This is a genomic window from Paenibacillus sp. FSL E2-0178 (assembly GCF_038593005.1).
Taxonomy (GTDB): domain Bacteria; phylum Bacillota; class Bacilli; order Paenibacillales; family Paenibacillaceae; genus Paenibacillus_AQ; species Paenibacillus_AQ phytohabitans.
In genome coordinates this window covers 4,378,922-5,301,667 of sequence record NZ_CP151953.1, presented here as the reverse complement: position 1 = coordinate 5,301,667, position 922,746 = coordinate 4,378,922, and the positions used below count along the sequence as shown (strand labels likewise).

Genomic DNA, 922,746 nt, shown 5'->3' with positions numbered 1-922,746 from the left:
GCTTGTGCCAACATTGCTTGTGCAGCCTGAGCAAGGATGTTGTTCTTAGTTTGGGACATCATTTCTTTGGCCATGTCAACATCACGAATACGGGATTCAGCGGCAGTCAAGTTTTCAGAAGCTGTTCCCAAGTTATTGATAGTGTGTTCCAGACGGTTTTGTACAGCACCCAATTTAGCACGTTCGCTTGATACCAGGGAAGTAGCTTTGTCCAGAACAGCAATTGCTTTTGAAGCATCTTCACGAGTAGCAATATTCAGAGCAGCTTCTGATTTAATATCGTTGGAACCATTAGTAACAGCGTTATCTTTTGTGAAACCAGCTTGTCCAGCGTTTCCAGTGATGCCAAGCGCAGATGCACGAACATCATTGATTTGCAGGGACATGGATTGACCTGTATTCGCACCAATTTGGAACTTCGTAGTGAAGCCTACTCCTTGTGCCCCAGCGCCAACTACTTGTTGAACATTAGCAATTGCTGCAGCACTAGTAACTCCTAGTCCAGCTGCAGGGCCAGCACCCAACTTGATATCTTTTCCTGTTTCGGAAAGGAATTGGATTTTGTTATCCTTCGACAAGGATGCCGTGATTTTGCTGTCCACTCCAGCTGATTGCAGAGCCGCATTCAGATCTTTAACCAGGCTATCCATAGCGGCTTTAGCTACGTTAGGATCAGCATTTAAAGTATCATAGGTTTTTGCAGTGGTACCCGAGTTAAGGTTGACTGTAACTTCGCTTTCAGAGCCAACAGTGAATTTCAACGTTGCTCCTACTGCAAGGGTAACGTCAGCAGCAGTAAGCGAAGCCCCCCCCTGAAGTCCGGCACGTTCTACAGTTGATGGATCACCCTTAAGAGTTTTACCTATTTGTGCTGCGCTTAGTCCCAGGCCTCCTGCAGCCCCGGTGAATTTCAGCTCACTTGAAGTGCCTGAGGATTTAGCAGTAAATTCTAGTTTATCACCTGCGCCTACTTTAATATCTACCAAATCAGACAATTTAACTCCACCAGAGGTAACTGATTCTAATGCTGTCTTCAATGCAGCAGCATTAGTTGCAGCAGCAGCACCAGTAGAGCCAACCTTAATTTTCGAAAGATCGAACGTTTGGTTGTCAACAGTAATAGTTGCTCCGGCAGTGAGCGTTATAGCACCACCCGCAATTGCTGTACTTGCTACGGCTTTCGCACTTGTAGCTTGAGTTAACTTAGCAGCATCGCTGGAGCCAATACCACCGTTCAGCAGTTTTTGAGTATTGAACTCAGTTGTGTTACCGATACGGTTGATTTCAGAAGTCAGCTGGTTCATTTCGTCTTGCAGTGCTTGACGGTCAGAATCAGTGTTTGTTCCGTTCGCAGATTGGTTAGCGATTTCGCGTTGACGTTGCAGAATGGAGTGAGTTTCGTTCAGTGCGCCTTCAGCTGTCTGAATCAAAGAGATACCGTCTTGAGCGTTACGGGAAGCTTGATCCAAACCGCGGATTTGGCCGCGCATTTTTTCGGAGATTGCCAGACCAGCTGCGTCATCACCAGCACGGTTGATGCGAAGACCGGAAGACAATTTCTCAATATTTTTGCTAGTGTTAGCTGTGTTGATAGACAATTGGCGGTGAGTGTTCAACGCCGGAATATTGTGGTTAATAATCATTTGATATTTCCTCCCTGAAATTAAGTTAGTTCCACATCCATGTGGTAAACGCCGAACCATTAAGGTCGGCCGCCCTGCCGGATCAGCGTCTAAATTATATATCGTCAGAGAACATCGGGTTGTTTATAGCTCGCGGGACTTTTTTTTAGATATCAGAAAAGTAATTCAGCTCTTAGTAGTAATAAAACCATATTATGCTTTAGCTTAACTTCCTCACTTCACATATACCGATAGTTAAACTATTTAGAATAATCTTCTCTTTTCCGATAAATATAATTATCGCAACTTTCCACAAAGCATGATCACATAGAATTTGGGGGTAGGAACATTTGGAAACGCAGATTTTTAATATTAAACCGCATGCAGATATTGAATTAAATTTCGATAGAGAAGAATTAGATTATTATGTAACGCTACCGGCCGAAGGTATAACTGAAGTAACTGGTCTAATATTAACAATTCCAGGATTCGGCGGTCTTGCTAATTCAACCTATCAATTAGAGAAATTAAATCCTTATCTTGCTGAGAAATATAATTGTATTGTTGTCTCCTTAAACTATTTTGGTATTTATCGGGGACTTGAGACAATAATGGATGATCAATTTTTGATTAATATGAAGGAGATTTACGGAGTACCAGCTACTTACTGGAGCGACATTTCATCTGATAATGATTTCTATGTGAAGGTAGGAACACTATTAGAAAGTAAAGGCCTTTCCCAGTTAGACCCCCGGTGTCAAGCTTTAAAGAGCACTGGGCGAAACGAGTATCAGTCTTTTGGTTTCTTGCCTGCTCTGGATTGTCTCACTGTACTTGGAGATGTTCTCAGAAGATACCCTAAAATAAATAAGAGTAAAATTATTGCTTACGGTTCTTCCTATGGCGGTTATATAGCAATGCTTTGTGGCAAGTTTGCGCCTAATATGTTCTCAGTCATAATTGATAACTCCGGTTTTTCACGCACCCAAATGAAACATGTAGCAAGTAGAGAAATATTAGAACAAGATTATGTTGTTACTCTTAACTACAACAATAAAGTGTATACACTTCCGTATGCATACAACAATCCCTGGACTATTCTGGATGAGACTTCTCCCTACTATTTCGGAGATTCCCATAAGCAGATTCGGAATCTGTTAACTAGAGAGCACAGGGTTGCTTCGAAAACACGTTATTATATTTTTCATTGTGAAGAAGATCAAATCGCCTCAGTAGACGACAAAGATAAAGTGGCAACACTATTATCCAACTACAATTACACCTACTATAAACGAATCGGTATAAATGATCTTGATGGTGTGCTATTTAAAAAATATACGCATGCTATGAATGCCTCTTTACGAAAACTCTTTGACTACGTTGCTGAGCAGGATGAAGAATATGGACTAATGAAAGAACAGGGTGTGAACGAGTTTTCAAATAATAAAGTGAATACAATGAATTGCGGTAGCAAAAATTATGTTTTTAGTTTTAAAGAAAACTTCACCTTAAATGTAAATATTACAGAAAATATAAAAACCGATTATAATTTAATACATGCGTTTCAGTTAATGAGAGATGTTTTGAATATTTGCGATTCAATTGACGAAGGGTTTGACTTTATTATTGCTAAGATATCGGACAAAAACTATTATGAGGCCGCTATAGTTATGCAAGACATACTAGATGCGCACACTTCAATAACTTCGCAAATAGATACATTCTCTAGATTCCTAAAAGAAAACAATTTACATGTAGTTGATACACAGTTCAAAGACAGCCTTCTTGAAACAGTTGTTCATTTCAACAACGATTCATGGGAATTATTAGAGAAACAAATCTCGCACCAGGTTGTACCTCAATTTTTATTATGGAAGAATGAGTTGAATACCGTCTTCACCCCTTATATAAAACATTAGTTTGAGATAAATGAGATTGCCTAAAAAATAAACCCAGTATTTAAAATCACTGGGTTTTTCTCTATCTTCACCTGGTTTCTTTGTTTTAAATCCACTTTTTATCCATCTGATGTTAATAATCCAATATTCATCCTAACTACACTCATTTCCTCATGAGACCTAAACAAATATTCCGCAATAACCTCCATAAGCTCAAAATCATTCTCGTTGTCTATATCTAATACTGCTGTATCCGTCATTCTAATCACATCACATCGGCCCTCGAATATTCCTTTGCCGCTTTTGAGAAATGAAGGTGTATAGGCATACAGAGAGGCATTCATATCAAATATCTCCGGCGCCTGCTGCCTAGCGTCAAAGGATGAGTCAATGACCCTTACATAACCCTCCGGAGATTGTTTCACCATATTGAAATAGGGATTGCGTCTGGAATCAGTTACAGAGAAAACTACATCAGCAGCACATCCAGCCTTCTTATCTATCAAGGATTGCAGATCGCCGACCGTTCTTAACGGTGAAGTGATATCCAGATCAACTACCATATCGTAGTTCGCCCCGTTTCTCCCCTGCATGATTTCAAAACTATTCTGAATTACAGCTATTTTAGGTGTGTAGTCTTGTCCCAAGGAGGGATCTCTATCGATAAAATTGACTTGAAGCTTCAGATTCTGTCCAATTAAACTCATCAAATCTTTACTGTCCGTATTTACAACGATATCACAGTCTATATGAGAGTTCTGTTTCATGAATAAATCAATTACTGAAGCCGTATAAAACACTAACGGGTAACCCAAAAAGTTTTTCAGGTTTTTGTTCTTGATCCCTTTTGAGCCTGCTCTTCCGCAAATCGTAAATAATATTCTCATTTACAAGCTCCCGTCTTTGGCAATCTTCAAAGTCAGCATAGCCGTCTCAATATCGTTCGGATTATTGATCTTACCTTCTATAACATCAAAAAAAGCGGATATTTCCTTGAGTTGATAATCATTTCTCGACTCTGCAAAAGAGATCGTTTCATTTCGTTTAAGATAAGTTATTCTGCTGTTGGCAATGTCTGCGATAACAGTATCTTCATAAGTAAATAGCTGCAGTTCTCTAATGGTCTGGATCCCGAAATAGTCCAAATGAACCTCCGCCATCATATCTTTGTACTTAGCAATATATACTGACAAATCATCACTATCTATTTCGAGATGCGAAACCTTCCCCCTGAAATTTTCTACTCTGTCGGGACGTCCAAACAAATACACGATATAATCCCACTCATGGATAAGATCGATTGAGACACCCCCGCCTTCATCTGCATGTGCACTATAAGTGTTCCTATAATCTACTCCAGCCCTCCAATGGGGCAAATAGCTGGAACAAATCGCTCGCACGCTATAAACTTTACTTAAATCGACCTCGTTTTTCACATACTGTATGACATCAGTATATCTTAACGGGCAGGCAATGTAATAAATGCCCCTTTCATTAAGCATTAACTCTTGAACTGGGACGGCAGAATCACTGAAAACCGGCTTTTCAATGAACATATGTTTAGTTTTGGAAAGGTAGCTCTTTACGGTGTCAAAGTGCAAAAATGTAGGGTTTGTTACAAAGATTACATCGTAATCATCAGGCACTTCAGAATAATCTGTGTACACATGGGTAATGATGGATCTGATATCTTCTCTTATCTCCTTGTTGGTAACTCTTCTGATCAAATCAATAGAGTAAGAAATTCTTCTCTCTTGAAGAACTTTCACAATATTAAACAGATGCCTTGTCCCAATAGACCCAAGTCCAATCATTGCAATCTTATAATGAATCTTCATACTAAGCCTCGATTTCGTCGATTAGATTTAGAATAACCTTGTCCTTAGAAAAATTATATAAAGGCTCTTCTCCCTTTTCAATGGCTGCAAAAAAAGATACAATCTCCTCAAAGTATGCATTTTCAACTACAAATTTACTGTATTGTTCCAGTTGATCCACGGTTTCATATAACTGAATCCTTTTTTCTTCTTTGCGCTCAAAATCATATACTCTGATTCCTTCAGCCGACCCATCCCACTGTAAAAAAAGCTCTTCGCCAAAAAGTTCAAAGTTTCTTACCGCTTTTCTTGAGACCACATCTACCGCAAGCATTCCTTTATGCCCGTTTACATGATCAACCATCACCATATAATTATCGTTATAATCAATATCTAATGAGCTGATTTTACTCTTCATGACATGGACCTTGCTGATGGCTCCGAAGACATCTGTTAGCCACGGAAGCTCAATAGCAAAAATCTCCCTGCAGCCGTTGGAACGTTTGTTTCCTACAAAATAATCTTTATAATTCTCCCAAGGGTGCCAGTCAGGTAAATATTGACCAATATGGTAAGTGTAATTCAAGAGACAATCGCTTTCTTTAACCAGTTGTTTAATCCTTCTCACCTCTTGCCGGTACAAAAACGTAGATGACAGGAATAAAATTTTATTATTCTCTCGAGCAAGCAATGTGTTCTCATCATATTCATCGGTCACTAGGTTTAATTCGGTAAAAACATGTAAGTTCTTTTCAAGACAACTGCCTATTATGCCACTATGAGATAGCGGTGAAGTACAAATAAACGCACAATCAACTGGGGTTCTCAAAAGCAGTTCATCCACGTTTGTAAATGTCTCAATGCCATATTCTTCTTCACTAGTCTTCCTGCGTCCCTCGCTGAAATCAATTCCAAATATCTGATACTGATCATTGTATTTTTTGATTAGCCGAATTCTTCTTTTTCCCATCGAACCTAGTCCGATGACTACAATATTCATAACAAAGCACCTCGCAATAATAGTTAGTTCAATTTATTAACTCATAAATCTATCACATTCAATAACAAAAGCCATGCTGCGGTTAATACCACGCCATGGCTCATACTCTGTGCCCGTTGAAATAAGTACTTTTTGTCTCCATGTCTATTACAACAATGAGTTTTATTTCTGCGGCCCGCGCAGCCGGTCAATCAACGCATTGAGATCAGATTGCACAGGTGCAGATGATTCACGGTTAGTTTCCTGGATAGACAGATATACTTCTTTGCGGAAAATATCGACATGTTTCGGTGCAGATATGCCAATTTTCACAATATCTCCTTCTACAGACAAGACCGTCAGTTCAATCTGATCCTGAATGATAATGGACTCACCTTTTTTACGGGACAGTACGAGCATTTCATCCACCATCCTTTCCGTCGATTACCGGCTGTTCCTGAAATAAACTATGCTTCGTATGATAGGGAGCCTTATGCAGTACCACTTGTTTACCTTTCAGTTCCTCCGGGTTCAGAACAATAGGTGCCAGTAGGTTAATCGTGGACTCTTCTACCTTTTCTTTGAGGGTAATTATGCATCTTACAATCACCTGCGAAGCAATCCCCAGTTCCTCAGCTTCAGCACTCGGAAGTTCAAACTCATAGTCCGGATAGAAAGCAAACGGATCTCCTAACAGAAATGAGAGATTCTTATTTTCGATGGACTGCAGTACCCAGAATGCTGAATCCTCCATAGCAACCAATGCGAAATTAGTATCCTCTTCAAAACCGGGGATTCCTTTGGAGAAATGATACAATTGTTCCTCATGTACTTCAAGTTTTCCCCAAGACAGTGTCTCAATAATCAAATTATTCACTCCTCAAACAGTTTTGCTGTGCAAAACCAGGTTATTTACTTTGGCGGTCATTTCACCTGTATTTAATATGATACATAAACAGCAGAAAAGCTATAGAAGCGCTCTCTGGCACATCTATAGCTCTGAAGCTACATCTGAACATTCACTTCTGGCGGAATATACTGCACCGAAGCATACTGTTGCATATAAATATTTAGCTTGCCCCGTGTGTATTCGGTCTCCGGACGGTGTCTCTCCACTTGAATATCAACTTGTGCTGCCCGAAATCTTATTTCAGGAGCCCTTGTGTCAAAATAAATATCAACATTGTCATAGGACGCTGGCCCTAGAGGCTCGGGGAATGAGTTGGGCTCGGTATCTGTACCGTAGATTTCAGCAATTGTATTCCCAGCTTTAAAAAACTCAGCCATCCGATTCCCTTGCTCAACTTTCCGGGCCAGACCTTGAAGATATAGCTGTTGAATACCTGAATAAATTCTTTTATTCATATCCAGCACACTTCCGCCATTATAAGCAGCGCGTGCCCGGCTCTGATCAATTGTAAGCTCCGGACGTGACGACTGAATGCTTAACTCTCCAGGTGTAGTTGTGATGTTAACTTCAGCCTTTGGTTGAGTGATGGAGAACGTGCCGGGATCAGCGTCAATACCAATCAGAGCAGGTGTCTGTCGAATTTGCAGGATAGGCTGCAACAACGGGCATCACCTCCGTTATCTAATGAAATCTACTAAAGTTGTAGAGATAATCTTAGCACCCACAGAAAGTGAAGCATTATAAATATTCTCTTGAATCTTGGATTTCATAATGAGCTCTTCGTAATCTGCATCCTCGGTCTTAGCCTGAAGGTCGGTCAGATTTATGTTTAAATCACTCAGACGATCCTGCATTAATTCTACACGGTTAGTCTTAGCGCCTATTTCAGAGCGGGCTGATAAAATGGTCTCTACGCGAGTATCAATTTTATCAAGTTGTCCGGAAACTGCTGTAATGTTACCCGATTTCAAGCCTTCAGAAATATTATTGATAATAGAAAACAGATTGTCTGCTTCCCCCGTATGACCAAATACATCATTACCTGTCATATTGATAGGCATTTGTACACCTTCACCTACAATATACTGAATTTGTCCGGAATCTGTCGTGACTTCCTTAGTGGTATCGTAAGTTCCATCGGCACTCTTAGCAAATTCATATGGCTTGACATCATATTTCTCACCATTAAATACGTATTTACCGTTTAATTTGCTGTTCGCAATGTCCACCAGTTGTTCTTTAAGCTGCAATACCTCTTCGTTGATGCTGTCCAGAGCTGATTGAGGGTTGCTTCCTGTCGCAGCCTTCACTGTAAGCTCTCGCAAACGTTGGACAACATCCCCCGCCTGTCCTAATACAGTGTCATTGTAATCAAGCCAAGATAAAGCACTGTCTACATTCTTCGTATACTGTTCATTCGAGGACAACTCGGCACGGTAACGCAAGGAATATGTGATACCTACCGGATCATCGGAGGGCTTGTTGATTTTGCGGCCGCTCGCCAGTTGAAGCTGCGTATCATTCATAGTACGTGCATTACGGTTCAGGTTAAGCAGCAGCTGTGAGCTCATCATATTGGAGGTGACTCTAAGCATTGTTTGTTCCTCCTTTATCTGCCGACTGTGCCGGTAGAATTAATCAATTTGTCCAGCAACTCATCATAGGTTGTCATGAAACGTGCAGCAGCGCTATAGGCATGCTGGAATACCAGCATGTTGGACATTTCCTCATCCAAAGAAACTCCGCTTACAGACTGCCGTCGGGAATTCACTTGGTCCACCAGATAATCGGCGTTGCTCGCTTGACGCGTGGCTTCTTGGGATTGAATTCCTAATTGCCCAACCATTGAGCTAAGGTAGGATCCTACAGTACCTGATTTGAGGCCATCTGCTGTAGTGAATGTGCTGTTATCCTTCATATTGCTGAACAAAAGAGCCAATGTATTATTCCCTTTAACGACAGACACATTTCCGGCACTGTCTGTAGTGGTGCGAAGAGAAGTCGCAAACAGTGTAGGATCAGCAGCGATTTCGGGATTAAGTTTAAGATTGCCTGCTGTGATCGCCTCACCAGCCACAGAAGCTGTAAAGAACGGCCGGCCTGAGCTTCCATTCATTGCATACCCCAGTTGATGCAGTCCATTCAAGCCTTTGACTGTAGTTTTCAAATCACCTGTCAATGGAATAGGCACTGCGCTCCCTGCTGGAAGAGAGGTTTTGGTTCCGTCGGCATTAATGATTTCAGAATCCTTGAGCACCGTAGTTCCTGCGGGCAGAGTAGAACCTGACGGAATGGTAACCTGCACCTCTCCATTAGCGATTGTGTTGGCCATAGCATCCAGTTGTTTCCTGTAATCAGCCACATAGGTTCTACTGGAAAAGATCATTCCATAAGCTTCGCCAGCCTTCAGATCACCAGAAGCATAGGCAGTATTGAGAAAGGCGCTGTCTACAGCCGCAGTAACCGTTGCTCCTTGAACTAATTGCTGTGTGCCCAGTGATATGTTATACCCGGCATCGGTATCCAGAACCGTGATATTTGCTATCTTGGACAGCTTGTCCGTCATTAAATCACGCTGATCCCGCAGATCATTGGCCTGGTCTCCCATACCTTCTATTTTGGAGATAGATTGATTCAAGTCAGCGATAGAGCTGAGGTAGCTCTGTATTTCTTTTCCTTTGACATCAACGTTGGTGCTGAGATCCCGATCCAGATTGCTTAACTGTGTACTCATATAGTTCATGGCATCAGTTAGTGACTGTGCAGTCTGTACTACAATCTTGCGGGCTGTTGGATCTTCCGGGTTCTTGCTGAGATCCGACCAGGATTTCCAGAAGTTATCAAGCACTGTACGGATACCAGTATCTGAAGGCTCATTAACGATGGCTTCCAGCTTATCCAGTGTATCTGATTGGATGCTCCAGTTGCCGCTGGCGGAACTCTCTCCACGGTACTGATCGTCCAGAAACATCTCACGGATCCGCTCGATGGAAGTGAATTCCACACCGGTACCCATTTGTCCCGGCAGTGTTGAGTTATTGAGACCATAGGCCTCAATAGGTATAGCCGCCTTCATGTTCACACGCTGGCGGGTATAACCTTCCGTATTGGCGTTGGCAATGTTGTGGCCGGTTGTATTGAGCGCAGCAGTCTGGGTAAACAGGCTTCGTCTTGCTGTTTCTATCGAGTGAAATGTGGATGTCATGCTACTTGTTCCTCCCTTGTGATTGCTGCGGTGGAAGAGGCCATGAGGATAAACGGGTTATCCGCGGGCATCAAAAAGGCCCGGCCGAGTCACACTGCTGCCCTTGTCGGACGGATGATGGTATGTCATTTCCTGATTTGGTCTTCCGACAAGCAAATCCAGGGAATAATCTATAAAGGTAAGCGACTGCTCAATCAGCTTCTGGTTCAGCTCATTGGCTAGTTTCAATTGCTGCAATGTGCCGGAAAGCTTCTGCTGGATATGCAGCAGGCGCGATTTGTCCTCAGGATCAAATACAAGGCGGGACAGCTCGGTAAGATTCAGATTCAGATTGGAACGGATTCCAACCCCCTGCAGAAAAGTAAATGCCGCTTCCGCACGCTTCTCTTCCAGCTGTCCGATTACCTTCATAAGCTTGGACTCACGGTTCAGGATGTCGATGAGACCCTCCACCTTGTTGTCCATGATGGTCTGTTTCTTGACAGCGGCCAAATCCAGCATTTGCACATGCGCTTCGTCCAGCCGCTCTAGCAATTCTAATAATGTCGTAAGTGCCATGGGTGTGTTCACCTAATTCTCGGAGGATTGCTTAAAGTAGGGGGCGAGTGTCTCTGCGAGCTTAGCTGCGTCAACCTGGTAGGTACCTGCGGATACTTGCTGTTTCAGGCTTTCGATCTTGTTCGCACGTTCAGCGTCAATCTTGCCGCTTTTCTGTGCCTGGAGCAGCTTAATGGCTTCATCCGAAATCGATACCTCATCCTTGCGTGTGCTCTTCTTCATTTGTTCCTGCCTTTGCGATTCCGCACTCCGTTGATACGGGTTCATCGCGTTAATTCGTCCGGTCTCGTTAATTTTCATAACTTCCACCTTCCTTCTGATATAAAAAAGCCGATAATCTTTACTAAGTTTATCGGCCTTTGTTGAAACATTCTTTATAGCTGCAAACGTTTTTTTGCAGATTTTATTAGTTGCGGAACTTGTCCACGGCGCGGTAAGCGGCATCTGAAGCCTTTTTGGTACTGCTTTTGTCTACAGTTTCCTTGGCAGCATTTGCCAGATCCTTGGTCAAACGGCTGCGGCAGCTATCGCACATATGCCCGTCCCGGATCAAGGTCCCGCAGACTTCGCAAGGGTACATCATGTTAGGTGCGTTCGCTATGGAAATCCGGCCCTCACGAATAAAACGGGTGATTTCCTTAATGGAGATCTCCGTGGCATCGGACAGTTCCTGAATATTAGTGCCTCTATTTTTGCGCAGGTAGTCTACACAGATTTCATATTCATGCTCTAAATCTTTGATACAAGGCTGGCACAGGTTCATTAAATTCTTAACATATAGCCGGCCGCATCTTGGACAATTATCTACATTCATTTCTACCGCGGCTCCCTTCCTTACATTCTGCACAGCTTATAAATATCTTATGCTAATAAGATTACATGATAGCTGAAGTTCCGTCTATGATTAGTATCGGTTATGGAGCAGGTTTAATTTAATTTCCGAACGGCCGAAACCGCTAAGAACGTGCCCATGTCAGACTGTATATCTCCGCCGCATAGCCCAAATCACCAATGAGCCGGTGAAGTGCTTCAGCGCAGGCCCTCATCGTGCTCCCTGTGGTGTAAATATCATCGATAATTATAATCTGGAGAGGACGATTCTGCAGCCGGCTTGCCCTTGACTCCAAGTGTCCGCCCAGCCTTTGCAGAAGCTTCTGCTCTGTATTCCCGGTAAAAACCTGCTTCATATCGGCCAGCCGTTCACTTCTGCTTTTGAAGCTCTGTTTGCCGGTATGCCGGGTACGAATCAGCAGCGGAAGCTGCGGAATTCCCCTCCGTAGAGATAATACATCTGCCAGTTGCTCCGCCTGATTAAACCCTCTTTCAGCCAGGCGGGCTGAGCTTACAGGCACAGGGACCAGCAAATCGGCTTGCCATAGGGCCGGGTGAATAAGAAGATAGTTTGGCTTTGCTGCTGCAAAAGGTCTGCGGGAAGAATTACTTTGTAGAGTAGCGGTTTGTTGTTGTTCACTCTGCTCTTGTTGGAGTATGGCATATGCCTTGTCCAGCATTAGGCCCAGTATAGAGGCCAAGCGTTCATTCCCTCTGTATTTATACTGACCCAGCAGCTCGCGCATCTCACTTGTATAGGCCACCGCGCTGCGGTTGCAGCGGATCGGTACAGGCTCGCGGCTGCGGCTGCAATCCGGACAACCGACATGGCGACCGCAGGTCTGGCACCGGGGACAGCGGATCCACGGGATCCCTGTATGGCAGCTTACGCAAATTCCGGGCAGCCCGGATGAAGGACGGCCTCTTTTACCACAGAACAGACATTGAGGCAGGGACGGAGCGATTAATAATCGGGCTTTTTTTATCCAAGACATTATGGAATTCATCTATAACCTCCTTCTTAAGGCTAAATGCAGGAAATTATGAATAAAAGAGTGTATGTAGCGTCTTATCTCACAGGTATCCCTGCCTATGGGCAATCGCGTTCATGCTGCGAATCTGTGAAATGGCTCTGCGCTGTGACTTGCTCCACTCTGCGGAAGCGAATACGACGTGGCCGTCCGGATCATCTTTGGAGCGTCCTGCCCGGCCTGCCATCTGCACCAAAGCTGCCTCGTCAAACAGACTGCTGTCCGCATCCAGAATAAACACATCACTGCGCGGAACCGTAACTCCCCGCTCCAGAATTGTCGTCGTTACCAGAAGCGATATCGCACAGTTACGGAATTCCAGCACCTTCTCTGCTCTATCCGGATCTTTGGACGAGGTTCCTTCCATAGCTAGTCCGGGGAAAAGCCGCCGGAGAAGCTTCAACAGTCCTGCGATATGGGCAATCCTTGAGACAAAGAGAAAAATCTGTGCTTTGCGGGCAAGAGATCTTTGTAAGGCGCGGATCAGACTTCTAGGGAGTCTCCCCTGCTTCAGACAACGGTGGAGCGGCGGCATATGTAAATGCACTGGGACCGGCAAGGGATGGCCGTGAAAGCGGACGGGCACCCTCGCATGCGGCAGTTTTCCTGAACGGGCGAGGCGCTGTAATTCTGCCGGTGGTGTGGCTGAGAGAAAAATGAAGGATCCGGAGGGCTTACAAACCTGCCCGGCAGCGTAGGCCAGCATTGGATCATTATGATAGGGAAAAGCATCGAGTTCATCGATGATGACCAGGTCAAAAGCTTGATTGAACCGCAGCAGCTGATGGGTTGTTGCCAGCGTTATGTTGCTCGCGCTCCAGCGGTCCTCGCTGCCTCCATACAGCACGGCGGGGGTATCCGCCGGGAAGGCCTTGGCCAGGCGCGGCGCCAGCTCCAGCACGACGTCGCGCCGCGGCGTTGCGATCAGCGCCCGGCCTCCGGCTGCGAGCGCCGCCTCCAGGAGCGGGAACGTAATCTCCGTCTTTCCCGCTCCCGTCACTGCCCAGAGCAGGAACCGCTCTGGGCCTCTTAGGGCGGAGCGCTCCCGCGGCTCCGCCAGGAACCCCAGCGCAGCGGCGGCCGCAGCCGCCTGCGCTGCGCTAAGCCCCCACCGGCGTGCCGCTACGGTGGGGGAGACGCCTGCCGTGCAGCGCACGGCAGGCAGCGGCGCGCTGCGCAGCAGCAGCGCGCAAGCCCGGCTGCGCCCGAGTGCGAGGCAGGCCTCGCAATAGGCGCAGCCGGCAAGGCCGCACGCGGCGCAGGCCGTGCGGCCCGTGGGTACGCTGCCGCAGCGCAGGCAGCGTGATGCCCCGCGGCGGGTGGCAGCGCCGCGCCGGGGCAGGTGCAGCTGCGGCAGGCGGAGCGCCGCAGCGTACAAGAGGCGGCCGGTGAACACGGGGAACCGGCCAACAGTCAGGCGCGGGCGGACACCGCGCCCGGCAACTGCCTCGCTCACCCGTCCCAACGCATGCACGCTCTGCTTCATCTTCCTCCCCCACCCCAGCACTCCCCCACCTTGCTCCCGGCTACCTATTCGCTCCGTCTCTTTCCCTCTCTGCTTCGCCTGACTCACCCACCCCAGCACTCCCCCGCCTTGCTCCCGGTTATTATAAGCAACTGCAGCCTCAATTCTTATCCGCCCCTGCAGATGCGCCAGCTGCACTGCAGCAGACCAATTTCCTGCCAGGTCAGGCAGCCGCTCTGCCACCAGTGCTTCTGCTTCGCCCTGCAGCAGAGAACGGCCGGCAAGCGCTCCTGCCAACTGATTAGCCGCCGCCGCTAATGCAGCGAGGTCATCCCAGCCGTACAAGCTAACCTTAGGCATTACAGGCTGAGCATAGTTCCCGACACGTGCAGTCTCCTTCAGACCTCCTTCCGTCCAGCCCAGTATGGATTCTGAAGCGATGCCCCTTTCTGTCAGCCACTCCTCTTCCCGCAGACCTCCCTCCTCCTGTTCTTGCCTGATCTCAGCCTTCAAGCAATTGGCGACATACCTTTTCCAGTCCTCCTTCTTCCATAGCGTCATGGCCGGTGAAGCTCTGAAGCCCTTCCTCAGCTTCACCCCCCAGCCTAACGGGAGCGATGGTGACAGCAGCACCAGACTGTCCGCTTGCCCGCCGCCCCAGCCTTCACCTCCCATTCCCTCACCCTTCCACCATAACCTGTCCACAGCCATGTTTAGCGATATTCTGATCTCCCAAGCGGCATTGCGCTCTACCGCATATACTGCTACTCTCATCAAATCCTTCCCTCTCTCCTTCAAAGTGGCACATCACCGAGACCATAGATTACGATTCCCCCGAATCCACACTTAATTAATTGAACTTTTTATTTTTCTATTCCGCGATAGCCATGACTACAGCAAACGTTTGAACTCCGGCCACTGTCAGGTTTGGATTTAGCTGTACTTGAACAGCAGACAGCCTAACTGCAGTTACTGCAACTATTTATTGCTGTAACAGCCTATCTCTCCACTGAAGTGTATTTCGTACAACTATAATCCGGGAAAACCGCAGTTTGGCCTCATGTCCGCAATAATAAATGTACGAAGTGCAGCTATCTCCAGATATCCTGTCTAAATCTGAATAATAGCTGCACGAAATACAACTAAAGCAGCTGACCTTAAGTTTGGTGTCCGGCTGAACCACTAAGCAATCCGTGTTTGCTCATCAAACACAAAAAAGCACACTCCCCCATCACTGGAGAGTGTGCTTCACCCGTTGCCGACATATTTAATTATCATTCGCCATGCTTCGATCCGTATCCCCTGCTTCCCGGCAGCCGCATCATCTTCAGCGGAAAAGGCTGCTCCTGTGTCCGCAGATCCAGTACGTTTTCCTTCCGGTGTTCCGCTTCGCCAAGAGTGTTGTAGTGCGGCATTACCGGGGCGAACCTGATAGACGAGCCGCTGCAGTCTAACCTTGAGGCAACCGCCAGCGTTCCATCCAAGGAACCATCATCCATCAAAGTGACATACAGCGGTCTGCCCATCCAAAAAGCATAAACTGCGAGCATTCGGATATACCATTCCACAACAGCTTCATGATTGCGGGTGATCAGAATATAATGAAGCCGCTTTCCAGGCCGCATTGCCTCCCGGCTCTCTTCCCTGCGATGCAGAATATGAACAAGGGCTGCTGCGGATGCATAGATAGACACAATCGAGATTAACTGGGCGATCATGGAGATGCACCTCCCTCTTATACCGACACTATATGCCGGTGATAAAGGGACGGTGACAGCCCAGCCTGCCGGGACAGCTGACCCGGTTATTTTGACTCTATATATATCGCAAAGCACAGAATTTCCGCCTTCCTGCAAGAAGACAGATTAAAGCTTCCGGTTTCGGGTACATATTTAAATCAGCATTTTGCAAAATTCGAATATCATGCGGACTGAAACAATACTTTGACTGCAGCTAGACGGCTGCAATCAAGTTATGTACCGTTTTATAAGGATCATTAGGATTCTCCAAAACGCTCAGTTAAAAGTTTACGTGTGAATTATAATGTTACCCAGCCATATTTGATCGAATTGATAACAGCCTGCGTGCGGTCGTCGACTTCCATCTTTTGCAGAATGCTGCTGACATGGTTTTTGACGGTTTTTTCGCTGATAAAAAGGTATTCCCCAATCATCTTGTTGCTCTTGCCTTCAGCCATAAGGCGCAGCACTTCTGCTTCGCGGCGGGTCAGCGGATTGTTGTCGCCTGCAACAAATTTCACGCCTGCTTCCTTAACCGGAGTCTCGGCCATGGCACCTGTCTCGTTAAGATACGTCATGCGGCGCAGCTGATTGATCAGCTTGCCGGTTACCTTGGGATGAATGAAGGCATGGCCTTCACATACAGAGCGGATCGCATTAATAAGCGACTCTGCCTCCATATCCTTCAGCAAATATCCATTAGCACCCTTGCGCAGGGTTTCGAAGACGTAACTTTCGTCATCATGGATCGAGAGGATAATCACTTTAACATCCGGGAACATTTCCCGCAGCTTCTGTGTAGCCTCCACACCGTTCTCAATAGGCATATTAATATCCATCAGCACGATATCCGGCTTGTTGATATTGCAGAATTCAAGCACCTGGATGCCGTCACCGCACTCACCTATGACTTCAATGTCGTCCTCCATATTCAAAATACGTTTAAGCCCTTCACGAAACAACTGATGATCATCCGCCAAAAGAACCTTTATGGGCGATTTTCCAGAATTCTGGTTTTCCATCACATTACTCCTTCCCTTTGTCCACATTCGTCGGAATGTGAATTATGATTGTTGTGCCCTGGTTCTCTGCTGACTGTATTTCCACTCTACCTTCCAGCAATTCCACACGTTCACGCATTCCCACCAGCCCAAAGCTTTCACGGTTGGCTTGCTCACTGATCTTTTTCACATTGAAGCCTAAGCCATTGTCTTTCACTACGATCTTAATTAACTGTGCCTGATACGTAATTTCCACCAGAACATAACTTGGATAGGCATGCTTCGCCGCGTTGGACAAAGCTTCCTGAACAAGACGGTAGACTGCAGCCTCCATCGCTGAAGACAGCCGGTGCTCTTTCCCCCTTGTTTCAAAAGAAGTGCGGATCTTCGTCTTCTCCTCATAATCATGCACGTATTTCCGGAGTGTCGGAATCAGTCCTAAATCATCGAGGGCCATCGGACGGAGATTAAAAATCACTTTACGCATTTCTTCCAGGCTGTACCTTACCTGTCCCTTTAAGTCTATTACTTCGGCTTGTACCAGCCCAAATTCCTGCTTTACCAGCATTCTTTCTACAATTTCCGTCCTTAGGACTAGATTTGCCAGCATTTGAGCAGGACCATCGTGAATTTCCCGGGCAATTCTCTTCCGTTCTTCTTCCTGGGCCTGGATTATCTTGAGTCCAACCATTTGCGTGTTTTTCGCAGATTCGACAATTCTCGTCACTTGTCCTAGTTCTCCAGACAGATATTCCAGGACAACGCTCATTTGCGAACCAATCGATTCGGCCCGTTCCACAGAATTTTCGACACTCCGAGCCCGCATTTGCAGCTCATCCCGTCTACTCCGCAGGTAGGCTTCCCTCTCCCTCGTCATCATCAGCTCTAACTGAAGCTCCGTCGCTTTCTCGTAAGCAACCCGGATATCCTTCTCCGTGTAGCGGACAAAGTCCCGGCTGACCTCGGTCAGCCGGATACGGGAGCGGTGGTACTGCAGCTCCAGCTTGTCTACCTTTTGCAATGTTTCATCCGTTTCTTCCATAACCCGCTGCAGTTCTTTGGTGAGTGCAGCAAGCTCATCACGTGCAACCTGCAATATTTCAAAAATCTGATACTTGCTGCTCTCCATCACGTCGATGGTATTCTTAATGACGCGATCAATCGCATCGGCTTGAAATTCCACGGATGCTTGCCCCATTTCTATCGGATCGTATTAAAGGCTTTCCTTTATACTAACATATCACGATTCGATAGTTACGGTCTTCGTTATCTGTTCCCATTTTACAGTGAGTCCTAGCTGTTCTGTCACGAGTCTAAGCGGTACTAAAGTCCTGCCATTCAGGATTAAAGGCGCTACATCAGCACTCTGGCGTTTCCCGTTAAGCAGGAATTCCTTCTTGTTTACCGTCAGATCCAGTGCTTTCGCTCCGCGAAGCACCATGATCTTCTTGGTATTCTGATCCCATATGGCATTCCCGCCAAAGGCATCAAGCACATATTTAATCGGCACATACGTGCTGCCATCCTTTACAATCGGCGCAACATCGATCGCCTGCTTTGTGCCGTTTACAAGCATCGACTTGGCTCCGATACTCATGGACGCCGTTCCCTTAGGCAATCCGGCTTCACTGGACAGCGAAGGCATAACGAAGGAAATATTATCAAAGGCTACCGTACCTGTTTTAGCCCGCTCGTCCTGGCCTTCCTCTACATTTACCACGTAAAGTCTCTTTAGGGAAGCTGGGAATTTAATCCCTGAACCGGAAAGATCAATATTGAGGTTCTTCCAGCCATTCCAGTCGATCACTTTGGCCAGATCAATATACGCTGTTGCCCCGCTGGCATCCGTTACCTCTGCACGCAGCCAGTTAAGACTCATATCCCCCATCACGTCTACGGACATAGACGTTGCCGTTGCCGGAATACTCTTGCCTGTTGTCCCGTTGAATTGGGCATAAGCATACATTTTACCGGTGCCAGCCGTCATGTCATAGCTAAGCGACAATACCTTCGAGCCAGCCCGTTCCGCACTGCCCGGGACAACTGCTGCAGTTCCCGTTACCCCTGCCGCGTTGGTTGTGAAGGCAACTGGATACGTGGCATTTTCGAAATTCTCCCAAGCCGTTGACGCCGCTGCAGAGAACACAACAGCTGTGCTGAAGCCGTCATAACGGGCAATGGCATAACCGGTTGTTACTCCCGGATCCACGGATTCGACAGTAAGCTTACCGTCACCTACATTCCCTTTAAAGCCGATAAACTCCCATTTCAGCGATGCAGCCGGAACGGCAATCGTTGCCCCGCTCTTCGACACCGCATTAACTGGAACAGATACGGAGGCCCCCGCTATAAGCGGCGCAGTAGTTGTGCTTGAAGTCAGACTTGTCAGGTCATCTCCGCCCAGAACGGTTACCTTGATCTCTGCACTGGCCGAACCGCTGGTTGCTTTCAGGTTAACAGTTCCCGCTTTGACTGCGGTTGCTTCCCCTGCATTCACCGTAACACTGCCACCGCTGGAGCTCCAGGCAGGATTAGCTGCAGCTACATCAATTGGATTGTAGTAAGTATCATAGCCTTTTAGAGAATACGTAGCCTTTTGTCCGATTAACAATACAGAACTGCCGCTGATCTTAATTCCTTTCACTTCACCTTGTGGAGCAGAAGTATATACACCAAGGCCGTTAACGATGCTGCGCTGCTCTGTGCCGTATTCTGTATTAAAGGTAAGGGTAGTGGAGGTTTCTGCAAGCGGACGGTCTACCATCGTCGTAGAGCCCCCTCCGTCCAGGTTAATCCCTTTCCAGACACCGATATTGGTCATGAACGATTGCAGCTCCGTCAGAGACAGTCCTGCACTATTGTTATTTTTCTCGGCTGCAATGACATACACATACCGTCCATCCTCTGAATAACCCAGAGCTGTGCGGGCACGATACCCGCCGATGCTGCTGGTGGAGCGGGAGAAGGTCGCCGCTTTCCCGTTATTAACGAGAATGGTATGCCCCCCTATCATCATCTGCAGTGTGGATGGATCAAGCTCCTGCTGAGTAGTTTTGGAACGAAGCGTGTAGACACTGCTTAGCTTCTGGCCTACAACCAGATGAGCTTTTACAAATTGGGCTGCAAGCCCGTGAGTCCGCAGAATGTACGCCCCTTTAGGCACGGTTATCGGCAAGGCAGCATCAGGGGAAATCTGGGTAACGATATCATTCTCCACCAGTACCTCTGTAGGCGTCGTAGAGCTGTTCTTAGGCCGCTCCAGCGCTATCCAGGCATCTGTGTAGATATAGGCGGCATTGGCATGACTGTAGGTAGAACTGCCGCCCTCAGGGTTATAGGCCCCTTTATTGATGCCGGATAACGGAAACTGTGAACCATCCTCAGCAGTCAGCATGCCTTCGAATGTATATTCATCAATAACCGGCTTACGGTCTTTGGTCACAGCAAAAGCATACATTCCATCAAGCTGTGAAGGTGTAGATACTACAACCCCGCCTGATACTTGACCACCGATCGGTGCACCTTCCCCGCCGGTATTGAAGTAATCCCCGTTAACTGCGGCCACTGCTCCGGTTTCTGCCGCCATTCCTCCGGTACTTTGCCGCGTAGTCAGATTACCGCCTTTGCCCGTCATTACATCTACAGACACATAAGGGTTATTCAGATCGACCCGAACCACGTCAGCCAGACCTGTTACACTTTTGCCGGACCGCACGGTCGTAAATTTATATTTCATCATCATCGCACCTGAAGTAATGACTTCTTCGCTCAGCTTTGTCACTGAGAAGGAGGCTGTAGCAGCTTGCGCTACTGAAACGGAGCCTAAACTGAATAAGGAAGGCCCAGTGCTTCCAATAACCGGCATGATCCACAATACGCCTGCTAACGAGGCAGCAACCCACTTTTTAGAAGTTAGACTTTTGTTTCCCCGTACCAACTCGCTATTCTTTTTCCCCATGAAAACTTCATTCATTTCAGTATAACTCTCCCATCTTATTTACTCTTAATGTATAAAAAAATATCTCTATCAATAGTTCCTGCTATTCCATTACATCTTTAATAGACTGGTTTTAGGCTAAAAAGTTGCGGAAATTGGCAGATTCCAACTCTATTTGAACCGGGGAAGCACCACATTTCTATCCATAAAAAAAGCATCCGGCCAAGGCCGGACGCTCACAGAACAAATATGACTACTTTATTCGGTTTACAAAAACCCTGCCATCGAAAGCATGCGCTGCAGCATCACTGCAGCTTGGGCGCGGGTAGCATTGCCCTGCGGCTGAAATTCGGTGGGTGTCATACCGAGAATAATTCCCTGCTGGACCGCTTTGGCTACAAATTCAGCGCTTTGATTCTGAATCTTAGCCTTATCCTTAAAAACAGATAATGCTGCGGAAGAGGTTCCATTCAACGTAATCGGCTTTCCGGAATACTCCATAGCCCGAATAATCATGATTGCCAGCTGTTCGCGGGTAATATTATCATTCGGACGGAAGGTAGCATCCGTATTGCCGGTGATAATTCCGGCTTTAGCCGCAGCCCCGATATAATCACCGGTTTGTGTGGAAGGCTGCACATCTCTGAACCGCTGCGCCGTCTCACGGTCACCCAGCAGTCCCAGCCCCCGGCTGAGCATGACAGCAAATTCGGCCCGTGTAATTTTTTGCTCCGGCTTAAAGCTGCTGCCATAACTGCTGTCGATAATATTTTTAGCAGCCAGCAGTGAGACTATCGAATTACTCCAATGTTTGCTCATGTCACTGAACGTCCGGGTGGAGAGAAATGTTCCAACCACCTGATTGCCGACTGTATTCGCCCGAATCACAGTACTGCTTCCAGCCGTACTGATTTTGGTAGGCAGATAGGTAGCATCATAATAAGCAAGATCCAGCCTGGCTGCTGAAACCTGATTACTGTTTAGTGTAGCAGTTGTACGTGCAGCATACTCAGCCGCTACGCTGAGTGCGCTGGCATTGGCATAGTTGCTGCTGACAGAAGCGGTCAGTCGGATATCTGTTAAGCCCGTAATAGCCTGCAATCCTTGCGATTGCAGCTTTTGCTCAAATGGCGTAAATGTGCCTGTCGGTACTTTTTCTATCCTTAATATAAGTGAAATATTGCTGCTGTCTGCCACCAGGTTTGCCGCAAGGCTATTCATATCGACGTTATTCAAAGGCAAGGTATAGAGATTATCTCCAAATCGTATAACCATTGCAGCTTTCTTATCCCGGTTCACTGCATTTAGAAGCGGCTTCAGCGGCAAGGTTACGTAAGCTGCCATTTCTGTAGAAGGCACTTCAAAGGCAAGCACGGAAGCTCCCAGCTTGTACAGGTAATCATAGCTTGCTGTCAAACGGTCCGCAGTTAATGTATATCTTTTGACGGACTGGCTATATACAGAACGGTCATCTGCAACCGTTGCCGAATCACTTTTGAGCAGCGGATATTCCTGGCCGAATTCGCTGGCAGCAAGTGTCCCCAGATATGAAGGGCGGCTGGAACTACCCGAAGAGGTTCCTGTCCCGTTGTAGACTGAGAGCGCAGTGAATGAAGGCAGCGGAATTCCGCTGGCATCCGTTATCGCACCGGATCCGGCCATATACGACAGATCCACAACTTGCCCTATTTTAACTATGGTGGACAACGTCAGCTTCAGGACATTTCCGGAGACATAATAGGACTGAACACCAACACTACTGCCATCAACCCGGACTCCAAACTGATTCGTATAGAGTGAGGCAGAAGATGCTTGCATATTCTTACTAAAGGTTACCGTAATCTCATCCCCTGAGATAGTAGCCGAACTAATGTCGGGTACAGAGGTTCCCGTACTTCCGGATACCGATACTGCCTGCAAATTAAGATAGGCTGCACGGTTACCGTTCAGGTCGCTGAGACCGGCACTACCCGGTACATACGAAAGGGTAGTATATTGATTAAGTGCAAGCGTACTCTGGAGCGTAAGTGTGACCTGAGTTCCGCTCACCGAAATGCCGGTTACATAATTGGGAGTGCTGGTACTGCCCACAAGAACAGAGAACTGACTGTTTAGCGGCAACGCAGATGAGGATATTCCTTCATTATAAGTCAGTACTATTTTATTCCCTGTTCCAACAGCATTCTGGAAGACCGGTGCAGTGGTATCACTGGTATTCCGGATATAGAAATCGTTAAAATTAGCAATGCTCTGGCCGTACTGATCCTGAAGCGGATAGGAGCCGGCGTAGTATGAGACTCGTATAGTCTGTCCGTTGGATGCAGCATTACTTAGGCCAAGGACAACGGAGCTGCCGCTAGAGCTGATGCTGCTCACTCCAAGGGAACCACCATCCGCATAGACATAGAATTGGCTATAGGCATTGGCAGAGACCGGCTTTAGGCTATCATTGAAATTCAGTGTCACTGTTTTGCCGGATAAAACTCCATCCCTTGGTGTAGGCAAGGCAGATTGAATTGAATTCGTAACCTGTTGTGATGTAAATGTGCCGGCTGAGTTGCCGTGGCTATCCTGAATCGTACGCAAGCCGCCTGAATAGCTTATCTTCACGACTTGTCCAACAGCTATTCCTGTAGAAAGGGTAATGTATACACTGTCTCCTTGAACATACAGACTTTCTATTGTGCGCTTCTCCTCATTTACCGTCGCTGTGAAGCTTGAATAGAGGAGAGCTACCCCCGAATTAAGCGTTTCGTTATATTTCAGACGGATCGTACGGTTGTTATCCAGTTGTGCCGACACGAGTGCAGGAGCAGTGGTATCCATTACCTCCGTCTGAAAGCTCCATGACGTCTTGCCGCTTATTCCGTCATATACCAGACCTGCAGTATTTGCGTCTGTAAATACGCCTTTGGCGATATCCACATAATACGTTGTTGCTGGATCTAGAGCAGCTACGGGGTTGATAATAAATTCTTTGGCTGAAGCCCCATTGCTCACGTTAACGGGAACTTTGGTACCATTGCTCTTATAAAGCGTCACACCGTCTATAATAGTGCTGTTGTAGAGTGCATCTCGGTTAAAAGTGATTGTCATCGCTTTACTTACCCCTACAGATTCACTCCTGTCAGAAGGCGACAAGGCGGCAGCAGCAAGACCTGAGAGCGGGGTGGTCGTAAAAGTCCAAGTATAAGGACCCGAGGCCGGAAACACATTTCCGTCCCGGTCATAAAAAGCCCCTTGAGGGATCGTTACCGTGTAAGTCGTTCCGCTTAACAAAGGTGAATCATTCGTCGCTGGTGTGAACGCAATAGACTTCTCCCCGCCACCAACTACAGAGGTTGAGTTCACATTAATCCATCTGGTTCTGGAATCATCGGCTGTACCGGGCGAGACTGTAATGTATCCGGATCCCGGCATCATAGGACGGTCAAAGTTCAGCCTGAACACTTCAGTTGTAGGTACATTCACTGCACCCTTATCCGGAACTGTAGTTATATTCTTCGCCTCTCCGCCTATTGTAGAGAAACTCCAGACATTTCCGCTGGAGATCCCGGCAAAGGTTCGATTATCGTCTGCTTTGAATGCATATGAATCGATAAGTATATAATAATTGCTACCCGCTGCTATTTTATTCGCGGCTATTGTCAGCTTCACTGTTGTCGAGGAAGCATCACTTTGCACATCTACACCAGGAACATCATCCCATATTTTAAATTCCTGAACGATGTCATTGTTGAAAGAAGACATTAACCGGACAGTTCCTCCGCCCTTCAACAGCTTTTTATTCAATTTGAAGCTTAATTGGGTTAACCCGGCAGCATCTACTCTGCTGTTATTCGCTGGTGTAAGCTCACTTGCTGCTATTGAGGTATCATTCTCAGGCGCTGTGACAAACGACCAGCTGGTGGCTGCAGACCCGTTACCTTCATTGTCTTTGAACAATCCTTGAGGGATCGATGCCGTGTATTTCGTATTGGGAGCAAGCTTCTTGTCTCCACCCCACTTAATATCATAAGCATTGGAGGGGCCCACCAGTCCATAACTGCCAACAGGAATCTTCACAAATTCAGCCTTTGTATCGCTAGTTATAATTGAGATTTCTCCAATTTGCGGACTTACCTGTCGATCGAAGCTCAGTCTGAGATTCGCAGCCGTGTTCACATAAGTGGCTCCTGCCGAAGGTGATACCGTAATGCCGAATTCAGCGGCTGCATACACTGCCTGGTTTGTGAATCCGCTCAGGGGCTGCCATGTTCCCATCATCATGCTGCCTGATAGAATAATTGCTGTCCAGATTGAAATTTTCCTTTTCATGCCGTGATAGACTCCTCTCAAGCCATACTTTCGTCTTTTCGTATATTCTTATATTCGGTTAAAGGGCTTCCAAAGTTTAGAAAAGTGCTTGTCCGAATCTGTGAATGCTCAACATGTCCATGAACAAAAATAACCCGCAAAGGCTGCTCCATTGGCCGGAGATTCGCCTTGCGGGTTTCTAATAAACATTTATTCGTCTGAAATTATGACTCTATATTAAATCCCTGCCTGGGCTTTCAACATATCTGCTTTGTCCACACGTTCCCAAGGAAGGTCAATATCTGTACGGCCAAAATGTCCATACGCTGCGGTCTGTCTATAAATAGGCTTACGCAAATCCAGCATGGAGATGATGCCTGCCGGACGAAGATCGAAGTTGCTGCTGATAAGATTCGCCAGCTTCTCTTCACTGATCTTGCCTGTTCCGTATGTATCTACATTGATCGAGACAGGATTAGCTACACCAATCGCATAAGCCAGTTGAATTTCACATTTGTCAGCAAGGCCCGCAGCAACCAGATTCTTCGCTACATAACGTGCAGCATAAGCAGCAGAGCGGTCTACTTTGGTTGGATCCTTACCGGAGAATGCACCGCCGCCATGACGCGCATACCCGCCATATGTATCAACGATGATTTTGCGCCCGGTCAGACCGGCGTCACCCTGAGGACCACCAATCACAAAGCGGCCTGTCGGATTAATGAAATACTTAGTGGCTTCATCCAGTAGCTCAGCCGGGACAACAGGCAGAATAACATGCTCTTTAATGTCTGCCTGAATTTGTTCAAGAGAAATTTCTTCCGCATGCTGCGTGGAAACAACGATCGTATCTACACGAACCGGTTTCTCATCCTGATATTCAATTGTTACCTGAGTTTTGCCATCCGGGCGCAGATACTCAAGAGTTCCATTCTTACGAACCTCCGCCAAGCGACGGGCAATCCGGTGCGACAAAGCAATCGGAAGCGGCATAAGTTCTGGTGTTTCATTAGTAGCAAAACCAAACATCAAACCTTGGTCACCCGCACCAATGTTAGCCGTTTCTTCAGCTACAAGGGCAGGATCCCGATTCTCCAGAGCTGCATTTACCCCTTGGGCGATGTCAGCAGACTGCTCATTTAATGAACTAAGCACTGCACAAGTGTTAAAATCAAAACCATATTTTGCACGGGTATAGCCGATTTCCTTAATCGTATTACGTACAATTGCCGGGATATCCACATATTCTGATTTGGTGCTGATCTCCCCGATAACAAGCACGAGGCCTGTTGCTACGGCTACCTCGCAGGCTACCCGGGCATTTGGATCGTTAGCAAGAAATGCATCGAGTACCGCATCGGATATCTGGTCACAGATTTTATCCGGATGTCCCTCTGTTACAGACTCAGAAGTAAACAAATGACGACCTTTAATAGACATGTACAACTACCTCCCATATTGTTAGTCTGACACTGTATAAGGGGGCACCTTAGTAATTAACAGGCCAAAAATATTAAGTAGAATAATAAAGACTGATAAGCCGGTTTATTCAAAAAATGAACCTTTTCCGCATGGAAAAGGTCTAAGGCTTTCCTCAAAAGTCATATTATCTTATTTACCGGTTGCTGTCAATTGAAGGCAGCTTATGTGAAAAGAGACTGCTCCGCCTGTTTGATCAACCTCTTTGTAATTTCCCCGCCTACAGATCCATTATCTCTGGAAGTAAGGTGTCCCAGATACGGAGTACCACCGGTTGCACCGGCCCCGCCCGTCATTCCCAGCTCAGAAGCAAATTCCGTATCCATGCCACCGCCATATGATGCTCCATATAATCCAAATTCAGAAGCGATCTCATATTGCATTTGTTTCAGCATTGCCCGGCTCTCTGGTACAACTGTACGATTAGTGCGTGCCATGTTACAGCACCTCCTGTGAATTTTTTAAGATTACAGGTAGTATTGTGTGCGAATTCCAGAGGCCTCAGTCCGCTCAATGTTTGTCAGCTGTGGGAATGAGTTCCGGGTGTATGTTCAAGCATATTACAGGGCATTCTTAATATAAGAAGGAAAACATTCATTTAGTGCTTACCAATGCGATGTGCAAATGCTTATTTCAATGTGTATGAACCGCGGACCATAACAACAAGACCTAATGTCTGACCGTTCTGCACCGTGATTCCACGTCCATCCCTTGGGAAAGATAACAGGTGATTCGTTGGAGCAGCCGCGCCGTTTGCCAGATCTACACCATCTGTCAGATCAGCAACACCGTTAGCATCCTGGGAATAAATAATCGCCTTACCTGCGCGGACAATAAATTCTGCACCTGCACCAGCAATTAGAGTCTGTCCGGGTTTTACATCAACGATTTCGCTGGCATTCCCAGCAGTTCCGGTATTTCCGGTACCTTGAGTTGGCGCAGGTGTCGGAGCTGCAGTTGCGGCAGGCGCATTCGTTGCAGTTGCACTTGGAGCTTGCGTTGGTGTAGTAATGGTCCCACCTTGCAAGACTTTTTGAATCTGTTGATCTACATAACTCTTGGTGACAACAGGATCATCTGCTGTGCCTGGCTGTGAACCTACACCGGCACCTTCAGCTGTAATATTAAGCATCGAACCTGCCCATAGGCCACCAGCTAACAGTACCGCAGACATCGAGACTTTCCAAACCGTTTTCAACTAAATTCCTCCTCCACTCGGGATAATGGCTATAAAAAAAGAATAGCCTCCGAAGAGGCTATTCTTTGCTTCGGTAATCGGAGATTACTTAGCGTCTACTTCTGTTTCAGTAGTGATTTTGTTACCAGAAGTATCTTCAATATTTGCAGCTTTATCTACTGTAACCTTAACAGTATTGATGTTATTAGCGTTAAGATCCAAGTTTTTCAAAGTAGATTTCACTGTAAATGTTACATAGTACTTACCAGCATCGTTACCTGCACCAGCAGTTACAGCATTTGCAGTGTACAGGGAATCAGAAGCAGTGGTAGCTACGCCATTAATAGTAAATACGAAGTCTGCTGTATCAACAGTACCGCTCTTCACGTCCTCAGAGAAGCTGAGTACGAGTACAGAAGTATCACCGGTCGATACAGTTGCTGCAGTCAGCTTAGGTGCTACACCATCTGTCAAGGCGAAGTCTCTACTGAATGCCAACGCTCCATTACCAGCAGCATCTGTGATACCAGCAGCTACAAATGTGAATACTTTGCTTTCGCTGATAGATGTCTTTGGAATGTGGATATTTACATCTGCAGTAAGTGGTGCTGAAGAGTTAGTACCTGTAGTATTAGTGAGTACGATGTAAGCAGTGCTTGGCAGTGCTTTGTCGCCATAAGTGTAGCTGTTAAGGTCACGAAGACTTGCAACGTTCAGACCTTTATCATCTTTAACACTTACAGTGATCACTACTTCAGTAGCAGCAGCTTCAGTGTAAGTAACACCAGTAACGCTAGGTCTGTCAGCATCTGTAGAAGTTGCAGTTTCTACAGTAACAGTAATACTAGCCGCTACAAATTTATTGCTGGAAAGGGAATCATCTTTAACCAAAGTAGCAGGCAGACGAAGTGTATAATTACCACTCAATCCAGCAACTGCAGGATAGATCACTTTCGCACCATCAATTTTTGCACCAGTAGTGAAGTCAGCAGTAGCCAGTTGACCAGTTGACTCATTGATTAGAGTAGGAGCACCTGTCAATTCCTTAACATTTTCAGAGAAGGTTACAACCAGACCTTTACCACTAGTGTAAACAGCGCTGACCACTGTAGGAGCAACAGTATCCTTAGTGATTGTAATTGGCTGAGTCAATGCAGTACCCAAGGTGTTACCCAGAGTATCCTTAACTGATGCGCCAAATACTAGTGATCCAGTGAATGTACCAGAGTCAGGAACTTTAAATCCAGCAGGAACCTGCAATCTGATTGTATCACTATCTTTAGATGTAACTACAGATAGTGTACCTTGGCTTTCACCATATACGTTCAACAAACGAACATTTGCAACAAAGGATTGATAGTTCACTTTCTTGTTGAACTTGATATCAATATATTTGTCGCTAACTGGTGTTACGCTAGCAATAGTTGGAGCAGCAGTATCAGAAGTTACTGCTACAGTTGTTTTAATTGGGTTAGGGTTTGCTACGTTTCCTGCATAGTCAGTAACATTCAACAGGGAAACATCATAAGACGAGCCACTGTTCAATGTTCCAGTAGTCAATGTGATAGTGTCGTAAGTATCGTTAGATACAGTTGCAGTAGCTGCAGCGCCATTCACATAAGCAATGATACCGGACTTTTTCACAGGCTCACTTACTTTTACTGTAACTGTATTAGTTGTAGTCTTAGCAACTGCAGTTGCACTTACAACTGTAGGAGCAACAACATCAGCAACAGTAATCAAGTTAGTGAAAGTAGGGAATTTAGTTCCAGCAGAAGTCTTAATAGCATCAGTCACTACAATCGAGTACTGACCTTTCAAGAACTCTGTACCTGGGAATGTGATTGTCGCTTCAGTACTTCCAGCATTCAAAGTAACGTGAGCGCCATTAACGGTTACGTTATTGGTACCAGTTACAGTTACTACTTTAAGCACGTCTGCAATAACAGCATCTTCAGAAATCAAAGATTCTGCATCAATAGTACGGTTGAATTTAACAACCAGTTGCTTAGCATTTGGAGCTTCTACGGATACAACCTTAGGAGCAGCCAAAGTTACTTTTGCAGTGTAGTCTTTTTCAAGGTGCTTGAAGTTGATTGTTGTTTCAACGCCTTCTACAAGAGCAGTTGTCAATTCAACAGTCTGAGTTGTTTTGTCAGAGAATGTTACTACAACACTTGTTGGGCTTGTTGCTTCAGCAGAAGCTACAGTCAATGTAGGTTTCACGGACAATTGATCAACTGCATAAGCTGTTTCTACTACCAAAGAGCGGGTAGCGTTAGCTTTGAAGTTAGTTGTTTGAGCAACCAGACCAGCGTTGATAACTGCTTGAGCATAGCCCTTAGCCCATACAGAAGCGGAGTTATCAGTTGTTGTAGGTTGTTCCAGTTTCAAAGCGCGGAACAATACAGCCGCTACTTCTTCAACTGTTACTTTACCGTTGTAGTCGAAAAGACCTTTAACAGTATCTTTACCTTGCATCAAGTTAGCTGCAGTAACAGCTTCGATGTAAGGAACAGCCCAGTTAGTAGCTGTGTAGCCTTTGTCTTTGTAAGACAACTTGCCAGATACTTCAGTAAGACCGAACAATTTAGTAACGATCTTAGCGAATTCTGCACGAGTCAGATCTTTTTCAAGGTGAGCCTGACCATCTGGGTACCCATTGAGAATACCTTTAGCTGCCAGAGCGTCGAATGCCTGTTGTGGAGTTGCTTGTGCTGTTTCACCAAATGCTACAGAGGCAAACATCGAGAATGCCATTGCTGTAGATAATGCTACGGATAAAATTTTCTTCATAACCTTTTTTTCTCCTCCTTGGACGTTCATGAACTGAGATTTTTCTTTAGTTGGGTAGCTCATGTCACTCATTAGCCGATGCACCCCCTTTCCCGAGTTGAGCATATTAAGTATAAATAATGTCTGTGACGGGTATCACAGAAACTTGTAAACAGGTTCAAGGCAGACTAATACTAGATTCCTAATTCTACCTAAGTATTATACAATGTGCCTCTAGTCACGTAAAGCTAATTTTTCCATCCAGCCGTGTACCTTCATTCCTTGGTGGCCATTAGGTAATTGCCTTGTGTAAGTGACTCTACACCTTAAACGCAATAGTTTCGAGAAAGTTGCGCTTTGTTCAAAAAAACTTTTTTCTTTTTGTATCCCCGGCCCCGTTCCAATAGAAGAACCATATGTATGTTCTACTAACTATTGTTAATGTTGGGTGGCTACGGGAATCAGTATAGCATAGACGCTTTCCAAACGTCATTAAGCAATATTTGTTAAGTTAATAAACATAATCTGCCTTTTTCAAACTCTAAAACATCTTTACTCTGGCATAATAAAAAGCGCCGTTTCCGGCGCTCTTTTTTATGGCATATGAACTAGCGGATCTTCATTGATAGTTGAATCAATTCCTGACGCTTCTCAGGGCTGGCATTTACATTCTCATACATTGCATCGATCGCCCCACGGTTCTCGCGGTAGCTCTTCTCATGTTTGATCGTAGTGTGCGACCAATCAATCAAAGCATTCTCGGCAATAACGAGGTCATTATATGCATCATGGAACCCAGTAGACTGTACAAGCTCTTCCATCAGTTCCTGTGTAATCTCCTGTAGTGCACGTTTGGCGGCAATTTCCTTCTCCAGGATTTTGGCTCTATTCTCAAACATATTCTTTGCTTTCGTGTAATCCAGCTGTGCTTTTGATAAAATCGGTTTCATCGATGGCTTTCACCTTTCAGAAAATATTATTTTCTAAGTTATTGTAACGTAAATCGGTGCAGATTACAAAAGTTAATGTGCACCGTATGTAATTAAATTACAATAAAACAGGTCCGCGAACAGTTTTTCGCGGACCTGCTGTTCAAGTAGTCACATTAGTTGAAGGTTTTCGGGAAGATGCTGGTGCTCTTCTGCAGTAGTGCTACAGCAATTTTACCGGCTTCTGCTCTTGTAAGCTTGCCCTTTGGATTGAAATTATATACAGGCTTAGCTTGACCAGTAATCGTTGTTGCATTGCCCTCCATAATCTTCGCTTTCGATACGGCCTCAATGGCAGGCCTGGAATAGAAGTCCATACTGCCGGAGTCAACGAATGACTTCCCTAGGCTGGTTAACAATTTGGCATCGTTAGCAGACATTTTCAGCTTAAGGGCTCTGGCGATCATTACCGCTGCCTGCTCACGGGTCAGCGACTGGTCAGGACCGAAGAATCCGTCACTAAGACCGGTAATAATTCCTGCTCTCGCTGCTGTCTCGATATAATTGTAACTCCACGTTGTTGTCTTCGCTTCAGGCACGACATCGAAGAAGGTTTGCTGATCCGTATAGGATAACGGAATGCTCAATCCCTTAACCAGCAGGCTGGCAAATTCCCCTCTTGTCGTTGTATCATCCGCTCCGAAGGCATCCGCACGCAGATTGCTCATAATTCCTTTGGAGAACAATCCGTTAAGCACGTTGCGTGCCCAAGGATGGTTAGTGATATCCAGGTATCCTCGGCGCAGCTTCATTACTGTATAATACCCGAATTCATCGAAATTAACGGTAATAGTATGTGCTTTGTTATTCACTTCGCCCCCGACATTCTCCCAGGCCCCCGCATCGGTGTACCGGAAGACCGTAATTGTCGTCCCTACCTCGTCCACTATGCTTGGACTGAATGAAAGGGTTAATTTCCCCCGCTGGGAAGGAAGTATTTTGCGTGCAAGATCAATCTGCGTAAATTTACCTTCAATAGAATACGGGGCAAGTCCGTTCGTTGCCGGGCTCGATGCTGTTTCGCCTAAGCCCCCGCTGAGCCAGTATATATCTGATACTCTTGTGAAATTATTAGTTTCTGCTGTTGACGTGAATCGCAGGGTAAGCTCCTGCGGAATCGTGAGAACAGGAGTAATATCATTAGTTACTCTCGTCCCGTCAATGGTGCTGCCGTAATCGTTCTTGCGCTCAACAACACCATCTCTTGGATCAGCGATACCGAACAGCAACTTGGTGTCAGGATAATATTTTGCCGCGCCTGCGCTAGTATATCCTTTCATGAGCGTTCCCTTAGGGAAGGTCAGAGACAATGCATTATTAAAGACAGTATACTTGGTTGCTACCTTCTCAGCCATGTATTGTGTATCAATCTGCACTGCACTGGCGTAGTAGACATTCACAGTTTCGTTCAGCGTTGAATCTTTACCAACGATCTGGATTTTAACTGCATTGGACTTATCGGCTTTGAGGCCTACATAGTCGAACGTGAAGCGGTTTGGAAGATCAGAGCGGCGGATCGCTTCTTCCTTGCCGATTAGTACCTTGGTCGCGCCTTCCGCTTCAATATCGAAACGGACAAAGTTCTTGTTCACAATAATCTGATCGCCAACTGTAGCCACAGGAGAGAGAATGCGGTATGGAACCTGCTCCCGGGCAATCTCCAGCCGCTGTGTGGTGCGCGCTCCGGTGTTGTTGATCAGCTCCAAGTTATAAATATGGCTGTCAGACGTGCTCTCGAACGGAATATCACGCAGCCGTAGCAGGAAGTCACTGCTGGTACCGTTATAGTCATAGATTAACTTAGCATTGGCTGTATTCTCGGGATATCCTCTCGTGATAACCTCTTCTATATCAGTTAGCATCAAAGGTTGCGTAACAGATGAGAATACCAGTTCAGAGCCCCTGTACAGATTCAGGATTGTGGCTCCGCCACCCCGCAGAACAAGATCGTATTTATTCTCACCGGTAACGTATTTCTCGTCTTTAAAGGTAAAGGCAGAAGAATAAGCCAGGATCTTGTTGCTCTCATCCTCATTGGTATGAGAGGTTTTCGTGAAAGTCGGCCGTGTATCTCCACCTAATGTTGGATGAAACTGCTTCAGGTCTGATACGTTTTTGTCCAGAATATAAATGCGCAATTCCTTCGTTACTTTACGGGAGTTGTTGCCCGACTTCGAAACCCCGGTGAGCACAATTTTGTTCTCCCCGTAAACTAACGGTCCTGTTGAGGTTACAGGAAGTGGAAGATTAAATGTACGATGATCATTGTCGACTTTAAATCCAAGCGGGGTCCAGCCCGTAGCAGTACTTTCGCTATCCGTACCATTAACCTGCAATTGGGCACTGTCAATATTTTCAAACCCGAAGTATTCACCCTTTAAGACAAGATTAGGGTTTGATTTCGAATCTACGGTATACGTATCACCATCATTTAAATTGTTAACATAGATATAGTTCTTGGAAATATAAGATACGGCGGCATTAAAGAAAGACTTAGAAGTACCATAGCGGAACTGCACGGTCTGCTGACCGACAGGGAAATCTGTAATATGATAGATCCGCTCAGTGTTAAGCAGCGTTGATGGAGCACCTACGATTGGTGAAAGCTCAGTAACATTGCTTAAAGGCAGATAAGATACCATAAGCTTCGCTGTTTGTGGACTGACATTGGATTTGACCAAAATATAAAAGTTATTCTTCTCAACCTCCTGCCCGTTCAGCGGAAGCTTTGTGGTGATATCGCCCGAGCCGGCGTAATCTTTCAAATAGTACATTTCCTGAATAACTGTTTCATTCGGCAGGTAAGTGAACTTATAATCACGGGACATACTATAGTCATCATAATCCACGCTGAGTGAAATCTTGTTGAGGCTTGGATTTACATTTACAGGAACTTTATTTCCTGTTGTAGTGAATTGCGCGAGCCAGTACGCCGGAGTAATCCCGTCAACGCCTGGAATCTGAATTGCGTTTGTAATTGTAACAGGAAGTTCAATTTCTGTAGCAGTTGCCCCCTTGTCCAGCTTGAAAGATACATGTGTTGCATCAAATGGATTTTTGCCGTAAGGAACAAGAATTTCACCTGAGAGATTAGCTGTTGTCACATCTGCAGTTGTCAAAGTTGGATTACTATCATTAAGAAGGCTTTCTGTCTGTGTAGCATGAATAATATTCAACTTGGCAAAAGGCTGTGATTTATCAAAATAATATACTATCCGCTCAAGTGTGATACTGTCGGAGGCATTGCGGACAACGATTTGCAGCTTCCTTTCACCCGGCATAAGTGTCAGAGCAGGAGTGAAGAAGGTTCCGTCTTCCAACAAAGACGTTTGCAGCGGTGTCCCCCCATCAAGTGAAATACTTACTTTGGTTGCATTGGCAGCCTTTCCTTGCAATGTTATGGAAGAGGACGGCACTACAACCTTAGTTCCTTCATTCAGGTCAAGTGCAGAAGGGCCTCCAAGTACCTTGAGTGAGGTTACATATGGAATATTAGTGTACAGGACATAAAAAGACACGGAGCGCGTCAAGTTACCCTGCAGTCCTGAGAATGTAATCTTGTTATATCCGTTAAATAATGTGATTCCGCTTGTAACAAACCGGTTATCTGGACTACTGGTATCTGTGGTAACAACGCCTGAGGTCTGGCGGTTAACATCTGTTTCCCACTTCTTTGAGTCCGGATTCTGTGTTAGCTGTTCCACAACCACTCTCATCGTAGAACCGGTAACCTGCGAATAAGAACCGGTAACAACCAGATTGGCATTGCTTGTCTGCAAAACTTTGCTGCGGTCAATTACACCATTAGTAGATGTGGAATTGCCGGTTGCATTGGGGTCCAGAGATACCGTCTGACGCAGAGTAGCATCGTCCGGACTGAAGAACAGCGTAGAGTCCGCGGACACCTTCGAATTATAGCTGCCTGGAAACATAGAAACGATCAGTGCCGCCAGCAGCAGCCAAACGAATGGTCTCTTAAAGCGTAACATGTGTATATCTCTCCTTTGAGTTTATGTTCTGATAAGCCTCACTTTGTACTTTATCGGTTAGTAGAAGGTATATTCTTAGGGAATACAGCAAAAAACTCATCCCAAAAAGGATGAGTTTTGCTAACTTAAGGAAAAATCAATAAATGCGTGTCAATTATAGTCTAAGATTTAGAACTGCGCTCAGGATCCAGCTTCATGCGCATTCTTAGGATTAAGTCAATGACCGGGCGTTTGGTTTTGCTGATCACACCAGTGATCTCTGCACCAATCTGCAGGAAGAAGAGCATAATGCAGATTACCACGAACGTAACCCAGTTGGCTTCATACAGCGAAGCGGATGTCTGGATGACAGCCAGAATTCCGAAGAAGGCGGCGATGCCATAAATAATCAATACGGTCTGGCGGTGGCTGAAGCCAAGTTCACGCAGGCAGTGATGAAGATGGCCTTTGTCCGGTGCAAAGATTGGCTTCTTCTGCAGCTTGCGCCGTACGATGGCAAAGAATGTATCCGATAAAGGAACCCCGATAATCAGGAGTGGTGTGATAAACGACACCACCGCAATCTGCTTGAATCCGAGCAGCGCGAGCAGCGCCAGGCAGAAGCCCAGGAACAGCGAGCCTGTATCACCCATGAAGATTTTGGCGGGATGAAAGTTAAAGAACAGAAAACCGAGTATACTGCCCAGAAGCAGTAAGCACAGCAGAGCAACCATGGTATTGCCCATCAGGAAGGCCATTACAGCAATGGTGGCAATCGCGATACCGGATACACCGGCTGCAAGCCCGTCCAGTCCGTCGATCAGATTCACGGCATTCGTGACGCCGACAATCCAGAAGATTGTAAGAGGGATGGCAATCCAGCTCTCCAGTGAAGAATAGCTATTATGAAAAGGAATGTTTACGAAATCAACAGTAATTCCAAACCCGAAAACGACGATGCAGGCTGCGGCAATTTGGCCCAGCAGCTTCACCTTGGCTGATAGCTCGAACCGGTCATCGAGACCGCCGATCAGCACAATCAGACCGCCGCCACAGAGCAGCGCTTTGATGAAGTTAGCCTCCCGCGGAGTGAAGTCATACGGAATAATCGGTAATACGGCAAGCAGGCCTAACACAAACGCCAGAAATATGCCGAGTCCGCCAAGGCGGGGCATGATCTTCGTATGCACTTTACGGGCATTAGGCACATCTGTCGCACCGATCTTAATAGCAAATTTCTTAACGAGCGGCGTCAAAAGCAGTGCAAGTCCCATGCACACAATAAATCCGGCGATGTATATGATTAACATTTGTTCAGTCGACCCCCATTTCTCTACCGCATTGAATTATACGCTGAACCAAAAACAAATTCCAATACCGTTTTTAGGCTGTTACACGGATTTTTTCAGTAAATATCCTCAAATTACTGGTCTTTTGTCACTTTATCTTTCTCTCGTACCACTTTTACTGCGAATTTCGGCAGCGCAAGCATTCTTTTGTAACGTGTAGGTTCCTTAATCAGCCGGTATAACCATTCTGCCCTCAATTTCTGGAAGGCTTTGGGGGCACGGCGGCTTTTGCCGGAGATTACATCGAAGCTCCCGCCGACGCCCATCATGACCGGAATCTGGAGCCGGGACTTATATTTAGCAATCCATGGCTCCTGGCTGTCTGCCCCTCTGGCAACGAAAAGCAGGTCAGGCTTAGTTTCGAGAATTCCGGCGATTATCTGCTCATCCTCATCCGGACCAAAGAACCCGTCATGATAACCTGCGATGACAATGCCGGGATATCCAGTTTGTAACCTAGAAGTCGTCTCGCGAATCACCTCGGGGGTTGAGCCCAGCAAATATACTCTCCAGTTGTAGCTTTCACCCTGGCGCAATAATTCATGTAAAAGATCAAAACCCGCTACACGCTCAGCGACTGGCTCTTTGCAGTAATCCGCTGCCCACACTACACCAGTCCCGTCGGGAACTACAAGCTCTGCTGATTTCATAATCTCCATATACGACGGATTCTCAAGGGCCGCCATGACCATGATCGGGTTAGCGGTAATGACCTGGTGGGGAACACGATTATGAACCGCCTCCGTCAAATAAGAAACCGTTGTCTTCATATCAACTTTGGATACTCGAATGCCGAAAATTGGCACTGTTGGTATCGCGCTATCTGCTTTCACTTGTCACTCATCCTTTACGGCGGAAATATTGGGCAACTTGCCGGGCCGGAGCCTCAGCTTCTTCAACCAGTGAAGCAATCAGCGGTTCACGCTCACGCTTCCATGCCTCTCCCGATTTCAGCAGCTCCAGAAGTCCCGCTGCAACCATATCACCTTCCAGCGCAGCTGTCGAACCTACCGGCCGGCAACCGATCCGTTCAAGGAAATGGTCGATCTTCGGATCATAGGAGACCCCCATCAGCGGAACCCGTCTTCCGGCAGCATAGATCAGGCTGTGGAGCCGCATGCCAATCAGCGCCTGACACTGTCCTACTTCACGCAGCATCTGCTGCGGATGGAGCGCATCCTCGCAAATACTGACGGTTCCCCCATGCTCCTCTACACCTTGTCCCAGCTTCTGCATGACATAACGTGAAGCCTCATTGTCCGCAGAATGATGAAAGGGCAGAAAACGTAAGTGAAGCGGCAGCTCTGCTGATACCTTCACCAGACCTTCAGCCAATGCATCCAGCTCTTTGCGCGACTGCTCCCAGAAACGTACGGAGATGCCCACGGTATAAAGCTCTGTCTGCAGATTAGAGATATCTGAATCATGGACATACGCATTGCCGCTACTCGGCTCATGCGTTTCTGTACGTATATCCTCCGGTAGCGTAAGGCCCATAACCGGGTCAGGGACGACATCTATCGTGCCCTTATCCAGACCCATAGACTGCAGCAGCAGGCGGGACTGCTCGTCCCGTACGGATACATAAGCACATTTACGGAAAATTGATTTGATCAGCGGATGAAACAGCTTGCGGTTCACCGGGCCTATCCCTTGGGCATAGATAAAGGTTGGCTTGCCCATCCACTGGGCCAGCTTAATGATGGCCAGATAGTACGGAATAGTCTTGCTGCTTGTTACATCCTGCAGCAGACTGCCCCCGCCGCTTATCAGCCCGGCACTCTCTGATATTGTCTTCCGGACTTCCCCCAGCTTCATCCGGTGCACGGATTCGACGCCGTAAGCAGCGGTTGTCCATTCCGGATCAATGGAGAGCACCACGGGCGTCAGCGTTATTCCAGCAGCCTCGGACTGCTTACGGAGTGCGTTCAGAATGGACTGCAGAACCGCCTCGTCTCCGCTGTTGCGGAATCCGTAATAACCCGAGATTATAATTTTTTGAGCAGCGGCGACCATCGTTTCCAACACCCTTCCGCGATCTGCCATACCCCTATAGCGATAATGCCGATGATAAGACCGAGTCCCAGACCCAGAAGTCCGCGGACCAGCGAGATCAGAACCGGCGAATGAATATGGGCAAAGGTATCTACCATGGACAACTGGCCGATAACCGCAATAATCATAATAAAAGCAGCATTCCGGTATTTATAGGCCATGAAAGCGCCAAGGATAAAGAGCGGATGTGCCAGCAGGAACTCTTTGTTACGCGGTCTTACTCCGACAGTATTCTCCAGGAAGGTGCGGAACGACATCTCGAGCGAGCTTACACTGCCGCTGTTGCCTGTACGGCTTAAATAGTACATCCCCAGAATACCCAGTACACCGGCTGCAATTACCATTGCAAGCGTGATCGGCGTCCGCAGCAGCTTGCCGGTCTTGTTGAAGGCAAACTCCCCACGGTACAAAAGCACATACAGCGCTGTGAGCCCAATTGGTGCTAAATGCAGCAGACTTACGCCGCGGAACTGATTGAGCACCAGGGCATAGGTGACATTATTCAAGAGCGCAATTACAAAGGGTACTGCACTAAACGAGATCAGCGCTGTTTTGACGTAAAGAACCAGACTATGTGTCAGCCTGCGGCGCGGGCCCATCACAGCAAAGGTCAAGGCATTGGGACGCAACGGCGGTCCCATTTCATTAATCTTGCGGATAGCCAGCACCATAGCCACGGTAGGCGCACTTATAGCCACTGCAAGTGCAAGTGCCTGTTCAAATAACGCAGGCTTCAGGACCATGAGTCCTGCACTGCCCAGCAGCCCCAGCACCCATGCAGGCAGTGTAAGCCAAGGAACAAAGTAGGAAACCAGGAGGGCAACCATGGCTACAGCCCCGATTACAGCAATTAATTTGAAATAACGCTGGAAAGAGGAATCCACCACATCAAACGCAGTAGCTTGTCCCATTTCAAAACCGTTAGCTTCAATTTTTGCAACCGCACCATCAGGCCCGCTTAGGCTGGTAACCAGATTGTCGAGCGTATCGGTAACCTGTGCCTTGGATGTATCCCGTGACGGAATCGTATTAAGATAGATCATCCGGATGTTACGGTCTTTCGTAGCAAGTGCAAAGCGGTCGGCAATCACTTCTGTGGACAGGCCGGAATCAGCCTCACTGAGCGAGTACAGCCGCGTCACGTTATAGTCCAGCAGATAGGCCAGTTTGGAGAAGCCTTTTTGCTGTACCTTAATATTCTCAATGGCTGCAATCCCCATCCCGCGTTCCTTCAGCAGATCAGCGAATGCTGTGATACTGGCCAGATCGGCATCATCGGAGTAGCCTTTAACAGACTCGCCTTCGAAAAGCAGACGTTTGACGCCAAGCTCCGCGTAACGGTCCAGCAGACTCTTAACGGCTTCCTGATTATACGCCAGCGAATCTACAAGGCGCGGCACAATATTGAAGCCTTTCTCATGCAGCATCTCCAGTGTAGTCGGATCCGGCTGCAGCGGCTTGAGCGTTGCATTCTCCAGGGGAGTTTTGATAATCAGGCCCTGTTGTCCGCGGTAGGTCCAATCTTCTGTTGCAATATCCAAGCCGGCAAATGCCTCCCGGATGATCGGTGAGAGCGTTCCACTGTTCTTCGCACTGGTGAAGAGGACATATGTATAGTTCTCATTCTCAGGAATTACAGTATCGGTCAGATTAGCGATATCAGCCGCTCCCCACAGCATCAGGCGCCGGGCCTTGCGGAAATCCTCCAAAGTGCTTTCGTATATTGCCATACTCTGAACACCGGCAGACTTCAGCCGGTCGAGCTGCTCGGAGATATAATCCTGCGGATTCCCCCGGTAGCTGGCTACTTCGACCAGATCGCGGTAATCAAAGACAAATTCAACCGTTTTGGAAGACTTCTCCGTCTGAAGACGGTCATACACAACCGGGAGAGCAGCAAGCAGGCCAATCACCACGATAATCCACAACCATTTGCGCGAAGCTATATTCCAGCGTTGCCATTTCTGTTGCACCAAAAGTACCTCCTCTTTCACTTTAAAGCTAAGTGCCATTCTGTCATAATAAGCTCAAACACTCTTGCAGTGGTCAAATTTAAGCGGAAACGGATGTCCCTATACCAGGAGCAGCTCCGTTTCCGCAGGCATGTTCTATATTTAGTATTATTTCCCGTCTACACGGGCCATAACCTGATTAGTCAATTCATCCACTTTGTCTTTGGAATTCTGAAGCGATTCGCCAACGACGGCAAAATAAACCTTGATCTTCGGCTCGGTGCCGGAAGGACGCAGGCAGAACCATGAGCCGTCAGAGAGCAGATATTTCAGCACATTCTCCTTAGGCAGACCGTTCAGGCCGAGTGAATAGTCGAGCACCTCTGTAACTGAGGCTCCGGCAATTTCATGCGGCGGGCTGGTGCGCCAGTCATTCATGATTCCCTGAATCTGTGCTACACCGTCTTTACCTTTAAGGGTGCGCGATTCGAGACTTTCGAGGAAGTAGCCGAATTGTGCATACAGCTCCTGAAGCACATCGTACAGCGTCTTACCCTGGGCTTTGTAATAAGCCCCCGCTTCAGCGATCAGCATCGCAGCCAGGACAGCATCCTTGTCACGGGCGTAGTTGCCGGCCAGGTAACCATAGCTCTCTTCATATCCGAAAAGAAAAGTGTATTCGCCGGACTGCTCGAATTGGTTCATCTTCTCGCCGATATATTTGAATCCTGTCAGCGTGTTGAACACGGTAGCGCCGTAATGGCTGGCTACAGCCGCTCCCATCTCACTGGTCACAATAGTTTTAACTACTGCACCATTGCTTGGCAGCTTGCCCTGCTCCTGCAGGCGGCTCAAATAATAATGAATCATGAGGGCGCCCGACTGATTACCGGACAAGACCACAAACTTGCCTTCATTGTCCCGCACAACTGCGCCCATACGGTCTGCATCGGGGTCCGTACCAATTAACAGATCAGCATTCAGTTCTTCACCCAGCTTCATAGCCAAGGTGAAGGCTTCACGCTCTTCCGGGTTCGGCGATTTCACCGTGGAGAATTCTGAATCCGGCTGTTCCTGCTCGGGCACCACATGTACCTGGGTGAAACCGATCTTCTCAAGTACACGGCGGACCGGAAGATTGCCTGTCCCATGCAGCGGTGTGTAGACAATCGAGAAATCACGGCCTAGCGTAGAAGCAATCTCTTCACGGCCGACACTGACTGCGGCTACTGTATCCGTAAACGCTTCATCCTCAGCTTCACCCAGCCAGTGCAGCAAGCCTGCACTCTCTGCGGCTTCACGGGAAATACGCTTTACGCCGTTAAAGGAGTCCACTTCCAAAATATTAGCAATTACCTTCTCCGCTTCGTCAGGCACCAGCTGTCCGCCCTCTGCGTTATACACTTTGTACCCGTTGTACTCAGGCGGATTATGACTTGCAGTAATTACAATGCCTCCTGAGGCCTTCAGATGGCGGACTGCAAAGGACAGCTGCGGTGTGGATCGCAAGGAAGGGAACAGATGCGTCTCAATTCCGTTGCCGGCCAGCACAAGTGCAGCTTCCAGCGTGAATTCCGGCGAAAAGCGGCGGGAATCGTGGGCAATGACCACGGAAGGACGTCCTTCTCCTGTATGCTGTCCCAGAATATAATTAGCGAAGCCCTGTGTCGCTCTGCCTACGGTATATCGGTTAATCCGGTTGCTGCCGGCGCCGATCACTCCGCGCAAACCGCCTGTCCCGAATTCAAGGTCTCTATAGAAACGTTCTTCCAGTTCCTTCGGCTCATCCGCAAGAGCCTTCAGCTCTGCCTTGGTGCTCTCGTCAACGGAAGGGTCCTGCAGCCAGCGTGTTAAGGTTTCTGCGGCCTTTGGGCTTAATCCAGTCATGTGAATCTCTCCTTCTCCATCTATAATTTATAATTTTATAACAGGAACTAGCTGAGTGCGAACATAATTTCCCCGGAAGCTACAATCTTGCCTTCCACTTTAGCGGTAGCTTGGCCTTTGCCGATGCTGCCTTTGAGCCGGGTAATCTCCACCTCAAGCACAAGGGTATCGCCAGGTACGACCTGGCCGCGGAAACGGAAGCCGTCGAGGCCGGCCAGGAAGCCGATTTTACCACGGTTTGCTTCCAGCCCCAGAATAGCTACTGCGCCCACCTGAGCCAGCGCTTCCGTGATTAGCACACCCGGCATTACCGGATATCCCGGAAAATGTCCGGTGAAAAACGGTTCATTCACCGTCACATTTTTGATGCCGACAGCCCGTTTGCCCATTTCTATTTCAGTGATTTTGTCCACCAGCAGAAATGGGGGCCGGTGGGGTATGATTTCTTGAATTTGATTGATATCCAGCATGATCAGCAAAGCTCCCTTCGGATGTAACCGCGTCTATAAAACCTCCGCCTACAGCAGCGCTTTTGTTTTATTCTTCACCGCCCTGCATAAATATGGGCAGCTTCGGCAAAAACTATAACTATCCTTCACCACCTGCAGCAGTGGAGGTTGAGATAAGGGGCTTTCTCCACCGCACGCGGCAGCATGGCGGAGAGGGCCCTTTTTGGCGCTCTTAGGGCACGCCATCATTATACATTTTTCAGTATAAAAAAGAAAACTCCCCTGTACAACAAGGGAGCTTCCGAAATCCTGTATTCAGGAATTATTTATGGTGCAAACACCAAATCATATACATGCTTCCAGGTGCTCCACAGGAGCACATCGCTAAATTCTTTTTTGCCGAGAATCACGTAACCGACGACCAGGCCGCCTCCAAGCGCGGCAACAAGCAGCAGGGGAATCAGGAACCACTGGATAATGGTCCATGCCGAAATCCCGCGCCGCCTTACCGGCTGCTGCTGTTGTTCTTCTTCCGGTTTGTTGACCTTCTCACGACTCATTCCGTCACCTCACGCGCGCATGTTATTAGCCAGGCCCAGCATCTGGTCACTGGAGGACAACGCCCGGGCAGCAAGCTGATAGGTGCGCTGAATCTGCATCATCTCGGTCATTTCCTTACTTAGATCCACGTTGGATGACTCCAGATATCCGGTACGTACGCCCACATCCTTCGCTTCACCTGCGGCTCTTTGCACAAACGCCTGCTGTGCAGTCACACCATCGGCAAGCGTATAGAAGTTGCCGTCCACAGCTTGCAGAGCATTCTTGCTCAGCGGCTCTACAATCATAAGTGTGCCCGCTATAATAGCAGGATCATTCTCACCGGTCTTGGTAAGTACCCGGCCGCTCTCGTCAATAGCAGCACTCACATTGGCTGGCACTGTGAGCGGATTCCCGTCTGTGTTCAGCACAGGGTTACCGGTATTATCTACAAGCATCATATTGTCAGGATTCGCGGTATCCGGGATGAAATGGAAATCACCTTGACGGGTATACGCAGTCGCTCCGTTGACCTGAACTCCGAACAATCCATTACCCTGAAGCGCCAAATCCGTTGGATTCCCCGTTTCCTGGAGAGTTCCCTCTTCCCAGTTGCTTGTAACCGAAGGCACACGGACCCCAAAGCCGATATTGAAGCCCAGAGGCATACTGCGGCCAGGCTGGTCATAGTCCTTGGATTGCTGCTGCACACGTGTGAGCACGTCCTCGAAAGAGCCTTCTTTGCTCTTATAGCCGTTTGTGTTCATATTGGCAATGTTATCCGCTATGATATCCAGCCGCTGCTGCAGGCTGGACATAGACACAGCGGCACCGATTGTCGAGTTGTTCACAGATCTAACCTCCCAAAAGCTTAATAACTAAGAAGAAACCGGTTCACTTCATCAGTGCACCTGCAGTCTATACTCTGCCGACATCATTAACAGCCTTCTGCAGGCTGCTGTCATAAAACTGGATTACCTTCTGATTCGCTTCATAAGCCCGGTAGGCGGCATTCATATCCACCGTTACCTGAGTGGCATCCACATTAGAGTTCTCGAGATACCCTTGACGCACCTGCAAATTATCGGTTGCATTAGAGTAACGGATTTCAGCGGCCTCCGCATCATCGGCATGAAAAACGCCGTTCCCGTCACGTACCAGCTCCTGCGGCCTAGTAATTACACTGATCCCGATCCGGGTTCCTGAAGGCAGTCCGGTCGCATTGTTAATCAAGTTACCCTGCCCGTCCACTTTAAGGCTATCCTCAGGGCCTGTCAATCTCAGCGGATTACCGTTACTGTCCAATACGCTGAATCCCCCGGAGCTAAGCACCTCTCCAGTAGGTCCTACCGTAAAACTTCCGTTTCGTGTATATAAATTGTTACCTTCATTATCCTGTACTGTAAAGAAGGCCTGCGGACGGTAAGTTACCTCGCCGTCAGGACTAATGTATTTGCCTGAGCCGTCAAAAGCAAGATAAGCGCCCGCATTATCCGGGTCCTCTACCTGCAAATCGGTGGACAGCGCGAAATCTGCGTTTTTGCCGCTTTCGATAAGGTCACCCTGCAAATACTGGGAAACAGACTGTTCGGCAAAAACCCCTGTGTTAAGCCGGCCGACAGGCTTCGTAACGCCACCGCTCATCGCCGAGATCAGCACATCGGGAAATGCATGACTGACGCTGTCGACCTGCTTGTACCCCGTAGTATTCAAATTGGCAATGTTCTGTGTCGCTGTATCATGTCTGCGCTGCTGCGTTACCATTCCTGCAGCCGCCGTATATAATCCTCTTAGCATGAGGTCAGTCCCTTCCTGAATCTGCTGTTAACTTATTATCGGCAGACTAGAACTTTTTCTTAACAACCTTGTCCAAATGGTCAAGCATAATTCCCGTCCCCTTAACAACACAGTGCATCGGATCTTCGGCAACCCAGACCGGAACATGCAGCTGTTCAGAGAGCAGCTCGTCCAATCCGTTAAGGAGTGCACCGCCGCCGGTCAACACGACTCCGCGGTCAATAATATCTGCCGACAGCTCCGGCGGTGTACGCTCCAGCACCGACTTGGCCGCAGCCACAATAGCGGAAACCGGATCCCACAGCGCTTCCTTCACCTCACCGGATGTTATGGTCAGTGTCTGGGGAAGTCCGCTTACCATGTCACGTCCGCGTATATCCAGCTCAGCCTTCATGCCGCCCGGGCGGACGGACCCGATAGTAACCTTGATATCCTCAGCTGTACGTTCACCGATCAGGAGTTTATATTTCTGTTTGATATATCTTAAAATGGCCTCGTCGAACTTGTCCCCTGCGACCTTAATCGAAGAGGCGGTAACAACGTCGCCCATGGACAATACGGCTACATCCGTTGTTCCCCCGCCAATATCGACGACCATATTTCCGCTTGGCTGATAAATATCCATCCCTGCTCCGATTGCCGCAGCTTTGGGTTCTTCTTCCATGAAAACTTCCTTGGCTCCGCTGCGTTCCGCTGCTTCACGGATTGACTTCTGTTCGACGGACGTAATATTCGTAGGCGCGCAAATCAAAATACGGGGCCTTGAATACCAGGTCCGGCCCCCGACGCGGTCGATAAAATATTTCAGCATCATTTCTGTAATCGCAAAATCGGCAATGACTCCATCACGGAGCGGACGAATTGTAGTTATGTTTCCAGGTGTGCGCCCAACCATCCGGCGTGCCTGTTCACCAACCGCAAGGACTCTCTTCGTATCACTTTCAAGTGTGACCACGGAAGGTTCATCCAGAACGACTCCCCTTCCCTTGACATGAATGAGCACATTGGCCGTGCCGAGATCGATTCCGATATCCTTGCTAAGCATAATGAAAGAGCCCCCAAAGTGTTATTTTAAATGAGAATAGTTAGATAGTACCAAATTTAAAAATACCATACTTTAGGGGGTGTACACAATGTAGTAAAGCTGAATTATTACTTAAAATTCCGAAAATCTTATGGCTTTGATGCTACGGCTACCTCACGCTTTTTGCCTGTTGTTTTCTTATATTTGATTTTTGTGGCTTCTCCCCCCCGAAGATGACGGATTGATTTGTGATATTCGAGAATGTGCTTCACCTGATCGGCCAGATCCGGATTGATTTCCGGCAGCCGTTCGGTTAAATCTTTATGCACTGTGCTTTTTGAAACGCCAAATTCCTTGGCTATGGTCCGGACCGTGTGCCTGGTTTCCACGATGCAGCGTCCGATTTTGATCGTACGTTCCTTGATGTAATCGTGCACGCTCCCGCCTCCCAACTGTGGATAGTTTGGTACATTATATGAGGGGCGGGCCTATATATTCGCGCTTTCAAGACATGACAAGCTCCGGAAGGCCCATTTTATTTCTCGGACAACCTATTTATGTGCCGTTTGCAGTTCCATTCTCTAGATAGAACCTGCCCCGCCGTCCATTTCGGGTAGAAAAATAAAAAAACAGGAGGCTTTCGCCCCCTGCGGAAATTTCGGCTCAGCGCTGTGGAAGCAGATCCGAAGGATTCACAATCTTGCCGTCCTCGTGCACTTCAAAGTGCACATGGTTGCCGAGACCTTTCTCCAATTCGTTCTGTCCCGCTGTTGCCAGCGTATCGCCCTGCTTCACTTCATCGCCCTGCTTGACTTTGGTATCGCTGAGACTCTGGTAAACTGTCTTCAGATCACCCGGAGATGTAACCTCGATCACTTTACCGAGTACTGCCACATCTTCGACCCTGGTGACTTCACCGCTGAGAGCTGCCTTAACGTCAAACGTCTTGTTGTCCTCGCGGGCAATATCGATCCCGGTGTTGGTAATAAAGGTGTTATTGTACTGCACCATCGCCGCCACATGATTTTCTTCTGTGCCGTTTTCATCATAGTACGGTTTGACCACTTCGACTTCACTTGGGCTCGCTACCGGCCAAGCCAGGCTTTCTGCTGAAGCTACGACTTCCAGGGCTTCCGGATCACCGGTCAGGGCTCCGGTTTCATTCCCGGCAACACCTTCCTGTGAAACGACCGCGGCGGTGTCCGGATTCAGCGGCTTCTGGCCGGCATCCTGATAGACCCACACCAAGGTTAGTATAATTGCCGCTGCTGCCGTGTAGACTGCCGGGAATACCCACCGTTTGGATAACAGTCTGGTCCATGAAGAAGGCTTAGCGCCTGAATCTCCCTGCTTGTTTTTGAGAGATTCATCATGGTTTGTTTTGTTTTTGTCTTGTTCATTCATATGGTTATCACCTCAGTAACCAGTGTTACCGGGCGCTTCGCTTTTATACGTATCTTGCAAGTTATTTTTTCAGAAGAGTTGAGATTCCCGTAAAAGAGACCCCGCTGTAATAGTGTTTGAGAATCTGCGTGGCTGTACTTCCCTGCTTCGCCATACCGTTCGCCCCCCATTGGCTCATGCCGACACCATGGCCGTTTCCATAGGTTGTGATCAGCACCTTCCCGTCCTTCCGCTTCCAGGTGAACTGGCTCGAACGAAGTCCCAGCTTCTCTCTTACCTCCCGGCCTGTGAACACAGTCCCTCCGATAGAGATCTTCTTGATCCGGTGTCCTGCAGTCAGCGAGATCACTTCTGCGGGCAGTCCGGCCGAAGATGAAGAGACTTGCAAGGCCTTGCCTGAGGCCGCCAGATTCGCCGCAGCGGGAAGCTCCCTGGCCGTAAGCCCCAGCTTGCTGCGGAGCTCCGAATTGCTGAAGGTATAGGTGACCGCGAGGTTCGGGGTAATCTCCCGCTCCCAGGGGCTGGCTACACTGCGCAAATAGGGAACCTCAGCATTCCAGTAATCCTCGGAGTTCTCCGTATACCCTCCGCTGGAGGCAAAAAAGGATGCCGTAATCGGCTGCCCTTTATAGGTCATGATGATCCCGCGCGTCTCCAGGACCGCGCGGCGGAGCTTCGCCAGTCCGGCGCGCTTGCTGCCGGACGCAAAGTCCCGTTCCAGCACGGCCTGCGAGATGTAAGCCTGATGGCTTACCGTATCGCTCACAGCCGCTTCAGGAACGGGCACCCCGCTGTGGTCGCCGGCCAGCAGGCGGCGGGCAATGAATGTGCGGGCGGCAACGGCCTGGGCCTTGAGCGCTTCGAGCTCAAAGTCCGCCGGCATCTCCGCCGCCAGCACGCCGCTGACGTATTCCTCCAGCGGCAGGGTCTCGATTTGTCCGCTCTGCGACAAATAGACGGAGACCTCCGGCTGCGGCGCTTCCGCAGCAGCCGTTCCCGGCGGTGCCGGCGCGGCCGTGGCCTGCGGTACGGCCGGAGGTGCTGGCTGTTGTCCGCCTCCGCGCAGCGGGACAACAGCCAGCGGCAGCAGCAGCGCCGCCAGCAGCGGCGCTGCGAGCCAGGCGGCGGGGGCCAGCCGCCTGATCCGGGGCGCCCCGCGCCGCGCACGCGCTACACTGCGCGGGCGCTTCAGGATGCGCCGCAGCAATCTTAACTCTTTCATCTCTATGGCTCCTTCCATAAGCACCGGTGATTCTTATAGATATGAATTTCCGGCACCTGCTAGAACGTGATTCTGAGAGAAAGAGAGTTGCCCGGGAGCGCAGCAAAAAGGGACCAGCCGCTTATTCGCGGGCTGGTCCCTTTAGATTAAAATTTGCTATTATACCCAGGACGGCTGAATCTGAAAGCGCGGTTTGACCTCATCGCTCTTGAAGGATTCACTTCTTGCCGGTTCCGGCTTAAGTACTTCTTCCTTCACAGCTGCAGTTGCAGCCGCTGATTCTTCCATGGAAATACGCCATATGTCCGCACCAAGACCCGACAGCTTCTCGGCCAGATGCACATAACCACGGTCAATATGATGAGTTCCGCTAACCTCTGTAGTGCCTTCAGCCACCAGGCCCGCCAAAATAAGCGCAGCGCCTGCACGCAGATCCGTAGCACATACCTTGGCACCGACAAGACGGGCATTACCGGTAACGATGGCGGAACGGCCTTCAATCTTAATCTCAGCATTCATGTTATGGAATTCATCCACATGCATGAACCGGTTCTCAAAAACAGTCTCTGTAACTACAGAGGTACCTTCGGAACGCAGCAATAATGCCATCATCTGCGACTGCATATCGGTAGGGAACCCAGGGTAAGGCAACGTCTTGAGATCCACAGCCTTCAGCGGCTTGTCGCTGATGACACGGACACCGTTCTCGTCTGGAATAACCGTAACGCCCATCTCTTCCATCTTGGCAATAACCGGGCCCAGATGATCAGCAATAGCGCCTTCCACATATACATCGCCGCCCGTAATCGCTGCAGCTGCCATATAGGTTCCAGCCTCAATACGGTCCGGAATGACATGATGTCTTACCCCATGCATACGTTCAACACCTTCGATCCGGATCACTCCGGTGCCTGCACCGCGCACAATACCGCCCATGCCGTTCAGGTAGTTCGCAAGATCAACAATCTCCGGCTCTTTCGCGGCATTCTCGATTACAGTAATGCCTTCGGCAAGTGCCGCAGCCATCATTATATTTTCGGTTGCACCTACGCTGGCCACATCCAGATAAATCTTGGCTCCGCGCAGCCTTCCGTTACTTTTCGCATCAATGTAGCCCTGGCCCAGACTGATCTCGGCACCCAGTGCTTCAAACCCCTTCAAATGCTGGTCAATCGGCCGAGTCCCGATGGCACAACCGCCAGGCAAGGAAATACGTGTATGCCCCATACGGGACAAAAGTGGACCCATTACCAGGAAAGAAGCCCGCATTTTGCGCACCCATTCATAAGGCGCTTCGCAGGAAGTAATATTTGTGGCATCAACCTCAATGATATCGTTCTGGTATGTAATACCTGCACCCAGAGATTCCAGCACTTTGCTAATCGTGATTACATCGTCTAGCGGAGGTGCGTCCACAATGACGCTAACTCCTTCTTCTGCCAATAGAGAGGCGGCTATGATCGGTAGTACGGAATTTTTTGCGCCGCTAACTTTCACGCTCCCGGTCAATCTGTTGCCACCGCGGACGATAAATTTGCTCATTTCGGTTTCCCTCCGCGTCCATTATTTCTGAAATTAATTTGAGTTTGAAATTCGTCAGTTAAAATATTGAATATTCCGTCACTGCGCCTAATGTGCAGACGCATTCCTTAAACTTCAGTGTTGACATAATAAAACCTTATTATTCGACACTTTTTTCACTGCATTGGCCTATGACAGATATAACCAAACCAACCGTCATTAAAACATCCGGGCGATAAGTCCGCTCCAGCCCAGATAATCCAGCAGAAATCCGGCCACGAAATGGCCGAGGACAATGGCCAGCAGCAAATGCAGCAACCTGCCCTGAGGACTCTTGGGATATCTTATGACCAGATCGAGCTTTAGGTTCTGAAGTGCCCACCAGGATAATGCGACACAGACTAGAGAAACTACCATCGAAATTAAACTGCTGCTGCCGATCGCACTTGACAATTCAGCGGATAAGCTTGTGTTCATCATTAGCCCCCCGTGTAAGGTTACTCGGAAATCGACTCTTATATCATACTTGCGCAGGGGAAAAGAATCCAGTACTTTTACGAATTTTTAAACAATTGGCGTATTATCTGCCTAAGTGTTTACGATATGTTCATACTCTGCTAGATTCAGTTAAGCAAAAAAGCAGTCAAGCCCTGGGCTTGACCGCTTCTCTGCTACTGTTGTCCTTTTCCGGTCGAAACTTTGATCCGCGTTACAGCGCGCTGCAAGGCCAGCTCAGCACGGCGGTGATCAATTTCATCTTGCTTGCTTTGCAGCTTAAGACGGCGCTCAGCCCGTTCCTTAGCCGCTTCAGCGCGCTCCACATCAATATCTTTGGGCAGCTCAGCACTTTCAGCCAGCACCGTTACCTTATCTTTGTGCACTTCAACGAAACCGCCATGAACGGCGATAGACACCGTTACGCCGTCTGCTTTGACGCTAAGCGGAGCAACCTGAAGCGGAGTTACCAGCGGAATATGTCCCGGCAAAATGCCCAGTGCACCATTCACGCCACGTACCGTCAAGCTATTCACTTGCTTGGAGTAGACCAGATGCTCCGGAGTGACAATTTCGAGCAAAAAGGTATTCACTTCCATTCCTCCTCAAAGCTTTACAGAATAAAGCTCACTACCCGGCTCATGCCGAGATTACAACGTTTTGGCTTTTTCCACTGCTTCTTCAATCGTACCTACGAACAGGAACGCCACTTCCGGAAGATCGTCATGCTTGCCTTCCAGGATTTCTTTGAAGCTGCGTACTGTTTCTTTGATCGGCACGTATTTGCCTTTGAAGCCTGTGAACTGTTCAGCTACATGGAAAGGCTGGGACAGGAAGCGCTCAACCTTACGGGCGCGGGACACAATGACCTTATCCTCTTCACTCAGCTCATCCATACCCAGGATTGCAATGATATCCTGAAGCTCAGTATAACGCTGCAGCAGCTGCTTAACGCCTTGTGCCACGTTATAATGCTCTTCTCCGACGATTTCAGGTGCCAGCATACGCGAGCTTGAAGCCAGAGGGTCAACCGCAGGGAAAATCCCTTTTTCGGAGATTTTACGCTCAAGGTTGGTAGTCGCATCCAAGTGGGCAAACGCAGTAGCCGGTGCAGGGTCTGTATAGTCATCCGCAGGCACGTAGATCGCCTGGATTGAAGTAACAGAACCTTTCTTAGTGGACGTAATACGTTCCTGCAGCTGACCCATTTCTGTAGCCAGTGTAGGCTGGTAACCTACCGCAGAAGGCATACGGCCGAGAAGGGCCGATACTTCGGAACCCGCTTGGGTGAAGCGGAATATATTATCGATAAAGAGCAGCGTATCGCGGCCTTCAACATCACGGAAATATTCCGCCATGGTCAGACCGGTCAGAGCTACGCGCAGACGCGCGCCCGGCGGCTCATTCATTTGTCCGAATACCATCGCCGTTTTCTTGATAACGCCGGAATCCGTCATTTCATGATACAGGTCATTACCTTCACGGGTACGCTCGCCAACACCTGCGAATACGGAGATACCGCCGTGTTCCTGTGCGATGTTGTTGATCAGTTCCTGGATGGTTACAGTTTTACCTACGCCGGCACCGCCGAACAGGCCGATCTTACCGCCCTTGGCGTAAGGGGCAAGCAAGTCGATAACCTTAATGCCGGTTTCCAGAACTTCTGCCTGAGTGGACAATTCATCGAATGTAGGAGCCAGACGGTGAATCGGGTTTCTTGCAGCTACCACTTCAGCACCGTTATCGATTGGATTACCAAGCACGTTAAATACGCGGCCGAGTGTTGCTTCACCAACAGGAACCGAGATCGGTCCTCCCTGGTCAATGGCATCAATACCGCGTACCAGTCCATCTGTGGAAGACATGGCGATACAACGCACCAGGTTATCTCCAAGATGATTGGAAACTTCAAGAGTCAGATCCATGTTACGGCCATCGCTCAGAGTCCCAACAATTTTGATAGCGTTGAATATCTCGGGCAGCTGGCCGCGTTCAAATTCAATATCGACAACCGGACCCATAATGCTCACAACGCGTCCTTTGTTCATCTTCATTTCCCTCCTCGAAAGCTGTTACATATGTAGAAACGGTCCATTACCCTTTACAGGCATCATCCGTTTCTGCGGATAAATACAAGGCAGGGCCAAGCCCGGAGGCATGGACCCACTCATATTAAGACTGCGCGTTCGCACCAGCCACGATCTCGGTAATTTCCTGCGTAATTGCCGCCTGACGGGCGCGGTTGTACGTAAGTCTTAGTTCTCCGATCATTTTTGACGCGTTCTTCGTTGCACTGCCCATAGCTGTCATCTTAGCTCCCAGCTCACTGGCCTTGCCGTTCAGAAGAGCACCGTAGATTAAAGTTTCGGCGTATTTAGGAAGCAGAACTTCCAGCACGCCTTCAGGAGAAGGTTCGTATTCATAGGCAGCTGTCGCTCCGTGATGCTCGCCTTTTCCTACACCATCCATAGGCAGAAGTCTGTCTACAGTCGGAACCTGGCTGATCGCATTGATAAACTGGTTGTAGCAAATGTACAGCTCATCGTAGACGCCTGTCTCAAACTGGTTTACCGCCGAATAAGCAATCGACTTGATGTCAGCAAACTTCGGGGTATCGGACAGCTCGGTGATTTCCTCTACAATGGGGTACTCACGGCGGCGCAAAAAGTCACGGCCCTTGCGGCCGATAACAAACAGCGCATACTCATCCTTGGACTTATGCCGCTCTGCGATCAGCATCGTTACTTTACGCAGAATGTTGGCATTGTAGCCACCCGCAAGACCTCTATCTGAGGTGATGATCAAATACCCTGTTTTTTTGACAGGCCGGCTGACCAGCATCGGATGCTGAACATCCTGCGTACCGGCAGCAATACTCGAGACCACCTCTTTAAGCTTCTCTGAGTAAGGACGCGCAGCTTCCGCTTTCTCCTGCGCTTTGCGCAGCTTGGAGGCGGCGACCATCTCCATCGCTTTGGTGATCTGTCTGGTGTTCTGAACGCTCTTAATTTGACGTTTAATATCGCGCATGCTTCTTGCCATGATTTCACCACCTTAGAGCTTTGGCGTAGCCAAAGCTAACATCGTAAGCATAAGCTGAGCTTTGGCACAGCCAAAGCTGACTTCGTAAGCATAACTGAGCAAACTCTATATATTAGCTTGTAGCAAAGCCTCTTTTGAATTTCTCGATCGTTTCTTTGAGCGCTGCCTCGTTGTCTGCTGTCAGATCCTTGGTATCCGTAATGGATTGCAGGATTTCAGTTGCACTGCTGTCGATATACGCCAGGAATTCCTTCTCAAAACGCTTCACGTCTTTGACAGGAATATCATCCAGGTGTCCTTTGACAGCGGTGTACAGACTGAGCACTTGGTGCTCAACATTAAGCGGCTGGTTTACGCCTTGTTTCAGAATCTCCATCATACGTGCACCGCGGTTCAAACGGGCTTGCGTAGATTTATCCAGATCGGAACCGAACTGGGAGAAGGCCTGAAGCTCACGGTATTGAGCCAAATCCAGACGCAGGGAACCGGCAACCTTCTTCATGGCTTTGATCTGCGCGGAACCCCCTACACGGGATACGGAGATACCGACGTTGATCGCCGGACGCTGACCGGAGTTGAACAGATCGGATTCAAGGAAGATTTGACCATCGGTAATCGAGATTACGTTCGTAGGAATGTAAGCCGATACGTCAGAAGCCTGTGTTTCGATGAAAGGAAGGGCGGTTAATGAACCTCCACCAAGCGCATCACTGAGCTTAGCCGCACGTTCCAGCAGACGGGAGTGCAAGTAGAATACGTCACCCGGGAATGCTTCACGGCCCGGTGGACGGCGGAGCAGCAAGGACAATTCGCGGTAAGCCGAAGCCTGCTTCGAAAGGTCATCATAAATAACAAGAACATGCTCGCCTTTATACATAAAGTATTCGCCCATTGCGCAGCCTGCGTATGGAGCAATATAGAGCAGCGGAGAAGGCTCGGAAGCCGACGCGGTTACAACAATAGTATATTCCAGCGCGCCGTGACGGCGGAGGGTTTCTACTACCTGTGCTACTGTAGATTGTTTTTGACCAATTGCAACATAGATACATTTCATGCCGTTGCCTTTTTGGTTGATGATCGCATCAATGGCGATCGCGGTCTTACCGGTTTGACGGTCACCAATGATCAGTTCGCGTTGTCCGCGGCCGATTGGTACCATGGCATCGATCGCTTTCAGACCTGTCTGCATCGGTTCATGAACCGATTTACGGTCGATAACGCCTGGTGCATTATGTTCTACAGGACGGAATTCAGTCGTTGCAATTGGACCTTTGCCGTCAAGCGGCTGACCCAGTGCATTAACTACACGGCCCAGCATGGCTTCCCCAACCGGAACCTGCATAATTTGTCCTGTACGTTTGACTTGATCGCCTTCACGAATGGCTGTATATTCACCCAGGATAACAACACCGACGTTGCTTTCTTCCAGGTTAAGCGCCATGCCTACTACACCGTTGGAGAACTCCAGCAGTTCCCCTGCCATTGCGTTTTCCAGACCGTAGACACGGGCGATACCGTCTCCGACTTGAATGACGGTGCCAATTTCGGCCACTTCGATATCGGCTTTATATTGCTCAATTTGATTTTTGATCAAAGTGCTGATCTCTTCAGGTCTGATGCCCAATATCCTCACCCCTATCTTCTTTGCTTATCATTAAAAGATTTCTCAAGACGCTCCAGCTTGCCGGATAGACTGCCGTCATACAGCGTATCGCCGATGATAACCTTCAGTCCGCCTAGCAGGCTCTTATCCACCACATTGGTAACACGAATCTTGCGGTTTGTAAGCTGGCTGAACTCTGCCGCTACACTATCCTGTTCCTCTTGATTCAGAGAATAGGCGGAGTAGACAGTAGCATCGCCAATGCCAAGGGCGTCCCCTTCTATCTTGACGTACGTGGCCAGCAGTTCTGCGAAAATATCGGTTCTGCCCCGCTCTACCAGCAGTTCTACCATGTTCATTACCGCTTCCGAGACTTTACCTTTAAGCGCCCCGCGCAGCACATTCAGCTTGTCGGATTGCGAGATGCGCGGTGCCAGAATAAACTGTTTCACCTCTGCATCATAATGAAGCACTTCGACTACTAACCTAAGCTGGGCTTCCACTTCAAGTGTAATGCCTTCATCCACTGCTGCACTGTACAAGGCTTTGGCATAGCGTTTGGCAACTACCGTTTCGCGGCTCATGGTCGGCCTCCTACCTCTTTGAGGTATTGATCAACGAGTTGTTCCTGTTCGCCGTCAGCCTTAACTTCTTTTTCAAGCAGCTTGGATGCAATGCGGACCGATGCTGTACCCAGCTCGCTGCGCAAAGCTTCCACAGCCTTGTTCTTCTCGCTCTCAATATCACGGACCGCTTCGTCCTTAAGGCGGGTAGCTTCAGCTTTAGCCTGATCCAGAAGCTTGTCAACCTGATTGTTGCTTGTAACCTGGGACTGCTGAATGATAGCCTGCGCCTCTTGGCGTGCCTGCTGCAGAGCCTGCTTCTGTTCTTCTACGTAAGCGACCGCCTGTTCTCTGGTCTTGGCTGCTTCATCCATTTGCTGCAGCACCATTTCGCGGCGCTTCTCCATAATTCCGAACAGCTTGCTGAATGCAAATTTGCTGAGCAGGAAATACAGGATCCCAAAGGCGATAATGGAAAACAATATATTTGTCCAAACGATAGTCACTGAGGTCACTCCTTTCCGTTACCGCGGCATGCGGACATATACAAAAGTAAGGCGCGGATGGCACTTGCCCTCCCCGCCAAACCGTAAAAACGGTTTATTAAGTAAACATGATCAGGAATGCGATAACTGTAGCGGCCAAAGGAATAACTTCCACGATACCTACACCGATAAACATTGTTGTCTGCAGTGCGTTACGTGCTTCCGGTTGACGAGCGATGGACTCAACTGTTTTGCTGACGATCATACCGTTACCAAGACCTGCACCGAGTGCGCCTAAACCAACCGCGATTGCTGCTGCCAAAAATTCCATTTGTAAATATCCTCCTTTAATTTCGGTTCTTTTTGTAATGACTTAATGATATAAAAATCTCCCGCGAAGAGTATTCCGGCGGCTGCCGCTATCCTCACGGCAGTTCATTAATGTGCTTCTTCCTCGTGGATCGTCATCTGCGCGATGTACACCATCGTCAGAATCGTAAAGATAAACGCCTGAAGCGCACCAACAAAGATACTGAAGCCCTGCCAGACTGCCAGGAACGGGATACTGAATATCCCCAGCTTCAGAATTACGGTGATCAGAACCTCGCCGGCAAAAATATTAGCAAATAGACGAATGGCAAGCGCCACCGGCTTCGCCAGGTTCTCAATGATGTTAAGCGGCAAGAAGATCGGGAACGGCTCAATATAGTGTTTGAAATAATGTTTGCCATTCAGCTTGATTCCCAAATAGTTCATTAGTACAAACACGACAATCGCCAGCCCGGCGGTTACATTGATATCTGCAGTCGGCGATTTATACCACAGAATCTCTACATGCTCGCCATGTGTCAGGTTTTTGGTTGCTTCGATAACATGTCCAAAAATGTGAACCGGCTCATGGGCTTCTGTAATGAAGGAAAACGGCAGACCAAGGAGATTGGAGACGAAGATAAACAATATCAGCGTCAATCCCAGTGATATGTAAGGCTTCCCTTTCTTCAAATCCATGGCGCTGCTGATCAGTCCCTGTACAAATTCAACGACCCACTCCATGAAATTCTGAAGCTTTGATGGGTTCTCAACAGACAGGTTGCGGACGGACAGCATGACCAGAGCGAACACGATCACCGAACTGATCACCAGCATCAGTACCGCTGACAAGTCAATCGGTATTCCGCCAACATAGATTAAAGGCATTTCGTGCATAGTATCATCCCCCTTTCTCTTTAATATGGCTACAGCTTATTCTTGATTCCTAAATATATCCCCACGGGAATAGATAGAAGCTGGGGGATGAACAGGCCGGCAATCGTTGCCTCCAGCGAGAAATGCTCGATTTTGACCGAAAACATGGTGACCAGAATAGCGAAACTGATTCTTGTAGCGAAACCAAGGCTGAAAGAACTTTTCTGTTTATCCGCAACCGCCTGTGTCACCCTTCTTACTTTGAGGGCAAGATAACGAAAGTTAACGAGTCCTGCCAGCAAGCCCAGCGACATGCCCAGAGTAACTGCACGGGTCTCATGATGAAGAGCCCATCCCATTAACAGGCCTGCCATAATGATTACTGTCACCCTGGTAACGGTATTGATTACGGGAGTCATATTATCCATTTTGCTCCCCCAGAAATTTTTTGATTAGCAAAGCAACATTCACAACCCCGAGAACCATCCCGGCAATTGTTCCGATGGCCAGCCAAAGCTTAGGTCCGTCCATCAGGTTCTGCAGCCACCTTGCCACAAAAAAACCTATAACAATGTAAGCGGCAAGCAAGCTGCCTGCACCCCCGAGAACCAAAGCAATACGTCCCAGGCCGGCCTCGTTCTTTCGTTCCTTCATAGGCTACAATCCCAACTAATTTTACTGAATATCCAGACTCTTTGTCAATTCACCGAAAATTGCTCAAAAGTGCTTGAAAACATGAAAATAATCACAGCAAAACATACCAAAACCATATAAACCGTACAGTTTCACTGTATGCTGCTTTTATTTACTTTAGTATATTAGTTGTCGTGCCATCATTTATTATTTGTGAACATTCTGTGAAACTCTTCCGGACGTTCTTTAACAGCTCCGAAATGGTGCAAAATCGCATTGACAATTCTCTCGGAGGCTTTGCCGTCTCCATACGGGTTGGCGGCCCGGCTCATGGACTGATACAGATTCTGATCGGTCAATAGAGCATGTGTCCGTTGATACACCTTCTCCTCGTCCGTCCCCACAAGCTCCAATGTTCCGGCCTCGATCCCTTCCGGGCGCTCGGTTGTATCACGCAGCACAAGCACGGGAACTCCAAAGGAGGGAGCTTCCTCCTGCAGGCCGCCGGAATCGGTCAATATCAGGTGGGTATGCGGATAAAAATTATGCAGGTCAACGACATCCAGCGGATCAATCAGCTTAATTCTAGGGTGTCCGCCGAGGATCTCATGCGCCGGTTCCTTCACTGCAGGACTCGGGTGCACAGGATACACAATGGCTACATCTTCAAATTCATCAGCGATTCTTTTGACAGCACGGAAAATATGACGGTGCGGTTCGCCTTGGGATTCTCTGCGGTGCGCCGTCATCAAAATAAGTCTTTTTCCTGAAGCAAAATCCAGTACAGGATGCCGGTAGTCCGGCTGTACGGTATATTGAAACACATCAGTTACAGTGTTGCCTGTGATATAAATACTTGATTCTTTTTTGTTCTCGTGTCTCAGGTTGCCGGCTGACCAATCGGTCGGGGCAAAGTGCAGATCGGCAAGCACGCCGGTCAGCTGACGGTTCATTTCCTCCGGATAAGGCGAAAGCTTGTTCCATGTCCGAAGACCTGCTTCCACATGCCCAACCTGAATTTGCTGCAGGAAAGAGGCATAGCTGGCCAGGAAAGTGGTCAGTGTATCCCCGTGTACAAGCACCAGATCAGGCTTGACCTCGCGAAGCACTGGCTCTAGTCCTTCAAGCACCCGGATAGTAATCTCATTAAGGGTCTGCCGGTCCTTCATTACGTCCAGATCATAATCCGGCGTAATTTTGAATACCTCCAGCACCTGATCAAGCAGTTCACGGTGCTGGGCAGTTACACAGACAATGGATTCAATCTGCTCAGGGTGCCTGTTCAGTTCCAGAACCAGAGGCGCCATCTTGATCGCCTCGGGGCGCACTCCGAAAATCGTCATTACTTTAATTTTGGACATAACCCCTACCCTCTCTTCTGAAGACTACAGAAATTGTGTTTGTTCTATTAATACCTCAAGGGTATTATTACTTGGTTCCATACAGTCTGTCGCCGGCATCTCCGAGGCCTGGGACAATATAACCATGCTCATTCAGATGATCATCAAGTGCGGCTACATAGATGTCCACATCCGGATGTGCAGCCTGAACCGCAGCGACGCCTTCAGGAGCAGCAATCAGGTTCATCATCTTGATCTGGGTGCATCCGCGGTTCTTAAGCGAGGTAATGGCCGCAATGGCTGAACCGCCTGTAGCCAGCATCGGATCGATTACGATCAGCTCGCGTTCCTGTACATCTGTAGGAAGCTTAATGTAGTATTCAACCGGCTGCAGTGTTTCCGGATCACGGAATAGCCCGACATGTCCTACCTTCGCCGCCGGAAGCAGCTTCAGGACACCTTCCAGCATACCAAGACCGGCGCGCAGAATCGGAATTAGTCCCAGCATTCTTCCTGAGATCACTTTGCTCTGCGTTTCAGCCACCGGCGTCTGCACCGTAATGGTCTCAAGCGGAATATCACGTGTAATCTCATAGGCCATAAGTGTTGCTACTTCATCGACATGCTCTCTGAATTCTTTCGTGTTGGTCCGCACATCGCGAATAAATGTTAGTTTGTGCTGAATCAATGGATGATCGCAAATCACCAATTTTCCCATTTTGTCCCTCCGGTAATTGTAAGTCTTATTTATAGCCAGAGTAAGCGCTTTGCTTCCCGCGTGGCTAAATCTTGTCTATTATATCATCACCAAGGCCGCTTTTCACCTACAGAAGGGGAAAACCGCCTGCAAAGGCAGTCTCCGCAAATTTCATAGCTGCACGGAAAGTTTAGGAAATTCCCCCAAGCCTCTGGATATAAAACAAAACTTAGTTTGTGCCATTAGGCACTTTTAATACTATTCACATTTCTTTCACTACTTTTATTGAAAATTCCATGAACTTTCATGATTATTACATGATAATTCATACCATTTTCTTCCTATAAATTGTGAACATTATGCAACAGAAACTGGATGTAACAGACAGGAAGCCATACATATCAAAAAAAGCCTTTGCGGAATCCGGTGGAACCGGACCCGCAAAGGCAGAATAAGCAGCGTAATATTAGTACTGCAAACCAGGATAGATCGGATACTTTTCAGTAAGCTCGGCCACCTCACGTGCAGCCTGGGTCAAATTAGCGTCATCTTTCGGATTCTTCAGCACATTGGCAATAATCCGGCCGATCGTTACCATAGCCGGCTCGTCCATACCGCGTGATGTAACAGCAGGTGTACCGATCCGGATACCGCTTGTTACAAACGGACTGGTAGGATCGAACGGAATCGCATTCTTGTTGACTGTAATTCCGATGGAATCAAGCACCTTCTCCGCATCCTTGCCGGTAATGCTCAGATTACGGGTATCCAGCAACATCAGGTGGTTATCCGTACCGCCGGAAACAATATTAACGCCTTCGCCGATCAGCGTATCTGCCAGAACCTTGGCATTCTTCACTACATTCTCGGCGTAGGTCTTGAACGATGGCTGCAATGCTTCACCGAATGAAACGGCTTTGGACGCAATGACATGCATGAGCGGTCCGCCTTGGGAACCCGGGAAGACCGCTTTATCAATAGCAGCAGCCCATGGCTGTCTGCACAGAATCATCCCTCCGCGTGGACCGCGCAAGGTTTTGTGCGTAGTTGTTGTAACGAAATGGGCATGAGGAACCGGACTCGGGTGAACACCGGCTGCAACCAATCCGGCAATGTGGGCCATATCGACCATAAATAGAGCACCCACATCATTTGCAATGGAAGCGAGAGCGGCAAAATCGATAGTCCGCGGATACGCACTGGCTCCGGCTACGATCATTTTGGGGCGGTGTTTGAAGGCAGCTTTACGCACTTCGTCATAATCAATCAGGAAAGTATCCTCCTGTACGCCATAAGCCACAAAGTTATACAGGATACCGGAAGCATTAACCGGGCTGCCGTGGGTCAAATGGCCGCCATGCGCCAGATTCATACCCAGTACGGTATCGCCAGGATTAAGCGCGGCAAGGTAAACGGCCATATTGGCCTGTGCACCGGAATGCGGCTGCACATTGACATGCTCGGCACCAAACAGCTGCTTGGCACGGTCACGGGCCAAGTTCTCCACGATATCCACATCTTCACAGCCGCCATAATAACGTTTGCCGGGATAACCTTCGGCGTATTTGTTCGTAAGCACGGAGCCCATGGCTTCCATTACGGCTTCGCTTACAATATTCTCTGAAGCAATGAGTTCAATGTTTGCACGCTGACGGCTCAGTTCCAAGCCCATCGCTTCCAGTACTGCCGGGTCACTCTTACGTAGTTGTTCCATGTTTCTTATTTCCTCCCTGTTACTCTAATTTATGTGGTGTTAAGACGATACCAGTTATATACGCTGCTCTCAGTCACAATTCGCGGAGCCGTTTGTCTCCGGCGTGCGGTACACTGCCCGTTCGCCGCCGATCAGCGGCGGTCTGCTCCATGCTGCGTTCACCCGGGCTGCCCCGATATAGCGCAGGCTTGGCCGGAAAGGTACGGCTACGCGGCGGAGGTGCATGCCAATTAGCGTCTCCCCGATATCAATACCGGCGTGTGCCTCTATCGTCTCGGCCAGCACCGGATCTGTCATAGAGCGGTAAGCGGCCGCAGCCATGGAACCTCCGGCTCCCGGAACCGGCACAGCCGAAACCTCCCTAAGCCCAAGCGATTCCAGCAAAGAACGTTCCATCACCAGCGAACGGTTCAGATGCTCGCAGCATTGGTACACGGGATGAAAGCCAAATTCAGCAGCGACCTGCGTAATTCCCTGCAGCAGCAGCTGTGCAACCTCAAGCGCACCTCCGGTGCCGATCCGCACACCCGCCACTTCACTGGTGCTTGCTCCAACCACCAGGATTTTACCGGGACCAAGCTTCCCTGCTTCCGCCAGTTCGCGGACTACCGCCGCTGCTGCGGCGTCCAGGGTCAGCTCTGCGCTGCCCGCTTGTTGCCCGGCTGCTGAAGGCGCACCGGACGCGCGCTCTTCCCATAGATCCTGCTTCCGGACTTCGTCCATCTTACCGCCCCCTTCAAGCGTTGATAATGCCTCAAATCCCACTACAGATACGACATTTAAACAAAAAAGAGCAGTCCGCAGATTTAGCTGCGGATGTGCTCTTTTGCCCAGGCGACCGGCCGTTTATTCCAGGTGCTCCATCGTGGTTTGATCCACACTTGTCGCCAGTTACACCGGAACCGGATAATATTTATTTCATCTTAAGGGATAAGCGGCGAAAAATCAACCACCTTCACAGCCGGCGTAAGGATTCCAGCTTATCCAGCAAACTGTACAGTGCAGTCCGGATCTCAGCAGCCGTCAGCTCATAATCTTCACGGGAGCCGCCGAACGGATCACTGATATCGAAGCTCGGAATCCGTTGCCGGATCTCAATAATCCGCTGCAAATCAGCGGCGCTCGGCTCTCCGCCCAGCGAAATAGTGAGTTCGGCATCTGCATACAGGCTATCCAGCTCACGGATATCGGCGTTCACAGACTCTTGCGTATGCACATATTCCTTAAGTGTATAAGTCTTGTTAACTGCGTCAGGGAAATATTGCAGCAAATGCCGCTTATGCCCTCCGGTCAGAGTAAGCACCAGATCAGCCCAGGAGACAGCCTCTCCAGTCAATTGCGAGGATACTATACGATCTTCAATGCCTTCATCCTGCAGGATTCCGGCAGCATGCCTGGATATGGAAGTACCTGAAATGGCGGAAACTCCGGCAGACCGCACCTCCACATCGATCCCCCGCTCTCCCGCCAGCTTCCGCAGAAGACCTTCAGCCATAGGGCTGCGGCAGGTATTTCCTGTGCAGACGAATAAAATATGCAGCATACTTTCCACCTCCGGTAAAAATATAATTTCGGATTAATCCACAACTTCCGAATGAACTGAACAATGAAATGTTCTATTTATTTGTATTTCCGTTATTGTATCAGAAGATGAACAGCAAGCCAAACGCCAGAAGTATAGCTCCGCCCAGTGCTTCACCGTAATCCCCGAGCCCGCGGCTTACTCTCCTGCCCAGCAGCAGTCCGGTAATTGACATCATGCCGCCGCAGACACCGAAGGCCAGCACTGTAATAGCTATGCTATTCACAAACATTCCCAGTGAAACCCCGACCGAAAAGGAATCTACACTTACACTGAGCGAGATCAGCAGCATCCCCCATACCGTCCGGTGATCGACCGCCCGGCTCCCGCCGTCACCCTTGCGGAATGAATTCAGAATCATATGTCCGCCCAGCAGTACAAGCAGCCCCCCGGCGGCATAGGTGGTTACCTGACCCAGCAGATAGCCGACATAGCTGCCTGTGAACAAGCCGAGCAGCGGCATCAGCACATGAAAAAAAGCAATGAGCAGACTGAGCTGCAGCACATGCAGCAGACGGATACCCTTCATCCCGATCCCTACCCCGAGCGAGAACGCATCCATTCCAAGCGCAACTGCCATAATGGCCACTGTTACGAGCTGGCCCCAGCCCTCATATATTCCGCCTATGCCCATGAATATACCCCCAAAGTCCGTAAGTTCTTGTACAACAACGATATGCGGACAAGATGGTATTCATGACTATAAGGCGGATAGCAGAGCCGGGAAGAGGCTGTTAATCGGCGTCGATCACCGCTTCACCGGCGGCTTTCATCAGCCGGTTCATTATGGCAGCGCCGAGGCCCGTGACCGGGCAGGCCTCGGCCAGAATGTAGGTCGCTCCCGCTTCATCGAAGCGCCGCAAGGCGGCATACAGGGAGCGGGCCGCTTCCTCCGGCGAGGCTAACGAGCCGAGAGAAACAACGCAGGCGGCCGGGTCGGCGGGATACAGGGCCCTATGCTCCTCGAAGAGGAGCAGGCCCGTGATCCCGCCCTCCCGCTGCGCCGCCTGCAGCAGGCTTGCGGCGGTCTCCGCCACGCGCTGCGGGGAGGAGCCGCGTACGATGCCAAGCGCGCCGCGCGGGGCATAGTGCGTGTACTTCATGCCCGGCGCGCGCGGCGCCGGGCCGCTCTCGGCGGCTTGCGCAGCAGCGCCGCCCGTCCCGCCGCCGCTCACCTGCGGCGGCGGAGCCGGGGACTGGCCGCCGGAATGTCCGGCGGCAGCGTCCGCCAGGGCCGGTGCCGGGGCTGGGGCCACAGCCCCGGCACCCGCCACCGCCGCGAGCTGCTCGGCGGTGATGCCCCCGGGACGGAGCACCGCTACCGTCCCGTCCGGCTGCACCTGCACCACGGTCGACTCCAGGCCGACCCCGGCCGCGCCGCCGTCCAGAACCCCGCCGATATATCCGGCGAGGTCTTCCATCACATGGGCGGCCAGCGTAGGACTCGGCCGCCCGGAGCGGTTGGCGCTGGGCGCGGCAACCGGGCATTCCGCGGCGCGCAGCAGCGCCAGCGCCACCGGATGACCCGGCATGCGCACGCCGACCGTATCCAGCCCTGCCGTAACCAGCGGCGAGAGGACGCCGGGCCGGACCGGCAGCACCAGCGTCAAGGGGCCGGGCCAGAAGGCATCCATCAGCGCCGAGGCGACCGGATGCACTCCTATGACCAGGCCCTCCAGCTCTTCCCGCCGGGCTATATGCACGATCAGCGGGTTGTCGGAGGGGCGGCCTTTGGCCGCGAATACCGCTTCTACTGCCGGGGTATTCCGGGCATCCGCCCCCAACCCGTAGACCGTTTCAGTCGGAAAAGCAACGGTGCCCCCGCTCCGCAGCATAGCTGCTGCAGCAGCGATTGCCTCCCTGTCACTCTCTGCTGATGGAACAGAGGGTATGTCCTGCCCCGCAGCAGGTCCGGGTCCGGTAATCCCGGACGTCAAACTCCAATAAAGAGTTGCATCTATATTGCCGCTCCGGCGCTGAACCGCAAACGAAGAATCCTTAGGCTCTGTCATTTCATCACAAGCTTTCCTGTTTAATCACTTCACACTTCAATACTGCATCGTCCGGAAAAAGCCAAAAACGGCTCCACCAGGTGGAGCCGCAGCCACTTCCGCTCAAGTTCTGCATTTATCGTACCATATCCGGCAGGAAAACTGTAGATTTCGTAAACCGCCATTCCGCAAATTCCCGGAAGCTTAGGCGAACAATCCGCAGATCCAGCTCCACAAATTCTGCAGCAGCTCCCATACGAAGAACTTCACCTTCGGCGCTTCTGCATCAGCGTCCGTACCACCGTCCCCGCCGGCCGAAGCCGTAATACCGGAAGCAGTCTTATCAACCCCGCCATCCGCCGTTTTCACCTTGGCTCCGTCTCCGGAAGCTTTAGCGGAGACCGCCGAAGCCTTCTTGGCTGCAGCGGGTTCCGCAGCTGCCGCATCACCGGAGCCGGCATCAATGAAGCAGAGCGGCGGAAACAGCACACACCACCAGTTCTGACCTTTGCCTGCGCCAAGCGTGACCCGCAGCGCTTCATATTCCCCGGCAGGATAGACCCGTCCGCCATACATTTTCGTCGGGAAAGGTACGGTGCCCAGTTCGACTTTATAGCTATAATCAATTCCCCGCCGCGCAAGCTCTCCGCCCACCAGGTCATTCAGTTCCGGGAGATGACTCTGAATCAGCGCCCGCGCCTGCTCCAGACTCTGGGGATCCTCCAGTCCGGCCACCCACTGGTTAATCTGCTCCACCACCTGGTCGCGGATCTGGCGTTTGACCAGCTGATCTCCCGCACCATCCGAATTCGCCAGAATACGCAGACGGATCGACTCCTGCGGAATAGATACCTCCGCTACGGCAGCATCGCTTTTTTGCCCTTCCCAGGCCATCATCAATATCATAAAAAAACAAATTAAAATGGCAGTATACTTGAATGTAATCCGCAGGGAATCCCTTTTATCCAGCTGATCGTTATTCATCTTGCGCAGCCCCTCTCCCTCTGAAACTCTTATGTTCCCAGTATGTCCGGGAATGAGAGACTGCAAACCTAGTAATCTATGATTTTAAGAATAAAGTAGTCTCATCCTTCAGCTTGGGCAGCGGAAGCGGCAGATCATCCTCCACATCCTGCCCGTAGAGCCGCACACTCATGGCAATCCCCATACAGGCCATGTTAATCAGAATCGAGGTTCCCCCATAGCTGATAAACGGAAGCGTAATCCCCGTCAACGGCATCAGCCCGGTCATTGCCCCGATATTCTCCAGAATCTGATAGAGCAGCATAGCTACGATTCCGACAATCAGGAGCGGGCCGCCGCGGTCCCTGCATTCCAGGGCAATCACAATTAATCTGTGGATGAGGATAAAAAAGAGCATCAGCAGCGCCGCTGCACCCAGAAAGCCGAATTCTTCGCCGATCTGCACAAAAATCGATTCAGAATACAGATAAGGCACCCGGTCACTTTGCACCGTGCCGCCCTGCAGATAACCCTCGCCGCTGAGTCCGCCCGAGGCAATCGCCGTCTTGGCATTCTTGGTCTGATAGCTCGCATCGCTGCTTGCCAGATCCGGTACCAGCCAGGGGTCAAAGCGCCTGACGAAGTGATCCCGGCCCAGCGTCTGCTCTATGAAGCTTACCGTCTGCTCATGATAGTGGACATAGCACAGAATGAAGCCCAGCACCGATCCCGCCAGAATAACCATCCCGATCAGCGCATGTGAGAATTTAATGTTTCCGATCCACAAAAGCCCAAGCAGAATCACGATATAGCTGAGCGCATTGCCCAGATCATTCTGGATGATGACCAGCGCGAACGGCGCCAGGGCGATTAGGCTAAGCGGCACCACGTCACGCCAGAAGCGCAGCGGATTTCTTTGTTTGCGGACAAGTACAGTGGTCAGAAAAAGAATCAGGATCAGCTTAAACAGCTCCGCTGGCTGGAGGCTTAATTCACCGATGCCGATCCAGCCCTGGGCGCCATTTTTTACCTTGCCGAAAAAGCTGACCAGCAGCAGAATACCGATCCCAAGGATGTAAATATAGAGTCCATACCGGACCAGAAGGCGGTAATCAAACAGGGTAAGCAGAAAAAAAGCAACAAAACCCAGCACATAATACTGAATCATCCGTATGTGTGTGCCATCCAGGTCAACTCTCCCGTGAGTCACGCTGTATATCGAGAAAATACTGACACACATCAGCAAGAGCAAAATCAATACGATGGAGCCGTCAATCCGTCTGATTCTCTGTAACATCGGAATACTCCTTAACCTACGCGGATTATGGACCGGCCTGCTGTAGTATACCCAGGGAACCGAATCCACTAATTTCCATTGTAAGACAAGTGGGGGCGTAAATACAATTTATGTGATCGTTGCCAGCCGGGGAATAGCATCAGCTTTAAACTAATGAGGCGACAACCATTCTGGTTAATCACTTGCCGAAGGCTTGGAGTGATCCAATTGCCTCACTTACAGGATATGCGGTAGCTTAATTGCACTTTGTACAGCTAAAACGTCTGACTTTCAACCAATTATCCGTTTAGTTGTATTTCGTACACCTAATTCCTCCATATAGCTGGGTTCTCGGCGATTCGGGCAGATTTAGTTGTACAGATTACAGTTATACGGTGCGACCATACCCTTTTCGCTGTTTTTAATTGTACAGAATACAACTATCACTGAATTCCCCCTTGAAACTGAACACATCCATCGCTGCATGCTTGAGAATCAACTCACTTCTTAAGTTCTGATGTTGTACTAGCGTACAGACAAACAAAATGCCGGAACCCTTCCTTTTCGAAGAGCCCCGGCATGCGGATTACCTCTGATTGAATCAGAGATATTATAGTATACAGTTAGCCTTGCTTGACCGGAGAAGAATAGATTGTAGGACTCGGCAAATCCTCCTCTACCTCTTGACCATGCAGGCGTACGCTCATTACCAGACCGATACTGGCCATGTTGATCAGGAGTGAGGTCCCCCCGAAGCTGATGAACGGCAGCGTAATCCCGGTCAGCGGCATCAGGCCGATGAAGGCACCGATATTCTCAAAAATCTGATACAGCATCATCGCGACAATGCCGACAATCAGGAACGGCCCGCCCCTGTCCTTGCACTCCAGTGCAATCAGAATCATTCGGTGAATCAGGATAAAGTAGAGCAGCAGCACCAGCGCCGATCCGACAAAGCCAAACTCCTCGGCAATCTGTACAAAAATCGAATCAGAATACGTATACGGCACACGATCCGTCTGTACCGAGCTGCCCTCCATATAGCCTTCGCCGCTCATACCGCCGGAGGCTATGGCGATTTTGGCGTTTTTGGTATGATAGCTTGCCTTGGCCGTCGCTTCTTCCGGTACCAGCCACGGATCAAAGCGCTCTACCCAGTGGGAACGGCCGATATCTGTCAGGAAATCCTTGATTTCATCATGGTAATGAATGTAGCTCATGATTCCGGCAGCCGCGCTTCCGCCAATAATTAACAGCCCGATCAGCGCGTGCGTGAACTTGATATTGCCGATCCAGAGGAGGCCAACCAGAATCACGATATAGGAGAGCGCATTCCCAAGGTCATTCTGGCTTAATACGATCAAAAACGGTAATAGGCTCATTAGACCCAGCGGCACGACATCGCGCCAGAACAGCAGCTTATTCTTATTCTTGCGGACCAGCACCGCAGCCAGAAACAGGATCAGAATCAGCTTAAACAGCTCGGCGGGCTGGAGACTGAAGCTCCCGAATTTAATCCAGCCCTGCGCGCCGTTCTGTTCTGTACCGATAAAGCTGACCAGCACCAGAATCCCAATGCCTGTAACGTAAACATATAGCGCATATTTGACAAGCAGACGATAATCCACGAAGGTGAGCCCAATGAAGGCGATGAAGCCCAGGATATAATATTTGATCATTTTGATATGCGATCCGTCCAGCTTGTCGCGCCCGTGGGTAACGCTGTATATGGAGAAAATGCTGACTACCATCAGCAGCACAAGAATGACCAGGATGACGCCGTCTATCTTCTTAATCTTCTGAAGCATATTCTGTCTCCTTACTCAGTACTGGTTCCTCTTGTCTCCTGGCCGCAGCCGCATACAGAGGTCCCGTCATTTCTATTGTAAAGGAAGGGGCAGCATAAATACAATTTCACCGTTTGGCGGTTTCTGCCTACTGGCAGCTGCATCCAGGATGGGGACGCTAGCGGGCGATCCCCAGCACATGCCGGGGAATCCCGGCGAGATCCTCGATCGTGATGATCTCGTTCCAGTGGCCGGCCGCCCGCAGCAGCTCAGCTACCTGCCCGGCCTGTCCCTGGCCGAGCTCGAAGCCGACCAGGCGCGGCGGAGCCGGGAGCAGCGGCAGCTGTTCCATCATGCGGCGGTAGGGATCAAGCCCGTCCCCGCCGCCGTCCAGTGCCGTGCGCGGCTCATGGTCGCGCACCTCGCGCTGCAGCCCGGCGATGTCGCCGCCGGGAATATACGGCGGGTTGGAGACGAGAATATCCGTCTCCATCCCCGCGAACGGCTCGAGCAGATCGCCGAGCCGCAGGTCAACGGACGTGCCGAGCCGCTGCGCATTGCGCCCGGCCACGGCCAGCGCGCCGGGCGAGATGTCGCCGGCGCAGACCCGCCACGCCGGCGCTTCCGCCGCCAGCGTGACGGAGATCGCTCCGCTGCCGGCGCCGATGTCGACGGCGGTCAGCGGACGCACGGCGCGCGGGCGCGCCGCCTCACTGCCCGCGGCTCTCTCCCCCGCAGGCCCGCCAGCTTCTTGCGCGGCTTCGCCCCGCACAGGCCCCGCCGCCTCACTACCCGCGGCTCTCTCCCCCGCGGGTCCGCCGGCTTCTTGCGCGGCTTCGCCTCGCACCGCAACCGTCCCGTCTGGCCACAGCTCCGCGCCGTAGCGCAGAATCGCCTCGACGAGCAGCTCCGTCTCCGGGCGCGGAATCAGCACATCGGGCGTAACCTCGAAGGCGCGGCCGTAGAATTCCTGCTCGCCTATGATGTACTGCACCGGTTCACCCGCTGCCCGGCGGGTGACCAGCGTTTCCCACTGCGCCTTGACCGCTGGCGGGAATGGATCAGCCAGCGCCATATAATATGCCGCTCCGGACAAGCCCAGCACATGCTCCAGCAGCAGCTGGCTGCTGCGCTGCGGCTCATTGCATCCGTGCCCGGCCAAAAAAGAAGAAGCCTCCGCAAAGGCTTCCCGGATGCTTTGCAATTCCGACATGACGTAAGAGTCGTGTTTCAAAGCATTATTCTCCTTTTTCCATCAATTCCGCTTGTTCCGCAATAGACAGTGCCGAGATGATCTCGGTGATATCCCCGTTCATGACCTGCTCCAGACGGTGCAGGGTAAGGCCGATCCGGTGATCCGTTACACGGCTCTGCGGGAAGTTGTAGGTACGGATACGCTCACTGCGGTCCCCGGTTCCTACTTTGCTCTTCCGTTCCCCGGAGTACTTGGCTTCTTCTTCCTGACGCTTCAGATCCGAGATACGGGCACGCAGCACCTGCAGCGCCTTCTCCTTATTGGAGTTCTGGGACTTGCCGTCCTGACAGGTAGCTACGATACCGGTAGGTACATGGGTTACACGCACCGCAGACTTGGTCGTATTAACGGACTGTCCGCCCGCGCCGCTGGAACAGAAGGTGTCGACACGGATGTCCTTATCATGAATTTCAATTTCGAATTCTTCCGCTTCCGGCATAACCGCAACGGTAGAAGTTGAAGTATGAATACGTCCGCCGGATTCGGTTGTAGGAATACGCTGCACACGATGCGCACCGCTTTCGAACTTCATTTTGCTGTAAGCGCCGCGGCCGTTGATCAGGAAGATAACTTCCTTGAATCCGCCGAGATCGTTCGTGTTAACATCCATCAGCTCTACGCGCCAGCCCTGGGTATCGGCATAACGGGTATACATCCGGTACAGGTCAGAGGCAAACAAGGCTGCTTCGTCCCCGCCGGCTGCGCCGCGGATTTCCACAATTACATTCTTATCATCATTAGGGTCTTTGGGGAGCAGGAGCAGACGGATCTTCTCCTCCAGAACCACCTGTCGCGATGACAGGTCGTCGATCTCCATCTTGACCATTTCCTTCATTTCATCATCAAGCTTCTCAGCCTGCATCATCTTGGCGGCTTCGAGCTCTTCCATTACATTTTTATATTCGCTATACGCCTCAAAGGCGGGCTGCAAGTCGGATTGTTCTTTGGAATAGTCCCTCAGTTTCTTACTGTCGTTTGCAACATCCGGGTCACAAAGCAGTTCACTGAGTTTCTCATAGCGGTCCGCCAGGGATTGCAATCGGTCCAACAAGGGAATTCACCTCTCCTGATTCAAATTCTTCGGTTATACATACTTAACATTGTCGATACAACATAAATAGATATACGACTTTATATTATACCACCACTCCAGCCAATTGGCTACAGTACAAAGCGCGGAATCAGGAAATCTTTTGAATCCTGAGCTGCGCCACCTTATGATGTAAAAGCTGCAGCCAAGTTATGCATCAGGCGCTTGTCCTGATTACAAAATAACCCGGTACTGAATAAATATCTGATGCCGCTCCCGGCCTCATTCCCATGGATATTAATAGTTGGAAAAACGTATCTTAATTTCGGTGTTTTGCAGCGTTAAAGGGAATTAATTGGATAAACGTCATTAAATTTCAGGCGTTTCCTCGAAAGTGATCTATTTGCTGAATATTAAGTGCTGTTTTTCCAACTACTTCCTGGCAAGGATCACTCTGTTCATAAGCAAGTGGAGATTATCCAACTGCTTTTCCGCCGCAGGCGGCAGGCGGTAGCGAAGACCAGACGGTAGACCAGACCGCAGACGCTCGCCGTCCGCCACTGTCCCAGCCGAACCCCTGTTCATCGTACCCCCGGCTTCTGAAGCCGCCTTTTCGGGTTTTCCACAAATAGGAGCTGACCCTTATCCTTATCCTTATCCTTATTCAAAAAGAAACCATTCAGCAAGTAATAAACTCTACTCTGAATGGCCTCTCTGCCCTACACTATAAATGGTCTATACGTTAAATGGTCTATACGTTGAAGCGGAAATGCATAACGTCGCCGTCCTGCACCAGATATTCCTTGCCTTCCAGACGCAGCTGGCCGCGCTCTTTGGCACCGTTCATCGAGCCTGCTGCTACCAGATCCGTATAAGCTACTACTTCAGCGCGGATGAATCCGCGTTCGAAGTCCGTATGAATAACTCCGGCCGCTCCAGGTGCTTTGGTGCCTTTGCGGATAGTCCACGCACGGACTTCCTGCACGCCCGCTGTGAAATAGGTGTAGAGTCCGAGCAGTCTGTATGCCGCTTTGATCAGGCGGTTAAGCCCGGATTCCTGCAGACCCAGCTCTTCCAGGAACATCGCCTTGTCTTCGCCTTCCAGCTCGGCAATCTCAGCCTCCACCTTGGCACTGATCGGCACTACTTCAGCATTCTCAGCCGCTGCGAATTCGCGTACCTGCTTAACATACGGGTTCTCTTCAGCAGTCGCCACTTCATCCTCGCCCACGTTCGCCGCATACAGCACCGGCTTCAGGGTCAGCAGGTGAAGATCCCGCACGATCAGACGCTCGTCATCGGATAATTCCAGGCTGCGCGCAGGCTGATCCAGATAAAGAGCTTCCTTAACGCGCTCCAGTACTTCTACTTCCTGAGCGAATTTCTTGTCGCCGCCCTTGATGTTTTTGCGGGAACGCTCGATCTTCTTCTCGACGCTTTCGAGGTCAGCCAGAATCAGTTCCAGGTTGATCGTCTGGATGTCGCTGATCGGATTTACCTTGCCGTCAACATGGGTTACGTTCTCATCGACGAAGCAGCGGACCACATGAACAATAGCATCCACTTCCCGGATATGAGCCAGGAACTTGTTGCCCAGACCTTCGCCCTTGCTCGCACCGCGCACGAGTCCGGCAATATCTACGAATTCAAAAGCGGTCGGAACCGTCTTGTGCGGCTGCACCAGCTCGACCAGCTTATTCAGACGTTCGTCCGGTACTTCCACGACACCCACGTTAGGGTCAATGGTGCAGAAAGGATAGTTGGCGGATTCCGCCCCCGCTTGTGTTATAGCATTAAATAATGTCGATTTCCCAACATTGGGAAGTCCAACGATTCCAGCTTTCAAAGCCATTTATATGACAACTCCTATTTTCGGTTGAATTGATCACCGCATGAATTACCGTACTGATCTAAACCATTATATATTAGAACAAAACCTCCAGCAACAGCGGATGTCAAGGGAACGCCACCCCATAATGCGGAGCTTTAGCCTCGATGATTAATCAAATACTTTTGGGGGACCCAAAAACATGTAAATAATGTAAAAAACTCACAACACCATTCACCGCTATTTCCCGGCCCTGCACCTACAAAGTCTTCGACATCGTAATATCCGTAACCAGGAAGCCCATTTTTTTGTACAGCTCAAAAGCACGGTCATTCTGGCCAAAGACATGCAGTCCGATCCGGGTCACATTCATCTTCCGGGCTTCTTCATCTAATGCAGCCAGTGCCTGCTTGCCGTACCCCTTACTCTGGAAAGGTTCGAAAATATAAAAGTCATAGATGAACGCCTCCCGGATTCCCCGGTTCTCGTTCACATTAAACCAGATGTACCCGGCCTCAGCTCCACTCTCAGCCTCTACTATAGAATAGAGATAAGCTCCCTCTGTGTAGAGTCCTTTGGGCAGGAAACGTGTCATTTCTTCCTGGGACAATTTCATGGCGGTCTCAGCATCCCAGGCTCCGGCCTTTATTTTGTCCTCTGCGTAATCACGGGTGGATTGTCTTAAGAAAAATTGAAAAGTCGATTCGTCCATTTGGACCAGTTTAATCATTGTTTTTTAGCCCTTCCTTTAATTCCATATTCATAGGCTTGCTTCTAGCGCCGTATAAGACGCGGGGTACCGCGCAGGGAAGCAAGATCCGGCGCACCGATGCCGAACATGACCGTGCGCAGCTCCAGTTCAACCTGTGCCAGCGCCTGGTCCAGTGCCTCCTCGGAGCTGACGGCCGGACCCAGCAGATTCCGCCCGAAGCCGGCCAGATCGGCCCCAAGCGCCAGCGCCTTGGCGGCATCCACACCATGCTTCAGCCCGCCGCTGCCGATCAGCGCGCCGCGGGGCGAGATGGCCCGCACCTCTCCGATGCATTCCGCCGTGGGAATCCCCCAGTCCGCGAAGGCCTCCGCAGCCGCGCGCCGTACCGGGTCCGTACTGCGGAACTTCTCCACCTGGCTCCAGGATGTGCCGCCCGCACCTGCAACGTCGATAAAGGCAGCACCGGCATTATACAGCAGGGCTGCGGTTTCTCCGTCAATGCCCCAGCCTACCTCTTTGACACCTACCGGTATCTCAAGGTTACGGCATAACGCCTCTATCCGCTTCAGCAGGGAAGCGAACCCGGTGTCTCCCTCCGGCTGGAATACCTCCTGCAGCCCGTTCAGATGCAGAACCAGCCAGTCTGCCCCGGCAATCTCTACCGCGCGGCGGCACTCTTCTACACCGAAGCCGTAGGAGAGCTGTACCGCCCCGACATTGGCTATAACCGGAATCGTGGGAGCCTTATCGCGCACATGAAAAGAAGCCGCCAGCTCTGCGCGCTCTACAGCGGCGCGGACAGAACCCACGCCGAGGGCCCAGCCCCGGCGCTCGGCCGCTTCGGCGAGCCGGGCGTTAATGTGCCCGGTCGCCTCGCTCCCACCGGTCATGGAGCTGATCAGCAGCGGTGTCCGCAGCTCGCGGCCGAGAAATTCCGTACCGAGCCTGATCTCCTCAAAGTCCAGCTCCGGCAGTGCGTTATGGCGGAACCTGTACTGCTCGAAGCCGGTTGTAATTCCGCTGCCGGCAACGTCTTCATTCAGGCAGAGCCGCACATGCTCAATCTTGCGTTCCCCGGTTCTGGAGTCAGGCAGCAGAGATTTATGTCCCTCAGTGCCTGCTGCCCGCAATGCTGACCCGTACTCTGTGCCCGGCTGCTGTTCCGGACTTCGCGGCACACCGTCCTGCGGCATATGATTCATGCTGTCTTCCTCCGTTCTACCCTGTATTCATATATGTCCGGTAGCGTGAGACGCTACTTATAGGCTTCTTAAGCACAAGTACATTTCATTATAGCACAACACCGCCCGGCAGTTGACACGGGCGGATTCCTTCTGTCTTTTATTGACTCCCGGCAATATACTCCCCCACCAGCCTTCCGGACAAGGATACAACCGGCGTCCCTCCTCCGGGATGTGTAGTTCCGCCGACGTACCAGAGCCCCTTAACGTCCCTGGAGCGGTTCCCCGGGCGGGAGAAGGTCTGCCGCGCTGAATTGGAGGATATCCCGTAAATGGCCCCCCGGTGGGCGAGAGTATCCTCAGCGATATCCCGGGGGGTATAACGCTGCAGGACATCCGCTTGGGATAACCCTGTAATTCCATGGCCCTCCAGCACGGACAGCACACGTTCCCCGTAAGCAGCGGTTTCTTCGTTCCAGTCACAGGCAGGGCTCAGATACGGCGCATTGGCCAGTATAAAAAGATTGCTGCCGCCCGGCGGCGCCAGCTCAGGCTCGGAATAACCCGAGTGGCATACATAGACCGCAGGCTGCTGCGGAGGACGTTTATGCTCAAAGATATCCTTGAATTCCTGTTCATAATTCTCAGGGAAAAAAACCGTATGATGCAGCAGGGTATCATATCTGCGCGGCACTCCCGCCAGTGTCACCAGCCCGGACAAGGACGGCTCGTAGGCTTCAATCTTGCGGTCTGTCATGCCCGGACGGTTCTCTTCGGGCAGCAGCATACGGTTGATGCTCAGCACATCACCGCCGGCTATAACAGTCTTGGCCGGATAGAACCCTTGAGCCGTATCCACCCCTTCCACAGCGCCGGAAACTACCGAAATCCCCGTAACCTCGGTGCCTGTAACCAGCTGTACGCCCAGCTCCCGGGCAAGTGTAGTTAAGCCTTTGACCAGCTCATAGGTCCCGCCCCTGACACCGTAGACCCCTTCCCTGATCTCCAGATGTCCAAGCATCGCAAATATCGAAGGCGCACGATACGGCGAGGAACCGACATATGTGGCATAACGTCCCAGCATAGCCAAGGTGTTCGGATGACTGAAATAACGGAGCAGCAGGCCATGAAGATTAAGAAAAGGCCTGACGCGCAGCAGGTCCCGTACAAGAGACAGCGATAATTTGTCCCGCCAGGACAGCAGCAGCCTGTTCAGGAACTGCTGCCCGCTGAGCTCGTATAGACGCGAGGCTTCGGCCAGAAAGTCTGGATAGCGCACAGCATCTTCAGGACTATAAGACGCAATTTGCTCCTGCATAGCCCCGATATTGCGGGAGAAATCAACGATTGAGCCGTCAGTAAATACATTGCGGGTTCGCGGCTCCAGTTCATACAGCCGGACATACTCCTCCATGCGGGTCCCGGCAAGCTCATACAACGAACGGAAGACATGCGGCATCGTAATGGTGCTCGGGCCACGGTCGAACATGTATCCTCCCGCTTCGACACGCTGCAGCTTGCCGCCCGGCTGCTGCTGCCGTTCCAGCACGGTTACTTCCCAGCCTTTGACGGCCAGTGTTACCGCACAGGACAGCCCTCCGAATCCGGCACCTATAATCACAGCCTTCGGTTTCATAAATAACGCCTACCTTTCCATTCGTAGCCCCCGCGGGACCGGCTTCCGCGCCAGGATGCCACGGCAATTAAGGATAAGCAGAGTATACCGGCCGGCAAAAGCAAACAGAACCAGACCGGCTGCCTGCCTGCCGCATCACTGGTCCGCTTGATGGCGATACCGGCCAGCCCTGCAACAGCCGGCATAACCGCAGATGAAGGCTGCCCGGTCATGCAATAGTATAAGACTGCCGCAACCGGCAGCATATAGAGCGATAAATACATCGTAAGCACAGCCAGCAGAAGCACGGGGCTGCGGCCGATACCGGCATAGATATTCTTGCGGTAGCCGTTCCACACTTCCCTGGCATTGTGATACATCCGCATTGAAGCATGACCGGTGATATCTGCGAGGGTCACCGGTTCTCCAGCACGCTTCACCGCACGGGCCAGCGCCATATCATCGACCAGTTCACCACGGATCGATTCATGCCCGCCGCAGCGGGCATAAGTATCCCGGTGGATCAGGATGAAGCCCCCATGTGCCGCAACAAAACGCGGGTCTCTTGAACCGCGGACGAGCGGAACCGGCAGGTGGCAGATGATCGTGAAGACCATCAGGGGAACCACCAGCCGCTCCAGCCATGTGCCGGTAACCTGGCGGGGGAATCCTGTGACCATGCCGCCGCCTTGAGCTTCGGCCGCAGTGAAGGCCGCCTCCAGAGCCAGCGGCTGCAACCGGACATCCGCATCCAGAAACAGCAGCCAGTCACCCTCTGCAGCCTCCGCCAGCTGGGCACAGGCATGGGATTTGCCCAGCCAGCCTTCCGGCAGCTCCCGTCCCCGCATAACACATGCCCTGTCTCCAAGGATTGCAGCGGCAATCGCTCCTGTGCCGTCTGCCGAGGAATCATCCAGCACTCTTACTTCCACTTCCCTTCCGCTGGTGCTGCAAGCCAGCACAGAGGATAGGCAGTCCGCAATATTATCCGCTTCATTCCGTGCGGGGATCAGCACGGACAGGCGCCGTACTGCTGATGCTGCCGATACCGGATGTACTTCTGAAGCCCCTCGGCTAATTCCCGCGCCCAGCTTGGGAAGCTGCGCTGCATTCCACACCGCAAACAGCAGCTGGAGCAGCAGCACAACCGATATGATCTGTAAGACCGTGATCATCGGCTCCCCCTGCCCGGCCTCAGCATGTCAAGCCATTCATTGGTGGATCTTCCCCTCTTCAGAAGCGGCCTGAATTCCTCCGGCATGTAACCTTTATGATTAAGAATCTGATTGCGGTGTGCCTCCAGTTGTTCGCCAAGCGCAGCCTCCAGGCTGCGGGCAATGTCTGAGCGGTCCATATCGGCCCAAGGGAGCAGCTGCGGGGTTCCGGCGAGCAGTGTCGCTTCCGGTTTGGTATGGAGGAACAGGCCATGATATAGCGTTACCGGCACTACCGCAGTCAGCGGACTGAGACGCAGCACCAGTGCCGCCCCCTCTTTCAGGCTCAGCGGACGATGCTCCAGCGGCAGAATCTCACCTTCCGGATACATCCAGACGCTCTCTCCCGCCTGCAGCAGTCCCGCTGTATAACGCAATGAAGCCCGCAAGTCTCCCGTACTGCCGGAGTTAATGGAGTAGGCGCCAAGCTTCCGGAAGAAGGCATATTTGCGCAGCTGCTCCTCTTCCATCATGAAGTAGTGCCTGCTTCCCGCCAATTTCCCTGCCGCGTGATAGGCGAGCAGGCCATCCCACCAGGAACTGTGATTCATCAGATAGAGAATACCTCTGCCTTCGGCCGCTGCAGGCTGCAAATCCCCGCATATTCCGATGGAATGGAAATGCCTGCGCAGCAGATAAAATGAATTATAGCGGTAGAACAAGCGGTCAAAGCTTCCCGACTTGACGGCTTCCAGCATAACGCAAGCTCCCTTCCGCCAGAGCAGTGCCTAATCCGGCAATCACTGCACAGGCCGGCAGACCCTCTGTAAGACTGATAAGACCGAACAGAATTAGAATCGCCTGATACAGACGGGTACCGCGGCGGGCCGCCAGGCAGGTAACCGGCACAGCCGGCAGCAGCATGGACAAGGCAGCGCCGGCAATCAGCCAGCCCCCGAAATTGCTCCAGGGGACTTGGTAGAAGCCGCCAACTCCCTCCCAGTGCCAGAAGTTCCTGGCATGGGCAACGGGATCAAGCACCAGATCCAGAAGCACCGTCCAGAAGCCGACCTGAACAGCCCGCAGCAGCAGCAGGCGCAAGCCGCGCTGCCCGAAATCATAGCTGATAAGTACGGCATTGCAGACGACAGCGATCCATGCGAAGCCCAGCGTAACCGGCACGCCAAACAATAAAGGTCCGAGCACCGTAGAGTAGTGATACTCACCGAACAACCGGCCTGAATGAACGCCGACCCATTCGACAGCCATTCCTCCCATCCAGATCAGGCCTGCAGCACGCCACATGGAAAGTTTACGGCGGCGTTCAACAGATATGACTGACCAGTCAGACATGAAGGGCCAAGCCTGCCCGGAGGATAATAAATGCGCGGCATATGCACCATAAAAGACTAGAAACAAACCATTGGAAAAGCTCAGACTTTCCGGAATCCCAAACCAGATCAGCAGCAGAGCGCCGACTCCATACCAGATCCAAAATAGGGTTCTGATCATGATTACACCACCACGGTTGTGATACCGGTATAGCGCACTACCGTACGCCTGAACAGCTTGAGCTTGGCTTCATCGCTGACATAAGACCGCTTGTGGAATACGTCATAGCCGTCTGCCTCTACGGCATCAAGAATGGCGGCATAGAAGGCGGCAGCGAGTTCAATTGACATGCCGCTCTCCCAGGGATACGTATGCACATTCTCCAGGCCCTTTTCAAACCAGTGCAGCGCCTCCGCCCTAAGCTCCTGAAGCACAGCGATAAACGGCTCATTAACCTCTCCGGCTTCCAGCTCCTGCTGGCTGTAACCCTGTCGCTCCATAACCTCAAGCGGTACATATCTCCGCCCTCTCCGCAGGTCCTCGCCTACATCACGGATAATATTCACCAGCTGCATGCCTATACCCAGCGATATCCCTGCGGCCCGTGCCGCTTCATTCTGATCATCCCGCAGAACGGGCAGCAGCATTTCCCCTACGGTCCCCGCTACAAGATAGCAGTAGCTCTTCAGCTGCTCCATCGTTTCGTACCGGGTGAAGGAGAGATCTCTGATCTGGCCTTCCATCTGCAGGTGAAAAGGCTCACGCTGAAGCTGCGGGAAGCTGCTGAACAGCCAGCGCAGCGCCGGCCAGATGAAATGTCCGTCCGCCTCCTCCAGATCCCTGAAATGCGCCTTCAGTTCATGAATACTGTACGGTGAGCTGTCAGGCTCATCCACACTGTCATCAATAATCCGGCAGAAGGCATAAATAACATGCACTGCCTCACGCCTGGGACTTGGCAGAAAATTAAAAGCCTTATAAAAGGAAGTAGACCCTTTCTTCATCAGTTCTTCACATTGCTGCAATATCCTTTCATTCATGACCGCTCATCTCCTTTATCAGTTCTTGAACTGCCAGCCTGGCTCCCTGCATCACAATCGGCACACCGCCGCCGGGATGGACGGATGCTCCTGCGGCATACAGGCCTTGGAGCGGATACGGCTTCGGTTGAGGCCGGAATACACCGGATTGGCTTAACATCGGGGCTATTCCGAAGCTCCCGCCCCCGTACATCCCTTCCTTACGGGCATCCGCCGGCGTTCTTAGCCTGCGCCAGACTATACTGGCGGTAAGCCCCGGGAATCCGCGCTTCTCGGCATCCCTTAGCACCTTGACGGCCAGTGCTTCGGCGATATCATCCCAATCCTTATCCGGTGCTGCCGGAACAGGGACAAGGAAATACAGTATACTTTCTCCGGGAGGAGCGGCACTGTCGTCCAGCACTACCGGGTTGAACACGTAATATGAAGAATCAGCAGGGATCTGCCCGCGGTCAAACACCTCATGGAGACTGCTATCCAGACTGTCCGGCAAGAAGAACTGGTGAACCTGAGACTGCGGCCAGCGCTTGGATACAGCTGCATAGATGAGCAGGCAGCCTGAGGAAGGTGTGAAGCTGCCGCGCCGGATCAGTTTATCAGTAGCGCCGCTTGTCTTATTTGTAGTTCCGGCCAGATTCTTGTCCCGCTTGAACAACCCGGATGGCAGCAGCTTCTCAATATGCGGGAAATCACCGTTGTACAGCACGGCATCATAGGTTATCTGCCGGCCTTGAACAACAACCCCGCGGCATCTCCCCCCTTCTACCATCAGGGAATCAACTTCTGTACTGGTATGAATCTGTACTCCGCGGCCCTCCAGCTCCCGGGCAATAATCTGCGGCAGGGTGCCATATCCCCCCTTCAGCATCCAGATGCCGAAGGCATGCTCCGCGTAGGGAAGCATCGTATAGATTCCCGGTGTGCGGAAGGGGGCTCCGCCGATATACAGGCTCTGCAGGGAGAAGGCATCCCTTAGCTCCTCATGCCTGAAATATTGCCCCACAGCAGAGCGCAGACTTCGGTACGCCTGCAGACGGACCATCAGCGACACATTGGCCGGGCTGAAAAATTCGCGCCCGTTCTTATAGCCTCTCTCCAGAAACGAAGCCCTGCCCTTTGGATACAAGTGTGACATATCTTCCATAAACCGCAGGAAGCCCTTACCTTCTCCGGGATACAGCCGGTCAATCTCCTCTTCCTGCTCTGCGGCCCCCGCGAATTTGGTCAGCACGCGCCCGCTCCTGAAGTGAACCCGGTAAAGCGGATCACAGCGCAGCAGCTCCAGACTTCCGCGCGGCAGCCCGCCTTCCTCCAGAATATCCAGAAGCATCTCCGGCAGCAGCACAATGGTAGGCCCGCGGTCAATCCGGTAGCCGCCTTGTTCTTCAAAGGCAACACGCCCGCCCACCTGCTCTGCGCGCTCGTACATTACAACCTCATGCCCCTGCCGGGTAAGCAGCAGCGCTGCGGTCAGCCCGCCGATTCCGCTGCCCACAACGGCTACGCGGCTCATAGCGGAACCCCCGCGCCCGCGCCGGGAGCGCCGGCCGGCACGGTGAAGCTGCCCCGCAGGGCCTGGTCGTGCTCCCGCAGCAGCCGCGCACTGATCTTCGCCGACTCGAAGATCGTCGGCAAGCCGCTGCCCGGATGGGTTCCGCCTCCGACCAGCCAGATGCCGCGCACCTCCTCGAAGGTGTTGTGCGGCCGCAAATGCATCATCTGCCCCAGATTATGGGCCAGATTAAAGGTTGCGCCGTTATATACATTCAGCTTGTTCTGCCAGTCCAGCGGAGAGAAGAATAAGCTCTCTTCCACCCGCCCGGTTATTCCCGCAAGCTGGGGAATCTGCTCCAGGCGCTCCATCATCTGCGCTTCAACTTCCGCACTCGCCTGCTGCCAGTTGACCTCTGCGCTCAGATTAGGCACCGGCAGCAGCACATAGAGTGAAGACTTGCCCGGCGGCGCCAGCGTCTTATCGATAACCGACGGATTATGGACGTATATGGAGGGGTCTTCGGATAATACCCCAAGCTTAGTAATTTCTTCGACATTACGCCGGTAATCGGCGGAGAAATGAACCGAATGATGACCAAGGTCCACCTCCCCATCGATACCCAGATACAGCATGGCTGTTGAACAGGAGTATCTTTTCCGGGCAACCTTGCGGGGGGTGTATTTCTTCAGAATGCCGGGCTCGAACAGCTGCGTCATCGCTGAGCCGAAGTCGGCCCCGATCACAACGTAATCCGCTTCCACCCGCTCCCCGTTCTCCAGCAGCAATCCTGCCGCATGCCCGTTCTTGACCACTATGCGCTTCACTCCGCTGGAGGTGTGCACATGCCCGCCATGCTCCTGAATCACCTCAGACATCGCCTGAAGGACACGGTTAATTCCGCCTATCGGATGGTACAAGCCGTAACGGTGCTCCATATAGGACAGGATCGTGAACGTACCGGGACATTCCCAGGGCGACATCCCCAGATATTTAGCCTGAAAGGTAAACGAGAACCGCAGCCGTTCATCATCGAAATACCGGGACAGCCGGTTGTATACATTATCTGCGGCGTTCAGCTTAGGCAACGCGTGCAGTACATCTCTTTTCATATAGTCACCCAGGGATTGAAACGGACGCTGCAGCAGCGGAATGACTCGCTCCAGCTTGTCGGCTTCATCGGCCATAAACCGGCGGTAGCCGCTCCCGTTGCCGGGAAACAATCGCTCAATCTCTCCGGCAGTCTGCTCCTGGTCCGTAGAAGGTGTAAATACGGTATCTCCGAAATGCAGTGAATATAGCGGATCAAGCGGCTTCAAGGACACGTAATCATGCACGGAACGTCCTGCCAGGGCGAACAGCTCCTCCAGCAGATGCGGCATCATCAAAAAGGTAGCCCCCCGGTCAAAACGGTAGCTGCCCAGCTTGAGCTCTCCCGATCTTCCGCCAACTGTATCCTGCTTCTCATAGAGATCCACTGCGTAGCCTTCGGCGGCCAGCAGCATAGCTGCAGCCAGCCCGCCTGGTCCAGCGCCTATTATTGCAACTTTCGCGGTACGTTTGGGTCCAGTCAAGCGCCTTCCTCCTTATAGCTGTCTGTCTTGAGGCAGATAACTCTTTTCAAACATTATACAAAAACTATACAAGTATGATACAAATATCATACATACTTTGCAGCGCCATGTAAATATCAGCAATCCGACTTCCAATAATTAGAGTTCGCAGCCTGTAAAAGCAAAAAAGAACCGGCCGGCCCTCAAGGGGTACCGATCGGTTCTAAAAGCTACATTCTATGCTTCATTCGGGCAAACTCCCGGTCAAACCAGGCTTGCCACTGCTCCGGGGGCTCATCCAGTTTATAGGTCGCCCTGGTGGCCCCAGGACCGGCCGTTTCATATCCTTTGCCGCCGACAATAAATTGCAGCTCCGGGTGCATGCTAGCGAGCCGTCCAAGCAAATCTTCACAGTACGGCACAAGCTCTTCATCCGTAACGGACAGACAGACTGCCCCGATCCGGCCTTGCTTCTCCAGCATATCCATAACACCTTCCTCCGGCGTATTGGCCCCCAGGTAAATGACCTCAACCCCGTTCTTACGCAGGAAAAGCGAGAACAGCAGCAGCCCTATCTGATGATGCTCTCCCGCCGGACAAAAGGCGAGCACCTTCGGCAAATGCGCATAAACGGGAAACACATGAAAAAACTGGGACAGCCGGTTAGAGATCATATGCGTCATATAATGCTCCTGGGCTACCGTTGCCGTCCCTTCTTCCCAGGCATCGCCAACCTTGACCAGCACCGGCACAAGCACCTGATATACCATAGCCTCATAGCCGTACAATGAGAACCCGAAATCGATCAATGCATCCGCCCGCTCGCCCTGGATTTCGTGCAGGGCTGTATAGATCTGCTGCTTCATTTTGTCAATGGCATCTCTGGGGTCGCCGCCCGCCGCGTTCAGACGTTCATCCAGATGTTTCTGCTTACGCATCTTCAGCATCCGCACGGCATGGGAAATACTGATGCCCTGCTTGTCCGTCTGTTCCTTCAACCAGCGAAGGTCCTCGATATTCTCCTGGCTGTACAGCCTGTAGCCCGATTCGGTACGTTCCGGAACAACAGCCTGGTACCTGTTCTCCCATGCCCGCAGAGTGACCGAAGGAATATCGAGCATTTCGACGACCTGTTTGATGGAATACACGATGTATCTCACACTCTTTTCCTATTTACACTGAATACTTCTGAAGATTCAAACCTTATACAAATTATTTACACTCATTATACATTTGCTTCTACTGTATGTCATTAGAACTTGTATAACCCTGCTTTACAGGAACGATACGGTATAAATCCGGTGATTTTAGCAAAAATAGATCTTTCAGATGATTTTGCAGCCAACTGCTTCACTTCTCCTCAGCGGGCGTTAATAGGTAGTTACAATGCCGGCGCCAAGACCTAAGGACTCTGGCTCCGCAGCACCCAGGAGGATCATCCCATGAATCAAGGCAGCCGCTCCATTACGCCCGAACAGTCGCAGCTAATTATAGCTTCCGGTGCGATTACGTCACCCCGCAAGCGGAAACCACAGTTTATTCTGCGACGCCGCTCCAAGATACTGATTGCCGTCATCCTTCTTTTGGTATGGTTAGCCGGGGTAATGATCTACCAGACCCATAAACCGCTGCCTCCCGGGATTTCCGTGGAGAGTCCTGCGTATAAGGTGGAGAATGTAGCCTTCTGGCACGACTTGACCTATCAGGACAGCAGCGGGGCCGAAGCAAGAGAAGAACAGATTCTCCCGAGAATTCTGCAGATTATTGGAGAAGCCAGAGAATTCCTTGTAATCGACCTGTTCCTGTTCAATGACTATACCCACACCGACCAGCAGTTCCCTGCAGTCAGCCAGGAGCTTACTGATAAGCTTATCGCCCAGAAAGCAGCCTATCCCGGGATGGAGATCGCCTTCATTACCGATGAGGTGAATACCAATTACAGCTCTGCGCCCAATCATCTGCTGGAAGAGATGAAAGCCGCCGGAATCAAGGTTATTATGACGGATGTGGATACGCTGCGTGACTCGACCCCGGCCTACTCCGCTGTATGGCGGACCTTCATTCAGTGGTTCGGACAATCCGGCAAGGGCTGGATTCCCAATCTTATGGCCAGCGGAGGACCCGATATTACCGCGCGTTCGTATCTGAAACTGCTCAATGTCAAAGCCAATCACCGCAAAGTGGTGCTCAGTGAGAACACCGCGCTGATCTCTTCGGGGAATGTGCATGACGCCAGCGCCTATCACTCTAACATTGCCTTGGAGGTGCAGGGTCCCATTCTGGCTGACATTCTGCAGAGTGAGCAGGCTGCCGCGAACCTCTCGGGAGCGGGCCCATTGCTGAGCAGGACACCGGACTTCAAGCAGCAAGCCCTCCCCGCCAGGGAGCCGCAGCTCGAGGTCCGCTATTTGACCGAAGGCAAGGTGTACAGGTACGCTCTGGATGATATCAAGGCAGCAGGGCAGGGGGATGTCATCTGGATGGGTATGTTCTATCTGGCGGACGACGGAATTATTGATGCCCTGCTGGCGGCTGACGCACGCGGCGCAGAAGTAAGGCTGCTGCTGGATCCCAATCAGAATGCCTTCGGACGGGACAAAATCGGTATCCCAAACCGCCCGGTTGCGATGGAGCTGAACCGGAAGTCTAAGGGGAATATCGCAATCCGCTGGTACAATACGGGCAAGGAGCAGTATCACAGCAAGCTGTTGTTCATCGCCAAGGCAGCCGGCAACTCCATCGTTCTGGGCGGATCAACGAATTTCACGGCCCGTAATCTGGACGACTATAATCTGGAGAATAACCTTTGGGTATCCGTGCCGCAGGGGCAGCCGCTATATGCTGAAATGGAGAGCTACTTCAACCGTTTGTGGAATAACGAGGGAGCCGAGTACAGCCTGCCGCTGAAGGAATATCAGAGTGAGATTACGTGGATTAAGTATCTCCTCTACCGGATGCAGACCCGCCTCGGGCTCACTACCTTCTGAATATGCCCAAGCAGAAACCTGTAAATTCTTCTATTGGGACAAATAAATATCACCCTAATGGGGAATCAGCTGGAGCTTATGCGGTGTGCGCGACCTGTGCAGCTAATGTAGATTTAAGGCCAACTCTTATTGCTCCATTCGGGCGACTTCTGGGGTAGCCCCTGTAAATTCAGGTGCACTAATGCTCCTCATTTGCTCCTTTGGCCGCATCTGCGGGAATTAGAGGGATTTTTCCCTTTAATTTTCCTAAATCGCCCTCTTTTGGTGGAATTAGATGGATTTTTCCCTTTAATTCACCCATATCGCCCACTTTCGGCGGAATTAGAGGGATTTTTCCCTTTAAATTCCCCACACTGCCCACTTCCAGAGGATTCAGAGTGATTCCTGGAATATCATAAGTCCCTAAATAAGAAAAAGACCGCCGGAGAGCAGCAGCTCCATCCGGCGGTCTTTTCAGCTATTCTCCTTACTACAACAGCGGAGACATCAGGCGGGCTGCCGATTCCAGCAGCCGCTCCAGCAGCCTTTTATCCATGAAGGTCTCATGGACAATCTGCCGTGTGGAGAGCAGGTCACGCTCGAAGTCTGCGACAATGCGCGAGACACTCTCGGTCTGCAGCAGCAGCGCATTCACCTCGAAGTTCAGGTGGAAGCTGCGCATATCCATGTTGGCCGTGCCGATGGTAGCAATCTCCCCATCCGCAATCAGCAGCTTCGAGTGGATGAAGCCCTTCTCATATTCATAAATCTTCACCCCGGATTCCAGCAGTGCCGGGAAGTAGGAATGCGAAGCCAGGAACGGAATCCACTTATCCGGCTTGGCCGGGAACAGCAGACGGACATCCAGACCCGACATCGCCGCCACACGCAGCGCGGTCAGGATATCCTCATCGGGGATGAAGTAGGGGCTGGCGATCCAGACTGACTTTTCCGCCGAGGCAATCATGGAGAAGAAGATATTCTTGAGTGCACGCCGCTCGTTATCCGGTCCGCTGGCAATAATCTGGACCGCTCCGTCGCCGGTCGTGAAGCGCAGCTGCGGGGAGAGGTAATCCTGCTCCAATATTTTCTCACCGGTGGTGTGCATCCAGTCCTGCAGGAAGATAATCTGCATCGTCCGCACCGCTTCACCTCTCAGCAGCATATGCGTATCCCGCCAGAAGCCGTAAGTCTTACTGCGGCTCAAATATTCATCGCCAACATTAAGTCCGCCCATGAATCCGACATCGCCGTCGATGACTACAATTTTGCGGTGATTCCGGTAATTCACCCGGCTGGAGAAAAAGGAGGTTGAGTTGCCATAGGCAGCCACCTGAACGCCGGCATCACTGAGCTCCTTAAGGAAGGCCTTGGACAGCTGAATGCTTCCGACCGCATCATACATAAACCGGACAGCTACGCCCGCCCGGGCTTTCTCGATCAGAATCTGCTGTATGCGTGTCCCAATATGATCCGCCCGGAAAATATAGTATTCCATATGGATATGATGCTGGGCCTGACGCAGCTCGAGCAGCAGGGTCCCGAAGGTTTCTTCACCGTTGGTCAGGATACGCGTCTCTGAATTGAAGGAAATCGGCGTACGTCCCAGTCTCTGCGACAATCCCAGCAGCTTTTGGCGCCCGGGACTGAACACTGACCAATCCTGGTGCATGCGCAGCGCGTCATTCTCAATCCGTTCATAGGCCATCAGGTCGCGCTGGGCCTTCTTATCGTATTTGCGCCGTTTGAACACATTCTGTCCGAACAGAAAATAGAAAACGAGTCCCAGCACCGGAATCAAGGCCAGCAGCAGAATCCAGGACATTGTGGTAGAAGGGTTACGGTTCTCCATGAAGATACCCAGCCCGATAGAGATAACCGTCAATGTGGAGAAAATACTGATGATCGTTCCGGCCGTACTGCCAAAAATACCAAATCCAAAGTAATAAAAAGCCAGCATAGCCCCTATGATGACTAAAGCCTGCAGTCCTCTTCTCATATGCAACCTACCTTCTCGTTCTACCGTTCATCACTAAACTGACACATTTATATATTACATGAAGACACCGTTTCTTCCTACTGGAATCCTATACGAAACTTAAATTGCAACAATACTGTAACCTCTTCGCAGGAAGCTGAACCTGCCGCAGCAACAAATAAGGCGCCCTTCCACTTCGGAAGGACGCCTTGATTATTCAGCTGTTTAGACCATTGCCGCCGCACTGCTCTCCAGCGAAGCCTTCCAGGCACGCAGCATATGCAGATCCTGCGGCAGGAATTCCTCCAGCATGTGGCTGAGTCCAAGATATAGCGGGCTGTCAGTCGCTGCGTTCAGCCGTTCACAGAACTGCGGTGTCCATTTCAGCAGATGCTCTTCGAGGAAGTTCTCCTGGATCTCCAGAAGCTCCATTGCACTGCGGATGGAGAAGCTGTTGTACAGCATCCGTTCATGCAGGACTGCCATGAATTCCAGTTCAATGGCGATATGGTCGTCAGCTTCCCCGCTGCATTTCTTGAACACAATGCCTGCCGAAGCATACACATCGGAAAGTACGTTACAGAATTCTTCTTCACGGCCGAGCTGGGCTGCTTCCCGGGCCACAAAAGTACTGGCAGCACGCTCATTCATCAGCCGCTTATATTCGAGCTTCTCTTTCTCACAGATGGCCGGCAGCATTGCTGGCTCCTGGCTGCACAGGTAACGCTTCAGTTCACGTCCGCCTTCGGTCATTTCTGCAGCAATACTCATCTCACGGTTGCGGCTCCACTGGGCGACCAGTGAGAGCGATGGTTTTCTTCCGTAGAAATCAACCAGAAGCTGATATATTAATCCCCGACTCTCCAGCCAGCGGCTACAAACCTCCGGCACGACAAGTGATGGAACTGTAGGTATAGTCATTTTGCAAATCCTCCCTATTGGTTTGCCGGACGCCGGGGCTTCCTTAAGGTCGCCGCCTGAACTTTCCGGTATCATAGCTGTGTTCTTCGCAAAAGTGAAAGGTTATAAAGTTTGAATCTTCCGCACCTAAATTATATCGAAATTGTTAAGCGCTTTCGGTGAGCATTCTATGACCATTCCCTGAAATTGTCGTACTTTTGTCAAAATTAGGCTGCGTCTTTCATCTTTCGTCACATATTATTTAGGTTGTCCGTTTCTTATGCTGTATGCATTCCCTCCTCTTCCATAATTGCGGATTGGGCCAGCTGAAGCCGTACACATTGACGCAGAGGAATGAAGTCTTTAAAATTTAAAATAAAACTCAACAGGTGAAGGAGTAGTGCCATGGAGCCGCTGACCGATCCTTTTGGACGGATACATGATTACATCCGCATTTCGGTTACAGACCGCTGCAACCTGCGCTGTATTTATTGTATGCCTGCGGAAGGAATGCAATTCCAGCCGCAGGACGAGATTATGAGTTATGAGGAAATTACCGCTGTAGTGGAAGCACTTGCGCCGCTGGGTCTGCGGAAGGTCCGGCTGACCGGCGGAGAACCGCTGGTCCGTAAGGATCTGGAGAAGCTGGTATCCATGATCTCCGCTATACCCGGTATTGAAGATATATCGTTAACTACGAATGGTCTGATGCTTCCGGCCAAAGCCGCAGCCCTGAAGCAGGCGGGCTTGTCACGGGTGAACATCAGCCTGGACTCCCTTCGGCAGGAACGGTTCTCCATGATCACCCGCGGCGGCGATGTCGCCAAAGTGCTGAAGGGGATTGAAGCCGCCGAAGCGGCCGGCCTGTCGCCGATCAAGCTGAATGTCGTGCTGATGAAGGGTATTAATGATGATGAGATCAAGGACTTCATCGCCCTGACGCTGAACAGCCCGCTGAATGTACGTTTCATCGAATATATGCCGATCGGCAGCGCAAGCGATGCCTGGCGGCAGACCTATCTCCCGCTAGAAACGGTAGTGGAAGCCTGCAATGAAGCAGGCTGGACTACCGAGGAAGCCGATATGCCTTCCGGGAATGGCCCCTCCCAGAACCGGCGTGTCACCGGGGCAAAAGGAACCTTCGGACTGATCCATCCGGTAAGCGAGCACTTCTGCGATAACTGCAACCGGCTGCGCCTCACCGCCGACGGCAACATCAAAGCCTGCCTTTACTGGGAGGATGAATATAATGTGCGGCCACTGATAAGTGATCCTGCTGCGGTGCAGGCTCTTTTCCGCCAGGCGCTCGGCAACAAGCCGCATAATCATGAAATGGCGCTGGCCCTGGAGCGTAAAGCGCAGAGCCATACGCCTACCGCCCGCCGCATGTCACAGATCGGCGGCTAACCGCAGGGCGGCATTACCGGTTGAACAAATAAACGGCTGAGATTCCCCGGAGGGGTTCTCAGCCGTTTTGCATGAATATTCAAAGGGAATGCTTTTCCTCAATCCTCAGCCGAGTTTAGTGATATCCGAAATCGATATCTCAAAATCCACGGATAAGGTTCCCCGGATCACATTACGCTCACAGTCTATTTTGGCGGATAGGTCCACACCCTGCATGGTCACGTCATCGCCTTTATAACGTCTGCGGGCCAGATAATAGGTTGCCAGCTCGCGGCGGAACTGAGCATAATTTTCGTTATGAATCAATTTGTTATGCTCACCAAAGACACTGTAAATTTTCCGGTAGGGAATATAGCCCGCAAATCTCTGCAGAATATGATCTACGTTCCACTTGTAACGATTGGCCGATTCAATAATTTTGAATAGTGCCGTAAAGATCTCATTTTCCCGGGTAGAAATGTACTCTACGTACTCATCCAGCACTTCGATTTGTCCATCCAACAAGCGATAGAGATAAGTATTGGCCGTTCCCCATTCCTGGTATTGGGCGATAATCCTCCTTGCTTCCTCAGTGTCTTCCCTTATCCAGCTATAATTCATATACAGGGGCACAATCTCAAGCGCAGATCTATAATCCCCGCACGCTTCAAATGCAGAGGCACGAAGCAGCTGGGCGTATAAAATATATGCATATAATGGTCTTTTGTGTACCTGTCCATTATTTGTCGTACGGCCTGACTCTCTATGTAGCTCATACAGATGAGAAGCAATCCTCACCATTTCATCCGCTAATTCCATTACCTTTTGCCATTCATGTAATGAGAAATACGTATTAGCCAACTGATGTAAAGCATCTAATTGATTGACCTCGTCCAGTCTGCCCACATAACCTTCACATAAAGTAGCTGCAATTAAATTTTTGTGTTGATCATCGCTGAGACCTATTAAGAACAACCGATATTGACAGAGCGCCAGACGCTCGGAATGCTGGTATTTCTCGCTGGCTCCCACATTTTCATAGATTAATGCTGCCGCCTGCCAGCTCTTTTGCTCAAATAATTCCTCGGCGACCTCAAACAGCAGCGGTACATAGAGAAGATTATCCAGCAAATTCTGTACAATCCGCTCAATACAGTCCAGACGTGACAGCGCCGCACATTGCAGCAGGAACGGCCTCAGCCGCCGCCAGGTTGGTGCCGAATCATACAGACATTCATCCACATACTTACTGTAAAAGTAGTCCTCGGGAAGTCCCATCCCGCGTGTAACACGGATCAGATGATTCATCGCCAAGGCCTGCTGACCCTTCATCACCCGGCTGAGTGTACCGGAATGTATGCCGCTGATGATAGCAAATTGATTAATGGACAGGTTATGCCTGAAGAGATACGCTGCTATTTCGTCCCGGATTTTGACTGTATGCTCCACAGTATTTATCACCCTTTTCACACGCTTATCCATAGAATATTAGATCTAACTACTCTGTTGTTTCACTTCATCTGTTCAGTTACTGCTAAGCAGGCGGCCTTTTCTTCATCCGGTAGGTATTATCATAAGAATTAAGCAGTTCATCCAGCACTACGGATTGCCGTATTACCTTAGGATGACCAAAACCGCCATATTGGACTTGCAACTTATGTAGCTTGCTTCTAGCTCTCTCAATACGAATTCTGACACTTGCCGGACTATACATGGAAATCCCGCCTCCTTATGCAATATTATAGATATTTATGTAAAATAATAAAATGTTAGTCTGAACGCATTACCTGTTAACGTGGTTACATGGGCGCTAATTAAATCATGGGTTGTCCATAAAAAAGACGTCCCTGGAATATCAGGAACGCCTTGTCCGGATTAATAAGAATTAGGATAGCGATCAAACATAAATACTAAAAAGTAATCGATTAAATCTAATTATACCTTTTAAACAAAGAGGCTGTTATCAGTCACCAGCTCCGTGCGAATTAACTTGAATTAAAACTTGTGTATTCACAACACCGCTATCGACAGTACCAACAGGTAAAATAATCAGAGCGGCTAAACTACACGAAGCTAACAGCATAATGAGTTTTCTTCTCATTTTCATCCATCACCTTTCTAATCAGAAGTTTGTATTGTTCCTTCTCTTCCTTTTCCGCCTCATGCCGATGTTGTTCAAATAAATCAACACATTTCATTACTATACTCTCACTATTTATTTTAGTGGATGATTCCAAACTTAGCAGTATGAGTTTAACCCCTCCACTTCGATTATTATCTAAATAATAAGTCGCCAATTCAATAAGAAATCTAGCATATTGGTCAGCTATAACTTGTGGATTGTGAGTACCAAGTTCTTTAAGATCTGTTTTATTCAACACATAGTTAGAAAACCTGTCGAGAACATGATCAACATTCCAAAGATAGCGATTTGCCGATTGAATAATTCTATATAGAGCCATAAATATCTCATTGGATTGGGTTGAAATATACTCGACATATTCCGGTATTACCTCTTGTTGACCTGCCAACAGCCGATAGAGATAAGTATTAGCCTGGCCCCATTCTTTAAATTGAGCTAAAATTTTCCGAGTTTCCTCGCTATCTTCCCTTATCCAGCTTCCATCAATATAGAGTTTAATAAGGTTCAGTGCATTATCGTAGTCTTCCCACTCAACACAAGCGCATGAACGCATAAGATGGGAATACAGAATATAATAGTATACAGGATAAATAGCTTTCTTCTCAGGAACGTTGGTGCGCTTCGAATGCCCCAGGTAATCATACTGAATCGTAGCAAGTCGAAGAAGTTCCTGAGCTAATTCGTCCACCTTTTTCCACTGACGGAGTGAATAATAAACAACCACCAGTTGCTTCAACGCATCCAGCTGGTCCGCCTCATCCAAACGCGGGATGTAGCTCTCAAACAGAGTAGCAGCGCGCAGGTTCGTGCTCTGATCATCTCCAAGTGCAATCTGGAACAGGCGGTATTGGCACATAGCCAACCGTTCGGAGTACTGGTATTTCTCGCTGGCGCTTACATTCTCGTAGAGCAGTGCTGCCCCCGGCCAATACCCCTGCTGAAACAATCCTTCGGCTACTTCGAACAACATGGGAACATAGGTCAGATTATCAAGCAGATTATGTACAAGAAGCTCGATACAGTCCATGCGCCCAAGCTCTGCACACTTTACAATAAAAGGCCGAAGCCGCCGCCAGGTCGGTGCCGAATGATAGAAGCATTCATCTACATATAAACTGTAAAAATAGTCCTCGCGTACCCCCATCCCTGCAGTAATTAACTCCAGATGGCTCATGGCAATCGGCTGATGACCATTAATAATCCGGCTTAATGTCCCGGAATTAATGCCGGATCTTATGGCAAACTGATTGATGGACAGCTCATGCTTTGATAAATAATCCACTAGCTGATCTCGAATCGTGGCTGCAGGCTCCAAGGAAACACCACCCTTCCGAATCCCATAATTTAGAATTTTGTGTTTATATCTGTATAGTAGGCGATTATATTCCAAGGGTCAATAGACTAGATTCAGATAAATTATGAATGTGTGAAGTTTTCGAAACAGTTTGGCAACCCGGTTGCCGAATCCGGTTCTGCATGGCTAAATTGGCGTTAAAAGCTCCGCCACAGCTGTATTCCCATGTAGACGGCGATCGCCCAGATCAATAGTGCTGAAGCGGTATTCAGCCTCTTAATCACCTTACCGGAGGCATCCATCCTGCCGAGCAGGCGGCCCGCAGCGGCAAGACCCAGGAACCAGATCCAGGAGACGGCCACCGTAGCCGCCGCGAAAGCCCAGCGCACCATACCGTCATATTGCAGCGAGCTTGTACCGATGACGCCCACCGTATCCAGCAGCGCATGCGGATTCAAGAGGGAAACGGACAGTGCATACAGCATCTGTCCCTTCGGAGAGAGGCGCCCCGCCTCTTCCTGCGCCGGAGAAGAGCGCCAGATTCTCCAGCCCATGAAGCAGAGAAACAGGATTCCCGCACTGTATATAAGGGGCGTGACCCAGTCCAGCGATAGAATGACCAGAGAAATACCGCCTACTGCTGCGGTTATAAGCAGCGTATCGCATGCCGCTGCCGTCAGAACTACAGGCAGCACACTGCGGAATCTCGCGTGCTGTGCCCCTTGATTGAATACGAATATATTCTGCACGCCCAGCGGCAGAATAAGCCCGAAGGCCAGAATGATTCCATGTACAATGGCTTCCGTCATAACTTCTTCCTCCTTCATATAAGCTGTGATGCTGCCGGATGGACAAGCCTCCACAGCTTCTTGCTTCTTCCCGGTTAACGCATTCTGATCGTACTCTGGTGCAGAGGCTGCCGTAACCATCCAAGTTGTCCGTCTCATACCCAGCCAAGCTTAATAGACGACTATGAACCATGGTACACTCAAGGAAAGAAACCACAAAAGAGGAGCCCGTCCCTTGACACATCAGCATCCGCCAGATCATCCAGACTTAAGCACTGCCGGTTCTTCCGGTCACCCTGAAGCTCCCGCACCTGCCGCTCTTGAAAAGGAGCCGGACGGCTCACTCCCTGTCCTTCAAGGCACATGGAAGCCGGACCCGGCTTCCCCGCTGCCGCTTCATAGTCAGATATCCTCCTACTTCCTCGCCAAGATCAGCAGCGGGGCCTGGCCTCCCGGGATGCGGCTGGCTCCGCAGCGTGAGCTCTGCCGCATGCTCGGTGTTAACCGCAGCACGGTGGTCACGGCGCTGGGCCAGCTTACAGCGCTGGGCCTGATTGAGGGCAGACGCGGCGGCGGGACCGTAGTTGTAGCGGATACACGTTCCGCCATCCGGCCCGCCGGCGGTTCAGATACGGTCACGGCTCCGGCAGCAATGGAGCGGACGGGCAACTGGAATGATTATGTGGAGGAGGGGATTCACTATCCCAACCTGCCTACCGTACAGGATATCAACCGGCTCGAATATGAGCCGGGTCTGATCCGCCTCGGCACCGGTGAGCCTGCGCCGGAGCTGCTGCCCGGGGCGGCGATGAACCAGGTGCTGGCCGGGCTCGCGCAGCGCATTCTTCCACCGCTCTCTTATGAGGAACCGCTCGGCAATCCGGCGCTGCGGGCTGCGGTAAGCCGGATGCTGGCCCGAAGCGGCATTGCAGCCGACCCCGCCTCCATTCTTATCACCTCCGGGGCACTTCAGGGACTCCAGCTTATTGCTCTGGGCCTTCTGCCGCGCGGCTCATCGATCCTGCTGGAGAAGCCGTCCTATCTGTATTCGATTCATGCCTTTCAGTCTGCTGGGGTGAAATTCAGCGGGCTGCCCATGGACGGACGCGGGCTGATCCCGGAGCATCTTACAGCTGAGGCTGTCCGCAGCAAGGCGGCGATGCTCTACAGTATCCCTTCCTTTCACAATCCCACCGGAATTCTGATGGATGCCGGGCGGCGCCGGGAGCTCATGCAGGTCACAGGCAGCCTGGGGCTGCCTATTCTGGAGGATGGTGCCTATCAGGAGCTGTGGCTGGATGCACCGCCTCCGCTGCCGCTGAAGGCGCTGGACCGCGAGGGCAGAGTGCTGCATCTGGGCACCCTGTCCAAGGCAGCCAGCCCCGGCCTGCGCATAGGCTGGATTGTCGGCCCGGAGCCGGTGGTCCGGCGGCTGGCAGATATCAAAATGCAGAGTGATTACGGCGCAAGCTCCCTGTCACAGCTGGCTGCCGCCAGTTGGCTTGAGGACGGCTATCATGAGGAGCATCTGCAGGTGCTGCGCGGCAGACTCCGGGAGCGCCGTGATCTTGTGCTGGAGCTGCTGCAGCTTCATTGTGCCGGACTGGCAGCCTGGAATGTACCGGCAGGCGGATTCTACATCTGGCTGTCCCTCCTGCATCCTGTGCCTCCGCGCAAGCTGTTCACTGCAGCCCTGCGCGCCGGATTGCTGCTGAATACAGGCGATCTGTACGACCGCAGTGACCGCGGGCACCTCAGACTGTCCTACGCTTATGCTTCTCCGGCAGAACTGGAGCGCGGAATTGCCCTGCTGGCAAATTTAATCAGGGAAGCTCCATGAATAACACGAATAGCCGGATAACAAATAGCGCATAACAAATGACAAAAATAATTATTTGTCATTTGTTATACGCTATGTTATGCTTCTTGCACAGGAAGGGGAAGTTACCCGTGAATAAATCAAGCTCTTTTTTGAGCAAAACAGAAATCCTTAATGCCGCTGAACAAACCCTGCGCAAATACGGGCCGGACAAGGCTTCAGTCACTGATGTAGCGAAGCTGCTGGGCGTAAGTCATGGAACCCTTTACCGGCATTTCCCCAGCAAAGCTGCGTTGCGGGAGGCGGTAACGGAACGGTGGCTGGAGGAGATGATTGTAGCTCCGCTAACTGAAATTGCCGCGATACCCACAACCAATGCCTTGGGGCAGCTTAGAGATTATATCGCTAAGCTCGTAGAGCTTAAGCAGCATCATGCTTCACAGGACAGCGAGATGTTCAAAATGTATGCAGCCGTTACTGAAGAATCGGCAGCACTTGTTGAAGTCCACATCCGGAAGCTTCTCGATCACATTGACCTTCTCATTGCCCAGGGCATGGAACAAGGTCTTATATCACGGAGTATCCCGGCGGCGGTACAGGCACGTTCAGTCCTCTATGGCACCGCACGCTTTCACCATCCGGCGCACGCCTATGAGTGGCGCAGCCCGGGCATCATGCAGGAATTCGCCCAGCTCTGGACACTGCTGGAAAGAGGATTATCCGAACATTAAATTCAAGGAGGAACTACTAATGACACAACCATTGCAAGGCAAGGTGGCTATTGTTACCGGATCATCGAGAGGAATCGGGCGGAGTGTCGCTGAGCGGCTGGCGGAGCAGGGCGCTTCCGTTATCATCAACTATTCGAGCAGTCCCGCCCAGGCAGATGACGTAGTGACGGCCATTCGGGCGGGCGGCGGAACAGCCGCTGCCCTGCAGGCAGACATCAGCAAGCCTGCCCAGATTGAACAGCTATTCAAGGAGACCAAGGCGCTCTATGGAAAGATCGATATCGTGGTCAATAATGCGGGGATTATGATGAACTCCCTGATCGGAGAAGCTACTGAGGAGCAATTCGACAAGCAGTTCGCCATCAACGTCAAGGGCACCTACTTCTCCTGCCAGCAGGCCTTCTATCACCTCGAACAGGGCGGGCGGATTATTAATTTCTCCACTTCCGTCAACGGCCAGATGTTCCCGGCCTACAGTATTTATGCCGGCACCAAAGGTGCGGTTGAGCAATTCACCCGCCAGCTTGCCAAGGAGTTCGGCAGCAAAGGCATCACCATCAATGCGGTGGCACCAGGACCAGTAGCCACAGAATTGTTCCTGGAGGGCAAATCAGAGGCCGTACTGGAAGGGCTGAAGAAGGGCAATGCCTTCGGACGTCTGGGCCAGCCGGAGGATATTGCCGGCGTGGTCAGCTTCCTGGCCGGAGAAGGCTCCGGGTGGATTACCGGCCAGACCCTCCGCGTCAATGGCGGATTCATCTGACTTGCAGAGGTATACGTACGACTGAAGCCGTCCCCTCACCGGGACGGCTTGTTATCTGTATGCTGCCTTCGTGAAGTTCAACGATTTTCTTCACCAGCGGCAGTCCCAGCCCGCTTCCGCCGCCCCCGCTGACGCTTCTGGATTTGTCCACTTTATAGAAGCGTTCGAAGATCCGCGGCAGCTCCTCTTCGGCAATGCCGATTCCGCTGTCCTTCACCTCCACTTCAATCTGCTCCTCTGAGATGCGCAAGGAGACGGTAATCCGTCCGCCCCGCGGGGTGAACTTGATGCTGTTATGCAGCAGGTTGGTCCACACCTGGCTGAGCAGGTCTTTTACCGCAACCACGGTGGTTTCTGCAAGATCTGCCTCTACCTCAATATCCTTGCCCAGCCACTGCGGCTCTGAAGCCAGGATCATCTCCTGCAGCTGCTTATCCAGCCTGTAGGGCTTCCGCTCGAACGGGAAGCTCTCTGCCTCCAGTGCCGACAGCTTCAGCAGATTGTCGCTCAGGCCGGACAGGCGGCGGCTCTCCGCTTCAATGATATCCAGGTAATGCTTCCTGCTCTCGGTACTGAGGCTGTCATCCTGCAGAGCTGCGGCGAACCCGCGGATGGAGGTCAGCGGCGACTGGATCTCATGCGATACGTTAGAGATGAAGTCCTGGCGCATCGTCTCCATCCGGCTCAGCTCAGTGGCCATTTCGTTAATCCCCTCTACAATACCGCCAAACTGCCGGTACTGGCCGCTGTTCTCCAGTTCGATTTTGAAATCACCTTTGGAAATCTGCCGCATCGCCGTCAGGATCGGCACATAGAATCTCTGGTCCTGCCCGCGGGTAGCGAAAGCGATGGCGCCAGCCACGCAGAAGAAGATAATCACCTGCATGCCCATAATAAACAGATGATAGCCGTATTCGGAGAAGGACCAGCCGAAATGCCGGACCAGCAGCCTTGAGCCGAAATAGCTTCCGTTCCAGGAGATAAAGAGCATCGTCAATATGCCGGCTATAGGCGCAATCACATTGATTTTCTTCCATACTTTTCTGATTCTGTCCAGCATGCTTATCCCTCCAGCCGGTAGCCAAGGCCCCGGATCGTGCGGATGGCGAACCCGAATTTATCCCGGGGAAACCGCTCGCGCAGACGGCCCACATGCACATCCAGCGTCCGCTCATTCCCTTCAAAATCATAACCCCAGATCTCTTCAATCAGCCGGTCGCGTGTCAGTGTCTGACCCGGATAACTGGCCAGCTTGAACAGCAATTCAAATTCCTTAAGCGGCAGCGTAATATCGCCATGCTCGGATACAACCTCATATGTTCTGCGGTTCATCCGCAGGCTCCCTACGGTAACGCTCTGGGCGGCAGAAATTTGGTACCGCTTCAGCAGCGCCTTCACTCTGGCGATCAGTACGGGCGGCTCGAACGGCTTGACCAGATAGTCGTCTGTACCGAGCTCGAAGCCTTTGACAATCTGTGAGGTTTCACCTTTAGCTGTCAGCATCAGGATCGGGAAGTCATACTGCTTGCGCAGCTCCCGGCACAGCTCCCAGCCGTCCATATTCGGCATCATGACATCAATAATCGCCAGATCGGCCGGGGTCTCTTCGAGCAGCCGCAGCGCCTCCAGCCCATCGGAGGCACTCAGCACTTCTTCCATGCCTTCAGCTCTCAGAAAGACTCCCACCAATTCGCGGATGTGCGGATCGTCGTCCACTACCAGTATTTTGGCCATTTCCTGTAGAACCCTCCTCTATCACACTGCCCTGAAGCTCCGGCGTATTCATCTGCAGCTGCTGCTCGGCAAATTCACGGTACAGCTCATGATCCCGCAGCAGCTCTTCATGTGTTCCCTTGCCGGTTATCCGGCCCTTCTCCATAAATATAATCTGGTCCGCATTGACGACTGTAGCCAGTCTGTGGGCAATGACAATCGTGGTCCTGCCCTGCATCAGATTGCCCAGTGCCTTCTGTACAACGGCTTCCGACTGACTGTCCAGACTGGACGTTGCCTCATCGAGCATGAGAATCTTCGGATCGCGCAGCAGCGCTCTGGCAATGGCGATCCGCTGCCGCTGTCCGCCGGACAGCTTCACTCCGCGTTCGCCGACGTCCGTATTGTACCCATCCGGAAGCTCTGCAATGAAGCCGTCAGCGTATGCCATGGCCGCAGCACGCTGCAGCTCCTCCTTACTGATCTCGCGGTCCAGTCCATATCCCAGATTCTCGGCAATCGTTCCGGCCAGCAGCGGACTTTCCTGTGAGACATACCCGATCCGCTTACGCCAGGATTTCAGGGAGAACATCGATACCGGCTTGCCGCCCATCCGGATAACACCGCTCTGCGGCTCATAGAATCGTTCCAGCAGCGAGAACAGCGTCGTTTTACCGCCGCCGCTTGGACCGACAATCGCTGTCACCTGGCCCGGCAGCATCGTGAAGCTTATCTTGTTCAGCACTTTCTCGCCCGTTTTGTATCCGAAGCTGAGGTCTTCCACATCGATTGGGCCTTCCACGCTGCCAGCCTCTTCTACACCTTCATACACTTCTTCCTCTGCCGCAAGCGTCTCGATAATCCGCTCCGAGGCACCTTTGGCCTTCTGAAGCTGCGTGAAGAATTGAGTCAGCTGGGTCAGCGGCATAATAATCTGGATCAGATACAGAATGAAGGCCACCAGCTCACCGGCGGTCAGAACCCCCGAGGACACCTGCATTCCGCCATAGCCGATAATTACCACAAGCAGCATCATGAAGACGAAGGAGACCAGCGGGCTGATCATCGCGCTGATTTTGCCCTCACGGATGCCGAAGGACAGCAGGTTCATAATTCCGCTTCGTCCGGCTTCATATTCCTTCTGCTCGGCTCCTGAGGATTTAACCAGCCGGATTTCAGACAATACACCGCTAAGTGTGGCGGTGAAGGAGGCTGTCTCATCTTGTGTGCCTTTTGATATTTTGTACATCTGCCGGCCCAGCGGTACCAGAATCAGCGCGGACAGCGGGAGGACGGTGAACAGTACCAGCGTCATTTTCCAGTTCAGGAAGAGCAGGACAGAGATTGAACCGACAATGGAGATCACGCCGGTAAAGAGGCTGGCCAGATGCTCCGAGATCAGTGTCTTGAGAATTCCCGTATCATTGGTCATCCGGCTGACACTTTCACCTGTCCGGTTCTCATTGTAATAGGACACAGGCAGCACAAGGAATTTGCGCCACAGCCGGTCCCTAAGTCCGGCGACAATCTTCTGCCCGACCGCATTCAGCAGATATATCGAGACGCCGCCGGCAAGGGTCTGTGCGATGAAAGCTCCGGCAATTCCGGCAATCTGCAGCTTGCTGATCGAAGCCAGCGAGAAGCCGTCGACCAGGTTCTTCGTGAACATTGGAATAACAAGACCCACGAGGGTCGAAATCATACTGAGGCCCAGAGCCAGTGCCAGCAGCATGTAGGAGGGTTTGGTTTCGTGCAGCAGCTTCAGGAACGGTTTCATCGCGGCTCCCTGCTTCTGCGGTGCTTGAGTGTTCTTCATGGTTAATCCCCTTTTCCGGCGGATAGATGTCAGGAACAGCTGATGTCCCGCTTCCGCCTTCCAACCTAGAATAACTGTGCTTTGTAAACTGAAATTAAACTGTTAAATTTCCATTGATTTGTAATTCCCTATATAAGTTGGTTTGTATCCCTTTTCAACAAATGTTACAGTGATAGAAGCGGCAACTTCTGCCGTTCTAAGGATTCAAGGCATCTGGCGGGAAAGGAGTGCAAAGTTTGCGGGAGAACCTCGATAAGCAGCTGTCTTTCACCTCTCTTAAATGGTTCAACTTCTTCGTATATGGAACGGTCGTCCTGTTCACCAGCTTCTTTCCGCTATATCTTCAGATCATGGGAATGAATAAGCTGGAGATCGGGAGCCTGATGTCGGTAGGTGCGCTCGTCTCTATTATTGCCAATCCCTTCTGGGGTATCTGGAGTGACCGTTATCAGAATATCCGGCGGATTGTCCTGGTCATGCTGACCGGCACGCTGGTCTTGTCCCAGCTAGTCTTTCAGGCGAATACATACGAGATGATATATATATCTATTCTGTTCTTCTACTTCTTCCAGGGGCCGCTGTTCGCCCAGAGCAATACCATGATCCTCAGCTATATCGACGGTACCAGCCAGCGGTTTAGCTCATACCGGCTCTGGGGATCGTTAGGCTGGGCGTTTACTGCCATACTGGCCGGACCCGTGATTGAATGGGCCGGTGTTTCCGTGCTGTCTTATCTCTTTGCAGCACTGCTGTGCGCGGCGATGATTGCACTGATCGCTATGCCGAAGCTTGATCATTCGATCGGAATCGCCCCCTTGCCATTCAGGGGACTGCGTCAGATCTTCTATAACCCGTTCTTCCTCTGCTTCATCCTCTTCGGCATTCTGGTCTCTATCCCGAATACGATGAATAATACCTTTGTGTCACTGTACATCACAGAGCTGGGGGGAAGCAAGACCATGATTGGGCTGGCGGTGTTCCTCTCTTCCATTCTGGAGATGGGAGTGCTGCTCTTGTGCAACTACATTCTTAAACGTAAAATCTCTGTACTGCTGGCCTCTCTCACGTTCGTCAGCGCCCTGTTCTTCCTGCGCTGGTGGATGATGGCCGATGCGACCACTCCACTACAGGTTGCCCTCATTCAGGTGCTGCACTGCATTACCTTCGGCGGATTCTTCTATGTCGGCACCCAGCTTACTATGCTGCTTGTTCCAAGGGCTTACCGGTCCTCGGGACAAGCACTCTACACGCTTACGTGGAGCGGAATATCCGGCATCCTCGGCGGCGTGCTCGGCGGCTGGATGTATCAGAATCTCGGAGTGCAGACGATGTATCAGTCCGGTGCGCTCCTCGCCCTGTTCGGCACCATCGGCTTCGGCCTGATGTGGCTCTTCTTCATCCGCGGCGGCTACCGGCCTCCGGCTGATCCCGAAGACGGGGCGGCTGAGGAGTAGCGGCGGGACCGAGGTGGGCTGGACCGTTCGATTCACAGCACACAGCAAACAGGCTTGGCTTCCCGGACGGGAGGCCAAGCCTGTATTCATTCATGGAGAGTCTAGCCTTGCTTGGGCTGGAAAGAGCTCTTCAGGGAAACCACCAGATTGAATACCAGATGCTCCGGTGATGAATATTTGCTGTCTACATTAAAGTAACCATGGCGGAAGAATTGGAACTTGTCCTGCGGCACGCTGTCCTTCAGGCCCGGTTCGACGAAGCCCTGGATGATCTCGATCGATTTCGGGTTAAGCTGATCCAGGAACGTAGGCTCCGGCTTGCTCTCAGCAGCTTCCAGTCCTTCGATTTCGGCTTCGGTCTCAGCCTCTTCGGCGGAGATCAGCGGCTCATAGAGGCGGAATTCCGCCGGTACCGCCTGGCTCGCATCGACCCAGTGCAGCGTTCCCTTGACCTTGCGTCCGGTGAATCCGCTGCCGCTCTTCGTTTCAGGATCATAGGTGCAGTGCAGCTCAATAACTTCTCCGTTCTCATCCTTGATGAACTCGTTGCACTTGATGAAGTAAGCATTCTTGAGCCGCACCTCGTTGCCGGGGAACAGGCGGAAATACTTATTCGGCGGAACCTCCATGAAGTCATCGCGTTCAATATAGATTTCACGGGAGAACGGAATCTGGCGGTTACCCATTTCCGGGTTCTCCACATTGTTCTCAATCTCGAAATACTCGGTTTCGCCCTCAGGATAATTCGTAATAACTACCTTCAGCGGCCGCAGCACAGCCATGGTCCGGGGTACCGTCAGCTTGAGGTCTTCACGGATGAAATGCTCCAGCATCTGCAGGTCTACGAGGCCCTGGCTCTTGGAAATGCCGGTCTCATGCACGAAGCTGCGGATCGCTTCCGGGGTATACCCGCGGCGGCGCAGTCCAGATATCGTCGGCATGCGGGGATCATCCCAGCCGTCGACATGGCCTTCATCCACCAGCAGCTTCAGCTTGCGCTTACTGGTAACGGTCTGGGCCAGATTAAGGCGCCCGAATTCATATTGATGCGGCGCAGCCGGCATCTCGCATTCTGCTACAACCCAGTCATAGAACGGGCGCTGATCCTCGAACTCCAGCGAACAGAGGGAGTGGGTAACATGCTCGATCGCATCTTCGAGCGGATGCGCGAAGGTATACATCGGGTAGATGCACCATTCATCGCCTGTATTGTGGTGATGAGAGTGAGAAATTCGGTAAATGACCGGATCGCGCAAATTGATATTCGGAGAGGACATATCGATTTTGGCGCGCAGCACCTTCTCGCCGTCCTTGAATTCGCCTGCCCGCATGCGGTGGAACAAGTCCAGGTTCTCATCGATACCACGTTCACGGTAAGGACTGTTCTGTCCCGGCTCCGTCAGCGTTCCCCGGAATTCACGGATCTGCTCTGCCGTGAGATCATCGACATAAGCTTTGCCCTTCTTGATCAGCAGTTCGGCCCGCTCATACATCTCCCCGAAATAATCCGAGGCGAAACGCAGCTCTTCCCATTCGTATCCGAGCCACTTCACATCTTCCTGAATGGAGTTCACATACTCCGTGTCTTCCTTGACCGGATTGGTGTCATCGAATCTCAGATGGGTCTTGCCGCCGAATTCATCAGCCAGTGTAAAGTTAATCCAGATCGCCTTGGCATGTCCGATATGTAAATAACCGTTCGGCTCCGGCGGAAAGCGGGTGACCACTTCCTTAACCTTGCCCGAGCGGAGATCTTCGGTAATGACGTTCTTAATGAAATTGGAGGGTGTACCCTGGTTCTCCACAATGATCAACCTTTCGTTCTGTATTATTACTACTTCCTTGTATAAACATGTTTCCTATTAATATACCCGTTAGGCAGGGAATGTTCAATAAAAGTTAAACAGAAACGGCATTCCTGTCCCTGATGTACAACGTATCTGTCCCGGTGAAGCTAAGGCGCCAATAAGATCCCGCAGCGATAAAACTGCATCTTTGACTTCTCTCCCGGCGATAGAGTAGCATGGATCATATAGGATTACCGAGAAGAGGAGGGTACCCATGAAACCGATCAAACTGCCCAAAGAGCAGCGGGAATTGATCACCGAGAACATCCGCGCATACTTCGAAGCCGAACGCGGGGAAACGATTGGCCATCTGGCAGCAGATAATCTGCTGGAGTTCTTCCTGAACGAGCTTGGGCCGGCTGTCTACAACGGGGCACTGAGTGACTGCCGGACACTGGCCTCACAGCGCATGCAGGCGCTGGAGGAAGATATCTACGCTCTGGAGTGGAAAAAGCGTTAGGGCAGAAGCTTATACCTTACGCCGCAGAGGGGGAAGCCGCATGTTTAATTATGTCATTGATGAAGAGCTGAAGCTGAAGCTGCTTATGCCTGAGCATGCCCGCCATATGTACGCCCTGGTCGAGCGCTCGCGCCATCGGCTCAGGCAGTGGCTGCCTTGGGTGGACGGCGTAGCCGAGCAGGCCCACCTGACGACTTTCATCAAGAATGCCGTGAAGCAGGGCAGTGACAATGGCGGCTTCACGGCCGGACTGTGGGTCCGGGAGGAATTGGCCGGGATCATCGGGTATCACGAGATTGACTGGCATAACCGGTCTGTCGGTATCGGCTACTGGCTGGGTGAAGGCTATGAAGGCAACGGCTACATGACCAGCGCCTGCCGGGTATTCGTGGATTATGCCCTGCTGGAGCTGGAGCTCAACCGTGTAGAAATCCGCTGCGCCACGGGTAACACGGCAAGCAGGGCCATTCCCGAGCGGCTCGGATTCATCTTCGAAGGCGTGATCCGCGAGGCGGAGAAGCTGCCCGCAGGTTATGTGAACCACGCAGTCTACGGTCTGCTGCGCAGCGAATGGAAGCTGCTGGGCTGACAGCAAGGCAGCATCAGGCATCAGGCAGCATGTTATTATGCACATTTATACACAGCATAAGCCAGAACCCCCGGAGGCATAACATAAGCCCCGGGGGTTCTGGCGTACCGTCTTCCATGTTATTGCTCCGGTCTAATTCTCCGCTGCCGCAAGCCAGCCCCGGAATTTGTCCCGGATGCCGGCCGTGAGGCTGTCCAGCCCGGCTAGCTCGGCTAGTCCGGTCTTATCCTTGCGCCCGTGCTCCATTGAGTACAGCACCTGCTTCACAGGGAAACTTCCCGCTCCGCTCTCCCGCTTAATAATCCGGTCACCGGATGCAATCCTGCCTTCACGCAGCACGCGGAAATAGAACCCGCTGTAACCGGTAGACAGCACCCGCGCAGGCATATCCGCCGGTCCATGCTTCTGCGAGAGCTTGAAGCAGGGGAAGCGCGGCTGGCTTACCTGGAGCAGTGCCGTACCAATCTCAAAGACATCCCCGATGCACACCTCGGTCTCCAGAAGTCCGCTCACTGTGATATTCTCACCGAATGCGGAGTAGTCCAGCTTCCGTCCAAGCAGCTCTTCCCAGTAGGCATAATGCTCAACCGGATAGACGCAGACGGCCTTGTCGGGGCCCCCGTGGTTTACCAGATCCGCTTGCCCGTCCCCGTCGAAGCCTTCAGCATGAAGCTCCAGCGGGCCGGTGACCGGCAGCTTGTAGATCCCCGTTTCCAGCGGTTTGCCGCGGTAATCCACGGTCTTCGGCTTGCCTACATTAAGTGAGACGACTTCCATCTTCATTCCTCCTAGTCCAGCATGCAGCTCATGAATACCTCATCTACATATCGTCCGCCCAGATAGAACTCCTCCCGCAGCCGTCCCTCCTCCTCGAATCCGCATTTGCGGTAGAACGAGAGGGCCGGTGTATTGCAGGAGAGCACACGCAGGCGCAGCTTACGGATTCCATTCTCTGCGGCATGGCGCTTGATCTCTGCGATCAGCCGGCTGCCTACACCCAGGCGCTGGAAGCGCGGATGTACGGCAATATTAACCTCGCATACATGGCGGTTGCTCTCCATTCCGCTGGGACAGCCGAAGCCGACATACCCGCATAGCTCCCCGTCCTGCAAGGCTACAAGCTGGGAGCCGGGCGGTGCATGCAGCAGATAATCCTCCCGGGAGCGCCACATCAGCGGACCGGGTGTTGTCTCCTCTGTCCAGATCATATTATCGAGAATGATCAGCTCACGGGCATCCCTGATTTCAGAGGGACGGATGGTGAAAGCCGAATCCCTGTTTAGTTGTTGCATAGCTTCTACACCCCTTGCCTTGCTAAGCAGATAATAAAAGGATTAGTTACAGCGCAGCCGTTTATGCAGCATTACCCCGGAGCTTCACGCTCCCGCGGTTAACGTAGGCATGGACCGCGAAGAATCCCACGGACAGAACTGCCATCCCGCAGGCCAGCCAGCCTGTCGGCGCAAGGCCGCCTCTGTCGAATTGAATCCCCATCAGATACGGGCCGATAACCCGGCCGACCGCGCCGATACCGCCGCTAAGCCCGAGATAGAAGGGCGCACTGCGCTGGGCATGCTCCGAGATGAAGGATGGCATGGCCGGAGAGATCAGCATCTCACCCTGTGTAGCCAGCACCATCGCCAGCAGCATGCCCGGGTAGCTCGGCATGAACAGTATAACCGCATACCCGCCCAGATAGAATACGGCGCTTGCGGTCATCTGCGCAGTAGAAGTCCCTGCGAACCAGCGTTTGATCAGACTGACCAGCGGCTGCGCGGCAAAGATAAGTACGCCGTTCAGCGTCCAGAGGAAGCCGTATAACTGCTTCGACCAGCCCTCTGAAATAATAAACGGCGATACTCCGGTATTCCAGATCGAATTGCCGATCAGCAGAAACATCGAACCAATAGCCATGTACAGATAAATCCGCGTATGCCTCAGCAGCTTCCAGCCTGACGCTTCGCCCTGCGGGTGTTTCTTCTGTATTGTCTCATGGGATGGCGACGGTGCTGTCCCCACCCTGCGCAGATAAACAAAGAAGAATCCGGCAAACACCGCCGAAGTCACACCGTTCAGCACAAAGCTCAGCATATAATTGCCCAGGAATCCGCTCAGTGCGGTACCCAGTGCTACCCCGATATTGTTCGAGACATAGACGATATTGAACAGCTCTCCGCGCTGCTCCGCGAACCGGAAGCCGATAAAGGCCTGAATAGCCGGGAGAGACAGGGAGTTGAACAAACCCATCAGGCCCATAACTATAATGAATATACTCCAGCTGCCGCTTGCCCACGGAAGAGCAAACAGGGTCAGCGCGTTCATGGCCAGTGCTCCGACTATCAGGCGGTTTACCCCTACCTTGTGATACAAAGATCCGCCCAGCAATTGCCCGGCAATCCCCCCGAGGGATTGGACCAGCAGAACAATTCCCGCATCTTTCATACTGCGTCCCAGCTCATCAAATACATACATCGTAACCAGCGGCCACATTAGCGCACTGCCGGTTGCATTAATGAGACTGGCAATCAAGAACACTTTGACTTCCTTCGGATAGGCCTGCAAAAATCTCATAACTTGTCTTTCATCCCCTGTAACATAGGTGTCATTAATCCATCCAGTATCATCTGAAAATAGGATGAAGGGCAAGTTCTCGCGTTAATGCTTTATCGCATAGCACCATTGAATTTTCTGCTGCGAAATTCCAAACCACTTCCCGCCTGCCGTGCTATTTATATTCTATAACCGCAGCTTCTGCACGTAAAGAAAATAGGTGGATATGACCTGATTCGTTCCCCGCAGGCCGGGGTAATAGTGCATATGAAACACTCCCTATTTATTCGCCGTGAATCCGATTTCGTTCCCCCGAGTCGGATATGCACGGCGAATTTTGTTTTGCCCTGAAGTTATTCCAGGCAGAGCCGGGCTAACAAAAAACACTCCCTGTCTCTCTGCGATTCCCAAAAAACAGGGTGCCGAGAAGCCAGGAAGTGCTGGGGCCAAACTATTAAACATGCCGGTCATTACCAGCGGATTTTGAATTAAGCGTGTTTCTTCACACCTGCAGCGGAGATTCCTTCAACAGCCGTTACAGCTGCCGGCTCCTTACGCAGGTAAGCCATCCAGTAAGCCGCTGCGACGAAGATCGCGCCGCCCGTAAGATTGCCCAGCCATACCGGGGCAAAGTTGGCGAAGTACTGCGCCCACGTGAAATGTCCTTCGAAGATGGCAGCAGGGATAAGGAACATGTTAGCTACAACGTGCTGGAAGCCGATGGCTACAAACGCCATTGTCGGGAACCAGATACCGAGGATTTTGCCGCTGAAATTATCTGCTCCATAGGAGAGCCACACTGCCAGCGCCACGAGCCAGTTACAGCCGATCCCGGAGATAAAGGCCTGCAGGAAGGTCGCATCAATCTTGTGCTCAGCCATACTCACCAGCTTCTCCAGATACACCCCGTCCGATGTAAGGCCAACGACATGACCGAAGAAGTAAGCAACGAACAAGGCACCTGCCAGGTTGCTGAGCGTAATCAGCACCAGGTTCTTAATCACTTCCCAGAACGAAATCTTCTTCGCAATAAAAGCAAGCGGCACCGCCATCATGTTGCCTGTCAGCAGCTCGCCTCCGGCAAGCAGCACCAGTATCAGCCCTACCGGGAATACCGCAGCTCCGATGAAGTTAGCGATGGACCCCCACTCGGCAGGCGCACCGGCAATGACACGAATATCCAGCAAAAATCCGAGCGCGATAAACGCTCCTCCCAGGAAACCAAGAATAAGTACAGTGCTCAGCGGATTGTGCGCTTTCTTGACTCCGTTCTCTACCGTTACTTCGGCGATCCCCTGCGGTTTGTTATAAGCCATGATTCCTATCCCCTTCTAATTACTTAAAATTTGTTCCTTTATGCCATTGTAACGTGATCACAATCACATTAACGTGATAAAAATCACTCTCAGAAAACCTAAGTGAAAGTTTTCACTGACATGTCAAATTTACCATAAAAGGTTAGGCGGCGGAATATTTTTCTCATTCGGACCCGGAATTAATAGTTAAAACCACAAAAAAAGGAGCCCTTAACGGGCCCCGGCGAAATCTGGGGGTTTAGACATGCACTGGTTCTTTAACGGCAACTGTCTTGGGCAGTGCCTGAAGTCCTGCAGTGTTCAGGAAGTTCCAAGGCTTGTTGTAATGCGGCTGGAAGAAGAAATCAATGAAGGCCAGCTGGTCCACGGTCATTTTATTCTGAATACATACCGATACGGTATTGATCGACTGCGTCAGATCCATCTTGGACATAATCTGTGCCCCAAGAATGCGGCGGGTCGCACGTTCGAATACGACTTTTACCTGAACCTGCTCGAATGTCGGCATAAACTCCGGACGGTAGTTGTCAATCAGCATTACACTTTCAGCATCCATACCTTCGGCTTTGGCGGCATCCTCGGTAAGTCCGGTTCCGGCAATATTGTCTTCATAAATCTTGATGCCTGATGTTCCCTGCGTGCCCATGTAAGGGATCGTATTCGAGACCAGATTGCGGGCTACCAGTGTCCCCATGCGTACAGCGTTCGTGGCGAGCGGGATATAGGCATGTTTACCGGTCGGGTTGTAATGAATCGCACAGCTGTCACCAGCGGCATATACATCCGGCAGGCTGGTCTGCATGTAATCGTTGACCATAATCGCACCGTTCGGAAGCATATCGACTTGACCCTTGAGCAGCTCTGTATTCGGACGGAATCCGATGCAGAGAATGACCAGATCGGTTTCATGCTCTCCCTTGCTCGTAATGACCTTAGTCACTTTGCCGTTCTCTCCGGCGAATGCTGCAACCTTCTCACCAAGCGCAAGCTTGATGCCATGCTCTTCAAGTGATTGTTGAATCGGAGCCGTGAATTCTTCATCGAGATATTTACTCAGAATGCGGTCTTCCCCGTCGATCAGGGTAACTTCCTTGCCGTTCATCTGAAAAGCTTCAACCAGCTCAACGCCGATATATCCGGCTCCCACTACTGTAATTCTTTTCACCTTCTGCGCTTGTTCAATAATGGTGTTGGAGTGATTATAATTCTTCGAGAGCAGAATCCCCTCCAGCTCTATACCTTCCAGCTTAGGCACAATCGGCCATGAGCCTGTTGTCATAATCAGCTTGTCGTACGTATCTTCAAATTCTTCGCCTGTAGCGAGGTTGCGGGCCTTCAATGTTCGGCGGGCGGTATCCACATTCGTCACTTCATGGCGCATCTTCGTTTGCACACCCAGTGCTGCAAGCTGTTCCGGGGAAGAATAGAACAATCCCTGCGGGTCCTTGACGACTCCCCCTACGTAAAGCGCAATGCCGCAAGACAAGAACGATATGTTATCGTTGCGCTCGTAAACCGTAATCTGGGCATCCGGGTACAGCTGTGCGGTATTAACAATTGCGGCGGTTCCGGCGTGTGTACATCCAATGACTGCTACTTTCATGATTTCTTCCTCCTCCAATTTACAAGCCTTTTTCTCTGTGGTTGTGATTAATTTCACTTTATATACTGATTATATTGTGATATTTATCACATTACAAGCACTTTTGTGATTTTTCTCACATTGTTCACAATTTCAATTTTTAATTATCTGCACGGGTTTCTTTTCTTCTTGCATTAGTTTCCCCCGCCAGTAGGACATTATGTCTGTCAGCAGCAGGAAGCAGCAGGAAGCAGCAGGAAGCAGCGTTAGGGTGTGGAACTGCATAAATTCTAATCTTTGCAGCAAAAAAAGCCCCACTTCACCGCAAACCTTCTGCGGAACAAGTGAGGCTCTATCTAATGGATGGATGCTGCCGCCTGTATGCGGCCAAAAAAAGTTTTATTCCAAACCGGAAATCACACCATCTTCATCGACCAGCAGCCCTTCTGCGGCCGGTTTGGCGGGAAGGCCCGGCATCGTGACAATGTTCCCTGTGATGACTACTGCAAAACCTGCGCCAAGAGACAATGTAATGTCCCGGACACCCATGGTGAAGCCTTCCGGTGCTCCAAGCAGCCTCGGCTGATCCGAGAAGGAATATGGCGTTTTGGCCATACAGACCTGAAGCTGGTGCAGGCCCAGCCTGTCAATAACAGCCAGACTGCGTTTGGCTGCCGGAGAGAAGGCCACTTCTGCGCCATGGTAGATTTCGGTGACGATTTTATTGATTTTGGACGGGATGTCCAGGTTGTCTTCATACAGCGGCGCAAACTTTACGGCCTCTTCCCGGTCCAGCAGCTTCTTCAGCTCCTGCGCCAGTTCCTGCCCGCCTGCGCTTCCTTCAGCCCACACCTTGGATACCGCAGCGGGCACCCCCAGCCGGCGGCAGGCCTCCAGCACATCGTTAATCTCCGCCGGGGCATCCCCTTCAAAGTGATTGAGGGCAACGAGTACAGGCACACCGAATTTACCGAGATTCTCAATATGGCGCTCCATATTGGACAATCCGGAGAGCAGCGCCGCCCGGTTGCCGGCATACAGCTCTTCTTTGCGGACGCCTCCGTTATATTTCAGTGATTTCACTGTAACCACCAGTACTGCGGCAGAAGGGGTCAGGCCGGCCTGGCGGCATTTGATATCCATGAACTTCTCGGCACCAAGATCTGCGCCAAAGCCCGCTTCAGTCACTACCACGTCTCCCAGCTTCAGAGCGTAGCGGGTTCCGATTACACTGCTGCAGCCGTGGGCAATATTAGCGAAGGGTCCGCCATGCACAATCACGGGCGTGCCTTCAAGCGTCTGCACCAGATTAGGCTTGACCGATTCCTTGAGCAGTGCAGTCATCGCCTCAACGGCTCCGATGTCCTTCGCGGTTATTGGCTGTCCCAGTTGGTCATATCCAACCAGCATCCGGCTCAGCCGTTTCTTCAGATCCGCGAGGTCATTGCAGAGGCACAGCACAGCCATAATCTCAGACGCCGTCGTGATCTGGAAGCCGCTCTCCCGTACCGTCCCGTTGCCGTCGCCAAGTCCAGTCACAATATTCCGCAGGCTGCGGTCATTCATATCCATCACACGTTTCCATACTATCCGCTGCGGGTCCAGGTTCAAGGCGTTGCCCTGAAAAATATGATTATCGATCATCGCGGAGAGCAGGTTGTGCGCGGAGGTCACCGCGTGGATATCCCCGGTGAAATGCAGATTAATCTCGTCTGCCGGAACAATCTGCGCCTTGCCTCCGCCGGTTGCGCCGCCCTTCATGCCCAGGCAGGGTCCAAGCGAAGGTTCACGCAATGCCGCCACCGTCTTGATCCCCGCCGCATTCAGCGCCTGGGATAATCCGATAGTCGTCAAGGTTTTGCCTTCACCCGCCGGTGTAGGGTTAACTGCCGTAACCAGGACGAGCTTGCCGTCCGGTTTGTGCTTCAGTTCCGCCCACAGGGACGGCGATAGTTTGCTTTTATATTTACCGTACAACTCCAGATGCTCTTCATTGATCCCTGCTGCCGATGCTACCTCTGTTATTAACCTCATGCCTTTATGAAACCCTCCTGCCGTTATTATCCTGCATCCCATATTTCTTTATGCAATCTCCGTAGATGAGTGAAACATTCCTCTTCAAAGGATACAGTGTCTCTGAAAAGATTCAAGGATAATTTTCATACGGGGGGATACTTCCGTCTCTAGAAGCCAAGCAGAAACGGCTTGCTCATATAAAAAACTCCCGTACAGGGTGCGCGTGCACCCCAATCCGGGAGCGGACTATTTTGTGACAGCTATCCTTACTTACTTCAGCAGCGATTCAATAAGGTCCTTCATGCTCTCCGGTGATTCCTTCGGCTCCACACGCGCCACCACATTGCCGCTGCGGTCCACCAGAAACTTCGTGAAGTTCCACTGGATATCGCTGCTCTCCCCGTCACCCGGCTGCTGGCCCTTCAAATATTGGAACAGCAGGCTTGCCTCCGGCCCATTCACATCTACCTTGGCAAACACCGGGAAAGTAACGCCGTAATTGATCTGGCAGAAGGCTTCCGCTTCCTCACTTGTACCCGGCTCCTGGCCGGCAAACTGGTTGCAGGGGAACCCCAGCACAACAAGCCCTTGATCTCCGTATTGTTCATACAGCTTCTGCAATTCTCCGTATTGCGGGGTAAGCCCGCACTTGCTGGCCGTATTGGCGATCAGCAGCACCTTGCCCTCATAGTCCTTAAACGGCACTTCTGTACCCGAAGGTGTGACTCCGGCAAAACTATAGATCGACATCCTGCTTCGCTTCCTTTCGGCTGTATATTCGTATTTACCCTGGCGGCTTATAGAGTCCATGCCCTTATGGAGCTTATGCCTCACTACGGGCATTCCTCTTTATTTTATCCTATTGGCAGCGTGATACAAAATTTCAGGCTCTGATTGCGGTGCGGGTGGCAGCTGCAGGAATAATCGTTAAGTGAGCAACCCACTTTGGGGCCACATTGTACTCGGTTTTCAAGTACATTGGGCTCGTTTACCTTCGCAGTGACACATTGTACTCGGTTTTTCGCATACATTGGGCTCGTTTACCTTTACAGTGACACATTGTACTCGGTTTTTCGCATACATTGGGCTTGTTTACCTGCGCAGACAGCCCACTTTGGGCGGTTTCAGGTACATTTAGGCGCTTCATCTTCTTTCCAACGGGCCCAGGAAAGCTACTCCCTTCGCGTCAGCCCGCAGGCTTCAGCAATGAGCCGAAGTGATGTCAGCTTATCCTCAAAGCTGTGAATATGCGATGAAATCATCAGCTCCCCGCATTGATATTCATCTGCCAGCGCCTGCAATTGCTCCCTCACTTCTCCGGGCGAGCCTACGACCATCCGCCTACGGTTATCCTTAATGGAGAACCTGTCATAAGGTGTATATGTATAATTCATAGCAGTTTCTACAGAAGGAGTGGCGGTGGAGAGATGCTCTTTCTCCAGCAGCACCAGCGACAGATCCATGCTGGCGGCCAGGCGGTCCGCTTCCTCAGAGGTCCCGGCACAGACGGCAAAAACTGCCACCAGCGATTGTGGCGTTGCAGCAGCACGGGATGGGGCGAAGCTATCCGCATACTCCCGCACCGCTTCCGCTCCCCCGTTCCCGTTGATAAACTGGGCGAAGGCATATCCGGTCCCCAGCCGGGCGGAGAGCCCCGCACTGGAACTGCTTGAACCCAGCAGCCAGATTTCCGGCGCTGTACTCACGGCAGGTGTAGCCTGAAGTCCGGCATAGGGGTGCGGAGGTTCGGCAGCCCCAGTCTCATCAGACTCATGCAGATAAGCAATGAGTTCCTTAAGCTGCTGCTCATAACGGTCTATATCCTCAGGATTCACGCGGTTATCCTGCAGCGCCCTGGCGGACAGCGCACCGCCGCCTGCTGCTCTGCCCACACCCAGATCGATCCGCCCGGGATACAAGGCCTCCAGGACGCGGAAGTTCTCGGCGACCTTGTAAGCACTGTAATGCGGGAGCAGCACAGCTCCTGAGCCGATGCGGATCTCCGAAGTTACAGCAGCCAGATGAGCCATCAGCACCTCCGGACTGGAGCCGGCCAGTCCGGGCGCCGCGTGATGCTCTGCAACCCAGAAGCGGTGATACCCGAGTCGCTCAGCTTCGCGGGCCAGCAATACTGTCTGGGCCAGTGCCTCCGCAGGCGTGCTCCCTTCAGACACCGGCGATTGATCCAGAATGCTTAATTTCATATAGGATCAGCTCCAAGGGTTGGATTTTGTCTTCGGCTTTAAATATATCTTGGAGTTTTGCGGCAGTAATAATCATATTCCTGCCCGAATACAAGTCTTAGATGTTTCTCTTCCTGCAGTATCAACAGGTGAATAGCTAGAACGTTAAGCACCAGAATAATCAGGGTCAAGGAATTGGGATACATCAAATACAAACCCGCGAACATAAGATCAAAGCCGACAAAAGCAACGTTCCGGCTATATCTATACACCCCCCTGGTGATAAGCTTAGTCGTTGCAGACTTATCTATCCCGACTCTCCATGAGGTACGCATTGATGTCATAGCAAGAATGAACACTGCACACCCTACACTAACTATACCCACACCGGCGAAGTTAACAACCGGAAGATTATAATGGCGGCCGGTAAAATCGACAATATAAGATTCAGCTAATGACATAGAGAACCATGTAGCCCCCCAAATGAATGTAGTTATTTTAACTAATCGTTCTGTTACTTTTATTCCGGAGCTTTTCTTGCCTTTGGCCAGCACATTGGCCTTAATGCTGTTCTTTCTGTACAGAATCACAAGCTTTAACACATAAGAAAACAGGAAAATACAGAATACAATCAGGGATAAAATATTAAGAGTATCCATTATAAATTCACTCCTTTTAACATATGAATAGTTGCTCATATATTAAATTAATTGTATCCCCTAACCATTTACTTGTCAAAAGTCTTCTACGCAGACGAAAAAGGCGGTCCCGTTACCGTCACGGAACCACCAAAGCTGAAGCAGGACAGCTGTTAAGCCGCTGGTGTTCATTATTTAAGAATATGCTTGCTGCTTCTTAATTCTGCACCATCTTTACCAGCATATGCGCCAGCCGGTGGCGCTCTTCCTTGTTTCCGGCCTTCCACAGTTCCAGCAGCAGCTTCTCCTCACTGTTGCGGGGCTCTTCGTACGCCGCCAGATAATCGGCGATTTTCTCGGCAGCCACAGCCAGCTGCTCATCGCTGAGCCCGATTTTCTGCGCCAGTTGGATGCGCTTTCCCAAGTAGCTTTTGAAATCCTCGAAATTGTTCAGGATCAATTCCTTCTGCCCCGGCTCAATCCGGTCCAGCGCATCGTTCACCCGGTGCATCGTCACACTTCCGTCCTTGCTCACCACATGATTATGTTCAGACATTCAGAACACCTCCCATTTATTAGTGTGCGGTTTCCCACTAATTAACCAGAGGCCCCGTAGGTGAACCAAACGAAGCCCGCCGAAGGATATAGGAGGAGTGATCATCATCCCGTGGACACACCGCTTTCCTGCGCAGCAGACAGAAACCTGTCAGCACTGTCATGGCCCGGGCTGCTAGTGACGCGGACTGAGAATCGCTTATTCGGGCAGAACAGCCGTATTTGCAGATCAAGCGGACTCACAATCCCTTATATGTCCGCAGATCCTCATTTCAGGCAAAAATACATAAGATAACGGAATCTCAGTCCGCTTCGGCGCCAATATGATGATTAACGGAGAAATAAGCGCTTCTCAGTCCGCTTGCGTCAGGTTCAGCAACCCAACTATATAAACCGCAATGCAGCAACAACCCTACAAGCTACCGTTCAGCTGCTGTGTGGGACTGAATGAATACATCAATTCCATAAACTTGATTCGTTGCCGGCAGAATGGAGACTCTTAGGAAGCACTGTAGGCGTAAATGTTGTACGTTCTGCAACTTTGATGTCTTGATAGCAGGGTGTTCGGGCGGATTGTTGTATAAAATACAAGAATAATCCTGCTAAGCCGCTTGAACACAATGAAATCCTGCCTTTTATACAACATTTCTGGATTTGCGCCGATAGAATGAGGGAAATGTTGTATTTTGGGCAGGATTTTATGAATCGAGAAATTCCAACGACAACTACGGTAACCACGGCAAATACTCAAATACGTAAATGTAGCAACTGCGGCAACAGCAGACGCCCGGAGGTCCAACTATTCACAGGGTGAAGGATAGACTTAGAATAAATCACAAAAAGACCCCGTGAACCACGGGGCCGGCTGTACATCGATTTCACATTAATTCGACACCGGAACGGCATCATAATATTCTTCGAGGGTAATCCCTCTCTCCGATACGGACGCGGCGATCTCCTTGCCTACATACCGGACATGCCAAGGCTCATAAATATATCCGGTGATCGCCTGCTTACCTTCGAGGAACCGGATAATATATCCGTACTCAGCGGCATGATCTGCAAGCCATTCTGCTTCCTTCGTACCGGCAAAGCAGCTTTCGGCCGCACATTTGCCGTCACTGCCGGACAGGTCAATCGCCAGACCCGTCTGATGCTCGCTGTGTCCGGGCAACGCACTGTAGGTGCGGGCTTTCTCTTCTCCGTCCCGGGCTACATAGTTATTGAACAGCCTTCTCTGGGTCGCTTCCGAACGGTAGCCGGATACGCCGGCCAGATAAATACCGTCCTTCTTCGCCCCGGCAAACATCTCCTCCAGCGCCGTGGCAGCTTCACGCCGCAGCATCCGCTTCTCGATCTTCTCCGAGAAAATAAAAGGCACATCAGGATAGACCAGATCGGCCGGCTTATATTTATCAGGCAGTCTGTACTGCTTATTAACCATAACCGCGATGCTCTCTGGTTCGGCGGCAACCATCTCTGCATCACCATTACTGCCGGAATCCGTAGCTGCCGGCTTATCCGTAGGGGCAGGCTTGTCCGTTGGTTCCGGAGTCCCGGCCGCATTATTCTCCCCGCTCGTTGAATCCGCAGGCGTCGGTGTAGGCTCAGTCCCCGTATTGTTGCCGGAGCCCTGCTCCTGGCCGTCCGGCTCTGCGCTTGGCAGTGCCGAAGTCTCCGGCGCCGTACCCGGCCCGGCCCCGAGATCGGTACCTGTATTTATATTTGTTCCGTCTTCCCGGGAAGCGGACGGGCTAGTATACTTCCCGATTCCCCAGCCGACAGCAATGACAACGATGAACAAGATGACAATCTTGGTGGTTCTGGACATATGCGGTTTCGTTCCTCCTAGAAGTTCTGTATTCTTTCTAAAGCTTAGTTACATTATTAGACAGGCTGAAGGGCCGAAATGTTTCAGTCCGGGCTGATAAATGTGCAGCAGCCCCTAAAACAAATATTACCATAGAACAATTAGCCGATACGCTAACTGCCCTATGGTAACAAGTTTCACTTATGAATGTAAAGCGCCTTTATCTGGATGAGCCGCGTCCGCCGCGTGAACCGCCGCCGGAGCCGCCACTGCGTCCGCCGCGCGATGAGGTTCCGCCGCTGCTGCGTCCGCCCGAGCTAAATCCGCCTTTGCCGCCCTTGGAGCCGCCGCCGCTATAACCTCCGCGTGAGCCGCCGCCTTTGGTAGCGGGCGCGCCTGAGCCGCCGCCTTCATTGCTGCGGGCTACATGCGCCCGGAATTTCGGGCTCGACTTCGCGCCGCCCGGGTTGTACCCGGCACCTGAGCCGCCACCCTTCGAAACACCATAGCTGAATTCGCCGGCATCCGCGCCTCTGGATACATTGGTGCTGTAGCCGCTGCTCGGGCCGCCGCTTCTGGCGCCGCCGCCCTTATTGCCGCCGCGTCCGCCTGCGGCATTCGCTCCAGCCGCATAACCCGGAGCCGGGCTGCTGTCGCCGCCGCCGCTGGCGAAGGCGCCGTAGCCGCCGCCCGGTCTTGGCTTCGCCGCGCTCTTGCCGGCGGAGTCGCCGCCCCGCGGAGCCGCAGCCGCGCTGTACGCGCTGCGCTTGCCGCCACCGCCGCCCGCCGCGTTCTTACGGCTGCGGCTCCCGCCTTCCGCAGGCGCGCCCCAGCCGCCTGCTTCCTTGCCGCCTGCCGCTTCCTTACGGCTGCGGCTTCCGCCTTCCGCAGGCGCACCCCAGCCGCCTGCTTCCTTGCCGCCGCGTCCGCGTCCGCCCGGACGCCCTGCGCCTGCGGCTTCCGCGCGCGGAGCACCGCCGCTGCGGCCCTGCCCGCGGCCGCCGCGACCAGCGCGCGCCGCTTCAGGCGCTGCGCTCTGCCGCCCGCCGCGCGGCGAGCCGCCGCCTTGCACAGAGGTGAATTCGCCAACGCCGAATTCATCCTTCTCGTACCGGCGGCGGTCCAGCCGCTGGGAAATGCCGTGCTCGATCAGTTCGAGCCCGGCGCGTTCGCGCGGCGAAGAGAACGTGATCGCAAGGCCTTTGCCTCCGGCGCGGCCCGTGCGGCCGATCCGGTGAATATAGCTGTCCGCATCCAGCGGAAGATCGTAGTTGAAGATGTGGGTAATGCCCTCCACATCAAGCCCGCGGGCTGCCACATCCGTAGCAACCAGCAGCTGCAGCTTGGCATCGCGGAACCGCTTCATGACCGCTTCGCGTTTGCCCTGCGACAAGTCGCCGTGCAATTCGTCGCAGTCATACCCGGCCGCCTGCAGTGCTTCGTTCAGCTTGATGGCCCGGCGTTTGGTCCGGCAGAAGATGATCGCCAGGTACGGGCGGTCCCGCTCGATCAGGGAGATCAGCGCTTCTTCCTTATTGCGGTCAGAGCATTCCACTACCTGCTGGCGGATATTGTCCAGCGGTATTGGAGAGCCGCTCTTGATAATGATATCAAGCGGTTCTTTCATATAATTCGCAGCCAGTCGTTTGATCGGGTCCGGCATTGTTGCAGAGAACAACATTGTCTGGCGGCGGTAAGGCACAGCCGTAATGATCGTCTCTACATCCTCCAGGAAGCCCATGTGCAGCATCTGGTCCGCTTCATCCAGCACCAGCATCTTCACGCCGCCTAAGTCCAGCGTCTCCCGGCGCAGGTGATCCAGCAGCCGTCCCGGCGTTCCGATAATGAGATGTCTGCCGCCTTCCAGCTTGCGGAGCTGTTTCTCCACATCCTGTCCGCCATAGACTGCCAGAATCTTCACTCCCGTATGGCGCGCCAGCTTGCGCGCTTCTTCGGTAATCTGCAGCGCAAGTTCACGCGTCGGCGCAAGAATAAGCGCCTGCGGATAAGCCGCCTCTACCCGGATCTTGTCCATAATCGGCAGCAGGAAGGCCAGTGTCTTCCCTGTTCCCGTCTTGGCACGGGCGATAACATCGAGACCCTCTACCAGCGGCGGAATCGCCTCTTCCTGCACCGGCGTCGGCTTCACGATTCCCTGCCCCTTGAGCAGATCGTTTAGTACTTCTGAAACTCCTAATTCTTTAAAACCCGGCAATTGCTCCACCTCACTATTTTCCCTAAGTTTTCACTTCATAACTTATATTCATCCATTTATCGGAGTAATGTACGCATTCACAAGGCTTGGCCTGCGGCATAAGCCCGTTATCAGGCGGCAACGGCTGCACCGTCCTGCATAGTGTGCTGTGCCAGGACAGCCAGTCCAGATATCGCTCTCAGGTATCCGTATCAAACAAAAGCGGAAGAACCCCGTTGCCGGAGCCCTTCCGTTCCACTGGCCCGCAAGGCTGCAGTCGAAGTTCGGTTTCTGGGGCAGCAGCGATCCACCGGACATTCAGACGGCACTCCATTTGCGTTCCATTACACTTTAATTTTGGGCAAGTTATCTTTATATATTGTACTTGATTTCGCGCCGCTTGTGTGCATCTGCGGAAGAATAATTATTTCCCGGGACTTATCCCGCTAGAATCTTCCTGATTTGAATATCGAGAACAGCAGCCATATAATCATCAGCATAGCGATGACGGAGCCGATCTCCACGATGGGGAAATCCCAGAGCAGCGAAGGCTCACCGCGCAGAGAGGAAGCAACAATCAGACCGGCCATAATAATGCTGAAGGCCAGCAGTACGATACTGAAGGAGAGCCGGTTGCCGACCCGGCTGAACTTGTGCTCCAGATTCTGGAGCTCAGGTACCCCAATCTCCACCTTGAGCTTCCCCTTGCTGAGCAGCGCGGAGAGCTGCCGGGCCTGGGCAGGAAGCTCCACCAGACTCTCGGCAAGATCGGCTACTCCGCCGAGCAGCTTGCGCTGCAGCCGGCTTCCGCTGAACCGCTGCTTCACCAGCTGCCTGCCGAACGGCTCGGCCATCTGCACTATGCTGAAGGCCGGGTCGAGGCTGGCGACCATGCCCTCCAGCGTCAGCATCGTCTTGCCCAGCATCGCGAGATCCGGCGGAATAACCAGCCGGTGCTTGCGGGCAATGCCGAACAGATCATTCAGCGCCTTGCCGATGCTGACCTGCTTAAACGGGATATCATAATACTGCTCCCGCAGCCGGTCCATATCATCATGCAGCGCCATCCGGTCGGCATCCTCCGGAATCACACCCAGCCGCAGAATGGCCCGTACCATCGAATCGGTGTTCTTGCGCATCAGTGCGATCACGAGTGCGGACAGCCCGTCCTTCATTTCCTCGCTCAGCCGACCGACCATCCCGAAATCAATCAGAGCCAGCTTGCCGTCCTCCAGCACCATGACATTGCCCGGATGCGGATCGGCATGAAAGAAGCCATGGATGAAAATCTGGTTCAGCATCATCTCTACAAGCTGCTGGGCAATAGTCTTGAGCTTGACGCCCTTGTTCAGCAGCTCATCCCTGCGGTTCAGCGTAATTCCGTCCACGTATTCCATCGTCAGCACCCGTGTCGAGCTGAAATCCCAATAGATGGCCGGTATATATACATTATCCTGGGCAGTCAGATGCCCGGCTATACGTTCGGCATTGCGCCCTTCCTGGGCATAATCAAGCTCGGCCATCAGGGCGCGGGAGAACTCCTCGACCATCCGGGTTAATCCGTATTGCTTGGCCCAGTCCATCTTCCGCTCAGCCAGGACGCTTAGATCCAGCAGAATTTCAAGATCCCGGCTCATGGTCCGCATGACGCCGGGACGCTGAATCTTGACCGCTACACTCTGGCCGCCGTGCAGCACCGCCCGGTGCACCTGACCGATGGAAGCCGCAGCAAGCGGATTGTTCTCGAAGTACTCAAAGACCGCATCCATATGCTGATCGAGTTCCTGCTCGATAATATTGCGGGCCGTCTCGGCCGAGAACGGCGGCACATTGTCCTGCAGCTTAATAAGCTCCTGTATAATTGAATCCGGCAGCAGATCGGAACGTGTACTGGCGAGCTGGCCCAATTTGACAAACGTTGGCCCCAGATCCTCCAGCACCCGGCGGATCCGCTCCCCGAGTGTTACGCTTTCGTGAACCTCCTGCGTAATAATCCGGCGCGGAAGGGACAGGAGATGATAGAGGCCCAGTTCCTCCACCATATAGCCGAAGCCATGACGCATCAGCGCCATGGCTATTGCCCGGTAACGGCCGGCATGTCTTATGCGGACTGCCATTTATTCCGTATGCGTTTCCGGCACGACATCCTCCTGGGTGCGGGGAGCCGTATTGCCCTCCAGCTCGGCCACGCGGCGTTCAAGCACAGCAATGCGCGATTCCAGTCCGGCAATGTCTCCTTGAACAGGCACCTTGAGCTCCTTCAGCACCTTCTGAACCTGCTCATGTACAGCTGCTTTGAAGGTACCGCGTTCTTCTTCACCGCGCTCCACCAGCCGGTCAACCAGTGCCTTGGATTCCGATGGCGCAAGCTCGCCCCGCTTGACGAGTTCATCTACGACCTTTTCAACCTTTTCCTTGCTGACAATGGTGAGGCCCACTCCTAAAGAGATTGCTTTCTTGAACAAATCACTCATGGTACTTCCCTCCCAAAGATTCCAGTTATGGTTAGAGTATACCCCTTAGCGGGCCAATTCACAAAATAACCCCACAAAGTGGGGCCAAATCTTCGATGATTACTCAGGTACTTTGCGGGGACCCCAAAATATATACTGTCTTTCACAAAAGTCCGGGGTTATCTCGGAATCCGTGCCGCCCAGGTGGCTGCGCGCAGAATCAGCTGGCGGACTGCCGGATGACGGAACGAAGGCTCATGATGGCCGGGCATAAGGTAGACAACCCGTCCCTGACCGTAGCTGTGGCACCAGGCCGCAGGCAGCATTTCCCCGTCCGCTTCATATTCAAGCAGAATCTTCTTATCGGTGAAGGGGTCGAACTCGAAACGGTACGGCTCTTCATCGAGCTGGAAATCCTCAATGCCTTCGGTGATATCATGTTCCCGCACCTTGAAATTCAGCGGTGCATAGGGAGGATGTCCGGTGAATCTGCCGCCGATCAGATGTGCCAGCTCATACCGCTTCGCCAGCGAAACACCGGTATGCAGGACAATCAGGCCGCCGCCGCCGCTTACATAACTCAGCAAACCCGCCGTCTGCTGGGGAGATACGGTTTCGTTCCATAATTCGTTATATGCAATGCAGAGATCATATCCTGCCAAATGTTCGCTTAACAGCAGCTTTTTATTCTCCGAGCACTGTACGGTCAGAAGATCATTCAGAATCTCGCTGACCTGCTTGTCTACGCCTTGCAGCGGGTGAAACCGTGGGTGGGTATAATCGCCAAGTAACAGGCATTTTCTCTTATCCATGGGTCTCCTCCTCCTTATTTCTTTATCTTTGTAGTTGAACGTTGCCTATTATTCTAAGGAAAACAGCTCCCGATGTCCATAAAACGGGCTGCTTTTATAGTAAGAATACGCTAATCCGGGTTGTCCAAAAAGAATTCCCGTCCTGTACCGGACGGGAATTCCTGCTCTGGGTGCCTGTGCAGCCCGGCCTGGTGCTACCGGTTACCGGGAAGCCGCGATATAACGGCCCAGCTCTACGAACATGCTGCCCATCCGTTCATGCTCCGGCATAATGATCCGCTTCACGCCCTCTTCCTTGAGGGCTTCAGAGGTAAGCCGGCCGACAGATACAGCCAGCACCTTATCCTCCAAAGCCTGAACGAGTTCTTCCAGCCTGCCCTGCTCCCGCGCATACTGCGCCAGGAAACGGAATTGCGGAGCACTTGTGAAGGCTACCGCGTTCACCCGGCCTTCTGTAATATCCGCCAGCAGCAGGGCCAGCGCTCCCGGCTCCGGCTGCGTGTACCGGTACGGCTGCACCCAGCTGACCTCTGCTCCCGCCTGCTCCAGCCACTGGACCAGATGCGGGGCAGACTCTCCGTGCAGCTGCAGTCTGACCCGCTTGCCCTGCAAATCCCAATCCTGCAAACCGCGGATCAGCCCTTTGGTGCTGCCGTCATCGTCGCGCACCACGGGCTCCAGCCCCCGCTTCTTCAAGGCATTGACTGTCTTATAGCCGCGCGCAGCAATAGGTGAAGCGGAGAGAACTTCCAGGAAGCGGTCCGCAAGCTCCAGCTTCGCGGCCATCTCGAACAATGCGTCGATTCCCATTCCGGTCGTCAGAACTGCCAGGTCCGGCGGCTGGTCTGTCCAGGCCGTCAGCCCGTCACGCAGTGCAGCATCATCGAGAAATGACGTCCCCTGGGCGGGACGGTGCAGCGCAGTCCCACCCATATTCTGTATCAGCTTGGCCATTTCTTCCGCCTTGCGCGGACCCGCCAGGGCAATGGTAATGCCCTTCAATTGCTCTGCCATGAATGCTTCTCTCCTTCGTCACCCCATATTATTGCTTATCAGTATACTTGCAAAAGGAGGTAAAAGGGAAGACCGCAGCGCACTTTCTGCTTCAGGAATTCCGCTGGTCTCCGGAACTACCGCTACTCTGCCGGACGGTATCCGCTGCACCCGGAGCCGGATTTCCCGGATATAATTTAAATTTGCCGACCAGCCGCTGCAGTTCATCGGCAAGATGGCTCAGATCTGCCGAGGAAGAAGCGATCTCTTCCACCGATGCCAGCTGCTGCTGGGCAGCAGCGGAGATAGTTTCGGTATTGCCTGCCGCCTCCTGGGTGATCCCTCGGATCTCTCCGATGGCCTTCTCCATACTATCCGCTTCTGCCGTCAGCGTATGCACTGCCCCATTCATCGCCTCAATCTTCTCCGCCGCCCCTTTAACCGCCCTGCGGATCCGTGAGAAGGAGCGTCCGGTCGTATCGACCGCCATAATGCCTTCGGATACCCGGTTCTTCGCATACTCCATGGTAGCTGTAGCCTGGATCATCTCTGCATTAATTGAAGTAATCTGTTCGGAGATCATTCTTGCCGACTTCTCTGATTCTTCAGCCAGCTTGCGCACCTCTGAGGCGACAACCGCGAAGCCGCGGCCCTGCTCGCCTGCTCTGGCCGCTTCAATGGAAGCATTCAGCGCCAGCAGGTTGGTCTGCCGCGAGATCCCGGTAATTACACCGACAATCCCCTGGATCTGTCCGGTCCGCTCGTTAAGCTTATCAATGACCCCGCCCAGCTCCTCTACCGTTTCATGAATCCCGTTGATCTTATCGACTACGCTGATTACAGATTCATTCCCCTCTGAAGCAGAGAGCGAGGTCTTGTCCATCATCGCAGATACCTGCTCCATGAATCCGGAAATATGCTCTACCTCGCTTGTAGTGGCAGCCGTACTTATCATTCCTTTATTGACACTGTTAACCTGGCGCTCTGTTCCGGCCGCTACCTCCTGGATCGCTATCGTAACATGCTCTATCGCTTTGGTAGTCTGCTCAGCCCCCGCTGTCAGTTCCTCGGCGGATGAGGAGACATTGTCGGTCATCTCCTGCACACCGGTAATCATCTGCCGCAGATTGCCGACCATCAGGCGGAAATTCTCAGCCAGCAGGCCAATCTCATCTCTGCGGAAGTCCCCGATATCCTGTGACAAGTCGCCCCCGGCGATTAGCTCTGTCGCTCTGCGCAGCCGCATCAGCGGCTTCAGGATCGACGAGACATTGAAGTAGATAAGCACCAGCGCCAGCAATACAGAAACAGAGATTACAATTAATACCGTCTCCCGGATATCACTCGTCGCACGGGTAATCTCATTCTTACTGATGGTTCCCCCGATTCTCCAGCCGGTCAGCTCATTCACCATGAAGGTCATCTTCTTGGAGGAATCCTTATAGTCATAATCGAAGCTGCCGCTCTCACTTTCGAACATTTGCTTCACGAAATCAAGTGAGGACTCCTCGCCAATAGCTTCGGTCGGGTGAACCAGGAATTTCTTGCTGCTGTCGATAATCAGAATATAACCTTCTTCGCCTACCTTGATATCTGTCAGATCAGCCAGCGAAGACAGGTTCAGATCCAGACCCACTACCCCGTTCCCGCCTTCCAGCACTGCTGAAATTGCAATAGCCGACTCATTATTCACGGTCTGGAATACCGGTGAGATCACAATCCCGCTGCCATGCTTAAGCGCATTGATATAAGCGTTCTCCTTGCGCGGGTCATAGCCGTCCGGCAGCTGGATATCGGCCGCACGGATACCCTTGCCTTTACTGGTTCCGGCATAAATATCAAGCACATCGGAATGCAGTTTGGCATACTCCTTAAGTCTGGCCTCCAGTGCAGGCGCCCCCGCCCCCGCCGCTTCATTGTTAATAGAATCCGCCGTGAGCTGCGCAGCGAAGTAGTTAATATCATCAATTTTGGATTGAATGTTTGCATCGATAATTTCGTTAACCGCCACTACACTTTCCGTGGCATTTTGGGTGAGCTGCTCCCCGACTTTACTGCTGGCCGATTGATAGGTCTGCCAGCCTATAATGATGCTGGGTACAAGCAAAACAAGCAAATATGTAAGAATTAGCTTCGTGCGGATGGTCAGACGCGCCTTTTTATTCATATGATGGGCTCACTCTCTCTTTCTTTATGGGTCTTAAGCACGATAAATCTGCAGCCTCAATATATAATTAAATATCGCCCCTGGAAATCCTCTTTTCTCCGGGAATTCATTATAATTCTCCTATGTTGCTTAATAATTTTCATATATACACAGCAAAAAACCGTTTTTATGAAAACGGTCTTTTGTTATATTTATTCAGTTTGGTGTGCAGCAGCCTTCCAACCGGACAGCCTGGCTTCTAGTGCGAATTCTTATTCCGGCAGGCTGGACATACGCCTCCAAATACAACATGTGTATGGGTGATGGAATAACCTGTATCCTCCGCCACCGTATCGATCCACGCCTGCGGAACCTGACTCATCACTTCATCCACTGCGCCGCAGATTTCACAGATAATATGCTGATGGTCGTCCAGACGGGCATCATATCTGCTGGCCGCCTCTCCGAGCTTCAGTTCACGAATCATTTGTTTATCCGAAAGATACCGCAGCGAATTATAGACAGTCCCATAGGCCAGGTTATGCCCCTGCTCTACAAGACGGTTCATTACTTCCGCAGCAGTAGGATGGTCATGGGAATTACGGACGATATCATACACGGCCTGACGTTGAGAGGTTAAATTCAGCGTTCTCATCTTTATCATCCTCTAACTTGTTTTTAGATCAAGTATAAGTCCTAGTGCCGGAAGCGTCAATCCGGGCGGGACTCTATTTGATCATTCCCGAGTATTTCACATCCACATCCGCCTTAACCTGAAATTTCAGCCGGGGATACAGACTCTCCCACACCGCCATTTCTGTGTCATTATTCCAGTGCCGGGCCCCGTAATGCAGCCCCCAGCCCATAGGGTCCATCCCGCTGTCCCGGATTTTGATCAGCAATGCTGTAACTGCCTTGCTGAGTTCCGCTGCACCTGACTCCCCGATCTCCTTCAGCATGTGGTGAGTTACCATATCCTCTGTACTATTTTCCTCCAGAATTGCCCGGATCTTAATGTTGTACCGGATGTACGGGTTATCCTCCTGCTGCGTCACAATCCGGTAGCTGGAGGAGCTGCTCTCTGTGTAGTACTGGTACATCCCGCCGCCTAAGTGAGCCGGAAAGTTCGTCCGCAGATTGGACCGGGACAGCAGATTGAACAGTCTGGTCTCGTCCGGCGTGAGAACAAGCTTGATTTTTTTCTTATCCAGCAGAGCAATCTTATCGATCAGGAACTGCTCTTCCCCCTGCGCTTCAATAATAGGCAGAATAGGATCAATGCCATTCTCATAAATGCTCCGCATCAGCTGATAGGAATACACACTGGAGATAAATGGCGACTCCGTACCCTGTCCGCTCATCGCCAGAATCAGCGAGTTGGACGGGATTCGCTCGGACGGCGGCTTCACCTGCAATACTTCCAGCGCCCCCGGCCTTCCAACGGCAAAATTCAGGATCAGCTGGATATCTCTGCGCCGCACCGCCCAGTCCGTCACATGCCGGATGTCTTTGGCAGCGATTTGCTCACCCAGGATCAGTGACTTGCAGTGGACATAGTCCAGCTCCTTCTCCACTTTGGACTTCATCCTGCGCAGTGCCTCGGAGATACTCTCCGATTCCTCGGTGAGGATCTGCATCTTCTCGTCGATCTTGGTCACATCCCCTTGAGGAATGGCCAGCTTCAGGCTAACCTTGAATGTCCCTTCCACCTTGCCAGGGTCAATCCCGATCGCGACCACAAATATTCTCCGGTCGATATCTTTGAAATTGCAGCCTGTCACTGTCATGCACACCAGCAACAACAGGAGGAAGACTGCACCCTTTTTGGTTCTCATGCCCTCCGCCTCCTTACAATCCAGTAGCACCAGAACAGCAGGAGAATCAGCAGCAGCTCCCCGTACCAGCGGATATGCAGCAGGAATACTCCAAGCATATTAAGGTCGTATTGATCCATACGCATAAGGGCGAGGGCTCCGGCAGCAAATAGGACCAGAATGACGATCTCCTGACGCAGTTTTTTCTTAGGCTTCTTAGCTGTGGAGGGCAACAGGCTGAGCAGCAGCTCTTTGCCGACATGCCACTGGATGATAGCACTGACCAGAGATAACGTAATGTAGGCGAAATAGAAGATATACAGCATGCGTTCGATCAGGAAAGCTTCGATGCGGATGCTGTCCGCCGTTGTAAACCACGTGTACACATGCCGTTCGATGCCAACGGTCCCGTGATATCCGATCGGCACAAAAAAGCATATGGCAAGCACCAGAAAACCTTCCAGACTTAGAATCCATATATGCTTGAGCTTCAGTCCATGAAATACCCGGTTGAACACCGCCAGATTGATATAACCGCTGAAGGTAAACGTTGCCGCTGCAATACTGTTCATATCCGGGGCATGCAGGGAATGCGTCATCACCTGCAGCACGGCATCCCAGCTGAAGTCCGGATTAATAATCGCCTTGACTGTTGTATACAGAATTAAAGGCAGGGTAATCCCCAGCGTAACCTCCAGCCCGTAGAGCAATGACAGCGAGTCTATCCGGGAACACAGGCAGACAACGGCCAGGAAGCCGAATAATATTGCATACGGCCCTGTATCCGGGCTGATAAAACGCAGCGTAATGTCCACAAAGGACAGCAGAATCAGCGCCCCGGCCATATACCAGAGAACCGCATACACAAAAATCAGCGGAGCAGCCAGCAGCTTAGGCAAGGCCGACCCGAAGATTTCCGGCAGTCCCTGTCCGGGGAATTTATTGATAACTTTGGTGAACAAGTAGATAAACAGGGTGCCCGTAGCCACCGCAACCAGAATGGAGGACTGCGCCCCGTCAAAGCGGGCATCGATCAGCTCCCGGGGGGCGAAATTAATGATGTTGATCAGGGTATTCATGAGAAAAAGACAATAGAAATAGCGGCTCTTAGCCATCACTCCCCACCGCTTTTCTTCCTCAGGGTCGTTCCCAGCGTATCGAGGAAAAACAACTTGAAATACGGCTGGCCGAAGCTGCGCTGGCTGCATAAATACATGGTGAAGCCCACCAGGCAGATGACAACACCGACGAGACCGAGTACTGCCGCAGCTACGACGAAGAAATATTTCAGCACACGGATAGAGAAGCTCATCATATTCAGCGGAATCAGGAAATTGGATATCGCCACAACGGAGACCAGAATAATCATAATGTTGCCGATCAGTCCTGCCGCAGTAGCGGCTTGGCCCAGTATCAGACCGCCAACCGTAGTGGCCGTCGGACCAATAGCCCGGGGCAGCCGCAAGCTCGCTTCGGTCAGAAATTCCATCATAATCATCATCAGAATGACCTCGACAAAAGAAGGATAAGGCACTGTAGCACGGCTTCCCCCGATCAGCAGGGCAATCTGCACACGCACAATCTCCGGATTATAGGAGGTGAAGGCAATGTACAGGGCAGGCAGCCACAGCGTCATGGCCACACCGAGAATGCGCAGCAGCTTTAAGAAACGTCCAACAAAGGGAAGATGGATTTTATCATCCATAGCTGTGAAGAAGTCATTGAATATAGACGGGAGCACAATGGCATATCCGGTAGTGTCCAGCATTACAGCAACCTTGCCTTCAGCCAAATTGAACACCACCCGGTCCGGGCGCTCAGTAACGATCGTTTTGGGGAAAATGCGCAGCTTGTCGCTGCTGATATATTTCTCCAGCTCACCGGCAGCCTGCAGAACATCCAGCTTAAGAGAGTCCAGCTTCTCTTTTAATTCGGCCAGAACATTGTGGTTCACTCTGCTCTCGTCATAGAGTATAGCCACCTTGGTCTTGGACACGTTGCCGATGATGGTGAACTCCATCTTCAGTGACGAGGACTGATAACGCCGCCGGATCAGGTTCAGATTAACCGCCAGACTCTCGCCCAGCGCATCTGACGGGCCTTGGCTGATACTCTCGGTTATCGTTTCTTTAACACCGCTAACCTCAGCCTTGAGCGCATCGAAGAAGCAGAGCCGGCCGGCCTGGCCTATACAGGCATAACCGCTAAGCAGAAGGTCCAGCGCACGCGTCCCCTCTGTAACTTCCTCACTTCCGGGGTAATCCGCAATGTAGCTATAGTAAGCTGCCGGATCGCCCATCTCGTAGAACGGTGCAACCACATTCCGGCTGATGGTCTGTCCATCCGTAACACTCTTGATATACAGCAGGCTGACCTCTCCAGAGGGAACGGCCATGATCTTGTCCTCCAGGTCACCGAAACCGCTCAGCTGTCCCCTGATCCATTCCAGGGTCACTCCCTGCTTATGCAATTGTCCTGACATGGATCATTCTCCCTCCAGGCCCGAATCACCGGGGACTTCCCCTTATTTTGGCACTGTCGCCCTCTTTTCATGCACCTTCTGCCGGGCTACGGCGTTTCTTTTGCCGGAAGTGTGGTAATAAATGAAATGAATACTGACTAATGGAGGGATCAACTCATGAATTCACAGGATCACCGCTCGCAAGGTCTTCCGCAATTTCCGGAATCCTTATGGAGGGGCAGCACGGAGCTGCCCTCTTTTCCGGAGCTTGCGGAAGATCATGTCACAGACGTAGCCATTGTCGGAGCAGGCATTACGGGTATTACGACAGCTTATTTGCTGTCCAAGGCGGGATATAAGGTCACTCTGCTCGAAGCAGGGGAGATCCTCGGCGGTACCACCGGCTTCACCAGCGCCAAAATCTCCGCCCAGCACGGCATGATCTACAGCGATCTGTTGAAGCACTTTGGGGAAGAACAGGCCCGGCTCTATTTCCAGTCAAACAGTGAAGCGCTGGAGTGGATGATAGCTACGGCGGAAGAACTGGGGCTGTCCTGCGGGTTGACGCGGGAACCTGCGTATCTGTATGCCGATATGGGAGATGAGAAGACGCTCAAGCAGCTGGCCGCTGAATTCGAGGCCTACAGCAAGCTTGGATTGCCCGGAGAATGGCTGGATCAGGTTTCGCTGCCACTCAGAGCCGGCGGTGCGATCAAGCTGCCCGGACAAGCCCGTTTTCATCCGCTGGAGTACCTGAAAGGGCTGCTGCAGGTCGTGCTGGACAAGGGCGGCACGGTATACGAGCATACGATGATTGGTGAAAGGGTCGATACGGACGGGCATCTCACCCTCTATACCGAAGGGGAGAAGTTCAAAATTAAATGCCGCCATGCCGTATCCGCTTCCCATTTCCCATTCTATGATGGAGGCTCTCTCTATTTCTCACGGCTGCACGCGGAGCGGTCCTATTGCCTGGCTATTGAGCCGGAAGCTGATTATGAGGGCGGCATGTACCTGAGTGCCAGTGAACCTACCCGCTCGCTGCGCGCGGTGGAATGGGGCGGGCAGAAGCTGGTTATCGTCGGCGGGAATAACCATAAGACCGGACAGGGCATCTGCACCTTCGGCCACTATGAGAATCTGGAGAAGTTTGCGGGAGAACTGCTCGGCATCCGCAGCATTCCCTTCCGCTGGTCGGCGCAGGATCTGATCACCCTGGACCGGGTTCCCTACATCGGCAAGCGGGCAGAGGATGAAGAAATCTATATTGCCACCGGCTTCGGCAAATGGGGCATGACCAGCGGAACGCTGGCTGCGCGCCTGATTGCGGACGGAATTGCAGGCAGCAGCAACCCTTATAAGGAGCTGTACGATCCGTCACGCTTCAAGGCTAATCCGGGCATCAAAAATTTCATTGTACAGAACTTCTCGGTCGCCAAAGAGCTTGTAGCCGGAAAAGTGGAGATTATCCATAAAAAAACAGACGAGCTTGCGCCGGACGAAGGGGCCGTTGTTTTCCATGACGGCAAACGGGTTGGCGGCTACCGCGACCCTGAGGGCAAGCTGCATCTCGTGGACAGAACCTGCACACATATGGGCTGTGAATGCGAATGGAATGACGGGGAACGCTCCTGGGATTGCCCGTGCCACGGCTCCCGCTTCTCTTATGAGGGCGATGTGCTCGAAGGACCGGCAACAGTGCCGCTTAAGAACCTCACAGCCAAGCTGTGAGCCTGCTTCATATACAGCAGTGTGCAGAGACATTCCAATTAGAATGGACTGTCTTGTCCCTCTCCGCCTGTTCCGGCGTGATTGTCTCTGTCCGCTCAGGTATAATAGCCTTATGTTCATCCAATATATAGAATTTCCTATCTTAAGGAGCGTGACGACAGGTTATGGATTTAAGAGGAACCAGTATTGTAATTACAGGTGCAGGTAAAGGAATCGGCAAAGCACTCGCGATGGCACTCGCTAAAGAAGGCGCCAACCTGGGGCTTATCTCCCGAACTTCAGCAGATCTGGAGGCATTGAAATCGGCATTGACTGAGGTATATGACATCAAGGTCAGCATTGCTGTAGCTGATATCGCGGTGCGTGAGGAAGCAGAGCGGGCGGTTGTCGCCCTGCAGAATGACCTGGGCCCGTTCGATGCGCTTATCAACAATGCCGGGATTGCCCAGTTTGGCACCTTCCTGGAGATGGACCCTGCTGACTGGGAGCGCCATATGCAGATCAATCTGTTCGGCACTTATTATGTAACCCGCGCGGCACTGCCTGCTATGATTGAACGTTCCAGCGGTAACATCATCAATATCTCTTCCACGGCAGGAGAACGCGGCTTCGCTACAGGCTCAGCCTATTGTGCTTCCAAATTCGCTCTGATGGGTATGACGGAAGCGCTGGCGATGGAGGTCCGCAAGCATAATATCCGTGTCGTGGCACTGACCCCCAGCACCGTCAACACAGGTCTGGCCACCGGTGCCGGCCTGAAGATCGGCGATGAAGACCGGATGATGCAGCCCGAGGATGTGGCCGAGCTGACACTCGCTGCCTTGAAGCTTCCAGACCGCGTCTTCCTGAAGACTGCTGGCATCTGGACGACCAATCCGCAATAACAATGGCAGATTACACCCACACCCTATGAGGAGGACTTGGCATGCTGGTAGTAACCAACACGATTAAGATCAAAGAAGGACATGGCGAAGCACTGGCCTCGCGTTTCGGGGCAGATAATGGGGTGCAGAGCATGCCCGGATTTATCCGCATGGAGGTCTGGCAGGGCGCGCCCAAAGAAGGCGTGGAGGAACTGAAGATCTGTACTGTCTGGGAGAGCGAGGAAGCGCTGAGCGGCTGGACGTCCAGCCCCGCCTTCCGCGATTCGCACCGCGGGGCCGGCCGGAATGAAGCCATTGTCGGCGCCTCACTCGACAAGTATGAGCTGATACTCAGCCGAAATCCCGGTAACTGAATCTAGCCGTTACGCATATACACAACAGGGATGCCCCGCAGCCTTTAAGGCTTGACGGGGCATCCCTGTTATTGCTTCTGTAGTTCACAATCCGGTTATTCGCGGCCCGCTGCCGGAGACTCGCTCACGTCCTGATGCTTGCCCGGCCAGAAGGCCCGGCGGCCCAGAAGCACGGTGATGGCCGGAACCAGGAACGGCCGGACCACGAAGGTATCGAGCAGCACGCCAATCGCGGTGATGATGCCGAATTGCACCAGCACCTGAATCGGCAGACTTGCCAATACGGCGAACGTACCTGCCAGAATGAGTCCGGCAGAGGTGATTACCGATCCGGTTTCGTTCACGCCTTCGGCGATGGCCTGCTTCAGCGGCATCACTTTACGCTTTTTCCAGATATTCGAGATCATGAAGATGTTATAATCCTCGCCCAGCGCTACCAGGAAGACGAAGGAATAGAGCGGAATTGCGCCTTGAATTGCATCTGCACCGAGCAGATAATGAATAATTATCCAGCCCAGACCGAGTGCCGAGAAGAAGGAGAGAATTACTGTAGCCACCAGATAAATGGTCGCTACTACAGATCGGAGATAGATCAGCAGGAGCACTGTAATCATCCCGATAACCACGGGTATAATCAGGTCGGTATCCCGTTCCCCAAGCTCCTTGGTATCATGCTGGGTGGCGGTCTGTCCGCTAATCCATACCTTATCCTGCGCGTTCTCAATTCCCGACTCCGCCAGTGCCTGCTCTACCGTAGCCTGAAGCGCCGGAATGTGATTCATTGCCTCGATGGAATACGGATTGGCCTTGAATTCAATATCATATGCAGTGATGTTCTTATTGACGGCCCCCTGCTGCGGATCAGACACCACGTCCACATAGGACAGGCCGCTCAGGATGACCTTCAGATCTTCTCCGCCGCTCAGGCCCTCTGTATCCACCATCAGCTTGGCTGGTGCCAGCTCTCCGGGAGAGAACTGCTTGCCGATCAGGTCGAACCCTTCACGCGATTCCATATCTTTCGGGAAGGAGGACAGGATATCATAGGTGAATTTAATTCCGCTGGAGAACGAGGCGAGAATGCCCAATACCACCACGGTTACTCCTACGATCGCCCATGGCCGGGAAATGACAAGATGCCCGATTCCTTTTTTGGACGAACGCTTCGGCTCCGGTACCGGCTTCCCCTTGGCCTTGGCCCGCTCAATCTCCATTTGCGGAGTGCGCGGAACAAACGGGAAGAACGAGGTTCGCCCGAATATAGCCAATAGTGCCGGAACCAGCGTCAGACTGGCAATCCCCATAATCAGAATGGAGACACTGAACGGAACCGCAAAGCGGTGGTACGCCCCGTATTTGGCCAGCAGCAGCGCGAAGAGCGCAAGCACAACTGTGAATCCGCTCATGGCGATCGCTCCGGAGGAATGGGTGATTGCACTCAGCAGTGCACGCCCCTTATTCTCCTCAACCTTCAGCATCTGGCGGAACCGGGAAATCATAAACAGACAGTAGTCTGTCCCCGCCCCGAAGAGCAGCACCGTCATAATAGATACGGCCTGCGAATCCACCGTAATCCAGCCTTCCTCTGCCATCTTGCCGAGCAGCGGACTGGTCACGCCATAAGCAAAGCCCACGCCAATGAGCGGTATCAATGCCAGAATCGGCGATCGGTAGATCAGGAGCAGGAAGACCAGCACCAGAATTACCGTTGCAATCAGCAGAGAAACGTCGGCATTCTTGAACAGGCCTGTGGCATCTACCGATATCCCGACAGGGCCGGTAACCCGCAGGCTTAAGTCGCCGCTGGCTGGCTTTACTGAAGAAGGGTCTGTTCCTGTTTCAGTACTTACCAGCTTCTTCATCTCAGTCAGCGATTCCCCGAGCTGGTCACTGTCTGCCTTCTTGTCAAACAGCACCGGTGTGACGAGTGTGCTTCTATCCTCCGACAGTGAAGCCTGCAGCGCCTGCGGCGGCAGCTGTCCAAGCGGCGGAACAAAGTTCTGATGCGCGAGCGGCTGCTGTTCAAGCTTGGAGTATACAGCAGTTATATGTAAGAGATCATCCTCTGTTAAGCCGCCTTCACGATGCCATACCAGCAAGGCCGGTACGCCGCTTCCGGCAGGGAATTCTGCCTCTGCAAGGGCTGCTGCGCGGACAGATTGCGAATCCTCCGGCAGGTTGGGCGCGTTATTGACAACCTGCGAGTTCACTGAAGGCCAGATCATAGTCAAAGCCCCTACAACTGCAATCCACACCAGAAGGGTAATCCATTTTGTTTTGCCTCCTGCTACCCATTTACCGTAGCCTGACATTCCTTTCATCCTCTCTCCCATCCGCAGGCCTAAAATGAGCCGCGGGTCATTTTTACTATCCTTATCATATATACCCTAAAAATTTAAATCAAACCTTTTTTATGTTAACAAAGCTGAAAGGGGTTCTATTCTGTTCCCCGGCAAAACAAACAGGCCCGCAAATCGCCATAAGCGATATGCGGACCCTCGTATATTGGATTCCCTACCTCTACGCTTCTACAGTTTCCCTGTTAAACGCTAAAGCTGATGAATGTTTAAGATTTCTTGAGCTCTCCGGTTCCATTAATCCAGAAAACTCCAGTACTGATCTGCTACTTTTTTTTCTGCTTATCAGCGATATATAAAAGTATTCCTATGATAGCCAGCAAAAAAAGATATAAAGAATCATCACCGCTAACTAAGCGTACTCCAAATAGGGAAGACACACCAACCAATAAATAAAAAACAGAAATTGTAATTATCATGTAAATGTAGACCATTTACTCTCCCCATGTCTTATGTACGGGGGCAAATCACAATTCATTGCTGCTCCAGTACATATTATTTTTTAATAAGTGAAATTAAAACGATCAGTAAAATCTTCTATTGCTGCTCCCGAAAAGTCTACACTAAAAAAATTTAAAATAGCCAATGCTGCTCCGGGAATTAGTTTATGAGCATAACCGAGTGCTACAGAACCCGTTTGTCCGGCGTATGATTTTGCTACCCTTATTTCCTGCTTTAAATATCCATCTTGTGATTGATCTCCAGTCGAAATAATATTGATCTCTACTGCATCCCCATCATTTTCTTGTTTTTGAGTTTTATTTGTATATTGGAATAATTGTGGATCTGATCTCCAATTATGAACGCTATAAGGTGCTCCGTAAGGTGTGGCCTGGCTCTGCCAAGCCATTCCAAGCGTGTCTGTAAAACAGAAAGTAGGTGCTTTTGCCCAATTATACTGTGCATATATATTATAGCTATTTTCGGAGCTATTAGGTGAACTGTTTTTTGTTGCAAATCCATATAAAGAAAAATTGCCTTCTTGGACAGACCTTGTGGAAAATTGATTAGAAGAAACTACTTTCCCCTCTTCATCTATAATGGTTTTTACAGGATTCAATTTTTCAGCCTTAATTTTTATGCCGCCATCACTGACAATCTGCTTTTTTAAAGCTAAGGATATAAAACTGGTTTCTTCAGTCGTAAACCCCATTTGCCCAAGATAATCATTAAGCTCAGATTCGGAAAGCGTATTTGTATTCTCTAAAGGGGCTATATACTCTGGCTCTGCAACAACGTTATCAGATGCGAAAACAGGAAACGAGAAAAGAAGCATCAAAGCAAAAGATAAAAAGAAGGCAGAAGCTTTTTTCATAAATAAACCTCCATTGGTAATTTTCAGCAGCCGGCCTACCGCTGTATATATTACCATTTTTTCACTTTAATCTCTCGCTTAATTATTACAATTATTTTAATTTTTTTAAAAAAATAATAAATTTTAATATTTATAACACCTCTCACCACGAAGAGATAGCGAGAAAAGATTCTTATTTTTGAGAACGATGTCAACGCTGACTTTTAATACGGTAGTCCATCTTCACCTAGAAACAAGAGAGCAATAACGGTGCATATAGAAAACAATCCAAAGATTAAGGGGTACTAGGTAACGCTTAATAGACCCACGTCCATAGTGTCCCCACATAACAGGACAGTCCTGCAAAGCCCTTAAGCGATTAGCGAGATTAACCAAAAAAATAAAGCCCCTATATCCTCAGCAGAGTTGCTGTGACATTAGGGCTTTATGAGCCTATTACTTATTTTGGAAGGTGATTCACCCTACATCCGGCAGATCATCCCCGGAGAACTGGCTGTTGTAGAGGTCGGCGTAGAAGCCGCCTGCTTCGAGTAGCTCCAGATGGGTGCCCTTCTCAATCACGCTGCCCTGATTCATAACCAGAATCAGATCCGCATCACGGATGGTGGACAGGCGGTGAGCGATGACGAAGCTGGTTCTGCCGTTCATCAGCGTATTCATAGCCTTCTGGATCTGCACCTCCGTGCGGGTATCGACGCTGCTGGTGGCTTCATCCAGAATCAGGATTGAAGGATCGGCCAGAATTGCCCGGGCAATAGTAAGCAGCTGCTTTTGTCCTTGGGAGATGTTCGAGGCTTCCTCGTTCAGTATCGTGTTATAGCCCAGCGGCAGCGTGCGGATGAAGTGGTCGGCATGAGCAGCCTTCGCTGCCCGGACCACATCAGCCTCCGTAGCACCTTCCCGGCCGTAAGCGATATTGTCACGGATGGTGCCGTTGAACAGCCAGGTATCCTGGAGCACCATACCGAATTTGCTGCGCAGCTCGCTGCGCTTCATATTGGTGATGTTGACACCATCGATCACAATTTCCCCGCCGCTGATCTCATAGAAGCGCATCAGCAGGTTGATCAGGGTCGTTTTACCGGCTCCGGTCGGACCTACGATTGCAATAGTCTGTCCCGGGCTGACCTCGATATTCATGTCTTCAATGAGGATAGCATCCTCTTTGTAGCCGAACTTCACGTGGCGGAATTCCACGGAGCCCTCTTCTGCATCCGCTGGACGTTTCGCAAGTGAAGTCCCCACTTCTGGAACTTCCTCTTCTTCATCCAGCAGTTCAAATACACGTTCCGCCGAAGCGATGGTGGACTGGATGATGTTGGCGATATTGGCTGTCTGCGTAATCGGCATAGTGAACTGGCGCGAATACTGGATGAAGGCCTGGATGTCCCCGACATCAATCGCTTTTTTGGTTACGAAGATCCCGCCGACCACACAGACCAGCACATAACCAAGGTTCCCGATAAACATCATCAGCGGCATAATAATCCCGGAGATGAACTGGGATCTCCAGCCGGAATTGTACAGGTCATCATTAATTTTGTTGAAGTCCTTCAAAGAGTTCTTCTCGCGTCCGAACGCTTTGATAATACGGTGTCCGGTATACATTTCCTCAACATGGCCGTTCAGCTGTCCCAGCGACTTCTGCTGGCCGATGAAATAGGTCTGTGAGCGTTTGGTGATCAGCATAATGACCACGAAGCTCAGCGGCAGCGTTACTATGGTAATCAACGTCAGCCACGGGCTGATGGTCAGCATCATTACGATGACACCAATAATCGTCACAACGGACGTAATAAGCTGGGTCAAGCTCTGCTGCAGGGTAGTACTGATATTGTCCACATCATTGGTCGCCCGGCTTAATATTTCCCCGTGTGTCCGGGAATCGAAATACTTCAGTGGCAGCCGTTCAAGCTTGCTGTTGATCTGCTCACGCATATCATATACGACCTTCTGCGCCACACCGGCCATTACATACTGCTGTATATAACTGAACAGTGAGCTTAACAGATACAGTCCGGCCAGGAGAATCAGAATATCATTAATATAGCCAAAATCAATCTCCGCTCCAGCTACACCCATCAGCTTGCCATAGGCGCCTTCAAACAATTTGGTGGTAGCTCTACCCATTACTTTAGGGCTGAAAATGCTGAATATGGTACTGGCAATTGCCATCACAAACACAATAATCAGCTGAACCTGGCGCGGGCGCAAATACCGGGTCAGGCGCCGCAGCGTTCCCTTGAAATCCTTGGCTTTCTCGGCCGGCATTCTCATGCCCGGACCGCCGGGACCTCCGCCCGGTCCGAAGCCGCCACCTGAACGCCGGGGCGGTTTCATGTCTCTATTCTGCTCACTCATGCTATTTCCTCCTCTGACAACTGCGAGGATACGATCTCGCGGTACACCTCATTGTTATCCAGCAGCTCACGGTGTGTGCCCATTCCGACAATCTCGCCGTCATCCAGTACGATAATCCGGTCTGCATCCATAACCGTACTGACACGCTGTGCGACAATAAGGACTGTAGATTCTGTAGTCTCCCCCTTCAGGGCAGCACGCAGCTTGGCATCGGTCTTGAAGTCAAGCGCCGAGAAGCTGTCATCGAACAGATACACTTCCGGTTTCCGTACCAGTGCACGGGCAATGGACAAACGCTGTTTCTGGCCGCCGGAGACATTGCCCCCGCCCTGGGAGATTTCCGAATTGAAACCGTCCTTCATAGCCGTTACGAAATCATAGGCCTGGGCCACTTTAGCAGCATGAATGATTTCTTCATCTGTAGCATCCTCTTTACCGTAACGGATATTCTCGTTGATGGTACCGGTGAACAGCACGGCTTTTTGCGGGATATAACCAATCTTGCTCCGCAGATCCTCCTGCGTCATCTGGCGAACATCCACTCCATCGACGCGGATCGCACCTTCAATAGCATCATAGAATCTTGGAATCATGCTTAGCAGCGTTGATTTACCTGACCCGGTTCCCCCGATAATAGCTGTAATCTCGCCGGGGCGTGCACTGAAGGTAATTCCGGACAGCGCAGGCTGTTCAGCTCCCGGGTAAGAGAAGGATACGTTGTCGAACTCCACAAAACCGTGCATTCCGTCACGGCCGTCCGCATGGGTAGCTGTAGCCGTAGTCTTCAGGTCTGCGGTTGTCGGATCCGTAATTTCAGGCTGCATATCGAGGACTTCATTGATACGCAGTGCAGAGGCAGAGGCTCTTGGAATCAGGACAAACATCATCGAAACCATGATGAGGGAGAACATAATCTGCATTGCATATTGAATGAAGGCCATTAGTGAACCTACCTGAAGATCGCCGTCGCCAATCCGGATTCCACCATAATAGAGGATAGCGATCATGGAGAAGTTCATCACGATCATCATCAGCGGCATCAGTCCGGCCATAACCTTATTCACCTTGATTGCAGTATCCGTCAGATCTGCATTGGCCAGGCTAAACCGCTTATTCTCATGATCAATCCGGTTGAACGAGCGGATTACGCGGATACCGGTCAAATGCTCACGCAGCACAAGGTTTAATTTATCCAGCTTGATCTGGATGGCTTTAAACAGCGGAAGCCCCTTCATTCCAATGAAGAAGATCGCTCCAACCAGCAGCGGAATCACCACTACAAAGATCAGCGAGAGCTTGGCATCCTCGGACACCGCCATAATGATCCCGCCGATCATCATCATCGGAGCACCAATCATCATGCGAAGCATCATAGTTAATACGGTCTGGACTTGTGTAATATCGTTGGTAGTACGTGTAATTAATGAAGCCGTACCCAGCTTGTCGAATTCATGCAGCGTGAAGTTCTCGACATGGTTGAACATCCGTGACCGGGTGTTCTTACCGAAGCCGGCTGCAACCTTAGCCGACAGATAGCTGGCAATAATGGAGCAGACTGCACCGCCGGCCGCTACCAGCAGCATGAAGCCGCCGATTCTCCAGATATAAGGCTGATCGCCATCTACAATCCCCTTGTCAATAATGTCACTCATCAGGGTCGGGAGATACAAATCCCCCATGGACTGCAGGAATACGAGAATCAGTACTGCGGCTATCGCCAGTCGGAAGGGTCTCAAATGCTTTAGTAATTTAATCAAGTTTCTCATCTCCGTTCATTTGTAACCGGTCTAGATTAGGCGGAGGATTGTCTTTCATGAAGGCATGTACTTTAAGCAGCAGCTCTGCCAGCTGGTCAGACTCTTCCTCACCCAGATACTCCACCATTTTGTTAAGCGTGGTGTCCATGTGCTTCTTGGCCTTGCGGGTAATAATTTTCCCCTGTTCCGTCAACTTGATGCGTACCACTCTCCGGTCGGAGGCGTCGGCTTGCCGTTCCACCATCTGCTTAGCCTCCAGACTGTTGATCAGCTGTGTGACCGTGGGCGGAGTCAGCCCCAGAAAGCGGCTGATTTCAGAAACCTTGAGTCCTACATCAGATGAATGGGACGCCCGTGCAATACATATCAATAAAGTCATCTCACTTGGCTTATGACCCTCCACGGAATGATGCAGGTGGCCTTTGCGCAGCTTCCGGAGTGCGGAGAAAAGCTTGTGTCCGACTGAATTTTCATCTTCTCTATTTATCCCAATGTTCCCACCTCTTTTTTAGTTAGGTATACAAATAATTAAACACTATATTAATTAGGCTACCTAATTATATTTTCCGGGCAAACCTTTGTCAATTCCTGAATACGCTATCAATTATTACAGATTGAAGAACGCAGTATAACGGATCATTGTACTTTTTTTCACATAATCATGCACAAATGCTCCCTCGACACGGTTGGCCGGGGAGTGATCCTCAGATAAGGTAATGATAAAGCTAAATAACGCCAAAACGCGGGCTCTCATGATCAGTTATTTCGTCGCGCTGTCTTACCTCCCGTAGCAGCTCCCTGTAAGCGGTCTGCTGGGTGTCGGATGAGGCGTCTCTGTTCAATTCGAACAGGGTCACACAATTAATGAAGTCCTTGCCGCTATTCAGCCTGACGGTTAGCCGCAGACATTGAATAATATAGTCAATTCCTTTGGAGTACTGTTTACGGGAGATATAATACATGGCTATCTGGTAATAGAGGCGGTACACACGGTCTACATTAATCGGGTCCTGAAATTGTTCAAAACGCAGCATCTCCCTGGAAAAGCGTGACAGCACAGCGTCTGCTGAGAATCTGAAACGGTTGGCCGACTCCAGAATAATGACCATGCCGGATAGAATTTCACCGGGATGCTCTGCCAAAAAAGCTATATATGCCGGCAGCACCGAAGTATTGCCCATTAATATCTCAAGGGTAAAGCTATTGGCTACAGCAAACAGCCGGAAGCTATCCACGGCACTGCGCCCTTCATCATCAAGCAGCTCAAACCATCCCAGATCCGCATAACCGGCGGTGTATTTCTTGGCCTGCTCATATTCCCCACGCTTAGTAAGCGCCGAAGCCTTCATTAGATAGCCATGGCCATAATAGACTACCAGCGGGCGTTCCGCCTGGAAAGCCTCCACCCGTTTCCCCTTGCTTCTGCGCAGCTCCTCGCGGTAGATTCCATGGGCTAATGCCCTTAGCTCATCGGCAAATTTCTCTACATCCTTCCAGCGGTGCAGGGCAAAGCATACCTTCGCCAGCTTAAGCAGCCCGTCGAGCTGCATGTCCTCGGGAAGCAGACCGCGGAACGGCTCAAAGCAGATTACAGCGCGCAGCTTCTGTTCCATATCCACATCAGGCGTAGACTGCAGGGATTTGAAAATACGGTACTGGCTGATGGCCAGCCGTTCTGAGTAGCTATCCGGCTCATTCTCTACAATAAGCCTGTAGAACACGACCGATTCCTGTGTCTTGCCGCTGCAGAACAGCCTCTCCGCAACCGTATAGATGATATCCAGCGGCCTGGGGTATTCCATAATTCTGCCTAACACTTCATCAATACACTGCCGCTTGCCAATTTCGGCACAGCGGACCAAAAAAGGCTCCACACGGCGGCGGGAAATTCTGTCCTCACTAAAGCACTCTTCCACATATAGCGGATACAGCCAGCCCTCCGGGAATCCGAATGCCCGCGTCATCGCATCCAGTTGTCCCAGAGAAATCGGCTTGGACGGATTGCCATGAAGGATCGCACTGAGACTGCCGCGGTTGAGTCCGGATATTTTGGCAAATGAGGCAAGATTATGGCCCGAGCGGGACAAATTTTTCTCAATTTCCGTTCGTAGCGTTGTCAGTTTCGCCTCCACCCGGCACCTCCTCAAGGATTCACTTGTAACCCTTCTATTTATTGCCATTATAGGTGATGACTATTGAAAGCACAACAAAACGGCCCCACATAGTGAGACCTCAACATCCAGACGCTTACTGGAGTTATTGTATAATTTAGACTACTGCTGCAAGGCTGCTTTATTTCTGATCCGCTGGTTTTTGGTGTTCTTGGTGTACCCTGCTGCCCCGTTCTTGCGGCTGCGCAGACTCTCCATCATCAGATTCTGGGCCAGTACGATATATCCGTCCAGCCGCTGACTGAGCTCCAGAACCGCATGATCACTCAGACTCCGCTCCTGGGCCACCTCCAGCAATTCACTTCTTAAGTTTTCTATAGTAAGAAACAGCTCATCTTCTCTATAATCCCTGTTCTGGTTATCGGGGGAATTCTGGTAAAGGTTCACGGTTACTCACCTTCTCTCTATCAACTTCTCCCTTATCATAATTCATGATGCCAAAAAACATATTTTGAAAAAAAAGAAAAAAATGTCGTTTACAGTTCCCCGAGCACTTTCATCGCAAAGGCAATCCACTCCCGCGCTGCGAAGGACAGATAACGGTCTCGGCGCCAGATCATCCCCAGCTGCCAGGGTATCACAGGCTCGGTCAGGGGGATGACAGCGATCCGTGAACGGTCCATATCCCGGCATATGGTCTCCGGCAGCAGCGCAATGCCCATTCCGGCAGCTACCATCCGGCTGATCAGATCCCACTGCGAGCTCTCATAGACCACCTTAGGCTGGAAGCCTGCTTTGACACATTCCGAAATAATCCGGTCATGCAGGGCGAAGTCCTCCCGGAACAGCACGAATTCCTCTTCTGCCAGCTCTTTCAGCGGCACATTCTGCGCCCCGTCCAGACGGTGTCCTGCGGGAACCAGCAATTGCAGCTTCTCCTCCACAAAGGTGAAGCAGTGAAACTTGGCTCTGTTGACAGGCAGGACAATCGCCCCGATATCAAGCAGGCCGGACTCCACATCATCCTCTACCTTTTTGGCGCCGTCTTCATGCAGCCTTATCGTCACCTCCGGGTAACGGCGGTGAAATTCCCCGATGACAGCAGGGAAGAAACTGGCTCCTACCATAGGAGGCAGCCCAATGCGGATATGCCCCTGCTTCAGATTGCGCAGACTGTCCAGCTCCGAGGAGAGGCTCGTGAAGGACTCTACAATATTCTGCGCCTTAACCAGCAGAAGCTCGCCGGCATCGGTCAGACGGATGCTTTTGCCCTCCCGGTAAAATAGATCCGCCCCCAGTTCAATCTCCAGATTGCGGATCATCTTGCTGATTGTGGGCTGGGTAATATACAGCGATTCCGCCGCTCTGGAGAAGCTGTTCAGCCTGGCCGCCTGCACGAAATACTCCAGCTGTCTGATGTCCATACCGGTAACCTCCATGTATAGATAAAAGGAATGTGAGATATTCAATCTATTCATTGTACCTATGAAAGAAAAGGATGTAAACTTTCAGTAAGACGAAAGGAAGTAATCGCTATGAAAAAGATCGCCTTAGGCTTACTGCAGGTAGCCGGACTTACCGTCTTCTCCCTGCTGGTGAATACATTAACCTCACTACTGCATATTCCGCTTCCCGGAAGCATTATCGGGATGATTCTCTTATTTCTGCTGCTGGAGTCCGGTGTGATCCGGCTGAACTGGGTAGAGGTTGGCGCCTCGTGGCTGCTTGCCGAGCTGCTGCTGTTCTTCATCCCTTCCGCTATAGGTGTTATGAAATACTCGAAGCTGCTCGAGGCAGACGGTCTGCAGGTGCTGGCGGTTGTGCTCGTAGGTACGTTTGCTGTAATGGCCGGCTCCGGGGTACTCACGGGTGCTATTTATAGAATAAAGGAGCGTAGAAGCTCATGATAACCGGATTATTATTTCTTGGACTCACCATCGCTGTCTACCTTCTGGCCAAACGCATCTATGCCTCCAGCGGCAAAATGTACACTTCACCGCTGATTATTACACCGCTGCTGATCATCGCCTTCCTGCTGATGACGGGCAGCTCCTATGAATCTTACAATGCGGGAGGCAAATGGCTATCGGACCTGCTTCAACCGGCGACTATCGCCTTTGCGATCCCACTCCATAAAAATTTCAAGGTACTCAAAAAGCACGCCGCCGAAATTGCGGCAGGCGTGCTGTCAGGAACGGTTATTGCCGTGATCTCATCCATGCTGCTGGCCAAATGGCTGCATCTTAGCGGTGATCTGGCAACCAGTCTGGTGCCTCGCTCGGTGACCACACCGATCGCCATGAGCATCTCGCAAAGCATCGGCGGCGTTCCCAGCATTACAGCGGTCTTCGTCATTCTGACCGGTGTAATGGGAACGATGATGGGACCGTCCGTGCTCCGCCTTTTCCGCATTGACAATGAAATTGCGCGCGGGGTATCGCTGGGAACCGCAGCGCATGGTACAGGCACGTCCAAAGCCTTCGAGCTGAGTTCGCTGACCGGCACCATCTCCAGTATCGCGATGATTCTGACGGCGCTGTTCTCTATCGGGCTTGCGCCGGCACTAATCGCTGTTTTCCTCCACTAGGCCGTCCCGGCTTGGGCCATAGACCGGCAGCAAACGGCGAAAGCCATGCTGCCGGTCTTTTTTCTACATAGTAACCGTACAAGCCTACAGCTTCACCGGCACTCCGCTCTGTGCGGAGTCATAAGCTGCGCAGGTCACCTTCAAGGTCTTATATCCGTCCTCATAATCGCTGAGAATGCGGGAACGGTCTCCGGTCCGTACAGCATGCAGGAACGCTTCGCTCTCCACCGCGTAAGGATTACCTGTATTCTTGAATTCCTTGCTGTCCCCGCTGCGGACTTCCAGCAGACGTTCCGGGTTCCAGTCGAGCATTCCGTTATCATTATAGAAGCTGATGCCCGCTTTACCCACTTCTCCAGGCAGCACGCAGGTGTTGGAGATGCTGGCAATGATGCCGCTCTCCAGCTTCAGGGACACTGTACCCACATCAGACACGGTCACCCCTTGATGCTTCTCGTGCATAATCCGGTTGCCGAACATCCCATAGACTTCGGTTACCTCACCGGCCAGATAACGCAGCAGGTCAACGATATGCGTCGTCTGCTCCGTGAATTGTCCGCCGGACTGCTCCTGGTTGCGCCACCAGGCCACGCCCGGCATCCCGCCCATCCATTCTCCGACGATCATCCCTACCTTGTCCGAACTTAGCGATTGCTTCAGCCGCTGGATATTCTCCTGATACCGGAAATGATAGCCGACGGAGGTCAGCAGCTGATGCTCCTTAATATCCTGCAGCAGGCTGGCCGGAATGGCCGTGCTTGAGCCCAGCGGCTTCTCGACAAAGAAGGGGATATCTCTTCGGATCAGCGCCCGTTCAATCGCCCCGTGGGACTGTGGAGGTACACAGATGTAGACGGCATCCAGCTTGTGGGCATCCAGCATCTCGATAATATCCCCATATCCCTCGGCTCCGTAAGGGCGGGCCATTTCCTCACCCTTTGGCTTGCTGCTGCCGCAGACTGCCTTCAGTGATACATCCTCCATCCCTGCCAGCAAATCCGCATGCACCTTGGAGAACCACCCTGTTCCGACTATTCCGATATTTAGCGTCATGTCCTTACCTCCTGTTGTCTGATGAATGCCTTTTCATTCGATTATACCCGCTTATGCCATGACAAAGTAGTCCCGCCACTCCTCGGGGAGCAGCTGCCGGTAAGAATTCTGGAGAAAACGGTCATCCGCCAGCACAATAATGCCGCTGTCGTTCTCGCTGCGGATCAGCCGGCCCCCTGCCTGCTGCACCTTGCACATGCCAGGGTAGACATAGGCGTAATCGAACCCGTTCTTCCCCTGTGCCTGAAAGTAGCCTCGCAGCAGATTGCGCTCCAGCCCCACCTGCGGCAGGCCGACCCCGACCACCATTACACCATTCAGCCGGTCGCCCGGCAAATCCACCCCTTCGGAGAAAATGCCGCCCAGCACGGCAAAGCCGAGCAGGGTATCCGGATTGTCCGGGCGGAACGCCGCGAGGAAGTTCTCCCGCTCCGTCTCGCTCATCCCGCTGCCCTGCAGCAGGGTAGCGACTTCCGGGTATTTCTCAGTGAACACTTCATATACATTCTTCAAATAGAGATAAGAGGGGAAGAAGACCAGGTAATTGCCTTTCCTTGAGACCATCCCTTTCAGTGCATCGCTAAGCGGCTGTAAGGAGGCGTCCCGGTCATGGTAGCGGGTGGATACCGGAAGCACAGATACCTGCCACTGCTCTTTATGAAAAGGAGAGGACAGGCTCAGGCTGTAGTCCTCCTCATCTGCGCCGATCATATCCCTGTAGTAGGAGAGCGGCGAGAGTGTCGCCGAGAACAGGATCTGGCTGCGGAAGCTCTTGGCCATCTGCTGCAGCAAATGCGACGGATCGAGATTGAACAGCTTCAGGTACACATCACCGCTGCGCACTTCCGCGTAGGTAATGTAGCGCTCATCATAGGTCTTGAACGTACGCAGCATTCCCTGCACCGCATAGAACGTATCCAGCAGGCTGCCGGCTTCCCCCTCCTCCGCCGGAGTAATCAGCGAGGAAGAATGCAGCAGCTCCAGCTCGGCTTCGGAAGCGAACAGCTCAAGCAGCTCCGGCAGCTCCCCGGGATACGCCGTCCATTCTCCCGCCCCCTTGTCCCCGCAGCTCTTCCGCAGCGCAATGAAGAAGGCATTTACGGCCTTCGCGGCACTGCTTAGCCGCGGATTCACCGTTTTGTATTGCCGCTGAAGTGCCAGGAACGGCGCCTTGGTAAGCGAGGCGGAGTACATCTCCCGCCCCCGGTCCACCAGATTATGTGCTTCATCCACGAGCAGCACCGTTTTTTTCTTCCGCTCCTCGGACATCCGCTTCAGGCTGATCCGGGGGTCATAGATATAATTATAATCGCAGATGACAATGTCGCTGGCGTAGGCGGCATCCAGGGAGAATTCGAACGGGCAGACCTCATGCTTCCGGGCATAAGCGGCAATCGTCTCGCGCGTCATCAGCGTTTCGTGCTCCAGCATATCGAGCATGGCGGCATTGATCCGGTCATAGTATCCTTCGGCAAAGGGGCAGGAATCCGCGCCGCAGCTTCCATCCTCACGGAAACACGCCTTCTCCTTGGCCGTAAGCGTAATCACATGCAGATGCAGCCCCCGGCTGTTCAGCATCATCACCGCCTCCTGTGCCGCAATCCGTGTAACCGTCTTGGCGGTCAGATAGAAGATGCCGGACACCTTGCCCTCTCCTAGGGCTTTGATTGCCGGGAACAGGGTAGACATCGTTTTGCCGATGCCTGTGGGTGCCTGCGCGAAGAGCTTGGCCCCCTCTGCAATCGAAGTGTAGACTGCAGCAGCGAAATGACGCTGGCCTGGCCGGTAACCCGAGAAAGGAAACGACAAGCTATGGATGCTCTCTCCCTTCTTCGCCTGGTAGCGGACCATCATTTCAGCATACGGCGCATACTTGGCTACCGTCTCTTCAGCAAAGGCTGTCAGCTCTTCGCGGGTCATTTCCCGGTATAGGCTGTACTGCTCCTCACTTCCCCGCTGCACATAGGTTAACTTAACCTGTATTGCCGGGAGATCCAGATCCTGCGTGAGGATATAGGCATACATGAAAGCCTGCGCCCAGTGTACCTCACGTCCTTCCAAGGCAGAATCCGGCGTTCCGGCAATGGATTTGATCTCCTCCACAGTCAGGCTGCCGTCCCCGGCTGCAAGCAGGCCGTCGCAGCGCCCGTCGATGATGAACAGCAGATCCCCATGCGGAATCTCCGTTTTTAAATACACCTCTTTGCGGTCCGCTTCCTTATATTGCTTCTGAATCAGCTGATGGCTGCGCGTACCCTCCACCATAGCCGCACCGCTGCGGAATCCCGGCTCCAGACTGCCGCTGCTGAAGGCATACTCGACCAGTGCCCTCACGGATAAAGCGATTTCTGCATAGCTCATCATGCATCACCTCCATTAATTCCCGGTTTGTTCTTTTGGCTCAGACGTCATTTTCGTCCTTTATCACGTGTATAAACCTGCCTGAGGGCGTTACCGGACCTTGGATTCATTCAGGATTGATTTTACGCTTTCCCCAAAGGGTATACGGCGGTTTCTGATTTTTGACATTCCTTGCCTGGCGCTGCATAATAGGCTTTATTGATAATGGAATTCTTTTGTCCTCATGCTGCTGTTTCCTCCCAGCCGGGAAACATGTTTATTCTTAAGAAAGAAGGCGAAGCTGTGTCATCCGTAACGATCAAACGATGGTTGCTCAAGCCATTTGTGTTCTTCTCGATTATTTTCGTCCTTAAAAGCCTTTTAGCCTGGGGTGTCATTTTTGAAGACCTGCAGTTCTGGAAATCGGTACTGACGGAGATCCCTTTTGTCTGGGCACTTTTCTTCCTGATTGAGCGTTTTGCCTCCAAACGGAAACTCGGATATTACATGACGGTTAATCTGCTGGTTACCGCCATCTTTTTTGCCGCTATTATGTACTTCAAATATTACGGGGTTATTGTCACTTACCATGCGGCAGAGCAGGTGAACCAGGTCACTGCGGTGCGCAACAGCGTATTCTCACTCATGGACCCTTATTATCTGCTGATCTTCACCGACATTATCGTCCTTGGCTTCTACTTCTTCATTAACAAGAACGGACGCAACTACAAGAAGGATAAAATTAACCGCCACAACGGAAGAATGCTGCATGTCGTCCTGTTCGCAGTTTCACTCGGACTCTGCCTGTTCAATATTCTTCCCAACAAAGCAAGCATGAATGAAATTAAGAAGGCCCAGGAAATGGGTATCCTTAATTATGAAGCATATACTATCTTTGCTCAAGATAAACCAGAGCTTGTGAATGCCAGCGAGATTACACAGGATACCATTAATCAGCTCAAAGGCATCGATCCTTCTGCGGTATCCCCGTATGCCGGGGCTGCCAAGGGCAAGAATCTGATTATTATTCAGCTGGAATCCTTCCAGAACTTCCTGCTCGGTCTGAAGGTGGACGGCCAGGAAATCACACCTAACCTGAACCGCCTGATGGAGGACAGCCTGTATTTCAACAACTTCTATCAGATGGTCGGCCAGGGCAACACTTCAGACGCAGAATTCGTAGTCAATTCGTCCTTCTACATTCCACCGCAAGGCGCAGCTACAATGTCTTATGTGGATAAGGAAGTGCCAAGTCTGCCGCGTCTGCTGCAGGCCAGCGGGTACCAGTCAGCCACCTTCCATACCAATGATGTGGAATTCTGGAACCGCGGCGAGCTGTACAGCTCACTGGGCTGGGATCATTATTACGATCACAAATTCTTCGGGGACGAGGATACCTTCTTCTTCGGCGCTTCCGATGAAGTGCTCTACCGCAAAACTTCAGAGAAGCTGAAAGAAATGAGCGATGAAGGACAGCCGTTCTATGCACAGGTAATTTCAATGTCTGCCCACCATCCGTTCACCATCCCTGCAGAAAAGTATAAAATGAAGCTGCCTGAACGTTATGAAGGCACTTTCGTCGGAGATTATATCCGGTCGCAGAACTATGCCGACTATGCCTTCGGACAATTCGTCGATGAGCTGAAGGCGGACGGAATATGGGATAACAGCCTGATCATGGTCTACGGAGACCACATGGGACTGCCCATCTACTCGCTTGATCATGACGACAAGGAATTGATGAAGGAAATCTACGGTTATGATTACGCCTATGCAAATATGCTGAATATTCCGCTGCTCGTGCACGGCGAGGGATTGGCGCCGCAGACACTTGAGCAGGTGGGCGGAGAAGTGGATATTATGCCTACTGCTGCCAGCCTGCTGGGCGTATCGATGGATAACAATATTCATTTCGGCCAGGATTTGCTCAGCCAGTCTTACAATCTGCTGCCTCAGCGGTATTACCTGCCTACCGGCTCGTTTATCGCCAGCTCCGGGCTGCTCATTCCCGGCAACAGCTTTGAGGATAATACACAATATCTGCTTGCGAGTGGCGGCCATACGCCTGCCGGTACAGAGGATGAATACACCCGTGCCTTACGGCTGCGCCAGTTATCGGACAGCTATGTTACACAGCTGCCGGACAAAGAACCGGCTGAAGAATAGTTCTGAGCCTATCGTAGAACATACAGAAATAAGCCAGCCTCCCGAAACTTTGGGGGCTGGCTTATTTTATATACTTCATGGCTGCTATCACTGTTCAAGGATTATCGTTCCTGCTTCTCAAGCAGCAAATAATAGTGTGCGAAATTCTCCAGCTCTTCTGGCTCAAGTATGGATAAGTGCTCCTCCAGCAGCAGCATCGACCGGCGCTGCGCTTCTTCCAGAACCCCTTGTCCCTTAGCCGTAATCGTCACGATTACCGCCCGGCGGTCGTTCTCATCGGGAACGCGCGCAATCAGCTCCAGCAGCTCCAGACGGTCCAGCATTACCGTGACCGCACTGGATTTCACCTCCATTTTATCGGCCAGATGAATAACCCGTGCCTGTTTCTCCTGAGCGATCATATGCAACAGTCCGAATTGCGGAACCGTTAACCCTATTTCCTTATGCAGAGACATCTGCGACATAATTTTGCGCTGCACCTTCCACATGGATATGCCCACACGTTCGATTAACGGATTGATATCTTGCGTCATCCCTTCAGCTCCCAGTCCGTCTGTCTTATTCCAAGCGTACCATTATCTTGGCTATAGATTCAATGTTTTTCGTTTACATAAATCATCATTCTCCGACACAAAAATACTTTATTCTGGCTAATGCCTTGGCAGCAGCGATGCGCTATAATCGTAGCAGTGATAAGAACTCACTTAATATACTTAGAGTCAGGGCTGGTGATCATTTTTATGAAATTGGCAACAAAATTAACTTGGATGATGCTGATTGTACTGCTTCTGGTCGGATCATCCATTGGCTTCTTCGGCTATAATGCTGCTTACAAGCAAATCGATGAAGCCGCAGGAATTGAACTGGTAGGCTGTGCCAATATAACTACCGGCCTTATTGATCCCGCCGATATAGCTGCTCTGGCTGCAGGCGATACGAGCAAGTTAAGCGCCATTGAAGACCGCATAGGCTGGATTAATGAACATAAACCTATTTTTAAAGAAGCGTTCATCCTCTCGCTCGACGGCAAAGTGCTAGCCGCTGACGCCCGGTTCAAAGAACGAGGTTATAAAGCAGGAGACCCCTTCTATTTCTCCGATGAAGATAAAGAAATGATTACCACCATGAAGCATTCCGCATACTCCAAAGTATATACATATCAAGGAACCTCGCTTAAAACCGGCTACGGCCCCATTTATCAGGACCATGACCCTACCAAACCAATCATTGCTTTGATGGCTATTAACTTTGACGGCCCGCTGATTCAGACACGGACAATGGAAATTATTACTCAGCCCTTCATTATCGGGAGCTCGATTCTGATTGTGGCCATAATTGCCGCATATCTGATGATTCGCCGCATGGTGAACCCGCTCACCAAACTGTCCGCTTCCGTAAACACTGTAGCCAAAGGTGATCTTAGCCGGGAACCTCTACTCTTCAAGAGCAGAGATGAGATCGGGAAGCTGTCGAGCGATTTCAATGACATGACCCTGAATCTGCGCAATCTGATTACACAGGTTAATGATACCTCGATGCTGGTCGCCTCCTCCTCCCAGGAGCTCTCTGCCAGCGCGCAGGAGACCAACCGCGCCGGGGAACACAGCGTCAATGTTACCCTCGAATTGGCAGACGGTGCACATACGCAATTGCAGAATCTCGAAGGCAGCTACAAAGCCGTACAGGAAATGTCGCATTTCATTACCGAAATTGCCGACAATGCGGATAGCGCAATGAACAATGCCGCCGTTAACGCCCAGAAAGCCCGGACAGGCCGGGAATCTATGGATTTGACCACTTCCCAGATGGGGATTGTGAGCGGAAGCATCTCCGATCTTTCCGGCATTATTCAAACGCTTGGCAGCCATTCCAAGGAGATCGAGAATATTGTCGGTACGATTGCCAGTATTGCCGAAGAAACGAATCTGTTATCCCTGAATGCAGCCATTGAAGCGGCGCGTGCCGGGGAAGAGGGCCGGGGATTCGCCGTTGTGGCAGGCTCTGTCCGCAAGCTGGCTGAACGTTCGGCGAGGTCTGCCGGCCAGATCGGTGAACTGGTCAGTCTGATTGTGAATCAGATGGACAAAGCCGGAGATACCATGAAACGTTCCACGGAAGAGATGCACCAAGGCAAAGAGATGATCATCGCTGCCGGACATTCCTTCTCAGAGATCGAGACCTCCGTCTCCGATATGTCTTCGCAGAGCCAGCAGATCTCGGCAACCGTCCGTGAGCTGGCGCTGATCTCCGATGGACTTGTAACTGCAATTCAGAAGATTGTAGCCGTCTCTAATCAGACAGCTGAAGGTGCAGAGACCTTATCGGCCTCTTCGCAGGAACAGCTTGCCGCCATGGAGGAAGTAGAATCTTCCGCAGCATTCCTCTCCTCCCTCGCCGAGAAGCTGCAGGTATTGGTCGAGAACTTTAAAATAGCCTCATAAAGCGGGGCCTGGTTTCGCGAATTGCGCAGGTACTATCCGGTGACCCACGGCATATAAATTCTCCTCTTTCAAAAAAAGGCTGTCCCGAACGTGGAATGATCCACGGCCGGGACAGCCTTTTATTTCGAATGAATCTGCATGCATTATGCCGTATTCTCTATGAACCATTGGCCCAGTTCATTGACCGGCATCGGCCGGCCGTAGTAGAAGCCCTGCATCACTCTGCAGCCCAGGGATTGCAGCAATTCAATCTGCTCTGTAGTCTCCACGCCTTCGGCAACAACCTCCATATTGAGATTGCTGGCTATGGCAATGATATTACTGATAATAGCTTTCTTGGAGTGCATCTTGCTCTTACGGATGAATACCTGATCAATCTTCAGTGTATTGACCGGGATCTCATCCAGATTCCCCAGCGAAGAGAAGCCTGTCCCGAAATCATCCAGCGAGACTCTTACTCCGAGATTCCGCAGCTTGGAGAGCTGGGCAACCGTTTCTTCCATGTTGTTCATCGCAATGGACTCTGTAATCTCAAGCTCAAGGAAATGCGGCTCCAGGCCAGCACGCGACAGCGCTTCTTCCACCACATCGTACAGACTGCCGTTCTCAAACATCCGGGCCGACATGTTGATCGAAACCGCTACATTCGCCACCTTCGCCTTATGCCAGAGCATGTTCTGTCCGCATACATCATGCAGCATCCAGTAGGTAATCGGCACAATCAGACCCGTCTCCTCGGCAATCGGAATGAATTCAGCCGGAGAGATAATTCCGTGCTCCGGATGTCTCCAGCGCAGCAGCGCTTCAAGACCTACGGTAACATTCATGAATGAATCCCACTTGGGCTGGTAGACAACCATGAACTCCGAGCGGGCCAGCGCCTTGCGCAGATCCTTCTCCAGCGACATCCGCCGTACCTGATGACGGTTCATTTCCAGATCGAACACACTGAACTTGTTCTTGCCCGAGTCCTTGGAGGTATACAGCGCTGTATCTGCAGCCTTCATTAGCGCCGAACGGTCCGTTCCATGGGCGGGAGTCATGCTGATCCCTACGCTGGCCGTTACATACAGTTCATTGCCTTCAATGCTATAAGACTTCTTAAGCTCCTGCAGAATATGCTGCGCTTCTTCCTCCGCTGCTCCAATCGTACAATCAGGCAGGGCAATTAGGAATTCATCGCCGCCCAGCCGGAAGACCTTGCCCTTCCCGCCTACACAACGGGTCAGCCGTTCGGATACTTCCCGCAGCAGCAGGTCGCCGATATCATGTCCGAGCGTATCATTAATGGATTTGAAGCGGTCCAGGTCGACGAAGAACACGGCTCCCGAGATCCCTCCGAAGAAATCATCCTTGAAATAACGCTCCAGTCCATGCCGGTTCGGCAGTTCAGTAAGCGGATCATGGTACGCCATACGCTCCAGCACATGCCTGTCCAGAAAAACAGCTCCGCCGGAGAGTGCCAGCATAAACAGGGTAACCAGCGAAATGCCTGTCAGCAGAATAACATCTGCCTCCATGAGTACAGGTTTCGTGCCCAGCCAGTTGTCATACTGCAGATGGCTTGTTGTCAGACTGGTATAATGCATTCCGGTAACCGCAAGGGCGATGAACAGCGCTGAATACAGCTTCCAGCGGCTAAAGCCTCTATAATCCTTGAATTTGCGAAACATAAATACTCCGATGTAGGAGGCCAGCAGAGCAATCAGAACGGACAAGGCCTGGTCCTTAATTTCGTAATGAACCTTTGCCTCCATCTCCATGGAGGACATTCCGATATAATGCATGATTGAGATGCCGCCGCCCAGTATTACACCCCCAATAAGAAACCGCCACATTCTCTGGCGGGAAGCCGTCGCTATCTGGAGTGCCGCATAACAGGACAACATACTGACGAGCAGGGACAGAACGGCTGTACCCGGATGGTAGCTGACCTTGAAAGGGAGATGGCTGGCCATAATGCCTACAAAATGCATGGCCCAGATTCCGCTTCCCAGCACGCAGGCACCAGAGAGCAGCCAAAGACGCCTGACCCGGCCAGTGGAATGGGAAACCTGCGAAATCAGATTAAGCGCAGAGTATGCCGCAGTTGCAGCAAGCGCAAAAGATAGTAAAACAATCCAAATATTATAGTGGATTCCCATTTGATCCATAGTTGACCTCTTCACCGGTTTTATTATCATCGTCATTTGCAGTGTTAATCTCAAGTTAAAAATCAATATACGAATAGTAGATAAATGGAAGAGTGCATAGAGATTATAGGCGATCCCTGAAATATAACTTTAGCTGTATTTTACCTTGTATTTGGCAGACTGTCTAAGTAAATACTGGAACTTAGACCCTTTTTTTAATGTCGGCAAAAAATGTCCATATTTGGCGTCAGCCCCCCGCGCGGAGGGTTGGAAGCGGGCTGCTGCCTGAATCCTCCGGCAGGAAGGCCCGGTGCCATATCCAGGCATTTGCAGCTGCCAGAATTACCAGATAGATGTATATTCCCGCGGGAATTAAGGTGAACACATAATGTATCCCGGCCAGTCCCGCCAGAACAAACAACTGCACAAAAGCACTGCCGGTGAATTCCTTCCGCCGCGCTGCCTCATACTTCTCCGAGAACGGCAGCGCCCTGGGGAACAGAAGAAAGCACAGCACCGAATACAGTAGCAACGCAAGCAATACAGCGGCCATATCAGCAATAATCCTGGACCCGAACAAGCCTATGAACACGGCTGCCTCCAGAGTAAACAAAGGCACCAGCAGCTTAAGCACCACTGCCTTCAGCATCCCGCGGTATACCATAGCTGTTCCCGGCAAGGGGATTACTTTATAGATCCATGCGCCTTTGTAGCTGGTGGAGTAGCGGAGCATTTGTACCGCCGTCATCATCAGGAGAGCACTGTAATAGATAAACAGAAACGATCTGGAGCCTCTGATGGCTTCCAGGTCCCCGCTCCACACCTGATTGAAGATAAAGATAAAGGGCAGCACGAGGGACAAGCCTACAGTTGGATATACCCTAAGCTTGAATTCGCGCTCATGCTTCATCATCGACCAGGTGAAACGGAAGAACATCGCCTCTACCTTGTTGCGGCATGTTATCTCTGACAGCCTGCGGGCTATCCGCCCGGTGCCCTGCCCTGAAGCTCCTTGTTCAGCCAGCTTCTGGAGACTGCGTTCAAACAGCGGCATCAGCCGGATATATGCTGCAAACAACACGACTGGAGCTGCGAGAGCGAGTACGGCCAGGATAGTTAGATGCCTGCCTTCCGCTCCCCCAACCAGCAGCTCAAACGGAGCCCCGAACCAGACGGGAGGCAGCGCGAAGTGCCACCAGGCAGGAGTGAAATTCAGGCCGAACTCTGTGATATTGAACAGGCGCGATACGAGCTGAGCACCGACAGTTACGCCAACGGACAGAATAATCTGTACATAATTGATGATGTCCTTAAGCTTTTCACCGTCAAAAAACCTTAAAATCAGCAGATAGACCAGCGCAGTAAACACCAGAATGAAGCCGTCCATCAGGATGATCTCCGCAGCATACAGGAAGAAGAACAGCGCTCCGTGCCGGAATAACGAGAACAGAAGCGAGGGACCGGTGAATGTCAGTGTTAACGTGAGCAGATAGATCAGAATATGTATGCTTTTGGCCATGTTTAGCGTCCGGCGGTCCACCGGCTTGGAGAAGAGAATGTTTTTGTCCCGCAAATCCAGCATGACTGTCGAGAAATCCGATATCAGCGTCGTTGTGATCATGAACATCACTATGCTGAACATCAGGCTCATGGTCAGAATATAATTGTCTGCAGGTGCAACCAGCGCGATCAGCATCAGCCCGAGCAGCAGATACAGCCACTGTACCCGGAACGGAGAGCCTTCCATATTCAGCTTGGGTTCCTGCGTTCCCGAGAATATCGTTGGTGTCCGCCGGCCGTCCATCGTGAGCTTAACCTGAAGAATGCGGCGCAGTACGGCATAATCGGCTCCGAGCGCCTTAAATATCCATTGCATCCGGTCCAGCAGCTTCAATACAAAGAAATCACGCATGCGGCGCACCCTCTCCAATCACAGCAACGAACTCACTGGCGATATCCCTGTACTTGTCAAATCCGGTCAGCTGATTGAAAATCTCCTCAAGCGAGCCCTCCCGGCTCTGCTCCCGCAGCTGTGCGAAGGTTCCGTCCGCAACGATATCGCCCCCGTCCAGCAGAATAATCCGGCTGCTGATCTTCTCCACCACGTCCATAATATGCGAGGAATAAAAGATTGTTTTGCCCCTGGCCGCAAGTGTTGCAAAAATCTCCTTCACCACCATTACACTGTTGGCATCCAGACCGCTGAGCGGCTCGTCCAGGAACAGAATATCCGGATCATGCAGCATGCTGGCAATCAGCAGCACCTTCTGCTTCATCCCTTTGGAGTAGGAGGCAATCCGCATATCGTAGGCCTTATTCAGGTTCAGCAGTCCCATCAGCTTCTCCGCCTTGAGCTCAGCATCCGCCTTCTTCATGCCATACAGCTCTCCGATAAACGTAAGATATTCCCGGGCTGACAGGCTGTCATACAGCTCTGCCACCTCCGGCACATAGCCGATTCTTCTTTTGTAGGCCGTGTCCCCGTCTGAGATATCTCTGCCAAAAATACGCACCGCCCCGCTATAGCCCTCCACAAGCCCCAGCATGATTTTGACCGTGGTACTTTTGCCGGCGCCATTGGGTCCGATGTATCCGATAATCTGTCCCCGGTATACCTCCAGGTCAATTCCCCGCAGCACCATTCTGTCACTGTAATTCATCCATAGTCCTTCAATTGAAATGACCGGTTCTTCTGTATTACCCACTACCCTCTCTCCCTTCGGCATGCACATCCATCATCTTCAAATTATGTTTTAGCTGTTGTCCCTATTTTAGCAAATTTTAACACCTGTTACCTATGAGTTATCGCAACAAGTGCAGTGTAGGGGTAAACGCCAAATAACCCCACAAAGTGGGGCTTAAGCTTCGACGATGATACAGATACTTTGCGGGGATCCCAAACATATCAATTCTTATATTTCTCTAGGAGCGGCCCCTGGCCGCCCTTAGAGAAAATATCATTTACCGGGCCAACAGATTGTAGATCACCTGTGCCGCCTCGGCCCGTGTGGAGAATTCCAAAGGATGAATTCTGCCGTTGTCACCTTCTACTACACCGCGCTGCACCAGAGCCTGTAGGGCTTCTTGTGCGTAGCCGGCAACCTGCGGCGCATCGCTGTAGGTGGAGAGCGCCAGATCTGTCGTGGATTCCGGCAGCTGACCCAGAACATTCAGCGCACGGTACAGCAGGGTGAACAGCTCCTGCCGTGTAATCCGGTTATCCGGCTTGAACTGGTTATCCCCGGAGCCCGTAGCAATTCCCAGACTCTTGGCAGCAGCCAGATAGCCGGAATAATAGGCTGTCCCTGCATCTGTAAAGTTGGCTGCTCCGCTGCTGTCCGGTGCTATTCCGTAGGCTTTGAGCAGCAGGACAATGAATTGCCCTCTGGTTACTAAGGCGTTCGGACTGTAGCTGCTATTATCCGTGCCGGAAGTAATCCCTCTGGCTGCCAGGAAGCTAACAGCATTGTTGTACCAGGCTGTATCAGCAATGTCAGCAAATACGACTTTATTGTAGGCAATAATATATTGCGAGAAATGGGTGGTTACAAATTCAACTGCTCCGGCAGCTGCCTTGTACTTGCCCTGAACAACATCCAGGCCGCCTTCCTTGTTGATGTTATATACGATAATAGAATGTGCCTGTTCACCCGCCAGCGGGGTATAAGGAAGACTAATGTGCACCTTCCCGCCGCCGAAGACAGACACCTCCCTATCTCCTGCCCGTACAGTCAGATCATACACCGGTCTGTCTCCGAGTACTGACTTGCCTTCCTCAGTTAAAGACACCTTGGCAATTCTAATGAGGATGGCTCCGCTATCCTCAGCAGCACTGATGCTGGCTACAGCAGTAGAATCGAACGTAATCTGCCCGACGTTCAGAATATTAATCTTAAGACCGGCATTCGTGCCAGAGGCTGCTTCATTAAATGCACTTCGTGGAATGCTGAGTTCCGCTGTCTTGGTATTGGCATCTGCGGCAACGCTGATTTCCAGGACAGCCTTCTTGCCTGCGGCTTCGGCAGCCTTGGCACTGTTCACAAGGCCTGCAACGGCTTCGGCAGAAATAGAAGCTGTTGTTACGCCTGTAGCTGTATCCGTTGTAGCAGTGGCGGCCGCCACTACAGTTACGGTATCCCCGGATGTCGTAGCGGATGGGGATGGGGCCGGACTGGCACTTGGTACCGGCACAACAGAAGTTCCGCCGCCATTGTTCCCGCTTCCGCTATTGGAACCGGTTGCCGGTGCATATACCGGTACGACAACACTGGTATCCGGACTTGCCTTATAGCCGAGCTTAGCCGCAGCTCTGACATTATAGGTTCCGGCGGACAGGCCCGTAATTTCCTTGTCCGGGGCAGGTGTGTACGCAGAGGCCGTGGACAGCTTATACTCCAGCGCTGTGGTGGTGCCTGTAATGGCTCCGTTCTTATTCTCGGATGAGGTTGGGGCAACGCCTTTAAGGCCGGTTGGGGCTGCCTGTTCCTGAATATTGCCCGGAACAACCACTTTTGCTACCGGACTGGCGGTGTAGCCTTCTTTTGCCGGATATCTCAGATCGTACACTCCCGGGATTAAGCCCGTGGTTTCTCCCTCTCCCGCATAGACATAGGCTGTAACCGTGGACAGCTTGATCTGTAATTTACCGGTAGTTCCTGTAATCTTCCCGTCCTTGTTCTCCCAGGTTGTCGGCTTCACTCCCGTAAGTCCGGCAGGTGCCGCCTGTCTCTCCGTGAAGGCAGGAACTGTAATATTCGCCTCAGGGCTTGCCGGAATCTCTTTCTGGGCAATATATCTCACCTGATAGATTCCGGGTGTGAGATCCACTGGAGGTGCATCCTTGGCATACGTATATTCTGTTACCGTTGCCAGCTTGTACTCCAGCGATTGCAGCTCCTCAGTACTCAGCGCCCCTCTTGCACCGCTGATCTGCCCGTCCCTATTCGCTGCCGATGTCGGCGGGAGTCCCTTCAACCCTGCCGGGGCTGCCTGCTCTCCGGGCAGCGGCACAACAACCTCTACTGCTTCTCCCGCAGCATAAGGTATAACAGTGGTTCCTGCCGGTTTAATGATAGGTCCCTGCGAACCCGTAGTCGCTTTATACCGTACCAGGTAAGTCCCCGGAACCAGGCCCGAAATGGTCTCACCTGCGGCCGGCTGATATTCATAGACCGAATCCTGTACAGTCTTGTACTTGTATTCCAGCTGGTCATTGGCCCCTCTGATGGTGCCGTCTGCACTGCCATACAGCCCAGCAGGCACAGCCTCTAATCTGGAGTACAGCGTGTTTAAAGCCTGGATTGCATTAGTATATCTGGCACCGTCAGAATATCCGCTGCTTACATACCCCGGTTGAATATTCGTCCAGGAGTACATCAGCTCCACATGCCCAAGAATAGGGGCGCTTTCTCCGGCAGCATCTTTGTTGTTCTTGTTGTAAGTAAAGAGGTACGGCACTTGAAGCCGGTCACCCGTGACCGTCTCGTTCAGATCATTCACATAGCTGATCACAGAAGGCTTCGCTGCCTGATTATTCTCTGTCTTGATATTGGTAAGGTAGGTATTAACCAGATCAACGTACAGATGGGCATACGGATGATTGCTCGTTCTGATTTGCAGCTCATTGTTATTATGAGGGTTGGCCCGCCCGCTTGTTCCGGTGTTATTGCCGGACTCCGCTACCGTCAGACCCGCATCAAGCTTCGTATCAAAGAAATAGATCTTGCTTATGTTATGAGCTATCGCCTGTTCATTAATATATTTGATGATGGCCTGGGTATTCGGGCACCACGAGCCCCCGAATAGCAGTGCATAGTTCCCGTCACTGGCCAAAATCTGCTGCAGCTGATGATAGGTTACATGCTCCAGCACAAGGTCCTTATCCTCCGGAGTAAAAATAATATTCCCGTTGTTCTCTCCGGCATAGTTGCGGTTGAACGCTGTTTTAATATACTCGGACTCATTAATCACACTATAGGCGGAGGCTGCTTCAAACACCTGACGCACAGAGGCCTTATAATCATTGACCTTGGCTGAGTCAAGCTGGCCGTCTGTCAGGAATTGCTCCCAGGACTTTCCGTCCTTCAGGTAAGAAACAACAGGCGCGCTGTTGCCCTGCGCATCCTTATGATCCTTGTTGTACAAGAACAGGAATGGGGAATCAATCTTGTTGGCAGTAACCGTCTCGCCGGCCGTATTCACATAACTGACATTGTGCTGCGGGTCTGCCTTGTCATACAGCGAAAGATTCTTCAAATACTTATTGACCAGATCCACATATTTATAGGCATACGGATTATTGCTGTCTGCAATATCAAGAGTGGCCCCGTCCAGCCTGGTATCAAAATTATAGATCACAGGCACATCAATGCCGGATTCCTTGGCAACCTCATTGATAAATCCGATATCCGCCTGTGTGTTCCCGCTCCAGGTGCCGCCAACCAGCACGGCATAGGTACCCTCGCTCTCAAACAGATTGGCGATATCTTCATATGTAGCAGTCTTATATACATGATTCCGGTCATTCAGCTTTGGATAATTCTCATAAAAATAATTATATGTGCTGACTGCTCCAGCGCCGCCAGCTGGCAGAACCGGCTCTGCCGCCGCCTTGCCGGGGATACCCGGCAAGACAAGGAGTGCGGCCGCCAGCAGCGGAGCGAGAATTTTATTAAGTTTTTGCTGTGTTTTCATTAGTTGCACCTCAACTTTATCTTTTTTCTGTACTTTGCATACCAGCCTGCCCGTCAGTTAGTAAGACGCGAAAATCTTAAGGGCAAACTTCCTCTACAGCAGCCGGGGCAGGAGCAGGATTGCTCACAGCAGGCGCCGGGGCAGAGGTATCAGCAGCTTGAGATGCGGAATTGCCGGAGGCTTGCGATGAGGATGTGCTGGCAGCCGGGGCTGAGGCCGGGGCGCTTGCACTCGCTTTGACCACCTCGGTTGTAGAGAACGTCACCTTCTTCGGAGCGGGCTGTTCGGTGGCCTGAGCAGGCGCTGGAACGGCCGGGGCCGGGGCGGCCGTTTTAACTGGTGCGGCAGATGGTTGCACAGTCTCAGACTTCGGCGCGGCTGTGGCTTTGGGAGCCGCAGCCGTTTGGGCTTGGGCAGCTACAGCAGCTGCTGCCGTCTTGGCTGTAGCCTGCGGCTGCGTCTCTTTAGCCGCAGGAGCAGCAGTCGCCTTGGCTTCAGCTTGGACAACCTCTGCCGTCCCGGTGGATGCTGCCGCAACCGTCTTGCCGGCCTCAGGTGCGGAATTCACCGAAGCCGGTGCGGCAGAAGCTGCTGCCGTGTCTGCAACAACCGGCGCTGCTGCCGTCTCAGCTGTGTCTGTTGAAGCAGCAGCAGCTTCAGGCTTAACAGTCTCTGCTGCAGGGGCTGCAGCAGTATCAGCTGGCGCCGGGGTCTCCACAGGGGCCGCGGCAATGCCTGCAGCAGCTGCAGCTTCCACAACTACCGGTGTTGCAGCTGCTTCAGCCTTGTTGTCCTGCTTGGCTGATACTGCCGCATATGTCAGTACTGAGAACACTACGGCTGCAGTAATTACGGATATAGTAAGCTTTTTCATAGAGGTAACCCTTCCTTTCACTTCGCCCTAGGCAGTTTTTGGGGAACTCAATTACTCATCACAAAAAGACTCAACAAGACACACTGCTCGCGTGCTCATTGAATCTCTGGCGGTCCAGTCGATTCTTCTTACGAATTGCTCTCCTTACAGCAGCGGTATCCCATCCCCCCTATAGAATCAAAAAAGAGACTCAACAAAACGCATGGTTATGCGCTTCTGTTGAATCTCTGGCAGTCCAGTCGATTCCTGAATGACTTGCGGATAAGTTCCATATTATTCATACTGACATCCCTTGTCAATTAAAATTTTATTTATCCTATTTGTTTTATCGGATTAAATAAAATTAACATATTTATACATTGACAATCATAAAATTTGTCTATACATTTGATCTCATTATTCGCATCAAAAAACTAGGCTTAGGAGGTCTATAACGGGAATGAACAACATCGACAACAATCTATTATCAGCCATTGAGACAAACTGGTATGGCTTCGTGGTTTCTATTTTTGTGTTTGGCATCCTGTATTTCCTGGCACGCAAACGGGTCGGCTTCGGCACTCGGGTCCTGGTCGGGCTCGGAATCGGGCTGCTGGCCGGAATATTTTTTCAATATTTCGAATTCGAAACCAATGCCATTACGACCTTCGGCAGTATTTATGTCAGTCTGATCCGCATGCTCGTTGTGCCGCTCGTATTCATTCTGGTATTAAACAGCATCTCCTCGTTAACCAACCTTGAATACCTGCGCAAGATCGGAATCAAGACCTTCGCCTGGTTCCTCGGAACAACCGGAATTGCCTCTGTTATCGGACTATCGGTAGCTCTGCTTTTCAATCCGGGCAAAGGGATCCAACAAGCTGTGCCGGAGGGCTTCACCGCCCGTGAAATCCCTACATTCTCACAGGTTATCCTTGATCTTGTGCCTTCTAATCCTGTAAATGAAGCAGCTACAGGTAAGGTTGTGCCGCTGCTTATTTTTGCCATCTTCCTGGCGGTGGCCATTATCAAAATCGGCTCCAAAAAGCCGGAGGCCGTTAAGCCTGTACGCGATCTTATCGAATCCCTGACCCTGGTGCTGCACCAGGTGGTCAAATTTGTAATCCGGTTAACGCCTTACGGCGTGTTCGCGCTGATTGCCGGAATTACGGCACGATATGGCTGGGAGACCCTTCAGGAGCTGGGCAGTGTCATTGTAACCTCTTATGTCGCATTGATTCTGCACTTTGTGCTGGTCTTTGGCGGACTCGTGCTGCTCGTGGTCAAAGTAAATCCGATCCGCTTCTTCCGTAAGGTCTACCCGACGCTAACCGTTGCATTCACCACCAGAAGCAGCTATGCTACACTTCCTGTGAATCTTGAGGTTATCACGAAACGTCTGCATGTCTCCCCGCGGATTGCCAGCTTCGTTGCTCCGCTTGGCGCCTCTGTCAACTTCAACGGATGCGGGGGCGTATGGCCTGCTATTGTGGCAGTGTTCACGGCTCAGGTCTATGGAATTCAGCTTACCGGAACCGATTATGTCACACTGGTGCTGGTCAGTATCATCTCCTCCATCGGGGTAGCAGGAGTACCCGGACCGGCTGTAATCTCAACAACCGTCGTATTAACGGCACTCGGCCTGCCGCTGGAGGGGATAGCCATTGTTGCAGGAGTAGAAGCGCTTATCGATATGGGACGTACCGCTGTCAATGCTACCGGGACTGCCGTTACTGCCCTGCTGGTCGCCAACTCTGAAGGTGAATTCGACCGCGAAGCCTTTAACCGGGGCGATAACGAGGATGAAATTCTTCTTAACGTAATTTAATTACGATATATGCGGTATGCTTAATTGTACTTTGTACAACTAAATCGTCTGATTTACAAACGGTTATCGGTTTAGTTGTACTTCGTACAATTAAACTGCCGTGTGCAGCTTGATTCTCACCATTCGCGCAGATTTAGTTGTACAGACTACAGTTATTAGATGCACGCCTGCCTTTTCGCTGTTTTTAATTGCACATTATACAACTATCACTGAGTCTCCACTTGGAACTGAATACATACATCGCTGCCTTGTTGAATGAATTCACTTCCTTAGTGCTGATATTGCACTAGAGCATAAAGACATACAGAAACGGATACCGCCCATGGGACGGTATCCGTTTCTCTTTGAAAGAATATTTTATTCATGAAGGGAGCTTATTATCTCCTGTGACGGCTACACCAGGCTGATTCTTTCCCGTTTCCGGGCAGATTCCAGGCAGCTCTCAATCAGCTTCATATTATGCACCGGGTCCTCTTCGGCGATCCAGGGCTTGCCGCTGAAGACTGCAGTGGCGAAATGATCCGCCTGCTGCACGTAAGGATTGGCTCCGAAGGCTTCCACCTGCCGGGGCTCTCCGCTGCTGCCATACACGAAGAACTGTGCATCGTCGAACCTGGCGTTGAACGGCATCGGGATTTCGATCCGGCCTTCTGTACCAAGCACCTCCAGCAGCTGGCGGTTATACGCCCACATGCCGCAATCGAAGATCAGGCTCCTGCCGCCGGGGAACTCCACCAGACCGGAGGCCATCATGTCTACATTATCATGCTCCGGTGAGAAGAGCGCCTGCACAGTTACGGCCTCCGGCTCTGTACCGAACAGCAGCCGCGCCGCTGTGAGCGGGTAGCAGCCGACATCATAGAGCGAGCCGCCTCCCCAGGCAGACTTGAAGCGGATATTGGAAGTATCCGTTGCATCGTTATAGGTAAACGTGCCGCGGATGGAGCGCAGCTCCCCGATCTCGCCGCCCGCTATGATCTCCTGAAGCTCAGTGATCCGCGGATGATGGCGGTACATATAAGCCTCCGCCAAGTGAACTCCCGCCTTCCGGCAAGCCTCCACCATCCCGGCTGCCTCGCGGCTGTCCAGGGCAATCGGCTTCTCGCACAGGACATGCTTGCCTGCCTCTGCCGCGCGGATCACCCATTCATAGTGCAGATGATTCGGAAGCGGAATATAGACCGCATCGACATCCGGATCGGCCAGCAGTTCTTCATAGCTGCCATAAGCCTTCTCAATACCGAACTCTGCCGCAGCAGCGCTGCTCTTCTCAAGCCCCCGGCTGGCAATCGCCGTAATCACTCCGGTCTCTGACTCCTGGATGGCCGGCATGACCGATCCTGTGGCGATCTGCGCGCAGCCCATAATTCCCCAACGAAGCTTCTGTGTCATAGTTATACACCTTCCTTATATAAGTTCTTCCGCGTATACCCTATAAACACAATATCATAGAATCGGGTATATCTCTAAGCAGGCCATATGGAGACCCATATAACAGCTATACCCAGCACTATGATTCTTGCCGCGCTCATGAGCATGAAATTCTTGACGGACAGAATGAAGGTCGTACCTTTATGCTGCTCCTGCTGGAAGCGCGCGATATTGCGGCGCAGCGGAATCAGTGTCAGCAGGAGCAGAAGCACCAGTACCGGATGAATGCCAAGCAGGACCAGCACGATCAGATCCACAAAAGAAACATAGTAGAGCAGCTTGAACAGCAGCAGCGCATTTTTGCGTCCGATATACACAGGCAGCGTATACCTGCGGTTATCCATATCATCCTCAATGTCGCAGATGTTGTTAGCCAGCATGATACCGGCAATCCCGAGGATGGCCGGCACCGAGAACCAGAACAGATACAGCACCTCAAGGAAATTAATGTGCAGACTGATCCAGTTGCCCTGAAGCAGGAGGGTCACCACCGCCTGATCCGAGTGAATGTAGGCCGAGATGAAGATAATGACGAAACCCATGAACAGGCCAGAGAACAGTTCCCCCAGCGGCATCCGCGAAATCGGAATCGGCCCGAAGGAATACAGGATGCCGATCAGGAAGGACAATCCGCCGAGCAGAAATACAATCAGTCCCGTCTGGGAGACCAGAGCGATCCCGCCGCCCGCCGCAAGTACAAGAAGAATGACGATCGTCGCCACCACCGTGCTTTCCTTCAGCTTGTAATGGACGACGGGATTATGGGTTTCGTACCCGTAGCCGTGGGTTTTTGCCGCTTTTTTGTAATCATAATAGTTGTTGATCGCCGTTGTTGCCATATCGAAGCTGAGGAGCGATACAAACATCAGCGCGAAGCGCAGGATATAGAAGTCCTCGAACCGGTATAAGGCATAGAGTGTCCCCAGCAGCAGCGGCAGCATACTGGCTACCTTCGTAGGCAGCTCGACAAACTTGAAGAAAATTTTTAGATTCACGGCCAATCATCCTTATCTGTTAGATGCGCACTGTTACTTTGCAGAGGTTGTAACCGTCACCGGTGACCATTCGGCGATTACCGTCTGCCCGTGTGCGGATACGCTGCCCTCCGGTGTCAGATCCTTCTCGGTCATAATGCCCAGTGCAATAGTGAAGCTGTTGAATTTAACCGGCACATTCTGCTCGCGGCGCACCTCTTGACCGTTCACAAAGAATACAGCCTCGTTTTTGCCCCGGTGGTAGGTAATTTTGTAAGTATTGAATTCACGCGCCTTGAAGCCGGTGTCCTCTGTGAAAATGCAGAAGTATTTGGTTCCCCCGGTCTCGGGTACTGTTACACCCGGAAACGGCAGAATTCCATACACACTGGCATATTTATCGTTACCGGCGAAGAAATCGAGCGCGGCGCCTGTTGTGAAATCTAGTAAATTCAGCGAAACATAGCCGTCATACAGATCACCCGGCGCTGTCCCCTGCGTACGGGCACGGATCTGCAGCTCGAAGCTGATCTCCCCCTCTTCAGGCACTTCTACCGGCTGGGCCGAATAATACATATGCTTGGCATTATCAAGAATCTGCACATGGTCGTTCTGGCGGCTCAGCTGAGCCCGCACATACAGATATCCATTACGTACAATCACTACAGCTTCCGGTTCACGGTAAGCCCAGAACGAGCCGTCAGGCAGCGTGAAGCCTCCGGTTCTCCAGACCTTACCCTCAGTCAGAATGGTATGAAAATCTCCGATTACGGTTTGTTTGACCTCAGCCGGTTGCACTTCCTCACTAATTGGTTTGTTCTTGTCCATGGGTTCTCCCGCTTTCTGTAATGTAGTAAATTCCGGTTTCAGACCAGTCCCTGAATGAGCAGTGCCACCGCCATGATCATCCCGCAGCGCACAGAGGCCCGCTGTGAGGCGCCCATGAGCGGTAGATAAGCGGCGGATGCATTCTGCGGCTGCAGGTTGCGGTAGACATGCACCGGTGCAATGGCCGTCAGCAAGGCGAGCAGCGCATACACCGGCAGTACATCAAGCAGTACACAAACAATAAGGGATGCATATGAGGTATAGAGCAGTACATGAGAGAAAATCAATGCTCTGCGTTCGCCCCATACTACAACAAGCGTACGCTTGCCGGCCTGCTGGTCAGCTCTCCAGTGCAGGAAGTGATGGTTGAACAGCAGCAGCGTTGTCAGAAGCCCGATCGGCAGAGACAACAGGACAGGCTTCAGGCTGAATTCACCAGTCTGAACGAAATAGGCGCCCAGAACAGGCATCAATCCGAACGCAAGGAAGATCGCAAGCTCACTGTAGCCCTTGCCGCGGTAGCCGAAGCGCAGCGGCGGCGCGACATAGAAATAAGCGATCAGCGCACCGCCGGCGACAAACCACAGAATCTCCCAGCCGCTGTACAAGCTAAGCAGCAAGCCGCAGATAACTGCAACGGCCAGCAGACCCCAGGTCAGGAGCGCAAACAGCGACTCCCGCATGATGCCTCCGGACAGGAAACCGGAATTCGTAGAGATGGCCTCAGGTGTATTATGCGCCTCCGTGTCGGTTCCGTTGCGGAAGTCCCACAAATCATTCACCATATTGGAGAATAAGTGCGCCGCAGCTGCTCCGACAAAGGTTATAACAAACAAAAACGGATGGAATACTCCCTGCCATACATATGCCCCGACCGTTCCCAGGACAACCGGTATGAGCATAACGGGAATAACTCCAAACCGTGAGGCTTTCTTAAAAATCGTCCATTTTTCCATCATGCCAAGGATTATCTCCTTCAATTATTATTTGATAATAATTATCATTAAATTATTATACATCAAATTTCGACACTTTGGGGAGATTTACGCTGCAAAATATTCCCTAATCGTGGTACACTATTATAGATGGTACTTATTTCCTATTAAGTCTTAAATATTAAAGGGGAGCATCATGAAACTCCGCAAAAAAATATTTATCTTCATTGGCTTGGTTGCCGTGCTCGGGATAGGCGCTACCTACCTGCTTCTTCACATGATTCTGCTTAACCGTTTCGAGAAGCTGGACGAGGCGCAGCTGCAGCGCAACTTGACCAAAGCTGTGGCTTCCTATAATGAAGAACTGCAGGACATGAAGACCGGACTTCTCAATTACTCCGTGTGGGATGAAACCTACAGATTCATGGAATCTGTAAGAAATACCGGCCCGGCCTTATCCGGCGGTACTGCCCCCACCCCCAGCAGCTTTGACCAGACCACCTATGAAATCAACCGCTTCGATATGATCGCCCTGCTGGATTTGAACGGCAGTCCAATATATGGCGGCTCCTACGATCTGGCATTAGGAAGTGTTACCCCCCTGACACAGGAACAGCTCACTCTTTTCAAGCTGATCCACAGCCGTCTGCCTGCTTTCACCGGAACCGAAGAGAGCAGGAGCGGCGTTGTTATTCTGGATAAGGGTCCTATGCTGATCACACTCACGCCCATTGCCGGCAGCAGCAGTGACAAGCCGGTGATTGGCACGGCCGTTGCCGGAAGAATGCTGCACCCGGAAGAGATTTCGCATATCTGGAAGGACACCCTCTCCACTATTCAAGTGTCCCGCGTTACCTCTGCGCTGCTTGCGGAGAGCGGAGGCCAGCCGACCTGGACCCATCCGGTCTCAGACGGCATGATGTCGATTCATACGGCGGTGAATGATCTGTTCGGTGATCCGGGCCTGATCATCTCCCTGAAGGAGCCCCGGCAGCTCTACAATAGCGGACTGAAGTCCATAGGCACCTTCCGCATGCTCTATTTCATCTCCATGCTGCTGCTGCTTGCCGCAAGCATGCTCTTCGTCAACCGGTTCATTCTGGACCGGATGTCATCGCTGGTAAGAAATATCCGTGCTATCGGCAGCAGCAAGGATCTGTCTATCCGGATTCCCAGCACTGGACGGGATGAATTCGGCGAAGTGGAGGTTGAATTCAACCGGATGATCGATTCACTGGAACAGGTTCAGAACGAGCTGCGGCAGCAATCCCTGCTGGACCCGTTGACCCAGCTGCCTAACCGCTCACTCTTTTTTGCCAAGCTGAATGAAGCCATCGCCGCGGCCAAAGGACTCAACCGGCAGATTGCCCTGGTATTTATAGATCTGGATCATTTCAAGACGGTGAACGACACTCTGGGCCATGATTTCGGGGATGCTATCCTGAAGGAGACGGCCTTCCGGATCTCACAGGTTGTCGGCAAACACGATGTGGTCTCCCGGCTTGGCGGGGATGAATTCACCATTCTGCTCTCCGATGTCCCCGATGCCGGGAGCATTCATACGCAGCTGTCACGGATTCAGGAGGCTCTCTCTATGCCCCACCATATTAAAGGGCATCTTCTATATAATACGGCCAGTATCGGCATCAGCATTTATCCGCAGAACGGTGAAGATGCCGATTATCTGGTCAAACAGGCCGATCTGGCCATGTTCCATGTCAAGGAGACAGGCCGCAATAACATCTTTCTGTATTCAGAGGATCTTGAGGCAGGGATCCGGCGCAAGAAGGTCCTGGCCCAGCAGCTGCTCTCTGCCGCAGTGGCGAACGAGTTCGAGGTGCATTATCAGCCTATCCTTGGTGCAGGCACTTTACAGGTATCGAAGGTGGAGGCGCTGCTGCGCTGGACCAGTCCGAGCTACGGAAGCATCTCACCGGCCGAGTTCATCCCGCTGGCGGAGAGCAGCGGCTCGATTGTCGGCATTGGCGGCTGGGTACTGCGGCAGGTCTGCTCCGATATGCGTGAATTCCGCAGCCGGGGGCTGGAGGTTACCGCTGCGGTTAATATCTCTGCCCTGCAGCTGATGCAGCCCGGCCTCCTTGAACTGCTGCTCGATCTGCTTCATGAATATGAACTGCCTGCTTCGAGTCTGGAGCTGGAGATCACAGAGAGCGTTCTGGTCTCAGGGGACAGCATCTTCCGGTCACTGCAGCAGCTTAGAGCCCACGGCTTCCGGATCTCGCTTGATGATTTCGGCACAGGCTTCTCTTCCTTAAGCTATCTGCGCCGCTTCCCTGTCGATGTCATTAAGATTGACCGTTCCTTCGTTTCCGAGATGTCTCCAGCCCCGCCGGGTGATGTGCTCGTCAAGGCGATTATTGAGCTAAGCCATAACCTCGGGCTGCGGGTCGTCTCCGAAGGCATAGAGCATCAGGAGCAGTTCGACATGCTGCGCGCGCTGGGCAGTGACGAGCTGCAGGGATACTATATCAGCAGACCTCTCCAGGTCACGGCACTTTATTCTTTTTTAGCGCAGAAAAATTACTTTCCGGAGTCAAAATAAGCAGTAATTTTATAGGCAAGCTACCGGGTATATGATATGATAGGCAAGCTGATAACAGCACCCGCTCCGGGTGCTGTTATCCTATGCGAACAATTATGAAAATTGGAGGCTTTAATTGTTATGTCAGCGCAACCGCAAACAACTCAATCCGTCAAAATTGTCACCGCCGACCCCAGCGCCATCGGCTTGTTCGGATTGGCTATCGTCACCTTGGTCGCTTCTTCACAAAAGCTCGAAATTACAACAGGTCTAAGCTACGCTATTCCATGGGCTATCTTCCTCGGAGCCTTCGCCCAGCTGTTCGCATCCATTCAGGATGCCAAGCACAACAACACCTTTGGCATGACCGCTTTTGGTGCCTATGCATTCTTCTGGTTCGGCATGGGCGCAAGCTGGCTGATCAAGCTCGGGGTATTCGGTACGGTGCTGGCAGAAGGCGTTGATCCCAAGCAGCTCGGATTTGTTTTTGTAGGATATCTCGTGTTCACCCTGTTCATGACGCTCGGCGCCGTTGAAGCGAACCGCGTCCTGCTGGTCATCTTCATTCTCATTGACTTCCTGTTCCTCGGCCTCTCTATGGATGCCTTCGGAGTCGCTGCAGAATTCTTCCACAAGCTGGCTGCCGTTGCGGAAATGGCTATCGGAATTGTATCGCTCTACGGCTGCGGCGCATCTGTGCTCAATGCTCATTTCGGACGTACTTTCCTGCCGATCGGCGCACCGCTGGGCATCTTCAAGAAATAATTACAGGTTCAGGCTCAAGCTACTTGGGCTCCAATCTTTAGAGCAACGGATAAATACTTGCTGCCTTCGGGGCAGAAGGTGTTTATCCGTTTTGAATTTACACGGCTGTTTGTTAGGTTTTTCCTTGCGCAAAGACGATAAAAATGACATGCTATAGAAACACCTACGACATATCTCGACATTTTTCTGCGGTGCAGGAACCGCTTTTTATGAATAGCAAATCTACTGCTTTAATCTTTCGGGTATCGGAGGCAATCCATGGCTTTCATTAATAAAAAGCCTTTAACGATTATTGTCGGCTTCTTAGTCGTCCTGCAGCTCTCGCTGTTCTATTATTATTCCTTGTCCGTGAACCGGGAATACAGGGCTGAGAAGGCTGATCTGTCCTCACAGGCAGTCATGCTGACCTCAAATATTGAGGAGAGAGTGGCAATTGTCAAAGGCGTAAGTTCCTTTATTCAAACGGTCGGCTTCGATGCTGATCCCGCACTCATTAATAACTATCTGGTAACGGCACACAACAACAACTCAAGCCATGTCACGAACATTATGATCGCTCCTGACGGTCTTATCCGCTACCTCTACCCTCTTGAAGGCAACACAGCGATTCTGGGCAAAAGCCTGCTGCTGGATGCCTCCCTGGCCTCCCCCGGCATGATCCAAGAAACGATACGCTCCCGCGGCATTACGGTAGACGGGCCCCGTACATTAGCCCAAGGCGGCTATGGAATGGTAATCCGGCAAGCAATTTACAAAGACAACTCTTTCGAGGGCATCGTCTCGGTTACAGTGAAGATTGATAACATTGTGAACCAGCTTGCACTCGAGGACAGCAATATATATGTTACAGCCGAGGACCACACGTTCCTCTTTGGCAATGAATCGCATGCCGATGACCTGCAGCTTACCGTTCCTGTTCAGGCCTATAATCAGCATTGGCTGATGGGGATATCCCTGCCCTCCTATAAGAAATGGCAGGTGTTCCGCAGCGTGCTATGGATCGATATTGCCTTCCTGCTTGTAATTGCTTTCATTCTCTACGTTTTCTGGCATCAGAGCCGGTTTAACCGTGAGCTGGAGCGTGTAGTCAGTCTCCGGACCCGTGATCTGAGCATCTCCAAGCGTTTATACGAGAAGCTCGCGCATTACGACAGTCTGACGGACATTCCGAACCGGCGTTATTTCATGGATGAATTCGAGCGGCTGCTGCAATGCTCTGACCCGACTCAGACTTATACCTTATTCTTTTTCGACTTGAACCGGTTTAAGGAAATCAATGATACACTTGGGCACTCTACAGGGGATCAGGTGATTAAGACACTGGCCGGCCGGCTGAAATCCGGTGAGCTGCCCTTCAAGCTGTTCGCGCGTACCGGCGGAGATGAATTCGTCATGATCTTCCCTGACCTGCCGCGTGAGCAAATCCCCGTGATTGCCGAACAGATCAGCTTATTAATCTCGCAGACGCTGCTGATCTCCGGAGCACATCTCAGCTTGTCCACCAGCATCGGCATCTCCCTGTACCCGGAGCATTCGAAGAATAAAGATGATCTGCTCAAATTCGCGGATATGTCCATGTACCAGGCCAAGACACAGGAAGACGCCAACTTCTTCATCTTCGACTGGGAGCTGCGCGAGAAGCTGGAGCAGAAGACGATGATCGCTAAGTATTTGCATTCTGCACTGGAGCGGGAAGAATTCGTGCTGTATTATCAGCCGCAGATCAATGCCGTCACAGGTAAAATGATCGGTATGGAGGCGCTGATCCGCTGGAACCATCCCGAGAAGGGTCTGATCGGGCCCGGCACCTTCATCGCCGCCGTGGAAGAGGCCGGTCTGATGATCCAGCTCACCGACTGGGTGCTGCGCGAGGTATGCCGCCAGCTCTGCGAGTGGCGGAACCTGGGAATGCCGCTGCTGCGGACATCGATTAATATCTCCAACAGCTGGTTCTACAACCGCAATCTGATCGAGAATCTGCTCTCTGTGCTTGACCAGTACGGACTGGATACCGATATGCTGGAATTCGAGATTACAGAGAGCACCGCACTGCTGGAAGAACACTATCCGCTGCTGCAGCAGATGCGCGATCACGGAATCATCGTTTCCATTGACGATTTCGGCACGAAATATTCCTCACTGAATTACCTGAAGCATTTTCCCGTGAACAAAATCAAAATTGACCGGACCTTCATCACCGGTATCGGTGTCAGTTCCATTGACGAGACCATTATCAAATCCATCGTCTTCGTCGCCTCGCAGCTTGGCTATGACCTGATTGCCGAAGGGGTCGAGACGCCGGAGCAGCTCGCCTTCCTGGTGAAGCATGATTGTCCGCATATTCAGGGATTCCTGTTCTTCCCTCCGCTGCCTGCCGACGAAATCCGCAAGCTGGCTTCATAAACGGGGGATCGTTATAATAAAAGGTAAGACTGAAGTTAACCCGAAAGGATTATGAGAACATGAATGGATTAACTACCGGCGAAATTGCCGGAACCGTTATATTTGCGCTGATCCTGGCCATCCTTGCCTACCGCATTATCCGCGGAATGCCGAAGATGGCCGGAGATATTACAGCTTTCCGCAAACGCACACTCGTCTGGACCCAGGTGGCACTGGTACTTACGGTCCTCCAGTTGAACTTCAAAGCAGGAGACTGGCGTTTCGGAATTATTCTTGGACTGATTGTGCTCTTCACCGGAAGCATCTGGCTGTCCGCCCGCCGTTATGATAACGCCCGTCTGGCTGAGTCCGCAGCAGAGCCGCAGGACAGCACCAGAGAATAACACATTAATCTTTCAAGTGGAAACGGATACCGTCCTTTTGAAGGACGGTATCCGTTTCAGCGAGAAATAGAAGGATAATTTATAGCGTGTAACATATAAATTCTTATATTTGAATTTGAAGCTCCCGCATGGGGGCTTTTTTTAGGAGGAGTTGCTGTGGGCAGTACAAAAGCATTGGGCATCTACGGCTTCCGCTTCAGTGAGCCGGACCGGCTGCCGCTGCTGAATCTCTTTGCAGCCGGGCATTCGGTTGAGCTGAGCCCGGATTATCACTGGAACGGCCTGGAGCGCAGTGATGGTCCGCTGCTGCTCTTCCAGTACACCGTTTCGGGAAGCGGGATCTATGAGCTTGACGGGGAGAGCTTCAGCATCGGCCCCGGACAGGCCTTCATGGCTGAGATTCCCGGCAGCCACCGGTATTATTATCCCGGCGGTACGGAGCCGTGGGAGTTCTATTTCCTGCTCTTCCGGCCGGAGCCGCTGCTGCCGCTCTGGAATGATATCAAGTCCAGAATCGGGGCAACCCCGGCCTTGGATTCCGGCAGCCCGCCGGTCCGCATGCTGCGCGATATCGTCCGTGAAGCCCACTCCGGACGGATTACCGATCCTTACTCGGCTTCCTCGCTGCTGCATCAATTCATGATGGAACTCGGCAGGCATACCTCCGGCGGCCCGCGCGACGCGGCCGGATGGCCGCCGGCCATCCGCGAATGTGTCCGGTTCATCGAGGAGAATTACAGCTCCATGATCGGCCAGGAGCAGCTTGCCGGGAAGCTGGGCCTCTCGAAATTCCATTTGCTGCGGACCTTCAGCAAGGCAGTGGGTGTTACCCCCAATGACTATTTGAACCGGGTCCGCATTGAGCATGCCGTGGAGCTGCTGAGAACAACAGACTGCAGCATCGAAGCCATTGCGGGTCAGGTCGGCTATTCCTCCGGCAGTTACTTCATTAAGGTATTCCATAAGCTTACCGGGCAGACACCGGGTGCCTTCCGTTCAGGGAACGCCAGCCTGAACTACAGCCGCCTGTTCTTCAGCTGACCCTTGAAAGTGTTACCTTTTCCGCACCCCGTAAAGGATCAGACCGACCAGGAGCAGCAGGATTGGAAAGCCGGTGAGCAGCAGCTCAAGCATCGTCAGAATCCCTTTTTCGTCGTCTACCAGCAAAATATGTTCATCCTGCAACCTTATCCCTGCCTTTATCCAAAAAATTGAAAATCCTCACCTGTATGCTGTATTCGCCGGGCAGGCATACTTTACCTCCGTACAACCATACTAATGACATTCTATGGATACTGATGGAGGGTCAACGAATGGGTAAAAAATTAAATCTGCTGATGTTCAGCGGAGAATATGACAAAGCCATGGCGGGGCTGATTCTGGCGAATGCCGCAAGGGATATTGAGGTGGAGGTTACGATGTTCTTCTCATTCTGGGGGCTGTTCCTCATCCGGGACCCGGAGACAATGACGCTGGAGGACAAGAGTATCTACGAGAAGCTGATGGATGTTATCACACCCAAAGGGCCGGAGCAGCTGCCGCTCTCGCGGATGAATTTCAGCGGCCTAGGCAAGCTGATGCTGGAGGAGATGATTGAGGATCAGGGGGCGCCGAAGCTGATTCATTTCCTGAAGGGGGCGCGCAAAAAGAACATCAAGTTCTATGCCTGCAAGCTCTCGGTGGAAATTATGGGCTTCAAGCCGGAGGAGCTGCTGCCTGAGGTGGAGATTATCGACGCTGCGGCATACCTGAAGGACGCACTGGAGAGCGATATTCAGCTTTTCATCTAAGCAGTATTGTGATCCGGCATGGGCTTTAACCTAATTCCGGGCGCGGGCATATACTGAGGGCAAGCGGAAACGGATTTGCCCGTCTTTATATCAGGACGGTACCGCCATCCCTCCAAGGACGGTCCCCTTCCGTATCCGCGACAACAGATTCATTGTCTGGAGGGATTATCCGTGCTGAGTATCCGCCACGCCGTTGCAGCAGAGGCGCCGTCTTCACTGCAGGAGCATTTCGCGGCTTTTCGCGAGCATATCATAGGAAACCGTCATATGATTACTACCCCGTACGGCCGCCAGCCGCTGCTGTATGCCGACTGGACGGCCAGCGGCCGGCTGTACGAGCCGATTGAGCGGAGAATACAGGAGAGCTTCGGCCCCTATGTCAGCAATCCGCATACTGATTCCAATACCACAGGGCTAACGATGACCCTGGCTTATAATGAAGCCCGGCAGATCATCCGGCAGCATGTGAATGCAGGTCCCGGAGATGCGCTGCTCTTCTGCGGCAACGGCACTACCGGAGCGGTGAACAAGCTGCAGCGGATCATGGGCCTTAAGCTGCCGGAATGGCTGCAGCAGAACTACGTCTGCCCGCCGGAGGAACGCCCGGTTATCTTCGTGAGTCATATGGAGCATCATTCCAATCTGCTGCCCTGGCAGGAGGGCATCGGCGATGTGGTCACCGTTCCATCCGGGCCGGGCGGGCAGGTTGACCTTAAGCAGTTAGAGGAGCTCCTGCTGCGCTACCGGAACCGCCGCTTCAAAATCGGCTCCTTCACAGCCTGCTCCAATGTCACCGGCATCCAGACACCCTACCATCAGCTGGCCGCCGTCATGCACCGGCATGGCGGAATTTGCTTTGTCGATTTTGCCGCGAGCGCACCTTACGAACGGATCGACATGCATCCTGCATCTCCGCAGGAGAAGCTGGATGCCATCTTCTTCTCTCCGCACAAATTCCTCGGCGGCCCCGGAACCGGCGGAGTGCTGCTGTTTGATGCCGCACTTAGCACCGGCAGCGTGCCGGATGAACCCGGCGGAGGCACCGTGGTATGGGTCAACCGCTGGGGCGGGCGCCGCTATATTGCTGATGTAGAGGTACGCGAGGACGGAGGCACCCCCGGTTCCCTGCAGGCTATCCGCACAGCGCTGTGCATCAGACTGAAGGATCAGATGAACGGACCCGGGCAATATATGGTGGTCCGGGAGCAGGAGCTATGCCGGAAGCTGCTCGCGGAGCTTGCGCAGATTCCAGGCTGCTCCGTACTGGCAGGCGCGCAGACTGAGCGCCACGGGATTATCTCCTTCACGCTGAAGGAGATCCACTACAACCTCGCCGTCCGCCTGCTGAATGACCGCTTCGGCATTCAAGCACGCGGAGGCTGCTCCTGCGCCGGCCCGTACGGCCATCAGCTGCTCGGGCTGGACCCTGCGGATTCGCAGGCGTTCATCCAGGCGATCCACGCCGGCGACCAGTCACTGAAGCCGGGCTGGGTCCGCCTGTCCCTGCACCCGGTCATGACGGACCGGGAGGTGGAGCATATGGCCTTCGCCGTCCGTTCCATCGTCAGCCGCATCGGCGAATGGAGCAGCGATTACCGCTATAATTCTGCCACCAACAGCTGGCTTCACACCGGGGATACAGGAGAGCCCGGGGGCGAGATCCGCGAATTATTCTCTCTGTAGCGGTTTACTGCTTGATTCCCGTTCCCGGGCCAGCCGGGCGAATCTGGACTCGATCGCCTTAACCCCCCAGAGCGACACTCCGATAAACAGCAGCACGTAGACAATCTCTCCCGGATGACGAATGAACCGGTCCACATCATTGCCGATGTAAGAGACGGCGAATACCATAATGGCTTTGCCGGCGCACAGGGCAATCAGATAGGAGCGAAGACGCATGGCGGCAAGCCCGGCAGCCATATTAATGACTACGAATGGCCCTACCGGAAACAGACTGAGCAGAAAAACATAGCTGAACCCGCTCTGGCGGACCCAGGTCATGCTTTTGGCGACCTTGGGCCGCTCCGCCCATTTACGCAGGTAGCGGTGGCTGCCGATTTTACGGATAATCAGGAAGGTAGTTACACAGCCGGCTACAAGACCGATCCAGGAATAGAGGAATCCGAGCCATAAGCCGTATACCGCCCCGTTAAGCCCCACAATCGCAATGGTCGGCAGCGGCGGCACGAATGATTTCATGAAGGTAAGTCCAACTCCGGGCAGCGGCCCGAGCGAGCGGTACTGCTCCAGCAGAGTCCGCAGCCGCTCCTCGGTCAGCCATGACATTATATCTAAAAAGAACATTTCCTCAGCTCTCCTCATTACATTCTGGAATAGTTGCCGTTATAAATAGCATTGAGTTTCAATTATACAATACTTCTGTCCGCCTGACGCCAAAACGTCAACTGACTAGACAAGCATAAGCTGCCGGAGATATGATGAAATCAACTAGTAACAGAGTCGGCGTGAACCTGGATATACTCTTATCTTGTCGAACCAACAGCCAGCCCGAAGTGAGGTCTTCATGAAACCATTTGATTATAGTCTGCTGGCCAAAAGAGCGCTCGCCCTGCTGTGCATCTGCCTGCTTGCCGCATCCGCACTGGTGCCGCTCCTGGGCGCCTCTTCTTCCAAATGCTCCAGCCGGCAGAACGGTTATATAGATTTGTCCGCATGTACCTTTGATGATTCCTCTGTCTTCCCGCTGGACGGTGAATGGGAGTTCTATTGGCAACAGCTGCTGGACCCGCAAGACACACTCTCCGGTACCGCGAAGGCTCCGGCTTATATGGCTGTACCCGGAGCCTGGGGTCCGGGCACTGAGACTACCGGGTTCTCCCGTTACGGATATGCCACCTACCGCCTGCTGCTCCAGCTTCCGCCGGAGGTTCCTGCCTTTGCCCTTAAGGTGAACAATATCCGTAATGCCAGCCAGGTATTCGTGAATGGCGAGCTGCTGGGAGAAAGCGGACTTCCGGGGGTATCCCTTCAGAGCACGGAACCGCGCAACAACCCTTATTCCTTTACTTTCAGTGCCAAGCACAATCAGGCTGAAATCCTTATTCACACCTCCAACTTCACCTATGCGAACGGCGGCATTGCCGAATCCATCCGGATCGGCACACCTTCATCCATAGGGGCCATAGACCAGCGGAACAGTACCTACGATATTTTGCTAGTGGCCGGTTTTGCTTTTATCAGCTTCTACTTTCTGGGACAGGGATTCCAGCGCAAAGAGGACAACTCTTCACTGCAGCTGGCTATGTATTGCTTCACCATCGCTCTTTATATGCTGACACACAGCGAGAAGCTGTTGTTCCAATACCTTCCTTCCATTTCCTATGAAGCCTTCAGCAAATTACAGGTCATGTCCGGCGTAATCGGGTTCTACTTCGTATCCAGCTATACTTATTCCCTGTTTCCCGCACTCTATTCCCGGCTCTTCCGGCGGATCACCTTCGTATATTCGCTCGGCTTCTGCATTATTGTACTGATGAGTACGATCCTTATTTACTCACGGATCGCAAGTATACTGCTGGTCTTCAGCTTCATTTCGGTCTGCTATACCTTCTATGTTATGGCCAAGGCAACCTGGCGGCGTGAGATCGGCTCCTATTATTTGCTGATCGGTGTGATTGCGGCGATTATGTTCACCTTCTCCCTGGCGGGCAATCTGTTCCTGGGCACGGGACTTTATGCCATTCCGCCGGTATCCGGCCCGATCTTCATCCTTGCCGAGGGCCTCTTCCTGTCTGCACGCCATGCGTATGCCTATCAGACGATCAAGCAGCTCTCCCTTCAGCTCGAACGCAAGGACCGGGACAAGGATGAGTTCCTGCTCAAGACTTCAATTGAGCTGCGTACACCGCTGAATGCTATCATCAATATCTCACTGTCTATGTATGAGGGTGCCGGCGGGCCGCTAACCCCTTCACAGCGTGAGGATATGCGGCTGATCCTCGGAACCGGAAGACGGCTGGCCTTCCTGGTCAGGGATATCCTTGATTATGAACAGATCAAGCGGCAGCGCATCACCCTGCACTGGGGTGCTGTTGATATTCAGGGCGTTGCAGAAATTGTAATTGAAGTCTTCCAGTTTCTGAATAAGAACGGCGAGATCCGCATCAAGAACCGCATTCCGCCAGGGGCGTTCCTGGTCCAGGCGGATGAGCAGCGGCTGATGCAGATCCTCTACAACCTGATGGACAATGCGCTGAAATTCACCGATCGCGGCAGCGTGATTATTGAGGCCGTTCAGCTGAATGATTCCATATCGGTAACGGTCACCGATACCGGCCGGGGCATTCCCCGGGAACAGCTGGAGAGCATCTTCCGTGATTATGAGCAGGTTAACGAAGCCGATTCGCTGGAGACTGGCGGACTGGGTCTGGGTCTGGCCATTACCCGTAAGCTTGTGGAACTGCATGGGGGAAGGATCACCGTGTCCTCCACGCTTGGCCGCGGAAGCAGCTTCACCTTCACACTCCCCGCCGGGCAGGCTGACGCTGCCGTAACGGAGGAGCCGGAAGACCGCCAGCTGCTGCTTACGCCGGTGCAGGCGCCTCCGGAGGCTGTGGATGAGGAATGGAAGTACAGAACCACTCCGGTAACGCACTCCACCGGACAGGCAGGCCCCTATGCTCCCCGCATTCTGATTGTGGATGACGATTATGCCAATCTGAAGGCGCTGACCAACCTGCTGTCACTGGAGAATTATACGATCTCCAGTATGGGCAGCGGCAAGGACGCACTGGCCCTGCTTGCAGAGGACCGTGATTTCGACCTCTGCATCATCGATGTCATGATGCCGGGAATGTCGGGCCTTGAGCTGTGCAGGAGGATCCGCCAGACTTACACGCCGCTGGATCTGCCGATCCTGATGGCCACAGCCGGGCAGCAGCTTCACTTCAATGAGGCGGCCTTCCGTGCCGGAGCTAACGACTTCATCCATAAGCCTTATGCCTGGAGCGATCTCAAGGGACGCGTCAATACCCTGGTTCAGCTGAGACGATCGGTATCCGACCGGCTAAGTTCGGAGATCGCTATGCTGCGCGCGCAGATCAAACCGCATTTTCTCTACAATGCCATTAATACGATTATCTGGATGAGCACACGCGACAATGAGAAAACCCGGCATTTGCTGTACGATTTGAGCCATTTTCTGCGCGGCAGCTTCGATTTCAGCAATCAGGAAACGGCGATTCCGTTTGAGAAGGAGCTTGAACTGATTGAGGCTTATCTGTCACTGGAGCAGGCCCGTTTCGGGAAGCGGCTGAATGCCCAATATAATATTGAAGTCAGTGAATTTTCATTGCCGCCGCTGATTGTGCAGCCGATCGTGGAGAATGCCGTCCGCCACGGACTGATGGAGAAGATTGATGGAGGGACCGTAATCCTCTCCACCAGACAGGAGGGTAATGCCATCCTAATCACCGTCACCGATAACGGTAAGGGAATGAGCGATGAGCAGCTCTCCTCCTGGATGAACGAGGGCTACCGTTCTCCACATGGAGAAGGCACCGGAATCGGCCTGCGGAATATCAACCGCCGGCTGCTGACACAGTTCGGCTATCCGCTTGTTATTACACGCGGGAGCAACGGGGGCATCGAGGTACTTATAACAATCCCATGGAAGGATGAGGTCTCCTGAGTATATCTGTAATGGTTATTGATGACGAATGGCCGGCGCTGGAGCAGATGCGTGAGCTGCTGCTTCAGTGTGACGGCATTTCCTCTGTTCTTGTGTATGATAATCCGCGCGAAGCTTTTACGGCTGCCGTAGAACATAAGCCCGACATTCTATTTCTGGACATCCAGATGCCTGAGCTGTCCGGCTTGGCTTTTGCCGAGAAGCTGCTGCCCTTCTCACCGGACACGGATATCGTATTCGTGACAGCGTACCGGAATTATGCCGTTGAAGCCTTTGAGCTGTCGGCGGTGGATTATCTGCTGAAGCCCGTAGACCCCCCGCGCCTGCTCAAGACGTGGAACAAGATACTCTCCAAGCGTATGCTGCCCGGCGCCACCGGGACAAGAAGTGCGGAAACGGCCTTCCGGCTTCTTGGCGGTTATGAGCTGACGGGTCCGCAGGGCGCCGTGAAATGGAGCACTCATAAGGCAGAGGAACTATTCGCCTATCTATGGATTCACAGACAGGGCAGCGTAAGTGTAATTCTGAATGATGTGTTTCCGCAATGGAACTATGAGAAGGGCAAGCAGTATCTGCACACCACTGTCTATCAGATCCGCAAAACCTTAAAGAAAGCTGCGCTGGGGGACAGTATTGAGCTGACCTTCGACAGGGAAAACTACCGGCTGGAATCCAGGGGGATCGAAGGCGATACCGAAAGATTCATGGAGGCAGCCACGCTTGCACTGCAGAACAATCAGCCGGAGGAGATGCGGGATGCTGCCGCCCAGTACACAGGGGATCTGCTGCAATCGCTGGACAGCCTCTGGGTGTATTCCTCCCGCGACAAATACCGCCGGATCTATCTTAAGCTGCTGGAGCAGCTTGCCCTGGAGCTGATACGGTACGGACGTCATTATGAAGCTGAAGATTACGCCGTACGCCTGGCCGAGCTGGAGCCGCTGGATGAGAGTTATGCCCTGCAATTGATCTCCATTTATTATGAAATCGGCAAGCCTCTGAGGGCGCAGCGAAAATTCACCCAATTCAGGGACTCCTACAAAGCCGAGACGGGTGATGACCTGCCGGAATGGTTCATGGAGGTCTACCAGCGCCTGGGTAAATAAATGCTGAAGTATGTTCCATAGATAAAAGCACACTAAAAAGCAGCTCCGGCTTCCTTCCTCCTGCCCGGGCTGCTTTTTAGCGCAAATATGTATATTTTGTGCTCATCTATTCGATATTTTATGTCATAGTTCGACGTTTATCAGCGTTTTATCAGTGACAATTGTTACCATTGTTCTTACACAGGTTGATTCAGGCACAGGATGCATGATTAGAGCTACGGAGGTTGAAGAATGAATACATGGACCGGATTCAAAAAAGTTGTCAAAACTACTCGATTGCTGCCGCTTATGATGTCGATGATTCGTGAGGTTACTGTAGATAATACGGCTCCTGCGATGTCCGTAGAAGTTACCACGGATAAAAGCGCCTATTTACCCGGTGATGAAGTAACCGTGCAAGTCCTTTTGCGGGATTTCGCTCCCAATGATCATGGCTACAGCTATTTCAATTTCATTGTGCAATATGACAGTCAGGTATTCGACAACGCTGAATACACACAGCAGTCTGTCTATACGGATGCAAGCTATACTCCCGGCGATGAAGTGAATAATATCTTTCAGTTCAATTTCCAGAACCCGGTTGACGGGAGCATCTATCTCGGAATGAACACCACTATGCGCGGAATCGATATTCAGGTCGAAGCGGCCAATAAACTAAGCTGCATTCCGGCTGTAGACCAGACGCTGGTAACCTTCAAGCTGCGGGTCAGAGAACAGACGCTTGCATCCTCCTCGACCATCAGCCTTGCTAATGAATTCACCAGAATCCGAACCTCCGAAGCAGGCAACAGCTTTTATCTATACTCGCCCGATGTTACCGAGATCACTCCCGCCCCTGTTGAAATTACCCGCTCTCCGTCCGTATCTGTCTTCTCATCCCCGGAGTCAACCAACCGTCTGGCGTAGCGGAGTCCCCCTCAAATCCAGATTCAGCTTCATATACACTGCAGATTGGCAGCCGTCTCTCCTTCCTGTACTATAGCTGTATACATACTCAGGAAGCAGGTGGATTGTTATGCTGCATTCAGACCTTATAGATTTACGGGCAACAACCCTGGAAGATCTCGACTTTGTCCTGGATGCCGAAAGGGCTGAGCCGAACCGCCGGTTCATCGGCCAGTGGAGCAGGGATCAGCACACAGCAGCTTTGGATGATGGAGATATTATGCACCTGATTGTTCAGGACCGCGCCGGGGAACGGGCCGGCTACGTAATCCTTACGGGAATTCACGACCGTAACCTCACGGTCTGTATCAAGCGGATTGTCATTCAGACCAAGGGCTGCGGCTATGGAACAATGACGCTGAAGCTGCTGAGCGACTGGGTCTTCACCCGTACAGATACTCACCGGCTATGGCTGGACGTCAAAGATTATAACTCCAGAGCACAGCATGTGTATGAAGGGGCCGGCTTTAAACTGGAAGGCACCTTGCGCGAGTGTGTACGGACTGAGGAAGGCTTCGAATCGCTGCAGGTCATGTCTATCCTGCGGCATGAATACAGATACGAATAGTTACAGCAGAACAGCCGGTCATCCCATGTTCAGGAGTGATCCGGCTGTCTTGATTTTAGAATGCCGGAACTACCGCCACGATAATATTGGCAAAAAGCCGCGATCCTAAGATCGCAGCCCTCTATCCGTATTGCTGATTTACGTATGGGTTTCAATCGGAGCCGCCGGCTTGCTGCCGCCAAAGATCAGCGTCGTCACATGCTTGCGCGCATCTGCTGTAAGCAGCAGCAGCTCTACCGGTTCTCCGGCCGGCTCCCTGCGGATAAATCGGACCTTCGCCCCGTCCAGATCCTCGAAGATGCCGGTAACCGTATATCCCTGCAGCAGGAGGCTGTCAATCGCCTGCCGCTCTTGGTCGAACTCGTCGAATGCCGACATCTCAGATCACTCCTCCGCTGATTTCCGCCTGGGCCGGACGGGGCGCTTCCGCCTCGAAACGCTTGCGGTGCAAATATTTGCCCGCACCAGCTATACCGACGAACGCCTTGTCGCGGATAACGAATTCTCCGCGGCTGAGCACAGACACCGGCTCCCCCTTAACCTGCATACCTTCAAAAGCATTATAATCCACATTCATATGATGAGTCTCAGCGGAAAGCGTTCTTTCTACAACAGGATCGAAGATGACGATATCTGCGTCACTGCCTACAGCGATTGTGCCTTTTTGCGGGAACAGGCCGAACAGCTTGGCACTGGAGGTGGAGATAATATCCACGAACTTGTTAAGTGAAATGCGGCCCTTCTGCACACCTTCAGAGTAGAGTACGCTGAACCGGTCTTCGATGGTTGGCCCGCCGTTCGGAATCTTCGAGAAATCACCCAGCCCCAGATCCTTCTGTCCCTTGAAGTTAAAAGAGCACTGATCAGAACCTATCGTCTGCAGCGTGCCGCTCCACAGCGCATCCCATAATACGTCCTGATTCCACTGCTCGCGCAGCGGAGGAGACCAGACATACTTCGCACCCTCGAAGTCCGGCTTCTCAAGCGCTGACTGGTCCAGCACCAGATACTGCGGGCAGGTCTCACCGTAGACGCGCAGCCCTTTCTTGCGGGCTTCCGCGATCTTCCAGGCGGCTTCGGCGCAGGTCACATGCACTACATAGAGCTGCGAATCCGTCAGCCCGGTTAAATACGCCGCCCGGCCGGTGGCCTCGCCCTCCAGCTCGGGAGGACGGGTCAGCGCGTGATAGATCGGATCGGTGTTGCCGGCAGCCAGCGCCTGATCCACCAGATACTCGATCACATCGCCGTTCTCGGCATGCACCATAACGAGTGCGCCTTCACGCTTGGCCGCCTGCAGCGTCTTGTACAGCACACCGTCATCAGCCTGGAAGGTGTTCTTGTAGGCCATGAACACCTTCAGCGAAGTGATACCTTCCTTCTCAATAATCTGCGGCAGCTCGCCAAGCACCTTGTCATTCAGCTCCGACACCATGAGGTGGAAGCTGTAGTCAATAACTGCCTTATCCTGCGACTTGTCATGCCAGGTATCTACCGCCTGCTGCAGCGGCTGGCCCTTGGTGGTCAGGCAGAAGTCGATAACCGTTGTGGTTCCGCCATAGGCGGCGGCCATCGTGCCGGTCTCAAAATCGTCAGCAGTGACGGTACCGCCAAAAGGCATATCCAGATGCGTATGCGGGTCAATCCCCCCCGGAAATACGTAACAGCCGGAAGCGTCGACAATCTCGGCTCCCGGCGCTTCAAGGTTCAGGCCAATTCCGGTGATGATCCCATCTTCAATCAGGACATCCCCTGTATAAGTATCCGCTGCTGTGACGATAATGCCGTTCTTGATGATCTTCTTCATCTTAACCCACCTCCACTTCCGAATAAGAACCGTTTAATCCGCTAATGACCTGATTACGCTGATTCCAGGTCATCGGGGCAACTCCGCTATCCAGTGCAACCATATCAATCGCACCGTCTGCCGGGCAGACGATGGAACATAAATTACAGCCTACGCAGTCTTCCTCACGCACCTGCAGAATCGCCTTGCCTTCAGCATTCGTAAGCATGTCGATACATTGATGCGAAGCGTCCTCGCAGGCGATATGGCATTTATTGCAGTTGATGCAGTTATCCTCGTTAATCCGCGCAACCACTTTATAGTTGAGGTCGAGATCGCCCCAGTTGGAATACTTGGGCACCGACTTGCCGACCAGCTCCATCACTGAAGCCAGGCCCTTCTCATCCAGGTAATTATTCAGGCCGTCGATCATCTCCTCCACAATCCGGAAGCCATGATGCATAACCGCCGTACAGACCTGAATGCCGGTGGAGCCCATCAGCATGAACTCTACGACATCCTGCCAGGTGGAGATGCCGCCGATTCCGGAAATCGGAACACCGACTGCGCGGTCACGCGCACATTCCGCCACCATGCTGAGGGCAATCGGCTTCACTGCCGGACCGCAGTAGCCGCCGTGCGCACCCTGGCCGCCGACATTCGGGATCGTGTTCCAGCTGTGAATATCCACCCCGGCCAGGCTGTTGATCGTATTGATCAGGCTGATCGCATCCGCGCCGCCTTTGACGGCATGCCGGGCTACGACCGTAATGTCGGTGATATTCGGCGTCAGCTTCACAATGACCGGTGTTGTCGCCACTTCCTTGACCCAGGTGGTCTGCGCCTGCACCAGATCGGGCTGCTGGCCGGAAGCTGCGCCCATTCCGCGCTCGGCCATCCCGTGCGGACAGCCGAAGTTGAGTTCAAGGCCGTCTACGCCGACCGCTTCGACGCGCTTGACGATTTCATGCCATTTCTCCTGCTTGGGCTCAACCATCAGCGAAGCGATAATCGTATTGTTCGGGAATCTCTTCTTCGTCTCATAGATTTCCTTGAGGTTAACCTCCAGCGGACGGTCGGTAATGAGCTCGATATTGTTGAAGCCCGCTACACGCTGCCCGCCAAAATGAACGGCGGCAAACCGCGAGGAGGTGTTAATGACCGGCTCGCCCAGCGTTTTCCACACCGCGCCGCCCCAGCCTGCTTCGAATGCGCGCTGCACCTGATAACCTGTATTGGTAGGCGGCGCAGAGGCCAGCCAGAACGGATTCGGTGACTTGATTCCTGCAAAATCAATACTGAGATCTGCCATTGATATTCCCTCCCTGTCTTATGAAATCTATACCGCAGAGCCAACCACACTGTCCTGATGGCCCGACATTTGCTTCACAATCGCATAGGCGGCATCCTTGCCCTGCTGGGCGGCGGAGACAACCATCGCTTCACCTGCACCGGAGCCGAAGACGATATCACCGGCAGCATAGATCTGCGGATCAGAGGTACGCCCGGTTGCCCCGTCAATCTTCACTACACCCCGGTGATGCTCCAGGCCCAGCGCTTCAATGAGGTCAATCCGCCGCTTCTGCCCGATCGCCACTACGACCGCGTCCACGGGCAGGATGAATTCGGAGCCCTCCACCGGCATCGGAGTAAGGCGGCCGTCCGGACCGGTCTCGCCCGTCAGCTTCATCTGCACGCATTCCAGCCCGGTTACATTACCAAGCTCGTCCCCGACAATCCGCTTCGGCAGGGTCAGCCAGCTGAACTCCACGCCTTCCTGCTTGGCGAATTCATATTCGAAGTCATAGGCCGTCATCTCCGTACGGGTCCGGCGGTAGACCATCTTCACGTTCGCTGCGCCAAGCCGCACAGAGCAGGTAGCCGCATCGATCGCCGTGTTGCCTGCGCCAATGACAGCAACGCGCCGGCCCATCAGCTCCAGGGTAGGAATCCCGGTCTTCGTGGTTTCCACCAGCTCTATTGCATCATAGACACCGGATAGCTTCTCGCCCTCGATGCCCAGCGGAGGGACATAGCCCATGCCTGCAGCCAGCACAATAGCGTCATACCCGGCCTTCAGCTCTTCAACAGAGATATCCACTCCGACCTTCATTCCGGTGCGGATCTCTACACCCAGCTTCTCTACCTGCTCTACTTCCCACAGGGAGATAGACTGCGGCAGCCGGAAAGATACGATCCCATGCGTATCGAGGCCTCCTGCCAGCTGCTTCGCTTCATAGATCACCACCTGGAAGCCTTCCCGCGCCAGCTCTCTGGCTGCAGACAGCCCTGCCGGTCCTCCGCCGATCACGGCGGCTTTTTTACCGTTGGGGACACCTGCCTTGAATAATTGAACTCCGCTGCTGATCGCCCAGTCAGTAGCGTAACGCTGCAGCAGGCCAATCTGAATCGGCGCCGAAGCGTCATTCAGGACACAGGCGCCTTCGCACAGCTCTTCGGTAGGGCATACGCGGGCGCAGCTGGCGCCTACCGGGTTGGAATCCATAATCGTCTGCGCCGAACCCTTCAGGTTATCGGTGGCGATTCTTTTGATGAAGGAAGGGATATTAATGCTGGTCGGACAGGCCTTGATACAAGGGGCATCATAACAATACAGACAGCGGTTGGATTCCTCGATTGCACCTTTGCGGGTAAGTCCCGGCTCAGCCTCGGCAAAATTGCGCATGAACATATCAGGTGTGAACGTTAACGGTGAAGCCTGCTCCATCGGTTATCCCTCCTTCTGTATGATAGCTTCCGCTTTCGAATCAGGTTTGTGTTATATAATATAACATTATTACGATGATTGCCTTAATATTTTACTTACTTATCAGGATTATTGTAGTAAAATGAACTCTAAGCCAACATCAACACCGATTCATATTCAATATTGAGTCATATTTCCTGACATTCTATATTCAAACTATAGTCAATTCGATTTTTCGTTACATTAGACACATTGTCTAATTTCAAAAGTCTATTTTTTACCTGTGAGAATGTGCTGAGAATGGAGAAGCCGCGCAGGCGGGCTGCAAGGCATACGTTCAACGAGGGGGAAGCTTATGGATTGGGAACTTGTATTTACGATCCGCGATGCACTGAAGAGACCGCTGTTTGCGGAAGCCGAGCTGATTGGAGGAAGAAACGGCCTGAACCGGGCGGTCCGCTGGGTGCATGTGCTGGAGAGCGCAAGCTTCGACAGCCTGATTCACGGAGAAGAGATGATTCTGACCACCGGGATGAGTGCAAGCACTGATTTAGCCGCTTCTTTATCTTTTATGCAGAATTTGATCGATAAGAACGCCGCCTGTTTGTGCATTGAGCTTGGAGCGTATTTCAGCTCGATTCCGCAGGAAATGATTGATCTGGCCAACCATCACGACTTCCCGCTGATACAGTTTACCCGCACTGTACGTTTTGTCGATATCACACTCGATCTGCATTCCCTCATCATCAACCGCCATCACCGCATGCTGCAGGAGTTGGAGAGCATCTCCCGCGAATTTCACCGTCTGACGCTGACCTCCCAGGGGACCCTTAAGGTATTACAGTTACTATGCAAAAGCACCCGCACACAGATTGTCTATATGCAGCTTCAGGGTAAACCCCTGTTCTTCCCGGCCCTGCCGCCCGAGGAGCAGCAGCCGCTGCTGAGTTTCTTCGAGGCCTTCAGTGAAGAAATGGAGGGCGTTCAACCGGATGCCGCACCGCATATCCGTGAGTATGGCCATAAGACCATTGCCCTGAAGCCAGTCGGAGCCTTGGACCAGACCTGGGCCTATATCCTGATGGTCTGCAATCACAAGCCGCAGGAATTCGACTGCCTGCTGCTGGATTCCGCCTCCCTGTCAATCGCCCAGGAGCTGCTGCGCACGCGGTATATGGAGGAACGCAAGCTTTTCTCCGAGAATCTGTGGGTGGATGAGCTCGTTAGCGGCCGCGGCCAGGAGGATAACCGGATCAAAGGGCTGGTCGGACCCGACTTCAACGTGGTTAACGAGCTGCCGTACCGCGTATGCCTGATCGAGATTGAGAACCCGCGTGACGTCAAATGGAACAGCTCGGAGAATGACTGGGAATCGATCACCTTCCATCTCTCGCTCATTCTGCGCTCGATCTTCGAGAAGTACTCCCTGCGCCCGCTGATTACGCTGAAGAATAACCGGCTGACTGTCATTGCGCTGGATATCCAGTCCAAGCTGCCCGGCAAGCTGCGTCTGCAGCAGGCGCTCGATTCCCTGCAGCATATCCGCTCGGATGAGAAGCTGAAGGACCTGCAGCTCGTTACCGGAGTCAGCAAGTCCCACAGAGGTCTGAAACATGCCCATGCCGGATACCAGGAAGCCGTACAAGCGCTGTCTCTCTATTCTTGTTACCAGAAGTCCATTCTGTTCTATGAAGAGCTTGGCGTCTTCCAGCTGCTGCTGAGCCTGAACGACGGCAAGACGCTGGAGAATTTCATCCGCAGCTATCTCGGCCCGCTGATCGACCACGATGAGGCCAAGGGCAGCGAGCTGATGCTGACACTGCGCGTCTACCTCGACCATGACGGCTCGAAGCAGATTGCCGCGCGGAATCTGTTCATTGTACGGCAATCTCTCTACTACCGGCTGGACAAAATCACCGAGCTGCTCGGCGAGGACTTCATGCTTCCGGAGAACCGGATCTCCATTCAGGTGGCCCTGCGGGCTTACCAGTTCCTGTACCCGGAGAAGTTCAGTCTGCCCAGCTCCCGTTCAGCACAGCTTTGAAGGTGTCGACAATGAACTGAATGTCCTCATCGGTAGAGGATAAAGGAGGAGCGAACGTGAGGACATTATTGAAGCCCGCCACCGTATCCCCGTTCTTGCCGATGATCAGCCCCTTGGATTTGCATTCCGCGATAATACCCTTGACGATGCTGAGGTCAGCAGGCTGTTTGGTGGCTTTATCCGCTACCAGCTCGATGCCAATCACCAGCCCGAAGCTGCGGATATCGCCTACCAGTTTGTGATCCAGAAGACTAGCAAATTCATCGGCCAGCCGCTTGCCCAGAATGGCGGCGCGCTCCACCAGATTCTCCTGCTCCAGAATCTCCAGGTTGCGCAGCGCGAGCGCACAGGCAGCCGGATTGCCGCCGAAGGTATTCACATGGCGGAAGTGCCCATAGTCGTCGCTGTTATCCTTGAAGGCCTCATAGATCTCCTTGCGTACCGCTGTGGCCGACAAAGGCAGGTAGGCACTCGTCAGCCCCTTAGCCATCGTGACAATATCCGGCTTGATTCCAAAGTTGTGGTGGCCGAACTTACGGCCGGACCGTCCGAAGCCGCAGATCACCTCATCGATGATCAGCAGCACGCCGTGGGTGTTGCAAATCTCCTGCACCCGGTCCAGGTAGACCTGATGCGGCACAATGACGCCGCCGCCGGTAATGACCGGCTCCATAATCACCGCCGCGACCGACTCCACACCCTCCCAGATGATCATGTCCTCAATAGCCTGCGCACACTGGAGGTTAAACGCTTCTTCCGTCATGCCTTCAGGACGGCGGTAGCTGTCAGGCGGAGCCACATGCAGGAATCCGCCGCCCAGCGGTTCATATTTGTATTTGCGCTGCGCCTGGCCGGTCGCCGACAGGGAGCCCATCGAGCTTCCGTGATATCCGCGGTAGCGGGCAATGAATTTATGGCGGTAATGCTGGCCGGTCTGCTGCTGGTACTGGCGGGCGATTTTGAAGGCGGCTTCATTGGCTTCCGAGCCGCTGTTGGAGAAGAAGATGACATAATCGTCCTCCAGCCATTCGTTCAGCTTCTCCGCCAGGGCAATCGCCGGCATATGACTCTGTGTCAGCGGGAAATAAGGCAGGGTAAGCAGCTGATTGTACGCCGCTTCCGCCAGCTCCTTGCGCCCGTATCCAACATTCACACACCATAGCCCGGACATCCCGTCCAGAAATTTGTTGCCATCAATATCGGTAACCCATGAACCGCTTGCGGATGCGGCTATCATTGGCGGGTTCTTCTCACTGTAAGGTGTAATATTATGCCATAAATACTGCTGATCCTTCTTGAGCAACTGCTCGCTTTCTTTGCCCAGGCTCTGCACGGCACTCTCTCCTCTCGGAAATCCCATTTGATATTTCAACTAATCAACTAATAACGCGCAGTGACCATTTTCTTGCGGGTGTAGAATTCAACACCGTCGCGGCCATTGGCATGCAGATCGCCATAGAACGACTTCTTATAGCCCGAGAACGGGAAGAATGCCATCGGGGCCGGTACGCCCAGATTAACCCCCAGCATCCCGGCATCGATCTCTTCGCGGAATTCGCGGATCGCCTTGGCGCTGTCGGTATAGATACAGGCCCCATTGGCAAAAGGCGACTCATTCGTGACGGCTATCGCCTCGGCCAAATCCTTAACACGCACTACAGACAGCAGGGGCGCGAAGATTTCATCACGCCAGATCGTCATGCCCGTCTGCACATGGTCAAAGATCGTCGGGCCGATGAAATAGCCGCTGCCAGCAGCAGCCGCATCCTTCCGACCGTCCCGCACCAGTTCAGCCTTCTCGGCAAGCCCTGTCTCGATGTAGGCAATCGTCCGGTCCTTGTTCGACTGCCGGATGACCGGCCCCAGGAACACGCCGTCTTCCTTGCCGTCCCCGATCTTCAGTCCGTCGGCCGCCTCCTTCAGACGGTTCACCAGTTCGTCCGCGATTGTCTCATGCACCGCGACCACCGAGCAGGCCATACAGCGCTCACCAGCCGAGCCGAAGGCTGCGGAAATGATATTCTTCACCGCATTGTCCAGATCCGCATCGGGCAGCACAATCGAATGATTCTTGGCTCCGGCCAGCGCCTGTACCCGCTTGCCGTGCGCCGTACCCTGCTTATATACATATTCCGCCACCGGCTGTGAGCCGACGAAGGAAATTGCCTTCACCTCTTCATGCTCCAGCAGACCATTCACCACCTCATGCGCTCCATGCACGACATTCAGCACACCCGGAGGGAAGCCCGACTCTGCGAACAGCTCCGCCAGCCGGTTCACCAGCAGCGGTGTACGCTCGGAGGGCTTCAGCACAAAGGTATTGCCGCAGGCAATCGCCAGCGGAAACATCCAGCAGGGCACCATCATCGGGAAGTTGAAGGGGGCGATGCCGCCGATTACCCCCAGCGGGTAGCGGTACATCCCGGACTCCACGCCCGTGGCGATATCCGGCAGCTGGCTGCCCATCATCAGTGTGGGAATGCCTGCGGCAAATTCCACGCATTCGATGCCGCGCTGCACCTCGCCCAGCGCTTCCTCCAGGCTTTTGCCGTTCTCCAGCGTGATCAGCTCCGCCAGCTCATTCCAGTGCCGCACCAGCAGCTGCTGGTACTGGAAGAAATAGCGCGCCCGGCGCGGTACAGCTACTCTTTTCCACGATGCATAGGCCTCTGAAGCTGCCTGTACGGCAACGTTCAGCTCAGCACGGCTGGAGATCGGCACATAAGCAATCACTTCGCCCGTTGCCGGATTGAATACCTCCTCTTCCTGCCCGGATGAGGATTCCACCCAAGCCCCATTCACATAGTTCTTCACTTTACCGGCCTGCCCCACGAGCAGAGACATAGTCTGCACCTCTTTCCATATTCTGGGCTGTTTATTATAATAGATGACCGCCGTGCCCGGGCGGCCATCTATTAAAGCTATATAAGCTGAACTTAAGAATGATGCCCTGCTGATTCTCAAACTCACTATATATAGGAAGGAAGTTGGTTATTTTGCCGCCATCTCGACAATTTCGTTCGTATAGGCTGCATTCACATCAGATGCCGTCTTGATGACACCGAACTTGAGCGCAATATCAGCTGTCTGCTGGAATGCCGCCGCATCCGTATAACCCATCTTGGAAGCATCGAAGCCCTCCGGCTGAATCAGCTTGGCAACTTCAGTCATCATCGTCAGCTGATGCTCGCGGGACGTGCTGCCTTCTTCCGCAAGCTTCATTACACTGTCAACAGCCGCTTCAGGATCGGCAATCGCATCTGCCCAGCCTTTGAGGGAAGCACGGACGAATTTGGCTGCCGTTTCCTTATTGGCATCCAGCCACTCCTTGTTGGCGAACAGGTTGTCTTCGAGCATCGCCACACCCTCGTCATTCATGTCGATTACGCTCAGATCCTCTGCCTTGATCCCCGATTCCAGCACCACCTGATATTCGTTGTAGGTCATAGCTGAAGCTGCATCAATCTCACCGCCGAGGAACTGGTCCATGGTGAAGCCCTGCTTGGTGAAGTTCAGATCCTTGTTAGAATCCAGTTTGTATTTATCAAAGAGGGCCAGAATTTCGAACTCGTTACCGCCCATCCAGTTGCCGACCTTCTTACCCTTCAGGTCAGCCGGTGTAGCGATACCCGCATCCTTCTTGGATACCAGCACCAGACCGCTCTTCTGGAAGATCTGGGCGATCTGCACCAGCGGCATTTCCTGCTCCTGGCTGGTCAGCAGACTCGCTACCCAGTCTACGCCGATATCCGCCGAACCGCCGGCCACCTGCTGCTCCGGCACGATATCCGGACCGCCGGGCAGAATCTCAACATTCAGCCCTTCTTCGGCATAGTAACCTTTGTCCTGGGCTAAGAAGTAGCCGGCGAACTGCGCCTGCGGAACCCACTTGAGCTGCAGCTTCACGGTAACCGGATCAGCCGCCGGTTCTGTGGTTGCCGCCGCTTCCGGTGAAGCCGCAGCCGTATTGCCCGCTGTCGCCTCTGCCGCAGGAGCATTATTGTTGTTGCCGCCGCAGCCTGCCAGCAGTGAAATCATCATAATAACCGCCGCCATCATTAACCCGCCACGAAATTTGCTTTTTTTACCATTCATCTCAGCAACTCCCCCTACCAAATTGAGTTTTGTAATCCGGCCAAACACAGCATGGTTGCCATCGTGATGCTCTATGCATACGGTCATGCGTTGACAGCTTCTCTATATCCCGTCAGCGCAGAAGCCGGATGTAACAGGTACAGGGTGTTACAGGGTGTTACAGGGTGCTACAAGCATTACAGTTGTTACGCACGCTGGGAGGGATGCCACTTGATGAATGCCTTCTCCAGCCGTTCAACAACCAGGTAAAAGATGACTCCGGCAATGGCTGCCAGCACAATGCAGGACCAGCCCAGCGGCATTTTGGCCACCTTGATGGAGTTGGAGAGCAGATAGCCGAGTCCCCGCGAGGAGAAGAAGAACTCCCCGACAATGGCTCCGATCATACTCGCCGTAGCGTTGATCTTCAGCGCGGTGAATACATAGGGCAGGCTGTTCTGAATCCGCAGATAGCGGAATACTGCCGGTTTGCCCGCTGCATAGGAATGCATCAGATCAAGGGCCAGCGGATCAACAGCCGCCATGCCCTTGTAGGCATTGATGGCCATGGCCGCCATCGTGGTCGCGGTAACAATAGCGGCCCGCGACCCGATGCCGTCACCGAACCACAGGTTCATGATCGGGGCAAGCGCCACGATCGGCACGGCATTCAGCGCAGCAACCATTGTCAGGCTGCCCCCGCCCCAGCGGGGCCAGGCCGTTGCGGCCAGTGCAATGAGGAAGCCGCAGGCTGAACCGATCAGCATGCCAAGGACGGCTTCAGTGAGGGTATATCCGGTGTAAGAGAGCAGCAGGCTGAAGTTGTCCCGCATAGCTTCCGCTATGGCCGAGGGCAGCGGCAGCTGATATTTCTTCAAATCGAAGATTCGGTGAAACACTTGATATTCCCACAACACCAGGAATATCACCCCGGCCAGGAGGGGAAGGATGATTCCGGGATTCAGCCGCCGCAAGGGACGGCGGGGATTCTTTTGCCTCCCTGGTTCTGATGAAATTCCGTTGTTAGATGCCGGGATTGAAGCAGGACCCGCCTCCGCTCCGGCAGAAGTAATGAATGGGATATCGCCTACAGAATTGCTTGCCATCAGCGGTTCCCTCCTTTGGGACGGAATTCCGGCTGCCAAGGCGCCACCAGACGTTCGGCCAGGCTCATCAGCCAGTAGCTTGCCATGCCGAGCAGGGCGCCGACCAGTACGGTGGACCAGAACATATACGTATGGGAAGGGCCATAGTAGAGATTGCGGAGCATAATTACACCGATGCCATGCTGCGCACCCATCAGCTCAACGAGAATAGCGCCCGTTACAGCCAGCGGTGCAGCAATCTTCAGGCCGCTGAACAGACCCGGCAGCGCTGCGGGGAAACGCAGCTTCCAATAGACTGCCCAAGGCTTAGCGGCATAGGAATGCATCAGCTCCAGTGCAGATAGATCCACACTGCGCAGTCCGCGCAGCATATTAAGTGCCACCGGGAAAAAGGTGATATATCCGGATATAATAATCCGCGACACCTGCTCATCGCGTACAATACCATAGATAATCGGCGCCAGGCCAAGGATTGGAATCATCTGCGAAGCAATGGCATAGGGGAAGGCAAGCTGTTCTATTGTCTTCGACAGGCTCATCAGCACTGCCAGAATGACCCCGGCCAGCGCTCCGATCAGAAATCCGACACCGGCGTTGCCGAAGGTGGCTCCGCCCTCTTTCAGGAGCGTCCCGCTATACTTCCAGAGGGTTGCCGCCACTTCATGGACATAAGGCAGCTTGGACTGGGCCAGCGGCGTCTTCGCTACGTTCAGCAGCCACCATGAGACAGCCTCCCAGACCACCAGCAAACCAAAGATCCAGACGAACAGCGGCAGCACGCGCTCCCGCATAAACGCACTGTTCTGCTTCATGCCTACACCCCTTCAAAGCTGTCGCGGATGCGGGCGATCAGTTCAAAAAACTCAGGACTGTTTCTCATCTCCGCCGTCCGCGGGCGCGGCAGCGGAATATCAACAATCGCAGACAATCTTCCCGGATGCGGGGATAGCACGAATACTCTGTCTGACAGGAAGATGGATTCAGGGATGCTGTGAGTGACGAATACAATCGTGCTCTGGACCTTGCTCCAGACGGAGAGAAGCTCTTCATTCAGGCGTTCGCGGGTAAATTCGTCCAGCGCAGAGAAGGGTTCATCCATGAGCAGAATTTCCGGCTCCATCGAGAGCGCTCTGGCGATGGCTACGCGCTGCTGCATCCCTCCGCTCAGCTGCCAGGGATATTTATCAGCAAACCCCTGCAATCCCACGAGATCCAGCAGTTCCAGCGCTTTATCCTCGCGGACCGATTTCTTAACGCCCATCAGCTCCAGCGGCAGCGTAATATTATGTTTGACCTTCCGCCAGTCATACAGCACCGGACTCTGAAAAACAATCCCATACTTTTGTGCCAGCCGCGCTTCCTTCGCCGTCTTTCCGGCCACCATGATATTTCCAGCTGTTGGTGTTATAAGATCTGCCATCAGTCTCAGCAGTGTGGTTTTACCGCATCCGGAAGGTCCCAGCAGGGACACGAACTCTCCTTTGGCAATATCAAGGCTTACCTGATGCAGCGCAAGCACGTCAGCCGTTTCCGTCTTATAACGCATCTCAACGCTCTCCAGCTGTATTTCAGGAATTTTCGTCGCTACTAATGACATTTCCAGCTCCCCCTTCATCCCTGAATCTATTATATGTTAAATAACATAACACATATGTTGTGAAAAAACGCCTTTTTCTTGTTACATGTTCGATTAACTAACATCTTACACTTTGCTCTGCAGACCCACATTAGACAAATCGTAAAATGGACGCTGAGAAATTCCGTCATTTTGTCCAGGAGCCCGTTTACATTGTTAATAATCTAGAATTGTGCCGATAAAGTTAGTATGTATTCTCACCCTCTGTTGCCGGATTCCTCCCAACTGTTATCTATGCAGATGTGTGATATCATTTAACTATATCTACTCTTCTATAGGAGACCTTTAGCCAATGTTCAAAGCCTATTCCTACACATGGAGGCGCTACCCATGGAATCCATGATTTCCAACTATATAGTCATCGTCTCTATCTCAGGTGTGCTGAGCGCATTGCTGGCGCTGTTTGCCTATTATAGGAAGACAGATTTTTCCGGTCTAAAAGCTTTCATTGTTAGCTCAGCTGCTTCGGCGATATATACCTTCGGGTTCGCGCTGGAGCTCTCCGGCAGCACCATGCAGGAAATTGCGTTGTGGGTTAAGGTGGAGTACCTCGGTTTGCCCTATATCGCCCCCTCCAGCATGCTAATGATTATGCACTTCGTAGGTCTGGAGCGGCTGATTTCCAAAAAACTGCTGACCGTCCTGTATTCGGTCCCCGTGATCTCTACCGTGCTCGTATGGACCAACGAGTCCCATCACCTGTTCTATCAATCCATGCATTTCCGGGAAGGTGCCCCTACACCGCTGATCGATATCGTCATGGGACCCTGGTATATTGTGCAAGGCAGTCTGACCTTCGGCTGCATGCTGGCCGGCATGTGCCTTATTCTCTGGCGCTGGAACCGGATGAAGCGGGTGTACCTCCGGCAGATGGTGATTATTTTCATCGGGCAGTTCCTGCCCGCGCTGGGCGCATTCCTCTACCTGATGGATGCGACTCCGTATGGAATGGACCCCGTGCCCGTAATTATGAGTGTAACGTCCACCCTGTATATATGGGCTATTCTCTCCCGGGGCATGCTTACCGCCGCACCCATTGCCCGCGAGAATCTGTTCGAGAGCATGCGGGACGGCGTGCTGGTCATGGACCTCTCGGACAAGCTTGTCGATTACAACCGGGCCGCAGCCGAGATGCTGCAGGATCTCGATGCCTCCGCAATCGGCAGGCCGCTGGCCCAGCTGTTCCTTCCCGCCGGCAAGGAAGCTGTCGATTATGTGATGAATTCCAATCCCGGGGACAGCGAGGAGCAGGAGCTCGTCTGGAATATGGGGGAGGATGTCCGTTTTTACCAGATCCGCTCCTCCCCTGTGCAGAAGCATGACGGGCATCTGGCCGGACGGATGATTATGCTGATCGATGTCACTGAACGGACACTGCTCCAGGAGAAGCTCCTGCAGCTGGCCACCATCGACAGCCTTACCGGTATATATAACCGGACGCATTTCATGGAACTGAGCCGGGGCTTGCTGGAGGAAGCGGCCGAACGCTCCGCCCCCTTTTCGATCATCCTGCTGGATATCGATTTCTTCAAAAGCATCAATGACCGGTACGGACACCAATATGGCGATATGGCATTGCAGCATGTAGTGGGTGTATGCAGCCGGCATGTGCGGGAAGAGGATATCTTCGGACGTTATGGAGGCGAGGAATTCGTCTTATGTCTGCCGGATACTCCCTTGAAGCAGGCGGCGGTCATCTCGGAGAAGATCCGCGGGGATATCGAGCGCAGCGCATTCTACACGCTGTCCGGGTCCATTAATGTAACGGCAAGCTTCGGCGTAGTGGAAGCCTTCCGCAGTAATATATCGCTGGAGGAGCTGCTCTCCGAAGCCGATCATGCACTTTACACCTCCAAGCGGAACGGCCGCAATGCCGTTCATCTGTCCAGCGGCTCTGCGATCACGCATTTCAAGCCGGTATAATTTCATAACAATACAACTACCCCCATGCCCGGACAGAATCCTGAGCACGGGGGTAGTGTTGTTTTTGGGAAAATTCTTATCGGGTACCAAAGGGGATGTAATGCCGTGGATAAGTTAACAGAAATATTAGAGGCCCAGCATGTGGGTTTGAAATCCTCCATCATGAACGACAGATTCGTACTATCCGTTTAGGGACTAGTCTCGGCTTCGGCTGCGGAGTATCACCTTGCGCCCTCCAGGAAATATTCCACGCTCCGCAATAAACCCGGCGGCAGCTCTTCCAGCTGAAGATACGTCTTCAGCTCCAGCAGCACCCGCTCGCGGTTATCCCCGAAGACATCCACAATCCGGGCAAGACGTTCCCAAGGTACCAGGTCTGCACGGAACTCCTGTTCCGTCATTGGTACTCCATGTGATTCTACAAGCACATTCGCCTTATAGCCGTAGATAAGCTCCAGCAGCTTGAGGAAACCGGTACTGCTGACGGCGCGGCCCGCCATATACGGACGGTCCCAGGGCATCTCCCAGGAAAAGAACTTTATCTTCTATAACATGCAGGACGCAGGAATCGGCTGAATGATCACCGCCCACATGGCTTAGCTCACAAGTGACCCCGCCCAGATCTACAGTAATGCTTCCGCTAAATATAATATCAGGTGTACCCACGGTGATTACCCGCGGGGAGCCATATTCCAGACGGATATGCGTTACACTCTCCTCACTGATTGTCCCCTCCTGCACAAGGCCTTCCAGCTCTTCATCACTTCCGCTCAGCCCTGCGAGCCGGTTAAGTACCCGCGCCGTTTCTTCATGCGCAATCACAGGGATGCTCCAGGCTGTCATCCCGAAGGTGTGGTCCCAATGCCAGTGCGTCAAGGCCAGCAGATCCGGCTGACGCCAGCCCCTTCTTGCCAGCTCTTCCCGGAACAGCTCCGCATGGGCGGGGGAATTCCCCGCATCCATCAGCAGTGTCCGGCGTGAGCCGGAGACGGCCGCCAGGATCGGGCGGTCCGTGTCATGCTCCGCATGCATGATAAGAATATGCGGACTTAGCTCCTGAAACTTATGTTCCATACACAACTTCCTTTCCATTGCTATACCTTAAAGGGTAGGGTAAGCAGAATAAAAGGCATTCTGCCGGAGTATATCCTCTTCCTCTTTTGGTGATAACAGCACCATTGGCAGTTTTTCATTCACGGTATTCTGTTCCAAATCCTCTCTTCATGTTGCCTGAGTTTCAGCTTTTAATCAAATGCCCTTGTTTGCCTTGACGGGTTTTCAGTTTAATAAGAGATAGCCAGTGTCGAAACTGGCATAGAGCAGACTGATACAAGGAGGGCGTTCTATGATTAAGATCGGGCTTACCGGCTTCGGAGACCATGAGGAGCTGTATGGCAAAATCAAACCTGCCGACCGGCTTCCTGCGTATAGCGCTTATTTTTCCATTGTGGAGATCGACAGTTCTTTCTATGCCGTGCAGCCGGTCAAGAATTATGTGAAGTGGGTTAACCAGACGCCGGAGCAGTTCAAGTTCATTGTGAAGGCTTACCAGGGGATGACCGGACATCTCCGTGATAAAAAAAATTATTACGATACGCCGGAGGAGATGTACCGCGCCTTCCATACCTCCATTGCCCCTGTGCGTTCGGCAGGCAAGCTGGCCATGACGTTGTTCCAGTTCCCGCCCTGGTTCGACTGCACCAAGGATAATGTGGAATTCCTGCGTGAGGCTAAGGAAAGAATGCTGGATGTGCCCTCCGCCATCGAGTTCCGCAACGATTCCTGGTACAGTCCTGAGCTGCGCAGCAGAACCCTGCAGTTCCTGGAGCAGGAGGGCTGGATTCATACTATAGCCGATGAGCCGCAGGCTGGTTCAGGTTCGATCCCGATTGTGCCGGTCGCAACTACGCCAGACATCACCTATGTACGGCTGCACGGCCGCAATACCGGAGGCTGGAATCAGAGCAGTCATCCCGATTGGCGCAAGCTGCGCTATCTGTACCGTTACAGCACCGAAGAACTGGTGGAATGGAAAGACCGTCTGCTTACACTTACGCAGAGCAGCCGTGATATCTACGTTGTCTTTAATAATAATTCCGCCGGTGATGCTACCCCCAATGCGCAGGAGCTGCAGTCCCTGCTTGGGATTGACGGCGGTTTGGCCCCGCGCCAGCTGGACTTATTCACCTGAGGTTCGGAGGTCTACATAAATCTCTTCTACTCCTTGCTGAAGCAACAGACTCAAGAATTATTCCATTCGTTTCACAACCCTTAAGGAGGCTAACCAGGAATGAAGAGAAACCATACCATGATGCAATTTTTTGAATGGCATGTTGCCGCAGACGGAGAACACTGGAAACGCCTTGCCCAAATGGCCCCTGACCTGAAGGCGGCGGGAATTGATTCCGTATGGGTCCCTCCCGTAACCAAGGCGGTCTCTCCGGAAGATACCGGTTATGGAGTCTATGATCTATATGATCTGGGCGAATTTGATCAAAAGGGTGCCGTGCGCACGAAATACGGAACCAAGCAGGAACTGATCGACGCGATTGCCGAATGTCTGAAGAACGGCATCGCGGTCTACGTGGATCTGGTCATGAACCATAAGGCCGGGGCGGATGAGACCGAGGTGTTTGAGGTCATTGAGGTCGATCCTAACGACCGCAATAAGGATATCTCCCAGCCGTTTGAGATTGAAGGCTGGACCAAGTTTGATTTTCCGGGGCGCGGGGATGAGTACTCCAGCTTCAAATGGAACCACACCCACTTCAACGGCACCGATTTCGATGCCAAGGCAAGCCGGAACGGCGTATTCCGGATCGATGGGACGAACAAAGGCTGGAATCAGAATGTGGATGACGAATTCGGCAATTACGACTATCTGATGTTCGCCAACATCGATTACAGCAATGAAGATGTGAAGAACGAAATGCTGAACTGGGGCAAATGGCTGGTCGACACCCTGCAGTGCAGCGGCTACCGCCTGGATGCCATTAAGCATATCAACCATGAATTCATTAAAGAATTTGCGGCGGAGATGAAAAAGAAACGCGGCGAAGACTTCTACATTGTCGGCGAATTCTGGAACTCCAATCTGGAAGCCTGCCGCGAATTCCTGAACACCGTTGACTATCAGATCGACCTGTTCGATGTATCGCTGCATTACAAGCTCTACTCGGCTGCGCTTGCGGGCAGGGACTTCGATCTGACGCATATCTTCGACGATACGCTGGTCCAGACGCATCCGGCCAATGCCGTCACCTTCGTCGACAACCATGACTCCCAGCCGCATGAGGCGCTGGAATCCTGGGTCGGCGACTGGTTCAAGCAGAGCGCCTATGCCCTGATTCTGCTGCGGAGAGACGGATATCCCGTTGTCTTCTACGGCGATTATTACGGTATCGGCGGCCCGGCACCGGTGGAGGGCAAGAAGGACGCCATCGATCCTCTGCTCTGCGCCCGTTACAACAAGGCCTACGGCGACCAGGATGATTACTTCGACCATCCCAACACCATCGGCTGGGTGCGGCGCGGCGTTCCGGAGATCGAAGGCTCCGGCTGCGCCGTAGTGATCTCGAACGGAGACAACGGAGAGAAGCGGATGTTCGCCGGCGAAGCGCGCGGCGGGGAAGTATGGGAGGATCTGACCGGCAACCGCCAGGAGACTGTCACCATCGGAGAAGACGGCTGGGCAGTATTCCCGGTGAATGGCGGAAGCGTCTCGGTCTGGGCTCTGCCCGATCCGGAGCCGGAGGACGATTGCGTGAAAGAGTGAGCATTGGACTCCGGACGGCGGTGGACTGGCGAGGATAGTCGGCGGGCGGGCGATGGCAGACGAGGATAGTCGGGGGCGGGCAACGGGCAGCCGAGGATAGTCGGGCGGCGGGCGATGGCAGACCAGGACAGGCGGCGGGCGACGGACGAGGACTGGCGGGGCGGGCGAGGGGCTGACGAGGACTGGCGGTGAAATCAGGGGCACTTTTGCTCCTCATTTCCTCCTTTGGTCAACGTCCGGGTGTGATTAGAGGGATTTATCCCTTTAATTTCACCATACAGCCCACTTTCAGCGGAATTAGAGGGATTTATCCCTTTGATTTCATCATACAGCCCACTTTCAGCGGAATTAGAGGGATTTATCCCTTTGATTTCATCATACAGCCCACTTTCAGCGGAATTAGAGGGATTTATCCCTTTAATTTCCCCATACAGCTGACTTTCAGCGGAATTAGAGGGATTTTTCCCTTTGATTTCACCGTGCTGCCGACTTCTGGGGGATTCGGTGGAGTTCCTGATACAAGAACAAATTTGTCCTTCAACCGGATTGGCTCCAAGCTCCAAAGAAACGTAACCAGGACATCATGCACGTTCTATACACTACAGATGGATATCATAATTTTCTAAATAACAATAAAAGAGGCGACTCCCTGCCATACGGCAGCGAAATCGCCTCTTTGCTCCGTGCAACCAGCCATTCGCCACCTCAGCCAGCCATTCGCCACCTCAGCCAGCCATTCGCCACCTCAGCCAGCCAATTAGCAGCCTCATCCAGCCTCCACCGGCTAACGAATGACGGTTGACTTCTCCCCGTCTGCCCAGACGCCGGAATCACTGTTTAAAATACGGTCGATCGGATACACCTTCCACACAGCTGTCACTACGGCAGAGCACAGCACTGCCTTGGTCAGGTCGCCCGGAATGAACGGCCACATACCTGCAGTTAACGCCTTGGCCAGCGAGTCCATGCCGGTTGAGTGGGCCAGCCACCATACGCCGCCAGGATAGACAAGCAGCGCACCAAATATAAAGTTAGCCGCAAGCAGCTTCACGAAAGTATATTTATCCTGCTTAATACGCTGGGCGAAGAAGCCGATCAGCCAGGCTACGAACGGCCAGGAGAATATATAGCCTGCGGTCGGGCCAACCAGCACCGCGAGTCCGCCGCTTCCGCCCATCACCGGGAAGCCCGCAGCAGCAAGTCCGATCACGATCAGTACGGCGAGCGTGCCATAGCGTGCCCCCAGAATAGAACCGGCCAGCATGACAGCCAGGGTCTGCATTGTAATAGGTACAGTAGAAAAAGGCAGAGAGATCTTTAAATAACTCAGAGCGATCATAACTGCGGCGAATAGTGCACTGAATATCAGGCCGCGGGTCGTCCATTTCTTCATTGCCGGGAGTACCCCCTTTTTTTAGGATCACTATATCATCCCCCTCCGGATACATCAATCCTCAAATCTTTGTTATAATGGGGAGCGATTGTTGACTAGAGCTGTAAGGAAAGCGGGCATGAGGATGATCAGGGCGCATAATTTGACCTTGTCTTTACGGGATGGCCAGCACAAGCGCCCGGTTCTGCAAGGGATTAGTATCCATATTGGACGGGGAGAATGGGTTGCGCTCACAGGAGCCAACGGCTGCGGCAAAACATCGCTGGTCCGCACCTTCAACGGGCTGATTCCCCCGTCAGGAGGCAGTCTGTCCGTCGCCGGGCTGGATCTGCGCTCGCCTCAGAACCGCGCGGACGTGAAGCAGCAGGTCCAGCTTGTATTTCAGAATCCCGAGGCACAGACGGTGGGCTCTACGCCCTTCGAGGACATCGCTTTCGGGCTGGAAAACCGCGGGCTGGACCGGAATCTGATGGTTACGCGAATCCATGATATTCTGCAGCAGGTAGGACTGGCCCACAAAGCAGAAGCAGATGTCGCCAGTCTATCCGGCGGAGAACGCCAGCGCCTGGCTGTCGGCTGCTGCCTTGCCCTGGAAGCAGGCATGATCATCTTCGATGAGGCCACTTCTATGCTGGACCCGGCGGGAAGGCAGGATATTCTAGAGCTGGCCCGGCAGTTATGGAGGAGCGGCACAACCGTGCTCTGGGTCACGCAGCGGATGGAGGAACTGGCCGAGAGCCAGCGCATTGCCGTTATGGGCGATGGCCGGCTGCTCTATGACGGTGATCCGCGCACCCTGTTCTACGCCTCCGGCCTGCCGGATGCGCTCGGATGGGTTCCATCGCCCGTGGTCCGCATCGGGAGACTGCTGCAGAGACAGAACTGGCCGCTTCATCTGCTCCCGCTGACCGAGCCGCAGCTGGAGGCGATGCTATGAGGATTCGGGCAGAGCATCTCTCCTTCCATTACGACGGCAAGTACGCCGTGCAGGATATCTCCCTGAATATCCCTTCAGGCACATTGACCTTGCTCTGCGGAGTTAACGGAAGCGGCAAGTCCACTCTGCTGCGCCTGCTCGCCGGGCTGGAGCATCCGGCATCCGGCAATATCATTCATGAGGATACGATGCCTGCGGACCGCAAGGCCGGGGAGGCTGTCGCTATGGTATTTCAGCAGCCGGAGACCCAGTTGTTCGCAGACAGCGTCCATAAGGATATCGAATACGGCCTGACGCAGCGCGGTGTGCCTAAGGTGCAGCGGGACGGCATCATCCGCAGCGCCCTCGCGCGGACCGGGCTGCCTTATGATGAGTTCGCCGGACGTTCCCCTTTTCTGCTTAGCGGAGGCGAGAAGCGGCGGGTCTGTATTGCCGGAGCCATAGCCTCCCGGCCCGGGCTTCTCATTCTCGATGAGCCGACCGCAGGACTGGACCCGCTGGCGGCACAGTCGCTACTGGAAATGGTGCAGGAGCTGCGGCAGAGCGGCCTGACTCTGATCATCGGCACCCATGATCTGGACAGCTTTCTGCCGGTTGCCGACGGGGTGATCGTGATGAAGCAGGGCGCGGCCCATTATGATGGCCCTGCTGCGGCACTGACAGCGGACCCCGGACTGCTGCGAGCTGCCGGACTTACGCCTCCGGCTTATGCCTCGCTAGGCCGCAGGCTTGTAGAACGCGGCTGGCTTGAAGCATTACCGGACAATCTGGAGGAGCTGCTCGCCGGACTGGATAAGCAGCCTCTGCCCGTTCCGCAGGAAGTCAGCACTCCTGCGGCCGCCCACAAGGAGCCCAGCGAAGGGAGAAGAAGCGAGACGGGATCTCCACCGGCAAGCGGAGCCGCACCGGGTCTATCTGCCGCCACACCAAGCCCGGCAAGCGAGGCCTTGGCTTCAATGATTCCTCAGACACTTTACGGGGAGCCCGCAACATCTGGCCACTTATCAATCAAACAAGCCCCTGGCCGGTTACGCTGGCAGGGACTGGATCCCCGGGTCAAATGGCTGGGGATGATTATCGGATCACTGACCGTGCTGGGGATGGACACCTCCCTCCCACTGCTGCTGGCTGCAAGCCTGCTGGCCGGACTCACGGTTTCGGCCGGAATTTCCTGGCGGAGGGTCTTCCGTTTCTTCCGCCCGTTCCTCCTCATGTTCCTGTTCCTCTGGCTGCTGTCCGGGCTCAGCTGGAACTCGCCCGGCTTCAGCATCGGCCCGCTCAGCTTCAGTTCTGCGGGACTTCAGCGCGGAGGAATCAGCGTGCTGCGGTTTCTGCTGCTGATCGTCCTCGGATTCCTGTTCACGGAGACCACTACCGGCGCTCCGCTGCGTGAAGGGCTGGAATGGGGAATTGCTCCGCTGAGACATCTTGGAATCCGGACCCGCAACTGGTCGCTGGCTGTGTCCGTGACGCTGCAGTTCGTGCCCTGGATTCTCGGCAAGCTGACACAGCTGCAGCTGGCACTGAGCTCGCGCGGCAGACGGGCCCGCGGACTGGCACGCTGGTCCCCGCGGCAGATTGCCCTGATCATCGTGCCCCTGATCATCCTTGTCCTGGGCATGGGCGACGAGCTGGCTACAGCCGTTGAATCGCGCGGGTATGATCCCGCCAAGCAGCGGACTCCTGTCTATCAGCTGGCCTGGAACAAGCGCGATACATGGGTTGCACTAGGTATCCTGACGGCAGCAGGCCTGCTGTGGTGGCTTTCCCGGATCAGCTAAGTGTATAGCTGAGCATGTATTCTGTATTCGGACTGCCGGCTTCTATTCCCGGATCGTTAATGGTCCAGGTGCCTGCAATATCCAGCTCCCGGCAGGCCAGCTCGAAATTGCAGGCGGCAATGCCGATATCAATCCGCTGCATCTGGAACCCGAGCTTATTGCCGCTATAATTAGGCGTATGCTCCAAGTAGAAATGCAGCTGCTGCCGGTCTGGAGACAAGACAAGTCTCCAGGGCTGCTTGTTGGAGGCTGACGGGCCGATCCGGACCATCTCGATGGGGACGGCCAGCTTCCCGGCGGCTTCCGGTGTCAGCCGTTTGCTGAAATCACCGTCACAGAAGAGCTCCTGCCAAGGCTTCTTATTGTCGGCTCTGACCACATACCGCATCGTGGTATCCAGCAGCCGCTGCTTCTCCCGCGCGTAGCCGAGCGGCGTAATGCAGGGAATAATCTCCCCTTCGGCAAGCTCCAGCTCACGGGTAAAGGATTTGCGGTTAAAGGTTCCGCCAATCCAGCAAGTTCCAAGACCCAGCCCGGTCGCAAAAAGAATCAGCTTCTGGAAGGTATATCCGAACTCCAGCAGTGCCAGCTTCCCGTTACGCACGGAGCCTACCAGATAAGCCTGCGGATTCACAATGATCCCGTAAGCGCCCAGCTTCATGCCCTTGCCTTCCCCCGCCCCGCCTTTGGCCCAGATCCATTCAATCCCTGATATCCCGCCAAAAGGACCGCGCAAATTCTCTTCCTTATCCAGATACTCCATAATGGAGGCATGGGCTGCTGTATCAATTGGTGTGGTCTCATAAGTCCGCACAGACTTGCGTTTCTCCATAATTTCCATTACTGCATTCCCCATAACAGCCGCCTCCTCAAATTATCCCGCAACCCTGCCCTGCCTTGCCTTGCCTTGCCCTGACCTGAACTGCACAGTCCTTACTGGCTGGCTCAGCCTCCTTGTTACAGCTTCAAGCCCAAAAAAGAAGGCTCCGCTAAGAACAGGAGCCCTCCCAAAATGATCTATACTCTATAGTTGCCTGTTCTGCGGTCCGGTTGCTGGTAAAATTAGTATCCCCCATTTCAGGAGAATCGTCCAGCTCTTATTCCTTATCCTCCGGACCCGGATGGCGGGAAACCAGTCTCACCAGATCGAGGGTTAAAAGGTAGAGGGTAAGCGATGCAGGATAGGCCAGATACCGCGGCTCCCACTGCGGCCCGAATTTCTCCTTATACCGCCGCAGGCCGGAGAATCCGTACCAGTGGCCGCCGCGTTCAAAGACCATGCGGGCCACCTTCTCCTCGCGCAGCGCTCCGGTATTCCGGCCGGCACCAGGCTGCGGGGCATGACCCAGATTAAAGCTGCGGAACCCCCGCGACTTCGCCCACTCCAGCAGACACAGGAACAAGTAATCCATAGTCCCGTTTGGGGTATCCTTGCGGTAGCGCGTGAGATCAATGGACACGGTCTTGTGTCCGTCATAGCCCGGGGCAACGGAGGCAAAAGCCATGAGTTGCCCGTCAGCTCCGCGCAGCAGCGCCAGCGGAGCGAGCTGCAGATACGGCTTGCTGAACCAGCCCAGCGAAAACCCTTTTTCCAGGCGCCCGTCCAGCCATTCCTCCGACAGCGCCCGGAGCTCCTGCAGCAGGTCTGCAGAATGCGCGGGCTCGGCAATCTCAAAGACATAGCCCTCACGTTCAAACCGGCTTGCCACACCGGGCAGATCGGCATTGCGGGGGCCGCTGGCCTTGAAGTTCTCAAGCGGCACCAACGCTTCCTCGCCCAGCTTGAAGAACCGGTAGCCTTGGCTCTGATACACCGGGAGGTAGGCTGATGTAGCCTGGTAGAACACTACGGCGAGTCCATACAAATCCGCCGCCTGGCGGAACTCGCTGATTGCGTCATTGACCAGGCCCACCGGACCCAGCGGATCACCCAGTACCACCAGCTTGTCCCTTACTCTGGCAAAAGCGAATAACACTCTGCCCTCCCGGGCCCAGTAGAAGCTTTTGTCGCCCAGAAACAGCATATGGCTTAAGGCATTGCCCCAGCCTTCCGCCAGAAACTGCTCCAGCCGCGCCATATCCTTATCCGCGAAGAGCTCATCGGCCTTGCGCTGCGGCCGGAGAGCAACAAGCATAGTCAGCAGCAGCCAGGAGAAGATCAGTCCGCCAATAGCTGTAACCGCCACATTGCTGTGCTGCCGCAGCCATTCCGGCCGGATTCCGGGCGGAAGATGCTTCAGGAAACCGTGATGCGAATAGCTCCCCAGCCCATAATAACCGAGTGCTATAACTGAAGTCAGAGCCAGCCACCATACGGTGCTCCTGGTACTGAGCGGTACACTAATCCGGTAGAACCGGGTCCGCGAGATCCAGAGGATCAGGCCTACCAGCAACAGGAACAGCGCCTCTTCGTAATCGAATCCTTTCGTAAAAGCAAATACCGCACCGCCGAAGAGCAGCAGACTCGTCCAGACGTACGCCCTGTAGACACGCAGGGAAATTCCCCGCGACAGCAGGATTAGCATGAAGCCGATCAGCACGGACAGATGATGGGAAATCTGCATCACCGGCAGGGACAAGAGATTCTCCGTGATCCGCAGCCGGTAGAGCAGTTCAGGTGTAGCTGCGGACAGCAGCAGAATCAGGCCGCTGGCCAGCACCAGCTTGCCGAGTGCCCAGACCCCCAGGTCGCTGAGGAAGGTGTATTGGCCGGGCCAGCCCCATATTCTCTGCCATACGGTAACGGGAGTTTCGACTCTGTCTCCGCTGTGTTCAGTTCCCTTCTTACCCGGCAGCCCGATCTCAAGCGCCGCCAGCACCAGTCCGATCAGCCAGGGCACAATGTAATAGAATAGTCTGTAGATGACGAGCACAGCCATGGCCTGATCGCTCCGTATTCCCAGCTGGGTAAGTCCAAGCAGGGCAATCAGGTCGAAGGCACCGATGCCTCCGGGAGCCATACTTAGAATGCCGGCAATGGCGGCAACGACATAAATACTGAAGACCGTAACAAACGGAGCACCGCCGAGCAGCTGACCGGCAATCATCCAGAAGGTCAGTCCGGCAAAGGCCCACTCCAGGAAGGAAGCTCCGACAGAAGCCGCTACCGTCAGCCAGGAGGTCCTGCCCTGCCCCCGGTTAATCCACTTGGCGAATAGTGAGGAACGCTGGAGAATCACAAAAAACGGCAAATAAAGTGCCATTCCCCACACCGCGAATACCAGCCAGCGATGTTCATGCAGAAGGGCATCCGCCGGAAGGATTCCGGTAAGGGTGCACCAGGAGAGCAGCGACAGCCCGGTTATCATCAGCGGTGACAGAAATACGATAGCCGGTGCCAGCACGGACGAGGGCACACCGCTCTTTTTGTAGAGCAGCGTCCGGAGGCCCGCGCCAGCCAGCCCGGCAAAGCCGATCAGGTTATTGAACGTATTCGCGATCCAGGCGTAGCGGAAGGTGCTTAAGTAGCTGGTCTGCAAGCGGAAATGCCCGCGGATTAAATAATCATAAGTGCTCATGACTGCAACGGAGAGCAGGGAAATGCCCAGCATCTGCAGAATGGCCGGCGCGGGGACTGCTTTTAATTCATGAATGATCATCCCCAAATGAATCTGCTTCAGCTCATTCTGCCCTTCCCAATAGACAAGACCGATGATCAGCAGCGGAACAAGCGCCCTTACCGCCTTAATCCGGTAGATGGATAGAAGCAGCCTCACGAATCTGAAGCGTTCCAATCTTTGTTTCATTGAATGCATGACTTTGAATGCATGACTTCACCTGCCCTTACTGCTGAACTCACCCTTGGCTAAACAATATTCAGCATTTTCCATAAAACCTATTATAGCAATATCAGCAGCAGATGACCCGTATAACGGTTGTATGTTCATCAGAGTTAGACAGCCGGCAAAGTGTAAATCACTGCAGAGTCCGCAGTAACCGGAGAATAGCTTGAGCTGCAGCGGCGGAAAACCGAAGGTTGATTGATCCTGGGATACAAAAAATAGGCACCCGGACTGCGATCAGTCCGGATGCCTATTTCTTGCTGCACAAGGGTTGTCATACCGCAATAGAGAACCAGTCACCACGGCAATGGCGGTCCTCTTCTCAGGCATGCTGGTTAGCCGGGGTTATACCCGAATGTCAAATCTGCCTTCGCTATCTGTAGTTGCGGTCGCGATTTCCTGCGCAGATGCCGCTGCCAGCTTGCTGCTGTCAGCAGGCTTCTCCGGCGGTGCAGCTGCGCTTCCAGCTGAAGAGGCGCTGCTGGCACTCTGTGACTTTTGGGCAATTTGCGCTTCGATCTGCTTGATCTGCTGCTCAAGCTGTTTGGTCTTGGTTTCCTTAGTCTTCTCGTCGTCCTTGCTGGAGCTTACCTTCTCAAGATCAGCTTCCAGCTTCGCCTTCTGCTTCTCAAGCGCAGCTGTATCCGTTGCACTGGAGGACGTATACGTGGTAGATGTTGAAGCGGATACGGATGAAATATTCATACTTGTCCCTCCTTTCACCTATCCAATATATCTCTTTCACCCAAGTACAACGTTAAAATGCGCTGAAAGTTTGCTGAATGTCTGTTACCCTACGACTTGCCCGGCTTCCGGTTAACCAGTGTTACGCTCAGCAGGATGATAACCAGTCCGGCAAGGGTATTGGCATAGACCGGCTCATGCAGGAAGATGGCTCCCCACATCAGGCCGAATACAGGGACGAGAAATGTGACGCTGACGGTCTTGACCGGGCCGATGCTGGCGATCAGGCGGAAGTACAGCAGGTAAGCCACCGAGGTACAGATCAGCGACAAACCAAGTACGGAGTATACCGCAGCGGCCGAGGGCAGATGATCCGGGGCAAAAATAACCGCCAGCGGCAGCAGCACCACGCTTGCACCCAGCTGTTGTCCGGCAGCAAGCGCCAGCGGAGTGAGGCCGAAGCCTACACGTGAAGCATATAATCCTCCAAATGCATAGCACAATGCGGCGCAGAGCGAGTACCCTACTGACAAGAGAACTGTACTTGTGAGCGGTACCGGACTCCAGCCGACCAGAACAGCTACGCCAATTAGACCAATGATCAGGCCGGCCGACTTGGCCAGGCCCGGCTTCTCCTGCCGGGTTCCCCAGGCGGCCAGGGCCGCAAACATCGGGGTCGTGGCATTCAGGATTGCCGCCAGCGAAGCACTCAGATGCAGCTCAGCCATGCAGATTAGGGTGAACGGAAGTGCGGCATTAATGGCACCGAGCAGCAGGAACTGCTGCCAGTGCTTCAGGATGCCCAGCTTGCGCCGGGTCACAAACGCATAGAACAGCAGGGCTGCTCCGGCAAGCGTAACACGCAGCTCGGTCGTGAAGACCGGCCCCAATTCAGGAGAGGCGATCCGCATGAACAGGAAGGAGGCTCCCCAGGCAAAGGCAAGCAGCAGCAGGGTCGTGAGATCCTTGCGGCTCATGGCTTGTCCGCCCTTTTGCAGAGCAGCAGGTAAGATAAAATGGACAGGATGCCTGCTCCCGCGATGACCAGCGCCATCGGCACAGCAGAGTCACTGCCGCCAAGTCCGACTAACGGAGCCGCACAGCTGCCCAGCAGCAAGGGAAGCAGACCCAGGAGTGCAGAGGCGCTGCCTGCGGTTTCTCCCTGATCCTGCATGGCAAGCGAGAAGCTGGTTGTACTCACCAGACCCACACTGGAGACCACGGCGAACAGGCAGACCAGAATCGGTAGCAGTCCGCCTCCGGCAAGGAGGGTAACCAGCAGCAGGACACCGCCGAAAGTACAGAGCAGAAGTCCGCTAATCAGCAGCTTGCGCTCCCCTACTCTTGCGGACAACCGGCCGGCAATCTGCCCGGAGATAATAATGCCGAGCCCGTTAACAGCGAAGATCAGGCTGTACATTTGCGGGGATACCCCGTAAATAATCTGCAATACGAAGGAAGAACCGGAAATATAAGCGAACATGGCTGCTGTAACGAAACCCTGGGAGAGGGCATAGCCCATAAACTTGGCATTGCCGAGCAGGATACGGAAGGTGAGCAGCGTTCCTTTGAGCCCGCTTTTGATCCGGCGTTCTTTGGGCAAGGTCTCCGGCAGACGCAGCAGAATGATGGCCGCAAAGAGCAGTCCGAACACAAACAAAACTACAAACACACCCTGCCAGGTCGTTACTCTCAGCAGCTGTCCCCCGATGACAGGAGCGAAGATCGGCCCCAGCCCGTTGACAATCATCAGCAGCGAGAAGAACTTGGTTAATTCCGAGCCGCTGTAGATATCACGGACCGCCGCCCGGGAGATGACCACGCCTACTGATCCGGCCAGGCCCTGGATGAAACGCAGAAACACCAGCAGGCCGATAGAAGGACTGAACGCACAGAGCAGTGAAGAAACCGCATAAATCACCATACCGATAAAGAGCGGAACACGGCGTCCATGCACATCGCTGAGCGGTCCGGCCACCAGCTGGCCCGAGGCCAGCCCCATCAGGAAGAAGGTCAGGCTGAGCTGCACCATAGCCGGACTGGTGGCGAAATGGGTGCTAAGCGCAGGCAGAGCCGGCAGATACATATCAATCGACAGAGGGCCAATCGTGGCGATGGCTCCCAGAATGACCGCCAGCTGCAGCCGCTGTTTCTTCGAAGGCCCGCCCTCCGCAAGGCTTGAAATATGGTTTTGCTTAATCATAAATAGTGACGCAACCTTTCTTATGGTACCTCTTTAAAAGACGGCAAATCCGTTTTTGCTCAGGTCCGTTTTTTATTCTTCATACTACCCGATCACAACCTGAATGTTCAATGCTTTTGTGCATTAACGGGGAATAGAACGGGGGAGCAAATATATCTTGGACCTATAACCTATATATCGCAAAGAACCGCCTGCAGGAGCCGGCCGGCCGATCATATCACTGATCAGCTGCCCCCGCAGGCGGTTGTCTGTATAGTTATATCATTCTCCGGAAGCTGTGAGTCCGGCTAGCCAGTCCCTGGCCGCTTCAGCTTCGGCGGTGCTCAGGCGGTGTCCCTGATTGCCCCAGTGCGAGGTGACTTCGGCTCCCGCGCCGCTCAGCAGGGATTCCAGCTCACGTGTCTCTTCGGAGCGGATGATCGGATCATTGGTTCCTGCCCCGATAAAGACCGGAACCCCCTGCAGCGACGGAATCGCAAGGCCGCGCAGCGGCACCATCGGATGCAGCAGCACTGCCGCGCGGAAGATGCCTCCGTAATGGAAGAGCAGGCTGCCGGCGATGTTCGCACCGTTGGAGTAGCCTACTGCAACCAGATTGCCGGTATCAAATCCGTACTTCGCTGCAGCCTCGTCCAGGAACTGCTTCACCTCATGGGTGCGGAAGATCAGATCCTCCTCGTCGAATATTCCTTCAGCCAGCCGCCGGAAAAAGCGCGGCATGCCATTCTCGAGTACATTCCCGCGGATGCCCAGCACCGAAGCGCCGGGAGCCAGCAGCCCGGCCAGCGGCAGCAGGTCATGCTCGTTGCCGCCTGTGCCGTGGAATAATACCAGCGTCGGCTGAGTAACATCCGTACCTTGATGGAATACATGCGTCATATTCATTTCTGATTCACCCCGATTTCGCGGATTTCAAATAGGCTCAAGTTATCTTCTATCGCCGCACGCTGCGGTTCAAACCATGCCGGAAGCATCAGCTTCTGTCCCAGCGCGTCCGGTGCTTCATCACGGGCAAAGCCGGGAGGATCGGTCGCAATCTCGAACAGGATTCCGCCTTCTTCACGGAAGTAGATGGCATTGAAGTACTGGCGGTCCTGCACCGGAGTCGGCTGGTAGCCGTGGCTCTGTACGCGGCGGCCCCATTCCAGCTGCTCGGCATCATCTTTGGCGCGCCAGGCGATGTGGTGGACGGTACCTGTGCCGCCAGCCCCCTGCGGAACCGGAGTAGCCTTCAGATCGATGATATTCCCGATATCACCGGCAGCTCTGTACCGGATGTAGCCGTCACCTTCAGCAATCCGCTCCATTCCCAGCGTACGGGAGAGAGTGTCTGCTGTTTTGTCCGGGGCAGCGCTGTAGAGAACAGCACCTCCGAAGCCTTTGATCGCATGTTCTACAGGTACTCCGGCGAAGGACCAGGTGCTCAAGGAACCCTCTTCACGTTCCACCAGCTCAATCCGCAAACCGTCGAAGTCCGCGAAGGAGAGATAAGACTCGCCGATCCGGCTTACCTTGGTAACCGGAATCTGATAAGCGGCCAGCCGCTGCTCCCAGAACCCGATGGAGCCTGCCGGCACAGCATAAGTGGTTACGCCAACCTGACCGCCGCCGATTCTGCCCTTGCGTCCGGTAGACCAGGGGAAGAAGGTAATAATGGTGCCCGGTGCACCCTGCTCATTGCCGAAGTAGAGATGATAGACGTCGGGTGCGTCGAAGTTGATGGTTTTTTTGACAAGGCGCAGTCCGAGAATTCCGGCATAGAAATCAGCGTTACGCTGAGCATCTCCTACAAAAGCGGTGATATGATGAATTCCTGAAGTTTGCATAGTCATGATTATTACCTCCTGAAATTGGGTGTGTTGTACAATCTGTTCTTTTGTAAAATGAGGATGCTATCTTGACGTCCGCCCTGGGCAGCCGCCCGCTGTCTGTGGAGCAGGCCGCCTGGCGTACCGGCTATTATTTAAAGAAAAGTGCATCAAGTGAAATCGAACCCGGACCCGCCAGAGCCACCCCGACCGCAACCACCAGTACCGTTAATGGAAACTCGATCCCGTTAGCCGTAGACCAGAACCCGTTAGGAGCATGGACTTTGACAATTGCGCCAAGCATGGTTGCGGCAATCAGCACAGCAGCTACCGGAGTCAGCAGACCGAGTGTGAAAAGCAGTCCTCCGACCAGCTCCATCAGTCCTGCCAGCACCGCCATACGTACGCCGGGCTTAATGCCGATCGACTCCATCCAGCCGCCTGTACCTTTGGGGCCGTAGCCGCCGAACCAGCCGAACAGCTTCTGTGCACCATGCCCGATAAACGCTACACCAATTACCAATCTCATCAACAATAAACCTACACTAACCATTTTAAACACTCTCCATTCTCTCAATTTTAATTATCTTAACGTTAAGATATTAGGTAAAAATTTTTGGTCCTGCTGATCTATATATAATTTGCCCGCCATTCGGGGACTTGGCATTTTCATTGAATACCAATTCATTATTACACTGTTAAATTTATGGACTGCCTGATCTTCAATGCTCATCTTGCTGCTAAAGCTAAGCTAACAGTCAGCTATCGAGTTCCAGCCGGCTGTTCAGAAACCCGCTGTGCTATTCCCGGTCTTCTATACACCCTTGCCCAGCTTCTTCAGCAGTTGAGTGGCCTGAGCCTTCTCTTCACTATCCAGCCCGCCCATCAGGCTGTGTATGGAACTGACATGACGGGGGAAAATATCATCGAACAGCTCGCGTCCCGCTTCCGTAATCTCGGCATAAGTCACACGGCGGTCGTCCTCGCATGGAACGCGCTTCAGTAGTCCGCGCTTCTCCAGCTTATCAATGTTGTAGGTGATGCTGCCGCTGGTGACAAGAATCTTCTCGCCAATCTGCTGCAGTGGAATCCGCGTTCTATGATACAGGACTTCCAGCACCATGAACTCCGCCGATGCCAGCCCGTGGCTCTTCATATCCTTCACCGCCTGATCCATCAGGCTCTTGTAAGCCTTGGACAGAACAACGAATAATTTCAGTGACGCCGCCTGCTCCTGATCGATGGTACTGTCAGCTGCTGTGTTTGTTGTGCCGCTTGTGCCTATTGTCTCCTTATTGCCGCTCATAATGTGCACCTCCTGTCGTGTTTGCGTTTATCTTTAAGTTAATTATCTTTAAGTTAAGATAAATATACAGCATGACGATTTCATTGTCAACTGATTAGGGGAAGATTTTTTAAATACCAGATTGTATATGGTGACTATATAGGAAGTTGTGTGAAAATACTCAGGGATTACCGGGGGATTACTGAGGGAAGGGATTGATGGAGTAACTGGGGGTGCGCTGGGGGTGCGCTGGGGGAGTATTGATTGGAGTGCTGAGGGAGTACTGAGGGAGTATTGATTGGAGTGCTGTTGGAGTGCTGGTGGAGTGCTGGGGGAGTGCTGGGGGAGTACTGTTGGAGTGCTGATGTAAGTATAAAGCGAGGTACTGAGGGAGGCTTAGGGGATTAATTTTCGATTAATAGCTTTCGTTCTCCCACCAGACGTCTTGGTTGATCTCCGAATTGCTGGTTGTCTAGAATGAGGCTATCGCTCAAATTTTAACTGTAGTTTGTACAACTAAAACGACCTATTTCTGCGCAGGAGCAGTTTTAATTGCACTTTGTACACTTATAAAACGTTACTATGCCGTATAAGAGCAGTTTTCCTAATTATAATTGTACGGAATACAGTTATCCTTGCTGATGTGGATTTTCGCCGTCTTTTAACTGCACGAAATACAATTATCCGCTATGCGCTCCGCATTGCCTTCCCCAGATAACCCTCTGGCGCAATGGTCTGTCCCACATGCCACGTGCATTTAAAAGTTCCATCGGTAAAGTCTGTTGTATTTCATACAATTGATTTCCAGATTCCTGCTCAAAGCCGCCGATTCCACAGTATTCTGCTGTACATAGTGCAATAGGGAATAGAAACCAGGCCTGAGCTTAGGATGATTCAATTACAGTTAGATTAAACATCTGTTTCGGAAATTCCTTCAGATCAATCTAGATACAGCTTGAGTTCACTTAGTAAAGAAAGATTACAGCAAGGACTCGGTTTGACCTCACTCCCAAAACGGCGTATCCTTTTGGGTGCGAATGTAAGGAAGCAGTTCATTACATATAAAGGAGGCAACACCTGGATGGATTCAACGGAACTACCGGAATGGGATGCCCATGGCTGCGATAATGCGGAAGGGAATTCTGCTGAAGTGGGTACAGCTGAGCAGGATTTAGCAGAGCGGGATTCTGCGGAACGGGGTACAGCAGTGCGGGATGGAGCGGTGCGGGATTCAGGCGTGCAGGATGCAGCAGTGCGGGATTCAGGCGTGCAGGATTCAGCGGTGCGGGATTCAGCGGTGCGGGACGCGTCCGGCAATGCTGCCCGGCTTATTCCGCCGGGCGCTAACGTGCTGATCGTGACCGCTGTCGCAGCCGAGCGGGATGCCGTCCTGCGCGGCCTGCAGGGCAGCCGCAGGTTCCATGTCATCGCAGCGGGCGCCGGCACCGCTGCGGCTGCGGCGGGCACCGCCGCCGCTCTGGCAGCCGGCTCCTACGGCTGCGTCATCAGCGCCGGGATCGGCGGCGGCTTCCCCGGCCGTGCACCCGTAGGCTCGCTGGTCGTCGCCAGCGAGATGCTTGACGCGGCCCTCGGCGCAGAGACGCCGGAGGGCTTCCGCAGCGCTGCCGAACTTGGCTTCGGCAGCGTGTCCGTGCCTGCGCCGGGCGGCACGGTCCAGGCCCTTGCGGCCGCGCTGGCAGCGGCCGGGCTTGCGGTAAGCACGGGCACCGTGCTTACCGTGTCGACCGCGACCGGCACCGCCGGGACGGCCGCGGAGCTTGCCGCGCGCCATCCGCAGGCGGCGGCGGAAGCGATGGAAGGCCACGGGGTCGCCGTGGCCGCACAGGCTTTGGGGATCGCAGCGCTGGAGCTGCGCGCGATCTCGAACCCGGTCGGCCCGCGCGACCGGGCCGCGTGGAAGATCAAAGAAGCCCTGGACGCCCTCACAGCGGCAGCGGCTATTCTACTGGAGGTGCTGTAATGACAACCGAACTTCATATTGCTTTTTCTCCATGTCCTAACGATACCTTCGTATTTCATGCCTGGGCGCACGGGCTGGTACCGGATGCACCCAAGCTGGAGGTAACCTTTGCCGATATCGATATCACCAACGGACTCGCGGCAGACGGCGCCGGTCCGGAAGTGCTTAAAATCTCCTACGCCGCGCTTCCCTGGGTGCTGGATAAGTACAAGCTGCTGCCTTGCGGCGGTGCGCTTGGACGGGGCTGCGGTCCGCTCGTACTGACTCGCAAAGGTGCAGGTGCCATCAAACATCCGCGTCAGCTATCCGGCCGCAGAATAGCCGTGCCAAGCGAGCGCTCCACCGCCTACCTGCTCTTCCGGCTATGGGCTGCGCAGCAGGTGCCGGACGGCCCGGCCGAGATCGTCGTCATGCCCTTCGATGAAATCATGCCTGCTGTACAGAATGGCACGATTGATGCCGGGCTGGTCATTCATGAAGCCCGCTTCACCTACCCGTCCTATAATCTTAACCTGCTGACTGACCTCGGCAGCTGGTGGGAAAGCGACACCGGCCTGCCTATTCCGCTCGGCGCGATCATCGCCCGTCGGGATCTGGACCACGAGTCCATTACCGGCTGGATCCGCAGCTCTTTGCAGTATGCCTGGGATCATCCCCTGGACTGCCAGGAATATGTCCTGAGCCACGCCCAGGAGCTCTCCCCGGAAGTAGCCAAATCTCATATTGATCTTTACGTCAACGAGTTCACGATGAACCTGGGCGAGGACGGCTACGCGGCAATCTCTGCCCTGCTGACCCGCGCCGCTGCTGAGGGTCTTGTGCCTGCCATTGATCCGGAACTGCTGCTCTAGCTTGGACCATCTATGATGAAGAACAAACAAAACTCCTAAGGAGGCTGATTCCTATGATTCCTGCAGGCAACAGCAAGCCTAATATTGACCGCTTCTTGGGATATCAGGACGAATACGACCGTTACCGGCCTGAAGCGCCGCCGCTGGTTATTGAGCTGTTGAGTAATTACCTGGGCCGCCGTCCGTCCGCGGTGGCTGATATAGGCTGTGGCACCGGTCTGTCCACCTTCCTGTGGAAAGACGCCGCCGACTCCGTAACCGGAGTGGAGCCTAACCCGGATATGCTGGGCAAAGCGCAGGAGAAGCTGGACCGCCTGCACAGCGGGACTGAATCCGTATCCTTTGTCCAAGGCTACTCCAATCAGCTTCCCTTCGCCTCAGAGGGCGTCGACATCATCACCTGCTCGCAGTCATTCCACTGGATGGACCCGGCCAGCACACTTCAGGAAATCTCCCGCTGCCTGAGTCCCGGCGGAGTGTTCGCTGCCTATGACTGCGATTGGCCTCTGGTACTGAACCCCGCTATTGAAGCCCGTTACAATGGGCTGATCGCCACTTCGGATGACCTGCTCGCCGGGCTTCAGCCCGATGCCGAACAGGCCCGTAAATGGGATAAGGAAGGACATCTCGGCCGGATCAAAGCCAGCGGATGTTTCACTTACGCACGAGAAATTGTTTTTCACAACACAGAAGCCTGCGATGCAGAGCGCTATATCGGCCTTGCCCTCAGCCAAGGCGGAATGCAATCGGTTCTGAAGCTTAGCCCGGCCTCTCTTGAGCAAGATATTGCTGAGTTCTCGGCAGAGGTTAAGAACTACTTCCGAGGCCGGACATTGCAGGTGCTGATTAGCTACCGGATGCGGATCGGCGTGAAATAGAAACTTTTCCTGCAATATTCTAGTCAGAATCAAGCTTGTAAACTATACTTAATAACAGCGAGACGAAGAACGTCCCGGTTTTCCCCAATTGGGGGAGCCGGGGCGTTTTCTATTTTCACGGGGAGGTTGGAGCGTAATGATATTTGAAGAAGCACATCTGCAGTTTATCAACGGACATCTGGGCAGCAGGCCTGAGGGAGAACGGCGGGCACGATTGGATCGGGGGCACCGGCATGCCGAGGTTCTGTTCCTGAGGAACATCTGGTGGCCTCTGCGGGGCCACTTTGGCGGACTTCATCCGGAGTATGAAGTCATGGACTGGCGGGGAAGATCTTATTTTGCAGATTTCGCCTGGTTACCGGGATACGTGAAGCTGCTCATCGAGATCAAAGGCTATGCCTCACATGTACGCGATATGGACCGGACTAAATACTGCGGCGAACTTAACCGGGAAACGTTCCTGTACGCCATGGGCTATCATGTGATTTCATTCGCGTACGATGATGTTGAGCAGCGCCCTGAGCTTTGTATGACCCTGCTGCGAATGGTGCTGGGCAGATATCAGCCTGCTGAAGCACCTGTATCCCGTGTGCAGCTTATGGAACAGGAGGTACTCCGGCTAGCCATTCAACTCGCCCGGCCCATCCGTCCTCAGGATGTTAAGCAGCATTTCACCGTCAATTACAGAACCGCAGTCCGGACGTTACACAATCTGGCTGACAAAGGCTGGCTCCTTCCCGTCCCCACCAGCAATCAGGAACGGACCGCACGGTATGAGCTGAAACGCAGTGTGCTTGAATATTTTAATTAGTCTCATAAGGAGCAATCTACTTGCGATTCCGCAGCAGACCAAATTTAATGTAACGGCTGCGGGCAGCGGACCAGCATTAATGCGATCCGTTGCGAGGCCGTAGACTGACGTAGATGAACATTGCAACATCAAGTGGCTCACCACTATACTTGTCCGCTCGACGTTTGCCCAGTAACATGTATCCGAAAGGTACGCTGAGCTTTAACCAGAACCGCCAGCAACGTTCAGGTGGATCGTTGAACCCGCTGCTGGCTGTAGGCTATAGTGCCGCGAATCAACTGCTGTAACAGTAAGTGGAAAATGGTATCTTAATTTATCGATTTCGTAGGATCGTGGGCAAGCAAGTGGAAAAACAGCAACTAATTGGGGTGATTTCAGCTACTTGGGGTGAAATGTAATAATTTAAGTGCTGTTTATCCAACTGCTGCATTCGCAGGGTTCATTCGTTCACCAGTAAGTGTAGAAAATCCAACTAACACTGCCTCCTATAGCTTCAGTAGCCGGTGAGGGCCATGCAATTCTCCAACAAGTCATGTCCCTCACCTGTGCTCTGACCCTAACCTTCAGCTTCGCCCTTCTAGGCAACCCCTCTGACCCTCGCCTTTCAGCTTCATCCTCCTCCCCTTCCTCTAGCCTCAGCCCTCCAGCTAACTCTTTCTCTTCAATCCCTCTAGCCTTAGCCCCCCCCTTTCTCTCCCTCCAACTTCCCCCTTCTAGCCCAATCCCTCTAGCCTTATCCCTCCAGCTTCCCCTTCTCCCCCTCCTTCTCACTTCCCCCTCCAGCCCCATCCTTCTAGCCCCTCCCTCCAGCAAAAAAACACCCGCATGCGAAACCTCCGCATGCGGGCACTCAATGACCGGCAACCTACTTCTTATTCATCTTAAACTTCAGGAACAGCTCGTTATAATGGGCAAGCATCCGCTTGCCGAGGTTATCGTAGACCTCCAGCCGGTCTGTGATCTCGGCGGGCGGGTAGAAGCGTTCGTCACCGGAGATGTCCTCCGGCAGCAGCTCCAGGGCAGGAACGTTCGGCGTGGAGTAGCCGACATATTCCGTATTCTGCGCCGCCACATCCGGACGGAGCATGAAGTTGATGAACTTATGTGCCCCTTCGATATTGGCTGCTCCGCGCGGAATGACCATGTTGTCGAACCATATGTTCGAGCCTTCCTCCGGCACCACGTAATCCAGCTTGTCGTTCTCATCCATAATCTCCGAAGCATCGCCGGACCAGACGATTCCGACAGCCGCCTCTTCGTTCGCCAGCAGCATCTTGATCTCGTCGCCGACGATCGCCTTCACATTCGGCGACAGCCGGTTCAGCTTGGTCAGCGCTTCCTGCAGATGCTCTTCATTCCTGTCATTGACGGAATAGTGCAGACTGTTCAGCGCCATGCCCATCACCTCGCGTGCTCCATCGACCAGGAAGATATTATTGTCCAGCCGCTTATCCCACAATGAATCCCAACTGCTGAAATCGATGCCCTCGGTCATCTCGGGGTTGTAGATGATACCTACCGTCCCCCAGAAATAAGGCACCGAATACAGGTTGCCGGGATCAAAGGACAGATCCATGAATTTGGAACCGATATTGGCCAGATTCGGAAGCTTACTGTGATCCAGCGGCAGCAGCAGCTTCTCTTCCCGCATCTTAGCAATGGCATAGTCGGAAGGGACCACGACATCGAAGACCGTACCGCCCTGCTCAACCTTGGTCAGCATCGCCTCATTGGAGTCAAAGGTCTGGTAGATCACTGTAATGCCCGTTTCCTCCTGGAACTGCTCCAGCAGCTCGGGATCGATGTAATCGCCCCAGTTGTAGATCGTCAGCGTATTGCCGCCGGAATAGCCTTCGGCCGAGTTCAGCCTGGAGGCCAGGAACATCAGCCCGAATGCTACGATCAGAATCGCCAGAAACGTATTTACCAGCTGTTTCATCTTGGCACCCCCGCTTCTGCTACCGGTTCTGCAATATGCATAGCCGGACGGCTCTTCCGCTGGTTAAGGTAGTAGTAGCCTATTACCAGCAGGATGGTGAAGAGGAAGATCAGTGTCGACAGTGCATTAATGGACAATGAGACCCCTTGGCGCGCCCTCGAATAGATCTCAACCGACAAGGTGGAATATCCGTTGCCTGTTACGAAGAAGGTTACCGCGAAATCATCCAGGGAATAGGTCAGGGCCATGAAGAATCCGCTGAAGATCCCCGGCTTAATGATCGGCAGAATCACCTTCGTCAGCACATCACGGCGCGTGGCCCCAAGATCCCGGGCGGCGTCGGTCAGTGTCGGACTCATCTCCTGGAGATGCGGCAGGATCATGATAACGGCAATCGGAATGCTGAACGCCACATGCGAGAGCAGAACGGAGGTGAAGCCCAGCTTGATCCCGACAATCGTGAACAGGATCAGGAAGGAGGCTCCGATAATGACATCCGGGCTGACAATCAGCACGTTATTCAGCGAGAGCAGCGTGTTCTTGGCCCGGCGGCTGCGGACATGCTGAATCGCCAGTGCCCCGATGATTGCAATCAGCGTTGCAATCGCCGAGGACAGTAGCGCAATAACCAGTGTGTTAATCATAATAATCATCAGCCGGGTATCGGCCACGACTTCGCGGTAATAATCCAGCGTGAAACCCTCGAATTCATGCATGGTTCCGCCGCTGTTGAACGAGTAGTACATCAGATAGAAAATCGGCGCGTACAGAACCAGGAAGACCAGCACCAGATAGATATTCGCAATCCCGTTTTTATTTTTGATTTTGTTTCTATTCTTGCTCTTCACGCGCGCCCTCCTTTCCGCGAGCTGCCCGTAAGTATCATGAACAGCGCCATAATGGCGATCAGGAATACCGCTACCGTGGAGCCCATGCCCCAATCCTGTGTGACCAGGAAATGCTGCTCAATAGCGGTGCCGAGTGTAATCACCCGGTTGCCGGCAATCAGACGCGTAATCATAAACAGCGACAGCGCGGGAATGAATACCGCCATGCAGCCGGAGCGGACCCCGGAGATCGTGAGCGGGAACACTACCCGCCGGAACGTCGTCCAGCCGGAGGCGCCCAAATCACGCGCAGCATCCACCAGCGACAGATTCATCTCATCCAGTGCACTGAAGATCGGCAGGATCATGAATGGAATGAAAATATAGACGGACACAAACACAAAGCTGAAGCCGGTGAATAGGATCTGCTGCTCCCCGAGCCCCACCAGATCAAAGAAATTGTTGACCGGGCCGAAGGTGCCGAAGATGCCGATGAAGGCATATGTCTTCAGCAGCAGATTGATCCATGTCGGCAGAATAATCAGCAGCAGCCACAGCTGCTTATGCTTCGTACGCGTCAGCAGATAGGCTGCCGGGTACGCCACCAAGAGCGAGAACAGTGTGATCAGAAAAGCATACCAGAAGGAATTCAGCATCATTCTCATATATACCGGTGTGAAGAAATTGACGTAGTTATCCAGCGTCAGCTTCCCGTCCAGATCGAACAGGGAATAATAGACAACCAGCAGCACAGGTGCAATAACAAACAACGCAATCCACAGGTAATACGGGATGAGGTAGTACGACTTGCCCTTACTCTTCATCGCTCTCCACCTCGCCGTAAGCCTCCAGACGTTTGTCGAACTCTTCCTCCGTTTCGCCGAAACGCATAACATGGATCGCTTCCGGATCAAAATACAGCCCGATTTCGCTGCCTACCTCCGCCTTGCGGGTGGAATGGACCAGCCATTCGTGGCCGGAACCGTCATAGCAGCTGATCTCATAATGCACTCCCCGGAACAGCTGGGAATCCACACGCACCTTCAGCTTACCTGCTTCCACGGTAGCAATCTCCAGATCCTCAGGACGGATCACAATTTCCACCGCTTCATTCGGCTTCAGACCGGCATCGACGCACTCGAACCGGTGGCCGTTAAACTCAACCACATAGTCCTCAATCATCACGCCCGGTACAATATTCGACTCGCCGATGAAATCGGCCACGAACCGGTTGATCGGCTCATCATAGATATCATTAGGCGTACCGCTTTGCTCAATCTTCCCGCCATTCATGACGAAGATCCAGTCTGACATCGCCAGCGCCTCTTCCTGGTCATGGGTAACGAAAATGAAGGTGATGCCCAGCCGCTGCTGCATTTCCCGCAGAATATACTGCATCTCCGTGCGCAGCTTAAGGTCCAGTGCCGATAACGGCTCGTCCAGCAGCAGAACCTGCGGCTCGTTGACAATCGCGCGTGCAATTGCGACCCGTTGTCTTTGTCCTCCGGACATTTCATTAATGGCCCGCTGGTCATAGCCGACCAGATTGACGAAGCGCAGCGCTTCCTGCACCTTTTGATTAATAACATCCTTCTTAAGCTTCTTAATCCGCAGTCCGAAAGCCACATTCTCGAATACGTTCAGGTGCGGAAACAGTGCATAGTCCTGAAATACCGTATTGACCTGCCGCTCGTTGGCGGGAATGTGGTTGATGATTTTACCGTTCAGATAAATAGAACCTTCAGTGGGCTCGGCGAAGCCGGCGATGAGTCGCAAGATGGTCGTTTTCCCGCAGCCCGAGGGGCCCAGCAGAGTATAGAATTTACCGCGTTCAATTTCGAAGCTCACGCCTTTGAGTACAGCCTCTTCGTCGTCATATTGCTTAATAACCTGATCAAATGAAATAATAGTGCCTTCCGGGGTAGCTATAGCTAACAACCTCCCTTACCTTATGTAGTACAACCTATTTTACCCGCTTCTTGCGGGAGACAATCCAGAAACAGCATGCTCAGCGCGGATAAGCGACAATTCCTCCCCTTGTTCGACAGACTTCAATATATATAGCATATAGGAATAATCCTATATATGCGATAGCTTACATTATTAAATGCATTGCAGAAACTTAACAAGTTCGTAAAAAATGAACCCGGCGGGGCCTGTTTTGAGGTGCTATAATGAAAACGGCTGAAAAACATAAAATTTTTCTTACATTTGCGAAAGAAGATGACTACCATGAACGAGGGGTTACAAGACCGCCTTGAGAAGTTCGGATTATCCCTTTATATGATACGTGTTACCCTTGCTGCATCACTATCCTGGCTCGCGGTACACAGCCTGTATGGCGACCGTTATCTGTACTTTGCGCCGCTGGCGGCGATTCTTATCACCCAGAGCAGTGTCAAAGCCTCCCTCGAAAAAGGGGTGTACCGGCTGCTCGGTATTGTGCTAGGCGGAATCGCCAGCCTGGTTGTGGGCCGCTTCTTCGATGTTGGTGCGCTCTCGATTCTGCTGATGCTGCTGCTCGGAATAGGCGTAGCCACCGCCTGCCGGATTAATATCCAGGCCGTTTCACAGGTTGGCGTCACTTCCGTCCTGGCGCTCACCTTCTATCATGACCAATATATCGTCTGGAGAGTCGCCGAGACCTTAATCGGTGTACTGATTGCCTTAATCATAAATATGATTATCGTTCCGCCCAAGGGGTTCGTCAAGGTCAAAGACTTGGCACTGAGGGGCAGCCTGACACTGTCCGATGCCTTAACCGGTCTAACTTCCGGGGGACGGGATGCTACGCAGGCGCTGACCGCACTTAAGCTTTCCGGTGAACTGCTGGGCAAGAGCAAGCAGCTGCAGAAGGAGCTGCACTTCACGCTCTCCCATTACCAGTGCCGCAAAGAGCTCGGTACGCTGTCACAGGCAACCTCTCATCTCAGCAGGGTGCATTCCTACGTCAAAGGAATTTCCGAAGAGCTCTCGCTGCTCCCTGCCCATTATGCCGCAGCCGACTGGATGACAGAGGTGGTAACGGCAACGGCAGACTGCATTGCCTTATATGGCACCCGGACGCTGTCCGATGCGGAATGCGGACGTTCGCTCCCCGAGAGCCTGCGCCGCGCCCGTGATGTACAGCTGGCCTGGTTCTCTGAGCTGCAGGGCCAATGCCCGCTCGCCGCATTCCGTGATCTTGGCGCGGTGTTCTCGCATCTGAACCGGATTCTTGAAGAGATTGAACGTGCCGATTATGCGGCAATCTCAGTCGCAGCACAACCAGCCAAGGCTGTACCGGCGCGCGCTATACGTTTCATACAAAAAGGACTCTCCCATAAGCTATAAGCTGGGGAGCGTCCTTTTTTTTTGGGGTGGGGGCTAGTACAAGTGAACAATTCAACAATTCAACAATTCAACAATTCAACAATTATGTGAAGTTCAGATCGAAGTGAGCATTCCATGATAGTTGTATTCTGTACAATTAAAAACAGCAAAAAGGATGGCTTTCCTCTGATAACTGTATTCTGTACAACTAAATTTGCCCGAATGAGTGAAACCCAATCTATATAGAGCAGTTTAATTGTATGAAATACAACTAAACAGATGATCGGTTATAAATCAGAGGATTTAGTTGTACAAAGTGCAATTAAGTATACCGCATGTACCGCAATCGGGGCACTGCGTTATTATTATAGCTTGCCTTCTTCCGGAATATCAAAAAAACCCATGAGCAGCCTGGAATCTACACCGCTTGTCAGGCATATCAAATCGCCCCGCAAGCCATACTTCTGCTTGCGGGGCGTTCGCGCGTTCCAACAGGACGTTACTCAATTCACGGGCAGATATCTCCAGCCCCCGTGCGCCGTAATGTTCTCGGCTCCGGCGGCGGCATAGCCTTCGCAGATGAAGCCGGTCACTTCCCGGCCGTCTTCGAGCACCACCCGCCCCAGGCCCAGCGGAGCGGGTATGAGCGACGCGAATGCGCCCAGCGATGCCGCCGGCATCCGCCACAGCTCCAGCCCGACAGAGCCTCCGCCTGCCGATTGTCTGAGCAAGCCGGGCTTCGGCGGCACCGTCTGGAGCTTGACCAGCTCATAGCACGGGGCCGTCCGCGCCTCCTGCCAGAACCGGGCGCCATGCTCCAGCATCTGCTTCTCCAGCGGGAAGCCGCGCATATGAAGACCGCAGACGGCCAGTGTAATCATGCCCGGCGATACCGACTCATCAGGCTCACCTTCCGCCGAACCGCGCGGGCTCTCTCCAAGAAGCAACGCGCCCGCTCCCGCCAGCAGATGCTCGCTGTCCGCCAGAGCGAACATCGTGATGCCGAAGGGCAGGCCCTCCGCCGCATCCCCGGCAGGAACCGCCACGGCTGACAGATCAAGCAGGTTGCAGTGGTTGGTATAGCGCCCCATATCGGAGTTGGCCCCTACCGGATTACCGGCAACCTGCTCCCGGGTCCAGGTTCCGCCGCAGGTGGGGAGCACCAGCACGGCATCCTTCAGCAGCAGCTCCGCTTCCCGCTTATAGCGCTGCAGCCGGTGCATGGCCCGGAACAGGCTCGCGGCCGTATGGCGCCCGGCCGCCCCGGAAGACAAGATGGACTCCGTCACCGGCAGCACAGCTTCACGGTGATTCTCCACGAACTCACCCAGACCGGCCCAGCGCTCGGCTACCCAGGGACCCTCGTACAAGATAGCTGCCGCTTCGGAGAACAGCGTACAGTCCACCCGTTCAACCGGCAGCCCCAATGCCTGCACGGCTGCTTCGGCCCGTCCCCAGGCCTCCCGGTATTCTTCGGCATGGGGGCCATAGAACTCCGGCGGAGCCTCCGGAAGCAGCAGCTTCGCCGGAAGAGCGGCGGGCCCCAGCTTCACGGAACGCGACCAGGGGTCAGCTTCATCGAAGCCGCGCGCTGCGCGGTCCACCGCGAGGGCATCCTCCAGATTGTGCGCAAACACGGTGACGCAGTCCAGGCTGGCACAAGCGGGCACTACCCCGCGCACCGGCCAGGCGCCGAGGCTGGGCTTATAGCCGACCAGCCCGTTCAGCGAGGCAGGCACGCGGCCCGAGCCGGCGGTATCGGTGCCCAGGCTGAACACGGCCTGGCCACGGGCAACAGCCACGGCGGATCCGGCGCTGGAGCCTCCGCTGATATATTCCGGGCGCAGGGCGTTATGAGTCTCGCCGTAAGGGCTGCGTACACCAACGAGACCGGTGGCGAACTGGTCCAGATTGCTTTTGCCCAGAGGGATAGCTCCCGCAGCAACCAATCTTGCGACAACCGAAGCGTCATGATCCGGCTGATAAGCATATTCAGGACAAGCCGCCGTTGTGGGCAGTCCCTTAACATCGATGTTATCCTTAACGGCGAACGGAATGCCCCACAGCGGATGGCTCTGCGGGTCCAGCTCCCTGAGCCTCTCAAGAAAGGGACGGATATGCGCCTCGGCAGGCGGTTCAATCCAGATGTTCATTTCCTTGTCGCGTGCAGCGCGGCGGATGATCTCCCGGACCACCTCCTCCGGGTCCAGCACACCGCTTAAATATTGCCCGCGCAGCCAGCCTGCGGTCAGCTTGGCGGGAAATTCAGTTATTGCCGTCATGATTCTTCATCTCCTTCTCTGCGAATCCGTACGTACCCTGCGGCCGCTGCTCATCTCGTGCAGCTTAAGCGCAAGCTGCAGCTCCAGCATATCGTCACCGTCATTCTGGCTGAGTCCCAGCAGCTCGCAGGCCCGTTCTATCCGGTAAGTCACCGTATTATAATGGGTGAACAGCTCGGCTGAGGTCCGTTTGATGTTGCGGTTGCACTTGAAATACAGCTGGAGTGTCTGCACGAGAGACACGCCATGCTTGCTGTCATACTCCAGCAGCGGAACGATGTACTGGTCCCTGTACGCGCTGATCTCCGCAAGCTCCGGCAAATGGTACAGCAGCCTGAAGACACCCAGCTTCCGGTAATCCACATAAGCCCCGCTGTAACCGCTGACCTCGCAGATACGGGCGATTTTGCGGGCGGACTCATAGCTGAAGCGCACCTGGTCGGGACCTTCCGCAAGATCTCCGATGCAGAAGGCGCAGCTCTCCTTGGCAAACACCCGGTTCATCTCAGCCAGCAGCCGTCCCAGCGTTTCCTCCAATGGAATATCCGGCTGCTCAGGAACCGTCAGAACCAATTCTCCTTCAAGGATCGTAAGCTTCACATGCTGAAGATCTCCCCGGGCCCGCACCCGCTTCACCGCTTGCTGCAGCTGCTTAAGCTCCGGCTTCTCCTCCAGCCAGCCGACGGTTACGGCGCGCAGCGGACGCTCAGGAAGCGGGCAGCCGCAGGCCTCGGCCCGCAGCTTCAAATCCTCGGCTGCGGCAATCCGGCCGCTGATCCAGTCCTGCAGAAACTGGTCGACATACTTCAGTTCAACCTCCCGGCGGGCACCGGCGTTGATCATCTCCAGCCCGACCAGTACCCCCACCCGGTCAATGGTTAACTGATCTACAACCGCCAGCTCGCGGTTCCACTCCAGCAGCACCAGCAGGCATTGATCCACTCCCTTGTCATGGACGGACGATACATAGGCGCGGATCCGCCGCTCTCCGACCGTCAGGAAGGTTATCCCGAGACTGCCCTCCTGGCGCAGCTGCATCCATAACGGAAGCTGCTCTGCCAGCTCCAGCGCCTCTGCCTGCGGGGAACAGAGGACCTGATCGGTATCATCCAGCAGCACAACCGGATTATGCAGCATACCATCCAGCGTCAGCAGGAAATCCTCGATGCCGTCACCATGCAGAAGCTGCTTGGACAGCTTCTGGAAACGGCTCTGCAGCTGGGAGAGCTCCCTGGCCTCCTGCACAAGCACCCGTTCCATAATGTCACGTACAACGTCGGAGAAGGAGATAGCCGCCGGCAGCTCGAAGATCGGGAAATTAAGCTGATCCGCCAGCTCCAGCGCCCGTGCAGGAATTTCATCGATATAACGCTTGGTCTTGATCCCAAGCGCGGATACGCCCTTCTGGTTCAGCTGGGGAATAATCTCGGTGATGAGCTCCGGCTGACCGTGGAAGGGGAAACCGCTGGTAATCAGGAATTCTCCCGGACGGACCCAGTCAATCACATCGGGAACCTCCATCACATTGACACGGTTAATGTAACGCCCGAGGCCTCCGGCTCCCGCCAGGACCACCGCTTCCTTCAGATCGGGAATCAGCAGGATATCGCTGCAGTTCAATCCGGTGATTACATTGCTGCCCATAGCTCCGCCGCCTTTACTTTAGCTTGGAAGAATACACATCCTCGATCAGAGTGGTGCCAAAAAAATGGTTCGCAGGTACATTCGGCCCAGACGGCACAAAAATACTGATCTGCTCAGACGGCGAATCACCCGCATTCGCAACGGAGTGGACTACACCCGCAGGTACATGGAAGGTATCCCCGGCCCGGTAGCTGTACCATTCACCCTCGCATAGCAGCTTGACCTCCCCCACAGTGATATGAATAATCTCCACCACATCATGATGGTGTGGCAATACCTGACCGCCAACACCCAGCTTCTCCCACAGAATCGAGCTCATCCGGATGCCCAGACGGTCCGCCTGCGCTGCCGAGACGATCTCCCGGTGGTACAGCTCAATATGATTCGGCATTAACTCCCATGTCATGTCCGCCGCTGTCAGCACTTCCGTTTCCTGTGTATGCATAATCCATTCCTCCATGATGTATAAGTTATAGGTATAGGTTGAAAAAACCCGCTATCTGCGGCGGAATACAGCCGCTACCGGCCCTCCGCCCTTCGGGCCCTGGTGCTCGCCTCCGCCGGATACGTAGATCATCGGATCGCCGCCGACATAGGCCAGTACACCGCCGACTACGGCCCGCGCATGCCGCGTATGATTGATATCCGAATCATCCAGCATGATATGGCGCCGTCCGCGGATGACTCCGTCCGGATCAGCTTCAGCTTTGGCCAGCACCTGCACCAGCTCCTCACCGGGATACCGGTCCAGCAGGCCCTGCAGCGCTGCGCCGTCAATAGCATCCTTCATGACTGCATGGTCGATGTGATACGGGCCTTCCGCAGACAGCGAATTGCCGAACACAATCACTTCGCAGTAGGCAAGCTCACTTCCGGCTGAAGTAGACGCCACAGCGCTGAATTTATCCCAGCTCACGCATATATCTTCTTCACTTAAGGTCGAGCGCTCCACTTCACCCAGGGCAACGGCAGTCCCCAGTGCGGATGCACCTCTGGAATATCCCATGGATTTATAGGTATCCTCTGTAACGAGCGATACCTGACGGCTGTGCGCGTCATACATCTGCTCTGCAGTGAGCAGCGGGCATTTAATCTGCACAAAATGCACATCCGCTTTCGAGGTGATTCCGGCATCCAGGACCGCCCGGGCCACGGCATCCGCCACAGCGTCCACCTGGCTGAGCCGGCCCAGCTCCTCCGGCCGGAAGATCCGTGTTCTGGCCGTACCGACCGCAAGTGACTTTAGACCATCAGCATTTACGCCCGTCTCTGCCTGGCCGCTGCGGCTAATGACCGTGAAATGCGGGCTGAGCACACCTTCCGTCCCTCCGGACATCACATAGGATATTTCTGCAGGCCGCTGTTCCTGGGACACCCCGGCGAAGAACGCCTTCAGCGCCATAACGGCATAGCCCCGCGTGAAATCATTAACACAGCCGTTCCCCTCGGTCTTTCCCAGTACAGCTGCAACCTCTTCGGGACGGAACAGCCCCTCTTCTATCGCCGCCTGCAGGCCGGACATGTCATTCGGCGCACCTGCAGGGATTTTGATCACCGAGCATTTCATCACAGATCATCGCTCCTTGTCCAGAAAATAACCTTCTTCTCCAGCAGTCCGATACACCAGAACAGCAGCAGGCCGCACAGCGCCGAAGCAATAATGGCCGAGAACATCACCGGAGTATCCATATGGTAAGAGGAGACGAGCACCACATAACCCAGCCCCTTATTGGCCCCGACAAATTCACCGACAATCGCTCCAACAATGGCAAGCGAGGTCGAGATTTTCAGTGCGGAGAAGATATAAGGCAGACTGGTCGGCAGCCGCAGCTTCCAGAAGATTTCGCTTTTGGTTCCTTTATAGGTGGAGAACAGCTCCCAGGCCTCGTATTCAATCGCCTTAAGACCTTTGACACTGTTCACCAGAATCGGGAAAAAGCAGATCAGCATCGAAGCGATGACCTTCGAGGTATATCCGGTTCCCAGCCACACGACAAGCAGCGGCGCCAGTGCAACCAGCGGTGTAGTCTTAAGGGCAATGGCGAGCGGGAACATCCCCTTCTCAATCGGCTTGGAATGAACAAAAATAACCGCAGTAACCAGGCCCAGTATGTTAGCAAGCATGAACCCGGTCAGGGATTCGCCCAGGGTAACCAGCGTATGGGACCACAGCGAACCGTCGATGGCCGAGACCACCTGGGTTGGAGAAGGCAGCAGATACATCGGAACCGACAGGAGCCGTACGGCCAGCTCCCACAAGATCAGGAAGCCGAGCGCAAAGGTGACCGGGTACAGGCTGTCCTTGAGTTTAGCTGTCATAGATGCTTCACCCGCTTTCTCAATTCCTTGACGGTCCGGTGGAATTCCGGCAGCTCTTCCATGCCCGCTTGACGCGGTGAAGGCAGCGGTACCGGAATAATATCTGTCACCCCGGCCGGCCGGGGTGACATCATCACCACCCGGTCCGACAGAAGCACGGATTCCTGAATAGAATGGGTAACCATTACAATGCTGCTTAGACTTGTCTCCGGACTCTCCCACAGACGCAGCAGCTCAAAGTTCAGCTTCTCGCGGGTCAGTTCATCCAGCGCACCGAACGGCTCATCCATCAGCAGCACGGTCGGATCGGCAGCCAAGGCTCTGGCAATCGCCGCCCTCTGCTGCATTCCGCCGCTGAGCTGATGCGGGAAGTGGTTCTGGAAATCCTGCAGGCCGACCAGCCGCAGGGCGCTTTCCGCCTTTTCACGCGCTTCCTTTTTGCTGAATTTCTTCTTCGGGCCCAGCTCAAGGGGCAGCATGACATTCTGCAGGGCACTGAGCCATGGCATCAGTACAGGCTTTTGAAAGACCATGCCCAGCGACAGGTCCGGGGAGGAATACGCAACCTCCCCGCCTCCTTCCGGGCTTAGCAGCCGCAGCATCAGCCGCAGTGTCGTTGATTTCCCGCAGCCGCTCGGTCCGAGAATGGAGATGAATTCATTTCGGTATACGTCAAGACTGACATTATCAAGCACAGGCACATTGCCGAAGGAAAGAGAGCAATTGCGCAAGGAGAGCATCGTGTCCCGGGTACCGGGATTCTTCACAGGGGCGGAATTCATCTGTTCTTTCATCGCTGCTGTCATACCGGTTCCCTCCTTAATTCAAGTACTCATTGGTGAACAATGAGCCGATGTCCTGCTGCTTTTTCACAAAGTCCAGATCGATAAGATTCTGCTGCAGCGTCTCCCACGCCGCCTCGTCCATCGAGCCGAGCGGGAGCTTCTCCGGCTCAAGCAGCGGAATGCTGGCCTTCATCATGCTGACTTCATGCGCAAGATCAAGCTTTTCTCCATATTTCAGGCCGAATTCCGCCGCTTCCTCAGGATGCTCCATCGCATAATCCCAGCCCTTCATGGAGGCCTGTACGAAACTCCGGACCATTTCCGGATCCTTCTCAATCACAGACTCCGTGGTAAACAGAGTGTCGGCATAGAAATTGATGCCATAGTCGTTCGGGTCGATAATATTGACTTCCTTGCCCTGCTCCTGCACAGCCAGCACCTCATTAATTACATATCCGGGCCATGCCTTGACCTGGCCGGTCAACAAGGGGCTGAGATCATATTTGATCGGCATCTCTTCGATTTGCGAGGTTTCAATGCCCGCGCTTTTCTCCATAGCACGGAAGGTCAGCTCTTCATTGCCGCCGAGCTTGATGCCCACCTTTTGGCCGACAAGATCTTCCATTGTAGTGATACCGGATTCTTTAAGCGTGAACATTACGAACGGGGTTTTGCGGTATATCGCAGATAACGCCTTAACCGGTACGCCTTTTTCTCTGGCAATAATGATCTGGTCAGCACCGGTTACCCCGAACTCCTCACTGCCCGAAGCGACCATCTGTACCGCCGGAAAATCCGAGCCTCCCGGCCGAATCTCCACATCCAGCCCCGCTTCCTTATAGAAGCCCTTTTCAACGGCGGTATAGAACCCGGCAAACTGCGCCTGATGAATCCACTTCAACCTCAGAACAACCTTCTTAAGCTCACCGGAGCCTTCCGCCCCCTGTCCCTCTGCCTTGCCGGTATCCGAATTGTTGCCGCAGGCTGTAATGAGCAGCATTAGTGAAGTGAGCAGGATAAGCGCTTTGGTTCTGGACTTGTTCCACATGGTGATTCCCCCGTTATGATGTTATTTGGAATACTGGTCATTCGTAATTTGTATCTAGAATTGCTCCAGCGCCTTCAGCACCGCTTGCGAATCACTCACACTGCCGAAGACACCACCCTGCATTTTGACCATATTGAGCGCTGCCAGATGATTGGCATAATCCGTAGCACCCGTGCAATCCTCCAGGATCAGACATTCATAACCGCGGTCATTGGCTTCGCGCATCGTCGTGTGTACACAGACATCCGTCGTGATTCCGGTCAGAATCAGATGGGTAATCCCTTTATTCTTCAATATTAAATCCAGGTCCGTAGCATAAAAGCTGCCTTTACCCGGCTTGTCGATAATGTGCTCTCCCGGTATAGGTGCCAGTTCATCAATGATCTGCCAGCCGCGCTCGCCCCGTACGAGAATCCGTCCCGCCGGTCCTTCCGAGCCGATCTCAGCGCCGATCTGTCTGCTCCGCCACCGTTTATTCGCCGGCAGATCGGACAGATCCGGCTTATGGCCCTCCCGGGTATGGATAACGGTGAATCCGTTAATTTCCCGGATGCGTGCCAGCAGCCGCCCAATCGGCTGAATCGCTCTGGCTGTTAATGAGAGGTCGTAGCCCATTCGCTCCACGTAACCGCCTTTGCCGCAAAAATCCGTCTGCATGTCGATAATCATCAGTGCCGTCTTCGCCGGATCAAGGACGCCGTCATAGGGCCAGGTGTAAGGTGCTGCTGTAATCTGCATGGTTCATGCTCCCCTTCCAGAATTCAATGCATATATTTAATGTTATGTTTATTAACATTAATTTAATTTTTCCTGCTGTTTGTTAGATTATATTACAACAAATTTGCAATGTCTTCGTTTTTATTACGAAATAATGTGCTAATTGTTTGTGTTATTCTACATATATAACATGAACATTACATATAAACCCCGGATTAACTCCATTCATATATTAAAAAAAGCCGCCCAACGCAGGCAGCCTCAGCAGCAGTCCGTTCTCCAGCTCAAAGATCCGGCTTTTCTTGCAGAGCAGACTCCTCCCATAAGCTGTAAGCGCTGGGAAACCAGTTTTTCAAGCAATATAGAGCTGCACATTTCAAGATTATTAATAAATTGGCAGAATACAGTTGAAAAATAGCTCCTTAAGTACTAGAATTAAGCTTGTTTGCAGAAGTTCCTGCAGCGCAGGAACCAGTTATGACCTTTTTTGTCGATTACAGTCGATTGAAATCGCCTCATGCTGAGTGTATATCATTGATCTATTTCTAAAGGCAAACTTCCTGAAAGGGTAGGACGCAAAGCAATGGGCCTAAGAATGCTGAGAATCCGCGTTTATGGTCGCCAGGCTGCCAATAGAGACCACGTAAGCCATCAGTCACCGGGAGATCCCCCAGGCTTTATGATGCTCTTTTCTGTACGAATGCCATTGATTATACGAAAAAGCGAGGTTAAGATAATGCCGCAGCAATTCATCGAACCAACCCGATATGATTTCGTGGAATCCTTGATGCTTGAACGGACCGGATTCCTGGATTCTTTCTCTGTGGAGGGCCGGACTTCCGGCGGGATGAATGGAGATAAGGATGGAATTATCCTTGTGCAGAATAATCAGATCTTCATTACTCCCCCGCTCTCTGGCGGCAAGCCCGCCCGGATCTCCGCTGTTCATCCTGTAGTGCTGAAGATCAACTGGAAGACCGTTACAGAGCCTACTGAGGTGACCTCAGCGGATCATATTACCTGGGAAATTTGCGAGAAGCCACAGTATCAGATTACGGTTTCACCTGACAAGCTCAAAGTGCATTTCACCTTGTACCGTGCAGAGAAGTACGCCTGGAATCTGGTCAATTGCCCGGCTTCCTTCGAAGCCGCAGTCCGGGCTGAGCCTAACCGGGCGATGCTGCTGTCCACGCTCACCATAGAACAGATTCTTTCTTCGCTGGATAACCGCTCCATTCTGCGGAATCTGAATATCCCGGCCCTATACGCCGAACTGAACAACCCTACATATCTCCCTGTCTGTATCGCAGAAGGGAGAGCCCCGCTGCCCGGCAAGAAATCAAGGCTGCAGCTATCCCTCCCGGAGCATACGCTCACAGGCAATGGAATGCTCCGGGAGGGACGAACTGCGGAAGCTGCAGATTCCTTAGATTATCTGCGGTTTCCGGGAGCACCCTTCGCCAGAGAGGGAGAGGTATTCGCCCGCAAGCTGCCGCCCGAAGAGGGAATTCCCGGATTCGACGTAGAAGGAGGCATCTTGCCTCCACCTCCACCGCAGGATATTTATTTCGCAGCCGGAGACAATGCACGGCTGCTTCCAAACGGGGAGATCGCGGCTCTGCGTACGGGCAGACCCCGCATCTGCGGAGACTCCGGCAGCGTCACAACCTGCGATTTCCCGGACCTATGCCTCATCACCAAGGAAATGGCGGCAACAGCCCGTGAGATTATGTTTGCAGGTGACATCGTCGTACCCTCAGATATTGAAGGCCCTATGTGTATTGAGGCGTTAGGGAATGTGTATATCTACGGCAACGTCTGCCAATCTACAATTACGGCTACAGGCAGTATCTATATAAGCGGTCAAGTAACCGGCTGCAGCCTGCACACCGGACTTGCCGGGGTACACCAGCACCGCCTGCACCGCTTCTCCAGTCTTCTGCTGACTGAAGTTGGCGGACTGCGGGAAGCCGCCCGGCTGCTGGCCAAGAATGTAGAATCCCGCCAGCAATCCGTGAAATACGGTCTGGTGGTTATGCTGCTGCTGGAGGATAAGTACAGCCATATAGAGTGCCTGATCAGCGATCTTAAATCCGCACTGCTGTGCATGGAAGGGGCCCCCCAGCCCGGTACGGATCAGCTCAAGCAGATGCTGGAGGTTTTTACCCATCCGGGGCAGTTCACCGAGTTTATCACTGACAGTGTTCTGAACAGCTTCTCCCGGCTGCTGCGTAATCTGTGTGAAGACATTGAACTGCTCCAGGAGGAGCATGTCTTCATTAATATTGCCCGTTCCCATAACAGTATCCTGGAGTCCGGCGGAGAACTGATCCTGCGGGACGCGGACGCAGAAACGGTCTAAGCCTGCTGTAATGTAACCCCTGACAAGTACAAACGGCTGCCCCTCTTCTGAGGGAGCAGCCGTTTGTTTATTCCTTACCCAGACCGGGTACCGGGGTCTGCAGGACACTCCCGGCATTCCGGCCCAGCCTGACATTCACCAGAATAATGCTGCTCACAATCAGCAGCATACCGATGACCAGATTCAACGTAATCTGTTCATGCAATAAGACTACACTGGAGCCGATGGAAATCAGCGGAATCAGAAAGGTGAACGAGCCTACCTTGCCGGCCTCTCCTTCATTGATCAGCTTGAAGTATACCAACCAGCCCAGCGCAATCACGAAGACCGCGATGAACAGTGTATTTATTATAAAAGTACTACTCCAGGTAATATCCGCCCAGCTCTCCGAAGCTGAGCCTGCCGCCAGCAGGATTACCCCGCCGATCATGATCTGCATTGCGGTCATCCACAGCATATCTACTCTGGCTGCATTGCGTTTGGTGTAGACCGTAGCCAGCGCCCAGCTGAGTGCACTGGCCAAGGCCAGCAGTACGCCTATAGGCGAGATACTTCCGGTTAATCCCCCAAGGCTTAACGAGGCTACCCCGAGGAAGCCGATTACGAGGCCGGCGATCTTAAGCCCGTACATCCGCTCGCCCAGCCAGATCCAGGCAAAAATTCCGAGCAGCACCGGCTGCAGGAATACAATGGCCGAGAATAATCCGGACGGCACATACTGCAGGCCAATCGTCTGGAAGCCATAGTAGAAGACGATACTGAGGAAGGCTGACACCAGATAGACGGGCCAGAGCTGGCGCAAATGCAGCTGCTTCCGCTTCGGCAGCGCCGCGATGATTAGTATAATACCGGCAATGACCGTTCGGATTCCGGCGAACAGCAAGGGCGGGGCATACGTTAAGGCAATTTTGGAGAGCGGCCAGTTGATGCCCCAGACAATAACCAGGAACACTAATAAGCCAATAGTTTGCTTCCGCTTCTGCATGAGTTCACCTCTTGTTCTGATTTCTTCCCAAATGATACAATAGATTCAGTCATAATTGAAATGAATTATTATCATGAGGGGCATACCAGATTAGATATGAATAACACTCAAATTCGCCTATTTGTCTTAATCGCTGAGAGCCGCAGCTTCACCAAGGCGGGTCTTGAGCTGAATATGACCCAGCCCGCAGTCAGCCGCGCCATCTCCGCACTGGAAGCCGAGCTGGACGTGAAGCTGCTGCTGCGCGACCGGCGCAGCGGATTGATGCTGACGGATATCGGCAAGCGGATTCTGGTTATCTGCCGCGGAATCCTCAGCGGCCTCGATAAGATAGATCAGGAGCTTGCCGCCGAGAAAGGCCTGGAGAAGGGCCTCATCCGCATCGGCGCCTTTCCGGTTGCCGCTGCCTATTTTGTCCCGAAGATTATCAGTGCCATCACTGCCAAATACCCCGGAATTGAGATCAGATTATATGAAGGTTCGGTCGCCGAGGTGAAGGACTGGCTGGCATCACGGTTCATTGACGCAGGCCTGATGATTCCGCCGGTCGAGGATTTCGCCTCCCTGCCGCTGTTCCGGGAGAAGCTCTACGCCGTATTGCCCGGGGATCACGAGCTTCGGTACAAGCAGATCATCTGTGTGAAGGATCTGGAAGCTCAGCCTATGCTGCTCTGCCGGTCGGGCTATGAGCCTCCGGTAGTGGACTTATTCAACCGGGCCGGAAGCAGGCTGAATGTGAAATACGAGGTCAACAGCTACACTACCGCACTGAATATGATCAGGGAGGGGCTCGCCGTCGGTGTGATGTCACAGCTCTCCCTCTTGTCGCTGCCGCCGAATGTCGTGGTCCGGGAGCTGGCGCCTGATGCTTACCGCGACATTCATATCGCCGTCCATTCCCTGGAGGAGACCTCTATTGCCGTTCAATTATTTATTGATACTGCACTGCAGCTTTTCTCCGGCAATGAAGCCGCTCCGCCGTCTCCGGCCGCAGCCGGCCTGATTAACGATACCGATAAGGAGTGATTAACATGGAATATAATCGTCTCGGAAATAGCGGCCTGCAGGTATCTGCGCTGGGCCTTGGAACTAACTCATTTGGCAAAAGGGCGGATCAGGACACCTCGATCCGTATCATTCATGCCGCAATGGATCAGGGAATCAACTTCATCGATACCGCCAACATCTATGCCGGCTCCGAGTCGGAGAGGATTATCGGCCTCGCGCTTGAGGGCAGACGCCATGAGGCCGTCCTGGCTACCAAAGCCGGCCTTCCGAAGCATGACGGGCCTGACGGAAGCGGCTCTTCCCGCCGCCATCTGATGCAGGAGCTGGAAGGCAGCCTGCGGCGGCTGAAGACGGATCATGTAGATCTGTATCAGATTCACACCTTCGACCCCTACACCCCGCTGGAGGAGACGCTGCGTACCCTTGATGATATGATCTCTGCGGGCAAAGTGCGTTATATCGGGGCCTCCAATTATGCTGCCTGGGAGCTGATGAAGGCGCTGGGCATCAGCGAAGCGCGCAGCTGGGCCAAATACGTCTCGATCCAGTGCAGCTATTCTCTTGCCGACCGCACACCTGAAGCAGAGCTGCTTCCGCTGTGTCTGGATCAGGGACTGGGCATCATCCCGTACTTCCCGCTGGCCGGCGGCATTCTCACCGGCAAATATACCGGCAGTGCCCCTGCCGGTTCCAGAGCGGAAACCGACCCGAATTTCCGCCGCTTCCTTACCCCGGAACGCATCTCGCTCGGGGAGCAGGTCAGCAGTATAGCGGAAGAGCTGGATACTTCACCGGCGGCGCTGTCTCTGGCCTGGCTGATGAGCAGGCCGGCCGTCTCCACGGTGATTGTCGGTGCCACCCGGGTGGAGCAGGTGGAGCATAACCTGCAGAGTCTCTCCGTCCGGCCGGATGCGGCAACGCTTGAGCAGCTGGATCAGGCCAGCGCCGCCTTCCGCAGCGGGGAGCCGTTCGCCGTCTACCGGCTGCCGTAACAGCTGCCGGCTGGACATACCAAAGCGGGCCCACGGTGTACCGTGGGCCCGCTTTTTTGTGCGTTACATAGACAAACCCCGCTTAAGTCACCACCAGACAAGTTACCGGCCCGCGGTGGGACTTGCAGAATACGGCATACATCAGATCCTCACACTTGTCTTGTTGCCGGCAGAATGAAGACTATGAAGTAAGCATTGCAGACATAAGTGTTGTACGTTCTACAACTTTGATTCATAGATAGCCGGTTGTGGCGGAGGATTGTTGTAGGAAATACAAGAATTGATCCTGCTAAGCGCCTGAAGCAGGAGAATTCATGCCTTTTATACAACAATTTTAGTTTTGGGCCGGTTTAACGGGCAAAATGTTGCATTCCGTGCAATATCTTAGAATATTACCGGATCTCTGTCACGGATAATGGATGAATCAGGAAATTCCCGGCAAAAGCGGCCATCCGATAGTCTTGTGAGACATAGTGCCGCAGGTTAGATGGTCAGCATTCTGCATTACACCGCTGCAATAAACCGCTCCATGTCTTCCTGTACGGTGGTGATACCGCCGATGCCAAAGCTGTCTACCAGCACCTTAGCTACATTAGGTGACAGGAATGCCGGAAGTGTAGGGCCAAGGTGAATGTTCTTCACGCCCAGATGCAGCAGCGCCAGCAGCACAATTACCGCCTTTTGTTCATACCAGGCAATATTGTAGGAGATCGGAAGATCGTTGATGTCGTCCAGGCCGAAGACTTCCTTCAGCTTCAGCGCTATGACCACCAGGGAGTAGGAATCATTGCACTGGCCGGCATCCAGCACGCGGGGAATCCCGCCGATATCGCCAAGCGCCAGCTTATTATATTTGTATTTGGCACAGCCTGCGGTGAGAATCACTGTATCCTCAGGCAGCTCGGCCGCGAAGTCTGTATAATAGCTGCGGCTCTTCATCCGTCCGTCGCAGCCCGCCATTACGAAGAATTGTTTGATTGCGCCGCTCTGGACGGTCCCGACTACCTGATCTGCCAGATTCATGACCGCCGCATGGGCAAAGCCGCCGATAATCTCACCCGTCTCGATTTCTACCGGAGCGCCGCAGCCTTTGGCCTGCTCAATCAGAGCGGAGAAGTCCTTCACCCCGTCTGCTCCTGCTGCAATATGCTGAACTCCCGGATAACCTGTGTTGCCTGTGGTGTACAGCCGGTTCTTATAGCTTTCTTTTGGAGGTACGATACAGTTCGTAGTCATCAAAATTGGGCCGCCAAAGCTATCAAATTCTTCAGTCTGCTTCCACCAGGCGTTACCGTAGTTGCCCACGAAGTGGCTGTATTTCTTGAAGGCCGGGTAATAGTGGGCGGGCAGCATCTCACTATGCGTGTACACATCGACTCCGGTACCCTCCGTCTGCTTCAGCAGCTCCTCCATATCCTTGAGGTCATGTCCGCTGATCAGAATGCCGGGGTTCGTGTCCACACCAATATTCACTTTGGTAATCTCCGGACTGCCGTAAGCCGCCGTGTTCGCACGGTCAAGCAGTGCCATCACATCCACACCGAATTTGCCGCATTCCAGGACCAGGGCAGTCAGCTCGCCCCCGCTCAGGGTATCATCCAGCACGGCCGTCAGGCCTTTTTCCATAAAAGCATGTGCGCCTGCTTCATAGAATCCCAGTACCGCTGCATGCTCCATATAAGCTGCCATTCCCTTCAGACCATAGGTGAGCAGCTCACGCAGAGAGCGGATATCCTCATGCTCTGTAGCAAGCACACCCACGGTTGCCGCCTTGTCCGTCAGTTCCCCGTCCGTACTGGCGCTCCATAGCGCTGCGTCATGTTCTGACAAATACGCGATCACTCCGGCATCCGCAATTCTGCTGCGCCAGTTATCCCGCAGGGCAAGCCCCTCCCGGATCTTCGCAGTGAAGTATTCCGGAACAAAGTTAGCATTGGTAATCGTAGCGAACAGGCTCTCTATAATAAATTTCTCTGTCACCGGATCGGTAATTCCCAGCTCACGGCCGCTGCGTGCGAACACCGCAATACCTTTGAGCGTATACACCAGAAGATCCTGCAGATTGGCTACATCACTGGTCTTGCCGCATACTCCCTGAATCGTACAACCCGTCCCCTTGGCCGCCTCCTGACACTGAAAACAAAACATGTCGCTCATTACACATTCACTCCTTATTATGAATTGGATAGCTGGACAGGACAGCTGCGTCCCGCCTTTACAGTTACCAGTAATTGTAGTAGACTTTCGTCTATCAATCGGTAACGGATGTTACCGATTATTATGAATTCGGAGGAAATGTATGAAACCGGAGCCTGCCGCGCTGCAAGCCTGCCTGTTATTCCGCGGGAAATCCGCAGAAGAGATCGAACTGCTGCTGCATACGCTGGCCTATACCGTCAGCACTTACCGCAGGAATGCCATCATCCTCGCCGAAGGCGATCCGGCTGACCGGCTGGGAATTCTGCTCTCCGGCCGGGTCGAGGTGCAGAAGACGCATTCCACCGGCAGCAGCGTTACCATCGCCCATCTCAAAGAAGGACAGACCATCGGGGAGGCCGTGTTATTCCGCAGGGATAATGTAGCCCCCGCCACGGTAACTGCAACGGGACCCTGCAAGGTGATGTTCATCGGCAAGCAGGAGCTGCTGCGAATATTCGCTGCGGACACAGATATCCTCACCCGCTTCATTGAGAATCTGTCCGAACGGCTGGTGCTTGTTAACCGGAAAATCGAGAACCTCTCCGCCGGGCCGCTGCGGCGCCGGATCATAGACTTCCTGCTGGAGCAGGGCACGCAGCAGGCCTCCGATACGCTGAAGCTCCCCTTCAGCCGCAAAGAATGGGCCGGGCATTTGAATACCGCCCGTCCTTCACTGTCCCGGGAGCTTGGATTCCTGCGCGATCAGGGATGGATTGACTTCAAGGGCAGTGAAATCACGCTGCTGGACCGCAGCCGGATGAATGATTACCTCCTGAGCCTGCCCTCTTCAGCAGGCAACCTGTGAAGACCGCCCCCGGTGCAGAGCAAACCGGGCTAGACTAGACGAACCCTATAGATTCACCCGAGGAGGATGCAAGCATGTTGCAGTTAACCGCCCCCCATATCGACCAGCTGCTGGCAGAGCATAGACAATGGTTCAGCAGCGGAATCACGAGAACCCCCGGCTTCCGGCTGGAGCAGCTGCAGAAGCTGAAGGATGCTATCAAGCGCAGCGAGCCCCGGATTATCTCCGCCTTGAATAAGGATCTGCGTAAGAGTGAATTCGAGGCGTACGCCACCGAGATTGGTTTTACGCTGGACAGCATCGGCTATATGATGAAGCATCTCCGGCGCTGGACGAAGCCGGTTAAAGTAAGGTCACCGCTGCACATGTTCCCGGCGAAGAGCAGCATTCTAGCAGAGCCTTATGGGACTGCGCTCATCATCGGACCTTTCAATTATCCGTTCCAGCTCCTGATTGAGCCGCTGATCGGGGCCATTGCCGCCGGCAATTGCGCGGTATTGAAGCCTTCCGAGAGTACCCCGGCTACTTCGGCAGTCATTGAAGACATGATCCGGGAGACCTTTGACCCCGCATATATCCGGGTGGTGCAGGGTGAGAAAGAAACAACAAATCTGCTTATTCACGCGAAATTCGATTATATATTCTTCACCGGCAGCGTGCCTGTAGGCAGAATTGTCATGGAGGCGGCAGCGAAGAATCTGGTGCCTGTAACCCTTGAGCTGGGCGGTAAAAGTCCGGTCATTGTCGACAAGACCGCCAATCTGGAGGCCGCGGCCAAACGGATCGTGTGGGGCAAGCTGATCAATGTGGGGCAGACCTGTATCGCCCCGGATTACCTGCTGGTCCATAGCGATGTTGCAGCTGAGCTGATCGGGCGGATCAAACACAACATCACCGCATTCTACGGAACGGATATCCGGCATAACACAGACTACGGGCGGATTGTGAATGAACGCCAGCTGCGGCGGATTGAAAAGATGCTTGAGCAGGACCGCGATAAGCTGATCCTGGGCGGCAGCGTTGTGCCGGAGGATCTCTACATCGAGCCGTCCCTGATCTACCCGGCTTCCTGGAGCGATGCCTCGATGGAGGATGAAATCTTCGGACCTGTGCTGCCGATTATGGAATACAACCAGATTAGCGAAGCTATCCGGAGTATCAACGATCACCCCAAGCCGCTCGCCCTCTATCTGTTCACTGAGGATAAGCAGGTCGAGGAACAGGTGATGGGCAGCGTTTCCTTCGGGGGAGGTTGTGTGAATGATACAATCTCCCATGTAGCCAGCACTCATCTGCCGTTCGGCGGTGTGGGGAATTCCGGGATAGGCGGCTATCACGGCAAGCATAGCTTTGAGCTTTTCTCCCACCGCAAGAGCATTGTTAAGCGAAGCACGAGACTGGATTTCGGGATTGTCTATCCGCCATACGGCAACAAGGTCAAGCTGGCGCGGAAGCTGCTGAAGTAGAGGATTAAGGAGACCGGATAGCCCCCTACCCCACTTTTCCGAAAAAAGAAAAAACAAAAAGGAAGCCCCCCTTGCTAAAAGGAGGTTTCCTTTTTGTTGTTATATTACATACCCAGACTATCAACGGAGTACATTCCGTATACTTATTGCTTCAGCCCGCACGCCGTCCGGCAACCCAGCCCGCAACCTCTTTCTCCGGGATAGGCCTGCTGATATAATAGCCCTGAATCTTGTCACAGCTCGTCCGCTCCAGAAAAGCCAGCTGCTCCGGGGTCTCCACCCCTTCTGCGGTAACATTCAGGCCCATATCGTGGCCGATGGTCACAATGGAGCTGGCCAGCGACATGTTGTTCGGGGTATCGATACTGTCGATGAAGGACTTATCAATCTTCAGTGTGGTAATCGGCAGCTGCTTCAGATAGCTCAGTGAAGAATAGCCCGTACCGAAGTCGTCCAGCGCGATGCCGATCCCCTTTTCCTTGAGTGCTTCCAGCTTGGAGCTGATGGCCTCGAAGGATTCCATGAAGATCGACTCCGTAATCTCCAGCTCCAGATATTCCGGGGCAAGTCCGGTATCCCGCAGCACCGTAAGCACCATGTCCGTGAAATCATCCAGCATCAGCTGAATGACCGAGATGTTAACCGAGATATGATAGCCCGCATACCCCTGGCTCTGCAGATCCTTGATGAACTGGCAGGCGGTGCGCAGCACCCATTCCCCGATAGGCACAATCAGCCGGCAATCCTCAGCAATCTTAATGAAGGACAACGGCGATACGAAGCCCAGTACGGGATTGTTCCAGCGGATCAAGGCCTCGAAGCCCCAAATCTCGTTCGAACCGATATCCACCAGCGGCTGATAATGCAGCGAGAGCTCATTATTGGAGATGGCGTTTCTTAGATGCATCTCAATAATCATCCGCTCATCAAAATGCTGCTGCATCTCACGCCCGTAGATCACATAAATGCCTTTGCCCGCTTCCTTCGCTTTATACATGGCAATGTCGGCATTCTTCAGCAGTTCCTCCGCGTTCACGCCATTCTCCGGATATTGGGCAATCCCGATACTGGCCGAGATATGTACGACACTGGCACTCAGCTGGAACGGCTCCTTGAAGCCCTGAACCAACGAGTCCGCATAGCGGATCACTTCATTATACCCGTCTACATCCTTGAAAAGAATCACAAACTCATCGCCGCCGAAGCGGAAATGCTTACTGCGCCCATCGGACAGCTCCAGCAGCCGCTCGCCGACCTTCACCAGCAGCTCATCGCCGAAGGTGTGGCCCATCGAATCATTGATATACTTGAAATTATCAATGTCCAGGAAGAACAGCGCTGCATGGCCGCCGGAGTGCTCCTGAATAAATTTCTTCAGCTCTTCGGACAGCGACAGCCGGTTCGGCAGGCCGCTCAGTACATCATTATAGGCCAGCAGGCGGTACTTCTCTTCACTGGTCTGCAGCAGCGCCTGATTCTCCACCACCTTGTTATACTGCTCCAGCAGCTCATCCTGCAGTGCTGTCAGTTCCTCATAAGTAGACTCCAGCTCCTGATAGCTCATCTGCAGCTTGCTCTCATACCCTTTGCGGTCGGTGACATCGACCATCGACCCGGCAAACCGGATATATCCGCCGTCTGCATTACGCAGCACCTTGCCACGGGCCTGGAACCACTTGTATTCCCCCGACTTGCTGCGCATCCGGTATTCAGCGTAGTAATACGAAGAACGACCCTCCAGATGCTGGGTCCGCAGCCGGTCCTCCTGCTCGGCATCCTCAGGATGCAGGAGGTCTCTCCAGCCGCCGCGGGTCTCATTGACCTCATCCCGTTCATACCCCAGCAGCTCGTACCAGCTGTCCGAGAAGTAATAGATCATCGTGGACATGTCCACATCCCAGATTACTGCGTCTGCGCCATAGGTGGCCAGGCTGAAGCGTTCATTGCTTTTTTCCAGATTGCTTCTGATCCGTTTGACCAGCTGCACATAGAATAATAATACAAAGATGAAGGTCAGCAGCACGGCAAAAGCGGCAATAATGCTAAGCACCAGCACTTTGTAGGTCTGATAGAAGGAGAACGGCTTGTTGATGATTTCACTGCCCTTCGGCAGCTTGTCCAGCGGTACGCCAAAATGCTGAAGCTCGTTGTAGTCAAATACATTACGTACATTGCTGTCGGTTACAACAGGGATATGATCCGCACTCTCCCCCTGCAGGATGCGCAGCGCCAGCTCCGCTGAGGTCTGTCCCTGAATTCTGCCGCTGATCAGACTGCCGCCAAAGGCACCGTGGTTCAGTCCAAAATCATAAATATGGTACACCGGAACACTGCTGCTCTTGCCCAGTTCACTGGAGAACCTGTCAAACTCAACAATTCTTCCGGTCGAGTCACTATAGTATGTAGTCATCAGTACGATACTTTCCGGAGACAGGGCGGATGCCGTTGCTTTAATTTGTTCTATAGAAAAGCGGTTCATAGGGAGGATCTCCAGCCCCAGGTTCAGCGCGTCAATCTGATCCATGACCATTTTGCCGGTCGACAATCCGCTCTCCGAATTATCAAAAACAACATAAACCTTCTTCACGGAAGGGTTGATCTCCAGCGCCATTTGGATCGTACGCGTAGGATCAATCTTCTCGATAACACCTGTGATGTTGTGAGTGTCCGGGATGCCGGCCACACCCAGCTCATTGACACCGCTGAAGATGATCGGAGCATTATCCAGAATCTCCCCTCGGTATTTCATGGCAAAGCTCAGGGCTGCATCATCTGTGGTGAGAACCGCATCAATACGGATATTCTGATACTTGAATTTGATCGTTTCGTAGAAGTGTTCGAGGTTCTCCTGATTGGGATACCGTTTCCAATCCATATACTCGGTATAGATTACGGGCAGAGCGGCTGCGCTTTTGAGGCGTTCTTCAATTCCGGCACTCTGTTCATCGCTCCAGGCAAAGCCTTTCTGATAGGAATGCAGCACCAGCACATTCTGAGCGGGAAGTTCTTCGGCGTAGGCGTGTGTGCCTTCTGTCGTACACAGTAAGATAAACAGCGGCAAGAGCAAGCTTTTTAACAACCTGAGATGAATTTTATCTACACCCATTCGCACACTCCCGTTCATCTATCTCAAAGTCAGATTTCGATTATAAAACGAGGAATTTCGACATTATACTAAATACTAATTCGTTATACCCATTTCCCATCCCTCTTTTGAGTGAAAAAAGCACCCCATTCTGCACCGGCCGGTATCAGCGTAAAAGATAAGGATAATTTATTGCATAAAGCAAATGAATTCTTATCTTTTAAATTTGCCGCTTTCTTATAATTATAGGGGGAAACGATATTTTAATAAACAACAAATAGAGCGGAGCTGCGGCCTTTATGGACAGAGAACAGCGCTCACGTTAGAATGAATTTGCAGTTGACTGCTTAGACAGGAGGCCAGGCCATGCCGACCATCAAGGACGTTGCGCTGAAGGCTGGCGTATCGGCAACTACCGTATCCCGGGTATTGAACAACAGGGGTTACTTAAGTGAAGAATTGAAGCAGAAGGTGCACCAGGCGATGGACGAGCTCAATTACCGCCCGAATGAACTGGCCCGCTCGCTCAGCCGCTCAAAATCAAACATTATCGGACTGATTATTCCGCATGTTTCCCTGCCCTTTTTTGGGGAATTGACCAGTCATATTGAAGAACATGCCTACCGGGAAGGCTACAAGCTGCTGCTGTGCAACTCGTGGCAGGACAAGCAGAAGGAGCAGGAGTATATCAACATGCTGCGCGCAAGCCGGGTGGATGGCATTATTATGGGCAGCCACACGCTTGAAGTAGAGGATTACCGGCAGATGAACCTGCCTCTGGTTACCTTTGACCGGCAGATTTCGCCGGATATTCCGTATGTATGCTCGGATAATTACGCGGGAGGACGGCTGGCCACGACCCTGCTGATTCAAAAAGGCTGCCGCCGCCTGGCCCATATCGGCGGGCATCCCAAGCTGAATATCTTATCGCATCTGCGCTGCGTCGCCTTTGAAGAAACTGCGAAGCAGCACGGCGCCCAGTACGTTTCGCTGCATACGGACAACAACAGCTTCGACTTCGAAGCCTATGAGCTGCTGCTGGCCCAGCTGTTCCGCGAGCATCCTGAGGTGGACGGCATCTTCGCCGGCAGTGACATCATTGCCGCCTATGCCCTGAAGGCCTGCCAGATCAGAGGGCGGCGCGTTCCCGAAGATGTGCGGATTATCGGCTATGACGGCATCTCCCTCCGCAGCCTGCTGTATCCGGCCATCAGCTCTATCCGCCAGCCGATGGAGGCGATGGGCAAGCTGGCCGTCGATCTAATCCTGCGGCAGGTGCAGGGTGAGCATGTCGAATCAGCATACATCCTGCCCGTGGAGCTGGAGGAGGGCGCTACGACTTAGGGATAGATATAGATATAGATATAGGCAGAGGCATAGATATAGGCATTTCCTCCTTGGGTGCGTAACTGGTGAAACCAAGGGCACTTTTGCCCCTCATTTCCTCCTTTGGGCCACATCTGGTGGAATCAAGGGCACTTTTGCCCCTCATTTCCTCCTTGGGCCCACTTCTAGCGGGGATTAGAGGGATTTATCCCTTTCATTTTCCCATTCCACCCGCTTCCGGCGGGATTAGTGGGATTTATCCCTTTCATTCCCCCTTTCCGCCCACTTCCGGCGAGATTAGTGGGATTAATCCCTTTCTTTTCCCCATTTCGGCCACTTCCGGCGGGATTAGAGGGATTTATCCCTTTCTTTTACTCCTTCCGCCGACATCCGGCGAGATTAGTGGGATTAATCCCTTTCATTTCCCCATTCCCCCCACTTTCGGCGGGGATTAGAGGGATTTATCCCTTTCTTTTCCCCATTCCGCCCACTTCCGGCGGGATTAGTGGGATTTTTCCCTTTCATTTACTCCTTCCGCCCACTTCCGGCGGAATCAGAGGGATTTATCCCTTTCATTTCTCCATTCCGCCCACTTCCGGCGGAATTAGTGGGATTTTTCCCTTTCTTTTCCCCATTCCGCCCACTTCCGGCGGAATCAGAAATACAGCAATAGTTTCTCAATAGTTTCTATATAGTTTTTATATAGTTTCTATATTTGAATTCAGGGATAAACTCCTTATCCAATCCTATTCACACTTTATAGTTGAAAGGCAGGGATGGTTCGATGCTAACGCCTACGATTGCTGAGCTGCAGCAGCTGCTGGCAGCAGTACCCGCTGCGTATAACCGTTTCACTCCAGAGGAAGCAGCCGCACCGCGTCCGGGAGGCAAATGGTCCTGTTTGCAACTACTTGGACATTTATGCGATTCGGCGATCAACAATCTCACCCGGTTTATCAAGGTCCAGTACGAACCGCAGCCTCTTCAGCTGGCTTATTACGACCAGAATGAATGGATGTCTGCCCAGCAGTATGCCTCGGCTCCGCATGATGAAATACTGACCCTGTGGATCAGCCTGAATCAGTCGGTCCTACGCGCAGTTTCACGCATGTCTGCTGAGCAGCTGGCACTCCTCTTCCTGCGGAATGATGGCACTACGGTCACCCTGCAATGGCTGGTTGAGGACTACGTGGATCACATGAAGCATCACTTGCGGCAAATGCTCCCGGACCAGGACTGGGATAGCCCAGCGAAAAATAACCCTGACCAGTAAGAAATAGCTTTGCCGTCCTTTAATAAAGACGGTCCATTCCAGCGGGAAATAGAAGGAGAAGCAACCGTGTGTACCTTATACATTCCTGAATTTCAACAAAGACGCCCGTGTTCCCCCACCTACTGAGGAGAACACGGGCGTCTAATATCTCACTTAAATGAAAAGCGGAGCACTACAGCATACTACGCCTCCCTTTTCTTGCCGTACTTCCGTACTTCCATCCTTTCCACCACCGCAGCCAAGCCTATCTGCCACTTATCTCGCACACAGCTCCAGCAGCTTCCCGGCATCCAGCGCCGAGGTAGACGGCAGCAGCAGGTCAGCCGCACCCAGCTGCGCCGCGTTGCCAATGCCTACGGCCTTCATGCCCGCCGCCTTGATCGCGGCGACCCCTGCGGCCGCATCCTCCACGCCGATGCAGTTGCCCGGCGCGGCCCCAAGCAGCTCCGCCGCCTTGAGGAAGATCTCCGGGTCGGGCTTGCCCTTCCGGAGCTCAGCCGGGTCGGCGACCGCCTGGAACCAATGGGCTGCGCCGAGGCGCTCCAGAATCAGCGGCGCATTCAGGCTGGCCGAGGCCAGCCCCGCAGAGATTCCCCGCTCGCGCAGGGAATCCAGCAGCTCAGGAATCCCCGGCAGCAGGTCAGCCGGGGTGATGCGCCCGATCATTTCCTTGTAATGATCGTTCTTCTTCTCCGCCAGCCGGAACTTCTCGGCTTCAGGCAGCAGCGCAAGCCCGCTGCCCTCCAGCACAAGCTCCAGCGACTCCATCCGGCTGACCCCCTTCAGCCGTTCATTCTTCTCCCGGCTGAAGGGGATTCCCAGCTCATCCGCGAGAGCTTGCCAGGCCAGATAATGATATTCGGCGGAGTCGGTAATGACACCGTCCAGGTCGAAGATCACCGCCTGAAGACGGCTGGCAAGCGAAATCTTCACAGGCTCCTGCGGAAGCAGCCGCAGCAGCTGGTCCTTATGCCTGATCTCAAGGCCCGTACCGGACAGCAGCGTATACACTGCAGTCTCACGATCAACGAATATATCCAGGAGCTGCCCACGCACGGTGATCTTGAAGCGGTAGCTCTCCCACTGCTCCGGCAGGGCCGGATCAAAGCTCAGCTGTCCTTCATACAGCCTCAGCCCTCCAAAACCGTTCACGATCGACATCCACGAGCCGGCCATCGCTGCCATATGCAGCCCGTCCTTGGCGTTGCGGTTAATGTCATCGAGATCCATCCGCACAGTGCGGTCGAAGTAGGCATATGCCCCGGTTAAATCGCCGATCTCAGCAGACATGATGCTGTGAATACAAGGCGACAAGGAGGAGTCGTGGGTGGTTAGCGGCTCATAATAATGATAGTTGCGGATTTTATCCGCCAGGCTGAACTTGTTCCCGAGCAGGAACATGGCCATCACGAGATCCGCCTGTTTCAGCACCTGGTGGCGGTAGATCACCAGCGGATGATAATTCAGCAGCAGCGGATATTTATCCGGCGGCGTATGCTCGAAATCCCACTTCTGCTTCGTCAGGAACGTATCATCCTGGGCATAGATGCCGAGATCATTGTCAAAAGGAATAAACATCCTCTCGGCGGCTTCCCTCCAGCCCTCTGCCTCTTCCATGGACAGTCCTATAGCCAGCTGCAGGCGTTCATAGTCAGCAGGATATTCCTCCTGCAGAAGCAGGGCGGTCTCATAGGCATACATGAATTGGTCCTGAACCATGAGATTGGTATAGGCATTGTTATTCACAATCGCCGTATATTCGTCCGGTCCAGTCACAGCATCAATGCAGAAGGCGCCTCCGCGCGCGGGGTTGTAGTGACCGAGATCGGCCCAGAAGCGCGAGGTCTCAAACAGAATCTCTGCCCCTTGGGCAACCAGAAATTCCGTGTCGCCCGTTGCCAGCACGTATTGCTTCAGCCCGTAGGCAATATCGGCATTGATATGTGCCTGGGCGGTCCCGGCAGGGAAGTAGGCGGAGTTCTCCTCGCCGTCAATTGTCCGCCATGGATACAGCGCCCCCTTCTGGGACATGACCGCCGCACGCTCCCGCGCCTTGCCGAGCGTAGCATAGCGGAATTCCAGCAGTGCCCGGCTGACTTCAGGCTGGGTGAAGGTGAAGAACGGCAGCATGTACATTTCCGTATCCCAGAAATAATGGCCTTCATAGCCTTCTCCGGTTAAGCCTTTGGCTCCGATATTGGTCGCGCCGTCCCGGCCTGCCGATTGCAGCAGCTGAAAAGCATTAAAGCGGATACCCTGCTGCAGCGCCGGGTCGCCCTTGATTTCCACATCCGTATGCGACCAGAAGGTATCCAGATATTCCTGCTGCTCCCCGGCCAGACCGGTGAATCCAAGCTCTCCGGCCATCGCCAGCACCCTGTCACTCCGGCCCTGCAGCTCCTCCTCCACGTAATCCTTGGAGGTGTGATAGGTTATATATTTGGTGAGTCTTACGGTCTCACCGCTGCGCACCGCAGCGGCATAACACACCGATATCCGCTGCCCGATCAGCTGGTGGCTCATCTCGCGGCCGGACTTCGCCTGCAGCGCATGGCTGACTGCGGTCAGCAGCGCAAACCGCGTATGCCGTGTCCGCTGCTTCATCCACAGCTTTCGGGTGGCAGCATCGTAACCGGTATCCTCCAGCAGCAGGCTGGGCTCGGCACTGCCTGCGCCCAGCCGCGGATCATCCGTGGCCTCCGGCCGCCGGATCTCGCCGTCCACGGCAGACTCAAACTTCAGCGTGCCGGAGAAGTTCAGCGCGGTCACTGTATAGTCGATTGCGGCCAGATGCTTGTGCGCAAGCGACACCATCCGGCGGATCTCCAGCAGCACCCGGTGGCCGGCAGGAGATTCCCACTCCACCTCCCGGTGCAGAATCCCGCTCTGCATATCCAGCCGGCGTTCATACCGGTGAACCTTCCCTTGGTCCATCCGGAAATCATGTCCTTCAATACTGAGTTCGATCATACGCGCATCAGTCACATTCAGCATCGCCTGATTCCGGGAAGGGAACCCGAAGGCCCCTTCGGGATAGACAATCGGCTCAGAATCATAGAATCCGTTCAGATAGTTCCCGGCTACGGAAGTGCCCGCCTTGCCGTGGTAGCCTTCCTCGAAATTACCGCGCATACCGATATATCCGTTGCCGAGCGCGAATACGCTCTCGCTCCGCTGATTATACTCATCCTCGTAGTGTTCCTCACCGAGACTCCACTCGCGGTAAGGATATAATGCCGGCGGATGTTCATAGGGCTTCATCTTCATCTCTATATTCTCCTCCTGATTGCGAATTTCTCCTGACCGCCGCATCGGATCTCCGGGGGACAGACCTCCGCTCTTTACATTGCCGCCGGAAATGGCGGTACTCATGCACACCCGGTACCTGCTCTGAGCCACAGGCTCAGCCTTTCACCGATCCGCCCATCAGACCTCTGACGAAATACTTTTGCAGCAGGAAGAAGATTGCCAGCGGCATCAGCATTGAGATAAATGCAGCCGAAGTCAGCAAGTGCCAGTCATTGCCGCGTGAGCCGACCAGATCGGCGATCTTCATGGACATCACCTGCACCGACGGCTGGTTGCCGATGAAGATCAGCGATACCAGATAATCATTCCATACCCAGAGGAACTGGAAGATTCCGATGGAGGCGAGCGCAGGCACGGAGAGCGGCAGAATCAGTCTGCTGAAAATGGTAAAGTGGCTGGCCCCGTCAATGAAGGCCGATTCAAACAGATCCTTCGGCAGCTGGCTGATGAAGTTATACATAAAGTACGTAACCAGCGGCAGGCCGAAGGCCGTGTGCGCCAGCCAGATTCCGAGATAACTGCCGTTGAGCCCCAGCGACGTGTAATCCTTCAGTACCGGAATCAGCGCAACCTGTATCGGAATGACTAGCATCGCGATAATGATAACGAATAGCGTCTTGCGTCCAGGGAACCGTAGCCAGGCGAAGGCGTATGCGGCAAAAGAGGCGATCAGCACCGGAATCACCGTAGCCGGTACAGCAATCGTCAGCGTATTCCAGAACGCCTGCGATAAACCGCTGCCCTTCTGCACCGTCTCACTGCCGTCGGCTTCCTTAAGCTTGTATTCCTTGCCGGACAGTACATTCTTATAATTATCGAGTGTTAGGTCAGGCGTAGTCTTCCAGCCCTGCTCCTGCATATTGACCGTGCGCGCTCTGCGGTTCTCCCAGATCAGGCGGCTGTCATCCGCCTTCACACCTGCTTTGAGCTGATCATCACTATAGGTTTTGCCGTTCACCTCAATCGGCTGACGCAGATCGACATCCTTGGACAGCTGCAGTGTTTCGCCGGCCTTCCATTCCTGATGGGGGAAGACCTTCCACCAGCCGGTATGCAGAATATCCGCAGCCGGACGGAAGGAGGAAGCAAAGAGCCCGAACGTCGGCAGAATCCAGATGAAGCAGATGACGCCCAGTATCAGGTTAACAACGGTTTTGCTGCTTTTTCTTTTCTTTTTGCCGACCATTAGAATCCCCCCTGCTTGCGGAACTGACGCAGATTAATAAGAATAACAGGCAATACCGCGATCAGGAGTACGATAGCCAGTGTTGAGCCGTAACCGAAGTTGCGGTACATGAAGAATTGCCGGTAGAACTGTGTCGCTACTACTTCTGTATCGTATTGACCTCCCGTCATCACCATGACGACGTCAAATATTTTCAATGTAAAGACAATAATGGTTGTGGTTACCGTCAGAATGGTCGAGGAGATAAACGGAATCATGATACCGAAAAAAATCTTCACTTCACCGGCGCCATCCACCCGTGCGGCTTCCAGAATATCGTCAGGAACACCTTTGATCGCTGCAGAGAAGATGACCATGGCAAACCCCGTCTGCATCCAGATCAGGATAATAATGAGGAAGAAATTATTCCAGGGCTGCAGCATACTCGTCCAGGCCTGCGGTTCGCCGCCGAAATAGGTTACGATCGCATTCAGCAGTCCGATCTGCTCATCGCCCGGCTGATAATAATAGACAAACTTCCAGATCACGCCTGCGGCAACAAAGGATATGGCCATCGGCATGAAAATAATCGATTTGGCGATACGTTCATAACTGCTGCGGTCGGCAAGAATGGCAATAAGCAGCCCGAAGCATACACAGGCCAGCGTCCCCACGAACACCCAGAGCAGATTGTTGCGCAGTGCGGTTGCCATCAGATGGTCGCTGAAGATTGCAGCATAGTTGCTGAGTCCGACGAACTTCTCCGAAGAAGCATTGAAGAAGCTTAAGTACAGGGTCCGCAGCGCAGGCAGGATTAGCAGCCAGCCGAGGATAATAACCGCGGGTCCGACGAATACGTAGGGCAGCACTTTCCTGCGGATACGATCGGGATATTGCTCAACCGCCCAGGTCAGAGTGTAATAGATCAGATATACACCCAGTACACCCCACAGCACGGCAAGCACCGCAGTTAGCAGCGGATTAAGCGTAGAATCGCGGAAAAACAAGAAGATCAGCCCGTTGATCACAATGTTAGCGAGCAGCACCCCCAGCGATAAAAGCACCGCCCGGCCGCTGATTCTCTGCTTCGCCTGCGTACCTGGGGCACTGGCCTCCGGCTTTATTTGTGCATCCATATCAGTTCCTCCTAATAAGTTTTGCGCAGCAAAACTCTCTACATAAGCATCCTTTAACAAGTGGAAACGGCTTTGCCGTCCTTATAAGGACGGTATCGTTTCAGCGAGAAATAGAAGGATATATTATGGTGTGAAACATATAAATTCTTATATTTCAAGAAAAAGAGGGGCAGGATTCATCACTGCTGCCCTGCCCCTCTTCATCAATTGCGTCCCCTAAGTCCCGCTTACACGCTCCTTAGTTATTCCAGCCGGACTGGATCTGCTCCAGCGCCTGATCCAGAGTAGCCGTTCCGCTCACATAGTCGGTCATGCCTTTCCAGAACGTGCCTGCACCCACCTTGCCCGGCATCAGGTCAGAGCCGTCAAACCGCAGGGTTGAAGCATCCTGCACCAGCTGCGCCATCCGGCGGTCGGATTCGGACTGGTACCAGTCCAGCGGGGCATCATTCATTGGCGCCACTACGCCGCCGGATTGCACCCAGCTCTTGATCGATTCGCCGGTAGTGAAGAATTCCATTACTGCACGTACTTCAGGACGGTCATTGAACATCGCGTAGATGTCGCCTGCTACAAGAACCGGCTTGCCGTATTGCTCATCAATCGGCGGGAGGTAGAACCAGTCATAATCTACATCAACCTTGGCGGTTTCCGGGAAGAAGCTGGTGATGAAGTTCCCCATCAGGTTGAACCAGGCTTTGGGAGGATTCTCGAACATTGGTTTCGGAGCATCCCCGAAAGCCGTGGTTACGATGGATTTAGCGCCGCCGTATACATAATCCTTGTTCAGCCAGATTTTGGACATCACATCTACTGCATTCTTCACTTCAGGAGAAGTGAACGGCAGTTCTCCGGCTACCCACTTGTCATAGTTCTCAGGAGTTGTGGTACGCAGCATAATGTTCTCTACCCAGTCGGTGGCTGCCCAGCCGGTAGCCGCGCCGCTCTCAATACCGATAGCCCAGGCAGGATCACCGTCTTTGGCAATTTGCTCTGTCAGCGCCATCATCTCATCCCAAGTCTGCGGAACCGTGTATCCGGCATCATCGAATTGCTTCTTCGGATACCAGACCAGACTCTTCACATTGCTGCGGTTCCAGATCCCGGCCATAATCTTGCCGTCTTTACCGTCCATGGTGGACATATCCAGCCAGCTCTTATTGTAATTGGCTGTCAGCTTCTCCTGATCCAGCACACCGGTCAGATCGACTACCTTGCCGGTCTTCGCAATGGAAGCCAGGAGACCCGGCTGCGGGAAGTCAGCGATATCCGGAGCATTGCCGCCGTCAACACGGATATTAATCGTAGCTTCGAATTCCTTGGAGCCTTCATATTGAATATCAATGCCGGTTTTTTCTTCAAATTCTTTGATGCTGCTCTCAAATTTCACCTGGTCGGCGTCCACAAACGGGCCGAACATCGTTACCTTAGTCCCTTTATATTCACCTTTCATCGCTAAGTCCAGCGGGCTGCCGTCAGCTGTAGCCTCTGCATTATTTGTCGATTTCTGGTTGTTATCAGCCGCTGTTGCTGCCGGAGCTTCTGTTGCTGCCGGTGCATCCGTCGGTGCCGCATTATTGTTATTCCCGCCGCATCCGCTGAGCATCATGGTGAAGGATAAACACAGCACCATAGCGAGTGACAGTTTACGTCCTGGAGCCTTCTTCATTGTTTCATACATCCCCTTTAATTGTTTTTAGAGACTGCATTAGGTCAGCTTAATTCCCGGAATGGCTACCGGCTGAGCACTGGACCACCTCCTTGCAAAGCTTTTCAGAATATGATAATTTGTACAGTTTAATGTCAGAAATTCCTGAGTCAGCAACATCAATATAGCGCTTACATTTCCATAATATCACATACTGAATGCGTTTCCAATACTGTAAATTCATCTTTTCCTGCGTTTTATTCTTAATTTGTGATATTCCTGCACATGTCTACCTCTGGCAACCGTATTTCCAGCGGGTTTCCGTGTAAACTAACCATATTAACTTACATTAATCTGCTGATCCCTTGTGAAAAGCTTTTCAAATTTAGAAAAAGAGACCGCTCTGCCCCTCCACACCCCAGGCAGCAGCGCTTCAACCCTGCCCGCAAGCAGGTTTCATTTCTCACGCGAGGATTCTCTTACAACCAGCTTATGCTCCATCTTTTCTTTCATGACAGCCACAGAGCCGGTCGTTAATAACTCATGCAGCTTCTCTGCAGCCCGGTAACCCAGCTGATAAATCGGCTGTGCGATCGTCGTCAGCTTCGGAATGAACATGCCGGACATCCGCAGATTGTCGAAACCGATTACCGACACCTGACCCGGCACCAGAATATTGCGGTCCTTCAGATAAGAGATCGTTCCCATGGCGAACTCATCGGCTACGCAGAATACAGCAGTCAGCTCCGGATACTCACTGAACAGCTCATGCGATGCCTGATACGCCTGTTCAAAGCGGTGATTGGCGTATTTGACCTTCTCCACATTGCGCTCCAGACCGAATTCCTTGAGCGCTCTGACGAATCCGGCAACACGCGGCGGCCCGGACACCGAGTTATCATGATTGAAGCCGATCATTCCGATCTCCTGGTGACCCAGCTCAATCAGGAATTTTACCGCATCATACGCTGCCTTCTCATCATCGACCTCCACCGAAGCCACCTCATACTCATCGGAATGGGAGGAGACCAGCACGAAGGGAATTCTGCAGCCTACCAGCTTCTCATAATACTCCGGGTACAGCACATCACTGGCGAACACGACTCCGTCCACCTGCTTCTCATGGAAGGTATCGATATAAGACAGCGTCCGCTCCTTGTCACGGTCTGTATTGCAGATCATCAGACTGTAGCCGAGCTTAATGCAGGCATCCTGCATCCCCCGGATCACTCCTGCGAAATACAGGTTCTCAATATCGGGAATAAGCAGGCCCAGTGTAAACGACTTCTTGTAAATCAAACCGCGCGCAAACGCATTAGGCTGATACTTCAGCGCTTCTATGGCTTCCATCACCCGGCTGCGTTTACTCTCAACTACCGTGTCCGGCGCATTCATTACACGGGAAACCGTGCTGATGGATACACCGGCCATCTTGGCTACATCTCTGATTGTTGGCTTCATAGCTCTGACTTCCTTTTTATAAAAGATAAGAGTTTATATGCTTACGCAATAAATGTTCCTTATCTTTCTCGCTGAAACGGATACCTGAGCCGATATGTACTATCGCTGCTCCGGAAGCATCGGCTTTCCTGAAGCACAGCGTAGCCGTTTCTATTTAGAAAAGCTTTTCAAAGCGATTATAGCAAGGCTCCCGTAAATTGGCAAGATCTTTGTTATGCGCTTACATTATACTTCACATGGGAGACTTTTCTGATGATTAATTCCCGTTACGCTGTTCACCGGTTGCGGATTATGCCTGTTTGGCTATTGGACAACGCCTATTTTCCAATCACCTCCGTCCATCTGAAAAGCTTCTCAATACACCGCTGTCCCTTACTCCTAACTCTGAAGAACATATGTAGCTATAACACATTAATCGCTGTACCTATATGGAGTGAACTTATGTATATGGATCTAACTTGCTGAACAACGCCTGAATATCTGTTGAGAGTAGCGAGTGTGGAATGCCGCACCGCAATGAGTGTTCGCTTTAGTCGCACAAAATACAGTAAGATAAACCGCACTTAAGACAACAACCATTCAAATTACAGGTCAGTCACTGCGGGACTGGCGGGGTACGTCAATGCCTTATACTTGATTCTTTAGCGGCAGAGTGGAGACTTCTTAGGAAGCACTTAAGCTACTTTAGCTACTTTAGACACTGCAGAACTGCAGACACTTTAGACACTGCAGACATAAATGTTGTACGTTTTACAACTTTGATTGATGGATAGCCGGGTGATCGGGCGTATTGTTGTATGAAATACAACAATAATCCTGCTGAGCCGCTTGAACAAGGTGAAATGTTGCCTTTTGTACAACAATTTTGGATTAGGACCGATAGGAGAGGAGAAATGTTGTATTTGGTGCAGGATTTTTCAATAAGTTACTGGATCTCTGCCACGGAGGCGGATTAAATCGGAAAATTCCTGCGTCAACGGTAGCCGCCTAGAAGTTCAAATAATCACAGAATGCTTAGTCAGGATTGGTTTTATGTTGGAGTTTTATGTTGGTATTTATGTTGGAACTTATGTTGGAGTTTATGTTGGAGTTTTATGGTGAAATCTTGAGTTCAGTCTAGACAATGCTTAGGATAAGGGACCGTCGCAGCCAGCCTGCAGATCAAGCAATGAGCCCGGTGCTGATCCGGTACTAATCCGTTACTGATCCGGAAGAATACCGGATCAAACGATATAGATTCTTCATCTGCAATATCCTTTCATCCGTAATATCCCTTCATCTGCAATATCCCTCCATCCGTAATACCCCCTCTTTGTACATACCGCTTACTTAAAGTGTGTAAATAATATTATTTCATGTTATAATTGGCGGGTAGATCAATCTATAGCTGCAAATACTGCTTACTGATGCTGAAGCATCCATTATAGGAGGGATTATGGTGAAGCAATTGCACGACATTCCGTTCTCCGTGCTGGATTTAGCCCCTATTCGTGAGGGCGGAACAGCGGCGGATTCATTTCATAACACACTTGATTTAGCACGTCATGCCGAAGAATGGGGATACCACCGTTACTGGCTGGCGGAGCATCATAATATGCCCGGCATTGCCAGCTCTGCCACGTCCCTTGTGATTGGACATGTAGCTGGAGGAACCAAGCGTATCCGCGTCGGCTCGGGAGGCATCATGCTCTCCAACCATGCACCGCTTGTTATCGCCGAGCAGTTCGGCACGCTGGAGTCCTTATATCCCGGACGCATCGATCTTGGCCTCGGCCGGGCCCCCGGCTCCGACCAGGCGGCTGCCAGAGCGCTGCGCCGTGGTCTTGGCAGCGACGGCAGCGAATTCCCCGAGCAGCTCAGCGAGCTCCGGGCTTATTTCGACGCTAACGGGGCGGGCGGCCGCCCGCTAGGTGTACGCGCCGTTCCCGGCGAAGGACTGAATATTCCGATCTGGCTGCTTGGCTCCAGCGGCTTCAGTGCCCAGCTTGCGGGCCAGCTCGGTCTGCCGTTTGCTTTTGCCAGCCACTTTGCACCGGATTACCTGCTGCCGGCACTGCATTTGTACCGCAGCAGCTTCAAGCCTTCCGCTGTGCTCGATAAGCCCCATGTCATGATCGGACTGGGAATAACCGCCGCAGATACGGTGGAGGAAGCGCGCAGACTGGCTACCTCACAGCAGCAGCAATTCCTGAATATCATCCGCGGCCGTACCGGCAAGCTCCAGCCTCCGGTGGACAGCCTGGATGGAATCTGGACACCGCAGGAGAAAGCCATGCTGCTAAGCAAACAACAATATTCCATTGCCGGCGATCCTTCGCTAATCAAAGAACGGCTGCTGGAGATTCTCGAGGAGACGGCTGCCGACGAGTGGATTATTGCATCACAGATTTATGATCACTCCGCACGCCTGCACTCTTATAAGCTGGTATCCGAGCTGCTGCAGGAGCAATAAACCGATACCGCCCATCAAATACCCGGCCCATTTAACTACACACGGAGAGATCCGTGCCTGTAGCTTAAATGGGCTATTTGTATGCAAGAAATACCGCTAGTCTCTTCATTTACATATTAACAATGAACCGTTCTCTATAAAATACTACGTATTTATTAATATACGGAGAAATAATGAGTGAACAGCAGTAAACTGTAGAAAACAAATTATAATGTGAATCAAACCTCCATTTATACCTCATTTAGACCGATTTCAATGTTTTTATTTATCTTTAAATTTGATTATACTGTAGTTATTCGTTATAACGAACAAATGCATAATTGCATTCTTCGGGTTCGTTCTATCGAGTACTATCGACCTGTTTCGTAGTGGTTCTATATAAAACCACTTTATTCGACATGACATGCGTAATAAGCATGAATTGCGGCGAATCGTGGCTGGAAACTGCAGAATTAGGCGGTTATAGGCTAGGAAATACGGGTTGTAGGCGGGCGAGTGAACTAGAAATAGAGTAAAGATGACTTCCCAGAAGAGAGGGGCGGGAAAGTGAAAAAGAGCTATCGCGCGTCCTTGCTAGGCGCTTATATTCTAGTTGTTCTGGCTGGTGTCGTATGGCATGCCGGTGGGGCCAGCGCCGAGGACACGATTAAGCTGACCGTGAATTCGCATACGACCAGCACTGCGACCATGAACAACATGCAGCCGGGAGATACTATGGCTTCAGACTATACGGTCATCAACGATGGAAATGACCCGTTTGATTATTCTGTAGACTTCAAATTCCTCTCCGGGGACGCAGAATTGTACAAAATCCTGCAAATGACCCTGCAAAAAGAGGGAGTAATCATCTATACAGGGGTAATGAGCGAGGCAGAAGGCCGGGTGACTATCGGCTCGCTTGAGGGCGCTGCGCAAGAGGCCATCCAGATGGAGGTGTTATTCCCGCCTGAAGCCGGCAATGAATTTCAGGGGAAGACGGTGAGCGTAGCCTTTGAATTCACCGCTACGGCAGATCCTGCGCCGACAGCTGAGCCTACGGCAACGCCAGTACCAACCGCTACACCAGACCCTACAGCTGAGCCAACAGCAACGCCGATACCGACTGCTACACCAGACCCTACAGCTGAGCCTACGGCAGCACCGACTGCAACGGCAACACCAGAGGGACCAGGCAGCACACCAACAGCAACACCGGCTCCGACGGATCTGCCATCCAGCAGCACGGCACCTGCCCTAACGCCATCTCCTTCACCAACCGCTGCGGCAACACCGGCAGTAGATGAGGTAGCTGTAAGTGAAGCACCGGTACCGCTGGGCGGCGGGGATAACAATGGAGGCAGCGGCCCGTCTGCTACACCAGACGCCGGAGCCGTCACCGCCGGCAGTACACCAACGCCTTCACCGGATAACGGGGTAACCCTTACCGATGACGAGCTTCCGCTCGCCGGACCGGATGAGGACGGCAAGCTGCCGGATACTGCTGAACCTTGGTACAATCTGATTCTGGCCAGCATGGCCGTAGCCATCATTAGCTTGATCGCCATCCGCAAGCTGGGATCGAAGAAATAATATTACACAGAAGGCTGGAGGAGAGAGTATGAAGAAGCATTCCGGTATATCCTTAGCCGTGAAGCTGATCTTCATACTCTCTTTATGCGTTATGCTGTATTCGGCCGTCCAGATCTTCAAAGCGCCTGCAGAAGCCAGGGAAGCCCTGCAAACCTGGGAGAAAAAGAGGGAGGAAGCCCAGCTCCCCGTGGCAACAGAGGAAGAGACTCCGCTGCCTGACGGTATGATCAGCACCCGAGCAGAACAAGGCGGCGTCAACCCCGCATATACGGAGGGGGAGGTTATTGGAGAGATCTATTTTCCAAAGCTGGACAAACGGGTGGCTATTCTGGAGGGGACGGGACGGACCGCCCTAAAAAAAGGGGCAGGGCATGACGAAGGGAGTGCAGCCATAGGCTCCACCGGCAACAGCGTACTGGCAGGACATCGCGACACAGTGTTCCGGAGCCTTGGGGATCTGGAGGTGTCCGATATCATTGAACTCGAAACGGCGGACGGGAAGTTCACCTATGAGATCACAGGGAGCAGGATTGTAGACGCAGAAGCACGGGGAGCAATTAAGCCAAGCGAAGAAGCTGTCCTTACCCTAATAACCTGTTATCCCTTCTCCTACGTCGGTTCAGCTCCTGACCGCTATCTGCTCTCGGCCAGGCTGATTGCAAGCAAGCCGCTGGTACGAAAGCCGTAAGCAGACATTTCTCTCTTCGGAAGTCCGCACGGGGATGAGACCTCTGGCGGATCGTGATAATATAGACATACGAAGATGAAGAGGAGATGACCTGAATTGAAACAAGAGCTGATCAAGCGTTTTATTTCTTATGCTGAAATGGATACCCAATCGAATGAGGATAGTGAGTCCTGCCCTTCCACCCCCGGCCAAATGGTGCTTGCCCATAAGCTGGTAGAGGAGCTGCAGGAGATCGGACTGACGGAAGTTACAGTGGACGAGCATGGTTATGTCATGGCTTCACTTCCGGCCAACACGGACAAGGATGTTCCGGTGATCGGCTTCCTGGCCCATTTGGATACGGCGACCGATTTCACCGGCACGAATGTGAAGCCGCAGATTGTCGAGAACTATGACGGGAACGATATTGTGTTGAATAAGGCGCTGAACATCGTTCTGACTACGAAGAGCTTCCCGGAGCTGAGCGGCTACAAGGGGCATACGCTGATTACCACCGACGGCACTACCCTGCTGGGGGCAGATAACAAGGCAGGTATCGCGGAGATCGTTACGGCGATGGTGTATCTGCTCGCACATCCGGAGATCAAACACGGCAAGATCAGAGTCGCTTTTACCCCGGATGAAGAAATCGGACGCGGCCCGCATAAGTTCGACGTTGCGGCATTCGGCGCTTCCTATGCGTATACCGTAGATGGCGGTCCGCTCGGAGAGCTGGAATACGAGAGCTTCAATGCCGCTGCCGCCAAAATCAGCTTCCATGGGGTTAACGTGCATCCCGGTACCGCCAAGGGCAAGATGATCCACTCGGCCAAAATCGCCATGGCCTTCCACCTCCGGCTTCCTGCGGGTGAAGCGCCTGAATTCACGGATGGATATGAGGGCTTTTACCACCTGATCTCCATGCAGGGCAACGCCGAGCACAGCAAGCTGCAGTATATCATCCGTGACTTTGACCGCGAGAATTTCGAGAACCGCAAAGCCCATATCGCCGCCATTGTGGATGAATTCAAGTCTACTTACGGAGCAGACAATGTAGTGCTGGAGATGAATGACCAGTATTATAATATGCGTGAAAAAATCGAGCCGGTGCGCCAAATTGTTGATATCGCCCGGGAAGCGATGGAGGGTCTGGGAATTACGCCGGTGATCCGCCCGATCCGCGGGGGGACTGACGGCTCACAGCTGTCCTATATGGGACTGCCGACACCGAATATCTTCACCGGCGGCGAGAATTTCCACGGCAAATTTGAATATGCCTCTGCAGACGTAATGCTGAAGGCTGTTCAGGTTATCGTAGAGATCGCCCGTCTGGCTGAGCAACAAGCTTAAAGCCTCCTGCATAGCACAAATAGCCCCGGATAAAGCGCACCTCGCTTATTCGGGGCTATTTGTGCTGCGCGGCGCTTCTCCCGCCCGGCCCCCGGCAGGCTGCAGCTCAGGTTCATTCTGGGCCAGCACTTCCCTGTATCCTTCGCCCCAATGTTTGATACTAAGCAGGCCGGATTCCAGGCCCCGGGCCCATTCGGTCAGAGAATACTCTACCTTCTGGGGCACCTGCGGGTACACCTCACGATGAACCAGACCGTCACGCTCCAGCTCCCGCAGCTGCATGGCCAGCATCCGCTGGGTAATTCCCGGACATAATCTGCGCAGTTCATTGAACCGCTTTGTACCGCTGATTAGATGGTAGAGCAGGACTCCTTTCCATTTACCGCCGATGACCTCAAGCGTCCGCTGAAAAGAATCCATTTCTTCATCATGCCTCATCTCTTCCGCATCGCCGGAACTATCGTTTCTCCCCTGTACATTCATATCTGCAAACTCCTCATTGTAGGATGTTCCGTTAATTAATACGATTGTATCATATATAGATTTCCACGTTTATGCCAATATGGCAAAAAACCTCTGGAAGCCTTAAATATAGGCACCCAGAGGTCATCAATAGTTACAGACACAGGACAGACGCCCTCCTGCTGCCTGCTATTATCGCTTCACCGGCAGCCAGCCCGGCGTATGAATCAGTGCATTCCAGAGCGGGTCCGGGATTACAAGCTCAGCTTGGGCGGCAGGGTCCAGCTCAGTCTTAATCTCAGCTGCACGCCCTTCGGCAACCTTCTGAACCCAGTCCGGATCAATTAGGAGCGGACGGCCCAGAGCGACCAGGCTGATCCCGCTGTCCAGACCCTTCAGGGCATCAGCAGCGGTATAGAGCGAGCCTACTCCAATTACCGGAGCCTTGCCTCCGACGCGGTCTACAATCTGCTCGATCCGCGGACGGCTGTCCTCGGTACCCCGGCGCGGCAGCGACCACAGCTCCATCAGGGAAGCATGCAGATAATCAAGCCCTTCCCCTGTCAGTGCATCGATTAGCGCAAAGGTATCGGCCATCGTAATTCCCGGTGTTTCCGGCTCTTCAGGCGAGAAGCGGTACCCCACAAGGAATTCCCCTTGTGCATGCTGCTTCACCGCATCCTTGACACTGCGCAGAACAGCCAGCGGGAAGGCCAGGCGCTTCTGCAGATCGCCGCCCCAGCGGTCTTCGCGCCGGTTCGAATGCGGGGAGAAGAACTGCTGCAGCAGATAGCCGTTGGCACCGTGAATTTCCACACCATCGAATCCGGCCTCGATCGCCCGGCGTGTAGCTTCTCCGAAATCAGCAATAATTCCGGTAATTTCTTCATCCGTCAGTGCGCGCGGAACCGGTCCTTGCCCGCCGCCCGGAAGCTCCGAAGGCACATCACTTGCGCTGACCGTCTGTCCGTCAGGCAGCTGTGCCGGAGGGCATTGGCGCCCGCCGTGGAAGATCTGCAGAACCGCCTTCGCCCCTTCACCCTTAATAGCCTCAGCCAGCCCGCGCAGGCTCGGAATCAGCCCGTCGTGGTCAGCACCGAATTCTCCAGGGAAGCCCTTCCCGCCGCGAGATACATATACACATGCGGTAATAACCATTCCCACACCTTTGGAACGGCGGGTGTAGTACTCCACTTCCGGCCGGGACACGGTTCCATCCTCATTCGAGGAGAAATTAGTCATAGGCGCCATCACCACACGGTTCTTCAGTTCAATGCCGTTCGCGAACTTAAACGTCTCCAGCAGCGGGCTATATTCTGTCTTCAGCAGCATAATTATCAATCTCCTCCATTAGTCTAATCTATATGAATTTCATTTCATCGATCTGTCGCGGTCAGGGTCATCTTTCCAAATGACGTTCTCCCCGTAATTCTTGCCCCAGTCATACATCATGCGCAGTATAGGCATCAGCGTATGCCCATACTCCGTCATAGAGTATTCTACTCTCGGCGGGACCTCAGCATACACCCGCCTGAATACCAGCTGATCTTCCTCCAGCTCACGCAGCTGATTGGTCAGCATTTTCTGGGTAATATGCGGAATCAGCTTCTTCAATTCACTGAAACGCTTGGTTCCTTCCAGACCCAGGTGCCACAATATGATAAGCTTCCATTTGCCGCCGATGACAGCAAGCGTAAGCTCCTTCTCGCAGTTGATTTCCTTCAGATTGATACGGTCTTTAATCTCAGTCGCCAATATAAGTCCCTCCTTTCGTTCTTTAATATCATACTACAATACACCCGGGGGCTGCACATCGCCAGCAGACGCCCTGGGGCAGACCCATATAACGTAACAGACCGCAGGCCTATGGCCTGCGGTCTGTATGCTGCATGTGGTATTATTCTTCCCTTGTTATTCCTTGACCAGGCTTCCCTGCAGGCTGGCTGCACTGAAGTCCGGCTGAGCTTCAATCGTAGTGTCGCCTGCAGCTTTGGCTTTGTCCAGGGCGGCGTTATAACGTGTGTTCAGATCCTGAAGATCCTTGTCCAAATCTCCGCCGGTAAAGATATATCTGTTGAACACATCCATCTTCTTCGTTCCTTCCAGACGTCCTTCGGTAGCTGTGAACGGAGTTGCCGGATAGATTCCGTCATACTTGGTCGGCAGGAAGTCCTCGATTCCCGGGATATCCGGAGCTTTCGCTGCGGCAGCAACGGAAGGAATAACAGAAACCCCGTATCCGCCTTCCTGGTAAGCAATCTGCACCTCATCGCTGTACATCCACTCGATAAACTTCCAGGCGGCCTCTTTCTGCCCGGAGTCTTTGCTCATCGCCAGATAGCTGCCGGAGATGACCTGGCTGGCGCCGTTCTGCTGGCCGTCCACGGTCGGCGGCAGTGCTGCCGCCCAGCGGATTTCCGTCGGGAATTGAGTTTTGTACACACTAGGCTCAACAGAATGGTTGAAATACATCCCGATTTTACCTTGAGCGAACTGTGCCCGCAGCGGATCAATATCGAGCGATTCCGAACCCGGCATCATGCTGCCGTCCACTACGATCTGCCGCAGGGCTTCAAGCGTCTCCTTGTACATGCCGAAGTCGAACTTAGCGGTCTGGAAATTGAAGCCTTCCGTTCCTTCTGTCTTACTGAGGGTTGTGATCGGATGGGCAATGCGTTCAAACCCGCTTCCGCTCTTGAAATTACCGGCGAAGCCGTAAGCACCGCTGTCTTTACCCGCCTCCGTAATCTTCTTGGCATCCTCCACCATTTCGGCAAGTGTAGCTGGCGGCTCGGTAATCCCGGCCTTCTCGAACAGATCCACGTTATAGATCAGGCGCCAGAACTGGCCAATATTCGGCAGTGTGTAGATTTTGCCGTCAACCATATTCTTCTCATTAATGAGCACGCTCTCGAACCGGCTCTTCATTTCCGGCGTGATATAGCTGTCGAACGATTCCAGATAGCCTTTTTTGACCCAGGCCGGTACATTGCCTGTATCCACGCGCAGAATATCCGGCGCCTGTTTACTGGAGAAGGCGATATCCACCGACTGGGCGTAGTTGTCAGCCATCACTTTGAATTCAATATCCACATTAGGATTAAGCCCCTCATACTCACTGATCTTCTGCTCAATGAAATCCGAATCATGACGGTCGATGGACCAATAGACCAGCTTGGTTTGCTCAGCGGAGGTATCCCCGCCCTCTGCCTTTGTATTATTTGAAGCGGTTGACGAGGAGCATGCAGCCAGCGATCCTGCCAGCAGCAGCGAAGCTCCAGCCAGCATCCATTGATTTCTTTTCATCTTGAAACCCTCCCTTTTCTTTGTGTAATCGCATTCATTTCATATGAAAAGTATAGAATGACTGCGCGTTTGTAAGTGAAGGAGAAAACAACTATTCAGGGGAGACGAAATCACTGTTTCCGCGCTGCACCTCTGAAGTGTATTTGGAGCGGAAGTCGGTCGGCGTCATGCCGGTATATTTCTTGAACAGTTCAGTGAAATAAGGACGGTCCTCGTAGCCCAGCGAGATGGCGATATCCTGAACCTGCATGCCCTCGAGCACCCTCTCCTTGGCCTTCTCCATTCTGCGGCTGATAATGTACTGGGCGAGTGTCATCCCCATTTCCTTCTTGAACAGATTGGAGAAATAGCTGGGGCTCAGATGAACCTCCCTCGCACAATCGGCAACTGCAAGGTTGCGGTGCAGATTCTCATTGATGTAGGCGATGGCACGCTCCACCAGCACACGCGCTTCACTGAACTGGCGGATTTGCACATAAGAGCAGCCCTGGCGGCAGAATTCCCGGATCTGACCCCGCAGCTCCTCGAATGAGGCGGAGGTATTCATATCGGCCAGCTTCTTCTCCAGCAGCTTGACCTCAGCGTCTGATGCTTTGTCAGAGAACACACGGTGGACCGAATGGGCCAGCTCCAGGCACATCGTCTTGACGATCGCCGGATCGGGGAGCACGGGAGCACTTAGCCACTCATTCCAAATATTGTCCAGCTGCTCTTCCGCCTTAGCCAGATTAGCCGAACGCAGGCAATAGAGCAGTTCTTTCTCCTTGTCAAAAGAGTATCTGGGCAGCGCGGCATCCCTCTCCGGCGATTCCACATAGCGGTATACACTGTTCCCGCCGGTCAGGAACGTATTGGTCAGCGCAGACAGCGCCTGGGCATAGGATACCGACAGCTGACCGGCCTCCTCCACTTCCCCGCCGAGTCCGATTGACACGGTCTGGTACGTATGCCGGCAGACATTCTCCCGGCATTGCTCGGCCAGCTGCTCCGCATCAAGCTCCGCCGGGGGATTCATCACGATAATGAACTGATTAACATGCTCGCGGAACACGAGACCCTGCGTGTACCCGCCAATCGTCTCCTCCAGAATGTTCTGCACCGCGAATCGGATCAGCTCAACCTCAGAGACCGCCAGGGCAGCCGTACGCTCGGCAAAAAAGTCGATCTCCGCCACCATTACACAAAAGTCGCGGCTGTTCATTGTAATCGCATAGAAATCCCACTGCTGGCTGCGGTGCTGCTGCCTGCTGCCGTAACGGATCAGGAGACGCATATACTCCTGACGCAGATAGGGCATGCTCTCCCGCAGCTTCTGCTCCATTCCCCGCATTTGTTCAGCCTGCGAGCGTTCACGCTCCAGCACCTCTTTGGCCTTCAGGATAGATTCAAGCACCTGCGGCTTGGTAAAGGGCTTGACGATCAGGTCAAAGGCCCCGAGCTTCACCGCCTCCTGGGCATAAGAGAAATCCGAATAACCCGTCAGGAAGATCAGCTTGATCCCCGGCTGCTCCGCCAGAATAAGCCTCATCATCTCCAGCCCGCCTACGAACGGCATCCGGATATCGGTCAATACAATATCCGGACGGTGTTTGCGGATCTGCATCAGCCCTTCTTCCCCGTTGGCCGCCGTTGCAGCGACGACGATCCCGTGCTCCTCCCAGGGAATCCGCTGGGACAAACCCCGGACCACAGCCGGAATATCATCTACAATGCATATTTTTACAGGTTCAGCGTGGCTCAGGATAAACTCCACCTTCCATTGGAATTGAGAGAACCGCTTCAGTCTCTATGTGTGGACGGCTGCGGAAGGTTAAAGAGGCTTCCTTGCCGTAATATAACTGCAGACGGCTGCAGATATTGGACAGTGCATACCCTCCGCTGCCGGATGGCTCCTTCAGGCAGGCATTCAGCTGCTCCGCATCCATGCCCGACCCGTTGTCAGCCGTCCGGATCACGAGATGCTGCGCCTCTATGGATACAGAGATCGTAATCATGCCTTCGCCCCGATGCTCTTTCAGCCCGTGCAGAATGGAATTCTCCACAAGGGGTTGAATAATAATTTTCAGGACAGGCAGCTCCAGCAGCTCCGCCCCCGCAGTTATCGTATATTCGAACATTCCCTCATAACACTGCTGCTGGAGGTTCAGATACTGGCGGACATGCTCCAGCTCCTTGCCCAGCGTTGTAATCTCCTGCCCGTTGTTCAGCCCCAGCTGGAACAGCGCGGACAGGGAAATGACCATCTGCTTCACATCTTCATATTCATCCATTTCACATTTCCATAAGATTGTATTGAGCGTGTTATATAAAAAATGGGGTTCAATCTGCGCCTGCAGCGCTTTGATCTCCGCCTTCCGTTTTTCTTTTTCCGTATCTTTGACCTCAAGAATCAGACCGCTGATCCGGTCCAGCATCTGGTTGAATTTGCGGCCCGCTTCCCCGATCTCATCCTGGAACGGACTCTCGAAGCGGGCATCCAGATCCTCATGCTCCACCCGCGACATCGTCTTCTGCAGCTTCAGCAGCGGCCCGAGCAGCAGTGCCGAGAGGTATCTCGCCAGCAGCAGCGCGATAACAATACACACGGCCATGATCATCAGCACCAGCCACTGAATGCTGCGAACAGGCTGAAGCAGCTCCTCCTTCGACTGGTAGCTGACCAGCCGCCAGTCCCCTGCATACCGCGAGTCCGCATAGCTGACCAGCATCGTCCCGCCCCCCGCAGCATATTCGAAGTTACCGCTGTCCGCTTGAAGCAGCTTGTTCGTAAATACCGCTGAGCGGGACCAGTCCGGCCGCTCCTTGTCTCCGAAGACACTGGCTCCGTCCTTGTTGATCAACAGGAATTTGGCACTGCCCAGGCTCGCGCCTCCGCTGACGGCATCCTCCAGAATGTCCTCCTTCACATTAACGGTCAGGAAGACATCCGGCACATAGCTCTCCGTCAGCGGCTGCAGCAGCAGGGAGATTACATGATGATTGCCCGCGAACAGCTCGTCCTCATGGCTCTCCACCCAATTCGATTCGGGATTATCCTTGATCCGCTGATACAGCAAAGACTCCATAAATGGAGTCGCTGTTCTGCGCAGATTGCCGGCGGAGTAGAAATCCCCGTCCGGTGTACTGACCAGGATCGATTCAATGGAGTTCTCTGTCAGCTCCGCCTGTGTGAAGGGGCCCTGCAATAAGGAGAAGTTCGCAAAGAACCGGTCGGTATTATCCGCTTGTATATCCCGCATCGTCTGCTTATACGCTTCACTCAGCATCATGGTGGAGGACGCCACAATGATCTGCTTCAGCTTCTGGTCCAGCACGTTAACGGACTGGTTCAGCACATTGCGGTTCAGGTCGATGGAGTTGCGTTCCATGGCCCGCGAAGCAATCGAATAGGCCCACAGGCCGGTGACCGAGATACAAAAGACGGTCAGCCCGGTGAATGTCAGCCATATTCTTTTCTTCAGCGAGGTCCGGTACAGCCAGGCCTTCAGCATGATTACACATCCTTCGTTAAGACTGGCTGCCGGTGGACCGCCGCGTTAGCCTTAGCCCGCTTAGCCCTTCACGGAGCCCGCTGTCATCTGCATGAATGATTTGTTGGCAAAAATGTAGACAATAATCATCGGCAGCATCGACAGGCATGCGCCGGCAAGCATTAATTGGGGCTGTGCCGCATCGCCAACACCGTATTTCAGATTGGCGAGACCCACGGTAAGTGTCTGCAGGGAAGGCTGCGTCATCGTAAATACCAGCGGCAGAATGTATTCATTCCAGGCGCCGCGGAAGGTCCAGAGCGCCGTAACGCCAAGCGCCGGTGTCAGGAGCGGCAAGATAACACGAAAGTATACGCTATAGAAGTTGCAGCCGTCAATAAACGCCGCCTCATCCAGTTCCTTCGGAATTGCCCGCACAAAACCGATCAGCATGAAGAATGCAGTGGCATGGCCGCTGATCAGGATGATGATGACGCCCCAGAGCGATTTTTGCAGATTCAGTGAGACCATGAGATCAAACTGGGGACGCAGCACGACAGCACCGATCGAGATGAACAGGGTGCAGGACTGAATGACCACATACAGGCGTTTCCCGTGGAAATCCACCCTTGCTACCGCATAGGCAGCCATCGTTCCTATCAATAAAGTCCCTAACGTCGTAAAGGTGCTTATAAATACGCTGTTCCAGGTAAACCTTGCGAAATTAGCGGATGTCCAGGCCTGCGCATAGTTATCGAAGATCCATTCCTTCGGCAGCAGAGTAGTTCCTGTAGTCAGCTCCAGGTTAGATTTAAGCGATCCGAAGAACGCCAATATGATGGGGAATAACGCAAACGCTGCTACGATCAGCAGGAAAATCCACAACAGTACCCGGGACAGCAGCGCCTTGTTCTTTAAGGAACGGCTGGTCTGCGCCGAAGCCATTTTCGTTTCCGCATGCATTGTGCTCACTGTTCATTCTCCTCTCTTTTAGTAGATATCATTCAGTTTCTTGGAGACATAGAAGTAAATCAGGGTAATGATGCCGACGATAACCGCCGTAGCAAATCCGACCGCGCTGCCGTAACCGAACTGCTGGATGCTTGATCCTCCGCTGGATACCGGGAAGAACAATTTATAGAGATAGAGATACATGACTTCCGTCTTGCCGTATGGACCGCCCTCGGTAAGCACCATAATGCTCTCGTAGCCCTTAAGCGATACAGTAATCGCCAGCATGATGATCATCTGCAGCACAGGTCCGAGCATCGGGACGGTAATACTCCACATTTTGCGCAGCGGCCCGGCGCCGTCCAGGGAAGCGGCTTCATACAGATCCTCCGGAATATTCTGCAGCCCCGCGATAAAGAGCAGCATATAGTTGCCGACTGCGCCCCAGATCGCGATAATAATTGCCGTGACCAGGGCATGCTTGGCGCCCAGCCAGTCTATGGGAGCGGATACAATTCCGGCCCCCATCAGCAGCTGATTCACCATTCCGTTGTAGGAGTTGAAAATAACGTAGAACACAATCGCCATTACCGAAGCACTGATTACGGTAGGCAGGAAATAAATGGCCCGCAGCAGCTGGCGCCCCTTCAGGGCGCGGTTGAGCACTACAGCCAGCACAAAGGACAGCGGGATCGTAATGATCAGCTTGCCGCCTGCGTAAACGAAGGTGTTCACCACTGACTGCCAGAAATCCTTATCCCGGAACAACCGTTCGAAGTTATCCAGGCCGATGAAGAGCGGTGTACCAAAACCCTGATAATCATAGAACATGTACTTCAATGCCCAAAAGACGGGATACACTCCAAAAATCAGCGTCAGAATCAAACTGGGTGCTACAAAGGTCCAGGCGTTTATTTGCCGTTTCGTTCCATTCATTGATTGTTCCTCCTGTCTATTCGGCTCGCATTTCTTTCCTTAATCATAAATCCCGCTGTGCAGACACAGTTAGGGAGAAAGCAACTGCGCTAAGGGGGAGAAATTCACTTTTTCATGAAATCCGGCTTCATAGCCGGGGGCCCTGCCTTGAAGGGCGATTTCAGTTGCTTTGTCCCCTCTCCTCCCTCCGTTTACCCATCCCGGGTCCCGTCCCCGGGCAGCTATACTTATGGTAGAAATCAAGTAAGTTTAATCAATGAACTCGCATTCACAGGGAGGCTGCAAATTTGCCTATGCATTCATCTAATTATGGCACCGCCGGTACCGGCCCCTTCGGCGGCAAGGACCAGGAGCAGCAGAAGGGGCTCCGCGCCAGAATAGAGCAGTATCCGGCGATCTCGCAGGAATATGCAAGACAGCAGCAGCTGTCCGCACAATTCGCCGCACGCGAAGAAGCGGTTCCGCTTAGCCGCCTCGGTGTATTCCGGGTGGAGCCGTTCGTCTTCAAGGTGCCCGCCCAGGCCGCTTGTCTGCAGCTGTCCGTACAGGTCCGGGGGCAGGGCGTTGCCCGGATCGGCGGTGTACAGCTGACGCATTCCCAGCTCGGCCTGCCGGTGACGTTGATTAATGGAAGCTTCCGCCAGTCGCTGAAAGGCTGGACGCAGGAGCCGGGAAGCGGCAGCAGAGTGGCGCTTGAACGGCTGGCCGGGGGCGGAAGCGGACTGCAGCCTTCCGGCGTCACTCCGGCTGGAGGTGAGCAGGAGGAGGATGTGCTCTGTGTACGCATCAGCAATGAAGCGGAGGAAGGCATTACCGTGCTGCGTTACGAAGAACGCCTGCCGGTAACCGCAGGCGATTATTACGGCATCCAGACGGAGCTCAGCCTGGAAGCTCCACTTGGCAGCGGCGGCGTATGCACTGGAGTTACGTTCCTGGACGAAGACGGACAGCCGCTCGGACCGGAGCAGTCCGGAGCGCTTTTCAACCGGCCCACGCTGACCAACTGGGCTTATCTGCTGGAGGCTGCCGGTGCTGACGCCAACCTGTATAGGGTGAGCGGTGAAGATCATTATGCCGCCCGGGCGGGGCGCAAGCTGCAGTACATGCTGGCCGATATGCGGCTGGGCATGGATATCTTCCGCCGGGACGGCTGGCATGATGATGATACTTATGGCGCTGTGCATATCGGACGCGGCCTGGCCGCCGTCTCGGTCATCTATGACCAGATTGCCGGAAGCGGAGTGTTAACTGCCGGGGATATAGAGGCGCTGCTCTCCGATCTCCGCTATATTGCGGCGATGATGATGGACACTGCCTACTACCGGTTCGATCTGGAGACCTTCCCTAATGAGAAGGGCGGCAAACGCAGCAACTGGAATGCAGACCGGGCGACCGGGCTTGGTGTCTATGCGCTGCTCTTCCCGCAGGAGCCTGAGAGTGCTGGCTATCTGAAGCATGCCTGCTCCGTAGTAGACTGGCAGCTGACAGAGGTAGTGGATCAGGAGGGGGCTTGGCCGGAGAATGTACGTTATCACGGCGCCGTGCTGCACCGGTATTTCCTGTTCTTCGTTCTGCTGAAGCGGCTGCAGGGAGCGGATTACTTCAGGCACCCTAAGGTAAAAGCAATGTACCGCTTCCTGATTGGCATCGTCACCGCAGAGGATATCATCCAGGGCGGTCACGATGCTGGACCTGTTCTGCTGACTCCTGCCGTCGGCGATGCCAATGTACAGGAGAAATGGTTCCGTCTGCTCGGCTACGCAGCTCCATTCTATGCAGAGGAAGATCCGCAGCTGTCGGCGGAAATGGTCTGGACCTGGAAGCACGGAGGCGCACCGGTCCAGGATACCGGGGCTTTCCCGCTGCCGCTGGTCGCACTGCTGTATCCGCAGCCCGATCTGCCGGAGCAGCAGCCTGCCCTCCGCTCTGTGCATTATCCCGGCATCGGATACGTCATCTTCCGCAGCGGGGAGCAGAACCTGCGGAACTATGCCATCTACGAGGCTTCACCGCTGACCTATCACGCCCATCATGACGAAGGCCATTTCTCCATCTGGGCAGACGGGGTTCCGCTGACGCTTGATGCCGGAACCGGCGGGTACTACAACGGAGAGCGGCACTGGTATGTATCAAGCGCGGCGCATAATATCGTTCAATTCGCTGATGGTGCAGGCGGCTATACTGACGGTCCGCTGCAAAGCGTCTGCCGGGAGGTCATCTTCACAGAAGAGCAGGATTATGTTAGAAGCCTGATCCCGGATACACGCGCCGGTGAGTATGAGCGGAATTTCCTGTATATCAAGGCAGGCTTTGACGCTTATCTGGTCTGGGACCGGATTGAGGACGGAGCAGACAGCGTGTGGAATCTGCATACACTGAGTACAGAGGCTGAGATCACGGGGCAGGATATTGAGGTTGCAGCGTTAGGCGGCATGCGGCTGAGTACGCATATTGCAGAGCCGTCCAGTCCGGTCATCACTGCCGGGGAAGGTGCTGTAGGCGGAGCCTATCCGCTGGCGGCGCAGCAGCATTTCCGGGTGCACGGCAAGGCGGGCGAAGACTATGTGGTGCTGCTGCATCCGCGCACAGCAGCAGTTCCCCCGCTGCGGCTGGAGCCGCTGCTGTGCGAAGACGCCGGCGGAGGTATGCGGGTATATAAGATTTCCCGCGCAGACGGTGCATGGTGCGTTGCCGCCATCAACGGCTCAGGGCAAAGCCGCCGCGTCCGTATTCCCGGCGGCGTCCCGCTCCGGGTACTCGGCACGGAGGGTGCGGAAGCAGAGGGCGGCGGCCACGCGGCGGACGATACCCTGATTCTTAAGCCGGGAATGATTCAGATTGCCGTTCCGCAATAAGGAATTTCCCGATTCATCTGCTATTCACGGCAGAGCTCCAGTACCTTTTATAAAATCCTGCACGGAATACAACATTTTCCTGATAATATCTGCCCAAATCCAAAATTGTTGTATAAAAGGCAGTATTTCGTCCCGTTCACGCGGCTTGGCAGATTTATTCTTGCAGTTTCTACAACAATTCTCCAGAACACCCGGCTATCAAGGAAGCATTATTGCACAACGTACAACATTTATGCCTATAACACTTACAAGGAGGAAATAAAGTATGAGTAATCTAGGATTATGGGAACCGGCCGAGCCGGGCGTCAAACGCTGCATTCTGAATGCGGCAGCCAGTCTGATGATGATGGAGGTTCATTTCGAGGAAGGCGCCGAGGGCTACGAGCACAGCCATGTGCATGAGCAGATGAGCTACTGTCTGCGCGGCAGCTTCGTCTTCCGCATCGACGGCAAGGAATACGCCTTGTCCGCAGGCCAGAGCATAGCGATTCCGCCTAACGCCAAGCATGGAGTGACTGCGCTTGAAGCCAATTCGGCGCTGCTCGATGTGTTCACACCGATCCGCGAGGATCTGCTTAAGCGTTAAGCTGATATAGGTAGCCGGGCAGGCACATCCCGCCTGGCACCTGCCATAATAGACAGTGCCGCTGCCCATTCCGGCAGCAGCATCAACATCAGCAGTGCCATCGCCCGGCACCCTTAGAATGCAGACAGCCTGCCCGGAAGTTCCGGACAGGCTGTCTTTACGTTACGTTATTCCAGATTCGCATGTTTGCCGAACATCCTGCCGGTGGTCTGCCCCGTCTGCTCCATCATCCGCAGGATAACGGCATCGTAGAATACCAGCAGCGTCTGCTCGAACAAGGAAGCCATCGGCTGGATCGTAGCATAGCTCCCGCCTGTCTGATCCTTGGGCGAACCCGGCAGCTTGACGATATAATCAGCGAGACGCCCCAGTGACGAATCAGGGCTGATGGTCACGAGCACTACAGCTGCGCCGATCGCCCTGGCTTTCTCCGCCATGGATACCAGCCCCTTGGTCTCGCCGGAGCCGGAGCCCAGCACAAGCACATCGCCGGGGCCGATCCCCGGGGTGACCGTCTCCCCGACGACAAACGCAGCCTGACCAGCTTGCATGAGCCGCATCGCGAACGCCCGGCCCATCAGTCCCGAGCGGCCGGCACCGGCTACAAAGATCTGCCCGGAGCGCAGCAGCAGCTCCGCCATGGCTTCGCCTTCTGCGGCGTTCAGCCCGGTGACTGAGCCCTGCAGCTCCTTCACAATTTCACGTGCGTAATCCAGCGTATCCATAGCTGCTTAGGCCTGGCTTACAAGGCGCTTCATTTCCGCCGCAGCCGCTCTCTGATCCGCTTCACCGGTAATCCCGCCGCCCACGATTACCAGATCAGGATTCGCAGCAATCACTTCAGGCAGCGTGCTCAGCTTAATCCCGCCGGCAATCGCTGTTTTCGCTTTTGTAACCACACTCTTAATCGCTCTCAGATCCTCGAAGGAATTCTTGCCTTCTGCCTGATGATCATATCCCGAATGTACACAGACATAATCAACGCCAAGTGCGTCCACTTCAGCGGCTCTGGCCTTCAGATCCTTCACATTGATCAGATCAACCAGGATTTCTGCACCTGTCTTCTTGGCCTCTTCCACCGCGCCGCGGATCGTTGAATCATCGGACACGCCAAGCACGGTAACGATTCCTGCTCCCGCTTCTACAGCTTTCATTACTTCATAGCCGCCGGCATCCATGATTTTGAGATCGGCCAGGACCGTGAGTGCCGGAAAAGCGTCCTTGATCGCTTTTACCGCATGCAAACCTTCATTAATAACAACCGGTGTTCCAATCTCCACAATATCTATAAATCCGGCCACTTCCGCAACAATGGCCTTGGCTCCCGCAATATCCACCAGATCGAGTGCTAGCTGTAATTTCATAGGTTTAGAATCTCCTCGTCGTTAATATATTTTAGTAAGTGATGTACTAAGTTTAGGGATATACTGCCGATAAGGGAAGTAGGCACTTTATTGTGATGTAGTTACCTGAAGGATACTATTGGGCGGGGGCCGGGCTGTCCGGTGCGTCTTTTTGAAAACGAAGGTTGAATTTATTCAGAATTTTCTTAAATTTACTGCATTTTCACAAAAGCTGTGCTACCATACATTAGATTTACAAATTCTCCGGCGGCAATCCTATTTCAACAACAAGAAGGTGTACAGTTTATTATGGAAGCAAACAAACCCAAAGAGTTCAATTTAATTAAGCTGACCTGGCCGATTTTCCTCGAGCTGTTCCTGTTTATGCTCATGGGGAGTGTAGATACATTCATGATCAGCTCCGTGTCCGATGATGCAGTCTCCGGTGTCGGGGCAGCCAATCAGATTATTGCCATAGCCATTCTCGTGCTCAGTGTCATCGGGAACGGCGCGGCCATTGTCGTGTCGCAGTATCTCGGTTCCAAGCAGCCCAAAGAAGCAGCCAAGGTAACCGGCAATGCCATAACGCTCAATCTTGCGGTCGGGATTATTCTGAGTACAATTCTGCTGCTGTTCGGAGGAACGCTGCTGACGGCACTGAATGTGACAGGCGAAATTCTCGTCTATGCCAAATCGTATATGCATATTGTCGGGGGCGGAATCTTCCTTCAGGCACTGCTGAACGCCCTGGCCACCACCATCCGGACGCACGGGTTCACGAAACAGACCATGGTAGTCTCTCTGCTAATGAACGTGATCCACGTCGGGGGCAATTACCTGCTGATCTTCGGACATTTCGGACTGCCGGCACTCGGTGTCGAAGGCGCAGCCATCTCAACGGTTGCCAGCCGCCTGATCTGTCTGGTCCTGTTCTTCCTGCTGCTCTACCGGATCATGGATGTGCGGGTTAAATGGACCTATTACACTCATCTCTCCAAAAAATATGTGCTGCAGATTCTCAAAATCGGCATCCCGTCATCCCGTCCGCTTTTGAATCGGTGATCTATCAGTGCTGCCAGCTGGTCTTCACTTTATATATCACTTATCTGGGTGCTGAAGCCATGGCTACCCGCCAGTACGCGCTGAACATCTCCAGCTACATCTTCCTCTTCAGCGTAGCCGTATCCATGGGCACCTCGATCATTGTCGGCCATCTCGTGGGTGCTAGGAGGCCCAAGGAAGCTTATTCGCGGGTGTTCTCCAGTGTAAAGTGGGCGCTGCTGGTCACCGTAATTATGGACGCGGTTGTTATTCTGTTCCGCGTGCCGCTGATGGGCCTGTTCACGGATAATCAAACGATTATAACTATGGGCGCACAAGTGATCCTGCTCAGCTTCTTCCTCGAGACCGGACGTACCTGCAACCTGGTCATTATCAACTCGCTGCGCGCTTCAGGCGATGCCAAGTTCCCGGTCTACATGGGCCTGATCTCCATGGTCTGCATGAGTCTGCCGTTGGGCTATTTCCTGGTATTCACGCTTGATCTCGGTCTGGCCGGAGTCTGGCTGGCCACTGCATTCGATGAATGGGTACGGGCGGTCATTATGTACTTCCGCTGGAAGAGCAGAGCCTGGGAGAAGCACGGCCTAATCCAGCATGAACCTGCAGAACCGTTGAGCGCTGCGCCGGCGCATTAATCTGCGGCAACAAACAGGCGGTTCACCCTGATCTCTGCGACTCAGGCGGGCCGCCTTTTGAATACATAATTCTATTCATTTGGCAGGAAGGATGAGGAAGACTATGACAACGAATCCGCACAAACAGGAAGACCTGGCACATTTCAGCGCAATGGCCCCAATATGGAGCAACAGCGAAGAGGATGTGGCCATGGCCGGGAAGGTCCTGCAGATGCTTGGCATCCGCAGTGGCCAGAGCCTGCTGGATGTGGCCTCCGGCACAGGCGTTATCCCCGTAGCACTCCATAAGCTGGAGATAGACCCCAGCCGCTACCTTGCGCTCGATATCTCAGCGGCCATGCTGCAAGAACTGCGCAAGAGCTTCCCGGATGCCGGGACCGCATGCGCGGATTTCGAGGAGCCATTCTCCGGCGGAACACCCTTCGATTATGTGCTGATCTACAACAGCATCCCCCATTTCTCCAATCTGGATATGCTGTTCGCCAATGCAGGGAAGAATCTGCAAGCCGGAGGAATCTTCATGATTGCCCACTCCAGAACCCGCCAGGGTCTGCGGGAGCATCATGCGCGGATCGGCCATACAAGTGAGCGTGAGCCGATCCCTGCGGATGCAGCGCTGGCCGCGCTTGCGGCTAAATATAATTTCGGACAGGCTGAATACAGCGATGAGGTATTCTTCTGCTTCTCCTGCCGCAGGAACGTCTGACTTCCTTAATCATCCGCCTCCGCAAATAAGGGATGCCCCGGCCGTGTAATCCGGCTAATTGGCATCCCTTTGTCATAAGGCTGTACGCTTATCAGGTTCCTTTGGCTACTGCTTCTTTATGCTTGGCGGCGAACTGCTCTGGTGTAATCGCTTTGCCGAACAGCGCCTGAATCATATCCAGATGGACCTGGGCGGCGTTCGGCTTCATCTGGATATCAGCAAACAGGGTGATGCTGCTCGCATGGTTTAATTCATTCAGCAGTTCGACATACAGCTGTGGCAGCTCTTCATTCGTGGTATCCACTTTGGTCGCCGGAATTACACCTGCACTGGTTACAGAGGCCTCTCCCCATTTGTATACGAAATATTCGACAAATGCTTTCGCTTCTTCCTTAACCTTGGAAGCCTCGGCTACGAACAGTCCGACACCCGGACCGCCAACCCAGCTGTTGATATTGCCCTTTCCGCCTTCCACCGTCGGGAATTTGAAGAACCCTACCTTATCTTTGAAGTCTTGCGGAATCTCCGGATTCGTCGTGAAGTTAGGAAGCTCCCAGGTACCCGTCAGATACATTGCCGCCTTCTCATTCAAGAATTCCGATTTGCCCTCATCATTAGATAGCCCGTTGAAACCGCTGTTGAAGGTGTTCATATCCACCAGCGTCTGCACTTCAGCCGCAGCCCGGACCAGGCCGGGATCATCGAAGTAGCTTGTCCCCTTCGTTGCGCGCTTCAGTGTTTCGCTGCCCGCGATACGGTCAGCAAGGTACATATACCATAGCGAGCCGGTCCAGCGGTCCTTGTTACCGAGGGCAACCGGAGCCACGCCATGCTGGGATAACGTTCTTACCACTTGCTTGAACTCCTCGTATGTAGCAGGCACCTGGAGATTATATTTTGCAAAAATATCCTTATTATAGTATATCGGGGAAATGTTCAGCTCAATCGGCAGTGCGTACGTCTTATTATCGACCACATAGGCTTCGGTAGTGCCTGTTACGAATTTACCCTTTAACCGCGTACCATTCAGGATGTCATCCAGCGGAGCGAATAATCCGCCCTTCACATAAGGCTCCATGAAGCCTGCTGCCCAGGTGATTCCTACATCCGGAAGGTCATTCGAGGCAGAAAGCACCTTCAGCTTATTCTTGTACTGTTCATTCTCCAGCACGCCCTGCTGGATTATAATATTAGGATTCTCTTTCTCGTATTCCCCGATGATCTGGCTAACCAGCTTATTCTGCTGGGCGGAGAGGCCGGCCGGCCATAGGTGCATCATATGAATCGTTATTTTTGGGGCCGAAGCATTGGTGGCTGCCGCCGCACTATTATTATCCTGTGTAAAGCTGCAGCCGGTCAGAACAAGGGCCAATGTAAGTGTCAGGAACAGTCCCCTGGTTATGTTATTCCTCAACATTGCTATAGCCTCCCATTTCACATTACGCGGCCTGATGTAATCGCTATCAATCAAATTCTAGCATCGTACCCGGAGGGATATAAGACTACACTTATTGGCTAAAATTCCACATTTAATGGATTTCCTGCGATCCGCCCTTCATTTTATGCCTATACCGGCTTGGGCTTAACTGTTCCAGCGACTTAAACACCTTAATGAAGTACTTATCCGTCCGATAGCCTACCCGCTCCCCGATCTCCCCTATAGACAGTGAGGTCTGCAGCAGTAATTCCTTAGCCCGCTGAATTCGCAGACGCGCCAGATATTCGCTGAAGGATACTCCGGCCTGCTCCTTGAACAATACGCTGAAGTAGCTGGCATTCAGATGGATGAGGCCCGCTACCTCTGCCATTGTCAGCTGTTCATGCAGGTGCTGCTCCACATAGGCGATCGCTTCTTTGACCGGCTGCCTCATGCGCGCCTGATCCGGGTCAATCTCCATCAGCTTATGATCCACCAGCTTCTCCAGCTTCACGTGCCGCTGCTGCTCTTCCTCCCGCTTCAGCGCATCCTCAACCACGGACAGCAGCTCGGACTTGTCCAGCGGCTTAAGCAGGTAGTTGACCGCCCCCAGCCGCATAGCCTGCTGCACATAATCGAATTCGGCATAGCCGGATATGACAATAATAACGGGCTTCCAGGCTGACTCCTGCAGGGAACGGATCAGATCCAGTCCGCTGACTTCGGGCATACGCACATCTGTAATCAGCAGATGGACCCGCTCCTGCCGCAACCGCTCGCGCGCCTCAACCCCGTTGTCGCAGGTCTCCACGGCATACCGGCCGGCCGCCCATACTTCCAGCGTCTGCTTGATGCCCTGCCGTGTCCTCGGTTCATCATCCACGATTAGAATCGTCCTATTGCTCAGGCTCATAGGTATATCCTCCATTGCTTGGAATTTCAAAAGTAATAACGGTCCCTTCGGATAACCTGCTCTCTATCATCAGACCCTCCGACTTGTTGCCCTCTTCCCCGTAATACAGCTTGAGCCGCCGCTGTACATTCACCAGGCCGACCCCGTTGCCTTTGGCGGAGATCGACGGGCCGCCCTCCAGTGTATTGCGCAGCGCCCGCAGAGTATCCTCATCCATGCCGGGCCCATTGTCGGATACCTTCACCGAGGTCCAGCCGTCGCGTGGCGATGGGGTGATCGTAACCTCCACACTGCCGCTGCCGACACGGCTCTCCACTCCATGAAGAATGGCATTCTCCACAATCGGCTGAATCAGCAGCTTGGGTACCGGAACAGCCGCCTCGCGCGGGTCCAGCACAATATCCCAGGACAGGCGCTCGCCCATCCGCATCTCCATGATCTTCAGATAACGCCTGATCTGTTCAACCTCTTCACTAAGCGCAACCCACTCGTCTTTATTATTGGGACTGCCAATAATATAGCGGAACAGCCTGGACATTACTACGACCAATCCGGCCAATTCCTCCTCCCCCTTTTCCTCAAGCGACCAGTTAAAGGCTTCCAGGGTGTTGAACAGAAAATGAGGGTTGATCTGCGCCTGCAACGCTTTGAGCTCGGTCCGGCTCTGTAATACTTCCTTCTCGTAGACGACCCGGATCAAATCATTCATATTGGCCACCATGCCGTTATAGGTATAATTCAGCTCCCGCAGCTCCATCGTAGAGACCTTCTGCGAGTTGGGCGTCAGCACGCCTAAGCGCGATTTGCGCATAGCCCGGATCAGATGAATAATCGGCCTCGTGATCATCGTTGACAATAGAAACGACATGATCAGGAAAAGCAGGGCTCCCAGCCCCCCTGACAGCAGCAGAACCGTCCGCAGCACAGATAACCCCTTGGTGACATAGCTGACAGGGGTCAGCACAAGCAGTGTCCAGCCGGTCTTGTCCGAGCGCAGCTTAACCTGTACATACTCCTTGCCGTGAAAGCTGACCGTCTGGTCCACACTTTCCAGCAGCGGCAGCAGGTCCGCCTCCGGTGTTCCGCTGCTGCCCAGGAGCCGGCCTTCATCATTCACCAGCAGCACAGACTCGCCTCCTTCACTGCCGGAGATCGGATCATCCAGCTGGAAGTAGCTTCGCTGGATGCGCGCCATCAGATACCCTCCCCGCGAGAACCAGCGGTCCATGAGGCTAACCTGGCGGATGGCCAGCAGGCTCTGGCTGTCATGCGGATCGACGCCGATCCAGACCAGCCGCCCTTTCTGGATATTAGCCTCGCTGATATACGGCTCGTTGATTCTCGTCCCCAGACTGCCGTCCTTAATCGGGAAGAGCAGCCGGTAATCGGCGGTATACAGCTCAAGAGATCCTACGCTCGGCATATACGCCTGATAGCTGGAGATAATCTGCAGCAGCGACTGCCGCTGATTGAATGACACTTCATTGCCGTTCAGCTCCTCCAGAAGCAGCTGCTGCACCGTAGGGTGGTTAGCCACCTGCTCCATCAGGCTGTCAATCTGGCCAATCAGCGCATTCAGCCGTCCGTTCGCCTGAACCGCCGTCTGCTGGATATGCCGCTCAGCATTATTTTTGAGCAGAATAGATACCCGGTCATATACAAACGCCCCTGAAACCAGAAGAATGATTAGCATAACCAGCACAAAGCCGATGAATATTTGATTGCGCAGCGTGTTGAGTTCTTTGAATCTCTGGAACATCGGAATTCCTTCTTTCCTTGGCAGCGTTTCCAACTCTATTCTCCAAAAGTCCCGGGGTTTGTCAAGAGAAATTAGTTGCCCGGCACAGGGCAGCAAAGAGCCCTTAAGCAGTGCTCCTTGTTCCAGGAGCTGTTTAAGGGCTGCAGCAGAAGGGACTAGATGAACATTAGCGGATTGATCCACTCCCGGTCCAGGGCTATCCACAGTAAGGCCAGCAGGACGGCGCAGATGCTGTACATCAGCACCTTCCGGCGGGTGGGCTCCAGGTAAACATCCAGAATAAAGATTATAATTGCTATAGCAGGTACGGCAACAAGCAAAACCGGATTGCGATATTTAATATTTACTGTATTCAAGATAACCATGATCAGAAGAAGAAGCCTAAGATATTTGTTCATAGCCATACCACAACCTCCTTGCCGTTGAGACCATTTTCCAATTATGTATTCCTTATCCTCATCTCTGATATCCCTTGATTCCCCGCTATTGTCAACCCCGGACACCCATCCGCTGCCAGGACAAAAAAAATAGCCCGTTCCCCACAGGGAACTGACTGCTATGGTGTCACTGCTATAATCTGATTCTGTACAGAGCGTTCAGGAATTGGCAGATTACCGGATGGTAATGCCCTTCTTGATCGCCTTCATGTCAAAATTCGTATTCACAAGCATAGGCAGTATCTTCATGCTTCTGGTCATCGGCGAGTTGCATTGCCAGCAGGTAGGGACATATTGGAAGGCGAAGTTGTCGCGCATCCACCCGGAGCAATCTTCCTTAGTGCAGGACCAAATGGCTGTGTCTTCTTGGGGAAGATCCTCCAGCGCTTTTTTACGAAAATACATAAGTACCCCTCCTAATAGCTTTGTTAGCATATACTTCCTGAACCGGTTCTTACAAAGCCCGCTTCGGAAGCATACCCTTCGAATAAAGACATATTTCCAGCCCAACCGGACTGTTATGGCAGGATGGTAGCTTGTTCTGGCCTGTTCAAAAAAAAAGCTGCCCTCAACTTGTGTTAAGGGCAGTCTATTTTTTAATACTACAGTTTTACAACGTTTTCGGCTTGTGGTCCACGAGCGCCTTGAGTTACATTGAACTCAACGCGTTGGCCTTCGTCCAAAGATTTGAAGCCGTCGCCAGTGATTGCGGAGAAGTGTACGAATACGTCGCTTCCGCCTTCAACCTCGATAAAACCGAAACCTTTGTCTGCGTTGAACCATTTTACTGTACCTGTTTGCATGATATTACCTCCAAGTTTTATTTAACACATGTCCTTTTATTCCTACGTATTGTACGAACAAATAAAAATTCACACATTGGAAAAGGATTCATACGCACAAATGATAACCTTTTACAATATGTGAATTAAGGGTTAAATTTATGATTGACTTCATTGTAGCACACTAATTCTCTAAAAGCAAAGGATTACTTAAAATTACTTAAAAATAAGTGAAATTATATCGTACCCGGCGCACGGCGCTCCATGAACAACCGCACCGCGCGCCCGGCAGCTGCAGGGTTTAGTCGATATATCCGGCCAGTCCCTTGTCCATCAGATAGTCCATCTCCGCATCGAGAATAGTCTCTACGGTCAGCTCGTCCAGCTTAACATCGCGCTGCGCAGTAACATAATCGACCAGATCATCATTATCGATATCAATCTCGCCCTTGGCATTGACCTTGGCTTTGTTGATGAAGGCCTGCTCGTGCTTCAGCACCAGCCGGATCACGGCCGCATCCACCTTCGTCTGTGCAGACAATACTTCCACCAGTTCCTGCTCATTCACTTCATTACTCATCTTCGTTAGTCAGCTCCTTGGCATTTATGCACAATGATTGTACCACAAGTCCCCTCAGGCCGCGCAGCCTCATCTCCACCAGGGAAGAGCAGGATACTCCGCAGCTCCGGCCACAACAGTCTCCCCTATTCTTGGTGTAGCCAGCCGCACCCCTTTAGCTGCAGCCGCAGCTGCAATGCGCTCCACCGGATCGGTCCAGTCATGCATCGACAGGGTGAAGGCCCCCCAATGAACCGGAATAAGCAGACCTCCCCGCACATCTATATGTGCTTCAACCGTCTGTTCCGGCAGCATATGGATATCGGCCCAGCGCGGATCGTATTGGCCGCATTCCATCAGCGTGAGATCGAATGGGCCATACTTGCGTCCAATCTCGGCAAAATGCGGCCCGTAGCCGCTGTCCCCGCTGAAGAAGAGCTTCGTATCCGCTCCTTGGATTATCCATGAACACCACAGTGTGGTGTTGCGGTCCAGCAGACTCCGGCCGGAGAAATGCCGGGCCGGCGCGCTGGTAAAGGTCAGGCCTGCATACGCAAGCTCATCTCCCCAGTCATGCTCGCGGATCTTCTCTGCGCTTACCCCCCAGCGGCGCAGATGGGCGCCGACACCAAGCGGCACAATGAACAGGCCTACCTTATCCTTAAGCTTGCGGATGGTGCCGTAGTCCAGATGATCATAATGATCATGGGATAACACAACCGCATCAATCTGCGGAAGCTGGGAAATCTCCAGCGGCAGCTGCTTGCTGTAACGGCGGCCGCCGATGAACGGGAACGGGGACGGGGCATTCCCCAGCATAGGGTCCAGGAACAGTGTGACCCCGTCCATCTCCAGCAATACCGCAGAGTGGCCGAACCAGGTAACGCGGGTGCCCGGGCCTTGCCCGATGGATGCAGGTTGCAGCTGCAGCGGCTGCAGGGGCTCGGCCGGCCTGGACCGGGGATTGCCTCTAATGAAATCCTTCAGAATGGACAGGCCGCCACCGCCAGCTCTCTCGCCGATGAGTTCAGCCGTCTGCGGATAAGCAAATTTGCCCTTGCTATAATTAAGCGAGCGGCTGTTCAGCGCCTTTTCCTGCTTCCCTGCCCTCCGTCCAAACGCCGGATAGAGGGTCATAAGCAGATACGCCGCTGCAACAAGTATCACCAGAGAAGCTGCAATATCAATAACAATCAGAGTCATGCGGTAAGCCTTCTTTCTGCGAGTTCATTTCTGCAGGCTCCAGCCCGGAATTTTGCGTATATCCCCATCCCAGATCTGCACCGTGCTCTTCACCGGAACGTTATCCGGAGAGGAGGCTGTATGAATATAACACGAATCAATGCCGATTGTGTCCGCTCCGGCAATATCCGTACGCGGATCATTGCCGATCATAATCGCCGAACTTAGATCGGCACCATAGGTATCCGCCAAGTAGCGGTAAAAAAGCGGGTCCGGCTTGCTTACTCCGGCTTCGGAGGAAATGGCTATCCCATGGAATAAATGCAGAATGTTCAGCATGGTTAATTCTGCCTCAATGAAGGTCTTCTGGCCATTAGAGAGCAGATAGACCTTCTTGCCGCGTGACCGCAAGGTCCGGAGAATCTCCGGGACTCCGTCATAGAGCGCGATATGGTTCATGGATAAGGTCCGCAGCCAGCGGACAGTCTCATGCAGCCAGGCCTGCCCGGGATTCCCCCCTAAGTCGCGGGCCACGGCACGGAAGACCTCTTCCATGACGAAATCGGGAAACTGGCATTTCTGTGCAGCGGCTTGAAGCTGCCGGTCACGCTCGGCAAGGAAACGGGACTGCAGCTCCGCCCCTGCCGTGCGCAGCCCGTGATAGCTGAAATGAAGCGCCAGCCGCTCCCATACCTCCGGATGCTCTTCATCTGTCTCAATATCAATTAAGGTTCCGTATAGGTCAAAAATATAAGTCTGGTACATAGATCCGGCATCCCTTCCTATTTAGTCCGGCCCAGCTTACGGGCCACGATGAGAATAAGCAGCAGGGAGACCGCGATAATAATAAGGTTGAATCCCCATTCACTCTGGAACCATCCGCTTTGTGCCGGAGATTCTGAAGTTGCCTCGGGTATCATATTCTCTGCACCAAGCGTAGCTGTAACCCGCTTGTCCCCGGCAATCTGGTCTTTGAAATTAATAATATCATACTGCGGAGCAAGTGCCAGGGCATTGCCGTAGATCAGCGAATACGGTCCCTGCTCCTGCTCTCCTCCTGCAAAGACAAGGCGGTCCACCAGATATTCTATTTTCAGGCCGGTAATTGATATCGGGGTATCATCCAGATTATAGATTATAATCCGCAGGGCACCGGAAGAGGAGGCCTGAAGCGGCTGGATGTCCGTCCGCGAAATCCGGGAATCCTTGAAATCGAGCCGGTACAGCTCCCCGCTGCCCGCCACCGGCAGCCTTATACCGTCACTGTCATACAGCTCATACCGCCGCGAGAAATTCCCGGTGCTGCCGAGTGTCAGCCTGGCAATCTTCAGCCGGTCCTTGTTGCTGATGACGATCTCGGTGCGGTTCTCCACCTGGCTGATCTCATACTGCGGCGTCTTCTGCCGCATGAATCCGGCCATCTTCACCTCCCGGCTGCTGTCCACCAGGGTCAGGCCGGGGAAATTCAGCCCCTCCGGATTACTCTTTACCACGAGCCGGTAAAAGCTGAACTTGTAGCTGCCCTCCAGCTCAATGCTGTCCGCACTTAACCCGTTCGTAGCGTACAAATCCCCTGTGGCCAGCGGCTCCCAGGCATTCCCGTCATAACCTCCCCACACCTCCACATGCTTCAGGAAGGACTCATCTGGAAGCTCAAACACCAGCTTGTTCCCCTGAATATCCACATGCTCGGCAAGCGGTGTAATCCGGTAATCCAGCAGGGTGTCCGTCCCTTGGTCCGCGCGGCGGATCAGAATCGATGAATAGGCGGTGCTGCGCTCCTCCACCGTTCCCTCTCCGCTCTCCAGGTAATAAGGAACCGGCTCGCCGGTGCTGCCGGTAATACGCAGATCGCGCAAATCCTCCGCTGCCGAGCCATACACGCCTTCGTCCAGATATACCTCATAATAAGGGGCCGGCTCAGGAATTCCGATGGCCCGCGAGAACTTCCACTGCCCGCTGTCAGCCTTCTCCGCCAAGCCAGCCGCTGCCGCTGCCGTACCCTGCGCCGGATAAGCGGAGGTGAACAGCAGCAAGCCTCCCAGCACCACGAGCAGCACTGCCGCCCTAGCTCTCCAGCTGGTCTTTCTCTGCGAGCGCATAGGCTTCCTCCATTCTGGCCGATATCCGCTGATAGAGATACGAAATCCCCAGCAGGCAGAGTCCGAAGCTGAAATAAGCGATGATCTTGCTGCCGGTGTTCAGCAGGGTCAGATCATAGAGCAGCAGCTTGCCGGTTGCCAGCAGTGACAGGCCCAGCCCGAAACGGCGGATATACAGATACCGCTTGCGGAAGCCGTACATAATGAACAGCACCGAGAGCAGCAGGTAGACCAGACTGAAAGCCAGTCCGCCATCATGCAGCCGGATCTGCACCCCAAGGAATGCAGTAAGCATCACCAGCAGATAGATACCCATAGCCACCGGAACCAGCTCCATATTCTTGTAATCGCGCAGGAGCGTTGTCCGCAGCAGTCTTCCGCCGCTGAACCACACGAACAGATTGAAGAGGATAAGCAGACCCAGCACCAGAAGATCTGCCCCGGAGCTTCCGGATAATCCGGCTGGCAGGCTAGGCATGCCGAGCGTGATGCCGATGCAGATAGCATAAGTGATCCCGTACATCAGCGTGACCATGTAACCGACCACCGTATCATACAGCATCTTAACCTTCGGCAGCACATAGGCAAGGCCAGCCGTTAGCAAGGCAGCCAGCAGCAGCTTGTAGAATGTACTGTGTGCCATATCTTCCGGAACTGCACGGTCGAACAGCCGCAAGGCTTCATACACCAGATATACATAGAAATTCAGGATCGCAGCATATTTGAACCAGACTACCCCCTGCACCTCGGCAGGTGAGCTGCGGAGCAGAATATCCTCCCGGGAATGACGGACCGCATAGAACAAGGCTACCGTAACCATCCCCGCAGTAATAAAGGTGTATTTCAGCTCGAAATACGGATTGCTGTAGTTGACCACAGGATTAAGCTCGGACACGCGCAGCAGCCCGTCGATGCCGAAGAACGTCCCCAGGCAGAGCAGGAGAATCCCCCAGCCCGAGCGTTCCACTGACTTGAAGCGGTACAGCTGGCCGTAGACCGTCAGAAGCACTCCCTCAATCAGCCAGCCGATGGACCACCAGGCCGTTCCTAACTGGAACGGGATCATCAGTACGGCAAAGGTCAAAGAGGTGGCGTAGAAGAGCAGTCTGCTCTCCCGTTCCTGCGGCATCCGCTTCTCCAGCAGAACGCCAAGCCCCAGGTACATCAGACAGAAGAACAAGGCAAGCGCGCCTTTGAACTCGCCCAGACCTGCATCCAGGAAAAGAATATACAAGGTTGCGCAGCTGATGACCGTATTGCAGCCCAGCAGGCAGAAATCCAGCCAGGCGAGCTTCGACTTGTATTTGAACGGGTACCAGAGTGTGATGCCCAGATACATGACAAAGGTCAATATAGCGCAGAGCATGCCCGCTGCACTGCTGTCCGACAGATTAATCAGCAGCAGCATGGAGGGTATATTAAACAGGAAGCTGATGTAATTGACAATAACCCAGCGCTTGCGCAGGGAGACCAGCAGAATGAGCAGGTTCAGCACGAACAGATAGCCCATAGCCGCGTACACTGCGCTGCCTTCCAGTCCGAACGCCCCTATATAAGAGAACAGCGGCAGATAACCGCCGACAAGCCCCATGGAACAGATCGTCCGCGACTCATAGCGCAGCGATAACAGCACAGCGGATAGAGTGACAAGTACGGATAGACCGATCCCGGCCCATAAACCGATAATCTCCAATAAAAAATAGCTGTAAAAGATCGAGCCGTAGAGTACGGATACCCCGCCTCCGATCAGACCCAGGGCAAAGGCTCCCCTGCCTTTGCGGAACAGCCACTCGCCGCCGCCCAGCATGATAGCGCCAAGCAGAAAGAAGGCGCTGCCCTTCATATAGTCATTGAACCAGGTGGAATAACTGTATCTGAACCCGGCCCCCACTGCCAGAATCAGCAGCAGAATCCCCAGGCGGTTGATCCAGTTCAGACCGATCTTCATTTCAATCCGGTTCTGCTTGCGGCGGCGCAGCAGCGTTTCCTCACTGACCCCCTCAGCGGCAAAGACATCCATACGGCTGTCAAGCGCCCCTGTCAGTGACTGCTCCACCTCACGCTGCCGCTTTCTGCGCAGGAGAATACTCTCATTCAGCCTCCCTTGCACCTCTCCCAGCATGGCGGCTATCTGCGCCTGGTCTTGCCCCAGCTCAGCTTTGGCACGTCTGAACGTGACATCAATACGCTGCCTGGTCTCCAGCTCGAAGGAAGTCAGCCTGTCGAGGTAGGCATTATTCTGCGAGCCAAAGTAGGTCTGCAGCTTCTGCCGCGATACCCGCAGAATGCCCAGCTTCTCATCCAGAATCTGCTCCGTCAGTGCCGTCCGCAGCTCGGAGTTATCCTGCCGCAATATTGAAGCCTGAATTTTCAGTTCCCTGAGAATCAGCTTGTTCTCTTCATTCTCCTTCTTCAGCGCTTCATTCTCATGAACCAGATCGCTGCTCTCATATTCCTCAATCAAAGCCTGGTATTCTTTCAAAAGCCCGTCCTGCTGCTGCTGTACAGCCCTCAGCCGATCTCTGAAATCCTCCATAGCGCCCCCCAGTGCCTGCTATCAGCAATTGTTAATATTTTCATTTTACTATATCTGCCCAGGTAATCCAGTGCAACATAATGAGTCCAGCCGGCGTTAGAGAAATAACACATACTTACCTACTAACATAACCAAAGGAGCTGTCCCATGAAAACTTCTCTCAGAACAAGCGCAGCGCTCCTGACGCTGTCGCTGGCCCTCACTACCGGAGTGGTCTCCGCTGCCCCTGCAGCAACCAGTTCAAACCAGACCAAGGCTGCCCAGAACAAAGCCGGCGCCTCACTAAGCACGTATGCCATTGCCATTAACGGTACAACCATCACCGAGACCGGCTTTCAGCCTTCCGGCACCAAGGAGCCGCTGATTCCGCTGCGTACCGTCGCTGAGTCACTGGGCTTCAAGATAACCTGGAACACGGCAACCAAAGCTGTCGACTTGAATAAAGGAAATATATACACAACTGTGAAGAGCGGCGAAGACCGCTATGTGATCAACAAAATGTACACCTCACTCGGAACGGCTCCGATGACTAAGGCAGACAAAATGTATGTCCCCGCATCCTTCGTAAGTGAGGTACTGCATCAGACCGTTAGTGTGGAGGGGAAGAATATCGTGATCACTTCAGCCGCAGAGCATGTCCTTGAGACCGGCGTCATCACCGCCATCCGGAATTCCGGCGATACTTCCTCCATTCAGATCAAGGGTACCGGAACCGCAGGGCTCGTACTGAATGTCAGCGGAGATACAGTATATGAGAAGACCGACGGCACCAAGCTGGCCTTAGCCGATCTTCAGATCGGTATGACGGTAGAGGCCGAGCACGCAATGTTCTCCACCCGCAGCCTGCCGCCGCAGACGCCCGCTTACCGGATAACTGTCCAGGATACCAAGGCTCAGGCTGATACGCTGGGTACGGAAGGTACTCTTGAAGAGATCATCAAGGCCGAAGACGGCTCACTCAGCCTCCGTATCAAGGGCAGCGCCCTCAGCGATCTGTCGCAAAGCGAGATCGTGCTTCGCCTGACGGAGGATACTCTGCTGGTGAACGCGAGCGGAGAAGCTATAGAACAGTCTGCTCTGGTGCAGGGCGCTACGGTTATGGGCTTCTACTCCCCTGTAATGACCCGGAGTCTGCCGCCAATCGGAACCGCGCTCAAAGTCGTCGTGGAGACCGTTCAACCCTAACTCAGCCACCGCACCTGTAAAACTAAGTGGATTTATGACATCTATTGCTCTCGCCGCAGCATCTTTTTGGATAACAAGTGGATTTATGGCACCTAATTCACCCCAAATGTCCACCTTAAGCTGATTAGGGCAGAATAAAATGTTCTTTTTCCAACTAAACCACCCAAATCAGACATTTCACATGAAATAGATGTCATTTATCCATCTGCTGCTTAACTGTATGGCAGAGGAACAGGCCTCTCGGGAGTGCGATCCATCGCAGTGACTAATCACAACAACAGAGCATCCCTCCAGCCTACGGAGAGATGCTCTGTTTGTATTTATCCCGGACTAACCCTTGGCCGCCTGCCGCACAGCGGGCTGGCGGCCAAGGGTGACTCTGTTCTTGCCCCTGGCCTTGGACTGATACAGGGCTTCGTCCGCCTCGCGGTATAAGTCCTCGAAGGTCACATCGCTGCGCTCAGTGAAGGCAATGCCTATGCTGACGGTCAGCTGGATGCTGTGCCCCCCGTCCAGCAGGACGATGTGCTCGCCCAGGTCTGCTCGGAAACTCTCCGCTTCTCTCAAGGCCTCAGCCTCGCTGCCGGCAAAGAAGCAGACCGCGAACTCCTCGCCCCCCACCCGGCCGGAAATCCCGTTATGCTGGTACACCTTCATAATCTTCCGGGACAAATCTACCAGCGCCTGATCACCGGCCAGATGTCCGTATGTATCATTAATTAACTTGAAATCATCGATATCGAACAGCAGCAGCGCCATTCCCGCCCCGTGCTGCGCAGAGTAATTCTGCACCAGCCGCATGAAATGCCTGCGGTTGTACAGGCCGGTCAGATCATCAACAGTAGCCTGATGCAGCAGCTCGCGTTCATACCTCTTCTTCTCACTGAGATCACTGAAGACCATCAGCATGCCTGTGTTCTCTGTGCGGGTCCGCTCCGTGGCAATAAGTGCGACGCCGAAACAGGCACCATCCTTGCCGGAAGGCTCGATCTCGAACTGGCCTTCCAACCGCTTGGCATAATGGTCCGAAATCTGCCCGTACTGCTTCAGCAGCAGATGTATGCTTCGGCCCCTCCAGGTGTCCGCCTTCTCTTCCAGCAGCCCGGAGAGCATCGCATCCGCAGCTTCATTGACATCAATGATATGGTCATAGCGGTCCGTCAGTACAATGCCGTCTTTCATATTCTCGAAGATTTTATTCTTGGCAAGCGGATACAAGGAGAGCCGTGGATCACGGAACAAGGAGAGGTACGCCACGATGATGGGCGGAAGATAGGTAAATGCTGTGAACCCGGTAATCGTAATTTTGAGCAGCGGAAGCAGAAAGACCGTCAGTACCGGAATTACCAGCCCGAGCAGCAGCATCAGATTACGGCGGAAATAATATGCAGGAGCATTCAGGAGGGAAATCGCCAGTAAATAGACTGCATACAACCCGAACAGCTGGTCATATGCAATAAGGATCATGCTTAACACTGTAGGCTTCACTGCAATTCCGGTAACACCTGCCACTGTTGCGAGCCCAACCTCACTGCGCATCAGATGATGATAGGAATCGGTAAAGATCAGCACAACATCGAGCACGACCGGAATACAAAAGAAAATAAGCCTCTTGGCCAAACCCTCAGAGGAACGGGAAACATACTCTTTAATAACGGCATAGGTAAAGATAGCACTCAAAAAAAGCGGGCCCTGCTGCAAGTTCTTCCACCATAGCTTGGCTTGATAGGAATCCGACAGAATCTCTCCGGCCGTAGCCGCGAATATCAGGCTGACCAGCAGCATCAATATCCATAAATAGCATCTTCCCGGTGTGTGGCGGTGCTTGAAAGAACCGATGCCCATGTAGAGACTTAGAACGCTGCCCATTACTAAATAATAAGGATAACCCTGCATCCACGGCATGTCATATTTCTCCTATTTTTGAGATAACTTTGCCTTATTATATCCTACTCTTTCGTACAAATGAATCTTTCTTCCAAAAAATACTATCTGTACCCAAGGTATAGACGTCCGTCCGCCGTTCCATGGAGATGCCTGAACATACACGAAGACTCTACGGGCAGCCCGTAGAGTCTTCAAAAGGTGAGAAGCGAATTTATAGTTATGCAGGATTCCAGTTGCTAGGGTGCTAAACCGGAGTAGAATCGGCGTAATCTCGATCTTCTCCGTCTTTTCAAGTAGTACATGGGTTAATCAACTACCTTTCGGAAAACACGCAGGCATGCCCTTCCAAACGTCTAATTGATACCTTCCACTTCCCACCTAAGCATTAATACCCGCTACGCAGGCCGCTTAAACAGGCGTACATAAACAAAACAAAGAGGATACTCCTTCACCATCTGCATGGATGCGGGAATATCCTCTATAGTAGGAATACCATTATTTCTTCTGTGCCAACCGTTGTTTGAACTTGTCAACACGGCCGCCAGTTTCGGTATCTCTTTGTTTACCTGTGTAGAACGGGTGGGATGCGGAGCTGGAGTCTACACGGATCACTGGATAAGTGTTGCCGTCTTCCCATTCCATCGTTTCACCGGAAGACTTGGTGGACGAGCTCAGGAATTTGTAGCCTACGCTTGCATCGAAGAAGATAACCTGGTTGAACTTAGGGTGTATGCCTTCTTTCATTGTAATAACCTCCTTTCCGTACTAATACAACTTCTATGGTATTATGAAGCCATCTCTTGGTCTATTTAATAATTCCGGTTAGACGAAGGGAGATGCGTAAATCTTCCGATTTTTACACGCCATACTATCATACGTGAAAGCGGGCCTGGAGTCAACCTTTTGAGCCGGAAAAAAGGGGGCTTGTCACCCAGCAATCAGGCATCGCGAACCGGGTTGTCCTGCAACCGGCTTAGGGATGAACGTTAGAGCGATTTCACCATTCCGCCGTCGATAAGCAGGGATTGGCCGGTAATATAAGTATTGGCAAAAGAACCGAGAAATACTGCCGCTTTACCGAACTCCTCGGGCGTTCCCGTTCTGCCGAGCGGAATCCCCTTCAGCGCCTCCGCCTGGACCTGCTCAAGCGAAGTCCCCACCGCTTCCGCCCGTTTGCCGTCAAGCTGGAGAATCCGGTCTGTACCGATGCGTCCGGGCGCCAGACTGTTGATCAGAATGCCTTCGGGCGCAAGCTCCGTGGCCAGGCTCTTGTTCAGCGCGTTCACCCCTGCGCGGAACACATTCGAGAGAATCAGCCCCTGGATCGGCTGCTTGATCGAGACCGAGCTGATGCTGACAATCCGCCCTCCGCCAGCGCTGCGCATATGCGGCAGCGCTTCGCGGATCAGGCGGACCGTGCTCATCAGCGTAAGCTCGAAGCCGCCGCTCCAGTCCGCGTCGGCCATATCCCCGAAGCTGCCGCCCGGAGGCCCGCCGGCGTTCGTGACAAGCACATCGAGGCCGCCTCCATATTCGGCGGCCGTCCGGACCGCCCGTTCAATATCCTCCGGGCGGGTCACATCCATCTCCGCCACGGCAACCTCTTGCCCCGTGGCCTCCAGAATCGCCTGCCGCGCCGCTTCCAGCTGCGGCAGGCTCCGGCTCGCGATCGTCACGCGCGCACCTTCACGCGCATATTCCAGTGCGGTTGCCAGCCCCAGCCCTTTGCTGGCGGCGGCTACGAGCACTGACTTTCCTCCAAGACCCAAATCCATAATGATATCCTCCTGTCAGATTGGATTGAAGCAAGAACCCTAATCTGCATTATACATCGTATTCAAGCTGATTTTTGGCTTGAACAATGAAATCGAGCGGATTCTCAATTTTGTCCGCCTCATACTCCACTGCCCCAATCTTCAGCCCCAGGTTCACTTTATACTTGCCGGAGAATTCGGTATCATTCAATTCCTGCAGCCGGAGCTTGATCCGCTCAATGACAATCTTGGCCCCTTCACGGTCTGTGAAGAGCAGGAGCCCCCAGGTGGCGTCCTCCTTGTCCAGCAGATACAGCGCGTCATTGGTGCGGATACTGGACTGGCTGAGCTGGGAGACATCATAGATCGCTTCGGATAGCTGCTCTTCCGGAATCAGACGGCGGATCTCATTCCAGTATTTCACCTTGACGACAAGCAGCGTCAGCGGAATGTGATACCTAGTCGATATCCCGGTGAACAGGCTGGCATCCTTCTGAAAAGAGATACTGTTGCGCAGATCCGTATTCTCATCCACCGTGGCGAGATTGGCCGTCCGCTTCTGCAGGCGCTCATTCTCGGCCTGCAGCTCACGGCTGCTGGACGTGAACACCCAGAGGACGACTGTAATCAGCGGAGTCATAATCAGCCAGAAGTACGTATTAACTCCAATCGATGCCCCTTCGGACACCGTCTGATAGACCACGAAGAAGCCGTAGCCGAAGATAAACGCCAGATTCAGCGTCAGTCCCGCAGTTACCGTGGTGAAATACGTGACCAGCGCCAGCAGGAAGGCCACATTCAGAATAATGATGTTCTGTATATAGTGATCCGGAGAGCCGGCAATGAATACGGTGCAGGCAAACATCAGGACCAGGAAGGCCAGAAACCCGAGATCGGAGATTAGGCTGCTGCGGTTACGTCTCACGCTTATCACCACGTTTCTTCATATGTTTGCGGAGCAGGAGCAGCAGCGATACAATGACCAGCGTGATCATAAGGACAGCCGCAACCACAAAGCCCAGCACATCTGAACGCTCAATAATCTGCGCCACTGTTGATTCTTTGGCCGCGCCTGAGAGGGTTTTGAAGCGGTACGCGTTAACCTGGCCGTCTTTGTCTGCAACCACACCGTCCCCGTAGACCTTCCAGCGGTCTTTCTCGCTGGCAATCAGCTTCGAGACCAGGTAGTAGCTCTCGGAGCTGACCGCTGTAACCGCAAGCAGGCCCCGTCCGCTCTCGTAGGGTGAGTCCAGCAGCTGCAGCGTACCGATGCCGGCTCCGTACTGCTCCTCAATCGCTATTTTCTCATTGGACAGCAGGGTCGAGCCGTCTTTGTTGTATTTGAAGAAAAGCTTGTCGTTGTTGTCGCGGATCACCTTGTTGTTCTTATAAGTACCGATGGCAATGATATTGTTGTCCTTCAGATTATCCGCAGATACATCATCGCTGTAATAATGGATATCCCCGGTGTTGCCTCCGGCGTATTGGCCAAGCATGTTGAAGATGTTGCCCAGACTCTGATAGGCATAGTCATCCATCTCCTGCGGCAGAACGACTGCCACACGGTTGAAGATGCCGTCGCGCAGGAACGGGTACGGATAGTTGCTCAGCAGCAGCTCTGTGCGGTCCTTCGTGTTCAGGCGCATCATCGATTCCTTGCTCACATAGGCCCAGGGCATCTGCTCCGTATTAGGGGTACAGATGGCATTCGCCATCTCCAGATCAAACGCCACCGTGACCGAGAAATTGCCGGAGATGTTCAGGCTCTGCGGCACATCCAGAGTCAGCACATCACCGTTAGCCAGCTCCTTCGTCAGCTTCTTGCTGCCGACCGGCGTATTATTGATGCTCACCGTCACCAGTGAACGCTCAAAATCCAGATTCCCCGCATAGCGGAAATCGAGGCTGATTTTGCCGTCATCCGCAATCGAGCGGTTGGACGGCAGCGAAACGAAATAAGTCTGCTCCTGATGATTCGGTCCGGTCAGCTTATCCCCGGTCTCCGTGAATGTAACATTCGAGCTGATGGGCGGCGCCGGGTCTGCTACATCGGTAGCATCATCCACAAGCTTCAGGTCTTCGCGGATCTGGCTCAGCAGCTCCCCGCTGGCCATGAAGCGTCCGGCCTTGATCAGCAGGCTCTCATCCCTGGAGGTAACCACCAGCACCGGTGAGGAATCCTTGTTCACCAGCTGGATCACGGCATGGGTGCTGAGATCAGCTGTAGTGCTTACCAGATTCTTCAAGGTGGCCGGAAGATGGTCATACATCGCTACAAGCACCACTGCACGCTTGTCCTTCAGGGTATCCTCACGGTAGGGCAGCAGCGGAATCGTCTTATCGTTCAGCGTATTGCCTTTGGCGAAGCCCGACAGGGCGTAAGTTGCGCTTTCCAGTTCCGAGCCGGTGGCATTCTCCGGCACGGCGAGCAGGCTTTGTCCTCTTTTCACCGTATCCATTCCCGAGAATCTGGCACTGAAATCCGCAATCCCGCCCGTAATCGCCTTCGGCGCGTACTTCACGGATATATTGGAGGTATTGAACAGATGGAGCCAGCTGTCCTGTGTATTGTTTACACTGCAGAGCTGATAATCCTCCGTATCGGTCTTCAGATTCCCCTGGATACTCAGCGTGTTGCTGCCTTCCTTAAGGAAGCCCTTGGGCGCCGGAACGCTCAGGCTCTGCTCCCCGTTATTCTCAGCGGACGGTCTGAAGGAGTAGAACGGAATGCCGTTAAGCGACAGTGTCACACTTGACTGCTGTTCCGCATTAATCTGTGACACCTGAAAATGCAGCCTGATGTTCACCGCATCGACGTTCCAGTAATCCATGACTGTGAAATACTGCTGCTGGGAGCTTGTACCCGTTAGAGAGATCTCGCTGCCCGTAAATGAAGTCTCGTAAGTCATCGTGGCGTCACCGGGAAGCACTGCCGCTGCCAGTGCCGCAGGAATTTGAACCAGGAAAAGGGAGAGGCAAATCAGCCCTATCATTATCTGTTTTTTCATCATGTTCCTTATCTCCTGTATCGCTTATTTCTTCTCCTCCGGCGCATCAGTAGCGCTCGGTTTTGTACCATTTGGCTTCCCGTTTGAAAATGACGTCTTTGAGATAGTTATACAGTCCGTAAGCGGCAACCACCATCCACAGCTGGCAGTACGAAACATACATCAGCAGAATGATCCACAGATTCGACAGGCTCATCTCGCCTTTCTCCGTAGTCAGCGTAACGAAGATTCCGACCACGAACAGAACAATGGCGAGCAGCCACAGGAAGCTGCTGAGTCCGGCAATGGTCGTATGGACATACCCCATCGCATGGAGGACAAGCAGAACATCAGAGGTGACCAGTGAGATCAGGAGCAGGAAATAGATCGAGACATAATACAGGATATCGAAGCGGATCTTCGCCGCCTTCCGGTCGAAGAGGAGCGGAAGGTTCTTCACAATGACATAGATATTCCCCTTCGCCCAGCGTGTCCGCTGCTTGAACCAGACCTTCACCGTCTGCGGCTCCTGCTCCCAGGTGACCGATTTCGGCTGGAACTTGATCCGGTATCCCATCATATAAATACGGAAGCTAATCTCTGTATCCTCAGCAATTGCCTTGACATCCCAGCCGCCGATACTCTCTACAATAGACCTGCGCATAATGAAATTCGTTCCCGGAATCGTACAGAGCTTAAACAGCTTCCAGCGGCCGGCCTGCGCCATCCATTGAAACGACAGGGTCTCAATATTAATAAACCGGGTCAGCAGGCTTGCATCGCGGTTGCGGGTTCTGAACTTGCCGATCACTGCTCCCAGGGTGGAGTCATTCATGATCTCAGCCACAAGATAGCGCAAAGCGGTGCGTTCCGGTGTATTGTCGGCATCGTAGATAGCAATGAGCTCCCCCCTGCTGCGGGTGAAGCCGATATTCAGCGCATTGGATTTGCCTTTGCCGCCGGTAACTGCATCCGTATTAATGATGATCAGATTACGCTGCGGGTTCCTCCGCTGGATATCGCCCAGCAGCTCCGCGCTGTTATCCGAGGAATTATCGTTAATGACGATGATCTCATACCGGTCATGCGGGTAATCCAGCGCCAGCAGGGATTCCACGGTTTTGCTGATGACCACGCCCTCGTTATGCGCAGGGACCATAATCGTTACCATCGGATACTCACCCCTGATCTCCGGCACTGCCTTATTTTCAGTTTCAATATAGTACAGGTAGCCCGCTATAATCAGCGCTACATTCACCAGCAGCAGTGACCAGATGCAGATCACCGCAATGACCATCAGCACGTCTGAGACCGTCATATTATTCTCCTAATGTTGTTTGATTTTTCCGGATTCCTTATTTCAAATATTTCCTCCGGTACAGCCGGTAACCGATGGTAAGCAGACCCCCGAACAGAAGCAGGGCAATCAGGATCACAATAATAAAAAACTGGTTCTGCACGCTGAACAACCTGTTGAAGCTTGTAGCCTGCTTCTCCTGGTACTGGTAATCGGCTGCGACGGTCTGCGGGGTATAGTCAACATTCAGATTGTTGCCGTTAATGTAAATTACCCCATCCGCTGATTCGATGGTGTTGATGTCTGTAACTACCTTATGGGCCTCCCGTTTATAGTCGGCGAACGTATACCACTCTTCCCCCAGATTCTGCATCAGACTGTCCAGTGCAGCCTCATCCTCAGGCAAGTCGACAGTAACTGCCGCATTCAGCGGAAGCTCCGGCATCGCCTTGCCGGTCCTGCTGATCCCTTGCAGGAATTCCAGCGGCAGACTGTACAGGGTGGACGGGAAGGTCACCGAGGTGTCCGTCTGTTCCATATATCTGGCTTCTTCATCCGCGTAGAGTACCGCCGAGTCGAAGAAGCCCATACCCGCCGTAGAATACTCCTTGTCATACGTCCAGTAGCCTTCTGCAGCCATACCCAGCGGAGCTACACCGCCCTCTGCCAGCACATTGATGAAGCTGTTCATCTTGACATGCAGCGACCGGTCACTAAGGCTGATCGGCGGTCTGACCGCCGGAGCATTGACAACAATGCTCCCGTTGCGGGACTGCACCGTTCTCAGGGCTTCCAGATACCGCTTCATCGCCGGAAAATCGGTATTTCCGAATACCGGCCGGACACTGGCGATGAATGGAATTCCGCTCTGATACAGCCTGTCTGCCGTTTGCTCAAGCAGCTCCAGATCGGAGAAGGGATAAATCTCCTTGAACACCAGATACGTACGGGGCCGGGCGGAGGATTTCAGCCAATCCTTCAATACATAAGCCGCGGCCATGCTGCTTAAATCCCCCTGCTTCAGATAAGGCATATAAGTAAATTCGCCGCGGCTTACCGCGTAGGGCATTTGCACCCCGCCATCTTCAAAAGACCACCCGCCGTACGTACGGCCGCCCTGTGAAGCAGTGATATAAGGCATTTCTTCCACTTCCAGCGGAATGCCGGTGAACCCGCCGATGGAGAGGCTTGCGCTGGCTCCATGCCAGATGTCTGTCTTCAGCTGCAGGGCCTGCTGCACGCGGTCCGGCGGCCGGTATCCGACATACATCACAGACCCTTTATAGCCCGCTGCGTCCTGCAGATAAGCGCTATTCGTAATCTTCAGCTCCGCACTGTTAATGACGGTGATCATTCCGGAGTAGGCGGTCAGGCTGCCTTGCTCATAATCGGATATATTCTTAAGCGTAACCTGTGTACTGTAGGCGGCAAGCAGCCGCTGCAGCTCTGCCACATTCCCTTCCTTCCCCGTGCCTTTCGCCAGGCTGTCATAGAGCAGCAGAATATGCTGCGCAGCGGCAGGTGACGCGGCGGCAGAAGCAGCCGGGGCGGGCAGCAGGAGATTCCCTGCCAGGAGCAGCAGCAGAACAATAATTCCTCCGCGTTTCAAATGCTCACCCCATTATTCAGGGCAGCGTATTCTGGGGCCGGCACGGAAGGCGGTGCAGCCGGCATGGATTTCCTGGATGAGATTCCGCGGCCAATGACGCTCGATATGACCTGGAAAGTGATCAGGTCAAAGGCTAAGGTAAACAGGAATTCATGCTTCGCAATATCGGCATCGCCTGCTCCAATAATGGAGACTACAATGCCGGACAATCCGACTAGCATTGTAGCCAGAATCACGAACAGCCGCTGCATTCCCCGGTAGTCCCGCGCCCGGACCGCTGCCACGAAGGAAGGCATATAGACACCAGTAATCACTGCCATCCAGAGGAGGATGAAGGCAAAGGTGCGCGGAGCCAGCTTCTCCTTCAGCGTACTGTACACGTTGAAGAAATGACTCTGTGCCCGGAACTCCTTGCCAGCAGATTTCTCATAATTCCCCATCGCCGCCGGCTTGATCGTATAGGCGCTTTCGGCAGCCGTGTCGAGAATCGAGCCCAGCTGGTCCGGATGCGTAACATAATATTTCAGAATCGAGACAAAACCGTATTGGCTGTAGAAATCCTTTTCCAGCAGATCCGATTTCACATCCACGGTCCCGTATTGGTCATAATAGGTATTCTCTTTGAGGATAGCGTACTGTTCATTAATCCCGAAGGATTGAAGCGCGGTCTCCGGATTCTCTGATTCCATTAGCACTCCGCGGGTCATGGCATGATACTGGTTAATATTCACGAATTCTTTGGATATATTAAGATAGGTGGCAATACCGGCGAACATCATCAGGGCGGCGGACAGGAGCGTGACCCAGCGGAACAATTTATCCCGGCGGATCCAGACAAGGGAGATAGAGAGCAGGGAAATCACCATGCCCACAGGAGCATTTTGCTGCTTGGAGGTCGTTAGGATCAGCGTGCTGACCAGAAGTACCGCCAGCATGGCGTAATCGTTGTATCGTTTGCGGTACAGCAGCAGCCATGAAGCGAACACCAGAATCATCGTGACCATTACCAGGCTTTCGCCGAAGAACGAATTGAAGTAGGCGGTATACCCCGTGTCCCCGAAGATAAAAACTGCCAGAACCGCAACAATCATCCCCCGCTTCCGGGACATCTTGAACGTAACGGCTTCAATGAGCAGGTAGACAGCAGCCACATACAGGAGCGTATAGATCGCGGCCTGAAACCGGATATCGAACACTTCCTTGCTGAATAACAGCTTATTGACGAACAGTGCCAGCTTGATAAACAGGGACTGGGAGGAGACCAGCATCGAGCTGTTCTCGTTATAATATTGGTAGATTCCAAACTGCTTGATGAAATACCCGAAATACTGGCTGTCATAATCCGGGAGGTTGAAATACAGTCCATTGCTATATATAATCCGGAAAAAGTCACCGTTGTCTGCCATTCCCACATAGGGAGCAGTAAAGAGCGCGATGACTGTTACGAGCAATACGCCAAAAGCTGCGGCAAACGCCGGGGTAATCCGAAGGCTGGCAAGGGTTATGCCGGGCCGGATTGATGTTTTCACTGGGTTGTCTATCATACGGATTCACCTTCGTTACTATTGTTGTTGGTTGGAATAGGAATAAGCGAGGAGCGCCATCAGGTTGTCAAAAGAATACGCCTGCCCGGCAGCCTCATCACCGAACCCGCCATACAGCGGACTTGCAGCATTCACGGCTCTGAATTCATTCATCCGTTCAATACTGGACGCATAGAGAGACGGATCGCCCAGCACAGCGCCAATCATGGCCGTGAGCGCATAAATCGCCGTAGAACGGATATCATTCGTCCGCTGGCCCTCACGCGTATACTGCCCGTACAGTGTGCCCGCCGCAACCTGCTCTTTGATATAGCGGATGCTCGCCGGCTTCTGCCGGTTGCTCTCGGCCAAATGAAGAATGGTCAGCAGCGACTCTACCGTATTGATATGTTCAGAGCTGTACTGGCCAGTCTTGTAATCGAACCTTGTCTCATAGAACGGGAAGGAGTCAGACAAATATCCGTCTTCCAGAATCCCGCCCATATTATTCAGCAATATTCCGCTTAATTCGCTAGATATCGACAATTTTCGCAACACACTCAGATCAATATAACACAAAGTTACGAACCCGTTGGCGGTTTTGAAAATATTGTCATAAAAATCATACATATATCCATCTTTTACATTATTATCATAGAATCTTTTGCTGTATTTATCTGCTTCCGCTGTGTACTCCGGACGGCTAAACGCCTCCCCTGCTTCATAGAGCGCACCAATCAGCCGCAGGTCGTCTACCGCTGCGTTCACAGTGTATTGCTTCTGCTGCTTGGGACTGAACCGGTAGCTGAAGCCGCTCTCCATATCGAAGGTATCGCGGGCCAGCGTCCACTGCTGATCAAACCTCTTCTGATCGCCGTTAAGCACGGCCGCCCTCATCAGAAGCGAGGCCGATTCGCTCAGAACCTCATGGCCTGTAGCCATCTCCGCCGCTTCACCGGTTTCCTGCAAATTCGTATATACCCCATAGGGTCCCGTGAGCTGCGTATCTATGAATTTCAGTAATTGCTGTTCTTCGTCCGCTGTGTCGAGCAACGGCGCTTCCGGCACGTTCGTTCCCGCAGGAGTAACTGCCGGAGAAGAAGTAGCCGCGGAAGGTACGGGCCGGGCCTGATTACTGCTGCATGAGGTGATTAGAAGCAGCGATATACCCAGTGCAGCAGCCTTGCTGAGTGTACTCCCCAATTCATCACATCCTTAAAAGACAAGTCTTGATATTGGTCATAATAATATAACGGTAATTTATGTCACATTGTTTACTGTTTTGGCGAACATTATGTGTCTAATTTATAGATTATGCCATTTCTGCAAAAAAAAGCAGAGCTGTCCGGATCGGAATGACCCGGGCAGCTCTGCTTATGGTATTTAGTTCAGCCTCTTGTGATCCTGCGGTAAGTCTCCTCATCAGCAACAATATAAAGTCTGGCATCATCCGGGATCGGCTGCCCCAGCTTACGGTTAATGCCAAGGTCACCGCGGTCGGACAGCAGGGTAGCCCCCTGCCGCAGCAGATCCTGAAAGGCGTCTCCATAGGTATTCCACGCACGGCTGCGCGGAATCTCATAGATATCATCACCATGCTGGCGGCTGAGCAGCTGGGTAATCACTTCAGAATTGCCTTCCTGCAGGGCGGATCTTACCGCAAGTCTGGAGATGGCATCATGGGAGAGCACGAACTCGTTCACCTGAACATGCTTGAAGTTCTGGATGTTCTTCTCCTGCATGATTTCTACGGTGGTATGTACTTGCGGGGCGATCCGCTCAATGCTGGAGGCGATCAGCAGCGTCTTGCCGTCGCTCAGCGAGGCCTCGTCTATACGGGTATCGCCGAACACGATCGCCGCTCTGGCGCTCCCGATGTTCGCCTTCAGCAGGATATCATCACTGGAGGCATCCCCGTTAATGAAGTGGACCTGCTCCAGCTGTTCCAGCGGATGACGGCCGTTCTCATCGATAATTACGATCTTGCAGTTCGCGTCATAACACAGAATTTCATCCACAGCCGCCTGTGTTTTGCGGTTCCAGTTAATCAGTACGACATGATTATGCCCGTGAAAGCTCAAGGTTCCGGCTCCTCTCCTGCGCTGCATCTCTCCCATGGCATCGATAATCTTACCGATAACCAAACTGAGCAGACCGATGCCAAAGATATATAAGAATATCGTAAATACCTTGCCGGTGACTGTAGTAGCGAAATAATCACCGTAGCCTACGGTTGCCATGGTGGTCATCACCCAATAAAAGGCGTTGAACCAGCTATGAAAAGTGTCCGGCTCCAGCAGGAAGGCAGTGGATGCACTCAGAATGACAAAGGCCAGGATGATCAGACCTATAGACTTCTTTTTTAGATGAAGCAGCTTACCGGAAATTCGGATTAGAAAGTGCAACGCTCATCCCTGCTTTCGGGTAGTTAGCTTAAACCGGCCGGGCAGCTGCTGCCAGATCATCCGAGGCACGGCAGCTGCCCTGCTGTCTGGCCGGTCCTTTTAAATAATCAGGCTGCTGACCGCAAACGCTGTTCCAATGAATACCATGCAGAGTGTTACGCCTACTGCAACATTCCCCTTCTGCAGCTGTTCCGAAATCCGGAAGCCCGGAGTGAACAGCTCAAAGATCCAGTAAGAGGCAACCAGACAGACATAGCCTACCGCAAACCAGAGCATCATGAACCAGATGGAGGTATTGGTATATGCCGCTACGCCGAGAATGATCGCCGTGGCCAGGAACTTGCCGCCAAAGGCCAGCGATACAGCGACATTCCCCTTCTTCAGCTCCTCCATATCCTTAAAAGGAGTCATCAGGGTGAATATAACCATACCCAGCACCTGAAGCAGAACAATGGTCAGAATACTAACCACCAGATTAATAACAATCGTCAATTAGCCCACCCCCGGAATTTCGCATAGGCCGAATCATAGTCGGCGAAATCATGTACTTCCTCCAGCACCACGGAGGCTGTTTTTTGTTTCTCCAGCGCAGAATAGCGCTTGTCATCAATCGGCTGCTTAATCCGGTTGCCGGAAGGCAGCTCGAGTACGGCAAAGTTTCTGGTTTTGTCCTGATACTGGGTTTTGTACACCCCGACAAGATCCACATCCGTCGTGATGGACACCTTCAGATTCGCCAGATCCTCCGTTGCCGTCTTCTGGTCACCGTATGATTTCAGCGTGGTCCAGGAGGACAGCCGGATCTCATTCTTCTGATCAGCATCTGTTACCAGCTCCGCATCCATGAACTGCAGTGTCCATACGGTGTCGCCTGTAGCATAATTGCCATCGTTCGGCAGCAGCTCGTTATCCGGCAGTACGGTCATGTCGCTGCCGATCAGATCGCCCACCTTGCCTTCGACCACCCGGTAATCCCACGGCACGCGCGACACGCTGTCCGTTGTTTCGGTATCGGTGTGGAATACACTGCTGCTGTTTCCCGAGCATGCGCTTAGCAGCATGACTGCCAGAAGCAGCATTGCGGTCAGCGCCCCGGCCCGGAATCTGCGTCCGGCGGCACGTCCCTCTCTACCCTTGTTCATCTTCAAGCCCCCTCACTCCTAGCGCGATAAAATGACTGGCATTGCCTGTAATCGGTCCGCCAGCCCGGCCGAGCAGCCCGCAGGGCTTCCCGTTAATCACGAACATGCCGGTCAGCAGGTGAAGCTCCCCTTCGCTGGTCTGAATCCGGGCCATTTCGGCTCTTTTTTGATAGACCACCGGGAACAGCTGGCTGCTGTCATACCCTTCCTCATCCTCTATTTCAAGCGTTCCGCTATCATCAAAAATCCGCACGGACCCGCCTTCCCGGCCGAAGACAGACTTGGACACAAAGCTTTCGGAGAATACCGCCTTATTGTACGTAGGCAGTATGTAACGGGAGATGACCTGGCGTTCCTCTTCGCTGAACAGCAGACCCAGCTCATACATCCCCCATACCGCAGCAATCAGCCCCTTGGATTGCAGGATAATACTATGCGGCCCGTTGAACAGCTGTAGCTTCCCCGTCTCGATGGCGTATGCCAGGGCGTCGCCGCCTTCATCTACAGCCATCCACTCCTTCGGATAGAGCGCGAACATCCGCTCAATGATCCGGTCCTCTGCGTCCTTCACTACACCTTCATCAATCCACAGGTCCAGACAATCGACGCAGCGGATATCCAGTCCGCTATGCGCTGCCAGGGCATCTATCGTTCCGGTATCCTCCTGATGGCTGCCATAGGCAACACAGGCTGCCGTATCCGGACGTTCAGCGCCCCAGGCTGCGGCAAGCTGCTGCTTCATTGCGGCATTCGGATTCCCGATGCCCGCCTCTGCGCAGATCCACGGCGTGGCGATAGAGGCCTCCACATAGCCGGTCGGTGTATCCGCATTCAGCTCCAGCAGCTTAATGGTTCCGTCGCCGGCTACAGCAAAGTCAAATCTGGCATACCGGCTGATCAGCCCCGGCTCCGGCACAGGACAATCGTCAAGCATCTGCCATAGCACCGGGGGAATTCCCAGCAGATCATACAGGTCATGCTTAAGATGGACGTAGCGGACCGCCTTATCCAGAATCATCCACAGTCCTGATGAGGCATCCTTCAGTTCCCGGTAGGTCTCACCGCGCATCACAGCTATTGCATCCAGCCAATATTCCTCTTCCTCCAGGTCAGCCCAGGTGAAGCCCAGCTCATGCAGCTGCTGTACCCGGGGTGCCCGCTCCAGAGCGGACTGGTCCAGATATTCGAAGACGCTCTCTGCCGGGATCATCCGCCGAAGCCGCTCTTGCTTGAGCTTTTGCCGGAGCTTTTACTGGAGCTGGATTTGGACGTGGATGAGCTTGATTTGCCCGAGCCCAGCCCGCTGGAGGTGCCGCCGATTCCGCCTGATTTCGAAGAGGTTTTCCTTCTGGTGATGGAGCCGGTCGATGAAGTCGAGGTCTTCGGTTTCACCACTGATCCGGCTACAGGCTTGTTCTGGAAGCTGCCGCTGCTGTAGGTTGGCGGCTTATAGGCAGTGCGTGTGCCTCCGTAATAAGTCGGCCGGTCATTGTACCACCCTCTTGAAGAGTAGAACGAGCCGCTGTTGAACAGCATGTGGTACAGAAGCACATCATCCCAGCCGAATCCCGAGTTATAACCGCCATAGTTGTTGATTACTGTTGTCCCGCCTGATGTTACCGCTCCCTGTCCTTCCTGGACAGCCTCTTCCTGATTCTCATCCGGATAGGGAATATTCCAGTCAACATTTTTGTCGAAATAATTCTTAACTTCCTCGGTAGACCAGGACACCAGCTTCGGTTCATCCCCTGTACCGCCGGTACTCCCGCTGGCACCAGCGCCTCCGGGAATAAATAACGCATTGGCCAGCAGGGCAATGCCGAGCGAGGTCGACAATACGCGGATCGGCTTGCCGTCAGGGGTGAACAGCCTGCTTACAGCAGGTTCTTTAACATTTTCGTCTTTTGCCAACTTGGGCCCTCCTTTCCTGATAATGTTCTTTAACCTTCGGTACGCATCGGAACCAGCAGAAGCTCAAGCTTCCCTTCATCCACATTCAACCGGCCCTCTACCGCCTCGAACTCACGGCCGCCTACGACTATATAATTCACATGCTCCAGGGCCGTAATCATGTTCATGCTCCAGACTCGCTCCTCAATAATCTGCAGCTCGCCTTCGGGCATCTTCTCAAACAGGATGACATTCATTCCATTATCCACTCCATACCAATCCCTTCTGAACGATCTTATGCTTCTGATACGCTGCCGCTATTATTTCGTTTCAACTCGCGCAGCCTGGAATATCTGTACCACAGCACCAGGCTTAATGAACATAAACTCACCACAAACAGCAGAATGTAAACATGCTTGTAGGCGGCGGCAGGCGCCAGGTTCCGCTTAGCATGCAGCAGCAAGCCTAGGGCGGCGACAGAAACGGAGCCGCCGAAGAACTGGATCAGCTGCAGCAGCCCCATGCCGGAGCCGATCCAGCTGCGGGGAAGAATGCCCGACGCCTCATTGTTCAGGGAAGCCATGGTCGCCGAGAATGACGGCGAGAAGCACAGATAACCCGCGAGCAGAATGAACGGGGATACGGACAGCTTCATGGCAAAGACGGCCAGGACAGCGGCGAGCACCACATGGCCGATAATCAGGAACCGGAGGTTGCCGTAGCGGTCTATCCAGTGGCCGACGTAGCGGGTCAGAATCGCGGACAGAATCGCTCCCGGCGCGATGAACAAGCCGATGCTCAGCGCCGATTCATGGAACAGGCCCGCCAGGGCAAGCGGCATGAGGAACAGATTGCCGAGGTTCAGCACCAGAATGCAGAACCCGATCGCAGTCAGCTTCAGATACCCGGGCATGCGCAGCAGCTGAGGGTTAATGAAGGAGTTCTCCGCTTGGGCCAGATGGCGGGCATGAATAAGCAGCGACACTACACTGGCCGCAAGCCACAGGTAGGACTGGCTGGTGACCGCCAGCAGCAGGCTGCCTGCGTTAAGAACCGTCAGTGCCGCCCCCGTCACGTCAAAAGCGGCAGGCTGGGGCTGTTCCCTCGGCAGCAGATGAAGCAGCACAGGCAGAACAATCAGCACGAGGCAGGTGATGCCGAACAGGCCGTTCCAGCCGAAATACTGGCTGATCAGACCGCCGATAATCGGCCCGAGCCCGAATGCCATCGCGCTGCCTGCGGAGATCATGGCGATAGCTGCGCCGCGTCTCCCGACAGGAACATAGCGGCTGGCCAGCACAAGTCCGAGGCCTGCCATGACTCCTGCTCCTGCAGACTGCAGGATACGGGTCAACAGCAGGATGCTGAAGCTGTGCGCGAATAATCCGCAGACGGAGGCCAGACCCAGCGTAGTCAGGCCGATGGTCAGCAGTCTGCGGATCGGCACCAGGTCAGGGCAGCCTGCTGTAGATCACAGTTGACAGGGCATAACCGATGGAATAGCTCGATATGATCCACGAGCCCAGGTCCGCTGATATGTGCAGATCCTGAATAATTGTGGGCAGCGATACATTAAACATAGTGGTGTTCATAACAACGATAAACAGGCAAAAGGTCCATAGGGGCATTACAACTTTGTCGTTCATTACTCCATCCCTATCTATATTATCTGTTCAGGCTCAACTAAATTCTATGCCTAACAAATAATAATGGCAATGTCCTTAGGATGAATGCCCCCGGCTGATTTATAGCACCTTCTGGACCCAGCTGTCTATGACATGATCCGGCCGGATGCCTAAATCCCGCTGCAGCAATTCCTTATATTTATCATAGTGTTTCCTAAACCCGATGAAATCCCCCAGGTCGGCGTAACTTCTCAGCACCAGCCGGCAGATTTGATCGGAATACGGGTCCAGTGCCTGCAGAACCAGCAGCCTGTCCAGTGCCTGCCGGGGACGTACGGAGGATAATTCATATTCGGCCGAATGCAGCGACATGCGGATGAAGCGGATCTGCAATTCCTTGCGCCGCGTTTCTGCCCAGTCATAATGATGCTCTTCCAGATAATCTCCGCGGTACAGACTCAGCACCGCTTCTCTGCGCGCCCATTCCTCTTCCGATTCCACAGAGGTACTGCAGTATCCCTGCTCGAACTCTTCCAGATCAAGCAGCACATTCTCCTTGGTCAGCCTGTACCGCTCCTGCGAGAACTCAACCTGCACGTCCATATCCCAGGCCTTAAGCAGTTTACGGATATGGTACACCGTTGTATGCAGGTTGGTTACTGCCTTCTCCGGTTGGAAGTCCGGCCAGACCCAATCCACAATGGTATCCTTAAGAATCCATTGGCCGCGGTTATGGAGCAGCAGGGCGAACACTTCCTGCGCTTTGCTGGTTCTCCACTGCATCTTGCGCCCGGGCTCCGTGCTGTCCATGAACTCGAGACGTTTGAAGCAGAGAATCGAGAGCTGCTTGACGGCAGCTGCAGGCTCCGGGGGCGTCTCCACACGCGCTTCATTCTGCTCTATGCGAATCTCCAGGCGTTCGAGCGTCTTGCTCAGGCGCTGGGAGGTTACCGGCTTCAGCAGATAGTCGGCAGCGTTCAGTTCAAAAGCCTCAATAGCATACTCACTGTATGCTGTGATATAGACAATCCGCGTGCTCCGGTCCAGACCGGCAATATATTCGCCGGCTTCCAGCCCGTTCATCTCCGGCATGCCTATATCCAGGAAGACGATATCCGCCTTCTCCCGCTCCAGATGCTCCAGTCCCCGTCTAGCCGACGTATACTTGCCGGTAATCTCCAGACGTCCGTCTTTCAGGAGCAGGCGCTCCAGATGCTGCAATGCAGGCTTTTCATCATCGATTAGTATCGCTTTCATTGAAAGGACTCACCTCATGTCATCGTTCTCGAGTTGTCGCTTACCTGGGAATTGTATAAGATATCGCCGTCCCCTGGCCGGGAACACTGTGGATACTCAGGCCTGTTCCGTACATTTTGAGCAGCCGGCGCTGAATATTCCGCAGTCCGATACCGCCCTCTGTCCGCTCTTCTGACAGAACCTCCGCTATCCGCTGAGGAGACATCCCGACACCATCATCTTTGACGGCAACCACAAGCTGGCCGGGCAGCAGCTGAATCGACAGCCGCACTGTCCCTCCAGCCTCCTTCTGCATCAGCCCGTGGTTGACGGCATTCTCTACAATCGGCTGAATGCTGAGCGGCGGAACCAGTCCCATAATATCGTCCGGGACATCGAACTCGATATTCAGCCGCTCGTCAAACCGCGCCTGCTCGAGGGCAAGATAGGACTGAACCAGCCCCAGCTCCTTCTCAACAGGAACGGTCTGTCCCCGGTTCTGGAAGTCAAAGCTGCTCCGCAGGTACTGGCTGAGATCCAGCAGCAGATCAGTGGCCTTATCCGGGTCTACCGGACATACGGAGATGATCGCATTGAGCGCATTATACAAGAAATGCGGTTTGATCTGGGCCTGCAGGAAGGCAATCTCCGCCTGAACGGATATCCGGACAGACTTGCGCATATCGAGCAGTGTCTGCACACGCGCCCTGAACTCGCGCAGCTCCACCGGCTTGCTCAGATAATCATTGGCTCCGGCCTCGAACGCAGCCTGGATATCCTCGGGGCGGCTGCTCGCCATCAGCACCAGAATCGGCAGCTCCGACAGAACAAACCGTTCACGGATCGTTTTGCATAATAACAATCCGGGTATTTCCGGCATCACCCAGTCTGCAATGACAAGATCGAGTTCAGGATACTGCTGTATTTTATTTATAGCTTCGGCCCCGCTGCTGGCCGTAATCACCGAATGGTTCTCCAGCTGCAGCACATTAACCAGCACCTGAAGATTGACAGGATCATCATCCACAACCAGAATGAAGCAGCATTCCGCAGGCGGCGGAAGGACCGGCTCTTCTCCCGGCAGCTGGACTGCCGCTGCCGTCTCCCATCCGGTAATTTCCAGATACTCCTGCTCCAGCAGAGCTTTGCTTCTCCGCAGGATAGGTTGCGTGAAGCGGAAGACAGAGCCTTGCCCCAGCTCCGAATGCACCTCTATCTCTCCCCCGGCCAGCTCAACCAGCCTCTGGGTAATGCTGAGACCGAGGCCGTTTTCCCGGTAGGCCTTCTGGGCTGCGGGTCCGCTTGGATCATAGGCATCAAAGATGGAATGCAAACGCTCAGGAGCAATCCCCTGCCCCGTATCCGTGATAAGAATGGCAACATACTCTTCTTTAACCTCTGCAGACAGCGTTATCACGCCCTGAGGCGTATAATTGACGGCATTTGACAATAAATTATGCAGAATTTGAGCAAGGCGCTGTTCATCCGTCTCCAGCAGGGGAAGATTGCCGGGCAGGTCCAGGCGGAATTCAAGATTGTCCTTTCCGTATACCTGGCGCGTCACCTCCATAATAGAGACAGCCGCGGTGCGGAGATCCACCGCCTGCCGGCGCAGAAAGAGCGAGCCGTGATTCAGCTTCGCGAAGTCAGACATATCATTGATTAAGGCAGACAGCCGCTTGCCCGTCGAGACAATCATGAGCAACTGCTCACTCTGGGCACTGCTCACGGAACCTGCCGCACCCTGCGCCAGTGTCTGGGCCATGTTGACCATTCCCTGCAGCGGCTTACGGAGCTCATGGGAAGTGTCAGAGATGAAATCGTCCTTCAAGCCATCGAGTGTCTGCAGCCTGCGTGACAGCTGCCCCACCTCAAGGAAAGACGACGCATATTGCCGGGTCATAATAATCGCCTGAACGAATCCGAACAGGACAATCTCGTAAGAGATTATAAAATAGCTGAATGACAGGTTCATAAAGCTGACCAGATAGCAGATAATAACGACGCTGAGACTCTCAATGCTGACCATCATCAGGAACATATTTTTCGGATTCCGTCTTGTCCCCTGAACCATAGAGTAGAGCACAAAGCCGATACTTACCGAGCCCCAGGTCAGCAGCAGGCCCTCCAGATAGCTGAACAGATAGGCCGGCATGAATATAGAGATCAGCAGCAGCACGCTCGTAATCATTTTAGAGGCCTTAATGACTGCAATAGACATCGGGTAATTCACGGAATTGGCGACATAGCGCAGCAGATAATAGTAGACCAGCGTGGAAGAAGCCAGCTGCAGCTTGAGCACAACTTCATACGGAAGCCCTGGAAGCCCAGCCGCGATCAGCTTCTCGCCGTGGGTCAGAATGTAGACAAAGGCCGCCATGCAGAATAGACCCAGATAGAGGGTGACCCCCCGGCTCTCTCTTACCTTGGAGAACATCAGCAGGAATAAAGAAAGAATAATAAATCCGAACAGCGCTCCGCCGTCTACAAACAGCGCAAATTCGCGGTGCTTAAGAATAGAGGCCTGATCACCGATGACAATCGGCAGAACGATACCGCCGGAGGAGTAGCTGTAATTCGCCACCTGTACAATAATCTCCATGGTATCTCCGGTCACCGAAGCAAACCCCGTATAGGGTATATTATTCTGCCTCCCCTCAGAAGCCATAGGGGCGGGGCTGCCACTGCTGCCAATCTCCTGCCCGTTCACGAAGACCCGGCTTGCCGTACGGATGTTGCTGGTGCGCAGACCGTATATTACGGCTTCCCCATAGGCAATCCTGGCCTGCAGACGGTAAGTGCCGTACCCTTTGGCTGCGGGTTCACCGGTGACGGATATATAAGGATTCCATTTCCCCGGAACCTGAACCATTCCGGACACGGCAGGCATGCCCGGGTCCTTCCGCTCCGGGGAGAACGCCTCAGGCATCAGCAGCGCACCGCGGTACAGCTCCCATTCCCCGTTCAGCTTCACAACACCGTCTTTGCGGAAGTCCCAGCTGCGCAGATCGATCATCCCTTGCCGGGCTTGCGGCATTTCGCGGTTTATATGGAGAGTCTGGAGGATAGAGAGCAATGGAAGGATCAACACCAGCACCAGACTGCCTAGAATACTCAGCCAATATTTTTTCATGCCCCATGCCATTCCCTTCTAGCTGTCATTGTATAAATTATACATTAAATTCTGTTTATTTAAGTGCAATAAAAAAAGCCGATTCCCATTTATTTCGGAATCGGCTGCTTATCTTATTAGATTAAAATTTTAGGAATATTTTACTTTACCTCCGGAGCGGCGACTGCGGAAGCTGTGCTCTCCTGGGTTTTGGACAGAAAGATATTAAGAATAATTGCTGTCAGAGATCCGGAGACGATCCCGTTCTGCAGCAGCATTCTGGCGAACTCCGGCAGCTGGTCGAACATGGACGGCAGCACTGCAGAGCCGAGACCGACAGCAATACTGCAGGCGGCAATCAGCAGATTACCGTCCTTACGCAGGTCAACATCCGACAGAATCGACATGCCGGATGCGGCAACCGATCCGAACATGACAATCATCGCCCCGCCAAGCACCGCGTTCGGCACGACTGTAGTCAGCGCTGCCAGCTTCGGCAGCAGCCCGAGCACGATCATAATTCCGCCGGCGGCAAAAATAACATTGCGCGTCTTCACCCGGGTCAGCGACAGCAAGCCGACATTCTGGGAGAACGCCGTATAAGGGAACGCATTAAACAATCCGCCGAGCATAATGGCAAGCCCTTCTGAACGCAGGCCGTTCACGATCTGCTTCTGTTCTACCTGCTGGTCCGTTGCCTTGCCCACGGCAAAGTACACACCCGTCGATTCCACCATGGACACAATATTAACGATAATCATCGTGAAGATCGCCGTAATGCTGAACTGCGGCCAGCCGAAGTAGAATGGCTGGGCCACACTCACCCAAGAGGCCGTAGTCACTGTAGAGAAATGTACGATGCCCATGGCATAGCCGATTACGGTTCCGACAACCAGGCCTACCAGTACAGATACGGAACGCAGGAAGCCTGTAGTCAGGCGGTTAACCGCCAGAATTACGAGCAGTGTAATCAGGGCCAGCAGCAGATTGCGGGGCTGGCCGAAATCAGCGCTGCCCTGTCCGCCGGCCACATTATTCATCGCTACCGGGATCAGCGAGAGCCCGATGATAGTTACTACGGAGCCTGTTACTACTGTAGGGAAGAATTTCAGCAGCTTCCCGTATATCGGGGCTGCCAGTACAACGAACAGACCGGAGATAATAATAGCCCCGTACGCTGTCGGGAGATTGGAGCCTGAAGCGATAGCGATAATCGGGCTGACTGCGGTAAAGGTACAGCCGAGTACAACGGGAAGTCCGCTTCCGAAATACTTGCTGCCCATAATCTGCAGCAGCGTTGCCAGTCCGCAGGTGAACAGATCCGCTGCGATCAGATACGCCATCTGCGTTCCGTTCAAATTCAGTGCCCCGCCGACCACCAGCGGCACAATCACAGCTCCGGCATACATAGCCAGCACATGCTGAAGCCCGAGGGCGAATATCTTCTGTTTGCTTAGCATCCTGCACTCTCCTTAATTAATTCTTCCGCACGGGCACTGCCGGTGCCGGGATTATCTATAAAGTGAACTTCCCCCGGAGACATCGAAGCAATCCGCGCCAGGGCATGTACCGGAATTCCGCGCTGCTCCAGCAGGCTGCGTCCTTCCTGGAAGCTCTTCTCAATGACACAGCCGACTCCCATCAGCTGCGCCCCGGACTCCTCCACGATATCGCATAGGCCTACAAGCGCTGCACCGGTAGCCAGAAAGTCATCGACAATCAGCACGTTGTCGCCAGGTCCGAGGTACTTCTGCGAGATGCTGATCAGGTAGTCTTCCTGACGGGTGAAGGAATGCACCGGTGCGGAATAGACCGCCTCGGAGAGGGTAACAGCCTTCTTTTTCTTGGCATAAATAAACGGTACACCCAGCGCAATGCCTGCAGCCATGGCGAACTGGATGCCGCTGGCCTCTACAGTCAGCACCTTGGTGATGGGCTGGTCTCCGAAGATAGCTTTGAATTCCTGCCCGATTTGCAGCGCAAGCTCCGTGTCCACCTGATGGTTCAGAAACGAGTCTACCTTCAGCACAGTCTCCGATAGAATTAAGCCTTCTTGTCTTATGCGTTCCTCCAGTACTTTCATTACAGCGATTCTTCCTCCTTTAAAATAAAAAAGACAGATCCCCTTGAGTGTTTCTCTCAAGTGAATCTGTCCTTCTGGGTTTTTGTCCCTTAGTGGTGTAACACATAAGCGTGTCCGCATCGCTTGGACCAGTCCTTCCCCTGCCGCAGCACAAGAAACGGAACCCTAGATGCGCTATTTCACTCATAGTCGGATAATTACAGTGGTCATCCGGTAGAAACTTATGGGCCATATTCCCAAGATTATATGAGGTATTATGATAAGTCTGTTTTTAAAAACCTTCGTATATCTTACACGCTCTGTATGATCCTTACAAGCAAAATTTTAAGTATATTTGCTGTGGATTTCAAAGTGTTTCATGAAATACACGCGTATTTCATCATCGATTCTCCCTGCTCACTAGGCAACCGTTTGTTTATGGGGTCGCAGCGCCTGTATTCCTCACCCTTCCTTCCTCCGCGCATTAATGATAAGGAAAACCTATGCAGGGAGGCATGATACGGATGGCTAAGCAAAAAGACCGGATAACTGTCATTATTCAAAAAGGGAAGCAGCGGATTGTTACCCGCACCCCGCTGGCCGGCATCAGCCGGCTGGTGTTTGTTATCAATAACCAATATACCAACGCAGCCAATACCACACAGATTGCCAGCGGCGCCGGCCGGAGCAGCGCAGCGGGCAGCAATGCAGCCATTGCTTCGCCCTATACCCGCCAGCAGGAGAGTGTCGGAGCCGGGGGGACGGCGGCGAATATAGGCAGCAGGGGCAGTAAGGGCAATAAAGGCTGTAAGGGACAGCGTGGCAGACGACATCACGCCCCCCTGATTCATCCGCGTGCCGGAGAGAAGGAGATTGTCATCGTCGTAAACAACCAGACCGTGAAGCTCCCGGGGGGCAGCAGTAGCTCCTCCGCCACACAGGTCGGCAGCGGCAGCGGAACCTACAGCTCGGGCGGGACCAATGCCGCCATCGAGAGTCCCGGATCCAAGCAGCAGCAGGCGGTCGGTGGCGGTGCAGGCGGCCATGCTTCGAACCGTGCTGCTGCCCGTCGGCGTCAGGGCGGCAGCCGGCGGCGCTGACGCCGCCTGCCGGGAAATTCAATCCTTTTATACTGGAAAATAACACCGGAAACCTTGTAAAAATCAGGTTTTTCGGTGTTTTCTCTGTGTCCTCTATATCGCCGGGCGTCTATTAAAAGTATACTTATATATATTTAGTAGTACTAACTGAACAAAGGCGGCGAACTATGAGGATTAAACAACAGGTTTGGTTAGCAACATCGGTTACTATACTGCTGCTGGGCAGTATGATTATTATATCTTCACTCTATTTGGAAGGCATTCCGCGTATCTTCATTAATGGATTAAGCGGGGGCGGGATTCTGATTGGAATAGGCCTCATCTTCAGCATTCAGCGGAATATTGACCACGGGCTGGACCGGATTACGAACATCTCCCGGGATATCGCCGACGGGACGCTTAATCCTGCAGCCGCGGCAACCGTACGCAAGGATGAATTCGGACTGCTCGCAGCTTCTTACTACAAGCTGGCAGCCGATCTTCACCACAGGTCCGCTGAAGAACGCGAACTGCGCATGAAAGCGGAGGAGCAGGCCTGGATTAATACACAAGTGTCAGAGATGGCTATGCAGCTTCAAGGATCGGTGCATCTGCAGACGGCAGCGCGTGTATTTATCGGAAGGCTGGCTGCCGCTGTCGGCGGAAGCTATGGAGCCGTATATTTGAAGCAGGGCGGTCAGCTAAACTTCGCAGCCGGCTATGCCTTTGACGAGTCGGCAGGCCGCCGCGAACCCATTCAGCTGGGCAGCGGACTGGTCGGACAATGCGCGGTGGATCAGCAGACCCTCGTGCTGGAGAATCTTCCGGAGCATTATATCAAAGTCCATTCCGCGCTGGGTGAAGCTTCCCCATCTTCGCTTATCGTAGTTCCGATCATGCATGAGCGGGAAGTGGTCGCCGTAATGGAGCTGGCCGCTTTGCACCCGTTCGGCTCCAAGGAGCACGAGCTGATCGAGCGGACCGGCCAGAACATGGGGGTGCTGATCAATACTTTGGCCGACGTGGCCAGAATTGAAGAGCTGCTGAGCGAAACCCGGCTGCAGAAGGATGAGCTCGAAGCGCAGACCGAGGAACTGACGGCGCAAACCCAGGAGCTGGAGGCACAGACCGAAGAGCTTATGGCCCAAACCGAGGAACTGCGTATGCAGACTGAGCAGCTGCAGGACCAGGGGGAAGAGCTGAAGATGCAGGCCGAGAGCCTGCTGTCCTCCAATGAAGAGCTTCAGGCGCAAATGGAGCTGACAGAGGAACAAAAAGCCGAGATTGAAGCCCAGGCCGATGAGCTGAGGCAGCAGACGGAAGAACTGTACGCCTCCAATCTGGAGCTCCAGCAGCAAATGGAGATTACCAGCCGGCAATCAACAGAGATCAAGGCACAAGCCGATGAATTATCGGCCGCGAACCGCGATATGCAGAAGCAGCTCCAGCTTACAGAACGCCAAAAGGCCGAGATTGCCGATCAGGCTGAAGAGCTTCAAGCCCAAACGAACGAACTGCTGGAGCAGAAAGAAGAACTCCAGGCCCAGACTGAGGAGCTTCAAGCTCAAACGGAAGAACTTCAGTCCCAGACGGACGAGCTCCAGGCTCAGGCCGATGAGCTTCTGACCCAGAAAGAAGAGCTAGCCGCCTCCAATGATCAGCTGCTGCTCCAAGTCCGGCTTACTGAGCAGCAGAAGGAAGAAATTCAGGCGCAAGCCCAGGAAATCTTCATGGCTGCCCAGTATAAATCGGAATTCCTCGCCAACGTATCGCATGAACTGCGCACACCGCTGAACAGCCTGCTGATTCTCTCGCAGATTCTCGCCGAGAACAAGGAAGGCAATCTTGAGAAGAAACAGCTGGAATATGTGCATACCATCTTCTCCGCAGGCAAGGATCTGCTGCAGCTGATCGACGAGATTCTCGATCTGGCCAAGCTGGAGGTCGGCAAAATGACTCCTGTTCTTGAACCGGTCTCTTTACAGGACCTCAGCAACCATGTCTTCCGGCATTTTGAACAGCAGGCCAAGAAAAAGAATCTCCGCTTCGATGTCCATTCAGACAGCAGGCTGCCTGACCATCTGATGACCGACGGCCACAGACTGCAGCAGATCATGAATAATCTGTTGTCCAATGCTATTAAGTTCACTCCGGAGCAAGGCTCCGTTTCCCTGTCCATCCGTACCAGCGGCGATGAAGTAATCTTCGCTGTCAGCGATACCGGCATCGGGATTGCCGCCTCCAAGCTGGGGAGCATCTTCGAAGCGTTCCAGCAGGCGGACGGCACCACCAGCCGCAAATACGGCGGCACCGGTCTTGGACTCACGATCTGCCGCGAGCTGGCTACCCTGCTGGGCGGAAGAATTGAAGTGGATTCCGTTGAAGGCAAAGGCAGTACCTTCTCGCTGATTATTCCTGCAGTTGAGCCGGGAGAGGACGCACAGGCGCTGGCTGCCGCTACCTTTGCAGCCGCAGCCACTGCGGATATGCCGGGTTCCGAGACCGGCAGCCGGGAGAATCCGGCTTTCCGGGAATCGTTCGTTCCCGATATTTCCATCTCGAATCCTAAGCTGCTGCAATATGCCGAGATGGAGGATGACCGCGGCAATCTGCTCCCCGGCGACACCCTCCTGCTGATCATAGAGGAGGATGCGGAATTCGCCACTATGCTGCTTGAACTGGCGCGCAGCCGGGGCTTCAAGGCGATCGTCGCCTTCCAGGGCGATCAGGGTCTGGCGCTGGCACATGCCTACAAGCCGGACGCCATCCTGCTGGATCTGCATCTTCCCGTCCTGGACGGCTGGTCGATTATCAACCGGCTGAAGAGCCGGCCGGAGCTGCGCCATATTCCGGTGCATGTCATCTCGACAGCCGAGGAGAATCAGCAGAGCCTGGCGATGGGCGCCTTGTCCTTCTGGAAGAAGCCAAGTGATTATGCCGAGCTGGAAGCAGCCTTCCTGCAGATTGAGACGTATATCCGCCGTCCGGTGAAGAGCCTGCTGATTGTCGAAGACAACAAGATTCTGCGCAGCAGCCTTGTCGAATTCATCGCGCATCCCGATGTGAACATTATTGCGGTCGGCACAGGCAGGGAAGCGATGGAGCATCTGGCCAGTCATCATTTTGACTGCATGGTGCTGGACTTAGGCCTGTCGGATATTTCCGGCTTCGATCTGCTGGAGCAGGTCAAAACCAACCGTAAGCTGCAAACCCTGCCGGTCATTATCTATACAGGCAAGGATCTCAGCAAGACCGATGAGCAGCGCCTCAAGCACTACGCCGAGAGCATTGTCATCAAGAATGTACGGTCTATGGAACGGCTCTACGATGACACAGCCTTATACCTCCACCGCAAGCATGCTGACCTGCCGCTGGATAAGCAGCAGCTGATCGAGAATCTGCACAATCCGGAGTCGGCCTTTGCCGGAAAAAGCATTCTGCTTGTGGATGATGATATGCGTAATATTTTTGCGTTATCCAGTGTGCTCGAAGGTTATAATATGGAGATCAGCTTTGCCCAGAACGGTAAAGAAGCCCTGGAGCATCTGGAGACACACCCGGGCGTTGAGCTCGTATTCATGGATATTATGATGCCTGAGATGGATGGTTACGAGACCATGAAGCATATCCGGCTCAGACCGGAGTATGACCAGCTGGTGATTATCGCGCTGACCGCCCGCGCCCTGGAGGAAGACCGGGTCAAATGCCTGCAGGCCGGAGCGAACGATTATATATCCAAGCCGATCAATACGACACAGCTGGTGAGTGTGCTGAAATTATGGTTGATTCAGTAGGAGGAATTATGGATTACCCTATTAATATTTTACTTGTCGATGACCGGCCGGATGAGCTCCTGTCTATGCAGGCTTTGCTGGCCGACACACCTTATCAGCTGATTGGTGCAACCTCCGGCATGGAGGCCCTGAAATGTCTGCTGGAGCAGGAGTTCGCCCTGATTATTATGGATGTGCTCATGCCGGACATGGATGGATTCGAAACGGCGAAGCGGATCAAAGCGCGTCAAAAGTCACGTGACATCCCGATTATATTCCTCACCGCGCTGACTTCAGAGCTGGAGAACTATATGATGGCCTATTCAGCCGGAGCTATAGATTTCCTGACCAAGCCTTTCCATCCGATCGTGCTTAAGAGCAAAATTGACGGCTTCGTCCGCCTCTATCGGACCCGCAAAGAGCTGCAGCTTAAATCCCAGGAGCTGGAGGCGGCGAATAGCGTTCTGACCGAGCTGAAGGACACTGCCGAAGTCGCTTTAAGGATCAAAAGCGGCTTCCTCGCCATGATGAGCCATGAAATCCGCACACCGCTGAACGGAATTATTGCCATGTCGGATGTGCTGCGGACCTCTGAGCTGGCGGCGGATGATCTGGAAATGGCCGAAATCATTCATACAAGCGGCCACGCACTGGTGTCTGTCATTAATCATATCCTGGACTTCACCAAGATTGAATCCGGCAAAATGGAGCTGGACTATGAGCTGTTCAACCTCCACTCCTGCATCAAGGAAACCGTTGATCTTTTCCGGGCACTCGCCAAGGAACGCAATCTGGCCCTGGAGACCTTCATCGACCCGGCCATTCCCGCGCTGCTCGTTGGAGATCCCAACCGTCTGCGCCAGGTACTGAACAACCTGATCGGCAATGCAATTAAGTTCACCTACTCGGGCGGCGTTAAGGTAGGGGTTCATCTCCGGCAAGCGATGGATAGGGTAATGGAGCTTGAGTTCATTATTGAAGATACCGGCATCGGCATTCCTGCGGACAAAATGAAATACCTGTTCCAGCCGTTCACCCAGATCGGCGCTACGATCAACCGTAAATTCGGGGGCACCGGACTCGGGCTGTCCATCTGCAAAATGCTGGTCGACCTGATGGGCGGAACAATCTACGCTAGACCGGATGTTGAACAAGGGGCCGTCTTTATCTTCACGATTCAGGTCGGTGAAGGACAACCGGATTAGCGTTTATTTCTGCAGCTGGCCGGATACCAGGCATATCAAAGAACCGCAAGCCTTCGGGGCTTGCGGTTCTTTGTGTACGCTCATAGGTCTGCTGCGCCTTATTCCACACCGCCGGGCAGCAGCTCCACCTTCTTGTTATTCAGCACATTGTCCTCCAGCACAGCGAATTTATCGCCATACTCCTTAATAATATGCTGCTCTCCCCACGCGCACAGGGAGTCCAGAATGGACCCGAGCGTCTGTCCGTATTCGCTCAGCTCATATTCCACTTTGGGCGGAACCTGGTTATAGCTGATCCGGTTGACGATGCCGTCCTGCTCCAGCTCGCGGAGCTGCTGGGTCAGCATTTTCTGCGTAATATTCGGCATATGCCGCTTCAGATCGCTCGTCCGCAGCTTGCCATGCGTCAGGTGGCAGAGTATAACGCATTTCCACTTCCCCCCGATGACCTCAAGCGTAGCCTCGACCGAAATATTATATTTTTTAGCCATTATATTACCTCCTGTATGCTCACTGTACATCCCTTTATGTGTCGCTCAGCGGGTAGTTCAGGGTAGTTTATGGGTACTTTTTGGTACCTATAGTACTTTAAAGTACGTACTATCCATTTGCGTATCTGTACTCCATAATAGCACTTACCGGCCGGTGATTACCATAGTAGGAGTGAAGAACATGTCTCTGGACACAAAAAGAAGTACCCTCGCGCTGCTGGCTCTGGCGATCAGCGCCTTTGCGATAGGAACAACCGAGTTTATCAGTGTCGGGCTGCTGCCGCTCATTGCTGATGACCTGAATATATCCGTGACCACCGCCGGATTAACCGTTACTCTGTATGCGCTCGGTGTAACCTTCGGTGCACCTGTGTTAACCTCGCTGACCACAAGAGTCTCCCGCAAAACACTGCTGCTCCTGCTGATGCTCGTATTCATCGCCGGTAACAGTCTTGCGGCCGCTGCTGGCGGAATCGGCACTCTGCTGGCCGCCCGGGTAATATCCGCCCTCTCGCATGGCCTGTTCATGTCGATCGCCTCCACCATCGCCGCCGACCTGGTGCCCGAGAACCGCAGGGCCAGCGCCATCTCCATTATGTTCACCGGCCTTACCGTAGCCACGGTCACCGGCGTGCCGCTTGGCACCTTCCTCGGACAGCAGCTGGGCTGGCGGGCCGCCTTCACCGCCATTGTCGTGATCGGCATCCTCGCGCTGATCGCCAATCTGATTCTGGTGCCCGCCGGACTCCGCAAGGGGACCCGCACACCGCTGCGCGAGCAGGTCAAGCTGGTGACGAACGGCCGGCTGCTGCTGGCTTTTGCCATTACAGCCCTGGGCTACGGCGGAACGTTCGTCGTCTTCACTTATCTCTCCCCGCTGCTGCATGAGATCAGCGGCTTCCAGGAGAAGACGGTCGCTGTGATCCTGCTCGTCTATGGTATCGCCATTGCCATCGGCAATGTGATCGGCGGCAGAGCAGCGAACCGCAAGCCGATGAACGCCTTATTCTATATGTTCGCCCTGCAGGCCGCCGTGCTGCTGATCCTCACCTTCACGGCTCCATTCAAAACCGCTGCCCTGATCACCATCTTCTTCATGGGGCTGCTCGCCTTCATGAACGTCCCCGGGCTGCAGGTCTATGTAGTAATGCTGGCTGACCGATTCGCGCCCGGCGCCAGAGATGTCGCCTCTGCTGTCAACATTGCCGCCTTCAATGCAGGCATTGCCATCGGAGCCTACCTCGGCGGCCTGGTCACCGATCATATGGGACTGATCCACACCGCCTGGGTAGGCGCAGTCATGGTGTTCGGGGCCGTTTTGCTCACGGCCTGGAGCCGGGCACTGGAGAACAGAGACGAGATTATGCAGCGGACGGAAGCTGCTTAAGCTAAGTGCTGTGTGCGCCGCAAGAGGCAATGTGTGCAGTCAAGCGGTATGCATGGTCTGATTATAGGCTATAGCTGCCGCAATCCTTTTCTCGTATTAACTCGCTGGCTGTGACGGGGAGAGCACCTTGCTCTTAAAATCCTGCCCAAAATACAACATTTCCCTCTTTATTCCGGGCAAATTTTAAGATTGTTGTATGAAATGCAGCATTTCTCGTCTTCTAAGCGGCTTATCGAAGAAATTATTGTATTTAATACAACATTCCTTTAGAAAATCCGGATATCAAGGAATCAAAGCTGCACTACGTACAACATTTTGCCCGTACCTACACTATTCCTTCAGGAGGTCATTCGATATGGCACAGCATTTGCAAGATACAACTATACTTCAGGGCGGCGTGAGTATGCCGTGGGTTGGACTCGGAGTTTTTCAGGTAGAGGACGGCGACGGGCTGGTGCAGGCAGTGAAGTCTGCAATTGCCCACGGCTACCGCAGCATTGATACGGCCGCAGTCTATGCCAATGAGCGCGGGGTAGGGCAAGCAGTCAGGGAAGCTATGGCCGGGAACAAGCTGGCCCGCGAAGAGCTGTTCATAACCTCCAAGGTCTGGAATGCAGACCTTGGTTATGAAGAGACCCTTGCCGCTTACGAGGCCAGTCTTGAGAAGCTGGGTCTAGAATATTTGGATCTGTATCTCATTCACTGGCCGGTGAAGGGCAAATACAAGGAATCCTGGAGAGCGCTCGAAGCCCTCTATAAAGCAGGCCGTGTCAAAGCCATCGGCGTCAGCAATTTCCAGATTCATCATCTGGAGGATATCCTGCAGGATGCGGAGATCAAGCCGATGGTCAATCAGGTTGAGCTGCATCCTTATCTGTCCCAGCAGCCGCTGCGGAGCTTCGCTAAGACGCATGGCATCCAGATCGAAGCATGGGCTCCGCTGATGCAGGGCCAGCTGCTGGATCAGCCGGTGCTAACGGAAATCGCCGCCAGCCACGGCAAGTCCGTTGCCCAGATCATCCTGCGCTGGGATCTGCAGCATGGGATCGTCACCATTCCGAAATCAACCAGAGAACAGCGGATCATCGAGAATGCCTCCCTGTTCGATTTAGAGTTGAGCGACGCCGAAATGGACCGCATTGACAGCCTCAATCGTGATCAGCGGACCGGTCCCGATCCAGACAATTTCGATTTCTAAGCGGTTGGCGTTCCGCCAGGTATCCAGCCTGATGTGCAGCATGCTGTATATCTGATAATAGAAGAAGCTCCCGCCTTCACACCCTGAAGACGGGAGCTTCTTTTGCTCTTTGCTCTTTACTCTAACTCTGTACTCTTACTCTCACTCTCGCTCTTCACTCTCAATCTTTACTCCTACTCTTTACTCTCACTCATTAATCTCACTCATTAATCTCTACACTTTACTCTTACTCATTACTCTCACTCTTTACTCTTTACTCTTTACTCCTTACTTGCACTCTTTACTCTTACTCTCGCTCTTTACTCTAACTCTGTACTCTTACTCCCTACTCTTACTCCATACTCTTACTCCTTACTCCCACTCTTTACTCTCAATCTGTACTCCTCACTCTTACTTCTTACTTTCACTTTTTACTCTTTACTCTTACTCTTTACTCTTTACTCTTACTCCCACTCTTACTCCTACTCTTACTCCTACTCCTTACTCTCACTCTTTACTCTCAATCTTTACTCTTACTCTTTACTCTTACTCTTTGCCCCGTTTTCCCTTTCGTTGCCGTCTCTGTAGCTCTAACCGCCCACCATAGCAATAAGCACCGGTAGAGCCAGGAAGGACGCCAGCGTAGTCCAGACAATACAGCGCGAGACCAGTGATGGCGAGCTGCCGAAGCGTTCGGCCAGCACCACGGAATTGACGGCCACCGGCATCGACGCCAGAATCAGCAGCACCGAGAATAAGGTGCCCGTAATGTTCAGCGCGAGCAGCACCAGCGCGGCCAGCAGCGGAGCCAGCAACAGCCGGACGGTCAGCCCCGTCCAGAATGCAAGCTGCACATTGCGCTCCGTATGCGCAGCCCGGACCTTCACCATCTGCGCGCCGAGGATCGCCAGCACTACCGGCGAGTAGGCTCCTGCAGCCATCGATACGCCCGAAGCCAGCTCATGCGGCATATGCAGGCCGAGCGCCCGTAGCAGCAGGGCCAGAATGGCCGCATAGATGGCCGGCAGCGAGAAGACTGACTTCACGGCGCTGCGCACCGAGAACTGTGATCTGGCGGCAAAATACACGCCGATCGTATTCACAATCACCATCTGGGCGATGACATAGACCGATGCCTTGTCCAGGCCCAGCTGGCCGAAGGCCAGCAGCACCAGCGGCAGACCGTAATTGACGCTGTTCGTGAAGGTGGAGATGAGCGTCAGGCCGGCGGCTTCCGGCGGAGCCAGCTTCAGGATTTTGCCGATCAGGGTAGCCAGCCCCCATAAGAGAAACAGATTCAGCAGCGAGAATGCGAGCGTCTTATAGACATCATCGAAGGAGATTTCCGCCGTAGCAAGCGTATCCAGGATAATTGCCGGACTGAGAAAATACAGGTACAGCGTCAGCAGGGGCTTCGTGTCAAGATTCTTATAACGTCCGAGCAGCGCCCCGGCGGCCACCGGAATGGACAGCGGCACAATAACCTCTACAAGTGTCGATAGTACAGTCTGAATCACAAGCCAGGACCCCTCTGTTCTTTTGTTACTCCCTACTATAACCTTTGGGGCAAAGAGCGTCTAAGACCGGGAATCAATATCCTTAATAGAAACTGCCTATGGCAGCTCACCGCTTGCAGTCTTTGCAACATATTCCGCCCGAAGGGCAGAATCGGCACCTTACCAAGGGATAGATTAGACCTCACTACCCTGCTCTGCCAAGGTGCATGACATTCACCTGGAATTGACGGCATAGGCATCCCACTCTGAGGTAATAGTTGGAAAAACGTATCTTAATTCGGCTTTTTATGATCCTTTGCCGCAATTAAGTGGATTAACGTCATTTAATTCCTGCCTTTTCTCTATTCTGATTTATATGCAGCCTATTAAGTGCTGATTTTCCAACTATTGTCCGGCAGGTAATCTTCCGCTCATAAGCAAGTGGAGAAATTCCATCTATTTCGATCCAATGGCTCTATCTCCACCACCGGTTATCAGGCGCAGCGTATAAATTCTTATCTTTAGACAAAAAATCCTGTACCCTTATTAAAGCAGGGTACAGGATTTAAGAATTACAGGATTTTAGAATTACAGCATTTTAATTTCAAGCAGCTCATATTTGATGACGCCCATCGGGGCATTGACGCTGATAATGTCGCCCACTTTTTTGCCGATCAGCTCTTTGCCGAGCGGACTTTCGTAAGAAATTTTGTTGTCCAGCACATCTGCCTCTGCGGGCCCTACCACTCTATATTCAATCTTTTCGGAGTATTCCACATCATTCAGAATGACGATGCAGCCCACGCTGACTGTGCTCAGATCCATATTGCTGGAATCCACAATCTGCGCCTTGATCAGCATCTTCTCCAGAATCATGATCCGTGTCTCCATGAAGGATTGATCCTCCTTCGCGGAGTGGTATTCGCTGTTCTCCTTCAAATCGCCGTAGCTGATCGCCAGCTTAAGCCGGGCTGCAAGCTCTTTGCGCCCTGCTCCCTTAAGTTCTCTCAGCTCATCCTCGAGCTTGGCCAAACCTTCTTTCGTCAAAAACACTTCGTCATTGTTGGACATGTATACAACTCCTATTATTTGCTCGCTTTATTGTATTCTAACTCATATTCGCCCAACATGCGAAGAGAAAGCGCTACAGCGGCAAATCGCCACAATTCCAGCACAGCAAAAATAACCCATTATCATTTACAATAGGGACAGATTCCAAATCCAACCACAGTCAGGAGCACTTAGAATTGATGTTTATGCAATCCTCTAAAGTATACCGCTTTACAATCTGCCTGGCCGCCGCACTGATTCTGCTCTCGGGTTCGAGCCTGTCCATTGCAGCTGCAGCAAAGCCATCGTCATCTTCACCAGCCGTTTCAAGCTATGATGTCGTTGTTATCGGAAGTGAAATTCAAGGCGTACTGCTCGCCAAGGAAGCCGTTAAGGCGGGCCTGAAGGTGCTGATGCTTGATCCCCGCAGCAAACTGGGCGGTGAATTGATCCAAGGACAAATGTTCTTCCTCGATGACGTGAATGACAATAAGCAGCGAAGTCTCGTGCAAGGCGAAATCAAGAACCTGTTCAACGGATACAAAGCCGGAACCATCCGCAAGGCAGCGGATTTCCAGACGTATTTTGACAAGGTCATTCAAGGAATTCCGCTGAAAAGCGGGGTTGTTCTGGATCATGTAGACATTAAGACAGCAGGCAGCGGCAAAACTCTTAGCTCGCTTACGTACCACGGCAAGGAAGGCAACAAAGTTACAATTCAATCCCGTTACTGGGTGGAGAATACGGATTACAACGCCCTAAGCAGTCAGTTGAAGGAAGCCCGGATTCCGGGAATGGAGACTATATATAACGGTAAGAACCCGGATTATATGGCCGCTACCTATATGCTCAATTTCAAAAATGTAGATTGGAATCTGCTGCACCAGCGTATTCTGGAGGATTATCCGCTTACGAATGTGCGCAAGAAATATGGCCCCAATACCTATGTAGACTGGCATTTCGCTACCGGGTTCAGCAATATTACCAATACCTACACCACTAAGGACAAGCAGCTGAGGCTACGAGGATTGAATGCCACCTACCAAAAAAACGGCCAGGTAATCATCAACGGGCTGCTGATTTACGATGTAAACCCCTCAGACCCCAAATCCGTAGCGTCCGCAGTTCAGAGGGGGCAAGCTGAAGCTCCTTTCATTCTAAGCTTCTTGCGCAAGAATATTCCCGGCTTCGCCAAAGCAGAGTTGAATGGCTTTCCGGAGTACCTCTATATCCGTGACTATAACCGGTATGAGACTAAGTATGTCCTGGATTACCCGGATCTGATGAATAGTCGGATGTTCTGGGATAATGTGAGTATCGGCGGCTACTCCATAGATTTGCAGGGTACCCGGGCAATTCCTACCGGTATTGGCTACGGCAAGCCGGACCGTTATGGACTGCCGCTGCGCTCCTTCGAGTTGAAGTCTTATGACAATGTGCTGGTGACCGGAAAAAATGTCGGTGCCAGCATCAAGGCCTACGGCAGTGCGCGAATCATGCCGACCACCGCACTGGCAGCACAGACCATCGGCATCATTCTTGGGCGGGAACGCAATAAGCCGCTGGCTAACCTTACGGAAGCGGATTTCAAGCGGATTCGAGCCTATCTGAAACAAGATTATCAGATTGTCCTACAGTAGAAACTTTCTATCTATATTATGTATACACAGCAAACCGCCACTCTGATCCGCGAGAATCTGGAGTGGCGGTTGTTTGTATATTCAGCGGCAGCCCTTTTACCTGTTCGCCCTCTGCTTCCCGGCCCCGGCCTGCAGCACAGGAGCTGCTGCAGCCTTGCCGATTCCGCTTCTCAGCAGAAAGGTCAGCGGAATCGCCAGCAGGCCAACCACCGTAGCGATCAGGAAAATATCCTGTACGCCCAGGGTCATTGCCTGCGCCTTGATCAGCGCACCTGCCGCAGAAGCTCCGCCGCTGAGTTCCTGCTGATGGGCCAGCGACCTGGAGGCGAGCAAGGAGCTGAACACCGCAATGGACAACGCGCCTGTAGCCTGGCGGACCCAGTTCGTCACAGAAGAAGCATGCCCTGTGATCTGCTTGGGTACGGCTGACATCCCGGCATTCGTCACCGGCATGAAGGCCAGGGCAATGCCAACATTGCGCAGGGCCATCAGCATCGCCACACGGGTATGTGTAACGGCCAGCGTAATATGGCTAAGCTCCCAGGTTGAAGCGCTCAGCAGCAGAATACCGCTGAGAATGAGCCAGAACGGGCCGATCCGGGAATACAGCTTGCCGACGACCGGCGACATGACCGCCATCACAATTGAGCCCGGCAGCAGCACCAGCGCCGTCTTCAGCGGAGTGGACTGCTGGATATCCTGCAGGAAGACCGGAATTAGGAAGGTCCCCGAGTATAACGCAACAGTAATAATACAGTTGATGATCAGACTGTAGGTGAACCGGCTCTGCTTGAATACCTTAAGGTTCAGCAGCGGCTCCTGCAGCGACAGCTCCCGGCGGATGAAGTAGGTTAAGGCCGCTGTGCCAATCAGCAGCAGGGATAAGGTCTTCCATGAGGTCCAGCCCCAGGCATTCCCCTTATTGAAGGCGAGAATAATAAAGGCGCTGCTCAGAATCACGGTTACGAATCCCGGCAGATCGAAGCTTCTGCTGCTGGCGGTCTGACGCTGGAACGGCAGGCATTTCAGCGCTACCACGATCGCGATGATGCCGATCGGCAGATTGATCATGAACAGCGATTTCCAGCCGAAGTACCCGGTGAGCCAGCCACCGAGCGTTGGCCCGAAGGCTGGCGCCAGCATGGAGGACAGGCTCCAGAGGCTCATGGCGAATGCCTGCTTCTCTTTCTCGATAAACTGATAAATCATTGTCATCGTCGTCGGGATAATCAGCCCGCCGAATATTCCCTGCAGGGTCCGGAAGATAATCAGGGAATGAATACTCCAGGCCACGGTACACAGCCCGGAGAACAAGGTGAAACCCGACAGGGCAAACACATAGAGATATTTATAGCTCCACTTGTCGCCGAAATACCCTACGACCGGAGCAATTACGCCGGTAGCCAGCAAATAACCCGTAATCATCCATTGCACCGTGCTGATCTCGGCATGGAAGTCTTTCAGAAACACCGGGAACGCAACGTTAATCGTTGTTGTACTGAGAATGGCCATGAAATTACCGAAAAAGATGGCCAGAATAATAAGCCAGAATGATGAATTTTTTGCCGTCTGATTACCCAAGTATGCTCTCTCCTCTGCACTGCCACCACTATAAACATTAGCTTCACACTAATATAGGTGTATGATACAATCATTTCAATATACGTGTATTATACAACTATCATTCTGGAAGTCAATATGACTTATTTCATTAGAGTTTCATTATGCTTTCCTAAATAACCGGCAGCTTTCGCTTAGGGCTGTATTATCACTTATAATATGGAGACATATAAGGCTGGACCTTAAGAATTACTCAATCATAAAGGACGGATACTAACTATGGCTGATGAACAGACTGATAAAAACCTCGAAACCCTGAACCATGAGCTCATTACGCTAATCCGCCTCGGCTCACTGGATAAAAAACATGGCGGACTGGACCGCTCCTCCTACACCCTGCTCCACCATCTGTCGAACCACGATAAGGTAGGCGTTAAAGCGCTCGCCGAAGAATTCGGCCTCGATACCTCTACCATCAGCAGGCAGACGAGCGTCCTTGAGGCGAAGGATTATGTGGTAAAGGTGCCTGATCCGCAGGATGGAAGATCGAGCTATTTTCAGATTACCGCGCTGGGTGCGCAGACGTTTGCCGAGGCCCGGGACATCCGGCTGCAGCGCTATGAGCAGATTTTTGAAGACTGGTCTCCCGGGGACTGCCAGACCTTCAGCGGACTGCTGGCCAGGCTCAACCGGAAACTGCTGCAAAAGCCAGACTAAGGATTGACGAATAATGACGAAACTGGTAGATTGAATTAATCATACAATTTAACTCGGAATTATATTTTAGCCAAAGGGGCTGGTTCTGCATGAATTTTATCTTCTTTTCCCCGCATTTCCCTAAGAACAGCGCTGATTTCTGTACCCAGCTGCAGCAGCAGGGGGCGACGGTGCTCGGGATTGGCGATGCCGAATATGACCAGCTGGAGGACAAGCTGAAGTCGGCACTGACGGAGTATTATAAAGTAAGCAATCTGGAGAGCTACGAGGAGATCCTGCGGGCCGTTGCTTTTTTCACCTATAAATACGGGAAGATTGACCGCTTCGAGTCACTGAACGAATACTGGCTGGAGCAGGATGCCGCTATCCGCACGGATTTCAACATTTACGGCACCAAGTCCGATTTCGTCTCCAACCTGAAGCAGAAATCCAAGATGAAAGAATTCTTCCATAAAAGCGGTGTAAGCACCGTTCAGTTCTCCACCGGGACTACGCGTGAAAGCGTGGAGAGCTTCATCCAAAGCGCCGGCTTCCCGCTGGTGGTTAAGCCCGATCTCGGCTCCGGTGCCAGCAATACGTACAAGATTAATAACGAAGAGGAGCTGCAGCACTTTTTTGACACTAAGCCAGAGGATGTAGCCTTTATTATTGAGGAATTCATCGATGGCGTTATCCTCACCTATGACGGGCTGGTGGATATTGACGGCAATGTGCGGTTCGCGGTCAGCCACCTGTTCGAGAATAGTGTCATGGAGGTCGTCAACACGGATAACCACCTCTACTATTTCTGTCTGAGAGATATCAGCCCCGAGGTTGAAGAGGCCGGGAAGAATATTCTGAAGGCTTTTGACATCCGGGAACGGTTCTTCCATATCGAGCTGTTCAAATCTCACAAGGATGGCCGGATCATTGCCCTGGAAGTGAATATGCGTCCCCCGGGCGCCTGGATGACCGATGCCATTAACTTCGCATACGATGTGGATGTCTATAAAGAATGGGCCAGCATGATCGTACACAATGAGGTCGGCGGTCCTTACGAAGGCAAATATTACACTGGCTATGCCAGCCGCAAAAATCATAAGCATTACGCTCACAGCCACGAGGACATCTACCGCACATTCGGCGGGCAGATTGTGAACTATGCCGAGATTGAAGAGGTATTCAGCCGAGCGATGGGTAACAGTGCTTATCAGTTCCGTTCTCCCGAGCTTTCGGAGGTTAGGGACATCAGAGGTTATATTCACCAAGAAGAGGGATAGGATGTGTTAACGGATGAGGATAAGCTACCATAAGGAGTACAGCCACAACCTGGGCAGAGACATGGAATATAAAATATACGGCCACGCCGGCAAACCGATGCTCGTCTTCCCCACGTCGCTTGGACGCTTTTATCAATATGAGGATTCGGGCATGATTGACACGCTCTCCTCCTTCATTGAAGCGGGCAAGCTGCAGATATGGGCCTGCGACAGTATTGATGAAGAGACCTTCTTCTCCACTCACTGGAATAATGAGGACCGGGTTCACCGTCATGAGCAGTATGATAAATATGTCGCACATGAGCTGATTCCCGGCATCCTCCACCAGAGCAAGCAGAACAACGGCGGGACCGATCAGCGCATTCTGATCTCAGGCTGCTCTATGGGCGCTTATTACAGTGCCAGCTTCTTTTTCCGTTATCCGCAATATTTCGATACCTTAATCGCCCTGAGCGGCGTCTATTCTACCTATTATTTCTTCGGCGACTATATGAGCGAGAATATCTATCTGAATTCACCGCTGCATTACCTGCCGGGACTGACGGATGAATACTATCTTAACCAGTACCGCAGCAGCAATATCATCGTCTGCGTCGGACAAGGCGCGTATGAGGATGAGATGCTTCACGAGACCCGCCTGCTTCAGGATGTGCTTGGACGCAAGGGAATTCCCGCACGGATCGACTACTGGGGACATGATGCCGGTCACGATTGGCCGTGGTGGAACAAGCAGATTCATTATTATGTGGAAGGCTGCTTGTAGCACGTTTATGGGAAAAAAGAACGGGACTGTCCAGTCATCATTGCAGATGACTGCGGCAGTCCCGTTTTTGGCATGCGCTCACCCGGTTCACGGCATAAAAAAGGAAACCGCCAGGTTCAGCAGTTTCCTTCCAGCACTTACAGCCAAGTCTTATTCAGGCAAATGCTCTGAACAGAACAGAACCAGTGCTGCTTCCTCGTCTTCTTCCATATCGAAATCGAGAACCTTGCCTGACGATGTTTCCTGCAGATCGTAGCTGACAATGCTTGTCTGCTCTTCTTCCACTTTCACAATTACGCGGGCCGAAACACCGTTCTCTACGTATAGCTCATCATCTTCCGGCACATCCAGGTTAATGACGAACTCATATCGCTTGCCGCTTAGTATTCCAAAAGGATCTCTTACGTTCTCCACGGTGTAGCTTGTAAATGTCAACACGTCGCATTCCTCATTTCTCAAATCACTGCCAGATTATTGTAACACAAGTAGAAACGCCTTTGCTGTCCTTTTACAAGACAGCATCGTACTTATGATGACAAACTGCTGCCTAATTTATCCGGGAAACTGCGCTGCCTGCACCTCTGCCTTGCCTTTGGTCTTCTTGATCTGCTTGCTGCGCAGCTGTCCGCAGGCCGCATCAATATCGACTCCGTGCTCCAGCCGGGTGCTGACGCTGACGCCCTGTTTCTTCAGCGTATCGAAGAACGCCCGCACGGATTCCCGCTCGCTCCGCTGGTACTGGCTATGCTCATCTACCGGATTATACGGGATCAGATTCACATTCGCCAGCTGGCGCCGGTCTCCGATTAACTCGGCCAGCTCCAGGGCATGCTCCTCACGGTCATTGATATCCTTCAGCAGGATATACTCCAGGGTAATTCTCCGGTTGGTCTTCTCCAGGTAGTAATCAATCGCCGGCATTAACTTCTCTATAGGAATGGCACGGTTGATCTTCATGATCTGTGTCCGCAGCTCATTATTCGGCGCATGCAGGGAGATCGCCAGATTGACCTGCATATTGGCGTCGGCGAATTCTCTGATTTTGTCAGCCAGACCGCTGGTGGATACGGTAATGCCTTTGCCGGCAATGGCCAGACCCTTGTGATCCTTGATCGTAATCAGGAAGTTCAGCAGATGCCGGAAATTATCGAACGGCTCACCGATGCCCATTACGACTACATGGCTGACCTTTTGCCCAAGACCGGCCTGATCCAGATCAAGCTGAACCTTCATAATCTGCTCGACAATCTCGCCGCTGGTGAGATCGCGGCTCTTCGCCAGCAGCCCGCTTGCGCAGAAGCTGCAGCCGATATTGCAGCCGACCTGAGTGGTGACGCAGACGGATAATCCGTATTTCTGCCGCATAAGCACCGTTTCAATCAGGTTGCCGTCTTGTAAGCGGAACAGGAATTTGACAGTGCCGTCAGCCGATTCCTGCTTCACATGCTCTTCCATCGTCTGAAAGACATAATGCTCTTCCAGCAGCTGTACACAGTCCGGGTTCATCCCCGTCATCTCTGCAAAGCTGGTAACCCGCTTGCGGTATAGCCATTCCCAGACAGCAGATGCACGGGATTTCTTGTGCCCATGCTCCAGCAGCCAGGCGGTCAGTTGTTCCAAAGTCAATCCATAAATGGATTCTTTATTCATTTCATATCCTCTTTTCAAAACTTTAAAGTTCAATCAATCTATTCTACCTTGCGGGGGACATTAGCAACAACAATAACTTATTGTCTCAAATTTTGTTTATTAAAACAAGGGGAAACGCTGCCGATTCCGGGTCTTTTCCGTGCACATACGCAGAAAAGCGCACCCCGCGATCCGGGATACGCTTCCTGCTTTTTATTTGAAGACGGCGAACTTCAGTCCCTGTGCCTGAAGATACTCAATGATCTCAGGAAGCGCCTGGACCGTAACTGCTTTTTCGTGCAGCAGGTAGATGCCGCCGGACGGGTCCGTTGTATGGAAATAACGGAGAACCTGCGGGGCATTATCGGCTTTCCAATCTTCGGGGTCCCGGTTCCAGAGCAGCAGCTTCATATGCTGCCGCTTCGCCTCAGCGGCCAGTTCATCATTAACTGCACCATAAGGCGGACGGAAGATAGTTACCGCCGAGTTCATGTTCGACTCCAATTCCCGGCTGGCCCGCTCCAGATTCTGGCGGTTCTCCTCAGGGCTGTTCCGTGTCATATCACTGTGATCCCAGGAGTGGCTGCCTACTGGCATGCCATGCTCATTAGCATAGCTGACCTCTGCCGGGCGGCTGCTGGCGTTCTGTCCAATAAACAGGAAGTTCGCCGCCACACCATACTCGTCCAGAATATCTACGATCTGCCTTGTATACTGCGAGGGCCCATCGTCGAAGGATAAGGCCACATAACCCTGAGGCAGGCTGTATTCATAGCTGTTCCCGTCCAGTTCAATCTCTTCAACCGCAGTCTCAGGAGCCGCTGCAGAGGTATCTTCCGGGGTATCTTCCAGGGTATCTTCCGGAACCTCTTCCCGGACTGCCGGGACTTCGCTGCTCTGGTAGGCCGCCGTCTGGATCACCGGTATAACATTAAAAAGGGGACTGCTGCTGACGTCCGCAGCTACGGCCGCCTGCAACGGGTCCTCATGGGCTTCTGCGCTGTTGCTGAACAGCTTGCCGTCCATGCGCAGCAGGAACAATGCGATGAGGCAGCTGAACAGAATACCGCGCAGCAATATGGCCCGAGCAGGCCGCAGGCTGCGGCTGCGCTTCAGATGTCCAGGTCTGTGCTGCGGCAATTCAAGTGACGGTACCTGAGCAGCAGGCCCGGGCCCGGCTGGACGTTCTTCCTCCTGCCGCGCCTTTACAAGCTGCGAGGCATACTCCTCAGAGCAGGCATAATACAGCGTTTCGCTAAACGTCTGGTTCATTTTGATCAGGGAGCTGAAAAAACTGCGGCGGAAGGGGTCCCATTTGGGATAGAGAGACAAACGCACACGCTGACCCGCGAAGGGGCCAAGCATACTCAATTGCACATATGTATATTCATCGATGATTAGTATTTGGCGGGCGGAACCGCTGCTGTGGGTTAAACCTACCTCCATCTGATAGACGCCCTGCCTCTGCTCAAGGGACAGCAGCTCTACCATCCGAGCAGCGTTCGCCGGGTGTACTGGCATAAGTCCTATGTATCTCCGTTGCTGTCGTTACGCTCTGCCGGCGGAGTGCTTCCGCCAAAGGGTACGGTCATGCGGTTGGTGAAATCGCTGATCATGCTGGAGAGGTAGGTTTTCTCCTGCCGGACCGTATCGTATTTCTGCTTCAGGTGACTGTTCTCTGTCTCCAGGCGCCCGATCTTCTCTTCGAGCTCATTCATCCGCTTCAGCTTCTCGGAGATGGCATCATTATGCTTTTGTACAAGATTGGCATATTTCTGCTGCTCCAGATCAATGGTGCTCTTGAGCTCATCCATTTCTCCTGACAGGGTCGTGTGCAGCTCACGGTAGTCCTCCAGTACCTGGTCCACCTTCAGATTCTTCTCCACCAGCTTATGCTCTAGCTCCAGGATGCTCTTCTCCCGCTCTTCAATTACCTTGTTCAGGTTCTTGAGATCCCGTCCCAGCCTCTCCACATGACTGCTGGAATGATTCAGCCGGTCCTGCAGCTCATGGTTATTCGTTTCAGCATGCGCTCGGGCCTGAATCATCTGCTCTACTGCGAAGACAAGATCCAGCGACTTTTTATCCAGCTGCGCTTTGCCGACGGACACGAGGCCGGGAGCACTTTCAGCCTTCTCATAATTATCGCTATCTTCGGGCGGAAGTTCGGCCAGTTGAACCTTTTGAACCATACCCGGTTTGGCCGGTTTGTCCACAGCTTCTTTCTTCTTAAAAAACGGAGCCGCCATCTATATAATCACCTCATTATAAATGTCAAAATATGTCGAGCATATACGAGTTTATTATAGTTGATTTAGCGGATGCGTTAGTGAGCCTTAGTATCTAACTTTACTAAATGTATCCAAAGGCCTAAGTTGCGCCATACAAGCCGCTGACAGGCTTATTTCAGGATAAACCACCTATGCCATTTGTACTGGACGTTCCCGAAAAACAAGGACCACACCGCGCCTGAAAATCCCGGATTATTCCGGCGTGTTGTCATAGCACCTTAGGGCCAGAGTAATGTACTGAACAGCAAAAAAGCGCAGTCCGCAGGAAGCAGACCACGCTTTTCATCCAAACCATTATTTATACAGTACCTTCTCCACATTGTATTTCGCCTTAAGCTTATTCACAATGTAAGTCTCATAAATTTCTCTGTCGACCGGGTCTTCCACAATGCAGACTTCAATCTTGGTAACTTCATCACGGTGTGGCTTCATGACCGATACGTTATCTTCGAAGTGCTTCTTGATCCGCGGTCTCAGCTTGCGTGCCTTGCCTACAAACAGCAGCTCATCCTTGTCATTGTAGAACATGAAGATGCCGCCGGCTTCGCGGGTGATCAGGTGAAAGTCCGTAAATCCGTAAATATTGCTGAGCACAGGGTTCTCCTGCTTAAAAATAGTAACTTCCGGTGCTGGAATGGTAATGCTGATCATTAAGCTTCACTTCCTCATTGTATATAGAAATAAATAGTATCACAGATTGGGAAACCTGACTATTTCTATCTTCTGCAGATTACTCCTGTTTTATAAGGGGATTTGTACATTTTCAGCTGCACGGTTCTGGAGGGAATGGATCGTCGCTGTTATCCCCTGTTCAAAAGGCGTGGCCGGAACCGGCCCGGCTACCCGCTCGTACTTCGCACCGCTGAGCCGCAGCGGCTCCTTCGTCAGATACAGCATCTCGACAATCTCTTTCATTACCGGTACTAACAGGCCGAGCAGTGACAAACCTGCTGCGCCTAAGGGGATAACCAGTTTCGAGCTTCCGGCGGCTTCGCGGGCAATCCGGACGATCTCTTTACCGGAGATCACGCCCGCTCCAGGAATGTTCCAGTTCTGCCCATAGGCCTCCTCGCGGAGGGCGAGCTCCACCATCATCACTGCCGCATCCGGCAGATAGACGTATTCACGCGCAACATTCATATTGCCGATGAACATCGCAGGTCTACCGGCAGCTATGGCTTCAAGCGTCGATCCGAGGTAAGAGGCTTCATTGGCGGTGGGGCCGTAATAATCCGGCAGACGGACAATCATTCCCTTCGTGCCGCTCCAGCGCGGGCTGAAGAACATCCGCTCGAATTCCAGCTTTATTTTTCCCTTGCGGGTATGCGGATTCTTCGGATAGTTCTCGTCAATCGGCTGCTCATTCACTCTTCTGCCATACGGATAAATCCCGTCTACAGCCACTACCTTCGCCCCCAGGCGGTTCGCGGCCTCCATCACAGCTTCACCCATCGGCAGCAGCTTCGCGGCCATTTCGTGATAAGGCACCGATGCACTGTGAAAAATAACATCAGCCCCGCGCGCGGCCTTAAATACATCATCCGCCCGGAACACATCCCCGGTCTGCAGGCTCAGCCCTGCCGGATTCCCGAGCTTGGCCGCGAGCTGTTCCAGCTTCGGCATGGAGCGCCCAAAGGCTACAGTCCCGATCCCTCTTCGAAGCAGCTCGGCAATAATCACCGTTCCTGTCCCTCCGGTTGCTCCGAGTACCATCGCTTTGTTTATCATTTGAAATTCCTCCTGGTATAATGAATTGTTATTTATTATTAATTATTATTAGTGATTGATCACTAACTAAATAATAAAAATAAAAATAAAAATAAATGGTATATAGCTGAACTAAATTTAAGCTGTTAACTGAAATCCTGTACGAAATACAACATTCTACCCATGAAATCGGGCTAAATTGAAAATTGTTGCACAAAAGGCAGCATTCCATCTGATTCAGGCGGCTAAGCGGAACAATTCATGTATTTCGTACAACATTAATTACGAATCCCACCATATTCATGAGCTCAAGTTGTAATACGTACAACATTATCTATTTCCTGGCTACTTACCTGCGTTCATAATGAAAATGATGGACACGTACCACTATTTCGTTTCGTTCAAGCTTTGCTTGTTCTTTGCTTAATTCTTTGCTAATTCTTTGCTAGTTATCCATTACATTATTAAGTTATTGATCAGTCACTACTTGAGCCTGAAAAAATGATGATCCGGCTGGATCGGGAATTATGCAGCTGACTCTTGCCTGTGGCTCTGCATTTTGTTTAATCCTCCTCCAGCGCTTGTTGCACCGTTACTCCGATCATCCCCTAGCCCGCCCCGCGATGCTTATAGATGCTTCGGCTTCAGCTCCGGCATTCCCAGCGTGAGGGCGATATTGCAGAGCATACCGTTAGCCATGAAGGTGCTCACCTCCACCTCCGGGTGCGCAAACCCTGCTGCCGAGAACTTGCTCTCCATCAGACGGGTTACCTCCAGAATTCCAGCCTGCATCGACTGGCGGATAGCTTCATCCCGGATGCCGATGGCCTGCACCTGCAGAATAATCTCATTCGGATGGGTCTCCATCAGTTGCTCGTATAGCTGAATGGCCTCTGCAAGGAGATGGTCTGCGGGAGCCTGAAGCCCTGAGAAGGTGCGGAGAATCCGTTCAAAAGCCCGCTCCAGCGCAGCAATGAACAGCTCTTCCTTATTCTTAAACAGCTTGAAGATATACGGCTGGGATATCCCCACCTTCTCGGCCACCTGCGCGGTTGTAGCCCGGTAATAGCCATGTTCTGCAAACACAACTACAGCCGACTCCAGAATCTGCTCCCTGCGGTTTACCGGAACGGTCTCCTCTCCTTTGGAACGGATAGTGCCCGATTGCTTGTTCATATAGGTCTCCCTTTCTGCCGGAATAATAGGTGATCGTTTGGCTGTCTTTAGGTTATTGATCAATCACTCTCTTGTTTAGCAGTATATACTTCAATCTTTAAATAAACAACCACAGCCCCCCCTCTCAACCGCGTGCAGAGAGATTGCACGCGGCGCTAAGCCAATTATTTTTTCATATAATTATTTATTTTGCCGGACCGGACGCTGGACCGGAGTTAGTGAGGGTGATGGAAAGGACATGTCATCGCTTCGGCAGCGCCCTGTTGCTCAGACTCTGCTGCCGGATCATCCGTCCCCGCATGCAACGAGGCAGAGCCGCCAGCTTCACTGGATGGACCGGCTGCTGCATCTAACCTGTCCGCGTACGCCTTCTTCTGGTACATGAAACGCGGACTTAGATGCAAATCCCTCAAGGTGTTATCGTTCCAGATCGGTGTGGACGAAGGCGACATCGGGGGGATCAGCCAGCCCCATTTGCCTGATACTTCGCGCCCCTGCCGCTTCTCCTGTTCCTGGAAGCGGACGAACTGATCTGCCGCTGTATGGTGATCGACAATACTGACCCCGGCCTGCTTGAAGGAATGCAGTACAGCGCGGTTCAGCTCCAGCAGCGCGCGGTCTTTCCACAGCGAGGTATTAGTCGAACGGTCCAGGCCCAGCAGATCGGCCACTGCCGGCAGGCGGTTATACCGTTCTGTATCTCCCAGATTCCGGGAACCGATCTCCGTTTCCATATACCAGCCGTTGAAGGGCGCCGCCGGGTAACGGATGCCGCCGATCTCCAGGCACATATCCGAGACAACCGGAACGGGGTACCAGCGCAGGCCCAGCTCTGGGAACCGTCCGATCTCCGGATGAGTGAGCGGAATCTCCTGCACAAGTCCCGGCGGGACGGGGAACCACCGGGGTTCCTCCCCGCCGATGCTGATGACAAGCGGCAGAATATCGAAATCCCCGCCTGTCCCCTGCCAGCCCAGCTTCCGGCAGACCGCAGTGAACTCATCCGACGCAGGATCACCGGCACGCGGCTGCTCCCCGTCCCCGGGATAGCCGGCATAACGGATCAGCTGATGATTCCAGATCCGGATAGCTCTATCCGGCTGCTCTCCGCTGCGGAATACGGTAATGACCGGCCGGATCCTGCCGCCGTTATTCGCATGCTCCACATGCCGGAATAACGCCTCGGCCACCTCCTCCGCAGTCTCTGCCCCGCGCGTATCAAGCACTGTAAGCGAATGCCAGAACAGCCTTCCGATACAGCGGCTGTTATGACGCCAGGCCATCCTCGCCCCATGGGTTAGTTCTTCCTCCGTATGTATATAGGTGCCCGTAAGAATCACCTCTTCGCGTATATGTGCAAGACGCCGCTCCCGCTCACTCTCTGACTTGTCCAGCTCCTGGTAACATGCAGTGATGAAGGCTTCCGCCTGCCCGATTAATTCATCAATGTTAGGTTGCTGATCTATTCGATTCATTCTTTCCCTCCTTGTTTCTGGTAAAATAATGTTGATCAACTCCGCTATTGGAGCGGATAACTACATGCTGGGGTGATGAGGTTGAGCAAATTCGGAATGTACGCGAAATTCACCGCTAAACCGGGTGAACGGGAGGCATTGGCTGCCATTCTGCTGGAAGCCGCAGCGGCGGCTGAGCCTGTCCAAGAATGCGAGCTGTATATCGTGAACCTCTCGGAATCCGAGGCGGATATCCTCTGGGTCACAGAAGTATGGAGCAGTGCGGAAGCCCATGCTGCTTCCCTTGCCCTGGAGGCCACCCGTGCCACGATCCAGCGGGCCATGCCGCTGATTGCCGGAGTCGAGCCGGTCAAGCTAATACCTGTGGGCGGAAAAGGGCTGGCGTTCGGTTCAACTGCCCCATAGGCGGCTGAACCCTTATACCTTTCCTGAAATAGAGGCAAGGAATGCAGCCCCAGGGCAGTAATCCTTGCCTCTATCTCATGATGCCCGCCTTGCCGGCAGCCCCGCTGCCATCCAGGCGCAGTTCCGCTTCAATTAGAGCACTTATTTCAGCTCCAGCTCAGCCAGCCTGGCGATAATCCGTCTTTTGCGGTATAGCATACGGGCAGCCTCCGTCACATCCTCCAGCGTCTTCCGGTTGAGATACGCGCCAAAGAACATGCCTGCAACCGGAACAGTCTGGAGCAGCTTTTTCCAGCCCCAATTGTCACGGTATACCATAACAACCTCTTTCCAGCCCTGAATCTTCGAGACTGCCGCGTTCGTTCCGGCAATGATGTTGCCGTCCCCGCCGGCCTGCAAATTCAGCTCCCGCAGAATCGTCCGCTTGCCGACAATATCGGAGGATGCGAATTGCATCACCTTCACAGTGAATATCCGTTCCGCCTTATCCGTCGGATCGTAGCCATAGCATAGGCCAATCTCCTGGATGGCCTTCAATGAAAGGCCGAGCACAGCCGGAATATCGGCAGCAAGAGTGAAGATTCCGCCGAAGCCGGTAGTTGCCCCTTGGGCAGTTGCCGTATTCCGGCTCCTCTCTGAGAGCCGGAGCGCTGCCGCATCCATCACAGCCAGCGGATACGGCCCGGTGCCGGTACCCCCGGCTGCCACGCTTGCCTCCCCGATCAGCGTGCCTACCTTGCGCCCGGCAACCAGATAGTTGCCGCCATTCTGAATGTAGCTGCCCAGCTCATCCAGCAGCGTGCCTACCTTCTCATGAATAATCTTCGGTGTGATTTTATCAAGCAGCTTGAACGGCAGGCGGGTAATCCGGTCCCAGATCATCAGCTTATTCTGCTCTTTCTCCCACTTGGCAATCCGGGCAAGCTCAGCATGCAGTGTCTCCGGTGTCTCCAGCGGTACCCGTGAATCAGTAGCTTCCGGCATATTTATGCCTCCCTTGAATGAATGGTCTTGTCATGTTTGTTGCGTCTGCGTCTTAGTGGTATTACTACGTAGCCTTCCCCTGATCCGGTTCACGTATATTATAGATGTGCCTGATACCTTATAACCTTATTCACTCCGAATGATTGCACAAGTTTGCATAAGCTGGCCCCTAATTAGATAAATATATAAGACGCACTTAAGATTTGAACGTGAAGCTTAGTCGTCACTGCGGTGAACATTTGGACTTCCGGCCGCTGCCCGCCCCCAGATTTCTTGATTATTACCGCTGTTCGCAGTGGAAATCCGGTGACTGGGTATGCTTCCGTAGCGAGCTTTCCTTCGGAAAGCTTTCAGGCGGGCGCTATCGCTCCTACAGTTCCAAATTCCCCCTCCGCTTCTTTCGCTTTTTGTTATTTTTTTAGTGCTTCTTATATAGCAAACAGGCATTCCCGGAGTAAATCCGGAAATGCCTGTTGCAGCAGTAACGCAGGTGCTTAATAGCCTGCCGAATTCAGGCCAGCTTCAGACTCGGAGCAGATCACACTGGCTGATTGCTCAGGCTTTAGCTTTAGCTTTAGCTTTAGCTTTAGCTTTAGCTTTAGCTTTAGCTTTAGCTTTAGCTTTAGCTTTAGCTTTAGCTTTAGCTTTAGCTTTAGCTTTAGCTTTAGCTTTAGCTCTAGCTCTAGCTACGGGCCTTGCCGCCAGGTTCGTCCAGTGAAGCGAGTCTGCGTTTCTCTTCGGCCAGCCTGTCTTCAGTCAAGTCTACACCGTGTCCGCCGACCGATCCTTCAGGAGCATGGCGAACAGCTTCCTCCGCTTGCTCCAGGCTATTCTCCGCCTGGTCAATCATCTGTTCCGCCGGATGGCTTAACGCCTGAGTTACAGCATTATGCAGCTTGGTCACAGAATCCTGCGCCTGATCCACCGTGCTGTTCGTCCGCAGACTGGATTCGTAATGCTTCATAAATATACTTCCCCCTCAATCACGGTTTCTGTTCTTCTCTAGGATGGATTGGAGGCCGTATTCTTATGCAGACATCTCCTACACCAGCAACATGGCGGTGAGAGTCATCGCCGCCAGACCCAGCAGGACCGGCTTCAGATTGCGCCGGGCCAGCTCGAAGGGGCTGACGCCGCAGATCGCCGCGGCGGGAATGAGCGCCCACGGGATCAGGGTGCCGCCGCCGACCCAGATGGCGGCTACCTGCCCAAGGGCGGTCAGGGTTGCCGCGCCGGAATGGATCGCGGCGGCGAACAGCCCGGCAATCGAGCCGGCCAGCGAGATGCCGGAGAAGCCGGAGCCGTCGAGACCGGTGATCGCGCCGATCACCGTCAGCGTTACGGCTCCCACGGCACCATTAAGCGGCACGTGATCCGCCAGGGCAACGCCCAGGTCGTTCACGATGCCGTGCGAGCCGTCCGGCAGCACCTGGCCGAACAGCTCGGTAAAGGCCGAGTCGCCAAGATAGAAGAAGGCGGCGATCGGGATAACCGGTCCGAAGACCTTGAAGCCGAATATGAATCCTTCAATGAGATAAGCCGTGATTTTCTCCAGCCCCCGTCCCTGGCCGCGGTGGGCCAGCAGGGTGATGACAATCAGGATCAGCACGGCGGTTCCGCCGACCAGAGCTGTAGCATCACCGCCCTGCAGGTGCAGCATGAACATGGCTATCACATCCAGGAGGAAGAGCAGCGGGATGGCGATAGCCAGCGCTTTTCGAAGCCCGGCGCTCATAATTACCTGCCCGTCATCGCCCGTCCCGGCTGCAGACAAAGGCCCTGCTGTGCCTTGGGCAGTGACCAGGCCGTCTCTCCACGTTCCGTTCTTCTGGTCTCTGCGCATCATCCAGAAGGCAGTGACAGTAGTTACAACCCCCATAACAATAACCAGCGGAATACTTGCCTGCATGACGCTGGATACCGGAAGACCCGCAGCATCCGCAGTCAGCTTCGGCGCTCCCTGGATAATATAATCGCCGGAGAGGGCGATCCCGTGCCCGAACAGATTCATTGCCATCGCCGCACCAAGTGCGGGCAGTCCCACCCGGACAGCCACAGGCAGCAGAACTGCCCCGACCAGTGCCACCGCAGGGGAAGGCCAGAAGAAGAAAGAGGTCACCATCATGATCAGCCCGATCCCCCAATAGGCCATTGCAGGTGTGCGCAGAAACCGGGTGAGCGGGGATACCATCGTCTCGTTGATGCCTGTAATAATCAGAATCCGGCTCATCGCCACAATAATGGAGATAATCATGATGGTGCCGAGCAGCTCTTTGGTAGCATATACGAAGGAGTTGAAGATTCCCGACACCGATCCGCTGAGTGTGGCCGTTGCCAGCAGCCCCAGCGCCAAAATCCCGGTCACGCAGATCATTGTCGTATCACGCCGCCGGATCAGCAGCGCCAGAATGAACACAATGAACACTAAATAGACCCAATGAATCGCCGTAAGCTGGATACCCATTATCCTGCGCCCCCTTTCCACTTACTTATAGCAAGTAGGTGCTATATGCTATGCAGGGGCATAGGCTGGTGTTCGTACAACCGGGCACGGCTGCACCATCCTTATAAAAAAAAGACCCCGGAATCCACGCAAACCACGGATTCCGAGATCAATATATAGGTGTTTCCCTATTAATGCTGCCGGTTAGCCCTCCGCGCCCGGATGAAGGCCAGCTGCTGCAGCCGGTCCTGGGTGGAGCTTCCGCTCCACAGGCCAGGTTGCCCAGCAGGTTGCCCGGCAGGGCCCCCGCTGCTCTTCCCTGCTTCTTCCGGTGAAGGGGCAGAAAGGGACTGGGTACAAGTACCATCCCTGTAGATGATCAGGCTATGATCAGCAGAGAGGTGATCTTTGGCGACATACTCATCGATGTAGCCGTATATTTTTCTTAAGGTCACAGGATCTTTGCTCATCTGCTGCAGGATATTCGGGGCAATCACAATCTCCCGCACATCATCCCGGAATCCCTTGCCGGCACTGTCCGCACCCTTGCTCCCGTCCTTGGACACCGCTGTGATCCGGACAGGCAGGCCGTATTTCTTCCTGATTCTGCGTGCCTGATCTTCAATGGCCGCAGCAACAGCTGCCAAAGTCTCCGAAAAACTAAGCACAGACGACTCTGCCGGAGCATGGGCCTCCTGATGCGGTGAACGGGTCAGTGAAGCTGCTTGAATCCGGGAAATGGGAATATACATCGAACATTCCTCTTCTCGATAAAAGTTCAGGACAACTCTTTATCGGTGAAAAGAAGAAGATTGTTTAAACCGTTCTATTCTGTGCCCAGTGCGCCCGCTGCTGCATCCTCGCCGCCAAGCCGCCCGGAGGTGAAGGAATACCCCAGTCCGACGCCATTTCCTACGTAAGTATCGTTAAAGAGTACGCCTTCGGACTCCACGCCCACGGCATATAATCCTTTGATGGGCACACGCTTGTCATTCAGCACCTGGAACTTGGTATTTACAAGCAGGCCGCCCACCGAGCAGAGATTGTTGATCTCGGAAATAATCGCATAATACGGGCCGCTCTCACCCATCGGAAGCAGATATTCCTTTGCTTTGCCGAACTCGGTATCGATGCCGGTCTTCGCCGCTTGCTGATACAGCTTAAAGTCAGCAGCGAATACCGCAGCATCCATACCCGCATTTTTTGCCAATTCCTCAATGGTATTACCCTTGAAGCCGTCACCGTTGGCAACCATGGACTCGAAGACTTTATCCGCATCCTTCCAAGGCTGGTCCAGCGTGAATTTATCAGCAAAAGAAGCATAGAATTCCGGCGGCATTCCCGGCAGTCCGGGTGCCTTCAAGCCATTCATCCCCTTGGTCTTGAGGGCATCAATCTGCGCCTGCGAGAGAATGACCAGATGATAAGCTCCGTTAAAAGCACTCGTGTTCGCCGCTGCTACTGCGGTTAGTGTTGCCGCTTCATCTCGGAATCTCGCCCCGGAAGGGCCGACATTCATCAGCGTTGGCAGGTAGGAGAGCATCAGCGGATAGCTGGCTTCGAACGGCTCATACTCCGCCTTCAGCTTGTCCGTTGCTCTGGCCAGGGTCTGGTGAAGCATTTGTCCCCCGAAGTTATCGGGAACCTTCGCCCCAATATCCCAGGACATTTGCAGCCCTTCGCCGATATTCTGTCCTAGTCCGCCATTGACGCCTTCGAAGCCGAAGGCTTCCTTGACCATCTCTTTGTTGCCGGCATAACCGCCGGTAGCCATGACAATGCTTTTGCCGGTGATCTCAAGCACAGTTCCATCCGCCTTCCCGGCAACCACTCCGGTAACCTCTCCATTGCTGCCTGTAATCAGCTTCTGGGCTGTTGTTTCGGTGATTACCTGTCCGCCGCCCTTTTCCACGGATTCTGCAAGCATCGCCTTCAGCAGATCCTGGCGGGTGTCATAGGCTGGTAACATATGCAGCTGTTCTCCGCCAAAGTTAAGGAAGGTAGTGGTGTAGCCCTTGCCTGTCAGCCAGTCATAGGTTTCACCCGACTTGGTCACGTACTGGCGGATTGCCGCTGCGTCTACTCTCCAGTGATTATTAACGATCCAGTCGCCGATCTCCTTCTCTACTTCCACTTTAAGTCCGCTGCTGACAGCGGCTGAAGAGTTGTAGAACTTACCTGCCCAGGACAGATTGCTTGCTCCGCCAATCGTAGCTGTTTTCTCAATAAGAATGACCTTTGCGCCTTTATCGGCTGCAGAGACTGCTGCAGAGACTCCGGATGCGCCTGCACCCACGACAACGACATCCGCAGACAGCTGCTCCGTCTTGCCTTCTCCCGATTTCACTACAGCTCTCGATTTAAAAGCCTCCACGTTGCCGCCCGCCTGCTTCACCGCATCTTCAACGGCTGTCAGAATCGCCGTGCTCGACTCCGAAGCACCGCTGACTGCATCTATGGCCAGGGTCTGGCCGGCAATAATCTCTTCCTTAATCTTATTAATGGCCTCCACACCGATGCCGGCCGTTTCGTTCTGGCTGACCACCTGGATATCCGTGATTACGGATTCGGCGTCGAGTGTAACCTCAACCTGAATCTTGCCGTCTTTGCCGTCAGCTTCCGCTTTATAGGTTCCCGCTTTAAAAGCTTCCGGTACCGCACTTGTATCCGCCGGCTGCGTAGCCTCCGGTGATGATGAAGGCTGCTCCGATGCTGCCGGTCCGGCTGAATTATTGCCGCTGCAGCCGCTGATGAGCGACAGAACCAGGATCAGACATACGCTTACTTTTAACAACGGCCGTACTGCTTGCTTATGCATTATTTCTCCCCCTGTGTGGTTAGTGCAGCCAAGCTTCTCTCTCTATAAGAACTGCTGACTACGCACAGAGTGTAAACCTTGGTACAACACCAAGGTCAATGAAATATATGTGAAATATTTCTCAAAGTATAAAGGCGGGCGGTTCCGTTTCTGCTTGTTTCGCCGGAATATTGATCTCCAGATAGGTTTTGTTGCAGCTGTTCGTGCGCTCTGTAAACAGGATTTTACCGCTGATATCCCCGCTGACCGTATACTTCTGCGCCTTCGCATAATCCAGCATGAATCCGAAGGACTCCCGTTCGAGGTATTCCTCATAGGTGCTGACAATCACTGCAGAGATGCAGGTTGCCGGCTCCAGATACTCCACACTGTCATTCAGGCAGACCTCAAGCTTCTGTTGATCCTCTTCCAGCAGGGCAAGCCCCCAGCTGTAATCCAGCTCTTCGGCTCCATAGATGCATTCTGTATTCTCAATACGGAAGGAATAGAAGGTGAACGGCAGCAGCTCCATCCAGGCCTGGACGGTTCTTTTGAGGCCATCCTTCTGCAGCAAATGGTTCTTGTTCGTCTGCTGAATCCGGTACATACCCGGCACTTGCTTGATTCTGCAGGTATAAAAGGATTCGCTGATCCCCCCAAGCTCGGCATGAATCTCCTGAATCTTATTCAGCAGCAGCGTGCTGCGGCGTATCTCTTCCTCCAGCTGCATTCCGGCAGCTGCTATCGACTCCACCACTTGCTCGGAAGGTGCGTCTTTAATCAGTCCGGCCACATCCTGAAGCGGAATCTGCATACTCCGGTACCATCTGCTCGACAGTAAATTGCGCGCGTCCAGATCATTGAAATACCGGTAATTGTTATGCTGATCCTTCACCGGCCGGACAATATCATGTTTCTCATATAAGCGCAGTGTATCTGCCGTCACCCCTAGAATTGACGCGAATTCACCGATAGAATATTTCATCAGCAGCCCCCCAGCTTACTTGATCCCATTCTTTCATCAGTTCAATGATAGAGGGTTTAGCCGGGAGACTTTGTGGATTATGTCACACGGGTGCTACTGCGCCTTGCCTTCGCTCAGGCTTGCCATCGTCTTATTGAGCCGCCGCTGCCGCGTTTCTGCCGTCTTGGCATCCTCAATCGAGAGGACAAACCGCCGTTTATTCGTGTAGGATAATCCGTCCCAGAACTGCTTCGCTCCGGCATGCTGCTCCAGCTCCGCAGCCAGATCAGCCGGTACCTCCACTTCACGTTGCCGGGTATCCAGCGCAAGCTCTACTTCAATCTCATCACCGGCACTGACACCGGCGCCCTGGCGGTGCTCCGCGCTGAGCGGAATCATGAACTGTCCGCCCATCGTGGCCACCGTGCTGGAATAGCTATATTCACCGATCGTTACCTTCACCGCCGGTTTCTTGCTTGTCCCGAGCTCTGCTACCGCCTCCGCAGGAACAGGGATTCCCGTTGCCGTCTTGCCGCCCAGTATAACCGTTGTCCGGAATTTCATATTTATTTCCTCCTGGATAGGCGCTTAGCCATTTTTATTCCCATTGTAGTGCAGGGAATGGAGCTTTTCCAGTCGCCGGTGAGGGCGGCATGGTTTATACTTAAAGGTACTGAAGAATGTGACGAACGGAGGCGGCCGCCATGCCCGCGAATCTAACAGAAAAGGTAGCAGACCTCCCTTTATCGCCTGGCGTGTATCTGATGAAGGACAGTCTGGGACATATCATCTATGTCGGCAAAGCGAAGCAGCTGAAGAAGCGGGTCCAGTCCTATTTCTACAATAACAAAGGACATTCACCCAAGGTGAAGCAGCTCGTCAAGCATATCCGCGATCTCGAATACAGGCTGACCGATACGGAATTCGAAGCCTTCATGCTGGAATGCCAGCTGATTAAAGAGATCAAGCCGATGTACAACCGCAAAATGAAAAATCCGCTCGCCTACAGCTATATTTCCATCGTAGACACTGCGCCGTACCGGCAGATCGAAATCGGCTATGAGCCCAGCACACAGGCAAACAGTCTCTCCTATGGTCCTTACACCAGCCGCAGCACTGTGGAGCGGGCTGTACAGGGCATTAGGGAATCGCAGAGAATCCTCTGCAGCAGCCCCCATTCCCGGGCTACCCGCTGTCTCAACCATTCGCTGGGCTTATGCATCGGCATGTGCGGGGGCGGTGAGGCTCTGAAGCGGTATGAGGAGATTATCGGGCAGATCATTGCACTGTTGAACGGGAGCGGCAATTCAATCGTAAGCGGACTGGAAGCCCGGATGGAGGAGGCTGCGCTGCGGTTTGATTTCGAAGCAGCTGCCAAGTACCGGGATTACCTCGGGGCGGTCCACTCGCTGCTGCACAAGGAGCAGGTGATCGGCTTCACCGGAGAGAACAAGAATATTATCGTGCTGGAGCCGGTGGACGAGCAGTTTCACAAGCTGATTCTCATCAAGGGCAGCGTGATTCTCTACCGCACCCGGCTGGCGACTGAAGCGCTGGACAGCAGACAGCTTACCAAGATGATTACCACTGCCGCATTGGAGCATTTCCGCAGCAGTAGTCTGATTGCGGCTACAGAAGAAATGAGCCGTCATAAGATCGATGAGGCCCAGATCATCTACAGCTATCTTAAGAGCAGCTCCGGCAATTATCTGCTGGTTCCGCCGGAATGGCTGGAGGATAAGGATACCGCCGGGCTGGAGGAAGGGATTAACGGGCTGATCGGGAGCGCATTATAATCAGCGCTGATACCGGCTCTCCAGGTGATTCAGGAATGGACCGTTAACCTACTCGCGGTAACAATAAATCGCTGCAACAATAAACCAGGACCTCTGCATGCAAGCAGCGATCCTGGTTTCTAATATAGAGGAGCATTCGGCTGCAGCCTTCCTTTGCTCGAGGGCCGCAGGCAGTCCTGACTAATAGGTTACACTTGCGCAGTAGGACGGATCACGATCTCGTTCACATCGATATTATCCGGCTGTTCAATCGCGTAGGCAATGGCACGCGCTACTGCATCCGGTGTCATCGCCAGCTTATCGCGGACGGCGGCAAGCTGATCTCTCAAAGCCGGGTCTGTCACACTGTCTGTGAAGCCGGTCTTGACGATGCCGGGCGAAATGATGGTGACGCGCAGCTTGTCGCCCGCCTCCTGGCGCAGCCCCTCCGAGATGGCACGCACGGCGAATTTCGTTCCGGAGTAGACCGACTGGTTAGGAACCGTCTTGTGTCCGGCTGTAGACGCAGTGTTCACGAAATGTCCGAAGCCCTGCTCGCGGAAGACCGGCAGCGCTGCGGCAATACCATACAGAACACCTTTGATATTAACGTCAATCATGTCCTCCCAATCCTCGACGCGCAGGTCGTCGAGCGGGGAAATAGGCATCACTCCGGCATTGCTGACGAGCACATCTATCTTCCCGTACCGCTCACAGGCAAGTGCAACGAGTCTGCTTAGATCCTCCCGCTGTCTCACGTCCGTGCTTGCATAAACGGCTTCGCCGCCATTGTTCACAATGCGTGCCGCCAGCGCCGCCAGACGCTCCGCTCCGCGCGCTCCAAGCACTACCTTTGCCCAGCGCTCCGCAAGGAGCAGCGCTGCCGCTTCCCCAATCCCGCTGCTCGCACCCGTAATGACAACAACTTTATTCTCAATGCTCATATTGCATCCTTCTCTCTAAGGTCTAATGGCCTTGCCTGTTCATTGTAAGTAATCAGCAGCCTAATCAGGTAGACAGATCGCCTCCGATTCTTGCCTAATCCTCTCCGGTGCGGATATAATTAGCCATTAGACCTTCGCGGAAAGGAGCAGTGAAGCATGAACGACATCTCCTCCCTCTCTACCCTCCCTGCCCATTTACAAGAACTGATTCTGCTTATTCAGCGTCATGCGCCTTCAGAAGGAACACATGCTTCATCCGTGCCGGAGCTCTGCTTCAGACGTGCAAGCCAGGTGTCCGAGCCGAGACATTCGGTCAATACGCCTTCGTTATACGTGATTGTACAAGGCTCCAAGACAGCTTCGCTGGCGGGAGATACTTACAGATGCAGTCCGGGAAGCTACATGGTCAGCCCGGTGCATCTGCCTGTAGTCGGGATGATTACGGAAGCCACGCCGGAGCTTCCCTATCTGAGCCTGCAGTTATCTATTCGTCCGGAGGTCATACTGGACATCATCCACAGCAGCGGTCCGCAGCGGGAAGCAAAGACGGAACGCGGGATCCTGCTGGGCCAATCCGATACACCGCTGCTGGAGGGGCTGGTCCGCCTGGTCCGTCTTCTGGATACCCCTGAGGATATTGAGTTCCTCGCACCGATGATGATCCGCGAGATTCTGTACCGTGTGATGAATGGTGATCAGGGGGCTATCCTCAGCCAATTCTCCATTGCCGGCAGCTATTCGTATAACATTTCCAAAGCTATACATCTGATTAACCGCGATTACTCCAAGCCCCTTGTGATCGAAGAATTGGCGAAGGAAGCCAATATGAGCCCTTCCTCCTTGCATAAGCATTTCAAAAAGGTCACAGCAATCAGCCCCCTGCAGTATCAGAAGGCCATCCGGCTGCAGAACGCACGCCGTTTGCTGCTGTCAGAGGGATTAGAAGCCGCTGACGCGGGCTTTCGCGTGGGCTACGAGAGTCCTTCCCAGTTCAGCCGGGAGTATGTCCGCATGTTCGGGCGTCCGCCCATGAACGATGTTAAGCATCTGCGCAATACCTTAAGTGTTCACGTGGATGAATAGATGAACTGCCGCAGGACAGAAGCCGCTGAATTCATGATGAGTTTTGGAAGCAAGAATCAGAGATTCTGCAGGACAGCCGTTACGAGAAGACGAGCTATCTGGCGTCGGTTAATCAGATACAGATTATTTCAGCAGATTGTTTAAGAAATATGAGGGCTTGAGTAACCCTATTACGGTCTATGCGGTAGGCTTAATTGCACTTTGTACAACTAAATCGTCTGATTTTTAACCGATTATCTGTTTAGTTGTATTTCGTACAATTAAACTGCCATTTTAACCTTGATTCTCCCCTTTAGGGCAAATTTAGTTGTACAGACTGCAGTTATAAGAGGCAAGCAACCCTTTTCGCTGTTTTTAATTGTACAAAATACAACTATCATTAAGCGGACTTTTTAACGACAGGAATCCAGACTTCCATTTCATACATGTTATTGCCCCGGTCATACGTCATTTCAAACTCAGGACCCTCTGTGGCTTCATAATTCGAGCCCGGGAACCATTCCCCCCAAATACGCTTCCATAAATCATGAATATTGCTTTCTCCATCCGGATAAACGCCGGTCGTGAAAATTGCGTAGGTTTGCGGAGGGATCTGCAGCTGTTCAAAGCCTTCCGGCAAGCCGCTTTCGGGTACAAAATATCCGATCATGTATGAAGATTTCTCACCCTGCTTGTTATACATTACCGCATGAATTTGGCCGTTCTCCCCCAGTCCTGCGGCAGCCCGAATCCGGTCCACATCTCCGCCAGCAATACACCGGGTCCAAAAGGCAGGGATTTCAATAAACGGATTCTCGCCATCCGCCTGGATTACAGTAGATACGCCAAACATTTCAACAGCTTGTTTTTCTTCGATTTTATAGTTCACTTCTACATCTCCCCGAATTGAAAGTTGAAAGGATAACCGGGGATAAGCCTTAAGTGAGACGCCCTTGTCGCGCGCTGACATTGGCATTACACCATGCATTTTTTTGAACGCTCTGGAGAAGGCTTCGGGCGATTCGTAACCATACTTCATAGCGATGTCGATAACCCGGGTTCCGCCTTGCTGCAGTTCAAAGGCTGCAAGGGTCATCCTTCTGCGCCTGATATACTCTGAGAGCGGCACATCAGTTATGAACGAGAACATCCGCTGAAAATGGTACGTTGAGCAGCAGGCAATCCTGGCCGCCTGATTGAAATCAATCACATCCGCCAGATGTTTTTCTACATATTCCATTGCGTTATTCATGCGGTCCAGCCAATCCATACCGGTCCCTCCTTTCAAGTCTGATTATAGGGGAGGATGAGACAGGAAACCTTGCAATCCATGCACCGAAATATCATGCGGGAGTCTCGTAGCAGACCAACTGCCATTCAAGCAAGGTCCAAAGTGGAGACAGAACCATATTCCCGGGAATACGCTGCATTACCATCAATACACCGCCTGCGGCTCAAAGCGGCCGGTACCTTTTAACGTATAATCAAAAAACTGCAGAATCAGCTCATTCATCGTCTCAATGCAGTAATACTTATCGATATCTGCTTGCCCGCGTTGCAGCTTATTCGCAAGGATCGGCGAGAACAGCGGAAGATCGGTCAGGCTTAAGTGCTTGGCGCCTTGAAAATGAACGGTGTACGCATCCTTAAAGTTTGGATTATAGGTCTTGTTCGCCGCGTAAGCCGAGTTCTTCCCGAGCTGTTTCCACACATCGTCCGTATAAATGTTCAGCAGCGGTACGTGATACGGTTCATCTTTTGCCGCCAAATCATTAATCTCAGGGTCATACACAAGCTCGCTGAAGAATGGGGCATCGAGATTCACGACAGCATCCACATCGCCGCGCCCCCGGCCGAGCGCCACGCTTGCCGCACCGCCCATGGAGTGGCCGAATACGCCAATCTGCTCAGTGTCGATCAGCTGATATACGGGGTCCTGGTCACTTACTGCCTTCTCCAGGATCGTATCGATCACCAAATTCATATCCCCGGTCCGCAGCTTCATCCATTTTTGCGTAAGGCCGTACAGCTCTTCCATGGTGTAAATCCCATCTTTGTTGGAATCGTTAACCTCCCGCAGATAATCTCCATTAACCACAGTTATCTTCCCGTCCACGCTCTGTGTATAAAAGGAATGGTAAGGATGATCAATGGAAACCACTACATAGCCGTGACTGGCCAGCTCCGTAAAGGTTGAATTGTTGCTCTCCCTGATTCCGAAGGCCCCATGGGAAAAGACCACCAGCGGATAGGTTCCCCCAGCATTGCCCGGATACCAGAATTCCACATTCATACACCGGTTCTCCCCGGTATCCGTAAATTCTTCAATCCGGTTAGGGTCCGTATACGTGTAAACAGCCGTTCTGACTTCATATTCCCCGGTCACTTCAGGTGCCCGGTACTGCGGGAATAGAATGGGCGGTATAAGTGCGATTAGCAGTGCCACAGCGGTTATAATGATTTTCAATACCCTGAATGAACGTTTGGGCGTACGGGGATTCGCCTTCCTTCGGATAAGATCAATCGAACCCTTCAGCGCAAAAATGAACAGCAGTGCTGCCAGCAGTACCCAGCTGAAGCTCCAATCAATAACGGGAGACAGCGTCAATATAACGAATACGATAAACAGGGTAATTCTAATCCAGCTTTTGAGCTTGTCAAGGCTGTGCATAGGAGGATTCTCCTCTTCCAGTTCAGTTATGACCTCATCTTGAATTCTCCCCCACTCAGCTGACGCTTGAAGTGGCGGATTCTTGCGAACAGAAGAGTACCCTCTTCTTATGGAGCAAGCGATCCCTGCATTCCCGCAGTTCTGTCGTTTTATGGGGTAGCGGTTAAACCGCTGCCTTTTTGATATTGTAGGAAGCATTCTCGTCACGGTTATGGTGCGTCCCGCACGATACACACGTCCATTCCCGAACCGAAAGGTTCTTCACCTCGGGGTGGATCGTGCCACACACATGGCACCGCTGACTGGTCGGCTCGAACGTGTCGGCTACCCGGAGGGTTCGTCCATACCAAACGGCCTTATACGTCAGTTGTCGCACCCACTCGCCCCAAGAGGCATCGGCGATGGATTTTGAAAGTTTGGGATTCTGAATCATATTCGCCACTCGCAGATGTTCGATGCTGATCGTTTGGTTTTCACGGATCAGTTTCGTCGTCAATTGGTGCAGGAAATCATTTCGTTTATTTGAAATACGTTCGTGAATCCGAGCAATGTGTTGCTTCGCTTTTTTCCAGTTGGAGCCTCCTGGAGTGCGCCGTGCCAATCGCCGCTGCCAACGAGCCAGTTTTTTCTCCTCTTGGCGGTAATAGCGAGGATTGGCGTAACGTTCTCCATTCGAGCATACGGCATATTCCTTTAAGCCCAGGTCGATGCCGATATGTGCTTCTACTTGCGGAAGGGGGGCTTTTTCGACCTCACAAACGAGCGAGACGAAAAACTTCCCGCTGGCGTTTTGACGTACCGTAGCGGACAATATCCGGCCCTCCAGCTTCCGAGAATTCGCAAAACGCATCCAGCCCAGCTTCGGGAGTTTCAAGCGACTGCCTTCAATGGCGATATTCCCGTTGGTGAATTTGGTCGTGTAACTTTGAACCGGATGCTTCCGGCTCTTGAAGTGCGGCGCTTGATTTTGCTTTTTGAAAAAGCGATCAAAACTATCCGCCACCTGACGAGCAGCCGATTGCAAAGCGATACTATCGACTTCTTTCAGCCAGTCGTATTGTGCTTTTAATCCTGGAAGTTGTGTCGCACAAGTGTGATAGGACAAACCTTTGCCCGTTTTCTCATAGGTTAGGTTCCAAGCCCCCAGGAAATAATTGTACACGAAACGGCAGCAGCCAAACATTCGCCTTATGAGTTGCTGTTGCTCCGTATTGGGGTAGACCCGATATTTATAGGCTTGATGGATAAGGTGTTTCGAAGAAACATCCTGAACAGAACCGATCATATGCGACACCCCCCTTTTAGTTATTTTTCCCTATTGTAGCACATACGTTCGACTTAAAGTCGAAAACCGCTGATTCATCCCCACCCTGCCGAGGGTGGAGTATTCTCAGCTTTTTAGATAAAAAGGCTGCCCGCCGGTATGCTCCGGTTAGGACAGCCTTATGAGATGTAGACTTTGGCAAGCGGCGACTTCCTCTGCTTAGTTGGTATGATACCGTCCTCTGGGTACGACCAGCGGAGAGCCCGAGACCGGATCAGCGATTACCGTGCAATCCAGCCCGAAGATCTCTTTGACCCGCGTGCCTGTAATCACCTCTGCAGGCGTACCGGCAGCGACAAGCTTACCCGTATGAAGCGCAAAAATATGGTCGGCATACCGCGCAGACAGGTTGATATCATGCAGCACCATTACAATCGTCGTTCCGTGCTTGCGGTTCAGATCGGTGAGCAGATCGAGAATCTCGACCTGATAGGTAATATCCAGGAAGGTCGTCGGTTCATCGAGAAACAGGATGTCCGTCTGCTGGGCCAGCGCCATGGCGATCCAGACACGCTGCTGCTGGCCGCCCGAGAGCTCATCGATATTATGATTGGCGAACTCGGTGATATTCATAATCTCCATCGCTTCGGCAACGGCCTCATAATCCTTCCTGGACCATCCGCCAAGCAGCGACTGATGCGGAAATCTGCCCCGTCCCACCAAGTCGGCGACAGAGATTCCTTCCGGAACAATCGGAGACTGCGGCAGGAGCCCAATTACGCGGGCCAATGGTTTGGCCGGCATTTTGGAGATCGGCTTGCCGTCGAGGGTAACCTTACCCGAGGTTGGCTTGATAAGTCTGGCCATTGTTTTGAGCAGCGTGGACTTGCCGCAGCCGTTCGAGCCGATAATTACACTGATTTTATGATCAGGAATTACCAGGTCTACGCCGTGGATAACCGTCTTATTCTCATAGCCCGCTACGAGCTGCTCGGCCCCGAAAAGATGTGTCTTGTTCATTATAACTCTCCCTTTCGATTCATCCGGATTAACAGGAAGATCAGATATGGCGCTCCGAGTAATCCGGTAATGATGCCTACAGGGAATCTGTACTCAAAAGCAAATTGTCCGATCAGATCGGACGCCAGAACCAAATTAACTCCGACAAGACCCGCCGGAAGGATATTCGAGGCACCTGTTCCAACGAGTCTCTTCGCGATCGGCCCCGACAGGAAGGAGACAAAGGCAATCGGTCCTGTAGTAGCCGTAGCAATCGCAACCATACAGACAGAACTGACAATCAGCGCAATTCTTGTCTTATCTGTGCTTATGCCGAGCGAGGTGGCCGATTGTTCTCCAAGCTCCAGTATACTCAGATGCTTGCCCAGCAGGATGATGATTGGCGTACAGATGATTACGATGATCACCAGCGGCGGAAGCTCGCGCATTTGTGAGCCGTTGAGACTGCCGGTCAGCCATCTGATGGCTGAGGGAACGTCTTTCTCGGAGCTAATCAGCAGCAGATAGGAGATTACAGCATCCAGCATAGCCTGCAAGCCGATCCCGATCAGGATCAGCCGCCCGATGGAGAAGGTCTTCCCTCTGGATAGTACATAAATCAGCAGCACCGTGGCCAGACCGGCAATTACCGAAGCAAGGGATATCACTGCTCCGCTTGCGTGAAGTATGACGATGCAGTACACCGCCGCCGCGCTTGAGCCGGACGTAATGCCAATCACGTTCGGGTTCGCAAGCGGGTTACGCAGCATCGTCTGAAAGGTGTATCCCGCAATGCCAAAGGCAAATCCGGCGAACAGTCCCGCCAGCATCCGCGGCAGCCGGATGATATTCACCGCAAAAGAGACTCCCTTGAGCTCCTCTCCGGAGAGCGCCCGGATGACATCTGTCACCGGATAGATCGTATTCCCGAGCAGAAGCATCGCGCAGCACAGAATAAGTGCAAGTACTGCGAGGAGGCTGGTCACCAGTATGCCCCGGCGGTGCCTGCGGCGTCTGCCAGCAATAATATATTCAATCGCCTGATTTGTCATAATGACCGCACTTTCGATTTCATCGCTAATAGAATTAGGATCGGCGCCCCTACAAACGCTGTAACTACACCGACTTCAAGCTCCCCGGGACTTCCAATAAGCCTGCCGCCTACATCCGATATCGTCAGAATAATGGCTCCGGTAACCGCTGACATAGGGATAACGAAACGCAGGTCTGATCCAAGGATAAGACGTATGACGTGAGTTGATAACAAGCCGATGAAGCCGATCGGCCCGGCCAAAGCTGTAACGGCACCACATAACAGTACACCTGCAAGCGCCGCAATGAGCCGCAGTGTACCTGTCCGCACACCCAGACCCGTCGCCACATCATCGCCCAGTGCCAGCGCATTCAGGGCCGGAGCCGTAATGAACGCGATCAGCATACCGGCGAGCAGGAACGGGATAAATGTCGTAATGCTGCTCCAGGTTCCCGAGCCGACGCTCCCCACCTGCCAGAACCGGAACTGGTCCATAACATAAGAGCGCGGAATCATGATGGCTGTGACCAGAGAAGATAAGGCAGCGCTTATGGCAGCACCCGCCAGAACGAGCTTAATGGGCGTGGCTCCGCCACGTCCCATTGAGCCGATTCCGAATACGAATACAGCAGTAATCGCAGCTCCGGCCAGAGCTAACCATATATATTGGTTCGCGGAGCTTATGTTCAAGAACGCAATTCCGCAAACCACAAACAAGGATGCTCCCGTGTTCACTCCCAGTATGCTCGGGTCGGCAATCGGATTGCGGGTAACCGCCTGCATCAGTGCCCCCGATACTCCGAGTGCCCCGCCGCACATTAAACTGAATACCGTCCGGGAAATCCGCTTGCGGACTACGTTTGCCCCGTAGCTGTCCACCTCCGGATGAAATAAACCATCGATCAGTTCATTCCACCCCACGTGACGCGCTCCCAGTACAAGGGAGGCTATCACGCATAAGACAAGCAATACCAGGCAACTCATCAGCACCAGGGTAAAGTTCTTCGGGATATGCAATTTTAGCTGTTTATCGTCCGAAAGCGGTGAACTATTCATTTATTTTATCAATAGCTCCTCCAATTAAGGCAAGGTATTCATCAATCGTGTATGCAATGGACAGCGGGTTAGGCGTACCAGCTGCTACCAGCGGTGTATCACTGTCGATAAAGGCAACCGAACCTCTTTCAATGGCAGGGATTTTGCCCAGCAGCGAATCCGCCTGAAGTGTCTTGAGCAATTCGTCATTCCCATAACCGACGATAAGATCAGCATCGTACAGGGCTTCCACATTCTCTGCGCTTAAGCTCAAAGAGTAGCTGGTAGGGTCCGTAATCTGGGAGGTAATGCTTTCCGGATAAACCATTCCAAGCTCATACAGGAACGAGACACGGGAATCCACAGGCGTATAAATATGTAATTTGGACAGGTCCTCAGCGGAGAAGTTAACCCAAACCACTTTTTTACCGTTAATCTGCGGATATTTGCCTGCCTTTTCGTTAACCAGGGCTTCGGTGTCCTTGATCAGCTGCTCCCCTTCTGCCTTCATGCCCATACCTTCTGAGTTCAACAGCACCTGCTCACGCCAAGTGGTTGCCCAAGGAGCTGTCGGATAAGCGACTACCGGAGCAATCTGGCTAAGCGTATCATAGTCTTCCTGTGTAATTCCGGAGTATGCGGCCAGAATGACATCCGGGTCGGCATCCGAGATGGCCTCGAAATCAAGACCGTCGGTATCCTGGAACACATTAGGATCGGTTACATTAAGCTCCTTCAGCTTATCTGCTGTCCATGGCAACAGTCCGCTGTCATCCTGAACGCCGAAGTTCGCTGCCGAGAAGCCTACAGGTACAACGCCAAGCGCTAGAGCCACGTCATGATTCGCCCATTGAATGGTCACTACACGTTCAGGCTTCCTCTCAAGTACAGCTTCGCCAAGAGCGTGCTTGATGGTAATCGGATACTGCGTAGCATCCTGGGAGGCTGGTGCTTCTGTAGCAGCCGCTTCAGCAGATGCCGCAGCAGTTGCAGCCGGAGATGGTGAAGCGGCTGAATTAGACTCCTGATTTGAGCATCCAACCAGCGCTATAGTAAGTGCAAATGGAATTAATAATGTTTTCAAAGAAAACCTTCTTGTTGTGTTCATGCGTGGACCCTTCCTTATCTTATAATGTATTTTTTTGTTCTTCTGCTGACTAAACGGCGGAGTGACCCCTCATCCCCAAAAATATTGTGCAACTTTATACGATAATGAGAATCATTATCGATAAATATATAGTTGCCTGGACAGGTTGTCAATGTAAAAAATGGATTTTGCACGAAAAAAACCGCAAGCGGGCACTGTTCAAGTGCTCCGTTTGCGGGAATTCTACGCTTAGGCTGAAGGGTTTATGGCCTCACCCTACATGCTTTTAGTTAGCGTGATGGATTTATCTCCACCCCATTGTACATCCCAGCCAAGCAGCTCCGTAATAAAGCGGAGAGGTACGACTGTTCTGTTGTCGTCGTTCACAAATACTTTGGCGCCAACAGATTGTCTCATCCCGTTGACCTCCATGAAATCCTTGTTCATCCAGAATACCAGTGTGTCGCTGCCTGCCTTAATCGTGACCTGCTGCGCCGCTTTATCCCATTTCACTTCAGCCCCGATACCCTCGCTCAGGTAACGAAGCGGAATGTAGGTCATGCCGCTCCAGATGAAGGGCTCTGTATCCATTTGCGTTACAGTGCCGTTAATGTTCAGCACGCCGCTGCCTACCTTCATCCAGACCTTGGTCATTGCTGCAGGATCTGTTGTAGCAGGTGTAGCTGCTTCCTGAAACTTGTCGTTAAACTGCGTTACAATCGCATTGCCCAGCGCTTGTCCGACACTGAACATGGTCTTGTAGCCCTCGCGGTTCGTCTGGTAAGAAGCGGTGTAGTCGCCCGATGCATACTTCGTAAGCACCTGCTGTACCTGATTCTCATGGGTTGTCAGCGCGTCTTGGCCTGCAGCCTTAGGCAGGTTGCCTGCGGTTGCCGAATCAAGGAACGCGGCGAATTCAGTTGTGAATCCGGCGATACGCGCCTCTACCGCGGCTTGGGCTGCTGCATCCTTATTTTTGACTGCCGATACAAAATCAGCTTGGGCGTTGACATGGTTCGTTACCCAGATTTGCTCGAATGCCGCTGCACCCTCTGCCCCATAGATGGAGGCAATGGCTGCTTTGAAGTCAGCCGTGTTCATGGCTTCAGCCCGGATCAGCGCGTCCGAAGCGGCTCTTCCCTCATACTGCTCCTGCATTTGCAGAGCCGACAGGGCGAAATGCTCGCCGGCCAATTGATTGAGCGCGGATCTCAGATCAGCTGCTTTGGTATCGGCTTTGGTGCTTTCGAATTTGGCAGGCATCTGGGTAACGATTGCGCTCGACAATGCCTTACTGATGCCGAACATTTCAGCGTAGCCTTTACGGTAGGCCTCATAGGCGCCCTGGTAATCGCCCGCTGCATAATCCTCGAATACCTCCTGGACATGATCCTCGTGACTGCGGATGACCTGCTTCGCTGCGGCTGCCGGAAGCTTGCCCTCTGTCGCCGTGCCGAGGAAATTGCCGAATTCGTCTACAAAGCCGCTTACTTTATCTTCTGCCGTTTGAATTGCGGCTGTATCCTTGTTCTTCGTTGCCTTCACAAGCTCATCTGTGTACTGATTATGGGCGCGGAAGATTCTTTCGAATTCAGCTGCGCCTGCATCGCCATACAACGAAGCAATAGCCGGCTGCATATCGAGTGCGTTCTGATCAAGCGCCTTGTAGGCGGCCGCCGCATCCGGTGTGCCGTCATAGGCTTTGGTCATGGCCGTTACCGCCAGGGTGAAATGCTCGGAGAGCAAATAATCCAGTCCGGCTCTCAGTTCAGCTGCCGGTGTGTTCACCGATGCCTTCACTGCTGTAGCAGCCGGCGACGCTGCACCCGCCATTGTCGGCATCAATAAGGTCATGCTTAACATGGGAACGATCCATTTCTTCATTGTCATCTCGCTTCACTCCTTAGGTTAGTGTTATGAGTGTTACGCGGACAGTTCAGGTATGGATCACCCATAGATCAAAAAAAATCCCCACACGCTAAATTTAGCAAGTGGGGATACTTTGAAAATAGGCATCATAGGCTGCTATGCCGGGATAGTAAATTAGGCCAAAAGCTGGCGTACACCTTCACTAAGCGGTGTAAGCGGACGGTTCAGCAGCTTCTCCAGGTCACCGCTCTCGATATTCAGTGCACCGTCGCGGATCGCGCCTTGGATGGCAACTACAATCGGCAGCGCAGCTTCCGGTACGCCTGCACCGGCCATGATCTTCGCATAAGTAGCGTCATCTACTTGCTGTACGTTAACCTCTTGCCCGAGCACCTCACCAACCACGGCTGCCAGTTCAGCCTGGGTGAGCGGCTTGCCGGACAATTCATAAATGACATTCTCACGGCCTTCACCGGCCAGAACTGCAGCAGCCGCCTGGGCATAATCGCTGCGTGTGGCCCAGCCCACCTTGCCGTCTTCCGCGGAGGTCAGCCAAGGTGCGCCGGCTTTCACGGCCTGAATGGAGCCGGCTTCATTCTCCAGATACCAGTTATTGCGCAGGAAGGCATAAGGAATGCCGGATTCACGGATGAACTCTTCGGTAGCACGGTGTACCGGTGCCAGGAACAGGGAGCTGTTATCGGCATCGCCTACGCTGGTATAGACAATGAAGCCTACACCCGCACGGACAGCGGCATCCACAGCGGCCTTATGCTGGCGGATACGTGTATCATTGTCACCGTCTGCCGAGACAATCAGCAGACGCTCTACTCCGGCAAAGGCTGCATCCAGCGTCTCCGGCTGATCAAAATCGCCATGACGGACATCGACTCCGCGTGCTTGCAGCTCAGCTGCCTTCTCCGGGTTTCTGACACTGGCTACAATATTCTCAGCCGGTACGGTCTTGAGTAATGTCTCTGCTGCGATGGAACCAAATTGACCCGTTGCTCCTGTTAATGCGATTTTCATTTCAATTCCTCCATTATGAGTATCTTTTATTTGAATAGCAGTTGTTATTTCCCGTAAACATAGGTGATTTGATCTCCTGTAACCATTGTAGTTACATGTTGGCGGAATGTCAAATGGTTTGTTTCATCAGCTGATGACAGGTATGGAATGCGCATAACGCTGAATGGTTAGCATTCCCTTATCATGCTATTCTTAATAGACAAATTCCCTTTCAGAAAGGTTCTGCATAATGGAGAAACAGAGAGAAAGCATCTATACACGCTATGTTCCGGGATTGACTCCGGAATCTGAATTCAATGGTGAGGCCTGCCAGCTCATCTTCCAATCCGGCAAGCTGCTTGTTACGGAGCCTTCCTCCCCTTCCGGCATCCCTATGGCCCGCTCCCTTGAAGAGCTTGCGGTTACGCCGCTGCGCATACTCTACCTAGGCACCTTCGCGGGTCTCCCCTGCTATGCCTCAGAAGTAAGCGCGGAAGCTCCCGAGCCGCCGGGCCTCGCTTTCCGGCCGCTGCGCTCCTTATATGAGGTGCTGGAGGAGGACCTGTTCCATCTTGCCGGCAAAGCGCTGCAGCTGCTGGTCTGGGACGGCAATCACCGGTTCTGCGGACGTTGCGGAACTGAAACCGCCCACTCTCTGACGGAACGGTCCCGGATCTGCCCGCAGTGCGGGCTGGTTAGTTACCCGCAGCTTGCGCCTGCCGTCATTACAGCAATTCTGAAAGATAATCAGCTTCTGCTCGCCCATGCTCCGCATTTCCAGAACGGGATGTACGGGCTGATTGCCGGCTTTGTCGAGCCGGGTGAGACCCTGGAGGATTGTGTGCGGCGTGAGACTATGGAAGAGGTCGGCCTGAAGGTTAAGAATATAACCTATTTCGGCAGCCAGCAGTGGCCTTTTCCCAATTCCCTGATGGTCGGCTTCCTTGCAGAGTATGAGAGCGGGGAAATAACGGTCGACGGCGAAGAGCTTGATCATGCCGCATGGTTCCCTACAGATCAATTACCCGTTATTCCGCCGCCGGTCAGCATCGCCCGCAAAATCATCGACTGGGTCGTAGAACAACACTCTGAGTCAGGTGCAGCTGCAGACAAGGAATTATAGACAGGACCCGATTCAGCCTACCGTCTTGAAATAGCGGTAGATCTGCTCCAGCTTATGGCTCTGCTTGCCCTTCGGACTCTCCATATTCCCGAATTCAAAGAATTTCACCTTACGGATGCCTACGAAATTAAACAGCGCTTTGCGCATCAGCACCTTATGTGAGTTATGGAGCCACAACAGCGGATAATGGGTCGGCCCCTTCATGACGGAAATGCAGACCACGCTCTTTCCCTTGAGCAGCCCTTCCGGCAGAAGTCCGCCCTTATCGCGGTACGCGAACCCTGAAGCGAACATGCGGTCAATGTACCCCATTAGCATGGCCGGCGGTCTTCCCCACCAGATCGGATAGACCAGCACAATCTGATCGGCCCACAGCAGCTGTTCCCTGTATTCCTCAAGCTCCGGATCACGGTACATATCGCGTCTGCGCTTATTCTCATTAAACACCAGCACCGGATCAAATCCGGCCTCATACAAATCAAGCACTTTGACTTCGTTAATCTTCGTATTCTCCTTGCTGCCGCGCAGCACTTCCTGCAGAAAAGCATAGCTGAGACTGCGGTGGTTCGGATGTGTATAAATAACGAGTGTGTTCATCAGTGTATTCCCCTTTAGTTATCATTTGATAACAAAAACATAGCATAGCTTTAATTTAGTTGTCAAATGATAATTGTTTTTTGATAATTAATTTGGTATGTTTTCCTCTGAGGTGATCTTATGGACAACAACCAGCTGTTCCAGAAATTCGTAGCCTTCAGTGCTGCCGTCCATCAAATAACAAACGATATAACCAAAGATGTGAAATCAGAGGCCTTAACGCCGCTGCAATATAAAATTCTCGAATACATCGCCGTCAGCCAGCCGGTAACACTCAGCGAGGTCAGTGACTGTATGCAGATGTCGATGCCCAATACGAGCCGTGAAGTGAAAAAGCTCAGCGAAAAGGGCGTCTGTACCCGGATCACCGACCCGGATGACCGCCGCAAGCAGGGTATCACGCTCTCTGCCGCAGGCGAAGCGCTGATGAACGAAGCCTTCCAGCAGATCGCCGTCCGGTTCGAGCAGCGTATTGCGGGTATAACGGCTGCAGAACGCAAAGAGATCGAGCGGGCGCTCGATCTCTTGCAGCAGAAAGTATTTTATTAAGCCTAGACTATCCTATCCCTATTACAACACTGGTTATTTCACAGCAACGCCCTTCGCCGGAATCTCGGCGGGGGCTTCCTTGCGTTTGATGAAGAAGGCCAGGATCAGCGCAGCTACTGCGGCTCCTGTCGTTACCATAGAAGCCACATTCATCCCGTGAATTAAGCTGTGGACATCTCCCGTTGGTTTCTGGCCGCCGCCGCTATGAGTCATTATGGTGACCAGCAGCGCTGTTCCGATGGAACCGGCGACGGTCCGCAGCGTGGTGTTCACGGGAATCCCATGCCGGATCAGGGCAGGCGGCAGGGAATTCATCCCGCTGGTGATGACCGGCAGCAAGGTCAGGCTGACGCCGACCATCCGCAGAGAATAGCCGACCATCAGGAACGTATAGGTCGTATGCTCTGTCAGATTCGAGAACAGCAAGGCAGAGATGACCGTCAGGCCGAGTCCGGTGATGACCAACGTCCGGGCACCTATTTTATCGAATAGCCTGCCCGCTATGGGCGACATAATACAGATGAGAATTGCACCGGGGAGCAGCATGAGACCTGATTTGAGCGCGGTATAGCCAAGCATGGTCTGCATGTAGATAGGCAGCAGCAGCTGGGCACTCAGCATGATAATCATCAGTATCATACTGATCACTGTAGCCATAGTAAAAGCAGGACTGGTGAATACCCGCAGCTCCAGCAGAGGATTCTCCATGGTCAATTGCCGCCAGACGAACAGGCCCAGCGCAAGGAACCCGACCGCCAGGGAGATCAGCACCTCCGTGCTTCCCCACCCTTTGCTGCCGGAGACGCTGAATCCGTATAATACGCCGCCGAAGCCAAGCGAGGATAACGTCATGGATAACGCATCCACCTTGCTTTTCACCTGCGGGGTAACATTCTTAACGAGAAAGACTCCAATGACGGTGATTAGCAGCGAGTATGGAGCCAGAATATAGAACAGCAAACGCCAGGAATGATCCTCTACCAGCCAGCCGTTCAATACAGGTCCGATGGCCGGGGCGAAATTAACTGCAAGCCCGATCATCCCCATCGTGAACCCCCGCTTAGCAACCGGGATCAGGATGAACGTTAACGTCTGCACCAGGGGAAGCATGATGCCCACTCCGACGGCCTGCACTATTCTTCCGGTGAGCAGCAGTCCGAAATTCGGCGAGACCGCACACAGGAGCGTTCCTGCAGTCAGCATGCCCATGGCAAAGACGAAGACCTGCTTGGTTGTAAACCTCTGAATCAGAAAAGCCGTGATCGGAACCACAATGCCTGTAACCAGTGCAAAAGCCGTCGTCAGCCATTGGGCAGTACTCGTGGACACCTGGAAATCGCCCATAATATTCGGCAGTGCTGTATTCAGTGAAGATTGATTCAGCAGCCCCACCATGGCCCCGATAATCAGAATAGCCATGATTAGCACGGTTCCCTTTGGTATCTTCTCCATTCCATTCCCCTCCATTGATACGTATTTGATAACCTTCTAAAAGTCCGCCTGATTTATGTCTGGTCGGCATAACGCCACCAGGCAAGAGTACCTATTACGCCAATGCCGCCGGTGAGATACGGAAGCATGCGGCTAATCGCCTCCAGATGGGAGCTCTCCTCCCCCGAAGCGCCGCTGAACAATCCGGGAACGGCCCATGGAATATATTCCACAATGCCGAGCGCCCCGCCGAACTGGGCAACTACAATGGTCAGCAGGACCACGCCGAGCGGAGTCATATAACCACGGCCGATACAAGCCATCCACGCTACAGGCATGCTCAGACAGATCACCATTAGACTGACCTCCGCGTAACGGCTGAAGCCATGAAGAATGACCTCCAGGCTCCATCCGTCCAAGCCGACAAGCCCTGCTGTTAAGCAGCCGACGATGAACACCAGCAGCGCCAGCCCCATGCTGAGGACAGCGGCAACGAGCAGCTTGGCGGCGGCCACCCCGTATCTGGACAGCGGCAGGGCCAGCAGATCCTTGAGCGTACGGTCGGAATATTCCCGGCCGAAGATCCAGCTGAACACAAACCCGAATCCGATGAGGCCCCCCATAGAGATCACAATACCAAGCTCCTTCAGGAGCCCCTCCATATTGATCTCACCCTCGAAGCTGCTCTGGGAGCCGATCGTTCCCGAGAAGACCAGCCCGATCATGACCGGCACCATCATACTGGCTGCAAGCGAGATCCAGAACAGTCTGGAACGGCGAAGCTTCAGCACCTCTACCCCCAAGGCCGATATCCATTGACTCATCCTTTCATTCCTCCTTCAGCCTCAATCATTCTCAGAAAATAAGCCTCCAAATCCTCTTCCTCCACCTGGATCAGCGTGGGCGGCATATCCGCATACACAAGCAGCTTGGAGATGTGGTCCGGGTTCGCGATAGCACGTTCATCCGCAAGCAGCAGCGTTCCCTCTCCGGCTTCCTGCACAGCATACCCGGCCTGAATCAGCCTCTTCCGGACGCTTGCCGGATCGCGGGTCTGCACAAGCAGGCGCTTGCGGAGCAGCTGCTGCAGCTCCTTCATATCCGCCTCCTGCAGCAGCCGGCCCTGATGCACAATGCCAATCCGCGTCGTCAGCCTGGAGACCTCACCGAGAATATGGCTGGAGATAAAAATCGTTACGCCGTGCTGAAGTGCAAGCTCCCGGAGCAGCTCCCGCACCTCCACAATCCCGGCCGGATCAAGCCCGTTCGTCGGCTCATCCAGAATCAGCACCTGCGGATGATGCAGCATGGCCTTGGCGAGACCCAGCCGCTGCCCGTTGCCGAGGGAGAGCGTCCCCGCCTTGCGGTCCCGGTAAGCGGTAAGCTGAAGCTTATCGATGATGCTGTCAATGGCCCTGCGGTCTGCGATACCCCGCAGCCTGCGGATAATCTCCAGATTCTCGCGGACGGTCAGCTCAGGATAGGAGTAGGGCGTCTCGACCATGTACCCTACATTCGCCCACAGCTTATGGCTGCCCGCATCCACCCGCTGTCCGAATACATAGGAGGACCCGGAGTCGGGGCGGATCATGCCCAGCAGCATGCGGATGGTTGTTGTTTTGCCGGCACCGTTCAGTCCCAGGAAGCCGTAGATTTCGCCCTGGTTCACCTCCAGCGACAATCCGTTCACAGCATGATTGCTGCCAAAATGCTTCGTTAATCGTTCCGTCTGAATCATTGCGGTCATAACATCACTCCTGCCCTTCGTTTAAAACTAACTAGTTGTTTATATTTTGCCAAAAGAACAGCCGTCTCTTACAGCAAAGACGGCTCCATAACGCCATGAATAATAAACTGCACGATCTGCCGGGTGGTCTCTTCTCTCATCTGCGGGGAGTCCAGTGTCCCCAGCAAATGTTCAAACCGTGAAGATGACTGCAGGGTAGCTGTAGTCACATTCATAATCAGAATCGGAAACAATGCCGGGTCCAGATCCTGGCGGAGGATTCCGTTCTTCTGTGCAGCTAAGGCCAATTCATGCATTTGTGTAGCATCGTCCGGACGATAGGTGATCTGATTCCAGGTCCTCCAGTCTTCAGCGGCCTCCCAGAATAGAATTCTCAGGTAACTCCGGTGCTCCAGAAGGAAGGACACCGTTTCCCGGGTCGAAGATTCCAGGAAGCTCCTGAACGCCGCAGGGTCCGATGCAAGCTTGTCATTCTGCAATAATCCGCTAATGAACGCGCCTGTAATCTGTTCGCCAATCTGGTCTGCGCGTTTGACTACTTCTGTATATAGACCCAGCTTGTCGCCAAAATACTGATAAATCAGGCTTTTATTGTACCCGGACGCCTTCGCAATGACATCAATCCGTGCCGCTGAATAGCCAAGCTCGGCAAAGATCTTCTCGGCTGCATCAAGAATAATCCCTCTGGTTCGGGCAGCATCGTAAATTTTGGGCCTCCGTTTACTTTCTGCTGATGCTATACTTGCCACCTCCATTTATAACTAACTGGTTAGATTTTATGATGAATTCCTGCAGAAGTCAAGTGCAATTCATTTGAGCCTGGCCCAATCCCCTTGGCCCGGCCTTCCCTTCCAACAATTGGCACAGAACCATTTCTTCCCGGCAACGTCCAATGTATAGAGTTAAATCTATCCATAAGGTGATGAATCCATGACAGCAAGAAGAACTGCGCTGCTATCCCTGCTCGGGCTGACCCTGTTAGCTCCAGCCTCTGTCCATGCAGAAGCAGCCGCCACCCCTAAACCTATCTCCATCTACCTGGACGGGCAGCAGCTTCAGCCTGAAGCCCGGCCGCTTAACATCAGCGGTACTGTGCTCGTACCCATGCGTAACCTGTTTGAAGCCCAGGGTGCCGGGCTCTCCTGGAATAATTCGAGCAAGACTGTGACGGCTACCAAAGGCGGCACAACGCTGACCTACACCATTGGCTCAGCCACTGCCCGGCTGAACGGGCAACCGCTCGCCCTGAGCGTACCGGGGCAGCTGTCGCAGGGCTACAGCATGATCCCCCTGCGCTTCGTCAGTGAAGCCCTGGGCAGCACCGTTACCTGGGATGCAGCAACCGGTTCCGTCTCCATCTCTTCGGCCGCTACCTATCATACCTCGGTCACTTGGGGCGTGAATCTGCGCAGCTCCCCGGATTCGGACAGCGAAGCCAACACGCTTGCCCTGCTGCCCGCAGGCAGCAAAGTCCAGGTCATCCGCGAAGTGAATGCTCTTTGGCTGGAGGTGCGGACGGAAGATCATGTGACCGGATATTTGTCCTCCAAGCCGAAATATACAGATTACAAAAGCGGCTCTCTGCTGCAGAAGCAGGGGGAGGCGCTGATTGCCTACGGGAAGAAATATCTGAATGCGCCTTATGTATTCGGGGCTTCGCCCGATCAGACCGATACGTTCGACTGCTCGTCTTTTGTGAAACGGGTATTTGCGGACACGCTCTCGGTTGAGCTTCCCCGTGTGTCTTATGATCAGGCGCTGGAAGGCACTGAGGTTGGAGTGGACGAGCTGCGCACGGGAGATCTGCTCTTCTTCAGCGCCCGGGGGCTGGATATTGGACATGTCGCTATCTATGCCGGAAATAATCAAATGCTGCATACCTATTCCAAAGAGCTCGGTGTACATATCGAGGCTTTCGGCAGCCAGTGGAAGAAACGTTTCGTTACCGCCCGCAGAATTTTATAACATCAAGTATGTTCTTACTTCTCTACCAAGGCAGGGCGCTGGAATCCATGCAATGCGTAACGCGGTTCCGGCCCTGCTCTTTGGAGGTGTAGAGCGCCTGATCCGCTTGCCGCAGCAGGGTTGTCTCATTACCCGTGCCTGCAAATGTAGCAATACCCACGCTCGCTGTAATGCCGCCGGGGATATTGGATCCCCATGCCGCCCGGGCAATTTCATGACGCAGGTTATCGGCAATTAGTATCGACTCCTGGGCATTGATGTCCGGAAGAATAAGCACGAACTCTTCGCCGCCATATCTGGCCGCCATATCCTGCTCCCGGCAATGATAGCGGAGGATGCTCCCCATCTGCTCCAGCACATAGTCACCTGCCTGATGCCCCAGCGTATCATTTACTTGTTTGAAGTGGTCTATATCAAGGATCAGCAGCGAAAATAAACGTCCCTGCTCCCTATACCTTGCGATATGCTCCTCCAGTGCTTCCTGAAAATACCGTCTATTCTTCAGTCCTGTAAGCTTGTCCGTAGTGGAGCGTTCAACCAGAATAGCATTCAGCTCCAGCAGCTCTGCCTGCTTCTGCTCAATCTCGGCATGGAGCTGCTTCAGCTCGGCGAGCGTCTGCTCCTTCTCCCAGTAAGCTTCCTCTATCTGCTTCTTGGCAGACCGCAGCTCCCGCTCATAATCCATGCGCTTGCTCATCTGAACCAAGGCACAATCAATAACCTCTACGCCCTCATGCTCGTACCGCCTGCCGTTCAGGATGTACGGAATGGACTGGCCGCCGCTGTCCTTCAAGCTGATGAACAGCTCATCCACCTGCCCGTGCAAATTGATATTAGGGTAAAAGTACGAATGGAAAACAAGCTGGTTCGCTTTTGACATAATCGATTCCAAATGCTTGTGCTCCAGCCCTTCCCGCTTATAGCCCGTCATATCGAGGAAGGTCTGGTTCATCTCCGTGATCATACCTTCGTGTGTAATGGAAATATACCCGCAAGGGGCATATTCCAGCCGTTTATCCATGTTCCTGTACCCTCTCCATACCTCTTAATGGCTTCAATCGCATTGCAGATATTCGTTAATCAGCATAATCGTCTCTTCCGGGTGGCTGATATGCGGATAATGCCCTTTGGCTTCCAGCAGCCGGAAGGTACTGTTGCTTAAGTGTCTATGCAGATACTCCCCGGCCTCTATCGGCACGATACTGTCATCGGAGCACTGCAGAATCAGTGTGGGAACGGTTGACTTGGCCAGCTCCGCCCGGTGATCAGACAGGAAGGTAACCTCGGCGAATTCTCTGGCAATGACCGGGTCCCCGGAAATGAAGGTCCGCTCCAGCTCCTTCGTGAGCTCAGGCAGATCCGGATTCTTCATCGCCAGCGGCGCCATAAATCCGGCCCAGCCGGAGAAATTCATCTCCATCATTTCCAGCAGCTCAGCGATATCACTCCGCTCAAATCCGCCGATGTAGCCTTCACCATCGTTCAGATAACACGGGGACGGGCCGATCATAATCATTTTGCGGAAATATTCCGGCCGCTCAATGGCAGCAAGCATTCCGATCATCGAGCTGACAGAGTGGCCGACAAATATAACACCGGTCAGCTGCAGCGAATCTATAACATCAAGCACGTCCTGCACATAGCCGCCGAAGCTGCTGTACTTCTCTCCGCTGTAGGCTGAATGATCCGAATTGCCTGAGCCGACATAATCAAAAAGCACCATCCGGTACTTCTTCTCAAAAGCAGGCGTAATAAATTGCCACATACCCTGGTCACAGCCGAATCCATGGGCAAAAACGAGGGTCTGCTCCCCTTCTCCAATAACTCTTACCTTGTTGCGTGCCATAACACTGCTCATGCTCACTTGCTCCCTTTATTCATCACGTTCCCTCCATTCTGGGGCGCACCTATGCAAAGATCAAGCAATCATTATGTGTCTGCATGTGTCTGCGCGTCTCATGGTGTCCATTGATCGTGAATAATACCAACCAGCGCATGATCATCACCGTTTGTCTCAAAAACAAGATAGAGGCTGCGCCAGTCCATCCCTTCCTCAGCCAAATCCAGCCCGCCGATGTAATATTCGACGAAATCATGGTTCGCTTCCGGATAGACTTCATTGAGATTTCCGGAGGTCTGCTCCTTACGCAGTTCCTTATTCACTGCAATCCCGGCATCCTGCTCAAAGTCAGCATCATAGATATACCACTTATAATAATCCGCAAAATTAAGCTCAATAACCTCACCCGTACCTTCGAACAACCGCCACACGCGTTTTGCAGGATCCTCCAACAAGGTGTCCACCTCATCTTTGGTGAATACAAGATCATTAACTGTATCGACATAGGCGAAGGGTGAAAAACGGATTCCCCGCTCAGGATGCACCCAGGCGGCAAGCTGATCCATATCCTTCTCTTTAAGTGCGGTGATCACGGCTGCTGCTGCCTCCAGAATATCGGGCGGCTGTCCTTCTTCGGTTGATGGAGCTGATGGGGCTGATGGGGTTGATGATGCTGGCGATTGGACCGGTGTTGGATTGGATGTCTGTAGCGGTGTCTGCTGCGGTGGGTCTACGGGGGCTGTCCCGGGAGTTGACTGCAGTGCTTCCTGTGTGTGCTGCGGTTCCTGCGAAGGCACGGTTGCTCCCTCCGGTGTCCCGCTGCAGGCGGTAAGCCATAACATAGCTGCCATAAAGGCAGCGCATCCGATGTACCTTTTCATTGGGCAAGTTCCCTCCTACAAAATTTGTGCGCATCAGCTTTTGGACAATGGGGGCCCGCCTGCTCCGGACGTCTGTACTACATCCTTCCCCTTTCAATAGAGGAATGAATCCAGTATCCGCTGCCCGGAGCGGAAACAGCAATGGAAACGGAAGAAATACGGGGCGATAATCCTATAGCAGCAAGAAATAGAAGAACCGGAATCTGCTGGCCGCTGGGGTTCAGATACCGGTCCTTCTGTTTTATGCTTTGCGGACAAACTCCGACTTCAGCTTCATCGCACCAAATCCGTCGATTTTGCAGTCGATATCATGGTCGCCTTCCACCAGCCGGATGTTCTTCACCTTAGTGCCTATCTTCAGAACGGATGAGCTGCCTTTTACCTTGAGGTCCTTAATCACCGTTACGGTGTCCCCGTCAGCCAGAACATTACCGTTCGAATCCTTAACCACCTTCTGGTCCACGTTGCTTGCATTCTCTGTGTCCAAAGACCACTCATGTCCGCATTCCGGACATACCAGAAGCGCTCCGTCCTCATAGGTGTACACGGAACTGCACTGCGGGCAGTTTGGTAATTCATTCATTATTTCTTTTCTCCATTTCTGCTTAAGCACTTTTTTGGGATAATCCTGCTTAATTTTAGCATATAGCTTGATAGCCAGCGACAATTATATTATTATCTAATTAGATATTTATCTAATAGAAAGCTGGTGGTTATCATCACCCAATTAGAAGCAGTTCCTGATCCACTATCCCCGGAAAGCCTTCAGATTCAAGCCTCAATCCTTAATTCCCAGCCTGCCTTCAATCTCATGGTGGAGCATAAAGCGTACCTCGATCCGCTGGAGATCCGCGAAGACAACAGGAAGAACCTCGAAATGGGAGAAAAGATGCTGTACATCAAGGCCCATAGCGGTTACGCCGGGCTAATTACCTACCTTCCCGATTACGGACAGGATCATCATCCATGGATCGGGCTTCTGGTTATTCACCAGCAGTATAACCGGCAGGGTATCGGGAAGACTGCGGTCCATAAGCTGGAGCAGATATTTAAGCAGCAGGGCTTACATGCGGCCAGGCTGGCGGTTCAGCTCGAGAATAAGGCCGGTGAAGCATTCTGGACTGCGAACGGTTTTGTCCGGATCAGAAGTGCCATGGATAACCACAATAATGAAGTGGATGTCTACGAGAAGCAGTTTAAGTAAAATGCCGGTGTGGTAATAACTATGATCCAGCTGATGCAGCTTGTCCGGGTACAAATAATCTTACGAGGAGTGAGTATGGCATGAATACATCTGATCGGATCAGCCATCTTCCCGCAAGCGGGGAGGAATATTCCGGCCTGGCCGCTGAGGCCGTAGACGCGATCGAGGAGCTGTCCGGGGTGCATCCCGGATACCGCCGCGCGCATGCCAAGGGAATCTGCTGCCGCGCTTTCTTCCGGCCAAGCGGCCTGGGCATGGAATTCACTACCGCAGCACATCTTCAGGAGCAGCAGGTAGACGCAGTGGTCCGTTTCTCGGGCAGCTCCACCGATCCGGCGCTGGCGGACCTTCTCTCGCCCGCCAAGGGTATGGCGGTCCAGTTCAGCCTGCCGGATGGAGGGATTACCAATCTGGTCGGAGTGACGATACCTGTCTTTTTTTCCCGCACCCCTGAGTCATTCATAGATATTGTCCGTACGGCCCACCGCGCACAGGCTGGCACACTCGGGACCCTGGAGCTGATCAAGGAAATCACGGTCCACTTCAGCGAGAGCAAGACGAGTCTGCTGGCCGTGAAACGGCTGAAGCCGCCTGCCAGCTACGCAGAGAGTCATTATTACTGCATTCATGCTTATTATATGGTGAATTCAGCGGGAAGGCAGCAGCCCGTGCGGTTCGAGTGGATTCCCGAGACGGGAGTGCGTACCTTATCGGCTGAAGATGCAGCGCAGCAGCCGGAGCATTATCTGGAGGATGAACTTGAGCTTCGCTTCAAAGATGAGACGGCCATCTTCCAGCTTGTGGCTGTTCTCGGTGAAGAAGAGGACCCGACGGATGACCCTACCCGTGCCTGGCCTGAGGACCGCCGGAGAATCGATCTCGGCCGGCTGCATATCTCGGAGATCATTCCGGAACCGGAGGGGCTGGTAATGGACCCCACCGCCATCACGTCCGGGATACAGCTGTCGGACGATCCGATTCTTAACTTCCGCAGTGCAGCCTATGCCGATTCTCATCATAGACGAAGTGAAGGAAGATAATCCCGGCCGGAGCTGCGGTGAAGGCTGTCCGGATACAAATTAAGCGCCAAAGGGACTTTTTGCTGCCCTTTGGCGCTTTTGATTCAATCGCTAGGCCTGGTTGGGTAATGGATAATAATCCAGACACACAGAGAGGAGTGCAGTATGCAGCAGGCTATGATTATCATTAACCCTGCGTCCGGCAAAGCAGACGCGCGGGACTATATCCGCAGTGCGGAAGAGATTCTGCAAAGCGCAGGGTATCAGGTTACCATCCATGAAACCGCAGGGGAGGGGGATGCAACTGCGTTCTGCGTGCAGGCATGCAGCGGTGGCTATGATCTGGTGGTGGCCATCGGCGGAGACGGCACCCTTCACGAGACCATGAACGGGCTTGCCGATCAAGAGCACCGCCCTACGCTAGGGATCGTGCCCATGGGAACGGTGAATGACTTCGCCCGTGCCCTGCAGATTCCGCTAAGTCCTGCGGATGCCATCCGGACGCTCTCTTCCTCCCGTACGCAAAGAGTCGACATGGGCCGGCTGAACGACCGGCTGTTCGTAAATGTGGTTGCTGCGGGCTCACTGGCCGGCTCACTCTCTTCTGTTACCACCGAAGACAAGACCCGGCTGGGTTTCCTGGCTTATCTGAAAGAAGGCATTAAGGAGCTGGCCAGCAACAGCGCACACACTCTGACCATTACGCATGACGGGGAGATCTGGGAAGGCTCTTCACCGCTGTTTATCGCGGCGCTTACGAATTCAGTAGGCGGCTTCGAGAAGCTTGCGCCCGGTGCTGCGGTAGATGACGGGCTGCTTCACTGCTTCATCGTCAAGGATCTTAATCTGCTGAACACCGTTACAGTCAGCATCTCTTTGCTGCTCGGCAACCTGAGAAATCATAAAGATGTTATCTACTTCACGGCCAGAGAAGTCGCGGTGCACTCTCCCGAGCCGGTGAAGACCAATGTCGATGGTGAAGAAGGCCCGCCGCTCCCAATCCGCCTAAGCACGATTCCGCGTCACATCCGGGTTATTGTGCCGGAGCAGTGACTAGACAGCAGGTTATGAATGGTCACTCCCGTGCAGATCACTGAAATCCTCATTCAGCGTCCACTCCAGACGCCGAACCCACTCACGCTGCACCTCTTTGGGAGCAATCCGCAGCCGGTGCAGCACATTCCACACTTTATATAGGCTGGATGCCTTCAACTGCTGCGGTGTGAACGACAGCGGATTCCCGGACAGGTAGCCCCGGATGAAGGCTGCATTCAGCTTCTGGGCTTGCCCGGGGTAATGCAGCTTCGTGAACCAGCAGACCCAGGCCACGTCATTAAGCGGACCGCCCCATTCTGCCCATTCCCAGTCCAGCACATGAAGTGTACCTTCCGGTTCACAAAGTATATTATGTACCCCGTAATCCCCATGCGTCAGAACCCAAGGCTGGTCCTGGGCACCGGCAGCCGACAGGAGCTGGAGCGAATCCCTGCTCAGGGGACCCGGTACGAATTCTAACCTCTTAATCATCTGACTAAGTGCGGATCTGTTGCTGAGGCGCAGACCTTGCTCCAGCAGTTGATACGGCTGCGAATGAATCTGGGAAGCCAGCAGCTGGCCCATTCTGCTGTATATTTGTTCCGCTCTTGCCCAGTCTCCTGCATCAAGGACGGATTGTGCACTTACGCCCGGCATGCAGTCCATCACGAGTATCCTCATCCCGTCCATCTCTGACACCTCATGTATGGCCGGTGTATCACAGCTTCCCTGCACCAGCTTCATTGCCTGGATCTCATTGAGCGTGTCTTCGTTGGACAGATTCGTTACTTTGGCTACAAGCGGAGGCTCCGCCCCCGCCATCAGATAGGCGAAATTTGTATACCCTCCTGTAAGCCGCTCCAACCGGCAGGCATATCTTATTTCCAGCGCTCTGATGATATTAGCATTCATGATATGAAATCCCTCTCTTTTTCCTTCAGTAGACAATAATCCAAGAATATCACATGCTCCAGTTTATTACAGATTAAGGCTTTCTGCACAAGCAGCCCGGCAGGCAACTTCAGGTATCAAGCTTCAGCGGGAACTTGTGTGCAGCATATACATTCTTTTATTTGCAGCATAAACAGACCCGCAAGTAACTTTACGGGTCTGTTCGGGATGCTTCTTATCGTTCCGGCAGTATTTGCGCAGATTGGTTACTGCCGAAGCGTGACGTATAGCTTGTGTAACACGACCATTTGGCCGATATGGTAGGCATTATGCGTAGCCGCATTGCTGATGATTTCCCACCAGGCAGCCGGTTCAGGGAATCCTTCCACCTGCTCCTCCAGTCCCTCTTCGGACAACAGGGTCTGCCATTGCAGCAAGACCTGCAGCAGGCTTCCCCGCAGCTCGCTGAATGCAGTACCCTCCGGAACCACAAAGCTGCGGTTGTTATCACCAACCGGAGGGACAGCATCCACCCGCCCCGCCCGGTACCTGCTCTGCCAGGTCTCATTCCAGTACAGCAAATGCCGGGTAAGCTCTGCAATACTGTTCAAGCCCGCTCCGGGCTTCCAGAAAGCTTCTTCCTCTGTAACCGCCTCTACCGCCTGAATGAACGGAAGATGCCAGCTGGGGTCATTGGCATTCGCCAATAATTGATTGGCAAGCACATCCTTGGCATGAACCATACTTCCACTCTCCTTTTCTTACTGAAAATACCACAATCCGGACATCCTAAGCCAGGTAGGGTTCAACTATAATTAAAGTCCTCTTCCCTTAACGGGAACGAGGACTTTCTCTACACCCCAGAAGGATGATAATCGCTTAACTTACCGTAATAAACCAGCTCCAGCCGGTCGCTCTGCCGGAAATCATCCGGGGTCACGAGTGCAGGCAGCTTATTCCACAGCTTAATCCCTGAGCGCTCCAGAATCTCGGCAACAAACTGCGAGCAGAAGTAGGAGTTGCTGAATTCAACCGGCTCCTTCAGCGCTATGCCGATGACGCCGAGAATATTATAGAGATACTTCTGGCGGCTGCGGATGAAGACATGCAGAACCCGCTTCATTTTCTCCACCTCACGGTCTGTAACCTGAAGCCTGTAGATGACGCATGTTGTACCCGGATACTTGCTGTATGTACCTGTACGGATATCCTCCTTCACGAACCCGCCGTTCAGCGGATTGGCCGGATGCTTCCGCCCGAAGCTGTACAGCTCTGACAGCTCCCGGTTAAACGAGATGGAGGCATGATTATACGGAGCCTTGGTGTAGCCCTGGATCAGCTTCGTAAAAAGCGTCCCTGTATTGGTGAGCAGAATATAGACCGAAGAATCAGCTGACATTGCAATTTTCCCCTTATAATCTGGTATATAGGCCTTATGTGGCAGTGATCCGGTAACTCGCCAGAATCCTGCACATAATACAACATTTCCCTCATTAAATCGGCTCAAACTCAAAATTGTTGTACAAAAGGCAGCATTTCGCCTCTTCCAAGCGGCTTAGCGGGAAGGCTACAGACTGCCGGAAACGAATCAGATCAAGTGTAAGCTTCAAAATAAGCTGGACACTCTGTTTATTCTAACATAAAATTCCTTTATTGAAATTCCACCCATAGATAAGTTGGTGATTGCTGATGAACCGCTCGTTATTTACGCTCGTACTTATTTTCGCAGCTTTATCGGTTATACACTTATTGTATCTTGCTGTCAGCAGACTGCAGAAGGACAAGGATTATACCGGAATCGGCTTCCGGATCAAAACCTGGTGGGGCATGCTGTTCATCTTCTGCCTGGCTACCCTGTCCAATTCCGTCGTTTCCCTGCTGTCCCTGATGGTACTGGCCTTCTTCGCGCTCAAAGAATATTTCTCCATGATCCGGACAAGAAAAGCGGACCGCAGGCTGTTCCTCTGGGCGTACCTGTCCATTCCGCTGCAATTCTACTGGGTCTATATCGAGTGGTACGGGATGTTCATTGTCTTCATTCCGGTCTATGTGTTCCTGCTGCTGCCGCTGCCCAGGCTGATTAACAAAGGAACGCTGGGCTTCCTGCGCAGTGTCAGCGCCACCCAGTGGGGGCTGATGCTGATGGTCTTCGGGCTAAGCCACCTGGCCTACTTCCAGTTTGCGTCGCCGGAATATGGGGCTGGTCTTGTCCTGTTTCTGGTCGTGCTGACCCAGCTTAATGATGCCGTTCACTATCTGGCCTCGATCTATTTCGGCAAACACAAAATCGTCCCTACCTCCAACCCCTACCTGACCTGGGAAGGATTCGCCTGCGCGTTCGTTGTGACTACAGCGGTCTCCTATCTGATCTATCCGCACCTCACACCGCTGAATCCGGCCTTCGGGTATCTCTCCGGCATGCTGATCAGCCTCAGCGGCTTCTTCGGCAGCCTGACCGTATCTGTGCTCAAGCGCGATCTGCTGATCGGCGATGATGATAAATTCGCTGCGCTGAAGAAAAGCTACCTCAGCCGCATCGACAGCCTTACCTATACCGCTCCGGTATTCTTTCATGTCATCCGTTACTTCTTCGACTTCATGTAGCCGTCCGGCAGGCCCGCTACCGCTCCGGAACGCAAAAAACAGAGACTATCCGCTAATGGATAGTCTCTGTTGTGCTGTCAGGCTACAAATGCTCAGCCTGCTTACTTAGTGCTTGCTGCTGCATCCGCAGGAGCTGTTGTGCCTGCATCCGCTGGCTTGGTAGTTCCTGCGTCTGCTGGCTTCGTGGTGCCCGCATCCGCAGGAGCTGTTGTGCCTGCGTCAGCTGGCTTGGTAGTTCCTGCATCCGCTGGCTTCGTGGTGCCCGGATCAGCAGGTCTCGTGGTGCCTGCGTCGGCAGGCTTCGTGGTACCTGCGTCAGCTGGCGGTGTGCCGCCTTGGCCGCCTTGACCGTTGCCTCTGCCGCCTCCACCTCCGAATCCGCCTCCGCCGCCCATGCCGCTTGGGGCAGTGGTTATACCCGATTCATTGACCCAGGTTACACTGCCGGTAATATCAAAGGTCACGAATTCGGTGCCTCCGCTGTACTCGCCATCCGTATACAATCCGTCTACGGCTGCTCCGGTAGAGCTGCCTCCGGTATAGACAGTGTATGAGCCTTCTTTCAGCTCAGGGGAGCTCACAACTACCGTCTGGAAGCTCTTCGATGGCGTGAAGGTCAGGATGGTATTGCCGTCAGCGTCTTCCAGATGAACCATAGTTCCAGCCTGCTGAGTCTCCGTGAAGCTCACGCCTACCGAATACTGGCTGGAGTCTTCACCAGGGGCCTGTGCCATGCCGGAGGCGCCTGCTGCTACCAGATATCCGCCCGTCATGTTGAAGGTTCCGTCATAATCCAGTGCGCCGTTGCCCGAGTTCTCAGGGCCATTCACAATTGCGGTTCCGCCGGTCATGGTGATTGACCCGTTGGAATCCAGGCCGTCGCCTGCTGCATCCACGGTCAGGGTTCCGCCGCTGATGGTCAGCAGGTTGCTTCCGGTGCCGGCAGTGAATTGATCTTGTGCCTGCGTTCCCCCAGCAGCCGCATTATTATCGTTGCCGCCGGCCACGTTCACGCCGTCATCCGTCGCGACTACATGAATCTCACCGCCAGATATGGTAATGTTTCCTCCTTCAATTCCTTCATAGCTCTTCGTAATGTTGATCGTTCCGCCGGACAGGGAGGTCAGGGAATCGGCATGGATACCATCATCGCCTGCGGCAATTTCGAATTGTCCGTCCGTGATGGAGACATTGCTGTTACTGTGCACCGCATCATCTGCGGAATCAATCGTGAAGCTTCCTCCGTTCACGGTGAGGTCCCCGCCTGCTTTCAGCCCCTTTGCGCTGGTGGATTCAGTCTCCGTGGTGGTGGTGGCATCTGTGCTGGTAGTAGCATCGGTGCTGGCAGTTGCCGTCTGGTCAGCCGTCCCCACTGCATCCATCGCAGGCGGAGTTCCTCCGGCTGCTGCCTGATCCCCGGAAGTCTCTGTTCCCGGACGTTGGCCGCCGAAGCCACCGCCGCCCATACCCATTCCGCCTTCGCCTGTCTTCACTTCCGCATTCACACTACCGCCGCCTGTTACCAGGGTGTAGGTTCCGCCGTCGATCACAGCCGCCGTCTCGGCCTGAATGCCGTCATTGCCTGCGGTAATATCAAAGGTTCCTGCTGCAATGGCGATGAAGCCTTTGTCCTCATCTTCGTCGTTGGCCGATTTAATGCCATCGCCCTCTGCGTTAATCGTAATCGTACCGTCCTGTACGGCGATCAGGTCTTTACCGACGATACCATCATCTGCTGCCTTCACTTCAATTGTACCTGACATGATCTTCAGATCGTCTTTGCTTGAAATACCATCGTTGTAATTACCGGTTACCGTCAGCTTGCCGGTGCCGTTAATGGTCAGATCGGCTTTACTGAAGATGGCCGCGCCTGGTTCATCGGTAGCCGCATCTGCGAACACATAAGCAGCTCCGTCAGTCACACTGTTCTCAGTGCCTTCCTGCAGGGTGATCACAACTTTGCCGGCTTCCTTGATGTAGACCGGAGCACTGTCGCTGTCCGTCAGCTGTGCACCGTTCAGCACCAGCCGTACGGTTCCCTTCGCCTGCTCGTCTACAATAATCTGTCCGTCACTGAGCGTGCCGCTGAGTACATAAGTCCCTGCTTCCGTAATCGTTACGGTTCCGTCCGCAGCTGTAGCACCGGCACCGTCAACAGTAGCGCTCGTTCCGGCTAGTGTTACCGCGGTCGAATCCGCCTCCGTCCAGGCCGTTTCAGCATCATCTTCATCAAAAGTTACCAGATCCGTCAGCTTCACACTTGCCAGCTGTACTGCGGCAGACGTACTGCTCTGCTCAGCCGTCACTGCTGTATCTGCGTTGTTACTTGCAGTATTTTGCGTAGCGGCGTTTGAGCTGCAAGCAGACATGACTGCGGCGCATAACAACACCAGTCCTATTTTACTGCCTAAGATTAAGTTCTTCATCTGTCATCGTTCCCTTCTAGTCCAGCATTAATAGTCATTCATGACCGGAGCCATGGTTAGTGAGAGGTCAAGGTTCCCGTTGCGTGTGCGGATAGCGTCAAGCAATTCCTTCTGGCTGGTGTGCTCATCAATCGTTACGGCATAGACCAGTTCATACAGGCTGCCTAGTTCGGTCGTTCTGATTTTCTTAAGCTCGTAAGCTACATTGAATGTATTGAAAACTTCCGCGAAAGCTTCCTCATACCCCAGATTCTCGGGAATGGTCACTTTCAGTGTCTTTTGCATCGACTTTCTAAGACCAAAGCCTGTACGGTTAAGCACAACCATCAGGATGCAGAGAATAAGGGTGAAGAGTACCGCATATCCGAATGATCCAACCCCGCAGGCCAGGCCGGAGGCCATAGTGAACAGGACGAAGGTGATATCCTTCGGATCGCCGGGCGCGCTTCTGAACCGGATGATGGAGAAGGCGCCGGCAAGGCTGAAGGCCCGGGCAACGTTGCTGCCGATGAGCAGGATAATGATGGCCACAATGACCGGCAGCAGGACCATCGTAAGCGTGAAGCTCTGCGAATATCCGGCAGGGTTCGTCTTCATGTAGGTGAAGCTGATGAGTCCGCCAAGTACAATCGAGATCAATATGGTTAGAATGGCATTCGTGAAGGTTAGCTCCGTAGTGGTCAGGGCTGCGGAAAAAATCGAATCAAGCATATAGGACACTCTCTCTTTCTGCTTTGCTGTTCTTCAGCATTTTTTTATATTCGTTGCCGTATTTGGAGAAGCTGGTGCGGTACATCTGGTGCTCCGAGAGCATTTTGGCCAGCCAGACCGGAATCGTCTTCTCGGCCTTCACTTCCATCAGCCATTGGCCCGGCTCCAGCAGCTCTTCACCGTATACGCCGTGCTCCATCTTCAGATCGTACCGCCGGCAGCGGATATTCGTATCGAAGGTGATGCGCAGGTCGCGGTTATTTTTGCAGAACATCGCTTTGCGGTCATAGGACAGGTACAGCTTCGGCTGCAGATCATATCTGGTCAGCATGTACTTGATTTCTTCAATCACCTGCTTGTTCATGTTGCTCTTGAATTCAGGCTCGATCCCGCTGGCGACGAAATCATAGGCTTCATTCAGCTTGAGCGAGGTTCTTCTCTTGTTCACCAGGCCGAACACCTTTTTCTTAATTTCCAGATAGACCTTGGTCTCGCCGGTAGGAATGCCATATGCTCTGATGCGAAGCTTCTCCTTATATTTCGGCTTGGCCAGGCTGCTGCGGATCAGGGAATCATGGGGTGTGTCATAATATAGATTGGTGATGGAGTAGTACTCATGCTGTTTGTTGTACTCATCGGGTTCCATGTATTCGAGCAGTTCGTTATAGAGCTTCATGTAGGATTCAGTGTCGAACAGGTATTTGTTCTCGTAACGGTTGAACACTTCGATCGCCATATGGGTTCAGATCCTTTCGGGTTGTGTAATGGAGACTGCCTTTATCTGCACTTTCGTGTGTGCCTCGCTTGCTTATGAATGTATCTTAGCCCCCGAACCTTTAATGAATCTTAAATGGTTTTACACTGCGCTGACTTTTTAACACAGGGATAACACTTCCGGATGTATCTTCTATATAAGTGCCCTGGAACGATTGGAATTTCATCCGATGATTTCGCCCTGAATACCTCCGGCAGCACCTGAACAGCAGTACAGTTAAGGTTGATTAAAGGTAATCTTGCTATAATGGCTTAAGCAGCAAGTACATTACTTATGAAGAGGATGATTCATCCCATGAGAATATTAATTGTAGAAGACGAGATTCATCTGGCGGAAGCCTTGACCCAAATATTGAAGAAGCACAATTACTCGGTGGACGCCGTCCATGACGGCAGATCAGGTCTCGATTATGCGCAGAGCGGGATCTATGACCTGCTGCTGCTCGATATTATGATGCCGGAGATGGATGGAATCAGCGTGCTGAAGGAGCTGCGGAAGGACGGAATCTCCACGCCGGTGATCATGCTGACAGCCAAAGGGGAGATCACCGATATGGTCACCGGACTCGATCACGGAGCAGACGACTATATCGCCAAGCCGTTCTCTTCGGAGGAGCTGCTGGCCAGAATCCGGGCCGCCCTGCGGCGCAAAGGGGAAGTGATTCCTGAGGACGGCCTGAAGTTCGGAGATATTGAGCTGAACACGGCGAATCCGAAGCTGACGGTGAAGGGCAAGGAGATCAAGCTGAACCTTAAGGAAACCGAGCTGCTGGAGCTGCTGATCTTAAGGAAGCAGGCCGTAACCTCCAAGGAGCAGATTATTGAGAAGCTGTGGGGGTTCGATTCCGAAGCGGAGCATAATAACGTGGAGGTCTATATCTCTTTTTTGCGCAAAAAGCTTACCTTCCTGAATTCAGAGGTGCGCATCAGCACGATTAGAGGCGTGGGTTATGTATTAGAGGTGAGTGCTTAATGTTCAAGAAACTCAGAAACCGGTTCCTGATTGTCAATCTGGCTACCATCTCCATCATGATGCTGATTGCCTTCGCCTCGATCTATATCATCATGTACGTCAATGTGCAAAATGATATTAATATGGCGCTGCACCGGATTGCGGACAATGAGCAGAAGGGACCCGGCGGTGCACAAGGAGGCCCCCGCGGCGCAGCAGATGGAGGCGGCATGCCCATGGATAAAGGGCCCATAGACGCCTACCAGCCGGACCGTTCCGTCTCGTTCACCATACAGACCGATACAAGCGGTACGCTGGTCAGCAAGGATTCCAAATTCACGATGGATGATGAGTTCTATGACGCTGCGCTTAAGGAAGCCCTTAGTAACGGCAAGGACATCGGCCGGTTCACGCTGGATGGCAGCCGGTGGATCTTTATGGTCAAGCATACAGCGGACGGGAAGCAGATCGTCTTCATGGATATCACTTCCCAGCAGAAAATCCTGACCAACCTCATCTATACCTTCACAGCTGTCGGCCTGCTGATGCTGATCATTCTCTATTTCACCAGCCGCTTCTTCGCGAACCGCTCGATCGCGCCGGTCCGGGAGGCCTTCGACAAGCAGAAGCAGTTCATCGCCGATGCCTCGCATGAGCTGAAGACGCCGCTGACGATCATCAACACCAACGCGGATGTGCTGCTCTCCAACAGTGACGATACGATCCGCAATCAGGCGAAGTGGCTGCAGTATATTAAGTCAGAGACGGAGCGCATGACCCGGCTGACCAACGACCTGCTGTACCTGACAGAGATGGACGATTCCCGGACAGGAATGATCCACAGCAAGTTCAATATGAGCGATGCGGTAGAGAATATTATTCTGACCATGGAGGCTGTTATCTTCGAGAAGAATATCTCCTTCGACTACAACATCGAACCGGAGCTTACCGTGCTGGGGAACAGCGAACAGATTAAGCAAGTGGTGATGATTCTGCTGGACAACGCAGTGAAGTATACGAATCCTAAGGGCGCTGTAACCATCTCGCTCAAAAAGCAAAATAACGATGTCCTCCTCTCCGTCTCGAATACCGGGGAAGGCATCGCTGCCGAGCATCTGACGCGGATCTTTGACCGCTTTTACCGGACGGACACTTCCAGAGCGCGCAAGCAGGGCGGCTACGGCCTGGGTCTGGCTATCGCGAGGTCGATCGTCGATCAGCACAAAGGGAAGATTTACGCGAAGAGTGTGATAGGAGAATCAACGACGTTCTATGTGCAGCTGCCTTGAGGGTTGCGACAAGCATACCCATCTTATATTCCCAGTAAATGAGCCTCTCCCTTACCGGAAGAGGCTCATTTACTGATTATCTCTAAAGATAAGGGTTCCTTGTTAATCCCGCTGCCGGCATTATACGTTCATCTGCTTCAGCCCCGCTGCTGCGGCCCGGATCTTCAGCCATGCGTTCCTCTTTCTTCTGCAATACAATCGTGAATTCACCTAATCCGGGAACGTAGATCCGGGCTTCAGAATTCACTTGGTCCATGCCAGACAGCTGGATCATAATGTCTTCTGCCGAGTTTATTTCTATCATATCCTTCACCCCCTGCGGTAAGATGATGAACGCCTACGGATTGACACCGACGGAGAACGGACGCGCACCAACCGGAATAACGCTTATTACAGCCTGGGTGACCCCATCAATAACCGATACCGTGTTATCATCCTGATTAGTAATATAGATACGGCTCGTCAATGGATTAGCGCCTGCACCATTAGGGTTATTCCCCACCGGAATGGTAGTAATCACCGTATTGGTCAATCCGCCAATCACAGATACATTGTCGTCATCCCGGTTCGGTACATAGATGGCATTGGTAGAGATGTTCACTCCCAATTCACCCGGAGTCGTACCGACGGGTACGTTAGTTATCACCGTATTGGTTGCTCCATCAATCACGGAAACGGTGTTGCTGGTTATGTTCGAGACATAAATCCGGTTCGTCAAGGGATCAACACCCAACCGGAACGGGTTCACCTGCACGGGAATCTGTGTAATAACCGTATTCGTAGCCCCGTCAATGACGGTAACAATATCCGAGTTGAATTCAGCTACATAAATAGTATTGGTTAATGAATTCACGCCGATTCCCGTTGGAAAAGGAGAACCGCCAGCGGGAATAATGGTAGTCACCACAGTGTTGGTTAATCCGTCAATGACAGTGACCGTATTATCATTAAAATTCGCAACATAGATGGCATTGGTAGCCGTATTGACCGCAACTCCGCCTGCTCCGTCCCCCGCAGGAACGGTGGCCAGCACCATATTGGTTACTCCGTCGATAACGGATACGTTATCGCTGTTCAAATTAGCAACATAGATGCGGTTGGTTAACGGGTTCACCGCTACTCCTGCAGGATTCACACCTACAGGGATGACTGCGATCACCGCATTTGTTGCGCCGTTGATCACAGAAACATCATTGCTGTTGAAATTGGCAACATAGATACGGTTGACGGAGCCTGTGACTCCCCCCTCTTCAGCACCCAGCAGCTCGGCTGAGACAAGACGGTGGGCGGTAACCAGCTGCCCGGCTGAATTTTTACCCCACACTGAGGTTTCCGTCTGCAATTCGGCAAGACCTTCCGTTGTAAAGACAAATTCATAGGCATCCAGATTGGCAAAGTAATTTCTTGTGATCACCTCGTCCGGGGAAACTGTAATAAGCTCGCTTACATACAATGTCCTTGTGAGCGTTAAATTGTATCCTTGGATCAGAATAGCAGACTGATTCACCGCGTTCCGGTTATCGATCTTGACCGTCACCTGCACAGTAGGCCTGACACCGCTCACTTCATTATTTTCAATAGGTCCTGTTGACAGAATAGCCATTCTAGTGCATCCTCCCTTGTAATCAGAGATTTAAAAACTACCAGTCTCTCATAAGGTATGTAAGAACTGGAGTCCGGATTGGACTATACTATAGCTAGAATTAAATTATGGCTCGACTGCCCATTTATCCAAGAAAGGTGTGATCCTATGCATTCAATTGGCCCTAACCCGGAGGCCATCCATCCCAATCCCCATATCAAGCAGGTCCGTTTCATCAAAAATACAATCACACGTCCCAACATTATTGCGGGAGATTTCTCCTACTATGATGATCCTGACGAATCGGTATCCTTCGAGAGCCGTGTAACTCATCATTATGAGTTCATCGGGGACAAGCTGATCATCGGAAAATTCTGCGCCATCGCCCGCGGCACCGAATTCATTATGAATGGGGCCAATCACCGGATGGGCTCGGTGACCACCTACCCCTTCAACATTATGGGCGGCGGCTGGGAGCAGGCGACGCCTGAGCTGGCGGATCTGCCCTACAAAGGCGATACCGTCATCGGAAGCGATGTCTGGATCGGCCAGAATGCTACGATCATGCCGGGCGTGACGATTGGTGACGGGGCGATCATCGCCGCTAACGCTACCGTTACCAAGGATGTTCCAGCCTATCATATTGCCGGAGGCAATCCGGCCCGGATTCTGCGGCCGCGCTTCAGCGATGAACTGATCCGGCTGCTGCTGGAGCTGAAGTGGTGGGACTGGAGCCCGGAGAAGATCACAGCGAATCTTGAGGTGCTGTGCAGCAGTGATCCGGAGCGGATCAGAGGTCTTGCCGGGGAGGTATGAAGGGCGTGAAGCTCCCGGATTCCTGGTATTGGCAACTCATACATTAGAATCGTAAGCCACCAAGGGGTGTCTCAGAAGCCGGATAACGGCTGTTTGAGACACCCCTTATTGTTTAGCAGGACCTAGAAACCCTCAAAATGTTGAAAATTTGGCATCTTGATAAATATCCTGGCATTCTCTGGAGCTGGAACGGGGAATACAGTAAGTGTGAGCGCTTGGTAAGCGCTTCAATAGAAGTTAGGAGGAACAGATAAATATGATTGTGTGAAGGTGATGAACTGTAATGCGCATGGCAAATTATCAATAAATCAGGAGCTCAACCCGAGGAGGAATTCACTTTTTATGCTGAAAAAAGTTGTCTCTGCCGTCTCCATCCTTGCGATTGCATTAAGTATTTCTGCGGTTAAACCTGCCGTCACCGAAGCAGCCCCGATCAGTGAGGCGAATTCAACCATTTTTGGCCCAAATGTGTACGTATTTGACCCCACGATGGCCGCCGCGGATATCCAGAATATCACCTCATCCGTATTCAGCTCTCTGGAATCGAGTGAATTCAGCAGCGACAGAAAGGCGTTTCTGTTCAAGCCGGGGTCGTATAACTTAAATTTCAACGTAGGCTTCTATACTCAAGTGTCCGGTCTCGGCCAAAATCCAAACGATGTTAACATTAACGGCGGACTCAATATTAATGCGGATTGGGATAACGGGAATGCGACCAGAAATTTCTGGCGGAGTATCGAGAACCTGTCCATCACGCCTTCCGGCGGGACCACCCAAATCGCCGTTTCTCAGGCAGCCCCGCTCCGCAGACTGCATATCAAAGGCAATCTGGATCTGTTCGATTTCGATGCTAACTGGAATGCCGGCTGGGCCAGCGGAGGATTTCTTGCCGATTCCATCGTGGATAACGCCGTTGTTCCCGCTTCACAGCAGCAGTGGTTCTCACGGAACAGCCAGTGGGGAAGCTGGGCGAACGGCGTGTGGAACATGGTATTTGTGGGAGTGACCAACCCTCCGGCCGGCCAATTTCCGGATCCGCCTTATACTGTAGTAGACAGAACGCCCGTCATACGCGAGAAGCCGTATCTGTATATTAACGGTGCAGGCCAATACCAGGTATTTGTGCCTTCACTGCAAAGCAATACCCAGGGTGTCAGCTGGGCAAACGGTCAAACCCCCGGACAATCGGTCTCCATCGATCAATTCTATATTGCCCGGCCGGGAACTTCGAGCGCAGCGGATATGAATACCGCTCTTAGTCAAGGCAAGCACCTGCTGTTCACGCCAGGAATCTACCATTTAAGCGATACGATCAGGATAACGAATGCCAATACCGTCGTACTTGGTATCGGTATCCCCACATTAATACCGGACAACGGAAAAACGGCAATCTCAGTCAATGACGTGGATGGAGTGAAAATAGCAGGTCTTACAATTGATGCCGGACCGGTTAATTCTCCTTCACTGCTCGAAGTTGGAGCAGGCGCAAGTACCTTGAGTCATGCAGGTAATCCGACATCGCTTCATGATATCACCCTTAGAACCGGTGGAGCATCGGCAGGCAGAAATGATACCGGTCTTAAGATCAACAGTAATGACGTCATCGCAGATCAGCTCTGGATCTGGCGCGCAGATCACGGGGCAGGTGCGGGCTGGACATCCAACGCCTCCAAGAACGGCCTTATTGTAAACGGCAACAATGTGACCATATATGGTTTATTTAACGAACACCATAATGAATACCAGACTTTATGGAACGGCAACGGCGGCCGTGTGTACTTCTATCAATCGGAAATTCCTTATGATGTTCCGAATCAAGCAGCCTGGATGAGCAAGAATGGCAGCGTAAATGGCTATGCCTCTTATAAAGTGGCGGACAATGTAACCAGCCATGAGGCATGGGGGCTCGGTGTATATTCCTATTTCAGGGATGCAGCCGTTAAGCTCGAAAGTGCAATTGAAGTTCCTAACGCTCCCGGTGTGAAGCTCCATCATGCTACAACCATATGGCTGTCGGGTACGGCGGGCAGCGAAATCACTCATATCATCAATAACACGGGCGGTAGAGTCTACGCCAATTCTCCGGCCGCAGCGATGAGGCAGACCCTCTCGGAATTTGCAGGGACCGGAACTGCCGATACCCAGGCGCCAAGCACTCCGGCCAATTTGACGGCGGCAGCGGCCTCCAGCAGCAGCATTAACCTGAACTGGACCGCAGCAACCGACAATGTCAGTGTCACTGGCTATGAGATTTACCGCGGGGGCACGCTTGCGGGAACCACAGCAACGACTTCCTACAGTGACAGCAGTTTAACGGCTGCAACGGCCTACAGCTATACGGTAAAAGCAAAGGATGCGGCCGGCAATCTGTCTGCCGCGAGTAATACAGCTACTGCCACAACGCAGGCAGGATCAGCAGCATCGCTGGACCGGTCAGGCTGGACAGCAACTTCTTCGCCTACCAGCGGAGATGTGCCGGCCAACCTGCTGGATGGAAGCATGTCTACGCGCTGGAGCACCGGAACGGCGATGGTGCCGGGGCAGTCATTCACCGTGGATATGAAAGCGGTGAAGAGCTTTAAGAAGATTGTAATGGATTCTACAGGCAGTGACGGAGACTATCCACGCGGATACGAGGTGTACGTCTCGAATGACGGAAGCAATTGGGGAAGCGCAGTAGTGACCGGCAGCGGCAGTGGTCCGGTCGTAACGGCAACGTTTGCGGTTCAGAGCGCGAGATATATCAAAGTGGTTCAGACGGGTAATGCAACAAGCTGGTGGTCTATACGGGAAGTGAATTTGTATAACTAGCTAGGAGGAGCGTTTTTACGCCGAAAAGGCGATCCCGGAATCATCGCGAAAGTGATGATGGACGGGGGGAGCCGCTGAATGCAGAAATGGCTGTCTGGGACCGATTGCTTGCGTCCTGGACAGCCATTTCTTCTGCTATTAAGTTCAGTAAGATGCCTTATCCTCGCCTGCGCCCAGTCTGGCCCGCATCTCCGCATACGCCTCCGGGGTACCGACATCATCGATCGTCCCCTCCGTATAATAGGCCCGCATCTCCTGGCGGGAATGCAGCCACTCCGGGAAATAACTCGGCGCATCCGGGTTGCCTCCCTCAGCAAGATAGCGGGAAATCAGCGGCAGCGTAGTCCGCTTGTAGATATAGAGGGCAAATACGCCGATGCTCGAACGCGGCTCCTGCGGCTTCTCCTCCAGCGACAGGACCCGCATCTCTGCGTCCAGCTCGGCTACACCGACACTGCGAAGCTCTTCTATATTGTCCACGTTACGGACCAGAATACAGTCCCTATCTATTTTATGAAAATAGTTCAAATACCCTTCCAGGCCGAATCCGAGCACATTGTCTCCTGCCAGTACCAGCAGATCATCCTGCATCTGCTCCCGCTCCAGCACATATTGGATATCGCCAATTGCACCTAAACGTCCTTCCGGGGAGGAAGTGCCGTCATTCAGAATACGGATCGGCTTCGATCCCCGATACTGCTGATGCCACTGCCCAAAAGCATGAAAGAAACGGTCATTCGTCACAATGAGAATCTCCGTGATGTCCTCCAGCACCTCCAGGCGGCCGATTAGCAGATCCAGAATCGTCCGGCTCCCTTGAACCGGCAGCAGCGGCTTCGGTGTGTCTTTGGTTAACGGATACAGGCGGGTCGCGTACCCCGCAGCCAAGATCAATGCTATCATTCCTGTTCGCTCCTCTGCCCGGTGAATATGTCCCTCTACTATAACCCAGTGTAGACGGCCAGCCAAGCCTCCGGCTGCTGCACTCACTTACGCGGCAGGCATCCCAGAGTACATGTTCTTCCTGGCAGCGGGCACTTTACTCCGCCTTACGCGGTCTATACGCGATACCGTCGATCTGAACCTTAAGTCCATCCGGGCCGCCGATATGCGCGAACTCGGTGGAGATGGTTTTGCGTGCCGGATACTTGCCTTGGAATCTGCGCTTGAACACCTCTTCCATGACCGGAATATCCCAAATATCCCGCAGCAGAATATCCATCTTCACCACATCTGTTAGCGTAAGGCCCACCTGCCCCAGGCGGTCCCTCATATCATTCAGCGCACCCTCTACCTGCTCTTCCACCGTTCCGCCTACATTGCCTACACAGAAGCTGAGGAAGATGAAATCCCCCGCTTCCACAAAACCTGAATACGCATAATCCTTGTTCACATCATGCCTGATGATTTCGCCCATGTTCGCTTGTTCGCCCCTTGTCCTCTGAGATAAGCCCAGTATAACGGTGGAACCCGGACAGCTGTATGTCGTGGTTTTGTAGGATAATTATGGTAATATTAGAACTGAATCAAAAAGGCTTGCACCTGAAATGGAGGAGAACCATGAAGCGATTTGTCACCTCAAAATCTTTTCTGATTACATCTGTTCTGTTCAGCCTGCTGTTCATTGTGAATCTGACGGCAACTCCTGACAGCACGGCTACAGATATTATAATCAGTATCCTTAAGTCCATCTTAGCCGGGGTAATCAGCGGGTTTTTGGTTGGCGGGCTGATCTTTCTTGTGCAGAAGAAGAAGACGGTCTGATCCTAGACTCCCGCATGCGGGAGTTCTGGAAGCTCCATAACAACCTGTCCCAGACACGCTGCCAGTACCTCATGATACCGCCGCTCCTCTTCTATCGTCACTTCCTCACGCAGTGATTCGAACAACGCCAGGGCAGCGTTTGAAGTTGCCGTCATGCCTGGACTGGTGGGCCAGCCTTAAAGATTGCAGCGTCCAGTCCAGCGCTTCCGGCGCTCTGCCCCTTCGCTTACAATATAAGGCCAAGTGATAACAATAGCAGTAATACTGTACGATATTATCTGCATCCTCATACTCTCCAAACCCGGCGCTCTGTTCCGCGAATCTATACAGCAGATCATCGACATCAAGCCCATACTGAACCGCAGCCTGTAAAATTACACCGAGACCTGGAAGCAGCTCCTCTGGATTATCCTGCAAGAACCGGGTATACCCCTCTAGAAATTCTATTCTTCCGGACAGAATCTCCACCATATACAGATTGGCACGCGCCAGACCTCTGAACTCCTCGGCAATCGCCTGCCCCTCCAGCCCCAAGTCCTCCATCCAGCCAAGCTCGGCATAGCGGTATATAGTCTCCCTGGCCTCACCATACTTCTCCTGCTTCTGATAGGCAATGCCCCGCATTAGATGACTGAACCCGAAGTAATAGACCAGCGGACGCACTGTATCCAGAATGGGTACCGGAAGCTTCTTGGCCTTATAATACTGACGCTCCTCATAGACGCACTGCGCATAGCTGTACAGAATTCCGGCAGCATCCAGCATCTTGTCCCATTCCTCGAAGCGGTAAGCCATTTCTATCATTTCCATGATAATCTCCGGATTCAGTGATTTCAGAATGGAAGGGCGCACGGGTGGGGCCTCCTTTTTATCCATTTTTAGTTAATTGTATAGTTGAATATATATTTGGTCAATATAAATAGTACTTTTGAGTACTATTTATCTATAAATTGATTTGGTTTTGATTATCTGTAATGGTTAGCTGACCTCTTCTAACCTTAAGTGGAGGTGATCCCATGAATTTACCAGAAAGTGTAGGAAGTCGGATACGTGAGCTTCGAAAAGCAAAAGGATGGACTCAAGAACAACTGGCGGAAGCAGCATCACTTCATTACAGTTATATCGGCGGAGTTGAACGAGGGGACCGCAATATTTCTTTGGAGACACTGGAGAAAATAATAGCTGCCTTTCAAATTCCCGCTGAAGAAATTTTCCGTTTCGAGGATGATACCGACCGCCGTAAGGCCTTAGATGAACATATGACTCTGATTAGTGGCAGGAGTACAGAGGAAATAGCAGCACTGACAAAGATTAATCGGGAAGTGATTGTTACACTGGATATCTCTGGAGAAAAGAATACTAAATAAGAAATATCTACTCCATGAGGTGAGCCAAAATGCCAGATGAATCCAAGTCCGAGCTTGTACAAAGAATTGGAGAACGTATTCGAAGAGTACGCAAAGAAATAAACCTTTCGCAAGAGCAGCTTGCAGAACGGTCAGGTTTACATACGAATTATGTGGGACAAGTAGAACGTGGAGAGAAGAACCTTACGCTTGAGACTTTGGAAAAAGTAGTTGGAGGTCTGGATATATCGTTGGAGGAATTGTTCCGTTACATTGGACCCATGAAGCAAAAGGATGCAATTAGTCAGATTGTAGATTTACTTATTGAACGTCCATCAGTAGACCAGGAGATGGCGCTTAGTGTACTAAAGTCGGTTTTGGATTGGGAAGAAAAGAAGCACGACCTTTAAAAATGCTACAAAGATTATAACTCCCCGCTTAATATCGATAATGGGTTTCTTCTCCGCTAGTAGTATTTTGCCCTCTTAACCTTTGGAAAAGGTGATTACTATGACAGACTTACGGAATACTGCCGGAGATCGAATTCGTGCTATAAGAAAAGCAAAAGGACTAACACAACAACAGTTAGCTGAACTCTCCGACTTGGATGATGCATACATAGGGGCCGTAGAACGTGGCGAACGGAATTTTTCGATTGATACACTGGAGAAAATCGTGACAGCACTAAAAATCCAACCCGCAGATTTATTTCAGAATAAGGATGACTTGAGCGAGGCAGAAGCTGCGCAGCGGAGAGCCATTGATGAGTATGCTGTTACTGTTGGTGAGTTAAGTGTTAAGCAAATAAGTACTTTGAATAGGATTGTTAGAGAGGTACGGAGAGCTTTTGAGGATTGAGCATACCCTGAGGTGAGCCCATGAATTTACCAGAAAGTGTAGGAAGTCGGCTACGTGAGCTTCGAAAAGCCAAAGGATGGACCCAGGAACAACTGGCGGAAGTAGCATCACTTCATTACAGTTATATAGGCGGGGTTGAACGAGGGGACAGCAACTATCGTTAGAGGAATTATTCCGCTACATCGGTCCCCTGAAACACAGACACACTCCGGTTTGCTTGTTTATAATTGCTTTCTAGAAAAGAGGAAAACTATGGGTTCACCTGACGGAATGATTATTTTCTCAGCAATATCCACTATATTTCTGGCATTATGGGTTATTGGCACTCTATTTATAACCATATTTCCCAAGAGATCGTGGAAGTTCTTACAGGGGTGGAAGTCGGACCGGGAACCTTCGGGCTCGTATTTTATAATGGTAAGAGTCCTTGCCGCCATTCTGTTCATAATTGGAGTTACTCTGCTCTTGTTAAGCAAGTTTAATCATTGACCCTTCAGCCCTGATTATGCCTATACATCCCGCGCTGCGTGTAAATCAAACACATCAAACACCCCCAAATAATCTCCCGATTATCTGGGGGCAGCACTCTCAATCTCTATCTCAATTATCATTTGCTGTAATCTTATCCTCTTCTATCTTGGAGGCTCTTTTCCTTTTCCCACCTACCAGTTATTCCCCGCCCCCGACACTGTGAAGCCCGTTGAAGTATTCAGGAACTTCCCGGAAGGCGCGCCGTTCACGGTATTGCTGTTGAACACCGAAGTACCGGTAGCGGAGCCTTGGATACACACGCCATAAGTCCTGGCGTTAATGATGTTGTTCAAAGCATAGGTCACCGAGATATTCGGTGCCGGTTCTTCGATGAAGATTCCGGAGTAGGTGCTGTCCTGGATGGTGTTGCCGGTTGCAGGCAGGAGGAATTCAAAGCGATTGCACCATTGTAAAAAGAAACCGGAATCCACGAGGCATACGTCTACTCCATTCCACACTAGCCCTCATACGTTATACAGAAGCCCGAGTGGTTATGTATAAACCTGACCGGCAGAAGGTGGGATAGCATGAATAAGTCGGATGTAGATAAGAATAGGAAGCTCAAGCTGCAGCGAATCAAAAGAAAACGGATAAAGCTTCGGCTCTATAGCAACACAATGTATAAATATAATAAGCACCTGAAAAAAAGCAGGATTCTAAATGGGAAGCGCAGCGCCAAAGGGAATCCTGCCTCACGGAGTGCTAAGTGTCCGCCTAGTGAGACAGCAGCTTCACCAGGGCCAATGAGCATGATGGAACTCATGCAAAACATGGCTGCAATGGGGATGCAGGGAGCCACTGGCGCTGTAGGACTCATGGGCAGTATAGGCGTTATGGGCGCGACTGGCGCGACCGGAGTGATGGGCAGCATTGGACTGATGGGCAATGTTGGAGCGACTGGCGCAACGGGGACGACAGGTGCAATGGGCACGATCGGACTCATGGGCAGCATTGGGGTGATGGGAGCTACCGGGGCAACAGGTGCGATGGGCAACATCGGACTTAGCGGCACCATTGGAGCCATGGGCGTGACCGGGGCGACGGGCGCGATGGGCAACATCGGACTCATGGGCTCGATTGGTGCTATGGGCGGAACCGGCGCGACGGGCGCGATGGGCAGCATCGGGCTTATGGGCAACATTGGAGCCATGGGCGTGACCGGAGCAACAGGCGCGATGGGCAGCATCGGGCTCATGGGCAACATTGGAGCCATGGGCGTGACCGGGGCGACCGGCGCGATGGGCAGCATCGGGCTCATGGGCAACATTGGAGCCATGGGCGTGACCGGAGCGACGGGCGCGATGGGCAGCATTGGGCTTATGGGCAACATTGGAGCCATGGGCGTGACCGGAGCGACGGGCGCGATGGGCAGCATCGGGCTCATGGGCAACATTGGAGCCATGGGCGTGACCGGAGCGACGGGCGCGATGGGCAGCATCGGGCTCATGGGCACCATTGGCGCTATGGGCGCAACCGGGGCGACGGGCGCGATGGGCGCGATGGGCGCGATGGGCAGCATCGGGCTTATGGGCAACATTGGCGCGATGGGCGTGACCGGGGCGACTGGTGCGATGGGCAGCATCGGGCTCATGGGCAACATTGGAGCCATGGGCGTGACCGGAGCGACGGGTGCGATGGGCAGCATCGGGCTCATGGGCTCGATTGGGCTCATGGGTGTGACCGGCGCGACCGGCGCGATGGGCAGCATCGGGCTTATGGGCAATATTGGAGCCATGGGCGATATTGGGCTGATGGGTGCAATGGGAGCCATGGGCTTAATGGGCCTCGAAGGCATAACCGGGGCCACGGGAGCAACTGGGGCTACCGGGGCTCCGGGAGCCATGGGCCTTATGGGCTTGCCGGGAACTGCCGGCTTGCCTGGTCCTACAGGTGCCACTGGCGCAACTGGCGCAGCAGGAGCGACAGGACCGGCAGGTGCACCGGGAGCGCCCGGTCTGGCGGGCTCACCAGGGATAGCAGGAGCAGGCTCGGCATTCATTGAGACTTTGAAGATCGGGGATCTCAATGCCCAAATCCCCTTTAATGCGAGCGGCGGCAACAATCAGGCCATCGGGGCACTCGCCTTCAGCGGGCAGCAGATCACGATTAACAGACTTGCAGCTTATGTTACGCAATTAGGCTCTACAGGTGTGTTCCAGATGGCTGTCCTGCAGCCGACCAGCTCCTCCCAGTCTACAGTTATTGGAGTAACCACTGTAGCGACCTCATTACGGGCAGGAATATTTATTCTCCCGCTGACGGCATCTCTGACACTTTCAGGGGATATCACGTATCAGCTTGCCGTCTTCAACCTGATCAACGGCTCTAACCTCGGAGGACGAAGCACCGGAACATCCGGGCTGGTCTCCCCGCCGATTAATTTCAGATCGCAGAACCTCTCCGGATTCACAACAGGCCAGTCTATCAATACAAGCGATGTCATCCTTCTATCCCCTTGGCTGGCGGGACTCGCTTAACCCCTTCAATCCACCCGCCAACATAAAACAGGGACCGCCCTAATAAGGCAGTCCCCTTTCCTTTATCCGCTCTAATCCAGCTCCGCACGCGAGAATAGATCCCGGATCAATACGTCGTCCTCACAAGCCCGCTTGAATGCGGAGGCGAAGGCTATGACCGCAGCTCCATCGGAGGAGTACGCGCAGAACATACCGGCCTCCGGGTCAAACCGGATGATTCCGGCCAGTTCAGGCATCTGTTCCTCCAGGAATACCGCAGCCAGAGAGCCCCAGTCATATCCATTGCCTTCGAATCCCTCCTCTTCCCGCGCAGCAAACACTTCGGCCTTGTAGCTGCCTACGTTCAGAATCACAGATTTTCCGCCATTCTCCTGCTCTACTATAATAAAAGGCTTAACATCCACAGCTTCCGTGGCTTCTGCCTCCTTCAGCTTCGCAAGCAATTGTTCCTCTGCTATATCCGTGAACCGCAGCGCTCCCTCACTCTCCACGATCATTCCCTGCCGCACCCGTTCATCCAGCCAGTCGGAGATGAAGCCCGGGGCGTATCCGCCTGTGCTGAATTCGCCGCCGAACGCGATTATTTTCGAATAGACCTCAAGATATTGGTCACGGTTCGTCTGCGGATAGGCGCTGGTGTACAGCCAGAACTGCAGATCATACATCAAGGCCGAGCGTTCGTCCGCATGAAGAGAGAAATGGCCCTTCTCTTCAACGATGGCGGTACAGATGCCGCGGATGATCCCATCTATGTTATCCACTCCGGTGGCTTTATCGCATAGCTCCTGAAGCAGAGGAGAGAATTGCCCGGTGGCTACCTTCCGCAGATCGTCCTGCTTATCTTCCTCCGATGTATCATAGACCTCCTCGCTCACCAGCCCGCGGATGAAGGTCTCATAATCCTTGGCCAGGAACGTAATTTCATAGTTGTTCTCCTGGTCCACATGAATGACCTCGGGTTCTCCCTCCGGCCCGCAGTAACGGTAATCCAGCATCACCACATCGTGGCCTGCAGACGGACAGTCCCCAATAACCACTCCAATATCGGGGTATCCCCACTCCTCGATCATGAACTGGCTGCCGAGATCGCCGCAGAGGGCATAGCTTTGGTCCCGGCCGATACCGGCAATTCCCGAGATTGCGATATGATCTTCAGCCCAGGAGGTGGATTCCTCCACCGGGAAGCAGGTGTTACGGGGAATCCCGCCGTTCTGCTGCTTCATCATCGCGATGTAAGAGGACGGCAGCTTATAGCCCAGCTCCTGCTCCACAGAAGTAATCAGTTCGTCACTGGGCGGCGCCGACACATACTCCTTCCGGGCATAGTCGCTGTCCTCCCAGAAATCCGCGCAGTATTCGATGAAAGCGTTCAGGTCTCTTCCGTCCGCATCCCCCTGTGCATTGGAGACACGCAGCGCTGCGGCACGCCTTGCCTGCTCCCGCTTCTCCCGCTGTTCGCCGCTCCGGCTCCACTTCAGCAGCATTACGGTATCCCCGTCTCCGGGATCTAATTGATCAGCACGCTCAAACGCATGGATTGCCTGTTCATATTGCTTCAGATAATAATAGGAATATCCTATGCGAAAATGCCACAGCGGATCATTCCTGCCCTCCCCTGCAATACTGAGCAGCTGCTCCAGTGCCTCCCCGTAATGTTCCAGGTTGTTATAGGCTCTGGCCAACTGGCTGATAGTCTCATAATCTCTTGCATCCGGCGGAATCTCCTGAATGCGGTCCACAATCTGCTGATACTCATTTTCATCATGCCAGCGTTTCAGCTGTGCCAGCAACTCCTCATCCATGCCTTCGGCCTCCCCATGTGACACTGCAAATAAGCCCGTACCCGATCGCTGCCGGACTGCTTACAGTCAGTTAAATCGCTATTACCCATTCACCCTGAATGGACGGGTCTAAACATAGGTTTGGGATATACCCCAAATATATAAATGCGTATTTTCACAAAAAAGAGACCATCCCCCGCCAACATCCGGCAAGGAAACAGCCTCTTCGTATTATCACTCTTACTACACTTATCTGCTCCGCTGCCCGTCCGGTTACTGAATCGCTTGCAGATGCTCCTCGAGGCGGTCCCAGGTTTCGGTAATCCCCTGCTCCATCCCCATATCCATCACCGTCTTGAGCGCTTCCGCGGAATCGTATTTCGACCGGCTCACCAGCTTCGTCTTCCCATCGTATTCTTCAAAGAACATGCTGACCAGCGTGGACGGCATACCTTCGGTTTCGTTGCCTTCGGCATCCGAGAAGTAATCGGTATAGACAAAACTCTCGCCGTCGGTGATCTCATGGTAGACCCCTTTGCCCCAGGATTCCATGCCGAAGAAGTCGCCCTGCTTCTCATCCACACATTTCATACAGTAGTGCCAGACGCCGCCCGGACGAAAATCAACGCTGCAGAAGGGAACAATCCAGCCGCGCGGGCCCCACCACTGCTTCAGATGCTCAGCCTCGGAGAATACTTTGAATACAAGCTCACGCGGTGCATCGAATACACGTTCAAGAACCAGTTCAAGACCTTCTACTCTCGAAATCATTTTGCTGGACATTCCTAATCCCTCCTGATAATCATGAATTGTCTTTGGATTGCAGCTTCCGGAGATAATCATCCAGATTGTCGAAGCGTTCACTCCACAGCTTACGGTAGGCCTCCAGCCAAGCATCCAATGCCTCCAGCGGCTCTGTACGCAGCCTGTAATTCCGGCGGTTCGCCGCCGCCTCTACCTCAACCAGTCCGGCTTCCAGCAGTACGCGCAAATGCTTCGAAGCCTGAGGCTGCCGCAGCTCCAGCCGCTCAGCAATATCGCCTACGCTCAGCGGCCCGTCCTTTAGAATCTCTACCATCCGCAGGCGGGTGGGTTCGGCAAGTGCGCTAAATGTCGTTGTGTCCATTATTCTGATGTTCCTTTAGTAAAGCTTGTATTATTTATTGGTGGTGTACACTTACAATATACCCGAATAGGAATATTCCCGTCAAGGAATATTATAATTCATTCTGCTAAATCAGGTTATTGATTCGTTGAATAGACCTTAGCACTCAGCTCTGCTGCAGATTCATAATCCTCCGCCGGCGCTATAATTTGCAGATTCTTAATCATACCGCCGCCCGTTTCCGGACCAATGGGCTCGTAAAGGAGAATCTTAACACTGTCAAAGCTGCCTTTTTTCCAAATAGAGCCGAAAGCAAACCCGCTTGGCTTCCAATCATAATAGGTGATGTTCCCCCAACCATTTCTTATCTCCGGGTAAAATACAATATCGGCCATCTCGTATTTGCTGTAATCATATTTCTCAACTGTGATACGCCCATGGAACACCTGATTGCGGAATAAAGGTCGGTGAAGGCTGCCTTTAATATGTACCGTAGTTTTTTGCGCGGATGATGCGTCGCCGGTTCTGAATTCAACCGCCGGATAGCTGGTGTCAATCGCTTTGGGGAAGCTATACATAGTGCAAAAAAGAACGCCACCGATTAGTAGCAATATGGTGAAAATCAGCACCTTCCTCTGCATACATAACTTCCCCCTCAGCTCTTCAATCCATCCGGATACCGTAAGTTACGCCGGATTAAATCTACTTATGACCCTATGAACGTCAGCGTTACAGTTGTACCTTGTCCCGGCGTGCTGTCGATGGCGATGGAGCCGCCATACCGCTCCATGATTGCCTTGGCAATGGCCAGTCCCAGGCCCGAGCCGCCCTGCGAGCGGTTGCGTGAAGCTTCCGTACGGTAGAAGCGCTCGAAGATATGCGGCAGCTGCTCAGCAGATATTCCGATTCCTGTATCGGCTACGGTCAGGATCACCTTCCCGTCGTCTGAACGGGAATGCCCGATCGTTACCGCCCCGCCTTCAGGCGTATATTTCAGCGCATTCTCCACGATGTTGCGGAGCACCTGATAGCAGGCGCTGCCAGGCATCCGCATGGGCAGCGCCTGTTCACCGGGGCCGCCGTCATAGTCAAGCTGCACCCCCGGATTAACATGAACAGTCTGAGGCAGCAGTTCGTTCAGCACAGACTTCAGATTGCAGGCTTCTTCATCTCCGCCCTCCGGGGCCAGCGCCTCCGCCTCTGCTTCCGCAAGCAGCAGCAGCTGGGAGATCAGCTGCTTCATCCTCCGCGTCTCATCCATCATGAACGCCAGCGACTCATCCAGCACCTCCGGTGACTGCCTGCCCCACCGCTGGATCATATGCGTATGGCCTTCAATAATGGCCAGCGGTGTCTTAAGCTCATGGGAAGCATCGGCAATGAAGCGGCGCTGCTGATCGAAGGAGACCTCCAGCTTATGCAGGAACCCGTTGAAGGTCTCGCCCAATTGCTGCAGCTCATCCTGGGCAGCAGGGACATGCAGCCGCCGGGACAGGCTGTTCGTCCCGATGCTGCGCACTTCGCCAATCATGCTGCGAATCGGCTTCAGCGCTGACCGGGAGACGATTCCCCCTGCAAGCACAGCCATTCCGGCAGCCAGCAGCAGTCCCAGCAGCAGCAGTCTGCCCACCTCCTTCTCGGCGGTGGCGCTGCGTGATTGCCCGCTGTCCGTAAGCTGCAGCCTGACAAGGCCATATACGGGCAAGGACAGCTCCTTCTCTGCGCTGTAGACATCTGAGCCGGGCGCCGGTTCACCTTCGCCCGCTTCTGCGAGCACACGCCCGCGTGCATCCAGCATTTGCAGAACCTGGCCTTTATCCAGCTCAGGGGCAAACACCGAGAAATCCGGCTTCAAAAAAGCCGCTGCACCGCTTCCTTTGCCCAAACCGGGCTGAAGCAGGGACGGCAGGAACTCCACCTCACCGACCCGCAGCTCAAACTGTCTAAGCTTGGCATCCAGCAGCCGGGTCTCCTGGCTGTCTGTCCAATGCTTGAAGGTAATATAGACAAATCCGCTGACCACCGCCGTAACGGCCAGTGCAGTGAGTGCAATCGAAGCGCTGACTTTACGGGAGAACGTCCATGGCTTCATTCACTCACCTCAGTCTCTCAGAATATATCCGCTGCCACGGACTGTATGGATCAGCTTCTCGCTGTAGCCTTCATCCACCTTCATGCGCACATACCGGATATAGACATCCACCACATTCGTCTCGCCTTCATACGAGTAGCCCCAGACCAGGTTCAGCAGTGCCTCACGGTTCATCAGCCGGTTCTTATGGACCAGCAGGCAGTGCAGCAGCTCGAATTCGCGCTGTGAGCATTCAATCTCGCGCCCGGCGCGGCTGACCCGGTGCGCAGCCCTGTCCAGTATCAGATCCTTGGCATGCAGGACTTCATCCCCGGCTTCTGCGGCGTGCAGCCTGCGCTGCAGGGAACGCATGCGGGCCAGCAGCTCTTCGATGGCGAAGGGCTTCGGCACATAATCATCCGCCCCGGTGTCCAGTCCCCGTACCCGGTCACTGACCGTGTCCCTGGCAGTCAGCATAATAATTGGAGTCTGCTTCACCGCGCGTACCCGCTTGCATACTTCTATTCCGCTGATGCCCGGCAGATTCAAATCGAGCAGAATGATGTCAAAATGCTCCCCCAGCGCTTGTCCGGCACCCGTAATACCATCGCACGCAACCGTAATGTCATAACCTTCATAGGACAGCTCCAGCTCCAGCAGGCGGATCATGGCAGGCTCATCCTCAATAACCAATACGCGTTCCTTCAACCTCTCGTCCACCTCTTCGCAAGATCAGTTCTGCATTAGCGATAACCCGGCCATAGACTTGGCGCGGATCTGATACGTACCTGCGCCCAGCTTCCCGCTGGCCCGGTGATTCTTCACTGTCAGCGGGAAGTCCGTTTCAATCTCTTCAAAAGCGGATTCGGCATCGACCACGACTCCCGCATCCCCCGGCCAGGCCAGCTCTACGTCCCCTACCGCTGTAGTTACCTTCCAGTCTCCGCCGACCTTCCGGCTCTTCACATGAATGTTCCCGGCTACGGTGACCGCTTCTACAGCAGCCAATGCGTCCTTCACCGACACATTGCCGTTTGTGGCCTTCAGGGTCAAGGCTCCGGCAATTTGCTCCGCCTTCACGTTGCCGTTGGTAAGTGTGACTTCTACGCGGCCCTTCGCTTCAGAGACCTGCACATTGCCATTCACCGTATGTAATTTGAGCGCATTGCCTATGCCGGAAGCAGATATATTTCCGTTCACAGCCGCTAACTCAATTCTACCTGTACTAGAAACTTTTGACAAAGAAAGATTGCCGTTCTCCGTCTCTGCCTGAAGCTCGGCCTTCATGCCCTGCGGCAGTGTAACCGTCAGATCAAGGCTTGGATATCGCCAATTGCCATAAGACTCGCTGTAGGTTCTAATCTCCAGATCAGCCCCTTTGCTTACCTTCATCCCCGCCTTGTCCGCTACGGCCTTCGCCTCATCCGCGGTTGCCTGATGGACGGTCACGGTCATATGGACCTCCATCTCCTTGACATTGCCCTGCTTAATTTCGATGGTTCCGTTCGTGTTGGCAATAGAGACACTTTGCGTGCCGGCCGGCAGGCTGATGCGGGTAATGCCTTTGTCAAAAGAGTAGCCCGTCCCCGTCTTCTTCCCCGCTGTCTGCAGAGAGACTGCCGCCGCCGGAGCTGACACCGAGGCCTGTGCTGGCGCGGATTCAAAGTCCGCCTCAGCCAGCGGCCGCGCACCGGCGGCCCCTTCATCCGCTATGCCCATGTACATTAATACCGCCGCCAGCGAGGCGCTTGTGATTAGCCGTTTCCAAGTCATTCTCATATTCTCTCTCCTCCAGTTCATGTGATTACCCTTAGGGTAAACCATCCTTGATGAGAAAGACTTTGCAGGGAGATTAGAATTTGATGAGAAAAAAACAGCCGGGAGAACCCTCCCGGCTGTTCTTCAATATACATTAGGTTCCCGCCAATATCGGCATTGCTGAATCCAGCTGCTACCCCTGCTTAATCGGCGCAGCCAGAATGATCTGTCCCCGCGGGGCGTCTCCCCCGTCATCCGGCTCCAGCGTAATTGCCACGGTATCGTAGGCCTTCGGATCAAACGAATAATAGAGTGCCCCGTTTCCGTCCTGTGAGATGAAGGTGCCCGCATTCTGCGGCGTATCCCCTTTGATCAGCCATACCTGATAGACCTCTGTGCCTGTAAGCTCCGGCAGATCCTCCGCCTGGATTACGAGGTGGGTCCCGGATGTATCAGTGACAATGGTCGCTACACCCTTGGCCGAAACAGCCTCTCCCGACGGGCTAAGCGCCACCGTCTCATTCACCTTAAGCCCCTGCAAGGGCCCGGTGCCGGAGGCAATCTGCCGCTGCAGCTGGTCTACATCCCCGCGCAGCTGGCCGGTATAGACAATCAGCAGCAGCACGGCGACAGCCAGCCCGAGGCTTAAGTAACCCCAGAAGCGGATTTTTCTAGGCTCCGGGATTCTCGCCTTGGGCAGGCCCTGTTCTATAGGCGCCACCTTAACGGACTCACGCTCAATGGTGCGTTCTGCCGCAGGCTGAATATTGAGGCTGGTCTTCGGCTGAGGGGCTGACGTACTTACATGCCCTGACTCTAATACCCGTGATAATATCCGATCCTTCATTCCGGAAGGCGGCTCTGCGGGCTCGGAAGCAAGGGGAAGATGGTCCAGTACCTGCCGGTATTCACTTACCAGCTCCTTGCATTCACTGCAGGCTTCTGCATGGGCAGCGAACTGCGCTGTCTCTTCTGCCGTCAGTGCGCCCAGAACATATAATTCGGCCAGTTCACAGAGATCATCCTTATGTTCACTCATGCGCATGATCCCTCCTTCCCCAGTGCCGTAATGATTTGTGCAGCTGCTTCATTGCCAATCGGACCCTTCCTTTGACCGTCCCCAGCGGAATTGCCGCAAGGTTCGCTACTTCCTGCTGGGTATAGCCCTGATAATAAATCATATCCATCACCTGCTGCTGATCCCGGCTGAGCCCCAGCAGCGCGTCCCTGATCTGTTCCCCGGCCATCTGCAGCTCAACGAGATCCTCGGTGAGCGCTGTATGGTCCTGAATCATATCCAGATTCCCGGAGTCTGCAGATTGCTGCGGCAGCCGGGAGCTGCGTTTGCGGAGATGATCAATCGCCAGATTGCGCGTAACCGCGAACATCCAGGTGAGCAGCTTGCCCCTGCCGAAATCAATCTGCTCCGCATTCTTCCATACCCGCAGGAACAGTTCCTGCATTACTTCTTCGGCGGCCATCGAATCCTTCACGATCTGGTAAGCAAAGCTATAGATTACCCGTTCATACCGGTCATAGAGCAGTTCGAGGGCATTCGAGTCTTTCTGTGCAATAAGCAGAATTAACTGCTTATCGTCAGCTGTGTCATTCAATTGCCATCCCCCATTCAACAAAAATTTAGGACCCCGGCGCTCCCGCGCTGAACTTCCTGCGTTTCACTGAGTATAACCGCTTTGCACAAGCGGCTCAACTTTGAATGAAAGATCATGCACTCCGGAATTGAAGCCCGGCCGGCTTCCATATATGATAGCTATATCATATCCGAAAAGGGAGGATTCATTTCCGTGGCCGTACTTATTAATGAACAGATTAGAGCAGCCGAGGTCGAGCTTACCGGGCTGAAGGGCCAGAAGCTCGGCACCGTATCCAGAGACGAGGCGCTGGCTATGGCCAGATCCGCAGGAGCCGATCTGGTCTGCACCTCGCTGATGAGCAGTCCGCCACCCTGCAGCCTGGTCGCCAAGGGCAAAGGCAAAGCCGCTGCGCAAGCGGCCCGCAAGGGCGATACCAGCCGTCCGCAAGGCGGCGGAGGCGGCAATGAGAAGGTGAAGGAGCTGCGCTTCACCGCCCATATTGAAGAGCATGACTACGACACGAAGCTGCGCCAGGCGGACAAGCATCTGCGCTCCGGCAAGCCGGTGCAGCTGGTCGTGAAGTCTTCCGGTGCGAAGGAAGCGGCCGCCGCGAAGGCAGTCCTGGAGCGTCTGCTGGCAGATCTGAAGGAGGCCGGAAGCAAAACCACCGGAATTCAGACCAGCGGCAAAGGCGCACAGGTACGGGTAAATCCGCGTACGTAATATTGCTGTGAGAGCAACAAGTGGAAAAAGGTATCTTAATTTACCTGTTTCTGAGGGATCGACCGAAGCAAGTGGAAAAACAACATCTAATATTGTTAGGTTTAGCTACTGTGGGTGAAACGGGAGGATTTAAGTGCTGTTTGTCCAACTGTTATTGGAGCAGGGTTCTATCGTTCATCAGCAAGTGGACAATATCCAACTATCTCCGGTCCTCATAGCATCCGAGCTTGTCCCGTTCGTTCTCTCTAGTCCGAAGCATATACATTCTTATCTATGTAAGTGGAAACGGCTTTGCTGTCCTGTAAAAGGACGGCAAAGCCGTTATTCTTGAACCCCATCTTCTTCCACTCATCTTGCCCCGCCGGGCCGCTCATCTTCTACTCGTCTTCCGTACATCTCCGCTCATCCTAGGGTTATCTTCAACTGCCAAGCCGCCCACGCCCAGCAAACCGCAACCTTTCCAGCACATGCAGCAGCTCACCGTTGCAGTCCTCATAATCGCCGGTTAGTCCGGCCAGCTCCCGTTCAAACCGGAAGCCCAGCTTCTGGAATACTCCGAGCGACGCTGTGTTCCGCGGATCTGCCTTGGCATATAACCGGTCCAGCCCGATTACATTGAAGGCATAAGCGGTGAGCGCCCGGGCGGCCTCAGTAGCATACCCCCGGCCCCAATGCTCACGCCCGATCAGATAATACAGCTCGGTATCCGGTGCGCTGAAATCCAGTACACCAAGGCCGCACCAGCCGATCAGCTGTCCGGTTGCCTTGCTGCAAACCGCAAACGAATATTTGAACGGCAGTTCAAACGGCGTATGATAGCTGAACATCAGCCAGCGGAACAAGCCTTCGTATTCATGCCGCTGCATGACCTCCATATGCATGAAGGTTAGCACCTCCGGATTCTGCATCAGCGCGAAGGAGGCGCCAAGATCACTTTCAATATAAGGACGGATGATCAAACGCTCTGTTTCAAGCCTCATCGCAGCTAACGTTATATTCATTTAGGTGGCCCCGCTTTCAAGTCCTGTCTGTACCCCAGCATAGTACAAGCGAAAGAATGTCGACAAGGTAAAAGATGATTTAATCCGTTTGCCCCCTGCCGTTATTCCACAGCGTTCTGAAGGCATCACAGCTGCGGATCAGGGAATCGAAATCCCCCTCCCCTACCAGCTTTCCCTGCTCCATCACCAGAATCTGATCTACTCCGCTGATGAAATTCAGCCGGTGCGCGATAATAATGACCGTCTTGTTCCTGAACTCCGCAAACACCGTTTCCATCAGGCTTTTCTCCGTAATATTATCCAGCGCCGAGACCGGTTCATCGAGGATGATCAGATTCCGCTTCTGCAGGAGCGCCCGGGCAAAAGCCAGCCGCTGCCGCTCACCCCCCGACAACTTCAGGCCCCGCTCACCCACCATCGTCTCCAGCTTCTCCGGCAGCTCCAGCACCTTCTCCCTCAGATGAACCTTGTCCAGAACCGCATACAGCTCCTCATCGGGCACCTCCTGGTCAAACACCATATTCCCCCTGATCGTGGTATCGAATATCGGACTGTCCTGCGACAGATAAGAGATATGATCATAGTAGCTGTTCAGGCTCAGCTCATCGATATCCGTGCCGTCCACCAGCAGCTTGCCGCCGCTTTTCTTCAGCAGGCCCGTAATCAGCTTAATAACCGTCGACTTTCCGCTTCCGCTTAAGCCAACCAGTGCGACCGAGGTTCCGTGCGTGATGGAGAAGGACAACCGGTCCAGCACCTGAACCTCCCCGTAGCCGAAGGACACGTCCCTGAATTCAAGATCGCCCTGCAGCCGGGCTACTGTCTTCCCCTTCTCCAGATTAGCATCCTCCCGGGCATTCAGGAATTCACCGAACCGCTGATAGGTCACCCTGTTCAGCTTGTAGCCGACGAATAACACGTTGAAGACGGCAATCGGCGTATATATTTTCTCAATGAACATGAACAAGGCCACCATCACCCCGACCGAGGCCTGCCCGGACACCACATTCTTCACTCCATAGAGCAGGACAATCACTTTAATGACCGTAATGAACGATTCGAATAAGGCAAAAAAAGACTCATGGATCATCTGCAGCTGAGCGCTTTTGTGAATAATCTGCCGTGCGGTCTCGTTCAATCTGCTGATCTCCTGCGCATACTTCTTATTGGTCCGGAACACAACCAGCTCCATGAATCCGCGGATTGAATAGCGGGACATGGACTCCTGCTCCTTAAGCACAGCCGCTTTAATCCGGTAGAGGTATTTCAGCAGCACATTCGTGATCACGAAGATCACCACATACCCGCCCGCAATCACCAGCATGATTCTGAGGTCATAATAGCTGATGAAGAACAAGCTGAAGAGGATGGTAGGCAGCAGCTCATGCAGTGTCCCCAGAATAAAAGTAAACAGAATGCTGTTCCCGGCCGCCGCGCCGTTCTCAATTACCTTGATCATCTGGCCTGTGCCCATATTCTGATAGGCGGTATAATCCATTCTGGAGATTTTGGACAAGGCCAGGATCTTCAGCCTTTCCGTGATGCTGTTTGACAGATGGGCGCCCGGATATTCATCCGCATAATTCAGAAGTACATTCGCGCCCAGCAGCACCCCGTAGATAACAATCCAATGTGTGATTTCGCTGAAGACCGTTCCATCCACCGCCTGATCGAGAATCTTCTGAAAGACCACTATGCCCAGACTGCTTAAGAACTGAATGGCGAAACCAAGAAGGATATACAGAGCAATCCACCCCTTGAGGTGGACAAGACATTTTCGCAGCATAATTACAATCCCCAATCTTAATAAGTGTATAAAAAAAGCCGGGACCACGCTTCGCCACCCAACGCTAATGAACCCCCTGCATATGCAGTGTGGTCCTTACGTTGAATAACTCAGTGTCCCGGCTCTAAAAATGAATGCCTGGCACCGTCCAAGGTTATAGTTATCATGTGATCAAAAAGGCAGACTGCCCCCTTGATGGCTGGTACGCGTTCAACCCAGCCCGATAACTACTTCCTTGCGACAGTACGGTATGGCATCCATTTCACCCCGATTGTAAGATTGTCTTGTTCCTAATCCAGCATGGAGCGCAGCCACGCCGCCGACTGCTCCATATAACCCAGCTGGTCTACAGCATCAAAATGCTCGATGGCCAGCGTATCTGCGTATCCCTCTGCCTTCAGCAGCCGGAGCACCTCGGCGATCCGGATGCAGCCTGAGCCTACAGGGGACGGATACAGCGGAATCCCGCTTGCGCTGATTCTGGGCTCCCCGCCGTTGTCTTCCAGCGACCGGTCCTTGCAGTGGACATGGATTATCCGGTCCTTCAGCTTCGCGAACGCTTCCAGTTCATCCTCACCACGGTAGATGAAGTTCCCCGTGTCGAACGTGATTGCCAGCTTAGGCACCTGCTCCAGGAACCAGAGCAGCTCGTCCGCCGACGAGAACGGCGCCCGGATATCGTCGAAGTCCTCCATCGTTACACGGATGCCCTTACGCTCCGCGTAATCACAAATGGCATTCAGCGCAGCAGCCATGCTCTGAAGAGCCTGGCCCCGCGCCTCCGGGGTGGCCGTCTCTTCGGTGAAGCCCGGAATAACCAGTACCTTGCCGGCTCCCAAATAGGCTGCTGTATCAATGAATGCATACCCCGGCTCCGGTGCAGGCTGATTCCCGAAGTCAAAAAAAGCATACATCGACGCCACGGAGATCCCCGCTGCATCCAGCCTTTGTTTCATCGCCTCAGTACCGGTCAGCGCCTCTTCCAGATCAAGCTCTACCGCCTCTATGCCATAGGCATGCACTTTGTCCAGTACATCCGTAAGCGGCAGGCCGCTCTGCTCGCTTGCCTTCACAATATGATTGTAAAATACCGATAGCTTCAAGCTCTCCAGCCCCTCTCAGCCTAGCGCTTAGTATCCTCAGCATCCTTAGAATCCGAGTTACCGTCCGCTTCTTCGGCCGAATCCTCAGCATCCCCAGAATCCTCAGGATCATCAGAACCGTCCTGCACGCCCGCTTCATTCCGGCTCCATTCCAGGAACTCAATAATGTCCTGATCCTCAGGGTCCAGCTTATGGGCCTTCTCAAAAGCCTTGATCGCCTCATCGTACTGGTCCAGATAATAATGCGCGTAACCGACGCGGAAATGCCACAGCGGATCTTTTTTGCCTTTGTCGGCAGTCTTGTTGAACCATTTAAGCGCTTCCTTATAACGTCCCAGATTATTGAGCGCCCGGCCCAGATGAACCGCCAGCTCATCATCAATCAGCGGGGTAGGAACCTCTTTGATGCGGGATACAATTTGTTCGAATTCATCTTCCTCATGCCAAGCATTCAATTGCGCAATTAACTCTTGTCTCATTACAAACAGCCTCCCGGTTAATATATCCATTCCTCTAAGAGTTACTTTATCATTTTCACGGAGAGTTTCCCACTGTTGCCCTGTCCGCCCTAAGCCGGGATGGCGATCTCGAAGGTGGTTCCCTTTCCTTTTTCGCTTCGAACCTCGATAACTCCCTTAACTTTGTTGATCGCACTGTAAGCCATCAGCATGCCCAGACCCGTACCTTCTTCTTTGGTGGAATAGTAGGGTTTGCCCAGACGTGAGATTTCATCCTTCGTCATCCCGATGCCGGTGTCGCGGATGGTAATGATAATATTCTGCTTCCTTTCGGAGATATCAATGGATAGAACGCCGTCATCCATTCCCTTCATCGCTTCGATCCCGTTTTTGTACAGATTAATCAGACATTGCTGCATCAGATTCCGGTCATAATGGGCGCAGAGTGAGTTGTTGAAGCTAAACTCGACCGCTACTTTGTGGATTGTGGCATACGGCATGATGACATTCTTGGTGTACTCACACTCGGCCTGGAGGTTGGAATAGACCATATTCTCCGACTGCGGCTTGGCAAAAGAGAGATAATCGCTGATGATCTTCTCCGCCCGGTTCAGCTCCAGCAGCGACAGTTCAATATATCCCTTCTCTTCGGGCGTAAGCGTCTTCGATTTGTTCAGCAGCTGAAGGAACCCGCTTGTCACGGTTAACGGATTCCGCATCTCATGGGAGACGCTGGCCGCCAGCTCACTAACCACATTAAGCCGCTCCGACTGCATAATCCGGTCACGATTCTTAAGATTGGTAATGATCTGCTCCAGCAGAATCATTAAGACCGCCATCACGGCTGCATGAGTGGTCAAAGCATAGAAGGTGAGCATCCAGAACTGCATATCCAGCGACTCCATAACCATGCTCAGCACAATCAGATAACAGCCCATTGTCAGCACGGCAATGACGGTTGCCCAGCTGATCCGTGTTCTTGGCTTCGAACGGATAAATCTTGAACTTAATAACGGCACAACGATCAGAACTGCTGTTGAAAAAAGAAACGAGTGAATCGTTCCCTCTCCGCCTATATAGAAACGGTATACGTTTAGTATCAGATAGAGCGGAAGAACATTTTTGTACCCTCCATACAAAGCTGCGATAAGAAACGGAACATACCGCAGGTCAAAGATAAACCCCGTCTCCAGCCGGATCGGCTTGGCGATACACAGGATCATGGTTATAGCTGTGAGCAGCACAAGAATCTTCCGGTTATAGGCGTGCGGCCTATTCTCAAAGAAGATCAGAAAGATAAGTACCGGAAACAGCATAAACAAGAAATTAAGAAGCAACGTCTCGAACAAGGTTAACTTCCTTTCGACTCCAATACTGGTATGGTATCTGCATTTGTGTTCTGTGCACTATACTTAGAACATTACGCTAATCTATTATTATAAGTAAAGCTAAACCGGATTACTATTAAAATCTTCTATGATTTTCCATTATTTTACCACATGTTATGGACTCTGCTATAATCAATGGACATGCCCAAATAACTGCATCTCAGGGGAGGAAGCATTATGGCTTTTACCATTAATAATCTGAAGGATAACCCTAATGTTGTGATTAAAGAACAGCTTGGCGGATTCTCGGTCATTGAATACAAGGAGGATCTGAGCAGCACCTCCATGCTGGAAGCCCAGGCCAACTTCTTCATGAGCAAGAGCAATATGCGCAACAAGCAGCTGATGATTGAGCTTACGAATAGCGAGGTTATGCTGAGCGCAGGCGCTATGCAGTATATGATCGGCAATATCGAGATGACGTCGGGTGTCAAAGGTGTCGGCGGCCTGATGCGCAATATTATATCCAGTGCAGCAACCGGCACGAGTGCCATCAAACCGCTCTATAAAGGAACAGGGACGATTATGCTCGAAACCACCTACAAATATCTCTGGCTGATTGATGTCGACAACGACCATATCGTGATTGATGACGGCATGTTCCTGGCCTGCGAGACTACGCTGGATATTGCTGTTGCTGCACGCAAGAATGTATCCTCAGCCGTCCTCGGCGGAGAAGGGCTGTTCAACCTGAGCGCACGGGGTAAAGGGATTATCGCTCTTGAGGCTCCTATTCCATCCGAGGAAGCCGTGGTGGTCGAGCTGCAGAATGACGTGCTGAAGGTAGATGGCAATTTCGCGTTGATGTGGTCGAACTCGCTTGATTTTACCGTAGAGAAGTCAGGAAAGACCCGCATGGGCTCTGCCGTTTCCGGCGAAGGCTTGGTCAATGTCTACCGGGGAACCGGTATGGTCTGGCTGGCACCGCTCATGAATTACAAGAACAGCCTGTTTCAGGCTGCACCTACTTCCTGATTCTGAGGCCACTTGAGGCATTGCTCCATCCAACCTAATTCATCCAAAAAGGACGGGCCATTCGTATGTCTATTCAAGCTGTATTATTTGATTTCGACGGAACACTTGCAGATACGCTGCCGTTATCCTTCCATGCGTTCCAGGCCGTATTTCAGCAATACGATCATAGGGAGGTCACCCGCGACGAGCTTGTCGCCATGTTTGGCCCCACCGAGGAGGACATCATTGGCGGCAATTTCGCAGACCCGTCTTCCGTTCCGCAAGCTATAGAAGATTATTATTCGTTATATGAGCAGGGCCATTTCGGAGAATTCCAGAATGACCAGAGCATAACAGAATTACTTCAGGCCCTGAAGGCGCAAGGGATGAAGCTTGGCGTCATTACCGGTAAAAGCAGACGGGCCTATCAGATATCGGCCGGAGCGCTGGACCTGGAGCGCTTCTTCGATATCTCCATTACCGGAGATGATGTGGTTAAGCCCAAGCCTGATCCCGAAGGCATACATTCGGCCCTGCGTACACTTGGCATTGCTCCCTCCAATGCTGTATTCGTTGGGGACAGTAATGCGGATATTCTCGCGGGCAAGGCTGCCGGACTGCAGACCTACGGTGTCCGCTGGCTGTCCACCTTCCAGAGCCAGGCTTACGATGTTCCACCGGATGGTGTGTTTGACAGTGTGGATGAGTTCCGGAAGCTTCTCAAGTTAAATAACATCATTGCAATGACGTATCATTCCAGGCAGCAGGCGGCGGACATTACTGTACTGGAGCAGCAGTGCAGCCACGCGGACTCGGTCCAATTAAGCTCAGATCTTGAGCATCTCGTCAAAGAGGATGGCGACCATGCCCTGCTCTGCTATCGCGGAGACCAGCTCATAGGTTTACTGAGCTGGTTTGCTACCGAAGGCGATTATGCGCAGATTAATGCCATGGTCCATCCGGAATACCGCCGTGAGGGCGTATTCCGCAGTCTTTTGCAGCGGGCCAAGGAAGATATTGCGCCTCTCGCCGTACACAGGCTCAGTTATAGGGTTCCGAGCCGCTCACAGGCAGGACTCCGCGCGGCCCAGGCTATCGATGCTGATTATGACCGCTCTGAATATTCGATGTCATATGCCCTTACGGAGTCCGGCAGAGAACCGGTTCCGGCAGAATTGCGTCTGCTGCCTTCCTTGCCGGAGGACTTCGAATTCATGGTCTCCTGCTCATCCCAGGCCTTCGGAGACTCCGAAGACTCCACCCGGGAGTATTTCCTGCAGACGAATGAACCGGAGCGTATTACCTATATTGCCTGGGCGGGCGGCCAGCGGATTGGCCTGATCCGGGTGAATTACGTGAATGAGGCAACAGCCTTTATCCATAATTTCTGCATACTGCCCGCTTGCCAGGGCCAAGGATATGGCGGGAAGGTGCTCCGGCAGACTGTTGATCTCCTGCTGCAGAAGAACTATTCTTCGATCCGTCTAGGCGTTGTCACCGAGAATGAGCGGGCTTTGGCCCTCTACCTCAATGCCGGCTTCAAGATCAATTTCGAGTATAAATATTACAGCGGCAGCCCGGCGTGAGCACAGATTAAGAAGGAGCGATATATGCCCGTTACCGAGAGTATTCCCTGGATTGCTGCATTTCTCGTTCTGCTGTCCGTAGTCTGGATTGTGCTCGTAAGCTGGAAGAACGGAATATCGCCGATGCCCGCCTCCAGGGCTGTAAGGGCGGCAGTAGCCGGGGAGGTGAACCGTATCCCGGGGTATGCCAATGTTCTGGAAGCAGGGTCGGGCTGGGGAACGCTGGGCCTGGAAATCATCCGCCGCTGCCCCGGCAAACGGCTGACCGGCATAGAGAACTCAAGGCTTCCCCTATGGTTCTCACAGCTGTTTGCGGTAGTATGCACACGATTCCTGCCAGTGAAGAGTGAACGGGAGCGGCTGCGGGGCAAGGTCATTTTTAGGCGGGGCGATATATATAGAAGCTCTTATAGCGATGCCGATATTGTGCTCTGTTACCTGTTCCCCGGAGCCATGGAACGGCTTGCTCCCAAGTTCAGGCAGGAGCTGCCGCCGGGCGCAGCCGTGATCAGTGTCTGCTTCGCTCTTCCTGACAAGCAGCCGGTCCGCATCATCACCTGCCCGGACCGGCTCCGGACGAAGGTATATGTCTACATTTTCTGAATATTACCTGCGCAGAAACTGCAAATAGCCCAAAAGCATGCCGCTGCCTTGGGCCATTGGAGGGACCGCGTATTTCTAGGATTTGCCCTTACCCGCTAACTGCTCCTGTGCCAGGCGGACCATCTCCCGGACCATAGAGCCTCCGATTCTGCCGCCAATCTGCCCTGCTGATTCCGTGGTCAAATTGCCGTTATTGCCCGCCTGCAGCGGGATACCGAGCTCCTTCGCCACCTCGTATTTCACATCGTCCGGATGATTCGGATCCACATGGTATCCTTCCTGCTTCATGACCTCTGCTTTGAAGGTCTGCATGACCTGGGCTGACCCGGGTACCGCATATTTCCTGTTTCTTCTCGCCATTTCGGGTACACTCCCTCTGCTGTCTTTATTCTAAGTTGCCCTGGAGTGTAGGGGATTATCCCGCCTTAAGACTGCATCCCGTCTTCAATCCGCTTCATGAAGTCTTCTACCGCGCTGTATCCAAGCTGCTTGAGATACCAATTATTCGCAGCAGCTTCGATCAGGCCGGCCACATCGCGCCCCGGCTGAAGCTGAACCTCAATATGCGGGATTTGAACGCCGAGATATTCCGTGAACTGGGGAACCAGCTCCAGGTCATTGTTGAGTGAATTCTCCTGCCACGGTGCCAGCTCGATGTCTAATACAATCCGAGTCTCATCCTGGAAGGCCCTGCGCCCGTACTGGCGTACGACATTGATCAGGCCGATGCTGCGCAGGGCCAGGAATTCGCGGGTCGTCTCATTATGCGTCCCGAGCAGCGTCGCCGGCCCCAGCTTCTTGAGCACTACAATATCATCGGCCACGAACCGGTGGCCCCGCCGGATGAGCGTATGCGCCGTTTCGCTTTTGCCAATCCCGGACTTGCCCCGAAGCAGAATCCCGATGCCCGACACATTGACACATACCCCGTGAATCGACAGCTCCGGCGCCAGTGTTTTTACCAGATAGCTGTCCAGCTTGGCAATAAACTCCGTGGTCACCTCTGGTGTCCGCAGCAGCGGAATGCCCTCCTGATTACAGTATAAGGTGAGATAAGGGATCTCTTGCTGGCCGCTCGTTACAATGAAACAAGGCGGATGATATTTGACGATATTGCCGATGTGCAGCATGCGTTCCTCTACACTCAGCGTCAATAAATAGTTGATCTCCTTGCGGCCGAGTACCTGCACCCGCGCCATCGGAAAGAAATCGAAATAACCGACGAACTCAAGCCCGGGTCTGTGCGTCCGTGGACGGGTAATGACGCGGTCCATGCGCTCCGCCCCTGCCAGCACTTCCAAATGAAACTTGTCCGTAAGATTCTGAACGGTGATAGATTTCATATTGTTCTCCTCCCAACCATATTCTTCCGATAGAATCACTTAAAAATCTTGTAATCTGCACACGCTAATTATATATTAAAATCAATATATAAGACCTTTGACCCAGAAAAATCAATAAAACACTAAATATATCAAGAAGGTGTAGTATATTGGCCTTGGAGTCTTGGATTGATCTGATGATGTGCTTTGTCTTGTTCCTTTTGTTTATATACATATTTGCTTCTGTAGGTACGATAACCAATTTGCACAAAGTCTACCTGGGTTTTCATTTCTCCATGATGATCTGGCCTTACTGCCAGTTTGCCATCCGGACCGTTGATGATCCAATCTATCAGCTATTCTATGTGAAGCTTGCCTTTATCGATGCCTCCCTGCTGACTACGGGCTGGATCTTCTTCACCATTCTGCTCTCTGGCCAATCACAATTTCTTAACCGCAAAATATTAATCGCCCTGCTCGTTCCGGCATTCCTGTCGTCGCTGGGTGTGGTGCTGAATCCGAACGGCTGGTTTGTTCTTCCGGTAAACGGCGGATATGTTGAGCGGATCTACGGACCTATTTTCTGGATCAACATGTCTATTGTTATTCTACACGCCATCGTATCGCTGTATATCATTTATGTAGCTCTGGTCTCCGATCAGGCGCCGCGAATCAAGAATCAGATCATGTATATGCTAAAAGGGATTCTTGCCGTCTGTGTCTTCCTGATGATCGATGTGTTCCTGAACGTAGTACTGGACGATTATCTGCCGGTCATTCCGGGCTTTACTTCGCTAGGCATTGTCGTGTCAGCTACCTTCTTCGTGATTACCATTCACCAGGACAAAGTGTTTGATATTGTAACTATCGCCCACCAGGATATTATCAATACGATGGAATACGGAATTCTTGTCCTCGACGATCAAGAACAGGTGGTCGAGATCAACCAGGCTCTGCTTCCCCAGATCCGGCTGAATCCCGGGCAGAGGTTCGATATGGCCCGCCACCTGCCCGGCGGCAATATCGTGAAGACTGAACAGTTCCTGCAAACCTACCGTGACCATCCGCTTGAGGTAGCCGAGACAGAACTAATGTATCCCGCACTCCAAATGTACATCAGCATTCATGCCGCACCGATTATGGTGAGCGGTGTGAGGGTGGGCCGGATTGTCACCTTCCAGAATATAACCGAGCTTCGGCGCCTCATTGATGAGACGAACCAGCAGAACACCATTCTGCAGGAGCGCAATTCCGCCTTAATCAAAGTCCAGGAAGAGCTGTTCCAGACGAACGCCAAGCTCCGGAAGATGGCCATCACCGACAGCCTGACCGGCTGCTACAACCGCCATTATCTCATGCAGCAGCTGGAGAATGAATTAATGAAGGACCGGGATCCCAAGGTCCCTTCGACCATTATACTGATCGACATCGATTATTTCAAAATGGTCAATGACCGCTACGGCCACCTGGCCGGAGATGAGGTCATTTGCAGTACGGTAGAGGTCCTGCAGCGTAATCTGCGCCACTCCGATATTCTGTCCCGTTATGGCGGCGAGGAGTTCCTTATCTACCTGCCCGATACGGAAGAGGATGAGGCGTATGTGTTGGCAGAGCAGCTTAAATCAAGCATTGAGTCCAACCAGATCAGAATTGATCATATAGACGAGCCTATATCCATCACCATCAGCATAGGAATGCTCAGTATCGGGGAATTCAAGGTCACACCGCCCATGAGCACAACAACTTACTTGAACGATTTGTTCAGATCGGCAGACAAAGCCTTGTACGCAGCCAAGCATCAGGGCCGCAATCAGATTGTTTCCGTGAAAAGATAGTGATGCACATAAGCCACCCGGCTCAGGAAGCCGGGTGGCTTAACTTTTGTCTGCGGGGCTGTTCCCTACTGTAACTTTAATTATAGCTAAGCTTTCTCTATACATCCGGTTTCGCCGGGAGCTGATCGGCGGGGTGTATTTCGCAGAGGGCGGGGGTAAGCGTTATGTACTCAAAATATACCGCAGCTTCAAAACAGCCGATGCCCTGCAGTCCGTCCGCATTCTTGATTATTTAGAGGCTCATTCTTATCCTGCCGTTGCTGCGCTCGAACACTATGGCAATGAACTATGGAGCCGTATGTCAGAGCTGCCTAGATACTTTTGTCACGGAAATCTGCATACAGGCAACATGCTCAGGGACAGCCGCGGGCAATACGTGCTTATGGACTTCGATGACGCTTCAGGTGATTATCCGGCCATGGATGTTGCCTATATGTCTGATAACACTCACTACCCTAATAAACCGGAATTCCGGATAATTCAAACCTGCTGTAACCTTTTTGCAGGACGGCACGTCTAAGATCACAAATAAACCACAAACTACTCTATGAGGTGACTGACAATGAAGAATACATTCAAGATCATTACTATATCAGCAGCTGCTGCACTGGCGCTCAGCTTCGCGGGACAACAGTTCGCTTCCGCGGCAACCTTCAAGGATATTAACAATGTGCAGGACAAAGACAAGATCATCGCACTGCAGAATAGCGGCCTGATCAAAGGGATCAGCCAAGACCTGTTCGGTCCGAATATCAGTATCTCGGAGGCTGAAGGAGTGCAGATGATCGTAAATGCACTAGACCTGAACCTTGATCTGATCCGGTTTGTGAAGGAGCCGCATGCTACCGACTATTTCAAGAATGCCAATGATTCCGCTTGGTACGCTGAAGCGCTCATTATTGCCGGTGTCCACGGGCTGGATCTGCCCGCCGACCTGAAGCCAAACCAGAAATTAACGCGTGAAGAATTCACACATCAGCTCATTGATGCGATCGAAGCCAGCGGCCAGCTGCCGATGATCAAGCCGGTTGTTATTGATTATAAGGACCAGAATCAAGTTAAGGCAGAGTATTCCGGTTCGATCCAGCGCGCCCTGAACTACGGTGTCCTGAAGCTGGATGAAAGTGGCAAGCTTAATCCTAAGCAGGAAATCACCCGGGCTGAAGCAGCTGTAGCGATCAGCAATGCGCTGGCGTATCTGAAGGCACACCCGGCACCGGCTGCGCTGAGTGAGACGCTTACTGCCGAAGAGGCCGTTCAATTGATTAAGGAGGCTGTAGGTCCGGAAGCAGACCTGCAGATCAAGATCGACCCGGCAGCCAGCATGACCCGCGAGTCGTTCACCTACCTGCTGGTGCATACCCTCCAGACCAGCGGCCAGCTGCCGATGTTCAAGCTTATTCCAGTTGAAGTCGCAGATGAGAGTCAGATGGATATCTCCAATTCGGGCGCTATTCAAACCGCACTGGCGCTTGGCTTCGTTACACTGGATGAGTCCGGCAATTTCAATCCGAAGGGTGATATTACACGTACCGCCGGTACGGATATCGTGAATAAAGCGGTGGAATACTTGAAGGCTCATCAAGCACCCGCAGCAGAGAGCGAAGTTCTTACGGCTGAGCAAGCTGTTCAGTTGATCAAGGAAGCCGCAGGACCGAAGGCTGATCTGCAGATCAAGATTGATCCGGCAGCCAGCATGACCCGCGAGTCGTTCACCTACCTGCTGGTGCATACCCTCCAGACCAGCGGCCAGCTGCCGCTGCTTAATCTGATTCCGGTAGAGATCAAGGATAACGACAAGATCAATATCCTGAACTCGGGAGCCATTCAGACGGCCATCGCCTTGAAGATCGTGAAGCTGGATGCTGACGGCAAGTTCAATCCGCAGGCTGGAATCACCCGTACAGACGCGGCCGCTATGGTTAGCCAGGTTCAGGAGATCCTGAAGCGGGCTGCTGCGAATCAATAATACCCGGAACATTCCAATTTTCCGCAAGCAATTATCAGCTCAAAAAGCACAAGTCAGTAGCTTGTGCTTTTTGGCATGTTTTATGATCACCGCCGGGGAGCTTGTCAACACGATACAGCTACAGCAGCAGAATCATCAGATCCTCATCCAGATACTCATCTCCAAGCTTCATCGCCTTCGGCTCTGTGCCATAGCAGATGAATCCAAGAGATTCGTATAGTCTTTTGGCAGCTACATTATTCGAGGTTACCGTTAAATTCAGAATTTCGAGCCCCGGCAACAGCCTCGCACGGGCAATCAGCTCCATCATCAAGCGGCGGCCCACTCCTTGTTTACGGACATCCGAATCCACATATACTGAATATATATTAGCTTTATGATCAATTTTGGGCCGGCTCTCCCGGAAAAAAGTGACGATGCCCACCAGCTTCTCCTCAGCATCAAAAGCTCCCAGCGTGAAATTATTCTCCGAGGGCTCCAGCCTGATGCGGGTGGTGACTATAGACAGCTTCTTTTCCGATTCATAGGAGCTGAGATAGGCTTCCGGATGCAGCCGCAGCGACTGTAGCCGAAGCCCGCGGTAAACCTCCGCATCCACAGATGTCAGCATTCTTAGGTACAACGGTTTTGCCTCCTCAAGGAATTTAGGGATTCCAAATTGACAAAATTGCAGAATTTGGCTATATTTAGACAGTGTAAAATTATATTTTGAACAATTTAATTTCTCCGTTAATCAATCTTACATAATTATGAAAAGAGGGATTTACTATGATGATGGTGAGTTTAATACTCGTGGCCTTAGTTGCACTGGAGCATGTGTATATTCTAGTGCTGGAAATGTTCCTGTGGACTACCCCGCGGGCGCAAAAATCATTCGGCACCACTCCGCAGTTCGCCCGGGAAACGAAATCGCTGGCTGCCAACCAGGGATTATATAACGGCTTTCTGGCTGCCGGTCTAGTCTGGAGCCTGCTGCATCCGAACGATACCTTCAGTGTTCAGCTTCAATTGTTCTTCCTGATCTGTGTTGCGGTTGCAGCCATCTATGGCGGCATTACGGCCAAGAAATCCATTCTTTTGGTTCAGGGCCTCCCGGCCTTCATTGCTCTGCTTGCCGTTGTTTTGGCGAATCTGTAATTATGAGAATGGCCGCTCTTCCCTCACAGCTTCTGTGCGAACTGGTTCAGCTGCTCGGACATCGTCCGGATCTCCTCGATGAAGCTGGAGATTTCATTCGTTGAAGCAGCCTGCTCCTGCCCGACTGACGCAATCTGATGGATGGATTGGCTGATCTGCTTCATCGCAGCTTGGATCTCCCCCAGGGTATCCCGGATCCGCTGCGCAGACTGCTCGGTTTCCTTCGAGAATTTGCGGATTTCTTTCGCTACAACATCGAATCCCCGCCCCTTCTCCCCGGCGTGGGCAGCCTCAATGGCTGCATTAATCCCGAGCAGATTCGTCTGGTCGGCGACCTTTCTGAGGACAGCCAGCACTTCATCGCTTTTTTTGACACTTTCGGCGGTCGTTTCCGACTGGAGCAGCAGCTTCTGCGAGAAATCGGCAAGCAGTCCCGAGCCCTCTGCCACATGCCCAATCCGGGCATTAGCCTGATTTAGGGAGACCGAGATCTGATCAGCGATTTCGCGCAGCTCGGTCTGTCTGCGGACCTGGATGCAGACCGCCCCGCAGACGCTTCCATCCTCTCCGTGTACCGGAAGAACCGTACCGACGAATTCATACCCATAGTAGTCCTTAGGGACATTAGCTTTCGAGAATTCATCATTTCTCAGCGCATGATACAGAGGTTCGTCCGCAAGAATTATCTGCCCTGCCCGAATTCCCAGATCAATGGACGTACCAGGGAAATACGCGATGAACTTCTCCACATCACAGACAGCAATAGATACATCATAGGGAAAAGCAGCTTTCAGGACCGGTGCCAGGTTCACTATATCTTCAAGGGAGCGGATAATGTTCTTCATGGATGTGGGTTCTCCTTTATTGAATTGCTCATTACACAGTACAGAACACAGTACAGAAATATCTAGATTAAGGTTCGACATTTTCCGATGACTATCCTTTATTCAAAAATTTAATATTTAAAATTTAATCATGCCCTCTTAACTTAAGTCAATGAAGCCCTGCAGGCGCCTTAGTACAATATAACCACAATCAATAATCAATCAGGGGGTTATGCTAATGTCTGCTGCAGTGGCTCGAACCGGGGGAATATCGCTCATTGTAATGGCGGTTGCCGCGGCGCTCTCGTACGGATATGTCCAAGGGAGTCTGGTAGTGGATGGAGATGCCGCTGGGACCTTCGCCAATCTTCAGGCCTCTCCGTCGCTGTTCAGGGCCGGGATTCTGGGCTGGGTACTGATTATGGCCTGTGATGTGGCAGCTGCTTGGGCCCTATATCTGGTGCTGAAGCCTGTGCATCCGGGCCTGTCCCTGCTGGGAGCATGGCTGCGCCTGGCTTATACGGCAGTGTTGGGGGTTGCTGTCTCCAGTCTGATCGTGGTATCCCTTCTTACCGGTAACAGGGAGGTTGCACTTTCCGGCTTCACACGAGGGGAGCTGCAGGCCGAGGTCATGCTTAATCTTCATGCTTTTGAAGCGGTATGGTCGGCTGGTTTGATTCTGTTCGGGGGGCATCTGCTGATTATAGGTGTGCTGGCGTTATGGTCGGAGAATATTCCGAAGCCCGTCAGTGTGCTGCTGCTGCTGGCAGGCTTCGGCTATATTGTGGTACATCTGTGCGGCACACTTGTGCCAGGGTGTGGAGAATTCCTCCAAATCATCAAATGGGTGTTCATGCTGCCCATGACCGCAGGGGAGCTGGGGCTTGGCATCTGGCTGCTGTTCAAAGTCCCGGCTGCGCGTGTTCGCGCTCAAGCCGCTTCTTAATCCGGCTGAGCGACTCCGGTGTCATCCCGAGATAGCTGGCCAGCTGATGCTGGGGGACGCGGCTGATCAGGCCGGGCCTCCGATGCAGCAGTGCCTTGAGGCGGTCTTCGGGGGATGCCGCAATGAAGGCGGCGAATTCCGCCTGTACCTGTCCGAAGTTCTCCTCGATCATCCGGCGTGTCATCAGCTCCAGCTGCGTGTGTCTGGCGTACATTTCCCTCTCGGTATTCAGCGCACCGACAACCAGCACGCAGTCCTCCAGACAAGTCAGGCTGTATTCCAACGAAGCCTCCTCTTTATGCGCATTGAAGATAGCAATCGCCTGCTCCTCTGTGTAGAAGTTCGAGGTGATGTCGCGGCCTGTGACGTCAACACTATGCTGCCGTACACATCCTTTTAACACGAAATAGCAATGACCGGGAACCTCCCCCTGCCTAAGCAGAGTCGCTCCCTTGCTGTATTCCACAACAAGAATCTCATCCAGAATAGCCTGCTGCTGCTCTTCACTGAGGGAGGTCAGCCGGGTCATATATTGGAGTAATCTATGCTTCATGTTTCGGATTCCTCCTTATAACGCTGCTGACAACATGTCAGTAGCGTTTGAACATTCTTGCACTCATGTATTGATTATACTAACATCGGCATCACTTTTCTCCTTCTTGCTTCGCATGGAGTACAGGACGAACAACAGGATGAACCATAGGGGCGTAAACAGCAGCGCCGGACGGGTATCATCTGCGAACAGCATAATGATCAGAATAGCGGCAAACAACGTTAATACCGCATAATTGATAACCGGTGTGAACGGTGCTTTGAATTTGGACGAGGCATGTAAGTCCGGGCGGTTCTTCTTATACTTGATATGACATACGAGCACAACCCCCCACACCCAGATGAAGCAAATGGCGCTGATCGTGGTGACAATGCCGAAGGCCTGGCCCGGAATAAGCTTGCTGAGCAGCGCCCCGGCCGATATAACTATTGTAGAAATAAATAAAGAGTTAGCAGGCACATGATTTCGGTTCAGCTTGCCGAGCTGCGGGGATGCCTGATTCCTTCTGCTCAGATTATACAGAATCCGGCTGGTCGAGAACATCCCGCTGTTGCAGGCGGAAGCTGCTGAGGTTAAGACGACGAAATTGATAATGCCCGCAGCAACCGGAATCCCGACCAGGCTGAAGGTTCGCACAAAAGGACTTTCAGCTGCACTGAGCTGGGTCCACGGGTTAATGCACAGCAGGACGAAGAGCGCGCCTACATAGAAGAAGAGAATCCGCAGAGGAATTTTGTTAATCGCCGACGGAATATTTTTCTCCGGATCTGCTGTTTCTGCGGCTGATACACCCACAAGCTCCACACCGACATAAGCGAACACAACCATCTGGAAGGAAAATAAGAAGCCCTTGACACCGTTCGGGAACACACCCCCGTGCTCCCAGAGATTGCGGACCGTCACCGATCCCGCATCCGTCTTGAACCCGATGACCAGCAGAATGATTCCCAGGCCAATTAAGGCAAGAATCGTGACGACTTTGATGAGAGCAAACCAGAATTCGAGTTCGCCGAAGCTTTTGACCGTCAGCAGATTGAGTCCTAACAGAATAATCAGGCAGATGACGGCCGGCACCCACTGCGGGATATCGAACCAGTACTGCACATATACGCCCACTGCAATCACGTCCGCCATCGCCGTCATAATCCAGCAGAACCAGTAGGTCCAGCCCGTAATGAATGCAGCCCGCGGCCCCAGATAGTCTTCAGCAATGTCCGTAAAAGATTGATATCCCGCTTTGGAGAGCAGCAGCTCACCCAGCGCCCTCATCACAAAAAACACGGCAATTCCCACGAGTAAATACGTGATCATAATGGACGGCCCGGCCTGCTGAATCGCTCTGCCTGATCCCAGGAATAACCCTGTACCAATCGTGCCGCCGATAGCGATCAGCTGTACATGCCGGTTCGCCAAATCTCTCTTTAATTCTGTCTGTGCCATTGCCATTTTCCCCCTTAATGTGTACAACGCTTTGCTGCCAAATAACATAAAAAAGAGATTGGATGTCATCCAATCTCCCGGTTCATAAGAATATCAAAATAAGCTACCTGCGCCGCTGACCGTAATTAATCAGCATGACAAATACAAATTCCGTACTCTTCTGTCCTTTTGCCTGAGATTGTGAACCCTTCGGCGCTGCGGTCTCCCGCAGTCTCTCCAGAAGCTGCTCCTGCTATAGTGTGATCCATAGCAATCATAGCCCGTGTGATGTATTAAATTGGTGAAGCGTTAATGCATTCTGATATTCTAACATATTACTCGGCATGTGAGTATTGAACAGTGATAAAAGTCTCCTACCTATGGCTAGATCTCTAGGGTGCGCTCCTGCACTGCAGCGGCATAAATGTTGTACGTTTTGCAACTTGGATGCGCAGATACCCGGTTGTTTAGATAGATTGTTGTATGAAATACAAGAATTTCCACGCTAAACCGTATGAAGGAGGAGAAATGCTGCTTTTTGTACAACAATTTTCGATTTAGTCCAATTTAATGAAGCGAATGTTGTAGTTTGTACAGGATTTTAGAAAATCACGGGCACGGAGAATGAGTTTACCGGTAATATCTTGGCTCTGCATTAAAAAAAAGCAGACAGGCAATAGCCCATCCGCTCATTTGATCCAACATTATTCCGCTATTTATTTAATGATTACATAATCCAGGCCAACCAGCTTGGCGTAGGTAACGATCTGATCTGTAGTCAAGTTGAGTGACACCACCGTATGGTGACCGCCGCCGTTCTCGATCCATGCCTTAATTCCATCCTGGAAGTTAGGCTTCACCTGCCAGAGCACACGGGCCACTGGAAGATTCGGTGCCGGAACCGTCGGCTCGAAGGCAGTAACTTCGTTAATCAGCAGCTTGTAATGAGTGCCGAAGTCAGCCATCGATACCACAACGCCTTCGCCGGCCTTGCCGTCGAATACGAGACGGGCCGGATCTTCGCGGTCGCCGATACCCAGCGGAGACACAAGCACCTTCGGCTTGTTGCTGGCCAGGCTCGGGTCAACCTCAAGCATGTGGGACTGCAGAATCGCTTCCTGGCCGGCAGCCATTTCGTAGGTGTAATCTTCCATGAATCCGGTATTCAGGTTGTGGCTCATCACCTTCATCAGGCGGTCCAGGGCCGCTGTCTTCCAGTCCCCTTCGCCGGCGAAGCCGTAGCCTTGTGCCATCAGACGCTGAACGGCAAGACCCGGAAGCTGCTTCATGCCGTGCAGGTCTTCGAAGTTCGAAGTGAACGCATTGTAGTTTCCGGCATCCAGGAAGCGTTTGAGGGCAATTTCATAGCTGGCCTGTACCTTCACGCTGGCTTCCCATGCTTCTTTGCTGTATGAACCGTAATCGAAATCATACTGCTCTGCATATTCAGCGAACAGCGCATCAATTTCTTCTTCCTTCACTTCGTTTACATATGCAACCAGATCGCCGATTCCGAAGTAATCCACAGTCCAGCCGAACTGAATCTGGGCTTCTACCTTGTCGCCTTCGGTAACGCCCACGTTGCGCATGTTGTCGCCGAAGCGGGCCACTTTGATATTGAAGCTTTCGTTATATGCAACGGCAACGTCCATCCATTCGGCAATTTGCTTCTGGACTTCGGCGCGTTCCCAGTACCCTACTACCACTTTGTTCTGTTTCTTCAGGCGGGCATTGATGAACCCGTATTCACGGTCGCCATGGGCAGCCTGGTTCAGGTTCATGAAGTCCATATCCAGAGTAGCCCAAGGAATGCTCTCATTGTATTGGGTAGCCAGGTGCAGAAGCGGCTTCTGCAGCAGCTTCGTGCCGCGGATCCACATTTTGGCCGGGGAGAAGGTATGCATCCAGGTGATGACACCGGCAACCTCGTCACGGTAGTTGACTTCTTTCATGATCGAAGTGATTTTGTCTGCGCTGACCGCCAGATCCTGCAGCACCAGCGGATAAGGCAGCACACCGCTGTTATTGAGGGCATCCGTCATCTCCTGTGCATGAGCTTTGACTTCACCGAGGGCTTCTTCTCCGTACAGATGCTGTGATCCTACAACAAACCAGAATTGCTTAGCGCTTACTGTTGACATATTATTTCATCCTCTTCTCTTGGATAATATATAAATCAGATTATTTCTGACCGTAATAAGCGCCTTTACCATGTTTGCGCAGATAGTGTTTATCCAGAATCCGCTGCGGCAATTCTTCAGCGAAATGGTTCAGCTCGCGGGCAAAATGGTTCAGCTTGGACACTTCCTCCAGCACCACGCTGTTCATCACTGCATCATGGGCATTCTTCCCCCAGGTGAACGGGCCATGGCCTTTCAGCAAGACGCCGGGAACTGCCATAATATCAAGGCCCCGCTGTTCAAAAGTCTCAATGATCACGCGTCCGGTCTCCGCTTCATAGCCGCGGTCAACCTCCTCCTGCGTCAGGAAGCGTGCGCAGGGTACCGCCCCATAGAAGGTGTCGGCATGTGTCGTGCCCATTACAGCAACATCCAGCCCGGCCTGCGCCCAGATGGTCGCCCAGGTCGAATGCGTATGCACGATGCCGCCGATTTCTGCATAATGCTTGTAGAGTACCGCATGTGTCGGTGTATCCGAGGAAGGTCTCATCTCCCCTTCAACCACGTTACCGTCGAAATCCACTACGACCATATCGCTAGGCTTCATTTTGTCATAGCTGACGCCGCTTGGTTTGATGACGAATACGCCTTTCTCACGGTCAACTGCGCTCACATTGCCCCAGGTGTATTTGACAAGTCCATGCTTAGGCAGGTCCAGATTGGCCTCGAATACCTCTTCTTTCAGTTGCTCCAACATAGGTTAACCCCTCCCGTTTTCTACCAGATGATCTACAGCAGCCTGCTCGATCGCGATCCCTGCAGTGTAACGTTCCATGAATAGCTCGAAGCCCTTCACATCAGCCGCATCCGGATGGATGACTTGTCCTTCCACATCCTTAAATACCTTGTGGTCAAGGAAGTCATCCAGACGCTCCTGCTGTGCTTTGTTCTGCATGTAGGAGGCCAGAATCGCCATCCCCCATGCGCCGCCTTCTCCGGCTGTTGCCATGACAGAGACAGGGACGTTCATTGCAGCGGCAACGATTTTCTGCCCGACCACAGGAGTTTTGAATAACCCGCCGTGAGCCAGAATACTGTCGATGGACACTTGCTCCTGCTTGGTCAGAATATCCATTCCGATCTTCAGCGCGCCAAAAGCGGAGAATAAATGCGTCCGCATGAAGTTGGCCAGATTGAACCGGCTCTCCGGTGAGCGTACAAACAGCGGCCGGCCTTTCTCAATCCCGGTAATATTCTCCCCGGAGAAATACCCGTAGCTCAGCAGACCGCCGCCGTCAGCATCCGCCTCCAGTGCTTTATTGAACAGGACACTGAACAATTGCCCTGGGTCTGCCTTAAAGCCCATCGCCTCCGAGAATTCACGGAACAGGCCGATCCAGGCGTTGAGATCACTGGAACAGTTGTTGGCATGAACCATGCCGACCGGACTGCCGTCTGGAGTAGTAACCATATCAATCTCCGGATATACGGCTGTAAGATCCTTCTCCAGCACGATCATTGCAAACACGGAAGTGCCTACGGAGATGTTACCGGTCCGTTTGCGGACACTGTTCGTAGCAACCATACCTGTTCCGGCGTCGCCTTCCGGAGGACACAGCGGAATACCCGGCTGCAGCTCCCCGGACGCATCCAGAATTAACGCACCCGCTTCTGTTAATAGCCCTGCCTGCTCGCCCGCAGTATACACTTTAGGGAGAATATCTTTCAGCTTCCAAGGGTAGCCCTTGTCTGCAATGAGTTCATCGAACTGTGCAACCATCGCTGCATTGTAATCCTGCGTGGCCTCATCTATCGGGAAAACCCCCGAAGCATCGCCGATCCCGATCGCCTTGCTGCCGGTCAGCAGCCAGTGAATATACCCGCCCAGCGTTGTTACGAACTCCGCCTGAGGCACATGCTCTTCCCCGTTCAGTATCGCCTGATACAGGTGCGCTATGGTCCAGCGTTCAGGGATGTTGAACTGGAAGACCTCCGTTAATTCTTTGGCCGCAGCACCGGTTGTTGCATTACGCCAGGTCCGGAACGGAACCAGCAGCCCGCCTGCGCTGTCAAAAGCCATATATCCGTGCATCATTGCCGAGAACCCGATAGAACCAACGGTCGTAAGCGTAATACCGTATTTCTGCTGGACTTCCTGCTTCAGTTCACGGTAAGCCTCCTGCAGGCCCTTGATAATGTCTGTTAAATGATACGTCCAGTACCCGCCCTCAAGCAGATTCTCCCACTCGAAGCTTCCGGATGCGATGGTCTCAAACCGCTGATCAATCAGTACTGCCTTGATACGTGTGGATCCAAATTCGATACCCAGTGAAGTTTCTCCCTTAAGTATCGCTTGCCCGATGTTCTGATCCATGCCCACGTTACTCCTCTCTGAACCAAACTGTTATAATAGAAATGGAAAGAAGGCGCTTCCTTTATTAACAGACTTAGTATATTTTTTGTTCGTACATTTGTCAACATAACACACAAGATATACATACAAATTTTACAGAGAGAAATCCACATTTCCCTTGAAACGCTTATACATAGTAGACATTGGATTATAATAACGATATATTCATACTATAATGTGTACGTACAACTATTGCGGATATACCGATTCGTATATGAACAACCATGAAAGAAGTGAGCCGGGTGAAAACCAAATACCAGATTATTTTTGATGATATAAAAAGCAATATACTGTCAGGAACCTATAGTGTGGGCGAGCAGATTCCTACAGAATTAGCCTTGCAGGACACCTATGGTGTGAGCCGGCAAACCGTCCGGAAGGCTATCCTGGAGCTATCCAATGAGGGCTTTCTAAGAAGCGAGAAGGGATCAGGCACCTATGTAAGCAACCAGTTCCGGTCCAAATCGGGGGGCAACCCCAATACGAAAACCATCGGTGTCATCACGACCTACCTCTCAGATTACATCTTTCCTTCCATCATCCGCGGGATCGAGAGCAGACTTAACGAGGATAATTATTCGCTGCTGCTCGCCAGCACCAATAATGATGTCGCCCAGGAGAAGAAGGCGCTGGAAATGATGCTGTCCTTTGGAGTCGATGGTCTGATTATTGAGCCTACGAAGAGCAATCTGTACAACCCTAATATTGCATACTATCTGTCGTTCAAAGAACAGGATGTCCCGTTTATCATGATTAATGCTTATTATGAAGAACTGGAGGTGCCTTTCTTCTGTCTTGATGATGTGCAGTCCAGTTATCTGGCGACCAAAGAGCTAATCTCGAAGGGCCACACCCAGATCGGTATTATCGCCAAAATGGATGACCTGCAGGGCAAATACCGCATGAAGGGTTATATCAAAGCGCTTGGAGAAGCCAAATTACGCTTTCACCCCGAGCAGGTGCTGTCCTTCGATACCGAGTCCAAGCAGGCTCTGTCCGAGAATCTGAAGCAATTCCTGACCGATAACAGAGAGGTATTAACGGCTATTGTCTGCTATAACGATGAGGTTGGCCTGGAAGTCGTAAATGTGTGCAGACAGCTGGAGATTTCGATTCCGGAGGATTTATCAATTATTGGCCAGGATAATTCTTATATCGCCAAGAATGCGGGCATCAAGCTCACGACCTTAACCCATCCGCAGGAGCAGATGGGCCGTGATGCCGCTGAATGGGTTATTAAAAAGCTGCAGGGGAAGAAGGATTTGCGGAACAGCACCTATTATCAGCCTGTGCTGATTGAGGGGGAGACGGTAAGGGCGCTGGATTAGCAGGATTTAAAAAAATTATTCAATAAGCAGTTCACCTATTCCCTTTCCTAACATACCTTGAATAAACCACTGGAAAGGGGACAAATCAATGTATCTGCTCTGGGTGTTGATTATCGGCGGAATTATCGGCTGGCTAAGCGGCAATCTGATTGGACGCGACGTTCCAGGAGGCGTGCTGGGAAATATCATTGCCGGCTTTGTCGGCTCCTGGCTGGGTACCGAGCTGCTGGGGCCGAGGGGTCCCGTTGTTGGAGGATTCCATATCATTCCAGCCATTGTTGGTTCAATTATCGCCTTACTGATATTCTTTGCACTGGCCCGCGGGGGCGCATTCCGGAAACGTTAGAATCCCGCCGACTCTAGCTTCAGCTTCATAACAGAGACCCTCCTGCAGTACCGGGGAGGGTGTTTCTGTCATGCATAACCCTTCATTCTTGCGGGGGAATCCTCCGTTATCCTTATAGAATCCTTAGAATCTCCTCTTAGACTGTGGAGATAGAAAGGATGATATACTATGCAAGGCATTATTCTGGAAACCGAGAATCTGTGCAAAAGCTTCAAGCATCAAACCGTCGTGAGCAATGTATCACTTGCTGTACCGCGCAACTCGATCTATGGACTGCTTGGTCCGAATGGCGCCGGCAAATCAACAACACTCAAAATGTTCGCAGGCATGCTGCGCCCCGATTCCGGCAGCATCCGCATTCAAGGGCATGATTGGACCCGGAAGGACTTACGCAGAATTGGTGTACTGATTGAGGCGCCGCCGCTATATGAGAACCTGACCGCCCGTGAGAATCTCAAGGTACGTACACTTGCCCTCGGATTGCCGCAGTCCCGGATCGAAGAGGTGCTCACGACCGTGGATTTAGCCCGGACGGGGAAGAAACGTGCCGGACAGTTCTCCATGGGGATGAAGCAGCGGCTCGGCATCGCGATTGCACTCCTGAACCAGCCGGAGCTGCTCATCCTGGACGAACCGACCAACGGGCTTGACCCTATCGGGATTCAGGAGCTGCGGGAGCTGATCCGTTCCTTCCCCGGGCAGGGAATCACTGTCATTCTCTCAAGTCATATGCTCTCCGAGGTCGAACAGGTAGCGGATCAGATCGGGATTATCGCCGGCGGAGTGCTGGGATATCAGGGTGCCATTCCCCACGGCCAAGAGCTGGAAGCCTTGTTCATGCAGGTGGCAGCAGCAGGCCGGAGGGAGGTTGCGCCTCATGCTTAATCATATTAGGGCTGAACGTTTAAAATGGCGGCGCACCTTCATCCCCAGTCTGGTCTGGATCGCCCCTGTATTCACGATGCTGCTGTGTGCCATTCTAATGGGCGGAAGCTATTTTCAGACCGGGGCTTATAACTGGTGGTACACCATGCTCTTGCCGGGGGCGTTGACACTCACTTGTTCACTGGCTCTGCATAAGGATGCCAAGATGAAATACCGCGGACTGCTGGCACTTCCCGTCGATCCGAAGATCCTCTGGGCCGGGAAAATCATCGCCTGTGCGCAGTGGCTGTCCGCGGCTCTCCTCCTGTTCCTGATTGGCATTACAGCAGGGGGAATGCTGTTTGGCCAGACCATTCCATTGCTGAACAGCCTGGCCGGCAGCGCGCTGATCTTCATTACGTTTCTGTGGCAGATTCCACTGTGTCTGTTCCTGGCCGCACGGCTCGGATTATTCGCCGCTGTTCTGCTTAATATGTTCGGTACTGTCGTGGGCGTGGTTACCTTCGATGCCGGAGGACTGTGGGATTACATCCCCTATACGATTACTTTCAGACTCATGTGCCCGGTGCTGTCCATTCTGCCGAATGGCCTCCCGGTACCGGCGGACAGTCCGCTGAGAAGCACAGACATGATTCTGGCTGATGTGCTGGTCTCCCTGGTCTGGTTCGGATTACTGTTCCTGCTTACTGCACTATGGTTCCATAAGCAGGAGGCGAAGTAAAGATGGCCACACTACTGGGATTGCTGCGGGCGGATCTGCTCAAAACCCGGCACACACCGTTTCTGCTGATTCATCTGCTGGCCCCCTTAACCGGAGCTGCCGTGTTCCTGGCCTACTATTCTTACTCCCCATGGAGCGCCTCAGACAAGGCATTGGCATTCATGCAGTCTCTGGGCTGTGCCCTTCCTGCCCTGATCGGGCTCGTCTGCTCCATGGCGGCGGAACAGGAAGCGAATGCAGGACAGTATCAAGGAATGCTTGCTATGCCTGCGGCCAGAATCACAACCTATATAAGTAAGCTGCTGCTCCTGTTGTGTTTTGGCTTCGGAGCCGTCCTGTTCGCTTACAGCCTCTTTGGCCTGGGCTTTAGCAGGATTCTGCAGCAGGACAGACTGGGATTACCCTTTTACCTCACCGGGTCAGTTATTCTGTTCGGGAGCAATATATTTCTATACCTGCTTCACCTGACAGCCAGCCTGCAATTTGGCCGGGGGACTTCTATTGGAACGGGACTGGCGGGAAGTCTGGTATCCGCCTTAATGCTCACCGGACTGGGCGATTCGATCTGGCCCTATATCCCCTTCGCCTGGGGTGTCCGCTTCATCTCTTTATGGACAATCCACGCTTCCGGTATCACGTTATCCCCTGCCGTATCCGGCCTGAATACCGGAATTGCAGTCTGCATACCGGGCACAATCACCGCTTCCCTGCTATGCCTCTTATGGTTCAAGCGCTGGGAAGGACGATCAACGGAGAATTAGACCTACAACTAATAATTGAGGGAATGAATATGGCCAAAATACTCGTAGTAGACGATGAGCCCGCCATCCTGTCGCTGATTCGCAATGCACTCCGTACGGATCAGCACCTGGTGACGGTGATCTCTGATTCCACCCAGGTGCGCCAGTCCGACCTTGGCGCATATGATCTTATTATGCTGGATGTCATGATGCCGGGGGTGGACGGCTTTACCCTTTGCCGGGAGATCCGCGCGGCAGTGGATTGCCCCATTCTTTTTTTAACGGCCAAAACACAGGAAAGCGATCTGATGTACGGCCTGGGCCTGGGGGCAGATGATTATATTGTGAAGCCCTTTGGTATTGGGGCGCTGCGGGCACGGATTGATGCCCACCTCAGGCGGGAGGGCAGGGAGAAGCGGAAGGTGCTGTATCTGGAGAACGTACATTTCAATCTCTCCGGCAAAGAGCTGTTTGTCCAGGCGGACAAGGTGCCTCTGACCAAAAGCGAATATGAAATCTGCGAATTCCTGGCCCGCAGCCGCGGACAGGTCTTCTCCAAGGAACATATCTATGAAGCGGTCTTCGGGTATGACGGGGAAAGCGACAGCAGCGCTATTACGGAGCATATTAAGAATATCCGGGCCAAGCTGAGCAAATATGGAATGGATGTCATTGAGACCATCTGGGGGATCGGATATAAGTGGAAGCTGTGAAATTAACCAAAACCGTACGCCTTCGCACCTTTTTCCTGCAGTACCTTCTGTTCTTAAGCCTGGGAACGATCTTGCTGCTAGGCGTGCTGCTTGGCCTGTTCACGCTGGCTTTTGCCTGGGATGCCGTGCTGCCTGCAAACTATGCCGAGAAGGAGATTGCAGCGTTCAAGGAACGGCTGGCCTCAAGCGAAGCAGTAACGCCGCAGATGGTTCCGGACCGGGTCGATTATACCGTGTTCACCGGAGATGGAGCGCTGCTCGCCGGTAATCTGAAACGCCAGGAAGCAATACATGCCTGGGAGATCGTGCAGCATGGGGATAGCCAGGGCTCTCATTTCTATACAACCGCCCGGCACGGGCAGGAAATCTGGATATTCCGGTATAGCTTAACGCCGCAGTACGCCTCTTCCCTGCTGCGCAGCTATCTGCCGAATCCCCAGCTGCTGGCCATCCTGCTCTTCATCTTCGGTGTTTTGCTCCAGGCCGCCCTGCTTGCCGCTCTGTTCGGCAGCAGACTGTCGAAGAAAATGGCCGGGCTGCAGGAAGCGACCGGGCACATCCAGCGTGAGAATCTGGAGTTCACCATTAAACCCTCCGGAATCCGCGAGATCGATGAGGTGCTGGCCTCCCTGGACCGGATGAAGGAAGCCCTGAATACCTCGCTTAAGCGGCAGTGGGAGCTGGAACGATCCCGCAGAGAACAGATTTCCGCGCTGGCCCACGACATTAAGACACCGCTCACCATCATCCGGGGAAACGCAGAGCTGCTGCAGGAGACCTCACAGGATGATGCTCAGCGGGAGTATAACAGCTATATTCTCCGCAGTGCCGGGGACATCGAAGCCTTCGTTCAGGAGGTTATCGATCTGTCCAGCCTGCAGGCTGGGGCGGAGCGCCGGGAATCTCTTGTGCCAACAGGGGAAATTATTGAAGAATTGGAGCTGCAGCTGAAGGCCCTGTCCTCCGGGAAGAACCTGCATACCTCTGTCCAGAAGAAGAACCTGCCCGAGTTCCTCTTCATTAATAAAGAGCTGCTGCTGCGGGGGATTGTTAACGTGCTCGCGAATGCGGCAGAGCATACACCTCCGCAGGGAAGCATCGGTCTGCTCGTGCAGGGCGGTGCTGATGCTGTTCATTTCATGATCACTGATACCGGCCGCGGCTTCTCGCAGGCCGATCTGAAAGAAGCAACCCATCAGTTCTACAGGGGCGACCAGAGCCGAAGCTCCGGCAACCATCACGGGATGGGGCTCTACATTGCCCGGTCTGTGGCCGAGCAGCACGGGGGCAGCCTTAGTCTGGATAATGTATCCCCCTCCGGCGGAGGGAAGGTGACCATGAGCATTTCACAAACCAAGCGACCCTGATTCTCCTTGAGAGAATTGGGGTTGCCTGATTTGATCCCCTTTTTAGCCGCCCCGTTATACATACCTTCTTGCCCGTCAAATGCTCTTTATTGTTTATACAGAGCGGTTGACCGCAAAGAGGGAATGAATATTGCCTTCCGGATCTGCAAAAAAACCCGTGGTGTGTCCCCAGGGCACCACCTTCGGCGCTGTGATTCCTGTAGCCCCTTTTGCAACAAATTCATCGTATCTAATGTAGACATCCTCAGGAGAGTCACATTCGAAATTAAGCTCAAAGGCCTGTCCTTTACGCTCCTCTGCGTAGGAGTGATGACCGTTCGTGTTATCCGCCATTAAGGGTGCTGAGAAAATCGCTAGACGAACGCCGTCATTCTCAAATTCAGCATAATGATCCTCTTCAACAATAGCCTTAAATCCCAGAACATCACGATAGAAGCCAGTCATTCCAGCAACATCCAGGGCCAAAACCGTAATTCCTTCTAATTTCACTCTCACCCCTGTAACTCCACCCTTCTATCTTCATTGTCCTGTATATTGATCCAGTCTCTCTGATACAACCGGGAAGGCGATTGTCCGGCAATGTCCGTGGAGTGACCCGTTTCAGCCACCAGACCCGCCACCTTGTCCCGGAAGGCAGCCTCCGGCAGTTCTTTGTCCAGAATTACCTCATACACCGACTGCAGCTCCGTTAAGGTAAACAGCTTAGGCATTAAGTGCAGGGCGATGCCGGCTTCATCCGTTTCTTGGCGCAGCCGCTCGATGGCGCGGGCAATGATTTTCCCGTGATCAAACGCAAGTCCGTCATTGGACTGGATAGAGTAAGTGACTGACCTGGAGGCCGGCTTGGCTGTCACCGTCCGGTCTATAACCGCCGTCAGTTCTCCCTCTCCGGCACCCAGCTTAAGCTCGTAAGTAAAGGTTCTGACGTATCCTTCTTCCAGCAGCTCTTTGTGCTCCCCTAGAAGCCGGTAGCTTACCGTGAACCAGGCCGCGTCTTCGGCATCGTCCCCAGCCTTGATCTGGAACCGGCTGCTGTGAATCAAGGCCATATAGCTGCTGCTCATCACCCAGGTACGGGGGTCGCGGCCGGGATCGGTAACGGTATAGAGCTGCTCCAGGTATACATCAGCAACGCCGGTCTCCTCATACAGTTCACGCGCAGCCGCCTGCTCCCCGGTCTCATCCGGCTGGATGAAACCGCCCGGCAGCGCCCATTGTCCCAGGCAGGGGTGCCCTCCCCGGCGGATGAGCAGGATGCGTAGCTCTTTTTCCGCAAGCTTGCCATAGTCATCTGACTCCCTGTCCGTTACAGTGAAAATCACCATATCCGCCGCCACCGAAGGCCGCTCATAATTCCCTGCCCGGTATTGCTCCAGAAATTCACGTTCTGTAAATCCGTTACGATCTAATAATTCCAAGCGTCTCCGCCTCCCGGATTCTTTATTCTAGTGCTGCAGCTCTCCGAAATAGTTCTCATAAGGCTTGAACTTCGCAAGTACATCGTCTACCTTACGCATGCGTTCTTCCAGCGTCCCCCTAAGCGTAATGTAGGGAATCCGCCGCTCCTTCAAATCTGCTATGATCTGCTTGTGAAAAACATGCCGTTTCTGGTCCCCGCTGCGGTCCCAAGTATCGTCATAAGGAATATCGTCGTCGCACAGGAAAAACAGATCGTACCGCTGCGCATTCTCCAGCGCCAGCCGGGTTAGCAGCTCCGGAGCCCGGCCGTGGTAATCCAGGGCGTACATGTAAGTGGTAATCGCATTCGTATCAACAAACAGATACCGGTCTGCTGTAAGAAGCGCCTGTTCCTCCCGCTTGATATGGCCCACGGCAATGTCGTCAAAAGCCTCTATGCCGATCCGGCGGTCCACCTGATGCTCCGTCCAATAATCCCGCCCGTACTCGCTGGCAAAAGCCGTCCTATACTGTTCCGCCAGCGCTTCAGTAATCGTCGATTTGCCGGTAGACATCGCTCCTACAAACACAACCTTCGTAATTAGATCCCGGTATACAATGCCGCTTACATATTGCCGGTATTTAAAAGGATCAGAGCGGATCATGGTGGCCGATACCGGCACCTGCTGACGTGCTTCATCCACCCGCCGGTCTATTGCCCCCAGGGCAATGCTCATATGCCTGCCGTAGAACTCACTGGAATAAAAATGGGTTACCTGCTCGCCCTTCAGCAGCCCCAGAATATACTGCTCTTCCCGGATCTCATGCTCACGGTCATCGGAGTACCCGTCCGGACCATCCCACGCTTCAATTACCCGCACCGATGAGGGATACAGCCTGCGTATCCAGTTCGCCCGGATATGCAGCGGGACCGGAGAGACGGACGTTTCATAGATCACCACGATCAATTCATCGACCTCCTGCAGCGCCGTTTCGATCATGAGCTGGTGCCCTTTATGCAGCGGAGCAAATTTTCCGAGGGTTAATCCGAGTGTCTTCATGCCAGCGCCTCCTTAACCCCTTTGTTCCAGTTATAGTAGCCGTATACCGCGTTAACCAGATAGGCGCTCCACATGACAATCATCAGCAGACCTTCACCACTGCCCTCCACCGTCCGGATCACCCAGAGCAGCACCGTGAACAGATTCAGCACAATATAGACCAGCCACTGCTCCTTGAATCTCCGCACCATCAGAATCGTGGCCACTACGGATAACACGGTCGTGATGGCATCAATATAAGGTGAGTTCTGCGCCGGGATCAACGACAGGCTATACCCCAGCAGCAGCGCCCCGGAAATACAGACTGCCATTGTGAGGAGCATGCCTTTGGCCTCCATCTGACGCATCGACAGCTTGCCGCTCTGCATATTCTTCTTCCACATATAGAAGCCTACGACATTCATCGGCACGAAGAATAGCAGATTCAGCATAACCTCTCCGAATAATCCGTTAATATAAGCCAGGTAGGCATAGCCGAAGGTGTTATACATCCCAAAAGCATAACTCATCAGCTTTCCCTTCGCCGTAAGCACCACGCACAGCACCCCGGTAATAAAGACCGTGAACCCAAGAAACGAATCCTTGGAAACAATTGTAAAACCAATTGCAATCAAAGTAAATATAACCAGCCAGACGATTTCGAACCCATTCCAGTTCCCTGCAATCCTCTTCACGCTGCATCCCTCCGCTTTCTGCACCTATTCTTGATCGGATTAACTTATTAACATTTTGATAATTACATTTTGTTAATATCAAGATAACAGAAGCTGCGGCAGGATGCAAGCCCGATTCTCCTCTCGCCATAAAAAGAAATAGACCGCCCTCCTGTTTGGATAGCGGTCTGCTGTGCTATGATTCTCCAAGCCGAGTCTCTCAGGTATTCCTTACAGCAACACCCTGTTCTCCAGTATATTTTTCAGACTGATATGCGACTTGGAAGGGCCGAACTTAATCAGCGAATCCTGAAATTCAGCGAGCGCTTCAATCGATGCAGTCTGCACCTTCATGAGATAATTATATTCTCCGCTGATACGGAATAAGTCCGTTACTTCAATAGCCTCCCGGCAAAAGTCAGTGAGCTCGTGGCAATGCTCCGTCTTTAATAGGATAAAAGTTGTCGTCCCCCGGTTCAGCTCCCGCAGACTAAACGTCGTAACATAGCCGGAAATGATATTCTTTTCCTCCAGCTTCATCATTCTTTCTTTCACCGAAGGTTGCGACATGGCCACCTCTTTACTGATTTGAGCTACTGACATTCGCGCGTTGTACTGAAGTAAGGCCATGATTTTCTTATCAATGTCATCCATAAGATTATCTATCCTGAACACCCCCTTAGGTAATAAACCAAATTATTCGAAATACCTCATAATATAAGCCTATATTACTATAAATCCCTTGTTATTCACATGTATTTCAAGCTTGGTTATACCTATAATTAACCTATATTAGATAAGGGGGCGGTAATTAGATGGGCGTAAACGGTCTGGCACATGTAGCGATCCAAGCTAGAGATTATACAGCGACTATTGCATTTTATACCGGAGTTCTGGGGTTTAAGCGGGGCCATCACTGGAGTCTGCCCTCATTTCACATCCAGGAAGCTTCGATGCTGATTTCACCGGACGGCAGAACCTGCCTTGAAATTTTTGATAACGATGCCGTGATTCCTGCTCAGGGAAAGAAAGCTTCATCCGAAGAAGAAATAGCTCACGGAGCATTATTGCATTTTGCCTTTTATGTAGATAATGTGGAGGAAATATATCAAAAAGCCCTTGCTCACGGAGCAAGGACTTTCGTAGAACCGGATACCCTGTCACTTGGCGAACCGCCGCTGCTGGTGAAGAACGCACTCATTCACAGCCCTAACGGGGAAGTGATCGAATTTATCGAAGACGTTGATTTTGACGTTATTTCCCCAGCCGGTTCGCCAGCGCAGCCGGATAGCGGTCGCCGGAAATCCTGATGCCTGACAACGCACTGTCCAGACTGCTCAGTTCCTCAGGGATAAGCTTAATCTCGGTGGCTCCAAGATTCTCTTCCAGCCGTTCGAGCTTTCTTGTACCGGGGATCGGAACAATCCACGGCTTCTGGGCAAGCACCCAGGCCAGTGCAATTTGAGCGGGTGTGGCCTCCTTCCCGGCAGCAATTCTGCGTATAAGCTCCACCAGAACTTGGTTGGCTTCCATATTCTCTGCCTCGAAGCGGGGGGAAGCCGTCCGGTTGTCTGTACTGGCGAATGTGGTATTCTTGTCAATGGTCCCTGTCAGAAAGCCTTTGCCCAATGGGCTGAAGGGGACAAACCCAATCCCAAGCTCCTCTAACGCAGGCAGCAATTCTTCCTCGGGGCTGCGCCACATCATTGAATATTCACTTTGAACCGCAGTCAGCGGATGCACGGCATGAGCACGGCGGATCGTGATAACATCTGCTTCGGAAAGTCCCCAATGTCTGATCTTGCCCTGCTGAATAAGATCTTGTATGGCACCAGCGACCTCTTCAATAGGGACATCCGGATCGACCCGGTGCTGATAATATAAATCAATCGTCTCAACCTTAAGCCGCCGGAGGGAACCTTCAACCGACTCTCTGATTTTCTCCGGAGTGCTGTTAAGTATGGGCAGCCCCTGATCCGACATCAGGCCAAACTTCGTGGCAATCGTGATCTTTCCCTTAAGCGGGGCAAGCGCTTCGCCCACTAATTCTTCGTTCGTATAAGGACCATATAATTCAGCCGTATCAAAGAATGTTACTCCCCGGTCGAATGCCGCATGAATCAGCGAGATCATATCCTTCTTATCCGCCGAAGGGCCATACCCCATGCTCATCCCCATACAACCCAGTCCTATAGAAGAAACCTCCAGACCGTTACTTCCCAAGATCCGCTTGATCATAATGCATCCTCCTTCGGATAATTCGTGGAGAAGGCGAGTTCCTTCTGTGCCTCCAGCTCCGCAAGACGACTAGTGAGCGCCTGATGGATCACAGTATAAGAATCACTGCCAAGCGCAATTCTTTTCGGTGCGGGATGCTGGTCGGCGCTGTCGATCATGATCTTAACCATTTTGGCCGGATCGCCCATGGGAACGATTGTGCTGTCTCCGAAATTGCTTCTTGCTTTAGCAGCAGGAGTGCCTTCATAGGCTTCCATCCCGGGAGCCAGCTGCGCGCTGTGATCTTTGAAGTTCGTCCGTGCTCCGCCCGGCTCCACAAGGGTAAGACCTATATTAAAGGGAGCCACTTCCTGCATCAGCGCTTCGATGAAGCCTTCGATGCCCCACTTTGTAGCGTGGTACAGTGATCCTCCCGGGTACGCAGCTTGCCCGCCTACCGAAGAGAGCTGAATGATCCGGCCGCCACCCTGAGCGCGTAAGTGCGGTAAGGAAGCGCGCACCAGCTGAATCGATCCGACAAGGTTAGTATTAATCTGATGGGTGATTTGCTCATTGGTTAATTCTTCAGCGGCACCAATAAGGCCGTAGCCTGCGTTACTGACAACAACGTCAATCTTACCCAACTGGTCAAAAGCCTGATCAACGACCGCATAGATAGCCGGAGTGTCGGTAACGTCAAGCTGGGCTACCCACAGAAGCTCCCCATGCTTCGCCTTAAGATCATCCACTGAGTTCATATTGCGGACAGTACCGGCTACGCGGTCGCCACGCTCCAGAAGCTGCTCCGTCATATGCCGGCCGAAGCCGCTATTGATGCCTGTGATAAACCAAGTCCGTTGTGCCATCGTCCAATCCTTCTTTCATGAGAGTTCCGGTCCGCTTAATTGACTAACCGGTTAGTCAAATATAGACCTGTCTAACCGGTTAGTCAAGTGATATACTATTCAGTAATAATCGGATTACCGCAACTCTAGAATAAGGATGATCGAACATGAGAAATGCCGAAGCGACACGTGAGTTAATTTTAAAGACCGCGATGGATGAGTTCTCCGCATTCGGCATTGCCGGAGCACGGGTCGAACGCATTGCCAAAACGGCCGGCTGTAATAAAAACCTGATCTATGTGTATTTTGAGAATAAAGAAACCCTCTTCACTACGGTTCTCCAGAGAAATCTTGACCGCGCGTTCGAAGATATTCCGTTTACACCGGGCGACCTCCCGGAATATACGGCCAAAGTGTTTGATTTTGCCATGGCGAATCCCGATGTAATGCGGCTGTTGATGTGGTCTAATCTGGAGAAAAGCACGGCCCGCCCACCCAAACGGGAAGACGCCCATATGCAGAAGGTCCAGGAGATCCGCAATGCCCAAGGCTCAGGCAGCATCGGCTCCGCCTTTCCCCCTAACTTCATCTTAACCTTAATTATGTCGCTCGCTACCGCCTGGTCGGAGTCCAATCCCTTCGGTCCTACGCTTGATCCGGATTCGCTCAAGAACCTTAAGGCCTTAAGAGAATCTATTATCCGGGCCATCACGGTGCTGCTCAGCGCATGAAATGCAAACAAGAAGAAGCCCCTATTTCAGGCGCTTCTTCTTGTTACCTCATTTGATCTCTACCCCGTACCAGCCATCCGCCAGTGTATGCAGCTTGTAGTTAACAGGCTCCTCACTATACGCCTTCTCGACCAGATCCTGACTGTCACAATATACAATATGATAGGTGCCGCCGTTCTCGCCTTCCCAGTCAAACACGAACCTTAGGAGACTCTTCCCGTTCTGTCTGCTGTACCTAAGAAAGTTCAGCTTGTCTTCTGATACCGCAATAATCTGCCCTACCTTGCCCTGCAGGTCCGCATCTACACCATCCAGGAACTGATGGCCCACAGCATTTCCGTTATTGGAGTAGATAAAGGTATTTCCTATATCACTCCGGTTATCGCGGCTGGTCATAAGAAGCTCGGTCTCATCCTTCACAGCCTCAAACAGCTCGCGATGATCCCTGTAAATATTATATTTCGCGCTGGAATGGTTATAGTTAATGATCACCCCTAACGCCACAATTATCACTGCAGCTGCAATGCCTATAAAGATGATTCTAGTGCGGCCCATAGCTCCACCTGCCTGACCTTTTCGGAATGAGACGCTTTGAATTAGTTAACAGAACCGCTGAAATACAGCTCGTAATCAATCGTTGTAATGAACGGCACATATTTGCCGTTGAAACGGTCGTAGTGCTGCAGCGTGAACCAATCCACAAATCCCGGCCAATTAATCTCATCATCTGCGTCCAGGCCGAAATGATCATAGAAATGGAACACCAGCTTCCCGCTGAACTGGTCTCCGGCAATCTTGAAGTCCTTAATAGTAATATTATTGCCATGGAAGGCATGAATCGCCAGGGATAACGCCAGATTGGTCTTCTCCGTAAACACCGGATACGGGCTGTGTGAGAATCCGCCCACGTAATCATAAACAACCTTCTTGTTCGCACTTGGGTTATACTCCAGCTTAGACAGGTCGCCATTACTATTGTGCAGCTCCTGGACCACGAAATCACGGATTAATTGCACATAATTCTCGGTGCTGGAGTCACTTATGACTGCATTATCCAGCTTGCTGTTATGATACTTGATATATTTGTCCGTGCTGAAGGTGTCACCGTCGGAAACCGATGTACCTTCATTACTGCGGTTATCGTATCTGAACGTCGAGATCAAATCGCTCAGAACGGAGCTCATATCGTCACTCGCACCGGTTTTGCCGACGGAGAACAGGAATGCCATTTCGCCCCAGATCATGGCTTCCGGCGTAATCCTGGCCACAGAGAACACCGGGCCCAGCTTGAATAATTCACTGTAGGTGTAGTCATTGAACGTCAGGTCATCCGATACGGTATAATCTCCTCGCGGAGCATCCTTGAGTACTCCCTCCCTGTAATCTGACTGAAGGATCAATGCCTCATTAACATCTGGAGTCAGCCTTCTGGGATCCACTGCGTCGTTCAGACCATCGCCGTCCGTGTCTGTCAGATTAGGATTAGAATACATATAGGCATAGACCTTATCGCCGGCTTTCAGAATGCGGACCTCTTCACCATCCTTGAGCCCGTCGTCATCGCTGTCCGCATCCAGGTAGTTCACTCTGACCACCGCACCGCCTGTACCTAGACGCAACCGGCCGGCCTGCATTTCTTTCTCATGATAGTCACTAATGCCGTCCATGTCTGTATCTTTGTATAAGTCCGAGGTCTCGGCGATCGTATCGAAGATCCCGTATAAATGGTCGGCGTTGCTCGCATGATAGTAGCTGCCGCCGGTGCCCTGCGCCATATTTGTCAGTACACTCGTCGATACACTGCTGCCGAGCCCTACCGTATAAATAACGATTTGATTATCAGCGGCCTGCTTGGTCAGCGATGTATTGTAAGTGCCGTCCCCATCTGTAAGCATAATAATATACTTCAGGACATCTGTTCTGCCGCTGGCGGTGAACAAATTAATTGCACTTGCAATTCCGCTAGTCAGGCTCGTTCCGCCGTTACTGTCAATCTTCCCTGCGGCTGTATTCAAAGCTGCCTTATCAGAGGTGAACGCGGATAATACCTTGGCGGTGTCGTCAAAATCAACAATAGCGCCCCGGTCACTTCCTGTCAGCAGGTTGATGAACTGTCTGGTTACGCTGGTTCTCACATTGCTTCCATCATTGCTCGACATGCTGCCCGAGGAGTCGATGACGAAGACAATGTCCATCCCCGAATATTGCTCTTCTCCCTCATCATACAGGAACTTATACTGCCATACAGTATCGTATACGGTTTTGTTTAATAAAATGTACTTTGAAAAGTGTCCCGTCTCGGCCGAAACCACATTCCCCGTAACCTTCTGATTGGGCAGCTCTTCAAATAACTGCGCAGCCTCATTGAAATAGTAGATCCGCGGAACGAAGTTCGCTGTATTCAACAAGCTATCATCAAGTTCGAAGGAAATCGTCGCCTTCTCAAAGGCTCCGTTTATTGAGAAATTGTAGCCTTGATCGATATAGCCGGGGATCGTTGTATCATTAAGAATGCCGTCCTGAACAGGATCTACAGATAAACTGCCCACCTGTTCCGCACTGACCCCTTCAACGGTAACGCTGGGAACTGCTTTGGCATCCGCAGCTTCAACCGCAACCGTTCTCGAGAACTTCGCTTCGATCACGAGCGGGTTGCTTCCGATCTTCACCTCCCAGGCGTCCGACAGCCCGTCGCCATCGGTGTCCGCCTTCAGGGGGTCCGTCTGATACGTCTGAACCTCTTCGCCGTCCGAAAGACCATCGCCGTCCGTATCCGCGCTGATCAGGCTCGTCTGATAGGACAACTCTTCCAGGTTGGTTAATCCATCGTTATCGCCGTCTTCGTCACCATCCAGAATCCCGTCCTGATTACTATCCTGTTCAAGCGGATTCAGCTTCAATACGATGATCTCATCCCGGTCGCTTAATCCGTCTCCATCAGTATCTTTACTGGTAACGGAAAGGCCATAATGTTCTTCGTAATAATCGCTAATTCCGTCGCCGTCGCTGTCCTGCTCCCGGTCAATCCCTAAGTTATCCAGATTATTCTCGTCGAAATTCACGATGATATACTCTTTGGCAACCTCAGAACCATCGCTTAATTGCGCACTTAGCTTCAGCAGATTATAGCCGACACCCAGCCCTATGCCTTCCACGGACCAGACCCCACTTACTGGAATAGCTCCTTGCTGCAGGACCGTTTTATTTTTATCAGAAGTCTGATAGGTAAAGGTCTTGATGCGCGATGTCCCTCCCAGTGTTCCCGACAGCTTGTCCAGCTTCGTTCTCAGGAAGTAATAGTCACCGTCTGCGCTATTCTGAAGTTCTAAACCGTACGTATCCAGCTGCACGGAGACTTCCTCCGGTTCAGGTACTTCTTGCCGGGCCGCAATCTGCGTCAGCTCATAGCCCGCAGGTTCATTGACTACATTTCCCGGATTCCCGGAGAACCCGAGTGTCAGCGTCTCCCCCGGCTGAATATTGGCGTTGTAGCCTGCATTATGTATGACGTAATGATTACCGGTATGCCCGGTGATTTCGGCCGTCCAGAACCGTTCCAGATTCCCCTCATAATCAAAACTCAGCTTCCAGTCCTCAATGGTGGTCTGCGATAGATTCTTAATGGCAATTTCACCGTTAAAAGCGCTTCCCCAATCACTCGTCACTGTGAAGCTTGTTTCATAGTCTCCTGCCGGCACAATCTGTTCGCTGCCTTGCATATCAAACGCTGACGGAAGGACCAGTTCCCCGTCATACTTCGCCGTGAAGCCAAAGTTCACACTGCTGCCCGCAGGAATGTCCTGGTTGCTCCCTGCATTCTTGATTACATAAGCACCATTCATATAGGCCTGCACAATCGCGTTCCAGATATTAGTGATCTCATAGGGCTGGTTAAAGCCCAGTGTCCAATTCTCAATCGTCCGGTCGCCCGTATTCCTGATGGTGACATCCGCATTGAATGCCCCCTCCCACTTAGAAGAAATGGTGTAGATTACCTCGTAACCCTCTCCCGTGTAGACCGTTTCTTGCTGACCGCCCGTTGAGTTCTCTTGAGCCAGGGCAGGCTTGAGCGGAATGAATGATAATACCAATACTAGAGCTACTAATAGAGCAAAGCTTCGTTTCATAATGCTTTTCCTGAACATCGCTACCGTTCCTCCTCATATGATTACAAATAATAGTTCGAATACTGATGTAATGTCATGGAGTATTATGAATCTATGATATTTGCAAATAGAGGATTAGGCAACAACAAATGGAAGAAAAGTAGAAGAACGACAAAAACACAATGTCCTATTCTGCATATAACCTCCCGCTTCAGCCATAATAATACAAGCCATTTCATACGCACACATAAAGGAGCAGATGAATTTGAAAAACAAATGGCTGCTGGCGTTAACATTGGTGCTCATGCTCACCTTGACGCAAGCAGCAGGACCCCTACAGGCACAGGCTGGCGGCAAGCAAGAAGCGGTTTGCTTCAGCCCCAAGATGGTTCAGCTGAAAAGCGATATGCAGAAGGTATGGATTGACCATACCATATGGACGCGAAGCTATATTGTCAGTGCCATCTCTAATAACCCGGACCAGAAGGACGTACTGAACCGGCTGCTGAGAAACCAGCAGGACATAGGCGATGTATTCAAACCGTATTACGGGGAGGCTGCCGGCAATAAGCTGGCAGAGCTGTTGAAAGAGCATATTGGGATTGCAGGCAAGATTGTAGCAGCCGCCAAAGCGGGCAATCAGGCTGATCTGAAGAAGCTGCAGGCCGATTGGCATAAGAATGCCGATGAGATTGCAACTTTTTTGAGCGCACTGAATCCAAACTGGCCGTTTAAAGCGGTGCAAGAGATGCTGTATGAGCACCTTCAGTTAGTTACAGACATTGTGCTGAGCTGCCTCAAGGGGGACTGGGCAGCAGATATTGCCGCAACCGACAAGAACGAGATCCATATGATTCATTTAGCGGATGTTCTGACAACGGGCATTATCCAGCAGTTCCCGGAGAAGTTTTAGGAAGCGTAATACACACTGTTTGCACAGCGGCTTTTCATAATCGCCCGGAAGGGGATTGTGGAAAGCTTTTTTATGTGTTTAGCCATAGCAGAGCAACAGAGTGAATTGGCAGGATATATTAACCCCCTAATTCCATCCTGTCAAGAAATAATTTGTGCGGGTGCGGCATTGCGGGGTATGCCCCCTAAACCTGCCAAGTATGAATGAATTTGCGGGTATGAGGACTGGGACTGCTTTTTCCATTTCGTCCGGCCTCGCGTAAAATTTGCTACAAGCCTAATTACGAATCCTAGAAAGGAAGTGCTGTGCATGAACAGCGTGGATATAATCCGGTTTGTGGTCCTTTACGGTCAAAAGCCTGAGTTTGAATGTTACGGATACATGGAGCTGAATCAGGAGGGCCATATGATTGCGATCTACAATAATACTGGTGAGGAAATAGATATGTATGGGGGGCATGAGCTTGTGCGGGTACGGACGCTTGGCAAATTTGATGACGAGGACCGCGATAATTTCTATTCCTTGTTGGAAAGTGACGGTGTAGGTTAATTCCGCCGGGTTAACCTGCGCATCCGCCTAAATGTCCCCAAGAAGCGCATCAAGCTGATCCCAATGCTCGGCAGTATAAATCATTTCTTCGGCAAAACGAACAGGAACACTGCTCGACGATTCGAGCGACGGCTTGATCCACCAAAGCGATTCGATGCACCATACATACTTGACTGCCCGCAAAAGAGCGCCCGGCGGCAGCGGGTGTACACTACGGTAGCCTTCAGCGAAAGCAGCAACCGCATCCCTGCGGAATCCGCTCCCGCCGAGTGTGCCGGAGAGGACCGCCCGCCCGAGGTCCAGCGCCGGAAACGAGTAGCGTGCCCGGTCGAAGTCAACGATGGCTGTCAGCGCGTCCCCTTCGAACAGCAGGTTGTCCGCCCACAGATCAAGGTGGGCCCAGCCCGCTGTCAAAGGCGTAAAGTCCTGATCTCCAAGTGAATCAGCAACCGCCTTCTGTAATTGCAGCGCGTTCCGGACACGCCCGGACGAGCTGCGGGCTGCCTCCCAGCTTACCTCCCAGGCGAGCTCCATCTCCTCGCGTGACAACTGCCAGGCCGGTTCACCCGCCGGCACTGCTGCTCCGACCCCTGATGCCGCCGCGGCACCCCAGACGGTATGCATATCCGCAGCAGCCCGCCCGAGTGAATGCATTCCCTGCTCACCGATCCTGCCGGCAGGCACCATAGCACCCGGACAGCATGTCATGACGGTCATGTATCTTCCGCAGGGCAGGATGTGCATGCAGCGCCCTTCCAGCGTTAACGGCTCAGGACACGGTCCTCCCGACTGATACCACAGGAGCTGCAGCTGCAGCGCATGCTCAATCTTGCCGCGAAACTCCGGATCCTCCATCTTGAACCGCCCGGGGTGATAGCTTTTGGCGAACAGCCGCCCCTTGCTCGTCCCGATAATCCACTTCTCGTTCATCAGCCCGCGATTTACACGCCCGGCAGACAGCAGCTCAGCCTCAAAATGCTTCTTCAGCCAGCCTGCGATCTCGCCAATTAATTGGTCCTCAGTCGTCAGCAGCATTCTAAGCCAACCCCTCTAATCAGATTCCCCTATTCATGATTCTATCTCAACAATGTCAATATTTCTCTGACAGAATTATCAACGAAGGTCCGCTCAGGCCGGGATTTCATGAACACAGTCAGTCCGATTAATGATATGACCAGTGTCTGCGCCAGACTCTTTGCGTTAATGACGGGATTAAGCTCACCTGAACGCAACCCCCGCTCAACCGTTTCCTGGAAAATTACCGAGAGATACATCTGATGTTCTCTGGTCAGGATTGCAAATTTCTCATCATGAGGCGCAAGCTCCACCATCGAGTTGAGGCAAAAGCATCCCCAGTTCGGATCTTCCCCATATTCCTTTGCCACTAGATTCTCAAAAAAACTGCGGAATGCTTCTTTAACAGAAGAATTAGTCTGGAGTTTGCTCCGTATAGAGGCAGCATGAGCACTCGTATATTTGCGCAGCGCAGCTTCAAATAGTCCTTTTTTATCTCCAAAAGCGGAGTATAGGCTGGGGCGCTGAATGCCCATTCTTGAAGTCAAATCGCTCAAAGAGGTAGCTTCGAATCCTTTTTCCCAGAATAGCTGCATCGCTGCATCCAATACCTTGTCTTCATCAAATTCACGTTGCCGGGCCAATATAACCCCTCTTTTCATATCGTTCAGTATATTATAATTCTATTGTTCACAGATTTCATTGTCAATCAGATTGCGATTATGCAATAGATATTGACAGTTATCATTTATCAGGGTTACATTTATCAGGGATTATTTTATACCGTTCAGTATGAAATGAAATCTCTTGCCCACATAGAATTTAAGGAGGTGTCACTTTGGAAAAGGCAGTCGAACAACCGCTTGCAGCATCCGAATCCGCTCCAGTATCTCCAATGTCCCGGAGTGTTGCGCTCTTATTTGCCATCGCCTGCGGATTGGCAGTCGCCAATATTTATTACGCGCAGCCCCTGCTGGACGCTATCTCACAAGAATTCGGGATTACTCATTCCTCCGTTGGCCTTGTTATTACCATTACTCAAGTCTGTTACGCGCTTGGACTGCTATTGCTGGTGCCCCTCGGTGATTTGTTGAACCGCCGCTGGCTGATCGCCGGACAGATGCTAATATCCGTCCTGGCTCTGATTGTGGTTGGCACCGCCCCTACCAGCAGGATATTATTCATAGCTATAGCTGCGGTTGGATTGCTTGCCGTAGTCACACAGACACTGGTTGCCTTCGCGGCAACTTTGGCAGACCCGGCTGAGCGCGGACGTACTGTAGGTGTTGTGACAAGCGGAATCGTTATAGGTATTCTGCTCGCACGGACTTTTGCCGGAGTATTAACGGATATAGCCGGTTGGCGCTCTGTCTACCTGGTCTCTGCGGGATTAACGCTAATCATGGCTGGCGTATTGTTTCGGGTGCTGCCCAAGGATGAGCCCTCAAGAGAAGCCTTGTCCTATCTGCAGCTGCTGCGTTCGCTGTTCACGTTATTCGCAATGGAGCGAATTCTGCGCATCCGCGCTGTACTGGCTCTGCTGATTTTTACCGCGTTCAGCATATTATGGACTTCCCTGGTACTGCCGCTCAGCGCTCCGCCGCTGTCTCTATCCCACACTGCAATTGGCGCGTTTGGACTCGCCGGAGTGGCTGGAGCATTGGCAGCAGCGCGGGCAGGCCGTCTTGCCGACCGGGGTTTAGGGCAGAGGACTACTGGCGCGGCATTGATTCTGCTGCTTCTGTCATGGCTGCCCATAAGTTATACGGTGCATTCACTTCCCGCGTTAGTCGCAGGTATTATCCTTCTTGATCTGGCAGTACAAGCTGTGCATGTCACCAACCAGAGCATGATTCTTAATTTGCACCCGGAGGCACGCAGCAGGCTTACTGCCGGTTATATGATTTTCTATTCCATAGGCAGCGCCACCGGGTCCATCGCATCCACCAGCATCTATGCTTACTCAGGCTGGAACGGAGTATGCTTGTTAGGCGCAATCATCAGTGCCCTGGCGCTGCTATTCTGGGCATTAACCCGCCGCCTCAAATAGATAAATATAAGGCCGCCCTTACAGGCGGCTCACGGCTCTCTTATATTCAGTGCTTTGCGCAGACTAATTAAGCTTCTTCACCTCGATCACCTTGCTGCTAAACTGGTACGTTACACTGACATTCTCTATAATCTCCGTATCCTGATAGGCCAGGGAACCCTCGAACTCCAAGGTATCATTGTCCTTCCAGACGATGTTACTGGCATCACTATAATTTTCATAATCCGGGCGGATCCATGTGTCTATTTCCTGCTCCGCCCCATATTTGACTCTTGCGGATTCTATTAATTCCGGACTGGTTCTTCCTGCTTCCACATTAATAATCTGCACAAATTCACTTTTATTAGAACAGGTGACGACCGCAACTAACCTCTTATCGGGGGAAGGAATCATCTCTGTGATATACATAGAGGGTGCAGAGAAGCTTGAATATTCCTCCAGCTTATTGTCTTTGATCCTCCATAGGACATTCTGGCTTCCATAATCCGAATAATGATTAAATAACGTAAATAACATACTGCCGTCTGCCAGTTTAACAATATACGGACTCCGGTAACTTTGTGAGAGAATATCTATAGCAAAAGCAGCCGCATCGGCGATTTTGGGATTCTCATTTCCTGCAAACGGCTGAAGTTTATTCAGTGCCTTTGCTCTTAAGCTTGGATCATTGAAGCCTTCCACCAGCCGGTTGATAGCAACATATACATGTTCTTCATTATCACTTTTGAGGGCCTGCAGAAATTTCATCCCGTCATACTTGGGAGCGGGCAGTAACTCCATGTCTTCAGCTCTCAGATAACGGATATACGGCTCTGCGTTCTGATTCTTATAATATTCGGTTGCTAATAAAGCGGAAGCGGTTGAACTATAGAGTACAAGACAGGCAACCAGAGCCACCCACTTTTTAGAAAAGCCTTTTTTCCTTTTCTCCGCTCCGCTCGATCCGGCTGCTTCAATTAAATCCTCATCCATGAGTCCGATCTCGCGGTATAACTCTTCTCTTTTCACAGGTGAACTCCCCCCTTGGCTAAATGAGCTCTAAGCTTATTTCTTGTTCTGAAAAGAATGGACTTCACTTTACTGCTGCTCATCTGAAATCTCATAGCGAGTTCCTCTATGGAATCTGAATACCAGTACCGCCTAATAAATATATTTCTGGCTTGCTCCTCTATGCCATATAGAAATTCATTGATCAAGCTTGCGGTTTCACCCGCTTCATATTCTCCTTCTACCGTATCCGGGGAAGCTATGCATCCTTCCAGTTCGGTTAGAATAGCATCAAACTGACGGTTGCGTTTCTTGGCTGTATTATAACTATGTCTATCGAGCGCTATATTACGGGTGATTCTTCCTAAAAAAATAGATAGCTTCCCGGGCATCGTAGGCGGAATTGCATTCCACGCTGCCAGGTATGTATCATTCTCACATTCATCAATATCTGAGAGATTGGATAGGATGTTTCTGGCAATCACTCTGCAGTAAGCCCCGTATTTCTTCTTGGTCTCTACAATGGCCTGCTGTGAACGCTGTAAGTATAGGTGGACTATTCCCTGATCTTCCATCTGTCATTCTCCTTTTAATCTCTTATCTATACAGTAGGGAATTGTTGGAACGGGTTGCACTTATATTATAATTCTCACAGAAAAAATCCCAGCGCATAAGAAGTATCCCTCTTATCAGCCAGGATTAAGATATAATCTATAGGTTGTAGCCTCTTTAGAGCAAATTAAAAGGGTATCATATGGCGTTCAGTATAAGCGTGTCATCCTCCTCACCGGGTTCAGGTGCCAGACTTACAGTAATATCTACAGTCAGGGTATCCGTTATAGCGGTATCCGTCCAGGACGCTCCGTCCCATATCTGCTTCAGATAGGTCACCGTTATCTTGAAATCACCTGCCAAAGAGGGAGTGTACTCGGCCTCATATACCTCTTCAGTTACCGTAAATACCCCGGGCTTGCCCGCCTCCGTGGAGCTCCACGCTACCGGGTGGTACCGCTCGTCGCCGGTGATTGGCGATGTGTTGCTCTGATTGTAGCCTTCAGCTGTCAGGATGACCATCTGACCCGCCACTGCACTGCCTGGACTGACACTAAGACTATTTCCTTCAGCGCTGACCGCCGTATATACGTCCTGGGTCACCGTCTTGTTCGCAGCGGATTGCACCTTCTGTATCCCTGTAACGCGGGCATTATCGAACACAGCATTCTGGGAGGTTGTTCTGAAGCCGATTCTCCCAGCGGTTAATTCCGTTAGCGGGTTCGTCCATTCGAGCTTTAACTGGCCGTCCACATACCCTATGATCCGGTTTCCTTTGATGACCGCTTTTAGGGTATACCACTGATTCGCGGCCGCATCGGCGAACATCGTGCTGGACACAGAAGTCAGCGTTCCGTTTACCGCCTTGAACAGCTCCAGCTTCTTGTCGTTCACATTCATCCGGTACATATAATAGTTATTGGCATCCTGCACCCGGAAGAGGATACCGGCATTGGCATTCGCGATGGGAACCTTTACTTTGGCTTCCACCGCAACATCCTTCCACGAATCCCCGGCTGTAATGAGTGCCGTAGTATTCCCCTTCGTCTGGATCAGCGCCTTCGTGTTACCATCTGTTGCCACATTCCAGTTACCCACGGCAGCCGTCCACCCTGCGGTATCCCCATCTTCAAAGTTGTCGGTGAACCGGACGGAATTCGGATTCGAATCGATAGGCGTTTCATCCACATCCGTAACCTGGAGCGTGAAGCTCCTCGCCACAGACAGTCCGCTCGCATCAACGCTCTTCACCCGGATCTTATAGCTGCTCTGGGCCTCATAATCCGGCGTGGTCCGGAGAATCAGCGTGTCCCCCAGCGGAGGGATGGAGAAGCTGCTGTTATCGGCATCCCCTTCTCCCGGAGTCAGTGCATAAGTAAAGGTATCTCCCGCATCCGGATCGGTTGTAGCGAAGGCTCCGACTACGCCTCCCGGAGTGGTAAGCTCCGCAACACGGGTAGCGCTCAGCGTAATATCGGTTGGCGGATTATGAATCTCGGTTACCTTGGCATCGTCAAACCAGATACCCGCCGAGGTGGTACGGAAGCCGGCCCCCCCGGAGGTGAGTTCAGTGTTCGGATTACTCCATGTAGTCTTTAATTGTCCGTCCACATACCCTTTGACCGTATTCCCCTGCACCGTTACCTTTAGCGTATACCATTGATTCTTCACAGGGGTAAAAGAAGTCTCGGATACAAGTGTCAGTGCTCCAGCTATAACTTTGTACAGCTGCAGCTGGCTCTTGCTTGCATCGATCCGGTACATATAGAAATTCTCCTGATCCTTCACCCGGAAGACAATGCCTGCGTTCTCACTTGTGTTATTAAAGGGTAACCGCGTTCTGGCTTCATAGGTGTAATCCGTCCAGGGAGCACCGGCATTCGCAGTAATGAGCGCCGTCTGCGTCTTGCTGGTGGAGAGAACCTGATTCCCTCCGTCCGCTGTCACCGCCCAGCTGGTTGTGCCTGAATGGATCGTCCAATCCGCAATATCCCCATCTGTAAAGTTATCGCTGAACAGCGGCTGTTCAGAGTTGGCGAAGACTACGCCGCTCACATAATCATTGCGGATGGTCGCCTTCAGGTCACTCATATTCTGCGCGAGCTTGCCTTTGACCACGACATCCGTAAACGTCACCCCGTTCACCATTCCGCCCTTGAGCGGTTGCCCCCGCAAGAACGACGTCTGCGTTCCTGTTTCCCGGACATTAATGTTCTTGAACAGGACATTGCTTACATCGCCGGCAGTGACAGTGGAGACATAGAGCCAGAAATTGCCGAATTGCATGCTGCGGACCCGCTCGATATCAATATTCTCGTACGTAATATCCTTGGCATAGCCCTCCACCGGAAGTGTATTTAGGGAATAGCCATGATCTACGAAGAAAGCCCGGGCGCTATTATACACGTACGAATTGCGGAAGGTTACACCGATCTGCGGTGTACATACGCCCATGCCAATCTTGAAGGCCGCAGCGCGGGTCCAGGCCAGACTGTCGTCAAAGGTCACTCTTTCCAGCTGCTCAATTGCTCCCGGCCAATCCTTGGACATTCCTTTCTGCGGCCAGGTTTTGGTGGAATACGTATCATCGTTGGAGATGGCAATGGCATGCTTCACCAGCACATCCTGACTTTCATTGATATCCATAGCGTCTTCCTCAATAGGGCCATACACGCTCTGGAATCCCTTGTAGTTGGTGATCTTCACATGGTCCGAGCGGACCACCATGAACGCCCAGAAGCCGCCATCGCGCAGGATTAATCCGTCGAAGGTGAAGTTGCTGGTCTGCATCGGTACCAGCAGATTATTGATGAACCCCTCACCGTTCTTGTGCTGCCGCTCCTCCGGCAAGCCTTCCTTCCGCGGCGGATTCACCATCTTGCGGCTGCGCATCTCGATCCCTTTCCCGTCAATGGTGCCGCGTCCGCGCATCGTAATATTGCTGGAATTCACCGCCGTGGTGATGAAATACGTTCCATCGGAGATCGTATCCTTGCGGAAGTCATTCCGGTAATCCTCGCCCCTGCCCGTGCCGACAATGACAGCTCCGCCAGCCAGGTAGAAGGTAACATTGCTTTTCAGGGTCAGATTGCTGCTCTTATACACGCCCGCCGGAATGTACACCGTACCGCCCCCGGCCTGATTGGCGTCGTCAATCGCCCGCTGGATCGCATTCGAGGTTATCGTTGCCCCCGTTGTGTCTGCATGGTACGGTGCAGCAGTTACATTGTAGATTCCCGGACCGGAGGACGCGGGAATATTCGTCTCCAGCGGATCGGCAGCGATGACGAGCCTTTTCCGGTGCTTCGTCCGGTCGGTTTCATCGTAATTTTCATTAGGGTCTTCATTGATATCTACAATGACATAGGTCGAGGCAGACAGGGTAAAGGTCAGCTTGTTCTTGCTCCCGTTGACGGTCCCCTGGATGTTCTTGGCCAGCGGGCTGATCGAATACGATTCAATCGGCTTGTTGCCCAGCGTCGTAACTTCAATACTGACCGTTCCGTCGAAGGAGAACCCGGCGTAGTCGTATTCAGACTGATAGTTAATGACGGGAACTGCTTCATTATTCACTTTCAGTGAAAAAGCACTGGATGCAGTATAGATCGAGGGCATCGGGTAGTTCTGGATGACCGCGGGCCCGGCTGCTGCCTGCGGCACAGATGCAGGATCAGCCGCCTCTGCGGTATCCGCTGAAGACACCCCGTAGTTGGCAGGGCTTTCGGCCGCACCGGCTGTCTGCGGGATGAAACCTGTGAATGTGACTGCAAGCGCTAGTAGAAGACTCATTACTTTTCTCGTAAGCATAAATACCTCCTCTAGATCCATATTGGCTCCTTCACAACCTCACATACGGAGTTATTCCTTACTATAATCCTGGTCCATGAAGAAAGGAGCGTGGCAGGCCCACTCTCCAGGGATACAATTATACTGTGCTGTATGAAATACACTGCTCTCTGGAGAGCAGGAAAAGTCGTAATAACACTTTGCTTAGCGAATCAGCACTTCCTTTGTCACCTGTGCAGGGGGCCGCCAAAGAACAACGAATTACTCATAGAAGGACTACTAAACTGGAGGGATTGAAATGGAAATTCTGAAAACAAAGGAAGCTGCGGAGCTGCTGTCCGTTAGCCAGACTACGATCAAACGCTGGGCGGCCATGTTCCCCGATTTCTTTCCAAAGGACCGTCTTGGGCATTATACCTTCTCGGAGCGGCAAATCAGCCAGCTCAATCATATTAAAGACCGTATTAATCAGGGGGAAGCGCTGGAATGCATCCATCTGGATCTCACGAATGACAACCTGCCGGCGGGCCCGCTGCAAGAGAATCTAAGCCCGGATACAGACGGTGACCCTATGAATAAAATATGGTCCCGGATCGGGTATATTGAACACGCACTGGATCAGAAAGCAAACGAGGTAGTTTCGGTACAGCTGCTCCAGCAGCGTGCTGAACTTGAGGATATGCGTGTAATGATTAAGCAATTATCCGCAACGCTGGAAACGATGCAGAAGCCCGGCAGTAAATCCCTCTCCACATATGAAGAGCTTCATCCGGTTGCCGCTGGCAGGCTGACGTCTCCGCCAAGGAAGCGCGGTCTATTGCGCTCTTTTTTTCCATTCCTATAGCACTATCGAACGCTACTCTGCCGCCTCTTCACACAAAAAAGGTGCGACAAGCCCGGTTCATCACCAGACGCTCGCCGCACCTTCACTCTCTAGCTTAAATTAAGGCGTTGAAATGGCCATCCGCATCCACCGTTGCTGTCCGGGGATCGGTGAGACCGATACCCTTGAAGCCTCCCGTTCCTTCATTGCGCCAGAGGGGGAGGTGATCCTGAAGCGGAGATGCCGGTACGAAATTGGCAGGGGTGCTGCTTCCGCTCTTCAGTACGAGCTGGGACTCCAGCAGCCGGATTTGCCGCTGCAGCTGCTCCCGCCGGTACGGAGTCTGCATCTGACTTCCCTGTGCCGCATTCACTTTATCCAGTTCCATCATCAGCTGGTTGCGCTGTTTCTCCAGGGAACTGACATCACTCTGTGTACCGCCATAGGCCGCTATGGGCTGTACGGAGCTAATGCCTGATACTGTCTGTGCCGCCATGATCTTTCCCTCCGTTTCCTTGGCTCCTGCTCCAAATTCAGCCAAATTCGTAAGTTCTAATCATCTTTATTACCCCGCGTGCCCCGTTATGACAACATCAGAACTGCAACTGGACAATAATCGTCGTATAGTCTCAGCCGGCCGCTTGTTTCGGACCTACCAAAGACCCACCGGAGACTGGCTAAAGTCCCTTCAGAGCCCCTTACTCGTCCTTCAACCGCCGCACATACAGAACAACAGACACAACCGTTAATACAACCGTCCATGCCAAAATAATGAGGAGAGGCTTCAATACATCGCCTGTCGTATACCCTGCATTGCTCAGACCCAGCAAATGCACCAGCTGACTGCTGGGCATGTAATCCAGCACCTTGAAGACCGGGTAATCCTTGGCCAGTACTGCCCCCCAGGGTGCACCGGTGAATATGAACGCCACCGGGAGTATAGATAATGAGGCTTCAAGCACCGTCTTGGAGAATAAACCGCAGATTGTCCCGGCTGCTGTGTATAGAATAATCGACAGAATGATTGCGGCCGTAAACGTTCCTATATTGGCCGGCTCATAGCCCAATATATACGTAGAAATAGCCAGAACAATAGCGGACATGACAAAGACTAGGCTGCTTTTACCGATCAGAACATCCAGGGTCGTGGCCGGAGTCAGCATTAATGACCTTAAAGTGTTACGCTCCTTCTCCTCTGCGATCAAGCAGGCTTGTGCCAGACTCGTCAGGATCACTAACGATGTATTCAGAAGGAAACCGATCGCTCCAGGTAAGGCTGAGCCTGCACTTCGAAAAAGAAATGCGAAGAGTATAGGAAACACCAGAATAATCGAGATCGCGTAATTGCGCGAGAACTCTTTGTAATCCTTCACAAATATTGCCCGGGCCCGTTTCAATGAGATACTCATAGCAGCTCACTTCCTGTCATTTTAATGAAAATATCACCCAGACTGGGCTCTTTCGTCTCGATCCGGTCAATGAGCCCCCGCTTCATCCAATCCGCGATTCGATCCGCCGTCTCCCCACCGATTGGAAGCTCATAAGCTTCCCCGTTGGTTAAGTCAACACTAACTGCATGCTTCCGGTGCTGCCGTTTAAGCTCCTTCGGTGAGCCGATAACCTGAATTTGTCCCTGATACAGAATGGCTACACGGTTGCACATCAATTCTGCTTCCGCCATATCATGTGTAGTCAGAAAAATCGTTGTCCCTTTCTCATTCAGGTAGCGCAAGCCTTTATAAATATGCGCGGAGTTCACCGGGTCCAACGCCGAGGTAGGCTCATCTAAGAATAATAATTCCGGCTCATGGATAATCGCGCAGGCCAGCATAACACGCTGACGCATCCCCTTCGATAGGAGATTGACTTTCTTTTTGCGCTCCCCGCTTAAGTTCACAAACTGCAGTACCTTATCGACCGCAGCTTTGGGAAGATCGTATAACTTACGGTACAGCTCCAGATTCTCCTCAACCGATAACCGCTCATAGAGTCCGCTGTTATCCGTCAGAATGCCGAAGCGCATCTTCTGGGCAGACTGCCGCATCCTCTCCGCCGGCTGGTTAAATACACTTGCCTGTCCGCTTGTCGGATTTAGCTGTGCCGTGAGAATCTTGATTAATGTTGTTTTGCCTGCGCCACTCGGACCGAGAAACCCAAAAATTTCTCCCTTAGGAATAGAAAAAGATACATCTGCTAACGCATCCTTTGGTCCAAAGCTCTTGCGGACACGTTCTACCTGGATAACCTCCATGAACTCCACATCCTTAGCGTTGATGGCATAAATATATAAAGAATGCATGCTTCCTGCCATCAAAACCCGCCGAAATGTAGCTGTAACCGGCTGAATGGTACCCTTTAAATGTTCAGCAGTGTCTTTAATTCCTGCAATTTCGAGCGGGATAACGGAACCACGGCATCCTGGCTTGTGTTTAACCGCAGGCTGTAGCTGTTCTTCGTCCAGGTAATAATCTCTCTTACCTTTTGCAGATTAACAATGTAGGAGCGGTGACACCTGAAGAACCCGAAATTCAATAACCTCTGCTCCAGCTCGGTCAGCGTCAGCGCACAGTCATAATTCTCCCCGCCCACATGAACAAGAATCGAACCCTCTACACTTTCTATAAAATCGATCTCAGGCGGATTAAATAAAATCACCTTGTCATTGCGTTTGGTAGAGATCTTCTGCAAGGTGATATTAGGCTCGTCCTGCTTATGTACATCCTGCTTGTCCTCTTCGGAGTCCCGGATATCGAGCGGATGGAATCCGGACTCGTTCAACCGGTAAATGACATCACAGGAAATCAGGGCATCCTCTAAATTTGAAGTTAGAATTAAAAGCTGCTTTTCTCTCGACAAGTCATCCAGAATCCGTTTGAATTGACGGCGGTCCTGTTCTTCCAGGTAAAAGTAGGGCTCCTCCAGGACAAGTGCAGGCTGATACGCAAAAAAGACACGCAGCAAGGTTACATACACCCTTTTGGACGGGCTGAGATCCTTGATTTTTACCTTCCGTTCTTCTTTTAATGCAAAATACTCCATGAGCGAAGCGGCATGCTCCTGCCTCTCCGACACATGAATTAAAAATGTGATTAGCTCCTCTACCGTTAAACGCATGTACTCGCCTTGCTGCACCCGAAATAAATAAAACCCGGCATGCTCCGCTAATTGATTCATTACAAGCTGCTTCCGCTTCAAGTCCGTTATAATGCCAACCGGCTGGCCCGGTGTCATATTGAATTCGATCTCCGGCAGGAATAATTCCCCGCCTTCATACATGGGTTGAAATTGCATACCGTCCTCCTGGTCAATGCTGCTATAGATATATATGCCAATTATATAAGTACCGCAACAAAGAGAACAGCCCTTATGCTGTTCTCTTCCGCTGTCTGCCTTATTAGAAGCAGGTGAACGAGCTGACCCGGTTCAGATCAATGCCGAAGTACGTCCAGAAGAAACCGGTCCATCGGAACCCTGCAATTGAACTGCGCCCGACGAATATCGGGAAGAACCAGAATTGCTCGCCATTGTTCAGCCAAATGTATGTGTTGCGGAACAGGCATCGTCTGATTCCCCCGGCGTCGATGGCGAATGTGGTAGCCGGCATTTGCGGCACGAATTGCGGCGGGGGGGCCGTCGGCGCCTGAACGCCTCCCGGTCCGCCCCCCGGAGGTCCCGGAGTCCCCGGAAATCCGCCGGGACCTCCACCTGGAAACCCAGGTCCTCCAGGTCCTCCCGGCACGCCAGGTCCTCCCGGAATCCCCGGAAATCCTCCGCCGGTTCCCGGTGTTGGAAAAAATCCCATATGTGATCGCTCCTTTCAAGTGAGTAGGCATAATCATCATATGCATTCGCGGAGAGGGTGCTTGGGCGGATGCCCATAGTAACATGCGCCTGACGTAAATTCAGACTTCACACAGAATAACTCCACAACTATCAAAAAAGAGCCGCACCCTCAGCGGGTGCAGCTCCTTATCCGTCATTCAGTCTTCAAGCTCCGTATATATTTGAAAGGTCACGCCGAATTTGTCCGTTACATCACCAAACCCGGGGCTGAAGGGTTCTTCTTTGAACGGCATATTGACCTGACCCTCCTGCCGCAAGGCTTCATAGATCCGCTTGGATTCTTCTACATCATTCGTTGTAACGCAGATAGTAACCCGTTTCCCGGTTTCGACAGGTGAACCGCCTGGAGCATCGGATAACATAAGCTCCGTACCTCCCACCTTTAGCTTGGCGTGTGCTACAAGACTCCTCAGATCGTCCGTGAATGTGCCCGGCATGTCCGGCATGTCACCGTAAGTCATCATAGAGAGGACTTGTGCGCCGATGGCTTGTTCATAGAACTGAATGGCTTCCTTTACCCGGCCCTCCAAAGTAATGTAAGGGGTAAGTTTTACCGTCATAAGATTGTTCCTCCTTGAGTTTGGATTGAACCCGCATTTGTGATTCATTAGTATAGACGATAAGGCCGCCGCAAACTCATCGGTCGATTGAAAAATTCTGCCTCGCGTCCAAATCTGCCGGTAATCCAAATCGCAGAAATAACTCAGGATCAATGAAATGATGGATATGAGCGATCTTTCCCTGTTTCAGCTCCGGAATATGAATGCTCCACGGAACCAGCCGCCCATCCGGTCCGGCGGGTACATACTGGGCAAAAGCGGGGCAATCCCCGTTAGCCCGGACCGGCAGCAATCTGGAGCCCAAACAATGGCTGCGTGTAATAGTGTAGAATGACGACAGATTAGAGCTGCCGCGAACCCACATCGTAAATGGCGGCATCGACAAGCTGCCGTTCTCGTGGAATAAGGCCAACAATGCATCAATATCATACTGTTCGAAGGCTTCCATATAACTTGCAAGCACTTGTTGATCTGCCTGGGCATCTCCCCCTTGTAACTCCTCGGACCGGAGATTGGACCGGGCGATACCCGACCGGGCCCGCTGCACAGCACTGTTGACGGCTGCCGTGGTCATTCCCATCGCATGTGCTGCCTCGTTAGCCGACCACCGGAAGACATCAAGCAGGATCAGTACAGCGCGTTGCCGGGGCGGCAGTATTTGCAGGATCGCAATAAAGGATAACCGGACGGTCTCCCTGCTGACCACGATGTTGGCCGGGTCGGTAGCATTATCGGGGGCCGGCCATATCCAGGAATTCCGGGGCAAGCTGTCACTGGGCTCCTTAATAATAGCCGCGGGTTCAGAGAGATCCATCGGAAGTGCCCGCCGCTTGGCATTCCTCAGCCTGTCCAAGCAAACATTAGTGGCAATCCGGTACACCCAGGACTTACGCGAAGAATCCTGCCGGATCTGGTCCCAGCTCTGCCAGGCGCGGAGCAAGGTATCCTGCACAGCATCCTCTGCTTCAAAGATGGACCCCATCATCCGGTAACAATATCCGGTTAGTTCAGAGCGCAGCTCCTCAAGCATGTCTATTCCATGCTTTTGGCTCATATTACGTTTCCTCCTTTGGGGTCGGTTAGAGTTGCCGGAAGCAGATGCTGCTACTCGGCGGCTTCCGCCAGCCAGGCTTGCATAGCCGGAGAATCCGCATGGTTCAAGCGCAGGGCGATTTCAGTATTGATCTTATCCGGCGGCATGACCTCGACAAGGACGCATATGGACTCCCGCGGTTGATTCAAGGTAAACACACCTTGATCATCGAGCATTTTCATAGCCAGCTCCATTGCCTTCAGCCTCATATCAAACTCGCGGTTACCCTCGTCCTCTTCAAGCTCCCAGATGGAAGGGCGCTCCATAAACAATTGTTTGATGCCGCCAAAGTTCTCATCCCCGTAGCAACAATAGGGTGAATCGGCGTAGGACCATTTGATGAGCTCCGCAATCGTTGCTTCCGGCGCGCCGCTTTCTTCTCCTTGTCTGGCTGCTTCCCGCTCCAAAGCCTCCCATGACCAGGCGGAGAGGCTTGGCGCATGTCCCTCGCCGGTAGTATATAGCGTACAGTAATAGTAACGTTCACCATTTTCAAAAAGAGTCCGAAAAGACGTTCTGGCAGCATCGGCAATCGCTAACGCCAGCGACTCCATTGCTTGCATCGGCTTCATGGCATGACTCTCCTTTCCGTTAGCCGGGCAGCACCCAGATGATCAGTTATTGTCTGCAACCGCTTCGCACCCATTCGACAAGAGCCACTGCTCCATAACGGCAAACGCCTGCTCTGCATCCTGTTCATAGAAGACGGCCACCTCTTGCTGGTAGGCATAATTTAATCGTACATAGCCGCCCAGCTGCCTATAGAACAGGAAGCAGGCATAGGCATTCTCAATGGACAAATCCGGCGGAAATTCCTTTTGGCATAATTCGGCCAGTCCGGGCAGCGTAAGGAGTCGCTGCCCTTGGGGCAAACGCAGAAAGTGATGGCTCCGGGTACCCGTCCACGGTTCATAATAGACGGGCTCCTCCTGGCTTCTCCCATACACCTGGCGATATATTTCGTCCAGCACCAAGGCGTACCTCGCTTCATCTTCCGGCTCCCGTGCCTGCAGGGAAGTCGCCTCTACGCGCTCCGCATGCCGGGGCAGCCAGAGCAGACCATCCATCCGGGGATGCACGGCCAGAAAATCACCATCCACCGTTGTGCCTATAACAATACACTCGCCGATCTGCTCTTCAGTAATAGGACTGTCATCGTCATGCTCCCATAACCCGTACTCCGCAAAAGGCTTAAGTACCTCCGCATCCGGAAACTGGACATTCATCCACCCTCTATAAGTCCCTTCACCGAATCGCTGCAAGAACCGAAGGTAGGCTGGTGGATACACAGTAGCAGCTTCCTTCGCAAGCACCTGGTTCTGGCCCTCAGACAGCGGCTTTGGCCGGGATACGATGTACATAAATACTTCCCCCTTTATTGATAACCCAGTGCCGCTAAGGATTGCTGTATTTCCCGGTCTGCTTTACTTTTGAACGTTGCAAACTCTACAGAGGATAATGAACCCGGAAGCTTCTGATGGATAAAGGAATCATAATCGATCGCTGTTCCGAGAATGCGAAGGGTGTGCAGTGAAGGCAGCTGGTCCATTCCCGTCAGACGGGTTAAGCCTTTACAATTCCTGATCGACAGCTCCTCCAGTTCATTCATTTGCTGGTCAAAGCTGATTGTCTGCAGCTGGATTTGATCCTCAATCACAAGTCTCTCCAGTCCTTGAAAGGCTGTAATATTAGTCAGATCATGAAAACCCCGGACCCGGGTGATCTCCAGGTTCCCGATGGTATTCTCTTCGATTTCCTGAATATGCTCCCGGCCTCCAAGCAGAATGCGCAGATGCTCCAGCTTCCTCAGCCGGTTAACGAAATGCAAGGGCTGCTTGCTGACCGAATGCAGCGCGAGATAATTCAAGTCCTCCAGATCACCTATAGCCTCAAGGTTTTTTACCTTGCCCCCTACATGAAGCTCTTCCAGATCAGAGTACTCTTTGAAATGTTGGAGGTTGAGCATCTTTTTATCCGACATAATGGTTAATTTATTCAGAGTGCGCAACGTATCAAGCCCCAGAATTTCCGGGTTCTCCAGCTCGTATATGCCTATACTTAGACTGCGCAGGTGCTCCAAGTGGTCCAAGGCATCGGTATGATGGGCCTGAGTAAGGCTATCGAGGTGCAGCATTTTGACATTAGGGACCCGCAAGAGCGTATGACAATCAAAAGACAGCGAATAGTGGGCATAGAAGCGAACTCCGAAATTCTCATCCCAGCGCGCACAAAGCTCATCCACTTCTTCCAATATAGAGCCATAGAACTCGGGGTGTGAGAACTGTACAATGACCTGGTTGCCTTCGCGCAAATCCTGCTCCATCTGTATCCGGTCCAGCGTAGCCGGATTATTGATCAGAATCCGTTTTTTCCATATTTTCCGCACACGTGATCCTCCTATTTATATAATCCGCTATGCCTTCATTTGTCCATTTCTGATTCACCGTCACTACTTCAGAATTCATACTTCTTGAATCGTTCTCCGAGCGTTTCTTCGTACGGGACCCACTCCCAATCGCACCATAAAGACATGCCTGTGAGCTCTGACAGCTTATCTACGGCTTGTTCCGGGCTTGTAATCCCAATAAAGCCGTCAAAATCCTCATGGCGGATATCCAGCGCCCGCTGCAAGTAGTCATCATCGATGCGCTCTTCCTGAAGTTGTTCATATTCATCCCTCGTCCACTGCTCACAAAAGATTCTTTCAGCCTGAATGTCTCCATTCTCGAACAACGACAGCTCGAATATCTCCTCATTTATATATCCGGCAGTCATCACTGGCTCTCGGGTAAGCCGGGACAGCGTTCTGCCGATCTCCTTGACCGTACCCCATACAAAATAGTCATGGAGCACGCTGATCCAGTTCTCATTGCTTTTGCTTACATACATTTCAACTTTGCTCTCTGGAGCCCCGTCCTTTGACTTGCCTAACACTGAAGCATGCCCTTCGCTTAGCTCCCTTAAAGCCTCGACAGTCTTCTCAAGATTGTTCGACTTGATATGCAAATTTGCAAATGATCTCCCCACGGGGTGAACCCCTCCTTCATGTACTCATTCTTCAGTAATCGCGCGCTGCATCGAACCAGCGCTGGGCCATCTCCTCTGTTATAGGCTGGCCAATTTGATGTTCAGACTGGCTGAGTTGCCACACCGCTTCGCTAAGGTCTTCGCGTTCTGTGGTTTCGATGCCCTTGAGGGTATTGAAGCGTACGGTAAAAGCAGTAATGGCAGCCTCTGCATCGTGGAAGCTGCGGACCTTCGCCAACGCTGCCTGGGCAGTGCTGTAAGCTTCGTTAGCCAGCTTGGCCAGACGTTTAGGCCAGGATGAGAACGGGCGGCCATACTCGGCCGTCCACCACTCCGGCTTTCGCAATTGGCTCACCGAAGCATGCTCGGTCCACGGGCGGATGTTAGCGCGTGCTTTCATTTGCTGCCTGAGGCGCTTGCCCGCAAGCTCTTCCACATTGTAGGCGATAAACCTGCTAAGCTGCGGCCAGGCACTCAAGGGCGGCAACCCCTCCAAATCCGGCATGAAACGCAGCTCCAGATTTCTTAACCGGACATGACGGGCCAACAGGTCCAGGCCGCAGAAGTTCCCCCACAAACTCAGTGAGTCAAGGCCCGGGAACCGGTCCAGACACTCCAGCGAGATGGGCTGTCCCAGCGGCGCATTCTGTAGCGTCAGGCTTGTCACTTGGTGCAATTCACCCAGGCCGGGCAACAAGAACGGAGCATCATTCTTGCGCCTGCTAGTGCGTGGCGCCAGTGTCAGAGAAGATGGCACACCGCCCGTAGCCGACAAGTGTGATAGATTACCGGACACACTCAGGCGGAAATCACGCTCCGGAAGCCGCAGGGTCAGGTGCCCCCCGGACGGTTTCAGCACGATATGCAAGCCGTGAATAGAGGATTTGCTGGCGTCTGCTGCCATGTCTGCAGACAGGCTGGGTGTCCAAGTCAGCTCTTCAACGGGGCGTTCCTGCGCCCAGTCAAAGAAGCCCGTATTATCTCCTGTATAGTGCAGAAATCGCGGCCAGGGCGAGCCGGCCGGCGTGGCGAAGGCATCGAATACGGTCCAATCAATCTGCGCGTCAGGCTCAACATGAAGCTCGGCCTTCTTCCCCAATTCCGCAGGTCCGATGGAAAGACTGCCCACCCCAGGCTGAATGGCGAGAGTGTGACTTCGCGGGCCTGTCAGGTCGATGGGATAACGGCCAGCTTCTCTAACCGAACCGGCAGGAGGACGAGCTTGGTTATCACCATTCATAGAAATTATCCTCGATCAATTCCTCGAAAGAGTCTGCTAATAGCTTGCTCTCCCCGCTATCGTGATAACAGATGGTAACCTTTCCTGCCGGATCAATGAGTATCGGATCGCCGGAGCCATCCATGGAAATAACATAACAGGTTGCTAGAAGCTCTGCAAAAGGATGGTTCTTAAATTGCTCCCGGAACCCCAGCGTCAAATCAACAACGGTTTCGTTCCCGAGGCTAGAGCCATTCGAAAATGCATGTATTGCAAGACCTGCATATGCTCCCCCAAACATTTTGATAAAGTCTATGTAGTCCTCATGAAAGCTTACATTCAGCTGCTGCTGTGCTTTAACGATTTCCTCTGGGCTCGCCGGAATACCTAGTAATGATCTGTTATCCTCCCGGTGGAGAAAAACTTCCAATCGCTTCATTAACGCATCCTTCATAGATAATCTCCTTCCAGCCACAGGTAATCCTGCGCCTCTGGCTACAGTCATATTAATTATATAAACTGTATGGAGCTCTTTTCACCTTTTTTTGGCAAAGGCGGCATTATTACATATAATCGTCATAAGAGCTATGCATCAGAGGAGGATCTATATTGAACAAGAAATCACTCATTGCAAGATGGAACGATGACCAGCTTAATGAAGTGAACCGGTTGCTCTCCGCTGTTACAGGCAAACCTAATCTGCATCAAAAAGACCGCTCTTTTCCATCCTCCCCCTATGGACAAAATGAGGCTGGGCTTGAGGATTACCGGGGAGTTACCCTGACTGAGACCATACAATACCTGACAGTGCAGGATGCCGATCTGTCTTATGCACGTTTCGATGACTCTGCAAGCTTGAACACCTCAACCTTTACAAATTGTTGCTTTGACGGGGTTAAACTGGATAGCAGATATGTGACTCATACCTTCAGCCACTGTTCTTTCCGGGGAGCCAAGCTGAATAATGCCAGGATCAGCAAGGAGTTCACCAATTGCGATTTTACAGGCTGCAACTTAAGTAAAGTGATAGCGAGCGATGTATCGTTCACACGCTGCCGTTTTGCCAACGCTAACTTTCGCGGCGCCTTATTGTTGTATTGCCGGTTCGAGGAATGCAGCTTTGATGGAGCTTTCTTTCAGGACGGCTCGGTAGCCGGAAGCCGCTTTACGGGAGAGGCAGGCCTGCTCCCTGTTTGGGGCAATACGATACTGGACAATGTAAAAATCCATGAATGATGTCTGCTTGAAGCAATGAGCAGCCTACTACCCTTAATCATAGATTAAGCGCTACAGTCAAGCCAGGCTACAGCAAAACGCACAAGCGAATGGCTTGTGCGTTTGCTTATACCGCCTTTAACTATTAATAAATCTTCTTCAGCAGCCCCATCACTTCATCCAGGGTGAGGCCAAAGGACTTGTAGTAGGAGGTGTCGCTCTCCATTTGCTTCAGGATCATTTCGTTGCGTATCCGCAGCATCTCCTCCTGCGAGAATTCGGCTACAAAACATCCTTTACCTGTTACCGTGTTGATCAGACTGCTTCGCTCAAGCTCTTCCCAGGCTTTCTTAACGGTGATCACACTAACATGCAGCTCCAGGGCTGCCTGCCGGATGGGCGGCAGACAATATCCGCTTTCCAGCTCTCCCTTCAGAATTTGTGCACTGATCTGTTCGTACAGCTGCTGATAAATCGGTTTCTCCGATGTGTTCGAAATTGTTACATTCATAATATCTCCACTTTCAGAAATCTCTTTACCGCTATCTTATAGGCAATCAGCGTGAATGCAATGAAAATGATAATACCTGCGATCAGAATGGAAAGCTGCAGCGCCGTATTATCCGTCCCTGAGCCATAGAAAATGTCATTTACCCAGGGACTTTGGATTCCGGCCCATTGGGCCAATCCGGCAAATAGTATAGCAGCCGTGGTGGATGCGGTCGTTGCCGCGCCATACTTATACGCCGTCTTGTAATACATGGATATAAATAGGATGTTGAAGATGGCCAGCATGATGAAACATAAGCCCCAAAAACCCATATGCGGTGGATAGAAAATGTAAGTCAGATGAGGGTACAAGCGAAACGTAAATATACTGAAGACCATGGCAGCGAGAAGATGCATGAGTTCAAGAATGACGACAACGATTATCCGGGAACTCACGATGTCTGTTTTGGTCACGGGCATCATCGTGCTGAACATCAGATCATTCTGGCTTTTGAATCCGCCAAACATGTTCGGTATCGTTATGAAGCAGAAATACAGCGGGACGATAAAGTAGACCCAACCGGGAATAAGCATCAATCCCCCCATAATTAAGGGTAATACGAAGAACCACGGGTTTACGCCTAATTTCAAATCCTTCATCACCAAATTATACATATACATTCTCCTTTTTCGCAAAGTAGATCATGATTTCATCAAGACTCGGCGTGGTTGCCCTCAGGCTGGAGGATGGATCAATGTCTTTGGTATGAATCAATCCGGTAAAGCCGAACGAGTTGATTTTGTAGGAAATCAACTGCTCCTTCACTTCGCTTAATTGGGCTTCGCTGCCGCTGAGCAAACGGTAAGACTCCTTTAATTCGTTTTTCTCGGAGCTGGCAATAATTTGCCCTTGTTCAATGAAGGTTATATAATCCGCACATCGTTCTAAGTCGGAGGTAATATGAGTAGAGAAAAGAATGCTGATCTCGCCGCCAATGATGAGCTCCTGAAAGATATCGAGCAGATCGTCTCTGGAGACCGGATCGAGTCCGCTGGTCGGTTCATCCAGGATGAGCAGCTTTGCGCCATGCGATAAAGCAAGGGCCAAGCTGTACTTTACCTTCATTCCCCGGGACAGCTCCGCTATTTTTTTGTTCTCATCCAGCTTGAACCGCTTGAGATAATTGTAGTACGTTTCATCATTCCAATTCTTATAGAACTTCTTGGTAATATCGGTCAGCGTCTTGATCTTGCTGCGTGTATAGAAATCGATATCACCGAATGCGCATCCGATCTCCTGCTTCAATTCAATCTCGTGATTAGCGATGTTCTTGCCAAGAATGTATATCTCGCCGCTATCGACATGAACCATGTTCAAGATCGATTTGATCGTGGTCGTTTTACCGGCGCCATTGGCCCCGATGAACCCCATAATATAGCCCTTCTCCAATTGAAAAGATACATTCTTGATCTGAAAGTGCGGATATTTTTTATTTAAATTTCGAATATCTAATGCCAGCATACCCTACCTCCTCAACAAATTGTGTATTCCGTATATACACAATGTATCACGAGTCCTTGGCAAAAGTCAACGGGTACCACAAGCAGCACAGCATGAGCGCTGACTTATGCGGCACTAACCGATGATGCCTCCTTGTGCTTGCGCCGGAAGAACGGCATGCCTTTGGACCAATGGATGAACGGCCGCTCTATGACATAATAAGAGACTGCCGCCGCCGCATACGAGATGACGAGGACGGTTACACTGATGCCGAGCCAGCGCCACACATCCCTAATCCCGGAATAGTGATAATCCGCTATGCCATACTTCTCGATTAGCGTGATGAACAAGTAATGCCAAATATACAGGCCGAACGAAATCTTCGCGGTAAACCGGAAAAAGCGGTTATCCAGCAAACGCCCTACGATCACGCTGAACGGTGCTGACAGCAGTACGATTCCGAACAAAATGGCATAAGCCGGGAAGTAATAGGGCTGGTGCTGGAGGCTGAAGTCAAATTCGCCCTGGTGGCGCATACGCCAGATTAGTAGACCGGCAAGACCCAAAGCGGCGGCTCCGGCTGCATCGAACACCCCAAGCTTGCGTAACCGCTCCACCTTAGCACCAAGCTGCATGAACGCGGTCGTTATACCGGCAGCCAGGATGCCGATAGCGAAGTGGCCGAAGAATCCGACCGGATTGTAATTCGGCATCCAGTATTTCGCACCGCCAATCTGGCCATAATCCCAGCCCCGGCCCTGCCCGCTTGGCGTAAACCACTGATGGACGAGGGAGTTTATGGCAAGCACCAATCCAAACGCGGCTACCCAGAACAAGATCGCTTTTCCGAACGAACGCCGCTTGCCGAGCACAAACAATACAGCCATAAACACAGGCATAAGCAAGTAGCTAAACACCTCGAAGCTGATCGACCAGAACGGCCCATTCAAGTCAGACGGGAAAAAGGTTGTATAGTGAAAGCCTGACGTAAACGTGAATCCCGTTAGGATTCGCCGCCACAGGAACTCCGTAGGAATGTCCAGCCTCCATACGAGCAACAGACAAACCAGGAATGATACATAGAAGCCGGGCATAATTCTTGCAGCGCGGCGTACGGCATACGTCCGGATGGACGGATACGGCTTATTTTCCAGATAAGCGCTCCAAAAGGGGAACGACAGCAAAAATCCGCTTAACAGGAAAAACAAGCTGACCCCGCTGTTCCCAAGCAAGAGCACCGACTGCACTTCTTGAAGCCAGGGCTTTTGTGCGGGCATCGCCAGCTTTTGTGACAGATGATGCAGGATGACAGACAGGCAAGCGATCGCACGAATGCCATCCGCTCCTGCTAACCGGGTACGGCCTAACTGAATCTTGGACATCAGCTACATTCCCTCTTTCCCTCAATAACTTGATTCCAGGCACTCACATATTTCCATAAATAATAGAAAAACCCTTCAACGCTTCGAGGGAATCATTCCGCGCACAAAAAAAGAACCTTCCGCACCGGGAAAGTTCTCACCTGCTCCTATGAATGCTTTACCTTAATCTGCTGCACAGGCTCCCCTGGTCCATTCGTCAGCCCTAGCGACTCTGCTGCTAGAGTATTGATTTTGTTCAAGAGCTCTGTGTTGCCCTGCAGAGACAGGCCGTAGGAAGGGATCATTCGTTTGATCTTCGGCTCCCAGGCCTCAATATGCTGCGGGAAGCATTTGCTGATGACCTCCAGCATGACAGAAACGGCGGTAGAGGCCCCAGGAGAAGCGCCCAGCAATGCGGCTATTGAGCCATCGGCACTGCTGATTACTTCCGTACCGAATTGAAGTGTACCTTTGCCGGCAGCCGTATCTTTAATAATCTGTACACGCTGGCCCGCCACCACCAGATCCCAATCCCCGCTTTTGGCGTTCGGGACAAATTCCCGTAAGGCTTCCATCCGCTGCTCTTTTGACAGCATGACTTGCCCGATCAAATATTTGGTCAATTGCATATTCTTGGCGCCTGCCGCCAGCATCGTGACGAGATTGCCCGGCTTAACGGAGGTGACCAGATCAAACATCGAGCCGTACTTCAGAAACTTGGGCGAGAAGCCGGCAAACGGTCCGAAGAACAACGATTCTTGCTTGTCGATCACCCTTGTATCCAGATGCGGAACAGACATTGGGGGCGCACCGACCGCTGCTTTACCGTATACCTTGGCATGATGCTGCGCCACAATCTCCTGCTTCCGGCACACCATAAACAGTCCGCTTACCGGGAATCCGCCAATCCCTCTGCCCTCCGGAATACCGGATTTCTGCAGCAGATGCAGGCTTCCTCCCCCGCCCCCGATGAAGACGAATTTTGCCGTATGCCGCTCAGCAGCGCCGTTGCCGGCATTCCGCACCTTAAGCTCCCAAGAGCCGTCCTTCGTACGCTTAAGGTCCTCAACCTGATGGTTGAACCGGATATCGACGTTGTTGCTCTGCAAGTGGCCGAACAGGATGCGTGTCAGCGCGCCGAAGTTAACATCCGTTCCCGACTCCATCCGGGTAGCCGCCGCGGGTTGGCCTAGTGTCCGGTTCTTCATCATCAGCGGAATCCATTTCATCAGCTGCGCCGGATCAGCGGAGAATTCCATGCCTTGAAACAGCGGGTGTCCTGAAAGCGCTTCAAATCTTTTTTGTAAAAAGGTTACGTCTGTCTGTCCTTCGACAAAGCTCATATGTGGTACGGGTACGATAAATTCCTGCGGATCTTGTATGCGTCTGCTGTTCACCAGATAAGACCAGAATTGCTTCGAGAACTGAAACTCCTCATTCACCTTGATAGCCTTGCTAATGTCGATAGATCCATCCGGCTGCTCCGTGGTGTAGTTAAGCTCGCACAATGAAGAATGCCCCGTTCCCGCATTGTTCCATTCATTGGAGCTCTCCTCCCCGGCACCTGCACGCCGCTCAAACACAGTGATTCTCCAATCAGGCACTAATTCCTTAAGCAGTGAACCCAGTGTTGCACTCATGATTCCGGCACCAATTAAAATCACGTCTGTTTTGGTCTGTTGGTTGCTCATATTCTACCGTCCTTCTACCCTACGATTTGCAGGAAGGATGCAGGCACTCCTGCTCTGGCACGCATAATTTGGCCACACACCTGCTTGGGATCAATTCTGATCTTAGTGTATCACTATTGAATATAAATTTTAAGATTTATCTAATATTTTATGAAAACAATGTTTATGGAAATGCTTCCTAACCGTTCAGTCTGCAATGAATTGCTGTGTGGAATGCATGCCCTCCCAAATATTTCCGTTAGACAGATGATATTCTCTCTCCACTGAACCGTCTGTTCTGGTGTAATTGATCACAAAGACCTGGCCTTTCTCAATCAGCATCGGGTATTGATCGTAAGGAAGTACATTTTCATCCAGTGGCAGGTCTTTGACATCTTCATACGCATCCTCCAACCGCCAAAACTCCCGATAGGCATAATCCTTGAACCCGCTTAAGTCCTCCTTTCCAAAATACGATGCCGCATACTTCTTGCCCCGTAAGGTAATATCATCTACTCTCGAAGGTTCAATATCTTTAGTAATCCAGCTTAGGTCCTCGGAATGAAGGTTGCTGCCATAGTGCTTCTGTAGCTGATTGGCCATACAAGGGATGGATTGGGTACTATAGTCCATTCCATCAAGCCTTACATGTGCTGAGCCGTAAATGCCCATGACGCTCTCACTGCCCAGCTTTTCAAATTCGCGGATAAAATTTGCAGTCATCATGTTTTCCCGGTATACGCCGTCATCCTTGCTGTAAAATAACTGCCCTTGCTGAATCGCTTCTTTTGTTAAAGTATAGCTCTCCGATCCTGTCAGATCGTTTGCCTCAAGATAAGACAAGAACCGGCTCCCGGTCGAATCATACTGATGCCCGATATCTGTGCCGTGGAAAACCGTCTCAGGACATTCGCTTTTTATTTTTTGGTAAAAGGCCTTGGTATATGGACTATGAACTGCGGTTCCCTCCCAATCCTCATAAATCTGCTCCAGAAGTTCGTCATTGTCCGAATGCATCCATAGGTTCAAATATTCAGCGGTAAAATAGGACAGCTCGACGAACAAGTGTCTCAGGCCCTCGTTATGATAGTATTCAGACCATAATTCATACTCCTTGTCCATAATCTTGGCATTGCCATGCGCTTCACCGTACAGATAGATGCTGCCGGAGGCTTGCGTTACCACTGGCGTTTCCTGGGTTGGCTGCACAGACATGCTCGCTGTCTCACTTACAGAGGAGTTGCTGCAGGCTGCAAGGCTGCTGGCCGCCATGGCAATGATTAGGCCAAGCAGCAAAGGGCGTGCAAGCATTTTTTTCACTTTGGTTAAGCAGGTAAACTTGTTGTCATTCATAAACAGTGATCAACCTTTCATGGTTAAGAATTTCTTAAATTCCAATTTCAAATCATTACCATTAATCATAAAATAAGAGAGACACTAGTGCTGCAGCAAAACGCACAAGCCAGTGTTTCCCCATTCGAATACAAAATAAGTGCCTGATTTTCGGCTACGGTCATCGTTAGCAAGGGGTATACTAAACTCATCCTTAAATATGTAGGTGTGATCATGATCCATAATGAGGAACGTAAAGCCGAATATTATCAAGCTCTGCTCGAGAAAAAATCTGACTACGAAGGTGTCTTCTATGTCGGCGTCACCTCCACCGGCGTATTTTGCCGTCCGACTTGTCCCGCCAGGAAACCAAAGTACGATAACTGTGAGTTCTACGAGACCGCGCAGCAGGCACTGCTGGCTTCCTTCCGCCCCTGTCAGCGCTGCCGTCCCTTGTCGCATCCCAATCATGTCTCTGATATCGTCCGGCTGCTTGTCGAGGCCGTTGAGCAGAACCCGGAGAAGCGCTGGAAGGGACAAGACTTCAAAGAGCTATCCATTGATGAATCCACTGCCCGCCGTCAATTTAAAAAGCGCTTTGGTATGACCTTCGTTGAGTACGCCAGGTCTCGTCGAATGGGACTCGCTTTGAAGAGCATCCGGTCGGGAGGGAAGATTATCGATACACAATTAGCCTCCGGCTATGATTCCAGCAGCGGATTCCGGGATGCCTTCTCCCGCATTATGGGCGCAGCGCCTACTCGGTTAGAGGATAGCCTTATTCTTAGAGCATCGTGGCTGGACACGCCGCTCGGCCCCATGATGGCAGTAGCGGACGACAGTGGGCTGTATCTCCTGGAGTTCGTAGACCGCCGGGGTCTGGAACGCGAGGTTGAACGGTTAAGGACAAGATTAAAGGCGGCGATTATACCCGGACAGACACCCCCCATTCAGTCGATGGAGAGAGAGCTGAGTCAATTTTTTGAGGGAACGTTAACCGAATTTAAGACGCCTCTCCATCTGGTGGGATCGCCTTTTCAGAAGAGCGTGTGGGAACAGCTAAAGAAAATTCCACCGGGCGAAACCCGTTCTTACGCAGATATCGCACTGGCGCTTGGCAAGCCCGCCGCCTATCGTGCGGTAGCACAAGCGAATGGAGCCAATCAAATAGCCATCGTCATTCCCTGTCATCGCGTAATTAACACCAGCGGCAAACTCGGCGGGTATGGCGGCGGAGTCGCACGCAAAGAATGGCTGCTAAATCATGAGAAAATCGGAGGTCAATACAATGAAAAGTCAACTTGAACAGGCACGGAAGCTTCACGAATTGCACAGAAGCGGCAGCCCGCTAGTCCTCGTCAATGCCTGGGATGCCGGAAGCGCACAAATTATTCAAGGAGCGGGGGGCCAGGTTATTGCTACCGGCAGTTGGTCTGTAGCTGCAGCGCATGGATACGATGATGGGGAGAAGCTTCCTTTCGAGCTCGTTCTATCCAATCTTCAGCGGATTAGCAATAGTGTAGATCTGCCCATTACCATTGATATAGAAGGCGGTTATGGACCTTCTCCGGAGATTATCAAGAACAATGTGCTGAGAATCATCGGGTGCGGAGCCGTAGGCGTCAATCTTGAAGATCAGAAGATCCATGAACCGGGACTACACTCCATAGAGGAGCAAGTCTTGCGTATCGCAGCTGTGCGGGAAGCCGCTGAGGAGGCATCGATTCCTCTTTTTATTAATGCTCGTACCGATATCTTCTTACAGACCGCCGCCCGCGAGCATGATGAGACTCACCTGGAAGCTGCCCTTCAAAGGGCACACGCCTATGCCGAAGCCGGCGCTCACGGAATCTTCGTGCCGGGCTTGTGTAATGAAATGCTGATCGAGAAATTATGCCAGGAGTCTTCACTACCTGTTAACGTTATGATCTCCCCGGATTCACCCCCCCTCCAGAAACTGGCATCGTTAGGCGTTGCCCGCATCAGCTACGGTCCGCGTCCCTATTTGATTTTGATGGATGCCTTAAAACAAGCTACTGTGAGAGCCCTGGATTTACAGGAATAGTCATCATCCTAACCTAGGAGATCCCCAAAAAAACGGCTGGTCAGGTTTCCCTGAGCCAGCCGTTTTTTGATTATATTCTACAGATCAACAAGCGAACTATATTACTATCCTTCGCACGACTTCTCGAAAAAATCCCTTACAGTCAAATAGAACCTGGTCCGTATACCTCAAACTCAAAGATTCTGGCCGCAGGGTTCGTGGTTTGTGTAGGCGCCGTTACGTTCAGCTTAATATACCGGGCCGATACTACTGTTATATTGTTTACCGTAATACCAAGCGTATTATTGGTTACGTTGACCACCGTGCTCCAGTTCGTACCATCGGTGCTGACCTGAATATTGTAGGCCTTCGTATTATAAGAGGCGGTCTCTCCCCCTTCCGATGCATGCTTGATGACAAATTGATTGACTTGCTTCACGGAGCCGAGATCGATCTGCAGCCAGCGGTTGCCGGACTTGGAGCACCATTTGCTGTCATTGATGACGCTGCCTTCCACTGCTTTGTCCGCAGTCTGCGAGGCGTTGCATGTACTGTCAACCGTCGCTGGTTTATTTAATGCTAAATTTGGAGGTCCGTATACCTCAAACTCATAGATTCTTGCCGCAGGGTTAGTGGTTTGCGTAGGCGTTGTAACGTTCAACTTGATATATCTTGCTGATACTGAAGCGATATTATCTACCGTTACGCTTTTCATATTATTGGTCACTTTGACTACTGTACTCCAGTTCGTACCATCGGTGCTGACCTGAATATTGTAAGCTTTCGTGTTATAGGAAGGGGTCTCCCCGCCTTCTGCTGCATGCTTGATGACGAATTGGTTCACTTGCTTCACGGAGCCAAGATCGATCTGCAGCCAGCGGTTGCCGGACTTGGAGCACCATTTGCTATCATTGATGACGCTGCCTTCCACGGCTTTGGCCGCAGTCTGCGAGGCGTTGCACGTACTGTCAACCGTCGCGGGTCTGTTCAATGCCAAATTCGGAGTCAATGTAGTAGCGCCGCACAGCATATTTTCTCCCGTAGCCGCCCATTTTGCATACAGCGTTAGATTTCTGGTGATTAGATCTGATCCACTATAGGCTTGCGTCAGCGCACTGTCGTAGTACCAGCCTGCGAAGCTGAAGCACTCCTTCACCGGAGTATACTGAAACACCAATTTACCTCCGGACGCCGATACAAGTTGCGGGGCAATCGTGGAGCCTCCGTTCGTCTCATAAGTCACGACTAGTTGCGTGGGAGTCCCCCCTTGATCGCCTCCGGCAATTACAGGAGTCCCTAACGTCATTAACGAAACGATGATAGCTACCACCATCAAGTAACCTCTTATTTTCGCCGTAATCCTTTTCTTTCCCTCACTAATTCCTGAGCCTTCCATCATTCGAGCCCCTTTCTCCTACCTTAATGATTACGGATTTTTGCACCATTCATAAGGGTATTCACAGTAACGCGGAAGAATGCTTGTTTATCGCCGAGCTAGAACAGTATTTTTAGACAAATTTCAGACAAATAACGGATTGTAGACTTTAGCAAACAACATTCATTGATGATATGATTAGTATGAAACATCATACTGGTGCAGATTTATCATCTAAGGAGAGATTAGAATGCAGCAAAAAAAAGAAAATAGTCACGGATTCGGGCATGGCAAAGTGCTGGGAACAACCTCAATGGGCGAGCGGGGACAAGTTGTTATTCCTAGAGAAGCAAGGGAAGAGCTTGATATCAAGCCAGGTGAGAAATTCATCGTTTTCGGAAATAAGCGTAAGGGCGCTGTCATTCTGGTCAAAGCCGAAATGTTCAACAAATTTGCCGATTTCTTCATGAGCGCTTCGAAAAAGTTCGAAAGTATGGCCCAAGCGATCTTTGATAAAAGCACTACTACTTCAGAAGATGAAGATGATGCTCAGGAGCCTGTGACCGCTGAAAAAGGACCTGAGGTAGATGAAAAAGAATGAGCGAATTCTTTAAATTAATGAAGGATCTCCGGTTCAGAAGAACCATGCGGATGATTTTTAAGTTCGCCTGGGATTTCTGGTGGCTGGGCAAGCAAAAGTATTTTATTCCGGGACGGCGCTTAGAGGCGAAAACAAAAGCCTTATATCGAAAGCAGGCAGCGTATTTTACGAAGACCGCCATGGACATGGGTGGCTTAATTATCAAGCTTGGGCAGCATGTTAGTGCGCAGGTGGATATTTTGCCGAAAGAAGTTATTGATGAATTGTCCAAGCTGCAGGATTCCGTAGAATTCGTAGATTATTCTGAGATTAAGCACAAGGTAGAGAGCGAACTCGGAGTATCCATTAGCGAAATTTTTGCTGAGTTTAGTACAACTCCTATCGCAGCAGCTTCCTTAGGACAGGTGCATCGGGCGACCTTACGAACAGGTGAAGAAGTCGCAGTGAAAGTGATGCGTCCCGGGGTCGAGGACATTATCGCCATTGATTGGAGATCCATACAGGTTGCTATTTCGTTATTGAAACGCCAGACGAAGATTGCAGACTTCATGGACCTGGATGCGGTGTATGCTGAGTTTCACGATACTGTTATGGACGAGCTCGATTATGAGCAAGAGGGACGAAATGCAGAAGAATTCCAGCTGCAGTTCATCCATCGGGATGATATCGTGGTTCCAGGCATTCATTGGTCCTATACCACTTCGAAAGTTCTAACCATGGAGTTTCTGGAGGGTGTAAAAATCAACGATTTTGCCCAGCTGGATGCCTGGGGTGTGGACCGGACCCAATTAGCGACATCGCTGATAGAAATTTTCGTAGAGCAGATTCTATTAGAAGGTTTCTTTCACGCGGACCCGCACCCGGGCAATGTTCTCGTCCAGCCTGACGGCACCATAGCCTTAATCGATTTTGGAATGGTCGGACGGATTGCCGGGGATATGAAGGAGCAGATGGTCGCACTTCTAATGGCCGTATATTTAAAAGATGCTCACGGCGCCATCAATGCCCTTACCCGTTTGAGATTTTTAAGACGGAATACAGATTTAGAGGTGTTCTCGAGGAATCTCACGTTATTATTTGAACAAATCAATGGGGATACGTTTGACCTTAGCTTCGTGACGTCAGGTGACAATGCGGAAGAGTTACGTGATTTCCTCTATTCTCAGCCTTTTCAGTTACCGGCAAACACAACATTTTTGGGAAAAGCCATAGGCACGGTGTATGGACTTTGTACCGGACTGGACCCCGGACTTGATTTGATTGGGACCGTTAAGCCTTATGTCGAAGAGGTTGTGCGCAGGGATCTGCGGGGAAATGTCTTCTCTAACGTTGTAGATGAAGGCAAGAGCATTCTCAAAGGGATCCTTCCTACGACCAAGAAGTTCATATCTGCAGTAGATAAAATGGATAGCGGAAATTTACGGGTAAAGCTATCGAGCTCCTTCGAGCAAAAATTGATCGATACGCAAAATAAAAATACACAGCGGATTATTGCAACCATCATCGGGGCGGTATCCCTTCTGACTGCGGCAAACCTATGGAATGAAGTGAATCATATGGTTTCTTATGGGTTGGGCACTTTGGGGCTACTCATTATGCTTAGCCAACTCAAAACAAGAGGACGCCGCCGTGCCGAAAGACACGCCAGGCAGATGAACGCCATGCGTGAGCGTAGCAGATTGGAAACGCCGAAGTCTAAGCACTAGCAAAACGCACAAGCCAATGGCTTGTGCGTTTTGCTTTGCTTCATAATAATTCTTTTAATACATTTTTCGCCTCCCGTATCTTCTCGTCATTGGCCTCACGGAGCATACCTACGATATCCTGAATATCGCTCTCTGCTGAGGTAACCATAAACTTCTCATTCTGATACGCGAACAACTGTACCAAATTAAATTCAAGCGCCTCCTGCGATAGCCTTATCCATCACGGTATTCACCATTCACCCCTTAATTAGCGCCTGAATCTCGCTGACCTGCTCCACCGTTGCCCAATCGCGCAACGATTCGAAGAGCGCCAGACTTCTTGTAGCATGACTGTCGTTCCCCGACCGATAGGCCAGTTTCACAGCCTGCACTATCTGCTCCATTGCGTCCATCATTCTTCCGGCCCGCTTATGGTAAAGCGCCAAATGATGACTGAAGCTATAACAGTGTTCTAGATTTTCATCATCCTCATATGTACTGAATTCAGCCGTTTGCTCCGCGAACATCATCAGCAACTCGTCCACATCCAACCCATACCGCAGCGTTGCCTGCAGAATCACATCCAGTCCGGGAAGTACTTCTTCTGGATTCTCCCGCAGAAAGGCAGTATAAGAATTCAGAACTTCTACCTGCCCAGATATAAGTTCAAGTGCATATCCGTTTGCTTGCGCCAGAAACCGGAATTCCTCTACAACTTCCAAGCCGTCCTCACCAAGATCCTCCAACCAGCCCATCTCGGCATACTTATCAATATACACCCGTGCCTCCTCATAATTCTCCATCTTTAGATAAGCCATCCCTCGGGTCAGATAACTGAATCCGTAATAATAGACCAAGGGATGTCCCAGCGCGATTCTCAACAGTGGCGAAGACTTAGCCTTCCGATACTGCTGCTCCTGATATAGATACTGCACACATTCGTATAATATCTCCGATGTCTCAACGACCTTGTCCCACTTCTCCAAGCGGCAAGCCATCTCTATCATCTCCACAATAACATCAAGGTTGAGTGATTTTAGAAAGGATGGGCGCACGGGTAGAGCCTCCTTTGGACTATAAGAATAATTTTCATTTTATGAAGGTACATTATCTGTGCGGTATGTTTTTGGGCTGTGTAACGTGAATCATGGAGAGACTACTGAGGAGTACAGAATGCCGTAAATATGTATATATTTTACTTTTTGTTGAATACTTTATCTGTCAAGGCTATTATATCAGATTGATAATGGACTTAAAAGGGGTTATTTTCCTTGAGTGAACCGTCCAACATCATTAAACGGGTTATCGGAAAAACCGTTAAAGCTATACGTATCAAACAAGGTCTTAGCCAAGAGGATCTGGCGCATGAATGCAATGTCGACCGATCCTATATTTCCATGATTGAGGTTGGCAGAAACGAGCCTTCCGTCACGAAAATATTTGATCTCTGCCAGGGACTGAAAATTAAGCCATCCGACTTTTTTAAGCTGATTGAGATAGAATATGATAAAGCGCATGAAAACGAGTGAACGTAAATAAGAGCGGGGCATAGGCTGTTAGCTTATGTTCCGCTCTTATCTTTATTTATTACTGAGTTGTTGCGCCAAACCGACCAGAATTCCTTCGGTTCCACGAATGTAGCAGAGCTTATACGAGTCCTCGTACTGAACCACCTCGCCAACGAGCTGAGCACCATACCTAGTGAGTCTGGATACCATTTCGTCAATGTCTTCAACGGTGAACATGACACGTAGATAACCGAGAGCATTTACAGGAGCAGTCCGGTGATCTGATATAGCAGGCGGGTTGATAAATCGCGAAAGTTCAATTCGGCTGTGACCATCAGGGGTAACCATCATAGCAATCTCTACGTATTGAGAGCCCAGCCCGGTTACGCGGCCTGCCCATTCACCTTCGACAGTGGCTCTTCCTTCGAGCTTTAGGCCAATCTCCTCGAAAAAAGAGATTGCCTCGTCCAAAGACTCGACAACGATACCGACGTTGTCCATTCTTAGTAATTTGTTTTCTGCCATAGTCTCATCTCCTTATCATTATTCATGATGACATAGATACGGGCGATTTATTATTTTATCGTATCATTCTTCACATGCACCAATATTTTACAATGATAAGCTTAACAATGTATACCTTATGACATTTTAGGAGGTAGTATAATGAGCAAGTACGACGAAGCCATGAAGCTGCTGGAAGAACAAGTGGGTAACAAGGACGGCCTGATCACTCTGTCTACCATCGCGCTGGAACCCGGGGCCAATGGTATAAGCCGTCCCGCCGCCCGCATAGTGGACGCCTATTATGAGGACGGCGCGTTCTACACCGTCACTTATGCGACCTCAGGCAAAATGCGGCAGATCGCCCAGAACCCCGAAGTCGCCGTTTGTATCATCGTCGAAAACTTTACGGCCGATGGTATCGGTGAGAACCTGGGCTGGGTATGTGACGAGAATAACGCCGAGATGATGACTAAGCTGCGCACTATATTCGCCGATTGGTATAACGAAGCCAATAACGACGAAGACCCTAACACATGTCTGCTGCGCATTCGCCTGACAAAGGGCCTGTGGAATGACGCCCATAAAGGGATCAGAAATGAGATTGACTTCATCAATAAGACGGCAAATTAAGTGATCTATGTGATAGAACAGTCAGCAAAAAAAGGTTCATCGCAGCAGTCCGCCGCGATGAACCTTTTCATAAGAACCAACTAAATGATAACAACTACATTAGAACTTTATAAAACCCGTAAGGCCTGGGAATTGACTTCCCGGAAATCCCGGAAAACCTGGAAATCCCGGATTTTCACCCTCTCCACCTTCTCCGCTTCCTTCGTCAGGCAAGATAAGCTCATAAGTCACATTTTGTGCCGGTACTAAGTTCATAGCATACTCATCAATTTCCGGTGCCCCGTTTAACGCCTTCCATCCAATTCCAGTCACTCCTAATCCCCAGACAGATTTACTTGGAATCGTGAATTGTACGCCGAAACGATAGGTTTCCTCATTGATTAGCTTTTCTTCTTGTGTAAATGGATCAATGTAGATAAATTTCACTTTATATACATTTCTATCATAATATAGCTGGAGCGTCGTACTGCCATCTTCATCAACCACTCCACTGCTTATGGTTGCATAATCGGTACCTGTTCCTTCTAGAGCATAGAACCCAGAGTAGGTTTTATGGGTTGCAGTTACCGTGTCCCCTACTATTCCTTCTAGCTCTTCTGTATCCACTAATTCAAATGGAGCATCAATACCCGTACCTCTTTGATAATGCTCCACCGTATACTTTTGACGTTCTGCAGCCTCCGTCCACTGTGCAGTGTAGGTCAGATTTTCCGCTGGCATTTCACGATTCTCTGACGGAATTGCTGGTGACCAGCCTGTAAATGTATAACCTTCACGCGTTGGGTCAGATGGTATTTGATAAGGCATTCCTGCACTTAAATAGCTTTTTCCAGAAACACCATCAGCAAAAGTTCCTTCATTCGAATCAAACGTTAGCTCATATTTACGCTGTAGATATTGCCTCACTACAAGCTCATTTTTAGGACGTTCCGGATCTACTACAATTGTATAATCTGTTGGAAGACCCCAATCATCTGCTAACTCGTACTCATTGGGACTGTTATAATAGCCTGCCGCTTGGGTACGTGCATTGAACACTTTGTATGCAGTTGCCAGATAAATTTCACTGCCCACTTTCGAGAATTCTCCTTCGTAGCTGTCTCTTGAATAATATTCTACAAGTACCCTCATATCCTTCTTCAAATCGAAATAGGCCGTGTAGGTTTTCGGTGTAGCCGGAACAAGATTATCCATTGATTCCCATTCAAGGAAAGTAAGACCTTTAATATTCGTCACATAGCTCGGAACATCCAAACTGGCCCCATACTTCATATATTCAATATATTGCGTTGCGGCAATGGGTACATCATCTGTTGCCTTCGAATAGTCAAGCTGGAAGGTTAGCTCAATCATTTCGCGTTTATAAGAGTACTTGATTACAGTTGATCCGTCTGCCTTAATAACCACTTGAGTCTTTTGAGGCGTAATGAATCCTGGGATGTCTTTCGGACCTACTGAAGGTACAGCATTCGTTTTTCCTCTTAATTTTTCTGTATCAACTAATGTGTAGCCATCATCATATGAATTCTCAGTATAGGTTTCTACCAGATACGGCGTATCCGTAGCAGGTTGAAATGCAGCATAGAAATTAAGATCTTTGGCATCCATTACAGTTGGAAGCGGAACCTTCCAGCCTATCGTTCCCAGGCTCTCATTATACCAGCCTATGAATGTATACCCTAGCTTGGTAGGATCCGGGATCTGAGGAATCGCCGACAAATATTTACCACTAATTTGCCGCATAATTCTCATATCAGAAATTGGTAATTTTTCATCAAGTTCCTTTAATGTCATCGTATAGCTGTCTTTAAGATTATCATATGAGACTGTATAGGTACGAGTCAGAGGATCAGAACCTAATGATGCGCTTGGCCCGTCATAAGTGATATATAATTCTGTATCATATCCGGTTTCATCATCACGATCAGGTGTGATGGTACGGTTGCGGGGATCATACCTGAAGTTGTCCCTATTCGAGAAACTGATTCTAAAGTAAGAAACATCTTGTGGAGAAGAAGTCAGTTCACCATCGTGTAAATCCATCTTATCCATCATAAAGTATTCAAGTGGTAATTGATAAGACGTCTTCCCAAACTCACCATGCATCTCTATCGGCTCAACATCATCCTGTTCGTAAGAGAAATCCAGGATCGCGCTACGTGTACCCATTTCAAATAGAGGCTTCTCATAGGTCGTCGAGTAAGGTACGACTGAGAAGGTTCCCTTAAACGCCTGCGCAATAATTTTTATTTCTAAATACAGCCCGATCTCTGCATGATAAGCCCCTTTCATACTAGAAATCGCAGGTTTCCCTTCAGTCCTCTCATAATGATAATAGAAGAAGCCCCATAATTTTATATACCCTCCTAGCTCTGCTTGCACCCCTATACTATTAAGCTCCGTGGATAAGGCACCGACCTCTACCGTAAGACGAATCCCGGCTCTTAACCCTAATTCACCCATCGCATAGAAGGTAAAGTTATACTTTTCAGGTACAAGCGTAGTTTGAGAGTTACTAACCTCAGCTGCAATGATGCGCATATTGAAACCATAGCGTTGACCGTTTTCATACGTATATATAATTCCAACCGAGATATTAACCTTTGCACTAACTACGAACTCTGCCTTAAATACAATCTCAAAAATACCATTAACGACTCGCACTTGGGTCCTAAATATTTCTTGTGTAACGATATCAACCCAATCAATATCTTCATTGTCCAGGAAATCTGCATATAGATCCGGTAAGCTGTCTGAGATCTCATCAATTTCCGTATCTGTGTACTTTTCAGACTCTTCCATAACCTTCTTAATTTGTCTTGCGACGTTAATAACATCATCACTCTTCCAATCAATATCTTCCTCTTTCTCGAATAGACCGAGATTGGCATCGAATCTTACGGCCGTATACGTATATACATCAAGATTGGCATATACTGAATAATCGACGGGTATTGAGAAAAACCAGAATTCTTCCCAGTAAATATTCCCACCAGCGCTAAGGTTAACTGAAAATTCTTGCTCAAATGTCCCTGTTAATTTAATTTTAATTTCGTGATTTGCACTAACCTCGATGGTTACCTCTGCTTCAATTTGTAAAGCGGCGCGGATACCTGTTTTTCCTTCGAAGTGGTTTAGGTTCGGTGAAATATCTACCTTTACTTGTTCAACAGATACTTCCACCTTTGAGCCGGCTATCTTCATCAAGCTCGTACCTGCAGTTGCATTTTCACTGAGATACTGAATATCGCTGTCACTGAACTGGTTATCTACATTAAGCTCCTTAAAGCTGTCTGTTTGCAGTGCCATCGATGCAAGATAGCCTGAAGCGCGCTGTGCAAATCCGCTATCCATTGCTTCACTAGTCATCTCTGCTTCCAGTTGGGCAATGCTATCATCACTAAGCAGCTTTTCATTCTCCACTTTTTGATCTTTTTTATAATAATCGAATGAGCTGCGCATTGCTTCTTCGCTAATAGCCTCATAAGTAATCGTATACGTATTATTAGCAAGATTAACTGCTCTGATCTGTGCATAGTTGAGAAGCTGAGAGGCCTCACTCAACTCCCCTGTATAGAATGCTATGAAATCTCCTGGCTCGACGGTAAGATCTTCTTTGAAATTAAAGCCCGCATACTTTGCATCCGAGAAATCCATCGTTGATTCAGATACCGTGATTGAATTATTGTTCGGATCACCATCCGTATCCTCAGCAGCATTTACGGGTAAAACATCTGGCACAAAAATAATATCCGCTACATCTGGGGCACCGTAATGATACTCATTGCCATTTTTGATTGAAAAAATTTGGACGTAAGAAATGTTTCCTTCATCCTCTAACGGCGCGCTTCCATTATGCTCACTTGGATTAGCACCGTCATAAATGGCAACGGTATCTCCTACTTCGATCCCACCGCCATCATGAATGAAGTAGCCATCCTGATAGTCGTTTACGGTTGTTTCCGTAGTTCCCTTATTGATATCATACGTATATAACGGGTTCGCAATAAACTTAGCCTGCTGACCGTCTTGACTCATCAAAGACACTTCAGATGCACTTATAAATTTCAGGTCCGGATTGAATTTAAGATTGTTGACTTCAGCCTTAGCTGTCGTAAAATCAACTTCCCTTGTGGATGAATCATATTCCGTATCGCCTTCTTTGAATACTAAAGCATCTTCAGTTAATACGAGCTTGAATGTACCTCCCTCAGGAAATTGCTTATTCTTGTTATTGGCAGTAATAATGTATTCATTATCTACCTTAGTTATGGAAATACCTGAATACTTCACAAAATCAAGATGCGTAGATGCGCTAAACTTAATCGCATTCTTAATCATAGATTCTGTTAATTCTCCAGAGCTATCAACGACTTTAATTGAAAATGTGCTTGGTTGATCCAGCTTACTAATCACAGGTATACTTTGAACTTCGAGTGCTTGATCCGATAATCTTTCGAATTTGGCATATAGTGTCATGTCGCTGGTTACAATTGCATCTAAAGAAACCTCCGTAGTAAACTCACTATCCGTATACCAGCCTAGGAACGTGTAATTTTCTTTTTGCGTAGTTGGTAATTCGCCTAGTGATTGACCTGCAACAACGTACCTATTCGCTATAGCGGTTCCGCCATTTGTATTAAATGTAATGGTGAAGGTTCCGCTAGTTGATGTTGGAGATGGAGTTGGTGTAGATACCGGTGTGGATGTTGATGTTGATGTAGATGCAGATGTTGATGTTAATGTCGGTGTTGATGTCGGTGTTGGTGTCGATGTGGATGTTGGGATCGCTGTGGATGCCGGTGAAGTGTTTTTCTTAATCACCTCATTACTGCGCATGACAAACGAAGCCGCTTCAGCACGAGTTGCATTGGAGGCTGGATTGAAATTACCGCTTGGGTCGCCATTGATTAGACCAGCTCTCCATAATGCTAATACAGCATCCTTTGCCCAGCTTGAAACATTACCAATATCGTTTGGCTCTGTATTAATAGTATTTCCTGTTTGATAGTCGATGTTAAATTCCTCGAAATATCTAACCATAATAGTAGCCATTTGCTCTTTGGTCACCGTACTGTTTGGTGCAAACTTACGATTGCCTACCCCTGTTACAATACCGTTCTTATTGGCCCATTCTACGTACGGTGCATAATAAGAACCGGCGGACACATCCGTGAATGAAGAGGCTGAGGTGTATTGGGAAGAATCAATTCCTGCAACACGTCCAAGAACAGTAACGAACATTGCACGTGTCATTGTGCCTTGTGGTGAGAAAGTGTGCTCCCCTGTACCTTGGAACAGGCCATTCTGATACACATAATTTGCTGCTTCGAAGAACCAATTGCCTTGCTTCACATCATTGAAAGAACTTGCTGTATTCCCATTCGTCAAATTCGGTGCGTCGGCAACCGGATTGATATTTTGCGCGATATTACTCCAGCCACTTGATAGCTCATTGGATGGAGGTAATTCCAACGATTCTGTTCTAGACTCACTAGGATTGCTCGTTTGCGCCGATGTCAAACCTGGCGATACTAGGGAGACCAACAATAACACTGCAAACATTAAACTAATAATCCGTTTGTACAAAGACTATTCCCCCTAATAAATGAATTACATGAAAAAAAACGACTGACACCCTATTACAGTGTCCAGCCTCTTGTGCATCCAATTGTTATCTTCATTTATGTTAGCATAGCAACTTAACCCTCATCTGAAACTTAAAGAAAACTTTAACTTTAGCTTAAATAATGGAAGTAGAAATAGAGCGGAAATGATGTTCATCTAAAAAAAATAGCGGCGAAAGAGAGTTTATCTCTTCGCCGCTTACCGGGATACTCTGGATATACAGGTCCATATTGAGAGGTGGCTAATTATTATTTGAGCGTTTCATTTCGGTAGCCTCTCTCCCTAATTAGAGCGTCTCAACCAATTTCTGAATCTTGGAGCGGGAAATTAAATATAAAGGACCCATTGTTTCGATTTTGCCGTCCTTTACACGTATAGCGCTCTCCTGTTCTGCCGCATAAACATCGATCTCTTCAGACAAGGGGAACAGGTAGCCTTGAACAAAAGTGGCGTAGCCACGCTTAGAATGGGATTCATAGGCAAAATGATCAAAGCCAATCCCCTCATAAATCGTACTCGTTTCAACTTCATGACCCGTGTCATTCAAGCTTAACCACTTTGCAGACATGTTTAGCGCACCGGCGCTGGCACCCAGTATAACGGCATCGCTGTTCTTAATAACATCCGATAATTCATAATCCGCCAAAAAATCCTTCTGCAAAACAGGATACCCGCCGCATAAAAAAATGACAGAAGCGTTCTGAATGAACCTCTGGGCATCCTCCTTCTGCATGCGGTAATCAATGAAATGATATTCATCAAAAATAATGTTAGCCTGTTTCAGCCATGTCCATTCAGAGAGTTCATCGAAGTTAATTGGCTCATCTGTGTAACCAGACGGGTCAGCGCTAATCATAACAAGCGATTGTCTGTCTTGTATATCCTCCTGCAAACAATGGACCAGCTTATCTGGAAAAAAATGATTAAACCAACTGAAATAGTAGTGAGTACTCAAACTTAATTACCTCCATATGTATTATTTCTAGCGCAATTCTTAATTAGCCTCTGTAAAGTGGTTCAATTTAGCTTCAGCCGTCAGCATGGCGCCGTTAAGAATAAGATTATTCCCGTCATTGTGGGCCCTCGTTCTAAAATATAGGCTGCGCACAAAATTTTTCCCGTTTACTCTGGCGACTCTCTGTGCGCGCGTATCCGGCCATTCCGTACACAGCGACAAGCTATGAATCCAGTCGGCAATCTCCTGCTGCGGAAGCAGTGCTTCGCTAATCATCGTGTTCACAATGCTGGCCATGCGCTCGTCTTCCTCCTCGTCAAAAATCCGGACACCGTTATGCAGCATTCCTGTAACCGCCCCCAGTACCTCGCGCTGCAACTCATTATCGCTTTCCGGACAGCGGATCAGCTCCTCCAGGGCATCCGCCCCGTGAGCCGCGGCATGAGCCCAGCCTTCGACTGCCAGATAACCGCGCAGGTCCTTCTCCTCCTGGTAGTAGCGAAGCAGCGAATGCTGTAGATGCTGGAACTCATCCGGAGTCAAGAATGAATTATTCCTGTGCCGCTGTGCAATAAGAACGATAGGCAGAACCGCAAACGCCCTGGTGAGTACACTATGGTCATCTTCGCTTCCAATCCGATAGAACAAATGCCGGTCATCCATCAGGACAGTCAAAAGATGCTGCATTTCCGCACATGAGAACTTATTATCGCGCTTCAGCCATATGTGAAAAGTGGAATAAATCTGCTCACGCAGCTCAGACTCCGGATCGCCAATATGCCGCAGCATTAGATTGGTAAAATCTTGTAACCTTTCTCCCTCACGCAGGATATAGCGTTCCTCCTCCAATCTTTGCAGCTTCCGTATCAGTTCTATTCGTGTGTCCTCGTGCATTTAGTCGCTTGCCTCCTAGAGAAGTTATAGCGGGCGTTATGTATTTCTCCCGCCGATATCCCCACTATAAAACACAATGACTGACACCAGGGCGTCAGTCATTGTAGGATAGAAGCATATTTTGCATATATTGCTGCAGCTCCGCCCGTAATTCACGAGGCTCCAGCAGCTCGCACTCCTTGCCGAAGCTTAGAATGAATTTCAGTAGGCCGTCCTCATAAGGAAGAGTATCTGAAACCAGATAGAAGCCATCTTCACCCCGGCTAATCTTCTCTTTCTGAAAATACTCGGTAAGCTGCGCGCCAATTCGCGAAGTGAATCTGAGCACAACCTGTATTTCCCGCTGCGAATAGCTGTGCTCAATGACCTCGGCGATCCGGTCATCGGGCAGCTCTCTTCGGGCAAAAGGCGGTCCCTGCTTCAGTTGCTTGATCCGCACGAGCTTGAATCTGCGGTAGTCCATTCTGACCCGGCAAAAGCCTATCACATACCAATGGCCGTGGCGAAAGTCAATCCAGCTTGGCTCTACCGTTCGCTCCAGGTATTCCATATCCCTGTTGATATAGTCGAACACTAACAGCCTGTTATCCGTGATGGCCTTGCTTATGATCCCAATGAATTCTTTAATTTCCTGCTCCATGCTGAAATGGGACATATCCAGAGTCAGTTTGTGCTTACCTTGCTCCTGCTTATAGGTATGCTCAACCTTTAGCATGATGTCATTAAAAGCCTCGTTCCTGCCAAACAAGCCGTGTAAATTCTTCATTACAGCTACAAACGTATGAGCTTCATCCCGGTTTAAAAAGAGGCCGCTTATATTATAGCTGTCCATAATATAGTATCCTCCGCCCTTGCCGCTGGACGAGGCAACCGGTATGCCGGCTTCGCTTATTTTTTCAATATCCCGGTAGATCGTCCGCAAGGATACCTCGAAATGCTCGGCAAGCTCCTTGCCCGTTACCGTACCTTTACCGGAGATGATCAGCAGCATGGAGAGCAATCGGTCAACTCGCATGATTGTGTGTGACGCCTAAGTAACGTCTCCTCCTCTGGGTGAAGTAAGTGAATCATATATTCTCTTGCTTTAATGCATCAATAATATTCTCCTTTTTTACTTTAGCTCCGGAATAAACAACCGCAGAGCTGACAATGACAAATACACACACAATGACAGACAGAATGCTCATCCAGGGCAGGGTGAACCCATAGCTGAATTTGTTCGCAAATGCTTTATAGATCAGAACCATCACGGCGAAACTGACAGGAAGCCCATACAAGAGCGACTTGACCCCATAAAAAACACTCTCATAGTTCAGCATTTTTGCAAACCCCTTTGGCGTCGCGCCTACGGATTTCAGCATCGCAAATTCCCGCGTGCGAAGAGCCAGCCCTGTTGAGATCGTATTAAAGATGTTCGCAACGGAAATCGCAGAGATTAATACGATAAAACCGTAAGAAAAGACGTTCATCAGCAGAATCTGTTGTTCTTCTCTTATTCTGGATTGATATACATTGTAGACATTCAGATGGGTCTCATTCATCGCTTCAATTTCCTGCTGCGTTTTCAACGGTTCCGTGCTTTTCAAATGGAGGTACATCGAAGCGTTAGCCAGCTCCTCACCGTCTGCCAGCCGGTTCATGACGCGTTCCGACACGATCATATTTAACCCGCCTACGCCTACCGGGCTCATCCCCATCGGTGCCTTATCCGTCAATGCGGCAATTATCACTTGATTTGTCTTCGTTTCTTCCTCGCTCGCTTTAAAAAAACTCGTTAGCTCGATAGGTTGTCCGATATTAGCATATATGGACTTCGTCTGAATATATTTTCCCGTATCTATATCTTTGTAATGAATCGTATCCATCACGATTGCGGCGGGATGATCCAGATCCGTAAGCTGTTCGTAATCTGCGTGAGCCGCTCTGGCATAGGCTTGCAGGCTCGAATCATTCAGTGCATAGAGCTTAATTTCGTAAGGGTATTTCCCGTCTTGCAGCATACTCTTATCCTGCTTAACCTTCTCCTGCAACTCGTCGGCGATGCTTGCTGCATCGACCCAAGCGTTCCTGACTAACTCATGACTCACGTTGTATTCCGTGACGCCATCCAGAGATACAAGCGATTGCATCAACCGGTCATCTAGTCTTTCGCCATTACTGGACGACACTTCAATATCGTAATTGATGCCTTCCAGCGACAATGCCAGAGATTGTGTCAGGCCAGTCGTGAAAAACGATATTGTCAAAAACAAAACGATGCTGATGACAAGCGAAAAAAGAATAACATGATATCTTCGTTTGTTCCTTTTTAAGTTTTTCAGCCCGATTTCTGCTTCGATTCCGAAGAGCTTACGAATGATCTTCGACGTCTTCATTGCTTTGGCCGTAAGCTTTACGTCAGTGGTTTGGCGAATCGCGTCCATGGGAGATACCCTGGATGCTTTAACCGCCGGGAGATACGCCGAAACGAAAATCGTCAGCATCGAAACAAGACAAGTAATCAAGAGCAATAACGGCGTGACGATAAGCCTCAGCTTTTCACTAGTCCATAATGCCCCTTCAATCATTGTGTTCATGAACGAAAAGGTGATTCCGATTCCGGCAAGACCGCATAAGATGCCAATGGGAATGCTGATCAAACCAATGACGATACCTTCAAAAAATACGGAATTTCGCTTCTGCCTTTTCGTCGCCCCCACGCTCGCTAGCATCCCTAAATGGCGGGAACGTTCCGAGACGGATATCGCAAAAGCGTTATAGATGAGCCCAACCGAGCCAATTATAATGGCCCCCATAATGATTGCCGATAATGAGAACATCATGCTGGATGAGGCCCCGCTGCTGGACAAGCCATAATAACGAAGCAAATCGTTATTATATTGGACAGTGTCAATTTGGTTTTTCTCAGCCAGCTTCTCCGCATGTGCGAACAAGAACGGATTGACCTGCTGCAAGACCACCGACGCATCGACCCGATCGTCCCCCCCGATGATATGATCATCGACATAGCTAATGATCGTATAACCCGGGGCCCAAGCCGTTTCCGACACCGGACGTTTAATGAAGCCTACCACCGTATAATCCCTAATTATGCTATGCTGTAATGTCTCGGTCAATGTGCCGTCTTCCCTGCGCAGCGGTTCCGTCTGATCCAGGGGATGATCGCCCCCTTGTTCGAATCGGTCGCCGACGCGAAGCGTTAGACGGTCGCCGATTCCGTACTTCACTTTGCCATTTGTTGCAACAGACTCGGAGATCACAACCTCCTTGTCCGTGTGCGGAAGACGCCCCTTGCTTATTTCAATCTGAAATTGTGTGAACCCTTGCACATCATATTCCTTAATGAACAAGTACGGCTTATTGGAATTTTGTCCCCCTTCTAATGGGGCATACCCAAGGTCTCTTGTGATTGCAACCGTTTTGGTTGCATCATCGCCCTGTATCGCCGCAAGCTGTTCCTTGGTTATATCTTGATACTGAACATGCCACTCCCCTGTATCTGTGATCGTTTGTCTGATCATTAAATCCGCAAAGGAAAAAACAAGCGTAATGACAGCGGTCATCATGGATACCGAAATAATTACGCCAAGGATAGTCACAAGCGTTCGTCTCTTGTTCTGCTTCAGATGCCGGATGGTTAATGTATTGACAATATTCATCGCCTTATCACCTCGTCTTTGGCAATCCTCCCATCTTCAATTGAAATGATTCTGTCGGCTTGCAGGGCGATCCGTTCGTCATGCGTGATTACGATCAGTGTCTGATGATAGGTCTTATTCAGCATTTTCAATAAATCGACGATCTCGCTGCTATTCCTGCTGTCCAGATTTCCGGTGGGTTCGTCGGCCAGCATGATCGCAGGATTGCCGATGATCGCCCTGCCAATCGAGACACGCTGCTGCTGTCCGCCGGATAGCTGATTCGGCAGATGGTTTAATCGATGCTGCAAATTCAACGTGTTCACAAGATCAGCCAATTGCTTTTGATCTACCTTTTGTTGATCCAGCAAGAGCGGCAGCGTAATATTCTCTTCCACCGTCAGGACGGGAATCAGATTGAAAAACTGGTAGATCAGCCCGATTTGCCTGCGTCTGAAGATGGCCAGCTGCGTTTCGTCCAAGGTATACATATCCGTATCCTGAACATACACTTTCCCGCCAGTCGGTCGATCCACACCGCCCAGCATATGAAGGAGTGTCGATTTCCCCGATCCGGAAGGTCCGATAATTGCGACGAATTCACCTTTTTGGACCGAAAAGGAAACATCATCAAGCGCCTTCACCGCCGATTCGCCTGTGCCGTATATTTTGGACAAATTTTCAATTGTTAAAATCTCCATTGTCATCCCTCCTTCCCTAGATGCTCAATTCCAGGTATATACCATCTCTCTATATCCAACATCCCAAAGGGTTTCATTCCCCTCAATGGTTATCTTAAGCTCATTAGCCCGGGTGAGATAAAGGATCCTATTATCCGGCTCATGGAGCTGATCTTCTGCAGATACAGACAGGAGCTCATGCCCGTCAACGGTAACCTTAAGGCTGCCCTGAAAATCCTTATGGTCAGGAATTCCATAATTCAAGCTAAGATACAGCGGTCCCTTATTGCCTAGCGAATACGTATATGTTTCCTTCTTTTTACCTTCGATGCCATACACATTATATTGGGGTGTCACGTCTTGACCGCCAATCTTAAGACTGTCCTGTTTAGTTCCCGTTAATCGATTTCCGGTACTATCTTTCCATTCGTTTATCGCTACAAAAGGAGCCAACTCTTTGGTGAACACTTGATCAACTACTCCTAAGATCCCCCACACGCCGAGCATTAAGACAGCACCGGCAATTCCCGTAGCAGTGATATTTCTCCAATAGTTTTTTGTACGGAAGCCAATCATGTACGCCACGAATCCAATAGCAGCGCCCAATGAGTTCTTTATGACGTCGTTCGTGTCAAAGCTGCCGAGGAAGGTTAGTGCCTGGATGGTCTCCACCACAAGAATGGACAGGATAAACCCTGTCATGAAGCGAACAAAGCTGGTGCGGTATAACAACGGAAGCAGTATGCCAAAAGGTATGAAGGCTGCGAAGTTTCCAATACCCACCAAGTCCATCAGTGTCGGATGTAGAAGATCGGAAAGACCCGGCACCCTAAAAAAATCGTCCGGCAAAAAAATAAAGGTGTACTGACTGGTTTGATCTACAGTATCCGCTCTGCCGAAAGCAAAAAACATAAAATAAAGAATAATCAGGGTGTAGCCTATCGTGATAAAAAAAGTAATCTTGCGCTGCTGCTTCATTTGCATGGTTGTACCTCCATCGTTCATCTGATGAATATCATTTTATCTGTCCAAAATGACTTTACAGTGACGTTGGAGGTGACAGTTCAGTCACTTACGGAGTGCTGTTAAATCACATGCTTATAAAATTTGATCCGAAACTCTGTACCAGTCCCGCTGTCGCTCGTTACATCAATCACGCCGTTCTGGCTTGCAATGATGCTGTGAGCCATCGCAAGCCCTATACCGATGCTTCCTTCATTAGCATTTTTTCCTTTATAAAAACGTTTGAAAATATAAGGCAAATCCTCTTTCGGAATGCCCTCTCCGTTGTCAGCAATAACGATTTCCGTAAATAGCACGTTGTCGGAAAATGTGATGGTAATCGCACCGCCCTCAGGTGTATGCTCCACTCCATTTTTCAAAATATTGATAACCGCTTCAGCAGTCCAATGGAAATCGCCGGCAAAAGAGACGTTGTCATCCCCTGTGATGGAAACGGTCTGTCCCTTAATATCCATCGGAATCATAACCGGCTCCAGTGCCTTTTGGATTAGGGTTTCCATGTGTATTCGATCTTTTTTGAACGGGATAGTTCCCGCTTCCATTTTCGCTAGCTTTAATAAGGATGAAACAAGCCAATCGATCCGTTCAAGCTGAATGCGAATATGATGGGTGAACTCCGTTCTTTTGAGTGGAGGCAGATCAGGGGCGCTTAACAGATCTGCCATGACTGTCATAGAGGTGATCGGTGTTTTGAGCTGATGTGAAATATCGGAGATGGCATCGGTCAGTTGAAGCTTATCCCGCTGCAATAGCGAACGATGCTCGGAGAGCATGCGTGTCACCTTGTAAATATCATTCTTTAAGATGCTAAGCTCACCTTCTTGATTATCGCGAGGGTCAAGGGAGGCCTGGCCGCTGCTAATCTCCCGCAAATAGACGGACAGCTTCTCTAGCTCGTAATATCTCCGTTTCGTGAATAATACAGCTGTGCCGGTAAGCAGCACGGATACAATAAAAACCAGGGCTGCGGCGACAGACGAAATGAAAGCAGCAATGACGATCGCCGATAAGCTGATCGAACCCATGACGAGTAATAATAGTTGATTTTCCCGATTGCGCAGCATTTAATCACCAACCTTATAGCCTAAACCGCGTACCGTTTTGATCAGAGCCGGCTGCTCTGGATTATCCTCCAGCTTTTCCCTTAGCCTTTTGATATAGACCGTTAACGTGTTGTCATTCACGAAGTCGCCGGCCACATCCCAGATTTGCTCCAAGAGCTGATTCCTGGTGAGGACCTGTCCAACGTGGTTGCCAAAGATCAGCAATAAGCGGTATTCCAAGGCGGTTAGCGAAATTTCGGCACCGTTTTTATATACTTTGCCTTCCAGCGTATGGATGCGCACATTGTCAATGTCGATGACCGCTCCGGCATGGGACAGCTTCTGGTATCTCCGCAAGACGGACTTGATCCGGGAGAGAAGCTCGCGAACCCGAAAAGGTTTGGTAATGTAATCATCGGCTCCCATATCGAGTCCCATCACGACATTGACCTCATCATCAATCACTGTTAAGAAAATGACCGGGATATCCCGTCGTTCCTTCACCATCTTGCATAATTCATAGCCAGTTCCGTCCGGAAGCTGTAAATCGAACAGGCACAAAGTGAACTGATCGATGTCTTCGGCGAGCACCTTTCGGGCTGAAGCGGCGTCATGGCAGAGAACGGTCCAATAACCCTCTTGCTGCAGCGAATATTCCAGTCCCGACGCGATCGTCTTATCATCTTCAACTAATAATATTTTCATCTGAAGTTCATCCTTAGGATTGATTTTAGAACATTTAATGAATTCCACGATTACACAATCTCTTTATTATAATGCCCTCTTGTGTCTGTTTCCTGATTAAAGACAGCATTATCTATTGAGCCATTTAATTTGCCTGATGCCATATTAATGACTTCCACAACCTGCTCTTTGGATTCAACTGTAAAGTTTAATCTGAGCGCCTCAATTCCTTGGATATCTTGTAGCTCATCCAACAGATTAAGCGTCTTCCCGTTAAGGAGAGTCGTTGTACAATCATCATGGGAAATGATAGGGAACGTTCCATGCTCATCTTTTAACTCATAGCTCTTCGTTTTGCAAATTCTGCATTGATTCATTTTTTTCATCGGACAATATTTCGTAAACATCAAAGGAGCCCTGCCATATACAACCATTTCCAGTGCAGGGTAGCCGTCATTTTCTTTAACATAGGCATTCATTAAATCTTCAATTTGGCTCTTATTCAATTCATAAGATAAAGTGACTCGTTTTGCACCTAATTTATATAATTCATAGCAACTAGTGGCATTAATAACATTTAGAGAATAGTCCGTAACAAACGGGTTTGTTTCTCTATAGTGATTAATCCCCCCATATCCTCCAATTAGTAGCTGTCCTTCTTGTTCCTTATAATCATTCTGATTTCTTCTAACCACATTTTCGTAATAGATTTCCTTAATTCCACAGCTCACGCAAGCATCGTACTGTTCCTTAGTCGTTACAGAGGCCGTAAGGTATGGCTTTACAGGGGCAAAGCTTATTTTTTCTTTTGCTTCAAAAGCCTTGGTTCTTTTCTGCTGGCTGTTAAGCTTTAAGTCATACAAGCCCAGTACAATATCTCTTCTTGCTGCATTTAACAGTTTAGCTGGAATAAATGCATTGCATTCCTCATACTCGACATGATGAAGTTCGAATATCGTATCATTTAATCTTGAGAATTGCTTGATTACCTGGTCTTTTGTTGTTGGATTATTAATGGCTTCGCCCAGTATTTCCTCGCTTTCATAGGAATAATTAAAGCCTAAGCCTTCCGCATCTATGACAAGCTTTGAATCTGGACATGCATATACTCTAATATCGAGGTTAAACCGCTTAAATTCTTTTTCCAGTGATGCTTCTAATTCTTTGTTATAGAAATAATCCTTCGTTTTATATACTAAATCTCCCTTAGACATCTTTTCTTTGATTTTGATATAGCATACATCCTCTGCTTTGTTGATTAATTCGCCATCTTTATCGTACAGTTTGGCAACCGTTAGATTAACATCTTCATTGTTGTGACTGATTCGAATGGTATCGTTCTGATTTAAAGGACGTGTAAGTGTTATTTCATACATGTCTTTAACAATCCCGCTGATTGTTCCAATTTCATAACCAAAGTTATTAGGTTTTAAGATGTTTGTAATATTTCTCCTGTCTTCGTGAAACAAATACCCTTTAGTAAATGTTCTATTGAATGTTTTTTTCAGATTTTCTTTGTCTTCTTCGGTTATTTTATGATCTAAGGCCTTGCGATATTTGGATACAACATTAGCAACATACGTAGGCGCCTTCATTCGGCCTTCTATTTTTAAAGAATCGATTTCTTTTAAATCATGGATATAATCGATGGTGTTCAAGTCCTTAGTAGATAGAATATAGCTTTTCCCTAAAGATGTATCTGTTGTCTTATCGATTAGTTCATACTCCTTACGGCATGAACCCACACATCTTCCGCGATTTGCGCATCGATTGCCGAGCAATCCTGACATTAGACAATTCCCCGAATAAGATACACATAAAGCACCGTGAACGAAAATTTCTAAAGGGATTTCAGCTATTCTTTTGATCTCTTTTACTTTTTCAATCTTGACCTCACGGGACAGAACAACTCTTTTCGCACCAAGTTCTTTAAATAATAAAGTTCCGTCTACATCATCTATTCCCATTTGAGTTGAACAATGTGCTTCCATATCAACAAAGTTTTTAACGATATAATCGAAAGCAATCAGGTCCTGGACAATAATGCCATCCACACCGATTTTATTTAATTCCTGTATCTGCACTTTCATCTCTTCAACTTCGTTTTCAAAAACGATGGTATTCATGGCAACATAGATTTTAACGTTCCTCAGGTGCGCATACGTAACAGCCTCTTTTAACGTTTCTAAATCAAAATTAGATGAGTATGCACGTGCACCAAATTTTTGCATTCCTAAGTATATTGCATCACAACCATTAGATATTGCAGCTTTTAAAGCCTCCATACTACCTGCTGGAGCTAATAATTCCGTCATAAATTATCCTTACCTCCTACTTCTTTAACCGCTGAAACTCAGCACCATTAATCATAAAATAAGAACTATACTTAAGCTGCAGCAAAACGCACAAGCCAATGGCTTGTGCGCTTGTTTTAAATGACTTCATTTGCTCTGAGGGACGTATCTCATAATAATTCTTTAAGTACATTTTTCGCCACGCGTATCTTCTCATCATTAGCGTCACGAAGCATATCTACAATATCCTGAATATCGCTCTCAGCTGAGGTAACCATAAACTTTTCATTCTGATACGCAAACAGCTGAACTAAATTAACTTCAAGCGATTCCGCTATCTTATGTAAATTCAATAAAGAAACGTTCTTCTCACCACGCTCAATCTGCCCTATATATGAAAAATGAAATCCGCCTTTCTCCCCCAGCGCCTCCTGAGACAAGCCCCGCTCTTTCCGAAGAGCACGAATCCGGGTTCCGACGAGCTTCAGTATTTCCTTATCCATCACGGTGTTCACCTCTCCATGTCAAAAGTGTAGACAAGTTTCATAAAGGTAAACACCAAACAATAAATATTATTATTTATTTTAATATCTATAGGTATTATAATTGTGTAATACTTTTCCAAAAGCGGTGTAGGAGGCCGTTCTTTCTTTGTCATTCAGCACTTAACTCTATGATTCGTGCGTTATACATCTATGAAAATAGGGCAGCGTTTGGTACTGAGATATCATTAAGTGATCTATTGCTGCTAATACATACAGATTATAATCCTGGGCTCGAGATTGTGGTGTTTGTCGGTGAGTTGAATTTTATCGTTAATGGGGAGGGGAAGGAGTTAGAGGTGATACAAGATGAGGATATGAAGAGAGTTATGAGACGGGCGGCTGAGGTTTTGGAGGAGTTGTGCTGGAGGATGGGAATTTAGGAAATTTCGAATACATTTTACAAGTCGTATCTCCGGTGGTCTGTATGGTTCCGAATACGATTCTCTAATATGCCTAAGGTTTCTTCGATATTAACTTCATCGTCATACTGAAGAATCTCTATATAATGATGCACAATTCCTGAAGCTAACAGTAAATTCTCACTATTTTTTTTAACATGTCCCCTGTCTTCTAAACGTTGAATAGAAGTTATAATGGATTGCTCATCCAGTCCCATATTTACTAACTCTTTTGTTTTCTTTTGAATATTCATTAAATCTACTTGTAGTTCATTCTGGAAACGAAGTTTTAACATACAAAGTGTTACCAAAGCATCTTTCCTATTATCGTCCATTATCTTAGCTCCTTAATGAATCAAACTATAGTGACTATTGCAATATCCTTTCCTGCCCAGAGATTAAAGCTATAACCAGTTTTGAGCAATTGCCATGGTGCTTCGTCAACTATAAAAGCTACGTCAGCATAAGTATCCCACGTACCCTCAATATGTCTTGTTACCCTAACCAGCACCGTCCACGTATCACCATAAATTGTCTTATCCTTGATTTCACCATAATTTACAACGATGTCACGCATCCATTCGTTTACTGGAAACCTGCTGGGGTCTTTTTTCCAACTCACCTCACAAACTGAATAAGATGTACATTCTTCGTTACATTTCTTCTTTAGAGCTCTATAATTCCAATAATCCATTATTTTTTCTCCTATCAATCCAAGTTTACAGTCTAGACTGTGAAATTTGGTTTTAGGATATAAGGTATGCCCTCAGTAGCCTGAAACAATCGACGTGGTGTTATCCAATCTATAAATCTGATAAAGGTCCATATAGTCAGTGTTGAGTCTTTTCGAACTTTTATATATCTCGGTCATAATTACGCCCTGATCTCTCTTCGCTATATCCAGACCTATATGGCCGAGCTTCACATACTCATACTTATTCCTCTTTTCTATATTTATTTTGCAAACAGTGTTGCTTGCTGCCTCATCTGTTGTTTTGAACAAGCATACTATTAAAGAGCCAGCGAAAGTTCCATCTGAAATACTGGGGCAGATGCCAATCCTCATAGCCTTTTAATACCCCTTGTTCCAGCCAGTAAGACTCTGATTTCCCGCTTTTTACAGCTCCAGAAACATAAGTGATCGTTTTCTCCAAAAAGCGTATGACATCCGTGATTCGATCTGAATTAGATACATCTCCGTGTCCCGGAACGATAGTATCGACCTTTAGGTCTTTTTGAATGCGTTTAAGGATGCGTATCCAAGCATATGGATTACCGTATGGTATGACCGGAATGGTCTTAGTCGATATTAAATCACCAGCGATCAAAGTTTGCTCTTCTGGAACGTACACAACAGCATCACTTAAAGAATGACCGCCTCCGTAAGATAAAACTTCGATTGTTCGTTTTGTTCCTTGAATAACGAGTGTATCGTCAAAAGTTATCGTGGGTATCACCCTGCAAAGGGAAGGAATAGCATCATAAAGGGCTCGCTGTACGGAAAGATCATAGTCGATTTCAGTTAGCATGTGGGGATCTCTTTGCTTTGAACGTACATGATTTAGGCTAGATATTAACTTTTGAATGTTTTGCTGCATGAGATCAATATTCACTTCCCCCATATCAGAAAGCAAATCTCTTGTCCAAACGGTAGATATTACTTCGCTTTTCATAAATTCCTGATTGCCGTTGACATGATCTCCATGAAAATGTGTATTCACTACATATTTAACCGGTTTGTTGGTTAATTGTTCAGCAGTATGACGTAACAAAGCACCAGAATGCGGCAGGTTGGTTGTATCCACTACAACGGTTAAATCCCCAAGATCAATAATTGCTGCATTCCCCAGAGAACCGCTGCCTGGAACCGAAATAGCACCCCAGATCCCTTCCGCTGCTTGTTGAATCGTGAAATATTCGTTGTTCATTGTTACACCCCTTTATCAATTAGTAAAGTTAACTTACAAGTTAGAGTCAACTGGAAGTCAAGAGATTTTTTAGGGTGAAGTTAGGGACGATTGTAAACATTGGCTTTAAGTTAACTAAAGGCTGTATAATATTTTTCAATATCAGCATTAAAAAGGAGGGGCAGAAATCGGATGCTTACGATAAGTCAGGTGTCAGAACAAACGGGATTAACTCCTTATACGATTCGTTATTATGAAAAAATCGGGGTACTACATGAACCCAAGCGTAGTAATGGAGGGGCACGCGTCTACAAAGAAAGCGAGGTTTCCTACATTCAATGTCTAAATAAACTAAAAAAATTGGGCTTATCGCTTGAGGAGATTACGGAATTTACTCGTGAGGGTTGTGTAATGGATAAAATTCAACAAGGGGAGAATCCCTCTAATTATAATCCTACCTTAAAAGCGCGGATTGAAATCCTTGAGAAGCATCTTATGGGACTGGAATCCAGGCGGCAAGAAATTGATTACATGATTTCTCTCGCCGAAGAGAAACTTACCCTATACCAAGAACTTACGAAAGAAGACATAGTAAATTCTAGATAATAGCGGCGTAATCCTGCGTGAACACTGCAGGGTGTCTGATGTAGAAAATCAGACACCCTGTGCCAGTTACTCGACATGACCCTCATGAAGATCAGTTAATCAATGCCTGCCACTAAACCGTTTAATCGCTTCCTCGGTCACCGGCTCGAAGAGGTTTACCAGGTTTCCGTCGGGATCACGAAACAGCATAGAACGGTTCCCCCACGGCATCGTGGTCGGTTCTTTTACCCAATCATAGACAATTGGCTTCAAGCGTGTGTATTCGGCTTCGACATCGTCGACGTGGAACTCGATGATGACAGTGTGATTGCTCGCTGCCACTACGGAACCAGCGCCGAATAGCTGCGCCGTTTGGGAGTGGCCGATTGCCAGGGTACATGCCGGCATAACGAGTTCGGCAAAAACAGGCGCGGGGTGCACCGCCGAAACCCCCAGGACTTTTTCATAGAACTCGGCGAGACGATTCACATCGTCGGTAATGATGCGTACAGAAGCAAAATTCACAAAATATCATCCTTCCTATACTCCTTTATATTTACATACCCGATAATAAAACAACGCTACTGACAGCGTTATGTCAGTAGCGTTCTGAGATTTTTCGGGCTTCCTCACGAATCTTATTCCGGAATGATTCAGGCTCCAATACGATTACACCCGCCCCCCAGCCGAGCACCCATTGCATCAATTCATCCAGTTGGCGTACGCGTAAAACCACATCTAATCCAGCTTGATGCTCATTCATTTCTTCAATGTAATGATAGTTGGATTCCTTCACCTTATCTGCGAGGTCATGATTAAATCGAAGATGAACGCGCAAGTGGCGATCATCCGGAGGGGTATACTCTCTTAAGTCAAAATGCACAGGAAGCTCGAATCGCTCTTCCAGTTCTACAAGTTCAGTCATTCGGGCCAATCGGAAATGGCGTATGTCGCAATAAGCCACGAGCATCCATGATCCTTCAACGAGTACGAGGCCATAGGGAGCTACGGTGCGATCGCTATGGTGGTTCCCCTTAGAATCAATACTTTTCTTCGAATAATGAAATCTGATCTTTCGCCCGCCTAATATTGCCCGGCGAATCTTATCAAGATTATCCCTTTCATTTGACAGAGCTGCCTGCCGGCCCGGAGCAAGCAATCGCAGCGCCTTGCGTATACGTGAGGTCTCATTGCGAACACCGTCTGATAATGTGGCCTCGATCTTCCTCCGAGCAGCCTTAGCTCTATCACGATAATCATCATCAAATCGGAGCTCAATAAAATCCGTCCCTATGAGTAAGGTTACGGCTTCCTCTATAGTGAAGCTGATCGGCGGCAGAAAATATCCCTCCATTAAGGAATACCCTGTACCTGTAGTGCCTATAATCGGTACACCCGCTTCGCTGATCGCCTGAATATCACGATAAATGGTCCGTACACTGGTTTCAAACAGGGCCGCCAAATCTTCGGCACGTACCACTTTCCTGCCTTGCAACTCCAGCACGATGGCTAATAAACGGTCTGTTTTATTCATTGCTGCCCCCTCGAAACGGTATGCTGTGCAACAGAAACTTGCCCCTACTTATGATACGGTTCCCCCCGATTGATCTTCACCGCCCGATAAACCTGCTCCACCAGCACCAGCCGCATGAGCTGATGGGGCAGCGTCATTCGGCCGAAGCTCATGCGCTGCTGGGCGCGGCGCATTACCTCATCGGAGAGCCCGTGGCTGCCTCCGATGACGAAGACGACATGGCTCGTCCCGTAGGTGCCGAGCCGGTCGATCTCGGCGGCAAGCTCTTCCGAGCTCCAGAGCTTGCCGTCGATTGCGAGCGCAATGACATGCGCCTCGCTCTTGATATGCGCGAGGATACGCTCGCCCTCGCGCACCTTCACCTGAACAACCTCTGCATCGCTGAGGTTGTCAGGTGCCTTCTCATCCGCCACCTCAATCATCTGAAACTTGAGGTATGGCGTAAGCCGCTTGGCATATTCTGCGATGCCGCTAACCAAATACTTTTCCTTCAATTTGCCTACGCCGATAATCTGAATGAACATATCTTCCTCCTGTGGGTTACGCTTCTATATACCTGTACCATTCGCTGAAATTCCGCCGCTCAATCACCGTTATCTCATTATATAAACAGCAAAAGGACGTATCCGCTACGTCCTTTCTGCTTAAGGTTATCCTCTATGTTCTACCACATTTCCGGGTAAAAATAAACCGGAAACCGCCTTTCTATTCCTATATCCTAGCTCTTCAGCCATCTTACAGTTCGTTCTCCTCTACCCCTGCTCTTCCGCCACTTGCTCCTGCTCCCCAAATCCCTCACCCGGCTCAGACATCTCATAAGCCTTCAGTACCGAATCCAGCAGGCCGGGGAACCGCTCGTCCAGATCCTCCGTCCGTAGTGACAGAATGCGCTGCGTGCCCTGCACCTGCGTATACACCACGCCTGCTTCGCGCAGTGTCCGGGAATGATGGGTCAGCGTGGACTTGGCAATCGGCACCTTGAAGCAGTTGCAGGCCTGTGCGCCATGCTTGCGGATTTCTGACACTACATATAAACGGACCGGATCGCTAAGTGCATACAGCACGGAGGCAAGCTGAATATCGTTACGGTCCGGATGATGGAGCTGCTTCATTAGTAAGACTCCTTCGGAGTACAGAATTGTACTTGAATTTTTCCTTCTAAAATAATATCTTCCTAATTTATATCTTCTGATCTGCATCCTGTTAAATTCATTTCCTAATTGCATTTTACATCAGCCCATGCTATATTTCAATTGTTCGTAAGTAATCGAACTATAAAATAAAAATGTTTAGTTTTTTATTTTAAATAAGTCCAATAACAAAGGAGTGGCCCTTAAATGACCTCATTACATACATCTGAGGACAGTACAAACGATTCAACCGCTGCTCCGCAGGCAACTCTTCCACGCGAAGGACTGCTGACTCTGCTATTCAGCATTGCTGTTGTTCTCGTCATTATGAATACAGCGATGTTCAATCTGGCATTGCCTGATGTGACCGAGACCTTCGGCATCACAGCAGCATCCGCCTCCTGGATTGTTACCGGGTATTCCATCATGTTCTCTATTGCCTCAATCACATACAGCCGGCTCTCTGACTTCCTGCCGATCCGCCGGCTGCTGGTTATCGGGCTGCTTACGCTGGGGCTTGCTGCCGTGGCCGGTTTCTTCAGCACCAACTTTATCTTCCTGCTTATTGTGCGCATTCTGCAAGCTTCGGGAGCAGGCGCAGTAATGTCCTTATCGCTCGTCCTGTTCACCCGCTATGTCCCGCAGGCCCGCCGCGGCAAAGCAATGGCAACGATCATGTCCGCCGTCTCGCTGGGCCTGGGACTCGGGCCGGTAGCCGGGGGTTCCATTGTCGAGTATCTCGGCTGGACCTGGCTGTTCGCGGTCACGGCAGCTATTCTGCTCCTGGTGCCGCTGTTCCTGATCCTTCTGCCTAAGGAAGTTCCCACCCGGGGCTCCTTCGACATCCTGGGCGGAGTGTTCCTCGGTGTCGGCACCACCGGTCTGCTGCTTTTCCTGACCAGCGGACTGTGGGTTGCCCTGATCGCCGGAATAGTAGCAATTATCTTGTTTGTCGGCCGCATCCGTACCACTCCTGATCCATTCGTGATGCCGGCGCTGTTCCATAACCGGTCCTATCTCGTGCTGGCCCTGGTTGGTGTCGCCTCCTACCTGTGCAGCTTCGCCACCTTGTTCCTGCTGCCGCAGATTCTGGTTCACCGCTTCGGCTTCAGCGCCAGCCATGCCGGACTGGTAATCTTCCCCGGCTCGCTGCTGGCGATCTTCGTCTCCCGCACCGTGGGGCGGATCATTGACCGCTACGGCAATGCCGGAATTCTGCGCCTGGCACCGTTCCTGGTACTAGCCGCGACCGTACTGTTCGCCTTGTTCGCCGGGCGGTCGTGGGTTGCTGTCATGCTCGTCTATATGATTATGAGTCTCTCGTTCACCGTACTGTCCAGCAGCGTATCGAACGAAATCTCGCGCATTCTGCCTGCTTCGCAGATTGGCTCCGGAATGGGGCTGTTCCAGCTGCTGCAGTTCTTCAGCGGAGCCTTCAGCGTGGCGATGGCCGCAAGCGCTCTGGAATGGCAACGTGGTCTACCGCTCCAGACGGCTTACTCCAACATCTACTGGGGATTATCCATTGCGGCAATCGTCGCGATTGTATCAGCCTTTATATATGGGCGCAGCAGCCAGAGCAGCTCGCTGGCCGAAATGGCGGAAGCAGCAGACGCCTAACATTAAGTAATGTTTATGCCAGAAAGCCCAAACACCCCGCAGCCATTCACGGCTACAGGGTGTTTTTTCTAATCTCAGCAGTCCTCAGACCACCAGATATTCCGCATTCTTCTCACATTCCGCACATTTCGCCGGCGGGTCCCAGTCCGAGAACTCGGTCTCCTTCAGATCCACTACATCGGGTGCATCCTCGTATTCGTCCACAAATTTGTCGATGGCCAGCTCTACGTGTTCCTTACACACTACATACATTCAATCAAGCATCCCTTTCTGTTCCGCTTCGGTGTATACTTCTACTACTGTTCTACCACATTTCCCCGCAAAAAGGAACCTTCCGCAGCGCAAAAATCCGTCCTTATCCCTGTCCCGTAAACTTATCAATATCCCCGGCAATCAGCCCGAGCGCATCCTGCCAGAATGCCAGTGAATGTACATCGATATCCATCAGCTTCGCGGCATCTGCAATGCTCATGGTACTGGTCGCTGAGAGGAACTGCTCATAGCGTTCTACGAAGGCCCCGGCCCGCTTCTTGTACTGCGCATACAGCCCTTTGGAGAACAATAATCCGAAGGAATACGGGAAGTTCAAGAACTCATTACCCGCCATATAATACCCGGCTTTGCTGATCCACTGGTAAGGATGAATCGAGTCCGGCAGCACACTTTCACCGTAAGCCGCATGCATGGATTCCAGCATCAGCGCGTTCAGCTCCTCCACAGACAGAGCACCGGATTTCCTGCGGGCATATAACCCGCTCTCGAAGCCATACCGGGCATAGAAATCAACGATATAATACCCTGCATCCGAGAGACTCCGCTCCAGTATGGCAGCCGCTTCACCCGCAGGCAGAGACTGAAGCAGCTCCACATGAATCAGACTCTCACAAAAAATCGACGCCGTCTCGGCAATCGGAACCGGATATTCCGTGTTAACCATCGTTTCCCCAGCTAGGCGGCTGCTGTGGTACGCATGACCGATCTCGTGGGCCAGCACGCTCACATCTATATAATTGCCATTGAAGCTGGTAATGATCCGGCTCTCCCCAACCGGGAAAATATCAACGCACATCCCGAAGTTGCCTTTACCGCTCCGCGGCTCGGCATCGATCCAGCGCTGCTCAAACACCTTACGGGCGAACGCGCCAAGCTCCGGGCTGAACCTGCTGAAGCCGGCCATAATCATCGCCTGGGCCTCAGCATAAGTGATGCGCTCCGCAGCAGCTTCCGCCGTCCCGACAGGCGCAAAAACATCACAAAACGGCAGCCCTCCCGCATGCCCCAGCAATGCCGCCTTTTTGGCATAATAGCGCTGAAAGTCCGGTAGGCTCTCTTCGATGGCCTGAAGCATCACCTGCAGTGTCTCCTGATCCATCCGCGATGCTTCCAGCACTTTATGCAGTGGTGAAGCATATCCCCTCAGCTCATAGACGGCCGCAGCCTCCCCGGTTACGGCATTAATGCAGGCTGCACTCTGCTCAGCTACACGGCGGCAGGCCTCATGCTCCGCTTCTGCCGCCGCCCGGCGTACCGCAGGATCGGGATCATAGGCGAGATTGCGCAGCTCGGCAAGCGACACACTCCGGCTCACCCCGTCCAGCTCCGCCTCGACCCGCAAGGTAGACAGCGTCTGCATGTACAGCCGCTCCCAAGCCTTGGACCCCGTCGCCTGCATCCGGGCAATCACCGCTTCGCCTTCCTCGCTGAGTAAATGCTCTGATTTACTCTTAAGCTCGCGCAAGTAGAAGGCGTGCTGCTCCAGATAAGCGCTCGACCCGATACTCTGCTCCAGTTCATCTGCGCTTACCTTCGCCAGCCATTTGCTGAAGCTGACTAAAGCTTCAACCGCACCGTAAGTAACCTCCTCCAGCTCATCCATCAGATTAACGGCTTCCGTATTACTGCTGTCTGCACTGAACCTTAATTCCGCGTAGCTGAACAAGCGAAGATATATATGTTGATAAGCATTATATTGTCTAAGGAACTCTCCCATCACACTAGCAGCATCCTGAGCGCTATTCATCTGCGAGGCTGACCATGTATTCAGCTCCCCGGCAAGTGTCTCCACCAGCCTGCGGTCCTCCTGAAATTGCTCCGACTGGAAGGAGGGATAGATCCGGTCCAGATCCCATGTTAATTGCATCTTCTAACATCCCCTTATCTAAAGTCGCAGGAACAATTCATCCTCACATGCTTCCACCCTGTCCCGCCATAATCCTTGCTGCAAAATCCACTTCAGTATATCACGCCTGCCAAATTAGAAGTCCATGGAAATATTAGATATAATCAACTATACCCATATACCAAGCCATAACCGATTTCCGGAAAGGAGCACCGCATGGTTAACCAGTCTATTACCGAAGGAGTCATACGTACACGTTCAAAGCTGCGCAAAGATTTGCTGATTTCTATTTTTGACGAGTTCGACGGCAGCATCATGGCCCTATCTCCTGACCGGAGAACGGAGAAATATACCAAAATGGCGCAAAATGCCTTTTCCTTCTACCGGGGCAGCGCCTATCTGTTTTATTTTGACACGACACGGCAGTACTTCCCTTACCATAGCTCACCCGGTCGCCCTACATGGATTCAAGGGGACCTGCATTTCGAGAACTTCGGCGCCTTCCGCAGTGAAGACGGAGAGATTGTGTATGATGTGAATGATTTTGACGAGGGGTATGTCGGCTCTTATCTGTACGATCTGCTGCGGATGGCGGTCAGTATTGCGCTTGCCGGCAGACAGCTCGGGCTGGGTCAGACAGAACAGCTTAAGCTGAGCCGGAGTTATGCGGAGGCGTATTACCGTCAAATTCACCGCTTTTGTGATGGTAAAGACAATCCCGGAAATTTCGTCCTGGATGAGGATACGGCCAAAGGCCCCGTCAAGAAGCTGCTCCGCAAGCTGGAGAAACGCCGGCAGAGTCATTTCCTGGAGAAGGTCACTGCCCAGATGCAGACCAGCCGGGTCTTCCTCGAGACTTCGGAGCTGCTGATTCCCGGAGCTGCCGAGCAGGCACAGCTGGAGCTGGCCTGGAGCTTCTATACACAGACAGTGGTTACACGCAGCCTGAACGAGGAGCATTTCCGGATCAAGGACATCGCGGTCAAGCGCGGCTCGGGAACGGCTTCCATCGGACTGGACCGCTATTATATTCTCATTGAAGGCGGCATGGAGCAGGCCGGGACCGACGATACTGTACTCGAGGTCAAAGAAGTCCGTGTTCCTGTTCCCGCCTATTTCCTGCCCTACTCAGATTCGTTCTGGCAATCCTTTGCCCATCAGGGCAAACGTGTATCCGCGACCCAGCAGGCGATGCACCACAAGGCTGATCCCTACCTCGGCTTCTTAACGATGGACGGCCGGGAGTTCTATGTCAGAGAGCGTTCCCCGTACAAAAAAAGTCTGAAGCTGGAGAATATCGCAGACATAGACGAGCTAACCGTAGTTATCCAGCAGATGGGCAGCCTGACCGCCAAAATGCATGCCCGCGCCGATGCCGATGTCGACAAGGGTATTCTCGACTATCATAGTGAGCAGGAGATCGCCAAGGCCATGGGTCCCGATTCTGATGCCTTTGCCCGTTATATCGCAGAGTGGGCTTACGGCTATGCCGGGCAGGTAGAGAAAGACTATGCCATGTTCACGGATTGGGTGTCGGAGCAGTACGGTATATAACGGGCAGGTACTACCTCAGATTAATCGCAGTGAATTCTACTTTTGACAATCGCTTGTTGAAGCACAGCAGAGATACAGCTATCCCGCTTTCGGTACATCTGTTGCGCTTTAACTGCACTTCGTACAACTAAAAGGTCTGTTTTCCGCCCCCGCATCCGTTTAATTGTATTCTGTACACTTAAGCAGCCTTATAAAGACCGCATTAGCGAATTCGGGCAGATTTAGTTGTATTAACTACAGTTAAAGTCTGCAATTGCAACTAATCGCCGTTTTTAATTGCACATTATGCAGCTATCCCTACATCAAAGAAGCTCTCTCTACCCGGCAACCGGGCGGAAAGAGCTTCTTGATCTATCCATATTTATTTGCCGTCCGCACATTTATGAATTGAATTGGCTTGGCCGGTCCAGCTCATACAGCTTGCGGTAACGCGGTTCCCGCTCCATCAGCTCCGCATGGGTGCCGCGCATCTCCACCAGGCCATTCTCCATGAAAATCACCTCGTCCATCTGCTCCGCACCCACCAGATGATGGGTAACCCAGATCAGCGTCTTGCCCGCCATCGCCTCGAACATGGTGGCCAGCAGCTCGCGCTCTGTGCGCGGATCAAGGCCAACCGTTGGCTCATCGAGCACAACGACCGGCGTATTCTGCAGCAGAATACGGGCCAGTGCGATCCGCTGGCGCTCTCCGCCGGAGAAGCGCTGCCCTGCTTCGCGTACCGGAGTGTTATAGCCCTCCGGCAGCGAAGAGATCAATGGATCCAGCTTCGCCAGGGCTGCCGCCTGCTTAACCGCTGCCTCCGAAGCCCCCGGGTCCCCGAGCCGGATATTGTTCGCCACCGTGGTGTCGAACAGATGCGGGCTCTGGTTCAGCACGGCGATGAGCTGCGGAATCTGCTCACCGTAAGCCGCAGCGTCAATTCCGTTAATCGTGGCTGAGCCGATGGTAGGCGTGATTACGCCTTGCACCATCTTGAGCAGCGTCGATTTACCGGCTCCGCTGCGGCCAATCACGGCAACCTTCCGGCCCTGCGGCAGGTCCAGCGCCATATTCTGCACCGACCAGTCGTCTCCCGCCGCATAGCGGTAGCCCGCCGACTTCAGTTCAATATGGGCCTGCCTGCTGGCCTGAATCGCCTGCACAGCGGCAGCCGCCTTCGCTTTGGCTTCTGCATTCTTGGCTGCTTCGGCCGCGGGCAGCACAGCTCCCTCCGCTGCTTCTACCCCATTCAGACGCTCCAGTGAATTCCGGTATTGCGGAATTTTCTCCACGGCCTCCGATACCGGCAGGAAAGCATCCGCTACCGGGAAAACGACGAGCACGAACGCGGCAATCAGCGTTCCGGAAATCGCTCCATCGGCATACTGTCCGCCTGCCCAGTAGAGCAGGGACAGCACGCCAAGCCCGACAACGGCTTGGCCGATGAACATGCGCAGCCGCGCCCAGCGCCGCAGCGCACCGTCCGTGCGGGCGACGGTCTGTTCGTCGGCCTCATAGGTGTCGACGAACTGGCTCTGCCGTCCGCTGATGACCCAGTCGCCCAGACCCAGCACGGCATCGGTCAGCTTCTGATACAGCCGGTTGCGCTCCTGCTTCACCTGACGCTGGCGCTTCTGGGTGAACAGCAGGGAGATCAGCGGCAATACGGCCACCAGAATCAGCATGTACAGGCCCATAAGCAGGGCAAACGCCAGATCAAACGTGCCGAGCGAAATAACGGCTACCGCATAGATCAGGAGTGCGATGATGCTCGGGAAGACCGTGCGGAGATACACATTCTGCAGATATTCGATATCGTCGGCCAGCATGCCGAGAATATCCCCGGTCTTGAAGCGCGAGGACAGGAACAAGGCCTGCGGCTCCAGAATGTTGTAGAGCCGGATCCGCATCTTCGAGAGAATGCGAAGAATCGTATCATGTCCTACGAGCCGCTCCACATAGTGGATGACGGCCCGGCTTGTCCCGAAGGTGCGCACGCCGACAATTGGTACATAGATCATCAGTATATTTTCCGGCGGAATCGATGCCTTCGAGATCAGGAAGCCTGAGGTATACATCAGGGAAGACGCCGAGAAGATCGTCAGTGCGCCTAATGCAATGATCAGCACGAACCGCCAGAAGTAGGCAGAGTAATAGGGAGCAAACCATCCTTCACGTTTCAATGGATTCCCTCCAATTGACTTTGAATAAGCTCATAGTAAGCACCCTTACGGGCTGTCAGCTCACTGTGTGTGCCGACTTCGGCTACCCGTCCCTGCTGCATGACGACAATCAGATCCATGTCGGTCATCCAGTGCAGACGGTGCGTAGCCAGGAATACCAGCTTGCCTTCGAACAGCGGCAGCATCGTTTCCTTCAGCTCATATTCTGTCTCAATGTCCAAGTGAGCCGTCGGCTCATCCAGCAGCATAACCGGACGGCTGCTCAAGAGAGCACGGGCCAGTGCCACACGCTGCTCTTGTCCGCCGCTTAGCGAACGTCCGCCGCCCCCGATCATTTCATCCAAGCCGCCCGGCAGCGAAGATACCAGCTTCGATAATCCGGCAGACTCCAGTGCTGCCGCAACAGCTTCCTGCGTAGCCTCCGGATAATAGAACCGCACATTGTCAGCCAGTGTGCCGCTGAAGATGTAAGGACGCTGCGGGATATAAGCGGTCTGCTTGCGCCATTCCTCATCCGTAAGCGCACTGACCCCATTTCCGTTAATCGTGATATTGCCGGAGGTCGGATGAAGGAAGCCGCCCAGGATATCCACGAGTGTAGACTTGCCTGCCCCGCTCTCCCCGATAATGCCGATCTTCGCATATCCGTTGAATTCAAGCTGCACCTCTTCGAGCGAGGATGCGCCTTCTTCTTCATATTTGACGCTAACTTCGTTAAGCCGTAAAGAGCTGTTATTGTTCCACGTGAAAAACGCTCCCGGAGCCTTGCCACCCTGTATAGCTTCCTGTTCCCCCGGCTCCAGCAGCTTCGCCTGCACGGCCTCACGGTCAATAATACTCTTCATCGCCTCTCCGGCCTCCTTGCCGTCGAGTGTGGCATGGAAGTCCGCGCCCACCAGCCGTACCGGCAGGAAATATTCCGGGGCCAGAATCAGGATCGTTAACCCCGTAACCAGTGTCATCTGCTCATTGACCAGACGCAGTCCGAGGCTTACCGCTACCGATGCCACCGACAGCATGGTGAAGAAGTCCATTGCGAATGAAGACAGGAAAGCCACGCGCAGCGTACGCATCGTGGCCGAGCGGTAGCGGTCGCTAACCGCTGCGATACTCTCGCTATGGCTGCGGCTGCGCCCCAGGAATTTCAGGGTTTCCAGCCCGCGCAGCGAATCCACGAAATGATTGGAAAGCGTACGATAGGACTTCAGCTGACGGTCCATCTGCTTGCGGGCCGTCATGCCGATCAGAATCATGAAGACAATGATGATCGGCATCGTTAAGGTAAGAATGACACCGCTGGACGTATCCTGGGTGTACACATAGACAAGCAGGAGGGCCGGTGTAACCGCCATGCCGACCATCCGCGGAATAATCAATTCCAGGTAAGTGCGGAACTTGGTTACTCCTTCAAGCACAAGTGTGACCACATTCCCGGTTCCCCGGTCACCTGCCAGCCTCGGTCCCAGCTGGAACAGCTTGTCCATCATTTGTCTCCGCATGCTGCTGCCGGTAGCTTCCGCGAAGCGGTAAGATGTGCGGCTCATCAGCATGGCACAGGCATGGCGCACGAGAAACGCAAGAAGGAACAAGAGCGATTTAGCCCCTTGTTCCTTCAGCGGTTCTCCCGCAAACAGCGCAGAGACAACTTCGGCCAGCGATTTCGCCAGCAGAAGAATGGACAGGCTTTGCACCAGGGTAAGGAAGCCGACAATCAGAAAGACAGGCTTTACTCCTTTGTACCCAAGCAAATTTTTATCCATTAGTATTCAAGATGCTCCTTCTCGTGAACCCGTTTGTGGAAGATGAAATAACTCCAGATCTGATAACCAAGCACGAATGGCAGCAAGGTCAGCGCCACGATCGTCATTACCTTCAGTGAATAGTGGCCGGAAGCCGCATTCGTAATCGTCAGGTTGAACGCCTGATCCAGCGAGCTGATCATCACCCGCGGGAACAGTCCGATGAAGATCGAAGCTACCGACAGCGCCATTACCGCCCCGGTCATTCCGAAGGCATAACCATCCTTCTTCTTGGTCATGAAATATCCGGAGAGCAGATAAGCAACTACGCCTAGAGCAACTACAATCCATAGCAGGGTTCCGCGTTTGTCGAAGATATCTGTCATGTTGTACGTCATTATAACGAAGGCCACCAGCAGCACTGCCAGAGGAATCAGCAGTTTCTGGGCCAGCTTACGGGCCCGCTCCTGCAAGTCTCCCAGGGTGCGGAGCGTGGTGAACATCAGTCCATGTACCAGACACAGCAGGACTACTGTAATTCCCGCTACGACTGTATAGGCATTTACGATATCGAAGAAACCGGCATACATCTGCATATCCCCGTCAATCGGCAGGCCTTTGATGAAGCTGGCGAATACCACAGCCAGCAGGAACGGCGGCAGGAAGCTGCCGAAGAAGATGCAGACATCCCAGGTTTTCTGCCACGTCTTCGAATCGCGTTTACCTCTGAATTCGAAGGCAACACCGCGGGCAATCAGCGCCAGCAGAGCGAACACGAACGGGATATAGAATCCGCTGAACAGCGTCGCATACCAATGCGGGAAGGCGGCAAACATCGCGCCCGCTCCTGTAATCAGCCATACCTCATTAGCATCCCAGAACGGCCCGATGGAATTAATCAGTACCCGGCGCTCTGTATCATTCTTGGCCAGAATCTGCGTCTCCATCCCTACACCGAAGTCAAAGCCTTCAAGGAAGAAGAACCCGACAAACAGCACCGCAATCAGCAGAAACCATAATTCATTAAGTGACATGGGTTAGTCCTCCTTGTTATACGGATCGTGGGATTCACCGTGTTCGTTATCCATAGCATAAGGACCTTTTTTGATAACCTTGATGAACAGGCCGATCATTACCGCACCCAGTATGGCATAGATTGCGGTAAACGAAATCACCGAGAACAACACCTGTCCGCTTGTAATATTAGGTGATACACTGTCTTCCGTAGTCATAAGTCCGAATACTGTCCATGGCTGACGCCCGATCTCCGTCATAATCCAGCCTGACGTGTTGGCAATCGGTGGAAGCAGCAGCCCCCAGAACATGAACCGCATGAACCAGGTATTCGGTTTGTCCATCTTCTTGCGCCACATGAGGTAGATGGCATACACACCAAGTGCAATCATTAGCGAGCCTGCCGCAACCATGATCCGGAAGCTCCAGAAGGTTGTTTTGACAGGCGGGATATAATCTCCAGGTCCATACGCTAATTCGTACTCCTTCTGGAGCTCCAGCATACCCTTAACTTCACCGGAGAATTTACTATAAGACAGGAAGCTGAGGAGATACGGAATCTGCACCTCTCCGCTGCTGGTCTGATTCTCTGTATCGATATTAGCAAAGACCGTCCATGGCGCCGGGTCGCCGCTCTCACCCCATAGCCCTTCAGAAGCAGCCATCTTCATTGGCTGTGTTTCAACCAGATACTGCGCTTGGGCATGTCCGGCAACAGCTACGCCAAATGAAGAGATAATACCGACAATGGCCGCGATCTCGAACGATTTACGGAAAAAGGCCACGTCCTGCTTCTTAAGCAATTTATAAGCACTGATCCCCGTTACCAGGAATGCGCCTGTAGCGTATGCGGCAAGCACTGTATGCGGGAACTCCACCAGCAGCTGACCGTTTGTAATCAGTGCGAAGATATCATTCATTTCAGCCCGTCCGTTGTTGATCTGGAAACCTACCGGATGCTGCATGAACGAGTTGGCGGCCAGAATCCAGAATGCCGAGAGCATCGTTCCGAAGGCCACCAGCCAAATCGATAATAGATGAATACGCTTGGATACCTTATCCCAGCCGAAGATCCAGATTCCGATGAACGTGGACTCCAGGAAGAATGCCAATAAGGCTTCAATAGCTAGCGGGGCTCCAAAAACATCACCGACGAAGCGCGAATAGTCAGACCAGTTCATTCCGAACTGGAACTCCTGCAATATCCCTGTCACTACGCCTACTGCGAAGTTAATGAGGAACAGCTTCCCCCAGAATTGCGCCATTCTTTTGTACTCTTCATTGCCTTTTCTAACGTACATGGTCTCCATAATAGCAATTAAGAGCGCTAGTCCGATTGATACCGGCACAAAGAAATAATGAAAAATCGTCGTCGACGCAAATTGTATACGCGACAGCATTACTGTATCCATATTTCTCCCCTTCCTTCTCCCCATTCGATATGTCTATTCTGTCAAATTTTCAGGGCCTAAAGTGTGATAATTATCACATTATACACCCTGTTTGAGCATGAAATTCAATAAATTTGTGACAAATATCACAATATTACATAAAGAAAGCAAAAAAAATAAGACGGTTTCACCGTCTTGGATTTGTCCATCATTTATAGTTGTCTTGGTTCATAAAGGCATTGGTTTAGGTAATGGAAATACCTTTCTTAAGCGATTTGAGATCGCCATTCGAATTAAGCAATTGCGGCAGCATCTTCATGCTACGAACCATCGGGGAATGACAGAGACGGCAAGAAGGCGCATGCTCAAATGCGAAATTATCCCTCATCCATCCGTTACATCCATCGTTGGTACAGGCCCATATTGCGGTATTTTCTTCCGGTACTTCCTCCAAAGGCTTCTTCCGGTAGTTCATTGCCGTTCCTCCCTTCCTTTATGTTACAAGCTGAGTAACGATAAAAAAAGACCGTCCCAACTTTCACAAGCGGGGACGGCACCTTCTATTAATTACAGTTTTACAACGTTTTCGGCTTGTGGTCCGCGGTTGCCTTGAACAACGTTGAATTCAACGCGTTGGCCTTCGTCCAAAGTTTTGAAGCCGTCGCCAGTGATTGCGCTGAAGTGAACGAATACGTCGCTTCCGCCTTCAACTTCGATGAAACCGAATCCTTTTTCTGCGTTGAACCATTTAACTGTACCTGTTTGCATGTGTGTTACCTCCACAAATTTAAATTAATATGTTCTTTTTATCTTCAGACAAAGAAAAAATTCACACATTGAGAAAGGTTGTGATTCATTTGACAACCCTTTTCAATGCGAGAATTAGGTATCAATTGTATGAATAATTTCATGTTACCACACCTTATTAACAAAGGCAAGCTGTCCCATCCGAATTTCTCCGTTTTTTCCCTTATAAGGTCTTCTTCCCAATGTAAGGGTTACCAGTTGGTCTAAATAGTAATATTTATAGCCGATATCATTGTTTACCCCATTAATTTGGACTTGAAACGGGCTCCGTCCTCTTAAATTTTGCATAAAAGGACGGCTTGAACCGTTTCCGTTATCCTGACTGCCTTATTATTATATACGGCGGCTTCCGGTTTTATTCCTCGGGTTTCTCAAGAAGTTGTACCGTCACCTGCTTCACTTCACCATTGCGGTAAAATGTAATTTGCAGATCATCGCCGATCTTGGTATGGTCGTACAGATATTTGCGCAGGGACAAGGTGGATGTAATTGACTTGTCATCGAACTTGGTAATTACATCATTGAATTGCAGGCCTGCATCCTTTGCCGGACCCACTGCATCCAATACTACAACCCCGTCGGTTACCGTAGTTGGAAGGTTAAGCTCTTTGCGCTGGTCTTCAGCAAGCGGTACATATGGATTATTCAAATCCACAGAGTACACGCCCAGGTAGGAACGGGCAATTTTCCCGTTAGCCGCAAGCTCATCCGCTGTCTCCATTACATGGTTGGCAGGAATCGCGAATCCCAGCCCCTCCACACCCGTATCCGAAATCTTCATCGTGTTGATGCCGATCACTTTGCCGTCCAGGTCAACCAGTGCGCCCCCGCTGTTGCCTTCATTAATGGCAGCATCGGTCTGGATAACCTCCTGCTCCCAGTCGTATACCCCATCCTGGTTCAGAGATACCGGGATCGTCCGCTCTGTATTGCTCACAATGCCAGAGGTCAGCGTATCGCCGAGGCCCAGCGGGTTACCGATCGCAATGACCGTCTCACCCAGACGCAGTTTGGAGGAATCCCCGATCTGCGCAACCGTGTTGATACCTTTTGAATCAATAGAAAGCACTGCGATATCACTCACCTTGTCGGCACCGACCAGCTCTGCCTTGCGGGTCACACCATCCACGGTAACAACCTCCAGCTTGCTGGAGCCTTCAATCACATGATTATTGGTAATGATATATGCCTTATCTTCATCTTTTTTATAGATAACTCCCGATCCTAATGCAGACTCATCGAGAATATTAAGTTCCTTGTTGTCTTCCTTATGGTTAATGATGCTTACTGCCGCCGGGCGGACAAGCGCAGCAGCCTGAATAATCCGGTCAAACGGATCGGCACTGCTCACAGCCACCTTGTCAATGACTGCCGGGGCCTGTGCTTTCTCCTCGGTGAACTGTCCCGTCACCAGACTGAACAGCAATACAGCCACAACCGCACTGCATACGGAGCTGATCAGCGATACCTGCCATGTTGCCAGCGAACGCCGTGATCTGCGGACAGACCATTTCCCTTCGGCGTATCCTTTGGAGGTACCCTGTTTGCCGGCTCTGCGCCGCGACACCTTGGTTGAATAGAAATCATCATCAAACAATCCCACGTTAAATCCTCTCCCCTCTATTGCCACCGCATTCAAGACCTGAACGCCAAGCAACCACGCCCGAGCTTAACCGCTATATCTCTTAGACTTCACAAAGTGCTAAAAGGTTTCACTTGATTCATTCACCACATACCTGTGGGTTCTAAGCGTAAGGGGGCTCTCCTATTCTTGCAACCTACTAAAAAGTTTATAAGCTTGTATCCGGAATATTTTGCAACCTAAAAGACTACACTAGAATTAGAAGCAGCAACAGCTCATAACTTAAAGGAACGGTCTATATGATTGTATCACAGGCAGCACCGCGGCCCACATTTTTTCTGTGTTAAAAAAGATGCGAATTTTTTACATTCCCGCTACAAATTCATTTCAAAAGGAGGGCCGGACTATGGAGTCATTCTCAACAAGTATGGATCTGGTACAGTTTATCGGCAAGCTGGGTGATCTCAAGGATGAACACTACCACCTGATTCTTGTCCAAAGTGCGATGATCGAGCTGCTGATAGACAAAGGGCTGTTCTCCCGCCAGGAGCTGGAGCACAAAATCACTGAAGTGGACCGCCTTATGACTGGCTCACCTTATCCCATGGCGTAGGCCGGTCATAGTAGGTGTCACAGAGCCTGAACTCGCTGTCTTTGAAGAAGCAGCCCCGGTCCTCCATTGCCCCGCGTACAGACATTTTTGCCAGATCCATCATGTTGTGGTCTCTGCTCAAATGAGCCAGATAGGTGCGTTTGGTCCGCCCCGTCAGAATCTCGCTGAGCGCTGCTCCCGCCGCCTCATTGGACAGATGCCCCAGATCGCCAAGAATCCGCCGCTTCGTATTCCACGGGTAACGTCCCATCCGCAGCATCTCAATATCATGATTCGATTCCAGCACGAGCACATCGGCATCCGATATTGCCGTCCTTACCTTGTCGCTGACATACCCGAGGTCTGTGGCTACGCATAGCTTCTCTTTGCCGTCATAGAAATTGTAGGCTACCGGTTCCGCTGCATCATGGGAAATCGCAAACGACTCTACCCGCATACTGCCGAAATCCCGGTGCTGGCCGGTTTCCATAATGACCCGGTTATGCTCGGCAATCTTCCCGATCCCTTTCTCTATCGCTCCCCAGGTATTGGTATTCGCATAGATCGGAAGATCATATTTGCGCGCCATCGCCCCAAGCCCTTTAATATGATCAGAATGCTCATGGGTCACAAGAATTCCGTCTAACTCTGCTCCTGTCAGCTCACGCATCGCCAGCAGCTCATCTATCCGTTTGGCGCTAAGGCCCGCATCGATCATAAGCGTGGTCTCACCGTTCCGCACCACCGTCACATTCCCGGTAGAACCGCTGGACAGTACTGTAAATGAAATCCCCATATCTCTCCTGCTCCTTCTACTCTGTTGTCTTGGGACTGATAATGTCCGCACTTATCGCATCCACGTAATAGGCACTGCCGTTCTCCAGCATAAACCGCCACATCGGCGAAGCCACCTGACTCTCGGAATTGAACAATTCGCCGTAATAGCCAAGCTCAATCTCCTTCACCGCAGAATCGGCCGGAAAATACTTCTCGATCAGGCTGCTTAGCGCCTGTGAGGCCGGAAGCACCTTTTGCAGATTATCACTCCGGCTTGCACCGATCTCAATCTGCGGCCAGCGGTACGCCACAATCTTCTGATCGCTGTTGATCAGCTCCAGCCTTACCCTGAACAGCGACCACTTATTGTCCACCAGCGGATGAAGCACGAACTTGCCCACCTCGCTCTCCTGTGAATCAAAGCGGTAATTCGCGATATCTGTTATCTGGCTCTCCAGCAGACCGCTCAGCTCGGAGAACGAGGAATACATCAGCTTGCTGTCAATCGGCTCATTAAGCTTCACCGGCACTTCATTCTGCTCTTCTCCGGAGTAGCGGTACGTGATATCCGGCAGCTGCGGAGTGGCAGCCGGAATCGGACACAGCAGCCGGATGCCCTTCTCCTCCATCACCGCCTGCGTTTCTGCGGACAGGGAAGTGAAATCAAGCCCCGCGCTGACCTGATCGCGCACGTCTATCCATAGCTGATAGCATAGCAGCAGATTCAGCACCAGAAAGGCGTAGATTAATACACTTTTGGCTCTTCCCCAGTCCATACCGTTTCCTCCTCAGATAACAATGTAAGGCTAAGACGTCACTACGGTGAATATTTGGACTTCCGGCCGCTGCCCGTCTACAGATTTCTTTAATTCAACTACTTTTCGCGGTGGAAATCCGCAGACAAAGGCGGTCGCTACCGCTCCTGCAGTTCCAAAATCCCGCTTCGATCCTCCACGCCTTTTGTTAAATTAGCTTTGCTTTCCTCTAATCTAATTCAGCGTCAGCACACTGCCGTCGCTGAGTGTCACGCGCCAGACCGGACGAAGCTGCAGCTTCTCCTCAGTCAGCGTAGGCATATAGGCGGGCGTCAGATCGGTAACCCGCAAGGAGCTGCCGATCTGGGTCAGCCGCTGCTTCAGCGCTTCACCCCCGGACAGCTCAACAATTGTTTTCTCGGACTTCTCTTCATCCATATACATCAGGGAGCGCTCATAAGAGGATACAGTCCCCTGCTGCAGCTCCAGATGGATCACACCGTACTGGAGCTGAGGATTACTCATAATCGGATAGGAGCCAGATGGATAGGCACCGTAATATTGCTGAAAGGACACCTTGCGGTCCTGCCGTCCTTCTTCTGTCGCAGCCAGCCTGTAGGTTCCGTTCCAGCCGCCATGGTTATTGACGAATTCCACTGCCTCCAGCGCATCCTTCGCCGGTGTGCTGTCCCCGTCCGGAAGTGCTGCAGGATCACTATAGCTCATCCAGTTCTGCTCCTGGTCCACCTGCAGGCTGCGTTTGCTGTCGGTGTAGATTTTGGAGCCGTCCTTCTCAGGAATATATCTTGTGCTGCCTGCATCGAAGAACAGATTGCTCTGCATTTGCTCAATGGTATACATACCCGCAGGCATCACTACCTCAACCAGCGGAATTGCTGCTTCCGGGACATAATACTCGCCGTTCACAGCGGTATAAGGCGTCAGATTCTTGCCGAAATCCACATGCTGCTGCACATCCTGAACCGTCAGGTCGGCTTTGGCCGCCTCATACACAATATCACCGCGTGTGCTGAAGAAGATGGCATGCGCTTTGGAATCATTCTTGATATTGTAAATCCATATCCGGTCGATGCTCTCTCCTTCAAACAGCGAATCCGGCGAGATCTGCATCACCCGCTGCAGCAGCGTTACCGGAATGCCTGCCCCGAAGGACAGCTCAATGCCCGGATTCTCGCTGCGGATCTTATTCCAGTCGAAATCCTGCACGGAGCGGCGCTGGAAGCTCTCGAAGCTGCGCCCCTTTAGCCGGTTCAGAATCAGATTATAGAAGGTTGAACTGGGATAGAAAAGCGTGTGCTTGTCCTCTCCCATATGAATGATCATTTTATCCGGGTAGAGCAGGTTCTCTACCTTCTCTTTAGGTCCCATAATATCGGTCTTCACATACTGGCTCTCCGACAATACCGCCGAATCACTGCCCGGCAGCCTGTAAATTAAGTAATAGCTCTCCACAAGGCTTCCGAGTATAAGCAGGAACAGCATCCATGACTTAATTTTCTCCTTCACGCCTCACTCCCCCTATGCTTCATCAAAGGCAGCGTGAACGTTACCAGAGAGCCTTCATTCAGCTCAGACTGCAGGGAAATGGAGCCGCCGTGCGCTTTGACAATTTCCCGGGCAATGGACAGCCCGAGACCCGTTCCGCCCATGTTCCGGGAGCGGGCTTTATCGACCCGGTAAAAGCGTTCGAAGATGCGTTCAATATCTTTCTTCGGAATTCCGATCCCGGAATCGCGTACCGAAACGGCCAGCATGCCATCCTCAGTCTTATGGGCTTCAAGCCGGATCGTTCCGCCTTCAGGCGTATATTTCAAGGCATTGGAGACCAGGTTGCCCAGCACCTGATCAATCTGATCACGGTCCAGCCAGGCAGCGGCTACCTCCTTATGCACTCTCGTGCTGATATGAATCCGCTTCTGGCGGATCTGGAAGGAGAAGCGGTCCGCCACATCCTCCAGCATCTCGGAGATATCTGTCTGCTGAATACGCAGACTGGACTCCTTCGAATCCAAGCGTGACAGATGCAGCAGATCGGTGACCAGGCGGATCATCCGCTCCGTTTCGTTGCGGATAACCCCGACGAACCGCACGGCAAGCTGCGGATCATCCAGCGCACCGTCATCCAGCGCCTCCGCATAGCTCTTAATGGTGGTGAGCGGCGTCCGCAGCTCATGCGATACATTCGCTACGAACTCACGGCGCGACTCCTCGAGATTCTCTTGCTCGGTGACATCCTGCAGCACCGCAATCGTCCCGGCGATCCGGCCGCCATCGCGCCGGTGGATCGGGGTGAAGGTGACCCGCACGATATTCGGGTCCTCTCCGCCCATCGGAGACAGATGGAGCATTGCCGACTGCGCATTGCCCTGGGCCAGCGAGCCGGACTGCTCATGGTCAAGGCCGAGCAGCTCATCGAGCGGCGCTCCCTCCGGAAGCGGCCCTTCCGCTCCAAGCATCAGGGCGGCGCGGGTGTTCATCAGAATGACTGCGCCGCTCTCATCTGTCGCTACCACGCCATCACTCATATTCGCGAGGATGGAGGACAGCTTCTCCTTCTCCTCTTCATTCTGCGACAGCGCTTCACGCAGTCTGTCCGTCATATAGTTGAATGCCTGGCTCAGCTGGCCAATCTCATCGTTGCCGAATACGGGAACCTTCCGGTTGAAGCGGCCTTCTGCCACCGCAGTGGCATGCTTGGTCATTTCTTTTATCGGATGGGTAATCGTATGCGCGAGTATAACCCCCAGCACCGCTGTCAGCGCCAGCGCCAGCAGCAGCCCCGAGAGGAATACGCTGTTAATCCGGCTCATGGTGGCATATAGATCCTTCATATCTGCGGCGATATAGATCGCCCCTACGACCTTATCACCGGAAATCACCGGCTTGGCTACAACCTTCTTGCGCACGTTGTCATCCGCAATGATATATTCCTCGTTGTCACTGATACCCTGCAAGGCACGGCTGACAACCGTCTGCGTATTGCGCCGGCCCACATAATCATTCTGTGAAGGAACAGAGGTGGTAATAATCTTGCCGCTCGCATCCAGCACCTGAATTTCTGCGCCGTTAATATACAGATTGTTCACCATGCCCCGCAGGCTTTCCACAGCAGATTCTTCATCTGCCGTGCCCGTCTCACTCCCGAACTTGTCGGCGGTAAGGATCGAGAGCATCTCTGCACGCGCCTTCAGATCCTTGGTGAAATTATCGGTCAGGGAATTCTTCATGGAGCTGACAAAGTATACGCCGATCAGCTGCATCGCAATCAGAATCAGCAGCACATAAATTACGATAAGTCTGGCCTGAATCGTCCGAAAAAAGGACAGTGCTTTCATCACAGCCCTCCGCTTTTGGGGCTATGCATCAAATAACCGAGTCCGCGCCGTGTGAATATATATTCCGGCTTGCTGGGATTCTCCTCAATTTTTTCTCTGAGCCGGCGGATCGTTACATCCACGGTCCGCACATCACCGAAATATTCGAAGCCCCAAACGGCCTGCAGCAGATGCTCCCGGGTCATTACTTTGCCGGCATGGCGAATCATATAATACAGCAGCTCGTATTCACGATGCGTCAGATCCAGCGGCTCGCCGTCCTTGTAGACCAAATACATATCCGTGTCGATGAATAAGCCGAAATGATATACCCCTTGCTTGCTCTCCACGCTTTCGTTCGGCGTTTCGGATAAGGCCGGCTTATGCTGGCGGCGCATCTGGGCTTTGACTCTGGCCAGCAGCTCACGCGTACTGAACGGCTTGGTTACATAGTCATCGGCGCCCAGCTCCAGGCCCAGCACTTTATCAATTTCTCCGTCCTTGGCGGTCAGCATGATAATCGGAATATCCAGATGTGCAGAGCGTACCTCACGGCACACATCCATCCCGTCCTTGCCGGGCAGCATCAGGTCGAGCAGCATCAGGTCGGGGCGCCTGGACAGGGCCAGCTCAACCGCACTGTTGCCGTCAAACGCACAGATAACCTCATAGCCCTCTTTTTCCAGATTGAATTTCAATATATCAGCAATAGGTTGTTCATCATCCACTACCAGAATCGTGCCCATTTGCATATGCTCAGCTTCACCTTTCTAACGATACTCAGGTCCTTGATTCCTTTATTTTAACATACCTGTACGGGCGTCACATCTAACTAAATAAAAACCGCCCGAAATTATCCGGACGGCTGGCCATTCTATAAGCGGAGCTTAAAATATATATATTATTTCAGATATTTCATAGGGTTGACCGCTGTTCCATTCTTGCGGATTTCGAAGTGCAGATGTGTTCCGGTTGAGCGGCCGGTGTTGCCCATAATGCCTATTTGGCTGCCCTGTCCAAGCTTCTGGCCGACGGAGACGGAAATCCTGCTTAAGTGCCCGTAGTAAGTAACGTATCCGTTGTTGTGATTGACGATAACCACATTACCGTATCCGCTCTGCACACCGGCAAAGCTTACCGTACCGGCATCAGCGGCTTTGATTGTACGGTTGCCGGATACAATATCCAGTCCCTTATGTGTACGTCCCCAACGCTCGCCGTAACTGCTGGATATCGTAGCTCCGGTAACCGGCCAGGCGAACATTCCCGTTCCTTCACCGACAACCTTGGTGCCCGAATAGACCACTTCAGGCAGCGAAGCCTTTACAACCGTCTGTCCGAGCCATTCTTCTTTGACCACCAGTCCATTTTCTTTGGTCAGCCTGTATTGCATCGTCTTAAGTCCCGTCTGACCGGCACGGACCACCTTTCTCTTGCCTGCTGCCAGCTGATCGCTTTTTCGTACAATAACTTCAGGCTCTGTAACTACTTGTTCAGTTACCTGCTCCACAGTTACGACCGTAAGATCAGGCTGGGGAACCGTCAGTTGCAACTGATCCCCGATCTGCAGGCTAAGCTCCTTGACCGCGGGATTGTTGCGGAAGATATCGGCCTGGGTAATCTGGAATCTGGAAGCGATCGCAGAGACCGTGTCTCCTTCCTGAACCGAGTAGACCAGCGGCTCTTCCTTGCCTTCGGTCAGCACCTTCACGGCTTCCTCTACACTAAGCACTTTGTTGGGGTCTGCCTTGACCGGAACAATGCTGACTTCCTCGCGGATGGCCGCCGATTCCACTTGGTCTGCCTTAGCTGATGCTGCTGCTGTCGTCTTGGCCGCCGTCTTCATCAGCTTCGCGCCAGTGGCTGCAGCCTGCGGAGTATAATGCGCCTTCACGGCCTCGAGTACCGCGGCTGCTGTCTCCTGATCCTTCACGATCCCGAGCGGTTTGCCATCAACCGTCAATTCCACGCCTACCGCATAGGCTTTGAGCATGCCGTCCAGCTTGTCCAGTGTAGCTTCGCTGTCGATCTCCGGTTTGTACGCCTCGGCTACCTCTGTCGTGATACCGCTGGTTTGCAGCACCATGACGGAATCCGGATACTTAAGCTGATATTCCCGTCTCTTCGCTTCAAACAGCTTGTTAAGGTCCGAATCCTGACTTAAAGTTCCGATCTCTTCACCTTTCACCAGCACCTTGTAGTAGGTTACTGTATTCGCCGCAACATGTTTCTTCTCCGCTCCGACTAGGAAGGTAGTCAGAAGAACCAGACCGGCAGTAGCCACAATCCATGAACGCCGGAGTCTGCGTGGTTTGGTTTCCGGCTGAAAGACCCGGGTTTCGCTGGCAGTGCTATTGCCCTGTTGACCTGCTGCACCTGACCCTGCGGATGTTTCTTCGCTGTTCCGCAGTTTCCCCATCCGGCGCATAAACTTAAAACCTTTCATGAAACTCTCCCTTTCAGTCCGCCCATACGGTCCGCCTTAGCGGATAAACTTATTTTTAGAGCCCCTTTTATATGTTGTACGTCATCTATTTATCTGTTTGCATGAGTATGAATATTGCTGCTTTTTTGGGCCCGGAAAAGGTTACAAAATATTAACCCCTCATAGTCCTTTTTTACTGTACCATAGCCTGAAGAAAAATTTCAACTTTCTTCACACAACAAAACCCGCGAAAATCGCGGGTTTAATCCCAAAATATGCGTTTTAAACAGATATGCCGTGTCCAAAAAGTGACATTTTTTAATTTTGCGTGGAGGGTGCAGAATCAGGTGTAAGCATTTTCATTAAGGACTCATATTCCTCCTCATCCACATACCTCGCAATGATCTCCTGCAATTCCTTTACCTCGCTCTCTGTCAAGCCGCCTTCCATAGCCGAGGAAATCTTTAGCATTTCCTCCTGCGGGAGCTTATTCATCAGAATATTGAAGATATTGGATTTCTCATCAGCGGGAAGATTCTCCTTCAAGTCGTTTAGTGCGCCTGGCGTCATTACCAGCTCCTGATCCAGTGCACGGTCACTCTGTTCTTCTCCGGCCGCCGCTTGTCCCATTACAGGCAGCGCATCCTCAGGCACCGTTTCGTCCACCGTATCCCCGGTTTCACTCGCGGGGGAATCTCCGCCAGTTCCTTTTTCTCCGTCCACCTTGCTTGAGTCTGCCTCTTTAATTGTATCCTTAGTATCCTTAGGATCCGTAGACGAGGAACTGCTGCTTCCCATCCCCGTCAGACTCTTCACGAAGCCAAGCATACCCGGCTCAGGCCCGTCTACCTTAATATCAAAGCCCGCCAGCACCGACTGGATATACGTATTGACCACATACGCAGTCGTCAGCATGGACAACCCGCTGGCCAGTACAACAATCAGACATATGCCAAGTGTCCGTTTCATTAGTTTCATCGTCATCGCTCCCTTATGCCCTGCTCTATTCAACTCCGGAGAATCAGTCCTTGGTGATCCTATTCTCCCAGTATTGACTAGAACCCGGCCCGGGAAACCTCTGTTATCCCTAGAAAAGCCGCTTAACAGCTGCTAAAACACAGAAACAGGAGCCTCCTCCGAGGCCCCTGCTCCTGTAATTCATATTCATTCTGCTTCAATCTAGATATAGATTGGCAGTACCTGATTCGTCTGTTCCCGGTTACGGCCTACGGAGAAGATAGAGATTGGAATACCTGTGAGCTCTGATACACGTTCCACATATTTGCGAGTGTTAGCAGGCAGATCGTCCAGGGTCTTCGCACTTGTAATATCTTCGCTCCAGCCTGGAAGCTCTTCATAGACAGCTTCGCATTCCGCGAGCATCTTGAGGCTGGCCGGGTAATGCGTAATGATCTCTCCGCGGAACTTGTAGCCTGTGCAGATCTTGACGGTTTCGAGGCCGCTCAGCACGTCCAGCGAGTTCAGGGACAGACCCGTGATTCCGCTGACGCGGCGGGCATGACGTACAACTACACTGTCGAACCAGCCCACACGGCGTGCGCGGCCGGTTACAGTACCGTACTCGTGGCCTGTTTCACGGATATAATCACCAGTGGCATCGTTCAGTTCTGTAGGGAACGGACCGTCGCCAACGCGGGTAGTGTAGGCTTTAGCCACACCAATAACCTGTTTGATCTTGGAAGGGCCAACGCCTGAACCGATGCAGACACCGCCTGCGGAAGGATTGGATGAAGTGACGAACGGATAGGTACCCTGGTCAATATCAAGCATTACACCCTGTGCACCCTCGAACAATACTCTGGAATCTGCATCAATAGCATCATTCAGCACAACCGAAGTATCCGTCACGTAACCGCGCAGCACTTCTGCATACTCCAGATATTTGGTCAGAATTTCTTCTACATCCAGCGGCTCTGCACCATATACCTGAGTGATAACCTGATTCTTCTCTTCCATCAACGGACGAAGTCTCAGTTCGAATTCCTCGGCGTCCATCAGATCGGCAATCCGGATACCGTTGCGGGCTGCTTTATCCATGTAGCACGGGCCAATCCCCTTGCGTGTGGTTCCGATTTTGTTCGGACCCTTGCGGTCTTCTTCAAGCGCATCCAGCAGCATATGATAAGGCATAATGACATGAGCGCGGTCGCTGATCACCAGGTTCTTCGTATCAAAGCCATTCTCATGAATATAATTAATTTCTTGAATCAGGGCCTCTGGATTGATAACCATTCCGTTGCCGATAACACAAGTTTTTTCTTTATAAAATACACCTGATGGAATCAAGCTGAGCTTGAACTTCTTCCCGTCAATCAGAATCGTGTGACCGGCATTGTTACCCCCTTGATACCGAGCGACCACATCTGCACTCTCTGCCAGAAAATCCGTGATCTTTCCTTTGCCTTCGTCTCCCCATTGTGTTCCCACGACGACTACCGTTGACATGTTCATTCCTCCGTAGGTGCTAGCAAGCACCATTATTTTTCAAAATAGAAGAATTTATATGCTTATGCTATAAATTATCATGATTAAGCTATAAATTATCCTTCTATTTCCACGCTGAAACCCGCCGTCCCTTTATAAAGACAGCGAAGCTGTTTCCACTTGTAATATGGGCTCGGTACGGACTTCTTATGTACGCAGCCCTCCGGACACCAGGGCGGGCTAGCCCGCCAAAGCACAATAATCAGTGTAACAGCGGCACTTTTTAAAGTCAAATAAAAACGAACGATCACAGTTGAAGATGTGCGATCGTTCGTGTATTGTGCGAAATTCGCCTAACCTGCGAACGGTTCCGCATGTGCCCGCTCGTAGTTGACGAACTTGTTAAAGTTCTTGAGGAATACCAGCTCTACCGTGCCTACCGGACCGTTACGCTGTTTGGCAATGATGATTTCAATAATATTCTTCTTCTCGGTGTCCTGATTGTAGTAATCGTCACGGTACAGGAACGCTACGATATCGGCATCCTGCTCGATCGAACCCGATTCACGAAGGTCACTCATCATCGGCCGTTTGTCCTGACGCTGCTCCACACCACGGCTGAGCTGGGACAGGGCAATAACCGGAACATCGAGCTCACGGGCAATCTGCTTCAGGGTACGGGAGATTTCGGATACTTCCTGCTGGCGGTTCTCTCCGGCTTTGCCGCGGCCCTGGATCAGCTGCAGGTAGTCGATGACGATCATGCCGAGGCCTTTTTCCTTCTTCAGCCGGCGGCATTTCGCGCGAATATCTGTAACGGTAACCCCGGGCGTATCATCGATATAAATTTCAGCCTCAGACAACGACTGGATACCCATGGTCAGCTTGGACCAGTCATCATCGCTTTTGAAATCACCGGTACGCATAATATTGGCGTCCAGATTGGCTTCTGCGCAGATCATACGCTGTACCAGCTGGGGCGCCGACATTTCCAGACTGAAGATCGCTACGGTCTCTTTGGCACGGACCGCAACATTCTGGGCGATATTCAGGGCGAATGCCGTCTTCCCTACGGATGGACGGGCAGCCACAATGATTAAGTCGTTACGCTGGAAACCGTTCGTCATATGGTCAAGATCGGCAAACCCGGAAGGAATCCCCGAAGTGCCGCCCTTGTTCTGATGGAGCAGTTCCACCCGGTCGAATACCTGCATCAGCACATCACGGATGGCAATGAACCCGCTGCCGCTGCGGCGGTTAGAGATCTCCAGGATCCGCCGCTCGGCATCACTCAGCATGATGCCTACATCTTCGCCGCCCGTATAGCCTTCGCTGACAATCTGCGTTGCTGTACGGATCAGCCGCCGCAACATCGCCTTCTCTTCTATAATCTGTGCATAATAGTCGACGTTGGCCGCAGTCGGTACTGCATGCGCCAGCTTAGCCAAGTAGCTGACACCGCCGACATCCTCAAGCTCCCCCTTGTCCTGGAGCCGGGATGTCAATGTAATCAGGTCAATCGGCTGGCTCTCTTCTCCGAGCTGCACCATCGCCTCAAATATCATCTGATGCGGTTTGTCGTAGAAGTCTTCGGTATTCACCCGCTCCATCGCGGTAATAAGCGCTTCATCCGACAGCAGAACCGCACCTAGTACGGCCTGTTCTGCCTCTAGATTCTGCGGGGGAACCCGATCGAAAAAGAGATCTCCACCCATTCTACTCCTCCGTTACCTGCACCGTGAGGTTAGCCTTTACTTCAGTGTGCAGCTTCACTGTTACCTGGAAAGTGCCTACATGGCGGATCGGATCGCTCAGCTCAATCTTGCGCTTGTCGATCACGATTCCCTGCGTAGCCGCCAGCGTTTCACCGATCTGTTTGCTGGTGATCGCCCCGAACAGACGGCCGCCTTCGCCCGCTTTGGCCTTCAGCGTCAAGGTCAGCTCATCAATCTTCTTGCCGAGCTGAACAGCTTCCTCTTTCTCCTGGTCCTTACGGCGCTGTTCCGCTGCCGCCTGGTTCTCCAGCGTCTTCACATTGCCGTCGGTAGCCGGACGAACCAGTCCGCGCGGCAGCAGGAAGTTGGCTGCATAACCTTCCGATACCTCTTTAACCTGCCCCTTCTTGCCTTGACCCTTAACATCCTTGATGAAAATGACCTTCATTCGAATAGCCCCTCTTTCGCTTCAATTTCGGCCAGTACTGCAAGCAGTCTGGCTTCTGCTTCCTTAGTGGTTCCTTCAAGCTGTACAGCCGCATTGGACAGATGTCCGCCGCCCCCCAGCTTCTCCATAACCACTTGTACGTTCATCCGCCCCAGTGACCGGGCACTGATGCCGATCAGGCCGTCAGGCCGCTCACTGATCACGAATGAAGCAACCACATTCGTCATTCCCAGCAGCGTATCCGCCGTCTGGGCAATCAGCAGCTGTGGAATTTTCATTCCCGGCGCAGTAACCACCAGCGCGATATGATCATATACCATCCGCGCATGCTTGATAATCTCCGCCTTGGAGATGTACTCCTGCAGATCCTCCTTCAGCATGCGCTGAATCAGAATCGTATCTGCCCCGACACGCCTCAGGAATCCGGCTGCCTCGAAGGTCCGCGACCCGGTATGCAGCGCGAAATGCTTCGTATCCACCGTGATACCCGCCAGCAGCATGGTAGCCTCCAGCGGACTGAGCTTGATCTTGTCGTGAATATACTGCAGCAGCTCGGTCACCAGCTCACAGGTTGAAGATGCGTAAGGCTCCAGATACACGAGCACTGCATCATTGATGAACTCTTCTCCCCGGCGGTGATGGTCTACTACTACGATCCGGCTGGCGTATTGCACCAGCCGCGGCTCCATTGTCATGGAAGCCTTATGTGTATCTACAACAATCAGCAGCGTATGCTCCGTCATAACCTGCAGCGCCTGCTCTGTCGTGATGAAGGTCTTGTATAGCGCTTCATCCTTACGGATCTGCTCCATCATGCGGGTAATGGACGGATTCGGCGTCTCCATTACAATACTGGCTTCCACATTGTACATCTGCGCAGCCTTGAGCAGGCCGATTGCCGCACCTACAGCGTCGATATCAGGCACCCTGTGCCCCATAATCAGCACCCGGTCGCTCTCCTGCATCAAATCGCGCAGGGCGTGGGCGATCACCCGTGCCCGTACCCTCGTCCGTTTCTCTGCAGCATTGCTCTTGCCGCCGTAGAAGGAGAGCCGCTGGCCCGCTTTCACAGCCGCCTGGTCTCCGCCCCGGCCCAGTGCCATATCCAGACTCGACTGGGCAAGAGCACCGAGCTCACTGGCCGATTCCGAGCCATAGGCAAGGCCTATGCTGAGCGTCATCGGCACCTTGAGATCAGCCGTCATCTCGCGGACCTCATCGAGTACAACGAACCGGCTCTCCTCCAGCGCCTGGAGACTGCGGTGGTTCAGCAGCATCAGATACCGCTCTGAAGACAGGCGGCGCAGATAGACTTCAAACTGCTTGCTCCACTCCGTAATCTCGCTGGCTACCTTCGCGATCAGCGACGTGCGCTGCTGATCGTCCATTCCCTGGGCCGCTTCATCCAGATTGTCCATCATTACAATACCGATCGCCAGCTTTTCTTCCTCATACCGCTCACGCAGGACCACCAGCTCAGTGATATCGTAGAGATAGAGCAGACGTTCACTTGGAATCACCACCACCTGATAATAACGGTCATCGACCGTGATCTCCTGGCGGTGATCCTTCAGCGCACCGTCTTTGGCGGGTTCGCGCTTCTGCGGTATATTCTTCAGAGAAGCAATGACATCGGGCATCAGCTCCTGCATATCTTCACCCACAAGAGTCTTGCGGGAGAAGATCTGGCTGGCATTGCGGTTATTCCACTCTACTGTACGGTCTTCACTGTACAGGATAATCCCTAAGGGAAGCATACTTACAGCCTCTCCTTCCACCCGTTTAATGCGGAAGGAGAGGCCGTTAATATAATCTACAAGGTTGCGGCGGAACGACAGCTCGGCCTGCAGCATGGTGAAACACAATGTGCCGGCCAGGAAGAGGCTGGCAACACCGAGGACCCAGTTATAGATACTGACCACTATAATCAGGACCAGCAGCAGCAAGAACGCCCACACGGTATGATACCCGTGCCAGCGTCTTTGCAGAAATTTTGGCATGAGCTCTCACCCTATCGTTTCGATTTCTTCACAAGCTCCCGCAGCGGAAACGCCAGATCGACAACACCGATAATCCAGAATCCCGGCAGGACGATAACAGGTATCGCCAGCAGCAGCGCTACTATCTTGCTCCACTTCCGTTCATGTATGAGGAAGAAGAGGAAACCGATGGTTTGAATCTTGAATGCGATTTGCAGCAGCGGCAGCAGATTGGCCGAGACCATCAGCATGAAGCCGCTGTCCGAACCGCCGAAGAGCAGGCTGAGCACTACGCCAAGCAGATAATACCAGATGAAGGCTCTGGACAGTCTCCACTCCCGTGCAGGCTTCAGTCTTGGCACCGCGTATTCCATGCTGTTCAGAATCGGACGGACAATGGAATGCGTAATGACAGCTATGATGAATGCGCTAAGGATGAGCGTCATCGGAATAGCCTGGATGGTCAACCAGCTCATCATGCCAATCTGATCCGATGAAATGGTGATCTCGGAGAGCAGAGGATTGCTTGCCCCCATAGTGGCCAGCCAGTCCGTATAAGTCTGCAGAACATCGTATACATAATCGTACAAGTTAAACTGCAGGAATGTAGTACTGATTAACAGAATCAGCAGGAATTCACCTAATACTGCGACCATACCGGCAATTAGCGTAGACATCGCTGATGCGCGTTTCTTATACCGGCGTCCCATTACAAGGGCCGGTATCAGGAAATAAATAGCTATCAATACGTAAAACGGTGTAATCAGGCCCACAATCAGCAGGACCGGCACTATATGCAGAATAAACTGCTTCGTGCTAAGAGTCGTAAAGAGCACAATGGCCGGGATAATCATAAACAGCGTCGTGATAAGCAGTAATGGGGTGGACAGGGATAACAGCAGCAGCAGATAAGCTATGCTCCAAGCCACAGATGTCCAGCGAAATTTCAACAGTATTCACCTCTTACGCATATGTTCTTCTAGTGCAGATATATCCTGGTACCATTCTTCCAGCTGATGGCCTTCCTGCCTGTGCTTTCTCAGCTTCTCCATCAGCAAGTCATCCAGTTCACGATAAGGGATACCAAGTCTGCGCCCCAATATATATGAGCTCATAATCAGGCTGGCCAGGCTGTCGCCTACACGGGCGGTACTGCCTTCCCACAACGCTTTGAATAACCGTGAGACTTGATCGATTACTTCGGTCTTTAACCACTCAATTACCTTGGCGCGTTTGGCCACGTCCAGGTCCTTCGGCACATTGGGCACGTCTCTCTACCTCCGGCAAAAAGCATTATTCTCCATTATAGCATAAATATTTCCGAGCCACACGGACGCCAGCCTCCCGGATCATCCGCATAGCGGAGCCTTTGATCCGGGTGTGATTCATGGACTTTACAGGCACACCGGAAGGTGTCCACAGCCTGCCTTTCAAAAAAGGCCCGCATTCCGTTACGCCGGAAATACAGGCCTTGGTTCCTTAAGCATTTGTCGCCATATGGATGAGGTTATAACGATTCCTGGGATTGCCGCGAGACAACCTTTTCGCAATATTCAATGATTTGACTCCGGCGCACAATACCAATGAACCGTTTCATGTCGTCAACTACAGGTACAAAGTTCTGTACTTTGGCCAGGTTAATCAAGTCCTCCATATCCGCATCAATGGATACCGGCAGATTATTCATCCGCAGCGGTACATCCTTAAGCAGATATTTGGAAGCATTCTCAAAAGTAACGGCGCCGCCCGACTCCTTCATGTACCAGAGCAAATCACCTTCTGTGACTGTTCCTGCATATTCTCCGTTCCGGTTCAGAATCGGCACTGCGGTATAGCGGTGAAACTCCATCCGTTCCAAGGTCTGGCGCAGCGTCGAATCCAGTGTAACGCAAGCTACCTCCTGTTTCGGAAGTAAAAAAAACGCAATATTCATCTCTTGATCCTCCTCAAAGAGTTCCGAAGGAATGATGCTCTACCTTCCGTGCTGCAAGGCCCACCGTAGTTATACGCCTGAGACAGCAATTCGTTCCACTTTATTATACCATGAAGACAATAAACAGCAGCCATTAACCTTGCGAATGGCTGCTGTTTTTATGGGGGACAGAAGGTACGCGTCCGCCCTTACTGGGCTGTAGCTGTAGCCGCAGGCTCCAGGGCATTCTCTGCTTTGCCTGGTTCAATTAGCTGGTCCACCGGTGTGCTGGCATTCATCCAGTTATCGATCATGGCCTTAGCTTCACTCAGATCCTCTTCATCAACAATATCGTAATACACACCATTGATACGTTCGCCTTCGCCCATCACCGTGAAGCTGGAGATATCCATATCCTTGCCGCCCATGAATTTCTTGGCCAGACTGATGATCGTGGAAGGCTGTATGTCTGTTTTGAAATTATCGCCCATAATATCCAGCAGCTCCGGGATGTTGCCGATTTGGCTGATTGATAACATTTTATTCGCTACCACATCGATAAATACCTGCTGGCGTTTGGTCCGGTTGAAATCGCTATCCTCGCGGTAACGGGTGTAGTTAAGCGCCTCTTCACCACTGTAATTCGACTTATTGGCCTTAATGGTGAATTTTTCATGATCCGCACCTTTGTTGACAATATCCTTCTTGATCGGCAGCGGAACACCGCCAATAGCGTCAACCGCATCCTTCAGGCCCTGAAAATTAATTGTGGCATAATATTGAATATCATGGCCCAGCAAGGCTTCCAGGGTATCTTTAGCCATTTGCTGGCCGCCAAAAGCATAAGCATGCGTGATTTTGTCCTTCTTATTGTCACCATGCCCGATAATTTCCGTGTACGTGTCACGGGGGATTGAGATCAGCAGAATCTTATAATCCTCCGGACGGATGACGGCATAGATCATCGTATCGGACCGGGCCACTTCATTGCCCCGCTGGTCTGTACCCAGGAGCATTAAAGAGAACGGGTCGCTTTTGTATACTACCGGGGCAGGTTTAACCGTTGTGGTAGTTGTACCGTTATTCTCCAAAGGCTGGTAGGATTCTTCCGCCAGCTTGGTTTCCACCTGATCCGACAAAAAGAGGTCAAAGGCCAGCACCGCGAGTGGCTTCTGGAACAAAAATCCTCCGGCTACAATGACCAGGGCTACAATGAGTGCAATGTATCTTTTCTTCAGTTTTTTTATTTTTTTCATAATTATAATTCCTTCTTTATGGTGGATTGTACATATGATTGCCGTGATTGCCGTGCTCTATTTATAATGCCTGCCTGGACTTTCAGACAGTCATGACTGGGCTCTTCTTGCTGCTATGCGCTGCCCTGCTTAAGGATATGGTTCCCCCTTTCCGGGATTTCGGGTCGTTCTAATTGTAGAATAAACCTGGAAAACTGCTTTGACACATAAACAATATTTCTATTGTAATCACTTCACACCTAAAAAGAAACAACAAATAACGACAGCATCGGCGCGATAGCCGCCTGTATTCCTTAAAGTATATGACGCAGGAAAGTCCGTTTTGATGCTCATTTCCAAAAAATAATTAAAAATGACGGCCCGCACTGCCTGCCTAGGCAACAGATCGGACCGTCATTATTTATCTATTCGATTTCCTTGATCCACCAGTTCTGCGGATCACGTATATTGCTGAGCGCGTTCGTAGATACACCCTGGAGGCGTTTATTAACCGCGGTAATATTAGAGCGTTCGGAGAAAAAGATCATCGGAACCTCGTCATTAATCAGCTTCTGCCATTCATAATAAACCTCTTTGCGGAAATCCTGGTCGTAAGCTTTCAGGCTTACCCCGTCACGGATGAGTTCCTCGCTGCGCTTGGACGTCCACCGCGGATAATTCCACGAATCGGTTGCCCGCCATAAGCCCGAAGGATCGGGGTCGCTGGCCAGCCCCCATACACCGTTAAACAGCTCTACGGACGGATCATCGGACTCTACCGCTTCATAAAAGCTGTTCAGCTCCTTCAAGCTGCCGCCGTTTAACTGAACATTCAGGCCGACATCATGCCAGTTCTGCAGAATCGCTGCAGTACGCGCCTCTGCTGTTTTGCTGCCGGACATCGCGTCGTAATGAATCGTGAATTTTTTACCGCTTGGATCCTCGCGGAGCCCGTCTCCGTCCGTATCGAGATATCCTGCCTCATCCAGCAGGGTCTCTGCCTTCTCCGGAAGATAGGCATAGGTATCTATTTCCTGGTCATCGATCTTAGCCCAGCTTGAGCTGGGAATAGGAGTCTCGATCAGTGTTCCCAGGCCATAGGAATATTTATCAATAATACCTTGCCGGTCAAGCGCATAATACATCGCTTTGCGGAGCCGCTTATCCTGGAATTTGGGATTATCCATCACCACCTGGCCGCTCTCATCATCCCAGTGTCCAAACTTGAACCCTATATATTCATAAGACAGCCCCGGTGTCACTTTGATCTCCACATTGTTCAGCTGCCCTGCAGCCTGGTAAGCATCCCGCGGAAGGGTACCGATATCGATGCTTCCGGCTTCAAGCAGGGCCGTCATGTCCTTGCTGTCAATGACCTTGTAGGTTACTACGTCCAGCAGAGCTTCCCCTTTATAATAGTCATCGAACCGTATCATCTCGACACTCTCACCCGGCACAATAGCCTTAATCATGAAAGGACCGGTGCCAATAGGCTGCTTACGGACCTGATCACTGTCCAACATATCCTTCACTGCGACGCCCTCGAAATACCTCTTGTTCATCGGATAGGCCCACAGATTATCGATCATGTTCGCCCGCGCTGAATTCATCGTAATACGCAGCGTATACGGGTCCATCACCTTGAGTCCGGTGATTTCCTTGGCCTCCCCCAGGTGGTAAGCTTCGGCTCCCTTAATCATTTCCACGCTATAATACCTGGAGCCCGGATAATCCGGGCTGGCGATGGTCTCCAGGGCAAACTTCCAGTCCTCCACGGTCAGCTCATCGCCGTTATGCCAGCGGACACCAGGTTTAATGGTGAACGTAAATACCGTATGATCCTCAGATTCCTGCCAAGTGGCAATGTTAGGAGCGGTAGACAGGTCATCGTTGACTTTGAACATGGCTTCCGTAGTGAACTCCAGCACATTCGCATCGTCCTCCCCCTCAATAAAGGCCGGTTCGAAATTGCCCTGAAACGCAGATGAATATCCATATGTTACAGTCCCGCCTGCTATAGGTTCATCGGCTGTTTTGCTTAAGCGCGTCATATAAGACTGGGCGCCCGGGCTTGGCCCGCTGCATGCAGACAACGCCACCGCAAGCATAAGCGGGAGCATTAGCCGGCCGATGATATTTTTTGACATATATTTCTTCCCTCCCGGGTTCCATCACGCTTTAATGTAAGCGGTTTCTACTCTGAATTTTACTATAACTCTGATTGTTCAGCTCATGGACATTTGAATACGCCACATAATAGAGGATAACCAATATTGGCTCTAAAGTGAAGCCTTTAATTTCTATTCGGTCTTCAGAGGCCCCCGTGAAATGTGAAAAAAGCCTGCCCTGACGGGCAGACTTCTGGAGTAATCACACTTATTTTTCCTCCTCGGGATGTATGATGCTAAGGCCCTCAACATGCTTCTTCTGCATTAGTTTACGCTTCTTGCGGGTATCCTTGCTCTCGAAAATAATATCAAAATCATAATCCTCCGGGTATAGCTCCTCTTTGGACAGATATGGCTTCAAGCGCTTATGGTTTACGGTTATTTTCTGTTTCTGGATCATCACTCCGACCATCCCCCGGCTGTCCTTCTTCATATATACAATTCCCGTGCGCCCCAGGGTAGTGACGTAAACAGCATCTCCCACTTCAAAATCGGGCTTCTTCGCCGGAACGCTGTGCTCCGCATCAGCTGCATCATCCCGGTTTTGATCCGGATTGCCGCTCTGGGACGCAGCATTCCTCTTCTCTGCATCAGCAGCTCTTGAACTCTGTTCCTGTCTGTAAGGGCTATTCCACGGCCTCTGGCTGCCTCTATGCTCCTGCTGCTCGGCTACAAGCTGTTTGGCACGCTCAATAACCGGTTTGTTTATGCCGAGCTGCTCGGCAATCTGCAAGGCATAGCTCTCGCCCGCTTCGCCAATCGTCAGCCGGTACAGCGGCTGCAGAGTCTCTTTATCGAACTCCATCCGTGCATTCTGAAATCCCGGTGTAGCTGCAGCAAATACCTTAAGTTCGTTGAAGTGGGTGGTTACCACAATATTAGCACCCTTACGGTTCAGCTCCTCCAGAATAGCAATCGAAAGTGCGAACCCTTCCCCGGGGTCCGTACCTGCCGCCAGCTCATCAATCAGCAGAAGTACGCCTCTGCCGGCATCACTAAGCATTCCTTCTATGCTCTTCATTTGTGCAGAGAAGGTACTGAGCGACTGCGTCAGACTCTGACCATCGCCAATTACGCTAATTACGTTGCTGAACACAGTAAAATCACTGCCCGGCGCAACCGGCACCAGCAGACCGGATTGCGCCATCAACGACAGCAGGCCCAGCGTTTTGAGTACTACTGTTTTGCCGCCTGTATTGGGGCCGGTTACGATCAGAGATTTGTAGCCCTGACCAAACTCCAGACTGACCGGCACCATATCCTTGAGCAGAGGATGCCTGCCCCCATTCATCCGCAGGAAGCCGCGTTCATTCAGTGAGACCGTCCGGGCATTAAGAACCCTGGCATACTTTCCCTTGGCGAAGATGAAATCATAAGTACCGGTTACTTCAATATTCAGCCGCAGAGCAGCCTGTTCCTGCTCTAGCAGCCCTGTCAGCATACTTAGGATGATTCCTTCCTCCCGGGCTTCATCAGCTGACAATAGCTCAATCTCCCCTTGAAGGGAGGCCACCTCGTCCGGCTCTACGAAGACAGTCTGCCCGCTGGTCGACTGATCCAGCACGGAACCCTTAATTTGCTTATGATACTCCCGTTTCACCGGAATCACATACCGGCCGCCGCGCATGCTGATCAGACTCTCCTGAAGGATGGACTTATGGCGCGCCATAATACTCTCCAGCTTTCGGTGCAGACGATCCTTGGCCACAGCCAGCCGTTTGCGCACCCGCTCCAGTCCTTTGCTGGCCTGATCGTCAATAACACCCAGCCGGATACAACGTTCGATCTCATCCCTGACAGAACTCAGCTCCTGCAGAGAAGCTCCGTAAGCAGCAATACGCGGCGCACTCTGCTCCTTGGATGCCATATACTTACGCAGCTGTCCGCAGCTGTGCAGGAACACGGATACTGCGGTGAAATCCTGCTCATTGTACAGATAACCGGTTCCAAGCAGTGACAGAACCCACTCAATGCCTTCCAGTGACGGAATGGGCACACTCGCCCCCCGCTCCAGCAGCTCTTTGGCTTCGTCCGCTTCATCCAGTGCACGGTGTATGGCCGGCAGATAGGTCATCGGCGCAAGCTCGCTCACATATCTTCTACCTTCATAGGATACGGCATGGCGCATTAACTCCTGTTTGATTGTCTCGTATTCCAAGGTGTTCATACTCTGTAGATTCACTCTGATTCCTCCTTATATAGATGCCCGTATTTCAGGTTTGCTCCCTAACGCAAAAAGGGCGAAGACCCGCCACTGCGGCAGTCTTCGCCCTCTTTTGAATGCTATTCTCCTCTTTGGCTTCAGGTACTGGCCCCACCCGCTGGATGAAAAGCTCCTGAAAACAGAAAAAACCGTGCTGCAAAGAGCACGGTTAATCACAAAGAGAATAATAGCCGTAAAGAGGCCATCATGACGCTTCGCGTGTGTTCTTAACTAAATCATTCATTCTTACAGTCCGCGGCTAATCAGACATGCCACCTGGACATAGTCTAACAAGACATGCTCCTGGAAATGATTGGAGCACGCTGCGGCTTACTGCCGGAATGATATGAAGTTGCTTAGTTAAGAACGCTCACCAACATCAAAATTTCCCCTTTAGTTATAGGATACCTGTAATTTACTACATCTGGAATCCGGTTGTCAATTGCCGGCAAAGCAATTCATTACCCATGTAATTCCGTTTTTAACGTCGGTAACCTGTCCATGAAGTGCGCCGAAGAAGGTTTTTTGCAGCTCCACCTTGACCTGCCCGCCCTCTGAGCTCAGTTTCTCATAAATCGCCCGCATCTCATCTTCGTTGTCCAGCCCCAGAATAGCACTTACATTCTCTGTCTTGGCACCTTTGCCGTAATCATCGGAGAAATGAATCAGTGACTGCCCCAAATGCAGCTCAGCATGCCATTATGTTCATTCAGAACCTTGATCTCTCCGTCAAAAACGCTCTTGTAGTACTCCACAGACTCCTGCACGTGCTCAATAATGATGTAAGGACTTGCACTGATCATTGTTCATTCCTCCAAGTTTTATTTAAATGGCATATACAGATTGAACTTGTATTTTTTCTATTTTGGGATTGCCGTGACTCCAGAGAATGTTCGGCCCTCCGGCCGCTGCCCGTCTGCAGATTTCTTGAATTTAACCCGCTGTTCGCGATCCGCAGACAAAGGCGGACGCTGGCGCTCCTACGGTTCCAAAATACTCCTCCGCCACTTTTCCCTTTTAGTAAATTTTCAAGTTCAATCTATATAGCTAGTATTCTGCCCCTGTTATTCAGTTTTTGCCCGCGGTAATTCTTTTGTATGCATGCAAAAAAGCAGCCGGCTAAGCCGGCTGCTTCATAAAACGTCCTATTCCGTTGTGTAAGGCAGCAGCGCGATTTGACGCGAGCGTTTTACAGCAATGGTCAGAGCGCGTTGGTATTTTGCACTTGTACCAGTTACACGACGCGGCAAAATCTTTCCGCGTTCGCTGATGAACTTCTTAAGAAGCTCAGTGTCTTTATAGTCAATGTGAGTAATCTTGTTCACAGTGAAGTAGCACACTTTTTTACGCTTGTTGCGTCCACCACGACGTGCCGGTCTTTTGTCGTTGTCCGCGCCTTCTCTTGGTTTAAAAGCCATGTTCAGTTCAGTCCTTCCTTATTAAAATGGCAAATCATCGTCCGATATATCGATCGGTTTTCCATCGCCTGAAAAAGGATCTTGAGTATTGTTGTTACGCGAGAAATTGTTGTTATTTCCGCGTGCACTGTTACCGCCGTTACCGCCGCCACCAAAGGCAGGCTCTTCGGGAGTACTTCCACCACTTGGTGCATTTCCGCCTTCACGGTTCTGCGAGGATTCCAGGAATCGGACATTATCAGCAATAACTTCAGTGACGTATACACGTTTACCTTCATTATTCTCGTAATTCCGTACTTGGATGCGTCCTTCTACGGCTGCCAGTCGTCCTTTGCGCAAGTAATTGGCACAGGTCTCAGCCAGCTGTCTCCAGGTTACTACCGGGATAAAGTCCGCTTCGCGTTCACCGTTCTGGCCCGTAAAGTTGCGGTCTACGGCAAGCGTAAACTGCGTTACGGCAACACCAGCGGGAGTATAACGAAGTTCCGGGTCACGGGTCAACCGACCGATCAGAATGATACGGTTCAACAATTCAATCCCCTCCTTATAGCGCGATTCGTTACAAAGCTTGTCAATATCTTAGGCAACGTCGTTCGTAATGAGATAACGAATTACTTCGTCGGAAATCTTCATGAGACGTTCCAATTCGGTAACTACTGCAGGTTCTGCATTGAAGTTAACCAAAACATAAACGCCATCACGGAATTTCTTGATCTCATACGCAAGACGGCGTTTACCTTGCACATCGTGCTTTGTAATTTCTCCGCCGTTGGAGATGATGCCTTGGAATTTTTCGACTGCTGCTTGAACGGCTTCTTGTTCAATGTCAGGACGAATAATGTACATGACTTCATATTTGCGCATAATTTTCACCTCCTTATGGTCTGAGGCCCCTGATCACGTCAGGAGCAAGGAACGAGCACAAACATAGACTCGCACCAAATCAATATACCAAATCCCACTGATGAATGCAAGCTTTATTCATACGCACCAGATCATGGACCGATATTAATTACATGAAGATGTCTCTGCAAGGCCACAATATAACCGCTCCACCACTTTACAGAAGGAGGCTTATCATACTATGGGCGAGAAAACAGAGTACGAAAAGGGCGATAAAGCCCCCAATCCGGGGGTTTATACAGAAGTAGGCGAAGCGCGCAGCTTCCATACCGAGATCCAGAATCCCAAGCGGATTGAAATGGAGAAGGGTGACACGTTTCCTGAGACCTCCAATCAGAACCGCAAGTGGAAAAAAGTCGAGAAAGCACGCGTGCATTAATTAATCGCATGTATAAAACCTGTCCGGCTGCACATACTATACTCAGGCAGTACAAAAGAGAGGTGTGGTTCCGTTGAACGTCGTAGACGAACACAATCACAGGGATTCTGAATCAGCAACTATTGTAACCCGGGGAGAGTAAAGGCCGTTCCTAAAAAAAGCAGCCTGGCACAACCTGTTTCACTTTAGCGGCTACAGACAGAGATTTCCAAACATCATTGATGTACTGCCTCTGGAGAGAGACCTTTGCAGGTCTCTCTTTTTGTATGTCTTCATGCAGAAATAAAAAAACCTTCGTCACCTGAACGAAGGGATAGTTGTTAATGTATATAATGCTGAAGTGGCGGAGAGGGTGGGATTCGAACCCACGCACGCTGTGACACGCCTAACTGATTTCGAGTCAGCCCCCTTGGGCCTCTTGGGTACCTCTCCGCAGCAAGAATTATTGTATCATGCCAAAGTTACAATTGCAAGCTATTTGCACTAGCGCTTTCCCTCTGCTGCAAGCTTAATTGTTTTCGGCTCCGCTCTCAGCAGAATGAAGAACCTTCTTCATGTTTTTTTCGAATTTAGCACGGGGGATTAGGACGCTATGCTGACAGCCGGTACATTTAATCCGGATATCCATTCCCATACGGATAATCTCCATCTCGTTCGTTCCGCAGGGATGCGGCTTCTTCATCTGTACAATATCACCCAGCCCGAATACTTTGCGTTCCATTATTCTTCTTCCCCTTCCTCTCCCTCTTGCGCAGCAGCTATCTGTCTTCTCGGACTTGCCTGCTGCTCCTCACGGGCTCTACGGGCGCTTTCAGAGAGTTCCTCCTCTTGAGCCGCTTCAGCCTCCCTTGCCTCCCTGTCTGCCTGCACACGAGCCTCCTGCTCTGCCTTGGCTGCTTCCAAAGCGCTTTGCTGCTCCAGGGCCTGCTTAATATCACTCTGAATCTGCCGCTCTGCGGAATCTCTGGCGTTAGGCATGCAATTAGCCGCCACCCGGATTACATACTCCGAAGTACTCATCGACTGAATACCCAGCACATTGGGATAGTCAATTACACTGGGGTTCCGTTCCTCTATCCCCTTAAGCGCTTCTCCAATCAGTGCAAGTGTTGCTTCTAAACCCCGCTCTATTTTGACAGGCACATCCACCACCGCCAGGGCATTAGCCAGCGAATAATTCGTAACGTTTACAATCGTGCCATTCGGTATGATATGCACTTCCCCTGTCGCACTCAGCAGCCGGGTCGTTCTCAGGCCAATCATTTCTACCGTACCTTTATAGGTTCCACTCTGGATGACATCGCCTACTGCAAATTGATCCTCGAAGATGATGAAGAAACCGGTAATTACATCTTTGACCAAACTTTGTGCGCCGAACCCTATCGCCAGCCCCACAACTCCGGCCCCGGCCAGCAGCGGTTTCAGATCGAATTGGAATACAGACAGAATCATCATAATCATGACAAAATTACAGATGAAGGCAACCACATTTTTCATAAGTCCGCCTACTGTTGAGAATCGGCGGTTATTCGCTAAGCGCCTTCCCCGCGTCTCCCTCTCCAGGGAACGGTCGATAACACCCGAGACTACCTTAATAATCACCCGGGTCACAAGAAAAAGCAGAAGAATCTGCACCCCGGAAAACAGCACGGTAGCCCACATATCTGCATTGGTTATCCATTCCCATATTCTATCCTTAAAGCGGACCGCTTCTTCGACTGCCTCGCTCGGTGTTGTCACTTCCAGCATCCAGTTATTCATCTAGCTCCTCCTTCTTCACAACCTCCACATATCCAATACCATCACTTGATTTGGCAAAGATCCCGCGTATCTCTACATTCTGCTCCGCCACAATGACCCGCACCTCTTCCAATGCATTCCGGTAGAATTGGATCGACATGGCGCAACCGGCTGTAATCTCCTTGGGTGTAGGAAATATATCAATTTCAATCTCCGCATATTCCAGCAGCATCTCAGCGCGCAGCGCCTGCTGGGTCGAATCAAAGGCTATTAGCAGTTCATCCTCCACACTCCGCGCCTCCTCTGGGCTATTCGTCCTATCTATTGCCGCCATAGTATAAAAAGCCACTTTCATCCATATACTAGGATCATCAGAACAGAAAGGAAGATCATATGAATTTCTCTTCTAAAGCTTCATCCCTGCAAGAACCATCCTGTTTAAAAATATCACATGCTGATCCCGATATCTATTCTGCGATTACTCATCGGCTTCTTTTCCACTTTTCACGCACACGTACAGATACACCAATTGTTATTGTCTGTGTAGGCACAGACCGCTCTACCGGTGATTCACTTGGACCGCTGGTCGGCACTGCGCTTGCCCGCTTCCATAGCCCCTTATTCCATCTCTACGGAACGCTGGACGAGCCAGTTCATGCTGTTAACCTGGAGGAGACTCTCTCCCTCATTTATCAGAAGCACCCTAACCCGTTCATCATCGGAATTGATGCCTGTCTGGGCCAGTCAACAAGCGTTGGCTGCATCCAGGTCGTAGACGGCCCCCTCCGGCCGGGAGCAGGGGTCAACAAGCAACTCCCGCCAGTAGGCGATATCCATTTGACAGGCATTGTGAATGTCGGCGGCTTCATGGAGTATTTTGTACTGCAGAATACGAGATTAAGCCTTGTAATGAGATTATCCGATATCATTGCTTCCAGCCTATACTCCGCACTTAAGCAATGGAACCTTCATGCTAGATCTGCTGCAGCGCGAGAGCAATAACTTCCTTCTCCTCTGGAGACAGGGGATACTGCGACTCTCCCTTTTCAAGCGGTTTGGAGTATATATATGAGTTCTCGCGGTTGTGCAGACTGCTCAGCACAATTCCGCTATGGTTGTCATCCAGAATGGCAAGCGAGAAGCTCAGATCATTGCCGCGCTCTCCAAAGGCATTATAGCGTTTCATGGCTACCTTGGACTTCATCCCCCGCATTTTGGCTTGTGCGGCTTCAATCATCGCCTTATGCTCACGCTGACTATCCTCCAGCATATCTCCCTGGTTCTTCAGGTTTACCAGCAGGCTCTCCAGATCCTCAATGCCGTTCCCGGTCATCATCGCTTCGTATCTGCGCCGCATCTTGCGGATCTTGGCACCTTGAATAATTAGAACAATTGCCAGCAGAATAATTATCACTGCAAAACCCATAATGAACACCGACAGCTGTTCACTTATTACTTCATTTAATTCCGACATATATGGACCATCCTTTGTCTAAATATAAAAATTCATCAGGTTTCACATGATAGCTTATCCTTCTATTTCCCGCCGAACGGTACCGTCCTTTAACAAGGACGCCAAAGCCATGTCCACTTGTTATCTTGTTCGTGAAGCACCATACATTTCGGCCATCGCATCCAGCAATCTGTTAACATCCTCTTCTGTCGAGCTTACACCAACACTCGCCCTCACCGCTCCACTCTCCAAAGTGTCTGCGGCTTTATGGGCCAGAGGCGTACAATGCATGCCTGCACGCACTGCAATGTTATATTCACGGTCCAGGCGATGGGCAATATCCGCTGACTCTTGTCCCTCCACTACAAACGCTACAATTCCACTGCGCTGAATGCCCAGGCCAGGGCCGAGAATCCTAATCCCCGGGATGACGGCCAAGCCTTCAATCAGCCTCTGCGTCAGCTCCCATTCCTGCATATGAATCCGTTCCGTTCCCATGGCCAGTATTTCCTTCACACCCGCCAGCAGCCCGGCTACACCAACAGCGTTCTGAGTGCCCGCTTCATAGCGGTCAGGCCGCACCATGGGCTGATCACTATTTTCCGACTGGCTGCCTGTTCCGCCGTGCATCAGAGGCTCCAGATCTAAGTGTGGTGATATATACAACCCCCCGGTCCCTTGAGGTCCTAACAACCCTTTGTGCCCCGGAAAAGCCAGCAGATCGATATTCATTTCCGGCACATTTATATCTAGTGAGCCCGCACTCTGAGCAGCATCCACCAGAAATACAGCTCCGTGTGATTTGACTATATCGCCGATAATCCCAAGAGGAAGTATACTCCCGAGCAGATTGGAGCTGTGATTACAAACCACCATTCTGGTATTGTGGCGGAACGAATTTTGAAGTTCTAGCAGATCAACCTGCCCCTCACCATCCACCTGTAAATAATCCACTTCAATACCTATTGTCCGGCGCAAATACTCTAAGGGTCTGCGTACAGAGTTATGTTCTGCCATCGTTGAAATCACATGATCCCCTGGTTGAAGTGTACCCTTAATAGCCATATTTAGCCCCATGGTTGTGTTATGGGTAAAGGCAATATTCTGAGCATTGGAGACAGCGAACAGTTGAGCCAGCAAAGCCCGTGCCCGCACCAGCACGCGTCCTGTACCTATCGCCAGCGAGTGGTTACCGCGTCCGGCATTTGCCCCTGAATGCTCCAGAGCATCCACCATTGCAGCAGCCACTGCAGGCGGCTTAGGCCACGAGGTTGCTGCATGATCCAGATAAACCAGTCTCTCCATCTCTTCACCTCACTATTTTCCGTTTAAAAAACATATCCCTCCATATCCGTTTTAGGGATATCTCAGGATATGTTTTCGGCACAAATATCCAAATTAGTTCCCGAGCAACTCCAGCAGTCTTTCCAGGTCTTGGGCACTGTAATAATTTAATTCTATTTTACCTTTTTCCTTACCTTGCTTGATCTTAACGGTTGTTTTGAACCGTTCCCGCAATACTTCCTCAACGTTATCAATATAAGGATCGCGTTTGACCACCTTAGCTTTGATCCCATTCGCAGGTTTGCGGTCGAGGTTTTTCACTACCTCTTCCAATTCTCTCACACTCCACTGCTGTTCCACACACTGTTCGGCTAATTGCTTTATCGTCTCCGGATCTTTCAGCGCTACAATTGCCCGGGCATGACCCATAGAAATTGTTCCACGTGAAACATAATCCTTCACTTCCTCCGGCAGACTAAGCAGCCGCAGGAAGTTGGCAATATGGGATCTGGACTTCCCCACCTTCAGTGATAGCTCTTCTTGGGTAAGAGCAAATTGATCCATTAGCCCTTGATATGCAACCGCAATCTCCATTGCGTTTAGATTCTCACGCTGCAGGTTTTCAATCAGGGCAATCTCCATAACCTGCTGGTCGCTTAAGCTGCGGACTACCGCAGGGATCGTTGCTTTGCCGCAATACTGGGATGCACGGAACCGGCGTTCACCGGCAATGATCTCATAACCCTTCAATACACTGCGGACAATGATTGGCTGAATGACCCCGTGCTGTCTGATAGATTCAGCCAGCTCCTGAATAGCTTCTTCGTTGAAATCTTTACGCGGCTGATACGGATTGGCTCTTAACTGTGACAAGGGTATTTCTACAACCTTGTCATCCTCGTTAATGGATAAAGAAGGTATTAAAGCATCCAAGCCTTTGCCTAGGCGCTTACTCATAAGAAATCACTTCCTTTGCCAACTCTAAATACACTTCCGCTCCTTTGGAACGGGAATCATAAGTAATAATGGATTGTCCGTGTGAAGGAGCTTCACTCAGGCGGACATTACGCGGAATAATGGTTCTATATACCTTTTCCTGGAAGTACTTTTTCACTTCTTCAATCACCTGAATCCCCAGATTGGTCCGGGCATCAAGCATAGTGAGCAGTACCCCCTCTATCTTAAGGTGAGGGTTAAGATTCTTCTGCACCAGTCTTACGGTGTTAAGCAGTTGGCTTAGCCCTTCAAGCGCGTAGTATTCACATTGAATCGGTATAATGACTGAATCCGCTGCTGTCAGAGAGTTAATGGTAAGAATGCCCAATGATGGAGGGCAATCGATGATGATGTAATCATAATTCGCCTTGACCGCATTTAGAGCCTTCTTCAGCTTTAGTTCTCTGGATATGGTAGAGACTAATTCAATTTCCGCACCCGCTAATTGAATAGTCGCCGGTATGATATGAAGGCCTTCGATTTGGGTCTCCAATATCGTTTCCTGCGGGTTTGCTTCATTAATAAGAATATCATAAATGCAATTTGCTACATCCGCTTTGTTGACGCCAACGCCGCTCGTAGTGTTGCCTTGCGGATCAATATCAACAAGCAGCACTCTTTTCCCTAAAGTAGCCATGCCGGCACCCAGGTTTACAGAGGTTGTTGTTTTACCGACCCCGCCTTTTTGATTTGCTATGGCAATAATCTTGGACACTTATTTCACCTCGAATTGTTAGAAAGAATCATCTTGTAAGGTCATGAGTTGTATTGGCATAATGATTTGTATACTACGGCATCACATGTGCGGGAAGTGTAGACAAATATACATTAACTTATCCATAAAGTGTATGTGTGATAACGTCTGGAGCTAGTCATAGAAAAGGCGGCCAATCACCTCAGGGCCGCCTTCAGCTTTTGAAACCATTTATCTTTTTGGGATTTGAATAACAATCTCATAATGATCGCCACGGTCATTCTCGGAGGTCTTGATTTCCATCCCCGAACCGGACACCATGTCTATGGATTGGCGTATTGTATTAAGGGCGAGACGAACATCTTTTGTATAGGATACCCGTTTTGATTTCTTAGTCTGTGTAACGGCTTTATAGAATGCAATACGTGCTTCTGTTTGCTTCACATTGAGCTCTTTGGAGATAATCTCAGCCAGCACCTTCATCTGCATCTCTTCACTGTCCAGAGACAAAAGCGAACGCGCATGACGCTCAGTGATCTTTCTTTCCATCAGTGCAACTTTGACTGCCTCCGGTAAATTCAGCAAGCGAATTTTGTTGGCAATCGTTGACTGGCTTTTACCAAGCCTTTGGGCCAGACTCTCTTGCGTCAATTGATGCAGATCAATCAGCTTCTGATAGGCGATTGCCTCTTCAATAGAGGTCAGACCCTCACGCTGCAAATTCTCTATCAATGCAATTGAAGCTGCTTGTGAATCATTGAATTCGCGTACAAGAGCTGGAATAGTCTCCATGCCCAGCTTTTTGACCGCCCGCCAGCGTCTTTCACCGGCAATGATTTCATACTGGGAATCACGCATACGCACAACGATCGGCTGGATAACTCCATGAGTTTTGATAGTCTGGCATAGCTCATCTATCTTGTCATCATCAAAAATCGTCCGTGGTTGATATGGACTGCTGATGACCTCATGAACCGGGATTTGTTTGATCTCTTCTCCGCTGCTCCGCTCGGTAAATCCAAAAAGCTTGGTGAATTGTTCTTTCATTCCGTTCATAACCACCTAATTTCGTTATAGTACGATCCTTCTAACCTTTCTTACGAAAAGCTTATCGTACAGCGTGAGAAAAGCATCTATCCTATTCATAGTCGCTTTCCTTACAATTAAAGAATGAATCAGATCGCTGATCAGCTCTTTAATTCAAGAACAGCCTGGCCATATTTCTGACCTTCGGTTCTCTGCAACCAGGGTAGTAACAGAGTAGCAGACGAGTCTTCTCTATAAAAAGTCTACTCTAGTATTCTATCACTTTTCTGCTCATAATCCTATTCTCCATATAGACCTATTTTTCCTGCCTAAAGGTCCCCCCGGGTCCTCTTATTCACAAATAAACTCCATAGGGGCCAGTCTTGAGGTAATATGTTACGGCACTGGTGAAAATGCCGTTGATGCTTGGGCATCTATCACAAATCTCATTAAAAAAGATCAAGCTCATTCTGCATGAGCTTGATCTTTTTTCGCAAATATGATTTTGATTGTTTCACGTGAAACAATTATACAAGGGGCGACTTTGCTGGTACGCCTGGCTTACGCGGATACTTTGCCGGTGTTGCCCCAGTCTTACGCACGAGAATAATATGCCGGGCGGATTCTTCTACAGGCAAGCTGAAGGATTCTACCTTCTGCAGCTCAGCACGAAGTTCCTTGAAGCTGCGTTTGGCTTCTGCCAATTCCTCAGCCGGGTCGCTCCCCTTCATTGCGGCGAAGATTCCATCCTTACGTGTGAACGGAAGACAAAATTCATTCAAAAGAGATAGGCGGGCAACTGCACGTGCAGTCACCACATCATAAGCATCACGGTGGACAAACTGTCTGGCGACATCCTCTGCACGTCCGTGGATCAGTTGTACACCAGTCAGGCCCAAGGTGTCACATACATGCTGCAAAAAGGAGATCCGTTTGCTGAGTGAGTCTACAATTGTCAGCTTCAGATGCGGGAAACAAATCTTCAGCGGGATTCCAGGAAACCCTGCACCCGATCCGATATCAGCAAGACTCTTGGTTTCATCCATATTCAGATAGAAAGCCAGAGATAGAGAGTCGTAGAAATGCTTCGTATACACCTGACTTCTTTCCGTAATACCTGTAAGGTTCATCTTTTCATTCCAGGAAATCAATTCCTGGAAGTATAGTTCGAATTGTTCTAATTGCTTCGTTGAGAGCTGTAGTCCGCGCTCTTTGAGCAGAGCGGTGAACTGGGCTGCCGTATTATCCATAGATTATCCTTTCGCCGCTGTCACACGGTTATAATGCTCCAAATGTACCAGCAAAATCGAGATATCCGCCGGTGTTACTCCTCCGATGCGCGAAGCCTGGCCAATGGAGATGGGTGCAATTTTGGTCAGCTTTTGCCGGGCTTCCATCGCAAGTCCATGAATCTCATTGTAGTTGATATCATCAGGAATCTTCTTCTTCTCCATCTTCTGCAGCTTCTCAACATGCTGGAGCTGTTTCTCAATATATCCGGCATACTTAATCTGAATTTCAACCTGTTCCTTCATATCTTCGTCCAGCTCTTCCGGAGCAGGTGATATCATATCTACGAAGCTGTAAGTAAGCTCCGGACGGCGCATTAAGGTCAGCAGATTGCTTCCGTCAACAATAGGTGCCGATTCATAACCAGCAAGGGCCTCATTCACCTGAACAGGTTTAACCTTCGTTTCCTGCAGGCGGATGATTTCACGGTCCACCCGTCCTTTTTTATCAAGGAATGCCTCATACCGTTGCTCTGGAATAAGTCCGATTTCATAACCGATTGGAGTCAGGCGCAGGTCCGCATTATCATGACGGAGCAGCAGGCGGTATTCCGCACGCGAAGTCAGCAGACGATAAGGTTCATTGGTTCCCTTGGTGACCAGATCATCAATCAGAACACCGATGTAACCTTGGGACCGGTCAAGCACCACGGGCTCCTTCTCCTGTACTTTACGCGCTGCGTTAATGCCTGCAATTACACCCTGCCCTGCAGCTTCCTCATAACCGGAGGTGCCATTGATTTGTCCGGCTGTGAACAGTCCCGGCAACCGTTTGGTTTCAAGGGACGGCCAGAGCTGTGTTGGAACCATCGCATCATATTCAATGGCATAGCCGTTACGCATCATTTCAACCTTTTCCAAACCGGGAATGGAACGCAGCACTGCCAGTTGTACATCCTCAGGGAGACTTGTGGACAGACCTTGTACATAGTATTCCGATGTGTTTTTGCCTTCAGGTTCAAGGAAGATTTGATGCTGCGATTTATCGCTGAAACGCACGACCTTATCTTCGATTGATGGACAATAGCGAGGACCTGTTCCTTCAATAATTCCGGTAAACATCGGTGCCCGGTGCAGGTTGTCATTAATAATCTGATGTGTGACGGGTGATGTGTAAGTCAGCCAGCAAGGCAGCTGTTCATTATCTGATGACTTGGTTTCAAAAGAGAAGAATTTCGGTTTATCGTCGCCCGGCTGGATTTCTGTCTTGGAGAAATCAATCGTATCCCTATGCACACGCGGCGGAGTTCCTGTCTTAAAGCGGACAAGATCGAATCCAAGCTCACGCAAATTCTCCGACAACCGTACGGACGGCTGCTGATTGTTTGGCCCGCTCTCATAAGTCAGTTCACCCATAATTACTTTGCCGCGCAGATAGGTTCCAGTCGTCAGGATAACAGTTTTGCTGTGATATACGGTTCCGGTCTTCGTAATGACCCCGGTGCAGCGGCCGTCCTCAACAATCAGTTCTTCCACCATACCCTGGCGCAGGGTCAGGTTAGGTGTCTTTTCCATCGTTTCCTTCATCGCATGCTGATAAAGGAACTTGTCTGCCTGTGCACGAAGTGCATGGACAGCAGGTCCTTTCCCGGTATTAAGCATCCGCAGCTGAATGAAAGTCTTATCTATATTGCGGCCCATTTCCCCGCCCAGCGCATCAATTTCACGCACTACATGGCCCTTGGCGGGTCCGCCAATGGATGGATTACATGGCATGAAGGCCACCATATCCAGGTTAATCGTGATCATCAGTGTGCGGCAGCCCATCCGTGCAGCAGCCAGAGCCGCTTCACAGCCGGCATGTCCGGCGCCTATGACGACAACATCATAGCTGCCTCCATCATAATTCATAACTGTTCCCTCCTTTTATTTGCCTAAGCAGAACTGCGAGAAAATCTGATCCAACAGAGAATCCGCAGCCGTATCTCCAACAATCTCACCGAGCTGCTCCCAAGCCAGACGCACATCAATCTGTATCATATCTATAGGAATAAGCATCTCCGCAGCTTCGTAGGCATCCTGAAGTGATTTATGCGCCTTCTTCAGCAGGGCAATATGTCTTACATTACTTACGTAAGTTAAATCACCTGACTCCAGCTTGCCTCCGAAAAAGAGTGCCGAGATCGCCTCTTCCAGTTTATCCAGTCCTTCCTCTTCCAGCACAGACATCGGTACAATGCTCGACTCGTCAAAAAAGGAGCGCAGCTTATCCGTATCCAGACGGGACGGTAAGTCCATTTTATTCATGATGACCAAGGCTTGTCTACCGTGGATTTGTTCCATAAGTGCCAGTTCATCCTCATGCAGCTCATCATTGGCATTCAGCACCAGAAGAATCAGATCCGCATCACTAAAAGCCGCCTTCGAACGTTCCACACCGATTCTTTCTACCACATCCATCGTTTCACGGATACCGGCAGTGTCCAGCAGCTTCAGCGGGATATTATTAATCGTTACATACTCTTCTATTACATCACGCGTTGTTCCCGGAATATCGGTTACAATCGCCTTGTTGTCGCGGGCAAGTGCGTTAAGCAGGGAGGATTTGCCGACATTGGGCCGGCCTACAATTGCTGTTGTAATCCCTTCGCGCAGAATCTTTCCTTCATTAGCTGTACGAAGCAGCTTGTTAATGCCTTCCATAACCTCTTGACTCTTGTCCTTGATGAAATCGGCTGTTAAGGATTCCACATCATGTTCCGGATAATCAATGTTCACTTCAATATGAGCCAGCATCTCAATAAGAGTGTGCCGAAGCTCATGAATCCGTGCGGATAGAGAACCGCTAACCTGCTTAAGCGCAACCGAGAAGGCACGGTCCGACTTGGAACGAATCAGATCGATTACAGCTTCCGCCTGGGAAAGATCAATCCGCCCGCCCAGAAAAGCACGTTTGGTGAATTCCCCCGGCTCAGCCAGCCGGATATCCTGCTGCAGCAGCAGGTCCATCACTCTTCTTACAGAGATTACGCCGCCATGGGCACTGATCTCCACTACATCTTCCGTTGTAAAAGAACGCGGTCCCTTCATGACCGTAACCAGCACTTCTTCCATCCGCTCCCCATCCAGCGGACTTACAATATGTCCATAATGCACAGTATGGGATTCAGCTTCCGTAAGGGGGATACGGCTTTTGAACAATGGAGCAACCTGGCTGATAGCCTGCGGTCCGCTAACCCGGATGATGGCAATTCCGCCCTCGCCCAGAGCCGTCGATACAGCAGCAATAGTATCACTAAGCATGTTGTTATTCACCTCTGGCTTGATCTTTTCTTATTTGTCTCTTCAAGTGGAAACGGTTAAGCCGTCCTTCAAAGGACGGCATACGTTTCAGCGGGAAATATAAGGGTAATATATTTCGCGAACCATATAAATTGTTATATTTCAAAAAAACAATGACTCCTCGCATAGGTCAAGGAGTCATTGCGGCATATAGATCTACTTCAATGTTATAACGACGCGGCGGTTCGGTTCTTCACCCTTGCTAAGCGTGTTTACCTGCCGGTGATCTTGTAATCTGGAATGAATAATCTTGCGTTCCTGCGGGGACATGGGTTCCAGGACAACCTCTTTACGGGTCCGGACTACACGTCCCGCGAGCCGGTCCGCCAATTCCTCAAGCGTCTTCTTGCGGCGTTCACGGAAGTTCTCCGCATCCAGCACAAGGCGGATGAAGCTGTCGGAATAGCGGTTGGCAACAATATTAGCCAAATACTGCAGAGCATCGAGAGTTTGTCCTCTTCTGCCGATCAGCAGCCCGAGATCCGGACCGGATATTTGCAGAACAGTTGATTCCTTGGTATGAACGATTTCAACTTCCACCTCGAGCCCCATGCTCTTGGCGACATCCACAATGAAATGAACGGCCTGTTGGTAAGCTTCCTCCACCGGTTGTCCGGAATCCTGGCGCGGTACGCCGCTGATCGCCTCTGGTTTGCTCTCTCTTGTTGACTGCTGAGACAGTAGCGGAGCACTCGCCGCTGATGCCGGTGCGGCTTCAGAGATCAAGGTCAATTCTACCTTGGCTCCCTTCGCACCGATCAATCCAAGGAATCCTTTTGACGGCTGTTCAAGTACGTTGACCGTTACCCGGTCCTTCTGAACTCCAAGCTGGTTAAGTCCCCGTTCTACAGCTTCTTCAATGGTTTTCCCTGTCGCGACGACTTTGCTCATTTTGACTTTTTGACCCCCTTCTTCCCTTTGCTGCTATTGCCTTTTGCAGCAGGAGTAACATCTTTGCGGGCGTTATTGTTGCTGTTCTTGCTCTTCGTCAAATTCACTTCTTTGGCTTTGCCGTTACCCGCAGTAGCGTTAGCGGTGGCACTTGCAGCTGCAATAGCCGCTTTATGTTTATCGTTGTTGCGGTACAAGAAGTAGTTCTGAATAATGGTGTACAGATTGCTATAGAACCAGTACAGCGGAAGCGCAGACGGGAAGTTGTAGGACATGATGAAAATTAGAACCGGGTATACCATCATCATGAACTGCATTGGACCCTGCTGTTGTACCGGGTTCATTTTGGTCATCATACGGGTCTGAATGAATGTCGTAGCAGCGGCAAGAAGCGGCAGAATGAACAGGTGATCGGGCTTGCCGAGCTGCAGCCACAGGAAGTCATGCAATCTAAGATCCGGGTTGTAATAGATCGAGTTGTACAGGGCGATGAAGATCGGCATCTGCACGATCAGCGGCAGACAGCCTGCCATCGGATTTACCTTGTTCTCCTGGAACAGGCGCATCGTTTCCTGCTGTACCTTTTCGGGCTCATCTTTATATTTTTTCTTAATCTTCTCAAGTTCCGGTTGAATGGCCTGCATCGCACGTGAACTCTTAACCTGTTTCATGGTAAGCGGCAAAATTAACGTACGCACAATGATAACCATTACAAGTACGGCTAATCCGTACTGACCATTAAACCACTTCGCGAAAGTATCCAGTGCAATGGCGAAATAATAGACGACATTACTTTGCCAGAAGCCTCCATTTTTCAAATCTTCCGTAGTGTGCGTCACTGATGCCGCCCCAGACGGAGAACACCCCGACAGAACAGCAATCATTAGAACCATTAACCCGAGGAGAAGAAACATTTTTCCTCGCTTAGTCTTCATTAGAGACACTTCAAAACCCCTCTCATAAACATTCCATTGCACCGTAAATCATAACATAATTATGGATACAAATAAACAAGCCCCCTGTGCCCCTCTTACTTGTGCAAAGCCTTGAGCAGCTTGGCTTTGCGAAGCACATGCAGCACGCTTTTCTCGAGCTCGCCGTAATCCTTGGAGAGAGCTCCTTTTCTTACGATGAACACGATGTCCAGACCCCCGATAATTTCCGGCTCATGGTGACGGACAATTTCCTTTACCAGACGCCTCATCCGGTTGCGTACCACGGCGTTTCCAACCTTCTTGCTGACAGATATACCTACGCGGAAACGCTCCACCTCTTTTCTGGGAAACCAGTACACCACATATTGATGATTCGCAAATGACTTCCCATGGCGGTATACGCGGCTGAAGTCGGCACGGTTTCGTAATCGTAGACTTTTGTGCACGGGACTCTCCTATTCAAATACCGGATTTCGCGTAAGCTCCGGAATTTCATCTTCTAATTAGTATAGTCATTCAGGGGATGCCATAAACGGCATCTGTTTCAGCGGAAAGATAAGGCTCCTTCATGATGCAAAGCGTATACAATTTCATCTTTCAAAAAAAGCCCCGCAGTAGCGCTATCATCCTCTGCAGAGCCAAACTTTTATTGTTGCAGCTGCAGAATAACAGTGGTCCTCCCGCTCTGAGGAGATGCATCCAATTCTGCGCTATATATAGAAGGGAAAAATGCCGGGCATCCTCTTCCTTCCTTATATAACAATCAAAAAAAGCCCCGCAAAGTGCGGCTCTGTAGTGAAGCGTGATCCGTAACTTTGCGGGGATCCCATGTAAAATAACCCCACAAAGTGGGGCTTTGCTTCGATGATTACTCAGGTACTTTATGGGGACCCCATTGAATTCTCATCTTGTAAAAAAGGACCACCGCAGTGGTCCTTAAGTGGCCTAACTTACGCACTCAAAACTTTTCTGCCTTTCAAGCGGCGGGCTGCCAGCACTTTGCGGCCGTTTTTCGTGCTCATTCTTTTGCGGAAACCATGCACCTTTTTGCGTTTGCTCACATTCGGTCTGAACGTCGGTCTCATGTATTGCACCTCCCTTACAGGAACTTAATTACTGTCATATAAGCAGAAACGGACTAAGCCGTCCTTAGAGTAGGGACAGTATCTACAAGTATTATCAATTAAATTTGGAGACATATCCTCACAGAAAACACCTTTATATATTTAAACACATAATCAAGGCAAAAGTCAACCTTGTCCCCTTCCTCCCTCTTTTTTATTTCTCCACAGGTCTCTTCAGCAGCTGCTGTCTATCTATCCCCAGTTTGCTTCCGTCCCTCCAAAATTCGGCCTCCGCGTCTTATCCACAGCCCTTTTGTCTCAAAAAGTAATCCACAGGAGATTATAGTTATCCACCTGTGATCAAAAAAAATAGTCGACTGCTCACAACTGAGCACAACCTGTGTATAAAAATATCGAAGCCATGACGGAAACTGTCGAACGGTAAACAATTTATCAACAATATGTAGTGGTGTTCCTAAAAATTATACACAAGTGATTGAATTTGTGGATAAAATAGCGTGGCTCATTGAAAAACAAGGGGGGTTTTGCTATGATGGTATTACTTTTGAATGTGAATAGATTTGTTTGTTCTCTATATTATCAACAAGCTGTGGATAAAGTTGTGAACAATTCAAATTTATCCATATTTTTTTGTCTCTTGATATTGCATATTGGGGATAAGATTCAGCAACAACCCATTTTCTTCGACATTTCCACTTCATGGCTGATGCCACATTTGGAAGATTTAAAGGAGTGACAGTCTGTGGACAGCCATACTTCCGAATTATGGCAGCAAATTTTATCGATTATTCAAACCAAACTAAGCAAGCCGAGCTTTGATACCTGGTTTAAGGCTACCAAGGCCTTAACGTTTAGCCACCAGGCTCTTATTATCTCGGCGCCTACAACTTTTGCCGTAGAATGGCTGGAAAGTCGCTACACCAAACTGGTAGGAGCAACGGTTTATGAGGTCACCGGACAACAGGTTGACGTCAAATTTGTAATTGAAGAGAACAAACCCTCTGAGCCAATAGTTCAACAAATGGCGACCACTCCCGCAGTTTCACGCGAAGAAGCACAGACGCATTTGCTCAATCCCAAATACACTTTTGATACGTTCGTGATCGGTTCGGGCAACCGTTTTGCGCATGCAGCCTCACTGGCTGTAGCCGAAGCGCCCGCCAAAGCTTACAATCCTTTGTTTTTGTACGGAGGCGTGGGTCTCGGGAAGACTCACTTGATGCATGCCATCGGGCACTATGTGCTGGAGCATAACCCTAACAATAAGGTTATCTACATCTCGTCCGAGAAGTTTACGAATGAATTCATCAACTCCATCCGTGACAACCGCGGCGAAAGCTTCCGTAACAAATACCGCAGTGTTGACATTTTGCTGATTGACGATATTCAATTCCTGGCCGGCAAAGAGTCAACGCAGGAGGAATTTTTCCATACGTTCAATGCTCTTCATGAAGAACGCAAGCAAATTATCATCTCAAGCGACCGGCCTCCCAAGGAGATTCCCACACTGGAAGAACGGCTGCGTTCCCGGTTTGAATGGGGACTTATCACCGATATTCAGCCTCCGGATCTGGAGACACGGATTGCGATTCTCCGTAAGAAGGCCAAGGCGGAGAACCTGGATATCCCGAACGAAGCGATGATGTATATCGCCAATCAGATCGACACGAATATCCGCGAGCTGGAGGGTGCACTGATCCGCGTTGTAGCCTATTCATCACTGACTAATCAGGATGTGACTACGCATCTGGCAGCTGAAGCGCTGAAGGATATCATTCCCTCCAGCCGGCCGAAGATGATCACCATGAATGATATTCAGCAAAAAGTCGGCGAATACTACAATTTGCGCATGGAGGATTTCAAAGCGCGGAAACGCACGAAGGCTGTTGCTTTTCCAAGGCAGATTGCCATGTATCTCTCCCGTGAATTAACGGATTATTCGCTTCCCAAGATCGGTGAAGCCTTCGGAGGGCGCGATCATACGACAGTTATCCATGCCCATGAGAAGATTACGCAGCAATTAAAGGTGGACCAGGAGCTCTATAAAGTGGTAAATAATCTTGCGGAGAAAATTAAAAATCCTTCCTAAGAGGAACAAAGAGCCTATACACAATCTATACACATGTGGGTAGGCTTAATTTTATGCTGTTTAGCGACTTATCCACATAAACGGAGCCCCTACTACTAATACTATTAAATAACTATAATAATTCATCTTCTAAGAGCAGGTTTCAAAGAGGTCAAACGTACACCCATTTCCCAATTTTTCAGCTAGGAGTGAAATCATGAAAATCAGCATTCTCAAAAATGAACTCAACGAATCTATAGGCCATGTCTCCAAGGCGATCTCGAGCAGAACAACCATCCCTATTTTGACCGGAATAAAGCTTGAGGTTAGCCACCAGGGAGTAACATTGACGGCAAGCGACACGGATATCTCAATTCAATCCTTCATCCCTGCCGAGAATGACAGCCATACGATCGTAAAAGTGGAACAGCCCGGCAGCGTAGTGCTTCCAGCCAAGTTCTTTGTCGAGATCATCAAGAAGCTTCCCTCCAAAGAAATTCACATGGAAGTCAAAGAGGGCTTTCAAACCTATATCTCTTCCGGATCTACGGAGATTCAGATTGTTGGCCTGGACCCTGAAGAATTCCCTGTTCTGCCAAGCATTGAGGAGAATGAAACCATCTCAATGCCAGGCGATTTGCTGAAGAATATGATTAAACAAACCGCGTTCTCCATCTCTACCCAAGAGACAACACCAATTCTGACGGGTATTCTCTGGAATCTTGCCGATAACGAGTTCAAGTTCACGGCTACCGACCGCCACCGTCTGGCAACAAGAGCAGCACATCTGGAAGGTACAGAGAATGTTCAGTTTGCGAATATTGTTATTGCCGGCAAAACGCTGAACGAGCTCAGCAAAATTATCCCGGATCAGAATATGCTGGTGGATATTGTCGTTGCGGATAACCAGGTCCTCTTCAAAATCGACAAAGTGCTGTTCTATTCGCGGATCCTGGACGGAATTTATCCGGATACTTCTAGAATTATTCCAACCACCTACAAAACAGAACTAACTCTTGATACAAAAAAACTCAGCGAATCGATTGACCGCGCTTATTTGCTATCCCGTGAAGAAAAAACGAACATCGTCCGGATGCAGACTCTTGAGAATGGCGACGTAGAGATTTCTTCCAGCTCATCAGAGCTGGGTAAGGTCCGGGAAGAACTTGAAGTAATTGATTTCAAAGGTGAGCCTTTGCGGATCTCCTTCAACTCCAAATATATGCTCGATGTGCTGAAGGTTGTGGAGAGTGAGCAGCTCGTGATTGCCTTCACCGGCATGATGAGTCCGATTATTCTCAGACCGCTCGACGAGAGCCGCAGCCTGTACGTCATTCTGCCTTACCGCACAACTAATTAATGCCCTGTCCATGGCCTGTGGATAAGTGGTGGAAAGGACAAAAAAGATGAAAAAAATAGTTATCCACAGTGGATATATCAAGCTGGACCAGTTTTTGAAGCTGGCGGATTGTGTTTCCACAGGTGGCATGGCCAAAGCGCTGCTGCAGGAAGGGCACGTACAAGTGAACGGGGAGAAAGAAGAACGGCGTGGCAGAAAGCTCTACCCGGGTGATAAGATAGAGGTACAGGATAACGGCGTATTCGAGGTTGAAGGCGGCGGAGTCAAAGAGTAGTACACCCAAGGAGGCACAGGGTCTTGTTTGTCAAAAATATCGGTCTGCAGTATTACCGCAACTATGGGCTGCTGCGTCTGGAGAGCCTGGGTGATGTGAACCTCATTCTCGGTCAGAACGCCCAAGGCAAAACAAATCTCATGGAGGCTTTGTTCGTCCTGGCGATGACCAAAAGCCACCGTACCTCCAAGGACAAGGAACTCATATCCTTCGATGCTCCTGCAGGTTCCGCACAGATTGTGGCCGAAGTGGAGCGCAAATACGGTGATCTTAAGCTGGAGCTTACCCTGTCACCCCAAGGCAAAAAAGCCAGAATTAACGGACTGGAGCAGCGCCGGCTTAGTGAATTCGTAGGTTCACTGAATGTGGTGATGTTTGCTCCGGAGGATCTCGAGATTGTCAAAGGCACCCCGGGCATCAGGCGCCGGTTCCTTGACATGGAGATTGGCCAGGTCCAGCCCAGCTACCTGTTTCACCTGCAGCAATACCAGAAGGTGCTGCTCCAAAGAGGGAATCTGCTGAAGCAGCTATGGGGAAAAGAAGCTGCCGGCAAGGAGCTTCTGGAGATATGGGATGCGCAACTTATAGAGCATGGTGTTAAAATCGTCAAAAAAAGGAAACAATTCATAAAGAAGCTGCAGATATGGGCAGAAAGCATCCATCGCGGCATTACAAACGGCGGAGAAGAGCTCAAACTGCTCTATGTCCCCTCTTTCGGTGAGCGTGAAGAGGAAGATGAAGCTGTCTTATTGGACAAATTTATGTTAAAGTTATCACAAACAAGAGATCAGGAAATCAGGCGCGGCATGACGCTGACGGGTCCCCATAGGGATGACCTGTCCTTTTTTATCAACGGAAGAGAAGCTCAGGTCTACGGTTCCCAGGGACAGCAACGTACGGCAGCTTTATCGCTCAAGCTGGCGGAAATTGAACTGATCCATGAGGAGATCGGAGAGTATCCTGTGCTGCTTCTTGATGATGTTTTGTCCGAACTTGATCCCTATCGTCAGACCCAGCTTATCGAAACCTTTCAAAGCAAGGTACAGACCTTCATCACCGCCACCGGTGTAGAGGGACTGAATGCCGATAAATTAAAAGGCGCAAGCCTGTATCATGTGCACGGCGGCACAGTGGAGCTATAAAGAGCGGAGGAAGACCATGTATATTCATTTGGGCGGAGAGAAAATTATTCGATCCTCAGAGTTGATTGCTATATTTGATATATCGATTGAGAAGTCCTCCAAGGTGTCGAAGCAATTTATGACTCATTCCCAGCAGGATAAGAAGCTGGAGCGCATTGGTGAAGAGGAAGCGAAGTCTATTGTCGTCACCAAGAATACTGTCTACTACTCCCCTATCTCCTCCTCCACTCTCAAAAAAAGAGCCAAAATCTTGTTAGAAATATAATGTTTCGGTAGTTACAGGAGATAATCTGAAAGAAGTAGGTGAAGGCATGTCAATGAATCAACCGACATATGATGAGAGCCAGATTCAGGTACTGGAAGGGCTGGAAGCGGTTCGGAAACGTCCCGGCATGTACATTGGCTCCACTAGCGCCAAAGGTCTGCATCATTTGGTCTGGGAGGTTGTCGATAATAGTATCGATGAGGCGCTGGCAGGTTTTTGCGACCGGATTCAAGTGAAAATTCATGAAGATAACAGTGTGACTGTTATTGATAACGGCCGGGGAATACCTGTCGGCGAGAATGTAAAGCTTAAGAAATCTACGCTTGAAGTCGTAATGACTGTCCTGCATGCAGGCGGTAAATTTGGCGGCGGGGGTTACAAGGTTTCCGGCGGTCTTCACGGCGTGGGGATTTCGGTAGTTAACGCACTGTCTGAGAAGGTAGTTGTAACAGTCAAACGTGACGGCCATGTCTACCAGCAGGAGTATAGACGCGGCGCACCGCAATATGATATCAAGGTAATCGGGGATACTGAGGAGACAGGAACGACTACAACCTTCCATCCGGATCCCGAGATTTTTACCGAGACTACTACTTTTGAATATGCAACTCTGCTTACCCGGGTCCGCGAGCTTGCCTTCCTGAACAAGGGCATTGAGCTTTCTTTGCTGGATGAACGGACCGGAGTCAGTAATACATTTAAGTATGATGGTGGTATTGTAGAGTATGTGAAATATCTTAACGAGAAAAAAGAAGCCATGCATGAGGACCCGATCTACGTGGAAGGCTCACGGGATATGATCGCCGTTGAAGTGGCTCTCCAATATAACGATTCTTATACAGAGAACATCTATTCCTTCGCTAACAATATCAATACCCATGAGGGCGGAACGCATGAATCCGGCTTCAAGAGTGCCTTAACGCGGATTATCAATGACTATGCCCGCAAGGCAGGCGTGATCAAGGATAGCAGCCAGAACCTGACCGGAGATGATGTCCGTGAAGGCCTGACGGCGATTATTTCCGTCAAAATTCCTGAGCCGCAGTTCGAAGGCCAGACTAAGACCAAGCTGGGGAACAGTGAAGTCCGCGGGATCGTGGAATCTCTGTTCGGTGAGAAGCTGCAGGAATTCCTGGAAGAGAACCCGGCTGTCTCCCGCAAGGTGCTGGAGAAATCGCTGCAGGCTTCCCGTGCCCGCGAAGCGGCCCGCAAGGCCCGTGAGCTGACCCGCCGTAAGAGTGCGCTTGAGGTCAGTGCCCTCCCGGGCAAGCTGGCTGACTGCTCCTCCAAGGATGCGTCAATCAGTGAGCTGTACATCGTCGAAGGTGACTCTGCGGGGGGATCGGCCAAGCAAGGCCGTGACCGTCATTTCCAGGCGATCCTGCCGCTGCGCGGTAAGATTCTGAACGTAGAGAAGGCCCGGCTCGACCGGATCTTGTCCAATGCAGAAATCCGGGCGATTATTACCGCTCTCGGAACTAGCATCAGCGATGATTTCGATCTGTCCAAGGCACGTTACCACAAGGTTGTAATTATGACTGATGCGGATGTCGACGGTGCCCACATCAGAACCTTGCTTCTGACCTTCTTCTACCGCTACATGCGGAAGCTGGTCGATGCCGGATATATCTATATTGCCCAGCCGCCGCTGTTCAAGATCGAACGCAACAAAGTCATCCGCTATGCGCAGACCGAGAAGGAACGCGATGAGATCATTGCCGGCTTTGGTGAGAACGTCAAAGTCAACGTTCAGCGCTACAAAGGTCTGGGTGAGATGAATGCCGCGCAGCTTTGGGATACTACAATGGATCCTGAGAGCCGCACCATGCTGCAGGTAACGATTGAGGATGCGATGCTGGCTGACAGCATTTTCGATACACTGATGGGTGACAACGTTGAACCGCGCCGTGAATTCATTCAGGAGCATGCCCAATCGGTCAAAAATCTCGACATTTAAGCGCAAGCTGTATTTGAACCTCCGGATTCCTCCCTTATAGGAGGACCGGAGGTTTTTTAATGCAGTCAGAGAGTTTTTTTGGCATAACTTTAATGCTTGAGTGTTCGTCTGCGGCGGTAGGTTGGCGACGGGCGGGTGCGCTTCAAACGTCCATAGGCAACAGCATAGCGGTGGATTCGGCGGTAAATGGCTTTGTTCGGAAACATTTTGAAGACGATGATCGAAGGTAGCGTATTAACTTCAAGCAGCCATAGATCATGATGCTGATCCATCGCTACATCCAGTCCAATTTCTTTGAGGCCCGGATAAGCTGTTTCCAGCTGGGACCCGATTCTGACTCCCAGTGATTTCAGCTGCTGGATGGTTGCCGTCATTTCTTCGGGCGTCATATGTTCTTTGAACAGGGCATCTACCGAAAAAATGCTGCCTCCGTTGTGATAGTTGGTGACCACCTTTTGCGGAGCAGCCACCCGCCCGAGCATGCCTGTAGTCTCCCAGGACCCCTGAAGATTCTTCTGGGTCAGTACCCGCAGGTCAAACGGCCGGTCCTGATGCTGAAGCAAATCAATGCCTTGCTGAACGAGATAAGAACGCCCCTTAATCCGCGGCAACAGGGCAGCATGAAGCTCTTCCGGTGTATTGAAGATTTCTGCATCCTTGGCGTATCTCAGAATATACATCAGCTTGGGTTCTGCCGGTGCTTCTGCTTCACATGTTAAAGGTTCTGTTTCCGGTTGGCTGAAGTCCGGCTGATGCTCGCTTGGGCTTAAATGAACTATCCGCTGTTCAGCTCTCATGACTCCGCTGCCGTAGGTCCCCCGGTCCGGTTTGATATACACCGTTCCGTACAGACCCAGCAGCTCTTTCAAATCTTCCAGGGCGTATTTACGTGTTTCCGGAATGAAGACCGAGAGCAGGCGGTTCTGAAGAATGACTTTCGTTTTTGCCCACTTACTGGACACGCGCTGAATCCTCATTTTCTGCCTCCTTGGGTAGTGGTGCGGTTGCCGGTTTCGTCACAGATGAACGTATATCCGTTTGTTCATCTGTGGCGAATTTTCAGGACAATCTAACTAAACAATGTTATAATATAAGGATATGGGGTTATGCTTTTTTGGACGAAATCAGGGTCATAAAGCCATTCTTCTTGTCTTTACAGTCTATGTACTGAAGACACCAGCGGAAAGGGCGTATATCCTTATCCGTACTAAAAGAAAATCAATATAGAAGATAAAAGGCTATCATGTTTAATTGTGCTGCTTTTGTGAAAGTAATATAATAAAGGGTAGCGGTTTTTAACTGAAGGAGGTCCACCAACTCATGGCTGAACAAAATAACCCGCAAATCAGGGATCGGGACATTGGCGTGGAAATGCGCGAATCCTTTATGGATTACGCAATGAGCATCATTGTAAGCCGGGCTTTGCCGGATGTGCGGGACGGACTTAAGCCTGTTCACCGACGCATTTTGTTTGCGATGTCGGAACTTGGAATGTCCTCGGATAAACCTCACAAGAAATCAGCGAGAATCGTCGGTGAGGTTATCGGTAAGTATCACCCTCACGGTGACTCGGCGGTTTATGAAACAATGGTACGTATGGCACAGGATTTCTCCATGCGCTATATGCTCGTAGACGGCCACGGAAACTTCGGCTCTATTGACGGAGATATGGCAGCTGCGATGCGTTATACCGAAGCGAGGCTGTCCAAAATTGCCGGAGAAATGCTCCGCGATCTGAACAAAGAAACGGTTGATTTCGCTCCCAACTATGACGGTGAAGAGAATGAGCCTGTAGTATTGCCGGCGCGTTACCCTAACCTGCTTGTGAACGGGGTTTCGGGGATTGCCGTCGGTATGGCCACCAATATTCCTCCGCACAATCTGGGCGAGGTCATTGATGGTGTGCAGGCAATGATCAAGAATCCTGACATTACACCTATGGAGCTTATGGAATATATTCAGGGCCCGGATTTCCCGACGGCCGGTTATATTTTGGGCCGTGAAGGTATCCGTCAGGCTTACCGCACAGGACGCGGATCGGTTACGATGCGTGCCAAAGCGACGATTGAAGAGAACAACGGTAAAGCGCGGATTATTGTGCACGAGCTTCCTTACCAGGTCAACAAAGCCAGACTGGTTGAGAAGATTGCTGAATTGGTGCGTGAGAAACGTATCGAAGGCATTACGGATCTGCGTGATGAATCTGACCGTAACGGAATGCGTGTAGTCGTTGAAATGAGACGTGATGTGAATCCTAGCGTCGTGCTCAACAACCTCTACAAACATACCTCCATGCAGTCTACCTTCGGGATTAACATGCTGGCTATCGTCAATAATGAACCGAAGATTCTGAACCTGCGTGATGTGCTGTATCATTATTTGCAGCATCAGATCGAAGTTATCCGCCGCCGGACCGTGTTTGACCTGAAGAAGGCGGAAGCCCGGGCGCATATTCTGGAAGGCCTGCGTGTTGCCCTCGATCATCTGGATGAGGTTATTGCTCTTATCCGTGCTTCACGGACAACAGATATTGCCCGTGAAGGCTTGATGGAGACCTTCAGTCTAAGCCTGGAGCAGGCTCAGGCAATCCTCGATATGCGGATGCAGCGCCTGACTGGTCTGGAACGTGAGAAGATCGAGAATGAATATAACGAATTGCTCGCCAAAATCACTGAATACAAGGAGATTCTGGCTAACGAGCATCTCGTACTGGATATTATCAGCAATGAGCTGCAGGAGATTCGTGATAAGTACTCTGATGACCGCCGTACGGAAATTACGGTTGGGGAAGAGAGCATTCTGGATGAGGATCTGATTCCGCGTGAAGAGGTTGTAATCACGATTACACATACCGGTTACATCAAACGTCTTCCGGTCAGCACTTACCGCAGCCAGAAGCGCGGCGGCCGCGGGGTAATCGGGATGGACACCAAGGACCAGGACTTTGTAGAGCATCTCTTCGTGAGTAACTCCCACAACTATCTGATGTTCTTCACCGACAAGGGTAAGGTGTACCGGATTAAGGCTTATGAGATTCCGGAGCTTGGCCGCACCGCCCGGGGGACGCCGATCATCAACCTGATTCAAATTGAGCAGGGCGAGAAGATTAGTGCGGTAATCCAGGTGGAGGAAGCGGACAGCGACAAATACCTGTTCTTCGCTACCCGTGAGGGAATCGTGAAGAAGACACCTCTGGAAGACTACAACAACATCCGCAAGGGCGGTCTGATAGCGATCAATCTTCGCGAGGAAGATTCACTGATCGAAGTGAAGCTGACAGATGGAGAGCAGAATCTGATTATCGGTACGGCACGCGGAATGTCGATTACTTTCTCGGAGAGCGATGTCCGTTCCATGGGCCGCAGTGCTACAGGGGTTAAGGGTATCACGCTTGACGACAATGACCATGTCATTGGTATGGACTGTGTGGACAAGGGGCTTGAAGTGCTGATCGTAACAACCAAGGGTTATGGTAAACGGACGCCTGCCGGCGATTATCGTTCCCAGACCCGTGGCGGTAAAGGCATCAAGACCATTAACCTTACCGATAAGAACGGACCGGTTGTGGGGCTGAAGGTTGTCAAGAATGACGAGGACCTGATGATTATTACAACGAGTGGAACACTGATCCGGACCAGCATGGATGGAATTTCTACCATGGGCCGTTATGCGCAGGGTGTTAAGCTGATTAATATCCGTGAGGATGACGCAGTTGCAACGCTGAGCAGAGTAGATAAAGAGGAAGATGACCAGTCCGAGCAAGAGGACGGCGAAGAAATTCAAGGTGCAGCAGTGGAAGGCGATGGCGAAGTCAGCGAGCCTGAAGCGGAAACTGATACCGGGAACGAAGACGATAGCGTCGAATAATCCTTTGCAGCAAAAGCATGAGTTTCTGATTATAGAAGCTCATGCTTTTTTATTTATGGAATGGAAGTCCTCTCTCTAGCCGCTTGCCGGGTTACATACTATAATTAGAGAATTACAGGTGTCACAGAAATAAAGGGGCTGAATTTATGCCAAACATATCCGTTGGAGAGATCAAGGCGGGATCAAAGATTATTAAGGATGTAATCACTCCTTTGGGAGGAGTGTTATTCGGTAAAGGCAAGATCATACTTCCGCGGGATATTGAGATTCTCCAAGCTTTTTTGATAGGACAAGTTGAAATTGAGGGAGTTCAGGGAGAGGACAAAGCCCCAGAAGTGTCCAAACCGCCAGCTAAGCAGCAGAGCGCCAAAGCAGGTGCGCTGATCAATGAGTCCGTACTAGCCAAAAGTAATTCTCCGCTTCATGATGAGTATGAGAAAATGCTGGTGCTTATCAAGCAGAGCTATCGTGCAGCAACCGCAGCGGTACTTCCGATTTTTGAATTGCGGAGCCAACTGGAGCTGCTGATCAGCCATTTGAAGGATTATCATGTCCTGAAGTTTGCACCGCGTGTTCTGTTTGACCAGGATTATAATTATCATAACGCTGTATTATCTGCCCTAACTTCATATAAAATTGCCCAGTGGTGCGGATATCCGCAAAAGGATTGGATGCAGGCTGCCTTTGCCGGCTTGCTTCATGATATAGGTAACATTAAGGTAGATGAGACATTGCTGCACAAACCGACTCCCCTGACGGGCGCGGAGATAGAAGAAGTACGCAGGCACACCACTTATGGATACCAGCTGCTGCGCAATGTTACAGCAATCAACGAAGGCGTCAGACTAGCCGCCCTGCAGCATCATGAGAAGATCGACGGTTCCGGTTATCCGCTTAAGCTGGAAGGCACCCAGATTCACTTCTATGCCAAGATTGTTGCAGTAGCCGATATCTTTCATGCCATGACGCTTGAAAAAGCCTACAGAAAGGCTCAGTCGCCTTATCTGGTACTGGAGCAGATCCAGAAGGAGAGCTTCGGGAAGCTTGACCCGGTTATTGTACAAACTTTCATTCAAAAAACAACGGATCTGTATAATGGCACACGGATACGGCTCAGCGACGGGCGTCACGGAGAAATCATCTTCACGGATCGCACTAATCCCACAAGGCCAATGGTTCAGGTAGAGGGCAAGATTGTGAATCTGGTCAATGAACGCGAGCTGCATATTCAGGAGATTATTGCTTAAGGGTAAGCGGGTATGATGAACAGAAGCTATGTCATCTGAGGCTGGCCATGTCCGGGCGGTTATTAGGGGCATAGCTTTTATAATTGATTTCAAAATAATGCTTGCAATCAGAATCCATACGTGATATATTCTATTTCTGGTCGCGAAACATCAACGCCGAGCTCGAAAAGAAGTTGAAAAAAGAGCTTGCATTGATCGGCTGGATGTGATATATTATAAGAGTTGATGGTGACGCGATGAGCGGCGCTGACAACGAGCTTGATCTTTGAAAACTGAACAACGAGTGAGTATCGGAAATCACGAAAGTGACTTCCAAAAAAGAGAATGAAAATTCTCGTCAGATGTTTCAAAATGAGCAATCGCTCTTTCTAAAACCAATTTGGAGAGTTTGATCCTGGCTCAGGACGAACGCTGGCGGCATGCCTAATACATGCAAGTCGAGCGGAGTTTGAATGGAAGCTTGCTTCCATTCATGCTTAGCGGCGGACGGGTGAGTAACACGTAGGCAACCTGCCCTCAAGACTGGGATAACTACCGGAAACGGTAGCTAATACCGGATAATTTCTTTCCTCTCCTGAAGAGAGAATGAAAGGCGGAGCAATCTGCCACTTGGGGATGGGCCTGCGGCGCATTAGCTAGTTGGTGGGGTAACGGCTCACCAAGGCGACGATGCGTAGCCGACCTGAGAGGGTGAACGGCCACACTGGGACTGAGACACGGCCCAGACTCCTACGGGAGGCAGCAGTAGGGAATCTTCCGCAATGGGCGAAAGCCTGACGGAGCAATGCCGCGTGAGTGATGAAGGTTTTCGGATCGTAAAGCTCTGTTGCCAGGGAAGAACGTCCGGTAGAGTAACTGCTACCGGAGTGACGGTACCTGAGAAGAAAGCCCCGGCTAACTACGTGCCAGCAGCCGCGGTAATACGTAGGGGGCAAGCGTTGTCCGGAATTATTGGGCGTAAAGCGCGCGCAGGCGGTCATTTAAGTCTGGTGTTTAAACCTTGGGCTCAACCTGGGGTCGCACTGGAAACTGGGTGACTTGAGTACAGAAGAGGAAAGTGGAATTCCACGTGTAGCGGTGAAATGCGTAGATATGTGGAGGAACACCAGTGGCGAAGGCGACTTTCTGGGCTGTAACTGACGCTGAGGCGCGAAAGCGTGGGGAGCAAACAGGATTAGATACCCTGGTAGTCCACGCCGTAAACGATGAGTGCTAGGTGTTAGGGGTTTCGATACCCTTGGTGCCGAAGTTAACACAGTAAGCACTCCGCCTGGGGAGTACGGTCGCAAGACTGAAACTCAAAGGAATTGACGGGGACCCGCACAAGCAGTGGAGTATGTGGTTTAATTCGAAGCAACGCGAAGAACCTTACCAGGTCTTGACATCCCGATGAAAGCATTAGAGATAGTGCCCCTCTTCGGAGCATCGGAGACAGGTGGTGCATGGTTGTCGTCAGCTCGTGTCGTGAGATGTTGGGTTAAGTCCCGCAACGAGCGCAACCCTTGACTTTAGTTGCCAGCAGGTTAAGCTGGGCACTCTAGAGTGACTGCCGGTGACAAACCGGAGGAAGGTGGGGATGACGTCAAATCATCATGCCCCTTATGACCTGGGCTACACACGTACTACAATGGCCGGTACAACGGGAAGCGAAACCGCGAGGTGGAGCCAATCCCAGCAAAGCCGGTCTCAGTTCGGATTGCAGGCTGCAACTCGCCTGCATGAAGTCGGAATTGCTAGTAATCGCGGATCAGCATGCCGCGGTGAATACGTTCCCGGGTCTTGTACACACCGCCCGTCACACCACGAGAGTTTACAACACCCGAAGTCGGTGGGGTAACCCGCAAGGGAGCCAGCCGCCGAAGGTGGGGTAGATGATTGGGGTGAAGTCGTAACAAGGTAGCCGTATCGGAAGGTGCGGCTGGATCACCTCCTTTCTATGGAGAATCGTCACCTGCAATGGTGACATTCAAATCGGAAGTATTACTTCCAAAACTCAGGTTTAGGCCTGTTACTCACTCGTTGGTCAGTTTTGAGAGTTTAAGCTCTCATCTTTACCTTGATCCTTGAAAACTGGATACCGAAACGAATTTGCGTTTTAGAACATCTTTTAGCTGAAACTTGTGTAAGCAAGTTGAAATAGTTATTAGTTGATACAGCGATTTCCCTAACGGAAAACGCATGGTTAAGCTAATAAGAGCACACGGAGGATGCCTAGGCGCCAGGAGCCGACGAAGGACGTGGCGAACAACGAAACTGCCTCGGGGAGCTGTAAGCAAGCTTTGATCCGGGGGTGTCCGAATGGGGAAACCCAGCTGTGGTAATTCGCAGTTACTCATTTCTGAATACATAGGAAATGTAGAGGCAGACCAGGGGAACTGAAACATCTAAGTACCCTGAGGAAGAGAAAACAATAGTGATTCCGTCAGTAGCGGCGAGCGAACGCGGAACAGCCTAAACCAAGGGGCTTGCCCCTTGGGGTTGTGGGACGTCTCACATGGAGTTACAAAGGAATATGGTAGGCGAAGAGGTCTGGAAAGGCCCGCGATAGAGGTAAAAGCCCTGTAGCCTAAACTGTGTTCTCTCCGAGACGGATCCCGAGTAGTGCGGGGCACGTGAAACCCCGTATGAATCCAGCAGGACCATCTGCTAAGGCTAAATACTACCTGGCGACCGATAGTGAAACAGTACCGTGAGGGAAAGGTGAAAAGCACCCCGGAAGGGGAGTGAAATAGAACCTGAAACCGTGTGCTTACAAAAAGTCAGAGCCCGATCTATGGGTGATGGCGTGCCTTTTGTAGAATGAACCGGCGAGTTACGTTTAACATGCAAGGTTAAGGTGAGAAGCCGGAGCCGCAGCGAAAGCGAGTCTGAATAGGGCGATTTAGTATGTGGACGTAGACCCGAAACCGTGTGATCTACCCCTGTCCAGGGTGAAGGTGCGGTAACACGCACTGGAGGCCCGAACCCACGCATGTTGAAAAATGCGGGGATGAGGTGGGGGTAGCGGAGAAATTCCAATCGAACTCGGAGATAGCTGGTTCTCCCCGAAATAGCTTTAGGGCTAGCCTCGGTGAATGGAGTGGTGGAGGTAGAGCACTGATTGGGTGCGGGGCCCGCAAGGGTTACCAAGCTCAGTCAAACTCCGAATGCCATTAACTTCTTGCCGGGAGTCAGACAGTGAGTGCTAAGATCCATTGTCAAAAGGGAAACAGCCCAGACCATCAGCTAAGGTCCCCAAGTGTGTGTTAAGTGGGAAAGGATGTGGAGTTGCACAGACAACCAGGATGTTGGCTTAGAAGCAGCCACCATTGAAAGAGTGCGTAATAGCTCACTGGTCGAGTGACTCTGCGCCGAAAATGTAACGGGGCTAAACACACCACCGAAGCTATGGCTAGATGCTTTGCATCTGGGGTAGGGGAGCGTTGTATGTAGGTTGAAGGTGTACCGTAAGGAGCGCTGGACAGCATACAAGTGAGAATGCCGGTATGAGTAACGAAAAGATCAGTGAGAATCTGATCCGCCGAAAGCCCAAGGTTTCCTGAGGAAGGCTCGTCCGCTCAGGGTAAGTCGGGACCTAAGGCGAGGCCGAAAGGCGTAGTCGAAGGACAACAGTTTGAAATTACTGTACCACCGTAATCCGCTATGAGCGATGGGGTGACGCAGGAGGGTAGTGACGCGGACTGATGGAAGTGTCCGTCTAAGCAGTGAGGCTGATGTGTAGGCAAATCCGCACATCGATAAGGCTGGGCTGTGATGGGGAGCGAAAATTGTAGTAGCGAAGGTCATGATCTCACACTGCCAAGAAAAGCCTCTAGCCAGGAGAAGGTGCCCGTACCGCAAACCGACACAGGTAGGCGAGAAGAGAATTCTAAGGCGCGCGGAAGAACTCTCGTTAAGGAACTCGGCAAAATGACCTCGTAACTTCGGGAGAAGAGGTGCCTCGGTAGGGTGAATAGCCCGAGGGGGCCGCAGTGAAAAGGCCCAAGCGACTGTTTAGCAAAAACACAGGTCTGTGCGAAGCCGCAAGGCGAAGTATACGGGCTGACGCCTGCCCGGTGCTGGAAGGTTAAGGGGAGTGGTTAGGAGCAATCCGAAGCTGTGAACCGAAGCCCCAGTAAACGGCGGCCGTAACTATAACGGTCCTAAGGTAGCGAAATTCCTTGTCAGGTAAATTCTGACCCGCACGAATGGCGTAACGACTTGGGCGCTGTCTCAACGAGAGATCCGGTGAAATTTTAATACCTGTGAAGATGCAGGTTACCCGCGACAAGACGGAAAGACCCCATGGAGCTTTACTGCAGCTTGATATTGAATTTGGGTACGATCTGTACAGGATAGGTGGGAGCCGTTGAGGCAGGAGCGCAAGCTTCTGCGGAGGCGCCGTTGGGATACCACCCTGATCGTATCTAGGTTCTAACCTAGTGCCCTAATCGGGTACGGGGACCGTGTCAGGCGGGCAGTTTGACTGGGGCGGTCGCCTCCTAAAGAGTAACGGAGGCGTTCAAAGGTTCCCTCAGAATGGTTGGAAATCATTCGAAGAGTGCAAAGGCATAAGGGAGCTTGACTGCGAGACCAACAAGTCGAGCAGGGACGAAAGTCGGACTTAGTGATCCGGTGGTACCGCATGGAAGGGCCATCGCTCAACGGATAAAAGCTACCCTGGGGATAACAGGCTTATCTCCCCCAAGAGTCCACATCGACGGGGAGGTTTGGCACCTCGATGTCGGCTCATCGCATCCTGGGGCTGAAGTAGGTCCCAAGGGTTGGGCTGTTCGCCCATTAAAGCGGTACGCGAGCTGGGTTCAGAACGTCGTGAGACAGTTCGGTCCCTATCTGTCGTGGGCGCAGGAAATTTGAGAGGAGCTGTCCTTAGTACGAGAGGACCGGGATGGACGTACCGCTGGTGCATCAGTTGTTCCGCCAGGAGCATGGCTGAGTAGCTACGTACGGACGGGATAAGCGCTGAAAGCATCTAAGCGTGAAGCCCCCCTCAAGATGAGATTTCCCAATTAGTAAGACCCCTTGAAGACGACGAGGTAGATAGGTTGGAGGTGGAAGTGCAGCAATGCATGGAGCTGACCAATACTAATCGGTCGAGGGCTTATCCAAATTTCTTAGAGCGCAGATTCGTTTCGGATTCAGTTTTCAGGCGATCAAGCCTGGCAGGATGTTAAACCTATGGTTTGATATTTTCTGCAGCGATTTCGAGAAGCGGAAGCTTCGAAAAATCATGTTTGGTGGCGATAGCGGAGGGGTTCCACGCGTACCCATCCCGAACACGACCGTTAAGCCCTCCAGCGCCGATGGTACTTGGACCGAAGGGTCCTGGGAGAGTAGGACGCCGCCAAGCACATGAAGCCATTGTTGAGCAATCGACAGTGGCTTTTTTGTTTATATAGTGAGAAAAAGAGGACAAATAAGCAGAAACAATAAATGAAACGCTTACAAACGAGTGACATTTTTGTTACCGACGTGTCGATAGTTCCAAGTATAATAGAAAAGTGCAAATATTAAGCAGAGGCCTTAATACGAATGAACTACAGATAAATTCTAACTTTGAATTTTCTTGCGTCTTTAGATGCATGGTAGAGGTAAGGAGGATTTAAGGTATGAAGCGAACCCAACCTTTATGGATATTAGTTATTCTTTGTATAGTTGGAGTTATGCTGGCCGGCTGCGGAACTAAGGAGCCGGCCTGGGAGACTTTTGACGGTGCGCTCAATGAGAAAAGCTTTCCCGTTCCTAAAGAAGCCAGTTCCCCCGACAGGACCACTACGAACGTGGCTATGGATTATGTAAGGTACTCTTTACCCGGGCTGAAAGAGAAGAAGGGTGTACCTGAGCCTTATCTGGAGGAGATCAAGGCATGGGGATGGGAAGAGCAGAGTAATGAGGATTCCGGAAGCTCCCGCGTTTTTCAGAAGGAAGGACTTATTGTACACTTAACCGTGCATGATGGCTACTTCATTGTAATGATCCCGAAGGAAAAGAAAGTCACCACCAAAGGATTAAAGAGCAAATAAAAAAATCGCCGTCCGTATAGGGATGGCGATTTTTTTGTGTGGGATGCAGGTTGAATATGCGCCCGTATGTATGATCGCTTAAGGTTATTGGGCGTAATAGGAGGCATCCGCCGGATTAAATTTCAGCATGCCGTCTTTCGCTTCGCTGCGCAGCCGCAGAAGGGTATACAGGCGGGGCAGCAGCAGCCAAAGATGGCATATCACTAAAGATGCGGTAAATGCAGGAGGTGCCCAGACGATAAAGAGCGCTGTAATGCAGAGACCGATCCATAGGTTATGCATTTGTACTTTGCGGAAGATGCCATAGTTAATATATTGATCAGGCATATAACCGGGCCAGGGCAGGTGCAGGGATATTTTCCACCGTTTTACGATAGGGTGACCGGAGATCAGCAGAACTGAACGTGAAATAACATATTGAATCCACAGCATTACGGGTCCGGCAATAATCATGAACAGGATGCTTAGCCAGGATAGGAAAACTGTTTCCAACACAAGGAACACAAAAGGAAGCGCAATATAGACCCGCAGCAGGGATGCGGAAATATTAATTTTTTTGATAAGCTTGTATTGATAGAATGTAGCAGCGCCTTTGGTGTTTGGTTCCATAAAGAAAATTCAGACCTCCTCACAAGTTCTCTTGATATTAATATCGGCCTAACCGTGTGTTTTATTAAACCCGGGATCAGATACACCGAATGGGCAGTAGGCGAATATATATATTTCAGGCTATGAAGGATTAGGAAAAAACTATGAAAAGGTTTAAAATGATAGAAGGTGTACCATACTGATCTTAAAAGAGTCAAGGTGGGATGAATATGGAACAGCAAACCGCACAGGCTTGCATCATCTGCGGGCAAGAAAAGGAAGAAGGCATTGTGATTGTCTCGCATTTCATCTGTGAAGATTGTGAGAGTGAGATGGTGCGCACAGAGGCTGAAGATGCCAAGTACCGTTTTTTCATTGGCCGGATGAAGAAAATCAATCTGCAGAAGAATGCTTAACCCAACAACAGCAGCAACGATTTACAAGTAAGTATATAAAGAGCGGGCGGTGGATGTGTGTCGCGTTGGCTGCAAATAAAAGAGTTCCTCTAACGGTTTCTCCGCCAGGGTCTGGTGTGGGAAGCCGTTTTGTTGTTTCGGGAAGACTTTGCGCATAATAATAGGCGTTTGGGTATATTTGCGTTAAAATAGAAGGTAACCCCCAGGGAAGGAAGAACAAATGAACAATTTACAGCCTGGCAGGGCACCTGTATACGAAATGCTGGAACAATATAGACTTAAGGGTAATATATCTTATCATGTGCCGGGGCACAAGAATGGTGAAGCTTACCGGAATACCGGTGGTGCAGGGTATCTGGCTGACGTGATGCGCTATGATGCGACAGAGATTACCGGAACGGATGATCTTCATCATCCTGAAGGGGTAATTCAGGAGGCACAGGAGCTGGCAGCGGATTGTTTCGGCGCAGAGGAGAGCTTCTTTCTGGTTGGCGGCAGCACAGCGGGGAACCTTGCACTTATCCTGACCGTTTGCTATGAGCCGGGAATGCTGCTTATTCTGCAGCGTAATGTCCACAAATCTGTAATCCACGGACTGATGCTGGCCGGGGCACATGCCGTGTTCCTGGAGCCGCAGATGGATCCGGGCAGCGGGCTTGCGGTTGCACCGGCGGCAGAAACGGTGCAGGCTGCACTGGCGGCATATCCGGAGGCTGCCGCCGTACTGGTTACCATGCCGAATTACTACGGCATGGGCAGCGATCTTGCGCCCCTCGCGCAGGCCTGTCACGACAGCGGGATTCCGCTGCTGGTGGATGAGGCGCACGGGGCGCATTACGGACAGCACCCGGCGCTTCCAGCCGGGGCGCTTGCCTGTGGCGCGGACGGCGTGGTGCAGTCCACGCACAAGATGCTGACGGCGCTGACGATGGGCGCCATGCTGCATGTGCAAGGGCCATGGCTCGACCGCGCGCTGCTTCGCCAGCGCCTCGCCATGGTGCAGAGCTCCAGCCCATCATACCCCGTGATGGCTTCGCTCGATCTGGCCCGGCGGCTGCTGCACAGCCAGCGCGCCGGTGCCTTCACGGCGGGGCTCGCCGCCGTGGACGTGCTGCGGCGCGGCCTGGCTTCGCTGCCGCGCTTCCAGCTGCTGCAGCCGGCCAGGCCGCTGCAGCGCACCTGCGGCGATGCTGACGCCGCAGAGACAGATACGCCGCCGCAGCGCGGGGCGGCGTACGGGACACAGGACCCCTTTAAGGCCGTCATTTATGACGCCGCCGGGGTCCTGGGGGGCTTCGAGCTGCAGCGCAGGCTCGAAGAAAGAGGGATCGTGCCGGAGATGAGCGACGACCGGCACGTGGTACTGGCCTTCAGCCTCGGCTCGAAGGCAGAGGATGCAGCGGTGCTGCTGGAGGCGCTGCGGGATATCGCGGCGCAGACAGCCTGCGGGGTGCCGCAGACGGAAGGCACAGAAGCAGCCTGTGACTCCGGGGCCAAGTATGCTGCTGGTTCCGGCTCTGCTCTTGATGAGGCAGCAGGCGCTGGCCTTGTCGCTGCCTCTAGCCCTATCGCAGAATCTCAATCGGATCGCAGCTCCATGACCATACTGGCGGCTGCATCATACAATATTGGGGAAGAGGTTATGTCAGCCTTTTCCAGCCCAAATTCCACGTGGAACAATTTCAGCGCATCGCTGATCTCAGCTCCGGTCCGGTTCTCCACGAAGCCGGTTGCCGCTGAGGAGACAGAGAGTATAACGCTTGAAGCAAGTGCGGGCAGAGTGGCGGCCGAAATGGTTATTCCCTATCCGCCCGGAATACCGCTGCTTTATCCCGGAGAGATCATAACAGAGTCCATATGCGGCAGGCTGGGCAGCCTCCGCGATGGCGGGGCTAAATTTCAGGCCTGTGCCGATCCCGCCTTACAGCATATTAAGGTATACAACATTCAGAAGGGCGGAGAAGTATAAGTGAAGCGAGAAGGTTTCTTCATTACTCTGGAGGGAGGCGACGGCTCCGGTAAAACAACCGTACTCGGCAGAGTAGCGGCTTATCTGCAGAATCATTCCATGCCCTACTTAATCACCCGCGAACCGGGCGGAATTGAAATCGCCGAGAAGATCCGCTCCATTATTCTGGACCCGGCCCATACGGCTATGGATGCCCGGACAGAAGCCCTGTTATACGCGGCAGCAAGAAGCCAGCATCTGGCGGAAGTAGTCGAGCCTGCACTGCAGGAGGGGATTACTGTATTATGTGACCGTTTTGTAGACAGCAGCCTAGTCTATCAGGGGTATGCAAGAGGACTCGGCATCGAGGAAGTGTGGGGAATTAACCGGTTCGCGACCGGCGGCAGGATGCCTGACCTTACCTTCTATCTTGATGTTGATCCTGAGGTGGGGTTGTCTCGGATAGCAGCCAATCAGAACCGGGAAGTCAATCGTCTGGATCTGGAGAGCCTTGAATTTCACCAGAAGGTTAAGGCCGGTTATCAGCTCGTGGTGGATTCCGATCCGCAGCGGATTGTTGTGCTTGATGCCAACCGCCCGATCCATATGGTGGAGCAGGACATTGTACAGACACTGAAAGACCGGATATTAAAGGATTTCTAAGAGGTTTTGTCAAATAAACAATAGAGGTATAATGGTTACACACAGACCTGCAGCGGGATGGCTGCTGCTGCGAGAAATTCTGTGATTACACAACATGCAGGAGGGGAAACGAAGATGAATTTGATCATTGCAATTATCCAAGACAAGGACAGCAACCGGCTATCCAGTGAACTAGTCAAAGCGAATTTCCGTGCAACCAAGCTGGCCAGTACAGGCGGGTTTTTGCGGGCGGGCAACACAACTTTTCTGATTGGGGTAGATGATATTCAGGTTGATGCAGTACTGAGTGTAATCCGCAACAGCTGTAAAGTACGTGAACAATTGGTCACACCTGTAACACCGATGAGCGGTACGACAGATTCATATTTGCCTCTTCCCGTGGAAGTTCAAGTAGGCGGAGCTACAGTATTCGTCCTTCCGGTTGATCGTTTCGAGCATTACTAACGCATAATATAGCAATAAACCATAAGGGCGGTAGATACCTTTGAAGATCAACCCGGGCTACAGGCCCTTAAAAAGTGAATTGTCGACCACGGAAGCTGACCGGCGGCCTGTTCAGCAAAAGAACTTTACCGATGTATTTCAACAGCAAAGTGAGCAAAAAACAATAGATGAACTGAACCGCCAGATTAAAGATATCCAGCAGCAAGGCGACCGGCTCTCCAAATCCATGACCGTCCGTGAACTGGCTATCTACCGGAACATGATCAAACGGTTCCTGGAGGAGACCGCCCGCCGCGGAGTGATCCTGAAGGAGACCAAGGGCTGGGACCGGCGTGGCCGGGGCAAACGCTACAAGCTGCTGGATGAAATTGATGCCGCTCTGCTGAATATGGCAGATGATCTGCTGGACAGTGAGCAGGGCCGGATTGATCTGCTCGGACGGGTCGGAGAGATCCGCGGGCTGCTGATTAACCTTTCGTTCTGACAAACTTGGAGGAATATATGTCTTTTCATGATCTATTAGGCCAGGAGGATGCCAAGCGGCTGCTTCAAAATGCCTTACGCAAGGACGCTGTAAGTCATGCTTATCTGTTCACCGGCCCGCCAGGAAGCGGCCAGGTCAGAATGGCTATGACGTTCGCCCAAGCGATATTTTGCACGAAGTGCAAGGATGATGCCTGCGGGGAATGTCTGGAGTGCCGTAAGGTGGAGCATGGCAACCATCCCGATTTATCGTTGCTGCGGCCCGACGGGGCGAGTATTAAGATTGACCAGATCCGTGAACTTCAGCGTGTTTTTTCCTACCGCTCGGAAGGAATTAACCCGAAGGTTTATATTATAGAAGGAGCGGACAAAATGACGGTGCAAGCCGCCAACAGTCTGCTGAAATTTCTGGAGGAGCCTCCTGCTCCTGCGGTAGGAATTCTGATCTCTGATAACAGCAGTTCCCTGCTGCCGACGATCCAGTCCAGAACCCAGCGGATTCCGTTTAGCCCGCTGCATCCGGATATTATGCTTCAGGCGCTGTCCAGTGAAGGGGTTCCGGTGCCGCTGGCACGGTGCGCAGTATCACTGACTGCAGGTCTTGACGGCTGCAGGGAACTTTTGGCACAGAATTGGTTTGCAGAAATGAGAAATCTAGTGTTACAATTAGCAAAGGAGTCTTTGGGCAAAGGAAGCTCCGCAGTAGCAACTGCAGGGCAGAAGGTGTTCAAGACCGGGCTTGGTGAACATTTGGATATTCTATTCAGCATGTTTCACTTATGGTTCAAAGATATGCTCTACTTCCTGTACCGAAAGCACGAAAGTATCGTTTTCATAGATCAGTTAGACTTCATTTCCAAGGCTGCCCGTCAGCGGAGTACGGAACAATGGGTGGCTTACATGGAATTTGCGGTGGAGAGCAAGCGCAGGCTCCGCTCCAATACCAATACCCAGTTGTGTTTGGAGCAGTTCTTAATCCGGTTAGAAAGTTAACAGGCCGGGTTATTTATGATAGATCCTCCGGATAAACGCTTCAGCACCTGGAAGTACAGGTTTAACGGATGAGGAAGGACAAGCATGAATCATCTGGGAAGCAGGCTTGCTTAAGGATTCCTTTTACCGGCAAACAAGGGGGTTAATTTTTGTACAGCGTAGTAGGTGTCCGCTTCAAAAAAGCGGGTAAAATATATTATTTTGATCCACTTGATTTCCCGATTGAACGCGATCAATGCGTTATTGTTGAGACAGCAAGAGGGGTCGAATACGGTAAGGTTGTCGTTGGCAAAAAAGAGGTGCAGGAAGCAGACGTTGTACTGCCGCTCAAGAAGGTCATGCGTATTGCCGGTGAAACCGACGCCCGTGTGGTCGAAGAGAACAAAGGTGCTGCAAAGGACGCTTTTACCACCTGTTTAAATAAAATCCGCGATCATGGCCTCAAAATGAAGCTCGTGGATGTGGAATTTACGTTTGACCGTAATAAGATCATTTTTTATTTCACTGCCGAGGGCCGCGTGGATTTCCGCGAACTGGTTAAGGACCTGGCAAGTATTTTCCGAACCCGCATCGAGCTCCGGCAAATTGGTGTGCGTGATGAAGCCAAGATGCTTGGTGGACTTGGACCTTGCGGACGGGTGCTCTGCTGCTCCTCCTGGCTGGGTGATTTCGAGCCTGTGTCCATCAAGATGGCCAAGGACCAGAATCTCTCGCTGAACCCGACCAAGATCTCGGGATTATGCGGACGGCTGATGTGTTGTCTGAAGTTTGAGCATGATAATTATGAGAGCACGAAGGAAGAAATGCCGGCGGTAGGCAAAATCGTCGTAACCTCACTGGGTGATGGCAAAGTAGTAGGTATTAATGCCGGAAGCCGCACGGTTCATGTGCAGTTGTTTGAAGTGGGCAAAGTTAAAGAACTTCCAATGGATGATGTTGTCGTCAAGTAAACCATTATAAGGTTACTTTCGGGGTGGAAACTTGGAGAAGAAAAATATATTTGCACACATGCAGGAGATGGAAGCGCAGATGGATGAAATGCGCGCCACTCTAGGAGATTGGAAACAGACGGTTAAAGAGCTGATGGAAGCAAATCAGAAGCTCAGTCTGGAGAATGAGCAGCTACGTATCATATTGAAAAGGGAAGCCCCTCTGGATAAGGCCGCGCTTTCTGCTGAGGCGGAGGCTATACTGGCTGCCGAAGGCAAAGAAGAGGTTGTCGGAGAAGGTTACGATAATCTGGCCAGACTGTACCATGAAGGTTTCCACATCTGCAATGTCTATTTCGGGCATTTGCGGACGGAAGGCGATTGTCTGTTCTGCCTTTCTTTTCTTAATAAATGAGGATATCCAGCCGTAGGAGATTTTCGCCTACGGTTTTTTTTGAATTTGGAGGAATGTACAATGACCCATTCGTTTGACGATACCCCGGTGCCTTTGCATAGTGCAGAGAGGATCGATGACTTGCTAACCCATGATCTGCGGATTATCCAGAGTGATGAAGTATTCAGCTTCTCTATGGATGCTGTGCTGCTGGCCCGGTTCGCCAGTATACCACCACGAGGAAGAGTACTTGATCTATGCACCGGCAACGGAGTTATCCCTATGCTGCTGACCACGCGTACCAAAGCTTCTATTGAAGGGATAGAAATTCAGCCCCGTCTTGCCGACATGGCCCGGCGCAGTGTAGCTTTGAACAGGCTGGAGGAGCAGGTGCTGATCCATGAAGGTGATTTGCGGGAGCTGCATAATACCGCAGGGTATGGTGTATATGATGCAATAACGGTTAATCCCCCTTATATGCCGCTTAACGGGAGCGACCTGAAGCTGAATTCACATCAGGCCATGGCCCGTCATGAAATTGGCTGTACGCTGGAGGAGGTCATTCAGGCCTGTGTCCGGCTGGTCCGCACTGGAGGCAAAGTCAGTATGGTACATAAGCCGCAGCGTCTGGTGGATATCATCAGTCTAATGCGTAAACACCGGCTGGAACCGAAGCTGATCCGCTTTGTACATCCCCGTGCGCATCTGGAGGCGAATATGGTACTGATTGAAGCGGCGCGCGACGGGAAGCCGGAGGTGCGTTTACAACCGCCTTTAATCGTATATAATGAGGACAATCAATACTGCCCTGAGATAATGGATATTTATTATGGGAACAAAGAGGATAAGAGCCAATGACGATAACCTGCCAAAGCAGCTTTCAAAATAACAATGACGGAGCAAAGCCCGAAGGATGCGGCTGTCTGTATCTGGTGGCTACTCCGATCGGTAATCTGGAAGATATGACTTACCGCGCGGTGCGAACGCTGAAGGAATGCGATATTATTGCCGCAGAGGATACGAGACAGACGCGTAAATTACTGAGCCATTTTGAAATTACACCCTCGATGCTGTTCAGTTACCATGAGCATAATAAGGCGGCAAGCGGACCTGAATTGATACGCTATATAATAGAAGGTAAAAATTTAGCCCTTGTCAGCGATGCCGGCCTGCCGGCGATTTCAGACCCTGGAGCGGACCTGGTAGCACTGGCTGTAAGGCATCAAATTCCGGTCATTCCGATTCCCGGAGCTAACGCGGCGCTGTCAGCTTTGATTGCTTCAGGATTGCCTACCGCCAGCTTCACATTTATCGGTTTTCTGCCCAGAGAGCGCAAGGATATCCGGGCCGTTCTGGCACCTCTCCGCTCCGCCCAGGGCACACTGCTCTTCTATGAGTCACCGCATCGTGTCGCTAAGACGCTGGTTCATTTGCAGGAAGCCTTCGGCAACCGCCGGGTTACACTGGCCCGTGAGCTGACCAAACGGTATGAGGAGTTTCTTCGCGGTACGATTGAAGAATGCTGTGCCTGGCTGGAGGAGCATCCTCCGCTTGGTGAGTACGTAATTGTGCTTGAGGGAGAGAGCAAAGAAGAGGCGGAGCTCGCCGAGTCTTCCTGGTGGCGGGAGCTGAGCATCGAAGCTCATGTTGCCCATTATGAAACCTCAGGCTTGACGCGCAAAGACGCGATGAAAAAAGCGGCCTCTGACCGTGGCTTGGCCAAGCGCGATATTTATAATGCGCTGCTGGAGCGGGAATAAGGGAATAGCGTAACTGATCACGATTATTGCGAGTTAAGCATCTGTTAGATAAACTCCGAAATCGCTCAGAAGATTAGAATGTTTGATGAAATAATTGTATTCTGTACACTTATTTGGAGATAATTATTCCTTATATTAGATATAAGTGTAGTTTATACATTTATATTTATGGAAAAAGGATAATTTAGAGGATATGTATGGATATAATTGTATGAAATACAACTAAATTAATCAGCCGCTCACTTTGGTATTAAATAACTGCACAGAATGCAGTTATCCAGTTTTTCCAAGACTGATTATCCAATATTACGCCTACGCTATCGCCCGAACGAAAGTCATTTGGCCGCGCTGACATAGCAATTCCCGCAGGGAGAGCGTACCGCAGCACGAAGGTAACATGAAGGCAAATAACCAGCACGCACCAAAGTTGCTAATCGGCTCCGCCTTAAAGCAATTCCCGCAGGGAGAGCGGTTCCACTGCTAGCGTCACCTAAGAGCGAAGCCGCACAACCGCCGCAAGAGCGATGCGTGCGGCGAAACACTGCGCATGGCAAGGCCCTGAGGACGCACCTTCAGGGAGTCCGAAAAGGGCCGGTCCACCGCCGAACATGACTTCCTTCCGCCCCATCTGCACAGTTAGCCAAGCTTCCGGGTGTCCAGAGGGCCGGGGCCCTTGGGGCCCTCCCTATAGGGAGGGTTTGGGAGGGTAAGAAGAAGTAAAGGTTATGATCTAAGGGTTATGAATTTAATAGTTAATGTTTAAATAGGGTAAAGGGGTATTCGGGGAAAGTCCCCGAAAAAAGTGCAAAAAAATACCTCCCGCGCTAACGGGAGGCCAAGGAGATATAAAAAGGTTAGAATTAACAATTTGATTAGTTCCTATTATAACCTATTTGGTTTAGTTTGTCACAGGGGTAGGGATAGCAGAAATACATTCATGACAAACAATTTTACCTTTGAAATAGGTTACATTCTCAGCATTACCGCAGAAAATGCAGGCAGGCTCATATTTCTTAAGCATGATCCGCTCACCGTCCACGTAAATTTCGAGCGCATCTTTTTCTCCAATACCCAGTGTGCGGCGCAATTCAATTGGAATAACGACCCGTCCAAGCTCATCTACCTTACGTACAATTCCTGTTGATTTCATCATTACAATCGTTGCTCCTCTCAATTATCAAAAGCGTCAATATTCGACATTGTTCACTGTTTTATGATATTTATAATACCAACCATTCCCAAAACAGTCAACCTTTTTTGAGGCGAATTTTAAGGAAACTTTGAAGGAAACATTCATACCGCCATTGGTTAGGCATATATCCCAAAAAGAACCTCGAAAATATTTGTCGATTTGTAAATTGCTAAATTGTCATAATTCGACAAAGTACGACAATATTTATTATTATAACTGTAATTCCACCCTATTTCTATGGATATTATTCAAAGGAGTTGATCTCATGAAGCAACCGCTGACAGAAGAGAAGGTATTTAAGGATCCGGTTCATAACTACATTCACGTCCAGGACACCATTATCTGGCGTCTGATTAACACCAAGGAGTTCCAGCGTCTGCGGCGCATCCGCCAGCTCGGTACCTCTTATCTGACTTTCCATGGCGCAGAACACAGCCGGTTTTCCCATTCGCTTGGTGTTTATGAAATTACCCGGCGGATTATATCGCAGTTTGAACGGAGCGGATATAAGGATTGGATGCCTGAGGAGAGTTTGCTTACCCTGTGTGCGGCGCTGCTGCATGATTTGGGACATGGCCCGTTTTCCCATTCTATAGAAGAAGCTTTTGAAATGGACCATGAGGACTGGACCTGCCGGATCATTCTGGAGGATACGGAAATCACCGCTATTCTGCGTGATGTAGCTGAGGACTTTCCTAAAAAAGTAGCCTCTGTGATCTCCAAAACGTATGAGCATGAAATTGTTGTCAATTTGGTGTCGGGGCCGCTGGATGCGGACCGGATGGATTATCTTTTGCGTGATGCCTATTATACAGGGGTGAATTACGGAACCATTGACATTGACCGGATTCTGCGGATGCTGCGTCCCTATGACGGCCGGGTAGTTGTTAAAGAATCCGGGATGCATGCGATTGAGGATTACCTGATGTCACGTTATCAGATGTACTGGCAGGTCTATTTCCATCCGGTAACACGCAGCTCGGAAATTATTCTGCGCCAGATTCTCCGCAGAGCCAAGGAGCTGGTACAGGAGGATTATGCTTTCCGGTTCATGATTGAGCCGCTAAGTGATTTGTTCCGCGGGGATGTAACGGTGGAGCAGTACCTGCTGCTGGATGAGGCATTGATGCAGACAGCCTTCATGCAGTGGACGCTGGAGAGTGATGAAATTTTAAGCGACTTGTGCAGCCGATTTATTCATCGTAAACTGTATAAATATGTGGAGATGGAGCATCTGGATACAGAGACAATTGACGAAATCCGCCGCAGCTTTGCCGGTGCCGGACTGCGTGCTGATTATGATCTGGAAATCGATTTTCCGACAGATCTTCCTTATGATGTATTCCGTCCGGGGGACGCTTTTGACAGCAAACAGATTCTGCTTCTGGACCGTCATGATAAGCTGCGGGAGATCTCTGAGGTATCGGATATTGTACGCTCAATCAGCGGGATTCACCGAGGCAGATACCATCTCTATTTCCCGCAGGACAGGCTGCAGAAAGCCCTTCCACAGCTGCCGCCCTCCATCGCAGATATTTTTGCAAAATAACCTAAAATACTTGTAATTCATCATAGAAATCAAGGCGGAAAGGATGAAATATAATGCAGTTATTCGACACACATACCCATTTGGATGCTCCGCAATTCGACGAGGACCGCGAGGAGGTAATCGCCCGGGCACTGGAGTCCGGAGTCAGTAAAATGATCAATATCGGCTTCAACCGGGAGACGATTCCGACAACGATGGAGCTCGCAGAGAAATATGATTATATTTATGCAGCGGTGGGCTGGCATCCCCAGGATGCATTCAGTATGAAGGAGGGCGACCTCGAATGGATTGCTTCGCTTTGCAGTCATCCCAAGGTAGTGGCCATCGGTGAGATCGGACTTGACTATTATTGGGACACCTCTCCTAAGGATGTGCAGCATGAGGTATTCCGCAAGCAAATTGGCCTGGCACGTGAACTGAAGATGCCAATCTGTATCCATAACCGCGATGCCCACGAGGATGTAATCCGGATTCTGCGGGAGGAAAAAGCGGGTGAGGTTGGAGGGGTGATGCATTCGTTCTCCGGCAGCTGGGAAAGCGCCAAAATGTGTCTGGATCTCGGCTTCCATTTGTCCTTCGGCGGACCGATTACGTTTAAGAATGCAAGGGTGCCCAAAGAGGTGCTCGCCCAGACTCCGCTGGACCGGCTGCTGATCGAAACGGACTCCCCATATTTGACTCCGCACCCCTTCCGCGGCAAGCGGAATGAGACCGCACATGTAAGACTGGTAGCGGAGGCAGCTGCGGCAATAAAAGGGATTGATTTACAGGAATTGGCTGAAATTACGTATGCGAACGCACTGGAACGATTTGGGATTGTCTGAAAACGGGAGAAAAAGCGGTGAAAAATGAAGTATAGCCGATATATTAAACTTTTATAGTCTAAAAACGGCTGAATATTACAATATTTTAATCATTTTTTTACGTAAACGTGGTTGAATCGTCCTTTACAACATGCATCAAAACAGGATATCATCTTTTCAGTGCAGTGAGCTGTTGTTACTGTGACAGTCACTATTTCATGGATCGTCTCGCTGAGTCTCCGTATGGAGAACGGGGGAACCAATAAATGCCCTGCCGCATGCCCGTACATAGAGTACAACACAGAATTGCCGCAGAATTTATTTGATTTCTTCACGTGGTCTTTGGGGTGAATTTGAGGGCAACCGCCGTGAGCGGGTGACCTGAGATAGGGCGTCTCTCTTATGCCCGAACCCGACAGCTAACCCCGTAAGCGCAAGTAAGAGAGGAAACCTCGTGCATAAACATTCCCGCGTATTCGACACCGGAGAAGCCACGAAAGAGTCCTCTGTGAACTCTTTTTTGGGCTTTTTTTTGTTTTGAATAATGCGGATGTTCCCGGCATACTGTTATATAACAGATATCCGGAGTAGCTATGCCGAGCAGGCGATCCATGAGCAGGAAACGCTGGAGCAATGCGGGCGTATCCTGTTGCAATCTCAAACCTAGTTTCGTCAGAAATGATGCAGTCACCTTGATATAACTTGGACGACGGGGCTATGTAAGGAGGATGGAGAGAGTGGGCGTATTCCAACCAGAGGTATCCCATGATTCGCAATCATCCAGCAGGTCTTTCGCATTACGGTTGAAGCAAGTGAATCCTCGCGTACTTTCACTTGCAGGTGTGATATCGATTGTTATCGCACTGTTAATTCTGCTGTACGTACACGGTCAGAGTAATAAAGAAATTATTTTAGTTATAGACGGACAGGTACAGACACTGGAGACGCGGGAAGCGCTGCTCAGTGATGTGCTGGCAAAGGAACAAATTTCGCTGCAGCCGTATGATGAGCTATCTATTGGCCTTAGTGATGAAATACAAGACGGCGACCGTGTCGTAATCACCCGTGCGCAGAAGCTTATGCTTACTGCAGACGGTGCAACCAAGACCATATACACCACCGAGGATTCGCTCGGAGATGCCATTACCAAGCTGGGTTACAGCCTGGAGGGCAATGACAAGATTTTCCCTTCGCTTGATACCGCAGTCACACCAGACATGGAAGTCAAGATTGTCCGTATTACCAAGCAGACCGTACAGCGGACAGTAAACTTGCCTTTTAAGGTCATCAAAACCGCAGACCCCTCTCTGTATAAGGGAGACGTAAGAGTTGCACAGGCAGGCAAGCCGGGCGCGATCATCCAGCATATCGAGAAGGTATATCAGGATGGGGAGCTAGTCTCCATGAATATGGTCGGCAAGGAAGTTCAGACGGTAACCAAAGATAAGGTTATTGCTGTCGGTACCAAAGCGGTTCCGAAGCCTGTTGTAGCTGCTGCAACTACATCCAAAGCAACAACAACCTCCAAATCATCCAAAGTCAGTGCGAAGAGCAACAACGTCACGAGCAAGGCAGGCGTAGATTTTGAATACAAAAAAATGATCAAAAACGTATCTATGACGGCTTATTCCTCGGAAGAACCGGGAATTGGAACACGTACCGCCTCCGGCACACGCGTAACGGAAGGCCGCACTATTGCAGTGGATCCGAATGTAATACCAATTGGCTGGTGGGTGTACATTGAGGGATTAGGGTTTCGCCGAGCAGAGGATACCGGCGGTGCCATTAAAGGCAACAAGGTGGATGTATACTACGATTCACTTAGCCATGCCCGTAATTTCGGCCGGAAGTCGCGGACCATCTATGTGATTGGACCTGTGAAGCCGGAGCTTAATTAAGCGGCAAGTCTTTTGCAAATTAGCGGTTTATAAGATATAGTGGGGGTAGCACTTACGGAATTTAGAGAGCTGCCGCTCATCACTTATACATTCTTTAGCCAAAAAGAAGGGGAGCGAATCCTCTTCTTTTTGCGTTTTAGAATAAGGGAGTAAATTATTTATGATTAAAGAATTAATTGTCGTCGAAGGTAAAAGCGATACCGTGGCCGTTAAGCGGGCGGTAGAAGCGGATACGATTGAAACAGGCGGTTCCGCAGTGGACCGTAAGGTCATTGCAAAGATTACATTAGCCATGGAACGCAGAGGGGTTATTATCCTCACGGATCCCGATCATGCCGGAGAGCGGATTCGCAAAATTGTCTCCTCCAAGGTACCCGGATGCAAGCACGCATTCATTCCGGAGAAGGATGCTACCCGCAAAGGGGATATAGGTGTGGAGAATGCCTCGCCTGAGGCCATCCGCCATGCGCTGGAGCATGTCCATACTTCTTTTGAAGGGGCACCGGCTGTAATCGGGCTGGAGGATCTTATGGCCGCAGGTATGATGGTACACGCACAGGCAGCAGAGAGAAGAATGCAGCTTGGCAATCTGCTGGGTATCGGTTATTGCAACGGCAAGCAGCTGTACAAGCGTCTGGCGATGTTCGGTATTACACGCGAAGAGTTCGCGCGCGCTCTCGCCCAAATTGATCAGGGAGGCATTACTTCATGAGCGACACTCTGAATATCTCATCCCCAACTAGAACCAAAGCAATCATACAGCGGTACGGGTTTTCGTTCAAAAAAAGCCTGGGCCAGAACTTTTTGATCGACCAGAATATTCTGGACAAAATTGTCGATGCCGCAGGCCTGGATTCTGCAGCAGGCGCACTGGAGATTGGCCCGGGTATCGGAGCCCTGACGGAAAGGCTGGCGATGACAGCAGGAGCGGTCACAGCGGTGGAGATTGACCGCAGACTGATTCCGATCCTCAGGGATGTCCTGTCACCCTATCCCCATGTAAAGATCCGCAATGATGATGTACTGAAGGTCAACATGCAGGAGCTGTTTGCCGAAGATTTTGCCGGTGTGGACAGGGTCAGCGTAGTGGCTAACCTCCCGTATTATGTGACGACCCCGATTCTCATGAAGCTGCTGGAAGAGAAGCTGCCGCTTGATAACATTGTCGTTATGATCCAGAAGGAAGTTGCCGAACGTATGGCTGCTTCTCCTGGAGGCAAAGAGTACGGAAGCCTTAGTATTGCCGTCCAGTATTACAGCGAGCCCGAACTGGTCTGCATGGTACCCCGGACAGTGTTCATTCCGCAGCCGAATGTAGAGTCAGCCGTCATCCGTCTGAAGGTCAGAGAGCGCCCTCCGGTTGAAGTTGCCGATGAGAAGCATTTCTTCGATGTTGTTCAGGCATCCTTCACCCAGCGGCGCAAGACGATCGCCAATAACCTGAAGGCCCGCTACTTCGCTGAAGAGGGGCGTGAGCGTCTGGAGGCACTGCTGGCTGAAGCAGGGATAGAGCCGTCCCGCCGCGGAGAGACACTGAGCCTGGAGGAATATGCGCGGCTAAGCGCTGTCCTGCTGACCGCAGGAATCGTATAATCAGCAGAAAACACTCCGGGTGATGAACCAACCGGGACCTTTGCCCATAACATGGGGTAGAGGTGGTGTTGTAATGAATTTAGGAGACTTGGTCATACGTAAATCTTATGGCGGCGATGTGACTTTCCGGGTAGAGAATATAGTGCAGAATAAAGCCGTCATCAAGGGGACGGAATTCCGGTTGCTGGCGGACTCTCCGCTGGATGATCTGGTGCAGGTGCCTCCTACCCGGGTTACAGAGCGGGGGCAGCAGGCGCAGATCAAAGCCATAGAATCCCTGAGCTGGCTGCGCAAAGACCGTCAGGAGCAGAGCCAGCGCAGCGGAGAGAGTGTATCGGGAGCAACTGGCACATGGGCCCCAACTCCGAAGGAAGCCGGATTTTTCGAAGTGCCGGGTAAGGTGCTGCATTTGGATGGCGACGCGCTGTACCTGAAGAAGAGCCTGAGTCTGTATGAGCAGTTGCGCATACCCGCCGAAGGGCATCATATTCATGAGTCCAAAATGGCGGAGACCTTGTACCGGCTGCTGCCCCGTGTGCGTCCGGATATCGTGGTGATTACCGGTCATGACGGAGTACTTAAGCAACAGCAGGGGTATGATCTCTACAGCTTGAGCAGCTACAAAAATTCACAGAATTTTGTTGCGGCTATCCAGGTTGCCCGGGAGTATGAGCGGAATTTCGACGCCCTGACGATTGTTGCAGGGGCCTGCCAGTCGCATTTCGAGGCGCTGCTGGGCACAGGGGCGAATTTCGCCAGCTCACCGGGAAGAATACTCATTCATGCCCTGGACCCCGTCTATATTGCGGCCAAGGCTTCATTCACATCGATCCGCGATACGGTCAATTTGAGCGATGTATTGAACCATACCATTAGCGGCAACCAGGGAATGGGCGGAATTGAGACCCGCGGGAGCTTCCGCATCGGGATGCCCCGGCTGCAGAATCTTGCTACCCTGAAGGTGGCGCCTTCGGTGCTGTAGCGGCGGATATAGAGAAGGAAGGATAAGCGATCCGGCTTATCCTTCCTTTTTTCATGGGCAGATTTGCGTTCAGCATTACCGATAACAAGGCGCTTAAGCCGGGACTTCGTGCTTCTAAAAAAATTCCGTTGACAACTATTTTAGCATCATCTATAATTATTTATTTGCTTTGACAATGATTGTGAAAAGTTGTATAATGGACAAGGAAAGAGGTGGTCGTCAGGCAATGGCTAATAACGCGCTGTTGGAAATCAAACGCAGTCTCGAAGCTCACGTCGGTCATAAGATCACGTTGCGGGCTAACGGTGGTCGTCGCAAGACCGTTGAACGTACCGGTGTCCTGGAAGAAACGTACCCTTCTGTATTTATTGTCAAACTGGATCAGGAGCAGCAAACATTCAAGCGAGTCTCCTATAGCTATGCCGATATCCTTACTGAATCTGTGGAAATCACAGTTACCGAAGACGATGGGCAGATGCGGATTATGTATATTAAAGCTTAGCGTCACGGACAGTCTCCCTTAAGGGGGGCTGTTTTTTGTTTTTCCGCTGCATGACCTGTGCCCCTTGGCCGCATACTACATAAGCAGTAGCTCATCATCCAATAGCATACAGGGAGGAATCCGTAATGAGCCGCAGAAGACGGGGCATGATGTCGGAGGAATTGAAGACAGAGCTGGCCAAGGAGCTTGGATTCTATGAAACGGTAGAGCAGGAAGGCTGGGGTGGAATCCGGGCAGTTGATGCCGGGAACATGGTCAAGAGAGCGATTCAGCTGGCTGAACAGGCTGCACGGAAATCGTAACGCCGTCAGGCTGGGGTCTGCAGTTGTAACTGGGTATCGCCTGCTGGCGGTACCTTTTTCCAGATACCGGGGTCCGGAGAAGCTTACTCAACTTTTGTTAATGGACTTCACTGCCAGTTTCTCATATAATATGTTAAGTTGTTTTTACGGGAAAAGCTGAGGGTGGGTGAACGCCTTGAAAATGTATGAGAAAGCGCCGGCCAAGATTAATTTGATGCTGGATGTGCTGCATAAGCGCGCTGACGGATTTCATGAAGTGGAAATGATTATGACTATGGTCGATCTGGCCGACCGTCTGGAGCTCTCCGAGCTGAAGCGTGATTCCATTATTATCTCTAGCCAGGCCGGGTATATTCCGCTGGATGAGAAGAATCTGGCCTTCCAGGCCGCAAGACTGATTAAAGACCGCTATAACGTGAGAAGCGGTGTACATATTCACTTGGACAAAAGAATTCCGGTCGCTGCCGGCCTAGCCGGCGGCAGCAGTGACGCCGCGGCTACGCTGCGCGGCCTGAACCGGCTCTGGCGCCTCGGGATCCCGGCGCAGGAGCTGCAGGAACTGGGCGCCGAGCTGGGCTCGGACGTCCCGTTCTGCGTCACAGGAGGCACTGCCCTCGCTACGGGCAGGGGAGAACGGCTGACTCCGATAGCGAGTCCGCCGCAATGCTGGGTCGTCCTGGCCAAGCCGCCGATTAATGTATCGACGGCTGAAGTGTACGGACGCGTACGCGCGAATAACATCGCGGTCCATCCGTCCGCACTCCGGATGCAGCAGGCGATTGAGGCCGGCGATTTCGCGGCGGTCTGCGCGGGCCTGGGCAATGTGCTGGAGGATGTGACCCTGAAGCTGCACCCGGAGGTACAGCAGCTCAAGGAAGCGATGATGAAGCTGGGGGCAGACGGGGTACTGATGTCCGGCAGCGGACCGACAGTGTTCGGCCTGGTATCGAAGCAGTCCAAGGTGGCAAGAATCTATAACGGGCTCCGCGGATTCTGCAAGGAAGTCTATGCCGTGCGTTCGCTGAGCTGAGCCGGAAGGCACACCGAAACGGTTAGCGCTGCCCCAGGTAGCTTAGCCGTTTCTTCTTGAGCGAAGAGCAAGTCAACTCCTGAAAGACGGTATAACCGTTTTCGCTTGTGTAAATCCGTACAAAAATGATATTATTCATAATAATATTCGGTTTTGGCGAGGAGCATTCCGTGAAAAAACTTAAACGAAGCCAGCGATTGGTTGATATGACCCAATTTTTACTTGAGAAGCCGCATGATCTGCTGCCGCTCTCGACCTTCGCAGAGCGGTACGGTGCAGCGAAGTCATCGGTCAGTGAAGATCTGGCTATTATAAAAGAGGTATTTGAAGGCGAAGGCATGGGCGAACTGCAAACCCTGGCGGGTGCTGCAGGCGGAGTCAGGTATATTCCGCGGATGCCGATGGACATGGCCCTAGCTTTCGTGAACCGTCTGTGCGGGCAGCTGGAGCAGAGTGACCGGATTCTGCCCGGTGGTTATTTGTACATGTCCGATCTGCTGGGACTGCCGTCCCTGATGGAGCAAGCCGGTAAGATTATTGCTACGGCTTTTTACGGAGTAGAGATTGATGTCGTGATGACGGTGGAGACCAAGGGGATTCCGCTGGCTTATGCGACGGCGGCACAGCTTGGGCTGCCTGTAGTACTGGTGCGCCGCGACCATCAGGTGACCGAGGGTTCGGCGGTAAGCATTAATTATGTCTCGGGTTCGCACAAGAGCATACATACGATGTCGCTGTCCAGACGGGCACTGCGTGAGAAATCCCGGGTGCTGATCGTGGATGACTTCATGAAGGCGGGCGGTACCGTACGCGGGATGGTTGATCTGCTCGGTGAGTTCAATGCTGAGGTCGCCGGTGTAGGCGTACTTGTAGAATCCGGAGCGGTGGAGAAGGAAGAACGCCTGCTGCATGATTACGTATCACTCGTAAAGCTTACTGAGGTAGATTCCAAGGTGCGGCGCATTTCCGCGTATCCCGGCAACTATTTCCCCTCCTGAGGGAGCAGGATTTCCAAGATTAAAAACCCGTGCATAATGTCGAAACCGTGAGGAATCTTAAGATAACAGCACGAAATGTGTCGAAATCAATGGTTCTGCAAAAATAATCTTCTTTTTCAGGCATTTTATGGAATGAAAAAGAAGGAATTCGCTTTGCTGTGTGGAATTATACACCAAGTCTCTGATGGAAAAAGGTGGTGAACACACACATGCAAATTACGGATGTCAGACTCCGCCGCGTCAACTCTGAGGGGAGAATGAAAGCAATCGCATCCATTACAATCGATAACGAGTTTGTTGTTCATGACATACGCGTCATCGATGGTAATAACGGGATGTTCGTTGCAATGCCCAGCAAGCGTACACCTGACGGTGAATTCCGCGATATCGCTCACCCGATTTCTTCGGGAACGCGCGAAAAGATTCAATCTGCGGTTCTGGCCGAGTACGAACGCGCCGCTACGGAAGAAGAAGAAGTCATTGAAGAGGGAGCTTAAGCTGTGAAGCGCTGACTCTCAAGGATTGCTGCCCTCCCGGGCGGCGTAAGGCCATGCCGTTTTTTTAAGATAAGACTTTTTATGTTTCGGGGTCCCGCAAAGTACCTGGGTCAGCCTCGAAGACAAAGCCCCACTTTGTGGGGGGATTTTATTGGGGTTCGAAGAAAAGGGAACCATGCCTTCATGGTTCTCTTTTCTTTTTGCCCGGAATGAGATATATTCAGTAGTGAGTTCAAGAAGTAGGAGGTTGGCATTCTTGAAAAGAATGGCTGTTGTACTTGCTGCAGGCCAAGGCAAGCGCATGAAATCTAAATTATACAAAGTGCTGCACCCCGTCTGCGGCAAACCGATGGTAGGGCACGTGCTTGATACAGTAAAAGCGACCGGATGCGAGCGTACAGTAGTTGTCGTAGGTCACGGGGCTGAGAAGGTTAAGGCATATGTCGGCCAGGATGCCGAATACGTATTGCAGGAACAGCAGCTCGGCACAGGCCATGCCGTCAAACAGGCGAAGGATCTTCTCGGCGGCGAACAAGGGACAACGGTTGTTGCTTACGGCGATACACCGCTGATTACCTCGAAGACGCTTGAAGGACTGATGACGCTGCATGAAGAGCAGGGTGCTTCTGTAACTGTGCTTACTGCAGTCATGGATGATCCGTCAGGCCTCGGCAGAATTATCCGCAATGCGGACGGTGCCTTGATGAAGATCGTTGAGCAGAAGGATTGTTCGGCTGAAGAAGCCGCGATCCGGGAGATCAACACCGGAATTTATTGCTTTGATAACGCTAAATTATTCGCAGCACTGGAGGAAGTCACTCCAAACAATATGCAGGGCGAGTATTACTTGACGGATGTAATCGGCATTATGCGGGAGCAGGGCGATCTTGTTCTGGCGTTCCAGACCGCAGATGCTACAGAGTCTATTGGTGTGAATGACCGCCTGGCATTGTCCGAAGCGGAAGGCTATATGCGTGAGCGTATCAACCGCGGGCATATGCTGAACGGCGTAACTCTAATCGATCCTGCCTCTACCTATATTGGAGCGGATGTTGTCATTGGAGCAGACACTGTGCTGTATCCGGGCACTGTGCTCAAAGGCAAGACGGTAATCGGCGAAGATTGTGTGATCGGACCTGCGAGCGAAATTGAAGACTGCGTGATTATGGACGGTGCTGTAGTGAAGCACTCCGTACTGAGTCAGGCTGAGGTCGGCGCACGGGCATCCGTTGGGCCTTTTGCGTATTTGCGTCCAGGTGCCGTACTTGGCGAAGAGGTCAAGATCGGCGATTTCGTGGAGATCAAGAATGCTACAATCGGTGACGGCTCCAAAGTGTCCCATTTAAGCTATGTCGGTGATGCCGAGGTCGGTAAGAATGTGAATATCGGCTGTGGTGCCATCACCGTTAACTATGATGGCTACAACAAGTCGAGAACAGAAATCGGGGACGATGCCTTTATCGGCAGCAATGTGAACCTTGTAGCTCCGGTAACTGTGGGCAAAGGCGCATTCGTTGTCGCGGGGTCAACCATCACTCGTTCTGTTCCGGAGAATGATCTGGCTGTTGCCAGAGTAAGGCAGGAGAATAAGCCGGGTTATGCGGAGAAGATCCGCTCCCGTGCCAAAGCGAAGAAAGACCAGTCGAGTCCATCGTAAAGCGCCCAAGGCCAAAGCGCCGGACGGACTCTGCAAATCCGCGCCGGTGCTACTTGGAAGTTAAATTCCGTCACGGAGGGTTTATATTTTATGACTTATTGCGATTCCAAACTAAAGATTTTCACCTGCAACTCCAATCCTAAGCTGGCCAGTCAGATTGCCGATTATATCGGTATTCCGATGGGCGAGTCCCACACTACCAGCTTCAGCGACGGAGAGATTCAGGTTAAGCTGTCGGAAAGCGTCCGGGGCTGTCATGTATATATTGTGCAGTCCACCTGTGGACCGGTTAACGACAATCTGATGGAGCTTCTGGTTATGGTAGATGCGCTTAAGCGTGCGTCTGCGAAGAGCATCAATGTCGTCATTCCTTACTACGGTTATGCGCGCCAAGACCGTAAGGCCCGTTCACGCGATCCGATTACGGCCAAGCTGGTAGCGAACCTGATTGAAAAAGCGGGTGCACATCGCGTCATTACCATGGACCTTCATGCGATGCAAATTCAAGGCTTCTTCGATATTCCTGTGGATCATCTGCTGGGTGTTCCGATTCTGGCCCAATACTTCCGTTCCAAACAAATTCAGAACCCGGTTGTCGTATCTCCGGACCATGGCGGTGTTGTGCGGGCAAGAAAGCTTGCTGATTTCCTCAACGCTCCACTGGCGATCATCGACAAGCGCCGTCCTGAGCCGAACGTTAGTGAGGTTATGAACATTATCGGTAACATTGAAGGTAAAACAGCGATTCTGATCGATGATATCATCGATACGGCAGGAACGATCGTGCTGGGGGCTAATGCTCTGATGGAAGGCGGCGTTAAGGAAGTCTACGCCTGCTGTACACATCCTGTATTGTCCGGGCCTGCGCATGAACGTCTGGAAAACTCTCCAATCAAAGAAATTATCGTGACGGATACCATTCCAATTCGCAGCAGTAATCCGACAAGCAAGCTCAAAGTACTGTCCGTAGCTCCGCTTATGGGCGAAGCTATTATTCGTGTGCATGAAGAGCTGTCGATCAGCAAACTGTTCGAGATCGAATAAGCTGCTTATATTAGAAAAAGGGTTACACCTCCGTGAAGCGGAAGATGTAACCCTTGTCGGCGTGATGCGGGAAACGGAGCGGTTAGTACGTTTCAGTATCCCGGGCGGGAGATGAAGGTGAACAGGCTGCGGTTGTATAGCGTCCCCTGGAGCTCCACAAAGCCTTCATCCACCGCTGTAATCACACCGATGTCTACATGAGCGCTACCCCTAAATACTTCAACAGGCACAGCATATTGAATATGGTACTGGAAATGGCGCGGTAATGTTAAAATATCGCCCTGATGTGGCATTGTTCATCACCTGTCTTCGGAGTATAAACTTATTGTACCAAAAACGGAACTCTTCTGCTGGGAGTACCGGGCGGAAAGGATAGACCTTAGTTATGAAATGGATTGTTGGACTCGGAAATCCCGGAACGCAATACGCGAAGACCAAGCATAATGTTGGCTTCATGGCGCTGGATGAGCTTGCGTCCAGACACGGAATTGCCTTTAACCAGAATAAATGCAAATCGGTGATCGGCGAAGGTGTCATTGGCGGAGTTAAGACCGTATTGATTAAACCGATGACCTTCATGAACCTGTCCGGTGAGGCGGTCCGCGCTTATATGGATTATTACAAGGTCCAGCTGGAAGATATGATTGTTGTCTATGATGATCTGGATACGGAGCTGGGCAAAATCCGGCTGCGCTATCAAGGCAGTGCCGGCGGACATAACGGAATCAAGTCGATCATCCAGCACACAGGCACCCAGAGCTTCAACCGAGTGCGGATGGGGATCTCACGTCCGGAGCCGGGATTTGCAATTGTCGATTATGTGCTGTCTACGTTCTCCAAGAAAGACGGACCCAAGCTGGAAACGATGATTATGGATACTTGTGATGCAGTGGAATTCGGCCTGCAGCATACATTTGAGCAGACCATGGCCAAGTTCAATGGCTGATTACAAGGTATAGGGTGCAGTAATTTAAGGCTAAAGCTATCCGGGGCGGGGCATACTGGAGGTATATACTACCTTCAGGAGGCATATAGATGGCAATAAACTATGTATGCAGGCACTGCCGGACATTCTTAGGAAGCATCGGCAGAAGTGATATCACAGAGATGCAGCTGGGCCTACATTCCTTGACCCCTGCGGAACGCAGAGATATAATAGCGTATGATTCAGAAGGTGAGATTACGGTGAAGGTTACCTGCGGTTACTGCAAGCAGGCCCTGGATAACAATCCGGAACTCAGCCTGCTGGCCAGTCCGCTTCAGTAGGTGGAAGCGCCTGTCTCTATCGTCATCCGCAAGCCTTGGCCTTATCCGCTGAGGCTTGTTTTCGATTCTAATTATAATAGGTGGCAGCGGCAATGCTGCTGTCAGCCTGTTTAGTAAGAGAGGTGCACCTGTTGTTACAAGGTCTTATAGAAGCTTTTTCGAAGGATCCCGATTTTCAGTCCGTCACCAGCGGTATCGCTGCAGGTATGAAGGAGCAGCTTATCTCCGGCTTATCCGGCTCGGCCAGACAAATTATGCTGGCTGCGCTGCATGAAGAGACGGAGCGTCCGCTGCTGGTAGTCACTCATAATATGTTCTCGGCCCAGAAGATGGCCGAGGATTTGCAGGAAGCGCTTTCTCCGGACCGTGTGCTGCTGTATCCGGCTAATGAGCTGGTGGCTGCTGAAGCTGCAGTCTCGAGCCCCGAGACACTCGCTCAGCGTATTGATGTGCTTACGAAGTGTGCCAAGGGCTTCCGTGGTGTTGTAGTTGTTCCGTACTCCGGCGTCCGGCGTCTGCTCCCCGCCCCTCATGTGATGGCCGGAGCCCAGCTGACCGTTTCGCAGGACGGTACCCTTTCGCTGGATGAATTCCTCATGTCCATGATTGAAATGGGCTATGAGCGTGTCGAGCGGGTGGAGAACCGCGGTGAACTCAGCGTGCGCGGCGGTATTATTGATTTCTATCCTATGACTTCTCCACTGGCTTACCGGGTGGAGCTGTTTGATGATGAAGTAGACTCCATTCGTACCTTTGATCCCATAGACCAGCGGTCTATTGATAAGGTCCGGAGTGTGAAGATTACTCCGGCCAAGGAGATTATTGCCGATCAGCTGCGCCAGGATGCGGCCTCTACAGCTGCGTCAGCGCTGCTGGAGCGGCAGCTCGAGAAAATGAGCGACCGTCAGGCCAAGCTGCGTCTGCGTGAGGAAATGGGCCGGGAGCTGGAAATGCTGCGCGAAGGCACTTATTTTCCGGAAATCTATAAATATATCAGTCTCTTATATCCTGAACGCTCTCATCTGTATGATTACATGGCACAGGATACGTTGCTTGTGCTGGATGAACCGGCCCGATTGCTGGAAACTGCGAAGCAGCTGGAGCGCGATGAATCGGAATGGAACCTGCATCTGCTGCAGAACGGCAAAACGCTGCCTGACCTGCATCTTTCTGTCGAGAGCGATGTGATTATGTATCACCGCCCGTTCCAGAGTTTGTTCATGTCGATTTTCCTGCGTCAGGTTCCGCATATTCAGCCGCAGAATATCCTGGGCTTCATCAGCCGGGGAATGCAGGATTTCCATGGGCAGATGAATGTGCTGAAATCGGAGATGGAACGCTGGCACAAGTCCGGCGTGAAGGTTATTATGCTGGCCAATGGCGAGGAGCGGATGGAGCGTGTCCGCCGGGTGCTGGACGACTACGGGATTGAAGCGCCGACCATCCTTCAGGGCAACCTGGGCTCCGGTTTTGAGCTGCCTTCTATTCATTTGGCTGTCATCACTGAAGGTGAGATGTTCTCGCAGAAGCAGCGCAAGGCGCGGAAGGTCTCCAAGGGAATTGACAATGCCGAACGCATCAAGAGTTATACGGAGCTGAAGATTGGCGATTATGTGGTCCACCAGAATCACGGGATCGGCAAGTACATGGGCATCGGCACGCTTGAGGTCAGCGGGATTCACCGCGACTATATGCATATTCTCTATGCCGGCGGCGATAAGCTCTCGGTTCCGATTGAACAGATCGATCTCATTCAGAAGTATGTCGGTTCAGAAGACAAGGAGCCGAAGGTATATAAGCTTGGCGGCAACGAGTGGACGAGGGTTACCAGCAAAGTACGGAGCTCGGTTCAGGATATCGCCGATGATCTGATCAAGCTCTACGCCGAACGCCAGAGCGCGCTCGGATATGGCTTCGAGAAGGATACACAGGAACAGCGTGAATTCGAAGAGATGTTCCCGTATGAGGAGACCCGTGACCAGCTTCGTGCGATCGAAGAGATCAAGAAGGATATGGAGCAGAACCGTCCGATGGACCGCCTGCTCTGCGGAGATGTGGGCTACGGCAAGACTGAAGTGGCGATCCGGGCTGCTTTTAAATCAGCGATTGAGGGCAAGCAGGTGGCAGTACTCGTGCCAACAACGATTCTGGCTCAGCAGCACTATGAGACCTTCCGTGAGCGCTTCGCCAACTATCCGCTGAACATTCAGGTGCTGAGCCGTTTCCGCAGCCGCAAGGAGCAGAATGACACCATTAAGGGAGTAAGACAGGGTACCGTGGATGTGGTTATAGGCACACACCGTCTGCTGTCGCAGGATCTGGTGTTCAAAGATCTGGGTCTTCTGATTGTCGATGAAGAGCAGCGTTTCGGCGTGACCCACAAAGAGAAGCTGAAGAAGCTGAAGACCAATGTCGATGTGCTGACCCTGACGGCAACGCCGATTCCCCGTACGCTGCATATGTCGATGCTTGGTGTGCGGGACTTGTCAGTTATTGAGACGCCACCAGAGAACCGCTTTCCCGTACAGACGTATGTTGTGGAACATAGCCAGACCCTGACCCGTGAAGCGGTAGAGCGGGAGCTTGCCCGTGGCGGCCAGGTCTATTACCTCTATAACCGCGTCCAGGGGATTCAGGAAATGGCTGCACAAATCTCTATGCTGGTGCCGGAGGCAAGAGTAGGCATCGGCCATGGGCAGATGTCGGAGTCGGAGCTGGAGAAGACTATTCTCGACTTCCTCGATGGAGAATACGATGTCCTCGTCAGCACAAGTATTATAGAGACTGGCGTGGATATTCCAAACGTCAATACGCTGATTGTACATGATGCCGATAAAATGGGACTCTCCCAGCTCTATCAGCTGCGCGGCCGTGTGGGCCGTTCTAACCGGATAGCCTATGCTTACTTCACCTACCAGCGGGATAAAGTACTGACAGAAGTGGCTGAGAAACGCCTGCAGTCGATCAAGGAATTCACGGAGCTTGGTTCAGGCTTCAAAATTGCCATGCGCGATCTCTCCATCCGCGGAGCAGGTAATCTGCTTGGTGCGGAGCAGCACGGATTCATCGCTTCTGTCGGTTTCGATCTGTATTCGCAGATGCTGGCGGAGGAAATCCGCAAGCGTAAAGTCAGCGTGCTTGGTGAAGAGGATACTTCGCTGAAACAGGGCAATACCGTGATTGATTTGTCGATTGACGCGTACCTTCCATCCGAGTATATTTACGACAGTATCCAAAAAATTGAAATCTATAAAAAAGTCGCTGCGGTGGCTACTTTTGAGGATGCTTCGGAGCTTGAGGATGAGCTGCTTGACCGGTTCGGCGAGTTACCGGAGGCCGTCATCAATCTGCTCTCTGTAGCCAGGCTGAAGGTGTTCGGCAAGCTGTATGGTATGGAATCCATGGTCCGGCGGGGCGATGAGGTCTCGCTCAATTTCCATGAAGGAAGTATCGGCGCATTTGATACGGCGAAGCTCGCCAAAGTTGGAAATAGCTTCGAAAGACGTGTACAATTTGATAAGGATGCGAAAGCAACGATCCGCATCAAGTCCAAAGACTTGGGCGACAAAGAGCTGCTTGATCTGCTGGAGCAATTCCTTGCGGCAGCCAAACAGTCTTTAAAATCGAAGGGAGAATTACACAATGTCGTTAAATAAAAAACCATGGAAAGTGCTGCTGGTCTCACTGGCCGCAGCGGTTTCCTTCTCCATGCTTGCTGCCTGCAGCAACAACAGCAGCGATGATACAGCGGTAGCAACTTATAATGGCGGAACGATTACTGCGAAGGAATTCGACCTGGATACCCGCGTAATGAAATTCCTGTCTCCGCAGCAGGCGCAGTATCTGGAGATTGATATGTTCAAGGAGTCTATCCTGAAGCAGGAGGTCGCGTTTGAGTATCTGGCCGGCCAGGCAACGGATGAGGCGAAGAAGGCAGCAGAGAAAGAAGTCGACACACAGATTGAGACGATCAAGAGCAGTCTGGGCGACTCTTATAAAAGCTCTCTGAAGGAGCAGGATCTAAGTGAATCGGATCTGCGTTCTTATATGCAGCGGGTGCTTACCGTTTATCAGGACATGCTGCTCAAAGTAACGGACGAGCAGGTAAAGACAGAGTACGAAGCGATTAAAGCTGACTTCACCGTAGCTACACTGCGTCACGTGCTGGTTGGCTTGACGGATGGTGACGGCAAGGAGCGTACGGATGCAGATGCGCTGAAACGTGCCAATGAAGCCAAGGCGAAGCTGGACGGCGGCGCAGACTTTGCAGCCGTTGCCAAGGAATACTCGGATGATACCAGTACGAAGGATACCGGGGGCGAATATAAGGACACGCTTCTGTCCAAATACGTAGAAGAGTTCAAAGCCGCAGCCCAGACGCTGCCGCTTAATACGATCAGTGATCCGGTGAAGAGCAGCTACGGCTATCACGTCATTAAAGTTGAAGCCCGCAAGGAGACAACCTTCGACACGCTGACGGCAGAGCAGCTGGAGACCGTTAAGAGCTCGGCAGCTTCCGCCAGCCTGGAGTCATTCCTCGAGAAGGATCTGGACAGCCTGAAGATTGAGATCAACCTGCCGAAGAGCACCGCTGCAGCCGAAGAACCGGGAACAGCCGCTACAGCTACTCCAGCCCCGGCCGATGCCACAGCCGCTCCGGCTGCTACAGAAGCAGCCAAATAATTCTAAAGTTGGACAAGCCGCCTGAATGCGCCAAGCATCAGGCGGCTTTTTTTGACCCGTCTGGAGCAGGTATAGAATGGAGAAATTAAGAACATAACTGGAATGATGCGCCTGGAGTGCTGGGATTTTGCATGAACTATTTTAAACAGGCGGCTTGGATGTATAAGGAACTGGGAAGAGATGAATACTATGGTCAGATATTACGATAAATCACTGGGATTAACCATTCCCATAATGGACAGTAGTTGGACCATACTTCTTAAGAAAGCGGGGCAACATGTGAAATGAAAGCTACTGGAATTGTACGCCGTATTGATGACCTCGGACGAGTTGTTATCCCTAAAGAGATTAGACGCACCTTGCGGATTCGGGAAGGAGACCCTCTGGAAATCTTCGTCGACCGTGACGGTGAAGTTATACTGAAAAAGTATTCTCCGATCGGCGAGCTGGGTGATTTCGCTAAAGAATACGCGGAGTCACTGTATGAGGGAACAGGGCATATTACCATGATTACGGACCGGGACACCTTCATCGCACTCGCCGGCGGCTCCAAGAAGGATTATTTGGAGAAGCAGGTTGGCGTGCTGCTGGAGAAGGTAATGGAAAGCCGTAAAACGGTGCTTGAGACTAATGGAGGCAGCTACGACATCAGCAAAGACCACACGGAGCTGCTATCCAGCTATGTGGCAGCACCCATTATCTCCGGTGGAGATCCAATCGGCTGTGTAGTACTGCTGAATAAGGATGACACGGTGAAAATGGCGCAGATGGAAGTGAAGATGGCTGAAACAGCCGCAGCCTTCCTGGGCAAGCAAATGGAGCAGTAAGAGATTGGCCTATAGAACCCCGCTTATCCTCTGGGTATGAATCCACAGGAAATGGCGGGGTTTTGTTGTATCCGCGAAGCCATTTCCACTTACAGGCATACTTAAGCTATAATATAGAAATTCATTCTAATAGGATGAACTTAAGAATGCGGACTTTATGGTAACATGCTTAAGTTCACGTTCAATAAAATGGCAGTCACGCTGTAGAAGCAGGTATATCATGAAATCGGACACACAAGGCTCGAAGCTGCTGCAAGGGGCATTTATTCTTAGCGCGGCAGCTATATTCTCGAAACTGATTGGCACCCTGCAGAAGATTCCGCTGCAGAACCTGGGCGGTGATGCAGCATTCGGTATCTACAATACGGTCTATCCGCTATATACGATTCTGGTCACGGTGGCCATGCTGGGGTTGCCTGCAGCTATCTCCCGGTTCGTAGCAGAGGCATCTGCTGCGCAGGATGATCAGGAAGGACGGCGGGTGCTGCGCCTGTCAGCGGGCATTACAGCAGTCTCCGGACTGATTCTCGGGGTTCTGGTCTATACCGGAGCTCCGGTTATTGCTGTGTGGGTCGGCAACTCCCATATTACCCCTGCTCTGCGCAGCAGCGCCTGGGGACTGGCAGTAGTACCGCTGATGGCTGCTCTGCGCGGTTACTTCCAGGGGCTGCATAATATGATGCCGACTGCGGTGTCACAGGTCGTAGAGCAGTCGGTACGTGTGGCAGTCATGATCGCACTGCTGCTCTATCTGACAGCGGCCGGTGCCGATGCGGCAGGTATTGCCGCCGGCGCATTGCTCGGTCCTGCGGGCGGGGGATTGGCAGGTCTGGCTGTTATGCTCCTCTACTGGCGCAGTTACCGCCGCCGCGGGCTGCAGGATGTCATGCCTCATGTTCCGGCCAGAGGGAAACCAGCCGCAGCTGAAGTCCGCCCGGAACGCGGCGCGAATGCCCGTAAGCTGCTGGCTTACGGACTGCCGGTGATGCTGGGCGCTCTGGCAGTGCCGCTGATCGGCCTGGTGGATGTGTTCACGGTTCCCCGTCTGCTGACGGGAAGCGGCAGCAGTGAGACGGCTGCTATGGCCCAGTTCGGCATCTATAACCGCGGACTGCCGCTCGTCCAGATCGTAACCATGCTGGCCACCTCGTTGTCGGTAGTATTCATTCCGGCTCTGGCGGAAGCGAAATTCCAGCGGAACGAGGACCTTATCCGCACGCGCATCACGTTGTCGCTGCGCTGGTTCTGGCTCCTCGGGCTGGCCGCGTCCGTAGGCCTGGCCGTTCTTGCAGAGCCGGTTAACACGGCTCTGTACGGGGACGCTGCCGGCAGCGGCGCGATGACCTGGCTGGCCTTCACCGCCGCCGGCGGTACGGTCAGCATCATCTCCGCCGCGCTGCTGCAGGGCCTTGGCGCCGTGCGTGCGCCGGCGCTGCACCTTCTGGCCGCCGCTGCGCTTAAGGCGGCCCTGAACCTGCTGCTGGTCCCGCAGCAGGGCATTACCGGTGCGGCCAGCGCCGGCGGGGCCGCACATCTCTTCGCAGCAGCGCTGAACGTGCTGCTGCTGTACCGCCAGGGCTATCTGCGGCTGCGCTTCGCAGATGCCCTGCTGAAGCCCGCAGCGCTGCTCGCGGGCCTGGGGCTGGTTGCCGCGGCCGTGAGCCTCGCCGCGGGCAGAGCGGCGGACGCGGCCGGCTTCGGCGGCGGGCGGACCGCTGCGCTGGCGCAGAGCCTGCTCGGCGTGCTCGCAGGCTGCGCCGTCTTCGCACTCGGCGCAGTGGCGCTGCGGCTGCTCAGCGAGAACGAACTGCGCCAGCTTCCGGGCTTCGGCCCCCGGCTGGCGGACAAGCTGAAGAAGCTGCGCCTGTTCCCATAAGGCTTACTAATAATTTACATAGGGCCACCGGCTGCACGAGCAGCAGGCAGATGCCCTGAAAGGAGTAGACAGGCATGAGCGCAATACTAACGGTAGTCGGTCTTGGCTCCGGCAATCCGGACCGGCTGACACTGGGCATTATCAAGAAGCTCAAGGCGGCATCCGCCATTTACGTGCGGACCGCAGAGCATCCCGCTATGGCTGCACTGGCTGAGCTTGAGATTTCTTCGGAGTCTTTCGACGGGCTGTATGAATCGTTATCCTCCTTCCCTGAGGTCTACGAAGCCATTACGGCCACCCTGATTGAGAAGGCAGCAGCGGCTCCGCAAGGCACAGAAATCGTCTATGCCGTGCCGGGACATCCCATGGTTGCTGAATCCGCTGTATCCCTGCTGCGCCAGCGCTGCCCGGAGGCCGGCATTGAGCTGAATATCCTCGGCGGCGAGAGCTTCCTTGATGAGGCGTTCGTCCGTCTGGGCTTTGATCCGATTGAAGGATTTCAGCTGCTGGATGCTTCGGGCATCCGCAGCTCCCAGCTCCACCCGGAGCTGCACACGCTGATCGGACAGGTCTATGACAGCTTCACTGCATCAGAAACCAAGCTCTGCCTGATGGAACTGTATCCGCCGGAGTATGAAGTAATTGTCGGACATGCTCTCGGTGTAGAGGGCGAGGAGCAGATTCTGCGTGTGCCGCTGTATGAGCTGGACCGGCTGGACGGATACGGCAACCTCTCGCTGGTGTATGTACCAATCAACCCTGCAGAGGATGCGCGAAAGCGTACGTTTGCCCGGCTGCATGAGATTGTCGATATTTTGCGGAGCCCGGAAGGCTGTCCCTGGGACCGTGAGCAGACCCATGAATCCTTGCGTAAGAACCTGATCGAAGAGACTTATGAGGTGCTGGAAACGATTGACGAGGATGACCCGGACCATATGAAGGAAGAGCTGGGCGACCTGCTGCTCCAGATTATGCTTCATGCCCAGATGGAAGAGGAGCTCGGCACATTTAGCGTCTATGATGTAATAGAGGGGCTGAATGATAAGCTGATCTTCCGCCATCCGCATGTATTCGGGGACCAGGTTGCCGGCAATGCCGAGGAGGCGCTGCAGAACTGGGACGGCATGAAGGCCGAAGAGAAGCGGCGCAAAGGCGTGAAGCCTGAAGCGCTATCCGCGCTCAGCGGGGTTCCCCGTGACCTGCCTGCACTGATGAAGGCTTACAAGCTGCAGAAGAAGGCCTCCAAGGTGGGATTCGATTGGGATAATACCGGGGATGTCCTGGCCAAAATCCGTGAAGAGGTCGACGAACTGCAGGAAGCCATTGAAACGGGACTGTCTGCCGAGGAGCAAATGCTGGAGCTGGGTGATCTGCTGTTCGCGGCAACCAATGTAGCCCGCTTCATCGATGCCGATCCGGAGGAAGCGCTGACCCGCACAAACCGCAAGTTTATCTCCCGGTTCCAGTACATTGAGCAGCGGCTGCTTGATAGAGGTACTAGTGTTCAAGACAGTAGTCTGGAAGAGATGGAAGCCCTCTGGCAGGAAGCCAAGACGGAAGAGCGGAGCCAGTAGGGTATACAGTGCCGGAGAAACGGTAATGCTGTGAACAGGACCTTAAATCTCTGATTTGAAATGCAAAGAGAGGTTTATAATGTTATAGTGCTATAAGCCCCGGTTCTCCCGCCAGATGTTACATTTTTTAAAAAAACGGCGGATCATGGCAGGAATTGAGGGTAGAATCAAGAATATCATAAAGACGAAATGACGTTTTGCGGCAATTTCTGCCAGCAAACTGATTTTCATTTATTTTTTGTATCCTAGGAGGAACTTCAAATTATGAACAAGACAGATCTGGTAAACAACATTTCCGAAAAAAGCGGATTGGCCAAAAAAGATGTAGAAGCAGTACTCAACGGGGTTCTGGGCGAAATTACAGAAGCTCTGGCAAGCGGAGATAAAGTGCAGCTGATCGGATTCGGTACTTTTGAAACCCGCAAACGTTCCGGCCGTACGGGCCGTAACCCGCAATCGGGCACACCTATTGAAATCCCTGAATCGACTGTACCGGCCTTCAAGGCAGGTAACAAGCTTAAAGAAGCCGTTAACTAATGCGTCTGGACAAGTTCCTGAAAGTTTCCCGTCTGATCAAGCGCCGCACCGTGGCCAAGGATGTGTCCGAACAGGGCCGGGTACTGATCAATGGACGGGAATCCAAACCGAGCAGCACTGTGAAGATCGGTGACGAGATTACCGTGCAGTTCGGCCAAAAGCTTGTGACGGTCAAAGTCGAAAAGCTGGTGGAGACCACCCGTAAGGACGAGGCCGCCGGAATGTATACCCTGCTCCGTGAAGAGCCTGTGGCCAAAAGCACCGGACTCGACTGGTAAGGCAGATATTCAAAGGCAGTAACCGAAAGCGTAACTTTACTCTATGTGAAGTTGCGCTTTTTTACGATGCATGGCACTCCTTCATGTTCTATGCCCTGTCCTTCCGTCATAGATTAGAACCAAGAAGGAGGGGTACATGCTATGATCGAGCCAGCCAAAGTCAATAAACAACATGATCTGCACATGCACAGCCGTAAACAGGTCGAACTTACGGGCGTGCAGAATGTAGAGAGCTTTGACAGCGAGGAGTTTCTGCTACGTACGGAACTCGGCCATCTCACCATTCGGGGAAATCATTTACATATCAAAAATTTAAGTCTGGAGAATGGATTGTTGTCACTTGAAGGCAATGTTCATTCCCTGATTTATCTGGACCCCGGTACGCAGGGCAAAAATAAAGGGATTCTCCGTAAGCTGTTCAAATGAATCCCGCGGTCCAATGGATCACCCTGCTCTATATGGTGCTGGCCGGCACAGCCATGGGACTGGCCTATGACAGCTACCGGGTGCTGTCGCTGAAGCTGAGCTTTCCCAAATGGCTGAATGCGCTGCTGGATCTGCTGTACTGGATAGCGGCTGCCCTGTTCGTCTTTCGCATGCTTTATGCCGGAAATCAGGGACAATTGAGGTTTTATGTCTTTCTCGGACTCTTTCTAGGTGTATGGATCTATTTTTTGATCTTCAGTGTTACGGTGCGGCGTTTTGTGTTAATGTTAATTCAGTCGGTTCAGTATACGTGCAGGATGCTATGGAGATGTATTGAGATCGTGATCGGATGGCCGCTTCTCTGGCTGTGGCGCCTTGTGAAGGGAACGCTGCTGCTGCTCGGCCGGATCCTGCTCTATATTTTGAAGCTGCTGCTGCGTCTAACCAAGCCAATCTGGGTACTTCCTGTAAGGTGGGTCTCTCCGTATCTTTCCCGGTTCTATCACAGTGCCAGGATGGTGAGGATCACTAAATGGATATCGGGATGGCGGAAACGCTGATCTTGAACTGGGGGTACGCTGTATGAACAGATTCTCTGCGGAAGAGAAGAATGATAACCATAAGGCTTCGGCCGCAGGCGCGAAGAGAAGAAAGTTTATATGGATTTTTGTAGTGGCGGTATTCTTCGGCTGGGCCGGGTTTACTTTCTTTGCCCAGAGTTCAGCTATTGCCGACAAGACTGAACAGCTTGCGAAGAAGCAGCAGAGCAATGAAAGTGTCACAGCTTCGCTCAACCAACTGAAATATGAAGTCTCGCGGCTGAATGATGATGAGTATATCGGACAATTAGCGCGTAAATGGTATAATATGTATCCAGAAGGTGAATCACCTATCCGCACAGAGCAATCTGAGTAATAAAAGCAGGCTAAAAGGGGCTTTCGCTCTGTTGCCTTGCTTTCTTCTTTACTGTATAATCAAATCACCGCAGACAGGATGAACTTAATATTCGTCTGTATATTTTTAAGGGAGGATCATTTTATTCTATGGCAATTGAAGTGGGCACCAAGTTAGAGGGCAAGGTGACAGGCATCACGCATTTCGGAGCATTTGTGGATCTGTCAGGAGGTGTCACAGGTCTCGTTCACATCTCGGAGATCGCCGATAACTACGTCAAGGATGTTAACGATCATTTGAAGATTGCGGATGTAGTAACCGTCAAGGTGATCAATGTTGACAAGGACGGCAAGATCGGACTTTCCATTAAGCAGGCCGTTGATAAGCCGGCGTCAGAAGTACGTCCCCCCAGAGCTCCAAGACCAGAACGTCCAAGCGGTGGAGACCGTTTCGGCGGTGGTGGCGGCAGTGGCGGAGGCGGCGGTGGTGGATTCAATCGTGAACGGGGTGGGCGTCCATTCAAGCCTGCAGCCGGTAAACCTTCATTCGAGGATAAAATGTCACGCTTCCTGAAAGACAGCGAAGAACGGATATCTTCGATCAAGAAGAACACAGAAGGAAAGCGCGGCGGCCGTGGAGCCAAGCGCGTATAATCTGAGTCTTGCACATCATAAATAACCGCTGGGGCTTCATGCCCTTCGCGGTTTTTTTGTGTGTCCTGGTAATAGTCCAATTCCTGGAATTTTTCCGCAATGGCAGTAAGCTCTGCATTAACTTCAGTGTAGGATTCGCAGCCAGGCTGTTTTTTGTCGGCCACAAACAAATTGCCGACAGCATCCAAGCCATTCTCACATAACTCTAGGGCAATCGCTGACGAATGTATGCGCGGGCACCGGCAACGTCCGCCGTCATGGCCAGCCCCGGCAAGGGCTAACCTTTGGCTCCGTAAGGGTTAGAAAGGTTTTTCCATAAAATGTCGGCAGAGGCTTTTTTGTCGGAATATTTTTACAGCCTGCTCTCTGTTTCTGACAAACTTTCATAAGACCCCCGCTATATAATGAGAACCATAAATTCTTATACGGGTGGTGCAGGGGAATGAGTAAAAGCAATGTGGTGAATTTGCCGGAGTGGACAAGAGCAGGAAGCAAAGACAAGATTCAGAAGGAAGCTTGGAGTACACGTCTGAAGGCGTGGAGTATGAGACAGCCGGTCCTCCAGTTCATCGCGGTCAAGAAGTGGGCAATGCTGCTGAGTCTGATGGGCTTTTTACTGGGCCGTGCCATGATTTTGGACGAGCTGACTCCCTTTGCTGCCGCTTATTTCGCCGTCATTGTATTTATGCGCAGGGACTCTACGCTGCCTGTGGCTGCGGCTATTCTGCTCGGAAGTCTCTTTACCCCGTTTCCCGGTGCTATAGTGGTTGCCGCAGAGCTGATTATCTTTTATCTAATTTATAAAGGAATGGAAAACTTCCAGCGGGTGGATCTGTCCTATGCGCCGCTGATGGTATTCGTGGCTTCTTTTATGGTGGGACTGTTCCGGGTGGTGATCGGGCCGACGCTGGCCTGGTATCCGCTGATGATGGCAACGATTGATGCCTTGCTTGGGTTTGTGCTGACGCTCGTATTCCTGCAGGCGCTTCCGGTGTTCACTTATAAGCAAAAAAGCAGGGCGCTTCGCAACGAAGAGGTCCTCTGCTTGATTATTCTGCTGGCCTCCGTGATGACAGGCCTGGTCGGGTGGACGGTAAACGGCCTTTCTCTGGAGCATATTTTATCGCGCTTCCTCATTCTGCTCTTTGCCCTTGCCGGTGGAGCCCCGCTCGGGGCAGCCGTCGGTGTCGTCACCGGACTGATCCTCAGTCTGGCTGATGTAAGTGCCATTTATCAGATGAGTCTGCTGGCCTTCTCCGGTATGCTGGCGGGAATGATGCAGTCCGGACGCAAAGGGGCCGTCTCTATCGGGATGCTGCTCGGTTCAACCATATTGTCGGTATATTTCATGGGACCGGGCGATGTGATGAATTCCACCTGGGAGACCTGCGCGGCCGTAGTGTTGTTTCTTCTGACACCTAAAGGCATTATTTCTGCCATTGCCAAATATGTACCGGGCACTGCTGATCATAGCCGCTCTCAACATGAATATGCCCGCAGAGTGCGGGATATTACAGCAGACCGGGTTACCCAGTTCTCTCAGGTATTCCGTCAGCTCTCCAGCAGCTTTGGTCAAATTCCCCGTGCCACGGAAGCAGGTAAAAGCGACCGTGAAATGGAGGATTTTATGAAAACGGTAACGGAAGGAGCCTGCGCCGGCTGCATCCGGCGTACTCACTGCTGGGATGCCAAGTTCTATCAGACATACAGATATATGACCGATATGATGACTACTGTGGAGGAATGCCCCGACATTACAGCGGCCCAGCTGCCTCCGGAATGGAACCGGATCTGCGGCAAGACGGGCGAAGTGCTGGAAGTAATGAAGGGCCAATATGAACTCTATCAGCATGATATGCGCTGGAAGCGGCAAATATACGACAGCCGCCAATTTGTTGCCGAGCAATTATCCGGGGTCTCTCAGGTTATGGAGGATCTGGCGAAGGAGATCAAGCGGGAGGGCCAGGCGATGTACCGCCAGGAGGGACAGATTCGCGAGGCTCTGGAGAAGCTGGGCCTGTCAATTCACACTATAGAAATTCTAAGCCTTGATCCCGGGCGGGTAGAAATTGAAGTAGTGCATGCTTATACCCGGGGCTTTGACGAATGCCGCAAAATGATTGCCCCGCTGCTCTCCGATATCCTGGAGGAGAATATTGCGGTGGTAAGTGAAACAGCGGTGCACCCGCGCGAAGGCTTATCCATGGTGACTTTTGGTTCGGCCAAAGCTTATGAAATCAATACCGGCGTAGCCGGGGCTGCCAAAGGAGGCGACATAATGTCCGGCGACAGCTTCAGTACGGTGGAGCTCGGAAATGGCACCTTTGCTGTGTCGATCAGCGATGGAATGGGCAACGGCGAGCGGGCCCGGATGGAGAGCAGCGCTGCGCTATCCATGCTGGAGAAGCTGCTGCAATCCGGGATGGATGAGAAGCTGGCGGTCAAGTCCGTCAATTCGATTCTGCTGCTGCGTTCCCCGGATGAATTCTATGCGACCGTGGATATGGCGCTGATCGATCAATATTCGGCGCAGACCATCTTCATGAAGATCGCGTCAGCACCAAGCTTTATCCGGCGGGGCAGCGAGGTTATTCCGGTGACAGCCAGCAATCTGCCGATTGGAATTATTAAAGATATCGAAGTGGACCTGGTCACCATGCAGCTGCGTCCCGGGGATATTCTCATTATGATGACCGATGGTATTTATGATGCGCCCGGATATGCCGTTAATAAAGAGATATGGATGAAACGCCTGATCCAGGAGCTGGAAGGTGATGATCCTCAGGATATGGCCGACAGCCTGCTGGATAAGGTAATCCGTTACCAGGGCAATGAAATCCATGATGATATGACGATTGTCGTCAGTCGTGTTGATCATTTCCATCCGGAGTGGTCCAGCCTGCATATGCCGGGCGTGGGTCGTATGGAGAGACCACGTACAGTTAGTTAGGTAACCTATCATTCACCTGACACTGTTCTTTCATTATTATCTGTATAAGCTGAACTTAAAAATTGTGGCCAGCCGATAAACGCTCCCCCTGCAGAGTAAGGATTACGTCCATGCAGTAAGTGGGATTCTTAAGTTTCCTCTATTTTCGTTCCGGCACGCTGCCATGGGATTCAAGAACCACTGGCAGCCCTGGTCCGTCTCGGTTCAGGCATGAAATTGTTGTACGTAGTACAGCTTTGATTCGGCGTTACCCGGGTGTTTAGTAGGATTGTTGTATGAATTACAACAATTGCTCCGCTAAATGGCTTGGAAGCTGAGAAATCCTGCATTTCGTACAACAATATCCGATTTAGAATGATTTTATGAGGGAAATGTTGTATTTGGTGCAGGATTTTTAGACCTCAGACTGGAGGAGCGATAGCGGGCGCTTAATAGTTATCTGCAGGAAACGTATCAATTCAGCTGCAGCAAATACCAGATTTCCAGCAACAGCTAAGTCGTTGATCACCACTGGAGGTTCCAAATATTCCTCTGGCTGTGGCCTGTGGGCTAAGAAATCTTGTTTCAATAGGCGGGTGCACTCCATCGATCCACCCGCCCCGTTTCAACCGCCGCTGACTCAGCGGCGATTGCTTCAGATTGTTGGTCTTATCGTGAGGTTAAGGAACGGAGAGGAATTTTGGAACTGTAGAAGCGGCAGCGTTCGCCTTTGTCCCCGGATTTGCACCTTATAACAAATTTAATAAATCCGGGGACAACAGCGATCAGAAGTCCAAATATTTCTTGCAGTTCCCCGGCCTTACGTTAATTTATCTGAAGCTCCGCTAAGCGGCGTTTGAAATCTCTCTACCTTGGATATGCTAGAACTAGATACAAGGCAAAGGGGAGTGAACGGTCATGAAGCAGATTCTGCTCATTACTGACGGTTGTTCGAATGTGGGGGAAAGTCCGGTACTTGCGGCGGCGCATGCCCGGCAGGAAGGCATTACGGTCAATGTCGTAGGTGTCGTGGACTATGGAACGATTGGTGAACTCGGAAGCCGGGAGATCGCTGATATTGCCAAAGCGGGAGGCGGACTCAGCCGGATTGCCTCAACGTCGCAGCTGGCGCAGACCATTCAGATGATGACCCGCAAGACCGTGGTTCAGACGATCCAGCAGGCGGTTAATAAAGAGGTAAAAAAAATTCTCGGCGAGGGTTCCCTCGAAGAACTGCCTCCGCAGCAGCGGTCACAGGTGGTTACGGTTGTCGATGAGCTGACCGAGACTTCTCCGCTGCGCATTGCCCTTTTAATTGATGCAAGTGCGAGCATGAAGCCCAAGCTGGGTGCTGTGGAGGATGCTATCCGTGATTTGGCACTCAGTCTGGAAGCGCGGGAAGGGCGGAGCGAGCTTGCCGTGTTCCATTTCCCCGGACACTCCAGCAGTGAGGATGCCGTGCTGGATATGGACTGGACGCGGAATGTATCGGAAGTCCGCTCACTGTTCTCCAGGCTGAAGATGCGGGGGGCTACTCCGACAGGACCGGCTATTTTCAAGGTGCTCGAACATTACCGTTATGATAAACTGGATGAACCTCGTGACTATCTTGTGAATGGGGATGACGAGGCAAGAGAAGGGATGATTGGTGGGTATGTCGTCTAATCCACCCTATCCGGCAGGCACTGTAATTACCGGCAAATGGCGGGGGAACCGTTATGTTGTGGAGCGGATGCTGGGGAAAGGGGCAAACGGAACCGTATATCTTGTGCAGCGGGAAGGCCGGCGGGAGCGGTATGCGCTCAAAATTGGATACGATACGCTGGAGCTGCAGTCAGAGATCAATGTACTGACCTCTCTGCAATCCTGCCGTAAACGCAGCGAGCACCGGGCGCGCAAGGAGTCACCGTTGTCCTCTTACCTGCTGGAATCGGATGATTTCAAGGATAGGGACCATACTCCTTTCTACGTGATGCGTTATGTGGAGGGCAGACCGCTGCATCATTTTTTGTCCAGGAACGGGGCGTCCTGGCTGGGGCTTGTCGGCATGAAGCTTCTGGAGAAGCTGCAGACCCTGCATGAGTGCGGCTTTGTGTTCGGAGACCTTAAGCCGGAGAATGTCATGGTATCCAGTTACGGGGAAGCCGAGCTGATTGACTACGGAGGCGCGAGTCCCCTGGGACGCAGTGTGAAGCAGTTTACCGAATGGCATGACCGCGGATTCTGGAACGCCGGCAGCCGGACGGGAGACGAGAACTATGATCTGTTTGCTTTTGCCGTACTGTGCCTGCGCCTGCTTAATGAAGAAGGTCTGAAGTCCGCAGCCCAGCAGCTGCCGCAGACCCGGAGTGTGGATGAACTGCTGAAGCTGGCCAGAAATCTGCCTGACAAGAAGCTGGCCTCCTGGCTGTGTCTGGCACTCAAAGGCGGTTTTCCCGGTTCCGCACAAGCTGCGGAGATCTGGAGAAGTCAGATATACAGAGCACGGAAGACGGGAAAGGATACGATGGCAACTCCCCGCTGGCTCAAAAATGCGTTTGCGCTGTCTTTATTTCTGCTGGCCTTTACGATCTACTGGGTATTCCGTTTTTGAAATTATACATAATACCAGGGTGCTGGAATTCCGGAGCAAGACAGGCAAGTGATCTGCAAGAAAGGATGCCGCATATGGAACAAATGAAAGAACTGGTGGAATCCGTACTGGAAGCTGCGGCTGAGCATGAACTGTGGCAGCCCCATGACACCATTGTAGTCGCAGTTTCCGGAGGGCCGGACTCTGTGGCTCTTTTGCGTATTTTGCACGAGATAGCCGTAAACCGGATGCCATTAACTCTGGTCTGTGCCCATGTGAATCATGGCTTCAGAGCCGAATCAGCGGAAGAGGCGGAGTTTGTCAGGAAGTTGGCGGCTGAGCTGGGAATCCCTTTTGAGCTCGCGGAGTTTGATATTCCATCCATGGTCAAGGATATAGGACTGGGTCCCGAAGGAGCGGCAAGGGAGAAACGCTATCAATTTCTGATTGAAACCGCGCACCGTTACCATGCACGTTCTGTCGCACTGGCCCATCATGCCGATGATCAGGCCGAGACCGTGCTGATGCGGTTGTTGCGGGGGAGTGGTCCTTCGGGGCTTGCAGGCATGCGCTGGAAACGGACTGAAAAAAAGGTGGAACTCATCCGCCCCTTCCTGCGTATTAACAAAACAGCTCTTGTCGGCTTATGCCGGGAAGAGGGGTTTGCTTACGCGGAGGATGCCAGCAATCTGCTTATGAAGTATAAGCGGAACGCGGTCAGGCTGGAAGTATTGCCCCTGCTTGAACAGCATAATCCGAGAGTGAGACAATCACTGCTGCAGCTGTCTGAAATTGCCGGTGCGGAAGATGAATATATGGAGGCGAATGCGGCAAAATGCTTCGAAGAGCTTGTTTTTATCGAGCATGGAAAATACACCTTGAAGAGAGCTTCATTTGCGGCCCTACCCTCCGCTTTACAACGGCGTTTGATTAAACTAATATTAAATTATCTGTCAGCGGATTCATCTGCGATGGATTTCCCCAAGATTGAAGCTGTACGCCGGGGAACGCTGCAGGAGCACCCCACCGTATGGACTTTGGATTTGGGCGGGGGTTTCGTCTGTATGCGGCAATATGACACCCTTTTGTTCTCGTCCAAGCCCTTGCTTCGGCAGGTGAGCTATACATACCCTCTGTCTTTGCCTCATCCCCGGATCAACCTGAAGGAGATAGGAAAAGTTATGGCGATGAAGGTGCTGGAGAGAGAAGATTTTTTTGCACAGGAGGAGGACTCTGGGAAGATGTCGGCTTGGTTTGACGGCGATGAGCTCGTCTTACCACTCACCATCCGTTCCCGATTGCCTGGAGATACCATAAGGGTTATGGGATTAAACGGAAGCAAAAAGGTAAAAGATATTTACATTGATGATAAAATACCTTCTTCCGAACGCTCTGCGATTCCCCTCGTTTGTGATGGTTTGGGCAATATCGTCTGGATTCCGGGCGTAAGGCGCTCGATGCATGCCGCAGTAGGGCGGCACACGGCCTCGGTGCTTCTCCTGTCCATGGAAGACATGGAACAGGGCGAAGAAACGTAATGGTCGAAGTAAGTCTTTCATAGTATAACTTAGGAGGTTCGCAAGTTGCAGAATGATATTCAAGAAATCTTGATCAGCGAAGAAGAAATCCAACAAAGAATCAGGGAGCTTGGCGCCCAGCTGAGCAAGGAATATGCAGGCCGCACACCTTTAGTCATCTGTGTACTCAAAGGTGCGTTTATCTTTATGGCGGATCTGGTTAAAGTGATTACAGTACCCGTTGAGATGGACTTCATGGCAGTATCCAGCTACGGCGGTACGACCAAATCCTCCGGTGTAGTCAAAATCATCAAGGATCTGGACACATCGGTTGAAGGCCGCGATGTTCTGATTGTCGAGGACATTATCGACAGTGGTCTTACGCTCAGCTATCTGATTGAGATGCTGCAGGGCCGGAATGCTGCTTCCGTCAACGTAGTCACCCTGTTCGATAAACCTTCAGGCCGTGCAGTTAATCTTGAAGCCGAATATACCGGCTTTGTGATTCCTGATGCTTTCCTGGTAGGCTATGGACTCGACTATGCCGAACTGTATCGGAACCTCCCATACGTAGGTGTACTGAAGCCTGAAATTTATTCCAAATGAACCAATCGACAGCCTTAGATTCAAGGATCACTTTTCTGGATTTCCTGACAATTTGAGGAGTCTGGTCAGGCTATGGTACAATAACTTGAGCGTTGTGAGAGGAGGTAGGGGATGAATCGGTTCATCCGGAATTCTGGTTTTTATTTGATTTTATTTTTAGTCGTGGTGGGCATTGTCCAGTTTGTAAGCAATGGAAATGAATCCGCCGATTTCCCTAGATATGATGAGTTAAGACAGGAGATCAAGGACAACAATGTGAAGAGCCTGACGGTTCAGTTTGAGGGTAACGCATTTCTGGTTACAGGCGAATACAAAGAATTGCCACCTGAGACTAAATCGAAGAATTTCTCCACTTATGTTCCTCCTACAGATCGGGCCCTTGATGAACTTATAGCTGCCAGCGAAGTTAATGGCGTGGAGCTGACTCAGAAGAAAATGGAAGGCGACAGCATCTGGCTGACATTCCTTTCTTCCATCATTCCATTAGTTATCATGTTCATCCTGTTCTTCTTCCTGTTTAACAATGCACAGGGCGGCGGCGGCAAGGTCATGAATTTCGGTAAGAGCAAAGCCCGGTTATATAATGAAGAGAAGAAGAAAATCAGCTTCGAGGATGTTGCAGGAGCTGATGAAGAGAAACAAGAGCTCGTGGAGGTCGTGGAATTCCTCAAGGATCCGCGTAAATTCGCAGCTGTAGGTGCACGTATTCCTAAGGGGGTACTCCTTGTGGGACCTCCGGGAACAGGTAAAACCTTGCTGGCCCGTGCGGTAGCAGGTGAAGCCGGCGTTCCATTCTTCAGCATCTCCGGTTCCGACTTTGTGGAAATGTTCGTCGGTGTCGGCGCATCCCGGGTACGTGATTTGTTTGAGAATGCGAAGAAGAATGCTCCTTGTATCATCTTTATCGACGAAATCGATGCTGTGGGACGTCAGCGCGGCGCAGGACTTGGCGGCGGACATGACGAACGCGAACAAACCCTTAACCAATTGCTCGTTGAAATGGACGGCTTTGGCGGCAACGAAGGCATTATCATTGTCGCGGCTACCAACCGCGCCGACATACTGGATCCGGCATTGCTCCGTCCAGGCCGGTTTGACCGTCAGATTACGGTTGACCGTCCAGATGTGAAGGGCCGTGAAGCTGTACTGAAGGTTCACTCCCGCAACAAACCGCTTACCAAGGATGTTCGGCTTGACGTAATTGCCAAGCGTACAACCGGATTTACCGGTGCGGATCTGGAGAACCTGCTTAACGAAGCGGCACTGCTTGCTGCACGCCGCAACCGTAAGGACATTACCATGCGTGAAGTGGATGAAGCGATTGACCGTGTTATTGTCGGCACAGAGAAACGCAGCCGCGTAATCAGTGACCGCGAGAAACGGATTGTAGCTTACCACGAAGCAGGCCATACCATTGCCGGCTACTTCCTCGAGCATGCCGATGTGGTGCATAAGGTTACCATTATCCCGCGCGGCCGCGCAGGCGGATATGTCATTATGCTTCCTAAGGAAGACCGGATGATCGTTACCAAGCAGGAACTCTTGGATAAGGTTACCGGATTGCTTGGCGGACGTGTTGCTGAAGAATTGTTCATTGGTGAAATCGGCACAGGCGCTTATAGTGACTTCCAGCAGGCTACGCGCATTGTGCGTGCGATGATTATGGAATATGGAATGAGCGATAAGCTTGGGCCATTGCAGTTCGGCACATCCCAAGGCCAAGTCTTCCTTGGCCGTGATATCGGACATGAGCAGAACTACAGTGACTCCATTGCTTACGAGATTGACCAGGAAATGCAGAACCTTATCCGCAGCAGCTATGAGCGCTGCAGAGAGCTGCTGACCAAGCATTCCAAAGAAATGCACCTGATTGCGAACACCCTTCTGGAGAAGGAAACGCTGGAACTTGATCAGATCACAGAATTGATTGAGCAAGGCTACCTGACGGAGGATGGCAAACCGGAAGAAACAGAGGCAGTAACGCATGAAGCGGGCGAGCCAGTAATTGATACTATCGGTGATGTACGTGTACGCATTCAAGGCAAATCCGACGAAGAACCGCCATTCCTTGGCGATCTGTCTAAGGATATTCCGAATAAACCGGATCCTGAAGAAGGAAACGGTTCGGATGATGGCAACAAAGGCGGCGGAAGTCTGGTTTAATCGCTGAATAAAACATCGTAATTTTATCCGGAGAACCTGAGGTTCTCCGGATTTTTCTGTCTATAGGTACATCAGGACATAGAGCTACACCCGGCTTGCCCGCATTGACAGGGGGTGGAACGTTGTGTACATTAGTGATTAAATATTAAATAAATTAACTTAATAGAATGTACTGGCTATATGCCATGAAGACATAAGGGGGAGAATGACCGTGGAAGCTCTGGCGCTTGAGCGCAAGCAGGAACAGAATCGTGAACTTCGTGTGCGCCTCGAACAGCTTAAGAAAGAACGGAATGCAATAATTCTGGCTCATTATTATCAGCGTGATGAAATTCAGGAAGTAGCGGATTTCCGTGGCGACTCTTTTTTACTGGCTCAGAAGGCTGCGGAGACAGAGGCAGATGTGATTGTATTCTGCGGGGTTCACTTTATGGGGGAAAGCGCCAAGATTCTTGCGCCGAACAAAACTGTTATAATTCCTGATGAACGCGCCGGCTGTCCTATGGCGGATATGGTCAATGTGGACGGACTCCGCAAGCTGAAGGCGCAGCATCCTAATGCCAAAGTAGTAACCTATATCAACTCCTCCGCTGAGATCAAAGCGGAAACTGATATTTGCTGTACCTCTGCCAATGCGGTGAAGGTGATTGAATCGCTTGATGCGGAAGAAATTATCTGGGTACCCGATAAGAACCTGGGCCAATATGTTCAGGATAAGACCGGCAAGAAGCTGATTATATGGGAAGGCTACTGTAATACTCATGATATGCTTACCGTCAAGGATGTAGTGGAGATGAGAGCCAAATATCCGGAAGCGGAATTTGTAGTACATCCGGAATGCCGTCCTGAAGTGGTGGCCATGGGTGATTATGTGGGCAGCACAACCTCGATTATAGAGTATTGCCGGAAATCGGACCGCCGGCAGTTTATCGTGGGAACTGAGGATGGAACCGGATATCAGCTGCGTTTGGACAGTCCGGATAAAGAATTCCATTTTGCCACCAAATTTCTGGTTTGTCCCAATATGAAGGTTAACAATTTAAAGAAACTGGTAAAATGCCTGGAGACGATGAAGCCGCAGATTTATGTACCGCCCGCTGTCGCCGACAAAGCCAGAACTTCCCTAGAGCGCATGCTACAAGTCCGGTAGCATGCGCTACTCTTTCGTTGAAACAGGTGAAAAGCGGTCATGATTCCACAATATTTGGTTGATTTCGATCTTCAGGGGCTTCCTGTAATTAAGACAGACTGTATTGTGATTGGTTCAGGCATTGCCGGTTTGTTCACAGCGATCAAAGCCAGTGAAGACCGGAAGGTCATTATGATTACGAAGAAGACAGTGATGGAGAGCAATACACGGTATGCCCAAGGGGGGATTGCCGCTGTGTTCTCAGACGATGATTCTCCGGTATATCATCGTCAGGATACCCTGATGGCCGGTGCGGGGCTAAACTCCTCTGCGGCTGTTGATGTACTGGTGAATGAAGGCCCGGAAGGCGTCCGCGAACTCATCCGGCTCGGGACGAAGTTCGACAAGGAGAATGGCGAGCTTGCGTTAACGCAAGAGGCAGCACATAGCCACCGCCGTATTCTGCATGCGAATGGGGATGCTACAGGCTATGAAATTGTCCGCGCCTTGGCGGAGCAAGCAGAGCAGCATAAGAATATCGAGGTATGGGATGACCATTATGTCATTGATCTGATTACCGTAGACGGGGAATGCGTGGGGGCACTGGTACAGCGGCCGGGCGGCGGACGTTTGTTCCTGCAGGCCGATGCAACCATCCTATGCTCAGGCGGAGCAGGGCAATTATACCGCTATACGACCAATCCCGAAGTGGCAACCGGTGACGGTGTAGCCATTGCTTACCGGGCTGGAGCCCATGTACGGGATATGGAATTCATCCAGTTCCACCCGACAGCGCTCAGTTATCCTGGAGCCCCGCGCTTCCTGATCTCGGAAGCTGTGCGCGGTGAAGGCGCTGTGCTGCGCAATATCAACGGAGACCGCTTTATGGATCGGTACCATGAGCTGCTGGAACTGGCCCCGCGCGATATTGTGGCCCGGGCGATTGTGAGCGAGATGGAGCTGACCAAATCCACTTTTGTCTACCTTGATATTACACATGAATCAGCGGATATGGTTAAACACCGCTTCCCGACGATCTATGAGACCTGTATGATTTATGGACTGGATATTACAAGTGACTGGATTCCAGTGGCTCCTGCTGCGCATTATATGATGGGGGGCGTCAAGACCGATCTGAACGGGGAGAGCACCGTTTCCCGCCTGTTTGCCTGTGGCGAGGTTTCTTCTACAGGGGTACAGGGAGCCAACCGGCTGGCCAGTAATTCCTTGTCGGAAGCGATTGTCTTTGGCCGCCGGATCGTAGAGCGCATCCGTCAGCTCCCGCCGCTTGGGCAAGATACAGTATCGGCAGGCTGTGACCAAGGCCGGGTGGAGTCGCCTACCCAGGCTATTGTGGAGCGGCGTCTGAAGCTGCAAAAAGTTATGGTACGCTACGCCGGACTGCGGCGGAACCAGGAAATGCTGATTAAAGGACTGGATGAATTAAAGCGTCAGCTGCCGATTTTTAATGCGGCACTTACCAAACGTGAAGAATACGAGTTCGCTAATATGCTTACGTGCTGCCTGCTGATTACGGAATCAGCGCTGGCACGGGAGGAGAGCCGCGGCGCTCATTATCGTGAGGATTATCCGCTGCGGAATGATGCAGAGTGGCAGAAGCATCTGCTCCAGATTCGCGAACTGGGAATAGTGGAGGAATTAATTGATGATGTTTAATGGCTATAATGAAGAACTGCTCCAGTCTATTAAGGGATGGCTGCAGGAGGATGTCGGATCAGGGGATATCACAACACGTACCACTATACCCCAGGGACATGAATCCAAGGGGATTATCCATGCCAAAGAGGATGGGGTAATCTGCGGAATTCCCGTGGCTGAACTGGTTTTTGAAGTGGTAGACCCGACACTCGTATTTACGGCATTAGTTCAAGAAGGCCAGCCGGTGTCCAAAGGCACGGTCATCGCTGAAGTCGAGGGCAGCACGCATGCCATTCTTACAGGCGAACGGCTTGCTCTTAATCTGATGCAACGGTTGTCCGGCGTGGCCTCGCGGACGGCGTCATTCGTGCAAGAGCTTCAAGGTCTGCCTACCCGGCTGGTGGATACCCGCAAGACAACACCAGGCCACCGGATGCTGGAGAAGTATGCTGTCCGCATAGGCGGCGGAGCCAATCACCGCTTCGGCTTGTATGATGCGGTAATGATTAAGGATAATCATATCAAGGGCGCCGGAGGCATTCGTCAGGCGGTAGAGCGCGCCCGGGCCAATATCCCCCACACCATGACGATCGAAGTGGAAACGGAAAGCCTGGAGCAGGTAGAGGAAGCCCTCGCTGCGGGGGCGGACATTATCATGCTTGATAATATGTCACCTGAGCTGATGGCGGAAGCGGTAAGAAGAATCAGAACCAAAGCGCGGCATGTCAAAATCGAGGCTTCAGGCAATGTATCTCTGGAAACGGTACGCGGGATTGCAGAATCGGGTGTAGATGTCATTTCTGTAGGCCGGCTTACCTATTCCTTCGCCAGTCTTGATATCAGTCTGGATCTGAATGGCAAGAAAGGCGGAAATCTCTAATGATACTTGTCGTGGATATCGGAAATACGAACATCGTGCTTGGAGTCTACCGGGGGCCTGAGCTGCTTCATCATTTCCGGCTTAGCACAGCGCGTCAATCGACTGTGGATGAATATGGTGTACTGATTCATAATCTGTTCCATATGTCGAATATATCGTTTAAAGATGTAGAGGGCGTCATCATCTCCTCGGTTGTTCCGCCGCTGGTTCAGGTTATCGTGGAAATGTGCGTGAAATATATTGGCAAAGACCCGCTGCTCGTAGGCCCCGGAATTAAAACCGGGCTTAATCTGCGTTATGAGAATCCGCGCGAAGTGGGGGCAGACCGGATTGTAAATGCCGTTGCGGCTATCGAGCAGTATAAATGCCCGCTCGTGGTCGTTGACTTTGGTACGGCAACTACGTTTGACTGTATTGATGCCGGAGCGAACTATCTTGGCGGGGCAATCGTGCCGGGTCTGGGGATCTCTACAGAGGCCTTATATCAGCGGGCATCCAAGCTGCCGCGGATTGAGCTGGAGAAGCCCAAGAAGGTTATCGGGCGCAATACTGTCCACGCGATGCAGGCAGGAATTATTTTTGGCTATGCCGGCCAGGTAGAGGGAATTGTAAGACGCATTAAGCTGGAGATGAATGCGCCCGTTCTCAAGGTTATTGCTACAGGGGGGCTTGCTCCGCTGATTGCCGGCGAGACAGATTGCATTGATGAGGTTAACCCGATGCTGACGCTGGAAGGATTACGTATTATTTACAACCGTAACAAATAATCATGAAATGAAACCTTATACAGACAGATAGGAGGAGTAAGCACCCAATGGAAAAAAAGAAGGATCGGCTTATCCGGGGAACTGCCATGAACGGGAAGGTCAGAGCGTTCGCAGTCCGGACAACAGAGCTTGTCGACGAATTGCGGCGCAGACATGATACCTATCCGACAGCTACAGCTGCGCTTGGCCGTACTGTAACCGCCGCAGCCATCATGGGCGCTATGCTCAAGGGTCAGGAGAAGCTGGCGATTATGGTCAAAGGGAATGGACCGATCGGACAGATTACGGCCGAATCCAATGCCCTGGGCGAGGTTCGCGGTTATGTGAGTAATCCGCATGTTCATCTGCCGAGCAATAGCCTTGGCAAGCTCGATGTCGCAGGTGCTGTGGGTACGGAAGGGTTCATTGATATTAGCAAGGATCTGGGGATGAAAGAGCCGTATCGCGGCAGTGTGCCTATTGTCTCAGGAGAACTGGGCGAGGATTTCACTTATTATTTTGCCGTTTCGGAACAAACACCTGCTGCTGTAGGGCTGGGTGTATTGGTGGAGACAGATAATTCGGTAAGAGTTGCCGGAGGATTCATCATTCAACTGCTGCCCGGACTGACAGATGAAGAGATCACCGAGATTGAGCATGCCGTTGGAGCGATGCCTTCAGTGACGGCGATCCTGGACCAGGGCCTTGAGCCTGAAGAAATGCTTCGTTTGCTGCTGCCGGATGCTGTAGTCCTTGATGAACTCGAGATTTCTTTTGTCTGTCAATGCTCACGTGAGCGGATAGAAGAGACTCTGGTCAGTCTGGGCCAGCACGAACTGGAGCAGCTGATTGAAGAAGACGATCAGGCTGAAGTCATATGTCACTACTGTAATGAAGCTTATGTGTTTAACAAGGATGAACTGCAGGTAATCCTCGATCAAGCGAAATCGTAGGGCTATGAGATGATGACAAGACAGGAGCGCGCGCTGCGCAATACCGTTATATTACTCGCCGTCGCGACCTTAATGCTTGGAGGTCTTTTATTCTGGAGCCTGCGTGCAATGGCCCTGCTTAAGGGAGAGGCTGCAGACGGGGAGGCTTCGGATATTGCTGCCGCCGGAGGCCAGCCGGTCACGGACCGGGAATGGATAGATGAACTCAAAAAAAAGCATGGAGATGAAGTGCTGCTGGGCATGCTTAATCATATCGTTGTCGGCAAGGAAGCCAAAGCTCTCGGTATTACGGTGACCGATGAGGAGATTGAGCAGGAATTGAAGCGCGGCATGTCCGGCTACGGCTCAGAGGAGCAGTATTATGACCAGATGCAGTCTGAGCTTGGTCTTTCCCGCCAGGAGCTGCACGAGGAAACCGCGTACCGGCTGATGCTTCAGGCGGTAGCCACCGCCGGTATCATGGTCAGTGAAACTGAGATTGATGATTATTTGGCCCAAAACGCCGAGAGATTCACTCCCAGGAAGCAAATGCAGCTCTCTATGATTAAGCTGGCAACCTATAACGGGGCTAATCAGGTTATGGACCGCCTGGAGCAGGGAGAGGATTTCGCCGGCCTGGCCAGAGAGGTGTCCACTGATGCGGAGAGCCGCCAGCATGGCGGTAATATCGGAACAGTGGAGGAGAATGATCCGTTCTGGCCGGAGGAGCTGCTGAAGACAGCAGCGGGCCTTGAGGCGGGAGACATCGCAGGGCCGCTGCAGGTCGAAGGCGGCTATGCTGTGATCCGGCTGGAGAAGCTTATTGATCCCGGGAAGCCGGACCAGGATGAGCTCCGAGGGCTGATACGCCAGGAGCTGGCGCTGGAACAGGCGGCGCCCCTGCAGCAGGTGGAAAGCGATTTGCGTGCCAAATACGCTACAGCAATATATATTGACAACAGCCTGCAAGATTGATAATATGAGATTAAATGTAAAACCTACTGATTTAGTCGGAAATAATAAGCGGCACAACATATGCTGATCATAACTGTCACAGGTTCCGCACCCAATTCATCTATCATCCCAAGGAGGTTTTTGCTCATGGCTAAAGTCGTCAACAGTGTAACAGATTTGATCGGTGGTACACCGCTCGTTCGTCTGGGTCGGATTGTTCCGGAAGGTTCCGCAGAAATTTACTTGAAGCTGGAATATCAAAATCCGGGTTCGAGTGTGAAAGACCGCATTGCTATCAGCATTGTGGAAGAAGCTGAGAAAGACGGTTCCCTGAAACCTGGAGGCACCATTGTAGAAGCGACCAGCGGTAATACAGGGATTGGCCTGGCTCTTGTTGCTGCTGCCAAAGGCTACAAGGCAATTATTGTTATGCCTGAAACGATGAGCCTTGAGCGCCGCAACCTGCTGCGTGCTTATGGTGCTGAGCTGGTATTGACTCCAGGATCCGAGGGGATGAACGGGGCAGTTAAGAAAGCTGAGCAAATCCTCAGTGAGAATCCGGATTACTTCCTTGCAGAGCAGTTTAAGAACAAAGCCAACGTGAAGATTCACCGCGAGACCACTGGACCGGAGATCGTTGAAGCAATCGAATCCATTGGCGGACCCCTGGATGCGTTCATCGCAGGTGTCGGTACAGGCGGAACGATTAGTGGTGCGGGTGAAGTGTTGAAGAGCCAGTATCCTGATGTGAAGATCTATGCTGTAGAACCTGCAGCTTCCCCAATTCTGGCTGGAGGCAAACCGGGTCCCCACAAAATCCAGGGGATCGGTGCCAACTTCGTTCCTGACATCCTGAACCAGGATATCTATGATGAAATCATTCATGTAGAGAATGACGAAGCTTTCGAAACAGCCCGCCGCGTAGCCAAAGAGGAAGGCGTATTGTCCGGTATTTCTTCCGGCGCTGCTGTATTCGCTGCCCTCAAAGTAGCTAAGGAACTGGGCGCAGGCAAAAAGATCGTTGTTATTATCCCAAGTAACGGCGAACGTTATCTGAGCACACCGCTGTATAACTTTGAAGTATAATTGCTGAGAACCAGCAATTCAGAAGAGCCTGTGATCCGCTTCCATAGGGATATCGCAGGCTCTTTTTCTGAATAATAAGCATTTATCAGGTTTACGGGCTTTTCAAAGTAACCGGATGTACAGTATACTGACAGGCAATAAACTATCGTAGAAGCCAGCGTATGCTTTCGAGGCTATGCTTCACAAAACTTTAGGGGGATAAATGTGGAGATCTTAACGGCTTGGCAGGAGTGGGAACAATGGGCGGACGAAGCCTGGAGCGTTCTTCCGCTGGTCCTTCAGTCACGGCAGGAGAAAGCGGGACTGCCGGGCAGCTGGCAGAGAGCCTGGGAGATGGCTTCACCATATTCCGTGGTCCTGGAGAGCGGTAAGGGCGGACGTTATACGTATCTGGGCTTGCGTCCGGTTTCAGTCATAAAGGGCATTGGAGATACTGCGGAGCTCTACAGTCTATTTGATGCGGCTGTGGGGCAGGCCCAAGCTGAACCTGAAGCTACGGAGCTGCTTCAAGGACGTCCGCTGAAAGTGCTGCAGGAGTGGATGAAGGGTTATGTCTCACCCTGCGTACCGGTTGACGGGCAGCCGCCCTTCACCGGAGGTTGTGTCGGATTTCTCGGCTATGACGTAGTCCGCTCTCTGGAGAAGCTGCCGTCCTGTGCCAAGAGGGATCCCGATTTCCCGGATTATCTGTTCATGAGGCTGGAAGAGCTGTGGATCTATGACCATCACGAGGATATTGTGTATTGTGCAGTCCATGTACCTGTTCCGGCTGAGATATCCGCTAATAGGGCTGAGCTGCACACCTTGTATCTTGATGCTGTAAGCCGTGCGGAGCGAATGCTGGAGGAGTGGCAGCATATCATGGCACCTGCTTCTTCTGAAGCAGCTGCTGCCGCCCAGTATGCTGACATTGCCGGCCTGATTGATACTGAAGCTAGTGTCACCGGAGAATGGCCGGGCATGAGCTCGGATTTCTCGCCGGAGCAATTCCAGCAGGCCGTGCTGGATGTTCAGGAATACATCCGTGCCGGTGATGTCTTCCAGGTGAACCTGTCGCTGCGCCAGCAGGCGCAGCTGCAGTCCTCGCCGGAGGATGTCTACGAGTGGCTGCGCCGACTCAACCCGTCCCCGTACATGGGGCTGCTCCGCACGCCCGGCTTCGCCCTCTCCAGCGCTTCGCCGGAGCTGCTCGTGAAGCTGCACGGGGACAAGGTCAGCGCCCGCCCCATAGCCGGTACCCGGCGCCGGGGCCACACTCCCGCGGAGGATGCCGCCATGGAGGCGGAGCTGCGCGGGAGCGAGAAGGAGATCGCCGAGCATGTCATGCTTGTCGATCTCGAGCGCAACGACATCGGCCGTGTCGCTGCGTACGGGACGGTCAGCGTGCCGGAGCTGCTGACCGTGGAGCGATACTCGCATGTGATGCATCTCGTCTCGCAGGTGGAGGGCATCGCCGCACCCGGCAAGGATGCTTACGATGTCATTGCCGCCTTATTCCCCGGCGGCACGATCACCGGAGCGCCCAAGGTGCGCACCATGGAAATTATTGAAGAGCTGGAGCCGGTCCGCCGGGGTCCATATACTGGATCTATGGGCTGGATTGACTATAATGGCAATATGGAATTAAATATAATTATACGTACACTGGCCGTGAAGGACGGAATCGGCTACATTCAGACAGGAGCGGGTATTGTGATCGATTCGGATCCGTACCGGGAGTACCGGGAATGCCACAACAAAGCCAAAGCGGTAGTGAAGGCGATTCTCTGCAGTGAACGCGAGCAGGAATTGCGGACTACCTCCGGCACCGAAGGAGGAAGCGCAGTATGATCTTGGTCATCGATAATTATGATTCCTTTACGTATAACCTGGTGCAATATCTGGGTGAGCTGGGGGAGGACGTTAAGGTATCCCGTAACGATGAGATCAGTATTCAGGAGATTGAGGCCCTGGCACCGGATCATATTTTGATCTCTCCGGGACCATGTACACCGAATGAGGCAGGCATCAGCCTTGAGCTGCTGCAGCATTTCAAAGGAGTCATCCCGATCTTTGGCGTATGCCTCGGTCATCAGGCCATCGGACAAGCCTTCGGCGGTAATGTGATCCGGGCAGAACGCCTGATGCACGGCAAAACCTCGCCGATTCACCATAATGGCACCTCTGTCTTCGAAGGACTGGAGTCCCCGTTTACGGCAACACGGTATCATTCCTTGATCGTAGAACGTGAGAGTCTGCCGGATTGCCTGGAGATTACAGCAGAGACGGCCGAAGGCGAGATTATGGCCTTACGCCATAAGGAATACCCGATTGAAGGCGTGCAGTTCCATCCCGAGTCGATCATTACCGATCATGGACATACGATGCTGCGCAATTTCCTGAAACGGAGAGCCGGAGAACCGGCATGAAATATATAGGACTTAACAACAAAGCAGTCGACGCCAAAGACGCCGTGGTCTCCGCCCTGGATCACGGCTTTTTGTACGGAATGGGTCTGTTTGAGACCTTCCGCACCTACGGGGGTGAGCCCTTTCTGCTGCAGAGGCATCTTGACCGGATGGCAGAGGGCTGCCGGCAGCTGGGTATTCCCTTTGCACCGGATGTGCAGCAGCTGCGGGAATGGATTCAGCTTGTAATGGACAAGAATGAGCTTAACGAGGCTTATGTCCGCTATACAGTCACAGCCGGTGAGGATATCCTTGGGCTGCCGGCAGGAGATTACAAGCAGCCTAATCAGCTGCTGTACATCAAAGCGCTGCCGGCACTGCCGGACAGCCTGTATAGCGAAGGCAAAGAACTGCAGCTGCTGCATCACCGGCGGAATACCCCGGAAGGGCCTGTGCGGCTGAAGTCGCTGCATTATATGAACAACATTCTGGCCAAGCGTGAGCTGGCCGGATACCCGTCTGCGTCTAGAGGAGCAGAGGGGTTGATGCTGACGGCAGCGGGCGACCTATCCGAGGGAATTGTGAGCAACATCTTTTTCGTCGCAGATAACCGGCTCTATACCCCCGATATAGCTACAGGCATTCTCCCGGGAATTACCCGGGAAATGGTGCTGGAGCTGGCAGCATCCGCAGGCCTCTATCCAGAACAAGGTTTTTACCGCTGGGAGCAGCTAGAGGCTGCTGACGAAATTTTCCTCACCAACTCGGTGCAGGAGATTGTACCGGTAACGGCGCTCTGGAACGGGGACCGGCGGATAACGATAGGCAGCGGACGCTGCGGAGAACGGACAGATGCAATCCTGAAGCTTTACAGAGAAAGGGCGGGGAGGCTGGAATGAAGCCGGTAATATATAAGCGGAGCTACCAATGCGGAGGCGGCGAGCTGATTCTAGGCGAACGGACCCTAATCATGGGTATCCTCAATGTGACGCCGGACTCTTTTTCCGATGGGGGATTATGGACTGATCCGGATAGAGCGGTAGAGCATGCACTGCGAATGGCAGCCGAGGGTGCCGATATTATTGATATAGGCGGAGAGTCAACGCGTCCGGGTCATCAGCCGGTAGGAGTAGAGGATGAGTTGGAACGCGTGCTGCCAGTTATCGAGAGCATCCACCGTGCCGCGCCTCATCTGCCGCTATCTATAGACACCTACAAAGCGGAAGTAGCGCGCCGTGCGGTTCAGGCCGGTGCCCATATCATCAACGATGTCTGGGGGGCCAAAGCAGATCCGCAGATGGCAGCAGTTGCCGCGCAGGCGGGTTGTCCGATTATCCTGATGCATAACCGCCATAACCGCGATTATCAGGATTTGATCAGCGATATGACAGAGGATTTAACCGCGAGCATTAACCTTGCCCTGACAGCCGGAGTAGAGCCGCAGAATATCATTCTCGATCCCGGGATCGGCTTTGCCAAGGATTATACGGAGAATCTTCAGGCGATGATGGGCCTGGATGTACTGGGGGAGCTTGGGTATCCGCTGCTGCTGGCCACTTCGCGCAAAAAATTCATCCGTACCGCACTCGATCTGCCGGCGGATGATGTTGTGGAAGGGACCGCTGCTACAGTCGCTTTCGGAATTGCCCAGGGCTGCCAGATCGTGCGGGTGCATGATGTCTCTTTAATCAAACGTACAGTGGATATGTGCGATGCCATGTTGTATGCTGCAGCACCTGTGGTGCGTGAATAGACTATTTTCAAGAGAAGGCAGGTACCCTTAATGGATAAAATGAAGCTGCACCGCATGGAATACTACGGATATCACGGAGTGTTTGAAGAGGAACGCAAGCTGGGCCAGCGCTATTATGTGGATTTGGAGCTCGAGCTTGATTTGCAGGGAGCGGGTCTTTCTGATGATCTGGAGCAAACCGTGAATTATGCCGAAGTACATTTCCTGGTCAAAAAAATTGTCGAAACAAAGTCCTTCAAGCTGATCGAGGCTTTGGCAGAATATATTGCATCCGCAGTACTGGACACTTATACTGTTATCAATGCAGTAACCGTCAAGGTGACGAAACCGCATCCGCCATTCGATATTCATTTTCAGGGAGTAACCGTAGAACTGCGCCGGACGAGAAAGTGAGACAGAGTCATGAATATACATTCTACCTCTGAGGCATCAGAGGCTTATATTGCTTTAGGGGCTAATTTGGGCGACCGTGAAGGAACGCTGAGAGAAGCTTTGAACCAGCTGGACCGGCATGAAGAGATTGAAGTTCTACGCACCTCATCGGTATACGAGACCGAGCCGGTGGGTTATCTGGATCAGCCCCAGTTTCTTAATATGGCTGCGGCTCTGCGTACTACGCTTGCTCCGGAGGCTCTGCTTCATGTCATGCTGGAGACAGAAACCCGGTTAGGCCGTGTACGTGATATCCGCTATGGGCCGAGAACGGTGGATTTGGATTTGCTTTGGGTAGAGGGGTTGAGCCTGGATACACCGGACTTAACGCTGCCGCATCCCCGGATGCTGGAGCGTGCGTTTGTGCTCTTACCGCTTAGTGATATCGTTTCGCAGAATGAAGAGTCTTCCGGATTCCGCGGCTTAATTACAACAGCGCTGCAAGACATAGACGGAAAGGAAGGAATTCGCTTGTGGACAACAAACGTATGGGACGGCGGGTTAGAGCGTTCCGAAAGCTGAAGGGCTACACTCAGCAGGAGTTGGCGGATTCTGTCGGAATATCCTTGGCCGTGCTTGGTGCGGTCGAGCGGGGTAATAGACGTTTAGAAGATCAAATTTTAAATAAAATTGCGGATGTCCTGGGAGTTACGGTCGATGAATTAGCCAACCCGGCTACATGAGCTCCTCAAGCCAATCCGCAATATAAGGAAGTGATTCGAATGTTGAAGATTGGCGATATTGAGATGAAGAACCAGGTGGTATTGGCCCCTATGGCCGGCGTGTGTAATCCTGCGTTTCGTCTGATTGCCAAGGAATTCGGGACGGGTCTAGTCTGTGCCGAAATGGTGAGCGGCAAAGCTATTGTGCATGGCAATGCGCGTACCCGCGAGATGCTGTTTGTGGATGAGCGCGAGAAACCGCTGAGTCTGCAGATTTTTGGAGGAGACCGCGAGTCGCTGGTTGATGCAGCCAAAATAGTGGATAAAGAAACGAACGCTGATATCATTGACATTAATATGGGCTGTCCGGTGCCGAAGGTGACGAAATGTGATGCCGGAGCGCGCTGGCTACTGAATCCGGACAAGATTTATGAGATGGTATCTGCCGTTGTGGATGCCGTGGATAAACCTGTGACGGTGAAAATGCGGATCGGCTGGGACAGCGAGCATATCTTTGTTGAAGAGAATGCGCGTGCAGTTGAGCGTGCCGGAGGCAAGGCAGTCAGTGTTCATGGCCGTACCCGCGAGCAGCTCTATACAGGGCATGCCGACTGGAAGTATATCCGGATGGCCAAAGAAGCTGTATCCATTCCGGTCATCGGCAATGGTGATGTGAATACACCTGAAGATGCGCGGGCGATGCTGGATCAGACCGGCTGTGACGGCGTAATGATCGGGCGGGGGGCGCTGGGCAACCCGTGGATGCTGTACCGGACCATTCAATACCTGAGTACAGGAGAGCTGATGCCTGAACCGGACGCTGAAGAGAAGATCAAGGTGGCCATTCTTCACATGGACCGTCTGATCGCCCTTAAGGGTGAAGCGGTGGCGGTCCGCGAAATGCGCAAGCATCTGGCCTGGTATTTGAAGGGGCTTAAGTCAGCCGCCCGGGTGAAAGACGTTATTATGGAAGAAACGAAACGTGACGAGATGGTGCGGATTTTGAGTGATTTTGTCGTTCAGCTTAAGGATGAAGAAGCGCAGGAAGGCGCGGATAGCGCTCTTTCGGCCGTTTAATTCCCTGATTTGCCGCGTTGTCAGACCCGTCCCTGCCTGCATTATTGAATATCGCTAAACATTATATGGGGCGTCATTGACATTTTGTAGCGGTTCCAATATAATTTCACAGTATAAAATCGCCGTTACAGCAGGAGCAATGGAGAAGGAGGGTTCTGTTCCCTCCGGATTCGCATATAGTATGGTGTTTTCAATAAATGTATACGACAGGAGAATCGGTTGAGATGAGCGATAAAGAAGTCATCCTTACACCGGACGGACTTAAGCGTCTGGAAGAAGAACTGGAGACCCTCAAATCCGTAAAACGCCGCGAGGTAGCGGAACGTATTAAAGTGGCCATCGGCTACGGAGATATCAGTGAAAACTCGGAATATGAAGACGCAAAGAACGAGCAGGCCTTTATCGAAGGACGTGTTCTGACTTTGGAGAAGATGCTGCGCAACGCGCGTATCATTAATAGTGATGAGATCGTGACAGATGTGGTAAGCATCGGAGTAACAGTGAACGTTGAGGATATGGAGTACGGAGACGTTATGGAGTATACAATCGTCGGAACCGCCGAATCCGATCCGCTGAATAATAAAATCTCCAATGAGAGCCCGGTAGGCAGAGCCATCATCGGTAAGAAGATTGGTACCATTGTGGATGTAAGTGTCCCTGCAGGCGTCATTCAATATAAAATTCTTGATATCAAAATGAAGTAAGATGGATCCGAAAGCTTCCTTAGGGGAGCTTTTTTCAAAAGATTAGAATTTACAGGCTTCGCGCAACGTATAACAACCGAAAAATATGGGTGAACACATACAGCTTATATTTTGTACTGGAACGGACTGTCCCCTTGGTATGAGGGCGGAGCCGTTTCTTCTTTTGTATACCGTGAGTAAGAGAGGATGAAGAACATGTCGGAAGAAATCAACAACGTGGAAACTACAGAGAGTGAACTAAGTGAGTTGCTGCAGATCCGCCGGGGGAAGCTGGACGAGCTCCGCGCGCTGGGAATCGACCCGTTCGGCAAGAAATATGAGCGTACAGCAGCAGCTGGCGATCTTCTGGCCAAGTATGACGGACTAACCCATGAGGAACTGGACGAGCTGGCACTTGAGGTTAGTGTAGCAGGACGTATTATGGCTAAGCGGGTAATGGGCAAAGCGAGCTTCTCGCACATCCAGGATCTCAGCGGCAAAATTCAGATTTATGTCCGCCAGGACAGCATCTCTGAATCCCAGTACGCAGCTTTTACCATTCTGGACCTGGGCGATATTATCGGAATCCGCGGTACCCTGTTCAAGACCAAGACCGGCGAAACCTCTATTAAAGTGCATAACCTTGAGGTGCTGTCCAAATCCCTGCTTCCGCTTCCAGAGAAATATCACGGACTGAAGGATGTAGAGCTCCGTTACCGCCAGCGTTATGTTGACCTGATTATTAATCCGGAAGTACAGCAGACATTTATTGCGCGTTCACGGATTATCCAATCGATGCGCCGTTATCTGGACTCGCTGGGCTATCTGGAAGTAGAGACTCCAACACTGCATACCATTGCCGGTGGAGCCGCCGCCCGTCCGTTTATTACACACCACAATACGCTGGACATGCAGCTGTATATGCGTATCGCAATCGAGCTTCACCTGAAACGTCTGATCGTAGGCGGTTTGGAAAAAGTATATGAAATCGGCCGCGTATACCGTAATGAAGGGATCTCCACACGCCATAATCCGGAATTCACGATGATTGAGCTGTACGAAGCATATGCGGACTACAAGGATATCATGCAGCTTACAGAGAATATGATTGCTCATATCGCCCAGGAGGTTCTTGGCAACCAGGTGATTAACTACCAGGGGCAAGAGGTAGACCTGTCTCCAGGCTGGCGCCGTGTAACCATGGTGGACGCTGTCAAAGAAGTAACCGGCGTAGACTTCGGGGTCCATATGACGAATGAAGAAGCACAGGCTCTGGCTAAGGAGCATCGTGTGCCGGTTGAGAAGCATATGACCTTCGGACATATTCTTAACGCATTCTTCGAGCAGTTTGTAGAGGAAACGCTGATTCAGCCGACGTTCGTAATGGGACATCCAGTAGAAATATCACCGCTGGCCAAAAAGAATGATCAGGATCCGCGCTTTACCGACCGCTTCGAGCTGTTTATTGTAGCCCGTGAGCATGCGAATGCGTTCAGTGAGCTGAACGACCCGATTGACCAGCGTCAGCGCTTCGAGGCGCAGATTCACGAGAAAGAGCAGGGTAATGACGAAGCGCATGAGATGGATGATGATTTCATCCGTGCACTGGAATACGGAATGCCGCCTACAGGCGGACTGGGAATCGGCGTAGACCGTCTTATCATGCTGCTTACGAATGCCGCGTCTATCCGCGATGTACTGCTGTTCCCTCATATGCGCAACAAAGACTGAATAATTATCTGATCCGTAACCATAATATCCAAGGGAGCTGCACAAGCGGTTTCCTTGGAACAATGGTTGAAGGGTTAATTGAAAATAATGCTTGCAATCAGAATCCATACATGATATATTCTATTTCTGGCCGCGAAACATCAACGCCGAGCTCGAAAAGAAGTTGAAAAAAAAGAGCTTGCATTGATCGGCTGGATGTGATATATTATAAGAGTTGCTGGTGACGCGGTAAGCGCCGCTGACAACGAGCTTGATCTTTGAAAACTGAACAACGAGTGAGTATCGGAAATCACGAAAGTGACTTCCAAAATAGAGAATGTAAATTCTCGTCAGATGTTTCAAAATGAGCAATCGCTCTTTCTAAAACCAATTTGGAGAGTTTGATCCTGGCTCAGGACGAACGCTGGCGGCATGCCTAATACATGCAAGTCGAGCGGAGTAAGAATGGAAGCTTGCTTCCATTCTTACTTAGCGGCGGACGGGTGAGTAACACGTAGGCAACCTGCCCTCAAGACTGGGATAACTACCGGAAACGGTAGCTAATACCGGATAATTTCTTTCCTCTCCTGAAGAGAGAATGAAAGGCGGAGCAATCTGCCACTTGGGGATGGGCCTGCGGCGCATTAGCTAGTTGGTGGGGTAACGGCTCACCAAGGCGACGATGCGTAGCCGACCTGAGAGGGTGAACGGCCACACTGGGACTGAGACACGGCCCAGACTCCTACGGGAGGCAGCAGTAGGGAATCTTCCGCAATGGGCGAAAGCCTGACGGAGCAATGCCGCGTGAGTGATGAAGGTTTTCGGATCGTAAAGCTCTGTTGCCAGGGAAGAACGTCCGGTAGAGTAACTGCTACCGGAGTGACGGTACCTGAGAAGAAAGCCCCGGCTAACTACGTGCCAGCAGCCGCGGTAATACGTAGGGGGCAAGCGTTGTCCGGAATTATTGGGCGTAAAGCGCGCGCAGGCGGTCATTTAAGTCTGGTGTTTAAACCTTGGGCTCAACCTGGGGTCGCACTGGAAACTGGGTGACTTGAGTACAGAAGAGGAAAGTGGAATTCCACGTGTAGCGGTGAAATGCGTAGATATGTGGAGGAACACCAGTGGCGAAGGCGACTTTCTGGGCTGTAACTGACGCTGAGGCGCGAAAGCGTGGGGAGCAAACAGGATTAGATACCCTGGTAGTCCACGCCGTAAACGATGAGTGCTAGGTGTTAGGGGTTTCGATACCCTTGGTGCCGAAGTTAACACAGTAAGCACTCCGCCTGGGGAGTACGGTCGCAAGACTGAAACTCAAAGGAATTGACGGGGACCCGCACAAGCAGTGGAGTATGTGGTTTAATTCGAAGCAACGCGAAGAACCTTACCAGGTCTTGACATCCCGATGAAAGCATTAGAGATAGTGCCCCTCTTCGGAGCATCGGAGACAGGTGGTGCATGGTTGTCGTCAGCTCGTGTCGTGAGATGTTGGGTTAAGTCCCGCAACGAGCGCAACCCTTGACTTTAGTTGCCAGCAGGTTAAGCTGGGCACTCTAGAGTGACTGCCGGTGACAAACCGGAGGAAGGTGGGGATGACGTCAAATCATCATGCCCCTTATGACCTGGGCTACACACGTACTACAATGGCCGGTACAACGGGAAGCGAAACCGCGAGGTGGAGCCAATCCCAGCAAAGCCGGTCTCAGTTCGGATTGCAGGCTGCAACTCGCCTGCATGAAGTCGGAATTGCTAGTAATCGCGGATCAGCATGCCGCGGTGAATACGTTCCCGGGTCTTGTACACACCGCCCGTCACACCACGAGAGTTTACAACACCCGAAGTCGGTGGGGTAACCCGCAAGGGAGCCAGCCGCCGAAGGTGGGGTAGATGATTGGGGTGAAGTCGTAACAAGGTAGCCGTATCGGAAGGTGCGGCTGGATCACCTCCTTTCTATGGAGAATCGTTTCCTGCAACGGAAACATTCAAATCGGAAGTATTACTTCCAAAACTCAGGTTTAGGCCTGTTACTCACTCGTTGGTCAGTTTTGAGAGTTTAAGCTCTCATCTTTACCTTGATCCTTGAAAACTGAATACCGAAACGAATTTGCGTTTTAGAACATCTTTTAGCTGAAACTTGTGAAAGCAAGTTGAAATAGTTATTAGTGCAGAACGAAGGTTTTCGATTGTGCAGCGACCTTTGGCTTTGAATGTGTTGGTGAATGGAGCAATCCATGAGCGGCATTCAAAACAAGAGGAGCAAGCAAGCGAAACACCGGAGTGACGGTTAAGCTAATAAGAGCACACGGAGGATGCCTAGGCGCCAGGAGCCGACGAAGGACGTGGCGAACAACGAAACTGCCTCGGGGAGCTGTAAGCAAGCTTTGATCCGGGGGTGTCCGAATGGGGAAACCCAGCTGTGGTAATTCGCAGTTACTCATTTCTGAATACATAGGAAATGCAGAGGCAGACCAGGGGAACTGAAACATCTAAGTACCCTGAGGAAGAGAAAACAATAGTGATTCCGTCAGTAGCGGCGAGCGAACGCGGAACAGCCTAAACCAAGGGGCTTGCCCCTTGGGGTTGTGGGACGTCTCACATGGAGTTACAAAGGAATATGGTAGGCGAAGAGGTCTGGAAAGGCCCGCGATAGAGGTAAAAGCCCTGTAGCCTAAACTGTGTTCTCTCCGAGACGGATCCCGAGTAGTGCGGGGCACGTGAAACCCCGTATGAATCCAGCAGGACCATCTGCTAAGGCTAAATACTACCTGGCGACCGATAGTGAAACAGTACCGTGAGGGAAAGGTGAAAAGCACCCCGGAAGGGGAGTGAAATAGAACCTGAAACCGTGTGCTTACAAAAAGTCAGAGCCCGATCTATGGGTGATGGCGTGCCTTTTGTAGAATGAACCGGCGAGTTACGTTTAACATGCAAGGTTAAGGTGAGAAGCCGGAGCCGCAGCGAAAGCGAGTCTGAATAGGGCGATTTAGTATGTGGACGTAGACCCGAAACCGTGTGATCTACCCCTGTCCAGGGTGAAGGTGCGGTAACACGCACTGGAGGCCCGAACCCACGCATGTTGAAAAATGCGGGGATGAGGTGGGGGTAGCGGAGAAATTCCAATCGAACTCGGAGATAGCTGGTTCTCCCCGAAATAGCTTTAGGGCTAGCCTCGGTGAATGGAGTGGTGGAGGTAGAGCACTGATTGGGTGCGGGGCCCGCAAGGGTTACCAAGCTCAGTCAAACTCCGAATGCCATTAACTTCTTGCCGGGAGTCAGACAGTGAGTGCTAAGATCCATTGTCAAAAGGGAAACAGCCCAGACCATCAGCTAAGGTCCCCAAGTGTGTGTTAAGTGGGAAAGGATGTGGAGTTGCACAGACAACCAGGATGTTGGCTTAGAAGCAGCCACCATTGAAAGAGTGCGTAATAGCTCACTGGTCGAGTGACTCTGCGCCGAAAATGTAACGGGGCTAAACACACCACCGAAGCTATGGCTAGATGCTTTGCATCTGGGGTAGGGGAGCGTTGTATGTAGGTTGAAGGTGTACCGTAAGGAGCGCTGGACAGCATACAAGTGAGAATGCCGGTATGAGTAACGAAAAGATCAGTGAGAATCTGATCCGCCGAAAGCCCAAGGTTTCCTGAGGAAGGCTCGTCCGCTCAGGGTAAGTCGGGACCTAAGGCGAGGCCGAAAGGCGTAGTCGAAGGACAACAGTTTGAAATTACTGTACCACCGTAATCCGCTATGAGCGATGGGGTGACGCAGGAGGGTAGTGACGCGGACTGATGGATGTGTCCGTCTAAGCAGTGAGGCTGATGTGTAGGCAAATCCGCACATCATTAAGGCTGGGCTGTGATGGGGAGCGAAAATTGTAGTAGCGAAGGTCATGATCTCACACTGCCAAGAAAAGCCTCTAGCCAGGAGAAGGTGCCCGTACCGCAAACCGACACAGGTAGGCGAGAAGAGAATTCTAAGGCGCGCGGAAGAACTCTCGTTAAGGAACTCGGCAAAATGACCTCGTAACTTCGGGAGAAGAGGTGCCTCGGTAGGGTGAATAGCCCGAGGGGGCCGCAGTGAAAAGGCCCAAGCGACTGTTTAGCAAAAACACAGGTCTGTGCGAAGCCGCAAGGCGAAGTATACGGGCTGACGCCTGCCCGGTGCTGGAAGGTTAAGGGGAGTGGTTAGGAGCAATCCGAAGCTGTGAACCGAAGCCCCAGTAAACGGCGGCCGTAACTATAACGGTCCTAAGGTAGCGAAATTCCTTGTCAGGTAAATTCTGACCCGCACGAATGGCGTAACGACTTGGGCGCTGTCTCAACGAGAGATCCGGTGAAATTTTAATACCTGTGAAGATGCAGGTTACCCGCGACAAGACGGAAAGACCCCATGGAGCTTTACTGCAGCTTGATATTGAATTTGGGTACGATCTGTACAGGATAGGTGGGAGCCGTAGAGGCAGGAGCGCAAGCTTCTGCGGAGGCGCCGTTGGGATACCACCCTGATCGTATCTAGGTTCTAACCTAGTGCCCTTACCGGGTACGGGGACCGTGTCAGGCGGGCAGTTTGACTGGGGCGGTCGCCTCCTAAAGAGTAACGGAGGCGTTCAAAGGTTCCCTCAGAATGGTTGGAAATCATTCGAAGAGTGCAAAGGCATAAGGGAGCTTGACTGCGAGACCAACAAGTCGAGCAGGGACGAAAGTCGGACTTAGTGATCCGGTGGTACCGCATGGAAGGGCCATCGCTCAACGGATAAAAGCTACCCTGGGGATAACAGGCTTATCTCCCCCAAGAGTCCACATCGACGGGGAGGTTTGGCACCTCGATGTCGGCTCATCGCATCCTGGGGCTGAAGTAGGTCCCAAGGGTTGGGCTGTTCGCCCATTAAAGCGGTACGCGAGCTGGGTTCAGAACGTCGTGAGACAGTTCGGTCCCTATCTGTCGTGGGCGCAGGAAATTTGAGAGGAGCTGTCCTTAGTACGAGAGGACCGGGATGGACGTACCGCTGGTGCATCAGTTGTTCCGCCAGGAGCATGGCTGAGTAGCTACGTACGGACGGGATAAGCGCTGAAAGCATCTAAGCGTGAAGCCCCCCTCAAGATGAGATTTCCCAATTAGTAAGACCCCTTGAAGACGACGAGGTAGATAGGTTGGAGGTGGAAGTGCAGCAATGCATGGAGCTGACCAATACTAATCGGTCGAGGGCTTATCCAAATTTCGAAGAACGCAGATTCGTTTCGGATTCAGTTTTCAGGCGATCAAGCCTGATATACCTTAAGCTGCATGTCCTTTCTGGGGACTGATCTTTTCTCGCAGCGCACATTTTGGAAGGTTGATTATTTTCCTGAAGAATTTCAGGGAGTAAGACGACCGGAAAAAATCCGTTTGGTGGCGATAGCGGAGGGGTTCCACGCGTACCCATCCCGAACACGACCGTTAAGCCCTCCAGCGCCGATGGTACTTGGACCGAAGGGTCCTGGGAGAGTAGGACGCCGCCAAGCACATGAAGCCATTGTTGAGCAATCGACAATGGCTTTTTTGTATACTTTTATACATGGACAATGCATAGAGGTTAGGGTGTTAAATTATGGATGATTATATAATCTGTCCACTGCACACGGACTTTAGTCCAAGAATTCGCTTACCCGGAGCAAGATTTCTTAATACCTTATCAGAAGATGTAATATTCTTGACAGGCCAAAAGCCCTTTGCTAAGATAGCTCTAATATATTTTTGGACAAGCATCTCAAACCTTAACTGAAGACACTATTATGTATAACTCCCAAGCCTTTACCGCTGTCTATCGGGTATGGACTTGAAGCAGGAGTTTTTTTATTCATAAGTTGGCAGGCAGGTGGAGAAAAGAATATTTCGAGGAGGAATGACCCAGGTGTGGGAAGATAAGTTTGGTAAAGAAGGATTCACTTTTGATGATGTGCTGCTGGTTCCGCGTAAATCCGAGGTACTGCCTAAGGAAGTGGACTTAACCACGGTACTTAGCAAGAATGTGAAGCTGAACATCCCTTTGATGAGCGCAGGTATGGATACAGTCACGGAAGCCGCTATGGCGATTGCTATTGCCCGTGAGGGCGGGATCGGCATCATTCATAAGAATATGTCCGTGGAGCAGCAGGCGGAAGAGGTGGACCGTGTGAAGCGCTCCGAGAGCGGAGTTATTACCAATCCATTCTCACTTACGCCAGACCACTGGGTATCCGATGCTGAAGTTCTGATGGGGAAATACCGCATTTCAGGTGTACCTATCGTAGATGAAGGCGGTAAGCTTGTTGGTATTCTGACTAACCGTGATTTGCGTTTTATCCACGATTTCAATATTCAGATCAAAGAAGTTATGACTCATGAGAATCTGGTTACCGCTGCTGTAGGTACAACCCTTCAGGAAGCGAAAGGCATCCTTCAACGTCACAAGATCGAGAAGCTGCCGCTAGTGGATGAGCACAATATTCTTAAAGGTCTCATTACTATTAAAGATATAGAGAAAGCTATTCAATTCCCTAACGGGGCTAAGGATGCTCAGGGCCGTCTGCTTGTTGGAGCAGCAATCGGTATTTCTAAGGATACATTTGAACGTACAGAGGCATTGGTAAAAGCCGGTGTTGACCTTATCACAGTGGATTCGGCACACGGACACCATATTAATATTATCGACGCGGTCCGCCAGCTGCGCGAATTGTATCCTGATCTTACTATTGTGGCCGGTAATGTAGCTACAGGTGAAGCTACCCGTGAATTGATTGAAGCCGGAGCATCCGTAGTCAAGGTCGGTATTGGACCCGGATCGATTTGTACAACCCGCGTAATTGCAGGTATCGGCGTTCCGCAGGTTACAGCAATCTATGATTGTGCAACGGTTGCCCGCGAATACGGGATTCCAGTTATAGCTGACGGGGGAATTAAGTACTCCGGAGAGATCACCAAGGCAATTGCTGCCGGAGCCGCTGCAGTGATGATGGGCAGCTTGTTCGCCGGTACGGAAGAGAGCCCTGGGGAATCGGAAATTTATCAGGGACGTAAATACAAGGTATACCGCGGAATGGGCAGCATGAGCGCCATGAAGCAGGGCAGTAAAGACCGTTATTTCCAGGATGATGATAAGAAGCTCGTTCCTGAAGGGATTGAGGGGCGGGTTGCATTTAAAGGGCCGTTGTCCGATACCGTTCATCAACTTATCGGCGGATTGCGTTCAGGTATGGGTTACTGCGGTACGAAGACATTAGAGGAACTGCGCAACGACACCTCATTTATCCGGATCACAGGTGCGGGACTTCGTGAAAGTCACCCGCATGATGTGCAGATTACCAAAGAAGCGCCGAACTATTCCCTGTAAACCGGGAAGAATCGCATATTTTTGCGGACAGGCAGGACTAAATTCGTCCTGCCTGTCTTTTTTTGCAGATACCCCTGTGTTAGAATAGAACAAGCACTGATCTGAGGATTAAAGGAGAGTTAATCATTGAAGTACAAGCGGAAACTAAGTAGTAAGCAACTTGTGATGAAGACAGCGACAGTAGGTCTGCTTTTAAATATGCTAGCATTCCCGGCAGCGTCTGCAATGGCAGAGGCGGTAAGCACACCGGCTGCAACAGAGACAGCGGCTCCATCGACAGCGGCAACACCTGCCAAAACGGCAGTAACCAAGATTCCAAGCGTGGAGTCACTGGGACTTAATCTGAAATCTGCAGTATTAATAGAGCCGACCACAGGAGAGATCCTCTTATCTTTGAATGCGGATGAGCCATTGCCGCCGGCAAGTATGACGAAGATGATGACAGAATATCTCGTGTCTGATGCGGTGAAGAACGGACAGATATCCTGGGATGAGAAAGTTGTTGTGCAGGAGAATGCGTCGAAGCAGATCGGGTCACGTATTTTCTTAGCCCAGGGCGATGAACATACCGTCAAAGAACTCTACATAGCCATGGCCGTTGGTTCAGCCAATGATGCCACGGTAGCTTTGGCTGAACTGGTGTCGGGTTCTGAGCAGGAATTCGTAACCCTAATGAACGAAACCGCTAAGAAGATGGGGATGAAGACTGCCCATTTCATTAACTCCACAGGGCTTGACCGTGCTGATATGCCGGAGAAATTCCGTCCGGAGGCTGAAGGCGAAACGTTAATGTCCGCTATGGATGCTGCCCTGCTCGCTAAGTTTATTGTAACCGACCATCCGGATTTCACCGAGTTCACGACAATTCAGTCCTACAAGTTCCGTGAACGTGACGCGAAACCGATGATTAATTATAACTGGATGCTGGAAGCCAACAAGGATATTGCTAATTTCAAAGCCTATGCCTATCCGGGTCTCGATGGATTGAAGACTGGACATACCACCAATGCCGGCAACTGTTTCACAGGTACGGCCGTTCGTGATGGCATGCGTCTGATCAGCGTAGTCATGGGGGCTAACTCAGAAGCACACCGTTTCACGGAAACGAAGAAGGTGCTTGATTTCGGCTTCAACAATTTTGAGATTAAGCAGGTTGTAGCGCCTAAGGCTGTCATCGCCGGTACTGAAACGGTGCCTGTACTCAAAGGCAAGAATAAGGATGTACCTGTTGTGACGGATGCGGGAGTTACGTTCATGGTACCAAAGGGTACGGTTTCTCCACAGATCAAAACTACAGTGGTGACGAACGACCCCGCAACTTTGATTGCGCCGATTGCCGGAGCCAGCAAAGTAGGTAAGGTCACTTATACCTACCAGATCGAAGGAATGTCTCAGGCTCAGGAGAAGACGGTTAACCTGATTACTGCTGAGGAAGCAGAGAAGGCGGGCTGGTTCAAGCTGCTGATGAGAGCAATCGGAGAATTTTTTGGCGACCTGTTTACAGGAATTAAGAACTTGTTCTAACCGCACGGCAGTCTAATGCCAGCATTACGACAAAATCCCAGTAAATAGGTTGTATATATCACCGCCTTGCGGTAAAATTACAAGTTAGATTAGGTTAGATCATTCGGGAGGCTTAGACATGGAAACAGGAACATCGCGAGTTAAAAGAGGCATGGCAGAAATGCAAAAGGGTGGCGTCATTATGGACGTCATGAATGCAGAGCAGGCAAAAATTGCCGAGGCAGCGGGCGCAGTAGCCGTTATGGCTCTGGAACGTGTACCTTCCGATATCCGCGCAGCGGGTGGTGTAGCACGTATGGCCGATCCTACTATTGTAGAAGAAGTTATCAAGGTAGTGAGCATTCCTGTTATGGCTAAAGCCCGTATTGGCCATTATGTAGAAGCCAAGGTTCTTGAATCCCTCGGTGTTGACTATCTGGATGAGAGCGAAGTGCTCACGCCGGCAGATGAAGTGTTCCATATCAATAAACACGAATTCACCGTTCCTTTTGTATGCGGAGCCAAGGATCTTGGGGAAGCCCTGCGCCGGATTAACGAAGGAGCTTCGATGATCCGTACCAAGGGTGAGCCGGGGACAGGCAACATCGTTGAAGCTGTCCGCCACATGCGCTACATAAACAGTCAAATCCGCAAAGTGACGAACCTCTCGCTTGATGAGCTCTATAATGAAGCTAAGATACTTGGCGTTTCTTATGAGCTGCTGCTGGAAGTTCATCAGCTTGGCAAATTACCTGTCGTTAACTTCGCTGCCGGCGGTGTAGCTACGCCTGCCGATGCCGCGCTCATGATGCATCTTGGTGCTGACGGCGTGTTTGTCGGCTCGGGTATCTTCAAGTCGGACAACCCTGAGAAATTCGCCCGTGCCATTGTAGAAGCGACCACCCACTTTACAGATTACAAGCTGATTGCTGAAGTGTCGAAGAACCTTGGCGCCCCGATGAAGGGGATTGATATTGCCACTTTGACTCCGGCTGAACGTATGTCGGAACGCGGCCGTTAATAGAGAGAAGGCTTCCGGATGAGAATAGGAGTGTTGGCGCTGCAGGGCGCTGTAACAGAGCATATTGTCAGTATTGAGAAGACAGGTGCGCAGGGTCTGCCTATCAAGCGTGTAGAGCAGCTGGAAGAGGTAGAGGGACTGATTATTCCCGGCGGCGAGAGCACGACCATCGGCAAACTGATGCGCAAATATGGCTTTATAGAAGCTATACGTGAGTTTGCGGGTCAAGGCAAGCCGATTTTTGGTACATGCGCCGGCATGATTGTCCTGGCCAAGCACATTGCCGGAGGTGAACCCGGTCATCTGGAGCTGATGGATATTACCGTTGCCCGGAATGCCTTTGGCCGCCAGCGGGAAAGCTTTGAATGTGATCTGGAGGTTAAAGGGATTGCTGAGCCGGTACGTGCGGTATTTATCCGTGCTCCGCTCATTAACGAGGTGGGTCCGGATGTCGATGTGCTTACCATCTATAAGGATGAGATTGTAACTGCACGTCAGGACAACCTGCTGGTATCCTCTTTTCACCCGGAACTGACTGATGATTACAGGCTGCATCAATATTTTGCCGACATGGTAGAGGACAGTATCGCAGCCAATCAATAGAACTGCATATAAAACATCCTGACTCTTTCAAAGCTGTAAACAAATCAGCATTTTGAAAGAGTTTGGGCTGTTTTCAGGAGGGAAACTTTGTGTTAGATGTTAAAGTGTTGCGTAGTGATTATGCCAGAGTAGAAGAGGCCCTTACCAAAAGAGGAAAGTCGCTCGATTTGATTGCCGGCTTCCCGCAGCTTGATCTGCGCCGCCGTGAGCTGCTTCAGGAAACAGAGGGACTTAAGAACCGCCGGAACACCGTATCCGGAGATGTAGCGAAGAAGAAGAAAAATGGAGAGCCGGCAGATGATTTGATCGCAGAAATGCGTACGGTTTCCGACCGGATCAAAGAGCTGGACGATGAAGTACGCGAGCTCGAAGTTAAGATTGATGAATTGACCATGAGCATTCCGAACATTCCGCATGAATCGGTGCCGGTTGGCAAGTCCGAGGAGGACAATGTTGAAGTACGCCGCTGGTCGGAGCCCAGAGAGTTCGGATTCACTCCGAAATCACACTGGGAGCTGGCGCAGCAGCTGGATATCATTGATTTTGAAGCGGCAGCCAAGGTTACGGGTTCCCGGTTCGCCTTCTACAAAGGGCTGGGAGCAAGACTGGAGCGTGCACTAATCAACTTCATGATGGATCTGCACAGCGGAGAGCATAACTATGAAGAGATGCTGCCGCCTTACATTGTCAACAAGGACAGCCTGTATGGAACAGGACAGCTGCCGAAGTTCGAAGAGGATCTGTTCAAGCTGCGTGATACAGAATATTATCTGATCCCTACAGCAGAAGTGCCGGTAACGAACTACTACCGTGAAGAGATTCTGACGGCTGGTGATCTGCCGAAGTACCATGTAGCCTACAGCTCTTGCTTCCGTTCGGAGGCCGGATCTGCGGGACGTGATACCCGCGGTCTGATCCGCCAGCATCAGTTCAATAAGGTGGAGCTTGTGAAGCTTGCCAGTCCGGAGACCTCCTACGAGGAGCTGGAGAAGATGACAGCCGATGCTGAACGCGTCCTGCAGCTCCTGGGACTGCCTTACCGCGTCCTGCTGCTGTGTACGGCAGATATGGGCTTCACATCGGCGAAGACGTATGACCTGGAGGTGTGGCTGCCGGAGAGCGGAATGTACCGCGAAATTTCCTCCTGCTCCAACACCGAGGATTTCCAGGCCCGCCGGGCCAATATCCGCTTCCGCAAAGAGCCCAAGTCCAAGCCGGAATTCGTGCATACGCTGAATGGTTCTGCGCTGGCCGTAGGCCGTACAGTAGCGGCTATTCTGGAGAATTACCAGCAGGAAGACGGCAGTGTTCTGATTCCGGAATGCCTGCAGCCGTATATGCGTAATGTGAAATCCATAAGCGCACAAACTGCTCAATAATTATAGTTGCATATTATTTGGTGGGTGTGATATAATTCCTAATGCATGTGAAATTTAGATGCATTGGAGAGGTACCGAAGCGGTCATAACGGGGCGGTCTTGAAAACCGTTAGGGTGCAAGCCCACATGGGTTCGAATCCCATCCTCTCCGCCATTCCTTTACACTCAAAGATTTGCAGATAGAAGCCGTTCTCCTTATGGGGGACGGTTTTTTGTTGTACTCAGGGGATTCTTTTGGATGGAACCTGTTCCAAAGAGAATAAAAAGCTCTCTTTCTCGGCAATGTATTAGAGAAGGAGGATGATCATAAAGATGGACCGACAATTACAAGTAGATCAGCAGAGTCTGGTGTCTGCCTGGCAGGAGCGCCTGCCTGCACTGATGGAGGATGGGGACAGCTTCAGCGTGCAGGGGGATGCGGCGGACCAGAACAGTCTGCTTATTCATTTCAATGCAGCCGGGCGTCAAGGGTATTCCCTCGATTTCCGCTGCACTTATGTGGATAGCCGTGAGGTTGCAGTGAACCTGCTCGACGCGGAGCAGGACGGGCGCGTTGAGGATGAGCGTAGGGATGCCGTACAGCTTTTGGCGCAGCAGTATACAAGGCAGATTCATGAATGCGCGCAGGCGCTTCAGGGCTTAACCAATCCATAGGAGGCGAACAAGATGAGCAAACCAAAAAGCATGCCGGTACCCGGTGTACAGCAGGATAATCAGGGGCCGCGCAAGGAACATCATTCATCAGGTCCTGAGCCGTTATCCGGTTCAAAAAAGGTAAAACAGGCTAACCACGTTGACCATAATAATCCTCAGGGCTGACCCTAGCCGGAGATGAAAATGGAGAGAAATGTTTCTCATATTTGCCAAATGGTTTATCATTAGGGAGGGGAAAGAATTTTTCACATGGGAGAGGAGAACAATAATGAATAAAAAATGGGGGTTATCCGCTGCCGCACTGCTGCTCACCGCCGCAGTAATTCTGCCGGGGTGTGCAAAGAAAGAGGCGCCGAAAGAGGCACTGTCCGCTGCTGCAAATAAAGTTGCGGCGATGACATCGTATGAAATGAAGACGAAGCTTACCGTTAATGACCTGACGATCGACACAGGTACAAGCGAAGCTGATGCTACAACGGGTCAAATTCTCAGCATGCTTAAGAATGCTGAGCTTACAGTTGATGGAGTCTACCAGGCAGAGCCGATGCAGACAGAGCTTACAATGGTTCTGAATCTGAAGGGGGATATGGCGATGTCCTTCACGGTGCCGATGGTAATGACAGCAGAGAAGCTGTATGTCAAAGTGCCGTCCATTCCGTTCCTGCCGCTTCCCGAGACAATCGTAGGTAAATTTGTTGAAGTGGATCTGAAGGAACTGGCCGAGCAGGAGGGGGCTGAATTCAACCCTTCGGCTATGGACACGCAGAAGGTGCAGAAGCTGTCTAATGAAGTGATGAACACATTACTGGGTGAGTATGACGAAGAGAAGTATTTTAACGAAATCAAACCTAAGGAAGCCGGCCTGCCTGAAGGGGTTGAAGCCAAACAGGTTGTCCAGTTCCAGGTAACGAATGATAATGTCAAAGAGGCGCTCACCATCCTGGTGAACAATGCGCTGCCTAAGATCATCGATATTCTCGGTAAGGATGAATACAAGGAATTGCTGAAGATCGATGCTGCCGACTTGGCTAAAGCGAAGGAAGAGCTGCAGTCCAGTGAAGCACGCGCTGAATTCGATAAGGATCTGGCTGAGCTGAACACGCATCTGACGATTAACCAGTTCCATCTTAACACGGCGATCAATGACGATAACTTCCCGGTGTATCAGGATATGCTTATGGATATCAAAGTGAATGATCCTGAACAAGGTGAGAATGTTGCTCTGTCTATGACCGCTAGCAATCAATACAGCAAGATCAATGAGAAACAAACCTTCCAGATCGGAATTCCGCAAGGCGAAGATGTGATTACACTGGAAGAGCTGCAGCAGCAGTTCGGAGCCACAGGCACTTATTAATAAATACTGCAGTAACACAGAAATCCCGTATAAGCGAACCTCCGCTCATACGGGATTTTTGTGCTGCTTGCCGGCGGCTCCGGCAGATCAGGCTATTGCTCCTGTGGAAGAAAATCTTCAGCCAGAATGGCGTAAGTGCGGTGGTCCTGCCATTCTCCGTTGATTTTGATGAAGCGGCGGGCAAGTCCTTCAGCCTGAAAGCCGTTCTTCTCCAGTACTCTGCGGGAGCCGTCATTATGAGGCAGGATAGCCGCCTGCAGCCTGTGAAGGCCGAGGGAGCGGAAGGCATAGCCCAGGATCAGATGCACCGCTGCGCTGGTATACCCTTTACCCTGCATATCATAATCAATAAAATATCCGATATCGGCAAATTGTCCGACACCCCGTACCACGTTAGAAATGGTAATCTGGCCAATCAGCTCGCCGCTGAGCAGATAGATGCCGAACATATAAGCACTATCCTGCCGGGCATCCAGGATGCGCTGGTTAATCAGCTGCCGCTGGGTCTCCAGGGTGAAGTAGTCATTGTCGCGGAGGGGTTCGAACTGCTGATGCTCCTTGCGGTTGCGGTGACGGAGGTTAAGCAGCGCTTCGGCATCCGTGAGCTTCAGCAAAGAGATATAGATTCCCTGCGGCGTATTGTACAGCTTAATAGACATGGATCGTCCTCCTGGTCACAATAGAATGGTATAGCTGATTCGTTTCATTAGAGCTTGGCGGGTCTTTGCCGCAGCCGGCGGAAGAACGAGGTCAGCAGCTCTGCGCATTCTTCCTGCAGCACACCCTGGATGACCTCTGTACGGTGGTTAAAACGCGATTCCTCCAGCAGGTTCATCAGAGTCCCTGCACAGCCGGCTTTGGGATCAGGAGTACCATACACGGTGAGCGGGACTCTGGCCTGCACCATGGCTCCTGCACACATGGGACAGGGCTCCAGGGTCACGTAGAGCTGGCAGTCGAGCAGACGCCAGGAATTAAGGGCCGTACTCGCTTCACGGATGGCAACCATCTCCGCATGGGCAGTGGAATCGAGCGTGGTCTCACGCAGATTGTAGCCGCGCCCGATAATTGTACCTTCACGGACAACCACTGCCCCGATCGGCACTTCACCCAGTGCTTCTGCTTTGCGGGCTTCGCCTATTGCCTCGTTCATCCAATATTCATGAATTGCCCGCTCGTCTGGCGGCAACTCTTCAAGTCGTGTATTCAAGTTCATCTTCCCTTCTAAAATAGCCCCTTGTACAACGAACAAATATTCGTTCTTAACAAATTGTGGACAACTCTGTGGATAAAGCCCGACTTATGCACAAAATTGTACACATCGCGATTTAGCAAAATGTTTATATGTGCATAACCTGTGGATGGTTTCCTACTTATTGTAGAGAAAGTGTCTGAATAATTCAATATGTTCCCCAGGTTATCCCTGTTTGAAATGTCTTTTCAAATGGAGAGGCAAAAGGTATGATAATTATGAATGCTCCGCTAGGATTTACCAGCGGTAAGAGGTGAACAATACGCTTGTCTATAAAAACGAAATTATCGGCTATTATTTTCGGCTCGGTACTCTTAATCCTGACGCTGAATCTTACACTTAACCTATATGCCGTCCGGAATAATCTGCGTAATGAAAGTCTGAGTAATATGAAGATAACTGCCATGCAGATCGCTGTTTCGGTTGAGCAGAGCAGTTATAGTTCCAACTATGTGCAGCATAAAATTGCCCAGAACCTGAGGATGACCTCTATTCTGGCTTCGCTTGAGCTTGATCCGGATATCAAGAATGTAGACAATAGGGAGCTGCAGGCCTTGGCTATCAAGCTGGGCGTGTCTAATATCTCGCTTCTGGTCAAGACTGATAATGATATTGTTGTAGCCAAGTCATCAGATCCCACAGAGATCGGACTCTCGACCAAAGGCATGGGGTACTGGTATGTGGCTTTTTTGGAGTTGTTTGCAGGCCAGCGGGTATCCGTTGACCAGGGGCAGACGATGGATAATTTCTGGTCCGGCCCTTTCGAATATTCAACCTCAAATCCGGAGTACATTGATAAATGGGGTTACTATTATGATGGCACCAGCAACTATATCATAGATCCTTATATCCGCAGTACTGCGGTAAGCGATTACGTCAAGATTATGGGACCTGACGAAATTATTCAGGACTCCAAAGCCGTGAACCCCGGCATCCTGGAGATTACAGGCTTTAATCCCAAAACGTTCGGATCGCCCAGCATGCTGCCCGATGGCAGTGACCCGATTAATGTGAAGCTGCGCAACCGCCCTATTCATTACGGTACGTATACGTACGGCAACGTTGCACAGGATAAGGCGGCAATACGGGAAGCGATCAACGGGGGTGAGCCGGTAACGCTGGATACAGAGGTTCTGGGCAAAAGAGTGCTCAAGAGCTTCATTCCAATCAAACAGCCGGGAGCCGACGATTATGTAATTACTGTGGTTATGGATTACTCGCTGATCTCATCCGTAATTAAAGAGCAGCTGTTCAATAATATCACCACGTCCGTGCTGCTGCTTATTATCTTTTTCCTGGCCAGTTATATTATGGCCGGCTTCGTCACGCGGCCGATTCAGGATATACTGGCTAAGGTGAATGATGTGGCCAAGGGCAAATTCGAGCCTCCATTAAATGTTGAGAGCCGGGATGAGCTCGGACAGCTGGCCCACCGGATCAACGCAATGACCTCCCACCTGCTGCAGCACACGAACCGGCTGGGTCAGACGCTGGAAGAGAACCGGGCGGTTAAAGAGCATCTGGAGTCGGTAATTAACGGCACCTCGGATGCGATCCACACTGTGGATATGGATGGCAGGATTATAAGTACGAACAGAGCCTTTGAAGAGCTCTATGGATGGAGTGCAGCGGAAGCGCTGGTCAAGACGCCTTATCTGGTGCCGGCTACAGTACAGGAGCAGGAAGATGTCCGTTTGCGGCAGCTCAAGAACGGAATGTCTCTGCCGCCGGTAGAGACCGTACGACTGAAACGTGACGGCTCTATCGTAGAAGTCAGTGTGAGCACCTCGGTGATCCGGGATGAGGAAGGGCAGCCGCAGTCTTTTGTACATGTATCCCGTGATATGACTGAGCGCAACCGGATTGAAGAGCTGCTCAGACGCTCTGAGAAGCTGACTACGGTCGGCCAGCTGGCAGCCGGAGTTGCCCATGAGATCCGCAATCCCCTGACCACCTTGAGAGGTTTCCTGCAGCTGCAGCAGGAGAAGAAGGTTCTGGTTCCGCTGCATATTGATCTTATGCTCTCGGAGCTGGACCGGATTAATCTGATTGTAAGTGAGTTCCTGATCCTGGCCAAGCCGCAGGCGGTTCATTTTCAGTTGAGGGATTTGCGGCATATTGTCGGCGACGTGATCTCTCTGCTGGATAGCCAAGCCCATCTTTTTGGCATAGAGTTTGTAACGTATTTCTCGGATGTGCCGGCTATGGTGCACTGTGAGGAGAACCAGCTGAAGCAGGTATTCATTAATGTAATCAAAAATGCGATTGAGGCTATGCCTGACGGAGGGACAATTACCCTGGAGGAGCAGCAGCAGAATAACTCTGTGGTTATTGTTGTTTCTGATGAAGGCGGAGGGGTTCCGGAGGATATGCTTCCTAAGCTGGGAGAGCCGTTCTTCACGAACAAAGAGTCAGGGACCGGGCTTGGACTCATGGTCAGCCAGCGTATTATACAAGCCCATAAGGGCAGTCTCGAGATCCGCAGTGAGTATGGACGGGGTGCGCAGGTGACCATTAAGCTGCCTGAAGCCGGGGAGAATAACCTTCCGTCAGGCATGTATATAGAACGGAGTGAATGACAGACATGAGAATTAATAAGTTCATCAGTGAGACAGGGTACTGTTCGCGCCGTGAAGCAGACAAGCTGGTGGAAGGGGGAAGAGTCACCATCAACGGTGAGACCGCTCTGCTGGGCAGTCAGGCAGAAGCCGGAGATACGGTGCTGATCGACGGCAAACGCCTGGAAACAGGCAGCAGGATCGTTTACATCGCACTTAATAAGCCGGTAGGCATCACTTCTACTACAGAAGGCCATATTCAGGGGAATATAGTTGATTTCATCGGACATGAAGAGCGCATTTTCCCTATCGGACGGCTCGACAAGGATTCTGAGGGATTAATTCTGCTGACCAATGACGGGGACATTGTGAACAAAATATTGCGTGCTGAAGGCAAACATGAGAAGGAGTATGTAGTTACCGTGGACAGGCCAGTCACGCAATCTTTCCTTACAGGCATGGCCACCGGGGTGAAGATTCTGGGCAGCAGAACGTTACCTTGTGAGGTAACGCGGATCAGCGAGCGGGTATTCCGGATTATTCTTACCGAGGGCAAGAACCGGCAGATCCGCCGCATGTGCAGCGCGTTTGGCTATGAAGTGCGGCGTCTGCAGCGCATCCGGGTAATGAATATCCGGCTGGGCGCTCTGCAGACCGGGGAATGGCGTGAGCTGTCACAGCAGGAGAAGCAGGAGCTTGGAGCTATGCTCAACTATGAGCTTCAATAAACTTTAAATAATAAGCAATCAAACAAAGAGCTGTTCCTGAAGGCCGAATAATGGCCCGGGAACAGCTCTTACTACTTGATAAGCTATAATATATTCGTATTATTTACCGGGAGCGGCAACATCAGTTGTTTCTGTTGTTGCATCTTTGTATTTGCGGAGAACGGAGACTTCTACACGACGGTTCTTGGCGCGTCCGGCGGCAGTCGTATTCTCAGCGATGGGATGATATTCCCCATATCCGATCGGACTGAACTTGACCGGGTCCAGATTGGGGTTAAGCAGCAGGATTTTCATGAATTGAAGGGCTCGGGCCACACTAAGATCCCAGTTGGACGAGTAGCTGCTATTGGAGATAGGAATATTATCCGTATGTCCCTGCACTAATATATCATAATCGGGAAACTGCTGCAGCATCGTCGAGATTGACTTGGCCAGCTGGCGGGAGTCATCCTTGACCATAGCCTGTCCCGAAGCAAATAAGGCGTTGTCGCTGATCGTAATCATTAACTGGGACTGATTCAGCTTCGTACTGAGCAGATCAGTCATTCCGTTATTCTTGATGTACTGATCGAATTGCTCCTTAAGCTTCTCCAGATCCTCCTGTTCTTTGGCACGAAGTTTGGAGATCTCGGCGGTGCCTGTGTTTTTATCTAAAACACTATTCATCTTATCCTTATTGCCTTGGTCAAGTTGAGTACTCGTGGGTGAATCCGAGCGGAATTCCAGTACGCCGCCGCCGCCGCTGAGCGCTGAATTGAACGCTTGGGCCATTTGCTCAAATTTCTGGGCGTCCGTAGCACTCATGGCATACATAACCAGGAATAGAGCAACCAGCAGGGTCATCAGATCGGAATAGGGCAGCAGCCAGGATTCATCGGCATGCTCTTCGTGCTCCTCATGCCTAGTCTTTTTGCTCATTCGAGGCGCCCTCCTTCTCACTTAGCTTGGCCCGTTCGGACGGAGTAAGGAAGACGGAAAGCTTCTGATTGATAGCAATGGTGGAGACCCCGGACTGGATGGACAACAGACCTTCTACCATCATCAGGCGGACTTCAATCTCGCGTTTGGAAATTCGTTTTAACTTATTGGCCATTGGGTGCCACATTACGTAACCGGTGAATATCCCCAAGAGAGTAGCAATGAAGGCTCCGGCAATCGCGTGGGCCAGGACGTCCATGTTACTCATATCCCCCAAGGCGGCAATCAGCCCGATAACAGCCCCGAGTACCCCCAGTGTAGGTGCGTACATCCCGGCTTGGGAGAAGATTAAGGCGCCGGCTTTATGTCTATCTTCTGTAGCGTGAATATCTTCCATTAATACATCGCGGACAAATTCCTGATCATTGCCGTCGATAATCATCCGCATACCGTTTCTGAGGAAATTATCTTCGATTTCATCGACATTGGATTCCAGTGCAAGCAGTCCTTCACGGCGGGTGATGGATGCCCATTCCATGAACATTGTAATCAGTTCGGGCTTGCCGACCATCTTTTTCTTCACAAATAGGATCTTCAGCAGCTTAGGGAAATTCTTGACTTCCGACATGGGAAAGGCCATGAAGATTGAGGCGGCCGTACCAAGAAAGATAATTACATAGGCTGCGGGGTTGTTCAAGCTTTCAAGCGGAGCATGCTTGAGTACCATCCCCCAGACTACTGCGATCAGACCAAAAACCAGTCCTAGTATTGTTGAAATTTCCATTTATGCACCTCGTCCATGAGAATTAAGAAGTGATCCGACTATACCGCGTTTATCATCCTTGAACCGCGGGAGGACACTCTGCACGTAACCAAATCACGTATATTCTTATTTATCGACAGCATTCCCTTTTTTGTGAAGTGATTTTTTCGGCTATAATGGATAAGGTAAGTTATTATTCATCAGCGAAGAAAACGGAGTGATTGATGTGGGAGTTAAGCATGGCAGAGATTACAGTGAAATTCTGGTTGAACTGACAGGCGCAGTCGGACGGATTTCCGACGGGTATATTTTTTTCGAAATGGAGCCTGAGGAGTGGGAGAACCTGCCGGAGGAGTCGAAGCTGGAGGTCTGGGAGGCGCTTGCGGAGGATCTGTTCTACGCACTGGGCAATGAGCCGGTGATTAAGGTCGGAAGCGGCGTTGTAATGTACGATAAAGAAACGCACCGCATCAATATTCTGCTCGGAGACGAGGATTTGGCATCGGTCGTTCTGGTGTAGCCTGGAGGCAGCTGCGGAGCGGAGTTTGTCCCAGGCATCAGCCCATGTTAAAATTGGGATGAGAAGTACTATTCGCCGGGATTTAAGAATACATTAAATCGAAAAAAATCTTTGGCCCGGCACATCCCTTGGACTTTAAGAAGCTGAGGGATGTTTTATTTGAAAGACAGGACTGCTGTGATACAGCTAATTAAGCAAGGGAGGAAACAAATTGCCATTTACAGAGGAAGAACTGCGGGAGCAGATCGGCAAGCTGGAAGGCTGGAAACTGGAAGAGGATATTATGGTGCGCAAATATATGTTCAATGAATATATGAAGGGGATTGCTTTTGTGGATGATGTTGCTGCGATCTCGGAAGCGTTCGACCATCACCCGCATATCACCATTGATTACAAGACCGTTATCCTGCGTCTGCCTGCAGACGTGGAGAAGCTGGATATACGCCAGGCCAATGAAATTAACGAGGCTTTTGAGAAAAACCGTTAGAGGACAGGATCCTTATGGAAATGACAGTACCGCCTGATCCATAAAAAAGCCCGTGCAGGGATACCAGGGTATCCTTTGCAGCGGGCATTTTGCTTTGGGCATGTTATTATTTCTTCTCGGCCAGCCATAACGCGACATTCGCAATTTCCTCAGGGGCTAGTTTGTCTTTGAAGGAAGGCATCTGCCCGCGGCCTTTGGTCACAATGCTGTAAATCTGCGCCGCGTCATGCTGTGCGCCCTCCTGCTGCAGGTTCGGCCCTACACCGCCCTGAAGCTGATCCCCGTGGCAGGTGATGCAGTTGGCTTTCACCAGGGCCTCGGCGCCGGCTGCGTCCAGCACAACCTCAGGCATTGTAGGTTTGTTCTCTTCAGCCACCTCGGCTTTGCCGGGCAGGGTAAACATTAAGACCACGGCAAAGGCACAGGCGGCAAAAAACAAACCGCTCATGATCCATTTCTGCATCTGCATCCGTCCCTCCATGTAAGCTGCTTCCTTCATTATACCGGATGGTGAAGCGTTATCATAGTATTTGTGTCAAAAAAATGAACGAAACTCCTGGAAAATTTGCAAACATACAGAAGTGGAATGCTATTTCTCATAGACCATACAATAAAATGGTTTATCGCCAGTTGGGGTTCTGCGTTCATAAGTATCCGTTATGGTAAATCCGCATTTCTGGTAAGCACGGATGGCCCGCTGATTCCAGGTCAGTACCTCCAAATCGATCTCCCGTTCCGGATAACGCTGCAGAGCCGCCTGAACGATGGCCTTCATGAACAGATGTCCCATGCCATGACCGCACAGATCGGGCCGCATGCCGATCCCAAGCCGGACTACACCCTCCATAGGGAACAGCTGGGCGAAGCCGCACAGGATTCCCTGTCCATTCACAACGGAAACGTATTGCTCGCTGCGCAGCTGCGGATCACCGAATTCAACACCGAGCGCCTGCATCTGCTCCCAGGGCATCCAGCCGTAAATATTATACGGGGGCCTATAGTTCCACTCACAGATCTCAGCAGCATGCCGCGACTCCATAGGAACAACATAAAAAGTTACCGGAGAACTTATCATAAGCGGAGGCCTCCTTTCAATGGAACATTACTTCATTCTATAAATATTATATACAAAACGAGCCGGATTCGACGCAAAAACCTTGCAGAAAGACCGGAACTTGACAAACGCCAAAAAATATTTTATGAAAGAGCGAAATTGGTGTTTTACAAATAAAGAGCGGGGTAAGTAATTTTATAGACAAAAAAATAAGCCCTTCTCCAAGATTTCGGCAAAAATCCTGGAAAAGCGCTTATATTAGGACAAATTATTGCACATCGTCATTGTCTTCGGAATCCGCAGCCACAGTCTTGTAAGCATCTGTACTCATAATCCGTTTGGCGCCAACGTAGCGGTTGACGTAGTAGCTGTCACTCAGCGAACTGATGGTTACACCACGCGAGGAAGAAGCATGTGCGAACTCACCGTCACCAACATAAATACCGACATGGGAAATGCCTTTGCCGCTTGTATTGAAGAATACAAGATCGCCCGGTCTCATCTCATCACGGGATACAGCAGTGCCCATCTGATATTGGGAACCGGATTGGTGAGGCAGGTTAATGCCGATCTTATCAAAAACATACATTGTAAATCCGGAGCAATCAAAACCGTTCGTGGATACACCGCCGGATACGTATTTGGTCCCGATGGCTTTGTCGATAACTTTATCCATTTTGGAATCCGCGAAAGCGCTTCCTGCTCCAATGGTGAAGATGATGGAAAAGCTTAGTACTGCGGCTGCTAGCTTCTTCTTCAAAAGTAAATACCCCTTCCAAATGCCTACGAGGTTAGCTTAAGGGTTCGGTTGAAGGTCCCCTATGACCCCTCTTAGAATAGGAGGTCAATTCACCCAAAGTTGGTTCCCCCGTTTCCCTAAATCTTTAGGGAACTCGGCACGACTGTTGATTAGGATTAGCTGTTATTCAATACATGACAAAACCTTTGTTAAAAGCGATTCAATAATTACAAAAATGTTACTAAAAGCTCACTGCGATAATTGTAGCAAAGACTAGGGCGCTTGGCAATCACTTATAACATATTAATGCATTTTTTTTGCGTTTTTTAGAGTTATAGCTGCATAGAAAGACTCATATTTACGCAGCAGGTGAGCTATTGATGGATTTTTCTTTGGATTTGGGATAAAAAGGTGTTTCAGGGCCTGCAGATGAGTGTAAAAGGTAGAATAAGGAAAAGGAAAAACCCGGAAATGATTACGGCAATAATCAAAACCGGGCTCGTATAAGTTACATTTAGTTGTTAGAGGTACGAATATTCGAGGAAATGTTCAAGGGTTCAATCGTAAGCGACAGCTTGGTAGGCTGTTGTGCTCATCACTCTTTTAGCGCCAACGTAGCGGTTGGCCCAGTATGCCTGACTCAGTGAACTGATGGTTACACCACGCGAAGTGGAGGATTGTGCGAATTTGCCATTGCCGACATAAATACCGACATGGGAAACTCCGTTGCCCAGGGTATTGAAGAATACCAAATCACCGGAACGCAAATTACTCTTGGATACGGCTGTTCCAACGCTGTACTGTGCCTTAGAGGTGCGCGGCAAGGTAAGGCCGATACTCTTGAATACATATTTGGTGAATCCGGAACAATCAAAGCCGCTGGTGCTGGTGCCCCCGGTTTTATATGACGTTCCAATGGTTTTTGAGATCACAGTATCCATTTTGGAATCTGCGAAAGCGCTGCCTGCTCCAAGTGTGAATACCATCACAAGACCCAGCGCTGCTGCGGTGCATTTCTTCTTAAAGTTCTGACTTCTCAAAAGATGTACTCCTTCCAAGGCCTGCGAGGTTAGCTTAAGGATTCGGTAGAAGGTTCCCCTATGACCCCTCTAAAGCGAGATCAATTCACCCAAAATATGGTTCCCCCACTCCCCGGTGCAGGGAATTCGGCGTTTTGTGCACCAGAATAGTGACATATCGACATAAGGTTAAAGGCTTCGGTTACATAGCTGCTTAATTCCATTTGAAAGATTACAAATTTGTTACTAGTAGTACAGGCATCATTGTACCAAAGGATTTACAGTTTTGCAAATTAACTTGTCGCAGCTGTAAACAAAAAAGAGTCATGCACCTCACCAGAGGGGCGATGACTCTTTTAGTATGCCGTTTTGGCGGCCGATTATCGTGGGAATGATTTACTGGACCAGAGATGATACTGTGCGGCTATGCCCCACATTCTGAATAGGGTGGACGGCAGTGGAGCTGCCTGGCGCAGGAGCAGGGCCGGGAGGCCGGGGCAGAAGAGCGCTGCAGCGCTGCAGAGGATCAGCGTCAGCAGACTTCCTGCGCCTATAATGACGGATATCCCGATGGAGTGCAGAAGCACCTTCAGACAGATCAGCAGCGAAGTGAACATGCCCGTGCCGGCGGTATAACCGAACTGCATATACAGCAGCAGCTTGCGGATAAGGAAGAGGTAGACGAGCCAGCCCAGCACATAAGGCACGAGCGTCAGCAGCAGCGGATAATCGAGAATGCCGTTCAGAAGCAGACGGTACATCTTCGGCAGCAGCCAATAGAGCGGCAGAAGGGCCAGCGCCCATTCAACGAGACTGAACAGCAGGACAGGCAGACCATAACGCTTCATCCCGGGAAAAAAGAACAGTCCGCGCTCCCCGGCACGTTCCTGGTGAAGCTCGTGCAGCAGGCCCGCCCGGATAAAGGGGGAGAGCAGCAGCCGCAACACAGTCAGTGCCAGGAGCAGCCATAGCCATTGCCGGACGTCCGGGTCCGTGTGCAGCGCAGCCTGCCCCTCAATATAATACAGCAGCCTGCCTATGCTACTGCCGCCGGCATCCGCATCCGGATAGCGCAGCAGTACCGGAACGACGGCGCTTTTAATGAATTTGTACATGAAGTAGCCCCAGAACAGCCGGTAGATAAATAGCAGAATCAGGATATAAAATTGCTCTTTCATGCTGTGCCAACCGCGGGTTATCGAAATTTTCACAATCCTTCACCTCACCAGACAAGAGTTCCGAGCAGGGTTTCAAGCAGTGTCGTCGCACTGAGCGTCCAGCGGGAAAGAGTATTGTGCTCAAGCTCCGCCATTCTGAAATTATTGAGATGCTTGCTCTCCAGCAGTATGGAATGTCCCGGATCAATCTCGGCGGAGACCAGAGGTGCTTTATACGATAATTCAAACGATGTTGTCTTCCCTTCGCCGTTCCAGTATTGCTGAACCGAATACCCGTCCGAGAAAATAAATTTTACAGGGACATCCCCATAATGGCTGCCCTTGTTGCTTACCTCAACTACAGCATCATATTGAATCCCCGCTCCGTTGCCGCCGTCCCGTTTAGCCGTGAGCCTGATGTCGTCTACTGCAAAATCAGGGGCTCCGCCGCTGTAGACATACTGGTCAAAATAAGTCTGCCAGGATTGCTTGGTCACTTTCTCCACAATCTTCTGGAAGTCAGCGGTTGAGGGATGCTTGAAGCGGTATTTACGGGCATAAGCAGCGAGAATGGCATCCATGTTCTTGGCTCCTGCTAACCGTTCGATGTCACGGAGCACCAGCTTGCCCCGGATATAGACATTACGTGTGTAGGCATCATCTCCGGTGTATTTCCACGTCTCCAGATTGAGCGGCTGCGAGGAGGAGACCAGACTGGACTGCAGCGGGAGGCTTGAGGCAACGCCATATTCCTGCTCCATCAGCCGGTCTTCGGCATATGAGGTGAAGCTCTCGTCCAGCCACGCCTCCTCGAATTCATTGCTGGCGACCATGCCATAGAAATACTGGTGACCGATCTCATGGATCACGGTCCGCTCAAGCGAGGTGCCGGGCGATGCCTCGGCAGCACCGAAGGCAGTGATCAGCGTCGGATATTCCATCCCCCCGGCCCCATTGCCAGATTCAGGCGGGACTACAATGGATAAGGTGGAGTAAGGATACGGGCCATACCATTTGCTGAAGGCGGTCAGGGCAGCCTCTGCTGCCTGGAAGTAGCGCTCCTGAAGATCCTTATGCAGCGGGTCCAGATAGAGCTTGATCTTTACTCCGGGCACCTGCGGCGCGGAGAAGGCCTTCTCGGCAACCACAAAATCCGGCGATGCCGCCCAGGCGAAGTCATGAACATCATCTGCGTAGAACTGATAGATTTTGCGGTCCTGTACCAGCCGCGCGTTCTTCACCGGAAATCCGGTGGCGGCAACCTTGTAATCGGACGGGACGGAGATGGTTACATTGTAAATACCGAAATCACTGTAGAACTCAGATGTGCCATGGTACTGATGCAGATTCCAGCCTTCCTCCTGTACTCCCCTTGTGCCTGCAGGCTCATAGACGCTGAGCTTGGGGAACCACTGGCCGGCCATGACGAAGTTGCCGGCGGTTCCCATACGGGCGAATATTTTCGGCAGCTTGACCTCAAACTGGAGTTTGAGTGTTACGCTCTCACCACCGTTCACCGGCTGGGGCAGGTGGACCTTAAGCAGGGTCTTGTCATTCACATTGCCGTCGTCAGGCTGCACATACTGGGTGCGCTGCATTAGCGAAATCCCCTCGGAGGTCCGCAGATCCGTCAGCGTCAAGCTGCCGTATCCGCCCGCAGGCATAGAGTCGCCGCGGAGCGTTCCTCCGGATTCCTTCATAAAGGTTGTATCGCCGGAAGCGAATGCATTGGGGTAAAGGTGAAAATAGAGCTCTTGGACCGGTTTTTTGCCCGGATGGATCCAGGTCACCGTTTCGGAAGCAGTTAAGGTTCCCGTATCGGCCAGCAGCTGAACATCCATGTGATATTCCACCACACGCTGGCTTAAAACCTCCGACACCGGAGGCGGAGTAATCTCCGGAAGAGTGGACTGCACAATTTGCTGCTGCGGCAGGACGGCGGGGGACTTGGCCTCTTTTGGGGCAGAGGCAGTCCATACGGCAGGGCTGTGCCCTGAAAGAAACCATATTCCGCCTCCAAGCAAGGTGAGAACAGCCAGAGCTGCGAAGATGAGGGTATACCTTAATGAATGTGGCTTCATACTGTGATTCCTCCCGTGACAAGCATCTACGGGATGTATATGTTTGCAATCGGCGCATTATTAGCTAAAATTAAATAATTAGTGAATGGAAAGGATGTGCACTTGTGGATAACGTACAACCAGAGGGCAAAAAGCAGATTGCCTTGAATATTGTGAATGCCAAGAGTAAGCATAAAGGCTTCGGGGCAGGCTCCATTGATCTGGGTAATGTATCGCCTGTTATTATTGATCAAGGTATCGCCGTTATCGATATCGGTGCCATGCATGCCAAGAGCAAAGTGGAGAAGGGGATTAAATTCTCCGTGAACCGTGAGGATGTACCGGAAGGAAGACAGGTCTGGGTGGTCTGGGTTGCTGTGGACCGTACACCGGAGAGCCAGTTCTACGGCGGAATTACCGCCTGTGAGATGTGGATTGATTCCGAAGCCCGCCGGGGCTGGAAGATTCTTGCCGATCATGTCAATAAGCTGGATGCAGCCCTGAAACGGAAGATTATTGTGGAGGGACTTGGGTCTACGGAGCGGAATGCGCTGAAATCACTGCTGATCGCACATAATGAAGAGTGGTGGGCCGCTTCGCCTGACGAGCTGAAAGCGGCATTGTCGGAGTAGTAAGCTGAACGAACATGTATATCAAAAAACAAGGCTTGGCTCTCTGTTAGCAGAGGGCCAAGCCTTATGTATAAGATGATGGGATATGCGCTGCTACGGAGTCACTCTGCCGGCAGTATTTAGCTTGCGCTTCAACTGGCTTACTCTGGCCTGGCTGATTCCGAGCACCTCGGCAAGCTCCTTCTGGTTGGCATAGGGGTGGTCCTCCATCGCTTTCTCCAGCCGCTGGCTCATTTCCTCCGTCTTCGTTCTCCGTCCACTGCGGACAGGTTCGGCGTTCTCCTCTGCAGGGCCTGGAGAGATTGTGATCTCTTCAGATCCGCGCCCGGGGTCGCTCAGCTCTTTGAGGCAGGTATTGCAAATGAATTGATCTTTATAGTAGGTTACATGATCAAGGCTTCTGCAAAATGTGCATTCTGTGGAGGTGTACTTTCTGAGGACGATAATTTCATCATTCAGAATAAAAAACTCGATGGGATCCCCAATGTCAATATTTCGTGTCATGCGGATTTCTACGGGAACCACAATTCTACCAAGACTGTCTAAACTCCGGATCATGCCTGTATCTTTCATCCCATGTCCCTCATTTACATCTTTATATTTTTTGTGGATATCTCTGATTATAGCAGTAATTGTAAGTTTAGAGAACGGGGAAAGCGCATACAAATTATGTTGTTTCTTGTCGCTTATACGGGAAATAGCCCGTTTTACGGCGCAGGAGAGGGTCCGGGGCCAGAAAAAATATAAAACCTCTCCCTTCGGGTAATCCCAAGGGAGAGGTTTATTAGGGTTCTCTATTTTTTACCCAAAATAGCCCAGCCGAAACAGCGGAATGAAACTATCTTCAGTTGAGGATAACCGGCTGGGCATCCGTGCTGCTGACCGAGACATAGGGATTGCCCCGGAGATAGAAACGCCAAGGCTTCAGCGCGTATTCTTCTGCATAGGGAATATTGATGCGCGGAGCCTGGACAATATCCAGAGATTCCGGGGATTCACCTTGCTCCAGCCATATTGGCCCCCCGCGGAGATCAAGCCTGGCCATGTTGAGGCTTTTGTCTATCCTCAGTGCCCGGCACAGCTTGCCCGGGCCGCCGGACAGATCCGAAGGCTTCCGGACAGCAATTCCCCGGTATGCAGCCATAAGCTCCGCGTCCCTGGCGGTAAGCGGCTCCACTGCACGGATCAGGACCGCATGCGGATCGTCTTCAGCAGCGGTAACCACATTGAAGCAATAGTGCATCCCGTAGATCAGGTATACATACGTAGCGCCTCCGGCGCTGAACATTACTTCTGTACGGGTTGTCCGCCGCCCTCCGTAGGCATGACTCCCTTTGTCTTCAGCGCCGCCGTACCCTTCAGTCTCCACAATACGGCAGCGGATATCACCATCTTCGGTGCGCCGGACGAGATGCTGGCCCAGGAGGCGCGGAGCTGCGTCTACTGCCGCAAGCGCATAGAGTGCAGGCGGCAGCAGCCGCTGCGGGGCTGAATGGTCCGGTTCGCCTGAAGAATTCAGCTTCATGAATGGTTGACACCTTCCTGCGGCGGACTAACGCTTAAGAGAGCGCCTTGCCGGGCTCATCCCATCGTAACGCAAGTCTCCGGCGGCAGCAATGCCGGATCAGTTCATCCACCAGCGTTTGATGTCATTCCACAGCGAATGGTCCTCCTTGACAGGCTCGGCAATCTCAGGGTTGCTCCCATCCGGGGGAGCATCGGAGCCGGAGGCGGCATGCTGGTCGCAGTACTCAGTAGGCTCAGTGCCGCTGATGAAGGTCGTAAGCTCCTTCTCCGGACAGGCTGCTGTAGCCAGCTTGCCGGACTGCGGATTGATATATACGCTGACCACGCCATCAGGAATCGGGAAAATCTTCGGTGGTACATTCTCCAGCGCTTTTTCTGTAAACTGCGCAAAGATAGGCGCTGCACGTCTTCCATCCGCGGTGGCAATATCCCGGCCCTTGTCGTAACCTACCCAGACCGCAGTGGAGAGCTCAGGAGTGAAGCCCACCATCCAGCCGTCTGTGTCGGTAGTGCCTGTTTTGCCGGCGACCGGGCGTTTGATCATCGAGGCTACGCGGTTACCCGTTCCTCCGCTCTCAAATACGCCTTCCATCAGCCGGGTCAGCACATAAGCGGCGGCCGGTTCTACCACAGACTGCCCTTGAGGCTGCGGAGCTTCATATAGAAGATGTCCGCCCGCATCTGTAATTTTCAGAATTGCGGTAACAGGCTGCTTAACTCCGCCATTGCCGATAACTGCGAAGGCGGAAGCCATCTCCAGCGGACTGACAGGGGAAGTGCCGAGCGCCAGAGACGGGACACTTTGCAGCGGACTGTTGATTCCCATAGCAGCAGCCATAGCAGCCACCTTGTCCGCGCCAATCTTCATAATTGTATTTACGGCATAAATATTGTCGGAAGCGGCAATCGCCTGCTTCATGTTGATCTCACCGAGATACTTATCGCCGAAGTTGCGGGGCTGATAGGTTTTGCGGTTGTTGTCATAGTGGAACAGTGTCGGCTGGCTGTTGAAGACAGACAACCCGGTCATCTCCTTGGAAGACAGCGCGGATAAATACATAATCGGTTTAAAAGAAGAACCGGGCTGGCGTGTGGTGGCCAGGGCATGATTATACGCGCTCGAACGGTAATTGGTCCCTCCGACCATGGCCTTCACATAGCCGGTACGGGGGTCAATGGACACCAGGGCAGTTTCCAGCTCGCTGCTATGGTCCATTCCCTGATCCACGGCCTCTTCCGCAGCCCGCTGCATATCCGGATCAAGTGTTGTGTAGACATTCAGCCCGCCCTGATCCAGTTCGTCACTGCTGATATGCAGACTGTCTATAACGAGGCTGCGCACGTAATCGCGGAAATAAGGAGCGGCTACAGTGGTATCCTTCTGCCCCTGCGGTTTGAAGGTCAGCTTCTCCCTGGCGGCGGCCTCCGCCTGCGATTCCGTGATATCCCCTACATCGACCATGGCTGCCAGAATGATACCCTGCCGCTTAACAGCACTATCCAGGTGCGTGTAGGGCGAGTAATAGGTGGGGCCTTTGGGAACTCCGGCCAGCAGGGCACTCTCCGCCAGATCCAGGTCAGCGGCCGGTTTGCCGAAGTACATTTGGGCAGCGGCTTCAATACCATAGGCACCGTGACCATAATAGATTTCATTTAGATACATGTTCAGAATCTCGTCTTTGCTGTATTTCATCTCCAGCTGGAGGGTGTAGAGAGCCTCCTTGCTCTTGCGGGTCCAAGTTTTCTCATGGGTCAGGTACAAATTACGCGCAAGCTGCTGGGTTAGTGTACTGGCCCCTTGCGTACGCCCTCCTGCCTGCAGGTTGGCTAGTACCGCTCTGCCCATTCCTTTGAGGTCAAAGCCGGCATGACTATAGAACTTACGGTCCTCTACAGCCAGAGTGGCCTTGATGAGCAGCGGAGAGATTTGTTTAAGTTCCACAGGATCACGGCTGCGTCCGTCAGTAGTGAAGGTAGTCAGTACATTGCCCCTGGAGTCAAGCAGTCTGGAGCGGATATCATCCCCTAGAGGAGGTAGCGGTTTCTGATATAGGAACCCAAGCAGGACTCCGGCGCCCGCCAGGAACAGCAGGACAGAGAAGAGCATCAGCCGGAAGAGCCGGCGGAGGCGGCGTTTCGGGACTTTGGGTGCAGTAGAATCGCGCGGCATAACATCAGGCTCCTTCTATTTCATGCAGAAACGGCCGGGTTACCACTTAATTAAGTGGGCGAAGGCGTCTCTGCTGGTATTCTCCATTATGGGGAAGGAAGAGAGGAGATATTCATGCGGCGGCACGCAGCATCTCCATCCTGTGTGATTTTGTGATCTGTTATGGTAAAATTTTAGTTACTTTATGAATGCACGCCATATCACGTATAGGAGGATTGCCGCCATGGCTATTCGCGTATCCGCTGTACAATATCATTTGCATACCATTTCCTCCTTCGCGGAGTTTGCCGCCCGGTGCGAGCACTATATAAGGACTGCAGGGGAGTACGGAGCTGAATTTATCCTGTTCCCCGAATTTCTGACGACACAGCTGATGTCCATAGGCAATGAACAGGGAGAAGCGCTCGGTATAGAGGATCTGCCGCAGTTCACAGAACGTTACCGGGAGATGTTCTCCGGCTATGCCAGGAAATATGCTGTACATATTATCGGGGGCACCCATGTGCTGCGCCGGAACGATAAGCTCTATAATGTAGCTCACCTGTTTTACCCGGACGGAAGAATTGCCGAGCAGGCCAAGCTTCATATCACACCGGCTGAAGTTGAGGGCTGGAATATGGGCGCTGGTGAAGGACTGGAGGTATTCCAGACAGACAAAGGGACCATTGCCATGCTAACCTGCTATGATATCGAATTTCCGGAGATTGTACGCATGGCCCGGGCCAAGGGTGCGGATGTGATCTTCTGCCCTTCCTGTACAGATGACCGTCATGGCTTCCACCGGGTGAGGTATACCAGCCATGCCCGTGCCATTGAGAATCAGGTATACGTTGTATTGACAGGCACTGTAGGCTCGCTGCCTACCGTGGATCTGATGCGTGCCAACTTTGGGCAAGCGGCAGTCATTACGCCTAATGATATTCCCTTCCCTCCGCAGGGCCTGCTGGCCGAGGGGGAAATAGGCGGCGATATGATCATCACTGCCGATCTGGATCTGGAGCTGCTGTACCGCGTCCGTGAACACGGATCTGTAACTACGTGGCGCGACCGCCGGACGGATCTGTACACGGACTGGACCTAAGGAGGAAGAAAGGGAATGTATTATAAGAGCTTCTACGCTTTTGAAGGTAAAACCCCGGTGCCTGCGGTAATCCGCAGCTATACGGAAGCCGATTTCGCCGAACTGGTCACGATTCAGTCCGAAGCCTTTCCGCCGCCCTATCCTGCAGAGCTGTGGTGGAACCGGGAACAGCTGCTGAATCATGTAACGCTTTTCCCGGAAGGGGCACTGTGTGCAGAGGTGGACGGAGAACTGGCCGGCTCGGTAACGGGACTTAGAATCCATTATGATCCGGAGACACCGGCCCTTCATCATACCTGGTCGGAAGTTACGGATGACGGATATCTCACTACACATCAGCCGGACGGGAACACGCTGTATATTGCCGATCTGTGTGTCCGCCCCAAATACCGCAAGCTTGGACTGGGCAAGGAGCTGGTACAGGCGTTGTATCATGCTGTAGTGGAGCAAAAGCTGGAACGGCTGCTGGGAGCCGGGCGGATGCCGGGCTATCATCTAATGGCCGCCCGGATGCCGGCGGAAGCGTATCTGGCCGGAGTAGTGGCCGGTACCTGGTCTGATCCGGTCATTACTTTTCTGCTGCGCTGCGGGCGTGTACCGGTCGGCGTTGTAGCGGATTATCTGGAAGATGAGGAATCGGGAAATTACGCAGCGCTTATGGAATGGCGGAATCCTTTTCTATAAGTTTCTCTAAAATTTTCTATAATAGTAACTACAACCGGTATTGGAGGAGAGCCCTTACTATGGAATATAGAAGAATTACAAATGTAGCCGATCCTTTGTTCAGACAAGTACATCAGCTGCTGTCCGAAGTATTTCCACCCGAGGAAGTGCTGGAATACAGCTTATGGAAGGAACCCTTGGAGGATCCCGGCATTCGTGTGTTCGCCGCAGTGCATGAAGGTACAGTTGTCGGCACCACGGAATACCGTTACTATGCGGACTGGAATGTGGCGATGACCGATTTCACTATTATTGGCCGGGAGGGGCTGGGCGTAGGCCGCTTTCTGGCACAGCACCGGCTGAAGGATCTGCAGAAGCTGGCGGCTGACAATGGCCGGGAGCTGTTCGGAATGTTCGCCGAGATTTATGATCCTTACCGGGTAGAGCATGACTTCGGGGGGATTAAGCCGATGGACCCGTTTGTGCGCCGCGAAGTGCTGTCGCATCTGGGGTATAAGCGGATCGATTTTCCGTATGTCCATCCTTCCTGGCAGGGTGACGGGGAGGCGGTATCCGGTTTGGATCTATGTTTTATGCCCGGAAATGAAGAGCTGGAGGAGATCGGGGCGCCGCTCGTTGCTGATTTTCTGACCCGTTATTACGCAGTGCTGGAAGATAAGCCGGAGTCGTGGACCTCCATGGTGGAGCAGCTTAGAAGCAGAGAGCACTTGGTGCTGCTGCCGTTGTAATTATTTTTGCCGGAGAAATAGCCATTGAACTACTCTTCCGGATCAGGATATAGTGTACAATGGGAAAGCGAATATGACCTTAATGAATATTAGTATGAATAAGTGAGGAACGTGCAATGACTGAAGGACAGCAAGGCAAATATGCCGTTAGCGTAACGCTGGAAAGCGTGCAGGGCGGTGAGCGGAATGTGGTGCAAAGCGCAGGGGAAGCCATTATGAAAGGGCAATTCCTGTATATCCGCTATGAAGAAACGCAGCCAGGCCCGCAGGGCGGTGAGGTTTCTGTGCGCAACACCCTGAAGATTTCGGACCGTGGAATCAAGCTAATCCGCCATGGCGGTGTCCAGTCGGAGCAATCCTTTGAGCCGGGCCAGCGTCTGCCGGGGTTCTACCGCTCGCCTTATACACAGTTTAATCTCATCACCGATACCCGGAAGCTCGACATCATACGCGCCGGAAGGAAGCTTGCGGTTACATGGGAGTACGACTTGTACGTTTATGATGAGTTATCAGGACAGTTCGCTATAAGTTTGAATATACAGGAGGAACCACAATCATGACACAAAGTTTAAATCCGCTTCAGCTAGCCAATGAACGGGTGAAAGAGGCTATTGCCGAGGCTATCGTAGCTGCCGGCCTGGTGTCCCGGGAAGAGCTTCCGGCTATCGTGCTGGAAATACCCAAAGACAAGGCGCATGGAGATATGGCTACCAATGCCGCTATGCAGCTTACCAAAATTGCCAAACGCAATCCGCGGCAAATCGCTGAGGCCATTATCGAGCACCTGGATACCGGTAGCGCTTCTATTGAGAAGGCGGAAATTGCCGGTCCGGGGTTTATCAACTTCACGTTATCCAAAAGCTATCTGTATCCTGTTATTGCCCTTGTTGCCGAGCAGGGTGACGATTATGGCCGCATAGAGATCGGTAAAGGGCAGAAGGTGGAAGTGGAATTCGTCAGCGCGAATCCAACCGGCAGCCTGCATTTGGGCCATGCCCGCGGAGCTGCTGTCGGGGATGCGCTCTGTAACGTACTGGATTATGCCGGTTACAAGGTAACGCGCGAGTACTATATTAACGACGCCGGTAACCAGGTCGCCAATCTGTGCAAATCGATCGAGACCCGTTACCTGCAGGAGCTGGGCCAGCCGGCTGAGATGCCGGAGGACGGTTATCACGGGGAAGATATCAAAGGCTTCGCCAAAGAGCTTGTCGCTGAGAAGGGCGACTCCCTGCTCGCAATGACCCCGGGTGACCGCGCTGCGTTCTTCCGCACCTACGGTCTGGCCAAGGAACTGGACAAAATCAAACGCGATCTCAGCCGTTTCCGGGTCAACTTCGATATCTGGTTCAGCGAAACCTCCCTGTACGAGAACGGCGAAGTGCTGCGTTCGCTTGACGAGCTCCGGGAACGCGGTGAAGTATATGAAGAAGAAGGCGCCACCTGGCTGCAGACCACCAAATACGGCGACGACAAAGACCGCGTGCTGATCAAGAATGATGGTACATACACGTACCTCACACCGGATATTGCCTACCATAGCGACAAATACGGCCGCGGCTACGACAAAATGATCAACATCTGGGGAGCTGACCACCACGGCTACATCCCGCGGATGAAGGCCGCCATGTCGGCGCTGGGCAATGATCCCGAGAAGCTGGTCGTGCTGATTGCGCAAATGGTCAGCCTGTTCCAGAACGGCGAGAAGGTCAAAATGTCCAAGCGTACTGGCAAGGCCGTTACGATGGAAGACCTGATGGAAGAGGTTGGCCTGGACGCCATCCGTTACTTCTTCACGATGCGCAGTATGGATTCTCATCTGGACTTTGACATGGATCTGGCGATTTCGACATCTAATGAGAACCCCGTATTTTATGTCCAGTACGCTCATGCGCGCATTTGCAGCATTTTCCGCCAGGCGGAAGAGCAGGGCATTAAGCTGCCGGATTATGCCGACATTGATTACAGCAAGCTTACAGCCGTCCATGAATACGATCTGCTCCGCAAAATCGGTGAGCTGCCGGCGGAAATTACGATTGCTGCCGAAGGCTATGCACCGCACCGCCTGGTCCGTTACGTGTATGACCTTGCCTCGCTGTTCCACAGCTACTACAAGGCAGAGCGCGTAATCACCGAGGACGCTGCTCAGACCGTAGCCCGTCTTGCCCTGCTGGGCGCGGCGCGGACGACGATTGCCAACGTCCTGCGTCTGGTTGGCGTTACCGCACCGGACCGGATGTAACCATAGCATGATGCAAAGCGCCGCCCCCTGTTACCGGGGGCGGCGCTTTTTAGCATGGGCTTGCTGGCTGAGGCGGCAGCACCGCCGCATGCTAAGCCTTCGCCGCTGCTGCGGCTTTGGCGGTGCTGCTGCTGCCGCTGCTGCGCCGTGCCCGGGCGCCCGCGCGCAGCAGGCGCAGCGCATCGGCCGCGCCGCCGCCCAGGGAGGCGCGGCGCTGGCCCTTGCGCAGCCGCACCGGCGAGGCTGTGCGGCGCAGGAGCAGCTTCAGCTCGCGGGGCGACAGCCCCGGCCGCAGCGCGAGCAGAAGGGCCGCGGCACCGGTGACATGCGATGTCGCCATAGAGGTGCCGCTCATTTCTTTATACCCCTCCCGCAGCCAGCAGGAGGGGATGCTCTCACCCGGACCGTATACGTCGATATACGGTCCGCGGTTGCTGAAGGCGGCGACGCGCTGCCTTCTGTCAAGGGCCCCTACGGCAATAGTCTCCGGATAGCGCGCGGGGTAATCCCCGCCGCGCTTGCCGTCGTTGCCGCTGGAGGCGATGATGGCAATCCCGGCCCGGTAGGCCTTGATCACCACATCATGCAGGGCTTTGCTTCTGTTTTTCATCCCGAAGCTCATATTAATGATATCGATTTTGTTCTGCACGCACCAATCGATGCCCAGGACAATATCAGACACATAGGCGGAGCCGCTGTGGTCAAAAGCCTTGACCGGATAGATCAGCGCCCTGGGGGCTACGCCCATCATGCCGCGCGTCCCTCCGGCTGCAGCCAGGGTACCGGCAATATGTGTGCCGTGGCCATTGTCATCGAGCGGCATCATACCGCGGTTCAGCAGATTGACCCCGGAAGCGAGAGAATGCTTCAGATCGGGATGGCGGAAGTCCACGCCCGTATCGATGACGCCGATCTTCACATGGACTCCCGTAGATTTGGACCAGGCCTGCGGGGCATGAATCGACTTGACCCCCCAGGGCATCATGGCAGAACCGCTTTTATCCGGTGCCACGGAGTGAACCTGAATCCGGTGATCTTCTTCTATACATAGGGAATCAGCATAACGGTCCATCAGCTTTCCTGCTCCGGCGGCGGGCACGAAGAAGGCCCGGATCAGCGTAGATACCTGAACCTGCCGCAGCCCCGGCGTTTTGGTCTTAAGTGATTTCCACTGTGATAGCGCTCCGGCATACATGCGGGGATCGTTGAAGGTCACAATACGCCGCTGGGCATTTGTGGGGGCAGCCTTAATCTCTTCAAGCAGCATCTGCCAAAAACCGTAATAATCCATAAGTTACGCCGTCCCCTCCTCGGTGCCGTGCTGCCATATAGTATGAAAAGAGGCAGACGTCCGAATGGGAACTTGCCCTTTTTTAGCGAAATGGGCTGCCCATCGTGTCAAAAGGCGGAGGATTACATAAAATGAACAGAAGGGAACCGCAAGGCCCCTTTGCAACATCCCGTAAGGAGCCGATCCTTGGCGTGGATACAGTCATGTGCGGAGGGTTTCCCTCCGCCTTTTTGAATTTAGGGGAATCATTTGGGTTACATAGAGGTTACGGATAATCAGCCCTCCTGCGTTTTCCCGCAGAAGCGGGTGTATTAGACTTGCAATTTGCACGCAAATAGGTTTTACTTAGGTTTGTTAATGGATATCATGAATTAAGCATGATTTGTAATGTGAACAATGCGTGAGAGGAAGTGTCCTTTAGTGAGTACGCCACTCAATTTAAAGCTGGACCCTGAGAAAGTTAAAGAAATACCGATGGTCGACCTGGCTTTCCTGGTGCTTAAGGCAGCCAATACACCTTACTACTACCGTGATCTGATGGTCGAGGTAGCCAAGCTGCGCGGGATGACCGATCAAGAGAGCCAAGATACTATTGCACAGTTATATACCGAGATTAACATTGACGGGCGTTTTGCCTGTGTCGGAACCAACCTTTGGGGCCTGAAACGCTGGTACCCGCTGGAACGCTCCGATGATCCTGTCGGCAACACCAAACGCGTACGTATCATCAACGATGAGGACGACGATTTGGAAGATGACGACTTTGCCGAAGAAGAAGAGAATTATGCTGCGGAGGAAGAGGATTTCGATGCGATTGATGAAGATCGCGACGACCTCTATTCTGACGACGACAGCGAAGAGGAAGTTGACGAAGATGTTGTCATTGATGAAGATGACATTGACGAAGACGAAGCGGATGAGGAAGATTCCGAAGACGGCGAAGAAGACGAAGCCGATGATGAGGAAGAGGACGAGAAATTTTAGAATAGTCTTTCCGGCGGTGTAATTCGTCCCTTGACAGGGGCAGGACCGTCAGAGTAAACTATTGCATGGGCTTATAATGAAAGTTAATATGTTTTCTAAAATAAAAAGTGCCCCGGGTCTACGGGTGTCACTTTTTTGTTTTTTTAAAAGATAAGAATTAATATGCTTCGCGCAATCAATGTTCCTTATCTTTCTCGCTGAAACGGTGCCGTCCTTTAAAAGGACGGCAAAGCCGTTTCTACTTGGATGCCAAAAAACTGCGGTTTTCCGTAATTCTGGGGACTCTGGTCTTAAGTTTTGGCGGTTCTGAAGCAACTTTTGGGTTCCCCGGTTTGATGATGGAAAAAAGGGTTACGATAAACAACAAGCGTCCCCTGAATTTCTGGACTTTATTTAGGAGGGTTTTACAGTGACAAAGTATATTTTTGTAACGGGTGGCGTTGTGTCGTCCCTTGGCAAAGGCATCACCGCCGCTTCGCTGGGCAGGCTGCTCAAGAACAGAGGTCTGAAAGTAACGATCCAGAAATTCGATCCTTACATCAACGTAGACCCTGGAACTATGAGTCCTTATCAGCACGGGGAAGTGTTTGTAACCGATGATGGTGCGGAGACTGACCTGGACCTTGGGCATTATGAACGGTTTATTGATATCAATTTGTCGAAGAACAGCAACGTAACCACAGGTAAAATTTATTCCTCCGTTATCAGCAAAGAGCGCCGCGGGGAATATTTGGGCGGCACCGTTCAGGTTATCCCGCATATTACGAATGAAATCAAGGAACGGGTATTCCGCGCAGGCCGTGAGACCGGTTCGGATGTGGTCATTACGGAGATTGGCGGTACTGTAGGGGACATCGAGAGCTTGCCGTTCATGGAAGCGATCCGTCAGATCAAGAGTGACATCGGCCGTGAGAATGTCATGTACATTCATGTTACGCTGATTCCTTACATCAAGGCTGCAGGCGAAGTGAAGACGAAGCCAACACAGCACAGTGTAAAAGAGCTGCGCAGCATCGGAATTCAGCCGAATGTGATCGTGTGCCGTACGGAGTATCCTTTGACCGATGATATGAAGGCCAAGCTTGCTTTGTTCTGCGATATTGATAAGAATGCCGTTGTGGAATGCCGCGACGCTTCAACCCTGTATGAAGTTCCGCTTAACCTGCGCGACGAAGGCTTGGACGAGATTGTAGTCAACCACCTGAAGCTGACTACCCCTGCGCCGGATATGCGTGAATGGGAGAGCATGCTGGAACGGATTCAGAAGCTGGAACGTACCGTTGAGATCGCTATTGTCGGTAAATATGTAGCGCTTCATGATGCTTATTTAAGTGTTGTAGAGTCACTGTCGCATGCCGGATTTGCCTCCAATGCCGAAGTGAAACTCCGGTGGGTGGATGCAGAGCTGGTTACGGATGAGAATGTGGACGAGCTGCTGGGCGGCATCGGCGGCATTCTGGTTCCGGGCGGCTTCGGCGACCGCGGGATCGAAGGCAAGATTTCGGCTATCCGCTATGCGCGTGAGCAGTCCATTCCGTTCTTCGGGATCTGCCTGGGTATGCAGGTGTCTGTGATTGAGTACGGCCGTTCCGTGCTCGGAATGACCGGTGCGAACAGCTCCGAGATCGATCCAGCTACCGCGTATCCGCTGATTGACCTCTTGCCTGAACAGAAGGATATTGAGGATATGGGCGGCACCATGCGCCTCGGACTGTATCCTTGCAAGCTTTCCCCTGGTTCACTGGCGATGTCGTGCTATGATGATGAACTGGTCTATGAACGCCACCGTCACCGGTATGAGTTCAATAACGCTTACCGCGATGAGATGGAGAAGGCAGGTCTGGTCTTCTCCGGAACCTCCCCTGACGGCCGTCTGGTTGAGATTGTTGAGCTGCCGGGTCACCCTTGGTTCCTGTCCGTGCAATTCCATCCGGAATTCACTTCACGTCCGAACCGTCCGCAGCCGCTGTTCCGTGAATTTGTCAAAGCATCGCTTACCCATTCCGAACAGCTGTAATAAATATCTTCAGGGCCTGCCGGTCCTGCGGGAGCCTCCTTACGGGGGCTTTCTTTTTTGGAGATGAAGGAAATATACATTTTACACTAAACTTTATTCTTCTATTTTCTCTTGTTATAGGTCTCATTTATGATATCTCCCAAATTACAAGGGGACTGTACTACCGCTTTTTAACTGGAAATACACCTTTATATGGCATAGATTTACGCATTTTAACCAATTAGCAGGATTTTGGCTACAAAGCACGAATAATAGGTTTCGTATAGACTAAGTTGAAGCGGGGCCGTTAGCTGTGAGAGGGCGCGGTATAGACAATCTGCCTTAAATTCTGGGAGGGTATCGTATGGAAAAAAAGAAAGTATTAATTGTCGATGATCAGAATGGAATCCGGATTCTCCTCATGGAAGTATTTAATAGTGAAGGTTATGCCACCTTTCAGGCAGCTAACGGAAAATTGGCACTCGAGATCGTCAAGAACGAATCGCCGGATATGGTTCTGCTCGATATGAAAATCCCGGGGATGGACGGACTGGAGATCCTCAAGCATTTGAAGGAGCTGAACCCGGCGATCAAAGTGATTATGATGACGGCTTACGGAGAACTGGACATGATCAAAGAAGCGACCAAGCTGGGAGCCCTGATGCATTTCACCAAGCCGTTTGATATCGATGAGATGCGGGTTGCCGTTAATATGCATCTGCACAATAAGTCGGTTGATCAATGCAGCTAGCTTAGAAATGAACAGTTTGGGTAAGTCCTGTTATGGATACGCTAAAGAGGGAAAGTCCCGCAGGAATATGGGCTGGCTGAATATCGTCCCACCGGGACATTTTTTTGTGTATCCTATTTAGTATTTGACACAGGATGTGCTATAATAGGCCTGTATGTGATGTCGGCTTATATAAGCAACTCAAACATTTTAGGAGGATTGAAACCATGCCATTAGTATCTATGACAGACATGTTAACCAAAGCACTTGAAGGAAAATATGCAGTTGGCCAGTTCAACATCAATAACCTGGAGTGGACTCAAGCGATTCTTGGTGCAGCAGAAGAAGAGAAATCACCAGTAATCCTTGGCGTATCCGAAGGTGCAGCTCGTCACATGGGCGGCTTCTACACTGTAGTTAAGATGGTTGAAGGTCTTATTCATGACATGAAAATTACCGTTCCTGTAGCAATCCACTTGGACCACGGTTCAAGCTTTGACAAATGTAAGGATGCAATCGATGCCGGATTTACTTCCGTAATGATCGACGGCTCCCACCACCCAATCGACGAGAACATTGAAATGACCAAGAAGGTCGTTGAATATGCTCATGCTAAAGGTGTTTCTGTAGAAGCTGAAGTTGGTACTGTAGGCGGACAGGAAGATGACGTTATCGGCGGCATCCAATACGCTGACCTTAACGAATGCGTACGCATCGTTAAAGAAACCGGCATCGACACTTTGGCTCCGGCACTGGGTTCCGTACATGGTCCTTACCTGGGCGAACCGAACCTTGGATTCAAGGAAATGGAAGAAATTCGTGATGCAGTCAACCTTCCGCTCGTACTTCACGGCGGTACTGGTATTCCTGTACATGACATTCAGAAGTCCATCTCCCTGGGTACTTCCAAGATCAACGTAAACACAGAGAACCAAATCGCGTTTGCCAAAGTAGTCCGCGAAGTTCTGGCTGCTAAACCGGATGCTTACGATCCGCGTACATTCATCGCACCAGGCCGCGAAGCCATCAAACAAACCGTTATTGGCAAAATCCGTGAATTCGGATCCAGCAACAAAGCGTAATTTTAACTCTGCCGCGTAACGGGACAGGTTATTTCCTGCTGTCCCGCCTGCATATCTTTATCAGAAGAGTGCACCGCATAGCCGGTGTCCTTCCGGTAAAGTCATTTCAGATTTCCTCAGAAACGGGTGCCGTCCTTAAGTTAGGGCGGCGCAGCCGTTTCTTCTTCTAATGACCATGTCACCACAAGCCACAGCTGGTATTGCCAGAACAAGCCGCAATACACGTAGGGGGAACCAGATAAATTTATGGAAAAATTAATGATTGGCGGCGGACGTCCGCTAGAGGGCGTTGTAACCATCAGCGGAGCAAAGAACAGCGCAATTGCGCTTATTCCAGCGGCGATTTTGGCGGAATCTGAAGTTGTGCTGGATAACCTGCCTGCTCTTAGTGATGTGGCCGTTTACTCCGAAATTCTGGAGGAGCTTGGCGCGAGTGTATCGTGGACCGGCAGCCAGATGAGAATTAATCCCTCCCGTATCGTATCCATTCCCATGCCTAACGGACCGGTCAAGAAACTCCGGGCTTCTTATTATATGATGGGTGCGCTTCTCGGCAGATTCAAAGAGGCGACGATTGGTCTTCCCGGCGGCTGTAATTTTGAGCCGCGTCCGATTGACCAGCATATCAAAGGCTTTGAAGCGCTTGGTGCGACTGTAACCAACGATCATGGCTCTATTCACTTGTATGCCAAAGAACTGCGTGGTGCCAAGATTTATCTGGATGTATCCAGCGTTGGAGCCACAATAAATATTATGCTGGCGGCCTCACGTGCCAAAGGCTCTACAATTATTGAAAATGCGGCTAAAGAGCCTGAGATTATAGATGTAGCTACCCTATTAAACTCTATGGGCGCTGTTATTAAAGGCGCCGGTACAGAAACGATCCGGATTGAAGGCGTAACTGAAATGCATGGTTGCCGCCATTCCATCATTCCTGACCGAATTCAAGCGGGAACATATATGATTGCCGCTGCGGCAACGCGTGGCAATGTGCTGATAGATAACGTGATTCCCAAGCATCTGGAGGCGCTGACTGCCAAGCTGCTGGAAATGGGAGTAGATATAGAAGAGCTGGATGAGAGTATCCGGGTCATCGGCAGAGCCAAGTACCAGCATGCTGATGTCAAAGCATTGATATACCCCGGCTTCGCCACCGATTTGCAATCTCCGATGACAAGTATGCTAACTCAAGCGGAAGGCGTTAGCGTCTTGAGCGATTTCGTATACAGCAACCGGTTCAAGCATGTCCCTGAATTAGTCCGTATGGGCGCCAAGATTCGCGTCGAAGGGCGTTCTGCAATTATTGAGGGCGGCAAGCTCAATGCCGCGAAGGTGAAGGCTGCCGATTTACGGGCAGGTGCGGCTCTGGTCATTGCCGGACTCACCGTTGAGGAAGGGATTACCGAAGTGACAGGCGTGGAGTATATAGACCGCGGTTATGATAACCTCGTAAGCAACCTGCGCAATTTAGGTGCCGAAGTCTGGCGCGAGAACGAATAAGTATGTACCCGGAACGATTGGAAGGAGCATAATTTGCCTTTAAACTGCATATCTCCTTCCAATTCGGGTAATCCTATCCTAATAAGCATTTTCATAGACTCATATTTTGCCCGGCAGAGAACGCCGGAAGAACTCATTATAAAAATTGAATAGGTGGTTATCACACATGGATCTTCAAATTTCCGATCTGGAAGAAATGAAGCTGACCGATCTGTATAAGCTGGCTAAGAAATACCAGATCCCTTATTACGGAACGCTCAAGAAGCGGGAGCTGATCTTCGCGATTCTCCGGGCGCAGGCTGAGCAGAGCGGTCTTATGTTTATGGAAGGCGTGCTTGAGATCCTGCCGGAAGGCTACGGTTTCCTTAGACCGATTAACTACTTGCCGAGTGCGGAGGATATTTATATCTCGGCTTCGCAGATCCGCAAGTTTGATCTTAGAAGCGGCGACCTTGTATCCGGGAAATGCCGTACACCCAAAGAGAATGAACGTTATTTCGGATTGCTTCAAGTTAATGCCGTCAATGGTGAGAATCCGGCCAGTGCAGCTGAACGATTACATTTCCCGGCCCTTACACCTCTTTATCCGCAAGACAAGCTGCCGCTTGAAACTTCCTCTGCCCATTTATCTACCCGTATAATGGATTTGCTTGCTCCCGTAGGTTTAGGACAGCGCGGTTTGATTGTAGCACCTCCCAAAGCAGGAAAGACGCTCCTCCTAAAAGAAATTGCCAACAGTATCTCCACTAACAATCCTGAGATCGCATTGTTTGTACTGCTGATTGATGAACGTCCCGAGGAAGTAACGGATATGCAGCGTTCTGTTAAGGGCGAGGTAGTAGCTTCAACATTCGACGAGCTTCCGGAGAATCATATCAAAGTGGCTGAGCTTGTGCTTCAACGGGCACTGCGTCTGGTCGAGCACAAGAAAGATGTCGTTATTCTGCTGGACAGCATTACCCGGCTGGCCCGTGCTTACAATCTCGTGGTTCCGCCATCCGGCCGGACACTGAGCGGAGGGATTGATCCTGCGGCCTTCCATCGTCCTAAGCGTTTCTTCGGTTCCGCGCGGAACGTAGAAGAAGGCGGAAGCCTGACCATACTTGCAACAGCGCTGATTGATACCGGATCACGCATGGACGATATTATTTACGAAGAATTCAAAGGCACAGGGAACATGGAGCTTCACCTGGACCGCAAGCTGGCAGAACGCCGTATCTTCCCGGCCATTGATATCCGCCGTTCGGGTACGCGCCGCGAGGAAGTATTGCTTAGCAAGGAAGAACTGGATACCATCTGGTCAATCCGTAAAAATATGAATGAATCCTACGACTTTGTAGAAGGATTCCTGAAGAAACTGCGTGACACCAAGACGAATGCTGAGTTCCTGGCCTCTTTTGATGTGGCCGGCAACAAGGATTCCTCGTCAGCAAACAGTACCGCCAGCAAAGGCGGAACATCGAACAGCGGTTCATCGGCCCGCCGTACCACGCGGCCCAAGACACCTTCTGTGCCTACAACCTGAGAATTGATAACAAGAGGAGACTAACATGTATTTGGTATATGCCGACGGGCAAGGAAACGTATATGATCATCCCGAGCTGTACGGGCTGGCCCGCAGCGGGGATATGATTGTTGAGATACTGGAGGAAGAATTGATCCCGCTGCCTGAAGGCGCTACTCTGGTAGGGCTGCCTAATACGCGGGCAATCGGGATGGATCCCGGGACAGGTGAAATGCTGCCGTTGCCTTTAGGCTCACAGGCTGTTGGAGCGCTGTTGCCGCAGGGCTTTACCCGTCTGTGCCTTCCCGGCTATGTCAAGACAGATAAGACGTATAAGCTTCCGCTCTTCGGTTATTCCGCTGTAGTATGGAAGGATGGCGGATTCTACGTAGCGGCGGATCCTACAGATGATACGGAGCAGTGGAATCCTTTGAATTGTGACCGCGGGGATGTAGAGATTGGCGTCAGTGATTTGACCGCCAAGTACCCGGAGAACCGTCTCTATAATCATCTGTCCAACTGCGCACTGGAATACGAATGCCTGACCTCGTCCAACACCTTCTTGGGCCGCTGGGAAGGTGCTGTTCCGGTCTCCTACTCGTGCAATGCCGGCTGCTTCGGCTGTATCTCGGAACAGCCTGATGACAGCGGGTTTGTGTCGCCGCAGACGCGGATGAACTTCCGTCCCACAGTGAGCGAAGTTTCACAAGTCATGCTGGAGCACCTGAAGACGCCAGAGTCGATTGTAAGCTTTGGACAGGGCTGTGAAGGCGAACCTTCTACCCAGGCGAAGATAATCATTGAGTCCATTCGTGAAGTACGCTCTATTACAGATATGGGTTATATCAATATCAATACGAACGCAGGATTAAGCGATCATATCCGCGGCATTGTGGATGCTGGTCTTGACCTTATGCGGGTCAGCACAATCAGTGCGCTGGATGATCACTATAATGCATACTACAAGCCGCGCGGCTATACGCTGGCTAATGTAGAGAAGTCCCTGAAATATGCAGCTTCACAGGGTGTATATACTTCCATTAACTATCTGATTTTTCCGGGTGTCACGGACCGCGAGGAAGAGATTGAGGCGATGGTTGAGTTCGTTAGACGTACAGACATTAAGCTAATTCAGATGCGGAATCTTAATATTGACCCGGAGAGCTATCTGGAGCTGATTCCTCCTGCACAAGGCGAAATCCTTGGAATGAAGACGATGCTGGAGATCTTCCGCGAGGAGCTGCCGGATGTTGTAATTGGCTCCTTCACCCATGTTCCGCCTGCTGAACTGGCCCGTGCCAAGCAGCGCAGAGTGCACCAGTAACCGCTGAGTTGAGTCTTGCCCAAACCTATTGCAGGCCCCTGGGCTTCCATGCTAAAATGTAGCTTGCGTAATCATATAACTCTAAGTCCGCATGAGGCTTAGGGCGTGAGAGGTGAATATTCAAATGCAAACAGCAATTCAACCCAAGTACAATGTAACTAAGGTAACCTGCGCCTGCGGCAACTCCTTTGAAGCTGGCTCTGCCAAGGAGGAGCTGCGTGTCGAAATTTGCTCCAGCTGCCACCCGTTCTTCACCGGCAAGCAGAAGTTCCTGGATGCCGGCGGCCGAGTTGATAAGTTCAAGAAGAAATACGGCATCTAATTGTTCTGCCGTTTTATTGTTAGTTGATTTTTGTCCGGCCGTAAGCTATACTTATCTTCGCCGTGCTAGACGGGGAGGTAGCGGTGCCCTGTAACTCGCAATCCGCTGTAGCGAGGTTGAATTCCTGTTAGAGGTGCTGTCGATGTGAGGCCTTGGTTCCTATGGGCTGTGTTGACGGTTGGGTCCTCCGCAATGAGTGCTTGTGAACCTGGTCAGGTCCGGAAGGAAGCAGCCATAAGTGAGTTTACTCTTGTGCCGGAGGGTGGCCTAGCCCGAGCAGTTTTGTAGGGTTGCCGCTTGGATCGCAGTCATCAATAACGGGTGCACGGTTTAAATACTATTATGATAGCGTCTTTGCCACAAGCGAAGATGCTTTTTGTTTTTTGAAAGATAAGAAACTATATGCTCATCATACTTTATCCTAATACTTCCCGCTGATACGGATACCTGAAAGCGATACGTAGTATCGCTGCATCGGAAGCACAGGCCTCGTTAGAGGAAGGCGAAAGCGCTTCTGCTTGGTCAAAGACTGGGGAATATAGTATAATAAATTAGCGACAAATGCCGGAAAGCGGCAGCCTGAGAGAGGGTAATGCATAGTGGAACATATCGCGCTGTACCGTGCTTGGCGGCCGCAGTCGTTTCAGGATATGGTAGGGCAGCAGCATATTATCCAGACGCTGCAGAATGCGATCCGTGAACAGCGGGTTTCGCATGCGTATCTGTTCAGCGGCCCGCGGGGGACCGGTAAGACGAGTGCGGCCAAGGTGCTGGCCAAAGCGGTCAATTGCGAGCGGGGCCCGGGTCCGGAGCCGTGCAATGAATGTCCGTCTTGTCTGCGGATCACAGCGGGCAACGTAATGGATGTCCAGGAGATTGACGCGGCCTCCAACCGGGGTGTTGAAGAGATTCGCGATCTGCGGGATAAGGTGAAATATGCACCTACCGAAGTACGCCGTAAAGTGTATATTATTGATGAAGTGCATATGCTGACAACAGAAGCATTTAATGCCCTGCTTAAGACGCTGGAAGAACCGCCGCCGCATGTCATGTTTATTCTGGCTACGACAGAGCCGCATAAACTGCCGGCTACGATCATTTCACGCTGCCAGCGGTTTGACTTCCGCCGGGTTTCCCTGGAGGAGCAGACCGGCCGGCTGAGAGAGATATGCCAGAAGGAAGGCATTACGGCAGATGCGGACGCACTGCAGTATATTGCCCGTCTGTCCGACGGAGGGATGCGGGATGCGCTGAGCATACTTGATCAGATCTCGTCTTTCACAGACGGGAATGTGACGTATCAGCAGGTGCTGGGCATGACCGGAGGAATTCCATCCGAACAGTTCGCCCGCCTGGCTACAGCCATTTTGGAGAGTGATATGGGGCTGCTGCTGGAACTTGTCGAGCAGTTGATGCACGAGGGCAAGAGTGCCGACAAATGTCTGGAGAATCTTTTGTATTATTTCCGTGATTTACTTATGATCAAGATGGTGCCGGGGGCAGACCAGTTAACCGACCGTGTACTGAATCCGGCGGAATTCCGTGATATGGCAGCAGAATTTACCCGTGACCGGCTGTTCCTGATTGTGGAGACGCTGAGCCGCTATCTGGGTGAGATGAAATATGCCACTCATCCGCAGACTTTATTTGAAGTAGCGCTGATGAAGCTGTGCAGTACCCAGCAGGAGGCGGCTCCTTCAGCGGGCGCTCCGTCCTTGGGTGCTGTAGCACCGGAAGCGGGAAGAAGTTCTTCCCCAGTAGATTCGGGGGAACTGGATGCACTCAAACGGCAGATTGCCGCGCTGGAGAAGAAGCTTGAGCAGGCGATCCAATCCGGAGGTGTGGCCGGCGGGCGTGAGCAGGCTGCGCCGCAGAGAGCGGCCGCCCCGCCAAGCGCTCCAAGAGTATCATCTGCAGGCAAGCTTCCGCCGCAGCTCGATAAGTTCATTGCGGGTAAAGACAGCGCTGACTTTGGCAATGTGTATAAGCAGTGGAGCCAGGTTCTGCAGGGCGTGAAGGAAGAGAAAGTAACTGTGCATGCGTGGTTTGTAGATGGAGAGCCGGTGGCAGTCATGGAAGATGCAGTGCTGGTCGCCTTCAAGAATACAATTCACCGGGATACGACTGAGAAGCCGGCCAACCGTCAGGTCATCGAGAATGTGATGTCTGCTAAGCTGGGTAAGCCATACCGGCTGGTGACGATGATGCTGCGTGACTGGAATGAGGCTGCGACCAAGTCAGCTTCCAAGGCCAGTACAGAAGAACTGCATCTGGAGCATGAGCACGAGACTATAGAAGCGAAACCCGAACCATGGATTGACGAGGCGATCCAGCTCTTTGGAGAAGACCTTGTTGTCATAAAGGAATAGAGCCTCAAGCATACTAGCGCAGATAACGCGCATCCCAAAGGAGAGACGATGTATGAATAATATGAACCAAATGATGAAACAGGTAAAGAAAATGCAGGAGCAGATGCTCAAAGCCCAGGAAGAACTGGGCGGTAAGACCATTGAAGGCTCATCCGGCGGCGGCGTGGTTACCGTTCAGGTGAACGGCCACAAAAAATTGCTCTCCATTCAGATTAAACCGGAGGTTGTTGATCCGGAGGATATCGAAATGCTGCAGGATCTGGTGATCACTGCTGTTAATGATGCTCTTACCCAGGCTGAAGAGTTGGCTAACAACGATATGGGTAAATTCACCGGCGGAATGAAGATCCCTGGCTTATTCTAGGCTTACTCCACTCCCGACCAAAGGAGAACCATTACTTTGTATTATCCAGAACCGCTAGCCAAGCTGATAGAAGCTTTTACACGTTTACCAGGGATTGGCCCGAAGACAGCAGCCCGGCTGGCCTTTCATGTGCTTAACATGAAGGAGGATGAGGTGATTGATTTCGCCAAAGCCCTAGTCAGTGTTAAACGAAATCTTCATTATTGCTCGGTCTGCTGTAATATTACCGATACTGACCCGTGCCGGATCTGTCAGGACAAATCCCGCGATGCTTCGATAATCTGTGTGGTTCAGGACTCCAAGGATCTGGTAGCCATAGAGAGAACCAAAGAGTTTGACGGCTACTATCATGTGCTGCAGGGGGCCATCTCCCCTATGGAGGGCATCGGACCTGATGATATACGGCTGAAGGAGCTGCTGACCAGACTCAGTGATGAGCGGGTCAAGGAGCTGATTATGGCGACCAATCCCAACATTGAGGGCGAGGCCACGGCCATGTATATCTCCCGTCTAGTCCGTCCGTTCGAGATCAAGATCACGAGAATCGCCCATGGCTTGCCTGTAGGCGGCGATCTTGAGTATGCGGATGAGGTAACCCTGTCGAAGGCGCTGGAAGGCCGTCGAGAGCTGTTCTGAGTGTTCTGACATTGAATTGTACTTGAAGAGGCCCTTGGGGCCTCTTTTTTTATTAGATATAGACTCCAGGGGCGGCCAGCATTCAACAAAAGAGCAGACGAGCACTGACTCATGGTTCTAAGTTTGTCCCTATTCCGATATGTATGAGATTAACGGGTGTGCGGCACCGGCTGCGCCAGTAGTTATTCATAGGAGGGGATTGCAATGGGATGGTGGAACACGAAATGGCTGGGCAGAGATGCAGAAGGAGCGAATAATGCCCATACGGAAGAAGAGTGGGGTACGGTGTACCATGAGGTACGCAAAGCGCAGTCGGAGTGGGAACGGGCATATCTGATGTTTGATGAGGCAATGGGGCAGGATCAGATTGATTATGCCATCTATATACTCGAGGCGGCCGAGCGTAAATACCAGATCCATCTTAAGCATGCCAAGAGACTGGGGCTGAACCGGAGCCAGCTGCCGATGTAACCGGAATAATTATTGAAGGGGGGATCGCAATGCTAAGAACTGTTGCATTGGGTGTGCTGATTCTGTCAGGACTCTTGTTAATTCTAATTGTATTCAGAAAAAAACTGGGGTGGGCATGGATAAGTGTATTCGGAACTCATCTTATTCTGGCTGCAATCGGCATTTATATCGTTAACTTCTCCGGTATTCTAACGGATGTACACATCCCGCTGAATCCCACAACCATAGGCGCAGTAACGATTCTTGGGCTGCCCGGGGTACTATTGCTGCTGGGTTTAAAATTAACTTTGTTTTAATGGTTGACGAGGGTTGTGGATTTATGATACATTAAGTCTCGGCCCTTTGAGCAAGATGTTCTCGGATAACTTGCTGAAAGCTAAAGCGAAAAAAGAAATTAAAAAAAGCTTGACTGAAACAAAGGTGCTGTGATATATTATAAAGGTCGCTGCTGAAACAAATAACGGCGACAAAAGATGAGACATTGATCTTTGAAAACTGAACAACGAGTGAGTGGGAGATCACGAAAGTGACTTCCAAAATAGAGAATGAAAATTCTCGTCAGATGTTTCAAAATGAGCAATCGCTCTTTCTAAAACCAATTTGGAGAGTTTGATCCTGGCTCAGGACGAACGCTGGCGGCATGCCTAATACATGCAAGTCGAGCGGAGTAAGAATGGAAGCTTGCTTCTATTCTTACTTAGCGGCGGACGGGTGAGTAACACGTAGGCAACCTGCCCTCAAGACTGGGATAACTACCGGAAACGGTAGCTAATACCGGATAATTTCTTTCCTCTCCTGAAGAGAGAATGAAAGGCGGAGCAATCTGCCACTTGGGGATGGGCCTGCGGCGCATTAGCTAGTTGGTGGGGTAACGGCTCACCAAGGCGACGATGCGTAGCCGACCTGAGAGGGTGAACGGCCACACTGGGACTGAGACACGGCCCAGACTCCTACGGGAGGCAGCAGTAGGGAATCTTCCGCAATGGGCGAAAGCCTGACGGAGCAATGCCGCGTGAGTGATGAAGGTTTTCGGATCGTAAAGCTCTGTTGCCAGGGAAGAACGTCCGGTAGAGTAACTGCTACCGGAGTGACGGTACCTGAGAAGAAAGCCCCGGCTAACTACGTGCCAGCAGCCGCGGTAATACGTAGGGGGCAAGCGTTGTCCGGAATTATTGGGCGTAAAGCGCGCGCAGGCGGTCATTTAAGTCTGGTGTTTAAACCTTGGGCTCAACCTGGGGTCGCACTGGAAACTGGGTGACTTGAGTACAGAAGAGGAAAGTGGAATTCCACGTGTAGCGGTGAAATGCGTAGATATGTGGAGGAACACCAGTGGCGAAGGCGACTTTCTGGGCTGTAACTGACGCTGAGGCGCGAAAGCGTGGGGAGCAAACAGGATTAGATACCCTGGTAGTCCACGCCGTAAACGATGAGTGCTAGGTGTTAGGGGTTTCGATACCCTTGGTGCCGAAGTTAACACAGTAAGCACTCCGCCTGGGGAGTACGGTCGCAAGACTGAAACTCAAAGGAATTGACGGGGACCCGCACAAGCAGTGGAGTATGTGGTTTAATTCGAAGCAACGCGAAGAACCTTACCAGGTCTTGACATCCCGATGAAAGCATTAGAGATAGTGCCCCTCTTCGGAGCATCGGAGACAGGTGGTGCATGGTTGTCGTCAGCTCGTGTCGTGAGATGTTGGGTTAAGTCCCGCAACGAGCGCAACCCTTGACTTTAGTTGCCAGCAGGTTAAGCTGGGCACTCTAGAGTGACTGCCGGTGACAAACCGGAGGAAGGTGGGGATGACGTCAAATCATCATGCCCCTTATGACCTGGGCTACACACGTACTACAATGGCCGGTACAACGGGAAGCGAAACCGCGAGGTGGAGCCAATCCCAGCAAAGCCGGTCTCAGTTCGGATTGCAGGCTGCAACTCGCCTGCATGAAGTCGGAATTGCTAGTAATCGCGGATCAGCATGCCGCGGTGAATACGTTCCCGGGTCTTGTACACACCGCCCGTCACACCACGAGAGTTTACAACACCCGAAGTCGGTGGGGTAACCCGCAAGGGAGCCAGCCGCCGAAGGTGGGGTAGATGATTGGGGTGAAGTCGTAACAAGGTAGCCGTATCGGAAGGTGCGGCTGGATCACCTCCTTTCTATGGAGAATCGTTTCCTGCAACGGAAACATTCAAATCGGAAGCTAAGCTTCCACAACGAACCTTAGGGTTCGGACACTCACTCGTGTTCAGTTTTGAAAGAGCAAGTCTCTTTCGTATGCGTTTGGTGGCGATAGCGGAGGGGTTCCACACGTACCCATCCCGAACACGACCGTTAAGCCCTCCAGCGCCGATGGTACTTGGACCGAAGGGTCCTGGGAGAGTAGGACGCCGCCGAGCGAACAATCAATTTATTGGTTGATTCACAATGTTATCTGTTATATGGGCTTTTAGCTCAGTTGGTTAGAGCGCACCTCTGATAAGGGTGAGGTCGGTGGTTCGAGTCCACCAAGGCCCACCATATAACATTTTAGAATTGAATACCTTTATGGGGCCATAGCTCAGCTGGGAGAGCGCCTGCCTTGCAAGCAGGAGGTCAGCGGTTCGATCCCGCTTGGCTCCACCAATACTTCTTTACAAGATTATATGCAAGAACTTGATCCTTGAAAACTGGATACCGAAACGAATTTGCGTTTTAGAACATCTTTTAGCTGAAACTTGTGTAAGCAAGTTGAAATAGTTATTAGTGCAGAACGAAGGTTTTCGATTGTGCAGCGACCTTTGGCTTTGAATGTGTTGGTGAATGGAGCAATCCATGAGCAGCATTCAAAACAAGAGGAGCAAGCAAGCGAAACACCGGAGTGACGGTTAAGCTAATAAGAGCACACGGAGGATGCCTAGGCGCCAGGAGCCGACGAAGGACGTGGCGAACAACGAAACTGCCTCGGGGAGCTGTAAGCAAGCTTTGATCCGGGGGTGTCCGAATGGGGAAACCCAGCTGTGGTAATTCGCAGTTACTCATTTCTGAATACATAGGAAATGCAGAGGCAGACCAGGGGAACTGAAACATCTAAGTACCCTGAGGAAGAGAAAACAATAGTGATTCCGTCAGTAGCGGCGAGCGAACGCGGAACAGCCTAAACCAAGGGGCTTGCCCCTTGGGGTTGTGGGACGTCTCACATGGAGTTACAAAGGAATATGGTAGGCGAAGAGGTCTGGAAAGGCCCGCGATAGAGGTAAAAGCCCTGTAGCCTAAACTGTGTTCTCTCCGAGACGGATCCCGAGTAGTGCGGGGCACGTGAAACCCCGTATGAATCCAGCAGGACCATCTGCTAAGGCTAAATACTACCTGGCGACCGATAGTGAAACAGTACCGTGAGGGAAAGGTGAAAAGCACCCCGGAAGGGGAGTGAAATAGAACCTGAAACCGTGTGCTTACAAAAAGTCAGAGCCCTATTACTGGGTGATGGCGTGCCTTTTGTAGAATGAACCGGCGAGTTACGTTTAACATGCAAGGTTAAGGTGAGAAGCCGGAGCCGCAGCGAAAGCGAGTCTGAATAGGGCGAATGAGTATGTGGACGTAGACCCGAAACCGTGTGATCTACCCCTGTCCAGGGTGAAGGTGCGGTAACACGCACTGGAGGCCCGAACCCACGCATGTTGAAAAATGCGGGGATGAGGTGGGGGTAGCGGAGAAATTCCAATCGAACTCGGAGATAGCTGGTTCTCCCCGAAATAGCTTTAGGGCTAGCCTCGGTGAATGGAGTGGTGGAGGTAGAGCACTGATTGGGTGCGGGGCCCGCAAGGGTTACCAAGCTCAGTCAAACTCCGAATGCCATTAACTTCTTGCCGGGAGTCAGACAGTGAGTGCTAAGATCCATTGTCAAAAGGGAAACAGCCCAGACCATCAGCTAAGGTCCCCAAGTGTGTGTTAAGTGGGAAAGGATGTGGAGTTGCACAGACAACCAGGATGTTGGCTTAGAAGCAGCCACCATTGAAAGAGTGCGTAATAGCTCACTGGTCGAGTGACTCTGCGCCGAAAATGTAACGGGGCTAAACACACCACCGAAGCTATGGCTAGATGCTTTGCATCTGGGGTAGGGGAGCGTTGTATGTAGGTTGAAGGTGTACCGTAAGGAGCGCTGGACAGCATACAAGTGAGAATGCCGGTATGAGTAACGAAAAGATCAGTGAGAATCTGATCCGCCGAAAGCCCAAGGTTTCCTGAGGAAGGCTCGTCCGCTCAGGGTAAGTCGGGACCTAAGGCGAGGCCGAAAGGCGTAGTCGAAGGACAACAGTTTGAAATTACTGTACCACCGTAATCCGCTATGAGCGATGGGGTGACGCAGGAGGGTAGTGACGCGGACTGATGGATGTGTCCGTCTAAGCAGTGAGGCTGATGTGTAGGCAAATCCGCACATCATTAAGGCTGGGCTGTGATGGGGAGCGAAAATTGTAGTAGCGAAGGTCATGATCTCACACTGCCAAGAAAAGCCTCTAGCCAGGAGAAGGTGCCCGTACCGCAAACCGACACAGGTAGGCGAGAAGAGAATTCTAAGGCGCGCGGAAGAACTCTCGTTAAGGAACTCGGCAAAATGACCTCGTAACTTCGGGAGAAGAGGTGCCTCGGTAGGGTGAATAGCCCGAGGGGGCCGCAGTGAAAAGGCCCAAGCGACTGTTTAGCAAAAACACAGGTCTGTGCGAAGCCGCAAGGCGAAGTATACGGGCTGACGCCTGCCCGGTGCTGGAAGGTTAAGGGGAGTGGTTAGGAGCAATCCGAAGCTGTGAACCGAAGCCCCAGTAAACGGCGGCCGTAACTATAACGGTCCTAAGGTAGCGAAATTCCTTGTCAGGTAAATTCTGACCCGCACGAATGGCGTAACGACTTGGGCGCTGTCTCAACGAGAGATCCGGTGAAATTTTAATACCTGTGAAGATGCAGGTTACCCGCGACAAGACGGAAAGACCCCATGGAGCTTTACTGCAGCTTGATATTGAATTTGGGTACGATCTGTACAGGATAGGTGGGAGCCGTTGAGGCAGGAGCGCAAGCTTCTGCGGAGGCGCCGTTGGGATACCACCCTGATCGTATCTAGGTTCTAACCTAGTGCCCTTACCGGGTACGGGGACCGTGTCAGGCGGGCAGTTTGACTGGGGCGGTCGCCTCCTAAAGAGTAACGGAGGCGTTCAAAGGTTCCCTCAGAATGGTTGGAAATCATTCGAAGAGTGCAAAGGCATAAGGGAGCTTGACTGCGAGACCAACAAGTCGAGCAGGGACGAAAGTCGGACTTAGTGATCCGGTGGTACCGCATGGAAGGGCCATCGCTCAACGGATAAAAGCTACCCTGGGGATAACAGGCTTATCTCCCCCAAGAGTCCACATCGACGGGGAGGTTTGGCACCTCGATGTCGGCTCATCGCATCCTGGGGCTGAAGTAGGTCCCAAGGGTTGGGCTGTTCGCCCATTAAAGCGGTACGCGAGCTGGGTTCAGAACGTCGTGAGACAGTTCGGTCCCTATCTGTCGTGGGCGCAGGAAATTTGAGAGGAGCTGTCCTTAGTACGAGAGGACCGGGATGGACGTACCGCTGGTGCATCAGTTGTTCCGCCAGGAGCATGGCTGAGTAGCTACGTACGGACGGGATAAGCGCTGAAAGCATCTAAGCGTGAAGCCCCCCTCAAGATGAGATTTCCCAATTAGTAAGACCCCTTGAAGACGACGAGGTAGATAGGTTGGAGGTGGAAGTGCAGCAATGCATGGAGCTGACCAATACTAATCGGTCGAGGGCTTATCCAACTTTCGAACAACGCAGATTCGTTTCGGATTCAGTTTTCAGGAATTAATTTCCTGTGCGGATTTACATGGCTACCATTTATTTGGAGAGATACCCAAGTGGCTATAAGGGGACCCTCTGCTAAGGGGTTAGACTGCGTAAGCGGTGCGAGGGTTCGAATCCCTCTCTCTCCGCCATTATAAATCCAATACTTGTAGTGTGGCGGCGTAGCTCAGCTGGCTAGAGCGTACGGTTCATACCCGTGAGGTCGGGGGTTCGATCCCCTCTGCCGCTACCATACATACCCGGAGGCTTAGCTCAGCTGGGAGAGCATCTGCCTTACAAGCAGAGGGTCGGGGGTTCGAACCCCTCAGCCTCCACCATTTTCAAATCTTAGATCCACCTTACACCGTGCCGGTGTAGCTCAACTGGTAGAGCAACTGACTTGTAATCAGTAGGTTGGGGGTTCAAGTCCTCTCGCCGGCACCATTTTTTACATTAAATTGTGGAACCGTGGTGTAGTTGGCCTAACATGCCTGCCTGTCACGCAGGAGATCGCGGGTTCGAATCCCGTCGGTTCCGCCATTTTTTTTGTTTTAAGGCTTTTTTTATGGCTCGGTAGCTCAGTCGGTAGAGCAAAGGACTGAAAATCCTTGTGTCGGGGGTTCGATTCCCTCCCGCGCCACCATATATGGAGGCTTAGCGAAGTGGCCAAACGCATCAGACTGTAAATCTGCTCACGTACGTGTTCGGTGGTTCGAATCCATCAGCCTCCATCCCTTTTTATGAGCCATTAGCTCAGTTGGTAGAGCACCTGACTTTTAATCAGGGTGTCGAAGGTTCGAGTCCTTCATGGCTCATCCCAATCAAGAAGTCATCACTTTCATGTGATGGCTTTTTTTATGTTTTCTGGAGGTCTGAATATTAAAAAGTATATAAATTACCCGGATTCGTTTAAAATAACTCCCCTCGTTTAATTATAAGTCTATAATGCTGTAGAAATGAGGGAATGACAATTGATCTATGATGCGATTATAGTGGGCGGCGGTTTTGCGGGGCTTCAGGCGGCTATTCAATTGGGACGTTACTCGGTCCATCAGGTGCTTGTAATTGATGCAGGAGGCGGAAGATCAAGCATATGCCGGAATTATCATAATATATTGGGCTGGCCTGACGGTGTGCCTGGTGAGGAACTGCGGGCCAGGGGGAGGCTTCAGGCGGAAAGGGCAGGTGTAGCGTTTCAGAAGGATAGAATAGTTAAGGCCGAGAAGCCGGACGAATTATTCATACTTCACGGAACCGGGGGGCAGCAATATGTAGGCCGGACTCTGCTGCTTGCTACAGGAGTAATGGACCGGTTTCCTGAGCTGCCGGGCTTACGGCCTGCCCTTGGCATGACGATCTATGTTTGCCCGGACTGTGATGGCTTTGAAATTCAGAACCGGCAGACCGTATTGATGGGCTCTGGTGATGTGGGTGCTAATATGGCTTTTGTTTTAAGGGAACGCACAGGTGACTTGACCTACATTAATCATGAACATACACCCGTCTCGGCTGAAAATCGTAACCGGCTGCGGGATGAGGATATACAGTATATCGAAGAACCCGTTGCCCGCATTGAGGAAGAGAACGGAAGAATTAAGGCGGTAGCCTTGGAGAACGGGGAGGTTCTGCCGGCAGAGCGCGGGTTTATTGCTTTTGGCCAGAATCCGGTACATTCTGAGCTAGCTGCACAGCTGGGAGTGACGCTTCATAAGAACAAGCATGTGGAGGCGAATAAACGTTCTTTAATGACTAATATCGAGCATGTATGGGTGGCAGGAGATGTTGCAGTGCATGCGGAGCAGGCGACGGTCGCTATGGGTGAAGGAGCCATTGCCGGGATCTGGATGCATAAGACTTTGAAAAAGATGAATCCGGTAATTCTGCCTCCAGCCAAGAAGCATTATGCAGAAAAATAGACTTTTGATACACAACTGATCAAATGTCACTCAGGGTTCAGGAGAGCTATTCCGCAATTTGCAGCAAAATATGATAAAATAGGCGAAAAGAGCAAAAGTGGTGGAGAATGGTGACGATGGATAGTGAGGTTTTGCGTCAAAAATTGGAGCAACTCACCGGAAAGAGAACCGGAATCAAGCAGCTCGGGAGGCAGCATTCAGCTTCTCTTTTTGGCATGGGCACGGAGAAGGATCAAGAGCAGGCGGTCTTTCATGAGGGATATTTGTGGATTCCCCTATATGAGAATGACGGGCGTATAACCGCGGTGTGGGTGGAGACAGAAGGGCTGTCGCCTCTGGAACTGCAGCTGGTCAATTATGCGGGCCGTAATTTCGCGGTAGCCCTCAAGGCTACCGGGCTTAAGGAAGAAGGAGAGATGGAGGCCCGTCAGCTTAGCGGCTGGTTGAACTCGCAGCTCGAGCAAGAAAAGGATGATGCAGAGATTCCGGATGATATTACGCTGAAAGGCCGGCTGTTCGGGGATATGATTCCTTTTTTGCTGGTTAGTGAGAATGTCCATAATCCGCAGATGACATACCGTTCGTTAATGAAGCTGCTGCGCAGTTATTTCGAGAACGAAGTTCTGCTAATTCCGCTGTTGGATAAGGAATGGTTAATTTTAGCCCGTAAGGAACTGCTCACCGGCGGAGATGATAAGGAAGATGAGGAAGAAAGTGCTGAGGATCTGCTGTCTCAGACCTCTATGGGACTGCATGAACTGATCGCCAGTGAATGGGTTGGCGTCTTCCATCTGGCGGTTTCTCCGGCAATCATTCCGGTTAAAGGCCTGACAGGCTCCGTGGCGCTGCTGCGCGAGACGATTATTCTGGGCCGGATCTTCCAGGTAGGCGATTATATCCATCTGCCGTGGGAGCTTCATATGGAGCGTCTGGTGAACAGTATCCCCGATGACCGCCGCAGACAGCTGCTGGGTCAGATCGGTGATTATACGGCTGTGCTGGCGGATAAGGAAATGCTGCTGACGCTGGAGACTTTTTTTGAAATGGACTGCAATGTCAGCGAAACCGCGAAGAAGCTGTATATCCACCGGAATACGCTCCTGTACAGACTCGACAAGATCAAACAGGAAACGGGAGCGGATGTCCGCAGTTTCGGGGATGCGGCGATTGTGAAGTTAGCCATGTTATTGTATAAAGTGACGAAAAGAAAATAGGATTTTTGTGAACCTTACAAATAGCCAGGAGGCCTGGTCTGGGGTAAGATAAGTGTACAAGAAAGCGTTTGATTTTCTAATCCAATAATTGACTCGAGGGGGAAATACAATGGCAGGCGTACGTTTAGAGCATATTTTCAAAAAATACCCGGGTTCCGATAAAGCAACAGTAATCGATATCAATCTTGATATTAAAGATAAGGAATTTCTCGTACTGGTTGGTCCTTCCGGTTGCGGTAAATCCACAACACTGCGTATGATCGCAGGTCTTGAAGAAATCTCTGAAGGTAAAATGTACATTGGTGACCGTGTAGTGAATGACGTGGCTCCTAAAGACCGCGATATCGCGATGGTATTCCAATCCTACGCCCTGTACCCGCATATGAGCGTGTATCAGAACATGGCTTTCGGTCTGAAACTGCGTAAAGTGAAGAAAGAAGAAATCGACAAGAAAGTGCGCGAAGCAGCAAGAATTCTCGATATCGAGCATTTGCTGGAACGCAAACCTAAGGCACTGTCCGGTGGTCAACGCCAACGTGTCGCTCTGGGCCGCGCTATTGTCCGTGATCCGCAAGTCTTCCTGATGGATGAGCCTCTTTCCAACTTGGATGCTAAACTTCGTGGTCAAATGCGTGCTGAAATCACTAAGCTGGTTAAACGCCTTGAAACCACTTGTATCTATGTAACGCATGACCAGACAGAAGCTATGACAATGGGTGACCGTATCGTAGTTATGTACGATGGTATCATTCAACAAGCAGCTTCCCCTGAAGAATTGTACAATGAGCCTACAAACCTGTTCGTTGCAGGATTCATCGGATCCCCAACAATGAACTTTATCAATGGTACACTCTCCGATGTTGGCGGCGCTGTCCGCTTCCGCGCAGATAACCTTGATGTTGAAGTTCCAGGCGGCAAAGCTACAATCCTGCGCAACAAAGGTTATATCGGCAAAGATGTAATCATGGGCGTTCGTCCAGAAGATATTCATGAAGAGCCAGTGTTCCTGGAAGCTTCCCCTAACACAATCTTCACTTCGCTGGTTGATGTTACTGAAAACCTTGGTCATGAAATGCTCCTCTACTTGAGCGGCCTTGGCGCTAACACTGTAATTGCCCGTGTAGATGGACGTTCCACTACCCGTGAAGGCAGCAAGCCTAGATTGGCAATCGACATGAACAAAATTCACCTCTTCGATAAAGAGTCCGAACTGAACATTCTGCTGGGATAAGACAAAGCACAGCGGGATATAGGTTATAATAGAAGAAAGCCGCCCTCACAGGCGGCTTTTTCTTGTATTGGGCATGTAGAGCCGGAGATAAAACGTATTGGTCCAAGGACCCGGAAAGCAGGGGATTCCGTCAGGACTGGCTTAGCAATACCGTAGGTAATAAGATTGCATTCATAGGCGTTATCAATTAAGATAGCAGGAGAATTACCTGTAGCTGGAATGGGAAAAGTTGTGAACCCGGGTGCAGGAAACGGGCACAACCGCAGGTGACGAAAGGACGGACATACATGGCTAAGAAGGTAAAGGTATCAGAACTGGTACAGCATTTTCAATTAGAGGTTGTTTCCGGACAAGAGGGTCTGAAAAGACCGATTACAGTGGATGATTTGAATCGTCCGGGACTGGAAATGGCCGGTTATTTCGAATATTATCCGGAAGAACGTGTTCAGCTGCTGGGCAAAACAGAGCTGGCCTTTTTCTCAATGCTACCTGAGGAAGAACGCAAAAGCCGGATTCGCGGGATTTGCAACGATAATACCCCTTGTATTGTAATTACCCGTGCACTGGATGTTCCGCAGGAGCTTATTGAGATCAGTAATGAAAAGGGATTACCTGTGCTGCGCAGCTCAATGGCGACCACTATTTTCTCGAGCAGACTGACAAGCTTCCTGGAAGGCAGACTGGCACCTACGGCAACAATCCACGGTGTTCTCTGTGATGTATATGGTGTAGGTATGCTGATTACAGGCAGCAGCGGTATCGGTAAAAGTGAAACGGCGCTCGAACTGGTTAAACGCGGGCACCGCCTGATCGCCGATGATGCTGTAGAGATCCGTCAGACCTCGGATAACCAGCTGCATGGTACAGCTCCGGAGCTCATTCGTCATTTGCTCGAAATCCGCGGGGTAGGGATTATTAATGTAATGACTCTCTTCGGTGCCGGGGCCATTCGTAATCATAAGCGGATCACACTGGTCGTTAGACTCGAGGCCTGGCAGCAGGATAAACAATATGACCGGCTCGGACTGGACGAGGAGACTACACGGATCATTGACACCGATGTGCCGCTTGTAACGATCCCCGTACGTCCGGGACGTAACCTTGCGGTAATTATCGAGGTTGCAGCGATGAACTACCGGTTGAAACAAATGGGCTTTAACGCGGCTCTACAATTTACGAATAAACTTACAGCCACCATCTCTGAAGACATGGATGATCTGGACTAGGAGTGTGAGAGCATGTTTTTTTCATTAGCGATTAATCCGATTGTCTTCTCCATCGGTTCACTGCCTGTTCACTGGTATGGTTTGATACTGGGTCTTGGTGCATTAGCCGGATTATTCCTTGCTATTCAAGAAGGCAAACGCTACAACATTCCGCAGGAGTTCTTCATGGACATGCTGCTGCTCGGAGTTCCTTCGGCGATCATTGGCGCGCGGATTTATTTTGTAGCGTTCAAATGGGAAGATTATAAGGACAACTTGCTGGATATATTCAAAGTCTGGAATGGCGGTATTGCTATTTATGGCGCGCTGATCGGGGCGATCATCTGCGGAATTATTTATTTCCGTTACAAGGGATATCCGTTCTGGCGTATCGTGGACATTTGTGCACCTGGACTGCTCGCCGGTCAGATGATTGGCCGTTGGGGTAATTTCATCAATCAGGAAGCCTACGGCGGCGTTGTAGAGGAATCTTTCCTGCGTGACAAGCTGCATCTGCCGGACTTTATTGTGAATCAAATGTACATAGGGGATGCGTTTCACCATCCGACCTTCCTGTATGAATCGCTCTGGAGCCTGCTGGGCATTCTGCTCCTCATGGTGCTGCGCCGCCAGAAATTTGTCCGTGCCGGCGAAATCTTCATGTCTTATTTCATCTGGTATTCGATCGGCCGCTTCTTTATTGAAGCTTTACGTACGGACAGCCTAGGATTTAACGGAAGCAGCGGTTTGGCATCGTTCATTAACGGTCTATGGAGTCCGATGAAATGGCTGGGATTTGAGCAGGGGTATTTCGATCCGGCATACGGGAATGTCCGTATCTCACAGCTGCTGGCACTACTGATTATTCTCGTTGCAGTTGTATTGATCATTGTACGGCGTGTCAGCGGTCAGCCGAAGGATCATTATTCTGATCCGATTGTCAGCACTAAACCGGCAGCGGCAGATGCTGTAGTTCCCGAGAGTGCAGTGAATACACCGCAGAAGGCTCCTCAGCCTATCCAGCCGGTGAAGGACTCATCTGAAGATAAGGAAACAAAGGAGTAGTAGAACTAATGATAGAATGCGTGTTATTTGACTTGGACGGAACGATTGTGAATACTAATGAGCTGATCATCAGCTCGTTCATGCATGCGCTGAAGGAGAATAACCTCCCGGCTCTAACCCGGGAAGAGATTATTCCCCATATGGGAACTACGCTCCAGCAGCAGATGAGCGCGTTCTCCGGTCTGCAGGACACAAGCGTGCTGGAGCTTTCTTACCGTTCATATAATTATGCGCATCATGATGAGCTAATCCGTTCTTTTCCTCATGTGAATGAGACTATGGACGGGCTGTTAAGCTGGGGAATAAAGCTCGGGATTGTGACAACGAAGATTCGTCCAACTACTCTCAAAGCGCTGGAAATGTTCGATCTGCTGAAGTATATGGAGACGATTGTGACGGTCAATGATGTCAGTCAGGCGAAACCGCATCCGGAGCCTGTCCTAACCGCGGTTGCTAATCTGGGTGTTGATCCGGCCAGAACTCTCATGGTAGGTGACAGTGCGGTCGATATTCAGTCTGCCAAGGCAGCGGGTGTGCGTGTAGCTGCGGTTGCCTGGTCACTCAAAGGTGAGGAAATGCTGCGGAAGTACAACCCGGATTACATCATCCACGACATGAAGGACTTATATACTATAGTGGAGCAGGAGACGAAGCAGCCGTGAGAAAGTTAACCCGCTATCCGGTGGAGGGCCATAATTCGCTCTGGTATATTTACCGTACGGTGAGCCCGTGGAAGGGCGTACGCAATTTCATTTTTATCCAGATTGCCCGCTACTGTCCGGTCTTGCCGCTTAAGAACTGGATCTACCGCAGGGTACTCGGGATGAAGGTGGGCAAGCATACTGCGTTTGGGCTAATGGCGATGGTGGATGTGTTTTTTCCGGAGAAAATTTCGGTCGGTGAGAACTCGGTTATCGGCTATAACACGACCATTCTTGCCCATGAATACCTCATCAAAGAGTACAGGCTGGGTGAAGTCATTATCGGGGAGAACGTCCTGATTGGAGCCAACACAACGATATTGCCCGGCGTTACGATTGGAGATTGGGCGGTTGTCGCCGCGGGTTCTGTTGTGCACAAGGATGTAGCTGCGGGCTCGTTCGTCGGGGGCAATCCGCTGCGTGAGCTGCGTCCGCCGGGATCAGCGGAGAAGGCTGTAGAAGAATAGTCACCAGGTAACCTCTTACCCTGCAGTTTCATATTGCGTGTATCTGCGCAGGAGCTGCAGGGTTTCTTGTGTAAACTTCGCAGCCTGGGCAATTAAGCAATCTTAAGCAACCTTTAAGTGTTCGGCGGGTATATATTGGCGATATACTTGTAAGTGCAGGAGCGGATCTTTCCGCATACGGACGCGCAGCACATATCAGAATGAAATAATCAGCAGGGGCAGACTTCCTGATAGGTATCACTTCCGCTTGGCGTCTATGAACAGCCATCATAGCAGAGAAGAGGAATCTTAAAGTGAATGCAGCAAAACAGGAACGTCTGCCCCAGCTGGATATATACCGTGCTCTGGCGATATTGGGCGTATTGCATGTCCATTCATCATCTTTTGCGGCCGGAGAATTGGCACTCCAGTCACCCTATTATTATTGGTTAAACTGGATCAACATCTTCTTTAAATTCGGTACACCGTCGTTTATTTTTCTAAGCAGCTTTGTGCTGTTCTATAATTATTACGGGCGGCCCGTGACGCGGAGTCTGATCGGAAGCTTTTACCGCCGCAGGCTGAAGTACATTCTGCTCCCCTATATGCTGGTATCCATCGGCTATTACGGATTGACCCTGTACGTGAATGGGAAGCTGGCACAGCCTCTGGCAGAGAGCATCTCCGGCTTCCTGGGTGCCTTATTTACGGGTTCGGCGTATGCGCATTTGTATTTCGTATTCATCAGCATCCAGTTCTACCTGCTGTTTCCGTTGCTGCTTAAGCTGCTGCAGAGCTCACGGCTGTGGGTGCGCTGGGCTTTTCCGATTGGACTTTCGCTGCAGTGGGTATTCATTATCTGGAACAAGTATCAGCTGCATATTGTGGAAAAAGGAAGCTTGTCGATCTCGTATCTGGCATACTATATGCTGGGCGCCTATATCGCCATTAATTTTGAAGCGATCAAGCTGTGGCTGATGAAGCCTTGGCGTGAACTGGCTGCCAGGTATAAAATGCTTATCCTGCTGCTTGTTACATTGTGGCTCGGAGCGGCCTTCACGCATGTACAATTATGGTATAGAGCCCGCCATTTCGGGATATGGACGGACTCGCTCTGGTACGAGCTGCTCTGGAATGTACATACGATGCTGTCAGCGCTGGTGCTGCTGTATGCCACTTTTCTTATCTACCGCAGGGCACCGAAGGTGATCGTTGCTATTTTGACCCGGCTGGGTGAGGTTTCATTTGCGTTGTATCTGATCCATCCTCTGCTGCTTGCAGTGTATAGAAGATTCGGAACGGGAATTTCTACAGATTCATTAACCTATGTATTCTATATTTACGGAGGATTGGCTGCGGCGCTGGCAGGAAGCTGGATACTTGTGCAATTTGCGTTCCGCCGCATCCGCCTGTCCTGGGTGGCATTCGGGAGCGTACCGCATTCACTTGCCCCTCCGGTGAAGGACAAGCCTGTGCACGGGAGCACCAATAGAGTGCCCGAAGGTAAAGATATCAGTAAATCATGAGAGTTCAACAGACCCCAACTCAGGGCATCAGGGATGAGGGTCTAGGCAGGAGGAAAGATAATGGCTCAAAAGGAAAGAATACCGCAGCTTGATGTATTCCGGGCGATAGCGATTATTGCGGTCATAGCGATTCACGCCACTTCGCGGACACTGGCGGAAACACTGGATACCTCTTTGTTTCATCCGTTTCTGTTCATAAACAAGTTCAGCCAGTTCGCTGTACCTTCGTTTGTATTCCTAAGCGGGTTCGTCCTGTTCTACAATTATATTGACCGTCCGCTTGGCGGGAAGACACTCGCGAAATTCTATAGCCGAAGGCTGATTTATATTATTGTGCCTTATCTTGTTTTTTCGGTGCTGTACTTTATATTGAAAATGACTGCCGGGCATACATGGGGCATGCCTCTTAATGAGCAGGCGGCCAAATTCGGCAAATATCTGTGGACCGGTACGGCGTATACCCATCTGTACTATATTATTATCATTATTCAGTTCTATGTGCTGTTCCCGCTCATGCTCTGGTGTCTGCAGAAGGTCCGCCGTCTGGCGGCGTGGGCACCGCTCATCGGACTTGCCTTACAGTGGGGATTCGTACTGCTGAACAAATATATGGCTAATCACGGATACTGGCAGCTGTCCAAGGGCAGTCTTGCAATTACGTACTTCTCTTATTTCCTGCTCGGTGCAGCGATTGCGGTATATTACAGCTCTTTGAAAAAGTGGCTGATTCCTACCCGCGAAGGGTGGCGCTCCGGTAAGGGTGCAAGCTGGATTGTGCTGTGGTTCTTATGGGCCGCTGCAGGAATCGTTCATGTGGAGCTGTGGTTCAACAATTATACGAAGAAGACGGTCATCAACAGTCTATGGTATGAAGGCTTCTCCAATCTTCATGCGCTGCTCTCTTGTCTTGTGCTGTTCCAGCTGTCCTTCCTGTTGTACGGAGCGGGGCGCAGCCTGCTGGCAAGATTGCTGATCTCTGCCGGCGCCTGCTCCTTCGGGATATATCTGCTGCATCCGGCGCTGCTCTTCTTCTATAGAAAGCTGCCGCTGCACGGCGGATCGCTTGCCTACACGGCTGCCATTGCCGGGGGCTGGCTGGTGGCCTTCGCCGGCTCCTGGCTGGTCGTCGCCCTCGTCTTCCGTTATGTGAAGCCGGCCTGGGTACTGTTTGGTTCTGCGCCGCAGAAGGTTAAGCGGGCGCCTAAAGCAACAGTGTAGCTGGGTGCCTTGAAATGCAGTAATGAAGGGGACTTCAAATCCAGAATGATAAAAGCGCCAACTGGCCGCAGATGCGGGCCAGTTGGCGCTTTTATTCATATATTGGCAGGATTGCAGACTACTCTCCGGCCTGTTCGCGCTGGAAATCGGCAATCGCCCGATATTGGCCTTCGAGGCTGCGGTATACGGAGATATAGATGGGCAGCAGCTGCTTATAGACTTTGGCATGTGCCTGGACGGGTTCATGGCGGTGGGTCGAGCCAATCATGCCGAATACGGAATCGAAGGAATCGATCCGGCCGATGGCGTACAGCCCGAGGACAACGGCGCCAAGACAGGAACTCTCGAAGCTCTCAGGGACTACCACCTCCTGATCAAATATGTCCGCCATCATCTGCCGCCATAGAGCGGAGCGGGCGAAGCCGCCGGTAGCCAGGATTCTGCCCGGCTGGCCGATAATTTCCTCCATAGCGAGCAGGACGGTATACATATTGAAGATGACACCCTCCAGCACAGAGCGGATCATATGCTCTTTGCGGTGATTCATGCTCAGTCCGAAGAAGGAGCCGCGCGCATCGGGGTTCCACAGCGGGGCACGCTCACCGGTCAGATAGGGATGAAAGAGCAGGCCATTGCTGCCTGGCGGTACCTGCTCGGCGATCCGGGTCAGGACCTCATAAGGATCAATACCGAGGCGCTTCGCGGTCTCTACCTCAGAGGCGGCGAACTCATCACGCACCCAGCGGAACAGCATGCCGCCATTATTCACGGGGCCGCCAATAACCCAGTGCTTGTCCGTTAGTGCATAGCAGAAGGTCCGCCCTTTCGGGTCGGTCAGCGGCCGGTCGACCACGGTGCGGATGGCACCGCTGGTTCCTATAGTCGCGGCAATAACCCCCGGCTCTATGGCACCGACCCCCAGATTGGACAGGACACCGTCACTGGCGCCTACGACAAACGGTGTGGCGGCCAGAAGTCCAAGCTCTTCCGGAAGCCCCGGAAGCAGCCCCTGCAGGATCTGCGTGGTGGGCACCGGTCTTGATAGACGTTCTGGAGTAATTCCGGCGATACGGAGCGCCTCAGCGTCCCAGTCAAGCTTCTCCAGATTGAACATACCTGTAGAAGAGGCAATGGAGTGATCAATTACATATTTGCCGAACAGCTTGAAGAAGATATATTCTTTAATGGAGATGAATTTATGGGTCTGGCTGAACAGCTCCGGATGCTCCTCACCGAGCCACATCAGCTTGGTAATTGGAGACATCGGATGGACAGGTGTTCCTGTCCGCATATACAGCTCATGCCCGTTCAGTTCATTCTTCAGCCGCCGGGCAGCTGCACTGCTCCGGTTATCGGCCCAGGTGATGCAGGCGGTAAGCGGTTTGCCGGAAGAATCTACAGCAATCACGCTGTGCATGGCCGAGCTGAAGGAGACAAGCAGAACCTGTCCAGGAGGGACGTGGCTGTCCTGCATGACTGAAGAGATAGTGTGCAGGACAGCCTGCAGAATCTGACCAGGGTCCTGTTCTGCTACAGAAGGGGAAGGCTGATGCAGCGGATAGCCCTGGTTGCTCTGTGTGACGATTGTTCCGTTCTCCTCGAAGAGGACAGCCTTGGTGCTGGTGGTTCCAATATCAACGCCGATCATATAGGATGTACTCAAGCCGTCAGTCCTTCTTTCTGCTCTGAAATAGATACCGGGAATACTTAATGCAGGAAATAAAGTACAATTATATTATATATTTCGTATGAAACATTCTGAAGTTCATGTTCTACAGCTTATTATATTCGCAGGTAATCACGGTGGCAAAGAGAGGATGGATAGGCGCTGCTTAACATATAGTCCAAGCTTCCGAAACTGGCGGGTATAGAAGGAGATTGTTGACGCAAAAGGATAGTCCGTGATACGATATTACCACTGCTTTAGTTTACTACCACTTTACCATATTAAAGCGATTTAAGATGCTTCTTATGATATCTGATGAGGTGAAAAGTGAAGATGTCCAAACCAAAGGGATTCGAAAAGCCTGCCGGCGTACGGGATTATCTCCCGCGTGCGGTAACGAAGCTGCGCAAGATTGAGAACGATGTGCTGCACTGCATGAGCCGCTGGGGCTACCGCCAGATGATTACTCCCACCCTTGAATATTACGATACGGTCGGTGTGGCCAGTTCCACGTCAGACCAGAAGTTGTATAAATTACTGAATAACCGCGGTCAGGCACTCGTGCTGCGTTCAGAAATGACAGCGCCCGTTGCCCGCGTAGTCTCCTCCTTATTGAAGGACGAACCGCTGCCGCTGCGCCTGTCCTATCATGCCAATGTCTTCCGTGCTATCGAAGAGGAGGCCGGCCGGGAAGCGGAATTCTTCCAGACCGGAGTGGAGCTTGTCGGAGATGATTCACCAGAGGCGGATGCTGAGGTCGTTGCACTGGCAATTGCCTCGCTGGAGGCCGCGGGAGTGAAATCTTTTAAAATTGCGATAGGGCATGTAGGCTTCCTCGACGGTCTGTTCCAGGAAGCGGTATCCGGCCTCCCGCAGGCCCAGGAAGAGCTGAAGAGTCATCTGCTGGGCCGTGATTATGTCGCTTTCCGGGAGACGCTGCGCCGCCTGGAACTGCCGGAAGCCCAGAAGAAGGAACTGGACGGACTGCTGCGGCTGCGGGGAGGCAAGGAAATCTGCGGACAGGCGCTGGAGCTCAGCAGCCATCCGCTGGCACGCGCTTCCATTGAGCATTTATGCAAGGTATGGGAGGTGCTTGTCGCATACGGCGTCTCTCAGCATGTGCTGATTGATCTGACGATGATCGGTGATTTCTCCTATTATACGGGCATGACGTTTGAAGGTTATGCTTCGGAGCTGGGCTTCCCGGTGTGCAGCGGCGGAAGGTACGACAATCTGCTTCAGCAGTTTGGACGCCCGATTCCGTCGACAGGCTTCTCACTGAAGACCAACCGCATTCTGGATGGTGTATCCGGAGTGACCGAAGAGGAAGAACTGCCGGTACTGGTCCAGTACGATGCCCTGCGGCGTCAGGAAGGTCTTGCTGAGGCGGCCCGGCTGCGGAATGATGGCCACGCTGTGGTAACCCGGCTGGCGGCAGGCCCGGAAGAGCTGAAGGTTGTGAAGCGCCTGGATACGGATACCGTAGAGGCAGAGGGTGAACGTTACGGAGAGATTTATACGTTTGTGTCTTTTATCAGCGAGCATGGCTGATCTCATAAATGTGGAATGAAGCAATAGGTGACAATAAGTGAAATGAAGGAATATGTGAACCCAAGTAATCCCTGCAAGTATATAGGGTAGCGGAAATTGAAACGGAGGCGGGTATGAATGGCACAGATTCTTAAGGTAGCCATGCCGAAAGGCCGGATTTACAACAAAGCGGCAGAGCTGTTCCGCAAGGCTGGACTGCCGATTCCTCCGGACGGGGAAGAATCACGCAAGCTGGTGATTTCACTGCCGGAAGCCGGAATGGAGTTTATTCTTGCCAAGCCGGTAGATGTGCCTACATATGTAGAGTATGGTGTAGCGGATATCGGTATTGTCGGCAAAGATGTACTGCTGGAAGAAAACCGTGATGTGTACGAGCTGCTTGATCTGGGAATCGCCCGCTGCCGGATGTCGATTATCGGACTCCCGAACTGGCAGCCGGGCATCCAGCAGCGGGTAGCGACCAAATATCCGAACGTGGCCTCACGGTACTTCCGTGAGCAGGGCCAGCAGGTCGAGGTTGTGAAGCTGAACGGCTCGATTGAGCTGGCGCCGCTGATTGGACTGGCTGACCGGATCGTGGATATGGTGGAGACCGGCCAGACCCTGAAGGATAACGGGCTGGTGGAAATGACCAGTATCTTCGAAATTACCAGCCGCCTGGTGGCCAACCGGGTAAGCTACCGGATGAAGAATGAGGAAATCCAGCAGCTGTGTGACCGCCTGCAGGCCGTGATTGCAGGCCCGGAGCTGCAGATTAAATAAGCTATACAGATTGAACTTTAAAAGATGAAAAAAGGATAGAAGTGATGAAGGAGAAGTTTAGAACTGTAGGAGCGGAAGTCCAAACATTATCCGTAGTTACGGCTGAGCCTAGCTAGTAAATAGAAAGTTCAGGGGGGAAGCAGCGGTGAAGGTCCAGTCCAGTAAGGAGTTTAAGCTGCAGCGTGAAGTGGAATACGGCACGCCGGAGCAGAACAAGGCGGTACGTGAAATCGTGGCCGGTATCAAACAGGAAGGTGATGCGGCATTGCTCCGGTATACGGAGCGCTTCGACGGCGCAGTGCTGACGCCTGCGCAGCTGCGGGTAACGCAGGAGGAGCTAGAGGCCGCCTATGGCCGGGTAGAGGAGTCCTTCGTGACGGCAATCCGGGCGGCAGCTGTCAATATCCGTGCGTTCCATGCGCGGCAGAAGCGCAATTCCTGGATGGATCTGCAGCCGGACGGCACGATCCTCGGACAGATCATCCGCCCGCTGAAGCGGGTGGGCGTCTATGTTCCCGGGGGCAAAGCAGCGTATCCGTCCTCGGTGCTGATGAACGTTATTCCGGCACAGATCGCCGGCGTGCCGGAGATCGTGATGGTTACACCGCCTTCGACGGGCGGCTTCGAAGGCATCGATCCCTATATTCTCGTTGCCGCCGCTGAAGCGGGCGTAAACGAGATATACCGCGTAGGCGGCGCGCAGGCGATCGCCGCCCTGGCCTTCGGCACGGAATCGATCGTGCCGGTCGATAAGATCTGCGGGCCAGGGAACATCTACGTGGCCCTGGCCAAACGCGAGGTCTACGGCGCTGTCGATATCGACAGCATCGCCGGACCGAGCGAGATCGTCGTGCTCGCCGACGATACCGCCGAGGCCGCCTACGTCGCGGCCGACCTGCTCTCGCAGGCCGAGCACGACGAGATGGCCTCAGCGATCCTTGTGACGCCGTCGCAGCGTCTCGCGGAGGCTGTTGCTTCCGAAGTAGAACGGCAGCTGCAGACGTTGCCGCGCGAAGCTATCGCGCGGGCCTCGGTAGAGAACTACGGCGCGATTATCGTCGTGGAATCGCTCGAGGAGGGCATCTCCATTGTGAACCGGCTGGCGCCGGAGCATCTGGAGATTGTAGTGGCGGACCCGATGGCATTGACCGGCGCGATTGAGAACGCCGGGGCAATCTTCCTGGGTCCGTACAGCTCGGAGCCGGTCGGCGATTACTTCGCCGGACCGAACCATATTATACCGACCAACGGCACAGCAAGGTTCTCCTCGCCTGTGGACGTGGATGATTTCATTAAGAAATCCAGCCTGATCTATTACAGCAAGGAAGCACTGCTGCGGGACGGGGCGGCGATTATGGAGCTCGCCCGGCGTGAGGGCCTGGAAGGCCATGCCCGCGCAATAGAAATCCGGCTGGAGAACGAAGCGAAAGGTGGAGACGGAAATGGAGAACAATAATAATGAAGTGGCGCTGCGCAAGGCCGGACTTAGCCGTACAACCAACGAAACGGACATCGCGTTGACCTTTGCTGTGGACGGCAGCGGAGTTTCCGAGCTGGAGACCGATGTGCCTTTTCTGAATCATATGCTGGATCTATTCACCAAGCATGGACAGTTTGATCTGAGCGTACAGGCGCGGGGCGACATCGATATCGATGACCACCACACGGTTGAGGATATCGGTATCTGTCTGGGACAGGCGCTGCGGGAAGCGCTTGGCGACAAAAAAGGCATCAAGCGTTACGCGAGTGTCTTCGTCCCGATGGATGAGGCACTGGCTCAGGTAGTGATTGATATCAGCAACCGGCCGCATTTTGAATACCGGGCTACGTATCCATCGCAGCAGGTAGGCAGCTTCTCTACGGAGCTGGTTCACGAATTCCTCTGGAAATTTGCGCTGGAAGCGAGAATTACGCTGCATGTCATTGTACATTACGGCTCCAATACCCATCACATGATTGAAGCGGTCTTCAAGGCACTGGGACGGGCGCTGGATGAAGCGACACAAGTGGACCCCCGGGTGAAGGGTGTGCCTTCGACGAAGGGAGTGCTGTAGCATGACCGTTGCAATCGTCGATTACGGCATGGGCAACCTGCACAGTGTCAGCAAGGCGGTGGAACGCCTGGGGTATACGAGTCTGGTCACAGCAGATGCCGGTGAGATTCTGGCGGCAGACAGCGTGATCCTGCCGGGTGTCGGTGCATTCGGCGATGCGATGGAGCATCTGCGGGCGAGCGGAATGGATGTTGTAGTTAAGGCTGTAGCTGAAGCGGGACAGCCGCTGCTGGGTATATGCCTTGGTATGCAGCTGCTGTTCAGCAGCAGCGAGGAGCATGGCGAGCATAAGGGGCTGGATCTTCTGCCGGGCTCGGTGGTACGCTTCGCACCCCGTGACGGCTACAAGGTGCCGCATATGGGGTGGAACAAGCTGGGCTTCCTCCAGCCGGAGAGTCCGCTTCTGACCGGCCTTGAAGAAGGGCATGTCTACTTCGTCCATTCCTATCATGTGCTTGCAGGTAGCGACAGCGACCTGCTGGCGGTCACGGATTATGGACATCCGGTAACGGCTGTAGTCGGGCGGAACCATGTGTACGGCATGCAGTTTCACCCGGAGAAGAGCGGTGAGCTTGGCATCAAGCTGCTGGGGAATTTCCTGCGGCTTCGAAGAGAGCAGCAGGCGTGAAGCCTGAATAACTATATTTGCAAATTGTAATGAAAGCGGGGAGCGCTACATGTCTTCTTTTATCGTATATCCGGCGATTGATATCCGTGACGGCAAATGTGTCCGGTTGCAGCAGGGGGATTACAGCCAGGAAACCATTTATAACGACAGTCCGGTTCAGGTGGCCAAGTCTTGGGAAGAGCAGGGCGGACAGTTTATCCATCTGGTCGATCTGGACGGCGCTAAGGCCGGGCATCCCGTTAATGATGCCATCATCGGAGCCATTGCCAAGAATGCCAATGTTCCGGTTCAGGTCGGCGGCGGTCTCCGCACGCTTGCGGATGTGGAGAAGCTGCTGGGTCTTGGCATCAGCCGTGTCATTATTGGAACGGCGGCGATCAATGATTATGCTTTTACAGAGGCGGTTCTCGCGAAGTATGGCGATAAGGTAGCGATCGGTATTGACGCCCGTAACGGCTATGTGGCTACGCATGGGTGGCTGAATACCTCCGAGGTGCGCGCAGAGGATCTGGCCAAGGAGCTGGCAGCCAAGGGTGCAGAGACCTTCATCTACACAGATATCTCCCGTGACGGGATGATGCAGGGACCGAACGTGGAGGGTATTCTGTCCATGGCCGGGGCGAGCGGCAAAACCGTAATCGCCTCCGGCGGTGTTACCAGCCTGGACGATCTGCTGCGTCTGAGCGTACATAGCGGCAGCGGGATCGGTGGAGCGATTGTCGGCAAGGCGCTCTACACCGGCAATATTGATCTGGCTGAAGCCCTGCAGGCGCTGGGTAAGGCGTAGGGGTTACGGGCTTAGTAATTACTTTTGTTAGCCTGTGAAGGAGGGGTCTTGGATGTTAGCCAAACGGATTATCCCCTGTCTGGATGTGAAGGACGGGCGGGTGGTAAAAGGCGTTAATTTCGTAAATCTGCGCGATGCCGGAGATCCGGTGGAGCTGGCGGCTTTATATGATAGCGAAGGTGCAGATGAGCTGGTATTTCTGGATATCTCCGCTTCAGTGGAAGGGCGGGCGACTATGGTCGAGGTCGTGCGGCAGACTGCCGGGGAGATTGCTATTCCATTCACGGTGGGCGGCGGGATTTCGACACCCGAGGACATGAAGCGGATCCTGCGCGCCGGTGCGGACAAGATCGGCATTAATACGGCAGCTGTCAATAATCCGCAGCTGATTCTTGAAGGCGCCCGCCACTTCGGCTCCCAGTGCATTGTGGTGGCGATGGATGCCAAATATAATGAAGCTTGGGGCGAGTGGGAAGTGTACACTCACGGCGGACGTACGCCTACCGGTATCCGGGCGCTTACCTGGGCCAAGGAAGCTGAGCGGCTGGGAGCGGGCGAAATCCTGCTTACGAGCATGGACGCGGACGGCACGAAGGACGGCTTCGATCTGAAGCTGACGGCAGCAGTCTGCGATCTGCTGAGCATTCCCGTAATTGCTTCCGGCGGTGCGGGAAGAATTGATCATTTCTATGATGTATTTACCGCAGGCAAGGCAGATGCCGGGCTTGCGGCAACTATTTTTCACTATAAAGAGATTGCCATTCATGATTTGAAGGCTGATCTGAAGCAAAGAGGGGTAGAGATCCGATGAGCGAGGACAAGAAAGACATAGCGCAGAGCCAGCAGGAGGCATTGTCAGGCATCCGCTGGAATGAAGCCGGCCTGCTGCCGGCAGTGGTGCAGGATGCCCGTACCCTGGAAGTATTAATGTTCGCCTATATGAATCCGGAGTCACTACGGCTGTCACTCGAGAGCGGCCAGACCTGGTTCTGGAGCCGTTCGCGTAGTGAGCTCTGGCATAAGGGCGGAACCTCCGGCAATACCCAGGCCATCACCTCCATCCATTACGATTGTGACAGCGATACGCTACTGGTGAAAGTTGTGCCGGAAGGACCGGCCTGCCATACGGGTGAGAACAGCTGCTTCTTCCGCGAGATTCCCCTCGATTCACCGGCAACAGCTGAAGCAGCCGGGGGTACAGTTAACTCGGCAGCAGCAGGCCATGACCGCTTTGCTGTACTGGGTGAGCTGGAGCGCGTAATTGCCGAGCGGGAAGTGAACCGTCCGGAAGGGGCGTACACTACTTATCTGTTTGATAAGGGCGTCGACAAGATTCTCAAGAAGGTCGGCGAAGAAGCCTCCGAAACCATTATCGCCGCCAAAAATAAAGATAATGCCGAGCTTCGCCTTGAAGTCAGCGATCTGATCTATCATTTACTGGTCCTGCTGCAGGAGCGGAAGCTTCCGCTGGATGAGATTCTGGAAGAGCTGAGTGCCCGCCATGAACGGCCTCGCCGGGACTAGGAGGAAGGTTCAGCATGCGTATTGATTACCATACCCACCATGAGCGCTGCGGCCATGCCGTAGGGAAGCTTGAAGAGTATGTGCAGCGCGGCATCGCGCTCGGGCTGCAGCAGCTTGGACTGTCCGACCATCTGCCGCTTATCCATGTAGATCCGGAGCACTATTATCCCGAGATGGCTATGCCGCTTGCGGAGCTTCCGCGTTATGTGGAGGAATGTCTTACGCTGAAGGAGCGCTACCGCGGAACGATTGAGCTGCGGGTGGGGCTTGAAGCGGATTATATCGAGGGATATGAAGAGCAGATCCGCGAGCTTTTAGCACCCTATCCGTGGGACTATCTGATCGGGTCGGTGCATTTTCTCGGAGAATGGGATATTACGGACCACCGGCAGACCCATGGCTGGGAAGGCCAGGACGTGATGAGCGTCTACCGCCGATATTATGATGCAGTGCAGAAGTCGGCGTTATCGGGATTATATGATATTATAGGACATATGGATGTCATCAAAAGGTTCGGTTACGGGCCGCAGACTCCGGAAGGAAGAGCCGAGGCCAGAGCACTGGAGCTGGAGACGCTCAAGGTTATATCCGGCAGCGGAATCGCGATGGAGCTGAATGCTTCGGGACTCACTAAGCCTTGCGCCGAGATGTTCCCGGCTGAGCATGTGCTTCAGCAGGCGTATGCCCTGGGTATTCCGCTCACCGTGGGCTCAGACGCCCATGACCCTCTGAAGCTGGGAGACGGCTTACAGGAGGCGCGGGAAATGCTGTGGCGCACGGGCTTCCGTGAACTGGCTGTGTTCGAAGGACGCCGCCGCACATCCGTCCAAATATAAGAATGTATAGGCTTCGCGCTATATATTATCCTTCTATTTCTCGCTGAAACGGTACCGTCCATACAAGGATGGCAAAGCCGTTTCCACTTGCGTTCGAAGTTTAAATTATAATCCCAGGAGGGTACTATGCATCATCAATTACGTATTTTTTCCGGTTCGTCGAATCCGAAGCTGGCCGCTGATATTGCGGAGCGCCTTGGCGCACCGCTGGGCCTGATTAAGCTGACACGTTTCAAGAGCGGCGAGATTTATGTGCATTATGAAGAGAGCATCCGGAACTGCGACGTATTTTTGGTGCAATCCCTGGCTCATCCGATTAACGAGCTGTTTGTAGAATTGCTGGTCATGATCGACGCGGCCAAACGCGCATCGGCAAGAACAGTGAATATTATCGTTCCTTATTACGGGTATGCCCGGCAGGAGCGCAAATCTGCGCCGCGTGAGCCGATCTCGGCCAAAATGGTTGCCGATGTGCTGACCACTGCAGGAGCTACCCGCGTGATAACTATTGACCTGCATGCAGCGGCTATCCAGGGATTCTTCAACATTCCGGTGGATCATCTGACTGCGCTTGATCTGATCAGCGGCTATTTGAAGATCAAAGGCCTCTCCGATCTGGTAGTCGTATCACCCGATGCAGGCCGCGCCTCCATGGCAGAGAAGCTGGCCAGCCGGCTGGACTCTCCGTTTGCCATCATGATCAAGAAACGTCCGGCTCATAACGAATCGGTGATTACCCATGTCATCGGAGACGTTGAGGGAAGAACGCCGATTATTATTGAGGATCTTATTGATACGGGGACCACGATCGTCAATGTGGTAGAAGGGCTGAAGGAGCGCGGGGCCCGGAACAGCATCGTCTGTGCCACGCACGGGCTGTTCTCCGGAGATGCGCTGGAGCGGATGGATCATCCCAATATCGACGAAATTGTCGTCACGGATTCTATTGCGCTGCCGGATGAGCATTCCAGCAGATTCTCGGTGCTCTCTGTTGCACCTATGCTGGCAGAAGCCACACGTATTATCATCGAAGGCGGTTCCATAGACAAGCTATTTAGAGACGCGGGGATATAGTCCCTGCGTTTCTTTTTTACAGTTATGCTGCAGCAGCAACTTTTCAAGCGTTTACCTCCCCTTAACTCTCCTCCCAGGTTGAGAATCTCACTACCACATGTGGTATACTGTGTGAAGAAGACAGCCAAGTCCATAAATGGAAACGAAAAGAACACTTAAGACAGGGAGTATGGGTATATATTTGATGCCGCTCTCCTATTTTTCGTTAGGCTAGGGAAGCTTACAAAGGGAGGTGCCTTGCTTCCATGATTGAGAAAACTTCAGAGAATGATACGGACAGCGGTAATGTGATTCCGGTCACTCTGGATGCCAATTTTTTCTTTGAAAGAGCCGTACGGTCGCTTGACCGCTTTCAATATGATAAGGCATTAAAGAATTTTCGCAAAGCTGTTGAATATGAGCCGGATAATCCGGTGAATCATTGCAACATGGCGGGTATATTATCTGAGATGGGTAATTACACAGCATCTAATGAGATTCTGACCCATGTACTGGAGAAGATTGATCCCGCAATGACCGAATGTCATTTCTATATGGCTAATAATTACGCCAATATGGAAAGCTTTGAAGAGGCGGAGCGTTCGCTGGTCACGTATCTGGAGGAGGATGCCAGCGGCGAGTTCATGGCCGAATCCGAAGAGCTGATGGAGCTGCTGCAATATGAGCTGAACCGTCCTGCTCCGCTTGTGCGGATCCGCAGCCGTGAGGGTGTGGTCGAGCATGACCGGGCCCGCAGTCTGCTGGAGGAGGGCAAGTTTCCCCAGGCCGTAGAGCTGCTGGAAGAGATCATTGCGACCTCGCCGGACTTTCTGGCTGCGCATAATAACCTGGCCCTCGCTTATTTCTATATGGGCCGGTTTGCCAAAGCGAAGGAATGCCTGAACGAGGTGCTGAAGCAGGACCCCGGTAATCTGCATGCGCTCTGCAATATGGCGATCTTCCTGCAGTATGCAGGTGACAAGGAGCAGTTGGATTCTTTGCTGGGCATGCTTGAAGCCACTGTGCCTTTTCATCAGGAGCATGTATTCAAAATGGCCACGACGATGGGCATCCTGGGCAGACATACTGCAGCATACAGCCACTTCCGGCGTCTGCTGAAGGATGAAGAGGTCGCCGGAGACGCCGGCCTGTATCATTACTGCGCAGCAGCGGCCAGCAACAGCGGCCTCTACACTGAAGCCCTGCGCTGCTGGAGACAGGCTGCGAAGCTGGACCCTGAGTCGGCCGTGCCGGCATTCTTCCTGTCCCAGCTCCAGCAAGCCCGGGGAGAAGACAGACCTATGCCTGCTGTCAGCTATAATTACCAATTGCCTTTCCAGGAGCAGCTTAAGCAGTGGAAGGGGAATACAGGCAAGTTCACCGAAGAAGTACGGAACAATCCGCTGCTGCGCGCCTCGTTCTTCTGGGCGCTGCGCTACGGCGATTCCTCCACGAAGCTGCAGGTGACCGAAGCCCTGCGCTGGATTGAGGATGAGGAGATGTCCGAGGTACTGCGCGGAGTTCTGGAGCATCAGCCGCTCCAGGAGGACCGGCTGCAGGAGGCGGCGCTGTTCAGCCTGCAGCGGCTGATTGGAGAGAATCTGGAAGAAGCTGCAACTCCTGAGGAAGAGCCGGTGCAAGCGGCTTCCAGCCCCAAGGGCCCGGCTGAATGGAAGGAAGACTGGCAGCGGATTATCGATCATACGGTGGCCATGATGGACCGGAGATATGATGCTGCGCAGAAGAAGGATGCAGAATTTATCTGGAAGCAGTTCATCGGCAGCCTGTATCCGGATGTACCGTTATTCCGGAATGACGGCGGCTGGTGTGCGGCACTGGAGTATCTGACTGCCAGGCTGCACGGGCGTCCGGTCACCTTCCGCGAGGCGGCACAGCGTTACGGCGTCTCGGTCTCCATGGTAAGCCGTTATGCACGGCGGATCGACAGTGAATGCGATACCCAGGGCATGCTGCCGGGAACGGACGGCTTATCGCCGTCCACCACCAATATTTGAACCCTTTTTTCAAATATAAGAATCTATATGTTTCTCACGATAACTTATCCTTATATTTCTCGCTGAAACGGTACCGTCCTAATAAAAGGACGATAAAGCCGTTTCCACTTGTAAATACAAACCTACTTGTAAGGAGGCCAATGTAATGTACAAAACGATTGTAATCGGAACAGGCCCGGCCGGGCTGACTGCCGCGATTTATCTGGCGCGCGCGAACCTGAGCCCGCTCGTAATTGAAGGCTTGCAGCCGGGAGGACAGCTGACAACGACGACAGAAGTGGAGAACTTTCCAGGCTTCCCTGAAGGAATTCTGGGTCCTGATCTGATGGACAACATGCGTAAGCAGGCCGAACGCTTCGGCGCTGAATTCAAGAATGGCTGGGTGGAGTCGGTTGACTTCTCGCAGCGTCCGTTCAAGGTGACTGTAGACGGAATGGGTGTACTGGAAGCGGAGACGGTCATTATTTCGACCGGCGCCTCCGCCAGATACCTGGGTATCCCGGGTGAGCAGGAGAATGTAGGACGCGGGGTCAGCACCTGTGCGACCTGTGACGGATTCTTTTTCCGTAACAAAAAGATTGTCGTGGTCGGTGGCGGCGATTCCGCGATGGAGGAAGCCAGCTTCCTGACCCGCTTTGCTTCCAGCGTAACGCTAGTTCACCGCCGTCCGGAGCTGCGTGCTTCGAAGATCATGCAGGACCGCGCACGCGACAACAGCAAGGTGTCATGGGCACTGAACCGCACGCCGCTTGAGGTAACCGTCGGCGATACCGGAGTTAAGGGCATCACCGTCCTTAACAATGAGACGGGTCTTACCGAGCTGGTCGAAGCGGATGGTGTATTTGTCGCTATCGGACATACACCGAATACCGCTTTCTTGGGCGGTCAGATTAACACGGATGCCAATGGTTATATCGTGGTTAATCCGGGCACCACAGAGACGAATATTCCCGGCGTATTCGCTTGCGGCGACGTGCAGGATACGCGTTACCGTCAAGCGATATCGGCAGCCGGAACCGGCTGTATGGCCGCCATGGATGCCGAGAAGTTCCTGGAAGGCACCATGGTGCATGACTGGAGCGAATCGCTCGATAAATAATACGGCGCTTGCCGTAAGCCTCTAAAGTTTTTGCGTACGGGCCGGCAGCTCCAGAAATGGAACTGCCGGCTTTTTGGCGTACCCTTATTCGGCTATGTGAAACTATGCACATGAACCAGCGTAAACCACATTATCCAATACAAGGGAGTGTGTGAAATGGGGACTAAGGATTGGTTCAAAGAAAGTGAACGGTTTAATGAGGCAGCGGCATTCTATGATATGTACCGGCCGAGCTATCCCTCCGCGCTTATTGAGCGGGTAATAGGAGAAGCCTCTCTGACTACGGAGTCCAGAATTCTTGAGATTGGTGCGGGCAGCGGCAAAGCCTCCGAGTTGTTTCTGGATCGCGGGTATGAGCTGCTATGTATTGAACCGGGCCCGCAGCTGGCTGAGCTGGGCAGACAGAAGCATAAAGATAAGAAAGTACGTTTCGTAACCTCCAGGTTTGAGCACTGGTCTGGGCCTGAGACAGATTTCGACCTGATCTTCTCCGCTCAAGCCTTTCATTGGGTGCCGCAGCCGGAAGGTTATAAGAAATGCGGGCGGCTCCTGAAGCCGGGAGGGCGGCTCGCGCTCTTTTGGAATTTTTATTTGCAGGGAGACAGTGATATTGAGCAAGAGATTGCCGAGGTCTGTGCAGAGTATGAGGTATTCTGGTTTAATAAGCGGGATGTAATTGAACAGAGGGTGGAGCGGACAGTAGCAGAGTTAACCGGCAGCGGAGATTTCAGGGCACCGGTTGTCTACCGGTATCCTTGGGACAGCAGGGATGACGCGGATAGCTTCATTAATTTCCTGCGGACCTGCAACGGGTTCATCGGGCTGAAGGAAGCGGAGCAGATTGAATTAAGCGCCAGGTTACATAAGCTGATCAGCCGGAATGGCGGCACTCTGCAGCGGAATTATATATGTTCGCTTTTCATAGCTGAAGCCTTGAATTCTGTGAATTCTTAACCTACATAGCTGTCCCTATGCTGTAACAGGCGTATGGGCAGCTTTTTCCTTAAAAGCTAATATGTTGTGGGGTTATTTTATACTTAGTGACTGCAATCACAATTTACCCCCGTACCCTATGCTAAGCTGTTGCTGAGAAGGATTCTCAATTGTGAGGTGTGCAGATCTTGAGCAAAGTGTTGAAGCTAGATGAGTCTATATTGGAGCTGGTAACCAGGCACCCGGAAGCCGTAGATATTATGGCCGGTCTGGGTTTCCATGATATAACGAAGCCTGGAATGCTACAGACGGCAGGCAGGTTCATGACATTATCCAAGGGCATGAAATTAAAGAGAATAGAGCTGGAAACCGTTCGGCTGGCCTTTGAGCAGCACGGCTTCGAGATTATTGAATAGAAGGAGAGAATATAATGAGCGAACTGATTAATAACCGTGAAGTGGATGTACCGGAGCAGACGCGCCGCCAGGCTATGCTGAAGGAGATCATCAAGGAGCTGCACGCGGGTAAAAGTGTAGAGGAAGTGAAGGCGCGTTTTGCCGAAGCGGTAGGCGATGTGACCGTAGCGGAAATTTCCGCCATGGAGCATTCCCTGATGACCGAAGAGGGCATACCGGTAGAGGAAGTGCAGCGCCTATGCTCCGTCCATACGGCCATCTTCAAAGGCTCGATCGAGCAGATTCACCGTTCCTCGAAGGCCGAAGAGCAGCCGGGGCATCCTGTGCATACCTTCAAGCTGGAGAACCGTGAGATTGAGCGGCTGGTTAACTTCCGGCTGGAGCTGCACACAGATAAGTTCAAGAAGAACGCCAGCGAAGAGATCATCTTCAAGCTGCTGGAGGATCTGAGCCTACTGCTCGACCTCGACAAGCATTACAGCCGCAAGGAGAATCTGCTGTTTCCTTACTTAGAGAAGTACGGCATTTATGGTCCAACCAAGGTAATGTGGGGCGTGGATGACGGGATCCGCAATATGATTAAGGAAGCCAAGAAAGCACTCAGCGCGTATAGCGGGGAGTCTGAGCAGATTGCAGCTTCACTGGAGGAGATCATTAAAGAAGTCAACGAGATGATCTTCAAAGAAGAGAATATTCTGCTGCCGATGGCACTCGATAAGCTGACTGAAGATGAATGGGTCAAAATCGCCCGCGAAAGTGACGAAATCGGCTTCTGCCTGACCGCGCCGGAGCAGGAATGGATTCCGGAGCGTGCCGCTGAACCGGAGGGTGCCCAGAGCCAGCAAGAAGGAGAAGCTGCATCACCGCAGGGCTTCATCCGTTTTGAGACCGGGCTGCTGTCGCTTCATCAGCTCGAGACGATGATGAATCATCTGCCGGTGGATTTGACCTTTATCGATGAGAACGATGTGGTCCGCTACTTCTCGCATGGCAAGGAACGGATCTTCGCCCGGACCAAGGCGGTTATCGGCCGTACGGTGCAGAACTGTCATCCTCCGCAAAGCGTGCATGTGGTGGAGAAGCTGCTGGCAGATTTCAAGGCAGGCGTTAAGGATGCTGAGGATTTCTGGATTGCCATCAAAGATAAATTCATCTATATCCGCTACTTCGCAGTACGTGATGAGACCGGCCGCTATATGGGGACGCTGGAGTTCACACAGAATATTGCTCCGATCCGTGCCTTAGAGGGGCAAAAGCGTATTTTGTCGGAATAATGGCAGATTTACAGGGACCAGGGCAATAGAAGATTACTTTCAGACTTTCTTGCCTGCCGGGTGAGAAGGTCTTTTTGTTAGGCGGGTTGTCCGCAGACGGAGCATGTAAAAACATCCCATACCGCTTCCTGAAGAACATTGCCCCGGGTGTATCGCCTTTCCTTGACCGCAGGGGAGGCTTCTATTATAGTGGGTACGTAGGATTAACTATTTTAGCATAGAAAAAGGTGGCTTGTAACATGTCTGAAAATATCTACGTTGGCGTGGATTTAGGTGGAACCACGATTAAGGTTGGAATCTGCAATGCCGAGGGAAGCCTGCTGCACACTTACGAAGGTCCAACGGGGACCGCAGACGGCGTCGATGCCGTTATCGATAATATCGAGAAGTATGTGCGCCTGATTGTGGAGGACTCTCCGTATTCCTGGGAACAGCTTGCCGGTGTGGGAGCCGGGCTTGCCGGGTTTACGAATATTCGTGAAGGAATCATCATCCTTGCGCCTAACATAGGATTTAGAGATGTGCCGATCCGTTCCATTCTGGAAGGTCGTTTGAACAAGCCTGTCAAAATAGACAATGACGCCAATGTGGCTGCGCTGGGCGAGGCTTGGAGCGGTGCAGGACGCGGCATTGAGAATTGTGTCTGCTATACGCTGGGTACAGGGGTAGGCGGCGGAATTATTATCAATGGCAAGGTGTATCAGGGCTTTGCCGGACTGGCCGGAGAGCTTGGCCATATTACAGTAGTTCCCGATCTGGAAGCTATCCAGTGCGGCTGCGGAAACATGGGCTGTTTGGAAACCGTTTCCTCTGCGACTGGTATTATCCGTATGGCGAATGATGCAGTGGCCCGCGGGGACCGCACCACTCTGTCTACGGTGGAGAAGATTGCGGCCAAGGAAGTCTTTGACGCTGCCAAGGCAGGCGATGAAGTCGCTCTGCGTATTGTGAACCGCGCAGCATTCTACCTGGGCAAATCGATGGCTGCGGTGGCTGCGGTACTGAATCCGGAAGTGTTTATCGTAGGCGGCGGCGTATCCAAAGCCGGCGATATCCTGTTTGATGAAGTCCGCCGTGTATTCGCCAAGCTAACACCTGCACCTCTGCAGACTGGTGTTACCATCGTGCCTGCGGAGCTTGGCAATGATGCCGGTATTATTGGTGCGGCAGGTCTTTTGCTGCGTTCTTAAGGAGCAGGAATTATTCATATACTAACCTTAGGGAGGGGACGCTCTAATGACCGAATTCGAGCAAATATCGCCCGGTCGTGCCACCCTGATCATCATTACCGGCATGTCGGGAGCAGGCAAGACGATTGCAGTGCAGAGCCTGGAGGATCTCGGCTTCTTCTGCGTCGATAATCTTCCGCCAGTGCTGATCCCGAAGTTCGCCGAACTGATTGAGCAGTCCAAAGGCAAAATCGCCAAAGTGGCGCTCGTGATCGACCTCAGGGGACGGGAATTCTTCACCGCTCTGTCGGAGTCTCTGGCCTATATTAAGGACGAGTCGACCATAGGCTTTGAGATTCTTTTCCTGGATGCAACAGATTCAGTGCTTGTACAACGCTACAAAGAGAGCCGGCGTCACCACCCGCTTGCTCCCAAGGGCATGCCGCTTGACGGTATCCGGATGGAGCGCCAAATGCTGGAGGAGCTCAAGGATTCAGCTACCCTGTGTCTGGATACCAGCAGTATGAAGCCGGCACAGCTAAAAGAAAAAATTGTGTCACGGTTCTCCCATCTCGGGAAAAGCACCCTCTCCGTTAACATTACTTCGTTTGGGTTCAAGTATGGTATTCCGATTGATGCTGACCTGGTGTTCGATGTCCGCTTCCTGCCTAATCCGCATTATGTGGATCAGCTGCGGCCCAAGACAGGCCAAGACAACGATGTGTATGACTATGTAATGAAATGGCCTGAAACGCAGACGTTCCTGACCAAGCTGCTTGACATGCTTCAATTTCTTATTCCGCAATACCGCAAAGAAGGCAAATCTCAGATTATTATCGGCATCGGCTGTACAGGCGGCAAACACCGTTCCGTAGCCATTGCGGAATATCTGGGCAAAATGCTGGGGGTAAGCGAGACGGAATCGGTAGCAATCAGCCATCGGGATTCCGAACGTGATCGGCATTGACGAGAGAAGGGATGAGTAGTGACTGAAGAACAAGGGCAGCGTCCGAAGATCGTCGTCATGGGCGGCGGTACCGGGCTGTCTGTTATGCTTCGGGGATTGAAGGAGAAGCCGCTGGATATTACGGCTATCGTAACTGTGGCAGATGACGGGGGAAGCTCCGGGATTCTGCGCAGTGAGCTGCAAATGCCGCCTCCGGGGGATATCCGTAACGTCCTGACGGCTATGGCCGATGTGGAGCCTCTGATGGCGCAGATCATGCGCTACCGTTTCAGTACCGGAGAGGGCCTCGCCGGACACAGCCTGGGCAATCTGATTCTGGCAGCGCTGACAGACATCTCCGGTGATTTCGTTACGGCAGTCAGAGAGCTTAGCCGCCTTTTCGCCGTCCGCGGCCGGGTGCTGCCCGCTGCAGGCGAAGCGGTGGTACTGCACGCCGAGATGTCGGATGGTACCCTGATAACCGGCGAATCCAAAATACCGGAGGCCGGCGGTATAATCAAACGTGTATTCCTGGAGCCTGCCGATGTGGAGCCTCTGCCGGAGGCGCTGGAAGCGATCCGGAATGCGGATGCCATTCTGCTCGGTCCGGGCAGTCTGTATACAAGCATTCTGCCGAACCTGCTGGTGCCGAAGCTGGCTGAAGCCGTTGTGGCCTCGGATGCAATCAAAATATTTGTATGCAATGTAATGACCCAGCCCGGTGAAACGGATAATTATACGGTCAGTGATCATCTTCAGGCGGTGTACGATCATATCGGACTGCATCTGTTCGATTATGTAATTGTGAACGACGGAGAGATCCCGGAGCAGGTACAGATCAAATATGCCGAGAAAGGCGCACGTCCGGTGCAGCTTGACCGCGATGTCGTTGACGGCAACGGATATAAGGTGATTGCCGACAAACTGGTATTATTCAAAACCTATTTGCGGCATGATACAGATAAGCTTAGCCACCATATTTTCCAGCTGGTTCAGGATTGGATTGACAGAAAGAGTTAACATGAAAGAGGTGAGCCCCTTGTCTTTTGCGGCCCTTACCAAAAAAGAGCTGACGATGGTCGAGAGCCAGCCCTGCTGTGAGAAAGCGGAAATGTCAGCGCTGATCCGGATGAATGGTTCGGTGCAGCTTTCGAGCAAAAAGGTTGTTCTCGACATTTCGACGGAGAACGCCGCGATTGCAAGGCGGGTATATTCTTTACTTAAGAAATATTACCAGGTCCATATCGAGCTGCTCGTGCGTAAAAAAATGCGTTTGAAGAAGAATAACGTCTATATCGTAAGAATCCCAAACCGGGTTCAGGAGATCCTGAAGGATCTGCGGATTGTCTCGGAAGGCTTCATCTTCACCGATGGGATCGATGATGAAATCGTCGGCAAGAACTGCTGCAAGCGTGCTTACTTGCGCGGGGCCTTCATGGCTGGCGGCTCGGTGAATAATCCGGAGGGTTCCTCGTACCACCTGGAAATTGCTTCGATGTATGAGGAGCACTGCAAGGCGCTCGTTGAGCTGGCTGGTGAATTCCACCTGAATGCCCGCTGCATAGAACGCAAGAAAGGCTTCATCCTATACATCAAGGAAGGCGAGAAGATTATTGAATTCTTAAGTTTGATCGGAGCCCATCAGGCCCTGTTCAAATTCGAGGATGTACGGATCATGCGCGATATGCGCAACTCCGTTAACCGGATCGTCAACTGCGAAACGGCCAATCTTAACAAAACGATCAGCGCCGCGGTACGCCAGATTGAGAATATCAAGCTGCTGCAGCGTGAGGTGGGACTGGAAAGCTTGCCGGATAAGCTGCGCGAGGTTGCGGAAATCAGACTTGCACACCCGGATATCAACCTGAAGGAAGTTGGCGATATGCTGGGCGGCACCGTCAGTAAATCAGGCGTAAACCACCGTTTACGCAAAATTGATGAGCTGGCTGACAAGGTGCGGGGCAGTTGATTATTTTTTTTCTAGTGCGGTAGAGGTTATAATGATATAATATTATAAAATTAATGTGAAATTTTTGGGCAGATCTCAAATAGGGGGTAAGCGTTTCATGACAAAGCACCCGGTAGTTGTTCGGTTGAAGACGGGGCTCCATGCTCGGCCGGCAGCATTGTTTGTGCAAGAAGCTAATAAGTTTTCGTCGGAGATTTTCGTGGAAAAAGACGATAAAAAAGTTAACGCCAAAAGTATCATGGGCATTATGAGCCTTGCGATCAGTTCCGGTACGGAGATTTATATCAGCGCAGATGGCGCAGATGCGGAACAAGCTGTAACCGCTTTGACAAGTCTTGTAAGTAAGGAAGAACTCGAGAATCAATAAATGGTACACGTCTTACCGAAAGCCCTTAGGGGCTTTTTTTTCATATTATTTATGGATAAGGGGAGATACACAGAAATGCAGATCCAAGGCAGTGAGGTAGCATTAGTGGAGCCTTCAGAAGCTCTCAGAGAGCCCTACCTGGCATTTTATGAAGAGTGGAAGGCCAGCGGAGAATCATTCGTTCCCTGGGTAGTCGAGATCGATCCTGCTGACTTTGCCGGTATGCTTCAGTCTCTGCGTGAGCATGCCGGCGGTGAGAATATCAAAGACGGATGGGTGAGCAGTTCAACCTTCTGGCTGGTGACAACGGATCAGCGGGTGGTGGGTGCCGTGAACATCAGACACTGGCTGACGGAAGCGTTACTCCGTACAGGCGGGCATATCGGCTATGGCGTGGTCCTTTCGGAGCGCAGACAGGGGTATGCGAGTGAACTTCTGAAGCAGGCTCTCCTGAAAGCTGCTGAACTGGGTATAGAGAAGGCACTCGTGGTCTGCGACGCCGTCAATACAGCATCGGAACGGACGATTCGCAAGAATGGCGGAGTAGAGGATAGCGAATATATTGAGGAGGACGGAAATGTCATCCGGCGTTTTTGGATAGAGACGAAATAAATTATTAAATAACGTACATAGGATATGCAACTTTTGCCATGCTGGTCCGTCTAGAGGGTACCAACACTTAAAGAAACGAAAGGGGATGGCAAGCATGATGAAATTTGGCAAATCAATCGGAGCAGTGCTGCTGGCAGGAAGCTTGATTATAGGAGGAATGGGGCTGAGCGGGGTGCTGAAAGGTCCTGAAAAGGCTTACGCTGCCGATGAGGTGCAGAAGAATATTGTTAACGTAGTCGGTAAAGGCGAACTTGCGATCAAACCGGATATCGTCTATCTCTCCATCGGGGTAACTACCACGGCTGATACTGCACAAGAGGCGCAGAAGGGTACCGCGGCAAAGATTGCGAAGCTGACTGCATTATTCAAGACAACCTGGGGAATTGCGGACAAGGATATTCAGAGCACACAGTTCTATGTACAGCCTAATTACGTCTATAGCGAAAAGGATGGCCAGCAGGTTAAAGGCTATAATGCCCAGCATACGCTGAAGATTTCCTACCGTGATCTGACTAAGGTCGGACAATTGCTGGATGCAGCATCGACGGCTGGCGCAAACAATATCGGCAATGCAAGCTTTGCGATCGAAGATCCATCAGCCTTTGAAGCACAGGTTATCGAAAAAGCAATGCTGAATGCAGATGTAAAAGCGGCAGCGATTGCTAAAGCGGCGAAACGCGGACTCGGCCAGGTGGTGACGGTCATTCAGAGTGATGACGGGAATAACCCGGTTATCTATATGGAATCTGCTAAAATGGCTAATACTTCAGCAGATTCAGCTGCCGGAAGTTCCGTTGAACCCGGAGAAGTTAAAGTAACCACTCAGCTTAGCGTAACCTATGAATTGAAATAAAGTGACCGCGAAGAGGCGCTTGCTCTGCTGTTTATGGCAGGGCGGGCGCCTTTTTTAGGAGAAAGTTTCGTTGAAATCTCTCAAATTGTTTAAATAAATGTAATAAGGTTGATAGAAAGACTCTTCAATCCTTAAGAAACTGTAAAGCGCATTGTAACATCCGCCGACCTTCTTTTCCCTATAATAGGAAGAGTGAAGCTGAGGGAACACATCACGTAACTATCATCGTACCAGCGGAAGGGGAAGAACAACAATGAAAATGAATGATACTTCGAAGAAATACGCCCGTAAATGGGGCGCAGGAATGATTGCAGCAGGAATGCTAATCGGTGGAGGAGTACTCCCGGCAGGCATTACCCAGGCTGCTCCAGCGGCTGCTCAGGCGAAAGCTGCCTCCTCCCCGGTAGTACTGAAGGTAAACGGCAAGATTGCAGCGCAGAAGGGGCTTTTCCAGGACGGAAAGGTATGGATTCCGGTAACGTTTATGCGCGATGCGCTGGGGATGCCGCTATCTTATGATAAAGCAGAGAAGACGTATACCATCGGTACAGGTACTACACAAACTAAACTGACGGTTACTGAATACTATACTACGATTAAAGTGAACAATTATTTTATCGGCGAATATGAAGTGAAGAATATGGATAACCGCTTCTATGTTTCGTTTGACCTGCTCAGCGATTACTTAGGCTACAAGGGTGACTGGAGTGCCGCTACGGGACGGCTCAATGTGATGAAGAGAACGCAAAATGCGGTAACTATAAAGACTGAGAGCTATGTTAAGGACCATAAAGATGCACCAATCAAGCTGGATTATCCACAGGTCAGCGGTCTTGCAAGTAGCGAGGCTGAGAAGGCAATCAATGATACAATCAAACAGACGATTCAGAAATACGCGGCTTACGCCGAAGATCAAATCTCCCTTAAATCCGAGGACGACCGTCCGTATGAATTCGAAGGCGGTTATGTGGTGACTTATAATCAGGACGGCGTGCTCAGTCTGATCACGAATCAATACGGGTACACCGGCGGTGCACATGGATCGACTATCCGCAATGCCTTTACCTTCTCACTTAAGGACGGCAAACGCCTGCTGCTGGGGGATTTGTTCAAGGCTAATCCTAACTACAAGAAACAGCTGAATGCCAAGGTATCTACTGAAATCAAAGCAAACGGAGGTTATCTGGGAGGATTCACAGGCCTGAATACAGAGAAATACTTCTATCTGAAAGAGGGCAAAGCCGTGCTCTTCTTCCAGCAATATGAGTATACTGCATACGCTACAGGCTTCCCGGAGGTAATCTTCAGCTTCAAAGAGCTGCTGCCGGACGGAAGCAGTCCGTTCGCTGCACTGAAATAACGTATAGGCTTCACAGTTCCAGTTCCGGTAGCTTCATCTATCCTGCCCTTGCGTTTCCTCCGGGAGACATGAGGGCAGGATTTTTTTGCGGGCCTAATAAGGCCGCCCTGCCGTTACCACATCCCCCGGGCAGTCATAAGCTAAAGAAAGCAAGCAGCTTATAGCGGGGAGGGAAGGCTATGGTCTATCAGTATACGGCCATTGGAGATTCATTAACGACCGGATTCGGGGCGCTGCCCGGGAACGGATTTGTTCCCGTCTACCGCCGGATGGCGGAAGGGCGGCTGCAGACTCCGGTTGCTTCTGCGAATCTAGGAGTGAATGGTCTGACAACAGCGGGGCTGGAGCAGCGTCTCAAGACAGACGGCGGCTTTCGTTCTGCGGTTAAGGATGCAGAGATCATTACCGTCTCTATCGGCGGCAATGATCTGATTAAGGCCGCCAAAGCCGCAGCGGGGAGGCCAGGTGAGCTGAATGGGTATCTGCAAAAAGCACTCCGGGACTGCAAACGGAATTTCAGTGATATTATGAGTACTCTGTCACAGCTGAAGGCGGGCACGCGAAGTCCTTACATTATCCGGATAGTAGGCCTCTATAATCCGTATCCTCAGGTGGATGAGGCCACAGATTGGGTGAGGCAGTTCAACCGCTATGCTGCCGGCTACAGCAGTTATGCCGTAGGATTTGCTTCCATTTATCATGAATTTGCCGGCAATGAGCGGGGGCTGCTGTTCCTGGATCATATTCATCCGAACGGCAGGGGCTACCGGGTGATCGCCGGCAAGCTGGATGCCCTGGGATATGGAAACTTGAGGTGAGTCATCAGTATATATGCCACATAAAGAGGCTGCCGCAGACCTGTAGGTCCGTGGCAGCCTCTTTATTTGTTGGTGAAGTATAGAAATTAAACGCCAGTCGGCAAGGTCTTCTCAATGACTTTATCGACAATGCCATATTCAGCTGCATCGGCAGCACTCATGAAGTAATCGCGGTCGGTATCCTTCTCGATCTTCTCGATCGGCTGGCCCGTACGTTCGGACAGGATACGGTTCAGCTTCTCGCGCAGCTTGATGATGCGGCGGGCGCGGATTTCAATATCCGAAGCCTGACCCTGGGCACCGCCGAGCGGCTGGTGAATCATAATTTCGCTGTTCGGCAAGGCAAAGCGTTTGCCCTTGGCGCCAGCGTTCAGCAGGAAGGCTCCCATGGAAGCGGCCATCCCTACACAGATGGTGGATACATCCGGTTTAATGTACTGCATTGTATCAAATATAGCCATACCCGCTGTAATGGAGCCGCCAGGGCTGTTTACATACAGGTGAATATCCTTATCCGGATCCTCGGCAGCCAGGAAGAGCATTTGTGCGATGATGGAATTGGCTACCACGTCATTAACCTCCGTTCCAAGGAAAATGATGCGGTCCTTCAGCAGGCGGGAATAGATGTCATAAGCGCGCTCACCGCGGTTGCTCTGTTCTACTACCATAGGAATATAACTCACGTGGAAAACCTCCTTGAAATTGGTGCTTCGAATGTGTTCATTTTTTACTGTTACCGTATTAACCACATGATAAACAAATTTAAACAAAAAGTCAAAGAAAGTCAAACTTAGATTCAAAAAAAAGAGCCATCAAGCGGCTCTTTGGTTAAATATAATATAAGCATTGCTAAATTATGTACAAAAGTGAAAATAATGGCGCGCCCGCCAAGAATCGAACTTGGATCTCAGGCTTCGGAGGCCTACGTCATATCCATTGGACCACGGGCGCAACAGAAATTATTATAATACACTTATTGCATAAAAGCAACGTGTAAAACCCATCGTGCAAAAAAATAGTTTTTCAGGCTCCCAGGCAGATGATAGCTTCCCACCTGACAGTCAGGTGATGGAGGTTTTCAGGCATGTGCTTAAGGGCGCGATTACCTCTCACAGACCGGCAGATGTATAAGATGAAACGGGTCTGAGAATTATAGTCTCGGAACACTTGCACTCGGCGTCAGTTTTGGGTAGAATATGGGTGGGACTTAAAAAGTTAACCCGGGACATTTTGAGACCACGAACAAGGGAAAAGAGAAAGACGAAGTTGCAGGAGTGAAAGCATGCGTAATTTATTGGAAATCCAAAAGCAGCTTCTGCCTGATCTCATGGAAACCCTTAAGAGACGGTATACGATTCTACATCAGATCATGCTGTCCGATATTATTGGGCGCAGAACGCTTGCCGCCTCGCTTGATATGACCGAGCGGGTGCTGCGCGCCGAGACGGATCTTCTGAAATCGCAAGGGCTCATTGAGATCGAGAGCGTCGGCATGCGCATTAGCGAAGCCGGTCGCAGACTGCTTGACCTGCTGGAGCCGATCGCCAAGAGCCTCTTCGGCCTGGATGATCTGGAAGAGAAAATTCGTACTACGTACGGTCTCAGTAAAGTAGTTGTTGTACCTGGCGACTGCGAGACCTCGCTGTTCACCAAACGTGAACTGGGGCGTGCAGGTTCGAAGGCACTGCTCAGTGTACTGCGCAGTGACGACACGATTGCCGTCACAGGCGGATCGACCCTGGCCGAAATGGCCGATCAGTTGACCCCGCCGCTATCCCTTTCCTATAAGAACGCCTGGGTAGTTCCGGCGCGTGGAGGACTGGGAGAGAGCATGGAGATCCAAGCCAACACCATTGCTTCGACCATGGCCAAACGGATTGGTGCCAATTACCGTCTGCTGCATGTGCCTGATCTGCTCAGCGGCGATGCCTATCAGTCGCTCGCACTGGACTCCAATATTGGAGAGATTGTGCAGATTATCCGCAGATCGCGTATTATTGTGCATGGAATTGGCGATGCCATTGAAATGACTCACCGCCGCAAGCTGGACCCCGGTACAATCTCAGAGATTCAGGACGAGGGTGCGGTAGCCGAATCGTTCGGATATTATTTCAATGAGAATGGCGAGGTGGTTCATACCATGCTGACCATGGGGCTGCGCCTGGAAGACATTATCCGTACAGAAGTCGTCATCGGTATTGCCGGCGGCAAACGCAAGGCTAAGGCCATTCATGCGATGCTGCGGTTCGGCCAAGAGGATATTCTCGTAACAGACGAGGCGGCTGCTGTCGAAATCGGCAAAGAAATCGACAAACAGTTGCAAGAGGTCCTATAGATTCCATTTTATGGGACGCGCGCAAAGGTATTATGCATTATACTTAACCTTGTTGTCTTGACGAGCCTCACGGCTTGTCTTGAATAAATAAAACGAAATCTAGGAGGAACTATTCAATGAGTGTAAAAGTTGGTATTAACGGTTTTGGACGTATTGGACGCCTTGCATTCCGCCGTATTCAAAATGTAGAAGGTATCGAAGTGGTAGCAATCAATGACTTGACTGACGCTAAGATGCTTGCTCATTTGCTTAAATATGATACAACTCAAGGTAAATTCCAAGGCGATGTTGAAGTTCACGACGGCTTCTTCAAAGTTAACGGTAAAGATGTTAAGGTTCTGGCGAACCGCAACCCTGAAGAACTTCCTTGGGGAGAGCTTGGCGTTGATATCGTTCTGGAATGCACAGGTTTCTTCACAACTAAAGAAGCAGCTGAAAAGCACCTTAAAGGCGGAGCTAAGAAAGTAGTTATTTCCGCTCCAGCTACAGGCGACATGAAGACTGTTGTTTACAACGTTAACGATGACATCCTTGACGGTAGCGAAACAGTAATCTCCGGCGCATCTTGCACAACGAACTGTCTGGCTCCTATGGCCAAAGTTCTGAACGACAAATTCGGTATCATCGAAGGCTTGATGACTACTATCCACGCTTACACAGGTGACCAGAATACACTTGATGCTCCACACGCTAAAGGCGACTTCAGACGTGCCCGCGCTGCTGCTGAGAACATCATCCCTAACACTACCGGTGCTGCTAAAGCAATCGGCCTGGTAATTCCAGAGCTTAAAGGCAAACTTGACGGTGCAGCACAACGTGTGCCTGTAGCTACTGGTTCCCTGACTGAGCTGGTTACTGTTCTGGATAAGAGCGTAACTGTTGAAGAAATCAACGCAGCAATGAAAGAAGCTTCCGATCCGGAAACTTACGGCTACACTGAAGATGAAATCGTATCTTCCGACATCAAGGGTATGACTTTCGGTTCCCTGTTCGATGCTACACAAACTAAAGTTCTGACTGTTGGCGACAAACAACTGGTTAAAACCGTTGCTTGGTATGACAATGAAATGTCCTACACTGCACAGCTCGTTCGTACTCTAGAAAAATTCGCTAAACTTGCTCAATAATACCGATTTTATATAGGCAGTACAATAGAGCGGAAACAATGAAAGTCTGTTTCCGCTCTTTCTAAATGAAATGGATTCGTGAATGAACCAATTTTGGGTGTGGAGGAAATGTTAATCATGAACAAAAAAAGTGTCCGTGATGTAGAAGTAAAAGGCAAACGCGTATTCGTGCGTGTGGATTTCAACGTGCCAGTGGAAGACGGTAAGATCACTGATGATACCCGTATCCGCGAAACCCTTCCAACAATTAAATACCTGATTGAGAACGGTGCAAAGGTCATTCTGGCCAGCCATATGGGCCGTCCTAAAGGTGAATTCGTCGATTCCATGCGGTTGACTTCCGCAGCTGTACGTCTGTCCGAATTGCTCGGCAAACCGGTAGCCAAAGCTGATGAAGCGATTGGCGAAGCGGTAAAAGCACAAATCGCTGAACTGAACGAAGGCGACGTGCTTGTGCTTGAGAATGTCCGTTTCTATAAAGGTGAAGAAAAGAACGATCCTGAACTGGCTAAGCAGTTCGCTGAACTGGCTGACCTGTTCGTCAATGACGCATTCGGTGCGGCTCACCGTGCCCATGCTTCGACAGAAGGCATCGCTCACTTCCTGCCTGCAGTATCCGGCCTTCTGATGGAGAAGGAATTGTCCGTTCTGGGCAAAGCCCTGTCCAATCCTGAACGTCCTTTCACTGCGATCATCGGCGGTTCCAAAGTTAAAGACAAAATTGACGTGATCGACAACCTGCTGACTCTGGCTGACAACGTATTGATTGGCGGCGGCCTTTCTTACACCTTCACCAAGGCACAAGGTTACGAAATCGGAAATTCTTTGGTAGACAACGACAAAATCGAAGCGGCGCTTGGATTTATCGAAAAAGCCAAAGCACTGGGCAAAAACTTTGTGCTTCCGGTTGACGTAGTTATCGCGGACAAGTTCGGCGCAGATGCCAACACCAAAATTGTAGATGTGACTGAAATTCCTGCTGGCTGGGAAGGTCTGGACATCGGTCCTAAAACCCGTGAAATTTATGCCGATATCATCAAAAACTCCAAGCTGGTTGTTTGGAACGGACCTATGGGCGTATTTGAAATTGATATCTTCGCTGAAGGTACAATTGCTGTAGCTCAGGCTTGCGCAACTACCGAAGGCTACACAGTTATCGGCGGTGGTGATTCCGCAGCAGCAGCAGAGAAATTCCACCTCGCAGACCAAATGGATCATATCTCCACTGGCGGCGGCGCATCACTCGAGTTCATGGAAGGTAAGGCACTTCCAGGCGTAGAAGCACTGAACGACAAGTAAGACGTAGAAGGTAGAAGGAGGCAATCCATTACTATGAGTAGAACACCTATCATTGCCGGCAACTGGAAAATGTTCAAAACTGTTCCGGAAGCCGAAGGCTTCATCGCTGAAATCAAAGGCCAGGCGGAAGTTGAAGGCGTAGAGACTGTAATCTGCGCACCTTTCACTAACCTGCCTGCACTTGTTGCAGCGGTACAAGGCACCAGCATCAAAATTGGTGCTCAGAACCTTCACTTCGAAGATAACGGTGCTTACACAGGCGAGATCAGCGGTGTAATGCTGAAGGATCTCGGCGTGGAATACGTTATTATCGGCCACTCCGAACGCCGTGCATACTTCGGTGAAACGGACGAAATCGTCAACAAAAAAATGCATGCGGCATTCCGCCATGGCATTACTCCAATTGTCTGTGTAGGCGAAAAGCTCGAAGAGCGCGAAGCGGACCAGACTAAAGATGTATGCAAAGTGCAGACTGAAGCGGCATTTGCCGGCCTTAGCGCGGAACAGGCAGCAAGCGTAGTTATCGCTTATGAGCCTATCTGGGCTATTGGTACAGGTAAATCCTCTACTTCCCAGGATGCTAATGAAGTTATTGCTTACATCCGTACCCTTGTAAAAGGCTTGTACGATGAAGCAACTGCTGAAGCTGTCCGTATCCAATACGGTGGCAGCGTGAAGCCTGAGAATGTAACGGAGTACATGAGTCAAAGCGACATCGACGGCGCTCTAGTCGGCGGTGCCAGCCTGCAGCCTGCTTCCTTCGTTTCACTCGTTGAGGGGGCGAAATAAGAATGTCAGCACCAAAACCTGTAGCTCTAATCATCATGGACGGTTTCGGTTTGCGTAACACGGATGAAGGCAACGCAGTTGCCCAAGCCAACAAACCGAACTACGACCGTTACCTGAAACAATATCCGAACACTACACTTACCGCTTGCGGCGAAGCTGTAGGTCTGCCGGAAGGACAAATGGGTAACTCTGAAGTAGGGCACCTTAACATCGGCGCAGGCCGGATCGTATACCAGGATCTGACCCGCATCGATAAGTCTATCCGTGATGGCGAATTCTTCGAGAACGAAACGCTGGTTGCTGCGGTGAGAAGCGCCAAAACAACCGGCAAAAAGCTTCACCTCTATGCACTTGTATCCGATGGCGGCGTGCACAGTCACATTAAACACCTGTTCGCGATGCTCGATCTGGCCAAAAAAGAAGATTTGCATGAAGTTTATATTCATGCCTTCATGGATGGCCGCGACGTACCACCCGACAGTGGACAGAAGTTCATTCAGGAACTGGTAGCCAAGATCGAAGAGGTTGGCGTAGGTACGATTGCTACGGTATCCGGACGTTATTATGCCATGGACCGTGACAAACGCTGGGAACGTGTAGAGAAAGCTTATCGTGCAATGGTGTATGGCGAAGGCCCTAAATATACCGATGCACTTCAGGCAATCACTGGATCTTACCAGAATTCTGTGTATGATGAATTTGTAGAGCCAAGTGTGATTGTAGATAGCCTGGGCAACCCGGTTGCGACAGTGGAGAGCGGCGATTCTGTCATTTTCCTTAACTTCCGTCCTGACCGTGCCATTCAGCTGTCGCAAGTATTCACGAACTCTGACTTCCGCGGTTTCGACCGTGGCCCTAAGTTCCCTGAAGGTCTGCACTTCGTATGTCTGACAACCTTCAGCGAGACGGTTCAAGGTTTCGTGGCTTACTCCCCGAAGAACCTGGACAACACGCTCGGTGAAGTGCTGGTTCAGCAGAACAAGAAGCAGCTGCGTATCGCGGAAACTGAGAAGTATCCGCATGTTACCTTCTTCTTCAGCGGCGGACGTGATGAGGAGCTTCCCGGCGAAACACGCATCCTGATCAACTCTCCGAAAGTGGCAACCTATGATCTGCAGCCTGAGATGAGCGCATACGAAGTGGCGGCGGCCTGCGTAGCGGAGATCGAAGCAGACAGACAAGATGCCATTATCCTGAACTTTGCTAACCCTGATATGGTTGGACACTCCGGCATGCTGGAGCCTACCATCAAGGCAGTTGAAGTGACGGACGAATGCGTAGGTAAAGTTGTGGATGCAGTGGTTGCCAAAGGCGGCGTTGCAATCATCATTGCCGATCACGGCAATGCGGATATGGTATTCGATGAGAACGGCCGTCCGTTCACAGCCCATACTACCAACCCTGTTCCTTTCATCGTTACAACTGAAAATGTTGTGCTGCGCGAAGCGGGTATCCTCGCAGATGTGGCACCGACAATCTTAGATCTGATGGGACTTCCGCAGCCTGCGGAAATGACCGGACAATCCATGATTGCCAGCCGCAAATAAGCAAGACCTCAAGTTTCATTGTTACACTAAACCTAAAGTTAAAAGGAGATTAAACTTACATGACTATTATTTCTGATGTGTATGCTCGCGAAGTCCTTGACTCCCGCGGTAACCCGACTGTAGAGGTTGACGTTTATCTTGAATCCGGTGCTAAAGGCCGCGCTATCGTTCCTTCCGGCGCTTCCACTGGTGCTCATGAAGCTGTAGAGCTTCGTGACGGCGACAAATCCCGTTACATGGGCAAAGGCGTTCTGAAAGCTGTTGAGAACGTAAATGAAATTATCGCTCCTGAAGTAATCGGTATGGACGCTCTTGACCAAGTGGGCATCGACAAATTGATGATCACTTTGGACGGAACTCATAACAAAGGCAAGCTGGGCGCTAACGCGATCCTGGCAGTATCCATGGCCGTAGCTCGTGCAGCTGCAGCAGCTCTGGATATTCCTTTGTACGTATACCTGGGCGGATTCAACGCTAAAACTCTTCCAGTACCAATGATGAACATCATCAACGGTGGTGAGCATGCCGACAACAACATCGACGTTCAAGAGTTCATGGTTCTTCCTGTAGGCGCTACAAGCTTCAAAGAAGCTCTTCGTACAGGTGCAGAAATCTTCCACAACCTGAAATCCGTACTGCAATCCAAAGGCTTGAACACAGCTGTAGGTGACGAAGGCGGATTCGCACCGAACCTTGGTTCGAATGAAGAAGCCATCACTACCATCATCGAAGCGATCGAAAAAGCCGGTTACAAACCAGGCGTTGACGTATTCCTCGGTATGGACGTTGCTTCCACTGAGTTCTACAAAGACGGTAAATACACACTTGCAGGCGAAGGTAAATCTTACACTTCCGCTGAGTATGTTGACCTTCTTGCTTCATGGGTTGAGAAGTACCCAATCATCACCATCGAAGACGGTATGTCCGAAGACGACTGGGATGGCTGGAAATTGCTTACTGAAAAATTGGGCGACAAAGTCCAATTGGTTGGTGACGACTTGTTCGTTACTAACACTGAGCGCCTTGCTACAGGTATTGAAAAAGGTATCGGTAACTCCATCCTGGTTAAGGTTAACCAGATTGGTACCCTGACAGAAACTTTCGATGCTATCGAAATGGCTAAACGTGCTGGTTACACAGCAGTTATCTCCCACCGTTCCGGTGAATCCGAAGACAGCACAATCGCAGACATCGCTGTTGCGACTAACGCTGGCCAGATCAAAACGGGTGCTCCTTCCCGTACAGACCGCGTTGCTAAATACAACCAGTTGCTTCGCATCGAAGATGAACTGGGCGAATTGGCTCAATACAACGGCCTGAAATCCTTCTACAACCTCAAAAGATAATATCTTTTGACCCTATATTTAAAGGGCCTGCCGAACTTTGGCAGGTCCTTTTTTTGGATTATAGATCCGAAAGTGCAATGCGATCTAGCGAGGTTGCCTCGGAAGCTTCTAGTGGGTTATTCTATAATTGTATATAACTGGAAGGAGCGTGGGTATGAACGCTATTGTTGCGGGTATAGGTGTGGGGATATTTTTAATTATTCTCAGCTGGGTGCTGTCGCGGACCGGGCGCATGCGGAGCAGAGCTGTTTTTTATCCGGGAATCACTGGTTTACTGGGCAGTATGATATTGCTGGTTCTAAGTTTCACTGTAATCGGAGGCTGGGAGGGGATCGGGTATGCCTTCTTCTCTGTACCTATATTACTAATCTCTGGTCTGCTGCTGCTTCTACTTGTCTCTTATAGGAGACAAACCTGAATAATGTAATAGCCGGATTAGTAGAATGAGGTTTGTGTGGTTGTATTCAATCTATGGCTATGATACAATAAAAATACTGTTTATGAAATCGTGAGGTCTAATTTAGCATAGATAGTGATGCTTGGACGTAGGAGGTGGAAGTGAATGGATATCTTTTTGAAAGTGGTGCTTCTGATTTTTGCCGTAGGTCTGATTGCGGTCGTTCTTCTGCAAAAAGGGAAAAGCGCGGGTCTTTCCGGTGCCATCTCCGGCGGTGCTGAGCATCTCTTCGGTAAAACAAAAGCACGCGGTATGGAGCTTGTATTGCAGCGTGTAACGGTTGGATTGGCAGCCGGATTCTTCATTATGTCAATCGTTGTAGCCATTGTTATTGAGTAGTTTGCCTACTGTAAGCCTTCGCTCTGTTCTGAATGGAATAGGCGGGGGCTTTTTTGTATGCAGATTTGAGTGTTTGCACATCATAACAGGGATGCCCGGGATTGATTTCGTGTATACTAGGGTATGAAGTATATAAAGGTAAATTTTACTTGGATTTATTAGATGTGGGATAGGACAAGACATACATATATGCCAGCGGCATGAATGCTGCGGAGGGCCGAGGTGACGAAGATGATAACACAAGAAATTCTACTTGATTTCATGCGGGAGACCGCTTATAAACCACTGACTTATGAAGAACTGGTGAGCCATTTCGCAATTGAGGATAGCGAGGCATTCAAAGCTTTTGAGAGCCTGCTGATTGAGCTGGAAAAGGACGGCCGGATTATTCTGACCCGGGGTAGCCGTTATGGCGTGCCGGAACGGATGGATCTGCTGCGCGGACGGCTGCAAGCCCATGCGAAGGGTTTTGCTTTTCTGATACCTGATGACCGTGATCATCCCGATGTATACATCCATGCCAATGATCTGAAGGGTGCAATGAACGGTGACATCGTATTGATCCGCATTACCTCGAAGAGCCCGTCTGGCGGGCGTATGGAAGGCGAAGTAGAGCGGATTCTGATCAGAGGCGTGTCGCAGACGGTTGGCGTATTCCAGAGCCTGGAGACGTATGGCTTCGTGCTGCCTGATGATAAGCGGATTAACCGGGATATCTTCATTCCGAAGCAGTCCTTCAAGGGAGCGGTTGACGGGGAAAAGGTTGTTGTCCGCATTGTGAACTATCCGGAAGGCCGTGCTGCGGCTGAAGGTGAAATTATCGAGATCCTCGGTCATAAGGATGACCCGGGCGTGGATATTCTGTCGGTTATCCGCAAGCATCAGCTGCCGGAGGCTTTTCCGGCTGAGGTGATGACGGAAGCGGAGCAGGCACCCGATTCCATTACCGACGAGGAGATTATCCAGCAAGGCCGCCGCGATCTGCGCGGACTGAACATTGTGACCATTGACGGCGCGGATGCCAAGGACCTGGATGATGCGGTGAACGTTGAGCGTCTGGAGAACGGGCATTATAAGCTGGGCGTTCATATCGCCGATGTAGGCTATTATGTGCGCGAAGGCTCCGAGCTGGATAAAGAAGCTTATGACCGCGGCTGCAGCGTGTATCTGGTTGACCGGGTCATTCCCATGCTGCCGCACCGGCTGTCGAATGGGATCTGCAGCTTGAACCCGCAGGTAGACCGGCTGACGATGTCCTGTGAAATGGAATTCGACGAGCACATGAAGGTTGTGAAGCATGATGTGTTCACGAGTGTGATCCGTACCAAGGAGAGAATGACATACTCCGATGTACGCAAAATTGTTGAAGATGAAGATCCTGAGCTGCTGGAGCGCTACGCTCCGCTGATCGGTGATTTCCGCCTGATGAAGGAAATTGCGATGAAGCTGCGCGATGCCCGTATGCGGCGCGGAGCTGTTGACTTCGACTTTGAAGAAAGCAAAATCATCGTGGATGAAGCGGGTAAGGCTATCGATATTGTGAAGCGTGAGCGTTCCGTGGCGGAGCAGATTATCGAGGAATTCATGCTCGCGGCTAATGAGACTGTAGCGGAGCACTTCCACTGGTTGAAGGTGCCGTTCCTGTACCGGATTCATGAAGATCCGGACCCGGAGAAGCTGCAGAATTTCATGGCCTTCGCCGCTAACTTCGGCTACCACGTCAAGGGTCGCGGCAATTCCGTTCATCCGCGTGCGCTGCAGGATCTGCTGGAGCAGATTCAAGGCACCAAAGAGCAGACGGTGATCAGCACGATGATGCTGCGCTCCATGAAGCAGGCGAAATATGATGCCGAGAGTACAGGCCACTTCGGACTGGCGGCAGAATTCTATTCCCACTTCACCTCACCGATCCGCCGTTATCCCGACCTTGTCATTCACCGCGTCATGCGTGAGGTGCTTGAGAATGGCGGAGCTCTGACCGAGAAACGTCATGAGTATCTGGCTTCGCGGATGCCGGATATCGCCCAGCAGTCCTCCGAACGCGAGCGTGTAGCGGTAGAGGCTGAACGTGACACTGAGCAGCTGAAGAAAGCGGAGTTCATGCAGGATAAGGTAGGCGAAGAATTCGATGCAATGATCAGCAGCGTGACCAGCTTCGGAATGTTCATCGAGCTGGATAACACCGTGGAAGGTCTGATCCGCCTCAGCGCGCTGAGCGATGATTATTACCACTTCGATGAAGCGCACATGGCCCTTATCGGTGAGCGTACCTCCAAAGTGTTCCGCATCGGTGACGAGGTGAAGATCCGTGTGGCCAAGGTCAACATGGACGATCATACGATCGACTTCGAACTGGTTGATATGAAGCCACGCGCGGCTGGCGACCACCGGAACTACGGCGGACGCGGCGGCAAGGGCGGACGCCCTGGTGCCGGCGGCGCCAGCAAGCCGTTCGCAGGTAAGGCCGGCGGTGCGGGCAAGGGCCGTAAAGGCAAGCCAGGCAGCGCAGCTACCGGTGCGGGTAAAGGCGGCGCTGGGAAGGGCAAGAACGGCGGTGCAGCTGCCGGTGCGGCTGGATTCGGCGCCAAAGGTAAAGGCAAGAGCGGCAGCGCTGGCGCCGGTGTCTTTGGCGGGGCAGTTAAGGGCGGCGCCGCTGAGGCTGGCGCTGGTGAAGAGCCGCGCGCAGGCGTAGCGCCGGCTGAAGATGGCGGCGCAGCAAGCGGCCGTAAGCGCGGCCGCGGGCCGGAAGCGGCAGCGCGGCGTGCACTTGCCGCCGCCTCCGCAGCGGGCGGCGCTGCGAAGGCGGACCGCCGGGGCGAAGCCGGCGGTTCGGGTGCCCCGCGCGAGCGTGAGCGCGGCAGAGGCCGCGGCGGAGACGGTGGAGGCAGTGCCGGGGGACGCGGCATTGCCTTCGGCTTCGGCTCCGGCAAGGGCGGCTACGGCGCGCCAAGCGGGGGCGGAGCCGAGCAGGCGGGCGGTGAGCTGCGCGGCGTGGACGCGAGCACACGGTTCCGCAGCCGCGAGGACCTCGGCAGCGGCTTCGGAAGCGAAGGCAACGGCGCGGCGCCGGAGGGCAAGAGCCGCCGCAAGAAGAAGAAAGGCGGCGTCTTCATCGGCACTTCTGTGACTCCAGGCAACGTGGAGACCACTAATCCGGCACCGGCAGGCGCTGGCGACAAGAGCGGTAATCCGGAGGGCGGCGGCCGCAGAAAGCGGAAGAAGAAACCTCAGGCCTAGGCTGAATTAATAGAGGGCACTGTTCCTTTAGGGGGACAGTGCTTTTTTAGAATATAAGTAATTCTATTCAACTGAAACGTAGCACTTCCTGACACCCATATGTCAAAATGATTGCTGCGGGATAGGGTGATCCTTCCTTGCGCTGCCTGCTTGGCTTTTGATACAATATAGACCTGGTGTCCGTTCATAAGAGGCCGGGAATTCGATTCAAGGAGTGACTTTCATGGGTAAAAAAGCAGACGGGAAAGTGCTTGCCCAGAACAAAAAAGCTTCCCATGATTATTTTATTGAGGATACGTATGAAGCGGGTTTGGTTCTGACGGGTACAGAGATCAAATCGCTGCGTAACGGCCGCGCTAATATCGGGGACGCTTTTGCTACCATCCGTAATGGTGAGATTCATATTCACAATATGCATATCAGCCCTTTCGAACAAGGGAACCGTGCCAATCCTACCGATCCGACACGTACACGTAAGCTGCTCATGCACAAGGAACAGATTCACAAGCTGCTGGGCTCGTCCAAGCGCGATGGTTTCACAATTGTGCCGCTGAAGATTTACGTACGCAATGGTTACGCGAAGCTGCTCATCGGTCTTGGTAAAGGTAAGAAGGAATACGACAAGCGGGATTCCGCCGCGAAGCGTGATGCTCAGCGTGATATCCAGCGTGTGCTGCGCGACAAGCAGAAGATCGCCCGCTAGACTGGTAACCACCTTGCGCCCAATTGTTCCAGATTCGACCTTCAATTCCTTTAACCTACGTGTTAAAGTGTTGATAAATGTGCTATACTGTGTAAGTAAACTTATTGCTTCTGAACAGCCATCTTGATCAAGATAGCTGTGAACCGGATCAGCATTTATGCTTGTCATTGATCCGTTAATCCGAAGCGCCCTTTCTAATGAGGGGCCGTTCTTGGATTCGACGGGGATAGTTCGAGCATGAGTAGCGAGTAGTGGGGACGCGTCCGCTTCATCAACGCTAAAGCCTATTAAACGGCAAACAACAAAACAACTACGCTTTCGCAGCCTAAGAAACTGTGCGCGTGCTTCTACCCTGCATCGCCCATGTGACAGGGATAGGGGCTAACAAGTAGTGGGATACACTGTCTCATCTCCGCCTGCGGTGAGCTGAAGAAGACAATCAGGCTGACCCAACGTATAGCCGGTTACGGGGCGATACTCGGGTGACATCAAAACTGTGACTACACTCGTAGAAGCTTATGTGCCGTTATCTTCGGACAGGGGTTCGACTCCCCTCGGCTCCATATGGAGTATCAGTGAAAGACACCTTTAGGGGTGTCTTTTTTCGTTTTTAGTTATTTACTTCAAAGCTCTGTTTCCTTGAAAGATGATATAATAACAATGAATGGAGATGATGCCGATGGATTTGCTTGACCCGCGTGTGGATTTCGTATTCAAACGGATATTTGGCAGCGAAAACAATAAGGATGTGCTGCTGGCGTTTCTCAACCGCATTTTCACCGAAGCTGGTGAGCCGCCGCTGACTGAGATCATTCTGATGAATCCTTATACGGATAAAGACGATCCACTCGACAAACAATCCATTTTTGATGTTTACGCCAAGACCTCTGAAGGTAAACTGATTGATATAGAGATGCAACTGTTTAATAAGTACGACATAGAGAAAAGAACGCTTTTTTATTGGAGCAAACGGTATGCAAGTCAACTCAGTGAGGGCGAGAAGTATCCAGAGCTTGAGAAGTGCGTAACGATTAACATTCTAAACTATGCGTTCTTGAAGAATGAGCAATATCATAACGTATTTCATCTGCGGGAAGACCGGACAGGGATATCCTTGATTGACGACATAGAGGTTCATTTCTTGGAATTGCCGAAGCTGGATGATCGTAGTATTCCGTCTGAAGGCGGACTGATCAATTGGTTACTGTTTCTGAAAGGTGCCGATACATCACAATGGGAGGTGCTGAAGATGAATGAGCCAGGATTGGAGAAGGCAATGGATACCCTGCAATATTTGAGTCAGGATTCCGAGGCCAGACGGTTGTATGAGGCTAGACAGAAGTATTTGCATGATGAAGCGTCCATGGTTGAAGGGGCAAAGTCTGCTGGGATTATCGAGGGTAAGCTTCAAGTGGCTCGCAACTTGCTGGCAATGGGGATGGATTATGCAGTTGTAGCTAAGGCGACAGGGCTTAGAGAAGATGAAATCAAGTCTATCAAGCTTTAATATGTTGCCTGTTTAGTGATAGAAGTTTCATCAACGCTAAAGCCTATTAAACGGCAAACAACAAAACAACTACGCTTTCGCAGCCTAAGAAACTGTGTGCGTGCTTCTACCCTGCATCGCCCATGTGACAGGGATAGGGGCTAACAAGTAGTGGGATACGCTGTCTCATCTCCGCTTGCGGTGAGCTGAAGAAGACAACCAGGCTGACCCAACGTATAGCCGGTTACGGGGCGATACTCGGGTGACATCAAAACTGTGACTACACTCGTAGAAGCTTATGTGCCGTTATCTTCGGACAGGGGGGCGGGCTCCCCTCGGCTCCATATGGAGTATCAGTGAAAGACACCTTAAGGGGTGTCTTTTTTCATTTATAATGATTGTTTTATGCTGATAATAGAAGGCTACTAGGTTAACGGAGCAGGGGATCAATGCTTTGAGAAAGAAAAAACGCAGGAGCATCCTATGAGCGGATGCTCCCGTTTGATCTTTTGTAGATGTCTTGTGATTCGGTTATTAATTTTCCTATTGACAGGAGCTTAAACTGACGTTCTTTGTTGGGATATAAACAACTAGTTAAGCATGCCCACTCTATTTTGAAGCACTTTCCTACAACTCCGCCCCCCGATACTCCATCCTCCGATACCCCTTCACTCGTTTCTTGAACATCGCCATTAACATTGGAACCTGAAGGTCAATATAATCATATATTTTCACTTCTTCTTTATTCGCATGACTCCGGTGCAGGCGGCCTGCATATTGCTGTAAGGTGCCTGTCCAGGAGATGGGATGGACCAGGAACAAGGTGTCCAGTCTGGCGTCATCGAAGCCTTCACCGATTAGCTTACCCGTAGCGATAACTACACGCTCTTGATCATCTGGAATAGAAGCAATTTAGGCGCGTAGAGCTTCTCTTTGCTTTTTTCCCATTCCGCCTCTCAGCACAATTACGTTTTTGGCAAAAGACTGTAATCTCTCTGCAAAATATTCAGCATGAGCGGTCCGTTCAACCAGAAGCAGTGGAGAGCGTCCTTCATCTAAGCAGGTTAACAAATCGTCAAAAATCAGCGTGTTACGCTCCTCATTGTCTACAAGCTGCTGATAGATGTCCTGAATTCCGGCAACCTGTTCCCCTGACTTGATCTGAAAGTGAGTATAACGGGGGACCACCCTTAATGAAAATCCTCTGGAGCTGCTTAATGCTTTGGCATCCACCTTTAATAGCACAGGTCCAAGCTGGAACCGTACAATGGCTTCCTGTCCGTCCTGACGTTTAGGGGTGGCTGTTAAGCCAAATACATACTTTGCTTTGACTTCCCGCAGAACCTGTTCGAAGCTGTAGGCTGATACGTGGTGACATTCATCCACAATCACCTGACCGTATTCACTAACGAAGGGCTTAACATTCCCTTTATAGTTGAGGCTCTGAATGACAGCGATGTCGATGATGCCGGTTCGTTTATTTTTACCGCCGCCAATCGTACCGATTGCTTGTTTAGGAACTTCAAGAAAGGTTTGCAAACGTTCCTGCCATTGCTCCATAAGCTCCCGGCGGTGAACCAGAATAAGGGTATTTGTCTTTCTTGAAGCGATAATGCTGGCTGCTACGACAGTTTTGCCAAAAGCGGTTGCCGCCGAGAGCACGCCTATATCCCGGCTTAGAATCGCTCTGGCTGCTGTATCTTGGAGAGTGGTCAGCGTACCGGTGAACTCTGCCTCTATTGAGGTTCCAGGCGAACGTTGATCCTTAAGAGATACCTTGACCTGATTATGCTCGAAAAAAGATAACAAATCCGGCAAGCATCCCCTTGGCAGAACTACATAATTCTCCAGATCCTCTGCGCATGAGATGACCCGGGGTTTACCGTAGGTGGAGAGCCGCATCGCTTGGGTTTTATAAAAATCAGGGTTGGAGAAAGAAGCTATTTTGATCAGAGCATGAATTGCTCTTGAGGGAAGTCCGGACTTGAGGATATAAAGGCGATCCGATTGCAGAATCTGTATTTCAGCAGGCAAAGGTTCCATTAGAACCTCTTCTATCTGAGTCGGGTTCTCTTGTAACAAGATTAATCCATCTGCGTCGTGGTCTGATCCCGTATTAATTCTGTCATTGCTAAAAAGTCCACGCTCCCCGTGCTTGTATATAAATTGCTTCACCTGGTCTTCGCCCATCTTGTCCAGTTCGGATAATATACCCCATTGATCAGCATAGGGCTCAAAGTGCTCATCAACAAAGACACTGTTTCCTTGTTTACGCGGTCCCCCTTGAAGGGGGAGGGCAATGAGGTTGCCGAAACCGCCTTTGGGCAGTGTATCCTGATTGGGAAACAGGCGGTCATAGGATTCCATGCCGATCTGATATCTGTTGTTCATGGTTAGGCTCACAGCATGGGATAGATACCAATCGTCCGGTCTTGCCTTGCATCTAAATGGGCTGACAGCACCTCGCTTGTAAGGGGCATGAAGTTCTGGTGTTTGCAAACGGAGCATTTCACTCTAGGTTTCTCGCAAACGGAAGTCCATTCATTGGCGCAAGCGGGCGAGTACCCGGACTTGCCTTGTTTATTGCTCCAGCGAATCGGATAAACATCGTCTCTGCCGCGAAAACAACTTTTATACAGGGCGAGCTTATCCTCTACGGTGGAGTACTGGTGGACATTAGTTTCTCCAACAGTAGTCTCTTTGCTTTCGCTTACCAGTGCGGTGGAATAAGTGGTTTTCTGTTCATTAGTACTTGTTGTATTTTCATCTAGTAGACTTCTCAACCGGGTGACTTCCAGCTTAAGTTCCTCAATATGCGCCAGAGCTGCGTTATATTTGTCCTCGATATTGTCCATTGATTGGTCCTCGCGTTTTATTTATATTATACCTTGTAAGTTGCTGAGTAATAATATTGGGGACTATAACCGGATTAAGGAGATCATAGTAATGCTGAAATTAAGTAACTCAACCATTAAAAAGCATTTAAAGAATCTAACGAGGGAAGAGCTTGAGGCTGAAATCTTGAATATGACCAAGATATATCCGATCATTCAGGAGCACTATTTTTCAATACTATTTCCTGATAGTGAGGAAGTCTTAGACAAGTACAAGAAAATTATTGAGAAGGAATTCGTCCACAAGGGAGAGATTCTGCGATACCAGATTATGAAGCAAGCAATAAAAGACTTTAGTAATGTCTCAACAAATAAGGGGCAAATTGCAGAGCTAATGATTTTTACAGTGGAATGTGGAGTAGACTTTACGCTTTTATATGGAGACATAGATGATGAAAAATTCTATCGTACTATTTCAAGTATATTTGAACAGGCTTTAAAGTATATTGTGGACAATCAATTAGAAGAAGAGTTTGTAGATCTATGCAACGAACTGACGCGAAGCAGTCAGAGCATTGGCTGGGGGTTCGGAGATGGGATGATGGAGTTGTATAGCGATTATTTAGGATACCTGGATGAAGAAGACCTTGAATAGCGTATACGGACGAATTATTTAACCGTAAGGATTGTGTTATAATATTATAAAATAAATTCGGAATCCGAGCGAGGTGTTATCCTAATGCTGCCCCAAAGAGAAGAATTGCAACGGTTATTGAAAAAGGCCAATCAGCATGCAGTAGCAGAGGCCAAAAAGGCTGGAGCCTCCATTTATTATATAAAAGATGGCAAACGGATACGTGAAGATGCCACTGGGCAAAAATTCGAGATTACTTACGATGTAGCCGGAAATCGCACTGAGCTTGTTAGTCATGACTGATTGGGAGTCTGTAATGACGGTTTTTGCTGGCACTAATGGAGCCGGGAAAAGCACAATCAGTTTTCAAATGAGGGATTATGTTGGAACCATTATTGATCCTGACCAGATCGCCAAAAGGATTAAGCCGGAGGATCCCAGAAGTGTCGACCTGTCTGCCGGACGAGAAGCTGTAAAGCAAATAAGGAAATTAATCAGGCGGAAGGAAAATTTTGCTATAGAAACTACTCTGTCGGGGAGTTTTGTTTTACGTCATATGAAGGCAGCTAAGGAACAAGGTTATAAAGTCGTCATGTATTATATTGGTTTGCAGGATGTGCAAATGCATATTGATCGGGTAGCTTCAAGAGTGGAGCAGGGAGGGCACTGGATTGCGGAAGAAGATATCCGGTGGAGATATGGCCAATCTTTAAGTAACCTGATGCCTGCCATGGAGATTTCAGATGAAGTCACCATTATCGACAACACCAGTGAACCTGAAGTTGTGGCGGAAATTAAACGTTCACACATTAGCTTTTGCCGAGATGAGATTCCTGTGTGGGCCAGGGGAGCTTTGGAATTGTACTTGTAATTCCAGCAGCAACCCCCGCCGAATTGTGGCTCTGCAAGTCCACACCTCAGTTTCTAAAATCCCTTTCCCACCAAGGGGTTAAGGCCCTTTTTGGGAAAGGGGTTCTACACGGATTAATAGAAGAAAGATATAGTCATTCATAAAATGAACCCGTAATCTTAAACCATAAGGTTTGAAGATACGGGTTCATTTAATTTATATAGCTTACCCAGTATTCTTTTCTGGATAGCACCATTTACAGCCATTATATCCTTGAGCAAAGTAAAACGGGGCATTGTCTGTATCGATTCTATGTTGGGGTTTGATTTCATTAATTCTGCAGCGTGACTCTACTTTAGCGGTTTTGTGAACTTCCTTTGTATTGGTATTCACTATATAAGTCGCCATAGTACACCTCCCTTCAAATGTATTTTACTGTGCTAAAGCCAATAAAACAAGAACATTTGTTCTTTTTTTATTTGTTGCCTTGTTATATATAATAATCAGCTACCTGTCACTGTTTGTTGTTTTAAATCTAGTAAATAGGAAACACTAGTATTGTAGATTTGAAAGGGGGAATAAGGAATGGGAGTTTGTCGTATATCAATGGTAAGGATGGACACAGTGGGAAAGCATTTTCCGAAGAAAAGAGAGACGTTGTCTGAATATGCAGCACTAGAAAACGCCTATCTTGATGGAATGAGAGAAATACTGAGCGAGGTGGCTGCTAGAAGACATCTTGAATTATGGGGAATGCGTTCTAACAATCCTCATATCAGAAAAGCTAACGATGATTCATCTTATGCAATCGAGTGCCTGCACAGTAGTTTAAACGAGAATCAACGTGAATTGTACGGATTCATGGAAGAGGCTATGAACGCAGAACAGGGTCTCGAAGAAGAGGAAGCTTTTGTAGTCGGATTTTTGGAGGGATACCGCTTTATAAAAGAGCTCCAAAGATCGGGTGGAGGTCTGACTCTGGTTTAGAAGATACCACCTGATATGCTATAATAATAGTAATTATTCAACCGGAGGTGTCCAAGATGCGGTGGGATGAAGTTCAGGAGCGTTTTCCTAATGAATGGGTCGTTCTTGAGGCGACTAAGGCCTATTCTAAGGAAGGCCAGCGATTTATTGAAGAAATGTCCGTGATCGACTCCTATGAGGATTCTACCAAAGCATTGAAGCGGTATAGTGAACTGCACCAGGGTGACCCTCACAGAGAGTATTGTTTCTTTCACACCTCCCGTCCTGAGGTTGTGGCGCGAGAACGATATCGCTATGAAAGAGTGATCAAATAGCTGAATCGCCCATCTAAATTATAGTTCGAGTAGATCACAGTTCGGCTCAGAGAGTTCCTTAGGGAACTCTTTTTTCATGTTTTCAGCAAAATAAAAATAAGATCATACGTTCGTAAAAAGTCGTTTATTTTGTTCGAATTTGGTGTATAATAAGGCTGACTGTTAAGCTTATTCCAAAGGGGATGAAGAATGATGTCAATCAGTTTGAACCCCTATTTTGTTTTTAACGGAAACACAAGAGAAGCGGTTTACTTTTATGAAAAAGCGCTACATGGCAGCGTAGTCGCAATCACGACGTTCGGAGACCTGCCGGAAGATCCGGAGCATCCGCTGACCGATGAGATGAAAACGCTTGTGATGCATGCGCATCTGAAGGTCGGTAATGCAGATCTCATGTTCTCCGATACTTTTCCGGGCACGTCGCATCAGGCGGACGGGGATACGGTTCAGATTGCCATTCATCCTACAGAAGAGGCAGACGCACGGGGGATTTTTGCTGCACTGGAAGACGGCGGTCAAGTGGTCATGCCTCTGCAGAAGACGGATTGGAGCCCTTTGTATGGGATTGTGAAGGACAAGTTCGGCGTTACTTTTCAAGTGAATGTCCCCGGGGAGGAATAACTTGTGGCAAACATCAATCAGAGAATCATTCCGCATATATGGTATGACAAGGAGGCGGTAGAAGCTGCCCATTTTTACGCTTCTGTGTTCCCGGACTCCAAAGTTACGAGTGTTACAACACTTCATGACACACCGTCAGGCGACTGCGATCAGGTTTCTTTTGAAATTTGGGGGCAGAAGTTTATGGCGATCAGTGCAGGGCCGTATTTTAAGCTGAATCCGTCTGTGTCCTTCTTCGTTAATTTTGATCCCTCACGCGACAAGGACGCAGAGAAGAAAATTGATGAGGTGTGGGACAAGTTATCCGAAGGCGGTATGGCCTTGATGCCGCTTGATAAATATCCGTTCAGTGAGCGGTTTGGCTGGATTCAGGATAAGTATGGTGTGTCATGGCAGCTGATTCTTACGAATCCGGAAGGTGAAGAGCGGCCTGCTATTATACCGTCATTTATGTTCATCGGTAATAACTGCGGCAAGGCGGAAGAGGCGATGACTTTCTACTTATCCGTCTTTAAGGATTCACGGCAGGGCACAATTGCCCGCTACCCTGAAGGCCCGGGGCCTGCCCAGGAAGGAACGATTATGTTCGCTGACTTCATGCTGGAGAATCAGTGGTTCACCGCAATGGATAGTGCGCATGATCATAAATTCAGCTTCAACGAAGCCATCTCCTTCATGGTGAAATGCGACTCGCAAGAGGAGATTGATTCCTATTGGGAGCAGCTTTCTGCGGTTTCTGAAGCTGAGCAATGCGGCTGGCTGAATGATAAGTATGGCGTGTCCTGGCAGATTGTTCCGGCTGCAATGGACGAGATGATGGAGAAGGGTACGCCGGAGCAGCTTGCGCGTGTTACAGAGGCGTTTCTTAAGATGAAGAAATTTGAGCTTGCGGAATTGCATAAGGCTTATAAGGGCGAATGAGTGCATAACCCTTATTCTGTGCCAGGGGATTTGCTGTAACGTGTTGCTTCAGTAATGTGATAAAAGCGATGAGGGTTGTTACCCCCATCGCTTTTTTGTCGCAGCTGCATTCTTATTTCTCAATGCTATTACCACCTCTATACTTCTTCCGGTATTGGGCCGGTGTCATTGCGTACACCTTTTTGAAGCTGGAATAAAACGTGTTAAGCGACGAAAATCCGAAATTTTGGACGATGGGCTCAATCGGCGAGTCGGAGGCAATGAGCTCCTGACAGATGAAGCTTAGGCGCTTCTCCGAGATTTTGTCCGTAATGGACTGGTTTGTCTCCGCTTTATATAAACTGCGGAAATAATTAACGGATAACCCCAAATGATCAGCAAGCATTTTTGCGGACAAGTTCGGATCGGTTAATTGTTCTTCAATGAACCGGTCCGCCTGCTCGATCAGAGTCACATTCTTGGACAGCCCGCGGGCAGCTACAATGTCTTCGAGTGTCTTGGTGACCAAGGCTTCCATCCATGGCACCACCTTGTCCATCGTCTCCTGCTGAATAATCTGTTTCTCAATAGAAGTCAGTCCCCATGAACTGGGCAGAGGCTGAGCGGAATGCTCCTGCATGAGCCGGCGTATATCCATAAACAAGGTAATTAACGACATCTTACATTCAAAATAGGGCATTTCCCGCAGCTTGACTACGGCTGAGCGTATGACTTCCAGAACCGTATCTGCATTCCCCTTGGGAAGAGCCTGAGCGATCTGCCGCTCTTTGTTCGCAGGCAGATGGTACAGTTCTCCTGGCGCATCGGGCAGCCATTCCTTCACGATGAGCGATCTGTGTCCGAACCTGAACCGTTCCTGCGTCAGTTCATACGTCTCCATATATCTCTCATGCATGTCGGTCAGGCCGGGCAGCGTCCTGCCCCAGGCGACAGTCGTTCCAACTGACAAATACTGCTCTATTAACTGTTGGGAGCCTTGCAGCTTCCTCGCATATTCTTCGGACAAGGGGGCGGATAGGACAACTGCCAGGTGATCGTCACCCATATCCACCGTTTGCAGCTTGTGCTTGGACGATTGCAGCGACTCTTGAATAATATTGGACATGGCGAACCGGAGCAGACGCCGGTCCTTCTCCGGGTAGGTCTCCGAGAATTCCGAGAAGTGGTCAATCCGGAAGATGGCCACCGACAGCTGATCTACCGGCAGATCAATGCCCCACTCCAGAAATTGAGAACCTATCTCCTCTGCTGAATGGTAAGTCTCCCCCAGAAAATCCCGTAAAAACCTCTCTCTGCCCAAAAATTTATTAAGCCGCCATTGCTCGGTCAGTTCGTTAATCTGATTATGCTGGGCTATAAACACATTGGATAAGTAGTCCAGTTCATATGTGCTGTATCCCAGACCAGGCTTTTCCGCTTGATGCTGCCGCATTACTCTGGTAATCAGTTCTTGAATGGGCGAGTATACCCGTTTGGAGATCAGCACGATAACGGTCCAGGAGGCTGCGAACAGGGCAATGAACAAGCTCAGGCTAGTGTTGCGAAGAACCGTAATTTTATCCAAAATGACAGACTTCGGTATTGTTTCGATAAAGGTCCAATCCTGGATTCCTTTGATGGAGATGCCTGCGTAAACCATTAGCTGTTCTCCCTGAGCCCGGGGATGAAAGAGCTTCCATCCGCTCTCGCCCTTAATCACGTGGCTTCTGAGCTCCGCAGTTTGTTCCTGATTCAAAGAAGTGCTGCTAAAAACCGTCTCCTCCCGGTCATTCAGAACCGCAACTGACCTGTCGCCATCCTTCGAATTGTCCTGAAGCAGGGTCATGAGATTATCTGTATCTACATTCATAACGAAAGCGGAAATAGAACTGCCTCTTTCGTAAAATCTTATGATGGTCATCACCTCTTTGGGCGTATTCCCGGTAAGAGGCAGGGACAAGGTTCTGGGAATGAGCACGCTATGGTTCGCCGTAACCGGATCCTGTAAACGCTTAATAATATCCTGATCGTAGAAAGTTTCCGCATCATTTAATCCAAGTCTGGAATCAACAACCGTATTCGTGTAATCGTTAATGAGGTATACCGAATCGATAGACGGATTGGCGTTCTTGATGTCCATAAGCCGGCTCCATACCTCAAAAGTCTCAAAATCGCTGTACTGATCTGAAAGGGCATATACCTTGAGGGCGCTGTCATCACTGGAGGAGAAGCTAAATTCCAGGGCCCATTCCATCAGCCGTGCGGTGTTCTGGGCGCTGTTTACCAGCAAGGATTCGGAATGATCGCCGATCTCTTCCAGAAGCGTCTTGGAGGACTGCCAATAGAGCAGCGCAAATGATATACCCAGCACCAGTACGTTTGCACTGACGAAATAAAAAATAAGCTTCATATAAGTAGGATGCTGCTTCAGCGATGCGAGGAGTGGACGTCTGAATTTCATTGCTGGAACCTCCGTAATCATAACTGCCGAGCTCATAAATTGTAGATTTATTATAGCATACCGATTATTTTCGTCTTCAGAATCGTTTGTTTTCGCAATAGTGTTGTTTTTGGGAAGTTTGTAAATCTGCGCTTGCAGGAAGGATTAGAGCTTTTCGGAATTGCCGTAGCAGTGAGGGCTTGATAAGGTGACGGCATAGATAACGGCGTGCTAATGCAATTGCCGGTCTTGATGAAAGGGGGGATATAAAAAGATGCAATACCCAATTAACGCCAGTAAAAAGTCAAAACTGAAGCATATTGTCCGAAATCCTTTTCTTTATGTTATGGCCGTGCCGGGGTTGTTGTTTTTTCTAGTGTTCAGTTATTTTCCCATATACGGGATTATGATTGCCTTCAAAGACTATAATTTCGCCAAGGGGATCACAGGAAGTGATTGGGTCGGTTTTAAAAATTTCGATTACTTTTTTACTTCAGGTGATTTCTGGACCATTCTGCGCAATACGCTGGTGTTGAACATACTGTTCATTTTCTTTACTACAGCCGCAGCCGTTTTGATTGCACTTATGTTCAACGAAATCCGCAATAAGTATTTCAAACGAATATCGCAGTCATTCATTTTTCTTCCTTATTTTATGTCTTGGATTGTGATCGGAATGATTGTCCAATCCTTATTCGGTGGGGAAGAGCCGATGGTGAATAACTGGCTGCAAAATATCGGTATGGAGCCGGTCAACTGGATGTTTGAGTCGAAGCTTTGGCCGTACATTCTGACGGTTATCCGTGTATGGCAAGGAGCCGGTTATCTTTCGATTATTTTTCTGGCCGCGATTACAGGCATATCGGAGGATTTGTACGAGGCTGCCCGGATTGACGGGGCATCCAAGCTGCAGATTGTAATGCGTATTACGCTGCCGCTGCTCGTTCCTACCATCATGATCATGACCTTATTGGCCGTAGGCAAGATTTTCAATGGCGATTTTGCTATGATCTATGCCATCATTGGAGACAACTCATCGCTCTATCCGACTACCGATGTCATTGATACCTTCGTCTTCCGCTCCATGAGACAGTTGCATGACTTCGGCATGTCTTCGGCAGTCGGCCTGTTCCAATCGGTGATGGGTCTGGTATTCGTCATTGCTGCCAACTGGGTAACCCGAAGGGTGTCTAAAGAATCTGCTTTATTCTAGGAGAATAACTATGAGACAGAAACAGAGCGCTGCGGATCGAACGTTTACAATATTTGCCCATACGTTCATTTTGTTGTTCACCTTATTTTGTGTGTTTCCTTTTCTGCTGATGATTATCGGCTCTATTACGGATGAACAGGAACTGATTGCGCACGGCTATACTTTGATTCCGCAAAAACTATCGCTGAACGCGTATAAGGCGGTTTTGCAATCGGATGTGCTATTCAACGGATATGCGGTCACGATTTTTATCACCGTCGTAGGTGCATTAAGCGCGTTGTGCATTTCCGCAATGCTTGGTTATTCGCTGGCTAACAAACGGAATGTTCTGCAAACACCTTTTCTGTTCTTTTGCTACCTGCCTATGCTTTTTTCCGGGGGTATCATTCCATTTTATATTGTGGTCAGTCAGTGGCTGCATTTGCAGAATACCATTTGGGTACTCATCGTAACGATGTTATGCCAGCCGTTCCTCGTCTTTTTACTCGTGAGCTTCTTCCGCACCATTCCTGAGGAACTGGAGGAAGCCGCAAGAATAGACGGAGCGAATGAAATGAGAATTTTCTATCAAATTATGATCCCGATCTCCAAGCCGATTCTGGCTTCCGTTGGTCTCTTCTATGCTCTGAGTTACTGGAATGACTGGTTTATGGGATTGATGTTCGTGGATAATGAGAAGTTATACCCGCTGCAGTTAATTCTTCGCCGGATGGTATCCAATATGGAAGCCGCCAAAAATCTCATTCCCTCCGGAGCAGCCATTGCAGTGACTCCACCGACCTATGGTGTGCGGATGGCGACAACTGTGCTGACGATCGGCCCGATTGTCCTGCTGTATCCCATGCTTCAGAAGTATTTCGTCAAAGGTCTAACGGTGGGAGCCGTAAAAGGATAAATGGGGATGTCCGGGATTAACCGGACTAACCCAGTTCATTTCAGAATTTTGTTCATAGATATGGGAGGGTAACGGAATGAGATTAAAAAAATGGGTTGGCACGACAACGGCAACGGTATTGGTATCTTCACTGATCCTGGCAGGCTGCGGAGGCAATACGAAGACTGGGGGCAATGAAGGGAGTTCTCCAAAGAATACGGAAAGTGCTGCACCCGCATCTAAGGAAACGGTGACATTGAAAGCTTATTTTCCGGGGGATAAACCGGTGGGCTTTGACGATGTGCTGCAGGCGGTCAACGACAAATTGAAAGCGGATAACGTCGGAGCGGCCTTGAACATCAATTTCTTGCCATGGACCGATTATGGGAATGCTGTATCCGTGAAGATGTCTGCCGGGGAAGATTTCGATATGTATTTGGATGCCCCATGGATATCCATGAATCAGATGATCGAGGGCAATTCTTTAATGGAACTGGATGCCGCGGTGGCCGAACGTCCGGAGCTCAAAGCATCCATTCCCGAGGAAATGTGGGAGTATAACAAATTCGGCGGAAAAATTATGGGGATTCCGCTCGGTACCACCCAGGGCCAGCTATATGGTCTTCTGATCCGTAAAGATTTGCGCGAGAAGTATGGACTTCCCGAGTTGAAAACCTTGGGTGATTTGGAGAAATTCTTGTATATGGTCAAGGAACAAGAGAAGGATGTCAAACCCTTCGTCATTAACGGCATCAAAGCTGATAAACTTCCGTTTATCCTGAGCGAATCCGCTAATCAGGCGCTGGATGAAGTGCTGGAAATCGGTGTCAACATGTTCGCCTATTCCATCAAGGACAAGAAAGTAATCGGCCAATGGACCAGCCCGGTGATTGCCGATGGTTACGATCGCGTCACCCAATACTACAAGGACGGCATCATTTCCAAAAATATCGCACAGGAGCAAAATGCAGAGACACTGTTCAAGCAGGGAAAATATGCGGCCACTTATTATGCGGCGGATGGTGTGGAGGGATTGAAGTATTCAGAAATGCTGCAGGACGGCAGCGACAAGCTTGAGATTTTCATTCCGAACGGGGATAAAGCCAAGCCGTACACCGCTTTCCAGCAATGGAATTTCCTGTGTATCCCGGCGGCCTCCAAGCACGCTGATTTAGCTATGGACGTAGCCAATTGGTTGTCCATTAAGGAAAACCACGATCTGATGGAATACGGCATTCAAGGGAAGGACTGGGAACCGGTCGGCGATTCGAGCTATAAGGTGCTGTCCAGCTATTCATTCCCGGGGTTCGTGCTAACCTGGCGGCCAACGCTGAACCGCACGCCGGACACGATGATGAAGGATGACAAGAAGTGGTTCGACTTCTCTACCAACCCGGCCAATTTCACACTTAGTCCAACGGCGGGCTTCAACTTTAACGCTGAAAAGGTGAAGACGGAATATGCCAAAATCACCCCGCTTCACGATTCGACCTTCCTGCCGTTTAGCCAGGGCCTGGTGCCTGCTGCTGAAGGCAAGGAGATGATGAACAAAAAAATGGCGAGCCTCGGCGGACAAAAAGTAATCGAGGAAATTCAGGCGCAAATCGATGCGGTCACTGCCGGTAAATAAAAGCACTTAAAATACTGAAAGAGGTACTTCATATGAACATACAACGCAGTGCGCAAAATCCTGTTATACGGGCCCGGGATGTCGCCCCCTCCCGTCCCGACTTTCGGGTGCTGGGTGCGTTTAATGCAGGTGTTGCGCAGTTAAAGGATGAAACGATTCTTTTACTGCGTATTGCAGAAGCGCCGCTATCGGACCGGGCGGACGAAGTGCTCGTCCCCAGGTTGAATGAAGAGGGTACGGAGGTACTTGTAGAACGTTACGACAAGAGCGATCCGGGCTATGATTTCTCCGACTCACGCTTCGTTGCAAAGGATGGACGAACGGTTATGCTTACCTCCTTATCTCATCTGCGGGTGGCGCGAAGCAAGGATGGCATTCATTTCGATGTGGAGCCGCATCCGGCCTTATTTCCGGAAAATGCCCTGGAAGCGTGGGGAATTGAAGATCCGCGTGTGACCCAAATCGGGGATATCTATTATATTACTTACAGCTCTGCTTCTGCCCGCGGCGTTGGCGCCGGCCTGGCAGAGACCCGGGATTTCCGGACATTCAAACGCCGCGGACTTATGCTGGCTCCCGAGAATAAGGATGTCATGATCTTCCCGGATAAAATTAACGGCAAATATTACGCTTTGCACCGTCCGGTGCCCAAGTCGTTCGGCTCTCCCGAGATGTGGATCGCCGAATCGCCCGATCTCGACCATTGGGGGAATCACCGCTTCCTGATGGGGCTAAGCGAACAAGGCTGGGATTCGGCTCGTATGGGCGGCGGGGCGGTTCCGATTCGAACCGAACGCGGCTGGCTTGCGCTGTACCACGGAGCGGACAGCAAGCACCGCTATTGTATGGGCGCGGTGCTGCTTGATCTGGAGAACCCGGCTAAGGTCATCGCGAGATCCCGTGTACCGATTTTGGAGCCGGAAGCTGCCTATGAGGTGAATGGATTCTTCGGTAAGGTCGTGTTTTCGTGCGGAGCCCTGCTGCTGGATCAGACGGTCCGCATATATTACGGTGCCGCAGACGAAGTGATGGCAGTGGCGGACATACCGCTGGAGGATATATTTAATACGCTAGTGTAGAAGGCTGAAGGCAGTGCAAGCTGCCTTCTTCAATCCATAAAAAGGAAAGCGCTATCATAAACGATTGAATTTAGATAGACAAAGGAGCGCATGTACATGACTGACAAAAGACAAAGGTTTGTAAAGAGATGGACATGTCTTGGTATTGTTTGTTTGTTGATATCATCCATAGGGTTATATTCGCCCGTATCGGCGAGCACGCCCGGGGCGACCAACGTTTCTCCAGAGATCGCTGAAATAAAATTGATGAAAAACCGGACGGCGGAATTTTATGTCTCCAAAGATATCATCAACGATGGAACGAACGGCCGGGTCGAATGGACCTATAAATCTCAGGCCGGTACGTACTTATCCAATCAAAACGCCAATGGAAGCTGGGGGGATGTAGATTATGCGAGTACAGCCTCCAGTGCCAATGGGAGGGCCTGGTCGCCTTATCTCGCCTTAGACCGGCTGCAGTCAATGGCTCAGGCGTTTGCTGATCCGAAGGGTCCATACTATCATAATGAAACCCTGTTAGGAGGCATTCAAAAGGGGCTGGACTATTGGTTTACGGTAAAGCCCACTTCCACCAACTGGTGGGAGACCGGAATCGGCAAGCAATTAAGGCTGGGGAAAATCGCGCTTTTATGTGAAGGCTATTTAACAGAAGCGCAAGCTTCCAATATAATCGGCACGTTGGACAGCAGCCCGCATACTGTCGATGGAGCCAACTCATCCTGGTACAATCAGAATTATATGATCCGCGGCTTATTGCTGGAGGATGCCCAGATCGTCCGGAACGCTGTGGAAGCGTTTAATGTGCTATCCAATGTGACGGCGACTGTGACGGGAATCCAGTCAGACATGTCATTCTTCATGCATGGCAAAACGAATTATACGACGGGCTATGGAAGAAGCTTTGCCAGAGATATGTCATTCTGGGCATATGTAACCTCGGACACCTCATTCTCGTACAGCAAGGCGGCGATTGATTCGTTATCATCCTACCTGCTGGACGGCACCAGGTACCTCGTGAGAGGCGATGTTGCCGATCTGGGTATGGGGATGAATGGACCGGAGTGGCCGGATTATGCTAGCGCGGCTTTGAGCTTCTATGAAGATCCGCTGCAGTGGATGCAGGCGGCCAATCCGAAGCGCGCAGCCGAGTTTGCGGGTTTTCTTGAGAACATCCGCAGTATTGGTACGAGCACGAGCAACGGACTGGATGCTAGCAATATGACGCAATGGCAGACGCTAGTCTCTTCGCATATGCGGGATGATTATGGAATTACGGTCAAGATGTCTTCCAGCACGGTCAAAGGCGGCGAGTGGAGAACCATTAATCCTAGCGGATATAACCTGCTCTACTGGACGCCGCAAGGAGCTACTGCCATTCAGAGAACCGGGGATGAATACAGGACGGTTTATCCGCTGATGGACTGGGCTCATGTTCCAGGTACGACGGCACCGTATGTACTCACGAAGGATACGAATTTCAACAATCCCAAAACATTTGTAGGCGGCGTGACCAACGAGCGTTATGGAGCCACGGCGTTTGATTTCAACAAGCTGAGTACAAGCGGCAAAAAAGGCTACTTTTTTTTCGATGATGAAGTGGTGGCGCTAGGCACAGGTATCGCTTCAACTAACGCTGCACCGGTCCATACAACATTGAACCAAAGTCTGGCGGTAGGGGATGTGCTCGTAGACGGAAAAGTAATAGCCGACGGAACGGTGCAGGCTAACGGGCGCTGGGCATATAACGATAAGACCGGCTATGTTTTCCCGAATCCTACCGGCTTTCAAGTCAAGCGGGAGACGAAGACGGGAAATTGGGGCGACGTTATCACGGGAAGCTCAACGGAGCCGATCACCAAGCCGGTTTTTTCAATATGGCTCGATCATGGCGTGAAACCGACTAACGCTTCCTATGAATATATCGTATTGCCTAATAAAACCCCTGAAGAGGTCAGCAGCTACGCAAGTGTGAGCCCGAGCCCGGTCAGTATTCTTGCGAATACACCGTCGGTTCAGGCAGTCCGGCACAATTCCCTTGGCATTGCGGAATTGCTGTTCTATCAACCCGGGACGGTGACGCTAAGAGACGGCTTGACGGTCACCGTGGATAATCCGTCCACGGTAATCATTGACGAATCCGCTTCACCTGTACGCATCTCGGTCGCTAATCCCGAAACGCCGGGGATTACAGTGAACGTAACGCTGAACCGTAACGGAGAAAAAACCACGACTACCTTCAGACTCGGCAAGGATACGTTTACCGGCCGGAGCATGACGCTAAACGAGGGAACCTCTCTCGACGACAGAGGGTTCGATCTCGCTTACAGTAAAGGGGCGACCGCTTCCTCCAGCCAAGGCAAGCAATTTGCCTCGAATGCAACCGATCTATACAGAAGTTCCTATTGGAGTTCAAGTGCTTCGGACAACGAGTGGATTTATGTCGATCTGCAAGATCAATATATGATCCATAAAGTTAGGCTAAATTGGGAAAAGGCGTATGGAAAAAGCTATAAAATTCAAGTGTCGGAGGATGCTGTCACCTGGAAGGACGTTTATACAACTTCTATGGGGGATGGCGGAATCGACGAACTTTCCTTTGGTAAGGTCAATGCCAGGTTCGTCCGGATGCTTGGCGTTCAGCAGGGCACCGGGGACGGCTATTCGCTTGCTGAATTTAATGTGTTTGAGGCGGTGGCACCCAATCTCGCCGAAGGCATGAAGGTAACGGCAAGCTCGGCCAGAGCCGCCGACGTGTCTCCCGGTAATGCGGTTGACGGGTCATTGACGACCCGCTGGGGATCTAACTATGCTGATCCGCAGTGGATTTACGCCGATCTTGGCTCCAGCCAACCCATCGCGAAGGTCATGCTGCATTGGGAAAGTGCGTATGGGAAGGAGTACCAAATCCAGGTTTCTGACAACACGGCGGACTGGACGACAGTATACAGTACCGCCACCGGAGACGGAGAAACTGATGAGATCTCCTTCGAACCGGTGAATGCAAGATACGTCCGGATGTATGGTACGAAAAGAGCGACCACGTACGGCTACTCGCTCTGGGAATTTAAAGTGTATGGTCCAGAGAACGTACAAAAGGTTCCGGCCCGGGTTGAACTAGAAGCAACGCCATCTTCCGTGGCGGCTGGAGGCAAAGTGTCCGTTACAGGTGTAGTCTACGATGGCGCCGATCTTCCGGTCCCCGGCGTGGAGGTCGAAATCGCGTCTGCATCGGGCAGCATCGAAACGGCTAAAGCAGTAACGGACGTTAACGGCCGGTTCAACACGGTCTATACCGCGCCTTCCGCAGCCGGAGAAGTGACGATCGCGGTTGTCCTGCCTGCAAGTCCGACCGTGACGGATACGGTTACCGTATCCGTGAACCAGGACGTACAAGTGCCCGCCCGAATCGAACTTCAGGCAGCGCCGTCTTCCGTGACATCCGGAGGCATCGTATCCGTTACGGGAGCCGTCTACGACAGTGATGATCTTCCGGTATCCGGCGTAGAGGTCGAGATCGCGGCTGCATCGGGCAGTGTCAATGACGCCAGTGTGGTAACGGATGCGAACGGCCGGTTCAGCACAGTCTTTACAGCGTCGTCTGCTGCCGGAGAAGTGACGATTACAGCAGCCTTGACCGCGAATCCGTCTGTGAGCGGGACGACTACCGTTTACGTAGAAGGGGTCGTACAAGTGCCCTCCCGGATCGAACTCCAGGAGGCACCGTCTTCCGTGATGGTTGGAGGCAAGGTGTCCGTTACGGGAGTCGTCTACGACGGCGGGGATCTTCCGGTATCGGGCGTAGAGGTCGAAATTGCGGCTTCGTCAGGGAGCATTGAGAGTGCCAAAGCAGTAACAGACGCGAACGGCCGGTTCAGCATGGTCTTTACGGCGCCTTCCGCAGCCGGAGAAGTGACGATTACAGCCGTCTTGACTGCGAGTCCGGCCGTGACGGATAAGATTACCGTCTCCGTAATTAAGGCTGCACAAGTACCCGTTCTAATCGAACTCCAGGCGACGCCGTCTGCCGTGACGGTGGGAGACGATGTATCCGTTGCGGGAATCGTCTACGACAGTGACAATCTTCCGGTCTCCGGCGTGGAGGCCGAAGTCGCGGCTTCGTCGGGCAGCTTCCAAAGCTCAAAGACAGTCACGGATGCGAACGGCCGGTTCAGCATGGTCTTTACGGCGCCTTCCGCAGCCGGAGAAGTGACGATTACAGCCGTCTTGACCGCAAATCCGTCCGTTACGGGGAAAATAAACGTTTCCATAAACGAGCGTTCAAACGGCGGAAGCGGAGGCCATTCGGGAGGAGAAGCTCCCGTGAGTCCGCCGGTAATTCCCAATAATCCGAGCGTTAATCCAAGCGATGATCCAAACGGCGGTTCGGACACGCCGGACGTTCCGGTACCCGGTCATGTCTTCGCGGATGTTGGCGGTCATTGGGCCGAAGCCAGTATCCTGGAAGCAGAGAAGAGGGGAATGATCACAGGTTATCCGGACGGCTCGTTCCGGCCCGATCGCACGGTAACGCGCGCTGAATTCGCGGTGATGCTGGCGAATTCGCTGAAGCTTCAGAACGAAGAAGCAATCCTGTCCTTCAAGGACACTGACCGGATCGGGCAATGGGCCAAGGCAGCTGTTGCACGGGCTGTAGGCTTGGGGCTTATCCAGGGAGATAACAATAGTAACTTCCGTCCCGATGCGCCTATGACGAGATCGGAAATGGCCGTAATGCTGGTGAGAGCATTAGACCTTGTACCCAAAGCTCATTCCGCTGGATTCGCGGATGACCGCGACATCCCGGTCTGGGCGGTTGGAGCGGCAGCCGAGATGAAGAATCTGGGGATTATGCAGGGTAAGGGTAATAACTGCTTCTTCCCGAAAGATGCCGCGACGAGGGCGGAAACGGTCACGGTTCTGCTCAGAACGCTTGCAGCGAAGGATAAGGAATAGGAAGTAGAACAAATTTGGCCGGGAAAACCTGCTTGAGGGCAATTGAAGGAATGAACCCAAAAAGTTGGACATACAGTGGAACTACAGGAGGTGTTGCATGGTTATCCAACTTAGTATTGCTTTGGCTGCAGTTGCTTTTATCTGTCTGGTTGGTTTCTTGATTCTTACGCTGCGCAAAGGAATGACTACACTCTCAGAGACCAATAAGACGCTGGTTGACGTAAGAAATGCGATTCATGGCTTAACAGGAGAGGCTACACAACTCATTCATACGGCTAATCAGGTTACCAGGGATGTGAAAGGTAAAATCAAAACGATAGATCCGATTTTTGAATCTGCGCACAATGTGGGTGAAGTGATTCAGACCGTGACAGAGACATTCAAAAAAAACGCTTCGGAAATAGGGCAAAATTTAAATCAAGAACCCGAAAAACCTCCAGTCAAGCAACAAAGCATCCCCATTCGCGTCAATACAAAATTTCAATAAATTTCAGAAAAAGACACCTTAAGGGGTGTCTTTTTTGTTTATGCGAATCTGGCTCTAACGGCCCCTTGTAAGCTCAACAAAGCTTATGCCGGGTATCATCTCACTGCGAAATAATCATTAACTCATAATACCGCAGAATTACTGCCAATATGAGCAAATGATTGTTTAAGCACCCTTTTCACATTTGATATGCTCGGGTTGTCCGAGAGGGTTCATCTCATCCTGCTTCAACGGTTCGGATTAGCCGGTACAAGAGGAGGTGCAAGAGGAGCATCACAGATTATTGCAAGCGGTTACAGAAGGATCTGCAACAAATTATAATTAGGAGGCAATGAAATGAAAAGGACAGTTGCAAAGGTAACCAGTATAGTTTTGTTATTTTCTCTTGCACTATCTCTGATCGCCGGCGGATGGGGAACTACGGTAGCACACGCTGCGGGTCTTACGATAACAGGCAGTGGAGGCGGAAATGAAGCTGCTTATGTGGAGTGGTCACCAGTAAGCAATGCATCGGGATATAATGTATATGTTAAAGCAGCAAGCGCAGCGGACTCCCAGTATCAGCAGATTAATAACGAGTTGATCCGCAAGTATTCTTCCTATTGGAGAGCTGATGCCGTAGGGCTTGCAGCCGGAAGTTATGTGATGAAGGTTGAGGCCGTATCATCAGGCGCAGTGACGGCAAATGCTGTCTCAGGAACGCTGGCGGTAGCGCCGTATGACCGGTCCGGATTTGCTTTTTCAGCCAATTCGCAATTTGGTACAGGCTCAGGTGCTTATAATGATAATGGGACGCTCAAAAGCGGGGCACAGGTGCTGTATATCACCTCCCAGAATGCGCAAACCGTAACGCTCGGTGTGAAAACCAGCAGCTCGGGTACAGTACAAACCGGGGTTGGTCTGGGCGGAATTCTGACACTGAGACAAAAAGGCTATGATACAACACCGCTGGCCATCCGGATTATCGGAAAAGTTACAGCGGCTGACCTAAGCGGACAGCTCAACAGCAGCGGTTATCTTGAAGTCAAAGGTAAAAACAATTATACGGAAATGAATATTACCATCGAGGGTATCGGGAAAGATGCGTATGCCTACGGCTGGGGAATGCTGCTTAGATATACCGGGAATGTCGAAGTCAGAAATCTGGGCGTGATGTTATTCCCTGACGACGGTATCTCCATGGATACAGGCAATGCGAATGTATGGGTGCATAATAACGATATTTTCTACGGATCAGCAGGAGGTGACGCGGACCAGGCTAAGGGGGACGGTTCTACGGACCTCAAGAAGGGCTCAACGTATATCACCATCTCGTACAACCACTATTTTGATTCCGGAAAAGCCGCTCTGGTCGGACTTAGTGAATCTGCTGAGTTCTTTGTTACCTTCCACCATAACTGGTTCGATCATTCGGATTCCCGTCATCCGCGGATTAGAGTGGCTTCTGTTCATGTCTATAATAACTTCTATGATGGAGTCTCCAAATATGGTGTCGGCGTTACAACCGGAGCTTCGGCTTTTGTAGAATCGAATGTGTTCAGAAATACTAAAGATCCAATGCTTAGTTCCTTGCAAGGTACCGATGCTATAGGGGAAGAAGGAACATTCTCCGGCGAAAACGGGGGTGTAATTAAAGCCTACAACAACAGTATTACTGGTGCGGCAAGTCTGATCTATGCCAACTCCAGTACCGGAACGGCTCCGGCAAATGCTACCTCGTTTGATGCCTACTTAGCTTCTTCGAGAAATGAGACCGTCCCAAGCTCATACAAAGCTCTAGTGGGTGGGACGGCGTATAACAACTTCGATACGAGCGTTGATACGGGAGTTAGTGCCTCAGATATTGATAGTGTGAGCACTGTGGAACAGGTCGTTACGGCAGAAGCCGGACGTCAGGGCGGTGGAGACTTCACATGGGCCTTTAATGACGCTGTGGATGACGCATCGTATGCGCTGAATGCCGCACTGATGTCCGCAATCAGAGGTTACACGTCTGGGCTTGTATCGGTAGGAGGCAATTCCAGTCCGGTTGGGCCTACTCCGACTCCAACAGCAACACCAGCGCCAACAGCAACACCAGCGCCAACAGCAACGCCTGCACCAACAGCAACACCTGCGCCAACGGCAACTCCGGTGCCGACAGCGACTCCAGTACCGACTGCAACGCCTGTACCAACAGCAACTCCGGTGCCGACTGCAACGCCAACGCCCACTACTGGGGCAATTGTTCATAACTTCACTACATCCGGAACAACGAGCAGCTTCTTCTCTATTTCCGGGAATCTCTCCACGAGTAAAGGAACTGTAGTATATGGCGGTCTGACCTTAACCCAATGTCTGAAAATCGAGAGCGCAACCAGCATTGGATTCACAGCAGCCAAAGCCTCGACTTTAACATTAGTGTTCAACTCCGAAGGAACCAAAGTTAAAGTAGATGGAACCAGCTATACTATCACGAATGGTATTGCTACGGTCTCTGTTGCAGCGGGTGCGCATACGATTACGAAGGATAGTACTGCGAATTTGTATTATATGAAGGTGGAGTAGAGAAATTAAAAAAGCGACATTATGTCGCTTTTTTTTGATTTTTCCTGTAAGTTCAGCTATTCAGTATTTACTAAACTATAGCTCACCTGTAGGGCCAATGTTATAATAGGACTGCAATTTCTAGTAGTGGCGTGTATTGCGAAGAATAGAATATACTTGTGTACATAACAATAGAAAAGGAATATTATTGTTAATAGGTTTAACCCTAAATGATAGTTAAAAAGGTGTGTGGTTGTATTGGTTAAGGGGAAAACTACCAATGGATTAATGCGTCATTTAAGGGAAATACATGGGATATCCATTTCGGGAAGTAAAAACAAAAAAGATTTATTAAATATGGGTTACTACCATGGTTATAAAGGATATAGATTCATCGGGAATTCTCAGAACAGGATACCATACACGAAGTTTGAAGAAGTAGTTTCGGTTCATCAATTTGATGCTAATTTAAAGTCTATACTGTACCCTAATATAATGTTAATTGAAACTGCTATAAAAAATTATACATTAGACACCTTAATTGGTATTGGACCTGCTGATTTTGATTATGCATTCTCCTATTTATTGAATGATTACAAGAAACATAGTGTAGGAAATAGAGACTACAGAGACAAGATGAAGAAACGACTTGATCTTAGAAACAAAATTAACGAAGCTATAAGTTATAATTACTCAGATAATAAGGCTGTAATACAACATTTCTTCCACAATAATAAACAAGTTCCATTATGGGCTATTTTTGAAGTAATTAGTTTGGGTGTATTCGGCTTTTTTATACAGTGTTTAAATGAAGATACGCGAATTGCTATTGCAAAGGACTTGAAATTGCACAGTACAGCTCATAACCAGAATGGAAGATTACTTGAGGATATGGTTTTTTTAATAAAGGACTTAAGAAATGCAGTTGCCCATAATGCTGTGGTTTTTGATTGCAGATTTAAGAAGGCAAGTCCACCCGCAAGGCTAAAAGAGTACTTACAAAGTGAAACCGGAGTTTCTGATATTAACTTTGATAATATTGTTGATTATTTTACGATTACGATTTTTTTGTTAAAGAAACTTGGAATTCCAAGAATTGATTTAAGAAGGATTGTGAAGAAATTATCCATTGAGTCTGAACGTTTAAGGAATTCAATTCCGATTCCTGTCCACACCTCAATTATGGGATCTGATTTCAGACGCAAAATTGAACAGATGTTACGGTACATATAAGGACTTTACGTATGAACAAACATATGGTAACATATACTATAACTAATAGCGGTGTGAAGCTTCGGCTCACACTTAAGGGGACTAGATGCGTCTAGTCCTCTTTTAATTTTAAAGATACGCTTGAGCATCCACTGTCCCCCTCCTCAAGCTCACTTTTTAGTTTAATTTCTCCCCATATCGCCAACCGTCATCTCTGCCGGTTCACAGCATACGCTGTTTCAACAGCTCGCCTTATGTGGTCATTTACATGCAGGTCCAGGATTAACTTCAGCATCGTCTTTAGCCCAGGAGCGTTCTTAAGCATCAAAAAGAAACCTAGGGTCTCTTTGGTCTAGCTATCATTCCTTTCCTTAGTATCAACCAAATCAATAATCTCCCGTATATCCTCGATATTTAAAGCTTCTGCAATTTTAACAATATGACTGAAGCTTATGTTTTCCCTCTTTCCATTTGCTAATTCACTCAATGCTGCATGCCGGACATCAGATATTCTGGACAACTCACGTAATGAAATCTTATGCTTTTTGGTCAAATCAGCTATTTTTACTACAATTCTCTTCCCCATTGTATTCCCCCCCACTTATTCTGAGCGTTCATCTTGACTATACGCATAAGCGTACCGTATAATAACTCCATAGATGGTACGCTTATGCGTACTGATTGCGAATTAATTATCTCCTTCTGAGTAAGAACCGTAACATTTTAAAAGGAGGCTCACATGCCAAATATTCTCGAATCTCTATATCATGGAAATTTATTTCCTAACGAGGATAGTATCTCTAAGAACTCCAATTACCGCCCGCTCAACAGGCAAATTACCGAGTCTCTAGACACTTGGAGGCAGAAGCTATCCGCAGGCGAGTTTGAGGAGCTGGAGTCTTTACTGGATCTGTATTCGCAAGTGCAGGGGATGGAGATGACAGCTGCATTTGTGTGCGGGTTCAAGGCCGGGGCGGCTATGATGATCGAAGTTATGGTCGATGCTTAGCATTACCTAATTCTCTGTTCTTATTTAGAAACTACCTGAGATTATTTTCTACATAAGTTTTTCATATAGACACCATTCAAGGTGTCTTTTGTTTTTAATTCGGCAATTTTTAATCGCATTAAAGGGATATCCTTACAATCCAACGAATTTCCTACATATCAATCTCAAATACGCAAATACAGAAGGAAGAGCCATGGACGAAGAAGAGTATTTTATAGTAATTAAAAGTAAAGACCGTACTTCAGAAATCGCTTCATATGAACAACTGGGTGCAAATATACAGGTGACTTATCTTAGCACCCCTAATCCCTATAATTACTATGCAAGTGATGTAATTATCTTGAGTAATCCTACTATTAGAGTAATCACCAAAGAACAGGTGGTATTACACCGGGAGAATCCTCTAAATAATGTGATGAGAGTACTGGATTTTGGGCCTCGAGTCCGTGTTTGTTTTAAAGATGGAACCAGACGGGGATATGAAGCAGAGCATGTCCGAATCGAGAACAGTGGTGTAAAGACCTCCGATGCATTGAAGGTCATGGAGTATTGGCGTGCTATTTCTGTACATATCAAGAGCGGAGAAGAACAGTCGGAGATGGAAGATTTTCTAAAAAAGCAGTTCGGTAAGCTTAGCTTTGTGCGTCCGGAGAGTGTATTGAGCCATTATGTTAGTGGTTCCCCGGTGAATATAGATACCTCTGTTGAATTACAGCCGATTTTCCCGTTCCGGTATAACCTGAGCCAGAAGGTAGCGTTAGATCAAGCCTTGCGCAGCAAGATTAGTATCATTGAAGGGCCGCCGGGTACAGGCAAAACTCAGACCATTCTCAATATATTGGCTAACCTGACTGTTATGCAGCAGAAGAAAGTGGCCGTGGTCTCAGGCAACAATGCGGCGGTGCAAAATGTGCGGGACAAGCTGGAGGCGGAGGGCTATCCTTTTTTGGTTGCGGCACTTGGGAATAAAAAGAATAAGGACAGCTTTTTTGCTAACCTGCCTGTTGCCGTGGTAAATGGTTGGGAGAGCGAGCTGCCTGAAGAGGAACTGCTGTCCAAGATACAGGAGCTGGATGGCCATATTACCCGGTTAATGAAGCTCGATGTGGAGAAGGCTCGTTTGAAGCAACAGTTATCCGCGTATGTACTGGAGCAAAAGCATTTTGAAAATTACTTTTCCAAGCAGGATATTGAACCTTTAGAGAAGCTCTCGTTCTATCGTGAGACACCAGAGCGGATGCTTGAGTTCATGAAGGATAGCCACCTTGCAGTGAGGAAAGGTAAAGAAGCGGGCCTTCTGTACAAGTTTAAGCTGTTTGTTAAACATGGGTTCACCGAGTATAAATACTTGAGAGAACAGGGTGTAGACGTAATTCTGAATGTTCAGCGGAAGTTCTATATTTTACGTATTGAAGAGTTGTCGGACCGTATTGAACAGATTGAACAAGAGCTTGAATCTGCATCATATCTGCCCTTACTGAAAGAGCATCAGCAGTGTTCGGCGCAGCTTTTTCGTCATAAATTACATGAGAAATACTGTAATCTTCCTCGGGAGAATTGTACTGCAGATGATTACCGGCAAAGCAAAAACTTTAAGTCATTCATCAATTATTATCCTATTGTATTGAGCACGACTCATTCTTTGCGCAACTGTATTCCGGAGAACGATCTGTTCGACTATGTCATTATTGATGAATCCTCCCAAGTGGATCTGGTGACAGGCGCGCTTGCTCTGTCCTGCTGCAAGCATGCGATCATTGTTGGTGATACGAAGCAGCTGCCGCAAATTGTGACTATGGAGATTGAGCAGGTGGTTGGAAATGCGGCATCCGCTTGCATAGACGAGGCTTATAATTATTTTCAACATAATCTGTTGTCGTCCATGCTTGCTCTATACGGTGATAATATTCCTAAGGTGATGCTTAAAGAGCACTACCGCTGCCATCCCCAAATCATTCAGTTCTGCAATCAGAAGTATTATAACGGTGATCTCGTCACTTTCACGTCTGAAGAAGAGGCGGATATGCCTCTGCTAATTTATAGGACTGCACCAGGCAATCACTTGCGGGAAGTTACTCGAGGAGAGAAAAGGGGCAAGTTCAATCAGCGGGAGCTGGACGTTATTGAAGGGGAGATTCTTGCGGGTTTGGAGGAAGTGGCGGCAGGACAATCGGAGATTGGCTTCGTGACACCTTACCGGAAGCAGGTGGAGAAAGCAGCGGGGCAGTTCACCGAGGATATTGAGAGCGATACTATACATAAATATCAAGGCCGCGAGAAACCCATTATGATTATGTCTACAGTGCTGGACCAGACCCGTTCGGGCAAAGTAGGCATGAAATTTGTAAACAACCCCTGCATGATTAATGTCGCGGTCTCCCGTGCACAAAATAAGTTCATTCTGGTAACAGATCACGCCTTGTTTCGAAAATACGGCAACGAAATTGGCGATCTCACAAGGTATATGGAATATAGCACCCTTGATGAGAATGTGGTGGAGAGCGAAATTGTTTCTATATTTGATTTATTGTACAAGGAATATTCGGCTAAGCTTCATGTATTCAGAGAACGAGCGAAGGGTTTTAATACATCCCGGTTCAAATCAGAAAATTTAATGGAAGCATTGCTTATAGAGCTTTTGCAGGAACCGGCTTATAGCGGATTTACGCTTGGGAATCAGATTCTTCTAAAGAATTTGATTAAGAATGTAGACAAATTGGAAGACCAGGAACGGCAGTATATCAAGAATAGGGCTTCTGTCGATTTTGTTATTTATCATAAACTGGATATGACCGCGGCACTGGCCATTGAGGTAGACGGATTTGAGTTCCATGAAAATAAACCGGAGCAATTAGAGCGGGATAAGATGAAAGATGATATTTTTAAAAAGTATGGTTTGAAGCTAAAAAGATTCGCAACGAATGAAAGCTCGGAGGAACGGAAGATCCGGGAGCTGCTGGATGATATTATGCAATCGAGCTGAAAGCGCTGCTCGCCGGAATCTTCAATATTACCTTTTAGCGTTATTGCTCCCCATACCGCTCAATCGCCATATCAGCCGTTTTCAGCATACGCCGCTTAAGCTGTTCGCCCTGAGTAATTTTCACACGTAACCCAAGGAACCGGATTCGGGATAACAGGAACTCGCTGTCGTCTCTCATGTAGTTGACATGGATCTGGTAGATGCCGGAGGCTTCATCAAAAGACACGGACTTATCGAAACAGGAGAAGGCAGACAGGATACGTGACAGCTCCGCATTAAAGACAGGCATCACTTGAATGCAGGCAGATTCCTTCAGGCCGTCTAATAAGCGCGCTATCCGTGCCTTCAGGTCGTCAATCCGTTTGGCAGGGATGGGGAATACTTCGACCGACACAATGTTGCGCAGTTTGGTGGACATGAGCGAACGCTGCCGGGTGCTGTACCATTGCAGATACCACTCCCGCTTATACATGTTGTATTCCAGCTTGTGCGGGAATCCGGCCTGGTCCGTTCGTTCGCCTCCATGCTTAATCTGATATGCAATCAGGATGCCTTGATTCTGCATAATCATGCGGCGGAGCGTGCGGAGCAGCGGATGATAGACCTGGCGCTCTTTACTGCGGGCCTTCTCCATAATAATCTCCTGCACTTCTATGGACGCTTCAGCCTCCAATAAGGAGCCCAGTTTCATTAAAGTCTCCGGTGTAAAAGCCGCCTCTGAAGCCGGGTGCCTTAACATCGTCTTCAGCCAGGAACGTTCCTGGGAGGTCAGCGCGAGGGAACCTGCTTCATCAAGGCGTGAGATGATCTGGAAATTGAATATTTTCTCAAATGGATTCATAGTAGCTCCGGAGCTCCTTCCATTCTGCAATAAATTGCTTACGAAGCCAGCGGGGTTCTAAGATCTCACAGCTCGAACCGAAGCTCCGTAACCAGGGCTTGATTTCATAAATCTCGTTCACTTCAATCTCGTACAGGAACGTTGAATCGGACTCCTCTGTAATCACGCCCCATTGTCCCTGCGCCTCAACCCGCTCCCGGATGAAATTAGCGCCAGACCGGCTGGGGTTATAGAATCTGACAGCTACCTTAACCGCACGGTTGGTGTCTGTAACCCAGCTGTTCTTCAGCTGCGCTTCCAGAGCTTTAAGCTTCTCCGCATATTCTTCTTCTTCCACGGGTTCGCCCTCTTCAATCTGCGTAAGGCCCTCCATCCGGAATTTCTTGATCCCCATCCGCGCATGATGCCCGATTAAATACCACCGCCCATACTGATGGTCGTAGACAACGCGTAGCGGAAGGATACTATCTGTAATACCCGCAGACTCCCGCTCAAAGAGTGGGTTCGTGTTCTGGGAGGTGTAGTTCATTCCTTTTTTCGGGGACAGATAGAGAAACCGGATTCTCCGGCGCTGCTGAATAGCACCGAATATAGTGTAGAGATGAGCCTCATCAAGAATACGTGAATGGTAATTGTATTTATATCTATGGGTTTCTGTAGCTTCGGGGTTAAAGCCCCGCTTCCGCAGAACCTTCTTCAGGGTGTCGCGCAGCAGGTAGCCCTGTACAGACGGAATCTGTGTATTGGCGATGACATCCACGTAGTCATAGAGGTCCAAAAGCTGGTCATCTGTTAGCTGGTCAATCAGGTCGTTGGCAGCCTTGTACCGGTAAGGACGCCGCTCATTGACACGGAGAATGACGCCGACTTCCTCCAGATATTTCAGATCGCCCCGGATGGTCTTCTCATCGGGCAGCGGCGAATCGGCGGGCATTTGCTCACTGCACAGATCCTGCAGATCCTTGGCAGTCCGCTCCTGGGTCTGGAGTGCTGTTAAGAGTAGAGTAAGCCGGATGCTCTCCGTTTCCTTAAGCGACTTGGCCCGGAACAGGAACAGCAGCAGCGGGTCGGCAGACTCATAATAGTTGTAGCGGAGCCACTCGGAGAGCTCGGTTCCTTGCTCAGCAGGCAGATCCTGCTGCAGGACAGTAACCATTTCCTTCAGGTTGCGCAGCGTTTTGTCATAGGTATGTACGGAAATGCCGAGCCGGTCGGCGAATTGTTGTCTGCTGTAGGCTCCCCCGGCTAAAGACAGCATGCGAAGAAACTGAATTTCTTTATCGAAACTTTCCTTGGCCATTTGTATTCCTCCAGCCTGTAGCGCATCCATTAGAAGTGATAGTACTTATTTATATTAAGCACCAGAGTTGAATAAAATGGAAGGTTTTTTGCCTGCCGCCATACTTCCGCCCTGTTCGTGAATGGGAAAATGAGGGAAGATAGGTTCATGAAGCCGAGTTGAACTGGAGTGATAACAATGACCCCTATAAATAAGCTTATTCTGGAGCAACTGGAACAGATTGAAGAGGAAGAGCAGGTTACCATCCTCTATGCCTGTGAATCAGGCAGCCGGGCGTGGGGCTTCCCCTCCCAGGACAGTGATTACGATGTGCGGTTCATATACCTGCATAAGCCGGAATGGTATTTATCTATCTACGATAAACGGGATGTCATAGAGCGTCCGGTTAACAATATGCTGGATATCAATGGATGGGATTTACGTAAGGCGCTTAATTTATTCCGCAAGTCCAATCCGCCGCTGCTGGAGTGGCTGCAATCGCCGATTCAGTATGCAGAGAAATTCAGTGTAGCCGGACAGCTTAGAGGGATATCGCCGTATACCTTTTCACCGAAATCGTGTATGTACCATTACTTGAACATGGCTAAAGGCAATTACCGCGATTACCTGCAGGGTGAGCAGGTCAAGATCAAGAAGTACTTTTATGTGCTGCGCCCGGTTCTGGCCTGTGAATGGATTAACCGCTATGAAGAGATGCCGCCGATGGAGTTCGATGTGCTGGTAGAGCGGCTGATCCCGCAGGATGGAGAGCTGTGGCAGGTAGTGCAGCAATTGCTGGCACGGAAGAAGTCCGGTGAGGAACTGGATGTTGAGCCGCGGTTAAGCGCGATTAATGATTATTTGGAAGAGCAGCTTCAAGTGCTGGAGAAGGTCGCAGCGGCGGCCTTGAGTATCAAAGAGGATAACCGGGACCAGCAGCTGGATGCCCTTTTCCGGGAGGCGCTGCAGGAAGTATGGCGCTTAAATTTATAACCAAAAGTGAAAAGGATCGAAGGGGAATTTTGGAACTGTAGGAGCGTTAGCGATCGCCTTTATGGTTGGATTTCTACCGTAATTAGCGGTCTAAATAAGGAAATCCAACCATAACAGCGGCCGGAAGTCCAAATATTCACCGTAGTGACGACTAAGCTTTAAGTTAGGTTTTTAGTTTAGCTTATATAGAACGACTGACAGGAGGAAGATCGTAGTGGCTATTGTACAACTGAAATCAACAAACCCGCAGTTCACCTTTTTGATCAAAAAAAATCCGCAGAGCGGCATGCAGCTTCGCCCGGTCCGCAAAGGAATAGCCTACGGCTGGTATTCGGATGATGCTACCTATAACGTTTTTTTCAAGGATGCAGATAATGAACTCTCCTATAAGCAGAATGACAGTGACAGCTTTGAGTATCTCAATGTCTCCCGGTATAACACCCCGCTGTTTCCGCTGAATGCGGTTAATGAGTTCTTCTCCACGCCTGTTAAGGCGCAGGATGAGCGGGACATTGATGGCTATGAGCATACCTTTTTCATCAATATGGTTCAGGTGGAGCGGCTGCATTATATTGAATTTTTCAACAAGCATCTGAAGGATTATACCTTCTCCTTGCAGCATCAGGCGCATAAGAGCTATTCACTGACCATTACCACGCATAAAAGCCTGTATCACCTCCTGCATGTGACTCAGGTGCTGTCCCTGTTCTTATCCATATTTGGTGATGAGTATATCGATATTTCAGACCGTATTCTGGATAAATATATCCGCAGCCTGAATGTGATTGATGCTCCTTTTTATATCCGCAGTCTGTTTGCACGGAGCTTTCTTACTACCCGGGAACTGTTCAAGCGCTACAAGTCCTCCATTGAACAAACGGAGCAGGCTTCCATCGGGCTGGAGTATGGCGGTACGGCGATGCAGCGGCGGACATTTATCTCAAGTGTGCTTCCATTCAATAAGCCAATTCTGGATATTGGTTGCGGGGAGGGCTTCTATGCCATTCCATTTGCCGGGAAGATCGAGAGTACCTATTACGCCGTGGATATCAATGCAGAGCTGCTGGAGATTGTGAACCGGAAGGCAAAAGCCAAGCAAATCGATAACATCGCCACCTTCGGCTCGCTGGATCATTTTCTGGAGTCGTATAACGGGGAGCAGGTCGATGTGATTCTGACCGAAGTGGTAGAGCATATGAGCCTGGATGAAGCGGCTGCGCTGATCCGGCAAATTATTGGAAGTGTTGATTTCGAACAGCTGATTGTAACGACACCGAATGCCGACTTCAACCGCTATTATGAGCTGGACGGACTCCGGCATGAGGATCATAAGTGGGAAATGGGTATTGATGCGTTCCGCGAGTGGTTCACAGATACGATTCAAGGCCTGTCCGTTGAGGCGGAGTACGGGATGGTCGGTGACCGGGTAGATGAGATCCGGACAACGCAAAGCGCGATTGTGCGCAGAAAGGAGGAATAGACAGTGGACATTCAAACACGTGTACACACGATATTCATGCTGGTGGGGGCAACGGAATGCGGAAAAACGACATTTGCCAAGGAAGTCCTGATCCCGCAGCTGAAGCTTGCAAATAACTCCAAAGGGCTGCGCACGAATGTGCAGTACCTGTCCTCGGATAGCATCCGGCAGGACATCTTAGGCTACGACTACGACAAATATGATCAGGTGATGCTGGAGGCGAGCTCGCATACGTTTCAATTGCTGTTTGAGCGGCTGAAGCTGGTGACCTCCTGGCCGATTAATGCGGAGTTTGTGATTATGGATACGATAGGACTGGCTGAAGATTACCGCAGTAAAGTCCGCGCCATTGCCCAGGAGAATAATTACAATCTCGAGGTTATTCTGTTCGATTACCGCAAGCGGGAGGATTATTATGCCTCGGAGCGCTCGAAGAAGCTGATTTCGGGCCATCTGAACCGGCTGAGAAAAGAAGTGCTGCCCGTATTGTCCCGAGAAGGCTACAACAAGATCCATAAGGTGCGCGCCAAAGATTTCCTCCTGGAAGGGGAGGCTGAAGGTCAAGGGCTGCCAAACCCGGATTACCGGGTGAATATTGAGGATTGGGAGACTTACGCAGCCTCGGTACTTCCGCAGGATCAAGAGTATATTGTGGTCGGCGATGTCCATGAGTGTGTTCAAGAGCTTCAGGGGCTGCTGCGCAGCTATGGATATAAGCTAGAAGAAGGTAAGTTAAGCGCTACAGATAAGCTGAGTAACACAAAGGTCATTCTTGCAGGTGACTGGATAGATAAAGGCAAGCAGACCCGGGAGACGATAGAATTCCTGTATGAGAACCATGGACATTTCCTGCTGGTGACGGGCAATCACGAGAACTTTGTCTATAAATACCTGCGGGGTGAGATTCAAGGGACCGATCCGGAGCTGCTAAGAACGTATTTCGATTCGACCCAGGTTTTAAAAGAGGACGCTGAGCTCTTCCGTAAATTCTCGGTACTGGTGGAGGATTCCAAGCCCTTTTACCGCTATATCGGCATGCAGGGTCCTTCCTTCTATGTTACGCACGCGCCTTGCCGCAATAAGTACATCGGGAAGCTGGATACGAATTCGCTGCGCCATCAGCGTAACTTCCGGCTGGACCGTGAGGCTGCGTATGAGCAGCAGCTTGACTTCCTGAAGCAGGAGGCGGTGAGTAATCACCCGTTCCATCTCTTTGGTCATATTGCCGCCAAGCAGACGTTCCGCATTAAGAACAAGCTCCACCTCGACACAGGAGCCGTACAGGGAAATGGGCTGACGTCTGTCCGCATGTCGTTCAAGCCTTTCTACAAAATCCATAAATCCCATCAGATTGTGCTGCAGGAAGAGCTGCCAACGTTGTTCCATGAAGAGCAGCCTGTATCGCTGCAAGAGCTGGATTACGAAGCTGTGCGCAGACTGCAATATTCCTCGCGGAACCGGGTGAACTTTATCTCCGGGACGATGTCGCCTGCCGATAAGGATGTGGCTGCCGGTGAGCTGGAGTCGCTGCGCAAGGGTCTGAATTATTTCGCTGACCGGCGCGCTTTTGAAGTTGTCCTGCAGCCCAAGTACATGGGATCACGCTGTAGTGTGTACCTTTACCGGGATATAGAGCAGTGTTATGCGGTCAGCCGTAACGGCTATAAGGTCAAGGCGGTTGACTTGGCTCCAATCTACGAAGGTCTGCTGCAGAAATTTGGACCGTATATGGCTGAGCAAGGCATTCGTGTGCTTCTGCTGGACGGGGAGCTGCTGCCGTGGAAGGCGCTTGGCGACGGGCTGATTGAACGCCAGTTCAAGCCGATCGGGAAGGCGCTGGAGACAGAGCTGGAATTCTTAAGACAACACGGGTTCGAAGAGTCGCTGGGTAAGCTAATTCAGGATTTTGAATTAAGCGGGTTTGAGCAGGATCAGCATCATCTGACCAAAGAGGCGCTTAACAGCAGCTATGGAGCTCATGTGTACCAGACGTATAAGCATATCCGTGACATACGAGATTCCTACGTGGACCTGGACCAGCGGGATGAAGCTTACCGGATATATCAGCAGCAACTGGAGCTGTACGCGGGTGACGCGGAGCTGGAGTATAAACCTTTTGCCATCCTGAAGGAAGTGCTGGAAAGTGGAGATGAACGGATACCTGACGGCATGACTTCGGAACAATACCGTTTCCTAAATGACGACGAAATTCTGGTGCTCGACTTGAATGAGCCGGATGCCTACATCAAGGCAGAGGCGTATTTTGCAAAAGTAACGGTGGAAAAGGGTATGGAGGGTATTGTGATTAAGCCTGAGCAGGAGCAGCAAGGGGTAGTCCCTTACCTGAAGGTCCGTAATCCTGGCTACCTGTCGATCATCTACGGGTATGACTACAAGTTCCCGCATAAATATGCCAAGCTAATGAAGCAGAAGAATATCACTCCCAAGCTGCGCACGTCCTTAGCCGAGCATCGTCTGGGCAGACAACTGCTGGAAGTGAAGCTGGATGACATTTCGGCTGAGAACGAGGTCTACAAGCAGATTGCGGCCAACCTGTTGTTTGAGGTAACGAAGGAGAAGGAGATGGACCCGCGGTTGTAGCGGGAGGTGAGACAGACTGCCGGGAAGATCCCGGCGGTCTTATTTGTGTCTGGGGAGCAGGGGGAATATCTCTCCTGAAACAAACCGACGAATATATGCAAGAAAACGTAGAATGGTGGTCATTGCTCCTTTTTGATACTAATATGAAATCTGAGAGGAGGCAGCGCAGCTTGGATATTATTTTTGAAGCGGAATCAGGTATGGGGTAAGGAATTGCGAAAATAGTCACCCACCCGGCTGAACAGGGGCAATGGGGAAATATCGAAGCAGCCATTCAGGCGGCGGAGAGACGGATCTTGGTAATCAACGCCAAGAACGACCGGAATGTTACGATTGTGACCAGCACCATTGCAGTTATAGAGCCGGAAGGCCGGATGTGCAGTGTACGTGTTATTACCGGAGAAATGTTTCTGCTGAATACACGGTTGAAATTCGCATTGGAAGTGCTGGATTAACCCCGGTTCATGAAAATCAATAATCAGACCATCATCAACACCAGTTACATTAAAGAATTCTCAGCACAGATAATGCCCGGATAAAAGTGAATTTGACAGATGGTTCATATTATTATGTCAGCCGTTACTATATGAATAATTTCAGGAGGAGTTATCATGGCTAATCAATTGAAACAGTCGTTTTTTCAGGTGTTCACCTTAACTTCGTTATGGATCACACTGCTGCTTACGGTCTTCTTCCGGGAGCAATCGCTGGATATGCTGTATCTCTGGCGGCTTGCGGGTATCGCTGTTATTGCTGCGGGGATCTTCGGAGTCATGTACAATGTGCTGTGGAATCATTTCACGCTACGGCCGCTGTGGAACATTCTTATTTCTTCGACCCTCAGTATAGCAGGCGGAATGGGGATGGTGTGGCTGTTCTCTGTAGATATGTTCAACCATATCAGACCATGGCTGCCTGCAATGCTGCTGTTATCCGTTGTCCTGCATACAATTGCGTTCTACTTCTATGCCAGATTGAACAGTAAGAAACAAGCTGCGGAGTTGAATAAGATATTGAAGTAGACCGGAGTCTGCGGGGGCCACAGAGGAAATGTCTGCTATACCGCAAAAAGAAAGAGAGCGTCCGTAACCGGTCCGCTCTCCTTGTCTATCCCTAAACGTTATTCCATAACAAACGTTAACCCATAACAACCAGCACATCATTCTCTGCCGCCAATTGGGTAACCGGAATCAGGTTGCCCTGAATTTCTTCGCCGTTAATGACGATATGCGATACTCCTTTTTGCACGCCGTTCTTGTTCTCAACCTGGATGTTCAGCTTCTTGCCGCGGAATTCCCGTACCATAGAGAATTCTGTCCAGTCGGAAGGGACGCACGGATTCAGGCGGAGGCCATCCTTCTGCGGCTGAACCCCCATAATGCCCTCTACCAGAGAGACCATAACGGTCGAGGCGGTGCCGGTGAGCCAGTGGACATGTGCCCGGCCCTGGTACGGGCTGTCTTTGGACTCTACGAACTGGCCATGTACGTAAGGCTCCAGCTTGCGGACTTCGGCTTGATCGTTCATGCTGGCCGGACTGCAGTTCAGGAAATACTCGAACGCGCGGTCGCCGTTGCCGATCATCGTCTCGGCCAGAATCAGCCAACCCTGCGGCTGGCTGAAGATCCCGCCGTTCTCCTTGGTGGAGGCGTTGAAGAGGGCCATTAGCGCTACAGGCAGACCGTATTTACGGAACGGCGGATAGAAAATCATAGAGCCGTAATCGGTCCGCAGATTCTCGTACACTTTATCCATAGAGAGCTTGGCCTGTTCCGGACGGGCAGCGCCGCTGAGTACCGCCCAGCTTTGCGGATTCAGCCAGATTTTGCCTTCATCGTTCTCCCAGGAGCCGATGGTATAGTTGTCTTCGGTGAACCCGCGGACGAACTGGTCATTTTCCCAGGCATGTTTTTGAATATTACCGTCCAGCTCTTCGAGCAGCGCCTGTGCCCACTCTACATCTTCCGGCTTGTTTTTATTCTGGGCAATTTCCATGAATACTTTGAAGCCCATGTAGAGCTGGAAGGCAACGAACAAAGACTCCCCTTTAGCTCCAAGCCGCAGACAGTCGTTCCAGTCGGCATGCAGCCCAACCGGCATCCCGTGTGCACCCATGCGGTCCAGGCTGAACTGCAGGGCCTGGCGCAGATGTCCATATACGGTATCCTCGCCTTTATCCGAATAAGGAACTACTTCATCCGTAAAGCCCCAGTTACCGCTTTCATTTAAGTATTTGATAACCGTCGGGAACAGCCACAGGGCGTCATCCGCACGATAATGGGGATGTCCGGTTTCCCGCACGTATTCCGGGTCGTCCGGTGTGCCTTCATGGCCTGGATTATGATCAAATTTGACGAGTGGCAGTCCGCCGCCATTGGAGACCTGGGCCGAAATCATCAGTCGTAGGCGCTCAAGGGCCATCTCATGATCCAGATGGATAATGCCTTGAATATCCTGCACGGTATCCCGGTAGCCGAGCCCGTTACGCAGACCGGAGTACTGGAAGGAGGCAGCACGCGACCAGATGAAGGTAATGAAGCACTGGTAAGCATTCCAGGTGTTGATCATATTGTTCAGATTGTCGCTCGGGGTCTGAACCTGGAAGCGGTTAAGCTTGCTGTGCCAGAACGCCTTCAGTTCTTCGAGCTCCTTCTCTACCACAGACAAATCTTTGTAGTGACTCAGAATCTCAGACGCACCCTGCTCATCATACTGTCCCAGCAGGAAGGCGACTTCTTTCTCTTCTCCCGGCTGCAGCTCCACATTGATCTGCAGGGCGCCGCAGGCATTGGTATTGTAGTTAAGTGAATTGGAACATTCGCCGTTCGCAACGGAAGCCGGGTTCCCATAGCTGCGGTAATCGCCCAGGAAGGTATCGCGGTCGCCGTCGTATCCGGTAACTTCCGCGCCGGCTGCGCCGAAGAATCTCCAGCTCTGCTCTTCGGGGATATTTTCGTTGATGACCTGAAGGATCATATTATTCTTATAGTAGGTGCGTGAGATAAACAGGGTGTACTGCAGGTTGACGGTATCCTGCTCGTAGTTGTTATTGTTGGTCAGTTCGGCAAATCCGAAGAGAGCCAGCTTCCGGGGTTTGGTGCCGTCATTACGCACCTTCATCCGCCATACCTCATAGGTTTTGTTCAGCGGCACATAGTATAACGATTCCGTATGGATGTTATCGTAATCCGAGACGATGTTCGTGTATCCGGTTCCATGATGGCATACCGATTGGTATTGTTCCAGATCTTTACCCACTGGCTGCCAGGAGCCGGACCAATAATCCCCGTTCTCCAGGTCTCTTACATAAATGTAGCGTCCCGGCTCGTCCTTAGAGTTGAAGTGGTAGCGGAGATGCCGTCCGTTGGCCCCGGACTTCACGAAGCTGTAGCCTCCGGCATTTCCTGAGATAATCGCGCCGTATTCCGGCGAGCCAAGATAGTTGGCCCAAGGGGCAGGTGTATTAGGCTTCGTGATGAGATACTCTTTGTTCTTTTCGTCAAAATGACCGTATTGCATAACCATTCCTCCTACAAAGTGGATGACAGGCAGGAGTGTAAACACGCGTTCACAAACGGTTGGAATTTCCCGCCCAATCTCATTATAAGACAGTTCCAGCCTACTAAGAAACCCTAATTTTTAGTGTAAAAAGCAAACAATATAATATTTTTATAGCTGTTTGTTATATTGAAACCGGGTAATCACAATGGATTTGATTATGGGATGGGAGTTTTTTTGTTATAGATACATTAGTTTAAGAAATGTTTTATTTTTAGACAGAAATGCTAAATATATTTACCTATTTCATAAAGCTAGAGCATAGAAAATTTTGGTATATTATCGTATGATCAAATTTGGTGAAAAACCAAAAATGTGTAAGGGGCGTCGTTCATGAAAAAAGGGAAGAATATTTTTGTTTTACTGCTAGTATTGCTTGTACTATTTAACACACTGAGGGTTGGGGCTCCAGCAGTCAGTGCGGATTCATCAACGGCGTCTCTGGAACTCTCCCTTCCTGCTAATTTGACAGACTGGATTTTGGACGAAGATGCGGGTTATATCTATGCGATTTCCAGCACAGAGAATAATCTGTATTTTATCCGGCTCAGTGATCTCAAGATCGAGAAAACGCTGAACGTAGGTTCTAACCCGTCTTATATTGCGAGGGATGGACATTCTTTGCAGGTTGTACTTTCCGGAGCAACGCTGGTCAAGACAGTTGAGCTCTCCACTCAACAAGTTTCGGATACGATTATTACAAACGGAATGCCTAACTCGGTAGCGGCTACTTCCAATTATCTGTTCTATAGTACTAATTTAGGGCAAATATATAAATATGATAAAAATACAAAAGAAAACAGCTTACTATTTTTTGATCCTTCTATGTACTCTGATGATTTAGCTTTAGCAGTTGATGAGCTGTCTAGCACCTTATATGTGGGACAGTTAACGTCATATGCAGGGATAACAGCGATTAACGCCGAGACGGGTGCAAAGCTTAGTGAAGACATTGATGATGATATGGAGATTGGAGGGAACGCTTACTCCATCAAACATATTTTTATTGATGAGCACTCTGTATATTTTGGGGGCCATCAGTTTAATAAACAGAATTTGAATGAGACGACAGGCACCTATGTTAGAGCAAATGATGATTATACATATCTGGAATCGGTTATATTGGGTATTTCAGATGCCTACGTCCTCACCACACAAGGAGTATATGATAAAAAGACGTATATGCCGCTGGCTCTTTTTCCAACAGATCAAAAGTTTGCCTTGCTCGATTCAAAAGGACATGCATATATTGCAGGGGTAGCCAATTGGTTTGATGATGCCAAAAAAATCACACGGATGGATATAACAATACCGCAAAGCACTACTGCATTCTTTACATCAGATTCTTACTCCGTTGGAAGCGATCAAACGATTACAGATTGGGCCACAACGGATAATTCTTCTTTTATTTATGCTATTGTGGCAAGCACCAATGAACTTGTAGTTATCAATAAGAGCAATATGAGCGTAGAACAGAAAATATTCATAGGTTCTAATCCAACTGGAATTAAAATCTTCAATAACAAAGCGTATATCATCTTTAAAGGTGAGAACCATATTACTGTGGTAGATTTACAGGATGGCATTCCCTCGGAAGCGGCAATTTCTAAAATTACTACGAAGCACTATCCGCTGGATGTCCTCCCTGATCACAATAATCGTATTCTGTATGATGGCGGAGTATTTGCTGGTGGTGTCAGTGTGACGTCAGCTGTTTACACCTCGGTTGCGGATGCAGTTTACAATGAAAAGACTACAGGAATTAGGAATCCGGACAGCTACATATTGGACCCGGATCAAGAGATTCTCTATGGAGCAGATAGCTTTTCTTTATATAAATATGACAGCCGGAATTTTGATATGAGTGAAAGAAATGACATACAAAGCGGATATTATGAATCCAAGCTCCTTCTTGATGACAACAATATTTATTTCGGCGGTAGAAGGTACGATGCAAGCAAACCTTCTATACTATACGGGACCTATCCGGAGAGGGTTATTTATGCGCGTGGTAATCTTGTATTCAGTCATAGGTCTGTTTACGAGAGGGATAGTTTTGCTAAAATTTCTGATTTGTTAATGTTTATCCAGCATGCGTATGTTGAACACGATCATACCATTTTCGTATCAACGGATAACCGGTTGTACAAATTTCATAGCTTTGAAGAACTGCAGACAGTCATGAATGAGACGCGTTTGCCTTCAAATGCTGTTTTCGTGGATGAAGATTTGACCGCAGGTAGGATTGGTGGATTATTGTATATTGAACCACCAGTTAATCAGGATGGTATTACAGGTTATGCTGCTTATTATCTTAATCAGAATGGAAGCAGGCTTAATCAATTAGGGATTTATAAGAAAGAAAGTTTGTCAAATGACTCACTTTTTGTTTTTGAAGTAAGCAATTCATCTCTACCCGCAGGAGTAGGCGGCATCGGGGTATATCCTGTTATCCGTAGTGACAATTACGGAAGTGACGGTACTTTTGATGTTCATGCAACGGCTCCGATCTATGATGCGCCAAATTATCTGGCGGTAGACTTTTCTGTTACAGATACGAATCCGGATAACAATATATTCGCGGGTACGGTTTCGTGGAAGTCCGGAATTGCAGAACTTCCGGGTGTCCGATATTCGTTGTACTTTATTGGTGAAGAAGGTGAGATTGGAGAGGGGCTTGCCTTGGTGAATGGCGGGGAGACGAGTTACTCCCTCACGATTCCTGCAACCAATGTTCCGGAGGAAGCTTTGGCGCTTGGTATTTTCATTGAGAATGATGATTTCAAATCACCATTTTATAGCATTGGAATACTGGAAGATAAAGTGACAGCGGATATTCCTGTATCGTCTATTACTGTACACAAATATCAGGTGAAGTCGGATGATATCGTTGTGAATAACCTGGCTGCTGGAGATATAATCCGTGTATATAATGAGAAGGAAACCTACTTGCTGGGTCATGGGATCGTTGAACCAAATAAGAATACTGTTACAATTTCTATTGTGAACCTTGGAAACCCCGGGCAGAAACTCCTTATAACCCGGCAAACACTCAATCGCATTGAAAGTATGGGAACTTTAGTCGTTATACCTGCTGTTATTAATGACAGCAACGGAGAAACTGGCGGCGGTGGAGGAACTGGCGGCGGTGGAGAAACTGGCGGCGGTGGAGGAACTGGCGGTAGTGGAGGAACTGGCGGCGGTGTTGTCAGCACGGCTCCCGTCTCTGCGGATGATGCCAAAATCGTAACCACAGTTAAAGAAAATACCGATGGAACACGATCGTCTATGACAGAAGTGACAGAGGCACTGATCTCCAAGGCACTGAACGATCCGGAATATAAGAAGAATCCGGCTATCACAATTAAGGCAGATGAAAAAACGGTAACTCAAAGCAGCCAATTCCAGATAGGTTTGAGTTCATTAACAAGTATTAATAATAACTCTAAGGATGCTGTGCTTATAATAGAGTCGTCATCCGGCAAGCTTCAGATTCCTGTGAATTCTTTATTCTCGGCTGTTTCCGGATACAGTGGTCCAGACCAGAAGGTCATCATTACGATTGCCCAAGCGGCAAGCGAATACAAGACCAAATTAACAGCACAATTGAGCGGCTCTACAAGTGTTATATTGGGAGGCCCTGTGGAGTATGAGGTCAAACTGGTTGGAGGCGGTCCAGATCGTGTTGTTTCCAGTTTTTCTGACTACGTAGGTCATATATTGAATTTCAACATAGTTCAAGATGCAAACGCTGTTTACTCGGGTTTAACCTTTGATCCAGTTACACAGGCTTACGTTCCGGTTCCGACCACCTGGGAGTGGAAGGATGGAGTTCTTCGGGTGACAATGAAACGCAAGGGGAATTCTGTATATACCGTTGTTCAGAATCATGCTCAGTTTAAAGATTTGAATAACAGCAATCCCTACAAAGACAGTATTTTAGCGTTAGCGAACCGGAGTGTAATTAACGGCTATGCTGATGGAAGCTTCAAAGCGGAAACGGTTGTAACCCGTGCTGAATTCGCAGCCATGCTTAATCGTGCTTTAGGAATTTTACCGAAACAGCAGGCTTCTAAAAGTTTTAAGGATGTTAAGGGTGGAGCCTGGTATGCATCACAGGTAAATGCAGCTGTCGACGCTGGCCTGATTAACGGCTTTACGGATGGTACTTTCCGGCCAACTCAAGAAATTACGCATCAAGAGATGATTATTATGCTGGTCAACGCTTCGAATAATGGTGTAATGAGCACAGGTGTAAATAAGTCCGCTTCGGCATCTGTTCCCGAAAATTTACCGGACTGGGCAAAACCTTATTATGTTATTGCCTTGGACCGTGGGATTCTGCCGGTAAACAGTCCATTCCAATTCCAGGCCGGTAAGAAAACTGAGCGTCAGGAAAGTGCAACATTACTCTACAATTTAATGAAGGTATTGAAGCTTACGAATGATTTGTAAATTCGGTGAAGGGCGGCATTTTTAAGCTTCCGCGCTTTATGGAGATCACAAAAAGGCGCCCTTAGGGGTGTCTTTTTAATTTCGGGTTTGAACGCTATCATTCACCCTAATATGATATATTTAATATTGAAGTTTAGGCTCGACCCGACGAAGGAGTACTACATGACACAATTTGTCTACAAGCAAATTATTGATGACCTCAAAATGAAGATTTTTGCGGGACGGTTTGCTGATATGAGATTGCCGGATGAGCGTAGTCTCAGTGAAACGTATCAGGTTAGCCGCAGTACAATTAAGCGTGCGCTGACCAAGATGGAGAGTTACGGCATAATTTTCAAGAAACGCGGATCGGGAACCTTTATTAACCCGCTGTACATAAAAAACGATTCGATTTTTAATTACGAGGGCTCTAATCTGGGGGTCTCCGACAACTTTCAAATGCATGGCAAGAAGCCGGAGATCAAAGTACTGAACTTCGAGGTTATCCGGCCAACAGAAGAGCTTCAGCGTGATTTGTTCTTGCAGCCCCATGATTTTGTATATAAAATTGTCCGCCTGCGCCTGTTTGATGAGGAGCCCTTTATGATTGAGACCGGATATATTCCGATTAAAATTGTACAGGATCTCGATATGGCGATTATCGAAGGATCGATCTTTCATTATCTGGAGGAGTCGCGCAATCTGGCGGTTACTAAATCTTTTTTATCTATTTTTGCCGAGCCTTCCCTGCCTAGTGATCAGGAATTGCTCCACTTGAAGGAGAATGAGCCTGTTGGAATCATGGAAGGGATCTTCTTCCTGGATAACGGGACGCCGTTTGAATTCTCGCATATGCGCTTCCATTACCAGTACCTGAAATTCAACACATTCGTGTCTGTTCATTAAGGAAACATCAGAATAATGTAATCACGCAAGGCCGGGATTTTGTTCCGGTCTTTTTAGTTTGTCCCAGGAAGTTCTAGAGGGAGATGGAGGTTGAAAAAAAGGATTGTGAAATAAATTACAATCTCATACATATTTATAAAAATTATCCTCATTTTATAACTAATTTGCTGCGAACTTCATACTATGTTCAAAATTTCACAATATTGGACCGTATCAATTGCTAAAAAGATTGAATTTATTAAAGCCAGGAGTATGATGTAACTGTAGAAGTGATACATTCAAAATACAAAGATAAAAATTAGGGAGTGGAAGAAATGGGATTATCAATCGCACAGGTGGATTATTCTTCTAAAACTTATTTGGCAAAGCTTGACGCCTACTGGCGCGCAACTAACTACATCTCCGTGGGTCAGCTCTATTTGAAGGATAATCCGTTGTTAAGAGAACCTTTGAAGGACGCAGACGTAAAAGTGAAGCCAATCGGACACTGGGGCACCATCCCTGGGCAGAACTTTATCTATGCGCATCTGAACCGCGTAATTACTAAATATGATTTGGATATGTTCTATATTGAAGGTCCGGGCCATGGCGGTCAGGTTATGGTATCGAACTCCTATCTGGACGGAAGTTACACTGAAATCTACCCGCAGATCACTCAGGATATCCCTGGACTGAAGAAATTGTTCAAACAGTTCTCCTTCCCGGGCGGAGTGGCTTCCCATGCTGCCCCAGAAACACCAGGATCGATTCATGAAGGCGGCGAGCTGGGTTACTCCTTGTCTCACAGTGTGGGCGCAGTTCTGGATAATCCGAACCTGATCTCGGCAGTTGTTGTAGGTGACGGCGAAGCAGAGACCGGACCTCTGGCGGCTTCCTGGTTCTCCAACCGGTTCATTAACCCGATTACAGATGGTGCGGTGCTGCCGATTCTGCATTTGAACGGCTTCAAGATCAGCAACCCGACCATTCTGTCCCGGATGTCGAGAGAAGAGTTAACGGCTTATTTTGCAGGAAGCGGCTGGGAACCGTTCTTCGTGGAAGGCGAGAATCCTGATCTGATGCATCCGGAAATGGCTAAGGTTCTGGACACCATTATTGAGAAGATTGAAGCGATTCAGAAGAATGCCCGTGAAAATAACGACACCACACGCCCTGCTTGGCCGATGCTCGTCTTCCGTACGCCTAAAGGCTGGACCGGTCCGAAAGCATGGGACGGCGTGCCGAATGAAGGCTCCTTCCGGGCCCATCAGGTGCCGATTCCGGTAGATCAGAAGAACATGAAGCATGCACCGGCATTGCTCGAATGGCTGAGCAGCTACAGACCTGAAGAATTATTTGATGAGAATGGCCGTTTGAACGCGGATCTGGCTGAGATTCTGCCTGTAGGCAACAGACGTATGGGGATGAACCCTGTAACGAACGCCGGTAACCTGATCAAAGATCTGCACAAGCCGAATTTCCGCAACTATGCACTGGATAATTCCGTACCGGGTCAAGTGATCGCGCAGGATATGGCGGTACTGGGCAAGTATCTGAAAGAGGTTGTAACGCTCAACGAAGAGAACCGCAACTTCCGGATCTTCGGACCGGATGAAACGATGTCGAACCGTCTGGGACCTGTGTTTGAAGTAACCAAACGCCAGTGGATGGATTCCATCAAGGAACCGCAGGATGAATTCCTGGCTCCTTATGGCCGTGTCATTGACTCCCAATTATCCGAGCATCAGGCGGAAGGCTTCCTGGAAGGATATGTATTAACCGGACGCCACGGCTTCTTTGCCAGCTATGAAGCGTTCCTGCGCGTTGTTGATTCGATGATTACCCAGCACTTCAAATGGCTGCGCAAGGCTACAGATCAAACCTGGCGCGCAGATATTCCATCCTTGAACGTTATTGCCACATCAACCGTGTTCCAGCAGGATCATAACGGTTACACTCACCAGGATCCGGGTCTGCTGGGTCACCTGGCTGATAAGAAGCCGGAATTTATCCGTGAGTATCTGCCGGCGGATGCCAATTCCCTGCTGGCTGTCTTCGACACTATTCTGAATGACCGTCAGAAGATCAACCTGATTGTATCGTCTAAGCACCCGCGTCCGCAGTGGTTCTCGGCAGATGAAGCTCAGGAACTGGTGGACAAAGGCCTCAAAATCATTGACTGGGCAAGCACCGACAAGGGCGGAGAGCCGGATGTGGTTATTGCTTCGTCGGGTACAGAACCTACTATGGAGAGCTTGGCTGCAATTTCGATTCTCCATGAGAAGCTGCCTGAGCTGAAAATCCGCTATATCAACGTGGTAGATCTGCTGAAGCTGAGAAGCCAGAAGCTCGATCCGCGCGGCTTATCTGACGAGGAGTTTGATCAATTTTTCACAAAGGATAAACCGGTCATTTTCGCCTTCCACGGCTATGAAGGCCTGATCAAAGACCTGTTCTTCGACCGCCACAACCATAACCTGCATGTACATGGCTACCGCGAGAATGGCGACATCACTACACCATTCGATATGCGTGTACTCAACCAGATGGACCGCTTCGACCTCACGAAGGAAGCTGTGCTGAGCTTGCCGGATGCCGGCAAATATCAGGCGATCGCTGACGAAATGGATGCTATGGTGAAGAAACATAACCAGTATATCCGTGAAGAAGGCATCGATCTTCCAGAGGTTGAGAACTGGGTATGGAAGGCTTTGAACTAATTAACGTTCAGACGTGTAATTTGAATTAATTATAGTAAGCTCTCAAGAGGGGAGTGCTCCGGGTAGTCATGAAGATGGCTGCGGGGCACTCTTTTTGTGCTGGATAATATGAAGATGCCGGGTAAGCTTATTTATGAGCGTTTTGTCAAAAAAACTGCTGGGCTCTCGAACGATTGGAACCTTTGACGAATGAAGGATTTACGGCGGTTTTTAGTCTATACTAGTGTAAAGTTAGACTACTAGTATTTTGGATAATCAGGAGGCTGCAGATGAAGAAAATGAATGGTTCATAGCTCCTCCTCTTCAGTTTGAGGTGTTAGAGCATGACCGCGTAATTGCCAAAGTGAAACTGGATTATATAAATCAAACGGTTGATGTCTGGCAAGATGATAAGGTTGAACCTGTTTTCTTGCCTTTTCCAGGTAAAACAAAGGTCCTTGTGGGCGATGTGCTGGACTATTTCGAGTCCCGCTGTGTACCGCGTACCCGGCATCACATCGATAAAATACTGCAATCCCTCGGACTGCAAGAATATGTTCCTACCGATATTGTGAAAAAGACGCATGGCGTTCTGTATGATGATTATGTATGGATTAGATTCTCTGATGAGGAGCTGAAATGTGCGGATGTCCATCCCCGTTATGCAAGTGAACAAGGAGTTCCGGCAAACCTTCGTTAGCAGTAGTAAAGGCGATCAAATGAAGTGGAAAATGGGATTATCCTTTAAGTATGAGTATTTGTTTGTCTGAGTGAAGCCGGGAGCGGGCCGATGGTCTTCGGCGGCTCCGGCTGTAACGCCTTCTTGCGCTGCGTATCGGCGAGTGCAGGGACGCCATTGCTGCCGTTCATCTCAACCATATGCTTCCAGTAACGCTTGGGCATCAGCGAGGAGCGCAGGCGGTCGTTGCGGCGCTCCTTGATTCCGATCGCGTGATAGAACCCTGTCCACAGGCGGCGATAAGCCTCTTCAGCTTCATCCGGCTCAGGCGGGGTCCAGCCGCTTAACGGAATGATAGCCTCCCGTCCGGGTTCATGAATCAGCGCTACTTCATGAGTCTGGTCGTAGATCATGAAGCTCTCGCCCTGGAACCGGTCGCAGAAATGCTCCTGAATGACCGGAAGGATATATCCCTGCGGCTCAATGACAGCAGCCATGACCGGACCGTATACGGAGAAACGGACAAAACCCAGATACAGGTGACCTTCCCGCCGAAGCTGCTGAACCGCCTTCTGTAAGGCGTGTACCGTATCATCGGCCAGCATATTCATCACCTTGCGGCCATGCTTGAAGCCGAGATACAGAAAATTCAGCAGCAGCAGTTCCTTCCCCGGTGTGTTTGACCAAAACCCTAGACGGACCAGTTCCTCCGCTTCCGGAGAGATGCGGAGCGGAATGGATTTAAGGACTCTCTCCGCCTTCGCCTTGTCGGTTTCGATCCACTTCGATTCCAGCAGCAGGCCTTGCTCCGCACCTTCTGAATGAACAGCAAGCGGAATTTCCTTCCAGGTATAGCTCTCAAATACACAGCACAGCAACCCTTCAAAGCTGCCATCATAGGTATAAGCCAGAGCGGACGGCTTGAACATCAGGCTTCCGCTCCTTTCTTGAACCCTGCCCATCCTTCTGCTGCCGGCAAGGCAGCCAGGTTATGGTCGTCGAACAGCGTCATCTGCTCGTATTGCGGGGGCTGGAAGGGGGCCAGCTGTTGGCCGGACATTAGTGAACGAAGCAGCGTATGTTCACTGACTTTGAGTCCTTCCAGCGGTTTGCCCTTGCAGGTGATGAAGAATTGGGCACGCTTGAGCACGACACCCAGCTTCTTGAGTGCCTGGAAATCCAGGGTTCCTGCCCGTCTTGCCTTGACTATCCGCTGTGCGCTCCTTACGCCGATACCGGGTACACGCAGCAGCATTTCATACGGTGCGCGGTTGATCTCAACCGGGAACTGCTCCCGGTGGTTAACGGCCCAGCTGCATTTCGGATCAAGCAACGGATTGAAGTTGGGTACGGCTTCGTCCAATAATTCGCTTGCCTGAAAGCCGTAGAAGCGCAGCAGCCAATCAGCCTGATAGAGACGGTGCTCCCGCAGCAGCGGGGGCTTGGTGTCCAGCGAAGGCAGCAGCGAATCCTCGATCACCGGGGTATAGGCAGAGAAAAACACGCGCTTCAAGGCGTATTTCCGGTACAAGCCTTCCGTCAGATTCAGAATCTGGTAATCCGTATCGGGCGAGGCGCCCACAATCATCTGTGTGCTCTGGCCGGCGGGAGCGAAGCGGGGAGCGTGATTATATTTGACGATATCGGAGCGGTTCTCCTTGATCCTATCTTTAATCAGTCCCATCGGCTTGAGGATGGAAATCTTGCTCTTGTCGGGAGCGAGTACCCCGAGACTCTCCTGCGAAGGCAGCTCGATATTGACGCTCATGCGGTCAGCGAGCAGTCCGAGTCTGGACAGCAGGGCGTCGTCAGCTCCGGGAATCGCTTTTACATGAATATAGCCGTTGAAGTGATACACATTCCGCAGCAGCTCCAGTGCCGCTATCAATTGCTCGGTTGTATAATCCGGATTGCGCATAATCCCTGAGCTGAGGAACAGCCCTTCTATGTAATTGCGGCGGTAGAATTGCATGGTAAGGTCCGCGATCTCTTCGGGTGTAAAAGCCGCCCGGCGGACGGGATTGGATTTGCGGTTGACACAATAGGCACAATCATAGACACAGGCGTTGGTCATAAGCACCTTCAGCAGTGAAATACAGCGGCCGTCCGCCGCGAAGCTGTGGCAGATGCCCATAGCAGTCGTATTGCCCAAGCTCCCGGCCTGGCCTTTGCGGTCCGAACCGCTTGAAGTGCAGGCTACATCATATTTCGCTGAAGCGGTCAGAATCTCAAGTTTCTCCATAACATCCACGGTCACAATCCCCCTCATAGAGGAAAGTATATAACGAACGTATGTTCTTGTCAAAGACATCTCTATGTGCCGGTTACCCGTGCAGAATGTATGCGCATTCCTTATTATGCTATAATAGTTTTTAATGGTTCATAGCATTTAGAACTGTACTGTTTCTGAAAATTGGGTTAGGAGTGTTGCTGGGAATGAGAGGATACAACATTTGGCGGCCAATCATGCTGATTGCGGTTGCGTTGCTTACGAGAACCTTGGTTTCAAGTATTTGTCTGATGTTTGGAATGTCGCAGGAATCGGCAAGCAGCGTCGCCATGCTTGGTATGGTTGTTGCCGCTCTTGTAATGTATAACCGTATGATGAAGAGCCGCCGCCGCAAATAAATAGAAGGTCCGTAAGTTCCCCGGGTGAAACAAATCGTATGCGAGAACATTTGAAGACACCCGCACAGGTGTCTTTTTTCATGGGTTGGGAAATCACACCATTCCCCAAACCTTAGATGGAAACAGCATTGGAGGGGAGGGCTGCGGCGGCTAGAAATAGATGGATTTTGTCCACTTGCTAATGAACGTAAGAGCCTTTGCCAAGCAACAGTTGGAAAAACAGCACTTAATAGGCTACAAATAGATCAGAGTCGAGATAATGCAACAGAATAAATGACGTTTATCCATTTAATTACTTCTAACTCCCGAAAAAACCTAAATTAGGATACGTTTTTCCAATTAATTATGCGGAATGCATGATACCCCTATGACCACCATTGTATGCCATTACTAATTTCATTGGGGAATTTTGCCGGCAACGGTGATCAAGAACTAATCTAATGTAGTAAGGTGCTCATTCGCTCTCCGGGCGATTTTGTTCTTAAGAGGGGTTCCGGGCGAAGAGAATGCGGCTGCCCGGTTTTGCTTTTTAAGCTGCAGAGCTTGTATATTAGGGCTGTAGCTTTTATTCTTAGAAGGATATGCTATATAAATAACAACAAAGGTTCAAGATATCGTGAATCCCGTAAGGGAGGGTGCTATCTATAGAATCAATACACGTTGGGAAACGAACAAACAGGAGGAAACCAATTGAGTACACAGAATATCGGAGTGCCGTTAGAGGGTTTTGCAGAATTTAGCCGGGTAGTAGCCGCAGAGGGCACGGTGTTGCTTAAGAATGAGGGGCAGGTGCTTCCGCTTGGAAACGGCGAGAGCGTTGCCATTTTTGGCAGAATACAAGTGAATTACTACCGCAGCGGTACAGGATCAGGCGGAAGTGTTCATGTTGCATATACGACTAACCTGCTCGACGGTCTGCGCAGCAAGAAGAACATCAGTGTTAATGAAGAACTGGCAGCAGCTTACGAGGAATGGATCGGACTTAACCCGTTTGACGACGGCGGAAAAGTATGGGCGGCTGAGCCGTGGAACCAGAAGGAAATGCCGCTTACGGATGAGCTGGTGAAGAAAGCAAGAAGCCAGTCGGCCAAGGCTGTCGTAGTGATTGGACGTACCGCCGGTGAGGATCAGGACAATGCCGATGCACCGGGAAGCTACCGGTTGACGGAAGATGAGAAGGCTATGCTTACGCAGGTTACGGCTCATTTTGAACAGACTGTTGTTGTGCTTAATGTCTCCAATATTATGGATATGAGCTGGGTTAACGATGCCGGATATGTACATCCCATCTCTGCTGTGATCTATTCCTGGCATGGCGGTATGGAAGGCGGCAATGCGATTGCCGATGTACTGGCCGGAGAGGTGACGCCAAGCGGCAAGCTGACGGATACGATCGCGTATTCCATTGAGGATTACCCGTCCACAAGCAACTACGGCAATGAGTTCAAGAACCTGTATGAGGAAGATATCTATGTAGGATACCGTTATTTCGAGACCTTCTGTCCGGATAAGGTTCAGTATGAATTCGGCTATGGCATCTCCTACACCACCTTTGAGCTTGCGCCGGAGGAAGCGAAGCTGGTGGACCAGGTGGGTGAACCACAGATTCAGATCGGTGTAACTGTAACCAACACAGGAGATACCTACTCCGGTAAAGAAGTGGTGCAGGTATATTATGAAGCGCCGCAGGGACAGCTGGGTAAACCAGCCAAAGCGCTGGCGGCATTCGGGAAGACTAAGCTGCTTGAGCCGGGAGAATCCCAGCATCTTACAGTAAGCTTCCCGCCCCATTCCCTGGCTTCGTATGATGACGCCGGAGTGACCGGGCATCCTTCCGCTTATGTACTGGAAGCTGGAACCTACCGCTTCTACGTGGGAACCAGTGTTAAAGCCGTGACGGAAGTTAACGTAGATGGACAAGCAGGTTATGTTCTGGATGAGCTTAAGGTTGTAGAGCAGCTGCAAGAGGCGATGGCACCGACTGAGAGCTTCAAGAGAATGAAGCCGGGGGCCCGGAAGGAAGACGGTTCTTATGAACTGATCTCTGCTGAGGTGCCGGTACGCAAGGTAGATATGGCAGCGCGGATTGAAAGCAATCTTCCGGAGACACTGGTACAGACCGGCAATCAGGGCCACACCTTGAGAGATGTTCATGAAGGCAAAGTCAGCATGAATACGTTCATTGCCCAGCTCAGTGACCATGATCTGGCGGCGATTGTCAGAGGCGAAGGAATGAGCAGCCCGTTGGTTACGCCGGGTACGGCTTCGGCTTTCGGCGGAGTCAGCGACAGCCTGTTCAGTTACGGTATTCCGGTTGCCGCTACAGCAGACGGCCCGTCCGGTATCCGGATGGACAGCGGACAGAAGGCAACCCAGGTATCGATTGGCACCCTGCTTGCTGCTACATGGAATGCAGAACTGGTTGAAGAGCTGTATGTTATGGAAGGCCAGGAATTATTGCGCAACCAGGTGGATGCATTACTGGGACCGGGTCTTAATATCCGCCGCAGTCCGCTGAACGGGCGTAACTTCGAATATTTCTCTGAAGACCCGCTGATCTCAGGGATCTTCGCTGCCGCATGCACGCGCGGTATTATGAAGGGCGGCTCCAATGCCACGCTGAAGCACTTCGCCTGCAACAACCAGGAGAAGCACCGCAGCAAAGTGGATGCTGTCGTATCCGAACGCGCGCTGCGCGAGATTTACCTGAAGGGCTTCGAAATTGCTGTGAAGCAGGGCGGTGCGAATTCGATCATGACCTCCTATAATCCGGTCAACGGACACTGGGCAGCTTCTAACTATGATCTGAATACCACGCTGCTGCGCGGTGAATGGGGCTTCCGGGGGATTGTAATGACCGACTGGTGGGCAATCATGAATGATGTCGTGAATGGAGGCGCTGCGGACCGCAAGAACACGAACTGGATGGTCCGGGCACAGAACGATCTGTACATGGTAGTATCCAATTATGGTGCGGAAGTCAACGCCTATGATGACAATACGCTCGAATCATTGGAGAATGGAACACTTACCCGTGGCGAGCTTCAGCGCTCGGCCATCAACATTTGCGAATTCATCATGCTGGCACCGGTCTTCTCCAGAAAGCATGAGATTGTAGAAGCTGTCGAGACCTTTAAGGCAGACTCTTCCCTGGTGGCTGAGCAGGTTCAGGTGTTGAGCCAGAACGCACAGATTGCACCAAGTGTGTCTGGACCAACCTATATCCAGGCGGATGAAGCTGGTGAGTACCGGATCTTCGTCAGCATCATGTCTCCGGAACCCGAGCTTGCCCAAAGCGCCTGCAACGTGACCCTGAACGGACAGCCAGTGACCACCATTCAGACGAACGGGACAGAAGGCAAATGGATCAGACAGAAGCTGGTCAAGATCGGACTTGAAGCCGGTCTGTATGAAATGAAGCTGGACTTCGTCAAACCGGGTCTGGAAATTGAGTGGATTGAATTCAAACAGGTGTAACAGCTTTTAATTTCAGGACACCCTCCGGGGTGTCTTTTTGCGTCCGCATACCTGCAGCACTGCCGAATAAAATAGGGGTATAACTGCTACTATGAAGGGGTGAGCATGGAAAGATGCAAATACATGTGGTGCAGCCTGGACAGACGCTGTATGGGATCGCTGATGCGTATGGCGTGAACATGGATACGATAACTGAGGCGAATCAGTTGTCTGCGCCAGGGAGACTGGTCATTGGACAAACGCTGGTGATTCCTATCGTAGGCCAGTATTATTGGGTTCAACAGGGGGATAGCTTCTATAGTATCGCGAAGAGATTCGGCCTGAAGGCCAGCGAGCTGGCGGAAGTGAACGGGCTGACGCTGAACCAGCCGCTGCAGGCCGGGTTCCGCCTGTACATACCTCCTGTGCCAAGGCGGCAGGCAGAAGTGAATGCCTATATTGAGCCGAGAGGGGAAGCGGTCTCCCAGGCGCTGCAGAATGCTGCCGCAGAAGCTGCCCCTGAGCTTACGTATCTGGCTCCGTTTAGTTTCCGGATTAAGCGGGACGGCTCGCTGCAGGCTCCGCCGCTGGATAATCTGGCTTCAATCGCGGCGCAGAACCGGGTCACGCTGATGCTGGTTGTCACGAATCTGGAGGATGCCCAGTTCAGCTCGGAGCTGGGACGGATTATACTGAATGATGTTGCGGTGCAGGACCGGCTGCTGGAGAACATTGTGACAGAGGCGAAGCGGCTGAATTTCAGAGATATCCACTTTGATCTGGAATTCCTCCGGCCGGAGGACCGCGAGGCGTATAATGCCTTTTTGCGCAAAGCAGCGGACATCATTCACAAGGAGGGCTTCCTGTTGTCTACCGCACTTGCACCCAAAACCAGTGCCTCCCAAACCGGGGCCTGGTATACGGCACATGACTATAAAGTGCATGGCCAGGTTGCTGATTTTGTCATTATTATGACCTACGAATGGGGATACAGCGGAGGTCCGGCGATGGCCGTTTCACCTATAGGTCCGGTGCGTCAGGTGCTGACGTATGCGGCCAGTGAAATTCCCCCCGGCAAAATTATGATGGGCCAGAATCTGTACGGCTACGATTGGACTTTGCCTTATGTGGCTGGCGGAGAGTATGCCAAAGCACTTAGCCCGCAGGCGGCAATTGATCTGGCGAGGAACAGGAATGCCGCCATTCAGTACGACTATAAAGCCCAGGCTCCGCATTTCGATTACACCGATGACGCAGGACGGCAGCATAAGGTATGGTTCGAAGATGCCCGCTCGATTCAGGCCAAGTTCGACTTGATCAAGGAGCTGGATCTCCTGGGCATCAGCTATTGGAAGCTTGGGCTGCCTTTTCCGCAGAATTGGCTGTTAATAGAAGATAACTTCAATGTGGTCAAAAAATAAACCGGCAACGTCCCCCTTTTTGGCAGAAAAGCAGCTGAAAAAGAAACGGCTGGCGCCCTCAATAGGAGTGCACAGCCGTTTCTGCTTATGCCGCTGCTTATACCGTTACAGCGTTAGCCCATCAAGCCCTTGAGACCGCCCAGGAAGGGCCGGATCGACTTAATCATATTGTAGCCCATCTTCATGACAGGCATCGCCTTCTGCACCATTCCGAACATCCCCATGAATTTCCCCAGACCTCCGATACCGGCAGCTCCGCCTGCCCCGCCCATGAACGATCCGAGTAAAGGCATGAAGCCGGAGACATCTGCTTTCCGGGCACCTGAAGACGATTTCCGTTTAGACTTATGATGTGTGCTTGTTCTGGAGAGGATTACTGCTTCTTTATTAAGGTCTGTTATCCATCCTACATATGAACGTCCATCATGCAAAGTAATGCAGACCGGCCGGCCCTTCAACTGCTGCGCCCGCTTGCGGATTTTTGTTGAATTTGCCATTCGTCACTCACCTCATTGTTCTATTTACTATATTTTACTCAGAACCTGGAAGGCGGCTTGTGCGGGTATGGAGTTTTCCCGGAAATAAATTGAACAACCATGTGCTGTATTTTCCATAAAAATATCGTAATATCAATATGTAGTGGTATAATCTGCCATTTCTATATTCTAATCCAAGGAGGAGAGCCGTTTGACAAACATCCGGAATCTGGCGGCATTTATCTGTGCCCGTAATTCGGAAAGCCAGCAATGCGGGTACGTGGGCAGCACACTTGATGATATTCTTCATGACCTGAGTGACGGTATGGCAGAATCAAGCCTCGTGTTATATGAGGGAGAAGAAATCACGGGCGCAATTATATTGGACACCTATGACGTAGGCGGTGGACAAGAGGATATAGAAGTGTGGGGACCCTATTATTCCGCCCGCCACGAGGATGAACTCCAGCTGTTATTCAGGTATCTGAGCGAAGCCGCCGACTCAGCGGCGATCCGGTATATCCACTTGTTCACCCGTGAGGATAATGTTCCCCTGATTAAATATGCCGCCCGCTATCGTACCGAAAAGGTAAGAACCCATTATCATTATTCGATGGATACTGATTTACCGCTTAATAGCAGCAGTTACGGGGACCTGTCCATTGTGCCCGTCACAGAGCCTGAGTCGGAGTGGCTGGATCAGATTATTGAACTGCATAATCAAGGCTTCCAGGGAGCTACTCTGACACAAGAGGATATCACAGCGGAAATAGAGGATAGCGGCAACAGTGATTATGATATCTACGCCGTTCTTAACGAGGGTTCTGTCATAGGATACATAATTGTTAGAAGAAATGCTCTGACCGGTATCCTCCATCTGGAGTACATCTGTATCCGCCCTGAAGAGAGAAGCCGGGGAACGGGCAGGAAGTTGATTGCCTATCTGGCGGAGACCTATAGAGGTCTGGGTTATACGCGCATCGGGCTGGATGTCAGCGAGGAGAATGAAGCAGCGGTCCGCTTCTATGATAAGAACGGGTTCAGCAGGGATAGTGTAATGAAGCATATCATTATTAACGGGAGGATGGAGCCGGCGGTGCTGGCGTAAGGACAGTGCAATTCAGATCAAATATGGAGAAATGCTCTTTGTTATGATTCTTGATGAAAGGAGGGGAACATCATTGTACGAATGGAACGAGATGGTTCAGCTCATGATTGACTGGATCGAAGAAGACCTTGCGGCTTCGCCCACGCTGCTGAAGATGTCTGAACAGCTGGGATATTCGCCGTATTATTGCACCAAGCAGTTTCATGCTCTGACCGGGATGACGCTGCGGGATTACATCTGGCAGCGCAGAATCGGCCGGGCGGCCCTGGAGCTGAGGGATACGGATACGCGGATACTCGATATTGCCGTGAAGTTCGGCTTTTCTTCACAGGAGGCATTCTCGCGGGCGTTTCTTAGAGCCTTCAAGATCACTCCCCATGCCTACCGCAAAGCCCCGCGGCCGATTCCGCTCGCCATTCGGGCCGAGGTGTTCTCCCCTTATCATTATCTGATCAGGGAGCGGGATAGAATGAGACAAGTGCATTTGCAGGAAGCAGAGATCAAGCTTGAGTTCATACCGGCGCATAAATTCATCGGCATCCGGGATATCGACTCGAAGAATTACGGAGGGTTCTGGGAGAACGGGCATGACTGCGATGAGGTCTCCGGAACGCTGGAGAGCATGTCTCATCACACGCTTCCAGGGCAGCTGGGCCAGACGGCAGGCTGGTTCTATCAGGATGGGCGCAAGGGTTACCTGTACGGCATTCCTGTTGCAGCAGACTATGATGGTGAAATACCGGAGGGCATGGAGTGCCGTGATGTGCCGGAATCGGAGTATCTGGTCTTTTTTCACCCGCCGTTTGATTATTTGCAGGACAATGGGCAGGTGATGCGCATCGTAGAGGAAGTGGCCTGGAATTATGATCCGGCGGCCATGGGCTATGCATGGGACGAAGAGGTCAAGCAGGACTATCAGCGCCATTTCCCCGAAGGGTACGGGTATGCGGTGCTGCGGCCGGTCCGTAAATTGGCTTAATTCGCGGGCTGCCGCCCAAACAAGGAGAAGCGCCCAGCGCTTCTCCTTGAGCCATTTCAGTTCAATCCTCTGTTATGCCAAGCACTGTCTCTGCAAGTGTATCTCCCCGGCGCTCCAATGACGCTACCAGCGTCAGTAGCTCTGCCTGCTTTTCCCGTTGCCGGGCCGTCCAGCTAAGTCGGGGTGAGGCTCCTGTCTTCCGGACTACAGCAGGATCGGCAAGATTCTTATAAAAGTCTTCGAGCAGAGCAGCCATTTCAGCATATACCCCGGCCATTTCCGACAAGGCTGTCAGCTCACGCGGATCCTGCACCAGAGGCAGAGATTCCTGCAAATAGGCGGCGGCACTTCTTCTGGCATCGGCCAGCGCCATCATGCAGAAGTGGTTGACTGAGAGCCTGCGGCTGTACGCTTCATCCTCCGCTGCAGCATACCACTGATGGTCCAGTAGTCCCTCGCTCCATACTTCCAGAGCCTTGTAGCCGGCTGTATAACAGCTATTGCCTTCGGACTCCATATGCATAGAATCCAGCTTAATCCGAAGGGAAGCATACAGATTATCCAATGCAGAAGGGAGCATGGTCTGTTCGCCAAGACGGATAATCTTATAGGGCCAATGATCGACATGAAGGTAACCCTTGCTTACCTCCATATACATCTGGAATTCGGAGTCTGCTTCAAGCGCTTCAAAGGTCTCATCGTCAAAATAACTCCGGCACAGCAGGGTCAGTCCATCCTCCAAATATCCAGTAATCACTCCCCATTCAGGTGCCACCCTGAGATTAATGGCTATTGGCAGCCTGCCTGCACGAATATCCTCGAGAATCGCCAGCTTCTCGGCTGCGCGCTGCTGCGGCTCAAGCCGGTTGGCCTGGATGGCGTGTATTCCATAAGCTGTGCAGGCTGGCACGGAGTAGTCATAGACGACTAGCGCATCCGCAGAGCTGTAATCCCACACCGGTTCAAAGGCGGCCCTCCAGCATGCTCCTGAATAGCCCATAACCCGCTCATAGGTTGTCTCTATCCCTCTGGCGGCAAGTGAGAGCGTCATTGCTCCTGCCCAGGAGCAGTCCATCCCCCGGCCGAATCCCAGCCGGCTGATTCCCTCTACAATGCACTGCCGATCGGCAGGATCACTTTGGCAGAGAGAGGCCCGGTCCGGACTGTAATGAATCTGTTCGCCTTCTGCACAGCTAATAGCATGAATGCCATGACCATTCAGGTAAACCAGCAGCAGGTAGTCATTGTCTTCATTGTCAATCAGACTCGGAAACAGCTCATGCGAGGCGGTGAAAGAATTCCACCGGAAGTGCTCATAATGCTTCATTTTCTGTAAGACGCTGCGGTTCGCCTGTTCATTACCGTAATTGGCTTCAAGAATCTGTAGCTCATTGCCGCCGGAGACATAGCCGGTAGAATGAACATCTATCACCAAAAGCTGGTCCTTCAGCACATAAGTTGAATAGATTCCCGCTGGGGTCTCATAGGTAACGAGCAGCAGCTTTAGACGGTCACCCGCTAAAGATTGGGGAAAGACCTGATCCCCGGCAATTAAGCTTAGGTGGTTCGAGGTAACAAATTGATTCACGAAATGAGTAACATCCAGCTCCTGCCGGCCATCCGTGTAGATGGCTGAGAGTACCACAAGCTCTTGAGGCAGCAGAATGCTGTCGATCGAGTGACTTAATGCAGCGGATAGCAGGGGGAGGGTCGCCGTCTCCGGCAGGGATTTACCGGTTTCCCATTTGGACACCGCCTGGGTGCTGACATGCAGCTGCTGCGCTAATTGTTCCTGTGACAAGCCTTTTGTTCTCCGGAGCGTGGCAATCCTTTGTCCAACCTTTTCGCTACTAACCATACAAAGTACAACTCCTATAATGGATTTCGACGTCGTAACTCTATTATAATCTGAACTCCTGATATGACCATTTATTGGAGTATAGGCCCGGAGATGGAAAAATCAACTGCAGGTTGATGCACACGGTTTTTTCGGATGCCTGCCGGATGCTACTGTTAAAGTACTCTGTTCCTGATTTCCGCTTTATTCAGAATATCCTCCTATGATAAATATCTTGAACAAAAAAATAAAAAACTCTTGTTCTTCCGGCGAAATCATGATATATTAATTCTTGCATTGCATTGAATCTTTTCTTTGCGGTCATGGCGGAATTGGCAGACGCGCTGGCTTCAGGTGCCAGTGATAGCAATATCGTGGAGGTTCGAGTCCTCTTGACCGCATACAGCTTTATACGTAGTGCAAGCGAAAGCTCTTCTTCCTGAAGAGCCTTTTTTTATTTTTGCGGAAGTTTGCCGCAACAAGTCTAAACATAAGAGAAGTGAATTTGTAATGGAGCCCAGCAGCAGTATGAAGCCCGGCCAGCGATTCCTTGAGAAGCATTTCTCCGGAGAATCCATTGACTATCGCCAGATCATAGCGTTATTCCTCCCTGTATTGGTGGACCAGGCCTTCGTGGTCGGGCTGAACCTCGTCAATACAGCGATGATCAGCTCCTCAGGAGTAGCAGCAATCAGTGCGGTGAATATGATAGATTCGCTGAATATTTTTCTGATCAGTGTGTTCATCGCCGTATCCACAGGGGGCACGGTCGTTGTAGCCCAGTACAAAGGGAGCGGCAATGAGCTAATGGTCTCCAAGGCAACCGCCGGAGCGGTGTCTTCCGTTTCTTTGATGGCTTTTTGTATCGGCTTATTCGGAATTGTGTTCCATGGCCCGCTGCTGCATTTATTGTTCGGTGCGGCTTCGCCTGAGGTGATGTCCAACGCCCGGACGTATCTGATCGGCAGCAGCTTATCCTATCTGGGGATTGCTGTGATGGAGGCGGTATGCGGCGCGCTGCGCGGCATCGGGCGGACGAGGGCATCGCTCGTACTGTCACTGATTATGAATTTCTCCTATGTGCTGCTGAACTTTGTCTTCATTAACGGGCTGCATATGGGTGTGTTCGGAATGACTATTGCCATTAATATATCGCGGTATCTTGCGGCCGCCTGCTCGCTGATCTATCTCTTCCGGCTGGACAGCAGCCTGCATGTGAAGATCCGTGACCTGCTGGTGCTGAACTGGACGATGCTTCGGAGAATTATGTCGATCGGCCTGCCGTTTGCGGCGGAGCAGATGTTCTTCAACGGCGGGAAGATTCTCACGCAGATCTTCATCGTCAGCCTGGGCACCTATGCGATTGCTACCAATGCGATCAGTTCTACGCTGGCGGGAGTGATGCAGATTCCGGCGAATGCCCTGTCCCTGACGCTGATTACGGTGGTCGGTCAATGCATAGGAAGCCGCAATGTCAAAGATGCACGCAAATTCGTGAAGTCCTTCCTGTGGCTGTCTTCGGCCTCTTTTATACTGATGGGACTGCTGATCTTCCCGCTATTCAATCCGCTGGTATCGATGTTCCATCCGCCGCAGGAGATTGTCCGGGATATCTTCATCGTCTTCCTGATTAACTCGCTGGCCCAGATTCCATTATGGTCGATCAGCTTCATTACCCCTTCGGCGCTTAGAGCGGCGGGTGATTCCAAGTTCACCTCGATTGTGTCCATGCTCTCAATGTGGCTGTTCCGTGTAGTACTCGGATATATTCTGGGGATTGTGCTGAACATGGGGATTATCGGGGTATGGCTGGCAATGAACTGTGAATGGGGGATACGCGGCTTCATCTTCATACGGCGTTTCCTCGGCGAGAAGTGGCTGCAGCACAAGGTCATTTAAGCCAAACCTGTCCCGAGCCATCTGCTAAAAATAAAACAATAACCCATGCTCCGCGTTCAGGCGGAGCATGGGTTCTTATGCATAAGTACAGGCCTTGCGTTACCGGTAATATAATGTGCGGCTGCAGCCTATCCCTTAAGTCCGGTAGTCGAGATGCCCTCGACGAAATACTTTTGGCAGAAGAAGAAGAGCAGTACGCAAGGAACGATGCTGACAACCGACATTGCCAGAACTTGATTCCACGACACGGCAGAGGAGGCATCCAGCGAGAGACGCAGTCCCAGGGATATGGTGAATTTGCTCACGCTGCTGATATAGATAATCGAGTTGAAGAAGTCATTCCAGGTCCACATGAACTGAAAGATCCCGACGGAGAAAATAGCCGGCTTGCAGAGCGGAAGCAGCACCCGGGTGAGCACGGTGAAGGAATTGCAGCCGTCAATTGTCGCCGCCTCATCAAGGTCGCGCGGCAGCCCGCGGATGAACTGGATCATCAGATAGATGAAGAATGCGCTGGTGGCGAAGGCGGCGGGAATGATGAACGGCAGATACGTATCCAGCCAGCCCAGCTTGTTGAACAGGATGTACCGCGGAATCATCACGGAGGCGTTCGGCAGCATCAGGGTAGCGATCATGACGGAGAAGAGCAGGGTCTTCAGCGGGAAGTTGAACCGGGCGAACCCGTAGGCTACCAGCACGCTGGACACGATGGTGAAGATGACGGTTGGAATGACAAGCTTCAGCGTATTGATGAAGAAATCCTCAAACCCATATTGCCCGGTCCCCTGCCAGCCCAGCTTATAGGCATCCCAGACATAAGTCGTCGGCAGCAGCCGGCTAGAGCCGAAGATATCGGCATTGGTCTTGAAGGAAGAAGTGAACAGCCAGATCAGCGGGTACACCATAACGAGGCCGAGGACAATCAGAAAAATATAGTTAAGCCAGGAGTTCTTTGAATCATGCTGCAGTTCTCTCATTGTTATTTCCCTCCGTCCTCGTAGTGTACCCAGCCGCCGGATGATTTGAAGATTACTGCGGTGACGGCCATGATGATTAAGAACAATATCCATGAAAGCGCTGAGGCGTAACCCATCTTGAAGAAAGTGAAGGCCTCCTCATAGAGCTTCAGCGCATATAGATAGGTGGATTTCATCGGTCCGCCATGGGTAATGACGAAAGCGCCTGTGAATTCCTGGAAGGCATTGACCATCTGCATCACCAGGTTAAACAGCACAATCGGAGTCAGCATAGGTACGGTAATGCGGAAGAACATGCTGAACCGGGAAGCGCCGTCGATCGAACCGGCTTCATACAGATCATTAGGAATCTGCTGGATACCGGCCAGAAACAGCACCATGGAGGAGCCGAACTGCCATACAGTGAGCAGCCCCAGTGTGTATAGGGCAATGTCCGGACTGCCGAGCCAGTCGACAGGTCCAAGATGAAGCCGGGCCAACAGGCTGTTGACGACGCCCTCTTTCATGAATAGGAAACGCCACAGGACTGAGATTGCCACACTTCCTCCCAGTATGGAGGGCAGGTAATAGACCGTTCTGAAGAAGTTGATCGCTTTCAGCTTGGCGCTGAGCAGCATGGCGACGAACAGGGCGAAGGCCAGCTTGACCGGAACAGCCAGCAGCACATAAATGCCGGTTACCTTCAGGGATTGATAGAAATCGGGATCTTCTGTAAAGATTTTATGATAATTGTCCAGTCCGACCCACTTGGGGGCGCTGACCATGTTGTAATCGGTGAAGGAGTAATACAGGGACGAAATAAACGGATACAACTGAAAGATCAGCAGGCCGATCAGCCAGGGCAGGATGTACAGGTAACCAGCATACTGATAGTTTCTTCTAACCTTGATTTTACGCCGGCCGGACTTCGGTATCTTGTTTAGAATGGATTGCGGTACAGACACAGCAGGTTCTCTCCCTTCCTATGGGGCGGTTATTCTCTGTCTTGTAGGTCTTTCAGCTTGGAGGTCAGGCTGGCAATCAGCTCATCCGCCGCCTGCTCTGCATTCGATTTGCCGTAGCTAACCTTCTGGACGATATCGTCCATGATTTTCTGTACTTCAGAGTTATTGGCAACGGCATTATCGACTAGTCCTGCATGGCTAAGGCCCAGCTCAACGGCATTGGTGATGGCGGCGTCAATCTTGCCGGCCGTAACGGCTGCTTCCTGTGAAGCCTTAACCGGTGGTACAGAGCGGACATCCCCGAGAAGGGCTGCTGCCCCGGGATCATTCATGAACCAGCTCAGGAACTTCACAGCTTCGGTCTTATGCGCGCTGTCATTGCTGACAGCGAACAGCTGCGAAGGTCTGACCAGTACGCCGGAGTCCTTGGCATCCTTGGCAATTACGGGAAGAGCGGTAATGACCTCGGTGCCTTCCGGCAGTACAGTCTTGAGGGAAGGCAGGATGCTGCTCATCGATGGAGCAATGGGAATCTCCTGATTGATCCACTTCGGATTCTGATCGATTTTGCCGAAGAACAGATCGCTTTCACCCAGCGGCTGATAGACACCAGCCTGCATTGCCTGATAGAGCCAGTCGAAGCTTGCCGCCGCATCCTCTTTGGTGAAGCCCAGCGTGTAATCCTCCTGGACCCACTGCTTGCCGGTGCGCTGCTTTAGCATTGTGACCATATCCTGACGCAGTGCGGCATGGTCGGTCAGCAGGAGATATTTCGAGCTGTCCTGTGCATGCAGCTGCTTACCGGCCTCAAGGAGGGAATCCCAGGTCCACTGGGCGGCGGAATCCACATTCAGCTTATCGGCCAGTGACTTGTTGATGATCAGGCAGTAGGCGTTAACGCCTGTAGGTACAGCGGCCAGCTTGCCGTCATACATGCCGTAATTGTCCAGGAAGCCCTGGTCGAAACCGGAAGCATCGAATTCCGGCTGCGTTTTCAAGTCGACGAAGAAATCGCCTTTCTTAGTCAGCTCCTGCAGCCATGGCAGATCAAGCTGCATGATATCGGCCGAGGTTTTGCCGGCAAGCTGGGTCTTGATCTTCTGCTCGTAGCCGTCAAAGCCCTGGTATTCTGCCTCAATGGTTACATTCGGCGCAACCTGCTTGTAGGCCTCGATTGCGGCCAGCGTTGCGGCATGGCGGTCTTCGCCGCCCCACCAGCTGAAGCGCAGCGTCACCTTCTCTTCTGCATTTGCGGCATTGCCGGCGTTTGTACTGGTGTCCGAAGCGGATTTGCTTGAAGAGCAGCCGCCGAGGAGTGAAGCGAGCAGCAGAGATGCCAGGCCCATGGCCCCCCATTTGTTTCTTTTCATGGTCATTCTCCTTTGAATGCTTTAGTGTAAGCGCTTTTAATTATAAGATGCCTGATGGGCTTTTATAAGGGAGCCAATCTTAGATTAGGGTATCATTTTCCGCGTGAATTAGAGGGGAAGGTGTCCTGATGTTGTGAAAGGAATCATTTCTTCAGCAGTTTAATTCATCATGCGAATGGCCTGCAGTATGCTCCTGGCGTTCTGATATACTGAATGTAAGCAGTTACATTGAAACTGCATTGCAACCAGGGGAGGCAGGCGGCGGAATGTATAACCTATTGATTGTGGATGATGAAACGGAGACACGCGAGGCGCTTTCCAGTTATTTTCCGTGGAATGAGATCGGATTCCATATCATCGGCCAGGCCGGCAACGGACGCGAGGCGCTGCGTTTCATTGAAGGCGAGGAGCGGGTGGACATTGTGCTGACTGATATCAAGATGCCTGTAATGACCGGGATTGAGCTGGCCGAGGATCTATATAGAAGCAAACGGGATATCAAGGTAGTCTTCCTGAGCGGATACCGCGATTTCGAGTATGCCCAGCAGGCCCTGCATTACAGGGTCAGCAATTATGTGCTTAAGCCGGCGAAATACCATGTGCTGCTGGATGTATTCGTCAAGCTCCGGGAGGAGCTGGAGGCAGGCAATGTGGAGAAGGAGCGTTCAGCGGCAGAGGATCTGCAGGGGAGCGATGAGAGCTTCATTATCCGCCAGATCAAAGACTATGTCACAAGCCATTATCAGAATGCCTCACTCGAACAGGCGGCCCGGCTGGTCCATATGAATGCCAACTACCTCAGCTTCTTTTTCAAGCAGAAGACGGGCCGGAATTTCTCGGACTATGTGATTCAGCATAAAATGGAGGTAGCCGCCGGACTGCTGCAGGACATGAGCTTCAAAACCTATACGGTCAGTGAAATGGTCGGCTACAGCAATGCCAAGAACTTCACCCGCACCTTCAAGAGCTATTATGGCAAAACACCCAGTGAATACCGGAACGGTCCGGCCGCCCCATGAGAGAAAAGTATTTCGTCAAGCAGCTGGCCATCTTTCTGATTCCTTTGCTGATTCCGGTCATTATTCTGGGCTCGCTCTCGATGTTCTCCGCCCAGCGCGATATCAAGGCAGATATCAATCAGAACAGCAGCTTTCTGCTGCAGCAGTCGAAGACCCAGCTGGAGATGATCCTGAATGAACTGGACACGCTGTATCTTGCCCTGTACGATAACGCCGATATTTTTAACGAATTGTCCGCTGTACTTAAGAACCCCTCGTATACCTACGAGAGCTCAAACACGAACCGGATTATCTCCAGTTTCCTGAATGCTTTTACAAGCTCCAAGCCCTATATCCAGTCCTTCTATCTGTATGTCGATAATCCGTACAACCGGTTTCTGTCCTCTGTAGACGGGCTGGTGACGCTGGATCATTTCTATGATACCGACTGGTACGGGCAGTTCAGCCGCTATGAGGGCCCCCCCGCGAAATGGACGGCAAGGCGCGAGCTGAAATTCTATTCCTTCGAGACGAAGCCGACTGCAGTGGTAACCTTCTATAATGTGCTGGTACCGCGCAAGATTGCGATTATTCTTAATATCCGGCCCAAATATATTGAGAGTCTGTTGAATGACATTACCCGTTATCCCACACAGCAAATGTTCGTGCTTGATGAGAATAGCCAGGTGATCTTCTCCAATGGGCGCGGGGAGCTTCCGCAGCATGCGGAGCTGCTGAAGATTGCAGAGCAGCCGGAGTCCTTCTTCGATATGGACACACCGGCAGGGAAGGTAAATGTAACGAAGGTGGAATCGGAGCGCTACAAGTGGAAGTACGTATCGGTTATTCGCCATTCAGAGCTGTACAAAACGCCGTCACGCATTCTGTATTACACACTGGTGTTTGTGGCTGTCTCTGTAGTCTGCGGCTTTCTGCTGACCTTCGTGCTGATCCGGCGCAACTACAAGCAGCTTAAGATGATCAGGATGATGATCAAGGCTGCAGATGACAGCCATTTGCTGCTGAGGCCGCCCGCCAAGGTCAAGGACGAGTACTCCCTAATTGTCCAGAATATGATGACGCATTTCATCGAACACCGCTATATCCGCACCCAGCTGCTGGAGAAAAAGTATCGTCTGCAGGTAATGGAGCTGCTGGCGCTGCAGTCCCAGATTAATCCCCATTTCCTGTACAACACGCTGCATTCCGTCTATTGGGAGTCAGTTGCGCTGACCGGCAAGCCTAATAAGGCGAGCGAAATGATCGAAGATCTCTCGGATATTCTCTCCTACTCCTTCAGCAATCCTACAGGAACGGTGACCTGGGAGAACGAGCTTGGCAACACCATCAGCTACGTCAATATTCAGAAGAAGCGCTACCATGACAAATTCGAGTGTATCTATGAATACGACGAGGAGCTTGCCCGTCTGTATACCTTCAAGCTTGTACTGCAGCCTTTGCTTGAGAACAGTATTTATCACGGAATTAAGGAAAAAGCGGGTCCGGGTCTCATTAAGGTAAAGTTCGTGCGCAGAGGAGAGCAGCTGTCGCTCAGTGTGACCGACAACGGTATAGGCATGACCGCAGAGCGGGTGCGTGAGGTCCGGCACCGGCTGGATGCGGATGAGGAGCGGACGGAGCATCTCGGACTCTACAATACGAACAAAAGATTGAAGCTGACGTACGGTTCGGCCTATAGCCTGAGTATCCGCAGCAAACCCGGATGGGGGACCAGGGTAGAGCTTGTGGTGCCCTGTGTCTGGAATGAGGCTGAACTGTCGGGCCGGGAGCGGAGTGATGTCTCATAAAAAAAGGCGTGCACTCCGGTTTGGGCCGGGAGGCACGCCTTCTTCTATAAGTCCAGCGGGGAGGGAAGACGGCTACGCCTTCCAGATATCGTCAACCTTCACCGGCTGGCCGGTCTTGATAGAGCGGTTGGCGGCAATGCCGGTCATGATCGACATCGCGCCGTCCTTATGCGAGGCTGCGCGGTTGAAGCGGTCTTCCTGCTTCTTGTCAAAAATATCACGCAGCAGCACCGGATCGCCGCCGCCATGACCGCCTGCGCTGCTCTCGAACTCCACGCGGTAAGGCTCTTTGAAGTGCGGATAGATCATGATATTCACGCCTTCCAGCGCGCCTTCGTTTTCTTTTTTGCCGCCGGAATTAACGTAGGACTGCTCGGTAATGCGGACCTCCATCCGTCCCTGTGTGCCGTTGAAGACGATGATGAAGCCTTCCCACGGCATATACGCGTTGAGCGAATAGTTCATGACCGTCTTATTCTTATATTTGACCATAACATTCATCGTATCTTCGATGCTGATATTGTCTCCGAAGACGCTCTGGTCGCGCTGGTAGCCGTCTTCATGCTCGGCATCCAGATACATGCTCTTCAGGTGCTCATTGCTGTCCAGATGGAGCGCGAACGGGTCGTTCTCGGCAGCCTTGCTGCCGTAGGCACGCTGGTAGAACTCGGTGATGCCGCGTTTCTCGGCATTCTCCTTGCCGTAGAAGCGCAGATCGCCCATCGCGAACACGGTATCCGGCTGTGAAGCTAGCCAGAAGTTCATCAGGTCGAAGTGATGCGTCGATTTGTGCACCAGGAGGCCGCCGCTGTTGCGTTTGTCGCGGTGCCATCTGCGGAAATAGTCCGCCCCATGCTGGGTGTTCAGCAGCCATTCGAAATTGACGGACAGGATCTCGCCCAGCACGCCGTCCATAATGACCTCGCGGATCTTCGTGTTATGCGGTGCATAGCGGTAGTTGAAGGTGACACGCAGATTCTTGCCGGTACGCTCGATGGCATCGAAGATCTCCTGGCATTTCTCTTCGTCAATGGTCATCGGCTTCTCGGAAATGACGTCACAGCCAAGCTCCATTGCGCGGATAATATACTTGTGATGCGTGCGGTCAATGGTGGTTACAAGTACATAGTCAGGCTTGGTTTCGGCAATCATCCGGTCGAAATCTTCGGCTTTGTAGGTAGGCACCTCATGATAGCCGTATTTGTCAGTCAGCATATGATTAGCGAAATTCATCCGCGTCTGATTGACATCACAGATAGCGACCAGCTCGGACGTTTCGTTGTAAACGGTAACAAGAGCGCCGTAGAAAAATTCGGCCCGGCCACCGGTGCCGACGATTACATATTTCTTTTTGGACAAGGGGATCACTCCATTTACTTGGATTTGATTCTATTTTATAGTATAGGAAATGCAGAAAGTGAACGGTATTTAGTCTGTTTAGCCGGAAAGTATGCATATCTTATCCTCACAGGAGGCCTGGTGCAGAGTGGAGCCCATCTTTCAGATTGAGCAGCTTAAGCGGAGCGGATATTTCAATATGGACATTGACCATTTCCATGATTTCTATGAGATTTACTATCTGCTGTCCGGGGAACGGCATTACTATATCCGCAACCGCATTTACGCGCTGGAGGCCGGAGACCTTGTGTTTATTAACAAAAATCATCTGCACCGCACAACGGGCGGAAACCACCAGCCGCATGAGCGGGTCCTGGTCAGCTTCGATGATTCGTATCTGGAACCGGCTGCTCCCGGGCCGAACTGGATGAGTATTTTTGAGGGGGAGAGCTTCCTGCTGAGGCCTACTGCGCATGAACAGGGAGTGATTGCTGATTTGCTCCACGCCATGCTGGGTGAACAGAAGGAGGCTAAGCTGTGGGGCGGCGATTATACCAGGACGCTGCTGCTGCAGCTGCTGATCCAGCTGGAGCGGATACGCAAGGCGAAGCCCGCCCTGGTCTCTCCCGAACAAAGCGAGGGGCAGCGCCGGGTGTATGGCATCATTGAATATCTGGATGCGCACTACGGTGAGAAGCTTACCCTTGGCGGGATTGCCGAGCATTTCTTCATCAGTGCCACTTACCTGTGCCGGACCTTCAAGCAGACGACAGGGTTCACGGTTATCGAGTACCTGAATTATGTCCGCATCCGCGAGACGAAGACGCTGCTGACGGATACAGATTGGCCGATCACCCGGGTCGCAGAAGCGACGGGCTTCGACAGCATTGCTCATTTCGGGCGGATGTTCAAGGGAATTACGGGGCGCTCTCCGCTGCAGTACCGCAAGCAGCACCGGGCGTAACCAGGAGCTTCGAATTTAGTAGAGTGTAACCGTTTTAATAGTCGGCAGCGGATTTGTGGAGCAGTATAGAGCGTGTACTAAGATAACGCAGTGTAATCCAGAGGGGAAAGGATCTGAAGGCATGGAGAAGAAACAAGAATGTATGTATTGTATGGAGGATGAACGGCGGGACAATCTGATGATTGAAATCTGCGGGCTGGGGGTTTCGACAGTCTTTCTGTTCAAAGAGCAGACGTATAAGGGAAGATGCAATGTGGTATACCGTGATCATGTAAAAGAGCTGTTCCAGCTTACCGCAGACGAATTGTCCGCATTCATGAATGATGTGGCGCAGGTGGCGGAAGCGGTAGACAAAGCTTTTGGGCCGGATAAAATCAACTATGGCGCTTACGGCGACAAGCTGCATCATCTTCATATGCACATCGTTCCGAAGTATGACGGGCAGGCGGATTTTGGCTCCACCTTCCAGATGAATCCGGGCCAGACCTATTTGGCGGATGATGAGGTTCAGGAGATGATCGGGAAGATTAGGGCTTATTTGCAATAATAGCATTCTTTGATATTCTTAACGAACCTGCTCCAGGACACAAAAAAGATGTTCCGTATCCTTGAATAGATAAGGATATGGAACATCTTTTTGTTATGCCAGCTGTTTGCCGTCATACATATAGGTCTGCTCCTTGCCCTCTACTACGGTCCGCAGATGGACAGTCCGGCCCCAGAGCTGATGGACCATCGGCAGGGTGCGCTCAATATATTTGCGGTCCAGTTCAAGCCCCTCGTAACGGTTATAGAGCAGCAGCTCGCCGCGTCCATGCAGATCGTCGTCCTTGACGGTAAGATAGGGAAAGCCGCCGTTGGTGCGTGAACGGATCAGGTTGTCCTTGATCTCCTCCAGACTTTTATCGGTAACCTTGTACTGTTGGCCGTCCTTCTTATACACGAACAGATCCATTTCCTCGGCCAGCTCACGGGTCAGGTAATTGCGGATGAACGACACGTCCGATTCGGTCTCACGGATCTCAAACAGGGCTTCTAAGCCCTCCTTCTTCTCGATATGCCGGAGCATCATCAGCCCAAGATAATAGGGATTAATCCGTCCGGGAGAGGGCTGGATGACACCGGAGTTCATTGCAGAGAATTCGATGATCTCTGAATCGCTGAGCTCCAGCTCCCGCACCAGCTTGAGATGCCAGTAGCTGGCCCAGCCCTCGTTCATAATCTTAGTCTCCATCTGCGGCCAGAAATACAGCATCTCGGCGCGGAGCATGTAGAGGATCTCCCGCTGCCACTCCTCCAGATAACGGCTCTGCGCAGCGATATAACCGATTACATCCTTCACCTCGCCGTCCATCTCACGGAAACCCCCGGGCCGTCCGGAGCGGGCGAAGTAAGGGTCGACATGCTCCTGGATGGCCATGCCGGCATCAAGGAACCTTTCCACCTCATCGATGCCGTACTCCTGGCCGAACCGGTCCATCCGGTCGGCGAAGATGGCCATCCGGTGGACCATCTTACGGTCGGTTCCGGCGAACATCGCATTATTCTTGAAGAAATCACTATGTCCCAGCACATGAGCCACAATCAGCTTGTTCTGCAGGAGCGTATTGCTGTCCAGCAGGAAGGCGTAGCAGGGATCGGAGTTGATCACCAGCTCATAAATTTTGCTCAGGCCATGATCGTACTCCGATTTCATCCGGTGATAGGCTTTGCCGAAGCTCCAGTGCGAGAAGCGTGTAGGCATGCCGTAAGCGCCAATGGAGTACAGCACCTCCGGCGGGCACATCTGGTAGCGCATGGGGAAGAAATCCAGCCCATGCTCCAGCGCCAGTCCGGTAAGGCGTTCCACGGATTGCTCCAGCTGTTCCGGCTCGCTAGGTGTCATCATCCCGGTTCCTCCTTTCGCAAAAGAAATAGAATATACGGGCTCGGCGGTCCCGTTATCTGCTTGTTATCACCTGTGAACGAGGTTCGACTGATCTCTCTGCGGGAATACGGGATCAAGCGGCCTTATCAGACTCAGCGCTCAGCTGGCCAGCTCCTCCCCGAAGAAGGCCTGCAGCGTCCTGAATACATCTTCCTTCTCCTTCAGGATGGAGCGGCTGAAGGAGGGGGAAGTCAGGCTGGACATGGCTTCCCACAGCTGTTTGCCGCCATACACATGCTGGCGGATTTCACCGTAGCCCAGCATGTTCACACGTTCCAGCAGCTCGTTCGCCAGCCGGACGGTTACCGGATTATCGCTGTCCAGATTATCCCCGTCGGAGAAATGGAAGACATAAGCATTATGCTGGCCCGGCGGATAATCGGCCTCTAGGATACGCAGCGCCAGTTCGTAGACCGAGGAGCAGCGGGTGCCGCCGCTTTCACCCTTGGTGAAGAAGGAGTCTTCATCAACTTCCTTGGCTTCTGTGCTGTGCGAGAGGAAGCGGATCTGCACATTATCGTATTTGGTCCGCAGGAATCGGGTCATCCAGAAGAAGAAGCTGCGGGCCACATATTTCTCGAAGGCCCCCATTGAGCCGGAGGTATCCATCATTGCCAGTACGACAGCAGAAGACTGCGGCCGGCGGATATCCTCCCAGGTCTTATAGCGCAGGTCGTCACCGGTAATCGTAACCGGCCCGGTCGCTGAACCAGCGGCACCAGTGGCGGGTTCCCCCGGGGATGCCCAATGGGACTGCGCAGCTGCGGCATGCGGCATTGCCGTTATGCCCCCGCCGAGCGATTGCCGCTTGATCGCCTCGAACAGCGTGCGCCGCTTGTCGACGTTCGACATCATGCCCTGCCTGCGCACATCGTCGAACCGGATATCGTCGATCATCATGTCCGGTGCGGCTTTGGGTTTCAGCCGGGGCAGCTGCAGATCCTCGAAGACCAGCTCCGCCAGCTCGTCGATGGTCAGCTCAGCCTCGTAATAATCCTCCCCGGGCTGATCCCCGGCCTCGTGCCCGCCCTTGCCGGGGCCTTCCGCATCACCCTGCCCGCTCTGGCCGATCACATCCCCTACCTGCGTGCCGCCTTTGCCTTGTCCAACCTGTGGTTCGTTCTGATAGTTGTAGCGGAATTTCGGTTCATCCAGACTGCGGATAGGGACCTTAATAACCTTATCCCCCTGAGGCATAATAATGGATTCTTCGCTGACCAGATCGGCGAGATTATGCCGGATGGCCTCTTTTACCTTGCGCTTATGACGCTCCTGGTCAATCTCTCCCTTGCGGTGCAGTGACCAGTCGTCGCGCGCGATCATGAACATACGGTTGTCCATGTCGTCCACCTCCCGCTTGAATTAGAAGCATTACCGGTTTAGCAGACCTCCGACATATTTCATCAGTTCATTGGCGCAAGTGGCACAGTATCCGTTATGTTCAATCAGCCGCCGGGAGACCTCGTTCATGCGTTTAACCTGAGTCTCATCCGGATTAAGGGAGGAAGTGGTGATCTTGATAACATCCTTGAGGTCGGCGAACAGCTTCTTCTCGATAGCATCCTTCAGCGCCTCGTGGGAGGTATATTCAAACTGCCGTCCCCGGCGGGCGTAAGAAGAGATTTTGATCAGAATTTCCTCGCGGAAGGCCCGTTTCTGATTCTCAGTTATGCCAATCTGCTCCTCAATGGAGCGCATCAGCTTCTCGTCAGGGTCGCTCTCCTCGGAGGTGATGGGGTCCTTCATCCGGTAGCCGCTGCAGTAAGCCTCCACGTTATCGAGATAGTTGTTCAGAATGGTCCGTGCGGATTCCTCAAAAGAGTACACGAATGCCCGCTGCACCTCAGTCTTCGCCTTATGGTCGTATTCCTTGCGGGCCAGCGTAATCAGGTTCATCAGCCGCTCGCGCTCCTCCTTGGAGATTGAGGCATGCTGGTCAAGCCCTTCCTTCAGCGAGCGGAGGACATCCAGCGCATTGATGCAGGTTTTGTTGCCTTTGATCAGCGCACTGGAGATACGGTTGATGACGTAGCGGGGATCGACGCCGGACATGCCTTCATCGGAAAACTCCCGGTAGAGCTCTTCCACATCGGCGCCTTTGACACCGTCCACTTCTACACCGTCGTAGAGATACATTTTTTTGAGCAGATCGATTCCGGGCTTCTTCGGTTCCTTCAGACGGGACAATACGGTAAATACAGAGGCGGTCCACAGGGCGTTGGGCGCAAGATGCACCTGATTATTCAGGCCCGAGGCATCCACGAGCTTGCGGTAGATCCGTTCTTCCTGGCCGGCTTTGAGGTTATAGGGAATGCGCATGACGATCATGCGGGAATGGAGGGCTTCGTTCTTCTTATTCGAGATAAAAGCGCGGTATTCGGTTTCGTTCGTATGGGCGATAATCAGCTCGTCGGCGGAGATCAGCGCGAAGCGTCCTGCTTTGAAATTACCTTCCTGGGTCAGCGAGAGCAGATTCCAGAGGAATTTCTCATCGCATTTGAGGATTTCCTGAAATTCCATCAGGCCGCGGTTGGCCTTATTCAGCTCGCCGTCGAACCGGTAGGCACGCGGATCGGATTCGGAGCCGTACTGTGTGATTGTGGAGAAATCTATGCTGCCGGTAAGATCGGCGATATCCTGTGATTTGGGATCAGAAGGAGCGAAGGTGCCAATGCCTGTCCGGTCACTTTCCGAGAAAAGCACGCGCACCACCGGCATCTCTTCGATCCGGCCGTTATATTCGTGCTCCAGATTCATCCGGCAGACCGGGCAGAGGTCGCCTTCGATATGGACGCCGTATTCCCGGCGGAATTCCTCGCGGAGCTCGCGGGGGATGAGGTGCAGCGGCTCCTCCTGCATCGGGCACCCTTTGATTGCATACTGGGCGCCTTCGGGCGTGCGGGTGAAGGACTCCAGTCCGTGCTTCATCAGGGTGACAAGTGTAGACTTGCCGCCGCTGACCGGGCCCATGAGCAGAAGCAGGCGTTTGCGGACATCGAGGCGCTGGGCAGCCGGGCGGAAATATTCCTCCACGAGCAGCTGGATAGAATCTTCAAGCCCAAACAAGGTGCCGCTGAAAAATTTGTACTCCCGCCGTCCGTCCCCCAGCTCGTTGACGCCAGCCGATTCGATCATCCGGAACACCAGTTCATGGGCGGTTCCGGCGATATGCGGGTTCTCTCTGACAAGCGCTAAATAATCGAGAAAATTCCCCTCCCAGAAGAGGTCGTTTTCTTTGTCCCGATAGGTAAGAAGTTTCTCCAGGAATGTCATGCTTACCGCCTCCCAATATAATGTCATACTCGTAAGTGACAGGTGACCGGTCCGGCAACATGCAATGCGGCAATACAGCTGAGCGTCCGACAGAGCAGCAGAGACATTCTATGAAACTATGTGGTTGTCCCTTGATTTTAGCATATTATCTTTCATTGTTCGACAACAAAAATGTCATTGAATGATGGTAATTACTAGATTTGGAACTAATTCGACAGAAAAATATAATTATCACTGCTATAACGTTAGGTAATATAACATATAACTGCTGCATTTCTGTATAATCTCTTCTTTGATTAGTTTGAGTGGTTATAAATGGCGGCAACCCGTCCGCAATATGCGGGAAATTAGATTACATTTTTTTCTATCCTTAGCATGCCTGTGTGCTATATAATACTAGAGTTAAAAATACAAATATTGGGGTGTACTATGAAGGTGAAAACAGGGGGTCTCTGGCTTGCTACTGCAATGCTGGCGGTATCCGTAGCCGGGTGTTCCTCGGGGAATTCAAGCTCCGCAGGAGAAAATACCGAGAAGCTGAAGACGGAGATCAGCAAGCTTCAGCAAGAGAACAAACAGCTGAAGGAAGAGAATGACAAGCTGAAGGCAGATGCTTTAACAGTACCCGTAAATGCAGAAGAGGACAAGGGGGGAGTGGAGCTTATAGGTGAAGGGGCCGGCACTCCGGCAGCTGATTCCGGGAGCGGGCAGCCAGTCATCGTAAAAGGCACACCGCTGGTTATTGACGGAGTTGGCGAGTATACCATTACCAAGACCTCTTATGCCAAGAAGGTTATTCCATCCAAACCGGGATCATTCTACACGTATTATGAAGCTAAGGAGCCGGGTACAACCTATTTGGCAATCACATTAAAAGTGAAAAACCTGGCCGGAGAAGCCATGGATGCAGATGCTGTAGCGGATATGCAGATTAAGTATGATAACAAATACGAATATAGCACCTTCTCCACCATGGAAGAAAACGGCGGAGAAGACTTCACCTATACCAGTATTTCCGAAATCGAACCGCTCAAGAATGGTACTCTGGTCTATCTGGCTGAAGTTCCTGACGAAGTAGAGTCGGGCGGCAAGCCGCTGTATGCGGATGTCAAAATTGAAGGCGAAACGTACCGCTATATCATCGTGAAATAAGGCAAAAGCCTGTGCCAGCCGCAATGGTTCATCTGCGGTCAGCACAGGCTTTTTATATGACTTAATACATGACTTAATACTTTATAAGACAGAAGCTGCAGGGACCTCTTGCCCGAAGAATGCCGGCAGATACTCCTTATTCGCTTCCAGCATCTCATCCAGCATAGCGATAGCTACTTCTACAGAAGGGACAAGCGGATGGTGTGCCAAAGCTTGAATAGCCAGGCTGCGGTCTCCGGTAACGGCAGCGTCGATGGCGAGCTGCTCGTAGGTCTTGACCGCATGGATTAGCCCTTTGGCCATCGGCGGAATCTTGGTCAGCGGCAGCGGCAGTGGGCCAGTCTTGGTGACAACGCAGTTAACCTCGATGCTGGCATCATCCGGCAGGAAGTCGAGGATGCCGCGGTTCGCAACATTCAGCGTCTGAATGTCATTGGTGCCGTTATGCAGCGAGCGCATCAGGTTGACGGCAGCCTCCGAATAGAAAGCCCCGCCGCGCTGCTCCAACTGCTTCGGCTTCTCGCTAAGCTCCAGGTTTCCGTAGATTTCAAACAGCTCTTCCTCCACGCGCTTGACGACTTCTGCACGGTTCTCGCCTTTTGAGGCCGAGGCCTGCTGCTCTTCAAGCATCGCATCCGTCATATAGAAATATTTCAAATAATAAGAGGGGAGGGCACGCAGCGATTGCAGGAACTCGGGGTTCCACTCGCGCGCCGGAACATTCTTCGCGCTGTAGCCGGCGGTATCGGCCAGCATGTCATCCAGCTTGTCTTCACCTTCGACATCAATGCGGGTGATCCAGTGCAGGTGATTGAGGCCGACGAACTCGGCATAGATCCGGTCTGGGGCCGCATTATATTTGGCGGATACCTGCTTAATCAGACCAATCGGGGCATTGCAGAGGCCGATGCTCTTCACCTTCGAATACCGCAGTACCGCTTCGGTCACCATACCTGCCGGATTGGTGAAGTTGAGCAGCCAGGCGTCCGGAGCCAGCTCCTCGATATCACGGCAGATGCCGAGGATGACGGGGATCGTGCGCAGCGCTTTCAGCATTCCGCCGGGGCCGGTCGTTTCCTGGCCGATCACGCCGTATTTCAGCGGAATGGACTCATCGCGGGCGCGGGCATCCAGCATCCCGACGCGGATCTGGGTGCTGACGAAGTCGGCACCTGCAATGGCCTCGCGGCGGTCGGTGGTGAGGTGGACCTCTATAGGAAGGCCGGATTTCTCGACCATCCGCTTGGCCAGAGCGCCTACGATGTTCAGTTTATGCAGGCCGGCTTCAATATCCACAAGCCATAGCTCCCGCACCGGAAGCTCCTTGTAATGCAGAATGAAGCCTTCTACGAGTTCCGGGGTATAGGAAGAACCCCCGCCGATCACGGCGATCTTAAGACCTTGGTTAACTGCCACGATGAATCACTCCTGTCTTGTTGTGATAGGGATATATTCAAACTCTTCAAAGGGACGCATTTTCTCATAGAGTTCATCGCTTATCGTGATGCCGTCACTCTCCAGCGCCGACCAGAGGGCGCCGACGACTGGCTCCGTAGACAAAGTAACTACAGCTGCGGCCGGTGCGTTTTCCCGCACAGCCTGTTCGATCGGGCCGCGGATCCAGCCGCGGTCGCCCCGGGTCAGCAGGCTTCCGGCCAGCACTACATCAAAATCATCGTTCTCCATGCCTAATCTATGGATTACGGCGGCTGCCGCCTTGCCCAGTTCCACGCCCTGACGGTGCAGGATGGCGAGCGCCGCAGCATCACCTTCGGCAGCCGCCGGGAAGAGCAAGCGGGCGGCATCCAGCGGCACCTGCTTGCCGTGATCGAGGAAATCATTGTACATATCATCCACCCGTTCGTAGCCGAGCAGCTTCAAGAGCGGCCCGGTCATGAGGGTTGCGGCCTCCCGGCCGTCCCAGGCGCGGATGACCGTGCGGAAGACCTCGATATTCAGTGCGCCGCCGCCGCCGAAATCGCCGTACATATAATCGAAGCCACCGCACTGGAAGTGCTGGCCCTGCGGGTTGCGGCCGGCCGCGTTAGTGCCGGTGCCGCAGATCAGGGCTACCCCGTAGGGGCGGTCTGTACCCGCCCGCAGGCCGATCATCGGATCGCCGCTGATCGTATATGCAGTAAATCCGATGCCGCGGATCATCGGATGAAGGATCTCATAATCGGTCTTGCGGTCGGCCCCGGCAAGGCCCAGGTACGTATGCCTGATATCCTCCAGCCGGAGTCCGGCTTCAGCCAGAGCGGCCAAGGCTGCTTCGCGGATGCTTACCGCCGCCTGCTGCGCTCCGGTCTGGTGATTACCGTTGCCGCTCCTGCCTTTGCCGAGGATATGGCCGTGTTCATCGCTTAGGAGGGCGTAGGTTTTGCTGCCTCCCCCATCGATCCCCAAGTAGTAAGCCAATGGTCGTCACTCCTAAAGTTTTGATAGCCTCACATCATCAGGATTTCAGCGTAGATTCCCGTATGATCAGCTCCGGGTCGATCCGGATGTTCGAGCCGCGCTTCATCTCGCCGCTCAGTCTGCGCAGCAGCATATCGGCTGCCGCCACTCCGATCTTGTCCGCCGGCTGGCGCAGGGTGGTCAGGTGCGGGCGGAGCTGGGAAGCAATATAGTGGTCGTCATAGCCGACCACTGCGACTTCCTCAGGCACCCGCACTCCCGCTTCCATCAGGGCGTTGATGACGCCGAGAGCGATATTGTCATCTCCGGCGAATACAGCCTCGGGGAGTGTGCCCGCTTGCAGCCAGCGTCTCGCCGTGCTGTAACCCATCTCGATCTCGAATTCGCCGGAGACGATTTCGAACGGGGTAATCCCCCGGTCCTGCAGTGCCTGCTGGAAGCCGGCGCGCCGTTCCCGCGTGCTGCGGAACATTTCCTGTCCGCAGATATGGGCGATGGAGGTATGCCCCAGCTCCAGCAGGTGGCTGGCCGCGGCATATCCGCCCTTAAAGTTATCGATGGTAATCGAGTAGGTGTCGTTCTCCGGCAGCTGATTGTCAATCAGCACATAGGGGATACCCCGCCGTTTCAGCTCCATAATATAATTGTCTTCTTTCATCGGCGAGAGCAGGATGAGCCCGTCTACGCGGTCTTCCTGAATCAGATAGTGGTTCTCGTCCGAGCCGATGCCCGTAGAGATGGAGATTGCCAGGAAATAACCATGCAGGGCCAGCGTCTCATTCAGCTCTTTGACCACCGCATCGAAGAAGGAATCCTGAAGTGTCGTTACAATCAGGCCGATGATGCCGGTCTTGCCGCTGGCCAGACTGCGTGCAGCTGCATTAGGGCGGTAATCCAGCTCTTTGATCGCATCGAGCACCTTCTGGCGGTTGTTCTCCCGCACAGACCCGGCGCCGTTTAATACCCGCGATACGGTGACCACGGACAGCCCTGATTTTTTGGCTACATCAAAAATACTCACTTTCATCTCAAACGCTCCTTGCGGCGGATTTTCCGGTGCTAGTATCTGTCTCCAGTATACAGGGAGCGCCGGAGTTCCGCTAAACGTATAATTGCCTATGCCGCCGCTGCCGCTTTATCTTTTGATAATCTCCGTTACTTTCTTCTGAATCACCGGCATTACCTCTTCCAGCGTCTTGTGTCCGGTCTCGACAGGCTGCAGCTCATTAATGAACATGTCGTTGATCTGCGAGTAGTTGGTGATCAGATGGTTGTAGGATTCATACCCGTATTTGACCGCACCCTCGTAGACCTTCCTCACATCCTCCGGATCAATTCCGTCAAAATGCTTGTAATAAACTTCAGCCGCTTCGGTGTTGACCGGCGGATTGCCGCCGCTCAGCTCAATGGACTTCTCCTGGACCTCGGTGGTCATCAGGTATTTGATCCATTCAAAAGCTTCCTTCGGATGCTTCGAATCCTTCAGAATCAGCAGCGGATCGACGAAAAGTGTGCTGCGCACCTGCTCATTGCCGCCCCACGGCACTGCGGCTACGCCGATTTTGAACGGGAAGTCGTTAGCCCCTGCGAGGTTCCAGGAACCGCCGATCGACATCCCGATCTTGCCTGCAACGAACGGGTCGCCGTTCTGTCCGGCTACGCTTTTACTCCACTCGGAAGTGGGGGAGACCTTATCCTTGAAGACAAGGTCGAACAGCTTCTGGTAAGCGGCAATGACCTCAGGGGAGTCGAAATGTGTCTCGGAAGGAACGCCGCCGTTGGTCCAGGTATCCGCGGAGTAAGGCTCTGCCCCGAAGTACAGCGGCCGCATATCCCGTTCCGCCCAGGTGAAGTCTACGCCGTATTGCGTTTTGGCGATATCGTCGGAGACGAGGGTCATCTTCTTGGCATCCTCAACCATCCGCTCAAAAGTCCAGCTCTTATCTTCATAGTCGCTTGGCGGATAGGAGACACCTGCCGCATCGAACATATCCTTGTTGTAGAGCATCAGGGTGACGTACATATTGACCGGTATGCCGTAGGTATGGCCGTTCACCGTGTAGATCTTCATCAGATTCTCCGGAATGTTGTAGTCCTCAGCCTTGAAGCCGTCTTCCTTAATGAGGTCGGTCAGGTCGAACAGCATGTCTTTGTTATAATACTCGGCGAAACCGCCGTATCCGTAGTGGCTCGTAACATCCGGGGAATTGCCGCCGGCAATCAGCGTCTGTAGCTTGCTGTCGAACTGCTCGTAAGGTGCTTTCTCCACCTTAACCTTGATATTCGGATGCTCTTGCTCGAAGTCGGGAATCAGCTTCTCAATGAACGTGCGGTCCTCCGAGTCAATCGTATAGTGGGATATTGTCACCTGTTCACCGGACCCGCCGGAGTTCCCGGCTCCGCTGTCCCCTGCTGCGACATTCCCTGCTGATTTGCCGCCGCCGCAGCCCGATATTGCTACCATTGCTGTCAGGGCTGTTGTAAGCAGGACGGCCGGCCTCTTGCTCTTCATGATCTTGTTCATTGTCCAATCCCTCCATGATTTCAAGTATTGTGGACCCGGATTACTTAATGCCTGTCAGCACAATGCCCTCCACAAACTGCTTCTGGGCGATAGCGAACAGAGTGACGATCGGAACCATAGCCAGGACCGAGGCAACCATCAGCAGATGCCATGGCGGAATGCGGAAACGTGATGAGGTGAGCGAGGCCATGCCTACCGGAAGCGTGAATTTGTCCGATGAGCTTAAGTAGAGCACAGGGGTCAGCAGATCATTCCAGCTGTAGATAAAAGCAAAGATTGCAACGGTCGCCAGCGCCGGTGCAGACAGCGGAAGCGCGATGGTCCGCCACATCCGCAGCTCGCCGCAGCCGTCGATCCGTCCGGCGTCGAACAATTCCTCGGGCAGTGTAGAGAAGAACTGCCGCAGCAGGAAGATGTTATACGCCGAGCCGAAGAAGGCGGGGACGATCAGCGGCAGGAAGGTGTCGATCCACTGCATTTTGGAGAACAGCACGAACTGCGGAATCATAATGGCCGGATAAGGCAGCATCATCGTGCTCAGCAGCAGGATGAACCAGAAGTTGTTGCCGCGCCCCCGGTATCTGGCGAACCCGTAAGCGACCAGCGCCGAAGAGAGCAGGGTGCCGAAGACGGAGAGGCCGGCGATTATCAGGCTGTTCTTGTACAGTGTGCCGAACTGGAGAGTCTCAAAAATATCGGTATAATTGCTCCAGGCCCAGCTCTCCGGCAGAAAAGTCGGCGGAAACTTCAGCATTTCCCGTTTCGACTTCAGCGAGGTGGAGACCATGAAGAACAGCGGCAGCAGCATGAGGAATGTAGTGATTATCAGTGTGATGAAGCTGGCGACTTTAACAGGATCAGCTCTCCGGCGCAACCGGGAAGGCGGGCTAAGCGGGCTCGCGGCCTTAACGGTACTCATCGGCGGCTGCCTCCTTCGTAGTGGACATAGCGATTAGACAGCTTCATAATGACGGCCGTGAACAGCATGACGACAATCAGCAGTATCCAGGCAAGGGCTGAAGAGTAGCCAGCACGGTATTCCTTGAAGGCGCTGGTATACAGATTGTAGACGTAGAACCAGGTGGAGTAGTTAGGCCCCCCTTGGGTCATGACGAAGGCTTGCGTGAACACCTGGAAGGAGTCGATCAGACCCATAATCAGCTGGAACAGCAGGACTGGTGAGATCATCGGCAATGTAATATTCATGAAAATGCGGAAGCGTCCTGCCCCGTCCAGGTTAGCGGCTTCGATTAGGCTGGCCGGGACCCCCTGCAGACCTGCGAGGAAGAGGATCATGCCGGAGCCCGCTGTCCAGAAGGACATGATAATCAGGGCGTAGAGCGCCGTGTCGGGATTCATCAGCCAGGCCGGGCCGTGGATGCCGAACCAGGAGAGCATATAGTTGAAAAGGCCGATCTGCGGGTTGAAGATCCAGTACCAGAGGAGCGACATTGCGACGCCGGAGACCATGCTCGGGAAATACATCGCTGTCCGGAAGAAGCCGCGCCAGGGAATGGTCTGATGCAGCAGCAGGGCGAACCCGAGACCGAGCAGTAATTGCACCGGCACACTGATGAAGGTATATCTTAGCGTGACTTTTACGGACCGCCAGAACAGCTCGTTATGGAACATCTCCGTGTAATTGGCGAGACCGATGAACTTGGGCGGATGAATAATGTCATAATCAGTGAAGCTGTAGTACAGCGACGACAAGATAGGATAGAGGGCGAAGATAAGGAAGCCAATCAGCCATGGGGAAATGAACAGATACATGTAGAACGTCTGCCGCCGGCTCTCACTCTTAATCACGAACACACCAGCCTTTCTTTCTTAAAAGTATAAGCGCTTTAATTTTAATGATAAATAAAAGTCGTTTAATGCTATTTTAAATAGAATAAACAAATAATAAGTTTAACCGCTTTAACTTTTAGTTCGCCCTGTTGCCCTAATCATAGTGGATGGAACGGAAATAATCAACAGTTATTTCTTTAATAAAGCGCTACCAGTCAATAAATATAACAAGGTAAAGGGGGTTGTTGCTGAAAATGCAGAAAATTTCATTGCGATCACGTATGTTGCGTAAGGTAAGATTACATATACGGAGGGTTTTAAGATTGAAGCTGAGCCTGTTAGCACTATGTTTCATAAGTCTGCTGGAAGTGATGTGATGTATTCTTCGCATGGGAGAATCGATGGTGATTCCGGGAAAGTAACTGCGTCCGGCCGGCCACAGCAAAAAGCCACCCGGCTTGGCCGGGCGGCTCTCATTCAACTAAGGCATGAGCAGGTGACTGCTCTGCTTAAGTCCACTGATGATCGCCGGACAGATACTTCTCGGTCAGTACGGACAGCAGCTGAATACCTACTTCATTCTGTCCGCCTTCCGGAATAATCAGGTCAGCGTATTTCTTGGACGGCTCAATAAAAGCTTCATGCATCGGCTTAACTGTGGTCAGGTATTGTGTGTGGATCGAACGGATCGTCCGGCCGCGTTCCTCGATATCGCGCAGTACCCGGCGAAGGATACGCACATCGGGGTCGGTATCCACGAATACCTTAATGTTCAGCTGCTCGCGCAGCTTCTCGTCGGAGAGGACATGAAGCCCTTCAAGAATGACGATATTGTTCGGTGCAAGCCGAACGGTCTTCTCGGTAGAGCGGGCATGAACGGTAAAATCATACACTGGGGCAAATGCGGCTTGTCCGGCTTTCAGACAATCTAAATGTTCAATCAGCAGTTCCGTATCAAAGGCCAGCGGGTGATCGTAATTGATCGCCCCGCGTTCAGCCATGCTGAGGTAAGAATGGTCTTTATAGTAGTTATCCTGAGATATGAACGTCACTTTGTCAGATCCAAGACGGTCAATAACGGATCGCGCTACCGTCGTTTTGCCGGAACCGGTCCCGCCGGCGATACCAATAATAAGCATGGTGTTTTTATAAACCTCCCTAAGCGATTGCCTTTGCAATTCCAATATTGTAGCACAGCGGTCAACTTATTTCACCTTGGATCAGGGGAATATCATGTGAACTTTCAAATAAATCGGGTATTTTAGCGGAAAATGATATAATTTCAAGTATTCGTACAGATCGAGCATATTTAAAGGGAGCGGATTAGCGGAATGAATGAGCAGAATGCTTTACTGGAAGCTTTTAACGGGACAGAAGTGCAGCTGGCAGGCCATGGCAAAAGGGGGATATCCGTGCTGAAGGAAGCGCTGGCCGGAGTGGAGGATCAGCTCGCTGCCGACTTGTATGGGTCAGGCGCAGTAATAGAGGATTTCCAGGCGGAGATGGCCGGGGTGCTCGGCAAGGAAAGCAGTGTATTCTTCCCCAGCGGCACGATGGCCCAGCAGATCGCCCTGCGGATCTGGAGTGACCGCAAAGGCAGCAAAAGAGTGGCCTATCACCCGCTATGCCACCTCGAGATTCATGAGCAGGACGGGCTGAAGGAGCTGCATCATCTGGAGCCGCTGCTGCTGGCAGATAAAGACCGCCTGATCACACTGGATGATGTTAAGAATATGGGGGCGGGTATTGCTTGTCTGCTGCTTGAGCTTCCCCAGCGGGAAATCGGCGGGCAGCTGCCGGAGTATGCCGAGCTGGAAGCTATTTCGGCCTATTGCCGGGAGCAGGGGATCATTCTTCATCTGGATGGGGCGCGGCTGTTCGAAGTGCTGCCATACTACGGCAAGACAGCTGCCGAGGTCTGCGGGTTGTTCGACAGCGTATATATTTCCTTCTACAAAGGCATCGGAGGAATTGCCGGAGCGATCCTGGCTGGAAGCCGGGAATTCACGGAGGAGTCGAAGATCTGGAAACGGCGCCATGGCGGTGACCTGATCAGTCTCTATCCGTATATCCTGACGGCTAAGTATTATTACGGGCAGCGGATCGGCCGGATGGCCGGGTATTATGAGCAGGCCAAGGAGCTGGCTGCCTTATTCAACAGCTGCCATAAGGTGTCTACGCTGCCGGAGGTGCCGGTCTCGAACATGTTCCATGTACATTTCGCGTTATCCAGGGAGCAGCTTGCTCCGGTATTGATTCAGGTGTACAAGGAATCGGGAATCGGGCTGACACCGCGGTTGAAAGAAACAGGAGAAGCTTCATGCTCGTATGAGCTGAACATCGGGGATCTTTACAGCGGAGTGTCCAAGCCTGCGCTGGAAGAAGCCTTCCGGCTGCTGGATAAGCTGCTGCAGGAAATCTAAGGCGGGCAAAAAGAAAAAGCAGCTTCCTTATAGGGGAAAGCTGCTTTTTGTGTGGAGAGTTACATTTTCCATCTAGCCGGTCTGTCCCGTTAACGGTTCATCAGCGCCCGTACGAAGGAAACGCGGAGCAGCTGTTTTTTCATCAGCTTGGTGCGGAACTGGCGCTTCAATCGATTGTAGGCCTGAGGAGAGTGGTCGCTCGCCCAGCTATACATGAACTTGAAGTCGCTGTGGCTTTTGGCGGAGTTCATCAGGTAGTAAGAAATCGTATCGTAGACGTTATGGTTGAACCACTCATTCATTTCCGCCTTGCTGTAGCCGAAGCGCTCGATGGCCATATTGCGGATGTTGCGCTTCTCCTCCAGATTCTCGATCAGGAACGACTGGCTGAGATTGAAGGTGATATTGTTGCCGTGAATCCGGTACACGCCCGCCAGCGTATCAATGAACCCGGCATCACCGATCAGCAGCGCACGCAGGTATATAGAAGCATCGTTGACCATACTCATATTCAGAATATCCATACTCATCAGTGCCTCGCGCTTGAATATGGCGGTTAAAGTTGAAGCCGGCTTGGGATAGTTCTTCCGCTCGAAGTTCATGAAATAGTCGTGTTTGTCCGTGACGGGACTCAGTTCCAGACTGGAAATGGTGAGCTTCTGCGACTGGGAATATTCCAGGAATACATTTGCGGCGACAAAAGACAGCTCCGAATTCAGCCGGTGTACCTTCACCGCTTCGGTGAAATAGCTGCGGTCAATGAGATAGTCATCATCGTCCAGGAACAGGATGAATTCCCCGTCGCCATGTGCGGCCAGCGCTCTGCGGCGGTTGTTGCCGGGTCCGCTGTTGGTCTCATTCTGCATGAAGATGACGCGCGGCTCTGCTCCGAAGGTGGCGTTCATCATCTCCTGCGTACCGTCGCTGGAGCAATCGTCAATGACGATAATTTCAGTATGCGGATAATCCTGCCGCAGAATGCTGTTCACTGCCTGCTGCAGGAAATCTTTTCTATTATAAGTAGTAATAATTACACTGACCTTCGGATGGCTTGAGGGACCGGCGTCCAGATTAAGTGTAGACTCCTGCGCATCAGGCCCGTTGCTGCTGAGGGCGGCAAGCCCCTGCATGAACCCAATTATCTCATCGATCTGAATATTGAATTGAGTGCTGACATAATACTGGAGCGCGTCATCCGAAGCCCGGCCTGCCAGAAAGGCATCCAGGACACCGATTAGCGTCTCCAGATGTTCTTTGATTCCGGCATCACTCTCGCTGCTGCTGATATTCCTGCCCTGGCGGATAAGCTCCTCACGGGTCAGACCCCCGGCGGGCGGTTGATGAATATCGTCACTCAGCTGATGCAGCAGATGCAGTCCTGCTTCATGTAAGTCCCCGCGGTGATCCATAATCAGTCCTCCTAAATTTTGTGAGCTATACTCCATTGAATATCCTACGAACAAAATAACTTCGGAAGCATGGGCTAAGTTTTGTGAAAATCACAGCTTAATTTAAATAGTTGGATTTTCTCCACTTATTATCCTCAATGTGAAGACCATTCTAAAATTAGTTGGAAAAACTCCACTTAAAAATGCACATTTCGCGGGAAGCGGGCTGGAGGGCAGCAAGTAAATGCCTTTTTTCCAACTATTCACGTACAAAGTGCGAAAAACGGTAAATTAAGCTACGTTTATCCACTTAAAAAACTGGTGGAGGTGTTCCGGCAGGTTGTATGCGGCTGGAATGGGAATCTGCGCTACCCGATTTCCAGCATTACAACGTCTGCCCGGCCGCAACCTTCCGTTTAAGCTTGAGCTTCGTTCTGAATTTCTTGGCGTAGCTCCAGGTGTAGAGGAAGACCTCGCGTTCCATCAGAGAACCCACCAGGAAATAGATCGGCAGAATAATCACACCCAGCAGCGCGCCCCAGAGGATTACGCCGGTGTAGGAGGTGATGCTCAGATTCAGCTTGGTCGTAATGAACACGATTGCCGCGAAGACGGCAACGTTCGTTAGCCATCTGCGGAAGGTGATCCACGGGCTGCGCTCCAGCAGCACCCGGCTGGCGTAGACCACGATATCGATCGAACGGTAGAGCAGAGCAACAATAGTTCCCATTAGTACACCGTAGATTCCGAAGAAGATTACGAACACAATCGAAGCTCCGAGGTTGATTGCCGACTCCAGAATCGAACGGAATTGTGTGTTGCGGAAATGTCCGGCAATGGTAATCAGGTTGTTCGACGACGTGCGGGCATTAGTCAGCAGCTTGATCACCACGAACAGAATCGGCAGCCAGAAGTTAATATAATTCACATCGTTGACCCCGGCGGTGTACAGCCGCATGAACGGCAGAATCAGAATGTAGACCACGGTCAGGATGGAGAAGATCAGGCCCATGAAGTAGACCTCATACGCATCATAGAATTTGACAAAAGCCTCTTTGCCCTCATGATAGCTCTGCCCCAGCGCTGATTTGACGCTGCCGTTGACGGTCTGGACGATGTTGTCGACGATGGTGAAGATCATGTTGTACATCACGTAGATACTGACAATCTTCAGGTTGGTGAAGATCGTCAGGATCAGCACATCCGTGTTACGGAAGACGAGATAGGAGATCTCATGCACCATGACGGAATTCTTTTGTCCAATTGCGGCAAAATCCGGCGTCATACTGAGATCCATCCATTTGTAATGCCGCTTCGCATAAATGTAGAACGCGACAATCTGCAGCAGGGTCAACACGAAGAACGAGGCCTGGACGGCGATGATGTTCACGCCCTGCAGCAGCAGGATGATCCGCACCACGTTGTTCAGAATGTTCGCTACCGTGACTATAGAGGTCTCAATATAGCTTTTACCCTCGGCAATCAGCAGGACTCTGAATTTGCCCTGGAAATAATAATTAATCGCTCCGCCGAGGCCGGAGAACAGGATAATGGCTACGATGCTGATACTGCTGATCTCCGAATGAATAACCAGCGGATAGATGACCGCCAGCAGCACGACCGAGATGAAATAGTAGATCCCGGTTTTTTTGTAGTAGCTGGAGGTAGCGGCCAGAATGGAGTTGATGTGACCCCTGTCGTTGCCGGCCACCGGTTTATAGAGTGCCTGCAGCGATGCCGCGCCAACTCCTGCCTCAAGCAGCGCGAAATAACTGATAATCTGCACAATCGAGGCAATCAGCCCGTTCGCTTCCGAGCCGTAGTTAACCATGATCAGGCGGGGGATGAAGAAACCGAGGATAATGGTAATCACCTGGCTGGTAAGCCCGAAGCCCAGGTTCAGCATACTCCGTTTAGCTTTCATAGCTTCTTCTCCCTTCCAGCAGCGGTTCGGGTGCCAGATAAGCATCCAATTGCTCGAAATGCTTCTCCGCCTGGTTCGCCTGCAGCGTTACATCGAGCGTACCCGAAGCCATGCTCTCATAGACCTGCTCAGGTGTCAGCTCAGCCAAATGGGCGAAGTCCGTATACGCTCCCCCGAAATAAGCATCCTGCATGACGTTGATCATTTTGTTACTGTAAGCCACGGGAAACACCGGTTTGCCGAACACCCAGCCGAGGATCATCGCATGGAATCTGGAGGCGACAATGCAGCTTGCACCGGACAGCACGGCGAGAATCTCATCCATATCTGTTTTGTAGAGATGGGCGTGGGTGTGGGCCTGAAGCTCCGCAGGAATCAGATTCAGGATCAGACTAATCGCTTCCTGGTCCCCTTCATGCTGGCAGAAGGACATGAAATGCACATCATACCCCTGCTGAATGAAATAGATTGCAACATCTTTCATTTTTTCATAATAGAGGTTGTCAAAACCGTCTAAAGCTTTGGACGAGGGCTTGATCACGGAAATGGCAAGGGTCTTACCCTCCACAGCCGGAGCTCTACCGCCGCTGTATTTCAGCTGAAAAATAATATCCGGCGCTAGCCGCACATTGTCCAGATCCTTAAACAGGTCATAGGAATATTGCTCCCGGAAAGAGACATCGGCATAATTCTGGAAGATTTCCCTATATTGCTGGTAGTAGGCCTCATCCTTGTACGGGCCGAAGTTCGCACCCATCAGGTAGTAGGGCTTGCTTTTATTGCGAAGGGCTTCAGCACCAGCCACATATTCTTCCCACTGTTCACCTTGCATAAAAATAGACCCGCCGATATGCACGGTTCCGTCGCCCTGATCCGTCAGCAGCTTCTGCACGAAGTTCGGATGAAGCTTTAATTTGCGGAAAATATAGTTGATCCCCCGCAGCAGCACGGAGTCCGAGGCATACACCTTGAGGTTGTGGAGGTCTTTGAAGACGAGCTTATATTGCTGCGGGGCAATCAGCATAAACCGGGTACCGGGGTATCGCTCACATAACACTTTTATGAACAGATCATCGCCCAAATTGAACTCTGTATATGCATTGATCATCATCGTCTTCTTCATATCTTGATTTCCTTTCTGCCCATCACGGTCTTGAGCTTATGTTTGAATTGGACCCAGTTTCTGTCGATAACAATCAGCGCTCCGTACAAGGACGGGGAGATTAAGAAGGCTCTGATCTGCAGCGCGAGCTGGCGGTCGTCCCCCTGGTACTCTCGTATGATCGGCCGCATCTCCTGGGGAAGTCCGGGATAACGGGCATCCATATCCTGAAGCAGGCGCCTGACATCCATTCCCGCAGTGCCGTTCAGACAGGTCTTCAGATTGTAAAAGTAGTTCTCGGTCAGCTCCCGGTTCAGCAGCAATTCGGATATCTCAGGTGTCCCGTCAAAGGGATGGGCTCTGAAATAATCAGCCACCCGCTTGAATGCATCGACCATGTCGAATTTGTTCACGTTATACGTATTGGAGATAGAGGATGTTCTCTGCAGATAGAAGGACAGCACATCCGGGATGGATATGGCACGCGAGGCACGCGACAGCGCTTTGTAGATGAATTCCTGATCTTCCCCGTTCACGCAGCGCTCGGTGTAGCGGATGCCGTTCTCCAGCAGAAAGGTCCGTTTGTAGGCAATGCTGCCGGTCCAGATTCTGAGGCTTTTATGCACAAAAATATTCTTCAGCGCTTCGCTCCCCGTAGTGTCGCTTGCCGCTGAAGTGAAGTTTACAATGGTGGACTTGTCTTCGCGGACCAGACTGTAACCCCAGCAGAGAATATCCGGAGCAGCGCTCCAGGTATGGGCTTCAATGCTCTGCACCAGCCCGCTGGCGATATAATCATCCCCGTCCAGGAACAGCACATAATCGCCGCTCGCTGCTGCAAGCCCGGTGTTTCTGGCGGCGCTCACTCCGGCATTGGCCGTGCGGATCAGCTTGGCTCTCAGGATGGGGTGCCGCGCCAGAATCGCTTCGGCCACTTCGTACGTACGGTCCGTAGAACCGTCATCGACCATAATCACTTCGAACCGCTTCTCGCTCTGGTCCAGGAGTGAATCCAGCAATGGAGCCACATAACGCTCTAAATTGTACATGGGAACTACAATGCTTACACTCATAACTCCACTCCCTTCCTGAGTTTTGACGGATTACCCGGCGGTCTGGCTGTTAAAGATCTCCTTTAGCCCCTTCTTATAGCCTTTGATAGCGGCGACATTCTTCTTGGGCTGCTCGCGGAGAATGAGGTAGAGCGTGGTCCACATCAGGGCGAGATAGCCGATGGGGCCCGACCGTTTATCCTTGAGCAGATGCACATGATTCAGCACCCGGGTATAAGCGACATCTTCGAGATTGTCCCGGGAGGCCGGAGATTCATGATGCAGCAGCTTGAGCTCAGGATTGATATACAGAGGGCCGGAGCTCCGGGCGATGCGGGACATGAGAATATCTTCGCCGACGCTGTAGCTGGTAAGCCAGGGAACGGGCTTCAGGTCCTGGATTGCCGCTTTTTTGAAGGACATGTTGCAGCCATGCTGGAATTCAGTCTTGAAGATCTTCCGGGCTTTATGCCAGTTGTACATGGACCCGGCTTGACCGCTTAAGGAGAGCTTGCCGCTCGACAGGGATTGCTGGAAGGACAGCAGGCAGCGGATGGTTCCAAGGAAGCTGTTCCGCATCCCGATGGCGATACCGCCGACTCCTGCGCAGTTAGGATAATCATCGTAGGTTTGAATCAAGGTAGACAGATAGTGAGCGGGGATTTCGACGTCATCATCCAGGAAGAGAATTTTGTCCATGGTGGACAGTTCCACTGCCTTGATCCGGGACAGCCATAATCCCCGGTCCGTCTTGCTGAAATAAGTCAAAGGATAACCGCATCCGGTAAGTAAAGCTTCAAATTCAGTAAGTACACGGGCTGGTATTTCGCCGTCATCTATAAGTATGACCTCAATGGGGTATGTCCTGCCTATGTCTTGTTTAGTTATAGAATGAATGCACCGTGTCAGGTCCTGTACCCGGTTCCTCGTGCAGATAGCCACTGACAATCCTTGCATATACTCCACTCCCTTATCCATTTCTCCCATTCTATGTGTAGTGAATTAACTATCTTAAGCTTACTATTGGCAGTAAAAGGTTGTATATACTACTTTAGTTTACTTATTGGACAGCCTGCCGCCGTAAGCACAGGATATGGATTATAATTTGACACAAGTGGAAACGGCTTTGCCGTCCTTTTAAAGGACGGTACCGTTTCAGCGAGAAATAGAAGGATAATTTATAGCGTGAAACATATAAATTCTTATATTTCAAAAAAGCCGCAGTCCCGTTAGGGCGGGCGGCTGCGGCCTTCATGTTCTTCAAGGAACGGTGGAGCAACAATCGGTTAATTGAACGTAATCGTAAGCGAGCTTGTAGACTGGCCGCCCGGCGGCAGGGAGATGACTCCCGCTTTGTCCCGGATTTCTCCGGTGAAGCCTTCACTGTCTGCTACACCATGCCAAGGCTCGATGCACAGGAACGGTGCGTTCTTCGGCTGCCAGATCCCGAGATCGGGGAAGTTGTGGTAAGCTACGCTTACGCTTTTGGCAGACAGCTTGCTCTTCAGCGCTACAGACTGCGAGCTTACATTCTTGAAGACGAGTGCGTCATGCTCGAACATCTCATGGTTCAGCGGCAGAATGTTTCCGTCTCCTAGCATAGGGTCGCTTTTACCGTTAATCAGCTGGCCGGTGGAATTCAGGAACAGGCGGTCTAACGTTTCCTTTTGCTCAAATTCGAGATAATAATCGCTGAATGCTCCGCTGCCGTCAATCGGGCAATTGAATGCAGGATGGGTGCCGAGCTGGAAGAAGATTTCCTGTTCATCTGTATTTTCCACACGGTAGCTGATCTCAAGGGTGCTTCCGCTCAGGATATAGGTGAGGAACAGGTTGAATTTGTACGGGTAGACTGCCAAAGTGCTCTCACTATGCGAGAGCCGGAAGACCGCCTGGGTATCGCTCGCCTCCTGCAGCGTGAATTCACTGCGTCTGGCGAAGCCGTGATTGGCAATTTTGTACGCCTGCCCGTTTGCTCTGATCTCGCCCCCAGTGGCTGCGCCGATAATAGGGAACAGCACTGGTGAACGGCCTGTCCAAAAGGCGGCATCCCCGCTCCACATATATTCGGTCTCCGTATCCGTTCTTCTGAAGCTGATCAGCTCGGCTCCGAGTGAACTGATCACAGCTTCAGCTGTGCCGCTGCGCAAAAGGGTATTCATATGCTTAGCTCCTCTCAAATTATGCTTCCTACCAGCTCATATTCTATCAGACTTCCCCAATCGCGTTATAACATAACGTGAACAAAACCAAAAAAAATTATTACAGTCTGTAAAATGAAAATAATACGGAATGGTATAACATATATAGAAAGCAATAATTCCAAGATCGTTTGAAACGGAGGAATAAGGCCATGCAGCTGCAGCAGATATTCGTGAACGGTGAGAGATTGAAGAATACGATCGAGTCATTCGCCGATTTCGGGCGGACGGACAATAACGGGGTCACCCGGTTATCGCTGTCGGAGCAGGATGTGCAGGTGCGCGGCTATTTCACTTCCTGTTGTGTTGAGTTGGGAATGGCTGTGAAGGTAGATGATATGGGGAATATATATGCCACACTTGCCGGCAGCGAAGAAGGCCCGCCCGTAGTGATCGGATCGCATCTGGATACTGTCAAGAAAGGCGGCAGATTCGATGGGGTGCTCGGGGTAATCGCCGGTCTGGAAGTGGTAAGAACCCTGGTCGATCACGGCATTAAGCCGCGTTTACCAATAACAGTGATGAACTTCACCAACGAGGAAGGAGCCCGCTTCGAGCCGTCGATGATGGCTTCAGGCGTCTTGGCCGGCAAGTTCGACAAGGCGGAGATGCTGAAGAAGAAGGACCCGGAGGGTACGACCTTCGGTGAAGCGCTGCAGGCCAGCGGCTATGCGGGCGATGCGGAGAACCGGATCAGGGAAGCAACGGCTTATCTGGAGCTGCATATCGAGCAGGGGCCTGTGCTGGAGAGAGAGAATCTCAAGATCGGCCTGGTCGACTGTGTTGTTGGAATGGCCTGTTATGAAATTGAAGTCACAGGCGAATCGGACCACGCCGGTACTACGCCGATGGATATGCGGAGGGATGCGCTTTTTGCCGCTGCAGATATTATTACGGAGCTGCGGCGGAAGCTGGCTGTACTGGACTCCGAGCTGGTCTATACCATGGGGAGAATGAACGTGCTGCCTAATATTCATACCGTTATTCCGAACAAGGTGATCTTCACCGTGGAAGCCCGGCATAAGGACATGGATATTGTCCGTGAAGTAGAGGCAATTATTAATGGTCTGCCTGAGGAACTGCTGGAGTGTAGTGTGTCGAAGACGAAGCTGTGGGGACGCGATACCGTATGGTTCGATCGGGAGGTCTGTGCCCTGGTGGAGCGAGCGGCGCAGAAGCTGGGCTACAGCAGCAAGAAGATGGCCAGCGGAGCGGGGCATGATGCCCAATTCGTGGCCGGATTCCTGCCGTCGGCGATGATTTTTGTACCCAGTGTGAAGGGGAAAAGCCATTGCGAGGAAGAGCTCACTTCTTATGAAGAATGTGAGATGGGCGTGAATGTGGTGCTGGAAACGGTGCTGGCGGTGTTGGCCGGGTCCTGACAGATGGCTTGCAGGCTGGGCGAATTGCATAGATAGATGTCAAAGACTTTAAGACACTTAACCGGTGTCTTTTTTTCTTTATGTAGGAAATTATGGTACCCGATGAAACCCTCTAATTCCGCTGAAAGTGGGCGGTACGGGGTGAGCCGAATGTACACGAAAAACCGAGTACATTGTGCCAACGATAGGCTAGACGGAGCGAATGTATGCGAAAAACCGAGCACATTGTGCCAACTATAGGGGGTCGTCTTAAAAGTAACATAAGCTCCAAAGCTCCAGCTTGATTCGCCCATTAAGTAGAGTGAGCTTAACAACCTAACTCGTTGTATGACGAAGCCTGCTCCGCAAGAGGGCATCCATCCCCTGGCTATCATTCTTATTGTTCAGCTTTTATGAGGTGATTTTGTTCTTGTCTGCCCCTCCGGTGTAGGGAGTGAGTATGTGCAATGCCGCGACAACGCTGCAGTTTGATATAATATGAAAGCGCAAACACCGTCCGCAATAACCCGGATTGGAATATCAGGCGAAATCAATCTCGATTTCTTAGCATCCGTATGCAATTCCTGTGATGGACAGGCGTTAATCAATATATCGATATCGCAGCAAGAATGGGAGATAGTCAAGGCTGGCGTACGGCGTTAAGTTGGAGGAGCAGAAGGCAGCTTCGCAGGACCACAAAACTGCAGGACCGCAAAACCTTAAGACTGCAGGACAGGTGCCTCCGGCGATAGCCTTTCTATTAAGAACACATGGGGGAGATGTGAAGGGATGAAGAGATCTTGGAGACAACGGATGATGCTCGGCACCAGCTTGCTGCTGGCTATAGGCGGACTGGCAGGCTGCTCGGGCGGGAACGGGAACGGGAATGCCGGAGGAGCGGCAGCGGATGAGCCTACCCCGATTTCGATCTGGGCGTCACTGAATACGAATGTGTCAATTACGCTGAAGAACATGAGTGAGATTACAGCGATTCAGGAGTGGGAGAAGAAGACCAACATTAAGACGGAATTCCAGCATCCCGCCGTCGGTGCGGAGACGGAGCAGTTCAATGTCATGCTGGCTTCGAATGAGCTGCCGGATGTGATGTTCGTCTACGGGGATTATTCCAAGCTGTACACGGACGGCACGATCATTAAGCTGAACGATCTGATTGACCAGTACGCGCCTAACCTGAAGAAGATTCTGGACGAGAATCCCGAGGTCGCGAAACAATTGAAAGCGGATAACGGAGACATCTACGCGATTCCCCATCTGCGGCTGGGCAAATATAAGACGTTCGGAGGCACATTCATCCGCCAGGACTGGCTGGACGAATTGAATCTCCAGCAGCCGGAGACGCTCGCTGAATGGGAGACGGTATTGAAGGCGTTCAAGGAAAAGAAAGGGGTCACCGCTCCGCTCCTGTTCGGTGCACCGCCTAAGCTGACTACGATGGGCCCGGCGGCCCCGACCTTCCTCGAAGCCTATGGGATCACGAATACGATCTTCCTGAAGGACGGTAAGGTAGCCTACGGGCCGACAGAGCCGGAATTCAAGGAATTCCTGACTACGTTCCACCGCTGGTATCAGGAGGGCCTGATTGATCCTGACTTCGCCACGAATGATCAGAAAACCTATGATGCCAAGATTCTGGGCGGTCAGGCCGGCGCCTTCTTTGCCTTCATTGGCGGCGGCATTGGACGTTATCTGCCTGCACTGCAGGAGAAGGAGCCGGAGGCCAACCTTACCGCTGTGCAGTATCCTGTAGTGAACAAGGGGGATGAGCCGATGTTCACCGGCCGGTCCTGGGAGTGGAGCGGTGCCGGCGCGACGATTACCAAGAGCAACAAGAACCCGGAGGAAACCGTGAAGGCGCTGGACTACTTCTTCAGTGAAGAAGGCCATATGCTGAAGAACTTCGGCGTAGAGGGTGTAACGTACACGATGAAGGACGGATATCCGACCTACACGGATGAGATTCTGAAGAATCCGGACGGGTTGTCGGTGGTTCAGGCGATGGCGAAGCATTTCATTGCCAATTATCCGTTTGTCGGTGAGGATGATGACCGGTACAACGAGCAGTATTACCAGTATCAGCAGCAGAAGGACGCGGTTGCGCTCTTTTCCAAATACAGCGATAACACACTCAAGGTCGGTCTTCCCCCGGTCAGCCTGACTACAGAGGAATCCACGGAGTACAGCAAAATCATGAGCGATATTACTACTTACCGTGATGAGATGTTCATCAAATTCGTCATCGGTGCGGAACCGATAGAGAACTTCGGCAAGTTCACCGCCCAGATTGACAAGTTCAATGTGAAGCGGGCGATTGAAATCCAGCAGGACGCCTTAGACCGCTATAACGCCAGATAAGACAGAGGAGCTGTCCGCGGTGCGGTGAATGAGAATTTTACCCCCGCGGACCTGCAATGAAGAAGAGGAAAGGAGGGAGACTATGCCGCAGAAGTTATCTCTGGTATGGATGAATTATAAAAAGAACAAAGCGATCTACTGGATGGCACTCCCGGTTGTATTGTATTTTCTGGTATTTAAGTATTTGCCGATGTATGGTGCGGTGATCGCTTTTAAGGAATATACCGTCGGTAAAGGAATTTGGGGCAGTGATTGGGTGGGGCTGCAGCATTTCCGCGATTTTTTCCAGAGTTATTATTTCTGGCGGATTCTCAAAAACACGCTGGTCTTAAGCTTCTATCAGCTGCTGTTCGGATTCCCGGCTCCGATCCTGCTCGCGCTGCTGCTCAATGAGCTCAGGCATGAAATGTTCAAGCGCACGGTGCAGACCGTCTCTTATATTCCCCACTTTATCTCGATTGTGGTCATTTGCGGAATGGTGGTCGATTTCTCGTCCCGCGACGGGCTGTTTAATTCTATAATTGTTTTCTTTGGCGGGCAGAGCAGCGCACTGCTGAGTGATCCGGGTAATTTCCGTACGATCTATACTGCATCTTCGGTCTGGCAGGAGCTGGGGTTCTCGACGATTATCTATCTGGCTGCGCTAAGCGGTATTAATCCTGAACTCTATGACGCCTCTAAGGTAGACGGGGCCAGCCGGATGCGCCAGGTATGGCATATCACCCTGCCGGGTATTATTCCGATGATTGTTATTCTCCTGATTCTGCGTGTGGGCGGACTGATGGAGATCGGCTTCGAGAAGGTCATTCTGCTCTATAATCCGAACATCTATGATACAGCGGATGTCATATCTACCTTTGTCTACCGCAAAGGGATCAGTGAGAGTGCCGAGTTCAGCTATACTACTGCCGTCGGCCTGTTCCAGTCGGTGGTCAACTTCATTCTGCTCATTGGCGCCAACCGGCTGTCCAAAGCGGTATCTGACAACAAGCTGTTCTAGAGCCGCTTCACCAGGAAGACAAAGTGAGGGATTCCCATGAAAATTAAAAGAACCATAGGAGAACGGCTGTTTGACAGTGCCAATACGCTGATCATGCTCCTTCTCATCATCATCACCCTGTATCCGCTGTGGCATGTGCTGAATGCATCGTTAAGCGACTCTAACCGGCTGATGGCCCATAGCGGGCTGCTGCTGCTTCCGGACGGGTTCAATCTGGACAGCTACAAGCTGGTGCTGAGCAATCCGAGCATTCTCTCCGGCTACAGGAATACGGTTGTGATCGTGGTGCTGGGTACGGCGCTCAATCTGCTGTTCACCATTCTGGGTGCATATACCCTGTCCCGCAAAAGCTTCATGCTCCGCAATCCGATCATGCTGGCCATTGTGTTCACCATGTTCTTCAACGGCGGGATTATTCCCACCTATCTGCTGATTAACAATACGCTGCACATGGGGAACAACCTGATGGCGCTGATTGTACCGGGACTGGTCAGCAGCTATAATCTGATCATTATGCGTACGGCCTTCCAGGAGATTTCCGAGAGTCTGCTGGAATCAGCGAGAATTGATGGTGCGGGAGAGGTACGAATTCTCTGGCGGATTGTGGTACCCTTATCCATGCCGGTAATTGCGGTTATGATTCTATTCTACGGAGTGTCCCACTGGAACTCCTGGTTCAGCGCCATTCTGTATATCCGCGACCGTAATCTGTACCCGCTTCAGCTGATATTGCGGGAAATTCTAATCCAGAACAGCACGGATTCAATGACTACCGCAGCGGCTATGGGGGATAAGGAAGCGATCGGAGAAAGTGTGAAATACGCAACGGTAATGGTGGCTACGCTGCCGATTCTCTTTATCTATCCATTTTTACAGAAGTATTTTGTGAAAGGCGTCATGATTGGCGCGATCAAGGAATAACCCGGGGCCCTATGCGGATTACACCATCATCATGAACAAGAGGAGGAGAGCCATGAAGAAGAAAAGCATCCTGCTGTCCTGGAGCCTCTCTTATCTGGTCATCCTGCTCATTCCGGTCACCATCGGTGCGGCCGTATTTGCGGAGTCCCGCAGTCTGCTGGAGGAGGAGGTTAGCCGCTCCAACAGGGTCCTGCTGTCCCAGGTACAGGAGACGATCGACAGCCAGATTGGAGATATCAGCAGCATCAGCAGCCAGCTGATGGCCGATTCCCAGCTGAGCAGCTTCATTAATCACGCCTCCGAACAGGATGCCAGGTGGCGGCTGATGGGACTGGAGCTGATTAAGAACCTCAAATCGATCCGGATCGGGAATGGATTGATTCGTGAATTGTACATCTATGTGAAATCTGCAGATGTGGCACTGTCCTCCTCATCGCTTGTCTCGAAGAACCTGTTGTATGAGATCTATTATGAGGGAACCGGGGTGAGCGAGCAGGAGTGGACCCGGCTAATGCAGGATTCGGACGAGAGCCTATTCCGCAAAATGAAGGTCTTCAGCGAGGACCGCCGTATTGAGGAGACGCTGGTCTACCTGCAGCCTTTTCCGATCCAGCTGTCCGGTAACAGTCCGGCCACCTTCGTGGTTACCCTGGACCCGGAACGGTTTCAGCAGGCGATCAACAATGTGCGTCTGGAGCAAGAGAGCATCGTGTTCATACTCGACCGGGACGGGCGTACGTTATTCTCTACCGGGACAGTTGAAACCCCTTACACGATACACAGCTATTTGCTGCAGAATAAGAATAGCGGAAGACGGACGGGAACGGCAGACTGGAACGGGGAATCGGTGACGGTCTCCCAGATCTCCTCTAACGTGCAGGACTGGCAATATGTCTCCATCGTTCCCACGCGCATTTATGCCAAGAAGCTGATGGTGATCCGCAACATCACATTCACCGGCGTGGCGGCTGTCCTGCTGCTGGGCGGTGTGGCAGCCTGGTGGTTCACCCGGCGTAATTACCGCCCGCTTGGCCGGATTATGAGTATCATTTCCGATAAAGTCAAAGGGAAGCTGGAGCAGCCGGATGATGAATTCGGTATTCTGCAAACGGTGTTGACCCGGGCCTGGGAAGAGCAGGATCAGTTCGCCAGCAGGCTGAAGGAGCAGCAAATGACGGTGCGCAGCAGCTTCCTGGCAAGGCTGCTGAAAGGGCGGGTGCAGCCGGGAGCAGGGTTTGCTGCGGAGCTGGAACGCCTTGGCATCTGTTTTGACAGCGACTCCTTTGCCGTATTGCTGGTGCACATCGAGAATTATGAAGGGCTTTTCCGTACCCGGGCACCTGAGGACAAGGAGAAGAAGCGCCAGTTCGTCCACCTGATTCTGTCCAATGTGCTGGAGGAACTGATGGGCTCGGCTGGTCCTGTCTATTCCGCTGAAATGGACGGGCGGATCGCCTTCCTGGTCAATATCCGGGGGGATGCCGGGGAGGCCGTCCCGCAGCTGATCCATGCCGCCGGGGAGGCGCAGCATTTCATCCATTCACGCTTCCTCATCTATTTCTCGGTCGGAGTCAGCAGCGTCCACAAGTCCATTGCTGAGATTTCGGCCTGCTTCCAGGAGTCAGAGGAGGCGCTGGAGTACCGGCTGATTCTTGGCATCGGCCAGATTATTGACCAGCACAGGATCCGGCAGCCCAAGGAGGAGCTCTATTATCCGCTTGATCTGGAGCGTCAGCTTGTCAATTATATCGCTACAGGTAATTATGCCCGCTCTACTGAGGTCATGAACGAAATTCTGATGACCAACTTTGCCGGGGAGCCCTTGTCTGTAGAGCTGGCCCGCTGCCTGATGTTCGAGCTGATCGGCACCATGCTGAAGGCAACGGAGCAGCTCAAGACCGATGACCTGAAGGAACCGGCCGGGCGCAATGAACTGGTCCGCCAGCTGTTTGCCTGTGAGACCTTTGAGGAGATTGAGGCCGGACTGCTGCATATTCTGGAGACGGTCTGCCAAATGGTGCATGAACGCAAGCGTTCCCATAATACCGAGCTGAAGGATCAGCTCCTGGAATTCATTCATGAGAATTACGCTGACGTTAATTTGGGGCTGACCCATATATCCGAACGGTTCCGGTTCCATCCTACGTATGTCTCCAAGTATTTCAAGGAGCAGACCGGCACCAATGTTATCGACTATATCAACCAATACCGGATAGAAGAGGCCAAGAAAATCCTGCAGCAGGATGAATTGACCGTGCAGGAGGTATCCGAGCTGGTTGGCTTCCTGAACAGCAATTCCTTCATCCGTGTGTTCAAGAAATACGAAGGGATCACTCCCGGCCAGTATAAGCAGAACAGCCGGCTGATCCAGCAGGGCAATCTATGAAGAGGAGCAATGTCTGATATGTGGCAAAAAGCGATTGAAGACGCACTTGGCGTAACCAAACGGAATATCCTGAGATTCGGGGACCGGTTTCCCCATGTGAGTACCGATGGTGAGCATTACACGCTGAATGACAATACGGAGTGGACGGCGGGCTTCTGGTCCGGCATTCTCTGGCTGTGCTCTGAATACAGCGAGGACCCGGTCTACCGCGAACAGGCGCTAAGAGCCGTCCGTAGCTTCCGGCACCGCATGGACCATAAGATCATTTTTGATCATCATGATATAGGCTTCCTCTATTCTCTGTCCTCCAAAGCCCAGTGGATCATTGAGCAGGATGCCGGGGCGGCGCAGCTGACGCTGGAGGCGGCGGATATGCTCATGAAGCGCTGGCGCGAAGCAGCCGGCTTAATTCAGGCCTGGGGGCCGGAGGGCGATTCCGTTAATGGCGGCCGGATTATTATCGACTGTCTGCTCAATCTGCCGCTGCTGCTCTGGGCGCATGAGCATACAGGCGTGGCCTCTTACCGGCGGGTGGCTGAGCTGCATGCCCGCAAAGCCCGCCGCTTCCTGGTGCGCGGCGATGGCTCGAGCTATCACACCTTCTATTTCGACCCGGCCACCGGAGACGCGATCCGCGGCGGAACGCATCAGGGCTATGGTGACGGCTCGACCTGGACACGCGGGCAGGCGTGGGGCATCTACGGCTTCGCCTTAATCAGCCGTTATCTGCAGAGCGCGGAAATGCTGGAAACGGCGAAGCAGCTGGGCCGTTATTTCGTGTCCGGGCTGCCGGAGGATGGGGTGGCTTATTGGGATTTCGATGCCCCTGTGGGACCGGACACGAAGCGGGACAGCTCCGCCTCGGCGATTGCCGCCTGCGGACTGCTGGAGATTGCCGCTCAGCTGGGTGAAGCAGATCCGGAATACCGGTTCTTCCGGGAAGCGGCGGAGGCAGCAGTGAGAGCACTGGCGGAGCACTATTCCACCCATGGCAGCGGGGAAGCGGAAGGCCTGCTGAAGCATGGCTCGTATTCAGTCAGGGCCGGCGATTCGCCGGATGATTACACGATCTGGGGCGATTATTATTATCTGGAGGCGCTAATGCGGCTGGAGCGGGGTATTCCGGGGTACTGGTATGAGCGGTCCTGACAAATCCCAGCTATGTGGGATGGCGGTTTCGGGGTGCAGCCTTGATAATGAACCAATATTCATTATCGGGGTTGACCGGCCTGTTCCGGTCAGAGAGCCGATTCCGGAGGGGATGTAATGAAAGACAGCATAAGCAGTACAGGTAGCTCAGTCAGCTCAGCCAGTCCCTGGGAGCAGGCGGATGCGGATCAATATGTTCAGAATATAAGCCGCAAAATCCCCGGCTATCAGCTGCAGTATGATCTGATGGATACGCTGATAACAGCTTTGCTTGATAAGCGGGAGAATCCCGAGCTGCTGATTGTTGGAGCTGGCGGAGGGCAGGAAATTCTGAGTTTGGGCTGGAAGCATCCTGATTGGATCTTCAGCGGGCTGGATACTTCGCAGGGAATGCTTCTGGCCGCTGAACAACGGCTTGGTGCAGCGGGTCTGATGGACAGAGTGCGACTGTATCATACGGAGATAGGTTCCTGGAATTGTAGCAGACAGTACGATGCTGCGGCCTGCATGCTGGTGCTGCATTTTGTGAAAGGGCGGGAGAACAAGCTGGCGCTGCTCCGTTCCATTGCCGGGCGGCTTAAGCCGGGAGCGCCGCTGTGTCTTTCCGCAATCAACGGGGAGCCGGCTTCCCCCGCATGGCGGATTCAGATGGCAGGCTGGAGGCTGCATATGCTGGGTAACGGCATTGAACAAGAACAGTGGCAGGCCTTCGAGCAATCGTTCGGCGTGACCTCGCATCCGCTTCCGGCCGAAGAGATGGAACGGCTGCTGCGGGAGGCCGGGTTCACGGTAATTTCACGGTTCTTCGGTTCCTATCTGATTGACGGCTGGGTGGCCGTGAAGGCACCGGACAATGCGTGACCTGAACGAGGTTCGTTACTAGTTGGAGTCCACAGGGGGCGGGGGCTTCCGGAAACCGTTACCCGCCCTAACTCCCGGCACACTGCAGCTTATCCGGATTGCGGACAATATATAAATTCCGGATCAGATTGCCCCGGATATGCAGAAGGCCTATCGTATGAACACCTTCGTCCGAGCGGAGGATCAGGCCGGGCTGTCCGTTAATCCGGCCAGTTTCAATAGCCACCTCACCATTAATTGTAGCTGCCCCGCGGAAAGGCCCCATCAGGAAGCGGGCTACAAGCTCGCGGGTGACTACCGGTTCGGCAGCAGCGCGTACTTTGCCTCCGCCGTCGGAGATCAGCTCGACTGCCGGATCAAGCATCGTCAGAAGCTGGTTCATGTTGCCCTGCTTCAGGGCGGCCAGGAACCCGTGCACCCATTCCTCTGTAGCCGCCTCCGGCTGGACAGGCTCCCCGGGGGTGAGGTCCATCTTGGCACTGGCCCGGCTGAAGAGCTTGCGGCAGTTCGGTTCGCTTTTATCGACCAATCCGGCAATCTCCTGATATTCAAAGCCCAGCGCTTCACGAAGTACAAACACAGCCCGCTCGGCAGGGGACAGCCGCTCCAGCAGGACAAGCATGGCATAGGATAAGAGATCATCCTGAACTACGGAGTCCATGGAATCCCCGTCTGTACCGGCAAGAGGCTCGGGCAGCCATTCGCCGAAATATTCCTCCCGCTGTCTGCGCGCAGATTTGTGCAGATCGCGGCAGCGGTTCGTGACCATTTTACACAGATAGGCTTTCGGTTCGGCCAGCCGCTCCGGCGGCACATCATACACCTTCAGGAATACGTCCTGAACCGCATCCTCGGCATCGGCGGCTGATCCGGTTAACTGGTAGGCAAGCTTAAACAATAGGTTCTTATACTGGGCATACAGCTCCTGCATAACGCCACTTCCAATCCTTTTATATAGTCAATCTAACTCCGCTATAATGTAGACAAAATAAAGAGGAGATGTGTGACAGGAGAGAGCGGGGATGCGTGAAGGTGCCTATTATTCATGGCAGGTACGTTCGAAAACTGCACCGGACAAAAAATCTGCTGCTGCATTGTCACAGAACGAATAGCTGTCTCGTTATATGTCCGAAGGGCGGAACAAGGCCGGAACAACCGGGAGGAAGACACGGGCCGGGCCGGACCTTAACTACAACCAGCCCAATAGGAGGAGTATAGTTATGGTACAACGTGTGAATTATATGCAGCAGTCCCCGGAGCTTTTCAAGAAATTTCTCGATTTCAGCATGGCGCTGAAGAACAGCTCTATTGAGGAGAAAATTGAAGATCTGGTGTCCATCCGGGCTTCACAGATGAACGGCTGCGGCTTCTGCCTGGACATGCATGTGAAGCAGGCCAAGATTAACGGCGAGAGTGAACTGCGTCTCTATCACATCTCTATCTGGCGGGAATCAACACTGTTCTCTCCGCGTGAACGGGCTGCACTTGCCTGGACGGAGGTACTGACCAAGCTGCCGGAGCACGGCGTGCCTGATGAGCTGTATAACCGTGTCCGTGGACAGCTGTCGGAGCAGGAAATCTCCGATCTGTCCTTCTCGGTTATGGCGATTAACGCCTGGAACCGGGTGAACGTGGGCTTCACCACCGTACCGGGTTCATCTGATGCGGCATATGGCTTGACCAAAGCCGGATTGTCATAACTGAAGAACAACTTAAAAGGAGCTATGCCACCGTACAATCTGTGGCATAGCTCCTTTATTTATAAGCGGGGTCAGCCCTTGACCGCTGAGCTGGCCACACCTTCAATAATGTATTTCTGGCCGAGCAGGAAGACGAGGATCATAGGAATGATTCCGGCTGTTGCAGCGGCCATCATGCCGTTGTAGTCGACATTGTTCTCCAGGATGAAATTCTGCAGCCCGAGCGGGACGGTGAACAGATCATGGTCAATCAGGAAGACGAGCGCATTCTCATAATCATTCCAGTGCCAGGAGAAGTCGATGATGGCCAGCGTGGCCAGCGACGGCTTAGCCATCGGCAGGATAATGCGCGAGAAGATACGGAAGTGGCCTGCGCCGTCGATGAAGGCGGCCTCCGAAATTTCATGAGGCACGGAGAGGAAGAACTGCCGCATCATGAATACGCCGAAGATGGTGAACATTCCGGGCAGGATCAGCGCCCAATGGGTGTTGTAGATGCCGGCCCAGTCGAACATGATGAATTTGGGTACGAACAGCACCTGCGGGGGAACCATCATCATGGACAGATAAACCATGAACATGGTGTTCCGCCCTTTGAACTCAATTCTGGCAAACCCATAAGCAGCCAAGGCGGACAAGGAAACGGCACCTATAGTGCTCAGAATAGCCACCTTAAGGGAATTCAGATAGTAAGGCACAAAGCTGCCCTGACCGGTCCAGACCTTAACATGATGGCTCCAGTTGAAATGGCTGGGAATCCACTGGACCGGATATTGAAAGACCTCGGCAGGTGTCTTGAATGAAGTGCTGATCATCCAGATGAAGGGTACAATCATGACGATGCTGAAGAACAGCATGATGAGTGTGGCAATGCTTTTGGTAACTACGGCTTTATTCATGTTCTCAGCTCCTTAGTAGTGAACCCAGCGTTTCTGGCCCAGCCATTGAATCACGGTGAAAATCAGAATGATCAGGAACAGGGCCCAGGAGACCGCTGAAGCATAACCCATTTCGTAATAGCGGAAGGCATTCTGATAGATGAACAAAGATAACACGGTGGTACTGTTTCCCGGTCCGCCCTGCGTGATCGCCTGAATGATGCCGAACTGCTTGATCGACATGATCAGTCCGGTAATCAGCAGCAGGAAGGTGGTCGGGCTGACCAGCGGCCACAGGATACTGCGGACTGTCTGCCAGGTGCGGGCACCGTCGATTTTGGCGGCTTCCAGCAGCTCGCCGGACACTTCCTGCAGGGCGGCGAGGTAGATGATCATGTTATAGCCGAGCATGAACCAGATCCAGATGATGTCAATCGCATACATGGAGGTTTCCATGGTGGACAGCCAGCCGGGCGGATTCGCGATGCCGACCGAGCGGAGAATGCCGTTAATCGGCCCGTTGTTCGGATGAAACAGCAGCATCCAGACAAAGGCTACAGCGACGCCGCTTGTAATATAAGGCATGAAGTACAGGGCGCGGAGCAGCTTTTTCAAATACACGGACCGGTTCAGCACAACGGCAACAATGAACGCCAGCCCGATCGATACCGGGACGGAGACCAGGAACAGCAGCGTGTTCTTGATGGCGATATAGAATACCTCATCCCCCAGCATCCGCCGGATGTTGGACAGCCCGATGAATTTGGTATGGGGACTCATAAACTTATAGTCTGTAAACATGAGATAGAAAGAATAGACGGCAGGTATGATGAAAAATAAAATCACGCCAATCATATTTGGCCCGATAAACAGATAGCCCAGGTACTGCTGCCGCTTCATCCAGGATGCCTTCACATAGCCCCACTCCTTTAGGTCTTTTGATTACTTTGATCACACTACAAGCATAACAAGCGATCTAAGAGGGGTTAAGGAACAAAACCAACGACTTCATGCTACAGAAATATACATTTGCTGAGTGGCGGAGGGCGGTGCGATCTTAGTTTTGTTCTATCCCGGTTCACAGCAAACAGCGGCATTCCCGGAAGGAAGGCCGCTGTTTAGGAGAGCTAAGCATTTATTGAAGCCAGGCTATATGCTTACGGATTCTGTATTGTGCCGCTGAGTATGCCGGTACTGGCTCGGCGTCTGCGCAGTGAGGCGTTTGAAGATTTTGATGAAATAGTTATCGTTGACGAAGCCAACCCGGTTGCCAATCTCGTATACCGGGAGATCGGAGTGGATCAGGAGCTGTATGGCCTGGTCCACCCTTATCTGATGCAGATAATGGATCAGGGTCTGGCCGGTTTTCTTTTTGAACAGGGTGCTGACATAATTCTCGGCCATCATGACATACTGGGACATCGACTTGACGGTAATATCCTCATCATAATGGGCATGCAGATACTGGAGGATCTTCTGGATCTCGGGATGGTTGGTGATCTCCTCATGGGGCAGCGGCGGTAGGGGAACAGCAGAACCGGACGGGCCCGCACTTACCTTGCGGTTCTCCTGGCTCTTCACCAGTTCATTATTGATCTTGCGCAGTGTGTCGCGCAGTGAATTCACACTCATGGACAGCTTCAGGATATAATTGGAGGCCCCGTATTCCATCGCCTGCCGTACATTCTCGAAATCGCTCATACAGGTAAGCATGACGAAGCGGGAATCGTAGCCCTCTTCACGGGTTCTGCGCAGCAGCTCGACACCATCCATCTCCGGCATGACAATATCCGAAATCACCAAATCGGGAGCATCCTGCCGGATCATCTCCAGCGCTTCTGCACCATTGCCCGCTTCTCCGCTGACAGTGAACCCGAGCTCTTCCCAGGCAATAATCTCGCGGACGCTCTCCCGTACAAAAACCTCATCCTCGACCAGCAGTACTTTCCACATATGTGATTCCCTCCCGTATAAATGCGCTTAAGCCGGATGTCCGTTGCCGTAAGGTGCAGACAATAGAAGCGGTATAGTGAAGCGGACGGTGACACCTTCCCCGGTGGAGAGAACCTCCAAAGTCCCCTCTTCGCGATAGAGCAGCCGCAGGCGCTCCTGAATATTGCTCAGCCCGATACCCGGACGCTTGCGCGGGACCTTGTTCAAACCTGCCTGCTCCATGCCTACGCCGTTGTCCTTGATCTCTACAATCAGCCGGTTCTCTTCGCGGTGCACGATCAGCTCAATCAGGCCGTTGCCGGGCAGTCTGCTGATCCCGTGAATAATGGCGTTCTCGACCAGCGGCTGGAGGCTGAGCTTGGGAACCAGCGCATACAGAACATCCTCATCGTAGCGGCAGGTTAATTCGAATTTGTGGGCGTAGCGGACCTGCTGGATATGGACATAAGCCTCTACAAGCTCTATCTCATCCTTCAGATGGATCAGGTCCTTATCGGTATTCAGACTGGCCTCCAGCAGCTTGCCGAGCGACAGGGTCATATTCGTAATATCCTCATTGTGCTCACGGATGGCAATCCATTTAATCGTATTCAGCGTGTTCAGCAGGAAGTGGGGATTCGTCTGGGCCAGCAGCATCTGGAAATGGACAGCCTCCTTCTGGCGCTCCTCGGCCTTCAGCTTCTGGATCAGCAGGTGAGTATCGTCAAGCATGGTATTGAAGGTCCGGGTCAGATCCAGGATCTCCCCGCTGAATTTATGCTCCGGCAGGCGGATCTTGAGGCTCTTCTGCACGGCCGCCTTCATCTTGTTCTGCAAATGGGACAACGGGCGTGTGATGGTCGTAGCAATCACGAAGGTCATCATCAGGAAGATGCTCGTCAGGACAAAGAACGTAAAAAAGTACTGCTGCTTCAGCCCTTCGATCTCCACGAACAGCACAGACAGCGGAATCCGGTTGACGATATACCAGTCCAGCGATTCCACATAAATGTAATTAATCAGCGAATTCGAATCCTTGTCGATAAAATACTGCTGTCCGGGCTGCCCGGCGAACCCTGCCTTCACCTTCGCAGATAAAAGACTGCCCGGAACGGACTGGGAGATATCCTCCCCCGAGCGGGTAATCAGGAAATACTGCTGCTCCAGATCCGACTGCTTATGAATGGAGCGCAGCCAGTACGTATAATCGATGCTGATCCGGGCCATTCCGTAAGGCTTGTTCCGGGCATCCTCCAGATAAGCGTACAAGGATAGAAGATAGGCACTGGTGGAGACATCGCGCAGCACGTAGTTGGTATCATTGGGCACCCAGTGATAAGAGCCGGTATTCATCTGGCCCCGGTCAAACCCGGGATTAGCCTTTAGTTCTGAGTAAACTAGAGAATCCTTAGGCGGATACGAGGTGTATGCGCTTTCAGATAAGTCCAGAATCATGAAATAGACCGAAGGATTGTACAGGAAGAAGCTGTTGTTCAGGTTCTTGAAAATATTCTCCATCAGCCGTTTATTCTCCAGCTCATTACGCTGTCCGGGATGGAGCAGCACGGACTTGACGGTGTCATCCTGCTTCAGGAACAGCAGCGTCTTGAAGGCGATGCTGATCTGATCCTCCAGCGTGCGGTACATCTGCTCCAGCTGGTAGTGGCTTTGCTGGCTGATTTTCTTCTGGACCAGCGTCTCAATGCGCTGGTAGTTATACATATTCAATGCGCCGAAGGGCAGCAGAATCAGGCATACAAAGGCGGTAAACAGGCGGTATTTCAATTTCTGGGGAATCAGAATTCGCATGAGCTTTGACACACGGCTGCACCTCCAAACACGATTGCACCTGCCCGGTCCGGGAGGATGAGGGTCTCTATGGTTTAGATTATAACATAATAAAAAAGCAGCACAGCCAATACCTTAAATTGCATGGTTTTGTTCCAGCGGGCACTGGTTGCCTGCTATAAATACATAGTTTTGTTCTATTGTGGGTGCTTGACAAAAAGAAAAGGAGGCGCCATTGTTCCTGCGGCAATCCTCCCTGGTTATACATGTGCTTTCTCAATTTTAACTTCTATTTCTTTTTCTAACTTCTACTTGTTCTGCTTCAAATACTCGTTATGCCGGGTTACCATGGCCTGCACCGTCTGATCCAGCGACTGCGAGTCGAGGAAGTATTTCTCGTATTCCTGTGAGCGCAGATCCATAACCTCCTGAGGCAGACTACGTACATAGGTCGGCGTCTGATTGTCGAACATGACATACATCAGGGAATCCAGATCGTAGGAATCGCTTTTGTCACCAATGAGACTTTTCACCGCATCATCCTGATTGGCATCCTTCGAGGCCGGCAATCTTCCGCCTGCTGCCATCGGTGACATGCCGCCATCGGAATACCATTTCAGGAATTCCCAGGCCGCTTCCTGTTTCTTGGACTTGGCATTAATGGAGATATAATCACCTAATCCCCCGCGGGACACATAATCATCCGCAGCTTCGGCAAGCCGGGGGACCGGCGCGAAGGCGATGGTGAAATCACGCGGGAAATCCGTGAAGTTATTCGAGCTGCGCAGCAGCCACGCCCCGATATTGAGCATCGGTACCTCTCCACTGAGGAAGACCTGCTCGACCGGCATTTTGGATGTCAATTGCTCGCCAAGCGGCGGTGTGGTCTTATCGTCCTTCATCATTCCGTTCAGCGTTTCCAGCCATTGCTTGACGAGCGGATGATCCAGATTGGAGGTGCCGTCAGCCTTAGTGTAGCCCTCCTGGGAGAGCACGGAGTCGATAGGGTCCACGAACGGCTCCATATTCTGAATGAATCCGTACTGGTCGCCGGTCTTCAGCTTCTTCGCATATTCACGCAGCTCATTCCAGGTCCATTCCTTCGGAACCGGCAGGTTCGCCGCGTCCAGGGCCTCTTTGTTCAAAGCGATGAAGAACGGACTTTTGGTAGTAGGAACGCCGTAATACTTGCCGTCAATCTTCCAGCTCTCGGCGTCAATGCCCATTTTCTCGTCGATGTTATAATCGGTAAAGGTACTGAGATCCAGCGCCAGACCCGATTCTACCCGCTTGGAGGCATGGGAAATCGTGTAGTTCACGAATAAATCTACATCCTGCCCGGTGATCATGGCCGTATCCAGCTTGAGATTCCCGTCGTCGTCGTTAACAAAGCGTACATATTCCACCTGAATTTCGGGATGCTCCTTGTTCCAATTATCAATGACCTCCTGCGGTCCGGATTCCGGCGGAACGCCGCCCCACATTTTGAGGGTTACCGGGCTTGCAGATGTTGCCCCATTGCCTTTGGCAGGGCTTTCATTATTGGCTGCAGATGAATTGCTGCTGTTACCGCAGCCTGTAGCCAGGCCCATTATAAGAACGAGTGATGTAATTCCGGCGATCCAGCGTGTTTTTTTCAAAAGCGACAACCTCCCTGTATAACTGTATAGGCTTGCAAATCAAGAATAGCAGATCGCAAAAATCCTCAGAAGTAACAAAAAACCTGAGAATATGGAACATAACTTTACATTTCACCGGCCGGATTCTGCTCTTGTGCAAGGAAACGTTCTATCTCACGGTTATATCATCCCATTGTGTAAAAACACAATCATGGCAGATATAGTTTTTCTTTTTACCCAAAATGCGGCAGGAAATCGTATGTTATGATTCTTTACATAAGAGATCCACACAAGACGGGAGCGAATAATAATGATTATTGGTGTACCTAAAGAAATTAAGAATAATGAAAACCGTGTAGCGATTACCCCTGCTGGAGTGGTAAGCCTGGTAGCTGATGGACATAAAGTACTGGTTGAAGCCGGAGCCGGCGCGGGCAGCGGATTCCTGAATGAAGAATATGCTGCAGCCGGAGCAGAACTGATTGCAGAAGCCGCTGCTGTCTGGGCTGCCGCTGAAATGGTTATGAAGGTTAAAGAGCCGCTCGAAAGCGAATATGGTTACTTCCGTCCGGGTCTCATTCTCTTCACTTACCTGCACCTTGCTCCAGAGCCTGCCCTTGCAGCTGCCCTGAAAGACAAGGGCGTATTCGCCATCGGCTACGAAACCGTAGTGGATGGACGTACACTGCCGCTGCTCACACCGATGAGCGAAGTCGCCGGACGCATGTCCGTGCAGCTCGGCGCACAGTTCCTGCAGAAGAACTACGGCGGACAAGGCATTCTGCTCTCCGGTGTTCCCGGCGTAAGCCGCGGCAAGGTTAGCATTATCGGCGGCGGTGTGGTAGGTACTAATGCAGCTAAAATGGCGATCGGCCTTGGCGCAGAGGTTACCATTGTTGACCTAAGCGCGGACAGACTCCGCCAGCTGGATGACATCTTCGGTTCACAGATCAGCACCCTGATCTCCAATCCATATAACATTGCCAAAGCCGTAGCTGAAGCAGACCTGCTGGTAGGCGCAGTGCTGATTCCAGGGGCTAAAGCTCCTAAGCTGGTTACTGAAGAAATGGTCAAAACCATGAAGCCGGGCTCCGTCATTGTAGACGTGGCTATTGACCAGGGCGGTATCGTAGAAACGATTGACCGTGTAACCACACATGATCATCCTGTATTCGAGAAACACGGCGTACTGCACTACTCGGTAGCGAATATGCCGGGTGCTGTAGCCAAAACCTCGACCATTGCTTTAACCAACGTTACGGTTCCATATGCGCTGCAAATTGCAAATAAAGGTGTGTTCCAGGCGATCGAAGACAATGCCGGCCTGAAGAGCGGTGTTAACGTAGCCAACGGGAAGATCACCTGCCAAGCCGTGGCAGAAGCTCTTGGGGAAGAGTACTTCACGGTAGAGAAAGCAGTAGAACAAGAGTTCACTCTGATCTAGCATATAGAGCTTACAGACTTACACAAGAGTAGAGGGGTACCACCTTACAGTCCGGCGGGCAATCGCCGGATTATTTTTATGCAGACTGAATGTCTATGTTAGGTTTCCTCCGTATTTCTTGGATGTTCCTATAGGCAACTGCCAAACGGTGTAATATAATGTAATCAATTCTACAGCGAAATTGATTAAAGCTTCTGTTATTCTTCAGGTTGGGGTGGGCACATTGACAGAATCAGAGCAGACATTTGACCGTTTTTTTGACAGCATGGAATCCCTGGCGGATACCATCAGCGAATCGCTTCAGTCGCAGGTGACGATTGAGGACAGCAACCATCATGTGATCGGGTACAGCTCCCATCAGTTTGAGAGCGATCCGGCGCGTATCTCGACCATTATCGGCAAAAGAGTTCCGAATACGGTGATTATAGGCCTCCACAAAAAAGGGGTCATGCATGATCTGGAGAATACCAGCCACCCCATCCGCATTCCTGCAGTCATGGAGGTGGGTCTGGGCCCCCGCTTGGCCATGTGCATCAAACACCAGCAGGAGATTCTCGGCTACATCTGGGTGGTGGACCGGGGGAATCTCGCCGAAGGCCATGCCGAACGGATTGTCGAAAAAGCCGCAGGCATTGCCGGGCGTTATCTGCTGAAGCAGCGGGGCTGGAAGACGAAGCAGGAGAAGACGTTCGAGGATTTCTTCTGGAAGCTGCTGACCTCGCATTACGAGAGTGAGCTGCGCATCCGCCAGGAGGCGGAGGCCGGGTCCATTCTGCTGCCGGAGAGCTATTATATCGGGGTACTGGAGAGCGATAAGCCGGTGGATGAGCATTTCCTGCAGAATTTCCGCCGGATTATGGATGCCTATGCCGGACAGCGGCTGCTGTTCCAGACTGCCGAGCAGAACCGGCTGATTATTCTGTTCTCGTTTGTGTTCCCTGTGGAAGGGACGGAGCGGCTGTCCTCGTTCGTGCAGAAGCTGATCCGGGATATGGGCGCAAGCGAAGGCTGCAGGCTTACGGCCGGCTGCAGTCCGGGCTACCGCGAATATACTTCTGCGGCCGCCGCTTACCGCGAAGCGCTGCAGATTCTGGAGATCAAGAAGCTGCTGCCTTATCACGCCCGTGAGCTGCTGCTCTATGAAGAGATTGGCTTCTGGGCTTACCTTCCGGCCATTCTGGAGCAGAAGCGCAGCCGGACACGGCGCAGCGCTCTGCTCTACCCGCTGAAGGAACATGACCGCGAGCATAAGAGCGATTTCCTCAAGACCATAGCCGTCTACCTGACGATGAACGGGAATCTGAAGGAATCGGCTGCCTTTCTGCATATCCATACCAATACATTAATGTACCGGCTGAACCGGATCGCCGAGATTACAGGCAGGAGCCTGAAGGAAACGGATTACCGTACATCTATTTATCTGGATATTCTGACCGAGGAGACAGCACAGGTGAATGGCTGGTTCCAAGAGGCGCCCGGGTTCAAGGAGTAGTCTCTTCATGTGCAGATACAAATTCAAGAAACTCCACGATAATTTCTGAGGCGGCCTCTTCATCGGGTAACCGGGCATACTGGCTCAACTTCTGTATATCAGGCTGGAATAATTCAAGGAGCTGCAGCATCGCTGCGGCTTCTTTATTTTTGGCCGCTTGGATCAGTCTTGTAATTTCGTTGTCTGAGATAGCTGGTGGATGATCTTCTTTTTCCATTTGCTCACCGCCTGTTGGCTCATATTGAATTGCTTGGCGACCTCCGCTTCGCTGTACCCTTCCAGATAGAGGTTATATAAGATGGATTTTTCAAAAGCAGGCAGGCTTTCCGTGAGCTGCTCAATCATTATTTTGTTATCGGAAGCCTGAGTAAAGTTTGTTCCAGACTGTATATTGTCAAAAAGCGGAGATTCCAGCCGTCCGGCCTTTTTAGCCCTATACTGTACTCTCCAACCTATCCGGCAGAGTTCATTCCGGTAGCGTTCATATACCGTTTGTGCTCTATCCAAAGCGGATTACCCCTTTCTGGAAATAAAAATAATAATATGTATATATGGGCGTGTATGATGGTTATCGATGAATAAATAGGAACATACGTTCCATTTTATTGTATCATAGTTGAATAGATGGATGCCAATATTGGGAAATTTAATATTTTTTTATTTTCAGGTTGTATTTTAGCTGCCTAATTTACCTTATAAGTGAAGGCATCCGGGCCTATCTGCTACTCAGAGGGAGCTTGATACAAATGAAGAAGGTGCTATACGTACCATTGGATGATAGACCCGTCAATCTGGACGATGTTATTACTCAAGGGAAATCGGCAGGAATCCATGTAATCACCCCGCATGTAGCTGATCTTAGAAATCGTCTGGATTCGCACAAGACATCATCGGGGACCACCTTACTAACCACATCATCACCGGCATATGGGGACACCGCCCGCATCCGGAAATTTATTCTTCATCATGCAGCGTCTGCAGACGGCTTTATAATCTCTACGGATATGCTCGCCTACGGGGGCCTGATTGGAAGCCGCCGTCTCCGGGCGGACGCGGGGGGAGCTTATCCGGCCTATGATCCTGAGATCACGAACCTGCTGGACGTGATCCGTCTAGTGAAGCAGTCTTATCCGGACAAGCCGGTGTATGTGCTGGATACGATTATGAGGCTGGCTACAACGTCTTTTGCAGATGGTCTGGACTTGGCGGCCTATACAGAATCACGCAATTTCATGCTTCAGCCGCGAAGAAGCTTTACGCAGTTTGAAGATATTCTCAGCGGATATAACCTGTCTCCAACGGGTTCCTATGGCAGCACGGCCACTTTTGATAAGGAGCAGTATTACAATACGAGACAGCATAAGTTCAAAACGAATCATTACATTCTGGAGAAGCTGGCGCAGGAGGGATATATTGATTTTCTTGCGGTAGGTGTGGATGATGCCAATACTCAGGGAGTGCAGATTAACGAGATTCACTTTGTAGAAGAGTGCATTAATGGCTGGCTCGGCGGCATGAATGGTCAGAATCCGGAGCGTGCAATCATTCTTCCGGATGCAGACGGACTGGGACAGGCGTTATTGGCACGTATGGCGAATCAGCTCTATCGTAACGGGGCGAAGACAGGGTGTGCCGTTCAATACTTCGGACCCCATGGCTCTACCATTACGAGTCCGTATGAATATATGGATGTACATCAGAACATTCTGCGTCATGTGGACATTGTGGGTGCAGCGTCTGAGTCTGTGGGCGGTTCAGCTGCCTTGGAGATTATCGCGGTTACCGCTGCGGATCAGACGCCGGCTGCGGTTGACCGCCTTGCGGCTAATCACGCCAATGGTGTTCTGTCTGTAGTGATTGATTTTGTCGGCAGCGGTGCAGCGGATGCTGCGGTAACTGAAAGCCTGCTGGGCAGCCGGCATACCGGAAGTATATTAGGATACAGCGGCTGGAATACGCCGGGTAACAAAATCGGGATAGCGCTGGGCATGGGCCAGGCCCGGTATGCATTGTTGGTTACGGAGACAGATGCGGCGGCGCTCAGCTCTGCTGTTAACGCTCACGGGTCGCTTTTATTCAAACGCTTCTTGAAAGATTACTATTACAAAAGGCTGGCTATCGGTGAAATCCGGGAATATTCAAGAGCCCATTCGTTATATGTGAATGTCGCTGCGATTGCAGATCAAAATATGCTTTTGTTTAATAGTCCGGAAGACTATTCTCATTTACAAGCTCTGCTGAGAGAGCGGATGCAGACACATACAGCCACCCTTGCCGGGACAAATGCATTCCTTATCGGGAGTCCTGAACCAGCCTGCAGTATCCGTCAGATTAGCGGAGCTGCCTGGTCGTTTGCGGAATATTCCAGTGCGGTACTTCATTACCATGATCCCGGTTATATTTGGGGCCGTGCTTTTGAAATTACTTTGAAGCCTAGCGTAACCTTACACAAGAAGCGCAAGAATTAATATAATCATTGAAGATAAGACCCCACTCTGTGGGGTTATTTTGTGCTGGGCGCAAAGTCCCACGCACCAATATGAGGCCCGACACGTACAATAACCTATATTTCATGACAAGAAGATGAAGGGGGGAAGCAGGATGGGGTATGGATACACGGCTCCTGCGAATCCGGCATTCGAGATTAAAATGCGGGGAGAGATTATCGCTGCAGCCAGAGCGATGAACGCCGGGGGGACGGACTTCTCGACATTTAAGAACTCCCGCTGCAATCCAAGATATTGGAATCGTACGGCGGGCGGCGGTTTTGAATTGAAGGCAGGGGTTAGCCCTTCTGCAGCAATCAATGATATTTTTGTAAATGGACAGCTGTATGCCTTCGAATGCGCAATGGCGATGGTAATGATTCTATATAGAGCGACCATCAGTATGATCGGGGAGAATGCCTTCGACCGCTACTTCACCGATCTGTACCTGTGGGACTGGAACTATGACAGCAATCTGAAGATGATCACCACCTTCAATCCGTCGGAATTACAGCCGGGGGATGTAGTCTACTTCAAGAATCCCGATCATGATCCGGATAAGCCGGAGTGGCAGGGGGAGAACGCGATTATGCTGTCGAATGACCGCTTCTACGGGCACGGGCTGGGTATTAAGAGCGCCTCCGAGATGATCACTTCACTCAACAGGGAAAGAGTACCGGGCAGCCGGACCTCGGCTTACCTGGCGGATGAGGGGCTTCACCCTGACTTTGCCTATATAGCTACATTAACTACGCGCTCTAACCTGCCGATATCCGGGAATCGCAGAGCCAGCACGGCCATCTACTCCAGAATAGGCGTCAGATCCTATATCATCAGATAGAGCTCAGCATCACTGATTTTGTTCAGAGCGGTATTTAAGCGGGTGCAGGCCAACGGTTTTTTTGAAAACTGTACTGAAGTAATGGGGATTCTCATAGCCCACGAGTTCGGAAATCTCCATTACTTTGAGGTCTGTGCTTGTCAGCAGCTCCTTCGCTTTGCCTATACGGATCCGGGTGATATAGTCGGTAATCGTCTCACCGGTCTCCTTCTTGAAGATCAGACTGATATAGTTAGGCGTCAGGAATACCTCCTCGGCAATTCTGGAAATGGAGAGCTCAGAGGCGTAGCCTTCCTGGATAATAGAATGGATTTTGCTGATGATCCGGCTGTTCTTGGAGGTGTTCTTGCCTGCTACATACGCACTTAAGTCATGAAAAAGCGACAGCATATACGCCTTCAGGCCGGTAATATTCTTCTGAAGGTACAGCTTATCCATAATTGTAATCCGGTCACTCAGTACCAGCCGGGTATCCTCATCAATCTCATACAGGGCCCTGGCGGACGTGAAAATCATCTCGGCACAAATACTCTGCACATATCCGATCTGCAGCTTGGGCCCGGCCAGTCTGGTGAACAGCTGCTCCATCAGCTCCATGACGGTGCCCGTATGGCCTGCCTTCAGTTCATTCATGAGCCGGGCCTGGAATTTATAGAAGAAGGTGCTCTCCAGTGTCTCCGTTTCCGGCTGGATATCCTTAATGTAGAGGACAGAGCCGTGCCCGGTATAGAATGTGTACACCAGCGCGGCCAGCGCATCCTTGTACGAGTCCTCCAGCTGGCCTGCCAGGGGACAAGCTCTGCCAATGCCGGCCGAGGCATCCAGCCGCAGATACTTGCGGATATTACTGATAATCTGCCCGCATACTTCTGAGATGGAAGAGGGCGAGGGATCGTCTGCCGGGCAGAAAAGCATAATGAACTCGTTCTCGCTGGCGACGAAGCTGATGGAGCACGGGTGGCTGACCAGACACTCATTGATAATATTTTGAATGGAAAAATAGAGCAGCTGCTTGTATTCCTCCGAGAATTTGTCCACGGCGCTCTGGTATTCATCCAGCTGCAGTACACAGGCTGTCAAAGCTGTCCCCCGCTTGAAGGGAAGGGCGAAATAATCGATTTTCTGCCAAATTTCATCCTCGTTCCGGTATAGGCCGGCAATCAGATTCTGCAGGAACTTGTCGCGGATCACCGGCATGCTGTCCTGCAGCTGCTTCCTCAGCTGCTCTACATCCATCTGATGCTCACGTTCCCCCTTAAGCTTAGCGACAACCTGATGGAAGACCTCCCGGACCTCAGGTAATTTCACCGGCTTCAGAATATATCCCTCGGCATTCACCTTCAGCGCGTCCCGGGCATAGGAGAAGTCCTGGGCGCCGCTGATGATAATGATTTTGGTAGGACTGCCTGCTTCCCGCAGCTTCTCCGCCACCTGCAGACCGCCCATCAGCGGCATCATAATATCGGTGAACAGAATATCCGGCGCAAGCTTCAGGCATAATTCATAGGCCTCCAGCCCGTCAGACGCCTCCCCTATAATCTCAATTCCGAATTCCTCCTGCCATTTGAACACGTGGATCAGGCTGCTGCGGATAAACGGCTCATCATCCGCTACGATCATCGTTAACATCTTCACTCACCTCATCCCATGTAGTCACCACCGGAAACCGGATCACCGCAAGCAGGCCGCAGCCATCCTCGGTATTAGCGTAATAGCGGATTCCGTAAGACGCTCCAAAAAACTGCTGGATTCTCATATGCACATTGCGGATACCATAGGACTGGTTGCCCGGCTGCGGATGGGTTAGCAGCAGGTTCAGCCGTTCCGGGTCTGCCCCCACGCCGTCGTCAAACACCGAAACGCTGAGAATCCCCTGTGAAGTCTCGACTCTAATGCGGATTCTGCCTTGACCCCGGCGCTGCTGAATGCCATGAATCAGGGCATTCTCCACCAGCGGCTGCAGGCTGAGCTTGACCACCAGGCATTCCTCCAGCAGCTTGGGGTCCGTCTCCTCCAGTTCATATTCCAGCCTATCCCGGAAACGGAACCGCTGAATCTCCAGATAGCTCTCCACCTGCCGCAGCTCATCGCGGAGCGGGATGATATTCCGACCCTTGCTCAGGCTGTACCTGAAGAAATCCGAGAGGGAGGTAACCATGTTGCTGATCTCGGGAATATCGTGATTGATGGCGATCCAGTTGATCGAATCCAGGGTGTTGTAAAGAAAATGCGGGTTGATCTGGGCCTGCAGGGTCTGGAGCTCGGCTTCTTTCTTGCGCAGCTCGGTCACATAGAGCTTGTCAATCAGCGCCTTAATCTGCTGGAGCAGCTTGTTATAGCGGTTGAACAAGTAGGCGAATTCATCCTTGCGCCTGTAGCGGATGGTAATGTTGAAATTTCCGCTTTCGGCATGCGACATCGACTGGATGAACTTGCGGATCGGCGCTGAGATATTCTCTGACAGCAGCAGGGCCATCATGAGCGAGACCAGCATACAGATGCCGATCACGATATACATCACCCGGCGGAAGGCGGCTAATTCTCCGTTAAGCTCACGGACAGGCGAGAAGGAGAGAATGGTCCAGCCGGTGTTGTCAATGGTCCGGTAGGAGACAAGCATATTCTCGCCGCCGATCATCTGGTGAAAAGAATGCAGACCCGCAGAACCGTCAGCCGGAGCGTTCATCTTGCTGTAGTAGTCCTGTGTGTTGATGTTCTGCCCGATCAGGGCCGGCTCCGGACTGATGGCGATCGTGCCGGTTCCGTCTGCGATATAGACCTTGCTGCCGGGCGTAGGCTTGTAATGCTCCAGCAGTGTGCCGAATTCAGCTACAGGAATGTCGATGGTGAGCAGTCCGACATAGGGCAGCTGTGCATGCCGGATGCCGAACAGGCGCCTTGCGAATTTGAGGGTGTACTTGGAATCCAGAGAGCTGAGTCCGACGACAGTGAAATCGGATTGGGCCGGAATGCCGAGATACCAGGGCTTCAGGGAGATGAGATCGATATTGAATACACGTCTGGAGAAGTTATATTGGGTATATTCCGGGCGGTTCAGCATATAGAGCATAGGGACAAAGCTGCTTCCAGACGTACCGTTCGCGGGGAAATTCTCGAGAATTTTGCTCAGGGCAGCCAGCTCATTAATGATTCCGCTGCTGTCCGTGGGCCGGTTAGAGGAGATGAGGTCAGCGAATTCCGAATTAAGATAGAGCGATACCATGGATTTATTGGCGGCCTCGAACCGCTGGGCCAGATTGTCCTGAACGAGATTGAAGTTGTTCTCAATGGATGTATTAACATTGCGGGTGATAATATCGGCTGATTTGTTATATACCGTCACCGATATAATGGTTGTCGGAAGCAGGACGAGGAACAGGAAGTAGAGAATCAGCCGGCTGCGGATGCTGAAATTATACAAGAAGAGGGTCCGCGACAACGTATCAAACAGCTTCCTCATTGGAGCCCTCCCCGGCATCCGATATTTGCGGCTTGCCATTTATCGGGTATTGTTGGAAAATACCAATCAATAGTTGGTATACATTGTAAAACGCAATAAGTCTTGATGTCAACGCAGGAGGTGCAAGATGAAACGGTTCCTGTTCTATATCCTTGCCTTATTATTATGCGGGACTGCAGCGTATGCCATTGCTTATGACCGTCCGCTGCTGGTGGACTTCAGTCCGGGTCCTACGGAGGCGCCGGTGCAGCCCATCCGGGTAAAGATTGCCCTGTATGACTGGACGGAGAACCTGGAAGTGAAGAATGCCATCAGTCAATATAACAAAACCAATCCTGATCATATCGAGATTAACGTTATGGATATCGCTGCAGATGTCTACGATGACACCTTAAATATGCTGATGACCTCGGGACAGGGTCCGGATGTGTTCAGTGTTGATAATACCTGGCTGGCTACCTATGTGAACAAGGGGTATTTGGCTAATCTGTCCGCAGAGTTGAAAACTGCTGATTTAAGCAGATTCCCGGCATGGGCAAGGAACTATGCACACAGCTCTTTGTTCAGAGGGGGGATCTACTTCATGCCCTCCAGTGTTGATACTGTGCGTCTCCTCTATAACAAGCAGCTGTTCCGCGATGCCGGACTTGACCCGGAGCACCCGCCGCTTACCTTCGGAGCGGTGAAAGAGGCTGCCGCCCGGATCAGCCAGGCAGGAGAGGGCGTGAATAAATATGGCTTCGCGCTTCCCGCCGGAGACAGCCAGGATAGCCTGCAGACCGGTCTTGAAATCTCCAATACCTCCAGCGGTTACTATCTTTATAATTACCAGACCGGGCGTTATGAGCTGAGTGTATACAGATTGTGGCTGCAAATGGTGCTGGACATGAAGCGTGAGGGGAGTCTGTATCCGGGCGAGGCACTGCTTAAGCGTGACAGCGCCCTGCGGCAGTTCGCGGACGGCAATATCGGCATGATGTACGCCACCAGCAAAGATTATGTAAAGCTGCAGGAATATATGCCGAAGGACGATTGGGGAGTTGCAATGCCTCCTGTGGCGGACTCCTCCAAGCAGGGCGGCGGAGCGCTCATGATGATTCCGCACTCTCCGCTGGTAGTGAATAGTTCAGCTCCAAGCCGGGAGGCGGCGGTTAAAGTGTGGAAATTCCTGCAGTCCGGGGAATTCCTGACCATTCTGTTCCAGCAGGCGCTGGCCCTGCCGGTGGTGGACGGTATTCTCGATGTTCCGGGTCTTGCACCGGGGCTGGGGCACTTCAAGGAATTTGTTCCGGCTGCCGCTGAGTCTATATATCCGCTCTCGCCGCAGATTATGGATCAATATGATCCGAGCTCGGTATCTATGGAACCGCGGGACTCCGGGGACCGTCCGAGGATGCAGCTGTATCTGCAGATTCTCTCGGGAGAGAAGCCGCTTGACGAGGGGCTGCGCAGCGAAACGGAGCGGCTGAATCAGATGCTCGACATTGCGGATACGGGGTACTCTTTTCAGCGCGAGGAGTATATCTATCCTGACTTTGATCCGCATAATCCCCTAAAGGCAGAGAGCCTGGAGAGCCGGCTGAGTAAGGGACAGGAATAGAATAGCCAGTGTGGATTAGGGACTTATCCGGGCCGTAGCGGCTTCGGGAAAGTCCCTTTTTGTCTGCTCATTCTTTTGTGCTGGATGTGTACCGGATTGGAGCGTTAACGTCCACACCGTATGGGGAGTGCCGGAATAATACTATATAAATCAATCTTTGTACTGCTAGTTTCAGTACTAGCTTCTATAAGGGAAAAGATAGATTCAGCAGAGTAGGAAGTAGAGTATGGGACAATTAAATCGGCAAATAAAGGAGACTGGGAAATGAGCTTCTTATCAACGGGACCGCTGGAGAATAATATGGTTGGAGGTGTGAGACCGACCACTCAGGTTACGGTCAGAATCGATAACCGCAGCAGCACTTCAGCTTCGATGGTATTAGTACAAGGTTATTACATGCTCGGGGGAATAAGGAACCTGTATGTCAGCGAGTCGCTGAATGTGGCTGCAAACGAAGTGATAACAAACACTTATTATGCGGATCTGGATGCTTTTGAATTTCTGTTTGTCACCCCGGATATGACGGATGACCCTATCCAGATTTCACTGTGGGGCAAGAGCAGCACCGGACAGCTGGTAACAGCCCACCGGCTGGTATCTGCTGAGCTGCTTGGGGAAACCACGGGGATTACCGGAGCGACCGGGGCGACAGGCGACGCAGGCGCAACAGGCGTAACAGGTGCAACCGGGGTAACTGGGGCGCCGGGAGCAGGAGTAACCGGAGCTATTGGTGTAACGGGAGCCACTGGTGTAACGGGAGCAACCGGGGTAACTGGAGCGAGCGGTGTTACGGGTGCGACGGGAGCGACGGGCGAAGCAGGCGTGACTGGAGCGACTGGCGAAGCTGGGGTGACCGGGGCGACGGGCGAAGCGGGCGTAACTGGTGCGACAGGCGAAGCGGGCGTGACTGGAGCGACAGGCGAAGCTGGAGTTACGGGAGCGACGGGCGAAGCGGGCGTGACTGGAGCTACGGGCGAAGCAGGAGTGACTGGAGCGACGGGCGAAGCGGGCGTGACGGGGGCGACGGGCGAAGCTGGAGTTACTGGAGCGACGGGCGAAGCGGGAGTGACCGGGGCGACGGGCGAAGCAGGCGTGACTGGAGCGACGGGCGAAGCTGGAGTGACTGGAGCGACGGGCGAAGCAGGCGTGACTGGAGCGACGGGCGAAGCGGGCGTAACTGGGGCAACGGGCGAAGCGGGCGTGACTGGAGCGACGGGCGAAGCTGGAGTTACTGGAGCGACGGGCGAAGCTGGAGTTACGGGAGCAACGGGCGAAGCGGGCGTGACTGGAGCGACGGGCGAAGCGGGCGTGACCGGAGCGACAGGCGAAGCGGGCGTAACTGGAGCGACAGGCGAAGCGGGCGTGACTGGTGCGACGGGCGAAGCTGGAGTTACTGGAGCGACGGGCGAAGCTGGAGTTACTGGAGCGACGGGCGAAGCGGGAGTGACTGGAGCGACGGGCGAAGCGGGAGTTACGGGAGCGACGGGCGAAGCGGGCGTGACTGGGGCGACGGGCGAAGCTGGCGTAACTGGGGCGACAGGCGAAGCGGGCGTGACTGGTGCAACGGGCGAAGCAGGCGTGACTGGGGCGACGGGCGAAGCAGGCGTGACTGGGGAGACGGGCGAAGCAGGCGTGACTGGAGCGACAGGCGAAGCGGGCGTGACTGGGGCGACGGGCGAAGCAGGCGTGACTGGTGCGACGGGCGAAGCGGGCGTGACTGGAGCGACAGGCGAAGCGGGCGTGACTGGAGCGACGGGCGAAGCTGGAGTTACGGGAGCAACGGGCGAAGCTGGAGTTACTGGTGCGACGGGCGAAGCGGGCGTGACTGGGGCGACGGGCGAAGCTGGGGTGACTGGAGCAACGGGCGAAGCAGGCGTGACTGGAGCGACGGGCGAAGCAGGCGTGACTGGTGCGACGGGCGAAGCGGGAGTTACGGGAGCGACGGGCGAAGCGGGCGTGACCGGGGCGACGGGCGAAGCAGGCGTGACTGGAGCGACGGGCGAAGCGGGCGTGACTGGAGCGACGGGCGAAGCTGGAGTGACTGGAGCGACAGGCGAAGCTGGAGTTACTGGAGCGACGGGCGAAGCGGGAGTGACTGGAGCAACTGGAGCAACTGGTGCGTCTGGGGTTACCGGTGCGACGGGAGCAGGAGTAACCGGAGCCACTGGTGTGACGGGAGCAACAGGAGACGCAGGCGTGACAGGTGCAACCGGGGTTACAGGAGCTACGGGAGTGGGAGTGACTGGAGCGACTGGAGTAACGGGAGCAACAGGAGACGCAGGCGTGACAGGTGCAACCGGGGTTACAGGAGCTACGGGAGTTGGAGCGACTGGGGTAACGGGAGCAACAGGAGACGCAGGCGTGACAGGTGCAACCGGGGTTACAGGAGCTACGGGAGCTACGGGAGTTGGAGCGACTGGAGTAACGGGAGCAACGGGAGACGTAGGCGTGACGGGTGCAACCGGGGTTACAGGAGCTACGGGAGCTACGGGAGCTGGCGTGACCGGAGCGACTGGAGTAACGGGAGCAACAGGAGACGCAGGCGTGACAGGTGCGACCGGGGTTACAGGAGCTACGGGAGTGGGCGTAACCGGAGCGACTGGAGTAACGGGAGCAACAGGAGACGCAGGCGTGACAGGTGCAACCGGGGTTACGGGTGCGACGGGAGCTGGCGTGACCGGAGCGACTGGAGTAACGGGAGCAACAGGAGACGCAGGCGTGACAGGTGCAACCGGGGTTACAGGAGCAACGGGAGTGGGCGTAACCGGAGCGACTGGGGTAACTGGGCTTACGGGAGCAATAGGCATAACGGGTGCAACCGGCGTGACCGGAGTCACCGGAACCACGGGCATAACCGGAACCACCGGTGCGACAGGCCCCAATATCTCAACGGAAGGCTTCTCGGCATTCCTGCCTTCGTTCTCGGCGGCAGCCAGCACACAGCTTACAGGGTGGACGGTGACGACGCCTTATTACGACAGCGCGACTTTTAACGAAACAACGGGCAACTACACCATCCCGGCCACAGGCAGATATTCGTTTGAGGCGACTATTAACTACAGTACTACGGCTGCGATTTCAGTTGCGTTGGGTGCAGGAGTGAACCCGGCTTTTGTAGTGCGGAGAACGTCCCCTACGGTAACAGATCTGGTAACCGGGCTCTTCCCTCTGCTGAATGTTAACATCGCACTGCTGTTGTCACTCCGGACGATATTAGGGAACGGTACGGTAACATTAACGGGTGAGTTTGAACTGACGGCAGGCGATGTAATCGGCCTGTTCTACGCAGCAGATGGATTAACGCTTCCGCTGGATCTTGGCGGTTCCTCCTCGGGCGTTGTGTGGTCTGTGCACAGACTGACGTAATACAATGAATTTGTACGAAGTTACAGGTTTCCTCTAAAATACAAAAGGGCGCACACAGCTATCATTGTGGAGCGCCCTTTTTGGTATGACTACAAATCCACAATCCTAAACTCCGTAGGATTTTGAACTTTTATTATAGATGGCCTTATTTAGCATCAGCCGTTCTCCGGCTACACTTAAGTCATGGAAGAGAGAGACTGCTGAAGGAATCAGGAGGCGGAATGAATGATTACTCAAGAGAAGAAAAGTGTATCCGGTGCAGAAGACAGCCTGCCGGTATACAGGAGCACGAAGCGTGGGGCCATGCTGAGACATCTGCTGAAGCACAAAGTTCTGCTGCTGATGCTGCTGCCGGGTGTGCTTTTTTTGCTGGTCAATAATTATCTGCCGATGTTCGGGATCATTATTGCCTTCAAGAATATTAACTATGTCGACGGCATTCTCGGCAGTCCGTGGGTGGGGCTGGATAACTTCAGATTCCTGTTCGCAACCTCGGATGCCTGGATCATTACCCGCAATACGGTGCTCTACAACTTTGTGTTTATTATTCTCAACCTGGCGATTGCCGTGTCCATCGCGATTGCCCTGAATGAGCTGAAGAATAAACTGGCCGCCAAATTTTATCAGAGCATCATGTTCTTCCCGTACTTCCTGTCGATGGTTGTGGTGAGTTATCTGGTATTCGCCTTTCTGAATGTTGAATACGGTTTCATTAATAAAGGGATCTTCGCCCTGTTTGGGCTGGATGAGCTGAACTGGTATTCCGAGCCGAAATATTGGCCGTTCATTCTGCCGCTGATCAACCTCTGGAAAGGGGTGGGCTATGGCTGTGTCATCTATCTGGCGGCCATCATCGGCATTGACAACGAATACTATGAAGCCGCCCTGATCGACGGTGCCAGCAAGTGGAAGCAGATCCTGCATATCACGATTCCGCTGATCCGTCCGGTCATTATCATCACAACGATTCTGGCCATCGGCGGGATTTTCCGCTCCGACTTCGGGCTGTTCTACCAGACCACGCTCAATTCCGGAGCACTGTACCCGACAACGCTGGTCATCGACACCTACGTCTATAACGCGCTGATCAATATGGGGAACCTGGGCATGTCCGCAGCAGCGGGATTGTATCAATCGGTGGTCGGCTTCTTCCTGGTCCTCGGCTCGAACTGGATCGTGCGCAAGGTCGACAAGGATCAGGCGGTATTCTAAAAAGGAGTGGAAATCCGTGGCTAATAACGAAATATCCAGATTTACCAACATCATTCTCCATGTTATTTTTATCATCCTGTCCATTACCTGCCTGCTGCCGATTGTACTCGTCTTCATGATTTCCATTACCGACTATGATTACATCGTGCTGAACGGCTATCAATTTATCCCGGAGAAGCTCAGCCTGGAAGCCTATGCGTATATCTTCAAGGATTACAGCGTTGTGTTAAAAGCGTACGGCGTGTCCTTCTTCGTCACCCTCACCGGAACGCTGGTCAGTGTGTTCATCTCTTCACTGTATGCTTATCCGATCTCACGGACCGATTTCAGATACCGCGGCTTTTTCGCCTTCCTGATCTTCTTCACCATGCTGTTCGGCGGCGGGCTGGTGCCCTGGTATATGGTCTATACGCAAGTGCTGGACCTCAAGAACTCCATCTGGGCGCTCATCGTGCCGATGCTGCTGTCACCGTTCAATGTGCTGATCATGAAAACGTATTTCCAGATGAGTGTGCCGCCTGCGCTGATCGAAGCCTCTACAATCGACGGGGCCGGGGAGCTGCGGACGTTCTTCCAGATTGTTTTTCCGCTGTCCCTGCCGGTATTCGCCACGATTGGGCTGTTCAATACGCTGCATTACTGGAACGACTGGTTCAACAGCATGATCTTCATCACCGATACAGACCTCTATTCCCTGCAATATCTGATGTACAAAATGATCTCCCAGGCGGATTACCTGAGCCGCAACGGGGCGCTCATTCAGGGCTCGGCCACCGAGCTGGCCAAATTACCGGGGGAAACGATCCGCATGGCGATGGCGCTGATTGGCATTGGACCGATCGTGCTCGCCTATCCGTTCTTCCAGCGGTATTTCATCAAAGGCTTGACGCTTGGCTCGATTAAAGGCTAACCTCGGAATCAACCGATTAGCATATATTGTTCAATCAAGGGGAGGAAACAAAGTATGGCAGGTAAAAAAGTCACGGGTCTACTGCTGTCGCTTGTACTTATGGTTGGGTTTACCCTAGCCGGATGCTCCGGAAATAACAACAATACCTCTGCTCCTACGGAGAAGGCAGGGGAGAGTACCGCGGCTCCGGCAGCCACTAAGGAAGCTACTGCAACTGAAGCTGCCGGGACGGAAGCGCCGGATGCTCTGGAACCGGTGGAGCTGTCGCTGTATCTGCCCGGCGGGCCGGATAAGGATGTGGCTTCTGTAGAGCAGGAGATCAATGCGTATCTGAAGGATAAAATAAATGCCACGATCAAGATTAACCAGCTGAGCTGGGATAAACCGGCCGATAAGGTCAACCTGATGATCCAGTCCGGCGAAGTGTTCGACATGGTCTATACCTGGAACTTCATGACCAATGCCGCCAAGGGAGCGTATCTGCCGCTGGAAGAGCTGATCGAGACCTATGCCAAGGAAACGAAGGCACAGATCAATCCTGCTTATCTGCAGGCGGCTACTGTTAACGGACATTTGTATGCGATTCCCACAGAGAAAGAGCTGGGCCAGTCTGTCGGGTTTGCTTTTGACAAAGCGATTGTCGATAAATACGGCTTCGATGTGAACAGCATCAAGAAGCTGGAGGATATTGAACCGATGCTGAAGACGATTAAGGAGAAAGAACCCGCCCTTTCCCCGCTGTTCATGAACCATACCGACAGTCTGAACTGGTTCACAGCTTATCCGGAAAGTGAGGACCTCGACGGCAGCAATGAAATCCCGACGCTGCTCGATTACAAGACGATGAAGGTATTTAACGAATATGATACGCCGGAAATTGTGGAACGGCTGAAGCTGATCCGCAGCTGGTATGAAGCGGGCTATATTAACAAGAATGGTGCCACAGACAAGACCGAGCTGAAGGATGCGGTCAAAAGCGGCAAGGCCTGGTTCGTCTACGGCAATATGAATCCGACCTCCACCAATGACTGGACCCGGCTCGCCGAGAAGCCGATGATTATCAAGACGCTGCTGCCGGTTGGCGTCAGCACCAAGAGTCTGCAGGGCTCCATGCTCGCCATCTCCAGAACCTCCAAAAACCCTGAACGGGCCATGATGTTCATGAACCTGATCCATACCGATCCGGTGCTCTACAACCTGCTGACCTTCGGCATTGAGGGCAAGCATTACAAGAAGCTGGAGAACAGCACGGTGGAGTTCATCCCGGACAGCGGCTACAACTCTGTGTCTTCCTGGATGATCGGCAATGTGCTGCTGAACTACCTGAACAAGGACGAAGATCCGAACCGCGTACAGCTGTACACCGACTGGAACAAGAACTCTGCCGTTTCGCCGGTCATCGGCTTTGTCTTCGATTCGACCAAGGTGCAGTCGCAGATCGGCGCACTGATCAATATTACGAAGCAATATAAGAACACCCTGTACTCCGGGGAAAAGGACCCTGAGCCGGTCCTGAAGGAAATGAACAGCAAGCTGAAGGCCGCAGGCCTGGATGCTGTGATTACAGAAATTCAAACGCAACTGGATGCTTTCCTGGCCGCCAAATAAGCAGCTGAGGCCATAGCACGCCCGGTATTCATAGCAGGCAGTCCCAGCGGCCGCTTGCCGGATACCGGGTATTCTCAATCGCTGAACCAGCATTTGGGGAGCCCTTATCTTATTCTCAAGAAGAGGGTGTTAATGTGCGAAAACAGAAGATAACAGGCAAGTTGCTCATTACTGTTCTGGTGCTGATGTCCGTTCTGGTGCCTGGCGGGCGAATTCTGTCCGCCGGACCGCCAGCGGGACTGACTGCTGTGCAAGAAATGATGAAGTCACCTGCGGTGCTGCCGCTAACTACCGCTGATTCTTCCTATGGCAGGACGGTCACAGAGGATACCTATGAGCCGTCTACGCTGCTCTGGCAGGTAGGGGAGCAGGATAACAGCTCGGCAGAATTTACGGTATTTCAAGATGTGTACAGTGAGAATATTACCCTCCCCGCAAATCCCATGAGCTGGAATACCCTCTCCAAGGGCATGAAAGCAGACCACAACGGTACCATGAATCTCACCTTTAATTTAACCGGAGTCCCTCTCTACGGCGTGGAGTTCAGCTTCAAAGTTATAGATGCAAGCACCGCTATTCCGCAGCTGGCCGTATTCGCAAACGGCAGCTTCAGCGGGCTTATTCAGATTACCGGCCTGAATGATGGAGAGACCCCGCTTACGCGCACATGGAAGCAGACCTATAAGCTCTACATTCCCAAAGAACAGCTGAAGATAGGACAGAATGAGCTTAAGCTCACCGTTGACCGGGGTTTATACGCAGATCCGCAGTCTCCCGGTTATGACGGGGACAGGTATCTGTGGTTTGAGTGGGATTATTTCAGGCTGGATGCGCTGGAGGAGCAGGCCGCCGAGCCCATACACGGGCGGTATATTCATCTGGGAAGCACAATTGCCGCATCCACCTTCAGGTATGACGAGAATGCAATCCGTCATCTGGCGCCAATGACCAAGTGGCTGGGCATTGCTTACAGCGGCAACTGGATGCGCACCTCCTTCTGGTCCGATACCAGCGCAGGCTGGGACCCGCTGGGGCGGACTTATCTGGAGACGCTGCGCGACCTTAATCTGGAGCCGATGGCCAATATCATCGGCGGCAACTGGAAGAGCAATACCGAGCTGGCCGCCGGAACCATCAGCTCAGCGCTGCGGAGCTACTATGCCGGGTTCGTCAGCAAATTCGGTGATCTGTACCAGTATGCGGAAACGGGCAATGAGCCGGGATTATTCGGCTGGGCACAGAAGGCGGTGCTTGCGCTTCATGAGCTGATGGATGAGGAAAGGCAGACCAATAGCCAGCCGTACCTGAAGATTGTTGCCCCCGGCTGGGCATACTGGCCGTATAACGGAACGCCTGACGGCTGGGAGCGGGATGCCAGCCAGCGGGAGGCGATTGAAGCGCTGTCGGATGTGACCAACGGCCACAGCTATGGCGGTACCGGGGTTCAGCCATTGCCGGGCGGAAGCCTGTATGAAAATTTGCGTGTCTATAGCGAAGCGGATGAAGGCTTCGGCAAAGAAATGGCGATGAGTGAGACCGGCAGCAATGACAATCATTCCGACAATACGAAATATGGCACGTATGCATATAGGTTTGCCTCAGCTTTTGACCGGGAGCTGCGGGGGGATATCGGCTATGTAGATCATATTATGCAGCACGCCGCCTTCTTCAATGACGGGACGGAGTTTGGGCTGTTCGATTCGGCGATTAACTGGAATACGCACCGCTATGAGGATACAGCTGCGGTGCCGGCCAATATCAACGAATCCGGGGAGACCCGGCTGAAGACGTTCCGCAGACTGGCCGCCGCTTATGCGACCCATGGAAGCCCGCTCAGCTACGAAGTTCTCAATGCGGCTGCATTAACCGGGCTCAAGGCTTATTTCCGCGCGGTCGATACCTCGGCGCTGGGCGCCACAGCCATAGGTGCTTCGTCCGACAAAATTCTGCTCAACTTCGTCAACTTTGAGAAATCGCCGGTAACGATGCAGGTACGGGTTGCGATGCCGTCCAGCGGAACGTATACCGGGGAACGCTTCGGTGCAGGAGATACCTATGCTGCGGCCTACTCCCGGGTTCAGCTGACAGCAACACCGTATATTACCCTTACGGTTTCGCTGGGTGCCGGAGAGACCGTCCAGTATATTCTGGATGAGCAGGAGAGTATGCTGCCATCCGCTCCGGCCAGTCCGGCAGCACTGGCCGTAAGCCATGAGCACATCAGGCTGACCTGGAATGCCTCCACAGATAATGATGCGGTCGTCAGCTACAACGTGTACCGTGACAACGGGACGGCTCCGGTAATTAATGTTCCTGGACGCCTTACCTTCTGGAGTGACTATACCGTAGCGCCCCAGACTACCTACAGCTACAAGGTGCAGGCTGTGGATGACTCCGGCAATGTATCACCTTTGACTGCAGCCGTATCCGCAACCACACCGGTCATGCCGGTTACGCCGCATGTGACGGGAGATTCGGCTAAATTCGAGGCGGAGGCCACCTCGTTTGCCCTACCGCTGAAGGTGAGTAATAACAGCAGCGCTTCGGGAGGGAAGGTGGTCGAGCAGACACATGGTGGGGGACTCGCCATTCAGGGCTTCAATTCCGCGAACGGCGGCAGCTACACCTTAACTATTGCATACGCTTCCAATCAGGAATCGAAGAAAAATATCCTCGTTAACGGAGTGAAACAGTCCACGGTTACGCTGCCCTCTACGGGAAGCTGGACTGCCAATATAACCGCGCGGCAGTATGGGATCACGCTCCAGGCGGGCTATAACACAATCAGCTTCACCTCGGCGGGCAACGGGGCGAATATCGATTATTTCAGGCTGGAAGAGGGGCTGTATGTTCCGGTCTCCGCGTGGTACCCGGTTGCGCATAATCATGCTTACATCGACTATACCGGGTTCGAGACCGCGCCGAATGGAGTCTCCCATGTGACCTATGGACCGGATGCTTTGGCAGGGTTTAGCTTTAACGGCACCGGCGTCCGCTGGAGATCGGATATCAAAAGCGATTTGGGCAGTGCTGACGTCTATATCGACGGCGAATATATGGAGACGATAGTGATTCCGCAGGCCGGACTTGAGGGGGATCATAAAATCGTCTACGAGCTGACGGGCCTGGAGTACGGGCTGCACCGGATTGAAATTGCAGACACCGAGGGGAAAGTCATGATCAGCGGACTGGAGTTCCAGAGCTATGAATCGGTATTGCCGGCTCCGGGGCCGGATCTGACGGTGACGGATATCGGCTGGAATATCGTGAACAGCGATGGCAGCCCTTCGGCGCACAGCACTCCGCAGCTGGGGGATTCGCTGATATTCTGGGCCAAAGTGAAGAACATCGGCGTCCGCCCTACACCGCTGAACACATCAACCGGACTCGGACAGATTACCGGCGGCGCCTTTTCGGTAAATGGCGGGGTAGTATCCTGGACGGACACGAACACCAGCGTGATCCAGCCGGGTGAAGAGATCACATTAACAGCAAACAGCAGCGCCCAGGGAACGCCCCGCTGGACAGTGCCGACCATTGGCAGCTTCACCATCAGCTTCTTTGTGAATGATATCTGGCGGTATGCCGAGATGAACAAGGAGAATAACAAATTAAGTGAGACCCTGCTCATCAGTCTGCCCTGACGGCGGAATACACAGGCTTGGGCTCACGAATGAAGACTTATGCTCCCCGCGTGCTTTGAAGTGTGAAGCCGCGGGGAGTTTCTATTTCTGGGGAATGATGGTATCCGTATCCGTCTGTAGAGGATAGGTTTCTTTGGAATTGGAGCAGATTCGTCTGAAGGACGAATGTGTCCTGTGTAAGGGGTCTCTCTGAATCCGCCTGAAGTGGGCGGCAGGAGGCAATGGGGAGCAAAAGTGCTCCTGAATCCGCCCAAAGTGGGCGGCATGAGAAAACCAAAGGGATAAATCATTCTGGTTCCGCCGAAAGTAGGCGACATGAGGAAATTAAAGGGATAAGTCCCTCTGAATCCGCCAAAAGTGGGCGACATGGGGAAATTAAAGGGAAAAATCCCTTTGAATCCGCCGAAAGTGGGCTGGACGAGGAAATTAAAGGGATAAATCCCTCTGAATCCGCCGAAAGTGAGCGGCATGGGGAAATTAAAGGGAAAAATCCCTCTGAATCCGCCAAAAGTGGGCAGTAGGAGTAAATGAGGGGCACTAGTGCCCCTGAATCCGCCAAAAGTGGGCAGTAGGAGTAAATGAGGGGCACTAGTGCCCCTGAATCCGCCAAAAGTGGGTAGTAGGAGTAAATGAGGGGCACTCGTGCCCCTGGATACGCTAAAAGTGGGCAGCAGGAGTAAATGAGGAGCATTAGTGCCCCTGAATACGCTAAAAGTAGGCGGTAGGAGAAAATGAGGAGCATTAGTGCCCCTGAATATGCTGAAAGTAGGCAGCGGGACGGAATGAGGAGCATTTCTGCCAAGATTACACCGGGGGCTCCCAGGAAGTAGTCTGAATGAAGCTATGTGAGGTGGACTTATAAGCTGCACAAGCCGCACAAGCCCTATAAGCTGCATAAGTTCCAGCATGATTCACCGTTAGGGTGATTTTGTTTTTGTATATTTGTTTTTGTATAAGAATTTATTTAAGGGTCCCGGCCGAAAGTCGGCGTAATCACCGAAGCTAAGACCCTGCTTTGTGGGGGGATTATAGAATTTTGAACTTATATTATAGTTGGCTTTATTTAGAGCGGTCCGGCTTTTCGTTACACTTGGAATAGAAATTACCGGGAGGAATCGGGACTATGCAGAGGCCGCTAAGCAAGGAAGAGCAGGACTGGGTAGAGCGCACGCTGGAGGCTATGAGCTTGCGGGAGCTCATCGGGCAGACGATGCAGGATCATGCTGGCAGACTGCCGTTCAAGGGGGACGATGAGGCCGCGCTTCGCGGGTATCTGGCACAATATCCGGTGGGCAGCTTCTTTATTGGCGGAGAGGTCATTCAGAAGGCTAAGGGTAAAGCCGAGGATTACCGGGATTGGACCGTGATGCTGCAGAGAATCAGCAAGTTCCCGCTGCTGTTCTCCGGTGATCTGGAATTCGGGGCCGGCTCTGCAGTCAAAAGCCTCACAGCCTTCCCGCCCCTTCTTGCTCTTGCCGCAGCCGACGATGAAGCACTGGCTTATGAATACGGTAAATATACAGCGATGGAAGGCCGGGCAGCCGGATTCACCTGGGCGCTGGCACCGGGGGTTGATCTTCTGCTGAACTGGATGAATCCTGTCATTACTACCCGCTGTCTCGGGGATGATGCCGGGCGGGCGGCACGCCTGTCTACGGCCGTCATGCGCGGGATGCAGGATTATGGCATCGCGGCTTGCGCTAAGCATTTTCCCGGAGACGGGGTGGATTACAGGGATCAGCATATCATTACTACGATTAACAGCTTTTCTGAAGAGGAATGGTTCTCCACTTATGGGCATGTGGCTCAGAGAATCATCGATCAGGGCGTGATGTCCTATATGACCGGCCATATTGCCCTTCCCTGGATCGAAGACGGGGATGCTGCCGTGAAGCCGGTGCCTGCAACCGTATCGGAGCGCATCACTACGGAGCTGCTGCGGGAACGAATGGGCTTCGATGGGGTGGTGCTGTCGGATGCGCTGGATATGGGCGGGTTCCTGGCCTGGGGAGATTATGAGAAGCGCATAATCGATTGTTTCAATTGCGGCACGGATGTGCTGCTCTGGCCGGGTGTGAGATACTTCGCGGTGATGGAGCAGGCGGTGGCGGACGGGCGGGTAAGCCGGGAACGGCTGAAGGCCAGCGTCCGGCGGATTCTGGAGATGAAGGCCCGGCTTGGAATGCAGTTTACCGGCGCTGCGGGAGAAGACGGGCTGGCATTACCGCTGCTGGAGGATAAGCTGCCGCCCGAGCTGAACCGGCAGGTTAGACAATTAAGCCGGGCGCTTGCCGGGCGCTGTATTACGCTGGTCCGCAACCGGACCGGCCAGCTGCCCCTGAATCCGCAGACGGTCCGCCGGGTGCTGGTGATCATGCTGAACAAGGTGACGGAGGGGCGCAGATACGAGCGGATGAATCTTTTCGTTGAACAGCTTAAGGCAAGAGGGCTGCAGGTTGATATCCTCGATGAATTCGAACCGCTGACTACACTACGGCAATGGGAGTTGTCCGGGGTGGCCTGGGACGCTGCTTTTGCCCCTTTTTTCCTGCCGCTGCACGGCATGATGAATACGGCCCGTCCGGTGGGCGAAGCGGCCAAGGCCATCTGGGCTATGCAGCATGCGGAGACAATCAAGCCGGTCGGCATTTCGTTTGCGTCGCCGTATCTGCTGCAGGATATTCCATTCCTCGATACGCTGGTGAATGCTTATTCGCTGCATGAGGATACGGTAGAGCTTACGGTCAAAGCGCTGTTTGGCGAAATTCCGTTTCAGGGCAACTCTCCGGTCAAAGCAGATTTCGAGGGGGATTATCACGGTTCAAGGAGGCTTCGGACGTTTTGAGTACAAAACAGGAGTTAGAAGAGAAGCTGGATCTTATCTTCGAATATATGATTTCCGTCCGGCATCAGGGCAATTGGGGGATGGATATTCATCACTGGGACTGGGTGCCCGGCGTTGGTGTAATCTCTTTGATGGAATACGGAACTGCCACCGGCGCAGACAAGGTAATTGATTATCTGCTGCTCTGGGTGAACCGGAATAAGCGTAAGGCAGAGGGGGTTCGGGTCATCAACTCCCTGGCTCCATATGCGCTGTTTCCTGGACTGTACCGGCTGACCGGGGACACCTGGTTTCTGAGCAAGGCTCAGGAAATTGCTGCCTGGATGCTGGAGACTGCGCCGCGAACCCGGGAAGGAGCGCTGGAGCATACCGTGACGGAGGCTGTAGACTTCCCGGAGCAGGTGTGGGCGGATACGGTGTATATGGCCGTGCTGTTCCTGGCACGGCTTGCCGGGCTGACCGGCGACCGCGGGCTTGCAGAGGCCGCCCTGCAGCAGACCCTGCTGCATCTGCGCCTGCTGCAGGACCCGGCAACGGGGCTGCTGTTCCACGGCTGGAACTGCCGGGACGGCAGCCATATGTCGGCTGCCCGCTGGGCCCGGGCCAACGCATGGATTACGCTGGCCGTTCCCGGGATTGTGGCAGAGACCAGTCGCGTAGTTGCCGTTCCGGAAGAGCTCAGCAGCCGCTACCGTACGCTCGCTTCCGCCCTGCGGCAGGTTCAGGGAGAGAATGGACTTTGGCATACTGTGCTCGACAGGCCGGATTATTACCAGGAGACGTCAGCCAGCGCCGGTATCGCCTGCGGTTTCCTCAAGGCGGTTAAGGGCGGCCTGCTGGATGACTCTTTTCTGGAGAATGCCGGGAAGGCGCTTGAAGGAATCCTGCCGCTTATCCGTGAAGACGGTGAGGTGCAGGGAGTCTCGGGAGGCACCCCGGTAATGCCTTCAATAGAAGCTTACAACGCCATTGAGAGGTATCCGGCGCTGTACGGTCAGGGACTGGTGATGCAGCTGTTGACAGAGGCGCTGAATCACCCGCACCTGCAACACCCGCAGCAGACGGTTCCGCTGAACTCTGAAGGTAAGGGAGGAAGATGACCGTGAAGGAAACCGCAGAGCCTGTAAATAAAGAGATGAACCATCTGCAGCTGCTGATTCAAAGAATGGCCGGACTGGAGTCCCGTTATGATCCGGGCATCTGCATGCTGCGTTCCCCGTTCAGCAGCCCGGGTTATCATACGACCCTGAAGCAGGCGGAGTTCATCCATTCCACCAGAGATTCACTCTCCTATGCACTCGGACTGCTTGATACGGAGCTGGCCCGTTATGAACAGCGGGCATTCGATATCATCCGGCAGGTGATCTCCCTGCAGGATACCGACCGGAGCCATGCTACCTTCGGGATCTGGTCCTGGTTCTATGAGGAGCCGCTGCACCAGATGGCGCCTCCGGACTGGAACTGGGCTGATTTCTGCGGCAGCCGGCTGGTTCAGGCGATCGCGCGCCACGGCTACCGCTTACCGGACGGCCTGCGAGAAGACATGATTCATTCCATTGATTATGCCTGCGAGGCGATTATCAGGCGGAATGTGGGTCCGGACTATACCAATATTGCGATTATCGGAGCTTTTGTTACGAGAATTGCCGGCGAGCAATTAGGACGCGAGGATTATGCGGCATACGGTCTGGAGCGGCTTCGGAAGCTGTATGCCCACACCATGGAGCATGGGGCTTTTCAGGAATACAACAGTCCGGTCTATACCTACATTGCCATTCTGGAGCTGTCGAAGCTTCAGTCCGAGACCACGGACAGCACGGTCAAAGCACTGACCGGAGAACTGCTTGATCTGACCTGGAAGACCGTCGCGGGCTATTATCACCCGGCCACGGCCCAGTGGTCCGGGCCGCATTCCCGCAGTTACGGGGCGCTGCTGAATGAGCAGAGCAAGGCTTTTCTGCAAATGGCGACGGGAGGAGCGGTGAAGTTCTTCCCCTGGAAGGAGCTGCCCTACGAGGAAGAATGGTATAGGAGCGGCATCCACTGCCCACCTGCTTATCTGGCTGACTTCATGATTCCTGAGACGAAGGAAGTAAGACAGCTCTTGGAAGGGGAGAGGGAGGGGGAAGGGCAAATGGACGGCGGCAAATGGGCGGTCACCTATATGACCCCGCAGTTTAGTATCGGTTCCTTCACACATAGTGATCTGTGGAATCAAAGACGGCCGCTGGTGGTCTATGCGGACAATCATGGCCAGCCGGCCTATATCCGGCTCCGCTGCCTGCATGACGGCTATGACTACTGCTCAGCACGCTTCAAATCGCTGCAGGAAGCAGGACATTTGCTGTTCGGTGTAGATTTCATTACGGACGGCGGCGATACTCATCCGAATCTCGACCGGAACGGCGGCATCATTGAGGTCGCAGATCTGCGGCTGCGGCTGGAGATTGGCGGATGCCTGGATGGGATTATCGCCGGGCCTACGGAAGAAGGGGCGGGCATCATCATTGGGGGGACTTCGTTTAACCTGACGACCTGGTTCGCGGCGTTCAGCGGGCATGCAGGTGCGGTGCGCAGCTGGGCGTGGGAAATTCATAACGCGGAAGACAGCATAAATATCGATATGATTCTATATACAGGCCCGAGCAGAAGCATTGATTTCACCTCTTTACAGCAGGCGGCGCTGGTATTCTCACTGGAGGTGCAGCCGGAGGAGGAAGATGAGGTATATGCTGAACCGGTCCTGGAGATGACGGATGACGGCAGGGGGCTGCGGGTGAACAGCAGCGGAAGGGATGGAGGGTTCTTGCTTGAATTAAACCCCGGTCCGGCAAAATAAGGCGGACAGATCGGCTGTCCGCGGGTCTTTAAGGAGTTTACTGCCGGAAGCCTTCACTGCTTCCGGTGCTTCCATATACAACAACAGGAGCAGGTCCCGGTACTCTTACCGGGACCTGCTCCTGTTACATAGAGAAGATTCTATTGCGAAAGCTCTACAAAATCACCTCTGAACCGCTCATAATCGGCGGCCCGGCACTCCAGCTTAAGACGTGTGCCCTGCTCTTCATAGCTGACGGACTGCACATCGGCATGCTCATTGAAGTAAGAAACAATGCTGCCCCGGTCGAATGGGACCAGAATCTCACACTGAATATAATCGGTAAAGATCCGGCTGCGGATCAGCGCCGTAAGCTCGGTAATTCCGCGGTTCTTCAGCGCAGAGAGCGTTACAGAATTCTCCTGGACCTGCGGATAAGGCTGGTCCGTCAGATCGGCTTTGTTGTAGGCATACAGGGTGGGAATGCCGTCAGCGCCCAGCGCCTTCAGGGTCTCATCCGTTACAGCCATATGCTGCTCATGCTGCGGATCGGAAATGTCGACCACATGGATCAGCAGATCCGCTTCCGTGACCTCTTCCAGTGTCGAGCGGAAGGCCTTGACCAGATGATGGGGCAGCTGGCTGACGAACCCGACGGTATCTGTGAGCAGGAAGGTTTTGTGATCGGGCAGATCGATACTGCGCACCGATGTTTCGAGAGTGGCGAACAGCATATCCTTGGCGAAGACCCCTTTGCGCGAGCCGGGATGATAGGTCTCCACCAGCGTATTCATTAAGCTCGACTTGCCGGTGTTGGTGTAGCCCACGAGACAAACGACAGGCACCTCATTCTTGTGGCGCTGCTTACGCTGAATCTGGCGCCTTGAGACCTGTGCTTGCAGCTCTGTCTGGAGGACGGAGATACGCTCCTCGATTCTTCTGCGGTCCAGCTCCAGCTTCGTCTCCCCGGCCCCTCTGTTCTTCAGGCCGGTTCCGCCTCCGCCGCCTTGTCTGCCCAGAGATTCGCGCAAGCCCGTCAGGCGGGGAAGCATATACTGGAGCTGTGCCACTTCCACCTGCAGCTGGGCTTCCTTGGTTTTGGCCCGCTGCGCGAAGATGTTCAGAATCAGAATCGTCCGGTCAATGACCTCATGGTCAAGCGTTGATTCCAGATTACGGATCTGGGACGGCGACAGCTCATCATTAAAGATAACGATGGGCGCATCATGCTGCTCCATCAGCAGCGCCAGCTCCTGGATTTTGCCGGTTCCGATATAATGCGAGGGGTTCACCCGGCTGGACTTCTGGCTGAGCTCAGCCACGACCTCAATATCGCAGGCGGCTGCCAGATTGCGCAGCTCCTCCATGGCGTAATCGAAGTTATTGTCATTCTGCAGCTGTACACCGACGATGACTGCTTTTTGTTGTACGGATTCCATATATAGTTCAACCTCCATTGTTAAATTTGGACATAAAAAAGCACAGGCAGTCTGCCTGTGCTAAAAGGATTGTGAGGATCAACAGAATAGGGTCCTGTAGAGCCGTTACACCAATAACAGTTCTACAGCTATGGCACTCCCGTAGATAATATGAAGCCAAGAACCGACAGCGTCAGGGAGGAATAGTTCTCTATTCCAGCCAGGCATGGGCTGCGGTTCAGTATATTCTCTATGGGGATGCAATTCCTAAAGGCATGCGCGGGCCGGGCGGAGCAACCTCGGTTCTCCGTTCAGATACAAGGGATATTATAGACTTCACGCTATAAATTATCCTGTTGTCCCGCGTATAAGTTCAAGCTATGGGCTGCCTCTAAAAATGGATAGACCTATCCTGAGTCCTCTGCACAAGGCAGAGCTTTCGCGCTATGAAGCTGTAATTAGCCGCGTAAGTTACGAATCCGGATATAGTCTATCACACTGAGCCCTCCGTTCTAAAAAAGTTAAGTTGATTTTAGCACAGCGGATATAAAATGGCAACTCCGCCCAGTTACGGAAGCGTCTGAGGGCTGTGGAGTGTCCCCCGCTGTCAATAAACCAGAAACTTCCAATCTGTTCGGCATATGATATATGAAATAGCTTTAATAGGAGGGTGATGAGCTGTGCCTGTATTGACAACCAACATGTTAACAAAGAACCCTACCTTGGGAGCAGGGCCTATCAGTCAAGCTGTCGTAAAGGTAGTGAACAATGGAACCTCCAGAGGAGTGGTCTATTTAACCGGGCTGAATAATGATGTAAGTCCGGCGACGCTGTTCGCCCAGGAGCTGTTCGAGTTGAATTACAGGGAAGTCGTAACCAAAACCTATAATGTGACACAGACGTTTTTCCAATTCAATGTAGTGTACTCTCAGGAGCAGGTCCGTGTCCGTGTGTTCCTGATTGACAGCAGCGGGGTGTGGATTCCCGTTCCTATGCTGCCAATTGCCGTAAGCCGGATCACTTCGGAATTCCGTGACAATATCACCGTTACTGATAGCGATTTCGCAGCCATCAGCTTCCGGAGAAGTGCCGCAGTGACCATTCCTGAAGCGGTGACTGCCGAGATCAAAGCGGATGGACTGGAGATTCTGGCCTCTACCCCCATCCGCTATAAAGTGATCGCCGGCGGAAGCGTAAACGGAGCCTTTGTGAACTATCCTACGCCGACTACAGCTATTCCTGTAACTGAAACGGCGCTGCAAGTGAACTATACATGTACTGCAGTCACTGGCGGAAGGGTCATCACTCAAGGAATCGGCTCCGGCATATCCGGTGCGTACCAGAATGTTGCCGTGAATCTGGTAAATCAGCAGCTGCTCTACGATATGCAGCAGGAGCCAATCACGCTGGTGGTCAGCTCCCTGGCCGGGGAGGACAATCTGGCTGCAACCTTTAGAATGTCAGAGCAGTGGTGAACTCCGTTAACCGACCCATTCCCTCCGCAGCGTGAACAGATCCTTCAGCGCGTCCGTAGACAGCTCGGTGATCCAGCCCTCGGAGCCGGAGATCACATCGTCGCTGAGCTGCTGCTTGCTCTCCAGCATCTCGTCAATCTTCTCCTCCAGCGTGCCGAGCGAGATGAACTTATGCACCTGCACGTCCCGGGTCTGGCCCATGCGGTAGGCACGGTCAGTGGCCTGGTTCTCCACCGCCGGATTCCACCAGCGGTCGAAGTGGAAGACATGATTGGCGGCGGTCAGATTGAGGCCGACACCGCCCGCTTTGAGCGAGAGGATAAATACATTCGGCTGATCGGACGGCTGGTACCCGGAGGCGGCATCGGCTGCGGCTTCACCGGCAGGCAGTGCAGGGGTCTGGAACCGCTCAATCATGCGGTCACGGGTGCTCTTCGGGGTGCTGCCGTTCAGATACAGCACCGGTTCCTGCAGCTCCTGCTGGAGCACAGCCTGCAGCATCTTGCCCATGCCGACGTACTGGGTGAAGATCAGGCAGCGCTCATTCTCTTCGCGCAGCTCGCGGACCATCGCCAGCAGCCGTTCCAGCTTCGCAGACCGTTCAATCAAGGCGCTGGTGTCCAGAACGCCTCCGGCCTCCGGCTCGGGCAGCGCCTCTTTGGTCAGCAGCATTGGATGGTCGCACAGCTGCTTAAGGCTGGTCAAGGCGGCCAGAATGGCACCCTTGCGTTCAATGCCCTCCAGCTTCTGCATCCGTTCGAGCAGGCTGTTTACGTTCTGGTCGTAGAGCGCCGCTTGCTCTGCTGTCAGATTAATGTAGGTTTTCATTTCATTCTTATCCGGAAGATCGAGCTGAATGGCCGGGTCCTTCTTCTTGCGGCGCAGCATGAACGGCTTGACCAGCCGCTGCAAGTCTGCGGTTTTTTCGGCATTCCGTTCTTTCTCAATGGCGTTAGCGAACCGGTCCTGGAATCCTTTCGGAGTGCCGAGATAACCCGGTGTGATGAAATCATAGATCGACCACAGCTCGGACAGCCTGTTCTCAATCGGTGTCCCCGTCAGAGCGATCCGGTGCAGGGCAGGGAAGCTGCGCACTGCGGCTGATTGCTTCGTTCCGGCGTTCTTGATATTCTGCGCTTCATCAAGGCATACGGCCGCCCAGGTGAACTGCTTCAGCAGCTCCTGGTCCAGCGCAGCGGTAGCGTAGGAAGTGAGGACCACATCGGCCTGCGAAGCAGCACCGTAGAAATATCCGGCATCCAGCCGTCTGCTTCCATAATGAAGCATCACGTTCAGGGAAGGGGCGAAACGCTGCAGCTCCTTCTGCCAGTTGCCGAGCACGGAGGTCGGGCAGATGATCAGCGAGGGCCAGCCGGCCGGCTCTGTCTGCCGCCGGGCTACCGGTGCGCCGGAAGCTTCCGCTTCCGCCTCCTGCTCCTTCAAGTGGAGCAGGTAGGAGATCAGCTGCACCGTCTTGCCGAGCCCCATGTCATCGGCCAGGCAAGCGCCGAGGCCGAAGCGGCGCAGGAATACCAGCCAGGCATAGCCTTCATGCTGGTAGCTGCGAAGCTCGGCATGGAGGCCGGCCGGAACCTCCGGCTTCGGCCACTGGCTGCGCTGTCCGAGCTGGCCGATGATTCCGACCAGATGCTCGTTCAGCTCGACCTCCAGCCGGACGCGGGCTGCTTCCTCCTCGGCGCGCTGCGCTTCGGCCTCCTCCGCGCCTGCGTCTGCACCGCTATTCAGCAGGTGCAGCTGCAGTACATCCTGGAAGGACAAGCCCTGCGACTTGTCCATCCCGGCCATGGCCCGCTGAATCTGCGCTAGCAGCGCAGGGTCCAGCGGAATCCACTTGCCGCGGAACTGGACGAGGCGTTCCCCGCGCGCGACGAGGTCGGCGAACTCCGCCTCGGAGAGATCGGCGTCGCCTATGGAGATGCGCCAGTCGAAGTCGACGAGCGCATCGAGGCTGAACAGCGACTGCCCGCGGCCCTCGGCGGTGCCGGAGCTGATCTTCGCGCGCAGGCGCGGCTTCCTGCGGCTGGCGGCTTCCCACCACGCCGGCAGCAGCACCTGCCAGCCGGCCTCCAGCAGGAGCCGGCTGTCGGCCGTGAGGAACCGCCACGCGATAGCATCGCTAAGCGGTTCAGCCAGCACATCGGCGCCGCGCCCGATGTGCTCCGGAAGGCTGTCACGCAGCCGTGACAGCCACCCGGCCGCGCGCTCGTGGACATGCTCTGTCCACGATGCGGGCCACAAGCCATGCGGCTCGCCGTCCCCGGTGAGCCGCAGCGGCACAAGCGCGGACTCGTCGCGCTTGTCCTGCAGGAGCAGCTGGAGCCGCCAGTGCGGCAGCTCTTCGTCCGGTTCAAGCAGCTGCAGCACCGGCCGGAACGGCGCGGTGTCTGCCTTCCAGCCGATGGACATCAGCCAGCTGTCTTCGTCCATCCCGGCCGCACTGCTCCGGCTAGCGCTGAACAGCAGCGGGAACTCACTGCGCAGGTCACCGGCTTCCGCATCGGTGCCGTAATAGCGCTGGAAGACCGCCGCAGAGAAGGCGGCCCGCAGACCTTCGGCGAACCCGCTGCGTCCCTCAAGACTATGCAGCGCCGCCGCATCGTCCCAGTTGCCTTCGGCGGCTTCCGCCAGCGCCTTCTCCTCCCAGGCCCAGCTGAGCTGGCCTTCCCGGAAGGCGGAGAAGCTGGGCGCATACTGCTTGTTATCCAGCATTTCTGCCAGCAGCGGGGCCAGCCGCTTCAAGAGCTGGGCATCGCCCTGCCAGCTCCAGCCGACATGCCGGAGCAGCCGCAGGCTGGCGAAGAACGGAATCACCTGCTCGGCAGGAAGCACCACGAGCTCGACCTCATCCGCCTTCGAAGTAGTAAGCTCCGTTCCATAGAAGGATTCTTCATGCCAGGCGAACAGCATCTGCTTCAACTGGACGCCGGGTACATAGTCATCCCGGTCATCTACACCGTAGATCAGCGCGTCGCCATACTGGCTTAAGGCGAGCTGGACCGTAATATTGCGCATCATTGTGTTCATGGAATCAGTTTTCCTTTCCGCAGTTCCTCCTGAAGAGCGCGCAGCCGGCTGTGCCGGTCCGTGAAGGCTTCGAGGAATTCCTCCCAGCGTGCTTCGCGTTTCAGCTTCTTGTACAGCTTGGACAGACGTTTCAGCAGCTTTACTGCTGCTTTGTAGCTGTGCCGGTTTTTGTCCAGCACGAATCGTTCTACAGCCTGATGATAGAACGGCAGGAGCAGCTCCGGTGCATTCTTCTCCACCGGCTGCAGGTCGCTGACCCGGAAGTCGGCAGGCTGACGCCCGGCCGATAACTGCATATCCATCCATTCCTGCCATTTGCCGTAGGTCAGCAGCTGCTCTTCATAGATCTCGCGCGACAGCGGCAGCATACCGGCCAGTGTATCCCACATCCGGGGCTCGGCTTCGGGCAGATGACGGACCGCTTCATCCCAGTACCCGGCGTACTCCTGCAGATTGTACAGCCGGCTGCTGAGCAGCGGGCCAATCTCCGCCAGCCATGCCGTGAGGCGTGTCCACTGCCGGGCTTCGGCCAGCGGGGGCAGGAAGCTTATCAGTTCTTGCGGGTGCAGTCCGGGCCGCTCGGCTGCTGCGCGCAGCTGTTCCATAGCGGCAGCATCATCATGCAGAGAATAATACATCCGGCTCTCAGCCAGCAGCAGGGCATGGCGTGAGGCTGCAGCCTCCAGAGGTTGTCCGGCCGTCCGCAGGTGCTCCAGCTCTTCGGCATACAGCTCCGGCCCGCTTAGGTTCGGCGTAATCCAATTGGTCCACAGCAGGGTATAGCAGTAAGAGAAGTAGGGCTGATCCCGTGAACGGTCACGGACTTCCGTCAGCATCTCACCCCGCAGATAGGCGATTGTATCGTATACTCTGGGCCACTCTTCAGGGGACTCCGCCAGCGGCAGGCCTTTCTTCATCATGTCCGTGATATGCTTTTGCAGCTCGGAAATCGCAATCGAAGTATAGTAGCCGACAGAATAACCAAGTGAGGAGAGGTTCGCCGCCAGCGGCTGTCCTCCAGGCTTAACTAAGCTTTCCAGCACACAGAGATGGGTATGAAGCTTGAACAGCTGGCCGGCAGCGGGAGACAGCTTGGGGCGGACCCCGGAAATGGCGGCCAGCGCCCGGTCGGCATACTGCGGATTTCGCACGGTATGGGCCAGGGGCTCTATGAGGAGTGCCATATATTCACGCCACTGCTGCACAGTGGCCTCTGGAATAAGCGCCTCCAGCTTCTTCAGCTGTTCCCCGCGCCGTCCCGGAACTCCTTGAGCAGGGGCAGAAGGGATCTTGGGAATGTCCACAAGTGCCTTGGCATTGGCGATCGAATGTACAGGTTTGCCCTGAAGCTCCGCGTAGTACATCAGCACAGCGGCCATATGCTTGCACGGGCCGGATACCGGACAGTCGCAGCGGCTCTCCAGCAGATGCTCCAGCTGGGCGGTAACCATATAATCTTCCCGGCCTTCAACGATGGACATGATTTTCCTGTCCGTCCTCATCTGGAAGGCATGCACGCGTTTTTGTTTATAATATTGAAACCCCCGTTTAAGGGTCAGATCATCAAAAATCCGGGCCACATCCGAGATAAGGTTGTCCCATCCGGCATCATCCATGGCATAATTTGGCTGCATCGCAATCGTTCTCCTGTAGCAGATTGGTGTTGAAACAGTACTGCCCCTGCAAACAGGGCGGCAGCGCCGTTTCGGATTGAATCATTCCTTTCATTATATCATTTCTGTGTATTTTATCCGTAAATGCTTAAAATCTTAAAGGGTATGACATGCTCCATATTGAAGTATAGGTGAACATGCTACTCTAAGGTCTGGACCAAGAGAGAACGCTGGAAGGATGAAGCTAAGGCAATGCTGCGATTTAAATTGAAATATCTGCTGAACAACAAACAAAACCGGCTGATTCTGATGCTGACGGCAGGAGTCTCGCTTCTGATCACTTTGATCGGGTTATTCTCCTATAGAGAGTACCGCAACGCACTGGATACCGAGCTTAATACACCGAATGTCGAATTGCTGCAGATTAACGTAGATGTGACGAACCGGGCCTTCCGCGAATCCGATAACAAAGCGGTCGATTTATCTTTTCACCCGGCTGTACTGAAATATATAGAAGCCGCTACCGGGGACAATGCCGGCATTGCCGCAGAGCCGCAGGAATATCTCAAGACGCTGGCGACAGAGCCGGATGTGCATGCCATCAGCGTGATCAAGTTCAAGGATCATTCCGTCCTCTCGAGCGGCTACGGCTACGTATCCTCCTGGGAGCATGCGCCGGAGCATGCCTGGGAGTCCTGGATCGGGGAGATTAAGGAGAAGCCGCTTCTGATCAAAAGAAGGCTGTACACCGGCACCGACTCACGTCTCAGTGAAACAGAGCTGCTGTCTTTGGCCCGGCCGGTTGTAGAGAATGGGGAAGTGACCGGCGCGGTGCTGATCGATCTCGATTACGATATGCTTTTCTCCAAAATGTATACCCATCTCTCGAACTATCAGCTGGTGTACAACCTGGAAGGGGAGCTGATCTATCCCAAGCTGAACCTTCCGTTCCCGCTGGCGGACATGCAGAATGTACTGAAGGATATTGATGTCAGCCCGTTTGCCCATGTCCGGATCGGCGGCCAGGCCTATATGGCCAACCAGACCTTCTCGAATGTGACCGGCTGGCGGCTGATTTCATTGGTACCGATGGAGCAACTGCTGAAAAATGTGAAGATCGCGCGCAATATGATGCTGATGCTGTCCCTGATCTCGATCGCCGTAGGTCTATCCGCTATTTATTATTATAATTTTGCGGCCTTCCGGCCGCTCAAGCGGATTAACAAGCTGCTGCTTCCCGAACAGAAGGCGGCCGGGCAAGGCGGTCTGTATGATCTGGAGCCGGTTATCGGCAAGCTGGTCGGTGACTTCCAGAGCAAATCGCTGGTTGCGGACTGGAGCCTGCCGGAGCTGCGTTCCAAGTTCGTGCAGGACCTGATTACGCGAAGTATCGGCACCCAGGAGACGCAGACGAAATTTGAACATTATTTTACCGGCTGGACGCAAGGTCCGTTCGAGACGCTCGCCTTGTCCATAGACCGGCATACCCAATGGGCGGCGGGGTTCATAGAAGAAGATCAGCTGCTGCTCAAGTACGCAATGATTAACATTGTACACGAGTACTTCGAAGCTTCATGGCGGACTGTTATCGCGGCACCGCAGAAGGACAGTCTGGTCATCCTGCTGCAGGCGAAGAGCCGCGAAGAGAAGCCGTTATATACAGATGCGCGTAAGCTGGCCGACCTTATTCTTGAAGTGCTTAATATATCGGTATCCATTGGTATCGGCGAGCAGGCCGGGGCGATTGCCCAGGTGCCGCGTTCCTATTCAGAGGCGCAGCTGGCTCTATCCTACCGGTTATATGAAGGTTATGCCCATGTCCGTGTGTATTCACATGCGGAGAACAAATATGAAGAGAGCAGCGGGGCGGCTGATGAAGCCTGGAAGCAGGAAATGCTGAGTGCCCTGAAGTCTTCGGATGCCCAGGCTGCGCAGGAGTGGATCCGCAGATGGTCGGCTGAGACCCGCAAGAAAGGAATTCAGCCGCAAAAAGTATTCCGCACCGTCGATGACCTGCTGGAGGAAATTCTGCATATAACGGCGGCCGGGGGATACCCGCTGCCTGCCGAGCTGGCTGACTACACCTGGCATCAGGTGTCGACGATGGAGCTTCATGAGATTGAGGACATGCTATGCAGCATTGCTGTTCATATGGCCGGTGCGTTCGGAGCACACCGGCAATCGAAGGAGTTCCTGCTTGTACAGAATCTCATCAAGTATATGGAAGAGAATCTGCAGTTTAATATCGGACTTCAGGATATCGCCTCCCATGTGAATATGGGGGTGTCCTCGGTGAGTACGATCTTCAAGGAAGAGACCGGAACAACCGTGTATGACTATCTGACCAACCTCAGAATTGATAAAGCCTGTGAATTGCTGCAGGACAGCACCCTGCGGATCGCCGATATTGCGCTGCAGGTCGGTTACCAGAATGAGAACAGCTTCATCCGTGTATTCCGCAAGATTAAATCAACGACTCCGGGCAAGTTCCGGGAGAACAGCAAATCTTCCAAAGAGTATGCAGATCGGCCAAAACCGCGCCATTCCGGCGTTTCTGAGGATTCAGAATAAGATTATACGATTGAAGGAACACCCCCGAATGCGATAAAGTTCTATTTGAGAAAACTTTCACAGCTTCCCGGAAGGGCGGCTGATGCTCAGAGAATTCGGGGGGTGAAGCAGCGGGCGCAGGGCCAGCGTAAGATCCAGCAGGCTGCCCGATTACTGTTAATAGAGAAGAGGGATGGTTTTGAAGCGGACAACCAAAATAGGAATCTGGGCAGCATCAGTACTCGCAGTTCTGCTAATCCTTAGAACCTTCATTCAACTGACGGGCGATGCGGAGCAGAAGAATGCCAGCACCGATTTTCCCGGGCGGCCGATTACACTGATCGTGCCCTATGCGGCAGGCGGAGGAACAGATACCACGGCAAGAGCACTCGCCAAAGCGACAGAGAAGGTGCTGGGCCAGCCGATTATTGTGGTCAACCGGACGGGCGGCGGAGGTTCAGTAGGACTGATGGAAGGCGCGGGCGCCAAGGGCGATGGCTATACCGTCACTTTTTTGCCGGCCGAGCTGACGATTCTTCCCCATCTGGGACTATTGCCGATTACCTATGAGAAGTTCAAACCCATCGCACAGACGAATTTTGATCCTTCCGCCATTACCGTAAGACAGGACGCGCCATGGCAAGACGTTAATGAATTTCTCGACTTTGCGAAAGCGCATCCAGAGGAACTCAAAATGGGAAACGCAGGAACGGGGAGCATTTGGCATTTGGCCGCCGTAACCTTGGAACGGGAGACAGGTGTGAAGTTTGCACATATTCCTTTTGAAGGTGCAGGGCCAGCCGTTTCCGCTTTGATGGACGGATTCGTGGACGCGGTGCCGGTCAGTCCCGCCGAGGTGAAGAAGTATGTAGATGAAGGCAAGCTGCGGACACTGGCGGTTAACGCCGATAAACGCTCAGAGGCGCTGCCGGATGTGCCGACTCTGGAAGAGCAGACCGGAATACATGTGAACTTCACCAGTACATGGAGAGGACTTGCTGTGCCGAAGGAAACGCCGGATGCCATTGCGGAAGTGTTGGCCGGGGCATTTATCAAAGGGACCGAGGACAGGGCTTTCCGCGAATATATGAAGTCGAACGGACTTGGACTGCTGGTGAAGGACGGCAAAGCCTTCTCGAAACAGCTTAAGGAAAGCGATGATTTATTCGCCAAAATGATCCCGGAGCTCGGACTAAGCCGCAGGTAACCTGTACGAAATGTGAAAGCGCCATCAGGCAAAGTGATCTCAGGAAACCCGCTTGCTGACTAGCAGGATTGCAGTGAACGGGGAATTTGCTGGGGCTGGTTTGCTGCGCCTTCATAAGGAAAAATAAGCATGATATTCAATATTATATAAACTCATTATGAGTAAGAGAGGTATGGTAATCATATGAAAATCAAAAAGACATTAGATCGGATTCCCGGCGGAATGATGCTGGTTCCACTGTTCCTGGGAGCGATCATTCACACCGCTTTTCCTGATGCAGGCGAATATTTCGGAGGCTTCACCAAAGGCCTGATGACAGGAACCGTGCCGATTCTGGCCGTATGGTTCTTCTGTATGGGCGCAGCGATTGATGTAAGAGCAACCGGAACGGTACTCCGCAAATCGGGTACGCTTGTATTAACCAAGATTGCTGTAGCGTGGGTTGTAGCTATGATCGCGATCCAGTTCCTGCCTGAGGGCGGTGTGCAAACCGGCTTCTTCGCCGGATTATCAGTCCTCGCCATCATCTCCGCCATGGATATGACCAACGGCGGCCTGTACGCTTCCATCATGCAGCAGTATGGTACCAAAGAAGAATCCGGAGCATTCGTGCTGATGTCACTTGAATCCGGCCCGCTCGTAACGATGCTTATTCTGGGCAGCACCGGTGTTGCCGTATTCGAACCGCATCTCTTCATCGGCGCTGTGCTTCCATTCCTGATCGGCTTCATCCTGGGTAACCTGGATCATGACCTGCGTGCTTATTTCGGCAAAGCCACACAGACCCTTATTCCGTTCTTCGGTTTCGCACTGGGCAGCTCGATTGACCTCGGCGTTATCGTTGACACTGGCCTGCTCGGCATTCTGCTTGGTGTAGTGGTTATCATTATTACAGGTGTTCCGCTGATCCTGGCCGACAAATTCATCGGCCGCGGTAACGGCACCGCCGGACTTGCTGCCTCCAGTACTGCCGGAGCTGCTGTCGCCAACCCTATGCTGGTGGCGAACATGAAGCCGGAGTTCCTGCCCGCAGCCCAGACAGCCACGGCGCTGGTAGCCGCCTCGGTTATCGTAACGTCCATTCTGGTTCCAATCATAACCGCCTACTACTCCGACTATATGAAGAAAAAGAACCCGCCGGCAGCAGAGGGTCCTATAGATGCTAAGATTCAGGAAGCAGTGGTATAATAACATCGGATAACAACGATAATTAGATATATTGGAGTTTCTGCATGCGTAAGCCGCAGCAATCACATTGACAAGACCCTCCGAAAACCGCCGCTATGGCTGTTTCCGGAGGGTCATTTTTAAAGTATAGACGGGAACGGGCGAACATTGATTCATCCGGAAATAGTTGGATTTTCTCCACTTGCTGAGTAACGAAGAGCGCCTATCAAAACAACAGTTGGAAAAAAAGCACTTAAATTTCTTCATATACCTCAAAGCCGAGGAAATGCACAAAATTAGATGCCGTTTCTCCATTTATTTGCCGCGGACCGGCTAAAATGACTAAATTAAGATACGTTTTTCCACTTACTCACAACTCAGTGATTTCTTTGTTACAGGAATCCATACCTCGCAGATTGATTCTTCATGGCTGTCATCGGTCCAGTAGTATTTCTCCATGCACGGTCCTTCCACTTGCTCAAAGCCTGCCGAAGGGAACCATTCGGAATAGATTCTCCGCCACACATTCAGAATTGCCAGTCCTATCTCCGCGTCATCCGGAAACGTATCACGGCTATCGAATACGGCATAGGTCTGATCAGGTACAGTCAGGGTATCAAGCTCCTGTGGGACCTCTTGTCCTTCCGGCAGTTCGATTCCCATCAGATAACGTTTGCTTCCGTCCTCGCTGAAGTCGTAATAATAGCCGAACAGCAGCGAACCTGCGGGTCTTCCGGCTAATTCGTTAATCCGGTCATGCGTCCCGTCCTTCCAGATTTTCTCCGTGAATGCAGGTATTTCTGTGTAAGCATCCTTGTGAACGATCACCTCTTTTCCAATGACGCGGCAACCCTTCTCTTCCACCATCCGGTAATTCATTTCAGTTTCTCCTTTGATCTGAATTTGAAAGGAGATTCGGGGGAACGACTTGAGCTTCACATTCTTTTTTCTTGCCATTTGAGGGGTTACCCCATGCATTCTCTGGAACGCTTTGGCGAAGGACTCCGGTGTCTCATAACCATACTTAAGCGCGATATCGATCACCTTGCCGTCCGTTCCGGCCAGCTCTTCCGCCGCCAAGGTAAGCCGCCTGTTGCGTACATATTCAGTAACGGTAAAGCCCGTTAAGGCATGGAACATGCGCTGAAAATGGTATTTCGAAGTCATCGCTGCTCCGGCGATATCCTCAACTCCTATGGCGGAGCTCAAGTTCTGCTCCACATAATCAATCGCCTGCTGAAGCAATCGGATCGTTTCCAAATCCTCACCTCTCCTTTCAATTTCATTGTAGAGAAACCGGCAGAGCTGTTCCTGACCGGGAATGCTTTGATTTGTCCATCCGTAGCCTCAGCTTATACCAGCTCCTGAGCAACCTCCCAAATATGTCCTGCCGGGTCTGCGAAGCTGGCTGTGCGGATGCCCCAAGGCCGGTTCATGGGTCCGTTCAGCAGGCTTACGCCGCGTGCAGTTAATTCTGTGCATACCGCATCTACATCTTCCACGCGGATTGTGAACTGAAACCGTGATCCGGAGGCGCGGCCGGCAACGGCAGCGGGCTCAATCAGCCCGGGAGCTTCAGAGATTTGCAGCAGATTGATGCTCATATTGCCGAAATCGTAGACGGCCGAATTCTCGTCCGCGTACACCTCATCAAGACCAAAAACCTCCTGATAGAATGCCATGGTGTCCGGCAGATCCTCAACGAACAACGTTACCACACTGATATTCCGTGATCCCAGGTTACTCATACTGTTTACCGCTCCGTTCTCTGTTGGATTGTGGATTACAACTTGTGGTCATTTATTTAGCCAAGCGACCAGACCTCCGGAGGGTTTAGTACCGCAGCTGGTCTCTAGAACTTCGTTGCAGAATGCTTTTGTAGACTCTTAATTGGTGCAGACCTTTTACACGCTTCCCAGCGTTTTTCTCATATATTCCATAATATGCGTTTCCTGAAACCCGAGGCTGTCATACAGCTGCCGGGCATCATTCCCTGCGACACAGCACAGGATGACGGCTGCATGGCCGCGCTGATAGATTTCATTGCATAGGTACTTCACAAACTCTCGTCCGATCCCGCGTCCCTGAAGGTCAGAACGTACGCTGACACTGCTGATTTCATTCCCGTGAAGGTGGCTGTAAGCGGCGATTTCCCCATTGAATTCGTAGACAAACCGGTCTTCCGCGTCCGCTTTCCAGGCGTTTCGTCTGCCCTCATTAGGCTGGGCAACCACGGAATCCGGGAAGCAGCCGACACGGACGCGCATTTCATGAAATGCAGTGGCATAGAGCGAGTGGGCTGGGAGAAAGTCCTCATCTGTATACAGCCTTACGGGAACCTCTTCCTGAGAAAAGAACCCGCTGGTCCGCTGCATATAAACTAGTGAGTAATATGGAGCGAAACCGAGCTTACGGGCAAATCCGGGAGTTGCTGGAGCCCCGGAACGAAAGGAAGTGCTGACCGCGCGGGTTCCGCCTGCCTGCAACTGTGTCTCGGCAGCCTGCACCATCGCCGTGCCGATTCCTTGTCCGCGATACCGGGGACCGACGAATACTTGTAAATGCGACTGATGTGTAGGCGCTTCCATTTGAGCCAGTGCAACAAGCGTATCCTTAATAAAAGCGCAAATAAACGTTTCTGGTTCTTCATCAAGCACCTGGAGAAGGTCTGCGCCAGCCTCCGCATCCTGGCTTAATAATTCTCTGGCGGTAGAGTAGTCCTTGTTACTGAAGCGTTCGTAGCGGATATCTGACAGGTTCATTAGCCTCTGAGTCCTCCTATTAAATTGAGACGTAGCTTATACATTTCAATGGAATTTAATTCTATTTACCGCCAGTGATTATTGCATAGAATAAGGGGTATTTCAACCAAATTGTACATTGAGGGCTGCAGATTGGACACGCCGCGAACAAAAGCCAGGGCATTTCTCCGCTTGCGGACTACAGTTCCGTTATTTTGCTGAAATCATCAGTCTGGCAGCTGTCGCGGACTACAGATCCTTTATTTTCCGTATTTCCCCTCAAATTACCCCTTACAGCAGGGAATAAGGTCTTTACAGTCCGCGTGGCGCGGAAAAAGCCCGGATTGTGAGAATTAGCGGAATCTCAGTCCGCAGGGAGAGATACGCTAATCACTATCTAATCGAAGTGTTTAACACTGTAACTTCAGCAGGCCAGCAAACGTGCATCTACAGGTACATTTGCATCTGCAGCTGCCCCTGACACTGTCGTAATCTTGCTCTCCTATTCCAATATGCTGCATAAGCCAAAACGAATCGTTTATACTGGCGGTAAGAGGTGATTTAGGATGGAGCCGCAATTATTTGAGCGTATTTACGATTCGGTGGTGCGGCGTGAGCCGACCTATGACGGTGTTTATTATACAGCGGTGCTGACGACACGTATTGTCTGCCGGCCTTCCTGCCGGGCAAGAACGCCGAAGGCAGCCAATGTGGTATTCTACGGCTCCCTGCAGGAGGCTGTCCGCGAGGGATTCCGGCCTTGCAAAAGATGCCGCCCCGAAGAAGGCGGCACCCTCCGGCCGGATGCCGTGCTGGCGTCGCAGGCGGATGCCATTATGGACGGGCAGTTCGGGAGCAAGCTGACACTGCAGTCGATGGCGGAGCAGCTGAAGGTCAGCCCGTTCCATCTGCAGCGGACCTACAAGCGGGTAACCGGCCAGTCGCCTGCTGCCAGACTGGATGAACTGCGCACGGGCGAAGCCCGCAGGCTGCTGGCGGAGACGGATACAGGCATTGCCGATGTAGGCAAGGCAGTTGGATTCCGCAGCGCGTCCCACTTCGCCGCCTGGTTCGTCAAGAAATCCGGTCTGTCCCCAACGGAGTATCGCAGTAAGCATAATGAGGGAGGAAATTAGGATGAATATGAATATAAACCAGAGCCCGAACCGGAACATGATATATCACCATACCCTGAATCTTGGGAATCGGGAGTGGACCCTATGGGCCAGCAGCAAGGGACTTATCCGCGTGTCCTATCCGCAGGATGGAGGGCAGCTGCCCGCCGCCTGGCTGAAGATGTACTCTCCGGACTATGAATTTCTGGAGGGTGCCGGAAGGTTTGAGCAGCTTGGGGTTATAGAGCTGCTGCGCCGTTATTTTGATGGAGATACGGTCGATTTCAACAGTCTTGCGCTTGATTTATGGGGCACTCCGTTTCAGCAGGAGGTATGGCGGGGGCTGCTTACGATCCCGCATGGAGAGGTTGCTACCTATAAGGAATTGGCTGTGCGGATTGGCAGACCGCTGGCAGTGCGTGCTGTCGGCACGGCTAACGGACAGAATCCGCTGCCGGTCATTGTGCCCTGCCACCGGGTGATCGGAGCGAACGGCACATTAACGGGTTACCGGGGCGGTCTGCAGCTCAAGCAGGAGCTGCTTCAGCTGGAGGGAATTCTAAATGTGAAGGCGGCGGGCCATGAACGATTTGCTTTTTGAGCTGCCGCTGCCGGAGGATTTCAACCTGGACGCCTGTCTGGAGTACATGAACCGTTCGCCGCTGGAATGCCTGTTCCAGACGGATGACTCGGGAGTGACCCGGATGTTCAAGCTGGAGGACGGCCCGGTCCTTATCCGGTTAAGTGTGCCTGAAGGGAACAGGCTGAGCGTAACCCGGCTGCACGGCGCTGCCCCCGGCGTCCTGGAGCAGGAATGGCTGGCCCGTTATATTGTAGAGTGGTTCGATCTGGACCGCGATCTTACCCCGTTCTACCGGCTGGCGGAAGCAGATCCGCTGCTCCAGCCGCTGGTCAGACAGCACCGGGGACTGCGGATTATCGGCATCCCGGATCTATTTGAGGCGTTATGCTGGGCGATTCTGGGCCAGCAGGTGAATCTGGCTTTTGCCTACAGGCTGAAGCAGCGGCTGACCGAAGTGTATGGAGAATCTCTGGAGTGGGGAGGACGGACCTACTACCGGTTCCCCGGACCGGAGGTCTTCTCGGAGGTGCAGATCGAAGAACTATGCGCCCTGCAGCTGACCCGCAGCAAAGCACAGACAATCCTCACAGTAGCCTCGCTGATCGCAAGCGGAGAGCTGAGCCGTGAAGAGCTGCTGGCGCTTCCGTCTCCGGCCGCCGCCGAGCAGCGGCTGCTGCAGATCCGCGGGATCGGGCCGTGGACCTCGCAGTATGTGCGTATGCGCTGCCTGCGGGATAGCTCCTCATATCCCGTCGGCGATGTCGGCCTGCAGAACGTGATCAAGTTCCTCACCGGTATGGACCGCAAGCCGACGCCTGCGGAGCTGCTCGTCCTGGCCCAGCCCTGGCAGGGCTGGGAGGCATACGCCACCTTCTATTTGTGGCGGGCATTATATTAGCGCGCGGCTGGTGCGGAGCCGTGACGGCCAAAAGCACTGTCTCACCGGAGATTCCGGGAGACAGTGCTTTTTGTATCCTGCGCCTGAAGGGTTCACCCCAGCCCGCTTGAGCTTTATTGCGCTCTCTTCGTGAAGATCTGGAAGCATACACCGTACTTATCGGTAACCATGCCAAAGGCGGGGCTGAAATAAGCCGGAGCCAGCTCAATATCAACCGTTCCGCCTGCCTTGAGCGAGTCATACAGCTGCTGCGCTTCCTCCGCAGTATCCGCTGTGATACAGATGGTGATGGCATTGCCATGACTCAGCGGCTGGCCAATTTCCTGATCTGCGACGAAAAACTTGGTTTCACCCACCAGCAGGACGGAATGGGCTATACGCGCTTTTTCCTCTTCGGTCATCGGGGAGTCAGGGTTCTGCGGGCCTTCGCCCACAGTTTGCTTGAAGAGCAGCGTAGCACCCAGCGCCTCCTGATAAAAGGCAATCGCCTCACTTGCTGTACCGTCCACCAGAATAAAAGGATTTACTTGCAGGGTCATGTCTAAATCGCTCCTTAGAATTTGATTTGCCTGTACTAACCGGCTTTGATTATAGTGTAATCTATAATAGTGACAGGTATTGTCATGAATATAATAATAAATGGAGTGAAGCTGATGTCTAAATCCAAAAGGCTGCTGGACCTGATGATGACCGTCAACCGCAAGCGGAAATTCACCGTCAAAGAGCTGGCCGACGAATTCAATGTATCCTCCCGGACCATCCTCAGGGATTTGCAGGAGCTGGGGGAGTTAGGCGTTCCGCTCTATTCTGAAGTGGGGCCGCATGGAGGCTATCAGGTGCTGAACGAAAGAATTCTGCCGCCGATCGCGTTCACGGAGGAGGAGGCGGTGGCGATTTTTTTCGCCAGCCATGCCCTGCGCCACTACAAGTATCTCCCCTTCAAGGAGGAATCATTAGCTGCCCTGCATAAATTCTATAACTATATGTCCGGCGATGTCCGTGACCGGATTGACGAGATGAAGAACCGGATTGATTTCCTGACCCCGGCGAGACAGGCGGAGTTCCCCTATCTGTCCCTGTTGCTGGAAGCGGCCACCGGTCAAAAGGTGCTGTTGATCGATTATGAATCAAAGGGGCAGCGTAAGGCGAGATGGATTCAGCCAGTGGGCATCTACGCCCATAACGGCTTATGGTATTGTCCCGCCTATTGCTTCCTGCGCGGGGATATCCGTGTATTCCGCTGCGACCGGATTCAGTCTGCAGAATACGGAGAATCGGGTCCGGCACCTCTGGATCTGAAGCATATCCACTTGGGCAATAAGGATGATTACAGCAGTCAAACTGAGCAGGGTGATAAAAGCCTTATCCGGCTGTTCGTTGAACTGGGGAGCGGAGGTGTTCAGGCCTGCGAAGCCGAGGTATGGTCCTCGCCTCTGCTGCATATCCGCGGGGATGGGACGGGCTGGCTGGAGGGGGGAATCCCGCAGAGCGATCTGGGCTTCTTCGCGCGTTTTGTGATTGGCCTCTGCAATGAGGCCACAGTACAGGAGCCGCCGGAGCTGGTGGCGGAGGTGAAGCGGACGCTGGCGGGAATGCTGGCGCAATACAAGTAGGAGGCTGGGCTGTTGATTAAGTAGTTATGTATCCGGTTGGAACCCGGGCGGACAAAATAGATAGAGTCTACACTTTATTTGGTAATAGTTATAAGCTGTTTATCTACAAATTCTATAGACTCTGTCAGCGGATTGAAGGATGGCAGATGAAGAGCCCGGTCAAGCTCTGCGTTGCGTTCCATCCACGTCTCGCTATCCCAGCAGGAGTATATCTCTATACATTCTCCTTCGGACAGATGTTCGTCCATGAGGGAGAGCAGCAGGTTTAGGCACTTTAAGTTTTGTTGGTAAAGTTCAGGATAACCTGCGCGGATTTCCTCAGTGATATTGCAAGCCTCGCCATTGAAGCCGTAGATATAGGGCTTAGTGATGATCTTGTTCTCTCTGAAGGGCGGGTAGAGGAACTCTCCAATCTCTAGCCCTACAGCATCCAGACCTTGCGCAAATACTTGAACATGACTGTCGTTTGTCAGGGTGTAACCAGACATGAGGAAGATCGCATGCATGTCTTCGGGATTCGGAATCTCGGAATATTTCTGGTACGAGTATACATAGCCGAAGTCACCCGTCGGCAGCGGTCTGTCCGCTCCGAGAAAATGAGTTAGTGTCACTTTAAGCTCACCTCATTGATAAAATGTTTTTTACCATGTATAGCATAAATGTGGTGCTTTTTGAAACTTGAATTCTCATATGCTAATCGTAAAGGACAATCTACAGCATTAGTAGGCACTGGATCCCCGCCACAACCAGCGGGTTGAAATCGGGAAGCCATATTAAAATATGAAATTGAAGTTCCGGGAGTCTCTGATAAAGAGGCTCTTTTTTGTGTCGGACTTTGTCATTTTGGTGTCATTGGGTGCATATATACTGGACTTTAGTATCAATTTTAAACAATAAAATTTTAGGAGTGAGAATCTAAATGATAGCAAGAGGCAAAACAAACAGGTTGAAATTCATCCAGACCGTGTCGAAAATAATGGCTGTGGTGCTTACAGCTGTAACTGTCCTGACAGTTACTCCCGGCGCGAGCCATGCGGAACCTGGCTTCCCGCAAATCACCTCAGCAACGGCAGAAGTGAGCAGCAATAATACCGCTGTGACAGTTACCTTCAATACCTACGCACTGCCTGCCGGCAGCCTGGCCGATCTGATGGCCGATATCCAAATTGAACGTACCGGTTCGGAGGAACCCGTTGATCTTGCGGCAGATAACGCCAGCAATGCTATCAGCATGAATGAGGATGGTGCGTTAATTATTACGCTGAATAATGCGCTTACCGGCACAGACAATAGCATTCGGATCGCAGCAGGGGCTGTTATGAATAAGGAAGATCGTCTCTCCGCGAGCGACATCACTGTAACTTCTATAGCGGCACATGATATTAGCGCTCCTGTTTTTACAGGTTCCCTTTCCGGTGATGGCCGCTGGGTGCACTTATACTTTGATGAGAACTTCTCACTTAACGTGCCTGATGGGGCAACTGAAGAGCAAGCCAATGCTTTTCTGGAAAGCCAAATCAGTGTAGCTGGTGAAGGGAAGCATTTTGTTCCTTTTACGGATCATGAGGGCTCTGCCTATCAGAATAACTCCAGTGAGCTATATCTAAATTACGATAATGATATGAAAATCATTTCGGGTACCGATACGGTCATCCGGATCGCAAGCGGCACTCTGAAGGATGCGGCAGGCAATCTTAATGAGGAAATGAATTTACACGTGAGTCCTCCGGTGATCCAGTCAGCGGTTGTCAGCAATGACAATCACGACGTAGAAATTACCTTCAATAAAGAAGTGTTAAATAATACAATCTCGGACGATAGTCTGAAAAGCAAGATTTACTTAGTTCGGACACTAGTATCCGGACAGGAGAAAGCCTTCAAAGCTCTCGTTGCTCAGGATACATTATCCATTGAATCCAACAAGCTGCATATTCATTTCGCTGAAGCACTATCCGGCACGGAGATTCAAATCGTCATTAACGGGGGAGCCTTCAAGGATCTTGCCGGAAACGTCCGGGATCAAAATACAGTCAGCGGATTTCTGGAGACGGCTGTCGGAGGTATAGATCCGAGTCCGGCAGACACAACCATGCCGGCATACCTGTATTATTCCGTGTCGGATGATTATCAGGATATCACTTTCGTATTCGATGAGGAGATATTCAATGCTAAGGGGGATGACAGCAAATTCCTGGAGAATGTGCAGTGGTATGATCCGTCCAGAAACCAGTGGTTCTACACCTTACCTTCAGATGTCACGTTTACCTTCTCTGGCTCCAAGCTCGTCATGCATTTCCCGGCACCTCTCTCAGGAAGACAGTATTATTATCAGTTCTATCCGGGTCATTTCATGGATGCAGCCGGGAATGTTCTGACTGATTACGTAAGTACAAACTGGATCAACCCCCAGAACCCGGCAGCAGGTATTTCTTATAATGGCGGCTACTTCTCAGGGGACGGGCGTTTCTTGAGCTTGGCGTTTAATTCAGATACCGCCCTGGCGGATCAGACCCTTGTTGACGGAGTGTCCCATCTGAGTGAGTACATCACCATTTCCACTGATCACGGCGTTACTTATTCAGCCTTGGATCCGCAGGATGTAGTGTCTCTTCATGACTCACAGATTAACATCATCTTCCACAATGCGAAGCAGCAGGGTTCCGTAAAAATCAAAGTATCTCCGGGCGTGCTTAGCGATCTATATGATAGTAAGCGTAACAGCGCAGTAGAGGCAACGATTGCCTATAATACTCCTGAGCTTACGGGATATTTCTTCAGCAACACAGAGAGTGAGTTTGTTTTTGCAGATAATGTGGCCTGGAGAGAACACGTAGGGAAAATTACTGTATATGATTCGAATATGGGAGTATACAGAACATTGAATGCCTCGGAATATGTGCTGAGCGAAGGCAAGCTTACATTAGCCCGGGGGATTTTTGCTGAAGGAAATTACTATAGAGTTATTGTAGATGCTGAAGGGTACAGTAGTAAGTATTTTGAAGGCAGGACTCATAAATCCTCTGAAGTATTCTACGTGACTGCGCCGGTGGTTACTTCCGACAATGGAATTACAGCAACCATCCGGCTATTTAACAATGCTTATGATGAAGAAGTAAATGGAAATCAGATCATTATATTCGAACTGTTCAGCGGAACTGCACCTGTTAGTATTGTTGCGGCTAACCTGAAGTTAAACACAGGCACGTATTCTGCTAACTTCAATGTGGGTGATGCTGCGGTGAATCCAAATTATACAGTAAAGGCTTATGTCGTTAGCCGGTATGGCAATGATCCGGCGAATCTCGGACTCAATCTGGCTACAGTAAAGACTCCGCTGGAACTGGATTTGGCCATACTTGCTGCCACTCAAAATAATTATAATGACTAGGAATGATAGAGCAACAGGAAAGCGGGGAATGTCCAAGTGAAAATGCGCAAGTTGAAATTGACTCTGATTATGGCTCTTTGTTTATCACTGGTACTACCAGCTGCAGCCTTTGCTGACAGCACGGCCGTGACGTTAAATCCTCCGGCTGCTGTGGAGCTTGGCGGTATGGTGTCGATTACCGGTGCCTCTACACTGGATGAAGTCATTATTCAAGTGCAGCGGCCGGTCAAAAGCACTGTGTTCTATGATATTGTTCCTGTGAGCAATGGACACTTCTTCACTTCGTTCACTTTGTCCAAAAGTGAGGTAGCCGGAACTTATAAAGTACTAGCCGGAGCGGGCGCTCAGGTTGCCACGGCTGATCTGATCGTCAAAGCTCCGTCGACCGGAGGCGGTGGCGGAAGCGGAGACGGCGGCACCGGAAATGGCGGCGGCAATGGAGACGGCGGCACCGGAAATGGTGGCGGCAATGGAGACGGCAGCACCGGAAATGGCGGCGGGAACGGAACCGGCGGCAGCATCAGTACCGGCACCAGCACCAGCATCAGCACCGGTGCTCCAACGGGAACAACCACGGCAGCTGGCAAGCCAGTCACTCCGCCGGTGTCGAATGCTACACCCGTTCAGGTAGATACAAGCAAGAATACTGCTGTATCGGAGACGGCAGCGAATGGCCGGGTGACGATGACAGTTACTCAAGACGACACAGCGCTCACTGCAGCTTTCGCGGCTGCGGCTACGCAGGATAATCATGGAGCAGCCCCAATTATTTTTATTGCATACAATAATATTTCAGGTGCGGGTGTGCGTTTTAACCTGTCAGCTTCCATTTTGGCAGCAGCGGCCTTGAAAGCGCCGGATACTATCGTATCGCTGCAAACCAATGACGGGGAATATTCGCTGCCTCTAAGTGTTCTTGATTTTGCTGCAGTCGCGCAAAACCTGGGCACAGCCGCAGACAATATAGTGATTCAAATAAGGATTTCTCCGGTAGCAGCAGATGTGAACGCGGCTATTCAACAAAGTGCGCAGAACATTTCTGCTTCCCAGTTAGGAACCGCCATTGAATTTTCAGTTGCGGCGGCTGGCAACGGAAAGTCTGTAGAGTTGAACCATTTTGGCTCAACTTACGTCAGCAGAAGCGTTGTCCTTGCGTCTTCTGTGGATGTAACACATACATCGGTGGTCCTTTATGATCCATCTACAGGACAATTTTCTTTTGTACCTGCGCTGTTTGATAAGCAGGCAGATGGATCCACCAAGGTGACTTTTAAACGTAACGGTAATAGTACGTACGCTGTCCTTACGTCCACCCGGACATTCAATGATATTGGCAATCATTGGGCCAAGGCAGATATCGAGCTGCTCGCTTCAAAGCTGGTCGTAAATGGGGCTACAGATACCCAATTTGCTCCGGAGAGTGATATAACCAGAGCCGAATTTGCGGCATTACTCGTCCGTTCTTTAGGACTGAGCCCTGATACAACGGCAGCCGACTTCACTGATGTGAGGGCGGGAGACTGGTATGCCGGAGCCATTGGTGCCGCAGTTCAGTCCAAGCTGGTGGAAGGCTTCCAAGATCAGAGCTTTAAGCCGAATGATACGATTACCCGCGAGCAAATGGCGGTGATGGTTTCAAGAGCGATCTCAGCCACCGGGGGAACTAGCGGTATTGCAAGCGTGCAGACTCAGCTGCTGTCTGTCTTCCACGACCGGGCTGACATTAGCAGCTGGGCTCAAGGGGCAGTAGCACAAGCCGTTCAAGCAGAGATTATTACCGGTATGACACCGGTGTCCTTTGTTCCCGCAGCGAAAGCCAGCCGTGCTCAAGCTGTCGTCATGCTGACCCGTTTACTGAAATATGCCGAGTTTATTAACTAAATAAGAAGTTTAACAGAGCGCTGCCCGCTGGGGCGGCGCTCTTTGCTTAGAACTAATAACCTCCAGTGTCGAACTTTGTCATTTTCCCGTCATTGAGCCTATGTATAATTATTTTAAATATAACATATGTGAATTTGAAGGGATGGGAGAAAACAGTGAAGAGAAAATCAATATGGAAATTGGGGCTATTTTCCGCTATGGCTTCAGTTCTGATAAGCGGATGTGTTGTAAGCACAAGCTCCGTCACATTAAATTTCCCCGCTGATAAACCGGACAGCTCCGAGCATTTATATCTACGGTATTCGGACGGTACTGTGGCTGCAGTTCCTGATGTTGCCGGAGAAAGCAGTGTAACGGTTGCTACTTACATTGATAGAACGATTGTTGGCGGATATGTGAGCGACGGTAGTATAAGCTGGGTCCCGGATTATTCTTATCCGTTTCCCTCTGTTAATGTATCCGGATTCCAGACATACAAGCCTGCTTTTGCCGCAGATCATGTGAAACTGGCTAAACAGCCGGAACAGGATGTCAATTATCCTGCCTATATGAATGTTACCTTTGCTGTCTATGATACTGACGACGCTCTGGTAACAGGCCGTACTGAAGTATTTGCCCATTCGGCCGACACTGACACCGTATTTTATAATACGGATCCAGCGGATAATTTCAACAGTACTAAGGATGCTTATGAAGGCTTCTCTTCGTATACAGACAACGGCTTCGTGACCTTCCTGATCAAATCCGAAACTGCGGATATTTCAGCCCCGATTTCTTTGTACTCGGGTGCTCAAATTATCGCAGAGAATGTCTTCAATAAGGTAACCGGCATCACTGTGACAAGCACCGGCGGGGCAAGCTCTCTGTATGCGGGTGACTCACTCACTATGAGTGCTGAAGTATTGCCACTGCATGCAGCCAACCGGGCTGTCGTGTGGTCTGTTGTGTACGGTAGCGGGTCCGCCACTATCGATGCAACAAGCGGCGAACTCACCGCAGTTGATCCAGGCACAGTAACTGTTGAAGCCGCAGCTACAGACGGCACCGGCATTACTGGCAGCCTTGAACTAACTATATTGGAGGCGCCGGTATCAACCCCAACGCCAACACCAGCGCCGATTGAGGAGACCCCAACGCCAACACCAGCGCCGATTGAGGAGACCCCAACGCCAACACCAGCGCCGATTGAGGAGACCCCGACGCCAACGCCAGTGCCGATTGAGGAGACCCCAACGCCAACGCCAGCGCCGATTGAGGAGACCCCAACGCCAACACCAGCGCCGATTGAGGAGACGCCGACGCCAACACCAGCGCCGATCGAGGAGACCCCAACGCCAACACCAGCGCCGATTGAGGAGACCCCAACGCCAACACCAGCGCCGATTGAGGAGACGCCGACGCCAACACCAGCGCCGATCGAGGAGCCCCCAACATCGACGCCAACGTCAGCGCCGGCACCGACCGAAGCATCAACACCGACACTGGTTACGGTGACTGCTGCACCAACGCCTACACCAACGTCAGCGCCGGCACCTAGCAGCACCCCCGTGCCTGCACCTGCTGGACCGGGAGTGCAATTTATAAGTAATGTTGTAGATATTTCCAGTGTGCTAACCAGCTTCGCCCAAAAAATCGAGGAGGGTAAATCAAATCCGGCTCCAGTTAAATTTACCGATACCTCCACTCATTGGGCAGACTCCACAGTTAATGTCTTTGTGAAGTTAGGTGTGGTTAACGGCTATAAGGATGGAGGCTTCCATCCGGATGCAAGCATCACCCGCGCAGAGTTCGCTACAGTTCTTGCCAAGGTGTTTGGCCTTTCAGGCACCGCTTCATCGAGAAGCTCCTTAAGTGATACTTCCGGCCACTGGGCTGAAGCCTCTATTCGCGCCCTGCAGCAAAAAGGTATCATTTCCGGCTACCAGAATGGTACATTCATGCCTAACCGCGAGATCACCCGTGCCGAGATTATTGCCATGATCTCCAAGGTTATTGATCTGAACAGCATAAATGCCGCGGCCTCCTCCAGCTTCTCCGATCTGGATAAGACATGGAACAAGGAGCAGATCGGGCAAGCAGCGGCAGCCGGTATCATCACCGGGGAAGGAAATGGAGTATTTCTTCCAGCCAAGCAGGCATCCCGTGCCGAAGCATTAACTATTGTACTGCGCGTTCTAGAGACTAATCCGGAGCTGAAGAGTCTCCTCGATACCCTGAAATAAGCAAGCTTGCAGCCCTTTTACAGGCCGCATGTCTTGATGAAAGCCCGCCCAGCCTTGTTCAAAGGCCTGAGCGGGCTTTTTCTGAAAAAATAAAAATTTGAAGTATCTCTCAAAGAGAAGGATCTGATAAGATAGGAGGCACAGAATGCAAGATTCCTTCTTGAATAGAGGTCAACCATCTATGACATATAATGTGTATTTATCGGCACTTTTGATGGCTGCGACCTGCTGTTCATTGCTGCTGGTTTACCTGTGCTTCAAAAGAAGAGACCTTCCTATAGCGGTAAGCTACGGCCTGGGGATGTTGACAGGCTCCTTTTATTCTTTTGGCTATGCCTTCGAAATTATCAGTACCTCCGTGGAACATATCCGGTTCTGGCTGCGGGTTGAATATATCGGCATTCCGTTCGGCACGGTGCTGTGGTTCATAATGGTACTGCAGTATACCGGCAGGCAGTCATGGGTTCGTCCCAGGAATATTGCACTATTAATGATTGTTCCCCTAATAACCTTCACTGCCCACAATACCAATGAATGGCATCATTTATTCTATTCAAGTATGACGTTGAACAATACGGAGGGCTTTCCGCTGGTCACCCTCATTAAAGGTCCGTTATATAAGCTGCATGTGCTCTATTCCTATAGCTTTTTTATCGTAGGAATGTTTTATTTGCTGCAGATGTTCTTCCGGGCGGTTCCCCGGATGAAGATGCAGATTGCGCTGATGATTATTGGTTCGTGGGGGCCCTTTGGCTTTACCTTGATTTATTTAAGCGGTGTAATTTATATGCCTATCGACATTTCACCTTTTGGATTCCTGTTCTCGGGTGTTTTTTATATGTGGGGAATCTATCAGTTCAATATGCTGCGGCTCGCACCGCTGGCCCTTCAGCAGGTGTTTGAATCCATGGAGGATGCGGTCATTATACTGGATACCGACAACAGTCTAACCAGCTTTAACCGCTCAGCCAAAGGAATAGTCAGCGAATTGAATAACAAAAGTACAGGTCAGCCCGCCGTACAGGTTTTCTCCGCGTATCCGCTGCTTCTGGAGATGATTGCCCAGGGGGATGACAGCGCATCAAGAATTCAGCTTGCAGGTCCGGACGGCAATTTCTATAATGTCCATCTGTCTCTTGTCAGGAATAGGCGCCTAAAGGTTGTCGGGAAAATGCTTCTACTGAGGGATGTAACGGAAGCTGTGTATGCAGAAGAACAGCTGCGCGACAATGCCCGGCAGTTAAGTGAGCTGAACATGTTCAAAGATCGGATGTTCAGTGTTGTTGCCCATGATATCCGCGATCCTTTGGCGGTCCTGGTCAATCTGATGGAGCTGCTTGAAGAGGAGATGCAGGCTGGAAGCGGTGATCATGATGAAGAGCTCCTGCACGAAATGGGGCAGCAGATCCAGAATACCTTCGCGCTCGTGGAAGTGCTGCTGGACTGGTTCCGTAGCCAGAGGGAAGGTATGATTTTTGATCCGGCCGAACGGGATCTGGCCCATGCGGTGCAAGCGGGCCTGCGGCTCCTGCGGCTGCGGAGTGATACCAAGCAGATTCAGATCATTTCTGAAATTCCGGCAGAGAGCTATGTCTATGCCGATAAAGAAATGCTGGATCTGATAATCCGTAATCTCCTGTCCAATGCGATTAAATTTACATACCGCGGAGGAAACATCCGCTTAAAGGCAGAGAGGAGAGAGCGTCACATGGTAATCGCTGTGAGCGATACGGGGGGAGGGATTTCTCCGGAGCAGGCGGGTACCCTGCT

794 protein-coding genes, 14 tRNA genes, 9 rRNA genes, 2 other RNA genes, 3 pseudogenes and 7 riboswitches (2 of these 829 only partly in view) are annotated in these 922,746 nt (G+C 51.7%); of the genes and pseudogenes, 362 read left to right on the top strand and 460 right to left on the bottom strand.

Annotated elements, in window-relative coordinates:
* Positions 1–1,643 carry the 5' portion of a flagellin gene (locus tag MHI42_RS23060; RefSeq protein WP_342420765.1) on the bottom strand. 40 nt of this gene lie to the left of the window's left edge, so only the first 1,643 of its 1,683 coding nucleotides appear in the window; it begins with the start codon at positions 1,641–1,643; its stop codon lies off the left edge, out of view.
* A gap of 329 nt (positions 1,644–1,972) precedes the next feature.
* Between MHI42_RS23060 and MHI42_RS23055 the strand changes: the two genes are divergently transcribed.
* Positions 1,973–3,541, top strand: coding sequence for a DUF2920 family protein (locus MHI42_RS23055; RefSeq protein WP_342420764.1), 1,569 nt, complete (start codon positions 1,973–1,975; stop codon positions 3,539–3,541).
* Between the two features lie 98 nt (positions 3,542–3,639).
* Here the strand turns inward: MHI42_RS23055 and MHI42_RS23050 are convergent, their stop codons facing one another.
* From MHI42_RS23050 to MHI42_RS22690, 73 genes are all read right to left on the bottom strand, one after another.
* On the bottom strand, positions 3,640–4,407 hold the full coding sequence (locus MHI42_RS23050) for an acylneuraminate cytidylyltransferase family protein (protein ID WP_342420763.1): 768 nt from the start codon (positions 4,405–4,407) through the stop codon (positions 3,640–3,642).
* A complete protein-coding gene (locus tag MHI42_RS23045) occupies positions 4,408–5,358 on the bottom strand; it encodes a Gfo/Idh/MocA family oxidoreductase (RefSeq protein WP_342420762.1) in 951 nt (316 codons plus the stop codon).
* 1 nt (position 5,359) lies between these two features.
* Positions 5,360–6,337, bottom strand: a complete 978-nt coding sequence (locus tag MHI42_RS23040) for a Gfo/Idh/MocA family oxidoreductase (RefSeq protein ID WP_342420761.1) — start codon at positions 6,335–6,337, stop codon at positions 5,360–5,362.
* A gap of 162 nt (positions 6,338–6,499) precedes the next feature.
* On the bottom strand, positions 6,500–6,736 hold the full coding sequence (gene csrA, locus MHI42_RS23035; RefSeq protein WP_042218068.1) for a carbon storage regulator CsrA: 237 nt from the start codon (positions 6,734–6,736) through the stop codon (positions 6,500–6,502).
* 1 nt (position 6,737) lies between these two features.
* Entirely contained in the window at positions 6,738–7,193 is a 456-nt protein-coding gene (gene fliW / locus MHI42_RS23030; protein ID WP_342420760.1) for a flagellar assembly protein FliW, read from the bottom strand.
* 128 nt (positions 7,194–7,321) lie between these two features.
* Positions 7,322–7,888, bottom strand: a complete 567-nt coding sequence (locus tag MHI42_RS23025; protein ID WP_342420759.1) for a DUF6470 family protein — start codon at positions 7,886–7,888, stop codon at positions 7,322–7,324.
* 15 nt (positions 7,889–7,903) lie between these two features.
* On the bottom strand, positions 7,904–8,821 hold the full coding sequence (flgL, locus tag MHI42_RS23020; protein ID WP_039302670.1) for a flagellar hook-associated protein FlgL: 918 nt from the start codon (positions 8,819–8,821) through the stop codon (positions 7,904–7,906).
* A gap of 14 nt (positions 8,822–8,835) precedes the next feature.
* Entirely contained in the window at positions 8,836–10,431 is a 1,596-nt protein-coding gene (gene flgK / locus MHI42_RS23015; protein ID WP_342420758.1) for a flagellar hook-associated protein FlgK, read from the bottom strand.
* Positions 10,432–10,488: 57 nt separating this feature from the next.
* Positions 10,489–10,989, bottom strand: coding sequence for a flagellar protein FlgN (locus MHI42_RS23010; RefSeq protein ID WP_042240241.1), 501 nt, complete (start codon positions 10,987–10,989; stop codon positions 10,489–10,491).
* 12 nt (positions 10,990–11,001) lie between these two features.
* On the bottom strand, positions 11,002–11,289 hold the full coding sequence (gene flgM / locus MHI42_RS23005) for a flagellar biosynthesis anti-sigma factor FlgM (RefSeq protein WP_039302663.1): 288 nt from the start codon (positions 11,287–11,289) through the stop codon (positions 11,002–11,004).
* A 106-nt stretch (positions 11,290–11,395) separates the two neighbouring features.
* The gene (locus MHI42_RS23000) at positions 11,396–11,803 is read right to left on the bottom strand and encodes a TIGR03826 family flagellar region protein (protein WP_039302660.1); all 408 of its coding nucleotides are present in this window, start codon (positions 11,801–11,803) and stop codon (positions 11,396–11,398) included.
* Positions 11,804–11,945: 142 nt separating this feature from the next.
* On the bottom strand, positions 11,946–12,584 hold the full coding sequence (locus MHI42_RS22995; protein ID WP_342420757.1) for a ComF family protein: 639 nt from the start codon (positions 12,582–12,584) through the stop codon (positions 11,946–11,948).
* Between the two features lie 310 nt (positions 12,585–12,894).
* Complete coding sequence (locus MHI42_RS22990; RefSeq protein ID WP_342424789.1) at positions 12,895–15,090, bottom strand: helicase-related protein; 2,196 nt, start codon at positions 15,088–15,090, stop codon at positions 12,895–12,897.
* 500 nt (positions 15,091–15,590) lie between these two features.
* Entirely contained in the window at positions 15,591–16,034 is a 444-nt protein-coding gene (locus tag MHI42_RS22985; RefSeq protein WP_052770132.1) for a hypothetical protein, read from the bottom strand.
* A 320-nt stretch (positions 16,035–16,354) separates the two neighbouring features.
* A complete protein-coding gene (locus MHI42_RS22980; RefSeq protein WP_039303779.1) occupies positions 16,355–17,077 on the bottom strand; it encodes a response regulator transcription factor in 723 nt (240 codons plus the stop codon).
* Between the two features lie 4 nt (positions 17,078–17,081).
* A complete protein-coding gene (locus MHI42_RS22975) occupies positions 17,082–18,239 on the bottom strand; it encodes a sensor histidine kinase (RefSeq protein WP_042141753.1) in 1,158 nt (385 codons plus the stop codon).
* Between the two features lie 57 nt (positions 18,240–18,296).
* Positions 18,297–21,014 carry a stalk domain-containing protein gene (locus MHI42_RS22970; protein WP_342420756.1) on the bottom strand — a complete coding sequence of 906 codons (2,718 nt, stop codon included), beginning with the start codon at positions 21,012–21,014 and terminating at the stop codon, positions 18,297–18,299.
* A gap of 246 nt (positions 21,015–21,260) precedes the next feature.
* Positions 21,261–25,310 (bottom strand): Ig-like domain-containing protein, encoded by a 4,050-nt coding sequence (locus MHI42_RS22965; protein ID WP_342420755.1) that lies wholly within the window; start codon positions 25,308–25,310, stop codon positions 21,261–21,263.
* 216 nt (positions 25,311–25,526) lie between these two features.
* Positions 25,527–26,729, bottom strand: a complete 1,203-nt coding sequence (metK, locus tag MHI42_RS22960; protein WP_171717164.1) for a methionine adenosyltransferase — start codon at positions 26,727–26,729, stop codon at positions 25,527–25,529.
* A 203-nt stretch (positions 26,730–26,932) separates the two neighbouring features.
* Positions 26,933–27,205, bottom strand: a complete 273-nt coding sequence (locus MHI42_RS22955) for an alpha/beta-type small acid-soluble spore protein (protein WP_042240253.1) — start codon at positions 27,203–27,205, stop codon at positions 26,933–26,935.
* Positions 27,206–27,396: 191 nt separating this feature from the next.
* Positions 27,397–27,966, bottom strand: coding sequence for a hypothetical protein (locus MHI42_RS22950; protein WP_342420754.1), 570 nt, complete (start codon positions 27,964–27,966; stop codon positions 27,397–27,399).
* Between the two features lie 84 nt (positions 27,967–28,050).
* Positions 28,051–30,813, bottom strand: a complete 2,763-nt coding sequence (locus MHI42_RS22945) for a hypothetical protein (RefSeq protein ID WP_342420753.1) — start codon at positions 30,811–30,813, stop codon at positions 28,051–28,053.
* Positions 30,814–31,328: 515 nt separating this feature from the next.
* Positions 31,329–31,670 carry a hypothetical protein gene (locus MHI42_RS22940; RefSeq protein WP_171717168.1) on the bottom strand — a complete coding sequence of 114 codons (342 nt, stop codon included), beginning with the start codon at positions 31,668–31,670 and terminating at the stop codon, positions 31,329–31,331.
* 155 nt (positions 31,671–31,825) lie between these two features.
* Complete coding sequence (locus MHI42_RS22935; RefSeq protein ID WP_342420752.1) at positions 31,826–35,698, bottom strand: S-layer homology domain-containing protein; 3,873 nt, start codon at positions 35,696–35,698, stop codon at positions 31,826–31,828.
* A gap of 161 nt (positions 35,699–35,859) precedes the next feature.
* Positions 35,860–36,987 (bottom strand): MraY family glycosyltransferase, encoded by a 1,128-nt coding sequence (locus MHI42_RS22930; RefSeq protein ID WP_342420751.1) that lies wholly within the window; start codon positions 36,985–36,987, stop codon positions 35,860–35,862.
* Between the two features lie 113 nt (positions 36,988–37,100).
* A complete protein-coding gene (locus tag MHI42_RS22925) occupies positions 37,101–37,859 on the bottom strand; it encodes a WecB/TagA/CpsF family glycosyltransferase (protein ID WP_342420750.1) in 759 nt (252 codons plus the stop codon).
* A gap of 7 nt (positions 37,860–37,866) precedes the next feature.
* Positions 37,867–39,042, bottom strand: a complete 1,176-nt coding sequence (csaB, locus tag MHI42_RS22920; protein ID WP_342424788.1) for a polysaccharide pyruvyl transferase CsaB — start codon at positions 39,040–39,042, stop codon at positions 37,867–37,869.
* Positions 39,015–41,054 carry a DUF5693 family protein gene (locus tag MHI42_RS22915; protein WP_342420749.1) on the bottom strand — a complete coding sequence of 680 codons (2,040 nt, stop codon included), beginning with the start codon at positions 41,052–41,054 and terminating at the stop codon, positions 39,015–39,017. Before MHI42_RS22915 ends, csaB begins: the two co-directional genes overlap by 28 nt.
* A 147-nt stretch (positions 41,055–41,201) precedes the next feature.
* A complete protein-coding gene (locus MHI42_RS22910) occupies positions 41,202–42,920 on the bottom strand; it encodes a phospho-sugar mutase (protein ID WP_342420748.1) in 1,719 nt (572 codons plus the stop codon).
* A gap of 47 nt (positions 42,921–42,967) precedes the next feature.
* Positions 42,968–43,390: a 3-hydroxyacyl-ACP dehydratase FabZ gene (gene fabZ / locus MHI42_RS22905; RefSeq protein WP_039303787.1), complete on the bottom strand. Its 423-nt coding sequence runs from the start codon at positions 43,388–43,390 to the stop codon at positions 42,968–42,970.
* 305 nt (positions 43,391–43,695) lie between these two features.
* On the bottom strand, positions 43,696–43,929 hold the full coding sequence (locus MHI42_RS22900; protein ID WP_042140241.1) for a DNA-directed RNA polymerase subunit beta: 234 nt from the start codon (positions 43,927–43,929) through the stop codon (positions 43,696–43,698).
* 9 nt (positions 43,930–43,938) lie between these two features.
* Entirely contained in the window at positions 43,939–44,760 is an 822-nt protein-coding gene (locus MHI42_RS22895) for a flagellar hook-basal body protein (RefSeq protein ID WP_042140242.1), read from the bottom strand.
* Between the two features lie 67 nt (positions 44,761–44,827).
* Positions 44,828–45,706, bottom strand: coding sequence for a flagellar hook-basal body protein (locus MHI42_RS22890; RefSeq protein ID WP_039303734.1), 879 nt, complete (start codon positions 45,704–45,706; stop codon positions 44,828–44,830).
* A 46-nt stretch (positions 45,707–45,752) separates the two neighbouring features.
* Entirely contained in the window at positions 45,753–46,751 is a 999-nt protein-coding gene (locus MHI42_RS22885) for a rod shape-determining protein (protein WP_042140244.1), read from the bottom strand.
* Between the two features lie 128 nt (positions 46,752–46,879).
* Positions 46,880–47,167, bottom strand: a complete 288-nt coding sequence (spoIIID, locus tag MHI42_RS22880) for a sporulation transcriptional regulator SpoIIID (RefSeq protein WP_019915029.1) — start codon at positions 47,165–47,167, stop codon at positions 46,880–46,882.
* Positions 47,168–47,393: 226 nt separating this feature from the next.
* Positions 47,394–48,134, bottom strand: a complete 741-nt coding sequence (locus tag MHI42_RS22875; RefSeq protein WP_342420747.1) for a M23 family metallopeptidase — start codon at positions 48,132–48,134, stop codon at positions 47,394–47,396.
* A gap of 61 nt (positions 48,135–48,195) precedes the next feature.
* Positions 48,196–49,356 carry a stage II sporulation protein D gene (spoIID, locus tag MHI42_RS22870; protein WP_342420746.1) on the bottom strand — a complete coding sequence of 387 codons (1,161 nt, stop codon included), beginning with the start codon at positions 49,354–49,356 and terminating at the stop codon, positions 48,196–48,198.
* Positions 49,357–49,515: 159 nt separating this feature from the next.
* Entirely contained in the window at positions 49,516–50,898 is a 1,383-nt protein-coding gene (gene murA, locus MHI42_RS22865; protein WP_171717174.1) for a UDP-N-acetylglucosamine 1-carboxyvinyltransferase, read from the bottom strand.
* A 198-nt stretch (positions 50,899–51,096) separates the two neighbouring features.
* Complete coding sequence (locus MHI42_RS22860) at positions 51,097–51,354, bottom strand: DUF1146 family protein (RefSeq protein ID WP_039309319.1); 258 nt, start codon at positions 51,352–51,354, stop codon at positions 51,097–51,099.
* Between the two features lie 194 nt (positions 51,355–51,548).
* Positions 51,549–51,965: a F0F1 ATP synthase subunit epsilon gene (locus MHI42_RS22855; protein ID WP_039309326.1), complete on the bottom strand. Its 417-nt coding sequence runs from the start codon at positions 51,963–51,965 to the stop codon at positions 51,549–51,551.
* Positions 51,966–52,022: 57 nt separating this feature from the next.
* Positions 52,023–53,420 (bottom strand): F0F1 ATP synthase subunit beta, encoded by a 1,398-nt coding sequence (atpD, locus tag MHI42_RS22850; RefSeq protein ID WP_039309318.1) that lies wholly within the window; start codon positions 53,418–53,420, stop codon positions 52,023–52,025.
* A 124-nt stretch (positions 53,421–53,544) separates the two neighbouring features.
* Complete coding sequence (gene atpG, locus MHI42_RS22845) at positions 53,545–54,414, bottom strand: ATP synthase F1 subunit gamma (RefSeq protein WP_039309316.1); 870 nt, start codon at positions 54,412–54,414, stop codon at positions 53,545–53,547.
* 112 nt (positions 54,415–54,526) lie between these two features.
* Entirely contained in the window at positions 54,527–56,038 is a 1,512-nt protein-coding gene (gene atpA, locus MHI42_RS22840; RefSeq protein WP_042140249.1) for a F0F1 ATP synthase subunit alpha, read from the bottom strand.
* 11 nt (positions 56,039–56,049) lie between these two features.
* Entirely contained in the window at positions 56,050–56,601 is a 552-nt protein-coding gene (locus tag MHI42_RS22835; protein WP_342420745.1) for a F0F1 ATP synthase subunit delta, read from the bottom strand.
* Positions 56,598–57,086: a F0F1 ATP synthase subunit B gene (atpF, locus tag MHI42_RS22830; RefSeq protein WP_039309309.1), complete on the bottom strand. Its 489-nt coding sequence runs from the start codon at positions 57,084–57,086 to the stop codon at positions 56,598–56,600. Before atpF ends, MHI42_RS22835 begins: the two co-directional genes overlap by 4 nt.
* 97 nt (positions 57,087–57,183) lie before the next feature.
* The gene (gene atpE / locus MHI42_RS22825) at positions 57,184–57,396 is read right to left on the bottom strand and encodes a F0F1 ATP synthase subunit C (protein WP_036699216.1); all 213 of its coding nucleotides are present in this window, start codon (positions 57,394–57,396) and stop codon (positions 57,184–57,186) included.
* 107 nt (positions 57,397–57,503) lie between these two features.
* The gene (gene atpB, locus MHI42_RS22820; protein WP_171717175.1) at positions 57,504–58,271 is read right to left on the bottom strand and encodes a F0F1 ATP synthase subunit A; all 768 of its coding nucleotides are present in this window, start codon (positions 58,269–58,271) and stop codon (positions 57,504–57,506) included.
* 29 nt (positions 58,272–58,300) lie between these two features.
* Positions 58,301–58,678 (bottom strand): ATP synthase subunit I, encoded by a 378-nt coding sequence (locus tag MHI42_RS22815; protein ID WP_042140253.1) that lies wholly within the window; start codon positions 58,676–58,678, stop codon positions 58,301–58,303.
* Complete coding sequence (locus tag MHI42_RS22810) at positions 58,671–58,904, bottom strand: AtpZ/AtpI family protein (protein ID WP_342420744.1); 234 nt, start codon at positions 58,902–58,904, stop codon at positions 58,671–58,673. The genes MHI42_RS22815 and MHI42_RS22810 overlap by 8 nt, the downstream gene beginning before the upstream one ends.
* A gap of 179 nt (positions 58,905–59,083) precedes the next feature.
* Positions 59,084–60,244, bottom strand: coding sequence for a UDP-N-acetylglucosamine 2-epimerase (non-hydrolyzing) (wecB, locus tag MHI42_RS22805; RefSeq protein WP_039309304.1), 1,161 nt, complete (start codon positions 60,242–60,244; stop codon positions 59,084–59,086).
* A gap of 67 nt (positions 60,245–60,311) precedes the next feature.
* Complete coding sequence (gene upp, locus MHI42_RS22800; protein WP_020426095.1) at positions 60,312–60,941, bottom strand: uracil phosphoribosyltransferase; 630 nt, start codon at positions 60,939–60,941, stop codon at positions 60,312–60,314.
* Positions 60,942–61,386: 445 nt separating this feature from the next.
* Positions 61,387–62,634, bottom strand: a complete 1,248-nt coding sequence (gene glyA / locus MHI42_RS22795; protein WP_342420743.1) for a serine hydroxymethyltransferase — start codon at positions 62,632–62,634, stop codon at positions 61,387–61,389.
* A 69-nt stretch (positions 62,635–62,703) separates the two neighbouring features.
* A complete protein-coding gene (locus MHI42_RS22790; RefSeq protein WP_342420742.1) occupies positions 62,704–63,357 on the bottom strand; it encodes a TIGR01440 family protein in 654 nt (217 codons plus the stop codon).
* Positions 63,358–63,455: 98 nt separating this feature from the next.
* Positions 63,456–63,539, bottom strand: a riboswitch (ZMP/ZTP riboswitch).
* A gap of 50 nt (positions 63,540–63,589) precedes the next feature.
* Positions 63,590–64,177 (bottom strand): low molecular weight protein arginine phosphatase, encoded by a 588-nt coding sequence (locus MHI42_RS22785; protein ID WP_171717179.1) that lies wholly within the window; start codon positions 64,175–64,177, stop codon positions 63,590–63,592.
* 100 nt (positions 64,178–64,277) lie between these two features.
* Positions 64,278–64,850: a manganese efflux pump gene (locus MHI42_RS22780; protein ID WP_171717180.1), complete on the bottom strand. Its 573-nt coding sequence runs from the start codon at positions 64,848–64,850 to the stop codon at positions 64,278–64,280.
* 100 nt (positions 64,851–64,950) lie between these two features.
* Positions 64,951–66,228: an L-threonylcarbamoyladenylate synthase gene (locus MHI42_RS22775; protein ID WP_342420741.1), complete on the bottom strand. Its 1,278-nt coding sequence runs from the start codon at positions 66,226–66,228 to the stop codon at positions 64,951–64,953.
* Between the two features lie 183 nt (positions 66,229–66,411).
* A complete protein-coding gene (spoIIR, locus tag MHI42_RS22770; RefSeq protein ID WP_076246358.1) occupies positions 66,412–67,191 on the bottom strand; it encodes a stage II sporulation protein R in 780 nt (259 codons plus the stop codon).
* A 76-nt stretch (positions 67,192–67,267) separates the two neighbouring features.
* Positions 67,268–68,467 carry an FtsW/RodA/SpoVE family cell cycle protein gene (locus MHI42_RS22765; RefSeq protein ID WP_342420740.1) on the bottom strand — a complete coding sequence of 400 codons (1,200 nt, stop codon included), beginning with the start codon at positions 68,465–68,467 and terminating at the stop codon, positions 67,268–67,270.
* 602 nt (positions 68,468–69,069) lie between these two features.
* Complete coding sequence (locus tag MHI42_RS22760; protein WP_342420739.1) at positions 69,070–70,254, bottom strand: FtsW/RodA/SpoVE family cell cycle protein; 1,185 nt, start codon at positions 70,252–70,254, stop codon at positions 69,070–69,072.
* Between the two features lie 157 nt (positions 70,255–70,411).
* Entirely contained in the window at positions 70,412–71,467 is a 1,056-nt protein-coding gene (locus tag MHI42_RS22755) for a HemK/PrmC family methyltransferase (RefSeq protein WP_342420738.1), read from the bottom strand.
* 4 nt (positions 71,468–71,471) lie between these two features.
* Positions 71,472–72,539, bottom strand: coding sequence for a peptide chain release factor 1 (gene prfA, locus MHI42_RS22750; protein ID WP_039309100.1), 1,068 nt, complete (start codon positions 72,537–72,539; stop codon positions 71,472–71,474).
* Positions 72,540–72,993: 454 nt separating this feature from the next.
* Positions 72,994–73,146 (bottom strand): hypothetical protein, encoded by a 153-nt coding sequence (locus MHI42_RS22745; protein ID WP_342420737.1) that lies wholly within the window; start codon positions 73,144–73,146, stop codon positions 72,994–72,996.
* Between the two features lie 123 nt (positions 73,147–73,269).
* Positions 73,270–74,370 carry a redox-regulated ATPase YchF gene (gene ychF, locus MHI42_RS22740; protein WP_039309103.1) on the bottom strand — a complete coding sequence of 367 codons (1,101 nt, stop codon included), beginning with the start codon at positions 74,368–74,370 and terminating at the stop codon, positions 73,270–73,272.
* Positions 74,371–74,605: 235 nt separating this feature from the next.
* A complete protein-coding gene (locus tag MHI42_RS22735) occupies positions 74,606–75,076 on the bottom strand; it encodes a GNAT family N-acetyltransferase (RefSeq protein ID WP_342420736.1) in 471 nt (156 codons plus the stop codon).
* Positions 75,077–75,120: 44 nt separating this feature from the next.
* Complete coding sequence (fni, locus tag MHI42_RS22730) at positions 75,121–76,260, bottom strand: type 2 isopentenyl-diphosphate Delta-isomerase (RefSeq protein WP_342420735.1); 1,140 nt, start codon at positions 76,258–76,260, stop codon at positions 75,121–75,123.
* 139 nt (positions 76,261–76,399) lie between these two features.
* Positions 76,400–77,875: a phytoene desaturase family protein gene (gene crtI / locus MHI42_RS22725; RefSeq protein WP_342420734.1), complete on the bottom strand. Its 1,476-nt coding sequence runs from the start codon at positions 77,873–77,875 to the stop codon at positions 76,400–76,402.
* On the bottom strand, positions 77,872–79,029 hold the full coding sequence (locus tag MHI42_RS22720) for a glycosyltransferase family 2 protein (RefSeq protein WP_342420733.1): 1,158 nt from the start codon (positions 79,027–79,029) through the stop codon (positions 77,872–77,874). Before MHI42_RS22720 ends, crtI (MHI42_RS22725) begins: the two co-directional genes overlap by 4 nt.
* The gene (locus MHI42_RS22715; protein WP_342420732.1) at positions 79,026–79,766 is read right to left on the bottom strand and encodes a lysophospholipid acyltransferase family protein; all 741 of its coding nucleotides are present in this window, start codon (positions 79,764–79,766) and stop codon (positions 79,026–79,028) included. Before MHI42_RS22715 ends, MHI42_RS22720 begins: the two co-directional genes overlap by 4 nt.
* Positions 79,735–80,520 carry a carotenoid biosynthesis protein gene (locus MHI42_RS22710; protein WP_340985033.1) on the bottom strand — a complete coding sequence of 262 codons (786 nt, stop codon included), beginning with the start codon at positions 80,518–80,520 and terminating at the stop codon, positions 79,735–79,737. Before MHI42_RS22710 ends, MHI42_RS22715 begins: the two co-directional genes overlap by 32 nt.
* A 2-nt stretch (positions 80,521–80,522) precedes the next feature.
* On the bottom strand, positions 80,523–81,380 hold the full coding sequence (locus MHI42_RS22705; RefSeq protein WP_042140267.1) for a phytoene/squalene synthase family protein: 858 nt from the start codon (positions 81,378–81,380) through the stop codon (positions 80,523–80,525).
* A complete protein-coding gene (crtI, locus tag MHI42_RS22700; RefSeq protein WP_342420731.1) occupies positions 81,373–82,893 on the bottom strand; it encodes a phytoene desaturase family protein in 1,521 nt (506 codons plus the stop codon). The genes MHI42_RS22705 and crtI (MHI42_RS22700) overlap by 8 nt, the downstream gene beginning before the upstream one ends.
* Entirely contained in the window at positions 82,890–84,446 is a 1,557-nt protein-coding gene (crtI, locus tag MHI42_RS22695) for a phytoene desaturase family protein (RefSeq protein ID WP_342420730.1), read from the bottom strand. The genes crtI (MHI42_RS22700) and crtI (MHI42_RS22695) overlap by 4 nt, the downstream gene beginning before the upstream one ends.
* Before the next feature lie 209 nt (positions 84,447–84,655).
* A complete protein-coding gene (locus MHI42_RS22690; protein ID WP_342420729.1) occupies positions 84,656–85,585 on the bottom strand; it encodes a MerR family transcriptional regulator in 930 nt (309 codons plus the stop codon).
* 282 nt (positions 85,586–85,867) lie between these two features.
* On the opposite strand from MHI42_RS22690, the gene MHI42_RS22685 reads away from it, so the two are divergent.
* The gene (locus MHI42_RS22685; protein ID WP_342420728.1) at positions 85,868–87,412 is read left to right on the top strand and encodes a phospholipase D family protein; all 1,545 of its coding nucleotides are present in this window, start codon (positions 85,868–85,870) and stop codon (positions 87,410–87,412) included.
* A gap of 178 nt (positions 87,413–87,590) precedes the next feature.
* Here MHI42_RS22685 and MHI42_RS22680 read toward each other — a convergent pair whose 3' ends face one another.
* The 3 genes from MHI42_RS22680 to MHI42_RS22670 form a co-directional block, all read right to left on the bottom strand.
* A complete protein-coding gene (locus MHI42_RS22680; protein ID WP_342420727.1) occupies positions 87,591–87,764 on the bottom strand; it encodes a hypothetical protein in 174 nt (57 codons plus the stop codon).
* 117 nt (positions 87,765–87,881) lie between these two features.
* Entirely contained in the window at positions 87,882–89,390 is a 1,509-nt protein-coding gene (gene cls / locus MHI42_RS22675) for a cardiolipin synthase (RefSeq protein WP_042140271.1), read from the bottom strand.
* Positions 89,391–89,594: 204 nt separating this feature from the next.
* A complete protein-coding gene (locus tag MHI42_RS22670) occupies positions 89,595–90,290 on the bottom strand; it encodes a molecular chaperone TorD family protein (RefSeq protein WP_039309109.1) in 696 nt (231 codons plus the stop codon).
* Positions 90,291–90,674: 384 nt separating this feature from the next.
* Between MHI42_RS22670 and moaA the strand changes: the two genes are divergently transcribed.
* Positions 90,675–91,676: a GTP 3',8-cyclase MoaA gene (gene moaA, locus MHI42_RS22665; protein ID WP_039309112.1), complete on the top strand. Its 1,002-nt coding sequence runs from the start codon at positions 90,675–90,677 to the stop codon at positions 91,674–91,676.
* Positions 91,677–91,781: 105 nt separating this feature from the next.
* Here the strand turns inward: moaA and MHI42_RS22660 are convergent, their stop codons facing one another.
* The 4 genes from MHI42_RS22660 to MHI42_RS22645 form a co-directional block, all read right to left on the bottom strand.
* A complete protein-coding gene (locus MHI42_RS22660; protein WP_342420726.1) occupies positions 91,782–93,137 on the bottom strand; it encodes a helix-turn-helix transcriptional regulator in 1,356 nt (451 codons plus the stop codon).
* Positions 93,138–93,189: 52 nt separating this feature from the next.
* On the bottom strand, positions 93,190–93,369 hold the full coding sequence (locus tag MHI42_RS22655; RefSeq protein ID WP_042140272.1) for an aspartyl-phosphate phosphatase Spo0E family protein: 180 nt from the start codon (positions 93,367–93,369) through the stop codon (positions 93,190–93,192).
* Between the two features lie 349 nt (positions 93,370–93,718).
* Complete coding sequence (locus tag MHI42_RS22650) at positions 93,719–95,113, bottom strand: helix-turn-helix transcriptional regulator (RefSeq protein WP_342420725.1); 1,395 nt, start codon at positions 95,111–95,113, stop codon at positions 93,719–93,721.
* Positions 95,114–95,289: 176 nt separating this feature from the next.
* Complete coding sequence (locus MHI42_RS22645) at positions 95,290–95,901, bottom strand: LysE/ArgO family amino acid transporter (RefSeq protein ID WP_171720799.1); 612 nt, start codon at positions 95,899–95,901, stop codon at positions 95,290–95,292.
* Positions 95,902–96,115: 214 nt separating this feature from the next.
* Between MHI42_RS22645 and MHI42_RS22640 the strand changes: the two genes are divergently transcribed.
* The 3 genes from MHI42_RS22640 (at position 96,116) to MHI42_RS22630 (ending at position 99,193) form a co-directional block, all read left to right on the top strand.
* Positions 96,116–97,720, top strand: coding sequence for a PLP-dependent aminotransferase family protein (locus MHI42_RS22640; protein ID WP_342420724.1), 1,605 nt, complete (start codon positions 96,116–96,118; stop codon positions 97,718–97,720).
* A 110-nt stretch (positions 97,721–97,830) separates the two neighbouring features.
* A complete protein-coding gene (locus MHI42_RS22635; protein ID WP_342420723.1) occupies positions 97,831–98,430 on the top strand; it encodes a TetR family transcriptional regulator in 600 nt (199 codons plus the stop codon).
* A 19-nt stretch (positions 98,431–98,449) separates the two neighbouring features.
* Positions 98,450–99,193, top strand: a complete 744-nt coding sequence (locus MHI42_RS22630) for an SDR family oxidoreductase (RefSeq protein ID WP_076247587.1) — start codon at positions 98,450–98,452, stop codon at positions 99,191–99,193.
* On the opposite strand, the gene MHI42_RS22625 is transcribed toward MHI42_RS22630, so the two are convergent.
* Genes MHI42_RS22625 through MHI42_RS22615 form a run of 3 tightly spaced genes read right to left on the bottom strand, consistent with a single transcriptional unit; the run spans position 99,186 to position 102,722 of the window.
* Positions 99,186–100,253 carry a HAMP domain-containing sensor histidine kinase gene (locus MHI42_RS22625; RefSeq protein ID WP_171720701.1) on the bottom strand — a complete coding sequence of 356 codons (1,068 nt, stop codon included), beginning with the start codon at positions 100,251–100,253 and terminating at the stop codon, positions 99,186–99,188. The two genes, MHI42_RS22630 and MHI42_RS22625, sit on opposite strands and share 8 nt — an antisense overlap.
* 2 nt (positions 100,254–100,255) lie before the next feature.
* Positions 100,256–100,927, bottom strand: a complete 672-nt coding sequence (locus MHI42_RS22620; protein WP_042140278.1) for a response regulator transcription factor — start codon at positions 100,925–100,927, stop codon at positions 100,256–100,258.
* Entirely contained in the window at positions 100,857–102,722 is a 1,866-nt protein-coding gene (locus MHI42_RS22615) for an ABC transporter ATP-binding protein (protein WP_342420722.1), read from the bottom strand. Before MHI42_RS22615 ends, MHI42_RS22620 begins: the two co-directional genes overlap by 71 nt.
* Before the next feature lie 236 nt (positions 102,723–102,958).
* Between MHI42_RS22615 and MHI42_RS22610 the strand changes: the two genes are divergently transcribed.
* Positions 102,959–104,176 carry an MFS transporter gene (locus tag MHI42_RS22610; protein ID WP_042140280.1) on the top strand — a complete coding sequence of 406 codons (1,218 nt, stop codon included), beginning with the start codon at positions 102,959–102,961 and terminating at the stop codon, positions 104,174–104,176.
* Positions 104,177–104,277: 101 nt separating this feature from the next.
* Here MHI42_RS22610 and MHI42_RS22605 read toward each other — a convergent pair whose 3' ends face one another.
* A complete protein-coding gene (locus tag MHI42_RS22605) occupies positions 104,278–105,990 on the bottom strand; it encodes a glutamine--tRNA ligase/YqeY domain fusion protein (protein ID WP_171720703.1) in 1,713 nt (570 codons plus the stop codon).
* 247 nt (positions 105,991–106,237) lie between these two features.
* Between MHI42_RS22605 and MHI42_RS22600 the strand changes: the two genes are divergently transcribed.
* Entirely contained in the window at positions 106,238–106,483 is a 246-nt protein-coding gene (locus MHI42_RS22600; protein WP_042240376.1) for a DUF2164 domain-containing protein, read from the top strand.
* A gap of 40 nt (positions 106,484–106,523) precedes the next feature.
* The gene (locus MHI42_RS22595; RefSeq protein ID WP_039309141.1) at positions 106,524–107,072 is read left to right on the top strand and encodes a GNAT family protein; all 549 of its coding nucleotides are present in this window, start codon (positions 106,524–106,526) and stop codon (positions 107,070–107,072) included.
* A 132-nt stretch (positions 107,073–107,204) separates the two neighbouring features.
* Here the strand turns inward: MHI42_RS22595 and MHI42_RS22590 are convergent, their stop codons facing one another.
* From MHI42_RS22590 to MHI42_RS22535, 12 genes are all read right to left on the bottom strand, one after another.
* Positions 107,205–107,855, bottom strand: coding sequence for an MOSC domain-containing protein (locus MHI42_RS22590; protein WP_342420721.1), 651 nt, complete (start codon positions 107,853–107,855; stop codon positions 107,205–107,207).
* A 5-nt stretch (positions 107,856–107,860) separates the two neighbouring features.
* Positions 107,861–108,364 carry a GNAT family N-acetyltransferase gene (locus MHI42_RS22585; RefSeq protein WP_039309145.1) on the bottom strand — a complete coding sequence of 168 codons (504 nt, stop codon included), beginning with the start codon at positions 108,362–108,364 and terminating at the stop codon, positions 107,861–107,863.
* A gap of 61 nt (positions 108,365–108,425) precedes the next feature.
* Positions 108,426–109,643, bottom strand: a complete 1,218-nt coding sequence (locus tag MHI42_RS22580) for an MFS transporter (protein WP_342420720.1) — start codon at positions 109,641–109,643, stop codon at positions 108,426–108,428.
* Between the two features lie 467 nt (positions 109,644–110,110).
* Positions 110,111–110,938: a formate/nitrite transporter family protein gene (locus MHI42_RS22575; RefSeq protein ID WP_039309150.1), complete on the bottom strand. Its 828-nt coding sequence runs from the start codon at positions 110,936–110,938 to the stop codon at positions 110,111–110,113.
* A gap of 238 nt (positions 110,939–111,176) precedes the next feature.
* On the bottom strand, positions 111,177–112,541 hold the full coding sequence (locus MHI42_RS22570; protein WP_342420719.1) for an FAD-dependent oxidoreductase: 1,365 nt from the start codon (positions 112,539–112,541) through the stop codon (positions 111,177–111,179).
* A 378-nt stretch (positions 112,542–112,919) separates the two neighbouring features.
* Positions 112,920–114,554 carry a formate--tetrahydrofolate ligase gene (locus MHI42_RS22565; RefSeq protein ID WP_342420718.1) on the bottom strand — a complete coding sequence of 545 codons (1,635 nt, stop codon included), beginning with the start codon at positions 114,552–114,554 and terminating at the stop codon, positions 112,920–112,922.
* 252 nt (positions 114,555–114,806) lie between these two features.
* Positions 114,807–115,286, bottom strand: a complete 480-nt coding sequence (locus MHI42_RS22560) for a glutathione peroxidase (protein WP_342420717.1) — start codon at positions 115,284–115,286, stop codon at positions 114,807–114,809.
* Positions 115,287–115,708: 422 nt separating this feature from the next.
* On the bottom strand, positions 115,709–116,740 hold the full coding sequence (locus MHI42_RS22555) for an LLM class flavin-dependent oxidoreductase (RefSeq protein ID WP_342420716.1): 1,032 nt from the start codon (positions 116,738–116,740) through the stop codon (positions 115,709–115,711).
* Positions 116,741–116,778: 38 nt separating this feature from the next.
* Positions 116,779–117,378: an isoprenylcysteine carboxylmethyltransferase family protein gene (locus tag MHI42_RS22550; protein ID WP_342420715.1), complete on the bottom strand. Its 600-nt coding sequence runs from the start codon at positions 117,376–117,378 to the stop codon at positions 116,779–116,781.
* A gap of 196 nt (positions 117,379–117,574) precedes the next feature.
* Complete coding sequence (locus MHI42_RS22545; RefSeq protein ID WP_342420714.1) at positions 117,575–117,913, bottom strand: DUF3243 domain-containing protein; 339 nt, start codon at positions 117,911–117,913, stop codon at positions 117,575–117,577.
* An 882-nt stretch (positions 117,914–118,795) separates the two neighbouring features.
* Complete coding sequence (locus MHI42_RS22540; protein WP_171720709.1) at positions 118,796–119,743, bottom strand: M15 family metallopeptidase; 948 nt, start codon at positions 119,741–119,743, stop codon at positions 118,796–118,798.
* Positions 119,744–119,942: 199 nt separating this feature from the next.
* On the bottom strand, positions 119,943–121,937 hold the full coding sequence (locus MHI42_RS22535) for a DEAD/DEAH box helicase (protein ID WP_342420713.1): 1,995 nt from the start codon (positions 121,935–121,937) through the stop codon (positions 119,943–119,945).
* Positions 121,938–122,085: 148 nt separating this feature from the next.
* Here MHI42_RS22535 and MHI42_RS22530 point away from each other — a divergent pair, with 148 nt between their 5' ends.
* Complete coding sequence (locus MHI42_RS22530) at positions 122,086–122,271, top strand: hypothetical protein (RefSeq protein ID WP_179093612.1); 186 nt, start codon at positions 122,086–122,088, stop codon at positions 122,269–122,271.
* Positions 122,272–122,362: 91 nt separating this feature from the next.
* On the opposite strand, the gene MHI42_RS22525 is transcribed toward MHI42_RS22530, so the two are convergent.
* The 9 genes from MHI42_RS22525 to MHI42_RS22485 all read right to left on the bottom strand — a co-directional run bounded on the left by MHI42_RS22525 (position 122,363) and on the right by MHI42_RS22485 (position 132,616).
* Positions 122,363–124,033, bottom strand: a complete 1,671-nt coding sequence (locus MHI42_RS22525; protein WP_042140289.1) for an AarF/UbiB family protein — start codon at positions 124,031–124,033, stop codon at positions 122,363–122,365.
* Positions 124,034–124,390 (bottom strand): ATP synthase subunit B, encoded by a 357-nt coding sequence (locus tag MHI42_RS22520; RefSeq protein WP_039305489.1) that lies wholly within the window; start codon positions 124,388–124,390, stop codon positions 124,034–124,036.
* Positions 124,391–124,548: 158 nt separating this feature from the next.
* The gene (locus tag MHI42_RS22515; RefSeq protein ID WP_039305493.1) at positions 124,549–125,181 is read right to left on the bottom strand and encodes a ThuA domain-containing protein; all 633 of its coding nucleotides are present in this window, start codon (positions 125,179–125,181) and stop codon (positions 124,549–124,551) included.
* 201 nt (positions 125,182–125,382) lie between these two features.
* Positions 125,383–126,195, bottom strand: a complete 813-nt coding sequence (locus MHI42_RS22510) for a uroporphyrinogen-III synthase (RefSeq protein ID WP_340989462.1) — start codon at positions 126,193–126,195, stop codon at positions 125,383–125,385.
* 91 nt (positions 126,196–126,286) lie between these two features.
* On the bottom strand, positions 126,287–128,341 hold the full coding sequence (locus tag MHI42_RS22505) for a methyl-accepting chemotaxis protein (protein ID WP_342420712.1): 2,055 nt from the start codon (positions 128,339–128,341) through the stop codon (positions 126,287–126,289).
* 238 nt (positions 128,342–128,579) lie between these two features.
* Positions 128,580–128,975 (bottom strand): transcriptional repressor, encoded by a 396-nt coding sequence (locus tag MHI42_RS22500; protein WP_039305505.1) that lies wholly within the window; start codon positions 128,973–128,975, stop codon positions 128,580–128,582.
* A gap of 73 nt (positions 128,976–129,048) precedes the next feature.
* Positions 129,049–130,155, bottom strand: a complete 1,107-nt coding sequence (locus MHI42_RS22495; protein ID WP_171720714.1) for a Ger(x)C family spore germination protein — start codon at positions 130,153–130,155, stop codon at positions 129,049–129,051.
* Entirely contained in the window at positions 130,152–131,249 is a 1,098-nt protein-coding gene (locus MHI42_RS22490; RefSeq protein ID WP_171720715.1) for a GerAB/ArcD/ProY family transporter, read from the bottom strand. The genes MHI42_RS22495 and MHI42_RS22490 overlap by 4 nt, the downstream gene beginning before the upstream one ends.
* Positions 131,249–132,616, bottom strand: coding sequence for a spore germination protein (locus tag MHI42_RS22485; protein WP_171720716.1), 1,368 nt, complete (start codon positions 132,614–132,616; stop codon positions 131,249–131,251). Before MHI42_RS22485 ends, MHI42_RS22490 begins: the two co-directional genes overlap by 1 nt.
* A 156-nt stretch (positions 132,617–132,772) precedes the next feature.
* On the opposite strand from MHI42_RS22485, the gene MHI42_RS22480 reads away from it, so the two are divergent.
* The 3 genes from MHI42_RS22480 to MHI42_RS22470 all read left to right on the top strand — a co-directional run bounded on the left by MHI42_RS22480 (position 132,773) and on the right by MHI42_RS22470 (position 135,563).
* Positions 132,773–134,326: an FAD-dependent oxidoreductase gene (locus tag MHI42_RS22480; protein ID WP_342420711.1), complete on the top strand. Its 1,554-nt coding sequence runs from the start codon at positions 132,773–132,775 to the stop codon at positions 134,324–134,326.
* A 164-nt stretch (positions 134,327–134,490) separates the two neighbouring features.
* Positions 134,491–135,210 carry a 3-ketoacyl-ACP reductase gene (locus tag MHI42_RS22475; protein ID WP_039305517.1) on the top strand — a complete coding sequence of 240 codons (720 nt, stop codon included), beginning with the start codon at positions 134,491–134,493 and terminating at the stop codon, positions 135,208–135,210.
* A 41-nt stretch (positions 135,211–135,251) separates the two neighbouring features.
* Positions 135,252–135,563 carry an antibiotic biosynthesis monooxygenase gene (locus tag MHI42_RS22470; protein WP_342420710.1) on the top strand — a complete coding sequence of 104 codons (312 nt, stop codon included), beginning with the start codon at positions 135,252–135,254 and terminating at the stop codon, positions 135,561–135,563.
* A gap of 95 nt (positions 135,564–135,658) precedes the next feature.
* Here the strand turns inward: MHI42_RS22470 and MHI42_RS22465 are convergent, their stop codons facing one another.
* The 8 genes from MHI42_RS22465 to MHI42_RS22430 all read right to left on the bottom strand — a co-directional run bounded on the left by MHI42_RS22465 (position 135,659) and on the right by MHI42_RS22430 (position 146,888).
* Positions 135,659–137,884 (bottom strand): MMPL family transporter, encoded by a 2,226-nt coding sequence (locus MHI42_RS22465; RefSeq protein WP_342420709.1) that lies wholly within the window; start codon positions 137,882–137,884, stop codon positions 135,659–135,661.
* A gap of 538 nt (positions 137,885–138,422) precedes the next feature.
* On the bottom strand, positions 138,423–139,235 hold the full coding sequence (locus MHI42_RS22460) for a hypothetical protein (protein WP_340989474.1): 813 nt from the start codon (positions 139,233–139,235) through the stop codon (positions 138,423–138,425).
* 456 nt (positions 139,236–139,691) lie between these two features.
* On the bottom strand, positions 139,692–141,596 hold the full coding sequence (locus MHI42_RS22455) for an ABC transporter ATP-binding protein (RefSeq protein WP_281365940.1): 1,905 nt from the start codon (positions 141,594–141,596) through the stop codon (positions 139,692–139,694).
* Positions 141,593–143,353 carry an ABC transporter ATP-binding protein gene (locus MHI42_RS22450; protein WP_171720720.1) on the bottom strand — a complete coding sequence of 587 codons (1,761 nt, stop codon included), beginning with the start codon at positions 143,351–143,353 and terminating at the stop codon, positions 141,593–141,595. Before MHI42_RS22450 ends, MHI42_RS22455 begins: the two co-directional genes overlap by 4 nt.
* Positions 143,346–143,732 (bottom strand): MarR family transcriptional regulator, encoded by a 387-nt coding sequence (locus tag MHI42_RS22445; protein ID WP_052422143.1) that lies wholly within the window; start codon positions 143,730–143,732, stop codon positions 143,346–143,348. The genes MHI42_RS22450 and MHI42_RS22445 overlap by 8 nt, the downstream gene beginning before the upstream one ends.
* 346 nt (positions 143,733–144,078) lie before the next feature.
* Positions 144,079–145,485: a DNA-binding protein gene (locus tag MHI42_RS22440; protein WP_342420708.1), complete on the bottom strand. Its 1,407-nt coding sequence runs from the start codon at positions 145,483–145,485 to the stop codon at positions 144,079–144,081.
* Between the two features lie 141 nt (positions 145,486–145,626).
* A complete protein-coding gene (locus MHI42_RS22435) occupies positions 145,627–145,911 on the bottom strand; it encodes a Spo0E family sporulation regulatory protein-aspartic acid phosphatase (protein ID WP_171720722.1) in 285 nt (94 codons plus the stop codon).
* Between the two features lie 89 nt (positions 145,912–146,000).
* Positions 146,001–146,888 carry a LysR family transcriptional regulator gene (locus MHI42_RS22430; protein ID WP_039305541.1) on the bottom strand — a complete coding sequence of 296 codons (888 nt, stop codon included), beginning with the start codon at positions 146,886–146,888 and terminating at the stop codon, positions 146,001–146,003.
* 111 nt (positions 146,889–146,999) lie between these two features.
* Between MHI42_RS22430 and MHI42_RS22425 the strand changes: the two genes are divergently transcribed.
* A complete protein-coding gene (locus MHI42_RS22425; protein ID WP_171720723.1) occupies positions 147,000–147,371 on the top strand; it encodes a CidA/LrgA family protein in 372 nt (123 codons plus the stop codon).
* Positions 147,368–148,051 carry a CidB/LrgB family autolysis modulator gene (locus tag MHI42_RS22420; protein ID WP_342420707.1) on the top strand — a complete coding sequence of 228 codons (684 nt, stop codon included), beginning with the start codon at positions 147,368–147,370 and terminating at the stop codon, positions 148,049–148,051. Before MHI42_RS22425 ends, MHI42_RS22420 begins: the two co-directional genes overlap by 4 nt.
* Before the next feature lie 84 nt (positions 148,052–148,135).
* Here MHI42_RS22420 and MHI42_RS22415 read toward each other — a convergent pair whose 3' ends face one another.
* A complete protein-coding gene (locus tag MHI42_RS22415) occupies positions 148,136–149,104 on the bottom strand; it encodes a Gfo/Idh/MocA family oxidoreductase (RefSeq protein ID WP_342420706.1) in 969 nt (322 codons plus the stop codon).
* Between the two features lie 51 nt (positions 149,105–149,155).
* Entirely contained in the window at positions 149,156–151,465 is a 2,310-nt protein-coding gene (locus MHI42_RS22410) for an ATP-dependent DNA helicase (RefSeq protein WP_342424787.1), read from the bottom strand.
* 252 nt (positions 151,466–151,717) lie between these two features.
* Between MHI42_RS22410 and MHI42_RS22405 the strand changes: the two genes are divergently transcribed.
* Positions 151,718–153,610, top strand: coding sequence for an LTA synthase family protein (locus MHI42_RS22405; RefSeq protein WP_342420705.1), 1,893 nt, complete (start codon positions 151,718–151,720; stop codon positions 153,608–153,610).
* A gap of 101 nt (positions 153,611–153,711) precedes the next feature.
* On the opposite strand, the gene MHI42_RS22400 is transcribed toward MHI42_RS22405, so the two are convergent.
* Positions 153,712–154,143 (bottom strand): MarR family transcriptional regulator, encoded by a 432-nt coding sequence (locus MHI42_RS22400; protein WP_171720727.1) that lies wholly within the window; start codon positions 154,141–154,143, stop codon positions 153,712–153,714.
* Between the two features lie 207 nt (positions 154,144–154,350).
* Between MHI42_RS22400 and MHI42_RS22395 the strand changes: the two genes are divergently transcribed.
* The gene (locus MHI42_RS22395; RefSeq protein WP_171720728.1) at positions 154,351–156,051 is read left to right on the top strand and encodes a methyl-accepting chemotaxis protein; all 1,701 of its coding nucleotides are present in this window, start codon (positions 154,351–154,353) and stop codon (positions 156,049–156,051) included.
* Positions 156,052–156,194: 143 nt separating this feature from the next.
* On the opposite strand, the gene MHI42_RS22390 is transcribed toward MHI42_RS22395, so the two are convergent.
* From MHI42_RS22390 to MHI42_RS22370, 5 genes are all read right to left on the bottom strand, one after another.
* On the bottom strand, positions 156,195–158,204 hold the full coding sequence (locus MHI42_RS22390) for an EAL domain-containing protein (RefSeq protein WP_171720729.1): 2,010 nt from the start codon (positions 158,202–158,204) through the stop codon (positions 156,195–156,197).
* A 226-nt stretch (positions 158,205–158,430) separates the two neighbouring features.
* Positions 158,431–160,095, bottom strand: coding sequence for a hypothetical protein (locus MHI42_RS22385; RefSeq protein WP_342420704.1), 1,665 nt, complete (start codon positions 160,093–160,095; stop codon positions 158,431–158,433).
* Positions 160,088–160,843 carry an ABC transporter ATP-binding protein gene (locus MHI42_RS22380; protein WP_342424786.1) on the bottom strand — a complete coding sequence of 252 codons (756 nt, stop codon included), beginning with the start codon at positions 160,841–160,843 and terminating at the stop codon, positions 160,088–160,090. Before MHI42_RS22380 ends, MHI42_RS22385 begins: the two co-directional genes overlap by 8 nt.
* Positions 160,844–161,144: 301 nt before the next feature.
* Positions 161,145–164,876 carry an S-layer homology domain-containing protein gene (locus MHI42_RS22375; RefSeq protein WP_342420703.1) on the bottom strand — a complete coding sequence of 1,244 codons (3,732 nt, stop codon included), beginning with the start codon at positions 164,874–164,876 and terminating at the stop codon, positions 161,145–161,147.
* Positions 164,877–164,952: 76 nt separating this feature from the next.
* Positions 164,953–165,750, bottom strand: coding sequence for a hypothetical protein (locus MHI42_RS22370; protein WP_342420702.1), 798 nt, complete (start codon positions 165,748–165,750; stop codon positions 164,953–164,955).
* 439 nt (positions 165,751–166,189) lie between these two features.
* Between MHI42_RS22370 and MHI42_RS22365 the strand changes: the two genes are divergently transcribed.
* Positions 166,190–167,557: a dicarboxylate/amino acid:cation symporter gene (locus MHI42_RS22365; protein WP_342420701.1), complete on the top strand. Its 1,368-nt coding sequence runs from the start codon at positions 166,190–166,192 to the stop codon at positions 167,555–167,557.
* Positions 167,558–167,950: 393 nt separating this feature from the next.
* Here the strand turns inward: MHI42_RS22365 and MHI42_RS22360 are convergent, their stop codons facing one another.
* The 4 genes from MHI42_RS22360 to MHI42_RS22345 all read right to left on the bottom strand — a co-directional run bounded on the left by MHI42_RS22360 (position 167,951) and on the right by MHI42_RS22345 (position 171,749).
* Positions 167,951–168,949, bottom strand: coding sequence for a Gfo/Idh/MocA family oxidoreductase (locus MHI42_RS22360; protein WP_171720734.1), 999 nt, complete (start codon positions 168,947–168,949; stop codon positions 167,951–167,953).
* 74 nt (positions 168,950–169,023) lie between these two features.
* Entirely contained in the window at positions 169,024–169,983 is a 960-nt protein-coding gene (locus tag MHI42_RS22355; protein WP_171720735.1) for a 1,4-dihydroxy-2-naphthoate polyprenyltransferase, read from the bottom strand.
* Between the two features lie 33 nt (positions 169,984–170,016).
* Positions 170,017–170,790, bottom strand: a complete 774-nt coding sequence (locus MHI42_RS22350; RefSeq protein WP_042140312.1) for a DUF6081 family protein — start codon at positions 170,788–170,790, stop codon at positions 170,017–170,019.
* Positions 170,791–170,828: 38 nt separating this feature from the next.
* Positions 170,829–171,749, bottom strand: coding sequence for a prenyltransferase (locus tag MHI42_RS22345; RefSeq protein WP_340989490.1), 921 nt, complete (start codon positions 171,747–171,749; stop codon positions 170,829–170,831).
* 172 nt (positions 171,750–171,921) lie between these two features.
* On the opposite strand from MHI42_RS22345, the gene MHI42_RS22340 reads away from it, so the two are divergent.
* The 7 genes from MHI42_RS22340 (at position 171,922) to MHI42_RS22310 (ending at position 181,291) form a co-directional block, all read left to right on the top strand.
* Positions 171,922–174,288: an EAL domain-containing protein gene (locus MHI42_RS22340; protein ID WP_342420700.1), complete on the top strand. Its 2,367-nt coding sequence runs from the start codon at positions 171,922–171,924 to the stop codon at positions 174,286–174,288.
* 120 nt (positions 174,289–174,408) lie between these two features.
* A complete protein-coding gene (locus tag MHI42_RS22335; RefSeq protein WP_042140313.1) occupies positions 174,409–175,032 on the top strand; it encodes a GPR1/FUN34/YaaH family transporter in 624 nt (207 codons plus the stop codon).
* A 258-nt stretch (positions 175,033–175,290) separates the two neighbouring features.
* The gene (locus MHI42_RS22330; protein WP_342420699.1) at positions 175,291–177,435 is read left to right on the top strand and encodes an EAL domain-containing protein; all 2,145 of its coding nucleotides are present in this window, start codon (positions 175,291–175,293) and stop codon (positions 177,433–177,435) included.
* Between the two features lie 59 nt (positions 177,436–177,494).
* The gene (locus MHI42_RS22325) at positions 177,495–177,818 is read left to right on the top strand and encodes a hypothetical protein (protein ID WP_042140314.1); all 324 of its coding nucleotides are present in this window, start codon (positions 177,495–177,497) and stop codon (positions 177,816–177,818) included.
* Between the two features lie 156 nt (positions 177,819–177,974).
* Positions 177,975–178,859 carry an AraC family transcriptional regulator gene (locus MHI42_RS22320; protein WP_342420698.1) on the top strand — a complete coding sequence of 295 codons (885 nt, stop codon included), beginning with the start codon at positions 177,975–177,977 and terminating at the stop codon, positions 178,857–178,859.
* 272 nt (positions 178,860–179,131) lie between these two features.
* Positions 179,132–179,608: a DsrE/DsrF/DrsH-like family protein gene (locus MHI42_RS22315; protein ID WP_042140320.1), complete on the top strand. Its 477-nt coding sequence runs from the start codon at positions 179,132–179,134 to the stop codon at positions 179,606–179,608.
* A 171-nt stretch (positions 179,609–179,779) separates the two neighbouring features.
* Positions 179,780–181,291 (top strand): aminotransferase class V-fold PLP-dependent enzyme, encoded by a 1,512-nt coding sequence (locus MHI42_RS22310; RefSeq protein WP_342420697.1) that lies wholly within the window; start codon positions 179,780–179,782, stop codon positions 181,289–181,291.
* On the opposite strand, the gene MHI42_RS22305 is transcribed toward MHI42_RS22310, so the two are convergent.
* Positions 181,277–181,912, bottom strand: a complete 636-nt coding sequence (locus MHI42_RS22305; protein ID WP_042140322.1) for a TVP38/TMEM64 family protein — start codon at positions 181,910–181,912, stop codon at positions 181,277–181,279. The two genes, MHI42_RS22310 and MHI42_RS22305, sit on opposite strands and share 15 nt — an antisense overlap.
* Before the next feature lie 220 nt (positions 181,913–182,132).
* On the opposite strand from MHI42_RS22305, the gene MHI42_RS22300 reads away from it, so the two are divergent.
* From MHI42_RS22300 to MHI42_RS22285, 4 genes are all read left to right on the top strand, one after another.
* Positions 182,133–185,258 carry an ATP-binding protein gene (locus tag MHI42_RS22300; RefSeq protein WP_342420696.1) on the top strand — a complete coding sequence of 1,042 codons (3,126 nt, stop codon included), beginning with the start codon at positions 182,133–182,135 and terminating at the stop codon, positions 185,256–185,258.
* Positions 185,259–185,269: 11 nt separating this feature from the next.
* Entirely contained in the window at positions 185,270–186,364 is a 1,095-nt protein-coding gene (locus MHI42_RS22295) for a response regulator (RefSeq protein ID WP_171720742.1), read from the top strand.
* A gap of 231 nt (positions 186,365–186,595) precedes the next feature.
* Entirely contained in the window at positions 186,596–187,270 is a 675-nt protein-coding gene (locus MHI42_RS22290; protein WP_171720743.1) for a hypothetical protein, read from the top strand.
* A gap of 109 nt (positions 187,271–187,379) precedes the next feature.
* Positions 187,380–187,877, top strand: a complete 498-nt coding sequence (locus MHI42_RS22285; protein ID WP_171720744.1) for a GNAT family protein — start codon at positions 187,380–187,382, stop codon at positions 187,875–187,877.
* 138 nt (positions 187,878–188,015) lie between these two features.
* Here the strand turns inward: MHI42_RS22285 and MHI42_RS22280 are convergent, their stop codons facing one another.
* From MHI42_RS22280 to MHI42_RS22265, 4 genes are read right to left on the bottom strand one after another with little or no spacing between them, the layout of a single operon-like run.
* Positions 188,016–188,255 carry a hypothetical protein gene (locus MHI42_RS22280; protein WP_042140327.1) on the bottom strand — a complete coding sequence of 80 codons (240 nt, stop codon included), beginning with the start codon at positions 188,253–188,255 and terminating at the stop codon, positions 188,016–188,018.
* 1 nt (position 188,256) lies between these two features.
* Positions 188,257–189,684, bottom strand: coding sequence for a dihydropyrimidinase (gene hydA, locus MHI42_RS22275; protein ID WP_342420695.1), 1,428 nt, complete (start codon positions 189,682–189,684; stop codon positions 188,257–188,259).
* A 1-nt stretch (position 189,685) separates the two neighbouring features.
* Positions 189,686–190,975 (bottom strand): NAD-dependent dihydropyrimidine dehydrogenase subunit PreA, encoded by a 1,290-nt coding sequence (preA, locus tag MHI42_RS22270; protein ID WP_342420694.1) that lies wholly within the window; start codon positions 190,973–190,975, stop codon positions 189,686–189,688.
* A 27-nt stretch (positions 190,976–191,002) separates the two neighbouring features.
* Positions 191,003–192,391 carry an NAD(P)-dependent oxidoreductase gene (locus MHI42_RS22265; RefSeq protein WP_342420693.1) on the bottom strand — a complete coding sequence of 463 codons (1,389 nt, stop codon included), beginning with the start codon at positions 192,389–192,391 and terminating at the stop codon, positions 191,003–191,005.
* 334 nt (positions 192,392–192,725) lie between these two features.
* Here MHI42_RS22265 and MHI42_RS22260 point away from each other — a divergent pair, with 334 nt between their 5' ends.
* The gene (locus tag MHI42_RS22260) at positions 192,726–194,414 is read left to right on the top strand and encodes a PucR family transcriptional regulator ligand-binding domain-containing protein (RefSeq protein ID WP_171720752.1); all 1,689 of its coding nucleotides are present in this window, start codon (positions 192,726–192,728) and stop codon (positions 194,412–194,414) included.
* Here the strand turns inward: MHI42_RS22260 and MHI42_RS22255 are convergent.
* The 6 genes from MHI42_RS22255 to MHI42_RS22230 form a co-directional block, all read right to left on the bottom strand.
* The gene (locus tag MHI42_RS22255; protein WP_342424785.1) at positions 194,380–195,774 is read right to left on the bottom strand and encodes an aspartate aminotransferase family protein; all 1,395 of its coding nucleotides are present in this window, start codon (positions 195,772–195,774) and stop codon (positions 194,380–194,382) included. The two genes, MHI42_RS22260 and MHI42_RS22255, sit on opposite strands and share 35 nt — an antisense overlap.
* Before the next feature lie 20 nt (positions 195,775–195,794).
* A complete protein-coding gene (locus MHI42_RS22250; RefSeq protein WP_342420692.1) occupies positions 195,795–197,258 on the bottom strand; it encodes a CoA-acylating methylmalonate-semialdehyde dehydrogenase in 1,464 nt (487 codons plus the stop codon).
* Between the two features lie 147 nt (positions 197,259–197,405).
* Positions 197,406–198,509 carry an ABC transporter substrate-binding protein gene (locus MHI42_RS22245; protein WP_342420691.1) on the bottom strand — a complete coding sequence of 368 codons (1,104 nt, stop codon included), beginning with the start codon at positions 198,507–198,509 and terminating at the stop codon, positions 197,406–197,408.
* 185 nt (positions 198,510–198,694) lie between these two features.
* Positions 198,695–199,594, bottom strand: a complete 900-nt coding sequence (locus tag MHI42_RS22240) for an ABC transporter permease (protein ID WP_342420690.1) — start codon at positions 199,592–199,594, stop codon at positions 198,695–198,697.
* A complete protein-coding gene (locus MHI42_RS22235; RefSeq protein ID WP_171720757.1) occupies positions 199,594–200,406 on the bottom strand; it encodes an ABC transporter permease in 813 nt (270 codons plus the stop codon). Before MHI42_RS22235 ends, MHI42_RS22240 begins: the two co-directional genes overlap by 1 nt.
* 2 nt (positions 200,407–200,408) lie before the next feature.
* Positions 200,409–201,191 carry an ABC transporter ATP-binding protein gene (locus MHI42_RS22230; protein WP_039305637.1) on the bottom strand — a complete coding sequence of 261 codons (783 nt, stop codon included), beginning with the start codon at positions 201,189–201,191 and terminating at the stop codon, positions 200,409–200,411.
* A gap of 369 nt (positions 201,192–201,560) precedes the next feature.
* On the opposite strand from MHI42_RS22230, the gene MHI42_RS22225 reads away from it, so the two are divergent.
* Positions 201,561–203,153: a histidine kinase N-terminal 7TM domain-containing protein gene (locus MHI42_RS22225; RefSeq protein ID WP_342420689.1), complete on the top strand. Its 1,593-nt coding sequence runs from the start codon at positions 201,561–201,563 to the stop codon at positions 203,151–203,153.
* A 221-nt stretch (positions 203,154–203,374) separates the two neighbouring features.
* On the opposite strand, the gene MHI42_RS22220 is transcribed toward MHI42_RS22225, so the two are convergent.
* Together MHI42_RS22220 and MHI42_RS22215 are read right to left on the bottom strand one after the other, a co-directional pair.
* Positions 203,375–203,554, bottom strand: coding sequence for a hypothetical protein (locus MHI42_RS22220; RefSeq protein ID WP_342420688.1), 180 nt, complete (start codon positions 203,552–203,554; stop codon positions 203,375–203,377).
* A 34-nt stretch (positions 203,555–203,588) separates the two neighbouring features.
* Positions 203,589–204,227 carry an MBL fold metallo-hydrolase gene (locus MHI42_RS22215; protein WP_342420687.1) on the bottom strand — a complete coding sequence of 213 codons (639 nt, stop codon included), beginning with the start codon at positions 204,225–204,227 and terminating at the stop codon, positions 203,589–203,591.
* 271 nt (positions 204,228–204,498) lie between these two features.
* On the opposite strand from MHI42_RS22215, the gene MHI42_RS22210 reads away from it, so the two are divergent.
* Both MHI42_RS22210 and MHI42_RS22205 read left to right on the top strand, forming a co-directional pair.
* On the top strand, positions 204,499–205,344 hold the full coding sequence (locus tag MHI42_RS22210; RefSeq protein WP_342420686.1) for a DUF72 domain-containing protein: 846 nt from the start codon (positions 204,499–204,501) through the stop codon (positions 205,342–205,344).
* A 99-nt stretch (positions 205,345–205,443) separates the two neighbouring features.
* Entirely contained in the window at positions 205,444–206,928 is a 1,485-nt protein-coding gene (locus tag MHI42_RS22205; RefSeq protein ID WP_342420685.1) for an alpha-amylase, read from the top strand.
* Between the two features lie 194 nt (positions 206,929–207,122).
* Here MHI42_RS22205 and MHI42_RS22200 read toward each other — a convergent pair whose 3' ends face one another.
* Together MHI42_RS22200 and MHI42_RS22195 are read right to left on the bottom strand one after the other, a co-directional pair.
* Positions 207,123–207,491 (bottom strand): hypothetical protein, encoded by a 369-nt coding sequence (locus MHI42_RS22200; RefSeq protein ID WP_342420684.1) that lies wholly within the window; start codon positions 207,489–207,491, stop codon positions 207,123–207,125.
* A gap of 221 nt (positions 207,492–207,712) precedes the next feature.
* A complete protein-coding gene (locus MHI42_RS22195) occupies positions 207,713–208,321 on the bottom strand; it encodes a biotin transporter BioY (RefSeq protein WP_039308201.1) in 609 nt (202 codons plus the stop codon).
* A 118-nt stretch (positions 208,322–208,439) separates the two neighbouring features.
* Here MHI42_RS22195 and MHI42_RS22190 point away from each other — a divergent pair, with 118 nt between their 5' ends.
* Together MHI42_RS22190 and MHI42_RS22185 are read left to right on the top strand one after the other, a co-directional pair.
* Positions 208,440–209,258, top strand: a complete 819-nt coding sequence (locus MHI42_RS22190; protein ID WP_342420683.1) for an ATP-binding cassette domain-containing protein — start codon at positions 208,440–208,442, stop codon at positions 209,256–209,258.
* Positions 209,255–211,039: an ATP-binding cassette domain-containing protein gene (locus MHI42_RS22185; RefSeq protein WP_342420682.1), complete on the top strand. Its 1,785-nt coding sequence runs from the start codon at positions 209,255–209,257 to the stop codon at positions 211,037–211,039. Before MHI42_RS22190 ends, MHI42_RS22185 begins: the two co-directional genes overlap by 4 nt.
* Here MHI42_RS22185 and MHI42_RS22180 read toward each other — a convergent pair.
* The 9 genes from MHI42_RS22180 to MHI42_RS22140 form a co-directional block, all read right to left on the bottom strand.
* Positions 211,032–211,895 carry a nitroreductase family protein gene (locus MHI42_RS22180; RefSeq protein ID WP_042140342.1) on the bottom strand — a complete coding sequence of 288 codons (864 nt, stop codon included), beginning with the start codon at positions 211,893–211,895 and terminating at the stop codon, positions 211,032–211,034. The genes MHI42_RS22185 and MHI42_RS22180 overlap by 8 nt on opposite strands.
* Positions 211,896–212,136: 241 nt before the next feature.
* Positions 212,137–214,794 carry a bifunctional lysylphosphatidylglycerol flippase/synthetase MprF gene (mprF, locus tag MHI42_RS22175; RefSeq protein WP_342420681.1) on the bottom strand — a complete coding sequence of 886 codons (2,658 nt, stop codon included), beginning with the start codon at positions 214,792–214,794 and terminating at the stop codon, positions 212,137–212,139.
* A 372-nt stretch (positions 214,795–215,166) separates the two neighbouring features.
* Positions 215,167–215,526, bottom strand: a complete 360-nt coding sequence (locus MHI42_RS22170; protein WP_171720767.1) for a FlxA-like family protein — start codon at positions 215,524–215,526, stop codon at positions 215,167–215,169.
* A gap of 89 nt (positions 215,527–215,615) precedes the next feature.
* A complete protein-coding gene (locus MHI42_RS22165; RefSeq protein WP_342420680.1) occupies positions 215,616–216,482 on the bottom strand; it encodes a DMT family transporter in 867 nt (288 codons plus the stop codon).
* Complete coding sequence (locus tag MHI42_RS22160; RefSeq protein ID WP_342420679.1) at positions 216,479–217,708, bottom strand: multidrug effflux MFS transporter; 1,230 nt, start codon at positions 217,706–217,708, stop codon at positions 216,479–216,481. Before MHI42_RS22160 ends, MHI42_RS22165 begins: the two co-directional genes overlap by 4 nt.
* 261 nt (positions 217,709–217,969) lie before the next feature.
* Positions 217,970–218,587, bottom strand: coding sequence for an alpha/beta hydrolase (locus MHI42_RS22155; RefSeq protein ID WP_342424784.1), 618 nt, complete (start codon positions 218,585–218,587; stop codon positions 217,970–217,972).
* A gap of 2 nt (positions 218,588–218,589) precedes the next feature.
* Entirely contained in the window at positions 218,590–219,540 is a 951-nt protein-coding gene (locus MHI42_RS22150) for a ring-cleaving dioxygenase (RefSeq protein WP_342420678.1), read from the bottom strand.
* A 127-nt stretch (positions 219,541–219,667) separates the two neighbouring features.
* A complete protein-coding gene (locus MHI42_RS22145; RefSeq protein WP_039308226.1) occupies positions 219,668–220,069 on the bottom strand; it encodes a DoxX family protein in 402 nt (133 codons plus the stop codon).
* A gap of 261 nt (positions 220,070–220,330) precedes the next feature.
* Complete coding sequence (locus tag MHI42_RS22140; RefSeq protein WP_342420677.1) at positions 220,331–220,822, bottom strand: MarR family transcriptional regulator; 492 nt, start codon at positions 220,820–220,822, stop codon at positions 220,331–220,333.
* A 1,309-nt stretch (positions 220,823–222,131) separates the two neighbouring features.
* Here MHI42_RS22140 and MHI42_RS22135 point away from each other — a divergent pair.
* The 5 genes from MHI42_RS22135 to MHI42_RS22115 all read left to right on the top strand — a co-directional run bounded on the left by MHI42_RS22135 (position 222,132) and on the right by MHI42_RS22115 (position 225,609).
* A complete protein-coding gene (locus MHI42_RS22135; protein WP_342424783.1) occupies positions 222,132–222,782 on the top strand; it encodes a futalosine hydrolase in 651 nt (216 codons plus the stop codon).
* Positions 222,782–223,633, top strand: a complete 852-nt coding sequence (locus MHI42_RS22130) for a 1,4-dihydroxy-6-naphthoate synthase (protein WP_342420676.1) — start codon at positions 222,782–222,784, stop codon at positions 223,631–223,633. The genes MHI42_RS22135 and MHI42_RS22130 overlap by 1 nt, the downstream gene beginning before the upstream one ends.
* A gap of 53 nt (positions 223,634–223,686) precedes the next feature.
* Entirely contained in the window at positions 223,687–224,511 is an 825-nt protein-coding gene (locus MHI42_RS22125; RefSeq protein ID WP_342420675.1) for a class I SAM-dependent methyltransferase, read from the top strand.
* A 136-nt stretch (positions 224,512–224,647) separates the two neighbouring features.
* The gene (locus MHI42_RS22120; protein ID WP_342420674.1) at positions 224,648–225,322 is read left to right on the top strand and encodes a hypothetical protein; all 675 of its coding nucleotides are present in this window, start codon (positions 224,648–224,650) and stop codon (positions 225,320–225,322) included.
* Positions 225,323–225,486: 164 nt separating this feature from the next.
* The gene (locus tag MHI42_RS22115; RefSeq protein WP_342420673.1) at positions 225,487–225,609 is read left to right on the top strand and encodes a hypothetical protein; all 123 of its coding nucleotides are present in this window, start codon (positions 225,487–225,489) and stop codon (positions 225,607–225,609) included.
* Positions 225,610–225,769: 160 nt separating this feature from the next.
* Here the strand turns inward: MHI42_RS22115 and MHI42_RS22110 are convergent, their stop codons facing one another.
* The 5 genes from MHI42_RS22110 to MHI42_RS22090 all read right to left on the bottom strand — a co-directional run bounded on the left by MHI42_RS22110 (position 225,770) and on the right by MHI42_RS22090 (position 230,026).
* On the bottom strand, positions 225,770–226,111 hold the full coding sequence (locus tag MHI42_RS22110) for a hypothetical protein (RefSeq protein ID WP_342420672.1): 342 nt from the start codon (positions 226,109–226,111) through the stop codon (positions 225,770–225,772).
* 76 nt (positions 226,112–226,187) lie between these two features.
* Positions 226,188–227,261 (bottom strand): ABC transporter substrate-binding protein, encoded by a 1,074-nt coding sequence (locus tag MHI42_RS22105; protein WP_171720782.1) that lies wholly within the window; start codon positions 227,259–227,261, stop codon positions 226,188–226,190.
* Positions 227,258–228,085: an ABC transporter permease gene (locus MHI42_RS22100; protein ID WP_039304962.1), complete on the bottom strand. Its 828-nt coding sequence runs from the start codon at positions 228,083–228,085 to the stop codon at positions 227,258–227,260. The genes MHI42_RS22105 and MHI42_RS22100 overlap by 4 nt, the downstream gene beginning before the upstream one ends.
* A 20-nt stretch (positions 228,086–228,105) precedes the next feature.
* Positions 228,106–228,912 (bottom strand): ABC transporter permease, encoded by an 807-nt coding sequence (locus MHI42_RS22095; protein ID WP_042140354.1) that lies wholly within the window; start codon positions 228,910–228,912, stop codon positions 228,106–228,108.
* Entirely contained in the window at positions 228,902–230,026 is a 1,125-nt protein-coding gene (locus MHI42_RS22090; protein WP_171720783.1) for an ABC transporter ATP-binding protein, read from the bottom strand. The genes MHI42_RS22095 and MHI42_RS22090 overlap by 11 nt, the downstream gene beginning before the upstream one ends.
* Positions 230,027–230,320: 294 nt before the next feature.
* On the opposite strand from MHI42_RS22090, the gene MHI42_RS22085 reads away from it, so the two are divergent.
* A complete protein-coding gene (locus tag MHI42_RS22085; RefSeq protein WP_171720784.1) occupies positions 230,321–231,421 on the top strand; it encodes an FUSC family protein in 1,101 nt (366 codons plus the stop codon).
* 482 nt (positions 231,422–231,903) lie between these two features.
* Here MHI42_RS22085 and atzF read toward each other — a convergent pair whose 3' ends face one another.
* Genes atzF through MHI42_RS22045 form a run of 8 tightly spaced genes read right to left on the bottom strand, consistent with a single transcriptional unit; the run spans position 231,904 to position 240,216 of the window.
* The gene (atzF, locus tag MHI42_RS22080; RefSeq protein ID WP_342420671.1) at positions 231,904–233,682 is read right to left on the bottom strand and encodes an allophanate hydrolase; all 1,779 of its coding nucleotides are present in this window, start codon (positions 233,680–233,682) and stop codon (positions 231,904–231,906) included.
* 6 nt (positions 233,683–233,688) lie between these two features.
* Entirely contained in the window at positions 233,689–235,326 is a 1,638-nt protein-coding gene (locus MHI42_RS22075; RefSeq protein WP_340989548.1) for a PucR family transcriptional regulator ligand-binding domain-containing protein, read from the bottom strand.
* Positions 235,327–235,339: 13 nt separating this feature from the next.
* A complete protein-coding gene (locus tag MHI42_RS22070) occupies positions 235,340–235,771 on the bottom strand; it encodes a cupin domain-containing protein (protein ID WP_342420670.1) in 432 nt (143 codons plus the stop codon).
* 51 nt (positions 235,772–235,822) lie between these two features.
* Complete coding sequence (locus tag MHI42_RS22065; RefSeq protein WP_340990704.1) at positions 235,823–236,893, bottom strand: ring-opening amidohydrolase; 1,071 nt, start codon at positions 236,891–236,893, stop codon at positions 235,823–235,825.
* Positions 236,893–237,645, bottom strand: a complete 753-nt coding sequence (locus tag MHI42_RS22060) for an ABC transporter permease (RefSeq protein ID WP_340989550.1) — start codon at positions 237,643–237,645, stop codon at positions 236,893–236,895. Before MHI42_RS22060 ends, MHI42_RS22065 begins: the two co-directional genes overlap by 1 nt.
* Positions 237,642–238,451, bottom strand: coding sequence for an ABC transporter ATP-binding protein (locus MHI42_RS22055; protein ID WP_342420669.1), 810 nt, complete (start codon positions 238,449–238,451; stop codon positions 237,642–237,644). Before MHI42_RS22055 ends, MHI42_RS22060 begins: the two co-directional genes overlap by 4 nt.
* 13 nt (positions 238,452–238,464) lie before the next feature.
* Positions 238,465–239,478, bottom strand: a complete 1,014-nt coding sequence (locus tag MHI42_RS22050) for an ABC transporter substrate-binding protein (RefSeq protein ID WP_340989552.1) — start codon at positions 239,476–239,478, stop codon at positions 238,465–238,467.
* A 54-nt stretch (positions 239,479–239,532) separates the two neighbouring features.
* A complete protein-coding gene (locus tag MHI42_RS22045) occupies positions 239,533–240,216 on the bottom strand; it encodes an isochorismatase family cysteine hydrolase (RefSeq protein ID WP_042240618.1) in 684 nt (227 codons plus the stop codon).
* 519 nt (positions 240,217–240,735) lie between these two features.
* Positions 240,736–240,829: riboswitch (cyclic di-GMP riboswitch) on the top strand.
* 102 nt (positions 240,830–240,931) lie between these two features.
* Between MHI42_RS22045 and MHI42_RS22040 the strand changes: the two genes are divergently transcribed.
* Positions 240,932–242,557: a flagellar assembly protein A gene (locus tag MHI42_RS22040; protein ID WP_042140363.1), complete on the top strand. Its 1,626-nt coding sequence runs from the start codon at positions 240,932–240,934 to the stop codon at positions 242,555–242,557.
* Between the two features lie 67 nt (positions 242,558–242,624).
* Here the strand turns inward: MHI42_RS22040 and MHI42_RS22035 are convergent, their stop codons facing one another.
* The gene (locus tag MHI42_RS22035; protein ID WP_076243594.1) at positions 242,625–243,542 is read right to left on the bottom strand and encodes a DMT family transporter; all 918 of its coding nucleotides are present in this window, start codon (positions 243,540–243,542) and stop codon (positions 242,625–242,627) included.
* A gap of 96 nt (positions 243,543–243,638) precedes the next feature.
* Between MHI42_RS22035 and MHI42_RS22030 the strand changes: the two genes are divergently transcribed.
* Together MHI42_RS22030 and MHI42_RS22025 are read left to right on the top strand one after the other, a co-directional pair.
* Positions 243,639–244,568, top strand: coding sequence for a LysR family transcriptional regulator (locus MHI42_RS22030; RefSeq protein WP_342420668.1), 930 nt, complete (start codon positions 243,639–243,641; stop codon positions 244,566–244,568).
* Between the two features lie 5 nt (positions 244,569–244,573).
* On the top strand, positions 244,574–245,542 hold the full coding sequence (locus MHI42_RS22025; protein ID WP_342420667.1) for an aldo/keto reductase: 969 nt from the start codon (positions 244,574–244,576) through the stop codon (positions 245,540–245,542).
* A 504-nt stretch (positions 245,543–246,046) separates the two neighbouring features.
* Here MHI42_RS22025 and hcp read toward each other — a convergent pair.
* Positions 246,047–247,699 (bottom strand): hydroxylamine reductase, encoded by a 1,653-nt coding sequence (gene hcp / locus MHI42_RS22020; RefSeq protein WP_342420666.1) that lies wholly within the window; start codon positions 247,697–247,699, stop codon positions 246,047–246,049.
* 142 nt (positions 247,700–247,841) lie between these two features.
* Here hcp and MHI42_RS22015 point away from each other — a divergent pair, with 142 nt between their 5' ends.
* Complete coding sequence (locus tag MHI42_RS22015) at positions 247,842–248,546, top strand: Crp/Fnr family transcriptional regulator (protein ID WP_042140367.1); 705 nt, start codon at positions 247,842–247,844, stop codon at positions 248,544–248,546.
* 74 nt (positions 248,547–248,620) lie between these two features.
* The gene (locus MHI42_RS22010) at positions 248,621–250,012 is read left to right on the top strand and encodes an aldehyde dehydrogenase (RefSeq protein WP_342420665.1); all 1,392 of its coding nucleotides are present in this window, start codon (positions 248,621–248,623) and stop codon (positions 250,010–250,012) included.
* 151 nt (positions 250,013–250,163) lie between these two features.
* On the opposite strand, the gene MHI42_RS22005 is transcribed toward MHI42_RS22010, so the two are convergent.
* Positions 250,164–253,118 carry an ABC transporter substrate binding protein gene (locus tag MHI42_RS22005; protein ID WP_342420664.1) on the bottom strand — a complete coding sequence of 985 codons (2,955 nt, stop codon included), beginning with the start codon at positions 253,116–253,118 and terminating at the stop codon, positions 250,164–250,166.
* A gap of 345 nt (positions 253,119–253,463) precedes the next feature.
* On the opposite strand from MHI42_RS22005, the gene MHI42_RS22000 reads away from it, so the two are divergent.
* Positions 253,464–254,441: a LacI family DNA-binding transcriptional regulator gene (locus MHI42_RS22000; RefSeq protein WP_076243599.1), complete on the top strand. Its 978-nt coding sequence runs from the start codon at positions 253,464–253,466 to the stop codon at positions 254,439–254,441.
* A 745-nt stretch (positions 254,442–255,186) separates the two neighbouring features.
* Complete coding sequence (locus MHI42_RS21995; protein ID WP_256703827.1) at positions 255,187–255,696, top strand: DinB family protein; 510 nt, start codon at positions 255,187–255,189, stop codon at positions 255,694–255,696.
* A 255-nt stretch (positions 255,697–255,951) separates the two neighbouring features.
* Here the strand turns inward: MHI42_RS21995 and pgmB are convergent, their stop codons facing one another.
* The 5 genes from pgmB to MHI42_RS21970 all read right to left on the bottom strand — a co-directional run bounded on the left by pgmB (position 255,952) and on the right by MHI42_RS21970 (position 264,415).
* Positions 255,952–259,068, bottom strand: coding sequence for a beta-phosphoglucomutase (gene pgmB, locus MHI42_RS21990; protein ID WP_342420663.1), 3,117 nt, complete (start codon positions 259,066–259,068; stop codon positions 255,952–255,954).
* Positions 259,069–259,099: 31 nt separating this feature from the next.
* A complete protein-coding gene (locus MHI42_RS21985; RefSeq protein ID WP_039304866.1) occupies positions 259,100–260,191 on the bottom strand; it encodes a carbohydrate ABC transporter permease in 1,092 nt (363 codons plus the stop codon).
* On the bottom strand, positions 260,191–261,306 hold the full coding sequence (locus MHI42_RS21980) for a sugar ABC transporter permease (protein ID WP_171719124.1): 1,116 nt from the start codon (positions 261,304–261,306) through the stop codon (positions 260,191–260,193). The genes MHI42_RS21985 and MHI42_RS21980 overlap by 1 nt, the downstream gene beginning before the upstream one ends.
* Before the next feature lie 238 nt (positions 261,307–261,544).
* The gene (locus tag MHI42_RS21975) at positions 261,545–262,975 is read right to left on the bottom strand and encodes an ABC transporter substrate-binding protein (RefSeq protein ID WP_336101069.1); all 1,431 of its coding nucleotides are present in this window, start codon (positions 262,973–262,975) and stop codon (positions 261,545–261,547) included.
* A gap of 435 nt (positions 262,976–263,410) precedes the next feature.
* A complete protein-coding gene (locus tag MHI42_RS21970) occupies positions 263,411–264,415 on the bottom strand; it encodes a LacI family DNA-binding transcriptional regulator (protein ID WP_342420662.1) in 1,005 nt (334 codons plus the stop codon).
* Between the two features lie 797 nt (positions 264,416–265,212).
* Between MHI42_RS21970 and MHI42_RS21965 the strand changes: the two genes are divergently transcribed.
* From MHI42_RS21965 to pepT, 5 genes are all read left to right on the top strand, one after another.
* The gene (locus tag MHI42_RS21965; protein WP_336101070.1) at positions 265,213–265,371 is read left to right on the top strand and encodes a hypothetical protein; all 159 of its coding nucleotides are present in this window, start codon (positions 265,213–265,215) and stop codon (positions 265,369–265,371) included.
* A gap of 479 nt (positions 265,372–265,850) precedes the next feature.
* Complete coding sequence (locus MHI42_RS21960) at positions 265,851–266,867, top strand: LLM class flavin-dependent oxidoreductase (RefSeq protein WP_171719127.1); 1,017 nt, start codon at positions 265,851–265,853, stop codon at positions 266,865–266,867.
* Positions 266,868–267,413: 546 nt separating this feature from the next.
* Positions 267,414–268,436, top strand: coding sequence for a hypothetical protein (locus tag MHI42_RS21955; protein ID WP_342420661.1), 1,023 nt, complete (start codon positions 267,414–267,416; stop codon positions 268,434–268,436).
* A gap of 28 nt (positions 268,437–268,464) precedes the next feature.
* Positions 268,465–269,124 (top strand): sortase, encoded by a 660-nt coding sequence (locus MHI42_RS21950; protein ID WP_342420660.1) that lies wholly within the window; start codon positions 268,465–268,467, stop codon positions 269,122–269,124.
* A 96-nt stretch (positions 269,125–269,220) separates the two neighbouring features.
* Positions 269,221–270,453 (top strand): peptidase T, encoded by a 1,233-nt coding sequence (pepT, locus tag MHI42_RS21945; protein WP_342420659.1) that lies wholly within the window; start codon positions 269,221–269,223, stop codon positions 270,451–270,453.
* A 45-nt stretch (positions 270,454–270,498) separates the two neighbouring features.
* On the opposite strand, the gene MHI42_RS21940 is transcribed toward pepT, so the two are convergent.
* From MHI42_RS21940 to MHI42_RS21905, 8 genes are all read right to left on the bottom strand, one after another.
* Complete coding sequence (locus MHI42_RS21940; RefSeq protein ID WP_342424782.1) at positions 270,499–270,891, bottom strand: helix-turn-helix domain-containing protein; 393 nt, start codon at positions 270,889–270,891, stop codon at positions 270,499–270,501.
* 216 nt (positions 270,892–271,107) lie between these two features.
* A complete protein-coding gene (locus tag MHI42_RS21935; protein WP_342420658.1) occupies positions 271,108–272,247 on the bottom strand; it encodes an NADH-dependent flavin oxidoreductase in 1,140 nt (379 codons plus the stop codon).
* A gap of 39 nt (positions 272,248–272,286) precedes the next feature.
* Positions 272,287–272,670, bottom strand: coding sequence for a helix-turn-helix domain-containing protein (locus tag MHI42_RS21930; RefSeq protein ID WP_342420657.1), 384 nt, complete (start codon positions 272,668–272,670; stop codon positions 272,287–272,289).
* A gap of 156 nt (positions 272,671–272,826) precedes the next feature.
* Positions 272,827–274,221: a sugar ABC transporter substrate-binding protein gene (locus MHI42_RS21925; RefSeq protein WP_042140378.1), complete on the bottom strand. Its 1,395-nt coding sequence runs from the start codon at positions 274,219–274,221 to the stop codon at positions 272,827–272,829.
* A gap of 91 nt (positions 274,222–274,312) precedes the next feature.
* Positions 274,313–275,974, bottom strand: coding sequence for a response regulator (locus MHI42_RS21920; protein ID WP_342420656.1), 1,662 nt, complete (start codon positions 275,972–275,974; stop codon positions 274,313–274,315).
* The gene (locus MHI42_RS21915) at positions 275,949–277,712 is read right to left on the bottom strand and encodes a sensor histidine kinase (RefSeq protein WP_342420655.1); all 1,764 of its coding nucleotides are present in this window, start codon (positions 277,710–277,712) and stop codon (positions 275,949–275,951) included. The genes MHI42_RS21920 and MHI42_RS21915 overlap by 26 nt, the downstream gene beginning before the upstream one ends.
* A 60-nt stretch (positions 277,713–277,772) precedes the next feature.
* Entirely contained in the window at positions 277,773–278,636 is an 864-nt protein-coding gene (locus tag MHI42_RS21910) for a carbohydrate ABC transporter permease (protein ID WP_342424781.1), read from the bottom strand.
* Between the two features lie 45 nt (positions 278,637–278,681).
* Positions 278,682–279,578, bottom strand: a complete 897-nt coding sequence (locus MHI42_RS21905; RefSeq protein ID WP_042140380.1) for a sugar ABC transporter permease — start codon at positions 279,576–279,578, stop codon at positions 278,682–278,684.
* A gap of 293 nt (positions 279,579–279,871) precedes the next feature.
* On the opposite strand from MHI42_RS21905, the gene MHI42_RS21900 reads away from it, so the two are divergent.
* Positions 279,872–282,433, top strand: a complete 2,562-nt coding sequence (locus MHI42_RS21900; protein ID WP_342420654.1) for a heparinase II/III family protein — start codon at positions 279,872–279,874, stop codon at positions 282,431–282,433.
* Between the two features lie 265 nt (positions 282,434–282,698).
* Positions 282,699–283,019 carry a cupin domain-containing protein gene (locus tag MHI42_RS21895; protein WP_342420653.1) on the top strand — a complete coding sequence of 107 codons (321 nt, stop codon included), beginning with the start codon at positions 282,699–282,701 and terminating at the stop codon, positions 283,017–283,019.
* Positions 283,020–283,186: 167 nt separating this feature from the next.
* Here MHI42_RS21895 and hxlB read toward each other — a convergent pair whose 3' ends face one another.
* Together hxlB and hxlA are read right to left on the bottom strand one after the other, a co-directional pair.
* Entirely contained in the window at positions 283,187–283,744 is a 558-nt protein-coding gene (hxlB, locus tag MHI42_RS21890; RefSeq protein WP_342420652.1) for a 6-phospho-3-hexuloisomerase, read from the bottom strand.
* A 6-nt stretch (positions 283,745–283,750) separates the two neighbouring features.
* Entirely contained in the window at positions 283,751–284,383 is a 633-nt protein-coding gene (gene hxlA / locus MHI42_RS21885) for a 3-hexulose-6-phosphate synthase (RefSeq protein ID WP_342420651.1), read from the bottom strand.
* A gap of 288 nt (positions 284,384–284,671) precedes the next feature.
* On the opposite strand from hxlA, the pseudogene MHI42_RS21880 reads away from it, so the two are divergent.
* Positions 284,672–286,059: pseudogene (locus MHI42_RS21880) on the top strand (MATE family efflux transporter).
* 103 nt (positions 286,060–286,162) lie between these two features.
* Positions 286,163–286,765 carry a class I SAM-dependent methyltransferase gene (locus MHI42_RS21875; RefSeq protein WP_342420650.1) on the top strand — a complete coding sequence of 201 codons (603 nt, stop codon included), beginning with the start codon at positions 286,163–286,165 and terminating at the stop codon, positions 286,763–286,765.
* Positions 286,766–286,856: 91 nt separating this feature from the next.
* Here the strand turns inward: MHI42_RS21875 and MHI42_RS21870 are convergent, their stop codons facing one another.
* From MHI42_RS21870 to MHI42_RS21820, 11 genes are all read right to left on the bottom strand, one after another.
* The gene (locus MHI42_RS21870) at positions 286,857–288,233 is read right to left on the bottom strand and encodes an extracellular solute-binding protein (RefSeq protein WP_342424780.1); all 1,377 of its coding nucleotides are present in this window, start codon (positions 288,231–288,233) and stop codon (positions 286,857–286,859) included.
* Between the two features lie 61 nt (positions 288,234–288,294).
* A complete protein-coding gene (locus MHI42_RS21865) occupies positions 288,295–289,095 on the bottom strand; it encodes a response regulator (RefSeq protein ID WP_342420649.1) in 801 nt (266 codons plus the stop codon).
* On the bottom strand, positions 289,079–290,854 hold the full coding sequence (locus MHI42_RS21860) for a sensor histidine kinase (protein ID WP_342420648.1): 1,776 nt from the start codon (positions 290,852–290,854) through the stop codon (positions 289,079–289,081). The genes MHI42_RS21865 and MHI42_RS21860 overlap by 17 nt, the downstream gene beginning before the upstream one ends.
* 155 nt (positions 290,855–291,009) lie before the next feature.
* The gene (locus tag MHI42_RS21855; RefSeq protein WP_342420647.1) at positions 291,010–291,258 is read right to left on the bottom strand and encodes a hypothetical protein; all 249 of its coding nucleotides are present in this window, start codon (positions 291,256–291,258) and stop codon (positions 291,010–291,012) included.
* 207 nt (positions 291,259–291,465) lie between these two features.
* Positions 291,466–291,696 (bottom strand): cold-shock protein, encoded by a 231-nt coding sequence (locus tag MHI42_RS21850; protein ID WP_039304815.1) that lies wholly within the window; start codon positions 291,694–291,696, stop codon positions 291,466–291,468.
* A 197-nt stretch (positions 291,697–291,893) separates the two neighbouring features.
* On the bottom strand, positions 291,894–292,094 hold the full coding sequence (locus MHI42_RS21845) for a cold-shock protein (RefSeq protein WP_019914790.1): 201 nt from the start codon (positions 292,092–292,094) through the stop codon (positions 291,894–291,896).
* Between the two features lie 280 nt (positions 292,095–292,374).
* Positions 292,375–292,653, bottom strand: coding sequence for a hypothetical protein (locus tag MHI42_RS21840; RefSeq protein WP_342420646.1), 279 nt, complete (start codon positions 292,651–292,653; stop codon positions 292,375–292,377).
* Between the two features lie 69 nt (positions 292,654–292,722).
* Positions 292,723–293,835, bottom strand: a complete 1,113-nt coding sequence (locus MHI42_RS21835) for an MBL fold metallo-hydrolase (RefSeq protein ID WP_342420645.1) — start codon at positions 293,833–293,835, stop codon at positions 292,723–292,725.
* Positions 293,836–293,859: 24 nt separating this feature from the next.
* Positions 293,860–294,579: an HAD family hydrolase gene (locus MHI42_RS21830; RefSeq protein ID WP_342420644.1), complete on the bottom strand. Its 720-nt coding sequence runs from the start codon at positions 294,577–294,579 to the stop codon at positions 293,860–293,862.
* Positions 294,580–294,596: 17 nt separating this feature from the next.
* Positions 294,597–295,916 (bottom strand): hypothetical protein, encoded by a 1,320-nt coding sequence (locus tag MHI42_RS21825; RefSeq protein ID WP_342420643.1) that lies wholly within the window; start codon positions 295,914–295,916, stop codon positions 294,597–294,599.
* Positions 295,882–298,452 carry a DUF2339 domain-containing protein gene (locus MHI42_RS21820; protein ID WP_342420642.1) on the bottom strand — a complete coding sequence of 857 codons (2,571 nt, stop codon included), beginning with the start codon at positions 298,450–298,452 and terminating at the stop codon, positions 295,882–295,884. Before MHI42_RS21820 ends, MHI42_RS21825 begins: the two co-directional genes overlap by 35 nt.
* Before the next feature lie 147 nt (positions 298,453–298,599).
* Here MHI42_RS21820 and MHI42_RS21815 point away from each other — a divergent pair, with 147 nt between their 5' ends.
* Complete coding sequence (locus MHI42_RS21815) at positions 298,600–299,637, top strand: copper amine oxidase N-terminal domain-containing protein (RefSeq protein ID WP_342420641.1); 1,038 nt, start codon at positions 298,600–298,602, stop codon at positions 299,635–299,637.
* A 330-nt stretch (positions 299,638–299,967) separates the two neighbouring features.
* Here the strand turns inward: MHI42_RS21815 and MHI42_RS21810 are convergent, their stop codons facing one another.
* The 21 genes from MHI42_RS21810 to MHI42_RS21710 form a co-directional block, all read right to left on the bottom strand.
* Positions 299,968–301,542, bottom strand: a complete 1,575-nt coding sequence (locus tag MHI42_RS21810; RefSeq protein WP_342420640.1) for a diguanylate cyclase — start codon at positions 301,540–301,542, stop codon at positions 299,968–299,970.
* Between the two features lie 477 nt (positions 301,543–302,019).
* The gene (locus MHI42_RS21805) at positions 302,020–302,268 is read right to left on the bottom strand and encodes a type B 50S ribosomal protein L31 (RefSeq protein ID WP_039304788.1); all 249 of its coding nucleotides are present in this window, start codon (positions 302,266–302,268) and stop codon (positions 302,020–302,022) included.
* Positions 302,269–302,510: 242 nt separating this feature from the next.
* On the bottom strand, positions 302,511–303,299 hold the full coding sequence (locus MHI42_RS21800) for an SDR family oxidoreductase (RefSeq protein ID WP_076243611.1): 789 nt from the start codon (positions 303,297–303,299) through the stop codon (positions 302,511–302,513).
* 49 nt (positions 303,300–303,348) lie between these two features.
* Complete coding sequence (locus tag MHI42_RS21795; protein WP_042140397.1) at positions 303,349–304,203, bottom strand: diguanylate cyclase; 855 nt, start codon at positions 304,201–304,203, stop codon at positions 303,349–303,351.
* Positions 304,193–306,289, bottom strand: a complete 2,097-nt coding sequence (locus MHI42_RS21790; protein ID WP_342420639.1) for a cellulose biosynthesis cyclic di-GMP-binding regulatory protein BcsB — start codon at positions 306,287–306,289, stop codon at positions 304,193–304,195. Before MHI42_RS21790 ends, MHI42_RS21795 begins: the two co-directional genes overlap by 11 nt.
* 43 nt (positions 306,290–306,332) lie before the next feature.
* Positions 306,333–307,583, bottom strand: a complete 1,251-nt coding sequence (locus MHI42_RS21785; RefSeq protein WP_076243612.1) for a glycosyltransferase — start codon at positions 307,581–307,583, stop codon at positions 306,333–306,335.
* Positions 307,584–307,620: 37 nt separating this feature from the next.
* Complete coding sequence (locus MHI42_RS21780; RefSeq protein WP_342420638.1) at positions 307,621–309,171, bottom strand: hypothetical protein; 1,551 nt, start codon at positions 309,169–309,171, stop codon at positions 307,621–307,623.
* Positions 309,168–310,700: a hypothetical protein gene (locus MHI42_RS21775; protein WP_342420637.1), complete on the bottom strand. Its 1,533-nt coding sequence runs from the start codon at positions 310,698–310,700 to the stop codon at positions 309,168–309,170. The genes MHI42_RS21780 and MHI42_RS21775 overlap by 4 nt, the downstream gene beginning before the upstream one ends.
* Before the next feature lie 33 nt (positions 310,701–310,733).
* Entirely contained in the window at positions 310,734–311,897 is a 1,164-nt protein-coding gene (locus tag MHI42_RS21770) for a glycosyl hydrolase family 8 (protein WP_342420636.1), read from the bottom strand.
* A gap of 185 nt (positions 311,898–312,082) precedes the next feature.
* Positions 312,083–313,099 (bottom strand): ion channel, encoded by a 1,017-nt coding sequence (locus MHI42_RS21765; protein WP_340989614.1) that lies wholly within the window; start codon positions 313,097–313,099, stop codon positions 312,083–312,085.
* Positions 313,100–313,198: 99 nt separating this feature from the next.
* Positions 313,199–313,591: a DUF350 domain-containing protein gene (locus MHI42_RS21760; RefSeq protein ID WP_042140402.1), complete on the bottom strand. Its 393-nt coding sequence runs from the start codon at positions 313,589–313,591 to the stop codon at positions 313,199–313,201.
* Positions 313,588–314,241, bottom strand: coding sequence for a hypothetical protein (locus tag MHI42_RS21755; protein WP_171719151.1), 654 nt, complete (start codon positions 314,239–314,241; stop codon positions 313,588–313,590). Before MHI42_RS21755 ends, MHI42_RS21760 begins: the two co-directional genes overlap by 4 nt.
* Positions 314,228–315,451, bottom strand: a complete 1,224-nt coding sequence (locus MHI42_RS21750) for a glutathionylspermidine synthase family protein (protein ID WP_042140404.1) — start codon at positions 315,449–315,451, stop codon at positions 314,228–314,230. The genes MHI42_RS21755 and MHI42_RS21750 overlap by 14 nt, the downstream gene beginning before the upstream one ends.
* Positions 315,448–316,152 carry a hypothetical protein gene (locus MHI42_RS21745; RefSeq protein WP_342420635.1) on the bottom strand — a complete coding sequence of 235 codons (705 nt, stop codon included), beginning with the start codon at positions 316,150–316,152 and terminating at the stop codon, positions 315,448–315,450. The genes MHI42_RS21750 and MHI42_RS21745 overlap by 4 nt, the downstream gene beginning before the upstream one ends.
* A 29-nt stretch (positions 316,153–316,181) precedes the next feature.
* Entirely contained in the window at positions 316,182–316,400 is a 219-nt protein-coding gene (locus MHI42_RS21740) for a hypothetical protein (protein WP_167549589.1), read from the bottom strand.
* A gap of 26 nt (positions 316,401–316,426) precedes the next feature.
* On the bottom strand, positions 316,427–317,578 hold the full coding sequence (locus MHI42_RS21735) for an MFS transporter (protein ID WP_342420634.1): 1,152 nt from the start codon (positions 317,576–317,578) through the stop codon (positions 316,427–316,429).
* 4 nt (positions 317,579–317,582) lie between these two features.
* Positions 317,583–317,777: an MFS transporter gene (locus tag MHI42_RS21730; RefSeq protein ID WP_246354467.1), complete on the bottom strand. Its 195-nt coding sequence runs from the start codon at positions 317,775–317,777 to the stop codon at positions 317,583–317,585.
* Positions 317,778–317,876: 99 nt separating this feature from the next.
* On the bottom strand, positions 317,877–319,013 hold the full coding sequence (locus MHI42_RS21725; RefSeq protein WP_171719153.1) for a response regulator: 1,137 nt from the start codon (positions 319,011–319,013) through the stop codon (positions 317,877–317,879).
* 40 nt (positions 319,014–319,053) lie between these two features.
* Entirely contained in the window at positions 319,054–322,125 is a 3,072-nt protein-coding gene (locus MHI42_RS21720; RefSeq protein WP_342420633.1) for an ATP-binding protein, read from the bottom strand.
* 140 nt (positions 322,126–322,265) lie between these two features.
* Positions 322,266–323,564: a nucleobase:cation symporter-2 family protein gene (locus MHI42_RS21715; RefSeq protein WP_039304744.1), complete on the bottom strand. Its 1,299-nt coding sequence runs from the start codon at positions 323,562–323,564 to the stop codon at positions 322,266–322,268.
* Positions 323,558–324,187, bottom strand: a complete 630-nt coding sequence (locus MHI42_RS21710) for a xanthine phosphoribosyltransferase (protein WP_171719155.1) — start codon at positions 324,185–324,187, stop codon at positions 323,558–323,560. Before MHI42_RS21710 ends, MHI42_RS21715 begins: the two co-directional genes overlap by 7 nt.
* Positions 324,188–324,353: 166 nt before the next feature.
* Positions 324,354–324,457, bottom strand: a riboswitch (purine riboswitch).
* 233 nt (positions 324,458–324,690) lie between these two features.
* On the opposite strand from MHI42_RS21710, the gene MHI42_RS21705 reads away from it, so the two are divergent.
* The 3 genes from MHI42_RS21705 to MHI42_RS21695 all read left to right on the top strand — a co-directional run bounded on the left by MHI42_RS21705 (position 324,691) and on the right by MHI42_RS21695 (position 330,223).
* Positions 324,691–325,266, top strand: coding sequence for a hypothetical protein (locus MHI42_RS21705; protein WP_342420632.1), 576 nt, complete (start codon positions 324,691–324,693; stop codon positions 325,264–325,266).
* Positions 325,267–325,433: 167 nt separating this feature from the next.
* Complete coding sequence (locus MHI42_RS21700; protein WP_342420631.1) at positions 325,434–329,039, top strand: response regulator; 3,606 nt, start codon at positions 325,434–325,436, stop codon at positions 329,037–329,039.
* Positions 329,040–329,047: 8 nt separating this feature from the next.
* The gene (locus MHI42_RS21695) at positions 329,048–330,223 is read left to right on the top strand and encodes an ATP-binding protein (RefSeq protein WP_342420630.1); all 1,176 of its coding nucleotides are present in this window, start codon (positions 329,048–329,050) and stop codon (positions 330,221–330,223) included.
* A 98-nt stretch (positions 330,224–330,321) separates the two neighbouring features.
* Here MHI42_RS21695 and MHI42_RS21690 read toward each other — a convergent pair whose 3' ends face one another.
* Positions 330,322–330,717 carry a helix-turn-helix domain-containing protein gene (locus tag MHI42_RS21690; protein ID WP_144026064.1) on the bottom strand — a complete coding sequence of 132 codons (396 nt, stop codon included), beginning with the start codon at positions 330,715–330,717 and terminating at the stop codon, positions 330,322–330,324.
* Between the two features lie 178 nt (positions 330,718–330,895).
* Between MHI42_RS21690 and MHI42_RS21685 the strand changes: the two genes are divergently transcribed.
* Both MHI42_RS21685 and MHI42_RS21680 read left to right on the top strand, forming a co-directional pair.
* Complete coding sequence (locus MHI42_RS21685; protein WP_342420629.1) at positions 330,896–332,101, top strand: MFS transporter; 1,206 nt, start codon at positions 330,896–330,898, stop codon at positions 332,099–332,101.
* A 355-nt stretch (positions 332,102–332,456) separates the two neighbouring features.
* Complete coding sequence (locus MHI42_RS21680; protein WP_342420628.1) at positions 332,457–333,299, top strand: aldo/keto reductase; 843 nt, start codon at positions 332,457–332,459, stop codon at positions 333,297–333,299.
* Between the two features lie 569 nt (positions 333,300–333,868).
* Here MHI42_RS21680 and MHI42_RS21675 read toward each other — a convergent pair.
* Both MHI42_RS21675 and greA (MHI42_RS21670) read right to left on the bottom strand, forming a co-directional pair.
* The gene (locus MHI42_RS21675; RefSeq protein WP_039294905.1) at positions 333,869–334,795 is read right to left on the bottom strand and encodes an AEC family transporter; all 927 of its coding nucleotides are present in this window, start codon (positions 334,793–334,795) and stop codon (positions 333,869–333,871) included.
* A 567-nt stretch (positions 334,796–335,362) separates the two neighbouring features.
* Positions 335,363–335,845: a transcription elongation factor GreA gene (greA, locus tag MHI42_RS21670; protein ID WP_042140416.1), complete on the bottom strand. Its 483-nt coding sequence runs from the start codon at positions 335,843–335,845 to the stop codon at positions 335,363–335,365.
* A gap of 179 nt (positions 335,846–336,024) precedes the next feature.
* Between greA (MHI42_RS21670) and MHI42_RS21665 the strand changes: the two genes are divergently transcribed.
* Entirely contained in the window at positions 336,025–337,464 is a 1,440-nt protein-coding gene (locus tag MHI42_RS21665) for an FAD-dependent oxidoreductase (RefSeq protein ID WP_342424779.1), read from the top strand.
* A 96-nt stretch (positions 337,465–337,560) separates the two neighbouring features.
* Here MHI42_RS21665 and MHI42_RS21660 read toward each other — a convergent pair whose 3' ends face one another.
* On the bottom strand, positions 337,561–339,045 hold the full coding sequence (locus MHI42_RS21660) for an MDR family MFS transporter (protein WP_342420627.1): 1,485 nt from the start codon (positions 339,043–339,045) through the stop codon (positions 337,561–337,563).
* A gap of 258 nt (positions 339,046–339,303) precedes the next feature.
* Here MHI42_RS21660 and MHI42_RS21655 point away from each other — a divergent pair, with 258 nt between their 5' ends.
* The 3 genes from MHI42_RS21655 to MHI42_RS21645 all read left to right on the top strand — a co-directional run bounded on the left by MHI42_RS21655 (position 339,304) and on the right by MHI42_RS21645 (position 341,763).
* On the top strand, positions 339,304–339,741 hold the full coding sequence (locus MHI42_RS21655) for a MarR family transcriptional regulator (protein ID WP_342420626.1): 438 nt from the start codon (positions 339,304–339,306) through the stop codon (positions 339,739–339,741).
* 89 nt (positions 339,742–339,830) lie between these two features.
* The gene (locus MHI42_RS21650; RefSeq protein WP_042140420.1) at positions 339,831–341,000 is read left to right on the top strand and encodes an ATP-grasp domain-containing protein; all 1,170 of its coding nucleotides are present in this window, start codon (positions 339,831–339,833) and stop codon (positions 340,998–341,000) included.
* 13 nt (positions 341,001–341,013) lie between these two features.
* Positions 341,014–341,763, top strand: coding sequence for an alpha/beta hydrolase-fold protein (locus MHI42_RS21645; RefSeq protein WP_342420625.1), 750 nt, complete (start codon positions 341,014–341,016; stop codon positions 341,761–341,763).
* Between the two features lie 150 nt (positions 341,764–341,913).
* Here the strand turns inward: MHI42_RS21645 and MHI42_RS21640 are convergent, their stop codons facing one another.
* From MHI42_RS21640 to MHI42_RS21605, 8 genes are all read right to left on the bottom strand, one after another.
* Entirely contained in the window at positions 341,914–342,201 is a 288-nt protein-coding gene (locus MHI42_RS21640) for a DUF6509 family protein (RefSeq protein WP_039294928.1), read from the bottom strand.
* 114 nt (positions 342,202–342,315) lie between these two features.
* Complete coding sequence (rlmN, locus tag MHI42_RS21635) at positions 342,316–343,413, bottom strand: 23S rRNA (adenine(2503)-C(2))-methyltransferase RlmN (RefSeq protein ID WP_171719163.1); 1,098 nt, start codon at positions 343,411–343,413, stop codon at positions 342,316–342,318.
* 192 nt (positions 343,414–343,605) lie between these two features.
* Entirely contained in the window at positions 343,606–344,913 is a 1,308-nt protein-coding gene (locus tag MHI42_RS21630; RefSeq protein ID WP_342420624.1) for a polysaccharide deacetylase family protein, read from the bottom strand.
* A 5-nt stretch (positions 344,914–344,918) separates the two neighbouring features.
* The gene (locus tag MHI42_RS21625) at positions 344,919–345,641 is read right to left on the bottom strand and encodes a hypothetical protein (RefSeq protein ID WP_039294935.1); all 723 of its coding nucleotides are present in this window, start codon (positions 345,639–345,641) and stop codon (positions 344,919–344,921) included.
* Between the two features lie 336 nt (positions 345,642–345,977).
* Positions 345,978–346,334: a nucleotide excision repair endonuclease gene (locus tag MHI42_RS21620; protein WP_342420623.1), complete on the bottom strand. Its 357-nt coding sequence runs from the start codon at positions 346,332–346,334 to the stop codon at positions 345,978–345,980.
* A 90-nt stretch (positions 346,335–346,424) separates the two neighbouring features.
* On the bottom strand, positions 346,425–347,411 hold the full coding sequence (locus tag MHI42_RS21615) for an NAD-dependent epimerase/dehydratase family protein (RefSeq protein ID WP_342420622.1): 987 nt from the start codon (positions 347,409–347,411) through the stop codon (positions 346,425–346,427).
* 606 nt (positions 347,412–348,017) lie between these two features.
* Positions 348,018–348,566 carry a TetR/AcrR family transcriptional regulator gene (locus tag MHI42_RS21610; protein ID WP_340989647.1) on the bottom strand — a complete coding sequence of 183 codons (549 nt, stop codon included), beginning with the start codon at positions 348,564–348,566 and terminating at the stop codon, positions 348,018–348,020.
* 215 nt (positions 348,567–348,781) lie between these two features.
* Complete coding sequence (locus MHI42_RS21605; RefSeq protein ID WP_342420621.1) at positions 348,782–350,041, bottom strand: nitric oxide synthase oxygenase; 1,260 nt, start codon at positions 350,039–350,041, stop codon at positions 348,782–348,784.
* Between the two features lie 81 nt (positions 350,042–350,122).
* On the opposite strand from MHI42_RS21605, the gene MHI42_RS21600 reads away from it, so the two are divergent.
* Positions 350,123–350,446: an antibiotic biosynthesis monooxygenase gene (locus MHI42_RS21600; protein ID WP_039294950.1), complete on the top strand. Its 324-nt coding sequence runs from the start codon at positions 350,123–350,125 to the stop codon at positions 350,444–350,446.
* A 141-nt stretch (positions 350,447–350,587) separates the two neighbouring features.
* Here MHI42_RS21600 and MHI42_RS21595 read toward each other — a convergent pair whose 3' ends face one another.
* On the bottom strand, positions 350,588–351,430 hold the full coding sequence (locus MHI42_RS21595) for an EcsC family protein (protein WP_342420620.1): 843 nt from the start codon (positions 351,428–351,430) through the stop codon (positions 350,588–350,590).
* 466 nt (positions 351,431–351,896) lie between these two features.
* On the opposite strand from MHI42_RS21595, the gene MHI42_RS21590 reads away from it, so the two are divergent.
* Positions 351,897–352,148: a hypothetical protein gene (locus MHI42_RS21590; RefSeq protein WP_342420619.1), complete on the top strand. Its 252-nt coding sequence runs from the start codon at positions 351,897–351,899 to the stop codon at positions 352,146–352,148.
* On the opposite strand, the gene MHI42_RS21585 is transcribed toward MHI42_RS21590, so the two are convergent.
* The 6 genes from MHI42_RS21585 to MHI42_RS21560 form a co-directional block, all read right to left on the bottom strand.
* Positions 352,113–352,394, bottom strand: a complete 282-nt coding sequence (locus MHI42_RS21585; RefSeq protein WP_342420618.1) for a hypothetical protein — start codon at positions 352,392–352,394, stop codon at positions 352,113–352,115. The genes MHI42_RS21590 and MHI42_RS21585 overlap by 36 nt on opposite strands.
* A gap of 78 nt (positions 352,395–352,472) precedes the next feature.
* Positions 352,473–353,894, bottom strand: coding sequence for a hypothetical protein (locus tag MHI42_RS21580; RefSeq protein WP_342420617.1), 1,422 nt, complete (start codon positions 353,892–353,894; stop codon positions 352,473–352,475).
* A gap of 170 nt (positions 353,895–354,064) precedes the next feature.
* The gene (locus MHI42_RS21575) at positions 354,065–354,625 is read right to left on the bottom strand and encodes a hypothetical protein (protein WP_342420616.1); all 561 of its coding nucleotides are present in this window, start codon (positions 354,623–354,625) and stop codon (positions 354,065–354,067) included.
* Between the two features lie 74 nt (positions 354,626–354,699).
* Entirely contained in the window at positions 354,700–356,691 is a 1,992-nt protein-coding gene (locus tag MHI42_RS21570; RefSeq protein ID WP_342420615.1) for an FAD-binding protein, read from the bottom strand.
* 121 nt (positions 356,692–356,812) lie between these two features.
* Entirely contained in the window at positions 356,813–357,655 is an 843-nt protein-coding gene (locus tag MHI42_RS21565) for a MerR family transcriptional regulator (protein ID WP_342420614.1), read from the bottom strand.
* 93 nt (positions 357,656–357,748) lie between these two features.
* Entirely contained in the window at positions 357,749–358,198 is a 450-nt protein-coding gene (locus tag MHI42_RS21560; protein WP_342420613.1) for a YdeI/OmpD-associated family protein, read from the bottom strand.
* 140 nt (positions 358,199–358,338) lie between these two features.
* On the opposite strand from MHI42_RS21560, the gene MHI42_RS21555 reads away from it, so the two are divergent.
* The gene (locus MHI42_RS21555) at positions 358,339–359,430 is read left to right on the top strand and encodes a GIY-YIG nuclease family protein (RefSeq protein ID WP_171719177.1); all 1,092 of its coding nucleotides are present in this window, start codon (positions 358,339–358,341) and stop codon (positions 359,428–359,430) included.
* A gap of 188 nt (positions 359,431–359,618) precedes the next feature.
* Here MHI42_RS21555 and MHI42_RS21550 read toward each other — a convergent pair whose 3' ends face one another.
* The gene (locus tag MHI42_RS21550) at positions 359,619–360,353 is read right to left on the bottom strand and encodes an SDR family oxidoreductase (protein WP_342420612.1); all 735 of its coding nucleotides are present in this window, start codon (positions 360,351–360,353) and stop codon (positions 359,619–359,621) included.
* Positions 360,354–360,509: 156 nt separating this feature from the next.
* On the opposite strand from MHI42_RS21550, the gene MHI42_RS21545 reads away from it, so the two are divergent.
* Positions 360,510–361,436 carry an AraC family transcriptional regulator gene (locus MHI42_RS21545; RefSeq protein ID WP_342420611.1) on the top strand — a complete coding sequence of 309 codons (927 nt, stop codon included), beginning with the start codon at positions 360,510–360,512 and terminating at the stop codon, positions 361,434–361,436.
* 379 nt (positions 361,437–361,815) lie between these two features.
* Here MHI42_RS21545 and MHI42_RS21540 read toward each other — a convergent pair whose 3' ends face one another.
* The 9 genes from MHI42_RS21540 to MHI42_RS21500 form a co-directional block, all read right to left on the bottom strand.
* Complete coding sequence (locus tag MHI42_RS21540; RefSeq protein ID WP_342420610.1) at positions 361,816–362,685, bottom strand: AraC family transcriptional regulator; 870 nt, start codon at positions 362,683–362,685, stop codon at positions 361,816–361,818.
* Between the two features lie 165 nt (positions 362,686–362,850).
* A complete protein-coding gene (locus MHI42_RS21535) occupies positions 362,851–364,086 on the bottom strand; it encodes an alpha/beta hydrolase (RefSeq protein ID WP_342420609.1) in 1,236 nt (411 codons plus the stop codon).
* Between the two features lie 163 nt (positions 364,087–364,249).
* Positions 364,250–365,371: an IS200/IS605 family element RNA-guided endonuclease TnpB gene (gene tnpB, locus MHI42_RS21530; RefSeq protein WP_342420608.1), complete on the bottom strand. Its 1,122-nt coding sequence runs from the start codon at positions 365,369–365,371 to the stop codon at positions 364,250–364,252.
* A gap of 198 nt (positions 365,372–365,569) precedes the next feature.
* Positions 365,570–366,370 carry an ABC transporter ATP-binding protein gene (locus MHI42_RS21525; RefSeq protein WP_342420607.1) on the bottom strand — a complete coding sequence of 267 codons (801 nt, stop codon included), beginning with the start codon at positions 366,368–366,370 and terminating at the stop codon, positions 365,570–365,572.
* The gene (locus MHI42_RS21520; protein WP_342420606.1) at positions 366,370–367,401 is read right to left on the bottom strand and encodes an iron chelate uptake ABC transporter family permease subunit; all 1,032 of its coding nucleotides are present in this window, start codon (positions 367,399–367,401) and stop codon (positions 366,370–366,372) included. The genes MHI42_RS21525 and MHI42_RS21520 overlap by 1 nt, the downstream gene beginning before the upstream one ends.
* Positions 367,398–368,438, bottom strand: coding sequence for an iron ABC transporter permease (locus MHI42_RS21515; RefSeq protein ID WP_042240817.1), 1,041 nt, complete (start codon positions 368,436–368,438; stop codon positions 367,398–367,400). The genes MHI42_RS21520 and MHI42_RS21515 overlap by 4 nt, the downstream gene beginning before the upstream one ends.
* A complete protein-coding gene (locus tag MHI42_RS21510; RefSeq protein ID WP_342420605.1) occupies positions 368,431–369,525 on the bottom strand; it encodes an iron-siderophore ABC transporter substrate-binding protein in 1,095 nt (364 codons plus the stop codon). The genes MHI42_RS21515 and MHI42_RS21510 overlap by 8 nt, the downstream gene beginning before the upstream one ends.
* A 255-nt stretch (positions 369,526–369,780) precedes the next feature.
* Positions 369,781–371,394, bottom strand: coding sequence for a copper amine oxidase N-terminal domain-containing protein (locus MHI42_RS21505; RefSeq protein WP_342420604.1), 1,614 nt, complete (start codon positions 371,392–371,394; stop codon positions 369,781–369,783).
* 153 nt (positions 371,395–371,547) lie between these two features.
* On the bottom strand, positions 371,548–372,402 hold the full coding sequence (locus MHI42_RS21500) for an SDR family oxidoreductase (protein ID WP_171719190.1): 855 nt from the start codon (positions 372,400–372,402) through the stop codon (positions 371,548–371,550).
* 229 nt (positions 372,403–372,631) lie between these two features.
* On the opposite strand from MHI42_RS21500, the gene nudC reads away from it, so the two are divergent.
* Positions 372,632–373,504 carry an NAD(+) diphosphatase gene (gene nudC / locus MHI42_RS21495; RefSeq protein ID WP_342420603.1) on the top strand — a complete coding sequence of 291 codons (873 nt, stop codon included), beginning with the start codon at positions 372,632–372,634 and terminating at the stop codon, positions 373,502–373,504.
* Between the two features lie 12 nt (positions 373,505–373,516).
* Here the strand turns inward: nudC and MHI42_RS21490 are convergent, their stop codons facing one another.
* The gene (locus MHI42_RS21490) at positions 373,517–374,101 is read right to left on the bottom strand and encodes an NAD(P)H-dependent oxidoreductase (RefSeq protein WP_342420602.1); all 585 of its coding nucleotides are present in this window, start codon (positions 374,099–374,101) and stop codon (positions 373,517–373,519) included.
* A gap of 120 nt (positions 374,102–374,221) precedes the next feature.
* Between MHI42_RS21490 and MHI42_RS21485 the strand changes: the two genes are divergently transcribed.
* Positions 374,222–374,650: a MarR family transcriptional regulator gene (locus tag MHI42_RS21485; RefSeq protein WP_342420601.1), complete on the top strand. Its 429-nt coding sequence runs from the start codon at positions 374,222–374,224 to the stop codon at positions 374,648–374,650.
* Positions 374,651–374,683: 33 nt separating this feature from the next.
* On the opposite strand, the gene MHI42_RS21480 is transcribed toward MHI42_RS21485, so the two are convergent.
* The 4 genes from MHI42_RS21480 to MHI42_RS21465 form a co-directional block, all read right to left on the bottom strand.
* Positions 374,684–376,102 carry a DHA2 family efflux MFS transporter permease subunit gene (locus MHI42_RS21480; RefSeq protein WP_342420600.1) on the bottom strand — a complete coding sequence of 473 codons (1,419 nt, stop codon included), beginning with the start codon at positions 376,100–376,102 and terminating at the stop codon, positions 374,684–374,686.
* Positions 376,103–376,155: 53 nt separating this feature from the next.
* Positions 376,156–376,905, bottom strand: a complete 750-nt coding sequence (locus MHI42_RS21475) for an ABC transporter permease (protein ID WP_171719195.1) — start codon at positions 376,903–376,905, stop codon at positions 376,156–376,158.
* Positions 376,902–377,828, bottom strand: coding sequence for an ABC transporter ATP-binding protein (locus MHI42_RS21470; RefSeq protein WP_342420599.1), 927 nt, complete (start codon positions 377,826–377,828; stop codon positions 376,902–376,904). The genes MHI42_RS21475 and MHI42_RS21470 overlap by 4 nt, the downstream gene beginning before the upstream one ends.
* A gap of 68 nt (positions 377,829–377,896) precedes the next feature.
* Complete coding sequence (locus MHI42_RS21465) at positions 377,897–378,583, bottom strand: TetR/AcrR family transcriptional regulator (RefSeq protein WP_171719197.1); 687 nt, start codon at positions 378,581–378,583, stop codon at positions 377,897–377,899.
* Positions 378,584–378,758: 175 nt separating this feature from the next.
* Between MHI42_RS21465 and MHI42_RS21460 the strand changes: the two genes are divergently transcribed.
* Positions 378,759–379,793, top strand: a complete 1,035-nt coding sequence (locus tag MHI42_RS21460) for a stalk domain-containing protein (RefSeq protein ID WP_171719198.1) — start codon at positions 378,759–378,761, stop codon at positions 379,791–379,793.
* Positions 379,794–379,815: 22 nt separating this feature from the next.
* On the opposite strand, the gene MHI42_RS21455 is transcribed toward MHI42_RS21460, so the two are convergent.
* The 4 genes from MHI42_RS21455 to MHI42_RS21440 all read right to left on the bottom strand — a co-directional run bounded on the left by MHI42_RS21455 (position 379,816) and on the right by MHI42_RS21440 (position 383,097).
* The gene (locus tag MHI42_RS21455; protein ID WP_342420598.1) at positions 379,816–380,814 is read right to left on the bottom strand and encodes a diguanylate cyclase; all 999 of its coding nucleotides are present in this window, start codon (positions 380,812–380,814) and stop codon (positions 379,816–379,818) included.
* Between the two features lie 33 nt (positions 380,815–380,847).
* The gene (locus tag MHI42_RS21450) at positions 380,848–381,651 is read right to left on the bottom strand and encodes an alpha/beta hydrolase (RefSeq protein ID WP_342420597.1); all 804 of its coding nucleotides are present in this window, start codon (positions 381,649–381,651) and stop codon (positions 380,848–380,850) included.
* A 98-nt stretch (positions 381,652–381,749) separates the two neighbouring features.
* Positions 381,750–382,514: a hypothetical protein gene (locus MHI42_RS21445; RefSeq protein ID WP_342420596.1), complete on the bottom strand. Its 765-nt coding sequence runs from the start codon at positions 382,512–382,514 to the stop codon at positions 381,750–381,752.
* 241 nt (positions 382,515–382,755) lie between these two features.
* The gene (locus MHI42_RS21440; RefSeq protein WP_171719202.1) at positions 382,756–383,097 is read right to left on the bottom strand and encodes a zinc ribbon domain-containing protein YjdM; all 342 of its coding nucleotides are present in this window, start codon (positions 383,095–383,097) and stop codon (positions 382,756–382,758) included.
* Between the two features lie 228 nt (positions 383,098–383,325).
* On the opposite strand from MHI42_RS21440, the gene MHI42_RS21435 reads away from it, so the two are divergent.
* From MHI42_RS21435 to MHI42_RS21425, 3 genes are all read left to right on the top strand, one after another.
* A complete protein-coding gene (locus tag MHI42_RS21435) occupies positions 383,326–383,718 on the top strand; it encodes a GNAT family N-acetyltransferase (RefSeq protein ID WP_342420595.1) in 393 nt (130 codons plus the stop codon).
* 80 nt (positions 383,719–383,798) lie between these two features.
* On the top strand, positions 383,799–384,758 hold the full coding sequence (locus tag MHI42_RS21430; protein ID WP_342420594.1) for a catalase family peroxidase: 960 nt from the start codon (positions 383,799–383,801) through the stop codon (positions 384,756–384,758).
* Between the two features lie 144 nt (positions 384,759–384,902).
* A complete protein-coding gene (locus MHI42_RS21425) occupies positions 384,903–385,790 on the top strand; it encodes a diacylglycerol kinase family protein (protein ID WP_171719205.1) in 888 nt (295 codons plus the stop codon).
* Positions 385,791–385,802: 12 nt separating this feature from the next.
* On the opposite strand, the gene MHI42_RS21420 is transcribed toward MHI42_RS21425, so the two are convergent.
* From MHI42_RS21420 to MHI42_RS21410, 3 genes are all read right to left on the bottom strand, one after another.
* On the bottom strand, positions 385,803–386,684 hold the full coding sequence (locus MHI42_RS21420) for a phosphotransferase (protein WP_171719206.1): 882 nt from the start codon (positions 386,682–386,684) through the stop codon (positions 385,803–385,805).
* A 245-nt stretch (positions 386,685–386,929) separates the two neighbouring features.
* Entirely contained in the window at positions 386,930–387,406 is a 477-nt protein-coding gene (locus MHI42_RS21415; RefSeq protein WP_171719207.1) for a DinB family protein, read from the bottom strand.
* 110 nt (positions 387,407–387,516) lie between these two features.
* Entirely contained in the window at positions 387,517–388,062 is a 546-nt protein-coding gene (locus MHI42_RS21410) for a hypothetical protein (protein ID WP_342420593.1), read from the bottom strand.
* A 290-nt stretch (positions 388,063–388,352) separates the two neighbouring features.
* Here MHI42_RS21410 and MHI42_RS21405 point away from each other — a divergent pair, with 290 nt between their 5' ends.
* Positions 388,353–389,267, top strand: a complete 915-nt coding sequence (locus MHI42_RS21405) for a phosphatidate cytidylyltransferase (protein WP_042140464.1) — start codon at positions 388,353–388,355, stop codon at positions 389,265–389,267.
* Positions 389,268–389,368: 101 nt separating this feature from the next.
* On the opposite strand, the gene MHI42_RS21400 is transcribed toward MHI42_RS21405, so the two are convergent.
* From MHI42_RS21400 to MHI42_RS21390, 3 genes are read right to left on the bottom strand one after another with little or no spacing between them, the layout of a single operon-like run.
* Complete coding sequence (locus MHI42_RS21400) at positions 389,369–391,693, bottom strand: carbohydrate-binding domain-containing protein (protein ID WP_342420592.1); 2,325 nt, start codon at positions 391,691–391,693, stop codon at positions 389,369–389,371.
* Between the two features lie 27 nt (positions 391,694–391,720).
* The gene (locus tag MHI42_RS21395) at positions 391,721–392,404 is read right to left on the bottom strand and encodes a DUF4956 domain-containing protein (RefSeq protein WP_342420591.1); all 684 of its coding nucleotides are present in this window, start codon (positions 392,402–392,404) and stop codon (positions 391,721–391,723) included.
* On the bottom strand, positions 392,397–393,140 hold the full coding sequence (locus MHI42_RS21390; RefSeq protein ID WP_342420590.1) for a polyphosphate polymerase domain-containing protein: 744 nt from the start codon (positions 393,138–393,140) through the stop codon (positions 392,397–392,399). The genes MHI42_RS21395 and MHI42_RS21390 overlap by 8 nt, the downstream gene beginning before the upstream one ends.
* A 333-nt stretch (positions 393,141–393,473) precedes the next feature.
* On the opposite strand from MHI42_RS21390, the gene MHI42_RS21385 reads away from it, so the two are divergent.
* Both MHI42_RS21385 and MHI42_RS21380 read left to right on the top strand, forming a co-directional pair.
* Positions 393,474–394,151, top strand: a complete 678-nt coding sequence (locus MHI42_RS21385; protein ID WP_171719211.1) for a response regulator transcription factor — start codon at positions 393,474–393,476, stop codon at positions 394,149–394,151.
* A complete protein-coding gene (locus MHI42_RS21380) occupies positions 394,151–395,419 on the top strand; it encodes a HAMP domain-containing sensor histidine kinase (RefSeq protein WP_342420589.1) in 1,269 nt (422 codons plus the stop codon). The genes MHI42_RS21385 and MHI42_RS21380 overlap by 1 nt, the downstream gene beginning before the upstream one ends.
* Before the next feature lie 82 nt (positions 395,420–395,501).
* Here MHI42_RS21380 and MHI42_RS21375 read toward each other — a convergent pair whose 3' ends face one another.
* Together MHI42_RS21375 and MHI42_RS21370 are read right to left on the bottom strand one after the other, a co-directional pair.
* Positions 395,502–395,723, bottom strand: coding sequence for a hypothetical protein (locus MHI42_RS21375; RefSeq protein WP_042140469.1), 222 nt, complete (start codon positions 395,721–395,723; stop codon positions 395,502–395,504).
* 33 nt (positions 395,724–395,756) lie between these two features.
* Positions 395,757–397,022, bottom strand: coding sequence for a YncE family protein (locus MHI42_RS21370; RefSeq protein ID WP_342420588.1), 1,266 nt, complete (start codon positions 397,020–397,022; stop codon positions 395,757–395,759).
* A gap of 147 nt (positions 397,023–397,169) precedes the next feature.
* Between MHI42_RS21370 and MHI42_RS21365 the strand changes: the two genes are divergently transcribed.
* Together MHI42_RS21365 and MHI42_RS21360 are read left to right on the top strand one after the other, a co-directional pair.
* Positions 397,170–397,817, top strand: a complete 648-nt coding sequence (locus tag MHI42_RS21365) for a Vat family streptogramin A O-acetyltransferase (protein WP_342420587.1) — start codon at positions 397,170–397,172, stop codon at positions 397,815–397,817.
* 342 nt (positions 397,818–398,159) lie between these two features.
* The gene (locus tag MHI42_RS21360; RefSeq protein WP_342420586.1) at positions 398,160–400,628 is read left to right on the top strand and encodes a discoidin domain-containing protein; all 2,469 of its coding nucleotides are present in this window, start codon (positions 398,160–398,162) and stop codon (positions 400,626–400,628) included.
* A 144-nt stretch (positions 400,629–400,772) separates the two neighbouring features.
* On the opposite strand, the gene MHI42_RS21355 is transcribed toward MHI42_RS21360, so the two are convergent.
* Together MHI42_RS21355 and MHI42_RS21350 are read right to left on the bottom strand one after the other, a co-directional pair.
* Positions 400,773–401,531 carry a sugar phosphate nucleotidyltransferase gene (locus MHI42_RS21355; RefSeq protein WP_342420585.1) on the bottom strand — a complete coding sequence of 253 codons (759 nt, stop codon included), beginning with the start codon at positions 401,529–401,531 and terminating at the stop codon, positions 400,773–400,775.
* 136 nt (positions 401,532–401,667) lie between these two features.
* On the bottom strand, positions 401,668–402,045 hold the full coding sequence (locus tag MHI42_RS21350; RefSeq protein ID WP_342420584.1) for a RidA family protein: 378 nt from the start codon (positions 402,043–402,045) through the stop codon (positions 401,668–401,670).
* Positions 402,046–402,188: 143 nt separating this feature from the next.
* Here MHI42_RS21350 and MHI42_RS21345 point away from each other — a divergent pair, with 143 nt between their 5' ends.
* Positions 402,189–402,392, top strand: a complete 204-nt coding sequence (locus tag MHI42_RS21345) for a hypothetical protein (protein ID WP_342420583.1) — start codon at positions 402,189–402,191, stop codon at positions 402,390–402,392.
* Between the two features lie 2 nt (positions 402,393–402,394).
* Here MHI42_RS21345 and MHI42_RS21340 read toward each other — a convergent pair whose 3' ends face one another.
* Together MHI42_RS21340 and MHI42_RS21335 are read right to left on the bottom strand one after the other, a co-directional pair.
* On the bottom strand, positions 402,395–402,517 hold the full coding sequence (locus MHI42_RS21340; protein ID WP_342420582.1) for a hypothetical protein: 123 nt from the start codon (positions 402,515–402,517) through the stop codon (positions 402,395–402,397).
* Entirely contained in the window at positions 402,498–403,244 is a 747-nt protein-coding gene (locus MHI42_RS21335; RefSeq protein WP_342420581.1) for a DNA-binding protein, read from the bottom strand. The genes MHI42_RS21340 and MHI42_RS21335 overlap by 20 nt, the downstream gene beginning before the upstream one ends.
* Positions 403,245–403,408: 164 nt before the next feature.
* Here MHI42_RS21335 and MHI42_RS21330 point away from each other — a divergent pair, with 164 nt between their 5' ends.
* The 4 genes and pseudogenes from MHI42_RS21330 to MHI42_RS21315 form a co-directional block, all read left to right on the top strand.
* A complete protein-coding gene (locus tag MHI42_RS21330) occupies positions 403,409–403,759 on the top strand; it encodes a helix-turn-helix transcriptional regulator (RefSeq protein WP_342420580.1) in 351 nt (116 codons plus the stop codon).
* A 29-nt stretch (positions 403,760–403,788) separates the two neighbouring features.
* On the top strand, positions 403,789–404,148 hold the full coding sequence (locus MHI42_RS21325; RefSeq protein ID WP_342420579.1) for a helix-turn-helix transcriptional regulator: 360 nt from the start codon (positions 403,789–403,791) through the stop codon (positions 404,146–404,148).
* 100 nt (positions 404,149–404,248) lie between these two features.
* Positions 404,249–404,596, top strand: coding sequence for a helix-turn-helix transcriptional regulator (locus MHI42_RS21320; RefSeq protein ID WP_342420578.1), 348 nt, complete (start codon positions 404,249–404,251; stop codon positions 404,594–404,596).
* Between the two features lie 20 nt (positions 404,597–404,616).
* Positions 404,617–404,745: pseudogene (locus tag MHI42_RS21315) on the top strand (helix-turn-helix transcriptional regulator); the annotation flags it as partial.
* A gap of 513 nt (positions 404,746–405,258) precedes the next feature.
* Here the strand turns inward: MHI42_RS21315 and MHI42_RS21310 are convergent.
* Complete coding sequence (locus tag MHI42_RS21310; protein ID WP_342420577.1) at positions 405,259–405,585, bottom strand: hypothetical protein; 327 nt, start codon at positions 405,583–405,585, stop codon at positions 405,259–405,261.
* Positions 405,586–405,876: 291 nt separating this feature from the next.
* Between MHI42_RS21310 and MHI42_RS21305 the strand changes: the two genes are divergently transcribed.
* Complete coding sequence (locus MHI42_RS21305; RefSeq protein ID WP_342420576.1) at positions 405,877–407,604, top strand: hypothetical protein; 1,728 nt, start codon at positions 405,877–405,879, stop codon at positions 407,602–407,604.
* A 71-nt stretch (positions 407,605–407,675) separates the two neighbouring features.
* Here MHI42_RS21305 and MHI42_RS21300 read toward each other — a convergent pair whose 3' ends face one another.
* From MHI42_RS21300 to MHI42_RS21260, 9 genes are all read right to left on the bottom strand, one after another.
* Entirely contained in the window at positions 407,676–409,406 is a 1,731-nt protein-coding gene (locus MHI42_RS21300; RefSeq protein ID WP_342420575.1) for an Imm51 family immunity protein, read from the bottom strand.
* A 252-nt stretch (positions 409,407–409,658) separates the two neighbouring features.
* On the bottom strand, positions 409,659–410,168 hold the full coding sequence (locus MHI42_RS21295) for an SRPBCC domain-containing protein (RefSeq protein ID WP_042140480.1): 510 nt from the start codon (positions 410,166–410,168) through the stop codon (positions 409,659–409,661).
* 19 nt (positions 410,169–410,187) lie between these two features.
* Positions 410,188–410,511, bottom strand: a complete 324-nt coding sequence (locus tag MHI42_RS21290; RefSeq protein ID WP_342420574.1) for a metalloregulator ArsR/SmtB family transcription factor — start codon at positions 410,509–410,511, stop codon at positions 410,188–410,190.
* Positions 410,512–410,627: 116 nt separating this feature from the next.
* Positions 410,628–411,131 carry a hypothetical protein gene (locus MHI42_RS21285; protein ID WP_342420573.1) on the bottom strand — a complete coding sequence of 168 codons (504 nt, stop codon included), beginning with the start codon at positions 411,129–411,131 and terminating at the stop codon, positions 410,628–410,630.
* Between the two features lie 65 nt (positions 411,132–411,196).
* The gene (locus MHI42_RS21280) at positions 411,197–412,582 is read right to left on the bottom strand and encodes a HAMP domain-containing sensor histidine kinase (protein WP_342420572.1); all 1,386 of its coding nucleotides are present in this window, start codon (positions 412,580–412,582) and stop codon (positions 411,197–411,199) included.
* Between the two features lie 9 nt (positions 412,583–412,591).
* Positions 412,592–413,269 (bottom strand): response regulator transcription factor, encoded by a 678-nt coding sequence (locus tag MHI42_RS21275; protein ID WP_171717673.1) that lies wholly within the window; start codon positions 413,267–413,269, stop codon positions 412,592–412,594.
* A 24-nt stretch (positions 413,270–413,293) separates the two neighbouring features.
* A complete protein-coding gene (locus MHI42_RS21270; RefSeq protein WP_342420571.1) occupies positions 413,294–414,340 on the bottom strand; it encodes a DUF4097 family beta strand repeat-containing protein in 1,047 nt (348 codons plus the stop codon).
* Between the two features lie 172 nt (positions 414,341–414,512).
* Positions 414,513–415,358, bottom strand: coding sequence for an anti-sigma factor (locus MHI42_RS21265; RefSeq protein ID WP_342420570.1), 846 nt, complete (start codon positions 415,356–415,358; stop codon positions 414,513–414,515).
* Positions 415,351–415,932, bottom strand: a complete 582-nt coding sequence (locus tag MHI42_RS21260; RefSeq protein ID WP_171717676.1) for a sigma-70 family RNA polymerase sigma factor — start codon at positions 415,930–415,932, stop codon at positions 415,351–415,353. The genes MHI42_RS21265 and MHI42_RS21260 overlap by 8 nt, the downstream gene beginning before the upstream one ends.
* Before the next feature lie 192 nt (positions 415,933–416,124).
* On the opposite strand from MHI42_RS21260, the gene infC reads away from it, so the two are divergent.
* Entirely contained in the window at positions 416,125–416,637 is a 513-nt protein-coding gene (infC, locus tag MHI42_RS21255) for a translation initiation factor IF-3 (protein ID WP_342420569.1), read from the top strand.
* A 245-nt stretch (positions 416,638–416,882) separates the two neighbouring features.
* Here the strand turns inward: infC and MHI42_RS21250 are convergent, their stop codons facing one another.
* The 6 genes from MHI42_RS21250 to MHI42_RS21225 form a co-directional block, all read right to left on the bottom strand.
* Positions 416,883–417,011, bottom strand: coding sequence for a hypothetical protein (locus MHI42_RS21250; protein WP_342420568.1), 129 nt, complete (start codon positions 417,009–417,011; stop codon positions 416,883–416,885).
* Between the two features lie 45 nt (positions 417,012–417,056).
* Complete coding sequence (locus tag MHI42_RS21245; protein ID WP_342420567.1) at positions 417,057–417,638, bottom strand: GNAT family N-acetyltransferase; 582 nt, start codon at positions 417,636–417,638, stop codon at positions 417,057–417,059.
* A gap of 79 nt (positions 417,639–417,717) precedes the next feature.
* Positions 417,718–419,424 carry an ABC transporter ATP-binding protein gene (locus MHI42_RS21240; RefSeq protein ID WP_342420566.1) on the bottom strand — a complete coding sequence of 569 codons (1,707 nt, stop codon included), beginning with the start codon at positions 419,422–419,424 and terminating at the stop codon, positions 417,718–417,720.
* Positions 419,425–419,714: 290 nt separating this feature from the next.
* Positions 419,715–420,527, bottom strand: a complete 813-nt coding sequence (locus MHI42_RS21235) for a sugar phosphate isomerase/epimerase family protein (RefSeq protein ID WP_342420565.1) — start codon at positions 420,525–420,527, stop codon at positions 419,715–419,717.
* Positions 420,528–420,547: 20 nt separating this feature from the next.
* On the bottom strand, positions 420,548–421,006 hold the full coding sequence (locus tag MHI42_RS21230; protein WP_342420564.1) for a tetratricopeptide repeat protein: 459 nt from the start codon (positions 421,004–421,006) through the stop codon (positions 420,548–420,550).
* 89 nt (positions 421,007–421,095) lie between these two features.
* The gene (locus tag MHI42_RS21225; protein WP_342424778.1) at positions 421,096–422,301 is read right to left on the bottom strand and encodes an ATP-binding protein; all 1,206 of its coding nucleotides are present in this window, start codon (positions 422,299–422,301) and stop codon (positions 421,096–421,098) included.
* A gap of 249 nt (positions 422,302–422,550) precedes the next feature.
* Here MHI42_RS21225 and MHI42_RS21220 point away from each other — a divergent pair, with 249 nt between their 5' ends.
* The 3 genes from MHI42_RS21220 (at position 422,551) to MHI42_RS21210 (ending at position 425,516) form a co-directional block, all read left to right on the top strand.
* Positions 422,551–423,348: an AIM24 family protein gene (locus MHI42_RS21220; protein WP_039296152.1), complete on the top strand. Its 798-nt coding sequence runs from the start codon at positions 422,551–422,553 to the stop codon at positions 423,346–423,348.
* Between the two features lie 65 nt (positions 423,349–423,413).
* A complete protein-coding gene (locus MHI42_RS21215; protein WP_342420563.1) occupies positions 423,414–424,913 on the top strand; it encodes a GNAT family N-acetyltransferase in 1,500 nt (499 codons plus the stop codon).
* Between the two features lie 24 nt (positions 424,914–424,937).
* Positions 424,938–425,516 carry a class I SAM-dependent methyltransferase gene (locus tag MHI42_RS21210; RefSeq protein ID WP_342420562.1) on the top strand — a complete coding sequence of 193 codons (579 nt, stop codon included), beginning with the start codon at positions 424,938–424,940 and terminating at the stop codon, positions 425,514–425,516.
* A gap of 75 nt (positions 425,517–425,591) precedes the next feature.
* Here the strand turns inward: MHI42_RS21210 and MHI42_RS21205 are convergent, their stop codons facing one another.
* Complete coding sequence (locus MHI42_RS21205; protein WP_342420561.1) at positions 425,592–425,876, bottom strand: alpha/beta-type small acid-soluble spore protein; 285 nt, start codon at positions 425,874–425,876, stop codon at positions 425,592–425,594.
* Positions 425,877–425,941: 65 nt separating this feature from the next.
* Positions 425,942–426,859 (bottom strand): HPr(Ser) kinase/phosphatase, encoded by a 918-nt coding sequence (hprK, locus tag MHI42_RS21200; RefSeq protein WP_039296145.1) that lies wholly within the window; start codon positions 426,857–426,859, stop codon positions 425,942–425,944.
* Positions 426,860–427,035: 176 nt separating this feature from the next.
* Here hprK (MHI42_RS21200) and MHI42_RS21195 point away from each other — a divergent pair, with 176 nt between their 5' ends.
* The 3 genes from MHI42_RS21195 to MHI42_RS21185 are packed head-to-tail and all read left to right on the top strand — an operon-like array spanning position 427,036 to position 430,642.
* On the top strand, positions 427,036–428,673 hold the full coding sequence (locus MHI42_RS21195) for a diguanylate cyclase (protein WP_342424777.1): 1,638 nt from the start codon (positions 427,036–427,038) through the stop codon (positions 428,671–428,673).
* 46 nt (positions 428,674–428,719) lie between these two features.
* Positions 428,720–429,193 carry a phosphotransferase gene (locus MHI42_RS21190; protein WP_342420560.1) on the top strand — a complete coding sequence of 158 codons (474 nt, stop codon included), beginning with the start codon at positions 428,720–428,722 and terminating at the stop codon, positions 429,191–429,193.
* 42 nt (positions 429,194–429,235) lie between these two features.
* On the top strand, positions 429,236–430,642 hold the full coding sequence (locus MHI42_RS21185; protein WP_342420559.1) for an S-layer homology domain-containing protein: 1,407 nt from the start codon (positions 429,236–429,238) through the stop codon (positions 430,640–430,642).
* A gap of 118 nt (positions 430,643–430,760) precedes the next feature.
* Here MHI42_RS21185 and MHI42_RS21180 read toward each other — a convergent pair whose 3' ends face one another.
* Entirely contained in the window at positions 430,761–431,252 is a 492-nt protein-coding gene (locus MHI42_RS21180) for a GNAT family N-acetyltransferase (RefSeq protein WP_342420558.1), read from the bottom strand.
* Between the two features lie 158 nt (positions 431,253–431,410).
* Here MHI42_RS21180 and MHI42_RS21175 point away from each other — a divergent pair, with 158 nt between their 5' ends.
* A complete protein-coding gene (locus MHI42_RS21175; protein ID WP_342420557.1) occupies positions 431,411–431,779 on the top strand; it encodes a DUF1304 domain-containing protein in 369 nt (122 codons plus the stop codon).
* Positions 431,780–431,802: 23 nt separating this feature from the next.
* Here the strand turns inward: MHI42_RS21175 and MHI42_RS21170 are convergent, their stop codons facing one another.
* Positions 431,803–432,624, bottom strand: coding sequence for a methyl-accepting chemotaxis protein (locus MHI42_RS21170; protein ID WP_042140495.1), 822 nt, complete (start codon positions 432,622–432,624; stop codon positions 431,803–431,805).
* 217 nt (positions 432,625–432,841) lie between these two features.
* On the opposite strand from MHI42_RS21170, the gene MHI42_RS21165 reads away from it, so the two are divergent.
* The gene (locus tag MHI42_RS21165; RefSeq protein ID WP_342420556.1) at positions 432,842–433,549 is read left to right on the top strand and encodes a DUF4386 domain-containing protein; all 708 of its coding nucleotides are present in this window, start codon (positions 432,842–432,844) and stop codon (positions 433,547–433,549) included.
* Here the strand turns inward: MHI42_RS21165 and MHI42_RS21160 are convergent.
* From MHI42_RS21160 to MHI42_RS21140, 5 genes are all read right to left on the bottom strand, one after another.
* Positions 433,506–434,102: a Crp/Fnr family transcriptional regulator gene (locus MHI42_RS21160; RefSeq protein WP_342420555.1), complete on the bottom strand. Its 597-nt coding sequence runs from the start codon at positions 434,100–434,102 to the stop codon at positions 433,506–433,508. The genes MHI42_RS21165 and MHI42_RS21160 overlap by 44 nt on opposite strands.
* Before the next feature lie 63 nt (positions 434,103–434,165).
* Positions 434,166–435,542, bottom strand: a complete 1,377-nt coding sequence (locus tag MHI42_RS21155) for an amino acid permease (protein ID WP_342420554.1) — start codon at positions 435,540–435,542, stop codon at positions 434,166–434,168.
* Positions 435,543–435,692: 150 nt separating this feature from the next.
* A riboswitch (glycine riboswitch) is annotated at positions 435,693–435,772 on the bottom strand.
* Positions 435,773–436,237: 465 nt separating this feature from the next.
* The gene (gene araA / locus MHI42_RS21150) at positions 436,238–437,662 is read right to left on the bottom strand and encodes an L-arabinose isomerase (RefSeq protein ID WP_039296120.1); all 1,425 of its coding nucleotides are present in this window, start codon (positions 437,660–437,662) and stop codon (positions 436,238–436,240) included.
* Between the two features lie 40 nt (positions 437,663–437,702).
* Positions 437,703–438,398, bottom strand: a complete 696-nt coding sequence (locus tag MHI42_RS21145) for an L-ribulose-5-phosphate 4-epimerase (RefSeq protein ID WP_042140499.1) — start codon at positions 438,396–438,398, stop codon at positions 437,703–437,705.
* Between the two features lie 3 nt (positions 438,399–438,401).
* Entirely contained in the window at positions 438,402–440,015 is a 1,614-nt protein-coding gene (locus MHI42_RS21140) for an FGGY-family carbohydrate kinase (RefSeq protein WP_342420553.1), read from the bottom strand.
* Between the two features lie 281 nt (positions 440,016–440,296).
* Between MHI42_RS21140 and MHI42_RS21135 the strand changes: the two genes are divergently transcribed.
* From MHI42_RS21135 to MHI42_RS21105, 7 genes are all read left to right on the top strand, one after another.
* On the top strand, positions 440,297–441,382 hold the full coding sequence (locus MHI42_RS21135; protein ID WP_342424776.1) for a GntR family transcriptional regulator: 1,086 nt from the start codon (positions 440,297–440,299) through the stop codon (positions 441,380–441,382).
* Positions 441,383–441,470: 88 nt separating this feature from the next.
* Positions 441,471–441,728 carry a GlsB/YeaQ/YmgE family stress response membrane protein gene (locus MHI42_RS21130; RefSeq protein WP_039296107.1) on the top strand — a complete coding sequence of 86 codons (258 nt, stop codon included), beginning with the start codon at positions 441,471–441,473 and terminating at the stop codon, positions 441,726–441,728.
* A 168-nt stretch (positions 441,729–441,896) separates the two neighbouring features.
* Complete coding sequence (locus MHI42_RS21125; RefSeq protein WP_342420552.1) at positions 441,897–442,613, top strand: lantibiotic protection ABC transporter ATP-binding protein; 717 nt, start codon at positions 441,897–441,899, stop codon at positions 442,611–442,613.
* Entirely contained in the window at positions 442,606–443,334 is a 729-nt protein-coding gene (locus MHI42_RS21120) for a lantibiotic immunity ABC transporter MutE/EpiE family permease subunit (protein ID WP_076243681.1), read from the top strand. The genes MHI42_RS21125 and MHI42_RS21120 overlap by 8 nt, the downstream gene beginning before the upstream one ends.
* A gap of 2 nt (positions 443,335–443,336) precedes the next feature.
* On the top strand, positions 443,337–444,095 hold the full coding sequence (locus tag MHI42_RS21115) for a lantibiotic immunity ABC transporter MutG family permease subunit (RefSeq protein WP_342420551.1): 759 nt from the start codon (positions 443,337–443,339) through the stop codon (positions 444,093–444,095).
* Between the two features lie 29 nt (positions 444,096–444,124).
* Positions 444,125–444,787 carry a response regulator transcription factor gene (locus MHI42_RS21110; RefSeq protein WP_039296094.1) on the top strand — a complete coding sequence of 221 codons (663 nt, stop codon included), beginning with the start codon at positions 444,125–444,127 and terminating at the stop codon, positions 444,785–444,787.
* Positions 444,775–446,154, top strand: a complete 1,380-nt coding sequence (locus MHI42_RS21105) for a HAMP domain-containing sensor histidine kinase (protein ID WP_342420550.1) — start codon at positions 444,775–444,777, stop codon at positions 446,152–446,154. Before MHI42_RS21110 ends, MHI42_RS21105 begins: the two co-directional genes overlap by 13 nt.
* A gap of 93 nt (positions 446,155–446,247) precedes the next feature.
* Here MHI42_RS21105 and MHI42_RS21100 read toward each other — a convergent pair whose 3' ends face one another.
* The 5 genes from MHI42_RS21100 to MHI42_RS21080 form a co-directional block, all read right to left on the bottom strand.
* Complete coding sequence (locus tag MHI42_RS21100) at positions 446,248–446,643, bottom strand: VOC family protein (protein WP_342420549.1); 396 nt, start codon at positions 446,641–446,643, stop codon at positions 446,248–446,250.
* Between the two features lie 2 nt (positions 446,644–446,645).
* Positions 446,646–447,572 carry an NUDIX hydrolase gene (locus MHI42_RS21095; RefSeq protein ID WP_342420548.1) on the bottom strand — a complete coding sequence of 309 codons (927 nt, stop codon included), beginning with the start codon at positions 447,570–447,572 and terminating at the stop codon, positions 446,646–446,648.
* A gap of 27 nt (positions 447,573–447,599) precedes the next feature.
* Positions 447,600–448,613, bottom strand: coding sequence for an AAA family ATPase (locus MHI42_RS21090; protein WP_342420547.1), 1,014 nt, complete (start codon positions 448,611–448,613; stop codon positions 447,600–447,602).
* A complete protein-coding gene (pnuC, locus tag MHI42_RS21085; RefSeq protein WP_042140513.1) occupies positions 448,610–449,287 on the bottom strand; it encodes a nicotinamide riboside transporter PnuC in 678 nt (225 codons plus the stop codon). The genes MHI42_RS21090 and pnuC overlap by 4 nt, the downstream gene beginning before the upstream one ends.
* A gap of 210 nt (positions 449,288–449,497) precedes the next feature.
* Positions 449,498–449,920, bottom strand: a complete 423-nt coding sequence (locus MHI42_RS21080) for an Lrp/AsnC family transcriptional regulator (RefSeq protein WP_342420546.1) — start codon at positions 449,918–449,920, stop codon at positions 449,498–449,500.
* A gap of 161 nt (positions 449,921–450,081) precedes the next feature.
* On the opposite strand from MHI42_RS21080, the gene MHI42_RS21075 reads away from it, so the two are divergent.
* Complete coding sequence (locus tag MHI42_RS21075) at positions 450,082–450,576, top strand: VOC family protein (protein WP_171717696.1); 495 nt, start codon at positions 450,082–450,084, stop codon at positions 450,574–450,576.
* Here MHI42_RS21075 and MHI42_RS21070 read toward each other — a convergent pair.
* Together MHI42_RS21070 and MHI42_RS21065 are read right to left on the bottom strand one after the other, a co-directional pair.
* Complete coding sequence (locus tag MHI42_RS21070) at positions 450,521–451,504, bottom strand: aldo/keto reductase (RefSeq protein WP_171717697.1); 984 nt, start codon at positions 451,502–451,504, stop codon at positions 450,521–450,523. The genes MHI42_RS21075 and MHI42_RS21070 overlap by 56 nt on opposite strands.
* Complete coding sequence (locus MHI42_RS21065) at positions 451,501–452,349, bottom strand: SDR family oxidoreductase (RefSeq protein WP_171717698.1); 849 nt, start codon at positions 452,347–452,349, stop codon at positions 451,501–451,503. Before MHI42_RS21065 ends, MHI42_RS21070 begins: the two co-directional genes overlap by 4 nt.
* A 146-nt stretch (positions 452,350–452,495) precedes the next feature.
* Between MHI42_RS21065 and MHI42_RS21060 the strand changes: the two genes are divergently transcribed.
* Complete coding sequence (locus MHI42_RS21060) at positions 452,496–453,059, top strand: TetR family transcriptional regulator (RefSeq protein WP_171717699.1); 564 nt, start codon at positions 452,496–452,498, stop codon at positions 453,057–453,059.
* Between the two features lie 48 nt (positions 453,060–453,107).
* Here MHI42_RS21060 and MHI42_RS21055 read toward each other — a convergent pair whose 3' ends face one another.
* Positions 453,108–453,614, bottom strand: a complete 507-nt coding sequence (locus MHI42_RS21055; RefSeq protein WP_171717700.1) for a hypothetical protein — start codon at positions 453,612–453,614, stop codon at positions 453,108–453,110.
* A gap of 41 nt (positions 453,615–453,655) precedes the next feature.
* A complete protein-coding gene (locus MHI42_RS21050) occupies positions 453,656–457,204 on the bottom strand; it encodes a DUF3289 family protein (RefSeq protein WP_342420545.1) in 3,549 nt (1,182 codons plus the stop codon).
* 226 nt (positions 457,205–457,430) lie between these two features.
* Between MHI42_RS21050 and MHI42_RS21045 the strand changes: the two genes are divergently transcribed.
* On the top strand, positions 457,431–458,078 hold the full coding sequence (locus tag MHI42_RS21045; RefSeq protein WP_342420544.1) for a glycosyltransferase: 648 nt from the start codon (positions 457,431–457,433) through the stop codon (positions 458,076–458,078).
* A 309-nt stretch (positions 458,079–458,387) separates the two neighbouring features.
* On the top strand, positions 458,388–458,627 hold the full coding sequence (locus MHI42_RS21040; protein ID WP_342420543.1) for a hypothetical protein: 240 nt from the start codon (positions 458,388–458,390) through the stop codon (positions 458,625–458,627).
* A 27-nt stretch (positions 458,628–458,654) separates the two neighbouring features.
* Here the strand turns inward: MHI42_RS21040 and MHI42_RS21035 are convergent, their stop codons facing one another.
* Positions 458,655–459,662 (bottom strand): phosphotransferase, encoded by a 1,008-nt coding sequence (locus tag MHI42_RS21035; RefSeq protein WP_342420542.1) that lies wholly within the window; start codon positions 459,660–459,662, stop codon positions 458,655–458,657.
* A gap of 41 nt (positions 459,663–459,703) precedes the next feature.
* Positions 459,704–460,285 (bottom strand): TetR/AcrR family transcriptional regulator, encoded by a 582-nt coding sequence (locus tag MHI42_RS21030; protein ID WP_342420541.1) that lies wholly within the window; start codon positions 460,283–460,285, stop codon positions 459,704–459,706.
* Between the two features lie 251 nt (positions 460,286–460,536).
* Here MHI42_RS21030 and MHI42_RS21025 point away from each other — a divergent pair, with 251 nt between their 5' ends.
* The gene (locus tag MHI42_RS21025; protein ID WP_342424775.1) at positions 460,537–461,691 is read left to right on the top strand and encodes an MFS transporter; all 1,155 of its coding nucleotides are present in this window, start codon (positions 460,537–460,539) and stop codon (positions 461,689–461,691) included.
* Positions 461,692–461,754: 63 nt separating this feature from the next.
* Here MHI42_RS21025 and MHI42_RS21020 read toward each other — a convergent pair whose 3' ends face one another.
* From MHI42_RS21020 to MHI42_RS21010, 3 genes are all read right to left on the bottom strand, one after another.
* Positions 461,755–462,699 carry a hypothetical protein gene (locus tag MHI42_RS21020; RefSeq protein WP_342420540.1) on the bottom strand — a complete coding sequence of 315 codons (945 nt, stop codon included), beginning with the start codon at positions 462,697–462,699 and terminating at the stop codon, positions 461,755–461,757.
* The gene (locus tag MHI42_RS21015; RefSeq protein ID WP_342420539.1) at positions 462,696–463,253 is read right to left on the bottom strand and encodes a sigma-70 family RNA polymerase sigma factor; all 558 of its coding nucleotides are present in this window, start codon (positions 463,251–463,253) and stop codon (positions 462,696–462,698) included. The genes MHI42_RS21020 and MHI42_RS21015 overlap by 4 nt, the downstream gene beginning before the upstream one ends.
* Before the next feature lie 175 nt (positions 463,254–463,428).
* Complete coding sequence (locus MHI42_RS21010; RefSeq protein ID WP_342420538.1) at positions 463,429–467,037, bottom strand: family 16 glycoside hydrolase; 3,609 nt, start codon at positions 467,035–467,037, stop codon at positions 463,429–463,431.
* A 277-nt stretch (positions 467,038–467,314) separates the two neighbouring features.
* On the opposite strand from MHI42_RS21010, the gene MHI42_RS21005 reads away from it, so the two are divergent.
* A complete protein-coding gene (locus MHI42_RS21005; protein ID WP_171717708.1) occupies positions 467,315–467,860 on the top strand; it encodes a MerR family transcriptional regulator in 546 nt (181 codons plus the stop codon).
* A 94-nt stretch (positions 467,861–467,954) separates the two neighbouring features.
* On the opposite strand, the gene MHI42_RS21000 is transcribed toward MHI42_RS21005, so the two are convergent.
* The 13 genes from MHI42_RS21000 to MHI42_RS20940 form a co-directional block, all read right to left on the bottom strand.
* A complete protein-coding gene (locus MHI42_RS21000) occupies positions 467,955–468,335 on the bottom strand; it encodes a hypothetical protein (protein ID WP_042140525.1) in 381 nt (126 codons plus the stop codon).
* Between the two features lie 202 nt (positions 468,336–468,537).
* On the bottom strand, positions 468,538–469,248 hold the full coding sequence (locus tag MHI42_RS20995; RefSeq protein ID WP_342420537.1) for an ABC transporter permease: 711 nt from the start codon (positions 469,246–469,248) through the stop codon (positions 468,538–468,540).
* A complete protein-coding gene (locus MHI42_RS20990; protein ID WP_171717778.1) occupies positions 469,245–470,090 on the bottom strand; it encodes an ABC transporter ATP-binding protein in 846 nt (281 codons plus the stop codon). Before MHI42_RS20990 ends, MHI42_RS20995 begins: the two co-directional genes overlap by 4 nt.
* Before the next feature lie 104 nt (positions 470,091–470,194).
* On the bottom strand, positions 470,195–471,130 hold the full coding sequence (locus tag MHI42_RS20985; RefSeq protein ID WP_342420536.1) for a LytTR family transcriptional regulator DNA-binding domain-containing protein: 936 nt from the start codon (positions 471,128–471,130) through the stop codon (positions 470,195–470,197).
* A 103-nt stretch (positions 471,131–471,233) separates the two neighbouring features.
* Positions 471,234–471,641: a collagen-like protein gene (locus MHI42_RS20980; RefSeq protein ID WP_342420535.1), complete on the bottom strand. Its 408-nt coding sequence runs from the start codon at positions 471,639–471,641 to the stop codon at positions 471,234–471,236.
* Between the two features lie 178 nt (positions 471,642–471,819).
* Positions 471,820–472,242 (bottom strand): VOC family protein, encoded by a 423-nt coding sequence (locus MHI42_RS20975; RefSeq protein ID WP_171717712.1) that lies wholly within the window; start codon positions 472,240–472,242, stop codon positions 471,820–471,822.
* A 76-nt stretch (positions 472,243–472,318) separates the two neighbouring features.
* Positions 472,319–473,371, bottom strand: coding sequence for a sigma-70 family RNA polymerase sigma factor (locus tag MHI42_RS20970; protein WP_342424774.1), 1,053 nt, complete (start codon positions 473,369–473,371; stop codon positions 472,319–472,321).
* The gene (locus MHI42_RS20965) at positions 473,347–473,907 is read right to left on the bottom strand and encodes a DUF4303 domain-containing protein (RefSeq protein WP_342420534.1); all 561 of its coding nucleotides are present in this window, start codon (positions 473,905–473,907) and stop codon (positions 473,347–473,349) included. The genes MHI42_RS20970 and MHI42_RS20965 overlap by 25 nt, the downstream gene beginning before the upstream one ends.
* Positions 473,908–473,949: 42 nt before the next feature.
* The gene (locus MHI42_RS20960; RefSeq protein WP_342420533.1) at positions 473,950–474,696 is read right to left on the bottom strand and encodes a hypothetical protein; all 747 of its coding nucleotides are present in this window, start codon (positions 474,694–474,696) and stop codon (positions 473,950–473,952) included.
* 14 nt (positions 474,697–474,710) lie between these two features.
* Positions 474,711–475,721, bottom strand: a complete 1,011-nt coding sequence (locus tag MHI42_RS20955) for a hypothetical protein (RefSeq protein WP_342420532.1) — start codon at positions 475,719–475,721, stop codon at positions 474,711–474,713.
* 68 nt (positions 475,722–475,789) lie between these two features.
* Positions 475,790–476,362: a hypothetical protein gene (locus MHI42_RS20950; RefSeq protein WP_342420531.1), complete on the bottom strand. Its 573-nt coding sequence runs from the start codon at positions 476,360–476,362 to the stop codon at positions 475,790–475,792.
* A gap of 31 nt (positions 476,363–476,393) precedes the next feature.
* Positions 476,394–477,602 (bottom strand): hypothetical protein, encoded by a 1,209-nt coding sequence (locus tag MHI42_RS20945; RefSeq protein WP_342420530.1) that lies wholly within the window; start codon positions 477,600–477,602, stop codon positions 476,394–476,396.
* Positions 477,592–478,035, bottom strand: a complete 444-nt coding sequence (locus MHI42_RS20940; protein WP_171717719.1) for an SMI1/KNR4 family protein — start codon at positions 478,033–478,035, stop codon at positions 477,592–477,594. Before MHI42_RS20940 ends, MHI42_RS20945 begins: the two co-directional genes overlap by 11 nt.
* Before the next feature lie 155 nt (positions 478,036–478,190).
* Between MHI42_RS20940 and MHI42_RS20935 the strand changes: the two genes are divergently transcribed.
* On the top strand, positions 478,191–478,817 hold the full coding sequence (locus tag MHI42_RS20935; protein ID WP_342420529.1) for a pentapeptide repeat-containing protein: 627 nt from the start codon (positions 478,191–478,193) through the stop codon (positions 478,815–478,817).
* Positions 478,818–478,941: 124 nt separating this feature from the next.
* Here MHI42_RS20935 and MHI42_RS20930 read toward each other — a convergent pair whose 3' ends face one another.
* From MHI42_RS20930 to MHI42_RS20905, 6 genes are all read right to left on the bottom strand, one after another.
* A complete protein-coding gene (locus MHI42_RS20930) occupies positions 478,942–479,307 on the bottom strand; it encodes a GntR family transcriptional regulator (RefSeq protein WP_042140539.1) in 366 nt (121 codons plus the stop codon).
* A complete protein-coding gene (locus MHI42_RS20925) occupies positions 479,304–479,960 on the bottom strand; it encodes an ABC-2 transporter permease (protein WP_042140540.1) in 657 nt (218 codons plus the stop codon). Before MHI42_RS20925 ends, MHI42_RS20930 begins: the two co-directional genes overlap by 4 nt.
* Positions 479,953–480,807, bottom strand: a complete 855-nt coding sequence (locus tag MHI42_RS20920) for an ABC transporter ATP-binding protein (protein WP_342420528.1) — start codon at positions 480,805–480,807, stop codon at positions 479,953–479,955. Before MHI42_RS20920 ends, MHI42_RS20925 begins: the two co-directional genes overlap by 8 nt.
* Before the next feature lie 104 nt (positions 480,808–480,911).
* The gene (locus MHI42_RS20915; RefSeq protein ID WP_342420527.1) at positions 480,912–482,168 is read right to left on the bottom strand and encodes an acyltransferase; all 1,257 of its coding nucleotides are present in this window, start codon (positions 482,166–482,168) and stop codon (positions 480,912–480,914) included.
* A gap of 146 nt (positions 482,169–482,314) precedes the next feature.
* Positions 482,315–483,838: a malate dehydrogenase (quinone) gene (mqo, locus tag MHI42_RS20910; protein ID WP_342420526.1), complete on the bottom strand. Its 1,524-nt coding sequence runs from the start codon at positions 483,836–483,838 to the stop codon at positions 482,315–482,317.
* A 186-nt stretch (positions 483,839–484,024) separates the two neighbouring features.
* Entirely contained in the window at positions 484,025–485,170 is a 1,146-nt protein-coding gene (locus tag MHI42_RS20905; protein WP_342420525.1) for a hypothetical protein, read from the bottom strand.
* Positions 485,171–485,383: 213 nt separating this feature from the next.
* On the opposite strand from MHI42_RS20905, the gene MHI42_RS20900 reads away from it, so the two are divergent.
* Positions 485,384–486,454 carry a trifunctional transcriptional activator/DNA repair protein Ada/methylated-DNA--[protein]-cysteine S-methyltransferase gene (locus tag MHI42_RS20900; RefSeq protein WP_171717726.1) on the top strand — a complete coding sequence of 357 codons (1,071 nt, stop codon included), beginning with the start codon at positions 485,384–485,386 and terminating at the stop codon, positions 486,452–486,454.
* Positions 486,438–487,214, top strand: a complete 777-nt coding sequence (locus MHI42_RS20895) for an isocitrate lyase/phosphoenolpyruvate mutase family protein (protein ID WP_171717727.1) — start codon at positions 486,438–486,440, stop codon at positions 487,212–487,214. The genes MHI42_RS20900 and MHI42_RS20895 overlap by 17 nt, the downstream gene beginning before the upstream one ends.
* 142 nt (positions 487,215–487,356) lie before the next feature.
* Here the strand turns inward: MHI42_RS20895 and MHI42_RS20890 are convergent, their stop codons facing one another.
* Positions 487,357–488,526, bottom strand: coding sequence for a discoidin domain-containing protein (locus MHI42_RS20890; protein WP_342420524.1), 1,170 nt, complete (start codon positions 488,524–488,526; stop codon positions 487,357–487,359).
* A gap of 292 nt (positions 488,527–488,818) precedes the next feature.
* On the opposite strand from MHI42_RS20890, the gene MHI42_RS20885 reads away from it, so the two are divergent.
* Entirely contained in the window at positions 488,819–489,169 is a 351-nt protein-coding gene (locus tag MHI42_RS20885) for an AbrB/MazE/SpoVT family DNA-binding domain-containing protein (protein WP_171717730.1), read from the top strand.
* Positions 489,166–490,875: an AarF/ABC1/UbiB kinase family protein gene (locus tag MHI42_RS20880; RefSeq protein WP_342420523.1), complete on the top strand. Its 1,710-nt coding sequence runs from the start codon at positions 489,166–489,168 to the stop codon at positions 490,873–490,875. The genes MHI42_RS20885 and MHI42_RS20880 overlap by 4 nt, the downstream gene beginning before the upstream one ends.
* 40 nt (positions 490,876–490,915) lie before the next feature.
* Here the strand turns inward: MHI42_RS20880 and MHI42_RS20875 are convergent, their stop codons facing one another.
* Entirely contained in the window at positions 490,916–491,059 is a 144-nt protein-coding gene (locus MHI42_RS20875) for a hypothetical protein (RefSeq protein ID WP_171717732.1), read from the bottom strand.
* Positions 491,060–491,111: 52 nt separating this feature from the next.
* Positions 491,112–491,909: a DNA-binding protein gene (locus tag MHI42_RS20870; protein WP_342420522.1), complete on the bottom strand. Its 798-nt coding sequence runs from the start codon at positions 491,907–491,909 to the stop codon at positions 491,112–491,114.
* A 216-nt stretch (positions 491,910–492,125) separates the two neighbouring features.
* Between MHI42_RS20870 and MHI42_RS20865 the strand changes: the two genes are divergently transcribed.
* On the top strand, positions 492,126–492,383 hold the full coding sequence (locus MHI42_RS20865) for a helix-turn-helix transcriptional regulator (RefSeq protein WP_342420521.1): 258 nt from the start codon (positions 492,126–492,128) through the stop codon (positions 492,381–492,383).
* A 51-nt stretch (positions 492,384–492,434) separates the two neighbouring features.
* Here MHI42_RS20865 and MHI42_RS20860 read toward each other — a convergent pair whose 3' ends face one another.
* Complete coding sequence (locus MHI42_RS20860; protein WP_171717735.1) at positions 492,435–492,887, bottom strand: VOC family protein; 453 nt, start codon at positions 492,885–492,887, stop codon at positions 492,435–492,437.
* 141 nt (positions 492,888–493,028) lie between these two features.
* Here MHI42_RS20860 and MHI42_RS20855 point away from each other — a divergent pair, with 141 nt between their 5' ends.
* Complete coding sequence (locus tag MHI42_RS20855; protein WP_076099768.1) at positions 493,029–493,499, top strand: pyridoxamine 5'-phosphate oxidase family protein; 471 nt, start codon at positions 493,029–493,031, stop codon at positions 493,497–493,499.
* Positions 493,500–493,598: 99 nt separating this feature from the next.
* Here the strand turns inward: MHI42_RS20855 and MHI42_RS20850 are convergent, their stop codons facing one another.
* The 11 genes from MHI42_RS20850 to MHI42_RS20800 form a co-directional block, all read right to left on the bottom strand.
* Positions 493,599–499,088, bottom strand: coding sequence for an S-layer homology domain-containing protein (locus MHI42_RS20850; RefSeq protein ID WP_342420520.1), 5,490 nt, complete (start codon positions 499,086–499,088; stop codon positions 493,599–493,601).
* A 325-nt stretch (positions 499,089–499,413) separates the two neighbouring features.
* Positions 499,414–500,082, bottom strand: a complete 669-nt coding sequence (locus MHI42_RS20845; protein ID WP_342420519.1) for a cyanophycinase — start codon at positions 500,080–500,082, stop codon at positions 499,414–499,416.
* Positions 500,083–500,121: 39 nt separating this feature from the next.
* Entirely contained in the window at positions 500,122–500,976 is an 855-nt protein-coding gene (locus tag MHI42_RS20840; RefSeq protein WP_342420518.1) for a DUF2785 domain-containing protein, read from the bottom strand.
* Between the two features lie 94 nt (positions 500,977–501,070).
* Positions 501,071–501,991: a YafY family protein gene (locus MHI42_RS20835; protein WP_342420517.1), complete on the bottom strand. Its 921-nt coding sequence runs from the start codon at positions 501,989–501,991 to the stop codon at positions 501,071–501,073.
* 52 nt (positions 501,992–502,043) lie between these two features.
* Entirely contained in the window at positions 502,044–504,635 is a 2,592-nt protein-coding gene (locus MHI42_RS20830) for an FtsX-like permease family protein (protein ID WP_342420516.1), read from the bottom strand.
* The gene (locus MHI42_RS20825; RefSeq protein WP_074100000.1) at positions 504,632–505,315 is read right to left on the bottom strand and encodes an ABC transporter ATP-binding protein; all 684 of its coding nucleotides are present in this window, start codon (positions 505,313–505,315) and stop codon (positions 504,632–504,634) included. The genes MHI42_RS20830 and MHI42_RS20825 overlap by 4 nt, the downstream gene beginning before the upstream one ends.
* 24 nt (positions 505,316–505,339) lie before the next feature.
* The gene (locus MHI42_RS20820; RefSeq protein ID WP_342420515.1) at positions 505,340–506,278 is read right to left on the bottom strand and encodes a VanZ family protein; all 939 of its coding nucleotides are present in this window, start codon (positions 506,276–506,278) and stop codon (positions 505,340–505,342) included.
* A gap of 101 nt (positions 506,279–506,379) precedes the next feature.
* Positions 506,380–507,381 (bottom strand): HAMP domain-containing sensor histidine kinase, encoded by a 1,002-nt coding sequence (locus tag MHI42_RS20815; RefSeq protein WP_342420514.1) that lies wholly within the window; start codon positions 507,379–507,381, stop codon positions 506,380–506,382.
* On the bottom strand, positions 507,382–508,065 hold the full coding sequence (locus tag MHI42_RS20810) for a response regulator transcription factor (protein WP_042141824.1): 684 nt from the start codon (positions 508,063–508,065) through the stop codon (positions 507,382–507,384).
* Between the two features lie 50 nt (positions 508,066–508,115).
* Complete coding sequence (locus MHI42_RS20805; protein ID WP_342420513.1) at positions 508,116–510,359, bottom strand: DUF3656 domain-containing protein; 2,244 nt, start codon at positions 510,357–510,359, stop codon at positions 508,116–508,118.
* A 149-nt stretch (positions 510,360–510,508) separates the two neighbouring features.
* Positions 510,509–510,844 (bottom strand): helix-turn-helix transcriptional regulator, encoded by a 336-nt coding sequence (locus MHI42_RS20800; protein WP_342420512.1) that lies wholly within the window; start codon positions 510,842–510,844, stop codon positions 510,509–510,511.
* Between the two features lie 167 nt (positions 510,845–511,011).
* Here MHI42_RS20800 and MHI42_RS20795 point away from each other — a divergent pair, with 167 nt between their 5' ends.
* Positions 511,012–511,263, top strand: coding sequence for a hypothetical protein (locus MHI42_RS20795; RefSeq protein ID WP_342420511.1), 252 nt, complete (start codon positions 511,012–511,014; stop codon positions 511,261–511,263).
* Between the two features lie 17 nt (positions 511,264–511,280).
* Here the strand turns inward: MHI42_RS20795 and MHI42_RS20790 are convergent, their stop codons facing one another.
* The 3 genes from MHI42_RS20790 to MHI42_RS20780 form a co-directional block, all read right to left on the bottom strand.
* Positions 511,281–511,616: a hypothetical protein gene (locus MHI42_RS20790; RefSeq protein ID WP_171717746.1), complete on the bottom strand. Its 336-nt coding sequence runs from the start codon at positions 511,614–511,616 to the stop codon at positions 511,281–511,283.
* A gap of 20 nt (positions 511,617–511,636) precedes the next feature.
* Complete coding sequence (locus MHI42_RS20785; RefSeq protein WP_342420510.1) at positions 511,637–511,975, bottom strand: hypothetical protein; 339 nt, start codon at positions 511,973–511,975, stop codon at positions 511,637–511,639.
* A gap of 289 nt (positions 511,976–512,264) precedes the next feature.
* The gene (locus tag MHI42_RS20780) at positions 512,265–513,209 is read right to left on the bottom strand and encodes an MBL fold metallo-hydrolase (RefSeq protein ID WP_342420509.1); all 945 of its coding nucleotides are present in this window, start codon (positions 513,207–513,209) and stop codon (positions 512,265–512,267) included.
* Positions 513,210–513,380: 171 nt separating this feature from the next.
* Between MHI42_RS20780 and MHI42_RS20775 the strand changes: the two genes are divergently transcribed.
* Positions 513,381–513,794, top strand: coding sequence for a MerR family transcriptional regulator (locus MHI42_RS20775; protein ID WP_342420508.1), 414 nt, complete (start codon positions 513,381–513,383; stop codon positions 513,792–513,794).
* A gap of 99 nt (positions 513,795–513,893) precedes the next feature.
* On the opposite strand, the gene MHI42_RS20770 is transcribed toward MHI42_RS20775, so the two are convergent.
* The 4 genes from MHI42_RS20770 to MHI42_RS20755 form a co-directional block, all read right to left on the bottom strand.
* Positions 513,894–514,298 (bottom strand): VOC family protein, encoded by a 405-nt coding sequence (locus MHI42_RS20770; protein ID WP_342420507.1) that lies wholly within the window; start codon positions 514,296–514,298, stop codon positions 513,894–513,896.
* Positions 514,299–514,371: 73 nt separating this feature from the next.
* The gene (locus tag MHI42_RS20765; RefSeq protein ID WP_342420506.1) at positions 514,372–515,307 is read right to left on the bottom strand and encodes a YafY family protein; all 936 of its coding nucleotides are present in this window, start codon (positions 515,305–515,307) and stop codon (positions 514,372–514,374) included.
* Between the two features lie 44 nt (positions 515,308–515,351).
* Positions 515,352–515,831: a 23S rRNA (pseudouridine(1915)-N(3))-methyltransferase RlmH gene (gene rlmH / locus MHI42_RS20760; protein WP_039295905.1), complete on the bottom strand. Its 480-nt coding sequence runs from the start codon at positions 515,829–515,831 to the stop codon at positions 515,352–515,354.
* A gap of 228 nt (positions 515,832–516,059) precedes the next feature.
* Positions 516,060–516,419: a helix-turn-helix transcriptional regulator gene (locus MHI42_RS20755; protein ID WP_171717751.1), complete on the bottom strand. Its 360-nt coding sequence runs from the start codon at positions 516,417–516,419 to the stop codon at positions 516,060–516,062.
* A 225-nt stretch (positions 516,420–516,644) separates the two neighbouring features.
* Here MHI42_RS20755 and MHI42_RS20750 point away from each other — a divergent pair, with 225 nt between their 5' ends.
* On the top strand, positions 516,645–518,057 hold the full coding sequence (locus MHI42_RS20750; RefSeq protein ID WP_342420505.1) for an MFS transporter: 1,413 nt from the start codon (positions 516,645–516,647) through the stop codon (positions 518,055–518,057).
* A gap of 84 nt (positions 518,058–518,141) precedes the next feature.
* On the opposite strand, the gene MHI42_RS20745 is transcribed toward MHI42_RS20750, so the two are convergent.
* Together MHI42_RS20745 and MHI42_RS20740 are read right to left on the bottom strand one after the other, a co-directional pair.
* Positions 518,142–518,309 (bottom strand): CxxH/CxxC protein, encoded by a 168-nt coding sequence (locus MHI42_RS20745; protein ID WP_082452016.1) that lies wholly within the window; start codon positions 518,307–518,309, stop codon positions 518,142–518,144.
* Positions 518,310–518,412: 103 nt separating this feature from the next.
* The gene (locus MHI42_RS20740; protein WP_342420504.1) at positions 518,413–520,197 is read right to left on the bottom strand and encodes a M3 family oligoendopeptidase; all 1,785 of its coding nucleotides are present in this window, start codon (positions 520,195–520,197) and stop codon (positions 518,413–518,415) included.
* A 195-nt stretch (positions 520,198–520,392) separates the two neighbouring features.
* On the opposite strand from MHI42_RS20740, the gene MHI42_RS20735 reads away from it, so the two are divergent.
* Entirely contained in the window at positions 520,393–521,730 is a 1,338-nt protein-coding gene (locus MHI42_RS20735; protein ID WP_342420503.1) for a DUF2252 family protein, read from the top strand.
* A gap of 380 nt (positions 521,731–522,110) precedes the next feature.
* Here the strand turns inward: MHI42_RS20735 and cydC are convergent, their stop codons facing one another.
* The 7 genes from cydC to MHI42_RS20700 form a co-directional block, all read right to left on the bottom strand.
* The gene (cydC, locus tag MHI42_RS20730) at positions 522,111–523,895 is read right to left on the bottom strand and encodes a thiol reductant ABC exporter subunit CydC (protein WP_342420502.1); all 1,785 of its coding nucleotides are present in this window, start codon (positions 523,893–523,895) and stop codon (positions 522,111–522,113) included.
* A complete protein-coding gene (cydD, locus tag MHI42_RS20725; RefSeq protein WP_342420501.1) occupies positions 523,892–525,655 on the bottom strand; it encodes a thiol reductant ABC exporter subunit CydD in 1,764 nt (587 codons plus the stop codon). The genes cydC and cydD overlap by 4 nt, the downstream gene beginning before the upstream one ends.
* Positions 525,655–526,668 carry a cytochrome d ubiquinol oxidase subunit II gene (cydB, locus tag MHI42_RS20720; protein WP_039295886.1) on the bottom strand — a complete coding sequence of 338 codons (1,014 nt, stop codon included), beginning with the start codon at positions 526,666–526,668 and terminating at the stop codon, positions 525,655–525,657. The genes cydD and cydB overlap by 1 nt, the downstream gene beginning before the upstream one ends.
* Before the next feature lie 3 nt (positions 526,669–526,671).
* Entirely contained in the window at positions 526,672–528,060 is a 1,389-nt protein-coding gene (locus tag MHI42_RS20715) for a cytochrome ubiquinol oxidase subunit I (RefSeq protein ID WP_171717756.1), read from the bottom strand.
* 223 nt (positions 528,061–528,283) lie between these two features.
* Positions 528,284–528,514: a cold-shock protein gene (locus MHI42_RS20710; protein ID WP_039295880.1), complete on the bottom strand. Its 231-nt coding sequence runs from the start codon at positions 528,512–528,514 to the stop codon at positions 528,284–528,286.
* A 92-nt stretch (positions 528,515–528,606) separates the two neighbouring features.
* Positions 528,607–528,807, bottom strand: a complete 201-nt coding sequence (locus MHI42_RS20705) for a cold-shock protein (RefSeq protein WP_019914582.1) — start codon at positions 528,805–528,807, stop codon at positions 528,607–528,609.
* A gap of 394 nt (positions 528,808–529,201) precedes the next feature.
* Complete coding sequence (locus tag MHI42_RS20700; RefSeq protein ID WP_171717757.1) at positions 529,202–530,449, bottom strand: trypsin-like peptidase domain-containing protein; 1,248 nt, start codon at positions 530,447–530,449, stop codon at positions 529,202–529,204.
* Positions 530,450–530,834: 385 nt separating this feature from the next.
* On the opposite strand from MHI42_RS20700, the gene MHI42_RS20695 reads away from it, so the two are divergent.
* The gene (locus tag MHI42_RS20695; protein ID WP_039295868.1) at positions 530,835–531,041 is read left to right on the top strand and encodes a hypothetical protein; all 207 of its coding nucleotides are present in this window, start codon (positions 530,835–530,837) and stop codon (positions 531,039–531,041) included.
* Here MHI42_RS20695 and MHI42_RS20690 read toward each other — a convergent pair.
* From MHI42_RS20690 to rpsF, 21 genes and pseudogenes are all read right to left on the bottom strand, one after another.
* Positions 531,010–531,816: an MBL fold metallo-hydrolase gene (locus tag MHI42_RS20690; RefSeq protein WP_076243729.1), complete on the bottom strand. Its 807-nt coding sequence runs from the start codon at positions 531,814–531,816 to the stop codon at positions 531,010–531,012. The two genes, MHI42_RS20695 and MHI42_RS20690, sit on opposite strands and share 32 nt — an antisense overlap.
* A gap of 16 nt (positions 531,817–531,832) precedes the next feature.
* Positions 531,833–532,573 (bottom strand): two-component system regulatory protein YycI, encoded by a 741-nt coding sequence (gene yycI / locus MHI42_RS20685; protein ID WP_076243730.1) that lies wholly within the window; start codon positions 532,571–532,573, stop codon positions 531,833–531,835.
* Between the two features lie 213 nt (positions 532,574–532,786).
* Complete coding sequence (gene yycH / locus MHI42_RS20680) at positions 532,787–534,079, bottom strand: two-component system activity regulator YycH (protein ID WP_342420500.1); 1,293 nt, start codon at positions 534,077–534,079, stop codon at positions 532,787–532,789.
* Entirely contained in the window at positions 534,076–535,908 is a 1,833-nt protein-coding gene (gene walK, locus MHI42_RS20675) for a cell wall metabolism sensor histidine kinase WalK (protein WP_042140586.1), read from the bottom strand. Before walK ends, yycH begins: the two co-directional genes overlap by 4 nt.
* Positions 535,908–536,639 (bottom strand): response regulator YycF, encoded by a 732-nt coding sequence (gene yycF, locus MHI42_RS20670; protein ID WP_039295853.1) that lies wholly within the window; start codon positions 536,637–536,639, stop codon positions 535,908–535,910. Before yycF ends, walK begins: the two co-directional genes overlap by 1 nt.
* Positions 536,640–536,788: 149 nt before the next feature.
* Positions 536,789–538,333: a M23 family metallopeptidase gene (locus MHI42_RS20665; protein ID WP_342420499.1), complete on the bottom strand. Its 1,545-nt coding sequence runs from the start codon at positions 538,331–538,333 to the stop codon at positions 536,789–536,791.
* Positions 538,334–538,630: 297 nt separating this feature from the next.
* Positions 538,631–539,290, bottom strand: coding sequence for a hypothetical protein (locus MHI42_RS20660; protein ID WP_342420498.1), 660 nt, complete (start codon positions 539,288–539,290; stop codon positions 538,631–538,633).
* A 201-nt stretch (positions 539,291–539,491) separates the two neighbouring features.
* A complete protein-coding gene (locus tag MHI42_RS20655) occupies positions 539,492–540,778 on the bottom strand; it encodes an adenylosuccinate synthase (RefSeq protein ID WP_042140589.1) in 1,287 nt (428 codons plus the stop codon).
* Positions 540,779–541,110: 332 nt separating this feature from the next.
* A complete protein-coding gene (gene dnaB, locus MHI42_RS20650; protein ID WP_042140590.1) occupies positions 541,111–542,472 on the bottom strand; it encodes a replicative DNA helicase in 1,362 nt (453 codons plus the stop codon).
* Between the two features lies 1 nt (position 542,473).
* Positions 542,474–542,920, bottom strand: a complete 447-nt coding sequence (gene rplI, locus MHI42_RS20645; RefSeq protein WP_039295840.1) for a 50S ribosomal protein L9 — start codon at positions 542,918–542,920, stop codon at positions 542,474–542,476.
* Positions 542,917–544,920 carry a DHH family phosphoesterase gene (locus tag MHI42_RS20640; protein ID WP_342420497.1) on the bottom strand — a complete coding sequence of 668 codons (2,004 nt, stop codon included), beginning with the start codon at positions 544,918–544,920 and terminating at the stop codon, positions 542,917–542,919. Before MHI42_RS20640 ends, rplI begins: the two co-directional genes overlap by 4 nt.
* 11 nt (positions 544,921–544,931) lie before the next feature.
* Complete coding sequence (locus MHI42_RS20635; protein ID WP_256703837.1) at positions 544,932–545,828, bottom strand: DUF2232 domain-containing protein; 897 nt, start codon at positions 545,826–545,828, stop codon at positions 544,932–544,934.
* Positions 545,829–545,855: 27 nt separating this feature from the next.
* Positions 545,856–546,158 (bottom strand): MazG-like family protein, encoded by a 303-nt coding sequence (locus MHI42_RS20630; protein ID WP_171717780.1) that lies wholly within the window; start codon positions 546,156–546,158, stop codon positions 545,856–545,858.
* A gap of 248 nt (positions 546,159–546,406) precedes the next feature.
* Entirely contained in the window at positions 546,407–546,832 is a 426-nt protein-coding gene (locus tag MHI42_RS20625) for a CBS domain-containing protein (protein ID WP_039295831.1), read from the bottom strand.
* Between the two features lie 188 nt (positions 546,833–547,020).
* The gene (locus tag MHI42_RS20620; RefSeq protein ID WP_042140592.1) at positions 547,021–548,067 is read right to left on the bottom strand and encodes an LCP family protein; all 1,047 of its coding nucleotides are present in this window, start codon (positions 548,065–548,067) and stop codon (positions 547,021–547,023) included.
* 404 nt (positions 548,068–548,471) lie between these two features.
* The gene (gene opp4A / locus MHI42_RS20615; protein ID WP_342420496.1) at positions 548,472–550,193 is read right to left on the bottom strand and encodes an oligopeptide ABC transporter substrate-binding protein; all 1,722 of its coding nucleotides are present in this window, start codon (positions 550,191–550,193) and stop codon (positions 548,472–548,474) included.
* Positions 550,194–550,422: 229 nt separating this feature from the next.
* A complete protein-coding gene (locus tag MHI42_RS20610) occupies positions 550,423–552,396 on the bottom strand; it encodes a DNA mismatch repair protein MutS (protein ID WP_342420495.1) in 1,974 nt (657 codons plus the stop codon).
* A gap of 459 nt (positions 552,397–552,855) precedes the next feature.
* Positions 552,856–553,220, bottom strand: a pseudogene (locus tag MHI42_RS20605) (VOC family protein).
* Positions 553,221–553,562: 342 nt separating this feature from the next.
* Positions 553,563–553,835, bottom strand: a complete 273-nt coding sequence (gene rpsR, locus MHI42_RS20600; RefSeq protein WP_036699837.1) for a 30S ribosomal protein S18 — start codon at positions 553,833–553,835, stop codon at positions 553,563–553,565.
* 21 nt (positions 553,836–553,856) lie between these two features.
* Positions 553,857–554,366, bottom strand: a complete 510-nt coding sequence (gene ssb / locus MHI42_RS20595) for a single-stranded DNA-binding protein (RefSeq protein ID WP_039295814.1) — start codon at positions 554,364–554,366, stop codon at positions 553,857–553,859.
* Positions 554,367–554,414: 48 nt separating this feature from the next.
* Entirely contained in the window at positions 554,415–554,699 is a 285-nt protein-coding gene (rpsF, locus tag MHI42_RS20590; RefSeq protein ID WP_038598251.1) for a 30S ribosomal protein S6, read from the bottom strand.
* Positions 554,700–554,919: 220 nt separating this feature from the next.
* Between rpsF and MHI42_RS20585 the strand changes: the two genes are divergently transcribed.
* Complete coding sequence (locus tag MHI42_RS20585) at positions 554,920–555,117, top strand: YjzC family protein (RefSeq protein WP_039295806.1); 198 nt, start codon at positions 554,920–554,922, stop codon at positions 555,115–555,117.
* A gap of 341 nt (positions 555,118–555,458) precedes the next feature.
* Here the strand turns inward: MHI42_RS20585 and MHI42_RS20580 are convergent.
* The 4 genes from MHI42_RS20580 to MHI42_RS20565 all read right to left on the bottom strand — a co-directional run bounded on the left by MHI42_RS20580 (position 555,459) and on the right by MHI42_RS20565 (position 557,146).
* A tRNA-Ser gene (locus MHI42_RS20580) sits at positions 555,459–555,549 on the bottom strand.
* Positions 555,550–555,625: 76 nt separating this feature from the next.
* Complete coding sequence (locus MHI42_RS20575; RefSeq protein ID WP_039295799.1) at positions 555,626–555,838, bottom strand: DUF951 domain-containing protein; 213 nt, start codon at positions 555,836–555,838, stop codon at positions 555,626–555,628.
* Entirely contained in the window at positions 555,838–556,878 is a 1,041-nt protein-coding gene (locus MHI42_RS20570) for a mechanosensitive ion channel family protein (protein WP_042140597.1), read from the bottom strand. The genes MHI42_RS20575 and MHI42_RS20570 overlap by 1 nt, the downstream gene beginning before the upstream one ends.
* Entirely contained in the window at positions 556,871–557,146 is a 276-nt protein-coding gene (locus tag MHI42_RS20565) for a putative Se/S carrier-like protein (RefSeq protein WP_171717766.1), read from the bottom strand. Before MHI42_RS20565 ends, MHI42_RS20570 begins: the two co-directional genes overlap by 8 nt.
* Before the next feature lie 104 nt (positions 557,147–557,250).
* Here MHI42_RS20565 and yyaC point away from each other — a divergent pair, with 104 nt between their 5' ends.
* The gene (gene yyaC, locus MHI42_RS20560; RefSeq protein ID WP_039295795.1) at positions 557,251–557,859 is read left to right on the top strand and encodes a spore protease YyaC; all 609 of its coding nucleotides are present in this window, start codon (positions 557,251–557,253) and stop codon (positions 557,857–557,859) included.
* Here yyaC and MHI42_RS20555 read toward each other — a convergent pair.
* From MHI42_RS20555 to rpmH, 12 genes are all read right to left on the bottom strand, one after another.
* Positions 557,831–558,331 carry a DUF4446 family protein gene (locus MHI42_RS20555; RefSeq protein ID WP_342420494.1) on the bottom strand — a complete coding sequence of 167 codons (501 nt, stop codon included), beginning with the start codon at positions 558,329–558,331 and terminating at the stop codon, positions 557,831–557,833. The two genes, yyaC and MHI42_RS20555, sit on opposite strands and share 29 nt — an antisense overlap.
* A 120-nt stretch (positions 558,332–558,451) precedes the next feature.
* Positions 558,452–559,615, bottom strand: a complete 1,164-nt coding sequence (locus tag MHI42_RS20550) for an aminotransferase class V-fold PLP-dependent enzyme (protein ID WP_342420493.1) — start codon at positions 559,613–559,615, stop codon at positions 558,452–558,454.
* A 93-nt stretch (positions 559,616–559,708) separates the two neighbouring features.
* Positions 559,709–560,551, bottom strand: a complete 843-nt coding sequence (locus MHI42_RS20545; RefSeq protein ID WP_042140601.1) for a ParB/RepB/Spo0J family partition protein — start codon at positions 560,549–560,551, stop codon at positions 559,709–559,711.
* The gene (locus MHI42_RS20540; RefSeq protein WP_042140602.1) at positions 560,544–561,305 is read right to left on the bottom strand and encodes an AAA family ATPase; all 762 of its coding nucleotides are present in this window, start codon (positions 561,303–561,305) and stop codon (positions 560,544–560,546) included. Before MHI42_RS20540 ends, MHI42_RS20545 begins: the two co-directional genes overlap by 8 nt.
* Positions 561,306–561,515: 210 nt before the next feature.
* Positions 561,516–562,331 (bottom strand): nucleoid occlusion protein, encoded by an 816-nt coding sequence (gene noc / locus MHI42_RS20535; protein ID WP_039295780.1) that lies wholly within the window; start codon positions 562,329–562,331, stop codon positions 561,516–561,518.
* A 506-nt stretch (positions 562,332–562,837) separates the two neighbouring features.
* Positions 562,838–563,560, bottom strand: a complete 723-nt coding sequence (rsmG, locus tag MHI42_RS20530; RefSeq protein ID WP_171717768.1) for a 16S rRNA (guanine(527)-N(7))-methyltransferase RsmG — start codon at positions 563,558–563,560, stop codon at positions 562,838–562,840.
* Between the two features lie 3 nt (positions 563,561–563,563).
* Entirely contained in the window at positions 563,564–565,450 is a 1,887-nt protein-coding gene (gene mnmG / locus MHI42_RS20525) for a tRNA uridine-5-carboxymethylaminomethyl(34) synthesis enzyme MnmG (protein ID WP_342420492.1), read from the bottom strand.
* 15 nt (positions 565,451–565,465) lie between these two features.
* Positions 565,466–566,842, bottom strand: coding sequence for a tRNA uridine-5-carboxymethylaminomethyl(34) synthesis GTPase MnmE (mnmE, locus tag MHI42_RS20520; RefSeq protein ID WP_342420491.1), 1,377 nt, complete (start codon positions 566,840–566,842; stop codon positions 565,466–565,468).
* Between the two features lie 195 nt (positions 566,843–567,037).
* On the bottom strand, positions 567,038–567,772 hold the full coding sequence (gene jag / locus MHI42_RS20515) for an RNA-binding cell elongation regulator Jag/EloR (protein ID WP_039295766.1): 735 nt from the start codon (positions 567,770–567,772) through the stop codon (positions 567,038–567,040).
* Positions 567,769–568,716, bottom strand: a complete 948-nt coding sequence (locus MHI42_RS20510) for a YidC/Oxa1 family membrane protein insertase (RefSeq protein WP_042140606.1) — start codon at positions 568,714–568,716, stop codon at positions 567,769–567,771. Before MHI42_RS20510 ends, jag begins: the two co-directional genes overlap by 4 nt.
* Positions 568,717–568,802: 86 nt before the next feature.
* Positions 568,803–569,153 (bottom strand): ribonuclease P protein component, encoded by a 351-nt coding sequence (gene rnpA / locus MHI42_RS20505; RefSeq protein ID WP_042140607.1) that lies wholly within the window; start codon positions 569,151–569,153, stop codon positions 568,803–568,805.
* Positions 569,154–569,657: 504 nt separating this feature from the next.
* Positions 569,658–569,792, bottom strand: a complete 135-nt coding sequence (gene rpmH / locus MHI42_RS20500) for a 50S ribosomal protein L34 (protein WP_039295761.1) — start codon at positions 569,790–569,792, stop codon at positions 569,658–569,660.
* A gap of 742 nt (positions 569,793–570,534) precedes the next feature.
* Between rpmH and dnaA the strand changes: the two genes are divergently transcribed.
* From dnaA to gyrB, 6 genes are all read left to right on the top strand, one after another.
* The gene (dnaA, locus tag MHI42_RS20495; RefSeq protein ID WP_039295750.1) at positions 570,535–571,881 is read left to right on the top strand and encodes a chromosomal replication initiator protein DnaA; all 1,347 of its coding nucleotides are present in this window, start codon (positions 570,535–570,537) and stop codon (positions 571,879–571,881) included.
* Between the two features lie 196 nt (positions 571,882–572,077).
* Positions 572,078–573,220, top strand: a complete 1,143-nt coding sequence (gene dnaN / locus MHI42_RS20490; RefSeq protein WP_039295747.1) for a DNA polymerase III subunit beta — start codon at positions 572,078–572,080, stop codon at positions 573,218–573,220.
* 46 nt (positions 573,221–573,266) lie between these two features.
* Positions 573,267–573,494 carry a S4 domain-containing protein YaaA gene (yaaA, locus tag MHI42_RS20485; protein WP_039295744.1) on the top strand — a complete coding sequence of 76 codons (228 nt, stop codon included), beginning with the start codon at positions 573,267–573,269 and terminating at the stop codon, positions 573,492–573,494.
* Between the two features lie 23 nt (positions 573,495–573,517).
* Positions 573,518–574,636, top strand: coding sequence for a DNA replication/repair protein RecF (gene recF, locus MHI42_RS20480; RefSeq protein ID WP_039295741.1), 1,119 nt, complete (start codon positions 573,518–573,520; stop codon positions 574,634–574,636).
* A gap of 16 nt (positions 574,637–574,652) precedes the next feature.
* On the top strand, positions 574,653–574,901 hold the full coding sequence (locus MHI42_RS20475) for an extracellular matrix/biofilm biosynthesis regulator RemA family protein (RefSeq protein ID WP_039295738.1): 249 nt from the start codon (positions 574,653–574,655) through the stop codon (positions 574,899–574,901).
* 46 nt (positions 574,902–574,947) lie between these two features.
* Complete coding sequence (gyrB, locus tag MHI42_RS20470; protein WP_039295729.1) at positions 574,948–576,858, top strand: DNA topoisomerase (ATP-hydrolyzing) subunit B; 1,911 nt, start codon at positions 574,948–574,950, stop codon at positions 576,856–576,858.
* Between the two features lie 89 nt (positions 576,859–576,947).
* On the opposite strand, the gene MHI42_RS20465 is transcribed toward gyrB, so the two are convergent.
* Positions 576,948–577,835, bottom strand: coding sequence for a YheC/YheD family protein (locus MHI42_RS20465; RefSeq protein ID WP_342420490.1), 888 nt, complete (start codon positions 577,833–577,835; stop codon positions 576,948–576,950).
* 343 nt (positions 577,836–578,178) lie between these two features.
* Between MHI42_RS20465 and gyrA the strand changes: the two genes are divergently transcribed.
* The 6 genes from gyrA to MHI42_RS20435 all read left to right on the top strand — a co-directional run bounded on the left by gyrA (position 578,179) and on the right by MHI42_RS20435 (position 587,995).
* On the top strand, positions 578,179–580,725 hold the full coding sequence (gyrA, locus tag MHI42_RS20460) for a DNA gyrase subunit A (protein WP_342420489.1): 2,547 nt from the start codon (positions 578,179–578,181) through the stop codon (positions 580,723–580,725).
* A 146-nt stretch (positions 580,726–580,871) separates the two neighbouring features.
* Positions 580,872–581,972, top strand: a complete 1,101-nt coding sequence (locus MHI42_RS20455; protein WP_342420488.1) for an HD-GYP domain-containing protein — start codon at positions 580,872–580,874, stop codon at positions 581,970–581,972.
* A gap of 376 nt (positions 581,973–582,348) precedes the next feature.
* Positions 582,349–583,906, top strand: a 16S ribosomal RNA gene (locus tag MHI42_RS20450).
* Between the two features lie 246 nt (positions 583,907–584,152).
* A 23S ribosomal RNA gene (locus MHI42_RS20445) occupies positions 584,153–587,081 on the top strand.
* Positions 587,082–587,205: 124 nt separating this feature from the next.
* Positions 587,206–587,322: ribosomal RNA gene (rrf, locus tag MHI42_RS20440) — 5S ribosomal RNA — on the top strand.
* The 16S, 23S and 5S rRNA genes sit together here, the layout of an rRNA operon.
* A 259-nt stretch (positions 587,323–587,581) precedes the next feature.
* Complete coding sequence (locus MHI42_RS20435) at positions 587,582–587,995, top strand: hypothetical protein (RefSeq protein ID WP_039305704.1); 414 nt, start codon at positions 587,582–587,584, stop codon at positions 587,993–587,995.
* 84 nt (positions 587,996–588,079) lie between these two features.
* Here MHI42_RS20435 and MHI42_RS20430 read toward each other — a convergent pair whose 3' ends face one another.
* Positions 588,080–588,604 (bottom strand): hypothetical protein, encoded by a 525-nt coding sequence (locus MHI42_RS20430; RefSeq protein ID WP_342420487.1) that lies wholly within the window; start codon positions 588,602–588,604, stop codon positions 588,080–588,082.
* Positions 588,605–588,813: 209 nt separating this feature from the next.
* Between MHI42_RS20430 and MHI42_RS20425 the strand changes: the two genes are divergently transcribed.
* The 10 genes from MHI42_RS20425 to rsmI all read left to right on the top strand — a co-directional run bounded on the left by MHI42_RS20425 (position 588,814) and on the right by rsmI (position 596,613).
* Positions 588,814–588,999 carry a sigma factor G inhibitor Gin gene (locus tag MHI42_RS20425; protein ID WP_039305710.1) on the top strand — a complete coding sequence of 62 codons (186 nt, stop codon included), beginning with the start codon at positions 588,814–588,816 and terminating at the stop codon, positions 588,997–588,999.
* Between the two features lie 220 nt (positions 589,000–589,219).
* Positions 589,220–590,968 carry an aminotransferase class I/II-fold pyridoxal phosphate-dependent enzyme gene (locus MHI42_RS20420; RefSeq protein WP_342420486.1) on the top strand — a complete coding sequence of 583 codons (1,749 nt, stop codon included), beginning with the start codon at positions 589,220–589,222 and terminating at the stop codon, positions 590,966–590,968.
* The gene (gene tmk / locus MHI42_RS20415; protein ID WP_039305713.1) at positions 590,969–591,610 is read left to right on the top strand and encodes a dTMP kinase; all 642 of its coding nucleotides are present in this window, start codon (positions 590,969–590,971) and stop codon (positions 591,608–591,610) included.
* 114 nt (positions 591,611–591,724) lie between these two features.
* On the top strand, positions 591,725–592,054 hold the full coding sequence (locus MHI42_RS20410) for a cyclic-di-AMP receptor (protein WP_036723983.1): 330 nt from the start codon (positions 591,725–591,727) through the stop codon (positions 592,052–592,054).
* A gap of 40 nt (positions 592,055–592,094) precedes the next feature.
* Positions 592,095–592,538, top strand: coding sequence for a YaaR family protein (locus tag MHI42_RS20405; RefSeq protein ID WP_039305718.1), 444 nt, complete (start codon positions 592,095–592,097; stop codon positions 592,536–592,538).
* Positions 592,539–592,555: 17 nt separating this feature from the next.
* A complete protein-coding gene (gene holB, locus MHI42_RS20400; RefSeq protein WP_042132675.1) occupies positions 592,556–593,530 on the top strand; it encodes a DNA polymerase III subunit delta' in 975 nt (324 codons plus the stop codon).
* Positions 593,531–593,679: 149 nt separating this feature from the next.
* Entirely contained in the window at positions 593,680–594,480 is an 801-nt protein-coding gene (locus MHI42_RS20395) for a stage 0 sporulation family protein (protein WP_039305726.1), read from the top strand.
* Between the two features lie 31 nt (positions 594,481–594,511).
* Positions 594,512–594,874, top strand: a complete 363-nt coding sequence (yabA, locus tag MHI42_RS20390; RefSeq protein WP_039305729.1) for a DNA replication initiation control protein YabA — start codon at positions 594,512–594,514, stop codon at positions 594,872–594,874.
* A 60-nt stretch (positions 594,875–594,934) separates the two neighbouring features.
* A complete protein-coding gene (locus MHI42_RS20385; RefSeq protein WP_342420485.1) occupies positions 594,935–595,711 on the top strand; it encodes a tRNA1(Val) (adenine(37)-N6)-methyltransferase in 777 nt (258 codons plus the stop codon).
* Positions 595,708–596,613 (top strand): 16S rRNA (cytidine(1402)-2'-O)-methyltransferase, encoded by a 906-nt coding sequence (gene rsmI / locus MHI42_RS20380; protein ID WP_246354103.1) that lies wholly within the window; start codon positions 595,708–595,710, stop codon positions 596,611–596,613. The genes MHI42_RS20385 and rsmI overlap by 4 nt, the downstream gene beginning before the upstream one ends.
* 898 nt (positions 596,614–597,511) lie before the next feature.
* Here the strand turns inward: rsmI and MHI42_RS20375 are convergent.
* Complete coding sequence (locus MHI42_RS20375; RefSeq protein WP_019914502.1) at positions 597,512–597,766, bottom strand: AbrB/MazE/SpoVT family DNA-binding domain-containing protein; 255 nt, start codon at positions 597,764–597,766, stop codon at positions 597,512–597,514.
* 304 nt (positions 597,767–598,070) lie between these two features.
* Between MHI42_RS20375 and MHI42_RS20370 the strand changes: the two genes are divergently transcribed.
* From MHI42_RS20370 to MHI42_RS20310, 13 genes are all read left to right on the top strand, one after another.
* A complete protein-coding gene (locus MHI42_RS20370; RefSeq protein ID WP_171715667.1) occupies positions 598,071–599,354 on the top strand; it encodes an HD domain-containing protein in 1,284 nt (427 codons plus the stop codon).
* Between the two features lie 53 nt (positions 599,355–599,407).
* Positions 599,408–600,178, top strand: coding sequence for a TatD family hydrolase (locus tag MHI42_RS20365; RefSeq protein ID WP_039305744.1), 771 nt, complete (start codon positions 599,408–599,410; stop codon positions 600,176–600,178).
* A 198-nt stretch (positions 600,179–600,376) separates the two neighbouring features.
* Positions 600,377–600,606, top strand: a riboswitch (cyclic di-AMP (ydaO/yuaA leader).
* 288 nt (positions 600,607–600,894) lie between these two features.
* The gene (locus MHI42_RS20360; RefSeq protein ID WP_171715666.1) at positions 600,895–602,055 is read left to right on the top strand and encodes a G5 domain-containing protein; all 1,161 of its coding nucleotides are present in this window, start codon (positions 600,895–600,897) and stop codon (positions 602,053–602,055) included.
* 160 nt (positions 602,056–602,215) lie between these two features.
* Positions 602,216–602,767 (top strand): ribonuclease M5, encoded by a 552-nt coding sequence (rnmV, locus tag MHI42_RS20355; RefSeq protein ID WP_171715665.1) that lies wholly within the window; start codon positions 602,216–602,218, stop codon positions 602,765–602,767.
* Positions 602,764–603,648, top strand: coding sequence for a 16S rRNA (adenine(1518)-N(6)/adenine(1519)-N(6))-dimethyltransferase RsmA (gene rsmA, locus MHI42_RS20350; RefSeq protein ID WP_342420484.1), 885 nt, complete (start codon positions 602,764–602,766; stop codon positions 603,646–603,648). The genes rnmV and rsmA overlap by 4 nt, the downstream gene beginning before the upstream one ends.
* Positions 603,649–603,721: 73 nt before the next feature.
* Entirely contained in the window at positions 603,722–604,630 is a 909-nt protein-coding gene (gene yabG / locus MHI42_RS20345) for a sporulation peptidase YabG (RefSeq protein WP_342420483.1), read from the top strand.
* Positions 604,631–604,856: 226 nt separating this feature from the next.
* On the top strand, positions 604,857–605,132 hold the full coding sequence (locus tag MHI42_RS20340; protein WP_036696386.1) for a Veg family protein: 276 nt from the start codon (positions 604,857–604,859) through the stop codon (positions 605,130–605,132).
* A gap of 125 nt (positions 605,133–605,257) precedes the next feature.
* Entirely contained in the window at positions 605,258–605,434 is a 177-nt protein-coding gene (locus tag MHI42_RS20335; RefSeq protein ID WP_039305760.1) for a small, acid-soluble spore protein, alpha/beta type, read from the top strand.
* A gap of 175 nt (positions 605,435–605,609) precedes the next feature.
* On the top strand, positions 605,610–606,464 hold the full coding sequence (gene ispE, locus MHI42_RS20330; protein WP_171715663.1) for a 4-(cytidine 5'-diphospho)-2-C-methyl-D-erythritol kinase: 855 nt from the start codon (positions 605,610–605,612) through the stop codon (positions 606,462–606,464).
* 170 nt (positions 606,465–606,634) lie between these two features.
* The gene (purR, locus tag MHI42_RS20325) at positions 606,635–607,462 is read left to right on the top strand and encodes a pur operon repressor (RefSeq protein ID WP_042132683.1); all 828 of its coding nucleotides are present in this window, start codon (positions 606,635–606,637) and stop codon (positions 607,460–607,462) included.
* Between the two features lie 209 nt (positions 607,463–607,671).
* On the top strand, positions 607,672–607,959 hold the full coding sequence (spoVG, locus tag MHI42_RS20320) for a septation regulator SpoVG (RefSeq protein WP_036696395.1): 288 nt from the start codon (positions 607,672–607,674) through the stop codon (positions 607,957–607,959).
* Between the two features lie 256 nt (positions 607,960–608,215).
* Positions 608,216–609,616 carry a bifunctional UDP-N-acetylglucosamine diphosphorylase/glucosamine-1-phosphate N-acetyltransferase GlmU gene (gene glmU / locus MHI42_RS20315; RefSeq protein WP_342420482.1) on the top strand — a complete coding sequence of 467 codons (1,401 nt, stop codon included), beginning with the start codon at positions 608,216–608,218 and terminating at the stop codon, positions 609,614–609,616.
* Between the two features lie 90 nt (positions 609,617–609,706).
* Entirely contained in the window at positions 609,707–610,660 is a 954-nt protein-coding gene (locus MHI42_RS20310) for a ribose-phosphate diphosphokinase (protein WP_019914487.1), read from the top strand.
* Positions 610,661–610,752: 92 nt separating this feature from the next.
* Here MHI42_RS20310 and MHI42_RS20305 read toward each other — a convergent pair whose 3' ends face one another.
* On the bottom strand, positions 610,753–610,953 hold the full coding sequence (locus tag MHI42_RS20305; RefSeq protein ID WP_039305774.1) for a hypothetical protein: 201 nt from the start codon (positions 610,951–610,953) through the stop codon (positions 610,753–610,755).
* Between the two features lie 92 nt (positions 610,954–611,045).
* Here MHI42_RS20305 and pth point away from each other — a divergent pair, with 92 nt between their 5' ends.
* From pth to MHI42_RS20065, 48 genes are all read left to right on the top strand, one after another.
* Positions 611,046–611,606, top strand: coding sequence for an aminoacyl-tRNA hydrolase (gene pth, locus MHI42_RS20300; protein ID WP_171715662.1), 561 nt, complete (start codon positions 611,046–611,048; stop codon positions 611,604–611,606).
* An 89-nt stretch (positions 611,607–611,695) separates the two neighbouring features.
* The gene (locus MHI42_RS20295) at positions 611,696–611,926 is read left to right on the top strand and encodes an anti-sigma-F factor Fin family protein (RefSeq protein WP_039305780.1); all 231 of its coding nucleotides are present in this window, start codon (positions 611,696–611,698) and stop codon (positions 611,924–611,926) included.
* Between the two features lie 131 nt (positions 611,927–612,057).
* Positions 612,058–615,582 (top strand): transcription-repair coupling factor, encoded by a 3,525-nt coding sequence (mfd, locus tag MHI42_RS20290; RefSeq protein WP_342424773.1) that lies wholly within the window; start codon positions 612,058–612,060, stop codon positions 615,580–615,582.
* On the top strand, positions 615,569–616,609 hold the full coding sequence (locus MHI42_RS20285; protein ID WP_171715660.1) for a peptidylprolyl isomerase: 1,041 nt from the start codon (positions 615,569–615,571) through the stop codon (positions 616,607–616,609). Before mfd ends, MHI42_RS20285 begins: the two co-directional genes overlap by 14 nt.
* A 284-nt stretch (positions 616,610–616,893) precedes the next feature.
* The gene (gene spoVT, locus MHI42_RS20280) at positions 616,894–617,436 is read left to right on the top strand and encodes a stage V sporulation protein T (protein WP_171715659.1); all 543 of its coding nucleotides are present in this window, start codon (positions 616,894–616,896) and stop codon (positions 617,434–617,436) included.
* A gap of 220 nt (positions 617,437–617,656) precedes the next feature.
* A complete protein-coding gene (locus tag MHI42_RS20275; protein ID WP_342420481.1) occupies positions 617,657–619,312 on the top strand; it encodes a polysaccharide biosynthesis protein in 1,656 nt (551 codons plus the stop codon).
* 74 nt (positions 619,313–619,386) lie between these two features.
* On the top strand, positions 619,387–620,886 hold the full coding sequence (gene mazG / locus MHI42_RS20270; RefSeq protein WP_342420480.1) for a nucleoside triphosphate pyrophosphohydrolase: 1,500 nt from the start codon (positions 619,387–619,389) through the stop codon (positions 620,884–620,886).
* Between the two features lie 264 nt (positions 620,887–621,150).
* Complete coding sequence (locus MHI42_RS20265) at positions 621,151–621,423, top strand: HU family DNA-binding protein (RefSeq protein ID WP_039309509.1); 273 nt, start codon at positions 621,151–621,153, stop codon at positions 621,421–621,423.
* Positions 621,423–621,701 (top strand): RNA-binding S4 domain-containing protein, encoded by a 279-nt coding sequence (locus MHI42_RS20260; protein ID WP_036723951.1) that lies wholly within the window; start codon positions 621,423–621,425, stop codon positions 621,699–621,701. Before MHI42_RS20265 ends, MHI42_RS20260 begins: the two co-directional genes overlap by 1 nt.
* A gap of 141 nt (positions 621,702–621,842) precedes the next feature.
* Positions 621,843–622,127 (top strand): sporulation protein YabP, encoded by a 285-nt coding sequence (gene yabP, locus MHI42_RS20255; RefSeq protein WP_171715656.1) that lies wholly within the window; start codon positions 621,843–621,845, stop codon positions 622,125–622,127.
* Positions 622,124–622,687: a spore cortex biosynthesis protein YabQ gene (gene yabQ / locus MHI42_RS20250; protein ID WP_171715655.1), complete on the top strand. Its 564-nt coding sequence runs from the start codon at positions 622,124–622,126 to the stop codon at positions 622,685–622,687. The genes yabP and yabQ overlap by 4 nt, the downstream gene beginning before the upstream one ends.
* Positions 622,688–622,709: 22 nt before the next feature.
* Entirely contained in the window at positions 622,710–623,042 is a 333-nt protein-coding gene (locus MHI42_RS20245) for a septum formation initiator family protein (protein ID WP_171715654.1), read from the top strand.
* Positions 623,043–623,170: 128 nt separating this feature from the next.
* On the top strand, positions 623,171–623,674 hold the full coding sequence (locus MHI42_RS20240) for a S1 domain-containing RNA-binding protein (RefSeq protein ID WP_042132690.1): 504 nt from the start codon (positions 623,171–623,173) through the stop codon (positions 623,672–623,674).
* A gap of 442 nt (positions 623,675–624,116) precedes the next feature.
* A complete protein-coding gene (gene spoIIE / locus MHI42_RS20235; protein WP_342420479.1) occupies positions 624,117–626,624 on the top strand; it encodes a stage II sporulation protein E in 2,508 nt (835 codons plus the stop codon).
* Between the two features lie 897 nt (positions 626,625–627,521).
* A complete protein-coding gene (locus tag MHI42_RS20230; RefSeq protein WP_042132692.1) occupies positions 627,522–628,268 on the top strand; it encodes a hypothetical protein in 747 nt (248 codons plus the stop codon).
* Positions 628,258–629,196, top strand: coding sequence for a serine/threonine protein kinase (locus MHI42_RS20225; protein WP_171715653.1), 939 nt, complete (start codon positions 628,258–628,260; stop codon positions 629,194–629,196). Before MHI42_RS20230 ends, MHI42_RS20225 begins: the two co-directional genes overlap by 11 nt.
* A 74-nt stretch (positions 629,197–629,270) precedes the next feature.
* Positions 629,271–630,713 carry a tRNA lysidine(34) synthetase TilS gene (gene tilS, locus MHI42_RS20220; protein ID WP_342420478.1) on the top strand — a complete coding sequence of 481 codons (1,443 nt, stop codon included), beginning with the start codon at positions 629,271–629,273 and terminating at the stop codon, positions 630,711–630,713.
* A 45-nt stretch (positions 630,714–630,758) separates the two neighbouring features.
* A complete protein-coding gene (gene hpt / locus MHI42_RS20215; RefSeq protein ID WP_039309523.1) occupies positions 630,759–631,298 on the top strand; it encodes a hypoxanthine phosphoribosyltransferase in 540 nt (179 codons plus the stop codon).
* A 111-nt stretch (positions 631,299–631,409) separates the two neighbouring features.
* Positions 631,410–633,461 carry an ATP-dependent zinc metalloprotease FtsH gene (gene ftsH, locus MHI42_RS20210; protein ID WP_171715651.1) on the top strand — a complete coding sequence of 684 codons (2,052 nt, stop codon included), beginning with the start codon at positions 631,410–631,412 and terminating at the stop codon, positions 633,459–633,461.
* Positions 633,462–633,672: 211 nt separating this feature from the next.
* A complete protein-coding gene (nadA, locus tag MHI42_RS20205; protein ID WP_039309543.1) occupies positions 633,673–634,611 on the top strand; it encodes a quinolinate synthase NadA in 939 nt (312 codons plus the stop codon).
* Between the two features lie 39 nt (positions 634,612–634,650).
* Positions 634,651–636,267, top strand: coding sequence for an L-aspartate oxidase (gene nadB / locus MHI42_RS20200; protein ID WP_342420477.1), 1,617 nt, complete (start codon positions 634,651–634,653; stop codon positions 636,265–636,267).
* The gene (gene nadC / locus MHI42_RS20195; RefSeq protein WP_342424772.1) at positions 636,257–637,129 is read left to right on the top strand and encodes a carboxylating nicotinate-nucleotide diphosphorylase; all 873 of its coding nucleotides are present in this window, start codon (positions 636,257–636,259) and stop codon (positions 637,127–637,129) included. Before nadB ends, nadC begins: the two co-directional genes overlap by 11 nt.
* The gene (locus MHI42_RS20190; protein WP_039309527.1) at positions 637,129–637,896 is read left to right on the top strand and encodes a type III pantothenate kinase; all 768 of its coding nucleotides are present in this window, start codon (positions 637,129–637,131) and stop codon (positions 637,894–637,896) included. The genes nadC and MHI42_RS20190 overlap by 1 nt, the downstream gene beginning before the upstream one ends.
* Positions 637,897–637,943: 47 nt before the next feature.
* Positions 637,944–638,828: an Hsp33 family molecular chaperone HslO gene (hslO, locus tag MHI42_RS20185; RefSeq protein WP_042231450.1), complete on the top strand. Its 885-nt coding sequence runs from the start codon at positions 637,944–637,946 to the stop codon at positions 638,826–638,828.
* Positions 638,829–638,837: 9 nt separating this feature from the next.
* Positions 638,838–639,782 (top strand): peptidylprolyl isomerase, encoded by a 945-nt coding sequence (locus MHI42_RS20180; protein WP_342420476.1) that lies wholly within the window; start codon positions 638,838–638,840, stop codon positions 639,780–639,782.
* 126 nt (positions 639,783–639,908) lie between these two features.
* Positions 639,909–640,847, top strand: a complete 939-nt coding sequence (cysK, locus tag MHI42_RS20175; RefSeq protein ID WP_039309530.1) for a cysteine synthase A — start codon at positions 639,909–639,911, stop codon at positions 640,845–640,847.
* 204 nt (positions 640,848–641,051) lie between these two features.
* Positions 641,052–642,677, top strand: coding sequence for an anthranilate synthase component I family protein (locus MHI42_RS20170; RefSeq protein ID WP_342420475.1), 1,626 nt, complete (start codon positions 641,052–641,054; stop codon positions 642,675–642,677).
* Positions 642,674–643,255, top strand: coding sequence for an aminodeoxychorismate/anthranilate synthase component II (gene pabA / locus MHI42_RS20165; protein ID WP_039309532.1), 582 nt, complete (start codon positions 642,674–642,676; stop codon positions 643,253–643,255). Before MHI42_RS20170 ends, pabA begins: the two co-directional genes overlap by 4 nt.
* Positions 643,252–644,133, top strand: coding sequence for an aminotransferase class IV (locus tag MHI42_RS20160; protein WP_342420474.1), 882 nt, complete (start codon positions 643,252–643,254; stop codon positions 644,131–644,133). The genes pabA and MHI42_RS20160 overlap by 4 nt, the downstream gene beginning before the upstream one ends.
* Positions 644,130–644,987 carry a dihydropteroate synthase gene (gene folP, locus MHI42_RS20155; RefSeq protein WP_342420473.1) on the top strand — a complete coding sequence of 286 codons (858 nt, stop codon included), beginning with the start codon at positions 644,130–644,132 and terminating at the stop codon, positions 644,985–644,987. The genes MHI42_RS20160 and folP overlap by 4 nt, the downstream gene beginning before the upstream one ends.
* 30 nt (positions 644,988–645,017) lie before the next feature.
* On the top strand, positions 645,018–645,380 hold the full coding sequence (folB, locus tag MHI42_RS20150; protein ID WP_039309536.1) for a dihydroneopterin aldolase: 363 nt from the start codon (positions 645,018–645,020) through the stop codon (positions 645,378–645,380).
* Between the two features lie 9 nt (positions 645,381–645,389).
* Positions 645,390–645,941: a 2-amino-4-hydroxy-6-hydroxymethyldihydropteridine diphosphokinase gene (gene folK, locus MHI42_RS20145; protein WP_039309538.1), complete on the top strand. Its 552-nt coding sequence runs from the start codon at positions 645,390–645,392 to the stop codon at positions 645,939–645,941.
* Positions 645,908–646,102, top strand: coding sequence for a helix-turn-helix transcriptional regulator (locus MHI42_RS20140; RefSeq protein WP_216626407.1), 195 nt, complete (start codon positions 645,908–645,910; stop codon positions 646,100–646,102). Before folK ends, MHI42_RS20140 begins: the two co-directional genes overlap by 34 nt.
* A gap of 39 nt (positions 646,103–646,141) precedes the next feature.
* Positions 646,142–647,158 (top strand): tRNA dihydrouridine synthase DusB, encoded by a 1,017-nt coding sequence (gene dusB, locus MHI42_RS20135; protein ID WP_342420472.1) that lies wholly within the window; start codon positions 646,142–646,144, stop codon positions 647,156–647,158.
* 224 nt (positions 647,159–647,382) lie between these two features.
* Positions 647,383–647,862: a transcription elongation factor GreA gene (gene greA, locus MHI42_RS20130; protein WP_039309541.1), complete on the top strand. Its 480-nt coding sequence runs from the start codon at positions 647,383–647,385 to the stop codon at positions 647,860–647,862.
* 195 nt (positions 647,863–648,057) lie between these two features.
* Positions 648,058–649,572 carry a lysine--tRNA ligase gene (gene lysS / locus MHI42_RS20125; protein ID WP_042132703.1) on the top strand — a complete coding sequence of 505 codons (1,515 nt, stop codon included), beginning with the start codon at positions 648,058–648,060 and terminating at the stop codon, positions 649,570–649,572.
* A 368-nt stretch (positions 649,573–649,940) separates the two neighbouring features.
* Positions 649,941–651,498 (top strand): 16S ribosomal RNA (locus tag MHI42_RS20120).
* 332 nt (positions 651,499–651,830) lie between these two features.
* Positions 651,831–654,759: ribosomal RNA gene (locus tag MHI42_RS20115) — 23S ribosomal RNA — on the top strand.
* Between the two features lie 170 nt (positions 654,760–654,929).
* Positions 654,930–655,046 (top strand): 5S ribosomal RNA (rrf, locus tag MHI42_RS20110).
* 389 nt (positions 655,047–655,435) lie between these two features.
* Positions 655,436–656,893: an IMP dehydrogenase gene (guaB, locus tag MHI42_RS20105; protein ID WP_039303893.1), complete on the top strand. Its 1,458-nt coding sequence runs from the start codon at positions 655,436–655,438 to the stop codon at positions 656,891–656,893.
* Between the two features lie 165 nt (positions 656,894–657,058).
* Positions 657,059–658,417, top strand: a complete 1,359-nt coding sequence (locus tag MHI42_RS20100) for a D-alanyl-D-alanine carboxypeptidase family protein (RefSeq protein WP_342420471.1) — start codon at positions 657,059–657,061, stop codon at positions 658,415–658,417.
* A 118-nt stretch (positions 658,418–658,535) separates the two neighbouring features.
* Positions 658,536–659,417 carry a pyridoxal 5'-phosphate synthase lyase subunit PdxS gene (gene pdxS, locus MHI42_RS20095; RefSeq protein WP_171717592.1) on the top strand — a complete coding sequence of 294 codons (882 nt, stop codon included), beginning with the start codon at positions 658,536–658,538 and terminating at the stop codon, positions 659,415–659,417.
* Between the two features lie 18 nt (positions 659,418–659,435).
* Entirely contained in the window at positions 659,436–660,020 is a 585-nt protein-coding gene (pdxT, locus tag MHI42_RS20090; RefSeq protein ID WP_342420470.1) for a pyridoxal 5'-phosphate synthase glutaminase subunit PdxT, read from the top strand.
* Between the two features lie 89 nt (positions 660,021–660,109).
* A complete protein-coding gene (serS, locus tag MHI42_RS20085; RefSeq protein ID WP_042132706.1) occupies positions 660,110–661,399 on the top strand; it encodes a serine--tRNA ligase in 1,290 nt (429 codons plus the stop codon).
* Positions 661,400–661,464: 65 nt separating this feature from the next.
* Positions 661,465–661,553, top strand: a tRNA-Ser gene (locus MHI42_RS20080).
* 158 nt (positions 661,554–661,711) lie between these two features.
* Positions 661,712–662,053: a hypothetical protein gene (locus tag MHI42_RS20075; protein WP_342420469.1), complete on the top strand. Its 342-nt coding sequence runs from the start codon at positions 661,712–661,714 to the stop codon at positions 662,051–662,053.
* A 12-nt stretch (positions 662,054–662,065) separates the two neighbouring features.
* Positions 662,066–662,218 carry a small acid-soluble spore protein P gene (locus MHI42_RS20070; protein ID WP_042132708.1) on the top strand — a complete coding sequence of 51 codons (153 nt, stop codon included), beginning with the start codon at positions 662,066–662,068 and terminating at the stop codon, positions 662,216–662,218.
* Between the two features lie 103 nt (positions 662,219–662,321).
* A complete protein-coding gene (locus MHI42_RS20065; RefSeq protein WP_042132709.1) occupies positions 662,322–663,410 on the top strand; it encodes a DUF6612 family protein in 1,089 nt (362 codons plus the stop codon).
* 92 nt (positions 663,411–663,502) lie between these two features.
* Here MHI42_RS20065 and MHI42_RS20060 read toward each other — a convergent pair whose 3' ends face one another.
* Both MHI42_RS20060 and tadA read right to left on the bottom strand, forming a co-directional pair.
* Positions 663,503–664,069, bottom strand: coding sequence for a GNAT family protein (locus MHI42_RS20060; protein ID WP_340989944.1), 567 nt, complete (start codon positions 664,067–664,069; stop codon positions 663,503–663,505).
* Positions 664,070–664,116: 47 nt separating this feature from the next.
* Positions 664,117–664,620: a tRNA adenosine(34) deaminase TadA gene (gene tadA, locus MHI42_RS20055; protein WP_281365853.1), complete on the bottom strand. Its 504-nt coding sequence runs from the start codon at positions 664,618–664,620 to the stop codon at positions 664,117–664,119.
* A gap of 308 nt (positions 664,621–664,928) precedes the next feature.
* Here tadA and MHI42_RS20050 point away from each other — a divergent pair, with 308 nt between their 5' ends.
* Together MHI42_RS20050 and rluF are read left to right on the top strand one after the other, a co-directional pair.
* Complete coding sequence (locus MHI42_RS20050; RefSeq protein WP_171717587.1) at positions 664,929–667,241, top strand: ATP-binding protein; 2,313 nt, start codon at positions 664,929–664,931, stop codon at positions 667,239–667,241.
* Positions 667,242–667,246: 5 nt separating this feature from the next.
* Positions 667,247–667,948, top strand: coding sequence for a 23S rRNA pseudouridine(2604) synthase RluF (gene rluF, locus MHI42_RS20045; protein ID WP_171717586.1), 702 nt, complete (start codon positions 667,247–667,249; stop codon positions 667,946–667,948).
* Between the two features lie 99 nt (positions 667,949–668,047).
* Here rluF and motB read toward each other — a convergent pair whose 3' ends face one another.
* Together motB and motA are read right to left on the bottom strand one after the other, a co-directional pair.
* Positions 668,048–668,866, bottom strand: coding sequence for a flagellar motor protein MotB (gene motB, locus MHI42_RS20040; protein WP_039303852.1), 819 nt, complete (start codon positions 668,864–668,866; stop codon positions 668,048–668,050).
* Entirely contained in the window at positions 668,850–669,650 is an 801-nt protein-coding gene (gene motA, locus MHI42_RS20035; RefSeq protein ID WP_039303855.1) for a flagellar motor stator protein MotA, read from the bottom strand. Before motA ends, motB begins: the two co-directional genes overlap by 17 nt.
* Before the next feature lie 205 nt (positions 669,651–669,855).
* Between motA and MHI42_RS20030 the strand changes: the two genes are divergently transcribed.
* Positions 669,856–670,149, top strand: coding sequence for a hypothetical protein (locus tag MHI42_RS20030; protein ID WP_039303858.1), 294 nt, complete (start codon positions 669,856–669,858; stop codon positions 670,147–670,149).
* A gap of 211 nt (positions 670,150–670,360) precedes the next feature.
* Complete coding sequence (locus tag MHI42_RS20025; RefSeq protein ID WP_171717585.1) at positions 670,361–670,636, top strand: 4a-hydroxytetrahydrobiopterin dehydratase; 276 nt, start codon at positions 670,361–670,363, stop codon at positions 670,634–670,636.
* Between the two features lie 106 nt (positions 670,637–670,742).
* Here the strand turns inward: MHI42_RS20025 and MHI42_RS20020 are convergent, their stop codons facing one another.
* The 6 genes from MHI42_RS20020 to MHI42_RS19995 form a co-directional block, all read right to left on the bottom strand.
* Positions 670,743–671,099, bottom strand: coding sequence for a cytochrome c (locus tag MHI42_RS20020; protein WP_042140611.1), 357 nt, complete (start codon positions 671,097–671,099; stop codon positions 670,743–670,745).
* 126 nt (positions 671,100–671,225) lie between these two features.
* The gene (locus MHI42_RS20015) at positions 671,226–671,711 is read right to left on the bottom strand and encodes a GNAT family protein (RefSeq protein ID WP_042132717.1); all 486 of its coding nucleotides are present in this window, start codon (positions 671,709–671,711) and stop codon (positions 671,226–671,228) included.
* Positions 671,712–671,958: 247 nt separating this feature from the next.
* Positions 671,959–672,450, bottom strand: coding sequence for a C40 family peptidase (locus MHI42_RS20010; protein WP_171717584.1), 492 nt, complete (start codon positions 672,448–672,450; stop codon positions 671,959–671,961).
* A gap of 5 nt (positions 672,451–672,455) precedes the next feature.
* Positions 672,456–672,599: riboswitch (cyclic di-AMP (ydaO/yuaA leader) on the bottom strand.
* A 387-nt stretch (positions 672,600–672,986) separates the two neighbouring features.
* Positions 672,987–673,415, bottom strand: a complete 429-nt coding sequence (locus tag MHI42_RS20005; RefSeq protein WP_042140612.1) for a C40 family peptidase — start codon at positions 673,413–673,415, stop codon at positions 672,987–672,989.
* Between the two features lie 57 nt (positions 673,416–673,472).
* Positions 673,473–673,611: riboswitch (cyclic di-AMP (ydaO/yuaA leader) on the bottom strand.
* A gap of 217 nt (positions 673,612–673,828) precedes the next feature.
* Positions 673,829–674,626, bottom strand: a complete 798-nt coding sequence (locus MHI42_RS20000; RefSeq protein ID WP_171717583.1) for a hypothetical protein — start codon at positions 674,624–674,626, stop codon at positions 673,829–673,831.
* 44 nt (positions 674,627–674,670) lie between these two features.
* On the bottom strand, positions 674,671–676,686 hold the full coding sequence (locus tag MHI42_RS19995; RefSeq protein WP_342420468.1) for a M1 family metallopeptidase: 2,016 nt from the start codon (positions 676,684–676,686) through the stop codon (positions 674,671–674,673).
* 104 nt (positions 676,687–676,790) lie between these two features.
* Between MHI42_RS19995 and MHI42_RS19990 the strand changes: the two genes are divergently transcribed.
* On the top strand, positions 676,791–677,297 hold the full coding sequence (locus MHI42_RS19990) for a YwhD family protein (RefSeq protein WP_342420467.1): 507 nt from the start codon (positions 676,791–676,793) through the stop codon (positions 677,295–677,297).
* 93 nt (positions 677,298–677,390) lie between these two features.
* Here the strand turns inward: MHI42_RS19990 and MHI42_RS19985 are convergent, their stop codons facing one another.
* From MHI42_RS19985 to MHI42_RS19975, 3 genes are all read right to left on the bottom strand, one after another.
* The gene (locus MHI42_RS19985) at positions 677,391–677,870 is read right to left on the bottom strand and encodes an AbrB/MazE/SpoVT family DNA-binding domain-containing protein (RefSeq protein WP_342420466.1); all 480 of its coding nucleotides are present in this window, start codon (positions 677,868–677,870) and stop codon (positions 677,391–677,393) included.
* 271 nt (positions 677,871–678,141) lie between these two features.
* The gene (locus MHI42_RS19980; RefSeq protein WP_342420465.1) at positions 678,142–678,822 is read right to left on the bottom strand and encodes a DNA-3-methyladenine glycosylase; all 681 of its coding nucleotides are present in this window, start codon (positions 678,820–678,822) and stop codon (positions 678,142–678,144) included.
* A 99-nt stretch (positions 678,823–678,921) separates the two neighbouring features.
* Positions 678,922–680,994 (bottom strand): PBP1A family penicillin-binding protein, encoded by a 2,073-nt coding sequence (locus tag MHI42_RS19975; RefSeq protein WP_342420464.1) that lies wholly within the window; start codon positions 680,992–680,994, stop codon positions 678,922–678,924.
* 223 nt (positions 680,995–681,217) lie between these two features.
* On the opposite strand from MHI42_RS19975, the gene MHI42_RS19970 reads away from it, so the two are divergent.
* The 5 genes from MHI42_RS19970 to argS all read left to right on the top strand — a co-directional run bounded on the left by MHI42_RS19970 (position 681,218) and on the right by argS (position 685,729).
* Positions 681,218–682,075, top strand: a complete 858-nt coding sequence (locus MHI42_RS19970; protein WP_042132723.1) for a carbon-nitrogen hydrolase family protein — start codon at positions 681,218–681,220, stop codon at positions 682,073–682,075.
* Positions 682,076–682,090: 15 nt separating this feature from the next.
* Positions 682,091–682,759 carry a GNAT family N-acetyltransferase gene (locus MHI42_RS19965; RefSeq protein ID WP_171717577.1) on the top strand — a complete coding sequence of 223 codons (669 nt, stop codon included), beginning with the start codon at positions 682,091–682,093 and terminating at the stop codon, positions 682,757–682,759.
* Between the two features lie 59 nt (positions 682,760–682,818).
* Positions 682,819–683,487, top strand: coding sequence for a GNAT family N-acetyltransferase (locus MHI42_RS19960; protein ID WP_342420463.1), 669 nt, complete (start codon positions 682,819–682,821; stop codon positions 683,485–683,487).
* Positions 683,488–683,603: 116 nt separating this feature from the next.
* Positions 683,604–684,047 (top strand): DUF1934 domain-containing protein, encoded by a 444-nt coding sequence (locus tag MHI42_RS19955; RefSeq protein WP_342420462.1) that lies wholly within the window; start codon positions 683,604–683,606, stop codon positions 684,045–684,047.
* Positions 684,044–685,729, top strand: a complete 1,686-nt coding sequence (gene argS, locus MHI42_RS19950; protein WP_171717574.1) for an arginine--tRNA ligase — start codon at positions 684,044–684,046, stop codon at positions 685,727–685,729. The genes MHI42_RS19955 and argS overlap by 4 nt, the downstream gene beginning before the upstream one ends.
* Before the next feature lie 91 nt (positions 685,730–685,820).
* Here argS and MHI42_RS19945 read toward each other — a convergent pair whose 3' ends face one another.
* Positions 685,821–687,020 (bottom strand): S8 family peptidase, encoded by a 1,200-nt coding sequence (locus MHI42_RS19945; RefSeq protein WP_342420461.1) that lies wholly within the window; start codon positions 687,018–687,020, stop codon positions 685,821–685,823.
* Between the two features lie 420 nt (positions 687,021–687,440).
* Between MHI42_RS19945 and rpoE the strand changes: the two genes are divergently transcribed.
* From rpoE to MHI42_RS19765, 36 genes are all read left to right on the top strand, one after another.
* Entirely contained in the window at positions 687,441–688,004 is a 564-nt protein-coding gene (rpoE, locus tag MHI42_RS19940; RefSeq protein ID WP_039309628.1) for a DNA-directed RNA polymerase subunit delta, read from the top strand.
* 409 nt (positions 688,005–688,413) lie between these two features.
* Positions 688,414–690,021: a CTP synthase gene (locus MHI42_RS19935; protein ID WP_039309630.1), complete on the top strand. Its 1,608-nt coding sequence runs from the start codon at positions 688,414–688,416 to the stop codon at positions 690,019–690,021.
* 343 nt (positions 690,022–690,364) lie between these two features.
* Positions 690,365–690,751: a response regulator gene (locus tag MHI42_RS19930; RefSeq protein ID WP_042132729.1), complete on the top strand. Its 387-nt coding sequence runs from the start codon at positions 690,365–690,367 to the stop codon at positions 690,749–690,751.
* A 206-nt stretch (positions 690,752–690,957) separates the two neighbouring features.
* Positions 690,958–691,812: a class II fructose-1,6-bisphosphate aldolase gene (fba, locus tag MHI42_RS19925; protein WP_039309634.1), complete on the top strand. Its 855-nt coding sequence runs from the start codon at positions 690,958–690,960 to the stop codon at positions 691,810–691,812.
* 246 nt (positions 691,813–692,058) lie between these two features.
* Entirely contained in the window at positions 692,059–693,312 is a 1,254-nt protein-coding gene (locus MHI42_RS19920; protein WP_039309636.1) for a UDP-N-acetylglucosamine 1-carboxyvinyltransferase, read from the top strand.
* A gap of 166 nt (positions 693,313–693,478) precedes the next feature.
* Positions 693,479–694,837 carry a transcription termination factor Rho gene (gene rho, locus MHI42_RS19915; RefSeq protein ID WP_042132730.1) on the top strand — a complete coding sequence of 453 codons (1,359 nt, stop codon included), beginning with the start codon at positions 693,479–693,481 and terminating at the stop codon, positions 694,835–694,837.
* Between the two features lie 25 nt (positions 694,838–694,862).
* On the top strand, positions 694,863–696,140 hold the full coding sequence (locus tag MHI42_RS19910; RefSeq protein WP_042132731.1) for a radical SAM protein: 1,278 nt from the start codon (positions 694,863–694,865) through the stop codon (positions 696,138–696,140).
* A 124-nt stretch (positions 696,141–696,264) separates the two neighbouring features.
* Positions 696,265–696,462: a 50S ribosomal protein L31 gene (gene rpmE, locus MHI42_RS19905; RefSeq protein ID WP_039309646.1), complete on the top strand. Its 198-nt coding sequence runs from the start codon at positions 696,265–696,267 to the stop codon at positions 696,460–696,462.
* 60 nt (positions 696,463–696,522) lie between these two features.
* Positions 696,523–696,791: signal recognition particle sRNA large type (gene ffs, locus MHI42_RS19900), an RNA gene on the top strand.
* 270 nt (positions 696,792–697,061) lie between these two features.
* On the top strand, positions 697,062–698,831 hold the full coding sequence (dnaX, locus tag MHI42_RS19895; protein ID WP_342420460.1) for a DNA polymerase III subunit gamma/tau: 1,770 nt from the start codon (positions 697,062–697,064) through the stop codon (positions 698,829–698,831).
* A 52-nt stretch (positions 698,832–698,883) separates the two neighbouring features.
* The gene (locus MHI42_RS19890) at positions 698,884–699,195 is read left to right on the top strand and encodes a YbaB/EbfC family nucleoid-associated protein (protein ID WP_039309650.1); all 312 of its coding nucleotides are present in this window, start codon (positions 698,884–698,886) and stop codon (positions 699,193–699,195) included.
* A 36-nt stretch (positions 699,196–699,231) separates the two neighbouring features.
* Positions 699,232–699,831: a recombination mediator RecR gene (gene recR / locus MHI42_RS19885; protein ID WP_171717668.1), complete on the top strand. Its 600-nt coding sequence runs from the start codon at positions 699,232–699,234 to the stop codon at positions 699,829–699,831.
* Positions 699,832–700,035: 204 nt separating this feature from the next.
* Positions 700,036–700,302 carry a DUF2508 family protein gene (locus MHI42_RS19880; protein WP_039310972.1) on the top strand — a complete coding sequence of 89 codons (267 nt, stop codon included), beginning with the start codon at positions 700,036–700,038 and terminating at the stop codon, positions 700,300–700,302.
* 29 nt (positions 700,303–700,331) lie between these two features.
* Complete coding sequence (locus tag MHI42_RS19875; protein ID WP_171717669.1) at positions 700,332–700,598, top strand: pro-sigmaK processing inhibitor BofA family protein; 267 nt, start codon at positions 700,332–700,334, stop codon at positions 700,596–700,598.
* Positions 700,599–700,899: 301 nt separating this feature from the next.
* Positions 700,900–702,457, top strand: a 16S ribosomal RNA gene (locus MHI42_RS19870).
* Between the two features lie 123 nt (positions 702,458–702,580).
* Positions 702,581–702,697: ribosomal RNA gene (rrf, locus tag MHI42_RS19865) — 5S ribosomal RNA — on the top strand.
* A 44-nt stretch (positions 702,698–702,741) separates the two neighbouring features.
* Positions 702,742–702,818: transfer RNA gene (locus MHI42_RS19860), tRNA-Ile, on the top strand.
* A gap of 29 nt (positions 702,819–702,847) precedes the next feature.
* Positions 702,848–702,923 (top strand) — tRNA-Ala (locus MHI42_RS19855).
* Between the two features lie 240 nt (positions 702,924–703,163).
* Positions 703,164–706,092 (top strand): 23S ribosomal RNA (locus MHI42_RS19850).
* Positions 706,093–706,174: 82 nt separating this feature from the next.
* Positions 706,175–706,266 (top strand) — tRNA-Ser (locus tag MHI42_RS19845).
* A 24-nt stretch (positions 706,267–706,290) separates the two neighbouring features.
* Positions 706,291–706,367, top strand: a tRNA-Met gene (locus MHI42_RS19840).
* A 9-nt stretch (positions 706,368–706,376) separates the two neighbouring features.
* Positions 706,377–706,452 (top strand) — tRNA-Val (locus MHI42_RS19835).
* A 30-nt stretch (positions 706,453–706,482) separates the two neighbouring features.
* Positions 706,483–706,558, top strand: a tRNA-Thr gene (locus MHI42_RS19830).
* Between the two features lie 18 nt (positions 706,559–706,576).
* Positions 706,577–706,654: transfer RNA gene (locus MHI42_RS19825), tRNA-Asp, on the top strand.
* A 27-nt stretch (positions 706,655–706,681) separates the two neighbouring features.
* Positions 706,682–706,757, top strand: a tRNA-Phe gene (locus MHI42_RS19820).
* Between the two features lie 5 nt (positions 706,758–706,762).
* A tRNA-Tyr gene (locus MHI42_RS19815) sits at positions 706,763–706,845 on the top strand.
* Between the two features lie 11 nt (positions 706,846–706,856).
* Positions 706,857–706,929: transfer RNA gene (locus MHI42_RS19810), tRNA-Lys, on the top strand.
* A gap of 156 nt (positions 706,930–707,085) precedes the next feature.
* The gene (locus tag MHI42_RS19805; RefSeq protein WP_342420459.1) at positions 707,086–708,030 is read left to right on the top strand and encodes an NAD(P)/FAD-dependent oxidoreductase; all 945 of its coding nucleotides are present in this window, start codon (positions 707,086–707,088) and stop codon (positions 708,028–708,030) included.
* Positions 708,031–708,161: 131 nt separating this feature from the next.
* Entirely contained in the window at positions 708,162–709,244 is a 1,083-nt protein-coding gene (locus MHI42_RS19800; protein ID WP_341064789.1) for a helix-turn-helix domain-containing protein, read from the top strand.
* 109 nt (positions 709,245–709,353) lie between these two features.
* Entirely contained in the window at positions 709,354–710,475 is a 1,122-nt protein-coding gene (gene ugpC / locus MHI42_RS19795) for a sn-glycerol-3-phosphate ABC transporter ATP-binding protein UgpC (RefSeq protein ID WP_042132735.1), read from the top strand.
* A 287-nt stretch (positions 710,476–710,762) separates the two neighbouring features.
* Positions 710,763–711,701, top strand: a complete 939-nt coding sequence (gene hprK, locus MHI42_RS19790) for an HPr(Ser) kinase/phosphatase (protein ID WP_042132736.1) — start codon at positions 710,763–710,765, stop codon at positions 711,699–711,701.
* 12 nt (positions 711,702–711,713) lie between these two features.
* On the top strand, positions 711,714–712,745 hold the full coding sequence (gene lgt / locus MHI42_RS19785; protein WP_039302342.1) for a prolipoprotein diacylglyceryl transferase: 1,032 nt from the start codon (positions 711,714–711,716) through the stop codon (positions 712,743–712,745).
* Between the two features lie 8 nt (positions 712,746–712,753).
* Positions 712,754–713,407, top strand: a complete 654-nt coding sequence (ppaX, locus tag MHI42_RS19780) for a pyrophosphatase PpaX (protein ID WP_342420458.1) — start codon at positions 712,754–712,756, stop codon at positions 713,405–713,407.
* Positions 713,404–713,913, top strand: a complete 510-nt coding sequence (locus MHI42_RS19775; RefSeq protein WP_039302348.1) for an acyltransferase — start codon at positions 713,404–713,406, stop codon at positions 713,911–713,913. Before ppaX ends, MHI42_RS19775 begins: the two co-directional genes overlap by 4 nt.
* A gap of 293 nt (positions 713,914–714,206) precedes the next feature.
* Positions 714,207–715,418, top strand: a complete 1,212-nt coding sequence (locus tag MHI42_RS19770) for an acyltransferase (protein ID WP_342420457.1) — start codon at positions 714,207–714,209, stop codon at positions 715,416–715,418.
* Positions 715,419–715,478: 60 nt separating this feature from the next.
* Positions 715,479–716,636: an acyltransferase gene (locus MHI42_RS19765; protein ID WP_342420456.1), complete on the top strand. Its 1,158-nt coding sequence runs from the start codon at positions 715,479–715,481 to the stop codon at positions 716,634–716,636.
* Between the two features lie 118 nt (positions 716,637–716,754).
* Here the strand turns inward: MHI42_RS19765 and gntK are convergent, their stop codons facing one another.
* Positions 716,755–718,299, bottom strand: a complete 1,545-nt coding sequence (gntK, locus tag MHI42_RS19760) for a gluconokinase (RefSeq protein WP_342420455.1) — start codon at positions 718,297–718,299, stop codon at positions 716,755–716,757.
* A 336-nt stretch (positions 718,300–718,635) separates the two neighbouring features.
* Here gntK and MHI42_RS19755 point away from each other — a divergent pair, with 336 nt between their 5' ends.
* The 24 genes from MHI42_RS19755 (at position 718,636) to MHI42_RS19640 (ending at position 741,328) form a co-directional block, all read left to right on the top strand.
* On the top strand, positions 718,636–719,853 hold the full coding sequence (locus MHI42_RS19755) for an ATP phosphoribosyltransferase regulatory subunit (RefSeq protein ID WP_342420454.1): 1,218 nt from the start codon (positions 718,636–718,638) through the stop codon (positions 719,851–719,853).
* A gap of 117 nt (positions 719,854–719,970) precedes the next feature.
* Positions 719,971–720,615 (top strand): ATP phosphoribosyltransferase, encoded by a 645-nt coding sequence (gene hisG, locus MHI42_RS19750; RefSeq protein WP_039302355.1) that lies wholly within the window; start codon positions 719,971–719,973, stop codon positions 720,613–720,615.
* Positions 720,616–720,760: 145 nt separating this feature from the next.
* Positions 720,761–722,071 carry a histidinol dehydrogenase gene (gene hisD, locus MHI42_RS19745; protein WP_342420453.1) on the top strand — a complete coding sequence of 437 codons (1,311 nt, stop codon included), beginning with the start codon at positions 720,761–720,763 and terminating at the stop codon, positions 722,069–722,071.
* Positions 722,058–722,669, top strand: coding sequence for an imidazoleglycerol-phosphate dehydratase HisB (gene hisB / locus MHI42_RS19740; protein ID WP_039302361.1), 612 nt, complete (start codon positions 722,058–722,060; stop codon positions 722,667–722,669). Before hisD ends, hisB begins: the two co-directional genes overlap by 14 nt.
* 1 nt (position 722,670) lies before the next feature.
* Positions 722,671–723,297 carry an imidazole glycerol phosphate synthase subunit HisH gene (gene hisH, locus MHI42_RS19735; protein ID WP_342420452.1) on the top strand — a complete coding sequence of 209 codons (627 nt, stop codon included), beginning with the start codon at positions 722,671–722,673 and terminating at the stop codon, positions 723,295–723,297.
* A 49-nt stretch (positions 723,298–723,346) separates the two neighbouring features.
* Positions 723,347–724,084: a 1-(5-phosphoribosyl)-5-[(5-phosphoribosylamino)methylideneamino]imidazole-4-carboxamide isomerase gene (gene hisA / locus MHI42_RS19730; protein ID WP_342420451.1), complete on the top strand. Its 738-nt coding sequence runs from the start codon at positions 723,347–723,349 to the stop codon at positions 724,082–724,084.
* A 52-nt stretch (positions 724,085–724,136) separates the two neighbouring features.
* Positions 724,137–724,895 carry an imidazole glycerol phosphate synthase subunit HisF gene (gene hisF, locus MHI42_RS19725; protein ID WP_039302370.1) on the top strand — a complete coding sequence of 253 codons (759 nt, stop codon included), beginning with the start codon at positions 724,137–724,139 and terminating at the stop codon, positions 724,893–724,895.
* Positions 724,892–725,608 carry a bifunctional phosphoribosyl-AMP cyclohydrolase/phosphoribosyl-ATP diphosphatase HisIE gene (hisIE, locus tag MHI42_RS19720; protein WP_342420450.1) on the top strand — a complete coding sequence of 239 codons (717 nt, stop codon included), beginning with the start codon at positions 724,892–724,894 and terminating at the stop codon, positions 725,606–725,608. Before hisF ends, hisIE begins: the two co-directional genes overlap by 4 nt.
* A 14-nt stretch (positions 725,609–725,622) precedes the next feature.
* Positions 725,623–726,444, top strand: a complete 822-nt coding sequence (gene hisJ / locus MHI42_RS19715) for a histidinol-phosphatase HisJ (RefSeq protein WP_076243416.1) — start codon at positions 725,623–725,625, stop codon at positions 726,442–726,444.
* A 126-nt stretch (positions 726,445–726,570) separates the two neighbouring features.
* Positions 726,571–727,518 carry a ribose-phosphate pyrophosphokinase gene (locus MHI42_RS19710; protein WP_039302378.1) on the top strand — a complete coding sequence of 316 codons (948 nt, stop codon included), beginning with the start codon at positions 726,571–726,573 and terminating at the stop codon, positions 727,516–727,518.
* A gap of 245 nt (positions 727,519–727,763) precedes the next feature.
* The gene (locus tag MHI42_RS19705; protein ID WP_342420449.1) at positions 727,764–729,512 is read left to right on the top strand and encodes a tetratricopeptide repeat protein; all 1,749 of its coding nucleotides are present in this window, start codon (positions 727,764–727,766) and stop codon (positions 729,510–729,512) included.
* 145 nt (positions 729,513–729,657) lie between these two features.
* Entirely contained in the window at positions 729,658–730,611 is a 954-nt protein-coding gene (trxB, locus tag MHI42_RS19700) for a thioredoxin-disulfide reductase (protein ID WP_171720824.1), read from the top strand.
* 156 nt (positions 730,612–730,767) lie between these two features.
* Complete coding sequence (locus MHI42_RS19695) at positions 730,768–731,565, top strand: class I SAM-dependent methyltransferase (RefSeq protein WP_342420448.1); 798 nt, start codon at positions 730,768–730,770, stop codon at positions 731,563–731,565.
* A gap of 167 nt (positions 731,566–731,732) precedes the next feature.
* Positions 731,733–731,960, top strand: coding sequence for a DUF1858 domain-containing protein (locus MHI42_RS19690; protein WP_042231578.1), 228 nt, complete (start codon positions 731,733–731,735; stop codon positions 731,958–731,960).
* Positions 731,961–731,974: 14 nt separating this feature from the next.
* Positions 731,975–733,234 carry a DUF438 domain-containing protein gene (locus MHI42_RS19685; RefSeq protein ID WP_342420447.1) on the top strand — a complete coding sequence of 420 codons (1,260 nt, stop codon included), beginning with the start codon at positions 731,975–731,977 and terminating at the stop codon, positions 733,232–733,234.
* Between the two features lie 239 nt (positions 733,235–733,473).
* Positions 733,474–734,424: an ROK family glucokinase gene (locus tag MHI42_RS19680; protein ID WP_039302392.1), complete on the top strand. Its 951-nt coding sequence runs from the start codon at positions 733,474–733,476 to the stop codon at positions 734,422–734,424.
* A 46-nt stretch (positions 734,425–734,470) separates the two neighbouring features.
* Positions 734,471–735,370 (top strand): RNase adapter RapZ, encoded by a 900-nt coding sequence (gene rapZ, locus MHI42_RS19675; RefSeq protein ID WP_342420446.1) that lies wholly within the window; start codon positions 734,471–734,473, stop codon positions 735,368–735,370.
* Positions 735,371–735,427: 57 nt separating this feature from the next.
* Positions 735,428–736,369: a YvcK family protein gene (locus tag MHI42_RS19670; RefSeq protein ID WP_042140618.1), complete on the top strand. Its 942-nt coding sequence runs from the start codon at positions 735,428–735,430 to the stop codon at positions 736,367–736,369.
* A 19-nt stretch (positions 736,370–736,388) separates the two neighbouring features.
* Positions 736,389–737,318 carry a DNA-binding protein WhiA gene (gene whiA / locus MHI42_RS19665; RefSeq protein ID WP_039302402.1) on the top strand — a complete coding sequence of 310 codons (930 nt, stop codon included), beginning with the start codon at positions 736,389–736,391 and terminating at the stop codon, positions 737,316–737,318.
* A 97-nt stretch (positions 737,319–737,415) separates the two neighbouring features.
* Positions 737,416–737,685, top strand: a complete 270-nt coding sequence (locus tag MHI42_RS19660; protein ID WP_036651317.1) for an HPr family phosphocarrier protein — start codon at positions 737,416–737,418, stop codon at positions 737,683–737,685.
* Positions 737,686–737,760: 75 nt separating this feature from the next.
* The gene (locus MHI42_RS19655) at positions 737,761–738,297 is read left to right on the top strand and encodes a GNAT family N-acetyltransferase (RefSeq protein WP_342420445.1); all 537 of its coding nucleotides are present in this window, start codon (positions 737,761–737,763) and stop codon (positions 738,295–738,297) included.
* A 94-nt stretch (positions 738,298–738,391) separates the two neighbouring features.
* Complete coding sequence (locus tag MHI42_RS19650; protein WP_171720819.1) at positions 738,392–739,150, top strand: SIMPL domain-containing protein; 759 nt, start codon at positions 738,392–738,394, stop codon at positions 739,148–739,150.
* 253 nt (positions 739,151–739,403) lie between these two features.
* Positions 739,404–740,510, top strand: coding sequence for a DUF4163 domain-containing protein (locus MHI42_RS19645; protein ID WP_342420444.1), 1,107 nt, complete (start codon positions 739,404–739,406; stop codon positions 740,508–740,510).
* A 179-nt stretch (positions 740,511–740,689) separates the two neighbouring features.
* Complete coding sequence (locus MHI42_RS19640) at positions 740,690–741,328, top strand: GDSL-type esterase/lipase family protein (RefSeq protein ID WP_342420443.1); 639 nt, start codon at positions 740,690–740,692, stop codon at positions 741,326–741,328.
* Positions 741,329–741,414: 86 nt separating this feature from the next.
* Here the strand turns inward: MHI42_RS19640 and clpP are convergent, their stop codons facing one another.
* Entirely contained in the window at positions 741,415–742,011 is a 597-nt protein-coding gene (clpP, locus tag MHI42_RS19635; protein ID WP_042132753.1) for an ATP-dependent Clp endopeptidase proteolytic subunit ClpP, read from the bottom strand.
* Between the two features lie 193 nt (positions 742,012–742,204).
* A tRNA-Arg gene (locus MHI42_RS19630) sits at positions 742,205–742,279 on the bottom strand.
* A gap of 331 nt (positions 742,280–742,610) precedes the next feature.
* On the opposite strand from MHI42_RS19630, the gene MHI42_RS19625 reads away from it, so the two are divergent.
* From MHI42_RS19625 to MHI42_RS19570, 12 genes are all read left to right on the top strand, one after another.
* Positions 742,611–743,663: a sugar-binding domain-containing protein gene (locus MHI42_RS19625; RefSeq protein ID WP_171720816.1), complete on the top strand. Its 1,053-nt coding sequence runs from the start codon at positions 742,611–742,613 to the stop codon at positions 743,661–743,663.
* A gap of 116 nt (positions 743,664–743,779) precedes the next feature.
* On the top strand, positions 743,780–744,790 hold the full coding sequence (gene gap, locus MHI42_RS19620) for a type I glyceraldehyde-3-phosphate dehydrogenase (protein ID WP_039302421.1): 1,011 nt from the start codon (positions 743,780–743,782) through the stop codon (positions 744,788–744,790).
* Positions 744,791–744,907: 117 nt separating this feature from the next.
* The gene (locus MHI42_RS19615) at positions 744,908–746,089 is read left to right on the top strand and encodes a phosphoglycerate kinase (protein ID WP_039302423.1); all 1,182 of its coding nucleotides are present in this window, start codon (positions 744,908–744,910) and stop codon (positions 746,087–746,089) included.
* A 33-nt stretch (positions 746,090–746,122) separates the two neighbouring features.
* Positions 746,123–746,878: a triose-phosphate isomerase gene (gene tpiA / locus MHI42_RS19610; RefSeq protein ID WP_039302428.1), complete on the top strand. Its 756-nt coding sequence runs from the start codon at positions 746,123–746,125 to the stop codon at positions 746,876–746,878.
* A gap of 2 nt (positions 746,879–746,880) precedes the next feature.
* Positions 746,881–748,425 (top strand): 2,3-bisphosphoglycerate-independent phosphoglycerate mutase, encoded by a 1,545-nt coding sequence (gene gpmI, locus MHI42_RS19605; RefSeq protein WP_342420442.1) that lies wholly within the window; start codon positions 746,881–746,883, stop codon positions 748,423–748,425.
* Between the two features lie 59 nt (positions 748,426–748,484).
* The gene (eno, locus tag MHI42_RS19600) at positions 748,485–749,771 is read left to right on the top strand and encodes a phosphopyruvate hydratase (protein WP_171720813.1); all 1,287 of its coding nucleotides are present in this window, start codon (positions 748,485–748,487) and stop codon (positions 749,769–749,771) included.
* 154 nt (positions 749,772–749,925) lie between these two features.
* The gene (locus tag MHI42_RS19595; protein ID WP_342420441.1) at positions 749,926–750,189 is read left to right on the top strand and encodes a YesK family protein; all 264 of its coding nucleotides are present in this window, start codon (positions 749,926–749,928) and stop codon (positions 750,187–750,189) included.
* Positions 750,190–750,333: 144 nt separating this feature from the next.
* The gene (gene secG, locus MHI42_RS19590; protein WP_039302440.1) at positions 750,334–750,567 is read left to right on the top strand and encodes a preprotein translocase subunit SecG; all 234 of its coding nucleotides are present in this window, start codon (positions 750,334–750,336) and stop codon (positions 750,565–750,567) included.
* Positions 750,568–750,798: 231 nt separating this feature from the next.
* Complete coding sequence (gene rnr, locus MHI42_RS19585) at positions 750,799–753,804, top strand: ribonuclease R (protein ID WP_342424771.1); 3,006 nt, start codon at positions 750,799–750,801, stop codon at positions 753,802–753,804.
* A 223-nt stretch (positions 753,805–754,027) separates the two neighbouring features.
* On the top strand, positions 754,028–754,507 hold the full coding sequence (gene smpB / locus MHI42_RS19580; RefSeq protein WP_039296783.1) for an SsrA-binding protein SmpB: 480 nt from the start codon (positions 754,028–754,030) through the stop codon (positions 754,505–754,507).
* 201 nt (positions 754,508–754,708) lie between these two features.
* Positions 754,709–755,073: a transfer-messenger RNA gene (gene ssrA / locus MHI42_RS19575) on the top strand.
* A 98-nt stretch (positions 755,074–755,171) separates the two neighbouring features.
* Complete coding sequence (locus MHI42_RS19570; protein ID WP_342420440.1) at positions 755,172–756,014, top strand: Rpn family recombination-promoting nuclease/putative transposase; 843 nt, start codon at positions 755,172–755,174, stop codon at positions 756,012–756,014.
* Positions 756,015–756,905: 891 nt separating this feature from the next.
* Here the strand turns inward: MHI42_RS19570 and MHI42_RS19565 are convergent.
* Both MHI42_RS19565 and MHI42_RS19560 read right to left on the bottom strand, forming a co-directional pair.
* Positions 756,906–758,384 (bottom strand): DEAD/DEAH box helicase family protein, encoded by a 1,479-nt coding sequence (locus MHI42_RS19565; RefSeq protein ID WP_342420439.1) that lies wholly within the window; start codon positions 758,382–758,384, stop codon positions 756,906–756,908.
* 8 nt (positions 758,385–758,392) lie between these two features.
* Entirely contained in the window at positions 758,393–758,848 is a 456-nt protein-coding gene (locus tag MHI42_RS19560) for a hypothetical protein (protein WP_342420438.1), read from the bottom strand.
* A gap of 91 nt (positions 758,849–758,939) precedes the next feature.
* On the opposite strand from MHI42_RS19560, the gene MHI42_RS19555 reads away from it, so the two are divergent.
* The 3 genes from MHI42_RS19555 (at position 758,940) to MHI42_RS19545 (ending at position 760,332) form a co-directional block, all read left to right on the top strand.
* Positions 758,940–759,482, top strand: coding sequence for a DUF6155 family protein (locus MHI42_RS19555; RefSeq protein ID WP_342420437.1), 543 nt, complete (start codon positions 758,940–758,942; stop codon positions 759,480–759,482).
* 84 nt (positions 759,483–759,566) lie between these two features.
* Positions 759,567–759,764: a hypothetical protein gene (locus MHI42_RS19550; protein ID WP_038693014.1), complete on the top strand. Its 198-nt coding sequence runs from the start codon at positions 759,567–759,569 to the stop codon at positions 759,762–759,764.
* Positions 759,757–760,332: a zeta toxin family protein gene (locus MHI42_RS19545; RefSeq protein ID WP_342420436.1), complete on the top strand. Its 576-nt coding sequence runs from the start codon at positions 759,757–759,759 to the stop codon at positions 760,330–760,332. The genes MHI42_RS19550 and MHI42_RS19545 overlap by 8 nt, the downstream gene beginning before the upstream one ends.
* A 204-nt stretch (positions 760,333–760,536) precedes the next feature.
* Here the strand turns inward: MHI42_RS19545 and MHI42_RS19540 are convergent, their stop codons facing one another.
* Complete coding sequence (locus tag MHI42_RS19540) at positions 760,537–760,719, bottom strand: hypothetical protein (RefSeq protein ID WP_171720808.1); 183 nt, start codon at positions 760,717–760,719, stop codon at positions 760,537–760,539.
* A gap of 216 nt (positions 760,720–760,935) precedes the next feature.
* Here MHI42_RS19540 and MHI42_RS19535 point away from each other — a divergent pair, with 216 nt between their 5' ends.
* The 4 genes from MHI42_RS19535 (at position 760,936) to MHI42_RS19520 (ending at position 763,154) form a co-directional block, all read left to right on the top strand.
* Complete coding sequence (locus tag MHI42_RS19535) at positions 760,936–761,298, top strand: DUF6809 family protein (protein WP_342420435.1); 363 nt, start codon at positions 760,936–760,938, stop codon at positions 761,296–761,298.
* Positions 761,299–761,354: 56 nt separating this feature from the next.
* Positions 761,355–761,612: a hypothetical protein gene (locus MHI42_RS19530; RefSeq protein WP_342420434.1), complete on the top strand. Its 258-nt coding sequence runs from the start codon at positions 761,355–761,357 to the stop codon at positions 761,610–761,612.
* 192 nt (positions 761,613–761,804) lie between these two features.
* Positions 761,805–762,233, top strand: coding sequence for a VOC family protein (locus MHI42_RS19525; RefSeq protein WP_342424770.1), 429 nt, complete (start codon positions 761,805–761,807; stop codon positions 762,231–762,233).
* A gap of 3 nt (positions 762,234–762,236) precedes the next feature.
* Positions 762,237–763,154 carry a VOC family protein gene (locus MHI42_RS19520; RefSeq protein WP_342420433.1) on the top strand — a complete coding sequence of 306 codons (918 nt, stop codon included), beginning with the start codon at positions 762,237–762,239 and terminating at the stop codon, positions 763,152–763,154.
* 112 nt (positions 763,155–763,266) lie between these two features.
* On the opposite strand, the gene MHI42_RS19515 is transcribed toward MHI42_RS19520, so the two are convergent.
* The gene (locus MHI42_RS19515; protein WP_342420432.1) at positions 763,267–765,594 is read right to left on the bottom strand and encodes a helix-turn-helix domain-containing protein; all 2,328 of its coding nucleotides are present in this window, start codon (positions 765,592–765,594) and stop codon (positions 763,267–763,269) included.
* A gap of 253 nt (positions 765,595–765,847) precedes the next feature.
* On the opposite strand from MHI42_RS19515, the gene MHI42_RS19510 reads away from it, so the two are divergent.
* The 8 genes from MHI42_RS19510 (at position 765,848) to MHI42_RS19475 (ending at position 779,568) form a co-directional block, all read left to right on the top strand.
* Positions 765,848–766,786 (top strand): ABC transporter permease subunit, encoded by a 939-nt coding sequence (locus MHI42_RS19510; protein ID WP_342420431.1) that lies wholly within the window; start codon positions 765,848–765,850, stop codon positions 766,784–766,786.
* 10 nt (positions 766,787–766,796) lie between these two features.
* Positions 766,797–767,681, top strand: a complete 885-nt coding sequence (locus tag MHI42_RS19505; protein WP_342420430.1) for a carbohydrate ABC transporter permease — start codon at positions 766,797–766,799, stop codon at positions 767,679–767,681.
* Positions 767,682–767,757: 76 nt separating this feature from the next.
* Complete coding sequence (locus MHI42_RS19500; RefSeq protein WP_342420429.1) at positions 767,758–769,290, top strand: extracellular solute-binding protein; 1,533 nt, start codon at positions 767,758–767,760, stop codon at positions 769,288–769,290.
* 32 nt (positions 769,291–769,322) lie between these two features.
* Positions 769,323–770,369 carry a glycoside hydrolase family 130 protein gene (locus MHI42_RS19495; RefSeq protein WP_342420428.1) on the top strand — a complete coding sequence of 349 codons (1,047 nt, stop codon included), beginning with the start codon at positions 769,323–769,325 and terminating at the stop codon, positions 770,367–770,369.
* Positions 770,370–770,615: 246 nt separating this feature from the next.
* Entirely contained in the window at positions 770,616–775,322 is a 4,707-nt protein-coding gene (locus MHI42_RS19490) for a polysaccharide lyase family 8 super-sandwich domain-containing protein (RefSeq protein ID WP_342420427.1), read from the top strand.
* A 97-nt stretch (positions 775,323–775,419) separates the two neighbouring features.
* Positions 775,420–775,809: a DUF948 domain-containing protein gene (locus MHI42_RS19485; RefSeq protein ID WP_052421618.1), complete on the top strand. Its 390-nt coding sequence runs from the start codon at positions 775,420–775,422 to the stop codon at positions 775,807–775,809.
* 336 nt (positions 775,810–776,145) lie between these two features.
* Entirely contained in the window at positions 776,146–778,356 is a 2,211-nt protein-coding gene (locus tag MHI42_RS19480; RefSeq protein WP_342420426.1) for a pectate lyase, read from the top strand.
* Positions 778,357–778,593: 237 nt separating this feature from the next.
* The gene (locus MHI42_RS19475) at positions 778,594–779,568 is read left to right on the top strand and encodes an Abi family protein (RefSeq protein ID WP_342420425.1); all 975 of its coding nucleotides are present in this window, start codon (positions 778,594–778,596) and stop codon (positions 779,566–779,568) included.
* A gap of 331 nt (positions 779,569–779,899) precedes the next feature.
* Here the strand turns inward: MHI42_RS19475 and MHI42_RS19470 are convergent, their stop codons facing one another.
* A complete protein-coding gene (locus MHI42_RS19470; protein WP_342420424.1) occupies positions 779,900–780,133 on the bottom strand; it encodes a helix-turn-helix transcriptional regulator in 234 nt (77 codons plus the stop codon).
* Between the two features lie 153 nt (positions 780,134–780,286).
* Here MHI42_RS19470 and MHI42_RS19465 point away from each other — a divergent pair, with 153 nt between their 5' ends.
* Both MHI42_RS19465 and MHI42_RS19460 read left to right on the top strand, forming a co-directional pair.
* Positions 780,287–780,556 (top strand): DUF6809 family protein, encoded by a 270-nt coding sequence (locus MHI42_RS19465; RefSeq protein WP_342420423.1) that lies wholly within the window; start codon positions 780,287–780,289, stop codon positions 780,554–780,556.
* Positions 780,557–780,749: 193 nt separating this feature from the next.
* Positions 780,750–783,539 (top strand): AAA domain-containing protein, encoded by a 2,790-nt coding sequence (locus tag MHI42_RS19460; RefSeq protein WP_342420422.1) that lies wholly within the window; start codon positions 780,750–780,752, stop codon positions 783,537–783,539.
* Between the two features lie 40 nt (positions 783,540–783,579).
* On the opposite strand, the gene MHI42_RS19455 is transcribed toward MHI42_RS19460, so the two are convergent.
* On the bottom strand, positions 783,580–784,380 hold the full coding sequence (locus MHI42_RS19455; protein ID WP_342420421.1) for a WYL domain-containing protein: 801 nt from the start codon (positions 784,378–784,380) through the stop codon (positions 783,580–783,582).
* Positions 784,367–785,680 carry a WYL domain-containing protein gene (locus MHI42_RS19450; protein WP_171716357.1) on the bottom strand — a complete coding sequence of 438 codons (1,314 nt, stop codon included), beginning with the start codon at positions 785,678–785,680 and terminating at the stop codon, positions 784,367–784,369. The genes MHI42_RS19455 and MHI42_RS19450 overlap by 14 nt, the downstream gene beginning before the upstream one ends.
* Before the next feature lie 177 nt (positions 785,681–785,857).
* Here MHI42_RS19450 and MHI42_RS19445 point away from each other — a divergent pair, with 177 nt between their 5' ends.
* The 5 genes from MHI42_RS19445 to MHI42_RS19425 all read left to right on the top strand — a co-directional run bounded on the left by MHI42_RS19445 (position 785,858) and on the right by MHI42_RS19425 (position 791,755).
* A complete protein-coding gene (locus MHI42_RS19445) occupies positions 785,858–786,652 on the top strand; it encodes a nucleotidyltransferase domain-containing protein (protein ID WP_342420420.1) in 795 nt (264 codons plus the stop codon).
* A 214-nt stretch (positions 786,653–786,866) separates the two neighbouring features.
* Positions 786,867–788,132, top strand: coding sequence for a class I SAM-dependent methyltransferase (locus MHI42_RS19440; RefSeq protein WP_342420419.1), 1,266 nt, complete (start codon positions 786,867–786,869; stop codon positions 788,130–788,132).
* A gap of 3 nt (positions 788,133–788,135) precedes the next feature.
* Positions 788,136–790,733: a metallophosphoesterase gene (locus MHI42_RS19435; protein WP_342420418.1), complete on the top strand. Its 2,598-nt coding sequence runs from the start codon at positions 788,136–788,138 to the stop codon at positions 790,731–790,733.
* Positions 790,734–791,029: 296 nt separating this feature from the next.
* A complete protein-coding gene (locus MHI42_RS19430; RefSeq protein ID WP_342420417.1) occupies positions 791,030–791,188 on the top strand; it encodes a hypothetical protein in 159 nt (52 codons plus the stop codon).
* 156 nt (positions 791,189–791,344) lie between these two features.
* Positions 791,345–791,755, top strand: a complete 411-nt coding sequence (locus MHI42_RS19425; RefSeq protein ID WP_340990056.1) for a hypothetical protein — start codon at positions 791,345–791,347, stop codon at positions 791,753–791,755.
* A 115-nt stretch (positions 791,756–791,870) separates the two neighbouring features.
* Here the strand turns inward: MHI42_RS19425 and MHI42_RS19420 are convergent, their stop codons facing one another.
* Positions 791,871–794,252 carry a N,N'-diacetylchitobiose phosphorylase gene (locus MHI42_RS19420; RefSeq protein ID WP_342420416.1) on the bottom strand — a complete coding sequence of 794 codons (2,382 nt, stop codon included), beginning with the start codon at positions 794,250–794,252 and terminating at the stop codon, positions 791,871–791,873.
* Positions 794,253–794,624: 372 nt separating this feature from the next.
* Between MHI42_RS19420 and MHI42_RS19415 the strand changes: the two genes are divergently transcribed.
* The 4 genes from MHI42_RS19415 to MHI42_RS19400 all read left to right on the top strand — a co-directional run bounded on the left by MHI42_RS19415 (position 794,625) and on the right by MHI42_RS19400 (position 803,009).
* Positions 794,625–798,746, top strand: a complete 4,122-nt coding sequence (locus MHI42_RS19415) for an S-layer homology domain-containing protein (protein ID WP_342420415.1) — start codon at positions 794,625–794,627, stop codon at positions 798,744–798,746.
* A gap of 162 nt (positions 798,747–798,908) precedes the next feature.
* Positions 798,909–799,631, top strand: coding sequence for a GntR family transcriptional regulator (locus MHI42_RS19410; protein WP_042132808.1), 723 nt, complete (start codon positions 798,909–798,911; stop codon positions 799,629–799,631).
* Positions 799,632–799,945: 314 nt separating this feature from the next.
* Positions 799,946–802,330 carry a phosphoketolase family protein gene (locus tag MHI42_RS19405; protein ID WP_342420414.1) on the top strand — a complete coding sequence of 795 codons (2,385 nt, stop codon included), beginning with the start codon at positions 799,946–799,948 and terminating at the stop codon, positions 802,328–802,330.
* 247 nt (positions 802,331–802,577) lie between these two features.
* Positions 802,578–803,009: a hypothetical protein gene (locus tag MHI42_RS19400; RefSeq protein ID WP_342420413.1), complete on the top strand. Its 432-nt coding sequence runs from the start codon at positions 802,578–802,580 to the stop codon at positions 803,007–803,009.
* Positions 803,010–803,053: 44 nt separating this feature from the next.
* Here the strand turns inward: MHI42_RS19400 and MHI42_RS19395 are convergent, their stop codons facing one another.
* On the bottom strand, positions 803,054–803,917 hold the full coding sequence (locus tag MHI42_RS19395; RefSeq protein WP_342420412.1) for a TIGR03915 family putative DNA repair protein: 864 nt from the start codon (positions 803,915–803,917) through the stop codon (positions 803,054–803,056).
* Entirely contained in the window at positions 803,917–805,230 is a 1,314-nt protein-coding gene (locus MHI42_RS19390) for a putative DNA modification/repair radical SAM protein (protein ID WP_342424769.1), read from the bottom strand. The genes MHI42_RS19395 and MHI42_RS19390 overlap by 1 nt, the downstream gene beginning before the upstream one ends.
* 194 nt (positions 805,231–805,424) lie before the next feature.
* On the opposite strand from MHI42_RS19390, the gene MHI42_RS19385 reads away from it, so the two are divergent.
* From MHI42_RS19385 to MHI42_RS19375, 3 genes are all read left to right on the top strand, one after another.
* Positions 805,425–805,616, top strand: a complete 192-nt coding sequence (locus MHI42_RS19385; protein ID WP_039296893.1) for a hypothetical protein — start codon at positions 805,425–805,427, stop codon at positions 805,614–805,616.
* Between the two features lie 690 nt (positions 805,617–806,306).
* Complete coding sequence (locus MHI42_RS19380; RefSeq protein WP_342420411.1) at positions 806,307–809,093, top strand: glycoside hydrolase family 3 C-terminal domain-containing protein; 2,787 nt, start codon at positions 806,307–806,309, stop codon at positions 809,091–809,093.
* Between the two features lie 113 nt (positions 809,094–809,206).
* The gene (locus MHI42_RS19375) at positions 809,207–810,493 is read left to right on the top strand and encodes a glycoside hydrolase family 18 protein (RefSeq protein ID WP_342420410.1); all 1,287 of its coding nucleotides are present in this window, start codon (positions 809,207–809,209) and stop codon (positions 810,491–810,493) included.
* Positions 810,494–810,606: 113 nt separating this feature from the next.
* On the opposite strand, the gene MHI42_RS19370 is transcribed toward MHI42_RS19375, so the two are convergent.
* Positions 810,607–810,990 (bottom strand): hypothetical protein, encoded by a 384-nt coding sequence (locus tag MHI42_RS19370; protein WP_042132815.1) that lies wholly within the window; start codon positions 810,988–810,990, stop codon positions 810,607–810,609.
* A 190-nt stretch (positions 810,991–811,180) separates the two neighbouring features.
* Between MHI42_RS19370 and MHI42_RS19365 the strand changes: the two genes are divergently transcribed.
* Together MHI42_RS19365 and MHI42_RS19360 are read left to right on the top strand one after the other, a co-directional pair.
* Complete coding sequence (locus tag MHI42_RS19365) at positions 811,181–812,077, top strand: GNAT family N-acetyltransferase (RefSeq protein WP_342420409.1); 897 nt, start codon at positions 811,181–811,183, stop codon at positions 812,075–812,077.
* A 73-nt stretch (positions 812,078–812,150) separates the two neighbouring features.
* Entirely contained in the window at positions 812,151–813,056 is a 906-nt protein-coding gene (locus MHI42_RS19360) for an AraC family transcriptional regulator (protein ID WP_171716343.1), read from the top strand.
* A 61-nt stretch (positions 813,057–813,117) separates the two neighbouring features.
* On the opposite strand, the gene MHI42_RS19355 is transcribed toward MHI42_RS19360, so the two are convergent.
* A complete protein-coding gene (locus MHI42_RS19355; RefSeq protein ID WP_342420408.1) occupies positions 813,118–814,914 on the bottom strand; it encodes a helix-turn-helix transcriptional regulator in 1,797 nt (598 codons plus the stop codon).
* A 296-nt stretch (positions 814,915–815,210) separates the two neighbouring features.
* On the opposite strand from MHI42_RS19355, the gene MHI42_RS19350 reads away from it, so the two are divergent.
* Both MHI42_RS19350 and MHI42_RS19345 read left to right on the top strand, forming a co-directional pair.
* Positions 815,211–815,294, top strand: a tRNA-Leu gene (locus tag MHI42_RS19350).
* 109 nt (positions 815,295–815,403) lie between these two features.
* Positions 815,404–816,792 (top strand): MATE family efflux transporter, encoded by a 1,389-nt coding sequence (locus MHI42_RS19345; RefSeq protein ID WP_342420407.1) that lies wholly within the window; start codon positions 815,404–815,406, stop codon positions 816,790–816,792.
* A gap of 128 nt (positions 816,793–816,920) precedes the next feature.
* On the opposite strand, the gene MHI42_RS19340 is transcribed toward MHI42_RS19345, so the two are convergent.
* The 3 genes from MHI42_RS19340 to MHI42_RS19330 are packed head-to-tail and all read right to left on the bottom strand — an operon-like array spanning position 816,921 to position 820,083.
* Positions 816,921–817,769 carry a carbohydrate ABC transporter permease gene (locus MHI42_RS19340; protein ID WP_171716341.1) on the bottom strand — a complete coding sequence of 283 codons (849 nt, stop codon included), beginning with the start codon at positions 817,767–817,769 and terminating at the stop codon, positions 816,921–816,923.
* 2 nt (positions 817,770–817,771) lie between these two features.
* The gene (locus MHI42_RS19335; protein WP_340990074.1) at positions 817,772–818,713 is read right to left on the bottom strand and encodes a sugar ABC transporter permease; all 942 of its coding nucleotides are present in this window, start codon (positions 818,711–818,713) and stop codon (positions 817,772–817,774) included.
* Between the two features lie 29 nt (positions 818,714–818,742).
* Complete coding sequence (locus MHI42_RS19330) at positions 818,743–820,083, bottom strand: ABC transporter substrate-binding protein (protein WP_342420406.1); 1,341 nt, start codon at positions 820,081–820,083, stop codon at positions 818,743–818,745.
* 266 nt (positions 820,084–820,349) lie between these two features.
* Here MHI42_RS19330 and MHI42_RS19325 point away from each other — a divergent pair, with 266 nt between their 5' ends.
* Positions 820,350–821,102 (top strand): response regulator, encoded by a 753-nt coding sequence (locus MHI42_RS19325; protein WP_342420405.1) that lies wholly within the window; start codon positions 820,350–820,352, stop codon positions 821,100–821,102.
* Positions 821,099–822,889 carry a sensor histidine kinase gene (locus tag MHI42_RS19320; protein ID WP_340990077.1) on the top strand — a complete coding sequence of 597 codons (1,791 nt, stop codon included), beginning with the start codon at positions 821,099–821,101 and terminating at the stop codon, positions 822,887–822,889. The genes MHI42_RS19325 and MHI42_RS19320 overlap by 4 nt, the downstream gene beginning before the upstream one ends.
* Positions 822,890–822,961: 72 nt before the next feature.
* Here MHI42_RS19320 and MHI42_RS19315 read toward each other — a convergent pair whose 3' ends face one another.
* Positions 822,962–824,248 (bottom strand): Gfo/Idh/MocA family oxidoreductase, encoded by a 1,287-nt coding sequence (locus MHI42_RS19315; protein WP_342420404.1) that lies wholly within the window; start codon positions 824,246–824,248, stop codon positions 822,962–822,964.
* Between the two features lie 127 nt (positions 824,249–824,375).
* Here MHI42_RS19315 and MHI42_RS19310 point away from each other — a divergent pair, with 127 nt between their 5' ends.
* Both MHI42_RS19310 and MHI42_RS19305 read left to right on the top strand, forming a co-directional pair.
* Positions 824,376–825,191: an AraC family transcriptional regulator gene (locus MHI42_RS19310; protein WP_342420403.1), complete on the top strand. Its 816-nt coding sequence runs from the start codon at positions 824,376–824,378 to the stop codon at positions 825,189–825,191.
* A 121-nt stretch (positions 825,192–825,312) separates the two neighbouring features.
* Positions 825,313–825,738: an HIT family protein gene (locus tag MHI42_RS19305; RefSeq protein ID WP_342420402.1), complete on the top strand. Its 426-nt coding sequence runs from the start codon at positions 825,313–825,315 to the stop codon at positions 825,736–825,738.
* A gap of 93 nt (positions 825,739–825,831) precedes the next feature.
* Here the strand turns inward: MHI42_RS19305 and MHI42_RS19300 are convergent, their stop codons facing one another.
* The 3 genes from MHI42_RS19300 to MHI42_RS19290 all read right to left on the bottom strand — a co-directional run bounded on the left by MHI42_RS19300 (position 825,832) and on the right by MHI42_RS19290 (position 830,391).
* Positions 825,832–827,076 (bottom strand): SpoVR family protein, encoded by a 1,245-nt coding sequence (locus MHI42_RS19300; protein WP_342424768.1) that lies wholly within the window; start codon positions 827,074–827,076, stop codon positions 825,832–825,834.
* Positions 827,077–827,217: 141 nt separating this feature from the next.
* A complete protein-coding gene (gene yhbH / locus MHI42_RS19295) occupies positions 827,218–828,459 on the bottom strand; it encodes a sporulation protein YhbH (RefSeq protein ID WP_342420401.1) in 1,242 nt (413 codons plus the stop codon).
* Between the two features lie 30 nt (positions 828,460–828,489).
* Positions 828,490–830,391 (bottom strand): protein prkA, encoded by a 1,902-nt coding sequence (locus MHI42_RS19290; RefSeq protein ID WP_342420400.1) that lies wholly within the window; start codon positions 830,389–830,391, stop codon positions 828,490–828,492.
* A 429-nt stretch (positions 830,392–830,820) separates the two neighbouring features.
* On the opposite strand from MHI42_RS19290, the gene MHI42_RS19285 reads away from it, so the two are divergent.
* A complete protein-coding gene (locus tag MHI42_RS19285; protein WP_042210070.1) occupies positions 830,821–831,543 on the top strand; it encodes a bZIP transcription factor in 723 nt (240 codons plus the stop codon).
* 81 nt (positions 831,544–831,624) lie between these two features.
* Here MHI42_RS19285 and MHI42_RS19280 read toward each other — a convergent pair whose 3' ends face one another.
* The 7 genes from MHI42_RS19280 to udk form a co-directional block, all read right to left on the bottom strand.
* Positions 831,625–832,959 carry a 6-phospho-beta-glucosidase gene (locus MHI42_RS19280; protein ID WP_342420399.1) on the bottom strand — a complete coding sequence of 445 codons (1,335 nt, stop codon included), beginning with the start codon at positions 832,957–832,959 and terminating at the stop codon, positions 831,625–831,627.
* A gap of 6 nt (positions 832,960–832,965) precedes the next feature.
* On the bottom strand, positions 832,966–833,961 hold the full coding sequence (locus MHI42_RS19275) for a BadF/BadG/BcrA/BcrD ATPase family protein (RefSeq protein ID WP_342420398.1): 996 nt from the start codon (positions 833,959–833,961) through the stop codon (positions 832,966–832,968).
* Positions 833,962–833,998: 37 nt separating this feature from the next.
* The gene (locus MHI42_RS19270) at positions 833,999–834,988 is read right to left on the bottom strand and encodes a LacI family DNA-binding transcriptional regulator (RefSeq protein ID WP_342420397.1); all 990 of its coding nucleotides are present in this window, start codon (positions 834,986–834,988) and stop codon (positions 833,999–834,001) included.
* A gap of 108 nt (positions 834,989–835,096) precedes the next feature.
* Positions 835,097–836,485: a sugar ABC transporter substrate-binding protein gene (locus MHI42_RS19265; protein ID WP_342420396.1), complete on the bottom strand. Its 1,389-nt coding sequence runs from the start codon at positions 836,483–836,485 to the stop codon at positions 835,097–835,099.
* A gap of 40 nt (positions 836,486–836,525) precedes the next feature.
* A complete protein-coding gene (locus tag MHI42_RS19260) occupies positions 836,526–837,404 on the bottom strand; it encodes a carbohydrate ABC transporter permease (RefSeq protein ID WP_342420395.1) in 879 nt (292 codons plus the stop codon).
* Positions 837,401–838,294, bottom strand: a complete 894-nt coding sequence (locus MHI42_RS19255) for a sugar ABC transporter permease (protein ID WP_342420394.1) — start codon at positions 838,292–838,294, stop codon at positions 837,401–837,403. Before MHI42_RS19255 ends, MHI42_RS19260 begins: the two co-directional genes overlap by 4 nt.
* Positions 838,295–838,785: 491 nt before the next feature.
* A complete protein-coding gene (udk, locus tag MHI42_RS19250; RefSeq protein WP_039296931.1) occupies positions 838,786–839,415 on the bottom strand; it encodes a uridine kinase in 630 nt (209 codons plus the stop codon).
* A gap of 192 nt (positions 839,416–839,607) precedes the next feature.
* On the opposite strand from udk, the gene MHI42_RS19245 reads away from it, so the two are divergent.
* Positions 839,608–840,699, top strand: coding sequence for a beta-eliminating lyase-related protein (locus MHI42_RS19245; RefSeq protein ID WP_342420392.1), 1,092 nt, complete (start codon positions 839,608–839,610; stop codon positions 840,697–840,699).
* A gap of 89 nt (positions 840,700–840,788) precedes the next feature.
* Here MHI42_RS19245 and MHI42_RS19240 read toward each other — a convergent pair whose 3' ends face one another.
* The 6 genes from MHI42_RS19240 to MHI42_RS19215 all read right to left on the bottom strand — a co-directional run bounded on the left by MHI42_RS19240 (position 840,789) and on the right by MHI42_RS19215 (position 848,327).
* Positions 840,789–842,108: a glycosyltransferase gene (locus MHI42_RS19240; protein WP_342420391.1), complete on the bottom strand. Its 1,320-nt coding sequence runs from the start codon at positions 842,106–842,108 to the stop codon at positions 840,789–840,791.
* A gap of 364 nt (positions 842,109–842,472) precedes the next feature.
* Positions 842,473–844,011 carry a sugar isomerase gene (locus MHI42_RS19235; RefSeq protein ID WP_171716326.1) on the bottom strand — a complete coding sequence of 513 codons (1,539 nt, stop codon included), beginning with the start codon at positions 844,009–844,011 and terminating at the stop codon, positions 842,473–842,475.
* The gene (locus tag MHI42_RS19230; protein ID WP_342420390.1) at positions 844,001–845,134 is read right to left on the bottom strand and encodes a polysaccharide pyruvyl transferase family protein; all 1,134 of its coding nucleotides are present in this window, start codon (positions 845,132–845,134) and stop codon (positions 844,001–844,003) included. Before MHI42_RS19230 ends, MHI42_RS19235 begins: the two co-directional genes overlap by 11 nt.
* Positions 845,131–846,186 carry a glycosyltransferase gene (locus MHI42_RS19225; protein ID WP_342420389.1) on the bottom strand — a complete coding sequence of 352 codons (1,056 nt, stop codon included), beginning with the start codon at positions 846,184–846,186 and terminating at the stop codon, positions 845,131–845,133. Before MHI42_RS19225 ends, MHI42_RS19230 begins: the two co-directional genes overlap by 4 nt.
* A gap of 30 nt (positions 846,187–846,216) precedes the next feature.
* Positions 846,217–847,122 carry a glycosyltransferase family 2 protein gene (locus MHI42_RS19220; protein ID WP_039296997.1) on the bottom strand — a complete coding sequence of 302 codons (906 nt, stop codon included), beginning with the start codon at positions 847,120–847,122 and terminating at the stop codon, positions 846,217–846,219.
* A gap of 329 nt (positions 847,123–847,451) precedes the next feature.
* Entirely contained in the window at positions 847,452–848,327 is an 876-nt protein-coding gene (locus tag MHI42_RS19215; RefSeq protein ID WP_342420388.1) for an aldose 1-epimerase family protein, read from the bottom strand.
* A gap of 191 nt (positions 848,328–848,518) precedes the next feature.
* Here MHI42_RS19215 and MHI42_RS19210 point away from each other — a divergent pair, with 191 nt between their 5' ends.
* The 7 genes from MHI42_RS19210 (at position 848,519) to MHI42_RS19180 (ending at position 858,417) form a co-directional block, all read left to right on the top strand.
* Positions 848,519–849,748 carry a Zn-dependent hydrolase gene (locus tag MHI42_RS19210; protein WP_342420387.1) on the top strand — a complete coding sequence of 410 codons (1,230 nt, stop codon included), beginning with the start codon at positions 848,519–848,521 and terminating at the stop codon, positions 849,746–849,748.
* Positions 849,749–850,516: 768 nt separating this feature from the next.
* Entirely contained in the window at positions 850,517–852,100 is a 1,584-nt protein-coding gene (locus MHI42_RS19205) for an extracellular solute-binding protein (RefSeq protein WP_342420386.1), read from the top strand.
* Between the two features lie 82 nt (positions 852,101–852,182).
* The gene (locus tag MHI42_RS19200; RefSeq protein WP_042132828.1) at positions 852,183–853,100 is read left to right on the top strand and encodes an ABC transporter permease subunit; all 918 of its coding nucleotides are present in this window, start codon (positions 852,183–852,185) and stop codon (positions 853,098–853,100) included.
* A gap of 36 nt (positions 853,101–853,136) precedes the next feature.
* Positions 853,137–854,021 carry a carbohydrate ABC transporter permease gene (locus MHI42_RS19195; protein ID WP_042132829.1) on the top strand — a complete coding sequence of 295 codons (885 nt, stop codon included), beginning with the start codon at positions 853,137–853,139 and terminating at the stop codon, positions 854,019–854,021.
* 52 nt (positions 854,022–854,073) lie between these two features.
* On the top strand, positions 854,074–856,407 hold the full coding sequence (locus MHI42_RS19190) for a helix-turn-helix domain-containing protein (RefSeq protein ID WP_342420385.1): 2,334 nt from the start codon (positions 854,074–854,076) through the stop codon (positions 856,405–856,407).
* 18 nt (positions 856,408–856,425) lie between these two features.
* A complete protein-coding gene (locus MHI42_RS19185; RefSeq protein ID WP_342424767.1) occupies positions 856,426–857,556 on the top strand; it encodes a glycoside hydrolase family 88 protein in 1,131 nt (376 codons plus the stop codon).
* Between the two features lie 117 nt (positions 857,557–857,673).
* Positions 857,674–858,417, top strand: a complete 744-nt coding sequence (locus MHI42_RS19180) for a class I SAM-dependent methyltransferase (protein ID WP_342420384.1) — start codon at positions 857,674–857,676, stop codon at positions 858,415–858,417.
* A 67-nt stretch (positions 858,418–858,484) separates the two neighbouring features.
* Here the strand turns inward: MHI42_RS19180 and sigJ are convergent, their stop codons facing one another.
* The gene (gene sigJ, locus MHI42_RS19175; RefSeq protein WP_342420383.1) at positions 858,485–859,348 is read right to left on the bottom strand and encodes an RNA polymerase sigma factor SigJ; all 864 of its coding nucleotides are present in this window, start codon (positions 859,346–859,348) and stop codon (positions 858,485–858,487) included.
* A gap of 289 nt (positions 859,349–859,637) precedes the next feature.
* On the opposite strand from sigJ, the gene MHI42_RS19170 reads away from it, so the two are divergent.
* A complete protein-coding gene (locus MHI42_RS19170) occupies positions 859,638–860,117 on the top strand; it encodes a carboxymuconolactone decarboxylase family protein (RefSeq protein WP_342420382.1) in 480 nt (159 codons plus the stop codon).
* A gap of 71 nt (positions 860,118–860,188) precedes the next feature.
* Here MHI42_RS19170 and MHI42_RS19165 read toward each other — a convergent pair whose 3' ends face one another.
* From MHI42_RS19165 to MHI42_RS19145, 5 genes are all read right to left on the bottom strand, one after another.
* Positions 860,189–861,016 (bottom strand): carbohydrate ABC transporter permease, encoded by an 828-nt coding sequence (locus tag MHI42_RS19165; protein ID WP_042132834.1) that lies wholly within the window; start codon positions 861,014–861,016, stop codon positions 860,189–860,191.
* Positions 861,017–861,028: 12 nt separating this feature from the next.
* Positions 861,029–861,910, bottom strand: coding sequence for a sugar ABC transporter permease (locus tag MHI42_RS19160; protein WP_342420381.1), 882 nt, complete (start codon positions 861,908–861,910; stop codon positions 861,029–861,031).
* Positions 861,911–862,144: 234 nt separating this feature from the next.
* Positions 862,145–862,948 carry a response regulator gene (locus MHI42_RS19155; protein ID WP_342420380.1) on the bottom strand — a complete coding sequence of 268 codons (804 nt, stop codon included), beginning with the start codon at positions 862,946–862,948 and terminating at the stop codon, positions 862,145–862,147.
* A gap of 27 nt (positions 862,949–862,975) precedes the next feature.
* Positions 862,976–864,748, bottom strand: coding sequence for a histidine kinase (locus MHI42_RS19150; protein WP_342420379.1), 1,773 nt, complete (start codon positions 864,746–864,748; stop codon positions 862,976–862,978).
* Between the two features lie 275 nt (positions 864,749–865,023).
* Positions 865,024–866,355, bottom strand: coding sequence for an extracellular solute-binding protein (locus MHI42_RS19145; RefSeq protein WP_256703811.1), 1,332 nt, complete (start codon positions 866,353–866,355; stop codon positions 865,024–865,026).
* A gap of 289 nt (positions 866,356–866,644) precedes the next feature.
* Here MHI42_RS19145 and ald point away from each other — a divergent pair, with 289 nt between their 5' ends.
* Positions 866,645–867,778 (top strand): alanine dehydrogenase, encoded by a 1,134-nt coding sequence (gene ald / locus MHI42_RS19140; protein WP_342420378.1) that lies wholly within the window; start codon positions 866,645–866,647, stop codon positions 867,776–867,778.
* A gap of 181 nt (positions 867,779–867,959) precedes the next feature.
* Entirely contained in the window at positions 867,960–869,270 is a 1,311-nt protein-coding gene (locus MHI42_RS19135) for a helix-turn-helix domain-containing protein (RefSeq protein ID WP_342420377.1), read from the top strand.
* On the opposite strand, the gene MHI42_RS19130 is transcribed toward MHI42_RS19135, so the two are convergent.
* Both MHI42_RS19130 and MHI42_RS19125 read right to left on the bottom strand, forming a co-directional pair.
* The gene (locus tag MHI42_RS19130; protein ID WP_171716314.1) at positions 869,260–869,487 is read right to left on the bottom strand and encodes a helix-turn-helix domain-containing protein; all 228 of its coding nucleotides are present in this window, start codon (positions 869,485–869,487) and stop codon (positions 869,260–869,262) included. The two genes, MHI42_RS19135 and MHI42_RS19130, sit on opposite strands and share 11 nt — an antisense overlap.
* Complete coding sequence (locus MHI42_RS19125) at positions 869,433–869,777, bottom strand: sigma-70 family RNA polymerase sigma factor (RefSeq protein ID WP_342420376.1); 345 nt, start codon at positions 869,775–869,777, stop codon at positions 869,433–869,435. The genes MHI42_RS19130 and MHI42_RS19125 overlap by 55 nt, the downstream gene beginning before the upstream one ends.
* A 239-nt stretch (positions 869,778–870,016) precedes the next feature.
* Between MHI42_RS19125 and MHI42_RS19120 the strand changes: the two genes are divergently transcribed.
* Positions 870,017–871,738: a DUF4127 family protein gene (locus MHI42_RS19120; RefSeq protein WP_342420375.1), complete on the top strand. Its 1,722-nt coding sequence runs from the start codon at positions 870,017–870,019 to the stop codon at positions 871,736–871,738.
* 133 nt (positions 871,739–871,871) lie between these two features.
* Positions 871,872–872,597: a protein-glutamine gamma-glutamyltransferase gene (locus MHI42_RS19115; protein ID WP_171716311.1), complete on the top strand. Its 726-nt coding sequence runs from the start codon at positions 871,872–871,874 to the stop codon at positions 872,595–872,597.
* Positions 872,598–872,606: 9 nt separating this feature from the next.
* Here MHI42_RS19115 and MHI42_RS19110 read toward each other — a convergent pair whose 3' ends face one another.
* Both MHI42_RS19110 and MHI42_RS19105 read right to left on the bottom strand, forming a co-directional pair.
* A complete protein-coding gene (locus tag MHI42_RS19110) occupies positions 872,607–874,226 on the bottom strand; it encodes a response regulator (protein WP_336103633.1) in 1,620 nt (539 codons plus the stop codon).
* Complete coding sequence (locus MHI42_RS19105) at positions 874,201–876,057, bottom strand: sensor histidine kinase (RefSeq protein WP_342420374.1); 1,857 nt, start codon at positions 876,055–876,057, stop codon at positions 874,201–874,203. The genes MHI42_RS19110 and MHI42_RS19105 overlap by 26 nt, the downstream gene beginning before the upstream one ends.
* A 127-nt stretch (positions 876,058–876,184) precedes the next feature.
* Here MHI42_RS19105 and MHI42_RS19100 point away from each other — a divergent pair, with 127 nt between their 5' ends.
* The 10 genes from MHI42_RS19100 to MHI42_RS19055 all read left to right on the top strand — a co-directional run bounded on the left by MHI42_RS19100 (position 876,185) and on the right by MHI42_RS19055 (position 894,081).
* Positions 876,185–877,657, top strand: a complete 1,473-nt coding sequence (locus MHI42_RS19100) for an extracellular solute-binding protein (protein WP_342420373.1) — start codon at positions 876,185–876,187, stop codon at positions 877,655–877,657.
* A gap of 264 nt (positions 877,658–877,921) precedes the next feature.
* Positions 877,922–881,023 carry a collagen-like protein gene (locus MHI42_RS19095; RefSeq protein WP_342420372.1) on the top strand — a complete coding sequence of 1,034 codons (3,102 nt, stop codon included), beginning with the start codon at positions 877,922–877,924 and terminating at the stop codon, positions 881,021–881,023.
* Between the two features lie 303 nt (positions 881,024–881,326).
* A complete protein-coding gene (locus tag MHI42_RS19090; protein WP_342424766.1) occupies positions 881,327–882,235 on the top strand; it encodes an ABC transporter permease subunit in 909 nt (302 codons plus the stop codon).
* A 16-nt stretch (positions 882,236–882,251) separates the two neighbouring features.
* Positions 882,252–883,145 (top strand): carbohydrate ABC transporter permease, encoded by an 894-nt coding sequence (locus MHI42_RS19085; protein ID WP_342420371.1) that lies wholly within the window; start codon positions 882,252–882,254, stop codon positions 883,143–883,145.
* Between the two features lie 54 nt (positions 883,146–883,199).
* A complete protein-coding gene (locus MHI42_RS19080) occupies positions 883,200–884,753 on the top strand; it encodes an ABC transporter substrate-binding protein (RefSeq protein ID WP_342420370.1) in 1,554 nt (517 codons plus the stop codon).
* 134 nt (positions 884,754–884,887) lie between these two features.
* Positions 884,888–888,397, top strand: coding sequence for a carbohydrate-binding domain-containing protein (locus tag MHI42_RS19075; RefSeq protein WP_342420369.1), 3,510 nt, complete (start codon positions 884,888–884,890; stop codon positions 888,395–888,397).
* Positions 888,398–888,618: 221 nt separating this feature from the next.
* On the top strand, positions 888,619–888,918 hold the full coding sequence (locus MHI42_RS19070) for a hypothetical protein (protein WP_342420368.1): 300 nt from the start codon (positions 888,619–888,621) through the stop codon (positions 888,916–888,918).
* Between the two features lie 602 nt (positions 888,919–889,520).
* Entirely contained in the window at positions 889,521–891,242 is a 1,722-nt protein-coding gene (locus MHI42_RS19065) for a glycoside hydrolase family 3 N-terminal domain-containing protein (RefSeq protein ID WP_342420367.1), read from the top strand.
* On the top strand, positions 891,239–892,342 hold the full coding sequence (locus tag MHI42_RS19060; protein WP_342420366.1) for a glycoside hydrolase family 88 protein: 1,104 nt from the start codon (positions 891,239–891,241) through the stop codon (positions 892,340–892,342). The genes MHI42_RS19065 and MHI42_RS19060 overlap by 4 nt, the downstream gene beginning before the upstream one ends.
* A 2-nt stretch (positions 892,343–892,344) precedes the next feature.
* Positions 892,345–894,081 (top strand): hypothetical protein, encoded by a 1,737-nt coding sequence (locus MHI42_RS19055; RefSeq protein WP_342420365.1) that lies wholly within the window; start codon positions 892,345–892,347, stop codon positions 894,079–894,081.
* 140 nt (positions 894,082–894,221) lie between these two features.
* Here MHI42_RS19055 and hflX read toward each other — a convergent pair whose 3' ends face one another.
* Positions 894,222–895,499, bottom strand: a complete 1,278-nt coding sequence (gene hflX, locus MHI42_RS19050; RefSeq protein ID WP_342420364.1) for a GTPase HflX — start codon at positions 895,497–895,499, stop codon at positions 894,222–894,224.
* 659 nt (positions 895,500–896,158) lie between these two features.
* On the opposite strand from hflX, the gene MHI42_RS19045 reads away from it, so the two are divergent.
* A complete protein-coding gene (locus tag MHI42_RS19045) occupies positions 896,159–896,953 on the top strand; it encodes a hypothetical protein (protein WP_171720402.1) in 795 nt (264 codons plus the stop codon).
* 6 nt (positions 896,954–896,959) lie between these two features.
* On the opposite strand, the gene MHI42_RS19040 is transcribed toward MHI42_RS19045, so the two are convergent.
* Positions 896,960–899,998: a DEAD/DEAH box helicase gene (locus MHI42_RS19040; protein WP_342420363.1), complete on the bottom strand. Its 3,039-nt coding sequence runs from the start codon at positions 899,996–899,998 to the stop codon at positions 896,960–896,962.
* Positions 899,995–901,632, bottom strand: coding sequence for an SWIM zinc finger family protein (locus tag MHI42_RS19035; protein WP_342420362.1), 1,638 nt, complete (start codon positions 901,630–901,632; stop codon positions 899,995–899,997). The genes MHI42_RS19040 and MHI42_RS19035 overlap by 4 nt, the downstream gene beginning before the upstream one ends.
* Before the next feature lie 231 nt (positions 901,633–901,863).
* On the opposite strand from MHI42_RS19035, the gene MHI42_RS19030 reads away from it, so the two are divergent.
* The 3 genes from MHI42_RS19030 to kdgT all read left to right on the top strand — a co-directional run bounded on the left by MHI42_RS19030 (position 901,864) and on the right by kdgT (position 906,556).
* Complete coding sequence (locus MHI42_RS19030) at positions 901,864–904,182, top strand: helix-turn-helix domain-containing protein (protein ID WP_171720399.1); 2,319 nt, start codon at positions 901,864–901,866, stop codon at positions 904,180–904,182.
* 172 nt (positions 904,183–904,354) lie between these two features.
* On the top strand, positions 904,355–905,368 hold the full coding sequence (locus MHI42_RS19025; RefSeq protein WP_342420361.1) for a tripartite tricarboxylate transporter substrate binding protein: 1,014 nt from the start codon (positions 904,355–904,357) through the stop codon (positions 905,366–905,368).
* Between the two features lie 183 nt (positions 905,369–905,551).
* Positions 905,552–906,556, top strand: coding sequence for a 2-keto-3-deoxygluconate transporter (gene kdgT, locus MHI42_RS19020; RefSeq protein WP_042132857.1), 1,005 nt, complete (start codon positions 905,552–905,554; stop codon positions 906,554–906,556).
* Between the two features lie 345 nt (positions 906,557–906,901).
* Here the strand turns inward: kdgT and MHI42_RS19015 are convergent, their stop codons facing one another.
* From MHI42_RS19015 to MHI42_RS19005, 3 genes are all read right to left on the bottom strand, one after another.
* Positions 906,902–907,795 (bottom strand): AraC family transcriptional regulator, encoded by an 894-nt coding sequence (locus MHI42_RS19015; RefSeq protein WP_342420360.1) that lies wholly within the window; start codon positions 907,793–907,795, stop codon positions 906,902–906,904.
* A gap of 92 nt (positions 907,796–907,887) precedes the next feature.
* Positions 907,888–908,283, bottom strand: coding sequence for a VOC family protein (locus MHI42_RS19010; protein ID WP_171720396.1), 396 nt, complete (start codon positions 908,281–908,283; stop codon positions 907,888–907,890).
* Positions 908,284–908,439: 156 nt separating this feature from the next.
* Positions 908,440–909,297 carry a GNAT family N-acetyltransferase gene (locus tag MHI42_RS19005; RefSeq protein ID WP_342420359.1) on the bottom strand — a complete coding sequence of 286 codons (858 nt, stop codon included), beginning with the start codon at positions 909,295–909,297 and terminating at the stop codon, positions 908,440–908,442.
* Positions 909,298–909,842: 545 nt separating this feature from the next.
* Here MHI42_RS19005 and MHI42_RS19000 point away from each other — a divergent pair.
* From MHI42_RS19000 to MHI42_RS18990, 3 genes are read left to right on the top strand one after another with little or no spacing between them, the layout of a single operon-like run.
* The gene (locus MHI42_RS19000) at positions 909,843–910,412 is read left to right on the top strand and encodes an Ada metal-binding domain-containing protein (RefSeq protein ID WP_042132865.1); all 570 of its coding nucleotides are present in this window, start codon (positions 909,843–909,845) and stop codon (positions 910,410–910,412) included.
* A 1-nt stretch (position 910,413) separates the two neighbouring features.
* Positions 910,414–910,992 (top strand): methylated-DNA--[protein]-cysteine S-methyltransferase, encoded by a 579-nt coding sequence (locus tag MHI42_RS18995; protein WP_342420358.1) that lies wholly within the window; start codon positions 910,414–910,416, stop codon positions 910,990–910,992.
* Complete coding sequence (locus MHI42_RS18990) at positions 910,973–911,872, top strand: DNA-3-methyladenine glycosylase (protein ID WP_342420357.1); 900 nt, start codon at positions 910,973–910,975, stop codon at positions 911,870–911,872. Before MHI42_RS18995 ends, MHI42_RS18990 begins: the two co-directional genes overlap by 20 nt.
* Positions 911,873–911,985: 113 nt before the next feature.
* On the opposite strand, the gene MHI42_RS18985 is transcribed toward MHI42_RS18990, so the two are convergent.
* A complete protein-coding gene (locus tag MHI42_RS18985) occupies positions 911,986–912,411 on the bottom strand; it encodes a VOC family protein (RefSeq protein ID WP_342420356.1) in 426 nt (141 codons plus the stop codon).
* 114 nt (positions 912,412–912,525) lie between these two features.
* Between MHI42_RS18985 and MHI42_RS18980 the strand changes: the two genes are divergently transcribed.
* Positions 912,526–913,485 carry a YafY family protein gene (locus tag MHI42_RS18980; protein WP_342420355.1) on the top strand — a complete coding sequence of 320 codons (960 nt, stop codon included), beginning with the start codon at positions 912,526–912,528 and terminating at the stop codon, positions 913,483–913,485.
* A 74-nt stretch (positions 913,486–913,559) separates the two neighbouring features.
* On the opposite strand, the gene MHI42_RS18975 is transcribed toward MHI42_RS18980, so the two are convergent.
* Entirely contained in the window at positions 913,560–914,096 is a 537-nt protein-coding gene (locus MHI42_RS18975) for a hypothetical protein (protein ID WP_342420354.1), read from the bottom strand.
* Between the two features lie 308 nt (positions 914,097–914,404).
* On the opposite strand from MHI42_RS18975, the gene MHI42_RS18970 reads away from it, so the two are divergent.
* The 4 genes from MHI42_RS18970 to MHI42_RS18955 all read left to right on the top strand — a co-directional run.
* Positions 914,405–916,873 (top strand): hypothetical protein, encoded by a 2,469-nt coding sequence (locus tag MHI42_RS18970; protein WP_342420353.1) that lies wholly within the window; start codon positions 914,405–914,407, stop codon positions 916,871–916,873.
* A 51-nt stretch (positions 916,874–916,924) separates the two neighbouring features.
* Positions 916,925–918,754, top strand: coding sequence for an S-layer homology domain-containing protein (locus tag MHI42_RS18965; RefSeq protein ID WP_342420352.1), 1,830 nt, complete (start codon positions 916,925–916,927; stop codon positions 918,752–918,754).
* A 314-nt stretch (positions 918,755–919,068) separates the two neighbouring features.
* Positions 919,069–920,976: an S-layer homology domain-containing protein gene (locus tag MHI42_RS18960; RefSeq protein ID WP_342420351.1), complete on the top strand. Its 1,908-nt coding sequence runs from the start codon at positions 919,069–919,071 to the stop codon at positions 920,974–920,976.
* A 181-nt stretch (positions 920,977–921,157) separates the two neighbouring features.
* Positions 921,158–922,746, top strand: the 5' portion of a protein-coding gene (locus MHI42_RS18955) for a histidine kinase N-terminal 7TM domain-containing protein (protein WP_342420350.1). 211 nt of this gene lie beyond the right edge of the window; the window shows 1,589 of its 1,800 coding nt (coding positions 1–1,589); its start codon is at positions 921,158–921,160; its stop codon lies off the right edge, out of view.

Excerpts from the sequence above, each read along its gene's own strand:
- MHI42_RS22095 (WP_042140354.1), bottom strand. The coding sequence starts at position 228,912 with ATGAAGAGTAAGGGCAAGTCGTACTACCTCATCCCGTATTACCTGTGG.
- MHI42_RS19110 (WP_336103633.1), bottom strand. The coding sequence starts at position 874,226 with ATGTTAACGATGATCGTAGCGGATGATGAGCCGTTTATCCGCAGCAGC.
- MHI42_RS22215 (WP_342420687.1), bottom strand. The coding sequence starts at position 204,227 with ATGGAACATAAGTTTCAGGAGCTAAGTCCGCATATTCTTATCATGCAT.
- MHI42_RS19615 (WP_039302423.1), top strand. The coding sequence starts at position 744,908 with ATGAACAAAAAAAGTGTCCGTGATGTAGAAGTAAAAGGCAAACGCGTA.
- rnmV (WP_171715665.1), top strand. The coding sequence starts at position 602,216 with ATGATTAAAGAATTAATTGTCGTCGAAGGTAAAAGCGATACCGTGGCC.
- MHI42_RS20425 (WP_039305710.1), top strand. The coding sequence starts at position 588,814 with ATGGAACAGCAAACCGCACAGGCTTGCATCATCTGCGGGCAAGAAAAG.
- lysS (WP_042132703.1), top strand. The coding sequence starts at position 648,058 with ATGTCGGAAGAAATCAACAACGTGGAAACTACAGAGAGTGAACTAAGT.
- MHI42_RS22885 (WP_042140244.1), bottom strand. The coding sequence starts at position 46,751 with ATGCTTAGCAAGGATATCGGAATCGATCTCGGCACGGCCAATGTGCTC.
- MHI42_RS19195 (WP_042132829.1), top strand. The coding sequence starts at position 853,137 with ATGAAAATTAAAAGAACCATAGGAGAACGGCTGTTTGACAGTGCCAAT.
- MHI42_RS20365 (WP_039305744.1), top strand. The coding sequence starts at position 599,408 with ATGCAGTTATTCGACACACATACCCATTTGGATGCTCCGCAATTCGAC.
- MHI42_RS22280 (WP_042140327.1), bottom strand. The coding sequence starts at position 188,255 with ATGTCGGCATTCGACGAGTTCGACCAAGAGCGGCAGGCGATTGACAGC.
- hflX (WP_342420364.1), bottom strand. The coding sequence starts at position 895,499 with ATGGAATCCGTACAACAAAAAGCAGTCATCGTCGGTGTACAGCTGCAG.
- MHI42_RS19320 (WP_340990077.1), top strand. The coding sequence starts at position 821,099 with ATGAGAGAAAAGTATTTCGTCAAGCAGCTGGCCATCTTTCTGATTCCT.
- MHI42_RS20265 (WP_039309509.1), top strand. The coding sequence starts at position 621,151 with ATGAACAAGACAGATCTGGTAAACAACATTTCCGAAAAAAGCGGATTG.
- MHI42_RS20000 (WP_171717583.1), bottom strand. The coding sequence starts at position 674,626 with ATGAAAGAGCAATTTTATATCCTGATTCTGCTATTTATCTACCGGCTG.
- MHI42_RS22460 (WP_340989474.1), bottom strand. The coding sequence starts at position 139,235 with ATGAAAAAAGCTTCTGCCTTCTTTTTATCTTTTGCTTTGATGCTTCTT.
- MHI42_RS20455 (WP_342420488.1), top strand. The coding sequence starts at position 580,872 with ATGCCAAACATATCCGTTGGAGAGATCAAGGCGGGATCAAAGATTATT.
- MHI42_RS21790 (WP_342420639.1), bottom strand. The coding sequence starts at position 306,289 with ATGATGAAAAAACAGATAATGATAGGGCTGATTTGCCTCTCCCTTTTC.
- MHI42_RS21580 (WP_342420617.1), bottom strand. The coding sequence starts at position 353,894 with ATGGGTATCCAGCTTACGGCGATTCATTGGGTCTATTTAGTGTTCATT.
- MHI42_RS21610 (WP_340989647.1), bottom strand. The coding sequence starts at position 348,566 with ATGAACAAGCAATCGGGCACTATCCGTTCCAAAGGAGAGGAGACCGTT.
- MHI42_RS21070 (WP_171717697.1), bottom strand. The coding sequence starts at position 451,504 with ATGATCAAGCGGATCTTGGGAAGTAACGGTCTGGAGGTTTCTTCTATA.
- MHI42_RS20835 (WP_342420517.1), bottom strand. The coding sequence starts at position 501,991 with ATGCGAGTTGACCGATTGCTCTCCATGCTGCTGATCATCTCCGGTAAA.
- MHI42_RS21195 (WP_342424777.1), top strand. The coding sequence starts at position 427,036 with ATGATGTGCTTTGTCTTGTTCCTTTTGTTTATATACATATTTGCTTCT.
- MHI42_RS22555 (WP_342420716.1), bottom strand. The coding sequence starts at position 116,740 with ATGAAATTAAGCATTCTGGATCAATCGCCGGTGTCTGAAGGGAGCACG.
- MHI42_RS21015 (WP_342420539.1), bottom strand. The coding sequence starts at position 463,253 with ATGGAAGATCAGGGAATAGTCCACCTATACTTACAGCGTTCACAGCAG.
- MHI42_RS22565 (WP_342420718.1), bottom strand. The coding sequence starts at position 114,554 with ATGAGGTTAATAACAGAGGTAGCATCGGCAGCAGGGATCAATGAAGAG.
- MHI42_RS21160 (WP_342420555.1), bottom strand. The coding sequence starts at position 434,102 with ATGAAGCATAGATTACTCCAATATATGACCCGGCTGACCTCCCTCAGT.
- MHI42_RS21385 (WP_171719211.1), top strand. The coding sequence starts at position 393,474 with ATGAGAATATTAATTGTAGAAGACGAGATTCATCTGGCGGAAGCCTTG.
- MHI42_RS22860 (WP_039309319.1), bottom strand. The coding sequence starts at position 51,354 with ATGAACACAAGCTTATCCGCTGAATTGTCAAGTGCGATCGGCAGCAGC.
- MHI42_RS21515 (WP_042240817.1), bottom strand. The coding sequence starts at position 368,438 with ATGAATAGTTCACCGCTTTCGGACGATAAACAGCTAAAATTGCATATC.
- MHI42_RS19325 (WP_342420405.1), top strand. The coding sequence starts at position 820,350 with ATGTATAACCTATTGATTGTGGATGATGAAACGGAGACACGCGAGGCG.
- hisA (WP_342420451.1), top strand. The coding sequence starts at position 723,347 with ATGTCTTCTTTTATCGTATATCCGGCGATTGATATCCGTGACGGCAAA.
- greA (WP_039309541.1), top strand. The coding sequence starts at position 647,383 with ATGAGCGATAAAGAAGTCATCCTTACACCGGACGGACTTAAGCGTCTG.
- MHI42_RS20285 (WP_171715660.1), top strand. The coding sequence starts at position 615,569 with ATGTCGTTAAATAAAAAACCATGGAAAGTGCTGCTGGTCTCACTGGCC.
- MHI42_RS22575 (WP_039309150.1), bottom strand. The coding sequence starts at position 110,938 with ATGGCTTATAACAAACCGCAGGGGATCGCCGAAGTAACGGTAGAGAAC.
- MHI42_RS20710 (WP_039295880.1), bottom strand. The coding sequence starts at position 528,514 with ATGAACTACCGGAAGAAGCCTTTGGAGGAAGTACCGGAAGAAAATACC.
- udk (WP_039296931.1), bottom strand. The coding sequence starts at position 839,415 with ATGCTTATTATTGGTATCGCCGGCGGGACCGGTTCCGGCAAAACGACG.
- MHI42_RS22225 (WP_342420689.1), top strand. The coding sequence starts at position 201,561 with ATGGAATCCATGATTTCCAACTATATAGTCATCGTCTCTATCTCAGGT.
- MHI42_RS21520 (WP_342420606.1), bottom strand. The coding sequence starts at position 367,401 with ATGACAAATCAGGCGATTGAATATATTATTGCTGGCAGACGCCGCAGG.
- MHI42_RS22230 (WP_039305637.1), bottom strand. The coding sequence starts at position 201,191 with ATGTCATTAGTAGCGACGAAAATTCCTGAAATACAGCTGGAGAGCGTT.
- MHI42_RS21825 (WP_342420643.1), bottom strand. The coding sequence starts at position 295,916 with ATGCGCTCGCAGAGAAAGACCAGCTGGAGAGCTAGGGCGGCAGTGCTG.
- MHI42_RS22980 (WP_039303779.1), bottom strand. The coding sequence starts at position 17,077 with ATGGAAAACCAGAATTCTGGAAAATCGCCCATAAAGGTTCTTTTGGCG.
- MHI42_RS20740 (WP_342420504.1), bottom strand. The coding sequence starts at position 520,197 with ATGCAATTAACATGGGATCTGGACCGGATCTATCCCTCCTTCCAGTCG.
- MHI42_RS22195 (WP_039308201.1), bottom strand. The coding sequence starts at position 208,321 with ATGAAGAAATGGACGACCCGCGGCCTGATATTCAGTGCACTATTCGCC.
- MHI42_RS19035 (WP_342420362.1), bottom strand. The coding sequence starts at position 901,632 with ATGCAGCCAAATTATGCCATGGATGATGCCGGATGGGACAACCTTATC.
- MHI42_RS19570 (WP_342420440.1), top strand. The coding sequence starts at position 755,172 with ATGGAGATGATGCCGATGGATTTGCTTGACCCGCGTGTGGATTTCGTA.
- MHI42_RS22035 (WP_076243594.1), bottom strand. The coding sequence starts at position 243,542 with ATGCAGAAGCGGAAGCAAACTATTGGCTTATTAGTGTTCCTGGTTATT.
- MHI42_RS22180 (WP_042140342.1), bottom strand. The coding sequence starts at position 211,895 with ATGGGGAATGCAGTAATGGAAATTATGGAGAAACGCAAGTCTGTGCGG.
- MHI42_RS19465 (WP_342420423.1), top strand. The coding sequence starts at position 780,287 with ATGCCAAATATTCTCGAATCTCTATATCATGGAAATTTATTTCCTAAC.
- MHI42_RS21845 (WP_019914790.1), bottom strand. The coding sequence starts at position 292,094 with ATGCAAACAGGTACAGTAAAATGGTTCAACGCAGACAAAGGTTTCGGT.
- MHI42_RS22120 (WP_342420674.1), top strand. The coding sequence starts at position 224,648 with ATGATATTTGAAGAAGCACATCTGCAGTTTATCAACGGACATCTGGGC.
- MHI42_RS19545 (WP_342420436.1), top strand. The coding sequence starts at position 759,757 with ATGACTGATTGGGAGTCTGTAATGACGGTTTTTGCTGGCACTAATGGA.
- MHI42_RS22760 (WP_342420739.1), bottom strand. The coding sequence starts at position 70,254 with ATGCTTCAGAAGATTAAGAAGATAGACGGCGTCATCCTGGTCATTCTT.
- MHI42_RS21300 (WP_342420575.1), bottom strand. The coding sequence starts at position 409,406 with ATGGATGAGGAGTTGCTGGCACAGCTGAAACGCTGGCATGATGAAAAT.
- MHI42_RS22340 (WP_342420700.1), top strand. The coding sequence starts at position 171,922 with ATGAAACTCCGCAAAAAAATATTTATCTTCATTGGCTTGGTTGCCGTG.
- MHI42_RS22810 (WP_342420744.1), bottom strand. The coding sequence starts at position 58,904 with ATGAAGGAACGAAAGAACGAGGCCGGCCTGGGACGTATTGCTTTGGTT.
- MHI42_RS19345 (WP_342420407.1), top strand. The coding sequence starts at position 815,404 with ATGGAGCCCAGCAGCAGTATGAAGCCCGGCCAGCGATTCCTTGAGAAG.
- sigJ (WP_342420383.1), bottom strand. The coding sequence starts at position 859,348 with ATGCAGGAGCTGTATGCCCAGTATAAGAACCTATTGTTTAAGCTTGCC.
- ppaX (WP_342420458.1), top strand. The coding sequence starts at position 712,754 with ATGATAGAATGCGTGTTATTTGACTTGGACGGAACGATTGTGAATACT.
- MHI42_RS19910 (WP_042132731.1), top strand. The coding sequence starts at position 694,863 with ATGTATTTGGTATATGCCGACGGGCAAGGAAACGTATATGATCATCCC.
- MHI42_RS19645 (WP_342420444.1), top strand. The coding sequence starts at position 739,404 with ATGAAAATGAATGATACTTCGAAGAAATACGCCCGTAAATGGGGCGCA.
- MHI42_RS21410 (WP_342420593.1), bottom strand. The coding sequence starts at position 388,062 with ATGTCAGCTGATTCTTCGGTCTATATTCTGCTCACCAATACAGGGACG.
- folP (WP_342420473.1), top strand. The coding sequence starts at position 644,130 with ATGAAGCCGGTAATATATAAGCGGAGCTACCAATGCGGAGGCGGCGAG.
- MHI42_RS21130 (WP_039296107.1), top strand. The coding sequence starts at position 441,471 with ATGTATCTGCTCTGGGTGTTGATTATCGGCGGAATTATCGGCTGGCTA.
- MHI42_RS20100 (WP_342420471.1), top strand. The coding sequence starts at position 657,059 with ATGAAGACAGCGACAGTAGGTCTGCTTTTAAATATGCTAGCATTCCCG.
- MHI42_RS19595 (WP_342420441.1), top strand. The coding sequence starts at position 749,926 with ATGAACGCTATTGTTGCGGGTATAGGTGTGGGGATATTTTTAATTATT.
- MHI42_RS22670 (WP_039309109.1), bottom strand. The coding sequence starts at position 90,290 with ATGACTATACCTACAGTTCCATCACTTGTCGTGCCGGAGGTTTGTAGC.
- MHI42_RS19685 (WP_342420447.1), top strand. The coding sequence starts at position 731,975 with ATGAGCGAACTGATTAATAACCGTGAAGTGGATGTACCGGAGCAGACG.
- MHI42_RS22615 (WP_342420722.1), bottom strand. The coding sequence starts at position 102,722 with ATGAAGAACACTCAAGCACCGCAGAAGCAGGGAGCCGCGATGAAACCG.
- MHI42_RS22165 (WP_342420680.1), bottom strand. The coding sequence starts at position 216,482 with ATGAGCCGCAAGGATCTCACGACCCTGCTGCTGCTTGCCTTTGCCTGG.
- MHI42_RS22185 (WP_342420682.1), top strand. The coding sequence starts at position 209,255 with ATGAGGATTCGGGCAGAGCATCTCTCCTTCCATTACGACGGCAAGTAC.
- MHI42_RS22580 (WP_342420720.1), bottom strand. The coding sequence starts at position 109,643 with ATGAGATTTTTGCAGGCCTATCCGAAGGAAGTCAAAGTGTTCTTGATT.
- MHI42_RS21925 (WP_042140378.1), bottom strand. The coding sequence starts at position 274,221 with ATGAAAAGAAATCAATGGATGCTGGCTGGAGCTTCGCTGCTGCTGGCA.
- MHI42_RS19300 (WP_342424768.1), bottom strand. The coding sequence starts at position 827,076 with ATGACACCTAGCGAGCCGGAACAGCTGGAGCAATCCGTGGAACGCCTT.
- MHI42_RS19505 (WP_342420430.1), top strand. The coding sequence starts at position 766,797 with ATGAGACAGAAACAGAGCGCTGCGGATCGAACGTTTACAATATTTGCC.
- cydD (WP_342420501.1), bottom strand. The coding sequence starts at position 525,655 with ATGGATAAAAATTTGCTTGGGTACAAAGGAGTAAAGCCTGTCTTTCTG.
- MHI42_RS21700 (WP_342420631.1), top strand. The coding sequence starts at position 325,434 with ATGAGGATTAAACAACAGGTTTGGTTAGCAACATCGGTTACTATACTG.
- MHI42_RS22715 (WP_342420732.1), bottom strand. The coding sequence starts at position 79,766 with ATGCTGGAAGCCGTCAAGTCGGGAAGCTTTGACCGCTTGTTCTACCGC.
- tilS (WP_342420478.1), top strand. The coding sequence starts at position 629,271 with ATGGAACAAATGAAAGAACTGGTGGAATCCGTACTGGAAGCTGCGGCT.
- MHI42_RS21330 (WP_342420580.1), top strand. The coding sequence starts at position 403,409 with ATGAATTTACCAGAAAGTGTAGGAAGTCGGATACGTGAGCTTCGAAAA.
- MHI42_RS21215 (WP_342420563.1), top strand. The coding sequence starts at position 423,414 with ATGTCTATTCAAGCTGTATTATTTGATTTCGACGGAACACTTGCAGAT.
- MHI42_RS20920 (WP_342420528.1), bottom strand. The coding sequence starts at position 480,807 with ATGCTGGCATTAGATATTCGAAATTTAAATAAAAAATATCCGCACTTT.
- MHI42_RS19260 (WP_342420395.1), bottom strand. The coding sequence starts at position 837,404 with ATGAGTACCGTTAAGGCCGCGAGCCCGCTTAGCCCGCCTTCCCGGTTG.
- MHI42_RS18970 (WP_342420353.1), top strand. The coding sequence starts at position 914,405 with ATGATAGCAAGAGGCAAAACAAACAGGTTGAAATTCATCCAGACCGTG.
- MHI42_RS20915 (WP_342420527.1), bottom strand. The coding sequence starts at position 482,168 with ATGTCCAAGATTCAGTTAGGCCGTACCCGGTTAGCAGGAGCGGATGGC.
- MHI42_RS21905 (WP_042140380.1), bottom strand. The coding sequence starts at position 279,578 with ATGAATGGAACGAAACGGCAAATAAACGCCTGGACCTTTGTAGCACCC.
- MHI42_RS22130 (WP_342420676.1), top strand. The coding sequence starts at position 222,782 with ATGACAACCGAACTTCATATTGCTTTTTCTCCATGTCCTAACGATACC.
- MHI42_RS22965 (WP_342420755.1), bottom strand. The coding sequence starts at position 25,310 with ATGAAAAGGAAAATTTCAATCTGGACAGCAATTATTCTATCAGGCAGC.
- MHI42_RS19755 (WP_342420454.1), top strand. The coding sequence starts at position 718,636 with ATGTCCAAACCAAAGGGATTCGAAAAGCCTGCCGGCGTACGGGATTAT.
- MHI42_RS21080 (WP_342420546.1), bottom strand. The coding sequence starts at position 449,920 with ATGGATGACATTGATAAGAAAATCATGGCCTTACTTCAGTACAACGCG.
- hydA (WP_342420695.1), bottom strand. The coding sequence starts at position 189,684 with ATGAAGAAGATCATCAAGAACGGCATTATCGTCACAGCAGCGGATACT.
- MHI42_RS21680 (WP_342420628.1), top strand. The coding sequence starts at position 332,457 with ATGGCACAGCATTTGCAAGATACAACTATACTTCAGGGCGGCGTGAGT.
- MHI42_RS20335 (WP_039305760.1), top strand. The coding sequence starts at position 605,258 with ATGAGCCGCAGAAGACGGGGCATGATGTCGGAGGAATTGAAGACAGAG.
- MHI42_RS21960 (WP_171719127.1), top strand. The coding sequence starts at position 265,851 with ATGGTGAAGCAATTGCACGACATTCCGTTCTCCGTGCTGGATTTAGCC.
- MHI42_RS19000 (WP_042132865.1), top strand. The coding sequence starts at position 909,843 with ATGGAGCCGCAATTATTTGAGCGTATTTACGATTCGGTGGTGCGGCGT.
- MHI42_RS21320 (WP_342420578.1), top strand. The coding sequence starts at position 404,249 with ATGACAGACTTACGGAATACTGCCGGAGATCGAATTCGTGCTATAAGA.
- rplI (WP_039295840.1), bottom strand. The coding sequence starts at position 542,920 with ATGAAGGTCATTTTCATCAAGGATGTTAAGGGTCAAGGCAAGAAGGGG.
- MHI42_RS20225 (WP_171715653.1), top strand. The coding sequence starts at position 628,258 with ATGTCGTCTAATCCACCCTATCCGGCAGGCACTGTAATTACCGGCAAA.
- MHI42_RS21490 (WP_342420602.1), bottom strand. The coding sequence starts at position 374,101 with ATGAACACACTCGTTATTTATACACATCCGAACCACCGCAGTCTCAGC.
- MHI42_RS22655 (WP_042140272.1), bottom strand. The coding sequence starts at position 93,369 with ATGTATAGTCCGGCAAGTGTCAGAATTCGTATTGAGAGAGCTAGAAGC.
- pabA (WP_039309532.1), top strand. The coding sequence starts at position 642,674 with ATGATCTTGGTCATCGATAATTATGATTCCTTTACGTATAACCTGGTG.
- MHI42_RS21865 (WP_342420649.1), bottom strand. The coding sequence starts at position 289,095 with ATGAGCCTGAGCAATAGGACGATTCTAATCGTGGATGATGAACCGAGG.
- MHI42_RS19370 (WP_042132815.1), bottom strand. The coding sequence starts at position 810,990 with ATGGCAAATTCAACAAAAATCCGCAAGCGGGCGCAGCAGTTGAAGGGC.
- MHI42_RS22515 (WP_039305493.1), bottom strand. The coding sequence starts at position 125,181 with ATGGATAAGAGAAAATGCCTGTTACTTGGCGATTATACCCACCCACGG.
- MHI42_RS22170 (WP_171720767.1), bottom strand. The coding sequence starts at position 215,526 with ATGAATATTTCATCCGTATCCGCTTCAACATCTACCACGTATACGTCC.
- MHI42_RS21185 (WP_342420559.1), top strand. The coding sequence starts at position 429,236 with ATGAAGAATACATTCAAGATCATTACTATATCAGCAGCTGCTGCACTG.
- hslO (WP_042231450.1), top strand. The coding sequence starts at position 637,944 with ATGGAAAAAAAGAAGGATCGGCTTATCCGGGGAACTGCCATGAACGGG.
- MHI42_RS21535 (WP_342420609.1), bottom strand. The coding sequence starts at position 364,086 with ATGCACAGCCTTGACAAGCTCAAAAGCTGGATTAGAATTACCCTGTTT.
- spoIIE (WP_342420479.1), top strand. The coding sequence starts at position 624,117 with ATGAGTAAAAGCAATGTGGTGAATTTGCCGGAGTGGACAAGAGCAGGA.
- MHI42_RS23045 (WP_342420762.1), bottom strand. The coding sequence starts at position 5,358 with ATGAAGATTCATTATAAGATTGCAATGATTGGACTTGGGTCTATTGGG.
- MHI42_RS20370 (WP_171715667.1), top strand. The coding sequence starts at position 598,071 with ATGAAGCAACCGCTGACAGAAGAGAAGGTATTTAAGGATCCGGTTCAT.
- MHI42_RS20640 (WP_342420497.1), bottom strand. The coding sequence starts at position 544,920 with ATGCCAAAATTTCTGCAAAGACGCTGGCACGGGTATCATACCGTGTGG.
- MHI42_RS21715 (WP_039304744.1), bottom strand. The coding sequence starts at position 323,564 with ATGCTAAGCAAACAGAAGATATTCGCCCTCGGGCTTCAGCATGTGCTG.
- MHI42_RS22430 (WP_039305541.1), bottom strand. The coding sequence starts at position 146,888 with ATGGACATCAGACAGCTGGAGTATTTCGTGCAGGCGGCCAGGCTGAAC.
- MHI42_RS19025 (WP_342420361.1), top strand. The coding sequence starts at position 904,355 with ATGGTTTTGAAGCGGACAACCAAAATAGGAATCTGGGCAGCATCAGTA.
- moaA (WP_039309112.1), top strand. The coding sequence starts at position 90,675 with ATGGAGCCGCTGACCGATCCTTTTGGACGGATACATGATTACATCCGC.
- flgK (WP_342420758.1), bottom strand. The coding sequence starts at position 10,431 with ATGACATCCACATTTCACTCGATAGAAACAGCAAGACGAAGCCTGTTT.
- csaB (WP_342424788.1), bottom strand. The coding sequence starts at position 39,042 with ATGGTCGCCGCTGCTCAAAAAATTATAATCTCGGGTTATTACGGATTC.
- MHI42_RS22145 (WP_039308226.1), bottom strand. The coding sequence starts at position 220,069 with ATGGTTAGTGTAGGTTTATTGTTGATGAGATTGGTAATTGGTGTAGCG.
- atpD (WP_039309318.1), bottom strand. The coding sequence starts at position 53,420 with ATGAACAAAGGACGCGTTGTGAGCATTATGGGTCCGGTTGTCGATATT.
- MHI42_RS21940 (WP_342424782.1), bottom strand. The coding sequence starts at position 270,891 with ATGAGGCATGATGAAGAAATGGATTCTTTTCAGCGGACGCTTGAGGTC.
- MHI42_RS19960 (WP_342420463.1), top strand. The coding sequence starts at position 682,819 with ATGGAATATAGAAGAATTACAAATGTAGCCGATCCTTTGTTCAGACAA.
- MHI42_RS20190 (WP_039309527.1), top strand. The coding sequence starts at position 637,129 with ATGATACTTGTCGTGGATATCGGAAATACGAACATCGTGCTTGGAGTC.
- MHI42_RS20275 (WP_342420481.1), top strand. The coding sequence starts at position 617,657 with ATGAAATCGGACACACAAGGCTCGAAGCTGCTGCAAGGGGCATTTATT.
- MHI42_RS22295 (WP_171720742.1), top strand. The coding sequence starts at position 185,270 with ATGGTTATTGATGACGAATGGCCGGCGCTGGAGCAGATGCGTGAGCTG.
- hisG (WP_039302355.1), top strand. The coding sequence starts at position 719,971 with ATGGCACAGATTCTTAAGGTAGCCATGCCGAAAGGCCGGATTTACAAC.
- MHI42_RS22470 (WP_342420710.1), top strand. The coding sequence starts at position 135,252 with ATGCTGGTAGTAACCAACACGATTAAGATCAAAGAAGGACATGGCGAA.
- MHI42_RS22550 (WP_342420715.1), bottom strand. The coding sequence starts at position 117,378 with ATGGATACTCTTAATATTTTATCCCTGATTGTATTCTGTATTTTCCTG.
- glyA (WP_342420743.1), bottom strand. The coding sequence starts at position 62,634 with ATGGAACAACTACGTAAGAGTGACCCGGCAGTACTGGAAGCGATGGGC.
- yaaA (WP_039295744.1), top strand. The coding sequence starts at position 573,267 with ATGAAAAAAATAGTTATCCACAGTGGATATATCAAGCTGGACCAGTTT.
- MHI42_RS22260 (WP_171720752.1), top strand. The coding sequence starts at position 192,726 with ATGGATTGGGAACTTGTATTTACGATCCGCGATGCACTGAAGAGACCG.
- MHI42_RS20735 (WP_342420503.1), top strand. The coding sequence starts at position 520,393 with ATGGTTAACCAGTCTATTACCGAAGGAGTCATACGTACACGTTCAAAG.
- MHI42_RS22010 (WP_342420665.1), top strand. The coding sequence starts at position 248,621 with ATGTTGCAGTTAACCGCCCCCCATATCGACCAGCTGCTGGCAGAGCAT.
- opp4A (WP_342420496.1), bottom strand. The coding sequence starts at position 550,193 with ATGTCAAAAAATATCATCGGCCGGCTAATGCTCCCGCTTATGCTTGCG.
- MHI42_RS22210 (WP_342420686.1), top strand. The coding sequence starts at position 204,499 with ATGATTAAGATCGGGCTTACCGGCTTCGGAGACCATGAGGAGCTGTAT.
- fba (WP_039309634.1), top strand. The coding sequence starts at position 690,958 with ATGCCATTAGTATCTATGACAGACATGTTAACCAAAGCACTTGAAGGA.
- MHI42_RS22875 (WP_342420747.1), bottom strand. The coding sequence starts at position 48,134 with ATGAATGAACAAGACAAAAACAAAACAAACCATGATGAATCTCTCAAA.
- MHI42_RS22705 (WP_042140267.1), bottom strand. The coding sequence starts at position 81,380 with ATGAATGAAAGGATATTGCAGCAATGTGAAGAACTGATGAAGAAAGGG.
- hisF (WP_039302370.1), top strand. The coding sequence starts at position 724,137 with ATGTTAGCCAAACGGATTATCCCCTGTCTGGATGTGAAGGACGGGCGG.
- MHI42_RS19340 (WP_171716341.1), bottom strand. The coding sequence starts at position 817,769 with ATGAGAGAACTGCAGCATGATTCAAAGAACTCCTGGCTTAACTATATT.
- MHI42_RS19980 (WP_342420465.1), bottom strand. The coding sequence starts at position 678,822 with ATGAAGCTGAATTCTTCAGGCGAACCGGACCATTCAGCCCCGCAGCGG.
- MHI42_RS19995 (WP_342420468.1), bottom strand. The coding sequence starts at position 676,686 with ATGAAGCCACATTCATTAAGGTATACCCTCATCTTCGCAGCTCTGGCT.
- MHI42_RS22125 (WP_342420675.1), top strand. The coding sequence starts at position 223,687 with ATGATTCCTGCAGGCAACAGCAAGCCTAATATTGACCGCTTCTTGGGA.
- MHI42_RS20855 (WP_076099768.1), top strand. The coding sequence starts at position 493,029 with ATGAGCAAGTACGACGAAGCCATGAAGCTGCTGGAAGAACAAGTGGGT.
- MHI42_RS20245 (WP_171715654.1), top strand. The coding sequence starts at position 622,710 with ATGAACAGATTCTCTGCGGAAGAGAAGAATGATAACCATAAGGCTTCG.
- holB (WP_042132675.1), top strand. The coding sequence starts at position 592,556 with ATGTCTTTTCATGATCTATTAGGCCAGGAGGATGCCAAGCGGCTGCTT.
- MHI42_RS22255 (WP_342424785.1), bottom strand. The coding sequence starts at position 195,774 with ATGGGATTTCCGAGAGGAGAGAGTGCCGTGCAGAGCCTGGGCAAAGAA.
- MHI42_RS19265 (WP_342420396.1), bottom strand. The coding sequence starts at position 836,485 with ATGAACAAGATCATGAAGAGCAAGAGGCCGGCCGTCCTGCTTACAACA.
- MHI42_RS20570 (WP_042140597.1), bottom strand. The coding sequence starts at position 556,878 with ATGAATAACTGGATGCTGGAAGTGACAACACCGAGCGAGGCAGTCGAA.
- MHI42_RS20780 (WP_342420509.1), bottom strand. The coding sequence starts at position 513,209 with ATGAACAACGAATATTTCACGATTCAACAAGCAGCGGAAGGGATCTGG.
- MHI42_RS21290 (WP_342420574.1), bottom strand. The coding sequence starts at position 410,511 with ATGGACACAACGACATTTAGCGCACTTGCCGAACCCACCCGCCTGCGG.
- MHI42_RS21810 (WP_342420640.1), bottom strand. The coding sequence starts at position 301,542 with ATGCCGTGGATGCAGGGTTATCCTTATTATTTAGTAATGGGCAGCGTT.
- MHI42_RS21390 (WP_342420590.1), bottom strand. The coding sequence starts at position 393,140 with ATGGCGATCGAAGTGTTCAACCGTTACGAGAACAAATACCTGTTCGAC.
- MHI42_RS19330 (WP_342420406.1), bottom strand. The coding sequence starts at position 820,083 with ATGAAAAGAAACAAATGGGGGGCCATGGGCCTGGCATCTCTGCTGCTC.
- MHI42_RS20825 (WP_074100000.1), bottom strand. The coding sequence starts at position 505,315 with ATGGAGATTTTAACAATTGAAAATTTGTCCAAAATATACGGCACAGGC.
- pdxS (WP_171717592.1), top strand. The coding sequence starts at position 658,536 with ATGGAAACAGGAACATCGCGAGTTAAAAGAGGCATGGCAGAAATGCAA.
- MHI42_RS21980 (WP_171719124.1), bottom strand. The coding sequence starts at position 261,306 with ATGGATGCACAAATAAAGCCGGAGGCCAGTGCCCCAGGTACGCAGGCG.
- spoVT (WP_171715659.1), top strand. The coding sequence starts at position 616,894 with ATGAAAGCTACTGGAATTGTACGCCGTATTGATGACCTCGGACGAGTT.
- MHI42_RS22055 (WP_342420669.1), bottom strand. The coding sequence starts at position 238,451 with ATGACAGCAGCGATGAAAGAACAGATGAATTCCGCCCCTGTGAAGAAT.
- MHI42_RS19100 (WP_342420373.1), top strand. The coding sequence starts at position 876,185 with ATGAAACGGTTCCTGTTCTATATCCTTGCCTTATTATTATGCGGGACT.
- MHI42_RS21005 (WP_171717708.1), top strand. The coding sequence starts at position 467,315 with ATGGAAATTCTGAAAACAAAGGAAGCTGCGGAGCTGCTGTCCGTTAGC.
- MHI42_RS20895 (WP_171717727.1), top strand. The coding sequence starts at position 486,438 with ATGAAAAGTCAACTTGAACAGGCACGGAAGCTTCACGAATTGCACAGA.
- MHI42_RS20545 (WP_042140601.1), bottom strand. The coding sequence starts at position 560,551 with ATGAGTAAGCGCCTAGGCAAAGGCTTGGATGCTTTAATACCTTCTTTA.
- MHI42_RS21650 (WP_042140420.1), top strand. The coding sequence starts at position 339,831 with ATGAATTTTATCTTCTTTTCCCCGCATTTCCCTAAGAACAGCGCTGAT.
- MHI42_RS22395 (WP_171720728.1), top strand. The coding sequence starts at position 154,351 with ATGAAATTGGCAACAAAATTAACTTGGATGATGCTGATTGTACTGCTT.
- MHI42_RS21505 (WP_342420604.1), bottom strand. The coding sequence starts at position 371,394 with ATGACAATGAAGAAATGGATCGTTCCCATGTTAAGCATGACCTTATTG.
- MHI42_RS22335 (WP_042140313.1), top strand. The coding sequence starts at position 174,409 with ATGTCAGCGCAACCGCAAACAACTCAATCCGTCAAAATTGTCACCGCC.
- ychF (WP_039309103.1), bottom strand. The coding sequence starts at position 74,370 with ATGGCTTTGAAAGCTGGAATCGTTGGACTTCCCAATGTTGGGAAATCG.
- MHI42_RS20375 (WP_019914502.1), bottom strand. The coding sequence starts at position 597,766 with ATGATGAAATCAACAGGAATTGTACGTAAGGTAGATGAGCTTGGACGG.
- MHI42_RS21060 (WP_171717699.1), top strand. The coding sequence starts at position 452,496 with ATGAGAAATGCCGAAGCGACACGTGAGTTAATTTTAAAGACCGCGATG.
- MHI42_RS22220 (WP_342420688.1), bottom strand. The coding sequence starts at position 203,554 with ATGACGGAACAGGAGTTCCGTGCAGACCTGGTACCTTGGGAACGTCTT.
- MHI42_RS20745 (WP_082452016.1), bottom strand. The coding sequence starts at position 518,309 with ATGTATGTAGTGTGTAAGGAACACGTAGAGCTGGCCATCGACAAATTT.
- MHI42_RS22365 (WP_342420701.1), top strand. The coding sequence starts at position 166,190 with ATGAACAACATCGACAACAATCTATTATCAGCCATTGAGACAAACTGG.
- MHI42_RS21965 (WP_336101070.1), top strand. The coding sequence starts at position 265,213 with ATGAAATACAACAATAATCCTGCTGAGCCGCTTGAACAAGGTGAAATG.
- preA (WP_342420694.1), bottom strand. The coding sequence starts at position 190,975 with ATGGCAGATCTCAGTATTGATTTTGCAGGAATCAAGTCACCGAATCCG.
- MHI42_RS21365 (WP_342420587.1), top strand. The coding sequence starts at position 397,170 with ATGCATTCAATTGGCCCTAACCCGGAGGCCATCCATCCCAATCCCCAT.
- MHI42_RS19120 (WP_342420375.1), top strand. The coding sequence starts at position 870,017 with ATGAAGAAGGTGCTATACGTACCATTGGATGATAGACCCGTCAATCTG.
- MHI42_RS20385 (WP_342420485.1), top strand. The coding sequence starts at position 594,935 with ATGACCCATTCGTTTGACGATACCCCGGTGCCTTTGCATAGTGCAGAG.
- MHI42_RS22050 (WP_340989552.1), bottom strand. The coding sequence starts at position 239,478 with ATGTGGAACAAGTCCAGAACCAAAGCGCTTATCCTGCTCACTTCACTA.
- MHI42_RS19425 (WP_340990056.1), top strand. The coding sequence starts at position 791,345 with ATGGCTAATCAATTGAAACAGTCGTTTTTTCAGGTGTTCACCTTAACT.
- MHI42_RS20020 (WP_042140611.1), bottom strand. The coding sequence starts at position 671,099 with ATGCAGAAATGGATCATGAGCGGTTTGTTTTTTGCCGCCTGTGCCTTT.
- MHI42_RS22945 (WP_342420753.1), bottom strand. The coding sequence starts at position 30,813 with ATGAGTGACATGAGCTACCCAACTAAAGAAAAATCTCAGTTCATGAAC.
- MHI42_RS20905 (WP_342420525.1), bottom strand. The coding sequence starts at position 485,170 with ATGAATGACAACAAGTTTACCTGCTTAACCAAAGTGAAAAAAATGCTT.
- MHI42_RS22540 (WP_171720709.1), bottom strand. The coding sequence starts at position 119,743 with ATGTCCAGAACCACCAAGATTGTCATCTTGTTCATCGTTGTCATTGCT.
- MHI42_RS20075 (WP_342420469.1), top strand. The coding sequence starts at position 661,712 with ATGGACCGACAATTACAAGTAGATCAGCAGAGTCTGGTGTCTGCCTGG.
- MHI42_RS22890 (WP_039303734.1), bottom strand. The coding sequence starts at position 45,706 with ATGCTAAGAGGATTATATACGGCGGCTGCAGGAATGGTAACGCAGCAG.
- MHI42_RS21250 (WP_342420568.1), bottom strand. The coding sequence starts at position 417,011 with ATGAGCGGCCCGGCGGGGCAAGATGAGTGGAAGAAGATGGGGTTCAAG.
- MHI42_RS20420 (WP_342420486.1), top strand. The coding sequence starts at position 589,220 with ATGAACAATTTACAGCCTGGCAGGGCACCTGTATACGAAATGCTGGAA.
- MHI42_RS20575 (WP_039295799.1), bottom strand. The coding sequence starts at position 555,838 with ATGGAACGCAAAGTATTCGGGCTGGGTGATATTGTACAGATGAAGAAG.
- hisB (WP_039302361.1), top strand. The coding sequence starts at position 722,058 with ATGGAGAACAATAATAATGAAGTGGCGCTGCGCAAGGCCGGACTTAGC.
- MHI42_RS21805 (WP_039304788.1), bottom strand. The coding sequence starts at position 302,268 with ATGAAAGAAGGCATACACCCTAAGTTCAACCAGGTTATCTTCTTCGAT.
- MHI42_RS22500 (WP_039305505.1), bottom strand. The coding sequence starts at position 128,975 with ATGAGAACGCTGAATTTAACCTCTCAACGTCAGGCCGTGTATGATATC.
- pgmB (WP_342420663.1), bottom strand. The coding sequence starts at position 259,068 with ATGAGTACCGCCATTTCCGGCGGCAATGTAAAGAGCGGAGGTCTGTCC.
- MHI42_RS22790 (WP_342420742.1), bottom strand. The coding sequence starts at position 63,357 with ATGGACGAAGTCCGGAAGCAGGATCTATGGGAAGAGCGCGCGTCCGGT.
- MHI42_RS19420 (WP_342420416.1), bottom strand. The coding sequence starts at position 794,252 with ATGCAATACGGTCATTTTGACGAAAAGAACAAAGAGTATCTCATCACG.
- gpmI (WP_342420442.1), top strand. The coding sequence starts at position 746,881 with ATGTCAGCACCAAAACCTGTAGCTCTAATCATCATGGACGGTTTCGGT.
- MHI42_RS20765 (WP_342420506.1), bottom strand. The coding sequence starts at position 515,307 with ATGAATAAAACAGACCGTTTATTAGCCATCGTGCTGGAGTTGCAAGGC.
- MHI42_RS22545 (WP_342420714.1), bottom strand. The coding sequence starts at position 117,913 with ATGTCTGAACATAATCATGTGGTGAGCAAGGACGGAAGTGTGACGATG.
- MHI42_RS21325 (WP_342420579.1), top strand. The coding sequence starts at position 403,789 with ATGCCAGATGAATCCAAGTCCGAGCTTGTACAAAGAATTGGAGAACGT.
- fabZ (WP_039303787.1), bottom strand. The coding sequence starts at position 43,390 with ATGCTGGATATCAATCAAATTCAAGAAATCATACCCCACCGGCCCCCA.
- atzF (WP_342420671.1), bottom strand. The coding sequence starts at position 233,682 with ATGACGGCAATAACTGAATTTCCCGCCAAGCTGACCGCAGGCTGGCTG.
- MHI42_RS21910 (WP_342424781.1), bottom strand. The coding sequence starts at position 278,636 with ATGGCTTCGGCGCAGACCAGCCGTTCCTTAAAGAACAAGGCGCTGCTG.
- metK (WP_171717164.1), bottom strand. The coding sequence starts at position 26,729 with ATGTCTATTAAAGGTCGTCATTTGTTTACTTCTGAGTCTGTAACAGAG.
- hcp (WP_342420666.1), bottom strand. The coding sequence starts at position 247,699 with ATGAGCGACATGTTTTGTTTTCAGTGTCAGGAGGCGGCCAAGGGGACG.
- MHI42_RS21430 (WP_342420594.1), top strand. The coding sequence starts at position 383,799 with ATGAATACATCTGATCGGATCAGCCATCTTCCCGCAAGCGGGGAGGAA.
- MHI42_RS22425 (WP_171720723.1), top strand. The coding sequence starts at position 147,000 with ATGAAAAAGATCGCCTTAGGCTTACTGCAGGTAGCCGGACTTACCGTC.
- MHI42_RS19680 (WP_039302392.1), top strand. The coding sequence starts at position 733,474 with ATGTCTGAAAATATCTACGTTGGCGTGGATTTAGGTGGAACCACGATT.
- hxlA (WP_342420651.1), bottom strand. The coding sequence starts at position 284,383 with ATGAAATTACAGCTAGCACTCGATCTGGTGGATATTGCGGGAGCCAAG.
- MHI42_RS22375 (WP_342420703.1), bottom strand. The coding sequence starts at position 164,876 with ATGAAAACACAGCAAAAACTTAATAAAATTCTCGCTCCGCTGCTGGCG.
- MHI42_RS22940 (WP_171717168.1), bottom strand. The coding sequence starts at position 31,670 with ATGAAACCGATTTTATCAAAAGCACAGCTGGATTACACGAAAGCAAAG.
- MHI42_RS19450 (WP_171716357.1), bottom strand. The coding sequence starts at position 785,680 with ATGGCCAAGGAAAGTTTCGATAAAGAAATTCAGTTTCTTCGCATGCTG.
- MHI42_RS21465 (WP_171719197.1), bottom strand. The coding sequence starts at position 378,583 with ATGGAGGTGGCAAGTATAGCATCAGCAGAAAGTAAACGGAGGCCCAAA.
- MHI42_RS22290 (WP_171720743.1), top strand. The coding sequence starts at position 186,596 with ATGAATACATGGACCGGATTCAAAAAAGTTGTCAAAACTACTCGATTG.
- MHI42_RS20550 (WP_342420493.1), bottom strand. The coding sequence starts at position 559,615 with ATGGAGAGACTGGTTTATCTGGATCATGCAGCAACCTCGTGGCCTAAG.
- ald (WP_342420378.1), top strand. The coding sequence starts at position 866,645 with ATGATTATTGGTGTACCTAAAGAAATTAAGAATAATGAAAACCGTGTA.
- MHI42_RS21230 (WP_342420564.1), bottom strand. The coding sequence starts at position 421,006 with ATGAGACAAGAGTTAATTGCGCAATTGAATGCTTGGCATGAGGAAGAT.
- MHI42_RS22720 (WP_342420733.1), bottom strand. The coding sequence starts at position 79,029 with ATGATCACGGTCTTACAGATCATATCGGTTGTGCTGCTGCTCCAGCTG.
- hprK (WP_039296145.1), bottom strand. The coding sequence starts at position 426,859 with ATGAAATCTATCACCGTTCAGAATCTTACGGACAAGTTTCATTTGGAA.
- MHI42_RS20655 (WP_042140589.1), bottom strand. The coding sequence starts at position 540,778 with ATGTCAACGGTAGTCGTCGTGGGAACACAATGGGGAGACGAAGGCAAA.
- MHI42_RS19640 (WP_342420443.1), top strand. The coding sequence starts at position 740,690 with ATGGTCTATCAGTATACGGCCATTGGAGATTCATTAACGACCGGATTC.
- gyrA (WP_342420489.1), top strand. The coding sequence starts at position 578,179 with ATGGCTGAACAAAATAACCCGCAAATCAGGGATCGGGACATTGGCGTG.
- MHI42_RS22785 (WP_171717179.1), bottom strand. The coding sequence starts at position 64,177 with ATGCTGCATATTTTATTCGTCTGCACAGGAAATACCTGCCGCAGCCCT.
- MHI42_RS21380 (WP_342420589.1), top strand. The coding sequence starts at position 394,151 with ATGTTCAAGAAACTCAGAAACCGGTTCCTGATTGTCAATCTGGCTACC.
- MHI42_RS19670 (WP_042140618.1), top strand. The coding sequence starts at position 735,428 with ATGGGCGGCGGTACCGGGCTGTCTGTTATGCTTCGGGGATTGAAGGAG.
- folK (WP_039309538.1), top strand. The coding sequence starts at position 645,390 with ATGAATATACATTCTACCTCTGAGGCATCAGAGGCTTATATTGCTTTA.
- MHI42_RS21010 (WP_342420538.1), bottom strand. The coding sequence starts at position 467,037 with ATGCTTACGAGAAAAGTAATGAGTCTTCTACTAGCGCTTGCAGTCACA.
- MHI42_RS20880 (WP_342420523.1), top strand. The coding sequence starts at position 489,166 with ATGAGCGAATTCTTTAAATTAATGAAGGATCTCCGGTTCAGAAGAACC.
- MHI42_RS19500 (WP_342420429.1), top strand. The coding sequence starts at position 767,758 with ATGAGATTAAAAAAATGGGTTGGCACGACAACGGCAACGGTATTGGTA.
- MHI42_RS21500 (WP_171719190.1), bottom strand. The coding sequence starts at position 372,402 with ATGAAAATCGCATTAACAGGAGCAACGGGTCAATTTGGTTCCATCGCA.
- noc (WP_039295780.1), bottom strand. The coding sequence starts at position 562,331 with ATGAAAGAACAATTCACCAAGCTTTTTGGATTTACCGAGCGGAGCAGC.
- MHI42_RS23000 (WP_039302660.1), bottom strand. The coding sequence starts at position 11,803 with ATGAATGTAGATAATTGTCCAAGATGCGGCCGGCTATATGTTAAGAAT.
- MHI42_RS22970 (WP_342420756.1), bottom strand. The coding sequence starts at position 21,014 with ATGGGGAAAAAGAATAGCGAGTTGGTACGGGGAAACAAAAGTCTAACT.
- MHI42_RS22415 (WP_342420706.1), bottom strand. The coding sequence starts at position 149,104 with ATGACGCTAAATATCGGAATAGTCGGAACAGGGTGGTTCTCCAAGGTG.
- MHI42_RS19970 (WP_042132723.1), top strand. The coding sequence starts at position 681,218 with ATGGCTATTCGCGTATCCGCTGTACAATATCATTTGCATACCATTTCC.
- MHI42_RS21000 (WP_042140525.1), bottom strand. The coding sequence starts at position 468,335 with ATGGCGGCACAGACAGTATCAGGCATTAGCTCCGTACAGCCCATAGCG.
- MHI42_RS19170 (WP_342420382.1), top strand. The coding sequence starts at position 859,638 with ATGGTACAACGTGTGAATTATATGCAGCAGTCCCCGGAGCTTTTCAAG.
- MHI42_RS21725 (WP_171719153.1), bottom strand. The coding sequence starts at position 319,013 with ATGAAAGCGATACTAATCGATGATGAAAAGCCTGCATTGCAGCATCTG.
- MHI42_RS21370 (WP_342420588.1), bottom strand. The coding sequence starts at position 397,022 with ATGGCTATTCTGTCAACAGGACCTATTGAAAATAATGAAGTGAGCGGT.
- MHI42_RS20985 (WP_342420536.1), bottom strand. The coding sequence starts at position 471,130 with ATGCAATTTCAACCCATGTATGAAGGCGGGGAATTATTCCTGCCGGAG.
- MHI42_RS19955 (WP_342420462.1), top strand. The coding sequence starts at position 683,604 with ATGACTGAAGGACAGCAAGGCAAATATGCCGTTAGCGTAACGCTGGAA.
- rpsR (WP_036699837.1), bottom strand. The coding sequence starts at position 553,835 with ATGGCTTTTAAACCAAGAGAAGGCGCGGACAACGACAAAAGACCGGCA.
- MHI42_RS20260 (WP_036723951.1), top strand. The coding sequence starts at position 621,423 with ATGCGTCTGGACAAGTTCCTGAAAGTTTCCCGTCTGATCAAGCGCCGC.
- MHI42_RS19695 (WP_342420448.1), top strand. The coding sequence starts at position 730,768 with ATGGGGACTAAGGATTGGTTCAAAGAAAGTGAACGGTTTAATGAGGCA.
- MHI42_RS21485 (WP_342420601.1), top strand. The coding sequence starts at position 374,222 with ATGGACAACAACCAGCTGTTCCAGAAATTCGTAGCCTTCAGTGCTGCC.
- MHI42_RS20005 (WP_042140612.1), bottom strand. The coding sequence starts at position 673,415 with ATGGTATTCACACTTGGAGCAGGCAGCGCTTTCGCAGATTCCAAAATG.
- MHI42_RS20980 (WP_342420535.1), bottom strand. The coding sequence starts at position 471,641 with ATGGGATTTTTTCCAACACCGGGAACCGGCGGAGGATTTCCGGGGATT.
- MHI42_RS19010 (WP_171720396.1), bottom strand. The coding sequence starts at position 908,283 with ATGAGTAACCTGGGATCACGGAATATCAGTGTGGTAACGTTGTTCGTT.
- MHI42_RS21575 (WP_342420616.1), bottom strand. The coding sequence starts at position 354,625 with ATGTATATTCCCATTTCCCGGATTCAAGCAGCTTCACTGACCCGTTCA.
- MHI42_RS22030 (WP_342420668.1), top strand. The coding sequence starts at position 243,639 with ATGAATAACACTCAAATTCGCCTATTTGTCTTAATCGCTGAGAGCCGC.
- dnaB (WP_042140590.1), bottom strand. The coding sequence starts at position 542,472 with ATGGGTGGAGATCTCTTTTTCGATCGGGTTCCCCCGCAGAATCTAGAG.
- MHI42_RS21835 (WP_342420645.1), bottom strand. The coding sequence starts at position 293,835 with ATGACTCTGATTGTTATTGATATTGCAGCTTCTCTGGTGATACTTGTT.
- MHI42_RS20305 (WP_039305774.1), bottom strand. The coding sequence starts at position 610,953 with ATGCCACATCAGGGCGATATTTTAACATTACCGCGCCATTTCCAGTAC.
- MHI42_RS21350 (WP_342420584.1), bottom strand. The coding sequence starts at position 402,045 with ATGGGCGAAATCATCAGGCATGATGTGAACAAGGATTATGCGTATTCA.
- MHI42_RS21055 (WP_171717700.1), bottom strand. The coding sequence starts at position 453,614 with ATGGGCCGCACTAGAATCATCTTTATAGGCATTGCAGCTGCAGTGATA.
- MHI42_RS20620 (WP_042140592.1), bottom strand. The coding sequence starts at position 548,067 with ATGAAAAAAATAAAAAAACTGAAGAAAAGATACATTGCACTCATTGTA.
- MHI42_RS22600 (WP_042240376.1), top strand. The coding sequence starts at position 106,238 with ATGAAACCGATCAAACTGCCCAAAGAGCAGCGGGAATTGATCACCGAG.
- MHI42_RS21570 (WP_342420615.1), bottom strand. The coding sequence starts at position 356,691 with ATGCATAAGCAAGCAGTACGGCCGTTGTTAAAAGTAAGCGTATGTCTG.
- MHI42_RS19095 (WP_342420372.1), top strand. The coding sequence starts at position 877,922 with ATGAGCTTCTTATCAACGGGACCGCTGGAGAATAATATGGTTGGAGGT.
- crtI (WP_342420734.1), bottom strand. The coding sequence starts at position 77,875 with ATGAAACCGAAGGCTGTGATTATAGGTGCCGGATTCGGAGGGCTGTCC.
- MHI42_RS22000 (WP_076243599.1), top strand. The coding sequence starts at position 253,464 with ATGCCGACCATCAAGGACGTTGCGCTGAAGGCTGGCGTATCGGCAACT.
- csrA (WP_042218068.1), bottom strand. The coding sequence starts at position 6,736 with ATGCTCGTACTGTCCCGTAAAAAAGGTGAGTCCATTATCATTCAGGAT.
- rsmG (WP_171717768.1), bottom strand. The coding sequence starts at position 563,560 with ATGGATAATACGGCAGCCCAGTTCACCGCTCTGCTCAAAGAGCGCGGA.
- rlmH (WP_039295905.1), bottom strand. The coding sequence starts at position 515,831 with ATGTTCATTCAGATTATCGGCGTAGGCAAATTGAAGGAAAAGTATTTG.
- MHI42_RS22495 (WP_171720714.1), bottom strand. The coding sequence starts at position 130,155 with ATGAGAACCAAAAAGGGTGCAGTCTTCCTCCTGTTGTTGCTGGTGTGC.
- MHI42_RS21265 (WP_342420570.1), bottom strand. The coding sequence starts at position 415,358 with ATGAGTGAACATAAGGATGATCTCTGTGAACTGGCCGAATTATATGTT.
- MHI42_RS21525 (WP_342420607.1), bottom strand. The coding sequence starts at position 366,370 with ATGAACAAGACACATCTTTTCGGGGCCGAGCAGCTCGTAGCGGGCTAT.
- MHI42_RS23040 (WP_342420761.1), bottom strand. The coding sequence starts at position 6,337 with ATGAATATTGTAGTCATCGGACTAGGTTCGATGGGAAAAAGAAGAATT.
- MHI42_RS19445 (WP_342420420.1), top strand. The coding sequence starts at position 785,858 with ATGACCCCTATAAATAAGCTTATTCTGGAGCAACTGGAACAGATTGAA.
- MHI42_RS19625 (WP_171720816.1), top strand. The coding sequence starts at position 742,611 with ATGCGTAATTTATTGGAAATCCAAAAGCAGCTTCTGCCTGATCTCATG.
- MHI42_RS21090 (WP_342420547.1), bottom strand. The coding sequence starts at position 448,613 with ATGAAGACACTCGGATTAACCCTCGGAAAATTTGCTCCGCTGCATAAA.
- tpiA (WP_039302428.1), top strand. The coding sequence starts at position 746,123 with ATGAGTAGAACACCTATCATTGCCGGCAACTGGAAAATGTTCAAAACT.
- MHI42_RS21710 (WP_171719155.1), bottom strand. The coding sequence starts at position 324,187 with ATGAAAGTACTGGAGGAACGCATAAGACAAGAAGGCTTAATTCTATCG.
- MHI42_RS22380 (WP_342424786.1), bottom strand. The coding sequence starts at position 160,843 with ATGAATTACAGTGACAGAATGGTGCTGCGGGGAATTGACCTGGAGGTA.
- MHI42_RS19395 (WP_342420412.1), bottom strand. The coding sequence starts at position 803,917 with ATGTTCAAGCCGTCCGCTCTGGCTTATACCTATGATGGCAGCTTTGAA.
- wecB (WP_039309304.1), bottom strand. The coding sequence starts at position 60,244 with ATGTCCAAAATTAAAGTAATGACGATTTTCGGAGTGCGCCCCGAGGCG.
- MHI42_RS20790 (WP_171717746.1), bottom strand. The coding sequence starts at position 511,616 with ATGGACGATAATAGGAAAGATGCTTTGGTAACACTTTGTATGTTAAAA.
- MHI42_RS22525 (WP_042140289.1), bottom strand. The coding sequence starts at position 124,033 with ATGGCAGTCCGCATAAGACATGCCGGCCGTTACCGGGCAATAGCCATG.
- MHI42_RS20660 (WP_342420498.1), bottom strand. The coding sequence starts at position 539,290 with ATGAAACTAATGAAACGGACACTTGGCATATGTCTGATTGTTGTACTG.
- MHI42_RS19470 (WP_342420424.1), bottom strand. The coding sequence starts at position 780,133 with ATGGGGAAGAGAATTGTAGTAAAAATAGCTGATTTGACCAAAAAGCAT.
- hisH (WP_342420452.1), top strand. The coding sequence starts at position 722,671 with ATGACCGTTGCAATCGTCGATTACGGCATGGGCAACCTGCACAGTGTC.
- MHI42_RS22590 (WP_342420721.1), bottom strand. The coding sequence starts at position 107,855 with ATGAAGATGGAAGTCGTCTCACTTAATGTAGGCAAGCCGAAGACCGTG.
- yyaC (WP_039295795.1), top strand. The coding sequence starts at position 557,251 with ATGAATTTCTCTTCTAAAGCTTCATCCCTGCAAGAACCATCCTGTTTA.
- MHI42_RS22400 (WP_171720727.1), bottom strand. The coding sequence starts at position 154,143 with ATGACGCAAGATATCAATCCGTTAATCGAACGTGTGGGCATATCCATG.
- MHI42_RS22815 (WP_042140253.1), bottom strand. The coding sequence starts at position 58,678 with ATGGATAATATGACTCCCGTAATCAATACCGTTACCAGGGTGACAGTA.
- rpmE (WP_039309646.1), top strand. The coding sequence starts at position 696,265 with ATGCAAACAGCAATTCAACCCAAGTACAATGTAACTAAGGTAACCTGC.
- spoIIR (WP_076246358.1), bottom strand. The coding sequence starts at position 67,191 with ATGAATAACGATCAGCTGGATAAAAGGGATTCCCTGCGGATTACATTC.
- MHI42_RS21285 (WP_342420573.1), bottom strand. The coding sequence starts at position 411,131 with ATGCAGAGGAAGGTGCTGATTTTCACCATATTGCTACTAATCGGTGGC.
- MHI42_RS22585 (WP_039309145.1), bottom strand. The coding sequence starts at position 108,364 with ATGCAACAACTAAACAGGGATTCGGCTTTCACCATCCGTCCCTCTGAA.
- MHI42_RS21140 (WP_342420553.1), bottom strand. The coding sequence starts at position 440,015 with ATGGATCAGAACATCGGGCAAGCGATACTTAAGGGAGAAACTTCACTG.
- MHI42_RS20340 (WP_036696386.1), top strand. The coding sequence starts at position 604,857 with ATGGCTAATAACGCGCTGTTGGAAATCAAACGCAGTCTCGAAGCTCAC.
- rpmH (WP_039295761.1), bottom strand. The coding sequence starts at position 569,792 with ATGAGACCGACGTTCAGACCGAATGTGAGCAAACGCAAAAAGGTGCAT.
- MHI42_RS19355 (WP_342420408.1), bottom strand. The coding sequence starts at position 814,914 with ATGGTTAGTAGCGAAAAGGTTGGACAAAGGATTGCCACGCTCCGGAGA.
- MHI42_RS20885 (WP_171717730.1), top strand. The coding sequence starts at position 488,819 with ATGCAGCAAAAAAAAGAAAATAGTCACGGATTCGGGCATGGCAAAGTG.
- MHI42_RS19180 (WP_342420384.1), top strand. The coding sequence starts at position 857,674 with ATGAAAGACAGCATAAGCAGTACAGGTAGCTCAGTCAGCTCAGCCAGT.
- yabP (WP_171715656.1), top strand. The coding sequence starts at position 621,843 with ATGATCGAGCCAGCCAAAGTCAATAAACAACATGATCTGCACATGCAC.
- MHI42_RS21755 (WP_171719151.1), bottom strand. The coding sequence starts at position 314,241 with ATGAACAAGGGTAGAGAGGGACGTGCCGCCGGACGCAGATTCCGGGCC.
- MHI42_RS21605 (WP_342420621.1), bottom strand. The coding sequence starts at position 350,041 with ATGAATCGAATAGATCAGCAACCTAACATTGATGAATTAATCGGGCAG.
- MHI42_RS20830 (WP_342420516.1), bottom strand. The coding sequence starts at position 504,635 with ATGAATATTGTCAATACATTAACCATCCGGCATCTGAAGCAGAACAAG.
- MHI42_RS21855 (WP_342420647.1), bottom strand. The coding sequence starts at position 291,258 with ATGGCTATGAACAAATATCTTAGGCTTCTTCTTCTGATCATGGTTATC.
- MHI42_RS21205 (WP_342420561.1), bottom strand. The coding sequence starts at position 425,876 with ATGGCGAGAAGAAACAGGAAATATGCGGTACCCGGGTCAGCCCAGGTC.
- mprF (WP_342420681.1), bottom strand. The coding sequence starts at position 214,794 with ATGCATTCAATGAAACAAAGATTGGAACGCTTCAGATTCGTGAGGCTG.
- MHI42_RS21815 (WP_342420641.1), top strand. The coding sequence starts at position 298,600 with ATGAAAACTTCTCTCAGAACAAGCGCAGCGCTCCTGACGCTGTCGCTG.
- MHI42_RS21860 (WP_342420648.1), bottom strand. The coding sequence starts at position 290,854 with ATGTTCCAGAGATTCAAAGAACTCAACACGCTGCGCAATCAAATATTC.
- MHI42_RS22990 (WP_342424789.1), bottom strand. The coding sequence starts at position 15,090 with ATGAGAGTAGCAGTATATGCGGTAGAGCGCAATGCCGCTTGGGAGATC.
- MHI42_RS22455 (WP_281365940.1), bottom strand. The coding sequence starts at position 141,596 with ATGAGTGAGCAGAATAGAGACATGAAACCGCCCCGGCGTTCAGGTGGC.
- MHI42_RS22900 (WP_042140241.1), bottom strand. The coding sequence starts at position 43,929 with ATGAGTCGTGAGAAGGTCAACAAACCGGAAGAAGAACAACAGCAGCAG.
- MHI42_RS21355 (WP_342420585.1), bottom strand. The coding sequence starts at position 401,531 with ATGATAGCATTGATCTTGGCTGCGGGGTACGCGACCCGCCTGTATCCG.
- MHI42_RS21225 (WP_342424778.1), bottom strand. The coding sequence starts at position 422,301 with ATGCTGTTTCCGGTACTTATCTTTCTGATCTTCTTTGAGAATAGGCCG.
- MHI42_RS21480 (WP_342420600.1), bottom strand. The coding sequence starts at position 376,102 with ATGGAGAAGATACCAAAGGGAACCGTGCTAATCATGGCTATTCTGATT.
- MHI42_RS23010 (WP_042240241.1), bottom strand. The coding sequence starts at position 10,989 with ATGGCACTTACGACATTATTAGAATTGCTAGAGCGGCTGGACGAAGCG.
- MHI42_RS23050 (WP_342420763.1), bottom strand. The coding sequence starts at position 4,407 with ATGAGAATATTATTTACGATTTGCGGAAGAGCAGGCTCAAAAGGGATC.
- MHI42_RS22350 (WP_042140312.1), bottom strand. The coding sequence starts at position 170,790 with ATGGACAAGAACAAACCAATTAGTGAGGAAGTGCAACCGGCTGAGGTC.
- spoIID (WP_342420746.1), bottom strand. The coding sequence starts at position 49,356 with ATGAAAGAGTTAAGATTGCTGCGGCGCATCCTGAAGCGCCCGCGCAGT.
- MHI42_RS20475 (WP_039295738.1), top strand. The coding sequence starts at position 574,653 with ATGTATATTCATTTGGGCGGAGAGAAAATTATTCGATCCTCAGAGTTG.
- MHI42_RS21475 (WP_171719195.1), bottom strand. The coding sequence starts at position 376,905 with ATGAGTCAATGGATATCGGCCTTGGGGGTAGAGGTGCTGAAGCTTCGC.
- MHI42_RS19655 (WP_342420445.1), top strand. The coding sequence starts at position 737,761 with ATGCAGATCCAAGGCAGTGAGGTAGCATTAGTGGAGCCTTCAGAAGCT.
- MHI42_RS21970 (WP_342420662.1), bottom strand. The coding sequence starts at position 264,415 with ATGAAGCCAACAATCAGAGATGTAGCCAAGATGGCCGGTGTATCCATC.
- MHI42_RS21590 (WP_342420619.1), top strand. The coding sequence starts at position 351,897 with ATGCCTGTTGCAGCAGTAACGCAGGTGCTTAATAGCCTGCCGAATTCA.
- MHI42_RS21705 (WP_342420632.1), top strand. The coding sequence starts at position 324,691 with ATGGCTAAGCAAAAAGACCGGATAACTGTCATTATTCAAAAAGGGAAG.
- MHI42_RS19930 (WP_042132729.1), top strand. The coding sequence starts at position 690,365 with ATGGAAAAAAAGAAAGTATTAATTGTCGATGATCAGAATGGAATCCGG.
- MHI42_RS21655 (WP_342420626.1), top strand. The coding sequence starts at position 339,304 with ATGGCTGATGAACAGACTGATAAAAACCTCGAAACCCTGAACCATGAG.
- MHI42_RS20785 (WP_342420510.1), bottom strand. The coding sequence starts at position 511,975 with ATGGATTATTGGAATTATAGAGCTCTAAAGAAGAAATGTAACGAAGAA.
- MHI42_RS20140 (WP_216626407.1), top strand. The coding sequence starts at position 645,908 with ATGGGACGGCGGGTTAGAGCGTTCCGAAAGCTGAAGGGCTACACTCAG.
- MHI42_RS22645 (WP_171720799.1), bottom strand. The coding sequence starts at position 95,901 with ATGACGGAAGCCATTGTACATGGAATCATTCTGGCCTTCGGGCTTATT.
- MHI42_RS21165 (WP_342420556.1), top strand. The coding sequence starts at position 432,842 with ATGTCTGCTGCAGTGGCTCGAACCGGGGGAATATCGCTCATTGTAATG.
- MHI42_RS19290 (WP_342420400.1), bottom strand. The coding sequence starts at position 830,391 with ATGACATTCCTGGAGAAACTTCTTACCTATCGGGACAAAGAAAACGAC.
- rho (WP_042132730.1), top strand. The coding sequence starts at position 693,479 with ATGGATCTTCAAATTTCCGATCTGGAAGAAATGAAGCTGACCGATCTG.
- MHI42_RS19880 (WP_039310972.1), top strand. The coding sequence starts at position 700,036 with ATGGGATGGTGGAACACGAAATGGCTGGGCAGAGATGCAGAAGGAGCG.
- MHI42_RS22420 (WP_342420707.1), top strand. The coding sequence starts at position 147,368 with ATGATAACCGGATTATTATTTCTTGGACTCACCATCGCTGTCTACCTT.
- MHI42_RS21295 (WP_042140480.1), bottom strand. The coding sequence starts at position 410,168 with ATGTCCAGCAAAATGATTTCGAGAGTAGAAGGTCTTGAACTGGTTCTT.
- MHI42_RS21220 (WP_039296152.1), top strand. The coding sequence starts at position 422,551 with ATGGCTTTTACCATTAATAATCTGAAGGATAACCCTAATGTTGTGATT.
- MHI42_RS22775 (WP_342420741.1), bottom strand. The coding sequence starts at position 66,228 with ATGACAGAGCCTAAGGATTCTTCGTTTGCGGTTCAGCGCCGGAGCGGC.
- MHI42_RS22835 (WP_342420745.1), bottom strand. The coding sequence starts at position 56,601 with ATGAGCCGCGAAACGGTAGTTGCCAAACGCTATGCCAAAGCCTTGTAC.
- MHI42_RS22780 (WP_171717180.1), bottom strand. The coding sequence starts at position 64,850 with ATGGGCATAGGCGGAATATATGAGGGCTGGGGCCAGCTCGTAACAGTG.
- motA (WP_039303855.1), bottom strand. The coding sequence starts at position 669,650 with ATGGAAATTTCAACAATACTAGGACTGGTTTTTGGTCTGATCGCAGTA.
- MHI42_RS22240 (WP_342420690.1), bottom strand. The coding sequence starts at position 199,594 with ATGGCAAGCAATTCTGTAGGCGATATCCCATTCATTACTTCTGCCGGA.
- MHI42_RS19210 (WP_342420387.1), top strand. The coding sequence starts at position 848,519 with ATGCAGCTGCAGCAGATATTCGTGAACGGTGAGAGATTGAAGAATACG.
- MHI42_RS20555 (WP_342420494.1), bottom strand. The coding sequence starts at position 558,331 with ATGTCGGAATTAAATGAAGTAATAAGTGAACAGCTGTCGGTGTTCATT.
- MHI42_RS20995 (WP_342420537.1), bottom strand. The coding sequence starts at position 469,248 with ATGAGTATCTCATTGAAACGGGCCCGGGCAATATTTGTGAAGGATTAC.
- MHI42_RS19215 (WP_342420388.1), bottom strand. The coding sequence starts at position 848,327 with ATGAATACCCTTTTGCGCAGCGGCACAGCTGAAGCTGTGATCAGTTCA.
- kdgT (WP_042132857.1), top strand. The coding sequence starts at position 905,552 with ATGAAAATCAAAAAGACATTAGATCGGATTCCCGGCGGAATGATGCTG.
- MHI42_RS22005 (WP_342420664.1), bottom strand. The coding sequence starts at position 253,118 with ATGGGTGTAGATAAAATTCATCTCAGGTTGTTAAAAAGCTTGCTCTTG.
- MHI42_RS20925 (WP_042140540.1), bottom strand. The coding sequence starts at position 479,960 with ATGTATAATTTGGTGATGAAGGATTTGAAATTAGGCGTAAACCCGTGG.
- MHI42_RS19985 (WP_342420466.1), bottom strand. The coding sequence starts at position 677,870 with ATGAAAGATACAGGCATGATCCGGAGTTTAGACAGTCTTGGTAGAATT.
- MHI42_RS21840 (WP_342420646.1), bottom strand. The coding sequence starts at position 292,653 with ATGAGTAATGAAGTGAATGAGCAGGAACTGGTGGAAGTATTGTCTGCA.
- eno (WP_171720813.1), top strand. The coding sequence starts at position 748,485 with ATGACTATTATTTCTGATGTGTATGCTCGCGAAGTCCTTGACTCCCGC.
- MHI42_RS22910 (WP_342420748.1), bottom strand. The coding sequence starts at position 42,920 with ATGACTGGATTAAGCCCAAAGGCCGCAGAAACCTTAACACGCTGGCTG.
- MHI42_RS20435 (WP_039305704.1), top strand. The coding sequence starts at position 587,582 with ATGAAGCGAACCCAACCTTTATGGATATTAGTTATTCTTTGTATAGTT.
- yycI (WP_076243730.1), bottom strand. The coding sequence starts at position 532,573 with ATGGACTGGGGAAGAGCCAAAAGTGTATTAATCTACGCCTTTCTGGTG.
- MHI42_RS19245 (WP_342420392.1), top strand. The coding sequence starts at position 839,608 with ATGAATGAGCAGAATGCTTTACTGGAAGCTTTTAACGGGACAGAAGTG.
- mazG (WP_342420480.1), top strand. The coding sequence starts at position 619,387 with ATGAGCGCAATACTAACGGTAGTCGGTCTTGGCTCCGGCAATCCGGAC.
- MHI42_RS19190 (WP_342420385.1), top strand. The coding sequence starts at position 854,074 with ATGAAGAAGAAAAGCATCCTGCTGTCCTGGAGCCTCTCTTATCTGGTC.
- lgt (WP_039302342.1), top strand. The coding sequence starts at position 711,714 with ATGTTTTTTTCATTAGCGATTAATCCGATTGTCTTCTCCATCGGTTCA.
- MHI42_RS20240 (WP_042132690.1), top strand. The coding sequence starts at position 623,171 with ATGGCAATTGAAGTGGGCACCAAGTTAGAGGGCAAGGTGACAGGCATC.
- dnaN (WP_039295747.1), top strand. The coding sequence starts at position 572,078 with ATGAAAATCAGCATTCTCAAAAATGAACTCAACGAATCTATAGGCCAT.
- MHI42_RS20065 (WP_042132709.1), top strand. The coding sequence starts at position 662,322 with ATGAATAAAAAATGGGGGTTATCCGCTGCCGCACTGCTGCTCACCGCC.
- MHI42_RS19530 (WP_342420434.1), top strand. The coding sequence starts at position 761,355 with ATGCGGTGGGATGAAGTTCAGGAGCGTTTTCCTAATGAATGGGTCGTT.
- MHI42_RS19650 (WP_171720819.1), top strand. The coding sequence starts at position 738,392 with ATGATGAAATTTGGCAAATCAATCGGAGCAGTGCTGCTGGCAGGAAGC.
- MHI42_RS21555 (WP_171719177.1), top strand. The coding sequence starts at position 358,339 with ATGCCCGCGAATCTAACAGAAAAGGTAGCAGACCTCCCTTTATCGCCT.
- MHI42_RS21360 (WP_342420586.1), top strand. The coding sequence starts at position 398,160 with ATGCTGAAAAAAGTTGTCTCTGCCGTCTCCATCCTTGCGATTGCATTA.
- MHI42_RS19705 (WP_342420449.1), top strand. The coding sequence starts at position 727,764 with ATGATTGAGAAAACTTCAGAGAATGATACGGACAGCGGTAATGTGATT.
- MHI42_RS20070 (WP_042132708.1), top strand. The coding sequence starts at position 662,066 with ATGAGCAAACCAAAAAGCATGCCGGTACCCGGTGTACAGCAGGATAAT.
- MHI42_RS19235 (WP_171716326.1), bottom strand. The coding sequence starts at position 844,011 with ATGAAAGCTAAACGGAGTATGCTGAACCTGGGCTTCGGGCTTACCAGC.
- cls (WP_042140271.1), bottom strand. The coding sequence starts at position 89,390 with ATGAGAAGAGGACTGCAGGCTTTAGTCATCATAGGGGCTATGCTGGCT.
- MHI42_RS21270 (WP_342420571.1), bottom strand. The coding sequence starts at position 414,340 with ATGAGAATGACTTGGAAACGGCTAATCACAAGCGCCTCGCTGGCGGCG.
- MHI42_RS20940 (WP_171717719.1), bottom strand. The coding sequence starts at position 478,035 with ATGAAGGATGCGTTAATGAAGCGATTGGAAGTTTTTCTCCACCGGGAG.
- MHI42_RS22040 (WP_042140363.1), top strand. The coding sequence starts at position 240,932 with ATGCCGCAGCAATTCATCGAACCAACCCGATATGATTTCGTGGAATCC.
- MHI42_RS21240 (WP_342420566.1), bottom strand. The coding sequence starts at position 419,424 with ATGCTGCGAAAATGTCTTGTCCACCTCAAGGGGTGGATTGCTCTGTAT.
- yycF (WP_039295853.1), bottom strand. The coding sequence starts at position 536,639 with ATGCAAATGGGCACGATTCTGGTAGTGGATGATGAACAACCTATTGCT.
- MHI42_RS21595 (WP_342420620.1), bottom strand. The coding sequence starts at position 351,430 with ATGCCGGAAGCTACTGATTCACGGGTACCGCTGGAGACACCGGAGACA.
- MHI42_RS22445 (WP_052422143.1), bottom strand. The coding sequence starts at position 143,732 with ATGACTTTATTGATATGTATTGCACGGGCGTCCCATTCATCTGATGTA.
- MHI42_RS22305 (WP_042140322.1), bottom strand. The coding sequence starts at position 181,912 with ATGTTCTTTTTAGATATAATGTCATGGCTGACCGAGGAGCGGCTGCGG.
- MHI42_RS22075 (WP_340989548.1), bottom strand. The coding sequence starts at position 235,326 with ATGGGCAGCAATGTAATCACCGGATTGAACTGCAGCGATATCCTGCTG.
- MHI42_RS20160 (WP_342420474.1), top strand. The coding sequence starts at position 643,252 with ATGAAATATATAGGACTTAACAACAAAGCAGTCGACGCCAAAGACGCC.
- folB (WP_039309536.1), top strand. The coding sequence starts at position 645,018 with ATGGATAAAATGAAGCTGCACCGCATGGAATACTACGGATATCACGGA.
- MHI42_RS20975 (WP_171717712.1), bottom strand. The coding sequence starts at position 472,242 with ATGACGGTAAAACTTACCCCTTACATTACTTTGGAGGGCCGGGTAAAG.
- MHI42_RS21170 (WP_042140495.1), bottom strand. The coding sequence starts at position 432,624 with ATGAAGAACATTATCCGCTCCCTTGAAGATATAGTGAACCTGGCACCG.
- MHI42_RS22490 (WP_171720715.1), bottom strand. The coding sequence starts at position 131,249 with ATGGCTAAGAGCCGCTATTTCTATTGTCTTTTTCTCATGAATACCCTG.
- MHI42_RS19765 (WP_342420456.1), top strand. The coding sequence starts at position 715,479 with ATGGCTCAAAAGGAAAGAATACCGCAGCTTGATGTATTCCGGGCGATA.
- MHI42_RS21110 (WP_039296094.1), top strand. The coding sequence starts at position 444,125 with ATGGCCAAAATACTCGTAGTAGACGATGAGCCCGCCATCCTGTCGCTG.
- rpsF (WP_038598251.1), bottom strand. The coding sequence starts at position 554,699 with ATGCGCAAATATGAAGTCATGTACATTATTCGTCCTGACATTGAACAA.
- MHI42_RS22405 (WP_342420705.1), top strand. The coding sequence starts at position 151,718 with ATGTTTATTCTTAAGAAAGAAGGCGAAGCTGTGTCATCCGTAACGATC.
- fni (WP_342420735.1), bottom strand. The coding sequence starts at position 76,260 with ATGAATCATATGCCGCAGGACGGTGTGCCGCGAAGTCCGGAACAGCAG.
- MHI42_RS21915 (WP_342420655.1), bottom strand. The coding sequence starts at position 277,712 with ATGCTGAAGGCCTGGCTGTACCGGACCTCGCTGAAGAAAAGAATATGG.
- MHI42_RS20820 (WP_342420515.1), bottom strand. The coding sequence starts at position 506,278 with ATGCAAATGAAGCAGCAGCGCAAGATTACTTTTTTTATCACGATAGGC.
- MHI42_RS21040 (WP_342420543.1), top strand. The coding sequence starts at position 458,388 with ATGAACAGCGTGGATATAATCCGGTTTGTGGTCCTTTACGGTCAAAAG.
- MHI42_RS22465 (WP_342420709.1), bottom strand. The coding sequence starts at position 137,884 with ATGAAAGGAATGTCAGGCTACGGTAAATGGGTAGCAGGAGGCAAAACA.
- MHI42_RS19965 (WP_171717577.1), top strand. The coding sequence starts at position 682,091 with ATGTATTATAAGAGCTTCTACGCTTTTGAAGGTAAAACCCCGGTGCCT.
- MHI42_RS19155 (WP_342420380.1), bottom strand. The coding sequence starts at position 862,948 with ATGTGGAAAGTACTGCTGGTCGAGGATGAGGTTTTTGTACGGGAGAGC.
- MHI42_RS20310 (WP_019914487.1), top strand. The coding sequence starts at position 609,707 with ATGACTTATTGCGATTCCAAACTAAAGATTTTCACCTGCAACTCCAAT.
- nadB (WP_342420477.1), top strand. The coding sequence starts at position 634,651 with ATGATTCCACAATATTTGGTTGATTTCGATCTTCAGGGGCTTCCTGTA.
- MHI42_RS22765 (WP_342420740.1), bottom strand. The coding sequence starts at position 68,467 with ATGTTACAGAGAATCAGACGGATTGACGGCTCCATCGTATTGATTTTG.
- MHI42_RS22285 (WP_171720744.1), top strand. The coding sequence starts at position 187,380 with ATGCTGCATTCAGACCTTATAGATTTACGGGCAACAACCCTGGAAGAT.
- MHI42_RS22625 (WP_171720701.1), bottom strand. The coding sequence starts at position 100,253 with ATGCTGGACAGAATCAGAAAAGTATGGAAGAAAATCAATGTGATTGCG.
- MHI42_RS21985 (WP_039304866.1), bottom strand. The coding sequence starts at position 260,191 with ATGGTCGGCAAAAAGAAAAGAAAAAGCAGCAAAACCGTTGTTAACCTG.
- MHI42_RS20815 (WP_342420514.1), bottom strand. The coding sequence starts at position 507,381 with ATGCTGCGCAATCGGGAAAATCAACTATTATTACTCGTCATGGGTTCG.
- MHI42_RS19480 (WP_342420426.1), top strand. The coding sequence starts at position 776,146 with ATGAAAAGGACAGTTGCAAAGGTAACCAGTATAGTTTTGTTATTTTCT.
- MHI42_RS19005 (WP_342420359.1), bottom strand. The coding sequence starts at position 909,297 with ATGAACCTGTCAGATATCCGCTACGAACGCTTCAGTAACAAGGACTAC.
- nadC (WP_342424772.1), top strand. The coding sequence starts at position 636,257 with ATGATGTTTAATGGCTATAATGAAGAACTGCTCCAGTCTATTAAGGGA.
- MHI42_RS21850 (WP_039304815.1), bottom strand. The coding sequence starts at position 291,696 with ATGTATTTTCGTAAAAAAGCGCTGGAGGATCTTCCCCAAGAAGACACA.
- MHI42_RS19560 (WP_342420438.1), bottom strand. The coding sequence starts at position 758,848 with ATGGACAATATCGAGGACAAATATAACGCAGCTCTGGCGCATATTGAG.
- MHI42_RS19890 (WP_039309650.1), top strand. The coding sequence starts at position 698,884 with ATGAATAATATGAACCAAATGATGAAACAGGTAAAGAAAATGCAGGAG.
- MHI42_RS21620 (WP_342420623.1), bottom strand. The coding sequence starts at position 346,334 with ATGATCAGCATTACCATTCCAGCACCGGAAGTTACTATTTTTAAGCAG.
- MHI42_RS21665 (WP_342424779.1), top strand. The coding sequence starts at position 336,025 with ATGTTTATGCAATCCTCTAAAGTATACCGCTTTACAATCTGCCTGGCC.
- MHI42_RS21900 (WP_342420654.1), top strand. The coding sequence starts at position 279,872 with ATGCATTCATCTAATTATGGCACCGCCGGTACCGGCCCCTTCGGCGGC.
- MHI42_RS21035 (WP_342420542.1), bottom strand. The coding sequence starts at position 459,662 with ATGCTGCTGACGACTGAGGACCAATTAATTGGCGAGATCGCAGGCTGG.
- MHI42_RS19495 (WP_342420428.1), top strand. The coding sequence starts at position 769,323 with ATGAACATACAACGCAGTGCGCAAAATCCTGTTATACGGGCCCGGGAT.
- MHI42_RS19710 (WP_039302378.1), top strand. The coding sequence starts at position 726,571 with ATGCATCATCAATTACGTATTTTTTCCGGTTCGTCGAATCCGAAGCTG.
- MHI42_RS21445 (WP_342420596.1), bottom strand. The coding sequence starts at position 382,514 with ATGAAAAGGTACATCGGATGCGCTGCCTTTATGGCAGCTATGTTATGG.
- MHI42_RS20930 (WP_042140539.1), bottom strand. The coding sequence starts at position 479,307 with ATGAATGTAACAATTTCGAACACATCGGAGAAACCGATTTATCAGCAG.
- MHI42_RS21510 (WP_342420605.1), bottom strand. The coding sequence starts at position 369,525 with ATGAACACAACAAGAAGGTTTTCTTTGAAAACATTATTAATTCCATTT.
- MHI42_RS22150 (WP_342420678.1), bottom strand. The coding sequence starts at position 219,540 with ATGACTATGCAAACTTCAGGAATTCATCATATCACCGCTTTTGTAGGA.
- MHI42_RS21540 (WP_342420610.1), bottom strand. The coding sequence starts at position 362,685 with ATGGATTGGCTGGACCGCATGAATAACGCAATGGAATATGTAGAAAAA.
- crtI (WP_342420731.1), bottom strand. The coding sequence starts at position 82,893 with ATGAGCCGCGTAGCCGTTGTGGGCAGCGGAATCGGCGGGCTGACCGCA.
- flgM (WP_039302663.1), bottom strand. The coding sequence starts at position 11,289 with ATGAAAATTAACGAGACCGGACGAATTAACGCGATGAACCCGTATCAA.
- MHI42_RS20860 (WP_171717735.1), bottom strand. The coding sequence starts at position 492,887 with ATGGCAGAAAACAAATTACTAAGAATGGACAACGTCGGTATCGTTGTC.
- MHI42_RS22025 (WP_342420667.1), top strand. The coding sequence starts at position 244,574 with ATGGAATATAATCGTCTCGGAAATAGCGGCCTGCAGGTATCTGCGCTG.
- MHI42_RS22300 (WP_342420696.1), top strand. The coding sequence starts at position 182,133 with ATGAAACCATTTGATTATAGTCTGCTGGCCAAAAGAGCGCTCGCCCTG.
- MHI42_RS21645 (WP_342420625.1), top strand. The coding sequence starts at position 341,014 with ATGAGGATAAGCTACCATAAGGAGTACAGCCACAACCTGGGCAGAGAC.
- MHI42_RS22475 (WP_039305517.1), top strand. The coding sequence starts at position 134,491 with ATGGATTTAAGAGGAACCAGTATTGTAATTACAGGTGCAGGTAAAGGA.
- MHI42_RS19090 (WP_342424766.1), top strand. The coding sequence starts at position 881,327 with ATGCTGAGACATCTGCTGAAGCACAAAGTTCTGCTGCTGATGCTGCTG.
- MHI42_RS19490 (WP_342420427.1), top strand. The coding sequence starts at position 770,616 with ATGAAAAACCGGACGGCGGAATTTTATGTCTCCAAAGATATCATCAAC.
- MHI42_RS21405 (WP_042140464.1), top strand. The coding sequence starts at position 388,353 with ATGAACCGCTCGTTATTTACGCTCGTACTTATTTTCGCAGCTTTATCG.
- MHI42_RS19205 (WP_342420386.1), top strand. The coding sequence starts at position 850,517 with ATGAAGAGATCTTGGAGACAACGGATGATGCTCGGCACCAGCTTGCTG.
- MHI42_RS21750 (WP_042140404.1), bottom strand. The coding sequence starts at position 315,451 with ATGATCCCGGCAGAGAGCGTCTTCGAATATCTGGACCAGTCCGCTCTG.
- MHI42_RS20230 (WP_042132692.1), top strand. The coding sequence starts at position 627,522 with ATGAAGCAGATTCTGCTCATTACTGACGGTTGTTCGAATGTGGGGGAA.
- MHI42_RS22085 (WP_171720784.1), top strand. The coding sequence starts at position 230,321 with ATGAACGAGGGGTTACAAGACCGCCTTGAGAAGTTCGGATTATCCCTT.
- MHI42_RS19070 (WP_342420368.1), top strand. The coding sequence starts at position 888,619 with ATGGGGAGCAAAAGTGCTCCTGAATCCGCCCAAAGTGGGCGGCATGAG.
- MHI42_RS19220 (WP_039296997.1), bottom strand. The coding sequence starts at position 847,122 with ATGCAAGGATTGTCAGTGGCTATCTGCACGAGGAACCGGGTACAGGAC.
- hprK (WP_042132736.1), top strand. The coding sequence starts at position 710,763 with ATGGCTAAGAAGGTAAAGGTATCAGAACTGGTACAGCATTTTCAATTA.
- rlmN (WP_171719163.1), bottom strand. The coding sequence starts at position 343,413 with ATGAATAAAGAATCCATTTATGGATTGACTTTGGAACAACTGACCGCC.
- MHI42_RS22620 (WP_042140278.1), bottom strand. The coding sequence starts at position 100,927 with ATGGCCAAAATACTGGTAGTGGACGACGATCCGCACATCCGCGAATTG.
- argS (WP_171717574.1), top strand. The coding sequence starts at position 684,044 with ATGACACAAAGTTTAAATCCGCTTCAGCTAGCCAATGAACGGGTGAAA.
- MHI42_RS19550 (WP_038693014.1), top strand. The coding sequence starts at position 759,567 with ATGCTGCCCCAAAGAGAAGAATTGCAACGGTTATTGAAAAAGGCCAAT.
- MHI42_RS19115 (WP_171716311.1), top strand. The coding sequence starts at position 871,872 with ATGGGGTATGGATACACGGCTCCTGCGAATCCGGCATTCGAGATTAAA.
- MHI42_RS19080 (WP_342420370.1), top strand. The coding sequence starts at position 883,200 with ATGGCAGGTAAAAAAGTCACGGGTCTACTGCTGTCGCTTGTACTTATG.
- MHI42_RS19305 (WP_342420402.1), top strand. The coding sequence starts at position 825,313 with ATGGAGAAGAAACAAGAATGTATGTATTGTATGGAGGATGAACGGCGG.
- MHI42_RS22480 (WP_342420711.1), top strand. The coding sequence starts at position 132,773 with ATGAATTCACAGGATCACCGCTCGCAAGGTCTTCCGCAATTTCCGGAA.
- MHI42_RS21175 (WP_342420557.1), top strand. The coding sequence starts at position 431,411 with ATGATGATGGTGAGTTTAATACTCGTGGCCTTAGTTGCACTGGAGCAT.
- cysK (WP_039309530.1), top strand. The coding sequence starts at position 639,909 with ATGGCTAAAGTCGTCAACAGTGTAACAGATTTGATCGGTGGTACACCG.
- walK (WP_042140586.1), bottom strand. The coding sequence starts at position 535,908 with ATGAAAGCACTGTCCTTTTTTCGGACGATTCAGGCCAGACTTATCGTA.
- MHI42_RS21975 (WP_336101069.1), bottom strand. The coding sequence starts at position 262,975 with ATGAAGAAGGCTCCAGGACGTAAACTGTCACTCGCTATGGTGCTGTGT.
- nudC (WP_342420603.1), top strand. The coding sequence starts at position 372,632 with ATGGAGAAACAGAGAGAAAGCATCTATACACGCTATGTTCCGGGATTG.
- MHI42_RS19390 (WP_342424769.1), bottom strand. The coding sequence starts at position 805,230 with ATGGAGAAACTTGAGATTCTGACCGCTTCAGCGAAATATGATGTAGCC.
- smpB (WP_039296783.1), top strand. The coding sequence starts at position 754,028 with ATGGGTAAAAAAGCAGACGGGAAAGTGCTTGCCCAGAACAAAAAAGCT.
- MHI42_RS21460 (WP_171719198.1), top strand. The coding sequence starts at position 378,759 with ATGACAGCAAGAAGAACTGCGCTGCTATCCCTGCTCGGGCTGACCCTG.
- murA (WP_171717174.1), bottom strand. The coding sequence starts at position 50,898 with ATGAGCAAATTTATCGTCCGCGGTGGCAACAGATTGACCGGGAGCGTG.
- MHI42_RS21305 (WP_342420576.1), top strand. The coding sequence starts at position 405,877 with ATGATGGAACTCATGCAAAACATGGCTGCAATGGGGATGCAGGGAGCC.
- MHI42_RS21950 (WP_342420660.1), top strand. The coding sequence starts at position 268,465 with ATGAAGAAGCATTCCGGTATATCCTTAGCCGTGAAGCTGATCTTCATA.
- greA (WP_042140416.1), bottom strand. The coding sequence starts at position 335,845 with ATGTCCAACAATGACGAAGTGTTTTTGACGAAAGAAGGTTTGGCCAAG.
- rnr (WP_342424771.1), top strand. The coding sequence starts at position 750,799 with ATGATAACACAAGAAATTCTACTTGATTTCATGCGGGAGACCGCTTAT.
- araA (WP_039296120.1), bottom strand. The coding sequence starts at position 437,662 with ATGTCAACAGTAAGCGCTAAGCAATTCTGGTTTGTTGTAGGATCACAG.
- MHI42_RS21400 (WP_342420592.1), bottom strand. The coding sequence starts at position 391,693 with ATGAAGAACTTAATCTTAGGCAGTAAAATAGGACTGGTGTTGTTATGC.
- MHI42_RS19385 (WP_039296893.1), top strand. The coding sequence starts at position 805,425 with ATGAGAGGATACAACATTTGGCGGCCAATCATGCTGATTGCGGTTGCG.
- gap (WP_039302421.1), top strand. The coding sequence starts at position 743,780 with ATGAGTGTAAAAGTTGGTATTAACGGTTTTGGACGTATTGGACGCCTT.
- MHI42_RS20015 (WP_042132717.1), bottom strand. The coding sequence starts at position 671,711 with ATGATAAGTTCTCCGGTAACTTTTTATGTTGTTCCTATGGAGTCGCGG.
- ugpC (WP_042132735.1), top strand. The coding sequence starts at position 709,354 with ATGGCAGGCGTACGTTTAGAGCATATTTTCAAAAAATACCCGGGTTCC.
- trxB (WP_171720824.1), top strand. The coding sequence starts at position 729,658 with ATGTACAAAACGATTGTAATCGGAACAGGCCCGGCCGGGCTGACTGCC.
- atpE (WP_036699216.1), bottom strand. The coding sequence starts at position 57,396 with ATGGAATTTTTGGCAGCAGCAATCGCGGTTGGTTTAGGCGCACTCGGT.
- rsmI (WP_246354103.1), top strand. The coding sequence starts at position 595,708 with ATGACGATAACCTGCCAAAGCAGCTTTCAAAATAACAATGACGGAGCA.
- MHI42_RS22160 (WP_342420679.1), bottom strand. The coding sequence starts at position 217,708 with ATGATTAAGCAAAACCATATTTCAAGCCTTGCGGAGGGCGGGCCTTCG.
- MHI42_RS19185 (WP_342424767.1), top strand. The coding sequence starts at position 856,426 with ATGTGGCAAAAAGCGATTGAAGACGCACTTGGCGTAACCAAACGGAAT.
- MHI42_RS20945 (WP_342420530.1), bottom strand. The coding sequence starts at position 477,602 with ATGAATGGTGATAACCAAGCTCGTCCTCCTGCCGGTTCGGTTAGAGAA.
- MHI42_RS21125 (WP_342420552.1), top strand. The coding sequence starts at position 441,897 with ATGCAAGGCATTATTCTGGAAACCGAGAATCTGTGCAAAAGCTTCAAG.
- MHI42_RS21280 (WP_342420572.1), bottom strand. The coding sequence starts at position 412,582 with ATGAAGCCATGGACGTTCTCCCGTAAAGTCAGCGCTTCGATTGCACTC.
- MHI42_RS19660 (WP_036651317.1), top strand. The coding sequence starts at position 737,416 with ATGACAAAGCACCCGGTAGTTGTTCGGTTGAAGACGGGGCTCCATGCT.
- MHI42_RS21245 (WP_342420567.1), bottom strand. The coding sequence starts at position 417,638 with ATGAATATAACGTTAGCTGCGATGAGGCTTGAAACAGAGCGTTTGATC.
- MHI42_RS19065 (WP_342420367.1), top strand. The coding sequence starts at position 889,521 with ATGCAGAGGCCGCTAAGCAAGGAAGAGCAGGACTGGGTAGAGCGCACG.
- MHI42_RS22935 (WP_342420752.1), bottom strand. The coding sequence starts at position 35,698 with ATGTTACGCTTTAAGAGACCATTCGTTTGGCTGCTGCTGGCGGCACTG.
- hisJ (WP_076243416.1), top strand. The coding sequence starts at position 725,623 with ATGCGTATTGATTACCATACCCACCATGAGCGCTGCGGCCATGCCGTA.
- rluF (WP_171717586.1), top strand. The coding sequence starts at position 667,247 with ATGAGAATTAATAAGTTCATCAGTGAGACAGGGTACTGTTCGCGCCGT.
- MHI42_RS19460 (WP_342420422.1), top strand. The coding sequence starts at position 780,750 with ATGGACGAAGAAGAGTATTTTATAGTAATTAAAAGTAAAGACCGTACT.
- MHI42_RS19410 (WP_042132808.1), top strand. The coding sequence starts at position 798,909 with ATGACACAATTTGTCTACAAGCAAATTATTGATGACCTCAAAATGAAG.
- MHI42_RS22235 (WP_171720757.1), bottom strand. The coding sequence starts at position 200,406 with ATGAAGCAGAACAGTGCGTTTATGCGGGAGCGCGTGCTGCCGCTGTTC.
- MHI42_RS22985 (WP_052770132.1), bottom strand. The coding sequence starts at position 16,034 with ATGATCGCCCAGTTAATCTCGATTGTGTCTATCTATGCATCCGCAGCA.
- secG (WP_039302440.1), top strand. The coding sequence starts at position 750,334 with ATGGATATCTTTTTGAAAGTGGTGCTTCTGATTTTTGCCGTAGGTCTG.
- spoVG (WP_036696395.1), top strand. The coding sequence starts at position 607,672 with ATGCAAATTACGGATGTCAGACTCCGCCGCGTCAACTCTGAGGGGAGA.
- MHI42_RS21450 (WP_342420597.1), bottom strand. The coding sequence starts at position 381,651 with ATGAGCAGTGTTATGGCACGCAACAAGGTAAGAGTTATTGGAGAAGGG.
- hisIE (WP_342420450.1), top strand. The coding sequence starts at position 724,892 with ATGAGCGAGGACAAGAAAGACATAGCGCAGAGCCAGCAGGAGGCATTG.
- MHI42_RS19200 (WP_042132828.1), top strand. The coding sequence starts at position 852,183 with ATGCCGCAGAAGTTATCTCTGGTATGGATGAATTATAAAAAGAACAAA.
- MHI42_RS22485 (WP_171720716.1), bottom strand. The coding sequence starts at position 132,616 with ATGTCAGGACAATTGCATAAGCAGGGAGTGACCCTGGAATGGATCAGG.
- MHI42_RS19975 (WP_342420464.1), bottom strand. The coding sequence starts at position 680,994 with ATGCCGCGCGATTCTACTGCACCCAAAGTCCCGAAACGCCGCCTCCGC.
- MHI42_RS20840 (WP_342420518.1), bottom strand. The coding sequence starts at position 500,976 with ATGCACGAGGACACACGAATAGAACTGATACGGAAGCTGCAAAGATTG.
- MHI42_RS21210 (WP_342420562.1), top strand. The coding sequence starts at position 424,938 with ATGCCCGTTACCGAGAGTATTCCCTGGATTGCTGCATTTCTCGTTCTG.
- MHI42_RS22660 (WP_342420726.1), bottom strand. The coding sequence starts at position 93,137 with ATGGATAAGCGTGTGAAAAGGGTGATAAATACTGTGGAGCATACAGTC.
- MHI42_RS21050 (WP_342420545.1), bottom strand. The coding sequence starts at position 457,204 with ATGTTCAGGAAAAGCATTATGAAACGAAGCTTTGCTCTATTAGTAGCT.
- MHI42_RS22205 (WP_342420685.1), top strand. The coding sequence starts at position 205,444 with ATGAAGAGAAACCATACCATGATGCAATTTTTTGAATGGCATGTTGCC.
- MHI42_RS19405 (WP_342420414.1), top strand. The coding sequence starts at position 799,946 with ATGGGATTATCAATCGCACAGGTGGATTATTCTTCTAAAACTTATTTG.
- MHI42_RS19270 (WP_342420397.1), bottom strand. The coding sequence starts at position 834,988 with ATGAAAGTGAGTATTTTTGATGTAGCCAAAAAATCAGGGCTGTCCGTG.
- MHI42_RS20900 (WP_171717726.1), top strand. The coding sequence starts at position 485,384 with ATGATCCATAATGAGGAACGTAAAGCCGAATATTATCAAGCTCTGCTC.
- MHI42_RS21565 (WP_342420614.1), bottom strand. The coding sequence starts at position 357,655 with ATGAAATATTCTATCGGTGAATTCGCGTCAATTCTAGGGGTGACGGCA.
- MHI42_RS20805 (WP_342420513.1), bottom strand. The coding sequence starts at position 510,359 with ATGACGGAATTATTAGCTCCAGCAGGTAGTATGGAGGCTTTAAAAGCT.
- MHI42_RS22330 (WP_342420699.1), top strand. The coding sequence starts at position 175,291 with ATGGCTTTCATTAATAAAAAGCCTTTAACGATTATTGTCGGCTTCTTA.
- MHI42_RS21415 (WP_171719207.1), bottom strand. The coding sequence starts at position 387,406 with ATGGTTCATGCCAAGGATGTGCTTGCCAATCAATTATTGGCGAATGCC.
- MHI42_RS22685 (WP_342420728.1), top strand. The coding sequence starts at position 85,868 with ATGAATCAAGGCAGCCGCTCCATTACGCCCGAACAGTCGCAGCTAATT.
- MHI42_RS21935 (WP_342420658.1), bottom strand. The coding sequence starts at position 272,247 with ATGCTGCTGAAGACAGAATATAGCCCGCTGCTGGAGACGTTTAAGTTC.
- MHI42_RS22265 (WP_342420693.1), bottom strand. The coding sequence starts at position 192,391 with ATGGAGCAGGCTTCACCGTTAACGTTCACACCTGATATGTTCATGCGC.
- MHI42_RS18980 (WP_342420355.1), top strand. The coding sequence starts at position 912,526 with ATGTCTAAATCCAAAAGGCTGCTGGACCTGATGATGACCGTCAACCGC.
- MHI42_RS19030 (WP_171720399.1), top strand. The coding sequence starts at position 901,864 with ATGCTGCGATTTAAATTGAAATATCTGCTGAACAACAAACAAAACCGG.
- MHI42_RS21800 (WP_076243611.1), bottom strand. The coding sequence starts at position 303,299 with ATGGATTTGGGTCTTGGAGGAAAGTCAGTGCTCGTAGCCGCCGCCAGC.
- MHI42_RS22710 (WP_340985033.1), bottom strand. The coding sequence starts at position 80,520 with ATGATCAGAACCCTATTTTGGATCTGGTATGGAGTCGGCGCTCTGCTG.
- rsmA (WP_342420484.1), top strand. The coding sequence starts at position 602,764 with ATGAGCGACACTCTGAATATCTCATCCCCAACTAGAACCAAAGCAATC.
- MHI42_RS20060 (WP_340989944.1), bottom strand. The coding sequence starts at position 664,069 with ATGTCTATTAAGCTGTACAATACGCCGCAGGGAATCTATATCTCTTTG.
- MHI42_RS22060 (WP_340989550.1), bottom strand. The coding sequence starts at position 237,645 with ATGACAGCTAAACTCAAGGACAGCCTGTACCCGGTCACCTTTGCGCTC.
- upp (WP_020426095.1), bottom strand. The coding sequence starts at position 60,941 with ATGGGAAAATTGGTGATTTGCGATCATCCATTGATTCAGCACAAACTA.
- MHI42_RS22360 (WP_171720734.1), bottom strand. The coding sequence starts at position 168,949 with ATGACACAGAAGCTTCGTTGGGGAATTATGGGCTGCGCGCAGATCGCC.
- motB (WP_039303852.1), bottom strand. The coding sequence starts at position 668,866 with ATGAGCAAAAAGACTAGGCATGAGGAGCACGAAGAGCATGCCGATGAA.
- MHI42_RS22325 (WP_042140314.1), top strand. The coding sequence starts at position 177,495 with ATGAATGGATTAACTACCGGCGAAATTGCCGGAACCGTTATATTTGCG.
- atpB (WP_171717175.1), bottom strand. The coding sequence starts at position 58,271 with ATGCACGAAATGCCTTTAATCTATGTTGGCGGAATACCGATTGACTTG.
- tnpB (WP_342420608.1), bottom strand. The coding sequence starts at position 365,371 with ATGATCGGTTCTGTTCAGGATGTTTCTTCGAAACACCTTATCCATCAA.
- MHI42_RS21545 (WP_342420611.1), top strand. The coding sequence starts at position 360,510 with ATGAACGACATCTCCTCCCTCTCTACCCTCCCTGCCCATTTACAAGAA.
- MHI42_RS21830 (WP_342420644.1), bottom strand. The coding sequence starts at position 294,579 with ATGTACCAGACTTATATTTTTGACCTATACGGAACCTTAATTGATATT.
- MHI42_RS21895 (WP_342420653.1), top strand. The coding sequence starts at position 282,699 with ATGAGTAATCTAGGATTATGGGAACCGGCCGAGCCGGGCGTCAAACGC.
- MHI42_RS21685 (WP_342420629.1), top strand. The coding sequence starts at position 330,896 with ATGTCTCTGGACACAAAAAGAAGTACCCTCGCGCTGCTGGCTCTGGCG.
- MHI42_RS22245 (WP_342420691.1), bottom strand. The coding sequence starts at position 198,509 with ATGAATGGTAAAAAAAGCAAATTTCGTGGCGGGTTAATGATGGCGGCG.
- MHI42_RS19040 (WP_342420363.1), bottom strand. The coding sequence starts at position 899,998 with ATGAACACAATGATGCGCAATATTACGGTCCAGCTCGCCTTAAGCCAG.
- pth (WP_171715662.1), top strand. The coding sequence starts at position 611,046 with ATGAAATGGATTGTTGGACTCGGAAATCCCGGAACGCAATACGCGAAG.
- MHI42_RS22070 (WP_342420670.1), bottom strand. The coding sequence starts at position 235,771 with ATGCATACACAGGAAACGGAAGTGCTGACAGCGGCGGACATGACATGG.
- hxlB (WP_342420652.1), bottom strand. The coding sequence starts at position 283,744 with ATGGATACGCTGGATTACGCACGTGAAATTGTGAAGGAGCTGCAGGGC.
- MHI42_RS20965 (WP_342420534.1), bottom strand. The coding sequence starts at position 473,907 with ATGAAGCCGATGCAAGCAATGGAGTCGCTGGCGTTAGCGATTGCCGAT.
- MHI42_RS21550 (WP_342420612.1), bottom strand. The coding sequence starts at position 360,353 with ATGAGCATTGAGAATAAAGTTGTTGTCATTACGGGTGCGAGCAGCGGG.
- MHI42_RS22630 (WP_076247587.1), top strand. The coding sequence starts at position 98,450 with ATGACACAACCATTGCAAGGCAAGGTGGCTATTGTTACCGGATCATCG.
- MHI42_RS19565 (WP_342420439.1), bottom strand. The coding sequence starts at position 758,384 with ATGAACAACAGATATCAGATCGGCATGGAATCCTATGACCGCCTGTTT.
- MHI42_RS19415 (WP_342420415.1), top strand. The coding sequence starts at position 794,625 with ATGAAAAAAGGGAAGAATATTTTTGTTTTACTGCTAGTATTGCTTGTA.
- MHI42_RS19875 (WP_171717669.1), top strand. The coding sequence starts at position 700,332 with ATGCTAAGAACTGTTGCATTGGGTGTGCTGATTCTGTCAGGACTCTTG.
- MHI42_RS20775 (WP_342420508.1), top strand. The coding sequence starts at position 513,381 with ATGCTTACGATAAGTCAGGTGTCAGAACAAACGGGATTAACTCCTTAT.
- MHI42_RS19540 (WP_171720808.1), bottom strand. The coding sequence starts at position 760,719 with ATGGCGACTTATATAGTGAATACCAATACAAAGGAAGTTCACAAAACC.
- MHI42_RS19920 (WP_039309636.1), top strand. The coding sequence starts at position 692,059 with ATGGAAAAATTAATGATTGGCGGCGGACGTCCGCTAGAGGGCGTTGTA.
- mnmE (WP_342420491.1), bottom strand. The coding sequence starts at position 566,842 with ATGCTTAGTGATACTATTGCTGCTGTATCGACGGCTCTGGGCGAGGGC.
- MHI42_RS21730 (WP_246354467.1), bottom strand. The coding sequence starts at position 317,777 with ATGAACGACAAAGTTGTAATGCCCCTATGGACCTTTTGCCTGTTTATC.
- mnmG (WP_342420492.1), bottom strand. The coding sequence starts at position 565,450 with ATGAATTATGATGGAGGCAGCTATGATGTTGTCGTCATAGGCGCCGGA.
- MHI42_RS22505 (WP_342420712.1), bottom strand. The coding sequence starts at position 128,341 with ATGAATAAAAAGGCGCGTCTGACCATCCGCACGAAGCTAATTCTTACA.
- MHI42_RS21440 (WP_171719202.1), bottom strand. The coding sequence starts at position 383,097 with ATGAATGAATTACCAAACTGCCCGCAGTGCAGTTCCGTGTACACCTAT.
- MHI42_RS20890 (WP_342420524.1), bottom strand. The coding sequence starts at position 488,526 with ATGGTGGTAGCTATCATCGTTTCGTTAATGACGTTAGGGACTCCTGTA.
- MHI42_RS21625 (WP_039294935.1), bottom strand. The coding sequence starts at position 345,641 with ATGGCGGCTCCGTTTTTTAAGAAGAAAGAAGCTGTGGACAAACCGGCC.
- rapZ (WP_342420446.1), top strand. The coding sequence starts at position 734,471 with ATGACCGAATTCGAGCAAATATCGCCCGGTCGTGCCACCCTGATCATC.
- MHI42_RS21820 (WP_342420642.1), bottom strand. The coding sequence starts at position 298,452 with ATGGAGGATTTCAGAGATCGGCTGAGGGCTGTACAGCAGCAGCAGGAC.
- MHI42_RS22390 (WP_171720729.1), bottom strand. The coding sequence starts at position 158,204 with ATGGATCAAATGGGAATCCACTATAATATTTGGATTGTTTTACTATCT.
- MHI42_RS21025 (WP_342424775.1), top strand. The coding sequence starts at position 460,537 with ATGTCCCGGAGTGTTGCGCTCTTATTTGCCATCGCCTGCGGATTGGCA.
- MHI42_RS19375 (WP_342420410.1), top strand. The coding sequence starts at position 809,207 with ATGCAAATACATGTGGTGCAGCCTGGACAGACGCTGTATGGGATCGCT.
- MHI42_RS21120 (WP_076243681.1), top strand. The coding sequence starts at position 442,606 with ATGCTTAATCATATTAGGGCTGAACGTTTAAAATGGCGGCGCACCTTC.
- MHI42_RS19945 (WP_342420461.1), bottom strand. The coding sequence starts at position 687,020 with ATGGATTATTACGGTTTTTGGCAGATGCTGCTTGAAGAGATTAAGGCT.
- MHI42_RS21395 (WP_342420591.1), bottom strand. The coding sequence starts at position 392,404 with ATGCTTGATTCGATTTTTTCCGCAGCCCTGACCACTACGGAGCTAACC.
- MHI42_RS22370 (WP_342420702.1), bottom strand. The coding sequence starts at position 165,750 with ATGAAAAAGCTTACTATATCCGTAATTACTGCAGCCGTAGTGTTCTCA.
- MHI42_RS22065 (WP_340990704.1), bottom strand. The coding sequence starts at position 236,893 with ATGAAATGCTCGGTGATCAAAATCCCTGCAGGTGCGCCGAATGACATG.
- MHI42_RS21630 (WP_342420624.1), bottom strand. The coding sequence starts at position 344,913 with ATGCCAGTACACCCGGCGAACGCTGCTCGGATGGTAGAGCTGCTGTCC.
- MHI42_RS22315 (WP_042140320.1), top strand. The coding sequence starts at position 179,132 with ATGGGTAAAAAATTAAATCTGCTGATGTTCAGCGGAGAATATGACAAA.
- MHI42_RS20795 (WP_342420511.1), top strand. The coding sequence starts at position 511,012 with ATGATTCGTGCGTTATACATCTATGAAAATAGGGCAGCGTTTGGTACT.
- MHI42_RS21145 (WP_042140499.1), bottom strand. The coding sequence starts at position 438,398 with ATGTTGGAGCAACTGAAAGAAGAGGTATTCGAGGCCAATCTGGACCTG.
- MHI42_RS18995 (WP_342420358.1), top strand. The coding sequence starts at position 910,414 with ATGAATATGAATATAAACCAGAGCCCGAACCGGAACATGATATATCAC.
- MHI42_RS20705 (WP_019914582.1), bottom strand. The coding sequence starts at position 528,807 with ATGCAAACAGGTACAGTTAAATGGTTCAACGCAGAAAAAGGATTCGGT.
- MHI42_RS21180 (WP_342420558.1), bottom strand. The coding sequence starts at position 431,252 with ATGCTGACATCTGTGGATGCGGAGGTTTACCGCGGGCTTCGGCTACAG.
- MHI42_RS19455 (WP_342420421.1), bottom strand. The coding sequence starts at position 784,380 with ATGAATCCATTTGAGAAAATATTCAATTTCCAGATCATCTCACGCCTT.
- yabG (WP_342420483.1), top strand. The coding sequence starts at position 603,722 with ATGAATTTAGGAGACTTGGTCATACGTAAATCTTATGGCGGCGATGTG.
- MHI42_RS21155 (WP_342420554.1), bottom strand. The coding sequence starts at position 435,542 with ATGGCACAGACAGAATTAAAGAGAGATTTGGCGAACCGGCATGTACAG.
- MHI42_RS22250 (WP_342420692.1), bottom strand. The coding sequence starts at position 197,258 with ATGTCTCTGCTCGTGGGGCAGGCCGGTAAAGTGAAGAACTATGTGAAT.
- MHI42_RS20625 (WP_039295831.1), bottom strand. The coding sequence starts at position 546,832 with ATGAATATTGCGTTTTTTTTACTTCCGAAACAGGAGGTAGCTTGCGTT.
- yabQ (WP_171715655.1), top strand. The coding sequence starts at position 622,124 with ATGAATCCCGCGGTCCAATGGATCACCCTGCTCTATATGGTGCTGGCC.
- MHI42_RS20585 (WP_039295806.1), top strand. The coding sequence starts at position 554,920 with ATGGGCGAGAAAACAGAGTACGAAAAGGGCGATAAAGCCCCCAATCCG.
- MHI42_RS22510 (WP_340989462.1), bottom strand. The coding sequence starts at position 126,195 with ATGGCAGAGCAATTGAAGGGCATTACCATTGCCCTGGCGGGTCCGCGC.
- MHI42_RS19525 (WP_342424770.1), top strand. The coding sequence starts at position 761,805 with ATGTCAATCAGTTTGAACCCCTATTTTGTTTTTAACGGAAACACAAGA.
- MHI42_RS19555 (WP_342420437.1), top strand. The coding sequence starts at position 758,940 with ATGCTGAAATTAAGTAACTCAACCATTAAAAAGCATTTAAAGAATCTA.
- ftsH (WP_171715651.1), top strand. The coding sequence starts at position 631,410 with ATGAATCGGTTCATCCGGAATTCTGGTTTTTATTTGATTTTATTTTTA.
- MHI42_RS22930 (WP_342420751.1), bottom strand. The coding sequence starts at position 36,987 with ATGTTAATCATATACATCGCCGGATTTATTGTGTGCATGGGACTTGCA.
- MHI42_RS21585 (WP_342420618.1), bottom strand. The coding sequence starts at position 352,394 with ATGAAGCATTACGAATCCAGTCTGCGGACGAACAGCACGGTGGATCAG.
- MHI42_RS19105 (WP_342420374.1), bottom strand. The coding sequence starts at position 876,057 with ATGAGGAAGCTGTTTGATACGTTGTCGCGGACCCTCTTCTTGTATAAT.
- MHI42_RS22105 (WP_171720782.1), bottom strand. The coding sequence starts at position 227,261 with ATGAAACAGCTGGTAAATACGTTTCTGGCGATTCTGATCGTAGCATTC.
- MHI42_RS22385 (WP_342420704.1), bottom strand. The coding sequence starts at position 160,095 with ATGCGTGATTTCTTTGTATTGAAGCTGCTGGACCGGATGCAATGGATA.
- MHI42_RS22110 (WP_342420672.1), bottom strand. The coding sequence starts at position 226,111 with ATGGGGCTGGAGGGGGAAGTGAGAAGGAGGGGGAGAAGGGGAAGCTGG.
- MHI42_RS21875 (WP_342420650.1), top strand. The coding sequence starts at position 286,163 with ATGACAACGAATCCGCACAAACAGGAAGACCTGGCACATTTCAGCGCA.
- MHI42_RS21455 (WP_342420598.1), bottom strand. The coding sequence starts at position 380,814 with ATGGATAAACGGCTGGAATATGCCCCTTGCGGGTATATTTCCATTACA.
- MHI42_RS19230 (WP_342420390.1), bottom strand. The coding sequence starts at position 845,134 with ATGAAGAAGACGATGATGATCAATGCATATACAGAGTTCAATTTGGGC.
- MHI42_RS22410 (WP_342424787.1), bottom strand. The coding sequence starts at position 151,465 with ATGAGCTATGCAGAAATCGCTTTATCCGTGAGGGCACTGGTCGAGTAT.
- pdxT (WP_342420470.1), top strand. The coding sequence starts at position 659,436 with ATGAGAATAGGAGTGTTGGCGCTGCAGGGCGCTGTAACAGAGCATATT.
- MHI42_RS20410 (WP_036723983.1), top strand. The coding sequence starts at position 591,725 with ATGAATTTGATCATTGCAATTATCCAAGACAAGGACAGCAACCGGCTA.
- dusB (WP_342420472.1), top strand. The coding sequence starts at position 646,142 with ATGTTGAAGATTGGCGATATTGAGATGAAGAACCAGGTGGTATTGGCC.
- yhbH (WP_342420401.1), bottom strand. The coding sequence starts at position 828,459 with ATGGACAACCGTATGTTCATGATCGCGCGCGACGACTGGTCACTGCAC.
- MHI42_RS21695 (WP_342420630.1), top strand. The coding sequence starts at position 329,048 with ATGGATTACCCTATTAATATTTTACTTGTCGATGACCGGCCGGATGAG.
- MHI42_RS21560 (WP_342420613.1), bottom strand. The coding sequence starts at position 358,198 with ATGAAATTCCGGACAACGGTTATACTGGGCGGCAAGACGGCAACGGGA.
- MHI42_RS22045 (WP_042240618.1), bottom strand. The coding sequence starts at position 240,216 with ATGCAGATTACAGCAGCACCTTACACCTGGCCCTATGACGGCGTCCTT.
- MHI42_RS19165 (WP_042132834.1), bottom strand. The coding sequence starts at position 861,016 with ATGAATAAAGCCGTAGTTACCAAAAGCATTGCCACACTCATCATGCTG.
- MHI42_RS19240 (WP_342420391.1), bottom strand. The coding sequence starts at position 842,108 with ATGGATCACCGCGGGGACTTACATGAAGCAGGACTGCATCTGCTGCAT.
- MHI42_RS22570 (WP_342420719.1), bottom strand. The coding sequence starts at position 112,541 with ATGAAAGTAGCAGTCATTGGATGTACACACGCCGGAACCGCCGCAATT.
- MHI42_RS21425 (WP_171719205.1), top strand. The coding sequence starts at position 384,903 with ATGCAGCAGGCTATGATTATCATTAACCCTGCGTCCGGCAAAGCAGAC.
- MHI42_RS22140 (WP_342420677.1), bottom strand. The coding sequence starts at position 220,822 with ATGAGCGGCAATAAGGAGACAATAGGCACAAGCGGCACAACAAACACA.
- mqo (WP_342420526.1), bottom strand. The coding sequence starts at position 483,838 with ATGAGCAACCAACAGACCAAAACAGACGTGATTTTAATTGGTGCCGGA.
- flgL (WP_039302670.1), bottom strand. The coding sequence starts at position 8,821 with ATGCTTAGAGTCACCTCCAATATGATGAGCTCACAGCTGCTGCTTAAC.
- MHI42_RS20960 (WP_342420533.1), bottom strand. The coding sequence starts at position 474,696 with ATGTACATCGTATCCCGGCCAAAGCCGCTGTCTGAGGGCCAGAACCAG.
- MHI42_RS21470 (WP_342420599.1), bottom strand. The coding sequence starts at position 377,828 with ATGACCGCAATGATTCAGACGGAACGATTAACGAAGCATTTTGGCAGC.
- MHI42_RS19225 (WP_342420389.1), bottom strand. The coding sequence starts at position 846,186 with ATGAGTGTAAGCATTGTAGTTCCCATGTACAATTTAGAGCGTTATGTG.
- MHI42_RS18990 (WP_342420357.1), top strand. The coding sequence starts at position 910,973 with ATGAACGATTTGCTTTTTGAGCTGCCGCTGCCGGAGGATTTCAACCTG.
- MHI42_RS22955 (WP_042240253.1), bottom strand. The coding sequence starts at position 27,205 with ATGGCACGCACTAATCGTACAGTTGTACCAGAGAGCCGGGCAATGCTG.
- MHI42_RS19510 (WP_342420431.1), top strand. The coding sequence starts at position 765,848 with ATGCAATACCCAATTAACGCCAGTAAAAAGTCAAAACTGAAGCATATT.
- MHI42_RS20180 (WP_342420476.1), top strand. The coding sequence starts at position 638,838 with ATGATGACAAGACAGGAGCGCGCGCTGCGCAATACCGTTATATTACTC.
- atpG (WP_039309316.1), bottom strand. The coding sequence starts at position 54,414 with ATGGCAAGAAGCATGCGCGATATTAAACGTCAAATTAAGAGCGTTCAG.
- MHI42_RS20715 (WP_171717756.1), bottom strand. The coding sequence starts at position 528,060 with ATGGATACAGTAATGCTGTCGCGTATACAATTTGCGTCGACGACGATT.
- MHI42_RS21720 (WP_342420633.1), bottom strand. The coding sequence starts at position 322,125 with ATGAAAAAATATTGGCTGAGTATTCTAGGCAGTCTGGTGCTGGTGTTG.
- MHI42_RS21115 (WP_342420551.1), top strand. The coding sequence starts at position 443,337 with ATGGCCACACTACTGGGATTGCTGCGGGCGGATCTGCTCAAAACCCGG.
- MHI42_RS20990 (WP_171717778.1), bottom strand. The coding sequence starts at position 470,090 with ATGGAGGTTATCCAGGTAGAACGTGTCCGCAAGAGCTTTGGACCAAAG.
- MHI42_RS22735 (WP_342420736.1), bottom strand. The coding sequence starts at position 75,076 with ATGATTAAACTGGTCCAAATGGACGAATCGACTTTTCAATTTTTCTTA.
- MHI42_RS19130 (WP_171716314.1), bottom strand. The coding sequence starts at position 869,487 with ATGGAAAAAGAAGATCATCCACCAGCTATCTCAGACAACGAAATTACA.
- MHI42_RS22015 (WP_042140367.1), top strand. The coding sequence starts at position 247,842 with ATGAAACCGGAGCCTGCCGCGCTGCAAGCCTGCCTGTTATTCCGCGGG.
- MHI42_RS19485 (WP_052421618.1), top strand. The coding sequence starts at position 775,420 with ATGGTTATCCAACTTAGTATTGCTTTGGCTGCAGTTGCTTTTATCTGT.
- MHI42_RS21615 (WP_342420622.1), bottom strand. The coding sequence starts at position 347,411 with ATGATAAACAAAGCGATGGTACTCGGAGCAACCGGAGGGACAGGAACG.
- MHI42_RS20695 (WP_039295868.1), top strand. The coding sequence starts at position 530,835 with ATGGAGTCATTCTCAACAAGTATGGATCTGGTACAGTTTATCGGCAAG.
- MHI42_RS21065 (WP_171717698.1), bottom strand. The coding sequence starts at position 452,349 with ATGGCACAACGGACTTGGTTTATCACAGGCATCAATAGCGGCTTCGGC.
- MHI42_RS21375 (WP_042140469.1), bottom strand. The coding sequence starts at position 395,723 with ATGATAGAAATAAACTCGGCAGAAGACATTATGATCCAGCTGTCTGGC.
- MHI42_RS21345 (WP_342420583.1), top strand. The coding sequence starts at position 402,189 with ATGAAGCGATTTGTCACCTCAAAATCTTTTCTGATTACATCTGTTCTG.
- MHI42_RS21075 (WP_171717696.1), top strand. The coding sequence starts at position 450,082 with ATGGGCGTAAACGGTCTGGCACATGTAGCGATCCAAGCTAGAGATTAT.
- MHI42_RS20750 (WP_342420505.1), top strand. The coding sequence starts at position 516,645 with ATGACCTCATTACATACATCTGAGGACAGTACAAACGATTCAACCGCT.
- MHI42_RS19285 (WP_042210070.1), top strand. The coding sequence starts at position 830,821 with ATGAAGGTGAAAACAGGGGGTCTCTGGCTTGCTACTGCAATGCTGGCG.
- MHI42_RS20430 (WP_342420487.1), bottom strand. The coding sequence starts at position 588,604 with ATGGAACCAAACACCAAAGGCGCTGCTACATTCTATCAATACAAGCTT.
- MHI42_RS22345 (WP_340989490.1), bottom strand. The coding sequence starts at position 171,749 with ATGATGGAAAAATGGACGATTTTTAAGAAAGCCTCACGGTTTGGAGTT.
- MHI42_RS22155 (WP_342424784.1), bottom strand. The coding sequence starts at position 218,587 with ATGACGCATGTATTCCATCAAGGTACGGATGTTACTCAGCCGACGCTG.
- MHI42_RS21435 (WP_342420595.1), top strand. The coding sequence starts at position 383,326 with ATGGTGGAGCATAAAGCGTACCTCGATCCGCTGGAGATCCGCGAAGAC.
- MHI42_RS22595 (WP_039309141.1), top strand. The coding sequence starts at position 106,524 with ATGTTTAATTATGTCATTGATGAAGAGCTGAAGCTGAAGCTGCTTATG.
- MHI42_RS20665 (WP_342420499.1), bottom strand. The coding sequence starts at position 538,333 with ATGAAAGGTTTTAAGTTTATGCGCCGGATGGGGAAACTGCGGAACAGC.
- MHI42_RS19515 (WP_342420432.1), bottom strand. The coding sequence starts at position 765,594 with ATGAAATTCAGACGTCCACTCCTCGCATCGCTGAAGCAGCATCCTACT.
- MHI42_RS20810 (WP_042141824.1), bottom strand. The coding sequence starts at position 508,065 with ATGAAAATATTATTAGTTGAAGATGATAAGACGATCGCGTCGGGACTG.
- MHI42_RS21420 (WP_171719206.1), bottom strand. The coding sequence starts at position 386,684 with ATGAATGCTAATATCATCAGAGCGCTGGAAATAAGATATGCCTGCCGG.
- MHI42_RS21785 (WP_076243612.1), bottom strand. The coding sequence starts at position 307,583 with ATGACGGTCTCAGACGTGCTGATGGTCATTGCGGTGATCTGCATCTGG.
- MHI42_RS20755 (WP_171717751.1), bottom strand. The coding sequence starts at position 516,419 with ATGAAGCAGCTCCATCATCCGGACCGTAACGATATTCAGCTTGCCTCC.
- MHI42_RS20465 (WP_342420490.1), bottom strand. The coding sequence starts at position 577,835 with ATGAGGATTCAGCGCGTGTCCAGTAAGTGGGCAAAAACGAAAGTCATT.
- MHI42_RS22190 (WP_342420683.1), top strand. The coding sequence starts at position 208,440 with ATGAGGATGATCAGGGCGCATAATTTGACCTTGTCTTTACGGGATGGC.
- cydB (WP_039295886.1), bottom strand. The coding sequence starts at position 526,668 with ATGTCACTTAATGAATTATGGTTTCTGCTGATTGCGGTGCTGTTTGTC.
- MHI42_RS22560 (WP_342420717.1), bottom strand. The coding sequence starts at position 115,286 with ATGTCGATCTATAGTTTTGCCGGAGTCACACCTTCGGGTACAGAAGTG.
- jag (WP_039295766.1), bottom strand. The coding sequence starts at position 567,772 with ATGAGCAAAGTCGTCGCGACAGGGAAAACCATTGAAGAAGCTGTAGAA.
- MHI42_RS20690 (WP_076243729.1), bottom strand. The coding sequence starts at position 531,816 with ATGGGGATTTCATTTACAGTACTGTCCAGCGGTTCTACCGGGAATGTG.
- MHI42_RS22520 (WP_039305489.1), bottom strand. The coding sequence starts at position 124,390 with ATGAGTGATTTGTTCAAGAAAGCAATCTCTTTAGGAGTGGGCCTCACC.
- gyrB (WP_039295729.1), top strand. The coding sequence starts at position 574,948 with ATGTCAATGAATCAACCGACATATGATGAGAGCCAGATTCAGGTACTG.
- MHI42_RS20295 (WP_039305780.1), top strand. The coding sequence starts at position 611,696 with ATGGCAATAAACTATGTATGCAGGCACTGCCGGACATTCTTAGGAAGC.
- MHI42_RS18985 (WP_342420356.1), bottom strand. The coding sequence starts at position 912,411 with ATGACCCTGCAAGTAAATCCTTTTATTCTGGTGGACGGTACAGCAAGT.